Annotated in this window: 594 protein-coding genes, 7 tRNA genes, 1 other RNA gene, 8 pseudogenes and 3 riboswitches (1 of these 613 cut by a window edge); of the genes and pseudogenes, 318 read left to right on the forward strand and 292 right to left on the reverse strand. The window is 72.0% G+C overall.

The window, feature by feature from the left end:
- Window positions 1-16: the start of a pirin family protein gene (locus ABZ801_RS01430; protein ID WP_360691248.1), read on the reverse strand. The gene continues 998 nt to the left of window position 1, outside the view; 16 of the gene's 1,014 nt are visible here — the first part of the coding sequence; its start codon is at window positions 14-16; the stop codon falls past the left edge of the window.
- A gap of 159 nt (window positions 17-175) precedes the next feature.
- On the opposite strand from ABZ801_RS01430, the gene ABZ801_RS01435 reads away from it, so the two are divergent.
- The gene (locus ABZ801_RS01435; protein ID WP_360691251.1) at window positions 176-637 is read left to right on the forward strand and encodes a MarR family transcriptional regulator; all 462 of its coding nucleotides are present in this window, start codon (window positions 176-178) and stop codon (window positions 635-637) included.
- Between the two features lie 72 nt (window positions 638-709).
- Here ABZ801_RS01435 and ABZ801_RS01440 read toward each other — a convergent pair whose 3' ends face one another.
- Window positions 710-1,129 carry a hypothetical protein gene (locus tag ABZ801_RS01440; RefSeq protein ID WP_344941627.1) on the reverse strand — a complete coding sequence of 140 codons (420 nt, stop codon included), beginning with the start codon at window positions 1,127-1,129 and terminating at the stop codon, window positions 710-712.
- Between the two features lie 226 nt (window positions 1,130-1,355).
- Here ABZ801_RS01440 and ABZ801_RS01445 point away from each other — a divergent pair, with 226 nt between their 5' ends.
- Window positions 1,356-2,105, forward strand: a complete 750-nt coding sequence (locus ABZ801_RS01445; protein ID WP_360691254.1) for a M15 family metallopeptidase — start codon at window positions 1,356-1,358, stop codon at window positions 2,103-2,105.
- Between the two features lie 2 nt (window positions 2,106-2,107).
- Here the strand turns inward: ABZ801_RS01445 and ABZ801_RS01450 are convergent, their stop codons facing one another.
- The 3 genes from ABZ801_RS01450 to ABZ801_RS01460 form a co-directional block, all read right to left on the reverse strand.
- Window positions 2,108-3,247, reverse strand: a complete 1,140-nt coding sequence (locus ABZ801_RS01450) for a methyltransferase domain-containing protein (RefSeq protein ID WP_360691257.1) — start codon at window positions 3,245-3,247, stop codon at window positions 2,108-2,110.
- A complete protein-coding gene (locus tag ABZ801_RS01455; protein WP_360691260.1) occupies window positions 3,244-3,387 on the reverse strand; it encodes a hypothetical protein in 144 nt (47 codons plus the stop codon). Before ABZ801_RS01455 ends, ABZ801_RS01450 begins: the two co-directional genes overlap by 4 nt.
- Window positions 3,388-4,300: 913 nt before the next feature.
- Window positions 4,301-4,627, reverse strand: a complete 327-nt coding sequence (locus ABZ801_RS01460) for a hypothetical protein (RefSeq protein ID WP_360691263.1) — start codon at window positions 4,625-4,627, stop codon at window positions 4,301-4,303.
- A 199-nt stretch (window positions 4,628-4,826) separates the two neighbouring features.
- Here ABZ801_RS01460 and ABZ801_RS01465 point away from each other — a divergent pair, with 199 nt between their 5' ends.
- Window positions 4,827-6,026, forward strand: a complete 1,200-nt coding sequence (locus ABZ801_RS01465) for a helix-turn-helix transcriptional regulator (RefSeq protein WP_360691266.1) — start codon at window positions 4,827-4,829, stop codon at window positions 6,024-6,026.
- Window positions 6,027-6,083: 57 nt separating this feature from the next.
- Here ABZ801_RS01465 and ABZ801_RS01470 read toward each other — a convergent pair.
- Together ABZ801_RS01470 and ABZ801_RS01475 are read right to left on the reverse strand one after the other, a co-directional pair.
- Window positions 6,084-6,218: pseudogene (locus ABZ801_RS01470) on the reverse strand (helix-turn-helix transcriptional regulator); the annotation flags it as partial.
- A gap of 219 nt (window positions 6,219-6,437) precedes the next feature.
- Window positions 6,438-6,659, reverse strand: coding sequence for a hypothetical protein (locus ABZ801_RS01475; protein ID WP_360691269.1), 222 nt, complete (start codon window positions 6,657-6,659; stop codon window positions 6,438-6,440).
- A 134-nt stretch (window positions 6,660-6,793) separates the two neighbouring features.
- Here ABZ801_RS01475 and ABZ801_RS01480 point away from each other — a divergent pair, with 134 nt between their 5' ends.
- Complete coding sequence (locus ABZ801_RS01480) at window positions 6,794-7,402, forward strand: TetR/AcrR family transcriptional regulator (protein ID WP_360691272.1); 609 nt, start codon at window positions 6,794-6,796, stop codon at window positions 7,400-7,402.
- 405 nt (window positions 7,403-7,807) lie between these two features.
- On the opposite strand, the gene ABZ801_RS01485 is transcribed toward ABZ801_RS01480, so the two are convergent.
- Genes ABZ801_RS01485 through ABZ801_RS01495 form a run of 3 tightly spaced genes read right to left on the reverse strand, consistent with a single transcriptional unit; the run spans window position 7,808 to window position 10,699 of the window.
- On the reverse strand, window positions 7,808-8,962 hold the full coding sequence (locus ABZ801_RS01485; RefSeq protein WP_360691275.1) for a methyltransferase domain-containing protein: 1,155 nt from the start codon (window positions 8,960-8,962) through the stop codon (window positions 7,808-7,810).
- Window positions 8,959-9,990 (reverse strand): ATP-grasp ribosomal peptide maturase, encoded by a 1,032-nt coding sequence (gene tgmB / locus ABZ801_RS01490; protein ID WP_360691278.1) that lies wholly within the window; start codon window positions 9,988-9,990, stop codon window positions 8,959-8,961. The genes ABZ801_RS01485 and tgmB overlap by 4 nt, the downstream gene beginning before the upstream one ends.
- Window positions 9,932-10,699 (reverse strand): putative ATP-grasp-modified RiPP, encoded by a 768-nt coding sequence (locus ABZ801_RS01495; RefSeq protein WP_360691281.1) that lies wholly within the window; start codon window positions 10,697-10,699, stop codon window positions 9,932-9,934. Before ABZ801_RS01495 ends, tgmB begins: the two co-directional genes overlap by 59 nt.
- A 13-nt stretch (window positions 10,700-10,712) precedes the next feature.
- On the opposite strand from ABZ801_RS01495, the gene ABZ801_RS01500 reads away from it, so the two are divergent.
- The 5 genes from ABZ801_RS01500 to ABZ801_RS01520 all read left to right on the forward strand — a co-directional run bounded on the left by ABZ801_RS01500 (window position 10,713) and on the right by ABZ801_RS01520 (window position 20,551).
- Window positions 10,713-11,420 (forward strand): alpha/beta hydrolase, encoded by a 708-nt coding sequence (locus ABZ801_RS01500; RefSeq protein ID WP_360691284.1) that lies wholly within the window; start codon window positions 10,713-10,715, stop codon window positions 11,418-11,420.
- Between the two features lie 297 nt (window positions 11,421-11,717).
- On the forward strand, window positions 11,718-15,152 hold the full coding sequence (locus tag ABZ801_RS01505; RefSeq protein ID WP_360691287.1) for a tetratricopeptide repeat protein: 3,435 nt from the start codon (window positions 11,718-11,720) through the stop codon (window positions 15,150-15,152).
- 111 nt (window positions 15,153-15,263) lie between these two features.
- Entirely contained in the window at window positions 15,264-16,205 is a 942-nt protein-coding gene (locus ABZ801_RS01510; RefSeq protein WP_360691290.1) for a LysR family transcriptional regulator, read from the forward strand.
- 111 nt (window positions 16,206-16,316) lie between these two features.
- Complete coding sequence (locus ABZ801_RS01515; protein WP_360691293.1) at window positions 16,317-18,380, forward strand: serine/threonine-protein kinase; 2,064 nt, start codon at window positions 16,317-16,319, stop codon at window positions 18,378-18,380.
- 14 nt (window positions 18,381-18,394) lie between these two features.
- Window positions 18,395-20,551 (forward strand): PQQ-binding-like beta-propeller repeat protein, encoded by a 2,157-nt coding sequence (locus ABZ801_RS01520; protein ID WP_360691296.1) that lies wholly within the window; start codon window positions 18,395-18,397, stop codon window positions 20,549-20,551.
- Window positions 20,552-20,568: 17 nt separating this feature from the next.
- Here ABZ801_RS01520 and ABZ801_RS01525 read toward each other — a convergent pair whose 3' ends face one another.
- Genes ABZ801_RS01525 through ABZ801_RS01535 form a run of 3 tightly spaced genes read right to left on the reverse strand, consistent with a single transcriptional unit; the run spans window position 20,569 to window position 23,124 of the window.
- Window positions 20,569-20,967 (reverse strand): SgcJ/EcaC family oxidoreductase, encoded by a 399-nt coding sequence (locus ABZ801_RS01525; protein ID WP_344941690.1) that lies wholly within the window; start codon window positions 20,965-20,967, stop codon window positions 20,569-20,571.
- Between the two features lie 56 nt (window positions 20,968-21,023).
- Complete coding sequence (locus ABZ801_RS01530; RefSeq protein WP_360691300.1) at window positions 21,024-22,523, reverse strand: DHA2 family efflux MFS transporter permease subunit; 1,500 nt, start codon at window positions 22,521-22,523, stop codon at window positions 21,024-21,026.
- A 16-nt stretch (window positions 22,524-22,539) separates the two neighbouring features.
- Window positions 22,540-23,124: an NAD(P)H-dependent oxidoreductase gene (locus ABZ801_RS01535; RefSeq protein ID WP_360691303.1), complete on the reverse strand. Its 585-nt coding sequence runs from the start codon at window positions 23,122-23,124 to the stop codon at window positions 22,540-22,542.
- Window positions 23,125-23,314: 190 nt separating this feature from the next.
- Here ABZ801_RS01535 and ABZ801_RS01540 point away from each other — a divergent pair, with 190 nt between their 5' ends.
- Window positions 23,315-23,923, forward strand: a complete 609-nt coding sequence (locus ABZ801_RS01540; protein ID WP_360691306.1) for a TetR/AcrR family transcriptional regulator — start codon at window positions 23,315-23,317, stop codon at window positions 23,921-23,923.
- A gap of 237 nt (window positions 23,924-24,160) precedes the next feature.
- Here the strand turns inward: ABZ801_RS01540 and ABZ801_RS01545 are convergent, their stop codons facing one another.
- A complete protein-coding gene (locus ABZ801_RS01545) occupies window positions 24,161-24,937 on the reverse strand; it encodes an alpha/beta hydrolase (protein ID WP_360691309.1) in 777 nt (258 codons plus the stop codon).
- Window positions 24,938-25,140: 203 nt separating this feature from the next.
- Here ABZ801_RS01545 and ABZ801_RS01550 point away from each other — a divergent pair, with 203 nt between their 5' ends.
- The 4 genes from ABZ801_RS01550 (at window position 25,141) to ABZ801_RS01565 (ending at window position 28,872) form a co-directional block, all read left to right on the forward strand.
- Window positions 25,141-25,884 carry an ABC transporter ATP-binding protein gene (locus ABZ801_RS01550; protein ID WP_344941705.1) on the forward strand — a complete coding sequence of 248 codons (744 nt, stop codon included), beginning with the start codon at window positions 25,141-25,143 and terminating at the stop codon, window positions 25,882-25,884.
- A gap of 5 nt (window positions 25,885-25,889) precedes the next feature.
- Entirely contained in the window at window positions 25,890-27,248 is a 1,359-nt protein-coding gene (locus ABZ801_RS01555; protein ID WP_344941708.1) for an FtsX-like permease family protein, read from the forward strand.
- Window positions 27,249-27,326: 78 nt separating this feature from the next.
- Window positions 27,327-27,932: a TenA family protein gene (locus ABZ801_RS01560; RefSeq protein ID WP_344941711.1), complete on the forward strand. Its 606-nt coding sequence runs from the start codon at window positions 27,327-27,329 to the stop codon at window positions 27,930-27,932.
- Between the two features lie 406 nt (window positions 27,933-28,338).
- Window positions 28,339-28,872, forward strand: coding sequence for a hypothetical protein (locus ABZ801_RS01565; protein WP_360691314.1), 534 nt, complete (start codon window positions 28,339-28,341; stop codon window positions 28,870-28,872).
- A gap of 416 nt (window positions 28,873-29,288) precedes the next feature.
- Here the strand turns inward: ABZ801_RS01565 and ABZ801_RS01570 are convergent, their stop codons facing one another.
- The 4 genes from ABZ801_RS01570 to ABZ801_RS01585 all read right to left on the reverse strand — a co-directional run bounded on the left by ABZ801_RS01570 (window position 29,289) and on the right by ABZ801_RS01585 (window position 31,506).
- Window positions 29,289-29,435 (reverse strand): hypothetical protein, encoded by a 147-nt coding sequence (locus tag ABZ801_RS01570; RefSeq protein WP_360691317.1) that lies wholly within the window; start codon window positions 29,433-29,435, stop codon window positions 29,289-29,291.
- Window positions 29,436-29,698: 263 nt separating this feature from the next.
- Complete coding sequence (locus tag ABZ801_RS01575; RefSeq protein ID WP_344941718.1) at window positions 29,699-29,878, reverse strand: DUF1737 domain-containing protein; 180 nt, start codon at window positions 29,876-29,878, stop codon at window positions 29,699-29,701.
- Window positions 29,879-30,115: 237 nt separating this feature from the next.
- Window positions 30,116-30,823 carry an MBL fold metallo-hydrolase gene (locus ABZ801_RS01580; protein WP_360691320.1) on the reverse strand — a complete coding sequence of 236 codons (708 nt, stop codon included), beginning with the start codon at window positions 30,821-30,823 and terminating at the stop codon, window positions 30,116-30,118.
- 512 nt (window positions 30,824-31,335) lie between these two features.
- Window positions 31,336-31,506: a hypothetical protein gene (locus ABZ801_RS01585; protein WP_360691323.1), complete on the reverse strand. Its 171-nt coding sequence runs from the start codon at window positions 31,504-31,506 to the stop codon at window positions 31,336-31,338.
- 82 nt (window positions 31,507-31,588) lie between these two features.
- On the opposite strand from ABZ801_RS01585, the gene ABZ801_RS01590 reads away from it, so the two are divergent.
- The gene (locus ABZ801_RS01590; protein ID WP_360691326.1) at window positions 31,589-32,464 is read left to right on the forward strand and encodes an alpha/beta hydrolase; all 876 of its coding nucleotides are present in this window, start codon (window positions 31,589-31,591) and stop codon (window positions 32,462-32,464) included.
- A gap of 252 nt (window positions 32,465-32,716) precedes the next feature.
- Here the strand turns inward: ABZ801_RS01590 and ABZ801_RS01595 are convergent, their stop codons facing one another.
- Window positions 32,717-33,808 carry an alkene reductase gene (locus tag ABZ801_RS01595; RefSeq protein WP_360691329.1) on the reverse strand — a complete coding sequence of 364 codons (1,092 nt, stop codon included), beginning with the start codon at window positions 33,806-33,808 and terminating at the stop codon, window positions 32,717-32,719.
- Window positions 33,805-34,212, reverse strand: a complete 408-nt coding sequence (locus ABZ801_RS01600; RefSeq protein ID WP_344941728.1) for a RidA family protein — start codon at window positions 34,210-34,212, stop codon at window positions 33,805-33,807. The genes ABZ801_RS01595 and ABZ801_RS01600 overlap by 4 nt, the downstream gene beginning before the upstream one ends.
- Window positions 34,213-34,311: 99 nt before the next feature.
- Between ABZ801_RS01600 and ABZ801_RS01605 the strand changes: the two genes are divergently transcribed.
- From ABZ801_RS01605 to ABZ801_RS01625, 5 genes are all read left to right on the forward strand, one after another.
- Window positions 34,312-34,740 carry a MarR family transcriptional regulator gene (locus ABZ801_RS01605; protein ID WP_360691333.1) on the forward strand — a complete coding sequence of 143 codons (429 nt, stop codon included), beginning with the start codon at window positions 34,312-34,314 and terminating at the stop codon, window positions 34,738-34,740.
- Between the two features lie 379 nt (window positions 34,741-35,119).
- A complete protein-coding gene (locus tag ABZ801_RS01610; RefSeq protein WP_360691336.1) occupies window positions 35,120-35,266 on the forward strand; it encodes a hypothetical protein in 147 nt (48 codons plus the stop codon).
- 5 nt (window positions 35,267-35,271) lie between these two features.
- Window positions 35,272-37,056, forward strand: coding sequence for an FtsX-like permease family protein (locus ABZ801_RS01615; RefSeq protein WP_360691339.1), 1,785 nt, complete (start codon window positions 35,272-35,274; stop codon window positions 37,054-37,056).
- A 314-nt stretch (window positions 37,057-37,370) separates the two neighbouring features.
- Window positions 37,371-37,625, forward strand: a complete 255-nt coding sequence (locus ABZ801_RS01620; protein ID WP_360691342.1) for a hypothetical protein — start codon at window positions 37,371-37,373, stop codon at window positions 37,623-37,625.
- Between the two features lie 96 nt (window positions 37,626-37,721).
- Window positions 37,722-37,946, forward strand: a complete 225-nt coding sequence (locus ABZ801_RS01625; protein WP_344941744.1) for a hypothetical protein — start codon at window positions 37,722-37,724, stop codon at window positions 37,944-37,946.
- A gap of 90 nt (window positions 37,947-38,036) precedes the next feature.
- Here the strand turns inward: ABZ801_RS01625 and ABZ801_RS01630 are convergent, their stop codons facing one another.
- From ABZ801_RS01630 to ABZ801_RS01640, 3 genes are all read right to left on the reverse strand, one after another.
- Complete coding sequence (locus ABZ801_RS01630) at window positions 38,037-40,355, reverse strand: heavy metal translocating P-type ATPase (protein ID WP_360691345.1); 2,319 nt, start codon at window positions 40,353-40,355, stop codon at window positions 38,037-38,039.
- A gap of 36 nt (window positions 40,356-40,391) precedes the next feature.
- Complete coding sequence (locus ABZ801_RS01635; protein WP_360691349.1) at window positions 40,392-41,414, reverse strand: hypothetical protein; 1,023 nt, start codon at window positions 41,412-41,414, stop codon at window positions 40,392-40,394.
- Window positions 41,415-41,509: 95 nt separating this feature from the next.
- A complete protein-coding gene (locus ABZ801_RS01640; RefSeq protein WP_344941753.1) occupies window positions 41,510-41,716 on the reverse strand; it encodes a heavy-metal-associated domain-containing protein in 207 nt (68 codons plus the stop codon).
- Window positions 41,717-42,056: 340 nt separating this feature from the next.
- Between ABZ801_RS01640 and ABZ801_RS01645 the strand changes: the two genes are divergently transcribed.
- Window positions 42,057-42,920 carry a DNA-formamidopyrimidine glycosylase family protein gene (locus ABZ801_RS01645; RefSeq protein WP_360691352.1) on the forward strand — a complete coding sequence of 288 codons (864 nt, stop codon included), beginning with the start codon at window positions 42,057-42,059 and terminating at the stop codon, window positions 42,918-42,920.
- A 70-nt stretch (window positions 42,921-42,990) separates the two neighbouring features.
- Here the strand turns inward: ABZ801_RS01645 and ABZ801_RS01650 are convergent, their stop codons facing one another.
- A complete protein-coding gene (locus ABZ801_RS01650) occupies window positions 42,991-43,452 on the reverse strand; it encodes an SSI family serine proteinase inhibitor (RefSeq protein WP_360691355.1) in 462 nt (153 codons plus the stop codon).
- A 49-nt stretch (window positions 43,453-43,501) separates the two neighbouring features.
- Between ABZ801_RS01650 and ABZ801_RS01655 the strand changes: the two genes are divergently transcribed.
- From ABZ801_RS01655 to ABZ801_RS01670, 4 genes are all read left to right on the forward strand, one after another.
- The gene (locus ABZ801_RS01655) at window positions 43,502-43,834 is read left to right on the forward strand and encodes a rhodanese-like domain-containing protein (RefSeq protein ID WP_344942359.1); all 333 of its coding nucleotides are present in this window, start codon (window positions 43,502-43,504) and stop codon (window positions 43,832-43,834) included.
- Between the two features lie 202 nt (window positions 43,835-44,036).
- On the forward strand, window positions 44,037-45,380 hold the full coding sequence (locus tag ABZ801_RS01660) for a cytosine permease (RefSeq protein ID WP_360691358.1): 1,344 nt from the start codon (window positions 44,037-44,039) through the stop codon (window positions 45,378-45,380).
- Between the two features lie 105 nt (window positions 45,381-45,485).
- Window positions 45,486-47,375 (forward strand): PAS domain-containing protein, encoded by a 1,890-nt coding sequence (locus ABZ801_RS01665; protein WP_360691361.1) that lies wholly within the window; start codon window positions 45,486-45,488, stop codon window positions 47,373-47,375.
- 307 nt (window positions 47,376-47,682) lie between these two features.
- Window positions 47,683-48,204, forward strand: coding sequence for an ATP-binding protein (locus tag ABZ801_RS01670; RefSeq protein WP_360691364.1), 522 nt, complete (start codon window positions 47,683-47,685; stop codon window positions 48,202-48,204).
- Window positions 48,205-48,318: 114 nt separating this feature from the next.
- On the opposite strand, the gene ABZ801_RS01675 is transcribed toward ABZ801_RS01670, so the two are convergent.
- Window positions 48,319-49,524 (reverse strand): arginine deiminase, encoded by a 1,206-nt coding sequence (locus ABZ801_RS01675; RefSeq protein ID WP_360691368.1) that lies wholly within the window; start codon window positions 49,522-49,524, stop codon window positions 48,319-48,321.
- Window positions 49,525-49,592: 68 nt separating this feature from the next.
- Here ABZ801_RS01675 and ABZ801_RS01680 point away from each other — a divergent pair, with 68 nt between their 5' ends.
- Together ABZ801_RS01680 and tuf are read left to right on the forward strand one after the other, a co-directional pair.
- Window positions 49,593-50,993, forward strand: a complete 1,401-nt coding sequence (locus tag ABZ801_RS01680) for an MFS transporter (RefSeq protein ID WP_360691371.1) — start codon at window positions 49,593-49,595, stop codon at window positions 50,991-50,993.
- Between the two features lie 389 nt (window positions 50,994-51,382).
- Complete coding sequence (tuf, locus tag ABZ801_RS01685; protein ID WP_360691373.1) at window positions 51,383-52,570, forward strand: elongation factor Tu; 1,188 nt, start codon at window positions 51,383-51,385, stop codon at window positions 52,568-52,570.
- Between the two features lie 50 nt (window positions 52,571-52,620).
- Here tuf and ABZ801_RS01690 read toward each other — a convergent pair whose 3' ends face one another.
- A complete protein-coding gene (locus ABZ801_RS01690; protein ID WP_360691376.1) occupies window positions 52,621-53,352 on the reverse strand; it encodes a TetR/AcrR family transcriptional regulator in 732 nt (243 codons plus the stop codon).
- Window positions 53,353-53,432: 80 nt separating this feature from the next.
- Here ABZ801_RS01690 and ABZ801_RS01695 point away from each other — a divergent pair, with 80 nt between their 5' ends.
- Complete coding sequence (locus ABZ801_RS01695) at window positions 53,433-54,347, forward strand: alpha/beta hydrolase (RefSeq protein ID WP_360691379.1); 915 nt, start codon at window positions 53,433-53,435, stop codon at window positions 54,345-54,347.
- 161 nt (window positions 54,348-54,508) lie between these two features.
- A complete protein-coding gene (locus ABZ801_RS01700) occupies window positions 54,509-55,450 on the forward strand; it encodes an endonuclease/exonuclease/phosphatase family protein (protein WP_360691382.1) in 942 nt (313 codons plus the stop codon).
- Window positions 55,451-55,530: 80 nt separating this feature from the next.
- Here ABZ801_RS01700 and ABZ801_RS01705 read toward each other — a convergent pair whose 3' ends face one another.
- From ABZ801_RS01705 to ABZ801_RS01725, 5 genes are all read right to left on the reverse strand, one after another.
- A complete protein-coding gene (locus ABZ801_RS01705) occupies window positions 55,531-57,099 on the reverse strand; it encodes a long-chain-fatty-acid--CoA ligase (RefSeq protein WP_360691385.1) in 1,569 nt (522 codons plus the stop codon).
- Between the two features lie 119 nt (window positions 57,100-57,218).
- Window positions 57,219-57,389: a hypothetical protein gene (locus ABZ801_RS01710; RefSeq protein ID WP_344941787.1), complete on the reverse strand. Its 171-nt coding sequence runs from the start codon at window positions 57,387-57,389 to the stop codon at window positions 57,219-57,221.
- 65 nt (window positions 57,390-57,454) lie between these two features.
- A complete protein-coding gene (locus ABZ801_RS01715) occupies window positions 57,455-58,348 on the reverse strand; it encodes a hypothetical protein (RefSeq protein ID WP_360691388.1) in 894 nt (297 codons plus the stop codon).
- 104 nt (window positions 58,349-58,452) lie between these two features.
- On the reverse strand, window positions 58,453-59,169 hold the full coding sequence (locus ABZ801_RS01720; protein WP_360691391.1) for a dienelactone hydrolase family protein: 717 nt from the start codon (window positions 59,167-59,169) through the stop codon (window positions 58,453-58,455).
- A gap of 271 nt (window positions 59,170-59,440) precedes the next feature.
- Complete coding sequence (locus tag ABZ801_RS01725) at window positions 59,441-59,806, reverse strand: hypothetical protein (RefSeq protein WP_344941801.1); 366 nt, start codon at window positions 59,804-59,806, stop codon at window positions 59,441-59,443.
- A gap of 294 nt (window positions 59,807-60,100) precedes the next feature.
- On the opposite strand from ABZ801_RS01725, the gene ABZ801_RS01730 reads away from it, so the two are divergent.
- The 3 genes from ABZ801_RS01730 (at window position 60,101) to mptB (ending at window position 62,883) form a co-directional block, all read left to right on the forward strand.
- On the forward strand, window positions 60,101-60,436 hold the full coding sequence (locus tag ABZ801_RS01730) for an STAS domain-containing protein (RefSeq protein ID WP_285494626.1): 336 nt from the start codon (window positions 60,101-60,103) through the stop codon (window positions 60,434-60,436).
- Window positions 60,437-60,571: 135 nt separating this feature from the next.
- Window positions 60,572-61,297: a glycosyltransferase family 2 protein gene (locus ABZ801_RS01735; RefSeq protein WP_360691394.1), complete on the forward strand. Its 726-nt coding sequence runs from the start codon at window positions 60,572-60,574 to the stop codon at window positions 61,295-61,297.
- Entirely contained in the window at window positions 61,294-62,883 is a 1,590-nt protein-coding gene (mptB, locus tag ABZ801_RS01740; RefSeq protein WP_360691397.1) for a polyprenol phosphomannose-dependent alpha 1,6 mannosyltransferase MptB, read from the forward strand. Before ABZ801_RS01735 ends, mptB begins: the two co-directional genes overlap by 4 nt.
- On the opposite strand, the gene ABZ801_RS01745 is transcribed toward mptB, so the two are convergent.
- Window positions 62,765-65,041 (reverse strand): hypothetical protein, encoded by a 2,277-nt coding sequence (locus ABZ801_RS01745; RefSeq protein WP_360691400.1) that lies wholly within the window; start codon window positions 65,039-65,041, stop codon window positions 62,765-62,767. The two genes, mptB and ABZ801_RS01745, sit on opposite strands and share 119 nt — an antisense overlap.
- A gap of 40 nt (window positions 65,042-65,081) precedes the next feature.
- On the opposite strand from ABZ801_RS01745, the gene ABZ801_RS01750 reads away from it, so the two are divergent.
- The 5 genes from ABZ801_RS01750 (at window position 65,082) to serS (ABZ801_RS01770) (ending at window position 70,178) form a co-directional block, all read left to right on the forward strand.
- A complete protein-coding gene (locus ABZ801_RS01750) occupies window positions 65,082-66,419 on the forward strand; it encodes a glycosyltransferase 87 family protein (protein WP_360691403.1) in 1,338 nt (445 codons plus the stop codon).
- Window positions 66,419-66,871, forward strand: a complete 453-nt coding sequence (locus tag ABZ801_RS01755) for a DUF4446 family protein (protein WP_344942362.1) — start codon at window positions 66,419-66,421, stop codon at window positions 66,869-66,871. Before ABZ801_RS01750 ends, ABZ801_RS01755 begins: the two co-directional genes overlap by 1 nt.
- 207 nt (window positions 66,872-67,078) lie before the next feature.
- Complete coding sequence (gene pheA, locus ABZ801_RS01760) at window positions 67,079-68,002, forward strand: prephenate dehydratase (RefSeq protein WP_360691406.1); 924 nt, start codon at window positions 67,079-67,081, stop codon at window positions 68,000-68,002.
- A 33-nt stretch (window positions 68,003-68,035) separates the two neighbouring features.
- On the forward strand, window positions 68,036-68,842 hold the full coding sequence (locus ABZ801_RS01765; protein ID WP_360691409.1) for a class I SAM-dependent methyltransferase: 807 nt from the start codon (window positions 68,036-68,038) through the stop codon (window positions 68,840-68,842).
- A gap of 76 nt (window positions 68,843-68,918) precedes the next feature.
- Window positions 68,919-70,178 (forward strand): serine--tRNA ligase, encoded by a 1,260-nt coding sequence (serS, locus tag ABZ801_RS01770; protein WP_360691412.1) that lies wholly within the window; start codon window positions 68,919-68,921, stop codon window positions 70,176-70,178.
- A gap of 84 nt (window positions 70,179-70,262) precedes the next feature.
- On the opposite strand, the gene ABZ801_RS01775 is transcribed toward serS (ABZ801_RS01770), so the two are convergent.
- Window positions 70,263-70,667, reverse strand: coding sequence for a DUF3291 domain-containing protein (locus ABZ801_RS01775; RefSeq protein WP_360691415.1), 405 nt, complete (start codon window positions 70,665-70,667; stop codon window positions 70,263-70,265).
- 141 nt (window positions 70,668-70,808) lie between these two features.
- Between ABZ801_RS01775 and ABZ801_RS01780 the strand changes: the two genes are divergently transcribed.
- Window positions 70,809-71,378, forward strand: a complete 570-nt coding sequence (locus tag ABZ801_RS01780) for a TetR/AcrR family transcriptional regulator (RefSeq protein ID WP_360691418.1) — start codon at window positions 70,809-70,811, stop codon at window positions 71,376-71,378.
- Between the two features lie 161 nt (window positions 71,379-71,539).
- Complete coding sequence (locus ABZ801_RS01785; RefSeq protein WP_360691421.1) at window positions 71,540-72,382, forward strand: HAD family hydrolase; 843 nt, start codon at window positions 71,540-71,542, stop codon at window positions 72,380-72,382.
- A gap of 59 nt (window positions 72,383-72,441) precedes the next feature.
- Here the strand turns inward: ABZ801_RS01785 and ABZ801_RS01790 are convergent, their stop codons facing one another.
- Together ABZ801_RS01790 and ABZ801_RS01795 are read right to left on the reverse strand one after the other, a co-directional pair.
- A complete protein-coding gene (locus ABZ801_RS01790) occupies window positions 72,442-72,996 on the reverse strand; it encodes a bacterial proteasome activator family protein (RefSeq protein WP_344941835.1) in 555 nt (184 codons plus the stop codon).
- Window positions 72,997-73,011: 15 nt separating this feature from the next.
- Complete coding sequence (locus ABZ801_RS01795) at window positions 73,012-73,968, reverse strand: NAD(P)H-quinone oxidoreductase (RefSeq protein WP_344941838.1); 957 nt, start codon at window positions 73,966-73,968, stop codon at window positions 73,012-73,014.
- A 176-nt stretch (window positions 73,969-74,144) separates the two neighbouring features.
- Between ABZ801_RS01795 and ABZ801_RS01800 the strand changes: the two genes are divergently transcribed.
- Window positions 74,145-76,481, forward strand: coding sequence for an AAA family ATPase (locus tag ABZ801_RS01800; RefSeq protein ID WP_360691425.1), 2,337 nt, complete (start codon window positions 74,145-74,147; stop codon window positions 76,479-76,481).
- A gap of 41 nt (window positions 76,482-76,522) precedes the next feature.
- Here ABZ801_RS01800 and ABZ801_RS01805 read toward each other — a convergent pair whose 3' ends face one another.
- Both ABZ801_RS01805 and serS (ABZ801_RS01810) read right to left on the reverse strand, forming a co-directional pair.
- Window positions 76,523-77,560: an alcohol dehydrogenase catalytic domain-containing protein gene (locus tag ABZ801_RS01805; protein WP_360691428.1), complete on the reverse strand. Its 1,038-nt coding sequence runs from the start codon at window positions 77,558-77,560 to the stop codon at window positions 76,523-76,525.
- Window positions 77,561-77,596: 36 nt separating this feature from the next.
- Window positions 77,597-78,877: a serine--tRNA ligase gene (gene serS / locus ABZ801_RS01810; RefSeq protein ID WP_360691431.1), complete on the reverse strand. Its 1,281-nt coding sequence runs from the start codon at window positions 78,875-78,877 to the stop codon at window positions 77,597-77,599.
- Window positions 78,878-79,674: 797 nt separating this feature from the next.
- Here serS (ABZ801_RS01810) and ABZ801_RS01815 point away from each other — a divergent pair.
- The 13 genes from ABZ801_RS01815 to ABZ801_RS01875 all read left to right on the forward strand — a co-directional run bounded on the left by ABZ801_RS01815 (window position 79,675) and on the right by ABZ801_RS01875 (window position 95,078).
- Window positions 79,675-79,824: a hypothetical protein gene (locus ABZ801_RS01815; protein WP_360691434.1), complete on the forward strand. Its 150-nt coding sequence runs from the start codon at window positions 79,675-79,677 to the stop codon at window positions 79,822-79,824.
- A gap of 279 nt (window positions 79,825-80,103) precedes the next feature.
- Complete coding sequence (locus ABZ801_RS01820; RefSeq protein ID WP_360691436.1) at window positions 80,104-81,237, forward strand: asparagine synthase-related protein; 1,134 nt, start codon at window positions 80,104-80,106, stop codon at window positions 81,235-81,237.
- A gap of 26 nt (window positions 81,238-81,263) precedes the next feature.
- The gene (locus ABZ801_RS01825; protein ID WP_360691439.1) at window positions 81,264-82,754 is read left to right on the forward strand and encodes a radical SAM protein; all 1,491 of its coding nucleotides are present in this window, start codon (window positions 81,264-81,266) and stop codon (window positions 82,752-82,754) included.
- Window positions 82,754-84,052 carry a radical SAM protein gene (locus ABZ801_RS01830; protein WP_360691442.1) on the forward strand — a complete coding sequence of 433 codons (1,299 nt, stop codon included), beginning with the start codon at window positions 82,754-82,756 and terminating at the stop codon, window positions 84,050-84,052. The genes ABZ801_RS01825 and ABZ801_RS01830 overlap by 1 nt, the downstream gene beginning before the upstream one ends.
- 51 nt (window positions 84,053-84,103) lie before the next feature.
- Entirely contained in the window at window positions 84,104-84,955 is an 852-nt protein-coding gene (locus tag ABZ801_RS01835) for a radical SAM protein (RefSeq protein WP_360691445.1), read from the forward strand.
- Between the two features lie 12 nt (window positions 84,956-84,967).
- On the forward strand, window positions 84,968-85,948 hold the full coding sequence (locus tag ABZ801_RS01840; protein ID WP_360691448.1) for a 2-oxoglutarate and iron-dependent oxygenase domain-containing protein: 981 nt from the start codon (window positions 84,968-84,970) through the stop codon (window positions 85,946-85,948).
- Window positions 85,949-86,074: 126 nt separating this feature from the next.
- Complete coding sequence (locus tag ABZ801_RS01845; RefSeq protein WP_360691451.1) at window positions 86,075-87,004, forward strand: TauD/TfdA family dioxygenase; 930 nt, start codon at window positions 86,075-86,077, stop codon at window positions 87,002-87,004.
- On the forward strand, window positions 86,994-89,933 hold the full coding sequence (locus ABZ801_RS01850) for an HAD-IIIC family phosphatase (protein WP_360691453.1): 2,940 nt from the start codon (window positions 86,994-86,996) through the stop codon (window positions 89,931-89,933). The genes ABZ801_RS01845 and ABZ801_RS01850 overlap by 11 nt, the downstream gene beginning before the upstream one ends.
- A 46-nt stretch (window positions 89,934-89,979) precedes the next feature.
- Complete coding sequence (locus ABZ801_RS01855) at window positions 89,980-91,260, forward strand: DegT/DnrJ/EryC1/StrS family aminotransferase (protein ID WP_360691457.1); 1,281 nt, start codon at window positions 89,980-89,982, stop codon at window positions 91,258-91,260.
- Window positions 91,257-92,120 carry a phytanoyl-CoA dioxygenase family protein gene (locus ABZ801_RS01860; protein WP_360691460.1) on the forward strand — a complete coding sequence of 288 codons (864 nt, stop codon included), beginning with the start codon at window positions 91,257-91,259 and terminating at the stop codon, window positions 92,118-92,120. Before ABZ801_RS01855 ends, ABZ801_RS01860 begins: the two co-directional genes overlap by 4 nt.
- 65 nt (window positions 92,121-92,185) lie before the next feature.
- Entirely contained in the window at window positions 92,186-93,067 is an 882-nt protein-coding gene (locus ABZ801_RS01865) for a TauD/TfdA family dioxygenase (protein WP_360691462.1), read from the forward strand.
- Complete coding sequence (locus ABZ801_RS01870) at window positions 93,064-94,047, forward strand: TauD/TfdA family dioxygenase (RefSeq protein ID WP_360691465.1); 984 nt, start codon at window positions 93,064-93,066, stop codon at window positions 94,045-94,047. The genes ABZ801_RS01865 and ABZ801_RS01870 overlap by 4 nt, the downstream gene beginning before the upstream one ends.
- Window positions 94,047-95,078 (forward strand): ATP-grasp domain-containing protein, encoded by a 1,032-nt coding sequence (locus ABZ801_RS01875; RefSeq protein ID WP_360691468.1) that lies wholly within the window; start codon window positions 94,047-94,049, stop codon window positions 95,076-95,078. The genes ABZ801_RS01870 and ABZ801_RS01875 overlap by 1 nt, the downstream gene beginning before the upstream one ends.
- A 9-nt stretch (window positions 95,079-95,087) precedes the next feature.
- On the opposite strand, the gene ABZ801_RS01880 is transcribed toward ABZ801_RS01875, so the two are convergent.
- The 4 genes from ABZ801_RS01880 to ABZ801_RS01895 form a co-directional block, all read right to left on the reverse strand.
- Entirely contained in the window at window positions 95,088-95,627 is a 540-nt protein-coding gene (locus ABZ801_RS01880; RefSeq protein WP_360691471.1) for a hypothetical protein, read from the reverse strand.
- Entirely contained in the window at window positions 95,624-97,597 is a 1,974-nt protein-coding gene (locus tag ABZ801_RS01885; RefSeq protein ID WP_360691473.1) for a TraM recognition domain-containing protein, read from the reverse strand. The genes ABZ801_RS01880 and ABZ801_RS01885 overlap by 4 nt, the downstream gene beginning before the upstream one ends.
- A gap of 99 nt (window positions 97,598-97,696) precedes the next feature.
- The gene (locus tag ABZ801_RS01890; RefSeq protein WP_360691476.1) at window positions 97,697-98,299 is read right to left on the reverse strand and encodes a hypothetical protein; all 603 of its coding nucleotides are present in this window, start codon (window positions 98,297-98,299) and stop codon (window positions 97,697-97,699) included.
- A 24-nt stretch (window positions 98,300-98,323) separates the two neighbouring features.
- The gene (locus ABZ801_RS01895; RefSeq protein WP_360691478.1) at window positions 98,324-99,298 is read right to left on the reverse strand and encodes a lytic transglycosylase domain-containing protein; all 975 of its coding nucleotides are present in this window, start codon (window positions 99,296-99,298) and stop codon (window positions 98,324-98,326) included.
- A gap of 808 nt (window positions 99,299-100,106) precedes the next feature.
- On the opposite strand from ABZ801_RS01895, the gene ABZ801_RS01900 reads away from it, so the two are divergent.
- The 6 genes from ABZ801_RS01900 to ABZ801_RS01925 are packed head-to-tail and all read left to right on the forward strand — an operon-like array spanning window position 100,107 to window position 106,317.
- The gene (locus tag ABZ801_RS01900) at window positions 100,107-100,661 is read left to right on the forward strand and encodes a DUF6668 family protein (RefSeq protein ID WP_360692671.1); all 555 of its coding nucleotides are present in this window, start codon (window positions 100,107-100,109) and stop codon (window positions 100,659-100,661) included.
- Window positions 100,654-100,953 (forward strand): hypothetical protein, encoded by a 300-nt coding sequence (locus ABZ801_RS01905; RefSeq protein ID WP_344941918.1) that lies wholly within the window; start codon window positions 100,654-100,656, stop codon window positions 100,951-100,953. The genes ABZ801_RS01900 and ABZ801_RS01905 overlap by 8 nt, the downstream gene beginning before the upstream one ends.
- The gene (locus tag ABZ801_RS01910; RefSeq protein WP_360691481.1) at window positions 100,950-101,705 is read left to right on the forward strand and encodes a hypothetical protein; all 756 of its coding nucleotides are present in this window, start codon (window positions 100,950-100,952) and stop codon (window positions 101,703-101,705) included. Before ABZ801_RS01905 ends, ABZ801_RS01910 begins: the two co-directional genes overlap by 4 nt.
- 1 nt (window position 101,706) lies before the next feature.
- Window positions 101,707-103,236, forward strand: coding sequence for a hypothetical protein (locus tag ABZ801_RS01915; RefSeq protein ID WP_360691484.1), 1,530 nt, complete (start codon window positions 101,707-101,709; stop codon window positions 103,234-103,236).
- The gene (locus tag ABZ801_RS01920) at window positions 103,223-104,707 is read left to right on the forward strand and encodes an SCO6880 family protein (RefSeq protein WP_360691487.1); all 1,485 of its coding nucleotides are present in this window, start codon (window positions 103,223-103,225) and stop codon (window positions 104,705-104,707) included. Before ABZ801_RS01915 ends, ABZ801_RS01920 begins: the two co-directional genes overlap by 14 nt.
- Window positions 104,704-106,317, forward strand: coding sequence for an ATP/GTP-binding protein (locus ABZ801_RS01925; RefSeq protein ID WP_360691490.1), 1,614 nt, complete (start codon window positions 104,704-104,706; stop codon window positions 106,315-106,317). The genes ABZ801_RS01920 and ABZ801_RS01925 overlap by 4 nt, the downstream gene beginning before the upstream one ends.
- Before the next feature lie 101 nt (window positions 106,318-106,418).
- Here ABZ801_RS01925 and ABZ801_RS01930 read toward each other — a convergent pair whose 3' ends face one another.
- The 3 genes from ABZ801_RS01930 to ABZ801_RS01940 all read right to left on the reverse strand — a co-directional run bounded on the left by ABZ801_RS01930 (window position 106,419) and on the right by ABZ801_RS01940 (window position 108,555).
- Complete coding sequence (locus tag ABZ801_RS01930; protein WP_360691493.1) at window positions 106,419-107,984, reverse strand: class I tRNA ligase family protein; 1,566 nt, start codon at window positions 107,982-107,984, stop codon at window positions 106,419-106,421.
- A gap of 56 nt (window positions 107,985-108,040) precedes the next feature.
- A complete protein-coding gene (locus ABZ801_RS01935) occupies window positions 108,041-108,253 on the reverse strand; it encodes a hypothetical protein (protein ID WP_360691496.1) in 213 nt (70 codons plus the stop codon).
- Between the two features lie 209 nt (window positions 108,254-108,462).
- Window positions 108,463-108,555 (reverse strand) — tRNA-Ser (locus tag ABZ801_RS01940).
- A 169-nt stretch (window positions 108,556-108,724) separates the two neighbouring features.
- Here ABZ801_RS01940 and ABZ801_RS01945 point away from each other — a divergent pair.
- Entirely contained in the window at window positions 108,725-108,895 is a 171-nt protein-coding gene (locus ABZ801_RS01945) for a hypothetical protein (protein WP_360691499.1), read from the forward strand.
- A gap of 198 nt (window positions 108,896-109,093) precedes the next feature.
- On the opposite strand, the pseudogene ABZ801_RS01950 reads toward ABZ801_RS01945, so the two are convergent.
- From ABZ801_RS01950 to ABZ801_RS01975, 6 genes and pseudogenes are all read right to left on the reverse strand, one after another.
- Window positions 109,094-110,420: pseudogene (locus ABZ801_RS01950) on the reverse strand (MFS transporter).
- 166 nt (window positions 110,421-110,586) lie between these two features.
- A complete protein-coding gene (locus ABZ801_RS01955) occupies window positions 110,587-111,561 on the reverse strand; it encodes an alpha/beta hydrolase (RefSeq protein ID WP_360691502.1) in 975 nt (324 codons plus the stop codon).
- A gap of 24 nt (window positions 111,562-111,585) precedes the next feature.
- A complete protein-coding gene (locus tag ABZ801_RS01960; RefSeq protein ID WP_360691505.1) occupies window positions 111,586-112,260 on the reverse strand; it encodes an alpha/beta hydrolase in 675 nt (224 codons plus the stop codon).
- The gene (locus tag ABZ801_RS01965) at window positions 112,179-112,586 is read right to left on the reverse strand and encodes an alpha/beta fold hydrolase (RefSeq protein ID WP_360691508.1); all 408 of its coding nucleotides are present in this window, start codon (window positions 112,584-112,586) and stop codon (window positions 112,179-112,181) included. Before ABZ801_RS01965 ends, ABZ801_RS01960 begins: the two co-directional genes overlap by 82 nt.
- Before the next feature lie 452 nt (window positions 112,587-113,038).
- Window positions 113,039-113,341, reverse strand: coding sequence for an AraC family transcriptional regulator (locus ABZ801_RS01970; RefSeq protein WP_360691511.1), 303 nt, complete (start codon window positions 113,339-113,341; stop codon window positions 113,039-113,041).
- Entirely contained in the window at window positions 113,338-113,955 is a 618-nt protein-coding gene (locus ABZ801_RS01975) for a cupin domain-containing protein (RefSeq protein ID WP_360691514.1), read from the reverse strand. Before ABZ801_RS01975 ends, ABZ801_RS01970 begins: the two co-directional genes overlap by 4 nt.
- Window positions 113,956-114,086: 131 nt before the next feature.
- Here ABZ801_RS01975 and ABZ801_RS01980 point away from each other — a divergent pair, with 131 nt between their 5' ends.
- The 3 genes from ABZ801_RS01980 (at window position 114,087) to ABZ801_RS01990 (ending at window position 120,039) form a co-directional block, all read left to right on the forward strand.
- Window positions 114,087-115,346 (forward strand): SGNH/GDSL hydrolase family protein, encoded by a 1,260-nt coding sequence (locus ABZ801_RS01980; protein ID WP_360691517.1) that lies wholly within the window; start codon window positions 114,087-114,089, stop codon window positions 115,344-115,346.
- A 295-nt stretch (window positions 115,347-115,641) separates the two neighbouring features.
- Entirely contained in the window at window positions 115,642-119,181 is a 3,540-nt protein-coding gene (dnaE, locus tag ABZ801_RS01985) for a DNA polymerase III subunit alpha (protein ID WP_360691520.1), read from the forward strand.
- Window positions 119,182-119,667: 486 nt separating this feature from the next.
- A complete protein-coding gene (locus ABZ801_RS01990; RefSeq protein WP_344941961.1) occupies window positions 119,668-120,039 on the forward strand; it encodes a group 1 truncated hemoglobin in 372 nt (123 codons plus the stop codon).
- A gap of 97 nt (window positions 120,040-120,136) precedes the next feature.
- Here ABZ801_RS01990 and ABZ801_RS01995 read toward each other — a convergent pair whose 3' ends face one another.
- On the reverse strand, window positions 120,137-122,524 hold the full coding sequence (locus ABZ801_RS01995; protein WP_360691524.1) for an excinuclease ABC subunit UvrA: 2,388 nt from the start codon (window positions 122,522-122,524) through the stop codon (window positions 120,137-120,139).
- A gap of 321 nt (window positions 122,525-122,845) precedes the next feature.
- Window positions 122,846-123,334: a helix-turn-helix domain-containing protein gene (locus ABZ801_RS02000; protein WP_360691526.1), complete on the reverse strand. Its 489-nt coding sequence runs from the start codon at window positions 123,332-123,334 to the stop codon at window positions 122,846-122,848.
- A 124-nt stretch (window positions 123,335-123,458) separates the two neighbouring features.
- Between ABZ801_RS02000 and ABZ801_RS02005 the strand changes: the two genes are divergently transcribed.
- Window positions 123,459-124,940: an MFS transporter gene (locus ABZ801_RS02005; protein ID WP_360691529.1), complete on the forward strand. Its 1,482-nt coding sequence runs from the start codon at window positions 123,459-123,461 to the stop codon at window positions 124,938-124,940.
- Window positions 124,940-125,413 carry a pyridoxamine 5'-phosphate oxidase family protein gene (locus tag ABZ801_RS02010; RefSeq protein WP_360691532.1) on the forward strand — a complete coding sequence of 158 codons (474 nt, stop codon included), beginning with the start codon at window positions 124,940-124,942 and terminating at the stop codon, window positions 125,411-125,413. The genes ABZ801_RS02005 and ABZ801_RS02010 overlap by 1 nt, the downstream gene beginning before the upstream one ends.
- Window positions 125,414-125,733: 320 nt before the next feature.
- On the opposite strand, the gene ABZ801_RS02015 is transcribed toward ABZ801_RS02010, so the two are convergent.
- On the reverse strand, window positions 125,734-126,099 hold the full coding sequence (locus ABZ801_RS02015; RefSeq protein ID WP_360691535.1) for a hypothetical protein: 366 nt from the start codon (window positions 126,097-126,099) through the stop codon (window positions 125,734-125,736).
- A 292-nt stretch (window positions 126,100-126,391) separates the two neighbouring features.
- On the opposite strand from ABZ801_RS02015, the gene ABZ801_RS02020 reads away from it, so the two are divergent.
- From ABZ801_RS02020 to ABZ801_RS02030, 3 genes are all read left to right on the forward strand, one after another.
- Window positions 126,392-126,775 (forward strand): DoxX family protein, encoded by a 384-nt coding sequence (locus ABZ801_RS02020; protein WP_360691538.1) that lies wholly within the window; start codon window positions 126,392-126,394, stop codon window positions 126,773-126,775.
- Between the two features lie 111 nt (window positions 126,776-126,886).
- The gene (locus ABZ801_RS02025) at window positions 126,887-127,543 is read left to right on the forward strand and encodes a hypothetical protein (RefSeq protein ID WP_360691541.1); all 657 of its coding nucleotides are present in this window, start codon (window positions 126,887-126,889) and stop codon (window positions 127,541-127,543) included.
- 44 nt (window positions 127,544-127,587) lie between these two features.
- Entirely contained in the window at window positions 127,588-129,252 is a 1,665-nt protein-coding gene (locus tag ABZ801_RS02030) for a ubiquinol-cytochrome c reductase cytochrome b subunit (protein WP_360691544.1), read from the forward strand.
- A 155-nt stretch (window positions 129,253-129,407) separates the two neighbouring features.
- Here ABZ801_RS02030 and ABZ801_RS02035 read toward each other — a convergent pair whose 3' ends face one another.
- Window positions 129,408-130,319 carry an alpha/beta fold hydrolase gene (locus ABZ801_RS02035; RefSeq protein ID WP_360691547.1) on the reverse strand — a complete coding sequence of 304 codons (912 nt, stop codon included), beginning with the start codon at window positions 130,317-130,319 and terminating at the stop codon, window positions 129,408-129,410.
- Window positions 130,320-130,576: 257 nt separating this feature from the next.
- Between ABZ801_RS02035 and ABZ801_RS02040 the strand changes: the two genes are divergently transcribed.
- The 4 genes from ABZ801_RS02040 (at window position 130,577) to ABZ801_RS02055 (ending at window position 140,906) form a co-directional block, all read left to right on the forward strand.
- Window positions 130,577-131,812: a histidine kinase gene (locus tag ABZ801_RS02040; protein ID WP_360691550.1), complete on the forward strand. Its 1,236-nt coding sequence runs from the start codon at window positions 130,577-130,579 to the stop codon at window positions 131,810-131,812.
- Window positions 131,813-131,945: 133 nt separating this feature from the next.
- Window positions 131,946-135,626 carry an AAA domain-containing protein gene (locus tag ABZ801_RS02045; protein ID WP_360691553.1) on the forward strand — a complete coding sequence of 1,227 codons (3,681 nt, stop codon included), beginning with the start codon at window positions 131,946-131,948 and terminating at the stop codon, window positions 135,624-135,626.
- Window positions 135,623-139,114: a hypothetical protein gene (locus tag ABZ801_RS02050; protein ID WP_360691556.1), complete on the forward strand. Its 3,492-nt coding sequence runs from the start codon at window positions 135,623-135,625 to the stop codon at window positions 139,112-139,114. The genes ABZ801_RS02045 and ABZ801_RS02050 overlap by 4 nt, the downstream gene beginning before the upstream one ends.
- Window positions 139,107-140,906 carry a hypothetical protein gene (locus ABZ801_RS02055; RefSeq protein WP_360691559.1) on the forward strand — a complete coding sequence of 600 codons (1,800 nt, stop codon included), beginning with the start codon at window positions 139,107-139,109 and terminating at the stop codon, window positions 140,904-140,906. Before ABZ801_RS02050 ends, ABZ801_RS02055 begins: the two co-directional genes overlap by 8 nt.
- A 125-nt stretch (window positions 140,907-141,031) precedes the next feature.
- Here ABZ801_RS02055 and ABZ801_RS02060 read toward each other — a convergent pair whose 3' ends face one another.
- From ABZ801_RS02060 to ABZ801_RS02075, 4 genes are all read right to left on the reverse strand, one after another.
- Complete coding sequence (locus ABZ801_RS02060) at window positions 141,032-142,030, reverse strand: ribonucleotide-diphosphate reductase subunit beta (RefSeq protein ID WP_344942006.1); 999 nt, start codon at window positions 142,028-142,030, stop codon at window positions 141,032-141,034.
- Window positions 142,027-144,240, reverse strand: coding sequence for a ribonucleoside-diphosphate reductase subunit alpha (locus tag ABZ801_RS02065; RefSeq protein ID WP_360691563.1), 2,214 nt, complete (start codon window positions 144,238-144,240; stop codon window positions 142,027-142,029). Before ABZ801_RS02065 ends, ABZ801_RS02060 begins: the two co-directional genes overlap by 4 nt.
- A gap of 88 nt (window positions 144,241-144,328) precedes the next feature.
- Window positions 144,329-144,529, reverse strand: a riboswitch (cobalamin riboswitch).
- 203 nt (window positions 144,530-144,732) lie between these two features.
- On the reverse strand, window positions 144,733-145,065 hold the full coding sequence (locus ABZ801_RS02070) for a cupin domain-containing protein (RefSeq protein ID WP_360691566.1): 333 nt from the start codon (window positions 145,063-145,065) through the stop codon (window positions 144,733-144,735).
- A 189-nt stretch (window positions 145,066-145,254) separates the two neighbouring features.
- Window positions 145,255-145,581: a helix-turn-helix domain-containing protein gene (locus ABZ801_RS02075; protein WP_360691569.1), complete on the reverse strand. Its 327-nt coding sequence runs from the start codon at window positions 145,579-145,581 to the stop codon at window positions 145,255-145,257.
- Window positions 145,582-145,728: 147 nt separating this feature from the next.
- Here ABZ801_RS02075 and ABZ801_RS02080 point away from each other — a divergent pair, with 147 nt between their 5' ends.
- A complete protein-coding gene (locus ABZ801_RS02080; RefSeq protein WP_360691572.1) occupies window positions 145,729-147,186 on the forward strand; it encodes an MFS transporter in 1,458 nt (485 codons plus the stop codon).
- A 331-nt stretch (window positions 147,187-147,517) separates the two neighbouring features.
- Here ABZ801_RS02080 and ABZ801_RS02085 read toward each other — a convergent pair whose 3' ends face one another.
- The 12 genes from ABZ801_RS02085 to ABZ801_RS02140 form a co-directional block, all read right to left on the reverse strand.
- Window positions 147,518-148,615 carry a methyltransferase gene (locus ABZ801_RS02085; protein ID WP_360691575.1) on the reverse strand — a complete coding sequence of 366 codons (1,098 nt, stop codon included), beginning with the start codon at window positions 148,613-148,615 and terminating at the stop codon, window positions 147,518-147,520.
- Between the two features lie 133 nt (window positions 148,616-148,748).
- A complete protein-coding gene (locus ABZ801_RS02090; protein ID WP_360691577.1) occupies window positions 148,749-148,970 on the reverse strand; it encodes a hypothetical protein in 222 nt (73 codons plus the stop codon).
- Between the two features lie 570 nt (window positions 148,971-149,540).
- The gene (locus ABZ801_RS02095; protein WP_344942021.1) at window positions 149,541-150,008 is read right to left on the reverse strand and encodes a MarR family winged helix-turn-helix transcriptional regulator; all 468 of its coding nucleotides are present in this window, start codon (window positions 150,006-150,008) and stop codon (window positions 149,541-149,543) included.
- A 492-nt stretch (window positions 150,009-150,500) separates the two neighbouring features.
- A complete protein-coding gene (locus ABZ801_RS02100; protein ID WP_360692674.1) occupies window positions 150,501-151,646 on the reverse strand; it encodes a DUF6596 domain-containing protein in 1,146 nt (381 codons plus the stop codon).
- A gap of 8 nt (window positions 151,647-151,654) precedes the next feature.
- On the reverse strand, window positions 151,655-152,062 hold the full coding sequence (locus ABZ801_RS02105; RefSeq protein ID WP_344942027.1) for a YciI family protein: 408 nt from the start codon (window positions 152,060-152,062) through the stop codon (window positions 151,655-151,657).
- Between the two features lie 1,179 nt (window positions 152,063-153,241).
- The gene (locus ABZ801_RS02110) at window positions 153,242-154,843 is read right to left on the reverse strand and encodes an MFS transporter (protein ID WP_360691583.1); all 1,602 of its coding nucleotides are present in this window, start codon (window positions 154,841-154,843) and stop codon (window positions 153,242-153,244) included.
- 441 nt (window positions 154,844-155,284) lie between these two features.
- Complete coding sequence (locus tag ABZ801_RS02115) at window positions 155,285-156,031, reverse strand: NAD(P)H-binding protein (protein WP_360691585.1); 747 nt, start codon at window positions 156,029-156,031, stop codon at window positions 155,285-155,287.
- Between the two features lie 178 nt (window positions 156,032-156,209).
- A complete protein-coding gene (locus ABZ801_RS02120; RefSeq protein WP_360691588.1) occupies window positions 156,210-156,671 on the reverse strand; it encodes a carboxymuconolactone decarboxylase family protein in 462 nt (153 codons plus the stop codon).
- Window positions 156,672-157,367: 696 nt separating this feature from the next.
- A complete protein-coding gene (locus ABZ801_RS02125; protein ID WP_360691591.1) occupies window positions 157,368-158,546 on the reverse strand; it encodes an MFS transporter in 1,179 nt (392 codons plus the stop codon).
- Window positions 158,543-158,926 (reverse strand): helix-turn-helix transcriptional regulator, encoded by a 384-nt coding sequence (locus tag ABZ801_RS02130; RefSeq protein WP_360691594.1) that lies wholly within the window; start codon window positions 158,924-158,926, stop codon window positions 158,543-158,545. Before ABZ801_RS02130 ends, ABZ801_RS02125 begins: the two co-directional genes overlap by 4 nt.
- A gap of 313 nt (window positions 158,927-159,239) precedes the next feature.
- Complete coding sequence (locus tag ABZ801_RS02135) at window positions 159,240-160,688, reverse strand: MFS transporter (protein ID WP_360691597.1); 1,449 nt, start codon at window positions 160,686-160,688, stop codon at window positions 159,240-159,242.
- A 12-nt stretch (window positions 160,689-160,700) separates the two neighbouring features.
- A complete protein-coding gene (locus ABZ801_RS02140; protein WP_360691600.1) occupies window positions 160,701-161,285 on the reverse strand; it encodes an NAD(P)H-dependent oxidoreductase in 585 nt (194 codons plus the stop codon).
- A 148-nt stretch (window positions 161,286-161,433) separates the two neighbouring features.
- Between ABZ801_RS02140 and ABZ801_RS02145 the strand changes: the two genes are divergently transcribed.
- Window positions 161,434-164,637, forward strand: coding sequence for a BTAD domain-containing putative transcriptional regulator (locus ABZ801_RS02145; RefSeq protein ID WP_360691603.1), 3,204 nt, complete (start codon window positions 161,434-161,436; stop codon window positions 164,635-164,637).
- A 43-nt stretch (window positions 164,638-164,680) separates the two neighbouring features.
- On the opposite strand, the gene ABZ801_RS02150 is transcribed toward ABZ801_RS02145, so the two are convergent.
- The gene (locus ABZ801_RS02150; RefSeq protein WP_360691606.1) at window positions 164,681-165,280 is read right to left on the reverse strand and encodes a TetR/AcrR family transcriptional regulator; all 600 of its coding nucleotides are present in this window, start codon (window positions 165,278-165,280) and stop codon (window positions 164,681-164,683) included.
- 128 nt (window positions 165,281-165,408) lie between these two features.
- On the opposite strand from ABZ801_RS02150, the gene ABZ801_RS02155 reads away from it, so the two are divergent.
- Together ABZ801_RS02155 and ABZ801_RS02160 are read left to right on the forward strand one after the other, a co-directional pair.
- Window positions 165,409-166,155 carry an SDR family oxidoreductase gene (locus tag ABZ801_RS02155; RefSeq protein ID WP_360691609.1) on the forward strand — a complete coding sequence of 249 codons (747 nt, stop codon included), beginning with the start codon at window positions 165,409-165,411 and terminating at the stop codon, window positions 166,153-166,155.
- Between the two features lie 136 nt (window positions 166,156-166,291).
- Window positions 166,292-167,041, forward strand: a complete 750-nt coding sequence (locus ABZ801_RS02160; RefSeq protein WP_360691612.1) for an SDR family oxidoreductase — start codon at window positions 166,292-166,294, stop codon at window positions 167,039-167,041.
- Between the two features lie 419 nt (window positions 167,042-167,460).
- Here the strand turns inward: ABZ801_RS02160 and ABZ801_RS02165 are convergent, their stop codons facing one another.
- Window positions 167,461-168,402 (reverse strand): alpha/beta hydrolase, encoded by a 942-nt coding sequence (locus ABZ801_RS02165; RefSeq protein ID WP_360691615.1) that lies wholly within the window; start codon window positions 168,400-168,402, stop codon window positions 167,461-167,463.
- A 32-nt stretch (window positions 168,403-168,434) separates the two neighbouring features.
- Entirely contained in the window at window positions 168,435-169,649 is a 1,215-nt protein-coding gene (locus tag ABZ801_RS02170; RefSeq protein ID WP_360691618.1) for an MFS transporter, read from the reverse strand.
- A 130-nt stretch (window positions 169,650-169,779) separates the two neighbouring features.
- Between ABZ801_RS02170 and ABZ801_RS02175 the strand changes: the two genes are divergently transcribed.
- Complete coding sequence (locus tag ABZ801_RS02175; RefSeq protein WP_360691621.1) at window positions 169,780-170,391, forward strand: TetR/AcrR family transcriptional regulator; 612 nt, start codon at window positions 169,780-169,782, stop codon at window positions 170,389-170,391.
- 189 nt (window positions 170,392-170,580) lie between these two features.
- Here the strand turns inward: ABZ801_RS02175 and ABZ801_RS02180 are convergent, their stop codons facing one another.
- Window positions 170,581-171,195, reverse strand: coding sequence for a TetR/AcrR family transcriptional regulator (locus tag ABZ801_RS02180; RefSeq protein ID WP_360691624.1), 615 nt, complete (start codon window positions 171,193-171,195; stop codon window positions 170,581-170,583).
- Window positions 171,196-171,421: 226 nt separating this feature from the next.
- Here ABZ801_RS02180 and ABZ801_RS02185 point away from each other — a divergent pair, with 226 nt between their 5' ends.
- Complete coding sequence (locus tag ABZ801_RS02185) at window positions 171,422-172,453, forward strand: hypothetical protein (protein ID WP_360691627.1); 1,032 nt, start codon at window positions 171,422-171,424, stop codon at window positions 172,451-172,453.
- 335 nt (window positions 172,454-172,788) lie between these two features.
- Here ABZ801_RS02185 and ABZ801_RS02190 read toward each other — a convergent pair whose 3' ends face one another.
- Window positions 172,789-173,697, reverse strand: a complete 909-nt coding sequence (locus ABZ801_RS02190) for a LysR family transcriptional regulator (protein ID WP_360691630.1) — start codon at window positions 173,695-173,697, stop codon at window positions 172,789-172,791.
- Window positions 173,698-173,766: 69 nt separating this feature from the next.
- Between ABZ801_RS02190 and ABZ801_RS02195 the strand changes: the two genes are divergently transcribed.
- On the forward strand, window positions 173,767-174,084 hold the full coding sequence (locus ABZ801_RS02195; RefSeq protein WP_344942071.1) for a hypothetical protein: 318 nt from the start codon (window positions 173,767-173,769) through the stop codon (window positions 174,082-174,084).
- A gap of 912 nt (window positions 174,085-174,996) precedes the next feature.
- Here ABZ801_RS02195 and ABZ801_RS02200 read toward each other — a convergent pair.
- Window positions 174,997-175,079: transfer RNA gene (locus tag ABZ801_RS02200), tRNA-Leu, on the reverse strand.
- A 128-nt stretch (window positions 175,080-175,207) separates the two neighbouring features.
- On the opposite strand from ABZ801_RS02200, the gene ABZ801_RS02205 reads away from it, so the two are divergent.
- From ABZ801_RS02205 to pknB, 7 genes are read left to right on the forward strand one after another with little or no spacing between them, the layout of a single operon-like run.
- Window positions 175,208-175,960: a DUF3662 and FHA domain-containing protein gene (locus ABZ801_RS02205; protein WP_344942074.1), complete on the forward strand. Its 753-nt coding sequence runs from the start codon at window positions 175,208-175,210 to the stop codon at window positions 175,958-175,960.
- 11 nt (window positions 175,961-175,971) lie between these two features.
- Window positions 175,972-176,445 (forward strand): FHA domain-containing protein, encoded by a 474-nt coding sequence (locus ABZ801_RS02210; protein WP_344942077.1) that lies wholly within the window; start codon window positions 175,972-175,974, stop codon window positions 176,443-176,445.
- Window positions 176,442-178,103 (forward strand): Stp1/IreP family PP2C-type Ser/Thr phosphatase, encoded by a 1,662-nt coding sequence (locus ABZ801_RS02215; RefSeq protein WP_344942080.1) that lies wholly within the window; start codon window positions 176,442-176,444, stop codon window positions 178,101-178,103. The genes ABZ801_RS02210 and ABZ801_RS02215 overlap by 4 nt, the downstream gene beginning before the upstream one ends.
- The gene (locus ABZ801_RS02220; RefSeq protein WP_360691636.1) at window positions 178,104-179,750 is read left to right on the forward strand and encodes an FtsW/RodA/SpoVE family cell cycle protein; all 1,647 of its coding nucleotides are present in this window, start codon (window positions 178,104-178,106) and stop codon (window positions 179,748-179,750) included.
- 60 nt (window positions 179,751-179,810) lie between these two features.
- Window positions 179,811-181,289: a penicillin-binding transpeptidase domain-containing protein gene (locus tag ABZ801_RS02225; protein WP_360691639.1), complete on the forward strand. Its 1,479-nt coding sequence runs from the start codon at window positions 179,811-179,813 to the stop codon at window positions 181,287-181,289.
- Window positions 181,286-182,722, forward strand: coding sequence for a protein kinase (locus tag ABZ801_RS02230; RefSeq protein ID WP_360691642.1), 1,437 nt, complete (start codon window positions 181,286-181,288; stop codon window positions 182,720-182,722). Before ABZ801_RS02225 ends, ABZ801_RS02230 begins: the two co-directional genes overlap by 4 nt.
- A 22-nt stretch (window positions 182,723-182,744) precedes the next feature.
- The gene (pknB, locus tag ABZ801_RS02235) at window positions 182,745-184,538 is read left to right on the forward strand and encodes a Stk1 family PASTA domain-containing Ser/Thr kinase (RefSeq protein ID WP_360691645.1); all 1,794 of its coding nucleotides are present in this window, start codon (window positions 182,745-182,747) and stop codon (window positions 184,536-184,538) included.
- A gap of 307 nt (window positions 184,539-184,845) precedes the next feature.
- On the opposite strand, the gene ABZ801_RS02240 is transcribed toward pknB, so the two are convergent.
- The 4 genes from ABZ801_RS02240 to ABZ801_RS02255 form a co-directional block, all read right to left on the reverse strand.
- A complete protein-coding gene (locus ABZ801_RS02240; RefSeq protein WP_360691647.1) occupies window positions 184,846-185,427 on the reverse strand; it encodes a gamma-glutamyl-gamma-aminobutyrate hydrolase family protein in 582 nt (193 codons plus the stop codon).
- 17 nt (window positions 185,428-185,444) lie between these two features.
- Window positions 185,445-185,639, reverse strand: coding sequence for a hypothetical protein (locus ABZ801_RS02245; RefSeq protein WP_360691650.1), 195 nt, complete (start codon window positions 185,637-185,639; stop codon window positions 185,445-185,447).
- A 17-nt stretch (window positions 185,640-185,656) separates the two neighbouring features.
- Window positions 185,657-186,295 carry a class E sortase gene (locus ABZ801_RS02250; RefSeq protein ID WP_344942100.1) on the reverse strand — a complete coding sequence of 213 codons (639 nt, stop codon included), beginning with the start codon at window positions 186,293-186,295 and terminating at the stop codon, window positions 185,657-185,659.
- A gap of 65 nt (window positions 186,296-186,360) precedes the next feature.
- Window positions 186,361-187,110, reverse strand: coding sequence for a DUF881 domain-containing protein (locus ABZ801_RS02255; RefSeq protein WP_344942103.1), 750 nt, complete (start codon window positions 187,108-187,110; stop codon window positions 186,361-186,363).
- Window positions 187,111-187,190: 80 nt separating this feature from the next.
- Between ABZ801_RS02255 and ABZ801_RS02260 the strand changes: the two genes are divergently transcribed.
- A complete protein-coding gene (locus ABZ801_RS02260; protein WP_344942106.1) occupies window positions 187,191-187,448 on the forward strand; it encodes a cell division protein CrgA in 258 nt (85 codons plus the stop codon).
- A gap of 218 nt (window positions 187,449-187,666) precedes the next feature.
- Here the strand turns inward: ABZ801_RS02260 and ABZ801_RS02265 are convergent, their stop codons facing one another.
- Both ABZ801_RS02265 and ABZ801_RS02270 read right to left on the reverse strand, forming a co-directional pair.
- Complete coding sequence (locus ABZ801_RS02265) at window positions 187,667-188,575, reverse strand: rhomboid family intramembrane serine protease (protein ID WP_344942109.1); 909 nt, start codon at window positions 188,573-188,575, stop codon at window positions 187,667-187,669.
- Between the two features lie 40 nt (window positions 188,576-188,615).
- Complete coding sequence (locus ABZ801_RS02270) at window positions 188,616-189,149, reverse strand: peptidylprolyl isomerase (protein WP_344942112.1); 534 nt, start codon at window positions 189,147-189,149, stop codon at window positions 188,616-188,618.
- Window positions 189,150-189,390: 241 nt separating this feature from the next.
- On the opposite strand from ABZ801_RS02270, the gene ABZ801_RS02275 reads away from it, so the two are divergent.
- The gene (locus ABZ801_RS02275) at window positions 189,391-189,810 is read left to right on the forward strand and encodes a hypothetical protein (protein ID WP_344942115.1); all 420 of its coding nucleotides are present in this window, start codon (window positions 189,391-189,393) and stop codon (window positions 189,808-189,810) included.
- A gap of 129 nt (window positions 189,811-189,939) precedes the next feature.
- Complete coding sequence (locus ABZ801_RS02280) at window positions 189,940-190,683, forward strand: acyltransferase (protein ID WP_344942118.1); 744 nt, start codon at window positions 189,940-189,942, stop codon at window positions 190,681-190,683.
- Window positions 190,684-190,767: 84 nt separating this feature from the next.
- Here ABZ801_RS02280 and ABZ801_RS02285 read toward each other — a convergent pair whose 3' ends face one another.
- The 4 genes from ABZ801_RS02285 to ABZ801_RS02300 form a co-directional block, all read right to left on the reverse strand.
- The gene (locus tag ABZ801_RS02285; protein ID WP_360691658.1) at window positions 190,768-192,189 is read right to left on the reverse strand and encodes a DEAD/DEAH box helicase; all 1,422 of its coding nucleotides are present in this window, start codon (window positions 192,187-192,189) and stop codon (window positions 190,768-190,770) included.
- A gap of 136 nt (window positions 192,190-192,325) precedes the next feature.
- On the reverse strand, window positions 192,326-192,940 hold the full coding sequence (locus ABZ801_RS02290; RefSeq protein ID WP_360691661.1) for a DUF1707 domain-containing protein: 615 nt from the start codon (window positions 192,938-192,940) through the stop codon (window positions 192,326-192,328).
- A gap of 180 nt (window positions 192,941-193,120) precedes the next feature.
- Window positions 193,121-193,783 carry a response regulator transcription factor gene (locus ABZ801_RS02295; protein WP_360691664.1) on the reverse strand — a complete coding sequence of 221 codons (663 nt, stop codon included), beginning with the start codon at window positions 193,781-193,783 and terminating at the stop codon, window positions 193,121-193,123.
- Window positions 193,780-194,895 carry a sensor histidine kinase gene (locus ABZ801_RS02300; RefSeq protein WP_360691667.1) on the reverse strand — a complete coding sequence of 372 codons (1,116 nt, stop codon included), beginning with the start codon at window positions 194,893-194,895 and terminating at the stop codon, window positions 193,780-193,782. The genes ABZ801_RS02295 and ABZ801_RS02300 overlap by 4 nt, the downstream gene beginning before the upstream one ends.
- A gap of 217 nt (window positions 194,896-195,112) precedes the next feature.
- Between ABZ801_RS02300 and ABZ801_RS02305 the strand changes: the two genes are divergently transcribed.
- Window positions 195,113-195,520: a DUF6223 family protein gene (locus ABZ801_RS02305; protein WP_360691671.1), complete on the forward strand. Its 408-nt coding sequence runs from the start codon at window positions 195,113-195,115 to the stop codon at window positions 195,518-195,520.
- Between the two features lie 229 nt (window positions 195,521-195,749).
- The gene (ribD, locus tag ABZ801_RS02310; protein ID WP_360692677.1) at window positions 195,750-196,601 is read left to right on the forward strand and encodes a bifunctional diaminohydroxyphosphoribosylaminopyrimidine deaminase/5-amino-6-(5-phosphoribosylamino)uracil reductase RibD; all 852 of its coding nucleotides are present in this window, start codon (window positions 195,750-195,752) and stop codon (window positions 196,599-196,601) included.
- A gap of 124 nt (window positions 196,602-196,725) precedes the next feature.
- Here the strand turns inward: ribD and ABZ801_RS02315 are convergent.
- The 3 genes from ABZ801_RS02315 to ABZ801_RS02325 form a co-directional block, all read right to left on the reverse strand.
- Window positions 196,726-196,798: transfer RNA gene (locus tag ABZ801_RS02315), tRNA-Ala, on the reverse strand.
- A 32-nt stretch (window positions 196,799-196,830) separates the two neighbouring features.
- Entirely contained in the window at window positions 196,831-197,565 is a 735-nt protein-coding gene (locus ABZ801_RS02320; protein WP_360691674.1) for an HAD family hydrolase, read from the reverse strand.
- Between the two features lie 55 nt (window positions 197,566-197,620).
- A complete protein-coding gene (locus ABZ801_RS02325) occupies window positions 197,621-197,740 on the reverse strand; it encodes a DLW-39 family protein (RefSeq protein WP_217998498.1) in 120 nt (39 codons plus the stop codon).
- 185 nt (window positions 197,741-197,925) lie between these two features.
- Here ABZ801_RS02325 and ABZ801_RS02330 point away from each other — a divergent pair, with 185 nt between their 5' ends.
- Both ABZ801_RS02330 and ABZ801_RS02335 read left to right on the forward strand, forming a co-directional pair.
- Window positions 197,926-198,144, forward strand: coding sequence for a hypothetical protein (locus tag ABZ801_RS02330; RefSeq protein ID WP_344942154.1), 219 nt, complete (start codon window positions 197,926-197,928; stop codon window positions 198,142-198,144).
- An 85-nt stretch (window positions 198,145-198,229) separates the two neighbouring features.
- Window positions 198,230-199,096: an aldo/keto reductase gene (locus ABZ801_RS02335; RefSeq protein WP_360691678.1), complete on the forward strand. Its 867-nt coding sequence runs from the start codon at window positions 198,230-198,232 to the stop codon at window positions 199,094-199,096.
- Here the strand turns inward: ABZ801_RS02335 and ABZ801_RS02340 are convergent.
- The 3 genes from ABZ801_RS02340 to ABZ801_RS02350 are packed head-to-tail and all read right to left on the reverse strand — an operon-like array spanning window position 199,093 to window position 201,202.
- Window positions 199,093-200,037, reverse strand: coding sequence for a DMT family transporter (locus ABZ801_RS02340; protein WP_360691681.1), 945 nt, complete (start codon window positions 200,035-200,037; stop codon window positions 199,093-199,095). The genes ABZ801_RS02335 and ABZ801_RS02340 overlap by 4 nt on opposite strands.
- A 51-nt stretch (window positions 200,038-200,088) precedes the next feature.
- Complete coding sequence (locus tag ABZ801_RS02345; protein WP_360691684.1) at window positions 200,089-200,985, reverse strand: AraC family transcriptional regulator; 897 nt, start codon at window positions 200,983-200,985, stop codon at window positions 200,089-200,091.
- Entirely contained in the window at window positions 200,969-201,202 is a 234-nt protein-coding gene (locus ABZ801_RS02350) for a hypothetical protein (RefSeq protein WP_344942166.1), read from the reverse strand. The genes ABZ801_RS02345 and ABZ801_RS02350 overlap by 17 nt, the downstream gene beginning before the upstream one ends.
- A 246-nt stretch (window positions 201,203-201,448) precedes the next feature.
- Between ABZ801_RS02350 and ABZ801_RS02355 the strand changes: the two genes are divergently transcribed.
- Window positions 201,449-202,207, forward strand: coding sequence for a methyltransferase domain-containing protein (locus ABZ801_RS02355; RefSeq protein WP_360691688.1), 759 nt, complete (start codon window positions 201,449-201,451; stop codon window positions 202,205-202,207).
- A 524-nt stretch (window positions 202,208-202,731) separates the two neighbouring features.
- Here the strand turns inward: ABZ801_RS02355 and ABZ801_RS02360 are convergent.
- Window positions 202,732-204,048 carry an SGNH/GDSL hydrolase family protein gene (locus ABZ801_RS02360; RefSeq protein ID WP_360691691.1) on the reverse strand — a complete coding sequence of 439 codons (1,317 nt, stop codon included), beginning with the start codon at window positions 204,046-204,048 and terminating at the stop codon, window positions 202,732-202,734.
- Window positions 204,049-204,346: 298 nt separating this feature from the next.
- On the opposite strand from ABZ801_RS02360, the gene ABZ801_RS02365 reads away from it, so the two are divergent.
- From ABZ801_RS02365 to ABZ801_RS02390, 6 genes are all read left to right on the forward strand, one after another.
- Entirely contained in the window at window positions 204,347-205,567 is a 1,221-nt protein-coding gene (locus tag ABZ801_RS02365) for a hypothetical protein (RefSeq protein ID WP_360691694.1), read from the forward strand.
- A 315-nt stretch (window positions 205,568-205,882) separates the two neighbouring features.
- Window positions 205,883-208,312, forward strand: a complete 2,430-nt coding sequence (locus tag ABZ801_RS02370) for a substrate-binding domain-containing protein (protein ID WP_360691697.1) — start codon at window positions 205,883-205,885, stop codon at window positions 208,310-208,312.
- Between the two features lie 57 nt (window positions 208,313-208,369).
- Window positions 208,370-209,722 carry an ABC transporter substrate-binding protein gene (locus tag ABZ801_RS02375; RefSeq protein WP_360691700.1) on the forward strand — a complete coding sequence of 451 codons (1,353 nt, stop codon included), beginning with the start codon at window positions 208,370-208,372 and terminating at the stop codon, window positions 209,720-209,722.
- Window positions 209,723-209,777: 55 nt separating this feature from the next.
- Window positions 209,778-210,218, forward strand: coding sequence for an SRPBCC family protein (locus ABZ801_RS02380; protein ID WP_360691703.1), 441 nt, complete (start codon window positions 209,778-209,780; stop codon window positions 210,216-210,218).
- Window positions 210,215-210,754, forward strand: a complete 540-nt coding sequence (locus tag ABZ801_RS02385) for an NUDIX domain-containing protein (RefSeq protein WP_360691706.1) — start codon at window positions 210,215-210,217, stop codon at window positions 210,752-210,754. The genes ABZ801_RS02380 and ABZ801_RS02385 overlap by 4 nt, the downstream gene beginning before the upstream one ends.
- 560 nt (window positions 210,755-211,314) lie before the next feature.
- On the forward strand, window positions 211,315-212,220 hold the full coding sequence (locus tag ABZ801_RS02390; RefSeq protein WP_360691709.1) for a hypothetical protein: 906 nt from the start codon (window positions 211,315-211,317) through the stop codon (window positions 212,218-212,220).
- Window positions 212,221-212,251: 31 nt separating this feature from the next.
- Here ABZ801_RS02390 and paaE read toward each other — a convergent pair whose 3' ends face one another.
- Genes paaE through paaZ form a run of 6 tightly spaced genes read right to left on the reverse strand, consistent with a single transcriptional unit; the run spans window position 212,252 to window position 218,139 of the window.
- A complete protein-coding gene (paaE, locus tag ABZ801_RS02395; RefSeq protein WP_360691712.1) occupies window positions 212,252-213,367 on the reverse strand; it encodes a 1,2-phenylacetyl-CoA epoxidase subunit PaaE in 1,116 nt (371 codons plus the stop codon).
- A gap of 3 nt (window positions 213,368-213,370) precedes the next feature.
- On the reverse strand, window positions 213,371-213,922 hold the full coding sequence (gene paaD / locus ABZ801_RS02400; protein ID WP_360691715.1) for a 1,2-phenylacetyl-CoA epoxidase subunit PaaD: 552 nt from the start codon (window positions 213,920-213,922) through the stop codon (window positions 213,371-213,373).
- Entirely contained in the window at window positions 213,916-214,821 is a 906-nt protein-coding gene (gene paaC, locus ABZ801_RS02405; RefSeq protein ID WP_360691718.1) for a 1,2-phenylacetyl-CoA epoxidase subunit PaaC, read from the reverse strand. Before paaC ends, paaD begins: the two co-directional genes overlap by 7 nt.
- Before the next feature lie 8 nt (window positions 214,822-214,829).
- Window positions 214,830-215,132 (reverse strand): 1,2-phenylacetyl-CoA epoxidase subunit PaaB, encoded by a 303-nt coding sequence (paaB, locus tag ABZ801_RS02410; RefSeq protein ID WP_344942203.1) that lies wholly within the window; start codon window positions 215,130-215,132, stop codon window positions 214,830-214,832.
- Window positions 215,129-216,085, reverse strand: coding sequence for a 1,2-phenylacetyl-CoA epoxidase subunit PaaA (paaA, locus tag ABZ801_RS02415; protein ID WP_360691721.1), 957 nt, complete (start codon window positions 216,083-216,085; stop codon window positions 215,129-215,131). Before paaA ends, paaB begins: the two co-directional genes overlap by 4 nt.
- Window positions 216,085-218,139, reverse strand: coding sequence for a phenylacetic acid degradation bifunctional protein PaaZ (gene paaZ, locus ABZ801_RS02420; protein ID WP_360691724.1), 2,055 nt, complete (start codon window positions 218,137-218,139; stop codon window positions 216,085-216,087). Before paaZ ends, paaA begins: the two co-directional genes overlap by 1 nt.
- Window positions 218,140-218,264: 125 nt before the next feature.
- Between paaZ and ABZ801_RS02425 the strand changes: the two genes are divergently transcribed.
- Window positions 218,265-218,891, forward strand: coding sequence for a TetR/AcrR family transcriptional regulator (locus ABZ801_RS02425; RefSeq protein ID WP_360691727.1), 627 nt, complete (start codon window positions 218,265-218,267; stop codon window positions 218,889-218,891).
- Here ABZ801_RS02425 and ABZ801_RS02430 read toward each other — a convergent pair.
- Genes ABZ801_RS02430 through pdhA (ABZ801_RS02440) form a run of 3 tightly spaced genes read right to left on the reverse strand, consistent with a single transcriptional unit; the run spans window position 218,878 to window position 222,439 of the window.
- Complete coding sequence (locus ABZ801_RS02430) at window positions 218,878-220,320, reverse strand: dihydrolipoamide acetyltransferase family protein (RefSeq protein WP_360691730.1); 1,443 nt, start codon at window positions 220,318-220,320, stop codon at window positions 218,878-218,880. The genes ABZ801_RS02425 and ABZ801_RS02430 overlap by 14 nt on opposite strands.
- Window positions 220,317-221,333 (reverse strand): alpha-ketoacid dehydrogenase subunit beta, encoded by a 1,017-nt coding sequence (locus ABZ801_RS02435; protein WP_360691733.1) that lies wholly within the window; start codon window positions 221,331-221,333, stop codon window positions 220,317-220,319. The genes ABZ801_RS02430 and ABZ801_RS02435 overlap by 4 nt, the downstream gene beginning before the upstream one ends.
- On the reverse strand, window positions 221,330-222,439 hold the full coding sequence (gene pdhA / locus ABZ801_RS02440) for a pyruvate dehydrogenase (acetyl-transferring) E1 component subunit alpha (RefSeq protein WP_360691736.1): 1,110 nt from the start codon (window positions 222,437-222,439) through the stop codon (window positions 221,330-221,332). The genes ABZ801_RS02435 and pdhA (ABZ801_RS02440) overlap by 4 nt, the downstream gene beginning before the upstream one ends.
- A gap of 112 nt (window positions 222,440-222,551) precedes the next feature.
- Here pdhA (ABZ801_RS02440) and ABZ801_RS02445 point away from each other — a divergent pair, with 112 nt between their 5' ends.
- Window positions 222,552-223,055: an Lrp/AsnC family transcriptional regulator gene (locus ABZ801_RS02445; protein ID WP_360691739.1), complete on the forward strand. Its 504-nt coding sequence runs from the start codon at window positions 222,552-222,554 to the stop codon at window positions 223,053-223,055.
- A gap of 99 nt (window positions 223,056-223,154) precedes the next feature.
- Here the strand turns inward: ABZ801_RS02445 and ABZ801_RS02450 are convergent, their stop codons facing one another.
- The 4 genes from ABZ801_RS02450 to ABZ801_RS02465 all read right to left on the reverse strand — a co-directional run bounded on the left by ABZ801_RS02450 (window position 223,155) and on the right by ABZ801_RS02465 (window position 226,553).
- Window positions 223,155-223,814 (reverse strand): YdcF family protein, encoded by a 660-nt coding sequence (locus ABZ801_RS02450; RefSeq protein WP_360691742.1) that lies wholly within the window; start codon window positions 223,812-223,814, stop codon window positions 223,155-223,157.
- A 153-nt stretch (window positions 223,815-223,967) separates the two neighbouring features.
- Window positions 223,968-225,023, reverse strand: coding sequence for a hypothetical protein (locus tag ABZ801_RS02455; RefSeq protein WP_360691745.1), 1,056 nt, complete (start codon window positions 225,021-225,023; stop codon window positions 223,968-223,970).
- Window positions 225,020-225,397 (reverse strand): PadR family transcriptional regulator, encoded by a 378-nt coding sequence (locus ABZ801_RS02460; protein WP_360691748.1) that lies wholly within the window; start codon window positions 225,395-225,397, stop codon window positions 225,020-225,022. The genes ABZ801_RS02455 and ABZ801_RS02460 overlap by 4 nt, the downstream gene beginning before the upstream one ends.
- Before the next feature lie 70 nt (window positions 225,398-225,467).
- On the reverse strand, window positions 225,468-226,553 hold the full coding sequence (locus ABZ801_RS02465) for a hypothetical protein (protein ID WP_360691751.1): 1,086 nt from the start codon (window positions 226,551-226,553) through the stop codon (window positions 225,468-225,470).
- Window positions 226,554-226,638: 85 nt separating this feature from the next.
- On the opposite strand from ABZ801_RS02465, the gene ABZ801_RS02470 reads away from it, so the two are divergent.
- Entirely contained in the window at window positions 226,639-227,100 is a 462-nt protein-coding gene (locus tag ABZ801_RS02470) for a hypothetical protein (RefSeq protein WP_360692718.1), read from the forward strand.
- Window positions 227,101-227,277: 177 nt separating this feature from the next.
- Here ABZ801_RS02470 and ABZ801_RS02475 read toward each other — a convergent pair.
- The 10 genes and pseudogenes from ABZ801_RS02475 to dnaA all read right to left on the reverse strand — a co-directional run.
- Window positions 227,278-227,535: pseudogene (locus ABZ801_RS02475) on the reverse strand (zinc ribbon domain-containing protein); the annotation flags it as partial.
- 111 nt (window positions 227,536-227,646) lie between these two features.
- Window positions 227,647-227,720: transfer RNA gene (locus tag ABZ801_RS02480), tRNA-Ile, on the reverse strand.
- Window positions 227,721-227,810: 90 nt separating this feature from the next.
- The gene (locus ABZ801_RS02485; protein ID WP_360691754.1) at window positions 227,811-228,680 is read right to left on the reverse strand and encodes a DUF3566 domain-containing protein; all 870 of its coding nucleotides are present in this window, start codon (window positions 228,678-228,680) and stop codon (window positions 227,811-227,813) included.
- A gap of 30 nt (window positions 228,681-228,710) precedes the next feature.
- Complete coding sequence (gene gyrA, locus ABZ801_RS02490) at window positions 228,711-231,224, reverse strand: DNA gyrase subunit A (RefSeq protein ID WP_344942232.1); 2,514 nt, start codon at window positions 231,222-231,224, stop codon at window positions 228,711-228,713.
- Window positions 231,225-231,489: 265 nt separating this feature from the next.
- Window positions 231,490-233,427, reverse strand: coding sequence for a DNA topoisomerase (ATP-hydrolyzing) subunit B (gyrB, locus tag ABZ801_RS02495; protein ID WP_360691758.1), 1,938 nt, complete (start codon window positions 233,425-233,427; stop codon window positions 231,490-231,492).
- A gap of 750 nt (window positions 233,428-234,177) precedes the next feature.
- Entirely contained in the window at window positions 234,178-234,774 is a 597-nt protein-coding gene (locus ABZ801_RS02500) for a DciA family protein (protein WP_360691761.1), read from the reverse strand.
- Between the two features lie 43 nt (window positions 234,775-234,817).
- Window positions 234,818-235,942, reverse strand: a complete 1,125-nt coding sequence (recF, locus tag ABZ801_RS02505) for a DNA replication/repair protein RecF (RefSeq protein ID WP_360691764.1) — start codon at window positions 235,940-235,942, stop codon at window positions 234,818-234,820.
- Window positions 235,943-236,061: 119 nt separating this feature from the next.
- Window positions 236,062-236,982 (reverse strand): phosphogluconate dehydrogenase (NAD(+)-dependent, decarboxylating), encoded by a 921-nt coding sequence (gene gnd / locus ABZ801_RS02510; protein ID WP_360691767.1) that lies wholly within the window; start codon window positions 236,980-236,982, stop codon window positions 236,062-236,064.
- 595 nt (window positions 236,983-237,577) lie between these two features.
- A complete protein-coding gene (gene dnaN / locus ABZ801_RS02515; RefSeq protein ID WP_360691770.1) occupies window positions 237,578-238,705 on the reverse strand; it encodes a DNA polymerase III subunit beta in 1,128 nt (375 codons plus the stop codon).
- Window positions 238,706-239,357: 652 nt separating this feature from the next.
- Window positions 239,358-241,424 (reverse strand): chromosomal replication initiator protein DnaA, encoded by a 2,067-nt coding sequence (gene dnaA / locus ABZ801_RS02520; RefSeq protein ID WP_360691773.1) that lies wholly within the window; start codon window positions 241,422-241,424, stop codon window positions 239,358-239,360.
- A 2,029-nt stretch (window positions 241,425-243,453) separates the two neighbouring features.
- Between dnaA and rpmH the strand changes: the two genes are divergently transcribed.
- From rpmH to ABZ801_RS02550, 6 genes are all read left to right on the forward strand, one after another.
- The gene (gene rpmH / locus ABZ801_RS02525) at window positions 243,454-243,591 is read left to right on the forward strand and encodes a 50S ribosomal protein L34 (protein WP_344942252.1); all 138 of its coding nucleotides are present in this window, start codon (window positions 243,454-243,456) and stop codon (window positions 243,589-243,591) included.
- 19 nt (window positions 243,592-243,610) lie between these two features.
- Window positions 243,611-243,979, forward strand: coding sequence for a ribonuclease P protein component (rnpA, locus tag ABZ801_RS02530; protein ID WP_344942254.1), 369 nt, complete (start codon window positions 243,611-243,613; stop codon window positions 243,977-243,979).
- The gene (gene yidD, locus ABZ801_RS02535; RefSeq protein WP_360691777.1) at window positions 243,976-244,407 is read left to right on the forward strand and encodes a membrane protein insertion efficiency factor YidD; all 432 of its coding nucleotides are present in this window, start codon (window positions 243,976-243,978) and stop codon (window positions 244,405-244,407) included. Before rnpA ends, yidD begins: the two co-directional genes overlap by 4 nt.
- Window positions 244,400-245,407: a membrane protein insertase YidC gene (yidC, locus tag ABZ801_RS02540; protein WP_344942259.1), complete on the forward strand. Its 1,008-nt coding sequence runs from the start codon at window positions 244,400-244,402 to the stop codon at window positions 245,405-245,407. Before yidD ends, yidC begins: the two co-directional genes overlap by 8 nt.
- Before the next feature lie 16 nt (window positions 245,408-245,423).
- Window positions 245,424-245,930: a R3H domain-containing nucleic acid-binding protein gene (locus ABZ801_RS02545; protein ID WP_285494491.1), complete on the forward strand. Its 507-nt coding sequence runs from the start codon at window positions 245,424-245,426 to the stop codon at window positions 245,928-245,930.
- A 214-nt stretch (window positions 245,931-246,144) separates the two neighbouring features.
- Complete coding sequence (locus ABZ801_RS02550) at window positions 246,145-246,555, forward strand: hypothetical protein (RefSeq protein WP_360691782.1); 411 nt, start codon at window positions 246,145-246,147, stop codon at window positions 246,553-246,555.
- Window positions 246,556-247,201: 646 nt separating this feature from the next.
- Here ABZ801_RS02550 and ABZ801_RS02555 read toward each other — a convergent pair.
- Window positions 247,202-247,681, reverse strand: a complete 480-nt coding sequence (locus tag ABZ801_RS02555; protein WP_360691785.1) for a DUF6458 family protein — start codon at window positions 247,679-247,681, stop codon at window positions 247,202-247,204.
- Window positions 247,682-247,851: 170 nt separating this feature from the next.
- Here ABZ801_RS02555 and rsmG point away from each other — a divergent pair, with 170 nt between their 5' ends.
- The 5 genes from rsmG to ABZ801_RS02580 all read left to right on the forward strand — a co-directional run bounded on the left by rsmG (window position 247,852) and on the right by ABZ801_RS02580 (window position 253,981).
- A complete protein-coding gene (gene rsmG, locus ABZ801_RS02560) occupies window positions 247,852-248,496 on the forward strand; it encodes a 16S rRNA (guanine(527)-N(7))-methyltransferase RsmG (RefSeq protein WP_360691788.1) in 645 nt (214 codons plus the stop codon).
- A gap of 362 nt (window positions 248,497-248,858) precedes the next feature.
- Window positions 248,859-249,674: a ParA family protein gene (locus ABZ801_RS02565; protein WP_344942374.1), complete on the forward strand. Its 816-nt coding sequence runs from the start codon at window positions 248,859-248,861 to the stop codon at window positions 249,672-249,674.
- A complete protein-coding gene (locus ABZ801_RS02570; RefSeq protein ID WP_360691791.1) occupies window positions 249,671-250,591 on the forward strand; it encodes a ParB/RepB/Spo0J family partition protein in 921 nt (306 codons plus the stop codon). The genes ABZ801_RS02565 and ABZ801_RS02570 overlap by 4 nt, the downstream gene beginning before the upstream one ends.
- Window positions 250,592-251,042: 451 nt before the next feature.
- On the forward strand, window positions 251,043-251,207 hold the full coding sequence (locus ABZ801_RS02575; RefSeq protein ID WP_360691794.1) for a hypothetical protein: 165 nt from the start codon (window positions 251,043-251,045) through the stop codon (window positions 251,205-251,207).
- Between the two features lie 2,261 nt (window positions 251,208-253,468).
- Window positions 253,469-253,981 carry an MFS transporter gene (locus ABZ801_RS02580; protein ID WP_360691797.1) on the forward strand — a complete coding sequence of 171 codons (513 nt, stop codon included), beginning with the start codon at window positions 253,469-253,471 and terminating at the stop codon, window positions 253,979-253,981.
- A 419-nt stretch (window positions 253,982-254,400) separates the two neighbouring features.
- Here ABZ801_RS02580 and ABZ801_RS02585 read toward each other — a convergent pair whose 3' ends face one another.
- The gene (locus ABZ801_RS02585; protein WP_344942296.1) at window positions 254,401-255,342 is read right to left on the reverse strand and encodes a D-alanine--D-alanine ligase; all 942 of its coding nucleotides are present in this window, start codon (window positions 255,340-255,342) and stop codon (window positions 254,401-254,403) included.
- A gap of 71 nt (window positions 255,343-255,413) precedes the next feature.
- The gene (locus ABZ801_RS02590) at window positions 255,414-256,649 is read right to left on the reverse strand and encodes a PLP-dependent aminotransferase family protein (RefSeq protein WP_360692682.1); all 1,236 of its coding nucleotides are present in this window, start codon (window positions 256,647-256,649) and stop codon (window positions 255,414-255,416) included.
- Window positions 256,650-257,214: 565 nt separating this feature from the next.
- On the opposite strand from ABZ801_RS02590, the gene ABZ801_RS02595 reads away from it, so the two are divergent.
- Window positions 257,215-257,832, forward strand: a complete 618-nt coding sequence (locus tag ABZ801_RS02595) for a GNAT family N-acetyltransferase (RefSeq protein WP_285496817.1) — start codon at window positions 257,215-257,217, stop codon at window positions 257,830-257,832.
- 460 nt (window positions 257,833-258,292) lie between these two features.
- Here the strand turns inward: ABZ801_RS02595 and ABZ801_RS02600 are convergent, their stop codons facing one another.
- Window positions 258,293-259,162, reverse strand: a complete 870-nt coding sequence (locus ABZ801_RS02600; protein ID WP_360691801.1) for a DEAD/DEAH box helicase — start codon at window positions 259,160-259,162, stop codon at window positions 258,293-258,295.
- 536 nt (window positions 259,163-259,698) lie between these two features.
- On the opposite strand from ABZ801_RS02600, the gene ABZ801_RS02605 reads away from it, so the two are divergent.
- Window positions 259,699-259,938, forward strand: a complete 240-nt coding sequence (locus tag ABZ801_RS02605; protein ID WP_360691804.1) for a hypothetical protein — start codon at window positions 259,699-259,701, stop codon at window positions 259,936-259,938.
- A 698-nt stretch (window positions 259,939-260,636) separates the two neighbouring features.
- Here the strand turns inward: ABZ801_RS02605 and trxA are convergent.
- Window positions 260,637-260,951 (reverse strand): thioredoxin, encoded by a 315-nt coding sequence (gene trxA, locus ABZ801_RS02610; protein ID WP_344942304.1) that lies wholly within the window; start codon window positions 260,949-260,951, stop codon window positions 260,637-260,639.
- Window positions 260,952-260,995: 44 nt separating this feature from the next.
- On the reverse strand, window positions 260,996-261,973 hold the full coding sequence (gene trxB / locus ABZ801_RS02615) for a thioredoxin-disulfide reductase (protein WP_360691807.1): 978 nt from the start codon (window positions 261,971-261,973) through the stop codon (window positions 260,996-260,998).
- 1,929 nt (window positions 261,974-263,902) lie between these two features.
- Between trxB and ABZ801_RS02620 the strand changes: the two genes are divergently transcribed.
- Window positions 263,903-264,472, forward strand: a complete 570-nt coding sequence (locus ABZ801_RS02620; RefSeq protein WP_360691810.1) for a dienelactone hydrolase family protein — start codon at window positions 263,903-263,905, stop codon at window positions 264,470-264,472.
- A gap of 374 nt (window positions 264,473-264,846) precedes the next feature.
- Here ABZ801_RS02620 and ABZ801_RS02625 read toward each other — a convergent pair whose 3' ends face one another.
- From ABZ801_RS02625 to ABZ801_RS02650, 6 genes are all read right to left on the reverse strand, one after another.
- Window positions 264,847-265,632, reverse strand: coding sequence for a zf-HC2 domain-containing protein (locus ABZ801_RS02625; RefSeq protein ID WP_360691813.1), 786 nt, complete (start codon window positions 265,630-265,632; stop codon window positions 264,847-264,849).
- On the reverse strand, window positions 265,629-266,249 hold the full coding sequence (gene sigM / locus ABZ801_RS02630) for an RNA polymerase sigma factor SigM (protein WP_344942316.1): 621 nt from the start codon (window positions 266,247-266,249) through the stop codon (window positions 265,629-265,631). Before sigM ends, ABZ801_RS02625 begins: the two co-directional genes overlap by 4 nt.
- A 286-nt stretch (window positions 266,250-266,535) precedes the next feature.
- The gene (locus tag ABZ801_RS02635) at window positions 266,536-268,176 is read right to left on the reverse strand and encodes a protein kinase family protein (protein ID WP_360691816.1); all 1,641 of its coding nucleotides are present in this window, start codon (window positions 268,174-268,176) and stop codon (window positions 266,536-266,538) included.
- A gap of 834 nt (window positions 268,177-269,010) precedes the next feature.
- Window positions 269,011-270,696, reverse strand: coding sequence for a murein biosynthesis integral membrane protein MurJ (murJ, locus tag ABZ801_RS02640; RefSeq protein ID WP_360691819.1), 1,686 nt, complete (start codon window positions 270,694-270,696; stop codon window positions 269,011-269,013).
- A gap of 1,120 nt (window positions 270,697-271,816) precedes the next feature.
- Entirely contained in the window at window positions 271,817-274,183 is a 2,367-nt protein-coding gene (locus ABZ801_RS02645) for a DUF6049 family protein (protein WP_360691822.1), read from the reverse strand.
- A 249-nt stretch (window positions 274,184-274,432) separates the two neighbouring features.
- Window positions 274,433-275,083, reverse strand: a complete 651-nt coding sequence (locus ABZ801_RS02650) for a YbaK/EbsC family protein (protein WP_360691825.1) — start codon at window positions 275,081-275,083, stop codon at window positions 274,433-274,435.
- Window positions 275,084-275,434: 351 nt separating this feature from the next.
- Here ABZ801_RS02650 and ABZ801_RS02655 point away from each other — a divergent pair.
- Window positions 275,435-276,889 (forward strand): annotated as a pseudogene (locus ABZ801_RS02655) (CCA tRNA nucleotidyltransferase); the annotation flags it as partial.
- A 314-nt stretch (window positions 276,890-277,203) separates the two neighbouring features.
- Window positions 277,204-278,493, forward strand: a complete 1,290-nt coding sequence (locus tag ABZ801_RS02660; protein ID WP_360691828.1) for an adenosylmethionine--8-amino-7-oxononanoate transaminase — start codon at window positions 277,204-277,206, stop codon at window positions 278,491-278,493.
- Window positions 278,494-278,524: 31 nt separating this feature from the next.
- On the opposite strand, the gene ABZ801_RS02665 is transcribed toward ABZ801_RS02660, so the two are convergent.
- From ABZ801_RS02665 to ABZ801_RS02685, 5 genes are all read right to left on the reverse strand, one after another.
- The gene (locus ABZ801_RS02665; RefSeq protein WP_360691831.1) at window positions 278,525-279,811 is read right to left on the reverse strand and encodes an MFS transporter; all 1,287 of its coding nucleotides are present in this window, start codon (window positions 279,809-279,811) and stop codon (window positions 278,525-278,527) included.
- A gap of 83 nt (window positions 279,812-279,894) precedes the next feature.
- On the reverse strand, window positions 279,895-281,676 hold the full coding sequence (locus ABZ801_RS02670) for an ABC transporter substrate-binding protein (protein ID WP_360691834.1): 1,782 nt from the start codon (window positions 281,674-281,676) through the stop codon (window positions 279,895-279,897).
- A gap of 427 nt (window positions 281,677-282,103) precedes the next feature.
- A complete protein-coding gene (locus ABZ801_RS02675; protein ID WP_360691837.1) occupies window positions 282,104-282,301 on the reverse strand; it encodes a MerR family DNA-binding transcriptional regulator in 198 nt (65 codons plus the stop codon).
- Between the two features lie 99 nt (window positions 282,302-282,400).
- A complete protein-coding gene (locus ABZ801_RS02680; protein WP_344942340.1) occupies window positions 282,401-283,480 on the reverse strand; it encodes an inositol-3-phosphate synthase in 1,080 nt (359 codons plus the stop codon).
- Window positions 283,481-283,549: 69 nt separating this feature from the next.
- On the reverse strand, window positions 283,550-284,167 hold the full coding sequence (locus ABZ801_RS02685; RefSeq protein WP_360691840.1) for a PadR family transcriptional regulator: 618 nt from the start codon (window positions 284,165-284,167) through the stop codon (window positions 283,550-283,552).
- A gap of 319 nt (window positions 284,168-284,486) precedes the next feature.
- Here ABZ801_RS02685 and ABZ801_RS02690 point away from each other — a divergent pair, with 319 nt between their 5' ends.
- From ABZ801_RS02690 to ABZ801_RS02705, 4 genes are all read left to right on the forward strand, one after another.
- Window positions 284,487-284,870, forward strand: coding sequence for a DUF5318 family protein (locus ABZ801_RS02690; RefSeq protein WP_344942346.1), 384 nt, complete (start codon window positions 284,487-284,489; stop codon window positions 284,868-284,870).
- Between the two features lie 709 nt (window positions 284,871-285,579).
- On the forward strand, window positions 285,580-287,820 hold the full coding sequence (locus ABZ801_RS02695; protein WP_360691844.1) for a transglycosylase domain-containing protein: 2,241 nt from the start codon (window positions 285,580-285,582) through the stop codon (window positions 287,818-287,820).
- Between the two features lie 903 nt (window positions 287,821-288,723).
- On the forward strand, window positions 288,724-290,895 hold the full coding sequence (locus ABZ801_RS02700) for a transglycosylase domain-containing protein (protein ID WP_360691847.1): 2,172 nt from the start codon (window positions 288,724-288,726) through the stop codon (window positions 290,893-290,895).
- Between the two features lie 71 nt (window positions 290,896-290,966).
- On the forward strand, window positions 290,967-292,418 hold the full coding sequence (locus ABZ801_RS02705) for a glycosyltransferase 87 family protein (protein WP_360691850.1): 1,452 nt from the start codon (window positions 290,967-290,969) through the stop codon (window positions 292,416-292,418).
- A gap of 175 nt (window positions 292,419-292,593) precedes the next feature.
- On the opposite strand, the gene ABZ801_RS02710 is transcribed toward ABZ801_RS02705, so the two are convergent.
- Window positions 292,594-293,526 carry a MerR family transcriptional regulator gene (locus ABZ801_RS02710; RefSeq protein WP_360691853.1) on the reverse strand — a complete coding sequence of 311 codons (933 nt, stop codon included), beginning with the start codon at window positions 293,524-293,526 and terminating at the stop codon, window positions 292,594-292,596.
- Window positions 293,527-293,708: 182 nt separating this feature from the next.
- Window positions 293,709-294,632, reverse strand: a complete 924-nt coding sequence (locus tag ABZ801_RS02715) for an NAD(P)-binding domain-containing protein (RefSeq protein ID WP_360691856.1) — start codon at window positions 294,630-294,632, stop codon at window positions 293,709-293,711.
- 59 nt (window positions 294,633-294,691) lie between these two features.
- Here ABZ801_RS02715 and ABZ801_RS02720 point away from each other — a divergent pair, with 59 nt between their 5' ends.
- Together ABZ801_RS02720 and ABZ801_RS02725 are read left to right on the forward strand one after the other, a co-directional pair.
- Window positions 294,692-295,123, forward strand: a complete 432-nt coding sequence (locus ABZ801_RS02720; RefSeq protein ID WP_360691859.1) for a MerR family transcriptional regulator — start codon at window positions 294,692-294,694, stop codon at window positions 295,121-295,123.
- A 394-nt stretch (window positions 295,124-295,517) separates the two neighbouring features.
- Window positions 295,518-295,985, forward strand: a complete 468-nt coding sequence (locus ABZ801_RS02725) for a barstar family protein (protein WP_344958205.1) — start codon at window positions 295,518-295,520, stop codon at window positions 295,983-295,985.
- A gap of 100 nt (window positions 295,986-296,085) precedes the next feature.
- Here the strand turns inward: ABZ801_RS02725 and ABZ801_RS02730 are convergent, their stop codons facing one another.
- The 4 genes from ABZ801_RS02730 to ABZ801_RS02745 all read right to left on the reverse strand — a co-directional run bounded on the left by ABZ801_RS02730 (window position 296,086) and on the right by ABZ801_RS02745 (window position 299,233).
- Complete coding sequence (locus tag ABZ801_RS02730; protein WP_344958206.1) at window positions 296,086-296,487, reverse strand: DUF4190 domain-containing protein; 402 nt, start codon at window positions 296,485-296,487, stop codon at window positions 296,086-296,088.
- 167 nt (window positions 296,488-296,654) lie between these two features.
- Window positions 296,655-297,428 carry a deoxyribonuclease IV gene (locus ABZ801_RS02735; protein WP_344958208.1) on the reverse strand — a complete coding sequence of 258 codons (774 nt, stop codon included), beginning with the start codon at window positions 297,426-297,428 and terminating at the stop codon, window positions 296,655-296,657.
- 126 nt (window positions 297,429-297,554) lie between these two features.
- Window positions 297,555-297,902, reverse strand: a complete 348-nt coding sequence (locus tag ABZ801_RS02740) for an STAS domain-containing protein (RefSeq protein ID WP_344958210.1) — start codon at window positions 297,900-297,902, stop codon at window positions 297,555-297,557.
- Complete coding sequence (locus ABZ801_RS02745) at window positions 297,899-299,233, reverse strand: GAF domain-containing SpoIIE family protein phosphatase (protein WP_360691864.1); 1,335 nt, start codon at window positions 299,231-299,233, stop codon at window positions 297,899-297,901. The genes ABZ801_RS02740 and ABZ801_RS02745 overlap by 4 nt, the downstream gene beginning before the upstream one ends.
- 189 nt (window positions 299,234-299,422) lie before the next feature.
- Here ABZ801_RS02745 and ABZ801_RS02750 point away from each other — a divergent pair, with 189 nt between their 5' ends.
- The gene (locus tag ABZ801_RS02750; RefSeq protein WP_360691867.1) at window positions 299,423-303,616 is read left to right on the forward strand and encodes a SpoIIE family protein phosphatase; all 4,194 of its coding nucleotides are present in this window, start codon (window positions 299,423-299,425) and stop codon (window positions 303,614-303,616) included.
- Window positions 303,616-303,939 carry an STAS domain-containing protein gene (locus ABZ801_RS02755; protein WP_344958216.1) on the forward strand — a complete coding sequence of 108 codons (324 nt, stop codon included), beginning with the start codon at window positions 303,616-303,618 and terminating at the stop codon, window positions 303,937-303,939. Before ABZ801_RS02750 ends, ABZ801_RS02755 begins: the two co-directional genes overlap by 1 nt.
- A 362-nt stretch (window positions 303,940-304,301) precedes the next feature.
- Here ABZ801_RS02755 and ABZ801_RS02760 read toward each other — a convergent pair whose 3' ends face one another.
- Window positions 304,302-304,607 carry a hypothetical protein gene (locus ABZ801_RS02760; protein WP_344958219.1) on the reverse strand — a complete coding sequence of 102 codons (306 nt, stop codon included), beginning with the start codon at window positions 304,605-304,607 and terminating at the stop codon, window positions 304,302-304,304.
- A 226-nt stretch (window positions 304,608-304,833) separates the two neighbouring features.
- Here ABZ801_RS02760 and ABZ801_RS02765 point away from each other — a divergent pair, with 226 nt between their 5' ends.
- From ABZ801_RS02765 to ABZ801_RS02790, 6 genes are all read left to right on the forward strand, one after another.
- A complete protein-coding gene (locus tag ABZ801_RS02765) occupies window positions 304,834-305,001 on the forward strand; it encodes a hypothetical protein (protein ID WP_344958221.1) in 168 nt (55 codons plus the stop codon).
- Window positions 305,002-306,094: 1,093 nt separating this feature from the next.
- Window positions 306,095-306,385, forward strand: coding sequence for a 30S ribosomal protein S6 (rpsF, locus tag ABZ801_RS02770; RefSeq protein WP_285496791.1), 291 nt, complete (start codon window positions 306,095-306,097; stop codon window positions 306,383-306,385).
- A 46-nt stretch (window positions 306,386-306,431) separates the two neighbouring features.
- Entirely contained in the window at window positions 306,432-306,959 is a 528-nt protein-coding gene (locus ABZ801_RS02775) for a single-stranded DNA-binding protein (protein ID WP_344958223.1), read from the forward strand.
- Window positions 306,960-307,153: 194 nt separating this feature from the next.
- On the forward strand, window positions 307,154-307,390 hold the full coding sequence (rpsR, locus tag ABZ801_RS02780) for a 30S ribosomal protein S18 (protein ID WP_026403973.1): 237 nt from the start codon (window positions 307,154-307,156) through the stop codon (window positions 307,388-307,390).
- A 20-nt stretch (window positions 307,391-307,410) separates the two neighbouring features.
- Window positions 307,411-307,857 carry a 50S ribosomal protein L9 gene (gene rplI, locus ABZ801_RS02785; protein ID WP_344958228.1) on the forward strand — a complete coding sequence of 149 codons (447 nt, stop codon included), beginning with the start codon at window positions 307,411-307,413 and terminating at the stop codon, window positions 307,855-307,857.
- A 452-nt stretch (window positions 307,858-308,309) separates the two neighbouring features.
- Window positions 308,310-309,233: a peptidoglycan recognition family protein gene (locus ABZ801_RS02790; RefSeq protein ID WP_360691874.1), complete on the forward strand. Its 924-nt coding sequence runs from the start codon at window positions 308,310-308,312 to the stop codon at window positions 309,231-309,233.
- 393 nt (window positions 309,234-309,626) lie between these two features.
- Here ABZ801_RS02790 and ABZ801_RS02795 read toward each other — a convergent pair whose 3' ends face one another.
- Both ABZ801_RS02795 and ABZ801_RS02800 read right to left on the reverse strand, forming a co-directional pair.
- A complete protein-coding gene (locus ABZ801_RS02795) occupies window positions 309,627-309,815 on the reverse strand; it encodes a hypothetical protein (RefSeq protein ID WP_360691877.1) in 189 nt (62 codons plus the stop codon).
- Window positions 309,816-309,910: 95 nt separating this feature from the next.
- Window positions 309,911-311,245, reverse strand: coding sequence for an MATE family efflux transporter (locus tag ABZ801_RS02800; RefSeq protein WP_360691880.1), 1,335 nt, complete (start codon window positions 311,243-311,245; stop codon window positions 309,911-309,913).
- Window positions 311,246-311,675: 430 nt separating this feature from the next.
- On the opposite strand from ABZ801_RS02800, the gene dnaB reads away from it, so the two are divergent.
- Complete coding sequence (gene dnaB / locus ABZ801_RS02805; protein ID WP_360691883.1) at window positions 311,676-314,366, forward strand: replicative DNA helicase; 2,691 nt, start codon at window positions 311,676-311,678, stop codon at window positions 314,364-314,366.
- 320 nt (window positions 314,367-314,686) lie between these two features.
- On the opposite strand, the gene ABZ801_RS02810 is transcribed toward dnaB, so the two are convergent.
- Window positions 314,687-315,550, reverse strand: a complete 864-nt coding sequence (locus ABZ801_RS02810) for a class I SAM-dependent methyltransferase (RefSeq protein ID WP_360691886.1) — start codon at window positions 315,548-315,550, stop codon at window positions 314,687-314,689.
- Window positions 315,551-315,825: 275 nt separating this feature from the next.
- Between ABZ801_RS02810 and ABZ801_RS02815 the strand changes: the two genes are divergently transcribed.
- Complete coding sequence (locus ABZ801_RS02815; protein WP_360691889.1) at window positions 315,826-316,437, forward strand: DUF2975 domain-containing protein; 612 nt, start codon at window positions 315,826-315,828, stop codon at window positions 316,435-316,437.
- Entirely contained in the window at window positions 316,437-316,661 is a 225-nt protein-coding gene (locus tag ABZ801_RS02820) for a helix-turn-helix transcriptional regulator (RefSeq protein WP_344958244.1), read from the forward strand. Before ABZ801_RS02815 ends, ABZ801_RS02820 begins: the two co-directional genes overlap by 1 nt.
- A 60-nt stretch (window positions 316,662-316,721) precedes the next feature.
- On the opposite strand, the gene ABZ801_RS02825 is transcribed toward ABZ801_RS02820, so the two are convergent.
- Genes ABZ801_RS02825 through ABZ801_RS02835 form a run of 3 tightly spaced genes read right to left on the reverse strand, consistent with a single transcriptional unit; the run spans window position 316,722 to window position 319,225 of the window.
- Window positions 316,722-317,444 (reverse strand): SDR family oxidoreductase, encoded by a 723-nt coding sequence (locus tag ABZ801_RS02825; protein ID WP_360692685.1) that lies wholly within the window; start codon window positions 317,442-317,444, stop codon window positions 316,722-316,724.
- 18 nt (window positions 317,445-317,462) lie between these two features.
- Complete coding sequence (locus tag ABZ801_RS02830; RefSeq protein WP_360691892.1) at window positions 317,463-318,821, reverse strand: class I SAM-dependent methyltransferase; 1,359 nt, start codon at window positions 318,819-318,821, stop codon at window positions 317,463-317,465.
- 41 nt (window positions 318,822-318,862) lie between these two features.
- A complete protein-coding gene (locus tag ABZ801_RS02835) occupies window positions 318,863-319,225 on the reverse strand; it encodes a nuclear transport factor 2 family protein (protein WP_360691895.1) in 363 nt (120 codons plus the stop codon).
- Between the two features lie 154 nt (window positions 319,226-319,379).
- Between ABZ801_RS02835 and ABZ801_RS02840 the strand changes: the two genes are divergently transcribed.
- From ABZ801_RS02840 to dnaN (ABZ801_RS02860), 5 genes and pseudogenes are all read left to right on the forward strand, one after another.
- Window positions 319,380-320,852: an AlkA N-terminal domain-containing protein gene (locus ABZ801_RS02840; RefSeq protein WP_360691898.1), complete on the forward strand. Its 1,473-nt coding sequence runs from the start codon at window positions 319,380-319,382 to the stop codon at window positions 320,850-320,852.
- A 26-nt stretch (window positions 320,853-320,878) separates the two neighbouring features.
- Complete coding sequence (locus tag ABZ801_RS02845; protein ID WP_360691901.1) at window positions 320,879-321,445, forward strand: methylated-DNA--[protein]-cysteine S-methyltransferase; 567 nt, start codon at window positions 320,879-320,881, stop codon at window positions 321,443-321,445.
- Between the two features lie 356 nt (window positions 321,446-321,801).
- Entirely contained in the window at window positions 321,802-322,356 is a 555-nt protein-coding gene (locus ABZ801_RS02850; RefSeq protein ID WP_360691904.1) for a hypothetical protein, read from the forward strand.
- A 54-nt stretch (window positions 322,357-322,410) separates the two neighbouring features.
- A pseudogene (locus ABZ801_RS02855) lies at window positions 322,411-322,649 on the forward strand (IS701 family transposase); the annotation flags it as partial.
- A 240-nt stretch (window positions 322,650-322,889) separates the two neighbouring features.
- On the forward strand, window positions 322,890-324,050 hold the full coding sequence (gene dnaN, locus ABZ801_RS02860; protein WP_344958256.1) for a DNA polymerase III subunit beta: 1,161 nt from the start codon (window positions 322,890-322,892) through the stop codon (window positions 324,048-324,050).
- A gap of 220 nt (window positions 324,051-324,270) precedes the next feature.
- Here dnaN (ABZ801_RS02860) and ABZ801_RS02865 read toward each other — a convergent pair whose 3' ends face one another.
- Window positions 324,271-324,834 (reverse strand): XRE family transcriptional regulator, encoded by a 564-nt coding sequence (locus tag ABZ801_RS02865; RefSeq protein ID WP_360691908.1) that lies wholly within the window; start codon window positions 324,832-324,834, stop codon window positions 324,271-324,273.
- 94 nt (window positions 324,835-324,928) lie between these two features.
- Between ABZ801_RS02865 and ABZ801_RS02870 the strand changes: the two genes are divergently transcribed.
- The 4 genes from ABZ801_RS02870 (at window position 324,929) to ABZ801_RS02885 (ending at window position 330,686) form a co-directional block, all read left to right on the forward strand.
- Window positions 324,929-325,594, forward strand: coding sequence for a phenylalanine--tRNA ligase beta subunit-related protein (locus ABZ801_RS02870; RefSeq protein ID WP_360691911.1), 666 nt, complete (start codon window positions 324,929-324,931; stop codon window positions 325,592-325,594).
- The gene (locus tag ABZ801_RS02875) at window positions 325,594-326,661 is read left to right on the forward strand and encodes a DMT family transporter (protein ID WP_360691914.1); all 1,068 of its coding nucleotides are present in this window, start codon (window positions 325,594-325,596) and stop codon (window positions 326,659-326,661) included. Before ABZ801_RS02870 ends, ABZ801_RS02875 begins: the two co-directional genes overlap by 1 nt.
- Before the next feature lie 474 nt (window positions 326,662-327,135).
- On the forward strand, window positions 327,136-329,781 hold the full coding sequence (locus tag ABZ801_RS02880) for a SpoIIE family protein phosphatase (RefSeq protein WP_360691916.1): 2,646 nt from the start codon (window positions 327,136-327,138) through the stop codon (window positions 329,779-329,781).
- 284 nt (window positions 329,782-330,065) lie between these two features.
- Window positions 330,066-330,686, forward strand: a complete 621-nt coding sequence (locus ABZ801_RS02885) for a pentapeptide repeat-containing protein (protein WP_360691919.1) — start codon at window positions 330,066-330,068, stop codon at window positions 330,684-330,686.
- 131 nt (window positions 330,687-330,817) lie between these two features.
- Here the strand turns inward: ABZ801_RS02885 and ABZ801_RS02890 are convergent.
- The 5 genes from ABZ801_RS02890 to ABZ801_RS02910 form a co-directional block, all read right to left on the reverse strand.
- A tRNA-Ser gene (locus ABZ801_RS02890) sits at window positions 330,818-330,902 on the reverse strand.
- Window positions 330,903-330,912: 10 nt separating this feature from the next.
- Window positions 330,913-331,383 (reverse strand): tRNA adenosine(34) deaminase TadA, encoded by a 471-nt coding sequence (gene tadA, locus ABZ801_RS02895; RefSeq protein ID WP_344958268.1) that lies wholly within the window; start codon window positions 331,381-331,383, stop codon window positions 330,913-330,915.
- On the reverse strand, window positions 331,376-331,813 hold the full coding sequence (locus tag ABZ801_RS02900) for a tRNA adenosine deaminase-associated protein (RefSeq protein ID WP_344958270.1): 438 nt from the start codon (window positions 331,811-331,813) through the stop codon (window positions 331,376-331,378). The genes tadA and ABZ801_RS02900 overlap by 8 nt, the downstream gene beginning before the upstream one ends.
- Before the next feature lie 79 nt (window positions 331,814-331,892).
- Window positions 331,893-332,378 carry a tRNA adenosine deaminase-associated protein gene (locus ABZ801_RS02905; protein WP_344958272.1) on the reverse strand — a complete coding sequence of 162 codons (486 nt, stop codon included), beginning with the start codon at window positions 332,376-332,378 and terminating at the stop codon, window positions 331,893-331,895.
- Window positions 332,379-333,003: 625 nt separating this feature from the next.
- Window positions 333,004-333,300: a hypothetical protein gene (locus tag ABZ801_RS02910; RefSeq protein WP_344958274.1), complete on the reverse strand. Its 297-nt coding sequence runs from the start codon at window positions 333,298-333,300 to the stop codon at window positions 333,004-333,006.
- A gap of 370 nt (window positions 333,301-333,670) precedes the next feature.
- On the opposite strand from ABZ801_RS02910, the gene upp reads away from it, so the two are divergent.
- The 8 genes and pseudogenes from upp to ABZ801_RS02950 all read left to right on the forward strand — a co-directional run bounded on the left by upp (window position 333,671) and on the right by ABZ801_RS02950 (window position 341,078).
- Window positions 333,671-334,309 (forward strand): uracil phosphoribosyltransferase, encoded by a 639-nt coding sequence (gene upp, locus ABZ801_RS02915; RefSeq protein ID WP_360691924.1) that lies wholly within the window; start codon window positions 333,671-333,673, stop codon window positions 334,307-334,309.
- Between the two features lie 337 nt (window positions 334,310-334,646).
- A pseudogene (locus ABZ801_RS02920) lies at window positions 334,647-334,868 on the forward strand (hypothetical protein); the annotation flags it as partial.
- 369 nt (window positions 334,869-335,237) lie between these two features.
- A complete protein-coding gene (locus ABZ801_RS02925; protein WP_344958278.1) occupies window positions 335,238-335,396 on the forward strand; it encodes a hypothetical protein in 159 nt (52 codons plus the stop codon).
- Window positions 335,397-335,403: 7 nt separating this feature from the next.
- Window positions 335,404-335,925, forward strand: a complete 522-nt coding sequence (locus ABZ801_RS02930) for a PH domain-containing protein (RefSeq protein ID WP_344958280.1) — start codon at window positions 335,404-335,406, stop codon at window positions 335,923-335,925.
- Window positions 335,926-336,739: 814 nt separating this feature from the next.
- A complete protein-coding gene (locus ABZ801_RS02935; protein WP_360691929.1) occupies window positions 336,740-338,242 on the forward strand; it encodes a helix-turn-helix transcriptional regulator in 1,503 nt (500 codons plus the stop codon).
- Window positions 338,243-338,365: 123 nt separating this feature from the next.
- Window positions 338,366-339,049: an FCD domain-containing protein gene (locus tag ABZ801_RS02940; RefSeq protein ID WP_360691932.1), complete on the forward strand. Its 684-nt coding sequence runs from the start codon at window positions 338,366-338,368 to the stop codon at window positions 339,047-339,049.
- A gap of 110 nt (window positions 339,050-339,159) precedes the next feature.
- Complete coding sequence (locus ABZ801_RS02945; RefSeq protein WP_360691935.1) at window positions 339,160-340,431, forward strand: MFS transporter; 1,272 nt, start codon at window positions 339,160-339,162, stop codon at window positions 340,429-340,431.
- A gap of 383 nt (window positions 340,432-340,814) precedes the next feature.
- Window positions 340,815-341,078, forward strand: coding sequence for a hypothetical protein (locus ABZ801_RS02950; protein WP_360691938.1), 264 nt, complete (start codon window positions 340,815-340,817; stop codon window positions 341,076-341,078).
- A 378-nt stretch (window positions 341,079-341,456) separates the two neighbouring features.
- Here ABZ801_RS02950 and ABZ801_RS02955 read toward each other — a convergent pair whose 3' ends face one another.
- Window positions 341,457-341,756 (reverse strand): type II toxin-antitoxin system VapB family antitoxin, encoded by a 300-nt coding sequence (locus tag ABZ801_RS02955; RefSeq protein ID WP_360691941.1) that lies wholly within the window; start codon window positions 341,754-341,756, stop codon window positions 341,457-341,459.
- A 431-nt stretch (window positions 341,757-342,187) separates the two neighbouring features.
- Here ABZ801_RS02955 and ABZ801_RS02960 point away from each other — a divergent pair, with 431 nt between their 5' ends.
- On the forward strand, window positions 342,188-343,384 hold the full coding sequence (locus tag ABZ801_RS02960) for a phospholipase D-like domain-containing protein (protein WP_360691944.1): 1,197 nt from the start codon (window positions 342,188-342,190) through the stop codon (window positions 343,382-343,384).
- 700 nt (window positions 343,385-344,084) lie between these two features.
- Here the strand turns inward: ABZ801_RS02960 and ABZ801_RS02965 are convergent.
- Window positions 344,085-344,172: transfer RNA gene (locus tag ABZ801_RS02965), tRNA-Ser, on the reverse strand.
- A gap of 10 nt (window positions 344,173-344,182) precedes the next feature.
- The gene (locus tag ABZ801_RS02970) at window positions 344,183-344,530 is read right to left on the reverse strand and encodes a DUF952 domain-containing protein (RefSeq protein ID WP_360691947.1); all 348 of its coding nucleotides are present in this window, start codon (window positions 344,528-344,530) and stop codon (window positions 344,183-344,185) included.
- 73 nt (window positions 344,531-344,603) lie between these two features.
- On the opposite strand from ABZ801_RS02970, the gene ffs reads away from it, so the two are divergent.
- The 9 genes from ffs (at window position 344,604) to ABZ801_RS03015 (ending at window position 354,370) form a co-directional block, all read left to right on the forward strand.
- Window positions 344,604-344,699: signal recognition particle sRNA small type (gene ffs, locus ABZ801_RS02975), an RNA gene on the forward strand.
- 38 nt (window positions 344,700-344,737) lie between these two features.
- A complete protein-coding gene (locus tag ABZ801_RS02980) occupies window positions 344,738-346,864 on the forward strand; it encodes a DNA polymerase III subunit gamma and tau (protein ID WP_360691950.1) in 2,127 nt (708 codons plus the stop codon).
- A gap of 644 nt (window positions 346,865-347,508) precedes the next feature.
- The gene (locus tag ABZ801_RS02985) at window positions 347,509-347,895 is read left to right on the forward strand and encodes a YbaB/EbfC family nucleoid-associated protein (protein ID WP_344958325.1); all 387 of its coding nucleotides are present in this window, start codon (window positions 347,509-347,511) and stop codon (window positions 347,893-347,895) included.
- 114 nt (window positions 347,896-348,009) lie between these two features.
- Entirely contained in the window at window positions 348,010-348,609 is a 600-nt protein-coding gene (recR, locus tag ABZ801_RS02990; RefSeq protein WP_344958297.1) for a recombination mediator RecR, read from the forward strand.
- Window positions 348,602-349,150 carry a DUF5063 domain-containing protein gene (locus tag ABZ801_RS02995; protein WP_344958299.1) on the forward strand — a complete coding sequence of 183 codons (549 nt, stop codon included), beginning with the start codon at window positions 348,602-348,604 and terminating at the stop codon, window positions 349,148-349,150. Before recR ends, ABZ801_RS02995 begins: the two co-directional genes overlap by 8 nt.
- A gap of 144 nt (window positions 349,151-349,294) precedes the next feature.
- Window positions 349,295-349,606, forward strand: a complete 312-nt coding sequence (locus ABZ801_RS03000) for a hypothetical protein (protein WP_360691955.1) — start codon at window positions 349,295-349,297, stop codon at window positions 349,604-349,606.
- Window positions 349,607-349,733: 127 nt separating this feature from the next.
- Window positions 349,734-351,008, forward strand: coding sequence for an aspartate kinase (locus ABZ801_RS03005; protein ID WP_344958303.1), 1,275 nt, complete (start codon window positions 349,734-349,736; stop codon window positions 351,006-351,008).
- A 1,540-nt stretch (window positions 351,009-352,548) separates the two neighbouring features.
- A complete protein-coding gene (locus ABZ801_RS03010; RefSeq protein ID WP_360691958.1) occupies window positions 352,549-353,607 on the forward strand; it encodes an aspartate-semialdehyde dehydrogenase in 1,059 nt (352 codons plus the stop codon).
- Window positions 353,608-353,701: 94 nt separating this feature from the next.
- Window positions 353,702-354,370 carry a TetR family transcriptional regulator gene (locus ABZ801_RS03015; RefSeq protein ID WP_360691961.1) on the forward strand — a complete coding sequence of 223 codons (669 nt, stop codon included), beginning with the start codon at window positions 353,702-353,704 and terminating at the stop codon, window positions 354,368-354,370.
- A gap of 117 nt (window positions 354,371-354,487) precedes the next feature.
- Here the strand turns inward: ABZ801_RS03015 and ABZ801_RS03020 are convergent, their stop codons facing one another.
- Window positions 354,488-356,254: a prolyl oligopeptidase family serine peptidase gene (locus ABZ801_RS03020; protein ID WP_360691964.1), complete on the reverse strand. Its 1,767-nt coding sequence runs from the start codon at window positions 356,252-356,254 to the stop codon at window positions 354,488-354,490.
- Window positions 356,255-356,971: 717 nt separating this feature from the next.
- On the opposite strand from ABZ801_RS03020, the gene ABZ801_RS03025 reads away from it, so the two are divergent.
- Window positions 356,972-357,469 carry a DUF4265 domain-containing protein gene (locus ABZ801_RS03025; protein WP_360691967.1) on the forward strand — a complete coding sequence of 166 codons (498 nt, stop codon included), beginning with the start codon at window positions 356,972-356,974 and terminating at the stop codon, window positions 357,467-357,469.
- A gap of 60 nt (window positions 357,470-357,529) precedes the next feature.
- On the opposite strand, the gene ABZ801_RS03030 is transcribed toward ABZ801_RS03025, so the two are convergent.
- Window positions 357,530-358,546, reverse strand: coding sequence for a serine hydrolase (locus ABZ801_RS03030; protein ID WP_360691971.1), 1,017 nt, complete (start codon window positions 358,544-358,546; stop codon window positions 357,530-357,532).
- 221 nt (window positions 358,547-358,767) lie between these two features.
- Here ABZ801_RS03030 and ABZ801_RS03035 point away from each other — a divergent pair, with 221 nt between their 5' ends.
- Window positions 358,768-358,965 carry a hypothetical protein gene (locus tag ABZ801_RS03035; protein ID WP_360691974.1) on the forward strand — a complete coding sequence of 66 codons (198 nt, stop codon included), beginning with the start codon at window positions 358,768-358,770 and terminating at the stop codon, window positions 358,963-358,965.
- 372 nt (window positions 358,966-359,337) lie between these two features.
- Here ABZ801_RS03035 and ABZ801_RS03040 read toward each other — a convergent pair whose 3' ends face one another.
- The 3 genes from ABZ801_RS03040 to ABZ801_RS03050 form a co-directional block, all read right to left on the reverse strand.
- On the reverse strand, window positions 359,338-359,610 hold the full coding sequence (locus tag ABZ801_RS03040; protein ID WP_360691977.1) for a hypothetical protein: 273 nt from the start codon (window positions 359,608-359,610) through the stop codon (window positions 359,338-359,340).
- A gap of 199 nt (window positions 359,611-359,809) precedes the next feature.
- On the reverse strand, window positions 359,810-361,882 hold the full coding sequence (locus ABZ801_RS03045; RefSeq protein ID WP_360691980.1) for a UvrD-helicase domain-containing protein: 2,073 nt from the start codon (window positions 361,880-361,882) through the stop codon (window positions 359,810-359,812).
- Between the two features lie 510 nt (window positions 361,883-362,392).
- Window positions 362,393-362,998: a hypothetical protein gene (locus ABZ801_RS03050; RefSeq protein WP_360691983.1), complete on the reverse strand. Its 606-nt coding sequence runs from the start codon at window positions 362,996-362,998 to the stop codon at window positions 362,393-362,395.
- A gap of 475 nt (window positions 362,999-363,473) precedes the next feature.
- On the opposite strand from ABZ801_RS03050, the gene ABZ801_RS03055 reads away from it, so the two are divergent.
- Window positions 363,474-363,923: a hypothetical protein gene (locus ABZ801_RS03055; protein ID WP_360691986.1), complete on the forward strand. Its 450-nt coding sequence runs from the start codon at window positions 363,474-363,476 to the stop codon at window positions 363,921-363,923.
- 365 nt (window positions 363,924-364,288) lie between these two features.
- Here the strand turns inward: ABZ801_RS03055 and ABZ801_RS03060 are convergent.
- Together ABZ801_RS03060 and ABZ801_RS03065 are read right to left on the reverse strand one after the other, a co-directional pair.
- Window positions 364,289-364,362: transfer RNA gene (locus ABZ801_RS03060), tRNA-Pro, on the reverse strand.
- 75 nt (window positions 364,363-364,437) lie between these two features.
- Window positions 364,438-365,325 carry a metallophosphoesterase gene (locus ABZ801_RS03065; RefSeq protein WP_344953050.1) on the reverse strand — a complete coding sequence of 296 codons (888 nt, stop codon included), beginning with the start codon at window positions 365,323-365,325 and terminating at the stop codon, window positions 364,438-364,440.
- Window positions 365,326-365,478: 153 nt separating this feature from the next.
- Here ABZ801_RS03065 and ABZ801_RS03070 point away from each other — a divergent pair, with 153 nt between their 5' ends.
- A complete protein-coding gene (locus ABZ801_RS03070; RefSeq protein WP_344952786.1) occupies window positions 365,479-365,934 on the forward strand; it encodes a GatB/YqeY domain-containing protein in 456 nt (151 codons plus the stop codon).
- Window positions 365,935-366,017: 83 nt separating this feature from the next.
- Here the strand turns inward: ABZ801_RS03070 and ABZ801_RS03075 are convergent, their stop codons facing one another.
- Window positions 366,018-368,354: a penicillin-binding protein gene (locus ABZ801_RS03075; RefSeq protein WP_360691989.1), complete on the reverse strand. Its 2,337-nt coding sequence runs from the start codon at window positions 368,352-368,354 to the stop codon at window positions 366,018-366,020.
- Between the two features lie 343 nt (window positions 368,355-368,697).
- Here ABZ801_RS03075 and ABZ801_RS03080 point away from each other — a divergent pair, with 343 nt between their 5' ends.
- Complete coding sequence (locus ABZ801_RS03080; RefSeq protein ID WP_344952790.1) at window positions 368,698-369,012, forward strand: WhiB family transcriptional regulator; 315 nt, start codon at window positions 368,698-368,700, stop codon at window positions 369,010-369,012.
- Between the two features lie 167 nt (window positions 369,013-369,179).
- Here the strand turns inward: ABZ801_RS03080 and ABZ801_RS03085 are convergent, their stop codons facing one another.
- Window positions 369,180-370,334: an ArsA family ATPase gene (locus ABZ801_RS03085; RefSeq protein ID WP_360691993.1), complete on the reverse strand. Its 1,155-nt coding sequence runs from the start codon at window positions 370,332-370,334 to the stop codon at window positions 369,180-369,182.
- Window positions 370,335-370,356: 22 nt separating this feature from the next.
- The gene (locus tag ABZ801_RS03090; protein ID WP_344952794.1) at window positions 370,357-371,352 is read right to left on the reverse strand and encodes an ArsA-related P-loop ATPase; all 996 of its coding nucleotides are present in this window, start codon (window positions 371,350-371,352) and stop codon (window positions 370,357-370,359) included.
- A 354-nt stretch (window positions 371,353-371,706) separates the two neighbouring features.
- Between ABZ801_RS03090 and ABZ801_RS03095 the strand changes: the two genes are divergently transcribed.
- The 5 genes from ABZ801_RS03095 (at window position 371,707) to ABZ801_RS03115 (ending at window position 375,652) form a co-directional block, all read left to right on the forward strand.
- A complete protein-coding gene (locus ABZ801_RS03095) occupies window positions 371,707-372,822 on the forward strand; it encodes an SPFH domain-containing protein (RefSeq protein ID WP_360691997.1) in 1,116 nt (371 codons plus the stop codon).
- A gap of 206 nt (window positions 372,823-373,028) precedes the next feature.
- The gene (locus tag ABZ801_RS03100; protein ID WP_344952802.1) at window positions 373,029-373,190 is read left to right on the forward strand and encodes a DUF4177 domain-containing protein; all 162 of its coding nucleotides are present in this window, start codon (window positions 373,029-373,031) and stop codon (window positions 373,188-373,190) included.
- Window positions 373,187-373,645 carry a RidA family protein gene (locus ABZ801_RS03105; RefSeq protein WP_344952804.1) on the forward strand — a complete coding sequence of 153 codons (459 nt, stop codon included), beginning with the start codon at window positions 373,187-373,189 and terminating at the stop codon, window positions 373,643-373,645. The genes ABZ801_RS03100 and ABZ801_RS03105 overlap by 4 nt, the downstream gene beginning before the upstream one ends.
- A gap of 195 nt (window positions 373,646-373,840) precedes the next feature.
- The gene (locus ABZ801_RS03110) at window positions 373,841-374,689 is read left to right on the forward strand and encodes an NUDIX hydrolase (protein ID WP_344952806.1); all 849 of its coding nucleotides are present in this window, start codon (window positions 373,841-373,843) and stop codon (window positions 374,687-374,689) included.
- Between the two features lie 138 nt (window positions 374,690-374,827).
- Window positions 374,828-375,652, forward strand: coding sequence for an MBL fold metallo-hydrolase (locus tag ABZ801_RS03115; RefSeq protein ID WP_360692689.1), 825 nt, complete (start codon window positions 374,828-374,830; stop codon window positions 375,650-375,652).
- A gap of 77 nt (window positions 375,653-375,729) precedes the next feature.
- Here ABZ801_RS03115 and ABZ801_RS03120 read toward each other — a convergent pair whose 3' ends face one another.
- The 9 genes from ABZ801_RS03120 to ABZ801_RS03160 form a co-directional block, all read right to left on the reverse strand.
- A complete protein-coding gene (locus ABZ801_RS03120) occupies window positions 375,730-376,416 on the reverse strand; it encodes a Crp/Fnr family transcriptional regulator (RefSeq protein ID WP_026412280.1) in 687 nt (228 codons plus the stop codon).
- 303 nt (window positions 376,417-376,719) lie between these two features.
- Window positions 376,720-377,556 (reverse strand): ABC transporter permease, encoded by an 837-nt coding sequence (locus ABZ801_RS03125; protein WP_360692002.1) that lies wholly within the window; start codon window positions 377,554-377,556, stop codon window positions 376,720-376,722.
- Entirely contained in the window at window positions 377,553-378,473 is a 921-nt protein-coding gene (locus ABZ801_RS03130; protein ID WP_360692005.1) for an ATP-binding cassette domain-containing protein, read from the reverse strand. Before ABZ801_RS03130 ends, ABZ801_RS03125 begins: the two co-directional genes overlap by 4 nt.
- Window positions 378,470-379,024: a MauE/DoxX family redox-associated membrane protein gene (locus ABZ801_RS03135; RefSeq protein WP_360692008.1), complete on the reverse strand. Its 555-nt coding sequence runs from the start codon at window positions 379,022-379,024 to the stop codon at window positions 378,470-378,472. The genes ABZ801_RS03130 and ABZ801_RS03135 overlap by 4 nt, the downstream gene beginning before the upstream one ends.
- Complete coding sequence (locus ABZ801_RS03140; protein ID WP_360692011.1) at window positions 379,021-379,476, reverse strand: lasso peptide biosynthesis B2 protein; 456 nt, start codon at window positions 379,474-379,476, stop codon at window positions 379,021-379,023. The genes ABZ801_RS03135 and ABZ801_RS03140 overlap by 4 nt, the downstream gene beginning before the upstream one ends.
- On the reverse strand, window positions 379,473-379,724 hold the full coding sequence (locus ABZ801_RS03145) for a lasso peptide biosynthesis PqqD family chaperone (RefSeq protein ID WP_344952820.1): 252 nt from the start codon (window positions 379,722-379,724) through the stop codon (window positions 379,473-379,475). The genes ABZ801_RS03140 and ABZ801_RS03145 overlap by 4 nt, the downstream gene beginning before the upstream one ends.
- On the reverse strand, window positions 379,721-381,733 hold the full coding sequence (locus tag ABZ801_RS03150; protein WP_360692013.1) for an asparagine synthase-related protein: 2,013 nt from the start codon (window positions 381,731-381,733) through the stop codon (window positions 379,721-379,723). The genes ABZ801_RS03145 and ABZ801_RS03150 overlap by 4 nt, the downstream gene beginning before the upstream one ends.
- Window positions 381,734-381,780: 47 nt before the next feature.
- Window positions 381,781-381,906 (reverse strand): hypothetical protein, encoded by a 126-nt coding sequence (locus ABZ801_RS03155; protein ID WP_344952824.1) that lies wholly within the window; start codon window positions 381,904-381,906, stop codon window positions 381,781-381,783.
- A gap of 113 nt (window positions 381,907-382,019) precedes the next feature.
- Entirely contained in the window at window positions 382,020-382,142 is a 123-nt protein-coding gene (locus tag ABZ801_RS03160; RefSeq protein WP_344952826.1) for a lasso RiPP family leader peptide-containing protein, read from the reverse strand.
- A gap of 196 nt (window positions 382,143-382,338) precedes the next feature.
- On the opposite strand from ABZ801_RS03160, the gene ABZ801_RS03165 reads away from it, so the two are divergent.
- The gene (locus ABZ801_RS03165) at window positions 382,339-383,334 is read left to right on the forward strand and encodes an LLM class flavin-dependent oxidoreductase (protein WP_360692018.1); all 996 of its coding nucleotides are present in this window, start codon (window positions 382,339-382,341) and stop codon (window positions 383,332-383,334) included.
- Between the two features lie 11 nt (window positions 383,335-383,345).
- Here the strand turns inward: ABZ801_RS03165 and ABZ801_RS03170 are convergent, their stop codons facing one another.
- The gene (locus ABZ801_RS03170) at window positions 383,346-384,128 is read right to left on the reverse strand and encodes an AfsR/SARP family transcriptional regulator (protein WP_360692021.1); all 783 of its coding nucleotides are present in this window, start codon (window positions 384,126-384,128) and stop codon (window positions 383,346-383,348) included.
- Between the two features lie 532 nt (window positions 384,129-384,660).
- On the opposite strand from ABZ801_RS03170, the gene ABZ801_RS03175 reads away from it, so the two are divergent.
- The 4 genes from ABZ801_RS03175 (at window position 384,661) to ABZ801_RS03190 (ending at window position 388,322) form a co-directional block, all read left to right on the forward strand.
- A complete protein-coding gene (locus tag ABZ801_RS03175) occupies window positions 384,661-385,305 on the forward strand; it encodes a response regulator transcription factor (protein WP_360692024.1) in 645 nt (214 codons plus the stop codon).
- Window positions 385,306-385,495: 190 nt separating this feature from the next.
- Complete coding sequence (nth, locus tag ABZ801_RS03180) at window positions 385,496-386,224, forward strand: endonuclease III (protein WP_344952833.1); 729 nt, start codon at window positions 385,496-385,498, stop codon at window positions 386,222-386,224.
- A gap of 125 nt (window positions 386,225-386,349) precedes the next feature.
- Window positions 386,350-386,946, forward strand: coding sequence for a CoA pyrophosphatase (locus tag ABZ801_RS03185; RefSeq protein ID WP_360692692.1), 597 nt, complete (start codon window positions 386,350-386,352; stop codon window positions 386,944-386,946).
- Between the two features lie 194 nt (window positions 386,947-387,140).
- A complete protein-coding gene (locus tag ABZ801_RS03190; protein ID WP_344953056.1) occupies window positions 387,141-388,322 on the forward strand; it encodes a MarP family serine protease in 1,182 nt (393 codons plus the stop codon).
- 8 nt (window positions 388,323-388,330) lie between these two features.
- Here ABZ801_RS03190 and ABZ801_RS03195 read toward each other — a convergent pair whose 3' ends face one another.
- The 5 genes from ABZ801_RS03195 to acs form a co-directional block, all read right to left on the reverse strand.
- Window positions 388,331-388,792, reverse strand: a complete 462-nt coding sequence (locus tag ABZ801_RS03195) for a DUF309 domain-containing protein (RefSeq protein ID WP_360692027.1) — start codon at window positions 388,790-388,792, stop codon at window positions 388,331-388,333.
- Window positions 388,793-388,841: 49 nt separating this feature from the next.
- The gene (locus ABZ801_RS03200) at window positions 388,842-389,765 is read right to left on the reverse strand and encodes an alpha/beta hydrolase (protein ID WP_344952837.1); all 924 of its coding nucleotides are present in this window, start codon (window positions 389,763-389,765) and stop codon (window positions 388,842-388,844) included.
- Window positions 389,766-389,772: 7 nt separating this feature from the next.
- Window positions 389,773-390,204 carry a phage holin family protein gene (locus ABZ801_RS03205; protein WP_344952839.1) on the reverse strand — a complete coding sequence of 144 codons (432 nt, stop codon included), beginning with the start codon at window positions 390,202-390,204 and terminating at the stop codon, window positions 389,773-389,775.
- Window positions 390,205-390,363: 159 nt separating this feature from the next.
- Window positions 390,364-391,611 carry a Na+/H+ antiporter NhaA gene (gene nhaA / locus ABZ801_RS03210; protein ID WP_360692031.1) on the reverse strand — a complete coding sequence of 416 codons (1,248 nt, stop codon included), beginning with the start codon at window positions 391,609-391,611 and terminating at the stop codon, window positions 390,364-390,366.
- Window positions 391,612-392,270: 659 nt separating this feature from the next.
- Window positions 392,271-394,238, reverse strand: coding sequence for an acetate--CoA ligase (gene acs / locus ABZ801_RS03215; protein WP_344952843.1), 1,968 nt, complete (start codon window positions 394,236-394,238; stop codon window positions 392,271-392,273).
- 829 nt (window positions 394,239-395,067) lie between these two features.
- Here acs and ABZ801_RS03220 point away from each other — a divergent pair.
- From ABZ801_RS03220 to ABZ801_RS03280, 13 genes and pseudogenes are all read left to right on the forward strand, one after another.
- The gene (locus tag ABZ801_RS03220) at window positions 395,068-395,865 is read left to right on the forward strand and encodes an oxidoreductase (RefSeq protein WP_344952845.1); all 798 of its coding nucleotides are present in this window, start codon (window positions 395,068-395,070) and stop codon (window positions 395,863-395,865) included.
- Between the two features lie 2,732 nt (window positions 395,866-398,597).
- Window positions 398,598-399,680, forward strand: coding sequence for a septum site-determining protein Ssd (ssd, locus tag ABZ801_RS03225; protein ID WP_360692036.1), 1,083 nt, complete (start codon window positions 398,598-398,600; stop codon window positions 399,678-399,680).
- 164 nt (window positions 399,681-399,844) lie between these two features.
- Window positions 399,845-401,003 (forward strand): annotated as a pseudogene (locus tag ABZ801_RS03230) (TadA family conjugal transfer-associated ATPase).
- Between the two features lie 43 nt (window positions 401,004-401,046).
- Window positions 401,047-401,862 (forward strand): type II secretion system F family protein, encoded by an 816-nt coding sequence (locus ABZ801_RS03235; RefSeq protein ID WP_360692039.1) that lies wholly within the window; start codon window positions 401,047-401,049, stop codon window positions 401,860-401,862.
- A 36-nt stretch (window positions 401,863-401,898) separates the two neighbouring features.
- Window positions 401,899-402,096, forward strand: a complete 198-nt coding sequence (locus tag ABZ801_RS03240) for a hypothetical protein (protein WP_360692042.1) — start codon at window positions 401,899-401,901, stop codon at window positions 402,094-402,096.
- A gap of 211 nt (window positions 402,097-402,307) precedes the next feature.
- Window positions 402,308-402,886, forward strand: a complete 579-nt coding sequence (locus ABZ801_RS03245) for a type II secretion system F family protein (protein ID WP_360692045.1) — start codon at window positions 402,308-402,310, stop codon at window positions 402,884-402,886.
- A 114-nt stretch (window positions 402,887-403,000) separates the two neighbouring features.
- Window positions 403,001-403,195 (forward strand): DUF4244 domain-containing protein, encoded by a 195-nt coding sequence (locus ABZ801_RS03250; RefSeq protein WP_344952857.1) that lies wholly within the window; start codon window positions 403,001-403,003, stop codon window positions 403,193-403,195.
- Between the two features lie 26 nt (window positions 403,196-403,221).
- Entirely contained in the window at window positions 403,222-403,569 is a 348-nt protein-coding gene (locus tag ABZ801_RS03255; RefSeq protein ID WP_360692049.1) for a TadE family type IV pilus minor pilin, read from the forward strand.
- A gap of 355 nt (window positions 403,570-403,924) precedes the next feature.
- Window positions 403,925-404,311 (forward strand): Rv3654c family TadE-like protein, encoded by a 387-nt coding sequence (locus ABZ801_RS03260; protein ID WP_360692696.1) that lies wholly within the window; start codon window positions 403,925-403,927, stop codon window positions 404,309-404,311.
- A gap of 241 nt (window positions 404,312-404,552) precedes the next feature.
- Window positions 404,553-405,884 (forward strand): fibronectin type III domain-containing protein, encoded by a 1,332-nt coding sequence (locus tag ABZ801_RS03265; RefSeq protein WP_360692052.1) that lies wholly within the window; start codon window positions 404,553-404,555, stop codon window positions 405,882-405,884.
- A 400-nt stretch (window positions 405,885-406,284) separates the two neighbouring features.
- Window positions 406,285-406,725: a hypothetical protein gene (locus ABZ801_RS03270; protein WP_360692055.1), complete on the forward strand. Its 441-nt coding sequence runs from the start codon at window positions 406,285-406,287 to the stop codon at window positions 406,723-406,725.
- 348 nt (window positions 406,726-407,073) lie between these two features.
- Window positions 407,074-407,574: an NUDIX domain-containing protein gene (locus ABZ801_RS03275; RefSeq protein ID WP_360692059.1), complete on the forward strand. Its 501-nt coding sequence runs from the start codon at window positions 407,074-407,076 to the stop codon at window positions 407,572-407,574.
- 797 nt (window positions 407,575-408,371) lie between these two features.
- Window positions 408,372-408,755, forward strand: a complete 384-nt coding sequence (locus ABZ801_RS03280) for a hypothetical protein (RefSeq protein ID WP_360692062.1) — start codon at window positions 408,372-408,374, stop codon at window positions 408,753-408,755.
- A 3-nt stretch (window positions 408,756-408,758) separates the two neighbouring features.
- Here ABZ801_RS03280 and ABZ801_RS03285 read toward each other — a convergent pair whose 3' ends face one another.
- The 4 genes from ABZ801_RS03285 to ABZ801_RS03300 form a co-directional block, all read right to left on the reverse strand.
- Window positions 408,759-410,483: an ABC transporter permease gene (locus ABZ801_RS03285; protein ID WP_360692065.1), complete on the reverse strand. Its 1,725-nt coding sequence runs from the start codon at window positions 410,481-410,483 to the stop codon at window positions 408,759-408,761.
- A gap of 1 nt (window position 410,484) precedes the next feature.
- Complete coding sequence (locus tag ABZ801_RS03290) at window positions 410,485-411,216, reverse strand: ABC transporter ATP-binding protein (protein ID WP_344952871.1); 732 nt, start codon at window positions 411,214-411,216, stop codon at window positions 410,485-410,487.
- Window positions 411,217-411,236: 20 nt separating this feature from the next.
- Window positions 411,237-411,758, reverse strand: a complete 522-nt coding sequence (locus ABZ801_RS03295; protein WP_344952873.1) for a PadR family transcriptional regulator — start codon at window positions 411,756-411,758, stop codon at window positions 411,237-411,239.
- A gap of 209 nt (window positions 411,759-411,967) precedes the next feature.
- Complete coding sequence (locus ABZ801_RS03300) at window positions 411,968-414,274, reverse strand: DEAD/DEAH box helicase (RefSeq protein ID WP_360692070.1); 2,307 nt, start codon at window positions 414,272-414,274, stop codon at window positions 411,968-411,970.
- 255 nt (window positions 414,275-414,529) lie between these two features.
- On the opposite strand from ABZ801_RS03300, the gene ABZ801_RS03305 reads away from it, so the two are divergent.
- From ABZ801_RS03305 to ABZ801_RS03325, 5 genes are all read left to right on the forward strand, one after another.
- A complete protein-coding gene (locus ABZ801_RS03305; protein ID WP_344952877.1) occupies window positions 414,530-414,883 on the forward strand; it encodes an STAS domain-containing protein in 354 nt (117 codons plus the stop codon).
- Window positions 414,884-414,897: 14 nt separating this feature from the next.
- Window positions 414,898-415,338 carry an ATP-binding protein gene (locus ABZ801_RS03310; protein WP_344952879.1) on the forward strand — a complete coding sequence of 147 codons (441 nt, stop codon included), beginning with the start codon at window positions 414,898-414,900 and terminating at the stop codon, window positions 415,336-415,338.
- A 382-nt stretch (window positions 415,339-415,720) separates the two neighbouring features.
- Entirely contained in the window at window positions 415,721-416,140 is a 420-nt protein-coding gene (locus tag ABZ801_RS03315) for a phosphoribosyl-AMP cyclohydrolase (protein WP_344952881.1), read from the forward strand.
- 548 nt (window positions 416,141-416,688) lie between these two features.
- Complete coding sequence (locus ABZ801_RS03320; protein ID WP_360692075.1) at window positions 416,689-419,142, forward strand: sodium-translocating pyrophosphatase; 2,454 nt, start codon at window positions 416,689-416,691, stop codon at window positions 419,140-419,142.
- Between the two features lie 320 nt (window positions 419,143-419,462).
- Window positions 419,463-419,933, forward strand: a complete 471-nt coding sequence (locus ABZ801_RS03325; protein ID WP_360692078.1) for a histidine phosphatase family protein — start codon at window positions 419,463-419,465, stop codon at window positions 419,931-419,933.
- A 61-nt stretch (window positions 419,934-419,994) separates the two neighbouring features.
- Here the strand turns inward: ABZ801_RS03325 and ABZ801_RS03330 are convergent, their stop codons facing one another.
- The 6 genes from ABZ801_RS03330 to ABZ801_RS03355 all read right to left on the reverse strand — a co-directional run bounded on the left by ABZ801_RS03330 (window position 419,995) and on the right by ABZ801_RS03355 (window position 426,304).
- Window positions 419,995-422,253, reverse strand: coding sequence for an FUSC family protein (locus tag ABZ801_RS03330; protein WP_360692081.1), 2,259 nt, complete (start codon window positions 422,251-422,253; stop codon window positions 419,995-419,997).
- A gap of 101 nt (window positions 422,254-422,354) precedes the next feature.
- A complete protein-coding gene (serB, locus tag ABZ801_RS03335; RefSeq protein WP_344952889.1) occupies window positions 422,355-423,563 on the reverse strand; it encodes a phosphoserine phosphatase SerB in 1,209 nt (402 codons plus the stop codon).
- 83 nt (window positions 423,564-423,646) lie between these two features.
- Window positions 423,647-424,666, reverse strand: coding sequence for an S-adenosylmethionine:tRNA ribosyltransferase-isomerase (locus ABZ801_RS03340; RefSeq protein WP_360692085.1), 1,020 nt, complete (start codon window positions 424,664-424,666; stop codon window positions 423,647-423,649).
- Complete coding sequence (locus tag ABZ801_RS03345) at window positions 424,666-424,902, reverse strand: hypothetical protein (RefSeq protein ID WP_360692088.1); 237 nt, start codon at window positions 424,900-424,902, stop codon at window positions 424,666-424,668. Before ABZ801_RS03345 ends, ABZ801_RS03340 begins: the two co-directional genes overlap by 1 nt.
- On the reverse strand, window positions 424,788-425,594 hold the full coding sequence (locus tag ABZ801_RS03350) for an MFS transporter (protein ID WP_360692091.1): 807 nt from the start codon (window positions 425,592-425,594) through the stop codon (window positions 424,788-424,790). Before ABZ801_RS03350 ends, ABZ801_RS03345 begins: the two co-directional genes overlap by 115 nt.
- A complete protein-coding gene (locus tag ABZ801_RS03355) occupies window positions 425,591-426,304 on the reverse strand; it encodes an SDR family oxidoreductase (RefSeq protein ID WP_360692094.1) in 714 nt (237 codons plus the stop codon). The genes ABZ801_RS03350 and ABZ801_RS03355 overlap by 4 nt, the downstream gene beginning before the upstream one ends.
- 132 nt (window positions 426,305-426,436) lie before the next feature.
- Here ABZ801_RS03355 and ABZ801_RS03360 point away from each other — a divergent pair, with 132 nt between their 5' ends.
- From ABZ801_RS03360 to ABZ801_RS03380, 5 genes are all read left to right on the forward strand, one after another.
- Window positions 426,437-427,657 (forward strand): GAF domain-containing sensor histidine kinase, encoded by a 1,221-nt coding sequence (locus tag ABZ801_RS03360; protein WP_360692097.1) that lies wholly within the window; start codon window positions 426,437-426,439, stop codon window positions 427,655-427,657.
- Between the two features lie 160 nt (window positions 427,658-427,817).
- Entirely contained in the window at window positions 427,818-428,513 is a 696-nt protein-coding gene (locus ABZ801_RS03365; RefSeq protein ID WP_344952896.1) for a response regulator transcription factor, read from the forward strand.
- Between the two features lie 38 nt (window positions 428,514-428,551).
- Window positions 428,552-429,340, forward strand: coding sequence for a protein phosphatase 2C domain-containing protein (locus ABZ801_RS03370; protein WP_344952898.1), 789 nt, complete (start codon window positions 428,552-428,554; stop codon window positions 429,338-429,340).
- 666 nt (window positions 429,341-430,006) lie between these two features.
- Complete coding sequence (locus ABZ801_RS03375) at window positions 430,007-430,456, forward strand: DUF2752 domain-containing protein (RefSeq protein WP_360692101.1); 450 nt, start codon at window positions 430,007-430,009, stop codon at window positions 430,454-430,456.
- A gap of 89 nt (window positions 430,457-430,545) precedes the next feature.
- Window positions 430,546-431,265: an RDD family protein gene (locus ABZ801_RS03380; protein ID WP_360692104.1), complete on the forward strand. Its 720-nt coding sequence runs from the start codon at window positions 430,546-430,548 to the stop codon at window positions 431,263-431,265.
- Between the two features lie 85 nt (window positions 431,266-431,350).
- On the opposite strand, the gene ABZ801_RS03385 is transcribed toward ABZ801_RS03380, so the two are convergent.
- Window positions 431,351-432,166: a hypothetical protein gene (locus ABZ801_RS03385; RefSeq protein WP_360692107.1), complete on the reverse strand. Its 816-nt coding sequence runs from the start codon at window positions 432,164-432,166 to the stop codon at window positions 431,351-431,353.
- A 241-nt stretch (window positions 432,167-432,407) separates the two neighbouring features.
- Between ABZ801_RS03385 and ABZ801_RS03390 the strand changes: the two genes are divergently transcribed.
- Both ABZ801_RS03390 and ABZ801_RS03395 read left to right on the forward strand, forming a co-directional pair.
- Window positions 432,408-432,911, forward strand: a complete 504-nt coding sequence (locus ABZ801_RS03390) for a hypothetical protein (RefSeq protein WP_360692110.1) — start codon at window positions 432,408-432,410, stop codon at window positions 432,909-432,911.
- Between the two features lie 131 nt (window positions 432,912-433,042).
- Entirely contained in the window at window positions 433,043-433,591 is a 549-nt protein-coding gene (locus ABZ801_RS03395; RefSeq protein ID WP_360692113.1) for a CHAP domain-containing protein, read from the forward strand.
- A 10-nt stretch (window positions 433,592-433,601) separates the two neighbouring features.
- On the opposite strand, the gene ABZ801_RS03400 is transcribed toward ABZ801_RS03395, so the two are convergent.
- From ABZ801_RS03400 to ABZ801_RS03410, 3 genes are all read right to left on the reverse strand, one after another.
- The gene (locus ABZ801_RS03400) at window positions 433,602-434,723 is read right to left on the reverse strand and encodes an NAD(P)/FAD-dependent oxidoreductase (protein WP_360692116.1); all 1,122 of its coding nucleotides are present in this window, start codon (window positions 434,721-434,723) and stop codon (window positions 433,602-433,604) included.
- Between the two features lie 115 nt (window positions 434,724-434,838).
- Window positions 434,839-435,129 (reverse strand): hypothetical protein, encoded by a 291-nt coding sequence (locus ABZ801_RS03405; protein ID WP_360692119.1) that lies wholly within the window; start codon window positions 435,127-435,129, stop codon window positions 434,839-434,841.
- Complete coding sequence (locus tag ABZ801_RS03410) at window positions 435,117-435,482, reverse strand: hypothetical protein (protein WP_360692122.1); 366 nt, start codon at window positions 435,480-435,482, stop codon at window positions 435,117-435,119. The genes ABZ801_RS03405 and ABZ801_RS03410 overlap by 13 nt, the downstream gene beginning before the upstream one ends.
- Before the next feature lie 24 nt (window positions 435,483-435,506).
- Here ABZ801_RS03410 and ABZ801_RS03415 point away from each other — a divergent pair, with 24 nt between their 5' ends.
- The 4 genes from ABZ801_RS03415 (at window position 435,507) to ABZ801_RS03430 (ending at window position 438,072) form a co-directional block, all read left to right on the forward strand.
- Window positions 435,507-435,872, forward strand: a complete 366-nt coding sequence (locus ABZ801_RS03415; protein WP_360692125.1) for a DUF1801 domain-containing protein — start codon at window positions 435,507-435,509, stop codon at window positions 435,870-435,872.
- A gap of 237 nt (window positions 435,873-436,109) precedes the next feature.
- Window positions 436,110-436,898: an ABC transporter ATP-binding protein gene (locus tag ABZ801_RS03420; protein ID WP_360692128.1), complete on the forward strand. Its 789-nt coding sequence runs from the start codon at window positions 436,110-436,112 to the stop codon at window positions 436,896-436,898.
- Between the two features lie 85 nt (window positions 436,899-436,983).
- The gene (locus ABZ801_RS03425; protein ID WP_344952918.1) at window positions 436,984-437,751 is read left to right on the forward strand and encodes a sulfite exporter TauE/SafE family protein; all 768 of its coding nucleotides are present in this window, start codon (window positions 436,984-436,986) and stop codon (window positions 437,749-437,751) included.
- Between the two features lie 72 nt (window positions 437,752-437,823).
- A complete protein-coding gene (locus ABZ801_RS03430; protein ID WP_344952919.1) occupies window positions 437,824-438,072 on the forward strand; it encodes a hypothetical protein in 249 nt (82 codons plus the stop codon).
- Between the two features lie 27 nt (window positions 438,073-438,099).
- Here the strand turns inward: ABZ801_RS03430 and ABZ801_RS03435 are convergent, their stop codons facing one another.
- The gene (locus ABZ801_RS03435; RefSeq protein WP_360692132.1) at window positions 438,100-440,304 is read right to left on the reverse strand and encodes a cytochrome P450; all 2,205 of its coding nucleotides are present in this window, start codon (window positions 440,302-440,304) and stop codon (window positions 438,100-438,102) included.
- 62 nt (window positions 440,305-440,366) lie between these two features.
- Entirely contained in the window at window positions 440,367-441,446 is a 1,080-nt protein-coding gene (locus ABZ801_RS03440; protein WP_360692134.1) for an NAD(P)-dependent alcohol dehydrogenase, read from the reverse strand.
- A gap of 75 nt (window positions 441,447-441,521) precedes the next feature.
- Here ABZ801_RS03440 and ABZ801_RS03445 point away from each other — a divergent pair, with 75 nt between their 5' ends.
- From ABZ801_RS03445 to ABZ801_RS03505, 13 genes are all read left to right on the forward strand, one after another.
- On the forward strand, window positions 441,522-442,979 hold the full coding sequence (locus ABZ801_RS03445; RefSeq protein WP_360692137.1) for an aldehyde dehydrogenase family protein: 1,458 nt from the start codon (window positions 441,522-441,524) through the stop codon (window positions 442,977-442,979).
- 163 nt (window positions 442,980-443,142) lie between these two features.
- Window positions 443,143-444,171, forward strand: a complete 1,029-nt coding sequence (locus tag ABZ801_RS03450) for a zinc-binding dehydrogenase (RefSeq protein WP_360692140.1) — start codon at window positions 443,143-443,145, stop codon at window positions 444,169-444,171.
- Window positions 444,168-445,604, forward strand: coding sequence for an amidohydrolase family protein (locus tag ABZ801_RS03455; RefSeq protein ID WP_360692143.1), 1,437 nt, complete (start codon window positions 444,168-444,170; stop codon window positions 445,602-445,604). Before ABZ801_RS03450 ends, ABZ801_RS03455 begins: the two co-directional genes overlap by 4 nt.
- Window positions 445,591-446,682: a BMP family ABC transporter substrate-binding protein gene (locus ABZ801_RS03460; protein WP_360692146.1), complete on the forward strand. Its 1,092-nt coding sequence runs from the start codon at window positions 445,591-445,593 to the stop codon at window positions 446,680-446,682. Before ABZ801_RS03455 ends, ABZ801_RS03460 begins: the two co-directional genes overlap by 14 nt.
- A gap of 1 nt (window position 446,683) precedes the next feature.
- Complete coding sequence (locus ABZ801_RS03465) at window positions 446,684-448,279, forward strand: ABC transporter ATP-binding protein (RefSeq protein ID WP_360692149.1); 1,596 nt, start codon at window positions 446,684-446,686, stop codon at window positions 448,277-448,279.
- Window positions 448,276-449,409, forward strand: coding sequence for an ABC transporter permease (locus tag ABZ801_RS03470; RefSeq protein ID WP_360692152.1), 1,134 nt, complete (start codon window positions 448,276-448,278; stop codon window positions 449,407-449,409). Before ABZ801_RS03465 ends, ABZ801_RS03470 begins: the two co-directional genes overlap by 4 nt.
- A gap of 97 nt (window positions 449,410-449,506) precedes the next feature.
- The gene (locus ABZ801_RS03475; protein WP_360692155.1) at window positions 449,507-450,421 is read left to right on the forward strand and encodes an ABC transporter permease; all 915 of its coding nucleotides are present in this window, start codon (window positions 449,507-449,509) and stop codon (window positions 450,419-450,421) included.
- Between the two features lie 34 nt (window positions 450,422-450,455).
- Complete coding sequence (locus ABZ801_RS03480; protein ID WP_360692159.1) at window positions 450,456-450,911, forward strand: VOC family protein; 456 nt, start codon at window positions 450,456-450,458, stop codon at window positions 450,909-450,911.
- Window positions 450,912-450,925: 14 nt separating this feature from the next.
- The gene (locus ABZ801_RS03485) at window positions 450,926-451,330 is read left to right on the forward strand and encodes a nuclear transport factor 2 family protein (RefSeq protein WP_360692161.1); all 405 of its coding nucleotides are present in this window, start codon (window positions 450,926-450,928) and stop codon (window positions 451,328-451,330) included.
- Window positions 451,331-451,464: 134 nt separating this feature from the next.
- A complete protein-coding gene (locus ABZ801_RS03490) occupies window positions 451,465-452,280 on the forward strand; it encodes a fumarylacetoacetate hydrolase family protein (RefSeq protein WP_360692164.1) in 816 nt (271 codons plus the stop codon).
- A gap of 44 nt (window positions 452,281-452,324) precedes the next feature.
- Entirely contained in the window at window positions 452,325-453,473 is a 1,149-nt protein-coding gene (locus ABZ801_RS03495) for a hypothetical protein (protein WP_360692167.1), read from the forward strand.
- The gene (locus ABZ801_RS03500; RefSeq protein WP_360692170.1) at window positions 453,470-454,237 is read left to right on the forward strand and encodes an aldolase/citrate lyase family protein; all 768 of its coding nucleotides are present in this window, start codon (window positions 453,470-453,472) and stop codon (window positions 454,235-454,237) included. The genes ABZ801_RS03495 and ABZ801_RS03500 overlap by 4 nt, the downstream gene beginning before the upstream one ends.
- Window positions 454,234-454,617, forward strand: a complete 384-nt coding sequence (locus ABZ801_RS03505; protein ID WP_360692173.1) for a cupin domain-containing protein — start codon at window positions 454,234-454,236, stop codon at window positions 454,615-454,617. The genes ABZ801_RS03500 and ABZ801_RS03505 overlap by 4 nt, the downstream gene beginning before the upstream one ends.
- On the opposite strand, the gene ABZ801_RS03510 is transcribed toward ABZ801_RS03505, so the two are convergent.
- From ABZ801_RS03510 to ABZ801_RS03520, 3 genes are all read right to left on the reverse strand, one after another.
- Window positions 454,609-455,169, reverse strand: a complete 561-nt coding sequence (locus ABZ801_RS03510; protein ID WP_360692176.1) for a hypothetical protein — start codon at window positions 455,167-455,169, stop codon at window positions 454,609-454,611. The two genes, ABZ801_RS03505 and ABZ801_RS03510, sit on opposite strands and share 9 nt — an antisense overlap.
- 269 nt (window positions 455,170-455,438) lie before the next feature.
- Window positions 455,439-456,317 carry an alpha/beta fold hydrolase gene (locus tag ABZ801_RS03515; protein ID WP_360692179.1) on the reverse strand — a complete coding sequence of 293 codons (879 nt, stop codon included), beginning with the start codon at window positions 456,315-456,317 and terminating at the stop codon, window positions 455,439-455,441.
- A gap of 3 nt (window positions 456,318-456,320) precedes the next feature.
- The gene (locus ABZ801_RS03520) at window positions 456,321-459,023 is read right to left on the reverse strand and encodes an AAA family ATPase (protein WP_360692182.1); all 2,703 of its coding nucleotides are present in this window, start codon (window positions 459,021-459,023) and stop codon (window positions 456,321-456,323) included.
- Window positions 459,024-459,155: 132 nt separating this feature from the next.
- Here ABZ801_RS03520 and ABZ801_RS03525 point away from each other — a divergent pair, with 132 nt between their 5' ends.
- A complete protein-coding gene (locus ABZ801_RS03525) occupies window positions 459,156-459,740 on the forward strand; it encodes a GNAT family N-acetyltransferase (RefSeq protein WP_360692185.1) in 585 nt (194 codons plus the stop codon).
- A 36-nt stretch (window positions 459,741-459,776) separates the two neighbouring features.
- Here the strand turns inward: ABZ801_RS03525 and ABZ801_RS03530 are convergent, their stop codons facing one another.
- Complete coding sequence (locus ABZ801_RS03530; RefSeq protein ID WP_344952958.1) at window positions 459,777-460,427, reverse strand: GntR family transcriptional regulator; 651 nt, start codon at window positions 460,425-460,427, stop codon at window positions 459,777-459,779.
- A 284-nt stretch (window positions 460,428-460,711) separates the two neighbouring features.
- On the opposite strand from ABZ801_RS03530, the gene ABZ801_RS03535 reads away from it, so the two are divergent.
- The 6 genes from ABZ801_RS03535 to ABZ801_RS03560 all read left to right on the forward strand — a co-directional run bounded on the left by ABZ801_RS03535 (window position 460,712) and on the right by ABZ801_RS03560 (window position 466,337).
- Window positions 460,712-461,848, forward strand: a complete 1,137-nt coding sequence (locus ABZ801_RS03535; RefSeq protein WP_360692188.1) for a mandelate racemase/muconate lactonizing enzyme family protein — start codon at window positions 460,712-460,714, stop codon at window positions 461,846-461,848.
- A 22-nt stretch (window positions 461,849-461,870) separates the two neighbouring features.
- Entirely contained in the window at window positions 461,871-462,848 is a 978-nt protein-coding gene (locus ABZ801_RS03540) for a sugar kinase (protein ID WP_360692191.1), read from the forward strand.
- Window positions 462,845-463,528: a bifunctional 4-hydroxy-2-oxoglutarate aldolase/2-dehydro-3-deoxy-phosphogluconate aldolase gene (eda, locus tag ABZ801_RS03545; RefSeq protein ID WP_360692194.1), complete on the forward strand. Its 684-nt coding sequence runs from the start codon at window positions 462,845-462,847 to the stop codon at window positions 463,526-463,528. The genes ABZ801_RS03540 and eda overlap by 4 nt, the downstream gene beginning before the upstream one ends.
- 154 nt (window positions 463,529-463,682) lie before the next feature.
- On the forward strand, window positions 463,683-465,077 hold the full coding sequence (locus tag ABZ801_RS03550; protein ID WP_360692197.1) for a sugar porter family MFS transporter: 1,395 nt from the start codon (window positions 463,683-463,685) through the stop codon (window positions 465,075-465,077).
- A gap of 59 nt (window positions 465,078-465,136) precedes the next feature.
- Window positions 465,137-465,910 carry an SDR family oxidoreductase gene (locus tag ABZ801_RS03555; protein ID WP_360692200.1) on the forward strand — a complete coding sequence of 258 codons (774 nt, stop codon included), beginning with the start codon at window positions 465,137-465,139 and terminating at the stop codon, window positions 465,908-465,910.
- A 43-nt stretch (window positions 465,911-465,953) separates the two neighbouring features.
- On the forward strand, window positions 465,954-466,337 hold the full coding sequence (locus ABZ801_RS03560; RefSeq protein ID WP_360692203.1) for a sensory rhodopsin transducer: 384 nt from the start codon (window positions 465,954-465,956) through the stop codon (window positions 466,335-466,337).
- 286 nt (window positions 466,338-466,623) lie between these two features.
- On the opposite strand, the gene ABZ801_RS03565 is transcribed toward ABZ801_RS03560, so the two are convergent.
- Window positions 466,624-467,178, reverse strand: a complete 555-nt coding sequence (locus ABZ801_RS03565; RefSeq protein WP_360692206.1) for a 2'-5' RNA ligase family protein — start codon at window positions 467,176-467,178, stop codon at window positions 466,624-466,626.
- Between the two features lie 65 nt (window positions 467,179-467,243).
- Complete coding sequence (locus ABZ801_RS03570) at window positions 467,244-468,449, reverse strand: helix-turn-helix domain-containing protein (RefSeq protein ID WP_360692209.1); 1,206 nt, start codon at window positions 468,447-468,449, stop codon at window positions 467,244-467,246.
- A gap of 195 nt (window positions 468,450-468,644) precedes the next feature.
- Between ABZ801_RS03570 and ABZ801_RS03575 the strand changes: the two genes are divergently transcribed.
- Both ABZ801_RS03575 and ABZ801_RS03580 read left to right on the forward strand, forming a co-directional pair.
- Window positions 468,645-468,914 carry a hypothetical protein gene (locus ABZ801_RS03575; protein ID WP_360692212.1) on the forward strand — a complete coding sequence of 90 codons (270 nt, stop codon included), beginning with the start codon at window positions 468,645-468,647 and terminating at the stop codon, window positions 468,912-468,914.
- Complete coding sequence (locus ABZ801_RS03580; RefSeq protein WP_360692215.1) at window positions 468,911-469,384, forward strand: hypothetical protein; 474 nt, start codon at window positions 468,911-468,913, stop codon at window positions 469,382-469,384. Before ABZ801_RS03575 ends, ABZ801_RS03580 begins: the two co-directional genes overlap by 4 nt.
- 344 nt (window positions 469,385-469,728) lie before the next feature.
- On the opposite strand, the gene ABZ801_RS03585 is transcribed toward ABZ801_RS03580, so the two are convergent.
- Complete coding sequence (locus tag ABZ801_RS03585) at window positions 469,729-470,508, reverse strand: IclR family transcriptional regulator (RefSeq protein WP_360692218.1); 780 nt, start codon at window positions 470,506-470,508, stop codon at window positions 469,729-469,731.
- A 253-nt stretch (window positions 470,509-470,761) separates the two neighbouring features.
- On the opposite strand from ABZ801_RS03585, the gene ABZ801_RS03590 reads away from it, so the two are divergent.
- Genes ABZ801_RS03590 through ABZ801_RS03605 form a run of 4 tightly spaced genes read left to right on the forward strand, consistent with a single transcriptional unit; the run spans window position 470,762 to window position 475,058 of the window.
- Window positions 470,762-472,126, forward strand: coding sequence for an SRPBCC family protein (locus ABZ801_RS03590; RefSeq protein ID WP_360692221.1), 1,365 nt, complete (start codon window positions 470,762-470,764; stop codon window positions 472,124-472,126).
- Window positions 472,123-472,653: an aromatic-ring-hydroxylating dioxygenase subunit beta gene (locus tag ABZ801_RS03595; RefSeq protein WP_360692224.1), complete on the forward strand. Its 531-nt coding sequence runs from the start codon at window positions 472,123-472,125 to the stop codon at window positions 472,651-472,653. Before ABZ801_RS03590 ends, ABZ801_RS03595 begins: the two co-directional genes overlap by 4 nt.
- Before the next feature lie 9 nt (window positions 472,654-472,662).
- Window positions 472,663-473,841, forward strand: a complete 1,179-nt coding sequence (locus ABZ801_RS03600) for a Dabb family protein (protein WP_360692228.1) — start codon at window positions 472,663-472,665, stop codon at window positions 473,839-473,841.
- Window positions 473,805-475,058 carry a hypothetical protein gene (locus ABZ801_RS03605; RefSeq protein WP_360692231.1) on the forward strand — a complete coding sequence of 418 codons (1,254 nt, stop codon included), beginning with the start codon at window positions 473,805-473,807 and terminating at the stop codon, window positions 475,056-475,058. The genes ABZ801_RS03600 and ABZ801_RS03605 overlap by 37 nt, the downstream gene beginning before the upstream one ends.
- On the opposite strand, the gene ABZ801_RS03610 is transcribed toward ABZ801_RS03605, so the two are convergent.
- The 3 genes from ABZ801_RS03610 to ABZ801_RS03620 all read right to left on the reverse strand — a co-directional run bounded on the left by ABZ801_RS03610 (window position 475,040) and on the right by ABZ801_RS03620 (window position 477,400).
- Window positions 475,040-476,113 carry a TauD/TfdA family dioxygenase gene (locus ABZ801_RS03610; protein WP_360692234.1) on the reverse strand — a complete coding sequence of 358 codons (1,074 nt, stop codon included), beginning with the start codon at window positions 476,111-476,113 and terminating at the stop codon, window positions 475,040-475,042. The genes ABZ801_RS03605 and ABZ801_RS03610 overlap by 19 nt on opposite strands.
- A 137-nt stretch (window positions 476,114-476,250) precedes the next feature.
- Window positions 476,251-476,385: a hypothetical protein gene (locus ABZ801_RS03615; protein WP_344952996.1), complete on the reverse strand. Its 135-nt coding sequence runs from the start codon at window positions 476,383-476,385 to the stop codon at window positions 476,251-476,253.
- 88 nt (window positions 476,386-476,473) lie between these two features.
- Window positions 476,474-477,400 (reverse strand): Rieske (2Fe-2S) protein, encoded by a 927-nt coding sequence (locus tag ABZ801_RS03620; RefSeq protein WP_344952998.1) that lies wholly within the window; start codon window positions 477,398-477,400, stop codon window positions 476,474-476,476.
- Window positions 477,401-477,691: 291 nt separating this feature from the next.
- Between ABZ801_RS03620 and ABZ801_RS03625 the strand changes: the two are divergent.
- A pseudogene (locus tag ABZ801_RS03625) lies at window positions 477,692-478,114 on the forward strand (NfeD family protein); the annotation flags it as partial.
- A 197-nt stretch (window positions 478,115-478,311) separates the two neighbouring features.
- Window positions 478,312-479,355, forward strand: coding sequence for an SPFH domain-containing protein (locus ABZ801_RS03630; protein WP_360692699.1), 1,044 nt, complete (start codon window positions 478,312-478,314; stop codon window positions 479,353-479,355).
- Window positions 479,356-479,421: 66 nt separating this feature from the next.
- On the opposite strand, the gene ABZ801_RS03635 is transcribed toward ABZ801_RS03630, so the two are convergent.
- Together ABZ801_RS03635 and ABZ801_RS03640 are read right to left on the reverse strand one after the other, a co-directional pair.
- Window positions 479,422-480,867 carry a catalase gene (locus tag ABZ801_RS03635; RefSeq protein WP_360692239.1) on the reverse strand — a complete coding sequence of 482 codons (1,446 nt, stop codon included), beginning with the start codon at window positions 480,865-480,867 and terminating at the stop codon, window positions 479,422-479,424.
- A gap of 27 nt (window positions 480,868-480,894) precedes the next feature.
- Entirely contained in the window at window positions 480,895-481,395 is a 501-nt protein-coding gene (locus ABZ801_RS03640) for a Fur family transcriptional regulator (protein WP_344953004.1), read from the reverse strand.
- Window positions 481,396-481,945: 550 nt separating this feature from the next.
- Here ABZ801_RS03640 and ABZ801_RS03645 point away from each other — a divergent pair.
- From ABZ801_RS03645 to ABZ801_RS03655, 3 genes are all read left to right on the forward strand, one after another.
- Window positions 481,946-482,839, forward strand: a complete 894-nt coding sequence (locus ABZ801_RS03645) for an isocitrate lyase/PEP mutase family protein (RefSeq protein ID WP_360692243.1) — start codon at window positions 481,946-481,948, stop codon at window positions 482,837-482,839.
- A gap of 569 nt (window positions 482,840-483,408) precedes the next feature.
- Complete coding sequence (locus tag ABZ801_RS03650; RefSeq protein ID WP_360692246.1) at window positions 483,409-483,654, forward strand: hypothetical protein; 246 nt, start codon at window positions 483,409-483,411, stop codon at window positions 483,652-483,654.
- 80 nt (window positions 483,655-483,734) lie between these two features.
- Complete coding sequence (locus ABZ801_RS03655) at window positions 483,735-484,826, forward strand: CapA family protein (protein ID WP_360692249.1); 1,092 nt, start codon at window positions 483,735-483,737, stop codon at window positions 484,824-484,826.
- Here ABZ801_RS03655 and ABZ801_RS03660 read toward each other — a convergent pair.
- Window positions 484,781-485,155: a hypothetical protein gene (locus ABZ801_RS03660; RefSeq protein ID WP_360692252.1), complete on the reverse strand. Its 375-nt coding sequence runs from the start codon at window positions 485,153-485,155 to the stop codon at window positions 484,781-484,783. The two genes, ABZ801_RS03655 and ABZ801_RS03660, sit on opposite strands and share 46 nt — an antisense overlap.
- A gap of 104 nt (window positions 485,156-485,259) precedes the next feature.
- On the opposite strand from ABZ801_RS03660, the gene ABZ801_RS03665 reads away from it, so the two are divergent.
- Complete coding sequence (locus ABZ801_RS03665; protein WP_360692255.1) at window positions 485,260-485,613, forward strand: MarR family transcriptional regulator; 354 nt, start codon at window positions 485,260-485,262, stop codon at window positions 485,611-485,613.
- 25 nt (window positions 485,614-485,638) lie between these two features.
- Here ABZ801_RS03665 and ABZ801_RS03670 read toward each other — a convergent pair whose 3' ends face one another.
- On the reverse strand, window positions 485,639-486,976 hold the full coding sequence (locus ABZ801_RS03670) for a GH1 family beta-glucosidase (protein WP_360692258.1): 1,338 nt from the start codon (window positions 486,974-486,976) through the stop codon (window positions 485,639-485,641).
- Between the two features lie 165 nt (window positions 486,977-487,141).
- On the opposite strand from ABZ801_RS03670, the gene ABZ801_RS03675 reads away from it, so the two are divergent.
- Window positions 487,142-487,765 carry a TetR/AcrR family transcriptional regulator gene (locus tag ABZ801_RS03675; protein WP_344953018.1) on the forward strand — a complete coding sequence of 208 codons (624 nt, stop codon included), beginning with the start codon at window positions 487,142-487,144 and terminating at the stop codon, window positions 487,763-487,765.
- 57 nt (window positions 487,766-487,822) lie between these two features.
- Window positions 487,823-488,422: a hypothetical protein gene (locus tag ABZ801_RS03680; protein WP_360692261.1), complete on the forward strand. Its 600-nt coding sequence runs from the start codon at window positions 487,823-487,825 to the stop codon at window positions 488,420-488,422.
- Here ABZ801_RS03680 and ABZ801_RS03685 read toward each other — a convergent pair.
- Window positions 488,379-489,413, reverse strand: a complete 1,035-nt coding sequence (locus tag ABZ801_RS03685; RefSeq protein ID WP_360692264.1) for a hypothetical protein — start codon at window positions 489,411-489,413, stop codon at window positions 488,379-488,381. The genes ABZ801_RS03680 and ABZ801_RS03685 overlap by 44 nt on opposite strands.
- A gap of 187 nt (window positions 489,414-489,600) precedes the next feature.
- Here ABZ801_RS03685 and ABZ801_RS03690 point away from each other — a divergent pair, with 187 nt between their 5' ends.
- The 3 genes from ABZ801_RS03690 (at window position 489,601) to ABZ801_RS03700 (ending at window position 493,208) form a co-directional block, all read left to right on the forward strand.
- Window positions 489,601-490,707, forward strand: a complete 1,107-nt coding sequence (locus ABZ801_RS03690; protein ID WP_360692267.1) for a ferritin-like domain-containing protein — start codon at window positions 489,601-489,603, stop codon at window positions 490,705-490,707.
- Window positions 490,708-491,076: 369 nt separating this feature from the next.
- Window positions 491,077-491,952, forward strand: coding sequence for a hypothetical protein (locus ABZ801_RS03695; protein ID WP_360692270.1), 876 nt, complete (start codon window positions 491,077-491,079; stop codon window positions 491,950-491,952).
- 590 nt (window positions 491,953-492,542) lie between these two features.
- Window positions 492,543-493,208: a septal ring lytic transglycosylase RlpA family protein gene (locus ABZ801_RS03700; RefSeq protein ID WP_360692273.1), complete on the forward strand. Its 666-nt coding sequence runs from the start codon at window positions 492,543-492,545 to the stop codon at window positions 493,206-493,208.
- Between the two features lie 144 nt (window positions 493,209-493,352).
- Here ABZ801_RS03700 and ABZ801_RS03705 read toward each other — a convergent pair whose 3' ends face one another.
- Window positions 493,353-494,426: a hypothetical protein gene (locus ABZ801_RS03705; RefSeq protein WP_360692276.1), complete on the reverse strand. Its 1,074-nt coding sequence runs from the start codon at window positions 494,424-494,426 to the stop codon at window positions 493,353-493,355.
- A gap of 404 nt (window positions 494,427-494,830) precedes the next feature.
- Between ABZ801_RS03705 and ABZ801_RS03710 the strand changes: the two genes are divergently transcribed.
- Window positions 494,831-495,196 carry a YkvA family protein gene (locus tag ABZ801_RS03710; protein ID WP_344953032.1) on the forward strand — a complete coding sequence of 122 codons (366 nt, stop codon included), beginning with the start codon at window positions 494,831-494,833 and terminating at the stop codon, window positions 495,194-495,196.
- 20 nt (window positions 495,197-495,216) lie between these two features.
- On the opposite strand, the gene ABZ801_RS03715 is transcribed toward ABZ801_RS03710, so the two are convergent.
- The gene (locus tag ABZ801_RS03715; protein ID WP_360692279.1) at window positions 495,217-495,990 is read right to left on the reverse strand and encodes an IclR family transcriptional regulator; all 774 of its coding nucleotides are present in this window, start codon (window positions 495,988-495,990) and stop codon (window positions 495,217-495,219) included.
- A 299-nt stretch (window positions 495,991-496,289) separates the two neighbouring features.
- Here ABZ801_RS03715 and ABZ801_RS03720 point away from each other — a divergent pair, with 299 nt between their 5' ends.
- From ABZ801_RS03720 to ABZ801_RS03745, 6 genes are all read left to right on the forward strand, one after another.
- Complete coding sequence (locus tag ABZ801_RS03720; protein WP_360692282.1) at window positions 496,290-497,597, forward strand: hypothetical protein; 1,308 nt, start codon at window positions 496,290-496,292, stop codon at window positions 497,595-497,597.
- A 196-nt stretch (window positions 497,598-497,793) separates the two neighbouring features.
- The gene (locus ABZ801_RS03725; protein ID WP_360692285.1) at window positions 497,794-498,045 is read left to right on the forward strand and encodes a zf-TFIIB domain-containing protein; all 252 of its coding nucleotides are present in this window, start codon (window positions 497,794-497,796) and stop codon (window positions 498,043-498,045) included.
- 334 nt (window positions 498,046-498,379) lie between these two features.
- Entirely contained in the window at window positions 498,380-500,188 is a 1,809-nt protein-coding gene (locus ABZ801_RS03730; RefSeq protein ID WP_360692288.1) for a fatty acyl-AMP ligase, read from the forward strand.
- A 77-nt stretch (window positions 500,189-500,265) separates the two neighbouring features.
- A complete protein-coding gene (locus ABZ801_RS03735; protein WP_360692291.1) occupies window positions 500,266-502,935 on the forward strand; it encodes an MMPL family transporter in 2,670 nt (889 codons plus the stop codon).
- Window positions 502,936-503,093: 158 nt separating this feature from the next.
- Window positions 503,094-503,816 carry an SDR family oxidoreductase gene (locus ABZ801_RS03740; protein ID WP_360692294.1) on the forward strand — a complete coding sequence of 241 codons (723 nt, stop codon included), beginning with the start codon at window positions 503,094-503,096 and terminating at the stop codon, window positions 503,814-503,816.
- Entirely contained in the window at window positions 503,806-504,336 is a 531-nt protein-coding gene (locus ABZ801_RS03745) for a MarR family winged helix-turn-helix transcriptional regulator (protein ID WP_360692297.1), read from the forward strand. Before ABZ801_RS03740 ends, ABZ801_RS03745 begins: the two co-directional genes overlap by 11 nt.
- Window positions 504,337-504,497: 161 nt before the next feature.
- Here ABZ801_RS03745 and ABZ801_RS03750 read toward each other — a convergent pair whose 3' ends face one another.
- The 5 genes from ABZ801_RS03750 to ABZ801_RS03770 form a co-directional block, all read right to left on the reverse strand.
- Complete coding sequence (locus ABZ801_RS03750; RefSeq protein WP_360692300.1) at window positions 504,498-505,853, reverse strand: PP2C family protein-serine/threonine phosphatase; 1,356 nt, start codon at window positions 505,851-505,853, stop codon at window positions 504,498-504,500.
- A gap of 449 nt (window positions 505,854-506,302) precedes the next feature.
- Window positions 506,303-506,632, reverse strand: a complete 330-nt coding sequence (cutA, locus tag ABZ801_RS03755; RefSeq protein ID WP_360692303.1) for a divalent-cation tolerance protein CutA — start codon at window positions 506,630-506,632, stop codon at window positions 506,303-506,305.
- A gap of 299 nt (window positions 506,633-506,931) precedes the next feature.
- On the reverse strand, window positions 506,932-507,576 hold the full coding sequence (locus ABZ801_RS03760; RefSeq protein WP_360692702.1) for an HAD family hydrolase: 645 nt from the start codon (window positions 507,574-507,576) through the stop codon (window positions 506,932-506,934).
- Window positions 507,577-507,735: 159 nt separating this feature from the next.
- Window positions 507,736-508,977 carry a glycosyltransferase gene (locus ABZ801_RS03765; protein ID WP_360692306.1) on the reverse strand — a complete coding sequence of 414 codons (1,242 nt, stop codon included), beginning with the start codon at window positions 508,975-508,977 and terminating at the stop codon, window positions 507,736-507,738.
- Window positions 508,978-508,986: 9 nt separating this feature from the next.
- The gene (locus ABZ801_RS03770) at window positions 508,987-510,978 is read right to left on the reverse strand and encodes a DHA2 family efflux MFS transporter permease subunit (RefSeq protein ID WP_360692310.1); all 1,992 of its coding nucleotides are present in this window, start codon (window positions 510,976-510,978) and stop codon (window positions 508,987-508,989) included.
- Between the two features lie 305 nt (window positions 510,979-511,283).
- Between ABZ801_RS03770 and ABZ801_RS03775 the strand changes: the two genes are divergently transcribed.
- Together ABZ801_RS03775 and ccrA are read left to right on the forward strand one after the other, a co-directional pair.
- Window positions 511,284-517,781: an SDR family NAD(P)-dependent oxidoreductase gene (locus ABZ801_RS03775; protein ID WP_360692313.1), complete on the forward strand. Its 6,498-nt coding sequence runs from the start codon at window positions 511,284-511,286 to the stop codon at window positions 517,779-517,781.
- 45 nt (window positions 517,782-517,826) lie between these two features.
- The gene (ccrA, locus tag ABZ801_RS03780) at window positions 517,827-519,161 is read left to right on the forward strand and encodes a crotonyl-CoA carboxylase/reductase (protein ID WP_360692317.1); all 1,335 of its coding nucleotides are present in this window, start codon (window positions 517,827-517,829) and stop codon (window positions 519,159-519,161) included.
- Window positions 519,162-519,165: 4 nt separating this feature from the next.
- On the opposite strand, the gene ABZ801_RS03785 is transcribed toward ccrA, so the two are convergent.
- Window positions 519,166-519,918: a hypothetical protein gene (locus ABZ801_RS03785; protein WP_360692320.1), complete on the reverse strand. Its 753-nt coding sequence runs from the start codon at window positions 519,916-519,918 to the stop codon at window positions 519,166-519,168.
- Window positions 519,919-520,156: 238 nt separating this feature from the next.
- Window positions 520,157-521,053, reverse strand: coding sequence for an RNA polymerase sigma-70 factor (locus tag ABZ801_RS03790; protein WP_360692323.1), 897 nt, complete (start codon window positions 521,051-521,053; stop codon window positions 520,157-520,159).
- 143 nt (window positions 521,054-521,196) lie between these two features.
- On the opposite strand from ABZ801_RS03790, the gene ABZ801_RS03795 reads away from it, so the two are divergent.
- From ABZ801_RS03795 to ABZ801_RS03810, 4 genes are all read left to right on the forward strand, one after another.
- Window positions 521,197-521,694, forward strand: a complete 498-nt coding sequence (locus ABZ801_RS03795) for a hypothetical protein (protein WP_360692326.1) — start codon at window positions 521,197-521,199, stop codon at window positions 521,692-521,694.
- The gene (locus ABZ801_RS03800; RefSeq protein WP_360692329.1) at window positions 521,666-522,535 is read left to right on the forward strand and encodes an alpha/beta hydrolase; all 870 of its coding nucleotides are present in this window, start codon (window positions 521,666-521,668) and stop codon (window positions 522,533-522,535) included. Before ABZ801_RS03795 ends, ABZ801_RS03800 begins: the two co-directional genes overlap by 29 nt.
- Window positions 522,536-522,924: 389 nt before the next feature.
- Window positions 522,925-523,545, forward strand: coding sequence for a WHG domain-containing protein (locus tag ABZ801_RS03805; protein WP_360692332.1), 621 nt, complete (start codon window positions 522,925-522,927; stop codon window positions 523,543-523,545).
- A 4-nt stretch (window positions 523,546-523,549) separates the two neighbouring features.
- A complete protein-coding gene (locus tag ABZ801_RS03810) occupies window positions 523,550-524,743 on the forward strand; it encodes a GDSL-type esterase/lipase family protein (protein ID WP_360692335.1) in 1,194 nt (397 codons plus the stop codon).
- A 55-nt stretch (window positions 524,744-524,798) separates the two neighbouring features.
- Here the strand turns inward: ABZ801_RS03810 and ABZ801_RS03815 are convergent, their stop codons facing one another.
- Window positions 524,799-525,161, reverse strand: a complete 363-nt coding sequence (locus ABZ801_RS03815; RefSeq protein ID WP_360692338.1) for a DoxX family protein — start codon at window positions 525,159-525,161, stop codon at window positions 524,799-524,801.
- Between the two features lie 97 nt (window positions 525,162-525,258).
- Entirely contained in the window at window positions 525,259-525,408 is a 150-nt protein-coding gene (locus ABZ801_RS03820) for a hypothetical protein (RefSeq protein WP_360692341.1), read from the reverse strand.
- A gap of 80 nt (window positions 525,409-525,488) precedes the next feature.
- Here ABZ801_RS03820 and ABZ801_RS03825 point away from each other — a divergent pair, with 80 nt between their 5' ends.
- The 5 genes from ABZ801_RS03825 (at window position 525,489) to ABZ801_RS03845 (ending at window position 530,281) form a co-directional block, all read left to right on the forward strand.
- On the forward strand, window positions 525,489-526,340 hold the full coding sequence (locus tag ABZ801_RS03825) for a LysR substrate-binding domain-containing protein (protein ID WP_360692344.1): 852 nt from the start codon (window positions 525,489-525,491) through the stop codon (window positions 526,338-526,340).
- Between the two features lie 231 nt (window positions 526,341-526,571).
- Entirely contained in the window at window positions 526,572-527,459 is an 888-nt protein-coding gene (locus tag ABZ801_RS03830) for a TIGR03619 family F420-dependent LLM class oxidoreductase (RefSeq protein WP_360692347.1), read from the forward strand.
- A 181-nt stretch (window positions 527,460-527,640) separates the two neighbouring features.
- Window positions 527,641-528,840 (forward strand): histidine kinase, encoded by a 1,200-nt coding sequence (locus tag ABZ801_RS03835; RefSeq protein WP_360692350.1) that lies wholly within the window; start codon window positions 527,641-527,643, stop codon window positions 528,838-528,840.
- Window positions 528,837-529,490 carry a response regulator transcription factor gene (locus tag ABZ801_RS03840; RefSeq protein ID WP_360692353.1) on the forward strand — a complete coding sequence of 218 codons (654 nt, stop codon included), beginning with the start codon at window positions 528,837-528,839 and terminating at the stop codon, window positions 529,488-529,490. The genes ABZ801_RS03835 and ABZ801_RS03840 overlap by 4 nt, the downstream gene beginning before the upstream one ends.
- A 167-nt stretch (window positions 529,491-529,657) precedes the next feature.
- Window positions 529,658-530,281, forward strand: a complete 624-nt coding sequence (locus ABZ801_RS03845; RefSeq protein ID WP_360692356.1) for a hypothetical protein — start codon at window positions 529,658-529,660, stop codon at window positions 530,279-530,281.
- A gap of 144 nt (window positions 530,282-530,425) precedes the next feature.
- On the opposite strand, the gene ABZ801_RS03850 is transcribed toward ABZ801_RS03845, so the two are convergent.
- A complete protein-coding gene (locus ABZ801_RS03850) occupies window positions 530,426-531,793 on the reverse strand; it encodes a hypothetical protein (protein ID WP_360692359.1) in 1,368 nt (455 codons plus the stop codon).
- Window positions 531,794-532,018: 225 nt separating this feature from the next.
- Between ABZ801_RS03850 and ABZ801_RS03855 the strand changes: the two genes are divergently transcribed.
- From ABZ801_RS03855 to ABZ801_RS03875, 5 genes are all read left to right on the forward strand, one after another.
- Window positions 532,019-533,227, forward strand: a complete 1,209-nt coding sequence (locus ABZ801_RS03855; protein WP_360692362.1) for a helix-turn-helix transcriptional regulator — start codon at window positions 532,019-532,021, stop codon at window positions 533,225-533,227.
- 72 nt (window positions 533,228-533,299) lie between these two features.
- Window positions 533,300-533,551, forward strand: a complete 252-nt coding sequence (locus tag ABZ801_RS03860; protein ID WP_360692365.1) for a hypothetical protein — start codon at window positions 533,300-533,302, stop codon at window positions 533,549-533,551.
- Window positions 533,548-533,973, forward strand: a complete 426-nt coding sequence (locus ABZ801_RS03865) for a hypothetical protein (RefSeq protein ID WP_360692368.1) — start codon at window positions 533,548-533,550, stop codon at window positions 533,971-533,973. Before ABZ801_RS03860 ends, ABZ801_RS03865 begins: the two co-directional genes overlap by 4 nt.
- Window positions 533,952-534,581, forward strand: coding sequence for a hypothetical protein (locus tag ABZ801_RS03870; RefSeq protein WP_360692370.1), 630 nt, complete (start codon window positions 533,952-533,954; stop codon window positions 534,579-534,581). Before ABZ801_RS03865 ends, ABZ801_RS03870 begins: the two co-directional genes overlap by 22 nt.
- A 169-nt stretch (window positions 534,582-534,750) precedes the next feature.
- Window positions 534,751-535,920, forward strand: a complete 1,170-nt coding sequence (locus ABZ801_RS03875; protein ID WP_360692705.1) for a methyltransferase domain-containing protein — start codon at window positions 534,751-534,753, stop codon at window positions 535,918-535,920.
- On the opposite strand, the gene ABZ801_RS03880 is transcribed toward ABZ801_RS03875, so the two are convergent.
- The 3 genes from ABZ801_RS03880 to ABZ801_RS03890 form a co-directional block, all read right to left on the reverse strand.
- Complete coding sequence (locus ABZ801_RS03880) at window positions 535,914-537,011, reverse strand: winged helix DNA-binding domain-containing protein (protein ID WP_360692373.1); 1,098 nt, start codon at window positions 537,009-537,011, stop codon at window positions 535,914-535,916. The two genes, ABZ801_RS03875 and ABZ801_RS03880, sit on opposite strands and share 7 nt — an antisense overlap.
- Before the next feature lie 206 nt (window positions 537,012-537,217).
- Window positions 537,218-538,219: a TIGR04222 domain-containing membrane protein gene (locus ABZ801_RS03885; protein ID WP_360692376.1), complete on the reverse strand. Its 1,002-nt coding sequence runs from the start codon at window positions 538,217-538,219 to the stop codon at window positions 537,218-537,220.
- Window positions 538,220-538,309: 90 nt separating this feature from the next.
- Window positions 538,310-539,158, reverse strand: a complete 849-nt coding sequence (locus tag ABZ801_RS03890) for a helix-turn-helix transcriptional regulator (RefSeq protein WP_360692379.1) — start codon at window positions 539,156-539,158, stop codon at window positions 538,310-538,312.
- 167 nt (window positions 539,159-539,325) lie between these two features.
- Between ABZ801_RS03890 and ABZ801_RS03895 the strand changes: the two genes are divergently transcribed.
- Both ABZ801_RS03895 and ABZ801_RS03900 read left to right on the forward strand, forming a co-directional pair.
- Entirely contained in the window at window positions 539,326-540,339 is a 1,014-nt protein-coding gene (locus tag ABZ801_RS03895) for an aldo/keto reductase (RefSeq protein ID WP_360692708.1), read from the forward strand.
- 71 nt (window positions 540,340-540,410) lie between these two features.
- Window positions 540,411-541,019, forward strand: coding sequence for a hypothetical protein (locus tag ABZ801_RS03900; RefSeq protein ID WP_360692382.1), 609 nt, complete (start codon window positions 540,411-540,413; stop codon window positions 541,017-541,019).
- Window positions 541,020-541,036: 17 nt separating this feature from the next.
- On the opposite strand, the gene ABZ801_RS03905 is transcribed toward ABZ801_RS03900, so the two are convergent.
- The gene (locus tag ABZ801_RS03905) at window positions 541,037-542,683 is read right to left on the reverse strand and encodes a ubiquinol-cytochrome c reductase cytochrome b subunit (protein WP_360692385.1); all 1,647 of its coding nucleotides are present in this window, start codon (window positions 542,681-542,683) and stop codon (window positions 541,037-541,039) included.
- 339 nt (window positions 542,684-543,022) lie between these two features.
- Between ABZ801_RS03905 and ABZ801_RS03910 the strand changes: the two genes are divergently transcribed.
- Entirely contained in the window at window positions 543,023-544,297 is a 1,275-nt protein-coding gene (locus ABZ801_RS03910) for a helix-turn-helix domain-containing protein (protein WP_360692388.1), read from the forward strand.
- A gap of 82 nt (window positions 544,298-544,379) precedes the next feature.
- On the opposite strand, the gene ABZ801_RS03915 is transcribed toward ABZ801_RS03910, so the two are convergent.
- The 3 genes from ABZ801_RS03915 to ABZ801_RS03925 form a co-directional block, all read right to left on the reverse strand.
- Window positions 544,380-545,450 (reverse strand): HAMP domain-containing sensor histidine kinase, encoded by a 1,071-nt coding sequence (locus ABZ801_RS03915; protein ID WP_360692391.1) that lies wholly within the window; start codon window positions 545,448-545,450, stop codon window positions 544,380-544,382.
- A complete protein-coding gene (locus ABZ801_RS03920; RefSeq protein WP_344958949.1) occupies window positions 545,447-546,142 on the reverse strand; it encodes a response regulator transcription factor in 696 nt (231 codons plus the stop codon). The genes ABZ801_RS03915 and ABZ801_RS03920 overlap by 4 nt, the downstream gene beginning before the upstream one ends.
- 70 nt (window positions 546,143-546,212) lie before the next feature.
- Entirely contained in the window at window positions 546,213-547,694 is a 1,482-nt protein-coding gene (locus ABZ801_RS03925; protein WP_360692395.1) for a glutamate--cysteine ligase, read from the reverse strand.
- A 334-nt stretch (window positions 547,695-548,028) separates the two neighbouring features.
- Between ABZ801_RS03925 and ABZ801_RS03930 the strand changes: the two genes are divergently transcribed.
- A complete protein-coding gene (locus ABZ801_RS03930) occupies window positions 548,029-549,423 on the forward strand; it encodes an ATP-binding protein (protein WP_360692398.1) in 1,395 nt (464 codons plus the stop codon).
- Between the two features lie 24 nt (window positions 549,424-549,447).
- On the opposite strand, the gene ABZ801_RS03935 is transcribed toward ABZ801_RS03930, so the two are convergent.
- Both ABZ801_RS03935 and sigE read right to left on the reverse strand, forming a co-directional pair.
- Window positions 549,448-549,999 carry a YceI family protein gene (locus ABZ801_RS03935; RefSeq protein ID WP_344958955.1) on the reverse strand — a complete coding sequence of 184 codons (552 nt, stop codon included), beginning with the start codon at window positions 549,997-549,999 and terminating at the stop codon, window positions 549,448-549,450.
- 255 nt (window positions 550,000-550,254) lie between these two features.
- Window positions 550,255-550,800 carry an RNA polymerase sigma factor SigE gene (sigE, locus tag ABZ801_RS03940; protein ID WP_344959101.1) on the reverse strand — a complete coding sequence of 182 codons (546 nt, stop codon included), beginning with the start codon at window positions 550,798-550,800 and terminating at the stop codon, window positions 550,255-550,257.
- Between the two features lie 309 nt (window positions 550,801-551,109).
- Between sigE and ABZ801_RS03945 the strand changes: the two genes are divergently transcribed.
- Together ABZ801_RS03945 and ABZ801_RS03950 are read left to right on the forward strand one after the other, a co-directional pair.
- Window positions 551,110-552,693: an acyl-CoA synthetase gene (locus ABZ801_RS03945; RefSeq protein ID WP_360692402.1), complete on the forward strand. Its 1,584-nt coding sequence runs from the start codon at window positions 551,110-551,112 to the stop codon at window positions 552,691-552,693.
- A 164-nt stretch (window positions 552,694-552,857) separates the two neighbouring features.
- A complete protein-coding gene (locus ABZ801_RS03950) occupies window positions 552,858-554,366 on the forward strand; it encodes a serine/threonine-protein kinase (RefSeq protein ID WP_360692405.1) in 1,509 nt (502 codons plus the stop codon).
- Between the two features lie 10 nt (window positions 554,367-554,376).
- Here the strand turns inward: ABZ801_RS03950 and rho are convergent, their stop codons facing one another.
- Both rho and ABZ801_RS03960 read right to left on the reverse strand, forming a co-directional pair.
- A complete protein-coding gene (gene rho / locus ABZ801_RS03955) occupies window positions 554,377-555,603 on the reverse strand; it encodes a transcription termination factor Rho (RefSeq protein WP_360692408.1) in 1,227 nt (408 codons plus the stop codon).
- Window positions 555,604-556,161: 558 nt separating this feature from the next.
- Entirely contained in the window at window positions 556,162-557,154 is a 993-nt protein-coding gene (locus ABZ801_RS03960) for a PEP-utilizing enzyme (protein ID WP_360692411.1), read from the reverse strand.
- Window positions 557,155-557,340: 186 nt separating this feature from the next.
- Here ABZ801_RS03960 and ABZ801_RS03965 point away from each other — a divergent pair, with 186 nt between their 5' ends.
- On the forward strand, window positions 557,341-558,102 hold the full coding sequence (locus ABZ801_RS03965) for an enoyl-CoA hydratase-related protein (RefSeq protein ID WP_360692414.1): 762 nt from the start codon (window positions 557,341-557,343) through the stop codon (window positions 558,100-558,102).
- A 166-nt stretch (window positions 558,103-558,268) separates the two neighbouring features.
- Here the strand turns inward: ABZ801_RS03965 and ABZ801_RS03970 are convergent, their stop codons facing one another.
- The 5 genes from ABZ801_RS03970 to ABZ801_RS03990 all read right to left on the reverse strand — a co-directional run bounded on the left by ABZ801_RS03970 (window position 558,269) and on the right by ABZ801_RS03990 (window position 562,262).
- On the reverse strand, window positions 558,269-559,246 hold the full coding sequence (locus tag ABZ801_RS03970; RefSeq protein WP_360692417.1) for a hypothetical protein: 978 nt from the start codon (window positions 559,244-559,246) through the stop codon (window positions 558,269-558,271).
- A 115-nt stretch (window positions 559,247-559,361) separates the two neighbouring features.
- On the reverse strand, window positions 559,362-559,670 hold the full coding sequence (locus tag ABZ801_RS03975) for a transcriptional regulator (protein ID WP_360692420.1): 309 nt from the start codon (window positions 559,668-559,670) through the stop codon (window positions 559,362-559,364).
- Complete coding sequence (locus tag ABZ801_RS03980) at window positions 559,667-560,104, reverse strand: hypothetical protein (protein ID WP_344958973.1); 438 nt, start codon at window positions 560,102-560,104, stop codon at window positions 559,667-559,669. Before ABZ801_RS03980 ends, ABZ801_RS03975 begins: the two co-directional genes overlap by 4 nt.
- 204 nt (window positions 560,105-560,308) lie before the next feature.
- A complete protein-coding gene (locus ABZ801_RS03985) occupies window positions 560,309-560,956 on the reverse strand; it encodes a response regulator transcription factor (RefSeq protein WP_360692424.1) in 648 nt (215 codons plus the stop codon).
- 13 nt (window positions 560,957-560,969) lie between these two features.
- Window positions 560,970-562,262 carry a sensor histidine kinase gene (locus ABZ801_RS03990; protein WP_360692427.1) on the reverse strand — a complete coding sequence of 431 codons (1,293 nt, stop codon included), beginning with the start codon at window positions 562,260-562,262 and terminating at the stop codon, window positions 560,970-560,972.
- Between the two features lie 205 nt (window positions 562,263-562,467).
- On the opposite strand from ABZ801_RS03990, the gene ABZ801_RS03995 reads away from it, so the two are divergent.
- Complete coding sequence (locus ABZ801_RS03995) at window positions 562,468-563,295, forward strand: alpha/beta hydrolase (protein ID WP_360692430.1); 828 nt, start codon at window positions 562,468-562,470, stop codon at window positions 563,293-563,295.
- Here ABZ801_RS03995 and ABZ801_RS04000 read toward each other — a convergent pair.
- On the reverse strand, window positions 563,265-564,551 hold the full coding sequence (locus tag ABZ801_RS04000; protein WP_360692433.1) for an MFS transporter: 1,287 nt from the start codon (window positions 564,549-564,551) through the stop codon (window positions 563,265-563,267). The genes ABZ801_RS03995 and ABZ801_RS04000 overlap by 31 nt on opposite strands.
- 89 nt (window positions 564,552-564,640) lie before the next feature.
- On the opposite strand from ABZ801_RS04000, the gene ABZ801_RS04005 reads away from it, so the two are divergent.
- From ABZ801_RS04005 to ABZ801_RS04015, 3 genes are all read left to right on the forward strand, one after another.
- The gene (locus ABZ801_RS04005; RefSeq protein WP_360692436.1) at window positions 564,641-565,018 is read left to right on the forward strand and encodes an ArsR family transcriptional regulator; all 378 of its coding nucleotides are present in this window, start codon (window positions 564,641-564,643) and stop codon (window positions 565,016-565,018) included.
- Between the two features lie 373 nt (window positions 565,019-565,391).
- Window positions 565,392-565,868: a hypothetical protein gene (locus ABZ801_RS04010; RefSeq protein ID WP_360692439.1), complete on the forward strand. Its 477-nt coding sequence runs from the start codon at window positions 565,392-565,394 to the stop codon at window positions 565,866-565,868.
- 3 nt (window positions 565,869-565,871) lie between these two features.
- A complete protein-coding gene (locus tag ABZ801_RS04015) occupies window positions 565,872-566,327 on the forward strand; it encodes a hypothetical protein (RefSeq protein ID WP_360692442.1) in 456 nt (151 codons plus the stop codon).
- A 29-nt stretch (window positions 566,328-566,356) separates the two neighbouring features.
- On the opposite strand, the gene ABZ801_RS04020 is transcribed toward ABZ801_RS04015, so the two are convergent.
- Entirely contained in the window at window positions 566,357-567,181 is an 825-nt protein-coding gene (locus ABZ801_RS04020; protein ID WP_360692445.1) for a polysaccharide deacetylase family protein, read from the reverse strand.
- 139 nt (window positions 567,182-567,320) lie between these two features.
- Here ABZ801_RS04020 and ABZ801_RS04025 point away from each other — a divergent pair, with 139 nt between their 5' ends.
- Entirely contained in the window at window positions 567,321-568,088 is a 768-nt protein-coding gene (locus ABZ801_RS04025; protein WP_360692447.1) for an ABC transporter permease, read from the forward strand.
- Here ABZ801_RS04025 and ABZ801_RS04030 read toward each other — a convergent pair.
- On the reverse strand, window positions 568,085-568,489 hold the full coding sequence (locus ABZ801_RS04030; RefSeq protein WP_360692450.1) for a RidA family protein: 405 nt from the start codon (window positions 568,487-568,489) through the stop codon (window positions 568,085-568,087). The genes ABZ801_RS04025 and ABZ801_RS04030 overlap by 4 nt on opposite strands.
- Window positions 568,486-569,247, reverse strand: a complete 762-nt coding sequence (locus ABZ801_RS04035; protein WP_360692453.1) for an IclR family transcriptional regulator — start codon at window positions 569,245-569,247, stop codon at window positions 568,486-568,488. The genes ABZ801_RS04030 and ABZ801_RS04035 overlap by 4 nt, the downstream gene beginning before the upstream one ends.
- Before the next feature lie 95 nt (window positions 569,248-569,342).
- Here ABZ801_RS04035 and ABZ801_RS04040 point away from each other — a divergent pair, with 95 nt between their 5' ends.
- The 5 genes from ABZ801_RS04040 (at window position 569,343) to ABZ801_RS04060 (ending at window position 575,581) form a co-directional block, all read left to right on the forward strand.
- On the forward strand, window positions 569,343-570,602 hold the full coding sequence (locus tag ABZ801_RS04040) for an alanine racemase (RefSeq protein ID WP_360692456.1): 1,260 nt from the start codon (window positions 569,343-569,345) through the stop codon (window positions 570,600-570,602).
- Window positions 570,602-572,218, forward strand: coding sequence for a D-aminoacylase (locus tag ABZ801_RS04045; protein WP_360692712.1), 1,617 nt, complete (start codon window positions 570,602-570,604; stop codon window positions 572,216-572,218). Before ABZ801_RS04040 ends, ABZ801_RS04045 begins: the two co-directional genes overlap by 1 nt.
- A gap of 68 nt (window positions 572,219-572,286) precedes the next feature.
- Complete coding sequence (locus ABZ801_RS04050; RefSeq protein WP_360692459.1) at window positions 572,287-573,705, forward strand: gluconate:H+ symporter; 1,419 nt, start codon at window positions 572,287-572,289, stop codon at window positions 573,703-573,705.
- Between the two features lie 102 nt (window positions 573,706-573,807).
- Window positions 573,808-574,383 carry an RNA polymerase sigma factor gene (locus ABZ801_RS04055; protein ID WP_344959001.1) on the forward strand — a complete coding sequence of 192 codons (576 nt, stop codon included), beginning with the start codon at window positions 573,808-573,810 and terminating at the stop codon, window positions 574,381-574,383.
- The gene (locus ABZ801_RS04060; RefSeq protein WP_360692462.1) at window positions 574,376-575,581 is read left to right on the forward strand and encodes a CU044_5270 family protein; all 1,206 of its coding nucleotides are present in this window, start codon (window positions 574,376-574,378) and stop codon (window positions 575,579-575,581) included. The genes ABZ801_RS04055 and ABZ801_RS04060 overlap by 8 nt, the downstream gene beginning before the upstream one ends.
- Window positions 575,582-575,872: 291 nt before the next feature.
- Here ABZ801_RS04060 and ABZ801_RS04065 read toward each other — a convergent pair whose 3' ends face one another.
- The 4 genes from ABZ801_RS04065 to ABZ801_RS04080 form a co-directional block, all read right to left on the reverse strand.
- Window positions 575,873-576,721 (reverse strand): helix-turn-helix transcriptional regulator, encoded by an 849-nt coding sequence (locus ABZ801_RS04065; RefSeq protein ID WP_344959005.1) that lies wholly within the window; start codon window positions 576,719-576,721, stop codon window positions 575,873-575,875.
- Between the two features lie 41 nt (window positions 576,722-576,762).
- Window positions 576,763-578,454 (reverse strand): AMP-binding protein, encoded by a 1,692-nt coding sequence (locus ABZ801_RS04070; protein ID WP_360692467.1) that lies wholly within the window; start codon window positions 578,452-578,454, stop codon window positions 576,763-576,765.
- Entirely contained in the window at window positions 578,451-580,136 is a 1,686-nt protein-coding gene (locus ABZ801_RS04075) for an AMP-binding protein (RefSeq protein ID WP_360692470.1), read from the reverse strand. The genes ABZ801_RS04070 and ABZ801_RS04075 overlap by 4 nt, the downstream gene beginning before the upstream one ends.
- 135 nt (window positions 580,137-580,271) lie before the next feature.
- Window positions 580,272-580,883 carry a helix-turn-helix domain-containing protein gene (locus ABZ801_RS04080; RefSeq protein ID WP_360692473.1) on the reverse strand — a complete coding sequence of 204 codons (612 nt, stop codon included), beginning with the start codon at window positions 580,881-580,883 and terminating at the stop codon, window positions 580,272-580,274.
- A gap of 94 nt (window positions 580,884-580,977) precedes the next feature.
- Between ABZ801_RS04080 and ABZ801_RS04085 the strand changes: the two genes are divergently transcribed.
- Window positions 580,978-582,372, forward strand: coding sequence for an MFS transporter (locus ABZ801_RS04085; RefSeq protein ID WP_360692476.1), 1,395 nt, complete (start codon window positions 580,978-580,980; stop codon window positions 582,370-582,372).
- On the opposite strand, the gene ABZ801_RS04090 is transcribed toward ABZ801_RS04085, so the two are convergent.
- The 3 genes from ABZ801_RS04090 to ABZ801_RS04100 all read right to left on the reverse strand — a co-directional run bounded on the left by ABZ801_RS04090 (window position 582,369) and on the right by ABZ801_RS04100 (window position 584,660).
- Window positions 582,369-582,818, reverse strand: a complete 450-nt coding sequence (locus ABZ801_RS04090) for a hypothetical protein (protein ID WP_360692479.1) — start codon at window positions 582,816-582,818, stop codon at window positions 582,369-582,371. The genes ABZ801_RS04085 and ABZ801_RS04090 overlap by 4 nt on opposite strands.
- An 87-nt stretch (window positions 582,819-582,905) precedes the next feature.
- Window positions 582,906-583,667, reverse strand: coding sequence for an antibiotic biosynthesis monooxygenase (locus tag ABZ801_RS04095; protein WP_360692483.1), 762 nt, complete (start codon window positions 583,665-583,667; stop codon window positions 582,906-582,908).
- Between the two features lie 105 nt (window positions 583,668-583,772).
- Window positions 583,773-584,660, reverse strand: a complete 888-nt coding sequence (locus ABZ801_RS04100) for a LysR family transcriptional regulator (RefSeq protein WP_360692485.1) — start codon at window positions 584,658-584,660, stop codon at window positions 583,773-583,775.
- Window positions 584,661-584,751: 91 nt separating this feature from the next.
- Here ABZ801_RS04100 and ABZ801_RS04105 point away from each other — a divergent pair, with 91 nt between their 5' ends.
- Together ABZ801_RS04105 and ABZ801_RS04110 are read left to right on the forward strand one after the other, a co-directional pair.
- Window positions 584,752-585,945: an MFS transporter gene (locus ABZ801_RS04105; protein WP_360692488.1), complete on the forward strand. Its 1,194-nt coding sequence runs from the start codon at window positions 584,752-584,754 to the stop codon at window positions 585,943-585,945.
- 60 nt (window positions 585,946-586,005) lie between these two features.
- Window positions 586,006-586,626: a response regulator transcription factor gene (locus ABZ801_RS04110; RefSeq protein WP_360692490.1), complete on the forward strand. Its 621-nt coding sequence runs from the start codon at window positions 586,006-586,008 to the stop codon at window positions 586,624-586,626.
- On the opposite strand, the gene ABZ801_RS04115 is transcribed toward ABZ801_RS04110, so the two are convergent.
- The gene (locus ABZ801_RS04115) at window positions 586,567-588,330 is read right to left on the reverse strand and encodes a histidine kinase (protein WP_360692493.1); all 1,764 of its coding nucleotides are present in this window, start codon (window positions 588,328-588,330) and stop codon (window positions 586,567-586,569) included. The genes ABZ801_RS04110 and ABZ801_RS04115 overlap by 60 nt on opposite strands.
- Window positions 588,331-588,433: 103 nt before the next feature.
- On the opposite strand from ABZ801_RS04115, the gene ABZ801_RS04120 reads away from it, so the two are divergent.
- On the forward strand, window positions 588,434-590,371 hold the full coding sequence (locus ABZ801_RS04120; RefSeq protein ID WP_360692496.1) for a serine hydrolase domain-containing protein: 1,938 nt from the start codon (window positions 588,434-588,436) through the stop codon (window positions 590,369-590,371).
- Window positions 590,372-590,459: 88 nt separating this feature from the next.
- On the opposite strand, the gene ABZ801_RS04125 is transcribed toward ABZ801_RS04120, so the two are convergent.
- The 3 genes from ABZ801_RS04125 to ABZ801_RS04135 form a co-directional block, all read right to left on the reverse strand.
- A complete protein-coding gene (locus ABZ801_RS04125) occupies window positions 590,460-591,029 on the reverse strand; it encodes a copper resistance CopC family protein (RefSeq protein ID WP_344959031.1) in 570 nt (189 codons plus the stop codon).
- On the reverse strand, window positions 591,026-591,739 hold the full coding sequence (locus ABZ801_RS04130) for a YcnI family protein (protein WP_360692500.1): 714 nt from the start codon (window positions 591,737-591,739) through the stop codon (window positions 591,026-591,028). Before ABZ801_RS04130 ends, ABZ801_RS04125 begins: the two co-directional genes overlap by 4 nt.
- Window positions 591,740-591,843: 104 nt before the next feature.
- Complete coding sequence (locus ABZ801_RS04135) at window positions 591,844-592,443, reverse strand: hypothetical protein (RefSeq protein WP_360692503.1); 600 nt, start codon at window positions 592,441-592,443, stop codon at window positions 591,844-591,846.
- Between the two features lie 320 nt (window positions 592,444-592,763).
- Between ABZ801_RS04135 and ABZ801_RS04140 the strand changes: the two genes are divergently transcribed.
- From ABZ801_RS04140 to ABZ801_RS04150, 3 genes are all read left to right on the forward strand, one after another.
- Window positions 592,764-592,910: a hypothetical protein gene (locus ABZ801_RS04140; protein ID WP_344959037.1), complete on the forward strand. Its 147-nt coding sequence runs from the start codon at window positions 592,764-592,766 to the stop codon at window positions 592,908-592,910.
- Window positions 592,911-593,022: 112 nt separating this feature from the next.
- Window positions 593,023-593,181 (forward strand): hypothetical protein, encoded by a 159-nt coding sequence (locus ABZ801_RS04145; protein WP_344959039.1) that lies wholly within the window; start codon window positions 593,023-593,025, stop codon window positions 593,179-593,181.
- 122 nt (window positions 593,182-593,303) lie between these two features.
- Complete coding sequence (locus tag ABZ801_RS04150) at window positions 593,304-593,720, forward strand: thioesterase family protein (RefSeq protein WP_344959041.1); 417 nt, start codon at window positions 593,304-593,306, stop codon at window positions 593,718-593,720.
- A 19-nt stretch (window positions 593,721-593,739) separates the two neighbouring features.
- On the opposite strand, the gene ABZ801_RS04155 is transcribed toward ABZ801_RS04150, so the two are convergent.
- A complete protein-coding gene (locus ABZ801_RS04155; RefSeq protein WP_360692507.1) occupies window positions 593,740-595,197 on the reverse strand; it encodes an amino acid permease in 1,458 nt (485 codons plus the stop codon).
- A gap of 87 nt (window positions 595,198-595,284) precedes the next feature.
- Entirely contained in the window at window positions 595,285-596,040 is a 756-nt protein-coding gene (locus ABZ801_RS04160; protein ID WP_344959045.1) for a PaaX family transcriptional regulator C-terminal domain-containing protein, read from the reverse strand.
- A 123-nt stretch (window positions 596,041-596,163) separates the two neighbouring features.
- On the opposite strand from ABZ801_RS04160, the gene ABZ801_RS04165 reads away from it, so the two are divergent.
- The 3 genes from ABZ801_RS04165 (at window position 596,164) to ABZ801_RS04175 (ending at window position 599,332) form a co-directional block, all read left to right on the forward strand.
- On the forward strand, window positions 596,164-596,931 hold the full coding sequence (locus tag ABZ801_RS04165) for a crotonase/enoyl-CoA hydratase family protein (protein WP_360692509.1): 768 nt from the start codon (window positions 596,164-596,166) through the stop codon (window positions 596,929-596,931).
- Window positions 596,932-597,004: 73 nt separating this feature from the next.
- On the forward strand, window positions 597,005-598,258 hold the full coding sequence (locus ABZ801_RS04170; protein WP_360692511.1) for a cytochrome P450: 1,254 nt from the start codon (window positions 597,005-597,007) through the stop codon (window positions 598,256-598,258).
- A gap of 51 nt (window positions 598,259-598,309) precedes the next feature.
- Window positions 598,310-599,332 carry a nitronate monooxygenase gene (locus tag ABZ801_RS04175; RefSeq protein WP_360692514.1) on the forward strand — a complete coding sequence of 341 codons (1,023 nt, stop codon included), beginning with the start codon at window positions 598,310-598,312 and terminating at the stop codon, window positions 599,330-599,332.
- An 11-nt stretch (window positions 599,333-599,343) separates the two neighbouring features.
- On the opposite strand, the gene ABZ801_RS04180 is transcribed toward ABZ801_RS04175, so the two are convergent.
- The gene (locus ABZ801_RS04180) at window positions 599,344-600,435 is read right to left on the reverse strand and encodes a YihY/virulence factor BrkB family protein (RefSeq protein WP_360692517.1); all 1,092 of its coding nucleotides are present in this window, start codon (window positions 600,433-600,435) and stop codon (window positions 599,344-599,346) included.
- 188 nt (window positions 600,436-600,623) lie between these two features.
- Between ABZ801_RS04180 and ABZ801_RS04185 the strand changes: the two genes are divergently transcribed.
- Window positions 600,624-602,753: a catalase gene (locus tag ABZ801_RS04185; protein ID WP_360692520.1), complete on the forward strand. Its 2,130-nt coding sequence runs from the start codon at window positions 600,624-600,626 to the stop codon at window positions 602,751-602,753.
- Between the two features lie 61 nt (window positions 602,754-602,814).
- Here the strand turns inward: ABZ801_RS04185 and ABZ801_RS04190 are convergent, their stop codons facing one another.
- Complete coding sequence (locus ABZ801_RS04190; RefSeq protein ID WP_360692523.1) at window positions 602,815-604,278, reverse strand: aminotransferase class I/II-fold pyridoxal phosphate-dependent enzyme; 1,464 nt, start codon at window positions 604,276-604,278, stop codon at window positions 602,815-602,817.
- Between the two features lie 182 nt (window positions 604,279-604,460).
- On the opposite strand from ABZ801_RS04190, the gene ABZ801_RS04195 reads away from it, so the two are divergent.
- Together ABZ801_RS04195 and ABZ801_RS04200 are read left to right on the forward strand one after the other, a co-directional pair.
- Window positions 604,461-604,820 (forward strand): DUF3140 domain-containing protein, encoded by a 360-nt coding sequence (locus tag ABZ801_RS04195; protein WP_344959055.1) that lies wholly within the window; start codon window positions 604,461-604,463, stop codon window positions 604,818-604,820.
- Window positions 604,821-604,843: 23 nt separating this feature from the next.
- Window positions 604,844-605,035, forward strand: coding sequence for a hypothetical protein (locus ABZ801_RS04200; protein WP_344959057.1), 192 nt, complete (start codon window positions 604,844-604,846; stop codon window positions 605,033-605,035).
- Between the two features lie 67 nt (window positions 605,036-605,102).
- Here the strand turns inward: ABZ801_RS04200 and ABZ801_RS04205 are convergent, their stop codons facing one another.
- Entirely contained in the window at window positions 605,103-605,291 is a 189-nt protein-coding gene (locus tag ABZ801_RS04205) for a hypothetical protein (RefSeq protein ID WP_344959059.1), read from the reverse strand.
- Between the two features lie 252 nt (window positions 605,292-605,543).
- Between ABZ801_RS04205 and ABZ801_RS04210 the strand changes: the two genes are divergently transcribed.
- Window positions 605,544-608,324 (forward strand): AAA family ATPase, encoded by a 2,781-nt coding sequence (locus tag ABZ801_RS04210; RefSeq protein ID WP_360692528.1) that lies wholly within the window; start codon window positions 605,544-605,546, stop codon window positions 608,322-608,324.
- Between the two features lie 4 nt (window positions 608,325-608,328).
- Here the strand turns inward: ABZ801_RS04210 and ABZ801_RS04215 are convergent, their stop codons facing one another.
- The 3 genes from ABZ801_RS04215 to ABZ801_RS04225 form a co-directional block, all read right to left on the reverse strand.
- Entirely contained in the window at window positions 608,329-609,585 is a 1,257-nt protein-coding gene (locus tag ABZ801_RS04215) for an erythromycin esterase family protein (protein WP_360692531.1), read from the reverse strand.
- 67 nt (window positions 609,586-609,652) lie between these two features.
- Window positions 609,653-610,519, reverse strand: a complete 867-nt coding sequence (locus ABZ801_RS04220) for an arylamine N-acetyltransferase (RefSeq protein WP_360692534.1) — start codon at window positions 610,517-610,519, stop codon at window positions 609,653-609,655.
- Complete coding sequence (locus ABZ801_RS04225) at window positions 610,516-613,629, reverse strand: BTAD domain-containing putative transcriptional regulator (RefSeq protein ID WP_360692537.1); 3,114 nt, start codon at window positions 613,627-613,629, stop codon at window positions 610,516-610,518. Before ABZ801_RS04225 ends, ABZ801_RS04220 begins: the two co-directional genes overlap by 4 nt.
- A 104-nt stretch (window positions 613,630-613,733) precedes the next feature.
- Between ABZ801_RS04225 and ABZ801_RS04230 the strand changes: the two genes are divergently transcribed.
- Window positions 613,734-614,582 (forward strand): NAD(P)-binding domain-containing protein, encoded by an 849-nt coding sequence (locus ABZ801_RS04230; protein ID WP_360692540.1) that lies wholly within the window; start codon window positions 613,734-613,736, stop codon window positions 614,580-614,582.
- A 43-nt stretch (window positions 614,583-614,625) separates the two neighbouring features.
- Here ABZ801_RS04230 and ABZ801_RS04235 read toward each other — a convergent pair whose 3' ends face one another.
- The 7 genes from ABZ801_RS04235 to ABZ801_RS04265 form a co-directional block, all read right to left on the reverse strand.
- Complete coding sequence (locus ABZ801_RS04235) at window positions 614,626-616,089, reverse strand: hypothetical protein (RefSeq protein ID WP_360692544.1); 1,464 nt, start codon at window positions 616,087-616,089, stop codon at window positions 614,626-614,628.
- Window positions 616,089-617,333 (reverse strand): hypothetical protein, encoded by a 1,245-nt coding sequence (locus tag ABZ801_RS04240; protein ID WP_360692547.1) that lies wholly within the window; start codon window positions 617,331-617,333, stop codon window positions 616,089-616,091. Before ABZ801_RS04240 ends, ABZ801_RS04235 begins: the two co-directional genes overlap by 1 nt.
- A gap of 64 nt (window positions 617,334-617,397) precedes the next feature.
- Window positions 617,398-617,595, reverse strand: coding sequence for a ferredoxin (locus tag ABZ801_RS04245; RefSeq protein ID WP_344959075.1), 198 nt, complete (start codon window positions 617,593-617,595; stop codon window positions 617,398-617,400).
- Between the two features lie 8 nt (window positions 617,596-617,603).
- Entirely contained in the window at window positions 617,604-618,803 is a 1,200-nt protein-coding gene (locus tag ABZ801_RS04250; RefSeq protein WP_360692551.1) for a cytochrome P450, read from the reverse strand.
- Window positions 618,804-618,898: 95 nt separating this feature from the next.
- The gene (locus ABZ801_RS04255; RefSeq protein WP_360692554.1) at window positions 618,899-619,528 is read right to left on the reverse strand and encodes a hypothetical protein; all 630 of its coding nucleotides are present in this window, start codon (window positions 619,526-619,528) and stop codon (window positions 618,899-618,901) included.
- Window positions 619,525-619,770, reverse strand: a complete 246-nt coding sequence (locus ABZ801_RS04260) for a hypothetical protein (protein WP_360692557.1) — start codon at window positions 619,768-619,770, stop codon at window positions 619,525-619,527. Before ABZ801_RS04260 ends, ABZ801_RS04255 begins: the two co-directional genes overlap by 4 nt.
- Before the next feature lie 382 nt (window positions 619,771-620,152).
- Window positions 620,153-620,473, reverse strand: coding sequence for a hypothetical protein (locus ABZ801_RS04265; RefSeq protein ID WP_360692560.1), 321 nt, complete (start codon window positions 620,471-620,473; stop codon window positions 620,153-620,155).
- Window positions 620,474-621,207: 734 nt separating this feature from the next.
- On the opposite strand from ABZ801_RS04265, the gene ABZ801_RS04270 reads away from it, so the two are divergent.
- Entirely contained in the window at window positions 621,208-621,483 is a 276-nt protein-coding gene (locus tag ABZ801_RS04270) for a hypothetical protein (RefSeq protein ID WP_360692563.1), read from the forward strand.
- Between the two features lie 76 nt (window positions 621,484-621,559).
- Here the strand turns inward: ABZ801_RS04270 and ABZ801_RS04275 are convergent, their stop codons facing one another.
- Window positions 621,560-622,900 carry a hypothetical protein gene (locus tag ABZ801_RS04275; protein WP_360692566.1) on the reverse strand — a complete coding sequence of 447 codons (1,341 nt, stop codon included), beginning with the start codon at window positions 622,898-622,900 and terminating at the stop codon, window positions 621,560-621,562.
- 1,156 nt (window positions 622,901-624,056) lie between these two features.
- Here ABZ801_RS04275 and ABZ801_RS04280 point away from each other — a divergent pair.
- A complete protein-coding gene (locus ABZ801_RS04280; RefSeq protein ID WP_360692569.1) occupies window positions 624,057-624,299 on the forward strand; it encodes a hypothetical protein in 243 nt (80 codons plus the stop codon).
- 156 nt (window positions 624,300-624,455) lie between these two features.
- Entirely contained in the window at window positions 624,456-625,196 is a 741-nt protein-coding gene (locus tag ABZ801_RS04285; protein ID WP_360692572.1) for a 3-oxoacyl-ACP reductase family protein, read from the forward strand.
- 252 nt (window positions 625,197-625,448) lie between these two features.
- Here the strand turns inward: ABZ801_RS04285 and ABZ801_RS04290 are convergent, their stop codons facing one another.
- Both ABZ801_RS04290 and ABZ801_RS04295 read right to left on the reverse strand, forming a co-directional pair.
- On the reverse strand, window positions 625,449-626,264 hold the full coding sequence (locus tag ABZ801_RS04290; protein ID WP_360692575.1) for a hypothetical protein: 816 nt from the start codon (window positions 626,262-626,264) through the stop codon (window positions 625,449-625,451).
- Window positions 626,265-626,823: 559 nt separating this feature from the next.
- Window positions 626,824-627,294 carry a GNAT family N-acetyltransferase gene (locus tag ABZ801_RS04295; protein WP_360692578.1) on the reverse strand — a complete coding sequence of 157 codons (471 nt, stop codon included), beginning with the start codon at window positions 627,292-627,294 and terminating at the stop codon, window positions 626,824-626,826.
- 145 nt (window positions 627,295-627,439) lie between these two features.
- Between ABZ801_RS04295 and ABZ801_RS04300 the strand changes: the two genes are divergently transcribed.
- Window positions 627,440-627,769 carry a WhiB family transcriptional regulator gene (locus ABZ801_RS04300; protein WP_344944086.1) on the forward strand — a complete coding sequence of 110 codons (330 nt, stop codon included), beginning with the start codon at window positions 627,440-627,442 and terminating at the stop codon, window positions 627,767-627,769.
- A gap of 4 nt (window positions 627,770-627,773) precedes the next feature.
- Here the strand turns inward: ABZ801_RS04300 and ABZ801_RS04305 are convergent, their stop codons facing one another.
- The gene (locus ABZ801_RS04305) at window positions 627,774-628,718 is read right to left on the reverse strand and encodes an NADPH:quinone oxidoreductase family protein (protein ID WP_360692581.1); all 945 of its coding nucleotides are present in this window, start codon (window positions 628,716-628,718) and stop codon (window positions 627,774-627,776) included.
- A 115-nt stretch (window positions 628,719-628,833) separates the two neighbouring features.
- On the opposite strand from ABZ801_RS04305, the gene ABZ801_RS04310 reads away from it, so the two are divergent.
- On the forward strand, window positions 628,834-629,460 hold the full coding sequence (locus ABZ801_RS04310; RefSeq protein ID WP_360692584.1) for a rhomboid family intramembrane serine protease: 627 nt from the start codon (window positions 628,834-628,836) through the stop codon (window positions 629,458-629,460).
- A gap of 4 nt (window positions 629,461-629,464) precedes the next feature.
- Here the strand turns inward: ABZ801_RS04310 and ABZ801_RS04315 are convergent, their stop codons facing one another.
- From ABZ801_RS04315 to ABZ801_RS04335, 5 genes are all read right to left on the reverse strand, one after another.
- Entirely contained in the window at window positions 629,465-630,235 is a 771-nt protein-coding gene (locus ABZ801_RS04315; protein ID WP_360692587.1) for an SDR family oxidoreductase, read from the reverse strand.
- Between the two features lie 84 nt (window positions 630,236-630,319).
- Window positions 630,320-631,780, reverse strand: coding sequence for a hypothetical protein (locus ABZ801_RS04320; protein WP_360692590.1), 1,461 nt, complete (start codon window positions 631,778-631,780; stop codon window positions 630,320-630,322).
- A 39-nt stretch (window positions 631,781-631,819) separates the two neighbouring features.
- Window positions 631,820-632,605: a sporulation protein gene (locus tag ABZ801_RS04325; RefSeq protein WP_360692593.1), complete on the reverse strand. Its 786-nt coding sequence runs from the start codon at window positions 632,603-632,605 to the stop codon at window positions 631,820-631,822.
- Between the two features lie 139 nt (window positions 632,606-632,744).
- On the reverse strand, window positions 632,745-633,071 hold the full coding sequence (locus ABZ801_RS04330) for a multidrug efflux SMR transporter (protein ID WP_344944103.1): 327 nt from the start codon (window positions 633,069-633,071) through the stop codon (window positions 632,745-632,747).
- Between the two features lie 36 nt (window positions 633,072-633,107).
- A riboswitch (guanidine-III (ykkC-III) riboswitch) is annotated at window positions 633,108-633,178 on the reverse strand.
- A 58-nt stretch (window positions 633,179-633,236) separates the two neighbouring features.
- Complete coding sequence (locus ABZ801_RS04335) at window positions 633,237-634,568, reverse strand: UDP-glucose/GDP-mannose dehydrogenase family protein (protein ID WP_360692596.1); 1,332 nt, start codon at window positions 634,566-634,568, stop codon at window positions 633,237-633,239.
- Window positions 634,569-635,096: 528 nt separating this feature from the next.
- Here ABZ801_RS04335 and ABZ801_RS04340 point away from each other — a divergent pair.
- Window positions 635,097-636,929: an acyl-CoA dehydrogenase gene (locus ABZ801_RS04340; RefSeq protein ID WP_360692599.1), complete on the forward strand. Its 1,833-nt coding sequence runs from the start codon at window positions 635,097-635,099 to the stop codon at window positions 636,927-636,929.
- 75 nt (window positions 636,930-637,004) lie between these two features.
- Here ABZ801_RS04340 and ABZ801_RS04345 read toward each other — a convergent pair whose 3' ends face one another.
- Both ABZ801_RS04345 and ABZ801_RS04350 read right to left on the reverse strand, forming a co-directional pair.
- The gene (locus ABZ801_RS04345) at window positions 637,005-638,051 is read right to left on the reverse strand and encodes a CU044_5270 family protein (RefSeq protein WP_360692602.1); all 1,047 of its coding nucleotides are present in this window, start codon (window positions 638,049-638,051) and stop codon (window positions 637,005-637,007) included.
- Window positions 638,044-638,643, reverse strand: a complete 600-nt coding sequence (locus ABZ801_RS04350; protein WP_344944113.1) for an RNA polymerase sigma factor — start codon at window positions 638,641-638,643, stop codon at window positions 638,044-638,046. The genes ABZ801_RS04345 and ABZ801_RS04350 overlap by 8 nt, the downstream gene beginning before the upstream one ends.
- Window positions 638,644-638,811: 168 nt before the next feature.
- On the opposite strand from ABZ801_RS04350, the gene ABZ801_RS04355 reads away from it, so the two are divergent.
- Window positions 638,812-640,464 (forward strand): OmpA family protein, encoded by a 1,653-nt coding sequence (locus ABZ801_RS04355; RefSeq protein WP_360692605.1) that lies wholly within the window; start codon window positions 638,812-638,814, stop codon window positions 640,462-640,464.
- 48 nt (window positions 640,465-640,512) lie between these two features.
- Here ABZ801_RS04355 and ABZ801_RS04360 read toward each other — a convergent pair whose 3' ends face one another.
- From ABZ801_RS04360 to ABZ801_RS04375, 4 genes are all read right to left on the reverse strand, one after another.
- Window positions 640,513-641,937, reverse strand: coding sequence for a dihydrolipoamide acetyltransferase family protein (locus ABZ801_RS04360; RefSeq protein WP_360692608.1), 1,425 nt, complete (start codon window positions 641,935-641,937; stop codon window positions 640,513-640,515).
- Window positions 641,938-641,942: 5 nt separating this feature from the next.
- Window positions 641,943-642,965, reverse strand: coding sequence for an alpha-ketoacid dehydrogenase subunit beta (locus tag ABZ801_RS04365; RefSeq protein WP_360692611.1), 1,023 nt, complete (start codon window positions 642,963-642,965; stop codon window positions 641,943-641,945).
- A complete protein-coding gene (pdhA, locus tag ABZ801_RS04370) occupies window positions 642,962-644,092 on the reverse strand; it encodes a pyruvate dehydrogenase (acetyl-transferring) E1 component subunit alpha (RefSeq protein ID WP_344944122.1) in 1,131 nt (376 codons plus the stop codon). Before pdhA (ABZ801_RS04370) ends, ABZ801_RS04365 begins: the two co-directional genes overlap by 4 nt.
- Before the next feature lie 244 nt (window positions 644,093-644,336).
- Window positions 644,337-645,956, reverse strand: coding sequence for a hypothetical protein (locus ABZ801_RS04375; RefSeq protein WP_344944125.1), 1,620 nt, complete (start codon window positions 645,954-645,956; stop codon window positions 644,337-644,339).
- Between the two features lie 100 nt (window positions 645,957-646,056).
- Between ABZ801_RS04375 and purS the strand changes: the two genes are divergently transcribed.
- The 4 genes from purS to purL all read left to right on the forward strand — a co-directional run bounded on the left by purS (window position 646,057) and on the right by purL (window position 651,430).
- Window positions 646,057-646,308: a phosphoribosylformylglycinamidine synthase subunit PurS gene (gene purS / locus ABZ801_RS04380; RefSeq protein ID WP_344944127.1), complete on the forward strand. Its 252-nt coding sequence runs from the start codon at window positions 646,057-646,059 to the stop codon at window positions 646,306-646,308.
- Window positions 646,309-646,754: 446 nt separating this feature from the next.
- Entirely contained in the window at window positions 646,755-647,201 is a 447-nt protein-coding gene (locus ABZ801_RS04385) for an ATP-binding protein (RefSeq protein ID WP_344944130.1), read from the forward strand.
- A 385-nt stretch (window positions 647,202-647,586) separates the two neighbouring features.
- Window positions 647,587-648,267 (forward strand): phosphoribosylformylglycinamidine synthase subunit PurQ, encoded by a 681-nt coding sequence (gene purQ / locus ABZ801_RS04390; protein WP_344944132.1) that lies wholly within the window; start codon window positions 647,587-647,589, stop codon window positions 648,265-648,267.
- Window positions 648,268-649,138: 871 nt separating this feature from the next.
- Complete coding sequence (purL, locus tag ABZ801_RS04395; RefSeq protein WP_360692715.1) at window positions 649,139-651,430, forward strand: phosphoribosylformylglycinamidine synthase subunit PurL; 2,292 nt, start codon at window positions 649,139-649,141, stop codon at window positions 651,428-651,430.
- A 98-nt stretch (window positions 651,431-651,528) separates the two neighbouring features.
- On the opposite strand, the gene ABZ801_RS04400 is transcribed toward purL, so the two are convergent.
- The 4 genes from ABZ801_RS04400 to ABZ801_RS04415 form a co-directional block, all read right to left on the reverse strand.
- Window positions 651,529-652,032: a DUF2199 domain-containing protein gene (locus ABZ801_RS04400; RefSeq protein ID WP_360692616.1), complete on the reverse strand. Its 504-nt coding sequence runs from the start codon at window positions 652,030-652,032 to the stop codon at window positions 651,529-651,531.
- Window positions 652,033-652,055: 23 nt separating this feature from the next.
- Window positions 652,056-653,000: a hypothetical protein gene (locus ABZ801_RS04405; RefSeq protein ID WP_360692619.1), complete on the reverse strand. Its 945-nt coding sequence runs from the start codon at window positions 652,998-653,000 to the stop codon at window positions 652,056-652,058.
- A gap of 3 nt (window positions 653,001-653,003) precedes the next feature.
- Window positions 653,004-653,179, reverse strand: a riboswitch (cyclic di-AMP (ydaO/yuaA leader).
- Window positions 653,180-653,397: 218 nt separating this feature from the next.
- Window positions 653,398-654,567, reverse strand: coding sequence for a S8 family peptidase (locus ABZ801_RS04410; RefSeq protein ID WP_360692622.1), 1,170 nt, complete (start codon window positions 654,565-654,567; stop codon window positions 653,398-653,400).
- Window positions 654,568-654,726: 159 nt separating this feature from the next.
- Window positions 654,727-656,568, reverse strand: coding sequence for a serine/threonine-protein kinase (locus ABZ801_RS04415; RefSeq protein ID WP_360692625.1), 1,842 nt, complete (start codon window positions 656,566-656,568; stop codon window positions 654,727-654,729).
- A 242-nt stretch (window positions 656,569-656,810) separates the two neighbouring features.
- On the opposite strand from ABZ801_RS04415, the gene ABZ801_RS04420 reads away from it, so the two are divergent.
- On the forward strand, window positions 656,811-657,248 hold the full coding sequence (locus tag ABZ801_RS04420) for a sterol carrier family protein (RefSeq protein WP_360692628.1): 438 nt from the start codon (window positions 656,811-656,813) through the stop codon (window positions 657,246-657,248).
- Between the two features lie 4 nt (window positions 657,249-657,252).
- On the opposite strand, the gene ABZ801_RS04425 is transcribed toward ABZ801_RS04420, so the two are convergent.
- Window positions 657,253-657,618 carry a DUF4190 domain-containing protein gene (locus ABZ801_RS04425; RefSeq protein WP_344944150.1) on the reverse strand — a complete coding sequence of 122 codons (366 nt, stop codon included), beginning with the start codon at window positions 657,616-657,618 and terminating at the stop codon, window positions 657,253-657,255.
- 131 nt (window positions 657,619-657,749) lie between these two features.
- On the opposite strand from ABZ801_RS04425, the gene purF reads away from it, so the two are divergent.
- The 3 genes from purF (at window position 657,750) to ABZ801_RS04440 (ending at window position 661,031) form a co-directional block, all read left to right on the forward strand.
- The gene (gene purF, locus ABZ801_RS04430; protein WP_344944194.1) at window positions 657,750-659,222 is read left to right on the forward strand and encodes an amidophosphoribosyltransferase; all 1,473 of its coding nucleotides are present in this window, start codon (window positions 657,750-657,752) and stop codon (window positions 659,220-659,222) included.
- Window positions 659,223-659,253: 31 nt separating this feature from the next.
- Entirely contained in the window at window positions 659,254-660,282 is a 1,029-nt protein-coding gene (gene purM / locus ABZ801_RS04435; RefSeq protein WP_360692632.1) for a phosphoribosylformylglycinamidine cyclo-ligase, read from the forward strand.
- 101 nt (window positions 660,283-660,383) lie between these two features.
- Window positions 660,384-661,031, forward strand: a complete 648-nt coding sequence (locus tag ABZ801_RS04440; RefSeq protein WP_360692635.1) for an ElyC/SanA/YdcF family protein — start codon at window positions 660,384-660,386, stop codon at window positions 661,029-661,031.
- A 79-nt stretch (window positions 661,032-661,110) separates the two neighbouring features.
- On the opposite strand, the gene ABZ801_RS04445 is transcribed toward ABZ801_RS04440, so the two are convergent.
- Both ABZ801_RS04445 and ABZ801_RS04450 read right to left on the reverse strand, forming a co-directional pair.
- Entirely contained in the window at window positions 661,111-661,329 is a 219-nt protein-coding gene (locus ABZ801_RS04445) for a DUF3073 domain-containing protein (RefSeq protein ID WP_360692638.1), read from the reverse strand.
- Window positions 661,330-661,686: 357 nt separating this feature from the next.
- A complete protein-coding gene (locus ABZ801_RS04450) occupies window positions 661,687-662,769 on the reverse strand; it encodes a Glu/Leu/Phe/Val dehydrogenase dimerization domain-containing protein (RefSeq protein ID WP_360692641.1) in 1,083 nt (360 codons plus the stop codon).
- A 148-nt stretch (window positions 662,770-662,917) separates the two neighbouring features.
- Here ABZ801_RS04450 and ABZ801_RS04455 point away from each other — a divergent pair, with 148 nt between their 5' ends.
- On the forward strand, window positions 662,918-663,838 hold the full coding sequence (locus tag ABZ801_RS04455; RefSeq protein ID WP_360692644.1) for a hypothetical protein: 921 nt from the start codon (window positions 662,918-662,920) through the stop codon (window positions 663,836-663,838).
- Between the two features lie 270 nt (window positions 663,839-664,108).
- Window positions 664,109-664,312, forward strand: coding sequence for a developmental transcriptional regulator BldC (gene bldC / locus ABZ801_RS04460; RefSeq protein WP_012850682.1), 204 nt, complete (start codon window positions 664,109-664,111; stop codon window positions 664,310-664,312).
- Window positions 664,313-664,695: 383 nt separating this feature from the next.
- On the opposite strand, the gene ABZ801_RS04465 is transcribed toward bldC, so the two are convergent.
- On the reverse strand, window positions 664,696-665,388 hold the full coding sequence (locus ABZ801_RS04465; RefSeq protein WP_360692647.1) for a TetR/AcrR family transcriptional regulator: 693 nt from the start codon (window positions 665,386-665,388) through the stop codon (window positions 664,696-664,698).
- 271 nt (window positions 665,389-665,659) lie between these two features.
- Between ABZ801_RS04465 and ABZ801_RS04470 the strand changes: the two genes are divergently transcribed.
- Together ABZ801_RS04470 and ABZ801_RS04475 are read left to right on the forward strand one after the other, a co-directional pair.
- On the forward strand, window positions 665,660-666,892 hold the full coding sequence (locus tag ABZ801_RS04470; RefSeq protein ID WP_360692650.1) for a LacI family DNA-binding transcriptional regulator: 1,233 nt from the start codon (window positions 665,660-665,662) through the stop codon (window positions 666,890-666,892).
- A 289-nt stretch (window positions 666,893-667,181) separates the two neighbouring features.
- A complete protein-coding gene (locus ABZ801_RS04475; RefSeq protein WP_285497459.1) occupies window positions 667,182-667,418 on the forward strand; it encodes a hypothetical protein in 237 nt (78 codons plus the stop codon).
- Window positions 667,419-667,528 lie beyond the last annotated feature (110 nt).

Raw genomic sequence — 667,528 nt, forward strand, 5'->3', positions numbered from 1 at the left:
CGGTGACGGCTGGCATCGGTACTCCTCAGACGTGGTGGGCCCGCTCCGGACGAGCGGACGCCGTCGCACGGATGCAACGTGATTGAAAGATAAACTATTTCCGCGGCGTGCGACACGTCGGCCGAACGACGCTCGGCGTTAGTTGAAAGTTAAACAGTGCCGTATACTGTCCCCCATGAGCGAACCACGCTGGCTCGATGCCGCACAACAACGCGACTGGCGGGCCTACGTGGACGGCAGCGTCCGGCTGACCGAGATCATGGACCGCGACCTGAAGACCAAGCACGGTCTGTCGATCTCAGAGTACGAGATCCTCGTCCGCCTCTCGGAGGCGCCCGACCGGCGGCTGCGGATGGCGGAACTGGCCGCGCACGCCAGCCAGTCCCGCAGCCGCCTGTCGCACACCTGCTCCCGGCTCGAGTCCAAGGGGCTGGTGGTGCGCGGCAGTTGCCCCAACGACAAGCGGGGCGTCTACGCCCACCTCACCGAGGAGGGCTTCGCCGTGCTGGAGCGGGCCGCCCGCGACCACGTCGAGACGGTCCGCACCTTCTTCATCGACGTGATCGACCCCGACGACCTGGCGGCGATCGGCCGGGCGTTCACCTCGGTCGTCAAGCGCATCGCCGAGGAGAACTGACGCCTCCCCCGGCGTCGCCGGCCTCCCGGCCGCGACCGCCGGGGCGAAGGGCCGACGAGCCCCACGGCGTCCTCACAGCGTCAGGCCGGTGAGGAACCCCACCGACACCAGGGTCAGGAACACCCAGGCCAGCATCATCCCGATGCCGAACTGCCGCCACACTCCGCCGACCTTCCACGCCAGCAGGCCGCCCAGCCCGAACGCCAGCATCAGCAGTGTGATCATCTGCGGCAGCAGGCTCGGCCTGCGGCTCATCATCAGCGGCGCGTACATCATCACCAGGTCGACGAACACGAACGTCAGGAACCCCGCGAGCGTCGTGCCGACGTCGCGCCGTGTCAGGCCCTGCGCCCACTCCCAGGGCGGACGCGAGCGCACGCGGATGCGCGGCCCGTCGTCCGGCCGGTCGGTCTCCACCGTGGACGCCACGGCGAAGATCTCGTCTTCCAGGCTCGGGCGGCTCGGGCGGCCGCTCTCGTGAGAATCCGCCATGCCGGCTCCCTCGGCCGGGGACGCCGGGACTGTACCCGGCAGGGGGTGTGGTCGAAACGGATGCGCGTGCCCGCCCCCGTCCCCTCAACGACAGCCACGCGCCAAGACGCACGGTAGCGAACCGGCCGTCCCCCACGAAGGCAGCGCGGCGCGTCGCCGGGTAATGCCGCGGCCGGAGCGCCCCGTCATGCCGGGTACCCGGGCGCGGGCATGCGATGCTGCTGTCATGCCAGGTAGATGGACTATTCGCGGGCTGGCGTTCGTCGCGGCGTTCGCCGCCGCCACCGCGGGCGCGACCGGCTGTGGCCAGGGTTCGGACCACTCGGGAGGCGGCCGGGCCACGCCTGCCACACCGCCCGCCCCGGCGCCCTCGGCCTCGCAGCCCGGCGGCGGGACGCCCTCCGCACAGCCGTTCCGCGCGCAGATCAAGAAGGTCACGGCGGGCCAGCTCAAGCACTCGTGGCGCCGCGGCTGCCCCGTGCCGGTGTCGGGCCTGCGGATGATCGAGATGACGTACTGGGGCATGGACGGGCGGCCGCACGACGACGGGCGCCTGGTCGTCAACGCCAAGGCGGCCGACGACCTGGTCACCGTCTTCCGCAAGCTGTACCGGATGAAGTACCCGATCAAGCGCATGGAGCCGGTGGACGTCTACAAGGGCAGCGACTTCGACTCCATCGAGGCCGACAACACCTCGGCGTTCAACTGCCGCGCCGCCACCGGGTCGAGCACCTGGTCACAGCACGCCTACGGGCTGGCGATCGACATCAACCCGTGCGAGAACCCCTACGTCTCCTCCGACGGGACCGTGGCGCACAAGCACTGCGTGAAGTACAGGAACCGCAGCCGCCGCGACCCCGGAGTGATCCACAAGGGCGACCCGGTGGTGAAGGCGTTCGCCTCGATCGGCTGGGGCTGGGGCGGCGTCTGGCGCGGCGCCAAGGACTACCAACATTTCTCCAGCAACGGCCGGTAGCCCTAGACGGGGTTGTCGAGCGAGTCGAGGTAGACGTACTGGCGGTCGGGGAAGACGGCGAGCCCGAACCGGCCGGTCAGCGGCCGCTCGTTCTGCTCCCACCACCGGTAGGCGGCCTCGATTTCGTCCCATAGGTTGCGTGGACCGTACTGGAGCACCCGGTGCGTGGAGGCGCCGTCGGTGACGTCCACGCACGCCCAGGACGGCCCGGAGAACGCCCAGAAGGTGAAGTCATCGCTGCCGTCGTCGGCGTCCACGAACCTTTTGCTGACGTCGGGCAACCGCACCCCGACCGCGAACGAGGCACTGATGTCGTCCCAGGCGACCGCGTCCGGATGCAGGGTCGTGGTGGACTCGGCCGCACCCGCCAAGTCGTTCGGCGGGTCGGGCCGGGGGGCACGCTGTGCACGCAGCCACATGAACGCCACCGTGTTGTCGACGAACCGGCCATGCGCCGCGCCGTGCTCGTCGACGGTCAGGAGGACCAGCGCGCCGTTGTCGTAGGCGGTCCCCCACGGGGTGAGGATGATGCCGCCGGGCCGGGTCTGCGCCACCCACGAGTAGGGGACGTGCTGCACGGCTGCGGTGGCGATGACCCGGTCGTAGGGGGCGTTGCCCTGGAAGCCCTCCGCGCCGTCGCCGGTGACCACGGTGGGCGACACACCCGCCTCAGCTAGCGCCTTACGGGCCCGCTCGGCGATGACGGCGTCGACCTCGATCGTGGTGACGTTCTGCTCGCCCACCACGTGCGCGAGCAGGGCCGCGTTCCACCCGGTACCGGTGCCGATCTCCAGAACCCGCATCCCGGCCTCCACCTCCAGGCGGCGCAGCATCGCGGCCACGATGGACGGCGCTGAGATCGAACTTGTGACCCGCCGGCCTGTTCCCGTATCCGGCGTGGCGCCGTCGTCGACCTGCGTGACGATCGCGTCGTTGGTGTACGCGATCTCCAGCCACGCCGCCGGGTCGTCGTCCCGGCGCCGTGCGGTGAACCCGCCGCCCTCAGCGTCGACCCAGATGACGCCCGGGACGAACCGATGTCGTGGCATGGCGAGAAACGCCGGGCGCCACTGGTCGGACAGCACGTCGGCGGCCGCCATTTCGTCGAGAAGCCGCCGGTTCAGGGCTTCGGCATCGCTCATTTACCTTTGCCGCCTTTGCCCTCGTCGTCCTTGCCTCTGCTGCCTTTGCTGTCGCGCTTATTGGGGTCGATGAACGTGCCCTGCTTGTCCTTGGGCTTGGAGCCGTCGCGCTGGTCGCCGTCCGTGCCGCGCTGACCCATCTGCTTCCTCCTGTGATTTCGCTGCTCATTGAAGTGACGATTGCTGAGTCGCAGCTATCTCTTCCGGGATCGCGTCCTGTGGCGGGCGGGTCATGCCGCGGGACCCGCCCCGCTGTCTGAGGGGCGGCGGCGCGGCCTCGATGACATATCGGCCAGCCGCGCCGCCGCCATGGTCGCCGCACCCCGGGCTTCCCGCAGATGAACTGTCCGGAAGTGCGGCGTGGAAGGGGGCGGCGGCGCCGGGATCCAGGGGGCGTGTCCGCCGCGCGGCCGCCCCCTGGTCACCAGTCCTCGGTCCAGGTCAGGCGGTCGAGAAGACGCCGCAACCACCCACGGCGCCGTTCGACCTCATGCCGCCCACGCACCGCACGCGCCGACCGCACCAGCGACGGCGACGAACACGCCCCCTGACGCGACGGCGGCGGCGAGGAGTGCCACCCCTGACGCGAGGACGACGGCCGCGATGCCTGAGGTCGTGGCGACGGGCGCGATGCCTGCCTCGCCGCCAGCGGCGGCTGGGGCGACGTCGCGCGTGGCCGTGGAGCCTGCCGAAGTGGCGCATCACGCGATGGCCGTGGCAGTTCATGTGGCGGCGGAGGTGACACCGAGGATCGTTGCGTGGACGTGGGGGACGACCACAGGTCCGCCACCATCCCGCCCGCTCCCGGCACCCCGGTCGGCTCCAGGGGCGAACGCGCTCCGGCGTCGTACAGGCGTTGTCCCAGTTCCACAGGCGTGTCCGCCTCGATCAGATGCGCGTCGCCCGACCGGTCGTACACCAGGCCCCACAGGCTGCCGGTGAACGCCCCGTGCCAGATCTCCACACCGGGGAATCGGCGCCGCAACTCGGCGAGCACCTGGTCGACGTCCACCTCTACGGCCCACGGCCGCGCTCCGGCCACCGGCCCGGCGGTCACGACACCCCTTCGGGACGCGCCCGCTCCGGCCGCCGCGCCAGGTAGCCGAGGACGAACATCGCCGCGTCGTCCGGAGCGTCGGCCGGAGCGATCGGCTCATGCCACGAGGTGAAGTACCACGGCGTACCGCCGTCGTCGGCGCGGCGTCGGCATCTGATCGTGTCGCAGGGGTGCGCCACTTCGGCGCAGCACCCTGGGACGCGCGGGTTCTTCACCCTCAGCCCGCTTGACGTGCAGTCGACCGTCAGCCGCCGCGCCGAAAGCCGCGCACCCAACGCGGCAAGAGGGGCGTACGAGTCCAATTCGCCCGTACGATCGTCCATAGCCAGGACCTCACTTCCTGGTCAGGCCCCGGGGTCCCCGCTGTGGCGCAGCGGACCGGGGCCGTCTTTGCGCCCTGCGACGCACTTCCGAGTCCAGAGCAGCGTGTCGGCGGCTACGGTGGAAAGAGTTGCCTGGTTGCCGTTATGGCGATGGCAATGCTTTACAACGGGCCAACCCGGGGTGAAACGGGCGATGCGAATGACTTTCGCTGAGAAATTGCGTGAGCTGATGGCCGCGCGGCACGTGAGTTTGGGTGAGCTGGCCAAGGCGGTCCCCTACGACAAGGGGAACCTGTCGCGGGTCGTCAACGGGCGCAAGTGCCCTTCCGAGAAGCTGGCCGGGCGGCTCGACGAGATTCTTGGCGCGGACGGCGCGCTGGCGGCGTTGCGGTCGTCCTCATCGACCGGGCCCACTGTGCACGGGGCGGACTCCGACGAGATGGAGGCGCTGGAGCTGGCACGCCGCGTGGCCGCGAGCGATGTCGGAGACGAGACTCTCACGGTGCTGGAGATGACCGTGGACGATCTCGCGTCCGCCTATCCACGCACCTCACCGGCCGAGCTGCTGGCGCGCATCAGGCGACACCTCGGCTACGTCTCCCGGCTCCTCGACACACGGATGACGCTGACCGAGCACCGACGTCTCGTCCTCGTCGGAGGGTGGCTGTCACTGCTCGCGGCGACGTGCGATGTGGACCTCGGTCGGCGCCCGGCTGCCGCCGCGCGCCTGCGGACCGCCGCGCAGCTCGGCGAGCACGCCGAGCACCCCGAGATCATCGCGTGGACACTGGAGACGCAGGCGTGGCAAGCCCTCACCGACGGCGCCTACCGGGCGGCGATCACGCTGTCGCGAGGGGCGCAGGAGATCGCACCGCGCGGGAGTTCGGCGTTCATCCAGGCGAACGCGCAGGAAGGGCGGGCTTGGGCACGGCTCGGCGCCGGTCCGGAGACTCGTGACGCCCTGGCGCGTGTCGAACGGCTCGTCGCCCCCCTGCCGATGCCCGACCGGCCCGAACATCACTACCGGTACGACCCGGCCAAGAGCGATGCCTACACGGCCACCACGCTGTCATGGCTGGGAGACCCCGCAGCCGAGCCGTACGCACGGGGTGTGCTGGCCCGTCTGGAAGAACCGTCCAGAGCCCCGGCACGTCCGCGGCGCGCAGCGTCCGCACGGCTCGATCTCGCGCTCGCCCTGCTGGCCGCCGACCAGCCCGACGAGGCGGCGCACGTGACGCTGGAAGCCGTCACCAGCGGCCGGTTGGTGCCGTCAAGCCACTGGCGCGCGGCCGAAGTCATCAATGCTCTGGAAGCGCGCGGCGTACCAGAAGCGGCCGGCGTTCGGGAGGCCTACCGCGAACTGTGCGCACCGGCCGATCGCGTCGTCGACGGCGCCTGAGAACACGAGCGGACCTCCGTCGCACGTCACAGCGACGTTCCAATTGCGCCGTGCCGTTTCCACCCTGGAGAGCCAGCCCTTGGACCGGCCGACCAGGCCGGCCAACGCCTCAAGCGACATGCCGCGGTACTCCCGCGCGTTCCGCACGTTCTCACCAATGCGGCGTGCGCCGTCGTCAACGAGTCCAGCCATGGCCACCCTCGTGGTCGTTCCGACACCCACCGCCCACAGACGCGGCAGTCCGGGCGATGGGCAGGGAACGCCGAAGTCCCTGCGTCCCTCGCGACTGGCCGGGTGTCGCACGTCACAGCGTGGGGCGGCCTCTGACGTGGCGGCCGGGGTGATGCCGGGCGTCGCTGGGAGGGACACGCGCGTGGCCGGAGGGGCGTGCGGCCGTGGTTGGTCAGTCGGTCACTTGCCGCGTCCGTTCTGCTTGGCCTTGGCGCTTCCCCAGGCGGCCAGCAGCACTCCGGCGACGGTCGCCACCAGGTAACACGCCAGCCACGCCGCGAACCCGCCGGGCAGCCAGCCCAGCAACCCGGCGTTGTCGTGGTCGGCCAGCAGCCGGATGGCGCCCTGCGCCCCCAGTCCCAGCAGAACCACGCCAATGGTCAGCACGATCGAGGACTTCATGGGTGCTTGGTTCTCCTTATCGCTCGGCGGCCCTGACGGCCGCACACGGCTCAGGTTGTGGTGCGATCGCACCATAACATCGTGTTGGTACGATCGCACCACAAAGGTCGAGGCTCCCGCGAAGGAGGGGACGCATGCCCCGACACGTGGATCACGACCTGCGCCGCCGACAGATCGCCGAGGCCGTATGGCGCCTGGCCGCACGCGGTGGGCTGGAGCACGTCACGCTGCGGCAGGTCGCGGCCGAGGCCGGAGTCTCCGCCCGGCTGCTGCAGTACTACTTCGGCACCCGCGACAAGCTGCTGCTCGGAGCCCTGGAGATCCTCAACACCGACGCCGAGCAGCGGGCCCGCGAACGCCTCACACAACTTGGCGAATCACCCAGCATGCACCTGCTCGTGCGGGGTGTGCTCCTGGAACTCCTCCCGCTGGACGAGGAACGACGCAACCGGCACCTGGTGCACGTGGCCTACTTCGTGCGCTTCCTCAACGACCCCGCCCTGGCCGCGGCAGTCCGTGAATCTCCGCCCGCCCTGGAGAGACTTGTCGCCACGCTGCTCGGGCGCGCACGCGAACTCGGTGAGCTGCCCCCCGGCACCGACATCGCGGCCGAAGCCGCCTTCCTCGTCGCGGGCGCCGAAGGACTGCAGGCCAGCGTCCTGCTCGGCCAGCACACTCCCGAACAGGCCGTGTCCCTCATCGATCACCAACTCGACCGCATCTTCACCACCCCGCAGCCATAGCCGCCCTGGTACTGCCGCCGATGAACGCGGCGACATCCAGGACCGAGCGGGCGATGCCCTTCCTTGACCGTCGCGATGGCGAGATCCAGCGGAACAGGTGGGCATGTTGAAGAGCTCGTCGCACCACTGTCGATGCCCGACCGGCCCGAACTACCGGTACGCCCCGGCCAAGAGCGACGCCTACACGGCCACCACGCTGTCATGGCGAGCAGTACCGCGCACTGTGCGCGCCAGCCGGTGAGGTCGACGGCGCCTGAGAACGCTTCGTCGCACGTCAGAGCCGTGCGCAGGGCGGCGACGGACGTCTTCGCACGGCTTCGGCACGCGCCGGGTTTCTGGGGATGCCGTCGACGGTGAGCTCTTGAGTTGCGCCGCTTCATCTGCTGTCTGGCATCGCTTCGCAGATCATGGGGCCTGGGGCGGGTCGTCCAGCCAGAGGCGCGTTCCCAGTTCGCTGATGAGAAGGCCGAACCGTTCTGGCCCGGGCGAGCCCCTTTCGGCCCACTGTGCGAACGCGGTCTCCACCTCGTCCCACAGCCGTCGTTCTCCGTATTGGGTGACGGTGTGCTCGCCTGTCAGGCTGGAGTCGCAGGCCGCCCACGCCCCATCGGGGTTCCCCACCTCTGCCAGCAGGTAGGACATGGTCCCGTCGGGGTTGGCCATTCGCAGCGTGAACAGGCCAGGGACGTCCATGAGCAACGCGAGTTCGGCACCGTCTCCGGCGTCCTCGATCTGCCTGGGGTCCAGGCGGGTCTTGGTCACCTGGGCCTCGTCCCGGTGACGGTCTGCCCAGACCGAGGTCGGGCGCTGCGAGCGAAGCATCATGTATCCGGCCCGCCCGTGGAACGTCCCGATGCCATGGCCCTCGGGGGTGGTGGTCATCTTGACCTTGAACCCGCCCATGCCTTCGGGCATCCAGGGCAGGACCGCCCGGCCACCGGGGCGGAGCTGCTCAACCCATGCGTAGGGGATGTTCCGGACGCCTGCTGTCACGTGGATCCCGTCATATGGTGCGCCTTGCGGCCAACCCTCGGTTCCGTCGCCCACGACGAGGGTCGGCCTGTACCCGGCTGTCCGGAGGTTCTCGGCGGCTTGGGCGGCGATCGTCGGGTCGATCTCCACGCTGGTGACGTTCTCCGATCCCACGCGATCGGCCAGCAGCGCGGCGGTCCAGCCGGTTCCGGTGCCGATGTCGAGGATGCGTTCGCCCATGGTGGGGCTGAGAAGTTCCAGGAAGGGGAAGACGACGCCGGGTGCAGAGTTCGAGGAGGACGCCGCGCCATCGGCGGAAGCGGGGTCCGACGCCCCGTCGTCGCGCTGCGTGATGATCGACATGTTGGAGTAGACGGCCGTCCACCATTGGTCCGGGTCAACGTCCCGGTCGATCGTGTGCGGAAGTGGGCCGGCCTCGAAGTGACAGGGCATCGCATAGCCGCGTTCGGGGACGAACAGATGGCGGGGAACGGCATGCATCGCCCTCCGCCATGCGGGGTCGGTCAGCTCACCGGAGGCTTCCAGGGCGTCGGCCAGGTGGTCGATGCGTTGGGCTGTCGTCGTCATGCTCCCCCTTTGAGGAGGTCGGCGAAGGCCGCCGCGATCGGCGCCCCTGTCCGTTCTTCGAGCCAGGACCATTGGCCGTTGGGGTTGCACTCGAAGAACACCTGCTCGCCCTCGGCGGTGAGCCCGAAGTCGAAGCATCCGAACGCGAGGCCGAAGTGCTCCAGATAGCGGACCATGGGATGAGCCAGCCCGGGTGGAGTTTCGCACCAGGTGTAGGTCAGCCGGTCGTAGTCGTATCGCCAGTCCAGTTGGCGTGGGTCCGAGTCGATTCGGATGCAGAAGACCTGCTCGCCCACTACCGTCACGCGCAGGTCTGCGACCTTGTCGACGAGGCACTGGAAGAGATGTGCCGTCCCCGCGATCGTGTCGTCCAGTTCGTCAGCGTGGACGGGCTGTGTCCAGATCGTCAGCGGCCCCTCAGGGGTCATGTGCCTGACGTGGGTGAGCGGCTTGTAGATGACGTGTCCGTGCTTCAGGGCGAACGCACGAGCCTGCGCCAGATCATTGGTGATCAGTGTCGCCGGTACGCGAAACCCGAGCCGTGCCGCGACGGTGAGTTGCCGGGCTTTCATGGCGGCCGCCCGGTTGGCGTCCGGGTGGTTGACGTACAGGCAGTTCGGAAGGTTCGCGAGGATGCCGCTGAACCCCTGCCGGGCCTCCCTCGCGGCGAACTCCCCCTCGTGCGGTCGCAGGATCGGGGAGGGCGCGTGCGGGGTCGGCCGACGTCTGTAGACCGCCCTGACCGACGTCAGATCAAGACGCCGGGTCCCCGTCGCCAGGTCGCCCGCCCACGAGCCGGCCTCGTCAAGCCGGGCGGCGAACGTCGTGTCACTGGGGAAGTCCACGCCCGGGTCCAGCCGCACGACGGGCACATCACGTGCCAGGAGCTCCATGATCACGCTGTCGGCGGTGGCGTCGTCCAACTCGCTCAGTACGAGGACGGGGCGGTCGTCTCGCAACGCCGGCCCTCTAGTCCTCTTCGCTGTCCTGGTCGGTATCCGGGTCGTACTGCTTGTGGTCACCGCCATCGCCCTTGCCGGCCTGGGTCCTGGTTTCAGTGGCCCTGTTGCTCTTGCGGTGCTTCGCGCTGACGATCGATCCGTCCTCCATGATGCAGAGGCCGGTCTGAGTCTCGGGATCGAGCACCATCGTGTACGGGGGGGAAGGCGCTGACCTTCGCGAACGGCGAGAGCCGGGTAAGGCCCCAGGGGCGGACCAAGGCCATCGTGTCGTCTCCTTCCTGGTGCCGCCCGTACTGTCCGGCAAGGCCCGGAGGATGGCGTTGCAACCAGGCCTTGCCTTGTGTCCGGCGACGCGCTGTCGCCGGACACCGTAGGACGCGCTGACACGAGGCTGTTTCCGTATGAAAAACCTTGTCAATCCCAGAGGGCACAGAAGTGCCGCTGATGGCAGTGGAGAGCATCTTGCGAGTTCGGTTCGCGGTCGCGCCACGCCGTTGGTGTCGATGCCGTCGGCCTTTGCGGGCGTAGCGCGAGCTGTGCGCACGAGGTTGACGGTGCCTGGGGACGGTTCGTCGCTACGTCGGAGGGGGTGCCGTAGGTGGATGTGTCTGGTGGGGGTCAGGCGTCGTGATAGATTCGGCGGCGCCGTGCATCGCTGCGAGCTGAGGAGGTGAGACCGATCGACACTGTGACAGGTCGGGGCTCCCTCCCTCGCACGGTCTAGGGAGCGCCCGCAGAAGGCATCCCGAAAGGCGTGGAACGCTTTGCGCTTCACCTCTCAGACGTCGTTGGACGGCGTCACCGAACAGTCCTTTGTCCTCGGCGAGATCCCCGGTGTGCTGTGGGCGCCGGAAGGCGCCGACGGGGCTCGTCCCCTGATCCTGATGGGCCACGGCGGCGGGCAGCACAAGAAGGCCCCCGGCATCGTGGCTCGCGCGCATCACTTCGTCACCGAGGGCGGGTTCGCGGTGGTCGCGGTCGATGCGCCCAACCATGGCGACCGGCCGAAAAGCGAGGAGTTCGCCCGGGTCGCGGCCGAGTTGCGGGCCGGTGTGGTGGCGGGTGAGGACGTCGGTGCGCAACTCGCAACGATGCACACGTTGCTGGCCGGCCAGGCCGTCCCGGAGTGGCAGGCGGTATTGACCGCGGTTCAGGAACTGGACCACGTCGGCGGCGGCCCGGTGGGCTACTTCGGCATGTCGATGGGATGCGCGCTCGGTATCCCCCTCATCGCTGCGGAACCCCGGGTCCGCGCGGCGGTGGTGGGCCTGCTCGGCGTGCAGGGGCTGGCCGAGACCGCCGCCCGGGTCACCGTCCCGGTGCAGTTCCTGCTCCAGTGGGACGACGAGCGGGTGCCACGGGATCAGGGCCTGGCGCTGTTCGACGCCCTGGCGGCGGCCGACAAGACGCTGCACGCCAACCCCGGCAAGCACGGGGAGATCCCCGAGTTCGAGACCGGCAGCTCCCTGCGGTTCTTCACACGGCACCTCGGTTAGGGGCCGCGTCAAGGAACCTCCGCCTCGCGCCGGCCGTGACTGAGCGCTTCGTCAGCGCTCAGGAGCGTCACTGCCGGCCGGGGCGGCGGTTTGATATCTGGCGCTCATGGCGTGGAAGACCGATCCGCGAGGAGGGCGTCTGGTTGCCACGCGTGAGGAGCTGGAAGGGCGGGCTTGGTGCCTGGCCGGCGCGTTCGCCGGAGCGGCATCGGCCGGGGTCGGCGGATGCGGGGTGGGGTGTCGGTGGGGGCTGGCATGCTGAGCGCCCACAGTTGTTGATCATGTCTGGAGCCCCTCATGTCCACCGATCTGTACGGCGCACGGGTCCTGGCGGTCGCGCCCGACCGGCTGAGCGTGCGGATGCGGATCTTCGTCGTCTACTACGAGAGCGCGTTCAGGGAGGCCCTCGACCTTCCCGACGATCCCGTGTTCTTCCTGCGCCTGCTCTGGGACTACGCCGACCAGTGGACGAGCCGGGGGAACCCGCCCGACGGGACGCTGGCGGAGTTCGACTACAAGGTGCTGATGGACGATGCCTGGACGGAGGAGAACACGGGCTCCTACGTCAGGAGCGTCCAGCGGGTGGCCGAACGCAACGCCGAGCCGGATGCCGACGACTGGGAGCACATCCACGACTTCTACTACGAGCGGCACGGGGGTTGGGTGGACGAGCACCGGCTCGTCCAGGCCGACTACGTGGTGCGCGTGACCGACCCGCGCTGGCTCACCGGCGTGGAGCCTGGCTACAGCTGGGCCACCGTCTGGTATCCGAGCCCCGAGTTCGGAGGCGGGGACGTGCCCGGCGAGCTGCGCTTCGGCGAGGCGGTGGCCTCCCTGGTCCCGTTCCCGGGCCGGACGGGCGGCGACCCGGGCGCCGGCGCCCTGGCCTTCTCCGACGACGGAACCCTGCTCGCCGTCGCCGGGGGACATGGCGAAGTGGTCGTGTACGGCACAGAAGGCTGGACCGAGCGGGCCCGGTTCACGACCCCGCGGCCCTCGTCGGGGATGGGCCTGATGTGGGTGCCCGGACGCCATGTGATCGTCGCGCGGCCGAAGATCCGCTACGAGCCGCAGGTGGCATGGGATGTCGACGCGGGAGCCGGGGTGGAGGTGCCGTTGGAGGCCGGCTTTGTCCGCTCCCTCACGGGCCGTTACCGCGTCGAGTTCGGCGAAGGGCCCGGGGTCGAGTTCGTCAGCGCCCCTCACACCACCGACCGCACCGTCCTGCTGGGCATCGACCCCGACGCCGACGCGGCCGAGTTCCCGCCCGACGCCTGGGCGGTCGCCTTCTCCTCCGACGAGTCCCGGATGTTCGCGCTCGACGGCAGGGGCGACCCCATGCGGTTCTCCGTGCTCGACCCGCAGGACGGAAGGTTCCTGGGCGTCGTGGAGACCGACGGGGACGTGACCGACTTCGCGGCCAGCCCGGACGGCACCTACCTGGCCGTCACCGAGGCGGTGGACGACGCGGTCGAACCCACGCTCCGGCAGGTCGACGAGGGCGGGAGGCTGGTCGCCCGGGCCCGGCTCCGCCGCCGCGCCGGGGCGGTCGCATGGTCGCCGGACGGACGGTTCCTCGCCGTCGACCTGCACCACCCGGGCGGGCGTCCGAGCGAGGTGCGGATCATTCCCGTCCTCCCGGCGTCGCCGCGCCCGGCGCCGGCCTTCGAGGTGATCGGTCACCTGCCCGCCAGGGCGGCGGACGTCCGCGCCGCCGACGAGGTCGAGCGCGGTGTCGAGGCCGCCCGCGCGGGTGATGTCGACTCCGCGCGCGAGTTGCTGAGCGCCCACACGGGGAAGGGGCGCACGTCGGCCGGGATGCGCGCCGGCCTGACGCTGGCCGCGTTGGCCCCGTCCAGCGGCCTGGCCGTCGAGTGCCTGCGCCGGGTCGCCTCGGGCGAGGACCCGGAGGCCGCGCCGCAGGCGTCCGTGGCCCTGAGCGTGCTCGACGATGAGTCGCTCCAGCGCGCGATTGCCGCCGAGCACCTCGGCGACACCGAGACCGCCCGCAGCATTTACGAAGCGGGCGGCGAACTGGCCACGGTCCTGCTCGGACGCCTGCTCGGCGACCGCGAGATCCTCGCGCGGGCTCAGGGGGCGGACGACGCGCTCGCCGCGTCCTACGCCGGATACCTGCTCGGCGGCCTGCTGATCGCCTCCGGGGAGCACGACGAGGCCATCGGGGTACTGAGCCGCGCCTGCGAGACGGCCCGGGCCACCCGCGAGAGCCCGTACGGGATCCTGCCGTGGATCGCCGTCCGGCTCGGTGAGCTGCTGGTCGAGCGGGAGGCCGCGATCGAGGAGATCCGCGAGGCGTTCGTCCTCGCCCAGCCGCTGATGGAGATCGCCGACCCGGCCCTCGCCGCCGTCGGGCTGGGCGCGCTGAACGGCAACCCGTACGCCGTCCAGGGCGCCCTGGAATGGCTGAAGGCGTGGAACGGTGAACGCCACGCCCACGGCAGCCGCCTGGCCACCTCGCTGGGCGCGCGGATCGTCGAGACGTCCGACGAGCCCGGCGACCACCCTCTCACCCAGGTGCTGCGCGAGCTTGACGGCGCCCCCGAGTCCGCCGCGTACGGGCTGTTCCTGGCGGCGCGCGAGAAAGCCTCCCGGAAGGAGTGGGACGACGCGTTGCGAGACTGGGGCACCGTCGCCGATACCGGCGTCCCGCCGTACGCGCGGTGGGCGGGCACCTGCCAGGCCGTCCTGCTGACCGTCCGGGACGACCTGGAAGGCGCACGGCACGCACTGCGGCACGGCCGCGAGGACCGCCTGATCGTCGAAATCGCCGACGCCTTCTACAAGGACGAGGACTACAAGAAGGCGCGCATCGCCTACGCGATGGCGATCGAGGGAGACGATCGGATCGCCGCCGGCCGCGCGTCTCTCGGGCTGGGGCACATCCTCTCCGGCGACGGCAGGCTGGCGGAGGCCGCCGAGGCCTACCGGCGGGCCCGCCGTCAGGCGGACGGCTCGCACGCGACCAACGCCGCGTTCAACCTGGCCACCGTCCTGGGAAAGCTGGGCGACAAGGCGGGAGCGGTCGAGGCCGCCCGCGACGCCCACGAACGCGCCGTGGCGGCCGGTGACCCGGCGCACGGGCGGGCGCACACCGCCAAGCGGCTCGGCGACAAACTGCGCGACATGGGCGACCTGGCGGGAGCGCGCGACGCGTACCAGGCCGCCGTCGACGCGTGGCGCGAGCAGTGGGAGGAGGAGTATCCGTACGACGCGCGGTGGTCCCTGCTCTACCTGGCGCAGATCCACGGCCTCCATGGGGACTTCGAGGCCTCCGAGCCGATCCTGCGCGCGCTCCTGAAGATGTTCGCCAACTCCAAGGGGGAGGAGGAGCAGGAGATCGCGTTGATCGCCCAGTTGAGCATGGCGCTCAACGCCAAGAGCCGGCACGACCTCGACGAGGCGCTCCCGTGGTTCCAGAAGGTCATCGACTCCGGTGACGACAGGCACATCCCCACGGCCGTGGCGCACTTGGCGGAGCTGTACTACTGGCTGGGCGACAAGGCCGAGGCGGCCCGCCACTACGAGCGGACCCTGGAGCTGAGCGACAACCCCGAGTACGTCGCCGAGGCCGCGTACCGGCTGGGCGAACACCTCGCCGAGACCGGCGAGCGCGACCGCGCCATCGCGATGATGAAGCGCGCGCTCGCAAGCGGCTTCGACGGCTTCGACGCCGACGCCGAGCGGCTGCTCGACCGGCTGCGGGAAACCTGACGAAGCGTCCGCGCCCGGTGGTTGTACGGTCGTCGGCGGGTTTCGTATTCGAGCGGCCGGGCGCGACGTCCGGCGCTCCGGCGTGGCGCAAGCAGGAGTTGCACGAGAGCAGTGGATCTTGATCTGGGGGCGGTACGGGCGTTCGTGGCCGTCGCCGACGCTCGGTTCTTCGGCGATGCCGCCGATGTGCTGGGGCTGAGCCAGCAGGCGGTCTCCAAACGGGTGGCGCGGCTTGAGGCCGACCTCGGCACGGCCCTGTTCCACCGGACGCGCACCGGGGCCGAGCTCACCGAGGACGGCGCGGCCTTCCTCGTCAACGCCCGTGCCCTGCTCGCCCTCGCCGACCAGTCCGTGGCGCTGCTGCGCAGCCGGCACCGGGCGCTGCGGGTGGACGTGTTGAGCAGCCGGATCGCCACGAACGAGGTGGTGCGGGACTTCCACGCGTCGGTCCCGGACCTCGAGATCGAGACCGTCAGGTCGAAGGAGGGACTCCGGGCGATCGCGCCCGCGCTGGTCCGGGGGGAGATCGACGCCTCGTTCGCCCGTGTCACCGGTGAGCTGGACGAGGCGGTCGCGCACGCGCCCGCCTACGCGGATCGGATGCACGTGCTCGTCGGGCGGCGGCATCCGCTCGCCTCCGAACGGCAGGTGCCGGTCGCGGCGCTGCGGGGGATGACGGCCTGGATGCCCGGCCTCGCGAGTCCCGACACCGAGTGGGCCGAGTACTACCGGCATTTCACCGCGCGGTTCGGCGTGCACATGGACGCCTCGGGTCCCAACTTCGGCCTGGACGACGACGTGGAGCGGGTCGCCGCCTCGGCCGACGTGATCAGCCTGGTGGGCGAGCGGATGCGGGTGCCGTGGAATCCGGACGTCGTGCAGCTCCCCATCGTCGACCCGGTGCCGGTGTTCCCGTTCTCGCTGCTGTGGCACCGCCAGAACCGCCACCCGGCGCTGCCGACGCTCATCTCCTACGTCAGGCGCCACTTCCGACCGCTCGACGCGTCGACCCATTGGCTGCCCGCCCAGGACCGTCCCGGCTTCACCCGCTGATGCACCGCCGCGCGACAACCTTTCGCGAACAAGATGGGGGCGTAACGGCGTCTCTCTTCCCGGACAATCATTGAGATCCGTTCACGGCCGTGGCGGGGAGAGGGGCGGCGCATGGAGGCTCTGCGGTCCGGTGATCCCAGGCGCGTCGGCGGCCACCTGCTGCTGGGCAGGCTCGGCGCCGGCGGGATGGGGCAGGTGTTCCTGGGGCGGTCGCCCGGCGGGACGCTGGTGGCGGTCAAGCTCGTGCACGCGCACCTGGCCGAGGACCCCGACTTCCGCGCGCGGTTCCGGCGCGAGGTCGGCGCCGCGCGGGCCGTCAGCGGCGCCTTCACCGCGCCCGTCGTCGACGCCGATCCCGACGCCGACCCGCCGTGGCTGGCCACCGCGTACCTGCCGGGCGTCCCACTGGACCAGGCGGTGCCGCTGCCGGTGCCCGCCGTGTTCGCGCTGGGCGCGGGGCTCGCCGAGGCGCTGGTGTCCATCCACCGCGCGGGGGTCGTTCACCGCGACCTCAAGCCCTCTAACGTCATGCTGGGGCTCGACGGCCCGCGGGTGATCGACTTCGGTATCGCCCACGCGGCGGACGCCGCCATCGTCACCCGGACGGGCTCCGCCGTGGGGTCGCCCGGCTTCCTCGCGCCCGAGCAGGCCCGGGGAGGGGTGTCGGGGCCCGCCGCCGACGTCTTCTCGCTCGGCGCGGTCCTGGTCTTCGCCGCGACGGGCGTCGGCCCCTACGGTCAGGGGCCGCCCCATGTGCTGATCTACCGGGTGGTCCACGAACGGCCGCGGCTGGACGGCGTCACCGACCCGGCGCTGCGGGCCGTCGTCGAAGCCTGCCTGGACCAGGATCCGGCCCGGCGCCCCACGCCGGCGCGGCTGCTGGAACTGCTCGCCCCGCACGTGCCGCAGAGCACCGACCTGCACGGCGTCGGCTGGCTGCCCGGCACCGTGGCCGCGCGCATCGCCCAGGCCGGCACGAACGTCCCCGACGCCCCGTTCACGGCGGACGGGCCGCCTGCCGGACCGACCCGGCGGCGGGTCCTGCTGCTCGGCGGAGCCGCCGCGGTCGTCGCGCTCGGCACCGGGGGAGTCGCCACGGCGCTGGTGCGCTCGTCGCGGGAGGACTCCGGCGGGTCCGGCGGCCGGTCGGCGACGACTTCGGCCGCGCCGTCCTCGGCCGCGTCGCCCGCGCCGCTCCGCGACGGCAAGGTCCTGTGGAAACGCTTCACCGGCGCCGAGTATCTGAGCATCACCCCGGTGGTGGCCGGCGGGCGCGTCTTCATCGGCAGCGAGAAGGAGGACGTGCGGGCCTTCGACGCCCGGACCGGCAAGCCGCTGTGGACCTACCGGACCGGACGGCGCATCAACACCCCCGCCGTCGCCTCGGGCGTCGTCTACGCCCTGGCCCAGGACGGCGTCCTGCACGCCGTCGACGCCCGTACCGGCCGGCTCAGATGGCGGCGGACGGTCGGCAGGAGTTACGCGGACGTCATCGCGGCCAACGGTCTCGTGTACGCCGGTGGCGACACCTTCTACGCGCTGGACGCCGAGACCGGCTCGGTGCGATGGCAGGGACGCGGCGGCGGCCGATCCCCCGTGGTCGCCGACGGCGTCATCTACGTGCCGGGTGAGAGGAGCCTGATCGCCTACGACGCGGCCACCGGCCGCACACGCTGGACGTACAGGTCGTCCAGGGAGGTACGGAGCACCGCGGTCGCGGACGGCCTGGTGTGCTTCGGCGACTTCCAGGGTGAGACGGTTTACGCGGTGGACGCCCGTTCCGGCAAACGGCGCTGGAAGTACGACGCGGGCAACGAGGTCACGTCCCGTCCTGTGATGGCGGACGGCGTGGTCTACGTGGGCGACTTCGGCCAGAACTTCTCCGCCCTCGACGCCGCCACGGGCACGATGAAGTGGCGGGTCCAGACCGAGGGCGAGATCCACGAGGATCCCGTCCTGACGGGCGGCGTGCTGTACGTCCCGAGCGGCGTCTACGCCGACGGCAGCGTGTACGCGCTGGACGCCGCCACCGGCCGCAAGATCTGGCGGTTCCAGGCCGAGGAGGGCATCGAGTCCAGCCCGGCCGTCGCGGACGGGGTCGTCTACATCGGCTGCAAGGACGGCTACCTGTACGCTCTCGACGCCCGCGGCGGGTCCGGAACCGCGACCGGCTGAGAAACGGAGAACCGATGTCCGCGACACGTCCCGGAGACCCGCGCCAGGTGGGGCCGTACCGGGTGGTGGCCAGGCTCGGCGCGGGCGGCATGGGCCAGGTCTTCCTCGGCCGTTCGCCGTCCGGCCGCACCGTCGCCATCAAGATCATCCATCCGGCGATGGCGGAGGAGCCCGCCTTCCGGGCCCGGTTCCAGCGGGAGATCACCGCCGCCCGCGCGGTCAGCGGCGTCTACACCGCGCCGGTGGTGGACGCCGATCCCGACGCCGACCCGCCGTGGCTGGCCACGACGTTCCTGCGCGGGATGTCCCTGCAGGACGCCGTGGCGACGCACGGGCCGCTGCCCGCCCCCGCCGTCCGCGCGCTCGGCGCCGGGCTCGCCGAGGCGCTGCTGTCGGTCCACCGCGCCGGGATCGTGCACCGCGACCTCAAGCCGTCCAACGTGATGCTCACGCCCGAGGGCCCCCGGGTCATCGACTTCGGCATCGCCCGCCCGAGCGAGGCCACGACGCTCACCCGGACGGGCGCGACGCTCGGCACGCCCGCCTACATGTCCCCCGAGCAGGCGTCCGGCCAGGAGGTCGGGCCGGCGTCGGACGTGTTCTCGCTCGGCGGCGTCCTCACCTACGCGGCCACGGGCGTCGGCCCGTTCGGGCAGGGCGCCGTGCACGAGCTGGTGTACCGCGTCCTGCACCTGCCGCCCTACCTCGACGGCGTCGCCGATCCCGGCCTGCGCGCGCTGATCGCGGCGTGCCTGGAGAAGGACCCCGCGCGCCGTCCCGGCCCCGACTGGCTGCTGGCGCAGTTGTCGGCCGAGCAGGCGCCCGTACCGCAGGGCACGCAGTGGCTGCCCGCGCACGTCGCCCACGACGTCGCCCGGCGGGGCGACACCGGCGTCCCCCGCGCACCGAGCCGCCGCATGTTCCTGGCCTTGGGCGCGGGCGGCGCCGCCGTCGCCGCGCTGGCGGCGGGCGGGGCGGGCTTCCTCCTCCTGCGCCGCGGCGACTCCCCGGTCCGCTGGACGTTCGAGATCCCCGACGACATGTACGTCCGGGCGCCGCTCGCCGTGGCGGACGGCACCGTGTACGCGTTCGCCTCCGCCGCGCTGTCCGGACGGACCTTCGCGCTCGATGCCCGCACCGGGGAGCAGCGGTGGCGCGGCGACTTCACGGCGGCCCGCGACACCTCCGCCGTGCTGCTGAACGGAAGGGGGTTCGTCTGCGCCAACAACGGCGCCGACGAGTCGCTGACGGCGTTCGACGCGGCGACGGGCAGAAGCCTGTGGACGCAAACGCTGCGCAGCCAGACGCAGGTGCCCGCCGTGGTCACGACCGGCAACGTCGTCTGCATGACCTACAGCAGGGCCGGGGAGGCCGGGCTGGCCGGTTTCGACGCGGCGAGCGGCCGGCCGGTCTGGCAGTACCGCGTCGACAGCGACGTGATGTCGAACGCGGCGCTGGCGGGCGGCGTGTGCTACTTCGGTGCCCGAGACGGCTTCGTCTACGGGGTCGACGCCGCGACCGGCAGCCTCCGCTGGCAGACGCGCACCCGCGCGGCCGTCGCCACGACGCCCGCGGCGGCGGGCGGCCTGGTGGCGGTGGTCTGCGAGGACGGCGCCGTGCGCGGTCTCGACGCGGCCACCGGAAAGCAGCGGTGGGAGACCGCCCTGGGCGACGACGCGGCGTCCCGCATGATGATGGGGGTACCGACGACGATCGCCGGCGGCACCGTCTATGTCGGCGGCCAGAACGGCACGCTGTACGCCGTAGACGCGGGGACGGGGCGCCTGCGGTGGAAGCACCCCGTCCTGCGCACGCTGGGCAATCCGGCCACGCGCGACTTCCTGCTGCCCTCCGTGAGCGGCGGCCTGGCGGTGGCCACCGACAACGAGGGACGGATCGTCGCCCTGGACGCCGCCTCCGGCCGGGTCCGCTGGGAACTCGGCGTCGGGCGGGGCCTCGGCGAACGGCCGGTGGTCTCCGGGTCCCTGGTCTACTACGGAGCCGTCGACGGGCTGACCGTCGCCGACCTGGCGACCGGCCGCGTCCGCTACCGCTTCGACCCCGAAACGGCTCCCATCGTCGGTTCGGTGCAGCAGGTCACCGTGGTGGGCGACACCGCCTACTGCGCCGTCGACGACTCCGTCGTCCACGCCATCCGCCCCGACCTGTGACACCCCCGGCAGGGGGCCTAGGAGACGTCGGGGAACGAGTGGTGTTCGTGGGCGACGACCCAGCGGCCCTGTTCCTTGCGGAGGCCGAGGGTGAGGCGCAGGCGGTTGGCCGGGTTCTCCGCGAACTCCTCAGGGGTCCCGCAGCGCAGCAGGGCGAAGGCGTAGGCGACGTCCTCGCCCGCGGTGATGTCGAGCGACTCGATGTCGAACGACGCGCCCTGCGCCTGCCACTGGAAGAAGCCCGGCCACGCCTCGCGGTAGGCGTCGATGCCGCGGACGCCCTCGTATGGCGGCGGCACGTCGAACATCACGATGTCGTCGGCGTGGTCGGCGAGGACGCCGTCCATGTCGCCCCCGTGCACCGCCGCCGTCCACCGCTCGATCAGGGCCCGGATCTGCTCTCGGTCGTCTGACAAGGCTCACCTCCTGGTCGCGTGCGTTCACCCATGCAGACCCGGCCGCACGACGGAACTCATCGCGACACCCCGCGGCGGAACTCGTCGCGGCGCGGCAGCAGGAGGGCGGGCACGACGGCCAGGGCGGTCATGACCACGGCCCACACGTAGGTGTGCTGGAACGCGTCCGCCAGCCCGGGAGCGGCCTCGGCGAGGGCGTCCGGTGGCAGGGCGTGCAGGGACTGCAGGCCGCCCTCGGCCGCCGGGACGCGGGCCGCCATCGCCGCGGTGAGCAGGACGGACGCGACCGCCGTGCCGATCGCGCCGACCGTGGTGTTGACCAGGCTCACCGTCGTGCTGACGGCCGGCGCCAGGTCGCGGGGCGTCCCCGCGCTCGCCGCCGTCATCGTGGGCATCATCGTCGCGCCGCCGCCGAGGCCGACCAGCACCAGCGCAGCGCACAGCCGCCAGTACGGGACGTCGGCCGACAGCTGCGCGACGACCAGGGCGAAGCCGCACGCCGCCAGGGCCGCGCCCGCCACCACGATCCGGCGGGGGCCGACCCTGTCGATGAGCCGTCCGGTGATCTGCATGGACGTGCCCGAGGCCAGGGCCAGGGGCGCGCCGAGCAGCCCGGCGGCGGTGGCGCTCTCCCCCCGCACCACCTGCAGGTACAGCGGCAGCAGCAGCATCGAGCCGAAGTAGCCGGTGGCGAACAGCGTGAGCACGCCGCTCGCGGTGGCGAACGAGCGCCGCCGGAACAGCCGCAGGTCGATCAGCGGATGGCGGGCCGTCAGCGCCCGCAGGACGAACGCCGCGACCAGCGTCCCGCCCAGCAGCAGCGGCACCCAGACGCCGGGGGCGGCGAACTCGCCGCGTTCGCCGCCGCTGGTCACGCCGTAGATCAGCGCGGCCAGGCCGGGGGAGAGCAGCAGCAGCCCGGGGACGTCGAGCGCGCGGACGGGGCCGGGCTCGTCACGCGGGAAGACGCGCAGGCCCAGCAGCACGACGAGGACCCCGATCGGGACGTTCAGGAAGAACATCCAGCGCCACGACACCTCGTCCACCAGCCAGCCGCCGAGCACCGGCCCGGCGAGCGGCCCGACGAGGATCGCCAGGCCGAGCGTGCTCATCAGGCGGCCGAGCCGGTCGGGCGGGGCGGCGCGCAGCAGGATCGTCATGCCGAGCGGCATCACCATGCCGCCGCCGAGGCCCTGCAGCACCCGGAAGGCGATCAGCGACTCGATGTTCCACGCGGTGCCGGCCAGCAGCGAGCCCGCCCCGAACAGCACGATCGCGAGCAGGTACAGCCGTTTGGCACCGAATCGTCCCGCCGCCCACGCGGTGACGGGGATGACCGCGCCGAGGGCCAGGGAGTACCCGGTGATCACCCATTGCAGGGTGGCCAGCGGGACGGCGAAGTCCTGGGAGAGCCGGTTGACGGCGACGTTCACGACGGTCTGGTCGAGCGTCACCATGATCGAGCCGAGCACCAGGACCAGGGCGATCGCCAGCGGCGCGGGGCGGGCGCGGGACGCGGTGCCGTCGGACGTGGCCGGAGAGGTTGCGGTCGTCATCTCATGTCCCGGCGGCTCATGCGGCGTAGGGCCGCTTGGACCTGGCCTCGCGCAGCGCGTGCGCCCACCAGGCGAGCTGGTCGAGCATCACCTTGGCGGCGGCGTTGCAGGCCGAGGGGTCCCGGTGGCGTCCGTCGGCGTCGAAGTCCTCCCACGCGTTGTGGAAGCTGACGGTGTCGCGGATGGTGGTGGCGTGCAACTCGGCCAGGACCTGCCGCAGGTGCTCGACCGCGCGCTGCCCGCCCGCCATGCCGCCGTACGACACGAACGCGACCGGCTTGGCGCGCCACTCGGTGTAGTGCAGGTCGATGAGGTTCTTCAGCGAGGCCGGGTAGCTGTGGTTGTACTCCGGCGTCACGATCACGAAGGCGTCGGCGGCGTCCAGCGTGCGCCGCACTTGCGCGGCCACGTCGACCTGCTCGGCGTCGGCCGGCGAGGCGCCGAGCTCGGGGAGGGGCTGCCGGGCCGGGTCCACGACGTCGATGGTCATGTCGGGGCGCGCGGCGGCCTGCTCGGCGAACCAGTCCGCCACCCGGGCGCCGAACCGGCCCTCGCGGGTGCTGCCGATGATGATCGCCACGCGCAGTGGGGTCTCGGTCATGTCCTTCTCCCTTGCGTTCATGCTGGTCAGGGATGTTTCGCGGATGAGAATGACGCTAGGCGCGGCCCCCGGAGACGGGCATCTGTCACCTGACTGGGCCGCTTGCCTGACCCCAGGGTGGGACCTCAACTAAGGTTGAGGTCAAGCGCCAGGGCGCGGGATTTGTATCGAGCGTTATAGAATGGGTGGTATGACCACCAGGACACCGGGCCGTCCGCGCGCCTTCGACCGGGACGCGGCGCTGGAGAAGGCGCTGGTGGAGTTCTGGCGGCACGGCTACGAGGCGACGTCCATCTCCACGCTGACCGCCGCCATGGGGATCCGGCCGCCCAGCCTCTACGCGGCGTTCGGCGACAAGCGCGCGCTGTTCGGCGAGTGCGTTCGCCGCTACCAGGAGCGGCACGGGGCGCTGGTGGCGCGCGCGCTCACCGAGGAGCCCACCGCCGAACGCGCCATCGGACGCATGCTGCGCGAGATGGCCGCCGACTACACCGACCCGTCCCACCCGCCCGGCTGCCTCATCATCACCGCGACCGCCAGTCACGGCCCCGACTGCGCGGACGTCGCCGAGGAGCTGCGCGCCATGCGGCTGGCCACCAGGCAGAGCATCGCCGACCGCATCGCCGCCGACGTCCGCGCCGGGCTGCTGCCCGACTGGACCGACGTCACCGGCCTGGCCACCTTCTTCGCGGCCATCGTCCAGGGCATGTCCCGCCAGGCCCAGGACGGCGCCACCCGCGCCGACCTGGAACGCGTCGCCGCCCTGGCCATGCACGCCTGGCCACCCTTCCCCACCTAACCCTCCACACCCCCAAGCACCTCGACGCCACCCCCTCACCCACCCAGAGCCCATTAACAAGCGTCGACGCGCCGATGACCGCGCGGATTGGGGGCCGGTCAAGGAGGGCACCCCCACGGGGGGCAGGGCGTCTGCTGCGGCGGCGGCACATCACGGAGGTGGCCGGGAACGGCGGTGCCGTTCTGCCGACCTACCTCGGCGAGGCGGGGGCCGCCGCAGTGCTGTGACGGCGCGGGGTCAGGCGGCGACCTCCTCGAGGAACGTCGTGATCAGCTTCAGCCACTCGTCGGGGCGTTCGGCGAACGGCAGGTGGCCGGTGTCCAGCTCGGCCACGCGGGCGCCGGGGATGCGGGCGGCCACGTCGCGCTGGACGGGCGGCGGGACGAGCAGGTCGGCGGTGGTGGTGATGACCAGCGTCGGGATCGTCAGCTCGGCCAGCTCGGCGCGGATGTCGACGTGCCGGACCAGGTCGACCTGCTCGGGCGTGCCGGGCGGGACGGTGGCGACGGTCGCGGCCACGGTCTCGGCGAGGTCGTCCTCCGGGAGGGCGGCCAGCGCGGACGGGCTCAGCGCGAAGAGCGTGACGAAGTCGCCGAGCGGCGTGCGGTCCTCGGCCTCCAGCAGGCGTGACCACAGGTCGCCGGCCAGGCGCAGGTGGTTGTCGGGGCGTGCGAACGTCGCGGTCAGCACCAGCGCCTTCACTCGGTCGGGGTGGCGGCTGGCGGCGCGGACCGCCACCGGGCCGCCGAGCGAGTAGCCGACGATCGAGAAGGTGTCCAGGCCTTCGTCCACGGCGGCGCCGACCAGCTCGTCGGCGAGCTGGTCGAGAGTGAGCGGGACATCGGACCGCGGCGTCGCGCCGGCGCCGGGGTAGTCGACGCCGACGACGGTGCGGCCCTCGGCCAGGCCGTCCAGGATCGGGCCGTAGTTGGGCTCGACACCGCCGCCCGCGCCGTGGGCCAGCGCCACCCCCGGCCCGCCGGTGCCGCGAACGGTGCGCGCGAACGTGCTCATGCCGCTCCTCCACTTTTTTAGCGGTCGCTACAGAACGGATGCTAGCCCATATCTGTAGCGACCGATAAAAAACCCGGGGGTGGGCTTTCTCCTACCCCTGAAGAGGAGTTGCGCCCATCGAGACGGCCGGACCCGCTCCGTAGCGTCGACGACGACACCGAACGAGTCCCCCCACCCCCTGACGCCGCACGGAGGCGAGCACGATGAACCCACACAACGGCGAGGCGCTGCGGCTGGTGGCCGTGCGCAAGGAGTACGGGACGGTCACCGCCCTCGACGGCGTGTCGCTGAGCCTGCCCGCGGGGACGTTCACCGCCGTCATGGGACCGTCCGGCTCCGGCAAGAGCACCCTGCTGCACTGCGCGGCCGGGCTCGACCGTCCCACCGAGGGCCGGGTGTTCGTCGCCGGGACGGAGATGACCGGCGACGACGAGACCGCGCTCACCAAGTTCCGGCGCAGGCGCATCGGGTTCGTCTTCCAGCGGTTCAACCTGCTGCCGACGCTGACCGTCCTGCAGAACGTCACGCTGCCGCGCCGGCTGGCCGGGATGCGCGTCGACAAGGCCCGCGCCGTCGAGACGCTGCGCCGCGTCGGCCTCGGCGACCGGCTGAACCACCGGCCCGCCGAGCTGTCGGGCGGCCAGCAGCAGCGCGTCGCCATCGCCCGCGCCCTGGTCACCCAGCCGCAGGTCGTCTTCGCCGACGAGCCGACCGGCGCCCTGGACACCCGCAGCGCCCGCGAGGTGCTGGCCCTGCTGCGGGAGACGGTCCGGCGGGACGGGCAGACCATCGTGATGGTCACCCACGACCCGGTCGCCGCCGCGCACGCCGACTCGGTGGTCTTCCTTGCCGACGGGCGCCTGGCCGGGAGCATGCGCGCCCCCTCGCCCGAGGCCGTCGCCGAGCGGCTGGCCCACCTGGGCGACGACGTCGCGGTGGGGGTGTGACCGGCATGATGTTCGGACTCGCCCTGCGCTCCCTGCGCCACCGCACCGGCGCGTTCGCCGCCGCGTTCTGCGCCACGTTCTTCGGCGGGACGCTCGTCATGGCGTTCGCGTCCCTGCTCGACACCGCCGTCGCCGACGGGGTCCCGGCGGCCAGCCGGGAGACGCTGATCACCATGGCGAGCGTGGTGGGCGGCTGGGGGCTGATCATGGTGGCCTTCTCCGTCACCTCCACGCTGTCGCTGGCCGTGCGCCAGCGCACCGACGAGATCGCCCTGCTCAAGAGCGTCGGCGCCACCCCCGCCCAGATCCGCCGGATGATCGTCGGCGAGGCGGCCGTGCTGGGCCTGGTCGGCACCCTCGCCGCGATCGTCCCGGCCCTGCTCGGCGGGCGCCTGGTGCTGGACCTGCTGATCGAGACCGACCAGGTGGCGCCCGGCGTGGAGCACGCCTTCGGCCCGCTCGCGCTGACGATCGGCATGGCGGTCACGTTCGCCGGATCGACGTTCGCGGCCCTGCTGACCGCGCGGCGCACCACCCGCATGCGGGTCACCGAGACGCTGCTGGAGGCGGGCACCCAGGGCGGCCGCACCAGCCGCAAGCGCGTCGTCTTCGGCATCCTGTTCCTGCTGCTGGGCGCCAACCTCGCCGTCGTCACAGCCACGGTGATGCGCGACAAGGGCACCGACGCCATGCAGACCGCCGGGCAGACGTCCATCTGGGTCGCCGTCGGGTTCGCCCTGCTCAGCCCGATGCTGCTGCGCGCGTCAGCCGCGATGCTGGCCGGGCCGCTGGCGGCCGCGGGCGCCGCCGGGTACCTGGCCCGGCACAACCTGAGCGGACGGGCCCAGCAGCTGTCCGGGGCGCTGATGCCGATCATCCTGTTCACCGGCATCGCCACCGGCACCCTCTACATGCAGCGCGTCGACGACGCCGCGCTCGCCGCCGACGGCCTGCTGTCCACCGTCGAGCAGGAGAACATCAAGACCCTCAACTTCGTCGTCATCGGCATGCTGGTGCTGTTCGCGGCGATCATGCTGATCAACACGCTGATCGCCACGACCACCGACCGGCGCGGCGAGTTCGCCGGCCAGCGGCTGACCGGCGCCACACCCCGCCAGGTGCTCGCCGTGACGGGCCTGGAGGCCGCAGTGCTGACCGTCGTCGGCGTGGCGTTCGGCACGGTCGCCGCCCTGTGCACGATCGTCCCGTTCACCATCGCCCGCACCGGCGAGCCGCTGCCGGACGCGACCCCGGCCATCTACGCCGGAGTCGTCGCCGTGGCCGCCCTCCTCGCCCTGATCACCAGCCTGGCCACCACACGCCGCGCGCTGCACACCCCCGCCGTCAAGGCGGTGGCCGTCTGACCTCGGTGATGCTCCGGACGGTCCGGGGCGGTCCCCCGCGGACCGCCCCGGATTCCGCATGATGGGACACTGACGGCCATGAGCGTTGCGGCACATCTGGAGGAAATCGGTCGTCCCCTCGTCGAGGAGCAGCTCGCGCACCCCACCGTGGCGGGCATCGCCCGCGGCGACCTCGACGATGCGGTGTTCCGGTCCTGGCTGGAGCAGGACTACCTGTACCTGCTCGACTACGTGCGGGTCTTCTGCCGCCTGGCGTGGCAGGCGCCGTCCGGCCACCTGGGCGACCTGGTCGACCTGGCGCACTCGACGTTTCACGTGGAACTTTCCCTGCACCGCTCACTGGCCGAACCGTTCGGCGCCGACCTGGACGGCGCCGTCAAGGGCCCGGCCTGCGCCGCGTACACGGCGTTCCTCCTGGACAGCGCCGCCACCTACGCCGACGGCCTGGCCGCCCTCTACCCGTGCATGTGGGGCTACTCCACCCTGGGCGCCCGCCTCGCCGAGAACCCCCCGGCCGACCCCCGCTACCGCCGCTGGGTCGACACCTACGCCGACCCGGCCTTCGCCACCCTCACCCGGCGCATCGCCCAGATGATCGACGAAGCCGCCCCCGACCTAGCCCGCGCCGAACACCTCTTCCGCGAAGGCATGCGCCACGAACTCGCCTTCTGGACCGTCCCGTAACCCTCCCACCCCGACGACGTCCTCCAGGACGCCCGGCGTCCTGGAGGCCCCCAGACGCCTGCCCCGCCCGCTGGGACGTCCTGGTCGTGTGGTTCACCCGCGTCCTACGCGGCGTCAACGGGCACCGCGCCGCTCCCAGGAAGATGCAAGCAGGACGTCCGGTCAGACTCCGCGACGTCCGCGAGACCGAGACCTCTGGCCCACAATGACCGTCACCGTACGGAGCCGCCCCCGCCGCAGAGCCTGTCCCCTGGTTCCCATCGACTGGTGCCCCAGCGGCTGTAAACCTCTCCCGACGCGGTGTAGAAGGTGACGAGTGGAGACAAATCTGACGCCCTTGGATGAGCTTGTGGCTCTCCTCCCGCCACCGGCGAACCCCGTCTATGGGGTGCGGTCCTGGGAGGAGGTGTTCGCTGAGCTGGGAACCGGCTTGCCTCAGGACTTTGTGGCACTGATCGAACGCTATGGAGCCTTCCAGGTGGGCGGCCTGGGAGGAAGCGACGATGGTACTCGGGAGTACCTGGAGTTCCTCATGGTCGCCGACCCGCGAGTAGTGCGGAGTCACGGCGTGACCTGGGCGCAGGCGGCTGTGATGAGGGGAGACACGTACCGCAGTCTCCGAGCGCGGTTCCCTGACACCTATATGCTCGCCGCCTGGCCCGAGCCAGGAGGGTTTCTCGGTTGGGGAACCACGATCGACGGTGACTGGTTCGGCTGGTTGACCGAGGGCGATCCCGATGAGTGGCCGATCGTGGCCGAAGGACGGGGCGACCAGTGGATCGATGAGCCTCCCCTGCAAATGACGGCGACAGAGTTCCTTCTGCACTGGTTCTCGGGCGTCCCCGATCTGCCGTACATGGCGCAGCTCTGGGAGGGCGGAGAGTGGGAACCGGTGGAATGCCGTCCTGGACACCGAGGGCCAGCGGCAACGCAGACCTGATGACCAGCCGCGACAAACCGGACGGCTGTTTCCCCTGCCTGCCGGCCGGGGACTCGCGCCCCCGCCGCTCGCGCCGACCGGCGGAGAGGGCGGCCGATGCGGCGACGCAAGTGCGCCGTCCCCTACCACAACTCAATTCGGCAGAGCATCTGCCCCGTCAGGCGCGCAGGCGACACGAAATGAACCGGCCCCTAGACGAGCTGATCAACACACATGACTGGTAGCCAGCGGCGGCCGTGCATTAGCACTGTCGCCGCGAGTCCAGCCGCACCCCGGGCGGGAGGATACGGCTTCGGGCCACGGCGTTAAGACTGCGGGGTGGACCACGGCGCGGATGGTCCGCCCCGCTCCCCGTGCCACAGCCATCATCTACACGTACTTGATGACGAGGTGAAGGGCAGGGGCGCCAGCGAGCGTCACTCCTCGTCTACGGGCCTCAGTCGTACTCGCGCTGCTTGAAGCCGCTCCTGATAGTCCGGCATGAAGATCTCCGGCAACCGCGTCTCCAGTTGTGCGAGCACGCTGGACAGCACGTTCCACTCCCCACGGTGTACATAGATCACTCCTGCTCCTTGACGCTGATGTCGAGCACCAGGCGGTGTGCGAAGTCGTACAGCACCAACGCTTGATCGTGGGAGAGCCGGATCGACTCATCAGCATGGGACATGAGCCGCAAGACCATGCGGACACGGTGGCACATTGGCCTGGAGTCTCATTCGCGCGGACGGTGAGACGACGTGACAGACAGGTTCGCGCGAACGAGCCCTCCGGCTCGCGGGCGGCCGCGAGCCGTGAGCCCTCGCTTCGTGCTCGCGCGGCCGGGGCGTTAGAGCTTCGGCCGGATGAGTGCCTGGGCCACGATCACACGGTCCCCGTTGAACGTCAGCGAAGGCGATCCGTGCAGCTCGTAGCCGAGGTCCAGTGCTTCGCTGACCCTCCGGCAGAAGGCCTCGTCGTCGGGGCCGGTGAGAACGCGGTACCTGGGAAGATCTTTCGCGTCGGGCATGCGGCAAGTGTAGAGAGCTGGGCAGCCGGGACCGGGCCGCGAGCGCGACCGGCAGGACTCTTCGCCTCCCGGCTCAGGTCACAAATGCGCCACTGCTGTCCGGGCTGGTACATCAGCGGGAGCGTGCCCAGGCGGCGCATCCACTCATCGGGCTCCGGGGGCGGCAGCAGCCATCCGTCCGCCGCCGCCCGCTCGGTGATGGCGAGCCCGCTGCTGTGGCGGTGTAGAAGACACTGGTCATCGGCCCGGCGGCGGTACGGGAGACGTGCGCGGGTCTTGTTCGGTCGCCGGGGCGGGCGCCTCGACGGTGAAGCCGGGCATCGTCGTGGCCGTCGCGGTCGGCGCGGCTGCGACGATGCCCGGCCAGTACCCGGTGCGCGACGTGGTGGGGAGTCCGCACGCGATCGTCGTTGTCACCGGTCCCCCGGCGGGGTCAGGCGTCGAGGGGGCGCCAGGCGGGGCGGTCGCCGTCCCGCCGGACCTGCCCGAACACCACGTCGGCGAAGTGGTCATGCCGTGCGTCTCCAGCAGGTCGCGCTGGGCCCATTCCGGCGCGGAGACGAGGTGGTCGGCATGGACGAACGCCGGGTGGTCACCGCCGGGGGCGGGGTGCCAGGCCCAGCCGATGTGGTCGGGGTGCAGGTGGGTGGAGGCCACCGACTCGATCTCTTCCGGCCTGCGGCCGAGCTCGGCCAGATTGTCCAGGAGCGCGCCCCCGTGGATGGCGCCGCGTGGGGTTCCCGGATCGGGCGGCAGCGACTGCGGCCCGAACCCCGCGTCGATCAACAGTGCGCGGTCGCCGTTCTCCACCAGCAGGCCGCCGATGCTCGCCACGAGGTGACCGGAGTCGTCCAGGTAGTCCGGGTGGGCGGTCCACACCTCATCGGTGGTGTCCGGGAGCCAACCGCGCGGCGGCAGCGCGTCCTTCAGAACCTGCTCGAGCAAGCCATCACCCGTCCATGAGGCGACGCCGGCAATCCGGATCCCGGTAGCCGACGAGACCTTCTCGTACGTTCTCGGCCCAGGTCAGCCTCATATCCCACCACGCTGCGGGTGCTGACCATGCTGGTGGCGCCCACGGTCGGCAACGCCACGGCCGCCGGGCACGACCTGCGCACCGACGCGGCGTGCGTGCGGCTCGTGGTCCTCGGCGATAGCTGCCGGGCCCTCGGAGGACGAGGACGCCGCCCGGCTCAGCCCGCTCGGCCACGCCCACCTCGACTGCCTGGCCGCTACGCCATCGCCTCCTCCGCACCACCTGCGGGCCTACGGCCACTCGGACAGGTTCCCCGACGGCGACGGCCGCGTGGACGAGGACGGCGCGCAACCCCGGAGAATGCCTGATCCACATGTCAGTGGCTGCGGTGTGGTGGGGGAGCCCAGACGTACCCGTATCGGCCGGGGAACCTGCCGATCAGTGCACTCGCGCACCGCACTCGGCCGAGTACAGCGCCGCGTCAGCGCTGGAGCTGGTGGAGCGGTACGCCGAGGTGGGCGACACCACCCGCCACCCGCTGGGCGAGCACGCCGCAGCGCACCGCGGCACCGGCCAGCGAGCGGACCCTGGTGTACCGGGACGACACCCGCCGCCAAGCCCGGGTGGTGCGCATGGTGTACGAGGTCGTCACCCAGGCGCGCCCGGAATCCGGAACCAAGGTGATCGCCCCTGGGGCAGCGAGGACTGTCGGAATGTGGTGACAAGCTGGCCGGATGAAGATCACTGGTTTCACCGAGCGGAAGGTCCGCGTCAGCGGCCTCGACATCCATGTCGCGTCGGGGGGCGAGGGGCCGCCGCTGCTGTTGCTGCACGGCTTTCCGCAGACCCATCTCACCTGGCGGCATGTCGCTCCGGCACTGGCCGACCGTTTCCAGGTCATCTGCCCCGACCTGCCTGGATACGGTGCGAGCGGCAGACCGGCCGGCGGGTACGAGCGGTACGCCAAGCGCGAGACCGCCGCGACCATGGTCGAGCTGATGCGGCAACTCGGCCACGAGCGGTTCAGCCTGGTCGGCCATGACCGTGGAGCGCTGGTCGCCCTCCGCGCCGCGCTGGATCACCCCGCCGCGATCGACCACCTCGCGGTGATCGACGTCATCCCCACGGTCGAGATGTGGGACTCGCTGACGGGAGTGGGCGGGGTCTTCGGCTTCCACCTGTATCTGCTCGCCCAGCCGAACGACCTGCCCGAACGGATGATCGGCGCCGATCCCGACACCTTCTTCGGCCACTTCCTCGACACCTGGGTCGACGACGCCGCCACCATCGATCCCGCCACACGGGAGGCGTACCTGTCGGCGTTGCGGACGCCGGAGGCGATCCACGCCATCTGCCAGGACTACCGGGCCAGCGCCTTCGTCGATGCGGTCCACGACGCAGAGGACCGTCAGGCGGGCCGGCAGATCAAGGCACCCACACTGGCGATCTGGCAGGACCCCGGCGACATGGTCCTGCCGTTCGACCCCGGTGCCGTCTGGCGCGGCTGGGCGCCTGATCTCCGCACCCTGCCCCTGCCCGGCGGGCACTTCCTGCCGGAGGCGCAACCCGAGGCCGTCGCCGCGGCGATCCAAGACCTGATCGCGCCCTGACCGTTCCGCCGGCAGGCGGACACGCCTGCGCCATTCTGCTGATCTTGTGGTGCGGGTCGCGTGCGAGGGCCACGGCGACGTAGCCGAACCCGCATTCGGGGTCGCGGCGGCGAGAAGCCCCCTGCTCCCAGGAAGGACGTCCTGCGGACGCGCGGGACGTGGGGCCGTGGTGGCTGGGTGTTCGGTGGGGGTGCCGGTACGTCCCCCGCAGGCATGGGGGGACGTACCGGTCGAGTTGCGAGGGGCCGGGGGTCAGCCGACGGGCGTTGGCGCCAGGGCTGGGTAGTCGGTGTAGCCCTCGGCGTCGCCGCCGTAGATGAGGTCTTCCCGGATGGGGTTGAGGGGGGCGTCGGTGGCGAAGCGGGTGGGGAGGTCGGGGTTGGCTATGAAGAGGCGGCCGTAGGAGAAGAGGTCGGCCAAGCCCGCGTTCAGCACCTTCTCCCCTGCCTCACGGGTGGTCGGCTGGGGGCCGTTGAAGTTGGCGATGAGGGTGCCGGGCCAACGGGGGCGCAGGTCGGCCAGGGCCGGGTAGGCGCCGCGTTCGATGATGTGCAGGTACGCCAGGCCGAGCGGGGCGAGGGTGTCGACCAGTGTCCGGTAGGTGCCCTGCGCGTCCTCCTCCGCGATCTCGTTCTCGGGGTTGTCCGGGGAGATGCGCAGGCCGACCCGTTCGGCTCCGACCTCGGCGACGACGGCCTCCATGACCTCGACCGCGAAACGCAGGCGGCGGGTGAGGGAGCCGCCGAAGCGGTCGGTGCGCCGGTTGGTGTTCTCGGCGAGGAACTGCTGGACGAGGTAGCCGTTCGCGCCGTGCAGCTCAACTCCGTCGAACCCGGCGCGGACCGCGTTGCGCGCCTCGGCGGCGTAGGCGGCGATCGTGGCCTCGACCTCCGCCGTGGTCATCGCGCGCGGCGTGACGTGGTCGAGCAAGCCGTCCTTGGTGAAGATCTGCTGGTGCTCGATGCGGACGGGGGACGGCGCGACAGGGAGTTCGCCGTCCGGCAGCGTCACCGGATGCGTCATCCGGCCGACGTGCCAGAGCTGCGCGAAGATCCGTCCGCCGGCGGCGTGCACGGCGTCGGTGACCTCCCGCCATCCGGCCACGTGCGCGTCGGTCACCAGGCCGGGGATGCCCGGGCCGCCCTTGCCGAGCGGGTCCGCCCACAGCCCCTCGGTGACGATCAGCCCGGCCCCGGCGCGCTGGGCGTAGTACTCCTTGGTCAGCGGGTGCGGGACGGCGGACACGTCGTCGGCACGGCCGCGTGTCATGGGCGCCATCACGATGCGGTTGGGCAGGCTCAGGCGGCCGTCATCGTAGGAACGCAGCAGCGGGCTCGCGGTCATCGGACGTCCTCCCGCCGGTCCAGCGCGGTGACCTCGACCTCGATCTGCCAGTCGGGCTGGGCCAGCGACGACACTTCCAGCAGGGTGTCGGCGGGGTAGGGGCGGGCGAGGAACTCCTCGCGCAGCCGGATCACGTCGTCCAGGTGCGCGGCCATGTCGGTGACGAAGATGCCGACCTTGACCACGTCGGCGATCGAGAGGCCGGCCTCCTTCAGCACCCGCTCGATGTTGCGGAACGCCTGGCGCCCCTGCTCCAGGAAGTCGTCGGAGACCGTGCGGCCATGCTCGTCGATCCCCGCCTGCCCGGAGACGTGGACGAACCCGCCCGCCCGGATGGCCTGCGAGATCCGGTACGGCTCGTACCAGTCCGGGTCGGTCGCGATCCGCTCGATCGTGCCGGTCATGATCCCTCCGTTGATGTTTGCATGCACCTACATGAATTGCATGTACATGCAGATATTGCACAACCATGTACCCTGGTGTCAACAGCCGAGGAGGAAACGGTGGACAGCGCGGATGGCAGGGCCTGGGAGCAGGTGGTCACCCTGCACGGACGGGTCGAACAGGAACTGACCAAGGCGCTGCACCGGCAGGGTGTCGGGCTCTCGGAGTACCGGGCGCTGTGCCAGCTGGTGCGGGCCCCCGACGGCGAGCTGCGCATGCAGGAACTCGCCGACCTCATCGGCCTCAACCAGAGTTCGGTCAGCCGCCTGGTCGCACGCCTGGAGTCGGCGGGCCTCACCCGCCGCGACATGTGCCCCAACGACCGCCGGGGCGTCTACACCGTGATCACCGACGAGGGCCGCGCCCTCCAGCGCAAGATCGCCCCCATCTACTACGAGGCGCTGAGCAAGGCCCTCGACGACGCCGCAGACGACGCCCGCGTCGGCCCTCTCGTCGCCACCCTCCGCCAACCGACGACGACCCCCTGACGCCTCGCGCCTCCTGGTGAGCGTCGTAACAGCGGCGCGTTTCCGCCGCGCGTTCCGGCGAGGGGCGGCTCAGTGATTCCGGCTGCCCAGTTCTGCGGGCGGGTGAGTTCGAGGATGGCGCTTGACGCGCCTGTCGGCTAACCGCTATCCATTGGCTAGCCGTTAGGGGTTGGGTACGCGGGACGCGGTGCCGGCGATGCCTGCGAAGGAGCCGTTGCACGGCGCGTGTGGTCGCGGCGGGTTCTTCGACTGCGGGTCTGCTGCCGCTGGGAAGGGGCGCGTTGCGGCTGCAGGCGGACGTGCACTGGTTGGAAGCGCGTGAGCGCGTCTGGCCGACGGGCGAGAACGAATCCGAGGGCTCATGAAGGAGTTCGGCGCTGTGCTTGAGGTCTGCGGTCTGCGCCAGGAGCACGGCCAAGGGCAGGGCATCGTGCGGGCGGTCAGTGGGGTCGAGCGGCTGGTGGCGCACGGGATGTTCGCCGACGGCACCCGGCGGCTCGCCCATGTGGTCGGGCTGGAGGGCTGAACGCCATGGGCCGCATCCTGTTGGTGTTCCGCCTTGTCCTGGCCGACGTGCGTCGGCATCCCGCCCAGGCCGCGATGCTGCTCGTCTCGATCACCGCCGCGACCGCCACGTTGGCCCTCGGTCTGTCATTGAACGGGGCGACCGAAACGCTCTACCGGCAGACCCGGGACGCCACCGCCGGGCCGGACGTGGTCGCGCTTTCCCCTGGCACCAAGCGGACCACGATCACTGCCCTGAAGTCGTTGGAGCACGCGCCCGGGGTGGTCGCGCACAGCGGGCCGTACCGCCAGTACTACACGACGCTCACGGCGCGCGGTTCCACGGGAGCCGCGGTGGTGCAGGTCGCCGACATGACACCGGGTCCGGTCGACCGTCCGTTGGTGACCTCGGGCAGCTGGGTACGCCCCGGAGGCGCCGTGGTCGAGCGCGGCTTCGCCACCGCCATGGGCGTCGGGGTCGGCGACCACGTCAACGTCGCCGGCCGCTCGCTTCCCGTCGTCGGGATCGCCGTGACCGCGGCCCACTCGGTCTACCCGTGGGCGCCGTTGATCGGTCCGGGCGGCGGGCCGAGCGACGGCGGCGGTCTGGTCTGGCTGGCCGAACGGGACACCCGGGCACTGGAGTCGGCGGACGTCCCGGTGACCTCCTTCATCAACCTGAAGCTGCGGGATCCCGACGCGGCCGGGGCGTTGAATCTCCGCGATCCCGCCGTGGCCTCGGCGTTCGAGGACACCTGGGTGAACTTCAAGACCTGGCGGCACATCGCCGAGCAGGACCTTGTCGCGCTCCAGAGCAGTCAGCCGATCCTGGTCATCGGCAGTTGGCTGCTCGGCTTGCTGGCCATCGGCGGCGTGGCCACGCTGATGGCGGGACGTGCCGCCAAGCAGACCCGCCAGGTCGGGCTGCTCAAGGCCGTCGGCGCCACCCCCGGGCTCATCGCCGCCGTCCTGTTCGCCGAATACCTGACCCTGGCGCTGCTCGCCGACGCACTGGGCCTGACGATCGCGCGGCTGGCCGCGCCCGCCGTCATCGATCCCACCGCGAGCATGATCACCACCGCCCCCGGTCTGACCGGCGGCACCATCGCCGTCACGACCGTCGTCGCCCTTGCGGTGGCGGCCCTCACCACCTCCGGCCCGACGCTGCGGGCGCTGCGTACCGGCACCGTCTCCGCCCTGGCCGACGTCGCCCACCGGCCTCGGCACCGAGCCTGGCTGAACAGACTGTCGGCGTTGCTGCCGACCCCGCTGCTGCTCGGGCTGCGCCTGATCGCCCGCCGCCCCGGCCGTGCCGTCCTGCACGGGTGCAACATGATGACCACGCTGATCGCGGTCACCGCACTGCTGCTGGTCTACGCCCAGCCCGTGAAGGGCTACCCGGGCTCTCCCATGGCGACCGAGGCGCAGGTCGCTCAGGAGCGCCACGTACTGCTGGCCGTCACCGCCGCGATGATCGCACTCGCCGTCGTGAACACCATCACGATCACCTGGACCACCGCACTGGAGGCCCGGCCCGCCATGGCCGTCGCGCGGACGCTCGGCGCCACTCCCGGGCAGGTCACGGCCGGACTGTCCGCCGCACAGCTCCTGCCGACCCTGCCCGGCGTCGTCTCCGGCATCCCTCTGGGCGTGATCCTGTTCAGCGACGCGAAAATGGTCATGCCCCCCGCGTGGTGGCTGCTCACCGCCGCACTCGTCCCGCTCCTGGCGACGGCGGCGCTCACCGCCTTGCCCGCGCGCGTCGCAGCCCGCCGATCCGTGGCGCAGACCCTCAGCGCCGAAGCGACGTGAGTACCGGCCGACGAGCGTCCCGCTGATGGGCCAAACCCGGATTTGCCGGACATTGCGCATGTGGGGGCCGGGGCGCGGTCTCGTAAACCTGTGCGGAGGCGGTTGAGGATCGCCCTTGGCATTACTAAAAGTTACCGTAACTATACGGAGGGTAAGGTAGGGTTCGCTGTGTGGTAGTGAGCCGATTCCGGCGGACACCGGCGGCCGGCCCATCGGGGGCGGTTCTCTGGCCGGTCCTGCTGGGGCTGGTCGTCCTGCTGACTGGGGCGTCGGGGTCGTGCTCTGAGGTGGCGCCGTGCGCCGCCGTCACGTCGATGGTCGCCGACGAGGAACTCCTGCGCACTGCCGCTCCAGGTGAACGTGACACCGGACGCGGGGAGTCGACCGGGGAGCACGAGGCCAATCGCGCGCAGACGGCCGGCCGGACGCAGGGGCTCGCCCTCGTCCGCGTGCCGGCCTCACTGGACGCGTCCGCGGAACCGTCCGTCACGGCGCGACGGTTCGACGAGGTCCCGGTGCAGGTCACCGGCGCCAGGCTGCTCATCGAGCTGAACGTCTCCCGCACGTAAACGCGCCGCGGGACGGCCGTGTCCGGCCCCATCCCGCACTTCTGAGATCCGTCACGTCCAGAAGTGGGATTCCGCATGCGCCTAGGAAACGTTCACGTGGTCACGGAGAAATGGCGCTTCCACTGCCTGCACTGCCTGCGGGTGTGGGAGGCCCTGTACGAGGCGCGGCACGCCGGTGGCGGCCACGGCGGCCACGCGGTCGCCTGGCGTCTGGACGGTGTGCCCGCGCAGCCGCCCTGGATCGACCCGGTCTGCCAGAACTGCAACAGCCTGCGGGTGAAGGTGCTTCCGGCCGGGCCCATCGTCCCGCGGCAGCGGTGAGCCGACACCCGTAGGACGGCGAAGGACCACGGCCTCGTGGACGAGACGAGACCGTGGTCCTTCGTGTTCCCGCGTGTTCCGCGACCGGGATCAGCGGTCGGCGTGGACCTCCGCGCGGGGTGCGCTGGGACGGGCCGTCCCGCCGGGCAGGGCCGAGGCGTCCCCGACCGGGCGGAAGCGGCGCAGCCGGAGGCTGTTGGTGACGACGAACACCGAGGAGAACGCCATGGCCGCACCGGCGATCATCGGGGTGAGCAGCCCGGCGGCCGCCAGCGGCAGCGCGGCCACGTTGTAGGCGAACGCCCAGAACAGGTTGCCCTTGATGGTGCGCAGGGTCCGCCGCGACAGGGCGATGGCGTCGGCGGCGGCGCGCAGGTCGCCGCGCACCAGGGTCAGGTCGGACGCCTCGATCGCCACGTCGGTGCCGGTGCCCATCGCCAGACCCAGGTCGGCCTGGGCCAGGGCGGCGGCGTCGTTGACGCCGTCCCCGACCATCGCCACCGTGCGGCCCTCGCCCTGCAGCCGCTTGACGACGGCGACCTTGTCGGCGGGCAGCACCTCCGCGATGACCTCCTCGATCCCCACCTGGCCGGCCACCGTGCGGGCGACGGTCTCGTTGTCGCCGGTCAGCAGCACCGGACGCAGCCCCAGAGCGCGCAGCCGCGCCACGGCCTCGGCGGAGGTCGGCTTGACCTGGTCGGCCACGGTGATGACCGCGCGGGCCCGGCCGTCCCAGCCGACGGCCACGGCGGTGTGCCCCTGCGCCTGGGCCGCCATCATCGCCTCCTGGAGTTCGGGCGTCAGGTGCTGGGACCACTCGGCGAGCAGCTGCGGCCGTCCGACCAACACGGCGTGCCCGTCCACCATGCCCTGGACGCCCAGGCCCTCGATGTTGGCGAAGTCCTCGACGGACGGCAGGGTGCCGACGCGTTCGGCGGCTCCGGCGGCGATCGCGCGGGCGATGGGGTGCTCGGAGGCGTGCTCCAGCGCGCCCGCCAGCCGCAGCGCCTCGTCGGCCTCGACGCCGTCTGCGGTGTGGACGTCCATCAGCGCCATGGTGCCGGTGGTGACGGTGCCGGTCTTGTCCAGCACGACGGTGTCGATGCGCCGGGTGGACTCCAGCACCTCCGGGCCCTTGATCAGGATGCCGAGCTGGGCGCCGCGTCCCGTGCCGACCATCAGCGCGGTCGGCGTGGCCAGGCCCAGCGCGCACGGGCAGGCGATGATCAGCACCGCGACCGCCGCGGTGAACGCGGCCGCCGTCTCCGCGCCCGCGCCGAGCCAGAAGCCCAGCGTGGCCGCGGCCAGCGCGATCACGATCGGGACGAACACCCCGGAGATCCGGTCGGCCAGCCGCTGCACGGCGGCCTTGCCCGTCTGCGCCTCCTCGACCAGCCGGGCCATCTGCGCCAGCTGCGTGTCGGCGCCGATCCGGGTGGCGCGCACCAGCAACCGGCCGCCCGCGTTGACGGTGGCGCCGACCACCGCGTCGCCGGGGCCGACCTCGACCGGCACCGACTCGCCGGTCAACATCGAGGCGTCCACGGCCGAGGAGCCCTCCGCGACCACCCCGTCCGTGGCGATCTTCTCGCCGGGACGGACGACGAAGGCGTCCCCCACGGCCAGGTCCTCGACCGGGATGCGCTCCTCACGGCCGTTCTCGCGGACGACCGAGACCTCCTTGGCGCCCAGCTCCAGCAGCGCGCGCAGCGCCGCGCCCGCCCGGCGCTTGGACCGCGCCTCGAAGTACCGCCCGGCCAGCAGGAACGCGGTCACCCCGGCGGCGGCCTCCAGGTAGATGTTGGCCGACCCGTCCGAGCGGGTCATGGCGAACTCGAACCCGTGCCGCATGCCCGGCTCCCCGGCCGAGCCGAAGAACAGCGCCCACAGCGACCACCCGAACGCCGCCAGCGTGCCCAGCGACACCAGCGTGTCCATGGTCGCCGCGCCGTGCCGCAGGTTCGTCCAGGCCGCCCGGTGGAACGGCCATCCCCCGTAGACGACGACGGGCGCGGCCAGCGTCAGCGACATCCACTGCCAGTACTCGAACTGCAACGCCGGGACCATCGCCATCGCGATCACCGGCACCGCCAGCACCAGCGACGTGATCAGCCGTTGCCGCAGCGGCCGCAACTCCCGGTCGGCCTCGTCCTCGCCGTCCCCGGACGTCTCGTCACGCGGCGGCCTGGGCAGCGTCGCGGTGTACCCGGCCTTCTCCACCGTGGCGATCAGCTCCTCCGGCGTGACGCCCTCGGGCGCCTGGACCGTGGCCTTCTCGGTGGCGAAGTTGACCGTCGCGGTCACGCCGTCCATCTTGTTCAGCTTGCGTTCGATGCGGGCGGCGCACGAGGCGCAGGTCATCCCGCCGATCGCCAGCTCGATCCGCCCGGACGCGTCGCCCGTGCTCATCGCCTTCCTCCTCCTCGTCGATCGCCTACGGGATGGTCAGTGCCCGTGATCGTGGCCGTCATCGCCGTTCTCCTCCGCCGGAGCGGTCGGCGCGGCGGCCGCGGCCGCGTTGCCGGCCACGGCCGTGAACTCGGCCGTGCGGACCTTGCCGTCGTGCTGGAAGTCCAGGTAGAGGCGGTATCTTCCCGGGCTCGGCACCTCGGCCTCGAACGTCACGTCCGGACCGGGCCGGGTGCGGCCGTCGCCGGGCGCGCCGTCCGGGTGGACGTGCAGGTAGGCCAGGTCCTGGTCGCGCAGCACGACCAGGTGCCCGTACGCCTCCAGGTACGGCTCCAGGTCGGTGACCGGCCGGCCGTCCTTGCTCACCGACAGGGTGAGCCTGCTCGACCGTCCCGGAACCAGGGTGCCGGTCAGCTTCACCTCGTAGCCGTCCACCTTGGCGACCTGCTCGGCGGGCGGCACGGCCCGCGGCCGGTAGTCCCCCGGCGCCACCACGTCGGTGCCGAGCGTGAGCTGCTCGGCCGCGCCCGCGGCCTTGAAGTCGGTGAAGAACCGGTAGGTCCCGGGGTCGGGCAACGTCAGCGGAACGGTCCAGACGCCGCCGCCCGCCTCCGTGGGATGCAGGTGCTGGAACCCCGACAGGTCACGGCGCGCCACGATCAGGTGCAGCAGCTTGCCGTGCAGGGGTTCGAAACGGGTGACGGGCTTGCCGTCCGGTCCCGTCACCGAGAACCGGAAGTCCGTGCGCTCGCCCGGGGTGACCGTCGTGGTCTCGGGCGTGAGCGTGTAGCCGTCCTGGGACACCTGGAGCCCCGCCGGGACGTGCGACGACGCGTTCTTGCCGTGCCCGGACGCCCCGCCGTGCCCGGACGCCCCGCCGTGGCCGGACGCCCCGCCGTGGCCGTTACCCTCGGTCTTGTGCGTGTCGGCGGTGGCATCGATAGGCCCGACGGCCGCGCCGACCCCTGCCGCGCCGCCGAAGACGGCCGCCAGGCCCAGGGCGAACGCCCCCAACTTGATCGCCGTGTTCATGGTCTGCTGCTCGCTTCCCTCGTTCACCTTGGCGGCCGCCGTATGCGGTCGTCCCCCTCCGCCCGGCCCTTCGCCCGGCGCGGATCAGCGCGCCGGGACGGGGCGTGCGGGAGACGGCCGGGTCAGGCCGTCACCTCGTATCCGGCCTCTTCCACGGCCGCGCGGACCTTGTCGTCGTCGATCGCGCCCTCGCCGGTGACCGTGAGCCGGCCGCTGGCCAGATCCACGTCCACGGCGGTCACGCCGGCGATCTCGCTGACCTCCTCCTTGACGGAGCTGACGCAGTGACCGCAGGTCATACCGGTGACGGTGTAGGTGGCGGTGCTCATCGATCCGTTCCCCTCATCCCTGGACTTTTACCCCCTAGGGGTATCTGACGAGGGTTATGTTACGCACCCGTCACAGCGCTCGCAACCCCTACCCCCTAGGGGTTATCGGAAGATCGGGGTGATTCACGGCACATCACCCCGCGGACCAGGTTATCCACAGGCCCCCGGCGGGCCGCGACGGGGGACTCGGCGGCAGATGGCGTCGTTTGTAGTGGTATTTCGATTGAAAACCCCCGCCGGGCGGGCCGATCCGGCGTTGTACACAGGGTTGTCCACAGGTTTCCACAGGGGTGTGGAAAGTTGTGGAAGACCGCCCGCGACGCCTCGGATACTGTGAGGCATGCCCGAACTGCCAGAGGTCGAGGCCCTCGCCGCGTTCCTGCGCGAGCGGGCGGTCGGCCACGCCGTCGCCCGGGTCGACGTTCTCGCCATCTCCGCGCTCAAGACCTATGATCCCCCGGTCACGGCGCTCGCCGGCCTGTCGATCACCGGCGTCGCCCGGCACGGCAAGTTCCTCGACATCGACGTCGACGGCCTGCACCTGGTCATCCACCTGGCCCGGGCCGGCTGGCTGCGCTGGCGCGAGGAGGTGCCGGCCCGGCCCGCCCGTCCCGGCGGCAAGAACCCCCTGGGGGTACGGGTGCACCTGGACGACGGCTCGGGCTTCGACCTCACCGAGGCGGGCTCCAAGAAGGGCCTGGCCGTGTACGTCGTCCGCGACCCGGCCGAGGTGCCGGGCGTCGCCACGCTCGGCCCGGACCCGCTGGACGACGGCTTCACCGTCGAGGCGCTGCGCGGCATCGTCAAGGGCCGCCGCACCCAGATCAAGGGCCTCCTGCGCGACCAGCGGATCGTCGCCGGCATCGGGAACGCCTACTCCGACGAGGTGCTGCACGCCGCCCGGATGTCCCCATTCAAGATCGCCGACACGCTGACCGACGACGAGATCGCCGGACTGCACGAGGCGATCATCACCACCCTGCGCGACGCCGTGGCCCGCTCCACCGGCCTGGCCGCCCAGGACCTCAAGGGCGAGAAGAAGACCGGCCTGCGCGTGCACGGCCGCACCGGCGAGAAGTGCCCCGTCTGCGGCGACACGATCCGCGAGGTGTCCTTCGCCGACTCCTCGCTCCAGTACTGCCCCACCTGCCAGACCGGCGGCAAACCCCTGGCCGACCGCCGCCTGTCCCGCCTGCTCAAATAACCCTTCCGATCAGACCCCCTGCCGAGTGGGGGTTGGTTGGGGGGTGGCGGGTGCGGGCGGGGAGGAGTCGTCAGTTGCCCTTCGGGGTGTCGCCGAACAGGGGGGCCACCTGGTCCCAGCGGTGGAGTTCGCAGCCGTTCTTGCGGGTGAAGCCGGTGTCGACCTGACGGCCTCGCCAGGTGCCCTTGACCTTGGCCTCCTGGGGGCCGCCGTAGATCTCGGTGCAGATCTGCTGCGGTGAGATCGGCTTGAAGGGGTCCTGGGCCTTGCTCAGGGCCGCGCAGGCCTTGGCGGCCTCGGGGTGGTCGCCCCCGGCCGGGTCGCAGGTCAGGGTCCAGGTCTTGGGTGTGGCCTTGGCCGACGCGCGCACCTCGACCGTCAGCTGGTCGGCCGGGGAGCGGGTCGGCTGGACGGTCGTGGTGCCCGAAGCGGTGTCGCGGGGGGAGTCCGCGGCCTGTTCGGAACCGCAGGCCGACAGTGACAGGAGGGTGGCGAGTGCGGGCGTCGTGAAAAGGAGCGTCCGGTACCGCATGCGTGATTCGACGTGGAAGGGTTCCGCGCGGTTCCATGGGGGTGTGATGATTTTCGGGGAAGACGTTCCTGCCGTCGACGCCGCGGAGGTCCCGCAGGACGCCTACCTGCTGGACGTGCGTGAGCAGGACGAGTGGGACGCGGGCCACGCGCCCCAGGCGGTGCACATCCCGATGGCCGAGCTGAGCGACCGCGCCGCCGAGGTGCCGCGTGACCGGGACGTCTACGTCATCTGCCGCTCCGGCATGCGCTCGGCGCAGGTGACCATCGCGCTCAACAACGCCGGCTGGCTGGCCAAGAACGTCGACGGGGGAATGAAGCGCTGGGTCGAGGTCGGACGGCCCATGGACGCCGCGGGGGACGGTCCCGCCTACGTGGCCTGAACCAAGGGCCCCTTTGTCGGTTTTTGACGCTGACTGTACGATCTGCAGCGTTCACCGTCTGACCGCGGGAGCTCGGGCCGACACACCGGGCTGAGAGGGCGACTGTGGCCGGGGGCCGCCGAGACGGCACCCGGCGGGCTTCGCACGGCGTCGCCGACCGCATGAACCTGTCCGGGTAATGCCGGCGTAGGGAGCGTGCGCCTTGGCGTCGTCGTCCGCCGTCCACGGAACCACTCCTCGCGACGAGGTCCCCTACACCCTCGACGAACCCGCGCCGAAGGTCCTCGGTTTCTGGGACCAGAGCGCGTTCTGGGCCAACCTGGGCGTCAGCCTGTTCGCGTTCTCCGGCGCGTACACGGTGCTGGCGCCCGACGAGAACGGGGCGCCGACCCTGTCGATCGCGGCGGGCATCGTCGCGATGATCGTCGGGACCGTGATCGGCGGGCTGATGCTCGGCCTGTCGGCGGTGCCGGGCGCGCGCACCGGGCAGCCCGCGATGGTGCTGCTGCGCGGCCTGTTCGGGGCGCGGCTGTCGTACGCGCCGACCGTGCTGAACGTCGCCCAGCTCGTCGGGTGGGGCACGTTCGAGCTGATCGTGATCGCGGACGCGGCGCGGGCCCTGCACGACGGGGTGCCGCGCTGGGCGTACGTGGTCGCCGCCGGGGTGCTGACCACGGCGCTGACGATCCGTCCGCTCGGCTCGGTGCGGCTGCTGCGCCGGTACGTCACCGTGGCGGTGCTGGTCGCGCTGGTCTACTTCTACGTCCAGCTGCTGCGCGAGCCGCTGCCGGATCTGACCGAGGGCTCATGGGGCGGCTTCTGGATCGGCGCGGACGCGGCGCTGGCCGTGTCGATCTCGTGGGTGCCGGTCGCGGCCGACTACACCCGGCACGCCCGCACCGCGCGCGGCGCGTTCGGCGCGGCCGCCGTCGGCTACTCGGTCACCCAGATCGTCGCCTACGTCCTCGGCCTGCTGGCGCTGGCCCTGGTGGCGGGGGACTCGACGAAGGTGTTCGACCCGTTCCTGCACGTCACGCTGGGGGCGGTGGTCTTCGCGGTGTTCGTGCTGCGCGAGGCGGACCAGTCGTTCGCCAACGTCTACTCCACCGCCGTGTCGATCCAGAACCTGGTGCCGCGCGCCGACCGCCGGGTGCTGACGGTGGCACTGGGGGCGGGCACCACCGGGCTGGCGCTGGTGCTGAACATCGGCGACTACGCCGGTTTCCTGTCCCTGATCGGGTCGGTGTTCGTGCCCATGCTCGGCGTGCTGGCCGCCGACTTCTTCCTCGGCCGCGGCCGCCGCGGCTGGGACGTCTCCCGCACCGCGCCGGCCCGCTGGAGCATGATCGCCGCCTGGACGGTCGGGTTCGCGGCCTACCAGCTCGTCAACCCCGGATCGGTCGGCTGGTGGGCGTCGTTCTGGCGGGACGCGCGGGAGGCGCTGGCGGTCACGCCGCCGTCCTGGATGAGCGCGTCGCTGCTGTCCTTCCTGGTGGCCGCGCTGGTCACGCTGCTGGTCGGGCGGGTCGCCCGGTTCCGCGGCTGAGCGGGCGAAGGGACGCGTTCTTCCGGCGGAGAGCGCCGCGACGTGAGAACCTTTCGCAAGTCGTTGGCTCTCGGCGGGACGAGGTCCGGTGGCACGATGACAGACGTGCAGCAAGACGTCCACGGCCCGATCGCGCGCGCCGTCGTCGAGTGCGCGGCCGACGCGATCGTGGCCGTCGACGACCGCCAGCGCGTCACCGTGTGGAACCCGGCGGCCGAGCGCATGTTCGGCTGGACGGCCGAGGAGATGCTCGGCCGCGTCGCGCCGATCGTGCCGGACGAGCTGAAGGCCGAGCACAACGCCGTCCAGGAGCGGCTGCTGACCCGGCGCGGGGCCGAGGGCCTGGAAAGCGCCGACACCGGCCAGATCTCCATTGCCACCCGGCGCCTGCACCGGGACGGCCGGCTCATCGACGTGCGCATCGACACCAGCGTCCTGCAGGACCGCGACGGCCGGCTGCTCGGCTGGGTCGGGGTGTACCACCCGGTCGAGGAGGACGAGGTCGTCCAGCACCACATGGCCGAGCGGGCCCGGCTGGTGCGGCGGCTGAACGACATCGTCGCCGACCTCAACGCCGAACTGGACCTGGCCACGGTGCTGGACCGGATCACCGCCGCGCTGATCGAGCTGACCGGCGCGGACGCGGGCGGGTTCGTGCGGCTGGAGCGGGACCGGCTGCGGCTGGTCACCGTGAACGGGCTGCCCGAGCACATGCGCGGCGCCACCGCCGACCTGCGCTCCAGCCTCGTCGGGGAGCTGCTGCGCTCGGGCAAGACCGTGATGCTGGCGGGCGGGGAGCGGCGGCTGGGCGACCTGATCTGGTCCGAGCTGCCCGGGCTGCACACGGTGGCGCTGGGCCTGTCGTTCCTGCAGAACGAGCCGTACGGGGCGCTGTACGCGCTGTTCTCCGGCCGCCGCGTCGGGCACACCGAGCTGGAGCTGCTGGAGCTGCTCGCCGGGCACGCCGGGGTCGCGGTCGGCAACGCCGTGGCCTACGCCGAGGTGGTGCGGCAGCGCGCGCACGAACGCGCCGTGATCGACTCCAGCGCGGACGGCATCGCCGTGCTCGACCGTGACGGCGTGGTGCGGCAGTGGAATCCGGCCGCGCACACCCTGACCGGGGTGCCGCCGCAGGAGGCGATCGGCCGGGAGCTGCCGTTCGAGGCGCCCGCCCCCGGCGAGATGATCACCTTCCCGCTGCCGTCGGGCATCTGGCTGAACGTGCTGGCCGCCGAGATCGAGGAGACCGGCGAGGTCGTGGTCGACTTCCGCGACGTCAGCGAGGCCAAGGCGCTGGAGGAGGCCAAGGACCTGTTCCTGGCCACCACCAGCCACGAGCTGCGCACCCCGATCACGGTCGTGCAGGGGTTCGCCAGCACGCTGGTCAACCGGTGGGACGAGCTGGCCGACGCCGACCGCCGCTCCGCCGTCGCGACGATCGCCGAACGGGCCCAGTCGCTCGGCCGTCTCGTCGAGCACCTGCTGCTGGGGTCGCGGGCCGGACGCGACGAGCTGGCGGTGACCATCGAGACGTTCGACCTGGCCCGCGTGCTGGAGGGCGTGGTGGCGGGGTTCCGGTCGTTGTCGGAGGCGCACCCGGTGCGGCTGGAGGTGGCGCCCGGCCTGCCGCCCGCGCGGGGCGACGCGATGGCCACCGACATCGTCCTCGGCCAGCTGCTGGAGAACGCGATGAAGTACTCCCCGGACGGCGGCACGGTCACCGTGCGGGCCTGGCCGGAGGACGGGTCGATCGTCGTCACGGTGGAGGACGAGGGCATCGGCATCACCCCCGGCGACCACGAGCGGGTCTTCGAACGGTTCGTCCAGGGCGAGACGGGGGACCGCCGCCGGTTCGGCGGGATCGGCCTCGGCCTCTACATCGTCAAACGCCTGACCGAGGCGCAGGGCGGCCACGTCAGCGCCGAGCCGGGTCCCGGGGGCCGCGGCACCCGCATGCGCCTGGTCCTGTGCCGGGCGGAGGACGGCCGGCCGTAGCTGACCGGATCCGGACGGATGCCGTGACAGGTGGTGACGCAGGTACGCAGGTGAAAGGCCGGTGTTTCATCAGTGTGACGGACGAAACGCTCGCAGGAGGAGTAACCACCCGGAGGGTGGATAGATCCTATGTTGGCCCTGAGTGCGTGACCGGAGGGGGCATCGCTCGTGGTGGGGGGTGACGGGTGATTCACCCGGGTTTCCGGACAATATCATCAGGGCATTTCGGTCGGTACCGACGAGGGTGACGGGCCTCCGAGCAGCGGAGATCATCGACGGGGAGGTGAGGGCGTCGAGCGTCGTACTGTTGCCTCATGCGCCGTCCAGCGTCGCCGTGGCCCGCAGGCGCCTCAGCTCCGAGCTGCTCGCCTCCGGTGTCTTCGAGTCGGTCGTGGACGACGCCAGTGTCATCATCAGCGAACTTCTGAGCAACGCCCTGCGGCACGCCAGGCCGCTGCCGTCCGGGCAGGTCCGCGTCACGTGGGCGCGGCGCGGGGAGCGGCTGGAGGTCGCCGTCAGCGACGGCGGCGCCAGCACCGAGCCCCGGCGCGGGCCGGGCACCCTGTCCTCGCTCGGCGGACGCGGCCTCGGCATCGTGGAGGCCCTCGCCGAGGGCTGGGGCGTCCGTCACGAGGAGGGCGTCACCACCGTGTGGGCCGTCCTGTACGCGCCGCACGGCGCCGGGGGCAACGGCGCGGCGTCGCACCGGAGCCGTACGCACACGCTGATGCCCGATTTCAACGTGGGCGACGGGGTGGACGATCCGGGAAGCTCCCTGCTCAACGGCCATCGCACGCATTCCGCACCGACCCGGGCATACCCCGCTTGATCGGGCGCGGCGCGCGCCCTGTATGGTCCTCGTCAAGCTCGGGCGCTGTCGTGCCCCCGTCGACACCGCCCGAGCACTCCAACCGTCCCGCCGCACCCGCCGGCCCGGCCGGGTTTAGAGCGCCGGGGTGTCGCGTAGTAGTGGGCAGGACATGCAGCGGGGGCCGCCACGGCCGCTGCCGAGTTCGCTGCCGCTGATCCGGATGACCTCGATGCCCGCCGCCTCCAGCTGCGCGTTGGTCTCGATGTTGCGCTCGTACGCGACCGCCACGCGGGGGGCGATGGCCAGGGTGTTGTTGCCGTCGTCCCACTGCTCGCGCTCGGCGGTGACCGGGTCCAGGCCGGTGTCGATGACCTTCAGGCGGTCCAGGCCCATCGCCTCGGCCGCGGCCTCCAGGAACGGGCGCGGCTCGGCCACGCGCAGGTCGCCGTCGTCGGCCGTCACCGCGTAGGCGGTCATCGAGTCCGCCATCGGCGGGTACATGACCACCGTGTCGACGTCCACCATCGTGCAGACCGTGTCCAGGTGCATGGTGGCGCGTTCCTGCGCGATCGGCACGGCCAGGACGGTGTGGGCAAGCCCGGCGTCGAACACCTGCCGGGCCAGCCGCTCCACCCCCGCGGGCGTGGTGCGCTCCCCCGTGCCCACCGCGATCACGCCGGGGCACAGCAGCAGGACGTCCCCGCCCTCCACGTGCTCCAGCGTCGGGTCGTACACCTGCCGCACCCCGGCGAACCTCGGGTGGTGCGCGTAGACCAGGCCGATCAGGGCCGACTCGCGGTGCCGGGCGGGCATCGCCAGGCTCGTCACCGCCACCCGGTCGCCGATCCAGGTGCTGTTGTCGCGGGTGAACAGCAGGCTGGGCAGCGGGTCGATGATGAAGTCGTGCCGGTCCAGCAGCCGGTAGACCAGGCCGTGACCGGTCTTCAGCTCCTCGTGCGCCAGCCCCGCGATCAGCGTGTGGGCGAGCACCTCGGGGTCCTGGTCGCGCAGGTACCCCTCGACCACGCGGCGCAGCTGGTCGCCGAGGCGGGGGTCGTCGAGCACGCCGCTGATCGCCTCGTCGCGCGCCGTCTCGTACTCCAGGACGTCCTGCAGCAGTTCGGTGATGTAGAGCACCTCGACGCCCCGGTCGCGCAGCGCCTGGGCGAACGCGTCGTGCTCCTCCTGGGCGCGTCCCACCCAGGGGATGCCGTCGAACAGCAGCTTGTCGTTGTTCCGCGGCGTCAGGCGTTTGAGCTCCGCGCCCGGGCGGTGCAGCAGGACGGTCCGCAGCCGTCCCACCTCGCTGGTGACCCGGTGTTCGGTCGTCTCAGCCACACCGGCAGTCTATGTGGCCCGATTCTCGTGCCTACCGGCCGGTCCGGGCGGTGTGCCACCATCACGAGGTGATCAACCGCGGTGCGCTCCCCTTGCACCTGACGGCCGCCACGCTGCTGCGGGTCTCGGCGGAGGGGATGGCGACCGCGCTGGTCCTGACGGTGGAGGCCCGCACCGGACGCGCCGCCGCCGCCGGGTTCCTGCAGACCGCCGCGACCCTGCCGTACGTGCTGAGCGGCCCGCTGATCGGCCACGCGCTCGACCGGGTCCGCCGCCCCCGCCCGGTGATCATGACGCTGGCGGTGTGCTACGCGGTCGCGGCGGCGGCGCTGCTGCTCATGGCGGGACGCTCCCCGCTGGGGCTCGCCCTGCTGGTCGCCGCCGTGATCGGCGTGACCGAACCCGTCGTCGTCGCGCTGACGAGCCTGCTGCCGCGGTACGTCCCGGCCGAGCGGCTGCCGCGCGCGTACGGGCTGGAGGCGTCGAGCTACAACGTCGCGGCCATCGCCGGCCCCGGCCTGGCCGCGGGCCTGGCCGCCGCGGCGACCGGAACGTACGCGGGTTTCGCCGTCGTGGCCAGCGCGTTCGTCGCCCTGCTCGCCCTGCCCCTCCTCCCGTTCCCCGGCCCCGCCGACCCGCCGACCGTGCCGGCCGGGAGCGAGGCAGCCGCCTACGACGGGCGGACGGCCGAGGCCGGCGCCGCGCAGACGGCCGGACAGTCCGACGTAGGCGAGGCGGCCATGCAGGCGCCCCGCCATGAGACGGCCGGAGACGCCGGCGCGGAGAAGCGGCCTGACGAGCACGCCGCGCGAGTCGACAGGCGCGGCACCGCGGGGGCGCTGGTGGACGCGGTGGTCGGCGGGTTGTCGGTGCTGGTGGGCAACCGGGTGTTGCGCGCGCTCACGGCGGCGACGTCGCTGGCGTGGCTGGGGTGGGGCGGCATCGCGATCGCGGCCGTGCTGCTGGCCGAACGCCTGGACGCCGAGCCGAGCGCGGGCGGCCAGCTGATGGTGGCCTGCGCGGCGGGCTCGCTGGCCGGTTCGCTGGCGTCCGCCCGCTGGCTGCGCCCCCGGCACGCCGAACGGGTGATGGTGGCGGGGCTGCTGGCCTTCGGCGGCTCGCTGGCCGCGCTGGCGTGGGCGCCGTCGTTGCCGTGGGCCCTGCTGTGCTTCCTGGCCGCCGGGCTGTGCGAGGGCCCCGTCTTCGCCGCCACGCTGCTGCTGCGTCAACGCGAGTCGCCGCCGGACCGGCTGGGGCAGGTCAACACCACCGGCGGCAGCCTGAAGATCGGCACGTTCGCGGTGGGCGCGGCGCTGACCGGCGTGCTCGCCGACCACCTGGGCCCGGTCGGCCTGGTGCTGGCCATCGCCGCGTGCCAGTTCACCGGCGCCGCCGTCGGGCTGCTCCTGCTCGGCGCTCCCGGCCGCGCGGACCCGGCCGCCGAGGGCAGGGCGGAGCACACCGCCTGATCGCGTTCATGCCCGGCGCCTGTCCGGGCGGTGCACGCTCGTCGTGCGGACCGCCGGGCGCACCCCCGCGTTCACACGGCCGTGAAAAAGGGATCGACACCGCCGCGGCCGGGTTCGTACCCTCAGGGCATGTTCTTCGCAGCCGGCGCCCGCACGCTCGCAGAGGTCACTCTGCTGAGCGCGGCGCCGGCTGCCTCCCTGGCAGCGGCAGCCGACGCGGCCGTCATCGACGGCCTGCGAGGCTGACCCTCCTCCGTCCCGCCTCCGACGAGAACCAGCGGAGGGGGGTTGCCACCAGAACACGGGCCGACGACGACCGCGCGCACCACGCGCGGCCGGACGCCCGTGCGGTTCTCACTTCCGACACGATCGAGTGAGGACTCACCGACATGGCCAAGCCGCTGTACGAGCGGACCAAGCCGCATCTCAACATCGGCACGATGGGGCACGTCGACCACGGCAAGACCACGCTGACCGCGGCCATCACCAAGGTGCTGGCCGAGCGCGGGCTGGCCGCGGCCGTCCCGTTCGACCGCATCGACCGGGCCCCCGAGGAGCGCGAGCGCGGCATCACCATCAACATCGCCCACGTCCAGTACGAGACCGCCACCCGGCACTACGCCCACGTCGACATGCCCGGCCACGCCGACTTCGTGAAGAACATGATCACCGGCGCGGCGCAGGTCGACGGGGCGGTGCTGGTGGTCTCGGCGCAGGACGGCGCGATGCCGCAGACCCGCGAGCACGTCGTGCTGGCCCGCCAGGTGGGCGTGCGGCACGTGGTGGTCGCGCTCAACAAGGCCGACGCGGTCGACGACCCCGAGCTGCTCGACCTGGTGGAGCTGGAGGTCCGCGAGCTGCTGACCGAGTACGGGTTCCCCGGCGACCAGGTGCCGGTGGTCCGGGTGTCCGGGCTGCGGGCGCTGGAGGGCGACCCGTACTGGACGGCCCGCGTCGTGGAGCTGCTGGACGCGATCGACGCCTACGTGCCCGTCCCCGAGCGGGTGCTCGACCGGCCGTTCCTCATGCCGGTGGAGAACGTGCTGACCATCACCGGCCGCGGCACCGTCGTGACCGGCGTGGTGGCGCAGGGCGCGATCCGGGTCGGCGACCCCGTCGAGGTCGTCGGTCTCGGGGACACGTTCGCCACCGTCGCCACCGGCCTGGAGACGTTCGGGCAGGCGATGGGCCGCGCCGAGGCCGGGGACAACACCGCGATGCTGCTGCGCGGCGTCAAGCGGGACCAGGTCCGGCGCGGCCAGGTGGTCAGCACGCCGGGTGCGATCCGCCCGCACACCCGGTTCCGCGCCCGGGTGCGGGTGCTGACCGCGGCGGAGGGCGGCCGCAGCAGGCCGTTCTTCCACGGCTACCGGCCGCAGTTCCACTTCCGCACCACCGACGTGGTGGGCGGCGTGGACCTCGGCGGCGAGGGCGGCATGGCGATGCCGGGCGACACCGTCGAGATGACGGTCGAGCTCGGCAAGCCGGTCGCCATGGCCGAGGGCCTCGGCTTCGCGATCCGCGAGGGCGGCCGCACGGTCGGCGCCGGCACCGTCACCGCCGTGGTGGACGAGTAGGCCGCGTGCGCCGGCGGGCTCCGCCCGGGAGCCCGCCGGCGCACGCCGCGTCACCCGCCGGGGCGTCGCGTCGTGTCCGGCCCGGTCAGGCCCGTGAGCACCGCCCGCATGATCCGCGTGAAGAGCGCGTCCGCGTCACCGAGCGGGTCGGCGGACGCGCCGCCCGCCAGGGCCGCCGCGAGGCGCGGATAGCGGCCTCCCGCCGCGGCGCTCGCGAGGTAGGCGGCCTGCGCGGTCTGCCGTTCGGTCGGGGTGCGGCGGGCCTGCAGCTCGGTGCGTGCGAACACCGTCACCAGCGCCGACATGACGGCGACGGCCTCCAGCGCCGCACGGCCGTCCAGCCCCGCCGGTTCCAGCGCCGCCAGAGCCCGGTCGGCGTAGGCGAGCCCGTTCGGGCCGACCCTGAGCGGTTCGGGCGCCAGCTCGGCGAGCCACGGATGCCGCAGATGCACGGCCTTGGCGCGGACGGCGAGCCCCGTCAGGTCGGTGACCGGGTCGCCGCACAGCGGGACGTCCAGATCGATCTCCCCCACGACGGCGTCGGCCATCAGGTCGAGCAGGTCGTCGCGTCCCGACACGTACCGGTAGAGGGACGCCGGGCCGGTGCCGAGGCGTTTGGCCAGCGCCCGCAGGGACAGCGCGTCCAGCCCGCCCTGGTCGGCCAGCTCGATGGCGGCCGAGGTGATCTGGGCGCGGCTGCGCTCGGGCGCCGGCCCGCGGGTGCCCCGGTCGGGCCGCTCCCACACGGTCCTCGGCCGTCCGGCCTGCGTCTCGTCCGCCACCGGCCCCCCTGTCGGATCCTCGGCGTGTCCGTGCCCTAGGCTATTAACTGCGAACGCTGATCGCAGTTATTGGAGGGGCCATGCACGCGACGGATCTGTGGACGCCGGTTCGGTGGGCCGACAACGGGCGAGTCCAGGTGGCGTACGACCGGCTGACCACGGGCACCGACGGGGATCCGCTGCTGCTCGTCACGGGCCTCGGAATCTCCCGGCGCTGGTGGCCCGACGGCCTGTGCCTGGCCCTGGCCGCGCGGGGATTCGCGGTCGCCCGGTACGACCAGCGCGACGCCGGCGAATCGTCTCACCTGCCGCGGACCGCCACCGGCAACCCGATCAGCGCGCTGGTGCGCGGCGGCGGCGAGGCGTACACCGCCGAGGACATGACCGACGACGGGATCGCGGTGCTGGACGCGCTGGGCTGGAGTTCGGCGCACCTGTTCGGGCAGTCGCTCGGCGGGGCCGTCGCCCAGCGGATCGCCGTCCGCCATCCCGGCCGGGTCCGCACGCTGACGTCGGCCTCGGCCGTTCCGGGTGACGCGGCGGGCCTGGGCGCCGTGCGCTACATCCGGCCCGGGACGCTCGCCAGGCTGGCGCGTGTCCGGCACCCCGACACCCCCGAGGGGGACGTCGAGGCCGGGGTCGAGGTCGCGCGCATCCTCAGCGTGCCCGGCCAGCCGTTCGACGAGGCCGCCGTCCGCGAGCACCTCACCGTCATCGCCGACACGGGCGTACGGGACAGGCAGGCGCAGAGCCGCCAGATCGGCGCCCGATGGCGCGGCCCGGCGATCAGCGAGATCACCGTGCCGACGCTGATCCTGCACGGGGAGGCCGACCCGCTCGTCCGGCCGAGCGCCGGGCGCCGGATCGCGGCCCGCATTCCCGGGGCCCGGCTGGTCATCCTGCCCGGCGTCGGCCACGACCTGCCGGAATCCGTCTGGGACGTCGTCGCCGACGAGATCCGGCGGCTGGCGGACGGGCACCCGTCCGCCGGCTGAACGTGGCCCGAGGGAGCGTCCGCCCGTCGGGTGGCCGGGTGGTCAGACGGGTTTCGGGTCCGGGGGCTCGGGTGCGGGCGAATCGCTGGCGGACGTGGTTCCCTATGTGGTGGGATTCGTGATCATTCCCCCCGTGTCTTTTTCCCCGACCTGGAGAACGTGTGCGAGCCCCCCGCGCCCTGATCCCCCTGCTTGCCGTGTGCGGCGCCGCGGCGGTCGTGGTGACCGCCGGTGCCGGTGCCGCGATCGAGGGAGCCCCGGACCTCGGACCGGCCCTCGCCGACGGCGCACGGGAGGTCCCCGCGGCCACCGTCACCGCGATGACCTGGAACGTCTGCGGTGACGCCGCGCCCGGATGCCCGCTCGGGTCGCGTCCCGCCGATCTGGTCCGCGACATCCCGCGGCAGATGGCGGACGTTCGCGTCGGCGGCCGCAAGGTGAACATGGACGCGGTGTTCCTGCAGGAGGTCTGCTCCGGGCACGTGACCGCGCTGCGCAAGACGTCCCAGTTCAAGGCGTGGAGCTGGGAGTTCGCACCGTACCGGGGGGCCGACGGCTCGCCGCGCAAGTGCGCCAACGGGCAGGGGCGTCTCGGCGTGGCCATCGGCTCCAGGGAGCGCCTCACCGACGTGCGCGCCACGGAACTGCCCTCGCCGCCGGGCGTGCGGCGGGTGGCGCTGTGCGGGCAGGTGGGCGCCTGGCACGCCAAGCTGTGCACGGCGCGGCTGAGCACCGCCCGCTGGGACGACGACCCGCGCGGCGACTGGCGGCGGAAGCAGGCCCAGAAGGTCGCCGAGGTGGCCGGGACGGGACGCGTCGTCTTCGGCGGCGACCTGGGCGAGCAGCCCGAGTCCCGCCACCTCGACGTGCTCTACCGCGACTACGCCGAATGCGACCAGGGACCCGGCACCGCCCGCACCGGCGCCAAGACCCGGCAGGACTGGAACGGCGCGCCGGTGGAGAAGACCGACTACCTGTTCGCCTCCGCGCCCGCCGGGATCTCGTGCGGGGTGCCGGAGACGCCGGTCCGCTCGTCCGACCACCGGCCGGTCGGCGCGGTCGTCCGCTTCCCCGACCGCGACGCGATCATCGAGGCCCGCTGACCCGGCCGTCCGCCGGCGCGGAGCGCGGCGAACGCGGGTGAGGGTGCCGTGCGGCACGCCTCACCCGGATCCGCCGGGGCTCAGTGGACGGCGCGGTCCTGGCCCTGCCAGTACGGGGTGCGCAGATCCTTCTTGAGGATCTTGCCGGTGGGGTTGCGCGGGATGGCGTCGCGGCGCTCGACGGACGTGGGGCACTTGAAGTGCGCCAGCCGCTCCCGGCAGTAGTCGATGATCTCCTGCTCGGAGAACTCGGCGCCCTCGGCGGGCACGACGAACGCCTTGGGCGTCTCGCCCCACCGCTCGTCCGGCACCCCGATCACCGCGCAGTCGGCGACGCCCGGATGGCCCATCAGCACGTTCTCCACCTCGGCCGGGTAGATGTTCTCCCCACCGGAGATGATCATGTCCTTGACCCGGTCATGGATGTAGAGGTAGCCGTCCTCGTCCAGGTATCCGGCGTCGCCGGTGCGGAACCAGCCGTCCTCCAGCAGCGCCGCGGCGGTGGCCTCCGGCATCCCCCAGTAGCCCTTCATGTTCTGCGGCGTCCGGCACAGGATCTCGCCGACCTGCCCGCGCGGCACCTCCTCCAGCGTCGCCGGGTCGGCGATCCGCAGGCGGCAGGCGGGGTTGGGCACGCCCGCGCTGCGCAGCCGGTGCGCGTTCGGGCCGCCCGGGTCGTGGTCCTCCGGCGGCAGGTAGGTGATGGCGCCGGTGGTCTCCGTCAACCCGTAGACCTGCATGAACCCGGTGCCGGGCAGCAGCTCCATGGCGCCGCGCAGCACGTCCTCGCTGATGGGGGACGCGCCGTACAGCAGCAGCCGCAGGCTCGACATGTCCGCCTCGCGCACCTCGGGCATCAGCTGCATGAACTGCAGCAGCACCGGGACGAGGAACACGTGCGTCACCCGGTGCCGTTCGATCGCGCGGGCGATGGCGACCGGGTCGGGCTCGCGGACGATGACGCCGGTGAGGCCGTCGAACAGCGTGCACACGGCGAGCGCGCAGCCCGCCACGTGGTACATCGGCATCGCGACCATCATCACGCTGTCGTCGTCGATGCCCCACAGCTCGTTGGTGAGCGGCAGCACCGAGTTGAAGTTGTCGTGGGTGAGCATCACGCCCTTGGGCAGCCCGGTGGTGCCGGACGAGTAGAGCTGGACGAACACCTCGGCGGTGTCGGCGTCGTCGTCCGGGGGCGCGGCCGGGGGCTCGTGGGCGCCCGTCCACTCGGCGTAGTCACGGTAGGCGTGCCCCGAGCCGCCGACGACCACCGGGTGCGTGGTGTGCTCCAGCTTCCCCGCGATCGCGTCCAGCACCGGCAGGAACTCGGGGCCGACGACGAACACCTTCGCCTGCGCGTTGTTGACGATGTAGGCCACCTCGTCGGGCGCGAGACGGTAGTTGACGGGCACCTCCGCGGCGCCCACCCGGGCCGCGCCGAACAGCAGCTCGGCGTACTCCATGGAGTTCTTGTCGAGAACGGCCACCCGGTCGCCGGGCCCGACCCCGGCCGCGGCCAGCGCCGCCGCCACCTGGTCCACGCGCCGGTCGAAGTCCCGGTAGGTGATCTGGGTGTCGCCCGCGATGTAGGCGAGCCGGTCCGGATGACGTCGCGCGCGCTCGCGCAGCACCTGGGTCAGGCTTGGCACGAAGATCCCCTTTCGCCGGTGACCACGGTTGTCTGCGCATCATGAGGTCACCGGCGGGCGGCGGCAAGGGCCCCGCGTCGATCGCGGGCGATGGACGCGGCCGCCGCCCCGGCCACGCGCTACCTGCTCTTGGCGCCCTTCGCGACCAGGGTGACCACCAGGAAGACCAGCACCGCGACGAAGCCGACGAAGAAGAACAGCTTCAGCATCGACAGCACCCAGCCGATGACGCTCATGAGCAGCCACAGCGCGAGGATGACGCCGACGACCGTAAGAATTGTCCGTCCCATGCGTCTCACCGTATTGCGCGGGGCAGGGCGCGTCATCACCCTGTGGGACGACCCGGCGGCTGCGCTTACCCGCCCGAAGGCGGAACGCCACCCTGAGACGGGTCAGGGCCGGCGTTGTGCGAGGGCCCCTGTCCGGGCTGCTGGGGCGGCGCGCCCTGGCCGGGCTGTCCGTACGGATTGTGCTGCTGCCACGGCGGCGGGGCGTCCTGCCCCGGCTGCCCCGGCTGGCCCGGCTGCCCCGGCTGGCCCGGCTGCCCCGGGTACGGCTGACCGGGATTGGCAGGATACGGCGGCTGCCCGGACGCGGGTTGCCCCGGCGAAGGCTGGCCGGGGTACGGCTGGCCGGGGGCGGGCTGCCCGTACCCTCCGGGCGGCGGCGCGTGCGCCCCACCAGCCCCGGGAGCCGCGTATCCGCCACCTGCCGGTGGCGGCGCGTACGGACCGCCGGGAGGCTGCGGCGCCCCCCACGGCCCGGCGGCGGGCTGCTGCTGGACGCCCCGGCCCACCATCATGACGCGCAGCCCGGCGAGCGCCGCCGCCACGACGGGCGTCAGCAGCACCAGGAACCAGCCGAACACGGTGAGGTCGCCGTGGGAGCGGAAGTACAGCGAGAGGTAGTCCGGCGACGGCGCCATGCCGTTCAGCAGGCCGTAGCCGTAGTTGCCGAGGATGTCCCCGATGACGTTGGCGACGAGCGAGAACACGACCGCCAGCAGCGGTGCCACCGGTCCGCGCGGACGGGTGAACAGCAGCGGCCCGGAGACGGCCAGCCCCATCACCACGGAGACGAGCGTGGCGAGCACGTCGTTGATCATGCTGGTGGGGGCCTGGCCCTGCTCGATCACGAAGAACAGGAAGACGATCACATACAGCGCGTTGATCGCCGTGGCGACGGCGCCGCCGAGCAGCAGCGCCACGATCGGCGCTCCGCCGGAGGGCGCGGTCCGAGTCGAGGACATGCGCCCCATTAAAACCGATCGCCCGTAACATCCCGGTGACGCTCCACACCCGGCGGCCGCGGCGTCGGCGGCACGACGGCCCCCGGATGCGGGCGGCGACCGGCTCAGGCGAACGCCTCGTCCAGGAACGATCCGAGCGAGGACCATGCGCGGCGGGCGGCCGTCGCGTTGTAGGCGATCCCGGCCTCGGGCCTGTCGGCCGCCGGCGCCATGAACGAATGCATGGTGTTGCCGTAGGCGTGGACCTGCCAGTCGGCGCCGGCCTCGGACAGCTCGCGGCCGAGGTTCACCACGTCCTGCGGTGGCGCGAACGGATCGTCCCAGCCGTGGAACACGATCACCTTGCAGCGGATCTCGTTCGGCGTCGCGCCCGCGGGCGGAGTGAGGACGCCGTGGAAGCTGGCCACCCCGCGCAGCTCGGCGCCGCTGCGCGCGAGGTCGAGGACGCACAGGCCACCGAAGCAGAACCCGACCGCCGCGACCCGGTCGGGGTCGACCTCGGGCAGGGCCCGCACCAGGTCCAGCACGTGCAGCACGCGGCGCCGCAGGAGGTCGCGGTCCGCCATCATCTCCGTCATCGATCGTTCGCCGCGCTCGACGTCACCGTCCTCCCCGTTGCCGAAGAGGTCGACGGAGAAACCCGCGTAACCCCACTCCGTGAGCCTGTTCGCGAACTGCACCTGGACGGGGCTCCGGCCTTCCATGCCGTGGAACACCAGCACGGCCGGGCGTTTCCCGGCCGCGTCCGCGGCCAGGCTGAGCCTCCCCTGGAGGGCGACGCCCTCGTGCTCGTATCCGACCGCACGCTCCCGCACTGTCATCCGTGACTCCCCCGTCTTGACGTGATCTTGACGATCACGCTAGTCACCGGCCGGGCCGTCGTGGGCCCCCGTTCGCGGGCGGCTGACTCCCGCCGGCGGCGGTGGTGTAGCGGGCGGCGAGGCGCCGCAGGTGGCGCGCCAATTCGTCGGGGGGCCAGGACGGTGAAGTCCAGGTCGAGGGAGCCGAGGAACGAGGCCAGGTCGTGGAGACGGTCGCCGCCGGGGGGTGCGTGCCGCCGCGTAGCGGGGCCGGGGGGCGCGGCCGCGCGGGTCAGCGGTCGAGGGACTCGTCGATGGCGCGGAAGGTGGGGCAGGGCCAGCGCCACATGCAGGCGCGGCAGCGGCGGATCGGGCTGTCCGGGTCGCTGGTGATGCCGCCCGAGTCCTGCGGACGGTGCAGCTCGATCAGGCGGACGGCCAGGTCGGCGAACGCGATCACCTCGTCCCGGGCGCCCGCCAGGAACGTCAGGTCCTCGCGCGACAGCCGCGCCTTGACCGGGACGTGCCCGGTGTCGTTGACCAGGCGGGACAGGTACTGGGCGGGCGAACGCCAGGAGGTCGACTTCGCCGACCGGGCCCGGATCGCCTCGATGCGCTCGCGGAGCCGGACCTCGCGCGGATCTCGCTCGGCCTTCACGCGCGGCACCCCCCGCGCGGGGTCGCCGCCGGGCTCGCGGGGCGTCGTCCGGGGCTCGCCGCCTGCCTCTGCCGCTGTCGCACCCGCTCAGCGTCCCCTACTTCGGGGCCGCGCGGAGGGGAATTCCGCAGTCCGGACGGACGGGAGACGGCCATAGGGGGAGGAGTCCGCCGATGGTCGTAATCAAGACATCACTCAACGTCATACGCCAAGGTCATACGTACCGGGCGCGGGGACACGGCGGTTCCGGCAACCCTCTGGCTCGTCGGCGCTCGGCCCGATAGTGTGCCGAACGTGGAGCTGAATGTCTCGACCGCGTCTCAGGGAGGTAACGCCGTCGTCACAGCGACGGGCGAGCTCGACCTGTACACCGCGCCGCGTCTGCAGGCCGCCCTGGCGGGCCTGCTGCGCGAGCCGGTCGACCGCATCGTCGTCGACCTGAGCGGCGTCGAATTCTGCGACTCGACCGGAATGAACGTGCTGCTGGCGGCCATGAAGCGGCTCAAGGAGCAGGGCGGCTCACTGGAGCTGGCCGCGCCGCGCCCGGCCGTGCGGCGCATCCTGCAGGTGACCGGACTGGACACGGTGTTCACCGTGTGCGACGCGGTGCCTGTCCTCGACGTCGGCTGACCCGGCAGCCCCCGGCACGCCCGGGGGCGCGGGCGCCGACGACCGCGTTAACGACGAGCGACCCGCGGGGGAACGACCCCGCGGGTCGCTGCCGTTCGCGGACAGCTCTTGCGAACCCGCACTACGATCGCCCGTATGCAGGACGTAGCGGTGGTCATCCCGGCCAAGGACGAGGCGGACCGGATCGCGGCGACCGTCAAGGCGGCGCTGGAACTGCCCGGCGCCGGGCTGGTCGTGGTGGTGGACGACGGTTCCGCCGACGGCACCGCCCGGGTCGCCGAGCAGGCCGGGGCCAAGGTCGTGCGGCACGGCCGCAACCGCGGCAAGGGCGCGGCGATGGAGAGCGGGGCCGAGGCGGTGTGGCTGCTGGACGACGACCGCCACGAGCCGCGCCACCTGCTGTTCCTGGACGCCGACCTGGCCGACACCGCCCGCGACGCCGCCCCGCTCGTCGAGCCGGTGCGGCGCGGCGAGGCCGACATGACGATCGCGGTGTTCTCCACCACGGTGAAGCTGGGCGGGCACGGGTTCGTGGTGCGGCTCTCACGGGACGGCATCCGGCGCGCCACCGGCTGGGAGGCGACGCAGCCGCTGAACGGGCAGCGCTGCCTGACCCGGGCCGCGTTCGAGGCCGCGCGTCCGCTGGCCGCCGGGTTCGGCGTCGAGACCGCCCTGACCATCGACCTGCTGCGCCAGGGGTTCCGGGTGACCGAGGTGGAGGTGCCGCTGGCGCACCGGGCCACCGGCACCGACTGGCGGGCCCAGCTGCACCGGGCCCGGCAGTTCCGCGACGTGGCGCGCGCCCTGGCCGTGCGCGAACCGGCCGTGGCGCGGATGCTGCGCGGCACCCGCCTGTCGTGACCTCGTCTCGTCCCGGTGCCGTCGCGGTGACCGGTCCCGCGTCCTCCGGCGCGGCGGGCGACCGCCGCCCCGCCGGGGGCCGTGCCGGGCTCGCCGCCGTCGGGACGAGCCTCGGCTGCTTCCTGCTGACGGCCCTGCTGGGCCCGTCGGCCATGCAGCCCGAACTGCGCGGCGCGGCCTGGCAGCCGCCCTACTCGCTGACCGTCCACCCGTCGCCGTACCTGGTGATCGGCCTGGTCGCGGCCGGGGTGATCATCGGGACGGTGGGCCTGGCGCTGTGCTGGCGCGCCGTGCGCAAGGGCTGGCGGTGCCGTCCGGGCCCGCTGATGGCGGCGGGGCTGCTGATGGTGGCGGCGTTCACGCTGATGCCGCCGGTCGGGTCCGCCGACCACCTCAACTACGCCGCCTACGGCCGTATGGCGGTCACCGGGCACGACCCGTACGTCACGCGGGCGGTGGACGTGCCCGGCGACCCGGTGATCAGCGAGGTGGAGGAGTGGCGGCGCACGCCGTCGGTGTACGGGCCGGTCGCCACCGCCACGCAGGCCCTGGCGTCCTGGGTGGGCGGCGACTCGGTGCGGCTGACGGTGTTCGTCCTGTCGATGTTCAACGCGCTGGCGTTCGCGCTGACCGCCTGGATCCTCTACCGCACCGCCGGCACCGCCGAGCGGCGGCTGCGCGTCACGCTGCTGTGGACGTGCAACCCGCTGCTGCTGTACCACCTGGTCGGCGGCGCCCACAACGACGCGCTGGCGGTCTGCCCGATGGTGGCGGGGCTGGCGCTGTTCTCGGCGCGGCGGCGCGGCCGTCCCGGCACGGTGCCGCGCGCGCTGGGCGCCGGGGCCCTGATCGCGGTCGGTGGCGCGATCAAGGTGCCCGCCGCGCTCGTCGGCGGCGGGCTCGCCTGGGCCCTGGCCCGTGACGGCCGCGCGCCGGGTGCACGGGGCGCCGCCGCGCTGCGCCTGGCGGCCCTGGCCGCGGGAGCGCTGGCGGTGACGGCGGCCACCTACGCGATCGCCGGCCCGCACACGTTCGACCAGCTCAGGCGGGCCGCCGACCAGGTGTCGCTGGCGACCCCCTGGCATCTCGCCGACCTGGTGTTCGGCCGCGAGAACCGCGTCTTCATCAAGATCGGCTGGCTGACGCTGTTCGCGGTGCTGGCGGTGCTGCTGGCCCGCGCCCTGCCCCGCGCCCGCCCCGCCGACGGGGGCGCCGACACGGGGGTCGAGGGCGAACGGGTCGCGGCGGCGCTGGTGCTGGCCTGGCTGCTGGCCACGCCCTACGAGCTGCCCTGGTACAGCGGGTTCGCGTGGGCCGCGCTCGCGCTGCTGCCGTGGTCGCGGTTCGACTGGCTGCTGCTGGCGCACACCGGCGCGCTCAGCCTCGGCTACCTGCCCGCCCGCGACCCCGAGCTGATCGGGCTGCCGTCCTCGCTGGACTTCCTGCTGGACGTGGTGCGGCCGGGCGTCATCCCCGTGACGTTGACGGTGATTCTGATCGCCGCGGTGCGGATGTGCCTTCGGCGGCCAGATCCAGCTCCAGCGCCCGCACCGCCGCCGCGAGCACCAACGGGGTCCCCAGGCTGAACGCCACCGACAGGATCACCACGCCCGAGTCGTTCACCAGCGTGCCGACCACCCCGACGGTGAGGGCGCAGACCAGCGCGGGACGCATCGTCGGGCTCCGCTCGTACAGCCGTTCCAGCAGCGAGGCCCGCCACTTCAACGGCCGCATCAGCACGAAGTACAGGAACCCGATGGCGCCCGCCAGCGCGATCGTGAACGGCCAGTAGCCCAGGCTGCGCAGCATGGCGCCGAACTTGCGCACCACCACGTCCCAGGCGTCGCCGTCCATCAGGTCCTGCCAGAACCGGCCCAGGTGCGTCGGGTTGGCGCTGCGCGAGTTGACGTAGGAGATCAGCAGCACCAGCGCGGCGCCGAGCAGGCAGAACAACCCGACCCGCAGCGCCGACACCCGCTGCCCGGTGGCCATCATGCCGAGGACGGCGAACGCGGGCACCATCGCGATCACGCCGCCGAAGTCGCTGCCCCAGGCGGGCAGGCCGTCCACCGCGACCGCCGCCGTCCCGACCGCCGCGATGATCGCCACGGCGACCGCCCGGCGGCCCGCCCGGACCGGGCGCTCGGCCAGCCACGCCGCCGTCAGGATCGCCGCCACCGCGAACAGCGAGAACGCCTGGTTGCCGAACCCGTAGAACCGGCCGGCGATGATCGCGTTGTAGCCCATCAGCGTGTTGAGCTGCAGCCGCGAGCCGGCCATGACGTCCAGCGCCAGCGTCAGGGCGGTGACGGCCGTGATCGCCAGCGCGGGGACGATCACCGAGTCGCGCCACGGCCCCGTCGACGCCAGCACGGCCACCAGCACGCTGAACCCCAGGACGGCGGCGATGAGCGCCAGCGTCGGGTACGGCAGGTTCCACCACGGCACCAGCCCGGTCAGGAACGTGGCGACCGGTACCGCGCCCCCGATCAGGGCGACGAACCGCGTCCCGCTGAGGATGCGCGCCCGCGACGCGGGGACGTTCCAACGCCGCCGCAACGCCACGCCCGCGATGCCGTACAGCACCAGTTGGGCGCCCCCCAGCACCCACCAGAACCCGCCCTGGACGTGCCGGATCGCCTGGGCGGCCACGTCCTCGTCCCGCAGCCGGTCGACCTTCTCCATGGTCGTGGCGCCGCCGCCTTCGGCCGTGCGCCACGCCGAGCCGACGGCCTCCTTGGGCTGCTGGAGCCCGAGCGCCTTCAACGTGGTCGCGGTGAGGTCGGTGAGGGTGATCAGGGCGGTCTGCCGGGTGGCGCTGGACGTCAGGTAACCCGGCTCGTACGTCTTGCCGGACTCGCCCGTGGGGCCCTGGGCGACGGCCACGCGGATGTGGGGCTTGACGCCCGTGTCCGAGAGCCCCGCCACGAGCACCGTCGTGCCCTGGGGGAGGCCCGCCAGCACCTGGGCGACCCGCTGGTCCGCCGCCCGCGCGGCCTGGGCGCGGTCGCGGTCGGTCACCGGGACCTGATCGCCCTCGGCGTCCACCCCCGCGGTCAGGTAGGCGCGGAAGATGTCGTCGATCTCCACGCCGACCAGCGCGCACCGCGACCAGTCGGCGGCGGGCACCTTGTCGGGGGACGGGGCGTACCGGTCGACGCGTCCCGCCCGGTCGGCCAGCCCGAAGACCGCGCCGGGGCCGACGGCCAGGGTGCAGCCGCCCGCGCCGCGCACCGCGTCGCCGAGCAGGCCCACCTGGGCGTGGTAGGAGGTCCGCGTGTTGTCGTCCTTGATCGTCTGCCAGCCGGGGGCCAGCGCCCCGCCCTCCGGCGGCACGCCCGGCTGCGCCCCTGGCTGCCCCGCCGTCACCGGCGCCGACGGCAGCGCGCAGTCGCCGTGCGCCAGCCGGGCCCGCTGCCCCGCCGACACCGTCAGCCAGCCGTCCATCGGGCAGGTGTTGACCCGGGTGGTGCGGATGCTGAGCGCGCCCGCGGCGCCCTGCCCGGTCAGCCGCCACAGCGCCGGCGTCCCGGCGCGGGTCACGTCCTTCCACTTCAGCCCGGGGATCCCGATGATCGCCACCCGTCCGGTGGGCGCGGCCGTGGAGCGGGCGGAGGTGGCGGACGCTTCGGCGGCGTGAGCACGGGGGGACGAGACGGCGAACAGCGCGAGCAGCGCCGCGCCGACGGCCACAATGGTCGCCACGACCCTGCGCGTTTCGGCCGCCGCCCCCCGATGCGTCATGCGTGCAAGGGTAGTGGGCGGCTTACATCAGGATGGGGACATGGGCGAACGTATCGGGACGGACCAGCCGGAACGCCGGCGGGCGGCACCAGCGCGGTCCGCTTCGCCGGCTTCGCCGGCGAACCTGCTGATCCTGGCGGCCGGAATCCTCGTCGCGGTGGCAGCGGTCGCGCCGATCGTCGTCCACTGGCTGACCAACCCCCCGGACCAGCGCCTGGTCGACCTGGAGGTGTACCGGGACGGCGGACGCGCCGTCCTGCGCGGGGCGCCGCTGTACGAGGTGCTCACCCAGCCGCCGCAGCTGCTGCCGTTCACCTACCCGCCGATCGCGGCCGCGCTGGCGGTGCCGTTCACCCTCATGTCGTGGGGCGCGGCCCAGGTGACATGGATGGTGCTGCTGTACGTCGCGCTGGTGATCGTGGTGTGGCTGTCGTTCCGCGACCTCGTCCGGCGGGCGGGCCGGTGGGCGCCGCTGGCGATGGGCGCGCTCGTCGGCGCCACGGCCTGGCTCGTCCCCGTGTACGACCAGGCGCGGTTCGGCCAGGTGGGGCTGTTCCTGCTGGCGATGTGCCTGGCCGACTGCTGCGTGCGGACGCCGCGCTGGCCGCGCGGCCTGCTGGTCGGCCTGGCCGTCGCGATCAAGCTGGTGCCGGGCGTCTTCCTGATCTACTTCTGGATCACCGGGCGGCGGGACGCGGCCGCCAACGCGGTGCTGACCGCCGTCGTCGCCAGCCTGGCCGGGTTCGCGCTGCTGCCGGGCGACTCGGTCGACTACTGGTTCGGCGCGCTGCTGGAGGGCGGCGACCGCACCGGCGCCGTCAACGGCACCACCAACCAGGCCATCAACGGCATGCTCGCCCGGATCTACCTGCCCGACCCGATCACCAGCCTGCTGTGGCTGGCGCTGACCGCCTACGTGGGCTACCACGGGTTCCGGCTGGCCCGCCGCGCGACGCTCACCGCCGACGCGATGGCGCCGGGCCCGGACGCCCGCGCCGCCCTGCTGGCGGGCGTCGCGATCACCGGCCTGCTGTCGGTGCTGCTGTCGCCCGTGGGGTGGATCCACCACCTTGTGTGGATCATCCCGGTCATCGGCGCGGTGGTGGGAGACGGGCGGGACACGCGAAGATGTCTGTTCGCCGGGCTCGTCTGGCTTTACTTCCTGTTCCCGCTGCCGTGGTGGGGGACCCGGCTGATCGGTCCCGACCATCCGATTCCCTCGATCGTTCTCGGGCGGATCATCCAGAGCGCCTTCGGACTGGCCGCGCTGGCGCTGATCGCGTTCCTCGGGCGGCGGCTGCTCGACCGGATGGCCGGGCCGGCCGTTTCCGAAGGTTCTTCTCGCCGGGAGGCCGGGGTCGGTACGCTCACCCCGTGATGCTGGTAGCGGTGGCCGTCGCCGGATTGGTCGCCGGGGTGGCCGGTCTGTCCATCGCGGTGGTGGCCCACAACAGGGTGAACCAGGTCGTCGACGAGTGCGGTGCGGTGCTGCGGCGGCAACTTCAGCTCGCCGCCGGAACGGTGGACGGCCAGGCGCTGCGCGACCTGGCCATCGTCCACTACGACGCGCTCAAGGAGATGTCCGGGCACCGGTCGTTCTCGCTCGCCCTGATCAACGCCAACGGCGACGGCGTGGTGATCAGTTCCATCAACGGCCGCACGGAGACCCGCACCTACGCCAAGCCGGTGCGCGACGGCCACCCCCTGGAGAAGCTCTCCCCCGAGGAGAACCAGGTCCTGCGCGCCGCGCGCCTGGGCAAGGGCCCCGTCGTCACCATGGACGACCCGCTGGCCGACTTCGGCGACCGCACGCCCACCGCCCGCGCCTGACGCCCCACCGGTCCCCGGCCCCGGGCCGCGCGTCCCGCCGCGTTCATGACGGGCTCATGATCGGTTCTTTGCCGGTGCCGGACCGGACGGGCACGTAGACTCGACGACCTCACCACCTGTCACAGAGCCCGCCGCGCGTTCTCGACGCGGCGGAGGAGTCATTCACATGCCATTGGGAAAAGCGTGCACACGGCCGGAGGGCGTCACGTGACCAGGACGTACGCGTTCCTCGGTCCCCGAGGCACGTTCACCGAGGCCGCGCTGCGCCAGTTGCCGGGCGCGGACGGCGCCGAGCAGCTGCCGTACGAGACCGTGCCCGCCGCGCTGGACGCCCTGCGCCGCGCCGACGCCGACGCGGCCGTCGTCGCGCTGGAGAACTCCGTCGAGGGCTCGGTGCCGACCACCCTGGACGAGCTGGCCACCGGCGAGCCGCTGCAGATCGTCGCCGAGGTCCACCTGCCGGTGTCGTTCGCGCTGCTGGTGCGGCCCGGCACCACGTTCGCCGACATCAAGACCGTCGCCTCGCACCCGCACGCGCAGCCGCAGTGCCGCCGCTGGCTGGCCGAGCACGTCCCGGACGCCGAGTGGCGGGCCGCCACGTCCAACGCCGAGGCCGCCCAGCGGGTCGCCGACGGCCACTACGACGCCGCGCTGGCCGGGGCGTTCGCCGCCGCCCGCTACAACCTGTCGGTGCTGGCCGAGGACATCCACGACGTGGCCGACGCGGTGACCCGCTTCATCGAGCTGCGGCGTCCCTGCGTCCCGCCGCCGCGCACCGGCATGGACCGCACCACCGTGGTCGCCTTCATCGGCGAGGACCACCCCGGCGCCCTGCTGGAGATCCTCAACGAGTTCGCCATGCGCGGCATCAACCTGACGCTGATCCAGTCGCGGCCCACCGGCGCGGGGCTGGGCTCGTACCTGTTCTGGATGGACTTCGAGGGGCACGTCGAGGACGCCCGCGTCGGCGAGGCGCTGATGGGCCTGCGCCGCATCTGCGCCGACGTGCGCTTCCTCGGCTCCTACCCCCGCGCCGACCAGGTCCGCCCGGAGATCCGCCGCGGCACCCACGACGCCGACTTCACCGAGGCCGCCGCCTGGCTGCGCTCCATCCGCAGCGGCCACGCCTGACCCTGGGCGCGGACGGCGCGTAGGCTCCCTGGGATGACGACGGACTTCGACGCCTACGAACGCGACCTGTGGGCGGGACGCGCCCCGGCCTACGAACGCGGCTTCGCCCGTCTGACCGCCTACACCGTCGGGCCTCTGCTCGACGCGGCGCGCGTCACGGAGGGCACCAGGACGCTGGACGTGGGCACCGGGCCGGGCCCCGTCGCGCGGGAGGCGGTGCGGCGGGGCGCCGAGGTGACGGCCGTGGACGCCGACCCGCTGATGGCCGAGACCGCGTCCCGCAACGTGCCCGGCCTGGACGTGCGGGTGGCGACGCTGCCCGAGCTGCCGTTCCCCGACGAGACGTTCGACGCCGTCGTCGGCAACTTCGTGATCAACCATGTGGGGGAGCCCGACGCGGCGTTGAAGGAGCTGCGCCGGGTGCTGCGGCCGGGCGGACGTCTCGCCCTGACGTGCTGGCGGATGCCGGGCAGCGGCGCGCTCGGGGTGGTGGGCGAGGCGCTCGACGCGGTCGGCGTGCCGTGGCCGGACGACATCCCCACCCCGCCGTTCATGGAGCACGGCGAGCCGGCGGCGTTCCGGGCGCTGGTCGCCGGCGCCGGGTTCGCCGACGCGGCCGTGGACGAGCTGGACTGGACGCACACCGCCGACCCCGAGTACTGGTGGGAGACCGGTCCGCAGGCGGCCGTCGGCACCAACGGCGTGATCGTCCAGCGTCAGACGCCCGAGACGATCTCCCGCGTCAAGGCCGCGTACGACCGGATCATGGCCGGTTACACCGTCGGGGACGGGCAGGTCGCGCTGCCCGCGCACGCCCTGCTCGCCCACGGCACCCGCTGAGCCGGCCGCGCCCGCGCCGGGCCGGGAGGGGAATTCTCGCGCGCGCCAGGGGCGCCGCACCGGTAGCCTCGGGTTTGTGGTTGACCTGCGAGCTCTTCGAGAGGACCCCGAGCGGTTGCGCGCCTCGCAGCGCGCCCGCGGGGAGGACGAGACCGTCGTCGGCACGCTGCTCGACCTGGACGAGCGGCGGCGCGGCGCGCTGTCGGCGTTCGAGCGGCTGCGCGCCGAGCAGAAGAGTTTCGGCAAGTCGGTGTCGAAGGCGCAGGGGGACGAGCGGCAGCGGCTGCTGGCCCGCGCCAAGGAGCTGGCGCAGCAGGTCAAGGACGCCGAGGCCGAGGCCGACCGGCTCGGCGCCGAGCTGGACGCGCTGCTGAAGACCGTCCCGAACATCATCGAGGAGGGCGCCCCGCCCGGCGGCGAGGAGGACTTCGTCGTCCTGGAGCACGTCGGCGAGCCCCCGGCGTTCGACTTCGAGCCCAAGGACCACCTGGAGCTCGGCGAGAGCCTGGGCGCGATCGACATGGAGCGCGGCGCCAAGGTGTCCGGCGCGCGGTTCTACTTCCTGACCGGGGTCGGCGCGCGGCTGCAGCTCGCGCTGCTCAACCTGGCCATGGAGCAGGCGGTCGCCAACGGGTTCGTCCCGATGTACCCGCCGGTCCTGGTGAAGCCGGAGGCCATGGAGGGCACCGGGTTCCTCGGCGCGCACGCCGCCGAGGTCTACCAGCTGCCGCAGGACGATCTGTACCTGGTGGGCACCTCCGAGGTGCCGCTGGCCGCGTACCACATGAACGAGATCATCGACGGGCTGCCCCGGCGGTACGCGGGCTGGTCGTCCTGCTTCCGCCGGGAGGCGGGCTCGTACGGCAAGGACACCCGGGGCATCATCCGGGTGCACCAGTTCGACAAGGTCGAGATGTTCTCCTACTGCCGTCCGGAGGACGCCCACGCCGAGCACCTGCGGCTGCTGGAGTGGGAGAAGGAGATGCTCGCCAAGTGCGAGCTGCCGTACCGGGTGATCGACGTGGCGGCCGGCGACCTGGGGGCCAGCGCGGCCCGCAAGTACGACTGCGAGGCGTGGGTGCCGACGCAGCGGACCTACCGCGAGGTGACGTCGACGTCCAACTGCACCGACTTCCAGGCGCGGCGCCTGGCGGTGCGGTACCGGGACGAGGACGGCCGCAACCAGCCCGTCGCGACGCTGAACGGCACGCTGGCCACCACCCGGTGGATCGTGGCGATCCTGGAGAACCACCAGCAGGCCGACGGGTCGGTGCGCGTGCCCGAGGCGCTGCAGAAGTACCTCGGCCTGGAGGTGCTGGAGCCCGTCAAGCGCTGAGAAACGCTCGACGCGCCCGTCAAGGGCTGTACGCGGCGGGGCGCCTCCCGCTTCCACGCTGGAGGCGCCCCGCCGCGAGCTTTTTCAGCCGCCTTGTTCCATTCGCTTCTCGGCGATGCGCCGCCGCACCTCGTCCCACGTGATGGGCAGGTCCTCGACCGGCACGGTCCAGAACACGAACGTCGATTCGCGCATCACGGAGCGCTTGCGGCGCATGGCGGACCGGTGCGGTTCGGCCGCCGCGTAGGCGTCCAGGGCCGCCTTGTCGCGCCAGGCCGAGACCGTCCAGAACGTGCGCCGCAGCAGCTGTGCCTTCAGGCCGACGCCCCACGCTCCGGGCGACCGGCGGGCCTGGCGCCAGAGCGCCATCGACGCCAGCAGGAAGCCCGGCACGTGACGCAGCGAGCGGACTTCCAGTCGTGACGCCATGACCAGCGCCTCGGCCTCGGCGTCGGGGGACTCGGGTTCGGTCCACGGCAGGGTCGGCATGGTGCCTCCGTCAGGAGTGCGGACGGTCGGCGGGCCGTCCCACGGAATCTTGTCACTGGCAAGTCTGCGGCTCCGGCCGCGAACTTGTCAATGTCAAGATAGGCTGGTCGCAGAAGGGTCCATCCGCGGCGGGTCAGAGGGGTGAGGAAGATCAGCGAGTCGGCGTACCACCACGGCAACCTGCGCCGCGCCGTCATCGAGGCGGCCCTGCGGGCGATCGGCGAGTCCGGCCCGGCGGGCTGGAGCCTGCGCGAGCTGGCGCGGCGCGCCGGGGTCTCGCACGCGGCGCCCGCCCACCACTTCGGCGACAAGACCGGCCTGCTGACCGCCATCGCCGCCGAGGGCTACACCCTGTTCGCCGACGCCCTCGAACGCGCGGGCGACGACCTGCTCGACCTCGGCACGGCGTACGTGCGCTTCGCCGTCGACCACCGGCCGTACTTCGAGGTGATGTTCCGGCCCGAGCTCTACCGCGCCGACGACGCCGAGCTGCGCGCCGCCCGCGCCCGCGCCGGCCGGATCCTGCTGCGCGGCGCCCCCGGCGTGTCGTCCGGCCCGGCGGACGACCGCACGGCCGCGCTCGCCGCCTGGTCCATCGCCCACGGCTTCGCCGCCCTGTGGCTGAGCGGCATCCTCCCCGCCGATCTGGGCGACTCCCCGGAGTCGGCCGCCCGCCCCGTCCTGGCCCACCTGTCCGGCCTGCGGGGCTGACCCTGCACGGCGGGCTCGGCGACGGCGGGCGCCGGGGCGCGAGCCTGGCGAGGGTCACTGTCTGACACATCGCCTATGGTGTGTCCCAGCCGCGCCCGCCGTCGTCACACCACCCCCTCGAGTGCGCGACGGCCCGGGACGCGGCACGACGGGAAGGTGACATGTCTCAAACCACGCCGCGCCTGGTCGCCACCGACCTCGACGGGACGATCGTGCGTTCCGACGGCACCATCTCACCCCGCACCGTCGACGCCCTCGCCCGCGTGGAGCGCGCGGGGGCGCTGCTGGTCATGGTCACCGGACGGCCGCCGCGCTGGATGCGTCCAGTCGCCGAGGCCGTCGACCACCGGGGCGTGGCCATCTGCGCCAACGGGGCGGTGGTGTACGACCTGCACACCGAGACCGTGCTCAGCACCCGGATGATCACCCCCGAGGTGATCGCCGAGGCGGTGGAGCGGCTGCGCGCGGCGATCCCCGAGCTGCGGTTCGCCGTGGAGTACCCGCACGGGTTCGTGTTCGAGGCCCGCTACAACCTGGGCAGCTGGGACGCCGAGGCGCTGGGCGGGCGGCCGGTGGACGGCGAGGCGCTGGTCAGCCAGGGCGGCACCAAGCTGCTGGCGTTCCACCCCGACGCCGACCCCGACTCGCTGTCGGTCAAGGCGCGCGAGGCCGTGGGCGACCTGGTCACCGTCACGCACTCCTCGGGACGCGGCCTGCTGGAGATGAGCGCGCACGGCGTCACCAAGGCCAGCGCCCTGGCCGAGCTGTGCGCCGAGCACGGCATCCCGCCCGCCGACGTGGTGGCGTTCGGCGACATGCCGAACGACCTGCCGATGCTGACCTGGGCGGGCACCTCGTACGGGGTGGCCAACGCCCATCCCGTGGTGCTGGCGGCGGTCACGCACACCACGGCGGGCAACGACGACGACGGCGTCGCCCAGGTCCTCGAGAAGCTCTTCCCCGGAGTTCCGGACCTGCCGGCGCCGGCGGACGGGGCCCGCTGACTCGGACTGGGCCTTCCGGTGCTCCCCGCCGCGCGGCGCGGCGGGCGGCGCCCACAGCCCTACAGGTAGGGGCCGGACTGGCGGCGGCGCTGCTCCTCCTCGGCGGCCGGGGCCTGCGGCATCATCCCGGCGGGCAGGGCGCGGCGCATCTGCTCCAGCTGGGCCCGCGCCGCCATCTGCTGGGCGAACAGCGTGGTCTGGATGCCGTGGAACAGCCCCTCCAGCCAGCCGACCAGCTGGGCCTGGGCGATGCGCAGCTCGGACTCGCTCGGCACCGCGTCCTCGGTGAACGGCAGCGACAGCCGCTCCAGCTCCCCGATCAGCTCGGGCGCCAGGCCGTCCTCCAGTTCCTTGATGGACGACTGGTGGATCTCGCGGAGGCGGGCCCGGCTGGCCTCGTCCAGCGGCGCCGCCTTCACCTCCTCCAGCAGCTGCCGGATCATGCTGCCGATCCGCATGACCTTGGCGGGCTGCTCCACCATGTCGGTGACCGACTTCTCGTCACCGCCCTCGGGCTTGCCGCCCTCCACCGCGATGCCGTTCGGGCCGACCACCAGGACCTGCGGCTCCTGCTCGGCCCGGTCGCCGGACGGGTTCTGCGAAGACTCGTTCATGCTGTCTCCAGGGGTTCAGACGGTCAGGACAATCTTGCCGACGTGCACGCTGTCCTCCAGCAGCCGGTGGGCCCGCGCCGCGTCCGCCATGGGGACCGTCCGGTCCACCACCGGACGCACCGCGCCCGACTCCAGCAGGGGCCACACGTGCTCGCGCACCGCCGCGACGATCGCGGCCTTCTCCTCGGCCGGACGCGCCCGCAGCGACGTCGCGTGCACCAGCGCCCGCTTGCGCAGCAGCTCGTTCAGGTCCAGCTCGGCGCGGCGGCCGCCCTGCAACCCGATGATCATCAATCGGCCGCCGGTGGCCAGCGCCGACACGTTGCGCTCCAGATAGGCCGCGCCCATGTTGTCGAGGATCACGTCGAACGGGCCGTGCGCCGTGAAGTCGTCCTCGCGGTAGTTGATCGCCTCGTCGGCGCCCAGCTCGCGGCAGCGTTCGGCCTTCTGCGCGCTGCCCACCGTGCACAGCACCCGCGCCCCGCGCGCCCGCGCGAGCTGGATCGCCATGGTGCCGATGCCGCTGCCGCCGCCGTGCACCAGGAACGTCTCGCCCTCGCGCAGCTCCGCCAGCATGAAGACGTTCGACCACACCGTGCACGCGACCTCGGGCAGCCCCGCCGCCTCGACCAGGTCGACGCCGCGCGGCACCGGCAGCACGTGCGCCGCCGGGACCGCCACCCGTTCGGCGTATCCCCCGCCGCCGAGCAGCGCGCACACCTCGTCGCCGACCCGCCAGCCCGTCACGCCCTCGCCGAGCGCCGCCACACGGCCGGACACCTCCAGACCCGGATACGGGGGAGCGCCCTGCGGCGGCGGGTAGAAGCCGCGGCGCTGCATCACGTCCGCCCGGTTCACCGCACTGGCCGCCACGTCGATGAGCACCTCGCCCGGCCCTGCTTCCGGGTCGGGGACCCGCGTCCACTCCAGGACGTCGGCGTCCCCCGGTTCGCGGATGACGATGGCATGCATACCGATCACGCTACCGGCCCTTCGGCGCGCACATCCTCCGGTATCCGGACGGCCCGTCGGACGGCGGGAGTGGATCTTTTGCGGAGGCACATGGTAAAGGCGCACGGGTATTCTGCCGTGGGGTCATGCCAACCAGCTCCAAAGGGTCGTTCGAGGCGGGGTCGAGGGGAGAACCGGTGGCGAGGAACGAGCACGACGGACGGTCGCTGGAGGAGCGCCTGGCATCTCTGGACGCGATGAGCAGCCAGGGCGCCGAACCGTCTCCGCCCGATGAACCGGGGCCGGGCAAGCCCGACCCCGCCGAGTCGCCGCCCGCGGCGGCTCCGGCCTCGGACGACGCCGCGTCCCCGGCGTCCCCGGCCGAAGGCGCGTCCGCCGCGGAGGGCGCCCCGGCGGAAGGCGCGTCCGCGGAAGGCGCCCCTGTGGAAGGCGCCCCCGTGGGCGAAGGCACGGCCGCGGATGCGGAGGCGACGCGTCCGGCCCCGGAGGCTGACGCGTCCGAGAACGAGCCCCCGGTGAGCCCGCCGCAGCCCGAGCCGTGGCTGTCGGCTCCGCCGCCCTTCCAGGGCGCCCCGCCGGAGGGGCCGCAGCCTCCGGCCGACGCACAGCAGTCGAGCTTCCCGCCGTACGGGGACATGCCCATGCCTCAGTACGGGCCGCCCCAGCCGTTCGACGCGGGCCAGCAGCCGCCCCCGCCACCGCCGCCGCACCAGCCGCAGCCGTACGACGGCAGCCCGATGCCGCAGCCGTTCGACGGCGGCATGCTGCCTCCGCCGTACGCGGGCGTCTCCGGTTACGCACCGCCGTACGACGCGTCCCAGATGCCTCCCCCTCCGCTGCCGGATTTCCAGGGATCGACGCCGCCTCCGCCGGGTGAGCACCCCGGCCCGCAGCCGCCCCCGCCCGTCTCCGAAAACGGGCAGCCGACACCGCCTCCCTACCAGGCCGGGCCGCCTCCCTACGACCCGGCGTCGCCCCCCTACGACCCGACGCCGACCGTGTACGACCTGTCGCCGCCCCCGTACGAGCAGGCACCGCCCCCGTACGAGCAGGCGCCGGCCAACGAGCAGGCGGCGCCGCCTCTGGAGCAGCTGCCGCCGTACCCCGGCGACCAGCCCGGCCCCCCGCCCGGTGGCCCCGCCCCCCAGCAGGGGCTTCCGCCGCAGGGCGACCCCCAGGGCCCGCCCCCGGGAGTAGAAGGAGCGCCTGCCCAGCCGGGCCAGCCCATGCAGCCCGGCCAGCCCTACGAAGCCCAGCCCTACGAAGCCCAGCCCTACGAAGGGCAGCCGGGCGGGCCCGTCCAGCCGGGCGTCCAGGTGCCGTACGAGGGCCAGCAGGGGCAGCCCGTCCAGCCGCCGTACGGAGGCCAGCCATGGCAGCCGGGGCAGCCCTACGGCGCGCCTCAGCCTCCTGCTCCCATGCCGCCGTACGACCCCAACAGCAACCCGGTGCCCGGCTTCGACGCTCCGGCCGCCGGCTACCCCCCGGCGCCCGCGCCTCCGGCGGGGCCCGAGCAGCCCGTGCACCCGGGCCCGCAGGTTCCGCAGGCGCCCCAGGCTCCGCAGGGGCCGCCTCCCCCGCAGAGCGCCGAGAGCCTGAGCTCGGAGAACCTTCTCGGTGAGCGGCGCATCGCCCCCTCCGGCGGGTGGCGCCGCGCCGTCTACAAGGCCACCGGCGGCAGCATCCACCCCAGCGAGTCGCAGGCCGAGATGCGCCGCAAGGACCTCATCGCCCGTGCCCGCACCCCGGTGACCTCCGGCCACCACCGGGTCGCGGTCATGTCGCTGAAGGGCGGCGTGGGCAAGACGACCACGACCGTCGGGCTCGGCTCCATGCTGGCGTCGCTGCGCGGCGACCGGGTGATCGCGGTGGACGCCAACCCCGACCGCGGCACGCTGTCGGACAAGCTGCGGCTGGAGACCGCCGCCACCGTCCGCGACCTGCTGAACAACCGCGAGAACATCTACCGCTACGCCGACGTGCGCGGCTTCACCTCGCAGAACGCGGCCCGCCTGGAGGTGCTGGCCTCCGACCGCGACCCGGCCATCAGCGAGGCGTTCAGCGCCGAGGACTACGCGGCGGTCGCCGTGGTGCTGGAGCGGTTCTACTCGATCTGCATCACCGACTGCGGCACCGGCCTGCTGCACTCGGCCATGTCCGGGGTGCTCAGCCTGGCCGACCAGCTCGTCCTGGTCAGCTCCCCGTCGGTGGACGGCGCCCGCTCCGCCAGCGCCACCCTCGACTGGCTGGAGGCCCACGACCACGGCCACCTGGTCCGCGAGGGCGTGGTGGTGCTGTCGATGGTCCGCAACCGCACCCGCAGCCAGGTCGACCTGGACAAGCTGCAGGCCCACTTCGAGAGCCGCTGCCGCGGGGTCGTCCGCATCCCCTACGACGACCACCTGGAAGAGGGCGCCGAGGTCGACCTGGACCAGCTGGCCAGCCCGACCCGCGAGGCGTACCTGAACCTGGCCGCCATGGTCGGCGACGGCTTCGCCGTTCACCGCGAATAGCGCCAGCCCGGGCGCGCCCGGGCCGGGGAGGCCGCTCCGGCTCAGCGGCGCAGGTCGACGAGCGTCTTGATGGCCTCCCGCCGGTCCATGGCCGCGTAGCCCTCGGAGAGGTCGTCGAGCGCGACGACACGGTCGAAGATCGGCGAGGGGTCGATTCCGCCGGACAGCACGTCCGGCAGGAGCTGGGGGATGTACGCCCGTGCGGGGGCGACTCCCCCGGCGAGCGTGACGTTGCGGCGGAAGAACGTGCGGACGTCGACGCCGGTTCCGTCCTGGGGCACGCCGACGTAGCCGACGGCGCCGCCGGGACGGGCGGCGTCCAGAGCCGTCCGCAGGGCCGTGCCGGTGCCCACGCATTCCAGGACGGCGTGGTACCCGCGCCCGTCGGACAGCTCCAGCAGCCGGCGTGCCGCGGCGTCGCCCCGCGCCTCCAGCACCTCCGTGGCGCCGAACCGGCGGGCCAGTTCCAGACGATTCTCGTGGGCGCCCACGACGGTGATCCTTTCGGCGCCGAGGCGGGAGGCGGCCAGCACCGCGCACAGCCCGACGGCTCCGTCTCCGATGACCGCGACGGTCGCGCCCGGGCCGACCCGGGCAGCGCGGGCGGCGTGGTGGCCGGTGCACAGCACGTCCGCGAGCGCCAGAACCGGCACCAGACGGGGATCGCCGGGTTCGACCGGTACGGGGACGAGCGTGCCGTCTGCCAGGGGGACGCGCACCGCCTCCCCCTGGCCGCCGTCGAGCGCGCCTCCCCACGAGCCGCCGTCGGAGCAGGATGTGGGCAGCCCGGCACGGCAGAACTCACAGGTACCGTCGGACCATCTGAACGGCGCCAGCACCACCTCGCCGGGCCGGACCGCGGTCACGTCGGCCCCGACCTCCTCCACGACCCCGAGGAACTCGTGCCCCATCCGCACGCCGCGGTCGCTGGGCGCCATCTTCCGGTACATCCACAGGTCGCTGCCGCAGACGCCGGACAGAAGAACTCTGACCAGGGCGTCGGTCGGCGCCGTGATCCGCGCGTCGGGGACGTCGGCCACGCGCACGTCACCCGCTCCATACATGATCGCCGCTCGCATGGCGACGATGTTCTCAGGCGGGCGGCAGCGCGCGCCTCATCCCCTGGGCTTGATGACGCGGGTGCCGACGTAGGGTTCGAGAACCTCCGGCAGTTCCACCGACCCGTCCGGTCGCTGCCCGTGCTCGATGATCGCCGCCCACAGGCGCGGCGTCGCGATGGCCGAGCCGTTGAGCGTGTAGACCGGGGCCGTCCTGCCGCTCTCGGTGCGGTAGCGGATGTTGCCGCGACGCGCCTGGTAGTCGGTGAAGTTGCCGACCGAGGAGACCTCCAGCCAGCGCTCGACGCCGGGGGCGTACACCTCCAGGTCGAAGATCCGCGCCGAGGAGAAGGTCAGGTCGCCCGTGCACAGGTCGACGACCCGGTAGGGCAGGTCCAGCGTCCGCAGTGCCCGCTCGCAGTCGGCGAGCAGCGCCTCGAACTCCTGCTGGACTGTGTCCGGCGTGCAGATCCGCACCAGCTCCACCTTGTGGAACTCGTGGACCCGCTGGAATCCGCGGGTGTCCTTGCCGGCCGACCCCGCCTCGCGACGGAAGCAGGCGGTGTGGGTCATGTACCGCCGGGGAAGCTCGTCCGGGTTGAGGATCTCGTTCTGGTGCAACCCGGTCAGCGGCACCTCGCCGGTGGGGATGAGCCACAGGTCGTCGGGCTGGATGCTGTAGGCGTCCTCGGCGAACTTCGGCAGGTGCCCGGTGCCCACCATGAGGGGGCCGCGGACCAGGTGGGGGACCAGCACCTCGGTGTAGGTCTCCCGATGCAGATCGAGGCCGAACTGCACCAGGCCGCGCAGCAGCCGCGCCCCGTCCCCGTAGAGCAGGGCGAAGCCCGACCCGCTCAGCTTGGCCGCCCGCTCGGCGTCGAAGATGCCGAGGTCGCCGGCGATGTCCCAGTGCGGGCGGTACTCGCCGGTCTTGAACTGCTCGGCCGCCGGACCCTCGTAGCGCAGGACCACGTTGTCGGCCTCGTCGTGGCCGACCGGGGCCGCCGGGTCGGGGATGTTGGGCAGGCGGAGCATCAGGTCGCGGAACCGCTCGTCCGCCTTGCGGTAGGAGTTCTCCTGGTCGGAGATCTTTGCCTTGAGGTCTCCGAGCAGGCGGCGCTCCTCGTCGGCCGCCGGGTCGCCGCTGGCCTTCAACCGACCCACCTGCTTGGCGCGGCGGTTCATCTCCGCGCGGTTGCGCTCCAGCTCACTCAGCAGCGATCGACGCTCGACGAGGGCCTCGCGGGCCTCCCGCACCGAGTCCGCCGGAACACCCTTTCCGGCGAGTGCCGTGATCACGGCATCGGTGTCTTCAAGCAGTAGATTCGGGTCGATCATCTGCCCCTCCCAGGCTGTTGAGCGTGACGACTCTACTGAGAGTCGTCGGCCGCGGCCATCGACTTTGCGGTGTGCCGCGCGGCGGTGGCCTTCGCTCCGAAATCCGACACGGCGGCGGCCGGACGCGCGGGCGGCCGGCTGAGGCGGAAGCGTCACCGCGGGTGCCTGGCGTCCGTAGGACGGCGGCACGACGCAGGATCATTCCGCCATGTCAAGCCTACGGCGAGGGCGAGGGTGGACGGTCTGACCGGGTGGCCCGTGCCCCTCGGCGCACCGTTGCCGGCGACCGGCCGGCCACCGGTCCGGGCCCGGTCGGTTGAGCCACGCGACTTTGTCGGGCATGCGGCTTTGTCGGGCATCGGGAGGAAGCGGCGGAGAACGGGAGCGGGACCGGCGTTAGGCGTACGGCCTGTCGCTAGGCGTACGGCCTGAGGGTGATCCGGCCGGGTGGGAGGGGCGGGCAGCGCCCGCCGACGTCATGCGGAACCTGGTCGGCCACGGCTCGTCAGCGCCGGCCTGGAGCGCCGGCGGGACACCACCGGCCCAGAATGCGGGAGTAACGCGCTGACCTGCGGCGAATGGGAGTTTTCCTGGTGACCACTGACGACCCTGCCTCCCCGTTGTGCATGGCGACGCAAGCTCCTGGGAGCCTCGTGATTCTTATCATCGCGGACCGCGGTCCTGCAAGAGCCTCGCGGTGATCAAATCGTATTCGGTCACCTCTGGAACTTTCCAAAGGTTCGATCTACGGTGAGTTGACCTTGATCGTCCCAGTCGTCCGTAACGGAGGGCATGTAATGATCACATCCACCCCCACGAAAGCCGCGGACTCGACCAAGGTGAGCCCCACCTCGCTGTTGGCCGCGCTCCGTGAGACGGCGGCCAAGCGGGAGGCGGACCTGATCCGCTTCCGCACCTGCTGTGCCGACCCGCGCGCCAGCAAGTAAGCCAGGAGGGAACATCGAGCCGGGCGCCCGACCGGTGCGTTCGGGTGCCCGGTGCGATGATCGCGCTGTTCCCGATGTGATCGCACTCTTCCCGATGTGATCGCTGTTCCCGGTGTGATCGCACTGCTCTCGATGCGATCGCGCTGTTCCAACGTTCACTTGCCTTTCCAATAGCATTCTCTAACTCCGCGGAGACACGTGCCTACTCTGTCGCTGCTTGACCGCCGAGGCGGGTTGCACTCTCTGATCAGCCAGCCCGGAGACACCGTCGCGGCCGCGTTGCTGCGCAACGCAATCCCGCCCACCTCCACCGTCACGTATCGGGGGGACGACGAGATCGTCCCCGACCATCACGTACTGGACCCGGACAGCACCTATGTGGCCAGGCTGATCGAGGGGTACGACATCGTCGGTATCCGGCGGCTGTACCAGTCGCACGACAGCAGCGCCGCTTACGTGCACCGGCGTCTGGGGGTCGACCCCACGGGTGCGCTGCGCATGGAGACCACCCCACTCGACCTGGAGGGCGCGGAGGCCCACGTCGAGGGCGTCGTGCGGGACACCATCGCCGAGTTCGGTCTCCTGGAGACCGGCGACCAGGTCGTTCTCGGCCTGTCGGGCGGGGTGGACAGCGGGTCGCTGCTCATGCTGCTGGCCGCCTACCGTGACAGCGGGGCCGCGCCGGGCCTGAACATCCACGCGGCCACCTTCCAGGACTTCGACAGCAAGTGGTCCGAGACCTTCGACTTCGCCCGCGGGCTCGCCCAGCGGCACGGTGTCGACCACCATGTCATCGAGGCCGGATACGCCGAGAAGGTCTTCCACCTCAACCGGCCGATGGCGCAGATCCTCATGCATCTCATGGAGACCGAGGACGCGCACCTGGCGATGTACGCCGACCACCACTCGACGCGGCGGGTGCTGGAGGCCTACGGCGACGAGATGGGCGTGCAGAAGATCGCCCTCGGTCTCCACACGACCGATCTGCTCGCCGGGATGCTCAACTCCTTCACCACCGGATTCGACGTCGGCCCGATTCCCCGGCGCCAGGTGGGGCCCTACACCTACATCCTGCCGCTCGCGTTCACACCGAAGCGTGAACTGCACCTGTACTACACGCGGCGCACCGGGCACCGGCCCAAGCAGACCACGCCCAACCAATGGGAGTTCAACCCCAGCGACCGGAACTTCTACTACTACCTGGCCGACCAGATCCAGTGGTACTGGCCGGGAATCGAACACTGGATGTTCACGGCGCACGCGCGCAACGCGGTGGACATGGCGGCGCGCTACCGCGAATGCGAGAACTGCGGCGGCTCGGTCGTCCAGCAGCCCGCCGTCGAAGTGGAATGGTCAGGGCTGTGCGATGTCTGCCAGCTTCTGGACAAGCACGGATGGATCGCTCGCTCCTAGCGGACCGGAATCGGGAGTAAGGTTTCATGACGAGTACAGACGGCAAGCGAGTACCCCATCGCCGGCTACCGCTGATCGACAAGCGCGACCTCGAACCGCTGCGTCCGGAGGGGGTCCTCGACGGGCGCCAGATCTTCCAGATCAACGACCATGAGGCGCTCTTCTCCAACGAGGAACTGATCTCTCCGCTGCAGCCCTACGCCGGCGCCTGGCTGCCCAAGATCGCAGGTCGTACCGCCTATCCCATGCCGGATCGGGTCGGGGAGTACGGCACCTATTCCGAGTTCGTCAAGGCCCCCAAGTACATGGCGCAGTGGGTGCACTGGAAACGGCGTGCGGAACTGGTGCTCGAAGGCCGGTACCACGAGATCCCGGCGGCGCACTTCGAGGGCATCTTCACGCTGGTGTGCAACTTCAAGTGCCCGCACTGCACCCGGCGGGTCACCCGCACCCGATGGGTCGAGGGCGGCACCTGGGAGCACAACACCGAGGTCGAGAAGAAGAACACGATGCACCCGGAGGGGCTGCGCCGGGTGATCGACCAGATCGCCGAGCACCGCACCGACGAGCAGATGGGCATCGTGTGGGGCGGCGGCGATCCGACGGCCAACCCGTTCACCTACGACGGAATGCTCTACGCCCGGCGCAAGGGCATCACCGCGAGCTTCCTGACCAACGGCACGTTCCTCGAAGTCGACCGCTGCCTGGACGCCGACCCGATCCTCATCCGGATCAGCCTCAACTGCGGCACCGAGGAGGCGTACAGCAAGTTCCACGGTTACCCGCGGGACTGGGACTACTTCGAGCGGGTCAAGAAGAACATGCGGCTGCTCGCCAAGCGGAAGCTGGAGCGGGGCGCGCGCACCCTCGTCGGCATCTCCCTCATCACCGACGAGCGCAACATGGAGGACACCGTCGCCGCCGCCAAGGAGATCCGCGCGGTGGTGGACGAGGCGGGGCCCGGCATCGACTACGTCATCGCCCGCCCGGTGATGAACTACTCGCACTTCGACAAGGACTGGGCCAAGGTCCGCGAAGACACCAAGAAGCGCGCCCTCGACCTCGTCAGCGAGGGCGGTGAGGTCTGGCGGATCCTCAACGACCTGGGCATCCCGCTGATCCTGATCAAGGACTCCTACGACGAGGCGCCGGAGGAGACCGAATACGACGACACCCGGTGCCTGGCCTACGGGATGTACAGCGAGATCCGGCACAACGGCGACGTCCAGCTCTGCTCGGACTCCTACGGCAACCCCGAGTACACCATCGGCAACCTCTTCGAGAACACCCTCGACGAGATCTGGAACGGGGACCGCCGCCGCCAGGTGCTGGACACCATCAACGCCAAGGAGTGCTACAAGACCTTCTGCCCGCACAACTCCCGAGGGCACCACCACAACCGCGTCTTCCACCAGATCGAACGCCTGCGGCAGCAGGGGGAGATCGGGCGGGTGCGCAAGTGGATGGAGGACCTGCGCGAGGTCACCTACCCGCTCGGCCACTCGTTCTTCGTCTGATGAGCATACGGACCGGATGGCCGCTGCCCCACCGGGTGGCGGCCTACGGGGACGAGGAACAGTTCCGGCGGGCCCGCAAGGAGGCCGGCCAGTGGGTCTTCTGGGAAGACCGCGTGGAGCTGGTCCTGGCGGGGCAGTACGACGCGGTCAAGCCGCTGCACGTCGAACTGTCGCCGACCTACCTGTGCAACTTCTCCTGCCCCTGGTGCAGCTGCCGTAGCGCCCGGGAGGACTGGTCCGACACCGACGTCTTCAGCCATCCCCGCGCCACACCGCTGACCGTGATGCGGGAGAACAAGATCGATCACGTCCTGGACCATCTGGCGCCCGACCGGATCGGGATCATGTGGGTCGGCGGAGAGCCCACCATGAACCCCCTGCTGTATCCGGCGGCGCTGAAGGCCGACCGGCTCGGCCTGCCGCAGTGCCTGTTCACCAACGGCAGCCTGCTGAACCGGCGCCGCGTCGACGAGCTGTTCGACGCCAACCTGGTGTTCGTCCGGGTCAGCCTGAACGCCGTCAGCCCCGACGTCCACCAGCTGCACCACGACTACGACCCCCGGAAGGGCTACGCCGACCGGGTGCTGGACAACCTGCGCCGCCTGGCGGAGGTGCGCGCGCAACGCCGCTCGCCTACGCTCTTCGGCGTCTCCGTCGTGGTCGACGAACGCAACCTGCCGGATCTGGAGAACACCGCCGAACACCTGTGCCGGCTGGTGGACGAGTACGGAGACGGCTGCGTCGACTACGTCATCTTCCGGCCAGCCTTCCCCTTCTACACGGCCCAGCTCGTCATCAACGACGACACCGTGGAGAGGTTCCTGCGCGTGGTCGGCCCCGGCGCCCCGTGGCGCCGGCGCCTGGAGGACGCCGGAATCGACGTGGTCGTGCCCGACGACAGCGGTCCGGACGAGGCGGACCGGGCCGACGCCCCCGATGCCGGGCACGACGACTTCGGCTGCCTGGCCGCGGGCTGGTTCGGGGAGGTCACCCCGAACGGGGACATGGTCGTGTGCTCGGACCGTTACGGCAATCCCGACTACTTCATCGGCAACGTCGCCGAGCGCGGTGTCGGAGACATCTGGAACGGGCCGGAGCGGCGGGCCGTCCTCGACATGGTCCGGACCACGAACTGTTTCGCCCGGCAGTGCCCCAGCAACGGCCGGGGGTACTTCTTCAACCGGCTCTTCCGCGAGATCGAGCACTTCCGCAAGGAGGACCGCCTCCATGAGGTACGCGTGTGGATCGAGGAGCTGCGCACGGTCCTCCCACGTCCGACGCACAGTTTCTTCCTCTAGTGCGACAGACACCGCCCGGCACGCATCCGGGTGCATCCGACAGGGGTGACGATGACCGACGCAGCTCTCCGGCTGACCGAGCGCCATATCGACGACGAGGGAACGGCCAAATACCTCTGGACGCTCCATGACGGACGACGTGTCGAGACCGTCTTCTTCTCCCACCACGCGGGGCCGGGCCAGTGTCTTTCGACCCAGACCGGTTGCGCCATCGGCTGCACGTTCTGCGCCACGGCGCTCCAGCGCCCGGCGCGCAACCTGTCCGCCGACGAGATCGTGGCCCAGGCCGTCCAGGTCGACGAGGACTGCCGCGAACGCGGCCTGACGGTTCCGTGGCGTTTCGTCACGCTGTCCGGCATGGGCGAGCCGCTGCTCAACTACGACAACATGGTGGAGGCCGCGCGCCGGCTGTACGAGTGGACCGACATCGAGGTGGTCTCGTTGACGACCTCGGGCGTGGTGCCGCGCATCTACCAGCTGGCCGACGAGCCGACCTATCTCCAGTTGCACGTCTCGCTGCACGCGACCAGCGACGAGACCAGGCGCCAGCTCATTCCGACCACACGCAAATGGGGCATCGAGGAGATCCTCACGGCGGCACGGCACTTCGCGCGGACGCGGGGCCGCCGCGTCATCGCGAACTACCTGCTCTTCGAGTCGGTCAACGACCGGATCGACGACGCCCGGCGCCTGGTGGACCTGCTGGACCCCGAGCTGTTCGAGGTGCACCTGCTGCTGTGGAACGAGATCCCGGGATTCCCCTTCCGCCGCATCGACGACCACCGGGTCGACGAGTTTCGGGAACTGCTGGCCGACGCCGGGCTCATGGCCAAGCCCATGCCGAGCAAGGGCCGCGACATCCAGGCCGGATGCGGGCAGCTGCTGGCCGAACGATCGGCGTGAGTCGCGGTGCGCATGCCGCCGATCATTGACCTCACCGACCACCTTTCCGGCGCGGCGTCGCGGCGCCGGACCACCGCCCGCCGGGTGGCGGAGGCGTGTACCGAAACCGGGCTGTTCCTGCTGCGCGGCCACGGGCTCGATCCGGATCTGCTGCGCGACGTCCATGCCGTCGCCAGGGAGTTCTTCGACGCCCCGGAGGACTACAAACGCCGGTTCCACCTTCCGGGGTCTTCGCGCGGCTACACGCCGCTCGGCACGGAGAGCCTGGCGGCGACCGGCGGGGCGACGGCACCGGCAGACGTCAAGGAGGCGTTCGCGATCGGGACGGTGGACGTCCCGGAACGGTCCGCCGAGTACGCCGGCGCGGGGCTGCGCGCCGTCGAGTGGCCCGACCATCCGGCTCGGTTCACCGAGGCGCTGCTGGCCTACTACCGCGCCGCGCATGCGCTGGCCGGGCGGGTGATGGGGCTGCTCGCCGACGCCCTGGGCGTTCCGGAAGCCGCCTTCGCCGACAAGATGGACCGCAGCGCGGACTTCCTGCGGTTGATCAGCTATCCGGAGCAGGCCCGCCCGCCGGAGGCCGGGGCCATGCGGGCGGGAGCGCACACCGACTTCGGCGTGCTGACGATGATCGCCACCGACGACGCCCCCGGCGGGTTGCAGGTCCAGGCGCGGGACGGAGAGTGGATCGACGTGCCGGCCCCGCCCGGCACGCTCGTGGTCAACATCGGCGACCTGATGGCCTACTGGACCGACCAGCGGTGGCGGTCCGCCGTGCACCGGGTCGCCAATCCTCCGGCCGGCTCCGGGCGGGCGACACGCCGCCAGAGCATCGTGTTCTTCCACAATCCGAATCTGGACGCCGTCATCGAGCCACTCCGGCTCCGGGACGCACCGGGCGGACCGCGTCCGCGGCCCGTCACCGCCGGGGAATGGCTGACCCGGAAGAGCAGCCGGCAGCGGGCGCCGGCCGCGCCGGGCACGAGGGGCTGATGCGCGGCGGCTGGGCGGCACGCCGCCGCGCAGCGCGCCGCCCAGCGACAGGACCTTCCGCGACAGCCCCCGCAACAGGGCCGACAGCGAACAGCGAGCAGGAGGTTGACCATTCAGGGCGTACCCATGGCCACGGAACGCGCCGACGCGGTACTGCGATGGTCGCAGGACCTCGGGAACCTCACAGTGCGAGACGACGACTCCTTCGACGACAGGGCGTTGCTCGCCCCGGACGGCGCCCGCTCGGTCGCCGCCGCGCACGGACTGCCGCTCGACGCCATCGACGCGCTGGCCACGCAGATCCGCGTGCGCCTGCGCCGGCCGCCCTACTACACCGTGGTGCGCGGCGTCGGCTTCGGTTCCGGCGCCCTGCTGTTCGGCGTCCTGGCCGGGCGCATCGGCAGGCCGGCCCATCCCTACCCGAATCCGTACTACACGGTGACGCGCATTCTCCGGCCGCGGGAGTCGGCCCGGGCGCAGGGGTGGGGTGTCCTCACCGAATGGCTGCACACCGACAGCGCCAACTGGCCCACGCCGAACGACATCACGATGATGTTGTGCGTGGAACCCGACCAGTCGGGCGAGGGAGTGTCGCTGCTGCTCCCCCTGGACGACGCGGTGGAGGAGGTCGGGGACCGGCTCGGTATCGGCGCCGTCGACCGGCTGGGCGACGAGGTCCTGCCCTGGGCGGTCGACGAGGGCCTGGGCGGTGGCGAGCTGAGGGCGGTGCCGCTGACCCAGGACGGCATCCGCTGGCAGCCCTTCCGGGTCGCCCACGCGGTGGAACGGTACGGCAGCGACCTGCCCCATGGGGACACCATGGAGTTCCTCCGCATGGTGGACACCGTCATGCTGACCAGCACGCGGCTGCACCGGTTCCGCCTGGAGAGGGACGACCTGCTGATCGTCAACAACCGCCGCGTCCTGCACGCCCGCGAGGCCGTCGGCGATCCCGGCCGTTCCGGACGGCGGATCCGGCACTGCAAGGTGAACCTCACCGGGCCGCTCCGGGAAGACGGCGGCCCCGCGGAAGCCCGGGCGGCCGATGGGGACTAGCGCCACCATAGCCGCCAGTTTTCCGGCGGGTCCGCTGTCGCGGCCGCTGCGCCGGCTGTGCGACCGGCTCGGCCTGGACATCCGCTTCGACCAGCTCGCCGCCGGGCTCGTCCAGTTCCGGCGGCAGGCGGGGGCGCGCGGTCGCGACTGGGACATCGTCGTCCTGCGCGCGGTGGACTGGATGGACGCGGCGCCGGACGGCCGTGGCGCGCGGCGGGAGCGGTTCGCAGAGAACCTGTCCGGATTCCTCGCCGGCCTGGACGGTCCGGGAAGTCCCGCCGTCGGCTCGATCGTGTGCCTGTACCCCTCGCCGCCGGGCGCGTTCGCGGCGGCGGACGTGGCGCGGTGCGAGGCCGAGCTGGCCGACCGGCTGAGCGAGGTGGAACGCACGACGCTGATCACGTCGTCGCAGGTCGTCCCCCGGTACCGGGTCGGCGACGCGACCTGCCAGGAGCTGGACGGCGAACCCGTCTACGGCAACGAGCTGCACACCGCGTTCGCCGCCGAGATCGCCCGCGTCGTCCACGCCGCGGAGAGACGCCCGGTCAAGGTGATCGCCGTGGACGCCGACTACACGCTGTGGGAGGGCGCCTGCGCGGAGTCCGGCGAACGGGGGCTGCGGCTCGGCCCGGGGCGGGAGTCCTTCCAGCGCATGCTGCTGGAGCGCCGGCGCCAGGGCGTGCTGCTCTGCCTGTTCTCGCAGAACGCCCGCGAGGACGTGGTGCGGGCCTTCGACGAGCACGACTTCCCGTTGACACTCGACGACTTCGCGATAGTCGAGGCCGGGTGGGCTCCCAAGCCGACGATGCTGCGCCAGGCCGCGGCGGACCTGAACCTGGCGCCCGAATCGTTCGTCTTCGTTGACGACAATCCCGGTGAGTGCGTCCGGATGCGCACCGAGATGCCCGCCGTCCACACTCTTCGCTTCCCCCAGGACGACAAGGCCGTCGGCGCGTTCATGGAGCACGCGTGGCTGCTCGACCCGCCGGGCGCCGGCACGGTCGCCGTGGACCGCACCGAGCAGTACCGGGCCGAGGTCAGCCGCAGGCGCGCCCTGGAGCAGGCCGCCGACCGGGAACGGTTCCTGGCGGACCTGGACCTGCGGCTGTGCGTGCGGCAGGCGCTCCCCGAGGACGTCCCGCGGATCGTCCAGATGAGCGACCGGGTCACCCAGTTCAACACCTGCCCGTCCCGCAGGACGCCGGCCGCGGTGGCTCGCGACCTCGCCGACGACGGCCGCGTGTGCCTGGTCGTCGAGGTTGCGGACCGTTTCGGCGACTACGGCCTGACGGGCGTGCTGGAGTACTCCGTCACCCCCACCGCGCTGCACGTGTGGACCTGGCTGCTGAGCTGCCGCGTCCTGCACCGGGAAGTCGAGCACCGGCTGCTGCGGCAGCTGGCGGACAGGGCGGCGGCGAGCGGGGTGGACACGCTCGTGTTCGAGGTCAGGCGAACGGACCGGAACGGTCCCGCCCGGTCCTTCCTGACCCGCGCGGGCGCCGAGTGGGTCGAGGACGGTGACGACGGGGGCAGGGTGAGGCTGACCGTCGAAGCCGCCGCGTCACCACCGGCCTCCGCGCCGCCCGGCGACCCGCTGGAACTCCGCGAGCCGGAAGCCGGAGCGGAGGCCGTCCCGGACGCTCCGCTGCCGTCGGCCAACGTGTTCCTGGCGTGGCTGGCCGAGGAGTTCACCGGCGCGCGTGCCCTCTACGAGTCGTTGTTCCCCCGCCGGGAGGACGACGGCCGCCCGCGCACCCTCGGCCTGTGGTCCGCGATGCTCAAGCAGGCCTGGGAGGAGGTGCTGGGCGTCGAGGACGTGTGGCACCAGGACGACCTGTTCGGCGTCTGGGGGGCGACGTCGGTCGACGTGCTGAAGGTGTGTGCGCGGATCGGACAGCGGTGCGGGGTCACCCTCACGCTGGGCGAGATGCTGGCGCTGCCCACCGTGGCCCAGCAGGCGGAGAACTTCATGCAGAAGGCTCCGGCGCGCATCCCGGTCATCACACGGCTGCGCGGCGGCCACGGTGTTCCGCTGGTGTTCCTGCCTCCGGCCGGGGGGCTGGCCTACGGGTACCTGGAGCTCATCCGTGCTCTCGGCGACGAGCAGACGGTGCTGATCGCGCAGGCGCCCGAGCTGACCGGCGACGAAACGCTCCTGGATCTGGACGCGCTGGTCCGGGTGTACCGCCAGGAGATCCGGCGGCTGGCGGGCGGTGACCCGGTCGTGCTCGCCGGGTGGTCGTTCGGGGCGATCCTGGCGTACGAGACGGCCGTCGCCGTCGAGGGCGCGGGCGGCGCGATGGCGGGCCTCGTGCTGTTCGACCCGCCGCGACGGGAGCCGCCGAGAGCGGAGCCGGGCGGAGCGGAGCCGGGCGGAGGGGACCGGGAACCGGCCCCCGGAGCCGCGCTGGGCCGCTTCTTCGAGTTCCTCGACCCGCGGCGCACGGACGCCGTGTCGCTGGTGGCGCTGGACCGCGAGATCTTCCCCGGTGCCGAGCCGCTGGACGCCGCGGTCGGCCGCGAGGCCGTGTGGCGGGCACTGCTCGCCCGCCTGCTCGCCGACGCCGACGAGCACCAGCGCAACCGGCTGCTGATCCCGGAGCTGGCGCCGCTGGACGTCCTGCGCGGCGCATGCGTGTGGAAGAAGAATCAGGAGCTGGCCCGCGCGTACCGGCCGACGCCGGGGGGCCATCGCGGCCGCTCCTACGTCTTCGCCGTCGCCGACGGCGCCCTCGACGGCGGCCCCGACCACGTGCTCGCCGGAGTCCTCGGCGAGCGGACCGAGACCAGGCCCTACCCGATCCGCCCGGTGGCCGGGCTGCGAGCCCATTCCGCCATGATGGAGAAGGAGAACGTCGCCTTGTTCGCTCCCGACGTGTCCCGCCTGATGGCCGAGCTGCGCAGTGAGCACTCCCGCCCGGGGAGGTGAGCGCCGCCGGGGCACCGCGAGCCCGCCCGTCAGGCCGGCCGCCGCCATGACTCCGCCGACGACGCGACTGGCCGTCGACGGCGGCGAGCCGGTGCGCACGCGGGCGTTCCCGCCGAGACGGGTGTTCGGCCCGGAGGAACGGTCGGCCGTGGACGCCTTCTTCGCCCGGGTCATCGACACCGGTGACGACTTCCGGTACGGCGGTGACGCGCAGCGCGCCTACGAGGCGGAGTTCGCGCGCTACCACGGAGGCGGTCACGCGCTGCTGGTGAGTTCGGGGACCGCGGCGCTCTACGTGGCGCTGGGCGCACTGGATCCGCGGCGTCCCGGCGAGGTGGTGGTCCCGGCCATCACCGACGCCGGCGGCGTCATGCCGGTGCCGCTGCTGGGGCTGGTCCCGGTCGTGGCCGACACGGAACCCGGGTCGTTCAACGTCGGCGCGCCCCAGATCGAGCGCCGCCTCTCCGAGTGGACCCGGGCGATCGTGGTGACCCACGTCGGCGGCGAGCCGGTGGACATGGCACCGGTGCTGGCCCTGGCGCGCCGCCACGGGCTGCCGGTCGTCGAGGACTGCTCCCAGGCGCACGGAGCCGAGTACCGGGGCCGCCCCGTCGGCACCTTCGGCGACGTCGCCGTGTACTCGACCATGACGAACAAGCACCACAGCACGGGTGGGCAGGGCGGCGTCGTCCACACCCGCGACCCGGCACTGTACGAGCGGATCCGCCGGTTCTCCGATCGCGGGAAGGCGGCCGGCGCGGACGCGATCCACAACGTCCAGGCGGCGCTGAACTTCAACGGCAACGACCTCGCCGCGGTCATCGGCCGCGTGCAGCTTGCCAAGCTCCCGGGTGTCCTGACCGCCAGACGCGACCTCGTGACGCGGCTGCGCGAGGGGCTGCGCGACCTGGACGCCACCGGTGTCCCCCCGGTGGGGGCCGGTTGCCGTCCCGCCTACTGGTTCGTCCGCATCAGGCTCGACCTCGCCCGTATGGGGGTGAGCATGACCGAGTACCTGCGGGCCCTGCGCGCCGAAGGGATTCCGTGCGGTGTGTGGGCCGACATCCCGGCAGCGGAACCGTGGTACGAGCGCCAGGTCCGCGCGGCCGAGCCCGGGGCGTGGCCGCTGGGCGCGGCGGACCGTCCGCGGCGCCCAGCGGGCAGGGCCTCCTGGCCGAACGCCGAGGAGGCGGCGGGACGGCACGTCACGCTGTTCGTGCACGAGCGGTGGACCTCCCGCGAGATCGACGACGCCTGCGCCGCCCTGACCAAGCTGGAGCGCGCCTTCCTGGCCCGGCCGGGAAGCCCGAGAGGACCACGACGGTGAACATCGACGAACGCGACTGGACCGCGCTGACCGTGGGCGAGCGCGTCCGGAACCTGGAACTCGAAGGCTACGTCGTGGTTCCGGGGCACCTCGGCGACTCCCTGCTGCGACGCCTGCGGGAGGCCGCGGAGCACATCCCGCTGCGCCGGTCCGACTACACCGACACGCAGTGGTACGCCCACGACCTCCAGTGGCGAGCCGACCCCGCCGTCCTGGAGATGGCGACGTCCGCCCGGACCCTGGACTTCCTGGGCGAACTGTTCGCCGACGACGTGGTGTGCCTCGGTGTGAGCTGTTCGCGGTCGGAGCCGGGCTATCCCGGCATGGCATTGCACACCGACAGCCATCCCTACGGTTCGAACCTGCACGGCGCTCGCGGAACGTCGCCCGTGCTCGTGCGGGTGCTGTGCTACCTCGACGACCTCACGCCCGGCCGGGCGCCGCTGCGGGTGGTGCCGTACTCGCACCTCAGCATGCACCGGGACGCCATGCCCTACCGGCGGTACCGGGAGCATCCGGAGGAGGTGATCGTCACCTGCCGGGCGGGCGACGCCATCGTCATCAGCCACCGGATGTTCCACGGTGTGGGCCCCAACCGCACCGGCACGGCCCGGAGGGCGTTCGCCGCCTCCTACCGACCGGCGTGGGCCCGGCCCGCACAGCCCCTTCCGGAGCACTCGAAGGAGCAGATCGAGCGGGTCGGGCCGGTCGCGCGTGGGATGTTCGAGGACCCGAACCGCGGCCTCTCCGACACGCACATCGTCAACTGGTCCGACGATCTTCCCGTGGCGGGTCCCGGACTGGGACCAGGGCGCTGGCTGCGCCCCCGCAACGGCAGCCCTCGCCCCCGCACCAGCTGATCAGACGTCCGCCAGCCCCATTCGCCGGAGGAACAACGCCGATGAACCCGGTGCCCAGTGAGCACTTGCTCGAAATACCCCCGCCCCAGGCCCGGTCGCTCGCCGCCGCCGCGCCCGGCCTGAACGTGACGGACGCCGTGCTCCGCGATCGGGAGCACCAGCGGCAGACGGCCGCGCGGATGAGCGAGCTGGCCGGGGCCGCCTTCGACGACCTCGTCGCGGAGGCGAACCGGCGCGTCTCGCGTTCGGGTTTCCTGATCCTGCGCGGGCTGTCGCCCGAGTACGCCAGCGAACTGCTGGTCTGCGTCAGCGCCACGTTCGGCGAACTCGTCGAGCCCTACCGGCAGCCGTGGACCAGGGTCGTGCGGCACATCCTGCCGAGGACCGACCGCGCCGTCGACGGCCATGTGCTCAACGAGTTCCTGCACACCGACGGGACCGACTGGAGCCGGCCCAACGACTACACGTGCCTGTTCTGCGTGCGGCCCGACCAGAACGGGGAGGGCCGCTCACGCCTGCTCCCGCTGACGGCGCTGCTCGACTCCCCGCCGGGACGGCTGCGGCGGATCACCGAGCAGATCGTCGGCCTGCAGCTGCCCTGGCGCGTCGCCGACGAACTCGGCGGTGGCCTGCACTGGGCGCCCGCGATCACCGATGGCGGGCAGGAGATCCGCTGGCTGCGGCACGCCGTCTCGCAGGCCGTCGCCGAAGGGACCACCGACCTGGGCCCCGCGACGGAGAAACTGCTGGCCGAGTTCGAGACCGAACTCGAAGGCTGCCCCGGCGTGGTGGACACCATGCTGGAGCCGGGTGACCTGCTCATCATCGACAACAAGCACTGCCTGCACGCGCGGACCCCGATCAGCGACCTCGCGACGTCGGACCGCGAGCTGCTACGGACCAAGGTGGCGGGAGGCGAGAGCCCCCGCCCGGCGGACGGGTCATGAGCCCGCCCGCGGCGGGCGCCGGCGCCGGACCCGCCGGTGAGCCGTTTCCCGCCGCCGTCCGGACGCCCCTCTCCGAACCGACCGCGGCGCGGGTGACCTCCCTGTGGCGGGAACTGGGCCTGGACGACGCGACCCTGCATGACGAGGACGTGCAGCGCGGCCTGCGCGACGTCCTCGCGGACCGGGCGGGCGAGGAATGGCGGCGAGTGTGCGCGCGGGTGCGGCGGCTGCTCGACACCCCTCCGCACCTCGCGCTGGTCAGCGTGGCCGGGCCGCCGTCACCGCCGGTCCTCGCCGCGCTGTCGGTGTGCCTCGGCCGGCTGGAAGATCCGTATCGCCGGTCGTGGTCCCGCCTCATGCAGGAGATCGTCTTCGACTCCGGCTTCGACGACAACATCGCCTGGCACGTCGACAGTCCCGGCTGGCCGCGGACCAACGAACTGACCGGCCTGCTCTGCGTGACACCCGCCGGCACCGGCGGACGGACCGAGATTCTGCCGTGGACGGCGATCGCCCGGGAACTGGAGTCCGCCCCGGAACTGCGCGCGGAACTGGCCACCCGGAAGATCCCCTGGGTCCTCGACGAGGCGCTCGGGTCGCAGGTCGTGCACCAGCCCGTCATCGGCGCCGAGGGCATCCGGTTCATGCGCAGCTCACTGGAGCGCGCCGCGACGGCACATCCCCGGGACGCGCACTGGATCACGTCGCTGTGCCGACTGTTCACGGAGGTCGCCGACCGCGCCCGGCCCTACCTGTCACACCGTCTCGAACAGGGGGAGATCCTGGTGTTCGACAACCGCCGCTGCCTGCACCGCCGCGGACCGGTGCGCGCGGGCGACGGCGCGGACCGGCTGCTGATCCGCACGCGGATCGGTCGCCTCGCATGGCGGCGGGACGTCGGCGCCCCGTTCGCGGACGACCCGGGCGAGCGGAGGCACCGGTCCGCCGGGTCGCGTCCGCCGGCAGGCCGGGAGGAATGATGGCCCCGCCGACCGAGACCCACCACGTCGTCGTGTCCCGCAGCGTCCATCCGTGGTTCCGGTACTTCTGCAGCGCCCCGCCGCGGAACGTGCACTACGTCAGCGACCGCGCGGCCGATCGGGACCGCCTGGAGGCGGAGCTGAGGCGAACCCGCGCGGAGACGGTGGTCTTCCACTCCAGCCATGTCTCCCTGCCACGGGACATTGACGTCGCGGCGGCACTTCGCCGCCAGGGGACGCGGGTCGTCGCCCAGAACCCGGGATGCGCCGAACTCGGGCTGGACAAGGTCGCGACGAGAAGGTTCCTGCGCGACCTCTCGATCCCCGTGCCACCGGACCCTCCGGCGCGATCGCACGCCGAGCCGACCGGACGATGGGTGATCAAGCGCCGGTACGGGACCGAGGGCGACGGGATGCGGCTCGTGGACGGCCCCGGGCTGGCCGGGATGGGGGCCGGCGAGTACGCCGAACGCTTCGTCGACGGCCGGGAGTTCTCGGTGCTCGCCTGCGCGGACGGCGCCCGCGTGGTGACCCTGCCCATCGTCGACAAGGGCCGTTCGCGTCCCGACCTGCTGCCCCCGTTCCGGCGGCCGCGCGTGTGCCCCGCACCGGACCTGGAGCCCCGTCTCCAGGCCAGGATGCTGGAGATCACCGAAGCCATCGTCGCGGCGGCCGCCTGCGCGGGCTGGATCGAGGTGGAGTTCGTGCTCGGCGGTGCCGGTGAACCGCTCGTCCTGGAGATCAACCCCCGGTTGGCCGGCACGGTGCGCGTCAGCGCGATGGCCGCCGGCGTCCGCGTCTTCGATCTGCCGGTGGATCCCGACGCCCGCGGCCATCTGGCGGCCCGGTCGCTGGCGGTGGAGGTGCCCTGGACCGGCCCCCCGGTGCTCGACCCGCAGCGGCACACCTTCGCCACCAGCCGCCTGACGGTGAGCGGTGCGGACCGGCGGGAGATCGCCGAAAGACTCGCCGTCCTCGGCCTCGGTCTGGGCGCCGGGGCCGACGGGCACCCGGAGATCATCCGCGCGTGACCGGCCGCGTCATCCCTGCCGGGCGATGAACGCCGCCAGCTCGGCCCGCTCCGCGTCGCTCATCCAGGCGCCGTAAACGGGCGCGATGTGACCCTCACGGCAGGAACTCAGGAACACCGAGACCCGGTCCCGCACCTTGTACAGGGCGTCATGCCACTGCATGGTGGCGCTCGGCTTGACCCCGGGACGGAACGTCTCCTTCCTGACCTGCCACAGCGCCGTCAGCTCCTCGATCACCTCCGGATGCCGCCACCAGCACGGCAGGATCGCCAGCGGCATCTTGTAGTGGAGCACCGTGCTCTCGACGAACGTCGCGAGCTCGTGCAGCGTCCGGCGGCGTTCCGGGCCGCTCAGGGCGACCCAGTCGACGGGGCCGGGCGGGGGCGGCGGCGCTTCCGCGGCCGCGGCCGGTTCGGAGGCCTGCTCCGGGGCGAGCCGGCGATCCAGCAGTTCTATGAGCGTCTCCAGCAACTGCTGCTGTCTGCGCAGCAGGTCCGCCAGCTCCCGCGCGTCGGCCGAGTCCAGCACCCGCGTCCCCTCCACTGTCATGTCGCACCTCCGTCGACGCGCACCTGCTGCACTCCGTGGTCGGCGCCGGGCGCCGGCTGTGCGGACCCGTCGGGTCCCTGGGGCCGGGCCGTCAAGTCCCGGTCGCCGATGCCGCCCGCCCCGCCAGCGGCGCTCCCACCGGCGGGGGCCGCCCCACCGGCGGGGGCCTGCCCGCCGGCGGGGGCGGGCCCGCCGAGCCCCCGGGCGGTCTTGCCGATCTCCATGATCATCCTTTCGGTCTCCGCCTTGCCCTTGGCGATCTCGTCGCCGTCCTCGCGCTTCCACCACGGGGTGAGCTGTACCTCCACCGGGCGGGCGGAGCGGGCGACGACAACCGCGCTGCCGAACTTCAGCGTCCGGATCTCGTCCGGAGACAGCACGTCCTTGCCGCGGACCTTGCCCATCAGGCGCGAGACGTCCTCAAGGTCCTCCACGTTGCCGGCGCCGCCCATGATGACCCGGACGGCGGCGTTGTCCCACATGATCATCGCCTCGTGTTCCCCCCACCGCGCCCGGGCCTGGGACAGCGACTGCAGGTACACGTGCAGGGCGATCGAGAAACCGCCCGAGTCGCCCATGTACGCCGGAAGGCTCGGCATGGGCGAGATGTGGGCGGCCTCGTTCAGCTCGACGGTGAGCGGCGGGTCCAGCCGGCTCGACGGCATCTTCGTCGCCTCTTTGCGGGCGGAGTCGAACAGGTCCTCCATCATGGCCGTCACCACCGGGGCGATTCCGCCGGTCTTCTGCTCCTTGCCCAGCACGTAGAGGGTGTTGCGGCCGGACAGGAACCGCTTCATGTCGAACGTCTCCTCCGGCGGGGGCGAACACGCGTCCAGCACCCGGGGGTCGGAGAAGCAGGCGAGAATCTGGATCAGGCCCGGCCAGATCCGGCCCCCCATGCTCGTGTTCGCCACCATCAGGGACTCGTACTGGCCGGCCCATCCCATCGGCGCGGTGCCGTCGGCCTCCCCCTTGCGCAGCAGTTGCAGGGGCTCGGTGTTGTTCGGCTGGAAGGCCCAGCGCATGACGTCGCGCATCGTGCGCCCGCCGATCGCCGCGGCGTGCAGGTAGCAGCGCAGGATCGAGGTCTGCGCGGCGACCAGGAAGGCGGCGTCACCGGTCACCTCGAAGCCGCTGGCGTCCACGAACGTGCCGGCCCGCAGCGCCGCCACGTTCGGGTCCTCACACCCCTTGACCGGCGACCAGCGCAGCTGCTGGGGCCAGCGGGTCAGCCCGTTGGGGTCGAAGACGTGCACCTCGCCCATCTTCGCGCGCATGGCATAGGTGTTGGTGAAGGCGTCGGCCCGGGTGGAGGTGACGATGCAGGCGCCCGGCGCGTCGATGGTGTAGGGGGCGCAGAAGTGCACGTCCTTTCCCTGACGCGGAGGGGCCAGGATGATGAACACGTCCTCCACGGAGGAGTAGAGCTTCTGCCGGGACCTGATGTCCCGGCCGAGGTAGAACCCGACGTCCGTCGGCTGGACCCCGCTCTTCTTGCCCTTGGTGGACGGCCGCACCGACCCGGCCTTCTTCAGGACGGCGTTCGCGCCGAGCATCTTGCGGATCTCGTTGCCCGAGGCGAAACCGAGGCGAAGCCGCCGGAACTCGCGCCGCCGCCGCCAGTTCAGCGCGAACCGCACGAGCCGGAAGGCGGCCCAGCCCGTCAGCGCCAGGAAGATCAGCAGGATCACGCCCAGCAGCCAGAGCGGACCCAGGTCCGCCGCGGCGGCGGCCGGCCAGGCGGCCGCGGGGTCCGCCGGGTTCTGGAGGAGCCGGTAGGTGATCGCGAAGCAGTCCTTGGGGCTGGAGTCGGGCCAGCCGTTGCCGCTGAGCAGGCCCGAGAGCTGCCCGGCCAGCCAGATCATGAGGCAGGCGAACGCCGCCATCGCCACGATCGTGTTGGCGATGGTGACGAGAAATGCGTATGCGGCGTCGTCGACCTCGTCGGTTCTCTGCCTGTCGTGCCTCATGACATTCCCTCCGTCTCATTCCCGTTGACGGGGCTCGGGCGGCCCTCGGACTCCGGACGGGCGCCGCGGCGGCCCGGAGTTCCGCGTGCTCGGTGTTGGTCAGGCGGTACTGACGCGGGCGACGCGCCATGGATCTCGAGGGGAGGCGCGCGTGAGCGTGACGAACGCTATGGCTCGTACGGTGCGGCCCTTCCATTGGTCGCGGCCGATGGGGGTCACGGTGACCTGCCACTGGCGATACGCCATGGTGGGCGTGTCCGGGTCGAGGTCGCCCTCCGGCTGCCGCAGCGTCAGACGGACCCTGGCGTAGGCGCGATGGGCCTTCCACTGCTGCGGCACAGGCCCGACGGCCTGCTCGGCGGCGACGCGGGCGGCGTACTGGGGGGTCAGGTAGGGGCAGGCGCGCAGGTAGGCGTCGCGCTGGCCGTCGTCGATCGCGGCGTCCACGGTCCACATCACGGTCACGGCGGCCCGGGAGACCGCGGTGGCGTCACGCCGGTCGATGCCGCGCGGATCCGGCAGTCCTCCGTGAGGGGTTTCGGACGGCGCCGTGGGCCGGCAGGCCGTCGGCGTGGGCGACGGGGTGGCCGTCGTCGCGGCCGCCGGGGGACGGCGGGGCTCTTCTGTCCCGCACGCCGTCGCGGCCACGGCCATCACGGCCGCCAGGGCGATCAGGGGACCCGGCCGCAGGGAACGGGTCATCGCTTGTGCTCTCTCCTCAGTGGGTCAGGGGTCGACCGAGATGTGGACGTGGTCGAAGTGGTTCTGGGTGATGCTTCCGCGGTCCTCCATCAGCCGCCAGCCCTCGTCCGCCCGGGACGGGTTCCAGATGCGCTGCCGGTAGATGATGTAGTAGATGCCGAGCTTCTTGGCGTTGGCCTGCGCCCAGGCGGCGATCTCGTTGCCGAGCTGCGCCTCCTCCGCCGTCGGCGCGCCACTGCTGATCATGAAGTCGCAGGCGCGGCCCAGCGGATGCTCACCGCCGCCGGGGATGCCTCCGTTGGATCGGTAGCAGCCGATGCCGCGCGGCACCTTGAACAGGGTCTTGATCTGGTCGCGGACGCAGCGCATCCGGTCGGTGATGTTCTCGGCGCCCATGGCCGCCCCCGCGGGGCACTCCGTGCCGGGGGGATAGTTCCCCGCGGCCTGCGGTCCCGAGTCGCACGCGGCCGACCCGGCCATGTTGTCGCCGCCGACGCTGAAGTCCCCGTCGGCGTACTTCTTGGCCCACTCCAGGACGTCGTCGACGTACCAGTCGGCGTGGTTGTAGGCGAAGATCGCCTTGCGCATGTCACCGGGAGCGCCGCTGGCCTTGAGGTAGTTGGCCGCGCCGGGGATGGCGTCCTCGGGGTCGTAGCGGTCCTTGCGCCCGTCACCGTTGCCGTCGACCCCGTAGGAGTCCCAGGTGGGCTGCAGGAACTGCATGGGACCGCCGGCACCGGCGTAGTTCTCACCGCTCTTGACACCGGGCAGGTCAGAGGTGCCGTGGTTGGTCTCCACCTTGCCGATGCCCGCGAGCACATTCCATGGAATGCCGTACTTCTGTCCGGCCTGCTGATAGAGCCGCAAATAGTTGCTCGGAATGGAGTTCGCCTGCTCGGACGCCTGTGGCTGATTAGCCGTTCCACCGGAAGGGTTCGGGCACGCGTTCGCGGTGCCGCCGCCGAACAACAAGGTGACCATCAGTACGAACCCGATCACGAATGCGAGACCGCCGCCGATCACCGCCGTGGCCGGCGAAAAGGCGCCCCCGTCCGAAAACCGGAGCGCGCCGCGCGAACGCAGGAAGGCGGCGACGCGACTGGCGTGGTGCCTCATGACCGGCCTCCGGGGGGCGGCCCGGCGGCGCCGGGCGGGCGGGGGGCAGCCCGGGCGCGTCGATCTTGTGCGCCGCCCCGTCGGGTACGGCGCCGTGGGCCGCGAGCCGCGGCCGTGGCGGTCGCGCACGCCCCGGAACGCCCGTCGCTGCGGGCGTTTTGGCGGGTGTGGGAGATCAAGGCTCGCATCGGAACGTCAGACGCAGTCGGACGCGGCGCCGTTTCACGGCTTCTGCGGCGGGCTCCGCGCCGGCAGGCGCCCCCCTCAGGGGGGACGTGCCGGGAGCATGGCGGAGCTTCGTGGGCCGTCCCGGGCGGCGCCGTCGCGGACCGCTCGCGCGCGCGACACCCGGACGAATGACGTCGTCGCTGGTCAGCCTCCCGCATCGGGGTCGGCGAGTCTTGTGACTACGAATAAGAATCGCCCCTCACATATGGTGACCAGGGAGGTGGCATCCCTTCGGTGCCCGCCGATTGACTCGGCCGCGCCTCCCCCGGACAGGTCGACCGTAATGTAACGGTTCTAAAAGCCCCCGATCATGGCGCGCCGATGCTATAGCATGCCGACCTGCCCTGGAGATGCTTTTTGAACCAGGGGACATCCTCGGTGCGTCGAAGGGACTATGACCATGAATGGTGTCCCCTTGGACGGTTCCGGGCCGCGTTACCTCGTGCCAGGGGCGACCACCTACATGACGGGCAGCCCGCCGAGCGAGCAGCCCAAAGTGCGGCCGCACGTCGTACTCCAGCCTCGTCAGGCCCCGCCGCCCACCAGCCAGCTGGGTGTCTTCGGGTACAGCGGGCCCGGTCCCGCGTGGTGGTTCACCAGTTGCCACGGCGGGGCGGGGACGTCGACGGTGGCCGACATCGTCCGGGGCGGGATGGCCTCTGGCCAGTACTGGCCAGTGCCCGACCCGCCCGGGTACGCCAGTGTCGTACTGGTGGCGCGCGGCCACGCGGGCGGTCTGCGTGCCGCCCAGGCCGCCGCGCGACAGTGGGCCGGCGGTGGCCTTCCGACCGTGCGCGTGGTCGGCCTTGTGGTGGTCGCCGACGCACCTGGCCGACGACCGAAACCGCTGCGGGAGTTGCTGCATCTGATATCGGGAGCGTTCCCACAGGTGTGGGAGCTGCCCTGGGTCGAGGCGCTGCGGCTGGGTGATCCCCCCGACCAGATCCAACTGCCGCCGGCGTTCTCGGAGCTTGCCGCCGATCTCCAACGCATCGTCACTGGAGGAACGCATGTTTAGCACGCTGATCACCGCCGCGGGAGATGTGGTCCACGCCGTGGCCGTCGCCATTCCCAACCCCGGGCAGGGTGAGGCCCCGCCCGGCGCCGCCCAGCTGGAGAAGATGCTGCGGTGGGTGGCCTGGGTCGTGTTCGGCCTGTGCGTCGCGGGCGTGCTGATCGCGGCCGGCCGGATGGCGGTCATGCACCGCAACGGTGAGGGCGGCGCGCACGCCTCGGGGCTGGCCTGGGTGGCCGCCGCCTGCATCCTGGCCGGTTCGGCGTCCGCGCTCGTGGGTGCCCTGATCGGATGAGGGACGAGCCCTCGGCGGCCGACGACGGGCTGGAGGAATCCAGCCCGTTCCGGCGTCCCGCCTTCCTCATGTCGGCCGGGTTCCTGGCGGTGGTCGCCGTGCTCGGCGCGGTGACCTTCATCCGCAGCCCCGCCCCGCGCTCGGAGCAGCCGTCCGCTCCCCAAGCCGGTGACACTCCGTCGACCGGCGCGACGCAGGCCCCCGCGAGCGGCTGCCGTCCCAGTGACACCTCACAGCAGGTCCCGGCGGGGCCACCGCCCGGGGTCACCTGGCAGGTGTACAAGACGATGGCACTGCCGTACTCGTCGACAGCGGGCCCTCTCGTCGTCAGTGCCGACGGTGAGGTGGCGCGCTGCTTCGCGCACACCCCGCTCGGGGCGCTGCTGGCCGCCACCCACCTCAGCTCCCGCTATGTCTTCTCCACCCAGTGGCGTGTCATCACCACCGAACAGGTGATCCCCGGCCCCGGCAGGGACGCCTACGTCAAGCTGCGCAAGAACCGGGGCGTCGACGTGGTCGTGCCCGGCAGCCTCGGGCAGATCGCCGGGTTCCAGTTCGTCACCTACAGCCCGCAGACCGCGGTCGTCCAGCTCGTCATGCGCTTCTCGACCGGTCAGATGTCGGTCAGCGCGGTCACCATGAAGTGGCAGGACGGCGACTGGAAGCTCGAACTCCAGCCGAACGGGTCACCGTCGGCCTCGCAGCAGCTCGTCTCGTCACTGAACGGCTTCGCACGCTGGGGAGGTGTCTGACGTGTCGGTCGTCGCAGCGCAGGCCGCGCAGGCCGCCGCCGATCCGGGCTGCGGCCTCGTGCCGGTCCTTCCCTGGTGCCTGGACGACACGGCCAAGAACGTCGCCGGGTCGATCGCCGGGTCCATCGTCGACATGGTCGCGCAGGCCTTCGCCAACGCCGCGATCGAGATCCTCAAGGTCCTGCTGACGTGGTGGATCAAGGTTCCCAACCCCACCCTCAGCGAGAACCCCGACGACCCCGTCTACTTCATGCGCGAGCGGACCGGGTGGCTGGTCACCTGGGTCGCCGTGCTGGGGCTGCTGTTCGCCGCGGGCAAGACGGCGTGGCAGAGACGCGGCGAACCGTTCCGCGAGGCGTTCTCCGGGCTGATCACCATGGTCGTCGCCGTCTTCACGGTGACGGCGGCGGTGCGGCTGGCGATCGAGGCGGGCCACTCCTACTCGGTGTGGATCCTGGACGCCTCCACCGAAGGCGACGTCGAGGGCAACCTCGGCAAGATCGGCGCGCTGTTCGGCGCGGCGCTGCTGCCGGCGATGCCGGCGGTGATCCTCATCGTCGCCCTGCTGGCGATCCTGTCGTCGGTGATCCAGCTCGCCATGATGGTGGTGCGCAGCGCGATGCTGGTGCTGCTGGCCGGGGCGCTTCCGCTGGCGGGCGCGGCCAGCATCACCCCGCAGGGCCGCGCCTGGTTCCGCAAGCTGATCGCGTGGCTGGTGGCGTACCTGCTGTACGAGCCGGTCGTGGCCACCATCTACGCCGTCGCCTTCCGGGCGATGCACGGTGACTCGATGGCGCAGCTCCAGGGCCTGATCCTGGTGATCATGGCGGTGCTCGCGCTGCCCGCGCTGATGCGGTTCGTGGTGCCGGTGGTGTCGTCCACGGGCAACGACGTCGCCGAGAGGACGGCCAGCGCGGCCGCCGACTACCTCCCGCTGGGCGCCCGGATGGTGAACAACCTCCGGGGCGGCGGCGGCAACAACTCCTCGGGCGGTGGCGGAGGCGGGGGCGGCGGCCCGTCCGGTTCCGGCCCGTCCGGAGGCGGACCTTCGGGAGGCGGCCCGTCCGGAGGAGGACCGCCGCCGACCGGTCCCTCAGGCGGGGGCGGCGGAGACGACGACGATGACCCGCCGCCGCCGTCCGGCGGTACGCCGCCCAGTGGTTCCGGTGGCGGAGGCTCCGGCGGCGGGGGCTCCGGCGGCGGAGGTTCAGGCGGCGGCGGTGGCGGCGGCGGCCCGGCGAGCGGTGCCGCGGGCGGCGCGGGCGCGGCCGGTGGTGGCGCGGCCGGTGGTGCCGGAGGCGGCGCGGCCGGTGGCGCTGCGGGCGGTGCGGCCGGAGGCGGCGCGGCCGGTGGTGCGGCCGGTGGTGCTGCGGGCGGTGCCGCGGCCGGTTCCGCGGCGGGCCCGGCCGGTGCGGCCGCCGGAGCGGCGGCGGGCGCCGGCAGTGCGGCCGCCAACAGGACCGCTGACGCCGCCCGGAACGCGGCAGACGACGCGGCCGACGAGGGAGATGGACCAAGTGGCAGCAGGTAACCGAGTAGAGCGCACCTACGGGAACTGGCGTAAGCCCGTCTCACCCGGCATCGGCCGGCTCGGGCTGCTCGGCACCGGGATCCTCATGCTGGGCCTGGTGACGATCGCCCTGTCCGCCATGATCTCGCTGTGGGCCGCGGTGATCGCGGCGGTCGTCCTGGCCGTCGTCATGCTGCCCCTGGTGGTCCAGGACCGGCACGGCCGTACGGCCCTGCAGGCCGCCACCGCGCGGATCGCCTGGTGGCGCGGCCGTTCCCAGGGCTGGCACCTGTACCGGTCCGGTCCGCTGGGCATCACCGCGCGCGGCAGCCACCGCCTGCCGGGGCTGATGGCCGCGTCCCGGCTGGTGGAGGCGCAGGACTCCTACGGCCGCCCGTTCGCGATGATCATGATCCCGTCGACCGGCCACTACACCGCGGTGTTCGAGTGCGCCGCCGACGGGGCGGCCCTGGTCGACCAGGACCAGATCGACACCTGGGTCGCCTACTGGGGGCAGTGGCTGGCCTCGCTGTCGTTCGAGCCGAGCCTGGTCGCCGCCAGCGTGACCATCGAGACGGCGCCCGACCTGGGCCACCGCCTCCAGCGGGAGGTCGGGAACAACGTCGACCCGAACGCCCCGGAGCTGGCCCGGCAGGCCCTCGACGAGATCGTCCGGACCTACCCGGCCGGCAGCGCCCAGGTCTCCACCAGGGTCGCGGTCACCTACGCGGCCGCGCCGCGGCCGGGCGCCAAGCGCCGCACCATGGAGGAGATGGCCCGCGAGATCGGCACCCGCATCCCCGGGCTCACCGCGAACCTGGCGATGACCGGCGCCGGAACCGCCCGTCCGATGAACGCGGCGGAGCTGGCCAAGGCCGTGCGGGTGGCCTACGACCCCGACGCCCAGTCGTTGCTGGAGACCCTCGGCGACGACGACATCAGCTGGGACAAGGCCGGTCCCGTCGCGGCGCAGGAGTACTGGGACCGGTACGTCCACGACTCGGGCGTCTCGGTCACCTGGGGCATGTCGGAGGCGCCGCGCGGCGAGGTGCTGTCCAGCGTGATGACCGGTCTGGTGTCCCCACACCGGGACATCGCGCGCAAGCGCGTCACGCTCCTGTACCGGCCGTACGATCCGGGCGCGGCGGCCAAGATCGTGGAGCGGGACCGCAAGGACGCCCGGTTCCGCATCTCCGGGGCCCAGACCGCCGCGCGGGACGCGGTCGCCGTCGCGGCGGCGGACCAGTCCGCCCGCGAGGAGGCCAAGGGAGCCGGGCTGGTGCGGTTCGCGATGCTGGTCACCGCCACGGTGCGGTCGGTGGAGGAGCTGCCGCTGGCGACCGCCGCCATCGACACGCTCGCGCCGCCCGCCCGGGTGCAGTTGCGGCGCATGTACGGGTCGCAGGCGTCGGCGTTCGCGGCGGCCCTGCCCCTCGGCATCGTGCTGCCCGACCATCTCCAGGTTCCTGCGATGGTGCGGGAGGCGATGTGAGCACCACCACCGATCCGCTCTTCGGCCTGCCGGCGGACGGCGCGCCGGCGACCGGCGACGACGGGCGCAAGAACCGGAAGAAGAACAAGAAGGAGAAGAAGGAGAAGAAGAAGGACAAGGCGCGCGACCGCGCGTCCGAGCGCAAGGGCCCCGCGGCGCCCCGGCCCGGCATGCGCGGCTTCGCCGGGCGCGGCGGCGGCCGCGCCGGGTACGTCGAGGCACCGCCGGAGTGGCGCGGCACCACCGTGCAGGTGTGCGGCCTGTGGCCGTTCGGCGCCGGATCGGGCACTCCCATGGTGGGGGTGCCGCTCGGCCGGGAGCTGATGGGCGGGACCACGCTCTGCTGCGACCCGATCTCCTGGTTCCAGCGCGCGGGGCTGATCCACAACCCCTCCGTGCTGGTGCTGGGCAAGCCGGGCCTGGGCAAGTCGACGCTGATCCGCCGCATGGTGGTGGGGCTGACGGGATACGGCGTGTTCCCGATGGTGCTCGGCGACCTCAAGCCCGACTACGTTGACCTGATCCGCGCGCTGGGCGGGCAGATCATCAAGCTCGGCCGCGGGCTGGGCTCGCTGAACGTGCTCGACCCGGGCGAGACGGCCGCCGCCGCGGCCAAGCTGTCCGGCGACGCGCGCGCCAAGCTGGCGGCCGACGCGCACGGCCGCCGGCTGAACATGGTCGCCGCGCTGGTGACGGTCCTGCGCGGCACGCCCATCGCCGACACCGAGCGCACCGTCCTGAACGCCGCGCTGCGGGTGCTGGACGAACGCCACCAGGGCGTGCCGATCCTGCCGGACCTGATCAAGGTGATCGACGAGGGGCCGGACCGGCTGCGCAGCATCACCCTGGCGCGCGGCAGCGAGGACCGCTACCGCAATGCCGTCGACCCGCTGCACGCCTCGCTGCTCGGCCTGCTGGACGGGCCGATGGGGGAGACGTTCGCCCACCACACCACCACTCCGATCAAGCTGGACTCCCCCGGCGGCGTGTGCATCGACATCAGCGGGATCGACGACGCCGACGCCGAACTCCAGGCGGCCGTGTTGCTGGCCTGCTGGTCCGACGGGTTCGGCGCGGTGGAGGCCGCCCATGCCCTGGCCGACCAGGGCATGGGGCCCCAGCGGCACTTCTTCGTCGTCCTCGACGAGCTGTGGCGGGTGCTGCGCGCCGGACGGGGCCTGGTGGACCGGGTGGACGCGCTCACCCGCCTCAACCGCCAGCGCGGGCTGGGCCAGGCGATGATCACGCACACAATGGCCGACCTGCTGGCGCTGCCGGACCCCGCCGACCAGCTCAAGGCCAAGGGCTTCGCCGAACGCGCGGGCATGGTCATCTGCGGCGGCCTGCCGCAGGCCGAGATGCCCATGGTCAACGAGGTCGTCCGGATGTCGACCGCGGAGCAGAGCATGATCGTGGACTGGTCGACGCCGCCGTCCTGGGACCCGACCCTGAACCGGGACGGGGAGCCGCCCGGCCGGGGCAAGTTCCTGGTCAAGGTCGGCGGCCGTCCGGGCATCCCGTTCAAGGTCGACCTGACCCACGCCGAGCGGGAGGTCAACGACACCAACAAGCGCTGGGCCCACTCCACCACCAAGCCCAAACGCCTCTGACCCGGCAGTCGGACAGGGCCCGCCCCGCCACCTCACACGTCAGATGGCGGGGCGGGCCCCCCGGCAGCGGCACGCGCGGAGCGGATCCGCGGTGCGCCCGCTCAGTCCGTCACGTCCATCCGGGGGAAGATCGGCTCCGGCTTCACCATCGTGCGGCCCGGCAGGCCCTCCAGCCAGGCCGCCGGGTCGCCCAGACGACGGCTCTCCTCGCCGATCGTCGCCAGGATCTTCTCCGCCGACGCCGGCAGGAACGGCAGCAGCAGCAGGCCGACCTGACGGATGGCGCCGGTGAGGTACAGGAAGACGGTGTCCATGCGGGCGGAGGCCGCCTCGTCGCCCGCCTTCGCCGCCTTGGCCAGGTGCCACGGCGCGTTGCCGTCGACGTAGGAGTTGGACGCGCGGATCAGGTCGCCGACATGGGCCAGCGCCTCGCGGTGGTCGTAGCGGCCCATCGCCGCCACCACGCCCTCGACGCTCTCGGCCGCCTGCCGGGCGAGCTGCTCGTCCTGGTCGGTGCGCTCGCCCGCGGCCTGCGGGATCGTCCCGTCCCGGTACCGGCCGATCATGCTGGCCACCCGGCTGACCAGGTTGCCCAGGCCGTTGGCGAGGTCGGTGGTGTAGCGCTGGACGAGCCGTTCCTCGTTGAAGTCGCCGTCCTCGAACGGCGAGATGTCGGCGAGCAGGGCGTAACGCACCGCGTCCAGGCCGTACTTGTCGACCATCGCCACGGGGTCGACGACGTTGCCCAGCGACTTGCTGAGCTTGCGCCCGTTGGCGGTGATGTACCCGTGGACGACCGTCTTGGTGGGCAGCGGCAGCCCCGCCGACATGAGCATCGCCGGCCAGTAGACGGCGTGGAACCGCGTGACGCCCTTGCCGAGGACGTGGACGCGGGACTCGGCGTCCTCCCAGTAGCGCCGGTATTTCTCGTCGCCGTCGACCCACCCCAGGGCGGTGATGTAGTTGGTGAGCGCGTCGATCCAGACGTAGATCACCTGGCTGGGGTCGCCGGGCACCGGAATGCCCCAGCCGCGTGCGCGCTCGGTGGACCGGGAGACGCTGATGTCCTCCAGCCCCGACTCCACGAAGCTCACGACCTCGTTGTAACGGCTGGTCGGCACGATCTGCAGCGCGCCGGACTTGAGCGCGTCCAGCAACTGGTTCTGGTAGCGGGACAGCCGGAAGAAGTAGTTCTCCTCGCTGACCAGCTCCGGCGGCACCAGGTGCTCGGGGCAATTGCCGTCCACCAGTTCCGCCGGCGAGTAGAACTGCTCGCAGCCGACGCAGTAGAGCCCCTCGTACGTCTTCTTGTAGATGTCCCCGTTGGCGGCGATCAGCTCCCAGACGCGGGACGCCCCCGCGATGTGCCGCTGGTCGACGCTGGTCCGGATGAAGTCGTCCTGGCTCAGCCCCAGCTGCTCGGTGAGCTGCTCGAAGTAGACGACGTTCCGGTCCACCAGCTCACGGGTGGAAATGCCCTCGGCCTCCGCGGCGATGACGTTTTTCAGGCTGTTCTCGTCGGAGCCCGTCAGAAAGAAGACATCGCCTCCCTGGAGGCGTTGGAAGCGCGCGAAGCAATCCGCCTGAACATATTCCAGCGCGTGCCCGAGATGAGGCCGCGCGTTGACGTATGGAATTGTGGTCGAGATGAAGCTGCCGTTGCTCACATCGCCCTCATCACTGTTAGCGGTTCGCCTGTCCGCCGGCGCGTCCGTGCGTCAGTCTATCCGTCCTGTTCAGGCCCCTGCGGACGGACGACCGCGGCGCCGACCGGCCGTCCCGTGCGGGTCGCGCGGCAGCGAGCGGCGAGGTCACTGAACAGGCAGCCGTTGTGGAGGATCCGCTCCTCGTCCGTCACCCGTGGGTACCGCCGGCCGTGCCGGCCGTAGTGGTGCGGGACGCGGATGCGGTCCACCGCAAGACGCCGGGTGAGCACCAGTTATCGATCCCGCCAGTGTATCGGGAAGTGGGCGTCCGGCTCGCCGAATTGCACCGGCGGTGAGCGCGCGCCCACGATACGCGTCAATGCCTGGATGAGGCCCTGCCGGTCGCCGCGCGGAGCATGCTCGTGGACTGCTCGACGCCGCCCCGCCGAGGCCCGCGCCGGGAACCCGGGCGAGTGGTCAGGGCGGGCGTCGCCGCACATGGCGGAGGCTGTGGGATTCGAACCCACGGAGCCGGGGCTGCCGACTCAACGGTTTTCAAGACCGTCGCACTCGTCCACTATGCGAAGCCTCCAGTGAGCAGCCCCCACGATAGCGCCAAGCCCGAGGTGAGTTCACGGGCTTTGCAGGCGCGACGGACCGGCTGGTGACGCCCCGGTCGGGGGCGGCGGGCACCGGACGGAGCAAGACCGTTCAGGTCATTCAACCTGAATCACACTGAAATCATCCGTATCCTCATCCGCATGTCGCAGACACCCAACGATCCGGCAGGGTCGACGCAGCAGTTCCAGAACTTCCAGCAGCAGGGGCAGCCGGACAAGGCCGCCAAGGTGAACGTCGGCCTCATCGCCGGCGTCGTCGCCGTCGTGGCCCTCGTCGCGATCATCGCGGTCGCGATCGGGATGACGATGTGAGATCGGGACGACCCGCCGTCCACGCGCCGGTAGCCGTGGAACCCCGCCGGCGGGCCGCTCAGCCCCGGTCACCGAAGAAGCACCCGCCCTCGTACGTCCTGGCACCGCACCCAGCCCGCTCCAACACCCCGGCCACCGCCGGCACGAACCGGTGGGGCTCTGGCCGGGTCACGGTGGGGATGCCGCGCGGGGATCGGCTCAGACGTTCTGTTTGCTCGGCTCTCTGGTGGCCTGCACCGCGACCGTCGCCCTGGACTGCTTGAGCGTGGCCGCGATGACGGCTGCGGCGATCATGGCCAGTCCGGCCGCCCATCCGGCGGTACGCAGCCCATCGATCGTGTCGGCCGTGGTGGTGGCCGTTTCCGTGCCGGTGCCGGCGATGGCGACGATGCAGGCCAGGCCGACGGCGCCGCCGATCTGGAGGGTGGTGTTGGCCAGGCCGGAGGCGACGCCCTGCTCGGCGGGGTCGACACCGGAGGCGGCGGCCACGAACATGGCCGGGAAGCCGAAGCCGCCGACGCCCCAGATGACGATGCCCGGCAGGAGCGTCCAGAAGGAACCGCCGCCGGTGATCCCGAACGCGAACACGATCATTCCGGCGCCGTGCAGGAACACCCCGATCGCGAGCGTGACGCGCAGGCCCCACCGGTCGAGCAACCTGGCGACCAGCCGCTCGCTGGACAGCATGGAGATCAGGGTCAGCGGCAGGAACGCCAGGCCCGCCTGGAGCGCGTCGTAGCCGAGCACGCCTTGCAGGTAGACGGTGAACACGTAGAACTGCCCGCTCACCGAGCCCAGGACGAGGAACATCACCGCCATGGCCGTGACCAGGCTGCGGTGCCTGAGCAGCCGCGGCGGCAGCAGCGGATCGCGGATGCGTCCCTCGACGAGGAGGAACACCCCCACCAGCGTCACCCCGGCGATCAACGCCCCCGCGCCGCCGAGCGAACCCCAGCCCCGTTCCGGCCCGCTGACCAAGCCGAACACCAACAGCAAGGCACCCAGCGTGGCGATGAGAGCACCCGGCAGGTCGAATCCTTCCCTGTCACCGCGCGGCCGGTCGGCGGCGAGCACTCGTGGCGCTGCCACTGCCGCCCCCACGGTCAGGGGCACGTTGACGAAGAAGACCCATTCCCAGCCCAGCCCGTTGGTGAGCACGCCGCCCAGCAACGCACCGGCCGCCAGACCGGAACCTCCTACCGTTCCCCAAACGCCCAGCGGCCACGAGCGTCGCCTGGTCCCCGGCCAGGCCGCCGGCCAGGGACGAAACACCGTAGAGGGCGAGACCGAGCATGAACATTCGCCGCTGTCCGAACCGGTCGACGGCCCGGCCGCCCAGCAGCAGGAAGCCGCCCAGGCCGACGAGGTAGGCGCTGACCACCCATTGCAGGGACTGCGCGGTGAAGCCGAGCTCGCGGCCGATGTCGGGCAGGGCCACGTAGACGATGTTGTAGTCGACGGCGATGACGAACTGGGACAGCGCGAGCAGCACGAGCGCCGGCCGCGGTCGGGCGGATGTGTTCACGGTTGAGTTCTTCCTGGAAGGTCGTTAGGACCGTCGCCGGTCGGGTCCGTCGCCCGTCGCGAACTGCCGCCGGTCCGGCCGCACCGGGGGCGCGCACCGGTTCGGCGTGCGGTCGGGCAGGTGCGGCGCGTGGGGCGCGCCCCCGGGTTCTTCGGTTCGGCAGCTGTCAGAGCGAGTTCAGGAAGTCGATCAGTACGGCGTTGACCTCGTCGGGACGTTCCTGCTGGACCCAGTGGCCGCAGCCGGGCAGGACCACCGTCCGGCGCAGGTGGGGGACGGAACCGGACGCGCCGGTGATCAGCTCCTGGTTCGCCGGGATCGCGAAGGCCTCCTGTCCGCCGACCACGAACAGGGCGGGCGCCTGCACCGGGTTCGACCGCCACGGTGCCGACAGCTCCCAGTTGCGGTCGAAGTTGCGGTACCAGTTCAGGCCACCGGTGAAGCCGGAGCGTTCGAACTGCGCGGCGTAGGTCTTGACGTCCTGCTCGGTCACCCAGGCGGGGAGCGTCTCCGGCTCCTCCAGCAGGGAGTCGACGATCGTGCCGCCGTCGGGGACCATCCCGCTCCACCCCGGCCCGTCGCCCGACCCGCTGTACAGCAGCCGGCGCACCAGCCCCAGCGGGTCCTGCCGCAGAGCCGCCGCGAACGCCGCGTCGGCGACATCCGGCTGCTGGAAATGCACGATGTAGAAGGCGTCGCCCAGCGCCGCGCGCCACCCGGCGGTCGGGGTGACCGCCGGGTCGAGCGGATAGGCGAAGCGATCCGGGATGCTCAGCGCGGCCACCGCCTCGACGCGTTCGGGACGCCTCTTGGCCAGTTCCCACGAGACGAGCGCGCCCCAGTCGTGGCCGATGACGAACGCCTTGTCCTCTCCCAGCACGTCCATCAGCCCGGTGACATCGTCCGTCAGGTGCTCGATGGTGTAGTCCTCGACGGCCTCGGGGACGTCGGTGTCGCCGTATCCACGCTGGTCAGGGGCCACCACGTGATATCCGGCCGCGGCCAGCGCGGAAATCTGGTGCCGCCAGGAGTACCAGGTCTCCGGCCAGCCGTGCAGCAGCAGCACCAGCGGCCCGGTCCCGCTCTCGGCAAGGTGCATCCGCAGGCCGTTCACGTCGACAGTACGGTGAACGATCTCCATGACGTCTGTTCCCTTCGGTTTCGATCAGACGGATCGCAGGAAGTCGATCAGCGCGGTGTTGACCTCGGCGGGGCGTTCCTGCTGGGTCCAGTGGCCGCACCCGGGCAGCACGACCACCTCCCGCAGGTTCGGAGTCGACGCCCGTACCAGCTCGGTCAGGTCCGCGCCCGTGGCGGTGGTCATGGTGTAAACGTCGTCGCGGTCGCCCACCACGTAGAGCGCGGGCGGGAGCACCGGGGCACCGTGCCAGGCCCTCAGCAGGTCCCAGTTGCGGTCGATGTTGCGGTAGAGGTTCAGGGCGCCGGTGAAGCCGGCGTTCCCGAAGTCGGCGGCCATGACGTCCAGGTCGTCCTCGGTCAGCCAGCCGGGCAGTTCGTCCGGCTCGGTCACGGTGTCCAGGAAGCCCTTGCCTTCAGGGATGACGATCTGCCAGCTGTTCCCGTCGCCCGAGGCGCTGTAGAGCAGGCGCCGCAGGGTGGTGCGCGGGTCCCGGCTCAGCTCTTCGTCGGCGATGCCGGGCTGCTGGAAATAGACCATGTAGAAGCCGTTGCCGATGAGCCGGCGCATGCCCTCCACGGGGGCGGGCCCCGACGGCGCTCCCCCGACCAGGCCGCCGCCTACGCGGGGCTCGTAGGGGACGCTGAGCCCGGCCACCGCGCGTACCCGGTCGGGACGCAGCAGCGCGGTGTGCCAGGCCACGCCCGCCCCCAGTCGTGGCCGACCACCACCGCCTGCTCCTCGCCGAGCACGTCCATCAGGCCGACGACGTCGCCGACCAGGTGCAGGTAGGTGTAGTCGGCGATGTCCGCGGGCCTGCCGGTGCGGCCGTACCCGCGCAGGTCCGGAGCCACCGCGTGGTATCCGGCGGCGGCCAGCGCGGGAATCTGGTGCCGCCAGGAGTACCAGGATTCGGGGAAGCCGTGCAGCAACAGCACCAACGGCCCGGTCCCGCTCTCGGCAAGGTGCATCCGCAGGCCGTTCACCTCAACGGTACGGTGCACGATCTCGGTCGTATCCGTTCCCATGCGGAACTCTCCCTTGCGCATGCTTGTTGACGGAATCTCGTGCGGACCGGCACGGCGGAGGCCGACGGCATCCGCGAAAGGGCTGGGACACCTCAGGGACCGGCCCGCCACCTGCCCCGGACACCGTCGATCTACTGCGAAAACATAAGACCACCGCGAAAGACGATGAATATCTCAGCGTCCATACTTCTTGTTCGAACGTCTTCACAGTGGACTGAAGAGTCTCGATACGGACGTTCTCGGTGACGTGCTCCCGGCCATGCGCGCCGGGCAGCCCGCCCCACGCCGGACGGACTGGAGCCCCCGGCCGTGACGTCAGCGGACGAGCAGTGCCCAGTCGCGGGCAGCAGTTCACCCCGCCGGTGAATCCGGCGCTCTCGAAACGGGCGGTGAAGGTGTCGAGGTCCTCGCCTATGGAACAGGCAGGCTCTGCCCTGGGGGGTCCTCTCGGGTCAGGGCTTCTGCAGTTGCCGCCGGTATCGGCCCGGGGGAACGCCGTACTCGCGTTTGAACGCCTTGGCGAATGCGTATTCGGAGCCGTACCCGCAGCGTTCGGCGACGGTCTGGAGCGAGGCATCGGTTCCGCGCAGGAGCCGGGCCGCGACCGTCATGCGCCACCAGGTGAGATAGCTCATGGGCGGCTGTCCGAGGACCGTGGTGAACCGCTTGGCGAACGTCGCGCGCGACACGCCGGCCCTGGCGGCCAGTTCTTCGATCGTCCAGGGATGTTCGGGCCGTTGGTGGATGTGGTTCAACGCGGAGGCGATGACCGTGTCGGTCGCGCGGCGGCCCAGCCGGCGCCGGCGTGGCCGGACTGCTCGTCGATCCAGGCGCGCAGGACGTACAGCAGGAGCATGTCGATCAGCGGGGCCAGGATCGCCTCGGTGCCGACGCGAGGTCGCTGCAGTTCGTCGCCCATGAGGTCGATGGTGGCGCGGAGCGCGGGGTGGTGTCCGACCCGGGCGGGCAGGTGGATCACCGGGGGAAGGTCGCTCAGCAGGGGGTGCGGGCGGAGGCGCTCGAAGCTGTAACAGACGCAGAGGATCTCTGTGGCGGCGCCTTCACCGGGGATGTTCAGCTCTGTGATCAGCGCTCCGTCACGGGACGGGCGGAAGTCGATCAGCGGGCTGCCGGGCCGGTCCGCCAGGGTGTGCCCATGCCCCGGTGCGGTGAAGAGAACGTCGCCGACACCGAGTGTCACCGGTGCGCCCTGTGCGGAGATCAAGCAGCATCCGCCCTGCAGGACCACGTGGCAGCAGGCGGAGTCGTCGGCCGGAAACCGCACCCCCCAGGGTTCCCAGCATCTGGTACGGCCCGCATACGGCTTCCCCGCGCGCATGGCCGCGAGCACATCGCCGAGAACATCCATATCGATACCGTAGCAAACCTATTTTCAGACTCTCAGACATTAATTTCAGACGACAGGATATTCGGCGTCGGATCTCTGGACTTTACGGTGGGGTGGCCGATGGATCATCCCCTGTTTCTGGAGAGACATCTATGCCTTCCACTTCCGATCGACGGGTCGGCTCGGCCGTCACGATGACCGGCGCGGTTCCTGCCACGGCTTCCGATCCCGTCGCGGCCGGCCGCGCCTGGACCGCGGCCTGGACCACCTCACCGCAGCGCCCGGGGACGGGCTTCGCCCCGAACTGGTCCGAGCAGGGGTTCGCGGACCAGACCGTCCGCCAGGTCGTCCGGCTCAGCATCGGCGGCGACACGATCCGGGTCCGGCTGTCGAACGCCTACGGGACCGAACCGCTCGTCATCGCCGGCGCCACCGTCGCCCTCAGTGCGGGCGGCGCCGCCGTCCACGCGGACACCCTCCGGCACCTCACCGCCAACGGGTCGAAGACGTTCACCATCGCGGCCGGCGCCGAACAGGCCACCGACGCGGTGCCGTTCGAAGCGGCAGGCCTGGATTCGGTGGCGGTCACGCTGTACCTGGCCGCCCCGACCGGCCCGGCGACCCATCACGAACAGGCACTGGCGACCAGCTACCGATCCGCCCGGGACCACCGGGCCGACACCGGCGGCGCGGCGTTCACCGAGACCTCGCAGTCCTGGTACTACCTGAGCGGGATCGACGTGACCGGCGGCCCGGCGCTCCCGCCCGGCATCGTCGTGTTCGGCGACTCGCTCACCGATGGCACGGGAAGCAGTCCGGACGGCAACAATCGTTTCTCCGACGCACTCGCCGAACGGCTGGCCGCCGCGGGCCGGCCGCGGGCCGTGCTGAACCAGGGCATCGGCGGCAACCGGGTGACGGTCGACTCGGCATGGTTCGGCGACCGGGCCACGGCACGATTCGCCCGCGACGTCCTCGGCCAGCCGGCTGTGGGAACGGTCATCATCCTGCTCGGCATCAACGACATCGGCATGAGCGAAGTGGCCGAGGCGTCCCCGTTCCCGACCTTCGCGCCGTACACCGACGTCTCCGCCGAGGAGGTCATCGCCGGGTACCGTGACATGATCCGGCAGGCCCACGCCGCCGGCCTTCGGGCCGTGGGAGCCACGGTGATGCCCGCCAAGCCCTCGGCGTTCTCCACCCTGCGCAGCGAGAGCAAACGCACCGCCATCAACACCTGGATCCGCACCTCCGGCGCCTATGACGCCGTCGTCGACCTCGACCGCGCGCTGCGTTCTCCCTCCGCGCCGGACACGCTCGACCCCGCCTTCGACTCCGGCGACCATCTGCACCTCAACGACGCCGGATACCGGGCCATGGCCGACGCCATCGACCTGGCCGACCTCGCCTGAACAAAACACATCGAACCTGCAGAAACCACCCCGTCGACCAACACCGGCCCCGGCGCCCACAGCACCCGCCCACCCCGATCGGCTGATCGGGGCGCCCGGGCGAGGTGATCCGCGGCGTCGGGTGGGCCGGTGTTTGGGGTGACGAGTGCGTGTGGGTGGCGGGGCGCGCGGCGAAATCCTCCTTCTACAACCTTCGGTTGTGCCCTCCTGGAGTGTCTTTTGTTGGACTTCACAGCTCCCTGACAGGTCGAATACGGGCGCCGACCACGTCCGTACGACCGCGGGGAGTGACTGGGTGGATTCGTTCGCACACCTCCATGTCCATACGGAGTACTCCATGCTGGACGGCGCGGCGAAGGTCGGGCTGCTGCTGGAGGAGGTCGCCCGCCAGGGGATGCCGGCCGTCGCGATGACCGACCACGGCAACGTGCACGGGGCGTACGAGTTCTACCACTCGGCCCGGAAGGCGGGGGTGAAGCCGGTCATCGGCATCGAGGCGTATGTCGCGCCGCAGTCGCGGCACCACCGGGGGCCGGTGTTCTGGAGCGACGATCCGGCGTTGCGGCGGGCCGACGAGGTGACGGGCAAGGGCGGTGACGTCTCCGGCCGCGGTCTCTACACGCACATGACGATGTGGGCCGCCGACGCGGACGGGTTGCGCAACCTGTTCCGGTTGCAGTCGCGGGCCTGGCTGGAAGGGCACGTCCAGAAGTACCCGCGCATGGACGACGAGCTGCTGGCCGAGCACGGGCGCGGTCTCATCGCCACCACCGGCTGCCCGTCCGGCGAGGTGCAGACGCGGCTGCGGCTCGGGCAGTACGCGCAGGCGGTCGAGGCCGCGGCGCGTTACCGGGACATGTTCGGCCCGGACAACTATTTCCTCGAACTGATGGACCACGGCATTCCCATCGAACGCCGCGTCCGCAAGGACCTGCTGAGAATCGGCAAGGAGCTGAACCTGCCGCCCCTGGCCACGAACGATTCCCATTACGTCACCGAGGACCAGGCCGAGGCGCACGACGCGCTGTTGTGCATCGGCACCGGGAAGCGGCTCGCTGACACCGCGCGGTTCCGGTTCAGCGGTACCGGCTACCACGTCAAGTCACCGCGGGAGATGCGGGCGCTCTGGGACGACGAGGTGCCGGGGGCCTGCGACAACACGCTGCTCATCGCCGAACGCGTCGGTGACTACGCGGAGGTGTTCGCCCACCGGAACCTGATGCCGAGGTTTCCCGTGCCGGACGGTGAGACCGAGGCGTCCTGGCTGCGCAGACAGGCACTGGAAGGGGCACGCCGGCGGTATGCGGGCGCGCCGTCCACGGAGGTGCTCGACCGTATCGACTACGAACTGTCGGTCATCGAGGACATGGGGTTCCCCGGCTATTTCCTGGTCGTCGCCGACATCTGCCGGTACGCGCGCGAGAACGGCATCGGCCTCGGCCCGGGGCGCGGCTCGGCGACCGGTTCGATGGTCGCCTACTGCACCGGCATCACCGAGCTCGACCCGATCGAGCACCGGCTCATCTTCGAGCGGTTCCTCAACCCCGAGCGCATCACCATGCCCGACGTCGACCTGGACTTCGACGACCGGCGCCGGGACGAGATGATCGAGTACGTGACCCGCCGGTACGGCGCGGACCGGGTCTGCCAGATCGTCACGTTCGGCACCATCAAGGCCAAGGCGGCGGTGAAGGACGCCTGCCGGGTGCTGGGCCTCCCGTACGCGCTCGGCGACCGCATCACCAAGGCGTTCCCGGCCGCCGCGGGCGGTGTGGAGATCCCGCTGTCGGCCGTGCACGACGAGCGGCATCCGCGCCACGGGGAGGCCGCCGAGCTGCGCCGCATGTACCAGGAGGAACCCGACGTCAGGCGGGTCATCGACACCGCGCTCGGGGTGGAGGGGCTCACCCGGGGGACGGGCGTGCACGCGGCCGGGGTGATCCTGTCGGCCGAGCCGCTGATCGACGTGCTGCCGCTCGTGCGGCCGAAGGCGGACGGCCCGGTCGTCACCGGTTTCCCGTTCACGCAGGCCGAGGACATGGGCCTGCTGAAAATGGACTTCCTCGGCCTGCGCAACCTCACCGTCATCGGCGACGCCGTCGCGGGCGTGAAGGCCAACCGCGGCGTCGACATCGACATCTACGACGTGCCGCTGGACGACGCGAAGACCTACGAACTGCTGGCGCGCGGTGACACCCTGGGCGTCTTCCAGCTGGACGGCACCGGAATGCGGTCGCTGCTGAAGATGATGCGGCCGACCAAGTTCACCGACATCGCCGCCGTGAACGCGCTGTACCGGCCCGGTCCGATGGAGATGAACGCCCATGTCAACTACGCGCTGCGCAAGACCGGCAGGCAGCAGGTCGAGCCGATCCACCCAGAGCTGGAGGAGGTTCTCGAGCCCATTCTCGGCGACACCTACCACCTGGTGGTGTTCCAGGAGCAGGTGATGGCCATCGCCCAGCGGCTCGCCGGATACTCCCTCGGCGCCGCCGACATGCTGCGCCGGGCGATGGGGAAAAAGAAGAAGGACGTCCTGGACGCCGAATGGGACCGCTTCTCCGCCGGAATGCGCGAACGCGGCTACTCCGCCGAGGCCGTCCAGGCGGTCTGGGACGTGCTGGTGCCGTTCAGCGGTTACGGCTTCAACAAGTCGCACACCGCCGGTTACGGCCTGGTGTCGTACTGGACGGCCTACCTCAAGGCGAACTTCCCCGCCGAGTACATGGCGGCCCTGCTCACCTCGGTCGGTGACGACAAGGACAAGATGGCCGTCTACCTGTCCGACTGCCGCCGGCTGGGCATCAAGGTGCTGCCCCCGGACGTCAACCACAGCGCGCTCGACTTCGCCGCCGTCGGGGACGACATCCGGTTCGGCCTGGGCGCGGTGCGCAACGTCGGTTCCGGGGTGGTGGACGCGATCGTCACCACCCGGCGGGAAAAGGGTCCCTACACCGACTTCGCCGACTTCCTCTCCAAGGTGCCGCCGGTGGTGTGCAACAAACGCGTTCTGGAATCGCTGGCGAAGGCCGGTGCGTTCGACGGGCTGGGACATCGCCGCAAGGGCCTGGTGGACGTCCACGAACAGGCCGTGGACGCGGTCATCGACGTCAAGCGCAACGAGGCGTACGGGCAGGACTCGCTGTTCGGATCGTCCACCGACGACGGCCTGCGAATCACCGTCCCGGACGAGGAATGGGACACCGCGACGCTTCTCGCGCACGAGCGGGAAATGCTCGGCCTCTACGTCTCCGGCCATCCCCTCGACGGCACCGAGGCGGTCCTGGCGAGCAACCGCGACCGCACCATCGCCGAGCTGCTCGCGTCCGGCCGCGCGGACGGGGAGGTCCGCCTCAGCGGCATCGTCTCCGGGCTCCAGCGCAAGGTCACCAAGCAGGGCAGCCCGTGGGCGATCGTCACGCTCGAAGACCACGACGCGAGCGTGGAGTGCCTCGTCTTCCCCAAGAGCTACCAGCTCTACGGGGAGGCGCTCGGCGAGGACCGCGTCGTGTCCGTCCACGGCCGGATCAACGTGCGGGACGAGACCTTGAGCGTCTACGCCGACGAGGTGACGCTCCTGGACGTCTCCGGCGGCGGGAAACCGGTCGTGATCTCGCTCGCCGAGCCCCGGGTGACGAAGCGGCTCGTCAGGGAGCTGAAACAGATCCTCGGCTCCCATCCCGGTGACTCCCCGGTGCATCTGCTGCTGCATTCCCGTCCGGACGGGGCGAAGAGCGTCCTGCTGGATCTCACGTGGTTCCGTGTCGCCCCCGGCCCCGCGTTCTACAGCGACATCAAGTCGCTGCTGGGCGCCGGTTCCCTCCCGCGTTCCTGACGGGCGGTTGGGCCGCGGCGGCGGACACAGAGGACGCGGAGCGTCCGGCTTGACCGGAAGGAGCCCGACGCTCCGCGCTGAACACCGCCGCAACTACAAGCGGCGATCCGAGCGAGGCGATCGCCCTCCGCCTCAGCGGAGGCCTTCTGCCGCCACGGTCCAGATTCGCCACGCCCCTGGGGATGCCCAGCGACAAAGCCCCCAAATGCCACTCAACTACGCCTTTATTGAGAATCACCCGTATTCAGGTCAACGCCTCTCGATCGTTGCCGTCGGCGGGCGGCGCGGCACCCCTGCCATGCCGCCACCGCGCCCGATTCGGGGTGATCCGCTCGGTCGGCGCCCTGACGTGGCGGTATCACAACGGGCAGTGACCGGCTGTGCGGGTCTTGTAGCGGCGCCGTCCAGGGACGGGAACCGCCGCGAAACGTCACCGCCCTACGTTCGGCCGTGAGAACTCCGGACCAGACAGACGGGAGGCCGGTCTTGAGCATCTACGACTCGATCGGTGGCGCGGCGGCCGTGGCGGCGGCGGTGGACGACTTCTACGCCCGCTTGCTCGACGATCCGAACCTCGCCCCCTTCTTCGCCGACACGGACCTGGCCCGCCTGAAGTCGCACCAGCGGTCGTTCATCGCCGCCGCCATCGGCGGATCGGAGATCTACAAGGGCCGCGACATGGCCACCGCCCACGCGGCGCTGAACATCTCCGACGAGGACTTCGACGCCGTCGTCGGCCACCTGGTCGAGACACTGCGCGGGCTGGGGGTCCCCGACGACACCATCGGCGAGATCGGCGCGAAGCTCGCGCCGCTGCGCGCCGACATCGTCACCGTCGAGAAGCAGAAGGCCGGCTGACCCCGCCCGGCCGCCGCCCCGGAGAGCAGACCGCCGGCCCTGTTCCACTGCCCGGCGAGGCTGTCGAACAGGGCCGCGGAAGGCCGACGGGCCCCGCTCAGGCGCCGACGTACGCCGCGAGGTGCTCGCCGGTGAGCGTGGAGCGGTCGGCGACGAGCTGTGCGGGGGTGCCCTGGAAGACGATCCGGCCGCCGTCGTGGCCGGCGCCGGGACCGAGGTCGATGATCCAGTCGGCGTGGGCCATGACCGCCTGGTGGTGCGCGATCACGATGACCGACTTGCCCGCGTCCACCAGCCGGTCGAGCAGGCCGAGCAGTTGCTCGACGTCGGCCAGGTGCAGGCCGGTGGTCGGCTCGTCCAGCACGTAGACGCCGCCCTCGTCGCCCATGTGCATGGCGAGCTTCAGCCGCTGCCGCTCGCCGCCGGACAGCGTCGTCAGCGGCTGGCCGAGGCTGAGGTAGCCGAGGCCGACATCCACCAGCCGGCCGAGGATGGCGTGCGCGGCCGGGATGCGCGCCTCGCCCGCGCCGAAGAATTCCTCGGCGTCGGCGACCGGCATCGCCAGCACCTCGCTGATGTCCCGGCCGCCGAGGCGGTACTCCAGCACCGACGCCTGGAACCGCCTGCCCTCGCACTCCTCGCAGGTGGTCGAGACGCCTTCCATCATGCCGAGGTCGGTGTAGATGACGCCGGCGCCGTTGCAGGCGGGGCAGGCGCCCTCGGAGTTGGCGCTGAACAGCGCCGGCTTCACGCCGTTGGCCTTCGCGAACGCCTTGCGGATCGGGTCCAGCAGCCCGGTGTAGGTGGCCGGGTTGCTCCGGCGCGAGCCGCGGATCGCCGTCTGGTCGACCGACACCACGCCCGCGCCCGCGGGGATGGAGCCGTGGACGAGCGAGCTCTTGCCGGAGCCCGCGACGCCGGTGACGACGACGAGCACCCCGAGCGGGATGTCGACGTCGACGTCCCGCAGGTTGTTGACGTTCGCCCCCCGGATCTCCAGCTTCCCGGTCGGCTCGCGCACCCGGTCCTTGAGCGCGGCCCTGTCGTCCAGGTGACGGCCGGTGAGGGTGCCGCTGCCGCGCAGCCCGTCGACCGTGCCCTCGAAGCAGACGGTGCCGCCGTGGGTGCCGGCGCCGGGACCGAGGTCCACGACGTGGTCGGCGATCGCGATCGTCTCCGGCTTGTGCTCGACCACGAGCACGGTGTTCCCCTTGTCCCGCAGTTGCAGCAGCAGGTTGTTCATGCGCTGGATGTCGTGCGGGTGCAGGCCGACGGTGGGCTCGTCGAAGACGTAGGTGACGTCGGTGAGCGAGGAGCCGAGGTGGCGGATCATCTTGACGCGCTGCGCCTCGCCGCCGGACAGCGTGCCCGACGGCCGGTCGAGCGAGAGGTAGCCCAGCCCGATCTCCACGAACTTGTCCAGGGTGTGCTGCAGCGTGGTCAGCAGCGGCCCCACCGACGGTTCGTCCAGCTCCCGCACCCACTCGGCGAGGTCGCTGATCTGCATCGCGCACAGGTCGGCGATGTTGGCGCCCTTGATCTTCGACGCCCGGGCCGGCGCGCTCAACCGGGTGCCGTCGCACTCCGGGCAGGCGGTGAAGGTGGCCGCCCGGTCCACGAACGCCCGGATGTGCGGCTGCATCGCCTCCCGGTCCTTCGTCAGGAACGACCTCCTGACCTGGACCGCCAGCCCCTCGTAGGTCATGTTGGTGCCCGAGATCTTGACCTTGGTCGGCTCCCGGTAGAGGAAGTCGTGGAGCTCCTGCTCGGTGTACTCGCGGATCGGCTTGTCCGGGTCGAAGAAGCCCGACTCGGTGTAGAAGCGCACCGACCAGCCGCCCGCCTTGAAGCCGGGCACGGTGATCGCGCCCTCGGTGAGCGACTTGTTCTCGTCGTAGAGCTGGGTGACGTCGATGTCGGAGACCGTGCCCCGCCCGTCGCAGTTCGGGCACATGCCGCCGGTCAGGGTGAAGGCCACCTTCTCGGCCTTCTTCGCGCCGCGCTCGACGGTGATCGAACCGGCCGCCCGGACCGACGGGACGTTGAAGGAGAACGACTGCGGCGAGCCGAGGTGCGGCTCCCCGAGCCGGCTGAACAGGATGCGCAGCAGCGCGTTCGCGTCGGTGACGGTGCCGACGGTGGAGCGCGGATTGGCGCCCAGCCGCTCCTGGTCGACGATGATCGCGGTGGTCAGCCCGTCGAGGACGTCGACGTCCGGCCGCGCCATCGTGGGCATGAAGCCCTGGACGAACGCGCTGTACGTCTCGTTGATCATCCGCTGCGACTCCGCGGCGATCGTCGCGAACACCAGCGAGCTCTTGCCCGAGCCGGAGACCCCGGTGAACACCGTCAGCCGGCGCTTCGGGATCTCGACGTCGACGTCCTTCAGGTTGTTCTCGCGCGCGCCCTGCACGCGGATCATGTCGTGGCTGTCGGCGACGTGCGGCGCAGGTGCCTGCGTGTCCGTCCTCGTGGCCTTGGTCATCGTCTCTCCATCTGACGGGCGGGGCCGCCCTCGGTTCTCCCGTCGCGGTAGCGCCTCGGCTCGTTCCGGCCGGGTGCTCCGCCTGCTGGCCGAAGCCCTCTGACCTGGACGGGCCACCGGGTCAGAGAGCCCGAACGTTACGCGGCGGTCACCTTCCAGAGCTGCGCGTCCTTCACCTCGGGAACACCGAGGCTCATCACGTCGAGTGAAAGCGTTATTGCGTGAATGGCGACGTCCATGGCCTTCACGCTAGGCATCGCCCGGGCGCGGGCGCTTCTCGAAACCTGATCGGTCCGATCGGCACCGAGCTCCCCCGGTTTTTCAGCGTGCCAGGACGCGGCGGGCGATCGCGTCGCGTTCGGCCGCCTCCCGCGCGGCGGTCTCCTTCTCGGCCGCGACGCGCCGGTCGTAGGCGTCGCGGGCCTCGGCGATCTGCCGCTGGTGCTCCTCGGTCCAGGTGACGAGGGGGCGGATGGTGGCGTGGAGGGTCTGCCCCATGGGGGTGAGGGCGTAGTCGACGCGGGGCGGGACGGTGGCGTGCACCGTGCGGCTGACCAGGCCGTCGCGTTCCAGGCAGCGCAGCGTCTTGCTGAGCATGCGCTGGCTGATGCCGTCCACCTCGCGGCGCAGCTCGGTGAAGCGCATGGGGCACTGGTCGAGCAGCGCGATGACGAGCAGCGACCACTTGTCGGCGATGCGGTCGAGGATCTGGCGGACCTCGCAGTCCGCGCGCGTGTCCCACTGCCTGGCCTCGTGCTCGGCGTCGGTATCCCCGCAGTAACTCAGGGACCGTGAAGTTCCGTCTTCCATAGTCCGCCATGGTCTCTGATGATGCTGTCGGTTACAAGAAGGAACCGGCAGGCTCGCCAGGAACCGGCGTCACCCATCCCGGCCACGGCGGAACCGGCCTGCCCCGTCTCAAGGGGGACCCCTCATGTCCACAGCGCAGTCGCCGCCCGGCCAGGTGGACCGCATGGACGCGCGGGCGCTCGGCCTGCTGTTCGTGCTGTGCGGCGCGATCTTCCTGGAGGGCATCGACGTCGCGATGCTGAACGTGGCGCTGCCGTCCATCCGGGCCGACCTCGGGCTGTCGACCGGCATGCTCAGCGGCGTGGTCAGCGCGTACGTGCTCGGCTACGGCGGTTTCATGCTGCTCGGCGGGCGCGCCGCCGACCTGCTGGGACGCCGCCGCATGTTCCTGTGGTGGCTTGCGGTCTTCGTCGTCTTCTCCGGTCTCGGCGGCCTGGCGACCGAGGGCTGGATGCTGCTGACGGCCCGTTTCGTCACGGGCGTGGCGGCCGGGTTCATGGCCCCCGCCGGGCTGTCGCTCATCACCACGGGCTTCGCCGAGGGGCCCGTCCGCGACCGCGCCCTGCTGGTCTACGCGGGGACGGCCGCGGGCGGGTTCTCGCTGGGCCTGGTCGTCGGCGGGCTGCTCACCGCCGTCCACTGGCGCTGGGTGTTCTTCGCACCGGTCGCGTTGTCGCTGCTGATCCTGCTGGTCGCCGTCCCGGTGCTGCGCGCGCTGGACGACGACCGGACGGCCCGGCGCGGCCTCGGCGACTTCGACCTGGCCGGGGCCGTCACCGTGACCGGGTCGATGCTGCTGCTGGTGTACGGGGTGGTCCGGCTGGAGCACCCCGCCGACGGGTGGGGCTGGACGATCGCCGTGTTCGCCGCCGGGCTGGCCCTGCTCGGCGCCTTCGCCGCGATCGAACGACGCGCCGCCGCGCCGCTGGTGCGTCCGGGCGTGCTGCGGTCGGCGCCGCTGGTGCGGGCCAACGTGGCCGCGCTGCTGCTGACCGGCGGCTTCTTCGGCTTCCAGTTCCTGGTGACGCTGTACCTGCAGGAGGTGCGGGGCTGGTCGACGATCGAGACCGGGCTGGCCATGGTGCTGCTCGGGCTGGACGCGGTGCTGGCGCCCACGCTCACGCCCGTGCTGGTCCGCAGGTTCGGCAACGTCCGGGTGATCTTCGGCGGGTTCGTGCTGGCCACGCTGGCGTACGTGCTGTTCCTGCGGGTGGAGCAGGACTGGACCTACGCCGCCATGCTCCCGTCGGTGATCCTCATCGGGGTGGCGTTCGCGCTGGCGTACGGGCCGATCACCATCGCCGCCACCGAGGGCGTCGACGAGTCCGAGCAGGGCCTGGCCGGCGGGCTGCTGTACACCGCGTTCCAGTTCGGCGCCGCGTTCGGCGTCTCCGCCGTCACCGCCGTGCACGTGGCCGCGCTCGGTGACGCGGGCGGCCCGTCCGCCGCCGGGGTGGACGCCGTCCGCACCGCGCTGGTCGTGCCCGTGGTCGCGGCCGTCCTGGGCACGGTCGCCATCGGCACCGGCCTGCGCCGCCGCCGCGCCGTGATCGCCGCCGACACTCCCCTCGCCCCCGCCGAGCAGCAGCTGACAAGGAGCGCCTGATGGCCACGAAAGTCTCGTCGTTCGCCGCGATCCGCGACGTCTTCGACTCCTACATCGGTGACATCGTGTACGCGACCATGACCACGGTCGACGCGAAGGGACGGCCGCGCGCCCGGGTGCTGATCCCCGTCTGGGAGGTCGTGGACGGGCGGCCGCTCGGCTGGCTCGCCACGTACAAGACCCCGGTGAAGGCGGCGCACCTGGCGAACAACCCGCACACCACCTTCTCCTACTGGACGCCCCGGCAGAACGCCGTGTACGTCGACACGGTCGCCGAATGGGTCGACGACGCGGACGTCAAGCGGCGCGTGTGGGACCTGTACCGCAAGGGCAGCCCGCCCGGCGCGGGCTACGACTGCGGCAACTTCTGGCGGGGACCCGCCGACCCGCAGTTCCACGTCCTGCGCCTGGAGCCGTGGCGCGTCCAGGTAGTCCGCGGCACCGACCTGCACAGCCGCATCTGGCAGTCCTGAGCACGCGAACCGGCCGGTGGAGGACCCAACGCCCTCCACCGGCCGCGCCCTTGACAGCAAGACCGCGTCCGCCATGGCACCCCCGGCTGCACCACGGCGCCGACCGGCGGCTTCGGATTCGCTACCCGCCCGGCCCGACCACACGCACCCTTCCACGCGCGGCAGGGGCCACGACCGGATGGCCGTGGCCCCTCGTTCCAGCGAGCTGTCAGCGTGTCGGACACCGCCTGACGCGCGTCGGCCCCGCCGGAGTTCGCGGCGGGCGCACACGGTCGCACGGCCGGGGGTTCCGCGCCGTCACCGCGTGCGCTGACGCGGTACTACACGCTGGCGCAGATCGCGAAGACGGAGATGCCGACGTCGTTGTACCCGATCTGGCGTCCCAGGCCGATCCAGCCGTTGTTGCCGTCGGTCGGGAAGCTGCCGACCAGGATCGCTCCGTTGCCCCGCGCCTCGGCGCCGCCGCCGATGACCTGCTTGCCGCTGGGGCAGTAGGCCACACGGCGCTGGAAGTTCGGCACGTTGGCGTTGGGCAGCCGGACGACCTCGTAGCCGGGAATGGCCGCCACCTTCGACGCGGTGGCGGCCTGCTGTGCGGGCGCCGCCTGGTCGGCCTGGGCCGCGGCCGTGGTGCCCGTTACCGCGGCGACCAGAGCGCCGGCTGCGATCAAGTGCCCCTTGCGCATGGAAGCTCCTTTTCTGATGAGCCGTGTCCCGGGCGTTCTCGGCCTGCGGACCCGGTGGGATGGAACGAATGCGATAGGAGCTTTGCCAGGCCACGGGCTTAACAATCGCGCATGGCCACTCTGGGTCACCAAGAGTAAACAATCCGTCAAGTCCCGGGGCCGCCTCACATTTTCCAGGGCTGTGTCGTCGGACAGCTAACGGGCTTGCCCCGGCCCCCTCGCGGGGGGGGACGCCGATCGCCGCCGCGGGCTTCGACGCCGGGGGCGCCCACACTCGCTGCACGGAGAGCCCATGAACCTCACACTGTGGATCGTCACCGGACTGCTGGCCGTCGCCTTCCTGGCCGGCGGCGTCATCAAGCTGATCAGGCCGAGGGAGAAGCTGGCCGCCGCCCCCGGCGGGGGCTGGGTCGAGGACTTCGGCGCCGGCGCCGTCAAGGCCATCGGTGCCGTTGAGGTGCTGGGTGCGGCGGGCCTGGTCCTGCCCGCCGCGCTCGGCATCGCGCCGGTCCTGGTGCCACTGGCCGCCGTCGGCCTGGTGTTGCTGATGGTCGGCGCGATGATCACGCACCTGCGCCGGCACGAGGCCACGGCGATCGTGGTGAACCTGGTCTATCTCGCCCTGGCCGGCTTCGTGGCGTGGGGGCGCTTCGGTCCGGAGTCCTTCACCGGCTGACCGTGTGCGGCAGCTCACACGGCTCCGGTCTCCGTTCGATGTCACATTCCAGGCCCTTCGTTCCGTCTCGTGGTCGACGGCCCGTTCGTCACGAGGCGCCGAGGAGGTGGCATGAGCGCCGTCACGGAAGGGAACGCACGCGAACGGTTCGACCTGACGATGCTCCACGCGGCGTACTGGGCGTTCCGTCGCGACACGGAGCGCCTCGCGGCCGCGACCGGTCCTGATGGGGACCGCACCGGCACCTGTCCGCCGCCGCATGACATCTGGGCTCTGTTCAGCCTCCACTGGCGCGTCCAGCACGCAGCCGAGCGGCGGGCGCTGTGGACGGTGATGTGCGGCAGGGTCCCGGCAGGCCGTGCACACGGCACCGTGCTGGACGAGATGGACGAAGGCGCCGTCCGGCTCGTCCCGCTGCTCGACACGGTCGACACGGCGCTGCGGCGCGGTGACCGAAGCGTCCTCGCCCGCCGCGCACCGGCGCTCCGCGACGCGGTGCACGCCCATCTCGACCACAAGGAGACCCACGTCCTGCCGCTGATCCACGAGACCCTCACGCCCTACGAGTGGGGCACGTTCGACGTCGAGTTCCGCCGCGAGGTGGGACTCAGGGGCCTCGGTGTGTTCCTGGCCTGGCTGCTGGACGGCGCGCCCGAGACCACGGCCCGAGCCGTCCTGCGCCTGATGCCGCCGCCGGTCCGGCTCCTCCACCGGACCGGCCGGCTCCCCCGCCGCCCGCGGCGCGCGCACCGCGCGGCATCGCCCTGACACGTCAGACCTCCCCATCTCACCCGCACGAAAGGACCTGGAGCATGGCAGGTACACGGGCACCCCGCGCGGCACAGGCGCCACCGAGGGCACTGGACACCGCGACGCGGGCCCTGGACGAGCGTTTCGGGACGACCGGCTTCGCCCGCAAGGCCCTGCGCAAGGCGTTCCCGGACCAGTGGAGCTTCCTGCTCGGCGAGATCGCGATGTACTCGTTCGTGATCCTGCTGCTGACCGGGGTGTTCCTGACGCTGTTCTTCAAGCCGAGCATGACCGAGGTCGTCTACAACGGCTCCTACGCGAAGCTGCGCGGCGTGGAGATGAGCGAGGCGTACGCGTCGTCCCTGAAGATCAGCTTCGAGGTGCGGGGCGGGCTGCTGGTGCGGCAGATCCACCACTGGGCGACGCTCATCTTCATGGCGGCGATCCTCGCCCACCTGCTGCGCAACTTCTTCAGCGGCGCGTTCCGCAAGCCGCGCGAGCTGAACTGGCTCATCGGCGTGGCGATGTTCGTGCTCGTCATGCTGAACGGCCTGTTCGGCTACTCGCTGCCGGACGACCTGCTGTCGGGCACCGGCATCCGGATCCTGGAGGGCGTCCTCGCGTCGATTCCGCTCGTCGGGACGTACCTGGTGATGTTCCTGTTCGGCGGGGAGTACCCGGGGGAGGACATCATCCCGCGGCTGTACGTCATCCACGTGCTGCTGATCCCCGGGATCCTGGCCGCGCTGATCCCGCTGCACGCCATCGTGCTGACCTGGCGGCAGACGCACACGATGTTCCCGGGACGCGGCGGATCCAACTCGACCGTCCGCGGCTACCCGTTCTTCCCGACGTTCATCGCCAAGACGACGGCGCTGTTCCTGTGGGTGCTGGGCATCACGACGCTGCTGGCCGCGTTCGTCCAGATCAATCCGATCTGGCTGTTCGGCCCGTACGACCCGGGCGCGATCAGCGCCGGCTCACAGCCGGACTGGTACATGGGCTGGCTGGAGGGCGCCCTGCGCATCATGCCGGCGTGGGAGATCAACGCGTGGGGGCACACGCTTCCGCTGAGCGTCATCATCCCCACGCTCGTCGTTCCGGGACTGCTGTTCACCGGGCTGGCCGTCTACCCGTTCATCGAACGGTGGGTCACCGGCGACAACGCGATCCACCACCTGCTGGACCGTCCCCGCGACGTCCCCGCGCGGACCGGCGTCGGCGTCGCCGGCGTCGTCTTCTACGGTCTGCTGTGGGCGGCGGGCGGCAACGACATCCTCGCCCACAAATTCGAGATCCCGCTGTTCTGGACGACGTGGTTCTTCCGGGGCGCGGTGATCCTCGGACCCGTGCTCGGCTACGTCGTCGCCTACCGCGTCTGCGTCGGCCTCCAGCGGCGCGACCTCGGGCTCGTCCGGCACGGGCTGGAGACAGGGATCATCCGGCAGACGCCCGACGGGAAGTTCGAGGAGGTGCACCGGCACCTGCCCGCCGAGGAGACCGCCGCGATCACCGACCCGCGTCCCGCTCCCGCCGTTCCGCTGGACGTGCCGCCCCCGGTCGACGACATCAGGCGCCCGCAGGCCCGCCGCCGCCTGACCCGCGTGCGCACCTCTCTCAACCGCCGATTCCGCGCCGACATCGCCACGGTGCCCACTCCCCCCGCCGTGGAGCAGCCAGACGGCGACAAGTCCCTGACCGACCGAGAAAACGCCCCGTCCAGCTAGGCGCGGCGGGGCGGCCAGCCACATCGGGCACCTCGAAGGGACGGAATCGACGCGGCATCCCCGCCGTCATCGCCCGGCGGGGATGCCGCGTCTCCACGGTCACGCCGACCGCGGCCAATACCGTGGTCACGGGACGGCGCGGGACGATCGGCCGGTCATCCACCATTCGCCTTGCGTGCGGCCTGGGAGGTGACGCGCTCAATGGCCCGGACGGCGACACCGGGCTGGTCGACGTAGATGTAGTGCTCGCTTTTCGTGGCCGTGCTCAGCTTGCTGCGGCTGGACACCGCGAGCCATTTGCGCTGGCCCGCCGACCACGCCTGCTCCAGGCGCGGCCCGTACTGGGGGACGGCCGCGAGATACGGCTTCCCATGCTGGATCACCTCGACCGGAATCCGTCCGGCCGAACGCACCTGCGCGTCGTCGATGACGAGCTTCTCCGGGTTCTGTCCCTGGAATACCGCGATGTTCTGCGCGCGCAACTGGGCCGCCGGACCCGTGGCGGACTCGGGGATCACCTTCGTGACGTCGCCGACCATTGTCGGTGACGTGGCGTCCATCAGGACCAGCCCCTTGACCCTGTCCTGATGGTCGGGGGCGTACCTGGCGGCGATCAGCCCGCCCAGCGAGTGCCCGGCCAGAACGACCGGACGGTCACCGGCGACCCGGTCGAGCACCCCGGTCAGGACCTTCCCGGTGCTGGCGAAACTCTGCGGGCCGTCCGGCTGGTCGCTCGCCCCCTCGCCGAGCCGGTCGTAGGAGCAGACCCGGTTCTTCCCGCTCAGGGTGTTCTGGAGGGCGGCCATCTTGTCCAGCCCGTCCCCCAGTCCGGGCATCAGGACGATGACCGGCCTGCCTTTCGCCGCGCCGCCCGCACAGGACACGTTCACCGACCGTCCGCCCACATCGATCTTCTTGGTTCCAGAGATCGGTTCGGCCTCGGCTTTCCGCGTCTCGGAGGCGAACGGGTCCCAGTCCGCCAAGGCGCCATCGCAGCCGACGAGTCCCGCACCGAGCACGGTGCCGCACAGTGCGACCACAACGGACGCCTTGATCTTTCCGAGCATGATTTCCTCCACGGGGAGAATCGACACCGAGATGATTCACGCGGCGGTGTTTCGGGAAAGCGCCGGAGCACCGCGGCCATGCCGAAACGCTATGGAATCGGCGCCTCGGGAATCGTCACCGCCCGGTGGACATTCGCCGGTAGCTCGCATGGGGGACAAGGGCGGGGCCGGCGTGGCGTCGCCGCCGCCCGCACTCCGTGGATGCCGATCGAGCCGTAATTCGGCAGGGGCTTCGCCGTGGCCGCTACCCTCTCCCAGTGATCGACCTTCGGAGGGTCCGGGAACTGTGGCTGCGGAGCGACGTCACCGTACGTGACCTTCCGCTCGCACTGCTGCTGGTCGCCACATCGCTCCTGCCGTCGTTCCGCGGCTACGAGACGCAGGTCGGCGACCTGCCGGCGCGCCCCTTCGACGCGCTGGCCCTCGTGGTGCTCGCCCTGGAGTGCTTCCCGCTCGCCGTGCGGCGGCGGTGGCCGGCCGTCTGCCTCATCCTGGTGTCGCTCGCCTTCACCGTCGCCGAGCTCCGCAGCTACCACATGGTCGCGGGCACCGCGCTGCCGATCGCGTTGCTGAGCGCGGGCGCCCATCTGGAACGTCACCGGCGGGCCGTCATCGTCGGGCTGTCGGCGGCGTACGCGCTGCTGGCGGTCACGCTCGACCGGTTCGGCTCGACCGAGGGACCGGAAGGGTTCGTGACGTTCTACCTGGCGCTGGCGGGGACGTGGGGGATCGGGTCCTGGTGGCGCTCCAGCCGGGCGGCCGAGGCCGAACGCCGCCGCCGCATCGCCGAGGCCACCCTCGACGCCGAACGCGCCCGCATCGCCCGGGAACTGCACGACGTGGTGTCCCACCACGTGACGGCGATGGTCGTGCAGGCCGAGGCGGCACGGTACCTGACGGCCGCGCCCGCCCGCCTGGAGGAGACCCTCGGCGCCGTCACCGACTCCGGCAGGCAGGCCATCACCGACCTGCGGCACATGCTCGACCTGCTCAATCCCGACCACGACACCGGCCCCCACCAGGACACCGGCCAGGGCACCGGCCAGGGCGCCGGCCAGGGCGCCGATGCCGGCATGCCGTCCGTCGCCGATCTGCACGCGCTCGTGGAGCAGACGCGCCGGGCCGGGCAGCCGGTGGAGTTCACCGAGGAGGGCACGCCGGCGGAGACCACCGGAAGCGCCGAGCTGGTGGCCTTCCGGGTCGTGCAGGAGGCGTTGACGAACGCCCTCAAGTACGCCCACGGCAGCCGCACCGCGGTCGGCGTGCGCCATGGCGAAAAGGAGATCACCGTGGAGGTCAGCACCGACGGCACCGGCTCAAGCGCCGGCTCTCCCGGCGGAAGCGGGCGGGGTCTGGCCGGGCTCCGCGAACGGGTCGACGCCCTGGGCGGCGACTTCACCGCCGACCGGCGGCCGGACGGCGGCTTCGTCGTACGCGCCCGCATCCCACGGCAGGCCGGCCGTGACCGCACCGATCCGGGTCCCGCTCTGTGACGACCCCACCGGGAGCGGTGGCCGGGAGTTCTGACGGGTGACGGCGTTCTCCCGAACTCGGCCGCTGAAAATTCCCGAACTTGTCCGCTAAAAAGGTGATCTCACGTGGGTGACCGGGACGAGGGGCGGCGGCGTGGGAACTGTTGACGACGCGATGCGGCTGGTGCGGTACCTGTGTTGTGACACGAGGACCGCCAGATACGGGCCCTTCGAGGAGTTCGACGAAGAAGCCTGGGACGAGCTGCTGCGCGGCTGCCTGTTCTCGACCCAGCTGCTCACCACCGACGAGCACGACCCCAAGCTGGTCGATCTGCAGATCTATCTCGGCTTGTCCGAGCTCGGTGGGCTCCTCTGGAGCCAGGAGATCCGGGCGTTGTCGAGGGTGTCGGGCCTCGGGCATCCGGCGCTTCCTCAGTTGCTGTCCGGTGGATACGAGGACGCCGACGGCATCCAGGCCACCGGCGTGGGAGTCGACGGCGTCGCGTTCGTCGCCACGGAGGGAGCCGACGACACGCTCGCCGGCAGTGGCAGGACGGAGGTCTACCGCGCCGACCGGGTGGAGGCGCTGCGGCAGTTCGCGCATCTGGCCGACGGCCTCGCCGTCCTGCACGACCTGGGCCTGTCGCATCGCAACCTCTCGCCCTGGACGATCGATGTGGTGCACGGCGGCGACGGCGACTCGCCGACGCTGCGGCTCGCCAGGTTCGAGCTCAGCTCGTTCGTCTCCAGCCTGCTCAGCGGCACCTCCGTGGATTCGGCCCTGGACCGCTCCGAACTCGCCGGGCTCGTCCTGAACCGGGGACCGGAGCCCCTCGCCTACCTCGCCCCCGAGAGGGTGCGGCATCTGCTGGCGACCGAGGGAGACGTCACGCAGGTGGAGAGCGCGAAGGCCGACGTGTACTCGCTGGCCGCGATCGTGTGGGAGTGGTTCGTCGGACCGTTCCCGGCCGAGCTGCTGCCCCGTGCCGTCCCCGAGGACGAGTCCGCGAGGTTGGCGACGCGAGAACGCCTGGACGAGCTGAACGATCGGCTTCGCCGGGACCTGCGGGCCGCCGACGTACCGGAACCCCTGCGCGCGCTGCTGCACCGCATGCTCGACCCGGTCCCGGCGGGACGGCCGACCGCCGCGGAGGTCGTCAACGATCTCGGCGCCGCCCACGACGCCATCCTGAGCTGGTACGGCGACGTCAACAGCGAACGTCCCTACCTGGTGGTGCACATGCCCGCGCACAGCCAGGCCACGTTCGGCAACTGGGGGTGGCTGACCTTCGACACCGGCACGCCCGAGGGGCTCAGGGAACTGCACGACCTGATCGTCACCGACCTGCGGCGGGCCCGGATCGCGCACTCGCCGAGCGGCGCCGAACCGTTCGTCGAGGGCGGCGAGATCGAGCCCAAACGCCGTGCCACGGTGATGCTGGTCGGCGAGCGTGTGGTCTGGTTCTGCGAGCCGTACCGGGAGCCGGACCCCGCCACCGGGCAGCCCTCCGGGTCGCCGCTGGACGAGGCGCTGGTCATCAAGTACGTCGCCCGCCGGGACCTGGCCACGGTCCGCACCAAGCTGGACGACCTGCTGCCGGTGTCCCGGCCCCGGCTGATGCCGGAGTTCAAGCTGATCAAACACGGTCTGCCCCGGGCGGTGCTGCGCAAGGAACTGAAGGACAGGCCGTCGTGGAAGCCGCTGCTCGACAGCGTGCGGCCGGCCGGCAGCGTGTCGCAGGCGGAGCTGGACTACCAGCGAGCCATCGACTGGCTGCTGGAGTTCCAGGGGGTCGAGCTGCAGGCGCGCTGTTACCCGTACCGGGTCGACCCCGCCGCGGGGCCCCACGGCGAGGTGTTCGTCTACTGGGACCGCGAACGCGACCGCGAACGCATCCACCGTTCCGCGTTGTTCACCAAGTACGTACGCCAGCCCGGCCTGCGTCCGGTCTTCGGCGACTTCTTCGGCAACCTGGAGAACGAGGACGGCAGTTCGGAGGTCGAGCTGTTCACCAGCGAGACCGGCCGCAAGCACGAGGGATCACGGGAGTCCCGCGCGACCGTCGTCCGCAGGGAGGGGCCCGACCGGCTCGTCATCCGCCGCGAACCCGGCGCGCCCCCGGTGCCGCAGCAGGGCTGGATCCGCCCGGTGGACGACATCGGCGCCGAGGCGGTCCAGCGACGGCAGATCGACGCCCGCTGGGAGCTGTTCGCGCTGCGCCCGCTCACCAGCCGGTTGCGCAACCCCGAGGCGATCCGCATGCCCAACCGCTGGCCGACGGCCGGCAAGGATCTGATCGGCAGCGGACCGCGCGCGGTCCACGACATGCTCACGTTCGACCCGTTCTTCGCGCTGCAGGGCCCGCCCGGCACCGGTAAGACGACCGTGACGTCCCGAGCCATCGCGGCGTACCTGGAGCAGGAGCCGACCCACCGTGTCCTGGTGTCGGCGCAGTCCAACTTCACCCTGGACAACCTCGCCGTCCGCATCCTGCGCGACATCGGGGCCATGGACGACGACGGTCCCACCGACCGGGGCGAGAACGTGCCCATCGCCCTCCGGGTGGTGTCGCAGCGCGCGACCCCGGACAAGGAGGTCCAACCGTGGCTGCGCGACAACCTGGTGGTGCGGCAGACACGGCAGATCCGCGCGCACGTCGAGCGGCAGCTCGCCCGCGGGGTGGACGATCGGCTGCGGCCGGTGCTGTCGGACTGGCTGGCGCTGCTGCGCGGCGACGGCGGCGAGTCGGTCAAACCGGAGCTGGCCGACCGGCTCCAGCGCGGCGCCAACATCGTCTTCGCGACCTGCGGCACCGCCACGCCCCGTGACATCGGAGTCACCGCCGGGGCGACCGCGTTCGACTGGGTGATCGTGGAGGAGGCCGCCAAGGCGTGGCCGACCGAGCTGGCGATCCCGCTGGTGCGGGGCACCCGCTGGACGCTCATCGGGGACCAGTCGCAGCTGCCGGCGCACCGCCGGGACGAGGTGGTGCGCTTCCTCGACTCCTGCGTCGGCGACCCCAGCCCGGCGGTCGCGGTCCCGGCGGACAAGCGCCAGGCCTACGTCGACGCCTTCGACCTGTTCCGGCATCTGTTCGACACGGGCAAGCGCCCGACTCTCGGGCCGCGGCCGGTGTCGCTGCTGACCACGCAGTTCCGCATGCGGCCGGCGATCGCCGAGGTGGTCAGCCGCGTCTTCTACAACGACGGCGGCGGACCGCTGCCGGACGGGCTGCCGAGAGGACTGCTCGAGACCGGCCGCGATCCGGGGCCGGTGCCGCTCCAGGCGCCGGGGCGGCTGCGCGGACGCTCCCTGGTCTGGATCGACACCGCCGACCTGCCGAACTGCTCCGAGCGGCCGCACTGGGTCAACGACGGCGAGGCCGAGGTCGTGAGCACGTTGTTCCGTGAACTGCGTCCCGAACCGCTGCCGAACCGCGACGGGTTCAGCGCCGAGCCGGTGGCCGTCCTCACGCCCTATCGCCAGCAGCTGCACAGGCTCAAACAGCATCGCGACCTGGAGCCGTACGCCTACACCGTGCACGCGTTCCAGGGGCGGGAGGCCGACATCGTCATCGTCTCGCTCGTCCGCGACAAGATGCACGGCGACGGTACGGTCGCCGCCGCCAGTTACGGCCATCTCGCCCGCCCCGACCTGATCAACGTGATGTTCTCGCGCGCCAGGAAGCTGCTGGTGATCGTCGGCAACTTCGCCCACTACCAGCGGTACCGGGACGACGACGGCGACTTCTGGCAGCTGGTCTGCCGGGGCGTCCAGCAGTACGGGACCGTCATGAACGCGGCGCAGGTGCTGAAGCCGGTGGAGGACAGGTGAGCGAGACGCGCGTGACCGTGTACGTGCCGTGCGACGTCGTCGAGGTCAAGGTGCGGGTCGGCTACGGCGACTCGCTGTCGGCGATGGAGGAGCTGGTGCTGCGCGCCGTCCACGCGGGGCAGAGCGACGTCGCCCAGCTCTCGGCGGCGCTGGGGCTCCCCCGCCGGCTGGTCAACGACTTCATCTACGACCTGTGGCGTCATGACCACCTGGTCATCGACCCGGCGCGGCGAACCGTCGCCGTGTCGGACGAGGTCGCCCGCTGCCTGGATGCCGGCGAACCCGAGCGGCTGCGCGGCGCCGAGGCCACGCCGGAGACGCTCGAGCTGATGGTGGACAAGCTGACCGGTCTCGTCCGTGCGGCCGCCGGGCGCATGCGGCCGGGCAACGGGCGAATGACCGTCCCCGTCGAGGACGGCGACATCCGGCTGCAGGACGCGAGGGAGGCCGACGTGCTCGCCGCGCTCAACGCCGCGCAGCGCCGGCCCCGCGCCGACGGCGCGGCGGGAAGGGAACGCGCCGACGCAGCCATCACCGGCCGGGCGCGGCGGGTCCGGTCGTTTCGGATTCCGCCGCGCGACCTCCAGCAGTCCGCGGGCCGCCGGTGGACCCCGCTCCAGGTGGTCCCGGTATGGGATGAGGAGTCCCAACGGCTCGTCGTGACCGTCACAGACGAGGCGTACCCGGCCGAACTGCGCGAACCGGCGTCCGAACGGCTCACCCGCCTGGCCGCCGAGTTCCCCACCAAGCCGGTCTTCGTGGAGCTGCGCAAGCGCGCCGAGGCACGGCTGGTCGAGCCGCCGTCCGCGGAGTCGGTGCTGACCCGCCTGGAGCAGCGGGTGACCGGCACCGTGGACATCCCCGCCGGTCAGCGAATGAACTGGCACGACGAGCTGACGGCCGACGCGGACCGGCTGGCCGGACTGCTACGGGCGCGCGTCGACCGGGAGCTGCCCGCGGAGGTGGTGCCCGGCGACGCGCATCCGGAGATGGTCGTCCGCCTGATCCGCCAGGCCCGCACGCAGCTCGTGATCGCGGGCCCCTGGTTGACCTACGGCGCGGTCACCAGGGTGCTGGACGAGCTGGCCCGGGCCGCCGAGCGCGGCGTCGTGATCGTCCTGCTGTGGGGCGCCGACCGGGATTCGCTGTTCGAGGACCAGGACGACAAGGTGCGCAACGCGCTGTACGACCTGAAGGCCGACAGCCCCGGCGGCCCCAGGCGGCGGGTCGTCATCCCGGAGACCTCCGTCGGCACGCACGCCAAGGTGCTGCTGGTGGACGACCGTGCGGCGCTGGTGACCAGCCGCAACCTGCTCTCGTCCAGCGGCGCCCACGCCGAGGTGGGCGTGTTGCTGCGCGCTCGCGGGCCGGGGGAATGCGCTCCGATCGAGGAGTTGCTGCGCTGGGCGCGCCGCTCGGTGCCCTCCTACGACCAGGCGCAGCTGCTGACCGTCCGGCACGCCGACTTCGTGGCCGCGGCACGTCTGCAGGGTGAGGAGCCCGGCGCCCCCGAACCACAGGACGAGCCGCCCACCGCCGACGTCGACCCTCCCGACGAGGATCAGACGATCGCCCCCGCGTCCGTACGGATCTGGGCGGAGGGATGGCAGGCGCACCTGCGGCAGTGCCGCGCCTTCCTTTCTTCCCGGACACTTCCGGACGTGCGTGTGGTCGCCGACGCCACCCACCGCGACCTGCTGTGGGTCGCGCTCCGCCGCGCCGCGCGCCGACTCGTGATCGCCTCCGACGGGGCGTCGGCCGAGGTGATCGACGACCGGTTCCTCAGCGCGCTGCGCGGCTGCCTGGACCGCGGCGTCGCGACCACGCTGGTGTACGGCAGCCGGAAGGCGCGTGGCCGGGACGAGGCGCTGGCCAGACTCGAAGCGCTCCGCGGCGAATACCCCGGGCTGCTGCACCTGATCGGCCCCGGGGAGACCGGACACGTCCGCGACAACCACGCCAAGGTGCTGGTCTGGGACGACGACGCGGTCGTCGGCAGTTTCAACTACCTGTCGTTCGAGGGCCGGTACGGACGGCAGCGGCCGGCCTCCGAGCTGAGCGTCCGGTTGACCGTGCCGGAGGTCGCCGACGCCGTCGCGGCCGCGGTGGGGGCCGCCCCGGTACCGCGCCCCGCCGCCCGGCCGGCGACCGGGCCGGCGGCGCCGTCGGGCACCGCCTACGCCGCCGCGCAGCGGATCATCGCGGGGTACCGGGCGGGTGCGCCGCCGCTCGCCGAGCTCGTCCGGGACGTCCTGGCGGCCACGCCCGACCCCTGGCAGGTGCTCGACGCTCTCGACGAGGACGCGCCGGCCGAGGAGCCGGCGGCCGACGACTCCCTCAACGGGGACCTGCCGGACGCGGCCGCCCCTCGCGACCTGCTGCGCGTCGTCGCCGCCCGGTGCCTGGCCGACCACTCCGGCCGGGCGGCCGAGGCCGCCGCCACGCGCTGGCTCGCCTGGCTGATCCGTGACCGCTGGCAGGAGGGCGCGTTCGTCGAGGCGGCCGTGCTGCGCCGGACGCTCGCCGACCCGTCCGTCAGCCCGACGGCCGCCCTGACCCTGCTCGGCGCCGCACGCGGAACCCCGGAGTTCGCCCAGGTCCTCGAGGACTTCGTCGTCGGCGACCGCCGGCCCGCCGAGCGGATCGTGGGCGTCGCGGCGGCGGCCGCGGGAACACTGCTCGGCCCCGTCGAGGACCCGGGCATTCTGGAGGTGGTCGCCGACGACCTGGTGGCCGCCGCGTCGACCGCCTGGACCGAGGACGACGCCGCATCGTGGGCGGGCGTCTGGGCCGACTTCGCCGCGCAGGTCCACGCCTACTGGCACGGGGACGGCCAGCGCCCCGGCGCCTACCAGGCCGTCCCGCTCGACGTCATGCGCGCCGGCCTCGGCGGCGCACAGCTGGAGCGCTCCCGGGCCGAGGCGTGGCGCACTCTGGACCGGCTGCTGCAGCACGCCGCCGGCAGCACCTACAACCACACCGTCAGCAGGCGCACGCACCACAGCCTGTTCGACGACGCGACCGGCGAATTCGCCCGGCTGCGCCGGATCCTGGACGAACGCGCCGCCGCGAAGACCGCGTCGCCGCTTCCGGTCGCCCAACGGGACGCGCGCGCCGCCGAGGCGTTGCGCGACTGGCTGGACGCCCTGCCCACCCATGACATGGCGGCCTTCGTCACCGCGGCGAGCATCAAGGTGCTGCCCAGGCAGCACACCCCGATGCACGGAAGCCACCTGCGCAGCTATGTGCAGCGGTTGGACCCGATCGTCCGCCAGGTGCGGCACATCGTCCGGGAGTACGGCGGCGCCGGCACCGTCGAAGGCGCCGCTCTGCCCGGCGGAACCACCGAACTCGCCCGTTGGCTGGCCGGGGCATGGCCGAGCCTGGAGGACTCCGCGGCCCACCTCCCGGCGACCGAGGCCCGGCTCGCGCGCGAGTTCCTGACCGACATGGAGGACCTGATGAGGTGGGGGGCCGAACATGGATGAGACGCTCGCCGGGATCATCGGCCGATGGCCCGGCCGCTGGCGGCATCCGCTCCTGGTGGCGGAGCTGGCGCGCACGCCGTTGGCCGCACTCGACGACCGCCGCGTCGCCGAGTTCGTCCTCGCCGGCCTCGCCGCCCCGGTCACCGAGGCCGAGGGCGTACGCCGGCTGATCGAGGACGGCGAGTTCGCCGCCGTGGACGCGTTCTTCGCCCCCGGCACCGGCGACGCCGGGGAACCATGGCGGAGCCTGGCGGGGGAATGGACTCGCGACATCCCCGGGCTCCTGGAGGACGCCCGCAAGACGGCCCGCGCCGTCATCGCCCGCGAAGCCGCGGTACTGCGCGAACGCGCCGAGCGCATCGGCCTCGCCCCCGCGGACCTGTCCGACCTCGAAACCGCCGCCGAGCACCGCCTCGCCGAGGCACGCCAGATCCTCGCCGCCGAGGAGCGGCGACTCCGCGACGCGGAGGACGCGCTCGCCGCCGAACTGAGGGGGCGCCTCGGCCCGCAGGATCCACGCACCGAGGCGGTCGAGGCGTGCCTGGCGGCGGGCGAGTTGCCCGCCGCGCGGTGGCTGCTGGAGAACAACCGGGACGACGCCGGGGCGGGCGGGCCCCGCACCGTCCGCCGCGCGCCCCGCTGGCCCTGGTACGGCCACACCGCCGCCGAAGCGCTGAGCTGGTACGACGACGGCGCGCAGCTGCCGTTCCCGCAGCTCGCCAGGTTCGTCGGGGCCCGTCGTGACCCGGGCGCCGCCGCCGTCCTGGACCGGCTCCGGGCACTTGCCGCGCACCCCGACGTGGCCGCCGCCGACGCGTTCGCCACCGCGCTCAGCGGATTCCTCGGCGGGAACCCGCGGTCCGCGGTCGACGAGCGGGACGGCGGGTTCGTCACCACCATCGACGGGCTGGACGACACCCGCCTGCCACGCCTGTCACTGCTGCGCGAGTCCGGCGTCCCGCTGTGGATGGCCGGCGCCGACGTGCCCCCGCCGGCCGACCTCACCCCGCCGATCATCTGGTTCGTCCCCGACAATGCCGAGGAGCTCACCGCCCCCGCCGGAACGGCTGTGCTCGACATCCCGGGGCTGCTGTGCCTGCTCGCCCCGACGGACGACGACCTGCCCACCAGCATCCCTGACCGCCGCGTCAACCTGCTGCGCGCGCTCGTCCCGCAGCTCGGCCTGGAGGCCGTGACCGACACCGCCGGCGGGCTCGAACTGAACGACGCCCGTCCCCGCGAATCACTGGCATGGCTGCTCGACCTGCTCGGCATAGGAGCCGACGCCGTCGTGCTCGACACGCTGACCTACGAGACCGGACGGCACCCGCTCGCCGTCCCCGCCGTCCTCACCCCCCTGCTCAGGTCTCTGCGCGACCGAGGCGCCTACGAACTGGCCACCGCCGACCTGGAGGCGATCCGCACCCCCGAGGCCCGCGCCCGGCTGCGTGCCCTGCTGCTCGCCCCGCTGGACGCGGCCCAACGGGCCATGCTCGGGCTCGCCGGAGCCCTCTTCCCGTCCGACCCCTTCGACGCCGTCGAACTGGCGTCCTGCGCGCACCTCGTCGGCCTCCCCGAAGAGACCGCCCCCGAGCAGCTCCTCCAGCCGATCGCGACCGCCGACGCACTCGTGACCACGCATTTCCTGGAACACAACGGCGACCAGTACCGGATCGCCCGGTCGGGCGTCGGGGACCTGGCACGCGCCGGAGCAGGCTGGGACCCGGCCGAATTCGCAGCGGAAGCACTCGAGCGACTGCAGTACGGCCTCGGGGACGCGCACGACGCCTGAGCACGGGCGTGCCGCGGCTCGGCCGAGCCCACTGCCGGTGCATCAGCAGGCGGGTCCCCTGCCCACCGCGGGCGGCCAGGAGGCGCCTTCGGTGGGCAGGGGGCTTCGGTGGGCAGGGGGCAGGGTCAGAAGTCCTCGTCGAAGGCGACCGAGCCCTCGATTCCGACCTGGTAGGCCGAGACGCGGCGTTCGAAGAAGTTGGAGAGCTCCTGCACGTCCTGGAGTTCCATGAAGCCGAACGGGTTGGCGGTGCCGTACCGGCGGGGCATGCCGAGACGGGTCAGCCGCTGGTCGGCCACGTATTCGAGGTAGGCGCGCATGTCGGTGGCGCTCATGCCGGGCAGTCCGTCACCGCACAGGTCGTGCGCGAAGGCCAGTTCGGCCGCGACCGCCTCCTCCAGCATCTCGGTGACCTGGGCGGTGAGCTCGTCGTCGAACAGTTCCGGCTCTTCGGAGCGGACCGTGTCGACGACGGAGAACGCGAACTCCATGTGCATGGACTCGTCGCGGAACACCCAGTTGGTGCCGCTGGCCAGGCCGTTGAGCAGGCCGCGGGAGCGCAGCCAGTAGACGTAGGCGAACGCGCCGTAGAAGAAGAGCCCCTCGATGCAGGCGGCGAAGCAGATCAGGTTCAGCAGGAACGCGCGCCGGCGCCCGGCCGTGTCGAGGACGTCGAGCTGCGAGATCGAGTCGATCCACTTGAAGCAGAACTCGCCCTTCTGCCGGATGGAGGGGATGTGCTCGATGGCCGCGAACGCCTGCCTGCGCTCCTCGTCCTCCTTGAGGTAGGTGTCCAGGAGCGTCAGATAGAACTGGACGTGGACGGCCTCCTCGAACAGCTGCCGTGACAGGTAGAGCCGCGCCTCCGGCGCGTTCAGGTGCTTGTAGAGGTTGAGCACCAGGTTGTTGGCGACGATCGAGTCGCCGGTGGCGAAGAAGGCGACGAGCCGCTTGACCAGGTGCAGCTCGTCGGCGGTGAGTCTGTCCAGGTCCGGCAGGTCGGAGGCGAGGTCGACCTCCTCGACGGTCCAGGTGTTGCGGATCGCCGCCCGGTAGCGGTCGTAGAAGCCGGGGTAGCGCATGGGACGGAGGGTCAGGTCCATCCCGGGGTCGAGCAGGGTCACTGGCAGGCCTCGCAGATCTCGGGGTTCTCCAGGGAGCAGACGACCGCCTCGGTGTCAGAAGCGGTGTCAGACGCGGTGTCAGGGGTGATGGCGGTGGGAGCGGCGGCGGCGACCGTCGTCTGGGCGATGCTGGTCGCCGGACGCGAACGCAGGTAGTAGGTGGTCTTGAGGCCGGCCTTCCACGCGTAGGCGTACATCGAGGACAGCTTGCCGATGGTGGGGGTCGCCATGAACAGGTTCAGGGACTGGGACTGGTCGACGTAGGGCATGCGCGCGGCCGCCAGGTCGATCAGTGCCTTCTGGGGGAGTTCCCAGGCGGTGCGGTAGAGCCGTTTGAGCTCGTCGTCGAGGTCGGGGATGTGCTGGATCGAGCCGCCGCCGCGCTTGATGGCGTCCCGGGTCTCCTGCGTCCACCGTCCGGCGGCGCGCAGGTCGGCCACCAGGTAGCGGTTGATCTGCAGGAACTCGCCGGACAGCGTTTCGCGCTTGAACACGTTGGAGACCTGCGGCTCGATGCACTCGTAGCAGCCGGCGATGGACGCGATGGTCGCGGTCGGCGCGATCGCGACCAGCAGCGAGTTGCGCAGTCCGACTTCGGCGACGCGCCGGCGCAGCGCGTCCCATTCGGAGGTCTTGCGGGGCGCGGCCGGGAAGTGGTCGGGGTGCAGCACGCCGCGCGCCGCGCGCGTCCGGTCGAACGCCGGGTGGGCGCCCAGTTCCTCGGCCAGGTCCGCGGAGGTGTTGTAGGCGGCCAGCGCGATCTCCTCGGCGATGGCGGTGGACAGCTCCAGCGCCTCGGGCGAGTCGAACGGCAGCCGCAGCGTGAAGAACACGTCCGCCAGGCCCATCACGCCCAGCCCGACCGGACGCCACTTGGTGTTGCTCGCGGCCGCCTCCGGGGTGGGGTAGTAACCGCGGTCGATGGTCCGGTCCAGGAATCGGACGGCCACGCGCACGGTCTCGCGCAGCCGGGCGAAGTCGAAGCCGTCCGGGGTGACGTGGCGGGCCAGGTTCACCGAACCCAGGTTGCAGACGGCGGTCTCGGTGTCACTGGTCACCTGGAGGATCTCGGTGCACAGGTTCGACAGGTGCACCACGTTGCCGGGCTCGGCCGTCTGGTTGCAGGTCCGGTTGGCCGGGTCCTTGAAGACCATCCAGCCGTTGCCGGTCTCGGCGAGCGTGCGCATCATGCGGCCGTACAGGCGGCGCGCCGGGATCTGCCGCACGTAACGGCCCTCGGCCTCGGCCCGGCGGTAGGCGGCGTCGAAGTCCTCGCCCCACAGGTCGGTGAGCTCGGGCACCTCCTTGGGGTCGAACAGCGACCAGTCGGCGTCGGCCTCCACCCGCCGCATGAACTCGTCGGGGATCCAGTTGGCCAGGTTCAGGTTGTGGGTGCGGCGCTGGTCCTCACCGGTGTTGTCGCGCAGCTCCAGGAACTCCTCGACGTCGGCGTGCCAGGGCTCCAGGTACACGCAGGCCGCGCCCTTGCGGCGGCCGCCCTGGTTGACCGCCGCGACCGAGGCGTCCAGCGTCCGCAGCCACGGGACGATGCCGTTGGAGGTCCCGTTGGTCCCGCGGATCAGCGACCCGCGGGAACGGATCCGCGACCAGGAGATCCCGATGCCGCCGGCGTACTTCGACAGCCGCGCGACCTGCCCGTACCGCTCGTAGATCGACTCCAGCTCGTCGCGGGGGGAGTCGAGCAGGAAGCACGACGACAGCTGCGGCCGGCGCGCGCCGGAGTTGAACAGCGTGGGCGAGGACGGCAGGTACTCCAGCCGCGACATCAGCCCGTACAGCCGGCCGGCCTCGGCGACGGTGTCGGCCAGCCCGCACGCCACGCGCATCAGGAAGTGCTGCGGGCGTTCGATGACCTTGCGCGTGTGCGGGTGGCGCAGCAGGTAGCGGTCGTAGACCGTCCTCAGTCCGAAGTACTCGAACCGGTCGTCGGCGGTCTCGTCGACGAGCGCGTCCAGCTCGGCGGCGTGCGCGGCGACGAACGCCGCGATCGCGTCGTTGAGCAGGCCCTGCGCGTGCGCGAGACGCACCGAGGAGCTGAACGTGCCGACGCCCTCCCCGGCGGCCTCGTCCCGGATCAGCTCGGCGAGCAGCGCGGCCGCGACCCGGGACTGGCCGGGATCGGCGCCGACCCGCGCGGCGGCCTCCCGGACCGCCAGTTCGCGGTCGTCGACGGTGGCGGAAACAGTCATCTGCTCTCCCTCGGGCGACGCCCTTCGGGCACGCCGGAAGGAGGGCACGACGAACGCGCCCGCCCACCGGCGTTCCCTTGAGGCTCGTGGACCACTTACGGTCGCGGGCAGGTCTTCGGACTCGGGGGCACCCACCACGGACCTACCGGCCGTCGCTTCCCAGGCCGTGCGGCCCAGTGCTCTGTGACGGCTTTCGTTCCCCTTCACCGCTGCGGGGCAGTCCCGGATTCGCACCGGGTTCCCTCTCGCGCCACCCCGTGAGGGGCGGACCCGCAACACGTGGAACTCTACATCTAGTGGCAGGAGTGAATGCAACCTCTAGATGTTGTGGGTGTGTCGCCAGAGACGGCGTGACGGAACGTCCGCGACCCGCGACGCTGCGGCGCCGACCGCCCAGCCTCGTGCTCGGGCCGGCGCGGCGGCAGCAGCCCGTGGCCGTCACCAGGTCGGGCAGGCGCGGCGCGGCCCACCGGGCGCCCGAACCGCGGCGCGTCAACGCGCCCTGGCGACCGTCACCAGCGCGGCGGCGTCTTCGACGGCTTCCAGGCCGTGCCGGGCGGGCGGCACGATCAGCAGGTCCCCGGTCATGCCCTCCCATGTGGTGTCGCCGCTGTGCAGCCGCACCCGTCCGCGCAGCACCAGCACCGTCGCCTCACCCGGGTTCTCGTGCTCGGCCAGCGAAGCGCCGGCGCGCAGTGCGATGAGGGTCTGACGCAGGGTGTGCTCGTGGCCGCCGTACACGGTCTCGGCACTGCGGCCCGCCGGGGACGCCGCCGCGCGTTCCATGTGCTCGCGCACCCGGGCGTCAAGGGAGATCTTCTGCATGAGGTTGCCCTGCCGTTTCCGTGTCAGTAGCGGACGCCGATGCGGCGCCGGCGGCGCGTCCGGCTCGGTGGGATGCGCTGCAACGCGGCTGCGCTAGGAGATGTACGGCCGCCACAGGTACCCCAGGGACGTCGGGGCACTCGGGTCGACGGGCCGACGACGAACGACGGAGTCGAGCAGGGGGGGTCGTCAGGAGCCGTCCTCGTCGGTGCGGGCGCCGGCGAGGACGGCGTCCAGCAGCCCCGGATAGCGGGCGTCCAGGTCTTCCCGGCGCAGGGTCAGCAGGTTCTCCCGGCCTGAGGGCTCCTGGATGATCACGCCGCCCTCGCGGAGCACGCGCCAGTGGTGGGTCATCGTCGACTTGGCCGTGATGCCCAGCTCGGCCAGCACGCTGCCGCAGTTGTGCTCACCGCCGCCGTCCAGCACACGGACGGCGGCCAGCCGCACCGGGTGGCCCAGTGCCGACAGCACCGCGTCGATGCGGATCTGGTCGCGGTCCGGATGACGGTACCTCATTGTCCCATCGTACGTTGATAGTCGAACAATTGCCCGGATTCTCTTGCCTCACCATACGAATGTACGTAAGTATTCGTACGGTCGTACTCGTCGGCGGGCTCGTCCGCCGGCCCGTTTCCCTCCAGACCCCGAAGGGTGTCCTCTGGCATGTCCGCTGTTCCGAGGCCGGCCGCAGGCCGGCGACTGGGCTGGATCCTGGCCCTGCTGGCGCTCGCGCAAATGGTCTACTCGCTGGACCTCAACATCGTGTTCGTCGCGCTCCCCGAGATCGGCGCGGAGCTGGGCTTCCCCGGCCAGACCCAGCAGTTGGTGGTCAGCGCCTACGTGGTGTTCGCGGGCGGGTTCCTGCTGTTCGGCGGCCGTGCGGCCGACCTGCTGGGCCGCCGCCGCGTCTTCGTGTTCGCCCTTGCCCTCTATGCCGTCTCGTCGCTGGCCGGCGGCCTCGCGCCGTCACCCGCCACGATCGTCGTGGCGCGGGCGGTGCAGGGGATCGGCGGCGCCCTGCTGCTGCCGTCCACCCTGTCACTGATCAACACGTTGTTCGCCGAGGGGCCGCAGCGCAACCGGGCGCTGGCGGTCTGGGGTGGCGCGGGTGCGAGCGGCCTGACCATCGGGGCGCTGCTCGGCGGTGTGCTGACCGAGCACTTCGGCTGGCCCGCCGTCTTCTACGTCAACGTGCCGCTGGCCGCTCTCGTGGCGCTGGCCGCGTTGGCGGTGATCCCGCCCGACCCGGCCGGCAGGCAGCGACGGCGGTTCGACCTGCCCGGCTCGCTGACCGTCACCGCGGGTGCCACGCTCCTGGTGTTCGCCCTGGTCCAGGGGCCCGAGCAGGGCTGGACGAGTCCGCTGGTGATCGGCGCGTTCGTGCTGGCCGCCGTGCTGCTGGCGGCGTTCGCGGCCATCGAGGGGCGCAGCGCCGATCCGCTCATGCCGTTCCGGCTGTTCCGCAACCGCAGCCTGACCGGCGGCATGATCATCACGTTCGTCTACATGGCGACCTTCGGCGTGCTGCCCTACTTCCTGACCGTGCTCATGCAGAGCGTGCACGGCTACAGCGCTCTGCAGACCGGACTGGCCTTCCTGGTCCCCTCACTGGCGATCGCCACCGGCACACAACTCGGCGAGCGGCTGACCACCCGGATCGGCCTGCGCACGACGCTGCTGATCGGCTTCGCCATCGGGGTCGTCGGCACGGTCGGCATGGCGATCGGCTTCGACACCGCTGCCGGCTACGGACGGCTGGTGCCCGGACTCATCGTCTCCGGCGTCGGCCAGGGCATCGTCTGGACGGCGATGTGGATCGCCGCCGCGACCGGCACCGCCGCCCACGAGCAGGGCGTCGCCAACGGCATCGCCTCCACCGCCCTCAACATCGGCAACGCCATCGGTCTGGCGGTGTTCACCGCGCTCGCCGACATCGGCACCGAGGGCAAGACCGGCGAGGCACTACGCTCGGCCACCGCCCACGGCGAGTTCGTCGTGGTCCTGCTGACCGCGGCCGGAATGGTTCTGGGCCTGCTGGTGAGCCTCGCCCTGCCGCGCACCACCACACCGGCCGCGACCATCACCGAAACGCCCGACCCCGCACACCTCGCCGCACGCTGATCGAACCAACCCCATCCGCGCTCGGCCTGGGGATCGGCGGTGCGCCACCGGCCGCACCGCACTCCTCCGCATGACCGCCGCGGGGCCGGAGATTCCGGCCGCGGGCCACAGCACCAGCGCGCCCGCCGGACGATCGTCGCCGAAGGCGGATCGCCCGGCGGGCAGACGGTCGTCGTGCCCGGCGCAGCCGACCGCCGGCGCCGGGCCGTCGGCCACCACGCCGGCGGCCGAGACCGCCATGCCGTCCTGTCGGGGTCGCCGTCCCAGACTCTGACGCATGGAAGCGCGGCCACCGTTGCCGTCGCTCGAATCCGGCCCGGTCAGCGGGTGCTCAGGCGGCCACCCCCTCGACGATGGAGCACGGTGTCGGCGTGTCGATCACGCGGGTCAGCCGCAGCCCGGCCGCGTTGAACAGCGCCTCGAAGTCCGCGCGGGTGCGCTCCCGGCCGTTGAGCACCGTCATCATCAGCATGTCCAGCGTCCGGCCGAAGTGCGGGGTGCCGCCGGGCGGCAGTACCGCGTCGATCGCCAGCACCCGGCCTCCGGCGGCCATCGCCGCCCGGCAGACCTTGAGCAGTCGCACGCACTCGTCGTCGGTCCAGTCGTGCAGGATGTACTTGAGCAGGTAGACGTCGCCGCCGGGGGTCACCGTGTCGAAGAAGTCCCCGGTCTCGGTCCGCCAGCGTCCCCGCAGCTCCGCGACGTCCAGTACGTGGCCCCCGGCCAGGACCTGCTCCTGGTCGAACAGCACGCCCGTCGCGGCGGGGTTGCGGCGCAGCACCTCGGCCAGCAGGCCGCCCCGCCCGCCACCGACGTCGACGATCAGCGCCTTCTCGGGGAAGTCGTAGGCGGCGGCCACATGCGGGTCCTGCCAGTGGGAGAACCGCGACATGCCGTCGGCGAACCGCATCCCCACCTCGGGTTCGGCATTGAGGTAGTCGAAGAACGGCGCGCCGTTGACATCGGCGAACACCGAACGGCCCAGGCGTACCGCGTCCACCAGCCGCCCGAACGCCGCCCAGAACGCCTCGTCGGTGAACGTCAGGACCGAGGCGCGCATCGAGTTGGGCACGTCGGAGCGCAACGGCTCGCCGCGGGGGGTCAGCCGGAACCGGCCGTCGCTCCCCACGGCGAACAGGCCGAGCGAGGCCATGAAGTGCAGCACCCGCTCCAGGTACGGTGCGTCCGTGCCGGTCAGTTCCGCGAGTTCGGCGGCAGTGCGCGGCCCGCCGGCCAGATGGTCGGCGACCCGCAGCCGGGCCACCGCGTGAACCGCGACGCTGCGCAGGTACGCGAGCGCATGTCCGGCCAGCTCCAGCTCCGGCGAGCCGCCTGCCACATCGGATGCCGAGTCGTTCAGGATGGCCTCCTCGTCATATCCGTGTCGATCGCTGTCCGCGTTGGAGATCATTCTGGCGAAATGCGGCACGGCGCGTGCTCACCGGGTAGGCGATCTGTTACCTACAACCTCAATCGCGACAGCTCCCTCGATTCACCCCAACAGCCCGGCGATCGAGCGAGCCCGGGCGGCATGTCCCAGGCCGCGCATGGCAGTTCCTCGTTCACCACAGCCGGTCGTCCGCCGCCCCCAGCCGCAGACCCGCGCGCCGCCCAGCCCCTCCCAGATGCCGCGCGGCCGAACGAACAGAAGTCCCGCAGGACGCGGTCGCGTCCAACCCCGCGTGGGCGGCGAACCCGGCCGCGACGGCCGACACTTCGATCAGGGCGGCACCGCCCACGCCGCCGCCCGTGTGCAGGCCGAACGCGTCGCTAGGTTCGCGCACGCCAAGCACTGCACCTGTTCCAGACAGTGCTGGCCGACCCCACACGCACTCCCCGCGACAAGACGATTGTTCGCGCCCGCGTGGCCGACACATTGCTCCAAGAGGGCGACGTGAAGGAAGCCCTCAACGTGGGCAAGGCAGCCCTCCCGGCGTCCTCCGGTGTGACATCGGGCCTCGCCCTCAACACCCTCCGCCCTCAAGAACGCGAGCCAGGCAACCGCGGTCTCCAGCTGCGCTCATGGCCTCGGGCCGGTTCCCCCATGCGGAACGAAATCCCGTCCGATCGAAAGAATCGGACGGGATCTCGTATCCACCCCACCAGGGCCCCACCCCAGGCCGCCCCGGCACCGCGACCTGCCTTCCGCCCGCCCACGCAGCACCGACGAACTCGCCATCCTCGCCACGAACGCGCCCTCTGCCATCCTCGGCGTCCCCTGGACTCCTGGGCCGCCGCCGCTGGCAGGGCGCCTTCGTCGTCGGTGGCGCTTTCCGGCGGCCGCGCTCACCGAAGACTTTTTTTAAAGGCCGGGGGCGGCCCCGGTGCATTTAAAAGAGTGGGATCGTAACTGGCTAGGGGAGAGTGCCGCCGACGTTGCGGATCATCTGCTGGAGTACCTTGAGCGCGGTGACGTAGTCGGCGTCATCGATTCCCTGGTGAATGCGCTCGCGGATCGCCGGGGCGTGCCGCTTGAAGTCGACGCGCGCCTCCTCACCCGACTCCGTGATCCACAGTCGTCCCTCGTCGTCGCGGGTGAGCCAGCCACGCTCCAGCAGGACCTTCGACTCGGCTTCGAGGTCGTCCTCGGGCCTGATGTAGGAGCTCATCGCCTGCCGCAGTTCGGGCACGGTCATGCCGTGACCGTCGGGCGAGATGTCGTTCTTCGACAGGTTGCGCAGCAGCCAGTATTGGGGCTGGGTGAAGCCCAACTCAGCCTGCCGGGCACGCGTGAAAGCGATGAGGGCCTCGTAGGCCACTCCGGTCCAGTACGCGGCCGGCTGTGCGGCGAGTTCGGCATCGGTCATCTGCTGAGTCGTCATAATGAGGTCCCCCTTAAAGGATCACCAATGCGAATACCGTAGAACCTCAAGTTAGGTTGATGTCAAAACCTCAACGGAGGATGCGGGCCGCTTCGTGGAGCGCCTGGCCGAGGCGAGGCCGATGAACCCAGCGCGAGTTCAGACTCGATCGCGGGTGCCCAAGAGGTCGCCTCCCAACTGACCACGGCCACCCCCAGCCGCACCGCACCCAGGCCTGCCACTCCCCGACCATCTGCGCCCAAAGCAGCAGCACCGCCTCATCGTGCGGCTGAGCTCGACCCGCCCGCACGCCTGGGAGCGCCCCCGCAAGGCCACCGGCATAGGCACTGACCACGACTACCCCCAGCCGCACCGCACCCAGATCTGTCGCTCCCCCGACCATCTGCGCCCAAAGCAGCGGCACCGCCTCATCGTGTCGCTGGGCTCGACTCGCCTGCTCGCCTGGGGGCGACCGCTCTGCGCCCCATGGCCGCAGGGAGTGCTGCGGGACGGTCAGCGACGCAGGCGGGCGTTGAGCCGGGCGGCCTGGCGCGTCAGGTGGTCGCGCTCGGCGAGGTTGGGCGCCTTCTGCGCCGCCTCGGCGTACAGGCGTGTCGCCGTCACCAGGTCGCCGTCGCGCTCGTGGAGGTAGGCCGCCACCGCGGCGTACCGGGGCAGTGAGTCGTCCAGCGCCGCGAGCGCCGCCAGGCCGGCGCGCGGTCCGTCGGCCTCACCGACGGCCACCGCGCGGTTGAGCCGGACGACCGGGCTGTCGGTCAGGCCCGCGAGCTCGTCGTACCACTCGACGATCTGCACCCAGTCGGTCTCCTCCGCGGTGGGCGCGTCGGCGTGCAGCGCCGCGATGGCGGCCTGGGCCTGGAACTCGCCCAGCCGGTCGCGGGCGAGGGCCGCCTGCAGGATTTCGACGCCCTCGGCGATCAACTGGGTGTCCCACCGGCCGCGGTCCTGCTCGGCGAGCGGCACCAGGCTGCCGTCCGGCGCGGTTCGGGCGGCCCGCCGGGCGTGGTGGAGCAGCATGAGGGCGAGCAGCCCCGCCACCTCGGGATGGTCGATCGCGGCGGCGAGCTGCCGGGTGAGCCGGATGGCCTCGGCGGCGAGGTCGACGTCGCCGGAGTAGCCCTCGTTGAAGACCAGGTAGAGGACGCGCAGCACGGTGGCGACGTCGCCCGGCTGGTCGAACCGCACGCGGGAGACGGTGCGCTTGGCCCGGCTGATGCGCTGCGCCATGGTCGCCTCGGGCACCAGGTAGGCCCGGGCGATCTGGCGGGTGGTCAGCCCGCCGACGGCGCGCAGCGTGAGCGCGACCGCGGACGACGGCGTCAGCGACGGGTGGGCGCACAGGAAGTAGAGCTGGAGCGTGTCGTCCACCGCCCGCGCGGGCCCGGGTGCCGGCTCCTCGTTGACGAGATCCTCACGCCGGCGCCGGGCGGCGTCCGCCCTGGTCGCGTCGAGGAACCGGTTCCAGGCCACGGTGACCAGCCAGCCCTTGGGGTCCCGCGGTGGGTCGGCCGGCCAGACGCGCAGCGCCTCGACCAGCGCGTCCTGCACGGCGTCCTCGGCCGCCGCGAAGTCGGCTCCGCGGCGGACGAGGACCCCGAGGACGCTCGGCGTGAGGCTCCGGAGCAGAGCCTCGTTCACCTGAGAGCTCACTCGGTGATGGTGGGCGGCGCGGTCAGGAACGGGCGCACCTCCAGCCACTCGTGGATCGGCTTGCCGCCCGCCCCCGGAGCGGCCGACAGCTCCCCGGCCAGCTCGATGGCGCGCTCGTAGCTGTCGACGTCGATCACCATCCAGCCGGCGATGAGGTCCTTGGTCTCGGCGAACGGACCGTCGGTGACCGGCGGGCGGCCCTCGCCGTCGTACCGGACGAACGTGCCCTCGGGGGCGAGCGCCTGACCGTCGACGAACTCGCCGGTCTCCTCCAGCCGGGCCGCGAAGTCGTGCATGTACTGCATGTGGGCCGAGATCTCCTCCGGCGTCCACTGGTCCATCGGCACGTCGTTCACCGGAGCCGGGGCACCGCGGTAGTGCTTGAGCAGCAGGTACTTGGCCATCGTGGTTCTCCTCGGTGCTGGCGCAACCCATTCTGGTCGCGTTCACCCCGGGGACGGAGCCGGTCACGGGTTCTCGACATCGCCGTCCAAGGTTTTTCGTGGACGAGCCCGCGCAGGCCGTCCCGCGCTGTCCGGGCCCACGGCATAGCCGACGCGAGGCCCCCTGGATCAGCAGCGCCCCCACCGCTGGGACAGCCCAATCGTGCGCCGCCGGGCCGCCGCCGACACCACAAGGCCCGGCGATTGATGCACGTCCCACGATCCGATGCGGCGGATACGACCTCACCGCGTTCCCGGTTGGCCCGTCCGGTGGTGGGGCCGAGCCTCTCGCTCGTCACGGACATGCGGGCGACATCGACCGGGCCGTTGCCCGCGTTGCTCGCCCCAGCAGGCTGCCGAGGTCCGGCTCGATCAGTGACATTGCTGCTTGCCGTGGGGGTCGACGTCCCGGGAGGGAAGGTTCGGCGCCTCGTTCCCGGGCGGGGCTCGGGGTTCAGTCGGTGGTGCGGGCCGGGCGGGTCGTCCAGACCTGTGCCGCCAGGACGGCGCCGGCGCCGAACAGCGCCACGCCGAGGGGGACGTGGACGGCGACGTTGCCGTTGCCCCCCGACCACGAACTGGATGCTGGTGAACACGAACAGCAGCGCGGTGACGGCCAGGTACCGTCCTGATCCGCGGCCGACCCGCCACACCAGGAACGCGGCGATGGTCTGGAGGACCAGCGCGATCGTGACGACGCCGCCCGTGGCGTGGTGCAACTGGCTGCCGTCCTCGTCGGACAGGAGTAGTCCGGCGGTGATCCCCTGCGTCAGCAGCGCGGCGGCCAGGAACACCGTGGTCGCCCTCATCAGGCCGAAGAAGCGGGGAGGCAGGGCCCGCTCCGCGTGAGCCGGGGAGGCCGGCCTGGTCGGTGATGACATGGGGATCACTCCTTGGTGGTCGTGGTGCTGGGTGGGGTGAGGCCGGAAGCCGCGGCCGCGCAGGAAACGCCCTGTTCAGTCGGCTGGCGATCCCGAGTACGGGCTGCTCCCGCAGGACTGGGCGACGGAGTATGCGTCGCCCGCAAAGGCGGCCTTCGTGCTCATGAATGCGCATGTGAAGCCCGAGTACTGTCCCCGGCGCGCCATAGAAGGGCCGGGGACAGTACTTAGGCCCCACGTGGCCGGGGCCTGCCGGAGGCTAGCCCGCGTGGACCGGCGCCTCGACGGTCCCGGTCTCGCGCTCAGCGCCCGCCGGGCCGGCCGTCACCGTGCCGGCTTGCCGGCCGGGCGCCTTGGCGTTGATGAAGACGCCCGCGACCAGCGCGGCCAGCAGCAGGATGCCCGCGGAGGTCCAGGTCGCGACGGAGTAGCCGTGCACAGTCGCCTCCGCCAGTGCGGCCTTCACCTGCGACGTCTGCTGAGCGGGGTTGACCCCGTGGCCGGTCAGCCAGTCCGTGGTCGCGCCGGCCGCGATCGTGTTGAGCAACGCGGTGCCGACCGACCCGCCCACCTGCTGCATGGTGTTGAGGGTCGCCGAGGCCGCCCCCTGCTCGTGCGGGGCGACGCGGCCGGTGGCCGTGGAGATGGCTGCCATGAAGGTGACGCCCATGCCGAGGCCCATCATGCAGATGCCGGGCAGGACGTGGCTGAGGTAGGTGGCGTCGACGTCCATGGAGGCCAGGAAGGCCAGGCCGCCGGCGGCCAGCGTCAGGCCGGGCATGATCAGCACGCGGGCGGGCACCCTGTGCAGCAGCCGCGCCGAGATCTGCGTGGAACCGATGATCATGCAGGCGGTCATCGGCAGGTAGGCCGCACCGGTCTTCAGCGGGGACCAGCCCTTGATGCCCTGCAGGTAGAAGGTCAGGAACAGGAAGACGCCGAACATGGCGATGGTGACCAGGCCCATCGTCAGGTAGGCGCCCGCCCGCTGACGGTCCTTGACGATGTGCAGCGGCAGCAGCGGCGTCCGGGCGCGGGTCTGCCACAGGGAGAAGATTCCGAGGATCAGCACGCCGCCGCTGACCAGGGTCAGCACCCAAGTGTCGCCCCAGTCGCGGGACTCGGCCTCGCTGAGGCCGTAGACGATGGACAGCACGCCGGCGGTGCCCAGCACGGCGCCGAGGATGTCCAGCCGGCCGCCGGTCCTGCGGCCGGGGTCCTTGAGCATCACGATCGCGCCGATCACCGCGACGGCTGCCACCGGGGCGTTGACGTACAGGCACCAGCGCCAGTCCAGGTACTCGGTCAGCAAGCCGCCGACCAGCATGCCGATGGCGCTCCCGGCGCCGGCGATGGCGCCGAACACGCCGAACGCCTTGCCGCGTTCGCGCGGGTCGGTGAAGGTCGTGGTCAGCAGGGACAGCGCGGCGGGGGCCAGCAGCGCGGCGAAGACGCCCTGCAAGGCTCGGGCCGCGAAGAGCATGCCGGGGCCGGTGGCGGCGCCGCCGAGCGCGGACGCCACGGCGAAGCCGATCAGGCCGATGACGAAGCTGCGCTTGCGTCCGAACAGGTCGCCGAGACGTCCGCCGAGGAGCAGCAGGCCGCCGAAGGCGAGGGTATAGGCGGTGATGGCCCACTGCCGGTTGCCGTCGGTCATGCCGAGGTCCTGCTGGGCGGACGGCAGGGCGATGTTGACGATGGTCATGTCCAGCACCACGATCAGCTGGGCGAGGGCGATGACCACCAGCCCCCACCAGCGGCGGGGGTCGGGAGGCGGCGGGGCTTCTCTCCCCTTGTCCAAAGCTGTGCCGGGGCCGACGGGGCGTGCCGGGACGTTTTCGGGCAGGGCTGTGTCAGCCATTGTTCGAAACACCTTCTACGTGCTCGGGGTCGGTTCGGGTCGACCGCAGCGGGTCGTACCGCGCCACGGCGTGTCGGCGGCGTTGCCGCTCAGCGCCGGTTGAGAGGGGGTGGGCCTTAAGGGCCTCGTCGACAGGTGGCGGATGTGTCCGCGATCTCCGCACAGCACACATGTGGCGATGGCCGAGGTCGGCGAGGCTCCGAGAAGACCGTGTTCTCGCAAGCTTCTGAGCTGAGAACTTCTGAACGGGGTGTGTACCTGGCGGAGGATTTCCCTTCACGACAGGCCGTTTCGGGAGTGCTCGGTCGCGGACACCGGCCGGATGGCCGTCAATGTCGCCATGCCGAGCCTCGGCCGGAACGAGATCTCGGGTTGCTGGGGTGCCACAACCTGGCACTCGATGGCGGATCGCACGTCGGCCGATGGCCGGCTCCGTCCCTGTCAGGGTTGGGCGTCGAGCCATTCCTGGAAGGTGGGGCCGGCGAGCTTGGCGTGCGCACTGGGCAGGAACCCGCCGCCGGCCGCGATCTCGGCATCGGGCAGGCCGGAGCCGTCGACGCCGACGACCTTGATTCCCCGGCGTTCGCCGAAAAGTTTGGCCGCCTCGGCCATGGTCTCCTTGCGGGGTCCGGCGATCTCGGGGATCGGCGTTCCGGGAGCCGGCTGGGCGGGCGCGTCGGGATCGGTGGCCAGGTCGACCAGCACCTCGGCCACCGTGCGGCAGGCCACGAGCTGGGTGGGCAAGGCCGGGATGTAGGCGACGTCGCCCTGCCGCCAGTCCAGGAGCTGACCGACGAATTCGTGGAACTGCGCAGCCCGCAGAATGCGAGCGGGCAGCGGGCCGGACAGATGTGCCTCCTCGTGCACCTGCTGGGCGGCGAGGAAACCGGCGGTGGCCTTGTCGGCGCCGATGATGGACACGGCGACGATCTGGCGGACTCCCGCCTTCTGGCCGGCCTCGTGCAGATTGCGGGTCGCCGTGCGGAAGAACTCCGTGGCGGCCTCCTGGTCGGATGCGTGCCACGACGCGACGTCGATGATGACGTCGACCCCGGTGAGCGCCTCGGCCAGGCCCTCCCCGGTGATGATGTCCACGCCGGTGGCGCGGGACATCCGCACGACCTGGTGCCCCCGTTCAGCGAGGACGTCCACGACGTGGCGTCCCAGCCGCCCGGTTGCTCCTGCCACCGCGAACCTACTGCTGATCACGTTCCATGCCTTTCTTGAGAATCAGGGAAGTCTGACTGGCACGGCGACGCACCCGAACTCGCAGTTCGGAGCGATGCACCGCCGAACGGATGGGGCAGGATGCGGTCAACGGAATCGGGCGGTAGCCGCTCACTCCTCACCCTGACCCTGGTGGGCGTTAATCGCTGTAGTTCTGACCGGGCGGCATACCGGGAATCGGCTTGGCGATGAGAGCGACGGGGGTGAAGAAGCCGATATGGGCGATCGCCATGATGAGCGTCCAGAGCGCCTTGTCGTCGTAGTGCGCGGACGCCTTGGCATACAACTCATCGGGGACCCGCTCTCCGTACGGGTTCGGGGACAAGACGGCCTCCACAAGCTCCAGCGCGACCCGTTCGGCGTCGGTGAAGTATGGGGCGTCCCGCCAGGTCGCCACTGCGGTGATGCGCTCCTCTGACTCCCCGGCCTCGCGGAGGTTGCTGGTCTCCCGAATGGCGAAGTAGGTGCTGCCGAGGATCTGCCCGGCGCGCAGCTGCAGCAGGCTGATGGTGGTCTGCGGAATCGCGCCGTTTTTGAGGACCTTGTGCAGGCCTTCGGCGACTCCCGCCATCTCGGGGAGGAACGGGAGAGGATTGGGCATACGCGACCGCACATCCTCCCGCCTGGTCGTCGGGCCGGTCGTGGGTGTCGACATGGCGAGGTCTTCCCTTCTCAAGCCGAACTCGTGGTGTTGAGTGCCGCCCCGGATCGTTCGTTCGCGCGGCGTCCTGACGAACACGAGACGCCGGCGCCCCAGCCCCTGTAACAGTCGCGGTCGTGTGACATAGGCCACCGATCGTGGGTGTCACAAAACGGCGGGACCCGGTGTCCAGTACGTGGGCCAGGGGCTGTCCACCGTCGCCTACGAGATGCCCGGTTCGGCCACCGATGCCGAAGACGTCCCGCAGGAGACCTGCCTCCCACTGGGTGGACGCCGATCTGGCCACCGTGCGGGAGCCTGCCAGCCCACCTGGCAACCAGGGACAGGGTGCGTCGGTGGCTGCGCAGTGCCGTTGAGAAATACAGATGAGCCCCCACTGCCTGTTGCAGGGGGGCTCATTGCGTCCCTGTGGGGCGGGGACTTACGCCACCACCCTTGAGTGCGGAGCTGACGATCCAGCGCAGAAGACTCCCCAGCCGAGGTACTCGCGCGCGTAACGTGCGGGCTCGGTGGTGAGTTCGGCACGTACCTCGGGCGCCAGTTCAGTTCATGGGCCACCTGACACGCCGCCCCAGGCCCGGCGTCGCGTATGCAGTCGACGACGCCGGGCCGCTCCGGCAACGGTGTGTTCGCCCCTCAGGGGACGGGGGTGAGATCGGACTGGGTCCGTGCGGGCGGGTGCGCCGTCCGGCCGCGGGTGATGGCCCATGCCAGGGCGAGTGCCAGCAGCGCGGTGCCGCCCGCCCAGCCGGGAAGTGCTCCGGCGGAGGTGCCATGGTCCAGCAGCCGGCCGCCCAGGGCGGCACCGGCGGCCGAGCCCAGGTACATGGCGGCCATCTGGAACGCGATGATGGCCATGGCCCGGCGCTGGCGCCACTGGAGGAGCAGGTGCTGCAGGACGGGCACGCTCGCCCATCCCGCCGCTCCCCACAGGGCGACCGCGACGACCCACACGGCGGCCTGGTCCGACAGGGACAGCGCGCCCAGCGTCAGGGCCAGGACCGCCACGACGGCCGGAAGCAGCCGCCGGGAGCCCAGGGCGTCCAGCGGCCTGCCGATCAGGGCCGCGCCGGCGACCCCGCCGATGCCCCATAGCCACACCAGGGTGAACGCCCATGGGGCCAGGCCACGCTCGCCGGCCATGGGGACCAGGTAGGTGTACAGGCCCAGGCTCGCCACCCCGAGCAGGAAGGCCAGGACCACGCCCGCGGCGATCGCGGGAGTCCTGAGCAGGCGCAGGTTCTCACCGATCCTCGCCACCGCGATGGCGGGATAGGGGGCGCGCCGGGCGACGACCGCGGCCATGCTGATGGCCCCGATCGCCACCACCAGGCCCATGGTCCAGCGCCATCCCGCCCATCGGCCGATGAGCATGCCGACCGGGACCCCCGCCACCGTTCCCGTCGACAGTCCGAAGGTCACCAGCGCCATGGCGCGCCCGCGTTCACGGTCGGTGGCCATCGCGGCGGCCGTGGCGGTCGCCACCGCGGTCAGCACCCCGGCGCCGATGCCGGCCACCACGCGTGCGGCCAGGAACACCGCGATGCCGGGAGCCAGCGCGGTGACCAGGTTGCCGAGGTTGAACAACGCCAGCGCCACGGCCAGGGCGCGCTTGGTGGAACCGGCCACCAGCGGCCCCGACAGCAGCGGCCCTGCCAGGGCGTAGGCGCCGGTGAAGGCGGTGACACCCAGCCCGATGGCCGCCACTGACACCGTCAGCGAGTCCGCGATCTGCGGCAGGACACCGGCCAGCACGTAGGCGTCGATGCCCAGCGAGGTGGTGGCGGCCACCAGCGGCCACAGCCGGCCGATCACTGGTCGGCCCCCTGCCCCCTGCCGCTCTGGGATCCCTCGTGGTGTTCATCGGCCCGCGCGGAACCGTATCCCGCCAGCACGGCGCCGACCAGGCCCGGAAACCGGGCTTCCAGGTCCGCTGCGCGCAGGCTGATCATGCACTTGCGACCCTCGGCCCGTACGAAGGCCACGCCGGACTCGCGCAGCAGGCTGGTGTGGTGGGTCAGCGTCGACCTGGGCAGGTCGGGCCCGAGTTCGATGCTGTCCACCTCGCCCTCTTCGGCGAGTCTGCGGACCATCTCCAGGCGCAGCGGCTCGCTGAGCGCGAACAGCACCCGCGGCAGCGAGATGTCCTCTGTCTCAGGATGCACGTAGGCACGTGCGGCGGCCACAGTCACCACCCACCAATCGTTCGACTATTGCCGCACGATGATAGTGCGAACATTATCGAACGATCAATCGGGAGGCGCCGCCCCTCACCCCTCCTCCACACACCGCCCGAGCGAGGACGCGGCCACCGCGCGATTCCTGGAGTTCCCGGACGCCTGGGGCCACAGCACCCCGCGATCGTGAAGCTGTGGTCGGACGCGGGGGCCAAGTCCGTGCCGTTCCTGACCTGGCCCCCACGGCAAGGGCCGCACACGCTGGACCATGCGCCTCACCGTTCGCCGAGTTGCGGTCCTGCCATGCCGACGGGGCATCGTGTGCGGGCGGTCATCCGGTTCTCTCCGGGGCCTCGATGTCGTGAGCCGAGGAGGTGGCCGCGTCCTGAGGGACGGCATGCGGGGCCGGTTCGCCGGCGCGTCGGCCTGGGATCGCCAGGGCCGCGATGACGCCCAGCAGCGTCAGCCCCGCCGACACGGCGACGGCGGCGCGCAGGCCGTCGGCCGCGGCGATGTCCGGGGCGGCGACGCCGACGAGCACGGCCAGGCCGACGCCCACCCCGATCTGCATGGCGGTGTTGGCCATGCCGCCGGCGATGCCCTGCTCACGCGCCGCCACGCCGGTTCCGGCCGCCGCGAACTGCGTGGGATAGATCGTGCCCATGCCCATGCCGTACACGCAGATCCCGGCGAGCACGGTGAGGTACGAGCCGTCCGCCGTCATTCCGACCGCCAGCAGGGCGCTCCCGGCGGCGCCGAGGACCAGCGCGATGATCAGGGTGATGCGGACGCCGACGCGGATCATCAGCCGCCCGGCGACGGAGTTGCCCAGTGCGATCACCGCCGACAGGCCGAGAAAGCCCAGCCCGGCCTGCAGCGCGGAGTAGCGCAGCACGTCCTGGAAGTACAGGGTGAGGAAGTAGACGACGTTCTGCATGGTCGCCCCGAACACGAAAATGATCAGCAGGGCGGGGGCCAGATGCCGGTTGCGCAGCAGCCGCAGCGGCATCAGCGGGCTGCGGCTGCGCGCCTCGACACCGAGGAACGCGGCCAGCAGGACGACCGCGAGCACGGCCGCGACGACGAACGAGGACGACGTCCAGCCCGTCTCGGGGACCTCCGCGATCGCGTACACCAGCAGTGTGGCGCCCGCGGTGCCGGTCAGCACGCCCGGCAGGTCGTAGCCGTGGCCGCGTTCGACCGGCCCGTCCGCGGCCAGCAGACGGAACGCGGCGGGGGCCGCGGCGATCACCAGCGGCACGTTGACCAGGAACACCGCCTCCCAGCCGAACGCCTGGGTCAGCACGCCGCCCAGCAGCGCGCCGAGGCTGAGCCCGCCGGCACCGGCCATGGCCCACACCCCCAGCGCCCGGACGCGCTCGCGTCCCTCCGCGAACATGGTGTTGACCAGCGACAGCGTGGCGGGGAACACGACCGCGGCGCCCACTCCCTGGAGCGCGCGGGCTGCGATCAGCGTGGCGGGCGAGGTGGCCAGGCCGCCGAGCAGGGACGCGCCGCCGAAGACGGCCATGCCCAGGACGAACATGCGGCGGCGTCCCAGCAGGTCGCCCGAGCGCCCGCCGAGAAGCAGGAAGCCGCCGAAGAAGACGGCGTAGGCGCTGATCACCCACTGGGCCGAGTGCCCGGAGAAGCCGATCTCCCGGACGATCTCGGGCAGCGCGACGTACACGATGGTGAAGTCGAGCGAGGTGATGAGGCTGGAGAACGCCAGCAGGGCCAGGCTCCACCCCGGTCTGCCCGGACTGGTGGTCGACGTCATGGAACAGGCTCCTCACAGGCCGTAGGGACGGGCGGTGCGGGCGTCCCGGAGGGCATGAGCCCACCAGGCGAGCTGGTCGAGCAGGCCCTTGGCGGCCGCGTTGGCGCCCGCCGTGTCGATGGGCGTGCCGTCGTCGTCGAACCGCTCCCGGCAGATGGGGAAGCTGACGGTGTCGCGGATGGTCGTGGCGTGCAGTTCGGAGAACACCAGGCGGAGTTGCTCGACCGCGCGCAACCCGCCCGACATGCCGCCGTAGGAGACGAACCCGATGGGCTTGGCCCGCCACTCGTCCACGAACGAGTCGATGGCGGTCTTGAGCGGGGCCGGGAAGCTGTGGTTGTACTCGGCGGTGACCACCACGAACGCGTCGGCGGCCGCCAGCCGGGGAGCGAGGGCGCGCACCGGCTCGGGATCGTCTTCGCCGTCGTCGGCGAGCGTGTCGGGCAGCCGGGTGTCGCGCAGGTCGACGACGTCCAGCGTCATGTCGGCGCGCGGGGTGACCTGTTCGGCGAACCAGCCGGCGACCACGGAGCCGAACCGGCTGCGGCGGGTACTGCCGATGATCATCGCGACGTGCAGGGGCGAGGGATTCGTCATCGTGGACCTTCCTGGGCTCGTGTCCGTGTCCCGTGTCGCCCTCGACCCTGCCGCCGCGCGCTTATCACCCGCCTTCCCTCCGCTTACCGCCCCCTCACCGGCGCGACGGCTGTCCGGTAAGTGCTGATCATCGCGTTATCGTGGCGGTATGCGCTTTGGGGTGCTGGGGCCGCTGGCGGTCTGGACGGCGGACGGCGCCCCGGTGACGATCCGCGGACGGATGGTCCGGGCGCTGCTGGCGGACCTGCTCATCGCGGACGGCCGGCCGGTGTCCGCGGACCGGTTGATCGACGATCTGTGGGCCGGCGCACCCCCCGCCGACCCCGCGGCCGCCCTCCAGGTCAAGGTGTCCCAGTTGCGCAGGGCGCTGGAGGACGCCGAGCCGGGCGGCCGGGAGCTGGTGGTCTTCCAGGCACCGGGATATCTGCTGCGCGTCGGTTCCGAGGCGGTCGACGCGGGCCGGTTCCCGGCGCTGCTGGCTCGCGCGCGCGAGACCCTTGAGCCCCGGGCGAGGGCCGCGCTGCTGACCGACGCGCTGGAGCTGTGGCGGGGCCCCGCGTACGCCGACTTCGCCGACGAGGACTTCGCGCGGGCCGCGATCACCCGTCTGGAGGAGCAACGGCTGACCGCGGTGGAGGATCTCGCCGAGGCACGCCTGGTCCTCGGCGAGCACACCGCGCTGGTCGGCGAGCTGCGTGACGTGGTGGCCCGCCATCCTCTCCGGGAACGGCTGCGCGCCGCATACGTGCGCGCCCTCTACCGCGCCGGACGGCAGAGCGAGGCCCTGGACAGCCTCGCCGAGCTGCGAGACCGCCTGCGCGAGGAGCTGGGCCTGGACCCGAACCCCGAGCTGGTCGCCCTGCATCGGGCGATCCTCGCCCAAGACCCCGCCCTCACCCCCGTCCGTCCCCGTACGAACCTGCCCGCCTCGCCCACCGAGCTGATCGGCCGTACCGAGGCCGTCGCGCAGGTGCGGGCCCTGCTGGACGCCCATCGCCTCGTCACGCTCACCGGGCCGGGCGGCGTGGGCAAGACTCGGCTGGCCCTGGAGACCGCCGCCCGGCTTCTCGACGCGTTCCCGCACGGGGTGTGGCTCGTCGAACTCGGCGGGCTCGACCAGCCGGACCTGCTGGCGGACGTGGTGGCCGCCACACTCGGCGTCCGCGACGACGCCGCTCCCGGCGTCCGGGCCGACGACCGGCTCGCTCGCGCGCTGCGCGACAGGCGGATGCTGCTGGTGCTCGACAACTGCGAACACCTGATCGAACCCGTCGCCGGGCTGGCGCACCGTCTGCTGGCGGCGGCGCCCGGCGTGCGGATCCTGGCGACGAGCCGCGAGACGCTCAAGGTCGGCGGGGAGGCCGTCTGGACGGTGCCTCCGCTGGAACCCCCGTACGCGGCGACGGAGACCGGACCCGCGACCCTGCGGAGTTTCAGCGCCGTCCGGCTCTTCACGGCGCGTGCGGCCGCCGCCGCCCCGGGCTTCGCCCTCACCGCCGAGAACGCCCGCGCCGTCGCGGCGATCTGCCGTCGTCTCGACGGCATCCCGCTGGCCCTGGAACTGGCCGCCACCCGGGTCCGCGCGCTCAGCGTGCACGAACTGGCGGAACGACTGGACGACCGATTCCGGCTGCTGTCGGCCGGACGCCGGGACGTCCCGCAACGGCAGCGGACGCTACGGGCGACGATCGACTGGAGCTGGGAACTGCTCACCGGGCCCGAGCGCGCCGTCCTGCGGCGGCTGTCCGCGCACGCCGACGGCTGCTCGCTGGAGGCCGCCGAGGCGGTCTGCGCCGGGGACGGGGTGCGGTCCGAGGACGTCGCGGACCTGCTGTCCCGCCTGGTCGACCGTTCGATGGTCGTGGTCACCGGAGACGCGCGCGGTTACCGGTACCGGCTCCTGGAGTCCGTCGCCGCCTACGCCGCGGAGCGTCTGCGGGAGGCGGGCGAGTCCGCGCGTGTCCGGGGACGGCATGACGACTACTACGTGGCGCTCGCCGAACGGGCAGCGGCTCACCTGCGCGGCCCCGACCAGCGGCAGTGGCTGGAACGCCTGGATGTGGACCACGTCAACCTGCGCGTCGCCGTCGAGAGCACCGTCCGGCGCGACCGGCCGGATCTGGCGCTGCGGCTGGTCGACGCGATGGCCTGGTACTGGTTCCTGCGCGGACGACTCGGCGAGGGCCGCCGCCTGCTGGGTCTGGCGCTCGACCACGGCGGTCCGGCGCCGGCCTCGGCACGAGCCGCGGCGGGCGCCTGGCGAACGGCCATGGACCTGCTCGGACGACATGGCATCGACCGCACGCGGCGGGTGCGCGCGGCGCTGGAACCGTACGACCGTCTCGACGACCCGGGGGGCCGCGCCCGGGCGCAGTGGCTGCTCGGCGAGATCCTGCTCGGCAGCACCGATCTGTCGACCGGTGAACGGCTGACGGAACACGCCCTGGCCGCCTTTGAGCGGCTCGGGGACCGCTGGGGCACGGCCGCCGCGCTGACCACCCTGGCGCACCACGCCCTCGCCCGCGGCGACCTGGCCGTGTGCGTCCGCCACGCCGAACAGGGCGCGGCACTGTTCGACGAGCTCGGTGACCGCTGGGGGCGGCTGCGGGCCACCGACCTGCTCGGCAGGCTCGCCGAGATCCAGGGCGACCATCGCCGCGCCGCCGCCCTCCTCACCGAGGGCCTGCGCCTGGCCGAGGAACTGGGGATCTGGACCCAGGTCTCCTACATGCTGTCCGGGCTGGGCCGGATCGCGATGCTGACGGGCGACCTGGCCGAGGCCAGGCGGCTCCACGAGCAGGCCATGCGGCTGGCCGGCGAGCACAGCCACCGGCCCGCGGAGGTGTTCGCCGAGCTCGGCCTGGGGATGGGAGCACGGCGGGAAGGGCGGCTGGACGTCGCGGAGAAGCTGTTGCGCGACGCGCTCGACTGGCAGCGCCAGGTCGGATTCGCGCCCGGCATCGCGCTGGCCCTGTCCGAGCTCGGCTTCGTCGCCGAGCGGCGCGGGACCGCTGACAACGCGCGCGACCTGCACCTGGAGGCCCTGACCGTCGCGCACCGCACCGGCGATCCACGGGCGATGGCGCTCGCACTCGAAGGACTGGCCGGCGTCCACACCCTGGTGGGCGAACACCGCCACGCCGCCCGGCTGCTGGGCGCGGCGGCCGCGGCCCGCGAATCGACCGGCGCTCCGCTGCCGCCCGCCGCCCGCGGCGACGTGGACCGCATCACGACCGCAGTGCGCGCCGTCCTGGACGACGAGACGCTGGCGGCCGAGCTCCACCACGGCCGCACCGCCGACCCCCTCACCCTCGCCACCGCTCACAATCCCTCATCCGACCCCAACGTCTGAACGTGGGAGGCCCGGTCTGCGCTGCGGGAGTGGGGCTTGCGGATCAAGCGCGGAGGGCGTCGATCAGGGCATCGACGGCGGCGAGCGCGGCGGTGGTGTCGAGTCCGGTGCGGGAGACCAGGGAAAGGCCCTGGACGGTGAACAGCAGTAGCTGCGCCTGGGCCTCGGGGGTGGCGTCCTGGGTGACCTCGCCCTCGGCCTGGGCGCGCCGCAGGGCGTCGGCGACGATCCGGGTGAAGCGGGCGTGCGAGCGGGTCACGATCTCGCGGGCCTCGGCGTCGTGGGGCACGAGTTCGGCGGTGGTGTTGCCGATCATGCACCCTTGCGGAACGCCGACGTCGGAGGCGTACTCCTGCGCCCGGGCCGGGTTGGCGAGCACCTCGCGCAGCGCCGGCAGGACCGGCCCGGTCTCCAGCGCCGCGACCAGCTGGCGCTCGTAGGTGTCCCAGTAGAGCTGGACCGCCGCCAGGTAGAAGCTCCGCTTGTCGCCGAAGGCGCCGTACAGGCTGCCCCGCTCCAGGGCGAGCGCGTCGACGAGGTCCTGGACGGAGGTCGCGCCGTAGCCCCGGGACCAGAACAGCAGGAGCGCGCGCTCCAGGGCCTTGTCCTTGTCGAATGCGCGGGGCCGCCCTGTCCGTGCCATGTCCCCAGGCTACGACTTTTTGACCGCGTGCACAAAAGGTCGTACGGTGATGTCCGCAGGAATTCTTGAACGGTCACACATAAGTCGCTTGGTGCCCGAGCGCGCCAGGAGACGAGAGGCGGGACGACATGGACTTCAAGGGCAAGACGGCGCTGATCACCGGGTCGGGCGCCATCGGCGGGCTCGGGCACGCGACGGCGAGGATCCTCGCCGCCGGCGGAGCGAACGTGATCATCACCGGCACCGACCCGGACCGCGGCGCCCAGGTCGTGGACGACGTGCGGAGCGCGGCCGGCTCCGCCGGCACCGTGCGCTTCGTTCCCGCCGATCTGGCCGACCCGCAGGCCGTGCAGCGGCTGGCCGAGGACGCCGGGGCGGTGGACATCCTCGTCAACAACGCGGGCGTCGTCCCGTTCAGCGCGACCGCCGATCAGGACATCGCCGACTACGACGCCGCCTTCGCGGTCAACGTGCGCGCGCCGTTCGTCCTGACCGCCCGGCTCGCGCCGAAGATGGCCGCCGGCGGGGGCGGCGGCATCGTCAACGTCAGCTCCACCGCGGCCGGCCTGGGCATGCCGCCGATGGCGGTCTACGGTGCCACCAAGGCGGCGCTGGAGTCCCTGACCCGCACCTGGGCGGCCGAGTTCGCCGCGTCGAACGTGCGCGTCAACGCCGTGTCGCCCGGCCCGATGACCACCTCCAAGGTGGTGGCGGCCATGGGACCCGACCTCGGCGGCATGGGCCTGACCACCGCGCTGAAGCGGACCGCCGACCCGGCCGAGGTCGCCCAGGTGATCGCCTTCCTCGCCAGCGACCAGGCCAGCTACGTGACCGGCGCCGTCGTGGCCGCCGACGGAGGCCGGACCGCCATCTGACCCGGGACACGCCTGCCGCCGACACGGCAAAGGCGGTGTGGCGTTCTCCGAGATGGCGGGGACGGCCCGTCATCGCTGCCAGAACCACCGCTACCGGAACCACGCGCCTCGGGCGCGAGTGAGGAGAATGAGACCGATGGGTCGTCTTGAGGGAAAGCACGCCCTGATCACGGGCGGGACGGGCGGCATCGGGCTTGAGACCGCCCGCCAGTTCCTCGCCGAGGGAGCGACCGTCGCGATCACCGGCCGCTCGCAGGAACGGCTGGACGAGGCCGCCCGGCGGCTGGACGGCCCGCTGCTGCCCATCCTCAGCGACGCCGGCGACGTGCCCGGCCAGGCGGCGCTCGCGGCGCGGCTGCAGCGGGAGTGGCCGCGGCTCGACATCCTGATGAGCAACGCCGCCGACGTCACCCACCTCCCGATCGAAGAATGGACCGAAGAGGCGTTCGACAAGCTCGTCGCCACCAATCTCAAGGCACCGTTCTTCCTGATCAAGGCCCTGCTGCCGCTCTTCTCACGGCAGGCCTCGGTCATTCTCGTCGGCTCGGTCTCCGCTTTCATCGGGCACGAGAACGCGGCGGTCTACGGTGCCGCCAAGGCGGGCCTGCTCTCTTTCTCCCGCGGGCTGACCTATGAGCTGAAGGATCGGGGTATCCGGGTCAACGGGCTGAGCCCGGGGCCGACCGTCACCGACACGTTCAAGCCGCTCGGCCCCGAGCGACAGGCCGCCATCTACGAAGAACTCCGGCGGACCGTGCCCCTCCATCGCCTCGGCACCGCCACCGAGCTGGCGAAGGCGGCCGTCTATCTCGCCTCGGACGAGTCCGCCTACACCGCCGGTACCGTGCTGCGCGTTGACGGCGGCATCGGGGAGCTCGCGTACTGAGCGCCCGCATCGCGAGTCGCGAGAGGCCGGCGTGTCGTGCGCACCGGTCGTCCCGACGCTGCGGCGGCCTCCCGTCCCGCACGGCTCACCGTGAGCGTCATTCCCCACCGCCCGCGCCTGGTTGACCGCGGCGACCGCAGTGCGCGCGTCGAGCAGCGAGCGGCGCCAGACCAGCACCGCGGCGTCGGCACCGACCACGCCGGTGCCGACGTGGTCGGTGCCGAGCCCGTGCCCGGGCGCCAGTTCGACCGCGCACCCGCCCAGGCCAGCCGACCGCCGCGGCGGTGAGGTGGCCTTCTCCACTGAAGTGCCGAGCTCGACGTGCTGGAACGGCCATAGTCGCCCTGGCTGACCATGTCCCCAACGGCACCCATGGCATCGGCGCCCTGGCTGAAGGCGCGGCCGTCCCCGACGTGGGATCAAGCGGGCCGGTGCGCTGGGCTCGCGGTGGAGGTCAGGAACGGTTTGAGGGCTGCCAGCATCTCCTCGGGGGCCTCTTCGGCCGGGTAGTGGCCGCAGTCGGGGATGATCACGCTTTGCACGTCGTCGGCGGCGAGCCGCATGGTCTTTTCGACCAGGTCGCCGGAGTTGCCCGCTCCGGCGATCGCCAGGACGGGAACGGTCAGCCGCCGGGCCTTGCGCCGCTGGTTCTGCGCGATGGTGGTGTCGAGCGCGCGGTAGAACGCGAAGCTGGCGCGCAGCGCGTCGGGGTCGGACGCGAGGGGGCCGACGTAGTGTTCGACGGCGTGGTCGGGGAGCTTGCGCACGGCCTTGGTGGCGAACTGGTGCCCGAAGAAGACGCGCTCCTTGCCCTGGACGAGCAGCTCGTTCAGCTCGGTGAGGCGGTTGAAGGCGAAGTGCCAGAGGCGGTCGTTGGCCTGGGCGCCGTGGAAGAGCGGCGGTGAGGGGGACAGGCCGGGGATGGCGGCCTCGGCGACGGCCAGGCGGTCGAGCCGCTCGGGGTGGTCGGCGGCCAGCGCGTAGCCGGTCCACATGCCGACGTCGTGACCGACCATGGAGAAGCGCTGGTGCCCGAGCGCGGTCATCAGCGCCACCATGTCGGCGGCGAGGGTGCCGGTGTCGTAGCCGTCCTGTGGTTTGTCCGACAGCCCGACGCCGCGCGGGTCGACCGCGACGACGTGGAAGTCGGCGGCCAGCGCGGGCATGAGCAGACGCCAGGCGTACCAGCTCTGCGGCCAGCCCGCCAGCAGTAGCAGCGCGGGTCCCCGGCCGCCGGTGACCGCGTGCAGGCGCACGTCGCCTGTGTCGACGTAGCGGCTGGTGAAGGTGTCGGTGAAACCGGGCGGCAGGTACGGGGCTCCGGTGACCGAGCCGGGGCCTTCGGGCATGGCTGCGTTCACGGCGTTCCCTTCTGGTGGGTGATGCGGCCGCGTCAGGCGGCGGCCGGGGTGGGACGCTTCAGCGCCGAGGCGAGCGTGGTGGCCACGACGGCGGCCGACAGCAGCAGCGTCGCCAGGTTCTCGTTGAGCGCCTGGTCGAGGAGTCCCAGCGCCAGCGTCGGGACGATCGATCCGGTGTAGGCGGCCAGGAAGTAGGTGGACAGAAGGTCCGCCCGACGTTGCGGGTCGGCCAGCCGCTGGGTGACGGCGATGCCGCTGCGGAACACCAGCCCGATACCGGCGCCCGCCAGGATCGTGCCGCCGACGAACAGCGGCAGCGACCGGGTCCACAGCGCGGTCTGGACGGCGGCGACGCCCGCGATGAGCAACAGCGGCGCCGGCCGGTGGCTGGACAGCCACCGCGCCGGGGCGGCGACCTGGGAGACCAGGGCGATCAGGAACAGCAGCCCGATCTGCGCGCCGATGGCGGCGATGTTGTGGACGTGCAGCCGGTCGTGCAGGAAGCCGGGCACCAGGGAGGAGAACAGGCCGCCGACCGCGAACGCGGCGAGGACGGCCGCGGCGGCCCGCCAGAACTCCGGCCTCCCCGCGTCCCGGGCCGGTACGGTCGGCCGGCGCACGGCCAGGGCGGGCCGTCCCCGGACCACGACGGTCTCGGGCGTGATCGCGACGGCGAGAAGCGCGGGCGCCAGCGTCGCCAGGTAGGCCCAGAAGACCAGGTGGGTGGGGTCGGCGCCGTACTGGGCGAACACGCCGGCCACGACGGCGCCGAGCCCCAGCCCGCCCAAGTTCGCCGCGGTGGACACGATCGAGGCGCGTCGCACGTCGCCGTCGGCGAGCTCGTTCAGCGCCGCGGTGGCGGTGGAGTTGGACACCCCGGCGGCCAGACCGCACAGGAACCGCGCCGCCAGCAGCGTCCCGACGTCCCGGGCGACCAGGAACAGCGCGGTGCTCGCGGCGGCCGACAGCAAGCCGGCCGCCAGCAGCGGTCGGCGTCCCGCGCGATCGGACAGGGGCGCGAACATCATCAGCGCCAGCACCGTTCCCAGCGCGTAGACGGCGAAGACCAGCGTGGTGGTGAAGGGCCCGAAACCCATCTGCGGCGCCCAGAACGCGTACAGCGGAATCGGCAGGGTGCCGCCCAGCATGACCAGGGCGTACACCGCTGCCACGAGCCAGAACCCGATGCGGACGCGACGGCCGCCGCGGTTCTGCGAATCGATTTCGGGAGCGATGTCTTGGATCACAGTGGTTCTCCCTTGCGAGTACGTCCAGCACGCTATGCCATGTTGGACTGAACAGTCAAAGATAGTTTTACCGTTCAGTCCAACATGGCGGTAGAATCGCGGCGGGTACCGAGAATCCGGGAGGTGCGGCATGTCAGGCCGCAAGCAGTTCGACGTCGGCGCCGCCCTGGACCAGGCGATGCGCGTGTTCTGGCAGCGCGGGTACACCGACGCCTCGCTCGACGCGCTAGGCGCCGCCACCGGCCTGGGCCGCGGCTCGATCTACGGCTCGTTCGGCGGCAAGGACGCCCTGTTCCGCCAGTGCCTCGACCGCTACGCCTCCACCTACGGCGCCCGGTACGAGGAGGCGCTCGCAGCGCACTCCGACGATCCGGTGCGCGCGGTCGAAGCGTTCCTGGACGTCGTGCTGGCGCGCATCGCCGACCCGTCGGTTCCTGCGGGGTGCCTCATCGCCCAGTCCGCCGCACAGTCGGCGATCCTCGGCCAGGAGAGCGTCGGCCATGTGCGCGCCCTCCTCGACGCCCAGCGCCGACGGGTCCGCGCGGCGCTGGCGGCCGCACCGGCCGATCCCCACGTCCTGGACGAGCTGGCCACGTACGTCGTCGCCATCAACCAGTCGCTGGCCGTGCTCAGCCGCGCCGGCGCCTCCGACGCCGAACTGCGTTCCGTGGCCCGGCTCGCCTGCACAACGGTGGCCGACACCCTCACCCGCGCGGCGGCGGACGAGGCCGCAGGCAGCTGAACGACGATCTCCGCGCCGACCGCTGTCCGAGATTTCCTTGCTCCCTGGTGTGCGCCGCCCTCGTCGGATCAGGGAATGGCGGGGTCCATAGCAGAGACCAACCTGGACCGGCAGCTCTGTTGGGAGCGGCCGGATCGGGGCCGGGCCGGCGTGGTGGGCCGCCTGCGCTGAGCGGCGGGTGGACCGCGTTCAGGGCCGAGGGGTGAGCGCGTCCTCCAACGCCGCCCGCGCGCCGCGCAGGGCGAGGCGGAGCTGGTCCGGTGTGCGGCGGACCTGGGCCAGCAGGAGGCCGCCCTGGATTGCGGCCATGGTGAGGTCGGCCAGCTCCGTCACGTCCACGTCCGGGCGCAGCTCGCCCGACTCCTGCATCCGGCGCAGACCCGAGATGAGGGGGGCCTCCCAGCGCGCGAAGGCGTCCACGAACGCCTGCCGGGTGAGGTCGTCGCGGCCGCTGAGCTGGCTGGCCAACGAGCCGATCGCGCAGCCGCCGACCGCGTCCTGCCGCGTTCCGTTGGCCACGATCGCGTCGAACCAGCGGTCGATGCCGGCCATCGAGTCGACCTCCAGGAGCAGCGGTTCCTGCGCGGCCAACACCTTGTCCACGGTGGTGTGGACCACGGAGCGGATGAGGTCGTCCCGGTCGTCGAAGTAGTGGTAGAGCTGGCTGCGGCCGACCCCCGCGGCGCGTTCGACATCGTCCAGCGTCACCGCCGCGACGCCACGCCGCTCGATGAGGTCCGCCGCCGAATCAAGGATGCGCTCTCGGGTCGCGCGCCCCCGCGCGGTGGTCGGTGTGCGTCCCACGGCCCCTCCCCCATGTTCTGTACCTCACAGTACACCAGTTCTGTACTTCCTGATACAGTCTGCCGCAGACCTTCTGTACTGAGCGATACAGCCCGGCGGCGAGGTGGAAGAAGAAGCGTGCCCCTCGTCCACACCACGGGGTGCCCCAGCGTCGGCGCTTCGCGCCCGCGACCACGGTCGGCGCCATCGCCGCCCCTCTCCGTCCCGCACGACCGAAAGGAAGGCCATGTCCCTCTACCGACCCACCGGGCTGCGGCGGCGCGCCGCCACGCTCGGCCTCGCCGCCCTGCTCGGCGCGCTCGCCGCGGCCCCGGCGGCCTTCGCCGCCCCGGACCCGACCGCGGTCTCGACCACCACCCCGACACACCCAGACCGCACAGCCGGCGCCCGCCTGGGCGACGTGCGCGTCCTCGCCCACTTCGACCGGGCCGCGGGCCAGGTCGCCGAGAGCATCGCCTTGGAGCCCGGCGGCGGCGTGGTCATCGGCATGATCCCCGCCCGCCAGGTGGTGCGGGTCGCGCGGGACGGGGCCCTTCAGGTACTCGCCACCATGCCGCTACCTCAGGATGGCGGCGGCACCACCCCGGTCATCGGGACCCCCGTGGTCACCGGGGTCGCCCGGTCGGACAGCGGCGCCGTGTACTTCCTCTACTCCTCCGGGCAGGGCGGGCTGACCGGGATCTGGCAGCTCCCTCCCTCCGGCAAGCCCCGGCTCGTCGTGCCGCTGCCCGCCGACACCTTCCCGAACGCACTGGTCATCGACGGTAGGCGGAACCGCTTCCTGGTCACCGACTCCACCGGCGGGCGCATCTGGCAGGCCCCGCTGAGCGGCGGCAAGGCCTCGGTGTGGTCGGCGGACCCGGCCCTGGCGCCCGCCGGCTTCTTCGGCGCCAACGGCATGAAGATCCACGACGGTGCCGTGTGGGCGACCAACTCCGACCACGGCACCATCGTCCGCATCCCGGTGACCAAGGACGGCGGCTCCGGCCGCGCCGAGGTCCGGGCCACGGGGCTGGAGGGCATCGACGACTTCGACTTCACCGGTCGGGGCAGCGAGATCCTCGCCGCGATCAACCAGAGCAGCAAGCTCGTGCGCGTGGGCGCGGACGGCGCCCACGAGACCCTGCTGGACGCCGATGACGGCATGCAGGGGACCACGGCCGTCATTGTTCGAGGAAACCGCGTTTATGTGACCAACGGCGCGAACCTCGCCGGAAACGACCCGACCCTGATGCTCGCAAAGCTGCAGCGGCGCTGACGCACCCGCGCGGGTTCCCGCGACGCCATCCCGACCCTCGCGTTCGAACAGCCGTTTCCCGGTGTGGTCGTACTTGAGGTGGTCGCCACCCTCGAAGTTCCAGGTCGGCTCGAGCCGTTGGGTCACCGCCAGCTCTGCCGTATGCCCTGGGAGCTAGTGCGATGACCACTTACGTTCACCGGGTCTGGTGACACGCCGACCGATGTCCGTGGTGGCGATGTCTGCGGGCCTCACTCTCGATGGTGACGTGATCGCTGTCGAGGTGAGGTGCGTGGATGGCGGAGCCGGTGAGAAAGCGGCGGCCACGACGCGTCCGGTCAGGCTGGGACGCCCGCTCACGCACTGGAGCGTCCGCACGCTCGCCGGCTGGACTGTGAGGGAACCGGCGCGACCAGGGCGTCGACCCGGTCGCGATGGGCCAGCGCGGCGGTCACGAACGACGCGACCAGCGGCCGGCGGTCCCGCTCGTTCCAGGCGAGGACGAGGCGGCTGAGCGGCGCATCGGTCACCGGGACGCACACCAGGCCGTCCGGGGGCGGTGAGACCAGCGAGCGGGGGAGCACTCCGATCATCCGGCCCAACGCGATCATGTGGAGCAGCTGGACCACGTCGGCGACCTCGGGTCCGGTGCCGTCGCCGCCCGGCACCCCCTTCCAACGCGGGAGCGTCTCACCCTCCAGATCGGACATTCGCACCTCAGCCCGTCCGGCCAGCCGGTGACCGGACGGGACGATGACCACGCGGTTCTCGACGATCAGCGGCTCGTGGGCGAGGCCGACGAGATCGTCGAACGGCGCGTAGAGGAGGCCGACGTCGGCCCGCCCGTCGCGCAGGAAGTCGGCGCGGTCGGCGGGCCCGCTGAACAGGATGTCCACCCTGCGGGCGTCGGGCTGGTGGGCGTACTCGCCCAGGATCCCCGACAGCAGGCCGGCATCGCCGCCGGGCTTGAGCACGAGCCGCAGGTGATCCTGGGCGACGCCGGCGCGCCGGGCGTTCCGGACGGCGGCGCTGACCGCGTTGAGCGCGTGCCGCCCGTGTTCCTGCAGCGCCGCCCCGGCCGGCGTGAGCTCGACGCGCCGGCTGGAACGCACGAACAGCGGGACGCCGAGCCGGGTCTCGATACGCCGGATCGCCTTCGACAGCGCCGGCTGGGCGATCGAGAGCCGGTCGGCGGCCCGGCCGAAGTGCAGCTCGTCGGCGACCGCGATGAAGTACTCCAGCTCGCGGGTCTCCAGTTCACTCATTCCCACAGGTTATCGCCGGTGAGCGAACCGGTCTTGGACACCCGCGGCGCACACCTCGAGAATCGGCACATGGTTACCCACACAATGATCGTTGCCTTCGATCGTCCCGTACCTGACACCGAGCTCGATCAATATCTCTCGGACATCGAACGGGCCATGCTGGACACCGGCCTCGCGCAGTCGGTCGCGGCGCGGCGCCACATCCCCGTCCCCGGCGAGGAGGCCATTCCGGCACTGATCGCCACCGCGATCGTGCAGGTCGCCGTGGCCGACACCGACGCGCTGGCGAAGGCGTTCGCCGAGCCCGGCCTGCACGAGGTCATCGAGCACTGGCAGGCACGGCACCCGTACAAGGTCGCCTGGGCGAACCACGAGCCGCTGGCATGAGCGACGTTTCCGGGAAGGCGGGGCTGGTCACCGGCGCCGGCAGCGGTATCGGCCGCGCGACGGCGCTGGCCTGGCCCGCGGCGCAGCGGTCGCCGTGCTCGACATCGACGGCAGCGCGGCCGCCGAGACCCCCGAGATGATCAAGAAGAGCGGCGGGAAGCGCCCACGCTGATCGTCGACATCGCCGACGAACGCTGCGTGCGGGCAGCCATCGAGCGCACAACCGACAGTGATGCCGCCGCGCGCTGAACCAGGCGACTGCGCCCTCACCGGCCTCAAAAGTCCCAAGGCCCACCCGGCAACCAGGGACAGGCTGCGCTGTACCGTTGAGAGATACAGATGAGCCCCCACTGCTTGTTGCAGGGGGGCTCATTCCGTCACTGTGATGTGATGACCCGTTCACCACCAGCGTGTTTCCAGCGGGTCGCCCCCTGGAAACGACAAGGAGCAGCGGCCCACACCTGCGGCCACTCGCCCAGCCCCGAAAGGCACGCCCCCCAGGGCAGGCCCAACGGGCGTTCCACAGGCTCGCCCCTGGGAAAACGACAAGAAGCAGCGGCCCACAGCCGCGGCCACTCGCCCAGCCCCGAAAGGCACGCCCCCCAGGGCAGGCCCAACGGGCGTTCCACAGGGTCGGCCCTGCGAAAACGACAAGAAGCAGCGGCCCACGCGGGCCCTCGCCCCAGCCCCCAGAGGCACGCCCCCCAGGGCGGGCCCGACGGGGGTTCCACAGGCTCGCCCGGTGGGAAAACAACAAGAAGCAGCGGCCCACAGCCGCGGCCACTCGCCCAGCCCCGAAAGGCACGCCCGCCAGGGCGGGCCCGACGGGGGTTCCAGGGGGTCGCCCCCTGGGAGAAACGACGAGGAGCAGCGGCCCACGCATTCCGTGGGCACACTGCTCCCAGCTCCGAGTGGGCGAGGAGGGATTTGAACCCTCACGTCCTTGCGGACACACGGACCTGAACCGTGCGCGTCTGCCGTTCCGCCACCCGCCCGGGTGCGGCCCCCTCTCGGGGGGTGCTCGAAAAGGCTAGCACGGTCTCGGGAGTGGTTAGGTATCCAGATACTTCGAGCGAACCTTCGCACCGATACGATCGTCTACCAGTGGGGAAGGGAGGTGCCCGTGGGCGTCATTCAGCGCTTCGAGCGACGGCTGGAGGGCATGGTCGAAGGTGCCTTCGCCCGGGCCTTCAAGTCGGAGCTGCAGCCGGTCGAGGTGGCCAGCGCTGTGCAGCGCGAGATGGACGACCGCGCCGCCATCGTGGCGGCTGGACGCACCCTGGTGCCGAACGACTTCGTCGTCGAGATCTCCGAGCAGGACGGGCAGCGGCTCCAGGTGTACGCCGACAGCCTGAGCCAGGAGCTGGCGAACCTGGCCCGTGAGTACGCCAAGGAGCAGGGGTACTCCTTCGTCGGGCCGGTGCGCGTCCGGTTCGAGAACGCCGGGGACCTGGCCACGGGCATGTTCCGGATCCGGTCCGGCGTCATCCGCGGCTCCACCGTGGAGGGTGGAGAGATCCGCCGCCCGGTGAGCGACGTGCCGCAGGGGAGGGGCGGGGCGTTCGCGGGCCGGCCGCGGCTGCTGGTCACCACGGCGGTGGAGGGCGGCGACGCCACCCAGCGCACCTATGAGATCAATACGCCGGTGACCCTGCTGGGTCGCGGCACCGACTGCGATCTGCGCCTGGTCGACCCCGGCGTGTCCCGCCACCATGCCGAGATCCGCGTAGAAGGTCCCGAAGTCGTGCTGGTGGATCTAGGGTCGACGAACGGCTCCTTCGTGAACGGTCAGCCGATCCGGCGGGTCACGCTCGTCGACGGTTCGCGGGTCACGATGGGGCGGACAACCCTGGTCTTCCGCCGCGATAGGGAGTAGCCCCGACTCCGATGTCCGAATTCACCCTCACGCTGATCAAGCTGGCGTTCCTCGCGGTGCTCTGGCTGTTCGTCATCGCGGCCGTCGGCGTGATCCGGGCCGACCTGTTCGGTTCCAAGGCCGCCGCCCGCGCGGCCCAGCCGCCGCAGCGGGCCGCCCGGCAGTCCAGACCGCCGCGGGCACAGCGCAGCAACGCGCCGACCAAGCTGGTGGTCGTCCAGGGCGAGCGGGCCGGCACCGTCATCGACCTGACGGGGGTGCCGATCAGCATCGGCCGGGCGAATGACTCCACGCTCGTGGTGACCGACGACTACGCTTCGAGCCGGCATGCCCGACTTTACGCGCAGGACGGTCAGTGGATCGTGGAAGATCTCGGCTCGACCAACGGGACCTACCTCGGGCGCACGAAGGTGAGCCGGCCGATGCCGGTTCCGCCGGGCGTACCGATCCGTATCGGCAAGACGGTGATCGAGCTGCGCAAATGACTCTGGGAATTCGCTACGCCGCGCGGTCCGACGTCGGCATGCTGCGCGAGGGCAACGAGGACTCGGCGTACGCGGGCGCCCATCTGCTCGCCGTTGCCGACGGAATGGGCGGGCACGTCGGCGGCGAGATCGCCAGTGCCGCCGCCATCGCCGAGCTGCGCAAGCTCGACAAGGAGCTGCCGGCCAACGAGCTGCTGGCGGCGCTTGAGCACACGGTCAAGGCGGCCAACGAGAACCTGCACCACATCGTCGAGTCGGACCCGGCGCTGCAGGGCATGGGCACGACGCTGACGGCGATGCTGTGGGCGGGCAACCAGGTGGCGCTGGTCCACATCGGCGACTCGCGGGCGTACCTGCTGCGCGACGGGAGCCTGTTCCAGATCACCCACGACCACACGCTGGTGCAGTCGCTGGTGGACGAGGGCCGGATCAGCCCCGACGAGGCGGCCTCGCATCCGCAGCGTTCGCTGCTGCTGCGCGCGCTGGACGGCCGGGGCGAGGTCGACCCCGACCTGTCGCTGCGCGAGGCCAAGGTCGGCGACCGTTACCTGCTGTGCTCGGACGGGCTGTCCAGCGTGGTCACCGCCGAGACGATCTTCCAGGTGCTGACCGACATCGACGATCCCGAGCAGGCCGTCCGGCAGCTGATCGACCTGGCCAACCGGGGCGGCGGGCCGGACAACATCACGTGCGTGGTGGCGGACGTCGTCGACCTGGGGCAGCAGCCGCCTCCGCCCGGCCCCGGCCATGCCGTGGGCGCCGCGGCCACGGCCCGTCCGCCGGATCTGCCGGGCGGTCCCGGCACGACGCAGCCCGCTCCGCCGGCGCCCGGCCAGGGGCCCGAGGGCGGCGCCGACACTCCGGCGAGCCGGGCGGCGCAGCTGCGCGACACGATGCCGCAGCCGCCGGTGGCGGTGGACGAGATGCCGCCCCCGCAGCCCGCGCCGATGCCGATGGGGCAGCCGATGCCGGGCGGGCCAGGTGGCCCCGGCGGGCCTGGAGGGCCGGGTGCGCCGGGCGGGCCGCCGGACGTGATGGCCCCGCCGGAGGCCCCGGCCCGGGGACGCCGCCGCGGCCCGCGACGCTGGACGTGGCTGATCGTGACCGCCGGGGTGGCCGTGGTGGGGCTGGCCGCCGTGGGGTTCGTGGGCCTGCAGTCGGTGCGCAACGGCTACTACATCGGCGAGGAGAACGGGCAGGTCGTGTTGTTCCGCGGCACCACGCAGGAGGTGCCGGGGCTGAACCTGTCGCGCAAGGCCGCCGCCAAGGAGCAGCCCAACCCGCCCATAAGGGTGGCGGACCTGCCGCAGGACAAGCAGCAGGCGGTCAAGAACACCTACAGCGTCAGCGGGCCCAAGGCCGTGCAGGACCTGCAGAACGCGGTGTGCAAGTACTCGCTGCGCGACCAGGACGGCAAGGTCGTCATCGTCCAGGGGGCGGGCCAGAAGAACTGCCGTGAGCAGACGATCGCCGACAGCGCCGTCAACCTCAGCGAACTTCCGGAGAGCGACGCGACCGGCGTCCGCCAGGGGTCCTTCGCGTTCGTGGGCCGGGCGCAGGCCGAGAAGAAGCTCGGCGATCTGGAGAGGCGCCGCGACGCCTGCCGTACCGGCAGCCCGAGGATCCAGGACTGCCCGGCCAACGGGGGTAAGTCGTAGATGAACCAGCTCGGGGAGCAGATCCGCCGCCAGCTGCCGTACCAGCGGCGCAACGCGGCGGCGCTGGCGCTGCTCATCTTCGCGATGGTGCTGACGCTGTCGGCGTTCGCGGAGGTGGGCCTGGCCCGTGACGGGCAGATCCCCGCCGGGCTGTTCGGGTACGGCGGCGGCCTGGTGGTGCTGGCGCTGGCCGCCTACTTCGTGCAGGCCAAGTTCGCGCCGTACGCCGATCCGCTGCTGCTGCCGCTGGCGGTGGCGCTGAACGGGCTCGGCCTGGCCATGATCTACCGGCTGGACCTGGACACCAGCGCCGACCGCAAGGCCGCGGCCGCCGCGGGCCGGCAGGTGCTCAAGGACGCCGCCGACGCCCCGTCCCAGCTGATGTGGACCTTCGTCGGCATCGCGCTGTTCGTCGCCGCGATACTGATCATGCGGGACACCAGCCGGACCGACGCGCCGCTGTCGTTCACTCCCAAGACCGCCCAGCGCTACACCTACCTGATCGGCCTGGGCGCGATCATCCTGCTGCTGCTGCCGATCGTGCCGGGCATCGGCGCGGAGATCAACGGCGCCCGCGTGTGGATCAACGTGGGCGGGTTCTCGGTGCAGCCGGGCGAGTTCGCCAAGCTGATGCTGGTGGTCTTCTTCGCCGGGTATCTGGTGAACAAGCGGCAGGCCATGTCGCTGATCGGCAAGAAGATCGGGCCGCTTAGCCTGCCCCGGGCCCGTGACCTGGGCCCGATCATGGTGATCTGGGTCTTCTGCCTGGGCGTGCTGTTCATGCAGAAGGACCTGGGCACCGCGCTGCTGTACTTCGGCCTGTTCGTGTCGATGCTCTACATCGCCACGCAGCGGGTGTCGTGGGTGCTGATCGGTGTCGGGCTGCTGGCGGCGGGCGTGTTCATCGCGACGCTGCTGCCGTTCATGGGCCACGTCAACCAGCGCATCGACATCTGGCAGAACCCCAAGCCGTACTTCGACGGCGGCTGCATGCTGGAGAGCGGCAAGGTCGAGCCGGTCAACCCCGAAACCGAGATCTCCAAGCAGTACGAGGCGGAGCTCGAGCGCAAGGCCGACGAGTACGAGCGGGCGGGGCAGACCGAGAAGGCCGACCAGACCCGCCTCATCGCCCCCGGCTGGTACGCCTGCAGCAAGCTGGGCGGCGAGTACTCCGACAGCGCTCAGTTGATGAACGGGCTGTTCGCGCTCGGCGAGGGAGGGGTGCTGGGCGCCGGCCTGGGCCAGGGCGAGCCGTGGCGCACCCCCCTGTCGTTCAGCGACTTCATCTTCGACTCGATGGGCGAGGAGCTCGGGCTGACCGGGCTGATGGCGCTGCTGCTGATGTACGCGTTGATCGTGCAGCGCGGCATGAAGACGGCGATCGCCGCCCGCGACCCGTTCCTGAAGCTGTTCGCCGGCGGTGTGTCGTTCGTGCTGGCGCTGCAGGTGTTCGTGATCGTCGGAGGCGTCACCCGGCTGATCCCGCTGACCGGTCTGACCACGCCGTTCCTGTCGCAGGGCGGCTCGTCGCTGATGGCCAACTGGATCCTGATCGCCATCCTGGTCCGGATGAGCCACGACGCGCGCAAGCCGGCGCCGCAGGCGATCCAGGACGAGGGCATGACCCAGATCGTGAGCACGAGGTGATCCCGCACCGATGACCAGCGAAGCCGCCCCCGTCCCCGACACCGAGCGGAGCGTCGCCCGATGAACATGGACAAGCCGCTGCGCCGGGTCGCGATCTTCGGGTTGCTGCTGTTCTTCGGCCTGATGGCGCAGGTCAACTACGTGCAGGGCAGCCAGGCCGATGACCTGCGCTCCGACGAGAACAACCGCCGCAAGTTCGCCGAGGTGTTCAACTCGCCGCGCGGGCAGATCATCGCCGGCGGGCAGGTGATCGCGCAGTCCGACCCGACCGGCAAGGAGAACCCCAAGTACGGCCGCACGTACAAGAACGGCCCTGTGTACTCTCCGGTCACCGGCTACTTCAACGGCGGCGCGTCCAAGGTGGAGCTGGCCTACAACTCGCTGCTGGGCGGCACCGACAAGCGGATCACGCACCAGCGCTGGTTCGACGCGTTCATCGGCAAGAAGGCCGAGGGCGCCAACGTGGAGCTGGCGCTGAACACCGAGGCGCAGCAGGTGGCCTACCAGCGGCTGCGGGCCAGCACCAGCCGCCGGGCCGGGGCCGCGGTGATCGACATCAAGACTGGCGCGGTGCAGGTGCTGGCGTCCTACCCCTCGTACGACCCGAACGAGGTGGCGCCGCAGAAGGGCCAGAAGGGCGGCCAGCGGCTGACCGAGCTGGACAACGCCAAGGGCGTCATCAAGCCGCTGATCGACAACGCGATGAGCCAGACGTTCCCGCCCGGCTCGTCGTTCAAGACGATCACCGCGGCGATCGCCATGGAGCAGATGGGCCTCAACAGCGGCTCGGTCGTCAACACCGGCCCGCTGATCCTGCCCGAGTCGAACAAGCCGCTGCCGAACTCGCACGACACCGGCGAGTGCGCCGGACGGGCCTCGCTGCGCGGTGCGTTCGCCGAGTCCTGCAACACCACGTTCGGCGAGCTGGCGATGAAGATGGGCATCGAGAGGCTCAACCAGGGCGCCACCAAGTTCGGCTTCAACCGCAAGTTCGAGATCGAGCCGGACGTCAGCCCCGCCGAGAGCGACGTTCCGGTGTCGGTGCGGAACCTGGAGACCGGGGAGATGATCCGGACCGGCCAGGACGGCACCGCCCGCTCGGGCATCGGGCAGGAGAACGTGCGGGCCACCCCGCTGCAGATGGCGATGGTCGCCGCCGCGGTCGCCAACGACGGCAAGATCATGAAGCCGTACCTGGTGCAGACCGTGCGGGCCAAGGACCAGAGCGAGCTGTACAGCGCGCAGCCGCAGGAGTACTCGCAGGCCATCAAGTCCGACACCGCCGAGCAGCTGGCCGACATGATGCGCGCGGTGGTCACCGAGGGCACGGCCAAGAACCTGCAGCCGTACAACATCGCCGGTAAGACCGGCACCGCCGAGCAGGGCGACGGCAACCCCAACGCGCGGTGGTTCGTCGGGTTCGCCCCGATGAGCAAGCCCCGGTACGCCTTCGCTGTCGTCACCGAGGGTTCGGGCGACGGCGCCACCAACGCCGGCCCGGTGGCGGGGGCGATCATGGCCCAGGTGTTGAAGAAGTGAGTCCCGATCTCGTCCTGAACGACCGGTACCGGCTGGTGCAGCCGGTCGCCACCGGGGGGATGGGCGAGGTCTGGACGGCCCGCGACGAGCGGACGGGCCGCGACGTCGCGGTGAAGCTGCTGCGCGAGGACCTGCCGGCGGACGTGGCGGCGCGTGAGCGGTTCACGGCCGAGGCCCGGTACGCGGCGGCGCTGCGGCACGAGGGCATCGCGCGGGTGTACGACCACGGCGCCCACCGCGGCCGGGCGTACCTGGTGATGGAGCTGGTGCCGGGGGAGCCGCTGTCGGCGGTGCTGGCGCGGGTGGGCAGGCTCACCGCCTGGCGCACGCTCGACCTGGTGGCGCAGACCGCGCGGGCGCTGGCCGCGGCGCACCGCGCCGGGATCGTGCACCGCGACGTCAAGCCCGGCAACCTGCTGGTGACCGCGGACGGCACCGTGAAGATCACCGACTTCGGGATCGCGCGCGGCCCCGAGCCGGCCGGGGTGACGGCGGCGGGGCGGGTGATGGGCTCGGTCCGCTACCTGTCGCCCGAGCAGGCCACCGGGCAGGAGCTGACCCCGGCGGTCGACCTGTACGCGCTGGGTGTGGTGGCCTTCGAGTGCCTGGCGGGCCGGGTGCCGTTCGACGGGGACACGACGGTCGACATCGCGCTCAAGCACGTCCGGGAGGCGCCGCCGCGGCTGCCGGACGACGTTCCGGCGGACGTGCGGGCGCTGGTGTTCGCGCTGCTGGCCAAGGAGCCGGCCGAGCGGTTCGGCGGTGACGCGGACCGGGTGGCCGAGCGGGCCGCCGCGCTCCGCGACGCCCTGCCGCCGCCGGCCCCGCCGGCCGCCGCGTCAGGGACCGCCCCGGAGACCCCACCGGACATTTCAGGCAATCCGGACGATCCATCCCCCCTGCCGCGCGGGTCGCCAGAATTCGCCCGCGGTTCACCAAGGTTTCCCCGCGGATCGCCGGGGCGACCCGGCGATCCGCAGCGGGCGCCCGGCACGCCGACCGAATCGCCGGAATTTGACGACAGCATTACGCCCGGTAACCTGCGCGTCGGGGACATGCCGGGGCAAGGACGCACGGCACCGGCGCATCGCACCCAGGCGGGCGCACCCACCCGCGAGCCAGGTCGGCCCGGTGGGCTCGACCCGCGGGGATCCGTTCTGGCGGGGCCCGGATCCCGCGGCTTGCGGCCCCAGGGGCTTGCCTCCGCGCGGCCCGTCCGGGACGATCGTGAGCCGCGGCCAGGACCGAGGGCAACGACCCCGTACCGCAGCGCGTCCCCTTCTGAGAAGTCGACCACAGATCCGACCGGGGCGGCCCCCGGCCCCCCGAAGCCAGCACCCGCACCGACGGGGAGGACCACGACTCCGTCAACTCCGAGCCCGGATCCCTCGCACGTCCACCGCGGGGGGCTAGGTTCTGAGGACAAGGTGTAGACGTACGAGGGAAAGTGCACATATGAGTCAACCTCGGCTGCTCGGCGGCCGCTACCAGCTCGAGGGCGTCATCGGGCGCGGCGGCATGGCCGAGGTCTACCGTGCCAGAGACCTGCGTCTCGACCGCGTCGTGGCGGTCAAGACGCTGCGCTCCGACCTGGCTCGCGACCCCACCTTCCAGGCCCGCTTCCGGCGGGAGGCGCAGTCGGCCGCGTCCCTGAACCACCCGTCGATCATCGCCGTGTACGACACCGGCGAGGACACCGTCGGCGACACCTCCATCCCGTACATCGTCATGGAGTACGTCGACGGCAGCACGCTGCGCGACCTGCTGCGGGAGAACCGGGCGCTGCTGCCGGAGAAGGCGCTGGAGATCACCGACGGGATCCTGCGGGCGCTGGACTACAGCCATCGCGGCGGCATCGTGCACCGCGACATCAAGCCGGCCAACGTGATGCTGACCCGGGCCCACGAGGTCAAGGTCATGGACTTCGGCATCGCGCGGGCCATGGCCGACTCGGCCGCCACGATGACGCAGACCGCCCAGGTGATCGGGACGGCCCAGTACCTGTCGCCCGAGCAGGCCCGGGGCGAGCGGGTGGACGCGCGCAGCGACATCTATTCCACCGGCTGCGTGCTGTACGAGCTGCTGACCGGCCGGCCGCCGTTCACCGGCGACTCCCCGGTGGCCATCGCCTACCAGCACGTACGGGAGGAGCCGGTGCCGCCGTCGCAGGTGGACGCCGACATCCCGCAGTGGGCCGACGCCATCGTGCTCAAGGCGATGGCCAAGGACGCCGACCACCGCTACCAGAACGCCAACGAGTTCCGGCAGGAGATCCAGCGGGCGCTGCACGGGCAGCCGGTCGCCTCCACCGCCGCGTCCACCATGCTGATGGGCGCGCAGCCGCAGGGCACCCAGGTGATGGGCGGCGTGCCGCCGCGCACCCAGATGCACCCGCCGGCCGGCAACGGCTACGACCTGCCGCCGGTGCACTACGAGGACCCGCAGCAGCGGGGCGGCGGCGGCAAGAAGGCCGCGCTGTGGGTGGCGCTGGCGGTGGTGTTCATCGGCGGCGCCGCGCTGGTCGGCTGGGCGCTGTCGGGCCGGGGCGGCGAGGAGATCAAGCAGGTCGCCGTGCCGAGCAGCATCGTCAACCAGTCCCAGGACGAGGCCGTGGCCGCCCTCGCCCGGGTCGGGCTGAAGGTCGGCCAGACCACGGAGGAGTACAACGACGACGTCCGCCGCGGCTACGTCATCAGCACCGACCCGCGGCCGGGCACGCAGGTCGACGAGGGTTCGCCCGTCAACCTGGTGGTCTCGCGCGGCAAGAAGCCGCCGGAGCAGGTCGAGGTGCCGGACGTCGCGGGCCGCCCGTACGACGAGGCGGCGCAGATCCTGACCGGCCGCGGCTTCCGTGTCGCCCGCGACTTCGCGTCGTCGTCGGACGTGCAGCGCGGCATGGTGATCCGGACGACCCCGCCGAGCGGTTCCAAGGTCGACGCCAAGTCCCGCGTGGTGGTCGTGGTCTCGACCGGGCCGAGCCAGATCAAGCTGCCGGACCTGTACAACCAGAGCCAGCGCGCCGCCTGCAACCGCCTCAAGGGGCTGGGGCTCAAGTGCAACGTGCAGAAGCAGCCCGCCCCGCCGGACAAGCCGGTCGCCCCGGGCCAGGTGTTCGCCCAGAGCCCCGAGGCGGGTGCGACGGTCGCCCCGGGTGACACGGTGACCGTCATGGTGAACGAGCCGCCGCCGTCCAGCCCGCCCCCGGGCTCGGAGGGGCCGCCGGACGGCCACCGGCCCGACTCCGGCTGACCGACGGGCCCCGGATGCCTATCCAGGGATCCGGGGCCCTTGCTTGTGCGGAGAGAACTGTGGTCGTGGACGCCCCCGATGACCACGGGGCCAGCATGACCCGTCCGATCACCCGCCGCAACAAGAGGGTTTCAGAAAGTGAGGAATCCGGGGGCGGGGGTGGCGAGAACGTGAGAGAGGGCTTCCGCCACTCGGGGGCAATGGCGGAAGCCCTCTCGTGATGGTCTTCGGATACCGGGCCGGACGCGTTACGGGTTTCCGAAGAAATTTTTGCCTCGCACCGGCGAAGGGCTCGCCGCCACCCCGGTCACACGGTAGATGCGCAGGTGGCCAGCCAGTTCCGGAGCAGCGCGTGGCCGGATTCGGACAGCACCGACTCGGGATGGAACTGCACGCCCTCCAGCGGGCGGTGCCGGTGCCGCAGGCCCATGACCACCCCTTCGGGCGTGCGGGCGCTGATCTCCAGGACGTCGCCGGGCACGGTCGCCGGGTCGACGGCCAGCGAGTGGTAGCGGGTGGCGGCGAACGGGTCGGGCAGACCGGCCAGCACGCCGCGTCCGTCGTGGTGGATCGGGCTGGTGTGGCCGTGGACGATGCGCGGCGCCCGGGTCACCACCGCGCCGTAGGCGTGGGCGATCACCTGGTGGCCGAGGCAGACGCCCAGCAGCGGCAGGCCGCGCCGGTCGGCGTCGCGGACGAGGTCGAGGCAGACGCCGGTGTCGGCGGGGTGGCCCGGGCCGGGGCTGAGCAGCACACCGTCCACGTCGCGGGCGTCGCCAGGGAGCACGTCCGAGCGGTCCTTGACCACGCAGTCGGCGCCCAGCTGCAGCAGGTACTGGACGATGTTGAACACGAAGCTGTCGTGGTTGTCCACGACGAGAATGCGCACGCTCTTATTGTCGCAGGTCAGCGGCCCGTAGAGGCGGGGGCGGAGGGGGTGGCCCCGTCGACGACGCCGCGGTCGAACTGCACCTTGGGTTCCAGCCAGGGGAACACGACGTACCACAGCAGCAGGACGGCCGCGGCGGCGAGCGCGAGGGCGGCGAGCGCCTTGGTCCGCAGCCGCTCGCCGGGCAAATGCCGCCAGATCCAGGCGTACATCGCGGAATCCTCCAGGGTCAGTCGCCGGCCTGCGGGCTGGTGGGGGCGGTGACGCGCGCCCGCGTCTCGACCAGCCGCCCGAAGACGATCATCCGTTCGGCGGCGGAGTACTTGGGATGGCAGGTGGTCAGGGTGATCAGCCGTTCGGTGGGACGGCGCCGCGGGTGGTTCGGCACCGGCGCGATCACCTCCACGTCGTCGGGCTTGACGATCTGGCGTCCGGTGACCTGGTAGACGAACTGGCGGTGGCGGGTGTCGATGAGGATGCGGTCGCCGCGGCGCAGCTCGCCGATGCGGTTGAACGGGGCCGAGTAGGTGGTGCGGTGCCCGGACACGACGAAGTTGCCGACCTCCCCCGGCATGGCCGTGCCCGGGTAGTGGCCGGGCCCCTTGCGCAGGTCGGACAGCTCCACGCCCTCGATGACGACGTACCGGTACTTGCTGCCGAGCCTGGGGATGCGGATCATGGCCAGGCCGCTGCCGAGCTTGACCTTCTCGGTGGTGACCGGCGGCGCCTGCCACGACTTCGCCAGTTCCTCGCCCAGCCGGTCCTGCTGCTCGCGGGTGTAGCGGCCGGTCCCCCACAGGCTGTAGACGACGAACAGCAGCAGGACCAGACCCCCGGTGATGCACAGCTCCCCCAGGCCACGGATCATCGTCCGCACCGCGCGTCGTCCCCCCTCGCTGCTCGTCGGGTCGCCGTCCCGCGGTCGCCGCCCGGCTAGGGGCCCGCGTACGGCGGCACCGTGGCGTGCTTCATGGTCACGTTGCCGGTGAAGGCGGGCAGTTCCACACGGCGCAGCGTCCGCACCGTGTAGCCCAGCCCGTACTCGCGCACGTACCGGCGGTAGACCGCGATCTCGGGCGAGTCGTCGAGCGCGGCCCGCAGCCGGTCGGGGTCGCCGACCGCGGTGACGCGGAACGGCGGCGAGTACACGACCCCCTGGAGGATCAGGGTATTGCCCACGCACCGCACGGCGCTGGTGGAGATCACCCGCTGGTCCATGATCTGCATGCCGGTGGCGCCGCCCGCCCACAGCGCGTTCACCACGGCCTGCACGTCGGCCTGGTGAACGACCAGGTCGTCGGGGCTGGTCCCGCGCGGCAGGTCGCCGGACTCGGGCTGCGGCGCGTCGTCCAGCGTCACCCGCACGCCCCGGCCGCGCAGCGGGGTGAAGCCGGACGCGGCGGCCAGCCGGTCGGCCCCCGCCTGGGCGTCCTTGACCCGCGTGTCGTGCCGTCCGGCCTGCCGGGACGCCCGGTCGACCTCGTCGCGCAGCCGCCGGTACTCGGCGCGTTCCCGGTCGCCGCGGCGCTGCTCTGCGATGATCAATTCGGTCAGCCGGGTACGGCCGGTGTCGCGCAGGTCGGTGCCGCGGGACGTGCTCGCCCCGGCTGCGAACAGGGTTCCGGACAGGACTGTCAGGAGCGGGAGGATGCTTCGCCACGCTCTACGCCGTACGCTGCTCACCAGCGACTACGCTAACCGACAAAGACCCATGTGCGGACCGGCGCTCCGGCCGCCGACCGCCCGAGGAGATCGATCCGACCGTGGCCAAGTCCAAAGTCCGCAAGAAGGCCGTCTACACGCCGCCGCAGAAGTCCAAGGCGCCCGAGGTCAGCCCGCGTTGGCTGGTCCCCACCATGATCACACTGTGGTTGCTGGGGCTGGCCTGGATCGCGACGTTCTACGTGACGGCGAGCACGGGCACCGAGCTGCCGTTGATGACCGACCTGGGCAACTGGAACCTGGGCATCGGGTTCACCGCGATCATCCTGGGCGTGATCCTGTCCACGCGCTGGCGCTGACCGTCCGCCGGTCGGCGTACGGCCGCGTCCGGTCACGTTGTCCACAGGCGTAAGGCCCGCGGCACGGAGTTGTCCCCAGGTTTTCCACAACCTTCGTGCGTTCCGTCGTGGCCGGACGCGGCCAATCCTGGCTGCCGCACGCCCAGGGACACCCGCCGGCGCCGCAGCGCCGCGAGCGAACGCAGGCGCCGCGGACCGCGGTGGTGTGCTCGGTGGCGTTACAGCAGCATGCCGCCGGAGGTCAGTTCCGCGGTCTTGACCGCGACCAGGATGGCGAGCACCGCCAGGACGGCCACCGGAGCCGCGATGTGCACCGCCCCGCGGACGCGGTCGGGCGCGTAGGCGTAGGCCGCCGCCAGGACCCCGCCGGTGACCAGGCCGCCGACGTGGCCCTGCCAGGAGATCCCCGGCACCGCGAAGGTGATCACCAGGTTGATCACCAGCAGGAACACGATCGGCCCGACCTGGCCGCCGAGCCGCCGTCCGATCACGAAGTACGCGGCGAACAGGCCGAAGATGGCGCCGGACGCGCCCACCGCGCCCTCGGTCGGCGCCTGCAGGTAGAGCAGCACCGACCCGCCCAGGCCCGACAGCAGGTACAGCGCCAGGAACCGCCAGCGGCCCAGCACCTGCTCCAGCGCCGGGCCGATCGCCCACAGCGCCCACATGTTGAACAGGATGTGGGTGATGCTGAACGAGCCGCCGCCCGGCCGCTGGTGCAGGAACATCGAGGTGACCAGGCGGTACCACTCGCCCTCGGCCACCCCGATCATCCGCCCCGTGCGCCCGATGCCCTGGCCGACCATCATGAAGTCCCACACGACCCGCAGGGACGCCAGCTCCGCCAGGTAGACCAGCGCGCAGATGCCGATGAGCGTGTAGGTCACCACGGGCGTCGCCGAACCGGACGCGCGGGCGCCCAGCGTGGTGCGGGGTTGGCGGACGCCCCGGTTCCCCTCGGCCACGCACTCGACGCACTGGTGCCCCACGGCCGCGTCCCGCATGCACTCGGGGCAGATGAAGCGGTCGCACCGGGTGCAGCGGACGTAGGTCTCCCGTCCCGGATGCCGGTAGCAGGTCGGTACCGGCGTCCCGGATCCGGACGCGAGGTTGGGGTCTGTGCTCATTCAGCGGCTCCGCGGGCCTGTGCGTGGGCTCTCACATGTACTACGACTGGCGGCGCTCGATCGTCACCGACTGGATGACGACGTCCTCGCGCGGCTTGTCGTTGGGGCCGGTGGGGACCTTGGAGATGCGGTCCACCACGTCCGTGCCCTGGATGACCTTGCCGAAGATGGTGTGCCGGCCGGTCAGGTGCTGGGTGTGGGCGACGTTGGTGGTGATGAAGAACTGCGAGCCGTTGGTGTTCGGCCCGGCGTTGGCCATCGCCAGCAGGTACGGCCGGTCGAACTTCAGCGACGGGTGGAACTCGTCCTCGAACTCGTAGCCGGGTCCGCCGATGCCGCGGCCCAGCGGGTCGCCGCCCTGGATCATGAAGTTCTCGATGACCCGGTGGAAGATCGTGCCGTTGTAGAGCGGGGTGCCGGTCTGGATCTCCCCGGTCTCGGGGTGCCGCCAGGTCTTGGTGCCCTCGGCCAGCCCGACGAAGTTCTCCACGGTCTTGGGCGCCTTGTCGGGGTACAGCTGGATCACGATCGGGCCGAGCGACGTCTGCAGCGTCGCGAAGATCTCCTCCGCCATGGCGGGGCCTCCTCGTCGTCGAGTCGGGAAGTATGTCGGATCGGTGCGTTCGACGCGTTCGCACACGTCGAGTGCGGTCACACACGCGGCCTGCTCACCCTGCGTGACGCTTCGGACGCGCGAACGGGGTTTACCCCCCGCCTCCTGGGAAGGGTGCCGACAGGACCTCGCAAACAGGGAGGTTAGCGTGTCCCTAAAGATGAGCATTCGCCGCAGGCCGCGAGAAGTGGCAATCTCGCGGTTGGAGCGTATGCAGGAGGCGTGCCGGCAGGGCGCGTTGCTGTGCCGGCAGGGTGCCTCCGGCGCCACCGAGCGGATCGTTCCGGCGGCGCGCCAGACGCGTGACATCGCCGCCGAGCGTGTGCTCGTCGCGCGCGAATGGAGCGCGCCCCGGCTGGAACAGGCCGCCGGGTACGTGGAGACGGGTCTGGCCCCGCGCGTGAGCTCGTTCCTCACCGAGGTCGCCCACCGGGTGGAGCCGCCCCGCCGCCACCGGCGCGGCCGCAACGCCGCCCTGATGACGGTGGCCGGTGTGGCCGCCGTGGGCGTGGCGGGTGCGCTGCTGACGCGGCGCGGCGTCACGCGCAGTGCGATGGACGAGCTCAGCGGGTCGCAGTCGCAGCACCAGTCGTCGTCCGACGGCCAGGTGCACACGTCCTAGCGCCGGGGGAGTCCCCCCACAGCGTGGTGAGGGCCCGGCCGTCCGGCCGGGCCCTCACCTTGAGCTGGGCCTTCCGTCGCGGGACGGGGGCGATTCCGGTGATTGCTACCAACCGGTACCGTGAACGCCATGTCGCCGAAGGCCCGTTCGCTACGGCAGTTCGTCGCCGTCCAGGCCCGCCGCGCCGCGCACGCGGCCGTGCACCGCGGCTGGGAGTGGATCCAGCGCCAGGGCGAGATCACCCCGCACACCCCCGGCCGCCGCCGGTTCGCCTACCTGGGCGAGGGCGCCTGCATCGGGTTCCCGGTCGGCGCCATCTACGGCGAGCCGTGGATCTCCATCGGCGACCACACGCTGGTCGGCACGCACTGCACGATCTCGGCGGGGTTCGTCCCCGGCCTGGACCTCGGCCCCGACCTGATCGTGCGGATTGGCAAGGGCTGCTCACTGGGCCGCGGCACGCACATCGTCGGCCACCAGTCCATCGAGATCGGCGACGACGTGTTCACCGGGCCGAACGTCTACATCACCGACCAGAACCACAGCTACGGCGACCTGGACATGCCGATCGGACGGCAGTGGCCCGAGAACAACCCGGTCGTGATCGGCGACGGCTGCTGGATTGGCACGGGCGCCATCATCCTGCCCGGCACCCGCCTGGGCCGGAACGTCGCGGTGGCGGGCGGCGCCGTGGTGCGCGGCGAGTTCCCCGACCACTCGGTGGTCGGCGGCGTCCCCGCCAAGCTGCTGCGCCGCTACGACGCCGAGCTGGGCTGGCAGCCGCCCCTGCGCAACCGCCCCCTGGCCTCCCTGGAGGAGCTGGACGGCCTGGCCGCGCTCACCCTGGACGACCTGCGCGAGGAAGCCAGCTGAACCGGCCGGGGCCGGCCCGGCACGACCGGTTCAGACGACGCCGGCGCGGCCCGCACAGAGGCAGGCCGCGCCGGGACAGGTATCTCAGGAAGGGCGGGGGTCTCCGCTGCGGCGGCTGCTGTGGGCGGCGGGACCGCGTCCCCCGTGCGGGGCACCGCGGCGTTCACCGCGCTCGGGGCGTCCGCCGGAACGGCGGCCGCGACGGTCGCGGTCGCCCGGCGCGCCGCGGTGGACCCGGCCGCGCGAACCGCCCGGACGGCGTCCCCCGCTCCGCTGCGGACGTTCGGGGATCAGCGGCTCCTCGATCGGGATGCCGGACGGCTGCCGCGCCCCCGTCAGGCGGACCAGCTCGTCGTCGCCGGACGCCACCCGGACGCGGCGGGCGTCGATGCCCGCCCGGCGGGTCATGGCGGTGGTCGCGCGCACCTGGTGCGGCAGCACGAGCGTCACCACCGTGCCCCGCTCGCCCGCGCGCGCCGTCCGGCCCGCGCGGTGCATGTAGTCCTTGTGGTCGGCGGGCGGGTCGACGTGCATGACCAGGCTGACGTCGTCGACGTGGATGCCGCGGGCGGCGACGTCGGTGGCGACCAGCACGTTGATCGAGCCCTCGCGGAACTCGGCCAGGGTGCGGGTGCGCAGGCCCTGGCTCTTGCCGCCGTGCAGGCCCGCGGCGCGCACCCCGACGTTGGTGAGCTGCTTGGTGAGCCGGTCCACGCCGTGCTTGGTGCGGGCGAACAGGATCGTCCGGCCCTCCCGGTTGGCGATCTCAGCGGTGATGAGGGCCTTCTCCTTGGGCGCCACCAGCAGCAGGTGGTGGTCCATGGTCGCGACGGGCTCGTCCACCGGGCCGATGGCGTGCGTCACCGGGTTGTCCAGGTAGCGCTTGACGAGCACGTCGACGTCGTCGTCCAGGGTGGCGGAGAACAGCAGCCGCTGCCCGCCCGGCCGGGCCTGGTCGAGGATGTCGGTGACGTCGGGCAGGAAGCCCATGTCGGCCATGTGGTCGGCCTCGTCCAGCACGACGATGCGCGTGTCGCCGAGGTCGCAGGCGTCCTGGCGCATGAGGTCCTTGAGCCGCCCGGGGGTGGCGACCAGCACCTCGACGCCGCGGCGCAGCGCGTCGATCTGCTTGAACATCGAGGTCTGCCCGATGACGGTCTTGAACCGCAGGCCGACGGACCGGCCGAGCGGCTCCAGGTTCGTCTGGACCTGCTGGGCCAGCTCGCGCGTGGGCACCAGGATCAGGGCGAGGGGACGCTTGGGCTGGGCCCTCTGCCCGGCCAGGCGGGCCAGCAGCGGCAGGCCGAACGCCAGGGTCTTGCCGGAGCCGGTCTTGCCGCGGCCGAGCACGTCCCGTGCGGCCAGCACGTCGGGGATCGCGGCGGCCTGGATGGGGAAGGGTTCGTGGATGCCCTGCCGGGACAACGCCGCCACGAGCTGGTCGGGCAGCCCGAGTTCGGCGAAGGAGGGCAGAGCGATGTGGTTGTCAGCGGGCGGTACGGTCACGCATTACCTTCCGAGAGGGGGCTACGTCTCGGGAGGCCACCTCGGATCTCGGAGCGGTGGGCTGCGCGGACGAGCCGGACGCGGGGGCGTCGAAGAAAAATCGGTTCGGCCAGTCTAACGCCGGGACGGCACGCGTTTATGCCCGATCCTCTGGGATCCCTCTCACCACAGCCGTCTGCGAGACGGGGTGGGGGGCCTGGACGGTGACGCCGCCGAAAAGGGAGAACGCGCGAATCCGCAGGGTGGGCGCGTCGGGCGGCAACGGCTCGCAGTCGTCGTCCGCGCGTCCGCCGAACAGCCCGGCGGCGCGCAGCAGGCTGCCGCCCTCCAGGACGACCCGCACGCCGTGCGGCACGCACACCGTCACCCCGCCGAGCAGGGAGACCTTGGTCAGCGTGACCTCGGGGGCGGTCAGCTGCGCGTCGCGCAGGTCGAGGCAGGTGCCGCCGACGACGCTGAGCGACACCAGGTGCCGGTCCATGTGCCAGCGTCCGTGCCGCCGCAGGCCGCCCACGGGCGCCACGTGCCACTCGGTGCCGCCCTCGGCCGCGGCGTCGCCTTCGGCCGCGGCGTCGCCTTCGGCCGCGGCGTCGCCCTCGGGCAGATCGCGGACGAGCCGTTCGAGATCGTCCCGGGTGCGGGCGAAGTGGATCTCCTCGACCCGCGCGCTGTAGTCGCGCAGGCTGAGCAGGCCCTGGCCGCAGGCCCGGTTGAGCCGGGCCACGACGGCGTCGCGCGCCGCGTCCGGCACCGTCTCCGCGTCCGCCCTTCGCCGTGGACGCGCCGTTTGGCCTAGTTGTTCCATATCGCAGGTCCTACCCAAGAAGTCCGAGATAGTGCAAGGTTCGACAATCAAATCCGAGACGACCGGAGCCTCCCGCAGACTCCGCCTCGCCTGGCCACCCGTACCACTCGGTGCAGCCGGTGGATGTCAGGTGTTGCGCGGGACCACCAGGCCGGATTCGTAGGCGAGGACCACGAGCTGAGCGCGGTCACGGACATGCAGTTTGGCCATGGCCCGGTTGATGTGGGTCTTCGCGGTCATCGGGCTGATCACCATGCGGTCGGCGATCTGGTCGTTGGACAGGCCCCGCGCGACCAGGGCGACCGCCTCGCGTTCGCGGTTGGTCAGCTCTTCCAGCTCCGTGCCGACGCCGGTGCCGAGCGGCTGGGTGACGTACCTGTTGATCAGCTTGCGGGTGATCGAGGGGGCGAGCAGGGCGTCGCCGCGCGCGGCGACGCGCACGGCGTGCAGGAAGTCCTCCGGCTGGATGTCCTTGACGAGGAATCCCGCCGCGCCGGCGCGCAGCGCGTTGAAGACGTACTCGTCCAGGCCATAGTTGGTCAGGATGACGACGTGCACCCCGGCCAGGGTCGGGTCCGCGGCGATGCGCCGGGTCGCCTCGATGCCGTCGACGACCGGCATCTGGATGTCGATGAGCGCGATGTCGGGCAGGTGTTCCCTGGCCAGCGCCAGGGCCTCCTGCCCGTCGGCGGCCTCGGCCACCACCTCGATGTCGTCTTCGAGGTCGAGGAGCGCGCGGAATCCGCTGCGGATGAGCGGCTGGTCGTCGACCAGCAGGACACGGATCATGACGTCTGGTCCACGGGGAGTTCGGCCTGGACGGTGAAGCCGCCCTCGCTGGGCGGTTCGGCGCGCAGCCGGCCGCCGAGGGCGGTGACCCGTTCGCGCATGCCCAGCAGCCCCACACCGGGCGTCGGGGCGGTGCCCGGCGCGGCCTTGCCGTCGTCATCGATGCGTATCGCGAGGACGTCCGGGCGGTAGTCGATCCGAACCGACGCCGTGGCGGCGTCCGCGTGCCGGGCGATGTTGGTCAGCGACTCCTGAACGATCCGGTAGACGGTCCGGTCCACCGCCGCAGGCACGTCGTGCCGGTCGCCCTCGATCGTCAGCGTCGTGTCCAGGCCGATGGTACGGGCCCGTTGCACCAGTTCCGGGACGTGGTCGAGCCCACGCGGCGGGGCCGTGTCGTCGTCGCGCAGCGCCTCCAGGGTCGCGCGCAGCTCCCGGGTGGCCTCACGACCGGCCTCCTGGATCGCCAGGAGGGCCTCCGGCACCTGTTCGCCACGCCTGCGGGCCACATGGACGGCGACCTCGGCCTGCACCTTGATGATGGAGATCTGGTGGGTGAGCGAATCGTGCAGCTCCCGCGCGATGCGCAACCGCTCCTCGTTGGCGCGGCGCCGCGCGGTCTCCTCCCGAGTCCGCTCGGCTTCGTCCGCCCGCCGCTCGGCCTGCCGCACCGCCTCCCCCGCGGCGCCCGCGGCGATCAGCCAGGCTATCTCGAGGGCGCCCCGGGACCGCGCGAACGCCTCGCCCGTGTCGTGCAGGCCCGAGGCCAGGGCCGCCAGAGGGAGAGCGGCCAACATGGTCACACTCGCCGCCACCGTGATGGTGCGGTGTCCCGCCCGTACGGCCGCGTACACGGCGAACAGGTACGCGACGGCGGGCACGTCGAAACCGGCCGCCTGGTAGCCCAGCGCGCACAGCCCGGTGACGACCAGGACGGGCACCGGAGCGCGGCGGCGCGCGGCCAGCGCCAGGCCGCCGACCGTCAGCGGCACGTAGCCGAGCAGGTCGAGGTCCGCGGCGGAGTGCTGCCCGGACAGCCCGGTGACCAGCAGGAGCGTCGCCACCCCGGCGGCGATCGCCCAGTCCCTGGCATCGATCCGTCCCCTGCCCATGCGCGCACCCTAGCCGGGTGTTCACGCGGGTCGGCTCCTGCGCTCGGATGATCAGTCGGCTACCGCGCACGCGGTACCTTCCGGCCCCTGCGACGTCCGCGGTAGCCGGATGCGACGTCGGCGGCAGCGCGAATTGCCCACCTCCGCCGGACGACCGGCGGCAGACCCGGCGGTCATGATCAGGCGACTTCCAGTCGCAGAGGAGAAGGAGCGCCCCATGTCCGTCCGTCACCTGCTCGCCGCCGCCGCGACCGCCCTGCTCAGCGGGATCGTGCTCGCCACACCGGCAGCCGCGCACGTCTCGGCCGAACCGGCCGCCGCCGGCGCCTACGACCTGAGCCCCGGACGACTCGGGGCCATCGTGGCCGCGCTGTTGGGGCTGGTCAGCGTGGTCATCGGCGGGCTGGTCCTGGCCCGTCCCACCGGTCGCGGACGAAGCAGGGCCAACATGGCCTTGGCGGCGGGACTCATCGGCATGGCCCTCGGCGGAGTGGTCGTCGCCACCGCCGACGGCGGTCTCGGCACCGGCAACGGCCTCGGCGGGGGCATCGTCGCCCTGACACTGGGCCTGATCGGCACAGCCCTCAGCGCCCTCTCCCTGACCCGCTCCCGCCAAACCAACTGACGGTCCGCGCTTTGGGGTGAAGGTATGGGGCTTCGACCCCGGACACCTGGCCTGCGAAGCCGCTCATGCACCGCGGAGAACGCAGCGCAGGCCCTCACCGTCGCCCGAGCCAGCGGGTCGATGAGAATCCTGTCCATGGTCACCTCAGTTGCCACGGACCTGGCGTCGTATGGGACCTGGCCCCGGTCGCCGCGCTCCTGGCCGACGTCGCGGATACACGGGCCGTGTGATGGCCGTCGATGGTGAAGTCGCCGCGGTGCGGCGGGCGATCGCGCTGTCAGCGTTGGGCCTCGGCAGCACCAGTCCCAATCCACCCGTCGGCTGCGTCATCCTGGACCTGAACGGCAATGTCGCCGGAGAGGGCTACCACCTGCGCAAAGGCCGGCCACACGCCGAGGCCAATGCGCTGGCCGCCGCCGGGCCGCGCGGCCAGGGCGGAACCGCCGTGGTCACTTTGGAGCCGTGCTGCCACCACGGCCGCACACCCCCATGCCACCAGGCGCTGCTCGACGCCGGCATCGCGCGGGTCGTCGTCGCGTTGATCGACCCGACGTCCCGTGACGATGGCGGTGTGGCCAAACTGCGCGCCGAAGGTGTCGACGTGGAGGTCGGTGTACTGGCCGACGAGGCCCGCATCGTCCTCGGCCCATGGCTCCACGCGCTGCACACCCGGCGCCCGCACGTCACTTGGGGCCGTCTCGCCGCGAGCTCCCCAGAGCTGGCGGCGCTGCGGGTCGGCGTGGACGCCGTGCTGCGCGGGACCGGCCGTGTTGAGGAAGGCCGGCCCGGCGCGCACGCACCGGACGTCTTCCAGTTGCACGACGTCGACATGGCCACCGGGCCCCACGCCGTCCTGGAAAGCCTGTACGGGCAGGGGGTGCGCAGCGTCCTGCTGGACGCTGACGATGTGGTGGCCGGGGCGTGGTTGGCCGCCGGGCTCGTGGACCGGCTCGTTGCACACACAGCGGATCAGGGCCCGTCGTCCCCCGGCAAGGCATGTCCGCTGCCGGAAGGCTTCGCGCTGGTCTCGACAACCCGCGTGGCGTCCGGCGCGCTGGTGGAGGCGCGGAAGACCCGGTAAACGCGACACGCCTGCTGGTCCAACCACCGCAGTTCGCACATCCAGCCCGAAAGGCGATCGGGGCGGAAGGGCAGGAAGCGGGCCTGAGCGGTGGAAGCCCAGGTGGGGGATTGTTCCTTCTGGGTGGAGGCACGGGGATTCGAACCCCGGACACCTGGCTTGCAAAGCCAGTGCTCTGCCAACTGAGCTATGCCCCCTGGTGGGCGCCGCGGGCGCGGCAGGCGACAGCTTACCCGGGTGCGGCGCTCAGCGTGTCATCGTCGCGCGTGCCGCCGGACGTGGTGAGGACCAGGTCGGGGAAGTCGGCGATGCTGGGCAGCACGTGGGTGGCGCCGGCGCGCAGGAGGCGGTCGCGGTCGTGGGCGCCGGTGAGGACGCCGGCGACGATCGAGGCGCCCGCGCGGCGGCCGGACAGGACGTCGTTCTCGGTGTCGCCGCAGACGGCGATGTGCCGGACGTCGTCGACGTTCAGGTGGAGCGCGGCGGACAGGACGAGGTCGGGCCAGGGACGGCCCCGGTGGTCCTCGTCGGGGCACAGCGCCAGCTTGACGCGGTCCCACCAGCCCAGGGCGTCCAGGATCCGGCCGAGGGTGCGCTGGCTGAACCCGGTGATCAGGCACACGTGGACCCCGGCGCCGGCCAGCCGTTCGATGGCGGTCTCGGCGCCGGGCACGGGGACCACGCCCCGCCGGTCGACGATCAGGTCGTAGGCGCGTTCGAACGACAGGTGCGCGGCCCGCGCGCGGGCCTCGTCCTCCGGGAACAGCGCCCGGAAGATCTCGATCTTGGGTCGTCCACGCCAGTCGCGCACCCGCGCCATCGCGCGTTCGTGCGCCGCCGTGCCGGGCGCGATGCCCAGCGCTGCGATCGCCTCGGCGAAGGCGGTCTCCACGGCGTCCCCGTCGGCGACCGTGGTCCCGGCGAGATCGAGGCAGGCGACGGTGATCCGCCCCGCTCCGGTCACGCCGGGCCCTCCTCGAAGTCGGTCTCCCGTCCGCCGCGAAAGCCGCGTCGGTGGATCAGTTGTCGGAGGACGTCGCCTCGGTCCACAGGTCCAGCTCGGCACGGTCCTGCTGCAGCCGACGCCACACGACGAAGCCACCGAGAGCGACGACAGCGAGAACAAGCAGCTTCTTCACGGTGGGACCCCTTACCTCGACTATGAAGCCAGCCCCTGGGGAAGGAACGGATGCGAAAAGAGTCTCCCCCAGGCTCTCCGCAGCCTAGCAACCGATGCCGGTCGGTCCGCACCCCAACACCGGTATCGGACAAGGTGTCCGGTCCGTCCAGGCCGGACCGCGCGACCCCGGGGGGAGGGGGGCGAATGCGCGCTGAGGACGACTTCGGTCTCTGGGAGCAGGAGCTGCGACGCGACCGGGCGGACGCGGCCGAGGACCGCGGCGGCCAGCGCGGCATGCTGCTGGTGGCGATCATGACGATGCTGGGCTGCACGGCGATGATCGCGATCGGTCAGACGCCGCTGGGGGCGGCGGGGCTGGTGGTGTCCGGGCTGATCCTGCTGCTGTGGCGGACGGGCTGGTGACCGGCGATCTCCGCCCGGAGCCGCGAAGTGATCTCGTCGGTGGTCAAATGAAGACACGACCACCGAACGGACATTTGGGGGATGCATGAGTGACACCGCACGTCCCGCGACCGCCAGCGGCACGTTCACGATCGGCGGCGACCTGACCGTGCACCGGCTCGGCTACGGCGCCATGCAGATCACCGGGCCGGGCGTGTGGGGCGAGCCCGCCGACCGCGACGAGGCCGTCCGGGTGCTGCGCCGTGCCGTCGAGCTGGGGGTCGACCTCATCGACACCGCCGACTCCTACGGCCCCTTCGTCAGCGAGGATCTGATCGCCGAGGCGCTGTACCCGTACCCGGAGGGCCTGGTGATCGCGACCAAGGGCGGCCTGACCCGGCCGGGTCCGCACCGCTGGCTGCCGGTGGGGCGTCCGGAGTACCTGCGGCAGTGCGTGGAGATGAGCCTGCGCCGGCTGCGGCTGGAGCGCATCGACCTGTACCAGCTGCACCGCATCGACCCGAAGGTGCCGCTGGAGGAGCAGCTGGGCGTGCTGCGCGAGCTGCGGGACGAGGGCAAGATCCGCCACATCGGGCTGTCCGAGGTGACGGTGGAGGAGATCCGGGCCGCGCGCGAGCACGTCGAGGTGGCGTCGGTCCAGAACCTCTACAACCTGACCGAGCGCAAGTCCCAGGACGTCCTGGAGTACTGCGAGAGCGAGAAGATCGGGTTCATCCCGTGGTTCCCGCTGGCGACCGGGGAGCTGGCCAAGCCGGGCGGGGTGCTGGCCGAGGCGTCGGCCCGGCACGACGCCAGCCCGGCGCAGCTCGCGCTGGCGTGGCTGCTGCACCGGTCCCCGGTGATGCTCCCGATCCCGGGCACGTCCAAGGTCGCCCACCTCGAGGACAACGTGGCGGCGGCGACGATCTCGCTGACCGGCGAGGAGGTCTCCGATCTCACCGAGCTGGCCTAGGCGCGCGCGGGTCCGGTGTCCTCGGCGACGGGCCGGGCGGGGAGTTCGGCGGACGCCGGGGGCGCCGGAGGCGGCGCGTCCTGGGCGCGGCGGGCGGTGGCCATGAGCGAGCCGCACAGGATCAGGGCGAACGCGGCGGCGATCGTCAGGGTGAGCGGCTCGTCGAGGACGAGCACGCCCGCGGTGACCGCCACGGCCGGGTTGACGTAGGTGAACACCATGGCGCGGGACGTGCCGGCCTCCCGGATCAGCTCGAAGAACACCAGGAAGGCCAGGGCCGTGCACACCACGCCGAGCCCGGCGAGGGCCGCCAGGACGCGGCCATCGGGCAGGTCGGCGGGCCAGGTCGCCAGCGCCGGGGGCGTGTAGACCAGCGCGGCCAGGGTGAGGCAGGACGCGGTCAGCGGCAGGCTCGGCACGTCCCCCAGCCGGCGCGCCACGATCATCGGCGCGATGGCGTAACCGACGACGACGAGCAGCACCTCGGCCACCGGCCACACGGCGGCGTCGCCGCCGCCCAGGTGCGGCGCGGCGAGGACGGTGACGCCGCCGAGCCCCAGCAGCAGCCCGGCCCAGCGCAGCGGGCCGAGGCGTTCGGTGTCACCGGTCGCGCGGGCGAGGACGGCCCCGACGATGGGCACGGCGGCGATCAGCAGGCCGGTCATGGAGCTGGACAGGTGGCGTTCGGCGTCCGACAGCAGCGCCCACGGTCCGATGATCTCCATCGCGGCGAACGCGAGCACCGGCCGCCAGTGGCGGCGCACCCGGTCGAAGCCGCCGGCCCGGACGGCGAGCGGCAGCAGCACCAGGGCGCCGAGCGCGGTGCGCGCGAACACCAGCACGGGCACCGACACCCCGTCCACGGCCACCTTGATCATCAGGTAGGGGACGCCCCACAGAACGCTCATCAGCGCGAACAGCACCCAGCCGCGGCGACTCACCGCACCCTCCGCTACGTTCCCGGCCGCCGGACGGCCCGGCGCGCGCAGAGGTCAGCTTGGGGCGATGCGGACGATTCCGTCTTGAACGCTGTTGCGGTACGCGCCGGGCGTGACGCCCATTACGCGGCGGAACCAGCGCGTCAGGTGGGCCTGGTCGGCGAAGCCCACGTGGGCGGCCGCCTGTGCGGGACGGTGCCCCGCGTCCAGCAGCGCACGGGCGCGGGAGACCCGGTACTGGGCGAGCCACGCGTACGGCGGCATTCCCGTGGCGTCGCGGAACGCGCGTAGGAGGCGGTAGCGCGACATGCCCATCTCGGCGGCCAGTTCCGCGAGCGTGGGAGGGTTCGTCAGCTCGTCCGCCAGGCGTTGGGCGACCGTTTGGGCGATGTCGCGTCCGGCTGAGGGTGTGCCACGGTCGGGGGAGAAGACGGCGTGCCTGTGGACGAGCGTGCCCAGCACCCACAGCAACCGCGACTCGGCCTCCAGCACGTCCAACGCCCTGGGGCGGGTCAGGGCGCGGTGGGCCAGCCCGAGCTCTCGGGCGAGTTGCGCGTCCTGGATGACCGGAGTGGGGAAGCGTGGCAGGGTGCCGGGGCGGCGGGCGTCCTCCGACACCAGATCGGCCGCCGGGTACAGCACCCGGTAGGCGAAGCCCTCGGTGCCTGCGGGGCCGCCGGTGTGGGTCTCGCCGGGCTCCAGGACGACCAGCGCCCCTGGGCCCGCGTAGAGACGGCCGCCCCGGTACTGGATGACCTCCAGGCCGTCCGTGCAGACGCCGATCGCGTACTCGGCGTGGGTGTGCGGCGCGTAGTGACGCCGTCCTATGCGGGCGGTCAGCAGGTCCAGGGACGCGCCCCGGATGCCGTTGACGCGCGTCCAGACGGCCTTGTCCCGGGCCGCAGGTGGGCCCGGGAGCGGGCGATGGGTCGTGTCAGGCGGGGAAGACATGCCGGAGCCGCCAGCGGTCGGCGTCACGGCCCAGCTCCGCGACCGCAACACCTTCGGCGCTGTTGACTCGCACCCGGTAGACCGTGCCGTGCGGGGGCGCCGCGTAGGTCTTCAGGACCGCGGCCACGGCGTAGCGGGCCCCCCGCCATTCGTACGCGGTGAGCCGTCCGGAGGCGTCGTGCTCGGCGCGGATCGGCTCGTTGAGAAGCTGCCCCATGGTTCCGCGAGCCTAGCACCGTTCGAACGTATGTTCGCAGGTTGGAGGCCGCGTGGGACGGCTCCGGAAGGGCCCGGATCGGCGTCCCCGCAGGGCCCGTGGGCCCGTGCGGCACCCGCGGAGATTTTACGTGTCCGGATGCGGCCCGGCCGCGAACCGCCACACCGCCGCGCGCCACACCGCCGCGCGCCGCGAGCCGGGAGCGGAGTTGACTTCATGTGCACATGAAGTCGCAGCATGCCCGGCATGTCCATCGACGCACTCATCGCGCGGCTCGACGCGTTCGACGCCGACCCGGCCGCGGTCCGGCTGCGCACCCGTTCCTACGAACTCCTCGGCGACCCCGCCGGCCTGGTGGCCGACGTGGGATGCGGCGCGGGCCGGGCCGTGGCCGAACTGGCCGACCGGGGCGTGCACGCGGTCGGCGTCGACGTCAGCGAGCGGATGATCGAGCTGGCCCGCCGCCGGTGGCCCGGCGCCGACTTCCGGATCGGCGGCGCCGGCGAACTGCCGTTCGGCGACGGCGCGCTCGCCGGGTACCGCGCGGACAAGGTGCTCCACGAGCTGGCCGACCCGGCGCGCGCCCTGGCAGAGGCGCGGCGGGTGCTCGCCCCCGGCGGACGCGTCGTCCTGGTCGCCCAGGACTGGGACACGTTCGTGCTCGACTCGTCCGCCCCCGAGCTCACCAGGCGCATCGTGCACGCCCGCGCCGACCAGATCCCCTCCCCGCGTGTGGCCCGCGCGCACCGCTCCCTGCTGCTGGACGCCGGGTTCGTGGACGTGGCGGTCGAGGTGCACACGGGCGTCTTCACCGGCCGGACGGCCGAGCCGATGCTGGGGGCGCTGGCGGCCGCGGCCGAGGCGGCCTGCGCGTCCGGCGCGGTGACGCGCGCGGAGGCGGACGGCTGGCTGGCCGAGCAGCGCGACCGCGTCCGCTCTGACCGTTTCCTCCTGGCCGTGCCGATGTTCGTGGCCGCCGCGACCCGCCCGCCCGCCACCACCTAGCACACCTGTGGATATCAACAGGCTGTGGAAAACTTTGTGCACACGCTCCGACCGGTGCGCACGCGCACCTGGACGCCTTGTCTCCACACGGAAATCCCCAGCGGACCGGGCTTTCCGCAGCCCGTTGAGCGAGTTTTGCACAATCGTCCCGGCCAAACGATCACCTGTGGACATTCCCCAGGCGTCCACAGCCTGTGGATAACCACGGTGCACAACCTGGGGGTGAGCGGCGGGGCGATGGTCCACCGCTCATCCCCACCTCCACCCCCAACCCCCGGACCGCTTATCCACTCGGTGGATAACGCGCTGACCAGGCGACACAGGTGAGATGATCACTCACCGCACCCGTCCATTCACAATCTGTGGACAAATCGTCTCCACAGTGCCGCCGGACAGGTGGATGACGTCACCCACCGTCTGTCCCCAGGACGGTCCCCAGGGACGGGCGGGTGTGGAGGACACGATCCCGGCAGGACGCACCCCGGTTCCACGCGACACACCGTCAGCGCGCGGGGCGTTGTTCCTCAGAGGTCGTCCAGGTTCACGGCGGCGGCGATGGCCAGGGCGCCCGCGTCGTTGGGGTGCAGGCCGTCCATGAACACGTAGCCGGGACGCGGCCGTTGCGGGTCCCCCGGGTCGGCCATGGCGCGGTCCACGTCCAGCACCGCGTCGTACTCGCCGCTGGTGCGCATCCACTCGTTGACCTGCCGGCGAACCTTCTCCGCCTCCTGGCTCCAGATCGGGAACAGCGCGCCCTTCATCGGCAGGATGGTCGCGCCGATCGCCTTGATCCCGTGGGCGTGCGCCTCCCGGATCAACCGGCGGTGGCCGTCGATCAGTTCCTCCGCGCTCACCTTCGGATTCGGCCGGACGCACGGGTCGTCCACCTGCGGAGCCCCGATGTCGTTGGCCCCCAGATGCACGATCACCGCGCGGACGCCGGGACGGCCGAGCACGTCGCGACGGAAGCGGCCGACGCCGCTCTGTCCGCCGCACGCCGAGTCGCGCAGCAGCTTGCCGGTGCCGACCCCCGCGTTGACGACGCCGAACGGGCGGCGCGCCGCGGCCAGCCGCTCGGCCAGGCCGTCGGGGAGGCGGCGGTCGGCGCCCGAGGTCGTGCCCACCCCGTCCACGAGCGAGTCGCCGAGGACGACCACCGTCCGCCGCCCGGCCCGGCCGCCGTCCACATCGATGCCGCTCAGGAAGTACCAGGAGCCCGTGGACGCGCCGAACGCCTCGGCGCCGACGTCCGACAGGTGGTCGCCGTCCGCCCGGTAGGTGGAGTCGAGCGCGAAGCGGTGGAAGGTGGCCGGGCCGGTGGCGCCGGTGAACCGCAGGTTCACCGTCAGCCGTTCCAGCGGCGACGTGCGCAGGGGCACCGCGTCGCTGACCACCTCCCGCCCGGGCGGGATCACCGTGCCGGGGGCGCCGCCGAACGTCACCTTCCGCAGGCTGTCCGGCCACACCAGGGCGCCGCCCGCCGACCTGCCCACCGTCGCGCCGTCCACCCGCAGCGGCCTGGTGCCGAACACGTTGGACAGGCGGACGCGCATCCGCGTCCCGCCCACACCGACCCGCACGACCTGCCGGACGGTCTGGTTCCGGAAGCCCTCCTTCGACCAGTTCTGCCCGGAGTCCTCATCGCCCGCCACCGGGGGCTGCACGGCCGCGCCCCAGCCCCCCACCCAGGTCGTGGCGTTGGACTTGGTGACGCCGGCCCATGCCGCCGCCACCGCCGGACGGGACGGCGAGGTGTGCACCATCCCCGCGACGAGCGCCAGACCGACGACGCTGCCCAGCGTTATCTGCACGCCCCGGGCGGGTGAGTTCAGGATTCGCATGCGTCTGAGCCTTCCGGCCGGAAGGCTGGGGCACAGCGGGGCTGCCTCCCCGCCCGGGGGTGCGGTTTCCCCCACCATGGCGTCAACGCCGGACACGGCTACGCGGCGGAACCTTTCCCCGGAGGCGGGCGGTTCCTTTCGCCGCCGACATATCTTCCACAGGTTGTGGATAACTCGCCCGGCAGTACCTGAGCAGGGACGACGCGGATGGATCGCGATCTTGTAGGAGGCGTCGTCCCCAGGCCGGAGAGCGCGGCCATGATCGCACACCGCCTCGAACGCCGCCTACGATGCGAAGGTGAGCGACGATGGACGCGTCCGTCAGGCCGCCCTCGCCACCACCGCCACGCGCACCGACTCCCGCCTGTGGCCGATCCTGGTGATTCGTACGGCCGACTGGGCCGCGCCCGTCCGGAACGACGCCAGGACCGTCCTGCGGGATGCGCTCGCCGCCACCTACGGCAGCTCCTACAACGCCGCGCTGCTCAAGGCCATCGACGTGGCCCTGCAGATACGCGAACAGCACCGTGCCGACGCTGCCATGGCGCTGGTGACCGAGGCCGTACGCAACAGCCCGCCGGAGGTGCTGGCCGCCGCACGCGAATCCCGGAGCCTGCCGGCGCGGCGATGGGCCTATCGGCTGTGGCTGGACGGCACGGTTCCCTCGGACACGCTCGTCGACGCCGCCTTGCGGGAGACCGAGATCGTCTGCCGCATGCTGTGCGCCGAGGCGGCCGCTGAGCGCGCTCTGGCAGAGGGAAACGCCCAGCCGCTGGAACGAATGCTCACTTCGCGCAACGAACGCGTACGGGCAGAGGCCCTCACCGCATTGGTCAAGCTGGGCCGTGCCGACCGCGGACGGGATTTCCTCACCAGCCGCTCCGCGCTGATGCGGGCCACCGCTCAGTGGGCCGTACGGCAAACGGGCGCCGACCCAGTGGAGTTGTACCGCTCCGCCCAGGCGTCCCCTGCTGAGCTGCCGGGGCTGGTGGCGGGCCTGGGCGAATGCGGGGACGCGCGGGACGTCGAACGAGTGCGCCCCTACCTGCGTCACGAACGTCCACGGGTGCGAGCCGCCGCCGTCCGCGCCTTCCACCGGCTCGGCAGGCCGGACGAAGAGGTCGCGGCGTTGCTGACGGATCCGTCCCCGGCCGTGGTCCGCGCGGTGACGCGGCGACGGGTGACCGCCCTGCCCCTGGAACGGCTCCAAGAGCTGGTGGCCGATGCCGCACAGCCGCGTCACGTCCGCCAGGGCGCGTTCCACCTGGTGAAGACCCACGGCGCCTGGGCACGGGTCGAGGCCGACCTTCTGCTGCTCGCCTCCGATGACCCGGCCCTGGGGCGGCTCGCCCGCGCGGATCTGCTGGCGTGGGTGTACGGGGACTCCGCCACCGTGTACACGACGCCGTCCCCGCGAACACGCGAACGGCTGCGCGCACTCGCCGACCAGGCCGGGCCGCGCCTCGGCGACGACGGGCTGCGCCGGCTGCGCTGGCTCCTCGGCCACGACCGCCCCTGACCGCCGGGCCCCACGCGGCAGCCCTCCCGGCACCGAGCGAGCGGACGGCCGATTCCGGCAAGGCGCACATGGCTTCCAGACCCGTCGGGAAGGATCTTCGCCAAGCGCCGAAAACAACCCCGGAACGGTCATGCACGCCATTTCAAAAGGTCCGGTGAACCACACATCACACCGGTTCGTCGGAATACCACAGGGGTCCATTTCCCCAGAACTCGACCTATGAGAAGGTGATCACACCGCCATTCGCCTAGGCTCGCGACAGGACCGGCGGTCGAAGCCGTGAACGCCGGTACGCCCACCCCCCGAAGGCCGACCATGGAACCGCGGCACCACACGATCTTCTGCGTCGACATGGTGGACTCCACCAAGAGGCCCACCGACTGGCATCGGCGCGTGGCGCGGGACGGCATGTACCGGGCGCTGCGCCGGGCGTTCGTGCGGGCCCGGCTGCCCTGGTACCTGCCCTGGCGGCGGCACCGCGAGGACCGCGGGGACGGCGCGCTCATCCTGGTCTCCGCGTCGGTGCCGACCGCGCGGGCGCTGAAGGCGCTGCCGCACCTGGCCCGCGAGCTGGCGGCGCACAACGCCACCACCAACGCCGGCGCGCACATCCGGCTGCGGGTCGTCCTGCACGCCGGAGAGGTGGGCCACGACCCCCACGGGGTGTCCGGCAAGGCGGTCGACGACGCTTTCCGGCTGCTGGAGGCGCCGGAATTCAAGGCGGTGGCCCGTGAAACGGACGCCGCCGTGAGCGTCATCGTCTCCGATTCGTTCTACAACGGCGTCGTCAAACAGGGCGGTCCGCACAACGATCCGGGCGATTACCGGCCGCTGACGGCGTCGGTGCGGCAGGACCGGCCCGCGCGGGCGTGGACGAGGTCGTTTCCCGCGCCGCGGCTGCGCGTCCGCGTCACGGGCCTGTCGGCGCCGCGCCGTCTCGGCGGCGTCGTGGCGGTGGGCGTGGTGACGCTGGCGCTGCTGAGCCTGGTGCCGGGGGAGTCGCGGCCGCTGTTCTGCGACCGCCCGCCGGTGCAGGTCCGGGTGCGGGTGTCCGCCGAGAAGGCCGACGTCGTCCAGGCGCTGACCCAGGATTTCGAGAGCCGCCGCCGGCGCGAGGCGAGCGGCTGCCGGGCGGCCGACATCAACGTGGTGACGGCGTCCAACGCGGGCGGCATCGAAGAATCGATCAGGCAGGGCTGGCTGACGCGCAGCCCGGCCCAGGCGGCCGTCGAGCAGACGGCGACGACGGCGCAGGCCACCGGCGGTGAGGTGTCCGACGAGGCGGACGTGTGGCTGCCCGACTCCTCCCTGGAGGTCGAGCAGTTGCGGGAGGTGCTGCGCGCCCAGCGGATCGGCACGGTCACGCTGGGCGTCAGGGGGTCGGTCACCGGATCGCGCCTGGTGGTGGGCGTGCCCCGGCCCATGGCCGACGAGCTCCGCCTGACCGGACGCCAGTACCGGGACCTGTCCTGGGACGAGGTGCTGGCATGGCCGCAGCACGGCTACCTGTTCGGCCGGGCCAGCCCCCGCACGTCCAGCACGGGCCTGGCGGCGACGGCCGCGCTGTACCGTGCCGCGCTGGGCCGCGACGTGCTGAACGAGGACACGCTGGGCGGCACGGAGGCGGCCACGCGGCTGCACGCCGTGGAGCAGGCCGTCGCCCGCGACGACGACGAGCCGGAGCGGCTGCTGTGCGCGGTGCGCACGTCCCCCGCCGGCAGCGACCTGCACGACAGGACGGCGGTGCTGGTCTCGCAGAAGGCGCTGATCGACTACCGTTCGGGCGGCTCGCTGGGCGGCCGCTGCCCGCTGCCGTCCGGCGCCGCCCAGCCCGACCTGCTGACGTTCGTGGTCCAGGCGGAGACGCCCTTGTTCGATCACCCGTACGTCGTGATCAACCGGACGCCGCAGGCGAGCCCCGAGCGGCGGCGGGTCATCGACGAGCTGTACCGGTTCCTGCTCACGCCCGAGGCGCAGCAGCGGTTCCGCGACGCCGGGTTCCACGACGTGAAGGGGCAGCTCCCGCTGCAGGACGTGGTGGTGACGCCGCGGCTGCTGGACCTCACCGGGAAGATCCACTACGGGCCGCTGCTGGAGGCGTGGGACCGCGTCCGCAGGTCCGCCGACGTGCTGATGGCGGTGGACGTGTCGCGGGCGATGGACGCCTCGTTCCCCGACGCCGGCGGCACCCGGCTGGCGGCCGCCGAGGACGCGATCACGCGGTCGCGGCGGCTCATGGGCGGACGCGACCAGATCGCGCTGTGGACGTTCGCCCGCGACCTGGACGGCCGCCGCGACCACCGCTCGGTGGTGCCGCTCGGGCCGCCCGACCGCGCGCAGAACGACCGGCTGAACAGGGTCCGGCTGGACACGGGCGGCCGCGGCACCGTCCTGTACGACCCCGTCCGCCAGGCCGTGCGGGAGCTGCGACGGTCCGGCGGCGACGGGCGGGGGCGCAAGCCCGCCGACGCGCCCACCAAGGCGCTGATCGTGATCGCCGACGGCACCGACGACGGCGGCGACGACCAGGCGCGGGCCGACCGGCTGCGCGCCGAGCTGCTGGACGGCGTCCCCGTCCGCCTCTACGTCCTGGCGTTCCACAGCGGCGGCTGCGAGAACGGCCTGGACCGGGTCGCGCAGGCGGGCGGCGGCGCGTGCTACCCGATCAACGACATGACCGCCATGCGCAAGGCGCTCGACGGCGTGGCGGCCGGGCTGTGGGGCAATCCCCGGCGGTCTACGTGAGGCCCGGCCGCGTGTCCCGCCCACGCGCGGCGCGCGGCCGACGACGAGGGAGTCGCGATGGAACTGGCTTCGCCGGCGCTCCGCCGGGCCGTGTCGGCGGTGGCGGCCGCGTCCGTGGCGGTGACGCTCGCGGCGGCGTGCACGTCCACGGGGCAGGACGACGAGGACGCCGACGGGGTGGGCCGCATCGTCTTCGCCGACAGCCACGACACCACCCGCGGCCGCCAGATCAAACGGCTGGTCGACGCCTGGAACGGCCGCCACCCCGACGAGCGCGTCGAGATGGTGGAGCTGCCGGAGAACTCCGACGACCAGCGGGCCCAGCTCGTCGCGCACGCCCAGGACGCGGCCGCCGCGCGGGAACGGGAGGCCGGCGGGGAGGCGGCCGCGGCGACGGGCGCCGACGCCTGCTACGACGTCGTCTCCATCGACATCATCCGCACGGCCGAATTCGCCCGCTGGGGCTACATCGTGCCGCTCGACCGCGACGAATTCGAGGCCGAGGCATTCCTGGCCAGGCCCATCGAAGGCGCCAGCTACCGGGGCGGACTGTGGGCGATTCCGCTGCGTGCGGATGTCGGGCTGCTGTATTACCGCAAGGACGTGCTCGACCAGGCCGGTGAACACGTCCCCAAAACCTGGGAGGCACTGCACAGGACGGCTCTGAGAGTGGCGCCCGCGAACAAGCTGGCGGGTTATGTCACCCAGCTGGGGGCCTACGAGGGATTCACCGTGAACGCCATGGAGGCGTTCTGGGACACGGGCGGGGAGATCCTCGGCCCCAAAGGCGAGATCCTCGCCAGGCCGGAGGCGCTGCGGGACGGAATCGACCGGCTGCACCAGGGCATTTCCGAGGGCTGGATTCCGCGGGAGACCCTGTCGTTCAACGAGGAGGGCAGCCGGGCGGCGTTCCAGGACGGCACGGCGCTGTTCATGCGCAACTGGACGTACGCCTACCAGGTGCTGAACTCCAGCGGCTCGCGCGTCGCCGGCAGATTCGGGGTGGCGCCGCTGCCGACTCCCTCGTCGCTGGGCGGCTGGAACCTGGCGTTGTCGCGCTGCTCGCGGCACCGCGACACGGCCCGGCGGTTCATGCGGTTCCTCACCGGCCCGGAGAGCCAGCGGACCCTGTTCAGCCAGGCCGGGGTCGCCCCGACCCGCAAGGCGCTCTACGACGACGCCGCGCTGCGGAGCGCGTATCCGCATCTGGCGATCATGCGGGAGGGAATCGAAGGGGCCCGCACCCGTCCGGTCACGCCCTATTACGACCAGGTGTCCAGCCTCATCCAGACGCATCTGCGCCGGGCGCTGGTCGAGCCCGGCACCATGAACCGCGAATGGGTCGCCGTCAGGGACCGGGAACTGAGAATCCTCAACGAGCAGATGCGCACGGCCGCGGACGGCCGGTGACGTTCGGGGCGGCCCTTTCGGGCCCTTCCGCCACGGGTGCGAGAGGATGGAGGGCATGGGACAGGTCACTGCCACCGCCGAGAAGACGGTCAAGGCGAGCCCGCAGCGGGTGCTGGAGGCGATCGGCGACTACGACGGCGTACGTTCGAGAACGCTCACCGGGCACTTCAGCGAGTACGAGGTGCGCGAGGGCGGCAAGGGCGACGGCACGGTGGTGCACTGGAAGCTGGCCGCCACCAGCAAGCGCGTCCGCGACTGCCTGATGTCGGTCAGCGTCCCCGACGAGAACACGCTCGTCGAACGCGACGCCAACTCCTCCATGGTCACCACCTGGACGGTCTCCCCCGCTGGTGATGGCACGCGCGTGCGCATCACCACCACCTGGAGCGGGGCGAGCGGCGTCGGCGGGTTCTTCGAACGCACCTTCGCGCCCCGCGGCCTGCAGCGCATCTACGACGAGCAGCTCGCCAAGCTCGAATCCGAGCTCGCCGGATGACGCGCGCCGCCGAGAACGCGGCAGGCGACGACGCGGCGGGTGAGCGGTACCGGCGCCATACGGCGCGCGTGCTGCTGGTGGACGACGCCGAGCGCATCCTGCTGTTCCGTTTCATGCGCGTGGGGGGCAGGCCCGACCTCGGCTACTGCTGGATCACGCCGGGCGGCGGCATCGACGACGGCGAGACCCTGCGCGAGGCGGCCGCCCGCGAACTGCGCGAGGAGACCGGCCTGGTCGTCGCGCCGGGCGAACTCGGCCCGTACGTCGCGGTCACGTCCGGCTACGCCGACCTGGGGTGGGCGAAGGGCCTGTTCCGGGAGGACTTCTTCCTGCACCGCACGGCCGCCTACGAGATCGACACGTCCGGGTTCGAGACCCTGGAACGCGACCAGATCACCGATCACCGCTGGTGGACGCTGGACGAGCTGCGGTCGGCCGACGAGCCCGTCTACCCGCTCGGCCTGGCGCCCCTGCTGGTCGACCTGCTCGCCGGACGCGTCCCCGACGAGCCCGTGCGTCTCCCCTGGCACCACTGAGCAGCCGGCTTCGCGAATCGGATTTTTCTGGACGACCATCCAACTCTTGGGGTGGACTGGTCGTCAATTTCTGTGCCGGTCCCCCGGGAACGCCCTGGTGCGCGCGTTCGAGGCGGGGTGGCCGTCCGGCCGTTGACGCCGGAGTCACGGATCATGGTCGCGTCGTCGCTCCCTGCGACACGAGCTGGTGAGAAGAGGAACAGTTGAACACCGAGGGTGGGCGTCCCGAAGAACCTCGTCATCCTTCCGAGCAGGGGTCCTGGGCCGACCCCGCCGCGGGCCGGCCCGCACCGGGTCAGGGCCAGGGGCAGCCTCCGTCCGCACACCCCCCGGGCCGGCCGCCAGGTATGGCCCAACCACCCGGCCAGCCACCCGGGCAGCCACCGGCAGGTCAGCCGTCCGGCCGGCCGCCGGCCTGGGCCGGGCAACCGGGCCGGCCGCCGGAGACGCCTGGGCAGGGGTACGGAGGGCCGCCGCCCATTCCGCCCGGCGGCCACGCCATGGCGCCCGGCGGGCCGACCATGCCGCCCGGTGGCATGGGGCCGGGGCAGATTCCCACGATGCCCTCCCCCGGTTTCCCCGGCCAACCGCCGCAGCCCGCGCCGCGCAAGAACGGGCGCCTGATCGCGCTGCTGGCGGCCGGTGGCGTCGTGGCCGTGGTCCTGCTGGCGACGGTCGCCGTGGTGGTCGTGCGGAACGCGAGCGACGAGCCGAGCGGCCCCGTCGCGGCCGAGCACTGCATCGACAAGCGGCTGGACCTGAGCGGCAAGTCCAGCACCCTGCAGACCGTGCCGTCCGCCCTGCGGGTCGGCTGCAAGTCCGACGAGGCGAAGGGCCGGGTCACCAAGGTGCTGCGCACCGGCCAGGGCACCTTCGGCGGTTTCAACTTCTCGGCCGAAGGGTGCCCGGACGATTCCGACGGCGGTGCCCGCGTCAGGGTGTCGGCGAAGGAGACCCAGTACTGGGACGTCTGCGTGCGCAACCTCAAGGGCCCGCACCCCGGTGATCCCGGCATGGGCGGCGGGCAGCTCGGCCCCGGCGACTGCATCAGCAACAGCATCGCCTTCAACCGCGAGGTGCCGTGCTCGTCGGCGGACTGGTACGGCAAGGTCATCGCGCGGGTGGCGACGGAGGCGCAGTGCCCCGCGCCGCGCACCATGGAGACGGCCAAGTTCACCAGCTCGTCCGAGCGGCGTCCCGTCCTGTGCCTGGGCGCGGGCGGCGCGGTGCTCGGCCCGGGCGACTGCATCAAGGACCCGACGTACAGCTTCCGCGGCCCGGAGAAGGTCGAGTGCGGCGGCTCCGAGGCCGTCGGCAAGGTCACCGGCCGCGTCCGCACGCAGGGCGAGTGCCCGGCGGGGTCCGACAAGTACATGGAGGCCAAGGAGGCCTACCTGCCGATCCTGTGCCTGAAGCAGCTCAAGCCCACCCTCAGGGAGCAGCTCGGCAACCTCGGCCGCACCTGACCGGCCTGACCCGCCGCACCCGACCGCCCGGTCAGCTGTCGTAGTCGATCGTGAGGCGGTCGGTGGCGGGGGTGGCCTGGCAGGTCAGGACGAATCCGGCGGCGAGTTCGGACGGTTCGAGGGCGAAGTTGCGGCGCATGTCGGCCCGCCCGTCGACGACGCGGGCGCGGCAGGTGCCGCACACGCCGCCCTTGCACGCGAACGGCAGGTCGGGGCGCACCCGCTGGGCGGCGTCGAGGACGGTCGCGTCCCGGGGCTGCGTCACGGTGGTGGCGCGGCCGTCCAGGACGATCGTCACCTCGGTGGCGGGCCCGGCCCCCTCCGGCGGCCGTTCGTCCAGGTGGCGGACGGGTTCGGGCGGCACGTCGTCCACGTGGAACAGCTCCTGGTGGACGCGGTCGTCCGGCACGCCGAGCCCCGCCAGCACGGCCCGCGCGTCGGTGACCATGCCGAACGGGCCGCACAGCCACCAGTGGTCGACGTCGCGGACGGGCAGCAGCAGCGGCAGCAGGGCGCGCAGCCGGGCCGCGTCCAGCCTGCCGCTGAACAGCTCGGCCTCGCGCGGCTCCCGCGACAGCACGTGCACCAGCTCGAACCGGTCGGGGTGGGCGTCCTTCAGGTCGGCCAGCTCGTCGGCGAACATGACCGTGTCGCTGCGCCGGTTGCCGTACAGCAGCGAGACCCGGGACGCCGGGTCGCGCAGCGCGGACGCGGCGATCGACAGTACCGGCGTGATCCCCGACCCGGCGGCGATCAGCACATGGTGGGCGGGCCGCCCGAGGTCGGGCGTGAACCCGCCGGACGGCGGCAGCACCTCGACCAGATCGCCCGGCCGCACCTGGTGGACCAGCCAGGACGACAGCGCTCCCCCAGGGATCTCCCGGACGCCGATGCGCGGGGCGGCTCCCGCCGGGGCGCAGATGGAGTACGAGCGCCGTTCCTCGCGTCCGTCGACGACGCGGCGCAGGGTGAGGAACTGGCCGGGCCGGAAGGCGTACTCGTCCGCGAGCGCGTCCGGCACCTCGAAGGAGACGGCGACCGCGTCCCGGCACAGCCGCTCGACCTCGGTGACGCGCAGGGCGTGGAAGGCGGCGCGGCGGCGGCGCGGTCCGGAGGCGGGGGCGGGCGCGGTGTCGAGCGCGGTCACGGCTCAGATCTCCTTGAAGTGCTCGAACGGTTCCCGGCAGGCGCGGCAGCGGCGCAGCGCTTTGCAGGCGGTGGGGCCGAACCGCGACAGCTCGTCGGTGTCGGGGGAGCCGCAGCGGGGGCAGCGCACCACGGTGCGGGACGGGCCGAGGGTGAGCGGTATCGGCCCGGACGTGCGGCGGGGCGCCGGGCCCGGGGGAGCGATCCCGGCGTCGGCGAGCTTGCGCCGCCCGGACTCGCTGATCCAGTCGGTGGTCCACGGCGGGTGCAGCACCGTACGGATCTCCACCCGCGCGAAGCCCGCCTCGGCCAGCCGTGCGCGCAGGTCGTCGCGCATGGTCTGGACGGCCGGGCAGCCGGTGTAGGTGGGGGTGATCGTCACCTCCACCCGTCCGGCCGGGTCGACCCGCACGTCGCGCAGCACGCCCAGCTCGTGCAGGGTCAGCATGGGCAGCTCCGGGTCGGTCACCGTCTCGGCGACCGCGCGGGCCTCGGCGGCGCGGGCGTCGGCCGCGGCAGGAGCGCGGGCGCCGGTCACCATGTCGCCGGTCACCATGTCGCCCCCGGGTGCGCGCGGGCGACGCTCTGCAGCTCGGCGAGAAGCGCGTGGAACTCCTCCGAGTGAACGCCGTCGCGTCCGCCGCGGCCCGGCTCGTGCGGCGTCCCGGCGGGATCGGGGACGGGCAGGGTGGCCGCCGCGAGAACCTCGGCGATGACCTGGTCGAACTCGGCGCGCACCGTGGACGGGTCGACGCCGAGCCCCTGCTCGGCCATCCGCCGCTCCACGTCGTGCGGAGCGAACAGTTCCCCGGTCAGCGGCCAGACGGCGGCCAGGGCGCCGGCCATGCGGCGGCGCGACTCGGCCGTCCCGTCGCCGAGCCGGATCGTCCACATGGCGGCGTGGTCGCGGTGGTAGGCGACCTCCTTGACGCCCTTGGCGGCGACCGCGGCGAGCACGGGGTCGCGGGAGGCGGTGAGCCGGTCCAGCAGCGCCAGCCGCCAGGTGGCGAACACCAGCAGCCGCACGACGCAGAACGCGAAGTCGCCGCGCGGCGCCTCGGCCAGCCGGACGTTGCGGAACTCCCCCGCGTCCCGGAAGAACGCCAGGTCGTCCTCGGTGCGGCCGGTGCCGTCGGCCTGCCCGGCGCGGGTCAGCAGCAGCCGCGCCTGCCCGAGCAGGTCCAGGGCGATGTTGGCGAGCGCGACCTCCTCCTCCAGCTCGGGGGCGTGCGCGCACCACTCCTGCAGCCGGTGCGACATGATCAGCGCGTCGTCGCCGAGCATGAGGCAGTACGCGGCCAGGGCGTCGTCGACGCCGTCCGGCACGGCCGTGTCGAGCCCGGCGAGCGGGTCGTGGAAGCCGGTGCCGTACGCCCAGCGGGCGTCGTCGTGCTCCTCGGCGAGCGCGCCGAGCGCGTTGCCGGCCAGGTCGCCGGCCAGGTTGTCGCGCGACATGCGGCCCCTCAGATGTGCGGGACGTTCTCGGGGATCTCGTAGAACGTCGGATGCCGGTAGACCTTGTCGCCGCTGGGGGCGAAGAACGGGTCCTTCTCGTCCGGGCTGGAGGCGGTGATGTGCGCCGCCTCGACCACCCAGATGCTCACGCCCTCGTTGCGGCGCGTGTACAGGTCGCGGGCGTTGCGCAGCGCCATCTCGGGGTCGGCGGCGCGCAGCGACCCGACGTGCACGTGGTTCAGCCCGCGCTTGCCCCGGACGAACACCTCGTACAGGGGCCACTCCGCCCGCACCGCACCGTCGTCCGTCATGCCGCCTCCTCCGCGTGCCGAGACCGCCGTGCCCGTTTGGCCGCGTGGGCGGCGGCCGCCTCCCGCACCCACGCGCCGTCCTCGTGCGCGGCGCGGCGCACCGCGATCCGTTCGGCGTTGCACGGCCCGTCGCCGCCGACGACGCGCCTGAACTCGGCCCAGTCCACCTCGCCGAAGTCGTAGTGGCCGCGTTCGGGGTTCCAGCGCAGCTCGGGGTCGGGCAGGGTGACGCCGAGCGCCTCGGCCTGCGGCACCGTCATGTCGACGAACCGCTGCCGCAGCTCGTCGTTGGTGTGCCGCTTGATCTTCCAGGCCATGGAGCGCGCGGTGTGGCGCGACTCGGCGTCCGGCGGGCCGAACATCATCAGCGACGGCCACCACCAGCGGTCCACCGCGTCCTGCACCATCTCCCGCTGCGCGCCGGTGCCGCGCATCATCGTCATCAGCAGCTCGTAGCCCTGCCGCTGGTGGAAGGACTCCTCCTTGCAGATCCGGATCATCGCCCGCGCGTACGGCCCGTAGGAGCTGCGGCACAGCGGCACCTGGTTGCAGATGGCGGCGCCGTCCACCAGCCAGCCGATCACGCCCACGTCGGCGTACGTCAGCGTCGGATAGTTGAAGATCGACGAGTACTTCTGCGCACCGGAGATCAGCCGTTCGGTGAGGTCCGCGCGGTCGGCGCCCAGCGTCTCGGCGGCCGCGTACAGGTACAGGCCGTGCCCGGCCTCGTCCTGCACCTTGGCCAGCAGGATCGCCTTGCGCCGCAGCGACGGCGCCCGGGTGATCCAGGCGCCCTCCGGCTGCATGCCGATGATCTCCGAGTGGGCGTGCTGGGCGATCTGCCGGATCATCGTCGCCCGGTAGGCGTCCGGCATCCAGTCCCGCGGCTCGATCCGCTGGTCGCGGTCGATCGTCCGCTCGAAGTGGCCGGACAGCTCGCCGTCCTCGGCCATCACCCCTCCTTTCCCTCGGGACGCTTGGCCACCAGGGTCAGCACGTCGTACTCGGCGACCGCGACGCCGTCCTGCCGGGTGACCTCGGTGTCCCAGCGGACCTCGCCGTAGTCGGCGCCCTCGCGCGGCGTGATCTGCTTGGCGGTCAGCGTGACGGTCAGCTCGTCGCCGGGGAACGTCGGTGCCAGGAACCGCAGGTTCTCCAGGCCGTAGTTGGCCAGCACCGGGCCGGGTTCGGGGGAGACGAACAGCCCCGCCGCGAACGACACGACCAGGTAGCCGTGCGCGACGCGGCCGCCGAAGAACGGGTTGCGCTTGGCGGCCTCCTCGTCCATGTGGGCGTAGAAGGTGTCGCCGGTGAACTCGGCGAAGTGCTCGATGTCCTCCAGCGTCACCGTGCGCGGCCCCGCCACGACCGTGTCGCCGACCCGCAGGTCCTCCAGGTGCTTGCGGAACGGGTGGACGTCCGTGCCGGTGCGCGGCGCCCCGGGCACCCACCGGCCGGTCAGCGCGCTGAGCATGGACGGCCCGGCCTGCACGGCCGTGCGCTGCATGTGGTGCAGGACGCCGCGGACGCCGCCCATCTCCTCGCCGCCCCCGGCGCGTCCCGGCCCGCCGTGCACGAGCATCGGCAGCGGCGAGCCGTGCCCGGTCGACTCGCCGGCGTCCTCGGCGTTCAGCACCAGCAGCCGGCCGTGCGACGACGCCGCGCCCAGCACCACGTGCCGGACGAACCCGGGGTCGGCGCTCACCACCGACCCGGCCAGGCTGCCCCGCCCGCGCGCCGCCAGCTCGACGGCGTGGTCGGCGTCCCGGTACGGCAGCAGCGTGCTCACCGGCCCGAACGCCTCCACCTCGTGCGGCTCGGCGCGCTCGGGGTCGTCGGCGCGCAGCAGGACCGGCGACATGAACGCGCCGCGCTCGGCGTCGGCGTCGACCACCTCGACGCGCTCGGGGTCGCCGAACACGATCCGGCCCGCGTCCGCCAGCGCCTTGAGGCCCCGCCGTACCTCCTCGCGCTGCTCCAGCGTGGCCAGCGCGCCCATCCGCACGTCGGGGTTGGCCGGGTTGCCGACCGTCACCCGGCCGAGCCGCGCCCGCACCGCCTCGGCGACCTCGTCGATCCGGTCGGCGGGCACCAGCGCGCGGCGGATCGCGGTGCACTTCTGGCCCGCCTTCACCGTCATCTCGGCGACCAGCTGCTTGACGAACAGGTCGAACTCCGGTGTGCCGGACGTGGCGTCGGGTCCGAGGATCGAGCAGTTCAGCGAGTCGGCCTCGGCGTTGAACCGCACCGCCCGGCCGACGATCACCGGGTGGGTGCGCAGCAGCCGCGCCGTGGCGGCCGATCCGGTGAACGCCACCAGGTCCTGCTCGGTGAGGTGGTCGAGGAGGTCGCCGGGCTCGCCGCACAGCAGCTGCAGCGTGCCCTCGGGCAGGATCCCCGACTCGATGATCAGCTCGACCAGCCGCGCGGTGAGGTAGGCGGTCTGGGGCGCGGGCTTGACCAGGCTCGGCATGCCCGCCAGGAACGCGGGCGCGAACTTCTCCAGCGGCCCCCACACGGGGAAGTTGAACGCGTTGATCTGGACGGCGACGCCCCGCAGCGGCGTGCACAGGTGCTGGCCGACGAACGTGCCGCCCTTGCCCAGCGGCTCCACGTCGCCCTCCACCAGCACGGTGTCGTTGGGCAGCTCACGCCGGCCCTTGCTCGCGTAGGTGAACAGCACGCCGAGGCCGCCGTCCACGTCGATCTTGGAGTCGGCGAGCGTGGCGCCGGTGCGGGCCGACAGTTCGTACAGCTCCTGGCGGTGCTCGCGCAGGTGGGCGGCGAGCCGCTTGAGCAGCAGGGCGCGCTGGTGGAAGGTCAGCTCGCGCAGCGCTGGCCCGCCGACCCGGCGCCCGTGCTCCAGCGCGGCCGCGCGGTCGACCCCGGTCGCGGAGAACCGGGCGACCTGCTCGCCGGTCACCGCGTCCAGCAGCGGCACGCCCTCGTCCGGCGGCGCCTGCCAGGCCCCCGAAACATAGCTGCGCAACGGAGCCGTCGTGCCCATCGCGGGCCTCCTCACCTCGTCTTCCGACCCGAATAACCGACCGGACGTTCAGTTGGGATAGTAACTCCGGACGGGGGAGCGCCGCCAGGTCTCGGCACCCCTGGAACGCTGCGATACTGAGCGGCGTGACCACCGCGGACGGACGGCAGACGCGGCGGGGACGCCCCGGCTACGACAAGGAGTCCCTGCTCCAGGTCGCCGTCAAGGTGTTCAACGAGCGCGGCTACGACGGCACCAGCATGGACGAGCTGTCCAAACGGCTCGGCATCAGCAAGTCCGCCATCTACCACCACGTGTCCGGCAAGGACGAACTGCTGCGCCTCGCCGTCGACCGCGCCCTCGACGGGCTGTTCGCCGCCGCCGAGCAGGCCATGGCGGTCGACGGACGCGCCGTCGACCGCCTGGAGCATCTCGTGCGCGCCAGCGTCACCGTCCTGGTCGACCGGCTGCCGTTCGTCACCCTGCTGCTGCGGGTGCGCGGCAACACCACCGTCGAGCGCCGCGCCATGGCCCGCCGCCGCGAGTTCGACCGGATGGTGGCCGACCTGGTCGCGCAGGCCGCGGCCGAGGGCGACATCCGCCCGGACGTCGACCCGGCGATCACCAGCCGGCTGCTGTTCGGCATGGTCAACTCGCTGGTCGAGTGGTACCGCCCGCAGGGCCGCCGCAGCGCCGCCGAGCTCGCCGACACCGTCTGCAAGATCGCCTTCACCGGCGTCCGCCGCTCCGGCGGCGGCCCTACAGATGGGTGACCAGCACCTCCGGCCGCTCCACGCAGTCGGCGACGAACCGCAGGAAGCCCCCGGCGACGCCGCCGTCGCACACGCGGTGGTCGAACGTGAACGACAGCTGCGCGACCTTCCGCAGCCGCACCTCCCCTTCGAACCCCCACGGCCGGTCGGCGATCCGCCCGACCCCGAGCATGGCCGCCTCGGGATGGTTGATGATCGGCGTTGACCCGTCCACCCCGAAGACGCCGTAGTTGTTCAGCGTGAACGTCCCGCCCGTGAGCTGCCGTGGCGTCAGACCGCCGTCCCGCGCGGCCGCCGTCAGCTCGCGGAGCCGGGCGGCCAGTTCGGCCAGCGTCAGCCGGTGCGCGTCGTGCACCACCGGCACCACCAGCCCCCGGTCGGTCTGGGCGGCGAACCCCAGGTTGACGTACGGCAGCCGCACGATCTCCTGCCGTTCGACGTCCACGTAGGCGTTCAGCTCGGGGAAGCGCCGCAGCCCGGCGACGCAGATCCGGGCCAGCAACGCCAGCATGCCGATCCCGGCGTCCGGGGAGGCCCGGCGGATGCCGTCCTTGAGCTCCACCAGCGCCGTGGCGTCCACGTCGACCCAGGTGGTCGCGTCGGGGATCTCCCGCCTGCTGCGCGAGAGCTTGTCCGCGATGGCCCGCCGCACCCCTTGCAGCGGCACCCGCTCGACCTGCGGCGCCTCCCCGGCGCCCGGCGCGTCAGCGGCGGGCGTGTCGGGGGCGTGGGTCTCGTCGGACGCGGCGATGGCGGCCTCCACGTCCCGGCGGAGCACGACACCACGCGGCCCGCTGGGCGTCACCAGCGCGAGATCGATGCCGTGCTCCTCCGCCAGCCGCCGCACCAGCGGCGAGATGACCCGCGGCACCTCCTTCCCGGCGCCCCGTCCCGCGAGCCTCAGCGCCGCGTCCGCCTCAGCCCTCGGCAGGGCCGCCAGGCGGGACGTCGACACGGACGGCACCACCGCACCGGCGGCCCCGCCCTTGAGGGCACCGCCGACGGGCCCGGGCTTCACGGTCGCCGGCCCGGGCGGGGCGGCCGTGAGGGGCCTCGACGCCTCCGGTCCGGGTCGCTTGACGCGGGGACGGCGCCGGGACCGTTTGGAGGAACCGGTGCCGTACCCGACGAGGACGTTGCCCGACCCGGCGCGCTCTTCCTCCCGGTACCGCTCATCCGGGACGGCCACCGCGATCAACGGGGCGCCCACAGCGACGGACGTGCCCGGCTCGCCGTACAGGCGCACCACCGTCCCGGCGATCGGAACGGGCACGTCGACGGCCGCCTTGGCCGTCTCGACCTCCACCACGACCTGGTCGACGGCGACGACGTCCCCCACCGACACCCGCCACTGGAGGATCTCCGCCTCGGTCAGCCCCTCCCCCAGGTCGGGAAGGCGGAACACCTGCTCGGTCGCCGTCGCGGTCATGCCGCACCCGCCTCGGGCAGGTACCGGACGTCGGGTTCGTCGTCGCGCTGCAGCCGGTCGAGGGCGTCCAGGATCCGGTCGACGTCCGGCAGATGGTGATGTTCGAGCATCGGCGGCGGATACGGGATGTCCAGCCCGGTCACCCGCAGCACCGGCGCCAGCAGGCTGTGGAAGCAGCGCTCCTGGACGCGGGCGGCGATCTCGGCGCCCACCCCCGCGAACCCGGCCGCCTCCGCCACCACCACGCAACGGCCGGTCCGGCGCACCGACGCCGTCACCGTCTCGTCGTCGAACGGGACGATCGTCCGCAGGTCGACGACCTCCAGGTCCCACCCCTCCTCGGCGGCCGCCTCGGCGGCTTCGAGCGCGACCGGCACGGCGGGCCCGTAGGCGACCACCGTCGCGTCCCCGCCCGGACGGCGCACCACCGCACGGCCGAACGGCTCCGTGCGCACCGGCAGGGTCACCGGCGCCTTCGACCAGTACAGCTTCTTGGGCTCCAGGAAGATGACCGGATCGGGATCCTCGATCGCCTCCCGCAGCAGCGAGTACGCGTCGTCCACCGTCGCGGGCGTGACGACCTTCAACCCGGGCGTGTGCGCGTAGTACGCCTCACTGGAGTCGCTGTGATGCTCGACGCCGCCGATCCCGCCCCCGTACGGGATGCGGATGACCATCGGCAGCGCCACCCGTCCCCGCGTCCGGTTGCGCATCTTCGCCACATGCGAGGCGATCTGCTCGAACGCCGGGTAGGCGAACGCGTCGAACTGCATCTCCACCACGGGCCGGAACCCGCCCATGGCCATCCCCACGGCGAAGCCCACGATCCCCGACTCGGCCAGCGGCGTGTCGAAGCAGCGGTCCTCGCCGAACCTGGCGGTCAGACCGTCCGTGATCCGGAAGACCCCGCCCAGCGGACCCACGTCCTCACCGAACACCAGGACGCGCTCGTCGTCCTCCAGGGCGTCGCGCAACGCGGCGTTCAGCGCCTGCGCCATGCTGATCGTCGTCATCTCAGCGCCTCCTCGGCCTGCAGTTCGGCCTCCAGGACCTCGCGTTGCTCGGCAAGCTGCGGCGTGGGCGTGCCATAGACGTGATCGAACAGCCCCAGCGGCGCCAACCGCGGCTCGGCGTTCAACTCGGCCCGCACCCGGGCCGCGAACTCCTCGGCCTCGGCGTTGATCGCCGTGACGTCCTCGTCGGTGAGATGGCCGCGCCGCCGCAGATACGCCTCCAGCCGCGCGACGGGGTCACGCCGACGCCAGCGCTCGGCCTCCTTCTCCTCCCGGTACCGGGTGGCGTCGTCCGCGTTGGTGTGGGGCTCCATCCGGTACGTGTGGGCCTCCACCAGGAACGGCCCCCCGCCCGAACGCGCGTGCTCAGCGGCGGCGGACAGCACCGCCAGGACGGCCACGGCGTCGTTGCCGTCGACCTGCTCGGAACGCACCCCGTACCCGACCCCCTTGTACGCCAGCGCCGGCGCAGCGGTCTGCCGCTCCAGCGGCACGGAGATGGCGTACTGGTTGTTCTGGACGAGGAACACCACCGGCGCCTTGAACACGGCGGCGAAATTCAGCGCCTCGTGGAAGTCGCCTTCACTCGTCGCCCCGTCCCCCACGCACACGAGCGCGATGCGTCCCGTCCCCTTACGGAGCTCCGCATACGCCAGGCCCGCGGCGTGAATCGTCTGCGTCGCCAGGGGAGTGCACTGGGGAGCGACCTGGTGACGGTACGGGTCGTAGCCGCAGTGCGCGTCCCCTCGTAGGAGCGACAGCACCTCCACAGGCTCGATGCCCTTGGTCACAAGGGCCACCGAGTCCCGGTACGTGGGGAACAGCCAGTCGCCCTCCTCAAGGGCCAGCACCGCCCCTACCTGGCACGCCTCCTGGCCCTTGCTCGACGGGTACACCGCCAGCCGCCCCTGCTTGGTCAGCGCGGTCGCCTGGGTGTCGAACCGGCGCCCCACGACCATGTGCCGGTACGCGCGGCGCAGCAGTTCGGGGCTCGGCTCCGGATACGCGGGACGGCCGCGCGCGGGCGCCCCGCCGTCGGTCAGGAACCGGACCGGCCTCTCGGACGGAAGCAGCGCCCCCGGGCCTTCACGGCGTCGATCCGACATACGGCACCAACCTCCTCGTCCGTGCCTTCTTGGGAGGAATATGGATTAGTTCGGCCATACGTCTCAAGAACCGCGCTAAAGTCCGGACATCCGGCTTAACCAGGGGGCCACCATGGACCATCTGTCCCTCAACATCCCACCGGCGACCCCGCCCCCGGGACATTCGGCGACCCCGCTGGACGACGTCGACCGCGCGATCCTGCGCGAGCTGACCGCCGACGGCCGCCTGTCCATCCGCGCCCTCGCCGAACGCGTCCGCGTCTCCCGCTCCAACGCCTACGCCCGCCTGGAACGCCTGCTCGCCGAAGGCGTCATCACCGGCTTCACCGCCCGCATCGACCCGGCCCGCGCCGGCCTCGGCACCACCGCCTACGTCCTGGTGAACATCGACCAGCACTCCTGGCGGGACGTCTCGGTGAACCTGCGCGAAGTGCCCTACGTGCAGCACCTGGCGTTCGTGGGCGGCGACGTCGACCTGGTCATGCTCGTCCGCACCCCCGACACCGCCACCCTCCGCGACGTCGTCCTCGCCGGAGTCCACGCGGTCAACGGCGTCCGCTCCACCCGCACCTGGATCGTCTTCGAAGAGGCCCCCGGCTCCTCAGCCAACGGCTGAGACCGACCGCCACACGGTGACCACACGGCGGCCCGCCGGACGTCCTCCCACCCGCAGATCCTCCGCGTGAAGGAACGCGGCCGTCACAGCACGGCGAGCTCAGCGATCTCCGTCGACGACCCTGCTGGTGAACCCCGCCGCCACCAACCGCTCATACGCCCCCAACACCTCGGCGGGCACGTCCTGCGCGATGGCGAACCCGCGCTCCGCGTACAGCCACACCCGCTGCGTGTCCCCGACGAGCATGTTGATCACACGATCCACGTCCCCGATGCCGCGGACGTACTCGTCAAGCGACAGCGGCCGGGACGCGCACACGACCTCAAGCTCCGGCCACACCTTCTTCGCGGTCGCATAGGCCCGCCGCTGCTGATACGGACGGCAGATCAACAAGGCCGACCGCACCTCGATCCCCCTGCCGTCGAGCAGCCTGCGCGTCAACGCGATGTTCTGCCCGGTGTTCGTCGCCTCCGGCTCGACCAGGATCGCCTCGTCCGGCACCCCCAGCGCAAGAGCGTGCTCCCGATAGTGAACGGCCTCCCCACGCGGAAACCGCCCCACCGTCGTCGGCGCGTTCGCCCCCGTGAACACCACCAGCGGCACCATCCCCCGGTGATAAAGCTCGGCCGCGTACGTGGCCACCCCCAGATCATGGCTCCCGAGCCCGATGGCAACATCACAACGCCGCACCCCATGCCCCATGTCGTGATACCGCCACAACACCTCAACGTCCGCCCGCAGCCCCTCAGGCAAGCTCACGCCCGGCCACCCTCCAGCCACCTCAACGCCGCCCTGCCTCAAGGCCGTTCGGGCAGGCCGACCGGCTCGAAGAACGCGTCGCCCAGCATTTCAAGGGCCCCGCCCACCTGGTCGTCGAGCACCCCGGCAGCAGCTGTTCAGTGCCGGCGTTGATCACGCTGGGATCCGTTGGCGGTCACGCCTGCGGTACGTGGACGACAGTTCGATCAGACGGACGCACAGCATCGTCAGGGCGAAACCGACCACCCCCTGCGTCAGCAGAGGCGCGAGCGCCGCAGAGGAACTGGAGGCGTCCATGGCCGTCAGTGCCTCTCGAACGAGGAGGGGCGTACCGAAGAGCGCCAGGAGCGCGTAGCCCCGGCGTCCCTCATGAGTGCGCGACAGGGCGGCGGCGCCCAGAACGGCCGTGGTGATCACAGCGGCCAGTCGCAGGTCGGCCCACCCGACGAGCAGGGAGTCGAGCTGGTCGACGTCGTGATACCTGAGCGGGCCGAGATTCCCTTGAGAGATCAGGGTGAACAGCGGGAGGGCAGTGAACGCGACGAGCACGACCGCCATGGCCGCCGCACCGGCGACTCGGCGGCGGCCCAGCAGGCGGGCGCCGTGGCGCGGGCCGGGGGACGCGACCAGGGACGCGGTGACCAGCATCGCCAGCGGCAGCGAAGGCCCTGCCAATGAGGTCGCCAGCCACGCCCACGGAAGATGATGAAATCCCGCCCCGTACACCGCGACGACGAACTGGACGGCGGTCACCGCGCAGGCGGCCAGCCTCGCGGGACGGCGCCGGCCGCGCCAGGCCGAAACCGCGATGGCCGCCCACGCCACCCAGTACGGCCCGGTAGCGAAGTGGGAGGCGAGCAAGAACGGCAAGGACTCCCCCGAGCCCATCCTGTCCATGAGGTCCAGCGCCCCGTGCGGCGCGTTGACGAGGAACCGCACGCCGTCCGCCACGAGCAGGACCGTCGCCAGGAAGCCGGCCATGGCGAGCGCTCTCGGCCAGGCGGATCCGGTGGCCTCACCGGTGGCGCGGCGCAGCCGGATCCGGACGGCCCCGTAGAGCAGGTCGGCGGCGTCCGCGAAGGACGGCCGGGTCTGTCCGGGACGCGCGGCAGCCAGAAGCACCTCCAGCATTTCCTCCTCATGCCCGGACCGGTGGTCGGCGGGGTACCAGGCCAGCAGGCGGCGGTAACGGTCCTCAAGCGTTCTCAACGGGGCCCTCCCGCGGAGTGGGCCGCGAACGCCGGGGCACTGCCGCCGCCCACGGGCCGGAAGGCGGCGAGGCGGCGGGCGGCGACCTCCGTCCGCCGACGCAGCGCATCGACCTCGGCGGCGAGCGCGGCGGCGCCGTCCTCGGTGAGCCGGTAGTAGCGCCGCAGCCGGCCGTCCACGACCTCCTCGCGGTCGGGAGCGATCAGCCTCTCGGCCTGCAACCGGTCCAACGCGGCGTACAACGTGCCGGCGCGCAACCGGGTCCGGCCAGCGGATATCCGCTCGACATCGGAGATGATCCCGTACCCGTGCTGCGGGCCGTCGGCCAGCGCGGTCAGGATCAGGAACGTCGGTTCCTGCATCGCCCTACTCATGTCATCATGATATACCGATGATCTGACTATAAGGAATGCCGGGATGCCGCCGTAAGGGCTAGGCGTCGCCTCAGCGGCATCGGGCCGGGGCCGAGGAGGCAGCACAGTTGATCTCCGGCAGGACGGGTTCGGTGTTCGTCCAGCCGGCGTCCTGCCGGGCGGAGTAGGACACCCGCCACCCGGGTCGCAGCCCGCTTCCGCCGGGCCTGACGACCATCTTCTGGTCCGCGAGCAGCAGGCCGGTGCCGGGATCGATGATGAGCTGACGTTCCACGGTGGAGCCATCCGGCCCGGCTTCGGTCATGGCGACGCCGACACCCGGGCGGCCGAGCGGATCCCGCAACCGGCCGAGCGATCGCACCCTCGGGAGTTCCGCGAGCATGCGATACGTCGCCGCGCGCACCTTCGGGGCGACCGGGACATCCATCAGCAGTCGCGCACCGACCTGGAATGCCAGCGTGTCCGGATTCTTCGACGTGCTGGGATCGAACATGTCCCTACTGCCGTCGGACTTCGCAACGATCCTTGCTCTGAGCCGGGCCGGATCGGCGGGCAACCCCTGAACGTCCCGGACGCTCGCCCACCAGTTACCCAGATAGAGCCCCCTTCCACCGGGGTCCCCCGGGACGGCCGCCGCCCATTCACCGTTCGTCACCAAATCCTGGCCCTCGATGGGCGACTGGCTGACACCCTGCTGATTCAGACGCCATCGACGCGGAGAACCGGCGCGTCTCCAGACCTCCTCGTCGGCACCGCTGCGCGGACGCGCGGCGACGTCACGTGTGACGAACCACGACCGTGTGCGTGGATCATGCGCGATCCACTGGTCGGCGATCCAGACGGTGTCGTGCCAGAAACCGGTGTCGGCCGCCAGGGTGCGGATGATGCGTTTGATCCGCGGCAGCGCGGCCCGCAGCCGCTTGTTGTAGCCGGGCTGCTGCGGCACGAACGGAAACAGGTGGCCCAGGTGGACGCGGACATGACGCAGCCAGCGGGCCTCGGAGGTGAACCCGAGCATGGCCTGCATGACCGCCAGGCAGAGCAGCTCGGCATGGCTGAGCTTGGGCGGCCGTCCGGGCAGCCGGGCGATCCCGGCCGCGTCGTCGTCGATCTTGACGTACAGTGCGATCACGAGGGTGTCCAGGTTGTTCTCCACAAGACGATCTTGGACACCCTCTTCGCATGCCGCAGTGGGTCGGCCACATCGTGATCATTAGGAATCACTCGTCTAGGGTCGCCGCGTGTATTTCGGCGCTGTCGTGTGCGGGTTGTTCGCTCTGGTCGGCGCGGGCCTGCTGGTCTGGGCACTGCGAACGGCCCGCCGGGAGCGGGAACGGATCCTGCTCGTCCCGGCCGCGGTGGGTCTCGTGATGGCCCTGGGCATGAGCGGCGCGGCATACGCGATGGCCCGCTTGGGACAGGAGATCGCTCGGACATCGGTCGACCGGGACCGGGCCGTCGCCTGCGTGGCCCGGATCGTCGGCCAGGAGGATCTCTCCGCCCTGGTCAACGACGACCGCGTCTACCGGCTCGACCTCCAGGTGAGCGGTCCCGGCGGGGCCGAGTACCGGGCCGTCAGCACAGCGGCGGTCGGCGCGCTCGATCTCGGCAGGATGGGGGCGGGCAGAACCCGCTACCACTGCCTCGCCGACCGGGACGACCCCAAACAGGTCGAAATCCTCTGGGAACGCACGATCGGCTAGAGCCCCCTCACCTGACCGCCCTGCCGCACCCTCACCCCACCAGCACAGCCCCGTTCGGCCCCAGACCCACCTTGCGGGGCGTACTTGGAGCTTGGAGGCCCACGTCACGCGTGCCTGTCTCGCGACGTTCACGGCGGCGATGTGGTCGGCCGGTCCAGCGAGTCCGCAGACAACGCACGCGAAGTCATCGGGACGGTTTTCACGGGGAACGTGCCGACAGCGCGGACACGTCTGGGAGGTGTGGGCCGCATCCACCTCGATGACCGGTACACCAGCCGGCCACCACCGCCTTGGCGATCTTGTGGTTGACGCAGGCGGCGTGCCGGGCCTCCCGGCGCGCGTGCCGCTTGAGCTTGCGCTTGACGGATCTGGTGCGCTTGGCTCGTAACTCGGCACGCAGACGCGCCATGCGCCGCCGGTACCGCTCCGAGCCACGCCCCTGGTAAATGGCCCCGTCGCCGGTGGTGGCCGGATTTCACCGGGGCTGTGCGGGGCGGGCAGAAAAAGGAAATGCCCGGATCAAGATCCGGGCAAAATGGACAAAAGTGGGCGTACGTGGACTTGAACCACGGACCTCATCCTTATCAGGGATGCGCTCTAACCGACTGAGCTATACGCCCGAGGGGGTCGCCGTCCTTGCGGCGTACCGAGAGACTACCCCATCGCGCGGTGCGACCGGTAATCAGTTCGGCGGACGGCGGACCCCGTCGCTACTCGGCCTCCTTGAGGGTGACCTCCACGCCTCCCACCAGGTCGGCGACCAGGTTGTAGATGACCGAGCCGACCGTGGACAGGGCGGTGATCAGCAGCACGTTCAGCGCGCCGACCAGCAGCGTGTAGGTGAAGATGCGGGCGAAGGAGAACCAGCTGCCGGCGTCCAGGCCGCCGGTCGTCTCGCCCTGCTGGCGGGTCAGGTCGTTGACCGTGTCGCTGATCGCCGAGAACACGCCCAGGCCGGACAGGATCACGTACAGGACGACCACCGCGACCAGCAGGACGATGAAGCAGACCAGCGACATCATGAAGCTGAACTTCATGACCGACCACGGCTCGAGGCGCGACAGCTGCAGCTGGGCCTTGCGGGACGGGCGGCCCGACGCGGACGACGAAGACGACGCGGGTGCCCCCGGCCCGGGCGCCGTCGCGCCCGGAGCCCCGGGTGCACCGGGCGCACCGGGTGCACCGGCCGCGGCGGCGCCGGCCACCGGTGTGGCTACCGGGCCCGCGCCGGGCGCCTGACGGTCCTTGACGGCGGTGCCGGTGAAGCCCGAGCCCGCGGGGCGGCCGGTCGGCTGGTCGGTGCGCTCGGCGGAGACCGAGCCGGCCGGTTCGGCCGGCTTGGCCCAGCCGTCGACGGTCGTGTCGTCCGTGACCGGCGCGATCTTGGTGTCGTCCTTGGCGGCGCGCAGGTCCGGCCGGGTCTCGTCGGACACCGGGGCGTCGGGGATGTTCACGGTCGCCTCGTCCCGGTCGGACCGGGACGAGGCCGCCGAGGTCTTCTTGCCGCCCCCGGAGGCGGACGAGGAGCCGGGCGAGGAGCCGGATGCCTTCCCCTTGGGCTTACCGGGCTGGGTGCTCACGTCTCCTCCTGGGCTGCGGGCCTGCGGACGTCACTCACTCTCGCTCTCCTCGCCGCCGTTGTCGGCGTCCGAGTCCTCCATGGACTCTACGTTCCGCGCGATCGCGACGACGCTGTCCCCGTCGGCGAGGTTCATGAGGCGCACGCCCATGGTCTGCCGCCCCGACTGCTTGACCTCGGCCGCGCTGGTGCGGATGACGCCCCCGTTGGAGGTCATCGCGAACACCTCGTCGTCCGGGCCGACCATCAGTGCGCCGACCAACCTGCCGCGAGTTTGCACGATCTTAGCGGTGAGCACGCCCTTACCACCCCGACCTTGGACAGGGTATTGGCCCACAGGAGTCCGCTTCGCGTAGCCGCCTTCGGTGGCCACCAGGACGTCGTGCGTCTCGTCCTGGACGACCAGCATGTTGAGGACCTCGTGGTCGCCGTCGAACCGCATGCCGATGACGCCGCTGGTGGCGCGGCCCATCGGGCGCAGCGAGTCGTCGTCGGCGTGGAACCGGATGGCCTGCGCGCCGGTGGAGACCATCAGCAGGTCGTCCTCGGGCGCCACCAGGCGGGCGGAGATCACCTCGTCGCCCTCGGCCAGGTTGATGGCGATGATGCCGCCGCTGCGGGGCGAGTCGAAGTCGCGCAGCGGCGACTTCTTGACCTTGCCCTGCTTGGTGGCCAGCACCAGGTACGGCGCGACGTCGTAGTCGCGCAGGTCCATGACCTGGGCGATGTGCTCGTCCGGCTGGAAGGCCAGCAGGTTGGCGACGTGCTGGCCGCGCGAGTCGCGGCCGCCCTCGGGCAGCTCGTAGGCCTTGGCCCGGTACACGCGGCCCTTGTTGGTGAAGAACAGGATCCAGTGGTGGGTGGTGGTGACGAAGAACTGGTCGACGATGTCGTCCTGCTTGAGCTGCGCGCCGCGCACGCCCTTGCCGCCCCGCCGCTGCGCGCGGTACAGGTCGGTCTTGGTGCGCTTGGCGTAGCCGCCGCGGGTGATCGTGACGACGACGTCCTCCTCGGCGATCAGGTCCTCGTAGGACACGTCGCCGTCGAAGGGGATGATCTCGGTGCGCCGCTCGTCGCCGTACTTCTCGACGATCGGGGCCAGTTCCTCGCCGACGATCCGGCGCTGCCGTTCGGGGGAGCCGAGGATGTCGTTGTAGTCGGCGATCTCGGCCATGAGCCGGTCGTACTCGTCGGTGATCTGCTGGCGTTCCAGGGCGGCCAGCTTGCGCAGCTGCATGTCCAGGATGGCCTGCGCCTGGACCTCGTCGATCTCCAGCAGGTTCATCAGGCCCCGCTGGGCCTCCTGCGCCGAGGGGGAGCGCCGGATCAGCGCGATGACCTCTTCGATCCGGTCGAGCGCCTTGAGCAGGGCGCGCAGGATGTGGGCGCGTTCCTCGGCCTTGCGCAGCAGGAACCGGGTGCGGCGGACGATGACGTCGATCTGGTGCGCCACCCAGTACCGGACGAACTGGTCGAGGCGCAGGGTGCGCGGCACCCCGTCGACCAGCGCCAGCATGTTGGCGCCGAACGTCTCCTGCAGCTGGGTGTGCTTGTAGAGGTTGTTCAGGACGACCTTGGCGACCGCGTCCCGCTTCAGCACGATCACCAGGCGCTGGCCGGTGCGGCCGGAGGTCTCGTCGCGGACGTCGGCGACGCCGTCGAGCTTGCCGTCCTTGACCAGCTCGGCGATCTTGAGGGCGAGGTTGTCGGGGTTGACCTGGTAGGGCAGCTCGGTGACGACCAGGCAGGTGCGGCCCTGGATCTCCTCGACCTCGACGACGGCGCGCATGGTGATGGAGCCGCGGCCGGTGCGGTAGGCCTCCTCGATGCCCTTGCGGCCGACGATCAGGCCGCTGGTGGGGAAGTCGGGGCCCTTGATCCGCTGGATGAGCGCTTCGAGCAGTTCCTCGTCGGAGGCGTCGTAGTGGTCCAGGTACCACTGGACGCCGTCGGCGACCTCGCGCAGGTTGTGCGGGGGGATGTTGGTGGCCATCCCGACCGCGATGCCCGCCGATCCGTTGACCAGGAGGTTCGGGTAGCGGGACGGCAGTACGTCCGGCTCGGCGGAGCGACCGTCGTAGTTGGGGGAGAAGTCGACGGTCTCCTTGTCGATGTCGCGCAGCAGCTCCATCGCCAGCGGCGCCATGCGGCACTCGGTGTACCGCATGGCCGCGGCGGGGTCGTTGCCGCGCGAGCCGAAGTTGCCGTTGCCGTCGACCAGCGGGTAGCGCATCGCCCACGGCTGCGCCAGCCGTACCAGCGCGTCGTAGATGGCCGAGTCGCCGTGGGGGTGGTAGTTCCCCATGACGTCGCCGACGACGCGGGCGCACTTGAAGTAGCCGCGGTCGGGCCGGTAGCCGCCGTCGTACATCGCGTACAGCACCCGCCGGTGCACCGGCTTGAGTCCGTCGCGGACCTCGGGCAGCGCGCGGGACACGATGACCGACATCGCGTAGTCGAGATAGCTGCGCTGCATCTCGACCTGGATGTCGACCGGCTCGATCCGCTCGGGCCGCCCCCCGCCTTCGGTGGTCACGTCCGTCACTGTCTAAGACCTCTTCTACTGGGTGAAGTACGGTCGGCGTCTGGCCCGCACGCCCGGCCTGCCGCCGACCCGGGGCCGCCTGCCCCCGAGGTTCGTGGCCCCTGTGTCGTCCGTCCGCCCCGGGTCTCGCCGCCGCGCGCGCGTCGCGGACGTTCCGCGTGCGGCACCGCGCCGGATTCCGGGGCGCCGGTCCGGCCGTGGGTGTGGCCGGGCGCGGGCCCTGGAGACGGACCCGGACGGGACCGGAGGGACGGCGAGGGAGTCATCAGATGTCGAGGAAGCGCACGTCCTTGGCGTTGCGCTGGATGAACTCGCGGCGCGGTTCGACGTCCTCGCCCATGAGGACGCTGAACAGCTCGTCGGCCTGGGCGGCGTCGTCGAGGGTCACCTGGAGCAGGACGCGGTTGTCGGGGTCCATGGTGGTGTCCCAGAGCTCGTTGGCGTTCATCTCGCCCAGACCCTTGAAGCGCTGCACCTGGTCGCGGGGGCGGGGGTCGCGCTTGCCGGCGGCGATGCCCGCCTCGATGATCGCGTCGCGTTCCCGGTCGGAGTAGGCGTAGTCGACGTCCGAGCCGCGGGCGTCCCACTTGATCTTGTAGAGCGGCGGCTGGGACAGGTAGACGTGCCCGGCCTCGATCAGCGGCTTCATGAACCGGAACAGCAGCGTCAGCAGCAGCGTGTTGATGTGGTGGCCGTCGACGTCGGCGTCCGACATCAGGATGATCTTGTGGTACCGCAGCTTGGAGATGTCGAACTCGTCGTGCACCCCGGTGCCGAGCGCGGTGATGATCGCCTGGACCTCGTTGTTCTTGAGGATCTTGTCGATCCGCGCCTTCTCGACGTTCAGGATCTTGCCGCGGATCGGCAGGATCGCCTGGAAGTGCGGGTTGCGGCCGCCCTTGGCCGAGCCGCCCGCCGAGTCGCCCTCCACGATGTACAGCTCGGACTTGCCGGGGTCGGTGGACTGGCAGTCGGCCAGCTTGCCCGGCAGCGACGTCGACTCCAGCAGGCTCTTGCGGCGGGTCAGGTCGCGCGCCTGCCGCGCGGCGATGCGGGCCCGCGCCGCCTGGGTGGCCTTGTTGATGATCTCCTTGGCCTCGCCCGGGTTGCGCTCGAACCAGTCGCGCAGGTGCTCGTGGCAGGCCTTCTGGACGAACGACCTGGCCTCGGTGTTGCCGAGCTTGGTCTTGGTCTGCCCCTCGAACTGCGGGTCGGCCAGCTTGATCGAGATGATCGCGGTGAGGCCCTCGCGGATGTCCTCGCCGGTGAGGTTGTCGTCCTTGTCCTTCAGGAGCTTCTGCTCCTTGGCGTACCGGTTGACGATCGCGGTGAGCGCCGCCCGGAAGCCCTCCTCGTGCGTGCCGCCCTCGGCGGTGTTGATGGTGTTGGCGAAGGTGTGCACCGACTCGGCGTACGAGGCGTTCCACTGCATGGCGATCTCGACCGACATGCCGTCGGTGTCGTCGCCGAAGTAGATCACCGACTCGTGGACGGCGTCCTTCTTGCTGTTGATGTAGCGGACGAAGTCCTCGATGCCGCCCTCGTAGTGGTAGCGGGCGACGCGGGGCTCACCGTTGATGTGGTCGGGCCGCTCGTCCCGCAGCGTGATGGACAGGCCGCGGTTGAGGAAGGCCATCTCCTGCATCCGCCGCGACAGCGTCTCGAAGTTCCACTTGGTGGTCTCGAAGATCTCCGCGTCCGGCCAGAAGGTGATCGTGGTGCCGGTCTCGTCGGTCGGCTCGCCCTTGGCCAGCGGCGCCTCGGCGCCGCGCCAGGTGTAGGCCTGCCGCCACACGTGCCCGTCCACCTTGACCTCGGCCTCCAGCCGGGTGGACAGCGCGTTCACCACCGCCGAGCCGACGCCGTGCAGACCGCCGGAGACCGCGTACGACTTGCCGTCGAACTTGCCTCCCGCGTGCAGGGTGGTGAGCACCAGCTCGATGGCGGGACGCTTCTCCACCGGGTGCTCGCCCACGGGGATGCCGCGGCCGTTGTCCTTGACGCGGACGCCGCCGTCCGCCAGCAACGTGACCTCGATGGTGTCCGCGTACCCGGCGAGGGCCTCGTCGACGGAGTTGTCGACGATCTCATAGACGAGATGGTGGAGTCCGCGTTCACCGGTGGTGCCGATGTACATGCCGGGGCGCTTGCGTACCGCCTCCAGCCCTTCGAGGACAGTGATCGAACTAGCGTCGTACGCCAAAGGAGATCCTCCTGCCGGGGACGCTCGCCGTCCCGCGCTCGCGGGGAACGCGGTGTGCCCCGTAACACACGTAAGGGCGCCCTTCTCCAACCAACACCGCGGGGCCCTGGCCCGATCGGCCGACGGCCGATGTGCGGCAGGACCCTTCACGTGCTCCGTTGCGTCGGAGGGGAGCCGGGCGACCCGTGACGGCGCAGCATCCTGAACCCATCATCATTCTACCGGGTGGACTGACAAAAAGAGGCACTCACGGGCGCTGTGTGCGCGTGTGGCGGCCCAGCGGGCGAGGAGACACATCCCCCCATTCGACTGGGGGTGTCATCTTCCCTACGGGGCACTGGCAGCGGAATCGGGTGACACGCGCTCCGAACAGATGTTCGCCCGCGTCCCGCGCTCCCCTTCGACGGTACGCGGCGAGGCCGGGTGGTCCTGCCTCCGTCCAGGGCTGGTCCACCGGATGCGACCGTGGAACCCGCGAACGCGCTCACCGGCGGCGAGGCCAGCCCGCGACAAGGCGAACCTAACCTCCGCCACCGACAGTCTCCCGCCCCTGTTCTGACGCCTGCGGGGCCATCGCTTGTTCACCGCTTCGGCCACGAATCCCGCACGCATCCGACACAGGCCGCCTCACCGGCCCGCGAGTTCTCCACAACAGGTCGGCCCCCGGCACGCAGCGCGCCACGGCGCTGGTCGGCGCGGCCTGGTCGGCGCGGCCTGGTCGGCGCGGCCTGGTCGGCGCGGCGGTGGTGGTCAGCGGACGCGCCAGGTGCCCGGGCGGCGCGGGCCTGACGACGGGCCCACCACCTTGACGCGGCGTACGGTGCCGTGGCCGAGTTCCTCGTTCAGGCGCCTGACGAGGGTCGACGACAGCAGGCGCAGTTGGGTGGCCCAGGTGGTGGAGTCGGCGGCGACCGTCAGTTCGCCGTCCTCGAAGCGTTCGGGACGGGTGTGCTCGGCCAGCTCCGGGCCGACGATGCCGGGCCAGTTGCCGAAGACGCCGCCGACCGCGGCGCGTTGCTCCCATCCCCGGGAGGCCAGCAGGTCACGGATGGCCGCGCCGAACGCCTTGGGGTCGCCGCCCCGTCCCGGTTCCCTCAGCCGTACGGGACGTTGCGTCTTGCGCTGGCCGCCCCCCTGTCCCGGCACCGAGCCGCGCTTACGAGCGTCCGCCTTGGCCTGGGCCAGGGCCTGGCGCGCCAGCTCTATCCCCGACTTGGCGGGCGGCTCCGGCGGCTGCGCAGGGCTCTGGCCGTCTGGGCGCGGCGCCTGAGGCTCCGCCGAAGCGCTCGACTCTGCCTCGGCCCCGGGGGTCGCGGGGTTGTGCACATCCTGTGGATGATCGTTCATGTCGGCTCCCCTGCGGGCCGCCGCGGTGCGCCTTGCCGGGACGTCATGCCGGCGTCACCTTGCCGTCGGACACGGCGAACGACGCGCCGGTCAGCTCGTCCGGGACGTCGGCGGGCACGGCGGCGGTGATGAGGACCTGTTCGGCCGGGGCGACCATCTCGGCCAGGCGGCTGCGACGACCGGCGTCGAGCTCGGCGAACACGTCGTCCAAGATCAGGACGGGGTCGTCGCCGTCGGCGCGCAGCAGTTCGTAGGCGGCCAGCCGCAGTCCCAGGGCCAGCGACCAGGACTCGCCGTGGCTGGCGTAGCCGCGCGCGGGCAGGTCCCCCAGCCGGATCAGAAGCTCGTCCCGGTGCGGGCCGACGAGGCTGAGCCCGCGTTCCAGTTCCTGGCGACGTGTCTCGTTCAGCGCCTTGAGCAACACCTCGGCCAGTTGTGCACGGTCTGTGGACAACTCGACGTCGCCCAAGGAGCACTTGTAGGCGAGATCGGCCGCGCCACCGGACGGGGCCAGGGCCTCGTAGGCGCGGGCCATGAGCGGACGCAGCGCGGCGACGAGGTCGAGCCGGGCCGCGAGAAGCTCGGCGCCGGTACGGGCGAGATGGGAGTCCCACACGTCCAGGGTGGCCAGAACCTCGGCACCTGGGGCGCGCCTGTGGGCGGCCGCCGATTTCAACAGGGCGTTGCGTTGCTTGAGGACACGTTCGTAGTCGGATCGCACCCCCGCGAACCGGGGCGCGCGCGCCGTCAGCAACTCGTCCAGGAACTTGCGACGCTCCCCCGGGTCGCCCTTGACCAGAGCCAGGTCTTCCGGGGCGAACAGGACCGTCCGCAGCATCCCCAGAATCTCGCGTGGCCTGGGGACAGGGGCGCGGTTGAGCCTGGCCCGGTTCGCCTTGCCCGGGTTGATCTCCAGCTCGATCAGGGCCTTGCGGTCGTCCCGTACCACTCCGGCGCGCACGATGGCCCGGGGCGCGCCCTGCCTGACGAGGGGGGCGTCCGTGGCGACACGGTGGCTGCCGTGGGTGGACACGTAGGCGACGGCTTCCACGAGGTTGGTCTTGCCCTGCCCGTTGGGGCCCACGAACGCGCTGACCCCCGGCTCAAGCGCCACGTCGGCGGAGGCGTACGAGCGGAAGTCCTGGAGCGAAAGGTGGGCGACGTGCACGGAACACGAGCGTAGAGCCTCCCGCGGGCCACGTCCGCCACGGCGTGTCTCCCACAGCCGCCCCATAGTTGTCCACAGACCTGTGGACAACTATGGGGCGGGGGGTATACGCCTGGGGATCAGACGGCGGGCGGGGCCACGTCGGCGCCGGGGGAGTCGGCGCCCTTGGCGGCCTCCACGGCGTGGCCGCCGAACTGGTTGCGCAGCGCCGCCACGACCTTCATCGCGGGGGAGTCCTGCTGGCGGGAGGCGAACCGCGCGTACAGCGACGCGGTGATGGCGGGCAGCGGGACGGCGTGGTCGACGGCGGCCTGCACCGTCCACCGGCCCTCGCCGGAGTCGTGGGCGTAGCCGCGGATCTCGTCCAGGTGCGGGTCGTCGGCCAGCGCCCGGTTCATCAGGTCCAGCAGCCAGGACCGGATGACCGAGCCCTCCTGCCAGCTGCGGAACGTCTCGGGGACGTTGGTGACGATGTCGCTGGCCTCGATCAGCTCGTAGCCCTCGCCGAAGGCCTGCATCATCGCGTACTCGATGCCGTTGTGGACCATCTTGACGAAGTGCCCGGCACCGATCTTGCCGGCGTGCACGAAGCCGAACTCGCCCTCCGGCTTGAGCGTCTCGAAGATCGGCATCAGCCGCTTCACGTGCTCGTCGTCGCCGCCGACCATGAGGGCGTAGCCGTTCTCCAGCCCCCACACGCCGCCGCTGACGCCGCAGTCGAGGAAGCCGATGCCCTTCTCGCCCAGCTCCGCGCCGTGCCGCTGGTCGTCCACATAGTGCGAGTTGCCGCCGTCGACGATGACGTCCCCGGCCTGCAGCAGTTCCCCCAGCCTGTGGATGGTGTCGTGGGTCGGCTGCCCCGCCGGCACCATCACCCACACCGCCCGCGGCGGGGTGAGGCGCTCGACCAGCTCCGTCAGCGACCCGACGTCGCTGACGTCGGGGTTGCGGTCGTAGCCGACGATCGTGTGGCCGCCGCGCCGCAGGCGCTCGGCCATGTTCCCGCCCATCTTGCCGAGGCCGATGATCCCCAGCTCCATGCTTCAACTCTCCCTGTCGCGTTCGGCTCGTCCGCCTTCGGCGCGCCCGGCCCGCCCTGCGGGCGCCCGTCCGCGGCCCCGTGGGCCTCGGACGGGTCCGGCCTCTCGGACCGGCGGCGGCCCGCTCCGTCCACTGCCTGTGGACGGCCCAGGCCGGACGGCCCGGCGCGGCCCGGGACGTGCTCCCGACGTCGCCCCGTAGGCCGCGGCAGGCGTCCGGCCGGCCCGCGCTCGGACCCGTGACGCGGTTCGTCCTGGTATGACCGTGCCCGCATGGCCCAGGGCCTACCCACGGCGGCGCGGTCACTCCCGTGCGAACCGTCCACGAACGACCGTGCGGCGGGGGGCGCCGCTCGGCGGCCCGGGGGGCGCGCCGGTCACGCGTGCGTTCGGCTTCTTCGCTCGTTCCGGCTTGATCTGACTGTTTCGCTGCTCTTTCGGTTGTGAGGCTACGACCGTGGGGGACGGACCGGTACGCCGCCCCCGGCGCCGCACGCGACCCGATCGACCGACGCGTCCCGGCCTCCCATCCCGTTCCGGTATGCCCCGGCGTCGCCGGTTATGCCGGCCGGGCCCGCAGCGAACCTCCGGACGCTCAGCCGGACAGCCGCACCGGCATGATCAGGTACCGGTAGTTGGGGTCGGAGCCCTCCTCCGGCGGCTTGCCGGTCAGCACGGCGGGCTTGGTCGGCGTGGTGAACGACAGCCGTGCGACGTCCGAGCCGATCGCAGACAGCCCGTCCAGCAGGAACCCGGGGTTGAAGGCGATGTCGATGTCCTCGCCCTCCAGCGTGGCCTCCAGCGCCTCCACGGCCTGCGCCTCGTCGCCGGTGCCCGCCTCCAGGACGACCTCGCCCTGCCGGAACGACAGCCGCACCGGCGTGTTGCGCTCGGCCACCAGCGACACGCGCTTGACCGCCTCGATGAACGGGGACGTCTGCACCTCGGCGAGCCCGGCGTACTCGCTCGGCAGCAGCGAGCGGTACTTGACGAAGTCGCCGTCCAGTAGCCGGGAGGTGGTGCGGCGGCCGCCGCCCGCGAACCCGATCATGCCCTCGCCGCTGCCGCCCGCGCCGCCGAGCGCGATCGACACCTCGGCGCCCGCGGTCAGCGACTTGGCCGTGTCGGCCAGGGTCTTGGCGGGCACCAGGGCGACCGCCGAGAAGTCCGGACGCTCGGGCTTCCAGTGCAGCTCCCGCACGGCCAGCCGGTAGCGGTCGGTGGAGGCCAGCGTGACGGTCTCGCCCTCGATCTCCACCCGGACGCCGGTGAGCATCGGGATCGTGTCGTCCCTGCCCGCCGCGATGGCGACCTGGCCGACGGCGGCGGCGAACTCGTCGCTGCCCACCGCGCCCGCCGCCGGAGGCATCTCCGGCAGCGTCGGGTAGTCCTCCACAGGCATGGTCAGCAGTGTGAACTTCGCGCTGCCGCAGCGCAGCATCACCTTGGCGCCGTCCGTGCTCACCTCCACAGGCTGTGGGGGCAGGCTGCGCGAGATCTCGGCCAGCAGCCGTCCCGACACCAGCGCGGTGCCCGGCTCCTCAGTGTCGATGTCGGTGGCGACCTGCGCCGACACCTCGTAGTCGAACGCCGACAGCGTCAGCCGGTCGGCGGCCTGGATGTGCATGCCCGCCAGCACGGGCACCGGCGGCCGGACGGGAAGGGTCCGTGCCGTCCAGGCCACGGCGTCGGCCAGGGCGTCTCTGTCGATGCGGAACTTCACAGGGACCCGCCTCCTGCAGGTTTCGGACTAGGGGTGAGGTGGAAGAGATCGTTCAGTCGGCGCGCCCGGGGCACGGGATCCCCAGGCCCTGAGTTGAGATGAGTTTTCTCTTGGGAAGTACATAGGGAAGTACTCGTCATAGGGGCCGTGGATAGTGTGGACAACACGCGTTTTCCCAGGTGACGGCGCGAATTTTTGTCCACGGCGGCTGTGCGTTCCGGGTGTGCACGACGGCCCGGCCTGAGGACGAAGCGATTGTCCCCACACGCCATCCTCATCTCGTCCCCCGGTTGTCCACGAGTTTTCCGCAGGTTGTCCCGGCCCCGCGCGTCCGTGTCGCGGCCGGCGGGCATCGGACCGACGCGCGTCCCCAGGGCATCCCCAGGAATTCCCCAGGCCTTCCACGGGGTCGTCCCCAGGGGGCCGGTCGGCCGTCCCCAACGATCCCCAACTCGTCCACGCATCGTCCTCAGGTTCTCCGCAGGTTGTCCGCAAGTTGTCCCAGGGGTTTTCCACGGAAATCCCCAAGGTTTTCCACAGGCTGTGGGTGAAGGGGATTCGTGCCGGGCGCCGATCGTCCGCTTTGCGACGCCGTCGCCGACCGCCGCGACCCTTCCCCGTCCGGGCCTCCGAGGCGCCCGGCGGCCGCCGTTCAGCGTTTGCGGGCCTGGTGCTTGATCCGTCCCGTCAGCTCCGTGACCTGGTTGTATATCGCGCGACGCTCGGCCATCAGCGCCCGGATCTTGCGTTCGGCGTGCATCACGGTGGTGTGGTCGCGGCCGCCGAACTGCTGTCCGATCTTGGGCAGCGACAGGTCGGTGAGCTCGCGGCACAGGTACATGGCGATCTGCCGGGCGGTCACCAGCATCCGGGAGCGCGACGGTCCACAGAGGTCCTCGATCGTCGTCCCGAAGTACTCCACAGTCTGGGCCATGATCATCGCGGCGGTGATCTCCGGGCCGGTGTCGTTGGGGATGAGGTCCTTCAGGACGATCTCGGCCAGCTTCATGTCCACCGACTGCCGGTTCAGGCTGGCGAACGCCGTCACCCGGATCAGCGCGCCCTCCAGCTCCCGGATGTTCGTGGCGATCTGCGAGGCGATGAACTCCAGCACGTCCGGCGGCACCGCCAGGCCCTCCTGACGCGCCTTCTTCTGCAGGATCGCGATCCGGGTCTCCAGCTCGGGCGGCTGCACGTCGGTGGTCAACCCCCACTCGAACCGGTTGCGCAGCCGATCCTCCAGCGTCACCAGTTCTTTGGGCGGACGATCACTGGAGATCACGATCTGCTTGCTCGCGTTGTGGAGCGTGTTGAAGGTGTGGAAGAACTCCTCCTGGGTCTGTTCCTTGCCCTCGAGGAACTGGATGTCGTCGACGAGGAGGATGTCCACATCCCGGTAGCGGCGGCGGAACCCGTCGGCCTTGCCGTCGCGGATCGAATTGATGAAGTCGTTGGTGAACTCCTCGGAGCTGACATACCGGACACGCGCCCCGTTGAACAGGCTCTGCGCGTAATGCCCGATCGCGTGCAAGAGGTGCGTCTTGCCCAGCCCCGAGTCTCCGTAGATGAACAACGGGTTGTACGCCTTGGCGGGCTGCTCCGCCACGGCGACGGCGGCGGCGTGCGCGAAACGGTTCGAGGAGCCGATGACGAACGTCTCGAACGTGTACTTGGGATTCAGCCGGGCGTGCTCGCCCACACCCCCCGGCGCCGGCCCCGTGTAACCCGCGACGGGCCCGTTCGGCGGCACCGGCCCACCACCAGGCATGGGACCGTGCCCGGGGGCCGCCTCAGGGGAGGGGGAGCCGCTCGCCCCCACGCTCCCCGGCGCCTCTCCCAGCGACGACTGCTCGTCGTCCTGGAAGGGCTGCTCGTCCTGCCGCCCGTTCTGCGACTCCCCGCGCTGCTGCCCCTCCAGACCCCCACCGGGACCACGCCGTGGCGCCCCGAGCGTGCGGTCGTTCAGATGTGACGGGGCATGCCCGTGACCGACGGGCCCTGCCTGCGGGGCCTGCCCTCGCTGCCCCTGCCCGCCGGGCCCGTACCCGTCGCCGGGACGCGGCCCGGGCCCTCCCCCCGGCCCTGGCCTGCCCTGACCGGGGTAGCCGCCGTGCTGGCCGCGCGGGTCGAATGGGAAGTGCTGGTCGCGCTGAAGCTCCGGCCCCAGCCCGTAGGGAACGGGACGCGGCGCGTAGTGGTCGTTGTCGCGCTGGGGCCAGCCCCGGTCGTCATCCCCAGGCGGGGGATAACCGCCGGGGACGTTCTGAGGCAGCCCGCCGTACCCCTGCTCGGAGTACTCGGAGTAACGGTCCGCCCCACCGTACGGACCACGTTCCGTGTAAGGCCCCTCGTTGTACGACTCGTTGTACGGCTCGCCCCCATAGGGGCGCTCGCCGTACGACGGCCCCATCTCGTGGTGCCCCTGGCCCTGCGATTCGGGCTGCGCCCCCTGCGCGGCGGGCGGATCCGGCTGGACGGTCACCGCGACACGGATCTCCCGGCCCAGCTCGTGGGACAACGCCTGCGTGATCAGGCTGCGCAGCCGGGTCTCCAACGCGTCCTTGGCGAACTCGTTGGGCGCGGCCAGCAGCGCCGTCCCCTCAACCAGCGCCAGCGGACGGACCATCGGCAGCCACGCACGGTAGCTCGCGGGGAGCTCCCCCTCGGACAGCGCAGTGAGGGTGCGGGCCCAGACCGATGCGAGATCTTGACCGTCCATGCGCAAGGTCCCTCCCCAATCTCCGTCACCCGGAGTTACCTACTGCCCAGCTGTCCCGCGCGCACGAGAACGCCCCAAAGACCACACCCGGCGCTGCGGAAGACCTACTCTCTCACGAGTTGTCCACAGAGTTGTCCACATGCTGTGCATGAGCATGGGGAAACCCCTGTGCAAAAGTCACAGCGCAAGTGACCGGTCAGGCGTTGATCGGGGAGCGTTCGCGCCGCGCGAACCCGCGGCATCCTTCAGGAGAGGGGGTGCCGGCACACAAGCCCATCGGCCCTGCCAGCTCGATCGAAGACATTAGCGCCCGCCCGACGATGCTCGCAACACAAGTCCCACACCACCACGAGAAATCCACAACAACCCCCCACCCCTGGGGACAGCCCACCCCCGCAACCCCAGCCCCCAAAGCACTCCATCCACAGCCCACCCACCCCCCAACAAGAACCCCGCAAACGGCGACAGCCCCCGGGCGCCCCGGGCAAACGGCGCCGGAGTCCCCTGGCGCCAAGCCCATCCCGGAGCGTGCAGGGACCGCCATCGCCGCCGAGTCGCGTAGATCACTGCGAAAGCCCGCACCGTTGCGGCCGAGCCTCCCGCCCCCGGAAGGCCACACAGCGCCCCATAGGAAGCATGCCTCCACCCTTGCCCAGCGACATGTCCTCCGTGGGGGAGCGCGCTGGCGGTGCTGTCGTCGGTGTGCTTCGGCGCGTCCGGGCCGTTCAGCAAGGCCCTCATCCACGCCGGGCACCAAGAAGTCGCCGCCCGCGCCAGCACACCGGACCCTGACTCTTCCCAAGCCGCCCCGACGTTGACTCCCCTGCCGGCCTCCCGCCCGTCTGGCGGAAGACGCAAGCCCACCTCGGCGAAGCGGGCGGCGCGCCGCCGCCCTCGTCGCTACGGCACATGCACCAGTACGGCGCGCCCCGCACCGAACGCTGTACGTCCGCAAAACCGCGGGGCATGCGACCGCCCCCCAGAGAACCGCGCCAACCATGCGCGGCGGGCCCCAGCAGCCGCGCGCAAGCCAGCCGAAGGGACAGAAGCCGCCTCAGGACGGCCGACAACGCCCTCCCGAAGGCTGCCTCCCGACCGTTCTCCTGTGCCTGACGGGGCGTGGCCGCATCCCCCCTGCAGTCCACGCCCGACCCGGGCGGGGCGCTCGTCGCCGACCCGCCGCCCCCGGACGCGGCCCCGCGCATCCCCCCTGCAGCCCACTTGGGCCCCTTGAGACTGCGGACGCACCTGTGTCTTGAGACAAGCCGCGCGCCGCCGAGGCAACTCGCGCCCGTCGCGAAGTACTCGCCCGCAGAGTGCGTCGGGCACCCCCTCCCCACTTCGAGGGCCGCTCCCGGAGCCACAGCGGACGAGTGGGGAGGGTGCCGTGCGGCCGAGGACGTCCCGTGCTGAATGGCCGTGCGGGGACTCGGTGCCGTTGTAGCGCTCTCCTGGCGCGTGCGCTGCCAGAGGGACCGGAGGCGGACGAGCAGGGAGGTGCCGTGCGGAGCATCGGCCGGCCCGAGCCAGCGCGGCGAGGAATGCGGGAAGCGACTTGTGTCGAGGTCGTTCTCCGCGTGTGTAAGGCCGCGCGGGGGCACGGTGCTGTTGCCGCGCCTCTCGGGGAGTCTTGCGGCGCTCCAGGAGAGGCCGGGCGTGTCCGTCAGTTGTTGACCGGCGCCCGCCACGCTCGTCCGCCCCAAGCACCCCCAACCGAGTAGGTTCGGGAGGAGGCGTCGAGGTGCCGCTGCTGCCGTCCGGGTTGCGTTCGGCGTGGGCATCGCTCGTCCGCCTCGGGACCGACGGCAGCGACCGGGTGGACGGCGGGCGGAGGGGTGCTCCGTTTGACCTGATGGCTCGGTAGCCCGTAACGTGCTGAGGTCGAGTCGCATCGGCGGAGATGACGCGTGCCCGCCGTCGGACCCCCTAGGAACTACGGATGGGCCCCCGGCTGCGGGGGACCAGACGCGGCCCTCGATGCGAGTTTTCGCGCCTGAAGACAATCCGACCGCAGCACTGGAGCCATCGAGTGAGCAAGCGTACTTTCCAGCCGAACAACCGTCGCCGCCACAAGAAGCACGGCTTCCGGCTGCGCATGCGCACCCGTGCGGGGCGTGCCATCCTCGCCGAGCGGCGCCGCAAGGGGCGCGCGCGCATCGCGGTTTGACCGACCCCGCACCACGCTCATGCTGCCGTCCGGCAACCGGATGCGGCGGCGGGAGGATTTCACCCTGGCCGTCCGGCGCGGTCGCCGCGCCGGACGGCCGACTGTCGTCGTGCACCTGCTCCACCGGGACGACGCCGCACCGTCCGGCACCGCCCCGCTCGTGGGGTTCATCGTGGCGCGGACGGTCGGTAACGCGGTCGTGCGCAATCGTGTGCGCCGGCGGCTGCGTCACCTCGTCCGGCCGCACCTCGATCGACTTCCGCAAGGTAGCCTGCTCGTAGTGCGCGCGAACCCCCGCGCGGGATCGGCGCGCCACGACGAAATGGCCGCGGATCTGGAGTCGGCGCTCGACCGGGTGCTGCGGCCCGCGTCCAAGGGGCGGAAATGAGCCAGCCAGGGGGATCGGCCTCTTCGCAGCACGCGGCCGGGGGAATCAGCCTCGCGGCCCGTCTGCTCGTGCTTCTCGTCCGCGCCTACAGACGCTTTCTCAGTCCCCTGCTCGGGCAGCAGTGCCGCTTCCATCCCACCTGTAGCGCGTATGGCCTCGAGGCGCTGCAGACGCATGGCGCCCTGCGCGGCACCTGGCTCACCGTCCGGCGGATCGGGCGGTGCCATCCATTCAACCGCGGCGGCTACGATCCGGTTCCGCCCCCCAAGGCACCCAAGGGCCGCGAGGCCGCCCAGGAAGCCCAGGAATCCGAAGGCCCCACGGACCCCGCCCCCAAGGACGCACCTGAGGTGCCCGCCACGACCTCCTCCGGCCGCGAGCAAAGCGGCCCCGCGCTAGCAGAGCCCAAGGAGCTGCCCGGTGCTTGATTGGCTGTACGAGATAGTCGCTCAGCTCATCGTCTGGATCCACAGCGGTCTGAGCCTTGTCTTCCCCAAGAACAGCGGGTGGGCCTGGGGCGGCGCCATCATCCTGCTGACCGTGTTCTTCCGGATCCTGCTGTTCCCCCTGTTCGTGAAGCAGATCCACGCATCCCGGAAGATGCAGGAACTGAACCCCAAGGTTCAGGCGCTGCGCAAGAAGTACAAGAACGACAAGCAGCGCCTCAACCAGGAGGTCATGAAGCTCTACCAGGAGAACGGGGCCAACCCGCTGTCGGGCTGCCTGCCGATCCTGGTGCAGATGCCGGTCTTCATCGGCCTCTTCCAGGTGCTGCGGCGGATCTCGGACGCCAACCCGGGCCAGGGCGTCTTCGCGGTCACCCCGGACCTGGTCAAGAGCGCGCAGGAAGCCAACATCTTCGGCGCGCACATCCCGGACACCTTCCTCAACGCCTGGGGGAGCGACCCCAAGACCTGGAGCGCGATCGTCGTCACCGGCCTCGCCGTGATCATCAGCTCCTGCACGACGTTCTTCACCGTCCGGTCCAGCATGCAGCGCGCCAAGATGCAGCAGGGCGCGATGGACGAGAACAACCCGATGATGCAGGCGCAGAAGATGATGGTCTTCATGGCGCCGTTCTTCGGCCTGTTCGGGCTCGGCTTCCCCCTCGGTGTGCTGATGTACTGGGTGACGTCCAACAGCTGGACGCTCGCGCAGCAGCACTACATCTACAAGCGCTACCCGCAGCAGCCGGCCGGAGCCACCGCCGGCGCGGGCAACGGTGCCGCGGCCGGCAAGACCAAGACCGTCAAGGGCACCACGAAGACCGGCGGCACCGCGACGACCGGGGCCGGCGCGGGTAAGAACGCCAAGGGCCGTACCAAGGACGCCGCCGCGCCCGCCGACACCGTCCCGAAGCCGAAGGTCGTCCGCAACCAGCCGACCCGCAAGCCGCGCAGCAAGCGCAGCGGCAGCCAGAAGCGCTAGGTTGTGAACCCGGTCCATGCCGAAGAAGGAGACCCCGTTGAGCCAGACCGACACCACTGAGGTCGACGTCCAGGCGCTCGAACAGGAGGGCGAGATCGCCGCCGACTACATCGAGGGCCTACTGGACATCGGTGATTACGACGGCGACATCGACATGGACGTCGAGGGCGAGCGCGCGCTGGTCGCGGTGGTCGGCGCGTCCCTGGACGAACTGGTCGGCAAGCGCGGCGAGGTGCTGGAGGCCCTGCAGGAGCTGACCCGTCTCGCGGTGCACCGGCAGACCGGCAACCGCAGCCGCCTGATGCTCGACATCGGCGGCTACCGGGAGCGCCGCCGCGCCGAGCTGACCAAGCTCGGCCAGGACGTGGCCGACGAGGTCAAGCAGAGCGGCACGCCCAAGCCGCTGGCCCCGATGACGCCGTTCGAGCGCAAGATCGTGCATGACGCGGTGGCCGCCGCCGGACTGCGCAGCGAGTCCGAAGGCGAGGAGCCCGACCGCTACGTGGTCGTCTACCCCTCCTGACGTCGCCCGTTCCTCTTTCTCGGCTGCCCACAGGCCCCCACGTCCCGATGAGACGCGGGGGCCTGCCTGCTTTTTCGCGCACCCCATGGCCGTCCTCCCGTAGTCCCAGCCCGTCGATGCACTCCGAGCCCGAACGGCCACCAAGGCACCGAGTGCAACCCCCCACGTCCCCCTGCCCCTGGCCAAGACGACAGGCCTGAGGCCCGAGGGTGAGGTGATCGCCGAGCACGGTCGGGGCCGCGGCTCGCTGGCGGCCTCCAGCCTGGCCGGCTGCGGCAACGGGCACATCCTGGACGGCGAGCAGGCCGCGCTGCAGGACACCTGGCAAACGCTGGCCGCCTCGCCCGGCCGGGAGCCCGACGAGACGGGCGGCGAGGTGTGGCGCCCACCGCCGGGCCTAGCGCGACCAGCAGCAGCGGCGGTGATGGCGTTCTCCCGCGTGTTCGTGGGGGTGCACTACCCGCACGACATGGCCGCCGGGGTTCGTGCTGGGCGTGGTGGCGGCGCCGCTGGTGGCGGTCGTGCCGCAGAAGAACAGCACCCAAGGGTGGTCCCGCGCATCCGATCCGGCTGGGGCGGTCGGCGCAGTGAGGACACGGATGCTCGAAGGCCCGGATCCAGATGAGCGCGGGAACAATCAAGAGTGCGGAGATCCCGGTGAGTGAGCTCCCGAAAAGGAATCACCTCACGGGGAAGGCGCGCCTTCCACTACCCACAGCCCGCAGGCCGGTCGGGAGCCGGCGCGGGTGAGTGAGGGCATCGAGCGGCGCCCACCGGGGCAAGGCCGCTGGCCGGCGATGGCAGGCACAGGCTGGCCTTGGCGGCCTAGAAGTCGGAGGGGTGACCGTCGAACTCGGCGGGCGGGAACTCCGCGATGGACGCGCGCATGGCCCACCGCATCGTCCTCACCTTCGACGCCCAAGGCAGCCAGGGCGACCCCCGTCCGCTCACATCATGCTGCTGTCCGACGACGACAACAGCACCGGCCGCACCGCTGCCTCGGTCGCGTGCGGGTTGCCTCGGGACGCAGGTGCATCCGCCGTCTCAAGAGGAGCCAAGTGAACTGCAGGGGGGACGCCGCCACACTCCGTCAAGCGCGGGATGACCGCCCGGGGGCCTTCGGGGGGCGTTCAGTGAGGCGCCCACCCGTCGAAGCGCCACCGTAGTTGGACGGGCGCGGACGACCTCACCCGGCGGCGACACGGCACCGCCGGGTGGCATCGCCGCCCAATGGGGTCGGCCGCCGAGTGGGGAGTCCCCCAAAGAGCAGGTCAGCTGCGGTTGCGCCGTGTTCGGCGACCGGGTTCGGACGGCACACGGCCGGGTTCGGATGTGAGAGGAGGGTTGTTCTGAACCGCCGGGTCTTGGGCGTACTCGGGATCCTGGGCCACGGCCGGGTCCTGCGCACTGTGTCCCTGGGGCGTCGTCGCCGGCGGGGGGACGGGGCGTTCGATAATACGTTCGACACGCTCGACGTGCGGTTCGGTCGGCCGTTCGATGACGCGTTCCTCATGGACCACCGGATCCGCCTCGTCGGGGCGTTCCACGTACAGCGGGTCGGTCCCGGCGGCGACCGGGTCGGCGCTGCGGCGCGGTCGGGTGTACCTGAACGTGAAGAACAGGCTGACCAGCCCGACCAGGATCAAGATCCAGCCGACCATCCGGATGTCCACGCCGCTGAGATCGACGCGAAGCGCGAACGCCAGGATCGCGCCGACGGCGATGAAGGCGAGGCTGACTCCGATTCCCATGCCTCGGTGCCTCCTTCCGTGATGGGCACTGCTTCCCCTTTACCCGCGTGACGCCGAATATGCCGGAAGGCCTTGCGGCCAGGGGCTTCCAGGCACCTTCCGGGGTTGTCCACAGGCTCGTTTCATGTGTGCGACCCCGGGGCCCATGTGGAACGATTCGTACGGTGGGGATGGCACGAGAGGTCTTCGGCGAGTCGCTGCCCGTCGCGGAACGGTATGCGGAGTTTCTTGCCGACGCGGGCGTGGTACGCGGTCTGATCGGTCCGCGCGAGGTCGATCGGCTGTGGGAACGCCACCTGATCAACTGCGCCGTGGTGGCGGAGGTGATCCCGCAGGGCGCGCAGGTCGTGGACATCGGCTCGGGTGCCGGCCTGCCCGGTGTGGTGCTGGCGATCGTCCGGCCGGATCTGCAGGTCACGCTGCTGGAGCCGCTGCTGCGCCGGACGACGTTCCTCAACGAGTGCGTGGACATGCTGGAGCTGCGCAACGTCCAGGTTCGCCGGGCCCGTGCTGAGGAGGTCGTCCGCGAGTTCGCCGTGGACGTCGTCACCGCACGCGCGGTCGCCCCACTGGAACGCCTGGTCACCTGGGCGTTGCCGTTGCTGCGGCCCGGCGGTGAGTTGCTCGCGCTCAAGGGCGAGCGCGCCGCGGTCGAGCTGGAGGAGGCGCGGCCGGTCCTGAAGCGCTTCGGCGTACGCACGAGCGAACTGCTTCAAGTCGGGCGCGGTAAGGTCGACCCGCCGACAACGCTTGTCCGTGTGGTCGCCGAACGCGTGCCCCGCCGCGCTAAAGGGTCGAGGAAGAGGTCTTCATGAGCACGGGACCAGGACTGGGCTGGCCGGACCGCGCCAACGAATCCCCCGACAACCGAACGACCGGCCTGGGCTGGCCCGAGGAGGGCGAGGCACCCGAGGAAGCGACGCCGGCAAACGCGGCGTCAGCGAGTGAGCAACCCGGGAAGACCGCCTCGGAGGCGGGGGCGAAACCTCCGTCCGGGCATGCGATGTGGGGAAGTACGACGTCCGGGACGGCGGAGAGCGTCGGCTATGTGCCGACGGGCGGTGGCGCCGTGCAGCAGCCGCAGGGTCCGCGTCAGGGGCCATCTCAGGGGGAGTCGGAACTGGTGCGTGAGGCGCTCAAGGACGCCAAGGTTTCACGTGAAACAACCGCGAAGGCGATGTCGGGCCGACGGGAGAAGGAGTGGCCTCGACCACCCGAGTGCCGGATCATCACGATCGCCAACCAGAAGGGCGGCGTAGGCAAGACCACGACCTCGGTCAATCTCGCCGCCTCGCTGGCGATGCACGGGGCCCGCGTGCTCGTCGTCGACCTCGACCCCCAGGGCAACGCATCGACCGCGCTCGGCGTGGAGCACCGCGCCGATGTCCCCTCGATCTACAACGTGCTGATCGAGGACATGCCCCTGGCCGACATCGTGGTGCCGGCCCCGGACATCCCCGGCCTCTTCTGTGCCCCCGCGAATCTCAACCTCGCCGGAGCCGAGATCGAGCTGGTCTCCAAGGTGGCGCGGGAGTCGCGGCTGCGCCGGGCGCTGGACTCCTACGACACGGGTCAGTTCGACTACGTCCTGATCGACTGCCCGCCCTCCCTGGGGCTGCTCACCGTGAACGCGCTCGTCGGCGGGGACGAGCTGCTGATCCCGATCCAGTGCGAGTACTACGCGCTGGAGGGGCTCGGTCAGCTGATCCGCACCGTCGACCTGGTAAAGGCTCACCTCAATCCAGTGCTGAAGGTGTCCACCATCCTGCTGACCATGTATGACGCCCGTACCCGCCTGGCCGCCCAGGTGGCCGAGGACGTGCGGAACCACTTCGGCGACATCGTCCTCAACACCGTCATTCCCCGTAGCGTCCGGGTCTCCGAGGCCCCCAGCTACGGACAGTCCGTCATCACCTACGACCCCGGATCCAGCGGCGCGCTGGCCTACAGCGAAGCCGCCTCCGAGATGGCCCATCGGGGAGCCGCCAAGTGAGCCAGCAGCGTCGAGGACTGGGCCGAGGGCTGGGCGCCCTGCTTCCCACGGGCGCCGACGACTCCGCGGGTGCCAACGGGACGGCACCCGGTCCGAACATGCAGCCGGTGGCCGGAGCCCACTTCGCCGAGCTGCCCCTTGACTCGATCCGGCCCAACCCACGCCAGCCCCGTAAGCACTTCGACGATGAGGCGCTCGACGAGCTGGCAGCGTCGATCAGCATCGTGGGTCTGCTCCAGCCGATCGTGGTCCGCAAGATCGACTCGCCGGACCACGACTACGAGCTGATCATGGGCGAACGCCGGTGGCAGGCGTCCGGGAAGGCGGGCCTGGACACCATTCCCGCCATCGTCCGGGACACCAGCGACGATGACATGCTCCGCGACGCGCTGATGGAGAACCTGCACCGCCAGCAGCTCAACCCGCTTGAGGAGGCGGCCGCCTACAAGCAGCTCCTAGAGGACTTCGGCGCCACCCATGAGGAGCTCGCCGCGCGGATTGGCCGTTCCCGCCCGCACATCACCAACACGCTCCGGCTGCTGAACCTGCCGCCGGGCGTCCAGCGCCGCGTCGCTGCGGGCGTGCTGTCCGCCGGCCACGCCCGGGCGCTGCTCCGCCTCGACAGCGTCGAGGCCCAGGAGCACCTCGCCCAGCGCATCGTGGCCGAAGGCCTCTCGGTACACGCCGTGGACGAGATCATCACGATGCGGGAGGCCGAAGAACCCCCCAAACCACGCCAGGGCCGCCGCAAGCAGCCGGCCGACCCCGTGCTCAGGGAGATCGCCGACCGCCTGTCCGACCGGTACGAGACCCGAGTCCGCGTCGACATGGGCCGCAACAAGGGAAAGATCGTCGTCGAGTTCGCCACCAAGGACGACCTCGAACGCATCCTCAAGGCGATGGACCCCGACGACTAACACCACCACTCGCCCCCTCATCCCCTGCTGACCGCCGCCCGGACCACCTTCCGCGCGGCGACCACCGACGCCCCGGCCCACACCGCCGGGGCGTCTTCGTCCTCCCCCGACACCCCCTTCATCCCGCCCCGCCGAACGCCGTCCCAAAGCCCCCCAAACCCGCTGGACCCCCGAGGTACACACCTCGCCCCAACGGCAACAAAGCCGCCCAACGAGCGGCACCACCAGATCGTCAACGGCGTCTCGCAGCAAATAGAGCACAATCTCGCCGACTTCCCGCCGATCCCGGAAGATGACCGCCACCCCGCACCGCCCCACGCATCCGCCCAACGAGGTGCGGGGCAGGCGGAACGGCTGAACCTCCCGGTTCGACCTGTTCATCACCTCCAGGGGAGGCCATGGCGAACGACAAGTCGAGCAGCGCCGGAGCAGGGCGCACTACGTCGGCGAGGTGGTTGCCCCAGGGGCGGCCGTCAACGTCTGGCACTGCACCAGCCGGGTGCCGTTCTACCGGGCCACCGCCTGCGTGTTCTACCCCGACATCGTGCACCTGCGTGCGATGTGCGTCGGGCGGGCGCCGATGATGAGCGGACCGGCCGCCCCCGCTGGACGATGAACCCGCCCGGGCGCGGGACGAAGTCCTCAGCCAGGTCGCCGCAGGCGTCGCGCGAAGTTGTGCAGATGAGTTGCACCGGGCGACGACCTGGGACACCAGCCCGGCGTTGGCGTGCCGGGAGCGCAACGACGTGGCCGCAGTGTCCGCAAAGGCAGAGAAGTCGCCCAAGGAAGGCGGCCGAGCGGGGCGGGGGAGTCGTTGACGTAGTGCAGGAGAACGCCGCGTCCGTCACCACCTCCGCCTCGGCCTTCCTGAACGCCTCCAGGGGCGTTGCCCTGGCGCCCACCCTTCGTGCCGCAGTGAGGCCGTGTGCATGGCTGCGACGCCAAACCGCCTCCCAGGACCGGCCCTACTGAGGAGATCTGCGAAGTGATCGTGGTGCCGGGCAGCTTGGCTGGCACGCTGCCCTGGATAATGAGCCGCTGCTGGGGTGGCTGGCCACCGCGCACCTATCGCCAGCCCCTCACGCTGGTGTAGAGGAAGAGCCTGGCAGCCCGTCAAGGCGGCAGCCGGACGTTGTATCTGTCGACGCGACACCTGTCCAGGCGACGCGTTCAGTGCCGAAGGCAGATCCCCTCACCCCTGCCGTCGTCGGTGCGGGTTGAACTCGTGTCCGTGATCGTGTGGAGTCCGGTCGGGTGGGGGAGTTCTGCCGTCCGCAACGTCGAGCGCGTCTTCAGCGGGTTCTCGGCCGGGCGGATCGACGTCGGCCGCCGCCGGCGCGCCCACCAGGCGACGCCACCGTGCCAACCTCTCCGACGTCGCGCACGGCTGCTCGCGTACTCCAGGTCGAACCGGTCCAGCCCCGGATCATCCGCCCTGTGGTGTCGACGTCCACCCGCGCTCTTGACGTCCACCCGCACCGGGCCCGACGGCCCAGCGCGTCATGCACCGCCTTCACCCACGCGAGGTTGTCGCCCTCCTCCTCCGTCCAGCGGCCTTCATCCTTCGCGGTCCGGCACCAGGACGTCTCCGCGCCGGGCCAGCCTCCTGCCGCTGTACGTATATACGAGTGGTGCGGCGCCATATGGATGGGGCCGTGGACCTGGCCGTCGTTGAGGCGGCCTCGGGCACCATGTGCAGAGCTTTCCATGAACAGCGAGCTGGGTGACTGGCAGGAGCTGCGAAGCGGGACGCGCCATCCGCGAGGAGACGCTGCTCAATCTGGACGGGCACCTGGGACGGCTGGAGAAGTAGGTCATGAGCGGCAGGCGTGATCCATCGCTCCCCAACTCGCTCGCGGCTCCGCAAAAGCAACTGCATTCCGCGCCTTCGCCCTCAGGTGAGCCGCGCCCGTAGCGGCACCTTGTCGGCCTGCCCAAATCGGTAGGAGGTGCTGCATCCTAGGTGCCTCCTCCCCGAGGTTTCACGTGAAACCTCGGGTAGGAGGCACAGCGTCGCGCGTAGCGCCGCTCGACCTACTTCGGCCATCACCTCGTTAGCGCCGAGACCCCACCAGCGGTTTGCTTCGTCACCACGGAGAGTTGCTCCCGGGGCATTCCAGGACCGGACGCCTAGGTATGGCCCTCCGGCGCGGGCGGGGTAAGGTCATTGCTTCTCTCATGCGCCAGGCGAGACGAGATCGGACGCGCGCGGTAGCCACCGCACCTCTACAGTGGCGCAGGCCGCCCGCCGTCTGGACACGGACCCGCGCGTCTGGCCCGACGAAATGCGGGTTCTGAGGCCACCTGTCGCCTCTCGGCCCACGAACCCTACTTGGGTTGGCGCCCTTATCGGTGAGCTGTGTCTGGCCCTCGTAGCGGGGCGGCAGTGCCCTCGGGTTCGCTGGTGTGGGCGATTAGTGAGCATCTGGTTGAGATGGCGGGTCGGCCGTTTCAGGAGCCCCCTCGGGCTGCCGTACCGCCACCAAGCCGGTGGGAACCATGGATTACACCGCGCCAGCTCGCCCCACTGATACGCCGTGCGCCGTCAAGTCAACCGGACGATACTGCGGCCGCAACCGCCTGACGCGGGTCATGAGCAGCGACGTCGACCGCGTCCAGCCGGTCCGCTGAATGATCAGAGCGGCGGGCAGGTTTGGAGATTCCTCCGAAGCGGTTGGATCTGTGGTTCTATCGGCCTTCACGATTGGGCCCTATTTCCACCGCCGAACTTGGACGGCATGGGCTGCCAGCGTCGCTCCTGGCGGGGTGCTTTGAGGTGCCTCTCTGCCCAGCGATCCGGCGTACCCGTGGTGCGGTGTCACCGGCGGATCTCCGCCCCGTCCTCCACCTTGGTGACCCGGCACAGCGTGGGGAAGGTTGGATTCCGGTCGTTGTCTTACGCTAGGCGCTCTCGCCGACTGGCCTGTCGCCAAGCACGGTTTCCGGATCGTGGTCACCGTCGGTCTGGCACTGGGCGGGCTGGGCCTGCTGGCGCTGGGCTTCGTGCACGAGCACACCGGCTACGGCAACGTGTGGTGGCGGCTGGCGATCATCGGGCTCGGGTTCGGCCTGACCATGTCCCTGCTGACGGGCGCCGCCATCGCGGCGGTCAGCCCGCAGGAGGGCGGTCTCGCGTCGGGCATCAGCAGCACCACCCGGCAGATCGGCGCGGTGCTCGGCGTGGCCGTGCTCGGCGCCATCGTCCACAGCCGGAGTTCCGGTGGCGCCTCCTTCGAGGCCGGCCTCAACAGCGCCTTCATCGCGGCTGGCGCCGTCACCTTGGTCAGTGCCGTGTTCACCGGCCTGTGGCTGGCGAACTCCAACCCCGCGAAGGTCTCAGCGCCGCAGGCACAACCCACCGACCCACCCACGGTCACGACACCGTCCTGACCCGCTAGGCCCGCAAGCGGGTCTTCTCCTGGACCTGCTTGCGGGCGCGGGCGCCTACCGCGGTATCGTCCGCGACTTGGCGGCGCACGGCGTATCAGTGGGGTGAGCCACGCCGTATGGTCTGTGGTTTCCGCCGGCTTGGTTCCGATAGGGCCAGGCGGCAGGCCGGCCGGAGGGTGCTCCTGAAACGGCCGGCCCGCTGTCTCAGCCAGATGCTCACTGATCGCCCACACCAGCGACAGCGAGGGCACCGCCCGCCTCGGTACGAGGGCCAGGCGCCGCTCACCGATATGGGTGCCAACTCAAGTCAAGGTCTCCATGGCGCGCATGCCTGGCTCGTGCCCGTACAGGAAATGGTGGGCAGGGTTCCGAGGCTGCCAGGCTTTTGGAGGCGGGAGGCCGTGTGAGGCGATGATGTTTCACGTGAAACGTTGGGTGAGGAGGTCGCGACAGACTTGGGAGAGGTCCAAGCCCGCGGCGGCGACGGCGCGGGGGAGGAGGCTGGTCTCGGTCATTCCGGGAGCGACGTTGACTTCCAGGAACTGGACTTCGCCCGAGGAGTCCACGATCAGGTCGGTGCGGGAGAGGTCACGCAGTCCGAGGGCGCGGTGGGCGGTGACCGCTGCGGCGGTGACCCGCTCGGCGGCCTCGGGGGAGAGACGGGCGGGAGTGACGAACTCGGTGTCGCCCGCGTCGTAGCGCGCGGTGTAGTCGTAGCGCCCGCCGGCCGCGACGATCTCAACGGCGGGCAGCGGATACGGCTCGCCGCCACGTTCGATCACGCTGACCGCCACCTCCGTGCCTTCGACGTACCGCTCGACCAGAGCCGTGTCACCGTAGGCGAAGCAGCCCACCATGGCGGCAGGGAGTTCGTCGGCGTTGCGGACGACGGAGGCACCGAGGGCTGAGCCGCCACGGGTGGGCTTGACCATGAGGGGCAGCCCCATGCGGTCCACGATTCGGTCGAGTACCGAGGCGGCGCCCAGGTCGTGGAAGATCTCCTTCGGCAACGCCACGGACGCCGGAGTGGAAAGGCCGGCGCGAGCGACGACCGCCTTGGCGGTGGGCTTGTCCCAGGCGACCCGGCAGGCGTCCGGTCGCGCGCCCACGTACGGGACGCCAAGGAGTTCCAGGACATCCCGGATCGAGCCGTCCTCTCCGGCCGCCCCGTGCAGGACGGGGAACACCACGTCCGGGGGATCGGTGGCCAGCGCGTCCAGGAGCGTCGCGTCGGTGTCGCGCAGTTCGACAGGGATGTCGAGGGCGCGCAGCGCGTCCGTGACGCGCCGACCGGAGCGCAGCGAGACCTCCCGCTCGTACGACAGCCCGCCAGCGAGGACGACCACGTGTCCGAGTTCCACACCACTGCCTTTCACGTTGAACGGAAAACGCCGGCCCCAGCAGGGGAGCCGGCGTTCCCGACGAAAATCCGTCAGACCAGACCGGGGCCCGGGGTGTCGACACCGCCGGACGCCGCGTCACGGGTCACCCCTCCAAAAGTGTCCCGCAGGCGGATCTCCTCCTCCAACACCCCTGCGAGCCGACGGACGCCCTCACGGATGCGGTGGGGTTCGGGGTAGCAGTACGACAGTCTCATGTGGCGTCGTCCGTCCCCGTTGGAGTAGAAGCCGGTGCCGGGCACGTACGCGACGCGTTCGGCGATGGCGCGGGGGGCCATCGCCTTGGTGTCCAGGCCCTCCGGCACGGTGAGCCAGACGAAGAAGCCGCCCGACGGCCGAGTCCAGGTGCAGCCCTTGGGCATCAGGGTCTTGAGGGCGTCCAGCATCGCGTCGCGGCGCTCCCGGTACATGACCCGGAAGTCCTTGATCTGCTCGCGCCACGGCTGGGTCGTCAGGTACTCCCGCACGGCGAGCTGCGAGAGGCTGGAGTGGCAGAGCACGGCGGACTCGGCGGCCAGCACCAGCTTGGCCCGCACCGCATGGGGGGCCAGTGCCCAGCCCAAGCGCAGCCCGGACGCGATCGTCTTGGAGAACGAACCGAGATAGATGACGCGTTCGGCGTCGTCCGCGCGCAGCGCCCGCATCGGTTCCCCATCGAAGCCCAGCAGACCGTACGGGTTGTCCTCGATGACGAGCACGTCGTACTCGGCGCAGATCTCAAGGATCTGTACACGCCGCGCGCGGGTGAGCGTCACTCCGGCGGGGTTCTGGAAGGTGGGCACCGTGTAGAGGAACTTCACCCGACGTCCCTCGCGGCGCAGACGCTCCAGGGCCTCGCGCAGGGCGGATGGGATCAGTCCTCCGTCGTCGAGCGGAACATGGACGACGTCGGCCTGATAGGTGGCGAACGTGCCCAAGGCCCCGACATACGAGGGGGCCTCGGCCAGCACCACGTCACCGGGATCCACGAAGATCTTCGCGATGAGATCGAGGGCCTGCTGGGCGCCCACCGTCACGACCACGTCGTCGGGGTTGGCGCGGATGCCCTCCAGCTGCATCACCTCGCAGATCTGCTCGCGAAGTACCGGGTCGCCCTGCGCCGAGGAGTACTGCAGCACCTGCGCGCCGTTGCGGGCCACCAGTTCGCCGATCATCTCGCCGACCCTGTCCAGCGGCAGCGCGGACACGTACGGCATTCCGCCGGCGAGGGAGACGACCTCGGGACGGTCGGCCACCGCGAACAGAGCCCGGATCTCCGAAGGCACCATGCCGGCGGCACGGGCGGCGTAGCGGTCGATGTAGGCGTCTGTTCGCGAGTGCTGTTCCACGAGGCACCTCCAAGGGTGATCGGATAACCCAGAAACCTACGGCATGGCCTTGGGCTGACGTGGCGGAACCCCCCGAGGGGACGCCAGCTGGATCTGAGGGGCCGGGCAGCGCCGTTGCCGCCCGGATGGTCCTCTCCCCGTGTGGCCGAAGCCGAGACCCCGCCGTCATGGGCCGTCGACCCCTTCCAGCGGCGACGGGACGGATGGTCCGAGGCACCGATAGGAGGACACTGTGTACCCGTCAGAAACCCGGATCACAGCCCCCTCGACGAATGATCGAGGCATCTTTGCCCAACGTTGCCCCGCTTACCAAACGCCGACCGCCGACCGCGACGGAAAGAAGCCCGCTGTTCGATACGATGCCTCAGGGTCCCGGAACGTTGCCGGGATTTTCCGCGAAGTGGCGCTCCGCACAGCAAGCCCCGCAGCGAGCACGCTCGTTCACCGGTTCCGACCGCGCCACAGAGACGGACCGGCCGAACGAGCTTCAGGGGGTGCCGATCCGGTGTCGCGTCGTCTCGTCAACATCACGTTGGACAATCTCGACGACCTCCCGCGTCGCTGCCGCCGCTGTGTTTTCTGGGAACTCGACCCGGTCAGCCGAGATCGCGCCATGGACACGGGAGACCCGGGTCTGGAAAAGGAGGCGTGGATCTCCTCCACGCTGCTGGAGTGGGGCAGCTGCGGAAAGATCGTTTACGTGGACGACGTGCCGGCGGGCTTCGTCATGTACGCGCCACCGCTGTACGTACCGCGTTCTGTCGCCTTCCCCACCAGCCCGGTCAGTGCCGACGCCGTGCTGCTGATGACCGCCCACATCCTGCCGGAGTTCGCCGGCGGGGGACTGGGCCGGATGCTCGTCCAGGGCGTCGCGAAGGACCTCACACGGCGTGCGGTCAAGGCCATCGAGGCATTCGGAGATCTGAAGGGGGAGGACGGCGCCTGCATGGTGCCTGCCGACTATCTCCTTTCGGTCGGCTTCAAGACCGTCCGGCCGCATCACCGCTATCCGAGGCTGCGCCTGGAGCTCAAGTCGGCTCTGTCATGGCGTGAAGACGTCGAGGTGGCGTTGGAAAGGCTCCTGGGCTCCATGACCCCGGAAGGTGCCCTCCGGCCCGTCTGAGCGCCTCTGAGAGCCCCGTCTGTATGGGGCGCCCCGCCTGCGAGCCGCGCGCCTCACTCGTTTGGCTCTCTGAAGCCGAACCGGCCGGCCCGACCGGGGATTCTTCGCCTGGCCGTTGTGGCGACGAGACGTGGGGCCGTGGACAGACGCTCGGTGGCCGAAATCCGCCAGCCCCTTGGCCCGTGTAGTTGGCCGGTTGCCGCGGACGATACGGGAGCTCCGGCTCTGGACCCTCTGGGCACCTCGATTGCCACGGGAGCAGAGATTCAGGTCCCGCCAGCGTCTTCGGGACCCCTCCCGCGGTGCCCTCGCCTCCCTCGTTAAGCCAATGACCGCCCCACAGCCTGCTGGCCCATGAAGAGATGACGGACGTGGCGTCCGCTTACCCCGCTCTCGTCTGCGACACGGATGCAGGTCATGACGGCCAGGTCGCCCAGGATGGCCTAGATCAGGCCGTCGACTACCGGTTCCGCCGCGCCAGCAGCCGGGCGGCCGGTCCGGGGACGCCGCCCCCGCCTGCGGCGTCCCCGGCGATGCCCACGGCGATCAGGGCGGTCGCGTCCGGCGCGATGGCCAGAGCGTTCACTTGACGCAGCCCGGTCGGCGCGGTGGCCCGCCCGTAGCGGCCACGCCGAGTCCAGTCGGCCAGCAGCGCTGAGAGGGTGTCGTCGCGGTCCTCGCCCGCATGCACGCGCCCGGCGTCCGCCCAGGTGCGCAGGGCGGCGGCGCGGTCGCCGTCCCGCCAGGTCACCAGCGCGGCGCGCAAGCTGGTCGAGGCCGGACGTCCTGCGGCGGCTTCAAGCCGATCTCCTCCAGGTGGTCCGGAACACGAATCAGCGGGTCCAGCCATAGGAACATCAGGGGCGCTGCTGAAGCGGCTGGCTCTTCGAGAGAAAGATCTACGGAAGTTACCTCCGTATGGTTTGTCGTCAGGCCTGCTCAGAGATGTTTCACAAGAAACCTTGGTCACGTCTGTCGGTTTGATGGGCAGGAAGGCCGCCGGGTGCTCCTCTCCTCTCGTGCGGGACGGTAGCGCGCGACCTCTGCACCGCGCCGACTTGCTCGCCATCCTGCAGCAGGCGTTGCCGCCCGAGGCGCCGAACAGGATCGTCCGGCCCTCCCGGTTGGCGATCTCGGCGGTGATGAGGGCCTTCTCCTTGGGCGCCACCAGCAGCAGGTGGTGGTCCATGGTCGCGACGGGCTCGTCCACTGGGCCGATGGCGTGCGTCACCGGGTTGTCCAGGGTGGCGGAGAACAGCAGCCGCTGCCCGCCCGGCCGGGCCTGGTCGAGGATGTCGGTGACGTCGGGCAGGAAGCCCATGTCGGCCATGTGGTCGGCTTGTTCAGCACGATGATGCGAACGGTGTCCAAGTTCACCAGGTGCGGACCCGGCGGCACATCGACCACCCTGGCGGCACCTGCATTGCTGACGTGGTGGTTGGCGCCGACGGCGTGCACCACGCCACCCGACGCTCGAAGTGGTCGAAATTCTCTCTGCCCCGCGACACCGGCTACACCGCCTGGCGGATGATGGTCGCCGGGCGTCCCGTCGACGATGATCCAGGCGGCCAGGAGCCAGCCGGGGGAGGCGTGGTCGCCGCCGGGCGCGGTGGCGGGTGCTGCTGGGCCTGGTGCTGCGCGACACCTTGCCCTCCGTCGCGCATCTTGTGGACCCCAGGGGATGACGTCCCCGAGGGCGGTTCCAGCAGAGCCTCCGCGCTCAGATCCATGACCACACGTCAATGCCGCATCATTCCGCTGGCACTCGGCTACCCTCACCGCACCCTGTGACGATCATGCGGCCCAGCCACCGAACGGTCTGGGCGACCGGGACGCCGCCTGGCCCTGATCGGTTCGGTCGACCTGGTGCGGGCGGCCTCATCGCTGTATCACGTCGCCGACCCGGACCGGATGCTCGGCGACGTGCACGCCGCCCTGCGCCCCGGCGGTCTGCTGGTCGTCATCGAGATGGACGCGCTGCCGCGCTTCCTCCCGGACGGAGCTGGGCTGTGTTTCATCAAAGTCCCGGCCCACGACGCTCGCCTGGCGGCTCGCACCTCACCGGGCCTTGGCGAGCGCGACATCGCTTCGCGATCTGCCCGGTGACGCTCGCCTCCGGCATCGCCTCACCGGCCAGGCAACGCGCTCGCGCGCGGCTGAGGCCACTTCGAGGCAGGCCCTAATCCCTACAGCACCGCTTGCCCTGACGTCTGCCAGGTTCCAACCCGTCCCACCCGCCTACCGGCCCGCCCGGCACCGAGGAGGGGCGCGGCTTCCGCACCCCGCAGCACGAGTACCCCATCGCGGACCCCGGTGGCGGCCAGCCGTCGGGCGACGGTCGCCCCGATGCTGCCCGTGGAGGTGCGCTTCCACCCGTCCGCCATGCCGCCCGCTGCCACTGCATCGGGCGCCCCGACGCCCTCACGGCCCTAAGGCGACTCGGCCGACCTGCCGCATGTCCGCCTACCGCAGCGTCCACTTCATCGAGTTCGGCATGGCCACCGGCTCCCGCGGCATCCGCTGGGAATGGGGTGTTCATCGCTTTCGCGATTCGCCTCCTCGTGCACCGTGTGGCTCTAGGAAGACCGATGCGGGTGGCGGCGGTCGGGCCAGTCGGAGGCGATCCACCCGGTCATGACTGCATCCCGACTGCTGCCGCGTGCTCCTGTACGGGCCGTCTCTGTGGGCTCGCGGAGACAGCCGCCCTCCTGAGGGGCGGCGGCGACTGTGCTTATGGCGACGGGCTCCGTCCCAGAGGCCGGAACGGAGCCCGTCGCTTTGCGCTCGCCGCGGGAGGGCGAGGGTCAGATGAACTCGGCGAGGTCGCGCAGGAGCGCGGACTTCGGCTTGGCGCCGATGATCTGGCGGGCGACCTGGCCGTCCTTGAACACGAACATGGCCGGGATGCTCACGATGTCGTACCGCTGCGGCACGTTGGGGTTCTTGTCGATGTCCATCTTGACGATCTCGAGCTTGTCGCCGTGCTCAGCCGAGATCTCCTCCAGGACGGGGGCCACCATCCGGCAGGGGGCGCACCATTCCGCCCAGAAGTCGACCAGGACAGGCTTGTCGCTCTTGAGGACCTCGGTGTCGAAGTCCGCGTCGGTGACGGCTTTCATGGCGTCTCCTTCGTGTTCGTCAGGTGGCGGACCGCCTCGCCGGCTCAGCCCTGACGGGTGAGCTCGGCCGGATCCTGCGGCACGGTCTCGGCCTGTCCGCGCTCCTGCAGCCAGCGTTCGGCGTCGATGGCGGCGGCGCACCCGGTGCCGGCCGCGGTGATGGCCTGACGGTAGACGTGGTCGACCACGTCCCCGGCGGCGAACACGCCAGGGATCTTGGTCCTGGTGGTCGGGGACTGCACGATCAGGTACCCGTCGGCGTCGGTGTCCAACTGCCCGGCGAACAGCTCGCTGCGCGGATCATGCCCGATCGCGATGAACAGCCCCGTCACCTCCAGCGTGGACTCCTCGCCCGTCCGGGTGTTGCGCAGGCGCACGCCGGCCAGGCGGTCGTCGCCCAGGATCTCCACGACCTGGCTGTCCCACACGAAACGGATCTTGTCGTTGGCGAACGCCCGGTCCTGCATGATCTTGCTGGCGCGCAACTGGTCGCGACGGTGGATCACGGTGACCGACCGGGCGAAACGGGTCAGGAAGATGGCCTCTTCCATGGCGGTGTCGCCGCCGCCGACCACCGCGATGTCCTGGTCACGGAAGAAGAACCCGTCGCAGGTGGCACACCAGGACACGCCCCGCCCCGACAGCCGCTGCTCGCCGTCGAGGCCGAGCTTGCGGTATCCCGATCCGGTCGCGATGATCACGGTCTTGGCGCGGTAGACCTCGTCGCCCACCTTGACGATCTTGGGGTCGGCGGTCAGGTCGACCTCGGTGACGTCGTCGGTCACCAGTTCGGCGCCGAACCGCTCGGCCTGCTTGCGCAGGTTGTCCATCAGGTCCGGGCCCAGGATGCCGTCGGGGAAGCCGGGGAAGTTCTCCACGTCCGTGGTGTTCATCAGCGCACCGCCGGCCGACACCGAACCCTCGAACACCAGCGGCCTCAGGTCGCCGCGGGCGGCGTAGATCGCGGCCGTGTATCCCGCCGGGCCCGACCCGATGATGATGACGTTACGCACGTCGCTCACTGTTCTGCGCCTCTCCTCTGCTCGCCTCAGGTGCAGGACGATGCCGTGACCGCCACGGTGTCGTTGTACGCGCCCTCTGCAACATCATGCCCCTTATGCGAATTCGTACCTTTCGGTGCTCGACGCTCAGAGCGCGTGACCCGGCCTGCCAGTCGCGTCAACCGATCCTAGGGCCCGGGGATTCCCGGCCGGGGCAGCCCGGCCCTCAACCACGACCACCGTTACCAGGGGCACAGCCACATGGGCTTTCTGTGACCGGAAGCTTGAGCCGGTTGAAAGCGGCCTGGCCCCGCCGCCGGGGCGGCATGGAGGCTGGTCTGACGCACTCGACGGCGGCTCGCCGTGACGTTCTGCCGTCCCTGGCGACAGCAGTCCGACGAACCACAGCTCACGCCTTCCCACGGCAACGGCGACGGCATCGCCAGGCGCCTGGAGAAGCCTGCACTGCTCGCTAACGAGCTGAGCGGAAGCCACCGGACGCTGGACGCTGGCCGGACGAGGGGCGTTGCCCGGAGAAGGCGGACGAGGGGCCTGGTCGAACGAGGGGCGCTGGCGCGGACGAGCGGTGTTGACCGGGCGAGCGGTGTTGACCGGGCGAGCGGTGTTGGCGGGGCGAGGGGCGTTGGCGGGGCGAGGGGCGGTGCTCGGACGACGGGCGTTGGCCGAACGAGGGACGTTGGCTGGGCGAGCGGCGTTGGCCGGACGAGCGGCGCTGGTCGGACGAGCGGCGCTGGTCGGACGAGCGGCGCTGGTCGGACGAGCGGCGCTGGTCGGACGAGCGGCGCTGGCCGGACGAGGGACGCTGCTCGGACGACGGGTGCCCTGGCCGGACGAGCGACGCTGGTCGGACGACGGGCGTGGACCGGGCGAGCGGTGTTGGCCGGACCAGCGGCGTTGGCTGGACGAGGGGCGTTTGGGGAGGACGAGGGGCGTTGGCTGGGCGAGCGGCGTTTGGGTGGGCGAGGGGCGTTGGCGGGGCGAGGGACGCTGGTAGGACGAGGGACGCTGGTCGGACGACGGGGGGCTGGCCGCCGGTAGGAGGTTGTGGGGGCGTGGTCTTGACGACGCGGGCGCCTGGATGTTCTCCCGCAGTGCGCCTGGGCGTCCCGCTGCGGCTCGGTTGTCCTCAGGCTGTGGAGGGCGCAGCCGTCGTTGTGACGGATCGTCTACGGCGGCTGGGGGCGACTGGACTTCCGTAGCTTGCGGCTGACTTGGGAGGGCGGTCACGTGCAGAGGTCACTAGGGCACCATGGCTGGTGCCTGGGCGTGGCGCCGCTGGCAGCTCGGCCACACGCGCTGGCTCGCGCGTAGCCGACAGCGTGGTGTCGCTGCTGCGGCCGGACGGTGCGCCACCAGGGCGCCCCGCACGCCGACTACCTGGTGGGCTCGTGTCGCAGAGAGACTCGGCGGAGACCGAGGTGACGGCCTGGAATAGTCGTCGGATAACGGCCACATACACACTGCCGCCCTCGGACTTCTCAGGGCTGCGGAACGGCAACAGGGCGATGCACCGCAGAGCGTCGCTTAGTGGCCACCCGGGAGCAGTCCTCGTGGCCGAGCCGAGGCCCGCCCCCGACATCCCGACCACCCAGGTGCGGGTGCGCCTCACCGATATGCCGTCGAAGTCGCTTCCATCAGGGGAGCTGGGTTGGCGCTTGCACTGGGTGAGGCGTGCATGGGTCTTCCGCGCGATCTGTTTCTGCAGGTTCGGCGGTGAGTGCCTGCTGATCGATCTTGTCGCCGGGAGCGGCGCCGCTGGTCACTCGTAGTTTGGGCATTTGGTGGTGGGCCTTGTCCCGGCGGCCTGCTCCGGCGGCGCTGTGCCGACCAGATGCATGATCGTGGGGCGGGCAAGGTGTGAGGGGGTGGGTGGCTGGTGCTGTTGACGGGGGCGCCGGTTATGGGGGCGGCTGACCTTAGGCTTTGGGCATGGCGAGGATTCTGCTCTTGCACTCGATGTACGGGCTGCGGCCCGCGGTCCACCAGGCGGCCGACCGGTTGCGCGCGGCCGGGCATGAGGTGCATGTCCCGGACCTGTATGACGGGCGCGTCGTGGACACCCCGGAGGAGGGCATCGGGATCAAGGAGGAGATCGGCCGGGACGAACTGCTCAAGCGCGCGGTGACGGCCGCGGCGCCGTTGTCGCAGGAGGGCCTCGTGTACGCGGGGTTCTCCCTGGGGGCGGCCCTGGCCCAGAATCTCGCCCTCGCCGACGAGAAGGCGCGCGGGCTGCTGCTCATGCATGGCACCTCCGACATGGCGGACGACGCGTCCACGGACATTCCGGTGCAGTTGCACGTCGCCGACCCGGACACCTACGAGCCGGTCGACTGGCTCAACGCCTGGTACCTGCGCATGCGCCGCGCCGGAGCCGACGTCGAGGTCTTCCGGTACCCGGGCGCCGGGCACCTGTTCACCGACTCCGATCTGCCCGACTACGACGCGGACGCGGCCGAGCAGGCTTGGGCAGTGGCTCTGGACTTCCTTTCTGACCTCTGAGGCGGGGCGCATACGGCTGTTCGCGTGGTGCCGGTCGCCGCGGCCGGGCCCGCCAGGCCCGCCAGGTCCACCGGGCCCGCCAGGTCCGTCGGGGCCGCCAGGCCTGCCACGTCCGCCAGGGCCGGCGGGGCCGGCGGGCTTGCTGGTGCCGCGCATGGACGGGCTGTTTCGTGTGCCGCGATGATGATCGTGGAGGGGTGGCCGAGGCGCGCCCTAGCTGTCGGTCGGTGGGCGCCGGTATAGGAGAAGAGACGGGCTCACGGTCGCGAGGGTGCGGCCGTGAGCCCGTCTCTGCAGGGCGCCTAGGAGGCGGGGGCGTCGGTCATATGGGTGCAGACCCAAAAACGGCCGACCCATCTGGTCGGCCCCCGCGATCAGCGCTCTGTTTTCTCGTGTTTGATCAGATCCGTGTCGCCGGACGAACATCCGGGCCCCACCACCCAGACGTCCAGGCCACCGGATCCACCCGTGGGCAAGGCGATCACCGTGGCCGGGCGGCCCTCGTATGTCGCCACGTCCACCACCTTGGGGACCTTGCCCTGGGCTATTCGGTCGACGCACTGGGAGAGCCGGCCGTCCGGTTCGCCGCCGGAGAGCGTGAGCTGGCGGCCCCCGTTGCCGACCAGTCCCGTGATCTGCCGGACGAGCGTTCCCGCGCGGTAGTCCGTGCCGCTGTGCAGGACGGTGTAGCCGGGCCCCTGCATGGCGTTCGGCGACGGCGCCGCACCGGGGGAGAGCGATCTTCGGTCGGGCGGGTCCTGCACGGGCGTGCTCGCCGCGGTCTGGTGCCCCGCGTCCGACGAGTCGCCGAGCAGTTGGTATCCGACCATCCCTCCGCCGCCGACCACGACCACCGCCGCGGCGGCCGCCGACAGGATCCGCCAATGCCGCCTGCCGCGCCGCTGTGCCAAGCTCACCACGGCCGCGCTGTGCATCGACTCCGCGGCGATGGCCGAGTCGATGCGGGAAGCAAGGTCGGCGGGCATGGACGGTACGGGTGCCTCCGCCAGGATCCGGGAGACGTCGGACAGCTCGTCCGAGCGTTCCCGGCATTCGGCACAGGTGTCGAGGTGCGCGGTGACGGAGGCGGCCTGATCGTCGTCGAGAAGGCCCTCGGCCAGATCGGCCAGGGTGTCGTAGTCAAGGTGGGCGGGGTTCATCTGGGCATGCCACCTCCTTCCACACCTCCGACGTTCTTGCGGCCCTCACGGTTCCTGTGGTGCGCCAGCAGCGGGGCGAGCCGGGCCCGTCCGCGCGCGCAGCGGCTCTTGATCGTGCCCGGCGGCACCTCCATGACCTGCGCGGCGTCGTCCACCGAGTAGCCCATCATGTCAACGAGCACCAGTGCCGCGCGCTGCTCGAACGGCAGCTGCGCCAACGCGGACCGCACGTCCAGCGACACCCCGTGGGCGTCGGTCGGGTCCGGCATCTTGGGCGCCACGGCGTCGAACGTGGCGTCGTCGCCCATGGGCGTGGCCGGGCGCACCGACTTGCGGCGGACGCGGTCGAGGCAGGCGTTGACGACGATGCGGTGCAGCCAGGTGGTGACGGCGGCGTCGCCACGGAACCGTGCCGCCGCGCGGAAGGCCGACAGGCAGGCGTCCTGGAGCGCGTCCGCGGCCTCCTCCGGGTCGCCCAGCGTCCGCATGGCGACGGCCCACATCCGGTCGCGGTGCCGGTTCACGAGTTCGGAGAACGCGTGCGGATCGCCGTCAACGTGCCGTGCGAGCAGTTCCTTGTCCGGTACCTCGTCGACGCTCATGCTCATCGACGCCATGAGCGCCTGCTCTCACTCGCGGCACCACCGATCCGTGTCGGGTAGGTGCAATCGATCCTGCCAACTCGGGTCGACACCACGAAATCCTGGGGGGAGGGGACATTCTGCTCAGAGGCACGATACCGACTGGCACCGTCAGTCGTCACAGCTCGTTCGATCTTGACTACACGGACCGTAACGATGATGTTTTCGCGGTCGCCGGTGGCGTTCCGGCGAACCGTCGCCGGACTGGCAACGGCCGGATGGTCACTTTTTGTGGACGGTTCGGCGGCCTGCGATAAATGGGTCAGCCGGCGGTGCCGTAGACGGTGACGTCGTTGAGCTTCGCCTTGAAACCGGGCGGAACGGGATTGGTAAACCAGATCAGGACGTACTGGCCGCGAGCCTCCCGGGTGGCCTTGATGGTGAACTGGCCGCTGCCCTGCTCCTGCCCCACCACTCGCAGGGCGCCGAGGCTGTTGCCGTCCCCGACGCGCAGCTGGATGGGGACGGAGGTGCTCACCGGCGCGTCGACCAGCACATGGTCGACCTTGACCTGTTTGCCCATGTCGAGCACCACGCCGAAACCGTTGGACAGGTTGCCGAAGTTGCTCGACTTGTACGTCTGGGTCTGCCACTGGGTGCTGGACTTGCCGTCCAGCACCGCCTCCGGGTTCTTGGCGATGGACGTGTCGTGGCTGCCGCGCTTGGGATCCTCCAACGCGGTGGCGCCCTGGGCGGACAGCTTGGTCGCCGTCGGTGACGGGGGTGCGGAGGAATGGCCCGGGTCGGTCACGCCGGCCTTGTCGGTGCCCTTGTCGGACGAGCCGCCGGCGTTGCCGATGGCCCACGCGCTGAGCCCGACGATGACGGTGGCGGCGGCCGCGGCGACGCCCAGCAGGGCGCGGTTGAGCGGGCTGCGCGGCGCGGACCTCGTCCCCGGGACGCCGACCGGGGCCGTCGGCGGCGGGACGGAGTCGTGCCGCGTACGAGGCGCGTGCGGTGCGGGCGCTGGGGCGGCGCCGCGGCGCCGAGGCTGCTGCGGCGCCTGGTGGTGGGACGCGGGAGCGGCCGGCCGGGCGGCCCGCGTGGAAGCGGCGGGGGCGCCGGGCGCATGCGCGGGACGGGTGGGCGCGGACGGGGCCGGCGAGTGGACGCCGCCGAGCCCCGCGAACAGCGGCAGTGGCGTACGGGGCACGCCGCGCATCGCCTTGGCGAAGTCGGCGGGGGTGGTGAGCGGTTCCTGCCCCGGCACCTGCAGGCCGAGGGCACGGCACACGATGGCGTCGACGGCGTGCGAGATGCCCGCCTGGACCTGCCGAGGGGCCCGCACCACGCCGTCCGCCGCCGGCGCGGCGGGCAGCGCCGACAGCTTGGGCTCGCCCGGCCAGTGCGCGGTCAGCGCCGCGTACAGCAGGCCGCCGAGGCCGCGGACGTCCTCGCGGGCGGGATCGTCGGAGTAGACGTCGGCCAGCGCGGCCGCGGTGGCCACGCCGAGCAGCTTGACCGTCCCGCCGGTCGTCCACACCAGGTCACGGGGGGACAGGCACAGGTGGGCCAGCCCGGCGGCGTGCGCGGCGGCGATCGCCTCGGACGCCTCGTACAGCAACGTCGCGGCACGCCCGGGCTCCAGCGGCGCCTTGGCCAGCATCTGCTCCAGCGTCTCGCCGGAGACCCACTCGCTGACCACGTACGCGCTCTCGCCGCTGTCGTCGGCGTCGAAGACCTGGGTGAGACGCGGGTCGGTGAGCCGAGCCGCGGCGCGGGCAGAGGTGACCACCTCGGCGACGCGCGGGAACTCGGGGTCGAAGGTCCGGACGGCCACGGCTCGCGCCAGGATCTCGTCGATGGCCTTCCACTGTGCGGACCCGCCCGAGTCGCTGATGCGCTCCTCCAGCCGGTAACGGCCGGCCAGGCGGGTTCCGGGCTCTATGACTGACGTGCTCACGGCAACGTCCTGCGCAGGTGGTCAGAATCCATGTTCGTGGCGTGGCAGCTTACGCCTCCGACCCTCCTCTTTGCGTTCCCCAGGGTGTCGCCCCGCAAGCCGTAGTCCCCATCATGGTAGTGGTTACACAGATCAGCGACGGCGTTATCGGCGCGCGTGCCGTGTACTTTGCCACGCTATACCCGTGATCTATTCCCGGTCTGTAGGTCATCACCGACCGACATATGTCACCCCGGGACCTACATGTGTCACCCCAGCTCCGGGCCACGTCACGCCCCCGTGGGCCCCTTCGCCGCCCCCGGCCTCACCGGCGTCGGGTTCGTCCGCAGGCACCTATCTCTGCAGCCCGAAACCCCTTACCACTCGGCCACAGCACCCCTGTGAGCCCTGACCCAGCCCTCGCCCCTCCTCACCCAGCCTGCCGAAGAGCCACCGAACGAAGCGACACGCCCTCGCCACGCCCGGTGACCAGAGCCGAGCGCTGACGGGACGCCGCTCGACCAGCGGGAAGACGCACGGCCGGCCCTCGTCCACCCGCGTCCAACCTTGGCGGGACGTCCCACCTTCGTCACCCAGCCCCGCCGTACACCGCACCATCCGCTCCGCGTGTCCTGATGCGACGACCACGTCCTCGCGGAAGAGCCCATGCCCACACACGCCGGCGCCACGCGCGGCGCACGCGTCAGCAAGCGATCCTGCGGACCAACGTGCGCTGTGACCGCTCTCAGTACCGTCGCACCTTACAGACACACGTTGACCGTCCGGTCGGCGAAGCGGCATCCAGCCCTGCGGCGCCGGTTCTGGCGGCCCCGCAGGGCCGGCGGCGTGGGTTCGTCAGCGGCGGCCGGGGAGGCGGCGGGCGAGCATTCCGGTCATCGTCTGGACCTCGTCGACCCGCAGGAGCCGGGCGAAGACCAGGTAGAGCAGGCCGCCGCCGGCGCTGCCGACGACGAGCGCGATCAGGCCGGGGGCCAGGCCGGTGCCGAGGGCGGCCTCGGTGATGGCGTGCGTGGCGTAGGCGAAGCCGAGCAGCGGCCACAGCGCGACGATGAGCTTGAGGTAGGCGCCCGCGATACGGCGTCCGTCCATGCCGCCCAGCCGCCGCCGCAGGATCACCCAGCTGACCAGCGTGCCGACGACCTGGGCGAGCGCGAAGCCGCCCGCGATGCCCATGACGATCTTGTCGGTGGGCAGCACGTTGTACATGGTCAGCGCCATGCCGATATTGGTGGAGACGACGGCCACGCTGATGAACGCGGGCGTGCGGGTGTCCTGCATCGCGTAGAAGACCCGCATCATCAGCTGGTACACCGAGAACGGCACCAGCGCGATCGCGAACATCTGCATGACGCGCGCGATGACCAGCGCGTCGGCGTCGGAGGTGTTGCCGTGCGCGAACAGCACGGTGGTGATCTCCGGGCCGAGCACCAGCATCAGCGCCGCCGCGGGCAGGATGATCACCGAGGACAGCCGCAGGCCGCCGGCGAAGGCGGCGCGCACGTCGGCGTGCTTGCCCTCGGCGGCGAAACGGCTCATGCGGGGCAGCAGCGCCGTGATCACCGAGACGCCGACGATCGCGTACGGGAGCTGGAACAGCTGGTAGGCGTTGAAGTACGGGGTGTAGCCGTACCCCTCGCCGAGTCCCTCGGCCACGCCCCGGTCGCCGGCCCGGTTGGCCAGGGCGGTCACCACGCCCAGCGCGACCTGCGTGGCGACGACGTACATCAGCGTCCACCCGGCCATCCGTCCGACCTGGCCGATCTCGCCGCGCTTGAAGTCCAGGCGGGGCCGCCAGCGGAAGCCGACCCCGCGCAGCGACGGCCACAGCGCGACCGTCTGCAGGACGATGCCGCCGGTGGTGCCGAGCGCCAGCAGCATGAACTGGGTGTCGGAGATGCTGGACGGGTCGACCCGGCCGGAGGAGATCGTCAGGAACGCGCCGCCGACCGCGATCACCACGATGTTGTTGAGCACCGGCGCCCACATGGGCGCGCCGAAGCTGCCGCGGGTGTTGAGGATCGCCCCGGCGAACGCGCCGACCCCGTAGAAGAAGATCTGCGGCAGGAAGAACTGGGTGAACAGCACGGCCACCCGCCGCTGGTCGCCCGTGTAGCTGCCGGCGAGGACGTCGATGAACAGCGGCGCCATCAGCACCGCCACCACGGTCAGGACGGCCAGGCCGATCACCGCGAGGGTGAACATGCGCTGCTCGTACTGCTCGCCGTAGGCGCGGTCGCGTTCCTTGGCGCGCACCAGCAGCGGGACGATGACGCTGGTCAGGATCCCGCCCAGCAGCAGGTCGTAGACCTGGTTGGGAATGGTGTTGGCGGTGTTGTAGGCGTTGGCGAGCATGCCGGTGCCGAGCGCGGCGACGATCACGGCGGTGCGCAGGAAGCCGGTGATCCGGGACGCCAGCGTTCCCAACGCCATGATCGCGCTGGACTTCAGCAGGCCCCCGCCCTTGCCGGACGGCTTCTCCTCCTCGACGACCGCCTCGGCGGTCTGGGCGGCCTGCCCCATGTCGGCGGACAGGGGACCCGCCGGCCCCGGAGCCACCGGCCCCGGTCCGTGCGGATGAGGAGCGCCGCCGACCGCTGCGGGGTGCGGGGGTTGGTGCGCCCCCGGGCCGGGGGGATGCTGCTGGCCGCCCCAACCTGGGCCTGGGCGGTTCTGTCCTGCCGGGTTCATACCTCTGGGACTGAAATCTGCGGGGTTCGGTTCGCCGGAGTCGGCGTCCATGGGCTGCGGCCATCCGGGTGGGGGACCCTGGTGGCCCGGACGTGCCGGAGGCCGTCCGTCCCAACCGCCCCCGGCAGGCGGCGTCGGGCCCCCGGCGGATGCCTGGGGGACGTTCGGCGTCTCGGGCCTGCTCATTCCGGGATGTCCAGGAGGAGGCTGCCCGTACGGGTTCTGCCGGGATGCCATGTCGCCGCCTGTGGCCGAGCCCTCTGGCGCCCACATGCCTTGTGCCGGCGGCCCGCTCTCAGGGGGCGTCCCCCAGTTCGGGGCTCCCGCCCCACCATGGCCTGCCGCCGGGGGCCCTGACGCGAAGTGTCCCTGGGCGAAGCCACCCGAGCCCGGCGCCTGCGGCCCCATGGCCCCCTGCGCGGACGGCTCGGACGGAGAGGAGCCAGACAGGAAGGGGCCCGGTGCCGCCGGAGGGCCGGACGCGCCACCGACACCCTGCGCGGCCGCGCCCCCTGCGGACGGTGCCGCCGACGGGCCGGAAGGGAGTCCGGGCACACCTGAGGCACCGGGGCCCGGCGCCGAGGGGCCGGGCGCGAACGGGTCGTCAGGCGCCGAGGAGCCATGTGCCGACGGGTCGGGACTGTAAGGGCCCGGGTTGGGTGGTGACGGGGGATAGCCCATGGGAGTGGTGGTTTGTCCAGGGGTAGGGCCCGCGGCGGCCGGAGGCGAGGCGCCCCACGGCGAAGACCCGGCGGGCGGCTGAGGGGACGGTGGCTGGGACTGTTCGTTCTGCCCGGGGGCAGCCGAACGTTGCGGGCCCTGAAGCCCGGCCCCGGGCAAGCCCCCGGGTGGCGGGCCGGGGGTGTGTTGTCCGGGCACGGAGTGGTGCCCCCAGCTGAACGGAGGCTGCCCTTCGCCGGGAGCGGGAGGGGTTCGCCGCGAGGTGGCCGGGTCAGGGGTTGTTGGTGAAGGTCGGGGGGTTGCCTGGGAGGGGGCCGTCTCGGGAGGGGCGGGGGGCGGAGCCGGCTCCTGCTTCGGGGAGGTCGGGGGTTCCGGGGTCCCCGGGTGCTGGGGCCATGGCCCCGATGGGTGCTGGTTCCGCTCCTGTCGACCCGTCACCGCCTGCCTCCGCTTTCCGGCGGCGCCTTGCTCGCATGGCCCGCACTCCGACGCCCACGAAGAGTACGGCAAGTGAGCCGCCGGTGATGAGCAGGGCCAGCCGCCCGTATCCCGTGGTGCGCACCGTGATCTCTTCCGTGCCGAACACCCTGCCCTCGGCCGTGATCAGGCGCAGCCGGACCCGGAAGTTGCCGTTGCCGGCCGCCTGCACGGGGATCTTGCGGCTCACCTTCTCGCCGGGGCCGAGTTCGAGCACCAGGTCCTCGGCGGCGAACCGGCCGATCTGCAGCTTGGCGCTGTTCTCGGAGGTCACCTCCAGGCGGACCTTGATGTTCTGGTCGGGCAGGTTGTTGGCGACGCTGACCAGGATCCGGCCCGAGCTGCCCGCCAGGGCGTTCTGAGACGGGATGATCTTCACTCCGGCCTTGTGGGCGCCGAGTTCGCGGGCGAGTTCCTCGCGTGCCGCCCGGGCGCGTTTGCCGTGCCCGCGCCAGGCGGCCGACTCCATGCGCAGCACGGCCCTGGTGTAGTCGATCCGCACCGGGTCGGCCGTCACCTGGGAGAACAGGGAGACGTCCCGCGCGATCCGGCGCACCTGCTCCAGGTAGGCGGGGCCGAGCTCGTACGCCTCGTAGGCGTCGGGGTAGCCGGTGAAGACCCGGGGCTGCGGCTTGGCCTTGATGGCCGTCTGGAGGTCGACCGCCTTCAGCCACGGCGCCGACTTGGTGTGGCCGAGGATCCTTTGCGCGAACTCGGGCGAGGGGTTCCAGTGCCGGTCGGGGACGACGACCAGGGTGCGCCTGAGGTTCGGCGCCTCCGCCGTGATCATCGCGGTCTCGGCGAGGAAGCGCTGTTCGGCGAGGGCCGCCGCGCCCGGGGACCGGGTGCCCGAGCTGACGACGTCGTTGATCGTGTCGTCGTAGGTGAGGACGCGGCGCGTGCCCTGCTTGGTCTGCACCGCGGTGGTGGCGCTGGGCGTGTAGCCCTGCGGGTTCTCCTGGAACGCCGAACCGCTCAACAGGAACGCCCCGTCCGTGCCGATCTGCCCGTAGCGCGACAGCGCGTCCAGCGTGTCCGGGCCGGCCATGCCGGACGGCGGCCAGGCGACCTTCACCGTCGGCGCCCGGCCGAGGACCTCGGCGGCCACGGCGGTGTTCTTGTAGGCGATGTCGAGGTGCCGGGCCATGGACTCGCCGTACCGGACGAGCGCGACGGCGTCGGGGTCGGCGTAGGGGAGGACGAAGTACGGGTCGTCCTTGGACGCCCGCTTCAACCTGTCGATCCACAGCCGGGCGGCGGGGTTGGCGGACGTGCGGGTGCCCCTGTCGGCGGTGCCGGGACGCTTGACGACGTAGTTCCGGTTCATCGCCTGGACGTCGTCCAGCAGTGCCGGGTCGATCGCCCAGGTGACGGGCGTGGTGGTCGTGGCGGCCGCGTCGACGAGGGAGCCGAGCCGGCCGCGGGTGAGGTCGGTGGCGAGCCGGTCGTCGATGAAGGTGCTGTCGTTGGCGCGGTGCTGGCGGTCGATGAGCGGCCACACCCAGGCGACCGACAGCGGCTGGGTGCCGCGGGCGTTGCCGGTGAAGGTGACGAACGTGGTGAAGCCGGCGAGAACCTGCTGGTAGGAGTTGATGACCTCGACGCCGAGCGGGTACACGCCGAACTGCCGCATGCCGACCGCGGCCGCGTTGCCGGTGAGCCTCCACGCCTGGGTTCCGCCCGCCACGGCCGCCTGGGGCAGCGGGCGCGGGGTGGTGGCGCCCGGCAGCCTGGACGGCGCGGCGGTCGCGTACTGGGCGAGCTCGCCCCTGCTGGTGATGCGCTGGGAGCTGTAGCGCAGCCGGACGGACAGCCCGGCGAGCGCGTGGCCGGAGCGGTTCTGGACGGTGCCGGTCAGCGTGAACCTGGAGTTCTTGCCGGACGCGGTGATGGCCGACGGGGTCACCTTGGACAGCGCGAGCGCCACCTGTGACTGCTGCTGTCTGCCGGCGCGTTGCGGCGCGGGCTCGGCCGGAGCCTGCGCCTGCGGCGCCCCTTGTGCCTGTGGCGCGCCTGGTGCCGCCGCCGGGTTCTGTGGCCGGTCCGGAGAACCCTGTGCCGTCTTCGGTGTCCTGGGTGCGGCCGCCAGCGCGGGCGCCGTGACCGCAAGGACGCAGGACACCAGTACGGCCAGCCAGGCCGCGCGTTTGACCGTTCTCACGCCATGTCCACCCGATGGCCGCCTGTCGCAGGAGGCCCCGCCTGAAGACAGCGGGCGTCGTAGTCCCGCATCACGCGCTCGATGGTAGCCGCGCGACGGCTGCCGTCAGACCTTCCTCCCGCCTCTTCGCCCGATTCCATTGCAAACCCGCACATGGTCCCCCCTGCTGAGGAGGAGATCCACACCGGTAATGCGCCTACTTCCCAGCAACGCGCGTCCGAACCGCGATCGTTCCTGGCTCGTCCCGGGTCATGTGCGGTGCGGTTCGGGTCGGCGGGAGCGGGGTTCCGCCGTCGTCGGCGCCGGATGCGACGTGGGCGCCGGTCTCTTCGCCGGCGCGGGGGCCGGGGGCGAGGCGGAGGGGTAGGCGGACGCGTAGACGGAGGTGGACGCGGCGCCGGTCTGTGCGGACGGGAGGGCGACGGGCTTGGCGCCGCTCACCGTGTACAGGTCGAGGCTGCGGATGGCGAGCGCCGTCGACGGCTCGCCGGTGGCGGTGTAGACGACCTCGTCGAGCGGATTGGCGTCCACCACGGACTGGTCGATCAGCAGCGGCATGGCCTCCGGCAGCAGGAGCGGGCAGACCAGGCCGGCGGCGTACTCGGTGACCGCGTTCACCAGGTCCGGCCGGGCCGGGCGGATCAGGCGGGCGCCGACCGCGTGGCGCACGACCTCGGTGGGCGGCAGGGTTCCCGCCGCCACGACCACGCCGGTCAGGAAGCGGCGTTCACGGTGGACGTCGTTGCACGCGTAGACGCGCGTCACCAGGCACCGCCGCGCCGGCAGGCCGAGCGCCCTCGGCAGTTCGTCGGCGTGTGTGATCGCGACGGGCAGTCGCACGATCTGGTGCGGCGTCTCCCGGTCGAGCAGCGCGCGATGGATGGTGAGAGCGTCCTTCATGTTCTGCTCCGTCCTGCGGGGACCCCCGCCGACAGCCCCGCGCTCCCCTTCGTCTGCGCCCCCGTACACCCCCCATTCCGGGGGGAATCCCCTCTTACCCGGACAGGCCGGGATAATCCTCGGAGCGGCCGACCCCTGCGGTGGGCCGCGACCCGGCGGGCCCCGCTACCTTTGGTCGTACGGGAGACTGCGGTGGTGTGCGGCGGGCGTCCCCCCGGGGTGCCCAGAACGTAACCCGGGGGCCGCGCGACGGGAAGAGTTCGTCGCGCATTCCGCAGGAAGTTTTCCCGAGTCGCCTCCCGGGTGCCGAACAAATTCTTTTGTCAGCCCTCAACCAAGGAAATACGCTCGATGGCCGTGCCCGACCAGAATGTGACCCAGCAGCAGCCGACACAGCCCGCACGGCCGTCCCAGCAGCAACGGACGGCCATCGCCGAGCTGCTGCGCCGGGTCGCGCCGCTCGCCGACGAACTGGGCGAGCGCTTCCGGGCCGCCGGGCACGAGCTCGCGCTGGTCGGCGGGCCGGTGCGGGACGCCCTGCTGCGCCGCGTCGGCAAGGACCTGGACTTCACCACCGACGCCCCGCCGCAGCGCGTTCTGGAGATCATCCGCGGCTGGGCCGACCACGTCTGGACGATCGGCATCGAGTTCGGCACCGTCGGCCTGCGCAAGGGCGACCACCAGCTCGAGATCACCACCTACCGCAGCGAGTCCTACGACCCCAAGTCCCGTAAGCCGCAGGTCTCCTACGGCACCTCGCTGGTGGAGGACCTGCGCCGCCGCGACTTCGCCGTCAACGCCATGGCGGCGCGGCTGCCCGGGCACGAGTTCGTCGACCCGTTCGGCGGCCTGGCCGACCTGGAGCGCAAGGTGCTGCGCACGCCCGGCCGCCCGGAGGACTCGTTCAGCGACGACCCCCTGCGGATGCTGCGCGCCGCCCGCTTCGCCGCCCAGCTCGGCTTCACCGTCGCGCCCGAGGTGGTGCGGGCCATGACCGACATGGCCGGACGCATCGAGATCGTGTCGGCGGAACGGGTCCGCGACGAGCTGTCCAAGCTGGTGTGCGGCAGGTACCCGCGTCAGGGGCTGGCGCTGCTGGTCGACACCGGCCTCGCCGACCACGTCCTGCCGGAACTGCCCAAGCTGCGCCTGGAGATCGACGAGCACCACCGGCACAAGGACGTCTACGAGCACTCGCTGATCGTCCTGGAGCAGGCGATCGCCCAGGAGGAGGGCGGGCCCGACCTGGTGCTGCGGCTGGCGGCGCTGCTGCACGACATCGGCAAGCCCAAGACGCGCCGGTTCGAGGCGGGCGGCCGGGTGTCGTTCCACCACCACGAGGTCGTCGGCGCGAAGATGGCCCGCAAGCGGCTGACCGAGCTGCGCTATCCCAAGGACGTCGTCGCCGACGTGTCGCGGCTGGTCGAGCTGCACCTGCGCTTCCACGGGTACGGGACGGGCGAGTGGACCGACTCGGCCGTCCGCCGGTACGTGCGCGACGCCGGGCACCTGCTGTCGCGGCTGCACAAGCTCACCCGCGCCGACTGCACCACCCGCAACCGCCGCAAGGCCGAACGCCTCCGCCGCACCTACGACGACCTGGAGGCCCGCATCGACCGGCTCGCGGAGGAGGAGGAACTCGCCAAGCTGCGTCCGGAGCTGGACGGCAACGAGATCCAGCGCGTCCTGGGCATCTCGCCGGGCCCGCTGGTCGGCAAGGCGTACAAGTTCCTGCTCGACGTGCGCCTCGACCGCGGTGTGATCGGCAAGGAGGCCGCCACGGAGGAGCTGCTCCGCTGGGCCGCCGCCCAGGGCCTCCCCACCCCCACCGCCACGGACGACGAGCGGGACGAGGACTCCACCGCCACGGCGGCCGACGCGTCCGCCCCGGCGAGCACACCGGGTTCGGGTGACGCGCCCGACGGCCCGGCGGCGAACGCGGCGGCGACGTCCGGCCGGCCCGGTGCGGCCGACAGCGCCGCAGCGGACACGGCCGACGCCGATGGTCAAGTGACAGGTGGTCGAACCGCACCCGGCCGGGACGATGCCGCCGGGGCCCCCACGGCCGAGGACGGCGCGGGCGAGGGCGGCCGGGCGTGATCGAGGTCAGGTTGGGGCGGATGAGCCCCGCGGAGATCGAGCGGCTGCAGGCCTTCGACCGCGACCACATCTGGCATCCGTACGCGCCGATGCCCGCCGCGGTGCCGCCCGAGCTCGTGGTGTCCGCGTCCGGGGTGCGGCTCACCCTCGCCGACGGCACCGAGCTGATCGACGGGATGTCGTCGTGGTGGGCGGCCATCCACGGCTACAACCACCCCGAGCTCAACGCCGCCGTCACCGGGCAGCTGGGCCGGATGGCGCACGTGATGTTCGGCGGGCTGACCCATCCCGGGGCGGTGCGGCTGGCCGAACGGCTCGTCGAGCTGACGCCCGAGCCGCTGACCAAGGTGTTCTTCGCCGACTCCGGTTCGGTGGCCGTCGAGGTCGCCATCAAGATGGCGCTGCAGTACTGGCGGTCGCGGGGGCGTCCCGAACGGCACCGGCTGCTGACCGTCCGCGGCGGCTACCACGGCGACACCTTCGGCGACATGGCCGTGTGCGACCCGGTCAACGGCATGCACCAGCTGTTCACCGACGTGCTGGCGCGGCACGTGTTCGCGCCGCCGCCCCCGCTCGGCTACCTCGCCGAGCCCGACCAGGCGTACCTGGACGAGCTGGCCGCGCTGGCCGCCGCGCACGCCGGCGAGCTGGCCGGGATCATCGTCGAGCCGGTCGTGCAGGGCGCGGGCGGCATGCGCTTCTACGCCCCCGAGTACCTGCGGGCGCTGCGCGAGCTGGCCGACGAGCACGACCTGCTGCTGGTCCTGGACGAGATCGCCACCGGGTTCGGCCGCACCGGCGAGATGTGGGGCTGCGACCACGCCGAGATCGCCCCGGACATCATGTGCGTCGGCAAGGCCCTCACCGGCGGGTACATGACGATGGCCGCGACGCTGTGCAGCGACCGGGTGGCGCACGGCATCACCACGGGCGAGGCGGGCGTCCTCATGCACGGCCCCACCTACATGGCCAACCCGCTGGCGGCGGCGGTGGCGTCGGCGTCCATCGACCTGCTGCTGTCGCGCGACTGGCGGGACGAGGTCGACACCATCGAGGCCGTGCTGACCGCGGGCCTGGACGGCGCCGAGGAACTGCCCGGGGTGCGGGACGTGCGGGTGCTCGGCGCGATCGGCGTCATCGAGGCGCGCGAACAGGTGGACGTCCCCGCCGTCCAGAAGATCGCCATGGACCACGGGGTGTGGCTGCGTCCGTTCGGCCGCCTCGTCTACACCATGCCGCCGTACGTGTGCACGGTCGAGGAGACCGAGCGCATCGCGGACGCCATGTACGCCATCGCCGAATCGCTCTGACGCCGAACCGTCCCGGCGACGTCGGACGACGTCAGGCGGTGGCGGAGACGCGGGACAGGCGCGTCGCGCAGGCCCGGAAGGCGACCGCGGCCAGCACGTAGGCGACCACCACGGCGACGAGCGTCGCGTAGGACACGCCGTCCGGGGGAAGCCAGGTGGCGGCGATGGCCGCCGCCGCGGCGAACGTGGCGTTGAACAGCATGTCGTAGACGGCGAACACCCGGCCGCGGTAGGCGTCCTCGATCGACTCCTGCAGGGTCGTGTCGACGCACAGTTTCACGCCCTGCGACACCACCCCCAGCACGAACGCGCCCACCACCCACGGCCCCCGGGCGAACGGCAGGCCGAGGACCAGCAGCGCCACGCCGCCCCCCGCCAGCAGCCAGGTGATCCACGCGGCCTTGCTGACGCGCCGCACCACCGGCGGCGTGACCAGCGCGGCGGCGAAGTACCCGGCGCCCGACACGCCCAGCATGACCGCGAACGCGGCCATGCCCGCGTCCGGGTCGGTGGTGAAGTGGTTGCGGCACAGCAGCAACGTCATGATCAGGACGATCCCGTACAGGAAGCGGTGCACGGAGATCGCCGCCAGCGACAGCGCCGCCGGGCCGTGGCCGATCATGTGCCGCGCCCCGTCGGCGAGCCCGTGCAGCACGTTGCCGAGGGCCTTGCGGGTGTGCGGGGCGGCCCGGTCCAGGTGCGGGCCGAGCAGCCGCCGCGGCAGCGTCGTGGCGACCAGCGCCGCCGCCACCCACAGCGCCGCCGCGCCCAGCAGGATCAGCGCCGTCCCGTCGTCGTGCGGGCCGAACACGCGCCGCATCAGGTAGCCCAGGCCCGCGCCGACGAACGCGATCACGGTGCCGGACGTCACGGCGAACGCGTTGGCCGTCACCAGGTGCTCGCGCCGTACGACGTGCGGCAGCGCGGCCGACAGCGCCGCCAGGAAGAACCGGTTGACGCCCAGCACGACCAGCACCGTCACGAAGAACACCGCGCCGTCCTGCCCGGCCGCCACCAGCGCCGCGACGAGCACCGTGAGCAAGGCCCGGACGACCGGCGTCCACATCAGGATGCGCCGCCGCTGCCACCGGTCGATGAACACCCCGGCGAACGGCCCGAGCGCCGAGTACGGCAGCAGCGTCACCGCGAACGCGGCCGCCGCCTTGCCCGCCGACGTCTGCCGCTCGGGCGAGAAGAAGACGTACCCGGCGAGCGCGACCTGGAAGACGCCGTCGGTGAGCTGCGACGTGAGCCGGGTGCCGTACAGGCGGCGGAAGTCCCGTCCGCGCAGGATCGCCCGCAGCGCGCTAGCCCTCACCCGATCACCCTATGCGCTAGATCGCCCGCATCCTGCCAACCCGTCCCGTTGTGCTCATACGTCCCCGTCCGTGAGGGTGCGGGTCAGTCGGCCAGCCAGAGGCGGGTGTAGTCGTAACCCGCCGCCGTCGGCAGGAAGACCGCGCCGCGGACGCGGGCGGAGCGGTAGATGGTGTGGGCGCGGTTCAGCAGCGGGACGATCGCCGCGTCCTGCATGATCAGGTCGTCGGCGCGCTGCCAGAACCCGGCGGCGCGGGCGGCGTCGGGGGCGGTCAGCGCGGCGTCGATCAGGGCGTCGACCTCCGGGTTGCGGTAGCCGCCGTAGTTGCTGGAGTTCGGGCCGTAGCCGCGGCCGTCGAACAGGGGCTGCACGACGGTGCGGCCGTTGTTGCCGTACCAGTCGGGCGTCCAGCCTGGGGCGGCGATGTCCCACTGGCCCGCCTCCGTCCGCTCCGGCGTGGAGAGCGTCTTGCCGTAGAAGTCGCCGCCGGTGTCGGGGATCAGCTCGGCCCGCACGCCGCACGCCGCCAGGTTCTGCCGGATCGACTCGGCGATCAGCTTGTGCACGCTGTTGGTGCGGTACGGGAACTTCAGCGCCAGGCCGTCCGGATGCCCCGCCTCCGTCAGCAGCCGGCGGCAGCGTGCCGGGTCGCCCGCCTCGCCCGGCGTCGGATACCGGTCGGCGGGCGCGTACCCGGAGGAGCCCGGCGGGATCACCGTGTGCAGCGGCTCGGCCACCTCCGGCCCGCCCACGATCTTGATGAGCGCGGTGCGGTCGACGGCGTACTGCAGGGCCTGCCGCACCTCGCGGCGGCCGAGCGCGCCGTCGTTGTTCGGGCTGCGGGTGTTGAACACCAGGTACGGGCTGCTGCTGGGAGTGCGGTGGACGGCGAACCGCTCGTCCCGCCGCGCGCGCAGCCGGGGGATCGCGGCGGTGGGGACCGGCTGGTCCCAGGCCAGGTCGGCGGTGCCCTGCTCCAGCTGCTGCTGGACGGTGGCGGGGGAGTCCTGCCCCAGCGTGATCTGGATCTTCTCGACGTGGCGTTCGCGCAGCGGATCGGTCTCGCGCCGCCACACCGGGTTGTGGGTCAGCACGTACGACATCCCTGGCCGGTAGGAGGTGATCTGGTACGGGCCGTCGGAGATGGTGTGCTGCCGGAACTCGGGTCCGTCGGGGACGTACGCGTCGTACTCCCTGGGGGCCGCGGCGGTGTACGGCAGCGTCAGCAGGTTGAGGAAGTCGCTGGCGGGCTCGCGCAGCGTGAACACCAGCGTGTGCGGGTCCTTGGCCTGGATGCCGTCGATGTCGTGGGAGTTCTGGTACGCGGCGATGGCCTTGGCGTCGTCGGCCCTGACGTGGCCGAAGCCGCGGCAGAACTCCTCCATGCCGCGGATGGTGGACGTGTAGTAGCCCCGCCCCGGCGCCGGGGCCGCGGGGTTGCAGAGCCGTTTGAAGCCCCGGACGAAGTCCTCGGCGGTGACGGGGCGCGGCGGGCGGGTGTTCCACAGCACGCCCTCGCGCAGCCTGAGCGTGTAGGTGCGGCCGTCGTCGCTGATGCCGCCGTTCTCACGGCTGGGCACCTGCGTCGCCATGTCCGCCTGGACGGGCAGGGTCTCGTTGAAGTCGTTGGACGCCTTGATGCCGAGCAGCGTCCGCGCGTAGGTGCGGTTCAGCCCGTACGCGCCGACGCTGTTGGCGCCGGCGGTGTCGAGGTGCGGCACGTCGGACGAGCCGACGACGCGCAGCGTGCCGCCGTCGCGCGGCGGTCCGTCCGTGGCGCGGCCGGACCCGCCCCCGCCGCACGCCGTCAGGCCCATGGCCAGCCCGGCCAGTCCCGCTGTCACTTTTCCCAGGTCGCGTGCCATCCAAGTCCTCCAGTCGGCCACTGGAACGGTACGCACATTCACTGACGGTGCAACAGTAGGACCAGAGCGTGACAACGTCCGCTACATCAGCATTTTCGTCATGAAGGACATGCCCGGTGACGACGGTGGATCGCCGTCCGGAGCCCTGATCGCCCGCCGGTTGACCATCTTTCCCGACCGCGGCCGGAACATCGGTCCGGCACACGCCGAACGGGCGTGTCATGGGCCGCGGCCCGGCGAGCCGCGCCGATGACCGGCCCGGGAGACGTCGATCACACGCGCTTGTACTCAACCCGGGTTGAGTTAGGAGGGTTGCGTTCCGCCCGGCCGCCACGGAGGCGCGGCGGCGTACGGGCGCGACGGAGGTGGAAAGTGATCCCATCGTGGACTCTGACCGAGGCCGCGGCGGCGTTGCGGGCTGCCGCTGTCAATGCAGATCGCGGGCCCGGTGTTCGGCGAGGCGGCGATCGTGCGCGGCGCCGAGCCGCCGTCCTGTGCTGCCTGGTCGGCGCCGCCCGGCCCGCCGGCGCGGCGCCAGCAGCCCGCGGCGCTCCCAGTAGTGCAGCGTCGAGATGGGCAGCGCGAACCGGTCGGCGACGTCCCGGATCGGGATGAGGTCGTCCATCCGGCCATTGTCCTTTCCCGGCCGGCCTGCGGAACGCCGAACGGCCGCCCGGATGTCCGGGCGGCCGTTTCAGCTTTTCGGTGTTTCAGCGAGCAGAGGTCAGCGCTCGACCTCGCCGCGGATGAACTCCTCCACGGCCTCGCGCGCCCGGTTGTCGTCGTACTGGACGGGCGGGGACTTCATGAAGTAGGAGCTGGCCGACAGGATCGGGCCGCCGATGCCGCGGTCCTTGGCGATCTTGGCGGCGCGGATCGCGTCGATGATGACGCCGGCGGAGTTGGGGGAGTCCCAGACCTCCAGCTTGTACTCCAGGTTCAGCGGGACGTCGCCGAACGCCTTGCCCTCCAGGCGCACGTACGCCCACTTGCGGTCGTCCAGCCACGGCACGTGGTCGGACGGGCCGATGTGCACGTCGCTCTTGGCCATCTCGCGCGGCACCTGGGAGGTCACCGACTGCGTCTTGGAGATCTTCTTGGACTGGAGCCGGCTGCGCTCCAGCATGTTCATGAAGTCCATGTTGCCGCCGAAGTTGAGCTGGTAGGTGCGCTGCAGCTCGACCCCGCGGTCCTCGAACAGCTTGGCCATCACGCGGTGGGTGATGGTCGCGCCGATCTGCGACTTGATGTCGTCGCCGACGATCGGGACGCCCGCCTTGGTGAACTTCTCCGCCCACTCGGGGTCGGAGGCGATGAACACCGGCAGGGCGTTGACGAACGCCACGCCCGCGTCCAGGGCGCACTGGGCGTAGAAGCGGTCGGCCTCCTCCGAGCCGACCGGCAGGTAGGACACCAGCACGTCGGCCTGGGTGTCCTTGAGCACCTTGACGACGTCCACCGGCTCGCGGCTGGACTCCTCGATCATGTCGCGGTAGAACTCGCCGAGCCCGTCGTAGGTGTGGCCGCGCTGCACCACGACGCCGGTCGGCGGCACGTCGCAGATCTTGATGGTGTTGTTCTCGCTGGCGTTGATGGCCTCGGACAGGTCCATGCCGACCTTCTTGGCGTCCACGTCGAAGGCGGCGACGAACTCCACGTCGCGGACGTGGTAGTCGCCGAACCGGACGTGCATGAGACCCGGCACCTTCGTCGCGGGGTCCGCGTCCTTGTAGTACTCGACGCCCTGGACGAGCGAAGCGGCGCAGTTGCCCACTCCGACGATGGCCACGCGCACCGAACCCATCCGGTTGCTCCTTCTCTGTTACGGGACACGGGTGCGTTCCACCCCTCCCCGGTCATGCGGCCGCGGCGTTCAGCGGCCGTCGCCCCGGGGCGTGTCCTGGTTCTTGTCCGAAGTTTTCGCGTTCTCCTGTGCCGCCCGCTCGCGCCCGATGAGCTCGTTGAGCCACCGGACCTCGCGTTCGACCGACTCGAGCCCGTGGTTGTGCAGCTCGAGCGTGTAGTGGTCGACCCGTTCCCGGGTCCGCGCCAGCGCGGCGCGCAGTCTCTCCAGCCGCTCCTCCAGCCGGCTGCGCCGGCCTTCGAGGATCCGCAGCCGCACGTCGGCGCGGGTGTGGGAGAAGAAGGCGAAGCGCACGCCGAAGCCCTCGTCCTCCCACGCCGCCGGTCCGGCCTCGGTGAGCAGGTGCTGCAGCCGCTCCTTGCCCTCGGCGGTGAGCCTGTAGACGATCTTCGACCGGCGGCTCTGCAGGGCGATCGCCACGTTCGGCTCCTCCGGCCGGTCCTCGACGATCAGGCCGCTGGCCAGCAGCTGCTTGAGGCACGGGTAGAGCGAGCCGTAGGAGAACGCCCGGAACATGCCGAGCAGGGCGTTGAGCCGCTTGCGCAGCTCGTAGCCGTGCATGGGGGACTCGTTGAGCAGGCCGAGCACGGCGAGCTCCAGCACGCCGGTGCCCCTCTTGCCTGCCATCGCGTCCCCCTCGGGTCGCCGGTCGATGTTCCCGCCCCGGATCGGGGGCCGTCCCCCGAGAGGCGCCGCGGGCCCCGGTCGAACCGACCGCTGGTCGGCGCCGCCCGGGCCACGCGATGTATCGAGTCAATGTATCGCTTCGATACATCGCAAAGATACGTAGCTCCCGCGCTTCCTGGCAAGTGGCCCAACCCCGGAAATCCGTACCGTCTACCGCCTGGTCGGGGGGTAATTCGTCACCTTCCGTACTGGTTTGCGATCTTCCATGGCGCGCGGGCGCGACGTACGCTGCTGGCATGTCGGGGCGGAGGGACCGCCGATGAGGCCGCGCCTGGTCGTCGACTACGGGCTGGCCAAGCGGGCGGCGCTGGCCGAACTGCGGTCCGGCCAGCTGACCCGGGACGACGCCTGCGACGCGCACCCCTACCTGCTGCGCGCGGCCAAGTACCACGGCGAGCCCACCGACAAGCGCTGCCCGGTCTGCCGGCGCGAGCGCCTCACCCATGTCACCTATGTGTACGGGGACGAACTCGGACGGTACGCGGGCCGTGTCAAGGCGACGTCCGAACTGGCCGAGATGGCCCAGGAATATGGCGAATTCCGCGTGTTTGTTGTCGAGGTATGCCAGGGTTGCGCCTGGAACCATCTAACGGTGTCATACGTCCTCGGGCACGGAGACGAGCCCCGCGGCCAGCGGGGATAGCTCCGGGTCACGCGTTCCGCCCGGCGCGTCAGCGCGGGGCCGGACGAGCGGATCGTGCACAGCCGTCTCCCGCTCATCAGCGTGCACAGTAATCTTCGGACGACGCACCATCCGTACCCCCCGTTGATGAGGTCGCGTGAGTATTCCAAGCCAGCCCCGACCAGGACCCGGGTCGCAGTGGCCGGGCGGGCAGAACGGTCCCCGCTCCGGCCGGTCCGGGACGCCCAGCAGGCAGGGCATGCCGAACGGCGGCGCAGCCGCCTCGGGCATGCCCGGCCGCCCGCCGCAGCCGGGTCGCGGTCCCGGCGGGCGAGGCGCACCAGGCGGACCGGGCGGACCAGGCGGGCCGGGCGGCGGCATGGGCAGGTCGCAGGGCGGGCCGGGACGTCACAGCGCGGGCCGGGCGCCCCAGGGGCCCGGTGGCGGCGGACCGCGCCGCGCCGCCAGCGGCATGCCCGGGGTGCCCGGCGCGCCCGGTGGCCCCGGCCGTCCCGGAGGTCCCGGGGGCCCGGGTGGGCGCGGCCCCGGCGGCCCCGGCGGCCCAGGGGGACGAGGTCCGGGAGGGCCGGGGAGGCACGGCGGTGGTCCGGGCGGTCCCGGCGGACGCGGGCGTGGCCCCCGCGAACCGGAGGAGCACGAACGCAGGTGGTACGACCATCTGCGCTCCCGTCCCACCGGCTGGCGCCGGTTCCTGCCCTCGTGGAAGCTGGTGACGGGCGGCGGCCTGCTGGGTCTCCTCGGCCTCACCGCGTTGATCGGCGTCGCGTACGCGCAGACGCCGGTGCCCAAGCAGGGCAACGAGGAGGCCACCAAGACCGCGGCGATCTTCTACTACCGGGACGGCAAGACCGAGATCGGCCGGATCGGTACGAACCGCGAGCTGGTCACCTACGACAAGGTTCCGGAGCACGTCCGCTACGCGGTGATCGCGGCGGAGAACCGCACCTTCTACACCGACAGCGGATTCTCGGTGAAGGGCATCAGCCGGGCGGTGTGGAACAACCTCACCGGCGGTCAGACCCAGGGCGGTTCGACCATCACCCAGCAGCTCGCCAAGAACTACTACCTCACCCCCGAGCAGACGGTGAGCCGCAAGTTCAAGGAGATGTTCATCTCCTTGAAGCTCGAGGACGAGCTGGGCAGCAAGAACAAGATCCTTGAGCTGTACCTGAACACGATCTACTTCGGCCGCAACTCCTACGGCATCCAGGCGGCGTCCAAGAGCTTCTTCGGCAAGGACGTCAGCAAGCTGAGCCCGGACGAGGGCGCGCTGCTGGGCGCCATCATCCAGCAGCCGGGCCGGTTCGACCCGCTCAGCGACGACCCGGAGGCCGTCAAGCAGACCCAGGCGCGCTACCTGTACGTGCTGGACGGCATGCGCAAGATGGGCAAGCTGAGCGAGGCGGACTACGCCAAGTACAGCCAGCGGATGCCGAAGACCAAGGAGATCGGCGGTGACGCCACCTTCGGCGGTCAGAACGGCTACATGATCAAGCGGGCGCTGCGGGAACTGCAGCGCGACCAGGGCATCACCGAGAACGAGGTCATCCGCAACGGCCTGCGCGTCACCACCACCTTCGACCGCAAGAAGATGATCGCGGCCAAGCAGGCCATGGAGCGGTCGGTCCCGGGCGTCGACCCCAGGAAGCTGCTCAAGCAGCACGTGCGGCTGGGCCTGACGTCGGTCAACACCACCAACGGTGAGGTCGAGGCCATCTACGGCGGGCCGGACTACCTCAAGCAGTCGTTCGACAACGTGTGGGCGGGCTCGGCGCAGGCGGGCTCGGCGATGAAGCCGTACGTGCTGGCCACCGCGCTGAAGAACGGCTGGAGCCTGAGGACCACGGTGGAGAACCGCTCCGGCGTGTCCTTCAACGGCAGCGGCCAGGTCGTGCCCACCGGCACGCCCGGCGCGCTCGCTCCCATCCGCAACAGCCACTCCGGTCCGGCGGCGATCGACCTGATGAAGGCCACCCAGGAGTCGAGCAACACCGGGTACGTGCAACTGGCGCTGAAGGTCGGCGTCCCGAACGTGGCGAAGACCGCCGAGGACGTGGGCGTCGCGTCCGACCTGGTCGAGCCGTACAAGAGCCAGGCCGGTCTGGCGCTGGGCATCAACGACATCCGGCCCATCGAGCAGGCGGCCGGGTACGCGGTGTTCGCCAACGGCGGCACGTACTACCAGCCGCACGTCGTCCGGCAGGTCCGCACCAAGGACGACTCGGGCGAGTACAAGAAGCTCACCTGGAAGAAGCGCGAGGACGTCTTCACCGAGGCCGTCACCCGCGACGTCACCTACGCGATGCAGCAGGTCGTCAAGCCGGGCGGTACCGCGACGGCCGCGGCGCTGGCCGACCGTCCGGTGGCCGGCAAGACCGGTACCACGGAGAAGAACGTGGCGACCTGGTTCGTCGGCTACACCGCGAACCCGAAGCTGTCCACGGCCGTGACGATGTTCAACGACAAGAAGAAGACGCTGTACATCCCGGGCCTGGGCGAGATCTCCGGTGGTGTCGTCCCCGCACGGATCTGGCACGCCTACACCGCGGCGGTCGCGCAGGGCACCACGCCCGAGCAGTTCCAGCCGCCGGCGTTCGGCGGCAACCAGCAGGCGTTCGCGAAGGTGCCCAAGCCGAAGCAGACCGAGGAGCCCGAGCAGCGCGAGGAGGAGCAGCCCGACTGCGAGGACCCGCGGAACCGGCGCAACCCCCGTTGCGCCGAGGAGACGCCGTCGAGCCCGCCGCCGTGCCCGCCGGGTCACGGCAACGGCAACGGCGACAACTGCACCCCCACGTCGTCGCCGCCGCCGGACAAGGACCAGATCTGCCGGTACTTCCCCAACCGTCCGGAGTGCAAGGACACCGATGAGCCGGAGCAGCCGGGCGATCCGGGTGGTCCGGACCCGCAGCAGCAGTCGCAGCCGCTGACGTATTCGAGGTCGAGGCCATAGCGCCATGACCCACCACGAACGGCCCCGCCCCGGGCGACCCCCGGGCCGGGGCCGTTCGTCTTGCCGGGGCTACGATCCGCTCGTCCGCGTCGTCCTCCGGCCGCCGCCCCGGCATGGGGCCACGCGCGTGTCGACGTGCGCAGTACCCTCGGACGACGCAGAGCCGTGCCGTCTTTCGACACCGAGCAGGAGTGAATCGCGCACAATGGCAGCCCCGAACGGCCTTGGGCGCACTGGTCCTCCCACGTGCGACCGCGAGCGGCGACGCGCGTCTTGCGTGCGGGGGCGTGTTCCAGCGCGGCGGGTGCCCTTGCGTCCTGCCATCTGGGCTCAGCCAGAGGCGGCGTGGAAGCCCAGGGCCATCTCTCTGGTGGAACGGGCCGGCCCGTCGGCGCAGGCCCCTGCATCCCAGGCCGACACCGTATGTACATTCGCGGTAACGGAAGCGTCAAAGTAACTACCTGATGAGGTCTCGTGAGCTACCGAAGCCAGTACGGACCTGAATACGGAGAGGGCCCGGCGCGGCGGTCGGGCTCGTACCCGCCCGGCGGGGCGGAGGCGTCGGGCGGCGGTGCGCCCGACCTGGGTTCCGCCTCAGGGGCGGGGGGCAGACCGGGCGGAAGGGTCTCGGCGCGTGGAGCACCGGGGCGAAGACGACGCGGCGCCCCGCACTCCGGGCGCGGGGCCGCCGCCGGCCCGATGCCCGGCGGGGGGCCACCGTGGGGGCCCGGCGACCCGGGCGGACCGGGCGGTCCCGGAGGGCCGGGCGGTCCGGGATCCGGTAGCAGCGGCAAGGGACGTAGACGCGCCCGCTCCGGCAAGCCCGCCAAAACCGGATGGCGGCGTTACGTACCGTCCTGGAAGATCCTCGCAGGGCTGACGGCGCTCGTCCTCCTCGCCGGGGTGACGCTGTTCGTGGTCGGCTTCACGATGACGCCGACGCCCACCAAGCCGCAGGACGGCGTGACCGACGAGGGCTCGGCCATCCTCTACGCCGACGGCAAGACCCCGATCGTCCGGCTCGGCGCGCACCGCGAGTCGGTCCCGCTGGACAAGGTGCCCCCGCACGTGCGCAACGCCGTGCTGGCCGCCGAGGACCGCGGCTTCTACGAGGAGAGCCTCGGCGTGTCCCCGAGGGGCCTGGCCCGCGCCGTGTTCAAGACCGCGATCGGCGGCGACACGCAGGGCGGTTCCACGATCACCCAGCAGCTGGCCCGCAACTATTACAAGGGTCTCAGCCAGGACCGCACCATGAGCCGCAAGATCAAGGAGATCTTCGTCTCACTCAAGATCGGTGAGAAGCTCTCCAAGGACAAGATCCTGGAGATGTACCTCAACACGGTCTACTTCGGCCGTCAGGCCAACGGCATCCAGGCCGCGTCCCGGGCCTACTTCCACAAGGACGTCGGCAAGCTGACCGTCGCCGAGGGCGCCCTGCTGGCCGCGATGATCCAGCGGCCCACCTACTTCAAGACCCGGGGCCACGACGAGGCCAACCGGGCGCTGCGGTCCCGCTGGAACTACGTCCTGGACGGCATGGTCGAGATGGGCAAGCTGACGGAGGCCGACCGGCAGCGGCTGAAGTTCCCGGTCACCGAACGCGAGTGGACCGACACCAAGCAGACCAACCAGACCGGGTTCATCAAGGAACGCGTGATGGACGAGCTCCGGCAGATCAAGGGCCTGCCGGACGACGTGGAGAACGCCGGGCTGCGCATCACCACCAGCCTCGACCCCCGCTGGATGTCCTACGCCCGGCAGGCGATGTCCGAGGCCGGGGTGAAGAACTGGCCGAAGAACATCGGCACCGGGCTGATCGCCGTCGACCCGGAGAACGGCGAGATCAAGGCGTTCTACGGCGGCGATCCCAAGCGCAGCCAGGTCGACACCGTCTTCACCCCGAGCGCCCAGGTCGGCTCGTCGTTCAAGCCGTACGTGCTGGCCACCGCGCTCAAGAGCGGGCAGAGCATCAAGTCGACCATCGACGGCCACTCGCCGCAGTGCTTCGACGGCAGCGGCGAGAGCCACCCCGTCTCGTCGAGCTGCTACACCGTCAACAACGACGAGGGCGACCCGCCGATGGGCGTGATCGACCTGGTCACCGCCACCGAGAAGTCGGTCAACACCGCCTACGTCAAGCTCGGCCTCAAGCTCGGCCTCGACCAGGTGGCCGAGACCGCCGAGGAGTTCGGCGTCCCCAAGCGCTACCTCGACCCGCACCGCGGCGCCGGTGGTCTGTCGCTGGGCATCGCCAACATCCCGGCGGTGTACCAGGCGGCGGGGTACGCGGCGTTCGCCAACGGCGGCACCTCCGTCACCCCCCACCTGATCAGCAAGGTGCAGGTGAAGACCGAGAACGGCACGTACCGGTCGATCCCGCTGCCGTGGGGCAAGGACAAGGGCGACCGGGTGCTCACCCAGGACCAGGCCGCCCAGGCCACCTTCGCGATGCGCAAGGTCGTCACCAGCGGTACCGCCACCAGCGCACAGCTCAGCGACGGGCGTCAGGTCGCCGGCAAGACCGGTACCACCGACAAGAACGCGGCGGCGTGGTTCGTGGGGTACATCCCGCAGCTGTCCACGGCCGTGACGATGTTCAACAAGAACGGCCAGAAGTCGATCACCGGCATCCCCGGGTTCCAGGGCAACAGCATCTACGGCGGCACCGTCCCGGCGAAGATCTGGAAGAGCTTCATGGAGAAGGTCATCGCCGGTGAGCACCTGCAGCCGGAGACCTTCCCGCTGCCCACCTACAGCGACACCTCCGCCAAGGCGTGGGACACGCCGCCCCCGCCGAGCCCCAGCCCGACGCCGACCCCCTCGCCGTCGCAGACCTGCCCGCCCGGGCAGGAGGAAGGCCCCGACGGAGACTGCAGGCCGGCGTCGCCGTCCCCCTCGCCGAGCGACACGGCCACGCCGCCGAACGGGCAGGTCCCCTGCGACCAGTTCGGCATGCCGATCGGCTGCAACCCGAACGTCCCCCCGTCCGACCCGCCGCCACCATGGTGGTGCAACTCGCACCAGAACCACCCGAAGTGCGAGTCGACCGAACCGGACCCCGGGACGAACGAGTGACGGCCACGCGGGCCCGGCCCTTCATCCGGCACTTCGCCGAGGGCCGGGCCCGCGTGCCATAGTGTGCGACCATGTCGCCGTCTTCTTCCGCGGATGGGTACGCCGACCCCGAGGTGAGCGCGGGGCCCGCCGCGTCCACCCCGTCCGGCGCGGGCGGCCGCCTGCGCGGCCTGGTGCCCGTGCTGACGGGCGTGACGAGCCTGGTGTGCCTGCTGGGCTGGCTGCAGAAGCAGCCGTGCGCGACCGCGGGGTTCGACTTCGTCAGGACGACGACGCACGGCTGCTACACCGACATCTACCCGCTGTACTTCGTGCGCGGCCTGAACGAGAACAAGATCCCCTACTTCGACTCCTTCGCGGGCGACTCGTTCCGCTACGTCGAGTACCCGGTGCTGAGCGGCGCGTTCATGCAGGTGGTGAACTGGCTCGTCCAGCCGTTCGGCGCCGACGCGCGCGGCATGGCGTTCTACAACGTCACCGTCGTGCTGCTGGCGGTTCTGGCCGTCGTCACCGTGCTGGCCACCGCGTACGCGGCGGGACGGCGCTCGCTGCGCGCGGGCCTGATGGTGGCGCTGTCCCCGTCGCTGCTGCTCACCGCGTACATCAACTGGGACCTGCTGGCCGTCGCCCTGACGGCGCTGGCGGTGGCGGCGTGGTCGCGCCGCCGTCCGGCGCTCGCGGGCGTGCTGCTCGGCCTGGCGATCGCCGCGAAGTTCTACCCGGCGCTGTTCCTGTGGCCGTTCGTCCTGCTGTGCGTGCGGACGGGCCGGTGGCGGGCGATGGGACGCCTGCTGCTGGGCACCGCCGCGAGCTGGCTGGCGGTGAACCTGCCGGTGATGCTGTTCGCCTGGGACGGCTGGCTGACCTTCTACTCCTTCAGCCGCACCCGCGGCATCGACTGGGGTTCCATCTTCTTCATCCTCCAGGACCACGGACTGGAGGGCGTGGCCGAACGCGACCAGCTCAACCTGGTGGGCACCGGCACGTTCGCGTTGCTCGCCCTGGCCATCGGCGTGCTGGCATTGGCCGCCCCCCGCCGTCCTCGCCTGCCCCAGCTGATGCTGCTCGTCCTCATCGCGTTCATGCTGCCCAACAAGGTGTGGTCGCCCCAGTACGTGCTGTGGCTGCTGCCCCTGGTGGCGCTTGCCCGCCCCCGTCTTCCCGCCTACCTGCTGTGGCAGGCCGGTGAGATCGTCTACTTCTTCGGCATCTGGTGGTACCTGCTGTCGGTGTCCCTCCGTGTGGACGGCGCCGGACTGTCCGGGACGCTCTCGACGCTGCTGGGCTTCGACCTGCCCACCGAAGGCGTCGACACCAACGCCTACTACGTCGCCCTGCTCGCCCGCTTCGTCACCGTCCTGCTGCTCGCCGCGCTGGTCGTCCGCGACATCCTGCGGCCGTCCGGTGACGCCGTCCGCGCCGACGGCGACGACGATCCCGCCGGGGGCGTCCTCGACAAGGCCCCCGACGCCTTCCGCCTGTCCCGGCGACTCGGCACTCTCCGCACCCTCAAGACGGCGTGAACCGCGTCGTCGACGTGCCCGCCGCACGGCGGGCCACAGGCACGTGCAGGTCCCGGGCAGGCTGCATCGCGGCTGGTGGTGGGGCCGCACCGGGTCGGATGCCGGTGCGGCCGCACCATCCGCGGCTCGTCGGTGACCGCCTGATCGGCGGCTCCGGGCCCTGCGCCGGGGAAGGCTAGACGCGGGCTTCGAGGGCGGTGATGAACCACTCGAAGAGCGGCGTGAGCGTCGGGATCTCCGGCATGCCGTTGATGACGGCGATGAGCTGCCAGTAGCGCTCGGCGCGGGGCTCGTTGCCGATGCGCATGCGTTCCAGCAGCGTGCGCCGGAAGTCCGGGCCGTCGGTCTCGCCGTACGCCGTGGCGTACGCGGCGGCGAGCTCGTCCACCACCGCGTCGGCCCCGGGCGACTCGGGGGCGATCGCGGCGGCCTGGGCGGCCGCCACCCGTTCGAGGGTGAGGTCGGCCAGCTCCGCGGCCTTGTCCGGGACGCGGATCTGGCCGCGCGTGGCCGCCTGGTGCTCCATCATCTGCCGGATCCGCGCCCGGAAGTCCGGGTCCTGGACCAGCTCGGCCAGCTCGACCCACGCCTCGACCTGCGCGGGCGACGGGTCGTCGGGCAGTTCGGGGATGCCCGCCCGCATCTTGGCGGCGAACTCGGGGATGACGTCCAGCCCCTCGAAGACCTCGTCGAGGAAGTCGGCGATGATCCGCCGCCGCTCCTCGTCCGAGAGCCTGACCAGTTTGTGCATCAGCTCCAGCTCCTCCTGACTCGAACCACGACCGGCCACCGCCCGCAGTACCGCCCGGCGCAGCCGCAGCGTGCGGATCTGCGCCTCCAGCGCGTCGGCGTGCGCCGCCGCGACCGCGGAGACGGAGATCTCGCGCGCCAGCACCCGCCGGATCGTGGCCAGGTCCACGCCGAGCTCGCGCAGGGTCCTGACCAGGTCCAGGCGGACAACGGCCGCCAGGTCGTACAGCCGGTAACCGGCGTGGGTACGGCCGGACGGCGCCAGCACCCCGCTGTCGGAGTAGAACCTGATCGTCTTGACCGGCAGCCCGGTGCGCCGGGACACCTCGCCGATCGTGTACAGCCTGTCGCCGTCCATGTCCCTCACCCTGGGGCCTCCAGTCAGGGGAGACTCAAGCCGACTTTTCCCGCGGCGGACGACCTCGGCGCGCGTTCCGCCGCGCACGCCCTGTCGTCCTCGCCGATCGCCACGGTATGTGGTGTGGTGCCGCCCCGAAGACAGTGCGTCCGGCCGGTCAGGACGTGGACGTGGTCACCCGATCACCGGCTCCCGCCCGTCTCGGCCGCGGACTTCTTGAAGACCTCGAACATGGCGAAATAGTTCTCGGCACCGTGCCCCAGGGCGATCGCCTGTTCGGCGAGCTCCTTCATCAACCGCGGCAGGTCGGAGTGGACGCCCTGCTCAACGCTGGTGCGGGCGATGTGCTCCAGCGCGTTCAGGTTCATCTCCATGGTCCCGAGGTCACCGGGGTAGACGCCCTCGTCCAGGTTCGGTGCGTGTTCGGCGAGGCTCGCGGGGGCCAGCACCACGGGCATGAACCAGCCGAGCGCGAGTTCGGCGAATTCGACTGCGGGCACGTCCGCCGAGCCGACCAGGGCGGCGCCGTGCAGGAAACCGTTCAGGGTCGCGTACATCATCGCGAGCAGCGCCGTGTTGAACAGCACCGCCAGGCCCGGGTCGGCGCCGAGGTACCGGGGGTCGCCCAGCAGCGCCAAAGTCGCCCGGTTCTGGTCGAAGACGTCCCGCGGGCCACCATAGAGGAAGACCGATTCGGGATGTCCGACCAGTGGCGGCGGCACCATGATCGCGCCATCGAGATAGTCGAGGTCGCGCTCGGCCGCCCAGTCCGCCGCCGCGCGGGCCTGTGCGGGTGTCCCCGAGTTGAGGTTCACCAGCGTGCGGCCCTCGAACGCGCCGCCGGCGGAATCGAGAACCCGGTACATGGTCGTGTAGTCGTTGAGGCACATGATCGTGACGGGGCTCGCGGCCACGGCCTCGGCGACGGTGGTCGTCCGGTTCGCCCCCTTGGCGACCAGAGCGTCGGCCTTGCCGGGGGTACGGTTCCAGACCGTCAGGGACCGGCCGTTGCCCAGAAATGCCTCTGCCAGCGCCGACCCCATCGGGCCCAGACCGATGACGGTGACGTCGGTGCCGTTCTGTCCAGATGAATGCTGATCTTTCATGCCGGATACGTTGGACCCTCACACCGGCGTGAGAGTCAACTCGAAGTGGTGGTCGTCACATGCGGATCGGAGAGCTGTCCCGGCTCACGGGCGTCAGCGTGCGCTCGTTGCGGTACTACGAGGAACAGGGCCTGCTCCGGCCGCGGCGGCGGCCCAGCGGCTACCGCGAGTACCGAGCGGAGGACGCCGCCACGGTGCGCGGCATCCGCCTCATGCTCGCCGCCGGGCTCAGCACCGCGACGATCGGCGAGCTGCTGCCCTGCATGACCGATGACGGCGAGGCGCTGACTCCGTCCTGCTCCGGAATGCTTCCCGACCTGCACCGCGAACGGGAACGGCTGAGCGACGCCGCGGCCGACCTGCTGGCCGCACGCGACCGGCTGGACACCCTCATCGAGGCCACCGCACGGCTCGATCCCGCCGACCCGGTGGAGTGCGACGCGCTGGTCCCGTCGTCCGCTCTTCCTCCGCACACCGGACGGCTTGCCTGACCGCGGATCGGCGGAGGCGGATCCCGGGTTCCCGACCGTCCTGACGCTGCCACGCTCGCCCTTGCGGTGCGGGCTGGGCCGACCGCGTCCGGACGCCCGGGTCACGGCGTCTTACGGCCCGTGGGAACGCGGGCGCGAAAAGGAACGGCTGTCGGCGCGTGTGCTGCGAGTGGTGGTGGGAACGGTGGGAGCCATGTCCAGCTCGTCCCCTCCGTTGACGACGACGTCCGGTCCGGGTGACGCCGTGGCCCCTGCCCACGTGGCGCCTGCCCGTGGACGCGGACGCCCTGATCACCCGTCGTCAGCCGTGGAGACCCGGGTGGTGCCGATTCCGCCACCGGACGCCGGCGGCCTCGCGAGCCGGAATGACGACATTGCCGGGAGATGACGTTTCGTGGATGCGAACCAAGCACTGAACGAGTTGCTCATCGGACGGTTGAAGCCGGGCGTCTACCAGTGGCGGATACCGCCGACGCCCAGCGCCGTCGGCGACACCGGCTGGACGGAACGCGCCCGGGCGGCGGGCTGGCGCGCCTACCACCTCGACGGGCGCCGCGCCCGCGACAAGGACGCCTTCCTGCGCCTGTGCGCCGAGGTCTTCGCGTTCCCGGCGACGTTCGGCGGCGACTGGGACGCGATGGAGGAGTGTCTCACCGACCTGTCGTGGGCCCCCGCGCGCAACGGCTACCTGGTGCTGTACGAGTCGTGGGCGGAGCTCGCCGAGACCGACCAGCGGTCGTTCCGCACCGTCCTGGACATCTTCGCCAAGGCCGTGGAGATGTGGCGGGAGACCCCCACCCCCATGACCGTGCTGCTGTCGAACGTCGGAGTGGAGGTGGCGGGCGTCCCTCGCCTCGCCTGACGACCGCTACGACCTGACGATCACGACGCGACGGCGCCCCGACGGCCCCGGTGGTGATCCCTCCGCCCGGGGCCGTCGGGGCGCCGCCGTCTAAACCGCGTCAGTAGGTCGACGTCCCGCTCTCGCTGATGCTCCACAGCGCGAAGCCGTAGAACCCGAAGATGACCACCCAGTAGATGATCCACAGGGCCGTGACGATGTAGCCGAGGACGAGTCCGGCGGTGGCCTGGCCGTGCCCCTCCTGGCCGGTGCGCTTGATCTGGCTCTGCGCGATGTGGCCGCAGATGATCGCCGGGATGGAGGTCAGCCCGCAGAACACGAAGCCGACGAGCCCCAGAACCAGCGACGCGGTGGCCAGACCGTTGGTGCCCACCACCGCGGGCTGGGCGGACGGGTAGTAGTGGTGCTGCACCGCGGGCTGCTGCTGGTAGGGCTGGGCGTACGGGTCCGGCTGCCCGTAGGAGCCGTATGGATCCGACGGTCCGTAAGGGGGGTGTGCCATGGGGGTCCCGATCGGTCTGGGCGTGCTCGCCACGGGGCTGGTTCCGCTGGGGAGGAGAGCTTCGCCGGGTTGTTCGTGATTGGTGACGGTGTTCAGTAGGACGCCGTTGATCGCTTACAGGTTCACTACGGTGCCGGAACCGGGCCCGGGGGCGGGCCGGAACCGGGTCAGGTCGTCAGGTTGGCGCGCAGCCAGGAGATGTCCTGCGCCTGGCCCGCCATGGGCGTCTCCACGACCACCGGCGCGCCGGCGGCCCGCACCACCGAGAGGATCAGCTCCGGGTCGATCGTGCCGCTGCCCAGGTTGGCGTGCCGGTCGGCGCCCGAGCCGAACGCGTCCCGGCTGTCGTTGCAGTGCACCAGGTCGATCCGTCCGGTGATGGACTTGATCCGGTCGACGGCGTCGATCAGCTCCTCGCCGGCGGCGTGCGCGTGGCAGGTGTCCAGGCAGAACCCGACCTTGGAGTCGAGGTCGGCGACCCCCGACAGCACCTCCCACAGCCGGGCGATCCGGTCGAACCTGCGTGCCATGGCGTTGTCGCCGCCCGCGGTGTTCTCGATGTAGATCGGAATCGGGCAGTCGAGCCGTTCGAAGACCTTGCGCCAGTTCTCGAAGCCGGTCTCGGGGTCGTCCTGCTTCAGCACGTGCCCGCCGTGCACGATCAGTGCCTTGGCGCCGATCGAGGCGGCCGCCTCCAGCTGCTGGGACAGCACCTTGCGGCTGGGGATGCGGATCCGGTTGTTGGACGTCGCCACGTTGATGATGTACGGGGCGTGCACGTACACGTCCACCTCGGAACCGCGCAGCGCCTCCACGCCCTCCGGCAGGACGGGCTTCTTCCAGCCCTGCGGGTCGCCGAGGAAGAACTGGACGACCTCCGCCCCGATCGAACGGGCGGTGTCGAGCGCGTTGCTCTGGTCGACGTGGGCTCCGATGCGCATGCCCCGAGCCTATCCGCGACCTCCGACATCGGCTTCCCGAGCCACCCCGGCCGGCCACATCGGACACACCCGCCACTCCCGCCAGCCAGGTGCGCGCCCGGCACCGGACTGTCAGGAGACTGGGGCTCACATGGAGCTGACGGCCTTCTCGACCGTGGGGTGGAACGCGAAGACGCGGTCGAGGCCGACGATGCCGAACACGCGCCGCAGGTCGGGATTGAGGCCGGCCAGCGCGAGGGGAGCGTCGGCCTTCTTGGCGCGGTGATAGGCGGTGACGAGCACGGTGATGCCCGTGGAGTCGCAGTAGGTCAGGTCGGTGAGGTCGATGACCACGCCGGCCTTGGTGAACTCGGTCTCTTCCAGGGCCTCCCGCAACTGGCCGCCCGTGTGGTAGTCCAGCTCACCGGCGACGGTGAGCACGGTGGGGCCGGCGGAGTGGGCGTGGGTGTCGATGCTCAGGACGTGGTCGGTCACCGGTTCTCCTGTACGGGGACGGCGGTGGGGCGGGTCGGCACGGACAGGGCCAGCAGGGCGGTGTCGTCGCTGACTCCTGCGCCCAGGTCGTTGAGGAGCTTGTCGATCTCGGCGAGGAGACCGTCGGCGCCGCGCGGCGCCGTGGCGGCCAGGTGCGCGACGACTCCCTCCTCGCCGAGCATCGCGCCGGTGGCGGTGCGGGCCTCGGTGAGTCCGTCGGTATAGAGCAGGAGCGTGTCGCCGGGAGTCAGACGGGTGGTGGCGGGGGTGAACCTGGGGTCGGGCAGCAGGCCGATGAGCTGTCCGCCGGGGGTGGGCACCGGCTCGACGTCGCCGTTCGCGCGCACGACCAGGGCCGGAGGGTGCCCGCCGCTGGCGAGGGTGACGCTGAACGCGCCGCCCGGCTCGGGGTGCAGTATCCCGAAGATGGCGGTGCAGTGCCGGGGGTCGCTGCCCTGGTACTCGCCCTTGAGGACCGCGTCCAGGTTGGTCAGGGCGGTGCACGGGTCGGGATCGTAGATGGCGGCCGCGCGCAGGGTGTAGCGGGTCAGCGAGGTCAACGCCGCGGCCTCGGCGCCCTTGCCGCACACGTCGCCGAGGAAGAACGCCCAGCGCCCGTCGTCCAGCGGGAACAGGTCGTAGAAGTCACCGCCGACCTGGTCGATGGACGCGGTGTGGTAGGCGGCGGCGGCCTCAAGACCGGGGACCGTCGGCAGGGCTGGAGGCAGCAGCGTGCGCTGCAGGGTGCGGGCCAGCGTCTCCGCGCGGGTGCGCAGCTCACGCTCGGTGGCCACGGTGCGGATCGCGGCCAGGCGCACCTCGAGCTGGTCCATCACCACCGACGCCAGGTCCTCCAGGGTGGCAAGCTGGTCGTCGGTGACGTCCCGGGGGCGGGTGTCCAGGACGTTGACCGTGCCGAGCGGGTACCCGTCGCGCGTGGTGATGGGCGCGGCCGCGTAGAAGCGGATGCCGAGCTCGCCGTGGACCAGCGGGTTGCCCGCGGTACGCGGGTCGGTCAGCGCGTCCCGCACGACGTACGGCACGTCCTGGAGGATCGCGGAGGCGCACAGGCCCGGGACACGGTCGATCTGGGAGACGCCCTCGGGCAGCCCCTGGGCGGCCTTGAACCAGATCCGGTCGCTGTCCACGATCGTCACGGTGGCGATCGGGGTGCCGAAGACCCGGGCCGCCAGGGCGGCGATCCGGTCGAACGCCACGTCCGGCGGGGTGTCCAGGATCTGGTAGCGGCGGACCGCGGCCAGCCGCCGCCGCTCGTCGGCAGGGAAGGGCACCGTCTCCTGGGCGAGCGCGCCGTCCATCGCCGTCGCCATTCCCTTCTCTGCTCCGTTGATCGGCGCCCGCTGGGCGGGGGGCAACTGACCTATCCTACGGATCGCGTCAGCGGCCCACGCGGGGGCAGGGGCAGGGCCGGCGGACGCGCGTGCTTGGGCCGACCATGACCGACGCCGATACGGACGGTGACCACGGCGATAGGGTGACCGCGGACGAAAGGGAGTCGAGTGGCGCCTTCGGGAGACGCTGAGCGAGAGTCGCCGGCACGGACCGAGGTCGACGTGTTCGCCGCCGGCGGTGAGGCCGGCCGGGATCTGGCCATGGTGGACTGGGCGGCGACCCCGCTGGGACCGCCGGACGGCTGGCCGCAGAGTCTGCAGACGGCGGTGAGCATCCTGCTGTCGTCCCGGTTCCCGATGTGGATGGCGTGGGGCCCGGAGCTGACGTTCTTCTGCAACGCCGCGTACCGGCGGGACACGCTGGGCCGCAAGTACCCGTGGGCGCTGGGCCGCCCGGCCCGCGAGGTGTGGGCGGAGATCTGGGACGACATCGGCCCCCGGATCGACACCGTCCTGACCAGCGGTGAGGCGACCTGGGACGAGGCGCTGCTGCTGTTCCTCGAACGGTCCGGATACCCGGAGGAGACCTACCACACCTTCTCCTACAGCCCCCTGCGGGACGACGCGGGCGCGGTGGTCGGCATGCTGTGCGTCGTCCGCGAGGACACCGAACGGGTCATCGGCGCGCGGCGCATGGCGACGCTGCGCGACCTCGGCTCCGATCCCAGCGTGGTCCGCACCGAGCAGGAGGTGCTGACCTTCGCCGACCGCCAGCTCGGCCGCAACCGGCGAGACCTGCCGTTCACGCTGACGTACCTGTTCGACGACGAGGGCCGGGCGCGGCTGGCGGGGGCGAGCGGCATCCCGTCCGGGCACCCGGCCGCCCCCGCGACGCTGCGGGCCGACGACCCCGGCGCGGTGTGGCCCGCGACGACACTGCTCCAAGGCGAGTCGGCGCTCGTGCCGTTGGACGGCGGCCCGTTCGCCGGGCTGCCCACCGGAGACTGGACGGAGCCGCCCACATACGCGCTGGTGGTTCCGCTGCGGCAGCAGGGCGGCACCCCCTACGGCTTCCTGGTCGCGGCGCTGAACCGGTACCGGCCGCTGGACGACGGCTACCGCGGTTTCGTGGAACTGGTCGCCGGCCATGTCGCGGCGGGGATCGCCAGCGCCCGCAGCTACCAGGCCCAGCAGCGGCGGGCCGAGGAACTGGCCGAGCTCGACCGGGCCAAGACCACGTTCTTCTCCAATATCAGCCACGAGTTCCGCACCCCGCTCACCCTGATCATGGGGCCGGTGGAGGAGCTGCGCGGCAGGCTGGCCGGCGCCGACCCGCACGTGCGCGAGGAACTGGAGGCCATCCGCCGCAACGGGCTGCGGCTCGGCAAGCTCGTCAACACCCTCCTGGACTTCTCCCGCATCGAGGCCGGCCGGATGCGGGCCGCCTACGAGCCGGTCGACCTGGCCGCCGCCACCGCCGAGCTGGCCAGCGTCTTCCGCTCCGCGATCGAGAAGGCCGGGCTGGCCTTCGACGTGGACTGCCCCCCGCTGCCCGAGCCGGTGTACCTCGACCGCGGCATGTGGGAGAAGGTCGTCCTGAACCTGCTCAGCAACGCGCTGAAGTTCACCTTCGAAGGGTCCGTGCGGGTGTCCGCGCGCGCCGAGGGCGACCACGCGGTGGTCACCGTGGCCGACACCGGCGTCGGCGTCCCCGAACACGAGATGCCCCGGCTGTTCGAACGGTTCCACCGCATCCAGAACGCCCGCTCGCGCTCCAACGAGGGCAGCGGCATCGGCCTGGCCCTGGTCAAGGAGCTCGTCGGCCTGCACGGCGGCACCATCACCGCCGCCTCCACCGAGAACCAGGGCACCACCTTCACCGTTCGGCTGCCGTTCGGGCACGCCCACCTGCCGCCCGACGCCCTGGTGGACGCCGAGAGCACGGCCACCGTCACGGCCACCGCCGACCCGTTCATCCAGGAGGCGCTGCGCTGGCTCCCCTCGCCCGGCGCGGACGCGCACGAGCAGGGCTCCGGGCCCGGCCACGACGACGTCACGCCCGGCACCGACACCGAACCGGCGGCGGGAGCGGGCCGCGGCCTCCCCGCGCGGGTGCTCATCGCCGACGACAACGCCGACATGCGCGAGTACCTCACCCGCCTCCTGCGCGGCGCCGGGCACCAGGTCAGCGCGGTCACCGACGGCCAGGCCGCCCTGGAGGCGGCGCGCACCCAGGCCCCCGACCTGATCATCAGCGACGTGATGATGCCCCGCCTGGACGGGCTGCAGCTGGTGGCCGCCCTGCGCGCCGACGCGCGCACCGCCGGCACCCCCGTCCTGCTGCTGTCGGCACGCGCCGGACAGGAGGCGTCCATCGAGGGCCTGGCGGCGGGCGCCGACGACTACCTGGTCAAACCGTTCTCCGCCGCCGAACTGCTGGCCCGGGTGCAGGCCAACGTGGAGCTGGCCCGGCTGCGCACCCACCATGCCCGCTGGCGCACCGCCCTCGTCGACTCCCTGCAGGAGGCGTTCTTCGTATGCGACGAGCACGGCGCGGTCATCGAGATCAACGCCGCGTTCACCCGGATTCTCGGCTACGGCACCGAGGGCCTGCCCTACGGCCCCCTGCACCCGTGGTGGCCCGCCGCCGACACCGACGCCGAGGCCCACCGGCAGGTGGCCGACGCCTTCGCCGGCCTCGTGCAGCGGGAGCGCGGCACCTTCACCGTCCCCGTCACCCACCGCGACGGGCACCGCCTGTGGATCGCGGTCGCCTTCAACCAGGTCGAGGACCCCGACACCGGCCGCCGCGTGATCGTCGGCACGTTCCGCGACGTCACCGCGGAGCACTACACCGTCCAGCGCGAAAGCGCCCTGGCGGCAGTGAGCATGCGGCTGTCCCAGGCCGACGACCTCACCGACGCCCTCCGCGGCGCCCTGGAGGAACTCAAGGGGGTGTGGCAGGCGACGTCCGTGGTCGCCGCCACCTTCGACGGCGGCGAACAACCGCAGCTGACCGCCACCGACCCCGGACTGCGCTGGGACGACCTGCCCGCCGACCGGCGCGAGACCCTCACCGGCCTGCGCACCCGCCCGCTGCTCACCCCGGTCGTCAACGGCTCCGGCGGCGCGGGCATCGCCCTGGAACACCCCCGCGGGCTGCTCACGCTGTGGATCGACCTGGGGGAGAAGCGTCCCTTCACCGACCAGGACCGGACCCTGCTGGCGCTGTTGGCCGGCCACCTCGGCCAGGGGCTGCACCGCGTCCACCAGATCGACCAGCAGCGCGAGACCGCCCTCGCCCTGCAGCGCGCCATCCTCGGCCCCTCACGCCTGCCCCGCGGCTTCGCCGTCCGCTACGAGCCCGCCGCCCGCCCCCTGGAGGTCGGCGGCGACTGGTACGACACCGTCCCGCTGCCCGACGGGCGCATCGGCATCGTCGTCGGCGACTGCGTCGGCCGCGGCCTGGGAGCGGCCACCGTCATGGGCCAGCTGCGCAGCGCCTGCCGCGCGCTGCTGATGCGGGACCCCCGTCCCGACCAGGCTCTCGTCGCGCTGGACCACTTCGCCGCCACCATCCCCGGTGCGATGGGAAGCACCATCTTCTGCGGCGTCCTCGACCCCGACACGGGCCGTCTCACCTACTCCAGCGCCGGCCACCCGCCCGGCATAATCGTCCACCCCGACCGCACCATCCACCTCCTCGACCAGGGACGCGCCGCCCCCCTGGCCGTCCGCCCCGGCACGCCGCGCCCGTCCGCCGAGCACACCCTGCCCGCCCGCGCCACCCTCCTGATCTACACCGACGGCCTCGTCGAACGCCGCCGCCGGCCGCTGACCGAGGGCATCGGCCAGGCCGGTGAGGCCGTCCAGGAGGGCCGCGACACCGGCATCGACGAGCTGGCCGGCCACGTCATGACCCGTCTGGCCCCCGCCGACGGCTACGACGACGACGTCGCCCTGCTGCTGTACCGGCATCCCGCCCCGCTGGACATGACCTTCCCCGCGGAGGCCACCCAGCTCGCCCCCGTCCGCAAGGCGGTGCGCGGCTGGCTCGGCCAGTGCGACCTGCCGCCCCAGACGATCCAGAACGTGCTCGTCGCCCTCGGCGAGGCCTGCGCCAACGCCATCGAACACGGCCACCGCCACGCCGGCGGCGACCGCGTCCGCCTGCGCGCCGAAGCCCTCGTCGACCACCTGCGGGTGACGGTCGCCGACACCGGCCGCTGGAAGCCTCCGCAACCCAAGGCCGACAACCACCGGGGCCGCGGCCTGACCCTGATGCGCGCCCTGATGCAGCACGTGACCATCACCCCCGGCCCCGACGGCACGACCGTCACCATGGACACCAGGATCGCTTGATGACCACGCCACTGACCCTCACGCCGGACCGCCGAGCGGACGGCACGGTCGTCCTCACCGCCGCCGGCGAGATCGACATGAGCAACACCGACGCGTTCACCAGCGCCGTGGAAGCCGCCCTGGAGGAGGCCGCCGCCACCGTCGTCATCGACCTCTCCCGCGTCGAGTACCTCGACAGCGCCGGCCTGAGCGTCCTGCTCGCCCACATCGACCGCATCGAACTCGTCGCCAGCCCCCTCCTGGCCCCCGTCCTGACCATCTGCGGAATCACCGACCTGACCACCGTCCACGGCCTGGACCCGGCCGACCCCTCCACCCCCTGACCCGGCACGAACTGCCGGACGGGGTGCCGCGTGGGCAGAGGCATCGGGGGGCGCGAGCCACGGCGGGCTGGGGCGTAGAGGCAGGGCGGGCGGGGCGCGCGGCTACGGCGGGCGGCTGGGACGTGCAGCTACGGCGGGCTGGGGCGTAGAGGTACGGCGGGCGGGCGGGGCGCGCGGCTATGGCGGGCGGAGCCGGACGCTTGAGGGGACAGGGGCGAGGCCTGGTCGCGTCCGGCGCCGGGGTGCCTGGAGGCCGCACGTCCGTTCGGAGCCGGATGCGCGGGAGCGGGGACGGGTGTGTTCCGAAAATGGTGGTTTCGAGCGGCGGCTGCGCGGGTCGGCGCCCTCGCACGGCGGGCGGCTCAGAGACTGAATCCGCCGTGGCGCAGTGCGAAGGCGGCGCCCACGAACGAGGCGATCATGCCGATGACGTTGAGCCAGCGCTCGCCCGTGGTCGCGGAGATCATCTGCGAGAACAGGGCCAGCGGCAGGCCGATCACGCCCGCCAGCGCCCCGAAGAAGTGGGTCGCCGGGATGAATCCCAGCACCAGGGCGATCAGGCCGATCGTGATGGCGGCAACGGCCAGCGAGTTCTCCAGCGGGTGCCGTTCTCCGTCGGTGTTGAGCGTGAGCAACGGGCGCTTTCTTTCGGTCGCCTCGTCGGGCATCGGTCCACCCCCTCCGGGTGCGGTCGTGAAACTCGTCGGGTCGGGGTTCACCCGCGCGCCGGCCACGGGCGGCCGCGGATCGGCGTCGCGGGGTGCGACGGCGCGGTAAAGGGATTCCCCAGAGTCTGATAGATCAACCAGAGCCGAGGGTGCGGAAACTGTCGGCGGGGACCGGTAGTGTCGAACATGGATTCGAGGCCGCGTGGACACCCAGGAGGTGCCGAAGATGAGGGAGAGCGAACTCGCGGTCATCGGCGACGCGGAGCTCGTCGAGGAGCTGTCGCTGCTGACCACCCAGACCGCCCGCATGCGCGCCCGGATGGCCGACATCATGGCCGAGCTGGAACGCCGCCGATGTGCCCGGTCGGCCACCGCCACCGCGACCCGTCGCTGACGCCGCGTCCCGTGATCGCGACGCGGCGGCGTCGTGGCCGCCGGCCTAAGCGAGACCCGGCCCTGGCGACGCTGCCGGGCCCGGCCTCGTCGGCGAGCAGGCCGCCGTGGCCACGCCCCGCCGCGTCGACGATCGGCACGGTACGTACCTCCAGAAGCACCACCACCAGCAACCACCACTCACAACGCCGGTGCCGCGTCATCGGCATCCGGGGCGTCGGAGGCAACCACTCCATTCACGGCAACGCCGGTGCCGCCCCGCCCACCGTGACGGCGGCCAGTGGCCGTGGATCGACACCGACTGCAAGCCACACCTGGCACGCAACGTCGCACCCGGCTCACGCCGCAAACGCCCCAAGCGCACTGCGGCGCGAGGAAGTCGCGATGCTCGCCGGCCTCAGCGTCGAGTACTACACCCGCATGGAACGCGACCAACTCGGCGGCGCGTCCGAGGCGATCGCCCGTGCGCTGCAACGCGACGAAGACGACTGCGCCCACCTGCACCACCCCCCACGGCCGGCGATGCCCTCCTGGGTCTCGCCCTCGGGGCCGGACTCCCAGGCGGGGATGAACCCTTCGGCGAGCTTGCGGCCCGGGACGACGGGTGGCGTCGTCGAGCCCGGCCTGGGGGCGGCCAGCACCTGCAGGCCGCAATCCGCCACAACACCACTCCCACGGGAGCCGCAGCCGCCGCACATGTTCGTCCACGACCCCGTCTCCGTGACCACGGGACGCACCGGCGCGAAGGCGACGGGGCGGCCACCGGCCGCGGCGTTGGACATGCGCCGCCCAACATCATCCGGCTTCCAGAAAGGCACCCCGATGCGACCGTTCGCTCAGCCTCCGCCCCACGGGGTGGCTGGGCTCTCTCTTCGGGCGGAAGAAGCGGGTCGAATCGCGGCAGAGCAGGCAGAGCGCCCTGGCGGTGGCCCCGAGAAAGGGTTCGGAGAGTGTCTGAGCTTGGTAGCCTGTACCGGTCTCACGGATGGCGCCCCCCGATCATCGGTTCGGTTGGCCGCCGTGGGAGACGCAAGAGCCCTCCTGTCACGGAGAGACCGTGACCGCATCAGTCCAGAGGAGGTAGGGACACAAGCATGCGTCGTTACGAAGTCATGACCATCCTCGACCCTGCGATCGACGAGCGCAACGCGGCCGCGTCGCTGGACCCGTTCCTGAAGGTCGTCAAGGATGGCGGCGGCAGCGTGGAGAAGCTTGACGTCTGGGGTCGTCGGCGCCTGGCCTACGACATCCAGAAGAAGTCCGAAGGCATCTACGCGGTGATCGACCTGACGGCCGAGCCTGCCACGGTCAAGGAGCTCGACCGGCAGCTCAACCTGAGCGAGTCGGTGCTGCGTACGAAGGTCATCCGCCCCGAGGTCCACTGAGCGGGGCCCGGTACCGCACACCAGCCACACCAGCCGGAGCGAGCCCATGGCAGGCGACACCCAAATCACCCTTGTCGGCAACCTCGTCGAGGATCCGAATCTTCGCTTCACCCCCAGCGGGCAGGCGGTCGCGTCGTTCCGCGTCGCGTCCACGCCGCGGTTCTTCGACCGCCAGTCGGGGGAGTGGAAGGACGGCGAGGCCCTCTTCCTCACCTGCAACGTCTGGCGGCAGGCGGCCGAGAACGTGGCCGAGAGCCTGCAGCGCGGCATGCGGGTGATCGTGCAGGGCCGGCTCAAGCAGCGCTCGTACGAGACCCAGCAGGGTGAGAAGCGCACCGTGTACGAGATCGAGGTCGACGAGGTCGGCCCGTCCCTGCGCAACGCGACCGCGAAGGTCAACAAGACCCAGCGCCAGGGCGGCGGCGGCTTCGGCGGCCCCGGCGGTGGCGGTGGCGGTTTCGGCGGTGGCGGCGGCCAGGCCGGCGGCCCCGGCGGCGCCCCGATGGACGACCCCTGGGCCACCACCGGCGGTGGCGGTGGCGGCGGCGGGTTCTCCGACGACCCGCCGTTCTGACCCGCGCTCGGACACGCCTCGGCTGCGACCCGCCACGACCGACCCCGGTCGTGGCGGCCGTCGCACCCGTCGGCCGCACGGCGAGCGGCTCCACCCGGCTTGGCCGGTGGCGGCCTCGCGCCGCGTCGGCCGGCGTCCAACGAAACACACGTCCATTCCCGCGTGAGCGGGGCTCTCGTTAAAGGAGCACCACGATGGCGAAGCCACCTCCGCGCAAGCCCAAGAAGAAGGTTTGCGTGTTCTGTCAGGAGAAGATCTCCTACGTCGACTACAAGGACACGGTCCTGCTGCGGAAGTTCATCTCCGACCGCGGCAAGATCCGTGCCCGTCGCGTGACCGGTAACTGCACGCAGCACCAGCGGGACGTCGCCACGGCGATCAAGAACGCCCGCGAGATGGCGCTGCTGCCGTACACCAGCACCGCGCGCTGAGTGGGGAGGGACCAGCGAACATGAAGCTCATCCTGACCCAGCAGGTCTCCGGGCTCGGCGAGCCGGGGGACGTCATCGAGGTCCGTGACGGCTACGGCCGCAACTACCTCGTGCCGCGCGGGTTCGCGATCAAGTGGACCCGCGGCGCGGAGAAGCAGATCGAGTCCATCAAGAAGGCGCGTTCGGCCCGCGAGATCGCGACCATCGAGCACGCCCAGGAGATCGCCGGCCGGTTGCAGGCCCTGAAGGTGACGCTGCGCACCCGCAGCGGCAGCAACGGGCGCCTGTTCGGCGCGGTGACCGCCGCCGACATCGTCGAGGCGGTCAAGGCCGCCGACGGGCCCGACCTGGACAAGCGCCGCATCGAGATCGCCAACCCGATCAAGACGCTCGGCGCCCACCGGGTCAGCGTCCGGCTGCACGCCGACGTCAACGCGACGATCGACGTCAACGTCGTCGCGGCCTGACCCGACCGCGAGAACACCACTGACGCGATGCGCCACGCCGCCTAGGGGCCACCAGCGGCCGGCAGCCCCACCAAGCGACGTGGCGCATCGCGCCGGACACTCCCCGTCCGGCTCCGCTTCCCAGCCTCTCGCGCCTTTCCCCAAGCGGACGCACCCCCGGTCCCAGCGAGGGCCGTGCCGACCAGCACCAACGCCGCCCCACCAAGTGATCAAAACCAGCCCGGCAGCCCCCTCGCATCACCCTGATCAGGTGGCGGTTGGATGCCTGTCTGGGAGCGGTCTGTGGTCCGTTTCATGTGAAACGTCCGTGAAACGCCCTCTCTTTGGTGTCCCGTCTGCCGGACAACTACCTTCCGTAGTGATCGACCACGGGGGGAAGGGGCGATATGGCCGCGCTTTCGAAAGGTCATCCTGAAGAAGGCAGGGGGCCGATGCGCCGTACGGTGGCGGGGGTGCTCGGCATCGGCCTGCTGGACGCCTTCCTTCTGGAGACGCTGCCCGCGGTGGCCGCCGCGGACTCGCGTCAACTGCCGGCGGGCGGCTATGACGACCGCCGACTCTCCCTCACCGCTCTCCGTCCACGGATCTACACGCGCAGCGAGTGGGGTGCGCGGCCGCCTCGTGAACGCGCCCAGATTCTGCACCGTCCGCCCAGGAACATCGTCGTCCACCACACGGCCACGCCGAACTACCCGGACGAGTCGCTCCACCACGCCTACTGGCTGTCACGCTGGATCCAGCGTCACCACATGAGGGTTCGGGGCTGGGCCGACGCCGGGCAGCAGCTCACCATCAGCCGTGGCGGTCACGTGATGGAGGGCAGAAACCGCAGCCTGAGCGCCATCCGGAGCGGCCGCCTGGCCGTCGGTGCGCAGGTCCGGGGCTACAACCGCACCACCATCGGCATCGAGAACGAGGGCACCTATATGGAGGACGAGGTGCCCCGCCGGCTCTGGGTCTCCCTGGAGCGGGTCTGCGCGTGGTTGTGTGCGCAGTACGAGCTCGACCCGTTCCGCGCCATCGTCGGACACCGCGACTTCGCCGCCACCGACTGCCCCGGCGACGTCCTGTACGCGATGCTCCCCGACCTGCGGCGCGGCGTCGCGGCCCGTCTCGAACGTTCGACCAGACGCGCCCGGCCGAAGAAGCAGCGCGCGGGCAAGAAGGCCGATGCCCGTGCTTCGCATCCAGATGCCGACGCCGCCCCCACGCCGAGCACGTCGCCGACGCCTCGTCCTTCCGCGCCTGAGACGCCCAGTTCTCCGTCTCCCAGCCCTGACGCGACAACCGCGTCACCGAGACCGGCCCCGACGAATCCGTCCACTCCGCCACAAGCGCCCGGTAACGCCTACAGATTGCCACTGTTGGACCTTTGAGCAGGGGAGACGCTCCGGGGCGCTGACGTCTGCACTGATGTGTGAAACGCGCGGGAAGGCCACTGCGAAAAGACCTGCTTAAGCCGGGACGGTCGTCAATGTCGGTGCCGGCTTGTACGGCTCGGTCTGCGTCGCTCCGTTCAGGCTGGGCGAGGGTGTTCTGGAGCACGAGGGTGTTGATGTAGTCGGGGCAACCCTGATCACCGGCATCGTCGGGGGCCTGGTCGGCGGGCTGCTGCCCGGCGGCAGCCTGCGGGTCTCGGCCGCACGTGCCGAGCAAAGCCGTCCTGAACGAGATCAAGGCCGGCGAGGGCCGGGTCATCACGTTCATCGACGCTGTGTCCGTGCACGGTGCCGTGGCGGGCCTGTACGAGAGTTCGCGGTGTCTACGGGCTAGTTGTCGGTGGTCATATAGCGGCTGCGGCGGCGGGCGATTTCCGGGTCCATGCCCTCCACCAGGGACCAGATGCCCGCGATGCGTTCCACCAGGGTCTCCGGGGGCAGGCCGGCCATGCCCTCGGCGGCCAGGTCGTCGATCGCCTGGGTCAGCAGGGCGAGACGCTCGCCGTGTGTAGAACGCATGTTCGAATGCTATCGGCTCAGGGGGCTCGTGGAGAGGCTTTCGGCAAGCGAGTCCCGTCCATCACACAGACCCCTGAGGCGCGCTTTCATGCTGGTCAGCGGCGGACGGCACCGGTGACCAGCCAGGCGTCCCCGAGCGCTCGCACGGCCAGCGTGATCAACCGGGCGACCATCCACAATCCGATGGCCAGCCACAGCCCGACCAGTCCGGCACCCGCCCCGTACGCCACCAGTGCGGCGGGCAGGAACACCAGCGTCGCGATCAGGGTCGTGGCGGCCAGGTACGCGCCGTCGCCCGCCCCGATCAGGATGCCGTCCAGGACGAACACGACGCCCGCGATCGGCTGCAGCGCCGCGATCAGGAGCAGGCTGACCAGCAGCAGGTCACGCACCTGATCGTCGCTGGTGAAGAACCCGGGCAGCCACGGCCGTACGAGGAGGATGCCCAGCAGGAACACCGCCCCGCAGGCGAGGCCCCACTGCACCATCCGGCGGGTGGCGGCGCGAGCCCCCGCGGTGTCGGACGCCCCCAGATAGCGTCCCGTGATGGCCTGCCCGGCGATCGCGATGGCGTCGTGCGCGAACGCCAGCAGCGTCCACATCTGGAAACCCACCTGGTAGGCCGCGATCTCGGCGTCGCCCATGCGAGCGGCCACGGAGGTGCCCACGATGAGCACCACGCGAAGCGCCGCCGTCCGCAGCAGCAGGTTCACTCCCGCCGTGGCGGCGGTGCGCAGCCCGCCCAGATCCGGCCGTACCGGCGTGCCGTGCCTGCGGGCGGCGCGCAGCACCACCGCGACGTACACGCCGGCGCTCGCCGTCTGAGCGATGACGGTCCCCCAGGCCGAACCCGCGACGCCCCAGCCCAGCCCCAGCACGAACACCAGGTTCAGCACGAGGTTTCCCGAGAAACCTCCGATGGAGACCAGCAGCGGCGTACGGGTGTCCTGCAGGCCGCGAAGCACGCCCGTACCGGCCAGCACGACGAGCATTCCCGGAATGCCGAGGAGGCTGACCGCCAGATACGTCCGGGCGTACGGGGTGACGGAGGCCGAGGCCCCGAAGAGATCGATCAGCCAGGGGACCAGCGGCCAGCCCACGACGGCGAGGACCGTCCCGATGGCCAACGCCAGCCACATGCCGTCGATGCCCTGCCGGACCGCCGCCCGGACGTCGCCAGCCCCCACCTGCCGGGCCACCCCGGCAGTCGTGCCGTACGCGAGGAAGACGCACAGGTACACCAGCGTCGCCAGCGCCTGACCGGCCACGCCCAGCCCGCCGAGCTGCGCCGTGCCCAGGTGCCCCACGATGGCCGAGTCGGAGAGCAGGAACAGCGGCTCGGCGATCAACGCGCCGAACGCCGGCAGCGCGAGCCGCAGGATCTCGCGGTCGTGCGCGTTGCCGAGCCGGCGCAGGGGAGAACGGGCCATCACTGCCGCAACGCTACCAAGTCTGTAAGGAGTATGAAAAATTTGGATATTACAGCGCTGCCCGCGCGCTGCCCGACGTGATCCGCGACGAGAGCAGCGGCCTGCCGGACGGTGGGGTGTGGGCGCGGCTCGGGACGCAGGCTTGTGGCGGGAACGGTGGACTTTCTTTCCCACACACCCGGTGGATCGTGTTTTCGCAGGCCAGGGGCTTGCTAGGGGATCTTGGGTGGAGTTATCCGCAGGGTTGTCCCCAGGTTGTGCACAGGGTCTACCGGCGTGTCTGCACAGCCCCTCCACAGGCCGTCCACAGCCGCTTTTGCGCCCCCGGCACGCCGGCCAGAGAATGTCGGAGGCTTCCGGTACATCTGGGTTACGGGGGCGACATCGGTGCCGACGAGGCGTCCGGTGACCGAGTCAAGGGGGTGTGCAGGTGAGCGTGACCGATCTCGGACCCCAGGAGCAGGAGTTCGAACGCACCCCGCCGCACGACATCACCGCGGAGCAGGGCGTACTGGGCGGCATGCTGCTGTCCCAGGACGCGATCGCCGAGGTCATCGAGGTGCTGCGCACCCAGGACTTCTACCGTCCCGCGCATCAGATCATCTTCGACGTCATCCTGGACCTGTACGGACGCGGCGACCCCGCCGACGCCGTCACCGTGGCGGGCGAGCTGACCAAGCGCGGCGAGATCGGCCGGGTGGGCGGCGCCCCGTACCTGCACACGCTGATCTCCTCGGTGCCCACCGCCGCCAACGCGGGCTACTACGCCAAGATCGTCCGCGAGCGTTCGGTGCTGCGCAAGCTCGTCGAGACCGGGACCCGCATCGTGCAGATGGGGTACGCGGCCGACGGCGCGGACGCCGACGAGGTCCTCGACCGCGCCCAGGCCGAGGTCTTCGCCATCGCCGAGAAGCGCACCGGCGAGGACTACGTCCCGCTCAGCGAGATCATGCCCGGCGCCCTGGACGAGATCGAGGCCATCGGCAGCCGCGGCGGCCAGATGGTGGGCGTCCCCACCGGCTTCGCCGATCTCGACGCCCTCACCAATGGCCTTCACGCGGGTCAGATGATCGTCGTGGCCGCACGACCCGCCATGGGCAAGGCGCTGTCTCTGGACACACCGCTGCCGACCCCCGCCGGTTGGACGACCATGGGCGAGGTCGAGGTCGGCGACATGCTGATCGGAGCCGACGGGCGGCCGACCCGGGTCGTGGCGGCCACCGAGGTGATGTCCGGGCGGCCCTGCTACGAGATCGAGTTCTCTGACGGCGAGGTGATCGTCGCCGACGCCGAGCACCAGTGGCGGACCAGCACCCGAGAGAGTCGCCGCCGGCGGCCGTGGCGTAAGCGGGGCCACCACGGGGCCGAACTGCCCGTTGGGTGTGCGGTGGACGTGGCGAGCGGGCGGCACAAGGAAGCGGTGCTCGCGGTCGGCGACGGATCTTCCCGCGCCTCACATACGGTGACCGCGCTCGGCACGTGGCCGGGCTTCGACAACCAGCCGCGCAGCCGGATGTATCGCAGCCAGGAGCTTGCGGGGGGGCTGCTCCACCGGATCGCGCGTCCGGGCTGTGCCGACGAAGGCGGCTTCGTGACAGCGGCCGGTGCGGGCACCGTCTCGCGAACGGGCCGCACGATTGGTCAGACCGGGCGCTTCGGCGCAGCGGGCGCGCCGGTGCCGACCGTCTCGGACACGTCTGGGAACGTCGCGACCGCCGTCCAGCACGACCCGATCAAGACCACCGCGCAGATCGCCGCCACCCTGCGCTGCGACGGGGACAACCGTCCCAACCACGCCGTGGCGGTCGCGGCCCCGTTCCACCTGCCGCCCGTGGACCTGCCCATCGACCCGTACGTGCTGGGCGCCTGGCTCGGCGGCGGAAGCGGCGGGCACGTCGACGAGGAGATCGCGGGCGCCGGACAGCCGGTCGTGCGACACGCCACTCCCGGAGACGTCGGGCCGTCCGGCCTCCGGACGAGACTGCGTGAGCTGGGCCTGCTGGGGGGCAAGCACATCCCCGGCGTCTACCTGCGGGCTTCGGAGGAGCAGCGGCGGGCGCTGCTGGCCGGGCTGCTCGACACCCACGGCCACGTCTCCGAGACCGGGCAGGTGCAGCTCGGCCTGACGAATCGCAGGCTGGCGGAGGACGCCCGCGAGCTCATCCTCACGCTGGGCTACCAGGCCACCATGACGACCGAGCAGGTCGAGGGCCGCTCGGAGGAAACCTCGACGCTCTACCGGATCGGTTTCACTCCGGCCGAGCCGGTGTTCCGGCTGCCGCGTAAGGCCGCGCGGCTGCGCAGGACCGTCCGCCCGGAAAGCCGCGTCCGGTACATCGTGGACGTGCGGCCCGTGGAGAGCGTGCCGGTGCGGTGCGTGCAGGTCGACAACGACGACCACATGTACCTGGCCGGACGGTCGTGCATCCCCACGCACAACTCCACGCTGGCGCTGGACTTCGCCCGTGCCGCGTCCATCAAGCACGGGCTGACCTCGGCGTTCTTCAGCCTGGAGATGGGCCGCAACGAGATCACGATGCGTCTGCTGTCGGCGGAGGCGCGGGTGGCGCTGCACGCGATGCGGTCGGGGACGATGACGGACGAGGACTGGACGCGGCTGGCCCGGCGGATGAGCGAGGTCGCCGAGGCGCCGCTGTTCATCGACGACTCGCCGAACATGTCGATGATGGAGATCCGGGCCAAGTGCCGGCGCCTGAAACAGCAGCATGACCTGCGGCTGGTCATCGTCGACTATCTGCAGCTGATGACGTCCGGCAAGCGGGTGGAGAGCCGTCAGGTCGAGGTGTCGGAGTTCTCCCGTTCGCTGAAGCTGCTGGCCAAGGAGCTGGGCGTGCCGGTCATCGCGTTGTCGCAGCTCAACCGTGGTCCGGAACAGCGGACGGACAAGAAGCCCATGGTGTCCGACCTGCGTGAGTCCGGCTCGATCGAGCAGGACGCGGACATGGTCATCCTGCTGCACCGTGAGGACGCCTACGAGAAGGAGTCGCCGCGCGCCGGTGAGGCCGACCTGATCGTGGCCAAGCACCGTAACGGGCCCACCGCGACGGTGACGGTGGCGTTCCAGGGGCACTACAGCCGCTTCGTCGACATGGCACAGTGACGGCCGGTGCCCGTGTAGGGCCACGATTCGCTGAACAGTTCCATGCTGGTCGAACAGGCTGAGATCGATTCCGTAGCTGCCTGAACCCTGTCTCGTCGAGCGGGGCAGCGTGTCTCGTCCAAGATGGATAGGCCCCGGACCCAGCAGGGAGCTGGAACGCGCCGGGTTCCGCGTGGAGGTCTCGCCGGTTCCGCTGTGCTGCGGCCTGACCTGGATCTCCACGGGCGGCTTTGCGTCGCCGAACGCAAGACCCGAGGGTGGAGGTGAGCCCTCGGTGGCCGGCAGGTGGGCGTCGGTCTTGCTGGCGATGACGGCGTGCGCTACGTGTCGCTAGCGCCGAGACGTTTGGTGGGCGCGGGTGGGGATGGGGGCACGGTGGCGGGGCGTTCGGCGATGAGGGTGTAGAGCAGGGGCAGGTTCCGGCCGTTGAGGCGGAAGCGGTACCGTCCGTCGGCGTCGGGCGGGATTCCCCTGCCCAGGTCGAGCGGGGCGTCGAGGTGTTCGTCCAGCCGGATGACGTGCAGGCCCGCCGTCGCCGCCGCGGTGACGATCTCGCCGAGTGAGTGCGCGAACTGCACGGTCGTGGTGGTCTGTGTCGCGGCGGCGTACGAGCCGGTCGCGGTGAACTCGTGCGGTCCGTCGTAGGCGTAGGGGAAGTCCAGGACGAGCGGGTCGATGCTCTCGGTCATCTGGAACAGCGGGTGGCCGTCGACGAGCAGCAACCGGCCGCCGGGCTTCAGTGCCGCGGCGACCGAGCGCATCCAGGCGTCGATGTCGGCGATCCAGCACAGGACGCCGATGGTGGCGTAGGCGAGGTCGAACCGCCCCGTCAGCCGTGACGGCAGGTCGGTCACGTCGGCCTCGACGAACTCCACGTCCACGTCGCAGCGGCGGGCCAGATCGCGCGCCTTGCGCAGGGCCACCGGGGAGAAGTCGACGCCGGTGACGCGGGCGCCGCGGCGGGCCAGGGAGATCGCGTCGAAGCCGAGGTGGCACTGGACGTGGAGGACCCGCAGGCCGTCCACCTCGTCGCCGACGGCGGCGGCCAGCCCGGCGCGTTCGACGTCGGTCAGCGAGTCGGCCCCGGCCGCCAGGGCCGCGCTGTCGTAGTAGTCGTCCTGTCCGTGTGCGGCGGCCCAGATGTTCCAGGTGTCCCGGTTGGTCGTCGCAGCATCGTTGGTCACGTCTGGCGACGTTAGGGAGCGGCGACCCTTCGCCGCAACCGGATAGGGGCACGACGGACGGAGGGCGGCATCCGGTCCGGCCTCCGCCGTCGGCGTCGGTGTGCTGTGTCTTCGCCGGCCGGCCTCGGTGTTCCGGCCGTGGCGCGACGTGCTCGGTCCCTGGCGGAAGGGTCGGATTCCTTCGCGGAGATGGTCAACGGCACCTCGGGGGCGGCCTTGACGGCATATCGAAAGTCGATATTATCGAAAAACGATAAGCGAGCGGGGAGAGTGGAATGAAGGCCGCGGCATGGTGGAGTCGGCTCGACAGCCGGATCCTGGAGGCACTGCTCGGGCTGGCGTTGCTGCTGGTCGGGCTGTTCGAGGTCCTGTTTCCGGTCCTGGGGGTGACCGGGCCGCTGTCTCCCGTCGACACCCGCGAGGTCCATGTCGACGGTGTCACGCGGCTGCCCGGCGCGCCCGAGGCGACCGCCGAGGTCGCGCTGCGCGGCACGCGCACGGCCGAGCTGGTCGTCGCCGATCCCAGCCTGGGGGAGCGGGTGCTGCTCGTCCTCCCGGGGGTGGCCGGCGCCCTGCTGCTGGTGGTCATCCTGGAACTGCTGCTCCGGGTGGCCCGGACGCTGCGCGACGGCGACGTCTTCGACCCGCGCAACGCGCGGCGCCTGTACGTCATCGCCCTGGCGGTGCTGCTGGACGCCACGCTCGTGCCGCTCCTGGACACGATCACAACGACCGCCCTGGTCAGCGGCACGCCGGTGGAGCCGTCCGTCGAGATCTCCTACGAGCTGTCGGCGCTGTGGCTGCTCGTCGCGTCGCTCGTCGCCGCCGCGGCCGGGGCGTTCGGGCACGGCGCCCGCCTGCGCGCCGACACCGAGGGACTGGTCTGATGCCGCCGGAGGAGTCGCATCAGATCAAGGTCCACCTGGACCGTCTCCTGGAAGAACGCGGCATGACCCTGACCGAGCTCGCCGAACGCGTCGGCGTGACCGTGGTCAACCTGTCCATCCTGAAGAACGACCGTGCCAAGGCGATACGCTTCACGACCCTGAGCGCCATCTGCCGTGAGCTCGACTGCCAGCCCGGAGACCTCCTCAGCTTCGACGAGCCGTGAGATCCCCGCCTGCCGGCGTCCTCGTTGCAGACGTGGGACGCCGGCCGTCTCATCGGCACGTCACGCCGTGGGGGGCCCCTGCTCCGAGCGGGCCAGGAAGTCGCGGTAGTACTCGGCGAAGTCGGGCCGGGTGCCGTCGGTGTCGGTGAAGCCGTACTCCTTGGCCAGCTCACCCGTGCTGTACGAACCGCCGCTCTTGGACATGACGTCCGGGTCGGCCGCCAGCGCGACGACGGCGCGTCCGATGTAGGCGGGGGTCTCGGAGGCGCCGAAGTGCCGGTCCTTGACGACGGCGTCCCGCCAGTCGTCCTCGGTGACGCCGAAGTGGTCGAGCATCGCCTCCGACCGCAGGAAGCCGGGGGTGAGCGCCAGCGCGGCGACGTTGTGCTCGCGCAGCTCGGCGGCCTGGTTCCTGGCCAGCCGGATCACGGTCTGCTTGGCCAGGTCGTAGAAGAACGAGCCCCGGTAGCCGTTGAGCAGCTCGTCCACCATCCGTTCGGTGCCGTCGGTGATCTCGATGACGAGCCCGCGGCGCCGCGCCACCATCAGCGGCAGCGCGTGGTGGCTGGTGATGATGTGGGTGTCGACGGCGCGGTGCAGGAGCGTCAGGCCGGCCGACAGGTCCTGCTCCCACAGCGGACGGTCCCAGGTGGTGAGGTGGTCGCCGCCCCACACGTCGTTGACCAGCAGGTCGAGCCCGCCCTGCTCGGCCTCGATGCGGTCGAATCGTCCAGCGAGCGTGCGGCGCCCACCGGGCCTAGCCGCGCGACGCCCCCTGCTGATCGGGGGTACGGGGTGGCGTCAGGCGAGGGAGAGGCGCCAGAGATAGGTCGTTTCGGCGGCGCGGGCGGTGTGCAGCGGGTCGTCGGGGGCGGTGGCGCGTGGGTGAGCGGGTCGGGCGTCCAGCCGGCCCACGACCGTCAGGCCGGCCTCGGCGAAGGCGTCGAGCAGTTCCGTGCGCGTTCTGAGTTCGAGATGCTCGGCGAGGTCGGACAGGATCAGCCATCCTTCGCCGTCCGGGGTGAGGTGCGCGGGGAGCCCGGTCAGGAAGCCGCGCAGCATGGCGCTGTCGGGGTCGTAGACGGCGTGTTCCAGCGGCGAGGTGGGGCGGGCGGGGAGCCAGGGCGGATTGCACACCACCAGCGGGGCTCGTCCAGGGGGGAACAGGTCGGCCTGGACGACCTCGATCCGATCTGACAGGTTCAGGCGGTCGAGGTTCTCCTGTGCGCAGGCAAGCGCGCGCGGGTCGGCGTCGGTGGCGACCACCCGTGCCACACCCCGGCGTGCCAGAACCGCAGCGAGCACGCCCGTGCCGGTGCCGATGTCGTACGCGAGTTCGGTGGACGGGAGCGGGGCCCGCGCCACAAGGTCTACGTACTCGCCACGTATGGGCGAGAACACCCCGTAGTGGGGGTGGATCCGCTCGCCGCCCAAGGCGGGGACGGGCACGCCCTTCGCGCGCCATTCGTGCGCGCCGATCAGACCCTGCAGCTCCCGCAGCGACACCACGTACGGTTCCTCTGCCGGGCCGTAGACCTCCTGGCATGCGTCCCGTACGTCGGGTGCACGTCGCAGGGGGACGACATGGCCCGCGTCCACAGGGATCAGGAGCATGCCGAGTACGCGGGCGCGCTGGCCCTGTGCCTGCCTGTGCAGATGGAAACGCTGCGCGGGAGGCGGAACGTCGGCCTTGCCGTGGGCGCGGCGTTTGCGGCGCGGGGTGTGGTCGGCGCGCCGCGACATCGCCGACAGCAGCTGCCGCGCGTTCTGGAAGTCGCCGCGCCACAGCAGCGCGGTGCCCTCGCACGCCAGCCGGTACGCCTCGTCGGCCCGCATCCGGTCGTCGGCGACGACGACGCGGCGGGGCGGGGGCGTGCGGTTCTCCGAACGCCAGCGCGCCGACCGCTCCGCGTCGTCCTCACTCCACCTGACGATCAATTCGTCCGTCCGCCCGCCGCCCGCCTGCTCGTCCGCGCCTTGCCCGCCGCCCTGCTCATTGTCCGTCACCTGGGCGCCGACCTGGTCGTCGTGCCCGGCGGCCCGGCGGCCACCGGAGGCGCCGCGCCGGTGCCGGCCGGTGGGGCGCCTGTTCCCGCGGCGGTCGGCGCCGTGGTCGTCGCGGTGTTCGACGGCCCGGCGCCCGTCCGCTTCGTGGTCCATTTGCGATCACTGTAGGGCCGCGGGGCCCCGGCGTGCGAAATTCAGGCGGGAACCTTGTCGAGGAAGCCGTGGACCTTGCCGAGCCGTCCGTCCTCGGAGAACTCCGCCACGTCGAAGCCGACCACCACGGCCTCGCCGTCCTCGGGGCCCAGCTCCCAGGTGAACCGGGCCAGGTGGTGGTGGGCGTCCACGTCGCCCGCCAGGCGGAACACGAAGTCGGGGAACTGCGCCTGGACGGCCGCGATGGTCGCGTCGATGGCGTCGCGGCCCTCGGCGACCACCAGCGGGTCGACGTAGGCGGCGTCCTCGGTCCACAGGTCGTCGACGGCGGCGCGGCGGGCGGCGGGGTCCTTCTCGTTCCAGGCGGCCAGGTAACGTTCGATCAGTTCACGGGCGTCGCTCACGGGTTCTCCCTCGGAGTAGGCGGCGGGTTTGTTCCCGCCGGTCACCACAGTGGGGCCACGGCCGGGGCCGAATCGATTACCTGACGCGTCATGAGCCATGATGATGTCGGATTTTCGCTAGTGAACGCCGGTGACCATCGGTGAAGCTGGACGCATGCACGAAGACGTGGAGCGGTGCACACGGGCGGTCCAGGCGAAGGACGCCCGGTTCGACGGCTGGTTCTTCGTCGGGGTGGTGACCACCGGCATCTACTGCCGTCCCAGCTGTCCCGTCGTGGCGCCCAAACCGAAGAACATGCGCTTCTACCCCAGCGCCGCCGCCGCCCAGCAGGCGGGATTCCGCGCCTGCAAGCGGTGCCGGCCGGACGCCAGCCCCGGATCCCCCGAGTGGAACCACCGCGCGGACGTCGTGGCCCGCGCCATGCGGCTCATCGCCGACGGCGTCGTGGACCGCGAAGGGGTTCCCGGCCTCGCCGCCCGCCTCGGCTACAGCACCCGTCAGATCGAACGGCAACTGAACGCCGAGCTTGGCGCGGGACCGCTCGCCCTGGCCCGGGCCCAGCGCGCGCAGACGGCACGGCTGCTCATCGAGACCACGGCCCTGCCCATGGGGGACGTGGCGTTCGCCGCGGGGTTCGCCAGCATCCGGGCGTTCAACGACACCGTGCGGGAGGTGTTCGCGCTCACCCCCACCCAGTTGCGTGAACGGGCGACGCGGGGGCGGACGGCCCTCACGTCCGGGGCGCTGTCGCTGCGGCTGCCGTTCCGGGCCCCGCTGTGCCCCGACAACCTGTTCGGGCACCTGGCGGCCACCGCCGTCCCGGGCGTCGAGGAGTGGCGGGACGGCGCGTACCGGCGGACGCTGCGGCTGCCGAACGGGCACGGCGTCGTCGCGCTGCGCCCGTTCCCCGACCACGTGGCCTGCACGCTCACCCTCACCGACCTGCGCGACCTGACCATCGCGATCAGCCGGTGCCGCCGCATGCTGGACCTGGACGCCGACCCGGTCGCCGTCGACGACCTGCTGCGCGCCGACGACGTCCTGGCCCCGCTGGTCGACAAGGCCCCGGGACGGCGCGTCCCGCACACCGTCGACCCGGCGGAGTTCGCCATCCGCGCGGTGATCGGCCAGCAGGTGTCCACCGCGGCGGCCCGCACGCACGCCGCCCGCCTGGTCACCGCGCACGGCGAGCCGATCACCGATCCGGACGGCGGCGGCCTGACGCACCTGTTCCCGGCCCCCGAGGCGCTGGCCGAGCCGGACCCGTCCGCCCTGGCCTTCCCGCGCGCCCGCCGCTCCACCCTCACCGCGCTGATCACGGCCCTGGCCACCGGCGACATCGACCTGGACGCCGGCACCGACTGGGACGAGGCCCGCGCCCGCCTGGCCGCCGTGCCCGGCATCGGCCCCTGGACCGTCGAGACGATCGCCATGCGCGCCCTCGGCGACCCGGACGCGTTCGTCCCGACCGACCTCGGCATCCGCGTCGCCGCCGCCGACCTGGGCCTGCCCGCCACCCCGGCCGCCCTCATCCGCCGCGCGGCGCGGTGGCGGCCATGGCGCGCCTACGCCGTCCAGTACCTGTGGGCGACCGGCGACCACGCCATCAACCGCATCCCCGCCTGAAGACCTTCGAAGGGATCTGTGTCTCCATGACCTCCACACCCACCACGGCGACCGCGCCGGCGCCGGCGGTCGCGGCGCCCGAGGCCGAACACCGCACGCACGCCGTGCTGGACAGCGCCGTCGGGCCGCTCACGCTCGTCGCCCACGACGGCGTCCTCTGCGGCGCCTACGTGGACGCGCAACGCCACCGTCCGCCGGACGAGCGGTTCGGCGCGCGGGTCGCGGTCACCGACGAGCCGTTCGCGACCGTCGCCGAGCAGCTCAAGGCCTACTTCGCCGGCGAGCTGACCACGTTCGACCTGCCGCTGGCCCTGCACGGGACGCCGTTCCAGCGGCGCGTGTGGGCGGCCCTGCAGGAGATCCCCTACGGCGAGACGATCTCGTACGGTGAACTCGCCCAGGAGATCGGCAAGCCGACGGCGGCCCGCGCGGTCGGCCTGGCCAACGGCCGCAACCCGATCAGCATCATCGTCCCGTGCCATCGCGTCATCGGCTCGACGGGCAGTCTCACCGGGTACGGCGGCGGCCTGGAGCGCAAGCGCTTCCTCCTCGACTTCGAACGCCGCACCACCAAGGAGGCCGCCCTCTTCTAGCGGGCAGGCGCCTCCGCCCCCAGGCGGAGGCGCCCACCCCAGGAGCCCCCCGAGACAATCCCCCAACGGCAGCCAGCCCCCACCAGCCAACCCTCCGGCGGCCCCCTCACGTACGCCCCCTCCCAGGGGGCCGCGGCGGGCACCCCCAACAGCAGGCCCCCTCACGGCAGCCAGCCCTTCGGCGGGCCACCCTCGCGAAGGCCCACCTCAGGTGGGGAGCCTGACGGTGGGCGGTTCGCGGTGGGCGTCCTTCAGTACTCCAGTCGTAGATCGTGATCTTGTGGGCAGGGCCGGGATCAGGCGACCGGATCGATATCGGATCGCGTGAAGTGGTCGCCCGCTGGCACGCTGCCCCCATGGATCACGCAGAAGTACTGCTCATCGGAGGGCGAGCTGGTGTCGGCAAGACGACGGTGGGGTGGGAGGTCTCGGCGCTACTGCGCTCCGAGGCGGTCGCTCACGCGATCATCGATGGTGACTTCATGGGGCAGGTGCATCCGGCTCCAGAGGGAGACCCTCACCGCGCGGAGATCACCGAGATCAATCTGACTGCCGTGTGGGCGAACTTCGCCCAGCGCGGCTACCGGCGTCTGATCTATACGAACACCATGAGCGTGCTGCCGGAGGCGACGGGCATGTTCGAGCGTGCCATGGGGGCTGGAGTGGGGATCATACGAGTCCTGCTCACCGCCTCCGATGAAACCGCCCGCGAGCGGCTGGTGGGACGAGAACTCGGCTCAGAGCTGGAGCAGGAGTGGGAAGGAAGTGTCCGAAAGGCACGGCTCCTGGACCAGCGAGCCCCCGCGGAGACCGTCCGAGTGGCGACGGACGGACGGCTCGTCGTTGACATCGCACGGGAGGTAGTTGCCGCCACCGGTTGGGCCGGGCCTCACTTCGCCCGCAGATCATGATCGTTGATGGGCTGGCGAGATCCTGCCCGTTGGCAGGACATGTTCAAGTCCCTGATGGGCCGCATCGCGCCGCGGTTCGCGCGGGTGGAACCCCGCCTGCGGGCTGGGCGGTTGGTACTGGGCCTGCTGTCTGACCTGCCGCAGAAGAACTGCTGGACGATCGCGGAGTGGGGCGGGAAACGACCCCGCACGGCATGCAGTACCTGCTGTGCCGGGCCTCCTGGGACGCGGATGCGGTCCGTGACGACGTACGTGAGTACGTCGTCGAGCACCTCCGCGACGAGGTCGCGGTGCGGCCAGCAGCCAGTACACGTGGACGGCGGCGGACGCCACGCACCAGGACGGCCGCCACTACGTACGTGCCACCGAGCACCCACCATGACCGCCGCGTTGCGTTCATGTCCTCAACCCTGCTCGTCGTCAGCGGGCCGTGATTCCCTGCCGGTGGGCTTCGGCTCCTCCGTACGGGGGACACGCATTTTTGTCAGGGCCTGCGGTTAACGTGCGCTGTGACGACCGAAGGGGGCTGAGCCATGGTTGAGTTCCGCGTGGATCGGCAGACGCTCGCCGACGCCGTGGCGTGGGCGGCGCGCACCCTGCCGTCACGGCCCACGCTTCCGGTGCTGGCGGGGATGCTCGTCGAGGCGTCCGCCGACGGTGCGCTCACCCTCTCCGGGTTCGACTACGAGGTGTCGGCGAAGGCCACGATCGAGACGGACGTGACCGAGCCGGGCCGTGTGTTGGTGCCGGGACGGCTGCTGGCCGACATCGTGCGCAACCTTCCGCCCCACCCGGTCGAGGTGGTGACCAAGGGCACCGAGGTCGTGGTGAGCTGCGGCAGCGCCGAGTTCGGCCTCCAGACGCTGCCGGTGGAGGACTATCCGACCCTGCCGGAACCGCCGCAGCCGTCCGGGACGGTGCCCGGCGACGTGTTCGCCGCCGCCGTCGCCCAGGTGACGCCCGCCGCCGGACGCGACGAGACGCTGCCGATGCTCACCGGCGTCCGTGTCGATTTCGAGGGCGACACGATGTGGCTGGCCTGCACCGACCGCTACCGGATCGCCGCGCGTGAGCTGACCTGGTCGCCGTCGGTTCCGGACTTCACCGCGGGCGTCGTCGTGCCCGCCCGCACCCTCGCCGACACGGCCCGCGCGATCCGGGCCGGCTCGCAGGTCTCCATCGGCCTGGGCGGCGCGGGCGACACGTTGATCGGCATCTCGGGCGGCGACCGCAGCATGACCACGCGGCTGCTGGACGACCAGTTCATCAACTACCGGTCGCGGCTCACCGATGCGTGGTCGACCACCGCGCGAGTCCGCACCGCCCCGTTCATCGAGGCGATCAAGCGGGTGGCGCTGGTCACCGAGCGCAACACCCCGCTCCGCCTGGACTTCACCGGCGACCAGGTCCGGATACGGGCCGCCTCCGGCGACGCCGCCCGCGCCAACGAGACCATGCCCGCCCAGCTCACCGGCGACGAGATCGATATCGCCTTCAGTCCCCAGTACCTGCTGGACGGCCTGGCCGGCATCGACACCGAGTACACCCGCCTGGAGTGCACCGGCCCCACCCGTCCCGCGCTGCTGACGGCCATCCCCGACCGCCGCGACGACTCCGACACCGACACACCGCCCGACGACGCAGGCGACACCGGCTTCCGCTACCTCCTCATGCCCATCCGCCTCACCACCTGACCAACCACCGCACCCCCCGTGTCCAAGACCCACCCCCGTCCACCCAACCTGCGCCGCGTCGGCATGCTGTGCCGCGTCGTCGTGCCGCTGTGCTGGGTCGAGAAGTTGCGCTGTGCCGGGGCGGCGAGCGTCGCCGCGCGTGTTGTGGGTGGGGCGGTGGCTGGGGGAGAGCCGGGGCGGTGATGAGGGGCGGTCGGGGCGGGGCGTTGCTCTGTTGGGGTTACGGGTCTAGGACGGCTAGGACGAACTGGACGGTTTCGTCGGTCTCGTTGCTGTAGGAGTGGGGGCGGTCGCCGACGAAGACGGCCGCCGTGCCCGCCTGGACGGTGTCGCGGTGACCGGCCACGCCGAGCGTCAGGACGCCGTCCTCCACGTAGATGATCTCCTTGGTGCCGGGGACATGTGCGTCGCTCTGGCGGACCTCGCCGGGCCGCAGCACCCACCGCCACAGCTCCAGTGACGGCCGTGGGTCGCTGCCGCCCAGCAGGGTTCCGGTGCCGCCGGACGGGCCGTGCCACAGCACCACGTGCCGGTCGGGTGGGAAGAGCCGTGTCGCGGGCTCCTCCTCGACCTGCACCAGGCGCGTCAGCGGCACCCCGAGGGCGTCGGAGATGCGGATCAGCGTGCCCAGGTTGGGGTTTCCGCGTCCCTGTTCCAGGCCGACCAGGACGCCCTTGCTCACTCCGGCGCGGCCGGCCAGCTCGTCCAGGCTCCAGCCGTGCCCGGCGCGCAGAGACCGCACGGTCCTGGCGACAGCCTCGCCGATCGCTTCCTGATCGCTCACAGGTTCCTCCCGCCGCCGCAGTCCGGCCCCGGACCGTCGGTCGTTATACTGACTTTCGATTGCATTTTACTGACCGAGATGAGGGAACCCCCAAATGCTGGACCGGATCGTCGTCGACGACGCCGTGCGGACGCTGCGTCCCGACTTCGCGGTGCTCGTGATGACCGCGGAGGGCCTGCTCAACGGCCCCGGCGACGACACCTCGGCCGCGTGGCTGGCCGCCGCCGCCGAACACGCCGTCCCCGACGACCCGCACGTCACCGCCTGGCGCGAGGCCTACCGGGCGTTCGGCGCCAAGCCGCAGCGCACCCGGCCGTCGGTGGACGCGCTGCTGCGCCGCGCCGACGCCCTGCCCACGATCAACAAGGTCGTCGACGCCTACAACGCGGTCAGCGTGCAGTACGCGCTGCCGATCGGCGGCGAGGACCTCGACGCCTACCGCGGACCGGCGCGTCTGGTCCGCGCCGGCGGTGACGAGCCGTTCGACACCGTCGCGGGCGGTGAGCCGGCCGTCGAGCACCCGGACGAGGGCGAGGTCGTGTGGCGCGACGACGCCGGGGTGACCTGCCGCCGCTGGAACTGGCGGCAGTGCGTCCGCACCCGCATCACCGAGTCCACCAAGAACGCCCTCTTCCTGCTCGAACGCCTCGAACCGTACCCGCTGGACCGGCTGCGCGAGGCGGGCGACGAGCTGGCCGCCCGGCTGCGCGCCGTCTCGCCCGACGTCCGGATCGCCACCCGCCTCATCGGCGGGGAGTGATGGTGACCGCGCTGGCCCTCAGCGCGGCCTTCGTGATCGGTGTCGCCGACTTCCTCGGCGGCACCGTCGCACGTCGGTCGACCGAGTTGCGGGCACTGATCTGGTGCGTGCCGGCCGGACTGGTGGTGGTCCTCGTCGCCGCGCTGCCGGCCGGCGGTTCCCCGACCGGCCCGGCCATGCTGTGGGGGCTGGGCGCGGGCCTGGCCGGCGGCGCCGGGCTGATCGTCTTCTTCCGCGCCCTGGCCCGCGGGCCGATGAGCGTGATCGCCCCCGTCTCCGCCCTGTCCGCCGCCGTCCTGCCGGTCGCCGTGGGCACCATGCGCGGTGAACGGCTCGCCATCGGGGTGCTGGTGGGCGTGCTGCTGTGCCTGGTCGCCATCGCCCTCGTCAGCATGCAGTCCGATCCGGCCTCCGCGGACGCGGCGGACACCGCCGAGGGGGCGCCGATCATCAGGGAAGCGGTCGCGGCGGGTCAGGTGGACGACGGACGGGCAATGGCGCCGGTGCCCGGCCCTGGCGCGGTCGTCGAAGGCGGAGCGGGCGACGAGCCTCGGGCGGGTGCGGCCGGGCCGTCGCCCGTCACGGACGCCAGGCGCCGGAGGCGGCAGGGCTCCGGCGGGGGGCGCTGGCGGGTCCTGGACGACGGGCCGATCATGGCCGGGATCTCCGGTGCCTGCTTCGCAGCCTTCTTCATCCTGCTCAAGGGGGCGGGGGACGACGCGGGGCTGTGGCCGCTCGTCGCCGCCCGCACCGGGAACCTCCTGGTGGTCGGCGCCGCGCTGATCGTCGTGATGCGCCTGCGCGGCGCTTTGACAGGGCCGCCGGTGTCGGGACGGTTCCTGGTCGGGATGGCACTGCTGTCCGGCGCGCTCGACGCCTTCTCCAACGCGCTGTACTTCGTGGCCGCGCAGCGCGGCGTGCTCAGCCTCGCGGCGGTCCTGACCTCCCTGTATCCGGCGATCACCGTGCTGCTGGCCCGCATCGTCCACGGCGAGCGGCTGCGTGGCGTCCAGCGCATAGGCCTGGTGGTGGCCGGTGTCGGCGTCGCCCTGGTCACGACCGGTTGACACCCGGCCCGCTGTCCTCTCGGTTGCTGCCGCAGCTGTCCGTCTCGGCACCGTCCGCGAAGCGCCCACCATTGGATGGAATTTCAACATAGACACCAATTGCGGCGATTTGTCTATGATGCGGGTTGATTGGCGCAGAGAAACGCGGCCGATGGCGCCGGGTGCCCCGCCGCGGCGCTCCTGAAGTGGGGTGACGTCCGGAGCGGTCGGCCGCGGTGTCGCAGGATGACGTGCCGGTTCCACCCGGCGGACGACATCTCCTAAATGTCCACCAACGCCACCTCAAAAACTGCTAAAACCGGGGAACGAGGCATACAGTGCAGGCCGCTCGATCGCTTGTGAGCTTATCGTTACTGGCGGAATCACCACGGTTCGATGCGGTATCACCAGAGCCCATGGAGGTGTCGTCCGCGAAGGGCACAGGTGCGCGCGCACCGTCGGCCCGGACGGATCGGCCAAGGGAGGAGGGCCTGGGTGAGCGAAGGGCTTGTGGAAGGTCCGCAGGAGCGGCCGGATCGGGTACGGCACGAACGGCTGCGGCTGATCGAGGCCGTGGATCCCGGTGCCGGCGGCACCGACGTCCTGCGGTCCGCGCTCGCGCACGCCATGGCCGAGCTCGGCGGGCTGGGCGGCATGGCGCACCTGGGGGCGGGGGGCGTCGCCGGGGAGTTGAGCCTGGCGGCCAGCAGCGGGCTGCCCTCGTCGTTCACCCGGGCCTGGGAGATCATCCCGCAGGGCGACTCGGCCGCACCCGCCGAGGCCGGACGCGCCGGGCGCCCGGTGTGGCGGCCCGTCATCGAGTCGCCCGCCGCATGGTCGGAGGAGGCGCTGCGGCCCACACCGCCCCGTCTGCCCGTCGCCGCCGGAATGATCTCGGTGCCGCTGCCCGGTCCGGCCGGCTCGCTGGGCGCCCTGTCCGTGCTGGTGCCGTCGGACGCCGAGCCCGCCGACGACGAGCAGCAGTTCCTGCAGGACGTCGCGCGCAAGGCCGCCGAGGTGCTGTTGCGCGCGGTCCCGGACGCCTCGACCGCCGGGGCCGTCCGCCACGCGGGGAAGACCGGCGACGTCGAGCCCGCGGGCACCGCCGGGACGTGGGAGCTCGACCTCGTCACCGGTCGCGTGGTCTACAGCGAATCGCTGAGCGGGCTGATCGACGGCATCGGCTTCCACGGCCCCAGGGAGCGGTTCGAAAGCTGGAAGGACGTCATCCACCCCGACGACCTGCCGAACGTCGGCAAGGATCTGGACCGGGCCATGCGGTCGGATTCCAGGTACGAGACCGAGTTCCGGGTGCGGCACACCAACGGCTCCTATGGCCGGCTGCGGATCCGGGCCACGATCACCGTGGACGAGCCCGGCGGGGTGATCCGGCTGGCCGGCACCGCCTGGGACACCACGTGGGACATCGACGGGGACCACGCCGCCCTGAACTCGGTGGCGCGCCTCCTGTCGGCGGTCCGCGCCGCCAGCGCCCGCGCCGCGCTCATCGACCAGCTCACCCGCGCCCTCACCGAGGCCGTCACCACGCAGAACGTCGTGTCCGCCGTCGCGGAGAGCGTCCTGCCGGCCTTCCACGCCAGCGGTCTGCTCATCTGCGAGGTGCAGGACGGACGCATGCTGATCACGGGCGCCGCCGGGTACAGCCAGGAGTTCATCGACCGGCTGTCGGGCTCGCCGTTCCCGCCGGACTCGCCCTTCGGGCAGGCACTGCGCACCCGCGTCCCGCTGTTCTTCGCCTCCGCGAAGGAGATCGTCGCCCGCTATCCGGGCGTGGCCGGGTATCCGATGGCCGAGGAGAAGGACGCGCGGGCGTTCCTGCCCCTGATCGCGTCGGGACGCGTCATCGGCACGGGGGTGCTGAGCTTCGCCGGTTCACGCCACCTGAGCAGGGAGGAACGCACCCTGCTCACCGCCCTCAGCGGGTTGATCGCCCAGGCGCTGGAGCGGGCGCGGCTGTACGACGACGCCGCCACCCGCGCCCGCGAGCTCCAGCGCGACCTGCTGCCGCGCGAGCTGCCCGCGCTGCCGTGCCTGTCGGCCGAGGCGCACTACCGGCCCGCCGGGTACGGCGCCGAGGTCGGGGGCGACTGGTACGACGTCATCCCGCTGTCGTCCGACCGGGTCGCCGTGGTCATCGGCGACGTCATGGGCCACGGCATCGCGGAGGCCGCCACCATGGGACGGCTGCGCACCGCCGTGCGCACCCTGTCCGAGCTGGACCTGCCGCCCGACGACATCCTCGACCGGCTCAACGCGATCGTCGGGGACCTCGGCGAGGAGTACTTCGCCACCTGCCTCTACGGCGTCTACGACCCCGTCACCGGCGTCCTGTCGTTCGCCAGCGCGGGCCATCCGCCGCCGGCGATCGTCCGCCCCGACGGCACCGCCGCCTACCTGACGGCGGCCGGCAACCCGCCGCTGGGCGCCGCCGCCCCGCCGTTCGACACCATGGCCGCGCGCCTCGGCGACGGCGGCCTGCTCGTCCTTTACACCGACGGCCTGGTGGAGGCGATCGACCGCGACATCGACACCGGCATGGCGCATCTCACCAAGACCCTCACCGACACGCTGCGGGACGAGCCGGACATGCCGCTGCGGGCGGTCCGCGACACCGTCACCCGCGCCCTGCTGCCCGCCCAGGCGCCGATCGCCGACGACGCCGCCCTGCTCGTCCTGCGCACGCACCGGCTCGCCCCGGAGAACGTCGTCTCGTGGACGTTCGCCGACGACCCGAGGGCCGCGGGGCTGGCCCGTGAACACGTGCGCGCCCAGCTCGCGGCCTGGGGGCTGGGCGAGGAGCTCCTCATGACCACCGAGCTGCTGGTCAGCGAGCTGGTCGGCAACGTCGTCCGGCACGCCAAGGGCCCCATCGGACTGCGCATGATCCGCAGCTGGACGCTGACCTGCGAGGTCTCCGACGCCAGCCTCACCACCCCGCTGATCCGCCGCAGCGAGCCCACCGACGAGGGCGGCCGCGGCCTCCAGCTCGTCGCCGCCCTGTCCCACCGCTGGGGCACCCGCTACAGCCCCGGCGGCAAGACCATCTGGATCGAACAGCGCATCCCCCACCCTGGCCATCCCTGCGCCACCGCCGGCGCCGTCGACCACTGGCAGGGCTGATCGGGGTCATGCCCGCGCCTGGACACCCGCCACAGGAGATCACGGGGTGGCACGGCCACCGCGTGCCCTGGCGGACGGCCGACGCGAACCCGTCACGAAGCTCCGGTCCGGCTGTTCCGCAGCCCCGCCAGTAGCACGTCGAGCGCCTTGCGGGCACCGCAGCGGCTGGGAGGAGGCCGCCAAGGTGATCGACGCTCTGGCCTCCGGGCGGCTGCGCGGCAAGGCCGTACTGTCGGTGAGCTGAGGTAGCGTCGCGCGGACGCGCACACGAGGAACGGAGCACGATGGCCGACCGCAGGCACGGGCGGCCCGCGCCGCCCACCGACAGCACCGTCCGTTCCGAGGACTGGGACGGCCGGGACGTGTCCGGAGAAGAGCACACCCGCGTCGAATTCGTCGACGTGGACATGACCGAGACGTCGGGGCGCGGGGCGGCGTTCACCGACTGCACGTTCCGGGGCGTCCGGTTCAACGCCTCCGCCTACACGGACACGGCCTTCGTGAACTGCACGTTCGTCCGGTGCTCGTTCTTCGACACCGCCCTCACCGGATGCAAGCTGGTCGGCAGCAGGTTCGACGGCTGCTCCTACGGCCTGCTCAGGGCGGAGGGCGGCGACTGGTCGTTCACCGGCCTGCCGGGGGCCGACCTGCGCGGATGCTCGTTCCGGCGGCTGCGGATGCGGGAGGCCGACCTCACGGGCGCGCGGTGCGCGAAGGCGTCGTTCCGCGATGTCGACCTCTCCGGCGCGTGGCTGAACCAGGCGGACCTGTCGGAATGCGACCTGCGCGGCAGCGACCTGTCGTCCCTGAACCCGCACACCGCGGCCCTGGCCCGCGCGGTGATCGACCCCTACCAGGCCATCATGATCGCGCGAGCCCTCGGCCTTGAGGTCAAGGAAGGCTGAACCGGCCCGACGGCCACAGTCGGCGGGAGCCAGGTGGCGCGGCCCGCCGCCGCGAGCACACCGGCCGGCTCCCCGGAAAGCAGCGGAGCCGTGAATCCGCGCTTGGCGGACGCACGGCTCCCTGTACGACGCGGTGGTGGTGGGATTCGAACCCACGGAAGGTTGCCCTTCACACGCTTTCGAGGCGTGCGCCCTCGTCCACTAGGCGACACCACCGCGGGGAAGCCTACCCGACTCTGCGGTGCGCGAAGAACTCGGTTAGCAGTGCGCCGCATTCGGCGGCCAGGATCTCGGCGATGACCTCGGGCCGATGGTTGAGGCGGCGGTCGCGGACGACGTCCCACAGGGACCCCACCGCGCCCGCCTTGAGGTCGACGGCGCCGTAGACGATCCGGTCGAGGCGGGCCTGGACGGCGGCCCCGGCGCACATCGTGCACGGCTCCAGCGTCACCACGAGGGTGCAGCCGGCCAGCCGCCACGCGCCCAGCGCCGACGCGGCGGCGCGCATGGCCACGATCTCGGCGTGCCCGGTGGGGTCGGCGGTGCGCTCACGGTCGTTGTGGCCGGTGCCGATCACGGTGCCGGACGCGTCCAGGACGACGGCGCCGACCGGTACGTCCCCGGCCTCGCCCGCGCGGCGCGCCTCGGCCAGGGCCAGGCGCATCGCGGCCTCGTACGCGGCGATGTGGTCAGTCACGGAGCCGGTCGAACTCCTCGCCGAACCCGGCCAGCTCGGCGATCGTCGCCAGCGCGTCGCCGGGCAGCGCCCGCTCGCCCAGCTCGACGAGGCGCTCGGCGTCCACACCGAGGTCGTCCAGCAGGTGCAGATCACCTGCGGTCTCACCGTCGGGCACGTCCCCGACCAGCTCCTGCAACAGCGCCCCGAGCCCGTCGCCGCGCGCGGCGGACACGAACGCGCGCGGGTCGCCCTCGCCGTCCAGGCGGACGATGGCGAACCACTCGTCGTCCTCCTCGACCAGCAGCACGACCGGATCGCCGTAGGACTCCACGGCGGCCTCGCGCATCAGATCGGCGACGTCGTCGACGTCCTCGGCTTCGGAGAGCATGGCCTCGGTCCCCACCCAGCCCTGCGGGGTCTGCGCGAAGACGGCGGCGAAATAGGACACCCAGATATTGTGACGCACAATGTTGCGCCGGTCACAATCCCGGGGTGGCGTCCGGCGCCGCAGGCCGGACGGTCGCGGGTCAGTTGATCGTGTCGAGGGCCCGTTCGAAGGCGGCCGCGAAGCCGAGCCGGGTGGCGATGCTGAGCAGCATCTCGTCCGGATAGAGCTCCAGGTCGCCGGAGATCGCGCCGAGCTCCATCTCGTCCAGGCCCAGATCGGCGAAGATCGACATGTCCCCGACCGGGAGGACCTGGTCCAGCTCCTCGTCCTCGGGGATCGGGATGTCCAGGTACTCCAGCACCTGACCGGCCAGCGGCCAGTCGACCGAGGCGGTGACGTCCGACAGGAACACCATGACCTCGTCGCCGAGCAGCCGGATCGCCACGAAGAAGTCGTCGCCCACCGAGACCATGCCGATGGTGCCGCCGATGCTGGGCTGCTGCCGCAGGGCGTGGATCAGCCCCGCCAGGTCCTCGGTCAGCGCGACGGGGAGGACCCCGGCCTCCCAGCTGTCGTCCTCCCGGTACACCACGACGGCGAAGTCCGTCGCGTCCACATCCGTCATTTCCACCCCACCGGCGCCGTTCCTGCGAGGGCATGCTCCCAGATGCGGCGGCTGCTCGCGTGCCCCACCGCCAAACTCGGCGCAGCCCCGGCCTGTGAAATGGACGAACGACCAGCAGCCCGGCGGACGTGCCGCGGTGCTTTCGGAGGGGTGGACGACCGTCCAGTGGCATCGCCCCAAGACGTTCCCGCCTAGGTCCGCGCCGCCGTCGCACTTCCACAGCTAGAAGCCCTCGCGACGCCCGTCATCGGCCTACATGACCTCGCCCGCGACAGCCGCCGGACGGCGACATCCCGTCGAGCCGGGAGGATGACGTTCTCAGGCCGCCGCTGCCGGGGCCGGCCACCCGGGCGCACGGGCCCGTTCCCAGTGCCGGATGTGCTGGTTATCACACAATGTCCGGCTTCGCCGTCTCTGGCGGGACGGGCGGCCGGCAACCGGCGCCCGGTACTCGCGGAGACGGCCGGAATGCTCTGTGGCGGGGCGTGCGCGCCGGGCGAGGGCGATCGAATCACCCGGCGCTCTGGTTGTGGTGGGGCGGGACGACGGGATACCGGCCGGAGGGAGCAGGGCGGTGCGTCGTCGTCCGCCTGGGCGGGTTCGTGACCCGGAATCCGGGTCCGTTTCAGTGGAGACGGAAGGTGCGGCGCCGCAGAGCCGCGTGGATACGGGCCCGGCGTGAGCGGTGCGGGGTCACGCGGCGGCGCAGTTCGCGGGCTTCGGCGAGTTCGCGCAGGAAGATGGCGCGGCGGCGGAGGTGTTCGCGCACCTGCTCGGGAGTCATGTCGTGGTGGGAGGTCATGTCGGCCGAGGCGTCGCCGTTCCTGGCGCCCCGGACGTCCCCGTCGTCGTCTGGGACTTCCTCTGCGGCTTGCCCGTTCCTCATGGCCTGGGTGTCCTCGGTGGTTTCGGCTTCCCCCATGGCTTCAACGTCCCGCGCGTCCTGTGCGGTTCCGGCGTCCGCGGCGATCTGCGCGTCGCCGACCGCGTCCGGACGGGGCGGGGCCGATTCGGTTCCGGGGCCGTCGGCGGGCCATCCGGACCGGGACTCGGCGTCGCGAGGGGACAGCGTCTGTGCCCGAGGGGCCCTGCGGTGTTCGGCCCGGGCCTGCGGGGCGTTCTCGGCCCGGGCCCCTCCGGGCGGGTCAGGGACGGATTCACGGGCCGGGGCCGCGTCCCCCGGCCGCTGGTTGCGATCGCGGCTCATAGCCCCATACTGCCCAGCTCACCGGGCTCGTATCCGCTCGCGGCGGATGTCCGGCAAATCGCCTGGTGTGGGCTACCGTGTGCCCATGCAGACCCTCGCCGTGGATCATCCGCTCGTCGCGCACAAGCTCACGACGCTCCGGGACGTGCGAACCGACTCGCCCACGTTCCGCCGCCTGGCCGACGAGCTGGTCACCCTGCTGGCGTACGAGGCCACCCGGGACGTGCGCGTCGCCGAGGTCACGGTGCAGACCCCGCTGGCGGACGCGGCGGGCGTGCGGCTGGCCAGCCCCAAGCCGCTCGTCGTGCCCATCCTGCGGGCCGGACTGGGGATGCTGGACGGGATGACCCGGCTGCTGCCGACGGCCGAGGTCGGGTTCCTCGGGATGATCCGGGACGAGGGGACGCTGCAGGCCCAGACGTACGCCACGCGCCTGCCCGACGACCTGTCCGGCCGCCAGTGCTACGTGCTCGACCCCATGCTCGCCACGGGCGGCACCCTCGCCGCGGCGATCCAGCTCTTGATCGACCGCGGCGCGACCGACGTCACCGCCCTGTGCCTGCTGGCCGCCCCTGAGGGCCTCAAGTACCTGGAAGCGGTGTTCGAAGGCACCAACGCGCCCATCCGGGTGGTGACCGCCGCCGTCGACTCCCACCTCAACGAGCAGGGCTTCATCGTCCCCGGCCTGGGCGACGCGGGGGACCGCCTCTACGGCGTCGTCTGACGACCCACCGCCCCTGACATACCGCGCCGGCCGCACATCCACGCGGCATGGGCCTGCCTCTGTGGCTGATGCCTCTGTCCCGATGCGTCTGCCATGGGGGCGTCGGGCCTTTGCCGCTGGACGCGAAGTGGATTGCTTAGGGATGGGGCGGTGAACGTGGGGCGTGGGGCCATTGCGGGACTGTTCGGCTGTGTGCCGGAACTCTCGATGTTCCGCCGAGAATCACCGTGGGTAGTAAGGTGCTACGGAACGTGCTGATCGTTCCCCTCCACCGCCCTGGCGCACAGGGGATGGGTAACGGGACCGGGGCGGTGTGAGCGAGTCTCGAGGAAACGTGATGGCTCACCAAGGGGACGGCGAGCCGTCGGTCTACGAGGAGATCGGCGACCGCCTGAAAAAGGAATTCGTGGGGGTGCATCCTCCGGAGACGGTGACGCGGTGCGTGGCCGCGGCCCGTTACGGGGCGCAGGAGGTCACCGGGGCGGCCGCGCCCGGCCTGGTGGAGAAGATCGCACGCAAGCATCTGCAGGTGCTCGCGATGGTGGCGGCGGAGAAGCAGCGGGCCGAGCGCCGCAGAGCGGAACGCCGCGAGGCCGAACGCCGCGAGGCCGAACGCCGCGAGGCCGAACGAGCCGACGGGCACGAGCCCGGTCAGGGGACAGGGCACGACACGGAGGCGCGTCACGACGCTGACGGGGCCGCGGCCGGCGACGCGCGGGGCCGCCACCGGGTCGAGCGGCGGCCCGACGGACGGGCCATGCCTCCACCCGACGACGGCGAGGAGCGAAGACATGACGACCGTCGTGCCGATCTGCCGCACACGCCACGCAGCGCCACAGGGAACGCACCCTGAGCATGCTTTGCCCGGGGTCGCGGCTGTGCGAAACTGACCAGGGGTCTGTGGGTCGTCGCGCTCCGGGAGGCAGTAGTGCCCGCCAAGAAGTACGTCACGTGGGCCGCCATGGCCTTTGTGGCCTTCTATGTCATTCGGGAGCCCGGCGGCGCGGCGCAGTCGGTGAACCACGCGGCGAGCGGCATCGCGTCCGTCGCCGACTCCCTGGCCACCTTCGTCACCGAACTCGCCTGAGGCCCCGATGAGGCTGGTGACGCCCGGTGACTCCGCTCCGGCGTCGGTGAACAAGTACCTGCTGCCGCACGAGACGCAGGTGATCACCGTACGCCGCCACCCCGCCGTGCTCATGCTTCCGGTCGGCCTGGTGCTCGGCGGCCTGATCGTGGCCGGGGTGCTGAGCAACACGGTGGCCAGCGACGCGGGCGGGGTGATCAGCTGGATCTGGTGGGCCTGGCTGGCGCTGCTGGCGTGGTTCGTCTGGCGGGTCGCCGAGTGGTCGGTGGACTACTTCGTGATCACCAACCAGCGGATGCTGCTGACCACCGGCCTGATCACCCGCAAGGTCGCGATGATGCCGCTGGCCAAGGTCACGGACATGAGCTTCCGCCGCTCGATCGTCGGTCGGATGCTGGGGTACGGCGAGTTCGTTCTGGAGTCGGCCGGTCAGGACCAGGCCCTGCGCACGGTCGACTACCTGCCCTACCCCGAGCAGCTGTACCTCGAAGTCTGCGAAATGATCTTCCCCAACAAGAACGGCGACTGAGGATCCCGTCGTTCCGGGGCGCGGTCCAGGGTGGGTCCGTCCGGTTCAGGCACCGACAGGGCGGCGCCCGCGCTGCCGGACGGGTGCCGGAGGAGGGGATTTCCGCGAAGACCGGGCGGGCCGGGAAGGGGAGGGCAATCCCGGGCGCCATGCGGGATTTCGCGGCTGCGGAATCAGCGGTGCCGTGGCCGTTCCGGGCTTTCCGCGGCCGGGCGGTGACCCTCCGAGTTGAGGACGGGTGAAGGCCGCGCTCAAGGTCGCTGGACGTTTCGTCCAACAACTTCGTGACCCGCCTGCGAAACGGCCATGACGCCCGGCCCCGCCGTGCACGCCGACCCGCACGCCGTCGCCCGTGCGCCGCGTACGCCGCGACCCTCCGCGGACCGCCGGAGCCGGCGGTGGCCTGCGCGAACGACCGAGCGTTCGGCGGCCCGGACCGGTCCGCCGCGCCGAATCAATGATCTTTGACCGTGATGCCGGATATTGTGATAGGCACCCGCTATTGTGATCGTCACATGGGACGTTCGCGGGCCGGAGCACACCCCGTGACGTGCGGCGGGGCCGGGCCGACCCGCGTGGACGCCTCCCGCGACGACAAGGGGGTCGCCGCGCGCGGCGCCGTCGCGTCCACCGGCCACGGCGCGCGGGCGGGAGCGGCCACGGCCGGCGACACCCGCAGGCCCATAATCAGCCGCCAGGACCGAGGGGGATGATCGCACCCCTGGCGCTTCGTTACTCTCGATGTGCGTTAACCCGCAATGTGCAATCATGTCGGCACCCCAGCCGCCTGATTACTTCCGCTAAGTGAGTTCACATGCCGGGTCCAGGCAACGTCGGCGAACGTGTCCGCAACCTGCGGCTCACCAGACGCCTCTCGCAGGCACAGCTCGCCGGTCACGACCTTTCAGACAGCTATATCTCGTTGATCGAGTCCGGGAAGCGGACGCCCACGCCGACGGTCCTGCGCATGCTGGCCGAGCGGCTCGGCTGCACGCCGGAGTACCTCGCCGAGGGCGTGGAGCCGGAGCAGCGCGCCCACCTGGAGGTCCGCGAGCGGCACGCGCAGCTGGCGCTGCTGGCGGGCGACGCGGGCACGGCGGCGGCCGGGTTCGACGATGTGATCGCGCGCAGCGACGACCCCGAGCTGACCGCGCGGGCCCGCTGGGGCCGCGCCCGGGCGCTGGAGGAGCTGGGACGCACCGAGGAGGCCATCGCGCTGTTCGAGGAGCTGCGCGAACAGGCCGAACGCGACCCGGGCCGGACGAGCTGGCTGCCCCCCGTGATCGCGCTGGCGCGCTGCTACCACACCGTCGGAGACCTCGGCCAGGCCATCGCGCTCGGCGAGCGGACGCTGGCGCGGCTGCGGCTGCTCGGGCTGACCGTGGGCGAGGAGCACACCGAGATCGGCCGGATCCTGCTGCTGGCGTATGTGGACCGGTCCGATCCCGACCGCGCGCACGCGCTGGGGCGGGCACTGGTGGGCGGACGGCTGGGTGACGCGGCCGCCGGTGACGACGACCACCCCAGCGCGCACTACCAGCGGGCCTCGTCCCGGGCGCTGGAGGAGGGCGCGGTCGGCGACGCGCTGTACCTGGCCGATCAGGCGCTGGCGTCCCGTGCCGGCCGTACGTCGCTGCTGGCGCGGTCGCGGCTCAACCTGGCCGCCGCCAAGGCCCTGCTGCGCGGCGTCATGCCGTTCTCGACCCCGGCGGCGGCCGCCGAGCCCCAGTCCGCCACTCCGGGGCAGATCACGACACCGGGCCGGGGTCTGGTGGGGGCCGTCGGCGTGTCCGCGGAGGTCAGCGGGCAGGCGGCGGAGGAGGCGCTCGAACTGCTCGGCGACACCGGGCGGCTGCCGTCCGCCGAGGCCAGCGAGAGCACGATCGAACGGGCGCGCGCCCTGGTCGCGCTCGGCCGCCCCGACGAGGCGATCACGGACCTGGAGGAGTTCCTCGACACCGGCATGGCCCTGTCGGCGCCGCCGACGTCGGCCGACCTTCCGCTGACGCCCCGGCCGGGGCCCGACGCGGTACGCCGCGTTCGCAAGACGACGCAGGCGCGTCTGGTGCTGGCCCGTGCCCGCATCGCGCAGCAGGACCGCACGGCCGCCTTGGTCGTCCTGCGTGCCGCGGCGAGTCAGCTGGAGGGGTTGCCGGCCGGACGTCCCACCGCGCATCTGTACCGTGAGCTGGGCGAGCTGTTCGAGACCCTCGGCGAGGGCGAGTCCGCCGCGGCCGCGTACAGGCAGGCGCTGGAGGCCGCGGGCCTGCGCCGGTCCCGTCCCCAGACCGCCGACTGCGACCTCAGGAAGGTCTGACACCCCCAGGCGATGCGCCAGGTCCGCGAAAGACGCGGAATACAGGCGTGCCTGGCAACGTTTCCACCAGACGTAGGATGACTGGATGTCCGGCTGATCCGCCGCCGCGTCGTTGGGGGGACCTTGACTCTGCGCACCGCCCGCCGCTCGTCCCTGGTCGACCAGGTGATCGAGCAGCTCAGGAGTGAGATCACCGCGGGCGCGTGGCCGGTCGGAGCCAAGATTCCGCCCGAGCCGGCGCTGGCCGCCAGCCTCGGGGTCGGGCGCAACACCGTCCGGGAGGCCGTGCGCGCCCTGACGCACGCCGGGCTGCTGGACTCCCGCCAGGGCGACGGCACCTACGTCCGCGCGACCAGCGAGATGTCGGGCGCCGTGCGCCGCCGTCTGCAGGCCGCCGAACTGGCCGAGATCCTGGAGGTGCGGCGCGGCCTGGAGGTCGAGGCCGCCCGGCTGGCCGCCGCCCGGCGCACCGACGCCGACATCGCCGCGATCGCCGCCGCGCTCGCCCGGCGGGACGCCGCGTGGGCGTCCGGCGATCACGCCGTCTTCGTCGAGGCCGACCTGGCCTTCCACACCGCGGTCGTCGAGGCCACGCACAACCGCGTCCTCACCGACCTCTACCGCGACTTCAGCGCGGCCCTGCGGGCGAGCATCGGCGCCGCCGGGACGCTGATGGAGCACACCGACGTCCCGCACGGCCCGATCGCGGCCGCCATCGAGGCCGGGGACGCCCAGGCTGCGGCGCAGGCCACGCATTCGTGCCTGGACGAGATCATCCGGTCGACGACCGCCCGCCCCGACGTCTGACCGCAGGCGGCGCGGCCGCCGCTCCCCGCGCTCCTTGGAACGTGCCAGCGGATGCCGCCAGCCCCTCGCGCTGACCACCTGGCATTCCCCCCTCTCGTGACGAAGGCGAAATGACTTCCACCACGCGCATCTCCCGTCTCACCGCGATCTGGACCCTCATCGGACTCGTCCTCCTGACGGTCAACCTGCGAGCCGCCATCACCGGCGTCACACCGTTGCTGGGCGACCTGCGGGAGAGCCTCGGCCTGTCCGGCGTCGAGGTCAGCGTCCTGACGACGCTGCCGGTCCTGTGCCTGGGAATCTTCGCCGCCCTCGCCCCGTCCCTGGCCCGCCGGCTCGGCACGGAGGTCGCGATCACCGGGTCGCTGGTCCTGATCACGGCGGGCATCGTGCTGCGGATCGTCCCCGCGCAGCCGGCGCTGTTCGCGGGCACGATCCTGGCCGGCGCGGGAATCGCGATGGGCAACGTCCTCACCCCGGCGGTCATCAAGAACGTCTTCCCGCGCCGCCTGGGCGCGCTCACCGGCATGGCGATGATGCTCATGGCGGGCAGCGGCGCGATCGCCGCCGCCCTTGCCGTCCCCCTGAACGACGCGGGCGGCTGGCGCCTCGCACTGGCCGTGTGGGCCGTCCCGTCCCTACTGGCAGCGCTCGCCTGGATTCCCCTCACGCGGAAGACGGCGAACGCCACCGAACGGCCCTCGCCCCACGCCCGCACCTCCACCGAGGGCTCGCTGCTGCGCGTCCCCCTCGCCTGGTACGTGGCGCTGTTCATGGGCCTGGCCTCGCTGATGTTCTACGTCCTGATGTCGTGGCTCCCGGAGATCATGCGGGCCCAGGGCTACGCGCCCGCCACCGCCGGGATGATGGTCTCGGTCATGATGATCATCGGTATCCCGCTCGGACTCCTCGTGCCCATGGCCGCCGCCCGCATGCGCGACCAGCGCCCCCTCGTCCTGGCCGTCGCCGTCACGATGGTGGTGGGGCTCGGCGGCCTGATCGCGGCCCCGCACGCCGGCTGGCTGTGGGTGACGGTGCTCGGCCTCGGCACGGGCAGCGCGTTCCCGCTGGCGTTCACCCTGCTGAGCCTGCGGTCCGCGACCCCGTCCGTGGCGGCCCGGATGTCGGGCATGGCCCAGACCGGCGGATACCTGCTGGCCGGAGCCGGCCCCCTGGTCGTCGGTGTCCTGCACACGACCACCGGCGGCTGGAACGTCCCCCTCGGTTTGATGCTGGCCCTGGTCGTCCCGGAGATCGTGTTCGGCCTGCTGGCGGCCCGCCCCTCCTTCGTCCACTCCAACCCCGCCGACCCGGAACGCCTGGCCGCCTCCACCTCTCCCGCGGTCTCCACCCCCGAGGACGTGCCGACCGCAAGCCGCTGACTCCGACTCCCACACCCCGCCGACAGCGAACGCCGTCCCCGGCCGGTACACGACCGACTCGGCGGCCGAGTGCACCAAGGAGCAGCACTGCGGCGGCGCCCTCGTCGGCCAGCCCCGCCCGGCGGCGGGCGCCGCCCCAGTCATGGCCGTTACCGATCCGGGCCGCAGGGCGCAGCGGTTCAGCGTCGCGGGCCGCCCGTAATGCCCGCCCGCGGAACGGGTGCCGTCAGCGGACACGACCCCGGACCGCCCGGTGAACGGAGGCGGCGCCCACACGGGCGGCCGCACCCTGGCGGGGTTGATCAGCTCAGCGCCCTCGGCGCGGCTTGAGCACCCGTCTCCACACAGACACTGTCGCGGTCGCGAGCCCGAGACCAAGCCGCATGCCCGGCCTGGTCCTCGCGCGCGTTCCGTTCCTCCCGCACTCGATCGACGGCTACCCCGCCATCGGCCACCTGCCCCTCGCCAAGGCCAAGCCCGCCGCCGACGCCTACGCCTACCGCGCCGTCCTGGACCGGATGAACGAGGACTTGCGGTACGACGTCCAGCAGCTCATCGACAAACTGCAGGTCGAGCACGACGAGTGGGAGTTCGCCACGAAGAAGCTGGACTGGTACACCCAGGACACGATCTTCTCGCTCACCTGACCGCCCCGAGCCGGTGTGAAGGCCGCCGCACGGAGGCCAGGCGAGCGGAGCGATGACGGCGTCCGTCCGCGGCGCCTCGGGCACCGGGTCGCCGTCGCTGGGGTACGTGGTGGGCCGGCTGGCCGAGCGCTGCGGTGACCGCACCCCGGTCCGCACGGTCGGCACCATGCTGGCCGACACTATTGATCATGTACGCGGCGGGCGTGCCGTACCTGATGGCCGCGCTGGGCGTGGACCTGGGCCGGGGCGGAGGAACAGCTCCACAGAGGTGGGCGTACGCCTGCGGCGTCGACGCGAGTACTCGATCCGAGCGGCCGCAGGCGCCTCGTCCGTTACGGAACCCCCTGGAGCCCACGACGGCTGGGGATGTCCGGGGGCTCAGCGGGCGTCGAGGTCGAGGATGCGGGCGTGCAGGACCAGACGTTGATGCAGGGCGGCGCGGAGGGCGCGGTGCAGACCGTCCTCCAGGTAGAGCTCGCCCTGCCACTGGACGACGTGCGGGAACAGGTCCCCGTAGAACGTGGAGTCCTTGGCCAGCAGCGACTGCAGATCCAGCTCTCGTTTGGTGCTGATGAGCTGGTCAAGGCGTACCTGGCGCGGCGGGATCCGGGCCCAGTCCCGGGACGTCAGGCCGTGGTCCGGATAGGGCCGCCCCTCGCCGACCGCCTTGAAGATCACTCCCCTGAGTCTACGGCGTCCCGTGGGACGAGAGAAGACGCCGCAACCGCCCGGCTCACCCGGAGGTGACCATCTGGTCAACCCCAACGCCCCTGATCACAGCCCCGGGCGCAAGGGGGCCCGACGAGGGCCCCTCCGCCGGGACAGCAGGCCAGCGCTCGTAGCCAGCAGTCCGTCCGTCCGGAGTAAGCAGTTCCCCCGAGCGTCGAGGACCGACGGGAGATCTCCCTGTCGGGAGGTGTTCCTCCGCCGTTGACCCCGCCGTCAGTTCACCGTTTTCGGACACGCTTTTGACGGGCCCAAGATCGGTCCCGAAATGAGGGCCGGTGCTGCTCGACCGCCGCACCGGCCATCTGGCGGCCGACCACATCACCGGAGCCGACAGCGCTACCGGCGATGCCCGGAGCAGCCGCCCGACGAAGGAGTGATTCATGTCCAGCAGGTCCCTGCCCGCACTGATCGCCGGCGCCGCTCTGACGGCCGCGACGTTCACCGGGAACGCCACCGCGGCGGCCGCCACGACCGCCACGGCCTGTGCGGACGCGCCGGCCGCTCCGGCCGCTCCGGCCGTCACGGGCGCGGTCTTCAACGAGCCGGTGGGGGGCGACCCGACGGCGGTGCTCGGCCGGATCTGCGCCCTGGTCCACCAGACGCCCGCGGGCGAACGGATCCGGGTCGCCCAGTTCGTCATGTCCGGCGCGTCCGGCAGGGACTTCGCCAACGAGCTCATCAAGGCCCACAGACGCGGCGTGAAGGTCCAGGTGCTCGTGGACGGCGACACCCGCGGCAGCGCCGTGGCCGCCCAACTGGCCGCCGAACTGGGCACGGACACTTCGGCCGGCTCCTGGCTCCACGTGTGCTCCGGCCCGCCCTCCGGCGGCACTGCGGCCTGCATCGGAAACAAGGGCCAGCACAACAAGTTCTACCTGTTCTCCCGCGCCGGCGGCGCCGCCGACGTGGTCGTCCAGTCCTCCGCCAACATCACCGACCTCAACTCCACCACCTACTGGAACAACGCGGTCACCATCACCGGCAACCGCCGCCTCTACCAGGCCTACAGCGCCTACTTCGACGACCTGGCCGCCGAGCGCAAGACCCTCGACTACAACCGCGTCGTCACCACCGGATCAGCGGGCGGCTCGGTGCGCGCCCAGTTCTTCCCGCGCGCCGACGGCGACCCGATCGTGGAGCACCTCGACAAGGTCTCCTGCCGGGATGGGGCGGCCATCCGCGTGGGCATGTCCGAATGGGACGCCTACCGCGTCGCCATCGCCGAACGCCTGCGCGACATGGCCGCCCAAGGCTGCTCGGTCAGCGTCGTCTACGGCGTCGTCGACGACGAGGTGAAGCAGGTGCTGCTGTCGTCCCCCCGCATCGAGGTCCGCACGCTGGGCAGCGGCAGCGCCCTGCCGGGCCGGATCCACTCCAAGTACCTGCTCATCGAGGGCTCGTACGACGGTGACTCCCACGCCCGCCGGGTCATCACGGGCAGCCACAACTACAACGAGACCTCACTGCGCCGCAACGACGAGACCTTGCTGACCCTCAACAACAAGGCCGTCTACGCCCAGTACCGCGCCAACTTCGAAACCATGCGCACCGTCGCCCCCCTGGCCCAAACTCCCTGAACAAGCAGGAAAACCCCGAACACTACCGCTGCCGGGCCCGCGAAACCTCCTCACGGGCCCCCAGCCATACCCCCAACCCCGCCCTAGTGCGGATGAACGTTCGCCGGATTCGGGACCCACCGGAGCGGGTCCGGGACGGGTGGCTTGATCGGCCTCACCTTCGATAACGACAGATTGCCGTCGAGGGGCAAGGAGCGCTGCTGGCAGAGCCGGTCAGGGCACGACGGTCGACCGAGGACGAAGAGCGCCGGCTGCAGCGGATCGTGCGACCGGACAAGCACAACTCGCTCCGGGCCGCCAGGCGTTGATCACACGGCGTCGGTGTCGGGGACACGCACCCCGGGCGATTCGCCCGGCTGGTCATCGCGGACGACGACCCCGTCCGCGCCGTGATTCACGCCTTCAACGAGCGCGGCCTGCCTGCCTGGACCCCTGACTGGGCGGGAGGCCGTCCCGGCCGCACCAGCGACGATGCACCATCCGGAGCGACGTCGCGCGGCAGCGTGCCGGCCGGTGCGGCGTTGGCGGTCACCGCCGTGGGGGTGCTCCACAAGATCATGAAGTGAGGGTGAGGCCGCTCGCCGCACGGTGCGGTGGGCGGACGCCCCGCCACCTGGTCAACTGAGACTGGAACTGAGACTGAACGCGTTGAGGGCGGCCCCGGGTGGGGCCGCCCTCGTCGTGTTGTGCCTGGTGAGGCTGGCGGAGGATGCGAGATTCGAACTCGCGAGGGGTTGCCCCCAACACGCTTTCCAAGCGTGCGCCCTAGGCCACTAGGCGAATCCTCCGCCGCAGAGCCTACCGGGTCTCGGGCACTGATCGGACATCAATAACGGCTGAGAGCGGAATCGGGCCGTAGACGTGGGGGAAAACGGCGCCGTCGACGGGTTCGTGGCGTACCGGAGCGTCCAGCCGGGCGACGTCGATCACCAGCAGGAGGAGCTCCGCCGGGTCCAGGTCGGCGTAGAAGCGGGACAACACGCCGTGCACCTGGTCCATGTCGGAGGAGCAGTGGATGAACCCCTCCTCCTCAAGGGTGCGGCCTCGGGTGGACATGGTGTAGGCCGCGCCGCCGGCGCGGGCCGCCTCCCAGTGGCGGCGTTCGGCGATGTGCAGCAGGGGCGGCTGGGAGGCTTGAGGGGGCATGACGGATGAGCCTACGCGGGGACGAGGAGCGGCGAGCGTGCAGCCGTCACTCCGGGAATGCCATAGACTCTGGGCAGACCCCTCGCACGGCGTCATCCTGTGAACCTCCCCAGGGCCGGAAGGCAGCAAGGATAAGCAGGCTCTGGCGGGTGTGCGGGGGGTCCTTTCGCTTCTGACGCTCTGCTTCTCGAGGAGGGCGGACCCCCGATGAGTCTGGCGCTGTACCGCAAGTACCGGCCAGCGACGTTCGCCGAGCTCAAGGGGCAGGAGCACGTCGCCGAGCCCCTCCAGCAGGCGCTGCGCAACGGGCGGATCAACCACGCCTACCTCTTCAGCGGCCCGCGCGGCTGCGGCAAGACGTCCAGTGCACGCATCCTCGCCCGGTCGCTGAACTGCGAGCAGGGCCCGACGCCCGACCCGTGCGGAAAGTGCGACTCGTGCGTCGCGCTCGGCCCGACCGGCACCGGCCACATCGACGTGATCGAAATCGACGCCGCCTCGCACGGTGGCGTGGACGACGCCCGCGACCTGCGGGAACGCGCCTTCTTCGCCCCGGTGTCGGCGCGCTTCAAGGTGTACATCATCGACGAGGCGCACATGGTCACCCGGGAGGGCTTCAACGCCCTGCTCAAGCTGGTCGAGGAGCCCCCGCCGCACCTGAAGTTCGTGTTCGCCACCACCGAGCCCGAGAAGGTCATCGGCACGATCCGGTCGCGGACGCACCACTACCCGTTCCGGCTGATCCCGCCGGGAGTGCTGCAGGAACTGGTCGAGGAGATCCTCCAGCAGGAGAACGTGCCGTACGAGCCGAACGCGCTCCCGCTGGCGGTGCGGGCGGGCGCGGGCTCGGCCCGGGACACGCTGTCGATCCTGGACCAGCTGCTGGCCGGGTCGGACGAGAAGGGCATCACCTACGCCCGCGCCGTCTCACTGCTCGGCTACACCGACTCGGCGCTGCTGGACGAGGTGGTGGACGCGTTCGCCGCCCGCGACGGCGCCGCGGTGTTCGCCGCCCTGGACCGGGTGATCGAAAGCGGCCAGGACCCGCGCCGTTTCGCCACCGACCTGCTGGAACGCCTCCGCGACCTGGTGATCCTGTCCAACGTGCCGGAGGCCGGGGGCACCGGGCTGCTGACCGCCGCGCCGGACGAGCTTGAGCGCATGCGGCGCCAGGCCGAGGCGCTCGGCCCGGGGGAGCTGACCCGGGCGGCCGACCTGCTGCACACCGGCCTGACCGAGATGCGGGGGGCGACCTCGCCCCGGCTGCTGCTGGAGCTGGTGTGCGCCCGCATCCTGCTGCCCGCCGCGTACGCGGACGAGTCCTCCATGTTCGCCCGCCTGGACCGTCTCGAACGCCAGCTCGCCGCCGGCGTGCCCGTTGCGTCTGCCGCACCTGCGACCGCACCTCCCGTCTCGTCGAGCGGCGCCGCCCCCATGACTCCGGGCGGCGGCGCGGAGACGCCCCCCGCCCAGACCCGCCCCCGAGGCGGCGCCGCCATGTCCAGCGTCCCTTCCGCGCCCGGTGGGACGGAAGCTGAACGACGTTCTGTGGATAACCGTCCGGGTCCGGGTGCCGCGCCGGCCCCGCGGCCCGCCGCCGCGTCACCCGCGCCCGCGCCCACGGCAGCGTCCGCCGCGCCCGTCGTGGCCCCGGCAGCGGCCGCCGGGGGGCAGGACGTCTCCGCGGTGCAGCGGATGTGGCCGGACATCGTCGAGGCCGTCAAGCAGCGGAGCAGGGTCGCCTGGATGGCGATCATGTCGGGCGTCCAGCCGATCTCGCTCGACGGCAACCTGCTGACCCTGTCCTTCGAGGCCGAGGGCGCGCGGACGAACTTCACCAACGGCGGCCGCGACGCGGTGCTCCGCGAGGTCCTCAAGCAGCGCCTCGGCGTCGACTGGCGCATCGACACGGTGCTCGCCGGTGCCGCTCCGCCTCGCGGACGCGGCGGCGGTCCCGCGATGGGACGGCCCGGCGGCCTGCAAGGCGGTTCGTCGGGTCCGGCGGCCGGATTCAGCGGCGCGGCGGCGTCCATGCCGTCTCGTGGCCCCGCCGAGCCGGCGCCGCCTCCCGCGCCCCCGCCCCCTGCTGCGCCCGCCGCATCGGACCCGGGCCCGTGGAGCGTTTCGGCGCCCAAGCCGTCCGCCGCCCCCAGCCCCGTGCCGCCGCCCATGGACGACGCGCCTCCTCCGGAGCCGCCTCCCCTCGACGAGAGCGACGAGGTGGACCCCGAGGGAGACGCCGACGCCGAAGGCAGCGAGGCGGAGCTGAACGGGATGGCCCTCATCCAGCGCGAACTCGGCGGCCAGATCATCCGCGAGATCGACAACTCCTGACCCGGCCCATCGCGGCCACCACGTCGGCGCCGACACCCTCCGCCGGCCCGCCCTGGTCGGCGATTTCGGTACGACCTCTTCGCCAGCCACATCACGGCCGTCCGCCAGCCCGAAGCCGCCTCGCTTGAAGCCACCGGCCTCAGTGGCCGGGCTGCTTTCAGGGCACAAGGAGGGGGCACCCGCTCCCAGACAGAGACATGTCCAAACGCCGATCGGGTCGCGCGCCGAGGCGGACCGTCCGCTGACGGTGGGTGGTGGCGAAGGAAGGGCGTCGTGGGTGTCAACGGGGGGCGGTGTTGTGAAGGCGTGGTGGCTGCGTCGGGGAGTGAATCGAGCATTCGGGAGGAAGGGGGTTGGGTTCCTTGATCCGCAGGGTGGGGGGCGGCCGTATCGTTGGACGGTGCGTCACCGCGTCGCCGTGGGGGCGGGCCCAGGTGCGGGACGACGGCGGTACGGGGGGCGATACGGTCGGCGTGGGAAGGGCGTCGGCGTCGGCGGCGTCCCGGCGGAGGCACGTACCGCATTACGTTCGAAACCCGTAGTCTCGGGAAGACAGACGTGCGGTGGTCGTCGGGTCGCCGAGCACGAGGTCCCGTGAGGGGCCAGGAAGGTCCCTTGAGGGGCCGAGAGGAAACGGAGTGACCGTGGAACCCGGTGGTCTGAACATCCAGGAGCTGTTGCAGCAGGCCCAGCGCATGCAGGAGCAGTTGTTCGCCGCGCAGCGCGAACTGGCTGAGGCCGAGGTGCAGGGCAGCGCGGGCGGCGGCCTGGTGACGGCGACGGTCAACGGCCAGGGCGAGGTGACCGCGATCTCCATCGATCCCAAGGCCATCGACGTCGACGACCCGGCCGACACCGCCGAGACCATCGCCGACCTGGTGCTGGCCGCGATCCGCGACGCCGCCCGGGCCGCGGCGCTGCTGCAGGAGCAGAAGATGGGCCCGCTCGCCGAGGGACTCGGCGGAGGCGGCATGCCGGGCATCCCCGGAATGCCGGGTCTGCCGGGCACGGGTGGGGCGCCCGGAGCCTGACCCGCGATCGGATCCGGCCCGCCCGTCGTTCGGGCGGCCCGGCCCCGGCCCCGCCCAGGGTCGACCTCAACCCACCTGTCCCCCCGGCAGAACGAGCATGGAAGGAACGGACCGTTGTACGAAGGGGTCGTCCAGAACCTCATCGACGAACTGGGCCGGCTGCCCGGCGTCGGCCCCAAGAGCGCGCAGCGGATCGCCTTCCACCTGCTGGCCGCCGACCCCGCCGACGTGGACCGGCTGGGCAAGGCCCTCAAGGAGGTCAAGGACAAGGTCCGCTTCTGCCGTACCTGCGGGAACGTGGCCGAGGAGGAGGAGTGCCGGATCTGCCGGGACGCCCGCCGCGACCCGCACGTCATCTGCGTGGTCGAGGAGTCCAAGGACGTCGTGGCGATCGAGAAGACCCGCGAGTTCCGGGGCCGCTACCACGTGCTGGGCGGGGCGATCAGTCCCATCGAGGGCGTCGGCCCCGACGACCTGCGCATCCGCGAGCTGATGCAGCGCCTGGCGGACGGCACCGTCACCGAGCTGATTCTGGCCACCGACCCGAACCTGGAGGGCGAGGCCACGGCGACCTACCTGGCCCGCCTGGTCAAGCCCATGGGCATCACCGTCACCCGCCTGGCAAGCGGCCTGCCGGTGGGGGGCGACCTGGAGTACGCCGACGAGGTGACGCTCGGCCGCGCATTCGAAGGACGGAGGCTCCTGGATGTCTGACACCAACAGCCCGCAGGACTGGAACGCCCTCGCCGAACGGGTGGCGCGCCACGTGGAGAACTACCTCGGCGGACTCGAGGCGGTCTCGCGCGGCGAGGCCGGCCCGCACACGGTGCCGATGCTGCTGCTGGAGGTCTCGCAGGTCATCCTGGCCGGCGCGCAGTTGGGGGCGAGCCAGGACGTGATCCTGCCGGACAACTGGGAGCCGGAGGTCGGCGAGGATCCCGACCTGGACGCGGTGCGGCAGGGCCTGGCCGAGCGGCTGCTGGCGATTGACGAGTACGTCGAGGTCTTCGACCCGTACAAGGACACCGAGCCGACGTCCTACCGGCTTTCGGACGACCTGGTCGACGTAGCGAGCGACCTCGTCCACGGCCTGCGCCACTACCAGCAGGACCGCCCCCTGGAGGCGCTGTGGTGGTGGCAGTACTCCTACTTCAACCACTGGGGCAACCACGCCGGCGCGGCCCTGCGCGCCCTGCACGCCGTCGTCGCCAACGCCCGACTGAACGTGGCGGAGGAAGTGCCCGCGGTTCGCTAGGCGCTTCCCCCGGCGGGGTGTACGGCGCGTCTCCGTCTGGGGAACTGCCCGGTGCGCTTGCGCCTGGAGGGCGTCCCGTTGCCGCTATGCCCCGTCCATGTGGGCGCGAGGCGCGGACGAGTGGCCGGGGCCTAGCATCGGCGGATGGCTTCGTCACGAATCTTGTCCTTCGCCGCGGGAGCGCTGGTCGCCAACAGCGCTCCGCATCTCGCCACGGCCGTCACGGGGCGGCGGCACATGACGCCGCTCGCCGGGCGGCGGTCCGGTCCGGCGGTCAACGCGGTCTGGGCGGGCCTCAACCTGGTCGGCGGGGCGGCGCTGCTGCAGGCGTCACGGCGGCGCGGCGGGCGGCGATGGGACGACGACCTGGTCGCCTTCGAGGCCGGCTACCTCGCCTTCGCCCTGTGGATGGCGGCGTCCGAGCGGTTTCTCCCCATGAATCACGACGCACACTGACGGCCGTCCCGTCCCAGATGTTGGGATTTCTGGCCACATTTCGGTAGTTATCTGCTCGTAATCCAGTGGTGCGGCCTCGGTAGACTCGTCGCCGGTACGTCAGACCCCGATCCGAGGAGCGCCACCCGTGGCTCTTGTCGTGCAGAAGTACGGTGGCTCCTCCGTAGCGGACGCCGAGTGCGTCAAGCGGGTCGCCCAGCGCATCGTCGCGACGAAGAAGGCGGGCAACGACGTGGTCGTCGTGGTCTCCGCCATGGGTGACACAACGGATGAGCTGATCGATCTGGCCGAGCAGGTCAGCCCGCTGCCCCCCGGGCGCGAGCTGGACATGCTGCTGACGGCCGGGGAGCGGATCTCGATGGCGCTGTTGGCCATGGCCATCGCCAACCTGGGCCATGAGGCGCGGTCGTTCACCGGCTCCCAGGCCGGTGTGATCACCGACGGCTCCCACGGCAAAGCCAGGATCATCGACGTCACGCCCGGCCGGATCCGCGACGCGCTGGACGCGGGCTCCATCGCCATCGTGGCCGGCTTCCAGGGCGTCTCCCAGGACTCCAAGGACATCACCACGCTGGGCCGCGGCGGCAGCGACACCACCGCCGTGGCGCTGGCCGCGGCGCTGGACGCCGACGTGTGCGAGATCTACACCGACGTGGACGGCGTCTTCACCGCCGACCCCCGGATCGTCCCGCCCGCCCGGCGCATCCCGCGCATCTCCTACGAGGAGATGATGGAGATGGCCGCCAGCGGCGCCAAGATCCTGCACCTGCGCTGTGTGGAGTACGCCCGCCGCTACAACATCCCGATCCATGTGCGCTCCTCGTTCAGCCAGCGGGAGGGCACCTGGGTGGTCGACAGCGACGACATCGAAGGACAGGACATGGAGCAGGCGATCATCTCCGGGGTCGCACACGACCGCAGCGAGGCCAAGATCACCGTGGTCGGGGTCCCGGACAAGGTGGGCGAGGCGGCCACGATCTTCCGGGTGCTGTCCGACGCCGAGATCAACATCGACATGATCGTCCAGAACGTGTCGGCGGCGTCCACCGGCCGCACCGACATCTCGTTCACCCTGCCGGCCAGCGACGGGCAGAGCGCCCTGGCCGCGCTGAACAAGGTCAAGGAGCGGATCGGCTTCGAGTCGCTGCGCTACGACGACCGGATCGGCAAGATCTCGCTGATCGGCGCGGGCATGCGCTCCCACCCGGGCGTGACGGCCAAGTTCTTCTCGGCCATCGCCGACTCCGGGGTCAACATCGAGATGATCTCCACCTCGGAGATCCGGATCTCGGTGGTGGTGGCGCAGGACGACGTCGACACCGCCGTCGCCGCCGCGCACCACGCCTTCGACCTCGACTCCGACCAGGTGGAGGCCGTCGTCTACGGAGGCACCGGACGCTGACCGCCCGCGACCGTGTCCGGCCGTCCCGCCGACCGGGAATCCACGAGTCGTGAACCGGCCGCCGAGCGCCTCCGCGAGACGATCGGCGGCCGTGGGCCCGGTTGTCGGCCTGGGCCGTCGGCCGGATTTCGGCCCGGTTGTCGGCTGGGCCGGCCGCCCGACGTCGATCACGACGTGCGGGCGGCCGACATCCGGCGCGGCGACCAACCGGTCAGACGTGGCGACCGGGTCGTGGACCCGCGGATCGCAAGCCGACGATCGGCCTGGTCGGCAGGCCTCGGCATCCTCGGAGCGCCGACGTCACTCGTCCGGCGAGCAGCCGCTCATGCGTGGCGACTGGGGCGCCCGGGGGGCGGGCGCTCAGTCTCGCTCCGAGGCCCTCGAAGCAACCGACGTCTCGTGGGGGCGGCCCGGTCGCGTCTGGGGCCAGGTGCGTCGCGGATGTGCCTAACAAACCGAAACGCTGGACGGACCGTGGCGGCAGACGCGGCGTCCCTCCCTCCGCCGGGACGCGCCGGAGGGGAACGACGACGGGTCGCCCCCTTCGGCGGCATGGACGAGCCACCCGCATCCCGCGCGTCCCCACCGAGTGGTGTGGGCCGCATCCCGCCGACCGTGGCGCGAAGTGTTCGACGCCGTGGGACACCGCCCTGCCGCGCCGCCGGACCTGTCCGGCACTCCCTCGAGCACCGGCTGTCTGGCGGCGCTCACCTCAGCCTCGCCCTCCGGTCGCTGATCGTTGGGGACAGCCCGGGGTGTTGGGTGCCGGAAGGCCGAGGGGCGACGCGTCGGTGCCAGGTCGCTGGACGGACGGGCGGAGAGGCGAATACGGCTATGAGAGCGTCCGGCAAACGCGGTGCAGCAACGGGCGTCCCACAAATGCAGCCCAGCAACAGGCGTCCGGCGACCGCGGCACGGCAGCGAGTGTCCGGTGAACGCGGTGCGGCGGTGGTCGTCCGTGAGAACGGCGGCAACGGGCGTCCTGCGAACGTGGCACGGCAGCGGACGTCCGGCGACTGCGGCGCAGCAACGGGCGTCCGGTGGATACGGCGTGGGAGCGGGAGGCCCGCGAATGCAGTGTGGCAGTGGGCGGCTGGCGACTGCAGCGCAGCGACGGGCGTTCGGCGGCTGCGGTGCGGCGGCGGGCGTCTGGCGACCGTGGCGTGGCAGCGGGCGCCAGCGGCTGCGGCATGGGAGCAAGGGGCCGCGAATGCAGCGTGGCGGTGAGCGTCGGGCGAGTGCGGTGCGGCGGCGGTCGTCCGCGAGAACGGCGGCAACGCGGGTCCCGCAAATGCTGGGCAGCAACGGGCGTTCGGCGACTGCGGCGTGGCGGTGGGCGTCTGGCGAATGCGGCGCGGGGACGGGTGTTTGGGGGATGCGGCAGAACGGTGGGTGTTCGGTGAACGCCGCGGCGCGGTGGATCGTTGGACGCACCGGATGGCAGGCAAGGACGACGACAACGTGAGCGCGACACCATGAACTCGGCCGGTCGCTCCGGAGACCGGGTGCGTCGAGGCCGAGCGGGAGGGAGAGCCCGAACATGAGCTCCAAGCCGACCCTGGCCGTCGTGGGCGCCACCGGCGCCGTCGGCGGCGTGATGCTCGGCATCCTGTCCACCCGTCACGACGTGTACGGGGAGATCCGGCTGGTGGCCTCGCCGCGGTCGGCGGGTCGCAAGCTGACCGTGCGGGGGGAGCAGGTCGAGGTCCTCGCGCTGGCGCCGGAGGTGTTCGACGGCGTCGACATCGCGATGTTCGACGTGCCCGACGAGGTGTCGGCCGAGTGGGCGCCGGTCGCGGCAGCGCACGGCGCGGTGGTCGTCGACAACTCCGGGGCGTTCCGCCTTGCCCCGGACGTGCCGCTGGTGGTGCCGGAGGTGAACGCCGAGCAGACGCGCAACCGGCCGCGGGGCATCATCGCCAACCCCAACTGCACCACCCTGTCGATGATCGTCGCGCTGGGGGCGCTGCACCGGATGTACGGGCTGCGCGAGCTGGTCGTCGCCTCGTACCAGGCCGCGTCCGGCGCCGGCCAGGCGGGCATCGACACGCTGTACGACCAGCTGGAGCGGGTCGGCGGCCAGCGGGAGCTGGGCAACCGGGCCGGGGACGTGCGGGCCGCGGTGGGCGAGTTCGGCCCCTTCCCGGCACCGCTGGCGCTGAACGTGGTGCCGTGGGCGGGGTCGCTCAAGGACGGCGGCTGGTCGTCGGAGGAGCTGAAGGTCCGCGACGAGTCCCGCAAGATCCTCGGCCTGCCGGACCTGAAGGTGTCGGCGACGTGCGTGCGCGTCCCGGTGGTGACCACGCACTCGCTGGCGGTGCACGCGGTCTTCGACGGCCGGGTCGACCAGCGGGAGGCGCAGGCGGTGCTGGCGGGCTCGCCGGGCGTGGTGCTGCTGGACGATCCCGAAGCGCACGAGTACCCCACGCCCGCCGACGTCGTCGGCACCGACCCGACGTGGGTGGGACGGGTGCGCCGTTCCCTGGACGACCCGAAGGCCTTGGACATGTTCCTGTGCGGGGACAATCTTCGTAAGGGTGCGGCACTCAACACCGCGCAGATCGCCGAACTGGTCGCCGCCGAGTTCACCGGACGGTAAGTGCTGACCGGGCGGACGCGTCGTCCCTTGCCCGGCCCGGACGGACGTGGCCGGTCCCGGGTGGCAGCGCGGCGGGAGATTTAGGGTGGCGAACGTGACCGAGACCAAGCCGGTGAAGTCGGAGCAGACCCGGGCGCTGATCGTCGAGACGGCGCTGCGGCTGTTCCGCGAGCGCGGGTACGAGGCGACGACGATGCGGGCCATCGCCAAGGAGGCCGGGGTCTCGGTCGGCAACGCCTATTACTACTTCGGCTCCAAGGAGGAGCTGATCCAGGCGTACTACGACGAGCTGCAGGAGGAGCACGTCAAGGCGTGCCGGGCGGTGCTCGCCCGCGAGCGCGACTTCGCGCCCCGGCTGCTGGGCGTGCTGAAGGCCCGGGTCGACACGATGGTGCCGTACCACCAGTTCGCCGGGAAGTTCTTCAAGTTCGCCGCCGAGCCGACCAGCCCGCTCAACCCGTTCAGCGCCGAGTCCGGCCCGGCGCGGTCCGCCGCGGTGGCGATCTACCGCGAGGTGGTGGACGGCTCCACGTTGAAGATCGACCCGGAGTTCCGCCAGGAGCTGCCCGAACTGCTGTGGCTGTACTCGATGGGCATCGTCCTGTACTGGGTGCACGACAGCTCGCCGGGCTGCCGCAAGACGTACCTGCTGATCGAACGCACCGTGCCGCTGGTGAACCGCATGGTGACGATGTCCCGGCTGCCGGGCTTCAAGTCGGTCACCCGCGAACTGGTCGGCGTCATCCGCGACGTCCGCGCCTGACCGCCCCGATCGCCCACCCACCCGGCACCGCCGAAGAATGCGGCGCACCGACCGCGCCACGCGAAGTACGCCGACCGCACCGAGGACCGGAGCGCACCGAGCCCGGCGGGGGGTGCGTTATGCCATGCCGAGGTGCTTGCGGGCGAAGGCGATCTCGGCGGCCATCTGCTTGATGCGTTCCTCCACCACCAGGGAGCCGTGGCCGGCGTCGTACCGGTAGACCTCGTGCGGACGGCCCAGCTCGGCCAGCCGCGCCAGGTAGTTGTCGATCTGCCGGATGGGGCAGCGCGGGTCGTTCTCACCGGCCAGGATCAGCACCGGCGTCTTGACCTGTTCCACGTAGGTGATCGGGGACGACGCGTGGTACCGCTCCGGCACCTCCTCGGGGGAGCCGCCGAACAGGCTGCGGTCGAACGCCTGCAGGCCCTCCATCTCGTCCTCGTACGCCGCGACGTAGTCGGCGACCGGCACCGCCGCCACCGCCACCGACCAGTCGTCGGGCCGGGTGCCGATGCCGAGCAGGGTGAGGAAGCCGCCCCAGGAACCGCCGGTCAGCACCAGCCGGGCCGGGTCGGCCAGCCCGGACTCGACGGCCCAGTCGCGGACGGCGGTGATGTCCTCCAGCTCGGTCAGGCCGACGCGGCCCTCGATCGCGTCCCGCCACTGCGACCCGTACCCGATGGACCCCCGGTAGTTGACGTGCACCATCGCGAACCCGTGGTCGACCCAGGCGGCCGTCGACGGGACGAACGAGTCGACGTCCTGCGCGGTCGGGCCGCCATGCACCTCGAACACCGTCGGGTACGGGCCCGCGACGCCCTGGGGCTTCCTGACCAGCGCGTGGATGCGTCCGCCCGGGCCGTCCACCCACACGTCCTCGACGGGCACGGACGGCGGCGCGGGCGGGCCGGGCGGCGTCAGCACCACCGTGCCGGACGTGGACCGGATCACCGGCGGCTCGGCGGCCGACGACCAGGAGAACTCCACGGTGCCATCCGGCCGAGCGGTGGCGCCGCCGATCACGCCGCGCGGGGTGTCGATGCGCTCAAGCTCGTCCGCGGCCGGGTCGTAGCGGTACAGCTCGACACGCGCCTGGTGCGAGTGGGAGATCAGCAGCGCCGCGCCGTCCGGGTACCAGTCGGCGACGATCTCACCGGGCAGGTCCAGGACGATCTCCTGCTCGGTGCCCGCGACCGGGTCCCAGATCAGCATCTCGTCCCGGCCGCGCCGCTCGTGGTGGACCAGCAGCCGCGAATCACCGGGGGCCGGGGCGAAACCGGCGCCGTACACGCCCTTGCCCGGGCCGTCCCACAGGTCGGCGACGGTCGTGCCGTCCGGCCGCACCACGCGCAGCGCCATGTGCCTGCTGTCGCCGTGCTCGCTGTGCCCGATGGCGATCAGCGTCTCGTCCCGGGACAGCGCCGCCACGTGGGCGTCCTCGGCGTGCTCGTACAGCACCCGCGGCTCGGCGCCGGGCGCGCACAGGTGGACGAAGTTGCCCGCTTCGGTGGTGCGGCCGACGAGCGCCAGGCCGCTGCCGCCCAAGGCCAGCCCGGCCGGGTAGGACGGCTCCAGCCCGGGTACGGCCGGGACGCTGTCGCCGCCCTCGAACGGGGCCCGCATCCACACACCGAACTCGTCGCCGTCGGTGTCGGCGAACCACCAGATCCACTCGCCGGTGGGGTCGACGCCACCCAGCCACGTGCCGTTGGGCCGGTCGGTGACCTGCCGCTTGTCACCGGTCGTCCGGTCCCAGGCGTAGATCTCCCAGGTCCCGGTGACGTTGGACCGGTAGAAACAACGGTGCGGTGCGGCGTGCGCCCAGCCCGGCAGGCTCACTCGCGCGGCCCGGAACCGGGCCTTCCAGCGCTCTTCGTCGACCATGCCCCTCAGTATCGCGGACACCCCACCGTGCGACGCCCGCCGTCGGCCCCGCCCATGCAGTGCTTGCCGCGCCGGGCCCGACATGTGAGGGTGCGCTGCGCTCAGCCCGGCATACGGGGTGCGTCAGGCCCTGCAAGCGCCGCGCGGAGCGCTCGAACTGCATACGCCGCCCGAACCGCCTGCCGGCGTCACGCGGCGCGCGCCCCCCGGCCGCCATGCGGATGCGCCCCACCCGGTCTGCGAGACGTGCTGCGCCCGTCCCGGCGTGCGGGGTACGCCCGGGCCCGGCGTGCGACGGGCGCGCTGCCCGGTCTGCCATGCGCCGCCTGCCTGGCCCGGCCCGCCAGACGGTGTACGCGGCGCCCGGTCTGGGAGGTGTGCTGCGCCCGGCTCGGCGTGCGGCGTGCGCTGGGTCCGGCGTGCGACGGGCGCCGCCCGGTCCACCGTGCGCTGCCTGCCTGACTTGGCCCGCCATGCGGCGTGTGCCGTGCTCGGGTTGGGAGTTGTGGTGCGCCCGGCTCGGCGTGCGGGGTGCGCTTGGCCTGGCATGCGTCGCCTGGGCTGTGGCCGGCATGTGGGGTGTGCTGCGTCCAGCCTGGCAGGGGATGCCCGTGGTCGGCCTGGGAGGTGGTGTCCGCCGTTGGTTCGGTAGGGGACGCGCGTTGGGGGCGGAACGTCCGAATGGTGGCGATCGCCTGGAATGGGAATGCTGTCGGCATGAGGACGTCCCAGGACCGCCGTTCGGAGCCGGACGTGGTGCGGGTGGTGTTCGAACTCCCCAGGGAGGACGAAGACTGGCCGCCCGCCACCTCCGAACGGGTCTGGGCCTTCCCGGTCGCCGAGAACCGCGTCGAGGTGGCCAACATCCCGTTCTTCGTCCGCGGGATCGCCCTCGGCGACGTGGTGCGCACCGAGGTGGACGACGAGGGCGTGCTCTGGGCCAGGGAGGCGGTGGAGGGCTCCAACAACTGCACGATCCGCGTGGCGGTGTTCCGGGACGGCGCCCTGGCCGGTGATCGCCGGGCGGTCCTCGACATGTTCGCCCCGCTCGGCGTGGAGGGCGAGGGCATCGCGCAGGCCGAGCTCGTCGCGCTGAACGTCCCGCCCACCGTGGACCTCCCAGCGGTGCGTGACCTGCTACGACGCGGCGAAAGCCAGGGCTGGTGGGACTACGAGGAAGGCTGCACCACTCCCGCATGGCGAGCCCTGGAGTAACCGGCTTGAGACCCGTGCCCGGACGGTTCCCGGGCACGGGCCCCCGCGCCAGGTGAAGGTTCAGAGATCGGACGGAACGGACCCGTCGGACGCCTCCCACGGCACGTCGGGATCACCCATGACGGAGCCGCTGCCCGGGTTGAGGTTGCGGTGCACGACGCGGGCGACCCGTTCGATCGTCTGGACGCCGTACTCCATGGTCGGAGAGTCCTGGGTAAGCACGACGATCATGTAGTCCTGGCCGCGTCCGTCGAAGGTGCCGACGCTGTGCACGCGCCAGTACCTGCCGAGGCGGGGCAGCCAGCCGTTCTTGACGTGCCAGCGGATCCCGGCGGGCCGCCCGGCCGGGGTGCCCCAGCGCTGCTCGGGGATGACCCGTCCCATCAGATCGAGCACGTACCGCCGAGAGGCCGGGGTGAGCACGCTGTTGCGGCTGGTCAGCAGCTTCAGCAGGCGCAGTTCGTCGGACGCGGTGATCTGCGTCAGGCCCCAGTGGCCGTTCGCGCCGAGCGTGGTGTTGCGCATCCCGGCCAGCTTGAGGAAGCGGTTCAGGCGCGTCCGGCCGACCGAGTTCCACAGCGTGGACGCCGCGGCGTTGTCCGACCTGACGATCATCTTGTCGGCGAGGCCGCGCTCACGCGAGGTCAGGCGTCTGCCCTGCTCCTGGGCCTTGCGCAGCAGGGCGGCCAGAATGGTCACCTTGACGACGCTGGCGGAGTCGTAGTGGCGTCCGGCGTCCACCGCGCAGGAGATCTTGCGCCTGCGGTCGTACACGGCCACGGACTCGATGCCGGTGCGTCCGCTGAGCGCGTCCTGGATGGCACGACCGAGCGTCCGCGCCGTGCCCGGATTCTCGGCCGACCGGCACGCCTGCGCGACCCGCCCCGCCGCGCCCGCGCCGCCCGCCGCCGCGCCGCGCCAGGCGAACACGTCGCCCGCCGCCGCGCCATGCCTGACGGACGCGTCGCCCGCCGTCGTGTCGTGCCGGGCGCCCGCGCCGGTCGCCGCCGCGCCGGGTCCCGCAGGCGCGACGACCGCCGCCGCACCCCCCGCCGTACCGCCGTGGAAAGCGAGCACGGCACCGGTCAACACAAGCGCTGACCTGGTCCTTCGCGCACCTGGTGACATGGCGCCACGGTAGTGATCATGGCCCTGGGGCTGGCAAGCACCGCCCACCCCACGGCGTGCCGCCCTGCTTGTCCACAACCTGTGGACGAAATCGTCGCGCAGCGCTGGGTGTTCGACCGCCTGCGCTACGCTCTCGGTGAGCGTCTGCGAATCTTCCCCGAGAGAGACAGATGAAGGCCATTCTCGCCGTGAGCGTGCTCGTCGTCGCGCTCAGCGCGAGCGCCTGCTCCAGCAGCAGCCGCTGGTGCGAACACGACGCGACCGACACCAGGGTCAGCGACAGCTACTGCGAAAAGAACACCCCTGGCTACGAGTGGGAGTCCGGCGACTCCGCCAAGAAGTCCAAAAAGAAGAAGTCCAAACACTAACCCTTCCCAGACCAAGCGGCCGGCCCGCCCAGCCGCTCACACCACGCCTCACCTGACCGGCGTGCCGCCGGCCGCCGCGCGCCGCCGGCCGGCAGCCAAACCCCCTCTGCCCACCCCGCCGTCCCGACGGACGTCAGGTGGTGCGGCGTAGCAAGGTCGTTTTGCCCGGTCGGTACCGACGTCGGCGCCGGCGTCGGGTGTCCTCGGGGACGTCCTCGGCGAGAAGCTGCTTGAGGGAACGAGGGACGATCACGTCGGGCTGTTCGGCGAACCGTGAGCGGCGCATCGGGCTTCTCCTTGCTGGTCTGAGCTGGTGCTAGGGCGGGCCGGTGCATTCGGTCCGGGGGATGTTCATGTCGCCGTCCGCAGGGATCAGACGGTGGCGCGGCGGCGCGCAGGCGCGGTCGTGTAGGCGCGCGACACCGATGTCAGGGCCCAGCGCATACGGGTCACGTACGTGTCGGGGTGGTCGCCCGCCTCCTGGGCGACGTAGGCGGTGCAGACCGCACGGTCACCGCCGCATGCGCACAGCCGCTCGTCAATGGCGGCCCGCACCTGCTCGGCGGACGGGCGGTCGGACTCCTGCAGCCGCGAGGTGAACAGGATCTGCGCCAGGTCGGCGGCGCTCAGCGAGGTGAGGCTCATCGTGTGCCTCCTTCCCTTCAGGGGGATTTCGACCCTCTGCCGCTAGTTACGACTCTGACGAGGACTCCTGCTCATCGCCATCCGGGAAAACCCCCATTCGGGCTGAATCCACCCCTACACCTACCCCGCCCGAGGTGACCAACCGCCCCGGGCGTCCCTTCGGTGGTCCCGCCGTACGCGACCGGCCCGTATGTCCTCCTCAGCGTCTGACCGAGCCCAGCCATAGCAGATCGCGGGCGCGGGTCATGGCGACGAACAGCTGGCGGCGGGCCAACTCGGCACGCTCCCGGGCCGGATCGCCGTCCGCCGACGGACGGATCTCCGCGTCGTGGCGCGGCAGGTAGACGTGCTTGAACTCCAGGCCCTTGGCGCGGTGGTAGGTGCCGATCTTGATGGCCTCGACAGGACGTCCGTCATAGTTCTCCAGCCGCAGCACCGGCAGCCCGGCCCGCGTGAGGACCCGGTGGTAGTGCTCGATCTCGCGGATCGACCGGCACAGCACCGCGGCCCCGGCCAGCGCGCCGTCCTCGCCGTCGCCCCCGTTCCCGTCCTCCCGCAACTGCCGCAGCGCCGCCACCAGGATCCGGTCGTGTTCGGCGGCGTCGGCCGCGACGGCCCGGATCACCTGGCCGCCGTCGTAGGTGGTGTCGACGGTACGGCGCCCGTTGGGGCTCGGCCCCTCAAGGTCGTCGAACGGATCCTCCGAGACGACCTCCATCGCCTCGTCCAAGATCGCCGCGGCGTTGCGGTAGTTGGTGCGCAGCACCGTGCCCCGCCCCTTGAGCGCGATACCGGCGTCGGCCAGCCGGAACCCGCCGGGATACACCGCCTGCTGCCCGTCCCCGATCAGCAGCAGGCCATTGGGACCGTCACCGGCCAACGCGTGCAGCAGCCGCACCCCGACCAGGGTGAGGTCCTGAACCTCGTCCACGATCACCGCCGCGTAGGGCGGGTCGGCGGGACGCTCGCGCAACTCGTCCAGCGCCGCCAGCAGCACGTCGTTGAAGTCGGCGACGCCCCGCTGCTTGCGCAGCAGTTCGTACTCCTCGTACAGCAGCCAGGCGGCCTCCCGGTGCGCCGTCTGCAAGGCGGTACGGCGGCCGTGCCGTGCCACCTCGCGGTACTCCTCCAGCGAGGTGATCCCGCGGCCCTTGATGACGTAGTCGATCTCCTCCTGCCAGTAGCCGGGCGTCGGCTCCACATCGACCAGGGCGCTGTCGCGCCCGACCCGCATCCAGGCATGCGAGAAGGCGTCCTTCGCCCGGCGGCTGTTCAGGTTGACCGGAACACCGCGCTCGGTCAGGAACGCCTGCGCCCAGCCGTGCAGACTGCGGAACTCCACCCGATCGGCGAAGTGCCCCGCCAGCCGCCGGAACAACTGCCCCTGCACCCGGGGCAGGTTGTTGGCGAACGTCACGTACAGGACCCGCCCGGAGCCCCGCGCGGCCAGATGCGCCGCCCGATGCAGTGCCACCACCGTCTTGCCCGTCCCCGCCGGTCCGCTGATGCGCGCGGGACCGCCCCAGTCGCGCCGCACCACCGCCACCTGATCGGGGTGCAGAAACGTCATCCACCGCTCGATCGGCGCGTGCAGCACCGAGTCCAGCGCGGCCTTCTCCACCTCCGCGACGTCGAACAACGCCGTGGCCTCGGGCCGCTCGTCTACGGAGCCGCCCTTCAGCACGGTGACCTCGTAGGCCGGAAACGCCTCCTCGAGGTACTCGCTCATCACCCTGACCATGCGGGCCGTCAGCCGCCTGGGCTCCGCGACCAGGGCATGGACGACGTCGGGATGCCCGACGAGCCGCACCCGCCCGATCCGCTCGTCCAGCCGATGCCCGGCGAACACGATCACCGGCCGCACCGCGACCGGCGACATCCCGAACTCGGCGACCTTCTCGTCGGCCGTACGGGCCATCGCCAGCACCCGGGCGACCTCCGCGTCCCGCCGCTCACCCCCGGCGACCAGGTAGCCGTTCTCGACTCCCGGCCGGTCCCGCCACCGTTTGACGTCGATGACGAACACCCCGCCGGGCCCGACAAGGATCATGTCGACGTTCGCCGTCCGCGTCCCCGGCCACCGCCGATCGACGAGCAGCCGCCATCCCGTCCCGGTCAACGTCAACAGCGTCGCCGCGACCTGCCGCTCCGCCTCGGCCGCCGCCTCCCAGCGCCCGGCCAGCTCCCAAGCCTCCCGCGACCGCCGCGCCAGCTCCAGAGCCTGCTCACGCGCCCGCCGCCCCCGTGCCCCCGCAGAATCCCCAGCCGCCACCGAGCACCCCTAGACCGTCCCGCCAAAAGCCACGATCCCCTAACACATAGCAACAATCCGCCCCCCACAACACCCACCACTGCGCGCCCCCGCCCTCACTACAAGCACCGCCAAACGACCTTCACTCTCGCCGTACCGATCGCCACCCCCCGCTCAATGGAAACCACCCGTGCGCAGAACGAACAACCACATCCCAAACACTGGCCCAGGCAACCCTTAAACCACCGCAACGGAGCCCTTCCTCCGCATCACCCACGCACGGCTTCAATGCCTAACGTCGCGGAAAGGTAGCGTCACTCACCCTCGCCACTACCGAGTCGAACGAGAGGCGACGAGGCCGCGCCACCCACGCCCCGGCGCATGGTGAAACCACCTAGCCAGAACCTCACCCTCTCCCCGAGCCGCAGCCCCAGAACCCTGACCTGCCCGACCTCCTAACCTGCGCCAAAAAGCAGCTCAGGATCCGAGTGCTAAGTGACAGCCACTCCAAGCCCCCGGCCGTCGACGTACTCAGCTGACGCCGCCGGGGAATGTGACCTGGGTGATTGTCGCTGTGCCGGCGACTGGCCTCCGCTCATGCATGGTGATCAAGTCGCCCGGTGCCAAACGGCGCCAACGCTCGGGGCTGAGGGGAGCCAAACGAACAGAGCCGCGCGCGCCTGGTGCCAGCTCGGACGCGTCCTCGACCCAGATCCGCGCCACGTACATGTCAGGATCGCCCGCTGCAGTGACGTCCCCGATGTGCCACAGAGGGCGAAGAACTCCAGCGCCAGGGACGGGCGTGCGCCGCCCACCCGGATCGGCAGAGGGCACCAGCTGAAGGTCGGCGCGAATGACACCGTGGACGACTTCCCAGCACCGCCAGTGGCACCACGCCTCGGTCCGCTCAAGCCTCATCTGACGTGCGGCCTGAGCCAGAACATCCCAGAACGAGGTGCCCGCAGGATACGCGTCACCAAGCTCGACGAGGATGTCGAGCGCAACCTCCCACTCGTCATGCTCCAGATACTCACAAGCATCAGCTGCCGTCACGCCGCCGTCGACGGCAACCGCCCCAGGAACGAAACAAGTCGCCTCGCGAAGAAGCCCGCGAACATCCACAGCCCGATCCTCCATCCCCACCCACTCCTTGCGGCAGCGGCATCCTCTCCCGAGCGGACGACCGCCCGACACCGGAAAATGGGCATCCAGCGATCCCCGCCGAGACACAGGGCCGGTGCGAGCGGGCCGCGCACCCGCGTCACGGAGATCGGCCACGATTGGAAGCCCTTGGCCGAGTGGCCGCCTACGCCGCCCATGGGCGCGACACGACGCACTGTGGATGAGGTTCGGGGTCTGGGTCAGCATCCGCGCAGGTGGAGTCCAGCGAGATAGCTGTCGGGCGTCTTGTCATAGCAGGTGGCCAGCCCTCTCCATCGCTTGAGCTTGTTGATGCAGCGTTCGACGGAGTTGAGTGTTTCTACGGGGACTCACGAGTGACGTGCGTCTCGGATACGGTTCACGTACTTTGTTTCCCTGATCGCACGGGAGTGTGATGGAGCCGAGAAGCGCAGGGGCGATGGGGACCGAGTTCCCTTACACGCTCCCCACGATGTGCTACATCGAGGTTCACAAGGACGGGCGGGTAACCCACGGCGTGGACGCCGGGACCTATGAGAGAGCTCTTGCAGGGGAGTCAAGGCTCTTCGCTGCCTGGCCCGGTAACTGGCGAAGCGACCTGTTCGTCATTGACGATCTCGACCAGTACGCACGGGCCTTTGGCATCGTTCACGACGAAGAGCGCACAGGCCTTGCCGATCACGAGCATCGTGTGCGTTGGGCGACCAGCAGCTATGAGGACAAGCCGAGCGGCGCCTGGATCTCCATCGACGTCTGGCTGGACTGCGGTTGCGAGATCCGCGATCTCGATACGTTCGCGGCGCAGATGCGGAAGCAGAGGGGCTGGCATATCGCGACCAGCAGCGGTTGGGGCAGTAGCGGCAGTGCGGACGGCAAGCTACGCAAGTACTCGATGCGCGCACGTCGTAACAGTCTCAAGTGATCGCGGGTTGTCCTGAGGTGGAGTGCTTCAGGAGAACCAGCAGAGGCGAGGCGTTTCCGCCCGGGATCAGCCACGGGCGTCACATCGCGAGTTCGTGGCGGCGGTGATGACCGTTGTCCGTGGGAACGTCACGGCGCCTTGGCCGCACGGGAAGTCGTTGAGGTCCTCGGCCGGGCATCACGGTGTGCCTGATGCCGCGTTCACCTTTGACAGCTTCATCCGGTGCCGTGGGGCGAAGTCAGACGGCCCCGGCGCCCTACAGCAGGCGCCGACGGCCGTTCCCCGTTTGGCTCCCCACGGCCTCAAGCAACGAAGAAGGGTCCCGGAGTGATCTCCGAGACCCTGTCTCACCTGGTACTTCTGTGTCGGGGTGGCGGGATTTGAACCCACGACCTCTTCGTCCCGAACGAAGCGCGCTGCCAAGCTGCGCTACACCCCGGTGGTGGCTGCCCGGGAGTCGTACGTGCTCCCGGCGCCTTGACCACTTTAGCGGATGCCGCGGAGTGGTGCGTCCCTATTCTTCGGCCGGACGGCGCGGGACGAGGGTGAGCAGGGACGCCTCGGGCGGGCAGCAGAAGCGCATCGGGGCCATCGGCGAGGTGCCGAGGCCGGCGGAGACGTGCAGCCAGGCGCCGTTGTGGCGGTGCAGGCCCTTGACGCGGGGGCGGTCGATGCCGCAGTTGGTGGCCAGGGCGCCGTAGAAGGGGACGCAGACCTGGCCGCCGTGGGTGTGGCCCGCGAGGAGCAGGTCGTAGCCGTCGGCGACGAAGCGGTCCATGTTGCGGGGTTCGGGGGAGTGCATGACGGCCAGGTGGACGTCGGCCTGCGGGTCGACGGGGCCGGCGATCTTGTCGTAGCGGTCGCGGTTGATGTGGGAGTCGTCGATGCCGCCGAACTCGATGTCCAGTTCGCCGACCTTGAGGCGGCCGATGCGGTTGTTGAGGTCGAGCCAGCCCGCGGCCTGGAGGGAGGAGCCCAGCTCGCGGTAGGGGAGGTCGGGTTCGCGGCGGCGGCGGGCGTAGTCGCGGCGGCTGGTGCGCCAGATGTAGCGCAGGGGGTTCTTGAAGACCGGGGAGTACAGGTCGTTGGACCCGTAGACGAAGACGCCGGGACGGTCGAGCAGGGGGCCGAGCGCGTCCAGGAACGGGCCGATGGAGTCGCGGTGGGAGATGGAGTCGCCGGTGTTGACCACCAGGTCGGGGTCGAGGGCGTCCAGGGAGCGCACCCAGTGGATGAGGCGGTGGCGGCCGGGCGTCAGGTGCGCGTCGGAGATGTGCAGGATCTTGACGGAGGGACGGCCGGGCGGCAGCACGGGCACCTCGAAGCGGCGCAGCCGGAACCAGTTGCGCTCGATCAGCGAGGCATAGCCGAACGTGGCGGCGCCGGCGCCCACCAGCCCCATGGGGACGGCATACAGCTTTCGCACGGTTCTCCCTCCGGGCCCGCGGCGGGCCCCTTCGTACGCCTCCCATCGTTCCAGACAAGTGCGTCCCGGCTGAACCGTCGCGGATTATTCCTGATGAGACGGCGGGTGCCCGGCGGGCATGATGTGACCATGAAGCTCAAGGAGAAGCTGGAGAGCGACCTCTCCACCGCGATCAAGGCGCGGGACGAGGTGCGGACCCGCACGCTGCGCATGGCCCTGACCGCGGTGCGGAACGAGGAGGTCGCCGGCAAGAAGGCCCGCGAGCTGTCCGACGAGGACGTGGTCAAGGTGCTGAGCCGGGAGGCCAAGAAGCGCCGGGAGGCCGCCACCGCGTTCGCCGACGCCGGACGCGAGGAGCAGGCGCAGGCCGAGCGGGACGAGGGCGCGGTGCTGGAGGAGTACCTGCCCGCCCAGCTCACCGACGAGGAGCTGTCCGCCCTGGTCGCCGGCGTGATCGCCGAGACGGGCGCGGCGGGGCCCAAGGCGATGGGGCAGGTCATGAAGGTCGTGAACCCCAAGGTCGCGGGACGGGCCGAGGGCGGACGCGTCGCGGCGGAGGTCAAGCGGCAGCTCGCCGGCAGCTGAGGCGCTCGGCGAGCCGCGTGGCGGCCGCGAGCACTGGAACGCCCCCCGGTCGCGTGTGCGGCCGGGGGGCGTTCGTTCAGCGGTCAGTTCCGGTCTCGGCCCGGAGGCCAGGGGAAGGGCCATTCGCCTTGCCCGGGGCCCTGGCCGGGCCGATCGGGGCGATTGGGACCGCCGGGGCGATCCTTGCCCTCGCTCTGGTAGACGGTGACGGTGGTGCCGGGGTCGACCTCGGTGCCCGCGTCCGGGGAGGACGCGGCGATCGAGCCGCGGGGCTGGTCGGACGCGACGCCGCGGGGGGCCAGCCGCATCTTCAGGTCGGCTCCCTCCAGGGTGCGCCGGGCCTGGTCGACCGACATGCCCTTGAGGTCGGGGACCTTGGTGGTGTCGCCGAAGTCACGGACAGGGCGGGAGAAGCCCGGGGCGGGCTTGCCCGCCAGGGCGTTGCGCATGCTCTGCGCCCAGATGGGGGCGGGGATGTCGGCGCCGTAGACGCCGTACACCTTGTACTGCCACGGACCGCGGAAGTCGTAGTAGGCGACGGCGGCGGCCATGTTGGGGGTGTGGCCGGCGAAGACCGCGCAGGTGAACTCCTCACACGTGCCGGTCTTGCCGGCGGCGGGACGGCCGATGCCCTGCCCCGCGGCGGTGCCCTTGGTCAGCACGCCCTGCAGGATCTCGTTGACCTTGTCGGCCACGGCCTCGTCGACGGCCTGACGGCACTCGGCCTTGGGCAGCTTGAGCTTCTTGCCCTCGTTGTCGACGACCTCGGTGATCGAGACCGGCGCGCAGTACTTGCCGCGGGCGGCGAACCCGGCGTACGCGGCGGCCAGGTGCACCATGTCGATGTCGTTGGTGCCCAGCACCTGGGCGGGGTACGGGTCGAGCGGGGCGCCGGTGGCCTTCTTCATCCCGAACTTCTCGGCCATCTTGACCGCGTCGCAGACGCCGACGCGCTTCTCCAGCGCGGCGTAGAAGGTGTTGACCGAGTGCCAGGTGCCGGTCTTGAGGTTGAAGTTGCCCGCCTCGCTGTCGCCGGCGTTGCTCATCGTCCAGGTGCCGCCGCCGAGCATCTTGCCGTTCGGCATCCGGCACGGCTGGAAGCCGCTGATCGTGGTGGTCTGCGGCGAGTTGATGGTGGTGCTGACCGGGATGCCCTCTTCGAGCGCGGCGGCCAGGGTGAACACCTTGAACGTCGATCCGGCGGACACGCCGCTGCCGCCGCCGTGGTAGCGGTCGGCGGCCAGGTTGATGGCGGTGCGGCCCTTGCCCGCGCCGAACCGCTTGCTCTGCCCGATCGCCTTGACGTGCCCGGTGCCCGGTTCGACCATCGCCTCGACCGCGACCCGGTTGCCGGTGGGGGACACGCGCGAGCGCACCGCGCTGTCGAGGGCGCGCTGGGACTTCATGTCCAGGGTGGTGCGGATCGTGTAGCCGCCGCGGTTGAGCTTGTTGACGACGTCCTGCTGCTCCTTCGGGTCCATCTTCCAGTACTTGCCGTCGGACAGGATGTTGAGCATGTCGTACTTGACGTACTCGCAGAAGAACGGCGCCTTGCTGGTCTCGCAGCCGCCGACCGGCTCGGTGCGGTTCAGCTCGATGGGCTTGGCCGCGGCGGCGTCGGCCTGCGCCTTGGTGATGTGCCCGAGCTGCTGCATGCGGTAGAGGACGGTGTCGCGGCGCTTGCGCGCGTCCTTGGGGTTGCGGATCGGGTCGTAGGCGGTCGGGTTCTGGGTGATGCCCGCCAGCAGCGCCGCCTGTTCGAGGGTGAGCTCGGCGGCGGGCTTGCTGAAGTACCGCTTGGACGCGGCCTGCACGCCGTACGCGCCGGCGCCGAAGTAGGCGATGTTGAGGTAGCCCTCGAGGATCTGGTTCTTCGTCATGCGCTTTTCGAGGTCGAGCGCATAACGCAGCTCGCGCAGCTTGCGGCCGACCGTCGGGGCGGTGGCCTCCAGGTACTCCTCCTGCGTCTTGGCGCTGTCGACCAGCAGGTTCTTGACGTACTGCTGGGTCAGCGTGGATCCGCCCTGCGTCTGGTCGGACTCGACGTTGGAGGCGAGCGCGCGGATGGTGCCCTTCATGTCGAGCGCGCCGTGCTGGTAGAAGCGCGAGTCCTCGATGTCGATGATCGCCTGCTTCATGATGGGGGCGACCTGGTCGAGCCGTACCGACTCGCGGTACTTGTCGAAGAACGTGGCGATCGGCTGCCCGGTGGCGTCGTACACCACCGTCTTCTCCGACGGCGGCGTCGTCTTCAGGCTGCTGTCCATGTCCTGGAAGTTGTTGGCGGCGTCGCGGGCGGTGAGCCCGGCGCTGCCGACACCGGGCAGCGCGATGAACGCCACCAGCACACCCGCGACGACACCGGTCCCGATCAGCCGCAGGAGCGTGGAGACGGCGCGCGCTCGACCTTCTTTCTGCACGAGCCCTAGCGTACGCGGGACGAGCAGTGCATACGGGACAGCTCACTCGTCCCGTACATGACCGCTGCGTATCGCGACGGACCCGGCTCTGTCCGATCGTCCGGGCCTGATCACTCGTGCGCTGTCAACCGACGCGCTACCTCGCGCGTCAAGGAGAGGTAACTAGTCCGTTCCGGCGGTATGGCCCTGCCGGGCTATATCGAGAATGGGCCCATCGGGGGCTGTTGATTCCCCCCTCGCTTCCGTAAGTTCTTCCCCACGGCTTTCGTTTGGCGGCCTGACGTCCGCGCCCGTCTGGCCAAGGAGCGCAAATCGACACAGACCCTAGGGGAGTGGGGCCAAGATGTGGATCACGGATTGGACCGCCCGCGCCGCCTGCCGTAACGCGGATCCAGACGCCCTGTTCGTGCAGGGAGCAGCGCAGAACCGAGCCAAGCTCATCTGCCGCGGCTGCCCGGTGCGCACCGAGTGTCTCGCCGACGCTCTTGACAACCGGATCGAGTTCGGTGTCTGGGGTGGGATGACCGAGCGTGAGCGGCGAGCCTTGTTGCGTCGGCGTCCGGACGTGAAATCGTGGCGCGAACTGCTGGAGACCGCCAAGGAGGCGTACGAGCGGCGGGTCGAGTCGTCCAACGAGAACGAACTCGTCGCCAGCTGACCGTCGCCGTGCCGCACCGGCGGCGGCAGGCGGGACGGGGCCCGGTTCTCCGGGTACCCGATCGGCAGGGTCCAACCAACTAACAACGGTCGTGGGCACGCACCATCACTGGTGCGTGCCCACGACCGTCTGTGCTTTTCACGCGTACGTGCGGACGGGGCGGCCGGTCAGGCGGCCGCGGCGGGCTTGGCGCGGGCCAGGTCCTCGCCGATGAGGCGCAGGCCGTCCAGGTCGCAGACGTCCTCGGCGTGCGCGGGGACGGTCGTCACCGGGACGGTCGGGTGCGTGGACGCGAAGTGCTCGCGCAGCCGTCCCTCGCGCGCGGCGAGCTGCATGCGGTCGGCGTGCAGGCGTAGCAGCGCGGCGGTGAGCGGGTGGTCGCCGCGTTCCTGCAGCGTCTCGGCGGCGGCCAGGCTGCGCGCGGCCGACAGCCCGTCGGCCGCGGACTCGTGCACGCGGTTGACGACCAGTCCGGCGAGCGGCATGCGCTCCTCGGCCAGGCGCTCGACGAAGTAGGACGCCTCGCGCAGCGCGTCCGGCTCCGGCGCGGCCACCACCAGGAACGCGGTGCCGGGCGTCTGCAGCAGCCGGAACGTCTTCTCGGCGCGTTCGCGGAACCCGCCGAACATCGTGTCGAACGCGGCCACGAACGTCTGCACGTCGCGCAGCAGCTGCATGCCGAGCACCTTGTTGAGCACGCCGGTGAACATGCCGAACCCGGCGCTGAGCACCTTGACGCCGAACCGGCCGCCGGTCTTGGCGGGCGCGGCCAGGATCTTCATGAACCGGCCGTCCAGCAGCCGCCCCATGCGGGCGGGGGCGTCGAGGAAGTCCAGCGCGTTGCGCGACGGCGGGGTGTCGACGACGATGAGGTCCCAGGCGCCCGAGCGGTGCAGCTGCCCGAGTTTCTCCATCGCCATGTACTCCTGCGTGCCCGACAGGCTGGACGACAGCGACTGGTAGAAGGGGTTGGCCAGGATCTGCCTGGCCCGGTCGGGATCGGCGTGCGCCTCGACGATCTCGTCGAAGGTGCGCTTCATGTCGAGCATCATGGCGTGCAGCTCGCCGTCGCCCTCGATGTCGATGCGGCGCGGGTTGTTGTCGAGCTCCGACAGGCCCATGGACTGGGCCAGCCGCCGCGCGGGGTCGACGGTCAGCACGACGACGTCGCGGCCGCGTTCGGCGGCGCGCAGGCCGAGCGCCGCGGCGGTGGTGGTCTTGCCGACGCCGCCCGACCCGCAGCACACGATGATCTTCGTGCGCGGGTCGTCGAGCAGCGCGTCCACGTCCAGGACCGGCGGCGTCTTGCCGGTGGGGCTCATCTCAGGCCGTCCCTTCCGCTGGTCATGCCGCACCCTGGTCACGCAGTGCCTGCGCCAGGTCGTACAGGCCCGCCAGGTCCATGCCGTCGGACAGCAGCGGCAGGACGTAGCGCGGGCGGTCCAGGGTCTGCAGGCGCTCCTTCTCGCGGCGCTGGAGCGCGGTGCGGCGGGCGTGCTCGCCGGCCTCGGCGGCCAGGACGGCGGCGATCGCCTCGGCGTCGTGCTCCAGCCCGGCGGCCTTGAGGCCGCGGACGACCGCGTCGGTTTCCAGCTCGCCCTTCCCGGCGGCGGCCAGCGCCTCCTCGTCCAGCATCGGCGGGTGCTCCATGTTGACGATCACGCCGCCGACCGGCAGCCCGACGCGGCGCAGCTCGGCGACGCCGTCCATGGCCTCCTGGACGGGCATCTCCTCCAGCAGCGTGACGAAGTGCACGACCGTCTCGGGGCTGCGCACCACCCGCATGACCGTGTCGGCGTGGTTGCGGATCGGGCCCACCTTGGCCAGGCCGGACACCTCCTCGTTGACGTTGAGGAACTTGGTGATGCGGCCGGTGGGCGGGGCGTCCATGACCACCGCGTCGTAGACGAACGCGCCGGAGGAGTCGCGGCGGCGGACGGCCTCGCTGGTCTTCCCGGTGAGGATCACGTCGCGCAGGCCGGGGGCGATCGCGGTGACGAAGTCGACCACGCCGAGCCGGGTCATGGCCTTGCCGGCCCGCTTGAGGTTGTAGAACATCTCGAGGTACTCGATGAGCGCCTCTTCGGTGTCGATGGCGAGCGCGTAGACGTCGCCGCCGTCCGGCGCGACGGCGACCCGGCGCTCCTCGTACGGCAGCGGCGCGCAGTCGAAGAGCTGGGCGATGCCCTGCCGTCCCTCGACCTCGACCAGCAGGACCTTCCGGCCGCCCGCGGCCAGCGCCAGCGCCAGGGCGCCGGCGACCGTGGTCTTGCCGGTGCCGCCCTTGCCCGTGACCACGTGCAGACGCACGCCGTCCCAGTCGGTGTCTCTCGCGCTCACCCGATCGACCATATCGTTCGCTCGGCAAGGACTTGAGGGGGTGCCCGGTCCCCATGCAAGTGATTCCTGACACGATGCCGTGCCCCGCCGAGGTCCCCCTTTCCGACCATCGTGTGGGCCGTGCCCCCGAGGGTGGGTAGGAAACGTGAGACCGATCCCTCGGATTCCGCCTGCCTGACCGGCCGAGCCGCCCGGGGGACGTCCAGACCGTTTCGGCCTGGCCGAGTTCCCCGAATCGGCCCGCCGTTCCGGGTCGGCGCGCTCCAGGCGCCCGGTGCGGCGCCTCGTCCGTCGCCGCCCAGGGGTCCGGCGGGACCCGCGGGTTCGGGCCTTCTCTATCGAAAGGTGCCCGTGATGGCGGTAATCCTCACCATCATCCTCATCGTCGCCTTCGTGGCCCTGTTGACCGCGGCGTCGGCCGTCCGGGTGGTCCAGCAGTACGAGCACGGCATCGTGTTCCGGTTCGGGCAGGTGCGGCGCGGCGACCGGCTGCGTCCCGGCGCGGTCCGGCCCCCCGGCCTCACCGGGATCATCCCGATCGTGGAGCGGATGCAGAAGGTCAACCGGCAGACGGTCACGATGAACGTGCCCGCGCAGGAGGGCATCACCCAGGACAACGTGTCCGTACGGGTCGACGCGGTGGTCTACTTCCGGGTGATCGACCCGGTGAAGGCCATCGTCAACGTGCAGAACTACGGGTACGCGGTGTCCCAGATCGGGCAGACCTCGCTGCGTTCGGTGATCGGCCAGACCGACATGCAGGAACTGCTGGGCGAGCGCGAGAAGATCAACACGCGGCTGCGCGCGATCATGGACGAGATCACCGACGGTCCCTGGGGCATCCGGATCGAACGCGTCGAGATCAAGGACGTGTCGCTGCCGGAGGGCATGAAGCGCTCCATGGCCCGCCAGGCCGAGGCCGAACGCGAACGCCGCGCCCGGATCATCGCGGCGGACGGCGAGTTCCAGGCGTCCAAGCGGCTGGCCGCCGCCGCCGAGATCATGTCGCAGGACCCGGCCGCCCTCCAGCTGCGGCTGCTGCAGACGGTGGTGGACGTGTCGGCGGAGAAGAACAGCACGCTGATCATGCCGTTCCCGGTGGAGCTGCTGCGCTTCTTCGACCGGATGGCTCCGGGCCCCGCGTCCCAGCCCGGCGGTGAGGGCAAGCCCGACCTCAGTGAACGCCTCGCCAAGGCCGAGGAGGAACTCGCCAAGGCGGCCGAGAGCGGCCCGGCGCTGGAGTCGACCAAGGACGTCCCTCCCGTCCTCGGCCTGGACGAGCCCGCGCACAAGCCCTCCGAGCTGTCCGGTTCCGGCTCCGACGCCCGGCCGGGCCTCACCGACGGCGGCCCTCCGTCCGCCGCCTCGGCGGAGCCCCCGCGCCCCGCCGACGGAACCACGCCGCCGGACCCGACCCACTCCGACCAGCCACCCGGCGGCACCCCGCCACCCGACCCCGCCAAGCCCTAGCCCCTCGCGGGGCGGCCGCAGTTCGCCGGCCCGCCCGCGAATGCCAGCGGCACCGCAAGACAGCCGCAGGCCGGCCCCAGCACGCCCCGGCGACGCCCCGAGTCCGCCCCGACCGTGGTCCGGTGCGGGGGTAGGGGCGGCCTGGGTGGGGTGGTGGTGGTTGGGAGGCGGGGGTGGGGGTGGGGTGGTCGCTAGGCTGAGTGGCCATGAAGAAGTGGGAGTACGCGACCGTTCCGCTGCTGGTGCACGCGACCAAGCAGATTCTTGACAACTGGGGCCAGGACGGGTGGGAGCTCGTCACCGTCCTGCCGGGGCCCAACCCCGAGAGCCTGGTGGCCTACTTCAAGCGCGAGGTGGAGCCGAAGTGACGCCCGAGGAGCGGCTGCGCGAGCTCGGGCTGGAGCTGCCCGAGGTCGTCGCGCCGGCGGGTTCGTACGTGCCGGCGGTCCGCACCGGCTCCCTGGTCTACACGGCCGGGCAGGTGCCGATGGTCAAGGGCGAGCTGCCGGTGACCGGCAGGGTCGGCGCCGAGGTGAGCCTTGAGGAGGCCGCCGAGCAGGCCAGGATCTGCGCGCTCAACGCGATCGCCGCGCTGCGGGCCGAGGTGGGGGAGCTGGCGCGGGTCCGGCGCATCGTCAAGGTCGTCGGCTTCGTGGCCAGCGCGCCGGACTTCTACGGCCAGCCGAAGGTCGTCAACGGGGCCAGCGACCTGCTGGGCGCGGTGTTCGGAGACGCGGGCAGGCACGCGCGCAGCGCGGTCGGCGTGGCGGCGCTGCCGCTGAACGCGCCCGTCGAGGTGGAGCTCATCGCCGAGGTCGACTGACGTTCGCAGACGGCCGCGGGCGCGCCCGTGCGCGGTACCGCGGCCGTCGAAGCGGCGGCACGCCCGCCGACGGCGGCAAGGGCGGGATCGGCCGGGACTTGACGGAACGGCATTCGGTATGTCCGAATTAGCCGCCATGGGGATCAGTCGAATTGTCCGCGAGGGGGCGTCCCCCCACATGCCCCGGAACGGCCGATGGTGAACGGGCTGAAGCTCCCGGAGCAGTTCGTGGAGCGGATCGAGGGCATGCGCGCCGGACGGATCGAGCCGGTGGCGCCACGGGACGCCGCGACCGTGGTCGTCCTGCGGGATCATCCTGAGCACGGGCTGCAGGTGTTCATGCTGCGGCGGGTGTCGTCGATGGCGTTCGCGCCGGGGGCGTACGTGTTCCCCGGCGGGTCGGTCGACCCGCGCGACGGCGACACGGACATCGCCTGGGCCGGGCCCTCCCCGGCGGAGTGGGGCGCCGCGTTCCGGGCCGGGGACAAGCTGGCACGCGAGCTGGTCTGCGCGGCCGTGCGCGAGACGTTCGAGGAGAGCCTGATCCTGCTCGCCGGGCCCGCCGGGACGGCGGTGGTGGACGACACCCGCGGCGACACGTGGGAGGCCGACCGGCAGGCGCTGCTCGCCCGCACCGTGTCGCTGGCCGAGATGCTGAACCGGCGCGGGCTGGTGCTGCGCTCCGACCTGCTGCGGCCGTGGGCGCACTGGATCACGCCCGCGATCGAGCCGAAGCGGTACGACACGCGGTTCTTCGTCGCCGCGATCCCGCCGGGGCAGCGCGCCGGCGACGTCAGCACCGAGGCGGACCGGGTGACGTGGGTGCGGCCCGAGGACGCGGTGCGGCGGGCGCAGGCGGGCGAATGGTTCCTGATGCCGCCGACCCTGGCCACCCTGTCGGAACTGGCCGGCTACCGGACGGTCGCGGACGTGCTGGCGGCCCGGCGCGAGATCGTCACCTACGAGCCGACGGCGGAGATCATCGACGGGGAGCCGTACCTGGTGCTGCCGCCCGAGACGGCCCGCCACTACCCGCGGGGATGAGCGGCCGTGCGCCGTCGGCCCGCCCGGGAGCTGACCCGGGAGCTGGCATGGCGGCTGGCGGGCACGTCGGCGCCGCGTCACCTGGCGCGGCTGGACCGCCTGGGCCGGCGGCTGGGCCTGCGCCCGGCGACCGGCAGGATGGATGAGATGAGCGAGATCGATGGGATGGGCACGGAACGGGCGACCTGCGTGCTCGCGCCGAACCCGTCGCCGATGACCCTGGACGGCACCAACACCTGGATCGTCGCCGAGCCCGGCTCGGAGGAGACGGTCGTCATCGACCCCGGCCCCAAGGACGGCAAGCACCTGGAGCGCGTGGTGCGCACCGTCGCGTCGCAGGGACGCCGCGTCGGGCTGGTCCTGCTCACGCACGGGCACCCCGACCACGCGGCGGGCGCGAAGCGGTTCGCCGAACTCGCCGCGGAGGCGGCCGGACGACGCGGCGGCGCCGTCCCGGTGCGGGCGCTGGACCCCCGGCACCGGCTCGGCGACGAGGGGCTGGCCGAGGGCGACGTCGTCACCACCGGAGGGCTGGAGCTGCGCGTCCTGGAGACGCCCGGCCATTCCAACGACTCGCTGACGTTCTGGCTGCCCGCCGACCGCGCCGTCCTCACCGGGGACACCGTGCTCGGGTACGGCAGCACGGTCGTCGAGGGCAGGCTGGGGGACTACCTGGCGTCCCTGGACCGGCTGCGGGCGTTCGCCGAGGCCCGGGAGGCGGCGACCATCCTGCCCGGCCACGGCCCGCGCCTGGACGACCCCATCGCCGCCCTGGACCACTACATCTCCCACCGGCGGGAGCGTCTGGCCCAGGTGGAGGCCGCCGTGGCCGCCGGTGCCCGGACGGCGCGGGAGGTGGTCGAACGCGTCTACGCCGACGTCGACCGGTCACTGTGGCCGGCCGCCGAGTGGTCCGTGCAGGCCCAGCTCGACTACCTCAACGAGCGTTCCGCCGGTACGTGAACCGCAGGGGGAACGGGGGGACGGCCGGTGCTTCCGCAAGATCACCGGGGCGGCTGCGACCCTGCGGAAGACCGTCCTCACTTGGAGCGCTTGCGCAGACGTTCGATGTCGAGGATGACGACGGCGCGCGCCTCGATCCGCAGCCAGTTGCGCTGGGCGAAGTCGGCCAGGGCCTTGTTGACCGTCTCCCGGGACGCGCCGACGAGCTGTGCCAGCTCCTCCTGGGTGAGGTCGTGGTGGACGTGCAGCCCGGCCTCCGAGGGCTGGCCGAACCGCTCGGCCAGGTCCAGCAGCGCCTTGGCGACGCGTCCGGGCACGTCGGTGAACACCAGGTCGGCCATCACGTCGTTGGTCTTGCGCAGCCGCTGGGCCAGCGCGCGCAGCAGCTGCACCGCCACCTCGGGGTGGCCGGTCAGCCAGGGCCGCAGGTCGTCGTGACCGAGCCCGGCGAGGCGGCACTCGGTCACCGCGACGGCGCTGGCGGTGCGCGGCCGCGGGTCGAACAGCGACAGCTCGCCGAACATCTCGCTGGGGCCGAGCACGCTCAGCAGGTTCTCCCGCCCGTCGGGGGCGGTGCGGGTCAGCTTGATCTTGCCTTCCAGGACGACGTACAGGCGGTCGCCCGTCTCGCCCTCGTTGAAGAGCGTCTGGCCGCGTGCCAGCCGCACTTCGGTCACGTTGGCGCGAAGCGCCTTGGCGCCCTGCTCGTCGAGTGCCTCGAACAGCGGGGCTCTGCTCAGAACGTCCACGTCGCGGTCGGTCACGCTTTCTCCTCCTACAAACACCTACACGCATAGTGTGACGTACGTCCCACCGCGCACGTGAAGGCAGGGCCACGGCGTGCCGGTTCCACCCCGGCACCCGCGATGAGCTGGACCGCTCTGGTCCGCTCAGACGCCAAATCCTTCCGGCATCAAGTGTACGGACCGCCCGGTGAGGGCAGTCACAAGGCCGCGAAGCAGGTCATCACGGGGTGTCCGGGGCGAGGATTTCGATTGTGGACGGATCGGCTGTCCGCCGGTGTGCCGGGGGCGCCGGGAGGCCGTCAGCGGACGCGCGTGAGGCCGTCAGCGGATGCGCTGGAAACCGCGGATCGCGAGCAGGACGCAGACGGCGGCCACGGTGAGGCTGATGGCGACCGCGGCGAGGGCGGCGGCGCCGGCGGGGCGGCCCAGCGTGAGGTCGCGGGCCGCCTCGATGCCGTAGGTGACGGGGTTGGCGTGGGCGACGGCCCGCAACCATCCGGGCAGGGCCGCCGCCGGGACGAACGCGGTCGAGGCGAAGATCAGCGGGAAGGTCGCCAGCCCGGCGACGCTCTGCATGAGCTCGGGGCCGCGCAGCCAGCAGGCCAGCGCGATGAAGATCCAGCCGAGGCCCCCGCCGACCGTGAGCGCCAGCGCCCACGCGGCCGCGACCCCGGCGATCCCGCCGTCCGGGCGGAAACCGAGCACCAGCGTCGCGACCAGCAGGACGAGCAGCAACTGGACGGCCGTGCGGGTCATGTCGGCCAGGCTGCGGGCCAGCAGCACCGAGCCCGGCCAGATCGGCAGCGTGCGGAAGCGGGTGACGATGCCGTTCGTCATCTCGTGCACCAGCCCGAGCCCGGTGGTGAAGGCCGCCTGCACGGCCGTGGTGACCAGGATCGCCGGGACGAGGAAGTCGACGTAGCGCACGCCCGGGGCCCCGGCGGCCGTCCCGGCGGCGCCGCCGAACAGCCCGCCGAACAGCTGGCTGAACAGCAGCAGCATCAGCAGCGGGCTCAGCAGACTCGCCATGATCAGGCGGGGGTCGAGGACGAGGGCGCGCAGCGACCTGAGGGTGAGGACGAGGATCTGCGTCGCCGTGCCGCTGCCCCGCCAGAGGGCCGTCGAGGTCGCCGAGGCGGTCGCCGGTGCGGTCGTCATCGTCGCGCTCCCATCAGGGACAGGTACACGTCGTCCAGCGTGGGTTCGGTCAGCGCCAGCTCGTAGGGGCCGATGGGGGCCTCGTCCAGCGCCCGCACGATCAGGCCCAGGTCGCCCGACGCGGCGGGCACGGGCACCGACACGGCCGCGGCGTCGCGGTGCGTGCGCAGGCCCCGGCGGCGCAGCGCCGCCTCGGCGAGCGGGACGTCGCCCGCGTCGGCCGGGCGGACGGCGGCGGTGCGGCCGCCCGCCTTGGCCTTCAGGTCGGCCGGGGCGCCCGAGGCGATCACGCGGCCGTCGGCGAGCACCGTGACGGTGTCGGCCAGCCGGTCGGCCTCGTCCAGGTACTGGGTGGTCAGCACCACGGTGGTGCCGTCGCGGACGAGGTCGCGGACGACGTCCCAGGTGGTCAGGCGGCTCTCGGGGTCCAGGCCGGTGGTGGGCTCGTCCAGGAACAGCACCTCGGGACGTCCGGTGAGGCTGGCGGCCAGGTCCAGCCTGCGGCGCATGCCGCCGGAGTAGCCGCGGACGGCGCGGCCGGCCGCGGCGGTCAGGCCGAAGCGCTCCAGCAACTCGTCGGCGCGCCGCCGGGCCTCCGCGCGGCCCGCGCCGAGCAGCCGGGCGATCAGCACCAGGTTGTCGCGGCCGCAGATCTGCTCGTCGACGGCGGCGAACTGCCCCGTCACCCCGATCCTGCGGCGCACCTGGCGGGCCTGGCCGACCACGTCGAACCCCGCCACCCGCGCCGTCCCGGCCGACGGGCGGCACAGCGTGGCCAGGATGTCGACCAGCGTCGTCTTCCCGGCGCCGTTGTGGCCGAGCAGGCCGAGCACCGAGCCGCGCGGTGCGCTGAGGGTCACGTCCTCCAGCGCCCGCACGGCGCCGAACCGCCGGCACAGCCCGGTCGTCTCGATCACCGCGGGGCCTCCGCGCGCTCCGCCGCCACCAGCCGCCTCATGAGCGCCGCCACCCCCCGGTCGTAGTAGCGGGTGAACAGGGCCGCGGCCAGCACACCGGCCAGTACCGCCGCGACGGCGGCGACCGGCCGGCCCGTGGGGACGGGCGCGGCGGCCACGCCCGGCACGGCGATCGCCATGAGCAGCAGGTTCCGGACGATCATCGCGTGGCTCATCACCGCGCCCCGGGAGCCGAAGCAGCGGCACTCGGCGAAGACGCCGCCGCGCACGGACCGGACCACCGCCGCGATGAACACCGCCAGCAGCGCGACGGCCAGCGCCGACCCGAGGCGCGGCGCGAACGGCAGGATCAGCAGCAGCACGGCCGCCCCCTCGCCGATCACGATGGCGAGGGCCACCGGGGTCGCGGCCCGCCGCGGGATGAGCGCGAGCTGGTGGATCGAGGTGACGAACCCGCCGAACCGCTCGGCTCCGCGCGCCTTGCCCACGAACGCCAGCGCGAACACCGTGGCGGTCAGCGCCCGCGCGGCCAGGAGCAGGTAGTCCGTCATCGCCCGGCCCCCGCCTCGGAGCGCGGCCGGTCCCCGGCGGGCAGGGCCGGCACCACCATGACCTTGCGGAAGGCGTGGATCTCCTCCAGCTCGCCGACGGGCCGTCCCTCCGCCTCCACCCAGGCGTGGGCGCGGAACGGCTCGGTGCGCACGCCCGTGCACCAGTCCGGCCAGGTGCCGCCGAACCTGCACAGCAGCGCCGTCGCCAGCGAACGCTGCAGGCACCCCTGGCCCGCGCACTGCACGCTGACCGACACGACCGCCTGGCGCGCCGCCAGCGCCCGCGCGGCCGTGGCCGGGCGGGCGCCGCGCCGCAGCACGCCGAGCACCTGCCGGATCCGCAGCGGGGACATCCGCATCAGCAGCCACGCCAGCCCCACCGCGACCCGGGCGGCGGCCCGGCGGTGCCGCGGGACGCGGGCCGAGGACTCGAGTGCGACCGGCATCGTCATGGCAGCAGCACCTCGGCCTCGTACAGCGCCTTGACGAACGCGTCGACGTCCGCCTCCAGCCGGTCGGCCGCGTCGGGATGGCGGCCGCGCAGCGTCGTCAGCGCGTCGTCCACGGTGTGCCCGTCCAGCAGCAGCCGCACGACGGTCGCGCCGGTGACGTTGAGCGTCCAGTAGCGGCCGCTCCGCTCGTTCAGCAGCACCATGCCGTGCTCGGTCTCGGTCAGCGTCACGTGGGGGGAGATGGTCATCGGGCTCCTCCGGAGGGCAGGTTCCGCAGCCACGTCTCACAGGCGAACGTGCTGATCAGCGGAACGAGGGTGAGGGACGTCGGGGGGAGGGCGAGCAGCAGCGAACGCAGCGCGTCGGCGTTCACCAGCCCGAGCCGCGCCAGCCGCATGTCCTCGCACAGCCCCAGCAGTTCGGCGCGGTGGCGTCGCAGGCTGTCGTAGGCCTCCGCGCTGTACTCCGACTTGGTGGAACGGCCGAGGACGGCGTCAGGGACGACGCCCCGCATGGCCGCGGTGAGCGCCGGCTTGTACCGGTCGGGCATGGCCACGTCCTCGAACCGGATGGCCAGCGCCGCCTCGACGACCCGGTCGTCCACGTACGGGGCGTGCCACGACACGCCGGAGCGGGACGTTAGCCGGTCGACGCGCCGCAGCGTGTCGCCGCACAGCCGCGCGTCCGCCAGCGCGGCGTGCTGGCCGCGCAGCGGCGCCAGCGGCTCGGGTTCGGACCGGCCGGTGTCCCGCAGGAGGCGGCGGACCGTGTCGACGGCCTCGCCGGTGGCCCACGCGGGCATGCGGTAGGCGACGCCCCAGCCGAACGACGGACGGCCCTGCACCTCCCGGACGGGGTCGGTGAGCTCGTCGGCGGTCCTGGACAGCCACTGGCCGAACGAGTCGTTCGCCAGCAGCGCCTGCGCGGTGTGCGCCGGCCGCCACCGGTGCAGGGCGCGGTACGCGCGCAGGTAGGGGATCGACCGCACGTGCCTGGTGCGCACCAGGGTGTGCAGGTAGAGCGGGTTGCTCAGGAACAGCTCGTCGCCGCCGTGCCCGGTGAGATGCGCGGACGAGCCGCGTGCGGCGACCTGCTCGGCCATGTGGGTGAGGCGGGCCCGTGTGCGGATCCAGGCGAACGGCGCCTCGATGTCAGGATCGGGCTGCGACAGGTCGGCGAACCAGGTGGGGGCGACGTCGCGCGACAGCACCAGGTGCTCGCCGCCGGGCAGCGACGCCGCCGCCCGCGCCGCCCAGACCTGGTCCTCGTCGGCCGGGTCCGCGGCCTCCCACCGGGTCGTCACGAGCCTGTCCACGTCACCGGCGGCCAGGAAGCACAGGCTCGTGGAGTCCATGCCGCCCGACAGGTCGGCGCTGAGGGTGTCGTGGCCCCGCGTCCGGACGGCCACGGCGTCGCACAGGGCCTCGCGTACGCGTCCGGCGCCGTCCGCCAGCGGAAGGTCCGGCTCGGGCGGACTCCACCATCGCACGGCGCGGCTGCCGCCGTCGGCGGACAGTTCCAGGTAGCAGCCCGCGGGCAGGGCGTCGACGCCCTTCCACAGGCAGCGTTCGTTCAGCGGCCACGGCAGCCAGGGCGCCACCAGCCAGGCGGCGAGCGCCTCCTCCCGGGGCGCGGCACCGACCAGGGCCGCCAGGGTCTGCGGCCGGTCGGCCGCCACCGGGGTGCCCGCGACGTCGGCGTGGAAGACCTGGCGGGCGGTCGACAGGCTGCCCTGCACCCGTACGCGGTCGCCGATCGAGGCCACCAGGTGGAAGCTGCCCGCCAGCTCCGCGCTCAGCCCGTCCAGGTCGGCGGGCGTGCGGGCGTCACGGAGCCGCGCGGCCAGCGTGCCGGCGGTCGCCGACGACGGGCCGAGCACGGCGATCCGGTCGCGCCCGGCGCGGGCCCACACGATCTCGTCCTCGCGCCAGCGGCCGACGATCCAGGGACGGCCGGAGGCGTGCGGGATCACCGTGAACGCGGGGGCCACCTCGCGCGCGGGCCGGACGGCGGCCGCGGGCGAGGCGGTGTCCCCGGGCGAGGAGGCGTTCCCGGGCCGGGGGGCGTCCCCGGGCCGGGCGGCCTCCGCGGGTGAGGCGGCCGTGCTGGGACCCGGCCCGCCGAACAGGTCCGGCAACGCGTCGTCGAGAATCCGCCGCAGGCGTGAGTCGCGGCCGTGCCGCGCGCTTTCTCCGTCCGTCCGGCCACCGGTCGCGTCCAGCGCGCCGGGGACGTCCGGCAGGACCAGGAATTCCACTGCTCCGTCCACCTCGTCTCGGAGTTATTTCGCTGCGACCGGCCTCGTCAGCTGGGAATCAGGCTGTACCACATCGCGTCGAATCCCCAGTCGGAGGGGCCGCGCGTCACGAGGCTGAACCGGCCGCCCTCGCCCAGCGTCGGGGGCTCGTAGACGACGACTTTCCGCAGCATTTTCCACACCTTTCCGGGTCGTTTCTTCAGGTGGTCCCGAATGGCCGCGCCGGTGCCGGGAAGGCCCGGCACCGGCGCGGAATGGTTTCGCTACGATCGGCCCGAAGGGGCGGTCAGCACAGCATGACGCAGGACCAGTCGGCCTCGAAGCCCCAATTCGGACGGCCGAGCGTCACCTGGATGAAGTCGCCGGCCTCGGCCAGCGTGGGGGGCTCGTACACCGCAGCCTTCTGCATGGCCACACCTTTCTGTGTGCGTGGAAGGTCCCTTGTGGACCTCCCGCCTGCACCTAGCACTCTAGGAAAGGGGGAATTTCACTTCGCTTGCACTTCCCTTTCGGAAAGCCCGTGCGGTGGGCTTTGCGGGTTGCCTGGCACCACTCCGCCGGAAAGGATTCATCGTGTCCGCACAGCCCGCGAAAGGGAGAAAGGCATGATCGAGATCTCGGTTCTGGACACCGCTCCGGTATGGCGCGGCTCGACACCGGCCCAGGCGCTGCGCGAGTCGATGACGCTGGCCGCGGAAGTGGAACGGATGGGATATCTGCGGTACTGGGTGGCCGAGCACCACAACGCGCCGTTCATCGCCAGCTGCGCCCCGCCGGTGCTCGTCGCCCAGATCGCCGCCGCCACCTCCCGCATGCGGGTCGGCTCGGGCGGGGTGATGCTGCCCAACCATCCGCCGCTCGTCGTCGCCGAGCAGTTCGGCACCCTGGAGGCGCTGAACCCGGGCCGCGTCGACCTGGGCATCGGGCGTTCCCCCGGCACGGACATGGTCACGGCCCGCGCGCTGCGGCGGGTGAGCAGCCCGCCGGGGTCGGACGCCTACCGCGACCAGATCCGCGAGCTGCTCGGCTACTTCGAGCCCCGCGGACCCGGCGAGGTCGCGGCGGTCCCGGCCGAGGGCAGCCGGCCCGCCGTGTGGCTGCTCGGCTCCAGCGTCGACAACGCCAGGTTCGCCGGCGAGCTGGGCCTGCCGTTCGCCTTCGCCCACCACGTCCGCCCGGAGAACGCGGCGCCCGCGCTGCGCGCCTACCGCGAGGCGTTCCGGCCGTCGGCGGCGCAGGACCGTCCGCGTGCCATCGTCGCCGCCTCCGTCCTCGTCGCCGACACCGACGAGCGGGCCGAGTGGCTGGCCGGGCCGATCGCGGTCATCATCCACCAGTCCCTCAAGGGCGCCCGCAACGGCCCGAACCTCACGCCGGAGGAGGCCGCCCGCTACCCCTGGCCGGCGGAGGAGCACGCGCAGGTGCGCGCCCGGATGACCTCGCACCTCATCGGCGGCCCGGAGACCGTCGCCCGCCGCGTCGGCGAGCTGATCGACGAGACCGGCGCCGACGAGCTGATGGCCATGACCCTGGTCCACGGCCTCGAAGACCGCGTCCGCTCCCACGAACTACTGGCCAAGGCCGTCCCCCAGGCCACCTGACCCCGAACCGCTCAGCGGGCGGCCTCGCTCATCACCGCCGCGTCGTTGCGCAGGATCGCGACATGCAGGTTGCGCAGCTCCGGCCCGGGATCGATACCGATCTCCTCCCGCAGGCGGGTGCTCACCTGCTGGTAGGCCGCCAGCGCCTCGGCCTGCCGCCCGCACCGGCACAGGGCGAGCATCAGCTGCCGCCAGAACCGCTCGCGGAGCGGATGGCACGCGGTCATGGAGCGCAGGTCGCCGACGATCTCGCGGTGCCGCCCGAGGGCGAGGCCGACCTCGTTGCGCCACTCCATCGTGCGCAGGTGGTCCTCGGCGAGCCGTGGCACGACCTCCTGCTGGAGGGAGTCGGAACGCACGTCCGACAGGGCGGGGCCGCGCCACAGCGCCAGCGCCTCGGTCAGGGCCGCCAGCTCGGCGGCCCGGTCGCCGCGTTCGCCGGCGGCGCGCGCCTCGCCGACCAGGCCGTGGAACCGCAGCAGGTCCACGTCGGCCGGCCGCAGCTGCAGCACGTAGCCGGTGGACGAGGTCTTGATCGCCTCGGACGCGCCGTCCTCGTGGGCGTCCAGCCACTGCCGCACCCGGGTCAGGCAGGTCTGCAGCGCGCCGCGCGGGCAGTCGGGCAGCCGGTCGCCCCACACGCGGTCGAGAAGCTCCTCGACCGAGACGACCTCGTTCGCCTTGAGCACCAGCGCGGCCAGCAGCAGCCGCTGCCGGCCGCGCGGAATCCTGGTGAGCCGTCCCCTGAACGCGGCTTCGAACGGCCCCAGCACACCGAAACTGATGGGACACATCTTCCGGAATCCTCCAAGCCTTGAGTGCTCGGCCCCCCGTCGCGATGCGACCGGGGAGCCACGGTCGGTCTCTTCGGGGAAGGAATCGCGGGCACGGCTCGGGGCGGCGGCCACCCGAGCCGGAGAGACGGGGCCTGGAACCGGATCACGCAGCGGACCCCGAGGGTGGCGCGCCGTGGCCGCGGCGGCCTTTTGACGGCGCGCCGCGGATCATAAGGGCGCGTCCCTATCGGCGTCGGACGTATGGGCCGCGCGGGACGGTCGAAGTATCCTGACGTGACCGACTGCGACCCGAAGTTCTCGTTTCGCCATCATGTGGCTCTCCCCCTCGCGATGGAACGAACGCAGGCCCCAGACCAATCATGTGGACGGCGCCCGAAGACTGTCATGACCCCCGTTCGGGGGTCATCCGGCGCACGGGGCCGTCGCCGCGCCCGCGCGGGGCCCGGCGGAGCCGATGACCGCCGGGGCGCTCAGGCGGGCCCCTCATGACGGCCGGCCGTGACGGCGACCTGCTCTGGGGGGCGGCCCGATGGGCACGGTGAAGATCGCCGTCGTGGACGACCAGGACGTGGTGCTGTCGGGCGTGCGGACGTGGATCGCCGAGGACCCCGGCGAGCGCCTCGAGATCGTGCACACCGGCACCGACCTGAGCGGCCTCGACGAGGGCCCGGCCGCGACCGCCGACGTGCTGGTCATCGACCTGCGGATCGGCGGCCGCCTGGTCTTCGACGAGATCGCCGACCTGGCCGCGGCGGGCCGCCGGATCGTGGTGTTCTCCCAGTACGCCGACCCCGACCTGGTGCACAGCGCCGAGATGGCCGGTGCCCGCGCCTACATCACCAAGGAGACCGGCGAGGGGCGGCTCCACCTCATCGAGGCCGTTCTCGCCGTCGCGGCGGGCGGCACGTACACGACGCCGTCCCAGGCCGGGGCGATGCTCGCCGCCACGGGCCCGTGCCCGCCCAGCTTCTCCGAGCAGGAGCTGCGCACGATGCGGCTGTGGCTGGGCGGCCTCACCAGGACGGCCGTCGCCCGCCAGATGGGCATCAGCGAGCACACCGTCAAGCAGTACCTCGACCGGGCGAGGGAGAAGTACGCCAAGGCGGGACGGGAGGCCCCCACACGACTCGACCTGTACCGCGAGGCCCGCCGAGACGGCATCGTCGACCCCTGACCCCCTCCGAACACAAACCACGCCCAGACCGCAACGCGACCACGCCCAGACCGCAACACGACCACGCCCAGACCGCGACCGGGCGACGGCGGGGCTGCGACCGGGCGGCGGCGGGGCTGGGGGCGGGGTGCGCGATGCCGTGTGGGCGTAGCCGGGGGGTGAGGTCTGGGGAGGTCGTACGCTTGCCGGCATGGCGAGCAGCAAGGACGACGCGGGGCGTGGGCAGGAGACCAGGCTGGCGCTCGTACGCCGCGCCCGGAAGATCAACCGGATTCTGACCGAGGTCTATCCCGACGCCAAGTGCGAGCTGAACTTCGCCGACCCGTTCCAGCTGCTGATCGCCACCGTCCTGTCGGCGCAGACGACCGACGTGCGGGTCAACCAGACCACCCCGGCGCTGTTCGCCAAGTACCCCGGCCCCGAGGACCTGGCCGCCGCCGACCCCGAGGACGTCGAGCGGATCCTCAAGCCGCTCGGGTTCTTCCGGGCCAAGACCAGGTCCGTCATGGGCCTGTCGGCGGTCCTGTGCGAGCGGTTCGGCGGCGCGGTGCCGCGGACCCTGGACGAGCTCGTCACCCTGCCGGGCGTGGGCCGCAAGACCGCCAACGTGGTGCTCGGCAACGCCTTCGACGTGCCGGGGATCACCGTCGACACCCACTTCGGGCGGCTGGCCCGCCGCTTCCGCTGGACGGCCGAGACCGATCCGGTCAAGGTCGAGCACGAGGTCGGCGAGCTGATCCCGCGCAAGGAGTGGACGATGCTGTCGCACCGGCTGATCTGGCACGGCCGCCGCGTGTGCCACTCGCGCCGCCCGGCGTGCGGGGCCTGCGCGGTGGCCCGGCTGTGCCCGTCCTTCGGCGAGGGGCCGACCGACGAGGAGACCGCCCGCAAGCTGGTCAAGCCGGGCCCGTTCTCCTGACCTCCGCCCGGCCGCGCTGGGAGGGTGGGAAGGAAACAGGTACTGATCAGGTTGGGAGAGGCGTGAGCGAGACTGCAGCCCCCTGTCCGGCATGGCTCGACCGGTTCCGCGTCGAGGCGCCGCGGATGACCGTCCCGCCGACGATGCGCCCGGTGGCGACGGCGCGCCCGGCGGCGGTGCTGATCCTGTTCGGGGAGGGGCCGCACGGTCCGGACATCCTGCTCACCGAGCGGGCCGCCACGCTCACCAAGCACGCCGGCCAGCCGGCCTTCCCCGGCGGCCGGATCGACCCCGAGGACGACGGGCCGGTCGGCGCGGCGCTGCGCGAGGCGCACGAGGAGGCCGGGGTCGAGCCGTCGGGGGTGCAGGTGCTGACCACGCTTCCCGAGCTGTACCTGTCCCGCAGCGACCACCGGGTCACTCCCGTGGCGGGCTGGTGGCGCACGCCGTCGGAGATCGCGCCCGGCCACCCCGGGGAGGTCGCCACGGTCGCCCGCGTGCCGATCGACGAACTGGTCGACCCGGACAACAGGCTGACCGTCCGCTACCCGGGCGGCCTGCGCATGGGGCCCGCCTTCCGGGTCCGCGGCATGCTCGTGTGGGGGTTCACCGCCGGGGTGCTCACCCAGGTGCTGCGCGCGGGCGGCTGGGAACGCCCCTGGGACGACGACCGCGTGGAAGACCTCCCCCGCGAGATCCTGGACCTGGCCGCCCGAGGCTGACCCCCGGGGCCCACGTCCGCCGCGTGCGGATGCCCTGCGCATTCGCGCCGACGGTGAGCGGCGTTCCGCGGGGCACGGTCGGTGATCGTCTCGCATCGCACTGCGCGGTTACGCGGTGCCGTCCAATCTGGTACACCGAGGGGACGTGAACACGGGTCGCTGCGCTATACGGTGAAGCGGTGCTGGGCGACCACATTCTGGATGCGATCTTGCTCGTACTGATCGTGCTGTTCGCGATCTCGGGCTATCGGCAGGGCTTCATCGTCAGCCTGCTGAGCTTCGCGGGATTCGTGGGCGGCGGGGTCGTCGGGGTGCTGGTGGCACCGCCGATCGCCGAGACGGCGGTGGACGGCGCGGCCCAGCAGGCGCTGCTGGCGATCGTGATCGCGTTCCTGGCCGCCACGCTCGGGCAGCTGATCGCCTCGTCCGTCGGCGCCGTGCTGCGCAACCGGGTCACCGGGATCAACGCGCGCGCCGTCGACGCGGCCGGAGGCGCCGTCGTCAGCGCCGTCTCCCTGCTGCTGGTCGCCTGGTTCTTCGGCAGCCTGGTGGCGCGCTCGGAGTTCAAGCCGCTGCGCACGCAGGTCAACGGCTCCTCGGTCCTCAACGGCGTCAACGACGTGATGCCCGAGCAGGCGCAGACGTGGTTCGCCTCCTTCCGCCGGTTCGTGGCCGCCAGCGAGTTCCCGCAGGTGTTCAACGGGCTGGGCGGCGAGTCGGTGACCGAGGTGCCGCCGCCCAACGACGCGATCCTGCGGACCCCGGCGCTGCTCGCCGCCCGGCAGAGCATCGTCAAGGTGACCAGCACCGCCCCGCAGTGCCAGCGCAAGATCGAGGGCACCGGCTTCGTGTTCGCGCCCGAACGGGTGATGACCAACGCGCACGTGGTGGCGGGCGCGCGCGGCTCGTCCACGATCGCGTCGCTGAACGGCACCACCGAGCGCGGCCGGGTCGTGGTGTACGACCCGAGGCGTGACATCGCCGTCCTGCACGTGCCGGGCCTGCGGGCGCCCGCGTTGAAGTTCGCCGGGCCCGCCCGGGTACGCGACGACGCCATCATCGCCGGATTCCCCAAGAACCAGCCGTTCACCACGGGGTCGGCCCGCATCCGCGCCCGGCAGACCGCCAAGGGCCCCGACATCTACCACTCGGGCCAGGTCAGCCGCGAGATCTACGCCATTCGCGGGACGGTGGAACCCGGTAACTCCGGGGGGCCGCTGCTGTCGTCGGACGGCCGCGTCTACGGGGTCATCTTCGCCGCGGCGCTCGACACCCCGTCCACCGGCTACGCCCTCACCGCCGAGGAGGTCGCCCCGGACGTTCGCCTGGGCGCCCAGGCCACCGTCCCCGTGTCCACCCAGAACTGCTCCGACTGACGGCGGCCCTACGGGGGCGTCGTCAGGCTCAGGTGGACGGGGGCGTCGGCGTCCGTCGCCTGAGCGGCCAGTGAGCGGGTCTGCCGTACGACGCCGGCGACGTCGACGCCGTGCGGCGGGTCGGACGCGTACGGCTCCAGGCGGTCGGCGGCACGGGTCAGCAGGGCCTTGGCCCCCTGCGTGTTGCCGCGCCGCAGGTGGGTGATGCCCACGGCCACCTGTGCCAGCCCCCGCCACAGTTCGCGTTCGGGTTCCTCGGCGGCCTTCCACGCCGCCTCCAGGACCTCGTGCGCGTGGAAGGGACGATCGGCGTCCAGCAGCCGCTGCGCCTCCGTCAGCGCCTCCGCCGGGGTGAAGGACAGGTCGTCCGGCATGGTGGGCACGCCCACGGCGTCCCGCGGCAGGGGACGCCCATACGCGTCACGTGGACGGGCGTTGCGCGGCCTGCCCGCCTCGTCCCGATCACGCATGCCTCCACCGTACGCGAGCGGTCATCGCGCCGAGGGCGGTGTGTGGGGGTCAGTGTTCGGGTTCGGGGTCGGTGAGCCAGCCGATGAGCTGGGAGTCGAACGTCTCGGGGCGTTCCTGGTGGGGGAAGTGGCCCGCACCTTCGATGAGCCTCCAGCGGTACGGCGCCTCCACATAGCGTCCCGAGCCCTGGGCGGAGGCGGGCAGGATGCAGGTGTCCAGGGAGCCGTGCAACTGGAGCGTGGGCGCCTGGACGGGGCTGCGCATACGGGAGGCGTAGCGGATGCCGTCCGGCCGTGGCTGGGAACGGACGAACCACCGGTGGTACTCCAGCGCGCAGTGCGCCACGCCCGGTATCTGCGCGGCCTTCCGCAGGAGACGCTCGGTGCGTTCGTCGGGCCACCCCGGGCCGGACCACTCATGCAGCAGCCGCCCCACCAGCGCGGCGTCGTCCCGTAGGAGACGGCGTTCCGGCAACAGGGGCAACTGGAACCCGAGGGTGTGCCGGGTGGCCCACGCCTGGCCGCGCAGGTCGCTCCGTACGGCCTGCCTCAGACGCAGCGGATGGGGGGCGCTCACCACGGCCAGCCGTTGGACGACCTTGGGGTAGTACACGGCCATCGTCCACGCCAGCAGGCCGCCCCAGTCGTGACCCACGACGATCGCGTTGGCCTCACCGAGCGCACGGACGAGCCCCGCCGCGTCCCCGGCAAGGGTCACCAGGTCGTAGCCGCGCGGGGGTTTGTCGCTGCCGCCGTAGCCGCGCAGGTCCACCGCGGCCGCCCGGTAACCCGCGCGTGGCAGCGACACCAGCTGGTTGTGCCAGGACCACCAGAACTCCGGGAAGCCGTGCAGCAGCAGGACCAGAGGCCCTTCCCCCGCCTCGGCGACATGGAAGCGCGTGCCGCCGGCGCTGACCGCGCGGTGCGTCCACGGCCCGTCGACCTCGACGATCGACCCGTCGTGTCCGGGCATGGCGTGCTCAGTCCGTCAGCGCGGGGGCGTCGGAGTCGCCTCGGTGCCGCAGCATCGACAGGTCGTCGCGCAGCGTGCGGCGCGTGCGCTTCGCCCCGTCGATCTTGCGGATGCGCAGGTAGCCGATGCCGAGCAGCACCAGCGCCAGCAGCAGGTACACGCCCGCGACGATGAGGAACGCGGCCCAGTGCCAGATGCCCAGCGCGACCAGGCCGTACGCCGCGGCGATGGACAGCAGGATCACGATCAGCCCGGCGATGAGCCCGGCGATCGCGAACATCGTCCCGCCCAGCGCGGCCTTCTTCGCGTCGGCCTTCAGCTCCATCTTGGCCAGGTCCATCTCGGCCCGGACCAGGTTGGAGATGTTGCTCGACGCCAGCGCGACCAGTTCACCGAGGGACTTGTCCTCGATCCGCTCGCCCGGCTGTGCCTCGGTCATATCGCTACTCCTTCCAGGGCCCCGGCTCCCAGGGGCTGCGCGCCAGCCTGGCAGCCGGGCGGCTCGTCCGGCCACCCGGCGTGACCACCGCGGTCCGGATGTGGCCGCGTCGGCGCGCGGCCTGGGCCGCCGCCGACGTCCGGACCGCCCGGTGCCGTCCTACCGGTCCGGCGTTCCGGCGGCGACCTCCGCACGCGCCCGCGCGCGCATCCGCCGCCGGAAGACGATGGTGGCGCCCGCCGAGGCGATGAGGCTCGCGATCAGGACCGCTGTCGTCACTCTTTCGAATTGTGCCGGGTCGGTGTACGCCAAACCGCCGATCAGCAGGGAAACGGTGAAACCGACCCCGGCGAGCATCGCGACACCCGCGATCTCCCGCCAGTGCAGCTCCTCCCCGAGCGTCGCCAGGCCGAACCGTACGGCCGCCCAGGCTCCACCCAGGACGCCCACGAATTTACCGATCACCAGTCCGGCGATCACCCCCAGGGCTATGCGATCGGTGGCGACGGCCCCGAGCGAGGAGGCGTTCAACGTCACCCCGGCCGACAGGAACGCGAACAGCGGCACGCACACGCCCGCCGAGAACGGCCGCAGCACGTGATCGGCCTGCTCGGCGTTCGTCCGCCTCGGCCCCGGCGTCTCCCTGGACGAGGTCAGCATGCCCAGCGCCACCCCCGCCACGGTCGCGTGGACGCCGCTCTTGTGGACGAAGTACCAGGCCAGGACCGCCAGCGGCACGTAGATCCACGGCGAGCGCACGCCCCGCCACTGCAACACCCCGTACACCGCGACCAGCGCCACCCCGGTCAGCAGCGGCAGCGCGCTCAGGTGCTCGGTGTAGAACAGCGCGATGATCGCGATGGCGATGAGGTCGTCGACGACCGCCAGCGTCAGCAGGAACGCGCGCAGCGGCGCCGGGCACGCCGAGAACGTCACCGCCAGCACGGCCAGCGCGAACGCGATGTCGGTGGCGGTCGGCACCGCCCAGCCGCGGGCCGCGCCCGGCTCTCCCGCGCTCACCGCCAGAAAGATCAGCGCGGGCAGCGCCACGCCCGCGCAGGCGGCGATCACCGGCAGCGCCGCGTCCCGCGGATCGCGCAGCTCCCCGTGGGTCAGCTCCTCGCGCAACTCCAGCCCGGCGATGAAGAAGAACACCGCCAGCAGCCCGCCGGACGCCCAGTGCTGCAGGTCCATGTGCCCGAGCTGCAGCCAGTGCGGGCTGATCTCCAGCTTCTGCAGGTCCGTGTACGCATCGGACCAGGGTGAGTTGGCCCACAGCAGCGCCGCCAGCGTGGCGGCCAGCATGATGACCCCGCCGACGGTCTCCAGCCGCAACGCCTCGGCGACGTTGCGCCCGTAACGGACGGTGGGACGGAACGGCCAGAGCGCGGCGACGCGGCGCGGCATGAAACCCCCGGGCGGCAGCGGGCGGACACGAACACGGACCGATCCGCCACCGTGCATACCGGGACGAAACAGCCCATCGCCGACCAGACTTCCCGGCACACCTGCCCCACAGGGTACCCAGATGATCGCCCGATATGTCCGCCCGCCCCGATCGCCGTCGCCGAACTCCTGACCTGGCCACACACCCGGCGCCCTCGCGGACGGCAGAGGACCCCCGGCGCGTGAACGCACCAGGGGCCCTCAATACGCCCGCCACTCCTCCATCCCAACACCGCACCCCGGCCGAGCCACGAAGGGCTCCGAGGAGCCCCCCGAGGTGCCGCTGAACCGCCGAGACCCTCATGGCGAGCCGCGAAGGCCCTCACGGCGAGCCGCCGAGACTACGGAGAGCCGCAGAGGCCCGGTGAGCCGCTGAGGCCCCCTCACAGTGAGTCGCGAAGACTCCGGCGAGCCGCCGGGGCTTCGCAGAGCCGCGGGGGTGCCGCTGAGCCGCCGAGTCCGCACGGTGAGCCGCGGAGACTCCGGAGAGCCGCCGAGGCCCCTCACAGGGGGCCGGCGGGCTCCGCAGAGCCGGCGAGGCTCCGCAGAACCGCCGGGCTCTGCGGAGCCGCCGCAAGGCTCGCGGTGAGGCGCGGAGGGGCCGATCAGTGTTCTCGGGCTCAGTCCTCCGGCTTGGCGCTGGGGAGCTTCTGGGAGATCAGGTCCATCACGGAGCTGTCGGTGAGCGTGGTCACGTCGCCCAGCGACCGGTTCTCCGCGACGTCCCGCAGCAGCCGCCGCATGATCTTGCCGGAGCGGGTCTTGGGCAGCTCCGGCACGATCATGATCTGGCGGGGCTTGGCGATCGGGCCGAGCGTCTTGGCGACGTGGCCGCGCAGTTCGGCCACGAAGTCCTCGCCCTCGACCTCCGCGCCGGCGTTGCCGCGCGGGATCACGAACGCCACGATGGCCTGCCCGGTGACCGGGTCCGTGGAGCCGACCACCGCCGCCTCGGCCACCTTCGGGTGCGACACCAGGGCCGACTCCACCTCCGTGGTGGAGATGTTGTGCCCCGACACCAGCATGACGTCGTCGACCCGGCCGAGCAGCCAGATGTCGCCGTCGTCGTCCTTCTTGGCGCCGTCACCGGCGAAGTACAGGCCGTCGAACCGCGACCAGTACGTCTTGACGTACCGCTCGTCGTCGCCCCAGATGGTGCGCAGCATCGACGGCCACGGCTCCCGGACCACCAGGAACCCGCCGCCGCCGTTGGGCACCGACTGAGCCTGGTCGTCCACCACGTCCGCCTCGACGCCCGGCAGCGGCCGCATCGCCGCACCCGGCTTGCCCTCCGTCACGCCCGGCAGCGGGCTGACCATGATGGCGCCGGTCTCGGTCTGCCACCAGGTGTCGACCACCGGGCAGCGCCCGCCGCCGATGTTCTCCCGGTACCAGACGTAGGCCTCGGGGTTGATCGGCTCGCCCACGCTGCCCAGCACGCGCAGCGACGACAGGTCGAACTCGGCGGGGATCTCGTCGCCCCACTTCATGCAGGTGCGGATCGCGGTCGGCGCGGTGTAGAAGATCGTGACCTTGTACTTCTGGATGACCTCCCACCAGCGGCCCTTGTGCGGGGTGTCCGGCGTCCCCTCGTAGATCACGCTGGTGGCGCCGTTGGCGAGCGGCCCGTACACGATGTAGGAGTGGCCGGTCACCCAGCCGATGTCGGCCGTGCACCAGTAGACGTCGGTCTTCGGCTTGAGGTCGAACACCGCGTGGTGGGTGTAGGCCACCTGGGTGAGATAGCCGCCCGAGGTGTGCAGGATGCCCTTGGGCTTCCCAGTCGTCCCGGACGTGTACAGGATGTAGAGGGGGTGCTCCGAGTCGACCGGCTCCGGCGTGTGCTCGTCCGGCTGCCGCTCGACCAGGTCGTGCCACCACACGTCCCGGGGGTTCTCGGCGACCTGCTCGCCGGTGCGCCGCACCACCACGACGTGCTCGATCGACGGGGTGTCCTTGACGGCCTCGTCCACCGTGGGCTTGAGCGCGGACGGCTTGCCGCGCCGGTAGCCGCCGTCGGCGGTGATGACCACCTTGGCCTGCGCGTCGTCGATGCGGGTGCGCAGTGCGTCGGCGGAGAACCCGCCGAACACCACCGAGTGGGTGGCGCCGATCCGCGCGCACGCCAGCATCGAGATCGGCAGCTCGGGGATCATCGGCAGGTAGATCGCCACCCGGTCGCCCTTGCGCACGCCCAGCTCCAGCAGCGCGTTGGCCGCCTTGCTCACCTCCCGCTGGAGTTCGGCGTAGGTGATCGTGCGGGTGTCGCCGGGCTCACCCTCCCAGTGGTAGGCGACCCGGGCGCCCAGCCCCGCCTCGACGTGACGGTCCACGCAGTTGTAGGCGACGTTCAGCTCGCCGCCCACGAACCACTTGGCGAACGGGGGGTTGCTCCAGTCCAGCACGGTGTCCCAGTGCTTGGCCCAGGTCAGCCGCTCGGCCTGCCGGGCCCAGAAGCCCAGCCGGTCCGCGGCCGCCTCCTCGTACGCCTCGGCGGTGACGTTCGCGGACTCGGCCAGCTCTGCAGGCGGAGGGAAGCGCCGCGTCTCCTGCAGCAGGTTCGAGAGTGTCTCTTGGCTCTGGCTCAACGCGTACTCCTTGCTTGCGACAGAGGAAGGCGCCCCGGTGTGCCCCACTTCACCAGGCAAGGGTCCCTCTTTACAACCCTCACACCACCACGACCCCCACCGCATGGCGGACCCTCCCCCCATTTCTGCCGTTGGCGCCCCCTCTACCGCCCCCACAACCACCCCAAGCCCCACACTCCATCGCCGCCCCCCACCCACATCCGCCCTCGCCCCCACCGCCCCCGCAACGTCCCCCTCCAACCCACTCGCCCACGCGTAAGCGCCCACACTGCCGTGCGCACCTGCACACGCCAGAGACGCCCACACGCCGCCCCCACGCCCGCCCGCGTCTCCCACTCACCGTCGTTGTATGCGGTTGGGGGTCTGCGTGCCGCTCCCAGGCTTGGTGTGCGTGCCGGACTCGGGAAACGCCCACATGCCGCGTCCACGCTCGCGGTGCGCGCTCAGAGTGCAGTGCCCCGGTGACCGCGTCCCGGCATGTACGCCACCATCGAGCGGCGCTGGCGCAAGAGCGACGTGGTCGAGCTGACGACGCCGAGGACGCCCGTGCGTCCGCATACGGTCCGAGGCGCCCTACGTACCGCGCCCCAACCTAGGCGTGCGTGTCCGGGCTCTGCGTGCGTGCCTACGCGCGATGCGCACCTAGGCGGCTGCCGCGCGTGCCCAGACCCGCTGTGCGTGCCTCTGTGCGTCCTGCGCGGGGCTTGGAGGGCGACAGGGGCTTCGCGGCTTCCGGGTGAGGAGAGATCAGTGAGGCGTCATGGGGCGGCGGGGCTCGGCATTGGCCCCGCGCGCGAGTCGGTCAGGACGACCGCATAAGGTCGGGCCCGTGACCGGATCCGATGCCTTCGCCCAAGTAGCGGCACTGCCCGGAGTGGCCGAAGCGGTGGCTGATGCTCGCACGGCGGTGGACCGGCTGCTCGGACATCGCGTCCTGCGTCGGCGCAGTGCCGAGGTCTCCACCGAGTCAGCGGTGCGGGGCGCGCGCGCCTCGGCGGCCTTGGAGGGAGTCTCGGTCACCCTGGACGAGATGCGCGCGGCCGAGGCCCCCAAGGACCCCGTCGTTCAGGGTGCCCTTCGCGTCTCCGCGGAACTGGGCTCCCTGGTGGAGACATGGCGGCAGGCACCCCGGCAGGTATTGGCGCGACTGCACGTCCTCGTCGCGGCGGACGCCGTGGACGAAGCCGAGCTGGGACGCCCCAGAGCCGAGGGCCAGGAAGTCAAGGACGTACTCGGCCTCGGGCAACCCCCCACCGCGCACGAAGTCGCCACGCGGCTCGACATGCTCAGCAGCCTGCTCGTGCAACCGACCGAGGCCCCGGCGCTTGTGGTGGCGGCCCTGGTGCACGGGGAACTGCTCACCCTGCGTCCCTTCGGCTGGGGGGACGGCATCGTTGCCCGTGCCGCCCAACGCCTGACCATGGTCGCGCGTGGGCTCGACCCCAAGTCGCTCACCGCACCCGAGGTCGGCCACGCCGAGCTCGCAGACGAGTACGTGGCGGCACTGCGCGGCTACGCTTCCGGCACCCCCGAGGGAGTGGCCGGATGGATCCGTCACTGTGCCGACGCCACGGCCGCCGCCGCTCGTGACTCCCAGGCCATCTGCGAGGCCATCATGCGAGGCTGACGCGCTGACGTTACGCTCCGCCGCCCCCTTCGGCTTCTACGCCCCGCATCCCACTCGGCCGTCGTTCCGTAACGTTCGGCACTCCAAACGACAGCCATGGCGGATCGCCGCCATGGGGGCGTGGCGCGGCGTGAAGGGCCGGCCGACCCCTTCTCATGTGAAACCACGAGGGGCGGTCTGTTGCATTGAGTGAGAGATGCGCCGATGCCGTTCGCGACCCATGGCGCATTGTCCGTGTGACCGAACCCACCCGAGAACTCACCCGTGAAGCCTCTGTCAAGCTACGGCCTGGCCTGGTTTATGGCCTTGTGGGAAAATTGCAGGTGAGAATCTCACCTTGAGTCGTCCCGGTGTGCGTCCCTGCCTCGGGGCAACCCGCACACCCTTGCGGAGCAGTAACTGCAGTTGCCGGCCACCTCACGTCGGCCGGTCATGCCGAGCGTGTTGCAGTCCCCCCACCCCACGCTCTGCCCAATCCGCAGACCCAAGTGGCGGACCAGAGCTGGCCGCCCCACCGATGCCCCCTTACGCGCGCACCCCCAGGCAGCCGCCCGCAACGCAATGACGTTACGGCCGCGCGTCCAGGGGCCGGGTTGCAGCGCCGCGTTGCCGACTTCGAGGACACTAGCCATGCGACGACCGACTGCCAGGGCCGCTGCCGACCGGCCTCCAGCGGCACAGTCGTTTCCTTACGGACAAGACTCCCAAGACGTGGTGTGACGCCCCTACACCTTGTGGATGCCGCATCACACCAGCACTCCGCTGATACTCGTCAAACTTGAGGCAAGTGGCGTTCGGATGCTCCTGCGGCGGCAGGTACTGGTGAGACGGATCCTTCCCGCGTCACCGTCCAAAACCAGCGTGGGGACAACCGCCCGAACACGGCGAACGGCGTCCCGTTCAGGGCGGGACGCCGTCGCCAGTCACGTCACTCCGGGTTACCAAGCGTGCACCTCATATCCGTCGGACCGGGTCAAGCCCGTCACGACGCGCCTCCCGCGGCTGGTCGCGCGTGGGTACCCGGGTGCCGTGCCCGGACACTTGGTCCTTATGACCTGTCTACGCCTCATTCGTCCAGTTGACAAGCCCTGATTCGTAAAATGAGCGGCTCGCAGACGCGTATCGCGCTTGCATCGGCGGCGCCGGCGGAGGTCTCCGCTCGGACGGGAGTCCGCCGCCGTAGGGCACATTTCGGACGAGACGGGTCACTGTCGACAATCCACGGGTGATCACAGAGTGTGATCGATTTCTATTGTGGATCTCGATCTGGCGGTGCGACGGAATGATCTTTGGGATCTCATGTACGCTCCCACTCTCGGTCGGGAGCTTTCCGGCCGTACGGCAGGCGCTGGGCGGGATGGTGCCGAGGGGCACCGCTTCGCCCGCTGGAGTGGGGATCATCGTAACCAGGTGAGAAAAAACGTTACGCGTCCGGTGACATTACGGCTCGACGGAAGTCACGGCGATCGGGCAGCATATGTTGTATCTGCCTAGACTAGAGGCAGCGACTTTGCCAGTCCTATAGATCAAACCGACCTGCGGGCCGTGGGCGATCTCCCCGAGACTTTCTTGGGAAAACGGCCCGGCTCTACCCCCCCGGAGCCGGACCGTTCGGCGACCCCCGCTCTCCCCCCCGGCGGGGGTCGCCCTGTCGTAACGCAGTCGGGCGGTGGCCGGGTCAATGCGCCCAGGCCACCGCCCGACCGCGCATCCCAGGTGCCCCAATCGGCACCGCATTACCCGGCTTGGCGGCATGTGCGCCCTACGGGCAGTCCGTTGCGGACGACCAGGTGTCCAGCGGACTAACCCGGGATGAATTTGCACGCCGTCTCCCCACGGCGCCGGCCCACCTCGTCAACACACCATTCCCAGATGATCCTCACATGCCCACTGACATCCACAGAAACAGGCGTCAGCCCAGGCGTCCACCGCCCGGCCCTCCGCGCAGGCAGACCCACCAGTCGCAGCCAGACCACCCTTGCCCAAACCCTCGCGCACATGCGTTGAACACCATGTCGCTCCCCCTCCGATCGCTAGCAGAATCGGAGGGACGGCCGCCCGATCACACCGCCTCAGACATCTCGTGAAGGCGCCCCGACGAAACCTCGCCCGGCTGGCGTCCCTTCCGCCCCCAGCCCCGATCCACCAGGTCGACGCGACGCGCCACCTCGACCAGCGCCCGCTGAATGACCCCGAACGAGAGCCGCCAGTACCGCCGCCGTCGGTTGGCGGCTACCGCGTCCGGCCCACCCGCCAAGCAGGTCCGCCAAGCGGGCTCGCCAGGCAGGCTCGCCAAGCAGGCATGGAGGCTGTCGGTGTCGCCCTGCTGGGCATAGCCGCAGGGCGGCCCGACCAGAGTGGTCGTAGCCGACAACCCGCAATGCGAGGCACCCCGGCACGTCGCCCTCGTGTCACGCGCCCGTAGAGCTTGGGGAGCCTGTCCAGGCCGCGGACGTTGACCACACCCGCGAATCACCGAGAGTTGACCGCACCAGCTCGTCGACGCCCAAGGCGACGGCCGGAGGGCTGAGGCTGCAGCCCTGCCCGCCGCCGCACCGGCCGGTCCAGGCGCAGACCACGTCACGAGCCCTGGCGGATCACCAGCGCGGCAACGCCGCCCGTCCCACCATGACCTGCGGTTCCACCGAGTTATCCACAACTTGGGGAAACCCTTTCGGTGCGTCCGCGCCAGAACGCAAGGTGGTGTCCCCAGGAACGGACGGGAGGGCACGATGACCAACGCGGCAATGATCGTGACGAGCGACCCGGTGATCGGTGACGACCTGCTGCGGCTCGCCGCGGCCGCCGACACGGGCGCCGAGATCGTACGGGACGCCGGTGAGGCCCGCGCGGGCTGGCACTGGCCGCCGCTCGTACTGGTCGGAGCCGAATCGGCCGAAGAGATCGCCGCCGCCGGCCTACCGCGCCGACAGGGCGTCGTCCTCGTGACCCGAGAAGAAGGAACCGACGACATCTACCGCAAGGCGCTGCAGATAGGGGCGCAGGATCTCGCGGTCCTGCCCGACGACGAGAGCTGGCTGATCGATGCGATGGCGGCGGCGTCCGAGCCCGTGGAGGCCTGGGGCACCACCGTCTGCGTGTGCTCATCCCGTGGCGGGACGGGCGCCAGCGTGTTCGCCGCAGGCCTGGCACTCAGCGCCGCCCGTGTCGGCGCGCGAACCCTGCTCGTCGACGGCGATCCGCTGGGCGGCGGCCTGGAGATCGCATTGGGTCTCGAAGATCACGAGGGTGCGCGCTGGCCGGACTTCGCCGACCGCCGTGGCCGGCTCAGCGCCGCCACCCTGCGCGAGGCACTGCCCAACCTGGGCGACCTGTCCGTGCTGTCCTGGCGACGCGGCGCACCAGTGCCGGTCACCGAGGACGCCATGCGCTCCCTGCTGGACGCCGCGTCCCGCGGCTTCGACCTGGTCGTCGTGGACGTCCCCCGCCACCCCGGAGAGATCGGCCGTTGCGCCCTGCGCGCCGCCGACGTGACATACCTGCTCGTACCGGCCGAGGTCCGCGCCGCCGTGGCCGGCGACGTGACCGCGGCGACGCTTCGCCGCGAGACCGCCGAACTGCGGCTCATCGTCCGGAAGCCGGCCCCCGGAGGCCTCACCCCGGAGGTGATCGCCGAGGCCATCGGTCTGCCCCTGGCCGGTGTGCTCGACTGCGACCGTCGGCTCCCAGCCATCCTCGAAGACGGCGATCTCGCCCAGGCCCTCCGCCGCCGCGGGCCACTCGCCGATCTCTGCGGTCAATTGGTGTCCGATCTAGGCCTCCAGCCACAAGAACCCGTGGCCGAAGCCGCCTGACCCCTACACACGAGACCAGCCCTCACCCAGCCGGGCGGGCGGCCAGGGCAGCGAGCGCCGCAGATCAGCAGACGAGCACCACCAGCACAGCAGGCCGCAACGAGGGACATGAGCGCGCTCGGCCTCGGGCCGCGCTACCCGTGATCGTGTTCGAAGGACGGACGATGAGGAAACTGTCTGATGCCGTACGTGATCGTCTCCTCTACACCGGAGGCGAGCCCACCGCAGGACATGTCGCCGCCGCGCTGCGTGCGGAGGAGCGTCTCCTGGGCGACCGCGAGGTGTTGGCACTCGCTGATGAGTTACGTGCGGAGTTCGTCGGTGCCGGCCCGCTGGAGCCGCTGCTACGCAACCCCGAAGTGACCGACGTCCTCGTCAACGGGCCGGGCGAGGTCTGGGTGGACACGGGCAGCGGACTGGTAAGGACCCCGACCCGCTTCCCGGACGAGGCGTCCTTGCGGCGTCTCGCCCAACGGCTGACGGCAGCGGCCGGGCGCCGACTCGACGACGCGTCCCCCTACGCCGACGCGCGACTGCCGGGCGGCATACGACTGCACGCCGTGCTGCCCCCGGTGGCGGCCAACGGCACATGCCTCTCATTGCGGCTACCTCGGCGCCGAGCGTTCACACTGGACGAACTGGTCGCGGCCGGCACCCTCCCCTCCAGCGGGGCCGGGTTGCTCGCCGCCCTGGTGGCCGCCCGGGCCGCCTTCATCATCGCCGGAGGCACCGGCACGGGCAAAACCACGCTGCTGAGCTGCATGCTCGGTCTGGTGGACCCCGGCGAGCGGCTCCTCCTCGTCGAGGACTCCGCGGAACTGAGCCCTGACCACGGCCATGTCGTACGTCTGGAGGCGCGTCCACCCAACGTGGAAGGCGCCGGTGGCGTCAGGCTGCACGAACTCGTCCGGCAGGGGTTGCGCATGCGACCCGACCGGCTCGTGGTCGGTGAGGTCCGCGGGGCCGAGGTCGTCGATCTGCTGGCCGCGCTGAACACGGGCCACGAGGGCGGATGCGGGACACTCCATGCGAACGCGGCGGCCGATGTCCCCGCCAGGCTGGAAGCGCTGGCGTGTGCCGCGGGCCTGAGCAGGGAGGCCGTGCACAGCCAGCTCGCCGCGGCCCTCGACGTCGTGGTCCACCTCGTCCGCGATCCCGGTGGCGGACGCCGCAGAGTCGCCGAGATCTGCCTGCTGCGCCCGAGGATCCGACGGCCTCGTGCAAGCCGTCCCCGCGGTGTCCTTCACGCCTGCGGGCCAAACCCGCACACTGCCCGGCGCCACCGATCTCGCCGCCCGCCTCGATCACAGGTGGCAACCATGAACGACGTCTTCAGCAAATGCCGGATCTACGGAGGGAGGGCGTCGTGACCGTCATCATCGCGCTGGCCATGATGTGCGCCGCCGCCTGCGCATGGGTTTCGTTCCGACCTCCGACAGCCTCCGAACGACTTGGCCGGGTGCTCGCCGCACGAGGTGCCCATGACGCGTTGCCGTCGGCGGAGGGTCTCCTCCGGACGCTGGTCGCGCGCCTGGACGAGCTGCGTGAACGTCGAAAACAGCGTCAACGATGGCGCGCCGCGGTCATCGGTCTGTGCGACGGAATGGCCGCCGAACTGGCCGCAGGTCGTACACCCGACGAGGCGTTCCGCGCGGCGGCCGGCGTCCTCGATCGGCGGGTCGCGGTCCATCTGCTGAGCGCGTCGCCCGACCCGGGAGACTTCGCGCATCCCAGGATCGACGGCTCCGAGCCGCGCCGGCGGCAAGCGGGTCATGCCATCGGGACCCGCGCAGAGGTCTCCATGGCCGACCGGCTGGAGCGGCTCGCCGAACGTCCAGGAGCGGAAGGGCTGCGCCTGCTCGCGGCGTGCTGGCGCATCGGTGCCGAGCGCGGAGGCACGCTCGCCGCGGTCCTGGACGGTCTGGCCGACGCCCTTCGCGACGAGGAGGAACAACGTCAGGAGATCGCGGCCCAACTGGCGGGGCCGAAGGCGACGGCGCGCCTGCTGTCCGGGCTTCCGCTGCTCGGTCTGGCGATGGCGGCCGCGCTCGGCGCCAAGCCACTGGCGTTCCTGTTCGGGACGATCCCCGGCCTGGGCTGCCTCGCCACCGGAGTGACCCTCGATGTGCTCGGCATGTGGTGGACGAGTCGTCTCGCACGAGCCGCGGAGGTACTTCGATGAGCGCCGGACGCGCCCCAGCGCTCCCTCGATCCCCCGATGAAAGGAGACACGAGCGGGCTCGGCCTGCACCAGCTCACCGGGTCGGCCGCCTGGGACGGCGTCGGCTCCATCCTGATCGGGGTACTGCTGACCGCCGTCGCGCTGGTGCTCGGCCGCATCAACCTCGTAGGAGACTCGAATGATCCTTCTGGCCGTCCTGTTCGCTGCGGTGTCCGGCTTCCTGTGGCCGAGTGATCACAGGTCCGCCCTCCACAGATACGCCGCCCTCGTCTCCGGTCGCGCGCACCGAACTCCTGCAGGCACGCGCCGTCCGCACGACTCCTTGGGCACGGTCCCGCCTCGTGGCCGACCGCCACCTCCTGCCGAGCAGACACAAAACGCTCCGGGACACGTGACGCCCTCTCCCGCCAGAGGCAAGCGCGAAGTACTGACAAGGCGTGGGGCGGTGCTGCTGTCTGGAACCGTGTGCGCGGTCCTGCTCGGCGGCCCGGTCGGCGTACTGGCGGGGATCGCCGTCGCGGTGGCGGTCGCCCGCGTGCTGGGACGGCTCGAACACACCGACCAGCGCCGCAGGAGGGCCCGTCTCGTCGCGGACCTGCCAGTGGCGATCGACCTGCTCGCCGCCTGCCTGCAGGGCGGAACACCCTGGAGCGACGCCGTGGAGGCGGTGGCACGAGCGATCGGCGGACCGCTCGGAGACGATCTCCAGCGCGTCGCCGTCCAGATCCGGTTGGGTGTTGATCCGTCCACGGCCTGGCTTGGCCTGGCCGACGAGCCGACGCTGGCTCCGCTCGCCCGGACGGCCGTGCGCGCGGTCAACAGCGGTGCCGCCATCACACCGACCCTCACCCGCCTTGCCCGCGACCAGCGGCGTGCTGCCCGCGCGGCGGCCATTGCCCGGGCCAGAGCCGCGGGCATCCGGGTGCTCGCTCCACTCGGCCTGTGCTTCCTGCCCGCGTTCGTCCTGCTCGGCATCGTCCCGACCATCGCAGGGATCGCGTCGACGGTCCTTCTCCCGTGGTGACTGCCCAGTTATCCACAGGTCGGCGCTCACCTGTTTTCCGAGTACTCGCCTCTGCAGGCTGGAGTCGGGCACCGTCCCGACGTCCTGCAACAACATCAAAGAAAGGAGATCCCCATGCGGATGATGACGACTGTCGCACGGCGGTGGCGGCGGGAGGCTCGAGATCTCGGCATGTCCACGGCCGAGTACGCGGTCGGCATGATCGCCGCGACCGCGTTCGCCGCGCTTCTCTTCAAGATCGTGACCAGTTCGGAGGTGAGGAGCCTTCTCTTAGGAGTCGTCAAGCGGGCGCTTCAGCTGGCGGGATGAGCGCCCGGCAGCCTCACGACGGTGGCATGGTCACCGCGGAGATCGCCGTGGCCCTCCCCGCCCTGGTGCTGGTCCTGGTCACGTCGCTCTGGGCGGTCCGGATCGCGTCGACCCAGGTGGCCTGCACGGACGCGGCGCGAAGCGGCGCCCGAGCGGCGGCCCGCGGCGAACCCCTGCCGGCAGTCCGCGCCGTCGTCGCCCGGGCCCTGCCGCCCGGCGCCCAGATCAGGATCAGCCGCAACGTGGAAACGACCCGCGTCGACGTGGCCGTCCCCACCAGGCCGCCGGCCGTCAGCGGCCTGCCGGCTCTCCTGATCAGGGCCCACGCCACAGCCGCCACCGAGCCGGGAGCCCATCGCCAGACCGAGCAGTGAAAGCCGGTGACACCAACGGAGGAGGTGCCTCACGGCCGCCCACCTGCCAGTCCTACGGGCAGAAGCAGGTGGGCGGCCTCCCCAGGCGGAGGGGCCACCCGCCAGTGGGGTGGTGATCTCAGGTCTGCCGGGAGGGGGTTGTCGTCATGAAGAGAGCGGGTGATGAAGGGGGTGGGACGTTGTGGTTGGTCGCGTTCATGGGGGTCATGTGGGTCTTGGCGGTGGGTGCTGTGTTGTGCGAGTGGCGCGGCACCGGGGGACGCTGCGGCTTATGAGCAGGTGGGCGGCGCCAGGTGGAGGGGGCAGACGCCGTTGGGGTGGTGATGTCAGGTTCGCCGGGAAGGGGGTTGTCGTGATGAAGGAAGCGGGTGATGAAGGGGGTGGGGCGTTGTGGGTGGTCGCGTTTATGGCGGTCGTGTGGGTTTCGGCTGTGGCGGCCTTGGCCGTGGGTGGGGTGCGGGTGGCGCGGCATCGGGCGGACGCTGCGGCGGATCTTGCCGCGCTGGCCGCGGCGGCGCGAGTTGCCGAGGGGGCCGGCGAGGCATGCAGGAGCGCCGCGGTCGTAGTGCGGGAGTTCGGTGGACGGCTGAAGAGGTGTCAGGTACGAGGAAGCATCGTCGATGTATCGGTGACGATTGCGGTCACAGGGGCCTTGGCGATCGGCGATATCCGGATCGTTTCCCGAGCCCGGGGTGGTCCCGCGGAGTCAGAAAGCGTACCCTTACCACACCTGACTCGTTGAACGGAGCGTCAATAGCAGGCGGTGATCGTGCGCGCAGGGTGTCGGCGACCGGGGACGGGCATCGACGACGCGGCTTTGTCGCCGTACTGTGACGTGGGTTACCCATTGGTACGTTACGCTGCCCTCAGCCCCCCGGAATCATCAGACACGGCGCGGTCTCCTCGGCCGCCCGCCGGATGGCCGGGCCGGGTTCGGCGGACGGAGCGAAGTCGGCACATCGTCCGATGGAGGGATTGAGGCCGTGACCTGGATTCGCAGGATCGGTGCAGTCGTGCTCGCGGCACCCCTTGCGATGAGCGTCCCGATTCTCGGCACCGCCGTTCCGGCCCACGCGGCCAGCGCCGGGATCACCAGTCCTGGCAACGGTGCCGTGATCAGCAGCGGTGGCTCGGTCAGCGTCTCGGCCACCACGGAGTGGTTCGCCTGGCGGCTGGTGGTCGTCAGCCCCGGCGGTAACGAGCAGGTCGTCGACGCAAAAGAAGGCGTGAACACCGAGAGCCTGAACGGAACCGCGGAGCTCGGTGACAACGGCCGTTACGAGGTGAGGCTTCAGAAGAAGGGCCTGGTGTCGTGGAGCACCAAGGCGACCCGGGCTTTCTACGCGCGGGTTCCCCCTGCGGCGCCGGGTGGACTGTCGGCCACGGTGTCGGGTAGCAAGATCACCGTTCGCTGGAACCGGGGCCTGGAGAACGACCTCACCGGATACTCGATCAGTGCCGGGTCCGTCGGATCCAAGAGCGGGTCAGTGGGCGGGCTGTGCTCGGGGACGAGCTGCTCCACCACGTTCAGCGTGCCGTCCGGCACGAGCGGGGCGATTCCGGTGCGGGTGCGAGCCAAGCGTTCCAACGGTTCCGGCGGGTCGGTCTACTCAGGCACCGCGTCGGCGAGCGTGACCGTCAAGGGCAGCACTGGTGGAAGTGGTGGCGGTTCCAATTCCTCCGCACCGTCCAGCTCCGTCCCGTCGATGCCGGGGAACACGCCCCGTGGTACGGCGCCGCTGACGCCTTTCAACAACGCCTCTCCGGTGACCTTGCCCTCGGTTCAGCCCGACGGAGCGCCCCCTGGCCTGGCGTATCCCACGCCGCAGGTGGCCGACCAGAGCCGGCCCAAGGCCCAGAACGTCGCGGCGCCCGACAGCCTGCAGTGGGGCAAGAGCGTGGCCATCGCCCTCATCCTGCTGGTGGTCGCGGCGCACCTGGGAACGTGGACGCGGCGCATGCGGGTCGCCAATGCGGGGATCAGCAGCCAGGGCATGGCGGCGCGCATCGCGCGAGGCGGGTCTGGCCGCAAACGCGTCATCAAGGCGAGGAAGCAGATCGCCCGGGCCGAGGCTGTCGCCAGAACCGCGGACCTTTCGTCCATCGCCAAGGCTGCGAAGGCCACACCGACCTCGAAGGGCAAGTCGGCGCCGTCACGCAGTGGCAAGGCCACATCCCGTGCGGGGCGCCGCCCCGCGACTCTCGGCGGTTCACGCACCAGCGGAGTCACGGTTCGTATCGCCAAGCCGTCCCGCCAACCCGGCAAGCGCCGAGCCGGCGGAAGCCGCCAGGGCGGCCGCCGCAGGGCGAAGTAGTCCACAGTAAAGCGCCTCTTGGTCTCCCTCAGTGGTGACGCCGCGTCCGTCTTGTGCTGGGGGCTGAGCTGCTGAGCTGGTGGATGTCGTCGGGGTGGTGGTGGCAGGGCGGGGTCGTCCGCAGCCGAGGGCGGCTTTTAGTTTTGCTGAGTGCTGATGCCGTGCCCGTCTTGTTCTGGGGGCGAGTCGACGACGAGGTCGATGCCTAGCGCCCTGGCGGGGCTGGAATCCTGACGCGCCGCATGCTGCGGTACTCGCCACCTGTACTGCTCCGGGCGGCGAGGTCATCGGCTTCCGCCATCCGGTAACTGCCGTGGGAGACCTCGTCGCCATCCTTCGTCGAATGTCGCATTCGGGCGTGTTGGTGTGTTGATGGGGCTTGTGCTGGGAGGATTCGTGCATGCTTGCGCGGGATTGGCTGAACACCGAGGACCGCTTCGTGCCCGGCGCGGAGCTTTTTCGCTCTGATCGGGCCTTCACCACCTGGGCCTACACCATCAGCCACAGTCAGTTGTTGCTGCGTACGCGAACGGCCTGGCGGGATGGATGTAGGCAGTCCCGCATCGACGTGCTCTTCAAGCCCGTTCAAGCCATGAAGATCAGGATTGAGTACGACGGACTGGTGATCCGTTGTGCCACCTCGGCCGAGGAAGAGTGGATCCGCGCCGATAACACCGGCCTCGCTTTGGACGCCTGGTGCCTCATCCTGGAGACCGGCGGCGATCATGACTACGTCGTGACCCACGCCGTTGGCTGGGAAGAGGACATGGAGACCGATCGGGATCCGAGCAAGCTCGCCGGATTCGCTCCTGGCAGCGACCCCAACCGCATCCTGGGATAGGGCGCCGACCGTCCTCCGATCAAACCTTGTGTGGGCAAGAGCACATTGCTGCAGTTGCTCGCGCGGTTCTACGACTGGAGGCGGGCGTGGTGCTGGTGGGAGGCGTGGATGTACGGGCCAGCACCTGGTGCACGGCGAAAGCAGGGTTGAGGGTGTAGTCGTTCGGGTGAGGGTGAGGTCGAGGTCGTGTGGATGCGGGCTGTGGTTGGAGCCGGGTGGATTCGGCGTGATGCGTTGTTGTGGCGGGAGGGCCTTTGGGGAGTGGGAGGAGGTGGGAGTTGAGGGGAGGTGCCCCTTACGTTGACTTTCTCTTGGGTGGGGACGCCTCCGGACGCGCTTGGGGTTCAAGTGTTGATCGACTTGTGGGGACGTCCGATGGAGAATGTGGGGGTGGGCTCGCCCAGAATTCGCGTTGCCGGTTATGTGATCAGGTGTCGATCCGTCCCTGAGTTGCTGGTCTTCGACCATGTCGGTATGCCTGAGGCCGGTACGCAGGTCCCTGCGGGCGGCGTCCGTCCCGGTGAGCAGTTGGAACAGGCCGTGTTGCGGGAGGTCGCAGAGGAGACCGGCCTGGTTGCGGTCTCCGTGGTTCGGCAGATCGTCGTGGAGGACAAGCCCCATCCCCACACCGGGCAGCCGCGCCGGACCACGTATTTTCATCTGCAGGCGCCTGCGACCACGATCGATGCCTGGAACCACACTGTCCGGGGCGACGGGGATGATGCGGGGCTGACGTTCGCCTGCCGTTTCCTGCCGTTGCCGCTGAGAGAGACATTGGCGGACGATCAGGATGTATGGCTCGGCCGTATCGACCCGGTGTGGACGACCTTGACTCGGAAACATCATTGACCGGTTGTCGGCATTGCCTGCTTATTAAGTCCACGGGATTGTCGGTGTGGGCGGAATTCATGTCGATGGGGTCGAGGCGCCGCCGTCCTCGTCGGCGGACATGTTGACGGTGACGGCCCGTCCGGTCCGGTGGTTAATGTGGCCGCGTCGGGCGGCTGGGGAGAATGGTGCCGGCCTGCGACCTGTTCTTGCAGGTGGGCGGTTGGTCGAAGTGTTGCGGACGTGTCGTCACTGGCAAATGCCATCCTTGCCATGTCTTGCATGGGCCCTTCGTGGCGGAAGATAATTATCCTGCTCTGTCTTGTGAGTGTGCGGTGTCCGCGTGCGGAGCTGTTTGGGGTGGTCGCTCTAAAAGGCGGAGGGTGGTTACGGCCATATCGGCGGGCTTAGCGTGTCGACACGGTTCGTTTGCGCTTGCTGCGGTGTCGCTTCTTTGGTGCACGGCCGTTGACGGTGCCGGTGCCGGTGCTGCCCGTCATGTGAGTCTCGGTCTCCGGTGTGTCATGGCTGTGGTGATTTCCGTCTGTCGGGCAGCTCTGGTTGCGGTGGCGTCTGTCGTGTGTTGCATGGTTCGGCGGGCCGTCACGGAGTGGTCGGCGGGTGTGAGGAAGCCTGTTTCGGGTGCTGAATCTGTTTGGGGGTTGAAGTCGCGGCGTGGAAGGAGGGCGCGGGAGCTTGTGGCAGGCCGGGGGTGCGGCGGGCGAAAGGCTGTGGCTGGGGATGGCGTCGCAAATGGGGACGGTCTAGGCTCCCTTCCCAGCTGAGATCTCCCCGCGACGGAGAGGAGAACCCTCCGCATGATCTTCTTGGGGTTGCTGATCGTGGCCGCCGCGCTGGTGGTGGGGGCGGCCGTCATCGCGGACAACACCGGCGAGGCTGAGCTCACGGTGTTCGGGGAGGCCGTGCCGGGGGTCGCGGCCGAGTGGCAGGTGTTCATGGCGGGGGCCGTGGTCGCCGTCGTTCTCATGGTCGGTGCGACGATCGCGACGGTCGGGGTCAGGCGGTCCGTCGGGTTGCGGCGCGAACTGCGGGAGCTGCGGGACGAGCACGAAGAGTCCATCCAGGCGTTGGAACTGGAGAAGCGGCGGCTTGAACGCGAGCTGGCGATGGCCCGGCGCAACGCGTCGCCCCAGCAGCAGGCTTCGGTGGTACCCGTGCAGGCGGGCGTGCGGCGGCCCTGACCCTCAGGTGGCTCTGAGGGTCGGCGCGACGGGGCGGGTGGCGGCGTGCCTGATGGGGATGGCGGTCAGGGCGGTGACGGCCGCCAGTGCCGTGGGGAGGACGGCGGCCAGCCACAGGATCGGGACCTGGCCGGACGCCGAGGAGTCGCCGACGGCGCGGGCCGCCGCGTACACCGTCAGGCCCAGCGGTATGCCGCCGGCGGCGGCCACGGCGGCGGGCAGCAGGTGGGCGGCGACGAGGCCGCTGGTGATCTGACGGGGGGTCGCGCCGAGGGCGCGGGCCAGCGCCGAGGTGCGCAGGGTGTCCAGGGACGTGGCCCACGCGGTGAGGACGGCGTTGACCGCGGCGAGCAGCAGCATGGCGACGGCCAGCACCAGGACGATCTGGCTGACGCGTTCGGTGACGGGGTTGCCGGCGCCCGGGACGAAGTCGGGGCCGGTCGCCCGGCCGTCCATGCGGGCCACGTCCCGGTTCATGGCGAGCGCGGCGACGATCATGGCGACGGTGACGGCGGTGCTGAGCGCCGCCAGGATCGTGCGGCGGACGCGGCGCGCGGCGATGCGCAGGCCCAGCAGCAGGGTGACCGGCAGGCCGGACGGCACCCCGAGGCGGCGCGGCGGGCGCACGGGGGCGCGCAGCGCGTGCGCCGTGGTGACGCGGGCGCCGCGCAGCGCCGGGAACGCGGTGGCCGTCGCGGTGACGCCGAGCGCGAGCAGGAGGACGGCGGCGACGACGCCGGGGGTGGGGGCGGTGTCGCCGGACGCGAGCAAACCCGCGTTCGGACCCGTCAGCAGGGGGGACGCGGCCCAGCCCGCGAGCAGTCCGACGACGGCGGCGGCGACCGCGATGAACAGGTGCTCGGCCAGGAGGGTGAGGGCGACGACGGCCGGTGTCGCCCCGGCTGCCTTGAGGAGCCCGACGCGGCGGCTCTGCTCGGCGAGACGGCCGCCGACCAGCAGGGCGACGCACAGTCCCGCGAGGACCGCCAGCGCCCAGGCACCGGTGATCAGCGCGTTGTTGGCCAAGCGGAGTTCAGCGGTGGCGTACGCGGACAGGTCCTGCCAGGGCGTGACGCCCGGGTGGCGGGCGGCGAAGGCCGGGGCGGCGGACGGGGCGTCCAGGCGCAGCGGCATGGTCAGCCGCCGCTGCGCGAGCGCGGGCAGGCGGGCGGCGTCGGCGCGGGTGGTCCAGATCAGGCCCGGTGTGGACGACGGGTAGGGCGCCCGGCCGGTCGTGACGGCGATTCCGGCGACGGTGAAACGGCGTCCGGAGAGGGTGATCTCGTCGCCGGGGCGGACGCGCAGGGCGTCGGCGAATGCCCGTTCCACGACGACCGAGCCGCGGCGCAGCCACGCGCCCGAGGTGACGTGGGGGCGGTCGATCCGGCTCGGGGTGATGTCGCGGCCCTGGACGACGGCGTTGACCTGGACGTCCCGGACGCCGAGGCGCACGGCGAAGGTCGGGAACGGCCGGACGGCGTCGGCCACGCCGTCGGCCTTCGCCAGGGCCTGCAGGGCGCGTGCGTCGGTGGCGGTGGCGACGGCGTCGGGGCCCGCGGTGGCGGCGCGGGTGCGTTCCCATGGGTCGTCGGCCGCGTTCCGTACCAGCAGGCCGAGCGTCAACGTCGTCGTGGTGGCCGCGATCGCCACCAGGAGCAGGACCGCCTGGGCGCGGCGTCGGCGCAGGTCACGCCAGGCCAGGCGGCAGGCGAGCAGGACGCGTCCCATGTCACACCAGCCCGCTGATCGCGCCGAGACCGGTGCCGTGGCCGGTGCGGCCGAGCACGGTCTGGTCGACGAACACGCCGTCCCGCATGGTGATCAGCCGGTCGGCGGCCGCGGCGATCCGGGAATCGTGCGTGACGATCACCAGCGTGCGGCCCTCGGCGCGCAGTTCGTCGAACAGCCGCAGCACCTCGCCGGTGGCCGCGGTGTCGAGGTTGCCGGTGGGCTCGTCGGCCAGCAGCAGGCCCGGGTCGTTGACGAGGGCGCGCGCGACCGCGACCCGCTGGCGCTGCCCGCCGGACAGTTGCGCGGGCAGGTGCGCCGCGCGGTCGGCGAGGCCGACGCGGTCGAGCAGGGCGGCGGCGCGGCGGCGGGCGGCGCGCGGCGAGGCACCGGCGAGCAGGGCGGGCAGCTCGACGTTCTCCCGCGCGGTCAGCTCGTCCACCAGGTGGAACGCCTGGAACACGAACCCGACCGCGCGGCGGCGCAGCCGGGCGGCCGCGGTCTCGCTCAGCCGGTCGACCCGCTCGCCGCCGAGCCAGATCTGGCCGCCGTCCGGGCGGTCCAGCATGCCGAGCAGGTGCAGCAGCGTCGATTTGCCGCAGCCGCTCGGGCCGACGACGCCCAGCGCCTCACCGGGGGCGACGTCGAGGTCGACGTCGTCGACGGCGCGGACCAGGCCCGTGCCCGTGCCGTAGTGCTTGCGCAGGCGATGGGCCCGCAGGATGGGTTCCACGGTTCCTCACTTCTTTCCGGTCAGCCCCGCGGGCGGTCGGCCCAGTGGGCGGCGCACGCGTCCAGCCAGCGCAGGTCGGCCTGCAGGCGCAGGACGGCGCCTTCCAGGAGCAGTGCCGGGCCGGACCCGGCGGGCTGGTCGAGCGCCGCCCGCTGGACGTCCGCCAGCCGTCGCAGCAGTTCGCGCCGCTGGGCGTCGACGATGTCCACGGGGTCGGCCAGCCCGGACGAGGCGGCGGCCACGAGCTTCAGGTAGAGGTCGGTGGGCGCCGGGCGGGACGCGCGGTCCACGTCGGCCAGCCAGTGGGTGACGCGTTCCTGGCCCGCGGGCGTCAGTTCGTAGACCTTGCGGTCGGGCCGGTCGGTCTGCCCGACGAGCCGCGCGGTCACCAGCCCCGCCTTCTCCAGGCGCCGCAACGTCACGTACACCTGCCCGGCGTTGAGGTCGTCGCCGAGCGGGCCGAGCGCGTCCTGCAGCCTGGCGCGCAGCTGGTACCCGTGCGCGGGCTCCTTGGCCAGCAGCGCCAGCACCACGTCCTGCATCTGGCCCCCTAACGGTCAGCTATATAGATAACGGTTAACTATGGGCCGGTCAAGCGAGCCGCCCGCTCATGAGCGGCGAGGCCCCTGGGAGTGTCAATGGTGGCGGGTGTCCACGGTTCCGGCGTCTCGCGCCGCAGTCGGCGTGAGCGCAGCATGTCCAGGTTCATCGCCGGCGCCACGCGCGGATCGGAGCGCCCCGCCCTGGTGGCCTAGGGGGTGGGGGCGTGGCGGAGGAGTTCGGCCAGCATGACCAGGGCGCCGTGCTTGTCCAACGGGTCGTTGCCGTTACCGCACTTGGGGGACTGGATGCAGGAGGGGCACCCGGATTCGCACTCGCAGGCGGTGATGGCCTCGCGGGTCGCGTGCAGCCAGGTGGCGGCGTTGGCGTAGCCGCGTTCGGCGAATCCGGCGCCGCCCTCATGGCCGTCGTACACGAAAACCGTCAGCAGGCCCGTGTCGGGGTGGAGGGCGGTGGAGACGCCGCCGATGTCCCAGCGGTCGCAGGTTGCGTACAGGGGCAGCAGTCCGATCGAGGCGTGTTCGGCGGCGTGGGCCGAGCCCGCCAGGTCGAGGTCGCCCAGGCCCTCCACCTGGGTTTCCGACAGCGTCCACCACACGGCGCGGGTGCGCAGGGTGCGCGGAGGCAGGTTCAGGGGCTTCTCGCCGAGCATCTCCCCGGTCTGCAGGCGCCGCATCTGGTACGCGACGACCTGCCGTGTCACGTCGACGGTGCCGTAGTTGAGCGTCGCCTCGCCCCAGGAGACCGAGCGCAGGCGCTCGATCACGCGGATGTCGGTGACGTCACGCGCGGTGGTGGAGTAGTCGGGCTCGGCCTCCTCCACCAGCGCGACCGAGTCGTCCAGGTCGAGGGTCTGGACGATGAACGACTCGCCCTGGTGGATGTAGACGGCGCCCTCGTGGACGGTGGTGTGCGCCGACGCCTCGTCCACGGTGCCCAGCAGGCGTCCCGTGGCGGCCTCGACGACCTGGACCGGCGGGCCGCCCGCGCCGCGGATGTCGGCCAGGTCGGCGGCCTTGTCGCGGCGCGTCCAGTACCACCCGGCGGGACGGCGGCGCAGCATGCCGCGGCGCACCAGGTCCGGCAGGAGGTCGGCGGTGGACGGCCCGAACAGGTCGAGGTCGTCCTCGGTCAGCGGCAGCTCGGACGCGGCGGCGCACAGGTGCGGTTCGAGGACGTACGGGTTGTCGGGGTCGAGCACGGTGGCCTCGACCGGCGTTCCGAAGATCGCCTCCGGGTGGTGGACGAGGTAGGTGTCCAGGGGGTCGTCACGGGCGACGAGGACGGCGAGCGCGGCCTGCCCGGAGCGTCCGGCGCGGCCCGCCTGCTGCCAGAGGGACGCGCGGGTGCCGGGCCAACCGCAGACGACCACCGCGTCCAGGCCGGACACGTCGACGCCCAGTTCCAGGGCGTTGGTGCTGGCGAGGCCGATCAGTTCGCGTGAGCGCAGGGCGGCCTCAAGCGCGCGCCGTTCCTCGGGCAGGTAGCCCGCGCGGTAGGCCGCCACCTGGTCGAGAAGCTCGGGGGCGGCCTCCTCCAGCGCGCGCTTGGCTCCGAGCGCCACCGACTCCGCGCCGCGCCGCGAGCGGACGAACGCCAGCGTCTGCACCCCCTCGACCACCAGATCGGCCAGGAGGTCGCCGGTTTCGGCGGTGGCGGTACGGCGGACGGGGGCGCCCTGCTCTCCGCGCAGCTCGGTCAGCGGGGGCTCCCACAGGGCGAACGTGGCCGGCCCCCGAGGGGACGCGTCGTCGTCCACCGCCACCACGTCCAGGCCCGTAAGGCGGGACGCGGTCGTCGCAGGTTCGGATGTGGTCGCCGAGGCCAGGATGAAGACGGGTGAGGCCCCGTACCGCGCGCACACCCGGCGAAGGCGCCGCAGCACCTGCGCCACATGAGAACCGAACACGCCCCTGTACCCATGGGCCTCGTCCACGATGACGTAGCGCAGGCGACGCAGGAAGGCGCTCCACCGTCCGTGCGCGGGGAGTATCGAGCGGTGCAACATGTCGGGGTTGGTCAGCACGTAGTTGGCGTGCTGCCGCACCCAGGCGCGTTCGTCGCGGGGCGTGTCCCCGTCGTAGGTGGCTGCCCGCACCCGCGTCAACCGCAGTGACCGCAGCGCACGAAGCTGGTCGGCGGCCAACGCCTTGGTGGGGGAGAGATAGAGCACAGTGCCCTGGCTCCGGGCCTCCTCCTCGTAGATGGAGGCGATGGCGGGCAGCAGATAGGCCAGCGACTTCCCGGACGCGGTGCCTGTGGCGATGATCACAGAGCGTCCCGACCGGGCGTGCTCGGCCGCCTCGGCCTGGTGCTCCCAGGGCGCCTCGATCCCCGCGGCGGCCAGCCGCCGCACCAGCGTCTGCGGGGCCCACCGCGGCCAGTCGGCGCGACGGCCCTGACGTGCGGGAACCTGCTGGACGTGGGTGATGCGGTCGCGCCGGGACGGCACGGCCAGCAGCCGGTCCAGGGGGGTCGAAGATCTTTGCGGGCCCATCAGGTTTTTCAGTCTGCCAGCCTGGGCACAAGTACGTGAACGCCCCGGCGCCGCAGGGCTGCATCCCCTCGTCACGACCGGCAGATCAGCAGGTCAGACGGCCGTACGAAGTTTCGTCCGACTGGGCGATAACGCGCGTACTCGACGCCGGAGCGTGATTGAATCACGGCGGAGTCCCGGCGCCCGTGAACCGCCCCCCGCGGCCGGTTTCGTGGACGACGGGATCGAAGTGTGCTGCATGGCGCTGGAGGATCTGTGGACCTTAAGGTGAACGACTACACCACCGAAGATGGCCTCACCGTCATCACGGTGGAGGGCGAGATCGACGTCTACACGGCGCCGAGGCTCCGCGAGAAGCTCATCGACCTGGTCAACAAGGGCAAGTTCCACCTCCTCGTTGACATGGAGAAGGTCGAGTTCCTCGACTCGACCGGTCTCGGCGTGCTGGTCGGCGGCCTGAAGCGGGTGCGGGCGCACGACGGGTCGCTGGAGCTGGTGTGCACCCAGGAGCGCATCCTGAAGATCTTCCGCATCACCGGCCTGACCAAGGTCTTCGGCATCCACGACTCGATCGCCGAGGCCGAGGAAAAGCGCAAGGGCGCCAAATAAACGGCCCGGCCGCGATGGGACCCGTTGAGCTCACTTTCAGCGCCCTGCCGGCTCATGTCCGCACGGCACGGCTGATCGTCACGGCGGTGGCCCGCCGCAGCGGCGTCGCCGAGGCCCTGCTGGACGAGGTCCGGCTGGCGGTGGGCGAGGCGTGTTCGCGTGCCGTCGAGGCGCACCAGCGGCACTGTCCGGACGAACCGGTACGGCTGGAGCTGAGCGGCACCGGCCGCCGGTTCGAAGTGACCGTCAGCGACACCGTTCCCAGCGAGGACGCCGGCCGCGGCCTGCCCGCCGCGCCGGACGGCCTGGAGTACGCGCTGGGGGACGGCACCGCCGAGCTGGGCCTGGCGGTCATCTCCGGCCTGGCGGACGACGTGGAGATCTCCTCGACCCCCAAGGGCGTCCAGATCCGGATGAGCTGGCCCGCTGAAGAGGGCGTGCCGCCCCAGAGCTGACCCCCGTCCGCCGCCCCGGCAGGCCGCGCGGGCCGCCCGGACAGGCCGCGCCCCCGCACCCGCCACCATGGACGCGGGAAGCGCCGCAAGGGGCGGCGGCCACCGTACGCGTATGCGGGCGGGGACGTCGCCAGAGCCGACCGCGAGCAGTCCCGGGCGCGGACCCCGGCGCCGGAAGCGGACGCGATGCCTGCCGAGGCGGACGGCGCGTCACGCAGCCCGCCCCCCTCGCGAAGGTGGGCGAGCCGACCCCGGCGGGCCAAGGTCGAATCCGTAACGAGCCAGGAGCCGGTACGAGCGTGGAATGCCGTACCGGCTCCTTGGCGTCCGGGGTACACGTTCCCCTGCCCCGCCCGGGGCGTCGTCATGGAGGAGGAAGCAGATGAACGAGCTCGAAGAAGGTCTCAAGCTCGAACTCGACTTCGGGAAGCTGGCCGCGGTGGCCGCCACGGGGGCGCAGGTCGTGCCCGTCGTGCTGCAGGACGCCGACAGCGGCGAGGTCCTGTTCGTGGGGTACGCGAACGAGAGGGCGCTGCGGGCGTCGCTCGACGAGGGCATCGCCGTCCTGTGGTCCACGTCCCGTAACGAGCTGTGGCGCAAGGGGGCCACGTCGGGGGACACGCTGGCCCTGGTCGAGGTCCGCGTCAACTGCGAGCAGAACTCGTTGCTCTACCTGGTCCGTCCCACGACGGGTGGGGCCTGCCACACCAAGCTGCCCTCCGGGCAGGCGCGCCGCACCTGCTACTACCGGGCGATCGGGGACGAGGGCGCGCTGCGCCCCGTGCCAGGGCTCTACGAGTAGCGCGAGCGCACCGCGGGGTCGCCATAGCCACCGCCCCGGTCCCGTCTCAGACTTTGCGAAAAAATGCACAATCGATTATTGATCATATGGGATCGCAGCGAATTGTGATTCGTCGCGAAGGCGGGCGGCCGGTGGGTGGCCGAGGGTGGGGCCGGAGCGGTGCGGCGCTTATGAGATCATCTTCTGGGGCGGGCGGTGTCGGCCGGTTTGGGCCGGTGCGTAATGCGGGTTGTGGTTTGAGGTAAAAAGCGCGTCAGGATGCGGTGCGGTGAGGCGCCCGACAGGGTCAGAGGTACCGCCGTGATGCCGCTGACCTGCGGCGATGTGGCAAGTGTCTACTTTTGCGGGAAATCCTGACGTAAAGCTGGGCGTTTCCGAATCTCCCCTTCGATGTCGAGCTCGTGGGGTTCTCATCTTTCCGTTACCTGCGTAGACTCCCGGCACCCGCGTTGCCGTGCGAGGTGTCTAAAACGGCCACTCGCGGGGTACGCGGTAAAGATCGTCCTTTTGGACGATCTGAGCTCGCTCGCCCCTGTCGAGGAGGACGCATGTCTGGGCTTTCCCTGTCAAGCCCGGCCGGCGCAGAAGTGGATCTCGGCGGCGGCGACCAGACACTGGTCGTCGTCGTCGCGGTGATCGCTCTGCTGGCACTGGCCGTCGCCGCGGGACTGGTACGCGAGGTGCTGGGCGCCGGCCAGGGCACCGAGAAGATGCAGAACATCGCGCGCGCGGTGCAGGAGGGCGCGAGCGCCTATCTGAAACGCCAGTTCCGCACGGTCGCGGTCTTCGTGGTGCTCATCCCGCTTCTGCTGCTGCTCCTGCCGGCCGACTCCACCTCCGAACGGGTGGGGCGGTCGGTCTTCTTCGTCATCGGGGCGCTGTTCTCCGCGGTCACCGGGTTCGCCGGGATGTGGCTGGCGGTGCGCGGCAACGTCCGCGTGGCCGCCGCGGCCCGGGAGGAGGGCGGCGAGCGCCGGGCGATGCGCATCGCGTTCCGCACCGGGGGCGTCGCGGGGATGTTCACCGTCGGGCTCGGCCTGTTCGGCGCGGCGGTGGTGGTGCTGGCGTACAAGGGCGACGCGCCGAAGGTGCTGGAGGGCTTCGGCTTCGGGGCGGCCCTGCTGGCGATGTTCATGCGGGTCGGCGGCGGCATCTTCACCAAGGCCGCGGACGTGGGCGCCGACCTGGTGGGCAAGGTCGAACAGGGGATCCCCGAGGACGACCCGCGCAACGCGGCGACCATCGCCGACAACGTGGGCGACAACGTCGGCGACTGCGCGGGCATGGCGGCCGACCTGTTCGAGTCGTACGCGGTGACACTGGTGGCCGCGCTGATCCTCGGCTCGGCCGCGTTCGGCACCGAGGGCCTGGTGTTCCCGCTGGTGGTGCCGATGATCGGTGTCGTCACCGCGGTGATCGGCATCTTCGCGGTGGCGCCGCGCGCCCGCGACCGCTCCGGGATGTCCGCCATCAACCGGGGCTTCTTCCTGTCGGCGGTGATCTCGGCGGTGCTGGTGGCGGTCGCGGCGTTCGTCTACCTGCCGTCCTCGTTCGCCGACCTGTCGGGCGTCACCGACCAGTCCATCCGCGGCCTGGACGCCGACCCGCGCTGGGTGGCCCTCGGCGCGGTCCTGATCGGCATCGTGCTGGCCAGCGCCATCCAGCTGCTCACCGGCTACTTCACCGAGACCAGCCGCAAGCCGGTCAAGGAGGTCACCGGCAGCGCCCGCACCGGCCCCGCCACCGTGATCCTCTCGGGCATCTCGCTGGGCCTGGAGTCGGCCGTCTACACGGCGCTGGTCGTGGGCGGCGCGGTGTACGGGGCGTTCCTGCTGGGCTTCGGCAACACCACCGTGGCGCTGTTCGCGGTGGCCATGGCCGGGACCGGCCTGCTCACCACGGTCGGCGTGATCGTGTCGATGGACACCTTCGGCCCGGTGTCCGACAACGCGCAGGGCATCGCCGAGATGTCCGGCGACGTCCAGGGCGAGGGCGCGGCCGTGCTGGAGCGGCTGGACGCGGTGGGCAACACCACCAAGGCGATCACCAAGGGCATCGCGATCGCCACCGCCGTGCTGGCGGCGACCGCGCTGTTCGGCTCGTTCCGCACGACGGTGGTCAGCGCGCTGAGCGACGCGTCCGCGGACGCCCGCGACGCGCTCGGCTCGTTCGCGAACTTCAGCCTGTCCATCGACAACCCGAACGTGCTGATCGGGCTGATCGTCGGCGCGGCCGTGGTGTTCCTGTTCTCCGGCCTGGCGATCATGGCGGTGGGCCGGGCGGCCGGACGGGTCGTGGTGGAGGTGCGCGAGCAGTTCCGCACCAAGCCCGGGATCATGGACTTCACCGAGAAGCCCGACTACGACCGGGTGGTCGACATCTGCACCCGGGACGCCCAGCGCGAGCTGGCGACCCCCGGGCTGCTGGCGATCATGACGCCGATCGCGGTCGGGTTCGCGCTGGGGTACGCCCCGCTGGGCGCCTTCCTCGGCGGCGCGATCGCGGCCGGTGTGCTGATGGCGGTGTTCCTGGCCAACTCCGGCGGCGCCTGGGACAACGCCAAGAAGCTGGTCGAGGAGGGCAACCTCGGCGGCAAGGGCAGCGAGGCGCACGAGGCCACGGTGATCGGCGACACGGTCGGCGACCCGTTCAAGGACACCGCGGGCCCGGCCATCAACCCGCTGATCAAGGTGATGAACCTGGTGGCGCTGCTGATCGCGGACGCCGTCGTCACGTACGCGGGCAACATGCCGCTGCGGGTGGGCGTGACCGTGGTGGCCGTGGGCGTCGTGGTCGGCGCGATCGTGGTCTCCAAGCGGCGCGCGGACCTGATCGGCGCGGGCGAGCCGGAGCCCGCCGTGGCGAGCGGCGCCGAGGCCGGTGCCGTGACGTCCGGTACGGCGCCCGCCGCGCCGGCCGCGTCCGGGCCCGCAGAGAAGGCCCAGCTCGTCGGTGACGGGAAGGCCGACACGGGCAAGGAGTCGTCCGCGAACAAGGCGTGATCGCAGCCGCGTCGGGGCCGGCGGCCGTCTCGGTCGCCGGCCCCGCGCGTGCCGCGCCCCCGGCCTCCCGCCGTCCGCGCGTGCCGCGGGGCCGGTGCGGGGCTCGGGCGGGGTGGTCGTACGCTGGACGAGGGCGCGACGCCCCCTTGGTGATCATGAGGAGGCGTGCGGTGAGCACGGGGAAGTCCACGATGTCCGGACCCAAGGGGCTGGCCGTCATCCTCGGCGGGATGCTCGGGATGATCGCCCTTCTGTGGCTCCTGGCCGCGCTGGTCGCCCCCTGACCGGGCCCCGGCGGCGGGACGGTTAGGGTGGCGGGCATGTCGACGTTGCTCGTTCTGCGCCACGCCAAGGCGGTCCCGGGCGGGGGCATGCCCGACATCGAGCGGAGCCTCGCCGATCGGGGACGACGGGACGCCGAAGCGGCGGGCGAGTGGCTGCGCGACCGGGGCCTCGTGCCCGACCTGGTGTTGTGCTCGTCCGCCGTGCGGACCCGGGAGACCCTGGAGCGGCTGGCGGTCCCGGCGGCGGTGCGGTACGAGTCCCAGATCTACGACAACGACGCCGACACGCTGCTCACCCTCGTCCGCGAGGCCGACGACGACGTGCGCACACTGCTGCTCGTCGGGCACAACCCGTCGGTGCACCAGCTCGTCCACGACCTGACCGGGGCCGCCCCGGACGCCTTCCCCACGTGCGCGCTCGCCGTGATCGAGTGGGAGGGCGGCTGGACGGACGCCTGGCCCGGGGCGGGCACGCTCGTCACGTTCCGCACCCCCAAGCAGCCCTAGGCGCGCCCAGCCGACGAGGCGGCGCCCCAGGAGGCCGAAGGCGCCTCGGAGCCCCCGAGCCCTAGGAGCGCTCAGCCGAGGGTGCCGCGGCGGCCAGGCATTGGGTGACCAGGTCGTCGACGTCCTTGCGCAGCGACCGCAGCGCGTAGCGGGTGCCGGAGATCTGCAGCACCGCGTGCCGCAGGGGCGTGTACTCGTCGGTGCTCACGCCCTCCTTGATCTCGGCGCGGCGGCGGCGGGCCAGCTTCGCCATGTGGCTGTCGAGATCGGCGAAGTCGTCGTCCAGGCGTTCGCGCAGGGGCGGCAGGTCGGCATCGGCCGGCTCCGGGGCGGACAGGCGGTCGTAGGTCTCCTCCAGGTGGTCGGCGACGCGGTCGAGGATCTCGGGGACGGGGCCGACGTCCTCGGCGTCCTGGCGGGCCATGCGGGTGACCGCGATGAGGTGGTCGCGGATGCTGCGGGCGGCGCTGATCGCGTCGTCCAGCCGGGCGATGCGCTCGGTGTCGGGGACGCGTTCGTTCTCCAGGCGGTTGCGCGAGTCGGTCACCGTCTCCACGGCCTGCTCCGCCGCCACGACCTTGTCGTGCGGGAGCCGTTCGGCGTCGCCCTCCACGACGGCGGCGGTGGCGCGCACCAGGTCGGCGTGGACGGTGAGCAGCTGGCCGAGCTGGGTGGGCAGCCGTTCGGCGTGGCCGGTGGGCCACAGCAGTCGCGTGGCCAGGAACGCCAGCAGCCCGCCGGCGATGACGAGGGCGATGCGCTCGCCCGCCGCGGTCCAGTCCGACGGCGTGGAGAAGTCCAGCAGCATCAGGAACACCGGCGTGCCGAACAGCATCCAGTACCCGAAGTTCACCGACCGCAGCGTGAAGGCGATGATCGCGAAGACGAACAGGATGATCGCCGCGGCGAGCTGGCCGGGCGCCAGCGCCAGCAGGATCGCGGCGATCGCCGACCCGAGCACGGTGCCGCCGACGCGCTGGATCAGGTGCGTGACGGTCTCGTCGTAGGTGGCGCGCAGCCCGAGCGCCGCGGTGATCGTCAGCCACTGTCCGTGCGGCAGGCGCAGCGCCGCGGCCAGCGCCATCGCCACGGCCGCGGTGACGAGCACCCGCATGGCCTGCCGGAACCCCGGCGAGCGGGTGCGCACGGCGGTGCCGAAGCGGTTCAGCACCGAGATCCGGTGCGGCGCGGCCGGCAGCCGCGGCGGCCCGAACCCGATCCGCAGGCCGCCGGACACCACGCGGCGCGCCGACTCGATGCCGCCGGAGATCCGTTCCACCGACCGGCGGATCTGCACCAGCAGCGCGGCGGCGACCAGGTCCTCCTCGCCGGCCAGGCTGGCCCGCCGGATCGCCTCGATCTGGCGGCCCAGGCGGCGCACGGCGGCCGAGTCGGTGTCGCCCAGCGGCCCGCCGTCCGGCGCGGCGACGGCGCCCGCCAGCAGGCGCAGCCGGGCGGCCAGGGCGGCGACGGCGACCCGCGCCTCCATCTCCCATTCACGGCCGGGCGGACGGCGCCGCGCCGCGTCCATCAGCGAGTGCAGCGCCACGGTCTCGTGCATGACGCGGGAGAGCGCCTCGATGAGCCGTTCGGGGCGGGTGGGCTCCTCGCGTCCGCGGCCCGACCGGTAGAAGCCGTACGTGGCGCGGGCGTTGGTCAGGGCGCGCGACGCGGCCCGGCGCGCCTCCTCCCAGTCGGGCTTGCGGGTGACGGCGGCCAGGCCCGGGTCGGCGACCTCGACGTCGTCGAGCGCCTCGGTGTGCTGCTCGCCGACGTCCTGGGCGACGGCGTCGAGCAGCTCGGCGACGGCGTCGGCGGCCTCGCCCAGCGCGCCGCGCAGCGGACGCAGCCGCCGCGCGGGCCAGGGGGCGAGCAGCAGCGCGCTCACCAGCAGCCCGCCGAGCAGTTCGAGGAACCCGCCGTAGAGGACGTCCCCCGTGGACGGGCGGATGGCGGTGAGGAGCACGGCGAGCCCGGCGGTCGGGCCGATCCACGGGAACACGCTGCCGAGCGCCACCACCGGCGGCACGACGACCACCGCCAGCCACGTGTGCCCGGCCAGGTTGCCGCCGATCGTCGCGCCGACCGCGACCACCAGCACGGCGCTGGCCAGGTTGCGGGCGCGCGCGCCGTACGGCCCTTCGGGCGCCCGCAGCCCCACCAGGTACGCGCCGAGCGCGATCATCGCGCCCTGCGCCGCGTGCCCGGTCAGCGCTCCGACGATCAGTGGGAGGGCCAGAGCGAGCGCGGCGGCGATCCCGTAGAAGGGCGTCGCCCGGCCGCCGATAGCGGCGTACGCCTCACGCGCACGCTGCAGCACCGTTCACCGTCCCTGGACTCGCGCGATATCCCACCAGCATGTACCCCAAACGGGACACTGATGATCGTACGGTGTCGTAGAAGACGTCCAGGGGGGCGGGTTCAGAGCGCGGTCGTCGCGTCCGCCGCGTCGGCGGCTTCGACCTCCTCGCGGGAGATGCCGAGCAGGAACAGGATCGTGTCCAGGTAGGGGACGTTGACGGCGGTGTCGGCGGCCTGCCGCACGACCGGCTTGGCGTTGTAGGCGATGCCGAGCCCGGCGGCCTGCAGCATGTCCAGGTCGTTGGCGCCGTCGCCGATCGCGACGGTCTGGCTGATCGGGATGCCCGCCTCGCGGGCGAACCGCTCCAGCGCCGCGGCCTTGCCGGCCCGGTCGATCACCGGCCCGACCACCCGGCCGGTGAGCTTGCCGTTCTCGATCTCCAGGACGTTGGCGGCCGCGTAGTCGATGCCGAGGTCGGCGGCGAGCGCGTCGGTGACCTGGGTGAACCCGCCGCTGACGATGGCGAACTTGTAGTCCAGCCGCTTGAGGGTGCGCACCATCGTGCGGGCGCCGGCGGCCAGCTTCACCTCGCGGCGCACCTCGTCGATGGCGGCGGCGTCCAGCCCGGCCAGCAGGGCGACGCGTTCGCGCAGCGACCCCTCGAAGTCCAGTTCGCCGCGCATGGCGGCCTCGGTGACCTTGGCCACCTCCGCCAGGCAGCCCGCGTGCGCGGCCAGCAGCTCGATGACCTCGCCCTGGATCAGGGTGGAGTCGACGTCCATCACGATCAGCCGCTTGGCCCGCCGGTGCAGCCCGCCGTGCTGGACGGCCACGTCGACCTGCTGCTCGGCCGCCTCCACCGCGAGCGCCGCGCGCAGCGCCTCCGGGTCGGCGCCGGAGACGTCCATCTCGATGCAGGTCACCGGGGTGTTGGCGAGGCGTTCGATGCGGTCGATGTTGGCGCCGGACGCGGCGATGCGCCCCGCGATGCCCGCCATGGCCGCCGGGCGCAGCGGGGCGCCCAGGACGGTCACGTGCAGCCGGCCACGGCGCCGCGGCATGGTGCGGAACCGTCCGGTGGACAGTTCGATCTCCATGTCGAGGTCGGTGGCGATGCGTTCGGCGGCCGTCCACACGCGGCCGATGTCGACCCCGTCGGAGTAGGAGACCAGCACGCCCAGCACCAGGCGCCCGCGGATGACGACCTGCTCCACGTCGGAGACCGTCAGCGGGAATTCGGCGAGTGTGCTGAACAGCCGGGATGTCACCCCGGGGCGGTCGCGGCCGGTGAGTGTGATGAGCAGGGTGCGCTCTGCTGTCCCGTCCATGCTGTTCACAACGGTACCGGCCGCGGCCCGGCCGCCGCGCGGGAGGTCCGCCATGCGGACACCCTTCCGGGGGCGCCGGTGTCTCAGGGGAGGATGAGGTGCACGTCCCCGAACTCGTGCCACAGATAGCCGTTGTCGAGAGCGGCCCGGTAGGCGGCGGCCAGGAGGCCGGGTCCGGCGATCGCGGTGAGCATCATCAGGTGGGACGACCTGGGTTCGTGGAGGCCGGTGAGGAGCCCGTCCACGGCCCGTACGCCGCCCTCCGGGGTCACGACGTGCTCGGTCCAGCCTCGGGAAGGCCGGACCCGGCCATGGGCGTCCACGGCCGTCTCCAGGGCGCGCACGACGGTCGTCCCGACGGCGATGACACGTCCGCCCTGGGCGCGTACGTGCTCGACCAGGGCGGCGGTCGCCTCGGGCACCTCGTAGCGTTCGGCGTACGGGGGTTCGTGTGCCTCCGGTGAGGCCACCCCCGTGTGGAGGGTGAGCGGCGCCAGGAGCACCCCACGGGACACGAGCGCGGTCACCAGTTCCGCGGTGAACGGGCGGGCCGCGCTGGGCATCTCCGCGCCTCCGTCGTCGCGGTCGTGGGCGAACACGGTCTGGTACGCGGCGGTGGGCCAGTCGCGGCGCACGTAGCCGTACCGGATGGGCACCCCGTGGCGGCGCAGGTACGGGACGACGTCGGTGCTCAGCCGGGCCGCCCACAGCCGGCCGGTGTGCCGCCGGACGAGCGTCAGCGTGGCGCCGCCCGGCATCGGGATCCATTCGCCCGGGCTGCCGCCGCCGTACGGGACGCTCGCCTTCCCCGAACGCCGCCGCAGCTCGACGAGCCACAGATCATCGTCGCCCGGCAGCGGTGTGGAGAAGTGCACGGCGAGCTTGTCCAGCCGCACGGCGGCGGGCAGCGTCGCCGAGGTGTTGACCACGAGCAGGTCGCCGGGGCCGAGCAGGCCGGGCAGCTCGCGGAACCGGTGGTGGCCGATCTCTCCGGTGGAGCGGCGGCCCACCAGCAGCCGCACGCCGTCGCGGGCCCGGCCGCGGGCCTCGGGCGGTTCGTGCGCCTCCAGCGCCGCCGGAAGCGTGAAGTCCAGGACCGACATCACCCGGCCTCCTTCGGGGGTGTGAGACGGAGCGCGGCGAGCACGCCCAGCGCGGCGATCGCGGCGACCAGCGCCCCGGCCACCGCCAGCCCCGGCCGGAGCCGGTCGGCGCCGAACCCGGTCACCAGCGCCCCCGCCAGGCCGACCACCAGGGACGAGCCGAGCGTGTCGGCGATCTGCAGCGACGAGGAGTTGACGCCCTGCTCCTCCTCGGGCGACAGCTCCAGCAGCAGCACGCTGAGGCTGCCGACGGACAGGGATTGCGGTTGGACGGCGCCGTACCGGGGGACGGGCGCACGTCGCGCAGCGCGGGCACCAGCATGATCACGGGCGGGACGACCAGCGGGATCATGCCGAGGAACACCCAGCGCCACCCCGCGTGCTCGGCGACCGCCCCGCCCAGCGCCGGGCCCAGCAGGGACGGCAGCACCCAGGCGGCCGACAGCGCCGCGAACACCCGGGGCCGCAGCGACTCGGGGTACACGCGGGCGATCAGCACGTACAGCGGGACCATCGCCAGGCCGCTGCCGACCCCCTGGACGGCGCGTCCGAGGACGAACACCCACATCGCCGTGGCGGACCCGGCGACGGCGAGCCCGGTCACGAACGTCACCAGCCCCACCATGAGCGGACGCACCGGGCCGGAACGGTCGGACCACCCGCCCGCCAGCACGATCGCGAACACACTGGCGATCAACGTGCCGCTGAACGCCCACGCGTACAGCGACAGGCCGTCCAGCTCCCGCGCCGTCATGGGCATGACCGTCCCGACCGCCATCTGCTCGAACGCCATCAACGTGACGACGAGGACGATGCCGAGCGTCGGCGTCCGGTACCGGCCGCCCAGCAGCCGCTCGGGCCGCCCGGCCACGGGGGCCGTCGCGACGTCGGGCGTGGTCGCGCCGCCGGGATCGACGGTCGTGGTCATCGCGTGCGTCCGTCCACCGCGGGCATCAGGTCGGCTGCGCGGAGGCGGCCGCTCCCGGGACGGTCCCCGACCAGGCGGCGCAGGGCCGCCGCCACATCCTCCGGCGGGGCGGCGGACGAGACGTCCTCGCCCGCGTCGCGCAGCATGCCGGTGCGCATCTCGCCGGGGTCCACCCACCACACCGCGATGCCGGGCTCCTCGGCGGCCAGCACGTTCGACAACTGCTCCAGCGCGGCCTTGGTGCTGCCGTAGCCGCCCCACGTCGGGTATCCCTCGACGGCCGCGTCCGAGGTGACGTTCAGCACCGCGCCGCGCCGTTCGCGCAGCGCCGGCAGCACGGCCTGGATCAGCGCCAGCGGCGCCAGCGTGTTGATCCGGAACGCCTCGGCCAGGTCGTCCAGCGGCTGGTCGGCCAGCCGCGGCAGCGGCACGGTGCCCAGCACGCTCGCGTTGTTGACCAGCAGGTCGAGCCCGCCCGCCGCGGCGGCGGCGCGGGCCAGCGCGGCCCGGTGCGCGGCGTCGCCGACGTCGCCGGCGATCGCGGCGACCGTCCCGGCGCCGAGCCCGGACAGCTCCGTGGCCGCGGCGGCGAGGGCGTCGCCGCCGCGCGCGTCGATGATCAGGTTCCAGCCGTCCCGGGCGAGCTCGCCGGCCAGCGCCCGGCCGAGCCCCCGGGAGGCCCCGGTGATGAGTGCCGTCTCGCGCGTCATGCCCCGACGGTAGGGACGCGGCGGCGCCCGGCACATCGGCCGCCGGGTCCGGTGCGGCCTGCGCACATGGTCCTAGGTCATTGGGCGCACAGGCCGATTCGGGACCGCCAGGTCAGAGAGTACGGTCTTCACGTGGGCGGCGACACGGCCGCGGACGGACGGGCGTCGGACGGGAAGCGGAGCGGACGGCGGATGGACGGCGGGCAGCGGGACTGCGGGGACCCGGGCGCGACCCTGCACGCGGTCAGCTCCGCCGTGCTCGCCGTCACCCGGCACCTGTCCGTGCACGAGGTGCTGCAGGTGATCGTGCGGGCCGCGGCGCAGCTGCTGGACGCCCGCTACGCCGCCCTGGGCGTGCCCGACGACCGGGGCTCGTTCGCCGAGTTCGTCGTCGAGGGCGTGTCCGACGAGCGGTGGGAGAAGATCGGCCCGCTGCCCCGCCAGCACGGCATGCTCGCCGCGATGCTGCGCGACAACGAGCCCAAGCGGCTGGCCGACATCCGCCGCGAGCCGGAGTTCGAGGGCTGGCCCGCCGCCCACCCGGTGCTCAAGGACTTCCTCGGCGTCCCCATCCGCGACGGCGACGACGTGCTCGGCATCCTGTTCCTGGCCAACAGGCGCCGCCCCGGCGGGTTCACCCGGGCCGACGAGGACCTGCTCACCCTGTTCGCCGCGCACGCCGCCATCGCCATGGCCAACGCGCGGCTCTACGAGCACAACCGCGAGCTGACCGTCGTCGCCGAACGCAACCGGCTCGCCCGGGAACTGCACGACGCGGTCGCCCAGAAGCTGTTCTCGCTGCGGCTGACCGCGCAGGCCGCCGCCGCGCTGGCCGAACGCGACCCCGCCCGCACCGTCCGCGAGCTGGCCGAGGTGGAGCGGCTGGCCGCCGACGCGCTCGCCGAGCTGCGCGCGGTGATCTTCGAGCTGCGGCCCGCCGACCTGGCCGACGGCCTGGCCGCCTCGCTGCGCAAGCACGTGGAGGTCCTCGACCGCGCCTACGACACCGACGTGCGCCTCACCGTGGACGGCGCCGTCGTGCTGCCCGAGGAGCACGAGGCCGTCGTGTTCCGCATCGCGCAGGAGGCCCTCCACAACGCGCTGCGCCACGCCTCCGCCCGCACCGTGCGGGTCCGGCTCGGCGCGCTGGACGGCGGCGTCGTGCTGGAGGTCGCCGACGACGGCACCGGCTTCGACCCCGGCGCCGCGTCCGCCAAGAGCGGCGGCGGCGAGCCGCACGGCGGGCTCGGCCTGGCCTCCATGCGCGACCGGGCGTGCTCGATCGGCGGCACGCTCACCATCGACGCCGCGCCCGGGACGGGCACGGTCGTGCGCCTGGAGGTGCCGCTGTGAGAACGTCGGCGGACACCATCCGCGCGGCCGTTCGCCCGAAGCCGAGCGTGCGGCCCGCCGGGCGGGATAGAACGACTGTGACGACGGACGTGACGAGCGACACTGGGAGCGTGCCATGCGCGGGGCGCGACGAGCCGGGGCGCGGTGAGCGGGGGGCGCCGTGATCAGGGTGCTGATCGCCGACGACCACCCGGTGGTCCGGCAGGGGCTGCGCACCTTCCTGGGCGTCCAGGACGACATCGAGGTCGTCGGGGAGGCCGGGGACGGCGCGGCGGCGGTGCGGCTGGCCGAGACGCTGCGGCCCGATATCGTGCTGCTGGACCTGAAGATGCCCGGTGCCGGCGGACTGGCGGCGCTGACCGAGCTGCGCGCCCGTGGGGTGACGGCCCGGGTGCTGGTGCTGACGAGCGTCACCGAACGCGAACACGTCCTCCCGGCTGTACAGGCGGGGGCGGCTGGGTATCTCTACAAGGATGTCGATCCGCGGGCGCTCGTCCAGGCGATCAGAGCGGTGCACGACGGGCACGTCCTGTTCGCGCCCGACGCCGCCGAGGCGGTGCTCGCGGGCCGGACATCGCGGCCGGGGCCGGCGCCGCACGCCGGGCCCGCCGCGGACGCAGAGCGCGGCCGCGCCGCGCTGACCGAACGGGAACGGGAGGTGCTGGTGCAGATCGCGCGGGGCAGGTCCAACCGGGAGATCGCCCGCGCGCTCATGGTCTCCGAGAAGACGGTCAAGACGCACGTCAGTAATCTGCTCATGAAACTGGGAGTGCAGGATCGGACGCAGGCGGCGCTCTACGCCGTCCGGCACGGCATCGACTCCCCCGGTGCGGCCGGGGAAGAGGCCGGCGGCTGATACAACTCCTCTGACAGGATCGTCATCGAAATATCAGTATGGACGCAATAATCAAGTACGCAGCAGGCAGCGACATCGGGTGCAGCCGGGAGAACAACGAGGACTCCGGGTACGCCGGCGCGCGGTTGATCGCGGTCGCCGACGGCATGGGCGGCTATGCCGGCGGCGAGGTGGCCAGCTCCACCGTCATCGGCTCGCTGCGCTCGCTGGACACCGACGCCCATATTGACGATCTTGTCGAGGCGCTGGGCCGGGCGGTCGCCGAGGCCAACGAGAAGCTGCGGATCGTGCGCGAGGAGCGGCCCGACCTCAGCCGCATGGGCACCACGCTGACCGCCATGCTCTGGCAGGGGCAGACGGTGGCGCTGGCCCACATCGGCGACTCGCGCGGCTACCTGCTGCGCGACGGCGAGCTGTTCCAGATCACCAAGGACCACACCATGGAGGAGCTGCTCAAGGCCGAGGCCGAGCAGCAGGGCGGCTCCCCCGACCAGGCCGAGTCGTCCCGGCTGGCGCACGTGCTGTACCGGGTGCTGGACGGCCGGGAGGACCGCGAGCCCGACCTGCAGCTGCGCGAGTCCCGGCTGGGCGACCGCTACCTGCTGTGCTCGGACGGGCTGAGCAACGTGGTCGACCCGCAGACGATCTACGAGGTGCTGACGGCCGAGCCCGAGCCCGGCCGGGCCATCGAGGCGCTGGTCCGGCTGGCCCGCGAGGGCGGCGGCCCGGACAACATCACCGCCGTGATCGCCGACGTCGTCGAGATCGACCACGTCACCGAGGAGCAGCACGGACCCCTCACCGTCGGCGCGGCCGCCCACGCCTGACCCGGCCGTCGACCGAGGGCCGCACCCGCGGCCGTCCATGCGCGGCTGCCCGACCACCCTGCCGGGCGGCCGTCCGAACACCCCGCGTTCCGTCCTGCCGTTCCGGTGGGCGCCCCCAGGCCCACCGCCTGCCCGGACGCGCCGCGCTCGTCGTCATTCCTCGCCCACGTGCGTCGCGTTGAGCGCCCGTATGTCTTGCGCCCGCCGGCCTTGTGAATTCTTTTTTGGACGTTCCGTCTCGCTGGCACGCGCCCACGGAGGGCCGTTGGAGGCGCCGTGCCGGTCGGGTTCGGCGACGCCTCTCGTTCACCCGGCGTTCTGTTCGCGCTGGGCGCCGTGTTCATGTGATTGGTGCAGTGACCTGCGGGATTAGTCGCCGTCCCGCCGCCTTCGCCTGTGTGAGGTTGCTCTCTTCGCGCGCCGGGTCGTCAGGGCTCGCGACGCGGTCCTGAGGCGTTCGGGTGTGGCGTCCGCATACCAGAACCGAACGAGCTTCAGGAGAAAGTTGGGGCGTGTGGTGACTGGTTTGTCCTACCCTTTCATCCGGGGCGGCATCGGTCACGATTGAGGTAACGGTCCGGCTGCGGATCGTTGTCGCGTCTTGACCGGCCTCGGGGTGTTCCCTGTATACGGGTCACCGGACCAGTCATCGAGGCGGAGGATTCGTTGGGGGGAGAGTCCGAGGCGACGGCTGCCGGTGCACAGCGAGGTGCGCTTGGTGGCCTGGTCGGCCGGATTCTCGCCGCGGCGCGGTACGGCCCACGCGGGGTGGTGCTGCGCGTCTCGGCGATGGCCGTCGCGGCCGTCGGCGTGGCGTGGATCCACCGTGTCAACGATCCCGGCGTGCTCTGCCCCCTCCGGGCGCTCACCGGAATCCCCTGTCCCCTGTGCGGTGGCACGACCGTGTTCATCGAGCTGGGTTCGGGCCGCCCGGTCGCGGCGCTGCTGGCGAACCCGGTGGCGCTCACGGGCGCGGCCGGACTCGCCCTCGCGCCGCTGGGACTCGGGCGCCGGTGGTGGGCGCTCGCGCCGAGCACTCGCACCTGGGTGCTCGGGATCGCCCTCGTGGGGTCGGAGCTGTGGCAACTCGCCCGGTTCGGTCTCCTGCGGGTCTGAGTCGCCGTCAGGAACGTCGCCAGACTTGCGGAGCCCTCCGAGTCCGGCGGGCGTCACATAACCACAGGGTCAATCAATAAGGAGCAAGTGTGGGTAACCCCTACGACCCGTACGGTCAGCAGCCGGGCTACGGTCAGCAGCCAGGCTACGGTCAGCCCCCGGCCCAGCCCGGGTACGGCCAGCCGCCCGCGCAGCCCGGCTACGGGCAGCAGCCCCCCGCCCAGCCCGGCTACGGGCAGCAGCCCCCGGCCCAGCCGGGTTACGCCCAGCCGGCCGCGCAGCCGGGTTACGGCCAGCCCGCCGCGCAGCCCGCCGGGTACGGGCAGCCTCCGGCCGCCGGCCAGCCCGGCTACCAGGAGGTGCACCACCACTACTACGGCTCCAGCGGCCAGCTCGCCACCTGGGGCTCCCGGTTCGCCGCCCGGCTGATCGACGCGCTGATCATCGGTGTGCCGCTGGGTGTGCTGTACCTGCTGGGCGCGATCCTCGGCGCCGCCGGGGACGCCGCCGCGGTCCTCGGCTTCCTGCTCATCCTGCTCGGGTACGTGGCGGCGTTCGCGGCCGCCATGTGGCTGTGCTACCAGGAGGGCACCACCGGCCAGACCATCGGCAAGCGCCAGATGGGCATCAAGCTGGTCAGCGCGCAGACGGGCCAGCCGGTCGGCTTCGGCTGGGCGTTCCTGCGGCAGCTGTGCCACGGCACCATCGACGGCTGGGTCTGCTACCTGGGCTTCCTGTGGCCGCTGTGGGACGAGAAGCGCCAGACCTTCGGCGACAAGATCTGCAGCACCTACGTCGTGCGCAGCTGACGCCTTCCCTCCACGACGGGGCATCCGCCACCGCGGGTGCCCCGTTCGCCTGTTCAGGGGCGTTCAGGGCCGGTCAAGGGCCCGTTCAGGGGACGGGGTCGAAAGAGCTGTTGCAGGCGGCCACCATGGCGCGGCGGACCGCCCGGTCGAGCATGCGCAGCGCCTCGCCGCGCCGCCGCATCTGCTCGGCGGTCAGCCCGCGGTCGTCCAGGCGCCGCGCCAGGTCGACCACCAGCGACAGCCGCCCGGCCAGCGCCGCCACCCGGTGCGCGCGCTGCGGGTAGCCCGGGGCCAGCGGATGGTCGTCCGGCCCCGGCTCGCGCAGGTCGGCCAGCGCGTCGGCGATCTCGGGCGGGACGGTGCCGGACGCGGCGTCGTCCACCGTCAGCAGCACCTCCGTCGCGTCCCGCATCGCCAGCAGCAACTGCCGGTCGGCCTCGGCCAGCGACGGGACGTCGGGCGTGCCGGTCGCCGCGTCCCGCGCCTGCCACCGCACCCCGACGTAGGACGAGCCGCGCCGGTCCTCGGCCGGGATCAGGCCCACCGCGCGGTCCGGCAGCACGGCGATGACGGCGGCCCGGGCGTCCAGCGCCGCCCGGTTGAAGTCGGGCGGGCCGGTCAGCCCCAGCGGGTCGCCCGGCGCGGGCAGCGCGACCCGCAGCGCCGCCAGGCCCGCGACGCGCAGTTCGCCCAGCCCGGCCCGCAGGGGCAGATCCCGCTCGGCGCCGCCGGTGCCGGGCACGCCGCCGCCGACGATCTGCGGCCCGGCCGTCTTCTCCACCGCGTCGACCGCCTCGTCCAGGCCGACGTGCCCGGTCAGCCACGCGTTGCCCCAGGCGACCAGCGCGGTCGCCACGCCTCCAAGCCCGTTCATCGCGCCCCGCCGAGCCCCTGCATACATGCAGACCACCATAAGTGCTCGAATTCGCCTAGGTTCTCGATCCGGCGACCCGGGCGGGCTCGGGCCGACGGGGCGGCGCGCTGACCCAGCGCGCTCGCGCGGATGCTCAGCGCCTCGCGCGCCCGGCGGCGGAACGAGCATGGACGGTGGTACGTCCCAGGACCATGAGATCGCGGGCGTACGCCGAGCCATCGCCTGCCGGCGGCTTCACCCGCGCCCACGTTCCGGACGAGGAGGGGCCATGCCGCGGTCGCCCGCCAACGGTGACAACGCCCGGATGCCCGCACGGGAAGCGTCGCCGAGCAGAGAACGGCTGGTCTTCCTCGCCGAGTGCGTCTTCGCGATCGCCTTGACGGGTGGCATGTTCCTGGTGGTCTGGGGCCTGGTCGGGGGTATCGACTCGGGATGCGACTACCGCGTGAACTCGCGCGGGAATACTGTGTGCGGGGTGCCTGCCGAGGCGACGGCTGATTTTCTCGCGGCCATGGGCGGGTTCTTCCTGCTGGCGTTCTTCGGGTCAGTGCTGTTCGTCATGCGGGCCATGGCGAGTTGGCACTGGTGGCCTTCCTTCGGCGTAGCCGTGGGCGCGTTGCTGGCCTTGTCGGTCTTCGGGGTCGACGGCTTTGTGAACGGCTACACGGGCGGCTTCAAGGTCATGCTGTGCGTGGCGCCGGTGGTCGCCGTGATCGTGCCGTGGTTCGCCCGCCGCGCCGGCAACAAGGCGGCCACCGGAAACCGCCCGTGAATTCACGGCCGCGCCCCCGGCACGCCGAGCCCCCCGCTGCTCGACGACTCCTCGGCGGCGGCTAGCGTGATCACTTGACGGGCCCCCGAATGCGGTGTCCCATACACCCCCCGATTTTCCAGGAGAGCACCATGCGTTTGATGATCGTGGCGGCCGTCGCCGTCGCGGCGACCGCCGGCCTTCCTCCGGTCGCCGCGTCCGCCGCTCCCTCGTCGGTTTCCCGCGAATCCGTGCAGACCGCCGGCACTTCCGTGGAGCAGAGCGCCGCGTGCACGAAACCCTGTAACCGTAAGATCACGGACGACTACCCGTACAAGAAGCGCATCGGTAAGGTCGATCCCTACAATTTCTGGGCCGGTCAGTGCACCTCCTTCGCGGCATGGCGGATCAACGACCGGCTCAAGCTGAAGTTCCACAACAACTACAAGGGGGTCAACTGGGGAGACGCCAAGACCTGGGACGACGCCGCCAAAAAGGTCAGGCTGAAGGTGGACCGCACGCCGAAGGTCGGCAATATCGCCGTGTGGAACGACGGCAGGTTCGGCCACGTGGCCTATGTGGCCAGGGTCGACGGCTCGAAGATCGTGGTCGAGGAGTACAACAAGAGCAAGCGCGAGGCCTACAGCGAGCGCACGATCAGTCGCAACGACCCGGACAACTACATCCACTTCCCCTTCTAGGGGTTCTGCGTCATCCCTGTACTTGCAGCCGGTTGCTGACGCTGCGGTGGAGGGCGGTGACGGCGCGGGTCGACAGCCGGGACGACGCCGGGGCCATGCGCATTGATCGTTCGCTCTGGAACAAGGTCCGTGGGCCGGTGAAGGCCACGGCCTGGGTGGCGAACAGCGAGGCCCGCGCGGCCCGCCTGCGGCGGTCGCGTTCGTAGGTCCGCAGTGCCGTCTCCGGGGCGGCGGCGGTCAGGGAGCGCGACAGCACCCAGACGTCCTCCAGCACCTGGTTCGCGCCCAGTGCGAGGATCGGGGGCATTCCGTGTGCCGCGTCGCCCAGCAGCGTGCACCGGCCCTTCCCCCAGCTGCGCCGTATCTTGAGCCGGTGGTGGGGCCACGCCTTCAGGTCGACCCCGGACAGCGCGTCGAGCAGTTCGGGGACGGGGGAGGCCCAGTCCCCGTACCGCCGCCTCAGCATCTCCAAGGGCTTGCCGTGGGGCTTGGGCGGTGGCCACGGGAGGTCGATCAGCCATTGCGCCAGGCCGTCACCGGCGGGGCTGAGCCCGACGTCGCCGGCCCGGCCGACCATCATGATGCCGCGTGTGCCCAGGTCGACCGGGGCGGGGATCAGGCCCTGGTAGCTGGCCACGCCTGTGCACGGCGGCTCGTTGTCGCCCCACAGCGCGGCGCGGACTCGGGAACGCACGCCGTCCGCGCCGATGAGCAGGTCCCCGGTGTGGACGGCGCCGTCCTGCGTCCAGACCCGCACCTCGGAGCCGTCGTCCTTGAAGCGGCCGAAGCGGCTGCCGAACCGGATCGTGCCGTCTGGCAGGCCCCGGGCCAGCCGCACCACCAGCGAGCCGCGCGGGATGACCAGCGCCCCGAGCTCAACCGTCGAGACCTCCGACACCACGTGACCGGCCGCGGTTCGCGCCTCGATGGCGGTGAGGCGCTGGCCCACTCCGTCGAGGTCGACGCCGAGGTCGGCCAGGACGGTGGGCCCGCCGCCCCACAGGGTGATGGCGCCGCCGGCCGCGCGCAGCTCGGGTGCGCTTTCCAGCACCGTCACCTCATGGCCGTCGGCGAGCAGCGCCCGAGCCGCCGCCAGCCCGCCGATCCCCGCCCCCACGATGAGCACCCGCATCCCGCACCTCCACGACGCTGTGTAGTACTACGAGTTGTAGAGCAAGCGGCCAAGATCCACAAGGCCCAACCGGGGCGACCTCGGAGGAGACCCGGTCAGTCGCCGCGGACGGCCGTCAGGGTGTAGCCGCCGCCCTGCGGTCGAGGGTTCTCGTGGCCTGTTTGAACAGGTATTCGGCGCGTTCGTAGGACAGGCGGCGACGGCCCGTCCGCGGGCACAGGTCGGCCGGTGCCGGTGTGCGGGACGCGGCGGGACGGCGGTCGGAGAGGAACACCGGGCCCCGGGTGCGGCCGGCCGGCAGGTCGGGCAGGAGCCGGGCCGTCCGCGAGCGCCAGGTCACCCACCGGCCGTCCGCCCGGGCCCGGCGGTCCTCCAGGTCCAGGTCCTCCACGTTCAGGGACAGCACGGTCCAGCGACCTGGTCGGCGGTGACGGACGGCAGCGGCGTCTGCTCGCCCAGGGCCCGGCACAGGCGCCGCAGCGTCTGGGCGTAGGAGCGCAGGGTCTGGGCGTCCAGATCATCGCGCTCCAGGAACCGCGTGACGGTCTGCCCGAGGGTGGGGCCCGGCGGGCCGGTGCCGGCGATCTCCTCCGCGCGGCGGCGCAGGAAAGCCCGCTCGGCGGCGTTGCCGGTGAGGGACGCGGCGCGAAGGAACTCCAGCCGTGCCTCCTGGCCGCGTCCCAGCCGCCGCAGCAGACTCGCCGCCCGCTGCCGCCGCGGCCTGTGACGCCCCCCGACCCGCATCTCCCCGAACGCCACCACCCAAGACGAGAGGACATCGCCATGGCCAAGTTCGCCACTGTCGAGCAGTACGTCGCCTCCCTGCCCGAGGCGCAGCGCGAGATCGCCGACAGGCTCCTGCCGCTCATCGAGAAGGTCCTGCCCGGCGCCGGTGCGGTCTGGCACGGTCACCCGGTGTGGAGCCTGGGGGACAAGCCCGGCCGGTCCCCGGTCTGCCTGGTCAAGGCCTACTCCGCGCACGTCACCTTCGGGCTGTGGCGGGGCCGGGAGGTCACCGACCCGTCCGGCCGTCTGGAGTCCGGCAGCCGCACCATGGCCGCGGTCAAGCTCCGCACCCTGGACGACATCGACGAAGAGCTGTTCACCGGCTGGCTGCACCAGGCGCGCGACCTGGAGACCGCCGGCTGACCTGGGCCGACGACCACACCCGACGCAGCGCTCGCTCAGGGTGGAGCCCCGCCTCCCCCTGAGCGGGCGCTCACACGTGCGGGTGCGTTGTGAGCGGACGCCTGCGGTGGGTGATTCGTCTGAGTTGCGGTGTTCGTCACGGGACGTGGGAGCGGTGGGCGTGCTGCTCCCGGGGTGGTGGGAAATCGCATAGGTTCATTCCGACGGACGGAGCGAGTTGTGGGATACGGGCAGGCGATGACCGACGAGGTACTGCACCTGCGCGCGGTGGGGGTCCGGCGGGAGGGTGCCGACCTGCTGCGCGAGCTGTCGTGGACGGTGAACGAGGACGAACGGTGGGTGGTCGTCGGTCCCAACGGCGCGGGGAAGACGACGCTTCTGCAGGTCGCCGCGGCGCTGCTGTATCCGACGACGGGTGCGGTGCGGGTGCTGGGCGAGGAGCTGGGCCGTACCGACGTGTTCGAGCTGCGGCCGCGGATCGGCATCGCCAGCGCGGCGGTGGCGGAGAAGGTGCCGCCGGACGAGAGCGTCATCGACGTGGTGCTGACCGGCTCGTACGCGATCCTGGGGCGCTGGCGGGAGGAGTACGACTCCACCGACGTGACGCGGGCCGTGGCGCTGCTGGAGGCGCTGGGGTGCGCCGACCTGCTCCGCCGCAGGTTCGGCACGCTGTCGGAGGGCGAGCGCAAGCGGGTGCAGATCGCCCGCGCCCTGATGCCCGACCCCGAGCTGCTGCTGCTGGACGAGCCCGCCGCCGGGCTCGACCTCGGCGCCCGTGAGGATCTGGTCGACCGGCTCGGGCGTCTCGCCGACGATCCCGGCGCCCCCACGATGGTGCTGGTCACCCATCACGTGGAGGAGGTCCCGGAGGGCTTCACCCACGCACTGCTGCTGCGCACGGGCGAGGCCGTGGCGCAGGGCAAGGTGGACGAGGTGTTCACCCCCGAGCACCTGTCGGACTGCTTCGGCCTTCCGCTGACGGTGGAGCGGCGCGACGGGCGCTGGTACGCGCGGACGGTGCGCTAGCGCCACCCCCGTGCACGGACGGTGAACCGGCGATCCCTACCATCGTGGGGCGATTAGCGACGCGCCGAAATGGGTGGGGACGAACGTGAACATTCTGGACGCGGCCGCCGTCTTCGCAGCGGGGGTCGCCGCAGGGGGCATCAACACCATCGTCGGGTCGGGCTCCCTGTTGACGTTCCCCACCCTGGTGGCGCTCGGGTATCCGCCGGTGGTGGCGAACGTGTCCAACAACCTCGGCCTGGTGCCGGGCAACGCGTCCGGCGTCTACGGGTACCGGCACGAGCTGAAGGGGCAGCGCGAGCGGCTGCTGCGGCTGGGGGCGGCGTCGCTGGTCGGGGGGCTGGCGGGCGCGCTGCTGCTGCTCACCCTGCCCGCCGAGGCGTTCAAGATCATCGTACCGGGTCTGATCGGGATCGCGGTCGTGCTGGTGATCGTCCAGCCGAGGTTGCAGAAGTGGACGCTGGCGCGGCGCGAGGAGCATTCGTCGCACGGCGGCGCCTGGCTGTGGCTGGGCGTGCTGGGCGCGGGCATGTACGGCGGCTACTTCGGCGCGGCGCAGGGCGTCATCCTGATCGCGATGCTGGCCATCGCGCTGGACGATGATCTGCAGTCCCTGAACGCCACCAAGAACGTGCTGGCGACGGTGGTCAACGCCACGGCCGCGCTGCTGTTCGTGCTGATGTGGGCGGTCGGGGCCACCGACGTGAGCTGGTGGGCGGTGCTGCTGATCGCGCTGGGCTCGTCGCTGGGCGGGCTGCTGGGCGCCAAGCTGGGGCGGCGGATCCCGCCGGCGGTGCTGCGCGGGGTGATCGTCGCCGTGGGCGTCCTGGCCATCGTGAACCTGCTGGCCTGAGCGCCTCCGGCAAGGGTTGTGCGTGTTTCGTCCGGGTATATATCGAATACACGTTCGAACCGGAGGGCGCGCATGAAGGGCGACAGGGTCGAGATCGTGATCGACGTCGGCGGGGAGGGGACGCGGACGTACGAGGTCGTCGCCACCCGCGCCGGCCGCCGGGTGGAGATCAGCAACCGGCGCGGGGTGGTGGAGGTCAGCGAGGTGACCCGGACCGGAGGGCCGGTCCGGACGGCGCGGTTCATGGCGAGCAGGGTGCTGGCGCTGGTCGAGCATCCGGTGCTGGACGAGGAGGGACGCCGCCCCCGCGACCCGCAGTGATCCGAACCCGGTCAGGTGGCCGCGTCGTCAGAGGTCGAGCACCAGGCGAGACGAGGCGCACCGGCCGACGCAGATCATCATCGTCCGGCCCGCCGCGCGTTCCTCCGGTGTGAGCAGCGAGTCGCGGTGCTCGGGCTCGCCGCCCAGCACGCGCGTCTCGCAGGCGCCGCAGTACCCCTTCTCACAGTCGTACGACAGGCCCGGCACGGCCTCCCGGACGACCTCGATGAGCCGGCGGTCGGCGGGCACCCGCAGCGTGCGGCCCGTGCGCGCCAGGTGCACCTCGAACTCTGTGTTGCGGGACGGGTCGAACGGCACCTCGGGCACGTCGTCGCCGGTGAAGCGCTCGACGTGCAGCCGGTCGGACAGGCCCAGGCCGGCGCAGGCGCGTTCGGCGGCGGCGATCATGCCGGCCGGCCCGCAGCAGTACACGGCGGTGCCCGGCCCGACACCGGCCAGGACCGCGCGCAGGTCGGGGACGCCCTGCTCGTCCTGCGGGACGAGCCGCAGCCGGTCGCCCGCGAGCGCGGCGAGTTCGTCGCGGAACGCCATCGACGTGCGCGTCCGTCCGCCGTACACCACGCGCAGGTCCGCGTTGCGGGAGACGGCCTCCCGCACCATGGCCAGGATCGGCGTGACGCCGATGCCGCCCGCCAGGAACAGGTAGTCGTCGGCGGCCACGAGCGGGAAGTGGTTGCGGGGGCCGCGCACGCGCAGCGTCACGCCGGGCGCGGCGAGCGCGTGCAGTTCCTCCGAGCCACCGCGGCCGCCGGTCTCGCGCAGCACCGCGACGCGGTAGTGCGCGCGGTCGGCCGGGTCGCCGCACAGCGAGTACTGCCGGACGCGCCCGGACGGCAGCCGGAACTCCAGGTGCGCGCCGGGACGCCACGCGGGCGGCTCGGCGCCGCCGGGGTGGGCGAGGGTGAGCGCGACGACGTCGTCGGCGGCGCGTTCGACCGAGGTCACGACCATGTCGAACGTCGTGCCGAGCGCGGGCGCCGGGGCGACGGCCGCCGACCCGGCGCGCACGCCGGGCGTGAACACGGCCGGGATCGCGTCCCAGCCGGTCTGGTTGCCGCTGGTCGGGTAGCCGATCAGGCCGTCCTCCAGCACGCGGAAGTCCGGCAGCCGGGTCAGCACCTGTGTGATCATCTCGCGGAACATGGCGCGGGCCAGGTGGGCGCCCGCGCAGCGGTGCGTGCCGATGCCGAAGCTGAGGTGCCGGGACGCGTCGCGGTCGAGCCGCACCCGCTCGGGGTCGGGGAAGACGGCCGGGTCGTGGTTGGCGGCCACCCACGGGATCAGCACGCGCTCCCCGGCGCGCACCGGGCAGCCGCCGATCTCGGCGTCGGTGAGCGCGGTGCGGGCCATGGACTGGGACGGCGCGAACGCCCGCAGGAACTCCTCGGTCGCCGTCTCCAGCAGGTCGGGCGACTCGGTCAGCCGCCGCCGCTGGTCCGGGTGGCGGCTCAGGTGCACCAGCACCGACCCGGTGAGCGAGGTGGTGGTGTCGACGCCGCCCGCGATCAGCAGCCCGATGACGGAGACCAGCTCGTCCTCGGCGAACGGCTCGCCGTCGTCCGGACGGCGCGCGGCGGCCAGCACCCCCACGGCGTCGTCCTTCGGTTCCGCGCGGCGCGCGCGCACCAGTTCGCGGATGCGCCGCTCCATGTAGGCGAGGCCGCGTGCGCCGCGTTGCGCGCGTTCGCTGTCCGGGGGTGCGGCGAAGATGTCGTGGATCGGGCCGACGAGCCTGGCCCAGTCCTCCTCGGGGAACCCGAGCCAGTCCAGGGTGACGGCGGCGGGCACCGGGTTGGTCAGGTCGCGGACGAAGTCGGCCGAGCCCTGCTCGACGAACGCGTCGATGACGCGGGTGACGTGCCGGGCGATCATCGGGCGGAGGCCGTCCACCGCGTCCGGGGTGAGCAGCGGGTTGATCAGGTCGCGGTACGGGGCCGACGCGGGCGGGTCCAGCTCGATCGGGTACTGCGCCAGGCCCGGTCCGCTCGGGATGACGATGGCGACGCCGTCCACGCCCGTGGCCTCGCGCGTGGACGAGAACGTCGCGTCGTCCCGGGCGACGCGGACGACGTCGGCGTACCGCGTCGTGTAGACGAAGCCCCCGTGCGCCGGCGTGCGGCCGACCGGGCAGCGGTCGCGGAACGCCGCGTAGTAGGCGACGGGATCGGCGGTGCACTCGGCCGAGTGGTGGTCGAAATGTCCCTGTGTCATTGCGCTGACTCCCGATGCGCAGTGCGTGCGCGCGGTGTTCCCCGGCCGCGCCACCGGGTGTCTCAGAAGGTCAGGACGGCCTTGCCGACCGTGCCGTGCCGCGCCGCGTCCACGGCCTCGTCGAACCGGTCGAACGGGAAGCGGGTGACGAGCCGGTCGACGGGGAAGCGCCCGGCGGCGTGCAGGTCGAGCAGCTTTGGCAGGAAGACCTGGGGCATCGAGCCGCCCGCGATGATGCCGGTGACGGTGCGGCCGTTCAGGACGCTGCGCCAGTCGAAGCTCATCTCCGGGCTCGGGCCGACGCCGACCACCCCGCACCGGCCGAGCGGGGCGAGCGCCTCGACGGCGGTGCGCAGCACGTCCGCGCGGCCCGTGGTGTCGATGGCGAAGTCGAAGCCGTCCGGGGCGATGGACCGCAGCGCGTCGGCGGCGCCGTCACCGGCCGGGACGGCGTGGGTGGCGCCGAGCGCGGTGGCGGTGTCCAGCCGGGCCGGGTTGAGGTCCACCGCCGCGACGACCGAGCAGCCGCTGAGCACGGCGGCGGCGACGGAGGCGGCCCCGACCGCGCCCGCGCCGAACACCGCCAGCGAGGACCCGGGACCGGGACGCAGCACGTTGAGCACCGCGCCCGCGCCGGTCTGGAAGCCGCAGCCGAACGGCCCGGCGACGGTCAGGTCCACGTCCTTGCCGATCGGCACCACCGCGCGGGCGGGCGCCACCACGTGGTCGGCGAACGAGGACTGCCCCAGGAAATGCGAGTTGATCTCGGTGCCGTCCAGCGACACGGCCGACGAACCGTCGGGGCGGCGGCCGCTGAAGTTGACCGCGTCGAAGTGCGCGCAGTAGGCGGGCGCGCCGGTCAGGCACTGGCGGCATCGCCCGCAGGAGTGGAACGTCATCGCGACGTGGTCGCCGGGGGAGACGGAGGTGACCCGTTCGCCGACCTCTTCCACGACGCCCGCGCCCTCGTGGCCGAGCACGGCGGGAGTGCCGAAGAATGTCGCGAATTCCAGGTCGGTGGCGCAGATCCCCACGCTGGTCACGCGGACCAGGACCTCGTCGGGACGGGGGCCGTGCAGTTCCACGTCCCGTAGGGCGAAGGGCCCGCCGGGGGAGTGGAGAACGGCGGCGGTGACGCGCATGCGCCCTCCCGAGTAATTTCACAAAGAGATATGGCATCTTGACATGTGGGATATTGCCGGTCAAGGATTTCCGGTATGTCCGAACTCGAAATTCCGGTCTCCCGGCTGCTCATGGACGGGGAGTGGACACCGGCCCGCGACAAGGGCGAACTGCCGGTTCTCGACCCGGCCACCGGGCAGACCATCCAGCCGGTCGCCCTCGGCACGGGCGCCGACGTCGGCGACGCCGTGGCCGCCGCCCGCCGCGCCTTCCCGGCCTGGGCCGCCACCTCGCCGTCCGAACGCGGCGCCCTGCTGGCCCGCTGGGCGCGGCTGGTCGGCCAGTACGTCGAGGACCTCGCCCGCTACGAGGCGCAGGACGTCGGCAAGCCGCTGTCGGGCGGCCGGACGAACATCTTCATCGCGCGCGGCATCATCGAGTACTTCGCCGGCGCCGCCGACAAGCTCACGGGCGTCACGCTGCCCACCCGCACGCCCGGCTACCTCGGCTACACCGTCCCCGAGCCGTACGGGGTGTGCGCGGCCGTGATCCCGTGGAACGTCCCGGCCGTGCTGACCGCCGCGAACGTCGCGCCCGCGCTCGCCGCCGGGAACACCGTCGTGCTCAAGCCGTCCGAGGTCGCGCCGCTCGCCCCGCTGGCGCTGGCCGGGCTGGCGCGCGAGGCCGGTTTCCCGCCGGGCGTGCTCAACGTCGTCACCGGGCTCGGCGCGGACGCCGGCGCCGCGCTGACCGCGCACCCGGACGTCGACCACATCAGCTTCGTGGGCTCGACCGCCACCGGCCGCGCGGTGATGCGCGCCGCGTCGGCCAACCTCGTCCCCGTCAAGCTGGAACTCGGCGGCAAGTCGCCGAACGTGGTGTTCGCCGACGCCGACCTGGACACCGCGATCCCCGCCATCGTCCAGTCCATCACCGAGAACGCCGGGCAGAACTGCTACGCGGGCTCGCGGCTGCTGGTCGAGGAGGCGATCCGGGACGAGGTGGTGGAGCGCGTCGCCGAGGGCATGCGCGCCGTCCGCCTCGGCTGCTGGGACCAGGACCTCGACATGGGGCCGCTGGTGAACGAGCCCCAGTACCGGCGCGTGCTCGGCTTCCTGGACGACGCGAAACGCGAGGGTGCGCGCGTGGTGACCGGCGGCGGGCCGGCCGAGCTGACCCCGAACGGCCTGTTCGTCCAGCCGACCGCTTTCGACAAGGTGTCGCCGGACATGCGGATCGTCCGCGAGGAGGTGTTCGGCCCGGTGCTGGCCGTGCAGGGCTTCTCGGGCACGCGCGAGGCGGTCGAGCTGATGAACGCCACCGACTTCGGGCTGCTGGCCTGCGTGTGGACGAACGACGTGTCGCGGGCGCTGCACGTCGCGGGGCAGGCGCGCGCCGGGCAGGTCGCGGTCAACCAGTTCCACGACGCGGGCGTCATCGGCTTCCCCTTCAACATGCAGAAGGACAGCGGCTTCAGCCGTGGCGGCGGGTACGGGGCGCTGCGCGAGTACACCCAGGAGAAGGCCGTCGCCGTCCGCCTGCTCGACCGCTGACCCATCCGCGTGACCTGCGCTCAACTGCTGTTACCTGCGGGTTGCCGGTGCGGCCAGTTTCCCCCGGGGTGTTGACAGGGGCCCGGCGCGCGGTTCACAGTTGCCTCACATTGTGAGTCGGTGGTTCGCAATGCGAGATGAGACCCGAGCGGTCGGAGGCACGGTGAGAGCGCTGGTGCAGACCGGGTTCGGCGGCCCCGAGGTGGTCACGCCGCGGCAGGTCCCCGACCCCGAACCGGGACCGGGCGACGTGGTGGTCAGGGTGCGGACCTGCGCCCTCAACCGGCTCGACATCCTGCAGCGGCGCGGCCCGGCCGTGCTGCCGGGCTTCCGCCTCCCGCACATCGCCGGGATGGACGTCGCCGGGCACGTCGCCGCCGTCGGCGACCGGGTGCGCGGCCACGCCCCCGGCGACCGCGTGGTCATCGACCCGACGCTCGGCTGCGGCGACTGCCCGTCCTGCCGCGCCGGCCGGCCCGGACACTGCCCGGCGCTGCGCGTCGTCGGCGGCAACGTCGCGGGCGGCTTCGCCGAGTACGTGGCGGTGCCCGCCCGCGTCGTCCACCGCGTCCCCGGCCACGTGGGGTTGGCCGACGCCGCCGCCCTGCCGTCCGCGTGGAGCACCGCCTGGCGCGCCACGTTCGGCGTCGGCGAGGTGTCCGCCGGGGACGTCGTCGTGGTGCAGGCCGCCGCGAGCGCGGTGAGCATCGCCGCCTTGCAACTGGCCAAACGCGCCGGCGCGCACGTCGTGGCGGTCGCGGGCAGCGACGCCAAGCTGACCCTCGCCGCCGACCTGGGCGCCGACGTGACCGTGCGCAACGACGCCGACGTGGCCGCCGCCGTACGGCGCTTCACCGACGGACGCGGCGCCGACGTCGCCCTCGACCACGTGGGCGCCGCGACCTGGCGCGCGTCCATCGACTGCCTGCGCACCGGCGGCCGCCTGGTGATGTTCGGCAACACCGGCGGCGACCAGGTCACCTTCTCCCTCTCGGAGATCTACCACCGGGGGCTGCGGCTGCTGGGCTCGGGCGCCTACACCGAGGCCGACTTCGCCGCGATGCTCGACGCCTTCTTCGCGGGCGGACTGCGCGTCCCGCTCGCCGCCGAGTACGACCTGACCGACCTGCCCGCCGCGTTCGCCGCCGCCGAGTCCCGCGCCACCGTCGGCAAAGTGCTGGTCCGCCCGTGACCGCCGCCGAGCTGCTGGTCGCGGGCGGGACGGTGGTGACGATGGCCGAGGACCGGCGGGTCGTCACCGACGCGACGATCGCGGTCGCCAACGGCCGGATCGTCGCCCTCGGAGCCGACGACGACGTGCGCGCACACCACCCGGCGCAGGCGGAGATCGACGCGCGCGGATGCGTCGTCATCCCCGGGCTGGTGAACGCGCACCAGCACAGCACCGTCGACCCGCTGATCCGCAGCATCATCCCCGACGACCTGGACTCCCGGCAGGCCATCTTCGACTGGGCGGTGCCGCTGCACGCGCGGGTCACCGGCGACGACGACGAGCTGGCGGCCACCCTGACCGCCGTCGACTGCCTCACCCGGGGCGTCACCACCGTGCTCGACGCGGGCACCGTCGCCCACCCCGAACGGGTCGCCGCCGCGTTCCTCAGGACGGGGATCCGCGGACGCGTCGGCGGCTGGGGCTGGGACGCGCCCGGCGTCCCCCACACGCTGCCCGCCGCCGAGGCCCTCGCCCGGCAGGAGGACATCGTCCGGGCGCTGCCCGCGGACGGCCCGGTGACCGGCTGGGTCGCACTCGTCGGGCACGACCTGGTGAGCGACGAGCTGTTCACCGGCGCCGCCGAGCTGGCCGAACGCCTCGGCGTCGGCGTCACCTGGCACATGTCGCCCGGCCCCGGCGACGCCGAGTCCTACCTGCGGCGCACCGGCGAACGTCCCCTCGTCCACCTGCGCGGGCTCGGCGTGCTCGGCCCCCGGCTGCTGCTCGGCCACGCGGTGTGGCTGGACGACGCCGAAGTCGAGGCCGTGCTCGCCACCCGCACCGCCGTCGCGTCCTGCCCCGCCGCCTACCTGCGGCTGCGCCAGGGCTACACGCGCGCCGGGCGGCACGGCGAACTGGTACGGCGCGGTGGCCGCGTCGCGCTCGGCTGCGACTCCCACAACGCCGCCGACGCACCCGACGTCCTGCGCGCCGCCGCGTTGCTGGCCGGACTGGAGAACGACCGGGGCACGTGGCCGATCCGCGCCGACGAGGCGTTCGCGCTCGCCACCCGCCGCGGCGCCGAGGCGGCCGGCCTCGGCGGCACGGCCGGGTCGCTGGAGGTCGGCAAGGCCGCCGACCTGGTCGTCCTCGACGCCCGCGGCCCCGCCTGGACGCCGCCGGGCGACCTGGCCACCCACCTGGTGTGGGGCGCACCCACGCACACCGTCCGCGACGTGGTGGTCGACGGGAAGGTCGTCGTGCGCGACCGTGAGGTCACCACCGTCGACGTCCACGCCCTCCGCCACGAGGCGGCCCGGCTGTCCGCCGGACTGCTGCGCCGCGCCGGCCTGCGGATCCCGCACCGCTGGCCGGTGGTCGCCGCCGTCCCCTCCCCTCCCCGTCCTCCCTCCCCGCCCGACCGAAAGGATCCCCGTGGTGGAACACCGTAGAGCGGCACGGCTCGCGGGCGCGGCGCTCGCCTGTACCGCGATGCTGTCCCTGGCCGCGTGCGCCGAATCCGACGTCACCGCCGACAAGAGCACCGGCGGCGCCACCGCCGCGGGCGGCGGCACCGTCCCGCCCGGAGAGCCCGACCTCAACGGCGACGGCAAGGTCGTCATCGGCGTGCTCAGCCCCGGCGACATCAACGACAAGGGCTACTACCAGAGCTTCGTGGACGGCGCCGACGCGTTCGCCAAGTCCAAGGGGTGGACGGTCATCAAGCGGGGCAGCGTCCCGACCACCGAGGCGCTGAACGCGGCCCGCGCGCTGTGCCAGCAGAAGGTCGACATGGTGGCGCTCGGCGCGTCCGAGCTCAAGGACGCCATCCCCGCCTCCGAGGAGGCCGCCTGCGCCAAGACCGCCTGGTACGTGCCCACGTCCGGCAACATCCAGCAGACCCCCAAGATCATGCTGTCGACCGACGACCCGAACCAGAGCATCCTGACCGCCGGGTACGCCGCCGGGATCCTCATGCAGTCGCGCGGCGCGACCAAGGCCGCGTTCGTCACCGGCGCGCAGGCCGACTTCACCGAGGCGGCGGCCAAGGCGTTCAAGGCGGGCATCCGCACCGTGCTGCCGGACGCGACCGTCACCACCACCTACACCGGCGACCTGAACGACTCGGCCAAGGCCAAGGAGGCGGTGCAGGCGCAGATCGACCAGGGCACCCAGGTCGTCTACCCCTACCTGGGCGGCTCCACGGACGCGGCGACCGCGCTCGCCAACACCAAGAAGCTGATCACGCTCACTCCGGGCACCGACCGGTGCGCCTCCACCGCCCCGAAGTTCGACGTGTCGGTCATCTTCAGTCCCGGCGACTACTTCACCGAGGCGCTCAAGCAGTTCGCCGACGGCAGGCTGGCGATGGGCGTGGAGAAGGTGTGGACGGTCGGCAAGGACCCGTACCCGACCGTCAGGCTGTGCGGCGGCACCGCCGAGCAGAAGCAGAAGCTCGACGCCTTCATGAAGGACATCGGCGACAAGAAGATCGACCCGGCCGAGCAGGTGCGGCGGCTGGGGGCCTGACATGGCCGACCAGCGGATGCGTACGGGCGGCGGCCCGCCCCCGGGCGAGCCCGCGCTGCGGCTGCGCGGCATCGGCAAGCGGTACGGCCGGGTCGTCGCCTGCGACGCGGTCGACCTGACCGTCCACCGGGGCGAGGTGCACGGGCTGCTCGGCGAGAACGGCGCGGGCAAGTCCACGCTGATGAAGATCCTGCTCGGGCTGGTGCGGCGCGACGCCGGGACGATCCACTACGACGGCCGGCCCGTGGACGTGCGCAGCCCCCAGGAGGCGGTGACGCTCGGCCTCGGCATGGTGCACCAGCACTTCAGCCTGGTGGAGCCGCTGACCGTCTGGGAGAACGTGATCCTCGGCGACACCGGCCGCGTCGACCGCGCCGCCGCCTGCGCCGAGGTCGAACGGGTCGCCGAACGCTACGGGCTGCCGATCGACCCGGCGGCCCGGGTGGCGCGGCTGTCGGCCGGGGAACGGCAGCGGGTCGAGCTGATCAAGTGCCTGCGCCGCGACCCGTCCGTGCTGATCCTGGACGAGCCGACCTCGGTGCTCACCCAGGCCGAGTCCGCCGAGCTGTTCGGCGTGCTGCGCGAGGTGGTGCGCGGCGAGGACCGCGCGGTGATCCTCATCAGCCACAAGCTGGCCGAGATCACCGCGGCCACCGACCGGGTGACGGTGCTGCGCGGCGGCCGGGTCGTCTTCCAGAGCGCGACCGCCGACACCACCCCGCGCGAGCTGGCCCGGCAGATGGTGGGACGCGACGTCTCGCTGCGCGCCGAGGCCGCCGCCGTCGGCATGCTGCCGGTGGAGCGCCGCGCCGCGTCCCCTTCCCGGGAACCGGCCGGCGAGCCGGAGGGCGGCGTCCCGGCGCTTCGGCTGCGCGACCTGGTGGTGCGCTCCGGCGGCGTCGCCCTGCTCGACGGCCTCACGCTGGACGTGGCGCCCGGCGAGATCGTCGGGCTGTACGGCGTGGAGGGCAACGGGCAGGCCACGCTCGGCGAGGTACTGTCCGGCCTGGTCGAGCCCGACTCCGGCACGGTGGAGATCGGCGGGGAGCCCGTCGACCTGTCCCGTCCGGGGGCGCTGCACCGGGCCGGGCTCGGCATCGTCCCCGAGGACCGGCACGACTCCGGCGTGGTGCTGGACATGAGCGTCGCCGAGAACCTGGTGATGAACTCGCTGGACGCGGTCGGCGGACGCGGCGGCCTGCTCAACCGGCGCCGCATGCTGGAGATCGCCCGGCGGCTGGCCGCCGAGTTCAACATCGTCGCCCCGTCGCTGGACGCGCCCGTGCGCAGCCTGTCGGGCGGCAACCAGCAGCGGCTCGTGCTGGCCCGGGAGCTGTCGGCGAACCCGTCGGTGCTGGTGGCGGCGCAGCCCACGCACGGGCTGGACGTCGGCGCCATCGAGGACATGTACCTGCGGCTGCGCAAGGCCGCCTCGTCCGGCGTCGCGGTGCTGCTGGTCAGCACCGAGCTGGAGGAGGTCATGGCGCTGGCGTCCCGGATCGCGGTGATCTCCCGCGGCCGGGTGGCCGGCGTGCTGCCCACTGCCGAGGCCAGCCCCGAACGCCTCGGCATGCTCGTCGGAGGGGTCGCGGCATGAACGGAGTGCGGCCGGGGGTGCTCCTCGGGCCCGGGGGCGCGCCGACGGCCGGGGTGACCGTGCTGGCCGTGGCGGTGGCGCTCGCTCTGTCGTCGCTGCTGGTCGCCGTCACGGGCGGGTCGCCCGCGGACGCCGTCGAGGCGCTGCTGCGGGGTTCGGTGGCCGACCGGACGGCCTGGAGTTCGACGCTGCTGTACGCGGCGCCGCTGCTGCTCGTCGCGGTCGGCACGTGCCTGAGCGTCCGCGCGGGCGTGTTCAACCTCGGCCAGGAAGGCCAGGTGCTGATCGGCGCTCTCGCGGGGGCGTGGGTCGGGCTGCGCCTGGCCGTGCCGGGACCCGCGCTGCTGCTGCTCGTTCTCGCGGCGGCCGCGCTCGCGGGCGGCGCCTGGGCCGGGCTCAGCTCGCTGATGCACCGGCTGCGCGGCGTGAACGTCGTCGTCAGCACCCTGCTGATGACCTTCCTCGCGCAGCAGCTCGTCGCGTACGCGGTCAACACGCCCTGGCTGCTGCAGGAGACGCGGCTGGGCAACGCGACCGTCTCGCCGCAGTCCAACAAGATCCAGGACGGGGCGCTGCTCGGCTCGTTCGGCCAGTACCCGGGTCTGCAGATCAACGGCGGGCTGATCCTGGCGCTGGTCGCGGCGGTGGTGGCCGCCGTGGTGATCGCCCGCACCCGGTGGGGCTTCCGGCTGACGATGCTCGGGCTCAACCCGCGCGCCGCCCGGCACGCGGGCGTCCGCGTCGCCGCGCTGGGCGGCACGGCGCTGGCGCTGTCGGGCGCGTTCGCCGGGCTCGCCGGGGCGGTGCTGCTGGCCAGCCCGGTCGGCACCAACCGCCTCCAGCCGGGCATCTCCAACAACATCGGCTGGGACGGGCTGCTGGTGGCGCTGGTCGCCCGCAACCGTCCGGTCGCGGCGATCCCGGTGGCGCTGCTGTTCGGCGTGCTGCGTTCCGGCGGCGGGTTCCTGGCCGCCACCGGCGTCCCGTCCTACCTGGTGGACGTGGTGAAGTCGCTGCTGGTGCTGGCGTTCGTCATCCCGCCGGTGGTGGTCGCCGCGCTCCGCGGCCGCGCGTCCCGCCGCGCCGCCCGCGCCACCGCCGCCCCCGTCCGGGAAGAGGTGCTCACATGAGCGAGCCGGAGCGGCGCGGCGCCGCCTGGACCGACGAGCCTGCGAGGAGGGAAGGCGGCGCCCAAAGGGCGCCGTGGAGCCGAGCGGAAGAGACAGCATGAGCGCGGTGGACAACGTCTCGACGATCCTGGCGAGCGGGGCGCGGCTGACGGTGCCGCTGGCGTTCGCGGCGTGCGGGGAGTACCTGGCCGAACGGGCGGGCACGGTGAACATCTCCGTCGAGGCGATGATGCTCGGCGGGGCGTTCGGGTCGATCGCCGTCGCGTCCGCCACCGGCAGCGCCACCACCGGGCTGGCCGCGGGCGTGCTGGTCGGGCTGGCCGTCGGGCTGGTCCACGGCACCCTGTCGCACCGCGCGGCGATCAACACGTTCGTGGTCGGCCTGGTGCTGAACGCCCTCGTCCTCGGCCTGACCAGCTACCTGATCACCACCAGCACGTTCGGCGGGCACCAGGTGTGGCAGGTCAGCGTGCCGGTGCTGCGCGACATCCCGGTGGTCGGGCGCGCCCTGTTCGTCGAACGCTGGCCCGCGTACCTGCTGCTCCTGCTGGTGCCGCTGACCTGGTGGCTGGTGGAGCGCAGCCGGTGGGGCCTGGAGCTGCGCGCGGTCGGCGAGGCCCCGCAGGCCGCCGACGTGACCGGCATCGACGTCAACGCGCGGCGCCGCCAGGCCCTGCTGTGGTGCGGCGCGCTGGCCGGGCTCGGCGGCGCGTACCTGGCGGTCGGCGAGGTCGGCTCGTTCAGCCAGAACATGACGGCAGGACGCGGGTACATCGTCATAGCGGCCGTGATCTTCGGTGCGTGGCGGCTGGGCCGCACGCTGCTGGGCTGCGCCCTGTTCGGGCTGGCCGACGCGCTGCGGCTGGCGCTGCCCGCGCTGGGTGTGACGCTGAACTCCCAGCTGCTGATCGTCGCCCCGTACCTGCTGGCACTGCTGGTCATGCTGGCGTTCGCCGCCAGGGACCGGGAGCCGCGGGCGCTCGGCGCGCCCTTCCGGCGGGGTTCGGCATGACCGTGTGTGGAAATGATCTCGAGGAGGAGACACTATGACGACCGGACTGACCCGCGCACGCTGGACGCACGTCGCACTGCCCACGGGTGACCTGGACAGGTCGATCGAGTTCTACACCACGCTCACCCCGCTGGTGGTGGTCGAGCGGTTCCAGGACGCGGACGGCGAGAGCGCCTGGCTGTCCAACGAGGGCCAGGTCGAGACGCCGTTCGTGCTGGTGCTGGTGTCCTTCAACAAGGACAAGGGGAAGCGGCAGGGGCTGCTCCAGCCGTTCGCGCACATCGGCATCGAGGTGCCCGAACGCGGCGACGTGGACGCCATGGCCGAGCGTGCGCGCGAGATGGGATGCCTGCACTGGGAGCCGCGCGACATGCCCGGCCCCGTCGGCTACATCTGCGCGTTGAAGGACCCCGACGGCAACGTCATCGAGATCTCCCACAACCAGAAGGTCTTCGAGACGGTCCGCAAGCTTTGGGGGGACGGATCCTGAGCACCGACGTCGCCGTGACACGGGTCGAGGAGCGGACCCGCGCCGCGGTGCTGCGCTACCTGGCCGCGCTCAACCGCCACGACGCCGACGCCGTGGCCGCCTGCGTCACCGACGACTTCGTCAGCGAGCACGTGTCGTCCACGGGCCAGGGTGTCATCGGGCGGGCCGCCTACCGCGAGCGCCTGGACGGCTTCCTGGCCGACTTCACCGGCCTGAAGTACGAGGTGGAGGACCTGGTGGTCCGGGACGTGCGCGCCGTGCTGGCGTACTGGATGTCGTTCCGGCTCGCCTCGGCGGGGCACGCGCCGGTCCGCGTCCGGGGCGTGTTCCGCTTCCGCGTCTCCGCCGACGGCCTGATCGCCCACCGCGTCGACTACTGGGACAGCGGTGAGGTGAACCGCCAGCTCGGCACCCTCTGACCTGCCCCGCGAGCGGCGGTGCGGCCGGGTGGCCGCACCGCCGCCTCGGCCTGCCCGCAGGGCCTCATCCTGCATGGTGAGATGCCATCTCTTATTTCTTGACAGCGATCTATCTCGCATCGAAAGATGACGTCGTGCATGTTGTGATGACCGCGGCCGGGCTGGGCCGGGTGGAGGACGGCGCGGTCGCCGTGCTCGACACGCCGTACCCGGACGCGGGCACCCTGATCGAGCAGACCGGATCGCTGGAGTCCCTCGCCGCCGCCCAGGTCGTCCGCCGTGTCCCCCTCACCGAGGACGGGGTCCTGCCGCCCCTGCCCCGTCCCCGCGCGCTGTGGGGCGTCGGCCTGAACTACCGCTGCAAGGCCGAGACCACCGGCCGCCCCCTCCCCGACGAGCCGATCCTCTACCTCGCCGCGCCCTCGTCACTGGGCGCGCCCGGCTCACCCGTCCGCGTCCCCCCGGGCCGCACCGCCGAACTCGACTACGAGGCCGAGATCGCCGTCGTCCTCGGCCGCCCCCTCTACCGCGCCGCCGCGTCCGAGGCGTGGGACGCCGTCGCCGCCGTCACCGCCGCCAACGACCTCACCGCCCGCGACGTCATGCGCGCGACCGCCGCGCCCGTCCTGGCCAAGAGCTTCCCCGGCTTCACCGCGCTCGGCGCGTCCCTGCTCGGCCGCGACGAGATCGCCGACAGCGCGGCGATCGGCGTGCGCGCCTGGGTGAACGGCGAGCCGCGCCAGGACGCTACCAGCGCCGCGATGATCTTCCCGATCCCCGAGCTGCTGGCCCGCGTCTCCTGGTACGCGGCGCTGCGTCCCGGTGACGTCGTGCTGACCGGCACGCCCGCCGGCACCGGCCAGGACCTCGGTGTATTCCTCACCCCCGGAGACACCGTCCGCGTCGAGGTCGACGGCGTGCTGCCGCTCACCAACCGGATCTCCGCGTGACCCCGCCGTCCCCCGTCCCCTCACCAGATCGGGAGCCCACCGCCATGCCCACCCGCTACGACCACGTGCTCACCGGTGGCACTGTCATCGACCCCGCGTCCGGTACCCACGACCGGCTGGACGTCGCGATCAACGGCTCGACCATCGCGGCGATCGGTCCCGGCCTGGCCGCCGACGCCGCCCTCGTGACCTCCTGTGCCGGGAGCCTGGTGCTCCCCGGGCTGGTCGAGGGCCACACGCACATCTTCCAGTACGTGTCGCAGGTCGGTGCGCCGCCCGAGGAGGCGCACCTGCGGCGCGGCGTCGTCGCCGCCGCCGACGCGGGCACCGCCGGCGCGTCCACGTTCCCCGCGTTCCGCAAGCTGATCGTCGAACCGGCGGACATGCGCGTCGTCAGCTTCCTCAACGTCTCGGTGCTCGGTCTCATCGACTTCCGCTTCGGCGAGTTGCTCAACCCGGACACGCTCGTCGCCGACGACGCCCTGGAGACCGCCGCCGCGAACCCCGACGTCGTACGCGGCTTCAAGATCCGCCTGTCCGAGGACGTGGTCGGCGAGCAGTGGGAGACGCTGCTGAAGAAGTCGCTGACGGTCGCCGAACAGGCGGGGCTGCCGCTGATGGTGCACATCGGCGAGACGTCCGAACCGCTGCCGGTCGTCCTGTCGTACCTGCGCCCCGGCGACGTCGTCGCGCACTGCTACACCGGCAAGCCGCACGGCATCCTGGACGGCGACACCGTGCTGCCCGCCGTGCTGGAGGCCCGCGACCGCGGCGTCCTGTTCGACTCCGCCCACGGCCGCAGCAACCTCAGCTTCGAGATCGCCCGCCGCGCCATCGCGTCCGGCTTCCTGCCCGACGTCCTGTCGTCCGACACCAGCGCCCGCAACTGGCGCGGCCCGGTCTTCGACCTGCTGACCAGCATCTCCAAGCTGATCGCCCTGGGCGTCCCGCTGATGGAGGCCGTGACCCGCGCGACCGTCCGCCCCGCCGCGCTGCTCGGCCTCGACGCCGAGGGCTACGGGCGCCTGTCGGTCGGCGGGCCCGCCCACATCACCGTCGTCACCGAGACCGACGAGGTGGAGCTGCCCGACGCCGCAGGCAACACGATCGTCGCGCCCCGTCTCGAACCGACCCTCGTCCTGCACGACGGCGGCGCCGTGGAGATCACGCCCTGGCGCGGCCTCCCGTCATGAGTCCGGCGAGGTCCCGGATACGCGCCGCCCTGACGTCGGGCCGCCGCGTCACCGGCACGTTCGTCAAGCTGCCCTCGTGCGACGTGGTCGAGATCTGCGCCGAGGCCGGCTTCGATTTCGTCGTCGTCGACCTGGAGCATTCGACCCTCACCGAATCCGACGCGATCGCCCTGGTCCGCCACGCCGACCTGTGCGGACTGGCGGCGCTCGTCCGCATCCCCGCAGTCGACGGGCCGCAGATCTGCCGTCTCCTGGAGAACGGCGCCGCCGGATTCCAGCTCTCCATGCTCCACGACCCGGCACAAACCCGCGCACTGCTCCAGGCGACACGCTTCGCCCCTGCCGGAACCCGCTCCATCAGCATGGCCAACCGCACCGCCCGCTTCAGCCTGCGCGAAGGTGGTCTCCGGGCCTTCCTGCGGGACGAGGCCGAGTCCCCGCCCCTGCTCGTCGGCCAGATCGAGACACCGGTGCACGGCCCCTGGGAGCCCCTGATCGGCGACCTGGACGTGGTGTTCGTCGGCGTCACCGACCTCGCCGTGAGCCTGGGGGCCGAGCCGGGCGGTGAGCGGCTCCGAGCGGCCGTCACCGGCATCGCCGCCGCCGCGGCCGAGCACGGCATCGCCTTCGGCGGCTGGACGCCCTCGCCCGACACGGCGGCCGCCCACGGCCTGGCCGCCGCCCGCTACCTCGTCACCGGCTCCGACCTGCAAATCCTCGCCACCGGCCTCAAAGCAGCCGCATCCCAAGGAGGAAACGGATGACGGAACGCAACCCGCAGCTCTACGGCCGCGTCATCAACTGGGACGACATCCCCGAAACCGAACTGCGCAGAGGCGTACGGCGCCGCGTCTACTCCACCGACGAGGTCATGCTGGCCCACCACCGCCTGTCCGTCGGCATGGACCTCAACCCGCACAGCCACGACGACTTCGACCAGCTCGTCTACATCGCCGAGGGCCGCTGCAACTACTACGTCGACGGCGTCCCCCACGAAATGACCGCGGGCTCGTTTCTGCTGGTGCCGCGAGGCGCCGAACACTACGTCGAGCCTCTGGAGGAACCCTGCGTCAACATCGACATCTTCGTCCCGCCCCGCGCCGACTTCGCCGCGTCCCTGACCTACCTGAACCGGTCACGATGACGGCGCGGCGGTGACGCGGACGGTCCCGCCGCTGAACTGCTCGACGGCGACGCGGACGCGCTCCTGGGAAATCCCGTCGGCGGGAAGGTAGATGTGCAGGGCGCTGCCCTGCGCGGAATGCATCTGCGACATCAGCCCGGCCCGCATCAGCCCGCGTCCCCGCCGGTACCGCTCAGGCTCACGCGGCAGAACGTACAGGTAGTCGAACTGGCCGGTGCGCGCTATCCACAGCCGCTCGATCGCCGACCAGGGGATCACGGTCTGGGTGCGGTCCCAGGCGAAGACCTTCATGCGGATGCCGTCGGCGGTCAGGGCGGGGTCGCCGCCGAACAGGGTCGGCAGGGCGACCAGCACGGCCAGCAGCAGCCCCGCCGCGACGCAGCCGAGCACCAGCGAACCCCCGGACGACACGACACGCGGCAGTTCCGAGGCGGCCAACAGGCTCGCGAGCCCGATGCAGACGACGGCCATCGCCGTGCAGGTCATCACCGTCCGGGCGGCGAGCCGGCCCTGCGTGATCCTCAGCTCCAGCACCGGCCCATCGCCCACCACGTCATCTCCCGCGAGCCACGTCCATGGACGATCGACGAGGCGACAGGTCCGCCTCGCCCGCCCGGCGGCCACCGCTGGTCGCCGCCCTCGCCACTCCAAGACCGCCACGAATCCTATAGGCCCGGGTCTTCCGAAGCTCCGGCGAGCCGCATGAGCGTGCCCGGCGGAGACGACCGGGGTTCCCAACGGCACGGCCCGGGGGCGCCGCCGGCCTGCCCCCTGACCCCCGCCCGGCCGCCGAGGGCCGTGCCGTTGCTCCCGGTGGGCCGTCACCCGGCCGTGTGCGCGAGGATGGCGGTGGCCAGCTCCTCGTGCACCTCCGGCGGCAGCGTGTGACCCATGCCCGCCACGATCATCAGCCGCGCCCCGGGGATCTGCTCGGCGATGATCGCGCTGTGGCCCGGCTTGGCCGGCTCGTGGCTGCCCTCGATGACCAGCGTGGGCGCCTTCACCTGGTGCAGCACGCCCACCGGCTCGAAGTCGGGCTTGGCCATCGCGGCCAGCCGGTGGTTGGCCACCGCCGACAGGTCACGGGCCCGGTCGTAGATCTGCTCCTGCAGCCGGCGCGCCGCGTCCTCGTCGAACGGCAGCCCGGTGCCGTGCAGCAGACGCTGCTCGGCGATCATGCCGTCGATCCGCGCGCGCCGGTCCGCCGACGGCGGGGCGGCCATCAGCGCCTGGTAGAAGGCCACGAACTCCGGCGTGGGCTCCGGCAGGCTCCCCTCGGGTTGCGGCTGCCCCGTCAGGGCCCGCATGATCACCTGGCCCTCGCCGCCGCCGAGCGGCGAGGAGCCGATGACGGTCAGCGAACGCACCCGCTCCGGCCGCTCCACGGCGACGAACTGGCCGAGCAGCCCGCCCGCCGAGTGGCAGACCAGGTGCGCGCTGTCCAGGCCGTGGGCGTGCATCACGCGGTACACGTCGTTCTTGATGTCGTCCCACGTGTACGGCTCCGCCGCGAAGTCGACGGTGCCCGACATGCCGGTGTCACGGTGGTCGTAGCGGATCACCCTGCGGCCCCCGGCGGCCAGGCGGCCGACGAACTCGTCCGGCCACAGGATGCCCTGCGACATCGACCCCATGATCAACAGGATCGGCTCGTCGGTCCCGGCGCCGAACTCTTCACTCCAGATGCTCACGTTCTGCATGTCTCACAGCATGTCGTCGCCGGGCACGGGCGCCTTCTGTAGAACTACTAGCCGCGCCAGTTCCGTACGGGAGCCGATGCCCAGCTTCGGATAGATCTTGTACAGGTGGTACTCGACCGTGCGCGGGCTCAGGAAGAGCCGGGCGGCGATCTGCTTGCTCGACAACCCGTCGGCGACCAGGCCCGCGATGCGCAGCTCCTGCGGGGTCAGCGCGTCGAGCACGGCCGCGGGCGGAGCCTGCCCGCTCTCGCCCGCCGCCCGCAGCTCGTCCTGCGCGCGCCGCGCCCACGGCCGGGCACCCGCCCGTTCGAACGTCTCCCACGCCATCCGCAGATGCGCCCGCGCCTCGCCGGGCCGCTGCGCGCGGCGGAGGCGCTCACCCAGCAGCAGGGCCGTCCTGGCCGCCTCGAAGGGGTTGGTGTGCAGCCGCAGCGCCTCGCCGAAGGCGTCCTCGGACGACTCGGCCAGGCCGCGGCAGCGGGCCAGCAGCGCCTGCGACTCGGCCGTCGCGGCGTGCTTCGACCACCGCTCGTACGCGGCCAGCACCGTCCGCGCACCCGCGTCGTCGCCCGCGCCCACGGCGGCCTCGACGCGGTCCGGCGCCGATCGCCACACCACGGTCGGATGTCCGGCGCCCGGTCCCGCCGCGACGATGGCCGTGAAGCGGTCGTGCGCCGCCGCGTGGCGCCCCAGGCACAGGTCGAGCAGCGCCAGCGCGTACGCGGCCACCCCCGCGCGCATACCCACCCGATGGGGGACGGCGATGGCCAGCGCCTCACGGGCGTGCCGCCTGCAGGACTCCTCCTCGCCCCGCAGCGCCGCCAGCACCGCCAGGTTGGCCAGGTGCGCGGCCACCGTGTTCTCGTACCCGGCTTCGCGGGCCAGCTCCAGGCCCTCCTCGGAGACGGCCTGGCTGCGCGCCAGCCGCCCGGCGATGCGCTCGGCGGTCGCCACGAACTCCAGCACCACCGGTAGCTGCCCCGTCATCCCCGACACCCTGGCCACCTGTCCGGCCCGGCCGACCATCTCGGTGGCCAGGTCCGACTCGCCCAGGTAGCTGGCCGCGGCCGCCGCCCACAGGTAGCCCGCCGCGTCCTCCAGTTCGCCGGCCCGCCCCAGCGCCCGCCGCAGCAGGCGCGGCCCGGCGGCGTCGCCGTCCAGCGTCAGGCCGATCCCGGCCACCGTGTCCCGCAGGAACCCCTCGGGGTGCGCCGCGGCCCGCCGGCCGAGTTCGACGATGGCCGCCGTGTCGCCGACGTACGAGGCCGCTTCCGCGGCGTCGGCCAGCATGTCCAGGCTCTCGCCCGCCGCCAGGATCCGCATGGCCTCGGCGGCGTTCCCCGAGTTCAGCTCGAACCGGCCCCGGAGCCGGGCGATCTCCATGGCGAGGGCGGCGTCCCCGCCGGCTCGTTCGCGCGCCTCGGCCAGCAGCGACTCCGCCTGCCCCGGACGGCCGCCGAGCCAGGCCGCGACGGCGGCGTCCTTCAGGCGGGCGGCCCGGGTGCGCGGCTCGGGGGTCAGCTCGGCGGCCCTGGCGAGGGCCGTGGCGGCGGCGCCGTACCCGCCGCGGTCGCGCGCCCGCTCCGCGGCGGTCACCAGCGCGGCGGCGACCTGCTCGTCCTGCCCCAGGGCGGCTCCGGCCAGATGCCAGACGCGGCGATCGTCCGTGGTCAGCTCCGCCAGGACGGCGTGCACGCGGCGGACCTCGGCGGGAGCGGCCGCCTCGTGCACCGCGGACCGGATGAGCGGGTGACGGAACCGCACGCTCATGCCCGACACCTCGGCCAGCCCGGCCCCTTCCAGCTCGGCCAATGCCGCCCGCCCGGCCCCGGCTCCCGTGTTGTCGCCGGGCCGTACCGGCTGCTCGGCGAACAACCGGTCGGCGGCGCGCAGGACCTGGTCGAGGTCGGCCTCCATGGCGGCGACCAGGGCGACGAGCCGAGCAGGGGCGGACAACGCGGCCACCCGGTCACCGAACAGCCGGGCGCCACCGGGCAACGGTTCGGGCAGCGGTTCGCGCCCGGCGAGCTGCGCGGGCGTCAGGCGGGCGGCGATCTCGCCCAGGGCCAGCGGATTCGCGCGGGTCAGCGTGACGAGATCCCGCGTCACATGAGCGGGCAGCCCACCACAGCGGGATTCCAGCAGCTCGGCCGCCGCGGACTCGGGCAGGCCGCGCACGTCCACCGTCAGCGGCACGCCCTTGACCGGCACGTCCCCGCGCACGGCGAACAACATCGCGATCCGTTCCGTCCCCAGCCGCCGGGCGGCGAACAGCAGCGCGTCGGCCGAGGCCCGGTCGACCCACTGGAAGTCGTCGACCACGCAGATCAGCCCGTCCGGCGCGGCCGCCTCGGCCAGCAACGACAGCACGCCGGCGCCCAGCAGGAACCGATCCCCGGCACTGCCCGCGGCAAGCCCCAAGGCCGTGCTCACGGCGTCGCGCTGCGGTTCGGGCAGCGCGTCGAGCGAGCCGGTCACCGGCCACAGCACCTGGTGCAGCGCCGCGAACGCGAGGTCGGACTCGGACTCGACGCCGGTCGTCCGCAGCACGCGCATCGCGCCGCCGCGCGCGGCCGCCGCGTCGAGCAGGGCGGTCTTGCCCGCGCCCGCCTCGCCCCGCAGCACCACCGCGCCGCCGGAGCCCTCGCGGGCCCGCACGATCACCTCGTCGAGTGCGCTGATTTCCGCAGACCTGCCGTAAAGCACGAACCCCACAGTAGGAGGCCGCCCTACCCGCACGTCGGCCGTCGAGCGCACAGTCCAGCCGCCCGCTCGGGGAACACACCGCCATCCCAGGCGTCGGTCAAGGCGCGGGACGAACTCCCTAGACTCGTCGCCATGGTGAATGTCCGGGAAGCCACGATCGATGACCTTCCGCAGGCGGCGGAGACGCTGGCGGCGGCGTTCGCCGACTACCCGTGGACCCGGCACACCGTGGCCCACGACGACCACGTCGGCCGGATACGCCGCATCCAGGCCCTGTTCTTCGAGCACATCGGGCTGGCGCACGGCCGGGTCTGGGTCGCCGACGACGGCCGCGCCGTGGCGGTGTGGACCACTCCCGACACCGACGCGGAGGCGGCGTTCGGCGAGATCGGCCCGCTGGTGACGGAACTGGCCGGCGATCGGGCCGAGATCTCGGAACGCGCCGAAGCCGCGCTGAGCCCGTACCGGCCGACCGAGCCCGTGTGGTTCCTGGGCACCGTCGGCGTGCATCCCGCCGTCCAGGGCAAGGGCCTGGGCCGCGCGGTGCTGGAGCCCGGCATCCAGGCCGCGGCCGAGGCGAAGGTACCGGCCTTCCTGGAGACCGCCGACCCCGGCAACGTCGCCTTCTACCGGAAGCTGGGCTTCGAGGTCGTCGCCGAGGTGGACGTCCCCGACAACGGCCCGAAGACCTGGTGCATGAGCCGCCCCCCACACTGACCACGGTGAGCCTCCTCGGTCAGGCCGGGCTGGGAGTCAGCCGCCGAGGTAGGTCTCGATGTGTCCTGTGGCGACCCGGTCGACCTCGTCGGCCTTGCCGGAACGCAACGCGGACAGCAGGGCCCGGTGCTGCCGGGGGATCTCTTCCGGGGACGGGTGGCCGGGGGCGTCCCGTACGAAGTAGGCGCGCACCCGTGGCTGGATCGTGCGCCAGATCTGCAGCGCCTGGGCGTGTCCGCTGGCGGCGATGACCGCCTCGTGGAACGCCACGTCGAGGTCGGCCAGCCGTTCGGCGGACCCGCCGTTCTCCGCGGCGTCGGTCATCTCCTCGACGAGGCGTTCGAGCCGGTCGAGCAGTTCGGGCGGGCGGGTCTCGGCGATCTCCCGGAAGGCGAAGCGCTCGATCGTCAGCCGGATCGGCACGAGGACCTCGCGCACCTCCCGCTGGGTGATCCCGGCGACCTCGGCTCCCCGGTAGGGATGGGTCACCACCAGCCCCTCCTGCTCCAGGATCATGATCGCTTCCCGGACCGGGCCGCGGCTGACCCCGGAGCGGGCCGACAGTTCGCGCTCGACCAGCCGGTCGCCGGGTTTCAGCTCGCCGGTGGCGATGGCCTGGCGAAGCCAGTTCAGGATCCATTCGCGCCGTGAGGCCGGCGGGGTGGACGGCGGCATCGAGCTCGTCACTTCTGTCCCATCCAAGGTCGAGAGCCCGCCGCGTGCGGGCACCCGGACCCTACGATAGCCGCCGCCGCGGGATGGCAGATGGTTGACCATCTGCCATTTGCCCGTTTAGTGTTCCGCATCACCGCACCGGCCCTTCCCGGAGGACGGTGCGCGAGACCCGCCTTCCCGCTGCCGCGAGACCGGTGTCCGTCCGCTCGGAGGACACCGGCCGGGGCGTCCGGCGAATCGACCGTCCGGTGGCTCCCAGAGCCGTCCGGAGCCATCCACGAACGAATCAGGACCAGATGAAAATCCGTGACATCCGTGCAGCCGGCCTGCGAGGCGCCACCCCGGAGGGCGGGTGGCAGGACGAACTCACCCCCGACGACGTCGTCCACACCCTGGTGGCGGTGCACACCGACGAGGGACCGATCGGCATCGGCAGCGTGTTCACCAGTGAGGCTCTGGTCCGCGGTGCCCTGGAGATCCTGCGGCCGCTGCTGATCGGCGAAACGGCGACCGAACCCGAGCGGGTGTCGGAGCGCCTGCACCGGGCCACCTTCTGGATGGGCCGGGGCGGCACGGTGACGCACACGATCAGCGGCGTCGACATGGCGCTGTGGGACGTGCTCGGCCAGGTCACCGGCCAGCCCGTGGGCCGCCTGCTCGGCGGGCGGTACCGGGAGCGCGTCCGCCCCTACGCCTCCCTGCTCATGGACGAACCGGAGATCCTCGCCGAGCGGCTGCGGCGGCTGGCCGAGCAGGGCTGGCGCGCGTTCAAGATCGGCTGGGGGCCCTTCGGGCGGGTCAGCGCGCGGCTCGACGAGCGGATCGTGGCCGCCGCGCGCGAGGCCGTCGGGCCGGACGCGCTGCTCATGGTGGACGCGGGCGGCAGCGACAGCGCATGGTCCAACGGCTACAAGTGGGCGCTGCGCACCGCCCGGATGCTCGACGGTTACGACGTCGCCTGGTTCGAGGAGCCGCTCAGCCCCGACGCCCTGGACGACTACGTGCACCTGCGCCGCACGGCCACGGTGGCGATCTCGGGCGGGGAGGTGCTGACCCGGCGGCAGAGCTTCCACCCGTGGCTGGAGGCCGGCGCGCTCGACATCGTCCAGCCGGACGTGACCAAGGTCGGCGGCCTGAGCGAGCAGCGCCGCATCGGATGGGCCGCGCAGGACCACGGCGTGCGGCTGATCCCGCACGGCTGGAACACGGCCGTGGGACTGGCGGCCGACCTGCAACTGGCCTCGGCGCTGCCCGGCACCGACCTGGTCGAGTACGTCACGGGCTCGCCCTACGTCGACTCGATCACCGCCGAGCCCTGGCGGCTGGACGACGACGGGATGCTCGCCATCCCCGACACGCCCGGCCTCGGAATCCGACTCGACCCGGAGGCCCTTGACCGCTACGCCGACGCGACCGCCCTGCTGCGGCCGTGACCGGCCGGACGGAGAGCAGACCATGAACACCGCGGGTCTGGTGACGCTCGGCGAGACGATGGCGGTCCTGACGCCGGCCGTGTCGGGACGGCCGGGCCCGGGAAACCCGCTGCGCGTCGGCATCGGAGGCGCCGAGTCCAACGTGGCGGTGGCCGTGTCCCGGCTGGGCGCGCCCGGCACCTGGATCGGCCGTGTCGGCGACGACGATCTGGGCCGCCTGGTGGTCCGCGAGCTGCGGGCCGAGGGCGTGCGGGTCCTGGCCGAGGTCGACCCCCACGCGCCGACCGGGTTGCTGCTGAAGGAGCTGCGCGGCGGCCGCCCTCGGCGGGTCCGCTACTACCGCACCGGCAGCGCGGGCTCCCGGCTGTCGCCCACGGACGTCGACCGGGCCCGCCGGGCCATCGCCGACGCGGGCGTCCTCCACCTGACCGGGATCACCGCCGCCCTGGGGCCACAACCCCGCGCCGCCCTCGCCCGCGCGACGCAGGTCGCCCGCGACGCGGGCACCCGCGTGTCCTTCGACCTCAACCATCGCCGCACCCTGTGGCCGGACGCCGCCGCGGCGCCGGTGCTGCGGGATCTGGCCGCGTCCGCCGACGTGGTCTTCGCGGGCGCCGAGGAGGCGGCGCTGATCCTGGGGCGTCCGGCGGCAGGTGAGGCCACCGTGGACGACGGCAGGGAACTCGCCGCCGCCCTCCTGGCCCTCGGGCCGGGCACGGCCGTGGTGAAGCTGGGCGCGCTCGGGGCGGTCGCCGCTCACGAGGGCGGCGTCGCCTACGCGCCCGCCCGTGCCGTGACCGTCGTCGACCCGGTGGGCGCGGGCGACGCCTTCGCCGGGGGTTATCTGGCCGAACTGCTGAGAGGCATGCCGCCCGACGTGGGCCTGCGCACCGGCAACGCCATGGGCGCGGTCGTCACCGCGACCGAGGGCGATTGGGAGGGGCTGCCGACCCGCGCCGAACTCGCCGAGGACCTCCAGGGCGAGGAGGTCATGCGATGAGCCGCGTCGACCGTACGTCCGCCGCCCGTCCGGTGACCGGGCCGCTGCTCGGGCGGTGCCCGATCGTCCCCGTGGTGGTGCTCGCGGACGCCGCGGACGCGCTGCCGATGGGCGAGGCGCTGCTGGCCGGAGGCGTTGACGTCGTGGAGATCACCCTCCGGACCCCCGCCGCGCTGGACGGCATCCGCAGGCTCGCGGCGCTGCCCGGGATGCGGGTGGGCGCCGGGTCGGTGGTCCGTCCGGACCAGGTGGACCAGGTCGTCGACGCGGGCGCCGCCTTCGTGGTCAGCCCGGGGACGTCGGCCGCCGTTCTCGACCGCGCCCAAACCCGGTCGGTTCCCGCGTTGCCCGGCGTGGCCACCGCGTCCGATCTCATGGCGGTGGTCGCGCGGGGGCTGACCGAGGTGAAGTTCTTTCCGGCGGGCCTTCTGGGCGGCCCCGCCGCGATCTCCGCGCTCGCGGGTCCCTTTCCCGGCGTGTCCTTCATGCCCTCCGGCGGTCTCGACGTCGCCACCATGGCCGGGTACCTCGCGCTGCCGTGCGTACCCGCTGTCAGCGGAAGCTGGATGGTGGCACCGGAACTGCTCGCCGGGCGGCGGTGGGACGTCGTCACCACCGAAGCCGAACGCGCGCTGCGCCTCGCCGCCCAGGCCCGCCCGGCGCCCCGGCCTGAGGGCTGACCGGACGAACCACACTGAATAGGCCGTCGGGCCTAGAAGGTCATTCATCACGAGCGATCCCACCCGCCCCGCCCGAAAGCAAGGAATGCGTATGTCCGGCGAGTACACGGCTGCGGCCCCGGCCAGACCCACAATCGGCAGACCGCCCCGCCGGGTGGTCCTCATCTCCGCCGCGGGCGCCGTCGGGGGGTTCCTCTTCGGCTTCGACACGGCCGTCATCAACGGGGCCGTCGACCCCATCAAGGAGAACTTCGCGCTCGGCACGGTCGGTCTGGGCGTCGTCGTCGCCATCACCCTGTTCGGCGCCGCCACGGGGTCGCTGCTCGCCGGGTGGATGGCCGACCGTCTCGGCAGGACCAGGGTCATGGGGGTGGCCGCGCTGCTGTTCATGGCCTCGGCGACCGGCTGCGCGCTGTCGTCGGGGTTCTGGGACCTGGCGGCATGGCGCCTGCTGACGGGCGTCGCGGTCGGCTACGCGACGGTCCTCGGCCCCCTCTACATCTCCGAGATCGCGCCCGCCTCCGTCCGCGGCCGGCTCGCCTCGCTCCAGCAGATGGCCATCGTGCTGGGGATCTTCGCCGCCCTGCTCTCGGACTCCCTCATCGCGGCCGTGCTCGGCGGCGCGGACGCCAGATCGTTCCTCGGACTGCCGGCGTGGCGGTGGATGTTCCTCGCCGGGCTGGTCCCGGCGCTCCTCTACGGCGCCCTGTCCCTCCGGCTCCCCGAGTCCCCCCGCCACCTGGCCGCCCGGGGCCGCCGCGAGGACGCCTGCCGGATCCTGGCCGACCTGCACGCGATCCCCCGCGAGCAGGCCGAACGCGACGTCGACCGGATGAACGCCACCGTTCCCGGCGAGCACCGCCCGCGCTTTCGCGACCTGCTCTCCCGCCGGAGCGGGCTGCTGCCCGTCGTCTGGGTCGGCATCGGCATCGCCGCCCTCCAGGCCCTCGTCGGCATCGACGTGATCTTCTACTACTCGAACTCCCTGTGGAGTTCGGTCGGGTTCGACGAGTCCGCCTCCTTCGGCCTGTCCGTGCTCAGCTCACTGATCAACGTGGTGGCGACGATCGCCGCCATCGCGCTCATCGACCGGGTCGGCCGGCGCCGTCTGCTGCTCGCCGGCTCGGCGGGCATGGCGGCCAGCCTCGTCCTGGTCAGCGTCGGGTTCTCCAGGGCCGTCGTGGCCGGCGACGAGCTGACGCTCCCCGGGGCGTGGGGGCCGCTGACCCTCGTCGGCGCCAACGTGTTCGTCGTGTGCTTCGCCGTCTCCTGGGGGCCGGTGGTGTGGGTGCTGCTGGGGGAGATGTTCCCCAACGCCATCCGCGGGGTGGCGCTCGCGCTCGCCGCGTCCGTCAACTGGTTCTCCGGCGTGGGGCTCAACCTGTCCTTCCCCACCATGCGGGAGATCTCCCTGCCCGGCAGCTACGCGGTGTACGCGGTCATGGCCGGGCTCTCCTGGGTCCTGGTCTACTTCGGCGTCCGGGAGACGACGAACCGCGAACTGGAGGACATGACCGACAGCCTCGCGCCACGCGCCCCCCGATCCTGAGCGCGCCCCCTCTACCCGCGGCCACACGGCCATTGGCGAACCACCGGAGGCACACCACGATGCGGAACGACATCACTTTGATCACCGGAGCGGGATCCGGTATCGGGCGGGCCGTCGCGATGCTGCAGGCGTCGGCCGGACGCCCCCTTGCCCTGCTCGACACCGATGAGGCCGGCGTGCGGGCGGCCGCCGCGGAGGCGGAGCGGCGAGGAGCTCCGCGAGCGCTGGCCATCACCGCCGACATCTCAGCAGAGGCCGACGTCGCCGACGCCTTCGCGCGGTGCCGTGCGGACCTGGGCGTCCCCACCCGCATCGTCGCCAACGCCGGCGTCGAGATCGCGCGCAAGGCGCACGAGACCTCGCTCGCCGAATGGTCCAGGGTGATCGACGTCAACCTGAGCGGCACCTTCCTCACCTGCCGCGACGCCATCCGGCTGCTTCTGGACGCGGGCCTTCCCGGTGCGATCGTCTGCGTCTCGTCCCCCTCGGCGTTCGTGGGGTTCGCCGGAGGGTCCAACAGCGCCTACGGAAGTTCCAAGGGCGGGGTCTCCGCCCTCGTCAGAGCGCTCGCGATCGACTACGCGGCGTCCGGCATCCGCGTCAACGGCGTCGTCCCCGGCGCCACGGCGACCCCGTTGCTCGACGTCACCACGGGCGCCGGCGGCGACCTGGCCGAACGCGCCCGGACACAGATCCCCATGGGCCGGCTCGCCCGTTCCGAGGAGATCGCCGAGGCCATCGACTGGCTGCTCGGCCCGAAGGCCGGCTACGTCACCGGCGCCCACCTCCACGTCGACGGCGGCCTCACCGCCCGTGGCGCCAACGATTTCTGACACCACCGAAGCCCCGACCGGGGCGACTTTGAAGGGAACACGCGTGCAGTCACGTCCGACCGGTATCGGATCCACCGCCTGGGTTGTCGCCGACGGCTACATCCCACCCCGCAGCACGGGTCCCGAACCCGAGATGACCAGCCACGACAGTATCTGCATGCTCAACGCGGGAGACGCCGAGGCCCGGGTCGAGGTGCACGTCTACTTCACCGACCGCGAACCCGCGGGCCCCTTCGTCCTGGCCATTCCCGCCCGGCGCGCCTTCCACCAGCGGATCAACGACCTGGAGGACCCGGAGCGGATCCCCGCCGGCACCGACTACTGCCTGGTCGTCACCAGCGACGTGCCCATCGTCGTCCAGCACACCCGCCTCGATTCCCGCCAGGAGGCCAACGCCCTCATGAGCACCATCGCCTTCCCCGCATGATGCCCACCGCCTGCCCCTGACCCGACCTCCAGCGCCGCCGCCGCGCGGGCTAGCCCCGCGCGGCATGCCTCGCCACCGCGCTCACGCCGCTGGAACCCCAAGACCACAACCCACAGCGGCCCACCGGGTGCGCAACAAGGCATAATCCCGCTCCTAGCTCGGCTCACCACGGCCACGAAGGGCGTGGTCAACGTTCAGGTAGCTGCTCTACTCCAACCACGACGACAAGGCCTGCCAACGCGATCGCATTGAAGTTCGGCGACGGTGAATCCGGCGGGGCTCGGGATCACGCGCCGAGATGCACCACCTTGAGGCGGTCCCACCGATACAGGCGCCCTGCTCGTTCCTGCGCCACGAGGTGCACCTCTGCCACCTTCAGCGGCTGCATGGCCGGGCGCGGAACGAGTGCTTCGATGACGGGCGCGGCCGGGCCGTCGCTGTTGCTGTAGGCGATGGAGATGTGCGGCGTCCAGTCGGGCTCGTCGGCGAGCTGATGGATGGTGACTGACCGGGCGACCGCCTCGCGGATGGCCGACCGCACCGGATCCAGCGCCCGTGGCGGGCGGATGCCGAGCATTACCGCCTCGCTGTGGAACCAGATCTTGCCGATCTCCACCTCGATGGGATCCACGCGTCTCAGGCCCTCAGCGGCCGCATCGGCCATGGCCTCGATCTCTGCATCGGGGATCTCGTCGGTGAACCCGACGATCTGCGTGGTCATGTGCAGCCACTGGCGCGGGACGAAGTCCAATCCGTCCAGTGCCGCCAGCCGCTGCTGGCACTGCCGGGCCAGTTCACAAACCGCGGGTTGGTCGTCAACCAGGATGTGCCAGACCAGCAACCGGCGGCCCGGTCGGACACCTGGGCGCCACCACCAGTGGTCCGACATGCGTTCGGGGAGGGGGCTCACGGGTTCTCCGGGGCTTTGAGGGCCTTGTGTTCCAGTGATCCGGCTTGGAAGTCCCGGATCTGTTCTTGCAGTTCGGCTGCTTTCGGGTTGCTCTTGTACCGGCTGTGGCCGAGTCGTCGGCCCACTTCGCTCATGCGGCCGGTGATGGTGACGACACGGTACTCGGCCCCCAGTTGGAACACGGGCGCGAGTTCGCCGAGGGCGCCCTCGACCTCGCCGGTCATGACGTGGGCCAACGCTGCCCCGATACGGACCTGTGCCCATGTGCCGTAGACCCACTGACTTCCCTCGGCCCACGCGTCGTCGGCGGCCCGGACCGACGCCAGCATGGCCTTGGAATCTCGTGCGCCGAGCCCGACCTGCAGGGCATAGGTGGCTTGCCGGGCTCGCGAGCATCCCCATGCGTCCGCAGGCTCGTCCAAGCCGTCCTGCTCATCCCGCACTTGCTTCGCACGGTCGAGGGCTTGGTAGGCGCCGGTGATGTCGCCACAGGACTGCAACGCCGTCGCTTCGGAGACGGCGAGCAGCACACGACCGCGCCCGCCGACGGGGCAGAGCTCGAAGCCGCGGCGGGCGAGATCGGCGGCCTCGTGGTGCCGGTCCTCCCAGCGGGCGGTCTTGGACTGGGCGCACAACACCAGCGCCCGGGCGAGGTCGGAATCGGCCTCCTCGGCGCACGTCCATGCGGCGTAGCCGTATGCGTCGGCGAGGGCGTACTGCCCCACGTCGCCCGCGAGCAAGTTGATGAGAGCGAACAGTTCCGAGGCCAATTCCAGCAGGGCGTGTTGCTGGGCCAAGCGTTGGCGACCGCCGCGCAGGATCGTCGCGACGCGCTTTTGTAGGACTCGGGCTTCCTGCAGCACGGTGAGCGGTGGCTGACGTGCGTAGTCCACGATCAGACGGCGCACGGCCGCCTGCAGGTAACCGATCTCCCCGTCGCCTACGTTCGACTGTTCCAGCCAACCGGCCAGCTCGACCACGTCATCGGGTTTTGTCTTGACGGAGGATTTACGCAAAGCTGCCAGTGCTCCGCCAGCGCCGAGGACATCATCGAGCCTATTGGCCATCGACTCTGACGGCGGTTGAAGGTCACGCCACACCTTGGACAAGAGGCCGGGGTCATAATGCGTGATCTTGGCCAATTTGCGCAGGCTGATGCCCTGCTGATCCATCAGCGCGCGCATCTTCTCACCGAAGGTCATCGCATACACCATCTCCGCTCCCGGCGCCGGATGTTGGCCGTTGCCTGTTGACGTCAACCCCATGTCAACAAGTCAACGACTTCAACCGTAATGGCCGGGGCGCTTCTATGAGCGGTGCAAAAGCCGATCGGCCCCGGCTCGGTGCGGACACACCGAGGGAATCCGGGGCCTCGCCGGACGAAAGGGGTCCGACTCATGGAGCAGTATGACCGATTGCGGGCGCTCGCCGAGCAACTGGCCCGCAGCGGCGTGAAGGTGACCGGACTGCTCGGCGTGGCGACGCCGGACGCGGCGGACACGATCACGTGCCGGGAGCGCGAGGACGACGGCGACCGGCTGTGGTTCTTCATCGGGGCGGGCGAGCCGATCGCCGAGGCCGACGACGAGCACCTGGACGACGCGGCGGTGCTCGTACTGGGGCACCTCAACCGGCGCGCCGAGCAGGCCACCGGGGCGGGGCGGTGACCGCGCCGACTGCGCAGGCGGGGCCGGTGCGATGGGACACCGACGCCATCGCGGCGCAGCTGCGCGCTCGGTATCCCCGGGTGTTGCTGTGGTGGAGCGAGCGCAACGGTTCGTGGCTGGCGATGGTGCTGCGTCCGACCAGCCATCCGCTCGGTGACGAGCTGCTCGAAGCGGTCACCCCCGCCGAACTGGAGCAGCGCCTCGCCGCCGCCGGAGTGTGGCCCGTCCACACGCAACAGGCACCGGCCGGGGTGCCGGGGACGGGCGGGATGGTGGCGGGCGTCTGGTCGCCCCCGACGCCTCCGCCGTTGCCTCAGCCGCAGCGCATCGCGCCGATCCCCCCGCGCCGCGAGCGTCCGGAGCAGCCCGAGCGTCCCGGACGCCCGAAGCGCCCGGAGCGTCCGGTGCGTCGGGGGTGGTTGGCGCGTCTGCTCGACCGGCTGACCTACACCGAGCCCTGGGACTGGTGACCAGGGGGCGGCCGCGTGGTGGAGACCCCCGGGATCACCGCGTCGTCGTCCTTTCCAGCCGCACCCCGGGGCGGGGAAGAGCAGCCCGGGAGTGCGGTACCCGGCGGCGGCGCGGCCTGCCGATGCCGCGCCGCCGCTCAAACCGCCGCGTCCCCGGGATCAATGTGGCCCGGCCCCGGGGACGTGGCGCCAGACGGCGGGGCGGCCGGAACAGCGCGGCCGGCCGCCCCGCCCCGCAGACCAGGCGGAAAAGCGGGCGCGTCCGACGGGGGCGAAGACCTACGACACGGCTGCACCGTCCCCACATGTGCTCTGCGGAAGGGACTGGAGGCGTGCGCAGGGGGTCAGCCGGTGGCGTTCAGGGGTTGGTTGGCGCCTAGGCGTTGGGAGAGGGCGCGGGTGGTTTCCAGGAGGGCGCGGGCCATGGGGGAGTCGGTGTCGCGGGGGACGCTGACCGTGGTGCCGACGATGGCCATGGCGGCGATGATGGTGTCGCCCTCGAAGACGGGGGCGGCGATGGTGTGGACGCCGTTCTCGGAGGGGGAGTTGACCGACAGGCCGTGTTCGCGGATGCGGTCGAGCTCCTCGGCGAGGTCGGGGGAGCGGCGCAGGATGCGGGTGAGGCCGGGGACCTGGTCGGCGGGTAGGTGGGCGCAGAAGACGCGGCCCTGGGCCGAGGCGGTCAGGTCGAGGCGGGAGCCGACGCGGACGCTGATGCGGATGAGGTGGTCGGTGTTGTCGGCGGAGCGGACGACGGTGGGGGCCTCGCCGTCCCAGATGCTGAGGACGACGGTCTGCCCGACGGCCTTGACCAGGCGGTCCATGTACGGTTCGGCGGCGCTGACGATGGGCAGGGCGGCGCGGGCGGCGGCGGCCAGGGTGAGGACCTGCGGGCCGAGGGAGTACAGGGCGGTGCGTTCGTCGTAGCGCAGCAGGTTGGCGGCGCGCAGGGCCTTGGTGTAGCGGTGGGCGGTGGCCTTGCTGGCGCCGAGCCGGGTGGTGATCTCGTTCAGGCTCAGGTGCGGCCGGCTCACGGTGAAGGAGTCCAGGATCAGCGCGGCGCGCTGGACCGTCTGGATGGTGGGGGCGGTCTCCGCCCCGTCCCCGGCGATCTTCGCAGCCATCTTCCCCCTACCTCCAGCCTCGGCGCGGCGGCCGTAGCAGACGGCAATCCCATCATGCGGACGGCCCGGAGGACGGGTCTTTCGCGACAGTGCCGTCTCTCTATGCGAGACGCAATCATGGCAACTGGGATGCCGGTCGTCAAACCGGTGGAGCGGCTCTTGACACCGCTGAGGCGGCTGGGGAACTCTGTACGCAATGCGAGACGCTGTCTCGTATTTTTGTGCGAACCCGCGATTGAGGGGGTGCGGCCGGATGGTCGAGCCGAGCGAACCGGGCGGGGAGGGCCTGCCGGGCGGGCTGGTGGTGGAGGACTGGGACGCGCTGACCTTCCGCGTCAACCGGATCGCCTACCGGTCGCAGCAGATCTTCCGGCGGGAGCGGGATCGGATCTGGGCCAGGACGTGGCTCTATCTGGGGCACGAGACCGAGGTCGCCGAGCCCAACGACTTCAGGACGCGGGTGCTCGGCGGACGGCCGCTGATCTTCTGCCGGGACGCCGAGGGCGAGATCAGGGTCTTCCTCAACTCGTGCCCGCATCGCGGCACCGTGTTGTGCCGCGAGACCGAGGGTTCCACCAAGCTGTTCCAGTGCTTCTACCACGCCTGGACGTTCCGCAACACCGGCGAGATCGCCGCCATCCCCGCGCGTGACGCCTACGAGGCCAGCGAGGGCTTCTTCGACGCGATGAAGCTGCGGGCCGTACCGAGAATGGCCGTGCACGAGGGCTTCGTGTTCGTGGCGTTCGATCCGGACGTGCCGCCCCTGCTCGACTACCTGGGCGACGCCGCCGACTACATGACGATGGTGAACGAGCAGCACGCCGACGGCATGGAGGTGCTGCCCGGCACCCAGCTCTACAGCGTGCGCGGCAACTGGAAGCTGGCCGTGGAGAACGCCATGGACGGCTACCACTTCTCCCCGACGCACAACACGTTCGTCGGCTACCTGCGGGAGACCGGGTTCGCCGTCACCGACGACGACCAGTACGCCTACAACCTCGGCAACGGGCACTCCCTGCTCGTCCTCACCGGGCACGGCGGACGCATCAGCATGCTGTGGGAGCCGCGGTTCGGCGAGGACGAGAAGCGCCGCACCGCCGAGCACCGCGCGGAGATGGACCGCCGGCTCGGCCCCGAACGCGCCCGCTACGTGGCCGACGAGAGCCACATCCTGTACGTCTTCCCCAACCTGCTGCTGTTCGACCTGGAGGGGCTGTCGATCCGGCAGCTCGAACCGGCCGGGCCGGGACGTACCGACGTGCGGGCCTGGCAGCTCGCGCCGCGCGGCGAGGACGAGGACACCCGGGCGCTGCGCATGAAGACGATGGTCAGCTTCGTCGGGCCGGGCGGCCTGGCCACACCGGACGACATCGAGGCGTACGAGGCGGTGCAGCGCGGCATCGAGGCCACCGCCGACGACCCGCGCGCCGGGCTCGACTACAGCGACATGTCGCGCGGCATGGTCGACGAGGTCAAGGGCGTGCAGGGACGGTCGATCGACGAGGGCGCGATGCGCGGGTTCTGGCGGCACTGGGTGCGGGCGATCGGCGTCGCGGACGGCCTGGCCGTCACGGGCACCCGTCCGGCGAGCTTCCTGGAAGGGAGGAACGTGCGATGACTACCGCACGGACGCACGGCGCCGTGGTCGCGGGGGGACGCGAGGTCACCCGCGCCGAGGTCGAGGACTTCCTGTACGCCGAGGCCGACATCCTGGACGCCTGGGACTACGACGCCTGGCTGGCCCTGTTCGAGCCCGGCACCGCGCGGTCGGAGGTGCCGGCCACCGACTGGAACGGCACGTCGCCGCACGCGTCCGGCTCGTTCGTCAACGACGACTGGGACCTGATCCGGGCGCGCGTGAAGCGGCTGAAGTCGCGCAAGGCGCACGCGGAGAACCCGCCGTCGCGCACGCACCGCCTGGTCTCCAACGTGCGCCTGTTCCCCTGGCAGGACGACCCGGCGCTGCTGCGGGTGACGGCCGCGTTCGTGATCCACCGGGCCCGGGACGGCGAGTTCGACCCCTACGTCGGCCGCTACGACCACCTGCTGGTCGCCGAGCCGGACGGGCTGCGCTTCCGGCGGCGCCGCGCCGTGCTGGGCCACGAACTGCTGCGCCCCGGCGGACGGCTGAGCTTCATCCTGTAAGGGAGCCCGATGATCAAGCACACGCTGGCGTTCCGGTTCCGGCCGGACGTTCCCGCCGCGACCGCCGACGCCGTGCTGGCGGAGCTGGCCGCCTTCCCCGACCGGTATCCGGCGATGCGCCACTTCTCGCTCGGCCGCAACATCAGCACCCGCGACACGAGGTTCACGCACGCCTTCTCCGTCGAGTTCGACAGCGAGGCGGACCTGCGGGCGTACCTGGAGAGCGACGCGCACGAACGGTTCGTCCGGGAGCGGTGGCGCCCGGTGATCGACGAGCAGGCCATCGTCAGCTACGAGACGGCGCACAGGAGCGGGCGGCCGCGCGGCCCGTACGGCATGGAGTACGCCCGCGTCGAGGTGCCCGACATGGCGCGGACGATCGAGTTCCTCCAGTACCACGTGGGGCTCCAGCTCGAACAGCACACCGACGAGTACGCCTACCTGCGCGCCGACATCGAGCACCACTCGATCGAGCTGGTCAGCGCGCCCGGACGGGAGACGGGGCAGACCGTCGCGATCGGCTACAGCGTCGAGAACGAGGACGTCCTGGAGGCGTTGCACAAGAACGTGGTGGACGCCGGGTACGAGGTGCTCGACCTGCACGAACGCCAGCAGGCCCTGTGCGGGGCGGGCTTCGCCGTGCGCGACCCCAACGGGCTGGTGGTCGAGCTGTTCACCGAGTTCCAGGAGTACGCCGAGCCGCCCAACGTCGAGCTGCGGCCCGTCGACCTGGTCCACCCGTTCATCGCCACGACCAGGTTCGAGGAGTCCGTGGAGTTCTACACCAAGGTGCTGAACTTCCTGCCGTCCGACCACATCGTGGGCTCCACGACGTTCCTGCGCTGCGAGGACCGCTACCACCACAGCCTCGCCCTGCAGAACAACAAGGAGCACTTCGTCGCGCACCTGTGCTTCGCGATGAAGAGCTTCGACCACGTCATGCGGATGCGCGCCCGCGCCCTCTACAAGGGCTCGCCGATCGCGTCCGACCTGGTCAACCACTCGGCGTCCACGTCGATCGCGTTCTACCTGCACGACCCGGCGCACGGCCCGCGCTACGAGCTGTGCGACCGGCACCGGGTGTTCACGCCGCAGGAGCACGAGACGCACCGCGCCCGCCGCATGCCCGCCGACCCCCGCAACATCGACGTGTGGCGTCCGGCCGCCGACGACTGGGGACGCTTCTGAGCACGGCCGACGAGATCGTCCGGGTCCTGGAGGTTCTGGACGGCCGACCGGCTCCGCACGGCGGTGAGGCGGCGGCCGCCGTGCGGCTGGCCGAGTGGTGCGCGGCGCGCTGGCCGTGGATCGAGTGGGACGTGCGCCGGTACGGCGAGACGGGCGCGAACGTGGTGGCGTCGGCCGGCGGTCGCGGCGGGACGCTGATCTACTCGCATCTCGACACCTCGCTCAGCGGCGACCCGGCACAGGACCGTCCGATCACCGGCCGCACCGACGACCCCGGGCCGCTCACCGTGCACGACGGCCTGGTGGAGGGCTTCGGGCTGGGCGTGGCGCGGGCGCCCGCAGCCGCCGCGCTGGCCGGCTTCGTCGACGCGGCCCGTTCCGGTCGCGCGTCGCCGCGGCTGCTGCTGGCCGGCTCCGGCACGCACCGCAGCACCCTCACCGGCGCGGCCGGACGCCGGCGTTCGACCGGCCTGGACCACTTCCTCGCGGAGGAGTCCGGCGACCTGCCCGCCGCGGCGATCATCGCGAAGTGCGGGCCGCCGACGCTGCTCTGGGAGGAGCCGGGCGCGCTCTACCTGCGGCTGCGGATACGGGGCGGGCAGGGCGCGGTGCTGGTCCGCGACTCGGCGCGTCCGCCCGGCGGCGTGCTCGCCCATGCCGCCCCGGTGATCGAGGCCGTCGAGCGGTGGCGGGCCGCCTACGTCGCGTCCCACACCGCGCCTGGCACGCAGGTCGGCCCGGCCGCGGGCCTGGGCTCGCTCACCGGCGGACGCCCCGACAAACCCGACCTCATCCCCGCCGTGCTGGAAGCCGGGATCTACGTGGTCACCGTGCCGGGCGCACGCCCCGACGAGATCGCCGACGAGCTGGCCGGGCACGTGCGCGCCGCCTGCGCGGACGGTCCCCTGGCCGCCTGCGCGGTCGAGGTGGATCACGACGAGGTGCATCCGGCGGCGGCGACCGCCCGGGACGCGCTCATCGTGCGCGCCGCCCGGGCGGCCTGGCGGGAGGAGTTCGGCGGCGAGCCCCCGCCCATCAGCGGCTGGACCGGCTCCACCGACGGCGTCGTGCTGCGCTCCCACGGCGTCGACACCGTGCGGCTCGGGCCGGCCGCGCGTCCGTCCGCCGCCGACCCGCGCCGCGACGTCCTGGACCTCGGCTCGCTCACCGCCTACTCCCGCCTCTACGCCGCGATCGCTCAGAGCCCCCAGTCGTAGTTGGGGACGGCCGCCTCGCCGATCCGGAACCGGCCCCCGGGCACCCAGGTCTTCTCCTCGTCGTGCGCCTTCACCACGTTCTTGCCGAAGCCGGGCACGAGGGGACGGCCCACGTCCCGGCGCAGCCACAGCCGCAGCAGGTGACGGCGGCGCTCCGGCTCGGGATGGTCGACGTACTCGGTGCGCGAGTGCAGGGCCGCGTAGTTCAGCAGCCACTGCACGTCCCCGGGCTGGAAGTCCATGTCCAGCGGGAGGCCGGGCTCCTGCGCGATCTCGTCGAACAGGTGCAGCACCTCGATCTGCTCGGGCGTCAGCCGCGGCACCTCCGGGTAGTCCTGCGCGGAGAAGATCATCGAGCTGCCCGCGTAGGTGCTGAAGATCCCGTCCACATAGCTGCAGATCGGCGAGGTGTAGGTGTCGGCGGGCGCGTCCGGGTCCTGCCGCCGCCAGTCCCAGTGCCACGGCTCGAACAGCAGGTGCGCCAGCCCGGGCCGCCGCCGCAGGATCTCGTTGTAGATCGTGGTGCCGCTGACCAGGCTGCTGGCGCCGCCCGCCCGCGCCCCGCGCAGGCACATCAGCGCCACCACGTCGGAGCTGTCGGAGTGGAACGGCAGCCGGTCGCGCACCCGCGACGGCAGGGCGGTCGGGTCGTCCAGGGTCTTGTCGGACGTGGCGATGACGTGGTCGAGGACGTCGCCGTGCTGGTTCTGGGCCATCGGCGTGCCCAGGTGCAGGCCCATCACGTAGAAGATCGCCGCCGCGACCGTGTCGCCGTACTCCTCGGTGCGCAGCCCGCGGACCAGCACGAAGCCGCGTCCGGAGTCCATCTGCCGGGCGCACTCGTCGATCAGCCCGGCGCACGCGTCCAGCGGGTAGTCGGCGGCGGTGACGGTGCGCAGGTCGGGGTCGTCGGCGGCGAACCGGCGGCCGGCCGCCTCCAGTTCGGCGCGTTCGGCGTCGTTCAGCAGGTAGATCCACTCGGTGGACCGGGACAGCTCGTCGCCGCGCCAGGCGGACGGGCCGGAGATCGGGGACAGGTCGACGGTGGTGCTCATGCGCTGCCTCGCTTGCGGATGCGAAGGGACGGAAACCACGGACTGACGCGGGCTGGGCGGCGCGAACGTCGGCGACGTGCGGTCTCGGAGGAGAGGCCCGCACGGGCGCACGACGGCGCGCCGCGACGGGCGGTGGATCAGAACGGGGTCTGCGGGTCGCCCGCGGCGGTGCCGGGGCGCATGCCGGTGCGCGGCGGATGGACCCGGAGCGGCTCCACGTAGCCGCCGGGCACGCGGCCGCGGCCCGGTGTGGGGGCGGCGGCTCGGCTCATGGCGTGCTCCCGGCGGTGGAGGATCTGCCAGCACCCTAGGCCGCCCCGCTTGATCTCGTCAAGCGAGACGGCATCTCGCATGAGCGTGTTAGGGGATGGGACGCACCTGGACGGTGCCCTCCGTCACCCGGGACTCGAAGGCGGGCTGGCGTCCCGTGGCCGGGCCCCGTACGACCGACCCGTCCCGCACCCGGAACGTGCTGCCGTGCCAGGGGCAGACGACGCAGGTCTCGGCCTTGTCGTCGGTGATGACGCGGCCCTGGTGCAGCGGCCCCGCCAGGTGACTGCAGCGGTCGGCCAGGACGTGGATGTCGTCGCCCTCGCGCAGGACGAACAGGCTGATGTAGCCGAGGCGGCGCAGCACCGGCCACCCGTCCGGCAGCTCCGTCACCGGGCACAGGTCATGCCAGCCCAGCGGCACCAGGTGCGCGAGCTGGTCGGCGTGGCTGGCCCCGGCGGCCTGGCGGAACGCCAGGTGCCCCCCGAGATAGCCGCCGGCCAGCAGTGCGGTCAGCCCGGCGAACCCGAGCGTCCGCCCGGCGCCCTCCCGGCCCCGCCGGCGCGCCACCAGCGACGCCGCGTACAGCGCCGTCGCCGTCGCCGTGCTCGCCGCGTGCACCACGCCGACCCGCTGCTGCTCGCGGTGCAGCGCCGACCAGTCGGCCAGCCCGGTCAGCGCGGTCGGCACGGCCGTGGACAGCCCCGCCGCGACCAGCGCCCGGGACGCGCGCTGCGTGCCGGCGGTGGGGGGCATCAGGTCCAGCACGGCGGCCGACATCCAGCAGCCCATCGGCAGGTCCGTCAGCGGTGGATGGGCCGGGTGGCCGAACGGAACCCCGTGCAGCAGGTCCTTGGCCGGGCCGGGACGCAGTGTCCGCCGCACCACGGCGGACACGCCGCGGATGACACGGTCCAGGGCGCTGGCGTGCTCCAGCCCCTCCACCATCTCCACGGGGTGCGACCGGACCGACGGCCGGGGGCCGCGCCGGAAGATGTTGCTCGCCCGTCGGTTCATGTCCCTCCTCGGGTACGCGGTCCCGAATCGGCCTGGCGGCCTCACGGCTCGCCCGTCTGCGACAGTAGTCCCCCCGATCACCCGCGGCCACCCGGGGAGAAGCCGTCCGCTCCCCGGCCGTCCGCGATCTGCCGCGTCCCACGGTCACTCTTACCTACCTGGCGGTAGTGGGACCTAAACCCCCGTTCCGGGCGCGCCGGACAAGCGGGCGCCCGCGCCGCACCATGGTCCTGGGCCGCCAATCGGAGTTACGGTGACAAATAGGACATTGGACGCAACAAGGTGGTTGCGATGGAGGCGTGGGTCATCTGGCTGCTGGCCGCCGCCCTGCTCGGGATCGCCGAACTGCTCACGCTCACGCTGGCGCTCGGCCTGCTGGCCGTCGCCGCCCTGGTCGCGGGCCTGACCGGCGCGCTCGGGCTGCCGGCCGGCGCCCAGGTCGCGGTGTTCGCCGTCACCTCGGTCGCCGGGCTGGTGGTCGTCCGCCCGGTGGCGCACCGGCACATCCGCCAGCCGCCCCCGCTGCGCTCCGGCACCGCCGCCCTGGTCGGCCGCGAGGCGTACACGCTCACCGAGGTCAGCCGCGCGGGCGGCCGGGTGCGCATCGGCGGCGAGGAGTGGTCGGCCCGCCCCTACGACCCGGCCACGGTCATCCCCGCCGACACCACCGCCGACGTCCTGGCCATCGAGGGCGCCACGGCCCTCCTCTACCCCACGACGACCACGCCGCCCACCCACCCTTCCCCCGGCCAGGACCCGCCCAGGCGAACGCCCGCCGAGCACGGGAAAGACGCCCCGCCCGGGGCGGCGCCGGGCGAGCGTGGCCCGGGTGGGCGTGGGCCGGCCGGGGAGGCGGCCTCGGCTGACGAGGGGAGCGGAGGGCCGGGCCGGAAGGAGGCATCATGACCGACATCGCCCTGGCGCTCCTGGCGGTCGTGATCGCCGGGGTGCTGGTGCTGGGCATCACGGTGATGCGGTCGGTGTGGATCATTCCGCAGGCCAGGGCGCGCAACGTGGAGCGGCTCGGCCGCTACCACCGCACGCTGGAGCCGGGGATCAGCTTCGTCGTCCCGTTCGTGGACCGGGTCAAGCCCCTGATCGACCTGCGCGAGCAGGTGGTCTCGTTCAAGGCGCAGCCGGTGATCACCGAGGACAACGTGGTGGTGCACATCGACACCGTGCTGTTCTTCCAGGTCACCGACCCGCGCGCGGCCGACTACGAGATCGTCAACTACATCAAGGCGATCGAGCAGCTCACCGCCACCACGCTGCGCAACGTCATCGGCACCCTGGACCTGGAGGAGACGCTGACCTCCCGGGACCGGATCAACACCGCGCTGCGCGGGGTGCTGGACGACGCCTCCGGCAAGTGGGGCATCCGGGTCACCCGCGTGGAGATCAAGGCGATCGACCCGCCGGTGACGATCAAGGACGCCATGGAGAAGCAGATGCGCGCCGAACGGGAGCGGCGCGCCACGATCCTGACCGCCGAGGGCGTCCGGCAGTCCAAGATCCTCACCGCGGAGGGGGAGAAGCAGGCGGCGATCCTCAAGGCCGAGGGCTCCAAGCAGTCGGCCATCCTGGAGGCCGAGGGCCAGGCCATCGCGGTGGAGCGGGTGTTCCGGTCCGTCCACGAGAACGACGCCGACCCCAAGCTGCTGGCCTACCAGTACCTGCAGATGCTGCCGAAGCTGGCGCAGGGCGAGGGCAGCACGTTCTTCGTCGTCCCCAGCGAGATGACGGCCGCCCTGCAGTCCTTCGCAAGGGCGTTCACCGGCGCCGCGCCCGCCGAGCAGCCCGCCCGGCCCCCGATGGAAACCACCGGCAGGGCTCCGCAACCCGAACTGGACGGAGCCGAAACCCACACCCCGCCCTACGAACTGGCCCCCGGCAGCAGTGACCTTGCTCCGTCTGATCAGGGCAGGGCGCGGGATGCGCCTTCCCGCGTCCCCTGAAAATGAAGGAGGGGCGATCCCCCTGTCGGGACCGCCCCTTCCTCAGGCCGGGAGAGTGCGGCGTTCTCAGGAGCCGTTGACGCCCAGGCCCGCGGCGACGCGGTCGCCGAGGTCCTTCTGGATGTTGCGCCAGTACTCCACGACGCGCTTCTTCATGTCGCCGGTGACCTCGGGCGCCGAGGCGTGGCCGACGACGTTGCTCACCAGGTGGTCGCGGTCGTCGTCCGACAGCACCTTCTCCCACAGCGCGCGCGGCTGGACGTAGTCGTCGTCCTCGCGGTGCAGGGTGTAGGCGCTGCGCACGATCTCGCCCGCCACCTCGTAGGACTCGCCCTTCCACAGCTCGGGGTCGGCGACCGGGCCGCCGAAGGAGTTCGGCGCGTACACCGGGTCCGTCGGGTTCCGGTACGCCATCGGGCCGTCGAAGTTGTACGAGTGCACCTCGTTCTTCGGCCGGTTCACCGGCAGCTGCAGGTAGTTCGGGCCGATGCGGTAGCGGTGGGCGTCGGGGTAGGAGAACAGCCGGCCCTGGAGCATCTTGTCCGGGGACGGGCCGATGCCGGGCACGAAGTTGGCCGGCTCGAACGCGGCCTGCTCGATCTCGGCGAAGTAGTTCTCCGGGTTGCGGGTGAGCGTCCACCTGCCGATGGTGATCGGCGGGTAGTCCGCGTGCGGCCAGACCTTGGTCAGGTCGAACGGGTTGAACCGGTAGTCGGCCGCGTCCTCGAACGGCATGACCTGCACCTGGACGGTCCAGGACGGGTGGTCGCCCCGCTTGATGGCCTCGTAAAGGTCCTTGATGTGGACGTCGTGGGGCTGGCGGTCGGCCTCGTCCGCGGTGAGGTTCTTGATGCCCTGGTCGGTCTTGAAGTGGTACTTCACCCAGAACTTGTCACCGGCGGCGTTGTACCAGAGGAACGTGTGCGAGCCGTACCCGTTCATGTGCCGCCAGCTGGCCGGGGTGCCGCGGTCGGTCATCAGCAGGGTGACCTGGTGGGCCGACTCGGGCGACAGCGTCCAGAAGTCCCACTGCATGTTGTGGTCGCGCAGGTGGTTGTCGGCGCGCCGCTTCTGCGAGTGGATGAAGTCGGAGAACTTCTGCGGGTCCCGGATGAAGAAGACCGGGGTGTTGTTGCCGACGAGATCGTAGTTGCCGTCCTCGGTGTAGAACTTGATCGCGAAGCCGCGCGGGTCGCGTCCGGCGTCCGCGCTGCCCAGCTCGCCCGCGACGCTGCTGAAGCGCACCAGCGACTCGGTGCGGGCGCCCTTCTGGAACAGCTTGGCCTTGGTGAACTGGCTGACGTCCTCGGTGATCTCCAGGACCCCGTACGCACCGCCGCCCTTGGCGTGCACGACCCGCTCGGGCACGCGCTCGCGGTTGAAGTGCGCCATCTTCTGGATCAGGTAGTGGTCCTGCAGCAGCAGCGGGCCGTTGGGCCCGACGGACTGCGAGTGCTCGTCGCTCGGCGCCGGGATGCCGGCATCGGTCGTGGTGATGGGCCTGTCGGTCATGAACGCGGTTCCTCCATGCTCCGTTCGTTATTCGGATCCGCGGGCGGTGGACGGCGAACCCGGTGACATCGCCGCGGCGGTGTCGGCCGGGTCGTCCACGGGCCTGTCACGGCAGTCCGGGCACAACCCCCAGAAAGTGACGTCCGCCTCGTCGACCACGTATCCGGCGGCGTCGGACGGCTGCAGGCACGGGGCGTGTCCCACGACGCAGTCGACGTCGCTGACCACCCCGCACCGGCGGCAGACCAGGTGGTGGTGGTTGTCGCCCACCCGTCCCTCGAACCGGGCCGGGCTGCCGGCCGGTTCGATCCGGCGGACCAGGCCCGCCGCGGTCAGCGCGTGCAGGGCCTCGTACACCGCCTGCAGGGAGACGTGCCCGACGCGCTCGCGCACGCCCCCGGCGACGGCCTCGACACCGAGGTGGTCACCGGTCCGGACGGTTTCCAGGATCGCGACCCTGGCGGCCGTCACCCGCAGGCCGGCCCGCCGCAGCTCCGCCGCGGTGGTCGGGGTCTCGGGGTCGGTCATGCGTCCAACATATCCGGATAAACCTGAATGATTCAAGTCTTTGAGTTACCCAGGTTTGTGGATCAGCGGCCTGCCGTGCCCTGACTCCTTCTCCTGGGGCCGCCATGTCGCCCGCAGCCACGCGGCCCTGCATAATCGGGCATCCCTGGCGCGACTGATCACGGAGAGTGGTCGATGCGATCGCCGACGGCTTGACTGACGGCCTCGTCGGCGGGATGGCTGCCCGGTGACGGGCGGGGGCCGGGCTGTGATCGGATGTCGTCGGAGCTCCTGAGGCGACGGGCTTGTGGGCGCCTGCCGTGTCCGAGATGGAGGCCGTAAACCGACAATCATCCCTTGACTCTTCAGTTACAGGGAAGGGCGAGGGACCGCCACAGCTTGTAAACGTTTCTTTACTCTCTGTATCGCTTCGGTAACTGGTCGGCACTGAATTTGTGTGAGTGACTATTCATGTGGCGACATGCTGATGCAGCCGACCGCCGGACGGTCGGGTGGCACCGCCAAGGGTTCTCGATCGGGCGCAGACGCCCGGAGGGAGGAGTCGCGGCACATGACCATGAGCTACGGGACCGCACTGCGGCGCGACGTCAGGGGGGAGGGCACCACCCCGCTGATCGGGGTGTTCGACATGTTCTCCGCGTCCGTCGCCGCCAAGCACTACGACGGGATGTTCGTCTCCGGATTCGGGTTCGCGGCCTCCCACTACGGGCTGCCCGACATCGGGTTCATCGCCTGGCCCGACATGGTCGCCTTCGTCCAGCGGCTGCGCCTGGCCTTCCCCGAGCACCACCTGCTCGTCGACATCGACGACGGCTACGTCGACCCCGAGGTCGCCTGCCACGTCGTCGAACAACTGGAGATGGCCGACGCGTCCGGCGTGATCCTGGAGGACCAGGCCCGGCCGCGCCGCTGCGGCCACGTCGACGGCAAGCGCATCCTGCCGCTGGAGGAGTACCTGGAGAAGCTGGAGCTGGTGCTGCGGACCCGCCGTGACCTGGTCGTGGTGGCCCGCACCGACGCCACCACCGAGGAGGAGATCCTGCGCCGCGCCCGGGCGCTGGCCGAGACCGACGCCGACGTCATCCTGGTCGACGGCGTGCGCAGCGTCGACTGGATCAACAAGGTCCGCGCGGTCATCGGCGACAAGCCGCTGCTGTTCAACCAGATCGCCGGCGGTCGCTCCCCGCGCCTGTCCCTGCCCGAGCTGGCCGACCTCGGCGTCGACGCGGCCATCTACAGCACGCCGTGCCTGTTCACCGCCCAGCGCGCGATGGACGAGGCGCTGCTGGAGCTCAAACTCAACGAGGGACGGCTGCCCGAGGTCGCCGAGGGCTCCGGCGCCGTCGGCGTCCAGGAGGCCCTCGCCCTGCTCGAGAAGAACATCAGCCGCCACCGTCCCCGGGACTCCCGGCCGCGCAGGCAGACCGCAGGGTCGGCGATGTGACCAAGCAGAGTTCACCCGTGCCCCCCGCACAACCACCCACCCGACGCGGGCCACTGCGCCGCCTGGCGGTCAGGACCCGCGCCGCCACCCCCCGCCCCCTCCGCGCCGCGCTGACCGCCCCCCTCCGCAGCGCCCTCACCAAACCAACCCACCGGCAACGCCCCGCCGCCACCCCCCGCCCGCTCCCCACCACAACCACCGACCCAACCAACCCCAAGTCCCCCCGCCCCCTCCGCGCGGTGTTCATACGGCCGCTCCGCGCCACGTCGGTGCGGCCGCCCCGGACGATGTTCGCCGCCCCTCTCCGCGCCGCGCTCGCCAAACCGGGTCGCTGGGAACGCGCTGCCGCGAGCCCGGCTGCCCCGGCCCGGCCGCTCTCCGGCACAGTCCCCGATTCAGCCCGCCCCACGTCGCCTCAGCCCCTCGGCTGGCCCAGAGGCTGGTCCGTTCGGCCCCGGCGGGCGCGTCCGCCTGAACCCACGCGCCCGCCCTTCCCCGCGACCCCGGCCCGCCCCGCCCCGACCCACCGGGCGGGCCGGGTGTCGCCTCACCTCGAAACAGGAGAACCCATGCACGTCATCGGCAAGGCTCTGGTCGGCGCGGTGCTGCTGGGCGCCGTCGCCCTCGTCGCGGCCCCGGCCGCGGCGGCCGACCTGATCTGCAACTGCGCGCCGAGCGTCGTCGTCTTCAACAACACCGGCGCCGACAGCGGAAACGACAGCATTCTGGAGGTCGACCGTACGTTCAACCTCAACCGGGGCGCGGGCAGCGCCGGCAGCGACAACGAGGGCGCGTTCACCGACATTCTCCGGTAGCCGCACATGGCCACACCGCCCGCCGGGCCACATGGCGAACCCATGGCATGCTTGGTGCCGGCGAGCGGTGGGGGAGTTCAGTGATCAGACGGAAATACGGGGCGCTTGCGACGGCTGTGGCGGGAGCGCTGGCCCTGACGGCGTGCAGCAGCGGCTCCGGCAAGGCCGAGGCCGAAGGGAAGACGGCCGCCCGGCCCTCGGCGTCCCGCACGGCGGCGCCGCCGTCCACCGCCGCCCCGGCCAAGCAGCCGATCATCCTGGCGTTCGGCGGGGACGTGCATTTCGAGGGCAACCTGCGCGCGCGGCTGGCGCAGCCGTCCACCGCGCTCGGCCCCATCGCCAGGACGCTGCGCGCCGCTGACCTGGCGATGGTGAACCTGGAGACGGCCATCACGACGGGGGGTACGCCCGCGCCGGGCAAGGAGTTCACCTTCCGCGCCCCCGCGTCGGCGTTCACCGCGTTGAAGGCCGCGGGCGTGGACGTCACCTCCATGGCCAACAACCACGGCATGGACTTCATGGAGCCGGGCCTGCGCGACTCCCTCCAGGCGATCCGCCGCACGAAGTTCCCCACCGTGGGCATCGGACGCAACGCCGACGAGGCGTACCGGGCGCACCGGGTCACCGTGAAGGGCAACCGGCTGGCGATCGTCGGCGCCACCCAGGTGCTGGACGACCACCTCATCCCGCAGTGGACGGCCACCGACGCCAAGGGGGGCCTGGCGTCGGCGAAGAACGTGCCGCGCATGGTGCGCGCGGTCCGCGAGGCCCGCAAGGGCGCCGACCTGGTCATCGTCCACCTGCACTGGGGCGCCGAGCTGCAGCCGTGCCCGCTGCCCCGGCAGAAGGAACTGGCCAAGCAGCTCATCGACGCGGGCGCCGACGTGATCGTCGGCGGGCACGCGCACATCCCGCTGGGGGGCGGCTTCATGGAGGGCAAGTACGTCCACTACGGGCTGGGCAACTTCGTGTTCTCGTCCGCCAACGGCCAGACCGCCAACTCGGGGGTGCTGGTCCTGCGGGCCGAGAACGGCAAGATCACCGCGGCGAAGTGGAAGCCCGCCCGCATCTCCGCCGGGCTGCCGCGCCTGATGACGGGCGCGGCGGCGACGGCGGAGCTCAAGCGCTACAACGGCCTGCGCGGCTGCACCGGCCTGTCCGCCCGCCCCTGAGCGGTCGTCCCTAAAGCGGTCGTCCTGGCCGGGGACGGCCGCTCAGCCGTCGTGCCGGACAGGGTGAAGAACGACTCCGAGATGCCCCGGTGGAAGTGGGTGGTCGGGCCGGTGGGCGCGGGCCCCATGTCGATGCGGTACAGGCCGAAGTCGCCGTCCGTCGATCCCGTGGTGGCCAGGTAGTGGTACTCGACCCCCTGCCCGACGGTCGGCCCGCTGGAGATGACGGGTGTGGAGACGTGGTCGGGCGGCGTGGTCGCCGGCCGGTACGTCGCGCTGACCTCGCCGGAGTCGCCGGTGTAGCGGGGCGGCGGGTAGACCAGGGACATCGAGAACTCCTCACGTTGATAATCTCAACATTGAGAGATCTAACGGCGGCCGGCTCGCCCGGCTCCTGGACCGCTGGCAGAAGGAGTTCCTCGCGCCGTTCGGCATGGAGAACTGGGAGCTGGACGTCCTCACCACGCTGCGCCGCTCCGGCCCGCCCTACGAGCTGACGCCCGGCGCGCTGCTGCGCGCGGCCATGGTGACCTCCGGCGCGATCACCAACCGCATCGACCGGATGGAGGCCAAGGGGCTGGTCGAACGGGTGCCCGGCAGCGGCGACCGCCGGTCGGTGCGCATCCGGCTCACCCGGCGCGGCCACGAGGTGCTGGACGAGGTGTTCCCGCACGCCATCGAGCAGGGCGAGCGCCTGCTGGCCGTGCTGGACGACGACGAACGCGAGAACCTGGTCAACGCGTTGCGCAGCCTGCTGGAGTCGATGGGCGACACGTCCCTGGACTGACGGGTACCCGCCGACCCGGCGTCGGTCAGGCGGTGCGGGCGGCGGCGATCAGGTCGCGGTACCAGGCGTAGGACTTCTTCGGCGTGCGGCGCTGCGTCGGGTAGTCGACGTGGACGAGGCCGAAGCGCGGGTGGTAGCCCTCCGCCCATTCGAAGTTGTCGAGCAGCGACCAGACGAAGTAGCCGCGGACGTCCACGCCTTCGTCGATCGCGGTGCGCACGGCGGCGATGTGCGCGTCCAGGTACTCGATGCGGGCGTCGTCGTCCACGCGGCCGTCCGGGCCGGGTTCGTCGGGGAACGAGCAGCCGTTCTCGGTGACGTACAGCGGCGGCAGCGCGGGCCCGTAGCGTTCCTTGAGCGCGCGCAGCAGGGACAACAGGCCGTCCGGGACGACCGGCCACCCCATGCCGGTGACCGGATGCCCCTCGGGGGCCGCATCCATGTCGAACGGCAGCGGCGCACCGGGGGCGGGGGCGCGCAGCCAGGTCGGCTGGTAGTAGTTGACGCCCAGGAAGTCGATCGGCGCGGAGATGACGGGCAGGTCCTGGTCCCGGACGTGCGCGGCCAGGTCGTCGGGCTGGACGGCCAGGTCGGGGAGGCGGCCGAGCAGGACGGGGTCGGTGAACAGGCGGTTCATCAGCGCGTCGAAGGCGTCGGCGGCGTCCCGGTCGCCGGGGGCGGACGGGTCGGCGGGCCGCGCGGGCGAGTAGTGGTTGGTGACGCCGACCGCGCGGGCGCCGCGTCCGCGCAGCGCGGTCACCGCCAGCCCGTGGCCGAGCAGCTGGTGGTGCGCGGTGGGCAGGGCGGCCAGGCCGAGCGTCCGGCCGGGCGCGTACAGGCCGAACGCGTAGCCGTACGCGGTGACGACGACGGGCTCGTTCAGCGTGATCCACATCGTGACCCGGTCGGCGAGGCGTTCGGCGGCCAGGTAGGCGTACTCGGCGAAGCGGTAGGCGGTGTCGCGGTTCATCCAGCCGCCGTCGTTCTCCAGCGGCTGGGGGAGGTCCCAGTGGTAGAGGGTCGCGGCGGGGGCGATGCCGCGGTCGAGCAGGGCGTCCACGAGACGGTCGTAGAAGTCCAGGCCGGCGGGGTTGGCGGGGCCGCGTCCGGTGGGCTGGACGCGCGGCCACGCGATCGAGAACCGGTAGGCGTCCACGCCGAGGCCGGCGAGCAGCCGCACGTCCTCGGGCCAGCGGCGGTAGTGGTCGCAGGCGACGTCGCCGGTGTGGCCGTCGCGCACCCGGCCGGGCTCGCGGCAGAACGCGTCCCAGGTCGACGGGCCGCGGCCGTCCTCGCCGACGGCGCCCTCGATCTGGTACGCGGAGGTCGCCACGCCCCACTGGAACCCGTGCGGAAGCCCCATCGCCACCCCTCCAAACGTGAATTTTGTTCGGATCCTAGGGGGTGGAAGCGCCGCCCACCAGACACCCGACCGCCCGCCCGCCCGGCGGAAACGGCCGGTGACCGGTGGTGCCGGGCGGGACCGCACGGCGGTGCCGCACCCGCCCGCAGAGGTGACAATGGTCTGGTGACCGAGCTTCGAACGCCGTTGCGCCGCCGTCCCGCCCAACGCCGCAGCGCCGAGCGCGTACAGCGCATGCTGGACGCCTGCGCCGAGATCCTGGACGAGGACGGTTACGACGGACTGACCACCACGCGCATCGCCCAGCGCGCCGAGGTGGCGATCGGCTCGGTGTACCAGTTCTTCCCCGACAAGCGGGCCGTGGCGCAGGCGCTGGCCCTGCGCAACCTGGACCGGTTCGGCGAGCGGATCTCCCGGCGGCTGGCCGACGCCGACTTCGACCACTGGTCCGACACGGTCGGCGCCATCATCGAGATCTTCGTGGACATGCACCGCACCGTGCCCGGCTTCCGGGTGCTGCGCTTCGGCGACGTCGCCGACGTCAACCTGCTGGACGCCGCCGCCGACAACAACTCGGTGGTGGCCGACCGGCTGCGCGTCATGATCGTGGAGCGGTTCGGCGTCGCCGACAGCCCGGAGCTGGCCCGCGCGCTGGCCATCTCGGTGGAGGCGGGCGACGCGGTGCTCAAGATGGCCTTCCGCCGCGACCCCGACGGCGACCCCGACATCGTCGCCGAGGCCGAGCGGCTGATCCACGCCTACCTCGCCCACCACATCAGCGACCGCTGATCCGGGATCTGTGGGACACTCCGCCCATCCCCTTCCCACGGCCCGAGGACGACAACGGTGGACGTCGACGAACTCCAGGCACAGACCCGTTTCCTCGTACGCCAGCGGGTGCGCCTGATGGTGAACCAGTACGAGGTCCGCTTGGCGGCGGCCGACGGCTCCGAAGGCGAGCTGGTCGCGTTCGCGCAGCAGAAGCGCATGGCCTTCAAAGAGCAGGTCACCCTCTACACCGACGACTCCAAGACGCGGCCGTTCGTGTCGTTCAAGGCCCGCAAGGTGATCGACCTGGGCGGCGCGTACGACGTGGCCGACGAGCACGGCGGGCCGATCGGCGTGTTCCGCAAGGACTTCCGCAGGTCGCTGCTGTCGTCGACCTGGCACCTGGAGCAGCCGGGCGTCGGCACCGCCACCGGCACCGAGCGCAACCAGGCCGTGGCGGTGCTGCGCCGCGTCTGGGAGTTCCTCCCGTTCGTCAGCAACGTGCCGTTCGCCTGGCCGTACCACTTCGACTTCGCCGTCGACGGGCGTCCGGCGTTCTCGGTGGAGAAGAAGTTCGCGCTGCGCGACCGCTACGTCATCGACATCGCCGACCCGGCCCTGGACCGGCGTCTGGTCATCGCCCAGGCCGTGGCGCTGGACGCTCTCCAGTCGCGCTGACCTGCCGGGCCTTCGTCGCGGCGAAGACGTCCAGCATGATGCGGGTCGCGTCGATCCGCGTGGTGCTGGGACCGGCGCCGAGCGCGGGGGAGCCCGGCCAGCTGTGGCCGCCGCCGGCGACGGTGTAGAAGTCCACCCGGGCGCCGTCCCGGCATCCGGAGCGGCTGACCAGGGTGACGCCCGTGGCCGCCTGCCGCCGGGAGGTGCGTCCGCAGCCGAACAGCCGCGCCCAGCGTTCGACCTGGCCGCGCACGGACGGCAGGACGAGCGGACCGCCGCCCGCCGGGTGCATCCAGTCCGGGACGCGGGCCTCGTTGCCGTTGTACGGGGCGCCGCCGCCGTACGGGATGATCGGGTCGGCCGTGCCGTGGAAGACGAGCATCGTGGTGGGCCGGGGGCCGGCGCACGGACGCGTCAGGTTCAGGCCCGCCACCGGCGCCACGGCCGCCAGCCGTCCGCCGAGCCCGCACACCAGCGCGGCCGACATGCCCCCGCCGTTGGAGAACCCGGTGGCGAACTCGCGCCGCGTGTCCACGCAGAGCGTGCCCTCCAGGTGGTCGAGCAGGTCGCGGACGTAGCGGATGTCCACCGTGCCGCCGGCCATGCCGGGCAGCCTCCAGCCCCGGGGCCGGGTCGCGCCGTTCGGCTCGACGACGGCGAACCCGCGCGCCGCGCCCAGGCTCGCGACCCGGCTGTAGACGGCCTCCTGGAAGCCGTTGGAGCGCAGCCCGTGCAGGTCGAGGACGAGCGGGAGGGGCGTGCGGCCGTGGGAGCGCGGCAGCGTCAGCAGGTACGGGCGTCCGCCGAAGCGGTACTGGCCGCTGGAGACCGCGGGCGTCCGCGTGCACCCCTCGCTCGGGGCGGCCGCCGTGGCGGCCCCGCCCGTGCTCGTCGGCCGGCGTTCGGCCGACGAGCCGCGCGACCCGTTCACCGAGCAGGCGGTCAGCGTCAGCGCCATGCCGAGCAGCGGGGCGACGACCTGGCGAAGCACGCCTTCGATCGTATGCCCGGGGCGCCCGCGGCGCGGCCCGTACGGCCACGGGGGTATGGCCTCCGCAGGGCTTTACATGTTACGAAGAGATGTAAAGCACGTGGGCGGTACAAAGCCCGCGGGACGGCCCCGCGGCACAACCCCTCGCGTCGCGACAGCGGCGTCGGCGCCCCGAGGAGGCACCCCGGTGACTTCGTTCGACTTCTACACCAGCCCCGTCCCCCAGGAGACGTGGAACGTCCCGATGTCCGGTGACACCCGCTTCACCTGGGAGTACGACGACGGCCGCGACCGGCTGCTGAGCCTGTACCAGAAGGGCAAGGACAAGCAGTGGGACGCGCAGAAGCGCATCGACTGGGACCTGGAGGTGGACCCGAACAACGTGATCGGCCTGCCCGAGCAGTTCAACCCGTTGTTCGGCTCCCGCATCTGGGACCGGATGACCGAGAAGGAACGCCAGGAGTACGGCCGCCACCAGGGCTCCTGGCTGTTCAGCCAGTTCCTGCACGGCGAGCAGGGCGCACTGAACGTCTCGGCCCGCATCGTGCAGACCGTGCCCGACCTGGACTCCAAGTTCTACGCCGCCACCCAGACCATGGACGAGGCGCGCCACGTCGAGCTCTACACCCGGTTCCTGCACGAGAAGATCGGCATGTACTACCCGATCAACCAGGATCTGGCCAGGCTGCTCGCCGAGTCGCTGGAGGACAGCCGCTGGGACCTGCCCTACCTCGGCATGCAGGTGCTCATCGAGGGGCTGGCCCTGGCCGCGTTCGGCGTGTACCGGGACATGTCGACCAACCCGCTGGTCAAGCAGCTGCTGGCGTACGTCATGCAGGACGAGGCCCGGCACGTGGCGTTCGGCCGCCTGGCGCTCAAGGACTACTACGCCGAGCTCACCGAGAAGGAACGGGCGGAACGCGAGGAGTTCGTCGTCGAGGGCTGCTATCTCATGCGCGACCGCTTCAAGGGCCGCGAGGTGGTCGAGAATCTCGGCCTGCCCGTGGACGAGTGCATGGAGTACGTCGAGAACTCCGAGATGTACACGCTCTACCAGTCCCTGCTGTTCAGCCGGATCGTCCCGTGCGTGAAGGACATCGGGCTGTGGGGGGAGAAGGTGCGGTCCGCCTATGCCGACATGGGCGTCCTGGACAACGCCAAGGCCGACCTGGACGCGCTGATGCGCCAGGACGAGGAGATCGCCGACGCCGTCGACCGGGAGCGTTACGAGCAGGAGCTGGCCGTCCGCAGGCAGGAGGTCGACGCGGCCATCGCCCTCGGCCAGGAGTCCTGACCTCCCGTTTCGAACCGGTCCCGCCCCCGGAGCCGGCCGGCGCGGAACCGGTCCGGCCGCCCGGGTCGACGCACCACCCGGGCGGTTGCGTTTCCGGTCGCAATTCGTCCCGGCCGGGCCGATATGACCGGCCGGGACGATTCTCTCGCCGGACGGTCAAGATCGCGTACGGGGCGCGAAATGGCGTATGTCGATTCGCTAAATGTTCTTCTGCGTTGGCCAATTGATCCGGTGGTTCGCCCTGCGGCCGCCGGGGACGTACTAACGTCCTCGCACGTCGGTGTGCCGGAAAACCGCGTCCGGTGACAAGAACCGGTTCGGCGGCGTGCACACGCGCAAAGGTCGAAACGACCAACGCCGGGGGGATGAATGAATCGATCCGTCAGGAGCCTGCTCAGGGGCGCGGTACTGGCCCCCGTGGCCACCGCCGTGACCGTCGCCGCCGCACCGGGGGTGCTGGCCGACCAGGGGCCGGCCGGTGGTGCCGTCCGTCACAGCGTCGACACGATCGCCCCCGCGCCGCTCGTGCCCACCGTCGGGAAGGTCGCCAAGAGGCCCACCGCGGCGGTCGACGGCATGCTGGGCGTGCGCGGGAAGGCCGGGTCCGTCAAGGGTGACGGGCACACGGACCTGCAGTTCAGGGCCCGTCGCGCGCTGGGAGCCCGCGACGCGGTGAAGGCGCCGTGGCCCGGCGACTTGGACAACAGCCAAGAGCAGTTCGTCGAAATCAAGAGCGACTGCAAGACGGGCAATTCCGAGGAGACGTCCAACGACGGCGCCAAGGACTCCAAGGTCCAGCGCGGATGCGACAACAAGAAGCACGTCACGTCGTCTCGCGGCAAGGCCGACCCGTGGTTCAGGCTGGCCTCGGGCACCGCGCTGCCCACGGACGCCGCGCCCGTCAACGGCCGCCTGTCGCGGTCGCCTGGGAAGTCGGCCCGGAAGGCCGGCACCGCGCAGGGCGCGGTCGGCCGGTCGCAGGCGCGCCGGGCGCCGGCCGAGGAAGCCCCGTCGGAGGCGGGTGTCGGCGGCGCGCTGCGCCAGCTGCTGGGCGGTGTGCTGAACAAGCTCGGGAACAACAAGCGGAAGTCGGACGCCGACAAGGACGCTTCGGAGATGGCGCCGCAGGCGCCGCAGGCGCCGACCGGCGTCGGCAAGCAGAATGCCGGCCGCCCGGCGTCCGGCCAGGGCGAGGCGCACGCCAAGAAGAGCGCGTCCGCCGTGCAGCCGCTGTCGCTGAGCTAGATGCCGGGAGGGCGTGGCCTGTCCGGCACGAATGGGGCAGACGGCACCCGCTGAACCGATCCCGTCACAACGGGGCGTCGCGCGATCCGCGCGGCGCCCCGTTCGCTGTTTGTGAACATTCCGGCTGACCGCCAGTTATCCCCACGAGATCGACATCCAATGGTCAGCAAAGGCGATCTTGAAATTCGATCACGGTGCGTATGTGATCGACTTCAGCGGGCAAAAAGTCACCGTGACAAACCCCACAAACGACGGCCCACCGGTTGATTCCCGCGAATTTCAACGTACGGTCATGGACTTGTGTGCGGCGTCCGCCGGGATCCGTGATGCGCGAGTTCGGCGCCGCACCTGCCGGACGCCGAATTTCCGCGATGATGCGGTGGCGCTGATAACAGGCGCACGGTCAGCCGGGGCTCGCCGATGGCCCGCGGCACGTGCCCGCGGGGTCGTTCACCCCGGGACGGGCCGACCGTGCGCGGCGGGGGATTCCGTGACGTGACGATGTCCGCGCGGCCTGCCCGCCGCGCCGAACGGCGGTGCCAGAGGCCCGCCGGGCGTCCGGGGTCCTGTTCCCGACCGAAGGACTCTCCGTGGGTAGGTCTGGCGAGCATCGCCTCAAACGCCACTTCAGGAACCTCGTCATCATCTCCGGCGTCGCCGCCGCCGTTCTCGCGGCGGGCGCCTGGGCGCTGGCCTCGGCCGGCCGCGGCCCAGGGGCCACGCGCGCCGCGCTCGACACGGCGCCGCAGGCGGACCAGCCGCGCACCGCCCCCGACCGGGCCAGCCGCGGCGGGAGGCGCTCGCCCGACCCCTCCGCGTCCCCCAGTGCGTCGGCGTCCGCCGAGCCGTCGCAGCCCACCGAGACGCCCGCGCCCACCAAGGCGCCGGAAGAGTCCGGGTCCTCGGGCGCCCAGGACGCGCTCAAGGCCCAGGCGAAGAAAAAGAAGAAGCGCAAGTCCAGGGTCGTGCGCACCGGTTCCTGCGAGGCGTCCTACTACTGGCAGGGGCAGACGACCGCCAGCGGCGAGCGGTTCGACCCGGACGAGTTGACCGCCGCGCACCGGAGCCTGCCGATGGGCACCAAGGTCCGTGTGATCAACAAGAACAACGGCCGTTCGGTGACCGTGCGCATCAACGACCGCGGTCCGTTCGTGGGCGGCCGGTGCCTGGACCTGTCCCGGGCGGCGATGGCCAAGGTCGGCGGCACCGGCTCCGGGGTGATCCCGGTCCGCTACCAGGTGCTGGCCCGCGCCTGACGGCCCGCCTCACGCCCTGAACGCCCGAGCGTCGCCCCCTTCGACGCCTGAGCGTCGCCCCCTTTGGACGCCTGAGCGTCGCCCGACGCCCCTGAACGTCACCCGCCGGTCAGCCGGTACCCCCTCGCCGCCCCCGCTCGCGGCCTAGACCCTCGACCCCTCGAAACGCACCGGAGCCGGCCCCTGCGCGGGCCCGTCGTCCGCCGTGCCGTCCTGGGGCCGGGCGGCCGCGGGCGGGGCGGCCCCGGCGCCCCCTGAGGCCGCCGCGACGTCCGGGAGCGTCTGCGACGTCGAGGCCCCCGCGCCGGCATGGTCGGCGCTGATCCGGCCGTCGGCGGTGACCTGGCCGGAGCCGAGATCCGGGCTCACCTCGGCGAGCCGGTCGCGGAACCAGTCGGTGACCACCCCGTCGACCCGCACGGCCTCGGTGGTGGGCGGGCGCGCGTCGGTGCCGGGCTCGGCCGCCAGCGCGTGCCCCATCCGGAACGTGGCCGACTCCACCGCCGGCGCGCCGCGCCGCAGCAGCAGGTCGCGCAGCGCGGTGATCTCGCCGGGCGGGACGAGGCGGTCCTTGGTGCCGCCGACGAGCAGCAGGGCCGCGTCCCGGGCGGCGATGTCGCCGGCGCGGGCGCCGAGGTCGAGCCGTTCGGCCAGCGCGGTGGCCCGCTCGTTCCAGTCGCGTTCGCGGGCCGAGCGCTTCTCCAGGGAGCGGGCGGCGTGCGCGGGCGCCACCACGGGCGCGACCAGCGCGGCGGCGGTGACCGGCACCACGCCGCGCGCCAGCGTCAGCAGCGCGACGGCGCCGCCCGCCGAGAACCCGGCCAGGCCGATCGGGCCGTCCCCGAGGCCGAGGTCGCGCCGCAGGTCGGCCAGCACGGCGGGCAGCCGCTCGACGGCCTGCTCGACCGCGGCCCCGTACGCCTCGACGCCCTCGGAGGTCAGCAGCGCGCCCGAGTCGAGGCCACTGGCCGGACGGCCGTCCACGGCGGGCAGTTCGAGGTAGACGCGCCAGGTCGGCACCCCGGTCAGCGGCAGTGCGGCGGCCAGCGCGGGCGCCGTGCGGGGCGGGTCGAAGCCCGGCCAGGCCACGATCAGCCGGGTGGGGCCCGCCGGGCGGGCGTCCACCGCGGTCGGCGGCAGGGCCAGGTAACCGATGCCGTCGGCGGTGCCGGAGATGGGCCGGCCGACGTCGGGGCGGTACGGTCGGTCGCCGCTCATCTGCTCGTGTCAGCTCCTGGGGGTGTCGACTGTGCCGGGCGTGTGGGCCCGGCCGTGCCGGGAACGCCGGGAGCCGGAGCGTTGGGAGCCGGCGCCCCTCCCACAACCCAGACGGTTCCCCAACATCATGTTTCCAGCGGACGGCGATTAATGCGGCCGAATCCCCGTAGCTCGTACGACCTAGTGACGCATTCCTCACTTCGGGTAACCCAAGCGGCTCCACCAGGGCAGGAGTGCGGGTGTCGGGGGCGGGGACATGCGTCGCGTCCCCGTTGTGGGGGGACGAAACTCGGCCCGGGGGAACAAGTCTGGCGAATCGGGCGTCCAACAGTGGAGGGCGGCAGGTGGGTCCGGCCGGCCGCGCCCGGACACCGGCCAGACGAGAGGCGGACGAGGGAGAGCCTGTGAACAGCAAACGCAGAGCGGCGGCCGCGGGCCAGGCATGGCACATCTACAGCCAGACGCTCGGCCCCGACACCCCCGGGCTCCTGACGCGGATCCGCGCGGTGCCGCGCATGCTCAAGGCCGTCCTGCGCGGCGAGTACAAGGGCCTGCCGTACCGCACCCTGGGCCTGCTGGCGGTGGGGCTGGTCTACATCCTGTCCCCGATCGACGCCGTCCCCGAGATCCTGGTGCCCGTCGTCGGGCTCGCCGACGACACGGGCGTCGCGCTGTGGCTGGCGGCCGTGCTGGTCAAGGCGGCGGGCGACTACGTGAACTGGGAACGCGGCGGACGCCCGACGGTCGTCGTCGGCGACGTCATCGACTAGCGGCCCGCACGGACCGGGGCTCAGGACGGGCCGAGATCGCGGGTGAAGCGTTCGGCCGCGGCGCGCATCACCGGCACGATGTCGGTGACGGCCTCGGCGGTCAGCCGCACGGACGGCCCCGACACCGAGATCGCCGTCAGCGTGGGCGCACCGGGCAGCGGCACGGCCACGCAGCGCACGCCGACCTCCTGCTCCTCGTCGTCCACCGCGTAGCCGCGTTCGCGGACGCGCGCCAGCTCCGCCACCAGCGCGTCGGCGTCGGTGATGGTGCGCGGCGTCTGGGCCGCCATGCCGGTGCGCGCGAGGATGCCGCGCACGGTCGGCTCGGGCAGCAGCGACAGCAGCGCCTTGCCCACGCCCGTGCAGTGCGGCTGGACGCGTCGTCCCACCTCGGTGAACATGCGCATGGAGTGCCGGGACGGTGCCTGCGCCACGTAGACGACCTCGTCGCCCTCCAGGACGGCCATGTTGGCGGTCTCGCCGACCTCGTCCACCAGCCGGGCCAGCGCCGGCCGCGCCCACGTGCCCAGCAGGCGGCTGGCGCCCTCGCCGAGCCGGATCAGGCGCGGGCCCAGGGCGTACCGCTTGGACGGCTCCTGCCGGACGTACCCGCGGTTGACCAGCGTCCGCATCAGCCGGTAGATCGTCGGCATCGGCAGCCCGGACACCTCGGTCAGCTCCGACAGCGCCATCTCGCCGCCCGCGTCGGCCAGGTGCTCCAGCAGCTCGAAGGCGCGCTCCAGGGAGCGGACGGCCTGGGCACCGCCCGCCTGGGCGTTCCCGGCCTGCGCCACCGGCGGCTCCTTTCTCGCGACCGTCCGATTCTACGGAGAGTCGATTTCGGTGCGCGAAAGAGACGGCGTATGTTACGCAGAGTGATCCACTGGAAATAATCTTCTGAGCCCGGCGCCGACCGGCGCCGTCCCCCCGGGCGGAGGAGGCCGCAGACGAGGGGGAGCGGGTGCCTACCGGGGAACGTGTCGTGTTCGGACGCGCCCGGGCCCGGCGGAGGGCCCGGCTTCGCACGTGGTTGCGAACCCGGCTTCGTGGCCGGTGGCCGGTCCGGCTGCCGAGCAGGCGGTGGGGCGTCGCGATGCTCGGGGGAGCGCTGGCCGTCCCCCCGGTTCTGCTCACCGGCCCGCATGCGGACGCCGGCGATGTGCGGCTGACCGCCTCGGCGACATTGGTCGGCGCCCGCACGCTCGCCCGCGAACGCGTCCACACCTACGCGTTCACGGTGCGCGCCCACGGGGGCAGGGCCCGGAACGTGTGGCTGAGCCTGTCCGCGCCCAGACCGTTGTCGTGGGGGCGGCATCCGTCGCAGTGCGCGGCGGCGGGGCAGCGGCTGCGATGCGTGCTGGGGGACGTCGAGCGGTCACGGCGGCTGCGCGTTGACGTCCGGGTTCCGCGCGCGTCCCGCCTGGCCCGCCTTCCCGCGCTCACCGCGCTGGTGACGGCGGGCAACGCCGACCGGCCGTCCCGGGTGCGGATCGCGCCCCCGCCTGTGGGCCTCCCGGCGGACGTGCCTCCGGTGCCGAAGGTTCCGAAGATGCCGAAGATGCCGAAGGCGCCGGACGGGCCCAAGACGCCGCCCGAACTGGACTCCCCGGGCCGGCCTGACGTGACGATCTCGACGCCGAGGCCCGAGAAGCCGCACAAGCACGTCCCCAAGCACAAGCACAAGCTCAAGTACAAGGACAGGTCGAAGAGCGGGCACAAGCCGAAGGGCCAGCACAGGCCCAAGGGCGGGCACAGGCCGAAGCTCAAAACCGGTGAGGCGCCCAACGTCGCGGGCGCCCCCGAGAAGCCGAAGAGGCCGTCCACGAAGCACAAGCGGCCCACCCCGCACGCGACGTCGACGTTGAAGGGCGGGCGCGAGCCCTCGGGGAAGGTGCCGCCTTCCGGCCTGGTGCCCGTCCCGCAGCCCACACAGGGCACCGCGCCGAGCCACGCACCCAGCCACGCGCCGAGCAAGGCACCGGACCAGGCGCCGAGCGCCGGGCCGAGCAGCGCGCCGAGCAAGGCACCGAGCAACGCGCCGGACAACGCACCGAGCCAGGCGCCGGAAGCCGCGCCGGGAACCGCGCCGCCGCCGTCGTCGACGGATGCGGACCGGCCGTCGCCGGGCGCGGGCCAGCCGATGCCGCCCATGCCGTCCGCGTCGCCGCCGTTCGTGGCGCCGCCCGACGGTCGGCTGCCGCTGGCCGGCAACGGCATGACGCTGATCTCGCCGACGGGTCTGTACGGGCAGACCGGGACGCCGTGGCTCGTCGTGCTCGGCATGGTCGTGGTCGCCGAGGTGGCGCTGCTGTGGCTGGCGACGTGCCTGGCGCTGCTGCGCAGCCGTCTGACCGAGTCCATGGCGGTACGGGCCGCCCGGCGCTCGCAGGACGACCTCTGACGGAGGGGCGCGGGAGCCGCGAGGTTGACGCGTGCGTGTCGTCACCCGGGTGACGGCCGTCCGAACGCGACACGGGTGAACGGACGGCTTCCGGATCGATGGACGTCACATCGGTCGGACCATACCAAAACGGTAATTGCCTCACTAAGCTATCCGGCTAACAGTAAACGCCCTCGTTGCGGACAGGGGATCCGGTATGTCAGAGGCGACGTTGCAGTGTCCCAAGTGCGATTCGTCCCTTCACACCCATGAGCGGCATGGCGTCATCATCGAGGAATGCCCCGGGTGTCAGGGGGTGTTCCTCGACCGCGGCGAGCTGGAGCAGCTGATCGACGCCGAGAGCCGGTACCTGGCCGAGCTGTCGGACGGGGAGAATCCGCAGACCACCTACCAGGGGAGGCACCGCCGGGGCATCGTCCAGCAGATCTTCTCGGGCGGTGCCGGCTGACCGCTGCCGTCGACGCGAGGGACCGCGCCCGCGCCGGGTCTCCGGGGCGGTGGCCGGGAAGCGGTCGAGAACGGCGCGCGCACCCAGGGTGACCGTTTCCGGGAAACGCATATCGGCCGGTAATTCCGCTTGTCATCCGGGTGATAAATCGTGCTTGCAGTAATGTGCCGCGCACGCGTGTCACTCTTCTGTACCATCGGGTAACTTCGCGCTGCACGATCACCGCCGCGTGCCCCCGGAGGGCGCCGGACGCCGGGAGGCCGGCCGGGACCAGCGGAGCCGGCCGGACCTCCGTCCGACGCCGCACGCGGCCCTTCCCCCCCGGAGATGATCTATGGCACTGGGCTCGCTGCTTCCCGAACTGGCGCCCGGCGGTTCGGGCCGTACCCCCCTGATCGAGCGGGTCGCCCGGTGGGCCGCGGACAAGCCGGACGCCCCCGCCTTCACCTTCGTCGACTACTCCCTCGACCCCGCGGGGGTGCAGGTCACCGCGACGTGGGCCGACACGCACCGGCGCGCCCGCGCCATGGCGACACGGCTGCGCGCCGCCGCCGAGCCGGGCGAACGCGCCGCGCTGCTGCTGCCGCAGACGCTCGACTACATGATGACGATGCTCGGCGCGATGTACTCGCACGTGGTGGCGGTGCCGCTGTTCTCGCCGGACCTGCCCGGGCACGCCGAGCGGCTGCTGGGCGCCTACGCCGACGCCGCGCCCGCCGTGATCGTCACCTCGCGGGACGCGCTGCCGCACGTGGAGAAGTTCCTGGCCGACAACGACGTGCCGCGGCCCCGCGAGATCGTCTTCGCCGACGAGGTGGACGAGGCGCTCGCGGGCGACTGGCGCGACGAGCCGATCGGTTTCGACGACCTGGCGTACCTGCAGTACACCTCCGGCTCGACCCGCCGCCCCGCCGGGGTGGAGATCACCCACGGGAACGTGACGGCCAACGCGGCGCAGCTGTGGGCGGGATGGGCGCCCGAGCGGCCCGACCCGGAACTGGTGAGCTGGCTGCCGCTGTTCCACGACATGGGGCTGATCGCCACGATGGCGCTGCCGATGGTGAACGGCGACCACGCCATCTACACCGACCCCGTGTCGTTCGTCATGAACCCGATGCGCTGGCTGGAGCTGATCGCCGAGCGGCCCAACAAGAACGTCTACACGGCCGGGCCGAACTTCGCCTACGAGTACGTCGCGTCCCAGGCGACCCCCGAACGGCTCACCGGGCTGGACCTGTCCGGCCTGGTGACCTGCCTCAACGGGGCCGAGCCGATCCGCACGTCCACGCTGTCGGTGTTCGCAGGCACGTTCGGCCCGGCGGGGCTGCGGCCGGGCGCGCAGGCCCCGGGGTACGGGCTGGCCGAGGCGACGGTGTTCGTGTCCGCCGCCGCCGACGACGCCCCGCCCACGGTCGTCCACGCCGACCGGGAGGCGCTGACGCGCGGCGAGCTGGTCCTGTGCGCCGAGGGCTCCGACCGCACCGGGGCGCTGGTGTCGTGCGGACGTCCCGTCGGGCAGATCGTCGCGATCGTCGACCCGGAGACCCGGCGCGAACAGCCGGACGGGCGGGTCGGCGAGATCTGGGTGCACGGGCCCAACACCGCGCACGGCTACTGGCGCAACTCCGAACGCAGCCGGGAGACCTTCGGCGGCGAGCTGGCCGAACCGGGCGACCTGCCCGCCGGGCCGTGGCTGAAGACGGGCGACTACGGCGTCGTCCACGAGGGCGAGCTGTACGTGACGGGCCGCATCAAGGACCTCATCATCGTCGACGGCCGCAACCACTACCCGCAGGACGTCGAGGTCACCGTGCAGGAGGCGCACGACGCCGTCCGACCCGACCACGTCGCGGCGTTCTCCGTCCAGGGCGACGACTCCGGGGAGCTGCTGGTGGTGGTGGCCGAACGCAACCGCCGCGTCCCGCTGGCCCGCCTGGACCTGGCGGAGGTGGAGAACGCCGTGCGCGCCGCCGTCACCGTCGAGCACGAGATGAGCGTGCACGACTTCCTGCTGGTCGAGCCGGGCGCGGTCGTCCGCACGTCCAGCGGCAAGATCGCCCGCTCCGCCACGCGGCAGCGGTATCTGGACGGCGCGCTGCCCACCACCCGGCAGCGGCTGGAGTCGCGCCGCAAGGACGGTTAGCCTCGGCCCCGGCCGCCACCCGGCCGGGGCCACGGCCGCCGGACCGCAACCGGCGGCCCCGACAACACGGGAGGACCATGCTCGCCGGGCTGGGGCGTGTCATCCACCGACGGCGCTGGACCTGCCTGGTGCTGATCCTGCTGGGCACCGTGCTGGCCGGCGGCTGGGGCCTGGGCGTGTTCGAGCGGTTCAAGCAGGGCGGCTTCGAGGACCCCAAGGCGTCGTCCACCCTCGTCGCCAAGCTGGGCGCCACCTACTTCGGCAGCACCAACCCCGACGTGCTCGTCCTGTACCGCAGCGACACCATGACCGTGGACGACCCCCGGTACATGGCCGCCGTGGTCACGACCGTCGCGCGGCTGCCCACCGACCGGGTGGCCGAGCAGATGTCGTACTGGTCGTTCGAGGGCGACGACGCGGACTCGTTCGCCTCCCGCGACCGGCACCAGACGTTCGTCGCCATCAAACTGCGCGGCTCGGACGACGCCGCCAAGGCGCGCGACTACGAGGCTGTCAAGGATCGGCTGGACGCACCCGGCCTCGACACCCGGCTGGGCGGCAGCGTCCCGCTCGGCCTGGAGTTCGGCGAGCAGGTGGTGGCCGACATCGTGCGCGCCGAGACCATCACCGCGCTGCCGCTGCTGATCCTCCTGCTGCTGCTCTTCGGCGCGATCACCGCGTCCCTGCTGCCGATGGTCGTGGCGCTGTTCTCCATCGTCGGCGGCCTGGCGGTGCTGCACGCCGTCACCTACGTCACCGACGTGACGTCCTTCGCGCTGGAGGTCGTCACGATGATGGGCGTCGGGCTGGCCATCGACTACTCGCTGTTCGTGGTGTCCCGGTTCCGGGAGGAGCTGGCGCACGGCATGGCGGAGCGCGGCGTCCCCGACGGCAAGCCGTGGAAGTCCGCCGGCGACCGCCGCGAACGCCGCGCCGCCAGGAAGGCGTACCGCAAGACGCTGGACCCGATCCGTCAGGCCGCGCTCGCCCGCACCCTGGCCACGGCGGGACGCACCATCGTCGTCTCCGGCGTGACGGTGTCGGCGGCGCTCGGCGGCCTCCTGCTGTTCCCGCAGATGTTCCTGCGGACGATCGGCCTGGCGGGCATAGCCACCGTGCTCGTCGCCGTGTTCGGCGCGACCGTCCTGCTGCCGACCACGCTGGCGTTGCTCGGCCCCAGGGTGGAGTTCGGGCGCATGCCATGGCGGCGTCCCGGGCGCGCGCGGCGCGACCCCGACTCAGGGTTCTGGTACCGGCTCGGCCACAGCGTGATGAAGCATCCGCTGCCGTACTTCGCGGTGACGCTGGCGATCCTGGGCGTGTTGTTCGGGCCGTTCCTCAACGTGCAGTTCTCCAGCGTGGACGCGCGCGTCCTGCCCATGGACAGCCCCACCCGCGCCGTCGTCGAGACGGTCAAGCGCGACTTCCCCAACGGCTCGGCCGAACCCATCGACGTCGTCGTCTCCGGAGACCTCGTCCCGCGCAACTGGCGGCCCACGCGCCAGGGCGACAACATCCCGCCCTACCTGGAGAACTTCCGCAAGAGCCTGGCCGCCCTGCCGGGCGTGACCGACGCCCGCTTCACCGGCTACTCCGGCACCTACGGCGGCGTGCGCGTCTCCGTCACCCACCGGTACGAGCCCATGGCGCCCCAGGCGCAGGACCTGGTGAAACGCATCCGGGCGATGGAGCTGTCCAAGGACGGCTACCCGTTGCACATCGACGTCGGCGGCAGCACGGCCGGGCAGATGGACCTGATGTCCAGCCTCATGCGCAGCCTGCCGAAGATGGCGGTGTTCGTGGGCGTGGCCACGTTCCTGCTGCTGTTCATGTTCTTCGGCTCGCTCGTCCTGCCGCTCAAGGCGATCGTGATGAACGTGCTGTCCATCGGCGCGTCGTTCGGCGCGATCGTGTGGGGCTTCCAGTACGGCCACCTCGCCGGACTGCTCGACTTCACCCCCACCGGCGGCGTCGAGGCCACCAGCATGATCCTCATCCTGGCGGTGGTGTTCGGCCTGTCCATGGACTACGAGGTCTTCCTGCTCAGCCGCATCCGCGAGGAATGGGACCGCACCCGCGACAACCGCACCGCCGTCGCCGTCGGCATGCAGCGCACGGGCGGCATCATCACCAGCGCCGCCCTGCTGTTCCTCGTCGTCATCGCGGCGTTCAGCACGGCCGGCATCACCGTGGTCAAGCTCATCGGCGTCGGCATGTTCGTGGCGGTGGTGGTGGACGCGGTGCTCGTCCGATCCCTGCTCGTCCCCGCCACCATGCGCTTCATGGGCGCCGCCAACTGGTGGCTGCCCGGCCCCCTGGCAGGCCTCCACTCCCACATGGACCTCCGCGAACGCGACGACGCACCCACCCCCGCCCCTGCACCTTCGCCCGCACCCGCACCCGCACCCCAGGCGTCCAAGCCACCGTCTCCCATCCCCCTGCAGTGGGAACCCGCCCCCGAACCACCTCCCGCAACACAGCACGCCGGGGCCTCGGCAACGAGCACGAACGGCATGGCCGACCCCGCTGAGCGCGCGCGTGCGTCTTCCGGTGTTGCACCCACAGGGCGAGCACGCACGCGCGAGGGCGCCAACGGTCATGCCCGCAATGGCGTGCGGAAGGACGGGCCGTGGCGTCCCTGGGCGAACGGGCAGCCGACGCCACCGCAGCGGCAGACCGTCCAGAGCAAGCGGGAAATCGTGCCGGCCCCGGACGGAACCGGATGGCGCTGGAAGGACGACATGTAGCCACTGCGCCTGCCGTCGGAGGGTGCATGACTCGCCAGCCGCAGGCGCGCCCACGACGGCGTTGTGAAGGCGCACCCTGACATCGCCGTCCTTCGGGAGCAATGCCGTTCGGATCTCCCTGTAGGGTTGAGTTTAGACCTAAACTCAAGGGAGGTTGCATGACGCGCACGATCGTGGTCAGCGGCGGCGGCACCGGCATCGGCAGGGCGGTGGCGGCGCGCTTCGCGGCCGACGGGGACCGAGTGGTGATCATCGGCCGCCGCGCGGACGTACTGGAGAAGACGGCCGGGGAGCTGGGCGGCACCGCGCTTCCGGCGGACCTGAGCGAGCCGGCGGAGGTCGAGCGGGTGCGCGCCGTCCTGGCCGATCGCTTCGGTTCGATCGACGTGCTGGTCAACAACGCGGGCGGCAATGTCGAATGGCGCGGCGGCCGCGACGGCGTCGCGGAGCGGTGGACGGGCAACTTCCGGGCCAACGTGCTGACGGCGGTGCTGCCGACCGAGGCGTTCCGCGATCTGCTGAACCCGTTCGGGCGGATCGTGTTCATCACCTCGATCGCGGCCCTGCGCGGGTCGGGCGGCACCTCGTACGGCCCGATGAAGGCGGCCCTGCATCCGTACGCGTTCGACCTCGCCGCCGCCCTCGGGCCGCGCGGCGTCACGGTGAACGTGGTCGCCCCGGGGTTCATCGAGGACACCGAGTTCTTCGGCGGCGCCCTGGACGACGAACGCCGCGCGACGCTCGTCGCCCAGACCCACACTGGCCGGCCCGGGACGCCGCAGGACGTCGCCGAGACCGTGCACTGGCTCGCCTCGCCCGGCGCCGGGCACGTCACCGCGCAGATCATCCAGGTGAACGGCGGAGCCGAACGTGGCCGCTGAGCCGCCGCGCGACCACGCCGACGCCATCCAGGACGCCTGGCGGCGCGAACTGCCGGGCGTCCCGGTGGAGTCGATCGGGGTCATCACCCGGATCTGGTGGGCCGCCAAGGTCTTCGGCGACGAGCGCCGCCGTCTCCTCGCGAATCTCGGCGTGGACGTCGCGACGCTGGACCTGCTGTCCACGCTGCGGCGCGCCGGCCCGCCGTACCGGATGAGCCCGGGGGAGCTGGCCGAGGCGTGCATGGTGACGCGCGGCGCGATCACCCAGCGGGTGGAGCGGGCGGTCAGGGCAGGGCTGGTCGAACGGACCACCACCGGGTCGGGCTACCACGCACGCGCGGTGACCCTCACCGACGCGGGCAACGCCCTCCTCGACCGCGTCGTCGCCGACCTGCTCGCGGCCGAAGACCGCCTCATCGGCCACCTCGCCCCCGAACGCCGCGAGCAACTCGCCGACCGGCTCCGCGAACTGCTCGCCGGCCTCGGCGGCCCCACCCTGACCGGCCAGGTCGGAGACTGACCCCGCCCCCGACGAACTCGCGCAGCGTATTGGCCGACGATCACACGCCGATGCGGCGCGGGCTGCGGCTGCTCCTGAACGCCAACCGGCCCCGACCCTCCACGGCCGGTAGGCGGTCAGGCCCGCAGCCGTGCGCGGACCAGCGCCAGTCCTGATTTCCGTCACTCAGCGTGGTTGGACGTTGAATTGGGCAGCGTCTGAAAGGAGTTGTGGACGGAACCCGTGGGGATGGTGGGCCGCCATTCGGTGAGCAGGACGGTGGCGTCGTCGCTCAGCGATCCGCCCCTCTGTTCGCTGAACAGGCCATGGATGAGGCGGCGTAGCGCCTCGGGCGCGGACATGCCGGCCGCGGTGGTCCGGATGATCGTGTCGGCCAGCCGGTCCACTCCGAACTGCTCGCCTTCGGGGGTCCGTGCTTCGGTGACGCCGTCGGTGTAGCACAGCAGACGGTCGCCCGGCTGCAGCGTCTCGCAGCGGACGCGCGGCCTCGCGCCCTCCAGCAGCCCCATGGGCGGGTCGGGGGCACCGGGCAGTTCTTTGACCACCCTGTTCCGGCGGATCAGCAGCGGCGGTGGGTGACCGCAGTTCACCCACTCCAGCCGGCCGGTCCCCGTATGCAGATTGATCAGCAGGCCGGTCATGAACCGCCATTCCGGAGAGTGCTCACGGATCGCGGTGTCGGCGAGCAGGGCGATGTCGGTCAGGCCGCCGCCGGCGCGGCGGGTGCTGCGGCAGGAGGCCAGACCCACGGCTGCCACCAGCCCGGCCACCAGGTCGTGCCCGGCGGCGTCGAACAGCGAAAGGTGCACCGTGTGGTCCATGCTGGAGAAGTCATAGGCGTCCCCGCCGAGCCGGTAGACCGGTTCGGCGGCGGCGGAGATCACCACGTCCTCGGTGGCGTAGGTCTGGCCGGGCATGAACGCCCACACCATCTCGGCCGACAGATGCATCGGCTCGCGGCGGCGCACCTGGTCGAAGGCGTCGCTGTGGACGCCATAGCTGGCCACCAGCAACCCCACCATCCCGGCGAGCAGATGGCATCGTTGCAGCACCTGCTCGTCCAGATGCTCGAGCACCAGTTCCAGCACACCCAGCCGAGCGGTACCGTCCAGCAGCGGCAGCCACACACGATGCTGCCGCACCGGCTCATCCACCAGGGTCACCTCGCCGGGTGTGTCGCTGTCTTCGGCCGTCACCACGGTCAGCTTCCGGTAGGCCAGCCCGGCCACCGTGCCCTCGATCCGCACCACGCCGCGATCCGCCACTATGGCGCCCGGATCGCGCACGTCCACCTCGTCACTGATGTCGGCGACGACGTCGGCGTGCGAGGGCAACGGCACGAGCACCGTTTCCTGCAGATCGGCCAGGTAGACCACCGCACGCCGGACACCCAGCGGCTGGGCATGCTCCATGATCACATCGGCGAGCTGAGCGGGCGGCTGGACCCGTGCCACCCGCAGCACCTCGGCCAGCACCCGTTCGCCCACCGACAGATCGGCAGATGCGCCACCGTTCATGGCCTCAACCCGCAACGACCGATTGATACGGCCACCAGTTCCGCCGCCACGCCCTTCACCAGGCGAAACCGTTCCCTACCCACACTACGCGCGTCTAGCACCAGTAGGAGCGACACCGACGGCACCAGAGGCCGTCTGCAAAAAATCAGCGCGCTCCCCCGGTGAGGCGCTGAAACAGGATCATGCTCATCCCGGCCGCGCCGGGCCACGGGCCGCCGTCCATAGCCCGGCGGCTCCCGGTCGGCGCCGGGGTAAGCCGCGCGGCCGCTCCCCCCGCCGCCTGGACGTCCGCCGCGCCGCCGACCTGGGCGGCGGGGCGGGGTGCTGCCGATCACGCCGCCGCACCACGCGACGCGCGCACGTGCGGCGCCGCGCGAGGCGGCGGCCGGACGCCGCGCTACGGGATCAGGCGGACCCCCGAGCCCGGGAACTACGGGACGGCATCCGGGCTACGCACCTGGAGCTCGCGTCTCCTCGTCCATCCATTCCAGGTACGACGCCAGACCAGCGTTGATCGGCACGGAGATGATCTCCGCGACAGCGTAAGCGTGCAGGTCGTGAATGTGGGTTTCCAGTTCGGGGTACCGGTCGGCGGTCGTCTTGATGAGCAGGAGGTATTCCTCGTCGACGCGGACTTCGCCCTTCCAGCGGTAGGTGCTCGTCATGGGGCCGACGACCTGAGCGCAGGCCGCGAGATGCGCGTCGATGACAGATCGAGCGATTTCGAGCCCCTTCTCACGAGAGGGAATGGCGGTCTGAACCTGTACGTACTCGCCCATACTCCCGCAATGCCCGCAACAATGTCGTTCCAAGCAGGCGGCCACTCGCCGAGCTCGACCGTCACCTGCCCGATCTGCTCGGCACCCTTACCAGCGCCTGCCGGCCGACCACCACCCGGTTGACGTCGCGCTCGGGCATAGAACGCCCGTCGATCAGGAACACGCACCGCTCCGCCGTGGCGTCCCAGCGAATCGTTACGGAATCCGTCGAGCGAGCCGCGGGGGGCCGGGGGACGCCGAGAACCTTCTCGTCCTCGCGTACCTCCACCGACGCGCTGAGTGTCCATGGCCCATGAGCGTCACTCGCTCTTGATCAGTTCGGGTAGCTCGGTGAGGCGGTCGATGCGCCAGTCCGCCGCCTGTACCGTCACAGGGTCTTCGGCCCACAGGTATCCCCACGGTCCGCGGCGTATCAGCGCGGTGCGCAGGCCCGAGGCCTTGGCGGGCACGGCGTCGTTGTCTCGATGATCGCCCACGTAGAGAATCTCGCTCGGCGCACCCGGTGCCCAGTCGATCAGGCGGGCGAAGAACCGGGGATCGGGCTTGGCCACCCCCCACTCCCCAGAGGTCGCGACGGCGTCGACCGGCAGATCGAGGGCGCGCAGCAAATCAGCGGCGCGCGCCGTCTGGTTGCCTGCCACCCCCACCCATACACCCATGGCGCGCAACTCGGCGAGCGCGGGCCGGACGTCCGGGTATAGGTCTTGGTCGGCGATCTGCTCACCGCATCCTGCGGCCTCGCGTGCCCGGCGCTCCGCTGCTACGTCGAGGTCCGGCCGGATGAGTCGTAGGGCATCGGCATTGTCACGTCCCTGTGCGGTGACAGCGCCCACGAGTGCCGACAGGGTGTGCAGCGGCACGCCGATCCACTCCGCCCAGGCCCGCCACTCGCGCGTGTCGTCCAAAAGTGTCTCGCCGACGTCGAACACCACAGCGCGAATCACGACGACCACCCTACGCTCAGGATCCAACTCTGAGCGTGATTCGACCGAGGATCTGGCGGATGCGGGGTCCGGGCCACTTAGTGAGTTCGCCAGTGCGGCGCGGCCTGTGGCGGCGAAGATGCGCCGTGTCCGGTGTCGCTGCGGCGGCGGCCGATGTCGTCAGAGGGTGTCGATGATGTTGCAGGCTTGGGTGAGGCCGTCTTCGGTGCGGATGCGGCGGCCCAAGGTGGTGGCGCGTTGCCAGATGTCCTCGTCCTGGACGGCTTGGCGGATTGCCTGGGCCAGGCGCGGGACCGTCAGGGTGCGGAACGGGACGGGGCGCGGGCCGGCGCCCAGGGCGGTGACGCGTTCGGCCCAGTACGGCTGGTCGCCGAAGAACGGGCACACCACCGTGGGCACACCCGCGCGAAGCCCGGCGGCCGTGGTGCCCGCGCCGCCGTGGTGGACGACGGCCGCTGTCTGGGGGAACAGCCACGAGTGCGGCACGTCCCGTACGGCGAGAACGTCGTCGTCCGATGTGGACGGGTCGCCTTGGACGATGCCGCGTACGCCGGCCACGCGCAGGGCGGTGCGGACGATCCGGTCGGTCATTACCGGGTCCTTGGGGACCATGCTGCCGAAGCCCACGTAGACGGGTGGCGTCCCCGACGCGAGGAAGTCCGTCAGGTCGGTGGGCGGCTGCCAGGACGGCTCGTCCAGGAACCAATAGCCCGTCACATGCACGTATCGGGGCCAGTCGCGGGGGCGAGGGACGACGCTTGGGCTGAAACAAGCCAGCACGGGACGGGCCTCCCGGCGAGCCTCATGCATGGGGCCGCGTACGGACAACTCCGGTAGGGCGAGGGCGTTGCGGCGCCACGGGTTGATGAACGGACGGGACAACTGCCAGGCGAGCTGGTCGACGGCCAGGAAACTCGCCCGGTTGCCCAAGGCGCCGAGCATGCGCGCCTGCGGAAGGAACGGGTGCGGGAACGCGCCCGTGGGCTGGCTGGGCTGGAAGTGAATCAACGCCCAGGGGATCCCCAGGTGTTCGCCTAGGTGGCGGCCGAGCAGGCCCAGTGTGGGGCTGAGGATGAGGTCGGCGTCCTTGCAGGCGTCCTGGCATTCGTTCAGCAGCCGTTCGGCCAAGGGGCCGAGGATGCGCCGGAAGCCGCCGAGGAACGCCACGGGGTTGCGGCCCCCGGCGAGCAGTTCCTGACCCGCGTCCGAGTCGAGGATCTCGGTGGGGTCGGCGGTGAGCGGCGCCAGATCGAGCCCGGCGGCGACGGCGAGGGGGGCGTAGCGTCCACTGGCGACCAGGCGGACGTGATGGCCGCGGGCGGCCAGCGCCCGGCCGAGCGCCGCACACGGCTGGACGTCGCCGCGCGACCCCGCAGCGAAGATCACGATTCGGCGGCTCAACGGTCCTCCTTACCAGGCGTCGCCGCGGCGGGGGACCTCCCACTCGCCCCACGGATCGGTGTCGTCCTCGGGGACGTACGGGTGGTACCAGCCTTCGGGCGGCGGAGGGAAGGGACTACGCCGCCCCACCTCCCCAGTCGCCACAACATCTGAGCGGGCCGGCACCGCGTCACGAGGCTGCGGCACGTCCGGCGGCAGTTCGGCATTGTCGAACGGCACGGCGCTGCGGGACGGGAGGACATCGTCGGGGGGCAGGGCCTCCCAGCGCGGCCTGGGCCCGCTTGGTGGCAGGGCGTCACGGGCCCGGACGGCGCCTCGGGGCGGTAGCGCGTCATGAGGCGGTCCGGCGTCACGTGGTATCGCTCCGCGCGCGGACACATCGTCAGGCGGCACCACTTCGGTGGGCGGTGCGGCGTTGCGGGGCCGTGGCGCGTCCGGGGGGTGCACGGCTTCGGACGGCGTCACCTTGCGGCGTGTCAAGGCGTCCTGAGGGAGTGCTCCGTCGGGCGGCGTCGCATGGCGGGGTAGCGGGTTTTGTGTGGTGGGGATGGGGGCGGTTAGGGCGGGTTCGGGGGTGGGGGTGGTTTCGGGGGGTGTGGAGTGTTTTCCGTGTTTGGGGCCTAGCCAGCCGCGTTTGCTGGGGAGGGTCAGGCCGCAGATGAGGCCGCCGATCAGTACGGCGGCGGCGCCGACGATGAGGCCGGAGGCGGTGCCGTCGCGGAAGGTCTCCAGGCTTTCGGCGCTCGCGCCCGCCTCCGGGACCTCGTGCACGAGCAGGCCGACGATGGCGATGCCGAACGCGCCGGACGCCTCGCGGATCACGTTGATGATGCCGCTGGCCACGCCGGCCTGGTGCTCGGGCACGGCCTTGAGCACGTACATCACCAGGGGCATGCCGAGTGCCGCCCCGGCGCCGACGATCATCACGCCGGGCATCAGTTCGGCGTAGCCGTCGCCGCGTCGCAGGGTGGAGAACAGGAACATGCCGAACGCCATCAGCGCCATGCCGCCGCCGATGGCGCCGCGCGGTCCGATCTTGGCGGCCAGCCAGAAGCCCACCGGGGTCAGCACCATGATGGCGATGGACGGGGGCAGCATGACCAGGCCCGCCTCGGGCGGGGTGAAGCCCAGGTAGCGCTGCAGGAACGTGGCCGAGTAGAAGATCATGCCGTTGAAGCCGATGCCGTAGAGCATCTGCGACAGAAGGCCCCCGGTGAACACCCGGTTGCGGAAGAACCGCAGGTCGATCATGGGGTCGGGGGCCCAGCTCTCCACCGCGACGAAGCACACCAGGGCGATCAGCACCAGGGCGAACACGCTGAGGACGGAGGGGTCGGTCCAGCCGCGTGTGCGTCCCTCCTCCAGCCCGTAGGTGAAGGCGAACAGCATGGTCGCGGAGATCAGCACGCCGGGCAGGTCCACCCGGGCGTCGGCGTTCTCGCCGTGGCCGGTCAGCACGACCAGGCCGAGCAGGATGACCAGGACGCCGGGCACGATGTTGATGAGGAAGATCCAGCCCCAGTGCCAGTGCTGGACGATGAGCCCGCCGATGGTGGGGCCGAGGGCGGTGGCGGTCGAGCCCGCGCCCACCCACACGATCATGCCGAGGGAGCGCTGTTTGTCGGTGCGGCCCACGGTGACCATGACCTGCGTGGCGGGCAGCGCGAGCGCGGCGCCGGCGCCCTGCGCCACGCGGGCCAGGATGAGCAGGGTCGCGTCGGGCGCCAGGCCGCAGGCGGCGGACGCCGCCGTGAACACCGTCATGCCGGACACGAACGTGACCCGGCAGCCGTAGACGTCGGTCAGCCGCCCGCCCGCGATCATCAGGCAGGAGAACATCAGGATGTAGCCGGTGGCCACCCAGTCCTTGGCCGAGGTGGACATGTCCAGGTCGGCCATGATCGTGGGCAGGGCGTTGGCGACCACCGTGTTGTCCATGGTGATCATGAACGCGCTGACGGCGACGACCGCCAGCGCCCATCTGTATCGGCCGCGGGTCAACGCACCTGCGCGGCGCCTTTCCCGCGGGCCCGGACGCCGGGCCGGGATGCGGAGAAAAAGGGCCGCTTCCCCCTACGAATGACTATTGTGACTAATTGTTTGCGGGTGGTTACCGTTCCTTGTGCTCGGACCGGGTCGTCCAACTATCCCATGAGGCCACAGCGGCAGGCGTGGGGTCTTGTCATGGCGGTGACAAGGAAACCCCGAAGAAAGTGGTCTGGATGCGCATCGTGGGCCGGTGATTGTAGGACAAGGTGGTCCCTCCGCTTCGAACGATCCTTGGATTCATTGGGGGATCCGCACGCATGCAGAGCATCGATCGTTCCGGAGCCGCGCCAGACGGCACGCGGATCAGCGAGGATTCGGTTCGTCGGTACCTGGTCGAGCAGATCGCGCGCCGCTCCGGCGTCCCCGCCGCCGACATCGACACCACCCGCCCCCTGGAGGAGTTCGGGCTGGCCTCGCGTGACGCGGTGGCGATCGCGGGAGAGCTGGAACGGCTGCTCGGCCGGGCGCTGCCCGCCACGCTCGTCTGGGAGCATCCGACGATCGACCGGCTGTCCGCCGCGCTCGTCTCGGACGGCCGCCCGGCCGAGACCGCGCCGCCGGCCGAAAGGCCGCGCGCGGACGAGCCGATCGCCGTGGTCGGCGTCGGCTGCCGCTTCCCCGGCGGCGACCGCGACCTGTCCGGCGCCGGCGACTACTGGCGTTTCCTGACCGGACGCGGCGACGCGATCCGCGAGGTGCCCGAAGACCGCTGGGCGCCGTTCGACGACGGGTCCCCCGAGGTGGCCGACCGGCTCGCCGCCACCACGCGGCTGGGCGGCTTCCTGGACGACGTCGCCGCGTTCGACGCCGCGTTCTTCGGCATCACCCCGCGCGAGGCCGCCGTGATGGACCCGCAGCAGCGGATCGTCCTGGAGGTGGCCTGGGAGGCGTTCGAGCACGCGGGTCTCGGCCCGGCGGCGCTGCGCGGCTCCCGCACGGGTGTGTTCGTGGGCGTGTCGGCGCCCGAGTACGCCGCGTTCACCGCGTCCGACCTGGCCGCGCTGGAGGCGTTCACCGCGACGGGCGCGGCGCTGAGCATCGTCGCCAACCGGCTGTCGTACCTGCTGGACCTGCGCGGCCCCAGCATGATCGTCGACACGGCGTGCTCGTCGTCGCTGGTGGCGGCGCATCTGGCGGTGCGGGCGCTGCGCGACGGGGAGGCCGACGTGGCGCTGGCGGGCGGCGTCAACGTGCTGCTGTCCCCGACGATCACGATGACGTTCGACCAGGCGGGCGGCACCGCCTCCGACGGGCGCTGCAAGGCGTTCGACGCGTCGGCCGACGGCATGGTCCGCGCCGAGGGCTGCGGCGCGCTGGTGCTCAAGCGGCTGTCGGACGCGCGGCGTGACGGTGACCGGGTGCTGGCGGTGATCCGCGGCAGCGGCGTCAACTCCGACGGACGCTCCAACGGCCTGGTCGCCCCCAACTCCGAGGCGCAGAAGGCGCTGCTGCGGCACGTGTACGCGGCGTCCGGCGTCGATCCGCGCGACGTCGACTACGTGGAGGCGCACGGCACCGGCACGTTCCTCGGCGACCCGATCGAGGCCACGGCGCTGGGCGAGGTGCTCGGCGCGGGCCGCGACGCGGACGCGCCGCTGCTGATCGGGTCGGTCAAGTCCAACCTCGGGCACCTGGAGTCGGCGGCGGGCGCCGCGGCGCTGGTCAAGACCGTGCTGGCCCTGCACCACCGGGTGATCCCGCCGAGCATCCACTACAAGGAGCCCAACCCGCACATCCCGTTCGACGACCTGCGGCTGCGGGTGGTGGCGCACGAGACGCCGTGGCCGGAGCGGGGCCGTCCCGCGCTGGCGGGCGTGTCGGGCTTCGGGTTCGGCGGGACGAACGCGCATCTCGTCCTGGAGGAGGCGCCCCGCCCCGCGCCGCGCCCCTCGCCTCCCGCCGCGATGCGGGTGTTCCCCCTGTCGGACACGGCCGACGCCCGCGTCCGCGACCACGCCGCCGTGCTCGCCGAATGGCTGCGCGCCCGCGACGACGTGTCGCTCGCCGGCCTCGCCCACACCCTGCACCGCCGCAACGGACGCGGCCGGGCCCGCGCCGCCGTCGCCGCCCGCGACCGCGCCGGGCTGCTGGACGGGCTCGCCGCGCTGGCCGAGGGCCGTCCGCATCCCGGTGTCGTCACCGGTACCGCGCTCGGCGTGCCCGGCAGGCCGGTGTGGGTGTTCTCCGGGTACGGGGCGCAGCGCGCCGGCATGGCGCAGGGCCTGCTGGAGGAGGAGCCCGCGTTCGCCGAGGCCATCGACGACCTGGACGCGCTGTTCGCCGAGGAGGGCGGGCCCGCGATCTGGGACCTGCTGGAGTCGGGCGCCAGGCCGGACGGCCCGGTCGAGTCGATGTGCGCGCTGTTCGCCGTGCAGATCGGGCTGGCCCGCACGTGGGCGTCGTACGGGGTGACGCCGGGCGCGGTGATCGGCCACTCGATGGGCGAGGTCGCCGCCGCCGTCGTCGCGGGCGCCCTCACCCTGGCGGACGGCGTCAAGGTGATCCACCGCCGCTCCCGTCTGCTGACCCGGCTGGTCGGCGGCGGCGCCATGGCGGTGCTGGGCGCGTCCGCCGCCGAGGTGGAACGGCTCGCGAGCGGGCTGCCGGACGTGCACCCCGCCGTCCACTCGTCCCCCCGGCAGACCGTCGTCACCGGCGACGCCGGCCAGATCGCCGAGGTCGTGGCGCGGGCCGAGGCGGAAGGCCGCCTGGCCCGCATGGTCAAGGCCGAGGGCGCGGGCCACTCCCCGCAGGTCGACCCGCTGGTGCCGGAACTGCGCGAGCGGCTCGCCGAGGTCGGCGCCGAACGCGGCACCCCACTGGCCGACGGCATCCGCTTCTACACGACCGCGCTGGACGACCCGCGCGCCTACGTGGCCGACGCGCCGTCGCTGGGCGCCGGCCACTGGGCCGCGAACCTGCGCAACCCGGTGCGGCTCACCGACGCGGTGACGGCGGCCTCCGAGGACGGCTTCCGCACGTTCGTCGAGGTCAACGCGCACGCGCTGCTGGCGCACGCGCTCGGCGAGACCCTGGAGGGCACCGGCGCGTTCGTCACCCACACCCTCAAGCGCGCCCCCAAGGGGCAGGAGACCGACGACACGCTGACGTTCCACGCCCAGCTCGGCGCCCTCGCCTCCCACGGCCACGCGCTGGCCGTCCCGCCCGAGGGCGCCGTGATCGACGTGCCGCACTCGCCCTGGCGGCACGAACGTCACTGGGTGGTCCTGTCCCGCCGCCGGGCCGGACGCCGCGACGAGCACCCGCTGCTCGGCGCGCACGTCGAGTTGCCCGGCGAGGACCGGCACGCCTGGCGCGCCGACGTCGGCACCGCCGCGCAGCCGTGGTTCGCGGACGTGCGCGTCCACGGGGCGACTGTGCTGCCCGTCGCGGCCGTCGCCGAAATGGCCCTCGCGGCGGGCGCCGCCGCGCTCGGCGACGGGCGGGTGCGCGTCAACAGCCTGTGGATGGAGCGGCCGCTCGCGCTCGCCGAGCACACCACCGTCACCACCACCTTCACCGAGGACGACCAGCGCGTCGAGATCCACGCGCGGACGCCCGCCGGCACCTGGACGCGGCTGGCCAGCGCGGACGTCGGCGGCGACCACCGCCCGCCGCCCCTTCCGCTGACCGGACCGCCCACCGAGGTGGCCGGAGCCGACCGCGGCAGCCGCCACTACCTGCTGCATCCCGAGGTGTTCGACCGCTGCCTGGCCGTCCTGACGGCCGAGGCGTCGCGCGTCGACAAGGGCGTGTGGCTGCCCGAGACGATCGGCGGGCTGCGCGTGTACGGGCCGACGCACCGCGGCGGGCACGTCCGCGCCGAGGTCACGATCACCGACGAGGGGCTCCTCGGCGCGCTGCAACTGCTGGGCCCGGACGGCGACGTGCTCGCCGAGGCCACCGAGATCGGCCTGCGCAGGGTGGAACGCGCGGACGTGCCCGTTCCGCTCACCGACAAGATCGCCGAAGTGGTGTGGGACGAGGAGCCCGTGCCCGCACCGGCCGGGCCCCGCGACTGGCTGCTGCTCGCCGAGCACGACGACGCCCTGGCCGCCGCCGTCGCGTCCGCGCTGGAGTCGCACGGCCACCGCGTCGTCCGCCGCGAGCTGTCCGCCGAGCCGCCCGCCGTGCCGGACGGCGACGCGACGGGCGTGCTGGCCGTGCCGTCGCCCGACCTCATCGACGAACGGCTCGTCCTCACCGTCGCCGGGATCGCCCGTTCGCTGCCCGACACCGCGCGCCTGTGGGTCGCGACCCGCCGCGTCCTGCCCGTCGAGGACGGCGAGAGCGGCGAGCCGAACCAGGGCTTCGTCCGCGCGCTCACCCGCGTGCTGGCGTTCGAGCGGACCGCGCTGCGCGCCACGCTGGTCGACGTCGACCGCCCGTCCGACCTGGTGGACGAGCTGCTCGGCGACGGCGCCGCCCGCGAGGTCGCCTGGCGCGGCGGGGTCCGCCGCGTCGCCCGCCTCGCCCGCGCCGCGCTGCCCGCGCCCGAGGGCCGCCCCCGCCGCGTCGTGCGGCGCGGCGGCGCGTACGTCATCACCGGCGGATACGGCGGAATCGGCCTGGTCACCGCCCGGCTGCTGGCCGAGCGCGGCGCCGGACGGCTGGTGCTGTCGGGCCGCTCGGGGCCGGACGCCGACGCCGAGAAGGCCATCACCCGCCTGCGGGAGAGCGGAGTGGACGTGGACGTCGTGCTCGGCGACATCGCCGCGCCCGGCACCGCCGACCGGCTCGTCGCCGCCGCGCGCGACGGGGGCAGGCGCCTGTGCGGCGTCGTGCACGGCGCGGGCGTCCTCGCCGACGGCCTCATCGCCGACCTGCGTCCCGACGACCTGCACCGGGTGTGGACGGCCAAGGTCGAGGGCGCGCGGGCGCTCAGCGCCGCCACCTGGGACCTGGACCTCGACTGGTTCGTCACGCATTCCTCGGCCGCCGCGCTGCTCGGCTCCCCGGGCCAGGCCGCCTACGCCGCCGCCAACGCCGCGCTCGACGCCCTCGCCGCCTACCGGCGCGCGCACGGCCGTCCCGCCACGACCGTCAACTGGGGCACCTGGTCGCAGGTCGGCGGCGCCGCGCAGCTGTCGGTGTCGGTGCTGGACCCGATCAGCCCGGACGAAGGGGCCGAGGCATTGGAGGCGCTGCTCGCGGCCGACCGTCCCGCGACCGGCGTGCTGCGCTTCGACCCGGCCGCGGCCGTCGAGCTGTTCCCCGAGATCACGAACATGCCGTACTTCGCGGCGCTCACCGAGGCGGCCGCCGCGACGCGGGGGAGCGGCGCGGACGACTGGCCCGGCATCGACGAGATCCGCCGCCTCGACCCGGCCGGGGCCCGTGCCGCCATCGCCGCGCGCGTCCGCTACCGGATCGCCTCGGTGCTGGGCTTCGACCCCGAACGGCTCGACCCGTCCGTCCCCCTCACCGACCTCGGTCTCGACTCCCTCGTGGCCGTGCGCATCAAGAGCGGCGTCGAACACGACCTCGGCCTGACCGTCCCGCCGTCGGTGCTGCTCAAGGGCGCCAGCGTCAACGTCTTCGAGGAGTGGGCCGCCGGGGAACTCGGCCTGGACGCACCCGCCGCACCGTCCGCCCCTGCGTCCGCCACTGCGAACGCCGTCAACGGGTACGTCATGCCGCGCGACGCCGCCGAACGCCTCGCCGTGCGGATCTTCGAGGACGTGCTCGGCCTGGACCGCGTCAGCGTCACCGCGGACCTGTTCACCGACCTCGGCGGCCGCGACGACCACGCCGACCGGATCGTCGCGCGCGTCGCCGCCGAGTTCGCCGAGGAGGTCGGTCGGGGTCGGTTGGTCGGGCAAGACAGCGAGGTCACCCGGGGCGAACTGCTGGCCGTGCCGACCGCCGAGCACGTCGCCGGGTTCCTGCGCGCCGCCGACGAACAGGCCGCGCGGCAGACGATCCGTCCGCTGCGCTCCGCCGGCACCCGCCGTCCGCTGTTCGTCGCGCACCCGGCGGGCGGCACCACCGCCTGCTACCGGCAGCTCGCCGCCCTGCTCGGCGACGACCAGCCCGTCCACGGCCTCGAACGGTTCGAGGACGCGCCGTCGGTGACCGAGCGCGCCGCCCGCTACGCCGAACGCCTGGCGGAGGCGCAGCCCGAGGGCGCGTTCCGGCTCGGCGGCTGGTCGTTCGGCGGCGTCCTGGCCTACGAGACCGCGCGGCTGCTCACCGCCGCCGGACGCGCCGTCGAACTGGTGGCGCTGTTCGACGCGGGGCTGCCGCTGCCGGTCGACGACGAGTCCGACACCCTGGCCCGCCGCTTCTCCGCGTTCGCCGACTACATCAACCAGACCTACGACCTCGACGTCGTGCTGACCTACGAGGAGCTGTCCGGGCTGTCGGAGGACGAGCAGTTCGCGCTGGTCATGGAGCGCGCCGCCCCCCTGGTCGACCACATCCCCCCGGCCGCCCTCACCCACCAGCTCACCTCCCACCAGGACACCCGCTCCCTGGAGGCGTACCAGCCGCAGCCCTACGACGGCCGCGTCGTCCTCTACCGCGCGCCGGAGAAGACGCCCTGGGCCGTCCAGGACGCCCGCTACGTCCTCGACGGCACCAACGGGTTCGGCCCCCTGTGCCCGAACCTGGAGATCGTGCCCGTCCCCGGGGCGCACCACCTCAACCTGCTCGACCCCCCGGCCGTGCACGTCCTCGCGGCCGACCTGGGTGAACGGCTCGCCGTGGGCGCGACGGACAAGGACGGCCTGCCGGCACCCGCACCGGCCCCCTAGGCTCCCGGGCCATCCCCCTACCCCCGCCCATCACGGAGGAGATCCATGGTTCAGCCCGCCTCGTCCGATGCCTTGCTCGACGCCGTCCGCGCCGGAGCCGACGGCCGGCAGCTGCAGGACTGCCCGCTGCCCACCCGGTTCCGCGCCGCCCACCTCCGCAAGGACGAGGTGGGCATCTTCGAGGGCCAGACCGACAAGGACGTGCGCCGCTCCATCCACGTCGGCGAGGTCGAGATGCCCGAGCTGGCGCCCGACGAGTGCGTGGTCGCCGTCATGGCCGCCGCGATCAACTTCAACACCGTCTGGTCGGCCATCTTCGAGCCGGTGCCGACGTTCGCGTTCCTGGAGAAGTTCGGCCGCCAGGGCTGGTACGGCGCCCGCCACGACCTGCCGTACCACATCCTCGGCTCGGACGCCTCCGGCGTCGTCGTGCGCACCGGCGCGGGCGTCAAGAAGTGGAAGCCGGGCGACCGTGTGGTGGTCTCCCCGGCCTACGTCGACGAGGAGGACCACGGCTCCTACGACGACGGCATGATGAGCGAGACCCAGCTCGCCTGGGGCTTCGAGACCAACTTCGGCGCCCTGGCCGAGTACTGCGTCGTCAAGGCCAACCAGCTCATCCGTAAGCCCGGCCACCTCACCTGGGAGGAGGCCGCGTCCAACACCCTGTGCGCGGCCACCGCGTACCGCATGCTCGTCGGCTCCCACGGCGCGCGCATGAAGCAGGGCGACATCGTCCTCGTCTGGGGCGCGACGGGCGGGCTCGGCTCGTACGCCACCCAGCTGGTGAAGAACGGCGGCGGCATCCCGGTGGCCGTGGTGTCGTCCGAGGAGAAGGCCGAACTGGTGCGCGCCCAGGGCTGCGAGCACGTCATCAACCGCACCGAACTCGACCTGGGCGAGCAGGGCATGCGCCACCCGAAGGCGGGCCGCCTCCTCGGCGAGGCCATCCGCCGCCGCGTCGGCGAGGACCCGGGCATCGTCTTCGAGTACCTCGGCCGCGAGACGTTCGGCGCCTCCGTCTACGTCGCCAAGCGCGGCGGCAAGATCGTCACCTGCGGGTCGTCCACCGGCTACCGGCACGAGTACGACAACCGCTTCCTGTGGATGCGCCTCAAGAGCATCATCGGCTCCCACGGCTTCAACTACGCCGAGGCCGTCGAGACCAACCGCCTGATCGCCCTCGGCATGATCCACCCCACCCTCTCGACCGTCTTCCCCCTGGACCAGACGGGCGAGGCCACCCGCGCCGTCCAGACCAACCAGCACGTCGGCAAGGTGGCCGTGCTGTGCGCCGCCGACAAGGAAGGGCAGGGCGTGGACGACCCCGCCCTGCGCGAGCGCATCGGCGAGAAGAAGCTCAACCTCTACCGCCGGTGACCCGTCAGGCGTCCCCGCGGACCGTCACACGTACCGCGCCGTAGGCGTACCGGCCGTCGTACCGCACGGCGACGATCAGCGCCGGCCCGGGACGCAGCGGCCCGGCGTGCGAGAACGGCGCGTCGCGGCCGTCGGCCTCCCGGATCGACCCGACGGCCCCGCGGACGATGTTCTCCGACTGCACGACGGTGTAGCTGGGCGGGACCCCGGTGGCGGATCGCATCCGCGGCCGGGGGCCCACCACGGCGCGAGACGCCGGTTCCTGGATGCGCACGGTGGCGGGGACGTCCGGGTCGATCCGCCCGTCAGGTGTGCCGTCCGCCCGGGAGTGGACGACCACCGCGCGCACCGGCCGCAGCGACTCGTCCTCCACGAGCAGGTAGAAGAACCGGCTGGGCGTGCCGCGCCCCTGCGTGTAGGAGTTGGTCAGCCACCAGGTCGCCGCCGCGCGGGACGACGGCCTGAGACCGTCCAGCGCCGCTTCCAGGCCGTGCTGCGAGCCGTACCGCCGCTGCGCCTCGGGGGTGAGCATGCCCCACGCCGCCGGGACGTCGCCGTCCGCGACCGCCGCCTGCCACCGCTCCGGCACGTCCTCGATCGCGCTCGTGTCCGGCGGCAACGCGCAGCAGACGTGATCCGAGTGCGCCCACCACGGCTTCGTCACGACGACCCCGAGCACGACCGCCGCGCCCAGCACGAGCCCGGCCCACACCAGCGCCCACCGCTTCGCACCCCGGACCGCCACAGGCACCCCCACGTCTCGTCTCCGATATGGATGCCCGCCACCCGCCCACGGTTCCGCCTACTGCTCGTCCAGCCATACATTCCGCCACGGACTCGCGGGTCGCGACACCCGGAGGACATGCCGGGAGCTCATGCCGAGGTCGCCGCGGATCCTTGCGTCTCGAAGCGGCGGAAGGTGAGGCTGATGCGGCGGCCTGCGGAGGCGGTGCGGGGGACGCCGTGGGTCCAGGACGCCGTCCGGCTGCCGGCGTTCAGCGGAGGGTGAGCGGGGTTTCGGATTCCACGTGGGTCAGCTTCTCGGGGTTGCGGACGTAGTAGAGGCCCGTGATGCGGCCGTTCTCGACACGGGTCGTGATGACGCCTTCGAGTTCGCCGTCCAGGTGCAGGACCAGTGCCGGGTTGCCGTTGACCACCGTGTGGTCGAGGGTGAGCGTGCCTTCGGCCTTGCCGGTGCCGCCGATGATGTAGCGGCCGACCTTGTCGGCGCCGACGATCGGCCGCCGCGCGGCCTGCTTGACACCGCCGCCGTCGGTCATCAGGACGACCTCGGGGGCGAGCAGGTCGAGGAGGCGCTGCAGGTCCCCGGTGTGGACCGCGTGCTGGAACGACTCCAGAACCGCACGGGTCTCGCCGGCGGAGACCGCCTCGCGGGGGCGGCGGGCGTCGACGTGCCGGCGGGCGCGGGACGCGATCTGACGGACGGCCGCGGGGGTCTTGTCGACCGCGGCCGCGATCTCCTCGTAGCCGAAATCGAAGACCTCGCGCAGCACGAAGACGGCGCGCTCGGTCGGCGACAGCGTCTCCAGGACGAGCATCAGCGCCATCGACATGCTCTCGGCGAGATCGACGTCCTCGGCCACGTCCGGCGCGGTGAGCAGCGGCTCGGGCAGCCAGGGGCCGACATACGCCTCCTTGCGGCGACTCATCGTGCGCAACCGGTTCAGCGACTGCCGGGTCGTGATCCGCACCAGGTAGGCGCGCTGGTCGCGCACCTGCCCCTGGTCGACCTTCACCCACCGCAGCCAGGTCTCCTGCAGGACGTCCTCGGCGTCGGCCGCCGACCCGAGCATCTCGTAGGCGACGGTGAACAGCAGATTGCGGTGGGCGACAAAAGCTTCGGTCGCTTGGTCAGTGGCCTGATCGCTCATGTCCTGCTCCCTTTTCTCCAGCCGTATTGCATCAGGCGGGCGCAGCGCGGCCCGCACTGTGGTCCACCGGCAGAGGCGCGGACCCGCGCATACGGACGCCGCTACTTGACGTCGAGGAGCAAGTACTTGCTAGAGTCTGTCAAGTGACGACCACGGACGACCATGTCGAGCTGGTGGCCGAGCTGGTCCGGGTGCTGGAGACGCGTCTCCTCGACCCGCTGGAGATCCTGCTGGCCTCCGACGAGCCGCTCGGCCCGATCAGGGAGCGGCTGCGCGTGGAGGCCGAGGTCTGGGCCGCCCAGCTCCTCGGCGCCGACCGGGAGCGGGCCACCCTGACCGCGGCCCGGCTCATCGGGGCGCTGTTCCCCGGCGACGCGCCCTTCGACCCGCCCACCTCGTGGTGGCGGACCGCGCTGGGGCGGGCCGTGGCCCGCGCGACCGGCCACCCCGCGGCGGCGGCCGTGTCGTACGCCACGGCGGGGGCGATGCTCGGCATCACCCGGCAGGGCGTCCACGACCTGGTCAAACGCGGCAAGCTCGACCGGCATCCCGACGGCGGCGTCACCACCTCCTCCATCCGCGACCGGCTCAACCGCTCCCAGGAGAGCACCCGTGCCACCACAAGACCTGATCATCAATGACCGACCGGTCCACCTGGCCGTCCGCGACCACGGCGGCACCGGAGCTCCCGTGCTGCTGCTCCACGGTCTGGGCGGCACCCTCCTGCACTGGGACACGGTCGCGCCGCTGCTGACGAGCGCACACCGTGTCGTCGCGATGGACCTGCGCGGCCACGGGCTGTCCGGCGACGGGCCGTGGGAGTGGGAGGCGGTGCTCGACGACGTGCAGGCGGTCATCGACCACCTCGGCCTTGACACCCCCCTGCTGGTGGGCCACTCCCTCGGCGGCATGGTCGCGGTGCGGTGGGCGCTGCGCCACCCCGACGGCCCCGGGATCGTCAACCTCGACGGCCTGCGCTCGGCCGAGACCGCCCCGCGGCACTACGCAGGCATCGGGCAGGACGAACGGAACGCGCTCCTGGCGGAGTTGAAGGCCGTCTTCGACGCCCAGGCCGAGGCGATGGCCCGGCCCCTGCCGGAGGAGCACGCCGCGATGTATCCCCAGCGGGCGCTGCGCACCACCGACGAGGGCTTGTTCGTGCGGCCGGACGCCGCACTGGCCAGGCAGATCAGATACGACCCGTACTTCCAGGACAGCGTCGCGGCCGTGGCCGACATCCGCTGCCCCGCGTTGTTCGTCCTGGCGACCAGGGACCTCCCCGGCCTGCCGGGTCGCGTCGGCGAGCTCATGCCGGCGCTGCGCGCGGGAATCCGCCGGGACCTGCTGCCCCTCACCGCCGACCGGCCGCACCTGCGCGTGCTCGAACTCGACGCCAGCCACAACATGGTCGCCGAACAGCCCGAGCGGATCGCCCAAGCCGTGCTGGACCACCGGACGGAGACCACAGGACAAGGCGCCTGACAGCGCCGGGACGTTCCTGGTCGATGCGCGCCGTGGGTTCGGGCGGTGGCCGCCTGCTTGTGGTGCACGTCATACGGCTGGGCTGTCACAGAGACCGCGGCACCGGTGCCTTGTGTTCGTCAGGACGCCGCGCGAACGATCCGTGCGGCACGCGACTCCACTGGTGAGGAGCGCGTCGGTTGCGCGGCGGTCACCACGGGACGGGACCGAATCTTCGGCTGGCCGTCAGGCCCTGTCCCCGCCCTGCGCCCCGTGCCGGCGAACGCGGTGCGGATCTGTGCTCGGTCAGCGGTTTCATAGCGGTAGGCTGGGTTGCCTAAAGCTATTAGGTAAACGCATAATGCTTGTCGGCTTCTCGGGTGCAGATCTCGGCGGCTGGGAGGGGGATCATGGGTCGAGTGGGGCTGACCCCGGAACGCCTGACCCGGGCAGGGGCGGAACTGGCCGACGAGGTCGGCTTCGACCAGGTGACCGTTTCGGCGCTCGCGCGGCGCTTCGACGTCAAGGTCGCGAGTCTGTACTCGCACGTGAAGAGCTCCCAGGACCTCAAGACCAGGATCGCCCTGTTCGCCTTGGAGGAACTCGCCGACCGGGTCGCCGACGCCGTGGCCGGGCGCGCCGGCAAGGACGCCCTGGCCGCCTTCGCGGACGCCTACCGCGACTACGCCCGGGAGCATCCCGGCCGCTACGACGCCGCGCGGCTCAGGCTCGACCCGGAGACGGCGGCCGCCAGTGCCGGTGTCCGGCACGCACAGATGGCGCGGGCGATCCTGCGCGCCTACGACATGGCCGAGCCGGACCAGACGCACGCGGTCCGGATGCTGGGCAGCGTCTTCCACGGCTACGTCAGCCTGGAGCTGGCCGGAGGCTTCGCCCACACCGCCGTCGACCCGCAGGAATCCTGGTCCTGGATCGTGGATTCCCTCGACGCCCTGCTGCGCAACCGGACCACCCACCGGCCGTCGGATGGGGCGCGCCCCGCCCCCGACCGATCCGGATCAACAGGCTGAGGCGATGAACACCGACCACGACCTGATCACCACACCCGTCACCACCGACATGCTGCGCGGCGCTCTCGACGTGGAGCGCACGGCGCGCGGGCTGCTGCCGCACCGGTTGCCCGCGTGGGCCCGCCTGCAGATCCCGGACGACCGACTGGCCGTGGCCGAGGCCCAGCCGTCCGGCGTGCGGCTGGCCTTCCGCACCCGGGCCACCACCATCGAGCTGAAAACGCTGCCCACCAAGCGGGTCTACCGGGGGCTCCCGGCCCCGGCGGACGGCGTGTACGACCTGCTGGTCGACGGCCGTCTCACCGCCCAGGCCACGGTGACCGGCGGCAATCTCCACACGATCACCGACATGGTGACCCAGACCGCCGAACTGCGCGAAGGGCCTCCCGGCACCGCCCGGTTCACCGATCTGCCCGCGCGTGACAAGGACATCGAGATCTGGCTTCCGCACACGGAGATCACCGAGGTGATCGCCCTGCGCACCGACGCCCCGGTCGAGCCGGCGCCGGACAACGGGCGCAGGGTGTGGCTGCACCACGGCAGTTCCATCAGCCACGGCTCGAACGCGGCCCACCCGACCGGCATCTGGCCGGCCCTGGCCGCCGCTCAAGGTGGCGTGGAACTGGTCAACCTGGGCTTCGGCGGCAGCGCGCTGCTCGACCCGTTCACCGCCCGCGCGATGCGGGACACCCCCGCGGACCTGATCAGCATCAAGATCGGCATCAACATCGTCAACGCCGACGCGATGCGCCTGCGCGCCTTCACCCCCGCGGTGCACGGCTTCCTCGACACCGTCCGCGAGGGGCATCCGGCCACGCCCCTGCTGGTCGTGTCCCCCATCCTGTGCCCGGTCCAGGAGGACACCCCCGGCCCCCTCATGCCCGACTTCAACGGCGGGACCCTGCGGTTCAAGGCCACGGGCGACCCGGCCGAACGCGCCGCCGGGCGCCTGACGCTCAACGTCATCCGCGACGATCTCGCCCGGATCGTCCAACAGCGGGCGGTCGGCGACCCGAACCTGCACTACCTGGACGGCCGCGACCTTTACGGCGAGAAGGACTACGCCGAACTGCCGCTGCCCGACGAGGTCCACCCCGACCCGGCAGGACACCGACGCATCGCCGAGAACTTCGCGCGGCTCGTGTTCGGCGGCGCGGGGCTGTTCGGGCCTCGTCTGCGGATGCCGCCGGCGCCCTGACCAGCACGGACGGTTGCGTCGGCACGGGAAGGTGACCGTCCCGCTCTGCCGGGAGTCACAGCCAGGTCGTGGCCAGCCAGACGGTCACGGCCGCGGCGAGGACGAGCGTGAGGTTGAGGGCGATCTGGCGGTCTCCGCTGCTCAGGTGAACCCTGATCGCACCGAACTGCAGGACGACGAACCCGATGGCCGCGGCCAGGGCCAGCCATGGCGCGATGCCGGTCAGCGGCGGGAGGATCAGCCCGATCGCGCCGAGCACTTCGATCACCCCGATGGCCCGGACGGCACGCATCGGCATGCCGTCCACCCAGGCCATCATCGGCCGGAGCTGCTCACGGCTCTGGACCACCTTCTTCCCGCCCGCATAGAGGTAGAACAGAGCGAGCAGGCCGGCGACGATCCAATAAGCGACGTTCACGATTCCCTTCCACGGGTCCGGGTGTAAAGGCCCTGGCGGCGCCAAGGGCAAGAAAGGCACAGGCGCGTGCCGCCAGTGCATGAAGCGGTTCTGGTATTCACAGGGCGAGAGCGCCTGTGGCTTGTTCGGTGTCTTCGAGGACGCGCATTCGCGTGGTGCCCAGGAAAATCATCTCGCCGTCGTCCGGGCCGACCACCGACACGGCGGGCTCGGCGCGCGGCTCACTGGCGTTCGGTTCGTGGGTCATGCCTCGATTCCACTGCCAGGGCCTTGCGACTGTCCAAGTCCCTTTCTGTGACGCCGATACCGTACGGGTATCGTTGCGGCATGGAGCTACGCACGCTGCGCTATTTCGTGGCGGTCGCCGAGGAGCTCCATTTCGGCCGGGCCGCCGCCCGGCTGCACATGAGCCAGCCGCCGCTGAGCCGGGCCATCAAGCAGTTGGAGACCGAGGTCGGCGCCTCGCTGCTCGACCGGTCCTCGGCCGGGGTCGCCCTCACTCCGGTGGGCGCGGTGCTGCTCGACGAGGCGCGCGCCCTGCTCGCCCAGGCCGACCGGATGCGCGTACGTGTGGCCGCGGCGGCCGGCGCCGCGGCCATCACCGTCGGCATCCTGGGGGACAGCACCGACCCGGGCGCGGCGCGGCTGGCGGACGCCTACCACCGGCGGCACCCGCGCGTCGAGGTGCGCGTCCGCGAGACCGATCTGACCGATCCCACCTGCGGGCTGCGCGCCGGATCGGTCGACGTCGCTCTGACCCGCGGGCCGTTCGACCAGACCGGCCTGGTCGTGCGCGAGCTTCGCGCCGACCCGGTGGGCGCGCTGTTGCGCGCCGACGATCCGCTGGCCCGCCGCGACAGCCTGAAGCTGGCGGACCTCGCCGACCGTCGCTGGTTCCTCTTCCCGGAGGGCACCGACCCCCTCTGGCAGGCGTACTGGAACGGCGGGGAGCGTCGTGAGGGTCCGGTGGTCCGCGCCGTCCAGGAATGCCGCCAAGCCGTCCTCTGGAACGGCACGGTCGGCATGACCCTGCTGGATCACGAACCGGCGGAGGGGCTCACCGTGGTGCCGCTGGTCGACATGCCGCCGAGCCGCGCGGTGGTGGCATGGAAGCAGGGCGACACCAATCCACTGATCCGCTCGTTCGTCCACATCGCGATCGCCGCCTACCGCGACTGACCGCGTCAACGCCGCCGGCGTGGGCGCCAGCCATGCCGGGCGGTTGGCGGCGGACCTCGATGCCGAGGCACGCCCGCGTCCGGGATCATCGCGGCCAGGTCGCAGGCGCGCTCCCTGTCTCGCACTCGACCAGGTGATGGCCGAGGTCCGGAAAAACTCTGGCGAGCGACGGCAATATCCCGCAGGTCGCTCCGACTCATCTCCGGACACTGTCTTTGGAGGTCATTCACCATGAGGACACCGCGCATCGGCGTCGCCCTGCCGATCATCGCCCCGTACGCCGGTCCCGAGGCCGTCGTGACCATCGCCCAGGCCACCGAGCGGCTGGGATTCCACGCCGTGTCGGCCGCCGACCGGCTCCTCATTCCGGTCGGACCGCACTGGAACAACGACGCGGGCCTGCCCGAGACGCACGTCTGGGAGTCGCTGGAGATGCTCACCTGGGCGGCGGCCTGCACCCGGCGCATCCGGGTGACCACGGGCATCGTGAACTCGATCTTCCAGCCGCCGATCGTGCTCGCCCGCCGCCTGGCCACGCTCGACCAGCTGTCGAAGGGACGGCTGGACGTCGGCGTCGGGCAGGGCGGCGGCACTCGGCTGCCGCCGTTCTACATCCCCGAGGAGTTCACCGCTTCGGGCGTCCCGCCCGCGCGCCGGGGCGCCGGATTCGTCGAGCACGTGGCGGCGATGCGGGCCTGCTGGGCCCCCGACCCCGTGGAATTCGAGGGCGAGTACTACCGGATCCCCCCGTCCAAGGTCGGGCCGAAGCCCTGGGGAACGACGATCCCGCTGCTGTTCGGCGCGATCACCCGTCGCACCATCGAACGGGCGGCCCGCATCGGGGACGGCTTCATCACCACCGCGGTGAACTGGGACGACACCCGCACCCAGGTCGGCTGGTACCGGGACGCGGGCGGGACCGGCACCGTGGTGGTGAACACGATCCCGATCCGGCCCGGAGCCGAGATCTCGGAGGCGGCCTTCGTCGACGCCGCGCTCGCCGACCTGGAGCGGGCCCGTGAGCTGGGGGCCGACGAGGTGCACATCGTCCTCAACCTCCTGCCCCTCACCGCCGACGAGCAGGTCGAACTGCTGGAGGCCCTCGCCGCTCGCCTCTAACGGGCCAGGCCGGCCGCCAACGCGGCTCAGGGCGGCGGCGCACCGACTGCCGCCGTCCCGAGCCGCCGCTGCCGAACGCCCGAAACGACGTCCGACGCCGCCGCCTCCCACGTTCCGCCCAACCTCCAGACCCCTCGTACGACCGAGGTGAAACCATGGCACTCCCCTCGATACTGGGCAGATGCCAGATCGGTTTCAGTTCCAGTTCCGCGGACTCGCCGCGCACCTCGGTCTTCGTCGTGGCGACGGCCGGCTGGTGGACGTGCTGGTCGCCGCGGCGGTCGCGGTCCCGGTGTTCGTCCCGTTCGCCACCGCGCCCGAGGTGACGCCGCTCGGCGTGGTGGTGAACCTCGGCACGGTCGTGCCGCTGATCTGGCGCCGCCGTGCGCCGTTCGCGGTCGCGGTGATCATTGCGATCTTCGCCATGGGCGTCTCCCTGCACCACCGGCCCGGGCAGATGCTCCAGTACGGCGCGCTGGTCGCGATCTACACGCTGGCCGACCTGGGCCGCCACCGCTGGCAACGCTGGGGGTACATCGGCGTGCTCACGGCCTCGATTCCGCCCGGCGCTCTGTTGATCAAGGGGAACGACGCGGGCGAGTTCATGTTCACCCTGCTCCTGCCCATGACGGCGTTCCTGCTGGGCACGCTGGCCCGCACGGGCCGCGAGCGGTCGGACGCGCTGATGGAACGCTCCGTCCGGCTGGAACGCGAGGCCGCGGCCGAGGCCGCACGGGCGGCCGCCGAGGAACGGGCACGCATCGCCCGCGACATGCACGACGTACTGGCGCACGCGGTCAGCATCATGGTCGTCCAGGCCGAAGCCGGTCCCGTGGTGGTCCGCGCCGATCCCGACCAGGCCGAACGAGCCTTCGACGCGATCGCGGACGCCGGCCGGGACGCGATGGCGCAACTGCGCCGCATGCTGGGCGTCCTCAAGGAGGACCAGGACGTCGGAGTACGCGCGCCGCAGCCGACCGTCGACACGCTCCCCCAGTTGATCGAGCACGTCGACCGGACGCAGGTGCACGTGCGCCTGACCGTCGAGGGGACCCGCCGCGACCTGCCCGCCGACGCCGACCTGGCCGCGTACCGCATCGTCCAGGAGGCCCTCACCAACACCGTCAAGCATGCCGACGCACGGGCGGCCGAGGTACGGCTGCGCTGGACCGACGACGAACTGGAGATCACCGTGACCGACGACGGCAGGGGAACCGACGGCGACGCCACGGGCTGGCGGCGCGGCGGCGACGGCCTGATCGGTATCCGCGAACGTGCCGTCGCCTGCGGCGGAACGGCCGAGGCCGGTCCCCTGCCCGAGGGCGGGTTCCGCGTGCGCGCCCGTCTCCCGCACGCCTCGGCCACGGCGGTGGCGTCGTGATCCGGGTGGTGCTGGCCGACGACCAGGAACTGGTGCGCAGCGGCTTCGCGATGATCCTCGACGCCCAGCCCGACATCGAGGTGGTGGGCGAGGCCGGGGACGGCGCGGCCGCCATCGCCGCCGTACGCGAGCACGCCCCCGACGTCGTGCTCCTCGACATCCGCATGCCCGGCCTGGACGGCATCGAGGCCGCGAAGGTCGTGTGCGCCGAGACCTCGGCCCGCGCGATCATGCTGACCACGTTCGACCAGGACGACTACGTCTACGACGCGCTCTACGCCGGGGCCAGCGGCTTCCTGCTCAAGGACGTACGACGCGACGACCTCGTGCACGCGGTCCGGGTGGTCGCGGCGGGGGAGTCGCTGCTCGCTCCCGCCATCACCCGGCGCCTCATCTCCGACATCACCCGCAACCGCCCGCGCGCCGGCACGACCGCCTCCGACCGCCTCGCGGTGCTGACCGAGCGCGAACGCGAGACCCTGCGCCTGCTGGGCCGCGGCCTGTCCAACGCGGAGATCGCCGCGGCCATGGTCGTCAGCGAGCACACGGTCAAGACCCACGTGAGCAACGTGCTGTCCAAGCTCGGCATCCGCGACCGCGTCCAAGCCGTCATCGCCGCGTACGAGACCCGCCTGATCGAGCCGTCCTGACCTCCGTCGCGCGGGGGAGCGCGGACCTCGTTCTCCCCCGCGCCACCGATGCCCGAAGACCGCCCGCGACGGCGATCCCCTCAGGCCGCCCGTCTCCCGAGAATCGAGGCCATAAGAACGCAGGGTCCGAGCCTGCCGCCCCTCTCGAAGCTCTGGAGACACATTTCATGACCAGGATCGCCTTCCATCTGGCCCCCGCCCTGATGCTCGCGTACGGCGTGGTCCGGCTCATCGACGGCCGCGACGGCCAGCACGGACCCGGCCCTGCCTGGACGATCGGCCACCTGCTCTTCCTGGGGTCACTCGTCCTGTACGGCCTGGTGATCGTGGGACTGCGGCGCCGCATGCCGGTCGCACGGGGCCGTCGCGGACGCCGGATCGCCGCTGACGTCACAGCCGCCGTGGCCGGTGTCGGGCTGGTCACGTTCGTTCGCGTCGCCGTCATCGACATCGTCGTCGGCCTGAAGGCGGCGGACGCCGCCGAGAAGAGCGCGCTCGCCGACCGGTACGCCGACGTCCCCGCCGTACTCCCTCAGGCGTTCTACGAGATCGGCCCGGTGTTCTTCATGCTGGGGCTGCTCGTGCTGCTCGTCCAGTTCGCGGTTCTCACCACCGACCGCAAGCCGGTTGCCGCCGCTAGCCCGGTCCTCGTCGCACTCGGCTTCGTGGCCATCACCGTCAACCTGGACCTCCTCCCGGTCGGCGCCGCCCTGATCTGGCTGGCCCTCGCCCCGTTCACGCGCACGAAGACCGTGGCTCCGAAGCACAAGCCCGCTCAAGTCCCCGCCTGACCAGGCCGCCTCGGGGGCGACACCCCCCGACGCACACGGCCCGTTCACCACCGGCAGATGGTGAACGGGCCGCTCCACGTTTCGCCCCCGCCGTAGGCCGGACATGCCGTCAACGAGGAGATGACCGGGGCGCTGGCCCGTAGGTCAGTGGTCGCGGCGCGGGTCCATGCGGTAGATCGCGAGCTGGGACTGACCTTTGACGGAACTGTCGGCATCCACGGGATCCAAGATGGCCGCGAGCCACCGGCCGTCGGGCGACCAGGCGAGCGCTTCGACGTAGGTCGTCAGCTGCCCGCCCATGATGATCTTCATGTCGCTCGTCCGCCACACGCACAGCTCGTGGGGTCGTTGGTCGCCGCCCAGGAGCAGGTACGGCAGCTTCCGGCTGAAGCTGCCCACCGCCAGGTAGGACCCGTCCGGGTTCGAGGCGAGCGCGAAGAGCCGCTGGGAGGCGTTCACGACCTTGTCGACGACCTCGCCCGTCGCCGGGTCGACGACGTAGAGGTTTTCCTGCGAGCCGAGGAACAGCCGGGAGCCGTCTGCGGCGAACGACCCGCGCTGGATCGGGTCCCACTCGCCGCCGGCGACCGACGTCGGCCGAGGCGGACGGCCCGGGGCGTGGATGTCGTACCCGCCGTCCTCGTTGTTGTAGTTGCCGATCCAGTAGCCGCCGGTGCGGGAACGGATACGGCCGGGCTGGAAGGGCGCATCGACCTCGGTGCGGGCGTCCACGTCGAACGCCCACTGGGCACCGTCGTCCTCGTCGGGCTTCGAGCGGTAGCTCTTGACGGTGACGACGTGCTCTCCCGGCACCCACATCAGCAGGGGCACGAGCCAGCCGTCACCGAGGGAGACATGGGCGACCTCGGACCAGTCCGCCGTGTCGTACACCCAGATCCGGGCATTGCTGACCAGGGCCAGATAGCGCCCGTCGTCGGAGAACTCCAGCCCGCTGAGGTGGTCGTACGCGGTGTCCCCGGACGCCGAGTCGAACGGGTTGATCGTGACCACCGGTCCGGCCAGGTCCGGGATGTGCGGGGCGTCGTCATCCGTCCACGTGTCGGCGTTGCACGGGAAGAACGTGGTGCCCCACGCCTCGCCCGCCTCGATCCCCTCGATCCAGCGGCGCTCCGTGACGTACACGTCGTAGTCCCACTGGACCAGCAGATCCTCGTCTTTCCAGCCGCCGTGGCGCTCGTAGTAGAAGTCGTACAGGCGTTCCCACTGTTCCGGCGTCGGCGGATGGTTGCGGCCGGCGATCCGTTCGACCCGTGACACGTAGCGGCGGGTGTTGGCGTCGACCCATTGACCGTCGAGCGCCGTGTCGACGTCGATCAGCTCCCGCAGCCGCCCTTTCGTCCAGAGCATGTAGAAGAAGAAGCTGGGGTCGTCGGGTACGGGGGCGTGCGTCTGGCCGGCGGTGTCGTAGTAGACGACGAAGACCCGGAAGCTGATCCGCAGTTTGTCGGGGTCGACGTCGAGAACGCGCACGCCGTAGATATCGGTCGACATCGTTGTCTTTCTCGGCAGCGGGACGATGGACGCCCCACACGCTGACACATGCCTCCGACACTCCGCGGCGAAATCGACGGCGTTACCTCGTTCTCCCGAAACGCGACGTCCAGACGCGTCGTTTCGTCCGGCACCCAAAAGCACACATTCCGTCCGGTCCCATGACGTGCGGGAATCCGCGTTTTAGCCTGAGGGTGTCGCGATGCTCGGGAGGTGCCGGGTCGGATGCATGAGGAGACCACCATCGGGGCCCGGTTGCGGGTCCTGCGCCGCTGGCGGGGGATGAGCCTGGACGAGCTGGCGGGACTGTCCGGGCTGTCCAAGGGGTTCCTGTCCAGGGCCGAGCGCGGCCAACGCGCGCTTGACCGCCGCTCGCACATCGCCGCCCTGGCCAACGCCCTGCGCGTCTCGGAAACCGAACTCGTCGGCGGCCCGCACCTGTCGTCCGACCCTGTGCAGACGGCACCGCATGCCACCATCCCCACCCTGCGGGCAGCGGTGATGGCCAACACCCTGACCGCTCCGGTGGTCGAGCGGGCCCGGCCGCTTTCGGAGCTGGTCGAGGAGATGGGCCGCATCGACCGCAGCGAGTACAAGCACGTCGAGGTCGGTGAGAAGCTGCCCGCGCTCATTGATGAGCTTCACGTCCACGCCTGCGCACCCGCCGACGAGGCCGCGTACCGGCTGGCGCTGGAAACGTTGATCGAGGCGTTCCAGACGGCGACGTTCACCAGCAAGGATCTCGGCTACGGCGACCTGGCGCACGTCGCCGCGATGCGCGCCGGAGAGGCCGCGGCCATCCTGGACGATCCCATCAGCACGGGCAAGGCCGCATCCCTGCGCATCCACACCATTCCCGCGCGGGCACGTGAGCGCGCGCTGGAGGAAGCCGAGAAAGCGGCGAACGCGCTGCAACCGCACGCCCGTGGCGCCCTCGGCGTGCAGGTGCTCGGCATGCTGACGCTCGCGGCATCGATGACCGCCACCGTCCTCTACAAGTACGACCGTGCCGAGCACTGGCTCGACCAGGCCGCCGACCTGGCCGCCCGCGTCCCGGACACGCCGGGCGCGAACTGGGGGGCGTTCTCCCGGTCCAACGTCGGCGTGTGGCGCGTGTCCCTTGCCACCGAACGCGGGATGACCGGCGGGGACCTGCTCGGGTTGGCGAAGGACGTCAACGAGGAGAGGATCGGGGCGCGGCGTGGCCGGCATGCCACGTTCCTCGCGGACGTCGGGCGCGGGCTGGCACGCGACAAGAAGATGGCGCGGGAGGCGCAGCGGTGGCTGCTGCGCGCCGAGGAGGTCGCGCCGCACAAGATCCGCAACTCGTCCGCCGTGCGGGAGAGCGTGGCGTCGCTGCTCACCCGTGCCACCGCCGAGACCGGCGGTCGTGAACTACGCGGCCTGGCCGCCCGCATGGGCATCCCGCACTGACAATCGGGGGAGCGAACGCTACGTTGCCATTCGACAACGCTGCGTGAGGTCGTCGGTTCTACGTTCGGGGTCATGGACGTCATGGCTCACCTTGAGAACCTTCGCGCGGAGTTGGTCCGGCGCGAGTGGAAGGCGGAGATCCGCCGTAGTCCTGACCGCGACGTGCTGCGTGTGAGGAACCCGGCTCACTCAAGGCTCACCGACGACATCGTTTGCGACGGTGAGGTGTTTCGGTGGCCTTGGGGGCAGGGCATCGGGCCGGTGGGTGAGGTGACGGGTGTCGCGGAGCGCGTCATGTACGTGCTGCGTGAGGTCGGCGAGTGAACGGCGTGGACACCGACGTGGCCTCGCTGCGACGGGACTTCCCCGGGTGGGTGATCACGCGTGGTGACGACGGATGGTCCGCCGCCAGGGCCGACGATGACCTGCGGCTTTCCGTGCTGGCGGTCACGGATGTGCGGGCCGGGACCGCCGAGGCGCTGCGGGCGGCTCTGGAGGTCATCGCCGGTACCGACGCCGAGATCCTGCTGCGGCGCCTCGCGCGGGCGTTGGGCAAGCGCGGGCGCCGGGCTCGGTGGTGCGGCGGATCCCTCGCGGTCCGTGGGCCCGGCGGGGACGAGAAGGTCGTCACCTGTAGCGGCGGCCGGTTCCGGTGGGACGGCGGCTGGCCGGTCGGCTCGGTCACCGATGTGGAGGAGACGGCCGCTCTCATCGATCGGGCGATGTGGAAGGCGCGCTCGCGGTGAATCGCGACGCGGTGTCGGGCAGGCTGCCCGCCCCGGTGTGCCGTGCGCTGGCGGAGGACATCCAGAGGCGGTTCGCGGGCACCGGTGTGCTCACCTGGTACGGGAATGCCACCGGGAGATATTGGGCCTATTTGCCGCCGCCGCTGTATCGGCTGCTGGAGGCCGACGATCCGGAAGAACTCGCCGCCTGGATCGCTCATATCCAGAGAATGGCCGGACTGTCAAAGGGTTCTCCGCCGGTGCGACGGGGAGGTGCGGGAATGAGACGGCGGATCGGCTCGGGTGAATGCGGTGGAATCCATGTTGATCCCATGCGCGTGCGTGCCCTGAAACTGCATTGGAGCCGGGTGTGGGCGCCGGAGCGGGCGCGGGTGGTGGAGTCCACCTGCTCGCTCTGCGGCCCGGTGTCGTACGAGCTCGTCACGGTCGGTGGCGCGTACGCGATCAGGCGCGTCGAGGTCAGGTCCGGCGAGGTCAGGGTGTGGACGACGCCGCGCGGTGTGCGGCGCAGGACCGTCCTGAAATGGTGGCGGGCACTGGTGGACGGCGCCTCGGGCTTCGGCGCGGAAAAACACGAGGGGCGGCGTTCGGCCGCCGGTGGCAGGTAAAAGCCGCCAGGTACCGGTGGCGAGGACGAGCGGCAGCGAGGAGGATGACGGCGGCGATGGGAAAGCACGAGGACAAGGACCAGAAGGAGATCGAGGGCGACGGTCAGCAGAAGGGCCGTCCGATTCCACCGAAGGACACCGGTAAAGGCGGCGGGAAACGAGGTAAATGATGGACGTGGCCGCACGAATCGACGCGTTGGTGGACCAGCTCGTCGCCCGGGGCGACCTGGCCGACGACTCATGGCGTGCCGTGCTTCGCGCGGTTCCTCGCCACCTGTTCGCTCCACCGGTGGCGTGGGCCGCGCCCTACGGCGGTCCGCGGCGCAAGATCGACTCTCGTAGGGACCCCGCTCGCTGGTGGCAGGCGGTGTACGAGCCCGGCACGGCCGTCCTCACCCAGTTCGGCGACGGCGCGAGCGAGGACGAGCCGCGCGACCCCACCTCGTCGCTGTCGGCGCCGGACGTCGTGCTGCCCTTCCTGGAACTGCTGCACCCGCTCGGCGGCCAACGGACTCTGGACGTCGGGACGGGCACGGGATGGACCGCCGCCCTGTTGAGCGAACGCGTCGGCGAACGCCACGTGGTGTCGGTGGAGATCGACGAGCACGTCGCCCGGCAGGCGGCGGCGAACCTGGAGGCTCTCGGTGTCCGCCCGACGCTGATGACCGGAGATGCCGTCACCTGCGTCCCCGAGGGCGAAGCGTTCGATCTGGTGCATGTGACGTGCGGCGTTACAACTCTGCCCTATTCGTGGGTGCGGCGGACCCGCCCGGGCGGCGCCATCGTGTTCCCGTGGATGCCGGACTTCTCCTACGGGTATCGGGTCCGGCTGGACGTGCTTCCCGACGGGGTGGCGACCGGGCGTCTCGCCGGGGCGGCCGGGTACATGATGCTGCGATCGCAACGGGGCCACCGCACCACTCCCGTAGGCGAGTGGGTCGACGCCGTGGAGGACTTCGCGGTCTCGACCACGCGGCTGGACCCGCGGTTGCTCTGGCACACTCCCGGCGGCGGGCTGGAGGCCGCCATGACCGGCCTCGTCCCGGGCGTGCGCGCCGACTTGATCCACGACCCCGAACCCACAGGCGAGGCCACCCTGTGGCTGCTGGAGGCCGGCGGCCCCGGCGGTTCCTGGGCCTCGGTGGACTACGTCCCCGGCAAGGACGAGTTCGCCGTGGAGCAGGCCGGTGACCGGCGTCTCTGGGACGAAGCCGAGGCCGCCTGCTTCCAATGGATCCGCTGGGGCCGCCCCGCCCTCGAACGCTTCGGCCTCACGGTGACTCCGGACGGGCAGCGGGTGTGGCTCGACGAGCCCGGCAACCCCATCGGCGCTCACTGAGACACGGCGATCTTCACGCGGTCGCTGTCGTCGTCGGAGAGGAAGGCCGCCAGTTCGCTTCCGTGCTCGGCGACGGCGGTGCGCTCGGCTCGGGTGAGGTGGCGCAGCGGCGTGACGGTCACGGTCTCGCCCTTGACGGTCCAGGTGGCGGCGACCCGGCCGTCGACCAGGACGACGCGGGCTCCGGTGACCGACAGGCCGCGGTGGGCGTCGTCGATGATCCGGCCGCGGTCGTGGTAGCCGAGGATCGCGTTGTCGAACGCCGGCAGGAACCGCACCGGGGCGGGTGTGCCGGGGTCGGGGCGCGGCGCGTCGGGCAGGTCCAGCAGTTCCCGGCCGCGCTCGTCGCGGAAGGCGACCAGCTCGTGCCGTATCGCGGCCACCGCGCCCGGTAGTCCGGCCAGGCCGCACCAGGCGCGTAGGTCGGCCGTGGCGGCGGGGCCGTACGCGGCCAGGTAGCGCCGTACCAGCGCCTGGCCGACGGGGTCGGCGCCGTCCGGGGCCGGCGGGTCGATCTCCCGCCCCAGCCAGGAGGAGAGCAGCACGTTGCGCACTCCCGCCTTCGTGCGCCACAGCCCGCGCGGCGGCATCTGCGCCGTCGGGAGGAGGGCCGCGATCAGCATTTCGCCCAGTGCCCGCGGTGGCGGCGTGGGCCAGCGGTCGGCGAGCGTCCGCGTGAGCTCGGCCATCGTGCGGGGCTCGCCGTCGGCCATCACCGCCCGTCCCGCCGCCGCGAGTTCGTCGAGATCGATCCCGTCGAGTTCGCGGCGGTAGGTCGCGAGCACCCGCTGGCGCAGCATGGGGTCGTGCCGGGCCCGCCAGGCCAGCACGTCGTCGGCGGTGACCAGGTGGACGGTCCGGCGCATGAGGTGGGTCCGCACCACGCGCCGCCCGGTCAGCAGGTCCGAGAGCGCCGCCGGGTCGAACGCGCGCAGCCGCGACCAGAGCCCGACGAACGGTTCCTGCGGTTCCTGCGCCTGGAGGCCGCACAGGTGCGCGACGGCGTCCAGCACCGGCATGTCGGCGCGGTCGAGCAGCAGTTGCCGGGCGAGCGTCGCGCGGTTGAGCGCCCTGGTGTCCAGGACGGTCATCACCACGCGTTGTCTTCGCTGACGCCCAGCGGTCGAGGGGCGGACATGGCGGCTCCTTGGTTTCTCGGTTCACCTCGGCCGGGCGGCCGTGCGGATCCCGCGCGGATCGGCTGCCTCCGGCCCATCGGTGACCACCGTCGCAGGAGAAGCGGTCAGGAAGTGACCGCCTCTCGGCGCGAGATGAGCTTTTCGGTCTGGCCGGGGCGTCAGCCGCCTCCGCAGCCGCCGCCGCAGGAGGAGCCTCCGCCGCCGCCGCAGGAGGAGCCTCCGCCGCCGTCCCCGCCGGAGCCGCCGCTGCAGCCGCTGGACGAGCAGACCGACGCGGTGGACGAGCAGGACGAGCCCGAGTAGCCGATGCCGCCCGACGACGACGCCGAGCCCGCCATCTGCAGGAGCCGTCCCAGGCCCGCGGCCTGCGAGAACGTCGGATCGATGCTCATCAGGGCCGCCGTGCCGAACAGGGCCACGCCCATGGCGGACGCGGGGATTCCGTACGTGGGCCAGGCGGGGAACACGCGCGGGTCCAGGTGGCCGTGTCGCTGCCGGGTGTCCTTCAGGGCGGCCTTGACGGCGCGGGTCTTCTCGGCGTGGCCGGACGTCATGGCGTACAGGAACAGCAGCACCACGACCATCGGGATGATCAGGATCCCGGTGAACGGGACGTCCGGGCCGTCGAAGAGCTTGCTGTCGGCCAGGTACCAGGCCAGGCGGACGACGCTGACGACGACCACCAGCCACAGCGGCCAGGCGGCGCGCCTGGCCAGACGGCGGCGGCGCTCGTCCAGCACCATGCCCTGGGCGGCCAGGCCGTCGCGAAGGGATTTGATCGCCTCCTGGACGGTCTCGTTCGCGGTCACCGCCGCCACCGTCCGGGCCTGGCGGCTGCGGACGGCCTCGTGAACGACCTCGTCCAGCGGCGTGTCCGCGGCCCGCCGCTCGCCGGAGACGTGCAGGTCGCCGCCGGGCTGGTCGGCGCGGATGGCGCCGTCCAGGCGCAGGGACAGCAGGACCGCCGCGATGGTGTGGCGCCCGCCGCCGGTGAGGTAGGCGACCTCGTACGGGTGCAGTTCCCGCGTCGGCGGATGGCCGCGCCGCAGCCGGAAGCTCACGACGGCCGCGATCACCACGGACAGCACGCCCAGGATCGCGGCGCCCTTCAGGAAGGCGACGTCGGAGATACCCCACAGGTCCCCTTGCGGCAGCGGCATGGCACCCTCCCGTCAGGCGTACGCATCTGGGTAGACGCGTCGGTGCCGCGGCGGGTTCAGGCCGCTCCAGGCCACGCCGCCGGTCGGGCCCTAGCCCCGTACCGCGCGCAGGGCGCCGGGGCGGCGGTGGTCGAGATGGTCCAGGGCGGCGGAGGTGGCGTCGTCGGCGGGGAGGTGGACGACCAGGCGCTGACCCTCGGAGTCGAGCGTCTCGTAGGCCAGCCGCAGTTCCCCCGCCTCGGGATGGACGAGGCGTTCGACACCGGTGCGGCGCGGTGCGGCCGGCGGCGCCTGCAACCGCCGGGTGAACGGCGCGCCGGCCAGGACGGTCAGTTCGTCGACGAGGTGGGCGAGGTGCGGGTCGTTCGGAGAGGACTCGGCCCGCAGGGCGGCGACCCGCTCGTCGGCGACGCGGTCCCAGTCGGGGTAGGCGGCGCGGGCCCGTTCGTCGGTGAACACGAACCGGGCCTGGTTCGGCGGCCCGCCGTCCAGCAGGCCGATGGGTCCGGCGAGGCGTTCGTAGGAGGACGTGTGGGCCAGGGTGTCGCCGAGCCGGTTGAGCAGCACCGCCGGGGTGGAGTCCAGCCGGTCCAGCAGCGCCCGCATCGTGGGACGCACCTGCCGTTCGGGCGGGGCAGCCCCAGGGCACAGGACGTCGGCGCCCGAAGCCGTCTTGGCCAGGTTGCGGAGGTGGACGCGCTCGTCCGGGGACAACCGCAGCGCGTCGGCGAGCGCGGCCAGGATCTGCGGCGAGGGGTGCCGATCGCGCCCCTGTTCCAGCCGCGTCAGGTAGTCGACGCTCATCCCGGAGATGGTGGCCAGCTCGGCGCGCCGGAGTCCGGGTGTGCGGCGACGCGGCCCGGCGGGCAGCCCCACCTCGCCCGGGGTGACGGCCTCCCGGCGGCTGCGCAGGAACGCCCCCAGCTCGCTGTCGCTCACGAGCCGAGTGTACGGACCGCGCCGCCACCGGATCATGGCCCCGTCAGGGCCAGCCTCGTCCCGGCCTCCCCACCGCCGGCCCGGCCGCACAGAGTGGACGCATGACCTTCACCGTCAACGAGATCGACAGGGGCTCCGCCGAGCCGTCCGCGGGGGGACGCGGCGTGATGCGCGACCGGCTGTTCGGGCCGACCGGGCTGCGCGTCTCGGAGCTGTTCCTGGGCGCCATGACCTTCGCCGGGCCGGACGAGGCGGACGAGATGATCGGGCTGTACGCGGACGCGGGCGGCAACGTCATCGACACCGCCTCGGCGTACGGCGACAGCGAGGAGGTCCTCGGGCGCCTCCTCCGGCACCGCCGCGACCGGTTCGTGCTGGCCACCAAGTTCACGCTGACCCGTGACGCCCGGGACCCCAACGCGGGCGGGAGCCACCGCAAGAACCTCACCCTCTCCCTCGAAGCGAGCCTGCGGCGGCTGCGCACCGACTACATCGACGTGTTCTGGGTGCACACCCGGGACGAGCACACGCCGATCGAGGAGACCATGCGGGCGCTGGACGACGCCGTCCGCGCCGGGAAGGTGCTGTACGTCGGCGCGTCCAACCTTCCCGCGTGGCTCGTCTCGCGTGCGAACACCCTCGCCGAATGGCGCGACTGGACCCCGTTCGCGGGCATCCAGGTTCCCTACAGCCTGCTGAAACGCGACATCGAGCGGGAACTGCTGCCGATGGCCGAGGCGTACGGCATGAACGTCGCCACCTATGGCGCGCTGGCCGGCGGTGTGCTGTCGGGCAAGTACACCGGACCCGGCGGCGCCCCGTCCGGCAGCAGGTTCGATCCCGCGTCCCTCACCGCGCGGGACCATCGGGCCGCGCGCGCCGTCCGGCAGGTGGCCGAGGAGCTGGGCGTGACCGCGTCCCAGGTCGCGATCGCCTGGACCCGCACCCGCTCTCCCGCCGTGCATCCGATCATCGGCTCCCGCAACGTCGCGCAGCTCCGCGACAACCTGGGCGCCCTCGGCGTCGCCCTGCCGGCGGACGCCGTGGACCGCCTGGATTCGGCGGTGGAGTTCGACCCGGGCTACCCGACCGACTTCACCACCGGCCCCCGCCCGTGGCTCTTCGGGGACCGCGAACCCCTCCTGGACGGCCGGGCCCACCAGACGCCGCGGCGACGTTGAGGAGCGCTGTCCCCCCGGGGTGAGAGGATGCCGTCGCACACGATCTTCGACGACGGCAGAGGTCCTTCCCGATGGACGAGGAGCGCGGCAGAAGGCTGACCGCGATCAGGTCGAAGCTGGAGCTGCTGAAGCGGGTGGAGGCCGAGCACGGCTTCGGCGCCATCATCGAGGAGCCGGGGGAGGCGGAACCCGTCCCCGGGCTGCCCGCGGGGGTGACCGAGGTGTTCGGCCTCTTCCGCCGGCTGGGCGGAGACTACTTCCGCTTCGCGCAGCCCCCGGAGACGGCGAGCCGCCGGGCCTGGGCCGACCGCCATGTCGATCCGCACTGCCCCCTGGGCAACCCGCTGTCCATCGGCTGTGAACGCTACGGCGCTCCCGGGGACATCGAGTGCGGCAGCGGCATCTACCTGGACCTCCGGGACGGTGACGTCTACTTCTGCGACGGGGACGACTACGTCTTCGCCTACAAGCACGTGGACGTGGAGGTCGTCGAGACAACGGAGCTGGCACCCGACATCGTCACGTTCTTCGACGTCCACGTCCTCGGCGAGGGCTATCCGCGGCTCATCGAGTCCGTCCTCGGAAGGCACGCCGTCAACCGCCGGGACCGAAAGGGCCGGCACCGGGACAGCTGGATGCGGCTCCTGGAGAAGAGCGGCCTGGCGTCGGCGGACGCGTAAGGAAAGGTCGCGCGAGGCTACTCCTCCTTGTGTTCCTTGAGGGCCCTGCGCAGGCTGGGGGCGCCTTCCTCGGGTTCGCGGGTCGGGACGGCGGCGAGGTCGTGCATGAAGCGGCGGTTGAGGGCGATGCGGACCCGGTCCAGGCGGCCGCGGGCCTCGGGGGGCACGACGCCGTCGCCTTCCGGGCGGCCGATGGCGCGGGCGGCGGTCGGGCGCGGATCGGTGATGGCGGGGATGTCCTCGTCGCCGAGCTTCTGCTCGACCTCGGTGTACTCGCCGGTCGTCGAACGGCAGATGATGCCGGTCTCCAGGCCGTGCTCGGCGAGGGCGCGGTCGCGGCGCTGCAGGCCGAGGCAGATCCGGTAGGCGATCAGGAACCCCAGGATCGGGCCGAGGATGAAGGCGAACCGGAAGAACCAGGTCGTCCAGAACAGCGGGATGTTGAAGGTCTTGGCGATGATGTCGTTGGCGCCGGCCGCCCACAGCGAGCCGTAGGCCACCACCCCGGCCACGCCGATGCCGGTGCGCGCCGGGACGTCGCGGGGCCGGTCCAGCAGGTGGTGGATCTGGTGGTCGCCGGTGATCCAGCGTTCCAGCCACGGGTAGACCGCCAGGCCCACGAACAGCACCCCGGGCACGGCGAGCGCGGGGATCAGGACGCTCATCGGCAGCGTGTGGCCCCACGCGTTGATCTCCCACGACGGCATGAGCCGCAGCGAGCCCTCCAGGAAGCCCATGTACCAGTCGGGCTGCGAACCGGCGCTGATCGCGCCCGGATCGTACGGGCCGAACAACCAGATCGGGTTGATCTGGAAGAACGTGGCCATCAGCGCCGTGATCGCGAACACCCACAGGAAGAACGCGGTGGTCTTGGCGATGAACACCGGGTGGAACGGGCCGCCCTGCACGGTCGTGTTGGTGCTGCCCTTGCCCGGGAACTGGGTGTGGGTCTGCCGCCAGGTCAGGATGACGGCGTGCAGCGGGATGAGCGCCAGCAGGATGCCCGGGATGAGCAGGATGTGGGTGACGTACAGCCGGGGGATGATCTCCGTGCCGGGGAACTCGCCGCCGAACACGAACATCAGCAGGTAGGAGCCGACGATCGGGATCGACTCGATCACGCCCTCCAGGATGCGGAGGCCGGTGCCCGACAGCAGGTCGTCGGGCAGCGAGTAGCCGAACAGCCCGTTCAGCAGGACGAGCATGAACAGGATCACGCCGATGACCCAGTTCAGCTCGCGGGGCTTGCGGAACGAGCCGGTGAAGAAGTTGCGCAGCAGGTGGATGACGATCGCGCCGAGGAAGATGATCGTCGACCAGTGGTGGATCTGCCGCATGAGCAGCCCGCCGCGCACGTCGAAGCTGATGTTCAGGGTGGAGGCGTACGCCTCGCTCATCCGCACGCCGCGCAGCGGCGCGTAGGTGCCGTTGTAGATCACCTCGGTCATGCTGGGCTTGAAGAAGAAGGTCAGGTAGACCCCGGTGATCAGGACGATCAGGAACGAGTACAGCGCGATCTCGCCCAGCAGGAAGCTCCAGTGGTCGGGGAACGCCTTGCGCATCGCCTTGCGACCGAACCCGGCGGCGCCGAAGCGATCGTCGATGGCCCGGCCCGTGGCGGCCAGCGCCTTGTCGGTCCCCGTGGGCCTCGATGGCGTGGGCACAGCCGACCTCCCGCACCGGCGGCCCCGGCGGGCCACGGCCGCCTGTCGCGTACGACCGGAGACGCGTCCTCGTCCGGACGACACGCCCCCGTTCTGACCAACGTGGCAACTACCCCTGGAGGCGGACGGAACGCCTCCGTTGGGACAGCATGCGCCCGAACCCGGCGTCCATGTAACAAATCCATATTTCGCATGGCCGAAATTGGTCGAGTCCTGACCGGCGCTTGGCGGACGCGTGTCCAACGGGACATGATTTGCACCACACGGGTCGCGTAAGTGAGTAATTGCCCCTTGTGTCCGGAAGGTAACTGAGGGGCGCGGACGACGGGGAGGCACACAGTGGCCGACGACGGGTCCACCGCTGCTCACGGACGCCCCTGGGCCGACCTGCCTCGGGAGCTCGCCGTGCACATGCGGCCCCATCTGGACGAGGTCGCCGACGACATGATCGAGGAGATCCGGACCCGGGTGCGCGAGTACGACCGGCCCGGCGACGGGGCCTATTCGGGCACCCTGCGGCTGGCGGTCGAGCGGGTCCTGCACTACTTCGTGGACCGGGTGGCCGATCCGGGACACGAGGCCGGGCCGGTCACCGACTTCTTCCGCGCCATCGGCCGCGGCGAGGCCGGGGAGGGCCGCAGCCTGGACGCCATGCAGACCGCGATGCGGGTCGGCGGGGTGGTGGCCTGGCGGCGCCTGGCCGAGGGCGCGGCGCACCTGGGCGTGTCCTCGCGCACGCTGGGCGCGGTCGGCGAGGCCATGATGATGTTCCAGGACGAGCTGGCCGCGGCCGCCGCCGAGGGCTACGCGCAGGCCCGCGCGGCGGTGGCCGGGGAGATGCAGCGGCGCCGCAAGCGCCTGGTCGACCTGCTGTTCGCCGACCCGCCCGCCACCCTGGAGGCGATCGCCGACCTGGCCGCCGCCGCGCACTGGCCGGTGCCGCGCACCGTCGCCGCGGTGGCGCTCGGCCGGCACGGCAAGGACGCGCGGCAGCCGGCGTTCCCGCCCGACATCCTGGCCGACCTGGAGCGCCGCACGCCCAGCCTGATCATTCCCGACCCGGACGGGCCGGGCCGGGCCAAGCTGGTCGACCGGGCGCTCAGCGGCTCCCTGGCCGTGGTGGGCCCGACCGTGCCGGTGACCGAGGCGGCCCGCTCGTTCCAGTGGGCCCGCAAGACGCTCGGCCTGGTGGAACGCGGCGTGATCGAGGCCGACGGCGTGGTGCGCAGCGTCGAGCACATGTCCACGCTGATCCTGTTCCAGGACGAGGATCTGATCGTCTCGCTGGCCCGGCTGCGGCTGGCGCCGCTGGCGCACCTGCGCGCCGGCCAGCAGGACCGGCTGGCCGAGACGCTCCTGGCGTGGCTGCAGTCGGGCCGCAACGCCAACGAGGTCGCGATGCGGCTGCACGTCCACCCGCAGACGGTGCGCTACCGGCTGCGGCAGCTGGAGGAGCTGTTCGGCGACCAGCTCCTCGACCCGGACCTGCGGTTCGACCTGGAGATCGTGCTGCGGGCGCGGGCGCTGCTGGCGGACGGATCGGGCGGCCCGGTGCTCCCGGCGGCCCGGGAGGCCGTCGGCGACGCCGCCGAGGTCGTCACCTTCCGCCGCTAGCCGCCACCGCCGCGACCGCGTGGGGCCGCCGCGACCGCCGTGGCCGCGTGGGGCCGCCGCGGCCGCCGCCGCCCGCGTGGCGTCATCCTCCGCCGCTGAACACGCCCCCCGCGGCGGGGTCGGCGGGGATCGTCACGCGGATGCGGCAGCCGCGCGCGGTGTCGACGACGTGGATGCCGCCGCCGTGCAGCTCGACCGCCCAGCGGGCGATGGCCAGGCCCAGGCCGGTGCCGCCGTCCCGGGCGCCGACGCGCGGCCCGTAGGAGCCGGCGCCGCGCGAGAAGCGCTCGAAGACGCGGGCGCGCTCGCTGGGCGGGATGCCCGGCCCCTCGTCCGCCACCTCCAGCACCAGCCCGCCGTCGCCGCCCGGCCGCGCGGTGACCGTGACGGGACGTCCGGGCGGGCCGTGCCGGGCGGCGTTGTCCAGCAGGTTGGCCAGCACCTGGTGCAGCCGGTCCCGGTCGGCCAGCGCCCGCAGGGCGGACGGCACGTCGGTCTCGACGCGCACGCCCGGGTGGCCCGCCTCCGCCTCGGCCGCCACGTCGTCCACGAACGCGGCGACCTCGAACCTGGTGAGGTCAAGGGCGGCCGCTCCCGCGTCCACCCGGGACAGGTCGAGCAGCTGGGTGACCAGGCGGCCGAGCCGTTCGGTCTGCTCCAGCGCCGACTCCAGCACCTCCGGGGTGGCGGGGGTGACGCCGTCGGCGACGTTCTCCAGCACCGCGTGCAGGGCGCTGATCGGCGTGCGCAGCTCGTGCGAGACGTTGGCGACGAACTCGCGCCGCTGCCGGTCCACCTCGGCCAGGTCGGCGGCCATCGTGTTGAACGCGGTGGCCAGCTCGCCCACCTCGTCCCGGGACGTGGCCCGCACCCGGCGGCTGTAGTCGCCGCGCGCCATCGCCCGCGCCGCCGCCGTCATCTCGCGCAGCGGAGAGGTCATGCCGTGCGCGATGAGCTGGGTGACGCCGAGCGAGATCAGCATGCCGACCGGCAGGGTGTGCCGGGTGCGGAAGCCCAGCGCGTACCCCCACACCACGATCATGATCGCGGTGCACGCGGTCACCACCGCCACCACCCCGAACTTGATCTTGATGGAGCGCAGCGGGTCGAGGGGACGCGGCAGCCTGGCCCGCAGCCCGTCGAGCGCGCTCACGGCCGCCTCTCCGCGGGCGCCTCCAGCGCGTAGCCGACGCCGTGCACCGTGCGGATGAGCCCGGCGCCCAGCTTGCGGCGCAGCGCCTTGACGTGCCCGTCGACGACGCGGGTGCCGCCCGCGCCCGCCCAGTCCCACACCTGTTCCAGCAGGACGGCGCGGGTCAGCACCGTCCGCTCGTTGCGGGCCAGGCACACCAGCAGGTCGAACTCGGTGGGCGTCAGGTGCACCTCGCGGCCGTCCACCCGGACGCGCCGCGACCGCTGGTCCACCTCCAGCGGGCCGACGCGCAGGGTGCCGTGCCGCGCCGGGTCGTCCCCCGACCGGCCGACCCGGCGCAGCACGGCCCGGATGCGCGCCACCAGCACGCGCATGCTGAACGGCTTGGTGATGTAGTCGTCGGCGCCCACGCCCAGCCCGACGAGCAGGTCCGTCTCGTCGTCGCGGGCGGTCAGCATGAGCACCGGCACCGGCCGTTCCGCCTGCACGCGGCGGCACACCTCCAGGCCGTCGAACCCGGGCAGCATGACGTCCAGGACGATCAGGTCGGGCTCGCCGGCGCGGGCCCGCTCGACCGCCGACGGGCCGTCCACCGCGACGTCCACGGCGAACCCCTCGGCGGCCAGCCGGTCCGCGACGGCCCGCGCGATCGTGGGCTCGTCCTCGACGACGAGGATCCGCTGTCGGTTCACGCTCCGACTCTAGGAGCGGGCCCGGTGTGTGGTCGCGGATGAATTGTGCGGATTGTGTGTCGATCGCGGGTCACGCCGCGACGGGCCAGGTGTGGACGGGCTCGTTGGAACGCATCCCGTCCACATAGCCGCGGACCATCTCGCGCAGCGCCTCGGGCCGCGCGACGCCGTTCTTCTCCTCCAGCGCGCGGACGGTCTCGACCTGCCAGCGCGCGCCCGTGCGCCTGGTGAGGCAGCGCTGCTCGATGATGCCGAGCAGGCGGTCGCGGCGGGACGGGTCGACGCCCCACCGGTCCAGCCCCTCGTACGCCAGCGGCAGCAGCCTGCGCAGCACCAGGTCGCTCACCTGGACGTCGCCCAGGCCGGGCCAGTACAGGCGGGCGTCCATGCCGTTGCGGGCGGCCCGGTGCAGGTTCTCCTCGGCCGTGCCGAACGACATGCGCGTCCAGACGGGACGTTCGTCCTCGGCCAGCATCCGCACCAGGCCGTAGTAGAACGCGCCGTTGGCGATCACGTCCGCGACCGTGGGACCGGCGGGCAGCACCCGGTTCTCCACCCGCAGGTGCGGCCTGCCCTCGACCACCGCGTACACCGGACGGTTCCAGCGGTAGACCGTCCCGTTGTGCAGCATCAGCTCACCGAGCTGGGGGATGCCGCCGCGCTCCAGCACGTCCAGCGGGTCCTCCTCGTCGCACAGCGGCAGCAGCGCGGGGAAGTAGCGGGTGTTCTCCTCGAACAGGTCGAACACCGAGGTGATCCAGCGCTCGCCGAACCACACCCGCGGCCGCACGCCCTGCGCCTTCAACTCCTCCGGCCGGGTGTCGGTGGCCTGCTCGAACAGCGTGATGCGGGTCTCGTCCCACAGCCGGTGCCCGAACAGGAACGGGGAGTTGGCCGCCAGCGCCACCTGCGGGCCGGCGATCGCCTGCGCCGCGTTCCAGTAGGCGCCGAACTCGTCCGGGCTGACCTGCAGGTGGAACTGCACGCTGGTGCACGCCGCCTCCGGCAGGATGCAGTCGGCGTGCATGCGCAGCGGCTCGGGCCCGTCGATGTCGATGCGCATCTCCTCGCCCCGGGCGGCGAAGATCTGGTCGTTGAGCATCTTGTAGCGGTCGTTGGCCGACATCGACTCCTCGCCGATGTCCGAGCGGCGCAGGGTGGGCAGGATGCCGATCATCACCAGCCCGGCGCCGACCTCGCGGGCGCGTGCGTCGGCGTGCTCCAGATGGCCGAGCACCTCGTGTTCCAGCTCGCCGGTCCCCGCGCCGCCCAGCGTCCGCGGCGGAATGTTGATCTCCAGGTTGAACTGGCCCAGCTCGGTGGCCCAGGCGGGATCGGCGATCGCCTTGAGCACGTCGGCGTTGCGCATCTGCGGATCGCCGTAGCCGTCGATCAGGTTGAGCTCGATCTCCATTCCGATGTGCGGGCGTTCGAACTCGAACTGCGACTCGCCCAGCATGCGCGCCAGCACGTCCAGACAGCGCCGTACCTTCTCCCGGTACCGGCGCCGGTCCTCGCCGCTGATCCTGGCCGCTGCCACGTCCCTGCCCATGTGTGTCCGCCCTAGATGTCGCTCGGCGTGTCCATCATGCGGATGTCCGATATAACCGCTCGTGAAACCATCTGAACCGGAATCAGGCGTATCGGTTGGAAAGTGCTCGCTGTGGCGGACCGGTCGCGCCCGCCGGATCGGTTTTCCTCGTCCTGTGGGTATTTACCCTGGTCAGTGCCATGGCGTGAGGGTCGGGCCCGACGGGTCCGCCGGGACCCGCGGCGGTACGTTGGGTCGAGAGCCGGACGCGGATCCGGAGGTTCGTGACACTCTGTAGTGGGACGCGTCCGCAGGAGGACGGGCCGTCCGCGGTGCGGTGATCAAGGGGAGCTTCATGCGGCTGCGGCCCAGGTCCATTCGGGCACGCGACACGCTCGTCGCCGCCGTGCTCGCCGCCGTGGCGTTCGGCCTCGTCGCCGCCGGCATGGACCTGGTGCTGCGCGCCTCCACCAAGAACCGGCTGCTGCAGGAGACCCAGCTGGCCGGGCGCCGCATCAGCGCCATGGTCCGCGACGGGGCGCTGTCCGGCCAGATCCCGGACGAGACCGGCGGCCGGGTGCTGATCCAGGTGGTCGGGCCCGGCGGCCACATCCTGGACTCCACCCGGGCGGCCGCCCATTACCCCCGGCTGAGCCGCACCTGGCCGACCCCCGACCAGCGCGTCCAGGACATGGTGGAGTGCCCGGACGACCCCCGGCTGCCGCGCTGCATGGTCATCGAGGCGATCCGGGTCGACACCGCGCCCGAGTCGGTGGTGGTGTTCGCGGCCCGGCCGCTGCCCGGCTACCTGGTCAACGGGCTGCTGGAGGCGGCGCTCACCGCCGTCGTGCTGGCGCTGACCGCGGCGTCCGCCTGGATCACCTGGCGGATCGTCGGCCGCACCCTGCGCCCGGTCGAGCAGATCCGCACCCAGCTCGCCGAGATCAGCGCCACCGACCTGAGCCGCCGCGTGCCGCAGCCCACCGGCGAGGACGAGATCGCCGAGCTGGCCCGTACCGCCAACGAGACGCTCGACCGGCTGGAGCGCGCGGTCGGCCGGCAGCGCCAGTTCGCCTCCGACGCCTCGCACGAGCTGCGCACCCCCATCGCCGGCCTGCGGGCCAACCTGGAGGACGCGGCGATGCACCCCGACGACACCGACCTGCGGGCGGCGATCCGGTCGGCGCTGCGCGACATCGACCGGCTCCAGACGATCGTCACCGACCTGCTGCTGCTCGCCCGGATCGGCACCGGCGGCGCCGTCCAGGAGACCATCGACCTGGCCGACCTGACCACCGCCGAGCTGGCCCGGCGCTCCTCGCGGCTGCAGGTGACCACCGACCTGGCGCGGGACGTGCGGGTGCGCGGGGTGCGCCTGCAGCTGGAACGGCTGCTGGGCAACCTGCTGGACAACGCCGAGCGCTACGCCGCGTCCCGCGTGCACGTGGAGGTGGCCCGCCAGGGGACGACGGCGCTGCTGCGCGTCACCGACGACGGCTCGGGCATCCCCGACGTCGACCGCGAACGGATCTTCGAGCGGTTCACCCGGCTGGACAGCGCCCGCAGCCGCGGCGCCGGCGGCACCGGCCTCGGCCTGGCGATCGCCCGCGAGATCGCCCAGGCGCACGGCGGGTCGCTGCGCGTGGAGGACTGGCCCCGCGGCGCCCGCTTCGCCCTCCGCATGCCGCTGGAGCAGGGCCGGCCCCCCGGAATGAGTTCAGGGCCGCCCACGGATCGTGGACGGCCCTGAACTCGTCGCGGTGACGAGCGGGGTTCAGGCGCGGACGGCCTGCACCTCCAGCTGGATGTCGACCTTGTCGCCGAGCAGCGCGCCCTCGCCCTTGAGCGGCACGTTGAACTCGATGCCCCAGTCCTTGCGGTTGATCGTGGTGGTGGCGGAGAACCCGGCGCGGGTGCCGCCCCAGGGGTCCTCGCCGACGCCGTGGAACTCGACGGTCAGGGTGACGGGACGGGTGACGCCCCGGATGGTCAGGTCGCCGTCGAGCAGGTACTCGCCGCCCTCGGCCCGCACGCCCTTGGTGGCGAACGTCATCGTCGGGTGGTTCTCGACGTCCAGCACGTCGGAGGAGCGCACGTGCGCGTCGCGGTCGGCGTTGCGGGTGTCCAGCGAGGCCATCTTGATCTCGGCGGTCGCGGTGGACTCGGCCAGCTCCTCGGCGATCTGGACGGCGCCGGAGAACTCGGTGAAGCTGCCGCGCACCTTGGTCATCAGGTGCCGGATGCTGAAGGTGACCTCGGAGTGGGCGGGGTCGATGTTCCAGGTCCCGGCGGTCAGGCCCGGGGCGACGGTCGCGGTGCTGCTCATGACGGACTCCCAAGTGCTTGAAGATTCAACGATGTGCCCGACATTAGTTGAGCCTTCAAGCGCTGTCAAACGGCCACGCCGCAGGGCATGGCGTTGGAGGTCACCCTGCGCGGCGATCTCGACCGGGGGCTGGCGGGGCTCGCGCACATCCTGCCGCGCCACGGCTCGCCCGCGCCGAACACGGCGACACCCGTACGGCGCGATCTCCCTCTCGCCGGCCGAGCGCTGACACGCGTGCCGTGGCCGGAGGGTGGGTCAGGAGGAGGTGACGGCGGGGACGGTGGCGTCGGCGGGGCGGCGGTGCTCCAGGGCGGCGCGCAGCTGGGCGCGGCCCCGGTGGATGCGGCTGCGGACGGTGCCGAGCTTCACGCCCAGGGTGACGGCGATCTCCTCGTACGTCAGGCCCTCGATGTCGCAGAGCACCACGGCGGCGCGGTACTCGGGGGGCAGCGCGTCCAGCGCCTTCTGGATGTCGGCGTCCAGGTGCCGCTCGTCGTAGGACTGGGCGGGGCTCGGCTCGCGGCCCTGCAGGCGCTCGGCCGCGTCGTCGCCGAGGGAGTCGAAGCGGATGCGCTGCTTGCGGCGGGCGCGGTCGAGGAACAGGTTGGTGGTGATGCGGTGCAGCCAGCCCTCGAACGTGCCGGGGCTGTAGGAGGACAGCGACCGGAAGACCCGCAGGAACACGTCCTGGGTCAGGTCCTCGGCGTCGTGCCGGTTGCCGGTCAGCCGGTACGCCAGCCGGAACACCCGCGTGGAGTGCTCGTTGACGATCTCCTCCCACGTCGGAGGCGTCCACGCCATCGCGCCTGCGCTCACCACTACCCCCGTCTGATGCCAAATCGTTACGGTCAAGAATGCCGGTGCCCAGATAAGAGCCGCGTAAGGACGCCGGGGGTGGCCGGATGTGGCAGCGCCCGTACAGGCCTGGTGAACGGGGCGTTGACGAGGCATGATGCGGATCGCCGCGAACGCCGGTGTGACGGATCGTACATCCGGGTCCTGTGACCGATCTCATTGGACGAAATGTCAGTAACTGTTGAGCGTCCGGCCGCCACCAACGATGATCGAGACACAGGAGCTCGTTCATCCCCGAGTCCGCGAGGTAGTGCCATGGCGCGCAGCTACAACCTGGCCGATCTGCTCGAAATCCTGGCCCAGGCGGGGCCGGACCGCCCGGCCCTGGTGGCGGGACGGGCCCGCCGGACCTACGGTGAGCTGGACGAACGTGCGTCCCGCGTCGGCCTGCACCTGGCGGCGGCGGGGGTGCGGCCGGGCGAGCACGTGGCGATCCTGGCCTACAACCGGGCCGAGTGGCTCGAGAGCATGTTCGGCGCCTACAAGATCCGGGCCGTGCCGATCCCGGTGAACTACCGGTACGTCGCGGCCGAGCTGCGGCACGTGCTCGGCGACTCCCGGTCCGTCGCGCTGATCGGGGAGCGCTCGCTGCTGGCCCGCGTCGAGGAGATCCGCGCCGACCTGCCCGACCTGCGGCACGTGGTGGTGCTGGAGGACGGCTCCACCGGCGAGGTCTCCGGCGCCGTGGAGTACGAGAAGGCGCTGGCGGACGCGCCCGAAGGCACGTTCCCCGAACGGTCCGGCGACGACCGTTACATCATGTACACGGGCGGCACCACCGGGTACCCCAAGGGCGTCGAGTGGCGCTGCGAGGACATCTTCTTCGGCGCGCTCGGCGGCGGCAACGTCCTGGGCGACCCCGTCGGCAGCCCCGAGGAGCTCGCCGCCAACGCCGAGCAGCCGCCCATGGCCGTGCTGGACTGCGCGCCCGTCATGCACGGCGCCGGGCAGTGGGTGGCGCTCATGGGGCTGTTCAGCGGCGCCAAGGTCGTGCTCTACACCGACCACGCGTTCGACGCGGGACGGGCGCTGGAGCTGCTGGCCGAGGAGCAGGCCAACGTGCTGATGCTCGTCGGCGACGTCATGGCGCGTCCCGTCGCGCGCGAGCTGGCCACCGGCCGTCACGACACCTCGTCGCTGTTCGCGATCGCGTCCGGCGGCGCGCCCCTGACCGAGGCCGCCCGGCAGGAACTCACCGCGCACCTGCCGAACATCGTGTTCCTCGACAACTACGGCGCGTCCGAGACCGGCGCGTGCGGGCCGTCGGTCGGGTCCAAGGAGGGCACCGCCCGTTTCCAGATGAAGCCGGGGATCACCGTGCTCGGCGACGACATGAAGCCCGTGCGGCCCGGCGAGATCGGCAGGCTGGCGCGCAGCGGCCACATTCCGCTCGGCTACTACAACGACCCGAAGAAGACGGCGGAGACGTTCCACACCGACGCCGACGGCGTGCGCTGGTCGGTGCCGGGCGACTTCGCGGTGCTGGAGGAGGACGGCACCATCACGCTGCTCGGCCGCGGCTCGCTCGTCATCAACACCGGCGGCGAGAAGGTGTACCCGGAGGAGGTCGAGGTCGCGCTCAAGGACCACCCCGACGTGTACGACGCGGTGGTGGTGGGGGTGCCGGACGAGCGGTTCGGGCAGCGGGTGGCGGCGGTCGTCTCGCCGCGTCCGGGCACGTCGCCCACGCTGGAGGAACTGGTCGAGCACTGCCGGGGCCGCCTGGCCGGGTACAAGCTGCCGCGCAGCCTCACGCTGGTGGACGAGGTGCGGCGCACCGCCGTCGGCAAATCCGACTACAAGTGGGCGCGGAGCGTACTCGCCGACAAGGCTTCCTAGCCTTTCGAACGGCCGCCTTGTAAGTCACATTTGCGTGGATCGTCCATTGCGCGGGACGGCAATGATAACGGCAATGGAGGCGGTTCTCCGGGTAGGACACCGGTCAAAAAATCCTTCCGGCGCAGGGGGAATGCCTTGGTGCGGTTCGCGCGCATAACCACCCCATGGGGGGAGATCGGTGGATTCCGCTCGCGCAGCGGTATCACCTGCTCTCGGTGGTGGGCCGGGGCGGCATGGGCACGGTGTGGCGTGCGTACGACGAGATGCTCGACCGGGACGTGGCCGTCAAGGAGGTGCGGCTGCCCGAGGGACTGACGCTCGGCGAACGCCGGGTGATGTGCCGGCGGCTCATCGACGAGGCGCGCGCCACGGCGGCGCTGCGGCATCCCGGGGTGGTCGTGGTGCACGACGTCGTCATCGAGGACGGCCGTCCCTGGATCATCATGGAGTACCTGCGGGCCCGGTCGCTGCACCACGTCATCGCCGAGGACGGGCCGCTCGGCCCGCGCCGCGCCGCCGACATCGGCTACGCCGTGCTGTCGGTGCTGCGCGCCGCGCACGACGCCGGGATCCTGCACTGCGACGTCAAGCCCAGCAACGTGCTGCTGTGCGACGACGGCCGGGTCCTGCTCGCCGACTTCGGCCTGGCCGTGTACCTGCACGGGGGCCGGGACGCCGACACGCTGGTGTCGGGCATCCAGGGGTCGCCCGCGTACCTGTCGCCCGAGCGGGTGCGGGGGGACCGGGGCAGCGAGGCGTCGGACATGTGGTCGCTGGGCGCGACGCTGTACGCGGCGGTCGAGGGCGATTCGCCGTTCCTGCGCTGCCACGCGCTGGCGTCCATGGTGGCGGTCCTGCTGGGCGAGTACGAGCCGCCCAGGCGCGCCGGTCCGCTGGCGCCCGTCATCGAAGGACTGTTGCGTCAGAACCCGGAGGAACGTCTCTCCCCGGCGGAGACGGCATGGATGCTGCGATGCGCGCGCAGCCCGGACGGAAACGCGGTGACATTGCGCGTGGGAAGAAACCTGTGGGCCGCCCTGCGAGGGGCGTTGCCCGCACGAAGCGCCGCCGCCATCTTCGGCACCCGGCCACGTGTCGGGCTGGTGACGGCGTGCGCGGTCACGATGGTCACGATGGGGGCGATGACGGCCCGGTGGCACACCGTGGAGAAGACCGACGCCGCCGTGATGGCCGGACACGACACCGCCGCATTGCCCGCGGCGCCCGCGGCGCCTTTCCAGGGATCAGCGTCGGCCGCGACCCTGCCGCGCACCGTCCGCTACCACGAAAGCGACGGATACAGCCTCGCGGTGCCCAAGGACTGGACGCGCCAACGCAACGGGGCCGTCGTGCAGTGGATCGACCCGCTCGCCCAACGCGGCCTGAGCATCATGCCCGTTTCCGGGGAGCCGCTGAGCGGCCTGCGCGCCGCGGAACGTCTGGCCCTGGCGACGGACGAGTTCCCCGGCTACCGGAGGATTCGCCTGGAAGCGGCACCCGACGTCGTCAGGCGTGCCGCGGAATGGGAGTTCACCTGGGGGGAGACGGCTGCGATGCACGTGTTGCGCACCCGCACGGCCGGTTTCGAGTTCTCCTTCTTCGCCCCCGGCTCACGCTGGACGCCGAGCCAACGCCTCTACGGAGACATCCTCAGAACATTCCAGACGGAGTGAACGCCGGCACTCAGGCGGCGACGTCGCCCTGCCGCATGCGCAGAAGGAACTCGGCGTTGGACGAGGTGCCCTTCATCCTCTCCATGAGCACCTCGACGGCCTGCTGCCGGTCGAGCCCCTGCAGGGCCCGGCGCAGCCGCCAGGACAGCTCCAGCTCCTCGGGGGACATCAGCAGCTCCTCGCGCCGCGTACCGGACGCCTCCACGTCCACGGCGGGGAACACGCGCTTGTCGGCCAGGCCCCGGTCGAGCTTGAGCTCCATGTTGCCGGTGCCCTTGTACTCCTCGAAGAACACCTCGTCCATACGGGAACCGGTCTCGACCAGCGCCGTGGCGAGGATCGTCAGGGAGCCGCCGTTCTCGATGTTGCGTGCGGCCCCGAAGAACTTCTTGGGCGGGTACAGGGCGCTCGTCGCCACACCGCCCGCGAGAACCCGCCCGTTGGACGGCGCCAGCAGGTTGTAGGCGCGGCCCAGGCGCGTGATGGAGTCCAGCATCACCACCACGTCGAGACCCTGCTCGACGAGCCGCTTGGCCCGTTCGACGGCCAGCTCCGCCAGGTTCACGTGCTCCTCGACGGGGCTGTCGAACGTGGAGTGCAGCACCTCGCCGCGGATGGACCGCCGCATGTCGGTGACCTCTTCGGGCCGCTCGTCGATGAGCAGCACCATGAGGTGGCACTCGGGGTTGTTGACGGAGATGGCGTGGGCCAGCGCCTGCAGGATCATCGTCTTGCCGACCTTGGGCGGCGACACGATGAGGCCGCGCTGCCCCTTGCCGATCGGCGCGACCAGGTCGATGACGCGCGTGGCCATGGCGCCGGTGTCCAGGCGCAGCCGCTCGTTCGGGAACAGCGGCGTCAGCTCGGCGAACTTGGGCCGCCGCGCCGCCTCCTGGGGGGAGACGCCGTTGACGCTGTGCACCTCGACCAGGGACGGGTGCTTGTCGCGGCCCTCCTGCCGGGGCGGCCGCGCCGTCCCGGACACGATGTCGCCGGGACGCAGGTGGTGGGCCTTGACCTGCGCGAGCTGGACGTGCACGTCGTCGGGGCCGGGCGTGTAGCCGGTGGTCCGCACGAACGCGTGCTTGTCGCGCACGTCCAGGACGCCCTGGAACGAGACGCTCGGCTGGTCTTCTGTCTGCCTGGGGGCACGCGTCCGCCTCGCCGTGCGGGGCGTCGCCGGACGCCGCTCGGCGACGGACGTACGCTCGGTAGTGATCGTCGCGGTGGAGGGCATGAAGTTCCCTTCTGGGTGCGCGCCGGCACACAGGCCGCGTCACCCGGAGACGGCTCCCGTCATCTCGGTCCTACGCACCTACGGGAGCGGAAGGAGGAACCGGCCCGTCGGATCGGGCCGCTGAACACGAACACCGGACACTCAGAAGGCCCGGGCGGGGAAGATCGCTGGTGCCGCCGAATGAACCTCAGGCGGACAACGCAAGTCGTGTCACTCATTAAAGCACACGCCGCCCCGCCCGCATTCCCTTGAATGCAGCCCGCCGAGACACGACGGCGCCCATCTCTCCCCGTGCCCCTAGGAATCGACCAGAACGAAGATCACCTGCCCGCCCCCTCCAGCCCCACGCCCCCAACGGAGCACCCCTCCCAGCCACCCGCCCCCGACCGCAGCCAACCCACCACGCCCTCCCGCCAGCCCCGCATCGAACACAGCCCCACCACGCCAGCGCACCCCTCACCACCCAGCAGCGCAATGCCACCCTCCCGCACCCACAGACGCGCCACCCCCGAACTCGCATGCGCCCGCGCTCCCGCGCCCGGCGCGGCGTGTGCTCACTCAGCGCGGACGGCACCAGGACGGCGGAGTCGTCACCGCCCAGCGGGCCGATACCGCCCGGCGGGCTGCCCTGCCGCAGGAATGGACGCGTCGTCCCCCGAACTCGCGTATGCCCGCGCTCCCACGCTCGGCGCAGCGCGCTTGGGGAGCGCGACGCCGTGGGAAGGTGGGGCACTGCGCGAAGACGCATCCCCGCTCGCCGTCCCGGTCCAGGGCGCCGCGCAGCCCCATCACCGTGGGCACGTCCATGTCGCGGGCGAGGATCGCCAGGTGCGACAGGGGGCTGCCGGTTTCGGCCACGACCCCCGCCAAGGAGGGCAGGTACGCGGCCGGGGACGGCTTGAGCGCGTCCACCCTCAGCACCGATCCGGAGGGGGGAGTGCCCGGGCCGGCATGCGCCGGCCCGGGCCTCCGGCCGCCGCCCGCGGGACGCGCGTCGTCTCGCGAGGGGGCGGCCTCCGCCACGATCCGCTCCCCGGCCAGCCGGAACACGGCCGGCAGGGGAGCGGTGCCCGGCGGGGAGGGGCGACGCTCCAGGCCGGCGGGGAGTGGACCGCCCTGGAGCGCCGCCGTGAGCTCGTCGAACCGCAGCGCGCGCACGAGTCCGGGTCGTGCCATCGCGCCCGCGGCCGTCAGCCGCCGCCCGGCCGTCCACGCCAGCCGCGCGCCGAGCTTTTGCGCCCAGCGGGTTCGCAGCCGCGGCGGTTCACGCGGCGGCAGCTCGCCCGGGGCGCGGGTCGGTGGGGCCGACGCGGGCAGGCGGGGCGCCGGCACGAGCGCGGGCGGGGTGAGCGTCGGCACCGCCGGTTCGGCGGCCACGATGTGCGGGGCGTCCTGGCCTCGCGTCCGGCCCCGGTGCAGCGCGGCCGGGCACCGCGCGGCCGCCGTCGCGGCTTGGGGGAGGTTGGCCGCCTTGGCGCCGGTGCGGTCGGGAGCGGCGGCCAGGGGGGCGTCCAGCGGAATCGTCGAGAAGACGCGTGTGCTGTGAGGCACCACGAACTCCGTTCCTTGGGCCGCCCGTCCTTCCAGGATCCGCCTCGGCGCCGGTCCGGTCCTCCCTCGTAAGGGGTGTCTTACAACTCCCCCTCAGGTGGACGACGGGAGAACGGGCCTCGTCCCGGAGGCGGAGCCGAACCCCGGGATCCGTACGATTGCCCGGGGCGACACGGAAGGGGAGGGATGGGACTGCGCCATGCCGTCGACGCCGCCGCGGGCGTCGGCACGATCACCATCGACCGTCCGGACAAGCGCAACGCCATGACGCGCGCCATGTGGCTGGAGCTGCCCCGCCTGCTGGACGGGCTGGCCGCCGACCCGGCCGTCCGCGCCGTCGTGGTCACCGGCGCGGGCGGCGACTTCTGCGCGGGCGCCGACATCTCCGAGCTGACCGACGCCCGCCACCGCGGCCACCCGTCCACGGTGGCCGAAACGGCATTGGCCGCCTTTCCGAAGCCCACGATCGCCGCGATCGAAGGTTTCTGCGTCGGCGGCGGCTGCCAGCTCGCCGCCGCCTGCGACCTGCGCTTCGCCGCCTCGTCCGCCCGGTTCGGCATCACCCCGGCCCGGCTCGGCCTGGTCTACCCGGCCTCGGCCACCGCCCGCCTCGTCCGCCTGATCGGCCCGTCCGCCGCCAAGTACCTCCTGTACTCGGCGGACCTGGTCGACGCCGCCCATGCCCTGCGCATCGGCTTCCTCAACGAGGTCGTCGCAGGCGACGTGCACGCCCGCGTGGCCGAGTTCGCCGCCACCCTGACGTCCCGTTCCCTGCTGACCCAGCACGCCGCCAAGCAGGTCGTCGACGCCGCAGCCATCGGTGAGCCCGTCGACGACCTGACGCGAACCTGGCAGGCGGAAGCCGCCACCTCCGGCGAAGCCGACGAAGGCGTCACCGCCTTCCTCGAGAACCGCTCCCCTCAGTTCACCTGGACTCCGCCCTCCTGAAGCACAACACCCGACGCCGAATCGCGGCCGAGCCCCTGAAGCCGGCGGCACGGGCGCAGAGCAGCCGACGCACCCGTCCCCCCAGCCAACCCACGCCCACCTCGAATGCCCCTGCGCGGTGGGTGCTCGATTTCTCGTCTCGGCAGGCGGTGTTGGGGTGTCCTGTTCAGGGGGTGGGGAGGTGGCAGGAGCGTCCCTGGGGGAGTTGCCGGAGTTGGGCCGCTGCTGTGGGGAGGTCGTGCAGTGTGTCGACAACCGTGCCCTGGCGCAACTCGGCCAGCGAGAGGACACCGCACAGGAGGCCGTCTCGATCTCGCACGACGACCAGCGGCCCCAGTTGCATGCCCCCGGGCTCCAACGAGCCCAGGCAGGTCAGCATGTCACGGGCGGCTTGCAGCGACGGCTTCGGAGAACGTCTGTCGTCCGCACCCGGCATGTGATGGGCGGCTTCCAGCGGCTCTCGATTTCCGTCCCGGGACGTTTGCCGGCCGTCATGTTGTCCAGGCGAGGTCTTGTCGGCGGCCTGCAGCGCATGGCGGTCGAAAGGGGTGGTGCGGAGGGTGTGGAGGAGGTCGAAGAAGTCGCGTTCCAGGGCGCGAGGGCTGCGGCCTGACAGGTAGTAGCGGGTGCCGTCGTCCAGGGGGGTGCGCAGTTCGACGCGCAGGCCGAGGTGGTGGGCGAAGCGTTCGTAGGCGTCGGCGAGGTCGGGGCGGGACGGGGTGAGGGTGCCCGCGACGGTGTCCACCGGGTCGGCGCCCAGGGAGGCGGCCACCGCCTGGTCGAGGCGGGTCACCAGGTGGCCGCGTAGGCGGGCGACTTCGCCAGCGAGCTGGTCGACGGTCTCGCGCTGTTCCGTCAGGCGGGCGGTGACCTCGGGCAGCATGCGGTCGTTGATCTGCGCGATGAGGGAGCGGATGCGCGCGTCGGTGTCCTGCAGCGCCTGGTCGTGGGTCGTCTGGCCGTCGGTGAGCCGGTCGACGTCGGTGCGCAGGCGTGTCAGGTCGTCGCGGGTGTGCTTGAGCGCCGACAGCTGGGTGCGGATGTCGGCGATCTCTGGTGCGGACGACGGACGCCTGCGTTCGAAGGCCAGATACAGCTCGCGGCCGGCGATCGCCAGGCAGAGCAGGACGAGGATCGCGGTCATGGCGGCCCCCCAAAGGGCTTATCTCGCCTGCAAGATAGTGCACCATCTGCCGGCCGCGACAGCCCGAAACCGCGGCGGGGCCCGTTCTGCCTGGCAAAATTTACGGTCGGGGCGGTCAGGCGGACGCGCGTGCGCTTTCGGAGATGGCCTGCAGTGCCGCGCAGTGCGCGGCGAACGCCTCGCGTCCGCGCGCGGTCAGTGACAGCCAGGTGCGCGGGCGCTTGCCCACGAATCCCTTGGTGACCTTGATGTAGCCCGCCTTCTCCAGCGTCGCGGCCTGCTTGGACAACACCGAGTCGCTGACCTCGACGGTGTCGCGCACGTACGCGAACTCGGCCTTCTCGGCCGCCGCCAGCACCGCCACGATGGAGAACCGCACCGGCGCGTGGATGACCTCGTCCAGGTCGTGGCGCGGATGGTTCACGACGCCTCCGCGATGCGCTTGTGCGTCAGGTAGGCCGACACCAGTCCGGGCGACGCGACCACCACCGCCCCCGGCAGCCACCAGGCGAGCCGCCCGTCGAACCACGTGACGCCCACGGAGAGCACCAGGCCGTAGAGCGCCGCCCAGGTAGCGATCATCAAACTGTGCGCCCGGGCCATGCCGCGGTGCGCGACGGGTTGCCGTGCGGCGTAGACGCTGAGGAGGGTGATGACGACGCCCCACACGCCCACGCTGACGCCGATGCCGATCGGCCCGTCGATCACCCCGAGCATCAGGACCACCAGGAAGGAGGCCACCCCGTAGCCGAGCTGGTATCGCACCAGCCAGCGGCCGTGCCGCCGCACCGCCGTGCCGAGCCGCTCGGCCTGCTCCAGCGCGGCCGCCGCGCCCGCCGGGTTCATCTCGCCGATCATCGTGCCTCCCCGTCTTGTCGACTGGTCTCAGTATGGCAAGTACTTTCCAGAGTGGCAAGTAGATGCTCGGGTGGAAACAGGATGGACGGGTTCGGTTCGCCGGGGACGGTCGCTGCGATCGGGCGCAGCCCAGCAGGTCAGCAGGTCAGCAGCCCAGCAGCCCAGCAGGTCTTCGTGGCCGGCTGGTGGGGGAGACGCGACAGGTCAGCGGCTGTCGAGGTAGGTGAGGACGGCCAGGACGCGACGGTTGTCGTCGTCGGACACCGTCAGGCCGAGCTTGCCGAAGATGTTGGCGGTGTGCTTGACGACCGCGCGTTCGGTGACGACGAGCCGTTGGGCGATCGCGGCGTTGGAGCGGCCCTGCGCCATCAGCTCCAGCACCTCGAGCTCGCGGGGGGTCAGCCGGGCCAGCGGGTCGTCGTCGGCGCCGCGGGCGACCAGACGCGAGATGACCTCCGGGTCCATCGCGGTACCGCCGGCCGCCACCCGCCGTACCGCGTCCACGAACTGGGCCGCGTCGAACACCCGGTCCTTCAGCAGGTAGCCGATGCCGCCCGTCCCGTCGGCCAGCAGCTCGCGCGCGTACAGCCGTTCCACGTACTGCGACAGGACGAGCACCGGCAGGCCGGAGACGTGGCGGCGTGCCTCCAGCGCGACCCGCAGTCCCTCGTCGGTGAAGGAGGGCGGCAGCCGCACGTCCACCACGGCCACGTCGGGACGGTGCTCCAGCAGCGCCTTGAGCAGCGACGGGCCGTTGTCGACCGCGGCGGCGATCTCCAGGCCGCCGGCCTCAAGCAGGCTGACCAGGCCCTCCCGCAGGAGAGCCTGGTCCTCGGCGAGCACCACCCGCATCAGCGGGCCACGCTCACGTCAACGTGCACGGCAGCTCCATCGTCACGATCGTCGGGCCGCCCACGGGCGAGCTGAGGGCGAGGACGCCGTCGAATGTACCGAGTCGGCGCTCGATGCCGCGCAGTCCCGAGCCGTTCTCCGGGGACGCGCCGCCCCGCCCGTCGTCGGTGATCGTGACGCGCAGCATGCCGCCATCGTGCCGCATCTCCAGCCAGACCCGGTGGGCGCCCGAGTGCTTGACCGCGTTGGTGAGGATCTCCGAGACGGCGAAGTACGCGGCCGACTCCACCGGCGGTTCGGGACGTCCCGCCAGCTCGATGTCGGTCTCCACCTTCAGCGGCAGGTCCAGGGCGAGGGCGCGTACCGCGTCGGCCAGGCCCCGGTCGGCCAGCACGGGCGGGTGGATGCCGCGCACCAGGTCGCGCAGTTCGCGCAGCGCCGTCGCCGACGACTCGCGCGCCTCGGCCAGCAGGGTCCTGGCCTTCTCCGGGTCCTTGTCGAGCAGGTGCTCGATCGCGCCGAGGCTCATGCCCATGGCGACGAGCCGGGCCTGCGCGCCGTCGTGCAGGTCGCGTTCGATGCGGCGCAGTTCGGCGGCGGAGGTGTCCACGGCGTCCGACCGGGTCTCGGTCAGGTGCCGGACGCGCAGCTTGAGCCGCGACGCCTCGGTGGGGCCGAGCAGCACCCGCCCCCACCGTCCGTAGACGTTGAGCAGCTTCGGCCCGGTCAGGAAGCCGATGACGACGAAGACCGTGCCGAGGACCGCGGTGGCCGCCTCCACGGAACCGTCGACGGCACGCGAGCCGCCGATCTGGACGAAGCCGTACCAGTCCTGGCCGCCGTGGACGGCGATGACGTCGGCCATGCCCCCGGCGAGCATCCAGCCCCACACCCCGTACAGGATGAGGGTGCCGGGGAGCGCCGCGGTGAACAGCCCCACGACCGGGTCGGCGACCAGCCACAGCAGGTCGCGCCACGTGGCCGGATCGGACACCTGCGCCCAGAGCCGCCGCGCCTGCCCCGTGAGGCCGGGCTCCGGCTCGGGCTCGGGCAGGTACGGGCGTTCGATCCGCGTGTCCGTCCACTTGTTGATCTCTTTGCGGTAGACGTCGGTCAGCGACCGCACCACCGTCAGCAGCGGCGTCAGCAGCAGCAGTCCGACGCCGAGGGTGGCGAGGGACAACGCGCTGTTGAGCGCCACCAGCAGCACCAGGCCGGGCATCCACAGCATCCACATCCACAGCCCACGCCATGGCGCCATGGCCCACTGGGCCCACCGGGTGCCTCGCATCAGTTCGCCGTCCACCGGAATCCCTCCGCATCGCCGTCTGGACTCAAGTGTCCGGCAGGACGGCCGTCGGCACAGTGTCTCCGAGCCCCGAACAGGGGGTGTACCTAGGTGCACCGCGCGCCACGCCACCGACCGCAAAGGTATCTAGACCTCCGCTTTCGTCTGGAGGGTGCCGTGCCGGGGTATCGGTCGCGGGCGTCGGAACTTGGGAGGCGGCACGATGGCGCATGTGAGGACCCGCGACGGCGAGGAGATCTTCTACAAGGACTGGGGGTCGGGACCCCCGGTGCTGTTCATTCACGGGTGGCCGTTGAACGCCGACGCCTGGGACGACCAGATGAAGCTGGTGGCCGACAACGGTTTTCGCGGCATCGCCCACGACCGGCGCGGGCACGGCCGGTCCAGCCAGCCGTTCGACGGCTACGACTTCGACACGTTCGCCGACGACCTCAACGACCTGGTCAACGCCCTGGACCTGCGCGACGTCACGCTCGTGGGGCACTCGATGGGCGGCGGTGAGCTGGCCCGTTACGTCGGGCGCCACGGCACCGGGCGGGTCGCCAGGGCGGTTCTGCTGTCGGCGATCCCGCCGCTGATGATCCAGGGGCCGGACAACCCCGAGGGGGTCCCCGAGCAGGTCTTCGAGGACATCAAGAACGGCATCCTCACCGAACGCTCGCAGTTCTGGAGGGAGACGGCCGAGACGTTCGTCGGCGCGAACCGTCCCGGCACCAGGGCCACCCAGGGCAACCAGGACGCGTTCTGGTTCATGGCCATGCACCAGAACGTCCAGGCCGGGGTGAAGTGCGTGGACGCGTTCGCCCGCACCGACTTCACCGAGGATCTGCGCAAGTTCGACGTCCCGACGCTGGTGGTGCACGGGGACGACGACCAGATCGTCCCCGTGGAAGCCACCGGCCGCAAGGCCGCCGAGATCATCCCCAACGCCACCCTGAAGGTGTACGAGGGCGGCTCGCACGGCATCGCGCTGGTGCCGGGTGACAAGGAGAAGTTCAATCAGGACCTGCTGGCCTTCCTGGAGGGCTGACCGCCGTCCCGCTCGCCGGTGTGGCTCCGTGATGAGGCGGCTGCGGGCAACGTGACCGCGCGGCGGAGGAGCACGCAGATTCCGCCGGCGACGGCGAGGGCCGCGAGGACGGCGGCGAAGACGGTCGCGCCGGTGGTCAGCCCCACGGCGTCGCTGAGGTAGCCGGACGCGACCGGCAGCAGCCCGGCGGGGACGTAGCCGCCGACGTTGAACGCCGCGTTCGCCTCGGCCAGGCGGCGCGGCGGGACGCTGGAGTTCAGCAGCGACAGCCCGCCGAGCTGCCCCATGCCCTGGCCCGCTCCCGCCAGAAGCGCGGCGGTGACCAGCGCGGCGACCGACGCGGCGTGCACGGCGACGGCCAGCGACACCATGCCGAGCGTCGTGCTCACCGCTCCGGCCGCCAGCACCACGTGCCCGCGCAGGCCGCGCACCGCGAACTGCACGCCGGTCGCGGCGGCGAACATCACGAACGCGGTCAGTCCGGCGACGATCCGGCTCGTCGTCCCGAGCAGGCCGGCCAGCAGGGACGGGCCGAGCGACAGCACGAACGACGTCGCGGTGATGCCCGGCGCGAACACCGCGACGCCGAGCGCGAGCCGCCACCCGTCGCCGCGCGGCACCCTCGGCACGCGCACCCAGGAGCCGCCGGCCGCGGACGCGGCGTCACGTGGCAGCGGCATGCGCCACACGACCAGGATCGCCGTCACCAGGAGCACCGCCTCCACGGCGAACACGGTGACGGTGGGCGCGGGGAGCGTCTCGGACAGCACGCCGGCCAGCAGCGGGCCGAGCCCGGCGCCGAGCACCATCGCGCACGAGGCGAGCAGCGCCGCCAGCCGGTGGCGGTTCGGCCCCGCCACGTCCGTCACCGCCGCCATGCCCGCGGACACGACCGCGCCCACGGCGATGCCCGTGCACAGCCGCGCGACGACCAGCGCGGCCACCGACGACGCGGTCGCGAAGACCAGGCAGGCCGTCACCGCGAGGGCGAGCGCGGGCAGCAGCACCGGACGGCGTCCCAGCCGGTCCGCGGCCACGCCGGAGACCAGCAGCGATCCCAGCAGCCCGGCGATGTAGCAGGCGAAGACCACCGTCAGCGTGCCGCGCGAGAAGCCGATGTCGCGCTGCCACAGCACGTACAGCGGCGTGGCCGCGTTCGACAGCACGAACACCGCCGTCACCGGCCAGGCCGCCAGCCACACCCACCGCGTGGGCGCCGCCCCGGCGCGTCCCCGGGCGAGCGTCGTCTCGGCCATGAGGAACCTCCCTTGTACGACTTTTTTCGAACTTAACATGCAGTACGATAGAACTCGTACAAGGGTCAAGTCGAGCCGAGGAGGGCCGCATGCGGTCGGTCGTGTCACCGGGCCCGTTCGTCGATGTCCCGGCACCGCCGGACCTGCCGGCCCCGCTGCCCGAACCGGACGTCGCCGATCTGCGCCTCGACCGCGTCATGGCGGCGCTCAGCGACCCGCTGCGCCTGGAGATCGTGCGCAGGCTGCTGCTCGAACGCGAGGAGTTCGACCACCCGTGCGGCTGGTTCGGCTTCGACCGCCCCAAGTCCTCGCTCACGCACCACTTCCGGGCGCTGCGCGAGGCGGGGCTGATCCGCCAGCGCCAGTACGGCCTCGAACGCCGCAGCCACGTCCGCGTCGACGACATCGACGCCCGTTTCCCCGGCCTGCTCGCCCTCGTGGCCGCCTGGACCCCGCCCGACGCCTGACCCTCCCCTTCCAGTAACGCGCCCCTTCCACTGACGCGACACGGACGTGGCGCTCACCGGTCGTCGCGGTGGGCGCGGCTCTTTTGCGGACGAGCCGATATGGCGTCACGGGGCGCGGTTATTGCGCGGGATCAGTGGAATCCGGCCGTGCGCGTTCTCTGAAAAGAGCAGGCCGGCGGTGAAGTAAGGCACAGGTGCGCACGAAGGAAGTAGCCAGCCCGCCGACGCCGCCTTTGGATGGAACGCGTATGTCGGATTATCGACCGTGCACGGAGGTCCAAGCATGGCGGTGGGCACGGCCCCGGCCAGTCGTTTCCAGACTGGCCTCGGCCCTCTCAACAGGCGCTACCATCGGGGCGCGCTGAGCCTGTTCATGGTGGTCGTGATCGCGCACTGGGCGGAGCACATCGCCCAGGCCATCCAGCTCTACGCGCTCGGCTGGCCGTTGAAGGAGGCGCGGGGAGTTCTGGGCCTGCCGTTCCCGTGGCTCGTCACGTCCGAATGGATGCACTACGGTTACGCGCTCGTCATGCTCATCGGCCTGATACTGCTGCGGCCCGGTTTCACCGGCAGGTCGAGGACGTGGTGGAACATCTCGCTGGGCATCCAGGTCTGGCACCACTTCGAACACCTGCTGCTGCTCATCCAGGCGATCACCGGCTCCTACCTGGCGGGACGCGCCGCCCCGACGAGCATCATCCAGCTCCTGATCCCCCGCGTCGAGCTGCATCTCTTCTACAACGCGATCGTGTTCGCGCCCATGGTGGTCGCGATGTACCTGCACCGGAAGCCGAACTCCGCCGAACGCGCGCGCATGCGCTGCGCCTGCGCGGTGGAAGCGGGACGGTAAAGGATGGCCCGTCGGCGGCCGTCCCACCTGGGCACCGTGCTGTTGCTGCTGGCGGGGGCGTATCTGCTCTACCTGAGCGTGCCGAATGTCGCCCCCGCCGTCCGGGCCGCGAAAGCCGACGGCACCCCGGGGATGTTCACGGCCCAGCGGCTGCAGTGCATAAGTCATCCCGGGCACGAAAGCTGCAGTTGGACGGGTGAATTCCGCTCCGACGACGGGACGATCCGGCGAGCGGACGTCTCCCTCTACGGCAGCGGACGGAATTCGCTTCACGAGGGCGAGCGGACCAGGGCCTTCGACATCGGCCGGGAAAGCCGCGTCTACGGCCCGGACGGGTCGCGTGAATGGATCTCCATCGCGCTCATGATCCTGGTCGGCGCGGCGTTCTTCGTCTTCGCTCTCGTCCGGGTGCGCCGCCGAATCACGACGCCCGCCCGAGAAAGCGTGCCCGTCCCCTGAAACACCGCGCCTGCACTCTGCGGGGACGGTCAGAGGGCGACGAACGTCAGGCCGCGTTTCTTCAGGGCGGGAATGGCCTTGCGGAGCGCCGCCACGGTCTGTGAGCGGTCGCCGCCGCCGTCGTGGCACAGCATGATGTTCCCCGCCTTGGAGCCGACGAGCGTCCTGCGGATGCGGGCCACGCCGGGACGGGTCCAGTCGCGGGGGTCGACGGCCCAGTCCACCGGCAGCATGTCGTGTTCGGCGGTGATGTCCAGGACGCGCTGTGACCAGGCGCCGCCGGGGGAGCGGAAGAACGTCGGCACGATGCCGGTCACCTGGGCGATGCGGTCGTGCGCCTCGCCGATCTCCTTGCGCAGCCGCTTGGCCGACAGGCTCGTCATCGACAGCGGATGCGTCATGGTGTGGTTGCACACCTGGTGGCCGGCGTCGGCGATGCGGCGGGCCAGGCGGGGGAACTCCTTGACCTGCTCGCCGATGATGAAGAACGTCGCGGTGACCTGGTGCTCGGCGAGCACGTCGAGCACCTTCGGCGTGTACACGGGGTGCGGGCCGTCGTCGATGGTGAGCGCGATCGTGTTCGGCGGCGGCGCCGGGGACAGGTCGGTCAGCTCGCGGATCGGGGTCTTGACCGCGGTGAGCGGGGACTGCGTCCAGGCGGGCGGGCGGGGGGTAGGGGTAGGGGTAGGCGTCGGGGTAGGAGTGGCATGGACGACCGGCCGGCCCTGGGCGACCTGGTCGGGCGGTGGGGCGGCCTTCCGGGTGGATGCCGCGCCTTGCCGGACGCCGTCGGCGCTGAGGGCCGCGAGACCGGCCGCGCCCAACAGCCACAGTGCCCTACGCCGAGAAGTCATGTTGAGTTGGATTTGCCCCACAAGCTCCACGTTAGCGGTGACCCCATGGGTCACGCCGGTGTAATCGGATCACAATGGTTTCGCCGACAGATGATCTCCTGGTGACGGGCGCGTGGCGGCGTGCGGGAGGGGGAGCGGGATGAGCGCGGCACCCTCGGTCGGCCCGCTGCTGGGGCTGGTGCTGGTGGCGCTGACGGCCGTCGCGGCGCTGCTGGTGCGGCTCGGCCGCCTCGGTCTGAGCCGGGAGGTCGCGGTCGCCGCGGTGCGCGCGGCGCTGCAGCTGGCGGCGGTGTCGCTGCTGATCGCGGCGGTGCTCGGCAACGCCGGATGGACGGGCCTGTTCATCGCCGGGATGGTGGTGGTCGCGACGGCCACGGCGGGCCGCCGCGTCACCGGGTCGGTGCGCGGCCGCGCCTGGTGGGCGGCGGTGCCGATCGTGGCGGGGGTGGCGCCGGTGCTGGCGCTGCTGCTGGCCTCCACCGTGGTCCCGCCGCGTCCGGTGGCGGTGCTGCCGATCGCGGGCATCTTCGTCGGCGGCGCGATGACCGCGACCGCGCTCACCGGGCGCCGCGCCGTGGACGAGCTGCGCACCAGACACGGCGAGTACGAGGCCGGGCTGTCGCTCGGGATGATGCCCCGGGACGCGGCGCTGGAGGTGTGCCGGTCGGCCGGGGCGCTGGCGCTCGTCCCGGCGCTGGACCAGACCCGGACGGTCGGCCTGGTCACGCTGCCGGGCGCGTTCGTCGGCGTGCTGCTCGGCGGAGCCGACCCGATCGAGGCGGGCGCCACGCAGCTGCTGGTGCTGGTCGGCCTGCTGGCGATCGAGGCGGTCGCCGTGCTGATCACCCTGGAGCTGGTGGCCACCGGCCGCCTGCGCGACCACCGCCCCGGTGGGCGGCCGGGCTAGGCCACGCAGGCGAGCGCGTCGATCTCGACGAGCATCGACTCGTGCGGCAGGTCGACGAAGACGGTGGTACGGCAGGGCAGGACGCCGCTCGGACAGTTGGCCTTGACGAACTCGCCGTACGCCTCGTTCATCGCGGCGAAGTCCTCGCGCTTGGTGAGGTAGACGCGGAACATCAGCACGTCCTCGACGCTCGCGCCGCCCGCCTCCAGGATCGCCCTGACGTTCTCCAGCACGCGCCGCGTCTGCGCCTTCACGTCGCCCGGGTGCAGGTACTCGCCGGTGGTCGGGTCCTGCGGGCCCTGCCCGGAGACCTGCAGCAGCGGCCCCTTGCGCACCCCCTGGGAGAAGACCCAGGCGGGGGCGGGCGCGCCGTCGGTGCGGATCTCGGTCTTGTCGCTCATGGCGTCGTCGTCCCTTCCGTACGGTGTCCGCAGTCGGCGGAGATGGCGCGGGTGGTGGCGAGCAGCTCGGGCAGCAGGTCCATGACCCGCTCGCGGGTCAGCACGACGTCCGGCACCGAGATGGACGCGGCGGCGACCACCCGCCCGGTGACGTCGTGGACCGGCGCGGCGACGCACCGGATGAACGTCTCGTGTTCGGCGTCGTCGACGGCGTAGCCCTGCGCGGCCACGCGCGCCAGCTCGGCGAGCAGCGCGTCCGGGCGGGTGATGGTGTTGGGCGTGTACCGGACGAACTCGATCTCGCGGACGACGCGTTCGCGGCGCGCCTCGGGCAGGTCGGCGAGCAGCACCTTGGCGATGGCGGTGGCGTGCAGCGGCATCCGCAACCCGATGCGCGAGTACATGCGGATGGCGTGCCGGGAATCGTACTTGTCCAGGTAGACGACCTCGCCGCCCTCGTACACGCCCAGGTGGACGGTCTGCCCGGTCGACTCGTTCAGCCGCGCCAGGTGCGGGGCGGCGACCCCGCGGATCTCGCGCCGCTCCAGCGCGGCGGCCGACAGCGCGAACATGCGCCGGCCGAGGTGGAAGCGGTGCTCGCCGTCGCGGTAGACGAACCGCTCGTCCTCCAGCGTGCGCAGCAGCCGCAGCACGGTCGTCTTGTGCACGCCGACGGTGGCGGCCAGGTCGTCGAGCCCGCGCGGGCCGTCACCCAGCTCGATCAGGATCCGCAGCGCCCGCCCCAGGCTCTGGCTCATCGGCCTCTCCATTGACCCCTGTCGCAGGGGATGCTACAACCGCAGCAGCATATTGTGCAATCAACGTTGCGCTATATGCAACCGAGGAGGTCAGATTGGGGAAGGCAATCGACGAGCGGGCCGTCGACGCGCTCGGGGCCGAGCGGCTCGACTGGCGGTTCAAGGCGATCCCGGCCGCGGCGGACGGCGCGACCGTCGAGGAGTACCTGCGCACCCGGCCGACACTGGACGACTTCGGCACGCCGCTGCTGACGCTGGACGCCGGGGCCCTGGACCACAACGTCCGCCTGATGGCGTCCTGGACCGAGGAGGCGGGCGTCCACCTGGCCCCGCACGGCAAGACGACCATGGCGCCCGCCCTGTGGCGCCGCCAGCTCGACGCCGGAGCGTGGGGCATCACCCTGGCCAACCTTCCCCAGCTGCGCGTCGGCCGCGCGTTCGGCGTGCGGAACGTGCTGCTGGCCAACGCGCTGCTCGACCCCGCCGGGCTGGCGTGGCTGTCACGCGAGCTGGACGGCGACCCCGACTTCACGTTCCTGTCGTGGGTGGACGCCGTCCGGTCCGTAGAGCTGATGGACCAGGCGCTGCGCGCGGCCGGCGCGTCCCGTCCCGTGGACGTGTGCGTCGAGCTGGGCGGGCCCGGCGGCCGGACGGGCGTGCGCGACGACGACGAGGCGGCGGCCGTCGCCGAGGCCGTGCGCAGGGCGCCGGCCCTGCGGCTGGCGGGCGTCGCCGGATACGAGGGCGCCCTCGCCCACGACGCCTCCGACGAGGGACGCGCCGCCGTCGAGACCTACCTGCGCAGGATGGCCGCCCTGCACGAGCGCCTCGCCTACGAGGTGGACGAGCCGGTCGTCTCGGCGGGCGGCAGCGCGTTCTTCGACCAGGTGGTGGACGTGCTCGCCGGGCTCGACGCGCGGGTGGTGCTGCGTTCGGGCGCGTACGTCGTCCACGACGACGGGTTCTACCGTTCCATCTCGCCGTTCGCGCGCGGCACCGGGCACGGCGAACGGCTGCGGTCGGCGATGCACGCGTGGGCGCGCGTGGTGTCGCGGCCCGAACCCGCACTGGCGCTGCTGGACGCCGGACGGCGCGACCTGTCGTTCGACGAGGGCCTTCCCGAGCCGCAGCTCGTCCGCGGCGCGGGCACGGCGCCCGTCGCGGACGCCCGCGTGACCGCCCTCAACGACCAGCACGCCTTCCTCCGCGACGCCGACGTGCGGGTGGGCGACGTGGTGCGGCTCGGCCTGTCGCACCCGTGCACGGTGCTGGACAAGTGGACGCTCATCCCCGTCGTGGACGACGCCGACGCGGACACCCCCGCCGTGGTCGACCTCATCCGGACGTGGTTCTGATGTCCGGCCTGCTCATCCGCGGCGCCACCGTCGTGGACGGCACGGGCGCGCCCGGCCGCGTCGCCGACGTCGCCGTCACCGACGGGCGCGTCGAGGCCGTGGACGACCGGCTGCCGCGCGGCGCCCGCCGGGAGATCGACGCGTCCGGCCTGGTGCTGGCGCCCGGCTTCATCGACATGCACGCCCACTCCGACCTGCGTCTACTGGTCGAACGCGACCACACGGCCAAGGTGAGCCAGGGCGTCACGACGGAGGTGCTCGGGCAGGACGGCCTGTCGTACGCGCCCGTCGACGACGAGACGCTGCCCGCGATCCGCCAGACCATCGCGGGCTGGAACGGTGACCCCGACGGCTTCGACTGGAGCTGGCGGAGCGTCGGCGAGTACCTCGACCGCCTGGACGAGGGCATCGCCGTCAACGCCTGCTACCTCGTCCCGCAGGGCACGGTGCGCGTGCTCGCCATGGGCTGGGACGACCGCCCGCCCACCGAGGCCGAACTCGACCGGCAACGCGACCTCGTCGCCACCGGCATGCGCGAGGGCGCGGTCGGCATGTCGAGCGGGCTGACGTACGTGCCCGGCATGTACGCCCGCGATGACGAGCTGGTCGAGCTGTGCCGCGTCGTGGCGTCACTCGGCGGCTTCTACGCCCCGCACCACCGCTCGTACGGCGCGGGGGCGCTGGCGGCGTACGCGGAGATGGTGGAGGTGTCGCGGCGGTCCGGCTGCCCGCTGCACCTGGCCCACGCCACCATGAACTTCGGCGTCAACGCCGGACGCGCCCCCGACCTGCTGCGCCTGCTCGACGACGCCATCGCGGGCGGCTGCGACATCACCTTCGACACCTACCCCTACCTGCCCGGCTCCACGACGCTCGCCGCGCTGCTGCCGAGCTGGGCGTCCGAGGGCGGGCCCGCCGCGACCCTGGCGCGGCTCGCCGACGCGGGGACCCGCGAACGCATCCGGCACGTCATGGAGGTGGACGGCTCGGACGGCTGCCACGGCGTCCCCATGGACTGGGACACCATCGAGATCTCCGGCTCCCGCGACCCGTCGGCGGTCGGCCGGACGGTCGCCGAGCTGTCCGCCGCGTCCGGCCGTCCCCCGTTCGAGGTGTTCTGCGAACGCCTGGTGGCCGACGAGCTGGGGACGACGATCCTGCAGCACGTCGGGCACGAGGACAACGTCCAGACGATCATGCGCCACCCCGTGCACACCGGCGGCAGCGACGGGATCCTGCCCCTGGTCACCGAAGCCGGCGCCGCCGCGAAGCCGCACCCGCGCGGGTGGGGCACCTTCCCGCGCTACCTGGGCCGGTACGTGCGCGAGCTGGGCGTGCTGTCGCTGGAGGAGTGCGTGGCGCACCTGACCGGACGCGCCGCCCGCCGCCTCAGGCTCGCCGACCGCGGCCTGGTCCGTCCCGGCTTCCACGCCGACCTCGTGCTGTTCGACCCCGAGACCGTCCGCGACACCGCCACCTTCGACGCGCCACGGCGGCGTCCCGAGGGCATCCCGTACGTCTTCGTCGGCGGCGTCGCGGTCATCGACGACGGCTCCCACACCGGCGCCCTGCCCGGCCGCTCCCTCCGCCGCGGCCCCGACACCCTCACTCGCTGACCCCCGCTTTCTGCCCCCGGCTTCCTGACACCCGCTTTCTGGCCGCCCCCCACCAGAAGGACCCCCACATGATCGATTGGCTGCACCACGACACGGGCGGCCTGCTGCTGCTCTGCGCGGCGGCGATCGCGCTGCTGCTGTTCCTCATCATCAGGGTGCGGCTGGAGCCGTTCATCTCCCTGCTGCTGTCCGGTCTGGCGCTGGCGCTGGCCGCCGGGCTCAGCGTCGAGCAGATCGTCGGCACCGCGCTCAGCTCCAAGAACTCCCTGCTGGAGACCGGCTTCGGCGGCATCCTCGGGCACATCGCCCCGATCATCGGGCTCGGCACCATCCTCGGCGCGATCCTGGAGGCCTCCGGCGGCGCCGACGTCCTCACCCGCCGCCTGCTGCGCGTCTTCGGCGAACGCGGCGCCCCCCTCGCGATGGGCCTGGCCGGGCTGATCTTCGGCATCCCGGTCTTCTTCGACATCGGGATCTTCGTGCTCGCGCCGCTGGTCTACATCACCGCGCGGCGGGGCGGGCGGTCGCTGGTGCTGTACGCGATGCCGCTGCTGGCGGGGCTGTCGATGACGCACGCGTTCCTGCCCCCGCACCCCGGGCCGGTGGCCGCCGCCGGGCTGCTCGGCGTGTCCCTCGGCTGGATCATCGTCATGGGCGTGGTGTGCGGCGTCCCGGCGTTCCTGGTGGCGGGCGTGGCGTGGGGCGCGTGGATCGGCAAGCGCGTGCACGTCACCGTGCCCGAGGACTACGTGGTGGGCGAGGAGATGGCCGGCGGGGAGACGGCCGGCGGGGAGAAGGGCCGCGCCGCCGAGCGGCCCGAGCCGTCCCTCGGCCTGGTCCTGCTGGTCATCGCGGTGCCGCTGGTGCTGATCCTGCTCGCCACGTTCGGCACCGTCTGGTGGAAGGACAGCGCCGCGCTGCCCACGCTCACCTTCCTCGGCAACCCGGCCGTCGCGCTCACCATCGCGGTGCTGCTGGCCATGTGGCTGCTGGGCGTGCGGCGCGGCATCCCTGCCGCCGAGCTGTCGGAGCTGGCCACCCGGTCGCTGCGCCCGGTCGGCATGATCCTGCTGGTGGTCGGCGCGGGCGCGTTCTTCGGCGCGGTCATCTCCGCCACCGGCGTCGGCAAGGCCCTGGCCGGGACGCTGTCGGACGCGGGCCTGCCGGTGATCGTGCTGGCCTACCTGATCAGCTGCGGGATGCGGCTGGCGCAGGGCTCGGCCACCGTCGCGATCGTCACCACCGGCGGCATCGTGGCGCCGCTGCTGCAGGGCGAGCACCACGGCCAGGCCCACCTGGCGCTGATCGTCATCGCCATCTCCGCGGGCTCGATCATCGCCTCGCACGTCAACGACGGCGGCTTCTGGATCGTCTCCCGCTACTTCAACATGTCGGTTCGGGACACCCTGAAGACCTGGACGGTGCTGGAGACGATCCTGTCCGTCGTCGGCTTCGCCGTCGCCGCCACACTCAGCGTCTTCATCTGACCGCTCCTCGCGGAGGCAACCGGGCCGGGGGCTTCGGGATAGAGGAGGTGTCAGCACTCCCGAGACGCGGAGGACACCCCCGATGAAGGGACTTCCCGGCCCATGGCCATGGTGAGTCATGCCAGGGACGAACGCGACGATTCGCGAATAGTCGCGGCCTCCCTCGAAACCCCCGAGGTGTTCGGCGAGCTGTTCCACCGCCATGCGCCCAGGCTCCACGCCTACGTCAAGCGACGTCTCGGCCTCCCGCTCGCCGACGACCTCGTGGCCGAGACGTTCACCACGGCGTTCCGGCAGCGCGGGAAGTTCGACGGACGGGCCGAGTTCGGCGCGTGGCTGTGGGGCATCGCGAGCAATCTGATCGCCAAGCACCACCGGCAGGAGACCCGCATGTACCGGGCGTTCGCCCGGACCGGCGTGGACCCGGCCGAGGACGGCGTCGCCGACCTGGCCAGCGACCGTGCGTCGGCCGCGGCGCTCGGCCCGCACCTGGCCAGGGCGCTGGCGTCGCTGAGCGCCCAGGAGCGTCATCTCGTCCTGCTGCTCGCCTGGGGCGACATGTCGTACGCCGAGATCGCGGCGACGCTCGGCCTGCCCCTCGGCACCGTCAAGGCCAAGATCCACCGGGCCCGGACCAAGCTCCGCAAAGCCCTCCCCCAGGAGAACAACGATGGATGAACTCGACGCCCTGCGACAGATGCGCACCGCACTGGCCGAGGAGGAGCCCCCCGAGCGGATCGCCCTGCGCACCGGCTGGCGGCCCGACGCCGCACCGCCGCGCCGCCGCCGTCGCAACTGGCGGATCCCGCTGGTGAGCGTGATCGCCGCAGGCGCGGCCACCGTCACCGCCGTCTCCCTGATCTCGTCCGGCGGATCGTCGGGCCGAACCAAGGGGCCGGGCGGCCAGGGCACCGTCCCCCTGTCGGGAAACGTGTTGCTGGTGGCCGCGTCCAACGCGGAGAAGGCCCCGACCGGCCGGTACTGGCACACCGAGACCGTCATGGGGCAGATCTACGGGGTCGGCAAGAGCGCGGCCGACCATTACAAGGTCGATTCGCGGCAGCGGAACGTCGTGTGGGTCGGCCCGGACGGCTCGGCGAACTGGGCGCACGTTGACCTGGCGGGCCGTCCGTTGACGGCCGAGGACATGCGCAGGTGGCGGCAGGCCGGGTCCCCGCAGACGGTGGAGGTGCCCAATCCCGATGGGCCCGAGCAGGCGGTCGTGTTCATGAACGCGCCCGCCCCGGGGAACCGGCTGCCCATGCGGCCGACCGACGCCGAGTACTTCGGCATGTCGGTCAAGCAGGTGGCCGGCCTGCCCACCGACGCCGAGGCGCTGGAGAAGGCCCTGCTGAAACTCAGGGGCAACTGGCACGCGTCCTCCTCCAGCAACAGGCAGGAGCCCATTGGCGCCCTGCGCGGTGAGGAACGCACCCGTGCGCTGAGCGAGGTCGCCGGGACGCTGCTGTCCAGGGCGCCCGCTCCGCCGCGCGTACGGGCGGCGGCGTTCCGGATGCTCGCCGCCCTGCCCGGCGTCAAGGCCGAGGGCACGGCGGCCGACCCGATGGGCCGCCCCGGAACGGTGATCTCCCTGCCGCTGGAGACGACCATGCCGCTCGGCCTCTACACCGCGCCCAAGCAGCTCGGCACCTACCGGCGGCAGTGGATCATCGATCCCGCCGAAGGAAGGCTGCTGGCCATCCGCGATCTGGTGGCCACCCCACCGCGAGGCAGCCGACCGCTCCCGCCCGGGGACAACGGCAAGCCCCGCACCCTGAAGGTCGAGGACATGCCCGACCGCTTCCACAAGCCGGGCGAACTGGCCTCCTACGAGGTCTTCGAGACCGCCGAATGGACCAACACGCCACCAAAGTGACCACCGCGCCCCGGTGAGGCACGGCAGCGGCGGCGGTCCTGCGGGCCGCCGCCGTGTGTCGGGTCTTACGAACACAGGTGTTCGTAAAAGTGTTAGCTTCGTGGACGTACGATGGCGGGCGCCATGGGGGCACCCATGGCCGTCGCCGAGCGATCGAGGCCCGGCGCGGGCTTGGCGACCGCAGGCCGGCAGCACGCCGCGGGGGCCGAGCTGTTCGGTCACCGTGGACGCCGTCACCCCGCAGCGCGTCGCCGGGCCGCTCGATCTCACGGACCTGACGGCCCGGCGCGGTCAGGGAAGCAGACCCGCGCGGCGGGCCGCGGCGACGGCCTGCATGCGGGTGTGGGCGTCCAGCTTGCGCATGGCCGAACGCAGATAGCTCTTGACGGTCTCGGGCAGCAGCCCGAGGCGCCGCGCCGCCTCGGCGTTGGTGCAGCCGATCGCCACGTACGACAGCACGTCCAGCTCGCGCGGCGACAGCGCCGGACGCGGCGGGCCGCCGGACGCGCGGGTGTCGGAACCGGCGGCGGCGAGCCGGGTGGACGCGGCCAGCAGCCGGTCGCGCAGCGCCGGGTCGGCGATCTGGTCGGCCAGGCCGCGCAGCTCGGCGTGGACGGCGCGGACCTCCTCCCAGCGGGCCGCCGTGACGCGCGGTTCGTCGGCGGTGGCCTCGCGCTGCACGCGGGCCAGCGCCTCGTCGGCCGCGTCCCGTACCGCGAGGTCCTGCTCCAGGTCGCGGGCGGTCTGCACGGCGGACGCCACGACCCGGTCGGCCAGGCCGAGCGGCTCGCGCAGCGCCCCGTACAGCACGCCGCGCACCCGCCGCCGCACCACGATCGGGATCGCCATGACCGTCAGCAGGCCCTCGTGCGTCACCGGTTTGTCGTAGTCGTGGGTGATGGACGGCGCGTGCGGATAGTCGCTGACCCACATCGGCCGTCCCGTGGCCATCGCCTTGCCGCCCAGCCCGGACCCCTGCCGCACGACCAGGCCGGACAGGGACTCGGTGGTGTTGCCGACCAGTTCGCTGATGCGCAGCCGTTCGGGGCCGCTCAGCGCGCCGCCGAACACCACCGGCAACCCCGTCACCCGGTGCAGCGACAGGACGGAGGAGCGGAACGCCCCCGCGTCGTCTCCCATGTCCGCCAGCATGCCCCGACCCGCGCCGTGACCGCCAGGGTTCAGGCGTGTTCGGTGGCCGCCACGTCGTGCAGGCCGAGGATGTCGAGGGCCTCCTCGCGCATCTGCACCTTGCGGACCTTGCCGGTGACGGTCATCGGGAACTCGTCCACGACGTGCACGTACCGGGGGATCTTGAAGTGCGCCAGGCGGCCGGTGCAGAACTCGCGCAGCGACTCGGCGGTCAGCGGCTCGGCGCCGGGACGCAGCCGGACCCAGGCCATCAGCTCCTCCCCGTACTTGGCGTCCGGCACGCCGATGACCTGCGCGTCCACGATGTCGGGATGGGTGTAGAGGAACTCCTCCACCTCACGCGGGTAGATGTTCTCGCCGCCCCGGATCACCATGTCCTTGATCCGGCCGGTGATGTTGACGTAGCCCTCGGCGTCCATGACCGCCAGGTCGCCGGTGTGCATCCAGCGGGCCGCGTCGATGGCCTCGGCGGTCTGCTCCGGATCGTCCCAGTAGCCGAGCATCACCGAGTAGCCGCGGGTGCACAGCTCGCCGGGCGTGCCGCGCGGCACCGTCGCCCCGGTCTGCGGGTCGACGATCTTGACCTCCAGGTGCGGGTGGACGGTGCCGACCGTGGACACGCGCCGGTCGAGCGAGTCGTCGGCGCGGGTCTGGGTGGAGACGGGCGAGGTCTCGGTCATGCCGTAGCAGATCGCCACCTCTCCCATGCCCATCCGCTCGATGACCTGCTTCATCACCTCGACCGGGCAGGGCGACCCGGCCATGATGCCGGTGCGCAGCGACGACAGGTCGTGGGCGGGGAAGGACGGGTCGTTCAGCTCGGCGATGAACATCGTCGGCACCCCGTACAGGGAGGTGCAGCGTTCGGCGGCGACCGCCTCCAGCGTGGCGCGCGGCTCGAACGACGGCGCCGGGATGACGATGCACGCGCCGTGGCTGGTGGCCGCCAGGTTGCACATCACCATGCCGAAGCAGTGGTAGAACGGCACGGGCACGCAGATGCGGTCCTCCTCGTCGTAGCCGCACAGCTCGCCGACGAAGAAGCCGTTGTTGAGGATGTTGTGGTGCGACAGCGTCGCGCCCTTGGGGAACCCGGTCGTCCCGCTGGTGTACTGGATGTTGATCGGGTCGTCCGCGCCGAGCGTGGCGGCGATCTCGGCCAGGCGCGCCGGGTCGGCGGCGCGTCCGGACTCGGCCAGCGCCCGCCAGGCGTCGCCGCCGAGCAGCAGCACGTCGCGCAGGTCCGGGCAGTTCGGCCGCACCTGCTCGATCATGGCGGCGTAGTCGGAGGTCTTGAACGCGGGCGCGGCCACCAGCGTGCGCACGCCCGCCTGCTTGAGCACGTACTCCAGCTCGTGCACCCGGTAGGCGGGGTTGATGTTGACCAGCACCGCGCCGATCTTGGCCGTGGCGTACTGGACGATCACCCACTCGGCGCAGTTGGGCGCCCAGATGCCGACCCGGTCGCCCTTGCGCACTCCCAGCCGGTCCAGGCCCAGCGCGACGGTGTCGACCTCGGCGGCGAGCTGCTGGTACGTCCAGCGGCGCCAGGTCGGGCGGTCGACGAGCGCGTCCCGGTCGGGGAAGCGCGCCACGGTGCGGTCGAAGTTGGCGCCGATCGTGTCGCCCAGCAGCGGCGTGGCCGACGTGCCGGACGCGTACGAGAGCTCGGTCGTGTCGGCTGCGGAGGGACGACCCCCCACACTCCCCGGTGTCTTCATCGCAGCTCCTCCTCCCGGAACTCGCCGGCCGGGCGGGCGTCGGCGTCGGGATGCTTGTCGAGTTCGTCGCCCCGCAGCTGGACGCGGCGGATCTTGCCGGAGATGGTCTTGGGCAGGTCGTCGGTGAACTCCAGCAGCCGGATGCGCTTGTACGGCGACAGCTGCGCCCGGCTGTGCGCGAAGATCGCGGCGGCGGTCTCGGCGGTCGGCTCCCAGCCCGCCGTCAGCGTCACGTACGCCTTGGGCACCGCCAGCCGCACCGGGTCGGGCGACGGCACGACGGCGGCCTCGGCGACGGCCTCGTGCTCGATCAGCACGCTCTCCAGCTCGAACGGGGAGATCTTGTAGTCGGACGCCTTGAACACGTCGTCGGCGCGGCCCACGTAGGTGATGTAGCCGTCGGCGTCGCGGGCGCCGATGTCGCCGGTGTGGTAGCGGCCCCCGGCCATCGCCTCGTCGGTGCGCTCGGCGTCGCCGTGGTAGCCGACCATCAGGCCGAGCGGCCGTTCGTCCAGGTCGAGGCAGATCTCGCCCTCGTCGCCGGGCTCCCCGGTCACCGGGTCGACGAGCGTGACGCGGTAGCCGGGCACCGGGCGGCCCATCGAGCCCGGCCGCACCTGCTGGCCGGGGGTGTTGGCGATCTGGACGGTGGTCTCGGTCTGCCCGAAGCCGTCGCGGATCGTCACGCCCCACGCCGCGCGGACCCGTTCGATCACCTCGGGGTTGAGCGGCTCGCCCGCCGCGACCACCTCGCGCGGCGGAGTCCGGAGCTTGGTCAGGTCGGCCTGGATCAGCATGCGCCACACGGTGGGCGGGGCGCAGAAGCTCGTCACGCCGCAGCGGTCCATCTCGCGCAGCAGCCGTTCGGCGTCGAAGCGCGTGTAGTTGAAGATGAACACGCACGCCTCGGCGTTCCACGGCGCGAACACGTTGCTCCAGGCGTGCTTGGCCCAGCCCGGCGAGGAGATGTTGAGGTGGACGTCGCCGGGCCGCAGCCCGATCCAGTACATCGTCGACAGGTGCCCGGCCGGGTACGAGGCGTGCGTGTGCTCCACCAGCTTGGGCTGGGCGGTCGTGCCCGAGGTGAAGTACAGCAGCAGCGTGTCGCTCGCGCGGGTGGCGCCGTACGGGGCGAAGGTGTCGTCGGCCTGGTAGGCGACGTCGTACGGCAGCCAGCCGTCGACCGGCTCGCCGACCGCGACGCGCGTGTAGTCGCCCTGGATGCCGTCGAACTTGGCGGTGTCGGAGGAGCGCACGACGACGTGCCGGGCCTTGCCGCGCGCCAGCCGGTCGCGCAGGTCGGCGGGGCCGAGCAGCGGCGTCGCCGGGATGATCACCGCGCCGAGCTTCATGGCGGCCAGCAGCGTCTCCCACAGCTCCACCTGGTTGCCGAGCATGACGATGATCCGGTCGCCGCGCCGCACCCCGGCCGCGCGCAGCCGGTTGGCCACCTGGTTGGAGCGCCGCGACAGCTCGGCGAACGAGTACTTCGCCTCCGAGCCGTCCTCCTCGACGATCCACAGGGCGGGCCGGTCGTTGTCCTCGGCGATCTTGTCGAACCAGTCCAGGGCCCAGTTGAACCCCGTCAGGACCGGCCAGCGGAACTTCTCGTACGCCGTCGCGTAGTCGTCACGATGGGCGAGCAAGAAGTCGCGAGCCGCCCGGAACTCCACTGCCGCCATGCACATCCTCCTCGGTACCCGGGCCGTCACACGCCGCCCTGGTTAGGAGGATGGTTGGGCATGACTGTGACACGCGCCACCCCCGAACGGGGGTAGTCGCCGGGGTGCGCGGGCGGGCGCCGCCGCGGGCCGCCGTCAGCGCGCGACGAACGTCGAACGCAGGACGCGGGCCATGTGCTCGCCGACCTGCTCGGTGCTCCAGCCGCGTTCGTCCAGCAGCGTGTGGGTGACCCCGTTGGAGATGAGGGCCAGCAGCATGTCGGTGGCGGTGTCGACCGTCCACCCGGGCGCCAGGACGCCCTCGTCGTGCAGGCGCCGCATGAGGGCCTTGTTGGTCTCGTGGCGCCAGAACAGCGTCGTCTCCCAGTGCCGGGCGGCGTCCGGGTCGGTGTGCGCGACCCGCTCGACGGCCCGCGAGACCGGCAGGACGCGCGCCATGAACTCGGCGTGCGCCCGCGCGAACCGGTCCAGCGCGGTGACGGCGTCGGGCGCGTCGCCGATCACGGCGAACCGGCCTTCGAGGTCCTCGGTCTCGTTGATGTGCCCGAACAGCTCGGTGATCAGCTCGCCGCGCGAGCGGAAGTGCAGGTAGACGGCGCGGCGGGTGACGCCCGCGCGTTCGGCGACCGCCGCCATGGTGACCGCCTCGACGCCCCGCTCCTCGATCAGCTCGCGCGCGGCGCGCAGCAGCGCCGCCCGGGACCGGCGGCTGCGCGCGTTCCGGGGTGCGTCGATCTCCCGAGCCATGGCGGACATGCTCCCAGGTCTCCCCGCTCTTGCTGGAATTACACGATATGTGTACTTTTTTCTGCACATGCTGTGTAGTTCTCGGGAGGACGATGTGTCGGAACCCGCCCGCGACCGCTGGCCGCTGGTCGCCGCGATGGGCCTGGTGGTGTTCATGGCGACCCTGGACACCAGCGTCGTCGCGGTGGCGCTGCCCGCCATGGAGCGCGACTTCGGCGTCCGCACGGCCGCCACCGAATGGGTCGTCCTCGGCTACCTGCTGCCGCTGGTCGCCGTCACGCTGCCCGCCGGCCGGTGGCTCGACCGGGTGGGCGCGCGGCCCGCCCTGGTCGCGCTGGTCGGCGGCTTCACCCTCGCCAGCCTCGCCGCCGGGGCGGCTCCCGGGCTCGCCTGGCTGGTCGCGGCCCGCGTCGTGCAGGGCGCCTTCGCCGGGACCCTGTTCGCCCTCATCCCCATGGTCGCCACGCGAGCCGTCCGGCCCGGGCAGGTGGCGCGGGCGACGTCGCTGGTGATGACGCTCGGCCCGCTCGGCGCCGTCAGCGGCCCCGCGCTCGGCGGCCTGATCGTCCAGGCGTGGGGCTGGCCCTGGATCTTCTACGTGAACGGCCCTCTGGGCGTCCTCGTCATCGCGGTGGCGCTCGCCCAGATGACCCCCGACGGCCCCCTGCGGCCTCCCACCCGCGACCTGCTCGCCGAGTGCGCGGTGCTGACCCTGGCCATGGCCGCGATCCTGCTCGGCTTCTCCCTCGCGGCGGGCCACGGCCCCGGCTGGCTCGCCCTGTCCCTCGCCGCCGCGCCGCCCCTGCTGCTGTGGAGGCGCATGGACGCGAGCCGTCCGGCACGCGCCCTCATCCGCACGCCGGGCGTGAACGGCCCTCTGCTGCTCGTGCTGCTGAACGCGGTCGTCGTCGCGCTGGTGGAGTTCCTGGCCCCGTTCTACCTGCAACGCGAACTCGGCCTGTCGGCCGCCGCCGCGGGCACCGCGATCCTGGCCTTCCCCGCGGGCATGGTGCTGGCGGGCCCGCTCGGCGGCTTCCTCGCCGACCGCTGGAACGCGTCCCGCACCGCCGGGCTGGGCGTGCTGGTCGGCGGCCTGGGCGCCGCGCTGATGATCCCGCTCGACTCCGCCTGGAGCCCCGCCGACCTGAGCTGGCGCCTGGCCGTCGCCGGGGCGGGCACCGGCCTGTTCGCGGGCCCCAACTTCGCGATGCTGATGCTGAACGCGCACGACGAGGCACGCGGCACGGTCGGCGCCGCCCAGAGCCTGGCCCGGCAGCTCGGCTTCTCCCTGGGCCCCGCCCTGGCCACCACCGCCTGGGCGTTGTCCGGCTACGCCCTGTCAGGCATGCGCGCGGGCATGGCCCTGGCCACTGCGGTCAGCGTCTCGGCCCTGCTCATCCACTGGCGCACCGGCCACGCCTCACCGCCCGCGACGGCCTCGGCGGACAGCCGCGTCCGGCGCCCGCCCGTCTCCCCGAAGCGGCGCTAGCCCGGCGAGCCGTACGAGGTCGCCATCAACGCGATCACGGTTACCAGGAGCACCGCGGACAGGAAACCGACGATCCAGACCGTGATGAGCCGGTCGGGCTTGACCTCGGTGCCGGGATTCTGCCGCTGGGCCACGTAGTACTTGAGCAGCCGGCCGCGGACGGGGTAGATGGCGAACGGGATGGAGGCGAACGCGACGCTGTACAGGAACAGGATCTGCGGTGCCGGTTCGGGCCGGAGCAGGTTCACCAGCAGGACGACGGCCGTGATCATCGGCGTCACGATGTAGAACACCCACCGCCCCCGCCTGGCCTGCTCCTCCAGTGTGCTTCGCAGTTCTTCGGGAAGATCCAGGCCGGCGGACAGCCTCCCCATGGTGACCATGAAGAACACCGTCACCCCGATCGCGATCACCCACCACCCGGACTCAGAGATGGAAAACAGCATCGCCCTCAACTTTCGCCGCTCTGGCGGGGGTACCCTATCCGCCCCCGACACCGCCCCGGCCTGGGCGTCGGGCGGCGCTTTCGAGGGTCAGCCGGTGTACGGCGGCGCGACGCCCCAGCCCCAGCGGGGGACGGGGGCCTGCCGCGGCGGGTTCGCGCCGGGCCGGGAGTTGGCCACGGCCAGCCGGGTGCCCCATTCGACGTAGCCGGCGAACGCGGCGCGGAACTCGGGATCGGACGGCAGGTCCACCTCGTCGGCGGCGTCCATGAGCAGGCTCACCCAGCGGCGCCGCTGCGGCTCGGTGATCCCCTTGCCCAGGTGCTGGGACAGCATGTGGGAGTAGCCCCCGCGTTCGCGGGTGTAGCGGTCGGGGCCGCCGAAGACCTCGGCCAGCCACATCGCCACGTATCGGGGGTGGCCCGGGTCCATGTGGGCGAACAGGGGGCCGATCAGCTCGTCGTCGAGCACCTTGGCGTAGAAGACCTCGGTGAGCCGCTCGAACGCCTCGGTGCCGCCGGCCCACGCGTGCATGGTCGGCACGGAGCCGCCCGCGCCGCGCACGGAGGTGCGCTCGTAGTGCCGCATCTCCTCGATCTGGCGGACGTAGGGCTTGATCTCGGCGAAGAACGACGGGAAGTGCTCGCCCTGGCGGAAGCCCTTGAGGTGGTCGTCGGCGGAGGTCCAGGCGATGCGCAGGACGAACCACTCGGGCTCGTCGACGCAGCGTGACAGCTCGTAGTCGACGCACTGCGGCGCCGCGTCCAGCGAGGCGGCGGCGCGTGCATAGGCGGCCTCGAACGCATCGGCGTCCGCGCGGTCGATCCGGTAGCGGATGTACTCGACGATCAAGCGATCACGCCCCTGTTTCTCTGTAATGTTGTAAGCAGCGTAGCGCGCCGACGGCGGGCGTTCCCGGAGAATGTGTCGCTCATCCGGCGGCAGGAAGGCGTGACGTCAGAGCTCGCCGATGGTGCGGGTGAAGGCGCGGAGGCGTTCGGTTTCGGCGTCGCGGTGCCAGACGAGCGCGAGGGACGAGTCGGGCAGGCCCTCGACCGGGACGAACACGATGTCGTTGCGGGCGTGGTGGTGCGAGGTCGGGGTGCAGAACAGCATCCCGCCGCGGTCGGCGGCGATCATCGCCAGCGCCTCCTGCATGGTGCGCACCGCCGGGCCGCGCGGGATCGGACGGCCGTCCGGGGTGACGGTCGGGGCGCTGATCTCCCGCCAGTACGCGGGGGCCGGGCCGGTGATGTCGAGCAGGCGGCACTGGGCCAGCTCCTCGACGCGGACGGAGGCGCGGCGCGCGAACGGGTGCCGGGCGGACAGCGCGATGTTCTGCCGCTCCTTGGAGAACGCCGGGCCGACGACGAGGTCGGGCTCGTCGATGGGCAGCAGCAGGATCGCCGCGTCCACCTCGCCGGCGCGCAGCGCGCCGAACGGGTCCGACAGCGGAATCTCCACCAGCGTGACGTCGCTGCCGGGATGCGACCGCCGGAACGCCTCCACCGCGTCGATCACGCACTCGTGCGCCGAGCCGGACAGGAACCCGACGCGCAGCACGCCCTCCACGCCCCGGGCGGCGGCCCGCGCCCCGGCCACCGCCTCCTGCATCGCCTCGTACGCCGGACGCAGCTCGGCCAGCAGCCGTTCACCGAGGGGCGTCGGCCGGACGCGGCGGCTGGTGCGCTCGAACAGCCGGGCGCCGATCCGCCGCTCCAGCGAGCGCAGCAGCTGGCTGACCCGGCCCTGCGACAGGTACAGCCGCTCGGCGGTCCGCCCGAAGTGCAGTTCCTCGCCGAGCACCAGCAAGCACTCCAGCTCCCGCATGTCCAGCCCGGTCACCGTGGCCGCCCCTTCGATCGATGAGCCTGGCTAATCCAAGGATGCGCGGCTCGCCGTTGTTCCGGACAGGACGTCGCCGCAGGCTGGAGGCATGATCGTCAAGACCGGAGAGACCGCCGCGCGGGCGGCCGGACGGTCCGCGGCGCGGACCTGGCTCGGGGTGGGCGCGGTCGCCGCGGGCACGTTCACCGTGATCACCACCGAGATGCTGCCGGTGGGGCTGCTGACCTCGGTCGCCGCCACGCTGGGGGTGTCGGAGGGGACGGCGGGCCTGACCGTGATGCTGCCCGGCGTCGTCGCGGCGCTGGCGGCGCCCGTGCTGGCGTCGGCCACCGCGCGGGTGGACCGCAGGATCGTGCTGTGCGGGCTGATGGCGCTGCTCGCCGTGGCCAACACCGTCTCGGCGCTCGCGCCGTCGCTGGCCGTGCTGCTGCTCGCCCGCGTGCTGGTGGGGCTGGTCATCGGCGGGTTCTGGGCGGTGGCGGCGGGCCTGGCGGTGCGGCTGGTGCCCGAGCGCTCGGTCGCCACCGCCACATCGGTGATCTTCAGCGGGGTGGCGATCGCGTCCGTCGTGGGCGTGCCCGCCGGGACGTTCCTGGGCGAGGCGGCCGGCTGGCGCACGGCGTTCGCGGTCATGACGGTGCCCGCCCTCGTCGTGCTGGCCGCGCTGGTGCTGCTGCTGCCGGCGATGCCGCCGGTCGGGGTGGCGCGGCTGCGCGACGTGCCGGGCGTGCTGCTGCGCAACGCCCGGGTGCGCGTGGGGCTCGCCCTCACGCTGCTGCTGGTCACCGGCCACTTCGCCGCGTACACGTATGTGCGTCCCGTGCTGGAGGAGGTCGGGGGCATCGGGGCCGGCGCGGTCGGCGGGCTGCTGCTCGTCTACGGGACCGCCGGGATCATCGGCAACTTCACGGCCGGTGCCGCGGCCGGACGCGACGTGCGCCGCACCCTGGTGACGGTGTCGAGCGTGCTCGCGGCCGCCGTCCTGGCCATGCCCCTCCTGGGGACGTCCCCGGCCGGCGCGGTCGCGTTGCTGGTGGTGTGGGGCCTGGCATACGGGGGCGTGTCCGTCAGCGTCCAGACCTGGTTCCTGCGGTCGGGGACGTCGGCGCCGGAGGCCGCGTCGGCGGTGTTCGTGTCGGGCTTCAACGGCGCGATCGCGCTGGGCGCCCTGCTCGGCGGCCGGATCGTCGACTCGGTCGCCGTGCCCGGCGTGCTGTGGACGGGCGGCGCCCTGGCCGCCCTCGCCGCCGCGACCGTCCTGGTGTTCGGGCGACGCTCCTGAGGCCGGCCCTGGAGAATCGTCGGGGACGGTTCGCTGGGGCAGTGGAGTTGGGGGGAGAGCGTGGAGGACGGCGGCGTCATCGCGGTGCTGGTGGCCGAGGACATGAACATCCTGCGTGGCGCGTTGGTCGCGTTGCTGGGCCTGGACCCGGGGATGCGCGTGGTCGCGGAGGTGTCGCGGGGGGACGAGGTCGTGGCCGCGGCGCGGGAGCACCGCCCGGACGTGGCGGTGCTCGACGTCGACATGCCCGGCCTCGACGGCGTGACGGCGGCGGCCGAGCTGGCGGCCCGGGTCCCCGAGTGCCGGGTCCTGATCCTCACGGCCCTGGGCCGTCCGGAGCTGCTGCGCCGGGCGCTGGACGCCGGTGTGCACGGGTTCATGCTCAAGGACGCGCCGCCCGACCGGCTCGCCGACGCGATCCGCCGGGTGGCCGCCGGTGAGCGGGTGATCGATCCGCAGCTCGCCGCGGCCGCGATCAGCGGACGGCGCAACCCGCTCAGCCCGCGCGAGGTCGAGGTGCTGCGCATGGCCGCCGAGGGCGCCGACCCGGCGGAGATCGCCGCCAGGCTCTACCTGTCGAAGGGCACCGTGCGCAACTACCTGGGGGCGATCGTCACCAAGCTAGACGCGCGGAACCGCCTCGACGCCGTCCGCATCGCCACCGAGGCCGGCTGGTTGTAGGACGCGCAGCTCGTACCGGCCGTCGCCGGCCGGTCCCGCGTCCAGCCGGCCCCCTGCGGCCGAGACCCGGGCGGTGAGGTTGCCGAGCCCCTGCCCCCCGCCCGTGTCCCCATCCGTGTCCCCATCCGTGTCCCCGTTCGTGTCCCCGTCTGCGGGCGCGCCGTCGTTGACGACGCGCAGGCGCACGTACTCGTCCACGCGGTCGGCGGTGATGGCGCAGCGGCTCGGCCTGCTGTGCCGCAGGACGTTGGTGACGGCCTCGCGGAGCACCGTCGCGAGCAGCGCGTCGGTGGCACGCGGCAGCGGCGGCCCGAGGCGCGCCTCGACCGTGACCTCCATTCCCGCGGCGGCGAGGACGTCGCGCGCGGACTCCAGTTCCGCCTCCAGCGACAGGTCGTGGTCGTCCGCGCCCGGGATGGCACGCAGGTCCGCCAGGGCGCGGCGGGCGATCCGCGCGATGTCGGCGAGTTCCCGTTCGGCGCGGTCGGGCGCCCGCGCGGCCAGCTCGCCCTTGACGGCGATGGCCGACAGGCCGTACCCGAGCAGGTCGTGCACGTCCCGGGCGATCCGCCGCCGTTCCCGGGCGACCGCGATCTCCGCCAGCGCCAGCCGCGCCTCCCGCACCTGGTAGACCAGGCCGGTGAGCAGCGCCAGCCCGTAGAACATCGCCGCGATCGCCGCCGCGTTGAACGTCCAGTAGGCGTTGAGGGCGAGCGGCTCGCCGCGGACCGCGAGCACGGCGAAGACGCCCAGCAGGACCGCTCCGAACGCCGGCCAGGCGACCCGCCCGCCGCGGCCGTACAGGACGATCAGGATCGACCCGGCCGCGAATCCGGCCAGCTGCGGATAGGGCCGTCCCGGGGCGAACAGCGGCAGGCAGGCCAGGACGATCTGGCTCGGCAGGGTCCACGCGGCGTGGCGGGGCAGGGCGCCGGGCGGGCGGGGCAGCGAGTGGTAGAGCTGGAGTCCGCAGACCGCCAGGACGGCGGCCACGCTCGCGGCCAGCAGCGGCGCCGGGGGCCGGACCGACCGCAGGTAGATCACCGAGACGACCAGGAACCCGGCGTGCGCGGCGATCAGGATGGGCAGGGCCAGCCGGGGCGTGAGGTCGCCGTGCGGCGGTTCCTCCGGGGGGTTCGGCGTGGCGCGGGCCCGCGCGGCGGCCTCCCGCGCGAGCGCGGGAATGCCGGCCGTCTCGCCCCTGGTGGCCGCGCCGATGATGGTCGACAGGGCGGTGCCGAGCGCGGCGTCCAGGGACCGGGACGCCCGGTCGCGTTCCCGCGCGACCGACTCGGCGGCCGGCTCGCCTCGCGTGGCGTGCAGCTCGGCGCGCAGATCGCTGAGCCGGGTCACCCCGAAGATGATCAGCCCTTGGGCCAGTGCGTTGACCACCGCGTTGGCGCAGGTGTAGGCGTCGTCGCGGTTCAGCAGCCCGGCCGCGGCCAGCACCCCCGCGAACGCCGCCCAGCGGACCGGGCGTGCGATGAGCAGCAGCACCGAGGACGCCAGCATGCCCGCAGCTCCCGGCCCGGCCCAGGGGAACAGCACCGCCTGGGCGGCGAGGGTCCAGGGCCCGCGCAACCGCCGCAGCCGCGGCAGGCAGTGCACGAGCTGCAGGACGAGCATCGCGATCCCCGGCACGCCCGGCAGCGGGTGCAGCGGGTCGAAGGCCACACCGGCCAGGACCGCCAGGACGATCACCACAGCGGGAATCATATGAACGTTTGTCCGGATCGTGCGTTGTGCATGCCCGGTCGGTGTGCACGGCACTGGTGGCGGCCCGGCCCCGGTCGGCACCGTGGAACCCATGAAGATCGCGTTCAGGAGAGCAGCACTCGGGGCACTGCTCGCAGCCGTGCTGACCGGGCTGACCGCTCCGTCCGCCGTGGCCGAGCCGACCCCCGCGGCGCAGCCCGACCTGCGGGACGTCGGATCGCTCGTCGACCGGGTCGTCCCCGCGCAGCTGGCCGAAGACAAGATCCCCGGTGCCGCGGTCGTCGTGGTCGCGGGCGGCAAGACCGTGTTCGCCAAGGGCTACGGCGTCGCCGACGTGGACGCCCGCTCGCCCGTCAACCCGGACCGGACGGCCTTCTTCACCGGGTCGCTGGCCAAGCCGTTCACCGCCACGGCCGCGCTGCAGCTCGTCCGGCAGGGCAAGCTCGACCTGAACGCCGACGTCAACCGCTACCTCACCACCTTCAAGATCAAGGACACCTATCCCGGACGCCCCGTCACCCTGCGGCACCTGCTGACCTACACCGGCGGCTTCGACGACGACATCGTGGGGCTCGGCGAGGCCGACCCCAAGGACGTGGGATCGCTCGGCCGCAGCCTGGCCGAACGGCAGCCGCGGCGGGTCCGTCCCCCGGGCACCCGCGTGGCCTACGACAACTACGGGATCGCGCTGGCCGGATACCTCGTCGAGGTCGTCTCAGGGCAGCCGTTCGCCGAGTACGTCCGGCAGCACGTGTTCGAGCCGCTGGGGATGCGCTCCACCACGATGGCCGTCCCGCACCCCGCCGCGATCGACTCGGCGCTGGCCGCCGGATACCGCCCCAGCGGTGACGGATACACCAGGGTGAAGGGCCAGTACGGCCCGCGGACCCCGACCGGCACCGGCCCCGCCGCCACGCCCGCCGACATGGGCCGTTTCATGCTCGCCCAGCTCGGCAACGACCCCCGGCTCGGCCAGGACGTCGCCCGCCTGATGCAGCAGCAGCACTACACCCAGGACAGGCGGATGCCCGGCATGGGCTACACGTTCGAGCAGCGCCCCCGTAACGGCCGGCGGCTGCTCTACAAGGACGGCGACGTGCCCGGCTTCCACAACGTCATGGCGCTGCTGCCCGACGAGGGCGTCGGAGTCTACGTCGTCTACAACGGCGACGGCGTGAACACGGTGGCCGGATGGGACGGCGCGAGCCTCGTCAACCAGATCGTCGACCGCTACCTGCCCGCCACCGCGCGTACGGTGAGCACGTCCGGCGGCACGGTGACGGGAAGCCCGGTGTCCAAGTACGCGGGGACGTACCGTTCGGCCAGGGTCAGCCACACGACCCTCACGAAGGTCACCTCGCTGTTCTCGGCCGTGACGGTGACGGCCGGCCCCGGCGGCACCCTGACGACCACGGGCCTGTCGGTGGACCCGGAGAAGGAGACCCAGCACTGGGTCCAGACCCAGCCCGGGCTCTTCACCGAACGCGGCGGGCAGGCCCGGATCGCCTTCGACGGCAAGGGCACGCTGACCAGTTCGGCCAACCCGTCCGAAGTCCTGGAGAAGCTGGCCTGGTACGACTCTCCGGGGCTGAACGTGGGCCTGCTCGGCGGCGCGTCCCTGGTGATGCTGCTGGCCTTCGTGGGCTTTCCCGTCCTCGCCCTCGTCCGGGTGCTGCGGCGCCGTTCCCGCCATCCGGCCGGGGCACGCGCCGCACGGCTCCTCGCCTGGGCCACCACGGCGGTGGTCACCGTCTTCCTCACCGGGCTGGCCGTCACCATGGCCGACCCCAACGCCGTCATGGAGACCGTGGCGCTGAACCCGCCGGCCTTCGCCGCCCTGCCGATCGTCGCGACCGTGGGACTCGTCCTGGCGATCCTGGTCGTGGGCGCGACCGGCGCCGCCTGGTGGAAGGCGTGGTGGAGCTGGGCCGGACGGCTGTCCTGCACGCTGCTGGCGCTGTCCGGAGTGGTGTTCTTCAAGGTCCTGATGACCTACAACCTCGTGGCCCTGCCGTTCCCCACGAACTGAACGCCGCCGCCCGCCCCACCGCATCCGGTGGGGCGGGCGACGGCGTTCGGTTCCGGCGATTCAGGTCCGGCGGGTCAGTTCTGGCGGGTCAGTTCTGGCGGGGGCGGCGGGCCCAGGCCACGCCGCCCACCACGGCGGCGACGACCACCGCGGCCAGGCCGATCCACAACCAGCCGGAGGACCCGCCGTCCTCGGACTGGCTGCTCGCGCCCCGCGTCGACGGCGTCGCCGGGGCGGACGCGGCGGGGGCCGGCGCGGCCGAGGACGGGGCCGTGGCCGACGAGGTGGGCGCGGCGGACGAGCCCTCCACCGTGAACTTGTAGGTGCCCTTGATCGGGTGGCCGTCGCTGGAGACCACCCGCCACGCCACGGTGTACTCGCCGTTGGGCAGCGTCCCGTTCAACGCCTGGGTGACCTTGTTGTCGGACGCCTCGGGCGCCCCCGACTGCACCGCCGTGCCCTTGTCGTCCGTCACCACCACCTGCGGCAGCCGCGCGGTGTTGGTGAAGGTCAGGACGATCTCCGACGGCGGCTCGACCGTGGCGCCGGACGCCGGCGTGGCCTCCTTCAGCGCGTCGTGCGCGGACGCCGGCGGCGCCGCCACCCCGACGGCGACCGCCGCGATCATTCCCGCCAGCAGGACCCGCAGCCCTCTCATGACCGGCTCCTTCCTCGTGCCAGGCCGAATCCGCCGACGCCGACTCCGATCACGCCGGCGGCCAGCCCCAGGCCGCCGAGCAGCCGCGCCGTCCCGTCGGACGCCGAGTCGGCGTCGTCGGAGGCGACCTTGGCGGTGACCGTGTCGGTGGCCTGCGCGGTGGCCGCCTTCGGGGTCAGCTTAAGTTCGGGCGCCGGGTGTTCCGGCTCGTCGGCGCCGGTGCCCGGGTCCTGGTCCCACGTGACGACCTCGCCGTTGGAGTACTTCTGCTCGGCCTTGAACAGCACCCGGTCGACGCCGGTGGGCAGCGGCCCCATCGAGACGTCGAACTCCTCGAACTGGCCGGGATCGATCTTGCCGCCGGTCCAGGTGATCCGGGAGACCACCTCCGACAGCTCACCGCCCTCGATCTTCACGGGCGTGCTCAGCTTGGTCTTGTCGACGGTGACCTTCCACCCCGGGGCGGGCCGGACGGACACGTGCGCGATCGGACGGTCGGTCGGCAGGTCGACGCGCACCTCGGTGGTCGAGGCGTTGTCGCGCTCGTTCGGCACGCGGAACGACACCTTGGTGAACGACCCCTGCTCGGCCGACCGCGGGTTGGCGGTGACGTGCGCGGACGCGGCGGTGGCCAGGGCGGCGACCGAGACGGCTGCCAGCCCGCCCACCGCGGCGGCCCGCCACGCGTGCCGGAAAGTACGTACGGACATCGGGATAACTCCGTTCGAGACGCACGGAAACGCACCGGAGACGCCGTGAAGACAGACGGCGCCCGGTGAAACGGCTCGTACGGCGCCCGGCCCGGCCCCGGCGTTCAGCCGGTGGCGGCGAGCGCCCTCGAACGGTGGGGAGGCCCCCGTCGCACCACGGGGAACCGCAGCACCCGGTCGGTGGACGGCGTCTCGACGGCCACGGGCGCCGGACGCGTCCGGACGGGCGGTGTGGCGGGCTCGACGTGCAGCAGGGCCAGCAGCAGCCGGACCGGCCGGTCGGCCACGGCCCGGACCCGCCGGGCCAGGGACCACGCCGCGCGTTCGCCGCGCCGCAGCCACCAGGCCGAGACGACGGCGGCGATCACGTGCGCGAGCGTCATGCCCGCACCCGAGCCGTGCGCGGCGTCCTGCGGCATCACGGCCGGGTGGTGCTGCATGGGCGCCGTGGCGTCCACGTACAGGCTGTGCAGCACGAACTGCCCGCCCAGCAGGCCGCCGAGGATCGTGGCCAGGGAACGCTCGTGCCCCGCCAGCGCCAGCGTCACCGCCAGCACGCCGCCGAAGCCGGTGAGCACCGCCCACAGGGGGATCACCAGCTGTGACGTCGCCGTGTGCCCGAGCGCCGACAGCGACACGCACACGGTGGCGAACACCACCGCGCGCGAGACGCGGAAGAACGGGCTCGGCGGATGCGCGGTCATTGCGGGGCTATCGTCCCATCCTCGTACCGGCATCTCCAAGAGGCCCCTGGTGAACGGCAATCTCCGCGAAATGCCCAACATCTGGGGTTGGTACGTCGTGCGACATCAACATGTAGGGTGAGGATCCCGTGCTGGTGACGCCCCCGCCCGCCCCGGCGGGGGCGTCGCGCGAGCGCGGGCGGGCACGCGCCCGCACCGCCCCCGGTCGTCCTGACGTGATCCGAGGTCACGTGCGACGCCGTCACCCTGCGCAGCGGAACCGTTCGCGTCCGCGATCCGTTGGACAGGATGACGCGCCCGCTCGGCGGCAGGAGGAAACCGTGGCTTCTCTCAGCGACCGGCTCAAGAAGCTTGCCGACAGCCCGCAGGGCCGCAAGGCCAAGGAGAAGGCCGAACAGCTGGCCCGCGACCCCAAGAAGCAGGAGAAGGTGCGCGGCCTTCTCAAGAAGGTGAACAAGAAGCATTGACCGGGATACGGCGGGCAGGACCCGGAGGGTTCGGGCGGCGCCCGCCGTGACCACCCGCCGCCCCCGCGGCGACCGGGGCGGCGACCTCCCGGACCAGACCCGAGGAGGAACCATGCCCACGCTCATCGACCGGATCAAGCGGTACGCCAGCGGTCCGCAGGGACGGCGCATGCGCGCGAAGGCCGAGCGCTACGCGCGCGATCCCCGCACCCAGGCGAAGGTGCGCCAGTTGCTGGCCCGCCTCCGTGGCGGCGGCCACCGCCGCCACTGATCACCCGCATCGCGCCCGCGCCCCCACCCATCGGGGACGCGGGCGCTTCCCTGCTTTCCACTGCATCGACGTGGTCGCACCCGCGCGGGGCGGGTGTGGCGGCCGCTCCTACACTGGCCGCCGTGGACCGGGATGAGTACGCGCACTGGGAGACCGTCCCCACGCGGTGGAAGGACAACGACCTCTACGGGCACGTCAACAACGTCGTCCACTACGCGCTGATGGACACCGTCATCAACGAGTGGATGATCAGGACGGCCGGGTTCGACCCCGTGACCAGCCCGGCGATCGCGCTGTGCGTGGAGTCGCACTGCGTCTACAAGGCCGAGGTGTCGTTCCCCGACACCATCAGCGTGGGCGCGCGCGTCGGGAAGCTGGGCCGGTCGAGCGTGCGCTGGGAGATCGGCATGTACCGGTCGGACGGCACGCTGGTCGCCGAGGGGCACTTCGTGCACGTGTTCGTCGACCGGGACGCCCGCCGTCCCGTGGAGATCCCCGAGGCGGTCCGCGTCGAGATGGACCGGCTCGTCGTCGCCTGACCGCCCCGGGGAACGGCGGCTACTCGCCGGCGGTCTTCCCGGCCGGGGCGTCGCCGCGGGCCAGCAGCGAGTGACGGCGGCCGTAGGCGAAGTAGATCACGCAGCCGAGCGCGAACCACGCGGCGAAGCGCAGCCAGGTCTCCTGCTTGAGGAAGGTGATCAGCCACACCGAGAACACCACCCCGACGATCGGCACCACCGGCATGCCCGGGGTGCGGAACTGCCGGGGCAGGTCGGGACGCCGGTAGCGCAGCACCACCACCGCGACGCACACCACGATGAACGCCAGCAGGATGCCGATGTTGGTCAGCTCCGCGGCCTCCCCGATGGGCAGGAACCCGGCGATCAGCGCCGAGCCCGCGCCGAGGATCCAGGTGATGCGGGTCGGCACCTTGCGGGTGGGGTGGGTGCGGGCGAACCAGCCCGGCAGCAGCCCGTCGCGGCTCATCGAGAACCACACCCGGGCCGCCCCCATCATGAACGTGAACAGCACGGTCAGGATGCCGAGGATCGCGCCGACCGCGATGACGAACCCGACCGTCTCCAGGCCCGCGTCGTCGAACGCCGAGGAGAACGCGGCGTTGGGGTCGATGTGGCGGTAGTCGACCATGCCGGTGAGCACCAGGCAGGCCAGCACGTACAGCACCATCGAGATCGCCAGCGAGTAGATGATCGCCTTGGGCATGTGCCGCCGGGCGTCGTGCGACTCCTCGGCCGCGGTCGACATCGCGTCGTAGCCGAAGACGGCGAAGAAGACCGTGGCGGCGCCGGTGAACGCGCCGTCCAGCCCGTACGGCAGGAACGGCGAGTAGTTCCCAGACTTGATCTTGAACGCGCCGACCACGATGACCAGCAGCACGATGCCGACCTTCAGGTACACCAGCGCGGTCTCGAACCGGGCGGCGCTCTTCATGCCCAGGTTGAGCACGTAGGCGATGAGCAGGCACAGCAGCATCGCGAACAGGTTGACCTTGTAGCTGCCGTCCGCCACGTCCTTGGGCTCGGTGCCGGGCGCGCCCATCATCCACAGCGGCAGGTCGATGTTCAGGAAGCCGAGCAGGTCGTTGAAGTAGCCGGAGATGCCGATGGCCACCACCGCCACGATCGCGGTGTACTCCAGCAGCAGGTCCCAGCCGATGGCCCAGCCCGCGAACTCGCCGAGCACCGCGTAGCCGTAGGTGTAGGCCGATCCGGCGCGGGGGATCAGCCCGGCGAACTCGGCGTAGGAGAACGCGGCGGCGGCGCTGGCCACGCCCGCGATCAGGAATGAGATCAGCACCCCGGGTCCGGCGGTCTCGTTGGCGACGGCGCCGGCCAGCGAGAAGATGCCCGCGCCGATGATGCCGCCCACGCCGATCGCGGTGAGCTGCCAGAGTCCGAGGGTGCGCCGCAGGCCGGTCGATCCGGCCTCGTCGTCGATCTGCTCGATCGGTTTGCGGCGGAGCATCGCGCCCAGGGCCTTGTGGGCCACGGCCATGTCTACCTCCTTCGCGTGACCGGCTCGTTTCCAGCGGTCACGGGAGGAGGGTGACGCCAAGATCGTCCCAAGGCAATGCCCGTGAGATCACGATTTCGCAAGCCGCCCGCCGGCCGGCACGTACTCGGTGAGCAGCCGTTCGAGCTGCGCCTCGCACCGGGCGTACCGGGCGCGCAGCTCGGGCCCCGGCCAGTCGGCGGGCAGCAGCTCGTCCGGCAGCAGCGGATCGCGCAGCAGGTGGCCCAGCACCGCAGCGGACACGGTGAACCGGTCGGCCAGGCACTCGGCGCGGCCGAGCGCGGCCAGCAGGGCGGTGGCGTCGGCGGCCCAGCCGGTCAGGTCCCACAGCGCCGCGGCCAGCCCCGCCGGGTCGCGCTCGGGACGGCCGCGCAGGAACGTGCACTGCCGCAGGACGACGTCGGGCCGGGGCCGCGCCAGGTTGGCGGGCCGCAGCCAGGTGCCCTCGCGCAGCTCCGCCAGCCGCAGCGCCGACATGGCCTGGCGCAGCGCGGCCCGGTCGGCGGCGGGACGCCGTTCGGCGGTGACGAGGGCGATCTCCCAGGCGCCGTCCCACGGCAGGGTGCGGGGGGAGCGGGCCTCGTCCAGCCGGGCCTGGCGGCGCAGCAGCCGTTCGGTCAGCTCGTACGCGCCGTCGACGTGCACCAGGTCGCCGGCGGCCACCATGCGTGACAACGCGACGCGGACGGTGCCCTCGGCGATGCCGAACAGCGCCCCGACGCGCACCAGGTGCCGGGCGCGCAGCCGGGGCGGGTGCAGGCCCAGCAGGGTGCTGAGGACGACCGAACGGGCGGTCAGCGGTCGCAGGCCCAGGGTGTTCGTCATGTCGGCGAGGACATTACCCGCCGTGACCGTGCCATGACGGCCGCTTGACCGGGCGGGGCAGGCAGTTCTCACCGTCCGGAAACGCCTTCTCTCCCGTCCCGCCGCCCCGTAGTGTCGGTCGGCATGACGGCTGTGCGGGTGGAGCGGGACGGGCCGGTCACCACGGTGATCCTGTCGCGTCCGGAGGTGCGCAACGCGGTGGACGGCCCGACCGCGGCCGAGCTCGCCGACGCGTTCCGCGAGTTCGACGCCGACCCGGACGCGTCGGTCGCCGTGCTGTGGGGCGAGGGCGGCACGTTCTGCGCGGGCGCCGACCTCAAGGCGGTCGGCACGCCGCGCGGCAACCGCGTCGAGGCGGACGGCGACGGGCCCATGGGCCCCACCCGGATGCGCCTGGGCAAGCCCGTCGTCGCGGCGGTCGCCGGGCACGCCGTCGCGGGCGGCCTGGAACTGGCGCTGTGGTGCGACCTGCGGGTGGTGGAGTCGGACGCCGTGTTCGGGGTGTTCTGCCGCCGGTGGGGCGTGCCGCTGATCGACGGCGGCACGTTCCGGCTGTCGCGGCTGATCGGCCGCAGCCGGGCGATGGACCTCATTCTCACCGGGCGTCCGGTGCCGGCCCAGGAGGCGTACGACATCGGGCTGGCCAACCGGCTCGTCCCGCCGGGCACCGCACGGCAGGCCGCCGAGGACCTGGCCGCCGAGATCGCCCGCTTCCCGCAGACCTGCCTGCGCGGCGACCGCATGTCGGCGCTGGAGAGCGAGGATCTGGACGAGCCGCAGGCGCTGGCGGTGGAGTACGGGCACGGCGTGCGGTCGCTGGCGGACGCCGCCGAGGGCGTCGCCCGGTTCACCGCCGGACACGGCCGCCACGGCACGTTCACCGACCTGTGAAGATCATCGATCGCATGGCGTTCGGCAGTGCTAGCGTCCCTTGAGGGCGGCCTCACGGACATGAAGGGGACTCATGACTCCGAGCGTTGACGAGGCGGGCCGGGCCCTCGCCGATCCCACCGCGTACGCCGACGACGATCGTCTGCACGCCGCGCTGGCCGTGCTGCGCCGCGAGGCGCCGGTGCACTGGGTCGAGGCGCCGGACTACAACCCGTTCTGGGCCGTCACCCGGCACGCCGACATCATGGAGATCGAGCGCGACCACCGCCTGTTCCTGAACGCGCCGCGTCCGCTGCTGGCCACCGCCGAGATGGACGTGATCAACCGGCAGCGCGCGGAGCAGGGCATCGGGCTGCGCACCCTCGTCCACATCGACGACCCCGACCACCGCGTGCTGCGCGCCATCGGCGCCGACTGGTTCCGGCCGCGCGCCATGCGCGCCCTGGAGCCCCGCGTCAGGGAACTGGCCCGCCGCTACGTCGACCGGATGGTCGAGCTGGGCGGGGAGTGCGACTTCGTCCAGCAGGTCGCGGTGCACTACCCGCTGTACGTGATCCTGTCGCTGCTCGGGCTGCCCGAGTCCGACTTCGACCGGATGCTCAAGCTCACCCAGGAGCTGTTCGGCAACGCCGACCCCGACCTGCAGCGCGGCGCCTCCCCGGAGGAGGGGCTCGCGGTCCTGCTGGACTTCTTCGCCTACTTCAAGGAGCTCACCGAGGCCCGCCGTGCGAATCCCACCGACGACCTGGCCTCGGCGATCGCCAACGCCCGCGTCGACGGTGAGCCGCTGAACGACTTCGACACCGCCTCCTACTACGTGATCATCGCGACCGCCGGGCACGACACCACCAGCTCGACGATCTCCGGCGGGCTGCGCGCGCTGATCGAGCACCCGGACCAGCTCGACCGGCTGCGCGCGGACCGCGACCTGATGCCGCTGGCGGTGGAGGAGATGATCCGCTGGGTCACCCCGGTCAAGGAGTTCATGCGCACCGCCGCCGAGGACTGCGAGGTGGGCGGCGTCCGCGTCCGCGCGGGCGAGGCGCTGCTGCTGTCCTACCCGTCGGCCAACCGGGACGAGGAGATCTTCGACGACCCGTTCCGCTTCGACGTCGGCCGCGACCCCAACAAGCACCTGGCCTTCGGCTTCGGCGTCCATTACTGCCTGGGCGCCGCGCTGGCCCGTATGGAGGTGCGCGCCTTCTTCGACGAGCTGATCCCCCGCCTGACCTCCATCGAGCTGGCGGGCGAACCCGAGAACGTCGTCACCACGTTCGTGGGCGGCCCCAAGCACCTCCCCATCCGCTACAAGCTCACCCCCGCCTGACCCCACCCCCCGCCAGCCGCCGCCCACGCCCCTGAGAGTTATCGTGCGCGTGTGGTGAGCGTGCGTGGGGGCGGGGCCTCCTGGGTGCCGGAGACGGCGGTCGTGCAGGCGCCGATGGCGGGCGGGGCCTCGCGGCCGGAGCTGGCGGTGGCGGTGGCCGAGGCGGGGGCGCTGGGCTTCCTCGCCGCCGGGTACAAGACCGCGGCCGCGATGCGGGACGAGATCGAGCGGACGCGTGCGGCGACGTCGCGGCCGTTCGGGGTGAACGTCTTCATGCCGTCCCGTGACGCCGTGGACCGGGCGGCCTTCGACGCGTACGCCGAGCGGCTGGCGCCCGAGGCCGAGCGGCTCGGAGTGGGGCTGGGGACGCCGGGGGACCGGGCCGACGACTGGGACGCCAAGATCGAAGATCTGCTGGCCGACCCGCCCGCGATCGTGAGCTTCACGTTCGGATGCCCCGACGAGGCGCTGATCCGCGAGTTCCGGCGGCGGGGCGTCGTGGTGATCGTGACGGTGACGTCCGTGGCGGAGGCCCGTGCCGCCGGCGCCGCCGACGGGTTGTGCGTGCAGGGCGTGGAGGCGGGCGCGCACCAGGGGTCGTGGACCAACACCGACGGCGGGACGCCGCTGCGCGAGCTGCTGCCCGCCGTGCGGGAGGTCACCGCGCAGCCGCTGATCGCAGCCGGGGGCCTGGGCACGGCCGCGGACGTCGCCGAGGTGCTCGCGCTCGGGGCGGACGCGGCGCAGCTCGGCACCGCCTTCCTGCGCTGCCCGGAGAGCGGCGCCAGTGCCGTGCACAAGGCGGCGCTGGCCGACCCGCGCTTCACCGAGACGGCCCTTACCCGGGCGTTCAGCGGACGTCCCGCCCGGGGGCTGGTCAACCGGTTCCTGGCCGAGCACTCGGCGCACGCGCCCGCCGCGTACCCGGACGTCCACTACCTGACGACGCCGTTGCGCAGGGCGTCCGCCGCCCAGGGGGCCGCGGACGCGTTGCACCTGTGGGCGGGCACCTCCTACCGGCTGGCGTCCACCGCGCCCGCGGCCGAGATCGTCGCCGCTCTGGCGAAGGGGTAACGCGCGAGGGGTTAGCGGGGCTTGCCACCGGCGTGCGCGCCGTGCGGCCGCCCGTCGCGGGAGTCCGCGTCCTGGGGGTGCCCGTCGCGCGGCTGCCCGTCGCGGGAGTGTTCGGCGTCGGCGTACTCCTCGCGGTCCTCGTCGGAGAACTTGCGGGTGTCGCGGGGTTCGGCGAAGGGCTCGACCGTCTCGGGGGCGCCCTCGGCGATCTTCCGGGCGCGGATGAGCTCGGCGTCCAGCTCGGCGCCGAGCAGGATGGCCAGGTTGGAGATCCACAACCAGACCAGGAAGATCACGACACCGGCCAGCGCGCCGTAGGTGGCGTTGTAGGAGCCGAAGTTCGCCACGTAGATTGCGAATCCGGCGGACGCGACGATCCACAGGACGATCGCCAGCGCGCTGCCGGGAGTGATCCACCGCCAGCCCGCCTGGCGGACGTTCGGCGCGGCCCAGTACAGGGTGGCCACCGCGATGATCACTACCAGCAGGATCACCGGCCACTTGGCGTAGTTCCAGCCGGTGACGAACGCCGAGCCGAGGCCCAGCATCCGCCCGGCCTGCTCGGCGAGGCGTCCGGTGAACGTCACCGCGAGCGCGCTGGCGCCCAGCAGGACGACCATGAGCAGGGTCAGCCCCACCCGCAGCGGCGCCAGCTTCCACAGGGGGCGGCCTTCGGGGACGTCGTAGACCGCGTTGACGGCGCGGATGAACGCCGCCACGTACTTGGACGCCGACCACAGCGCCACCAGCAGCGCCACGATCGCCAGCACGCCGGCGGTGGGCGCGGTGCCGCGCAGCCCCTCCACCATGCTGATCAGCACGTCGCGCAGCTGGCCCGGGGCGAGCTGCCGGATGTTGTCGGTCAGCGTCCGCGTGCCGGACTGGCCCGACAGGCCCACCAGCGAGACCGCCACGATCAGCGCGGGGAAGACCGAGAGCACGCCGTAGTAGGTGAGCGCGGCGGCCCAGTCGACCAGGTTGTCGTCGCGGAACTCCCGGGCGGTGCGCTTGGCGACGCCCCACCAGGCGTCCCGTCCGAGCCGTGTGGGCCGGTCCGGTGCCTTCCGCGAGGGGCCGTCGCCGGTCGCGGTGTTCTTCGCCATGTCGCCACCTTCTCGCCTGGCCGGGAGGGTCGGTCGGATGCGGAGGGCCTTTTACCCGATGAGGCCGGGGCGATGCGCCGGGTGACTGACGCATTCATTTGATAGATGGCGACTTGCGGTATATCGGGCGGTTTGTCGGGTACGGCGCGCGACATCCGACCGATACCGACGAGCGGAGGACGACGATCATGTCGAGCTCCGGTGACCACGCCGACAAGCAGCGGCAACTCGACGAGTTCCGGGTGGACCCGCGCGACTCCGAGCTGACCACCGACCAGGGCGTCAAGGTCGACGACACCGACAACTCGCTCAGCGTGGGGGAACGCGGCCCCACGATCATGGACGACTTCCACTTCCGCGAGAAGATCACCCACTTCGACCACGAGCGCATCCCCGAGCGGGTGGTGCACGCGCGCGGCTCCGGCGCCTACGGGCACTTCCGCGTGTACGACGACTCGCTCGCCGAGTACACCGTCGCGGAGTTCCTGCGCGACCCCTCCGTGGAGACCCCGGTGTTCGTCCGGTTCTCCACCGTCGCCGGGTCCCGCGGGTCGGCCGACACCGTACGCGACGTGCGCGGCTTCGCCACCAAGTTCTACACGCGGCAGGGCAACTTCGACCTGGTCGGCAACAACATGCCGGTCTTCTTCATCCAGGACGGCATCAAGTTCCCCGACTTCGTGCACGCGGTGAAGCCCGAGCCGCACAACGAGATCCCGCAGGCCTCGTCCGCCCACGACACCCTGTGGGACTTCGTGCAGCTGCAGCCCGAGACCATGCACATGATGATGTGGCTGATGTCCGACCGGGCGCTGCCGCGCAGCTTCGCCATGATGCAGGGCTTCGGCGTGCACACCTTCCGGCTCGTCAACGCCGAGGGCCGGGGCACGTTCGTGAAGTTCCACTGGAAGCCGATGCTCGGCACCCACTCCCTGGACTGGGACGAGACCCAGAAGATCGCCGGGAAGGATCCCGACTTCAACCGGCGCGACCTGTGGGACGCCATCGAGGCGGGCAACTTCCCCGAGTACGAGCTGTGCGTGCAGCTGGTGCCCGAGGCCGACGAGCACCGCTTCGACTTCGACCTGCTCGACGCCACCAAGATCATTCCGGAGGAGGAGGTCCCGGCGCGTCCGGTGGGCCGGCTGGTGCTGGACCGCAACCCGGAGAACTTCTTCGCCGAGACCGAGCAGGTGGCCTTCTGCCTGGGCAACGTCGTCCCGGGCATCGACTTCACCAACGACCCGCTGCTGCAGGCGCGGCTGTTCTCCTACCTGGACACCCAGCTGATCCGGCTCGGCGGGCCCAACTTCACGCAGCTCCCGGTGAACCGCTCGGTGGCCCCGGTGCGCAACCACCACCGCGACGCCTACCACCAGACGCAGATCCACCAGGGGCGGGCCGCCTACCACAAGAACTCGCTGTCGGGCGGCTGCCCGGCGATCGGCACGGGCGTCGACGGCGACGCGGTGTACCGGCACTACCAGGAGCGGGTGGACGGCACCAAGATCCGCAAGCGCAGCGAGAGCTTCGCCGACCACTACAGCCAGGCCACGCTGTTCTGGAACAGCATGTCCGACTGGGAGAAGGAGCACATCGTCTCGGCCTTCCGCTTCGAGCTGGGCAAGGTCGAGCACAAGCACATCCGGGAGGGCGTCGTGGAGCAGCTCAACCACGTCGACCACGACCTGGCGACGCAGGTCGCCGAGGGCATCGGCGTCGAGCCGCCCAAGGCCCCGGTCACCGAGAACCACGGCCGCAGCTCGCCCGCGCTCAGCCAGGCCAACTCCCCGGCCGACACGGTCAAGGCCCGCAAGGTCGCGGTGCTGGTGGCCGACGGCGTGGAGGCGGCCGACGTCACCGCGGTCGGCGAGGCGCTGACCGAGCAGGGCGCGATCTGCGAGGTGCTCGCCGCCCACGACGGCGCCGTGCAGAGCGCCGACGGCGACCAGGTGGAGGTGACCCGCGCGCTGCCCACCGTGGCGTCGGTGCTGTACGACGCGGTGGTGATCCCCGGCGGCGAGCAGAGCGTGCGCGCCCTGGCCGAGGACGGCGACGCGCTGCACTTCGTCGCCGAGGCCTACAAGCACTGCAAGGCCATCGGCGCCCTGGACGCGGGCGTCGAGCTGCTCGGCCGCGCCGGCGTGTCGAGCCTGCAGATCGCCACCGAGGGCCTGGTCGAGGTCGACCAGGGCGTGGTCACCCGGCGCGGCGGGGGCGCTCCCGGCGGGCCCGACGACAACTTCAAGCGCGAGCTGATCAACGCCATCGCCGCGCACCGGCACTGGACGCGCAACAAGGCCCACGTCCCGGCCTGACCGCCGCCCGTGCCGCCCTGCCCACGGCCCGGAACGTCCGGCTCGGCGTCCGAGACGGACCTCAGCGTTCGATGTGGACGCGGATGCTGTTCAGTTCCGGGTCGGCGGCGTCGGGGACGACCATCCCGGCCGCCACGCCCGTGCGCAGGTAGTCGACGACCGGGGCGGTGAGCCGCTCGCCCGGCAGCGCCGCGGGGATGCCCGGCGGGTACGGGGTGAGCATCTCGGCGACGACGCGTCCGGTGGCCTGGTCGGCGGGGACCTGCTCGGCCGGGCCGAAGAACGCGTCGCGCGGCAGCACCACCAGTTCCAGCCGCAGGTCCCCCGGATCGGGGATGTAGATCGGCGGGGCGCCGCGCAGCGCGGGCGCGTGCCGCGACAGGTCCCGCAGGGCGGTCAGCAGCGCATCGGTGGTCTCCTTGTCGTCGGCGAAGGTGAGCTGGGCGCTGATCCGCCGGTGGTCGGCCAGGTGCATGTTGATCCGGTGCGTCTCGCGCAGCCAGTCGGCGGCGCGGTAGCCGCTGACGCCCAGCTCGGTCAGGTCCATCACGAGCTGCAGGGGGTCCAGGTCGTGGGCGCGGTCGGGCCCGACGAACTCCGGCCCGGCCACGTGCAGCCCGGGGATCTGGACGATCTCGTCGCGTATCTCGGCGGCCAGGTCGACGGCGTGCTGCAGCAGCTCGTGGCCGTGTTCGACCATCTGGCGGCGCCAGCCGTCCAGGCCCGCGTACACCAGCACGGACGGGCTGGTGGTGCCCAGCAGGTCCTCGCGGGCCTTGAGCACCGCCGGGTCCACCAGGTCGCCCTGCTGGTGGAACACCGACCCCTGCTCCAGCCCGGCGCCCATCTTGTGGACGCTGGTGACGCACACGTCGGCGCCCGCGTCCATCGCCCACGTCGGCAGGCTCGGGTGGAACGGCAGGTGCGCCCCCCACGCCTCGTCCACGATCACCGGGCGCCCGTACCCGTGGCACACCTCGGTGATCGCCCTCAGGTCGGCGCAGGTGCCGTACGGGGTGGGGCTGGTCACCAGGGCGCCGCGCGCGTCGGGGTGCTCGGCGAACCGCCGCGCGTACGCCTCGGCCGACGGCGGGTGCGCCAGATGCCGTTCGGGGTCCCACTGCGGCTCCACCCAGATCGGCTCGACCCCGCTGAGGATGAGCCCGGACACCACGGACTTGTGGGCGTCCCGGCCGACCAGCAGCTTCTCGCCGGGCCCGGCGACCGACAGCATCGCGCTCTTGACCGACAGCGAGCTGCCGCAGGTGGAGAAGAACGCGTTCTCGGCGTGCACGGCGTCGGCCATCAGCTCCTGCGCCTTCTGCAGGACGCCCTGGGACGAGCGGCGGTCGTCCAGGCCGGAGACGGCCAGCACGTCGGAGCGGAACACCGCGTCGCCGAGGACCTGCCGCACGCGCGGATCGGTGCCCCGGCCCTGCTTGTGCCCGGGCGGCGTGAAGGGCAGCTCCCGCCGGTGGTGGTATTCGACGAGCGCGTCGAGCACTGGGGTTTCCGAGTGGTTCATGCGACGGCGTGTTCCCCCCTGACCACGGTCGTAACGTGCGCGGCCCCCGTCACCCGCGGGACGCGCGGCCCGGCCGGTCGCATGGCTCGGGCCGCTTCGGGTAGGGCGCGCTGGGAGATGACGGAGAGACACCCGAGCCGACACCCGAGCCGATCTCGCGTCCGATCCGAAAGGAGGTGGCGATGACCAAGGACCGCATCCCGGCGGACGTGGAGCTTCTGTGGGACGACTTCCACCAGACGGTCAACATGACCTCCGACGAGCTGCGCACCTGGCTGCTCACCGCGGCGTCGGGCGAGGAGGCGTTCCCGGCCGACCCCGACATGAAGCTCCCCGAGCTCGGCGCGCGCGTGGTGGAGGTGCTGCGCAAGCGCAAGGTGGACCTCACCGACGGCGACGCCGACACCATGCGGCGCGTCGTGGAGTACGTGGAGGACCGCCTGGAGAACCGTCCGCCGCACGCCGAGCAGAAGGAGGAGTGGCGGCGGTCGCTGATGACCGTCGGCCACGACCCGCTCAAGCCCCCGGAGATCCGCCCCTAGCGGCACGCGAAGGAGGGGACGACATGCCCAACCCGCAGCAACCGGAGATCCGCCGGTCCGAGCGCACGGCGGTGACCGAGGAACCGGCGCCCGAGGCGACCGATCCGAAGGCGACGCGGTCGAAGGGCCGCCCGCACGGCACCGACAAGGGCGCCAAGGGCGGCGGCAAGGGCGGCGGTGTTCCGCCCGACCAGCAGCCGCCGCACCCGTCCTGACGACGGAAAGGCCCCGGCCGGGAATCCCCGGCCGGGGCCTTTCTCGTGGTCGCGGTGTCCTGCGGGTCTACGGGACTTCGGTCTGCGGGCTGTAGCCCTCGTCCTCGCCGCCGGGGGTCTCGGCCTCGGCGATCGGGGGCTTGGTCGGGCCGGTGGTGTGCTCGTCGCCGAAGTCGTGGTCCTCTTCCTGCGGGGCTCCGGCCTCGGCCCGCCGGTCCGCCAGTGGCCTGGAGTCCTCGTGTCGGCGTTCGCTCATGAATGAGCCGGTACCCGGCAGCAGGAATGTAACCCTGCCGGGTGCGGAGGACGGGGCCTCGCCGTTGGGGGGGAGCGGCGAGGCCCCTGGGACGTCCACGCCCCGGGCTGCACTACCGGGCCGTGTGGCAGGACGATAACCCAGCACGCTCGAAGATGGAAGATTTGTCACTTTTTGCCGCGTAGGCCGTGGGAATTCCCGTCGCCATCCGGGTGACGTTCCGGACACGTCCCGGCTGAGTAGTGTGGCGGCATGCTGTACGGGCGGGGGGAGGAGACGGCCGAGGTCGAACGGCTGCTGCGGCGGGCGCGCGAGGGACGCAGCGGCGTCCTGGTCGTGCGCGGGGAGGCCGGGATCGGCAAGTCGGCGCTGCTCGACCACGCGGCGGCGCTCGCCGCGTCCGAGGCCGCCCGCCGACCCGCCATGCGGGTGCTGCGCGCCACCGGCGTGGAGGCCGAGGCCGCGATGCCCTACGCGGCGCTGCACCTGCTGCTCGGACGGCATCTCGACCGTGTCGACGCCCTTCCGCAGGCCCAGGCGGCGGCGCTCAAGGCCGCCCTCGGCCTGACCGCCGACCCCGGCGCCGGGCACGGCCGCACCGGGGACCGGTTCCTGGTCGGGCTGGCGGTGCTGACCCTGCTCGCCGACCTGGCCGAGGAGCGGCCGCTGCTGTGCCTGGCCGACGACGCCCACTGGTTCGACCACGCGTCCGCCGACGCGCTGCTGTTCGCCGCGCGGCGCCTGGACGCCGAACCGATCGCGCTGCTGTTCGCGGCGCGCGACCTGGACGCCCCCGAGTTCCCCGCCCCGGGGCTGCCCGAGCTGCGGCTGACCGGGCTGGACGACGAGGCCGCGGTGGCGCTGCTGGACGGCCACGCCGCCGAGCTGCCCCGGCACGTCCGGCACGAGATCCTCACGGAGGCGAAGGGCAACCCGCTGGCGCTGCTGGAACTGCCGTCCTCGCGCCGTGCCCCGTCCGCGCCGGCCGCCCCCTCCACGTCCACCCACGGGCGGCTGCGCCGCGCGTACGCCGAGCGGATCGCGGCGCTGCCCGCGGCGACCCGCACGGCGCTGCTGGTCGCGGCGGCCGACGGCACCGGGGACGTGGCCGTGGTCGTCCCGACGCTGGAACGGCTCGGGGTGTCGGTCGCCGACCTGGAACCGGCCGAGCGCGACCGGCTGGTGCGGTCGGCCGAGGGAGGGCTGGAGTTCCGCCATCCGCTGATCCGCACCGCCGTGTACGAGGGCGCCGCGCTGGGCCGCCGCATCGACGTCCACCGCGCCCTGGCCCGCACGCACGCCGACCGCGGCGACGTCTGCCACCGCGCCTGGCACCTGGCGCACGCCGCCGCCGGTCCGGACGAGGAGACGGCCGCCGCGCTGGAGGCGGCCGCGACCGGAGGGGCGCCCGTGCGCGCCGCCGGCGCCCCGCCCGCCGCCGACGCGGTGAGCGGGTCGGCGTCGATCGCGGCGATGCTGGAACGCGCGGCCGACCTCAGCCCGGACCGCGCCGACCGCGTCCGGCGCATGGCCGCCGCCGCGCAGGCCGCCGCCGACGCGGGCCTGGCCGAGCAGGCGACCGCCCTGGCCGACCGCGCCGCCGCCGAGACGTCCGACCCGGTCCTGCGCGCCGACCTGGTGCGGCTGCGCGGCGTCCTGGCCGACGAGCAGGACCGCACCGCCGAGGCGTACCGGCTGTTCAGCGACACCGCCGACACCGTCGCGGGCACCGCGCCCGACCTCGCCGGATACCTGCTGTTCCAGGCCGCGTCCGCGGCCGCCAACGCGGGCGACTTCGCCGCGCTGGAACGGGCCGTCGAACGGGCCGAGGACCTGGGGCTGCCCAACGCGCACCTGGCCCGCGCCCTGGCCAGGATGTACGCGGGCCAGAACGCGTTCACCGAGGGCCGCGTGGCCGACGGCGCGCGCGCCGGACGCGAACTCCTCGACGGCATGGGCCCGTGCATCGGCCCGCGCGAGGTCACCCGCGCCGCCTGGCTGCGCCTGCTGCTCGGCGACGTCGAAGGCGCCCACGAGGCCGCCGCCGGGCTGGCCGAGCGGCTGCGCGACCAGGGCGCCATCGGGCTGCTGTCCACCGTGCTGCCGCTGCTGGCGCGCACGCACCTGCAGCTCGGCCGGCATCGCGACGCGCTGGGCGCCGCCACCGAGGGGATGCGCATCGCCGAGGACACCGGCCAGCACCGCCACCGCGTCTACCACAAGACCGTGCTGGCGCTGCTCGCGGCGATCGAGGGCGACGAGGAGCGCTGCGCGGAGCTGGCCGCCGAGCCGCTGGAACGCGGCGTGGCGCCCGGCGTGGTGCACGCGGCGGGCGCGCTGAGCCTGCTCGACCTGGGGCTCGGCCGGTACGAGGCGGCGCTGAACCGGCTGCTCGGCGTGGTGTCCGGGCCGCACCGGCAGGGCGCCATCGCCGGCCTGCCCGACCTGGTGGAGGCGGCCGTGCGCGCGGGACGCCCCGAGGACGGCCGCGACGCCGCCGCCTGGTACGCCGACTGGGCCGCGCAGGTCGGACGGCCGTGGGCGCGTGCGGTCGCCCTGCGCTGCCGGGCGCTGCTGGAACCCGAGGAGCAGGCCGGAAAGGCGTTCGCCGAGGCCGTCGAGCTGCACCGCCAGGGCGGTCCGCCGTTCGAGCGGGCCCGCACCGAGCTGCTGTACGGGGAGTGGCTGCGTCGCGCGCGGCGCCGCAACGACGCGCGGGCCCGGCTGCACGCCGCCCTGGAGACGTTCGAACGGCTGGGCGCCGCGCCGTGGGCCGAACGCGCCCGCGGCGAGCTGCGCGCCGCCGGGGAGAGCCTGACCGGCGCCGCCCCCGACGAGCACGCCGACCTGCTCGCCCGCCTCACCCCGCAGGAGCTGCAGGTCGTGCGGCTGGCCGCGACCGGGCTGAGCAACCGGGAGATCGGCGCCCGGCTGTTCCTCAGCCCTCGCACGGTCGGCTACCACCTCTACAAGGCGTATCCGAAGCTGGGCGTCGCGTCCCGCGCCGAACTGGCCCGCCTCGACCTCGGCTGAGCCGCTACCAGCGGGCCCGGGTGACGGCGCGCGCGCCCACCGGCAACGCGTGCACGGACGTGACCTCCTGCGAGTGGACCACCGCGTCGAACCACGCGCGCAGCACCGCGCCGGCCGAGTGGTGGTCGGCGTCGCTCTCGGGACGGTAGGCCGGCCCGATCGTGCGCACTTTGCCGGGGGTCTCCAGCCATTCGCGCACCGCTTCCGGCGCCGGGGAGCGCAGGTCCAGCAGGTAGTGCGCGGGTCCGGCGGCGCCCAGCGGCGCGTCGGCGAACGTCTCCGGCGGCGACGGGACGGGCACGCCGCCGTGCACCGCGCCGTGGTCGATCGTCACGGCGACCGACACGTACCCGTCGCCGAAGCGGTCCCGCAGGTGCGCGCCGGTGTTGCGGCGGCTCGCGCCATGGTTGCCGATCGGGTCGCCCACGGCGGTGTGCGCCAGCCCGCCCCAGTGGACGATCTTCGTGCCGGTGTGCTCGTGCCACCACACGAGGTTGTCGGCCATGCGCCGCTCGACATGGGCCAGGCTGTCGGTGATCGGATGCGAGAACGAGTGGAAGACGTGGAAGTCCACGATCGCGGCCGCGTGCCGGACGGCCGGCGCGTGCCCTTCGCCGCCGTCCAGGCCGTCCACCAGCCGGTGCGCACGTTCGGCGCGTTCGATCAGCGGACGCTTGTCGGCCGTCCGCCGGTACCTGCCGACGTGCTCGTCGATGTTCCCGTCGGCGTCCGGGCGGAGCGGGGCGTACAGGTCGAGCAGCTCGGCGAGCCGGTCCGGGGCGGTGCGCCGCACGTACTCGGTGACGGCGTCGTAGGCGAGCGCCCGTGTGGCGGTGATGTCGACGCCCAGCAGGCGCACCGGGTCGCCGGGATGCCGTTCGTTGAACGCGCGCAGCCAGAGCAGCGTGTCGAGCATCTCCCGCGTCTGCCACGGCAGCCAGCTCTCGCCCAGCAGCTCGCGCGGGTCGCCCGTCCCCGTCCGCAGCCATTCGTCGATGCGGACGCCCTGCGTCCAGTCCTCCTCGATGGCGAGCGTGCGGAACCCCATCTCCCCGACCAGGAGCCGCAGGCCGCGATGCAGCAGGACGAACACCTCGTGCGCGCCGCGCGTGGCCGTGCCCATCGCCACGACGGTGGCGTCACGGGCCACGTCGCGCAGCGGTTCCAGGTCGGCGGGCGGGGCGTCCGGGTCGTGTGCCGCGAGCGGACGGGCGTTCTCGTCGATCCACCTCAGTACCGTCGCGCGATCGTTGATGTCCATGCCCTCGACGCTAGGAACGCGGCCGGTGGCCGGGCATCTGTCACCTGACCGGTCGCCCGGACCGCGGTTACCTGGAAAGCGACGCCGTCAGGCGGGCGGCGTCGGCCTCGTGCAGGACGATGCCGAACACGTCCGCCAGCGCGTCCGTCAGCTCGCCCGGGCTCAGCTCGCGCTTGTCGGCCGAGCCGTCCGGGCGGGACGTGGTCAGCGTCAGGCCGTCCAGCACGTGGTGCGCGCCGGCGGTGTAGCGCTGCGCGAACGGGCGGCTGGTGAACGGCGAACGCGGGTGCGTGGAGACGTAGTGGTTGGCCACCTCGTAGTCGATCGGGAACGCCGGGTTCTCGGTGAAGTTGTGCCGGTCGACCCAGCCGTCCGCCGTCCCCGGGGCGGGCGCCTGGAACAGCGTCCACAGCGCCACGTGCGGCACGCGCTCGTCGACGGGGCCGAGCCGTTCCAGCCGGTAGCGCCAGCCGTCGCCCTGGGTGGAGGCGGCGCCGTCGGTGAACTCCAGGGGTTCCAGCGGCCCGGCGCCGAACCCCACGTCGCACAGCCAGGCGCGGCCGTCGATCTCCACGCGCAGCAGCGCGTGCGTGGCGGGCCGGATCTTGTTCTCCGCGCCCATCGTGACGCGCCCGATCAGCGCGGTGAAGCGGAAGCCGAGCCGCTCCAGCGCCGCCGCGAACAGCCGGTTGTGCTCGAAGCAGTAGCCGCCGCGCCGCCCGTACACCATCTTGTCCTGCAGGGCGGGGATGTCGAGCGGCACCGCCCGGCGGAGCATGATCTCCAGGTTCTCGAACGGGATGGACGTGACGTGGGCGCGGTGCAGGGCGCGCAACGTGGCGAGGGTGGGGGACGGTGCGCCGTCGAATCCGAGGCGTCGCAGGTAGGCGTCCACGTCGAGGGCGTCGCCGTCCCAGCCGGGCGAGAACGTCATGCTCGGGAAACCTCCGCCGCGTGGCCGAGATTCCCGCGGGCGAACTCGGCGGCGAAGGCGTCCGCGCCGAGGGCGGCGCGGCAGCGGGCGGTGGCGCGGTCGACGTCGCCGCGTTCGGCGGGCGGCAGCGGTGTGCCGACGGCCTCGCGCGCGGCGGCGGCCGCGCCGAGCAGCCGGGCCGCGTGCGCGTGGTCGCCCGCCAGCGAGTGCGCCCCGGCCAGCCCTTCCAGCGCGAGCGCGATGGCGCGAGGGTCGCCGAGGGACAGGGCCGCCTCGTACCCCTCCCGGTGGCGGGCCAGTGCGGTGGCGGCGTCGCCGCGCGCCTCGGCGATGTAGCCGAGCTGGGCCATGACGAGCGCGACGCCCGGCGTCCCGCCGACGCCCCGCAGCCACTCCAGCGGCGCGCGCAGGTGCGCCTCGGCCGCGTCCAGGTCGCCCGCGCGGCGCGCCACCAGGCCGAGCCCGATCTCGGCGAACTCCTGTGCCGCCTTGGCCGACCGGTCCACCGCCAGGCGCAGGGCCCGTTCGTGCAGCTCCCGGGCCCGCGTCAGGTCACCGGTCAGCAGCATGATCCGGCCCAGCGCCGACAGCCGGAACGACACCTCGCTCCACATGCCCAGGTCCTCGGCGAGCGGCAGGGCCTCGCGGATCAGCCGCTCGGCCTCGGCGTAGTCGCCGGTGATCTCGGCCCGGTGGGTGAGGGCGTGGGTGGCCTCCAGCCGTCCCCACTCGTCGCCCAGCTCGGTGAAGACGCGCAGGCTGTGCTCGGCGTCGCGGCGCAGCCCCGCCAGGTCGCCGCGGCCGATCGCCAGCTTGGCGCGGGTGCTCAGCGCCGCCGCCTCGCCCCACCGGTCGCCGTGCGCGCGGAAGACGGCCAGCGCCTCGTCCACCCGCTGCCGGTGCCGGGCGTGGTCGCCGTACCCCCAGAAGACGAAGGAGAGGAACCAGGCGGCGCGGGCGCGGGCCTGCGGCGCGTCCAGGTCGTCGTAACGCTTCAGCGCGGCGCCGATCGCCTCCTCGGCGACCGTCCACCCGTGCGAGACCAGCGTCATCCCGGTCAGCCACGTCTCGGCGTCGGCCCGCGCGACCGCCGGGCCGCCGCCCTTGGACAGCGCCAGCGCCAGGCTGCGCCGCGCCTCGCCGAACCGGCTGCGCAGGAACCAGTACCAGGTCAGCGCGTTCACCAGCCGCAGCGCGTCGTCGCCGCCCGCGTGGTCGAGCGCGACGCGCAGGTTGGCGCTCTCGCGGTCGAGCCGCTCCAGCCATGCGCGCTGCCCGCGCCCGCGCAGCCGCGGCGCCGCCCGCTCGGCGAGCCGGGTGTAGTACGCGACGTGCCGCCGCCGGATCCGCTGGTCCTCCCCGGCGTCGCGCAGCCGTTCCCGGCAGTACGCGGTGACCGACTCCAGCAGCCGGTACCGGGGGCCGGGCGCGACGACGACCAGCGAACGGTCCACCAGGCGGGGCAGGACGTCCAGCACGTCCACGCCGTCCTCCGCGCAGACCTCTTCGGCCGCCTCCAGCGTGCAGCCGTCGGCGTGCACGGCCAGCCGCCGCAGCACGAGCCGTTCGGCCTCCGTGAGCGGCTCCCAGCTCCAGTCGATCATCGCGCGGAGGGTGCGCTGCCGGGCGGGCGCGTCGCGCGGACCCGCCGCCAGCAGCCGGAACCGGTCGTCCAGCCGCGCGGCCAGCTCCTGCACGCCGAGCGCCCGGACCCGGGTGGCGGCCAGTTCCAGCGCGAGCGGCAGCCCGTCCAGGCGGCGGCAGATCGTCGCGACGGCGGACCGGTTCCCGGCGTCCAGCGTGAAGCCGGGGGCCGTGGCGGCGGCGCGTTCGGCGAACAGCCGCACCGCGCTCGGCTCGTCCAGCGGCGGCACCACGAACAGCCGCTCCCCGGACAGCACGAGCGGTTCGCGGCTGGTGGCCAGCACGCGCAGCTTCGGCGCGCCCTCCAGCAGGCGGCCGACCAGCGCGGCGACGGGTTCGACCACGTGCTCGCAGTTGTCCAGGACGAGCAGGGCCTCCCGGCCGCGCACCGCCTCGGCGAGCCGCCGTTCGGGCGGCACGTCGGGGCCGGGGTCGTCGCACACGCCCAGCACGGCGGTGAGGACGTCGGCGACCTCGTCGGCGGTGGCGGTGCGGGGCAGCGGCGCCAGCTCGGCCAGCCACACGCCGTCGGGGAAGTCGTCCGCCGCCCGCGCGGCCGCCTCCAGCGCCAGGCGGGTCTTGCCGACGCCGCCCGGCCCGGTCAGCGTGACGAGCCGGTGCGCCGCCACCAGCGCGCGGGTGCCGGCGACGGCGTCCTCCCGGCCCACCAGGTCGCCCAGCGGCGCGGCGGGCAGGTTCGTGCGCCTGCGGACGGGCGCCAGCGACGGCGACTGCCGCAGCATCGCCTGGTGCAGGCCCGCCAGTTCCGGCGACGGGTCCACGCCCAGCTCGTCGGCGAGCCGCCTTCGCAGCTCCTCGTATCCGGCCAGCGCCTCGCCCTGGCGTCCCGCCCGGTACAGCGCCAGCAGGTGCGCGGCGCGCAGCCGTTCCCGCAGGGGGTGGCGGGCCACCGCGTCCGCCAGGTCGGCGGCGAGCCGTACGTGGTCGCCCAGGTCGAGCCGCGCCTCGGCCTGCTCCTCCAGCGCGGCCAGCCGTTCGTCCTCCAGCCGGGCGATCGCCGACCGCGCGAACGGGGCGTCGGCGACGTCGGCGAACGCGGGCCCGCGCCACAGCGCGAGCGCGTCGGTGAGCAGGCCGACCTTGGCGTGCGGGTCGGCCGCCTGCCGTGCCCGCGCGGCGAGCGCGGAGAACCGGCCCGCGTCCACGGCGCCGTCGTCCACCCGCAACGTGTAGCCGGACGGCCCGAACACCACCAGCTCGCGGCCCCCGGGCTCGGCCTCCTCCAGCACCTTGCGCAGCTGGGAGACCCGCGCCTGCAACGTGCCGGACGGGTTGCGCGGGGGCCGGTCCCCCCACAGGTCGTCGACGAGACGGTCGGCGGGCACCGGCCGTCCCGGCGTCACCAGCAGATCGGCCAGCAGCGCCCGCACCTTCGCCTCGGGCACGCGCACCGGCTCACCGGCGTCCGTCCAGACCGCCAGCGGACCGAGCACCCCGAAACGCACCGTGTCAGGGTAATCCGCCCCGCCCGTAGCCGACCCGTAGCCGATCCGAAGCGCCCCCGTCCACGCTGGGCCGCACCGACGACATGACCACGAAGGGAATAGCGATGTCCGCACCCGTGACCGTGATCGGACTGGGCGCCATGGGCTCGGTGATGGCCGAGGTCCTCCTGCGCAACGGCCACCCCGTCACCGTCTGGAACCGCACGGCGAGCAAGGCCGACCCGCTGGTGGCCAAGGGCGCCACCCTGGCCGGCTCGGCCGCCGCCGCGGTGGCCGCGTCCGACCTGGTGGTGATCTCCCAGATCGACTACCAGGCCATGTACGACTCCCTGGCCGGCGACGCCTCCGCCCTGCGCGGCAAGGTGCTGGCCAACCTCAGCGCCGACACCCCGGCGGAGCTGCGCCGGGCCGCCGCATGGGCGTCGGCGCACGGGGCCGAGCTGGTGGCCGGCGGCATCATGGTGCCGCCGCCCGGCATCGGGCAGCCCGGCTCCTACACCTTCTACAGCGGCCCCGAGGCCGCCCTGGAACGGCACCGTGCCACGCTCGCCGAGCTCAGCGAGGTCGCCTACGTCGGCGCCGACCACGGCCTCGCGATGATCTACTACAAGGCCCTGCTCAACCTGTTCTGGACGATCCTGACCGGCTACGGCCAGTCCGCCGCGCTGCTGCGGTCGGCGGGGCTGGCCGCCAAGGACCTGCGGCCGTTCGTCACGAAGATGCTCACCGACCTGGCCGGCGACGGGCCCATGGGATTCGTCGGCCACCTCACCGAACAGATCGACGGCGGCGTGCCGGACGACGAGGGCACCCTCGCGGTCCGGGTGGCGGACATGGCGCAGATCGTCCACACCTTCCAGGACGCCGGGGTCGACACCGGCGTCGCCGAGGCGTACCTGGACCTGTTCCGCCGCGACCTGGACAGCGCCCTCAAGACCGCCGGGAAGCCCTGATCACCGGAGAGACCGCGTGCCCGGGTCCGTGTGAGCGGCGCCCTCACTGGCGGCTGACGGCCCGGGTGACGCCCGCGACGATCGTCGTGGCCAGCACCCACCCCAGCACCACCAGCAGGTAGGACAGCCACTGGTAGAGCCCGTCCGGCTTGAAAGCCTTCTCCTGGCCGAAGTCGATGATGGGCAGCAGCAGGTCCAGGGCGTAGAAGAACGCGTTGAAGCCGGGCGCCTCGCCCGGCTTCAACGGTTCGGGATGGTGCAGGGCGTACGCCGTGCCGCCGGCCAGCGTCAACGCCACCAGCCAGGCCGCCGCGCGCATCGGCCGGAACCCGTACCCCACGGTCGCGTCCTGCAGGTAGCCCCACGTCCGGGCGTACCACGGCAGGGTCGCGCGGCGGCGGCGGTGCTTGGCGAGCTGGACGGTACGGGCCGCCGCGTCGTCGCCCGCCTGCCGGTACGCGGCGGCGAGCTGCTCGTAGGCGTGCGGCACGTAGCCGAGGTCGTCGCGCGCGAGAAGGGCCAGGCGCCGCCGGGCGGGAAGCTGCGGCAGCAGGATGCGGTAGGTCAGCCCGTCCAGCCCGACCTGGTTCGGCCACACGTCGGGCTCGGCGTAGACGACCTCGACGCTGGACCGCCGCAGGTTCACCGCGCCCTGGATCGGTGCCGCGTCGCGCAGCCACAGCTCCCCGATCGTGCAGCTCGTCGCCCGCAACGCCGTACCGCCGGGCGCCGACAGCCGCGCCGCGACCAGGTTCAGATGCCCGGGGATGGTGGCGCCGCGCAGGTTGACGGTGCCGCGCGTGCGCAGCCCCTCGGCGCTCAGATGCGCGCCGACGGTCAGGTTCTCGGCGTTCAACGCGACACGGCCGGGGGCGTTCAGCTCGGCGCCGTCGAGGTTGAGGTTGCCGCCGACGCCGCTGCCGACGAGCGTGAACGTGCCGTTCAGCACCAGGCCGGGCGCCCACAGGTCGTTGCCGACGGTGACGTGGTTGACGTGCAGGGCCTCCGCGTCCTCGTCCTCGTCGCCGACGTGCGCCCCGTCCAGGAACAGCGGCCCTTCGACGCGCGCCCCGCCCAGCCACACCTGGCCGGGGATGTCGCAGTCGGTGATCCGCAGGCCGCCGTCCACGGTGACGCCCGTCGCCTCCAGCGCGGGCAGGTACGACGCGCGCAGGTTGAGCCGCCGCACATGCGCCCCGTAGAGCATGAGCGGACGTTCGAAATGGCAGGCCAGCAGGCGGATCGAGTGCGGTATCGCCGCGTCGTCCAGGCTGAGCAGGCCGGTGATCCGCGCGCCGAGGACCCACAGCCCGGCGACCTCGCCCCCGGCCGCCGGCTCGCCGAGCAGCAGGGCCCGCAGCACCTCGGCCCGGACGGTGCGCTCCGGGCCCCAGGTGTCGCCGTCCGTCGCGTTCTCGTCCTCGTCGCGCCGGAAGTCGACCATCTCGCCTTTGGCGAACGCGCGCCGCACGCGGCGTTCGGCGGGTGTGAGACCGGCGGGTTCCATCAGTGCAGGGGGACGGGCTCGTAGGGCGCCGCCGAGTGCCGCAGGCTCGCGATGTCGGCCGCGTCGTGCCGGCGCAGCGCCTCGCGGATCAGCGCGACGCCGCCTTCCAGGTCGTCGCGCACCTGCACGTCGAGGCTCGTCGACACCCACTGGGAGCCGCCGTCGGAGGTCTGGCGGGAGGTGCTGCCGCCGATCTCCGCCCAGCCGAGCCCGGCCCGCTGGAGCGCGTCGTGCAGTTCCTCGGCCAGTTTCACGGACGGGTCGGATCGGCCCTCGTGATCGAGGGTGAGGGCCAGGTTCCAGGACCGGGCGTCGGCGAGGGGGCTGCGCCCGAACCACCGCTTGACCAGCGTCCCCTGGGGCATCCCGGCCAGCACCTCCACCGCCCAGCACGACTCCGCCCTGCTCACCGGCTCCTCGAACGCGCGCAGCAGGACGGGGTGCACGCACCCGGCGGCGCGCAACGCCTCGGCGAGCGCGGCCACATGCCGGTGCCCGCGCGGGGCGGTGCAGCGTTCGAGGGCGTCGCGCACGTCCGGGACGCTCAGCAGGGCGGCGCTCGCGGCGTCGGTGACGATCTGCTCGGCACGTTCGGTGAGCGCGGCCCATTCGGCGAACGGGAACTCCTCGTTGTCGGGGGAGCGCAGCGAATAGAGCAGGGCGTCGGCGTCGACGCGGTCGTCCTGGGCGACGGCGGGATGACCGCCGGGCGTGGTCGTCCACCGCAGGCCCGCGTCGCTCAGGTTGCGCAGCTCGTACCAGTCGCGCGTCTCGGGCCGGACGCCGCCGTCGTCGCCGTCCTGGGGCCGCACCAGGCGGAACGCCGCGTCGACCAGCGGCGCGATCGTGTCGGGGTCGTCGCGCTCGTCCAGGAAGGCGAACCGCAGCAGCAGCGCCAGCAGCGGCCCGGGATGCCGCAGCTCCGGATCGCGCAGCGCCATCGCCCGGCCCAGCAGGTCCAGCTCGGCCCAGCGCAGCACGTGCGGGTGGAAGTGCGCCTGGTCGTCCCAGCCCAGCTCGACGGGTTCGGCCAGGCCGGGCGCGGTGAGCCCGAGGCTGAAATACCCGGTGGCGAGATCGAGGTCGAGGTCGAGCGACAGCCCGTCGCCGAGGCCGAACTCCGCCCGGTGCTCGTCCTCCAGTTCGTCGTCCTCGTCCTCGTCGTCGGGCTCGTCCTCGAAGAAGTACAGCGGCCAGAAGTCCGGCTCGTCCATCCGCGTGCGCAGCGCGTCGTTCAGCGGCATGCGCAGCAACCTAGACGATCCCCCCGACGCCGCGCCCGCCCCCTCCGGGAGGCCCGCCCGGGTGTCAGGGTTCGGCGATCGCGATGGCGCCGGACGGGCAGAGGGTGACGGCGCGGCGGACGGCCTCCTGCAGCTCCTCGGACGGCTCGTCCTGCAGGAGCACCACGGTGCCCTCGTCCTCGTCCTGGTCGAAGACGTCCGGGGCCGTCAGCACGCAGTTGCCCGCGGCGATGCACACGTTCCGATCCGCTGTGACCTTCATGCTTCCCCCTACCACGTGACGGGGAGGCGGTGCACCCCGTAGATCGACATGTCGGAACGCATCGGCACCTCCTCCGGCGGAACCGCCAGGCGCAGCGTGGGGAAGCGCCGCAGCAGCGCCGGGTAGCCGACGCGCATCTCGGCGCGCGCGAGCTGCTGGCCGAGGCACTGGTGCACGCCGTGCCCGAACGCCAGGTGCCCGGTCGCGTCGCGGGTGAGGTCGAGCCGGTCGGGGTCGGGGAAGCGGGACGGGTCGCGGTTCACCACGGGCACGTCGATGGCGACGGCCTCACCCGCCTTGATCAACCGGCCGTCGATCTCCACGTCCTCCAGCGCGGTCCGTATCGGGCCGATGTGCACGATCGACAGGTACCGCAGCAGCTCCTCGACGGCGCCGTCGACCGCCGCCGGGTCGTCGCGCAGCACCGCGAGCTGGTCGGGGTGGGTGAGCAGCGCGTACGTGCCCAGGCCGAGCATGTTGGCGGTCGTCTCGTGCCCGGCGATCAGCAGCAGCATCGCCACGCCGGTCAGCTCGTCGTCCTTCAGCTCGCCCGTCTCGACCAGGCCGCTGAGCAGGTCGTCGCCGGGCTCGACCCGCTTGCGCCGCACCAGCTCGCCCATGAAGGACAGCACCCGGTGCATCGCGGCGAGCACCTCGTCGGCCGAGATGTCCAGGCTGAGCAGCTCCCTGCTGTCGTCCTGGAACCGGCCCCGGTCCTCGTAGGGGACGCCGAGCAGCTCGCAGATCACCATGGACGGCAGGGGCAGCGCGAACTGCTCCACCAGGTCGGCGGTCGGCCCGGCGGCCTGCATGGCGTCCAGGAACCCGCGGGTGATCTCCTCGATCCGCGGTTCCAGCCGCCTCATCCGCCGGACGGTGAACTGGCCGGTCAGCAGCTTGCGGAAGCGGGTGTGGTCGGGCGGGTCCATGCGGATGAAGAACCCGGGCGGCACCGCGAACCGCGGGTCGTCCTGCTTCTTCAGCAGCTCCAGGCGGCCCGGCAGCGGCGGGTGCATGTGCTCGGGGCGGTTGCTGAACCGGGGGTCGGCCAGCACCGCGCGGGCGGCCGTGTGACCGGTCACCAGCCAGCCGCGATGGCCGTCGGCGAAGGTCATGCGATGCATGGGCGCCCGCCCGGCCAGCGCGGTGGCCTCGTCCGGCGGGTCGAGCGGGCGTCGGCGTGCGATCGGATAGGTGACGTCGGTCATGGCGCACCGCCTTTGTACGACGTATCGCTTCTCCGTACAACGTATCGCCGCATTCCGCTGCGTCCCAGGAATCCTTGCCTCACCGTGACGATGCTTTAGCCGGTTTTTCGGGACAGATCGCGGGCCTGACCTGCGGTCGTCTCATCGCCTGCACCGGATGACCCGGCGGGCCTGTCGACGGGACGCTTGTAGTAGACCCAGGGCGAGTCGAAGTTCGACGGCCTGATGAGCTGCCATCCCGCCTCTTCCATCCGGCGGCGGCGCTTCCGCGACGGCCACCAGAATCTGCGGTGCTCCCACTGGTGGGGGGACGCCTCCACGAGATGGAAGAAGGGGCCGTAGTCGACCGAGTGCCAGCCCCGGCGGCCCTCCGCCTCCAGCGCCTGCATCTCGTTGAACGCGGTGACCGGACGCAGCTCCTTGCGCACCCCGGTCGCCCCGGTCGCCCCGCGGGCCGGGGCGCCGAACCGCTGCTGCGCGGCCTGACGGCTCACGCCCAGCACCCGGCCGACGTCCTCCCAGCTGTGCCCGGCGGCACGGGCACCGTTGATGGACTGGCGCAGCATCCGGCTGGTCTCCTCGGCGGCGACCCTGGCCGCCGCCACCAGCCGCAGATGGTCGTCCGGGTCGTCGTCGCGGACCTGCGCCCCGGCGGCCAGCACCGCCTCCTCGATGGCGTCGCGCAGGGCCGCGGCCTCCTGCTCGTCCAGCCGTTCCGACGTCACGGGCGCTCCCCCCGCACGTCGCCGGCCGGGAAGGGTTCCAGCTCGTCCAGCCGCGCGGCGTCCGCCTGCTCGCCGCGGGCGGGGGCCACCGCCAGGCACGCCACCACGCCGACCGCCGCCAGGACGATGCAGGCCGCGACGGCGAGCAGGACCGGCGAGTCCCGCACGAACAGCAGCATGAGGATCAGCGCCGGGAAGACGAACACGGACGGCCACACGAGCTTCCACGTGTCCTGTTCCATGCGTCAAGGATTCCTTGACACCGCCTGGACGTCAAGGATCCGTTGACAGGTCTTGGTGCCAGGGCGTCGATGACGATGACCGGCGCTCGAACGCACCCGAAAGCCCGGGCGCCGTCTGTGCGAGGAATCCGCGCGAATGCCGCCCCATGGCGGTGAACACGCCGCCGCCCGGCCTGAGGCGCCCATACTCCAGAGGAGGCCGGGCCTGGCCGATCCGCACGGTGGCGGCGGTTCCCATCCGACCCGGCCACCCCGGCCAACAGCCGAGGGGCAGGGGCCGAAGACCTACGGCCCCTGTCCCTGCGCCCATCCTGCCGCGACGCGGGCGGGCGGGCCATGTAACGGTTGCCGCGATCAATCGCTACCTCAGGAGCGCCCCCTGTCAGTCGTTCCAGTCGTGCTTGTGGCCGTCCTTGTGGTGTTCCTTGTGGTCGTCCTTGTGGCGTCCCTTGTGGTTTTCGTCGTGGTCGTCCTTGTGACGCCCCTTGTGGTCTTCGTCGTGGTCGTCCTTGCGGCATTCCTTGTGGTGGCCCATGCGGTCGTCCCAGGGGCCCTTCCGGAAGCCGTTCCAGTGGCCCTTCTTGTGATGGTCCCGGAAACCGTCGTGATGCTTGCGGCCGTGGTCGCGGTCGTGGTCGCGGTCGTGGTCGTGGTCGCACGAGCCCGCCATGGCGGACACGCTGCCGACGGCGGGGCTCGCCATGGCGGTAGGCGCCGTCAACAGAAGACCACCCACGGCGGCGGACGCGATACCGGCTGCGGCGAGTCGTTTCATCATCTGAGCCTCCTAGATCGCTCTCTTGCCTGCGAGACGCAGAGCACAGCTAGAGATAACCCGCCGCCCCGAAACTCATGCGACCGAACGACGAACACATCTGTCGCTTGGCGACATCCTTGCCGCCCGTCGGTCGCATAGCATGAAAAGCGCGGAATGTCCCACTTTGGAAATGACCGAAGTGTAGATCATTGACTGTTTCTCGTCCCAGCCCCATCGGACGACAAGGGTTTTTCGTCGAAGCCGGACGCACGGCCGGGCCAGAAGACCGCACCCGCTGCCGGGCGCGCCAGGTGGCGAAGCCGCGCGGACGGGGCCGCGCGGCCGTGCGCAACCGTTTACGCCGACCTGCGCGTGAGATGAGGCCCTGGTACTGTCGGCCGACATCGCGTTCTCGCAAGGCCGCACCGCGCGAGGCGGAATCGCTACTTTGTGGTCATATGGAAGTCGTCCTGAATCCACCCCATGGAATCGCTCCCGTCCCCATCGGAATGGCGATGGACATGGCGGTCGCCGCGTGCGCGGAATGGGGCGAGGTCAAGGTCTTCGGCCTGTTGCCGGCCGTGCCTCCGCATATCCCCGCCCGACCCCCGAGACTCTATGTCCGCCCGCCTGACGCCGGTGAACTGGGCTTTTCGGTGCACATCGAGGACGGGAAAACGGTGACCGCCATCGAAGTGTGGCGCTTCCACAGCGAAGACGCCGACGCGCACGTCCTCCTCGACGGCGTGGACGTCTTCCGCACCCCCGCCCGCGTCCTGCTGGCCCGTCTCGCCGAACAGGGCCACGACGTCCAGGACGCGGACACCGAGTACCCGACCGTGCCCGGCGTGACGCTCGCCTTCACCCGCACGGCCGGCCACGAGGTCCCCATGGACACAGACGGCATGCCGCTGTACTTCGAGTCCGTCCTCGTCGCCGCCGAGGACTACTACTGACCAAGCACCGCAACTGCCGCCCGGCACACGAACAACAGAGGCAGCGATCCCTCCGGATGACGGCGCCGAGGACGCGTCAGGCGCCTGCGGTGAGCTCCCGCAGTTCCTTCGCCACCGGAAGCGCCCGCGCCTTCTCAGGCGCGACCTCCAGCACCATCCGCGCGGCCGTCATGTAGCGCGTCCGTCTGTACTGCGCCGGGATCGCGTCGATGATCCGCGCGGCCTCCTCCATCCCGGTCTTGGGATCGGTGCGTGCCTGGACCGCCGCGGCGTGGAGCCGGACACTCGTTGCGGTCAGACCGTCCTCAGGACTTCGGCCGCTGAGCACCGTGTCCTGCGCCTCGGTCGCGCGCCTGACGTCGTCCACCAGGGTGTAGATGAGGCTCTTGTCGAACCACAGGCCCTCTCCACGCCGGGCCCAGTGCGGGTCGAGCACCGTGCTGGCGGGCATGCGCTCGAACGCCGTCTCCGCCTTCCGGAGCGATATGACCGCCTCATCGAAACGTCCCAGCTGAGCGAGGAGCATCGCCTCTGCTGCCAGCGCCGAGGAGAGGGGAGCGCTGGGCCGATCTCCCGCGAGTCGTCGCGCCTTCTGCGCGAGGACGAGCAACTCGGAGGGATCCTCGGAGGCGTCACCTCTTCGGGTGAGTGCTTCCCGGCTGCGCACCCAGGACGCGAGCATGGTGTCCCCCGACTCGTCGCTCAGGGTACGGGTTTTGGTCCACCAGCGACTGGCCTCCCTGCGGTCTCCGAGATCCACGAACTTCCCGGCGATCAGCATCGCGTGCCGTGCGGCGGCATGGGTGAGACCTTTTCGCACTTCCTTGGGCTGCTCGCGGGCCAGATGCGGGGCGATCGAGCTGAACTCGACGGCGAGCGTCTCGAGAATGGTGGCGGGCGGCTCGTGCCGCGCCCGCTGACCGTAGACGAGCGCCGCGTCCTCCCAGTCGTCGATCATCGCCTGGGAGACGCTCGCGCCCGGAAGCTTGGGTTCGGAGATCTGCCAGGCCTGGGTGAGGGCCGCCAGAACGGGCGCGACGGTGGCACCGGCGGTGACCTTCACCCCGTCCTGCAGGAGATCGCGTCGTTTCACAGGGCCTTGCTCCTTACCGGAGGCTGTGGGACGTGATTTCACGTTACGCCCACTCGTGGTGATTTCCTCCTGGAGCTGTTCGATCAGGCGGCGCACCTCGAACAGGCAGCCGTGACCGTTGATCGACAGGTCGAGGGCCCGGGTCGTTTCCAGGGTGGGGAGTCGCTCCCCCTTCCTGATCATGGAGATGTACGCCTCGGTGCAGTCCGCGGCACGGGCGATCGCCTTGTTCGGACGGTCGTTGATGCGCGCGAGATGGGAGAACACGCGCGCGTATATCTGCATGCAGATCATCGTGGTGACGTTTCCGGGCCGGTCGTCCATGATCACCCCCATAGATGCCATGTGGTGGGCGGCCCCGTCGCTCACCCTCCGTTAACGCCTTTCAACCGACGATAACCGGTGCTGGTCGAGCGGGCGTGCGGCACGAATATTGGCCGACGCGCGCGGCCGGTGACCTGGCCCCCGGTGCCGGCCGCGCGCGGCCAGACCAACCCATCACCACCGGAAGAGGCCCGCCCGTGAGCGACACGCAAGGATCGATCTTCAATGTGGACATCGACCGGGCGCTCGCCGAGTTGCGCCGCCGATTTCCCGGCGTCTGCCTGTGGCACGGCGCGTACACCGGCAACTTCTGGGCGATGATCCAGGACGCGAATGGCTACCGCCTGATCGAAGGCTCGTCCTTCGAGGAATTCACGAAGTACCTCACCGCGGCCCTTTACCCGCGTCCTATCGCCCCCACCCCACCGTCGCAGCACCAGCCGCCACACCCCCCGGCGCCGAACGGTCCCGCGCAGGGTCACCCCAATGGACGCTTAATCCCACCCCGCCATACTTCTGACCCGAACGCCACCGCGTCGTACAAACCCCAACCCCCCGCTTTCGACGTGGCCACCCCACACCACGCGCATATGGCCACACGCACCCGAGCCACGCCCCCCACGCCGAATTGGCCCATGCCCCCCGCGCAGCACCGGACGGCGCCTAATGCGCCCGCCCAACCGATGCCCGCCGTGCCTAGCCAATTCATGCCCGCCAGACAGACCCCGCCCCCATCTACCGCTCCAGACCGCGGCGTATCCGACCAGCCACACCGCTCCCCACCCGCCGCGCCGCCCCGGTCCGTGCGCGGCGAGGCGGGTCCGAGCCTGTCTGGTGGGCCGGGCCGGAGGGTGCCGAATGAAGCTGGGGGCGATGTGGCAGGCGGGGCCGTGTCCGGCGTGCCGGGGCAGACAGTGCCTGGTGCGCCGGGCCAAACCGTGGCCAGCGGGTCGGGCCGGGCCTTTTCGGGGGTGGCGGGGCAGGGCGAGGGGCGTTCACCAACGTGGCAGGGGGCGGGGCACCTGGCCGCAGGGCGTCTGGGGGGACGGGACGTGGCGCGTCAACGGAAGGCGCGGCCGGGAGCACGGCGACGTCCGGCGAGGGTGCCGCGTGGGCGGCGGGGCGGATTCTGGCGACGGTTGCTGCTGATAGGGGCGTGATGGTCGAGCTGTACGCCTGGGACCTCAGCTCGCCGGACGGCGTGTGCGGTGTCACTGACAGCAGGGCAGCCGCGATCGGCCACGTGACCGAAGCCCTGCGGACGGCCGAGAACGGGACGCGGGGCGTCGTCCGGCGGGTGGAGCTCAGCCCGTCCGGACGCCCCGTCTACGTCGACCTGGGCGCGGTCGCACGAGCCTGGCGCGAGGAGAAGACCGGGGCGGTCATCTGGGAACCCTGACGACCGCCCGTCTCGACCAGGAAACGGCCGACCCTGGCGGCGTGGCGGGTGTAGTCCTCGCCGTGGGTGCGCCGCAGGTACTTCGACGGCGCGGCCGAAAACCTCATGTCGCATTCCCGCCAGCGTCCGCGGCGGCGAACGATCATGCTCGTTGTCATGAACGAGATCGAAGGCAAGGTGGCCCTGGTCACCGGCGGCAGCAGGGGCATCGGCGCGGCGGTGGCGCTGCGGCTGGCCCAGGACGGTGCCGACGTGGCCCTCACATACGAACGCAACACCGAACGCGCCGACGCGGTGGTCGACAAGATCAAGGGAATCGGTCGCCGGGCGCTGGCGATCCAGGCCGACAGCGCGGACACCGGGGCGGTCACCGCCGCGGTGGACGAGACCGCCGCGACGTTCGGCAGGCTCGACATCCTGGTGAACAACGCCGGTGTCTTCCTCGTCGGCTCCCTGGAGGAACTGGGGGCGGAGGACATCGACCGCACGCTCGCGGTGAACGTGCGGGCGCCGTTCGTCGCCGCGCAGGCGGCGGCGCGTCACATGACCGACGGCGGCCGCATCATCAGCATCGGCAGCAACGTGGCCGAACGGACGGTGTTCCCCGGGTTCGCCCTGTACGCGATGAGCAAGACCGCACTCATCGGCATGACCAAGGGGCTCGCCCGTGACCTCGGGCCGCGCGGCATCACCGCCAACGTGGTCCACCCCGGCCCGACCGACACCGATGCCAACCCCGCCGACGGCCCGAACGCGGAGACCTTCCAAAGCTTCACCGCCCTGAACCGGTACGCAACGCCGGAGGAGGTCGCCGCCACCGTCGCCCACCTGTCCGGTGACAGCGGCGCCTACATCACCGGCGCGTCGATCAACGTCGACGGCGGCTGGACGGTCTGACACCCCCGGACGGGGCGTCCCACGGCGGCAAAACCCACCCCGCCCGGACGCCCCGTTCACGCATAACCGGCAGACGCCCGGTTGCCATCTGTCCCATGCGCCAGTGCCCGTGGATAGCGGCCATCCAGCGGTGGTGGTAAGCGATCGCGGTCCTGATGACGAGCGGTCGGCGGCCGGTTGCCGGCCTGGCGACAGGACGATCAACGTCTACGAGCCGCTGCGAAGCAGCGAACGCGGCGCCTTCTGTGCCGTCTAACGAGAGGTTCTGTAGGGCCCTGTCGCATAGAACTCTCGATCGATGGCATCGTCCGGTATCGCCCGCCGCATGGCGGCGGCCTGAGCGCCGACATACTGCATCTGAGCAGCGGTCAGGCGCCGGACGTCCCACAGCAGCGCCGCCACGTCGGCTGCTGCGGGGTCTTCGGGGGGAGAGCCGTCAGGCAAGGCGACACCGGTGATCGCAGCGAGATCTCCGGCAGGGAAATCGAGCAGGGTTGCCAGGTTGGCCAGCCTGTCCGGAGTCAGCTCGATCTGGCCCCTTGCTATCAGCACGATCGTGGAAGCGGACACGTACATGCGGCCGTTGGAGCAACAAGCGAGGGCCTTCGCCGCTTCCATACACCCGAGGTTCCGGTTGCCGTACAGCATGTTCGCGACCACCGCCCCGAATCCCGCCTTGTGCGGGTCGAACACCCTCCAGGCCGCGAAAGACCCCTTCCGCTGTTCCTGCGGGAGGTCTCGAACCAGCCGGCGCAGCTGGGACCGCCGGTCCGCTGGGAGGCAGATGGCATCGATCACCAGGTCATCGATGTACTGCCTGGCGGACGCGTCCAACGGGGCCAGTGCGTCCGGCACGTCGCGACCGGCCATGGCGAAGAGGTCTGCCGCATGCAGATTCAGTGCCGGAGCCAGTGCCTGGAGCAGCGACGGGCTGGGGCGCAGGCCGTCGACGACGCTGCGCAACTCGTCTTCGGGGACCCCGGCGACCTGCGACAGCGAACTGATATCCGACTGTCGATGGTCGAGTAGCCGCATCAGCAGCAGGCCGAAAGCCGGAATGCCCGTCATCGCCACAGGCTAGTCGCGGGACACGAGATCCCTGCAAGGCCATCGGCTGAAAGCGGCCACCAGTGCTTCACCTCACCATCGGCCGGCTCAAACACTCTCCGTCACCGCGCCATGGAGGGCGCGTGCGCGTGTCGCCTCACCGAGACGCCAACTCAAAACCGAAACCGCACCGTCCGCACCCGCGCAGGCAGGCGGCTGATCACCATGGCCTACCAGGGGCCTGCTGGCCCACCGGCATCCGCCCGGCGCCGACCCGCTCGCGAAGGGTACGTATCGGCTGCTGCACCGTCGGCGATTTGGGCACCGGGCGGATTCTGGCACTGGGCTCGGGCGTTCTTCGCCGCCCGTGGCATCACCCGCATCCAATGTGGGTTGTGGGCTTACTTGGGCTGGACCCGTGCCCGAGGGCGGGCGCGTCGAGCGAGTCTGTGAACCCTCGAACAGGAAGGTCCGTTCTCCCAGGACTGAGGGGGCGGCTGAGGGAGCGTCCGGCTGGTTTCGCGGGCGGCTGGGGTGGGGTTGAGGGAGATCGTTGGTCAAAAAGGGGCCGTGGCGGCGTTTAGGGCTCGTTCAGGTGGTACTTCATGCCCGTATGGGACGGGCGGAAGCCGAGTTTCTGGTAGAAACGGATCGCCTCGGGACGGCGGCGGTCCGTGGTGAGCTGGATCATGCGGCAGCCGCGAACACGGGCCTGCTCGACGGCCCAGGTGATCATGGCCTGGCCGATGCCGTGGCCGCGCTGGTCGGCGGCGACGCGGACGCCCTCGATCTGGGCGCGTTCGCCACCGCGGTGGGTCAGGCTCGGGATGTAGGTGAGTTGCAGTGTGCCGACGACGACGCCGTCGAGTTCGGCGACGATGACGGCGTTGCGGGGGTCGTCGGCGATGGCCTCGAAGGCGCGCAGGTAGTACTCGGGGAGCACCTCGCCGGGCGACTCGCGGGCGGCGCCGAGGGCGTCGTCGGCCAGCAGGCCGACGATCTGCGGCAGGTCGTCGCGGGTGGCCTCGCGGAAGGTCGGGCTCGAGTGCACCGTCCCAGGCTAGCGGCGGGTCCATCCGGCCGATCGGTCACCATGACTTGTAGTACTACGGCTTGTAGTACTACGTTGGGTTCGACAAACTTTCCCCACCCCAGAGCCTCCGGTGCCGGTCCTCCGGACACCGGCGGGAGAGACCATGTTCAACAGCGACAACGACGAGCACTGGACCGACCACGCCATCTGCCGCGGTGCCGATCCCGACCTGTTCTTCCCGGTCGGCTACGGTGCGCCCGTTCTCCAGGAACAGATCGCGGCGGCCAAGGCGATCTGCGGCAACTGTCCGGTCACCGCCGACTGCCTGTCCTGGGCGCTGCGCGTGGGCGAGCCCGACGGGATCTGGGGCGGCACGACCCCGGACGAGCGCCGCTACCTGCGCCGCGAGGCGAACGCCCCGGCCCGGCGCCGGCTGCCGGTGATCTCCGTACGCGGCGACGTCGAGGAGCACCGCGCCGACCAGGCCGCCTGACCGGCTAGGGAACCAGGGCGATCTTGCCGGTGGTCCGGCGATGGAGGAGGTCGTCCAGGACGGCGGGAGCCGCGTCCAGCGGGTGCGTCCGCGGCGCCACCGGCTCGGTGACCATACCGAGCAGCTCGTCCAGCAGGGCGCGCTGCTCGGCCTGATGCGTCAGCGACCACGCGCCCCAGTCGACGCCGACGACCGTGCGGTTGCGCAGCAGCACCTGGTTGAGAGGGAGTGACGGGATCTCGCCGGAGGCGAATCCGATCACCAGGTAGCGGCCGCCCTCCCGCAGGGCGCGCAGGGACGGGTCGGCCAGGGCCCCGCCGACCGGGTCGACCACCAGGTCGACGCCGCCCCGCGACCATTCCCGCGCGGACGTCTTGACGTCGGCGGGGCCGACCGCCGTCTCCGCCCCGGCGGCCAGCGCCAGCTCCCTTTTGGCGGGGGTCGACGCGACGGCCAGGACGCGGGCGCCCAGCGACGTCGCCACCTTGATCGTGGCGAGGCCGACGCCGCCGCCCGCGCCCAGCACCATCACCGTCTCGCCGGGCGCCAGGCCGCCCCGGTCGCGCAGCGCGAACAAGGCCGTGCAGTGGCTCTGGGTGAACGTCGCCGCGCGCGGGTCGTCCAGATGGTCGGGGATCGGCACCAGCGTGGCCGCGGGGACGGCCACCTGGGAGGCGAAGCCGCCTCCGAAGCAGTTGACGAGCACGCGCGTGCCCACGGCAGGGCCGTCCGCGCCAGGGCCGAGCGCCGCGACCGTTCCGGCGACCTCGGTGCCGGGGACGTAGGGCAGCGGCGGCTTGATCTGGTAGCGGCCGTGGACGAGCAGCGCGTCCACGTAGTTGACCCCGGCCGCCGCCACGTCCACGAGCACCTGGCCGGGACCGGGCTCGGGCGGGGCCTGCTCGCGTACGACGACCGACCCGAACGCCTCACACACCACCGCGCGCATGCGCCAACTATGACGGAAACCGAATGACGTTCGCCATAGCGGGCATGGCACACCGGGAACCTCTGGTTCGTTGGGATTCGTGACGGGAGCGTTTTTCACACCTACGGTGGCGCACATGAGCTATTCCCCCCAGCCGCAGGAACGGCACCGTTCCGAAGGGCTCGCGACGCACGGCGCGCGGGCCCTCGGCGCGGTCGCACTGATCGGCGTGGTCACCGCCGTCATGTGGGTGCTGGAGATCGCCGACTACGTCGTCGGCGGGCGGCTGGACGCGTTCGGCATCCAGCCGCACGACGTCAACGACCTGCCGGACATCTTCACCGCGCCGTTCATGCACGGCGGCTTCGGCCACCTGATCGGCAACACCGTGCCGTTCGTGATCCTGGGCTTCCTGGCGGCGGCGCGCGGGATCGCCAAGTTCCTGGCCGCCGGCCTGGTGATCATCGTGGTGGGCGGCCTCGGGGTGTGGTTCACCAGCTCGGCCAACACCCTGGGCTCCAGCATCCTGATCTTCGGTTTCTTCGGCTACCTGCTCGGCCGCGGCCTGTTCGAACGGCACCTGCTGGACCTGGCGATCGCCGCCGCGGTGGTGCTGCTGTACGGCGGGCTGATCTTCGGGGTGCTGCCCAGCGACCCGGGGATCTCCTGGCAGGGCCACCTGTTCGGGATGATCGGCGGCGTGCTCGCCTCCTGGCTGCTGCGCCGCCGCCGTCAGCCCGAGCCCGCGGCCGAGGGCTACTGAGCCCTCAGCGGGGACGCACCGTCACCTCGGAGACGACCGCGTCGCGCGGCGTCTCCAGGGCGGACACCAGCACACGCGCCACCGTGGCCGGCGCGGCGAAGTCGCCGGCGTCGTACGCGCGTCCCTCCTGCGCGCGGACGCGCCGCTGCATCTCGGTCGAGGTGCGGCCGGGGAAGACCGTCGTCACCCGCAGCTCGGGCTCTTCGGCGCGCAGCGAGTCCGCCAGCGCCCGCATCCCCCACTTGCTCGCCGCGTAGGCCGACCAGTTCGGGTTGGCCCGCAGCCCGGACGTGGAGTTGACGAACACCACCTGCCCCTGCGCGGCGCGCAGCGCGGGCAGCAGCAGCCGCGTCAGCTCCGCCGCCGACACCAGGTTGACGTTCAGGTGCTCCAGCCACTCGTCGGCGTCCAGCTCGGCCACCGGGCCCAGGTGGACGACGCCCGCGCAGTGCACCAGGCCGTCCAGCCGCTCGGGCAGCCCCGTCTCGGCCAGCGCCGCCTCCAGCCGGCGCGGCTCGGCCAGGTCGAGCGGGAGCGTGCGGATCTCCGCGCCCGTGGCGGTGGCGGCGCGCGCGGCGGCCCCCGGCTCCCCGTTGCGGTCGCGGACGATGATCTGCGTCTGCGCGTGCGCCCCGCCGCGCAGCGACGCGGCCAGCGCGTCCAGCCGGTCCGACGACCGGCCGGTCAGGATCAGGTCGTGCCCGCGGTCGCGCAGCAGCTCGGCGACCGCGGTGCCGATGCCCCCGGTCGCCCCCGTGATCAGATATGTCCCCATGACGTCCCATTCTGGAAGATGCTCGCGGCGGAGACGCCCCCGCCGTCGTGGTCGATATGCCCCGCCGCGCGGGGATCGGCCGGTCTAGTTGGGACGCAGCACGCGGGTCACCCCGGCGATCAGCGCGGTGGCCAGGATCCACCCCGTGGCGACCAGCGCGTACGCGACCCAGCGGGACCAGCCGGACGGGTCGAAGGCCTGCTGCTGCCCGAACGTGTCGATCGGGATCAGCAGGTCCAGGGTGTAGACGAGGGCGTGGTAGTCGGGCCGTTCGTCCGGCGGCTTGAGGGGCTGCGGCCTGTTCGCCGAGAACACGGCCGTCCCGACGGACACCAGGACGGCGAACCACCCGAACGCCAGCCACGGCCGGTACCCGTATCCGACCGTCCAGTCCAGCAGGTACCCCCACGCCTTGCCGATCGGGTTGGCGAGATGGCGGCGGCGGGTGCGCAGCTTGGCCAGCTGCACCTTGCGCGCCAGGTCGTCGTGGCCCATGCCGTGGTACCAGGCGGCGAGCTGCTCGTACGGCTGCAGGTGGAACATCTTGTCGCGGCTCACCCAGTTCAGCCGGTCCCGGAACGTGCCGCCGCGCAGGATCTCGTAGGTGAGCCCGTTCAGGTACAGCTCGTCCGGCCAGGTGGCGGGCAGATCCATGATCAGGTTGATCCGGGAGTACGACAGCGACACCCGGCCCTCGATCTTGCGTTCGGGCGTCAGGATCAGCTCGTCGGCGTAGATGTGGCTGGCGTGCAGCGCCATCCGTCCCGGGTCGCCGGAGTCCAGGACGGCCCGGGAGAACGACAGGATGCCGTTGATCCGGGCGCTGCGCAGCCGCACCGTGCCGAGCGCGGTGAAGCCCCTGCTGAACTCGGCGGCGTCCTCGACGATCATGTTCTGCGCGTCCAGCGCGAGCCGGCCGGGGTTGCGCAGGGCGGTGCCCTCCATGAACAGCCCGCCGTTCATCCGCGCCCCGACCAGCCGCATCCCGCCGGTGATCCGCGCGTCCCGGATGAACGTGCCGACCTCCACCACCAGCCCGCCGCTGAACACCGCCCACTTGGCCGGGTCGGTCACGGTGATCTCGGTGCCGTTCATCCGCAGCCCGCCCAGCAGCTGCGCGCGCGGCAGGCGCAGCTCGCCGTCGATCACCGAGCGGGACAGGCTGAGATAGCCGTCGGCCTGCAGGCCGCCGCCGTCGAACCCGGGCATCCGGCAGTCCGACAGGCGCAGCTGCCGGGTGCGGGCGTTGGAGAAGTCGGGCTGCTCGACCAGCCGGCAGTGCTCAAGCCGCAGCTCGTGCTCGACCATGCCGCCCGACACGTCCAGCCGCCCGATGATGTACGCGCCGACGAGCCGGACGGCCGGCACGAACCCCTCGCGCGGCTCGCACCCGCCGAGCAGCAGCTGCCTGATCACCTCGGCGCGGACGATGCGCCCGGGTTCCGGACCGGCCGGACGGTCCTCCCCGAGGACCACGCGGGCGCCCGTCGGGAACGCCGTCCAGAGCCGCCGTTCGGTTTCACTGAGTCCGGGGGGTTCTGTCACGAAGACTCTTTCCTCCTGGTGGTGCCAACCCCCCGACGATCAGAAGATGCCGCGGCGCCGTCCCGCCTGCTGCAGGTAGGAGTCGAGCTGCTGCTCCCAGTCGGTGTTGTTGACGGTGGCGTAGTCGACGGTGAAGCGGCCGAACGCGTCGTGGCCCTCGGTGAACACCCCGCCGCGCTTGTCCAGCTCCAGGACGACCTCCATCGACTGCGGGTACGACACGAAGGTCACTTCGAGCTGCTTGATGCCGCGGGCGTACTGCGCCGGCGGGTAGTACTCGATCTCCTGGTAGAACGGCAGCTCCTGGTGGACGCCCCAGATGCGGCCCTTCTCGCAGTCGGCGTTGCGGAACTGGAAGCCGAGGTTGGCGAAGGCGGTGAGGATCCGCTCCTGCGCGGGCAGCGGGTGCACCGCGATCGGGTCCAGGTCGGTGGCGTCGACGGCCCGCGCGACCTCCAGCTCGGTGGCGACGCCGACGGTGGTGCCGCGCAGCGGCTGCCCGTAGAAGTGCGTCAGCGGCGCCTCCCACGGGACGGAGAGCTGGAACGGGATGGTGTGCCGCGCGCCGTCGTCCAGCCGGAACGCCCCCGCGACCTGCAGCTTGGCGTACTCCAGGTCGGTGTGGTACTCGCTGTCGCCGGACTCGACCTCGACGCGGGTCTTCAGAGCCAGGTTGACGCCCTTGATCTCGGAGTCGTGCTGGCCGCCGATGATCGTCACCTCGCCCGTCACCACCCCGCCGGGCGTGGTGTTCGGGTTGTGCAGGACGGTCTCGACCTGCGGGCCGCCGACCCCCATCGCCTGCATCAGCTTCTTGAAGACCACGTCGTTCTCCCCTCCCGAAGGAACGGGGCGCGAAGGCGCCCTCGCCAAGTAGACGCGATCACGGGGGCGTGCGTTCCCCGCGCGGCCGCGGACGGCCGCGACGGGGACGACGGGGAGGACGGGGAGGACGGGGACGAGGTCAGTGGGCGCCGCCGCCGGCCAGGTTGAGCCCGACCACCCCGGCGACGATCAACGCCAGCGCCACGATCCTGGCGACCGAGACCTGGTCGCCCATGAACAGCATGCCGAGCGCGGCGGTGCCGACGGCGCCGACGCCCACCCACACCGCGTACGCGGTGCCGACGTCCAGCCTGGTCAGCGCCAGGCTGAGCAGGCCGAAGCTGATGACGGCGAACACCCCGAACCCCACCGACGGCAGCACCTGCGTGAAGCCGCGGCTGGCCTTCAGCGACAGCGCCATGGCCACTTCGAACAGGCCGGCGACGATGACGAGGATCCAGGCCATGTTTCCACCCTCCGGACGAGACGAGTCGATCGATGCCACGCGTCGTCTTGTCCTGACCGGGTACGGCGCGCTCCTCGTCCGGAAGGGCATGCGGGCACGCCCTCTCCTCGATTCAACCAGAAGAGAAGATCAGGGCTTCCCGGGGCTCGGGGCTTCCTGGAGGGCTCAGGAGCGGCCGAGGGCGCGGTACTCCCAGCCCGCCTCGCGCCACCGGGTCGCGTCCAGGGCGTGCCGTCCGTCCACGATGCGCCGGTGCCCGACGACCTCGGCCAGCGCGTCGGGGTCGATCTCCCGGAACTCCGACCACTCGGTCAGCAGCACCACCACGTCGGCGTCCCTGGCCACGTCGAGGGCGTTCGCGCCGTAGCGCAGCTCGGGGAAGGCGCGGCGGGCGTTGTCGAGGGCGGCCGGGTCGTACACCCGTACGTGCCCGCCCAGGCCGTGCATGGTGCGCGCCACGTCCAGCGCGGGCGCGTCGCGGATGTCGTCGGAGTTGGGCTTGAACGCCGCGCCCCAGCAGGCGATGCGGTGCCCGGAGATCTGCCCGCCGAGCAGCTCGCGCACCAGGTCGACGGTGCGGGCGCGGCGCCGCCGGTTGATCGCGTCCACCTCGCGCAGGAACGACACCGCCTGGCCGACGCCGATCTCCTCGGCGCGGTGTGCGAACGCGCGGATGTCCTTGGGCAGGCAGCCGCCGCCGAAGCCGAGGCCGGGCTTGAGGAACTTGCCGCCGATCCGGTCGTCCAGGGCCAGGGAGTCGGCCAGGTCCTTGACGTCGGCGCCGACCGCCTCGCACACCTCGGCCATCGCGTTGATGTAGGAGATCTTGGTGGCCAGGAAGGAGTTGGCGGCCACCTTGACCAGCTCGGCCGTGGCCAGGTCGGTGCGGATCACCGGGGTGCCCTGCTCCAGGACGGGCCGGAACGCCGCCCGCAGCCGCTCGTCGGCCCAGTCGGAGGCGACCCCGAAGACCAGCCGGTCGGGGTGCATGGTGTCGTCGACGGCGTAGCCCTCGCGCAGGAACTCGGGGTTCCACGCCAGCTCCACGTCCGCGCCCGCGGGCGCCAGCCGCCGCAGCCGCTCGGTGAGCTGCGCCGCGGTGCCGACCGGGACGGTCGACTTGCCCACGACCAGGGCCCGGCGGGTCAGGTGGGGGGCGAGGGAGTCGATCGCGGCGTTGACGTACGACAGGTCGCAGGCGTCCGAGCCGGGCTGCTGCGGGGTGCCCACGCACACGAAGTGCACGTCGCCGAACTCCCCGGCCTCGGCGAAGGAGGTGGAGAAGCGCAGCCGGCCCGACTCCAGCGCCTTGGTGAGCAGTTCGGGCAGGCCGGGTTCGAAGAACGGCACCTCGCCGGCGGCCAGTTTGGCGATCTTGCGCTCGTCCACGTCGATGCCCAGGACCTCGAAGCCCAGGACGGCCATGCAGATCGCGTGGGTGGCGCCGAGGTAGCCGGTGCCGATGACGGTGAGCCTCGGGGACTCCGTCGGGTTCATTGGCGTTCTCCTTGTCGGGTACGGGGTGCGGCTGCGGGCGCCGGGTCACCGACGGAAACGACGGCCGGGTAGCCGATCCTGCCTTAGCACGGCCCGGCGTTCGAACCCCCCGCCCGGACGGTTCGGCGTCCGGCCACCGGTGCGCCGCCGCGCGTTCCGCCTCCGGCGGGGAAACGGGCGGGCGGACGGCGCGGTGCCGTGAACCTCCTCGTCGGAAGCTTGCCCACGAGCGAGGCCCCGGGCCTGCGGAGGGTTTGCCGGGCGCCGGTCGTCCCCTTGCGATCGCGATGGGCGCTTCTCCGGACGACCGGATGACGTCGTGTGATTTGTATCACTTTTCGACGTTCTTGCCCGGTGTCTTGTGGTCCGTGCCCCGGAATCGCATTCGGAATGTGTGGTTGGCACTGGTTACCAGCGGGTAGCATTAGACGTGTTACCGACCAGTACGTTACGAACGCCATACCGTCACCCGGGAGGTCGGTCGGGGTCGTTGCCCGCCGCCACCACCGGCCAAGGCAAGGAGCTTCGATGGGGCACTACAAGAGCAACCTCCGGGACCTGGAGTTCAACCTCTTCGAGGTCCTCGGACGCGGCGAGGTCCTCGGCACCGGACCCTTCGCCGAGGTGGACGCCGACACCGCCCGCAGCATCCTCGAAGAGGTCGAGCGGCTGGCCTCCGGGCCGCTGGCCGAGTCCTTCACCGACGCCGACCGCAACCCGCCGGTCTTCGACCCGGCCACCGGCGCGGTCACCATGCCGGAGAGCTTCAAGAAGTCCTTCAAGGCGTGGATGGACGCCGAGTGGTGGCGGCTGGAGCTGCCCGAGGAGCTCGGCGGCACCAACGCGCCCCGCTCGCTGATCTGGTCGGTCGCCGAGATGGTGCTCGGCGCCAACCCCGCCGTCTGGATGTTCGGCAGCGGCCCCGCCTTCGCCCGGCTGCTGCACATCATCGGCACGCCCGAGCAGAAGCGGTTCGCCGAGCTGGCCATCGAGCGGCAGTGGGGCTCCACCATGGTGCTGACCGAGCCGGACGCCGGCTCCGACGTCGGCGCGGGCCGCACCAAGGCCGTCGAGCAGCCCGACGGCACCTGGCACATCGAGGGCGTCAAGCGCTTCATCACCTCGGCCGAGCACGACATGGCCGAGAACATCTTCCACCTGGTCCTGGCCCGTCCCGAGGGCGCCGGACCGGGCACCAAGGGCCTGTCGATGTTCCTGGTGCCCAAGTACCTGGTCGACGTGGAGACCGGCGAGCTCGGCGACCGCAACGGCGTGTACGTCACCAACGTCGAGAAGAAGATGGGCCTGAAGGTCTCCACGACCTGCGAGCTGACCTTCGGCGAGAAGCACCCCGCCATCGGCTACCTGGTCGGCGGCGTGCACGACGGCATCCGGCAGATGTTCATGGTCATCGAGCACGCCCGGATGATGGTCGGCACCAAGGCCATCTCCACCCTGTCCACCGGGTACCTGAACGCGCTGGAGTACGCCAAGGAGCGCGTCCAGGGCGCCGACATGACCCAGATGACCGACAAGACCGCCCCGCGCGTCACCATCACCCACCACCCCGACGTGCGGCGCAGCCTGATGACGCAGAAGTCCTACGCCGAGGGCATGCGGGCGCTGGTGCTGTACACCGCCACCTACCAGGACGCGGTGCAGGTCGCCGAGCACGAGGGCCGCAAGGACGAGCAGGCCGAGAAGATCAACGACCTGCTGCTGCCGATCGTCAAGGGCTTCGGGTCCGAGCGCGCCTACGCCCTGCTCGGCTCGGACTCGCTGCAGACCTTCGGCGGCTCGGGCTTCCTGCAGGACTACCCGGTCGAGCAGTACATCCGCGACTCCAAGATCGACACCCTGTACGAGGGCACCACCGCGATCCAGGGCCAGGACTTCTTCTTCCGCAAGATCCTGCGCGACCAGGGCGCCGCGCTGACCGTGCTGGCCGACCAGATCCGCGAGTTCGCCGGCAGCGAGGCGGGCAACGGCCGCCTCAAGAGCGAGCGCGCCGCCCTCGGCCGGGCCCTGGAGGACTTCCAGGGCATCCTGCAGCCGATGATCGGCTGGGCGATGGCCTCCATGGAGAACCCGCGCGAGCTGTACAAGGTCGGCCTGAACACCACCCGCCTGCTGCTGGCCGCCGGGGACGTGGTGGTGGCCTGGCTGCTGTGCCGCCAGGCCGAGGTCGCCCTGGCCAAGCTGGCCGGTGACCTCTCCGACGCCGACAAGGCGTTCTACCAGGGCAAGGTGGCCTCGGCGCAGTTCTTCTGCGCCAACGTGCTGCCGCGCCTGGCCGGCGAGCGCGCCGCCGCCGAGGCCACGACGCTCGACGTCATGGACCTCCCCGAGGACGCCTTCTGACACCGGCCTCCGCCTCCCGGCTGGAGTGGTGCGGGCCCCGTCACCGGCGACGGTGACGGGGCCCGCCCGCGTTCGCTACGGGTGCACTCGGGGAGCCTGGTCGGCGACCGAGACCCTCAGCTGGGCCGTGGACGTCAGGACACTCCCGACCGGAGCCTCGGCCTCGGCCGCGTCGGTGACGACCTCCCGCTCGCCCAGGTACCGGTAGGTGCGCCGGTCGAAGATGTACTCGTGCCGGCGGCCGCCGATGGTCTTGGCGGCGGCGATGCCCTTCCGGCCCGCCGCGTCCACCGCCTCGTCGATCGTGGTGACGCCGGGGATCGCGGCGGCGGCCCGGAACAGCGCGGCCCGCTGCGCCGCGGGCATGTACGCCTCCGTCAGCAGGCCGCCGACCCGCTGCCAGGCTTCGGTGTCGGCCTGCGGGCCCGTGCCGAGACGGGTGTAGAGGTGCTCGTACATCTTCTGCGGCTCGGTGGGCAGGCGGCTGACGTAGGCGTAGTCGTTGCGCAGGTACTCGGCCCTGTGGTCGAAGTCCGCGAGCTTCTCGGGGCCGCTGCTCGACTCGGACTGGTGCGCCTCCGGCGGGATCGGCCACCCCGGGTAGGGCTTGGGCGCCAGCGTCCTGCCCTCGATGACGCCCCGCGTCGAGTCGCCCTCCACGGGCAGCCAGACCTTGCGAATGCCGCGGGCCAGGTAACGCGAGTGGCCTTTGGCGGAGTTCGACTCGACGGGATTCATCGTCTGGGACTCGAACACCAGGTACTGGCCGGGCCTGGGGTGCAGTTCGGGGAACTTGGTGGCGTTGTCGGCGGCCCGGGTGAGCACCTGGGACGCGGCCACGGGCATCACGTGCGTGATGGTGCCCGGCTCCGGGGCGTCATCGGGCACCGCCATGACCCCGGCGGCGATCGCGGCGGCGGCCACCCCCCCGGCCAGGCCGATCGCCAGACGGCCACGGCTGCGCCCCAGACCGTCGGCGCGGCCCCGACGGGCGCGGCGGGCGGGCGCGGGCTCCGCCCCGGAGATCGCGGCCATCAGCCGCGCCTCCTCGGCGCGCAGGCCGTCCGTCCCCGGACGCGGAACCTCCGAGCGGAACCGCTCGAGCACGGTCATCTCATCCATGGACCTTCTCCTCCCTGACGATCAGCGTGGGGTTGGTCTCGCCGAGTTCGCGGCGCAGCCTCTTGCGGGCCCGGTTGATGCGCGAGCGCACCGTGCCGACCCGCACGCCCAGCGCCTGCGCGGCCTCGGGGTAGGTCAGGCCGCCCCAGGCCACCAGCAGCAGCGCGTCGCGGTGCCCCTTGGGCAGCGACGCCAGCGCCCCGGCCAGGCGCGGCCCCTGCGCCTGCGCGCTGACCCGCTCGTCGCTGCGTTCGGTGAACGGCGCCGTGACGGGGTCGGCGCCGGTGCGCTCGGCGGCGCGCAGGTGGCGCACCTCCTCGCGGACGTACCGGCGGACCAGGTTGGTGGCGATCCCGTACAGCCACGGCCGCGCGTCGCGTCGCGCCAGGTCGTAGCGGTCGCGCTGCCGGAACGCGTTCAGGAAGGTCTCGGCCACCACGTCCTCGGCGGCGTCGCGTCCCAGCCTGCGGGTGACGTACCGCTTGAGGTCGGGGGCGTGGCGGCGGAACACCTCCGCGAACGCCTCCGGATGGCTCCGGGACCGTTCGATCGCGGAGGCGTCGTCGGCCTCCGGCGGGCTCTTTTCGCTCATTCTGGGCCTCTCGGCTTCCGGTCAGTACGTCCCTTGTTGCCGAGCGGCGCCGGAACGGTTCCCCGTCAGTCTGCGCGGCCTCACCCGGCGGTGCCGAGGTGTCGCCCGAGGGGGTGGGCGTCGCTAGGGTGTCCCGGGATTGAGTCGCTGTCGGAAGCGGAAGGCCCCATGACGGTGCGCAGATTCGTCCTCTCATCGGCCGTCCCGTTGACCGCTGTGCTGATCATGACCGCCGGCTGCTCCGACTCCGGGCCCGCGGCCGCCAGGGTGGACCCGCCCCGCGCGTCGGGCGGCGGCCCGCCGACCACGCCGCCGCCGACGGGCGGCGGAATGGTCAAGGAGGGCTGGTTCGGCGGGGCGGACGGGCTGCACGCCCGCGTCGAGATCAAGGGCGTCGAACGGCAGGCGACCCGGTCGGTGCTGCGCCTGACCCTCACGCCGCTTGCGTCCGCCACCCCCTCGGCCGGGGCCACCGGCGGTACCGCGTCCCCGCCGGGCGGGGCGGGCACCACCATGTCGTTCGCCGTCTCGCTGCTCGACCCGGTGGGCCGCAGGCTCTACCGGCCGCTGACGGGCGGGCAGCCGTCACAGCTCGCCGTGGGCGCCGCCCAGGAGATGACCGTCGAGTACCCGCCGCTGCCGCAGGACGTCCAGCGCGTCACGGTGATCACGCCCGGGACGGCCGGGGAGTTCGCCGGGGTCCCGGTCACCGCCGGCACCGGCACAGGCCCAGGAACCGGGACCGGGACCGGCGCCGGGACGGGCTTCGGCGTCGGCGTCGGCACCGTTCCGACCGGGACGACCCCGACCCCGTCCCCCACGGGCACGGCGTCCCCCTCCACCACGGCCACGGCGTCGCCGGGCGGCGGCGCCACCGACCTCTACGGCATCACCGAGGGCGAGGTCCGGGACGTGACCTCCGGCCCGGCCGACGAGACGCTGAGCCTGCGCGCGGACGTGCTGTTCGACTCCGGCTCCGACAAGCCGTCCGCCCGCGCCAAGCAGGTGCTCGACCAGGCGGCCGCCGACCTCCAGCGGAACGTCAGCGCCACCGACCGCGCCATCGCCATCGACGGCCACACCGACGGTGCCGGAAACGAGTCGCAGAATCTCGACCTGTCGCGGCGCCGCGCCCAGGCCGTGGAGAAGGAGCTGAAGAACCGGCTCGGCGGGACGTTCAGGTACACGGCCACCGGCAAGGGCAAGGCCGATCCCGTCGCCAAGGAGGGCGGCTCCGGCGACGCCGCCGCCCGTGCCCGCAACCGCCGCGTGGAGATCTCCTACAAGGTGCGGCAGGGGCCGGGCAGCGGCACCACGACGTCCACCCCGTCCACGACGCCCAGCGCGTCGGCGTCGGTGTCTCCGTCGCCGCCGGCGACTCCCGGGACGTTCCGGGCGCAGGACGGAACCACCGTCGCCAGCCGTACCGGGCAGTTCGGGCAGGCCAAACGGCGGCTGAACGTCAAGCCGTTCTACCGCGACGGCGCCTACCTGGTGGCCGTGTTCGAGATCGTCAACGAGGGCCCGGGGAACACCCCGCCGGACGCCTCGTACCCGCACCAGGACTACCCGGGAGGCGCCTTCACCGCGTTCTCCGTGAGCGCGCCCGGCGGCAAGGACGTCTACCGCGCCGTACGCATCGGAGCCGCCGCGCCCGGCGCCTACGCCTCCTACGTCGACCCGGGACGCGCCACGTTCCGCACGGGCGTCGGGCAGCCGGCGCGCGGCTTCGTCTACCTGCCCGCGCCGCCCGGCAACGTCAGAACGGTCACCTTCAACGCGGGCCTCTTCGGCAAGGTCGACAACGTCCCCGTGAACTGACGCGCGAAGGCCGGGGCGTTCGCCACGCCCCGGCCTCCGTTGAGCGCGTCAGGACCAGGCGAGCATGTGCAGCGGGTCCTCCAGCATGTCGCCGACGTCCCGCAGCACCTTCGAGCCCAGCTCGCCGTCGATGATGCGGTGGTCGAACGACAGCGCCAGCGTGGCGACCTTGCGGACCGCCAGCTCGCCCTGGTGCACCCACGGCATGTCCCGCACCTGGCCGATGGCGAGGATGGCCGCCTCGCCGGGCGTCAGGATCGGGGTGCCCGCGTCGACGCCGAAGACGCCGACGTTGGTGATGGTGATCGTGCCGCCGGTCAGGTCGGCCGGGGACGCCTTGCCCGCGCGGGCCGTGTCGACCAGCTCGTTCAGCGCCCGCGCCAGCTCCGGCAGCGACTTGGCGTGCGCGTCCTTGATGTTGGGCACCAGCAGGCCGCGCGGCGTGGCCGCGGCGATCCCCAGGTTCACGTACGGCTTGACGACGATCTCGGCTGTGTCGCCCTCGCCGGCCCAGGAGGAGTTGGCCATCGGGTGCCGCCGGACGGCGATCAGCAGCGCCTTGGCAACCAGCAGCAGCGGCGACACCTTCACCCCGGCGAACTCGGGCAGCTCCCGCAGCCGCCGCACCGCGTCCATGGTGGCGGTCATGTCGACCTGGAGCCACTCGGTGACGTGCGGCGCGGTGAACGCCGAACCGACCATCGCCGCCGCCGTGCTGCGCCGCACGCCCCGGACCGGGATCCGCTCCTCCTCGCCTCGCAGGACCGGCGCGGGCGCCTGCGGCACGGCCGGAACGCGCGGCTGGACGGCGGTCGCGGCGGCGGCCTGGACGTCGTCACGGGTGATCGACCCGGCCGGGCCCGTCCCCGTGACCGCCGCCAGGTCCACGCCCAGGTCCTTGGCCATCTTCCGCACGGGCGGCTTGGCCAGGACGCGCTTGTCCACAGGCTGTGGACGACCGTTGCGCTGAGGCGCCTGGGGCGCCTGGGGTGCCTGGGGTGCCTGGGGTGCCTGGGGTGCCTGGGGTGCCGCCGCGGGCGCGGTGTGCCTGCGCGGACGGCGCTTGGTCGCCCCCGGCTTCACCCCGTACCCGACGAGGACCGGCTGGCGCTTGGGCTCGTCCGGCTGCACCATGCCCGGCTCGTCCGGGGCCGGCACCAGGTCTTCCTTCAACGCCTCGGCACGCTGCTCCGCCTCGGGAGCGGCGGCGGGCGCGGGGTCGCCGCCGGAGACGTCCACCGAGATGATCGGGGTGCCGACGTCCACCGTCTCGCCCTCGGTGACCAGCAGGCCCGTCACCACGCCCTCGAACGGGCAGGGCAGCTCCACGATCGCCTTGGCGGTCTCGATCTCCACGATCGTCTGGTTGACCTCGACCCGGTCGCCCGGCGCCACGTGCCATTTGACGATCTCGGCCTCGGTCAGGCCCTCGCCCACGTCGGGCAGCTTGAACTGCTTGACCTCGCTGCTCATGACCCCTACCACGCGAACGTCCGGTCGACCGCGTCCAGCACCCGGTCCAGGTCGGGCAGGTAGTGCTCCTCCAGCCGGGACGGCGGGTACGGGGTGGAGAACCCGCCCACCCGCAGCACCGGCGCCTCCAGCCGGTAGAAGCAGCGCTCGGTGATCCGCGCGGCCAGCTCGGCGCCGTACCCGGAGAACACCGGCGCCTCGTGCACCACCACGCACCGGCCGGTGCGCTCCACCGACGCGACCACCACGTCGATGTCCAGCGGGTTCAGCGAGCGCAGGTCGACGACCTCCAGCGACCGGCCCTCCTCGGCGACCGCCGCCGCGGCCTCCAGGCAGGTCTTCACCATCGGCCCGTACGCCAGCACCGTGACGTCCTCGCCCGGCTGGACGACGCGGGCGCGGTGCAGCGGCGTCCAGCTCTCGGGGGCGGCGGCGACGTCGACCGGGGCCTTGTCCCAGTAGCGGCGCTTGGGCTCGAAGAAGATCACCGGGTCGGGGGAGGCGATCGACTGCTGGATCATCGTGTACGCGTCGGCCGGGTTGGAGCAGGCCACCACCCGCAGCCCGGCGGTGTGCGTGAAGTACACCTCGGGCGACTCGCTGTGGTGCTCCACCGCGCCGATGCCGCCGCCGCACGGGATCCGCACGACCACCGGCAGGCTCAGCGCGCCCAGCGACCGCATCCGCATCTTCGCCAGCTGGGTGATGATCTGGTCGGCGGCGGGGAACACGAACCCGTCGAACTGGATCTCCACGACCGGCCGGTAGCCGCGCAGCGCCAGCCCGATCGCGGTGCCGACGATGCCCGACTCGGCCAGCGGCGTGTCGATCACCCGCTCCTCGCCGAAGTCCTTCTGCAGGCCGTCGGTGACCCGGAAGACGCCGCCGAGCTTGCCGACGTCCTCGCCCATCACCAGGACCTTGGGGTCGTTCTCCATGGCCTTGCGCAGGCCCTCGTTCAGCGCCTTGGCCAGCGTCAGCGTCCCGGTGGCCGGCGTCGCGGCGGTGCGGGTGGTCTCGGTCGTCACGACGACACCTCCTCGAAGGACGCCAGGTAGGCGGCGAACTGCTCCTGCTCCTCGGTCATCAGCGGGTGGGTGTCGGCGTAGACGTTGGCGAAGATCTCCGTCGGCCCGGGGTCGGGCAGCGCCAGGCACGCCCTGCGCAGGTCCGCCGCGACCTGCTTGGCCTCGGCGTCGATCTCGTCGAAGAAGGCGGCGTCGGCCAGGTCGCCGCGCACCAGGTACGCCTTGACCCGCTCGATCGGGTCCTTGAGCTTCCACGCCTCCTCCTCGGCCTTGAGGCGGTAGCGCGTGGGGTCGTCGGTGGTGGTGTGGGCGCCCATCCGGTAGGTGTACGCCTCGATCAGCGTCGGGCCCTGGCCCGTCCGGGCCGCCTCCAGCGCCTTGCGCGTCACGGCCAGGCAGGCGAACACGTCGTTGCCGTCCACCCGCAGGCCGGGGAAGCCGTAGCCCTGCGCGCGCCGGAACAGGGGGATGCGCGACTGCTTCTCCAGGGGCTCGGAGATGGCCCACTGGTTGTTCTGGCAGAAGAACACGATGGGCGCGTTGAACACCGAGGCGAACACGAACGACTCGTTCACGTCCCCCTGCGAGGTGGCGCCGTCGCCGAAGTAGGCGATGGTCGCGCCCGCGTTGGGCGTGCCCAGCACCCCGTCGCGCTGGACGCCCATGGCGTAGCCGGTCGCGTGCAGCGTCTGGCTGCCGATCACGATCGTGTAGAGGTGGAAGTTGTGCTCCGCCGGGTCCCAGCCGCCGTTGTTCACGCCGCGGAACAGCCCGAGCAGCTTGAGCGGGTCGACGTCGCGGCACCAGGCCACGCCGTGCTCGCGGTAGGTGGGGAACACCATGTCGTGCTCGCCGAGCGCCCGCCCGGAGCCGATCTGCGCGGCCTCCTGGCCGAGCAGCGAGGCCCAGATGCCCAGCTCGCCCTGGCGGGTGAGCGCCACCGCCTCCAGGTCGATCCGCCGGACGATCACCAGGTCGCGGTACATGCCGCGGACCTGCTCGGGCGTCAGGTCCAGGGGGTAGTCGGGGTGCTCGACGCGCTCTCCCTCCGGGGTGAGCAGCTGGATGAGCTCGGGTTCGGCGAGCTCGTTGACGTCGGGCGCGCCGCGCGCGGAGTCGATCGCCATCGATGTCACTCCTCGATCGGGGCCGGAACGCGGGGTCGCCGCACGCCGGCCGGCGTCTGTGGCACGCCGCCCCAGGTAAGGGACGAATGCCGCAAAGCCATCGTGGCAGACATCACTCCCGGGGGCGCAAGCCCTGGTTCGGCTGTTTTCTACCCGTCGGCCGCTTCCCCGTCTCCGTCGCGATTATGCGTGACGATCACTCCTACAAAGCGTGACAAAACACGCGATAGATAACGAAAAGGACTCACTCGCGGGACAGGGCGCGGGTGGCTCCGGCGGCCACCGTCAGGCCGAGGACGAACCCCGCCGCGACCAGCAGATTGGCGATCCACTGGTAGATGCCCTTGGGCGCGAACACCCGTTCCTGCCCCAGGTCGCCGACCGGCAGCAGCAGGTCCAGGGTGTAGAGGAAGGCGTTGAAGTGCGGGTGGTCGTCCTCGTTGAGGATCGGCGGGTGGTTGGTCGAGAACACGATCGTGCCGAATGCCAGCAGCCCGGCCAGCCAGCTCATCGCCCGGAACGGGCGGTAGCCGTAGCCGACCAGGATGTCCTGCAGCCAGCCGATGATCTTGCGAGGGACGCCCTGGGTCCTGCGGCGGTCCCGGGCCTTGGCCAGCAGCACCGTGCGCCCGTCGGCGTCCAGGCCCAGCGCCCGGTAGGTCTGGGCGAGCCGCTCGTAGGGCTGCGGCTGGTAGCCGTCGGTGTCGCGACGCAGCCACTCCAGGCGCTGCCGGGCGTCCAGCGGCGGGTCCAGGTTCTCGTACTGCAGGCCGTCCAGCTGCAGCCGCGCGGGCCACGTCGCCGGGTCGTCGCGCAACAGGTTGATGCGCGCGTACGCCAGATCCACCACGCCCTCGACCTGCTCGGACGGACGCAGCAGCACCTCCTCGGCCTGTAGGCGCTCCAGGTTCAGCGCGGTGCCGTTCTCGTTGCGCAGCCTGGCGTCGCGCAGGTTGAGCTGGCCCGACACCCGCGCCCCCGCGAAGCTCACCGCGCCCGTCGCCGAGAAGCCGTCGGAACAGTAGACGTCGGTCTCCACCTGGAGGTCGTCGGCGTTCAGCGCGGTCCGCTCGGGATGCGACAGCTCGGCGCCCACGAACGACAGGTAGCCGCCCACCCGCGCCCCGCGCAGCCGGATCTCGCCGCGCGCGGCGAACCCGCCGTCGCAGAACACGTTGGCGGCCACGTCCAGGCGGCTGGCGTACAGCGCGGCGCCCGACGGGTTGTGCAGCCGCGCCGTCCGGAAGATCAGCTGCCCGCCGACCCGGGCGCCCGGCAGCCGCACCTCGCCGTTGGCGGCGAACCCCTGGTCGCAGTAGACGTTGGCGTCGACCGTGAGCCGGTCGGCCAGCAGCGCGTCCCCGCCCGGGTTGGCCAGGTGCACGCCCGACATGTTGAGGATGCCGGTGATGTGCGCGCCGTCCAGCCACAGCCCGCCGGAGATCCGGCTGCCCTCCAGCCACAGGTGCCCGTCCACCCGGGTGCCGGACGCCACCAGCCCGGGCAGGCGGCAGCCCATCAGGTGGACGCTGTTCATGCTCGCCCAGTACAGGTGCGGGGCCTCGTCGAACGCGCAGCGGGTCAGCGCCAGCGGAACCGTCACCTCGGCGTGCCCCAGGTTGAGCGGCCCGACGATCCGCGCGCCGGTCAGCCGTACCGCCGCCACCTGCCCCGGCTCCGGATCGACCGCGCCCACCAGCAGCGCCACCAGCACCTCGGCCCGGATCACCCGGTCGCCGCCCCACCGTTCGGCCTGCCCGGGGTCGTCGTAGCCGGGATCGCCGCTGGACAGATCGACCGACTCCCCGCGGGGGAACGCCTTCCACAGACGGCGTTCGGGGGGTGACAGCTCCTCGACGTTCATCGGACGGCTCCGCGCTGGCTCGGGGGCGTGACCTGTCGGGAGTAATGGTGCCGTACGCTTCAACGCGACAGTGAAAGCCCAGATCAGTGAGGGGGCACTCGTGGCGCGGGTCGTCGTCGACGTCATGCTCAAGCCGGAAATCCTCGATCCCCAGGGCCAGGCGATCGCGCGCAAGCTGCCGCAGCTCGGGTTCGACGGCGTGACCGCCGTCCGCCAGGGCAAGCGCTTCGAGGTGGAGCTGGACGGCCCCGCCGACGAGGCCGCCGTGGAGCGCGTCCGCCAGATCGCCGACACCCTGCTCGCCAACCCCGTCATCGAGACCTACGAGGTCCGCGTCCTCCAGGACGACTGACAGGACAGCTGACAGGACGGCTGACCGGCACCCGTGACCGCCCGCGAGCGGTTACGCTGTGTGACGGCAGGGTGCCCTGCGCGGGGATCTCGGGGCCCGGTATGGCCGCCTTCGGTCAGCGGGGAATGTGAGTGGGAATTCCACGGGGGACGCGGTCGCGGCGCGTCCGCATTCTGGCGCGTTCCAATTCGAAGTGGCGTGGTAAAGGGTGCTCCCGAGGTGCCCGAGAGGCACCCGCAGGGCCGCCACGCTCGGCCGACGTCCCGGCGCCGGCGGGGGCGAATCGGTCGTCGCGGCCACGTGGAGTTCATGAAAAGTCCGGCCAGTATAACGATTACGGAAGTTTCCGCCGGGGAAGTCTTAGGTCCGATTGAGTACGTCGAGCGCGGTCCGGGTCCGGGGTCGACCAGGGGGGCCTGGGGATGACACGAGGTGACCGGGTGGACATGAAGCTCTCGCTCGCGATGCCCCGGGAGGCACTGAGCATCCCGGTGATCCGCCGGGTGGTGGGGGACGCACTGCGCGGACTGGGCGTGGCCGAGGACTGTGTCGCCGACGTCCTGGTGGCCGCCTCCGAGGCGTGCACCAACGTGGTCCAGCACGCCCGCGCGGGCGCCGAGTTCGAGGTCGCGGGATGGGTGGACGACGGCACCTGCGTGCTGCGGATCAAGGACTGGGGACACGGTCCGCGCCGCCCGGCACCCCAAGAGGATCTGGGCGATTTGTCCGAATCGGGGCGCGGCATTAGGATCATGCGCGCGCTGGTGGACGACCTCAGCATCGACGCCGGCCCCGACCGGGGCACCGTCGTCCACCTGCGCAAGCGGCTGACCTGGCAGGACGGAGCCCTGGTCCGCCGCCTCGAACGACAGCTCGCACGAAGTGCCGGGTAGATTAGGGGCGTGCGTCGAGGCGGTTCCCCGTGCTCGCCGCCCTTCGGGGCGGCTGCGCCGGAGGCCCGTCATGTCCACCCGGGGGGCGACCCCCGGACCACCGAGTACTGCGGTCCCCCGTGCTCACCGCCCTCCCGGGCGGCTGCGCCGAAGGCCCGCCGTGCTCACCCGGGAGGCGACTCCCGAACCGACGTGCATCGGGTGATCGGCGGGGCGGAACCGCCGAGACGGGCGACCCGCTCGTCACCCGCGGACGGCTTCGTCAGCGCCGCGGTGTTCGCCCGGGGGGTGACCCTCGGCCCCCGGACCCCCGAGCCGGGCGGCATCGACGGCGCCCGGGTCCCCGAGTACCTTGGCCGCCCTCATTGCGGAGGAAGACGAACAGATGGACGCTGCCCGGGTGGGGGTCATCACCTTCCCTGGTTCCCTGGACGACCGTGACGCGGCACGCGCCATACGGCTGGCCGGGGCCGAACCCGTCGCGCTCTGGCACGCCGACCACGACCTGCGGGGGGTGGACGCGGTCGTGCTGCCCGGTGGCTTCTCCTACGGCGACTACCTGCGCGCGGGCGCCATCGCCCGGTTCGCACCGCTGATGTCCGAGATCGTCGACGCCGCCAAGGGCGGGCTGCCGGTCCTGGGCATCTGCAACGGCTTCCAGGTGCTGTGCGAGTCGCACCTGCTGCCGGGCGCGCTGCTGCCCAACGCCGGCCTGCACTTCGTGTGCCGCGACCAGCGGCTGCGCGTCGACAACGCCGACACCGCCTGGACCACCGAGTACCGGGTCGGCCAGGAGATCGTCATCCCGGTGAAGAACCGCGACGGCCGCTACACCGCCGACGAGCGCACCCTCGCCGAGCTGGAGGACACCGGCCGCGTCGTGGCCCGCTACCTCGACCTCAACCCCAACGGCTCGCTCGGCGACATCGCCGGGATCTGCAACGAGGCGGGCAACGTGGTGGGCCTCATGCCGCACCCCGAGCACGCCGTGGAGTCGCTGACCGGGCCGTCCACCGACGGGCTCGGCTTCTTCACCTCGATCGTCAAGAGGCTGGTCAACGCGTGACGACGGCGGCGCGCGCGAGCGGGGGCAGGACATGAGCGACGAGCGGTGGACGAACGAGAACCAGGGGGCCCCGGAGGGGAGCGGGATGACCGAGCGTGACGAACGGGCGCCGGGCGGCGGACCCGAGGACGCGGCCGGAGGCCCCGGCCCGCGCCAGGACACCGGTGAGCCGACGTTCGAGTGGTTCGCCGGGCTGAAGTCCGACGCCGACGACCCCGAGCTGCAGCCCGTCAGCGGCTCGGTGACGGCGGCGTTCGAGGCGATCGTGGAGGAGGACGCGCCGCGCGACGAGGCGGCCGAGCCCGGCCCCGGCACGGGCCCGCTGCCCGCCGTGGGCGCCGAGCCCGGCCCGGGTGTTGCCCCGCAGCCGCCGGTGCCGCAGGGGCCGCCCACGGGGCCGCTGCCCGCCGTGGGCGCGGAGCCCGGCCCGGACGTTGCCCCGCAGCCGCCGGTGCCGCAGGGGCCGCCCACGGGGCCGCTGCCCGCCGTCGACAGTGGGCCGCAGCCGGTCGTCGCGCCGGAGGGGCCCGGCACGGGTCCGCAGCCGGTCGTCCAGGACGGCCCTTCGACCGGGCCGCAGCCCGCGGTCGGCGGCGAGTTCCCGACCGGCCCGCAGCCCGCCGTGCCGGCCGGGCCGCCGCAGGTCGCGGTGACGCAGGACGCGGCCGCGGCGTTCGCCAGGGCGCTGGCCGCCGAGCAGCCGTCGCCCGAGCGGACCGCGCCGGACCGCGCCGTCCCCGGCGAGCAGCGGGCGTACGAGCAGGACGAGCCCTTCCAGTACGCCGAGGCCGTCCCGACGGTCGAGACCGCCGAGACGACCGGCCCGCAGCCCGGCCTCGCCGGCCCGACGCGGCCCAAGCTGGCCACCGAGATGACCCCGCCGGACGAGCCCGTCACCGACACCGTCGAGATCGCCGCGGCCACCCCCGACCGGCCGCAGCCGTTCGCCGAGCTGGGCATGAAGGAGGAGGAGTACCGGCGGGTCCGCGAGATCCTCGGCCGCCGTCCCACCTCCGCCGAGCTGGCGATCTACTCGGTGATGTGGAGCGAGCACTGCTCCTACAAGAGCTCCAAGGTGCACCTGCGCCAGTTCGGCGAGAAGGCGCCCGAGAGCGACGCGCTGCTGGTCGGCATGGGCGAGAACGCGGGCGTGGTCGACATCGGCCACGGCTGGGCGGTGACGTTCAAGGTCGAGTCGCACAACCACCCGTCCTACGTCGAGCCGTACCAGGGCGCGGCGACCGGCGTCGGCGGCATCGTCCGCGACATCATGTCGATGGGCGCCCGGCCGGTCGCGGTCATGGACTCGCTGCGGTTCGGGCCCGCCGACGCCCCCGACACCCAGCGGGTGCTGCCCGGCGTGGTGGCCGGGATCGGCGGCTACGGCAACTCCCTCGGCCTGCCCAACATCGGCGGCGAGACCGTCTTCGACCCCTGCTACGCGCAGAACCCCCTCGTCAACGCCCTGTGCGTGGGCGTGATGAAGCACGAGGACATCAAGCGGGCCGTCGCGCCCGGCCCGGGCAACCGGGTGATCCTGTTCGGCGCGGGCACCGGGCCCGACGGCATCGGCGGCGCCTCGGTGCTGGCCTCGGCCACCTTCGACGAGGAGTCGCAGGCCAAGCGGCCCAGCGTGCAGGTCGGCGACCCGTTCATGGAGAAGCTGCTGATCGAGTGCTGCCAGGAGCTGTTCCGCGAGGACCTGGTGGTCGGCATCCAGGACCTCGGCGCGGCCGGGGTGTCGTGCGCCACCACCGAGCTGGCGGCCGCGGGCACCGGCGGCATGCACGTCGAGCTGGACTCCGTCCCGCTGCGCGACGCGACCCTGCGCCCTGAGGAGATCCTCATGAGCGAGTCGCAGGAGCGCATGATGGCGGTGGTCGAGCCCGCGAAGGTCGACCGGTTCCTGGAGATCTGCGCCAAGTGGGAGATCCCCGCCACCGTGATCGGCGCGGTCACCGACACCGGCCGGCTGGTGATGACCTGGCGCGGCGAGAAGATCGTCGACATTCCGCCGGGCACCGCCGCCGACGAGGGCCCGGTCTACCAGCGGCCGTACGAGCCCCCGGCGGACCTGGCCGCGCTGCAGTCCGACACCCCGGGACGGCTGACCCGCCCGTCCACCGCCGACGAGCTGCGCCGCACCGTGCTGTGGCTCGCCGGGTCGCCGAACCTGGCGAGCAAGACGTGGGTGACCTCGCAGTACGACCGGTACGTGCTGGGCAACACCGTCCTGGCCATGCCCGAGGACGCCGGCGTGCTGCGGGTGGACGACGAGTCGGGCCTGGGCATCGCCCTGTCGCTGGACGGCAACGGCCGCTACACCCGCCTCGACCCGTACTCGGGCGCGCAGCTGGCCCTGTCGGAGGCGTACCGCAACGTCGCCGCCACCGGCGCCCGCCCGCTCGCGGTCACCAACTGCCTGAACTTCGGTTCCCCCGAGGACCCGGGCGTGATGTGGCAGTTCGCCCGCGCCGTCGAGGGGCTGGCGGACGCCTGCCGCTACCTGGGCACCCCGGTCACCGGCGGCAACGTCAGCTTCTACAACCAGACCGGCACCACGCCGATCAACCCGACGCCGGTCGTGGGCGTGCTGGGCGTGCACGACGACGTGCGGCGCCGCGTCGGCATCGCGTTCAGCAGCGAGGGCGCCACGCTGGCGCTGCTGGGCCAGACCCGCGAGGAGTTCGGCGGCTCGGAGTGGGCGCACGTCGTCTACGGGCACCTGGGCGGTCTGCCGCCCAAGGTCGACCTGCCCGCGGAGGTCGCGCTGGCCTCGGTGCTGGTCGCGGCGGCCCGTGAGGGCCTGCTGTCGGCGGCGCACGACCTGTCCGACGGCGGCCTGTCGCAGGCGCTGGTGGAGTCGTGCCTGCGCGGCGGCCTGGGCGCCCAGATCACGCTGCCCGGCGACCCGTTCGTGTCGCTGTTCAGCGAGTCGGTGGCCCGCGCCGTGGTGGCCGTCCGTCCGGGCTCCGAGGGCCGCCTGGCGGCGCTGTGCGAGGCCGCCGGGGTCCCGGTCACCCAGCTCGGCGTCACGGGCGGCGATTCGCTCCACATCTCCGCGCGGGGGGCCGACGGGCAGCCGCAGGAGCTGTTCTCCATCCCGCTCGCCGAACTGCGCGAGACGCACGAGCACATCGTCCCCAGCTACGCCAACGACTGACCGTCACACCCGAGAAGGCCGCCGGCCCGCCGCGAGCGGACGGCGGCCTTCGCCGTCTCTTGTGCTCGGAACGTCCGTCCGGCGGCGGGTTGTTGCGGTTACCTTGCTTCGGGGTGGAGCAGGGTCTCGGCGATCTGCTGAACGCGGGCCCGCGTGATCCCCGAGCGCTGCTCGACCGCCAACGGGTGGTCGGTGGGTTCCAGCTCGATGGACGGGCGTTCGCCGACCGGGCGGGTGTGCAGGTTGGTCCTGAGATTGATCGTCGTGGGGGAGTAGAGCGTCAGTTCCGTGGACAGCCAGCCGAAGTAGGCGGGCTCGCCCTCCCTGCCCGGGGTGTCCCAGAGCTTCAGGGCGCGGGTGAAGTTGTCCTGGCTGAGCGACACCCAGACGCCCCAGCTGAAGATCTCGCCGCTGTCGACCACGGGGATCTCGATCAGCCCGTGGACGAAGAACGCCTGACCTTTGATCACACAGGTGTCGGAGGTCAGCTCGCTGGCGGGGTCGGCCGCGAACTCGGGGGCCCAGTAGTCCGGGGCCGGTGCGGCGAAGGCCATCGGCAGTTCGTCGTGGTGCCGTCCGCAGTGCGAACAGTGGAACCCCATGTGAGTGGACAGGCCGGGCTCCCCTAGAACACCGAGATGTGGACGTGGTCGTAGTGGTTGGCGGTGACGCCGCCGCGGTTCTCCATGGTGCGCCAGCCGGGGCTGCGCATGTCGTAGATGCGCTGCCGCCAGATCACGTACTTGATGCCCAGGCGGTTGGCGTTGGCGACGGCGTACTCGGCCGTGCGGTCGCCGAGGGACTTGCCGCTCGACGACGGCATCGTGCCGCCGGTGCTGACCATGAAGTCGCAGGCGCGCCCGGTGGCGTGGTCCTGCGGGTCGCCGGTCATCCGCACGCAGCCGATGATCGGGAACGGGCCGAACTCGATGTCGATGGTGTTCTTGACCTTCAGCATGCGGGGGGTGACCCCGCCCATCCCGGAGCTGGGGGACTCGGGCTTGAACTTCTTGATCATCGCCTGGACCTTGCGCTTCTGCGAGCGCAGTTCCGCGATGTCCTTCTCCAGCTCGTCGACCTTCTTCTGGTACTCCTCGCGCGCCTTCTTCTGCTCGGTCACCAGCTGCTCGATCTGGCGCACCTTGGCGGCCTGGTTGGACGCCACGTGGCTGGCCAGGCTGGCGTTGTTGAGCACGTTGTCGGGGTCGTCGCTGGCCAGCACCGCCACGGCCGGGTCGGTGGTGCCCGTCATGTACTGGGAGGCGGCCATCTGCGCCACCAGGGTGCGCGCGCCGTCGAGGTCCCGCTGGAGCAGGCGCTGCTTCTGCTGGGCCTTCTGGATGCCGTACTGGGCGTCCTTGAGCTTGGCCAGGTCGCCGCCGTACGCCTTGTCGAGCTGGGCGATCTGCCTGTTCAGCTTGCTCATCCGGCCGGTGTCACCCGGGTCCGCCTGGGCGGGCGCCGTGCCCGCCGACGTCACCAAGACGGCCGCCGCGGCGACGGCGAGAGCCAAGACGGGGCGCCGCGTCCGCGCGGCATGACGGGGGCGGGTGGAGCTCGGGCTCTCCACGTCGTCTCCTCTCCTGTGACGCCTACCGGGTTAGCTGACGGGTTCGGGCCGGGAGTCCGCCCTATCGCGGCGGGGCCGCGAATTCACCCCGGTGCCGACGTGACCTGGCTGGCCGCCCGGCGTTTGGGTCCCCGGTTCCCGTGCCGTAGTACGGCCGCGGGATTCGGCTGGCTCGGCCAGCCTGCCGATCGGTTTGCGATCATGCCCACCCCAGTGGGCGAAGGCTACTGTAAGGAACCGGTCGGTTCTTGGCCAAGATTAGACCCAAGGGAAACCTGGGATGGCCGGGACTGCGAGACAAGACGGACCGCCGCCCCGCAGCGTAGCGCGTCGGCGGCACGCGCAGCGGGACCCCTGCCCGGGCGGGCAGGGGTCCCAAGCCGCGGTACTGCGACGGTCAAGCGGTGCCCTTGTAGAGCAGCCGGTTGGGCGTGCCGCTCGGGATGCGCTTGAGGCGGCTCTTGGTGGAGTTGTCGTTCAGCCACTTCTGCACGGTCGGGAACGTGGCGCCGCGGTGCGACTGCAGGTACAGCGCCGCCGCCCCGGCGACGTGCGGGGACGCCATGGACGTGCCGGACAGCGACGCCGTGCCGCCGCCGGGCCACGTCGACTTGATGCCGTAGCCGGGCGCGAAGATGTCCACGCAGGACCCGTAGTTGGAGAAGGTGGCGCGGTTGTCGTAGATGGTGGTCGCGCCGACCGCCTGCACCCAGCCGGCGCTGGCCGGGGAGGTGTTGCAGGCGTTCTGGTTCTCGTTGCCCGCCGCGACGGCGACGAAGACGCCCGACTTGGACAGGTTCGTCATGGCGGTGTTGAGCGCGGTGGACTTGGGGCCGCCCAGGGACAGGTTGGCGACCGCGGGCTTGACGGCGTTCTTCCGCGTCCAGTCGACGGCGGCGATGACGTCGGACAGCTCGCCGAAGCCCTCGCAGTCCAGCACGCGCAGCGACCGCAGGTTGACCTTCTTGGCCACCCCGTAGGTCTTGGACCCGATCGTGCCCGCCACGTGGGTGCCGTGCCCGTTGCAGTCCCAGCCGTCGGAGAAGGCCGGGGCCTTCCAGACCGACTTGGCGCGGCCCTCGAACTGCGGGTGCGACCAGGCGATCCCGGTGTCGATGACGTAGGCGTTCACGCCGCTGCCGGTGTTCTTGTAGTAATAGGACTTCGACAGCGGCAGCTTGCGCTGGTCGATGCGGTCCAGGCCCCACGTGGGGGAGTTCTGCGTGGTGCTGGCCCGGTAGATCTGGTCCTGCTCGATCGCGACGACGTTGCGGTTGCGGCGCAGCTTGTCCAGCTGCGCGGCGCTGAGCTTGGCGGCGAAGCCGTTGAGCGCGCCCCCGAACCGCTGGACCGACCCCGCGTTCACCTGGCCGGCGGTGGTGGCCGCCGAGGTGCCGTCCTTGAGCGTGACGATGTACTTGCCCGGAACGGGGGTGCCCTGCGCGGCCGTGACCTGAACCCGGACGGGATCGGGGACGGCGGCCAGGGAGAGCGGCGCGGCGACGACGACCAGACCGGCCGTGACCGCACCGGTGACGAGAAATCTTCGTGGGGGGACAGGGCGCACCGGGTCTCCTTTGCCTGCGACGCGCCCGTGGCCCCCGTGGCCAAGATCGGGGCGCGTCGACAAGCCGGTACTTTATTGGAGAACGCCCTGTAATTCACCGAAAAAACCGGTAATTAGGCTGAAACTGGTCAGCCGGTGCGCACGGCGATTTTCCTGCTCTCACCCCCGGGCGAGACGGGCGTGATAGGTCGCCTTACCGCTCGGGCTCGTCCACACGTACTGCAACGTGCCGTCCTGCTGCCGGGTGATCTGCACGTTTCCGCTGGTGCACGGCTTGGCGATGGTCAGCGCCATGCGCAGCGTCCGGTTGGTGCCCTGCGTCAGCGTCAGCGTCCCCGAGCAGCGTTCCCGCGGGTAGAAGGCGCGGGCGGACGTCGCCCCGGCCTCGAAGTTCACCTCGATCGGGAACTGCGCTCCGCGCGACGCGTTGATCGCCGTTCCCCGCCAGGCGCCCGCGAACGCCGGCGGAATCGCGGTGACCGGACGGTCGTCGGCGGCGCGGGCCGCCGGATCGGCCCGCTGCGGGTCCTCCGCCGAGTCGCCGCGGAACTGCGGCCACAGCACCAGCGCGATGATCGCGATGCCCACCAGCACGCCGATGACCAGCGACAGCGCCACGCCCAGCACATGGTTGCTCGGACGCGGCAGCGACCGCCCTCCCGGCAGCCTGGGCAGGCGCGAGGCCAGTGACGGACGCTCCGGCTCGGGCTCCAGCCGCAGGATCGCCGTGGGGTTGTGCTTCGCGTCGTGCTGGTCGTCGTCCTGCGGCTCCAGGCCGGGGATCAGGTGGGGCGTGGGCGCGGTCATGTCCGTCGCCGTGTCCTCGACGGACGACGGCGCCGGGATGGCGGCCAGGGGCGGCAGCGCCTGCGTCGCGTCCCCGCCGAAGTCGTCCCGCACCGGCACGTGCACGGCGGCGCCCCCAACAGCACCGAACCCCGCCGGCACCGCCTCAGGCGCCACAGGAGGCGGCGGCTGCACGGCCGCGGGAGGCGGTGGTGGCACGGCCGCAGGGGGCGGTGGTGGCACGGCCGCAGGGGGTGGCGGCTGCACGGCCGTGGGGGCCTCCGTGGGAGGCGGCAGCTGCAGGGGAAGCACCTCAGGCGAGGTGACCACGGACGGCAGGGGCGCGCGCAGCAGCTCCCGCGCCTCGGACACCAGCGAGGGCGGCATCCGGGACGTCAACGTTCCGCTCTCGCCCAGCAGCCGATCGAGGATCTCCGTGGCGGCGGGACGGCTCTCCGGGTCCTTGGCCAGCGCGTCGGCGACCACGTCCCGCAGCGATCCGGGCAGCGCCGACAGGTCCGGGTCGTCGTACACGACCCGCTGCATGACCTCCGACGGCGAGCCCTCCCCGAACGGCGACGCGCCCGAGGCCGCGAACAGCAGCGTGACGGCCCAGGCGAACACGTCCGCGGCCGGTCCGATGCCGATGCCGCTGAGCTGCTCGGGCGCCTTGTACGCAGGATCGTCGCTGACCCGGCCGGTCGGCGTCGCGCACACCGCCTCCAGCGCGCGGGTCACGCCCAGGTCCGTCACCATCGGGCCGTCCCGGCCCAGCAGCACGTTGCGCGGCTTGAGGTCGTGGTGCGCCGCCCCGGCCCGGTGCGCCGCCGCGACCGCGATCATGATGCCCGCGGCCAGCCGCTCCATCACCGCGCCGGCGCGCGGCCCCTCCTCCTCGACCAGCTGCTGCAGCGACGGGCCGTCCACGAACTCGCCGACCACGAACGGGCGGTCGCCCTCGACGTCGGCGTCCAGGATCGCCGCGGTGCACGGGCCCGTCACCCGCCGCGCCGGCGCCAGCGCGCCGGTGAACCGCGACCGGGCCGCCGGCTCCCCGCTCAGCCGCAGGTGCAGCAGCTTCACCGCGACGGAGCGCCCGGCCGCGTCCCGGCCGAGGAACACCGTGCCCTGCTCGCCCACGCCCAGCCGGCCGATGATCTCGTGGCCGCCGATTCGTCGCGGATCACCGGGCTGCAGGGGCAGCGCCTCGGCCATCTTGCGAACCTCCGTGTCGTCGCGCCGGGCCTCGCCCCGGCATGCCCCCCGTCTCCTGCTCCGTCCGCCGTCCGGGGCGCCGCCCCGGTCCGCGCCCCCGCGTCCGCCGTGCCGTGATCCGTACCGCCTCGTATCGACAAACCGCCACTCGACAAACCGTCACATTTTTACCGGGTTGCGGGCGTCCGCGGGCCCAAGTCCGCATCGCGGCCCCGGCCGGCGACCCGGTAGCGTCGGTCCCGATGCCGCGACAACAGCTCACCCGGGACGTCCTCGACGAGCAGCGCGCCGCCCTCGGTCTGCCTCCCCACACCGGCGGCGACGACCCCGCCGACCTGCGCCGCGCCGCGCTCGACACCGCGCTGGCCGCGCACGCCGCGGGCGCCGAACCGGCCCGGCCGGTCCTGCGCGGCGCCGTGCGGGAACTGCTCGACCGGCTCGCCGAGCTCGCCCCCGGACGCTCCGTCGAGGTCCGGGTCCCGCCCTACGCCGCCGTGCAGTGCGTCGCCGGGCCGCACCATACCCGGGGAACCCCCCCAAATGTGGTCGAGATGGACGCGCCCACCTTGATCGCCCTGGCCACCGGCAGCCTGACCTGGACGGCCGCCGTCGACTCCGGCCGCGTCCGGGCCAGCGGCCCCCGCGCCGACCTGTCCGGTCTCCTCCCGCTCCCCGAATGAGCCTTCAGGGCCGCGGCTCGGCGAACGGGAACTCGCGCTCGACGCACTGCCGCCGGGCCACGTCGTCGGGGTAACGGCCCTCGTCGGCGCACTCGGCGGCCTTGGTCAGCAGGAAGAAGACCGCCACCCCGCCGATCGCCAGCGTCAGCGTCGAGCACACCACGCCCGCCACGGCCGTCGCCCGCCGCCCCCCACGGGCCGCCGCGATGATCCCGAGCACCATCCCGACCAGCGCCATCGGCACCCCGAGCCCGCACAGCACCAGCGCGGGCAGCCCGGCGATCCCGAGCACCAGCGACGCGACGGCCATGCCCCCACGCCCGGACGGCGCGGTCGGCGGCGAGAACGTCTGGTAGCCCGGCATCGTCATCTGCGCTTCCTCCCCCGGTGTCGACCACCAGATTTCCGCGCCCACCCCTCCCCACGCCGCCCCGACAGGTAAAGGTCGGTTAAGGAGATGTGCTGATGGGAGCAGGGGAGTTGGGCATCTAGACTGTCTGGGTGCCTCTCGGTGATGGACGTCTGAGCCACGACATCGATCCCCTCGACCGCTCCCCCCAGGACGCCTGCGGGGTGTTCGGTGTCTGGGTGCGCCCGGATTCGGCGGCCCGTGCGGAGGTGAGCAAGCTCGCCTACTACGGGCTGTACGCGCTGCAGCACCGCGGGCAGGAGTCGGCCGGCATCGCGGTCAGCGACGGGTCGCGGATCGTGGTGTTCAAGGACATGGGCCTGGTGTCGCAGGTCTTCGACGAGTCGGTGCTCAACACGCTGCGCGGCCACATCGCCGTCGGGCACTGCCGTTACTCCACGACGGGCTCGCCGACGTGGGAGAACGCCCAGCCGACGTTCCGGTCCACCGAGGCCGGAGGGCTGGCGCTGGCGCACAACGGCAACCTGATCAACACGCCGGAGCTGGCCGCGCGGCTGGAGCCCGGCGTCCTGACCGCCACCACCGACACCGAGGTGCTGACGGCGCTGCTGGCCACGCACGGCACGCTGGCCGACGGAAGCGACCCGGTCGGCGCGGCCCGGCAGCTCCTGCCGGACGCCCGGGGCGCGTACTCGCTGGTCTTCATGGACGAGCAGACGCTGTACGCCGCGCGCGACCCCGAGGGCGTCCGGCCGCTGGTGCTCGGCCGCCTGGAGGACCTCGGCGGCTGGGTGGTGGCCTCCGAGACCGCCGCCCTGGACATCGTCGGCGCCGCGTTCGTCCGCGAGATCGAGCCCGGCGAGCTGGTCGCGATCGACGGGGAAGGGGTGCGGTCCGAGCGGTTCGCCGAGCCGCGGCCCAAGGGCTGCCTGTTCGAGTACGTCTACCTGGCGCGGCCCGACACCACGATCGCCGGGCGCAGCGTGCAGGCCACCCGGGTCGAGGTGGGCCGCCGGCTGGCCCGTGAGCACCCCGTGGAGGCCGACCTGGTCATCCCGACGCCCGAGTCGGGCACCCCGGCGGCGATCGGGTACGCCGAGGCGTCCGGGATCCCCTACGGCCAGGGCCTGGTCAAGAACTCCTACGTCGGCCGGACCTTCATCCAGCCGTCCCAGACCATCCGCCAGCTCGGCATCCGGCTCAAGCTGAACCCGCTGCGCGAGGCCATCGAGGGCAAGCGCCTGGTGGTGGTGGACGACTCGATCGTCCGCGGCAACACCCAGCGGGCGATCGTGGCGATGCTGCGGGACGCGGGCGCCGCCGAGGTGCACGTGCGGATCTCCAGCCCGCCGGTGGCCTGGCCGTGCTTCTACGGCATCGACTTCGCCACCCGCGCCGAGCTGATCGCCGGGAACCTGTCGGTCGAGGAGATCCGCGACTCCATCGGCGCCGACAGCCTGGGCTACATCTCGCTGGACGCGCTGATCGCCTCGTCGCAGGTTCCGAAGGACCGGCTGTGCCGTGCCTGCTTCGACGGGGTCTACCCCATCCCCGTCGACGAGGACGCCCGCGGCAAGCACCTGCTGGAGCCGTCCCGCTCGTGACCTGTCCAGAGCGCGACGATCGAGGGGAAAGATGAGCACCTCCTACGAGGCGGCCGGGGTCGACATCGCGGCCGGTGAGCGGGCCGTCGAGCTGATGAAGGCGCGCGTGGCGCGGTCGCGGCGGCCGGAGGTCGTGGACGACGCCAGCGGGTTCGCCGGGCTGTTCGACGCCTCGGCGCTGGCCCGGTACCGCAGGCCCCTGCTGGCCACGTCCACCGACGGCGTCGGCACCAAGGTCGACCTGGCCCGCCGCCTGGGCGTCTACGACACCGTCGGCCACGACCTGGTCGGCATGGTGGTCGACGACCTGGCGGTGTGCGGGGCCGAGCCGCTGTTCATGACCGACTACGTCGCCTGCGGCAAGGTCGTCCCGGAGCGGATCGCCGACATCGTCGGCGGCATCGCCGACGCCTGCGCGCTGGCCGGATGCGCCCTGGTCGGCGGGGAGACCGCCGAGCACCCCGGCCTGCTGGAACCGGACGAGTTCGACATCGCGGGCGCCGCCACCGGCGTGGTGGAGGCCGACGAGCTGCTCGGCCCCGACCGTGTCCGTCCGGGGGACGTGGTGCTGGGCCTGGCGTCGTCCGGCATCCACGCCAACGGGTACTCGCTCGTCCGGCACATCCTCGCCACCACCGGGCTGACCCTGGACGCGACGCCCGCCGAGCTCGACCGCCCCCTCGGCCAGGAGCTGCTCACCCCCACCCGCATCTACGCCCAGGACTGCCTGGCGCTGGCCAGGTCCGGTGCCGTGCGGGCGTTCGCCCACATCACCGGCGGCGGCCTGGCGGGCAACCTGGCGCGGTCGCTGCCCGGCACGGCCGACGCGGTGCTGAGCCGCTCGTCCTGGACGGTCCCGCCGATCTTCGAGGTGCTGCGGGCGCACGGCCGGGTCCCCGACGCCGAGATGGACAAGACCTTCAACCTGGGCGTCGGCATGGTCGCGATCGTGGCGCCCGACCGGGCCGACGCCGCGCTGGAACTGCTGGCCGGACGCGACGTGCCCGCCTGGGTGCTCGGCGAGATCGTCCCCGGCACCGGCACCGTCCACCTCTCCTGACGCCGTCATCGCGCCCCGGCACCTCGGGGGCTTCCGGCGTGGCCGGGAGGCGAACCCCGGGGCGGGCGGTGGTCGTCACACCTGGTGTGATCAAGGTGAGAGTGCTTCGGTGGCGTGCGCCGCTGGCGGTGCTGGCCGGGCTGGCGGCCTACGCGGTGCTGGCGCCGCTCGCCTGGGCCTACGCGGCGACCGGCGGCCACCGCGCCGGGCCCGGCGACGTCCCGCGGACGCCGGTCGCGCTGGTGCTGGGGGCGGGGATCCAGGACGGCCGGCCGACGACGCTGCTGGCCCGGCGCCTGGAACTGGCCGCCGACCTGTACCGGCGGGGCAAGGTGCGGGTGCTGCTGGTGTCAGGCGACAACCGGACCCACGGCTACGACGAGCCGACCGCGATGCGCGACCACCTGGTGGCCCTCGGCGTCCCGGAACGCAGGATCGTCCGCGACTTCGCCGGGCTCGACACCTGGGCCTCCTGCGTCCGCGCCAGGCGGGTCTTCGGGGTGGAGCGTGTGACGGTCGTCACCCAGAACTTCCACCTGCCGCGCGCCGTGGCGCTGTGCCGGGCCGCCGGCCTGGACGCGTGGGGCGTCGGCGACGACAGCATGGCCGCGCGCCCGCCGGCGACGACGTTCGGTTACGCGCGCGAGCCGCTGGCGATGCTGAAGGCCGTGGTCACGCTGGCGGCCCGCCCCGACCCGGCCGTGCTGGGCGGGCCCGAGCCCGGTGTCCGGCAGGCCCTGGACGGCTAGCGCCGGACGAGCGGGAACCGCGGGTAAAAAACAACGCCACCGCCCGCGAGATCGTCGGGCGGTGGCGTAGTGTCAAAGATCAACGGGCGGAGGTGCCGTCCTTGCGGTCCTCGGTCCCGTAGTCGTCGGCGTAGTCGGCGTACCTCTCGGCGAGCTCGTCGTAGTCGTAGGAGTCGTCGCCGGGGGAGTCGGACACTCCCAGCTCGCTCTTCAGGCGGTCGAGGTCCGTGTTGCCGGTCCGGTACTTGAGCTGCCGGGCAACCTTCACCTGCTTGGCCTTGGCTCGGCCGCGACCCATTGGCTCGACCCCCTCGATGGTCAGGGCTTATGTGGGCCCATCAACGCGCGCGTCCTACACACGAACCGGTGCCTGATGAGCCATGCGTCAGTCACGGGTACAACCGTACCCGTTTTGCGCCCGGCTCGGTACATCGTCGGTACGTGGCGCACGCCCCTAACGGCGAACTCCAGTGTATCCGGTGGTTGCGAGTTCACCGATCCAAGCCGACACGCCACCACCGAACCGCAACCTGCCGGTTCCGAAGGCGGGGGTCGTCCGGTCGCGTGGTGCTGCCCGGTGCGACGGCGTCGTCGCGGAAGGGCGACCTGCCCGGGGCGTACCGGGCAGGTCGGCCGAAGTCCGTCGGGGGAGGGGTCAGAGGAGGATGCCGCGCAGTCGGCCGATCTCGGACATGCGGCGCTCGGCGAGACGGTCGGCCGCCGCGGCGGGGGGCACGCCCTCGTCCGCGGCCAGCGCGAAGATCCGCTTGGTGGTCTCGTAGATGCCCGAGGCGCGGGACTTGGCACGTTCGAAGTCGAAGCCGCCGATCTCGTCGGCGACCTGGATCACGCCGCCGGAGTTGACCACGTAGTCGGGGGCGTACAGCACGTCGCGGTCGGCCAGCCGCTTCTCGATCCCCGGGTGGGCCAGCTGGTTGTTGGCCGCCCCGCAGACGATCTTGGCGGTGAGGACGGGCACGGTGTCGTCGTCGAGCGAGCCGCCCAGGGCGCAGGGGGCGTACACGTCCAGGTCGGTGTGGATCAGGGCGTCGTTGTCGGCGACGACCTCCACCTCGGGGTGCCGGGCCCGGACCCGTTCGACCGCCGCCTCGCTGACGTCGCAGATCACCACCTCGGCGCCGTCCTCGCGCAGGTGCTCCACCAGCCGGTGGCCCACCTTGCCGACGCCCTCGACGCCCACCCGCCGGCCGCGCAGCGTGGGGGAGCCCCAGACCGTCTCGGCGGCGGCGCGCATGCCCTGGAACACCCCGTAGGCGGTCAGGACGGACGAGTCGCCCGCGCCGCCGTTGGCCACGGTCCGCCCGGTCACGAAGCGCGACTCGCGGGCCACCACGTCCATGTCCTCGCTGTAGGTGCCCACGTCGCAGGCGGTGTAGTAGCGGCCGTTCAGCGACTGCACGAACCGGCCGTACGCGCGCAGCAGCGCCTCGGTCTTGTCGACGGCCGGGTCGCCGATGATCACCGCCTTGCCGCCGCCGTGGTCCAGCCCGGCCAGGGCGTTCTTGTACGCCATGCCCCGGGACAGGTTGAGCACGTCGGCCAGCGCCTCGTCCTCGGTCCGGTACGGGTAGAAGCGGGTGCCGCCCAGCGCCGGGCCGAGCGCGGTGGAGTAGATCGCGATGATCGCGCGCAGGCCGCTGGCCTCGTCCTGGCAGAAGACGACCTGCTCGTGGCGGGGTTCTGCGCCCTTGTGGGGCGTCCCGAAGACATTAGGCACGGTAGTGCCCTCCTCTCTGTCTTGAGATCAGATTAGGACCGGTCGCGGCCCTGTGCGGCCTCTCCCGCCTGGCGGGTTCACGTAACGCGCCGATCTCGGTGGCGTGCTGGTGCCAGCGGTTCGGTGTGGCTCGTGTCACGATGCGGTGGTGCTGCCATACGCCGCGTACCTACGGGTATATGAGCCGGTGACCGCCTTCCCCGAGCCCGCGCGGACGCTGTGGACCGCCTACGCCGAGTCCAGGCGGCGCCCCAAACGGATCCGCGCCCTCGGGGTCGAGCATCTGGAGGCGTTGCACCGCCTGGCGGCCGACCCCCCGGAGGTCGCCCCCGAGCTGGAGAGCCAGGACGCCTACGTGCGGCGGGCCGGCGACGCCCTCTACATCTGCCCCTGGGGGACGCGCCTGCGGTCATGGCTGGCCTACGAGCGTTTCCGGGAGCAGACCCACGCCCGCCTGGTGCCGATGTTCGCTCCGCCCGTCGTCACCGAGCGCGTGGAGCGCGACTACGAACGCTGGAAGCGGGCCGGGCGCACCCTGCGGCCGCACATCCTGACCAGCACCTGGCATGTGCCGCTCACGTGGTTCGTGCCGTTCGCCTCGGGCGAGCGGTGCCTGCTGCTCGGGGACGGCACGTCCGGTAAGGGAAAATCCGCCCCCGCGACGACGGAACACGCCGGTTGCGGACCGACGACGGCGGCGACGGCGCGTACCCTCATCTACGTGACGGCGATGGCCGAGGCCCGCCGCCGGGTGGAGGAGTCGCTGCGGATCGTCCGCACGCGTCTCGGCGACGGCGACGGCGGCGAGCCGGTCACGCTGGGCGCCGGACGGCTGGAGGAACTGGGCAGATGGCTGTCGGGGTTCCATCCTCGTTCCCTGGTGGAACTGGATTATGGCGGTCTGGTTCACCTGCTGGACGACCGATGGCTGCGCGCCGACGCGTCGGTGGCCGAGACCGCCGTGGCGCTGGCCGCCCTGGAGCGCGGTGAGGTGGAGCTGGCGGTGGCGATGTCCACGCGCCTGCTCGACCGCTGGCGCCCCGTACGGGCCCTTGAATCGGCGAACTGAACAAATTTCCCGAATCCGCGCGCGATACGACTATACGTGTCGCTAGAATCACGCAGCGTGACCCAGCTGCCGCCGTGCGCGCATCGCGACCCGTCTCCGCGGGGATGTTCCCACGCAACTACCGCCAGGAACTTGCTTGTTGCGTTGAGTGGTGGCAAGGTTACACGTTGTGATGTCATAGTGGCTCTTTCGGGCCATAGGGGACATCAGTGACCGCGAGGTTCAATCGCAGGATCGCTGTCATCGGTCCACGGAGGAGAGGCCGCACACATGTCAGCACGTACGCCAGAGGCCGAGCCCCTGCTGACGCCGGCAGAGGTGGCGACGATGTTCCGCGTCGACCCCAAGACCGTTACGCGGTGGGCGAAGGCCGGAAAGTTGACCTCCATCCGCACCCTGGGGGGACACCGGCGCTACCGCGAGGCTGAGGTGCGGGCGCTGCTGGCGGGAATCCCGCAGCAGCGTTCGGAGTAGCACGTTCCGATCGGCGGGCCCCTGCGTCGACCGGGGCCGGGGGTGCGGGGGAAGGTACCCCGCGACGGTAGCGGTCGACCTGGGGAGGCGGGGGGCTTCCCCCGCAGCGGTGGCGGTGAGCCGACGGCGCGGGGGCGCGTCTCCCGCGACGGCCACGGCTGACCGTGGCCGTGGGGGTCTCCCTACGGTTCGTACCGCCCGCCGGACGCACACAGCACAAACAGTGGGGGGCGGCCAGGAGGCCGCTGAACAGCCGAGTGGTCTGTTCAGGGGTCCCCTGGGCGAGGCCCAGGGCCACGAAAGACGTGGTCCTGGGCCAACTCACCGTTCACGCCATATCGCGTCATGCGCGTGCGCGCACGCAGAGACCGGCGACCGGGGGGTCAGCGGTCCGGGTCGAGTTCTTCCTGGGACAGGCGGTCGAACAGCTCGCCGGTGACCGGGTCGTGCCGTCCCGCGGCGCGCAGCATGACGATCCACTGGTCCACCAGCAGGTGCTCCAGCTCGGCGCGCTCGATGTCGCGGTGCTCCAGCCAGTCCAGCCCGGCCGTCTCGACGGCGGCCATCCAGGACCGCAGGGTGATGCGCAGCACCGGGCCGGGGTCCTCGATGCCGACGGTGTGCAGGATGCGGCCGAGCAGCAGCTGGCGGACGTTGTCCACGATCTCGCCGACCTCGCCGGAGCGGTCGGCCGGGCCGCCGCGCAGCAGCGCCGTGAAGCCCGCCGCGTGATCCTCCACGAAGTCGAAGTAGCGCTTGAGGGAGATGCGCAGCCGCTCCAGCGGCCTGCCCTCGGTGGGCGGCTCCAGCAGTACCGACAGCTGCCGCGCCGCGCTGGTGAGCGCCGCCACGTACAGCTCCTGCTTGCCGCCGAAGTAGTGGTACACCAGTGCCCGGGAGGCGCCCGCGGCCACCGCGACGTCGTCGATGGACACGTCCTCGGGGGGCCGCGTGCTGAACAGTCCGAGCGCCGCCTCGATCAGCTCGTCCCTGCGCTCGTCGACGCTGAGCCTGCGCCGGCTGCGCCGGGGACGCTCGGTGCGCGTCTCCGCGTCGGTCACCGCGTGTTCTGCCACCCGGGCAGCGTATCCGAGCGCGACGGCCGGTTCGGTGCCGTGCGAAGGCCCCGACCTGGGCGGCCGCGAAGGTGTGATCCGGAACACCACAGCCCCGAACTGCCATTGGCGGCGGCCCGTTACTCACTGTTGCGACGATATCGGGCGAAGGCGAGGCATCATGGCATCTCCTCCCGAGTGAGGAAGGCGCACCGACCCCCGCGCACCGACCCCCGCGCGGGCTCTGGGGCGCCGTGGCGGCAGGTCCTGCAGGCCCCCTGGACGGAGTGCCATGTCAGCTGGTGAAGGAAAAGCCCCGCGCAACGAGAGGCCGGCGCCGCGGTACGGCGAGTTCCCGGCGCCGCCCGGCGGAGAGCCTCCGGCGTCGCGCAGCGGCAGGTCGCCGCGGCGGCCGGGCGGCCAGGTGCCGCCGCCACGCGACGGCGGACCGTCCGCCGACGTCCGCCGGGGCCGCGCGGGCGGGGGACGCGCGGCCGGGGGACGCGCGGTGCCGCCCGCCCCGAACGCGCCCAAGCCCACCATCCGCAACGTCGCCGAGCGCGCGGGCGTGTCCAAGTCGCTGGTGTCGCTGGTCATGCGCGGGTCGCCGCACGTCAGCGAGCGGCGCCGGCAGGCCGTGCTGCAGGCGGCGCGCGAGCTCGGCTACCGGCCCAACGCCGTGGCCCGCAGCCTGGTGGAGGGCCGTACCAGGCTGATCGGCGCCATCGTGGCCGACCTGCACAACCCGTTCTTCGCCGAGTTCCTCGACGGGCTCCAGGAGACCCTGCACGGCGAGGGCCTGCGCATGCTGGTCGGCAGCGGCCGCTGGGACCCGCTGTTCGAGGCCGAGGCGGTCGAGGCGTTCCTGGAGATGCGGGTGGACGGCCTGGTGCTGCTCAGCGTCGTGCCCGAGTCGCTGAAGGAGGCCGCCGCCAGCGTCCCGGTGGTGGTGGTCGGCGAACGCGACGTCAGCGGCGTGGACATCGTGGTGGACGACGACGAGCTGGGCGCCAGCCTGGCCGTCGACCACCTGGTGGAGCTGGGGCACCGGCGCATCGCCCACATCGAGGGCGCGCGTTCCACCACGGCCCGCTACCGCCGCGCCGGGTACGAGAAGGCCATGCGGCGGCACGGCCTCGGCGAGCAGATCATGGTGGAGCCGGGCGACTTCACCGAGGAGGGCGGTTACCTGGCCGCCCGCGCGCTGCTGTCGCGCGACCCGCGCCCGACCGCCATCTTCGCGCCCAACGACCTGGTGGCGACCGGTGTGCTGTCGGCCGCCGACGAGCTGGAGATGCCGGTGCCCGAGCAGGTCTCGATCGTCGGGTACGACAACACGCACCTGGCGGCGATCCGGCACATCTCGCTGACCAGTGTCGACCAGCCGCGCCGCGACATGGGCCGGGTGGCGGCCGAGCTGCTCACCGCCCGGATCGAGGACCCCACCCGGGTGGCCCGGCAGAACCTGGTCGTCCCCCATCTGGTGGTCCGCTCCACGACGGGGCCCGTCCCCGCCGGGGCGTGACGCAGGGCCGTCCGGCCCGGTGCGCCGTCGCCCCGGCGCGCCGGGCCGGACTCGCGCGTGCCCGGTGGGGCGGCGCGCGTCCGGCAGGCCATGGGTTCGCTAGGCGTTGCTAATGCGACGGGAAAGCCTGCCGTAATCACCCGGCCGACGGGCGTCACGGACGGGTTAATGGGTGGCACCGTTCGGCGGGTCGGAGGTGGGGAACCGCTGCTCCGGCCGGACCCGCGGCCGGCAGGAGGGTCCGCCGAGGAACACGGGCAAGGATCGTTCACCCAGGGGGGTTCACGCCGTGCGTGATCCGGAATTGGTGTCGTGCGCGCAGCGCGCGGCGAGCGAGCTGGAACGCGCGTGGGCGCAGTGGCGGCATGCGCGCGGGCTGGCCGAGCAGGTGTCGGAGTCCGTCGCCAGCTACGTGGCCCACTCGATCGACCATCCGTGGGGGCGTCCCCGCGTGGTGCTGGGCCTGGACGCGGACGAGGCCCGCGCCCTCGCCGCGCTCCTCGGCAAGGAGAACGCGCTTCGCTGACCGATCGGGGGATCGGGGAGTACGCGGCCGCGGCCGCCCGGCGCGGGGGGGTGGGGGGGCCGGCGGGGCGCGGTGGAGTTAAGGGACTTTGGGGGCCGGGGCGGGAGGGG

The organism is Actinomadura sp. NPDC047616 (assembly GCF_040642915.1).
GTDB lineage: Bacteria > Actinomycetota > Actinomycetes > Streptosporangiales > Streptosporangiaceae > Spirillospora > Spirillospora miaoliensis.

Bases quoted from the DNA above. Each gene is read 5' to 3' on its own strand.
- ABZ801_RS01435 (WP_360691251.1), top strand. From the start codon at position 176: ATGAGCGAACCACGCTGGCTCGATGCCGCACAACAACGCGACTGGCGG.
- ABZ801_RS01440 (WP_344941627.1), bottom strand. From the start codon at position 1,129: ATGGCGGATTCTCACGAGAGCGGCCGCCCGAGCCGCCCGAGCCTGGAA.
- ABZ801_RS01445 (WP_360691254.1), top strand. From the start codon at position 1,356: ATGCCAGGTAGATGGACTATTCGCGGGCTGGCGTTCGTCGCGGCGTTC.
- ABZ801_RS01450 (WP_360691257.1), bottom strand. From the start codon at position 3,247: ATGAGCGATGCCGAAGCCCTGAACCGGCGGCTTCTCGACGAAATGGCG.
- ABZ801_RS01455 (WP_360691260.1), bottom strand. From the start codon at position 3,387: ATGGGTCAGCGCGGCACGGACGGCGACCAGCGCGACGGCTCCAAGCCC.
- ABZ801_RS01460 (WP_360691263.1), bottom strand. From the start codon at position 4,627: ATGGACGATCGTACGGGCGAATTGGACTCGTACGCCCCTCTTGCCGCG.
- ABZ801_RS01465 (WP_360691266.1), top strand. From the start codon at position 4,827: ATGACTTTCGCTGAGAAATTGCGTGAGCTGATGGCCGCGCGGCACGTG.
- ABZ801_RS01475 (WP_360691269.1), bottom strand. From the start codon at position 6,659: ATGAAGTCCTCGATCGTGCTGACCATTGGCGTGGTTCTGCTGGGACTG.
- ABZ801_RS01480 (WP_360691272.1), top strand. From the start codon at position 6,794: ATGCCCCGACACGTGGATCACGACCTGCGCCGCCGACAGATCGCCGAG.
- ABZ801_RS01485 (WP_360691275.1), bottom strand. From the start codon at position 8,962: ATGACGACGACAGCCCAACGCATCGACCACCTGGCCGACGCCCTGGAA.
- tgmB (WP_360691278.1), bottom strand. From the start codon at position 9,990: ATGGCGGTGACCACAAGCAGTACGACCCGGATACCGACCAGGACAGCG.
- ABZ801_RS01505 (WP_360691287.1), top strand. From the start codon at position 11,718: ATGTCCACCGATCTGTACGGCGCACGGGTCCTGGCGGTCGCGCCCGAC.
- ABZ801_RS01515 (WP_360691293.1), top strand. From the start codon at position 16,317: ATGGAGGCTCTGCGGTCCGGTGATCCCAGGCGCGTCGGCGGCCACCTG.
- ABZ801_RS01520 (WP_360691296.1), top strand. From the start codon at position 18,395: ATGTCCGCGACACGTCCCGGAGACCCGCGCCAGGTGGGGCCGTACCGG.
- ABZ801_RS01530 (WP_360691300.1), bottom strand. From the start codon at position 22,523: ATGACGACCGCAACCTCTCCGGCCACGTCCGACGGCACCGCGTCCCGC.
- ABZ801_RS01535 (WP_360691303.1), bottom strand. From the start codon at position 23,124: ATGACCGAGACCCCACTGCGCGTGGCGATCATCATCGGCAGCACCCGC.
- ABZ801_RS01540 (WP_360691306.1), top strand. From the start codon at position 23,315: ATGACCACCAGGACACCGGGCCGTCCGCGCGCCTTCGACCGGGACGCG.
- ABZ801_RS01545 (WP_360691309.1), bottom strand. From the start codon at position 24,937: ATGAGCACGTTCGCGCGCACCGTTCGCGGCACCGGCGGGCCGGGGGTG.
- ABZ801_RS01550 (WP_344941705.1), top strand. From the start codon at position 25,141: ATGAACCCACACAACGGCGAGGCGCTGCGGCTGGTGGCCGTGCGCAAG.
- ABZ801_RS01555 (WP_344941708.1), top strand. From the start codon at position 25,890: ATGATGTTCGGACTCGCCCTGCGCTCCCTGCGCCACCGCACCGGCGCG.
- ABZ801_RS01560 (WP_344941711.1), top strand. From the start codon at position 27,327: ATGAGCGTTGCGGCACATCTGGAGGAAATCGGTCGTCCCCTCGTCGAG.
- ABZ801_RS01575 (WP_344941718.1), bottom strand. From the start codon at position 29,878: ATGCCCGACGCGAAAGATCTTCCCAGGTACCGCGTTCTCACCGGCCCC.
- ABZ801_RS01590 (WP_360691326.1), top strand. From the start codon at position 31,589: ATGAAGATCACTGGTTTCACCGAGCGGAAGGTCCGCGTCAGCGGCCTC.
- ABZ801_RS01595 (WP_360691329.1), bottom strand. From the start codon at position 33,808: ATGACCGCGAGCCCGCTGCTGCGTTCCTACGATGACGGCCGCCTGAGC.
- ABZ801_RS01600 (WP_344941728.1), bottom strand. From the start codon at position 34,212: ATGACCGGCACGATCGAGCGGATCGCGACCGACCCGGACTGGTACGAG.
- ABZ801_RS01615 (WP_360691339.1), top strand. From the start codon at position 35,272: ATGGGCCGCATCCTGTTGGTGTTCCGCCTTGTCCTGGCCGACGTGCGT.
- ABZ801_RS01620 (WP_360691342.1), top strand. From the start codon at position 37,371: ATGGTCGCCGACGAGGAACTCCTGCGCACTGCCGCTCCAGGTGAACGT.
- ABZ801_RS01630 (WP_360691345.1), bottom strand. From the start codon at position 40,355: ATGAGCACGGGCGACGCGTCCGGGCGGATCGAGCTGGCGATCGGCGGG.
- ABZ801_RS01640 (WP_344941753.1), bottom strand. From the start codon at position 41,716: ATGAGCACCGCCACCTACACCGTCACCGGTATGACCTGCGGTCACTGC.
- ABZ801_RS01645 (WP_360691352.1), top strand. From the start codon at position 42,057: ATGCCCGAACTGCCAGAGGTCGAGGCCCTCGCCGCGTTCCTGCGCGAG.
- ABZ801_RS01650 (WP_360691355.1), bottom strand. From the start codon at position 43,452: ATGCGGTACCGGACGCTCCTTTTCACGACGCCCGCACTCGCCACCCTC.
- tuf (WP_360691373.1), top strand. From the start codon at position 51,383: ATGGCCAAGCCGCTGTACGAGCGGACCAAGCCGCATCTCAACATCGGC.
- ABZ801_RS01695 (WP_360691379.1), top strand. From the start codon at position 53,433: ATGCACGCGACGGATCTGTGGACGCCGGTTCGGTGGGCCGACAACGGG.
- ABZ801_RS01710 (WP_344941787.1), bottom strand. From the start codon at position 57,389: ATGGGACGGACAATTCTTACGGTCGTCGGCGTCATCCTCGCGCTGTGG.
- ABZ801_RS01715 (WP_360691388.1), bottom strand. From the start codon at position 58,348: ATGTCCTCGACTCGGACCGCGCCCTCCGGCGGAGCGCCGATCGTGGCG.
- ABZ801_RS01720 (WP_360691391.1), bottom strand. From the start codon at position 59,169: ATGACAGTGCGGGAGCGTGCGGTCGGATACGAGCACGAGGGCGTCGCC.
- ABZ801_RS01735 (WP_360691394.1), top strand. From the start codon at position 60,572: ATGCAGGACGTAGCGGTGGTCATCCCGGCCAAGGACGAGGCGGACCGG.
- ABZ801_RS01745 (WP_360691400.1), bottom strand. From the start codon at position 65,041: ATGACGCATCGGGGGGCGGCGGCCGAAACGCGCAGGGTCGTGGCGACC.
- ABZ801_RS01750 (WP_360691403.1), top strand. From the start codon at position 65,082: ATGGGCGAACGTATCGGGACGGACCAGCCGGAACGCCGGCGGGCGGCA.
- ABZ801_RS01755 (WP_344942362.1), top strand. From the start codon at position 66,419: ATGCTGGTAGCGGTGGCCGTCGCCGGATTGGTCGCCGGGGTGGCCGGT.
- ABZ801_RS01765 (WP_360691409.1), top strand. From the start codon at position 68,036: ATGACGACGGACTTCGACGCCTACGAACGCGACCTGTGGGCGGGACGC.
- ABZ801_RS01775 (WP_360691415.1), bottom strand. From the start codon at position 70,667: ATGCCGACCCTGCCGTGGACCGAACCCGAGTCCCCCGACGCCGAGGCC.
- ABZ801_RS01785 (WP_360691421.1), top strand. From the start codon at position 71,540: ATGTCTCAAACCACGCCGCGCCTGGTCGCCACCGACCTCGACGGGACG.
- ABZ801_RS01790 (WP_344941835.1), bottom strand. From the start codon at position 72,996: ATGAACGAGTCTTCGCAGAACCCGTCCGGCGACCGGGCCGAGCAGGAG.
- ABZ801_RS01795 (WP_344941838.1), bottom strand. From the start codon at position 73,968: ATGCATGCCATCGTCATCCGCGAACCGGGGGACGCCGACGTCCTGGAG.
- ABZ801_RS01805 (WP_360691428.1), bottom strand. From the start codon at position 77,560: ATGCGAGCGGCGATCATGTATGGAGCGGGTGACGTGCGCGTGGCCGAC.
- serS (WP_360691431.1), bottom strand. From the start codon at position 78,877: ATGATCGACCCGAATCTACTGCTTGAAGACACCGATGCCGTGATCACG.
- ABZ801_RS01815 (WP_360691434.1), top strand. From the start codon at position 79,675: ATGATCACATCCACCCCCACGAAAGCCGCGGACTCGACCAAGGTGAGC.
- ABZ801_RS01825 (WP_360691439.1), top strand. From the start codon at position 81,264: ATGACGAGTACAGACGGCAAGCGAGTACCCCATCGCCGGCTACCGCTG.
- ABZ801_RS01830 (WP_360691442.1), top strand. From the start codon at position 82,754: ATGAGCATACGGACCGGATGGCCGCTGCCCCACCGGGTGGCGGCCTAC.
- ABZ801_RS01835 (WP_360691445.1), top strand. From the start codon at position 84,104: ATGACCGACGCAGCTCTCCGGCTGACCGAGCGCCATATCGACGACGAG.
- ABZ801_RS01840 (WP_360691448.1), top strand. From the start codon at position 84,968: ATGCCGCCGATCATTGACCTCACCGACCACCTTTCCGGCGCGGCGTCG.
- ABZ801_RS01845 (WP_360691451.1), top strand. From the start codon at position 86,075: ATGGCCACGGAACGCGCCGACGCGGTACTGCGATGGTCGCAGGACCTC.
- ABZ801_RS01850 (WP_360691453.1), top strand. From the start codon at position 86,994: ATGGGGACTAGCGCCACCATAGCCGCCAGTTTTCCGGCGGGTCCGCTG.
- ABZ801_RS01855 (WP_360691457.1), top strand. From the start codon at position 89,980: ATGACTCCGCCGACGACGCGACTGGCCGTCGACGGCGGCGAGCCGGTG.
- ABZ801_RS01870 (WP_360691465.1), top strand. From the start codon at position 93,064: ATGAGCCCGCCCGCGGCGGGCGCCGGCGCCGGACCCGCCGGTGAGCCG.
- ABZ801_RS01875 (WP_360691468.1), top strand. From the start codon at position 94,047: ATGGCCCCGCCGACCGAGACCCACCACGTCGTCGTGTCCCGCAGCGTC.
- ABZ801_RS01880 (WP_360691471.1), bottom strand. From the start codon at position 95,627: ATGACAGTGGAGGGGACGCGGGTGCTGGACTCGGCCGACGCGCGGGAG.
- ABZ801_RS01885 (WP_360691473.1), bottom strand. From the start codon at position 97,597: ATGAGGCACGACAGGCAGAGAACCGACGAGGTCGACGACGCCGCATAC.
- ABZ801_RS01890 (WP_360691476.1), bottom strand. From the start codon at position 98,299: ATGACCCGTTCCCTGCGGCCGGGTCCCCTGATCGCCCTGGCGGCCGTG.
- ABZ801_RS01900 (WP_360692671.1), top strand. From the start codon at position 100,107: ATGACGGGCAGCCCGCCGAGCGAGCAGCCCAAAGTGCGGCCGCACGTC.
- ABZ801_RS01905 (WP_344941918.1), top strand. From the start codon at position 100,654: ATGTTTAGCACGCTGATCACCGCCGCGGGAGATGTGGTCCACGCCGTG.
- ABZ801_RS01910 (WP_360691481.1), top strand. From the start codon at position 100,950: ATGAGGGACGAGCCCTCGGCGGCCGACGACGGGCTGGAGGAATCCAGC.
- ABZ801_RS01945 (WP_360691499.1), top strand. From the start codon at position 108,725: ATGTCGCAGACACCCAACGATCCGGCAGGGTCGACGCAGCAGTTCCAG.
- ABZ801_RS01955 (WP_360691502.1), bottom strand. From the start codon at position 111,561: ATGGAGATCGTTCACCGTACTGTCGACGTGAACGGCCTGCGGATGCAC.
- ABZ801_RS01965 (WP_360691508.1), bottom strand. From the start codon at position 112,586: ATGGGAACGGATACGACCGAGATCGTGCACCGTACCGTTGAGGTGAAC.
- ABZ801_RS01975 (WP_360691514.1), bottom strand. From the start codon at position 113,955: ATGGATGTTCTCGGCGATGTGCTCGCGGCCATGCGCGCGGGGAAGCCG.
- ABZ801_RS01980 (WP_360691517.1), top strand. From the start codon at position 114,087: ATGCCTTCCACTTCCGATCGACGGGTCGGCTCGGCCGTCACGATGACC.
- ABZ801_RS01995 (WP_360691524.1), bottom strand. From the start codon at position 122,524: ATGACCAAGGCCACGAGGACGGACACGCAGGCACCTGCGCCGCACGTC.
- ABZ801_RS02000 (WP_360691526.1), bottom strand. From the start codon at position 123,334: ATGGAAGACGGAACTTCACGGTCCCTGAGTTACTGCGGGGATACCGAC.
- ABZ801_RS02005 (WP_360691529.1), top strand. From the start codon at position 123,459: ATGTCCACAGCGCAGTCGCCGCCCGGCCAGGTGGACCGCATGGACGCG.
- ABZ801_RS02010 (WP_360691532.1), top strand. From the start codon at position 124,940: ATGGCCACGAAAGTCTCGTCGTTCGCCGCGATCCGCGACGTCTTCGAC.
- ABZ801_RS02015 (WP_360691535.1), bottom strand. From the start codon at position 126,099: ATGCGCAAGGGGCACTTGATCGCAGCCGGCGCTCTGGTCGCCGCGGTA.
- ABZ801_RS02020 (WP_360691538.1), top strand. From the start codon at position 126,392: ATGAACCTCACACTGTGGATCGTCACCGGACTGCTGGCCGTCGCCTTC.
- ABZ801_RS02025 (WP_360691541.1), top strand. From the start codon at position 126,887: ATGAGCGCCGTCACGGAAGGGAACGCACGCGAACGGTTCGACCTGACG.
- ABZ801_RS02030 (WP_360691544.1), top strand. From the start codon at position 127,588: ATGGCAGGTACACGGGCACCCCGCGCGGCACAGGCGCCACCGAGGGCA.
- ABZ801_RS02035 (WP_360691547.1), bottom strand. From the start codon at position 130,319: ATGCTCGGAAAGATCAAGGCGTCCGTTGTGGTCGCACTGTGCGGCACC.
- ABZ801_RS02055 (WP_360691559.1), top strand. From the start codon at position 139,107: ATGGATGAGACGCTCGCCGGGATCATCGGCCGATGGCCCGGCCGCTGG.
- ABZ801_RS02065 (WP_360691563.1), bottom strand. From the start codon at position 144,240: ATGACTGTTTCCGCCACCGTCGACGACCGCGAACTGGCGGTCCGGGAG.
- ABZ801_RS02070 (WP_360691566.1), bottom strand. From the start codon at position 145,065: ATGCAGAAGATCTCCCTTGACGCCCGGGTGCGCGAGCACATGGAACGC.
- ABZ801_RS02075 (WP_360691569.1), bottom strand. From the start codon at position 145,581: ATGAGGTACCGTCATCCGGACCGCGACCAGATCCGCATCGACGCGGTG.
- ABZ801_RS02080 (WP_360691572.1), top strand. From the start codon at position 145,729: ATGTCCGCTGTTCCGAGGCCGGCCGCAGGCCGGCGACTGGGCTGGATC.
- ABZ801_RS02095 (WP_344942021.1), bottom strand. From the start codon at position 150,008: ATGACGACTCAGCAGATGACCGATGCCGAACTCGCCGCACAGCCGGCC.
- ABZ801_RS02105 (WP_344942027.1), bottom strand. From the start codon at position 152,062: ATGGCCAAGTACCTGCTGCTCAAGCACTACCGCGGTGCCCCGGCTCCG.
- ABZ801_RS02110 (WP_360691583.1), bottom strand. From the start codon at position 154,843: ATGGCTGACACAGCCCTGCCCGAAAACGTCCCGGCACGCCCCGTCGGC.
- ABZ801_RS02120 (WP_360691588.1), bottom strand. From the start codon at position 156,671: ATGCCCAATCCTCTCCCGTTCCTCCCCGAGATGGCGGGAGTCGCCGAA.
- ABZ801_RS02135 (WP_360691597.1), bottom strand. From the start codon at position 160,688: ATGACGTCGACCACCAGTCCGGGCAGACCGGGGTGGAGCCTGGCCCTG.
- ABZ801_RS02140 (WP_360691600.1), bottom strand. From the start codon at position 161,285: ATGACGAATCCCTCGCCCCTGCACGTCGCGATGATCATCGGCAGTACC.
- ABZ801_RS02145 (WP_360691603.1), top strand. From the start codon at position 161,434: ATGCGCTTTGGGGTGCTGGGGCCGCTGGCGGTCTGGACGGCGGACGGC.
- ABZ801_RS02150 (WP_360691606.1), bottom strand. From the start codon at position 165,280: ATGGCACGGACAGGGCGGCCCCGCGCATTCGACAAGGACAAGGCCCTG.
- ABZ801_RS02155 (WP_360691609.1), top strand. From the start codon at position 165,409: ATGGACTTCAAGGGCAAGACGGCGCTGATCACCGGGTCGGGCGCCATC.
- ABZ801_RS02160 (WP_360691612.1), top strand. From the start codon at position 166,292: ATGGGTCGTCTTGAGGGAAAGCACGCCCTGATCACGGGCGGGACGGGC.
- ABZ801_RS02175 (WP_360691621.1), top strand. From the start codon at position 169,780: ATGTCAGGCCGCAAGCAGTTCGACGTCGGCGCCGCCCTGGACCAGGCG.
- ABZ801_RS02185 (WP_360691627.1), top strand. From the start codon at position 171,422: ATGTCCCTCTACCGACCCACCGGGCTGCGGCGGCGCGCCGCCACGCTC.
- ABZ801_RS02190 (WP_360691630.1), bottom strand. From the start codon at position 173,697: ATGAGTGAACTGGAGACCCGCGAGCTGGAGTACTTCATCGCGGTCGCC.
- ABZ801_RS02195 (WP_344942071.1), top strand. From the start codon at position 173,767: ATGGTTACCCACACAATGATCGTTGCCTTCGATCGTCCCGTACCTGAC.
- ABZ801_RS02210 (WP_344942077.1), top strand. From the start codon at position 175,972: ATGTCCGAATTCACCCTCACGCTGATCAAGCTGGCGTTCCTCGCGGTG.
- ABZ801_RS02215 (WP_344942080.1), top strand. From the start codon at position 176,442: ATGACTCTGGGAATTCGCTACGCCGCGCGGTCCGACGTCGGCATGCTG.
- ABZ801_RS02220 (WP_360691636.1), top strand. From the start codon at position 178,104: ATGAACCAGCTCGGGGAGCAGATCCGCCGCCAGCTGCCGTACCAGCGG.
- ABZ801_RS02225 (WP_360691639.1), top strand. From the start codon at position 179,811: ATGAACATGGACAAGCCGCTGCGCCGGGTCGCGATCTTCGGGTTGCTG.
- pknB (WP_360691645.1), top strand. From the start codon at position 182,745: ATGAGTCAACCTCGGCTGCTCGGCGGCCGCTACCAGCTCGAGGGCGTC.
- ABZ801_RS02245 (WP_360691650.1), bottom strand. From the start codon at position 185,639: ATGTACGCCTGGATCTGGCGGCATTTGCCCGGCGAGCGGCTGCGGACC.
- ABZ801_RS02250 (WP_344942100.1), bottom strand. From the start codon at position 186,295: ATGATCCGTGGCCTGGGGGAGCTGTGCATCACCGGGGGTCTGGTCCTG.
- ABZ801_RS02265 (WP_344942109.1), bottom strand. From the start codon at position 188,575: ATGAGCACAGACCCCAACCTCGCGTCCGGATCCGGGACGCCGGTACCG.
- ABZ801_RS02270 (WP_344942112.1), bottom strand. From the start codon at position 189,149: ATGGCGGAGGAGATCTTCGCGACGCTGCAGACGTCGCTCGGCCCGATC.
- ABZ801_RS02280 (WP_344942118.1), top strand. From the start codon at position 189,940: ATGTCGCCGAAGGCCCGTTCGCTACGGCAGTTCGTCGCCGTCCAGGCC.
- ABZ801_RS02295 (WP_360691664.1), bottom strand. From the start codon at position 193,783: ATGATCCGTGTCCTGCTGGTCGACGACCAGCCGCTCATCCGCAGCGGA.
- ABZ801_RS02300 (WP_360691667.1), bottom strand. From the start codon at position 194,895: ATGGGCAGGGGACGGATCGATGCCAGGGACTGGGCGATCGCCGCCGGG.
- ABZ801_RS02305 (WP_360691671.1), top strand. From the start codon at position 195,113: ATGTCCGTCCGTCACCTGCTCGCCGCCGCCGCGACCGCCCTGCTCAGC.
- ribD (WP_360692677.1), top strand. From the start codon at position 195,750: ATGGCCGTCGATGGTGAAGTCGCCGCGGTGCGGCGGGCGATCGCGCTG.
- ABZ801_RS02330 (WP_344942154.1), top strand. From the start codon at position 197,926: ATGCGCGCTGAGGACGACTTCGGTCTCTGGGAGCAGGAGCTGCGACGC.
- ABZ801_RS02335 (WP_360691678.1), top strand. From the start codon at position 198,230: ATGAGTGACACCGCACGTCCCGCGACCGCCAGCGGCACGTTCACGATC.
- ABZ801_RS02345 (WP_360691684.1), bottom strand. From the start codon at position 200,985: ATGTCTTCCCCGCCTGACACGACCCATCGCCCGCTCCCGGGCCCACCT.
- ABZ801_RS02350 (WP_344942166.1), bottom strand. From the start codon at position 201,202: ATGGGGCAGCTTCTCAACGAGCCGATCCGCGCCGAGCACGACGCCTCC.
- ABZ801_RS02355 (WP_360691688.1), top strand. From the start codon at position 201,449: ATGTCCATCGACGCACTCATCGCGCGGCTCGACGCGTTCGACGCCGAC.
- ABZ801_RS02360 (WP_360691691.1), bottom strand. From the start codon at position 204,048: ATGCGAATCCTGAACTCACCCGCCCGGGGCGTGCAGATAACGCTGGGC.
- ABZ801_RS02370 (WP_360691697.1), top strand. From the start codon at position 205,883: ATGGAACCGCGGCACCACACGATCTTCTGCGTCGACATGGTGGACTCC.
- ABZ801_RS02375 (WP_360691700.1), top strand. From the start codon at position 208,370: ATGGAACTGGCTTCGCCGGCGCTCCGCCGGGCCGTGTCGGCGGTGGCG.
- ABZ801_RS02380 (WP_360691703.1), top strand. From the start codon at position 209,778: ATGGGACAGGTCACTGCCACCGCCGAGAAGACGGTCAAGGCGAGCCCG.
- ABZ801_RS02385 (WP_360691706.1), top strand. From the start codon at position 210,215: ATGACGCGCGCCGCCGAGAACGCGGCAGGCGACGACGCGGCGGGTGAG.
- ABZ801_RS02390 (WP_360691709.1), top strand. From the start codon at position 211,315: ATGCCCTCCCCCGGTTTCCCCGGCCAACCGCCGCAGCCCGCGCCGCGC.
- paaD (WP_360691715.1), bottom strand. From the start codon at position 213,922: ATGGTGACCGGCGACATGGTGACCGGCGCCCGCGCTCCTGCCGCGGCC.
- paaC (WP_360691718.1), bottom strand. From the start codon at position 214,821: ATGTCGCGCGACAACCTGGCCGGCGACCTGGCCGGCAACGCGCTCGGC.
- paaB (WP_344942203.1), bottom strand. From the start codon at position 215,132: ATGACGGACGACGGTGCGGTGCGGGCGGAGTGGCCCCTGTACGAGGTG.
- paaA (WP_360691721.1), bottom strand. From the start codon at position 216,085: ATGGCCGAGGACGGCGAGCTGTCCGGCCACTTCGAGCGGACGATCGAC.
- paaZ (WP_360691724.1), bottom strand. From the start codon at position 218,139: ATGGGCACGACGGCTCCGTTGCGCAGCTATGTTTCGGGGGCCTGGCAG.
- ABZ801_RS02430 (WP_360691730.1), bottom strand. From the start codon at position 220,320: ATGACCGCGACGGCGACCGAGCAGGTGTTCCGCCTTCCCGACCTGGGG.
- ABZ801_RS02435 (WP_360691733.1), bottom strand. From the start codon at position 221,333: ATGACGACGATCAGCATGGCGCAGGCGCTGAACGCCGCGTTGCGCGAC.
- pdhA (WP_360691736.1), bottom strand. From the start codon at position 222,439: ATGTCGGATCGACGCCGTGAAGGCCCGGGGGCGCTGCTTCCGTCCGAG.
- ABZ801_RS02445 (WP_360691739.1), top strand. From the start codon at position 222,552: ATGGACCATCTGTCCCTCAACATCCCACCGGCGACCCCGCCCCCGGGA.
- ABZ801_RS02460 (WP_360691748.1), bottom strand. From the start codon at position 225,397: ATGAGTAGGGCGATGCAGGAACCGACGTTCCTGATCCTGACCGCGCTG.
- ABZ801_RS02500 (WP_360691761.1), bottom strand. From the start codon at position 234,774: ATGAACGATCATCCACAGGATGTGCACAACCCCGCGACCCCCGGGGCC.
- gnd (WP_360691767.1), bottom strand. From the start codon at position 236,982: ATGGAGCTGGGGATCATCGGCCTCGGCAAGATGGGCGGGAACATGGCC.
- dnaA (WP_360691773.1), bottom strand. From the start codon at position 241,424: ATGGACGGTCAAGATCTCGCATCGGTCTGGGCCCGCACCCTCACTGCG.
- rnpA (WP_344942254.1), top strand. From the start codon at position 243,611: ATGCTGCCGTCCGGCAACCGGATGCGGCGGCGGGAGGATTTCACCCTG.
- yidD (WP_360691777.1), top strand. From the start codon at position 243,976: ATGAGCCAGCCAGGGGGATCGGCCTCTTCGCAGCACGCGGCCGGGGGA.
- ABZ801_RS02545 (WP_285494491.1), top strand. From the start codon at position 245,424: ATGCCGAAGAAGGAGACCCCGTTGAGCCAGACCGACACCACTGAGGTC.
- ABZ801_RS02555 (WP_360691785.1), bottom strand. From the start codon at position 247,681: ATGGGAATCGGAGTCAGCCTCGCCTTCATCGCCGTCGGCGCGATCCTG.
- rsmG (WP_360691788.1), top strand. From the start codon at position 247,852: ATGGCACGAGAGGTCTTCGGCGAGTCGCTGCCCGTCGCGGAACGGTAT.
- ABZ801_RS02565 (WP_344942374.1), top strand. From the start codon at position 248,859: ATGTCGGGCCGACGGGAGAAGGAGTGGCCTCGACCACCCGAGTGCCGG.
- ABZ801_RS02590 (WP_360692682.1), bottom strand. From the start codon at position 256,649: ATGGTGCCTTCGGAGATCCGGGCTCTGTTCGCGGTGGCCGACCGTCCC.
- ABZ801_RS02600 (WP_360691801.1), bottom strand. From the start codon at position 259,162: ATGGCCGACATGGGCTTCCTGCCCGACGTCACCGACATCCTCGACCAG.
- trxA (WP_344942304.1), bottom strand. From the start codon at position 260,951: ATGAAAGCCGTCACCGACGCGGACTTCGACACCGAGGTCCTCAAGAGC.
- ABZ801_RS02620 (WP_360691810.1), top strand. From the start codon at position 263,903: ATGGCGAGGATTCTGCTCTTGCACTCGATGTACGGGCTGCGGCCCGCG.
- ABZ801_RS02625 (WP_360691813.1), bottom strand. From the start codon at position 265,632: ATGAACCCCGCCCACCTTGACTACGACACCCTGGCCGATCTGGCCGAG.
- sigM (WP_344942316.1), bottom strand. From the start codon at position 266,249: ATGGCGTCGATGAGCATGAGCGTCGACGAGGTACCGGACAAGGAACTG.
- murJ (WP_360691819.1), bottom strand. From the start codon at position 270,696: ATGGGGCAGGCCGCCCAGACCGCCGAGGCGGTCGTCGAGGAGGAGAAG.
- ABZ801_RS02650 (WP_360691825.1), bottom strand. From the start codon at position 275,083: ATGAAGGACGCTCTCACCATCCATCGCGCGCTGCTCGACCGGGAGACG.
- ABZ801_RS02660 (WP_360691828.1), top strand. From the start codon at position 277,204: ATGAGCCCCGCGGAGATCGAGCGGCTGCAGGCCTTCGACCGCGACCAC.
- ABZ801_RS02670 (WP_360691834.1), bottom strand. From the start codon at position 281,676: ATGGCACGCGACCTGGGAAAAGTGACAGCGGGACTGGCCGGGCTGGCC.
- ABZ801_RS02675 (WP_360691837.1), bottom strand. From the start codon at position 282,301: ATGGACGACCTCATCCCGATCCGGGACGTCGCCGACCGGTTCGCGCTG.
- ABZ801_RS02680 (WP_344942340.1), bottom strand. From the start codon at position 283,480: ATGGGTTCGGTGCGCGTGGCCATCGTCGGAGTGGGCAACTGCGCCGCT.
- ABZ801_RS02685 (WP_360691840.1), bottom strand. From the start codon at position 284,167: ATGGCAGGCAAGAGGGGCACCGGCGTGCTGGAGCTCGCCGTGCTCGGC.
- ABZ801_RS02690 (WP_344942346.1), top strand. From the start codon at position 284,487: ATGAGGCCGCGCCTGGTCGTCGACTACGGGCTGGCCAAGCGGGCGGCG.
- ABZ801_RS02705 (WP_360691850.1), top strand. From the start codon at position 290,967: ATGTCGCCGTCTTCTTCCGCGGATGGGTACGCCGACCCCGAGGTGAGC.
- ABZ801_RS02710 (WP_360691853.1), bottom strand. From the start codon at position 293,526: ATGGACGGCGACAGGCTGTACACGATCGGCGAGGTGTCCCGGCGCACC.
- ABZ801_RS02715 (WP_360691856.1), bottom strand. From the start codon at position 294,632: ATGAAAGATCAGCATTCATCTGGACAGAACGGCACCGACGTCACCGTC.
- ABZ801_RS02720 (WP_360691859.1), top strand. From the start codon at position 294,692: ATGCGGATCGGAGAGCTGTCCCGGCTCACGGGCGTCAGCGTGCGCTCG.
- ABZ801_RS02730 (WP_344958206.1), bottom strand. From the start codon at position 296,487: ATGGCACACCCCCCTTACGGACCGTCGGATCCATACGGCTCCTACGGG.
- ABZ801_RS02735 (WP_344958208.1), bottom strand. From the start codon at position 297,428: ATGCGCATCGGAGCCCACGTCGACCAGAGCAACGCGCTCGACACCGCC.
- ABZ801_RS02745 (WP_360691864.1), bottom strand. From the start codon at position 299,233: ATGGCGACGGCGATGGACGGCGCGCTCGCCCAGGAGACGGTGCCCTTC.
- ABZ801_RS02755 (WP_344958216.1), top strand. From the start codon at position 303,616: ATGACCACGCCACTGACCCTCACGCCGGACCGCCGAGCGGACGGCACG.
- ABZ801_RS02760 (WP_344958219.1), bottom strand. From the start codon at position 304,607: ATGCCCGACGAGGCGACCGAAAGAAAGCGCCCGTTGCTCACGCTCAAC.
- ABZ801_RS02765 (WP_344958221.1), top strand. From the start codon at position 304,834: ATGAGGGAGAGCGAACTCGCGGTCATCGGCGACGCGGAGCTCGTCGAG.
- rpsF (WP_285496791.1), top strand. From the start codon at position 306,095: ATGCGTCGTTACGAAGTCATGACCATCCTCGACCCTGCGATCGACGAG.
- ABZ801_RS02775 (WP_344958223.1), top strand. From the start codon at position 306,432: ATGGCAGGCGACACCCAAATCACCCTTGTCGGCAACCTCGTCGAGGAT.
- rpsR (WP_026403973.1), top strand. From the start codon at position 307,154: ATGGCGAAGCCACCTCCGCGCAAGCCCAAGAAGAAGGTTTGCGTGTTC.
- rplI (WP_344958228.1), top strand. From the start codon at position 307,411: ATGAAGCTCATCCTGACCCAGCAGGTCTCCGGGCTCGGCGAGCCGGGG.
- ABZ801_RS02795 (WP_360691877.1), bottom strand. From the start codon at position 309,815: ATGCGTTCTACACACGGCGAGCGTCTCGCCCTGCTGACCCAGGCGATC.
- ABZ801_RS02800 (WP_360691880.1), bottom strand. From the start codon at position 311,245: ATGGCCCGTTCTCCCCTGCGCCGGCTCGGCAACGCGCACGACCGCGAG.
- ABZ801_RS02815 (WP_360691889.1), top strand. From the start codon at position 315,826: ATGAAGGCCGCGGCATGGTGGAGTCGGCTCGACAGCCGGATCCTGGAG.
- ABZ801_RS02820 (WP_344958244.1), top strand. From the start codon at position 316,437: ATGCCGCCGGAGGAGTCGCATCAGATCAAGGTCCACCTGGACCGTCTC.
- ABZ801_RS02830 (WP_360691892.1), bottom strand. From the start codon at position 318,821: ATGGACCACGAAGCGGACGGGCGCCGGGCCGTCGAACACCGCGACGAC.
- ABZ801_RS02840 (WP_360691898.1), top strand. From the start codon at position 319,380: ATGCACGAAGACGTGGAGCGGTGCACACGGGCGGTCCAGGCGAAGGAC.
- ABZ801_RS02845 (WP_360691901.1), top strand. From the start codon at position 320,879: ATGACCTCCACACCCACCACGGCGACCGCGCCGGCGCCGGCGGTCGCG.
- ABZ801_RS02850 (WP_360691904.1), top strand. From the start codon at position 321,802: ATGGATCACGCAGAAGTACTGCTCATCGGAGGGCGAGCTGGTGTCGGC.
- dnaN (WP_344958256.1), top strand. From the start codon at position 322,890: ATGGTTGAGTTCCGCGTGGATCGGCAGACGCTCGCCGACGCCGTGGCG.
- ABZ801_RS02870 (WP_360691911.1), top strand. From the start codon at position 324,929: ATGCTGGACCGGATCGTCGTCGACGACGCCGTGCGGACGCTGCGTCCC.
- ABZ801_RS02875 (WP_360691914.1), top strand. From the start codon at position 325,594: ATGGTGACCGCGCTGGCCCTCAGCGCGGCCTTCGTGATCGGTGTCGCC.
- ABZ801_RS02885 (WP_360691919.1), top strand. From the start codon at position 330,066: ATGGCCGACCGCAGGCACGGGCGGCCCGCGCCGCCCACCGACAGCACC.
- ABZ801_RS02905 (WP_344958272.1), bottom strand. From the start codon at position 332,378: ATGACGGATGTGGACGCGACGGACTTCGCCGTCGTGGTGTACCGGGAG.
- ABZ801_RS02910 (WP_344958274.1), bottom strand. From the start codon at position 333,300: ATGGGGGAAGCCGAAACCACCGAGGACACCCAGGCCATGAGGAACGGG.
- upp (WP_360691924.1), top strand. From the start codon at position 333,671: ATGCAGACCCTCGCCGTGGATCATCCGCTCGTCGCGCACAAGCTCACG.
- ABZ801_RS02930 (WP_344958280.1), top strand. From the start codon at position 335,404: ATGAGGCTGGTGACGCCCGGTGACTCCGCTCCGGCGTCGGTGAACAAG.
- ABZ801_RS02935 (WP_360691929.1), top strand. From the start codon at position 336,740: ATGCCGGGTCCAGGCAACGTCGGCGAACGTGTCCGCAACCTGCGGCTC.
- ABZ801_RS02945 (WP_360691935.1), top strand. From the start codon at position 339,160: ATGACTTCCACCACGCGCATCTCCCGTCTCACCGCGATCTGGACCCTC.
- ABZ801_RS02950 (WP_360691938.1), top strand. From the start codon at position 340,815: ATGCCCGGCCTGGTCCTCGCGCGCGTTCCGTTCCTCCCGCACTCGATC.
- ABZ801_RS02960 (WP_360691944.1), top strand. From the start codon at position 342,188: ATGTCCAGCAGGTCCCTGCCCGCACTGATCGCCGGCGCCGCTCTGACG.
- ABZ801_RS02970 (WP_360691947.1), bottom strand. From the start codon at position 344,530: ATGCCCCCTCAAGCCTCCCAGCCGCCCCTGCTGCACATCGCCGAACGC.
- ABZ801_RS02980 (WP_360691950.1), top strand. From the start codon at position 344,738: ATGAGTCTGGCGCTGTACCGCAAGTACCGGCCAGCGACGTTCGCCGAG.
- ABZ801_RS02995 (WP_344958299.1), top strand. From the start codon at position 348,602: ATGTCTGACACCAACAGCCCGCAGGACTGGAACGCCCTCGCCGAACGG.
- ABZ801_RS03000 (WP_360691955.1), top strand. From the start codon at position 349,295: ATGGCTTCGTCACGAATCTTGTCCTTCGCCGCGGGAGCGCTGGTCGCC.
- ABZ801_RS03010 (WP_360691958.1), top strand. From the start codon at position 352,549: ATGAGCTCCAAGCCGACCCTGGCCGTCGTGGGCGCCACCGGCGCCGTC.
- ABZ801_RS03020 (WP_360691964.1), bottom strand. From the start codon at position 356,254: ATGGTCGACGAAGAGCGCTGGAAGGCCCGGTTCCGGGCCGCGCGAGTG.
- ABZ801_RS03025 (WP_360691967.1), top strand. From the start codon at position 356,972: ATGAGGACGTCCCAGGACCGCCGTTCGGAGCCGGACGTGGTGCGGGTG.
- ABZ801_RS03035 (WP_360691974.1), top strand. From the start codon at position 358,768: ATGAAGGCCATTCTCGCCGTGAGCGTGCTCGTCGTCGCGCTCAGCGCG.
- ABZ801_RS03040 (WP_360691977.1), bottom strand. From the start codon at position 359,610: ATGAGCCTCACCTCGCTGAGCGCCGCCGACCTGGCGCAGATCCTGTTC.
- ABZ801_RS03050 (WP_360691983.1), bottom strand. From the start codon at position 362,998: ATGGAGGATCGGGCTGTGGATGTTCGCGGGCTTCTTCGCGAGGCGACT.
- ABZ801_RS03055 (WP_360691986.1), top strand. From the start codon at position 363,474: ATGTGCTACATCGAGGTTCACAAGGACGGGCGGGTAACCCACGGCGTG.
- ABZ801_RS03065 (WP_344953050.1), bottom strand. From the start codon at position 365,325: ATGGGGCTGGTGGGCGCCGGCGCCGCCACGTTCGGCTATGCCTCGCTG.
- ABZ801_RS03070 (WP_344952786.1), top strand. From the start codon at position 365,479: ATGAAGCTCAAGGAGAAGCTGGAGAGCGACCTCTCCACCGCGATCAAG.
- ABZ801_RS03080 (WP_344952790.1), top strand. From the start codon at position 368,698: ATGTGGATCACGGATTGGACCGCCCGCGCCGCCTGCCGTAACGCGGAT.
- ABZ801_RS03085 (WP_360691993.1), bottom strand. From the start codon at position 370,334: ATGAGCCCCACCGGCAAGACGCCGCCGGTCCTGGACGTGGACGCGCTG.
- ABZ801_RS03095 (WP_360691997.1), top strand. From the start codon at position 371,707: ATGGCGGTAATCCTCACCATCATCCTCATCGTCGCCTTCGTGGCCCTG.
- ABZ801_RS03100 (WP_344952802.1), top strand. From the start codon at position 373,029: ATGAAGAAGTGGGAGTACGCGACCGTTCCGCTGCTGGTGCACGCGACC.
- ABZ801_RS03110 (WP_344952806.1), top strand. From the start codon at position 373,841: ATGGTGAACGGGCTGAAGCTCCCGGAGCAGTTCGTGGAGCGGATCGAG.
- ABZ801_RS03115 (WP_360692689.1), top strand. From the start codon at position 374,828: ATGGATGAGATGAGCGAGATCGATGGGATGGGCACGGAACGGGCGACC.
- ABZ801_RS03125 (WP_360692002.1), bottom strand. From the start codon at position 377,556: ATGACGACCGCACCGGCGACCGCCTCGGCGACCTCGACGGCCCTCTGG.
- ABZ801_RS03135 (WP_360692008.1), bottom strand. From the start codon at position 379,024: ATGACGGACTACCTGCTCCTGGCCGCGCGGGCGCTGACCGCCACGGTG.
- ABZ801_RS03140 (WP_360692011.1), bottom strand. From the start codon at position 379,476: ATGACGATGCCGGTCGCACTCGAGTCCTCGGCCCGCGTCCCGCGGCAC.
- ABZ801_RS03145 (WP_344952820.1), bottom strand. From the start codon at position 379,724: ATGACCATCTCCCCCCACGTGACGCTGACCGAGACCGAGCACGGCATG.
- ABZ801_RS03155 (WP_344952824.1), bottom strand. From the start codon at position 381,906: ATGCTGCGGAAAGTCGTCGTCTACGAGCCCCCGACGCTGGGCGAGGGC.
- ABZ801_RS03160 (WP_344952826.1), bottom strand. From the start codon at position 382,142: ATGCAGAAGGCTGCGGTGTACGAGCCCCCCACGCTGGCCGAGGCCGGC.
- ABZ801_RS03165 (WP_360692018.1), top strand. From the start codon at position 382,339: ATGATCGAGATCTCGGTTCTGGACACCGCTCCGGTATGGCGCGGCTCG.
- ABZ801_RS03170 (WP_360692021.1), bottom strand. From the start codon at position 384,128: ATGTGTCCCATCAGTTTCGGTGTGCTGGGGCCGTTCGAAGCCGCGTTC.
- ABZ801_RS03175 (WP_360692024.1), top strand. From the start codon at position 384,661: ATGGGCACGGTGAAGATCGCCGTCGTGGACGACCAGGACGTGGTGCTG.
- nth (WP_344952833.1), top strand. From the start codon at position 385,496: ATGGCGAGCAGCAAGGACGACGCGGGGCGTGGGCAGGAGACCAGGCTG.
- ABZ801_RS03185 (WP_360692692.1), top strand. From the start codon at position 386,350: ATGACCGTCCCGCCGACGATGCGCCCGGTGGCGACGGCGCGCCCGGCG.
- ABZ801_RS03195 (WP_360692027.1), bottom strand. From the start codon at position 388,792: ATGCGTGATCGGGACGAGGCGGGCAGGCCGCGCAACGCCCGTCCACGT.
- ABZ801_RS03200 (WP_344952837.1), bottom strand. From the start codon at position 389,765: ATGCCCGGACACGACGGGTCGATCGTCGAGGTCGACGGGCCGTGGACG.
- ABZ801_RS03205 (WP_344952839.1), bottom strand. From the start codon at position 390,204: ATGACCGAGGCACAGCCGGGCGAGCGGATCGAGGACAAGTCCCTCGGT.
- nhaA (WP_360692031.1), bottom strand. From the start codon at position 391,611: ATGCCGCGCCGCGTCGCCGCGCTCTGGCCGTTCCGTCCCACCGTCCGT.
- ssd (WP_360692036.1), top strand. From the start codon at position 398,598: ATGACCAACGCGGCAATGATCGTGACGAGCGACCCGGTGATCGGTGAC.
- ABZ801_RS03240 (WP_360692042.1), top strand. From the start codon at position 401,899: ATGAAAGGAGACACGAGCGGGCTCGGCCTGCACCAGCTCACCGGGTCG.
- ABZ801_RS03250 (WP_344952857.1), top strand. From the start codon at position 403,001: ATGCGGATGATGACGACTGTCGCACGGCGGTGGCGGCGGGAGGCTCGA.
- ABZ801_RS03255 (WP_360692049.1), top strand. From the start codon at position 403,222: ATGGTCACCGCGGAGATCGCCGTGGCCCTCCCCGCCCTGGTGCTGGTC.
- ABZ801_RS03260 (WP_360692696.1), top strand. From the start codon at position 403,925: ATGAAGGAAGCGGGTGATGAAGGGGGTGGGGCGTTGTGGGTGGTCGCG.
- ABZ801_RS03270 (WP_360692055.1), top strand. From the start codon at position 406,285: ATGCTTGCGCGGGATTGGCTGAACACCGAGGACCGCTTCGTGCCCGGC.
- ABZ801_RS03280 (WP_360692062.1), top strand. From the start codon at position 408,372: ATGATCTTCTTGGGGTTGCTGATCGTGGCCGCCGCGCTGGTGGTGGGG.
- ABZ801_RS03285 (WP_360692065.1), bottom strand. From the start codon at position 410,483: ATGGGACGCGTCCTGCTCGCCTGCCGCCTGGCCTGGCGTGACCTGCGC.
- ABZ801_RS03295 (WP_344952873.1), bottom strand. From the start codon at position 411,758: ATGCAGGACGTGGTGCTGGCGCTGCTGGCCAAGGAGCCCGCGCACGGG.
- ABZ801_RS03300 (WP_360692070.1), bottom strand. From the start codon at position 414,274: ATGGGCCCGCAAAGATCTTCGACCCCCCTGGACCGGCTGCTGGCCGTG.
- ABZ801_RS03310 (WP_344952879.1), top strand. From the start codon at position 414,898: ATGGGACCCGTTGAGCTCACTTTCAGCGCCCTGCCGGCTCATGTCCGC.
- ABZ801_RS03315 (WP_344952881.1), top strand. From the start codon at position 415,721: ATGAACGAGCTCGAAGAAGGTCTCAAGCTCGAACTCGACTTCGGGAAG.
- ABZ801_RS03320 (WP_360692075.1), top strand. From the start codon at position 416,689: ATGTCTGGGCTTTCCCTGTCAAGCCCGGCCGGCGCAGAAGTGGATCTC.
- ABZ801_RS03325 (WP_360692078.1), top strand. From the start codon at position 419,463: ATGTCGACGTTGCTCGTTCTGCGCCACGCCAAGGCGGTCCCGGGCGGG.
- serB (WP_344952889.1), bottom strand. From the start codon at position 423,563: ATGGACGGGACAGCAGAGCGCACCCTGCTCATCACACTCACCGGCCGC.
- ABZ801_RS03340 (WP_360692085.1), bottom strand. From the start codon at position 424,666: ATGTCGGTCCTGGACTTCACGCTTCCGGCGGCGCTGGAGGCGCACGAA.
- ABZ801_RS03350 (WP_360692091.1), bottom strand. From the start codon at position 425,594: ATGACCACGACCGTCGATCCCGGCGGCGCGACCACGCCCGACGTCGCG.
- ABZ801_RS03355 (WP_360692094.1), bottom strand. From the start codon at position 426,304: ATGACGCGCGAGACGGCACTCATCACCGGGGCCTCCCGGGGGCTCGGC.
- ABZ801_RS03370 (WP_344952898.1), top strand. From the start codon at position 428,552: ATGGACGCAATAATCAAGTACGCAGCAGGCAGCGACATCGGGTGCAGC.
- ABZ801_RS03385 (WP_360692107.1), bottom strand. From the start codon at position 432,166: ATGTATGCAGGGGCTCGGCGGGGCGCGATGAACGGGCTTGGAGGCGTG.
- ABZ801_RS03390 (WP_360692110.1), top strand. From the start codon at position 432,408: ATGCCGCGGTCGCCCGCCAACGGTGACAACGCCCGGATGCCCGCACGG.
- ABZ801_RS03395 (WP_360692113.1), top strand. From the start codon at position 433,043: ATGCGTTTGATGATCGTGGCGGCCGTCGCCGTCGCGGCGACCGCCGGC.
- ABZ801_RS03400 (WP_360692116.1), bottom strand. From the start codon at position 434,723: ATGCGGGTGCTCATCGTGGGGGCGGGGATCGGCGGGCTGGCGGCGGCT.
- ABZ801_RS03415 (WP_360692125.1), top strand. From the start codon at position 435,507: ATGGCCAAGTTCGCCACTGTCGAGCAGTACGTCGCCTCCCTGCCCGAG.
- ABZ801_RS03420 (WP_360692128.1), top strand. From the start codon at position 436,110: ATGACCGACGAGGTACTGCACCTGCGCGCGGTGGGGGTCCGGCGGGAG.
- ABZ801_RS03430 (WP_344952919.1), top strand. From the start codon at position 437,824: ATGAAGGGCGACAGGGTCGAGATCGTGATCGACGTCGGCGGGGAGGGG.
- ABZ801_RS03435 (WP_360692132.1), bottom strand. From the start codon at position 440,304: ATGACACAGGGACATTTCGACCACCACTCGGCCGAGTGCACCGCCGAT.
- ABZ801_RS03440 (WP_360692134.1), bottom strand. From the start codon at position 441,446: ATGCGCGTCACCGCCGCCGTTCTCCACTCCCCCGGCGGGCCCTTCGCC.
- ABZ801_RS03445 (WP_360692137.1), top strand. From the start codon at position 441,522: ATGTCCGAACTCGAAATTCCGGTCTCCCGGCTGCTCATGGACGGGGAG.
- ABZ801_RS03465 (WP_360692149.1), top strand. From the start codon at position 446,684: ATGGCCGACCAGCGGATGCGTACGGGCGGCGGCCCGCCCCCGGGCGAG.
- ABZ801_RS03470 (WP_360692152.1), top strand. From the start codon at position 448,276: ATGAACGGAGTGCGGCCGGGGGTGCTCCTCGGGCCCGGGGGCGCGCCG.
- ABZ801_RS03475 (WP_360692155.1), top strand. From the start codon at position 449,507: ATGAGCGCGGTGGACAACGTCTCGACGATCCTGGCGAGCGGGGCGCGG.
- ABZ801_RS03480 (WP_360692159.1), top strand. From the start codon at position 450,456: ATGACGACCGGACTGACCCGCGCACGCTGGACGCACGTCGCACTGCCC.
- ABZ801_RS03495 (WP_360692167.1), top strand. From the start codon at position 452,325: ATGCCCACCCGCTACGACCACGTGCTCACCGGTGGCACTGTCATCGAC.
- ABZ801_RS03500 (WP_360692170.1), top strand. From the start codon at position 453,470: ATGAGTCCGGCGAGGTCCCGGATACGCGCCGCCCTGACGTCGGGCCGC.
- ABZ801_RS03505 (WP_360692173.1), top strand. From the start codon at position 454,234: ATGACGGAACGCAACCCGCAGCTCTACGGCCGCGTCATCAACTGGGAC.
- ABZ801_RS03515 (WP_360692179.1), bottom strand. From the start codon at position 456,317: ATGCAGAACGTGAGCATCTGGAGTGAAGAGTTCGGCGCCGGGACCGAC.
- ABZ801_RS03525 (WP_360692185.1), top strand. From the start codon at position 459,156: ATGGTGAATGTCCGGGAAGCCACGATCGATGACCTTCCGCAGGCGGCG.
- ABZ801_RS03535 (WP_360692188.1), top strand. From the start codon at position 460,712: ATGAAAATCCGTGACATCCGTGCAGCCGGCCTGCGAGGCGCCACCCCG.
- ABZ801_RS03540 (WP_360692191.1), top strand. From the start codon at position 461,871: ATGAACACCGCGGGTCTGGTGACGCTCGGCGAGACGATGGCGGTCCTG.
- eda (WP_360692194.1), top strand. From the start codon at position 462,845: ATGAGCCGCGTCGACCGTACGTCCGCCGCCCGTCCGGTGACCGGGCCG.
- ABZ801_RS03555 (WP_360692200.1), top strand. From the start codon at position 465,137: ATGCGGAACGACATCACTTTGATCACCGGAGCGGGATCCGGTATCGGG.
- ABZ801_RS03570 (WP_360692209.1), bottom strand. From the start codon at position 468,449: ATGACCTTCGGTGAGAAGATGCGCGCGCTGATGGATCAGCAGGGCATC.
- ABZ801_RS03575 (WP_360692212.1), top strand. From the start codon at position 468,645: ATGGAGCAGTATGACCGATTGCGGGCGCTCGCCGAGCAACTGGCCCGC.
- ABZ801_RS03585 (WP_360692218.1), bottom strand. From the start codon at position 470,508: ATGGCTGCGAAGATCGCCGGGGACGGGGCGGAGACCGCCCCCACCATC.
- ABZ801_RS03590 (WP_360692221.1), top strand. From the start codon at position 470,762: ATGGTCGAGCCGAGCGAACCGGGCGGGGAGGGCCTGCCGGGCGGGCTG.
- ABZ801_RS03595 (WP_360692224.1), top strand. From the start codon at position 472,123: ATGACTACCGCACGGACGCACGGCGCCGTGGTCGCGGGGGGACGCGAG.
- ABZ801_RS03600 (WP_360692228.1), top strand. From the start codon at position 472,663: ATGATCAAGCACACGCTGGCGTTCCGGTTCCGGCCGGACGTTCCCGCC.
- ABZ801_RS03610 (WP_360692234.1), bottom strand. From the start codon at position 476,113: ATGAGCACCACCGTCGACCTGTCCCCGATCTCCGGCCCGTCCGCCTGG.
- ABZ801_RS03615 (WP_344952996.1), bottom strand. From the start codon at position 476,385: ATGAGCCGAGCCGCCGCCCCCACACCGGGCCGCGGCCGCGTGCCCGGC.
- ABZ801_RS03620 (WP_344952998.1), bottom strand. From the start codon at position 477,400: ATGAACCGACGGGCGAGCAACATCTTCCGGCGCGGCCCCCGGCCGTCG.
- ABZ801_RS03635 (WP_360692239.1), bottom strand. From the start codon at position 480,867: ATGACCGACAGGCCCATCACCACGACCGATGCCGGCATCCCGGCGCCG.
- ABZ801_RS03640 (WP_344953004.1), bottom strand. From the start codon at position 481,395: ATGACCGACCCCGAGACCCCGACCACCGCGGCGGAGCTGCGGCGGGCC.
- ABZ801_RS03645 (WP_360692243.1), top strand. From the start codon at position 481,946: ATGACCATGAGCTACGGGACCGCACTGCGGCGCGACGTCAGGGGGGAG.
- ABZ801_RS03650 (WP_360692246.1), top strand. From the start codon at position 483,409: ATGCACGTCATCGGCAAGGCTCTGGTCGGCGCGGTGCTGCTGGGCGCC.
- ABZ801_RS03660 (WP_360692252.1), bottom strand. From the start codon at position 485,155: ATGTCCCTGGTCTACCCGCCGCCCCGCTACACCGGCGACTCCGGCGAG.
- ABZ801_RS03665 (WP_360692255.1), top strand. From the start codon at position 485,260: ATGGAGAACTGGGAGCTGGACGTCCTCACCACGCTGCGCCGCTCCGGC.
- ABZ801_RS03670 (WP_360692258.1), bottom strand. From the start codon at position 486,976: ATGGGGCTTCCGCACGGGTTCCAGTGGGGCGTGGCGACCTCCGCGTAC.
- ABZ801_RS03695 (WP_360692270.1), top strand. From the start codon at position 491,077: ATGAATCGATCCGTCAGGAGCCTGCTCAGGGGCGCGGTACTGGCCCCC.
- ABZ801_RS03705 (WP_360692276.1), bottom strand. From the start codon at position 494,426: ATGAGCGGCGACCGACCGTACCGCCCCGACGTCGGCCGGCCCATCTCC.
- ABZ801_RS03720 (WP_360692282.1), top strand. From the start codon at position 496,290: ATGCTCGGGGGAGCGCTGGCCGTCCCCCCGGTTCTGCTCACCGGCCCG.
- ABZ801_RS03725 (WP_360692285.1), top strand. From the start codon at position 497,794: ATGTCAGAGGCGACGTTGCAGTGTCCCAAGTGCGATTCGTCCCTTCAC.
- ABZ801_RS03730 (WP_360692288.1), top strand. From the start codon at position 498,380: ATGGCACTGGGCTCGCTGCTTCCCGAACTGGCGCCCGGCGGTTCGGGC.
- ABZ801_RS03735 (WP_360692291.1), top strand. From the start codon at position 500,266: ATGCTCGCCGGGCTGGGGCGTGTCATCCACCGACGGCGCTGGACCTGC.
- ABZ801_RS03740 (WP_360692294.1), top strand. From the start codon at position 503,094: ATGACGCGCACGATCGTGGTCAGCGGCGGCGGCACCGGCATCGGCAGG.
- ABZ801_RS03750 (WP_360692300.1), bottom strand. From the start codon at position 505,853: ATGAACGGTGGCGCATCTGCCGATCTGTCGGTGGGCGAACGGGTGCTG.
- cutA (WP_360692303.1), bottom strand. From the start codon at position 506,632: ATGGGCGAGTACGTACAGGTTCAGACCGCCATTCCCTCTCGTGAGAAG.
- ABZ801_RS03775 (WP_360692313.1), top strand. From the start codon at position 511,284: ATGCAGAGCATCGATCGTTCCGGAGCCGCGCCAGACGGCACGCGGATC.
- ccrA (WP_360692317.1), top strand. From the start codon at position 517,827: ATGGTTCAGCCCGCCTCGTCCGATGCCTTGCTCGACGCCGTCCGCGCC.
- ABZ801_RS03790 (WP_360692323.1), bottom strand. From the start codon at position 521,053: ATGAGCGATCAGGCCACTGACCAAGCGACCGAAGCTTTTGTCGCCCAC.
- ABZ801_RS03805 (WP_360692332.1), top strand. From the start codon at position 522,925: ATGGGTCGAGTGGGGCTGACCCCGGAACGCCTGACCCGGGCAGGGGCG.
- ABZ801_RS03810 (WP_360692335.1), top strand. From the start codon at position 523,550: ATGAACACCGACCACGACCTGATCACCACACCCGTCACCACCGACATG.
- ABZ801_RS03820 (WP_360692341.1), bottom strand. From the start codon at position 525,408: ATGACCCACGAACCGAACGCCAGTGAGCCGCGCGCCGAGCCCGCCGTG.
- ABZ801_RS03825 (WP_360692344.1), top strand. From the start codon at position 525,489: ATGGAGCTACGCACGCTGCGCTATTTCGTGGCGGTCGCCGAGGAGCTC.
- ABZ801_RS03830 (WP_360692347.1), top strand. From the start codon at position 526,572: ATGAGGACACCGCGCATCGGCGTCGCCCTGCCGATCATCGCCCCGTAC.
- ABZ801_RS03835 (WP_360692350.1), top strand. From the start codon at position 527,641: ATGCCAGATCGGTTTCAGTTCCAGTTCCGCGGACTCGCCGCGCACCTC.
- ABZ801_RS03845 (WP_360692356.1), top strand. From the start codon at position 529,658: ATGACCAGGATCGCCTTCCATCTGGCCCCCGCCCTGATGCTCGCGTAC.
- ABZ801_RS03850 (WP_360692359.1), bottom strand. From the start codon at position 531,793: ATGTCGACCGATATCTACGGCGTGCGCGTTCTCGACGTCGACCCCGAC.
- ABZ801_RS03855 (WP_360692362.1), top strand. From the start codon at position 532,019: ATGCATGAGGAGACCACCATCGGGGCCCGGTTGCGGGTCCTGCGCCGC.
- ABZ801_RS03860 (WP_360692365.1), top strand. From the start codon at position 533,300: ATGGACGTCATGGCTCACCTTGAGAACCTTCGCGCGGAGTTGGTCCGG.
- ABZ801_RS03875 (WP_360692705.1), top strand. From the start codon at position 534,751: ATGGACGTGGCCGCACGAATCGACGCGTTGGTGGACCAGCTCGTCGCC.
- ABZ801_RS03880 (WP_360692373.1), bottom strand. From the start codon at position 537,011: ATGACCGTCCTGGACACCAGGGCGCTCAACCGCGCGACGCTCGCCCGG.
- ABZ801_RS03885 (WP_360692376.1), bottom strand. From the start codon at position 538,219: ATGCCGCTGCCGCAAGGGGACCTGTGGGGTATCTCCGACGTCGCCTTC.
- ABZ801_RS03895 (WP_360692708.1), top strand. From the start codon at position 539,326: ATGCGCGACCGGCTGTTCGGGCCGACCGGGCTGCGCGTCTCGGAGCTG.
- ABZ801_RS03900 (WP_360692382.1), top strand. From the start codon at position 540,411: ATGGACGAGGAGCGCGGCAGAAGGCTGACCGCGATCAGGTCGAAGCTG.
- ABZ801_RS03925 (WP_360692395.1), bottom strand. From the start codon at position 547,694: ATGGGCAGGGACGTGGCAGCGGCCAGGATCAGCGGCGAGGACCGGCGC.
- ABZ801_RS03930 (WP_360692398.1), top strand. From the start codon at position 548,029: ATGCGGCTGCGGCCCAGGTCCATTCGGGCACGCGACACGCTCGTCGCC.
- ABZ801_RS03935 (WP_344958955.1), bottom strand. From the start codon at position 549,999: ATGAGCAGCACCGCGACCGTCGCCCCGGGCCTGACCGCCGGGACCTGG.
- sigE (WP_344959101.1), bottom strand. From the start codon at position 550,800: ATGGCGTGGACGCCTCCGACGTGGGAGGAGATCGTCAACGAGCACTCC.
- ABZ801_RS03945 (WP_360692402.1), top strand. From the start codon at position 551,110: ATGGCGCGCAGCTACAACCTGGCCGATCTGCTCGAAATCCTGGCCCAG.
- ABZ801_RS03950 (WP_360692405.1), top strand. From the start codon at position 552,858: ATGGGGGGAGATCGGTGGATTCCGCTCGCGCAGCGGTATCACCTGCTC.
- rho (WP_360692408.1), bottom strand. From the start codon at position 555,603: ATGCCCTCCACCGCGACGATCACTACCGAGCGTACGTCCGTCGCCGAG.
- ABZ801_RS03965 (WP_360692414.1), top strand. From the start codon at position 557,341: ATGGGACTGCGCCATGCCGTCGACGCCGCCGCGGGCGTCGGCACGATC.
- ABZ801_RS03970 (WP_360692417.1), bottom strand. From the start codon at position 559,246: ATGACCGCGATCCTCGTCCTGCTCTGCCTGGCGATCGCCGGCCGCGAG.
- ABZ801_RS03980 (WP_344958973.1), bottom strand. From the start codon at position 560,104: ATGATCGGCGAGATGAACCCGGCGGGCGCGGCGGCCGCGCTGGAGCAG.
- ABZ801_RS03985 (WP_360692424.1), bottom strand. From the start codon at position 560,956: ATGCGGGTGGTGCTCGCCGAGGACCAGGCTCTCCTGCGGGAGGGCCTG.
- ABZ801_RS03995 (WP_360692430.1), top strand. From the start codon at position 562,468: ATGGCGCATGTGAGGACCCGCGACGGCGAGGAGATCTTCTACAAGGAC.
- ABZ801_RS04000 (WP_360692433.1), bottom strand. From the start codon at position 564,551: ATGGCCGAGACGACGCTCGCCCGGGGACGCGCCGGGGCGGCGCCCACG.
- ABZ801_RS04005 (WP_360692436.1), top strand. From the start codon at position 564,641: ATGCGGTCGGTCGTGTCACCGGGCCCGTTCGTCGATGTCCCGGCACCG.
- ABZ801_RS04010 (WP_360692439.1), top strand. From the start codon at position 565,392: ATGGTGGTCGTGATCGCGCACTGGGCGGAGCACATCGCCCAGGCCATC.
- ABZ801_RS04015 (WP_360692442.1), top strand. From the start codon at position 565,872: ATGGCCCGTCGGCGGCCGTCCCACCTGGGCACCGTGCTGTTGCTGCTG.
- ABZ801_RS04020 (WP_360692445.1), bottom strand. From the start codon at position 567,181: ATGACTTCTCGGCGTAGGGCACTGTGGCTGTTGGGCGCGGCCGGTCTC.
- ABZ801_RS04025 (WP_360692447.1), top strand. From the start codon at position 567,321: ATGAGCGCGGCACCCTCGGTCGGCCCGCTGCTGGGGCTGGTGCTGGTG.
- ABZ801_RS04030 (WP_360692450.1), bottom strand. From the start codon at position 568,489: ATGAGCGACAAGACCGAGATCCGCACCGACGGCGCGCCCGCCCCCGCC.
- ABZ801_RS04035 (WP_360692453.1), bottom strand. From the start codon at position 569,247: ATGAGCCAGAGCCTGGGGCGGGCGCTGCGGATCCTGATCGAGCTGGGT.
- ABZ801_RS04045 (WP_360692712.1), top strand. From the start codon at position 570,602: ATGTCCGGCCTGCTCATCCGCGGCGCCACCGTCGTGGACGGCACGGGC.
- ABZ801_RS04050 (WP_360692459.1), top strand. From the start codon at position 572,287: ATGATCGATTGGCTGCACCACGACACGGGCGGCCTGCTGCTGCTCTGC.
- ABZ801_RS04055 (WP_344959001.1), top strand. From the start codon at position 573,808: ATGGCCATGGTGAGTCATGCCAGGGACGAACGCGACGATTCGCGAATA.
- ABZ801_RS04060 (WP_360692462.1), top strand. From the start codon at position 574,376: ATGGATGAACTCGACGCCCTGCGACAGATGCGCACCGCACTGGCCGAG.
- ABZ801_RS04065 (WP_344959005.1), bottom strand. From the start codon at position 576,721: ATGGGAGACGACGCGGGGGCGTTCCGCTCCTCCGTCCTGTCGCTGCAC.
- ABZ801_RS04070 (WP_360692467.1), bottom strand. From the start codon at position 578,454: ATGAAGACACCGGGGAGTGTGGGGGGTCGTCCCTCCGCAGCCGACACG.
- ABZ801_RS04075 (WP_360692470.1), bottom strand. From the start codon at position 580,136: ATGGCGGCAGTGGAGTTCCGGGCGGCTCGCGACTTCTTGCTCGCCCAT.
- ABZ801_RS04080 (WP_360692473.1), bottom strand. From the start codon at position 580,883: ATGGCTCGGGAGATCGACGCACCCCGGAACGCGCGCAGCCGCCGGTCC.
- ABZ801_RS04090 (WP_360692479.1), bottom strand. From the start codon at position 582,818: ATGCTGTTTTCCATCTCTGAGTCCGGGTGGTGGGTGATCGCGATCGGG.
- ABZ801_RS04105 (WP_360692488.1), top strand. From the start codon at position 584,752: ATGATCGTCAAGACCGGAGAGACCGCCGCGCGGGCGGCCGGACGGTCC.
- ABZ801_RS04120 (WP_360692496.1), top strand. From the start codon at position 588,434: ATGAAGATCGCGTTCAGGAGAGCAGCACTCGGGGCACTGCTCGCAGCC.
- ABZ801_RS04125 (WP_344959031.1), bottom strand. From the start codon at position 591,029: ATGAGAGGGCTGCGGGTCCTGCTGGCGGGAATGATCGCGGCGGTCGCC.
- ABZ801_RS04130 (WP_360692500.1), bottom strand. From the start codon at position 591,739: ATGTCCGTACGTACTTTCCGGCACGCGTGGCGGGCCGCCGCGGTGGGC.
- ABZ801_RS04135 (WP_360692503.1), bottom strand. From the start codon at position 592,443: ATGACCGCGCATCCGCCGAGCCCGTTCTTCCGCGTCTCGCGCGCGGTG.
- ABZ801_RS04145 (WP_344959039.1), top strand. From the start codon at position 593,023: ATGCCCACGCTCATCGACCGGATCAAGCGGTACGCCAGCGGTCCGCAG.
- ABZ801_RS04155 (WP_360692507.1), bottom strand. From the start codon at position 595,197: ATGGCCGTGGCCCACAAGGCCCTGGGCGCGATGCTCCGCCGCAAACCG.
- ABZ801_RS04160 (WP_344959045.1), bottom strand. From the start codon at position 596,040: ATGACGAACACCCTGGGCCTGCGACCGCTGACCGCCCGTTCGGTCGTC.
- ABZ801_RS04165 (WP_360692509.1), top strand. From the start codon at position 596,164: ATGACGGCTGTGCGGGTGGAGCGGGACGGGCCGGTCACCACGGTGATC.
- ABZ801_RS04170 (WP_360692511.1), top strand. From the start codon at position 597,005: ATGACTCCGAGCGTTGACGAGGCGGGCCGGGCCCTCGCCGATCCCACC.
- ABZ801_RS04180 (WP_360692517.1), bottom strand. From the start codon at position 600,435: ATGGCGAAGAACACCGCGACCGGCGACGGCCCCTCGCGGAAGGCACCG.
- ABZ801_RS04185 (WP_360692520.1), top strand. From the start codon at position 600,624: ATGTCGAGCTCCGGTGACCACGCCGACAAGCAGCGGCAACTCGACGAG.
- ABZ801_RS04190 (WP_360692523.1), bottom strand. From the start codon at position 604,278: ATGAACCACTCGGAAACCCCAGTGCTCGACGCGCTCGTCGAATACCAC.
- ABZ801_RS04195 (WP_344959055.1), top strand. From the start codon at position 604,461: ATGACCAAGGACCGCATCCCGGCGGACGTGGAGCTTCTGTGGGACGAC.
- ABZ801_RS04200 (WP_344959057.1), top strand. From the start codon at position 604,844: ATGCCCAACCCGCAGCAACCGGAGATCCGCCGGTCCGAGCGCACGGCG.
- ABZ801_RS04205 (WP_344959059.1), bottom strand. From the start codon at position 605,291: ATGAGCGAACGCCGACACGAGGACTCCAGGCCACTGGCGGACCGGCGG.
- ABZ801_RS04210 (WP_360692528.1), top strand. From the start codon at position 605,544: ATGCTGTACGGGCGGGGGGAGGAGACGGCCGAGGTCGAACGGCTGCTG.
- ABZ801_RS04215 (WP_360692531.1), bottom strand. From the start codon at position 609,585: ATGGACATCAACGATCGCGCGACGGTACTGAGGTGGATCGACGAGAAC.
- ABZ801_RS04220 (WP_360692534.1), bottom strand. From the start codon at position 610,519: ATGACGTTCTCGCCCGGCTGGGACGGCGACGCCCTCGACGTGGACGCC.
- ABZ801_RS04230 (WP_360692540.1), top strand. From the start codon at position 613,734: ATGTCCGCACCCGTGACCGTGATCGGACTGGGCGCCATGGGCTCGGTG.
- ABZ801_RS04235 (WP_360692544.1), bottom strand. From the start codon at position 616,089: ATGGAACCCGCCGGTCTCACACCCGCCGAACGCCGCGTGCGGCGCGCG.
- ABZ801_RS04240 (WP_360692547.1), bottom strand. From the start codon at position 617,333: ATGCCGCTGAACGACGCGCTGCGCACGCGGATGGACGAGCCGGACTTC.
- ABZ801_RS04245 (WP_344959075.1), bottom strand. From the start codon at position 617,595: ATGAAGGTCACAGCGGATCGGAACGTGTGCATCGCCGCGGGCAACTGC.
- ABZ801_RS04250 (WP_360692551.1), bottom strand. From the start codon at position 618,803: ATGACCGACGTCACCTATCCGATCGCACGCCGACGCCCGCTCGACCCG.
- ABZ801_RS04260 (WP_360692557.1), bottom strand. From the start codon at position 619,770: ATGGAACAGGACACGTGGAAGCTCGTGTGGCCGTCCGTGTTCGTCTTC.
- ABZ801_RS04265 (WP_360692560.1), bottom strand. From the start codon at position 620,473: ATGGCGAGCCCCGCCGTCGGCAGCGTGTCCGCCATGGCGGGCTCGTGC.
- ABZ801_RS04275 (WP_360692566.1), bottom strand. From the start codon at position 622,900: ATGGACGACCGGCCCGGAAACGTCACCACGATGATCTGCATGCAGATA.
- ABZ801_RS04285 (WP_360692572.1), top strand. From the start codon at position 624,456: ATGAACGAGATCGAAGGCAAGGTGGCCCTGGTCACCGGCGGCAGCAGG.
- ABZ801_RS04290 (WP_360692575.1), bottom strand. From the start codon at position 626,264: ATGACGGGCATTCCGGCTTTCGGCCTGCTGCTGATGCGGCTACTCGAC.
- ABZ801_RS04300 (WP_344944086.1), top strand. From the start codon at position 627,440: ATGTTCAACAGCGACAACGACGAGCACTGGACCGACCACGCCATCTGC.
- ABZ801_RS04305 (WP_360692581.1), bottom strand. From the start codon at position 628,718: ATGCGCGCGGTGGTGTGTGAGGCGTTCGGGTCGGTCGTCGTACGCGAG.
- ABZ801_RS04310 (WP_360692584.1), top strand. From the start codon at position 628,834: ATGAGCTATTCCCCCCAGCCGCAGGAACGGCACCGTTCCGAAGGGCTC.
- ABZ801_RS04315 (WP_360692587.1), bottom strand. From the start codon at position 630,235: ATGGGGACATATCTGATCACGGGGGCGACCGGGGGCATCGGCACCGCG.
- ABZ801_RS04330 (WP_344944103.1), bottom strand. From the start codon at position 633,071: ATGGCCTGGATCCTCGTCATCGTCGCCGGCCTGTTCGAAGTGGCCATG.
- ABZ801_RS04335 (WP_360692596.1), bottom strand. From the start codon at position 634,568: ATGAACCCGACGGAGTCCCCGAGGCTCACCGTCATCGGCACCGGCTAC.
- ABZ801_RS04340 (WP_360692599.1), top strand. From the start codon at position 635,097: ATGGGGCACTACAAGAGCAACCTCCGGGACCTGGAGTTCAACCTCTTC.
- ABZ801_RS04345 (WP_360692602.1), bottom strand. From the start codon at position 638,051: ATGGATGAGATGACCGTGCTCGAGCGGTTCCGCTCGGAGGTTCCGCGT.
- ABZ801_RS04350 (WP_344944113.1), bottom strand. From the start codon at position 638,643: ATGAGCGAAAAGAGCCCGCCGGAGGCCGACGACGCCTCCGCGATCGAA.
- ABZ801_RS04355 (WP_360692605.1), top strand. From the start codon at position 638,812: ATGACGGTGCGCAGATTCGTCCTCTCATCGGCCGTCCCGTTGACCGCT.
- ABZ801_RS04360 (WP_360692608.1), bottom strand. From the start codon at position 641,937: ATGAGCAGCGAGGTCAAGCAGTTCAAGCTGCCCGACGTGGGCGAGGGC.
- pdhA (WP_344944122.1), bottom strand. From the start codon at position 644,092: ATGGCGATCGACTCCGCGCGCGGCGCGCCCGACGTCAACGAGCTCGCC.
- ABZ801_RS04375 (WP_344944125.1), bottom strand. From the start codon at position 645,956: ATGAACGTCGAGGAGCTGTCACCCCCCGAACGCCGTCTGTGGAAGGCG.
- ABZ801_RS04385 (WP_344944130.1), top strand. From the start codon at position 646,755: ATGAAGCTCTCGCTCGCGATGCCCCGGGAGGCACTGAGCATCCCGGTG.
- purQ (WP_344944132.1), top strand. From the start codon at position 647,587: ATGGACGCTGCCCGGGTGGGGGTCATCACCTTCCCTGGTTCCCTGGAC.
- purL (WP_360692715.1), top strand. From the start codon at position 649,139: ATGACCCCGCCGGACGAGCCCGTCACCGACACCGTCGAGATCGCCGCG.
- ABZ801_RS04400 (WP_360692616.1), bottom strand. From the start codon at position 652,032: ATGGGGTTCCACTGTTCGCACTGCGGACGGCACCACGACGAACTGCCG.
- ABZ801_RS04415 (WP_360692625.1), bottom strand. From the start codon at position 656,568: ATGGCCGAGGCGCTGCCCCTGCAGCCCGGTGATCCGCGACGAATCGGC.
- ABZ801_RS04420 (WP_360692628.1), top strand. From the start codon at position 656,811: ATGCCGCGACAACAGCTCACCCGGGACGTCCTCGACGAGCAGCGCGCC.
- ABZ801_RS04425 (WP_344944150.1), bottom strand. From the start codon at position 657,618: ATGACGATGCCGGGCTACCAGACGTTCTCGCCGCCGACCGCGCCGTCC.
- purM (WP_360692632.1), top strand. From the start codon at position 659,254: ATGAGCACCTCCTACGAGGCGGCCGGGGTCGACATCGCGGCCGGTGAG.
- ABZ801_RS04445 (WP_360692638.1), bottom strand. From the start codon at position 661,329: ATGGGTCGCGGCCGAGCCAAGGCCAAGCAGGTGAAGGTTGCCCGGCAG.
- bldC (WP_012850682.1), top strand. From the start codon at position 664,109: ATGTCAGCACGTACGCCAGAGGCCGAGCCCCTGCTGACGCCGGCAGAG.
- ABZ801_RS04470 (WP_360692650.1), top strand. From the start codon at position 665,660: ATGTCAGCTGGTGAAGGAAAAGCCCCGCGCAACGAGAGGCCGGCGCCG.